Below are 922,746 nucleotides of genomic sequence, written 5' to 3'. Positions count from 1 at the left end.
GGTCGGGGAACGACTGGCGCAGCGTCCAGGAGTCGGCAGGCTGGTACTTCGACAGGGCGGCCTTCCACACGGAGGTGGTGATCACCGTCGTCCGCTTGGCCGACCAGAAGGTGGGTGAGCCGTTCTGGCAGGGGTTCGTGGAGGCGGTGCACTCCTGGTCCCAGGGGGTGTCCGGCCAGGTGGTGTCGTTCTTGGTCGTGCAGTTGGCCAGGCAGCGGTCGGCGTAGGTGAAGGCCACCCGCATCGGCGCGTTCTGGACGTACGGGGATGCCGCGGCGTACTCGGTGTTGTCGCGGTTGTCGGTGCCGTAGTCGATGCGGGTGAGGTAGCCCGCCCGGTCGTATGCGACGGGCGTCGAGGATGCCTTGTTCTTGGCGTAGTAGTTGGTCTCCTTGCTCCACCACAGGGACATGGTGTTGCCGTGGACGTCCTGGACGTAGTCCAGGTTCCAGCGCCACGCCTGCCGCTTGCCGCCGCACTCGGACGCGGCGAAGGTGCTCTGATGGCACGGCTCGCCGGGGTTGTTGCCGTACACCGGGACGGTCAGCACCGAGTTGGTCGTCGGGCGCGAGGTGCTCCAGCCCGGCAATTGGTGGCGACCGAACCAGTACTGGGTGCCATCGGCGGTGGTGACCTTCCAGTACTCGTTGTCGTCGTCGCCGTTGTTGTAGACCGGGGAGGTCAGCAGCTCGATCTTGGAGCCGTCCTCGCGGCGGGGATGCCACTTGCCGTCGCTGCCCTTGAGCAGTTCGACCGACGACCCACCGAGGGACATGACGGCGTTGTCGGGCCCCCAGCACAGGTCTCCGGTCTTGACGGTGTTGTTCGCGCCGGAGCTGTCCATGTCGTCGGCGCACGCCTTGTACTGCCGCTCGATGAATCCCGGCGAGTAGTCGAAGCCCTCACCGATCATCCCCGGCTGGTTGTTCGTCGCCGCCTGCCTGCCGTCGACCGCCTGTGAGGAGTACGACAGGGCGAGGCTCGGGGCGGGGCCGCCCGGGCCGGGTGGGGTCCTCATCGGGTAGGACCAGTTGAAGCCACCAGTGGAGCCACCATGGCTCCACGAGGACGACGGCGCGAGGCTCGACGCGGTGAAGCTTCCGGCACCACCGGACGGGCCCGCCATCAACGCGATCAGCGTCCCGCTCGTCGCGCTGCCCGGGACCGTCCCGTAGCGCTTCGCATCTGCTCTCGACATAGCGGGTCGGATCGGCCCCGCCGGCACCGACGCCGACACGGTGCGGTCTCGCACGGCGTTGCGGGACTCGAGCGGCGTCACGAGGCAGTTCTTGGCCTCCGGTGAGGTCAGCGCGCACTCGGGCACGCGCACGAGGCGTACCCGCGATGACCAGTCGGCGCCGAACGCACTGGCGAAAGTCGAGTAGTCGACCGTCACCTCGACCTGGCCGTCCGACTGCCCGCCGTCGGTCCGTCCCACCCGGATGAGCAGGCCACCACGCAAGCCAGCCCTCTCCGCAGTGGCCTGGGGCAGCACCTGGACCCGCACCTTGCCCGGAACTGCCGCCGCCGGACGGCGTGCCGAGTCGGAGCCCGATGGTGCGATCGCCACCGGAAGCGATCCGGCACGGACCGGCTTCGAGGTGGTTGCCCGCGCTTCGGTCGCAGGTAAGGTCACTTCGGCGGTTCCCGCCACCGGCCACACCGGCGAGGGGCGTTGGATCTTGTTGGGGGCGGCCTCAGCGTCCGGCGCCGGCTTCGCGGTCCTGACCGGGTGAACGGGCACAGACTCGTAGCGCTGCGGCTTGAGTAGTTCGGCAGTGGCCTCTGGTCGCGCCTGCGCCGGGATCTGCCCGCCGACCGTCGCCAAGGCCATGGCGAGCACGATCACCGCAGCGGTCAGTGGGCGTCGGGGCAACAGAGGGGGAACGTGTGGTCGGTGCCGGACCGGGTGTATCGGCCGGCGGGGTCTGACGGTGGCCATGATGTCCTTTCGCCTGAAGGGCTGCGCGCCGTGCTGGTATCCACGGCGGTGGGTGAGAGCCGGGAGCCGGGGCGCGCCTCGTCTGCCCCTGCTGACCAAAGCCGCATGGCAGTCGTCGTTCGCCCGACTTCGCCGGAGATGGGGTCAGTGCGGCAGGCCTTCCGCCGACGAGCTGGGGCCAACCGGGCAGGACGTGTGCGACCCTGCCGCCCGGCCGTATCGCTGCCTTCTGCACCGCTACGGCCGGGCGGCAGGTGTCCACGTGTCAGGCCAGGTGGCTCAGCCCTCGTTCATGTCGGTGAGGATGTCGCCGTCGGACAGCAGCCCCTGCCAGGCACGGACCCGGTCGACGGTGCCGCCGTTGACGAAGTAGGAGCTCTTCGCCTTGCCGACGTGGAACACCGACGAGCTGTTCCAGGTGACGGTGTTGCCTCGGCTGCCTTGTAGGACGCCGTTGACGTACAACCTGAGCTCTCTGGCGGTAGCGTCGTACCGGGCTACGACGTGCGTCCACGTGTCCAGCTGTGCCGGGTTGACGGAGACGACGTACTGCCAGGTCGCGGTGCCGGTGTCCACTGACGGGATCGTGATGCACCACTTGTCGGTGGGCTCGTCGTACATCAGGTAGAAGGCGGCGCGTGTGGCGCCGTCCTGCGCCAGGACCGCCTGGTGGTCGGCCGTGGTGACCTTGACCCACGCGGCGACGGTGAACGACTGGTCGGTGCGAAGGACGGATGCTGCGGTGTCCGCGGAGCCAGGGCTGCCGTTGACCAGCAGGCCGGTCGAGCCGTTGTATCCGCCTTCCAGGGCCCAGTCAGTGGCGGGGGCGTCGGCCAGGGTCAATGGGCGCTGGTATCCCGATGCGTCGCCCTCCTGTCGGGGTGCCTCAGTGTCGACGTCCTCCATGTCCCAGGCTCCGACCTTGACAGCCGCGACCAGCGGCGCGAGGTCGAGCTCCGGGTCGATGACGCGGTCCCACACTGACACCTCGCTGATCGCGCCGTTCCAGTGCGCCACATCGGTGCTGTTCCAGCGTTCACGGCCGAGGGTGATCGTGCCGCCGGCGTTGAAGGTCCGGGGAACCGTGCCGCTGCTGACCTTCGTGCCGTTGACGTAGAGCAGCAGCTTGCCGCCGGCTGCGTCATACACGCCGGCCACGTGGGTCCACACGCCCGTGACCGCCACCGGCCCGAAGATGTTCGTGAAGGCGGTGCCCCCGAGGTTCTCCTCCATGACCCCGAACGTCCAGCGGTTGTCGCCCCACTTGCGGAGCATGAACGAGTCGGTGGCGCTAGCGGGAGACCCCGCGATCTCCATCAGCCCATCGGCGTCGGGCCGCACCCAGGCGGCGACCGAGTAGCTTCGGGACGTGTCCAGGCCCACGTTGGCGCTCGCGTAGTCGTTCACACCGTCGAACTTGACTGCCCAGTCCTTGCCGCGGGACTTGTGCGTGCCGGTGATCCGCGAGTCGGTCCAGGTGGGCCCGTTGATCAGGGTTGCGGAAGCCCCGCTGACCTCCGCGGGTGGGGCCAGCGAGGTCCCTGTTCCCTCGTCCATCGCCCAATGCGCCTTTGGCAGGGAAGCGATGTTGACGAGGAAGTTGTAGTCCAGTGCGCCACTGGGGTTCCCGGCCTGGTCGCGACTCACGACGGTCAGCACGTTGTTGCCAATGAGCTCCGGGGTGATCCACACAGTTGCCGAGCCGCCGACTGTGGGTGCCGTGACGATGGACTCGGCGCCACCGTTGAGGCGGTACACGTAGTCGTAGACGCCCGTGGCCCCGTTCGGCGAGAAGGTGAACCGCCCCGAGTATCCGATCCCGCCCTGGGCGTCCACGTTCGTGCCCAAGGGCGGGGACGCCGGGTACAGGCCGTCGGCGGTTGTTACGGCCGGGACAGCCTCGGGCGATGACGTGTCGATGTCGAGCTCACACCACGGTGACGCGCCCGAGCTGCCGCCGAGGGTGTCCTTGGTCTGCACCTGCCACCGGTAGCGGTCCCCGTTCGCGGTGCTCACGGTGAACTGCACCTCGGCCTTGGCCCCGGGCGCGACGCCGGAATCGGTCTTTGGCCAGCCCGTCGCCGCCGCCCACGTGCTGGTCGTCGCATTCCACTTCTGCACGGTGAAGACGCCCGAGAGGCTGCCGCCGTTACTGCCGTCGGGGTCCGTCAGCGTCGCCTTCAGCCAGGGCGCGGAGGAGTTGATCACGGGACGGGAGGCGCCCGTGACGCAGGCTTTCGCGGGGGCGGTGTACCCGGTGTGGGTGGTCATCTGCCCGGCGGTCGCTGTGGTGGGGCTGGTGTTGTACTCCACCGTCAGCTTCGTCATCGCCGGGTCGAACTTCTTCCACCAGTTGCTGGTGGTCTCGGAGGTGCCGTCGGACTGGCGGGTGGACAACGCCAGGGTGTAGTTGTCCTGGCCGATCGCCGCGACGACATCGTTCTTCAGGTTGGTGCTGGTGAACTCCATGGGCATGTCCGGCTGCGGGTCATTGGGACAGCTCGGGGCGGCGGGCGGCTTGTGGGCGTGTCCCGACCGCTGTTCCAGCCACAACGCCAGGTTCGGCCCGTCCCACGTCTGCTTGCCCGAGGTGGCGAGATCAGCCGACCGCCACAGGTTGACCGGGGTGTTGGCGCAATCCCACGAATGAGTCATCTCGGTCAGGAACTTCACCGACCGGATCGCCTTGCCGGACAGGCTCGTCAGGTTGAGAGGGTGGTTCGGGAGGCTTTGTCCGATGCGGGTTTGACGGTTCGTTAGCGGCCCTGGTGGTGGGGGTTACGCGGACGCCGTCGGCGGGGCCAGGGTGAACAGTCCGGCCTCGGGTTCGGTGAGGATCTGGCGGGCGACGAGGCGTTTGAGCTTCGCGCGGAGATTCTCGGTGTCCTTCGCGGTGGTGCCGGCGGCGAGGGCCTGGCAGATGTCCTTGGCGCGCATCGGTGCGTTGGCGCCGTGGAACACGGCGAGGATCTGTTGGTAGGCGGGGCTGGCGACGGTCGGGTCAGCAGGTGCCGCCGGATCGAGTGGGCCGCCCAGGCTCAGGAGCGTCTTGCGGGTGATGGCGAGTTCGGCGACCTCGGTCTCGGCCGCGGTGAGCTGCTCGTCGAGGGAAGCGATCTGGGCGCGGAGCCGCTCGACGGCCAGGCCGGCGGCGTTCTCGCGTTCGGTGAGCAGGGCCAGCAGCGTCGGCTGCGTCACCGTTGGTCGCGCCAGGACGTGGTGGCGGTGCCGGTCAACCGGCGGATGAGGTTCGCCGTCGAGGCCCACCAGGTGCGTGACACCGCGGAGGCGGGTCGGCTCTCGTACTCGCGGACCAGACGGCGGTGCAGCATCAACGTGCCGTTGGTCTGCTCCACCACCCACCGGCGCTTCACCGGCACGAACCCGGCCGTCGTGTCGGACCGCAGGACCTGCTCGACATCGATACCTCGGACCGCGCCGTGGATCTGCACGTCGTCTTTGAACCCGGCATCGACCCACGCCTTGGTCACCGTCGGCGTGTGCGCGAGGACGTTGTCCAGCAGCCTCACACCGATCGCATTGTCGGTGACCGACGCCGCGGTGACCACCACCGCGATGATCAACCCCAGCGCGTCCACCGCCAGGCCCCGCTTACGGCCCGGCACCTTCTTCGCCGCGTCCTTGCCGGTCGTCGCCGCCGGGACGTGGTTGGCCGCCCGAATCGACTGAGTGTCCAGCACCACCGCGGTCGGATCCTCCCGACGGCCGGCCTTCTCCCGCGCCTGACACCGCAGCAGATCATGAATCACCTGGTCAGTGCCGTCGTCACGCCACTGGGCGAAGTAGTAATACGTCGCGGACTTCGGCGGCAGATCGTGCGGCAGGTACGCCCACTGACAACCCGTCCGGTTCTGGTAGAAGATCGAATTCACGATCTCCCGCAGCTCGTAGCGACCCTGATGCCCCGACACCGACGGATGCCGGTCCTTCCACGCCTGCAGGAACGGACCCACCACCGCCCACTGCTCATCGGTCAGGTCACTCGGATACGCCGCACGCTCACCCATGATCAGCCCAACGCCGGCCGGACCTACCGGTTACGACCACGGCTCACATTCACATGCCAGCCCAAACCCATATTGGACGAAAGCTACCGAACCACCCTCTGAACCGGAAGAAGGACCGGAAGGTCCCCGCGCCGGTCGGCTCCTTGCCCACCCGGGCGACGCCGTCGTCCCGCGTCAGGTTCTCCGAGCCCGTGTAACCCCACTTCGCCTTGTTGACGGTCGTCCAAGGATCGATGACGACCGGGTACACGGTGTCTGGCCCCCGAAGCAGGTCCAGGTCCGGCCGGATCACCAGATCCGTACCCTCTATGCCGGTCGGCAACTCGGCCTGTTCAGCTAGATCCGGGGCAGCGCGAACGACGTCACGCTGCTGTTGCGCCGCAGCGGCCTTCGCCGCCTGCGTCGTCGCCCCACCGTTCGTGGACGAGTCCCACATCAGGGCGTTACCGCTCGACAGGACTACTACGCCAGCTCCGTTGACCACCTCGAACCCACCGCCGCTGCGGTCACGCGCGGTCAACCCGGGCGTGTTCAACGGCATGCGAAGCTCCTGGAGCGCAGAATTGGCCGCTGCCTCAGCGGACTTCACCACCACGGCCCAGGTGAACCCGTCCGCCAGTGCCCGTACCCGAAGGTCGACCTCTGGCCACACCGACTCGTACACGGCCGTGTCGCCCTCCAACCGAGGAGCGGGCAACTGGCCAGGCCAGCCGAGGCTCACCTCGCTGCTGTCGCCGATCGGCAGCCGCACGGCCGGAGTGGCACCACCAGTCGAGAAGGTAACTCCGGCCAGCGTCGCCACGGGGGCGACCCCACGGTCAACCGTCATCCGCAGGGTCGTGTCGATCTGCCGCCACGCACCGTCGGTCCCGCGGGTCCAGCGAGGAGTCGCGTAGGACTCCAACAGCAGCGATCCTTCCGGAGTCGCCAAGACCCGCGACAACTCCGACCTCAAGTCCGTGACCTCCACAGGCGAGCCCGAACGCTCCGCCGCCGCCAACGCCAACGCCTCGGCTGACGTGGCCGCCGAAGTGGTCTCCGCTGCCACCGCCGGTGCCGGCGTCGCCGAGACCTGAACACTCACCGCCGCACTGCCAGCGACAACAGCGGCTGTCAGCCCCCATGCCGTTCTGCGGACACGCGTCATCGACCAACGACGTCGCACGTCGCCTCCCCAAGATTGAATTCGACTGAAGCTAAGGCTCGACACCCTTCGCGTCAACACCCTTACTGCGTGTAACGGTGCGTAATGTGAGTGGTGCTCATATGCGGCATGTGGTCTTGATTCTGCTGTCGGTGAGTGATCGCCTGGCCTGGCAGCTCCCGGCCGAGGAAGAAGCCCGGTGCCGCGAAGGGCGAGGAGGGCGAGAGCGACTCGGGGCTGAACAACCAAGATCGACGGGCCAGGGCTGCCTCGGTTGGCCATGGCGTCACGCGGCCAAGTCCTGTTCGCTGGCGTGGTCTTCCAGCGGATCGTTCCGGTGCCGCACCAACGCGCGGCGGAAGGCTTGCGATACTCTGCGCCGACAACTGCTTCGGAAAGCGGCGCACATGATGGTAAGACCGTCGATCGACGGCGCACGTCACACTGCGAGACTCGGCATCCTCGTCGCGGTGGCCCTGCTGGGCACAGTCGGGTGTTCGCGCTCTGCGGACACCGTCGAGTCGCGGACCTCCACCCAGCCTTCGCCCAGCTTCAGTCCTGCGGCGATGCGACTCGACAAGCCGGAGAAGCTGCTCGGACGCTGGAACGAATCAGTCGATCGACGACTGATCGGGCTGGCCGAGAAGAACATGGGCTTCTTCAAGACCTTCGTCCAGGGAGAGCCGACCAGTGCAGTAGGCACCGCCTACGTGGTGGCGAAGGAGCGCCGATCTCCCGAACGCGGGATCTATCGCGATGACGACCGGTTCATCCTTCTCAGTGGGGTGTCCGGAACCGTCACCGCTCCGGATGCCGTGTTGGACGCGGTGTTCGCCGGACTGACGGCTGTCGACGAGGTAAAGCCTGTCCCGTCCGGTCCGCTCGGAGGGAAGGCCCGGTGCGGCGTCGGACGGAGCAAGGACGTCCGCATCGATGTCTGTGTCTGGGCATCCGCACAGACCCTCGGCATGATCCATTTCGCTGGTCTCACCCAAGCCGACGACCCAGGAGAGAAGTTCAGGCAGATCCGCTCACAGACTGAGCACGCAGCAGGGTAGAACGGTCGGCGGCCTTTCGGACGCCGAGCAGTCACTGATACCCGGCGCCGATGGGTGCAGGGGTGCGGGCCGACTTCGCCCTCGCCATCCTCAGTCGGCGTGGTCGTGCCGTGCTCACACTCCAACGAGGCGCTGTATACACCGGCACCAGGCCCGGGGCGGTGCTCTACGACGTCGTGGAGGGTTACTACGAACCCGTTTCATCTCCGGTCACCGAACCCGATTCGATTCGGTAATCCGTGTCGGATCCCCTGCCGGGCCCGCCGCCGCAGCCGTGCAGGGCAGGGCAGCGGAGACTGGAGCATGGCCGACCACCGGCCTGCGCCACCCCTACCCACGCCACGGGGGCTCGCTGCTCTACGGCTCCCCACTGACGAGTGCGTCGCCGACTACGGAAGCGTCCTGATTGTGGTCGCCAGCGGTGACAGTCCCTGCTGCCATATGCACGTGATGGTGGGCCCGCGGCGGCAGGCTGGACGGCAAACGTCCGTGACCACGAGAGTGAGGGGGCGATGTCCGGGCACCTGGCGCGCAATCTGAGCCGAACGCTCTGCCGGGAGTTCGTCGATCCGGTTATGGCAGAGTACCGCCTGGTAAGCGGGGCGGGCCACGTCTACCGCCGGGTCGAAGACGACGGGGATGCTCTCGTCGTGGAGTTCCAGCGTTCCTCATCGTCAACGAGGAACGCCTATCTCTTCTACGTCAACGTGGCTGTCGTGCCGTATCCGTGGTTGCTTCACATGCGAAGCGATTCGAGGGCGACCGACGCCGAACTGCCGGAAGTGACGGAGGGCTTGGTTCGAACCCGGTTGGCCAAGCCGAACTCGCTCTGGACCTTGCCGCGTGAGGAGATGCTCCGCATCCTGACCAGTGGCAGGGTCCCCGCGGGGATCGACTCCGGCGACCACTCCCTGTGGTCGCTCGATTCCCCTCAGGCGGTAATCGAGAAGGGGGCCACGTTGCGCACCTTGTTGGCGGAGAAGATCGCGGAGTTCGCTCCGCTGCTGGACCGCGGTGTTCTCAAGGATCGGCTCCGGTCAGGCGCCACGCTGCCAGGTTACTGTCCCCGCGACGCAGCGCTCGCTGTCCTTCTCGCCGACGAAGGACCCAGCGCAGAGTTGGACGGTGTGCTGAGCCGCTTGGACGATCCCGACTTCTCGTCCTTCGTCGACTGGGTTCGACGGTACGCAGCCAGAGCCGAGTCTCAATGACGGAGGCAGGGGCGCGGCTCTCCGGCCGCGCCCCTGCGCCATGGCAACCGCGATCCAGTTGCCGGGGAGGACGGTTCGCAGAGTTAAGAAGCCCGCCCGGGGTTGACCCCAGACAGATTCTCCTCCTGGTGGGGACGGGAGGTGTCGGTCCCGGCGGTGGGGGAGTAGGCGCGGTGGGACCTGGCGGCAATCTGTCGGTCCCCCCGTTTACCCCCCGAAAACCCCGGCCAGGCGTTGACGAACAGTGACAAGAAGAGGCGAGTGCATGGCCGCATCTGTGCAGCTCAGCGCCTATTCTTGCCAAGCAGTGACAAGCTTGCGATAGCTACGTTCCGTAACAAGGGGTCGTCGGTTCGAATCCGGCCGTCCCGACACTGATCAGAGGGCATATCCAATCGATGGATATGCCCTCTTCTCGCGTTCGGGTGACTAACTGGGTGACTACGTCCCAGCGTCGAAGATGCGGTCCATGGCCACTGCACCGCCGAGGAGCACCGGCCGCAGTTGGTGCCGGTAGACGCTCTCAGTGACGGTTGTGCCGGAGTGCCCGCAGAGGTCCGCAATCTGTTCGAGGCTCACGCCGCTGTCGGAGAGCAGAGACACGAAGCTGTGCCGCAGCTCGCGGGGTGTCCAGTCGCGCGGGTCGAGGCCCGCTCTGGCGACGACGGGGCGGAACGCCCGAAGCACGTTGTGCCGGTCGAGTGCGGTGCCGGCGGCGGAGACGAAGACGAGTCGGTCAGCGGGAGGCTGGCCTTGGTGCTCGTGGTGGGTGGTGAGCGCGGTGACGCACCGGGCCGGCAGGGCCAGGGTGCGACGCGACTTCTTGGTCTTGGTGTCGCCGTCGGCGCGTACCGAGCGCCAGACCTGGATGGAGGGCGGCAACGGCGGGTCGTTGGCCGGCTTGCCCTTGAGGTCGACATGTGCCCAGGTGAGCGCCCGCAGTTCCTCGGTACGGGCACCGGTCAGCAGGGACACCACGATGTAGGCGTGCAACGAGCTGCCCTCGGCAGCGCGCAGAAGCGCCTTGGCCTGATCGAGGGTCAGCGACTTGGAGGGACGGCCGCCCCGCCCGGTGGGAACGGCGCAGAGCGCGACTACGTTGCGCTTCACCTTGTCTCGCGCCATGGCCCGATTGACCGCGCGGTTCAGCAGGGAGTGAAGGAGTCGCAGGGTGCGGGTGCTCAGGTGTTGGGCCTTGCCCATGAGCCAGCGGTCGACGTCGGTCGCGCTGAGTTCGCGCAGCTTCCTCGCGCCGAGGTCGCTGATGATGTGGGAGTTCACGAGGGTGGCGTAGTTCGCCCTGGTGCTCTCCGACTGCTTGCTGAGCCCGTACGTCAGCCAGTCAGTGAGAGCGTCGGCCACTGTTTGCCCATCCCGGACGAGGGCAAGGCCGTCTTCGTAGTCGCGGATCTTCTCGCGGAGCTTGGTGCGGGCTTCGGTCTTGGTCTTGCCGCTGCCTTTGCGCACGATGCGCTTGCCGGCGGGGGTGTAGCCGACGGTGAGGGTGGCGATCCAGCGTTGCCGCGACTCGTCCCAGTGCAGGCCGCCTTCTCCTCGGGCACGGCGTTGGGTCATCGGGTACCTCCCTTCCCGGCTTCCTGTTCGAGCAGGGTGACGTATGCGGTGATGGCGGCGGCGGGGACGAGGCGGGTGCGGCCCTGGGTGACGGTGCGGAGCCGGCCGGCGCGGATCTGTTCGTAGATCACCGAGCGGGACAGACTGAGCAGGGTCATGGCTTCGGGGATGCGGTAGAGCGCCTTGACGGGCAGGTCGATGGCAGGTGCGGTCAAGCGGGTGTCCTTTCCTCGGATTGGCGGTCTGCTGTCAAGGCCGGCTTGACAGTGAATCGATGGGCATCGTCAGGCGGCAGTGGCGATCTCCTCTCGTGCGATCTGTTGCCGCTCTCGGGCGAGGGCGGCGGCGGTGTTGGCTAGGAGGGCGTCTCCGGTGGTGCGCCAGCCGGAGCCGGCGTAGGAGAGCAGGCCGACGATGAGCGTGGTCTCTTCCGCCTGCTCGGGGTGTTCGTGGCCGGTTTCGGTGCGTCGCCAGATGACTCGGGCGTTGCGTAGGAGTCGGAAGGTGACGGAGTAGCGGCGGCTCTTGGTGAGGAAGTGGCCGCCGAAGCCGAGCATGTGCGCCCACCTGCGGAGGCGTTGCCAGTCGCGGTGTTGGCCGAGGGTCCAGCAGGCGTCGATGAGGCGTTCGGGGTGGGTGCCCTGTTCGTCGGCGTACAGGTCGATGGTGTCGCCGTCGAGGCGGCGGGAGACGTGCCCGGTCGCCTCCGTGGACTTGGTGGCGTATTTGGCGAGGTAGCCGGCGACTTTGCCGTCGGTGATGTCGCCGTCGGCGTTGACGGGGCGGGTGTCGACCTGTTCGCCCCAGCCGATGCGCCAGCCGGCGGGCTGGACCGGATGCGGGGCGGTGGTGAAGCCGACCGTGTTCACGGCGTGGGTGACGGCGGCGGCCAGGTCGTCGACGCCGAAGCCGGCCGGCGGCGGGATGACGGCGGCGGGGTCGAACGGGTCGATGCCGTCGAGGCGCACGATGGCGTGGTAGTGGACGACGCCCCGGCGTTGCATCTCGGCGACCTTGCCGAACGACAGCTTGATCGGCGGGACGCGGCGGACCCGTCCGGTGTCGGTGACCTGCTCCACCCAGGCGATGCCGAGGGTGCGGGCGCGGGCGCGGAGGTGACGGTTCAGGGCGATGGTGGTGCGGCGCCACAGTTCGGGGGCGGTGGTGTTCCACACGACCTGCGCGTGGTGGTCGTAGCAGTCCAGGCACAGCGGCACGCCCAACGTCGGGTCGTCCTCGGTGTGGGTGCGGTGGCAGGCGGTGGGTTGGTCGTGGGGGCAGTGCGCGGCTTGGCGGCGGGGTCGGCAGGGGATCGGGTTGCCGTGCTGGTCGGTGCGGCGGGTGTGGACGGGGCCGAAGGAGGGTGCGGTGAGGGTGACGAACACCGCTGGATGCGCCGCCACGGTTGGGGGGATGCCTTTGCCGCCGACGAGGCCGGCGCGCACGAGCTGGTAGGCGTCGCGTTGGTAGGTGTGGGCGCAGGACGGGCAGACGGCGTGGCGGCGGTTGCCGCACGGCTTGTAGATCTCCCCGTCGGGCAGGTCGGCCGTCGCTACCGAGGCGAGGAGTTGGCCGGTGGCCTTGTCGACGGTGGCGACCTCGCCGGCGAGGCGGACTGGGTGGGCGCAGCCCGCGGCCGGGCGGACGTGGTCGAGCCACCCGAAGTAGTCCGGGCCGGTGGCGCGTAGGAGGGCGGCGTGGTCGCGGCCGACGAACCCGGTCGGATCGCCGTCGTGGGGCCGGAGCCCCGGACCAGACGGGTGAGCCTGGTCCGGGACGCCGGTGGTGCGGTCAGCGGCCACGAGTGTGGACCGCCTTGGTGGGCAGGTGCCGGGTGGGACCGGTGCCGAACGGGTTCGGCTGGTCGAAGATCCGCCCGAGCAGGGAGGCCACGTAGGCGGGCAGGTCGGCCCGGTGGTTCTCCCACAGGTAGATGTCGCGAACGAGGTGGTAGGTCTTCGGCAGCTCGACGCCGTCACGGGCGGCGAGGATCTTCATACGGCCGATGAGTTGAACGGGTTCCCAGCCCCGGGCAAGCCGGGGTTGACGCCACACGTAGGCGGCACGGGTCGGGGCGGTCATCAGGCCACCGCCTGCACGGTGGCGGTGTCATGAGCCAGGGCGGAGTTCCACCGTTGGCAGACCGTCTGCACGGTCAGGAAGGGTGGCTTGGTGGCGACACCGCGCAGGAAGACTCCGGCGGTGCTTTCGGTCCACCTCCACCGGTTGGCGTCGGGGAAGAGTTCACCCTGCATCTGGTAGTTGCGGGTGAGCATGGCGTGACCGGCGAGATTGGCGACCTGGCGGATGAGGTCGAACCCGTAGCGGTCGATGACAGCAACGATCGTCGCCGCCATCCGGGGGATGTTTCCGGTCGGAGACATCATCTCGTCAACGGTCTGCTGGTAGTTGGCCGCGTAGAAGATGACCCGCAGTTCCCACTGAGTGAGGGCTTCGAAGTCGACCGGCGTGGTGGTCCGATGCGGACGGATCGGCGTGATGGTCATCGCGATCACCAGACCGCAAGTGCAGGACTGGCAGGGGCGGGGGTGTTCGTGGTGAGCACGGACAGGGCATCCAGCAGAGCAGCCCGAACGAGGACTGCGGGCAGGTTCAGCGCCTTCCCAGGGGCCAGCGCGTCAGCAAGCGTCGCCACAGCGGAACGCAGGCGAGCTTGAGACGACGCCGAGGAAGTGCCCGAGGCGCGATGAGCAGGATGAACGGTACGCTGGACAGGCATCGTGGTTCCTTTCGCAGAGGCCGATGCACCGGGGCCTCAGTGAGCTGCAACTCACTGGGGCCTCTTTGTTGGGTTGTACCAACAACGACTACTGTCTATCACGCCGATGGTGCTGGCGACAAGGGGTTGTTAGCCTGTAGGTACAACTCCTGTTAGGAAGCGCCATGACCTTGAACCCGGCCGATCCTCGGCCGCTCTACCAGCAACTCGCATCGATGCTCAGGGGTCAGATCCAGAGCGGCGAGCTTGCACCGGGTGACCGGTTTCCCACCGAAGGCGAACTTTCCGACCGCTACGACACCAGCCGGAACACGGTCCGTCTCGCCTTGGACGTCCTCCGCAATGAAGGACTCATCGTGTCCCAGCGAGGACGCGGCAGCTTCGTCCGGACGGAACCCCCACTGCGCTACTACGCCTCACTGACCGGTTCGCGTACGAAGCGGATGGAGGCCGACCGCCGTCGGGACACGTTCAGCCAGCAGATCGAGGCCCAGGGCAAAAAGGCCCGCCAGGTGAGCACGGTCGAGACGATCCCTGCTAACGCGGAGATCGCCGCACACCTCCACCTGTCAACGGACGAGCCCGTCGCGGTACGCCGCCGGGTGATGTACGCCGACGACCAGCCGCTACAACTCGGTGACAGCTACTACCCGCTGTCGATCGTGCAGAGCAGCAAGATCATGGACCCGGCCGACATCATCGAGGGAACCGATCAGGTCTTGGAGGACCTGGGGCACACACCCACCCGGTACGAGGACGAGATCACCTGGCGGATGCCCAGCGCGGAGGAAGCGACCAAGCTGCACCTTGGGCCAGCTACGCCCGTGGGCAGGTTGCTCCGGACGAGCTTCGACCAGAATGACCAGCCCATCGAGGTCTATCAGGTGATCCTGCCCGGCGACCGACACGTCTTGTTGTACGAGGTCGATGCCGAGTGAACCTCAAGCCGGTAACCCTTGAAGGCCGAGCGGTGCGGCTGGAACCGCTCGGCTTCCAGCATGTAGACGCCCTGGCTGCCGCAGCGCGATACGACGAGATCTGGACCTACCTCGATGAGCCGACCCCGGATAGCCGGCACGCCGTCGAAGCGTTGATCCGTGACGCGCTGACCGAGCAGGAACGGGCTGTGCGGCTGCCCTTCGCCATCGTGGAACGCACAACCGGCACGGCCGTCGGAAGCACCAGCTTTATCGACATCAGGCCGCACGACCGCACCGTAGAGATCGGCTGGACCTGGCTGACTCCGAGCCGGTGGGGACGCGGGATCAACACCGAAGCCAAGTACCTGCTGATGCGCCATGCGTTCGAGGATCAGCACGCGGGACGGGTAGCCATCAAGACCGACCTACGCAACGAGCGATCACAACGGGCCATCACCCGACTCGGCGCGGTCCGCGAAGGCGTATGGCGCAATCACCGTCTACTCAGCACCGGCAAGTACCGGGACAGCGTCTTCTATAGCGTGATCGACAGCGAGTGGCCCGAAGTCCGGCGGCGGCTTGAGGCCGGACCGGAGTCGTCAGGACGAGACTGAAGCCGGCTGCCGGCCGTGTCTAGTCCCACCTGATGCTTGACGGATTCGTCCCAGCTCATGCTTGACGGTTGGTCTAGACATTGAGGGTGACCTTGCGGGGTCGGTGGGCTTTGATCCGGGTGACGGGCTGGTCGGTGGTGCGGCGGATGGTGCGGGTGCCGTCGTCGCAGTGGATGGCCAGCTCGGTGTCGGTGACGTCGATGGTGAGGGTCTTGTGGGCGTGGACCCGGCCGAGGGCGATCTTCTGGCCGACGACCATGACCACGCCGCTGTTGGAGGCCCGCCGCTGGACCCGGACCGGTCCGGTGGCTGGTTGTGGTGGTGGGCCGGCGGGGCGGGCGCTGCGTAGTCGGGCCACCTCGGCGGGGGTCAGTGGGTTGGGGCGGGTGCGTAGCAGTTCGCGGGTGTCCAGGTCGAAGAAGGCCAGGGTGTGTTCCTCGACCCGGACCCCGACCCGCCGGCCGGCGAGGATCTCGGCGGCCAGGACCAGGTGTTGTCCCAGCGACACACAGCCGTTGGCGCCGATGGTCCGATCTACTTCCACCGGTCCGCGCACCTGGCCTGCCGGCGCGGGTGGCAGGGGTGGCGGCCCGGCAGGTCGGCCACCGGCACGGTGCAGGGCGGCCAGGTCGTTGACAGACAGATGCGACCGCACGGACTTGATCCGGGTGCCGGCGATCATGAGGTGGATGACGTCGGTGTCGGCCCAGAACGTCACCGTCACCCCGGAGCGGGCGGGGCCGAGCCAGAACTGCTTCCCGCAGATCTGCATGTTCCCCGAGGCGGGAACGACCCGCTCGAACTCCACCGCCCCCGCCACCACCGGCGCCGGAACCGGGACGGGCAGGGGTGGTGCGATGAGGGTCTGGTCGACCGGCTGGGTGAGTCGGGCCGGTAGCTTCACCGTCACCACCTGCTCCCCAGCGGGGGTGAACCGGTCGGCGGGGAAGGCCATGTCCAGAGACTGGTGGGGCCGGTCGGTGTTGTACTCGTCGCGGAACACGTCGATCGCGGCCTGAGCGGTGTCCAGGTCCGGCCAGACCGGCACGTCGTCGAGGAGTTCCCGGCGCAGGGTCTGATGGAACCGTTCCACCTTTCCCGTCGTGGTCGGCGACGCCGGCTGGGTCAGCCGGTGGATGATCCCGTTCTCCCGGCAGATCCGGTCGAACAGCACCTCCCCGCCCTTGCCGAACCGGTCGGTGAACTGCTTGCCGTTGTCGGTCAGGACTTCCTCAGGCACCCCGAACCGTCGCAGCCCCTCGGCGAAGGCCAAACACACCGCCCGGCCGGTCGCCCTACGCACGACCTGGGCGATGACGCAGAACCGGGAATGGTCATCCACCCCCGTGACGACCTTCGCCTCGCTGCCGTCAGCGAGGAACACCCCACCGACGATGTCCATCTGCCACAGCTCCATCGGCCGAGCCCGTTCCCACCGGCGGTAGTCCTTGCGCCCCCGACGGCGAGGCACCGGCTCGATCAACCCGTGGCGGACCAGGACCCGATACACCGTCATCCGCGACGGCACCGGCTCCGGACAGCCATGCCGCCCTAGCTCGAACGCGATCCGCCGGGCGCCCCACCGCGGATGATGCCGACGCAGCTCACACACCAACGCCTCCACCTCCGGCGACGCCTGATGAGCACACCCCTGCGGCCGACGGGACCGGTCCTCCAACCCCGCCAACCCCGACTCGGCATAACGCGCAAGCCACGTGTGAACCGTCTGACGGGACACCCCGACCCGGGCTGCCACCTCCACCACCGGATCCCCGGCCCGCACCGACAACACCGCCCGATACCTCTGCTCGACGATCGACAACTCCACCAGCGCCAATCCCGGCCTCCCACCACGCGATGCCCGCAAACACCACGCGATGAAGAAGCCAACTCATGATCATGTCAAGCATCTGGTGGGACGCGACTGTCAAGCATGTCCCGTGACGGGACAGCCGGCTGCCGGCCGAGGTGGTGAGAACTTTCTGTACGTCTTCAAGGCGGCCCTGAACGGGCCGCACGCGCCGCCGCCTGGGCGCGTGTCCGTCGCTCCGCTGGCGCTCCGACTCCGGCCACGCAACATGCCCGGCGGCTGGCGCGGAGGGCGGGAAGCCCGGTAGGCCGCCGGATGACGACAGGCCGTTGCCTGGTGGGGTGGCGGGGCCGGCAGCCGGCCGGGCCGCGCGGCGAGCACCGCGCGGCGTAGGAGAGCGCACGCCGGGTCCGTCGGCAGCTGCCGGGCCGGTGGCGGGGTCGCGGTTACTGCGCCTCCGGCGGGGGCGCTCCGGCTCCAGGATGGCCGGGGCTCCGCCGGCGGCTTGCGGTCCGTGGGTGGTGGCGGTGGGGAGCCATCCCGCCCACCGTCGACCCGGGCGAGCCGAGCAGACCACCGCCCGACCCGCCAGCGTCCGTACGGGCGTCAAGGCCGTCTTGACGTGGCGGGCCGGGCGGCGGCCCGCTCCCCAGGAGGGCGGGTCGACGGCAGACGGGATGGCAAGTTGGCGATCGATTCAGCCGTGTTTGACGCACAGCCACACAAATTCCGGAATGCTCTTCAGGGCGCACAGCGCATCGGTAGTCTACTTGCGGTCTGGATGGCTGGTACGCACTGTTAATCTCAGAAGGAGGGTGGCGATGGAATCGACGTCAGGGGCGGGTCAGGAGGCCCTTACTTCCCGAAAGTGGAGAAGGGTCCTTATCGCATCTGTGATCATATTTGATCTGGCTGTAGCCGTCATTGCCCCACCAATAGACAACCATTTTTCGCCAAAGTATTACACTGCCTTGATGTCGGGGTCTGCTGCTGTTGCAGTGGTCACTCTCGTTGGATTCGTGTTCATTCTCCGATCAACGCGAGGCGTGACGTCCACTGAGGCGGTGCGTGATTCGATTGCCATTGCCTTCGTCGTGGTATTTCTTGTAATTCTCGGCTGGTCTTCATTCTACGCGCAGGCGGAGGTGCCAGGCCTCGCCAAAACGTTGGTACCGGACTTCATCGGCTTAATGGGTGTGGTTCTCGCCTTCTATTTTGGGACAACTGTGCTTGCCAAGTTCGTTGAAGCAAAGTATGAGTCCAGCGCTCCGGCGGAGCAGTCTCACCCGGAGGACCGGATATCTGACGTGCCGGACAAGTGAGCCGCGGTTTACTAGTTGTGTTGTTGGCTGGTCGGCTGGGTGACTATGTGAGTGACGACCGGAGCGCACGCCGGCAGACGAACATGGACTCTGGAGGACTACTGGACCAGCTCATTTGACCTTCAGCACCAAGTCAGGGCCGGGTGTCGGTTGCCTGGGGGTCAAGGGGTCGTCGGTTCGAATCCGGCCGTCCCGACACACGAAAAGCCCTGACCAGCGGAAACACTGGTCAGGGCTTTTGCTTTCGTCTATGGAGTTTTGAACCGCCCCCCGAAAACCCCCCGATTACCCGGGGCGGCAACCAGGTTTGTCATCCATGGTCATCGTCGTGCCCCCTGGGCGTGGGGCGTCGGTTCCGGTCGGCGCCGAGGCGTTCGAGGACGTCGGAGACGTCCGGTGCTTGGACGGGCTTGGCGATGTAGTAGGTGGCGGTGACCTCCTCGCTGGAGTGCCCGAGCTGGGCTGCGGCGTTCTTGGTGTTGGTTTCTTCCTTGATGAGGGTGGCCACGGTCTTGCGGAAGGTGTGCGGGGTGACCCAGGCGAGGTCGGTGTCGGCGCGGGCCTGGCGCCACTGGCGGCGGACGTTGTTGGGTGACAGCCAGGTGCCGCGTCGGGACGCGAAGATCGCGTCGTGGGGGTTGTCGGCGGCGTCGAGCTTGCGGGCCAGGAGCATGCCGACGGCGAACCGGGGCAGGACGACCATGCGGTAGCCGGCGTCGCTCTTGGTCCAGGGCTGCCGGAAGAAGCCCTGGCCCTTGACGAAGACCAGCGTGCCGCAGATCGTCAGGGTGGGGCGTGCGGTGGCGAGGTCCAGGTCCGCCCAACGCAGGGCGAGGATCTCACCGATGCGGGCTCCGGTGGCGAGCATGAGGTCGACGACGTCGGCCAGGTCGCCGGTGTGCCGAGGCCCGGGCTTGCCGGGGACCGGCCGCTGCCAGTCGCGGATGGCAGTGCGGACGGCCTGGAGGTGTTCGTCGGAGAGGATGACGACTGCGCGGCGCGGTTTGCGCAGTCGACCCGTGTCGCGTACGGGGTTGGTGGGGAGCGCGCCGTGGCGCACGGCAAGGGCGAACATCTGGCTCAGGACGACCTTCGCGCCCCTGGCGGCCGAGGGGCGGTCCTTGGCGATGTCGCGCAGGAACCGATCCAGTCGCCCGACGCTGGCCTCGCGGATTCGCAGGTTGCCGAGGGCGGGCAGGATCGCCGCGCGCACGCTGGTCTCGTATCGGTGGATGGTCTGTGGTGCGATCCGTTCCTCGGTGGTGATCTCTTCGATCCATAGTTCGGCGAGTCTGCTGACGTGGGTCTCGCGGGTGATCTCGTCGTCGTTGGGGGTGGTGCGGTCACGTAGCTTGATTTTCAGCGCGCGTTCGGCGGCTGGGCCGGTGGTGTCGGTGGCCTCGATGTCGCGGGTCTTGCCGTCGTAGTCGCGGAACCGGGCCCGTGCGCGGAACCGGCGGGGTCCGAGTTTCTCGGTGCGGATCTTGCCCCAGGTGCCGATGGGCAGTTCAGGTCGGGACATGGCCTACCGCTCCGCGTCGGTGTGCTCATCGAGCCAGCGCTCGACCTCGCTGCGCCGGTAACGCAGCGTGTTACCGACGCGGATGGCGCGGGGGCCCTTACCTCGGCTGTGCCAGGCGTAGAGGGTGTTCTTGGGCTTGCCCAGCCAGGCGGCGAGGTCATCGATGGTCAGCAGAGGGTCGGGCCGCCACTCGGGGCGTTCGGGCCGTTCATCGCTGGCCCGGCGGATAGGCGGAACCGGGCTGCTGGCCCGGCGTGGCGTGGCCGGCAGTCGTGCCGGACCACGGGCCCCGCCGGAAGGACGGTCCCTACCGGGCGGGCATGCCGTGGATGACATGCACCGCTCAGATCTCGACTGTCAGGCCGATCGAACCCCCGGTTCGCCTGTCACGCTCTGACAGGAGCGGTCATCGGTGCATGCGGTAGGAGGGCTGCCCACGTGTCCTTTGCTGGCCTGCCCGTTCCGCAGCAATGCTCGCTTTTGTCGGGAACCGGACTGAACTCCTCGTTTAGGTATTCGTGGCCGTCTGGACGGGCTGAACTGCCGGTCTGAGAGGGTGGTTCGGGAGGCTTTGTCCGATGCGGGTTTGACGGTTCGTTAGCGGCCCTGGTGGTGGGGGTTACGCGGACGCCGTCGGCGGGGCCAGGGTGAACAGTCCGGCCTCGGGTTCGGTGAGGATCTGGCGGGCGACGAGGCGTTTGAGCTTCGCGCGGAGATTCTCGGTGTCCTTCGCGGTGGTGCCGGCGGCGAGGGCCTGGCAGATGTCCTTGGCGCGCATCGGTGCGTTGGCGCCGTGGAACACGGCGAGGATCTGTTGGTAGGCGGGGCTGGCGACGGTCGGGTCAGCAGGTGCCGCCGGATCGAGTGGGCCGCCCAGGCTCAGGAGCGTCTTGCGGGTGATGGCGAGTTCGGCGACCTCGGTCTCGGCCGCGGTGAGCTGCTCGTCGAGGGAAGCGATCTGGGCGCGGAGCCGCTCGACGGCCAGGCCGGCGGCGTTCTCGCGTTCGGTGAGCAGGGCCAGCAGCGTCGGCTGCGTCACCGTTGGTCGCGCCAGGACGTGGTGGCGGTGCCGGTCAACCGGCGGATGAGGTTCGCCGTCGAGGCCCACCAGGTGCGTGACACCGCGGAGGCGGGTCGGCTCTCGTACTCGCGGACCAGACGGCGGTGCAGCATCAACGTGCCGTTGGTCTGCTCCACCACCCACCGGCGCTTCACCGGCACGAACCCGGCCGTCGTGTCGGACCGCAGGACCTGCTCGACATCGATACCTCGGACCGCGCCGTGGATCTGCACGTCGTCTTTGAACCCGGCATCGACCCACGCCTTGGTCACCGTCGGCGTGTGCGCGAGGACGTTGTCCAGCAGCCTCACACCGATCGCATTGTCGGTGACCGACGCCGCGGTGACCACCACCGCGATGATCAACCCCAGCGCGTCCACCGCCAGGCCCCGCTTACGGCCCGGCACCTTCTTCGCCGCGTCCTTGCCGGTCGTCGCCGCCGGGACGTGGTTGGCCGCCCGAATCGACTGAGTGTCCAGCACCACCGCGGTCGGATCCTCCCGACGGCCGGCCTTCTCCCGCGCCTGACACCGCAGCAGATCATGAATCACCTGGTCAGTGCCGTCGTCACGCCACTGGGCGAAGTAGTAATACGTCGCGGACTTCGGCGGCAGATCGTGCGGCAGGTACGCCCACTGACAACCCGTCCGGTTCTGGTAGAAGATCGAATTCACGATCTCCCGCAGCTCGTAGCGACCCTGATGCCCCGACACCGACGGATGCCGGTCCTTCCACGCCTGCAGGAACGGACCCACCACCGCCCACTGCTCATCGGTCAGGTCACTCGGATACGCCGCACGCTCACCCATGATCAGCCCAACGCCGGCCGGACCTACCGGTTACGACCACGGCTCACATTCACATGCCAGCCCAAACCCATATTGGACGAAAGCTACCGAACCACCCTCTCAACGCGGGTAGGCTCTGGGCGGCGGGGTCCCGGCGCAGCGGACCCTGTGTTTCGGCCCCCGTTTACCCCCCGAAAACCTAAGAGAGCGTTTGGGATGTGTGCTCGTCGGGCGTGTCGCACAATGGGTGCGATCGATGGGCCGGGTTCGGTCGGTAGACGGGTATGGATCGAGTGCGGCGGTACCCGTCTGACCTGACCGATGCCGAGTGGGCGTTCGTCGAGCCGATGCTGCCGTCGCCGCAGTGGATGGGTAGGCCGGAGAAGCATCCTCGTCGGGCGATCGTCGACGGCATCCTGTACGTGGTGCGTACCGGCTGCGCGTGGCGGTACCTGCCGGTGGACTTCCCGCCTTAGGGATGTCTCGCAACTCGGTGGTGGGTCCATGGTGGATCATGTTGTGGTGCAGGTGATCACGGCGGCTCGCCCGGAGTGGATCTTCCCGTTCACCGGGCTGCAGCCCGCCCAGTTCCGCAGGCTGGTCAGGCTGGTCGCCGAACGTGGCGGGGACGCCATCGCCGACGGGCGGCCGGGCCGGCAGTGGTCCCTCGACCTCGCCGACCGGGTACTGCTGGTCGCCACGTACTGGCGCACGAACCTGACCATGCGGCAGATCGGCCCGCTGTTCGGGGTGTCGCACTCCGCCGCCCACCGGGTCATCGACACCCTCGGCCCCCTACTCGCCCTGGCCCCGGTCCGCCGACGCCGGATCGAACAGATCGCCATCGTCGACGGCACCCTGGTCCCGACCCGGGACCACCGGCTGGCCGCCCCGAGCAAGAACTACCGCTACTCGACGAACCTGCAGGTCGCCATCGACGCCCACACCCGCCTGGTCGTCGCCTTGGGTGACCCGCAGCCGGGCAACCGCAACGACACCATCGCCTACCGCACCTCCGGCATCGACCAGAAACTGGCCGGACGGCCCGTCATGGCCGACGGCGCCTACCGCGGCAACCCCGAGGTGATCATCCCGTACCGCAAACCCACCGACGGCACCGAACTACCCGACTGGAAGAAGGACCTGAACAAGCAACACCGCACGATCCGGGCGCAGGTCGAACACGCCCTGGCCCGCATGAAGACCTTCAAGATCCTCCGGGACTACCGACGCGCCGCCAGCACATTGACCGACACCGCTTCCGGCATCGCCCACCTCCACAACATCATCCTGCTCGGATGACACCGACACCGTTGACCAGCAGCCATCACCGAGTTACGAGACATCCCTTTGGCAGACGGTGTACTCCCACTTCCAGCGGTGGAACCGGCGGGGTGTGACCGAGCGGATCCTCACCGAGCTGCGGGAGCAGGTCCGCCTGGCCCACGACCGGCAGCCGCAGCCCACCGCCGGGATCATCGACTCCCAGTCGGTCAGGGCCGCGGACACCGTGCACTCCGACACCCGTGGCTATGACAGTGGGAAGAAGGTCAACGGTCGTAAACGGTTCATCGTGACCGACACCCTGGGCCTGCTGGTGACCGTCTGGGTCCTGGCCGCGTCGTGGCAGGACCGCGACGGCGCGAAGGGCGCCCTGCTCGCCACCTATGCGGCGACGCCGATCCGGCACGTGTTCGCCGACTCCGGGTTCGCCGGGCGTCTGGTCGACTGGGCCCGCGACATCCTGCGCACCACCCTGGAGATCGTCCGTAAGCCCGCCGACCAGCAAGGGTTCGTCGTGCACCGCCGCCGCTGGGTGGTGGAGAGGACCCTGGCCTGGCTCACCGCCCACCGCCGGCTGGCCCGCGACTACGAAACACGCCCCGCGACCTCGGAGGCCATGATCCGCTGGGCCGCGATCGCCGGCATGCTCGCCCGTCTCACCCGAGGCGGACCCGCCACCCGCCAACAACGCCGCACCTTCAACACACCCGACTGACAGACATGCGAAACGCTCTCTTAGGCTGGGCATGGGTCGGTCGGAGGTTGTGGAGCGCCGCCTCACCTCGTCGAGATGCCGAAGCATAGCCGTCGAGAGAACGTGCTGTACTGATAGCGGGGCGAGTTGGTTGTTGGCGATGTGCTTTGATCGAGAAGGGTCCGCTCAGAACAGTGATTAGGTGGAAGCGGTCATCGACTGGGCTTCTCATCCCGTCGCGATTCCTGGAGGACAGTGCGCCGCACGGATCTGAAAATTTGCAAGATCGACCGCCGGAAACGCGAAGTGGGAATGTTTTAACAGTAACGGGAGTCGTGCAGTCGATCACGTCTGTTATCTCAATTGTCGCCACCTTGTTCGCGTTGGTTGTTGCCTACGAATCACTTGAGGCTCAGCGTGCAATCAACCGCGACCAGATGGAACTAAACAAGGGGCAGCGAGAAAGGGATCGGCGGCGCAACGCAGAAAAGGTCAACCTGGTTGCCACGTCTCACCCAACGACATCCAGGCATGCGGCTACGCTAAAGGTTTTCAACCGGTCCACGTCACCCCTTATTGGGGTCAGGATTCGAGTCGTCGCGCTTATAATTCAGGGGGGCGAATCGAATCCAGCCACGAAGGCGCAACGACGCATGTGGCTCGCTTCCGATATTGCCCCCTGTTCGGTTGCCACCTTGAAGGTTGACAACCTTCCGCCAAATATCGTAAGGCCGGCCGAGAACACCAATATAGATGGACCGGTTGCTTGGGTCTTCCTGCTGACGTTTACTGATGTTGAATACGAGTGGACGATAGAAAACAACCGACTGCTCCCCCTTAGCCCCGACACTCTGGAAGAGGAATATCGACGGCTGGTCGGCGAAAGCCCATTCCCTGAGCTGGAAATCCGGGAGGCGGAAACCGTAGGCCCAGGCGAGGCGCTCGATTGTGTGTAGCCGAGGCGGCCCCATTTGGGCTCGATGGCCGCAATTCCCAAGCTGACAGGCGGCCCGGTGCCCGCGTGCCCGTTGGGATGGCCGACGGCGGTCAAGGGCCGGTCGGCTCCTAGACGTGGCGACGCAGGTCAAGCCAGGTCGTTGTCGAGCGACTTTGAGCTGCCCCCGTTTTCATGGAGCTTCGTAATCATGGTCTGATGGCCGTGGGGAGGAAGTTTCTGTGGCGGCACCGAAGAAGTACCCCGATGAGCTGCGTCAGCGCGCTGTGCGTTTGTACCGCGAGTCGGACCCGAAGCCGGTGATCCGGCGCCTGGCTGAGCAGCTTGGTGTGCATCACGAGGCGTTGCGGAACTGGATCCGGCAGGCCGAGGCCGACGCGGGCGAGCGCGACGATCGGCCCAGCAGCGACACGCTGGCCGAGAACCGCCGGCTGCTGAAGGAGAACGCGGAGCTACGCCGGGCGAATGAGATCTTGAAGGCCGCGAGCGCGTATTTCGCGGCGGAGCTCGACCCGACCCGGCGACGGTCATGAGGTTCGTCCATGAACATCGTGACCAGTTCGCGGTCGCGCTCCTACTACGGGTCCTCAACATCGGCGCCTCGACGTACTACGCGTGGGTGAAGCAGGCCGAGCAGCCCTGCGACCGCGACGTGGTCGACCTGGGCCTGCTGTCGAACATCTACGAGATCTGGGAGACATCGGGGCGCACCTACGGCGCGGACCGGGTCCACCGGCAGCTACGCCGTGACGGTATCCGCGTGGGCCGCAAGCGCGTCGAGCGGTTGATGGCCGGCCAGGGTTGGCAGGGGGCGTTCCTGCGTCGAGGCTGGCGTGGCGGCTCGACGCGGCAGGATCCCCGGCACACGCCAGCGCCGGATCTGGTCAACCGGCAGTTCACCGCCGACGGGCCGAACCGGCTGTGGGTCGCCGACGCTACGCGCATCCCCTGCGATCAGGGCGTGTTCTGGCTGGCTGCGGTCCGCGATGTGTTCTCCCGCCGGATCGTCGGGTGGAAGACGTCCGACCGCTGCGACACCGACCTGATCCTCGCCGCCCTCGAATACGGCATCTGGTCGCGTGACGTCCGCGACGGCCAGTTGATCCACCACAGCGACCGCGGGTCGAACTACACGTCGTTCCGCTTCGCGGAACGCCTAAAGGACAACGGGATCCTGCCCTCGATGGGCTCCGTCGGCGACTCGTACGACAACGCGCTGATGGAGAACTTCTGGTCCACGCTGAAGATCGAGCTCGTCTACCGCACAAGCTGGCGGACCCGCGATGAGGCCGAGAATGCGATCTTCGCCTACATCGACGGGTGGTACAACACCCGCCGCATCCAGAAGGAACTGGGCGACCTCAGCCCCGACGAGTACGAGACCTCCTGGCACCACCAACAGACCAACCTGACCGAGCCAGATATCGTCACCCCTGCACCGACCGGCAGCAGGTAACCACCGCTCCATCAAAGCGGGGGAAGCTCAGGACTAATTAATAAGATGAACGAGCAGCCGCCCGCCCAAGACGGGGTGATAAGAACCGCGGCACGGGCTTGCCGTGGTTTCCGGGCCGAGAGCAATGCCAGCCCTGGTCGCGGCACCGTACGAACGCCCGGAAGCTTGGATCTCCATCACGTCCATGACCAGCGTTGGAGTCGCTCTTGGTCTGGAAACTAGGGGCGGTCCATCAGGCGGCCAACCCGCGGAAGAAGGGTTCCAGGGGCGGCCGGCCCAGCCTCGGTGGTGCGCCCTTCGGCGTCACGGGCCCGCCGCTCGGCTACCGCCAAGGAAGAGCGCGAAGAGCACCTTTCACCAGTCTGGGTTCGGGATCTCTTTCGGCAGGCTCGACACCGCGATGACGTCGTCGACAAGCCGGCGGGCGACGGCTTCCAGAACGTGTCGGGCGACGCCACCGGGGCTGGCCCGACTGGCTACCCCGTGCGGCGGCTTGGCGCCGCAACGCTGCAGCGGATGCGCGGTCAAGGCCAGCACCACCCGCCCGGCATCCGCCTAGCTCACCTCACCCATCCGAAGCCCTGGATGTTCGACAGCCCCAGACCCCATTCGCGCAGCGCACCGATCAGCCGGGCGTCGGCGTCGAGTCGCACCGTCGCCGTCGCGCCGATCCGGATGCCGCCGGAGACGTCGAATCGTCGGCGTGGCCCTGCCGCGAGGACCGTCGACCGCCCTTGCGGCGGCCAGGTACGACTGGGTCGCCTCCCGCAGGACCTCGTTTCCACTGGCGGTGGTCTCGAACCGGTCCGCCAACTCGGTGAGCCTGGCCGGGTCGACGGGGTCGGGCCGGGTCAGGCGTAGCCAGCCGGCACGAACCCCGGCGCCGTCCCACACCCGAGTACGGTCCGTGTCGAGCCGGGCGGCGACGACGCCGAACCCGTACGGCTTGCCGGCGCCGAGCCGCAGCGGAGCCGCTTCTCCACGGGTGAGCAGCCAGATCAACGCCGACCTGGAAGCCGACGTAGCCGCCTGGATCGACGCATGGAACGCCAACCCCAAGCCCTTCGTCTGGACCAAGACGGCTGACGACATCCTCGAAACCATCACCACATACTGCCAACGAATTAACGACTCAGCACACTAGCCGCGCCCGCCCGACCGCACCTGGCCACCCGACCGCCCGGCCGCTCCGGCGCTGATCATCGTGCCGGGGCGGTCGGGCGGGCAGGGTGACGCGGGGCGGGCTCAGCGCTCGGCGGAGGTCGCCTCCGCCAGCAGCTCGGGGCGGATCACCACGAAGAACGGGACGATCAGCACCGCCGCAACGAGGGCGAACAGGGCGAACGTCACCCGCAGCCCGAACAGCTGGGCGACCGCTCCGCCGATCGCCGCACCGACCGGCATCGCCCCCCAACTGAACAACCGGGCCGCCGCGTTGTACCGGCCGAGCAACTCGTCGGGGACCAGCGCCTGGCTGATGGTCCGGGAGTTCACCGTCCAGAGCACCCCACCCATGCCGCCCAGGAACGCGGCCACGGAAACCGCGACGACGTTCGTGGTGACCGCCGGAATCCCGACCATGACCACCGTGCCGAGCAGGTCGCCGAAGAGCGCCCACCGCTGCCCGAGCAGCCGGTTGATCCAGCCGACGGTGGCGGCACCCACCAGGCCGCCGACGCCGAGCATGCTCAGCATCAGGCCATACTCCTGGGGACTGGCGCGCATGACCTGGGTAGCCATCAGCGGCATCAGCGCCAGCCAGACGGCCCAGGCCGAGCAGAGCACCGTCAGCGCGAGCGCCATGAAGCGCAGCAGCCGCTGCCGCCAGAGGAAGGACAACCCCTCCACGATCTGGCGCCGTACCTTGGGAGGCTCGTCACCGGTCACGGCCACCGGCCGGAACCGGCCCACCAGCAGCACCAGCAGCAGGGCGCCGGCCACGTACGCGACAGCCGTCGCGCCGAGCGCGATCGCGCTGCCGAGCGCGACCAGCAGGCCGCCGACGAACGGGCCGGCGAACTCGTTGCAGACGGTCTCCGCCCCGGCGATCCACGCGTTGGTCCGCTCCCGGCCGGAACGCGGCACGGCCGCCGGGATCATCGCCACGGCGGCGGTCAGCGCGACCACCTCCGCCACCCCGAGGACCAACCCACCGACATACAGCGCGGGCATGGTGAGCCCGTCGGCGAGATAGAGCCAGGCGAGGGTGACCACGACCAGCGTCCGGGCGCCGTCGGCCAGCCAGAGCAGCCGTCGTCGGTCGAACCTGTCGACCAGCACACCGACGTGCAGGGAGGCCAGCAGCCAGGGCAGAGTCAGCGTGATCGCCACCCCGGCGACCTGCGCTGGTGAACTGGTCAACTGGGTCGCCAGCAGCGGCAGCACGATCTTGGTGACGCCGTCGGCCAGGTTCGTCAGGGCCGTGAAGGCGACCAGGGCGAACGAGTTGCGCGCACCGGCGACCGGGGAGGGCGTCGCCGAGGTGTCCGGCGGTTTCCCTGCCTGGTGCGGACCGGCGGTCAGCACCGTCCCGCTGTCGGCGGCGACACTGGCATCGGTCGTCGACCGCTCGTTACCGGTCACCGATCGATGCTCCAACCTCGACGGTCGACTCGGCCAGCTTTGTCAACGCGGCGGCGATGCCCCGGACGGAGGGCTCCTTCATTGCGGCGTAATGGTCGGTGTCCACATCGACGACGATAGTGCCCGAACCGAGCAGTGTGGTCCACCCCTCGACATCGGCGTGGCCGAGTTCGGCGTCCACCAGGACGGCCGGGGTGTCGACCGGCTCGGTCGACACGTAACCGCCCATCGCCCGCCAGTGCCGGACCATCGCCGTGAGCCGGTGCCGCAGCACCTCGATCGGCACCGGCGAGCCGTGCCCGTGCAGGAGCGCGTCGAGCACCCCGAGACCGTGCTCCACGTCGTCGTCGTCGAGCCGCAGGCGCGGCGGCACCAGGTGCCCGGCGTCGATCGAGCGCAGGATCACGCCGACGAAGGCCTCCAGATCCCCCTCGTCGTCGTTGGCGGGCGCGCCGTCCGGTGGCGACGAGTCGACGATCAGCAGCCGAGGGGGTTGGACACCCTGCTGGCGCAGCCGCAGGGTGATCGCGTAGGCGACCAGCCCGCCGAACGACCAGCCGCCGATGATGTCCGGCAGTCTCGGCTGGGCGAGCAGCGCCGAGGCGTACCGCTCGGCCAGCGCCGGCACGGTCCAGGCGTCGTCGTCCGGTGCGCCGGTGATCCGCCAGGACTGCGGCAGTGCCGCCACCAGCTCCCGGTAGATGGAGTGGTCGGCACCGCCCGCCGGACGGATCAGGTGCAGGTGCACCCCGTCGCCGGTCCCGGCGCGCAGTGTCGCGTCTCCCGCCGGGCCGTCCATTTCGGCCGTTTCGGTACCGGTGCCGGGTGGCCCGCTGAGTGTGATCAGCCGGCCGAGGGTCGGCCGGTCCAGCCACTCCAGCACGTCGACCGGTGCGCCGGTGTGCCGTTCGATCTCCGCCATCAGGTCGAAGACCTGCAACGAGTGGCCGCCGAGGTCGAAGAAGTCGGTGTCGGCCGTCGCCTCGTCGACCCGCAGCGTCCGTCGCCACAGCCCGGTGACGACGTCCGCGACCGGGTTCACCGGCCCGACCGTCGATCCGTCCGCTACCGGAGGGCCCGCTGACCCGTTCGCCGGCCCGACCCGATGCGCCGACGCGATCCGGTACGCCGGTGCGGTGCGGGAGGCCACCCGGAGCGCTTGCACCGGCACGTCGGCCCGGCCGCCGTGCGCGAGCACCCCGTCGAGGTCGGCGAGGAACCGCAACACCGTCGCCGCGTCGAACCGGCCGGTGTCGTACTCCACCTCGACGGTGGTGCCGTCGGGGTGCTCGAAGACGCCGAGGGCGAGATCGTTGGTTGCCCCGGTGCTGGGGCTCGCCAGCAGCTCGGTCTCCCGGTCACCGAGCCGCACACTGCCGCCGATGTGACCGTGGTAGGTCAGCAGCACCGCCGGCATGGCACCGATGCGTTCGCGTGCCTCGACCGGCAGGGCGGCGTGCATCACCGCGTACGGCACCTGCTGGTGCTCCAGGCCATCCCAGAAGTCGTCCCGGGCCCGGCCCACCACCTCGTCCAAGGTGTCGTCGTCGTGTACGGTGCCGGCGGCTACCACCACGTTGGTCAGGTATCCCACGCACCGTTCGTCGCGCTCGCCGAGCCGGTTCGCCACCGCGACACCGACGGCCACCCGGGTACCGGCACCACCCCGGGCGAGGACGACGTGCACGGCGGCCAGATATCCGGCGATCGGCGTCATACCACCCCGCTTGGTCAACCCCCGCACCCCGTCGACGGCGGCCGGGCTCAGCCGGTGACGCAGCACCGCGCCGGGTGACCCGAGGTCGTCGGGGGCCCGGCCGGCCGGAGCCCGGTCGGGGAGCACCGTGGCGCAGGCGACCGGCTCCCCGCCGCCGAGGTGCCGCACCCAGAAGTCGATGCTCTCCTGCCAGCTCCCGTCGGCGAGCGCCGTCCGGGCGGCCCGCGCGTGCGGCAGGAACGGCACCGGCTCGCTGTCGAAGGCGGTCGACGCACCGCCCGGCCGGCGGCTCTCGATGTCGTACGCCTGAGCCAGCTCCTTGACGACCCGCTGCACCGACCAGCCGTCGAGCACCGCGTGGTGGACGGTGAGCAGCAACTCGTGCCGGTCGCCGACGGTGACCAGGCAGAGCCGGGCCAGCGGTGCCCGCCCCAGCTCGAACGGCCGACGGTGGGTGTGCGTGGCGACCAGGTCGAACAGGTCGGTGCCGGCCGGCGCGGCCGGTGCCGGCCAGGCCAGCTCGGTGAGTACGGCCGGAGCCGTCGCGGAGATCTCCTGCCAGACCGCGCCGTCGTGGGCGACCAGCGCGGTGCGCAGCGCCTCGTGCCGGTCCACCACGGCCTGCCAGGCCCGGCCGAGCACCGTCGGGTCGAGGTCGCCGACGGCCATCCGCCAGGTGAGGTTGTAGAGGTCCTTACGCGTCGACCGCTGCTGCACCCACCAGAGCGCCTCCTGTTGCGGGGCGGACGGTTCCACGGTCATGGCAACTCCCGGAGCAGACGGTGCGGTTGACGTTCGTACGAGACGAGTGGGCCCTCCCCGGTGCCCGCCTCGGCGTGCAGCACCTGGCCGATGACCAGGGTGTGGTCGAGCAGCGGGGCGGTGCCCAGCACCCGGCAGACCACGCTGCTGGCGGCCTGGGTGAGCAGCGGGACGCCGTACCGGTGCTCGATCGGCACGTCGTCGAAGCGGTGCTGCGGCGCCCCGGTGGCGAACCGGGCACAGAGCGCCCACTGCCCCCGGGCGAGCACGTTGACCGCGAAGGTGCCGGCGTCGAGGATCGCCCGCAGGGTCCGGCTGCCGGAGTCGAACGAGACCCCGATGCTCGGCGGGTCTGCCGAGATGGACAGGACCGATGTCGCGGTGCAGCCCACCGGCTGCTCGGCGGTGCCGGTGGTGACCACGGTGACGGTGGCGGCGAACCGGATCATGGCGTCCCGGAAGGCGGCCGGCGACAGCGTGGTGTCGACGGCGGCGGGTGGCTGCCTCATCGGGCCAGCACCTCCGCGAGCGCCCGCCGGTCGATCTTGCCGTTGGCGTTGAGCGGGAAGTCGTCGAAGGCCGCCAGGGTGGTGGGCACCATGTAGGCGGGGAGCCGGCCGCGCAACGCGGCCAGCAGGGTCTCCCGGTCCTGCGGGGTGCCGGTGTAGGCGGCGTCGAGGACCTGCTCGCCACCGGGCCCGCTCCGGGCGACGACGATCGCCTCGCGTACCCCGGGCTGTTCCCGGAGAACGGCCTCGACCTCGCCCAGCTCGACCCGGTACCCCTGGATCTGCACCTGGTGGTCTAGTCGACCACAGTGGACGAAGCCGTCGGCGGTGACCCGGACCCGGTCCCCGGTGCGGTACCAGTGCGCGTCGGTGAGCGGCGTGGCCGGGTCGTACGCCGTCGCGGTGCCGCCGTCGTGGGCCAGGAACCGGCCGGCGTTGTCGGCCGGATCGAGATAGCCCGGGAAGCGCTGCGCGCCACGGACGCACAACTCACCCTCGCCGGCCGGACAGCCGTCCTCGTCGAGCACCAGATACTCCAGCCCGGCGAAGCCGGTGCCGATCGGCACGGTGCCGTTCGGTGGGGCGGGCCACCGGTCGGGATCCCGGGGCAGCGCGTACCCGGTGCAGGTGACGGTCAGCTCGGTCGGGCCGTAGCCGTTCTCCACCACGCTGGCCGGTGCCGCAGCCGCCCAGGCCCGCGCCTGCTGGAGGGTGAACGGCTCGCCGGCGAACATGCTGCGCCGCAACGTCGGCATCGAGTCCGGCGGCAGGGCCCGCAGCCGCTGGGCGAAGGAGATCACCGAGGGCACCGAGAACCAGTGCGTCAGGCTGCGGCGCTGGACGAAGCGGACCGGGGTCAGGATGTCGTTGCGGCCGGGTACGACGAGCGTAGCGCCGGAGCCGAACGTGGCGAACAGGTCGAGCACCGAGACGTCGAAGGTGAGGTCGAAGGTCTGCGAGACCCGGCAGCCCGGCCCGAGGCCGAGACGCTCGATGATATGACCCAGGTAGGCGCAGACGTTGCGATGCCGGATCGGCACCCCCTTCGGCACCCCGGTCGAGCCGGAGGTGAACAGGATGTACGCCAGCTCGGTCGGCGCCGGCTCGGCAGCGGCCGGCAGCGGGCCCGCGGCGGCCGGCTCCCCGGTGGCCAGCGTCGCGTCGTCGACCGTCAGCAGCGGCGTCGGCAGCTCGGCCGCGGCGCCGCCGGCCTGGGCCAGGACCAGGTCCAGCTCGGCCGCTCGGGTGATCGCCGCATTGCGCGCGGCCGGAAAGGACGGATTCAGCGGTACGACGGCACTGCCGAGCCGGGTCACGGCGAGGTAGCCCGCGTAGGCGGCGAGGGTGCGGCCGGCGAGCAGCCCGACCCGGGCGGGCCGGCGTCCCCCGTTCGCCTCGATCAGCCCGGCGGCCAACCGTCCGGCGATCGACTCCAGCCGGGCGTAGCTGACGACGTGCTCGCCGACCTCGAGCGCCGTCGCGGACGGGTGCAGGGCGGCCGAGCGGGCGAACCAGCCATAGAGCGAGGTCGGATGCGGGGGTCCGGAGGCAGCGGTCATGGCGACTCCTCGATCGTGGCGACGCAGGCGGGCAGGGTGCTGATCAACTGGTCGAAGGCCTGTGTCAGTACGCCGGGGCGGGGCCGGCCACGAGTGGCCGAGTCGGCGGCGAAGCGCAGGGCACGCGGCAACTGCTCCCAGGCGTCGCACGCGACCTGGGCCGCGTGCGGGTCGATCCGGCCGGCGGCGGCGTGCTCGCCGTGCCGGTACCGGAAGTGCCGGCTGGCCGCCCAGAGGTCCTCGATGTGCCGAGCGAGCAGCTGACCGTTGGCGAGCAGGGTCTGTGCCACGTGCCGCAGCGCGGCGCCCGGCTCGTCGATCCAGGTCCCCTCCCGGGTGGTGGCCGCGTCGGGGTGGCGGGCCAGCCAGCGGACGTGGGTCACCGGGGGCAGCTCGACCGGCGTGCCGAGCGCGTACCGGTCTCGGTCGACCTGCTCGGGGGCCGGGTCGGCGATCGGTCGCAGGGCCGCCGACAGTTGCGCGTCGTCTAACCACCCGAGGTACGGGTCCTGCCACCCGGCCGGGGTCAGTGCGGCGAAGTGGTCGGCGACCAGCCAGCGCCCCTGGTCGTGCTCGCGCAGTAGCAGCCAGTGTGGTGCGTGCGTCCGGCCGTATGACGGCGACCAGGGAAGCTGGTACGTGTCACCGCAGGCGAGCACCTGACCGGCCTCGGCCAGCTCGGCGCGCAGCTCCGCCCGCGCCGGTTCCCAGGCCGGTGCCGAGCGGTAGGTCAGGCCGTACCCCCGGTCGTCCACGTCCAGTCGCGGGTGGTGCGAGAACGCGAGCCCGTCCGGCAGGTCGGTCCGGACGGCGAGCCGGACACCGTCGGCCAGCCGCTGCCGCACCGCCGGGTCGGTCGGCTCCAGACAGGCCACCAGGTTGGTGGTATAGCAGGTCAACTCCGGATACCCGAGCATCATCGGCTCCCTGGGAGTGGGGCGTAGGCACAGCTGAACGGGATGTCGGACGCCTCACGCAGGCTGGTCCAGCGGTAGCGCCCCCAGCGCCCGTGGTGGGCGTAGGGCCGGACGTCGATCGACCACGGCTGGCCGGCCATCCCGGTGCCGGCAGCCTTGACGCACGCCTCCTGCACCGTCCACACCCAGGCCAGCTCGGTGGCCCGGTGGCGCATCGGGAGTCGAGCCAGCTCGTCGGTGTGCTGCCGCAGGCAGCGGTGCAGCAGCGAGTCCGGCACCGTGTCGGCCGGATGTTGCACGTCGACCCCGACGGTGTGGCCCACCGCCACGCCGGCCGCCACACTACCGGCGTCGTGGGCGATGCTGATCCCGACGTACGGCCAACCGACCAGGTACGGCCGGCCGCTGTCGGCGTACGCGACGGTCGCGTCCCGGGCCTCCGGAAGCACCTCGGCGAGGAGGTGGCGCAACGCGGCACGCCCGGCGAGGAGTTCGGCCCGGCGCCAGGGCGGCAGGCCCTCCAGACCGGCTCGGTCCCCCGCCACCGGACCGGACGATCCGTCGGCGGCGCGGTCCACCGGACCGGGCGATGTGTCGGCGGCCGGTACGAGCAGCACCGTGATGCCCGGCCGGAGCCGCACCCGTACGCTGTTCATCGGTCGATCCGCCGCAGGATCGCGTCGACGTGGTCGGCGACCACGCCGAGCACCACCTCGGTGGTGCCACCGCCGATACCGAAGACGGCGGCCTCGGCCCGCAGCCGCTGGGCCCCGCCGACGGCGAACCCGTCGGCGCCCTGCAACTGGGCGCACTCGGCGAGCACCACCTCGACGGTCGGCCCGACCGCCGCCTTGAGCAGCGCTCCGGCCGCACCGTCGGAGTCGACGGCGGCGGGGCCCAGCACCCGGCAGAGCGCGTCGAGCTTGACCACCTCGGTCAGGCAGCGGGCGAGGCGCTGCCGGACGGCGTCGGAGTGCCACAACGGGGCGTCGGCGACGTGCCGCCGGAGCAGCCGGGCCCGGGTGTCGGCGATGACCCGCCGGCAGAGCGCCACCGCCCAGAGCGCACCGGCGAGCCGCTCGGTGGCCATTCGCCGGGCGAAGAGCGGCAACCCCAGGCCGGTACGCCCCAGCAGGCGCGCCCCGGGCAGTCGGACCCGGTCCAGCTCGACGTGGCCGACCCCGGAACCGCCGAACAGGTCGGTGTCGGCGGCGGTCACGGTGACCCCGGGCGCCCCGGCGGGCACCAGCACCCAGCTGAAGCAGGTGAAGTGTCGGCCCGGCCGTTGCCGGGCGAGCACCAGCAGATGATCGGCCCGGGTCGCCCCGGTGATCCACCTCTTGGTGCCGCTGACGGTCAGGACACCGTCGGCGCCGGACTCGACGGTGGTGGCCAGCGCGGTGAGGTCGGAGCCGGCGCCGGCGTCGGTGGCCGCGAGTGCCACGGTGGCGGCGCCGGAGAGCACCCGCTTCAGGGCCTCGGTGGCCGGCGGTGACCCGGCGGCGAACTCGGCGAGCAGCGGCACGGCGGTCGACGCCTGGACCAGGACGGAGAGGGTCACCCCCGGGGGCCGGGCGGCGTCCAGGGTGGACAGGGTGGTGGCCAGCGCGTCCGGGTCGATCCGGTGACCCGGACGACCCGGCGCGTAGAACCGGTCGAGCAGGCCACCGGTGCCCAGCGCGCGCCAGACCGCGCACCCGTCGGCGTCCGGCGGCACCGGACCGAGCACGGCGTCCAGGTCGGCGCGGAGGTCCGGTGACCGGCCGTCGGGGTCGGCCGGTGCCCGGGAGGCGACGGCCAGCGCCGGCCCGCTAGACAAGGTGCACGTCCGGGTCGAGCAGGGCCAGCTTGCCGTCGGCCAGGTGCAGCCGGTCGTTGCTGTAGTTCAGCGCCGCCGACCGCAGGTCACGGTGGGCGCGTTCCAGCCCGGTGACCGAGCCGCGCAGGTACCCGTGGCGCAGCCCGACCGCGTCGATGAGCGCCTCGACGGCCTGGTAGCACTGCTCGGCGGCGGTGATCTTCAGCGCGTTGAGCAGCAACTGCACCCGGGGTACGGACAGCTCCGGCGCCGACTCGACGACGTCGGCGGTGTGCCAGAGCAGCGCGTGCACCGTGTCGACCCGTTGGCGGGCCGTCGACAGGCGGGTGAGCAGCAGCTCGGAGTCGAGGTCGGCGCTGCCCCGGCCGGTCGGGCTGCGCAGCATCCGCAGCACCCGGGAGAGCGCCCCGGTCGCGGTCCCCAACCAGCACGCGGACCAGCCCAGGTGTGCCAACGGGGCGAAGGTCTGGAGGGCGATCTGCCGGAAGCCGCCCTGCCCACCGAGGACCTGGTGTTCCGGCACCCGGCCGGTGAGCCGCAACGCGAGGCTGTGACTGGCCCGCATGCCCATCGGCTGCCAGTCGCCGGACGCGGTCACCTCCAGTTGGTCGCGGTGGGCGTAGACCAGCGAGACCTGGTTGGCCGAGCGGGCACCGGGGCTGCGCATGGTGACCAGGAACCCGTCCGCGACCGCGCCACCGGTGACGATCGGGGCGAACCGGTCGATGGTCAGCTCGCCGGCCGCCACGCCGAGTTCGGTCTCGGAGCTGAGCAGGTGGCCGCCCTTGCCGGCCTCGGTGGTGACCGAGGCGAGATAGACCCGACCGGCGGCGATCTCCGGCAGCAGTTCGTCGGCGAGCTTCGGCTCGGCGTGACCGACCACCGCGGCGACTTGCTGGCAGTGCATCACGAAGATCATCGCCAGGGACATGTCGACCCGGCCGAGCTGGATGCTGGCGGCGAGCACGTCGCGCAGGTTGCCGCCCAGGCCACCGTGCGCCTGGTCGACCAGCAGGCCGAGCAGGCCCGTGACCCGCAGCTCGTCGAGGGCCTCGACGGGAAAGCTGGCCAGGTCGTCGGTCTTGTCGACGTGCCCGGCCGCCACCGCGCAGACCCGCTCGACCAGCGCGGTCGCCTCCGGCCGGGCGGTCACGACGTCACCACGGAGTCGCCCATGGCGCGCGAGACGACCTGCCACAGGCTGCCGGCGGTGGCGAAGGTGTGCTCGGTGAGCGCGTCGTCCGGCAGGACCACGGCGAAGGTGTCCTCCACCGCGAACATCAACTCGATCGCCTGCATCGAGTCGAGGCCCAGCTCGCGCAGGTCCGACTCCTCGGTGATCGGCTCGCCGGCGGCGAACGGCAGGAAGGGCTCCAGCATGGCGACGAAGCGCGGGTCCAGGGTGCTCATGGGTGGTCACGACCTTTCGGGACGGCGGGCCAGTTCCAGGCGGGTGGTACGCGGTGCCCGGTCCGGGTCGTCGCTGTCGAGGACGACCTCGTCCGGGATGGGGTGCCCGAGGAAGGCGAGCAGGCTGGCGTAGAGCCCGTACGCGCCGACCGAGGGCACGGTGAGGCGGTCACCGGGACGCAGTGGCGGCAGGTCGGCGCTGCGGGACCAGGTGTCCAGCGGGGTGCAGAGCGGGCCGGTGACCAGGGTCGGCCGGGTGGGTACGGCCACGCCGGCACCACCCGCACCGGCCGAGGGCTCGGCAGAGTCGGCAAGGTCGGCGGAAGCGGGAAGGTCTGCGGAGGCGGCAAGGTCGGCGGAGGCGGCGAGCAGCCGGGGGTTGAGTGGTGGCAGCCGGCGCAGCCCCGACATGCCACCGAGGTGGTTGATCCCCGAGTCGAGCACGATCACGTCCCGGTCGTGCGAACGCTTCGCCTCGATCACCGTGACCACCAGCGTGCCGGCGGTGGCCACGAGATACCGGCCGGACTCGAAGACGACCTCGGGTCGGCGGTCCCGCCAACCGGTCGCCAGCTCGTCGAGCAACCCGGCGAGCCGCTCCCGCAGGCCGGTCAGGTCGACCGGTCGACCGGGCTGGGCGAACGGCGCACCGAATCCCCCGCCGAGGTCGAGCACCCGGAACCGGACACCCTCCGGCTCAAGCGCCGCCGCCAGCTCCCGGGCGGTCTCCAGTGCGTGCCGGAACTGCGCCAGCAGCTCGTCGACCGAACCGATGTTGCTGCCCATGTAGAGGTGCAGGCCCTCGACCAGCACCCGGTCGGTGCCGGCGAAGTGGGCCGGTGCCGCGAGCACCTCGGCGGTGTCCACCCCGAACTGGGACGCGACACCGGTCATCGCCAGCCCCTGCCCCCGGGCCGGCCGGCTGTCGTTGATCCGCAGCAGGCAGGTGAGCCGGGCCCGGTGCGCGGCGGCGAGCCGGTCGAGCTGGCCGATGGCGTACGCCGAGTCGACCGAGAACGACCGGACCCCGGCGGCGAGTGCCGTGTCGAGATCGGTGTCCCGCTTGCCCGGCCCGGTGTAGAGCAGGGTCGCCGCCGGCCATCCGGCGTCCAGGGCGGCGTGCAGCTCACCGGGTGAGCAGACCTCGGCACGGGCCCCGCCGAGCAGCAGCTCCCGCAGAATGTCCGGGTGCGGGTTCGCCTTGAGCGAGTAGTACACGGTGGTCGGTTCGGGCAGGGCGGCACACAGTGCGGCGAGGTTGCCGCGCACCTCGGCCAGGTCGTAGAGGTAGGCCGGGGTGGTGTCCAGCGACGACGCCACCGCGTGGACGGTCGACCGGGGCCCGGCCCGGAGGCTAGACATGGTGGCGCTCCTCGACGAGTGCGGCGACGGCACGGCGGTCGACCTTGCCGTTGGCGGTCAACGGCAGCGCCGGCACCACCAGCGCGCGCCGGGGCACCTTGTACTCCTCGATCTGGCCGCGCATCGCCCGCAGCAGCTCGTCGGCCGTACCGTCGGCGACCGCCACCAGCACCGCCGGGCGTCCCTCGGTCGGCGCGAGCACCACCGCCGCCTCGACCCCCGGGCAGCGCCGTGCCGCCGCCTCCACCTCGGTGGTGCTCACCCGAAAGCCGCGTTCCTTGTAGATGTCGTCGCGGCGACCGTGGAAGTAGAGGTAGCCGTCCTCGTCGAGCCAGCCGTAGTCGCCGCTGCGCAGCTCGGGAAAGAGGCCCTCGGCCCGGTGATAGCGGGCGGCGGTCTCCGCCGGGCGCCGCCAGTAGCCGGCCATCACGTGCGGGCCACGGATGACGAACTCGCCGATCTCCCCCGGCGGCAGCCGCCGGCCGTCGGCGCCGATGGTGAAGACCTCGGTGCCGGGCAAGGCGACACCGCAGGCGCCCGGCCGTTCCAGGTCACCGTCCGGCGGCATGATCGCCACCCGCTTGCACTCGGTCAGCCCGAACATCACCTGGATCCGCAGGTCGGGCAGCCCGGCCCGCAGGTCGCGCAGGACCGGCGCGGGCATCGCGGCGCCGGTGGTGGTGAGCAGGCGCAGCTTCGGCAGCGCGATACCGGTGCGGCGTTGCAGCCGGGCCAGGGCCTCGGCGACGGCGGGCACCGCCGGCAGCACGGTGGCACCGGTCCGCTCCAGGATCCCCGGCAGTGGTGGCCCCACCTCCGCCTGGCTGCCCAGCCGGACCTGCGCACCGCTGAGGGCGGCGAGGAAGAGCTGGTAGAGCCCCACGTCGAAGGAGAGCGGCAGCGGGCAGTACACGACGTCGTCGGCGCGGTAACCGAGCACGGACTGGATCGCCCCGGCCACGAACGCCACCTGCTGGTGGGTGCTGACCACGGCCTTGGGCTGTGCGGTGGTGCCGGAGGTGTAGATCAGGCAGATCGGGTCGACCACCAGGGGCCGCCGGGCCGGCTCCCACCGCGTTGCTTCCGGGTCGGTGCCGACGGCGGCCAGCTCGGCGACACCGGCGGTCGGTACGCCCCGGTCGGCGGCCAGCGTGCGGGCCGCGTCGTCGTCGCTGACCAGCAGGACCGGCTCGCAGTCGTCGAGGACGTGTGCCAGCGCCGGGCCCCGGACCTGCTCGTGCAGGAGCGAGAAGACCGCGCCGAGCCGGGACGCGGCGTACACCAGGGCGACCAGGCCCACGGCGGACGGGGCGACCGCCACGACCCGCTGGCCGGGCCGGACGCCGCGCCCGGCCAGCCAGCCTGCGATCCGGGCACTGGCGACGGCGAGGTCCCGGTAGGTCCAGGTGGTCTCCCCGGCGGAGACGGCCGGGTGTGACGGCCAGCGGTTGGCCGCGTCGTCGAGCAGGTCGTGCAGCAGGCGGTCAGGCCGCATGGGAACCTCCGCTGGGGGTCGCGCCGGCCTCCTGTCGGGGGCTGGCCCGCAGGACGATCTCGCACAGGTCGGCGACCCGGTGCAGCCGTTCGGGGACCAGGTCGTCGGGGTGGAACTCGATCCGGAACCGCTGCTCCAACCGGTCGACGATCTCGACCATGCGGAAGGAGCTGAAGCTCGGCACGGTGTCGAGCGCGGTGGCCGCGGTCAGGCCCGGCCCGGTGTCGTCGAGCTGGAGGACCGACCGGACCACCTCGGTGACCTCGGCGCTCAGCTCGGGCCGGACCGTCCCGGCGACGGCGGCCGGTGGCGCCGGCCGGGCCGGTGCAGCGGCGAACACCGAACGGTCGGTGTCGAGCGCCTCGGCAAACGTCGCCAGCAGGCCGGCCGGCTCGGGCCGACCGCGCTGCACCCGGCGGGCCGCGAGGTAGGTCTGCTCCACCACCCGGTCCCAGCGGGCGAGCTGCGCCGCCTCGGCCGCCGTCTCGGCACCGCCCCGGTGGGCCGCCCGGTAGGCGGCGTGCAGCCGGCGCTGCCGGGCCAGCAGCCACGTCTGGAGGGTGAGCGCGTCCAGGGCCACCACTCGATCCGGGTACGCCCGGTAGGCGTCGACGTAGGCGTCGACGGTCGCGGCGTCGACGGCGTACCCCGGCTGCGGGGCCGCCGGCAGCTCACCCGGCACCGGACCGGCCACCACGGCCCCGTCCGGCACGGCGGCGGCCAGCTCCGCGCCGGTCAGCGTCCACCGGCCCGGCCGGGCCGCGCCCCACGGCGTGTCGTTGTGGTACGCGTCGGTGACCGCGAACCCGGAGCCGTCCGGCTCGATAAGGAAGCTGTGCTCAATGTGGCGCTGCCCGTGGTAGGGCACCCACCGCAGGTGGTACGCGTCGGCGACCACGTAGCAGAGCCCGTGCTCGGTGACCTCGGCCACCAGCCCCGCGCCGTCGGTGTGGCGCAGCGGCCCGGTGTCCGGTGTCGTTGGGGTGGCGGGCCGGTGCCCGGCGCCCGGCTCGCACCAGCCGACGCCGAGCCGGTCGGTGGCCTCGGCGAGGTGCTCGCGGACCGCCGGCTCGACGGTCGGCAGCCCGTCGGCGCCGGGCCGGGGCCGCAGCTCCAGGCTGGCGCCCAGCCGCAGATGAGTGCCGGTGCCGTGCCAGCGGTCGGCGAGCACGGCCAGGTTGACCTGGACGCAGTCCAGCAGCTCGGCTCGGATCGTCGCTGGCTCGTTCACCGGCGCACCTGCGCGAGGATCGGCGCGGCGGGTACCGGCTCCAAGCCGGCCTGGGCGGCACGCAACATGGCGGCGGCTGGCTCCTCGTCGGTCAGCTCGCCGGCTAACAACTGCTGGTAGGCGGCGAGGTCGAGATATCCGCTGCCGCTGACACAGACCAGGATCGGCCCCCAGGCCCCTCGCTCAGTGTGGCCACCGGCGAGCTGCGCGGCGACCGCCAGCGCGTGCCCGGACTCCGGCGCGGGCAGCACCATCTCGCTCCGGGTGAGGTGCCGCCCGGCATCCAGGGCGGCGACCTGCCCGACGGCCACCGCCTCGACCTGACCGGCGTGCCGCATCGCGGAGATCAGCTTGGCCGCACCGTGGAAGCGCAGGCCGGCGGAGTGAGAGTCGGGGATCCTGTAGTCGCTGCCGATGGTGTACATCGCCTCCAGCGGTCCGGTGCCGGTCTCGTCGGTCCGGTCGTAGGCGTACACCCCCCGGGTGAGTTTCGGGGTGGCGGCCGACTCGGCGGCGACCAGCCGGGGCGCGGGCACCCCCCGGGCCGCCGCGTCGGCGAAGAACGGCAGCGCGACACCGCCGAAGTTGGAGCCGGCGCCGACCGCGCCGACCACCGTGTCGGCCTCGACGCCGAGCGTGGCGAGCTGGTCGAGGGCCTCCAGGCCGATCACCGACTGGTGCAGGATGCTGTACGTCTCACCGCTGCCGATGCAGAACGCCGCGCTGTCGCGCTCGGCGGCGTACTCGACGGCCTCGCCGATGGCGAGCGACAGGCTGTTGCCGGTACTGCCGTCGGTCGCCCTTGCAACCTCGGTGAGCCCGCTCGGGCTTGCGTGCAGCTCGGCGCCGAGCATCCGCATCAGCACCCCTCGGTACGGCTTGCGCTCCAGGCTGGAGCCGACCATGAACACGGTGCAGCGCAACCCAAACCAGGCGCAGGCCGCCGCCAGCGCGGTACCCCACTGCCCGGCTCCGGTGCCGGTCACCAGTTCCTCGACGCCGGCCTGCCGGTAGTAATACGCCTGGGCGAGCGCGGTGTTCAGCTTGTGGCTGCCGGAGATGTTGCCGCCCTCGTACTTCAGGTAGATCGGGATGCGGGCGCCGACAGCGCGTTCGAAGCCGGTCGCCCGCCACAGTGGAGTCGGCCGGAACCGCCGGTACGCGTCGAGCACCTCGTCCGGGATCGGCCAGTGTTCGCGCTGCCGGATGCTCTGCCGCACCAGCTCCATCGGCAGGTTGACGGTGACCTGGGCGCCGTCCGGGCGCACCGGGGAGCGGTCCGGCGGGAGCTGGTAGCCCAGGTGCGGCAGCACACTGCGCCACCTCGTCGGCGTGGCCCCGGCGCTCATCGGTCGGCCCCGGCGGCTTCGACGACCACGTCGATCAGGTCGGAGACCAGAGTGAAGCTGCGGCCGACGAAGATGTCGTCCGGCAGCACCAGGTCCAAGTCGTCCTCCAACCGGACCAGCATGCCGAGGAACCCCAGCGAGTTCACCCGGAGCAGCTTGCCGTTGAGCGGCTCGTCGTCGGCGATGTCCTCGGGGCGGTACGCCAGCCGGGACTCCGCGATCACCACCCGCTTGACGGCGGTGGCGACGGCGGCCCGGTCGACGTCGGTGGTGGACGGTTGGTCAGGCATCGGTGGTGCCTCCCATCTGCGGGTCGGGGTGGCGGGGCGCCTCGGCGGGGGGCGGCACCTCGTCGCGGAGGGCGCCGTGGGCCTGGACGAGCCAACTGCTGGTCAGCAGGGCGGGCAGCCCCACCGAGCCGCGCACGTGCAGCCGGCCGGTGGAGATGGAGAGCTCCGGTCCCATCCCCATGGTCGGCCCGTCGTGCAGCCGCAGTGAGCCGTTGACCACGATGGTCGCGGCGTCCACTCCGGCGACGAAGCGGTCGACGGTCGGCCGGTCGGTGCTGACGATCCCCTCGGTGTGGCCGGAGCCGTGCCGGCGGATATGGGCGATGGCCTGGTCGACCCCGGTCACGGCGAGCACGCCGATGGTCGGGTCGAGGAACTCCCGGCCGAGGTCGTGCGGCTCCAGCGGCTGCACGCTGACCGCGCCGGTCGGATCGGCCGGCGTCGCCCCGGCCGGTGCCAGCTCGGGCGGTATCCGCAGGACGCATCTCCGGCCGTCGCGGCCGGCCCGGTCGAGCAGCGCCGCCACGAAGCGGGGGGCGACTGACTCCTCGACGAGGACCAGCTCCAACGCGTTGCAGGCGGTTGGGTCGGGCAGCTTGCTGTCCAGTGCGATGGCGGCGGCCGAGTGCAGGTCGGCGCTGTCGTCGACGTAGAGGTGGTTAACCCCGCCGCCGCTGGCGATCACCGGAATCGAGGTCGCGGTGCGGCAGTAGTCGATCAGCGACGGGCTGCCCCGTGGGACGAGGACGTCGACCGAGTCCGGCTGCGCCAGCAGGGCGCGCATCGTGGCCCGGGTCGGGTCGTCGAGGACCGTTACCAGGTCCGGCGGCAGTCCGGCGAGCGCGGCTGCCTGCCGGCAGGCGGCTCCCAGCTCGACGTTGGTCGCGGCGATCTCCCGGCCGGCGCGCAGCAGGACCGCGTTGCCGACGCTGACCGGCAGCAACGCTCCCTCGACGGTGACCGTCGGCCGGGCCTCGTAGACCATCAGCACCAGGCCGAGCGGGCGGGGCACCTGCCGGCGTACGCCCCAGGCACCGATCGGGATCTCCGGCCCTGGGGCGGTCACGGCCGGTAGGGCGTCGTGGACGGCGTCGGCGAGGGCGGCCAGGTAGGCGAGCTGGGCGTCGCCCATGACCAGCCGGTCGACCAGGGTCTCGGGCAGCCGGCGTCGGCGGGCGCTGGCCAGGTCCTCGGCGTTGGCCTTGCGGATGGCCGGCCAGCCGTGCCGGAGCTGGGCGGCGAGTTCGCGGCAGTAACGCTGGTAGGCGGGGTCTCCGGGCGGCGGTGCGTCGGCCAGCGCCGACCGGGCGGGGCCGGTGATCTCGGAAGTCATGGGTCTCCTACCACATGAACTGGCCGCCATCGACGATCAGCTTCTGCCCGGTCAGGTAGGCGCTGCCCGCGCCGACCAGGAACTCCAGGGCATCGGCGATGTCGTCGGTGGAGGCGATTCGACCTTGTGGGATCTCGGTGAGCACGGCGGCCCGCGCCTGCGGGTCGTCCAGGTTGAAGCGGCCGACGAGTTCGTCGGTCCAGGTCATCCCCGGGATCAGGCAGTTCACCCGGATCCGTGGCGCCAGCTCCAGCGCCAGGCACTTGGTGAGCTGGAGCAGGCCGGCCTTGCTGGCGCAGTAGTTGACACCGTTGAGACGCGGCCGGATCCCGGTGGTGGCCCCGACGTTCACGATCACCGACCCGGGCCCGGCGCCGGCCTGGGCCAGCATCGCCGGTGCCAGGGCCCGGGTCAGGTAGAACGGGCCGTCGAGGTTGATGCCGAGGACCCGGTCCCAGTCCTCGGTGGACATCTCCAGTAGTGGCCGGTCGATGTTGCGTCCGGCGTTGTTGACCAGTACGGTCGGGCCGCCGTGCTCGGCGACGATTCGGGCGGTGACCCGCTCCACGTCGGCGGCGTCGGCGACGTCGAGGCGTACCGGCCAGAAGGAGTCACCGAGCTTGGCGTGGGCCTGCCGGGCCGCCTCCTCGTCGGAGTGGTACAGCCCGACGACCCGGTGACCGAGCGCCACCAGTCGGGTCGAGAAGGCCAGCCCGATCCCTCGGGTGCCGCCGCTCACCACGGCCAGCGGGGCGGTCACCGGGCACCACCCGTCACGGCCAGCACCCGCTCGCGGTCGATCTTGCCGGTGACACCGACCGGCAGCTCGGCCAGGACCAGGACCCGGTCCGGCACCATGTACGCCGGCAGCAGCTCGGCCATCCGGCGGCGTACCTCGGCGGGCAGCTCGTCGGCCGCCGGCCCCTGCGGCACCACGCAGGCGGTCAGCCGGGGCCGGCCCTGCGGGCCGCTGTCGAGCACCACGACCGCGTTGCGCACCTGCGGCAGGCCGACCAGCACCGCCTCCACCTCCTCCAGTTCGATACGGAAACCACGCAGCTTGACCTGCCGGTCGGTACGGCCGAGAAAGATCAGCTCGCCGTCGTCGTCGAGCCGCACCAGGTCACCGGTGCGGTAGAAGACGCCGTCGCGGCCGGGCAGCCGGACGAACCGCTGGGCGGTGAGGTCGTCCCGGTCGAGGTAACCCCTGGCCAGGCACGGCCCACCGAGATACAGCTCCGCCGGCTGGCCCGGGAGGGCCTCGTGGCCGTCGGGATCCAGCAGGAGCAGCTCGTGACCGCCGACGGCCGAGCCGATCGGCACCCGGTCGCCGCCCGACCAGCCCCGGTCGATCCGCCGGTAGGTGGCCGTGATCACCGCCTCGGTCGGCCCGTAGGTGTTGTAGAGCGGGATGTGCCCGAGCGGCCCGTTGGACCATCTGCGCACCACGGCGGCGCTGACCGCCTCGCCGCCGAAGTAGATGCCCCGTACGCCGGCCAGTGCCGCGACGTCGGCGTCGGTCAGGTCGTCGGCGAAGAACGCCTCGAAGTACGCCGTCGGGCACTGCACCCGGGTGACACCGTAACTACGGATCCGGTCGAAGAGCTGGGGACCGGTCCACATGGCGGCACCACGTACCACCAGGACGCCACCCTGGACCAGGGGAAGCCAGATCTCCTCGATCGAGGCGTCGAAGCTCGGTGAGGAGAAGGAGAGGCAGACGTCCCCCTCGACGTGCCCGTAGTCGACCGCCACGTGGCGCAGGTGCAGCGCCAGCGGCCCGTGGTCGACGCAGACACCCTTCGGGGTGCCGGTCGAGCCGGAGGTGTAGATGACGTACGCCAGGTCCGTGCCGGACGGCCCCGAGCCCGGCACACCGGCGTCGGCCCCGGCCTCGTCGTCCACGCCGGAGTCGGCGCCGGTCAGCGACTCGACGTCGGCTACCGGCAGCGTGGTGGCGGGGTGCCTGCGGGAGCCGGTGTCCAGCACGAGCCGGGAGCCGCTGTCGCCGAGCAGGTGCCCGATCCGGTCGGCCGGCAGTTGCTGGTCGACCGGCACCCAGGCGGCACCGGCCAACCAGCTGCCCAGGGCGGCCGCCACGAACTCCGGGGTCGCCGGGCCGTGGAGCGCCACCAGGTCACCGGGGCCCACCCGCCGGTCGCGTAACGCGGCGGCGAGCCGACCGGCCCGGCGCCACAGCCCGCCGTAGCTGACCGTGCGGTCGCCGCAGAGCAGCGCCGTCTTCCCGGGTGCGGCCAGCGCGTGCTGGCGCACCAGGTCAACTACGGTGCTCACACCGACCGCCCGTTGGCCAGGGCGAGTGACCCGGTGGTGGCGCCACGTTCGTCGACCAGGGACGCCAGCGCGGCGAGAGTCGGCCGGCGGAACATGTCGCTGACCGCGATCCGCAGGCCGGTCTCGGCGCGCAGGGCGTCGATCAGCTTCAACATGTCGAACGAGGTGCCGCCGAGCACGAAGAACGAGTCCTGCGGGCTCTGCGGTGGACGGCCGAGCAGCCGTTCCCAGAGCCCGGCCAGCAACTCCTCGGTGCCGGTCGGCGACCAGTCCGGGTCGGCGTCACGCTGCTTGGCCGGCCGGAGTTCGCCGCTGTCGAAGCGGGCGGCCAGCGCGCTGCGGTCGACCTTGCCGTTCGGGGTCAGCGGGATCGCGTCGACCGCGACGATGTGCTTCGGGATCGTGTACGTCGGCAGGGTCTGCTGGAGCGCGGCCCGGATGGCAAATTCGTCGAACGCACCACCCGGCGTGGTCCGGACGAAGAGGCAGAGCGCGGCGCTCTCACCACTGCCGTGCACCGCCGCCGCAGCGGCGGCGACCGCCGGCAAGCGCTCCGCCGCGATCTCGACCTCGCCGAGCTCGACCCGGTGTCCCCGGATCTTCACCTGACCGTCCCGGCGCCCGAGGAAGATCAGTGTCGGGCCGTCCGGGCCGTCGGCGGCCACCGCGAGGTCGCCGGTGCGGTACATCCGACCGGGCGGGTCGGTGAACGGGTCGGGCCGGAACGCCGCGTCGGTCCGGTCCGGATCGTTGATGTAACCGTCGGCGGGGCAGATCCCGCCGAGGAAGACCTCACCGGCCGCACCGGGCGGCACCGGCCGCCCCTCGGCGTCGAGCAGGTGCACGTCGACCCCGGCCAGGGGCAACCCGATCGGGACGTGCGACGGGTGCTGCCCCGCCCCGCCCGCCAGGGTGTGCACGGTGACCGCGTGCGTCTCGGTCGGCCCGTACAGGTTGGTCAGGCGCTTGCCGGGCATCCGGCCCAGCAGGGCGCGGCTGCGGCTGTCCAGGTGCAGCTGCTCGCCGGAGACGTTGAGCACCTCGAGGTCGGCCAGCGCCAGATCGGCGTCGGTCACCGAGGCGGCGAAGGCACCGAGCACGGCGACCGGCAGGTAGATGTGGGTCAGCCGGGCCCGGTCGACGAGGCGGGCGACGGCGTCGAGGTCACGCCGGTCGGTCGCGCCGAGGCCGTACACCGTGCCGCCGGCCACCAGGGTCGGGAAGATCTCCTGGTAGGAGACGTCGAAGCCGAGCGGGGCGTACTGCAGGAACCGGGTCGTCGGGCCCATGCCCATCGCGTCGATCTGCCACCGCAGCAGGTTGACCAGCGGATCCTGCCCCATGTGGACGCCCTTGGGTTGGCCGGTGGAGCCGGAGGTGAACATGACGTAGATCGGGTCGGTGCCGCTCGGCTGGGCTGGCACCGGCAGGTCGGCGCCCCGGTCGGCGAGGTCGTCGACGCTGGCGCGCGGCGGCTCGTCGGATGTGACCGGCGCCGGGCTCACCACGTACCGGCAACCGGCCTGACGGAGCATGTAGGAGAGCCGGTCGGCCGGCAGGGAGAGGTCCAGCGGCAGGTACGCCGCTCCGCAGCGCAGCACCGCCACCATCGCCGCAGTCGTGTCCGGCAGCGAGTGCGGGACGATGGCCACCACGTCACCGGCGCCGACGCCGTCGGTGCTGAGCGCGGCGGCGATCCGGTCGGCCCGGTCCATCAGCCCGGCGTAGCTCAGGTCGGGTGCGTCGGGGGCGCTGATCGCCACCGCCTCGGGCCGGGCGGCGGCGGATTCCCGCAGCAGGGCGAGCAGCCCGCGACCGCCTGCGGTGTCGGCCCGGTCCCCGGCGTGCAGGGCCGGCTGCCGGCGGTGCGCCGAGGCGGCGGTCAGCGGGCCGGTGTCGCCGGTCGGGTCGGCGACGACCCAGGCCAGTAGCTCGATGTACTCGTCCAGGAAGCGGTGGGCGTAGGCGTCGGGCAGCAGGTCGCTGTCCCACTCCAGCTCCAGCTCCAGCCCGTCGCTGACCGGGGTGGCGGCCAACCAGATGTCGAACTTCGCCGTCTCGTTGTGGGTGTACTCCAGTTGCATGCCGAGCCCAGGGGCGATCTCCCGCCGGGTGACCAGGTCGTCCTGCATTGCGAACATGCACTGGAACAGCGGGTTGCGGTTGCTGCCGCGCTCCGGGCCGACCGCCGCGACCAGGGCGTCAAAGGGGATGGACTGGAAGCGGCGGGCGGCGCGTACCGCACCGGAGACCTCGGCGCACTGCTCGGCGAAGGGCCGGTGCCGCGCCGGCAGGACGACCGGCAGCGTGTTGACGAAGAACCCGCACAGGTCGTGCGAGGCGATGGTACGGCGGTTGACGAAGGGCCCGCCGACGATCACCTCGGCGTTGCCGGAGTAGTCCCCGAGCAGCAGGGCATAGCAGGACAGCAGCAGGCAGTACGGCGTGGTGCCGAGGGTCCGGGCGGCGCGCTCGACGGCGGCGCGCTGCTCCGGAGGCAGGATGACGCTGCGCAGCCGGCCGTTGAACCGGGTGTCGACCGGGCGCTCCGGCACCGGATAGAGCAACGTCGGGGGTACGCCGGCGAGCGTGGCGGCGAGCGCCTCGACCTCCCCGGCCTCGATCGCCGCCTGGCTGACTCGGCACTGGGCGGCCAGCTCACCGACGAGCCACCGCTCCCGTTGGACCACGTCGACGTCCTCGACAACGCCCGCCGGCCCGGCCCCGGTCGCGCCGGCCAACCGGTAGCCCTCGACCAGCTCGTCGAGGAAGACCCGCATCGAGACGCCGTCGTTGATGGCGTGGTGGACGTTGCAGAGCAGGGCGGTCTGCGCCGGGCCGACCAGGAGCCGGAACCGGCACAGCGGGGCCTGCCGCAGGTCGACCGGGGTGGCGGCGAAGCGCCGGCTCTGCTCGGCCAGCCGCGCGGGCCACTGCTCGGGCGGGCAGTCGACCCGCTCCACGTCCATCGGTGCCGGCATGGGGGGGCGAATCTCGGCGACCGGTTCGCCGTCTGCGGCGTCGAACCGGGTACGCAGCGTGGGCTGGACGGCGATCAACCGGTCGAGCGCCCGACGCAGGGCTGCCTCGTCGACCGCCGTGTCGAAGACCACCCGGAAGCTGATGTTGTAGAGGTCCTTGCGGGGGACCGCCTCCTGGATGAAGAGCAGGCTGCGTTGGGAGGGCGTGACGGGTATCTGGACCATGGCGCTTCAGCTCCGGCTCGTGAGGGCGACGAGGAAACGTTCCAGGTCGGCGACGGTCACCAGGTCGCCCAGCTCGACCACGTCGATCTCCAGTCCGGGGTCGGCGACCAGGTCGGCGATGATCCGCAGCAACAGCAGGGAGTCGACGCCCAGGGCGGTCAGTTCCGTGTCGCCACCCGCACCCTCAGGAAACTCACCGGTACGCCTGCCAATGGTGACGCGCAGGCGCTCGGCGAGTACGACTTCGTTCCGTTCGACAATTTGCAGCGGATGCCCGGAAACTGTCACGGACGGCTACCACCTCTCGCTGTACGGGTCCGGTTCGAGTGCTCCCGTCATGGCTGAACAGCGCCCTTTCGGACGCTGGTCGGTTCATGGCCGAGACGACGCCGGAATCGGGTCAGGAATGGCGTCGACAGAACCGGACAGACATTTCCAGCACTGCCGGCGCACTCTGGCGGACATTTCTCCGCCGTCCACGATCCTGCCTGCGGGGTCTCCGACTGTCAGCACCGTCCGGTGTCAGGATCCTGCCATGGCAGCCCCCTGCCACCGTCTGTGGAATCCCCCATGAGCAGCGCTTCGCTCCCTGGCACCAGCCCGGATCCGCAATGCACCACAAGCCACAGGTGGAGGGCCGACGAAACGGCGATCGCGCGCCGGCACAACTGCATAACGACCGCTTCCGCCGCGGCGACGGTCGGTTGTAGGACAAAGAACGCCAGCTCCGCTCCTTCGGGATTCATCATGACGTACACGTGTTCGAGTCCGTCTCCGGGTAGGGCGACGAGCTGGATCAACCTATGCAGCTCGGCTCGGTCGACCAGGGTCCGGCTGCCTTGCAGGCTCGCGATGACAAGGTGCATACCCAGCAGAATGTCCGCTTTCAGTCAAGGTCGCCAGACATTGACGGTGGCAGAATTCCCGGCTTCGGATTTCTGCCCCTGCGACGGCCATCTCGTGAGATGTCAGGAACGGCGCACGGCCACTCTCCGCAAACATTCCTGGCAGGCCTATCCGGCATCGTCCCCGGTATAGGCTCAGTTCGATGTGGGTGCGGTGCGAAGGGGATCACGATGCTCGAAGTCCTGGGCCTGCACGTAGCTTCCGAAGCCGTCTACCGCGTGATGCTCGAGGAGCCCCGGTACGGCGTCGCAGAGATCGCCGCCCGACTGTCCTGGACAACTGAGCAGGTCCATGAGGCGCTCGACGAACTCGGCCGGTTGTCCCTACTGCGGGCCTCCCGCGACGAGCCCGGAGCCCAACGCGCGATCAGCCCCGAGGTCGGGCTGCCTGCGCTCCTGGCCCGGCAGGAGACCGAACTCGCCATACACCAGGAGAAGATCGCGGCCAGCCGCCGGGCAGTCGCCGCGATCGTGGCCGACTACGCCGAATTCCGACCGGCCCAGAGCTGGGCCGAGGTGGAGCGGTTGGCCAGCCTGGATTCGGTCCGTCACCGGCTGGAGGAGCTGGTCCACTCCTGCCGGACGGAGATCCTCTCCTTCGTTCCCGGCGGAGCACAGTGTGAGGAGACCTCGATGGCGGCCCGGCCGTTCGGCGTCACCTGGGCCAAGCGGGGCATCCAGGCCCGGGGCGTCTATCTCGACAGCGTGCGCAACCATCCACCGACCCTGCACCACCTGCGGCGGCTCCACGAACAGCGGGTGCAGATCCGCACCACCGCCGCACTCCCCCTGCGGATGACGATCTTCGACCGAGAGGTCGCCCTCGTCCCGATCGATCCGGAGCAGCACCAGCGGGGCGCCGCCCTGCACCACGGCAGGGGGACGGTCGCGGCGCTCTGCGCGCTGTTCGAGCAGACCTGGCGGGCCGCCCACCCGCTGGGTGCCGAGCGCGACCGGGACGAGTCGGGACTGACCAGCCAGGAACGCGAGGTGCTGCACCTGCTCGCCGAGGGTCACACCGACGACAGCGTGGCGCGTCGGCTCGGCATCTCCGTCCGGACCGGCCGCCGGATCACCGCCGACCTGCTGAAACGCCTCGGTGCCCGGAGTCGGTTCCAGGCCGGCGCGCTGGCCGCCGCCCGGGGGTGGATCGATGCCGCGTGACCTTTCGCCGTGGCGCCGGCCGGGGACGGGGATGTCGCACCCGTGGTCCATGATCTTCCTCGGTACGACGGCGTCGGCGCGGATCCGGCGTCCGCATCGTCATGGGTGACGTCGGTTTCCGGCAGGCGGGAGGTCGGCAGTGACAGACGCGGAGCAGGCCGCGTGGGGGCGGCGCAGCGCGGTCCCGGGTGGTGCCGCTCGCCCGGCCCCGCAAACTGGCCAAGGTGCCCTTCGTCGAGCTGGCTGACGGCCGGTTGCAGGGCGTGGTGTCGAGCGGCTCGGACATCGAGCGGGTCTACGTCTCCTCGGTGACCGCCGGCAGCCACACCTACCACTGCAGCACCAACAACAACCGGCCCTGTGTCGGCCTGCGCGGCACCCCCTGCAAACACCTCCAGGCCCTGGCCGACGAGGCCGTGCTCCAAGTACGGCGTCGACCGGATGGCCCGTTACCTGCGCATCGACGTCGGCGACGGGGTCACCGGCGGTGCCAAGATGCTGGGCCGGCTCGTCGGTCGTCCCGAGCCCGTGCCGGCCGGAGTGGTCTTCAGTCACTTCCTGCATCACCTGGCCAAGAGGCACGAACGGTCGCGCTTCCTGCCTTGATCTGACCCACCAGGACCTCGCAGGCTGCGATCTTCGCTCTTCCAAACTGGCGCTCTGAGGAGGTCAATCAAACAGCCTGCCGGTCAGGGCAGATTGGCCGGCTGCCAGAACGTGTCCCTGGGCCAGGGGCAGCCAGTACAGCTCGAAGCGGATCGGTTCGCTGTCGTCGCGCTCCACGGCGATCCACCGGTCCGGAACCTCGGTGCCCTCGACGGACAGATGGAAGAAGTGCCGCACGTGTACCGGATCGGCGTAGGGCCGCACGTCCCACTCCGTCACGCCGAAGTCCATTGGTCGCGGACGTGGTCACAGTGGTCGCTACGGTTGAGCCGTCGTTCTCGCGTCGTGACCACGGGGGTGCCCTCATGGCCGTCAGCAGCGACCATTGGTCGACCCGGCGGCGTCCGAATCTGCCGATGAGCGCGCGTCTGATCTTGTGCCCGTAAGCGACCGGGTGGCCTGTCGCGGATCCCGGTCGTGGCCGTCTACGCGTTGCTGGCCGTCGACCGCCGGTTGCCCTTCCAGATGGACCTGCCGGCGCAGATGAAGCCGACCAGGAGGGGATAGACCGCGCAGCGTTCGACCAGGCCGATCAGGCTGGCTGATGAGCCGGCGATGGCCATGAAGCCGACCAGCGAGAGAAGACCGAAGACCCCGAGGGCGACCATGACCCGGCCGGTGGTGGTAGCGATTCCGGTCTGTCGGTGCGCGCGCCCGAGAATGATGATCAGTACGTTGCCGCTGACGATGCTGGCCAGGGCGCCCACCGAGTGAAAGTCGATGGCACCGCTGTCGGGCGTCTCGCCGGTTCCGTGGAAGAAAGCCAGCAGCACTCCGCCGGCCGCGATCAGGAAGGCGAGGGTGCGCACTGCCCAACGGCGTGGGCCATGCAGGCCTGCGAGCATGGCGGTGCCGCCGAACAGGACGATCCCGAACAGGAAGAATCCGGTGTTCATGACCCACGCCAGCGGCGAGTACATGAGCTGCCCGAATCCCTGCGTGGGGCCGTGCACGCCGAGGTTGCTGATGTAGTTGTAGGTGTAGCTGTAGGGGGGATGCGTCCACGCGGCCGAGGCGATGAACTCCGCGACGAAGAAGACCAGTCCTCCTGCGATGAGCGCGATGCCGGCAGCGGAGCGTTGCCTCTGCTGAGCGTCCACCTGGGCGTGGTTCGCGTTCATGGTTCCTTCTCTCCCGGCATCCCGCCGCTCGTGTCGCTCCCGTCGATCAATTCCCGGTCCGACATCAATACTGTACCGACACCAGTTGTGGAGTCAATACATGTAGCGAACGGGTCCATTACTCTGTCGGCATGAGCGAGGGGCAGCGACCCGGCCGACGGGAGCGCAAGAAGGCAGCGACCCGGGCATCGATCGTGCAGGCCGCCCAAGAACTGTTCCTCGAACGAGGGTTCGACGCGGTGAGCGTCCGCGAGATCGCCGACCGGGCGGACGTGTCGCCGACCACCGTCTTCACGCACTTTCCGCACAAGGAGGCCCTCGCGTTCGGTGACGAGGAAGTGCGACACGACCGGCTCGTCGCGGCAGTAGCCGACCGACCGCCGGGCACGTCGATCTCCGCCGCGCTCAAGGCGCACTACCTTGCGGAGATCACCGCGCTCGGGTCCGAACTTGAGCGGCCAGTCCTCGCCTTGATGGAACAGACACCCGCCCTGGTCGAGTACGCCGAACGCATGTGGTTCCGCCACGAAGACGCCCTGATCGCGGCGATCACGCGGGAGTTCGGGCTTCCCGAGCCCAGCGACGAGATCCGCTTCTACGTCCGCTTCGCCCTCCAGATACAGCTCAGCGCAACCCGGGCCGCCAACCCGGAGTCCACCATCGACGCAGGTTTCCGGCTGCTCGACGAAGGCTGGCTGCGCTACCAGCGCCAGTTCCACTAGCGCCGACCGGGACGCCGACACCAACCCGACCACCGCCGTGGTGGCCCGCTTCGGTCCGCGCGACTGGCGGTAGCAGGGTGCCCATTACGTCATCCGGCACACCCTGCGCGACGTCGGGGCCGACAGCTACCTGCGGGTACGTGGCACCAGCACCGACGAGCCCGAGCCGCTGGCCGACGGGCTGGAGGGCCCGTGGGGCGATCTGTGGGGTTTACTCCCACCCGGTCCGGGTGCGCTGACCGACCGGCCCCGGCCCGCCGTTGGTGGGCCGGAACCGCCGGTACCGGGAAACCGGGTCCACGGTGGACGCGCAGGCTCGCCACCAAACGCCCGGATTAGGCAGGGTGTGGGGCAGTTGACGAATCGTGTACCGGCCGCCGGTTGTGAATCTTGACCACCCGAAAGCGCAGGTCATACGCTCCGGGCACCCTTGATTCATTTCCCGGGAAGGGAAACGGGACACCCATGCGAACTGCCCCACTCCGCTCCACACTGCATTCCCGTAAACGGCTGGCGAGCGCTACCGCAATCGTACTACTGGCCGGAATGACCCCTCTGGTGGTCGGCCCCTCGGCCGCCGCCGCGCCCCCGACAACCTGTAGTACCGATCCCACCGACCGGTTGGCCTCGGTGCCCAGCCCGGAGAGCTACCTCGGCTTCCCGCTCGGCACCGGCCAGGAGCGGGTGGTCACCAACGAGGAGGTGCGGGGCTACCTCGACGCCGTGGACACCGCCTCCAAGCGGGTGGTCACCGGCGTGATGGGCACCAGCGTGCTCGGCCAGCCGCTGCCGTACGCGATCGTGTCGAACGAGCGCAACGTGCGGCCGGCCGTGCTCAAGGGCATCGCCGAGGACGTCCGTTCGCTGCGCGACCCCCGGGTGGTCAACCAGCAGCGGGCCGGCGAGATCGCCGAGGCGGCGCCGGCGATCGTCTGGGTCACCGCCAACGTGCACGGCGGCGAGAAGAGCGGCACCGACGCCGCCCTCAAGACACTGTACGAGCTGGCCGCCGGGCTCTCCTGCGAGGTCCAGCAGCGCAACGACAACCTGGTCACCATCATCGTGCCGACGCAGAACCCGGACGGCCGCGACGCCAGCCGCCGGCAGAACGAGTACGGCTTCGACATGAACCGGGACTGGTTCGCCCGGACCCAGCAGGAGACCGACGGCAAGCTCGAACTGATGCGCAGGTATCCGCCGCAGGTCTTCATCGACGCGCACGAGATGGGCGGCCGGCAGTACTTCTTCCCGCCCAACGCCGACCCGATCCACCACGAGATCTCCGGCGAGGCGGTCGACTGGATCAACCGAATCGGTGAGGCCAACAAGGCCGGCTTCGGCTACAACGGCGCGTGCGGCGGCGCGGTGACCACCGAGTGCTACTTCAACTACTCCACCTACGACCTGTTCTTCATGGGGTACGGCGACACGGTGCCGGCCGCCGGCTTCGGGGCCGCCGGCATGACCTTCGAGAAGGGCAGCTCGTCGGCGGTGGCCGACCGGGTGCAGCAGCAGTTCCACACCCAGTGGTCGACGCTGGGTTGGGCGGCGACGCACAAGCAGGAGGTGCTCAACGGCTGGTTCAAGGTCTGGAAGGACGCGCTCGCCCAGGGCCGGGCCGGCACGTTGGAGCCCAACGAGGTGGTCCAGCCGACCAACACCGTCCAGTTCCCGGTGCCGGCGCAGACCATCCGGTCGTACTTCCTGCTGCCCGACCGGCAGCTCGCCGACGCCCGCCAGCTCGTCGAGCGGCTGCGCCGGATGGACGTCGAGGTCTACCAGGTGAAGAAGGCCGTCAAGCTGCCCACCGCGAAGCTCTTCGGCGGCCGGTCGGCGACCAACCTGACCGTGCCGGTCGGGTCGTACTGGATCCCGATGAACCAGCCGCAGAAGCACTGGATCCAGGCGATCATGGGGGAGGACCCGTACACGCCGTTCCCGTACTTCTACGACGTGTCGTCGTGGAGCAACCCGCTGCTGATGGGTGTGAACGCTGTCTACACCGGCGCGGACGTCAAGCCCAACGCGGAGCTGATCGACAAGATCCAGAACACCGGCGGCGGCAAGATCCTGGCCGCGCCGCCGTTGAAGGGCTCCTACACCTACGAGCTGGACTCCGCCGCCGCGGCCGAGTTCACCTTCACCCTGCTGGGCAGGGACGTGCAGCTGGTCCGGGACCTCGACAACGGCCAGGTGGGGCTGCCCGCCGGCGCGTTGACGCCGGAGCTGAACACCACGGCCAAGAAGCTGGGCGTCACGCTCACCCCGTACACCACGGCGGCCGTCGGCACCCCGATCAGCCGGCCGGACGTCGGCCTGTTCCAGGGCACCGGCATCTCCACCACCTCCGGCTCGCACGGCGAGGCCCGGTACGTGCTGGGCAAGCGGTGGGGCCTGGACCTCACCCCGGTCACCACCGCCGACATCAACGACAACACCCCCGCCTTCACCGGCCGGACGGTGCTGCTGGTGCCGGACGGCAGCAACGCGACAGGTGGGCTGACCGCGACCGGGCAGGCCAACCTGCGCAACTGGATCGCCCAGGGCCACACCTACCTGGGCCTGCGCAACGAGGGCACCCGGATGGCCCGCGCCGCCGGTCTCACCTCGACCACCGAGAAGCCGAAGCCGACCGGCTACACGGTGATCGGCTCGCACCTGCGGGTCGACGTGGACGCCGACAGCCCGGTCGGGCTGGGCCGGCCGGCGGAGGACTTCGAGTTCAACAACAACGACCCGATCCTCACCCCGAGCAGCACCGGCCGCAACGTGCTGCGCTACCCGAGCGGGGACACCTTCTGGGCCAACGGTTACACGGTGGAGGGCGACGCGCTCAAGGGCACGGTCGCGGTGGTGGACGAGCCGACCGGCGCCGGTCGGGCGGTGCTGTTCGCGTTCAACCCGCTGTTCCGGGCGTACAACGAGAGTGGCCTGCACCTGGTGGCCAACGCGCTGCTGTACCCGAGCAGCGGCACGGCGGCCCGGACCGCCTCGCCGGTCCGGGTCGACCCGGACCGCGCCGCCGCGGCGGCCACCCCGGTCGCCGAGAACCTCGGCGGCGAGTGGCGGCCGTTCACCATCCAGGTGGCGGCCGGCGACCTGGCCCGCACCGAGGCGGTCGTCGACCGGTACACCGACACCGCGCGGGTCTCGGTGGCGGACGGCTCGGCGTACCTGGTGATCCCGAACCCGGAGGGTCTCCAGATCGACGAGCACCCGTTCCTGGGTGACCTGGTGCGGACCCTGCGGGCCGAACAGATTCCGCTGCGCTCCGTGGTGGGCTGACACCGGCGGGTGGGGGCGGCACCTGCGGGTGCCGCCCCCACCCACCCACCACGCGGAGCCGGGCGGGCCGCGTCGGCCGGGAACGGTGCATGCCCCGCTATTTGCTGTTTTCCGGCCGACATCACCTGCTGACCCGGTTCCAGGCCGACGTCTGCACCGGCTCGCCACCGCCGGTCACCACGACGCGCCGGACGGCGACCGCGCCACCCCCGACGGCGGGCCGACCGCCACCTCCGGCGACCTTCTTCGGCCTGCTCCAGAACAACGTCCTCGACTGCCGAACCTGGACCACCCGCCAGCAACCCAGGACCGCGATCGTGACCTGGATCGAACGGACCTACCACCACCACCGACGACGCCAACGATCCCTGTCCCGGTTGACCCCCATCGAGTACGAGACCATCATGACCCCACCGGCCAGTCAGGCCGCGTGACTGAAACTGTCACCTATCGGTGCAGCAGACCCCTTCGTGGAAGCCGTCTACCGGAATCTCGCGCCCGAGGGCACGGTGCTCGCCGACCGGGCGCCGTATGCGCTGCACCAGGCGCTTCGTCGATGGCGCCACGAGCGGCCGTCCGACGTCGGTGCGTGGGCGCCCTACCTGCACTACGGCCGGTAGGGTCGCGGCTCGCGTTTTCCCTTGGTGCCGTTGGCGATCACCTTCGGTTCGTGACGGCTGGGCCAAGCGGGTGTCCGTTGCTAGGCGTCGATGTCGAGTCCGCGCTCGTCGCGTCGCAGGGCCGAGTTTCTTGCTGCTGCCACCGCCGCGTTCACCGAGTCGGCATCGATCGACCCTTCGTAGCGCATGTTGTCGATGAAGTACGTCGGCGCCTGGTGCAGGTGCATGGCTTCCGCGTCGACGAGGTCTTCGTCGACTCGCTGGGCCCTGGCCGCGTCGCCCCAGTCGCGTTCGAACCGCCGCAGGTTCAACCCGGCGCTTGCGGCCGCTCGGCGGATCTGTCGTTCGTTCTCGATCGGTGCCTCGCGGATGAGCTCGTCGCGCATCTCCCAGAATCGTCCCTGGAGGGCCGCGGCCTCGTTGGCGATGGCGGCGGAACGACCGAGCGGCTGCTCGAGCGGAAGATGGCGGAACGCGTACGCGACTTCGCTGCCGAACCGGCCCTCCATTTCACGACGCATCTCTCCCGCGGCGGACGAGTACGGCGTGGCGTAGTTGCCGTACTCGACAACTGTCACCACGGCGCTGCTCAGGTCGCCCAGCACGGGATCGCGAGCGGGGTCGAGCGCCCGCACGAGGCGGCTGCGGTGCGGCGATCGTCGCCGCTCGCGTGCGCTCATGACGGCGAAGGCGACGGTGCCGAGGGTGGCGGCGAGCACGGTGGCGGCGATCACGCCGATCTGTCCGCGACTGACATCGACAGGATCGTCGAACGCCAGCTCCGTGACGAAGAGCGAGATGGTGAAGCCCATCCCGGCGAGCATGCTCACGCCGATGACGTGGGGCATGCGTACCGCCGGTCCGAGCGCGTCGGGCCGGATCCGGGTGACGATCCAGGTCGACACCGAGATAGCGATGATCTTGCCGACGACCAGCCCGACGATGATGCCCCACGTGAGCCGCGAGGTGAATGCATCGACCAGCGACTCCCGAGTGACTCGCACGCCGGCGTTGGCGAGAGCGAAGATCGGCAGAATGAGCCAGGTGACATACGGCGTCAGCGCGCGGTGGGCGCGTTCGTTGATGGAGACCGCTCGCGCGAGCGAGTTGTTGGCCGTGCGGGCGTAGCTGGCGGTCGGCGACATGTGGAAGGCACGGACGTGATCCTGAGCCCTGCGCAGGTCGTCGGATCGCGTGGGGAAGATCGGCAGCAACAACGCGATCGCGACGCCCGCCAGGGTGGCGTGCACGCCCGAGAGGAAGAAGCCCGCCCAGACGACGATCGAGGGCAGGAGGTACAGCCCTCCGCGCCACACTCCGACGAAGCGCATCATCGCGATCATCGTGAGACCGCCCACCGCGATGAGCAGCGGCAACGGGCTGAAGTGGTCGGTGTAGGCGAACGCGATGACCCCGAGCGCACCGACGTCGTCGGCGACGGCGAGCGTGACGAGGAAGATCCGCAGCTGGGGCGGCATCACTCGTCCGATGAGGGCGAGTATGCCCAGCACGAAGGCCGTGTCCGTGGAGACCACGATCCCCCAACCGCCAACCGTGTCGGTGCCCGAGGTGACGCCGACGTAGATCAGCGCCGGGATGACGAGGCCGGCGACTGCGGCGATGACCGGGACGCTCGCCTTCCGCCAGTCACGCAACTCACCCAGCTCGAGTTCGCGGCGGACCTCGAGCGTGACGTGGGCGAAGAACACGGCCATGACCGCGTCGTTGACCCAGTGTCGCAGGTCGAGTTCGAACCTGGAGCCCCCGAGCTCCAGGCCGAGAGGGAGATGCCAGAAGGACCCGTAGCTGTCTCCCGGAAGGTTCGCCCAGATCAGCGCGACGACGGTGCCGGCGATCAGGACGACGGCACCGCGCAGGGCCTCTGGGCTGCGCAGCAGGCGGCGGATGGGACCGCGGCGAGCCGCGCCGGGGGAGTCGATCGCAGCGGCACTACCAGCCACGTTCGTCACGCCGTCTCAGTGGGTAGGAGGAGGACCTCGGCGAGGTTCACGCTCCTCGGCAGCGCCGCCGCGAGCGTGACCACCGCGGCGATCGCGTCCGGCTTCACTGCGGAGGCGGCCCGTTCGTGCTGCTGGTCATGTTCGGGCGCTGACGCGTCGCGATGCTCGTCGGACTGGCCGACCGCGAAAGCCGGCTCGACGATGTGGACACGCGTGCCCTGCGGCCCGTACTCGTGGCGGAGCGCGCGTGCGAGTTGCTTGATGGCCGCAGACAGGGCGTTGAACACCGCGAAACGAGGGGCGCGAACGTCGGTGCTGACGGCGCCGATCAGCACGATGTCGGCGGGTGCCCCACGGTCGGCGCTGTCGAGGAGCGGCTCGGCGAAAGTCTGGGACGCGTGCAGCAGCCCGCGGAGGTTCACGTCGATCATCTCGGCCCAGTCTGCCGGGACGCCTTCGCCGAAGGCGGAGCCGGTGATCACACCCGAGGACACGACCAGAAGGTCGACGTGGCCGAACCGCGTGATCGCGGCCGCTCGGGCGTCGTCGACCTCGATCTGGGAGGTGACGTCCGCGATGGTGGACAGCACCCGGTCGCTCCCGCCGAGTTCGCGGTGGAGGGCGTCGAGGCGATCGGCGTCTCGGCCGACCATGACGATGCTGGCGCCTGCCTGGACCAGGTCGTGGCAGATCGCGCGGCCGATCCATCCGGTCGCGCCGAATACGACTGCCACTCGACCGTTGAGGACGCCCGTGGTCGCGCCGTGCTCGCTCATCGTTCGCGTCCCGCAGCCGCGAAGCGCAGAAGCCGGTCCCAGTAGAGGGCGGTGAGCTGCTTCCGGTTCGAGGGATCGGTGGCGTCCGCGCTCGGCGACACGACGTGGTCGTCTTCGAGGTAGGAGCCGGACCGAACGTCGGCGACTGCGGCATGGAGGACGCGGGCTGCGCCCCGCGCGGGGGGACCGCCGATCCGACCCGTCATCGCGGCGCTGAGCGGAGTGTCGTTGAGCCCGGGGCAGAGGGCGACGACACTGACCGGCATCGACCGGAGTTCTTCCGCGAGCAGAGACGACCAGGTCACCATCGCCAGCTTCGCTCGGGCGTACGCGGCCACCGGCGAGTAGCCGTGCTCCAGGTCGATGTCGTCGAAGTGGAACCGCTCGAGGCGGTGCGCGGACGACCCCACGTTCACGATTCGTGCGCCGTCGGCCAACGAAGGAACGAGCAGCCGGGTCAGCAGCGCTGGCGCGAGTGCGTTGACCTGCAGCGTCCGCTCGAATCCATCCATGGTGACGACCCGTTGCGCCGCGCCCGGGACCCCGGCATTGTTGATCAACAGATCGATCGTCGAGACGAGCGACCTGATCGAGCGGGCAGCCTCGACGACGTCGGAGAGGTGGGTGAAGTCGGCACCGACGTAGTGGACCTCGGCGGGGCCGGCCCCACGGATCTGCGTGAGAACCCGCCGTGCCCCTTCTTCCGGCTCGGGCCCGAGCACGATGAGCGTCTCGGAGATCGCCGCCAGCCGGCGGGCGGTCGCTTCGCCGATGCCGCTCGTGGCGCCGGTGAGCACCACCGTGCCGAACCGCTGCCCGGCAGTCTTCACAGCGCGTAGCCCCCGGCGACCAGGATGTCCTGCCCGGTGATCCACGCGGACTCGTCGGAGGCGAGGAACGCGATGACCTTGCCGATGTCCTCCGGCTCGCCCACCCGGCCGAACGCGGTCTTGGCGGCGAGGCCGTCGATGATCTGCGGGTGCTTCTCGAACGCGTCGTCGGCGATGCGGGTGCGAGTCGGCCCCGGGGCGATCGAGTTGACGCGGATGCCCCGAGGGCTCAGCTCCTTCGCGAGGAACCGGGTGGCGACCACCAGGCCGCCCTTCATCGCCGCGTATCCCGAGTAGCCGGCCTCGGTGTCACCGGGCCGTGCGGAGCTGCTCGAGGTGTTGATGATCGAGCCGCCGTCGTGGATCAGCGGCAGGAGCGTCTGGGTGAGGAAGTACGGCCCGCGTAGGAGCACCCGGTAGTACTGGTCGAACGCCTCCTCGCTCATGTCCTCGAACCCACGGCCGCCTCCGAAGCCGGCGTTGTTGACAAGCGCGTGGATCTTGTCGGTGCCCCACTCCTCGCCGAGGACACGACAGAGCTCGCTCTTGAACGCGGGGAAGGTGTCGCTCTGCCCGACGTCCAGAGGCAGCGAGACTCCGTGGCCGCCGTTGTCTCGAATCATCGCGACGGTTTCCTCCGCGCCGTCGGGGCGGGAGTTGTAGGTGGCGATCACCCCCATCCCGCGCGCGGCGATCTCGACCGCGGCGCTGCGCCCGACGCCGGCGCTCGCGCCGGTCACCACGGTTACTGCCTGGCTGGGTGTCTGGGTGTTCACCCCTCCAGACAACCTCGACGGCCTCACGGTGTGTTAGAGCAATCCCCGCGACTTCTTGCCTGATCCTCGCTTCGTCGCCAGGATCCAGGCCGATCAGGCGGTGCTCCCCATGCGGCGCGAGCAGCGGAGTCAGCCGGTAGAGGTCCAGGGACCGGCGCATCTTCGAGCTGAGGGCGGGGTCGGTGCTGGCCTTCCCCGTCTTGGGCACCGCCGGCAGCGGACATCCGGGCAGCGCGACCCGGCTGACCGCAGGATTGCCGGAGACCTCCCGTCAGCCGACCGGTCGTCTCCATGCGGTCGTCACGGTGTGCACCCCGGAACAGCGACCTGCACTGCGAGCATGCGGGCCTCGCGTGCCGACCTGCGAGCCTTCTCGTGGAAGTCGGGTGCCGCGCAGGCGAACAAGGTCGTCCCTGCGGCACCGCCGAGGGCGCACGCGTAGACCGGCGAGCCGGGCCTGATCTCGTCGGTGATCGTTCCGCCCTCGACCACCCGTACCAGCCGGCTGCCGACCGCATCGGCGATCCACAGCCCGCCCGTCGCGTCGAGGCAGGCACCGTCGCCGGCGACCCGTAGCTCGGTCAGCACCTGATCGACCCGGTGGCCGATCGGAAGGGGCCCGAACGTCGCCCACGGTCGCCGGCCGCTGAGGTCCCCGTCGTCGGAGATGTCGAAGGCGGTGACCCGGTTGCCGAACGTCTCCACCACGAGCAGCACGTTGTCGGGGGTGATGACGCTGCCGTTGGGAAACCACAGGTCGTCGGCCACCTGCGTGACGTGGCCGTCGGGATCCACGCGGTGCAGCCCGGCTGGTCGTATCGGATCACCGGCCATGAGATCGAAGCCGAAGTTGCCGACGAACGCGCGGCCGTGGCTGTCCACGACCATGTCGTTGGCGTGCCCGGTGGCGTGCCCGGCCAGATCGGCATGTACGACCAGCGTTCCGTCCGGCTCCCTGCGGAGCACCTTGCGGTCGCGCATCGATACGATCAGCATGCGCCCGTCGGGGAGCCAGCCCAGTCCGGAGGGTTGCCCTGGCACGTCGGCCTCGGCCCGCAGGTCAGCGCCGTCCTCCCGCATGGACCAGACCTGCGGGCCGTAGAAGTCGGCGAACCAGAGCCGCTGGTCGCGCCAACGTGGTGCCTCCAGGAAGTGGAAACCCTCGGCCACCGTGGTCGCTTTCGTGGTCATGATCGCCCTCCTGGGCCCTCGCGTGGCAGGTCAACCGGGCGACCAGCCTGCCACAGGAGCAGAGTAGCCATGGAATGCGTGAACAGCGCATGGCCTTCGCCTGCGCGGCGCTGCACGCGGCAGTCGCCAGCCCGACGGTCGCGCCGGCTTCCCCGCCGCGTACGTCTCGATCGACGGCGTGCCTCGACCCGGCGTCAGCGGCTGGAGTGTTCGACCGTCCCGGACGGCGCACCGAACCGCCCCGCTTTGATCTGAACAGGCGAGTGACCAAGACCGGCCGGATCGCAGCCGCACCAGCGGCCCGGGGCGCCCATCAGCACCCGGTCCGAGTCGGGCTGGATCCTCCTGATCGAAGTCAGATGACCGATGTGCCGTCGGCGGGAGCCGCCGAGAGTTGATCGCAGATCCACGAACCAGGAGGTGTCACCGTGACCGTTGGACACGGTTCGTCAGGCCACGATGACCGCCCAGCCGGGCAGGCGGTCGCCGGTGCGAGCGTCGCCGGTGGGTTGCCGTGGGCGCCTTTCAGCGCCGGTCGGCGGCGTGAGCTGCTTGGCGTGGTCGAGGAAGTGCTCACGCCGGGCATGTTCGTCGCTTTCGCCTTCACCGCCAGCCGCTGGATGCCATCGATCGTCCGGCTGAGGCTCCGCTGGAACCGATTCTGGACGACGGCGCGAAGACCCCTGCGGCGAGAGAGCCGCTTACGGGCTGCGGCGGCCTGCAAGCGGATCCGGCCCGGATCGGGCGCACCATAGGGCTGACCTCACCACCCGCCGCGAGGCGGAGCGGGACTCCGGATGGGGCCCGACGAGGCATCGAAGCGGCGACGTCTGTTGCTCCCCGGCCAGGTATGTGACGGTCGGGGCCTTCTGCCCGCGTGGTGCAGCTGGTGTTGGCGATGCCGAGACTCCGGCTTTCGAGCGGTCATCCGGTGAAGAGATCCACCCGGCGTCCGTCATTCCGGGTGTGGTGGCCGTGGTCCGCACCCGGTCCACCCACATGAGACTGTTCGGGCTGAAGGATGGTGCAGATGTCGATGCGGGTGATCGGGGTCGGGTTCGGCAGGACCGGCACCGAGTCGTTGAAGGCCGCTCTCGAGACGTTGGGCTTCGGCCCCTGCTATCACATGCTCGAGATCGCCGGCCAACCCGAACGGGCGAAGGCCTGGGTCGACCTCGGTGACCCCGTCCGGCCCGCCTGGGACGCCATCTTCGCGGGATACCAGGCAACCGTGGACTGGCCCGGCGCCGCCTATTGGCGGGATCTTGTCGACGCCTATCCGGAAGCCAAGATCATATTGACCGTACGTGATCCGGAGAGATGGTATGACAGTGCGACGAAGACTGTCTTCGCTGCCTGGCGTTTCCTTCGCTCACCGTTCGCCTCGGTCCTCCTCGGCGCCATGGCCCTGCGCAATCCGGCCTACCGCTACTTTCCGGCGGAGCTGAATCGTGTGATCGCAGACCGTGTCTTCGGTGGAAGCCGGTTCGACCGGGACCACGCGCTGACGACCTTCGAATCACACATCAGCGAGGTCCGGCGGACCGTTCCCAGCGAGCGTCTTCTCGTGTTCGATGTCGCGGAGGGATGGCACCCGCTGTGCTCGTTCCTGGAGGTGGGCGTCCCAGCCGCGGATTTTCCTCGGAAGAACGACAAGAACTCCTTCTCGCGGCGTCGCCTGACAGATACGTTCCGTGCCATAGGAACTGCGTTGTCCGGCCTGGCCATCGCCGCACATCGAGTTCGTTCGCGTCGCGCGGCACCCGGGACGCGGAGGAACTGATGGCCCGTGCGGCCCCGACCGGCCCTGGCGGGGGCCCCGGAACCTGAACACTCACCGCCGGACTTTCCGCGCGAGGCCCTGTTGCGGACACGCGTCATCGAAGCTCGTCCGGCTCGGCCCGCAGGCGTTCGCCGTGCTCCGGGTGCTCGTCGAGGCGCGGGGGATGCCGCGCAGTGGGGGTGGGGGTTCCCGCACGGTGCGCTCGCGGGGACACGCTCTCACGTCCCCTTCGCTGTCACCCGGGCGGCGTGCCGCGGGGTCGGACTCAGCTCGGCAGCGCGTCGCCGCCCGCCGGTTGCGGGGCCGTCGCCATGGTCGTCGGCCAGCGCAGGTCGACCCCCCGCCGGGCCAGTTCGGACTGGAAGTCCTCCAGCAGTTTCGCGCTGGCCCGGACCCTGTGCGGCGGGGTCCGGCGGTCCAGGCAGTAGGCGGCCAGCGCGCCGGCGGCCTCCCCGATCGACCACTCGGCCGGGTGCACCCGGTAGCAGCCGTTGGTGATGTGGGTGGTGCCGACGGCCTTGCCGGCGGCGATCACGTTGGTGACCCGCTCGGGCAGCAACGCCCCCAGCGGGATCTCGAACGGGTGCGCCGCCACGTCGAGGTACCCGTCGCCGCCGGTCGTCGGGTGCAGGTCGATCCGGTAGTGACCGGTGCCCACCGTGTCGGGATAGTGGACCGCACCGGCGGCCCCACGCACCGCGACCGACAGGTCCTGCTCGGTCGGCGTGGTCACCGCCACCAGCCGGCGGGCCTCCCTGATGTACGGCGCCTGCGCGAAGCCGTCGGGGGTGCCGGTCACGTCGGGGCGCAACCGCAGGCCGGGGAAACCGGTGCCGCCGTCCGGGCGGGGCGCCTCGGTCTGCAGCCAGTACAGGAACGCCTGACTGGCCTCCCTGGCCCGCCGGACGTGCCGCTCGGCGTCCGGCACGTCGAACAGCGGCCCGTCCAGGTAGTCGTTCATCGGCCAGTTGACGAGCGTCACGTCGCTGGGGAACAGGCCGGGCCGGAACGCCCGCCGGTCGAGGATCCGCCGGTACGTCCACAGCTCCGGCGCGATCAGGCCCTCCTCCATCGAGGTCGCCGTCGAGCGGGGGTTGGGGGTGAACCGGCCGGTGACCGGCCGGCCGGTCCGCGGATCGGGGTAGGTCCAGCTGAACAGCGGGCCCGGCCAGCCGGGTGCGGTGCGGGTCCGCCAGTGGTCGTAGTCGGCCGGCCGGTCCACCGTGTGGTCGCCGTCGACGTGGTCGAGGGCGAAGCAGACGGTGGCCGCCTGCATGTTCAGCGGCGCGGGCCGGTCCGGGGCGCTCGGTTCACCGGTCTGCGCCTGTGACTCGGTGCCGGTGCGGTGTTCGATGCCGGCGAGGGCCAGCAGCTCGCCGGTCTCGCTCGCCTCCAGGACGAGGCTGGCGGCGAGGTGGCGCAGCGTGCCGTCGGCGAGTCGGACGGTCAGGGCGGTCACCGTGTCCCCGTCGGTGTGGGCCCGTTCGACCTGCGCCCGCGTGTGCACGGTCAGCCGGCCCGCCGCGCGCCAGGGGGCGATCATGGCCTGGAGCACGGCCAGCGCCACCCGGGGCTCGTGACACAGCGGGCTGACCCAGCCGTTGCCCGGGTTGAGCGGCCGGGCGGCCCCGTCGGGCGCGAGCGGATACCAGGTGCGGTAGTGGTCGCGTACCGCCTGCCGGAACCGCCGGTAGCCGGCCGTCGAGCCGTGCGTCTCGATCCAGGGGTGTTCGTCCGGCGGCACCGCCTGCGAGGTGAGCTGCCCCCCGATCCACCCGTACGGCTCGACGACGACCACCCGGGCGCCGCCCTCGCAGGCGGCCAGCGCGGCGGCGATCCCGCCCACGCCCCCGCCGACCACCAGGACGTCGGTGTGCCGCTCCGCCGTGGTGGTACGCATCAGTCTGCCTCGCCTCGTCGTGCGGTCAGGGAGAAGTGGTAGCGGTCGCCCCGGTAGAGCGACACCGCGCGTTCGACGGCCCGGCCGCGCCCGTCGTAGCCGATCCGGCGGACCTCCAGCAGCGCCGCCGAGGGCGGGATCTCCAGCAGGTCGCACTGCCGGCGGGTGGGCACGACGGCGGCGATCATCTGCTGGGCCACGGTGACCTGGACGTGGTAGCGGTCCTTCATGATCCCGTAGAGCCCGGTGTCGAGGTTCTCGACCAGCAGCCCGGGGAACAGGTCGGCAGGCAGGTGCACCTCTTCGAGGCACATCGGCGCGCCGTCGGCGAGCCGGAGCCGTTCCACCCGGTAGAGCAGTGACCCCTCGGGCAGGCCGAGTTCCGAGGCGGCCGCGTCGCGGGCGACCAGCGCGTCCGCGACGATCAGTTTGCTGCTCGGCAGCAGGCCCCGGGCCAGCATGTCCTCGGTGAACCCGCTGAGGCTGGTGCCCTTGGCGATCCGGGTGTCGGAGACGAAGGTGCCCTGGCCCCGGATGGTGTAGATCAGGCCGGCGTCGAGCAGTTCGCGCAGCGCCTGCCGCAGTGTCGTCCGGCTCACGCCGAGTTCCTCGGCGAGGTCCCGCTCGCGGGGCAGGGCCGAGTGCGCCGGCAGCCCCGCGACGCGGTGCCGGAGTTCGGTGCGGATCTGGCTCAGTTTGGTGGTCATCACGAGTCCAACCGGGGATGCGGGCAGGCCTGCGCGAACCTGCGCGTGGTGTTGACCGGGTCCGAGATGGCGGTGCCGACGACGACTGCCCATGCGCCCTCGTCGAACGCCGCCGCGACCTGGGTACGGGTACGGTATCGCCCCTCGGCGATGACCGGAACCGGACAATGCCGACTGAGCTTCCCCACCAGGGCGATGTCCGGTCCGTCGGGGACGGCGCCGGCGGTGTAGCCGGACAGCGTGGTGCCGACCAGGTCGGCGCCGGCGTCGACGGCGGCCATCGCCGCGTCCAGGCTGTCGACGTCGGCCATGAACAACGCCCCGGCGGCATGGGCCGCCGCGACGAGGCCGGACAGCTTCTCCCCGCCGGCCCTGGGGCGGCCGGTGGCGTCGGCCGCGACGATCTGCGCCCCGGCGTCGGTCAGCGCGGTCACGTCGGCCTCGGACGGGGTGATGTAGACCGGGCTGCCGGGGGTGTGCCGCTTGACCAGCCCGACCACCGGCACCCCGAGGCCGACCATGCCCCGCACGTGGTCCACGCCCTGCCCGCGCAGGCCGGCGGCGCCGCCGAGCACGGCCGCGGCCGCCATCGCCATCATGTGTCCGGTGTCCCGGAACGGGCTGCGGCCCTGGGCCTGGCAGGACACGATCAGGCGTCCACGGATGGCATCGGCCACGTTCATCGGTGTTCTGCCTTCGCGTCGAAGTCGATCTGGACGGTGAGTCCGGGAAAGGGGCCGGGGCCGGGTGGCCCGTCGGCCAGGGCCAGCGCACCGGCGAGGGGATCCCCGGCGGCCGGAACCGGCTGCGCCGCGGGCGCTGCGGCCCGCAGCGCCGCGGTGAACGACGACCACACCAGGTCCGTGGCCCGGAAGACCCCGCCGGTGCCGGCGACCGGGACCGGGGTCGCGTCGAGGCCGACCCGGAACAGCGCCCCGACCACCGATTCGGCGAGCAGTTCGCCGGCCCGACGCCAGATCCGTCCGGCGTCGTCGTCACCGGCGCGGGCCAGGTCGGCGACCGTGGTGGCGAAGCCCGCGATCCGTTCCGGGGTCGGTGGATCGGCCCGCCAGCGGGCGGGCAGCGTCTCGACCGGCCCCCAGACGGCGGTCACCGCGTCGGCCAGCCGGCCGGGCGCGGCCCGGTCCCGGTCGCGCAGGGCGAGCCGGATCGCGGTCCGGCCGATCCAGTGCCCCGAGCCCCGGTCGCCGAGGTCGGCGCCCCAGCCGTCGGAGCGGGCGGTCCGGCCGGCGGCGTCGGCGGCGAGGACCACCGCGCCGGTGCCGGCGGCGACGACCGCGCCGGGGACTGGGCCGAGCGCACCGAGGTACGCGGTCACACTGTCGTCGGCGATCCGCAGCCGCCCGGGTCGACCGAGGGCGCGCAGCCGGGCCCGCAGGGCGTCGGTCGCCGGTGGCCGGCCGTTGAGCCCGGTCATGCCGACGCCGACCAGCACCGTGGTGTCCGGGCCGAGCGGGCCCAGGCCGGCCAGCGCGCCGGCCACCGCGTCGGCGATCCGGGCGTCGGCGTCACCGGTCCAGAAGCCGGGGGTCTCGGCGTGCCCGGTCGAGCGGCCGTGCCGGGCCACCGCACGACAGCCGCCCTGGCCCAGGTCGACCCCGACGCGGACGGGTTCGGCGCCGCTCACCGGCTCACCGCCGTGGTCGACGGCGAAGCGTCGGCGAGGCTGGACTCGGCGTAGTGGCAGGCGACCTCGCGCCCGGCGACCGTCCGCAGCTCCGGTTCGGCCTCGGCGCAGCGCGGCTGGGCGAGTCGGCACCGGGTCCGGAAGCGACAGCCGGACGGTGGCGAGGCCGGGGACGGCACCTCGCCGGTGAGCAGGATGCGTTCGGCCGGCGGCGTCGCCCAGGGACGGGGCACGGGGGCCGCCGAGATCAGCGCCCGGGTGTACGGGTGGGCCGGGGTGTCGTACACCGTCGCCGCCGGTCCGGTCTCCACGATCCGGCCCAGGTACATCACCGCGAGGTCGTCGCTGATGTGCCGGACCACCGACAGGTCGTGCGCGATGAACAGGTAGCCCAGCCCCAGGTCGGCCCGGAGGTCGGCGAGGAGGTTGAGGGTCTGCGCCTGGACGGACACGTCCAGCGCGCTGACCGGCTCGTCGCAGACCAGGATCCGGGGCGACATGGCCAGGGCGCGGGCGATGCCGACCCGCTGGCGTTGGCCGCCGGACAACTGGTGCGGATACCGGTCGGCGAGCTCGGCGGCGAGGCCGACCCGGGCCAGCAGGTCGGCGGTGCGGGCCGGCCACTGGTCGCGGGGGACGGAACCGCGGTGCACCCGCCACCCTTCGGTGACGATGAAGGACACCTTCTTGCGCGGGTTCAACGACGAGTACGGGTCCTGGTAGACCATCTGGATCTCGGCGGTCAGCCGGCGTCGCCGGGCCGCGTCGGCGTTGTCGACCCGCTCGCCGGCGTACCAGATCTCGCCGCCGGTCGGCCGGCGCAGGCCGACGATGGTCCGGGCCAGGGTGGACTTGCCGCAGCCGGACTCGCCGACCAGGCCCAGGGTGCGGCCGGTGGTGACGGTGAGGCTGAGCCGTTCCACGGCGTGCACGGCCGCCGCCCGGCGCAGCGGGCCACCGTGGGTCGGGTAGCTGACCCGGAGCTGTCGGACCTCAAGCCGCGTCTGCGACGTCGACACCGGCCATCACCTCCTCGGCGTAGTGGCAGGCCGCCTCGTGGCCGGCGGCGACGGTGCGCAGGGTCGGCCGGTCGGTGCGGCAGGCGCTGCGGGCGACGGGGCACCGGGGGTGGAACGGGCAGCCGGCCGGCGTCGCCAGCGGCGACGGCGGCATCCCCTCGATCGGCGTCAGCCGTTCGCCGGGACGGTCGGGGGCGGGTACGGAGGCCATCAACCCCCGGGTGTACGGGTGGGCCGGCGCGTCGTACACGGTGCGCAGCGGCCCCGACTCGACGACCGTGCCGGCGTACATGACGGCGACCCGGTCGGCCACGTCGGCGACCACCCCGAGGTCGTGGGTGATGAGGATCATCGACATCCCGTCGGCCTCGCGCAGTTCGCGCAGCAGGTCCATGATCTGCGCCTGCACCGTCACGTCCAGCGCGGTGGTCGGCTCGTCGGCGATGAGCAGCCGGGGGCGCAGGGCGAGGGCCATCGCGATCACCACCCGCTGGCGCATCCCGCCGGAGAACTGGTGGGGGTAGTCGTGGGCCCGGCGGGCGGCGTTGGGGATGCCGACCCGTTCCAGGCCGGCGACCGCCCGCCGCCAGGCCTCCCGGCGTGAGGTGCGCTGCCGGACCCGGAACAGTTCGGCGATCTGCTGGCCGACCCGGACGACCGGGTTGAGCGCGGTCAACGAGTCCTGGAAGACCATCGCCATCTCGGTGGCGGACAACTCGCGGGTGCGCCGCACCGGCAGCGCGGAGATCTCCTCGCCGTCGTACCGGATGGTGCCGCGTTCGATCGTCGCGCTGTGCCGGGGCAGCAGCGCCATGACCGCGCGGACGGTGACCGACTTGCCGGACCCGGACTCCCCGAGGATCGCCAGTGTCTCGCCCCTGCCGACGGAGAACGAGACGCCGTTGAGCGCCCGGTAGGCGCCGAGCGGGCCGTCGAACGACACGACGAGATCGTCGACCGTCAACAGGGGGTCGGGGGTGTGCGGTGGTGCGACCATCGGGTCCTCCGGGTCCGGTTCTCGGGTCAGCGCAGCGATACGCCGGCGAAGTCGGGCAGGTCGTTGGGGGTCGGGGTGAACCCCTCGACGGTGCCGCGCAGCACGACGTTGCCGTTGAGGTCGAGCGGGAAGATGCCCACCGCCTCGTCCCAGACGATCTTGCCGGCCTGGGCGTACAGGGTGGCCCGCTTGTCCTGGTCGAGTTCGGCGCGGGCGGCGAGCAGGATGCGGTCCAGCTCCGGGTCGGCGTAGCCGTTGCGCTTGGCGGTCGACAGGTAGAGCCGGGCCAGGGTGAAGTCGGCGTCGCCGGTGATCGTGCTGCCGGTCGTCATCGTGCTGTCCCAGTCGAGCTTGAGCAGCTTGTCCAGCCAGGTGGCCCGCTCCAGCTCCTGGGGCTTGACCACGATGCCGACCTTGGCCCAGTCGCTGATCATCGCGTCGGCGAAGGAGTTGCCGTTGGTGCAGCAGCCGCTGCTCCACATCATCGTGGTGGTGAACCCGTCCGGGTAGCCGGCCTCGGTGAGCAGCTGCCGGGCGCGGGCCGGGTCGTAGGCGTACGGGTTCTGCCCGGCGGCGCCGAACACGGCCTCCGGCAGCGGGCCGGTGGCCGGGGTCCCGGCCTGGTCGAACAGCGACTTGCTGATCTTGGCGAAGTCGACCGCGTGCCACATGGCCTGCCGGACCCGCGCGTCGGTGAACGGCTTGCGGGAGCTGTTGAACCAGATGTAGTAGTTGGCGTACGTCGGGAACGACTTGACGGTCAGGTCCTTGTTGTCCCGCAGCCCGGTGAGCTGGTCCGGCGGCAGGCCCCAGGTCACGTCGATCTCGTTGTTCGCCAGCGCGGTCACCCGGCCGGACACCTCGGGGATGTAGCGGTAGGAGATGCCGGACAGCTTCGGCCGGTCGCCGCGGTACTTGTCGTTGCGGACCAGGTTCACGCTCTGGCCGGCGGTGAACGACGAGACCTTGAACGGGCCGGTGCCGTACGGGGCGTCGAAGAACGCGCTGTCGCCGATCTTGGCGGCGGGGGCGATCCAGAGCAGGGTGAGGTTGCTCAGCACGGTGCCGAGCTGGCTCTTGGTGTGGATGGTCAGGGTGCGCTCGTCGGGGGTGCGGATGTCGTCGACGGTGGCCCACAGCCCGGCCAGCGGCCCCTTGCCGTCGATCAGCGCCTGGAGCGACGCCTTGGCGTCGGCGCTGGTCATCGGCGTCCCGTCGGCGAAGGTGACGCCGCTGCGCAGCACGAACTGCCAGGTCAACGGGTCGGGGTTGGTCCAGCTCTCGGCGAGCTTGGGGGCGATCCTGCCGTCGTCGCGGACCACCAGGGTCTCGAAGACCTCCTGGACGACGGTGAGGGTGGGTTGGTCCGCCGAGTTCGCGGCGAACGGGTTCAACGAGACCACCGGGGTCGGGTTGGCTACCCGGAGGGTGGTGCCGCCGCCGTCACCGGCGGGGTCGTCGGAGCCGAAGGAGCACGCGGTCAGCCCGAGCACGGCGGCGAGAGCCAGCGCGCCGAGCCGGGTGGTCGAAGATCTCATGTCTGCCCATTTCGCTGACGGGTTACCGGGTGGAGAGGTTCGGGTCGGAGCGGTCCCGTAGTTCGTCGCCGAGCACGCCGACGCAGACCACGAAGACGGCCAGGACCAGGCCTGGCAGGGTGGCGATCCACCAGGCGCTGGCCAGGTAGTCGCGTCCGTTGGCGATGGTGGTGCCCCAGCTCGGCGTGCCGGCCGGGATGCCCAGCGACAGGAAGCTCAACGACGCCTCGGCGACGATGACGAATCCGAGCTGGACGGTGGCGATGACCAGCAACGGGCTGGCCACCGCGGGGAGCACGCAGTGCCGCACGACGTGCCACGGGCCGGCGCCGAGGGTGCGGGCCGCGTTGGCGAAGTCCCGGGAGCGGGTCGCCAGGGTCTGCGCCCGGGCCACCCGGGCGAAGATCGGCCAGGTGGTGATGGACAGGGTGAGCACGACGTTGGTGACGCTGGAACCCAGCACGCCGGCGACGAAGACGGCGAGCAGGATCGACGGGAAGGCCAGTTGGATGTCGGCCAGTCGCATGAGGGTCGCGTCCACCGCCCCGCCGAGGTAGCCGCAGAGGATGCCGAGCGCGGCGCCCACGGTGCCGGCCAGCAGCAGGGTCGCCGCGCCGACCAGCAACGAGATCCGGGCGCCCTGCATGATCTGGGGCAGCAGGTCCCGGCCGACCTGGTCGGTGCCGAGCAGGGCCAGGCCGCCGTCGGACATCCGGCTGCCCGGGGGGAGCAGCCGGTCGGCGACGGAGGTCGCGATCGGGTCGTACCGGGCGACCAGCGGCCCGATCACCCCCGCCACCAGGTAGCCGGCGATCACCCCGAGGGGGAGCCACAGCCGCAGCCGGCGACGTCGGCGGCGGCGGGGTGGGGCGGCCGGCGGGGTCGACGCCCCGTCGGGCGGGCCGCCGTCGGTGGGCACGACCGGTGTGCCGAGCACGGCCGAGCCGGGTACGCCGTCGGACACGGTGGTCACCTCTCAGACGCTCTCGCGGACCCGGGGGTCCAGCCGGACGTACAGCAGGTCGACGAGCAGGTTGATGACGATGAAGATCACCGCGACGGTGATCACGCAGGCCTGCACGACCGAGTAGTCGCGGGCGGCGATGGCGTCGGTCATCAGCCGGCCCACCCCCGGCCAGGCGAACACGGTCTCGACGATCACCGCGCCGCCGAGCAGGCTGCCGAACTCCAGGCCGGCCACGGTGACGACGGGGATCAGCATGTTGCGCATCGCGTGCCAGCCGACGACCCGGGTCTCGGACAGGCCCTTGGCGCGGGCGGTGACCACGTAGTCCTCGTGCAGCACGTCGAGCAGCCCGGAGCGCACCAGCCGGAGCACCACGCTCAGCAGCGGCAGGGCCAGCGTCACCGCCGGCATGACCATCGCGGCCGGGGACCCCGCGCCGGAACTGGGCAGCAGGTGCAGGAACCGGGAGAAGACCAGGATCAGCATGATGCCGACCCAGAACGTCGGAAGGGACTGGGTGAGCATCGACAGCACCGAGACCACGCGGTCCACCACGCCGTTGGGTCGGGTCGCCGCCAGGGTGCCCAGGGCGAACCCGAGGACCAGGACGATGGCGAAGGCGGTCAGCGCCAGGGCGGCCGTCGCCGACAGGTGGGTGAGCACCAGGTTCGTCGCGGCGTCGTGGAGCCGGAACGACTCACCGAAGTCGAGGGTGACGGCGCGCCTGAGGAACTGGACGTACTGGACGGGTAGTGAGGCGTCGAGCCCGTACTCCCGGCGCAGCGCCTCGACGGCCGACTGGTCGGCGTCCGGGCCGAGCACCGCGGTCGCCGGGTCGCCGGAGACCGCCCGCATCGCGAAGAAGACCACCGTCGCCGCGCCGAACAGGACGAGTACCGAGATCGCGAGGCGACGCAGCGCGTACCGCAGCATCTCTGACCCCTCAGTTGCCGGGCGGCGGGTCGCCGGCCAGTGCCGCCTCGATGTCCTCGACGACGGTGACGGCCGCGCGGCCCTCCTCGCCGCTGACCGGTGTCGGTCCGCCGGTCAGCGCGGCGTCGACGAACGCCTCCAGCTCGGACCGCAGGTTGTAGGCGCCGCCGCCGTCGCGACTGGGCCAGAAGTAGGTGTCCATGAAGCTGGCCGCCCCGCCGCGGTGGGCGTACAGCAGGTCGTTGTGCGAGAGGTTCATCTCGAGGATCCCGTGCTCACCGACGATCCGCAGACCGGCGTCGGCCCGCGACGGGCGGGAGTGCGGCAGCGTCCAGTTGTTCTCCATCGTGCCGATCGCGCCGTCGTCGAAGCGGACCGTGGCGTGCACGACGTCGTGACTGGGCGAGAGCACCTTGCGGCCGACCGCGCCGGTGACCTCGACCTCGCGGCCGGTCACGAACCGGAGCAGGTCGGCGTCGTGGATGCCGAGGAACCAGGCGACCGACGTCCGGTCCCAGATCCCCTCGCCGACCGCCTGCGAGGTGCACCGCCACACCTTGACGTGCCAGATGTCCCCGAGTTCGCCGGAGCGCACCACCTCACGCAGTCGCCGCACCCGGGGGTCGAACCGCAGCACGTGGCCGATCATCAGTGCGTCGGGATCGGGCCGGCCGGCGATGATCCGGTCGCAGCTGGCCCGCGACAGCGCCATCGGCTTCTCCAGCAGCACCCGCTTGCCCGCGGCGAGCGCGGCGAGGGTGGCGTCCTCGTGCAGGTGGTCCGGCGTGCAGATGCTCACCGCGTCGACCTGGTCGAGGAGGTCGACGACGTCCGGGACGGCCCGGACGCCGAGGTGGGTCTCGGCCCATTCCCGGTTGCGTGGCGAGACGTCCGCGACGGCGACCAGTTCGGCCTGCCGCACGTCGCGCAGCGCACGGGCGTGCAGCTGTCCCTGGACCCCGACTCCGACGACACCGACCCTTAAGCGGTCCACACCCGGCTCCCACTGTTGCGTACCAACTGAAGCTAGATGTGTACCTAGCTCGGTTAGTTGTACACCTGTGCTCCGGGTCGCGCAAGACGCGAGTTCACCTCCGCAACGGCCCCCGACCTGCGGGATCGACGTTCGGCGGTGGTCACCCGCGCGGGCGACCGCCGCCCGTCGAGCGGGAGCTGGGGCCGCCGCGTACCCGGCGCGCCGGCCGACGGCACAACAGAAGATGCCCGAGCCGCGGTGCTGCGGCTCGGGCATCTTCCGGTTTCGCGGGGACGCGGCGGCGACGGATTGTCACCGCTGGCGGGTCACGGGTCGGGCGGGGTCGACCAGCGGGGGTCCGGCGGCGCGGACCCCCGCTGGCGCGTTCCGGGCCTCAGCCGGTGGGCAGGGTCGCCCAGCCCCGGTTGAAGGTCTTGCTGTCCTCGTCCGGCCGGTAGTTGCGTTCGATGTTGCCGGCCGCGTCCACCGAGAACCAGTGGATCTTGGTGCCGACCGGGACGGTCAGCGTCTCGGCCCCCTCCCGGATGCCCGCCGAGGCGTACAGGGTGGACTCGAACGTCGGTCGGCTGCCGTCGAGGGTGTAGAACACCGCCGCCGGCTCGCTGACGTCGAACCGGACGCTGACCGCGCCCTCGGTGGCGCTCGGCGTGACCGACAGGGTGCTGGTCGGGCGCTTCTTGTCCTTGTCGTAGTCCCGGGCCACCCGCAGCAGCTCGACCAGGCCGTTGCTGAACTCCATGGTCTCCTGGTGCGCCTCCTCCCAGGTGGGCTGGAAGCTGGTGCCGACCTCGAAGTTCCAGGCGTAGATGCCGTACTTGTACCAGAGCATGTCGCCGGAGTTGCCGGCCGCCGAGTACAGCACGTCGGAGATCGGGCCGGTCCGGGCCGGGGTGACCGCCATGTTGCGGTGCCGCTTGATCGCGGTGAGGATGCGCGACGACGCGCCCCAGAAGAACGACTCCTCGGCCAGCGTCGGCCGGGGCGCGGAGATCCGGCCCGGGGTGGCGTACGCGCCCGGCGACCACATGAAGTAGTTGCCGGAGGAGTGCAGGTTCATCGAGAACTTCATGTTCGGCCGCTGGGCCAGCCAGTCGACGTTGCGGTTCTCCGGCTCGGACAGCTCGCTCGGCCCGGCGTAGGTGTCGCCGGTGCAGCTCGCCGACGCCCCCGAGTAGCCGTCGAAGAGGCTGTACTCGGTGTAGTTGCGGTTGTTGTCCACGCCCCACGAGTTGCGGGCCAGCGCGTCGGTGGCGCCACCCGGCGCGCAGTGGTTGGTCATGTTGCGCCGCTGCGAGGCGTAGTCGTAGAACGAGTAGTGCCCGCCGTCCGGGTTGATCGACGGGACGATCCAGATGTCCAGGGTGCGCAGCAACTGCTTGGTGTTCTCGTCGGTGGCGTGGTTGCGCAGCAGCCGCTCGGCGGTCTCGATGGTCACCAGCGGCGGCACCCACTCCCGCGCGTGCTCCTGCGCGTAGGCCAGCACCCCGGTGCGGGAGCCGTCGCGGTACTTGCCGATCCGGATGGCGTACACCGGGTGCGGGTCGCGGGAGACCCCGGCCGGCGCCTTCAGGTTGTCCGACAGCGGCGTCGGCGCGACCGGCGCGACCACCCCGGCGCCGGCGTCCCCCCGATAGGTGTACGCCGTGACCAGCGCGCCCGCCTCGGCGGTCAGCGCCGCGGCGACCTGGGCGGCGGTGCTGGTCACCGCCCCGGCGGCGTCGGTGGCCAGGCTGACCCGGACGGCCTTGCCGGTCACCGTGACCGACAGCGGCCGGTCGGCCGCGCCCGGGTCGGCCAGCTCGACGGTGATGTCGTTGCCGCCCTCGTGTCCCCAGGCGAGCGAGTCGACCGCGACCCGGGTGGCGTTGCTCCCCCCGAGCACGACCTGCGCCTTACGCCGGTAGCCGTTGGTCTGGTACGGCAGCTTCACCACCTCGGCGAGCTGCGGGTAGGCGTCGGCCAGTCGCTTGATCCGGTCGTACAGCTCGGTGGGGGTGAGGTAGCTGGTGACGAAGTCCTTCTGGTAGCCGGGGCCCTCCGGGCTGTCGGCCGGGATCGGCAGCCACTCCTTGACCTCGGCGACCGCCACGTCGCCGGAGGGGCTGGTGATCTGGATGCGCTCCGGCCGGGCGGTGACGGCGGCGGCGCCCCGGTGGTAGAGGTAGACCCCGGCGTCGACGAACCGGGAGATGTTCTGGGTGCCGCCGGTGCCGATCTCGGTGCCGGGGCCGCTGTCCCGGGCGACGGTCAGCGCGCTGGTGGAGGTCTGCCCCTGGGCCCACTTCGCCTCGACCGAGAGCACCTGGTTGGTGCCGGAGGTGTAGTAGTCGGCCCGGATGATCTTCACGTCGGAGGTCGCGGCACTGCGCTCCAGGGTCGCCGTGTACGCCCGGTTCTCGGCCTGGTGGGCGGCGATCGTGGCGTCCCGCTCGCTGATCCGCTGCGCGGAGTCGGCGGCGTCGTGCAGCACGGCGCCGACCCGGTAGCCCATCCGCTTCAGCGCGGCGACCTCGGTCGGGGTGACCACGGCGTGCACCACGATGCCCGCCTCGGTGGGGGTGACGTGGTGGTCGAGGTCGACGCCGGTGGCGACCAGCGCGTCCAGCTGGGCGCTGCCGTCGACCGTCACCTCCACCACGTCGGCCTGCTCGTCGGCGGAACGTTCGAGCACGACCGGGGCGTCGGCCTCCCGGTCGGGCGGGGCGGCGGTGCCGGCGGTCGCCGGGCCGGCGATCAGCAGCAACGCCACGCCGGCGGCCGTGGCGGCGGGTAGCCGCCGCCAGCGGCGGGGGAGCGCGGAACGGGACATTCGGGCCACCTTTCCTCAGGTGCGAGACGGGCCGACGGCGCGCGGCAGCGCCCGCCGTCGGGCGGGTGTGCGAAACAGGGAGGTCGGACGCCGACAGTCGGGCGACGGCGGCGACCGAACACGACGTCCACCCGCGGACGACGGGGGACACGGGGATGTCTCCCGAACGGGCGGATGCGACGGACCGGCGCCGATCCGGTCTGCGTGACGGGCGGGGGGCGAACCTGGTTACGGTAGGTCGTGGGGGCGTTGCCGATCGGTGCGCCCATCCTGGCCGTGCCTGCTCTGATCTGTCAATGATCTGTCCGGCCGCACACGGACTGTCACAGCGCGACGGCGCGGGTGTCCTCTCCCGACGGTCGATCCGGCGGCGACGGTCAGGACCCCGACCGGTAGTGGCCGGTGAGCCGGCCCAGCTTCATCGCCAGGTGCAGGCACAACCGTTCGTTGCCGTCCTTGAGGTCGGTCTCGGCGAGCTGCTCGACCCGTTGCAGCCGGTAGTAGAGGGTGGTCCGGTGCAGCCGCAGCTTCTCGGCGGTCGCGTGGGCGTTGCCGGCCAGGTCGAGGTATGCCTCAAGGGTCTCCAGCAGCACCTGGTGGGCGTCGTCGCGCAGTAGCCGTTCCAGCCCGGGGTGCACCCCGGCGGCGTCGAGGTCCCGGCCGTCGAGCTGGGACAGCACCCGGTAGATGCCCAGGCCGGACCAGGAGACCACCCGGCCGAGCGCCGGCAGCTGCACGCCCACCCGGGCCGCCTGCACCGCCTCCCGGTAGGACTCCACCGCGTCGGCCAGCCCCGGGCGGGACTGGCCGATCCCGGTCACCGTCCGTTCCACCGAGGAAAGCCCCCGGGTCGCCTGGGCCAGCGCCTCGTCGAGATGCTCGGCCGCGACCTTCGGGGTGGGCTGGCCGGCGATCCGGCCGCCAGAGATCAGCAGCACCCCGTGGTCGGGCCAGACCATGTGCAGCGACTCCCGCACGCCGAGCCACCGCCGGGTCGCCACCAGCGCCTGTTCCAGCGCGATCCGGGCCACCTCGTCGAGGTGCCGCCCGGCGGCGGGGACGAGCTGGGCCACCACGGCGGTGGTGGGGCCGTCACCGGCGACCGTGCCCTCCTCCAGCAGCGCCCGGACGGCGTGCGTGCGGGCCTGCGCGCTCTCCACCAGCAGCGTCCGGGTGGCCTCCGACTCCCGCTGCGAGGCCAGCTCGCCGAGCAGGTTCTCCCGGTAGAGGGCCAGCGACAGGTCGGTGAAGGCGCTGGTCGCGGTGGCGATGTCGGCGTCGGTCATCGACCCGTCGTCGTCGATGAACCAGACGAACCCGAGCAGCAGGTCGTCGTGCCAGATCGGCACGCAGACCCGGGGGAGCAGGTCGAGGTCGACGTCGGCCGGGGTGCGCACCGGCTCACGGGCGGTGAGCACGCCCATCCGGCGGAACCAGGCGATCACCTCGGGGGTGGTCTGCCGGCGCAGGATCGACATCCGGCGCACCTCGTCCATCGGCCCGTCGTGTTCGCTGTAGACGACCACCCGCTGCCGCCGGTCCTCGATGAGGGCGGGACGCCCCACCCGGGCGGCGACGGCATCGACTATGCGCTGAAGCTCACCGTGCATGGATCTCCCCTGGTTGGCTGCGCGGCAGGGGTGCGACAGCCGGTGCCCTACCCTCTGCGGCCGGTGGCCCCGGGCGCAAGGTCCACCGGGGATCTACCGACAAAAGGACGGCCCCCGGGGCGACTGTTCCGGCAGTTGTCCGAAGCGCCGCCGTGATCGCCGATCGTAAGGTTCCGGTGCGGTGGGCAGCGGGCCGCCGGCGCGCAGGAGGGAACGCCCGAGTGACAGCTGGTAGGCCCTGGCGGGGGGTGCTGGTCGCCGTCACCACACCGTTCCGCGACGACCTCGCCGTCGACTTCGACCGGCTCCAGGAGCACGTGCGCTGGCTGGCCGAGGCGGGGTGCCACGGGGTGACCCCGTGCGCGTCGGTGGGGGAGTACCGGGCGTTGTCCGACGACGAGCGGGCCGACGTGGTGCGGGCGACGGTGCAGGCCGCGCCGCCCGGCTGCGCGGTGCTGCCCGGCGTCGGCGGGTACGGCAGCCGGCAGTCCCGCCGCTGGGCGGAGCAGGCCGCCGCCGCCGGGGCCCACGGGGTGCTCGCCCCGCCCCCGGACGGCTACCCTGCCGGCGACGCCGACGTGGTCGCCCACTACCGGGAGGTGACGGCCGTCGGGCTGCCGGTGGTGGCACACAACGACCCGTACGACACCCGGGTGGACCTCACCCCGGAGCTGCTCGCCCGGGTCGCCGAAACCGACGGGATCGTCGCGGTCGAGGAGTTCTCCGGTGACGTCCGACGGGTGCACCGGATCAGGGACCTCTGCCCGCACGTGGACGTGCTGGCCGGCGCGGACGACGTGCTGCTGGAACTCGTGTTGTGCGGGGCCCGGGGCTGGGTCGCCGGCCTGTCCAACGCGCTGCCCCGGCAGGCCCTGCGCCTCTACGACCTCTGTGCCGCCGGTGACCTGGCCCGCGCGTTGCCGCTCTACGCCGAACTGCACCCGGCGTTCGGCTGGGGCTCCCGGCCGGAGGCGGTGCAGGCGATCAAGCTGGCGATGGACTGCGCCGGGCGGTTCGGTGGACGGTGCCGCCCGCCGCGCGGCCCGCTGCCGCCGCCGGTCGCCGCCCGGCTGCGCCGGGACCTGGTCCGGGCCCTGTCCGTCACCATCGATCCGGTTGCCGACGGCCGTTCCCGCTGAACCGTCCGGGCTGCTCCGGCCGGTGCCCGGGGCGCGCCGGCGGGCCGGGCCGGCCGGTCCGGCCCGGGGCCCCGGCCGGTCGCGACCGGACGCCGGTCCTTCAGGTGTCGGAAGCCGCCGGTTCACCTGCCGACATCTGCACGGTGACCCGCCCCGGCCCGTCCTCCTAGATTCGCTGCGCGGCCCGGTGCACGGCTGTCCCGGCGGCCATCCCTCGGGACACCGGTCACGGGCGGCCGCGTCCCTCCCGACGAGAGGTGAACCCGTGCACCGTGCTCCCCGCAACACCCCCCGACTGCGGCGTCGCGTGCTGGCCGCGGTCCTGGCCGGCACGCTCGTGGCGACCGCCTCGACGCAGGCCGCCGCGGCCCCGGCCAATCCGGCCGGCGGCACCGCGCCGTTCCAGGTCCTCGACCCGCAGGCCTGGCAGAACCCCGACACCATGACCTGGGACGACTACCAGGCGGTTCCCGGCAAGAACTGGGCCGATCCGAGTGTGCGGGGCTCGATCCGCAACTTCAAGATCGCCCTGGTCGCGCTCGACTATCCCGACCAGACGTTCGCGGTCTCCCAGCGGGCCCGCTCGACGGTCTTCGGCAACCCCCAGTCGGTCGCGGCCAACATCCCCCGCGCCGACGTGCCGAAGTTCTACCAGGACTTCCTCAACACCCCGAACACCCTGAACAAGGGGCACACCCTGCACGAGTACTGGATGCAGGACTCCAACGGGCGCTACGGCGTGGACCTGGCCGGGTTCGGGCCGTACCAGATGCCGGCGAAGTCCTACCAGTACGGCCTGGACAACAGCTTCAACCCCGGCGCCTGCCCGAGCGGGGACACCTGCAACAAGAACATCCGCACCGACGGGCTGGGCGCCTGGCGGGCGGCGGTCGGTGACGAGGTCGCCAACCAGTACGAGCTGGTCTTCATCCTCAGCGCCGGGCAGGACGAGTCGTCCACCTGGCAGGAGTTCGGGCAGATGATCTTCCAGAACAAGGAGGACGTGCCGGATTCCTGGGGCCCGCCGGACCCGAACCTGCCGAACTGGGCCAAGACCCGCTACGTGGAGTGGACCTCCTGGAAGGCGGCGGCGACGCTGTGGCCCAACGCCGGTTCCGGCTCCTCCACCCAGGGGGAGAGCTCCGGCATGGGGGTGTACGCCCACGAGCTGACCCACCTGCTCGGCATCGGCGACAACTACAACAACCCGTACGGCGAGCCGTTACGAAGGGCGTACACCGGCATCTGGAGCATGATGTCGCGCGGGTCGTTCAACGGACCCGGCGGCCCGCACACCCGCTGGCAGATCCCGCCGACCAACGGCGGTTCGATGGGTTCGCTGCACACCGTGCGGGACAAGCTCAAGATCGGCCTGCTCGGTGAGGAGCACGTGCTGCGGCTGTCCCGGGAGGCGCTGGCCTCCTCGGGCCTGGTCGTCGCCCAGGTGACCGCCCGTGCGGTCGACGCCGGCCCGAAGGGGCTGACCGGGGTGAACATCGCCCTGAACAAGGACCTCTCGCCGGCCTGCACGGTCGCCACGAACCCGCTGTGCGACGGCGGGAGCTTCAACAACTACACGGTCGAGGTCGTCGACCGGATGGGGGCGGACTCGTTCACCCCCGACCGGGGCGTGCTGCTGAGCAAGACCAAGAACGCCGACAGCGCGCCGTTCCAGTGGGTGGTGGACGCCAACCCGCAGGACATCGACATGATCGACTTCTACCGGCCGGACGGCACCCCGCAGAAGATCACCATGGGTGACTACCGGCAGCTCTCCGACGCGCTGTTCCACGCCGGGGCGGACACCGGCAGCCAGTACGAGTACGTCGACGAGGCCAACCGGCTGCACTTCTACATCATCGACCTCAAGCGGGACTCGGCCGGCTCGCTGTCGTACACGGTGGCGGTGCGGTCGCTGGACGGCACCGGGGGCCCGAGCACGCACGGCGTGACCCTGGGCAAGGGCGAGGTGACCAGCACCGGCAAGCCCACCAACCGGGGCGTGACCTGCTCGTTCGAGCTGACCAACAGCGGCGTCTACTCCGCCGGTGGGCAGCAGCACCCGGAGGACGCGACCGCGTACCTGAAGTCGGACGTCTACCGGCTCTCGGCGGAGGTGGCCGGCAAGGGCTGGCGGACCTGGCTGCCCAACCCGCTGGCGACCGCCCAGTTCGGCAAGTCCACCACCGTCCGGGTGTCGGTGGGGGCCACCGCCGCCGCGGCGGACACCGGCTTCGTCAAGCTCACCGCGACCTCGGAGAGCGACCCGTCGAAGACGGTGACCAAGCAGTGCCGGGTGGAGAAGTCCTGACCGGAATCGACCGACGCCGTGGGTCCGTGGTGGCGCAGGCCGCCACGGACCCACGGCGCGGGTGGGAGGAGACCACGTGCGGCTGACCACGAGCGCCCGCCGCGGTGTCGGCGCGCTGGCGATCCTGCTGCTGGCCGGCGCCACCGGCTGCGGCGGCCCCGACGCCGAACCGGAGGCGGTCACCCAGACCACCGTCCGGGTGCTGGTCCGCGACATCAACATCCGGGCCGAGGGCGTGGACTGCGCCGGCACCGGCCCGTACCTGTACTTCCACCACCGGGCGCCGTTCCGGCTGCTCGACCCGGACGGCGCGGCCTTGGTCACCGGGACGCTGCCGGCGGGCACGGCGGTGGCCGCCTTCGCCGAGGACCTCGGGGTGGAGCGGGTGCCGACCTACTGCGAGTTCGCGGTGCCGGTGCAGGTGCCGCAGCGGGCCGGGTACCGGCTGGAGGTGGCCGGCCGGCCGGCGCTCGACCTGACCCCGGACACCAGCGAGGGTCCGGCGCTGGTGGCGGTGGTGCCGACGTGAGGCGGCGGCTGCTCGCGCCGCTGCTGGTGGTGCTGGCGCTGGTCGGCTGCACCGCCCGGCCGGCCGCCGAGCCCGCACCGGCGCTCGCCGGCGGCGCGTCGACGTTGCCCGGCCCGGTCCCCGCCGACCTGGCGCTGCGCCCGGCGCCCGGCACCGCGCCGGCCGCCCCCGCGTTCACCGGCGCGCTCACCGACGGCACCCCGCTCACCGCCGCCCGGATCTGGGCCGACCGGCCGGTGGTGTTCACCTTCTTCAGTTCCTGGTGCACCACCTGCGTCGACCGGCAGGACGCGCTGAGCGACCTCGCCCGCCGCCACCGGGACCGGGTGGTCTTCGTCGGGGTGGCGGGCGCCGACCAGGCCGACGAGTTGCAGGACTACCTGCGTGCGCACCGGGTGGAGTATCCCGTCGTCGTGGACGAGCAGCAGACGATCTGGCGGTCGTACGCGGTGCGGGAACCACCGGCCGTCGTGCTGGTCGCCAAGGGCGGCGCGTTGCTGCGCGGGTGGCCCGGTGGGCTGGACGCGGCGGCGCTGGAGCAGCGGCTCGGGGAACTGGTGCTGGCCGGATCCGGGTAGCCGCCCCGGGTGAGGACGGCCGGCCCCCGCCGGCCCGTGCGGGCGTGGCGTCGAACCGACGGGAGGTCGACGCTGCGCCCTGCGGCGTGCCTGGGGTCTCCCGTCTCCGTCGCGGTCGGTGTTCGCGCTGGTGGGGGCCGGTGGATCCACGGGGGAGGCCGGTGCGGGCGACCGTCCGGCCGCTCCCCGCCGACCATCGGGAACTTCTGTTCGCGCGAACAAAAGTTTCTCCGTTCGAGGTCTATCTTTAGCCGTCGGCCACCGTTAGTGTCCGGTTCACGGACGTAACACGGTTGACATCACCCCTTGATCGACCAGCCATCTACCGGGCCACGCGTATTCGGCGGCGCAGGTCCTTCGACCCTCCTAGCAGGACTTCGCACGTCTCCACGGTCCGCAGGGCCGCTTTCGAAAGGTGGAAATTGTGAACGAGGATCAGCGCCGTATGGCCGCCGACCCCCAGTACCGCGCCCAGGTCACCCGCCGTCGGCTGCTGGCCGCGTCGGCCGGCGCCGCCGCCGTGCTCGGCGCGGCCGGCCTGCCGGTGCTCCAGACGAACGGTCCCGCCCGCGCGGACGGCAAGTGGCGGGTCGACCCGCTCATCCCGGCGCAGAACCGGGGCATCATCCTCTACAGCGTCCGGGACCGGATCTCCGCCGCCCCCGACGACAGCGGCGTGCCCTACGGCTTCGAGCGGGTGCTCGCCAGCCTGGCCGAGATGGGCTACAAGGAGATCGAGTTCGCCGGCTACAACCAGCACACCTCGATCCTCGGTCGGCAGATCACCCCGACGGAGATCCGCAAGATCCTGGACGACAACGGGCTGGTCGCCAACGGCACCCACACGTCGATCAACGCGGCCACCTTCCAGCAGCAGCTGGACATCGCCGAGGAACTCGGCATGAAGAACATCGGCACCGGCAGCGACCCGACCAACAGCGCGTACCAGTCCGACTGGGACGCCGCGGCCGACCTGTGGAACGAGCTCGGCCGGCAGGCCAAGGAGCGCAAGATGCGCCTCTACACCCACAACCACGACGTGGCCTACTCGTTCCTGCTCGACAGCGGCCCGCTGGACGCCAACGGCAAGCCCACCCGCTCCTCCGGCGTGCGCCGGCTGGAGTACTTCTTCGCCAAGACCGACCCGAAGTACGTTTTCTTCGAGTGCGACATCTACTGGGCGTACGTGGCCCGGCACAAGCACACCACGTACACCAACTCGGCCGGCCAGCAGAAGACCTCGCTGTTCGACCCGATCCTGAACGTGGCCCGGCGCACCAAGCGCTTCCCGCTGTTCCACGCCAAGGACGGCAACCGCAACACCGCGCTGCCCAACGGTTACGAGATGATCCCGCTCGGTGAGGGCGACATCAACTTCCAGCAGTTCTTCCAGACCATCGGCGAGTCCGACTTCCACCACGCCAACTGGGAGATGGACACCGCCCCTGGCGGCACCGCCAACCCGGGCCAGTCGCTGGACTTCGCCCGGCTCAGCTACGCCAACATGGCCGACCTGACCATCTACACCAACGACTGACCGCCCGCCGGCCGTAGCCGGGCACCGCCGGCCGCACCGCCGCCGGCACCCAGGTGGCGGTCGCGTCCCCCGACGTGACCGCCACCTCTCCCGGGCCCCGCCCCGACCGTCCGCGCCGCCCGGCGGCCCCGGACGGCGACCGGGCGCACCGCCCCCGTAGCCCGTCACCTCTTCCGACCCGTGACCCCGGGCCGCGCTGCCGCGCGCCCCGGCACGGGCCCAGGCCGCACGCAGCTCCCCGGTCGGCGAACCGCACGGGGCCGGGACGGCGTCGTCCCGACCCCACCGGAGAGCGAGACGCGGCACAGACCACCCGGGTGGCCCCGGCGACCCGCCCGGAGCAGGCAGCACATCGTCCCCCCACCGGAGGAACCAGATGGCAAGATCGGCACACCGATGGCTCGCCGCGATCGCAGGGGTCGGGATCGTCGTCCCGCTCGCCGCGGCCGCCCCGGCGTTGGCCCAGCCGGCCCAGGACAAGACCAGCGTCCTGGTGTTCACCAAGACCGACGGTGAGCGTCACCCGTCGATCGACAAGGGCGTCAACGCGATCCGCACCCTGGGCAACGGCAACGGCTTCACGGTCGACGTCACCCAGAACTCGACCGCGTTCTCCGACGACAACCTGGCCAGCTACGGCGCGGTCGTCTTCCTCAACACCACCGGCGACGTGCTCAACAGCAGCCAGGAGGCGGCCTTCGAGCGCTACATCCGCAACGGTGGTGGCTACCTCGGCGTGCACGCCGCGGTCGAGGCCGAACCGTCGTGGACGTTCTACCGCGACATCGTCGGCACCACCGCCGCCGGCACCGCGTCGAGCGGGCCGGCGAGCATCGACGTGGCCGACCGGGCGCACCCGGCGAGCAAGCCGCTCGCCCGGCAGGTCAGCCTGAACGACCAGTGGTACAACTTCACCACCAACGTCCGGGGCACCGCGCACGTGCTGGCCACGGTGGACGAGAAGACGTTCACCGGTGGCACCATGGGCTACGACCACCCGATCTCCTGGTGCAAGGACTTCCAGGGCGGCCGGTCGTTCTACACCGGGCTCGGCGACTCCGCCGACACGTACGCCAACGGCGTGTTCCGCAAGCACCTGCTCGGCGCGATCCAGTGGTCGGCCGGCATCGTCGAGGGGGACTGCGGGGCGACGGTCAAGGCCAACTACGAGAAGGTCATCCTCAACGACGAGCCGGGCGAGCCGATGACCCTGTCGGTGCTGCCCGACGGCCGGGTGCTGCACAACACCCGGGCGGGTGAGATCCGGTTGTACGACCCGGAGACCGGCGCCAGCCCGGTGATCACCACCATCCCCGTCTACCAGCACGACGAGGACGGCCTCCAGTCGGTCACCATCGGGCCGGACTTCGCCACCGACAGGTGGGTGTACGCCTACTACGCGCCGAAGCTCGACACCCCCACCACGGACGCGCCGGCGACCAGCACCGACCCGACCGCGTGGGACGTCTACAAGGGCCACAACCAGCTCTCCCGGTTCAAGTTCGTGGAGGAGCCGACCCCGCACCTGGACCTGGCCAGCGAGCAGAAGATCATGAAGGTCGACACCGACCGGGGCATCTGCTGCCACGTCGCCGGTGAGATCAAGTTCGACGGCAAGGGGCTGCTCTACCTGGTCACCGGTGACGACACCAACGCCGGTGGCTCGGACGGCTTCACCCCGATCAACGAGTCGCCGACGCAGGGGCCGGGCTACGACGCCCAGCGGTCCGCCGGCAACACCAACGACCTGCGGGGCAAGGTGCTGCGGATCAAGGTGAAGGCGGACGGGTCGTACAGCATCCCGGCCGGCAACCTCTTCCCCGAGTCCGAGGACCGCGACGACCAGACCCGCCCGGAGATCTTCCTGATGGGTCTGCGCAACCCGTTCCGTTTCGACGTGGACTCCCGCGGCTTCGTCTACATCGGCGACTACTCGCCGGACTCGCAGGTGCCGAACCCGGCCCGAGGGCCGGAGGGCACCGGTCGGTGGATCGCCACCAACAAGGCCGGCAACTTCGGCTGGCCGTACTGCTACTCGCCGACGCTGCCGTACATCGACTACGACTTCGTCACCAAGGAGTCCAAGGGCGCGTTCAACTGCGCTGCGCCGGTGAACGACTCGCCGCGCAACACCGGCCGTCGGGTCCTCCCGCCGGTGCAGGACCCGCAGCTCAACTACACCTTCCGGGCCACCACCACCTGCGCCGAGGCGTACCTGGCCAACCCGCCCGGCACCTGTGAGTTCCAGTGGCCGGTGCTCGGCACCGGCGGCGTGGGCCCGATGGGCGGCCCGGTCTACAAGTACGACGCCGCGCTGGCCTCCGAGACCAAGTTCCCGGAGTACTACCACGACGCGGTGGTCTTCGGGGAGTTCACCCGGGACAAGATCTTCATGATGCGCACCAACGGCAGCGGCAAGCTGGTCGGGGTGGAGCAGTTCCTGCCGGGCTTCGTCTTCGACAACCCGATGGACATGGAGTTCGGCCCGGACGGCAACCTCTACCTGCTGGAGTACGGCGACGGCTTCTTCCGGGCCAACCCGGACGCCGCGCTGTCGGTGATCCGTTACGCCAAGGGCACCCGGGCGCCGGTGGCCGAGCTGTCGGCCAGCCCGACCTCGGGCCAGGCGCCGCTGACCGTGCAGTTCTCCGCCGAGGGCTCCTACGACGCGGACCCGGGTGAGACCATCACCTACGCCTGGGACTTCGACGGCAACGGCACCACCGACTCGACCGAGCGGGACGCGTCGCACACCTACACCACCAACGGGGTCTTCACCGCCAAGCTGACGGTCACCGACTCCAGCGGCAAGACGGCGGTGCTCACCCGCGAGATCACGGTGGGCAACACCGCGCCCACCGTGAAGGTCACCTCGCCGCTGTCCGGCACCTTCTTCAACTGGGGCGACACCGTGCCGTGGACGGTCACCGTGACCGACCCCGAGGACGGCCCGATCGACTGCAGCCGGGTCACGGTCTCGTTCGTGCTGGGCCACGACACCCACGGCCACGGCATGAGCGACGCCAACGGCTGCTCGGGCTCCTTCGAGACCCCGGCCGACGGCGCCGACCACGCCGGTGGCTACCTGTACGGCGCGATCAGCGCCACCTACACCGACAAGGGCGCCAACGGCCAGCCGGCGCTGTCCTCCCTCGACCAGGTGGTCCTGCAGACCTTCCGGCAGCAGGCCGAGTTCGCCCAGGTGCAGCAGGGCGTCACCCTGGCGAACACCACCGACGCCGGTGGGGGCCAGCACGTGTCCGGCATCGACAACGGCGACCACATCGCGCTCGACCCGATCAACCTGGGCGGGATCGACTCGATCACCTTCCGGTACGCCGGTGGCTCCACGGCCACCGCCGGAACCCCGCGCGGCATCGTCGAGCTGCGGCTCGACTCGCCGACCGGTGAGCTGGTGACCAGCGCGACGCTCAACGCGACCACCGGCACCAGCGCCTGGGCCAGCCAGACCTTCCCGGTCAGCCAGGCGGCCGGCACGCACGCCCTCTACCTGGTCTTCAAGCCCGTCTCCGGCGGACCCACGACCAGCCTGTTCAACCTCAACTGGGTGGAGTTCGGCGGCCCGACCTCCTGACGTCACCACCCGGACGCCGGGAGGACGGAGACTCCGTCCTCCCGGCGTCGCACCGGCACCGGGGCGGCCACCGGCACCCGGCCGGGCGGCACCCGCAGGTGCCCGACCCGGCCGGTGGCGACGGTGGCCGGCCAGGTCTGACTGACCGGCCAGTGGCCGGCCGACCGTCGATGATCTAGCGTCCCGTGCGCCCGGGGGCCACGCCCCGCCCCGGCACGCAGCGAAAACGAGGGGGGACCGTGCCGTTCCGTAACGATGCCGCCGACCGAGGGGGACAGCCCCGCCCCGACCGCCCGGGGCCGGGCGTCACCTGCCCGCCGGGCTGGCGTCCCCTGCGGGTGGCGATGATCGGCCAGAAGGGCGTGCCGGCCACCTACGGGGGGATCGAACGGCACGTCGAGGAGATGGCCAGCCGGCTGGCCGGCCTCGGCCACGAGGTGACCGTCTACTGCCGGGACAGCTACGGCGCGGTCGAGGAGACCCGGCACCGGGGCATCCGGTTACGGCGGGCCCGCACCGTGCCCAGCAAACACCTCGACGCCATCGTGCACTCGGCCACCTCCACCCTGGCGGCGCTGGCCGAGCGCCCCGACATCGTGCACTACCACGGCCTCGGCCCGGTGCTGACCGCGCCGCTGGCCCGGTACGCCTCCCGCGCCCGGGTGGTGCTCACCGTGCACGGGCTGGACAACCAGCGCGACAAGTGGGGCCGGGCGGCGCAGGCCGTGCTCGGCACCGCGTACCGGCTCAGCGGGCACCTGCCCGACGCCCGGGTGACCGTGTCGCGGGGCCTGGCCGCGCACTACGCCAGCCGGTTCGGCCGGCCCGCCCGCTACATCCCCAACGGGGTGGTCGCCCCCACCCACCTGCCGCCCCGGGAACTGTCCCGGTTCGGCCTGCGCCCCGGCAACTACCTGCTGCTGGTCGGCCGGCTGGTCCCGGAGAAGGCCGCCGACCTGCTCGTGCGGGCGTTCCGTCAGCTGCCGACCGACCTGCGGCTGGCCATCGTCGGCGGTTCGGCCTTCACCGACGGGTACGTCGCCCAGCTCCGCGCCGCCGCCGGCGACGACCCGCGCATCGTGTTCACCGACTTCGTCTACGGCGACGTGCTGGCCGAGCTGTACTCGCACGCGGCGGCCTTCGTTCAGCCGTCCCGCCTGGAGGGGCTGCCGCTGACCGTGCTGGAGGCCGCCTCGTACGGCCTGCCGGTGGTGGCCAGCGACATCGAACCCCACCGCGAGATGCTCGACCGCGACGGCCCGGGGCAGCGGCTGTTCCGCGACGGCGACGTCGACGACCTGCGCCGTGCGTTGCACACGGTGACCGCCGACCTGCCTGCCGAACGGGCCGGCGCCGCGCTGCTGCGGGACCGGGTGCTCGCCGAGTACAGCTGGGACGCGGCCGCCCGTGAGCTGGAGGAACTCTACTTCTCGCTGGCCCTGCGCGCCCCCCGCCGGGGGGAACCGGACGTTGGGTCGCCCACGGTCGGCGTAACGGCCCATGCCCCCCGACCTCGGCGACCGTTAGATTAGGCCGTTCCTCCGGCCGTCGGCGGCGACCGGCAATAGTTCCCTGGAAACGAGTGGTCGGCGAGCGGTGGACGGACAGCGACACGGCACGGAGAGTGACCTCGCCCTGCCCGACGGCGGGCGGCGACGGTGGGCCGCCGGTGATCCGACCGCCCGCCTGCTGACCGTCGGCGCGGCCCTGCTCTGCGCCGTGGCGGCGGTCGCCGTCGGGTTGGCCGCCACCGGCGGCGGCCGGGTCGGCGCGGTGCTGCCCCTGGCGGTCCTCGCCGGGCTGGCCGTCGGCGTGCTCGCCCTGACCCGGTTCGCGGCGTACGTGCTGCTGATGCTGGCGGTCCGCTCCTGCGTCGACCTGTTCAAGCTCAGCGGCCCGACGGCCGGCCGGGCCGACGGCGCGGCGGCGACCCGGGCGATGGACCCGTCGACGATCCTCGCGGTGCTGTTCCTGCTCGCCGCCGGGCTCTGGCTCGCCGCCCAGCTACGCCAGCGGGGCCGGCTGCGCGGCTCGCCGCTCGGCGTGGCGATGCTGCTGGTCGGGGCCACCTCCCTGGTCAGCGCGGCGGGGGCCGCCCAGCCGGTGCCCAGCGCCCTGGAGGCGTTGCGGATCGGCACCGTGGTGGTGATGTTCGTGGTCCTGGAACAACTGATGCCGGACCTGCCGGCGGTCCGCCGGGTGCTGCTCGCCGCGTACGCCTCGCTGGCGCTGGCGGTCGGCTACACCGTCGTGCTGTCCCTGCTCGGCCACCCACCGGCCGAGGTCAAGGGGGGCTTCACCCGGATCAGCGGGCCGTTCGGCCAGTCCACCACCTTCGGCCGCTACCTGATGTTCATGGTGATCTTCGGGTTCGGCATCCACCGCTACCTGGGCCGCCGGCTCCGGCTCGGCCTCGGCGCGTTGCTCGCCGCGTCGCTGCTGTTCCTGCTGCTCACCAACACCCGCAGCGCGATCCTCGGCGCGGGGCTGGGCCTGCTGGTGGTGGCGGTGCTGCACCGCAGCCGGCGGATGCTGGTGGCGCTCTGCCTGGTCGCGGTGGCCGGGGTGGCCCTGCTGCCGAGCGTGGCGCACCGCTTCGGGCAGCTCGCCGACAGCACCGCCGTGGGCGGCGGCCCGACCGGCAACACCCTCGCCTGGCGGGTCGGCTACTGGTCGGAGATCGTGTCGCTGGCCAACCGCAACCCGGTCACCGGGATCGGCCCCAACATGACCAAGTTCGAGGCCGACGAGGCGAAGAAGCCACACAACGACTTCCTGCGCGCGTACGTGGAGACCGGGCTGGCCGGGCTGCTGGCGTACCTGGCGATGCTGGCGCTGTGCCTGCACACCGGGCTGAACGCGCTGCGCCGGGCCCCACCGGGGAGCCTCGGCCGGGGGATCGCGATCGGGTTCCTGGGCTGCGCGGTCGCCTTCGTCGCGGTCAGCGCGGCGTCCAACGTGATCTCGAACGTGGTCACCCTGTGGTACTTCGCGGCGTTCGCCGCGGCAGCCGGCGCGGTCGCCCGGGGGCTACCGGCCGAGCCGACCCGGGTGGCGACGCCCCGACCGGTGGGCACCGGGTGGCACAACCGATGAAGCAACGAGCAGTGGGGAGCGGCAGGGTGGAGATCGTCGACTATCTGCGGGTCGCGCGGCGTCGACTCTGGCTGCTGGTGGGCATTCCGCTGGTGGCCGGGGCGGCGGCCGCGCTGGTCGTCCTGCTCGGCCCGCAGCAGTACGCGGCCACCTCGTACGTCGCCGCGCCCGCCCTGGTCGGCGGCAGCGCGGCCCAGCAGTACACCGGCACCCAGGCGGCCAGCCAGTTCGCGGCGGCCTTCGCCGCGGCGGTGACCTCCCCGCAGGTGGTCGGCCAGGTGGCGGCCGACACCGGGGTGCCCGCCGACACGCTGCGCGACGGGCTGGCGGTCAAGCAGGTCGGCGCGAGCAGCCAGCTCACCGTGACCTACACCGCCGCCGACCGGTCCACGGTCGACCCGGTGCTCGCCGCGACCGGCAAGCGGGCCCTGGCCTTCCTCTTCGCCAGCCAGGTCGGCATCGCCACCGACGAGGTGAAGACGGCCACCGACGAGCTGACCACCGCCACCCGGGCGATCAACGACTGGGAGAAGGCCAACAAGGTCAGCCAGCCGGACAAGCTCTACCAGTCGACCCTCCAGGAGATCGCCAGCCTGCGGCAGCAGCAGTTGCAGATGGAGGCGGTCGGCAACACCCGGGGGGCCAACGCCGCCGCCGAGTCGATCAGCGCCGGGCAGAAGCGGCTCGACGGGCTCGGCCCGAAGCTGCCCGACTACCAGGCGCTGATCGCGCAGCGGGACAGCGCCACCAGCGCGTTGGCCTCGGCCCGGCAGCGGCTGCAACAGGCCCGCGCCCAGTCCCAGGCCGCCGACCCGGAGAAGGTGACCAGCGTCGGCGAGGTGCAGCCGGTGTCCCGGGTGAAGGCGCTGGTCGGCCTGGTGCTCCCGGTGCTCGGCGCCGGTCTGCTGCTGGCCGTGCTCCTGGTCGCGGTGCTGGAGTGGCTGTCGCGCAGCCGCCGGGCCGGCCAGCCGTCGGCCGTCGGTCGGGCGGCCCCGCCCGGTGGGCGGCGCGGCGGCGACGACACGGTGGTGCTGCCGGCGGTCACGGCGGGCGTGCCCGAGCAGAACTCCCGGCACCGGTAGGCGGGGGTGCCGGAAGGTTCCGCGCGGGGCGACCAGCACGTCCGGGGAATGGCCCGGGGCGGCGGGCTCAACCTGCTCGGCGCCCTGCTCAGCCAGGCGGCGGTCTTCCTGATCATGCTGCTGCTGGCGCGGGTGCTGGGCATCCGGGAGGTCGGCCGGTACGCCCAGTGCTACGCGGTGCTGTCGCTGGCCGGGCTGCTGTCGCTGTCCGGGTTCCGGGCCGGGCTGACCCGGTTCGTGGCGGTGCACCTGGCCGACGCGGACGCCCCGGCGCTGCGCGGCACCATCCGGTTGGGACTGGCCGTCTCGGCCGGCTCGTCGGTCGTCCTGGCCGGGGCGCTGGCGGCGGGCGCGCCCTGGCTCGCCGACCGGCTGCACGACCCGGGTCTGGTCACCGGCCTGCGGCTGGTCGCGCTCACCCTGCCCGCCTCGACGGTCTGCGAGGCGGCCCTCGCGGCGACCCGGGGCTGGCGCACCCAGCGGCCGTTCACCTTCATCGGCCAGCTCTACGAGCCGGGCGCCCGGCTGCTGCTCACCGCGCTCGCCCTGGTCACCGGGGCGGGGCTGACCGGGGCCTTCTGGGCGCTGGTGGTGGCCGGCTGGTCGGCCGCCCTGCTCGCCCTGCTGGCGCTGGGCCGGCTGGTGCGCCGGGTGCCGCCGGCCCGCCCGGTGCACCGCCCGGGGGAGCTGTTCCGCTTCTCCACGGTCAGCTGGGTGTCGTCGCTGTCGTCGACCGGGCTGATCTGGGTCGACACCCTGCTGCTCGGCTTCTTCGCCAACCCGGACATCGGCGTCTACAACGTCGCCACCCGGCTGGTCACCGTCGCCATCTTCGTCCTCGCGCCGGTCAACGCCGCGTTCGGGCCGTACCTGGCGCACCTCTACCACCGGGGGGACCTCGACGACGTCCGCCGGGTCTACGCGGTGGCCACCGGCTGGGTCGTCCGGCTGTCGCTGCCGGCGTTCGTGGCGCTGCTGGTCCTCCCCGGCGACCTGCTGCGCGTCTTCGGCGGCGAGGTCGCCACCGGCGCGGCCGTGACCGTGGTCCTCGCCCTCGGCCAGCTCGTCAACGCGGCCACCGGCCCGTGTGGCACGGTGCTGAACATGTCCGGCCGGGTGGCCCTCAACATGGCCGACAACCTGGTCGCCCTGCTGCTCAACGTGCTGCTCAACCTGTGGCTCATCCCGGCGTACGGGATCGTCGGCGCGGCGGCGGCGTGGAGCGCCTCGCTGATCGTGGTCAACGTCGCCCGGGTGGTGCAGGTCCGCCACCTGACCGGCGCGCTGCCGTTCACGGTCGGGATGGCCAAGGGGCTGGCCGCCGGGGTCGCCGCGCTGCTCGCCGGCCTGCTGGTGCGCTGGCTGGTGCCGGGCTGGCCGGGGCGGCCGGCCGCCGGGCTGACCGCGATCGTGGCCGTCTACCTGGGGACCGTGCTGGCGCTGGGCCTCAGCCGGGAGGACGTGATGGTGCTGCGCACCCTGGCCCGCCGACGCCGTCGCGGCGGCCCGCCCGACGCCGCCGGGGACGATCCGGCCCCGGCCGTCGACGAGGCCGGCCGGGCGGTGTCGCGGTGAGCGCGGGGCCGCGGCGGGCCACCGTGGACCGGCTGCGCCGGATGGTACGCGGCACCCGCGCCTGGGCGCGGGCGGCGCGGCCCGGCCCGGTCGGCGCGCTGCCCGATTTCCTGATCATCGGCGGGCAGCGGTGCGGCACCACCTCGCTGCACCACTACCTCGCCGCGCACCCCGACGTGCGGGCCGCCACCGGCAAGGAACTCCAGTTCTTCAGCCTGCACTACGGTCGGGGGCCGCGCTGGTACCGGGCGCACTTCCCACCGGCCGCCCCCGGCCGCCGCAGCTTCGAGGCCAGCCCCTACTACCTGTTCCACCCCGGCGTGCCGGCCCGGGTGGCGGCGACGCTGCCCGAGGCCCGGTTCGTGGCGCTGCTGCGCGACCCGGTCGAGCGGGCCTACTCGCACTACCTGCACACCCGCTCGTACGGGCTGGAGCCGTTGGGCTTCGCCGAGGCGCTCGCCGCCGAGCCGGGGCGGCTGGCCGCGGCGCTGGCCGACGGGCCGGAGACCCCGGCGGCCCACCACGCGCTGCGCAACTTCTCCTACGCCGCCCGGGGCCGCTACGCCGAACAGCTCGACCGCTGGTACGCCCACCTGCCCGCCGAACGGCTGCACGTGATCCGCAGCGAGGACCTGTACGCCGACCCGGCGACCACCTACGCGGGCGTGCTGCGGTTCCTCGGGCTGGCCCCGTACACCCCGGCGGAGTTCGCCCGGCACACCCGCCGGGCGGACAGCGGCCCGTCCCAGCTCACCGCCGAGTTGCGGGCCGAGCTGTCCGCCGGGTTCGCCCCGCACAACGCCCGCCTCGCCGCCCTGCTCGGCTGGCCCCGCACCTGGTGAACGGCCACCGCGTCAGCGGATCGGGGCGAGGACGTCGGCCGGGGCGCCCTTCGCGCGCAGCAGCACCGGGCTCGGCCCGATCGGCAGCGCGCCGGTGCGGGCGGTCGGGTCGGCACCGACCGGGCCGCCGGTCACCCCGGCCGTGGCCGGCAACGACACGGTGTTGGTGGAGGTCGACCAGACCACCAGGGTGCTCTCCGCGCCCCGGCGGAACGCCACCCCGGTCAGCCCCTTGGCGTTCACGGGTTCGACGGTCGCGTCCCGGGCCGCCGCCGCCAGGGCGGCCATCATCGCGCCGGCCTGCCGCTGGGTGCCGTCCGGGTCGAGCAGGCCGTAGCGGACCTCCGCCCCGGCCCGGTTGTCGGGGTTGTACGCCAGCGGCAGCCAGAGCACCTCGTGGACGCCCCCGGCGACCAACTGACCGACCACCTTGACCATCTCGTCGCCCCGGGCCGCGGCGTCGTCCGCGCCGTCCTTCCAGAACTGGCCGACCTCCCACGCCTGCACCGGCACCCCGGCCGGGGTCTCCGCGCGCAGGTAGTCCAGCAGCGCCGGCACCCCGGAGAAGTGCTCGTAGAAGTGCAGCTGCCGGACGTCGACCACCCGGTCGTCGAGCAGCTTCTCGGTGACCGCCAGGTAGGCCAGGTTGCGGGAGTTCTGCGCGTTGTCCAGCGCCGCGCGCAACGCCGCCGGGTCGGCGACCGCCGGGATCAGCCGCCCCCGGGTGCCGATCCGCCGCTGGAAGTACGCCTGGTAGGCGGCGACGGCCTGGTCCGGCTGCCCGGCGCGCAACAGCCGGTCGGCCACCCCCATTCCGTACGCCACGCTGCTCATGCCCGAGTCGACCACCTTGGCCTGCGGGTCGGCCGACCGGATCGCCTCGGCGGCGGCGGTGACCAGCCGGCGGTAGTCCTCGGGGCTGCCGGCCCAGTACTGCTGCGCGTTGACCTCGTTCTCGATGGCGTACTCGCGGACCCCGTACGGGGCGTACCGCTGCACCAGGGCGCGGACGAACCCCTGGTAGGCGGCGAGGTCCCGGGGCATCGCCGACTCGGTCTTGTTGGCCTGCCCCCGGGTGAACTTCGCCGTCCCGCCGGTGGCCCAGCAGACCCCGGTGCGGATCTTCAGGTGCAGGGTGATGCCGAGCTGCCGGCTGCGCTCGGCGATCCGGTCCACCGCCGAGAAGTCCGGGCTGCCCTGGGTCTTCTCGATGTCGCACCAGCTCAGCTCGTGGTAGGTCGCCGAGCCGGAGAGCTTCTCCAGGTAGGGCACGAACTGGTCGTGGCGGGACCAGTCCCAGTGCGCGCCGAACGGGTTGCGGGCCGGCGCGCCGGCCGGTGGCGCGCCGGTGGCGCCGGCCGACGGGGTGGCCGCCGACGGGCCGGTCGCCGACGGGGCCGGGCGGGGGGCGGGCTCGTCCGAACAGGCCGCCCCGGCGACCAGGGCGGCCAGCGCCACCCCGGCGAGCAGCGCCCGCCGCCCGGTCCGGCGGCTCACCGGTAGCCCAGTTCGCGCAGGGTGGCACCCGAGAAGATCCGGACCAGCACCCGCAGGAAGGGGTCCAGTTCCCGGCGGTAGGTGCCGACCCGGGAGCCGTAGATCGGGGCGTCGGTGCCGGCGGCGGCCCGCCGACGGTCCGCCTCGGCGGTGTACTTGCCCGCCACGTCGTGCTGCTTGCCGTCGTAGTCGAGCACGCCCGCCTCCCAGGGCTCGCCGAGGAACTCGAACAGGCCCCGCATGGCCTTCTCCGGGTCGGTGACCGTCTCCTCGTAGCGCAGTTCGTGGTAGCGGTCGGCCGGCAGCCGGGCCCCGGCGGCGCGGGCGACGCGGATGTAGCGCGGCCACTTCACCACGCACTTCACCGCCGACCAGTAGCCGAACCGCTTGCGGTGCGACACCACCACGTCCCGGCCGTCCCGCACGACGTGCACGAACTGCGCGTCGGGGAAGACCTCGGCCAGGAAGTCGATGGAGAGCGCGTAGAGCGGGGTCTTGTCGGCCCAGCGGGTCTTTCCCCGGGACCGGGCGTAGTCGGCCTGGATGCCGCCGAAGAAGTCGGCGATGCGGCCCAGCCAGTATTCCCGGGGGAACCCGAAGCGGGCCAGCCGTTCCCAGTCCCGCCCGACGATGCGCTGCATGTCGGCCAGGAAGCGGGTCTCCGGGCCGCAGCTGACCCGGGAGTGCGAGTCCAGCACCAGCCGCAGCATCGTCGTGCCGGACCGCTGGCAGCCGACCAGGAAGATCGGCCCCCGGGCCGCCCCCGCCCCCGCCGCCGGGATGTGCGGTTCAGCCATGCTCCACCGCCTCCCGCCGGCCGGCCGCCGCGTCCAGCCGCCCGGCCAGGGTGGTGCAGAGCGCCCGTACCCGGGCGTCGATCTCCAGCCGGGGCCGCGCCGGGGTGCGCGCGCCGACGTGCGCGTGCAGCACCGGGTCGTACGGCAGGTCGAGGAAGGCGCACAGCCGCCGGGTGGACCCCGCCGGGTCGGCGACCAGCAGGTCGTACGAGCAGAGCAGGGTGTCCGGGCGGTCGGCCAGCCCGAGGGAGAAGTACAACGAGTTGCGCACGTACCAGAACAGGGCGGCGGCGGTGTGCGGGGTCATCCGGTCGTAGTCGAAGCCGGCGACCAGGTCCCGCGTCGGCGCGTCCAGGCGCTGCCCCTGCCAGCGGTCCCCGATCGTGCCGTCGGCGATCGCCCGCAGCGCCCGCAGGTTGGCGTCGCCGAACTTCGCCACCTCGGAGCGGGCCCGGTCGTCGACGTCCCGGTACGCCCACAGCGCCCGCCCCGGCGCGACCCCGGCCAGGTCGAGCAGCTCGTCCACCCGGTGCGTGTCGCACAGCGGCTTGACCAGCACGTACCGGTGCCGGCTGCGGCGGATGACGGCGGCCAGCACCGGGTCGGGGCGCAGCCGGAAGCGGTGGAACACGGCCCGGTCGTTCTCGTTGCGGACCTCCACCGACGGGTCGGCGTCCAGCCCCCGGGTCAGCATGTTGGTGCCGGAGCGTTGCAGGCCCACCAGGTAGACCGGGACGGCCCGGCCGGGCGGCCCGGGATGGGCCCGCCGCCAGCGCCACTTCGCCAGCGCGGTGCGGGCCCGGTCGACCGGGTCGAGCCGGTCCTCCTCGATCAGCCGCCGGACGCCCTCGGTGCGCGCCCAGCGCAGGTGCCGACGGACCCGCCGGGCGGTGTACGCCAGCGCCGAGGGCTCGTCGGGGTGCGGCACCGGGTCCTCCTCGGGCACGTCAGGCGGGGTGGGGCACACGGTACCGGCAGATCATCGTGGCTGGCCACGTGGCCGTGTGGTCGACCGGCGATGGGCCGTGTGGTCAGCTTGGGGATCATGAGCTGGACTCACGACGTGGCTGGTGCATACGGTGGGGCCCCTGGTCACCGCTGCCGTCCGGGGCGACCACCCCACCCCTGGACCCCGACGAACCGCGGCAGCCACCCCCGGAGCGGGCCGATGCGTGTCCTCCATGTCAACAAGTTCCTCTACCGGCGCGGCGGCGCCGAGGGCTACCTGCTCGACGTCGCCGAGCTGCAACGGGGCGACGGCGACGAGGTGGCCTTCTTCGGCATGACCCACCCGGACAACGACGCCCCCACCCCGTACGCCCGGCACTTCCCCTCCCACGTGGAGCTGGACCCGGCGCCGCGCGGCGCGGGCCCCCGGGCGGCGGTGGCGGCCCGGATGATCTGGTCGCCGGCCAGCCGGCGGGGCCTGGCCCGGGTGCTCGCCGAGTTCCGGCCCGACGTGGTCCACCTGCACAACATCTACCACCAGCTCTCCCCGTCGGTGCTGGCCGCGGTGCGGGCCGCCCGGGTGCCGGCGGTGATGACCCTGCACGACTACAAGCTGGCCTGCCCCAGCTACCAGATGCTCGACCGGGGGACGGTCTGCGACGCCTGCGTGACCGGCGGTCCGTTGCGCGCGGCCCGTCGCCGCTGCAAGGACGGCTCGTTCGGGGCCAGCTCGCTGCTGGCCGTCGAGTCCTGGCTGCACCGCGCCACCCGGGCGTACGGGCCGGTGCAGGCGTTCGTCAGCCCCAGCCGGTTCCTGGCCGACGTGATGCGCCGGGCCGGTGTCTTCCCCGACCGGATGCACGTGGTGCCGCACTTCGTCGACGTCGCCGCGACGGCGGTGAAGGCGGCCCCCGGCGGGCCGGTGGTCTTCGCGGGTCGGCTGGCCCCGGAGAAGGGCGTCGACGTGCTCATCGAGGCGCTCACCCGGCTGCCCGACGACGTCGTGCTGGAGGTGGCCGGGGACGGCCCGGCCCGCGCCGGGCTGACCGAGCTGGCCCGGCGGCGGGCCCCCGGCCGGGTCCGCTTCCACGGCCGGCTGGACAAGGCCCCGCTGCACGAGCTGGTCCGCTCGGCCACGGTGGTGGCGGTGCCGTCCCGGTGGAACGAGAACCAGCCGATGGCGGTCCTGGAGGCGTACGGCTGCGGGGTGCCGGTGGTCGCCTCCGACCTGGGCGGGCTGCCCGAGCTGGTCACCGCCGGGGTGGACGGCGAGGTGGTGCCCGCCGACGATCCGGTCGCGCTGGCCGCCGGGCTGGCCCGGGTGCTGGCCGACCCGCAGCGGGCGTACCGGATGGGGCGGGCCGGCCGGACGCGGGTGGAGCGGGACTTCTCCCCGCAGGCGCACCTGACCCGGTTGCGGGAGGTCTACGCGACCGCCGCGCGGACCGTGCGGGAGCCGGTGTGAACCCGCCGGTGCGGGTGCTCTACCTGGCCGGCAGCGGACGCAGCGGCAGCACCCTGGTCACCACCGTCCTCGGGCAGTACCCGGGGGTCTTCGCCGCCGGGGAGCTGCGCTACCTGTGGCAGCGCGGCGAGGTGGAGAACCGGCCCTGCGGCTGCGGCCGGCCGCTGCGGGACTGCCCGCTGTGGCGTGCGGTGCGCCGGGAGCTGCCGGTGGAACGGGCCGCCACGATCGCCGCCGGGCTGCGGGGCCGGCTGCGGATGCGCGGGCTGCCGGCGCTGCTGCGTCGCCACCGCCGGGGGGACCGGCCGGTGCCCGCGCACCCCGACGACGCGGCGCTGGCCGGCCTGTACGCGGCCGTGGCCCGGCACACCGGGGCCCGGGTGGTGGTCGACTCGTCGAAGCTGCCCCCGTACGGCGCGCTGGTCGCCGCGCTGCCCGGCATCGACCTGCGGGTGCTGCACCTGGTCCGCGACCCCCGGGCCACCGCCTTCTCCTGGCGTCGCCGCCGGGGGCTGGACGGCGACACCGATCCGGAGCTGATGAGCCGGCCGCCGGTGTGGAAGGCGGCCCTGCTCTGGCTGGTGTGGAACACCGTGACCGTCCGGCTGTGGGGTGACCGCGCCCCGGGGGGCTACCTGCGGGTGCGCTACGAGGACCTGACCGCCGACCCGGAGCCGACGCTGCGCCGGATCGCCGACTTCGCCGGGGCCGACCCCGACGGCGGCCCGTTCACCGGCCCGGCGACGGTCCGGCTGACGCCGACGCACTCGGTGGCCGGCAACCCGTCCCGGCACCGGACCGGCCCGGTGCCGATCACCGCCGACGTGCAGTGGCGGCGCGACCTGTCCCGCTGGTCGTACGCGCTGGTCACCGCGCTGACCGCGGCGGGACTGCGCCGGTTCGGCTACCCGTGGCGGCGCGGCCGCCCGGACCCGGCGGGGGACGCGCGGCCCGCGCAGGGTGGGCCGGCCGCGGCCGGCGGGCGGCCGGTGGGCGTCGGGCGGTCGGGGCCGGCGCGGCACGAGGAGGGCTGAGCGATGTTGGCGGTGGTGGTGGGCACCGGGCGGTGCGGGTCGACCCTGGTGCAGGAGCTGTTGTCCCGGCACCCCGGGGTCGGGTTCGTCTCCGGCGTCGACGACAAGCTGTCCCGGCTCAACCTGGCCGGTCGGTTCAACGGCCCGCTGTACCGGCGGTCGGCGCCGCGTCCGGCAGGGATGACGTCGCTGCGGCACAGCCGCCGGCTGCTGGAGAAGGGCCGGCTGCGGGTCGCCCCGTCGGAGGCGTACCGATTGCTGGACCGGCACGTGCTCGCCGGGTTCTCCCGCCCGTGCCGGGACCTGACCGCCGAGGATCTCACCCCGTACCTGCGGCGGCGGCTGCGCGCCTTCTTCGACGCCCGGATCGCCCGGCAGGGCTGCCGGCTGCTGCTGCACCACGTGACCGGTTGGCCGAGGACCGGGTTCCTGCGGGCCGGCTACCCGGAGCTGCGGGTGGTCAACGTGGTCCGCGACGGCCGGGCGGTGACCAACTCCTGGCTCCAGATGGGCTGGTGGGACGGCTGGCGCGGGCCGGACAACTGGTTCCTCGGCCCGCTGCCGACCGACCTGCGCCGGGAGTGGGAGGAGTACGACAGGTCGTTCCCGGTGCTCGCCGCGCTGGGCTGGAAGCTGCTGATGGACTCCTTCGCCGAGGCACGCGCGGCGCACCCCGAGGCGCAGTGGCTCGACGTGCGCTACGAGGACCTGCTCGCCGACCCGCGCGGCGAGGTGGCCCGGATGCTCGACTTCCTCGACCTGGACTGGTCGCCGGCGTTCGAGAAGGGCTTCGGACGGTACCGGTTCCACGCCGGTCGGCAGGCCGCCTACCACGAGGAGTTGGGCGACGCGCAGCTCGCCGCCGTGGAACGGGTGCTGGACAAGCCGCTGCGGCAGTGGGGCTACCGGGACTGACCGGCGCGGCGCACCGCCGTCGGGCGCGGCGCGTCGGCGTCGTCGGAGCGGGGTGGGCAAAGTTCCTACAGGTGCAGGTGGTGGTGCCGGTCGGTCGGCCCATAGCGTGCGGTTCTCGGGACATTCAAGGAGACTGCATGGCTGCAACGGGAACACCCCTCCGCGCCGGGGCGGCAGTGCTGTCCGCGGTGCTGCTCGCCGCCCTGGGCGCGGCGCCACGGGCGGTGGCGGCGTCGGACGCACCGGCGATCGTGGTCCAGGACGGGGTCACCCAGCCGGTGTTCGGCTACGCCGACGCCATCCGGGAACGCCTGTTCATCGACTCCACCTTCGACAGCGACAACGACGGTCTGCGCGACATCATCGCGTTCGACCTGATGCGACCGGCGGCCACCGCGAACGGGCTCAAGGTGCCGGTCATCATGGACGCCAGCCCCTACTACTCGACGGTCTGCCGGGGCAACGAGTCCGAGTGCAAGGCCGACCTGGACGGCGACGGCCTGCTCGACAAGTGGCCGCTGTTCTACGACAACTACTTCGTGCCGCGCGGCTACGCGGTGATCCTGCTGGACATGGTGGGCACCAACAACTCCACCGGCTGCCCCACCACCAACGCCAACCAGGACAATCTCAGCGCCAAGCAGGCGATCAACTGGCTCAACGGCCGGGCCACCGCGCGTAACGCGGCCGGCGAGGTGGTCACGGCCGACTGGCACAACGGCAAGTCGGGCATGATCGGCAAGTCGTACGACGGGTCGCTGGCCATGGCGACGGCGGTGACCGGCGTCAAGGGCCTGACCACGGTGGTGCCGATCAGCGGCCCCACCGAGTACTACGACTACGTGCGCAGCAACGGGGTGGTCACCCGGGGCAACAGCTACGTGGCGTCGCTGGCCAACACGGTCACCAACCCGGAGCGGCGGGACTACTGCAAGCCGGTGCGCGACGCGATGGCCGCCGCCGACGGCGACGAGCACGGCGACTACACCGCCTTCTGGAACGAGCGCAGCTACGTCAAGAAGGTCCCCAACATGACCGCCAGCGTGCTGCTCTACCACGGCCTCAACGACGACAACGTCCGCCCGGACCACTTCAGCAAGTTCTGGTACGCCCTGGCGGAGAACAACGTCCCGCGCAAGCTGTGGCTCTCCCAGGAGGGGCACGTCGACCCGTTCGACTCGCGCCGCGCGGTCTGGGTGTCCACCCTGCACCGGTGGTTCGACTTCTGGCTGCACGGGGTGGCCAACGGGATCATGGACGAGCCCCGGGTCGACCTGGAGCGGGCCGCCGACGTGTGGGAGACCCACGCCGACTGGCCGATCCCCGGCAAGGCCGACACCGAGGTGTTCCTCCAGCCCGGCACCACCGGGGCGGGCGGCCTGAAGCTGGTGCCGACCGCCAAGCCGGCGACCGGCGCGTTCCAGGACAGCCGTACCCAGAGCCAGAACACCATGATCCTCAACCCGGACACGGTGCAGCCGAACCGGCTGGCGTTCCTGTCCGCGCCGCTGACCGCGCCCCTGCACATCTCGGGCACGCCGACGGTGCAGCTACGGGCCTCGGCCGACCAGACCGACACCAACTTCGGGGCGATCCTGGTCGACTACGGCACCGACGAGCGGGTGGCGCACCGGGCCTCCGGTGAGGGCATCGTCACCCTGGCCACCGAGGACTGCTGGGGGCTGAACAGCCCGACCGACGACGGCTGCTACAAGCAGACCGCCAAGCGGGTCGCCACGGCCGACAACGAGCTGGTCACCAAGGGCATCATGGACGCACAGAACCGGCAGTCCATCCGCACCGCCGTGCCGCTGGTGGTGGGGGAGTCGTACAACTTCACCTTCCCGCTGCTGCCGGAGGACTACGTCTTCAAGCCGGGCCACCGGATCGGCGTGATCATCGTGGCCAGCTACCCGCAGTACTCCAGCCAGGCGGACACCACCGCCGCGAACATCACGGTCGCCCTGAAGAGCAGCAAGATCGTTCTTCCGGTGGTCGGCGGCGCCACCGCCGCCCACGCGGCCGGTCTCTGACCGGTCCCCGGGTGGCCGCCGGCGCAGCACCGCTGCGCCGGCGGCCACCCGGCCTAGGCAATCACCTATTGACAAACATTGTTAACAATTGGACCCTGCTGAGAGAGCGCTCTCCCGTCCCGTCTCCAGCGAGGTGTCGCCATGCGTCTCCGAAGAAGGCTGCTCGCCGCCGCGTCCGCACTGCTCGCCGGTCTCGCGGGCGCCGTCGTCGCCACGCCCGCCCACGCGGTCGGACCGGCCCTGCTGCCCGTCACGGTCACCAACACCACCGGCCGCAGCGATGCGGTCTACCTCTATGTCATCGGCGTCCAGCTGTCCTCCGGCCGGCTCGGCTACGTCAACTCCGGCGGCGCCTTCGCGCCGTGGACCGGCGGGCAGATCCCGCCGTCGCCCGCGCCGGACGTCTCCATACCGGGCCCCGGCAACGGCGGCAGCACCACGATCCAGTTCCCCCGTGGGTTCTCCGGCCGGGTCTACTTCGCCCTCGGGCAGAAGCTGAAGTTCTTCCTTACCCCGGACGGGCTGGTGCAGCCCGCTCCCTGGGCGGCCGGTGACGCGAACCGCGACATCCTCTTCGACTGGAGCGAGTTCACCTACAACGACTCCGGCCTGTGGCTCAACAGCTCTCAGGTCGACATGTTCGCGATCCCGCACGCGGTCACCGTGACCGGCGTCAGCGGCGTCACCAGGCGCACCGGCGACGTGGTGGCCAACGGCCGCAACGCGGTCATCGACGGGATCAGGGCGCAGCAGGGCTGGGCCAACACCGTCCACACCCGGTCCGACGGGACCGTGCTGCGCGTCCTGGCCCCCGGCAAGGCGGCCGGGGCCGGCCTGCTGAGCACCACCTACCTGGACTCCTACATCGCCTCGGCGTGGAACGCGTACACCACGAAGACCCTGACCGTGGCGCCCTTCGCCGACCAGCCGGCCATCAGGTACTACGGCCGTACGTCGGGCAACACCATGACCTTCACCAACGGCAGCGGCCAGGTGGTCGCCTCCTTCAACCGGCCCTCCTCGGCCAGCGTCTGGGGCTGCGACGGCGACCTGCCCGCGCCGAACGACCAGGTGGTCGGCCCGATCTCGCGTACGCTCTGCGCCGCGCTCAACCGGGGCACGCTCGGCACCATCGACACCCAGCCCAGCACCAACGCCGCCGACTTCTACCGCAACAACCCCACCAACCAGTACGCCCGCCTGATCCACGCCAACATGACCGACGGCCGCGCGTACGCGTTCGCCTTCGACGACGTCGGCGGATTCGAGTCGCTGGTGCACGACGGCGACCCACGTGCGGCCGGACTGGTCCTCAGCCCGTTCACCGGCGGCAACCCGGCCACCGGGGTGCCCGTGGTCAGCACCTGGAACAACAAGTGCATCGACGTGCCGAGCTCCAACTTCGTCGACCGCGCGCCGTTGCAGATGTGGAACTGCAACAACACCAACGCGCAGAAGTGGACGTTCAGCGGCACGGCGCTGAAGAGCCAGAACAACAAGTGCATGGACGTCGACGCCGGGTCCACAGCGAACGGAGCGGTGGTGCAGCTCTACGCCTGCAACGGCACCGGCGCCCAGCAGTTCACCCTGAACGGTGCCGGGGACCTGGTCAACCTTCAGGCCAACAAGTGCGTCGACATCAAGGACGCGAACGGCAGCGACGGCGCGCGCCTCCAGCTCTGGGACTGCGTGGGAACGGCCAACCAGAAGTGGCGCAGGGGCTGACCGGCCGATGCGACGGGGGTGGGGGCGGGGGCGCGAGTCGGCCCCGCCCCGTTACCCCCCCCGGCAGGGCGCTCGACGCGCCGCGAAACCCCGCCGACGACCCGGCCGGCAACTGTCGAGCCGATGAGGAAGCGGCTCCAGGAGGACCGCACCGCCAGGCGGTACGTACACCCGGCGGTGCCACGGGTTTACCATCAGCCTGTGCACGGCGGTGAAGACGTCTTCCTCTCACGGATCGCGCTGGTGTCGCGTCGGCTGAAGAGCGAGGCGCAGCGTCGCCTGGCCCGGCACGGCGTGCACTCCGGCCAGCAGTTCGTGCTCGGCCGCCTCTGGGAACGCGACGGCCTGACCCCGGGCGAGATCGCGGCGGCGATCAACGTCGAGGCACCGACGGTCACCCGCGCCATCCAGCGGATGGCGGCTTCCGGCCTGCTGCGCGTCGCGGGCGACCAGCGTGACGGCAGGCGGGTCCGGGTGTGGCTGACCCCCCGGGGTGACCAGCTGCGCAACGTGGTGCCGGCGATCACGAGGGGCCTGGAGGAGGACGCGCTCGCGCTCCTGTCCGAGCAGGAGCGGAAGACCCTCGACAGCCTGCTGGAACGCATCGTCAGGGCATTGGACCACGGCGACAGCGGCGAGAACCTGCCGGACGAAGAGCCGGACTGACCTCGAGACGACCTCGGGCGGGCCGGTGGGAGACCGGCCCGAGCGAATGAGGGTGACCCGTGGCCGGATACCGGGGCTCAGGCCTGTCTCAGGTCAGGACATGCCGCCGGTGACCCGGACGATCTCGCCGGTGATGCTCTTGTTCGCCTGGGACGCGAGGAACACCACGGCATCGGCCACGTGCTGGCAGGACGGCAGCCGGCCGGTCGGGAGGCGGGAGGTCTGTTCGTCCATGAGGGCCTGGGGGATCTCGAACGGCAGGTCCTTGCCGTCGATGACCCAGCCCGGCATGACCACGTTGACGAGCACGCCGTCGCGCCCGACCTCCCAGGAGAGGCTCCTGCTCGCGCCGTGGAGGCCCGACTTCGCCGCGGTGTAGGCGACCGAGCCGACCATGCCGCGCTCGGCGAGCGAGGTGGAGACGTTGACGATCCGGCCGCTGCCGCTGCGTCGCAGCACGGGCAGCGCGGCCCGCAGCACCTGCAACTGCGCGGTCAGGTTCGCGTCGATGAGCGTGACCCAGCTGTCGTCGGTCTCGTCCTCGAACTTCCGGGGGCCCTGGGTCGGATCGTGGTCCGCCCAGCGCACCGCGTTGTTCACGAGGACGTCCAGCCCGCCCCACCTCCCCACGACGGCATCGATCAGCCTGGCGGGAGCACCGCTGTCCTCGAGGTCGAACGGCACCGTGTGGGCGGTGCCGCCCTCCCGCTCCACCTGGGCGGCCACCTTCTCCGCAGACTCCTTGTTCGACTTGTACGTCAACGTGACGCGTGCGCCCTCCCGTCCGAACGCGATCGCGGTCGCCGCTCCGATGTTCGATGATCCGCCCGTGACGAGCACGGCGCGGTCTCGAAGGCCCAGGTCCATTCGTTCTCCCGAAGATGCTTGCCCGGCTAACTAATACGTTAGCTCAATGCCGGACTGGCGCCGTCGAGGAGCGTGGTGACGAAGTCGTCGGGGCTGATGCTGCCGGGTCGGTCGCTGACCTGGCCGTCGCCGAGTTCGATGACGCGCCAGGTGCCGTCGTGGCGTTGGGCGAGGTCGACGGTGACGAAGGGGAGGTCGAGGGCGGCGACCAGTGGGGTGAGTGTGGTCAGGTCGAGGCCGGTGGGTGGCAGGTCGTCGGGCGTGTCGGGGTGGGCCCCGATCAGTGCGCAGGCGCCGTCGATCCACCAGGTGCGTACCTCGGCGGTGGTGAGGTGTTCGAAGGCCCGCAGGACGAATCCGCCGGTGAAGTCGTCGGCGCGTAGGTCGAGGAAGCGGGTGGCGATCCGCCAGGCGGCGGCGGAGTCGTCGAGGTCGGGGATGAAGGCCGCCTCGTTCCAGTGGTGTTTCATCGACTTGGTGTAGTCGCGGAGTACGGCGGGGCCGGTGCCGAGTCGTGTCCGGGCCTGGTCGAAGGCGGTCCGGTCCGCGCCGGTGGTCCAGGTGGAGGTCGGCGTGACCGGGGCGAGCGAGGGGTACCAGCCGGGCAGTTCGTGGGCGCGGCGGTACTGCTCGGCGTCGGTGCGCAGGGACACGCCGCGGGTGGTGAGGGCTTCGGCGAAGGCGGCGTACTGCTCGCTGCGGAGCATCCAGCCGCGGTAGACCGCGACGCCGCCGGCGGGCACGGTGGCGACGGCGCGGTGCGGGTCGTCGCGGGTCAGCGCGTCGTGGTCGACCACCGCGACGGTGATCCCGGCTTCGCGGGCGGCGTGGGCCTCGGGCGCGAAGTGGGCGTCGGGCAGGCGGGGGCGGAGCGGGTTCGCGGGCACCAGCAGCATCACCCGGGCATCGTGCCGGAGAGGCGACGGCGGGTTCCACCCGATATCCGGCCGGGAGGTCGGGCAGGCGTGGAGCCGTCGGGAACGCCGGGGGACGCCGGCGGCGGGCCGGAACCGCCGGGGAGGTGCCGACCACGGGCGTCTCCGTCAGTGGGGCACCCGGGTCGGGAACTCCTCGACGCCCAGCACGCGCAGCAGGTCGAGTTTCTCCCGGGCCCCGGCGTCGGCCGGGGTGAGCACCAGCAGTTGCTGGCCGAGGTCGGGGGTGACCAGGGTTTCGCAGTCCATCGTGACGCGGCCCACGCGCGGGTGCACGAACGTCTTGCGGTCGGCCCGGCGCACCATGACCTCGTGCTCGGCCCACAGCCGCCGGAAGTCGTCGCTCGCCGCCCGCAACCGTTCGATCAGGCCGGTCACGGCCGGGTCGCCGGCCCGCCGGCCGGCCACCGCGCGCAGGTCGGCCACCTGCTGGCGGGCGTGCCGCTGCCATTCCTCGGGGCCGTGGAGGTCGCGGACGGCCGGGTCGGTGAAGTAGCGGTAGGCGACGTAGCGGCGGTCGCCGGCCAGCCCGGTGTGGTCGCCGGTGAGCAGGATCGACATGCGGTTCTGCGCCAGGACCTCGCCGAGGTCGGACAGGACCATGGCGGGGGTGTCGCCCACCAGGTCGAGCAGGCGGACCAGCCCGGCCCGGGCCAGGCGGGCGACGCCGTCGGCGGGCGGCGGCTGGTGGCCGGCCAGGTGGAACAGGTGGCTTCGCTCGTCGTCGGTCAGGCGCAGGGCCCGGGCCAGGGCACCGAGCAGCTGGGTCGACGGCTGGCTGCTGCGGCCCTGTTCGAGGCGGACGACGTAGTCGACGGACATGCCGGCGAGCATGGCGACCTCCTCGCGGCGCAGGCCGGCGGTGCGGCGGCGGGGGCCGGCGGCGATGCCGACCTCGGCGGGGCGGATGGCCTCGCGTCGGCGGCGGAGGAAATCGGCGAGCTGCTCGCGCTGCATGCCTTCATGCTGCCCGGAGACCGGGCGCCGGGCCAGGGAGCGCCGCTCCCACGACAGGCGCTCCGCTGTCGGCGGGCCGGGAAGCGGCGCAGGGTGGAGCCGAGATCGACCGATGAGGGGAGTTTCGATGCGGGTACGCACTCTGGGCGACACGGGTCCCACGGTTTCCGCGGTGGGGCTGGGGGCGATGAGCATGTCGGGCGCGTACGGCCCGGCCGACCGCGAGGAGAGCGTCGCCACCGTGCGGGCCGCGCTGGACGCGGGGATCACGCTGGTCGACACCGGCGACTTCTACGGCATGGGGCACAACGAGCTGCTGCTGTCGGAGGCGTTGCGGGGACGCGACCGGGACGGCTATCTGCTGAGTGTGAAGTTCGGGCAGCAGGTGGGGCCGGGCATGCGGTTCGCCGGTCAGGACTCCCGCCCGGCTTCGGTGCGCAACTTCCTGAGCTATTCGCTGACCCGGCTCGGCGTCGACCACGTGGACATCTACCGGCCGGCCCGGCTCGACCGGTCGGTGCCGATCGAGGACACGATCGGCGCGATCAAGGAGATGATCGACGCCGGTTACGTGCGGTACGTGGGGCTCTCCGAGGTGGACGCGGAGACCGTCCGGCGGGCGCACGCCGTCCATCCGGTTGCTGATCTTCAGATCGAGTACTCGTTGCTGTCCCGGGCGGTCGAGGCCGACGTGCTGCCCACGCTGCGGGAGCTGGGCATCGGGCTGACCGCGTACGGGGTGTTGGGTCGCGGGCTGCTCTCGGGCAACTGGGTGCCGGGGCGGGCGGACGATCCGCGTAACCACAGCCCCCGCTTCTCCGCCGAGAACGCCTCGCACAACCTCGCCCTGGTGGAGGCGCTGCGCCGGGTCGCCGACGCGAAGGGGTGCACGGTGGCGCAGTTGGCGATCGCGTGGGTGGCGGCGCAGGACCCGTCCATCGTGCCGCTGGTCGGTGCGCGCACCCGGCAGCGGCTGGGCGAGGCGCTGCCGGCGCTGGACGTGGAGCTGTCGGCCGGTGATCTCGAGGAGATCGAGGCGGCCGTGCCGAAGGGCGCCGCGCGTGGTGACCGTTACCCGGCGGCGTTCATGTCGAGCCTCGGCGTCGGCAACTAGCCAGGTCGGGTGTCGAAGTCGGCGGCGGTTGCCCGGGTCGGTCCGCTGACGACCCGGGCAGCCTGCCCGACCTGACCTGGTCGGTCAGCGGCCCGTCCAGCAGCTGAGCTCCATGCCGTCCTCGACCGGGAAGTCGACGCTGACGTAGCCGTTGCCGGGATCGCGGACGTAGGCCAGGTAGTCGCTCATCGACTCGAAGGTGGAGTCGTCGCCGACGACCAGGGCGCCCGGGGCGAGCCGGTCCTCGATCAGGCGCAGGACGGGCAGGCACATCTCCTTCCAGCCGTCGAGCAGCGCCAGGCCGATCGGGCCGTCGACCGTGCCGAGGGTGGTCAGGGCGTCGCCCTCGAGCACGGTCACGAGGTCGCTGAGCCCGGCCGCCTCGATGTTGGCGCGGGCCGCCCTGACCTTGGTCGCGCTGAGCTCGGTCGTGGTGACGTGCCCGATCCCGTTGTCGCGGACGGCCGCGGCGAGGTGGAGCGTCGAGATCCCGTACGAGGTGCCGAACTCGACCACCGTCTGCGGTCGGGCCGCGCGGACCAGGGCGTAGAGCAGGTCGCCGCCGCGGGCCGAGATCGGCATGTAGACGTCTTCGAGCAGGTCGGATCGTTCCTGGGCGGTGGCCGTGGGCGCGGGCCGCCCCGGCGAGCGCTCATCGTCGCGCTCGGCCTCGGCGAACAGCCGGACGATCAGGTCGCGGACCGCGGGGTCGTGCAGTGTCGTCGTCATGACACGTAGACTAGACGCAGCGTTGCGTCTAGGAAAGTGGTGGGTCTTGTACCGTCTCGGGAGACGTGGACCCCTCGCGGGAAAGACCCTCACGGAGACGGCACCTCACGGGGAAGGAGCGCCCGATGCACCGCGGCAACCGGCACGGCCGGAGCGAGGCGGCCCGCGAGGCCGTGCTCCAGGCGGCGGACGACCTCGTCGCCGAGATCGGCTATGCCAGGGTCACCATCGAGGGCATCGCAGCCCGGGCCGGCGTCGCCAAGCAGACGATCTACCGGTGGTGGCGCTCCAAGACCGACATCCTGGTCGACGCGTTCGCCGCCGACAGCGTCCAGGAGCTCACCCTGCCCGACACCGGAGCCTTCCGCACCGACCTGCGCGCCCACCTCGACGAGCTGGTCCGCTTCCTTGAGGTGTCCGACTCGGGCGCGGTGTTCCGGGCCCTGGCCGGTCAGGCCCAGCACGATCCGGAGCTGGCCACCCGGCTGCGCGCGGAGGTTCTGCCGCGGCTGCGCGCCCGCGACCGGGTGCCGTTCGACCGGGCCGCGGCGCGGGGCGAGCTGCCCGCCGACGCCGACGTCGACCTGCTCGTCGACCAGGTGGTCGGGCCGATCCACTTCCGGGTGCTCGTGACGGGCGAGCCGGTGACCCCCGCACTGCTGGACGCGCTGGTCGCCGGGGCGGCCCAGGGGCACCCCGCGGCGCGGACGTCGGCTGGGACGCCGGGTCCACGATCAGGCGCAGGCGTCGGTCGGTCCGGCGGCGGCGAAGGGTGCTGAGGAGGCTGCGGAACTCGCGCGTCGCCTCCGGCCCGGCCGCGGTGGCGCGTCCCGCCGGTGGGCAGGCCCCGATCCGGCCACCCGGTCGACGCGCCGGGCCGGTGCCCTAACGGCTGGTCGCCGGGGCGGGCTCGGGCTCCAGGGTGAGCTGGCTGCGGTGCGCGACCGGCACGATCACCGCCGACGCGGCGAGCGCGGCGAGGGCGATGCCCAGCCAGCCCCAGAACCCGAACGAGATGACCAGGCCGGAGAGCACAGCCGGGCCGACGATGTTCTGCGTGATGACGTGCAGGTCGAACGCGCCCAGGTACTCGCCCTGGGCGTGTTCGGGGGCGAGTCCGAAGGCGAGTCCCCAGCCGGAGGCGGCCTGCATCACCTCGGCCACCGAGAGGATCAGCACGCCGGCGACGATCGCCACGCCGGCGAGCGCCACGTTGTCGTCGAGCGCGGTCAGGGCGATGACCAGGCAGCCGCCGGCGAGCCAGTAGCCGGAGCGCCGGGCGAGCCGGCCGGCTCCCGCCACGGTGTCCGCGCCGCGGCTGGCCCGGACCTGGAACAGGATGACGAAGACGGTGTTGAAGATCAGCAGCAGTGGCACCAGGAAGTGCGGCAGCGCGGTGCGGTTGAGCGCCCAGAGCGGCATGGTGACCAGGATGACGCTGACGTGCGAGGCCAGGATCGTGGAGACGCCGATGACCGCGAGGAAGCGCGGGTCGCGTACGGCGGCGAAGCGCTTGAAGCCCACCGGCACCGGCCGGGACGGTGCGTCGGGCAGGCGGGCCACCAGCAGTGCGGCGCCGGCCATCAGCGCGGCGGTGGTGAGCGGGATGAGCACCAGCAGCCGCTGGCTGAGCGCGGCGACGGCGGCCACCCCGATGCCGATGCTGAAGCCGATGTTGAACACCGAGCGCATCATCGCCTTGAGCTTGACCCGTTCCTCGGCGGGCACGAGGTTGCCGACCAGGGCCCCGTTGGTCGGCCCGGTGCCGTACTCGATGAATCCGACGGCGACCACCAGGGCGTAGAACTGCGCCGCGCTGCCCACCAGGGAGTAGAGGCCGAAGCCGACGGCCAGGGTGGTGAACAGGACGATCAGCAGCCGCCGCGCGCCGACCCGGTCGGCGATCACCCCGAAGAGCACCGACGACACGAAGGCGGAGAGGCCGGCCGCGGAGAGGCCCAGGCCGACCTGCCTGGCGTCGAGCCCGACGCGGAGCGTGAAGTAGACGACGCTGCCGCTGAGGAAGACACCCTTGCCGATCGACTCGGCCAGCCGGATCGCGATCAGTTTCCTGCGCAGCGGATCGGTCGGCACCAAACGGAACGAATAATCAATCAATCGCGAAAAGGGCATGTTCCCACATCCTGGTGTAATGGCGCGGTCGTCGTCAATAATCGTGATCGGGTCGGCTGTTGGACAGGGCCTACGGGGGGCGGTGGACGGGACACCTTCCCGGGCGGTCGGGAACTTTTCCGCTGGACAACCCGGGGGCGCTGCGGTAGGCGTACGCGCAGATCGGGGCGGATCGCGGTGGCCGGCCAGTCGGAGGCGCAGGTCGTGACCTTGCGGATCCCGCCGCTGGCGGTGAAATGCTTCCGACTGACAATAGTCCCGATCCATGCTCGTTTACATAATTGACCTCGGAAAATAGGTCGGATGATTGACAGGGGGGCCTGCTGGTCGTGTATATGTGTTGTTCTAGTGGATGTAGGTAGCTGTTCACGCCGATGAGGCGATCCGTTCCCGCGACGCCTCCACCGGGAGTCGTCGCGGGCTGCTTGGGGACGGGGTGAGGTGTGGCAATGGTCGGCGTTGGCTCGTCGACGGACCTGGCTCATACGAGGAGGCGGGATCCGGAGGAGGTCGCGAGCGGGGCACGACCCCGGGTCGTGACGGTGGTGCTGGCCGACGCTCAGCCGGTGGTGCGCAGGGGGCTGCACGCCCTGCTGTCCGTCTCGACTGAGATCGATGTGGTGGCCGAGGCGGGATCGGCGCAGGCGGCGCTGCGCAGCGCCGCGTCGGTCCGCCCCGACGTGCTCGTGCTCGACATAGCGATGCCGGACTTCCAGGCCGGCACCCTTCAGGAGATCAACCGGGCCTCGCCGTCGACCGCGGTGCTGGTCTTCACCGCGGTGGAGGACGAGGCCGCCGTGGTCGCCACCATGCGCGCCGGCGCCCGGGGGTACGTGCTCAAGAGCTGCCCCGGCGACGGCATCGTGCGGACGGTCCGGGGCCTGGCCACCGGCGAGGTGATCCTCGGTCCCCGGGTGGCCGACCTGCTCATCGGGCAGCTCGACCGGGAGCCGCGCAACCAGCAGCTGTTCCCGGAGCTGACGGAGCGCGAGCGGCAGGTGCTGGAGCTGATCGCGGCGGGCATGCGCAACGCCGCGATCGCCGCCCGGCTCAACCTGTCCCCGAAGACGATCAGCAACCACATCTCGACGATCTTCAACAAGCTCAACGTGTCGGACCGGTACGAGGCGATCGAGATGGCCCGTAAGGCCCGGTTCGACCGCCCGCGGCCGTACCGGCCGGCGTTCGACCTGGTGGCCGGCGGCGGCAACCCGCGCCTGCCCGGCGCCGTGCCGTTGCGCCGGGCGGGCGGCCCGGCGGCGCTGGCCAGCCTGCGCTCGGTGGAGGGATGAACGCCGTGACCCTGGACCTGGAGGCCGTCGCCGGCCGGCTGGAGCCGCGCTTCGGCAAGGCCGCCCACCGCTGGGCCGGCACGTTGCCGCAGCGGCTGACCGAGCTCGTCGCCGAGTGGGGCATCGCCCTCGGCGAGCAGCTCAAGTCCGGCAACTCCTCGGTGGTGTTCCGCTGCGCCGGCCCGCAGGGCGAGGCGGTGCTGAAGCTGTCACCGGACAGCTACGCGGTGCGGGAGGAGGTCGACATGCTGCGCCAGTTCGCCTCCAGCGGGCGGGTGCCGGCGGTGCTGGCGGCGGCCCGGGGCGCGGTGCTGCTGGAATCGATCCGGCCGGGCACGCTGGTGGAGAAGATGGCGCAGCCGCCCACCCCCGCCGACTACGCCGGCTTCCTCACCGACCTGCACGCCGCCGGTGACCCGGCCGCCGCGCCCCGGCAGCTCACCGACTGGATCGACGTGCTGTTCAACTCGGCGGCCCGGCGGGGCGCCGACCTCACCGGGTCGAAGCGGCTGCGCGACGACCTCTTCGCGGTGCCCACCGAGACCGTGCTGCTCCACGGCGACCTGCACCTGGGCAACGTGCTCAGCGGCGGCGCCCGGGGACTGGTGGCGATCGACCCGATGGCCTGCGCCGGCGACCCCTGCTTCGACGCCGTCGACTACGTGCTCGAAGGGCTGGACCGCGCGGAGATGCTCCGCCGCCGCGACGAGCTGGCCGCCGCCGCCGGGATCGACGTCGATCGGCTCGACATGTGGTGCCGGGTCACCGCGCCGATCGGCGCCACGTACGTCAGCAACCCGCTGCACTCCGCCGAGCTGGCCGCCTTCGGGCGCGGCGAGTACTGACCCCCGGCCCGGTCGCCAGGTCGGGGTGACGGCGCGCGCCGTCACCCCGACCTGGTGTCGCCCGGCCGCCGCGGCGGTGGCCGGGAAGGCGGATCCCGCCCCCGAGGCTGCCCTGCCCGCGTCCCGGCCGGACGGGGCTGCGGGCCGGGCCGGGCCGGCGGAGCTGTCCGGCAGCCGACCGGGAGGTTTTCCCTGCCGGGGCGGGAAGGCCAGCTCTGTCGGGCGGGAATCCCGGGCGGCCACGATCACCGTATGGTTCGTACCGGTCGCGCTTCGTTCGCTCAGGAACGGCTCTACTTCCTCAACCAGCTGCAACCCGGCAACCCGGCCTACGTGGTGGCCTTCGGGGTGCACCTGCACGGCGCGCTTCGCCCCGAGGCGCTGCGCGCGGCCCTGCTGCGCGTCACCGCCCGGCACGAGGCGCTGCGCACCACGTTCGCGCCGGTGGACGGGGTGCTCGTCCAGCGGGTGACGGACTCCCCGCAGGCGGAGATCGAGATCGAGGCCGGGGAGTGGGCCGACCGGGACACCCAGGAGGGGTTCCTGCGGACCCTGGTCGCCGAGCAGGCGCGTCGGGCGTTCGCGCTCGACGAGGGCCCGGTGCTGCGGGCGTACCTGCGCTCCTGGGGGCCCGACGAGCACACCCTGGCGGTGCTGGTCCACCACATCGCCTGCGACGGCTGGTCGGTCGGGCTGCTGCTGCGCGACCTCGCCGCCGAGTACCACGCCGCGCTGGCCGGGGCGGACGACGCCGGCCACGCCGAACCGGCCGAGTCCTACCTGGCGTACGCGCAGCGGCAGCGCGCCGCCTGGGAGCGGGACGACTCCGGGCTGGACTTCTGGCGCACCACGCTGCGGGACGCCCCACAGCTCGCGCTGCTCACCGACTTCCCCCGGCCGAGCGTGCTCGGCAACCGGGGCGCGGTGCTGCGCCTGCCGGTCGACGCCGGGCTCGTCGACCGGCTGACCGGGTGGGCGCGGGAGCGCGGCGCGACGCTGTTCGCGGTGACCCTGGCCGCGTACGCCGAGGTGCTGTCCCGCTACGCCCGCCAGGACGAGGTGGTGATCGGGGTCCCGGTGGCCAACCGGATGGACGAGGCCGAGGAGCGGCTGGTCGGCTGCCTGGTCAACACCCTGCCGATCCGGCTCGACCTGACCGGCCGGCCCCGCTTCGCCGAGCTGGTCGACCGGGCCCGCCGGGCCAGCATGGCCGCCTTCGCCAACCAGGACGTGCCGTTCGAGGAGATCGTGCGGGCCACGGTGGGGGAGCGGCAGCTCAGCCACGCGCCGCTGTTCCAGACCTCGCTGACCGTGCAGAACTTCCCGTTCGCCTTTCCCGACTTCGACGGGGTGAAGCTGACCGAGGTGGACGTCGAGGTCGACGTCACGAAGTTCGACGTGGGGCTCACCCTCGACGTCTCCACCGACGCCCCGTTCCTGCGCGCCGAGTACAGCACCGAGCTGTTCACCGAGGAGACCGTCGCCACGCTGCTCCGGCACTACCTGACCTTCCTGCGCTCGATCGTGGACGAGCCGGACGCCGAGCCGTCCATGGTGGACGCGGCCGAGCGCCGGCTGCTCACCGAGGGGGTGAACCCGCCGCTGACCGCCGAGCCGGTCGACTACCCGTCGGTGCTGTGCCGCTTCGACGAGCACGTGGCGCGTACCCCCGACGCGGTGGCGGTGCGGCACCGCGACGCGACGGTGACCTACGCCGAGCTGGACCGGTGGGCCGGCCGGATCGCCGCCGGCCTGGCGGACCTGGGGATCGGCCCCGGCGACCGGGTCGGGCTGCTGCTCGGCCGCTCACCCGCGGTGATCGCGGCCATCGTCGGGGCGTGGCGGCTCGGCGCCGTCTACGTGCCGCTGGACCCGGAGTATCCCCGGCAGCGCCTCGACCTGATCGCCGCCAGCGCCGGGCTGCGGATCATGCTGGCGGAGCCCGGCACCGCCGACACCGCCCGGGCGCTCACCGCCGGCCTGGGCATCCCGCAGGCCGACCCGCACACCCTCGACGGGGCCGCCGCGATGCCGCGCGCCTACCCCGCCGGGGACGACCCGGCCTACGTCATCTACACCTCCGGCTCGACCGGGGCGCCCAAGGGCGTGCTCGTCGGGCACGGCGGCCTGGCCGCCCTGAACACCCCCACCCCCGCCGGCCTCGACGTCACCGCCGCCGACGGGTGGCTGGCGGCCAGCTCCTTCTCGTTCGACGCCTCGGTGTGGGAGATGTGGGGGGCGCTGACCACCGGCGGCCGGCTGGTCGTCGCCGACCGGGCGGACCTGGTCGACCGGGAGCGGCTCGCCGCCCTGGTGCACCGGGAGGCGGTCACGGTGGTGTTCCAGACCCCGGGCGCCCTCTACCGGCTGCTCCCGCCCTACCTGCGGCAGCTCGGGGGCGAGCGGTCCCGGCTGCGCTACGTCGTCCTCGGCGGCGAGGCGCTGAGCTGGGCCCGGCTCACCCGACTGGTCGCCGGGGCGCCCCACCTGGACACGGTCTTCGTGAACATGTACGGCATCACCGAGGGCACCATCCACTGCACGATCGTCGCCGCGCCCGCCGCCGAGCTGGCCCGGGTCCGGGAGGGCGACGTCGGCGTGCCGCTGCCCTCGGCCCGGTGCTACGTCCTCGACGAACAGCTGCGCCCGACCGGGGTGGACGTGCCCGGCGAGCTGTACTGCGGCGGGGTGCTCGTCGCGCACGGCTACGTGGACAACCCCGAGCTGACCGCCGCCCGCTTCCTGCCCGACCCGTACGGGCGGGGGGTCATGTACAGGACCGGCGACGTGGTCAAGTGGGGCACCGACGGCACCATGGTCTACCTCGGCCGCAACGACACCCAGGTGCAGCTGCGCGGCTACCGGGTGGAGCTGGCCGAGGTCGAGGGCGCGTTCCTCACCCACCCGGCGGTGCGCTCGTGCACGGTGGCGGCCGAGGACGACCAACTGGTCGCCTTCGTCGTCGGCGGGACCGGCCCGGACACCGAACGCGAGCTGCGCGGCCACCTCCGGCAGACGCTGCCCGCCTACATGGTGCCGGCCCGGATCCTCACCGTCGAGACGATCCCGCTCACCGCCCACGGCAAGGTGGACACCGCCCGCCTGCTGGCCGAGACCCGCGCGGCCCGGACGGCCGCCGCGCCGGCCCCGGCCGCCGACCACGCCACCGGCACCGACCTCCAGGAACGGGTACGGGCCTGCTGGAGCGAGGTGCTCGGCCGCTCCGACGTGGGGCTGCACGACAACTTCTTCGACCTGGGCGGGCACAGCTTCGCGCTGATCACGTTGCAGCAGCGGCTCGCCGACGACGGGCTGGAGGTCTCGGTGACGGACCTGTTCCGGGCCGGCACGGTCGCCGGCTGTGCGGCGCACCTGCGCGCGGCCGCCCCGGTGCTGGCCGACGCGCGGGTCGCCCACCGCCACCAGGGGCGGGCCCTGCTCGCCGGCCGCCGGCGCGGCGCCGGAGGCGGCCGTGGCTGAGCCCGACGACGACGCCACGGTGGCCGTGGTCGGCCTGGCCGTGCGCGTCCCCGGCGCGGACCGGGACCTGGACCGGTTCTGGCGCCACGTGGCGCACGGCATCGACGCGGTCAGCTTCTTCACCCCGGAGCAGCTGCTCGGCTGGGGCGTGCCGAAGGACCTCGTCGAGCATCCCGACTTCGTGCCGGCCCGGGCGGTGCTGGACGGCGCGGACCGCTTCGACCACCGGCTGTTCGGCTACTCGGCGTCGGACAGCGCACTGATGGACCCCCAGCAGCGGGTCCTGCTGGAGTGCGCGTGGGCCGCGCTGGAGCACGCCGGCCAGCCGCCGGTCGCCGCCGACGGCAACCGGACCGGGGTGTACGTCGGCACCGGGCTCAACGTCTACCTGCTCGACAACGTCTGGCCCAACCAGCGCGCCGTCGAGGCGGCCGGCGGCCTCGGGCTGATCATCGGCAGCGACAAGGACTTCGCGGCCACCCGGATCGCGTACAAGCTGAACCTCCAGGGCCCGGCGGTCACGGTGCAGGCCGCCTGCTCGACGTCGCTGGTCGCGGTGCACCAGGCGGTGCAGGCGCTGCTGACCTACGACGCCGACGTGGCGCTGGCCGGGGCGGCGACGGTGGCGCCGCCGACGCGGCGCGGGCACCGGTACGAGCCCGGCGGCATCTTCTCCGCCGACGGCCGGTGCCGGGCCTTCGACGCCGCCGCCGACGGGACCGTGCCCGGCGACGGGGCGGGCGTGGTGGTGCTCAAGCGCCTCGCCGACGCCCGCCGGGACGGGGACACCGTGCACGCGGTCGTCCGGGGCTCGGCGATCAACAACGACGGCCTGCGCAAGGCCGGCTTCACCGCGCCCGGCCCCACCGGCCAGGCGGCGGTGATCTCGGCGGCGCTGGAGGTGGCCGGCGTCGACCCGGACACCGTCGGGCTGATCGAGACGCACGGCACCGGCACCGCGCTGGGCGACCCGATCGAGGTGGCGGCCCTGCGGCAGGTCTTCGACAGCGACCGGCCCGACCGTGCCCCCTGCGCGCTGGGCGCGGTCAAGTCGGTCGTCGGGCACCTGGACACCGCGGCCGGCGTGATCGGGCTGGTCAAGACGGTGCTGGCGCTGAAACACCGCACCGTCCCGCCGATCGCCCACCTGAGCACCCCCAACCCCCGCATCGAGCTGGCCGGCTCGGTCTTCGAGCTGCCGGTGGCGGCGCGGCCCTGGACCCCGATCGACGGGGTGCTGCGGGCCGGGGTCAGCTCCTTCGGCATCGGCGGCACCAACGCCCACGTCGTCCTCGAAGCCGCCCCGGACCCCGCGCCCCGCCGCCGTCGGCACGTCACCGAGCTGGTCCTCGTCTCCGCGAAGACGGCCGCCGCCGCCGAGGACGCCGTCGACCGGGCGGTGGGCTTCGTGGCCCGGACCGCCCCCGGCGACCTGGCCGACGTCGCGTACACGCTGCGCACCGGCCGCGCCGAGCTGCCCTGGCGGGCGGCGTTCCTCACCGGCCCGCACGGTCCGGCCGCCGGGGCCGGCGCGCCGGCCCCGGCGGCGCGGCAGGTCGACGCGAGGGCGCGGGCGCGGGGCGTGGGCCTGTACCTCACCGCGGCCGGCGAGCTGACCGGCAACCGGCCGAACTACGACGCCGACCCGGTCTACCGGGCCACCGCCGACGAGGGCGCGGCGCTGCTGCGCGGGCAGCCCCTCGACGAGCCGGCCCGGGAGCGGGCCACCCGGCTGGTCGCCTGCGTCGGCCTGGCCCGGTCGCTGCGCGGCCGGGGGATCGCGCCCCGCGAACTGGCCGGCACCGGCCTCGGCCTGCTGGCCGGCGCGGTGGTGGCCGGGGTGCTCACCCTGCCGGAGGCGGTGGCGCTGCTGCGCGGCGACCCCGCCCCGGCGCGGCCCCGCCCCGCCGGGCTGCCGCTGCGGCCCGCCGGCGGGGAACCGCTCACCGACGCCGAGTGCGCCGATCCGGCCCGCTGGCGGGCGGCGGCGCTGGCCCCGGCCGCGCCGCAGCCGCCCCCACCCGACCCGGACCGGCTGCTCTGGGTCGAGGTCGGCACGAGCGTAACCCCCCGGTTCGGGCCGGACCCGTCGGCGCTGCCCGCCGACCGGCACGCCCGGCTGCTGGCGACGGTCGGTGCGCTGTGGCAGCTCGGCCTGGCCGGCCCCTGGGACCCCGCGTACGACACGGGGCGGCGGCGGGTGCCCGCCCCCACCTACCCCTTCGCCGCCACCCGGCACTACCTGGACGCCCCCGCTACCCACCTGGACACGGAAGAGAGGCACCACTGATGCGCGACGTAGCCGACCGGACCTGGGTGGCCGAGTTCGAGGAGCTGTGGAAGGAGGTGCTCGGCGTCGACACGGTCGACGACGACGACGACTTCTTCGACCTCGGCGGCCACTCGCTGAGCGCGCTGCGGCTCAGCACCCTGATCCGCCAGGAGCTCAACCTCGCGGTGATGTTCGGTCACGTGCTGGAGAACCCCCGCTTCGCCGACCTGCGTGCGGTGGCGGGCCAGGTGCCGGCGGACCGGCCGGCGGCGGAGGCGGTGTGATGGACCGCCCCGACCTGGCCGCCTGGATGCCACTGGCCGCCGGGGTGCTCGGCGTCGCGCCCGAGCACCTGCCCCAGGCGGCGGCCACCGAGTCCTTCGTCGGGCTGGGCGGCACCTCGTTGCAGGCCATCGCGCTGGTCGCGCTCGGCCAGCGGGAGCTGCGGGCGCACGTGGAGGCGGGCCGGCTGCTGTCCGCGCTGCCGCTGGCGCAGGTGCTCGCCGACGCGGTCGACCACGTCGACACCGCCCCTCCGGTGCTCGCGCGGCGGCCCGCCGAACGGGACCTGCTGCCCGGCCAGCGGTCCATGCTCGCCGCGCACCTGCTCGACCGGGACGCGCCGTACCACCTGATGTTCACCCTGGAGGCGGACGGTCCGCTGGACCCGGCCCGGGTCCGCCGGGTGCTGGGGGAGCTGGCCACCCGGCACGAGGCGCTGCGCACCCGCTTCGTCCACGAGCCCCGGCAGGCTCGGATCGTGCTGCCCGCGCCGTACCAGCCGCGGCTGCTGCACCAGACGCTGCCCGGCGACGACGCGGTCCGCACCGTGCACGACCTGTACGGCGGCGCGGCGGCGCGGCTGCTGCGCCCCTTCGAGGAGCCACCGGTGGTGTTCGTGCTGACCCGGGCCGGGGACCGGGACCTGTTGACCCTGCTGGCGCACCACGTGGTCAGCGACGGCTGGAGCATCGGGCTGCTCTGGCGGGAGTTCACCGGGCGCTACGCCGCCGACGTGGCGGGCGGAGCACCGTCCGACGACGACGCGGCGGCCGGGCCCGCACCCTCCCCGGACTGGATCGGCAGCCGGCTGGCCGCGCGGGAGGAGGCCGGGGAGGTGGACGCCGCGCTGGCCCGGATCCGGACCCGGCTGGCGGGCGCGCCGAGCACCGTGGCGCTCGCCACCGACCTGCCCCCGCTGGCCGAGGCCGACGGGCAGGGCGCCCGCCTGCGCTTCCACCTCGACCCGGCGACGGCCGACGCGGTGACCGACCTGGCCCGCCGCTGCGGGGTGACCGTGCCGTCGGTGGTCATGGCGGGCTGGGTCCTGGCCGCGTCCCGCCACGCCGGGCTGGACGACCTGGTCCTCGGGGTCCCCGTGGCGGGCCGCTTCGAGGCGGGCATGGCGGAGATCGTCGGCCTGTGCACCCGGGTCGTCCCGGTGCGCTGCCCAAGCGGCGACACGCTGACCGTGCGCGAGCACGTCCGGGGCGTGGCCGCGGCGGTGGGCGAGGCGGCCGCCGACGCCGACGTGCCGTTCGAGCGGGTCGTCGCGGCGCTCGACGTCCCCACCGAGCCGGCGCGCAACCCGCTGGCGCAGCTCGGCTTCGCCGCCCACCACGAGCTGGTCCCCGACGAGCTGACCGGGGGCGACCGACGCTGGCGGCTGCACGAGGGGCACTGCCACGGCGCGGTCTTCGACGCCCTGCTCTACCTCCAGTCCTGGTCGGCGCGCCCCCGGCTGGCCCTGGAGTACGCGACGTCGGCGCTCACCGCAGCCGAGGCCGGTGAGCTGGTCGAGTCGTTCCGGGCGGCGCTGACCGCGCTCGCCGCCGACCCGGACGCGCCCCTGGGCGAGGTCGGCACCCTCTCGCCGGCCCAGCGGGCCCGGCTGCGCACCCTGGGCGGCGGTGGCCCCCACCACACCACCGACGACGTGTGGCACCGGTTCGCCCGCCACGCCCGCGACGCGGGCGAGAAGATCGCGCTGGTCGACCCGCAGGCCGGGCTCACTCTCACCTACCGCGACCTGCACGACCGCGCCGTCGCCCAGGCGGGCCTGCTGCACGCCCGCGGGGTGCGGGCCGGCGACGGGGTGCTGCTGGAGCTGCCGCGCTCGGCGGCGGAGGCGGTGGCGGTGCTGGGCGTGCTGCGCCTCGGCGCGTACTACGTGGCGGTCGACCGGGACGCCACCGACGAGTGGCGGGCGCACCTGGCCGGGGCGGTCGCACCCCGCGCCCGGCTGGGCGTGGCCGCGTCCGGACCGCACCGGTCCGGCGTGGCCGCCTGCCCGCTGGTCGACCTCCACGACCGGGCTCCGGTCCTCGACGCCGGCCCCGAGGCGGCCCCGGCCCGGCCGGACCGGACCGCGTACACCTCGTTCACCTCCGGGTCGACCGGCGTGCCGAAGGGCGTCGTCGTCCCGCACCGGGCGGTGCTGCGCCTCGCCGACGACCCGGGGCTCTTCGCCGACCGGCCGGGCATGCGGATGCTGCGCCTGTCGCCGCTGGCGTTCGACGCGTCCACCCTGGAGCTGCTGGTGCCGCTGGCCAACGGGGACACCGTGGTGGTCTTCCCGGCCGGGGAGCCGACGCCCGACGCGCTGACCGGGTTCCTGCGCGCCGAGGCCGTCAGCCACGCCTGGCTCACCTCGGGCGTCTTCCACCTGGTCGCCGACCACCGGCCGGACGCCTTCGCCGGGCTGCGGCAGCTCCTCACCGGCGGCGGCGTGGTCTCACCGGCGCACGTGCGCCGGGTGCTGGCCGCCTGCCCGGGGCTGCGGCTCACCAACGGCTACGGCCCGACCGAGAACACCACGTTCACCACCACGTACTCCGTCGACCACGCCGAGGCCACCCCGGACCCGCTGCCGATCGGCGGGCCGGTGCGCGGCACCGACCTGCACGTCGTGGGACCGGGCGGCCGCCTCGTCCCGCCCGGGGCGGTCGGCGAGCTGTGGGCGGCGGGGACCGGGCTCGCCGACGGCTACCTCGACGACCCGGCCCGCACGGACGCCTCGTTCGTCCGCTCCGCGGAGCTGGGCACGCGCCTGTACCGCACCGGTGACCTGGTGCGCTGGGGCGCGGACGGGCAGCTGCGGTTCCTCGGCCGCAACGACCGCCAGGTGAAGATCGCCGGCCACCGGGTCGAGCTGGTCGACATCGAGCGCCGGCTGCGCGCCCGGCCCGGCGTGCGCGACGCGGTGGTGTTCACCGTCGGCGACCCGGCGACCGGGGTGCGCCTGTGCGCCGCCCTGAAGCCCGACGCGGACGGCGTCGACGTGGCCGACGTGCGCCGGGCGGTGGAGCCGGAGCTGGCCCCGTACGCCCGCCCGCAGCAGTGGCACACCGTGGCCGAGTTCCCGCTGGACCGCAACGGCAAGGTCGACCTGCGGGCGCTGGCCGCCCTGGTCGCCGCCGCGCCCCCCACCGCGACCGCCGTGTCCTCCACCGCGACCGCCGCGGCGAGGTCCTCGGCGTCGGCCTCGGCGTCGCTGGCCGAGTTCGAGGAGCTGGTCACCCGGGCGTGGGTGGAGGCGCTGGGCACCGACGACTTCGACCTCGACGAGGCGTTCTTCGACGTCGGCGGGGAGTCCCTGCGGTTGGCCGTGGTCCGCCGGCTGCTCCAGCAGCGGCTGTCCGGCCGGACCATCCCGCTGACCGACCTCTACCGCTTTCCGACCGTCCAGACGCTGGCCCGGCATCTGCACGCACAGACCGAAAGAGCAGGCGCACCCTCATGAACGGCGACATCGCGATCGTAGGCATGGCGGGCCGGTTCCCCGGCGCCGCCGACGTCTGGCAGTACTGGTCCAACCTGGCCGCCGGCAGGATCACCATCAGCTCGCTGACCCGCAGCGAGCTGCTGGCGGCCGGGGTGCCCGCCGACCGGCTGGACGACCCCGCGTACGTGCCGGCGCGCGGGATGCTGGCCGCCCCGGAGCTCTTCGACGCCGCCTTCTTCGGCATCACCCCCCGGGAGGCGGAGACCACCGACCCGCAGCACCGGCTGCTGATGCAGACCGCCTGGGCCGCGCTGGAATCGGCCGGGCTCGCCACCGACGCGCCCTTCGGCCGGGTCGGCGTCTTCGCCGGCGCGGGCTTCAACTACTACGCGCTGCACCACGTCTTCGCGCGGCCCGGCCTGGTCGACGCCCAGGGGCTGCTGTCGGTGGTGCTCGGCAACGAGAAGGACCACCTGGCCGCGAAGATCGCCTACCGGCTGGGCCTGGGCGGGCCCGCCATCACGGTGCAGACCGCCTGCTCGACCTCGCTCGTGGCGGTGCACCTGGCCGCGCAGAGCCTGCGCGCCGGCGACTCGGACGTCGCGCTGGCCGGCGGGGCCTGCGTGGCCGTGCCGCAGCGCTCCGGCTACCTGTACGAGACCAAGGGCATCATGTCGCCCGACGGCACCTGTCGCCCGTTCGACGCCACCGCGGAGGGGACCGTGCCCGGCAACGGCGTCGCCCTGGTGGTGCTCAAACGCGCCGAGGACGCCCGCCGCGACGGCGACACCGTCTACGCGGTGATCAAGGGCTCGGCGGTCAACAACGACGGCAGCCTGAAGGTCGGCTACACCGCCCCCGGGGTCGCCGGCCAGGTCGACGTGCTGACCCGCGCGTACGCCGCCGCCGGGGTGGACCCCGCCACCGTCGGCTACCTGGAGGCGCACGGCACCGCCACCGAGGTCGGCGACGCCATCGAGCTGTCCGCGCTGACCGAGGTGTTCACCTGGGGCACCCGGCCCTGCTCGCTCGGCTCGGTCAAGGCCAACGTCGGCCACCTCGACGCGGCGGCCGGCGTCGCCGGGCTCATCAAGGCCGCGCTGGCGCTGCACTTCCGCCAGATCCCGCCGCTGGCCGGCCTGAAGCAGGCCCGGCCCGAGCTGCTCGACGGCTCCACCCCGTTCACGGTGGACGCCGTGGCCCGGCCCTGGGAGGCCGACGGCACGCCGCGCCGGGCCGGGGTCAGCGCGTTCGGCCTCGGCGGCACCAACGTCCACGTGGTGCTGGAGGAGGGGGACGGGCCGGTCGTGCCGGACCCGGCCGCCGGGCCCGGGGAGCGCACCGAGCTGGTGGTGCTCTCCGGGCGTACCCCGGAGGCGGTCCGGGCCGCCGCCGACCAGCTCGGCGAGCACCTGCGGCAGCACCCCGACCTGCCGCTGGCCGACGTCGCCCGCACCCTCCAGTCGTACCGCCGGCACTTCCCGCACCGGCTCGCGGTGGCCGCCCGGGACCTCGCCGGGACGGCGACCCGGCTGGGCCGCGCCCCGGCCCGGGCGGCGGCCCGCCGGCCCAGCGTGGTCCTGCTCTTCCCCGGCCAGGGCGCCGAGTTCCCCGGCATGTCCCGGGGCCTCTACGACCGTTACCCCTCGTTCCGGGCCGACCTCGACCGGGGGGCGCGGCTGCTCACCCCGATCCTCGGGCTGGACCCGCGGGAGGTGCTGGTCGACGACGACCCGCACGACGTGGCGCACCGCACCGACGTGACCCAGCCCGTGCTGGCGCTGCACGAGCTGGCCCTCGGCCGGCTGCTGCTCTCCTGGAGGATACGACCGGCCGCGCTGGTCGGCCACTCCGTCGGCGAGTTCGCCGCCGCCGCGCTGGCCGGGGAGCTGGCCGGCGACGACATGCTGCGCCTGGTGGCGATCCGGGGCCGGCTCATGCACGACGCGCCCGAGGGCGGCATGCTGGCCGTCCTCGCCTCCCCGCCCGTTCTCACCCCCCACCTGGCCGGCCTGGCCGACCTCGACGTGGCCGCGCGCAACGCCCCCGACCTGACCGTGGTGGCCGGGCCGGTGGCGCAGCTCGACGCGCTGCGGGAACGGCTGACCGAGGCGGGCGTGCACTGGCGGGCGCTGCCCGCCCGGCGGGCCTTCCACAGCCGGATGATGGCCGACGCGGCCCGGCGGTTCGGCGTCGAGGCCGACCGGGTGGACCAGCGTCCCCGCACCGTAGCGGTGATCAACACAGTGGACGGCGCGCTGCTCGGCAAGGGGCTCTCCCGCCCGGCGGGCTACTGGGCGACCCAGCTGCGCAGCCCGGTCGGCTACCACGACGCGCTGCTGACCGCGCTCGGCCTGCCCGACCCGGTCCTGGTCGAGGTGGGGCCGGGAAGCGCGCTGACCGGCGCCGCCCGGCAGACCCCGCAGGGCCGGTCGGTGCCCGCGTACGCCCTCCAGCCACGGGCGACGGCCCGCCCGGACGCCGGTGACGTGCTGGCCGGCATCGGTGCGCTCTGGACGGCCGGGGTGGGCGTGGACTGGCCGGCGCTGCGCGGCGACACCGGCGGTCGGCGGGTCGCGCTGCCCGGCTACCCGTTCGCCCACACCCGGCACTGGCTCGACGCCGCCCCGCCCGTCCCGGACGTCCCGCCACCCGTCCCGGACATCGCGCCATCGGTCCCGGACGTCCCGGCGTCGCCGGCCGGCGGGACGGACGCCCCGGCCTCACCGGCCGGCGGCGAGGGCGGGCTCGTGGGGGAGCTCGTGGCGCTCTGGACCGCCCTGCTCGGCGTCCCGGAGATCGGCCCGGACACGAACTTCTTCGCGGTCGGCGGCGACTCGCTCCTGCTCATCCGCATGATCAGCCAGGTGCGACGCCGCTACGGCGTGCGGGTGCCGATCGACACCCTCACCGCCGACGCCACGCCGCGCGTGCTCGCCGGGCTGGTGACCGCGTGACCGGCCGCCACGACGACCCGGACCTCGCCGCCGCGGTGGCGGCCGTGCTCTGCCACCGGCTCGGCGGCGCGACCGAGGTCGCGGTGCGCGGACCGCGCGGCGAGCTGCGGCTGCGCGTGGGCCCAGAGCACACCCTCGACCAGGTACGCGCGCAGGCGCGCAGCCTTGCCCCGGCGGCGGTGCCGGCCGTGCCGCCCTCCGCGGCGGTGCCGGACGTGCTGCCACCGGCAGCGGTGCCGGCCGTGCTGCCGTCCGCAGCGGTGCCGGACGTGCTGTTGTTGCCCGCAGCTGCGGCCGACGACGGTGTCGTGGCCACCCTGGGCGCGCTGCCGGTGCGCTTCCTGCGCCACCACGGCGACGCCCGGTGGCTGCCGGAGCGCCTGCGCGCCCTGCACGCCTGGCTCACCGCCCACCCCGACCGGCCGGTGCGGGAGGCGACGCTCGTCGGCCCCGAGGAGCGCCGCACCCTGCTCGGCTTCAACCCCGCGCCGAGGCCCGCCCCGCGCACCCCGGTGCACGAGCTGATCTGCCGGCAGGCGGAACGCACCCCCGACACCGTCGCGCTGCGCGGCGGCGGCCGCCACCTCAGCTACCGCGAGTTCCTGGACGAGGCGGCGGCGCTGGCCGGGCGGCTGCGCGCCGACGGGGTGGGGCCGGGGTCGGTGGTCGGGCTCTGCGCCGAGCGCAGCCCCGAACTGGTGGTCGCGGTGCTCGGCGTGCTGCTGGCCGGCGCGGCGTACCTGCCGGTCGACCCGGCGCACCCGCGTCCCCGGCTGGACCTCATGCTCGGCACCGCCGGAGCGACGCTGGTGCTGACCGACGCGGCGGGGCGGGCCGCGTTGGGTGCCGCGCCGGCCGTGCCCGTCCGCCCGCTGGACGGCGGCGACCGGGCCGCCCCGCCGGTCGACTGGCGCGGCTACCGGGCACCGGAGGAGGTGGTCCACGGCCTCTCGTACGTGATCTTCACCTCCGGGTCGACGGGCGCGCCCAAGGGCGTGCAGATGACGCACCTGTCGCTGGCCAACCGCCTGGCCTGGATGCAGGACACCTATCGGATCGGCCCGGGTGACGTGGTGTTGCAGAAGACGCCGTACACCTTCGACGTCTCGGTGTGGGAGCTGCTCTGGCCCTTCCTCGCCGGCGCCACCCTGGTGACGGCGCAGCCGCAGGCGCACCGCGACCCGCAGGAGATGGTCGAGGTGATCGCCCGCGAGTCGGTGACCACCGTCCACTTCGTGCCCTCCATGCTCGCCCTCTTCGTCGAGGAGGCGGGACTGGAGCGCTGCGTCGACCTGCGCCGGGTGATCTGCAGCGGGGAGGCGCTGCCGCCGAAGCTGGTCAACAAGCTCACCGCCGTGCTGCCCGGCGCGCAGGTGCACAACCTGTACGGCCCCACCGAGGCGGCCATCGACGTCACCGCCTGGCGGTGCCGCCGGCCCGAACCGGCCGACACCGTGCCGATCGGCCGGCCGATCAGCAACGTCGTCGCGTACGTGCTCGACGAGCGGGGCGAACTCGCGCCGCTGGGCCAGGTGGGGGAGCTGGTGGTCGGCGGGGACTGCCTCGCGCGCGGCTACGCCGGCCGGCCCGACCTGACCGCTGAGCGGTTCGTCGAGGTGACCGTCGCCGGCCGGCCGCAGCGGGTGTACCGGACCGGGGACCTGGTCTGGTGGTCGCCGGAGGGCCACCTCAACTACGTCGGCCGGGCCGACACCCAGGTCAAGATCCGCGGGCAGCGGGTGGAGCTGGGGGAGATCGAGGCGACCCTCAACCGGCACCCGCTCGTGGCCAACAGCGTCGTGCTGCTCCGCGAGGACCCGGGCGCCGCGCCGGCACTGGTGGCGTACCTGGTCGCCGAGCGCGACGCCGACCCGGCCCGGCTGGCCGAGCCGGCGCTGCGCGCGTTCCTCGCCGGGGAGTTGCCCGACCACATGGTGCCGGCCCGCTGCGTCCTCCTGCCCGAGCTGCCCGCCACCGCCAACGGCAAGGTCGACCGGCGGGCGCTGCCTGCTCCGCCGGCCCGGGTCCGCCGCCGCTCCGGCGTCCGCGCGGGCCGCCCCGATCCCGTCGCCTCGCCGTCCCGCGCCTGACCCGTCGTGGCCACGGCCGGTCAGCGGCCGGCGGCGGCCTCCGGCGCCCCGCGCGGCCCGCGCGGGGCGCCGGACCGCAGGGACGGCAGCGCCCAGAGGAACGCGAGCAGGCCACCGGCCGTCGCGAGGAGCACCGCCGGCCGCAGCCCGACCGATTGCCCCGCCAGCCCGCCGAGCACCGCGCCGACCGGGCGTACCCCGAAGCTGATCGTCTGGTACGCCCCCCGGACCTGGGCGCGCAGCGACACCGGCACGGCGGCGACGAAGGTGGCGGCGACGCTGATGTCCTGCACCGAGCGGCCCACCCCGGACAGGACCGAGGCGACGAGCACGACGGTCACGACCACCGCCGCCGGACCGGCCACGACCGCGATGGCCGTCAGCGGCGCTGCGGAGAGCAGGCTGCCGGCCACCAGGCTCCGGGGCATCCCGAGGCGTCGGGCGACCGCCGGGAGCGCCAGGGAGCCCACCAGGGCGCCGGCGGCCTCCGCGCCGAGCACGAGCCCGGTCACGGCGGCGGACAGGCGCAGCGTCCGGGTGAGGAACAGGACCAGGAGGGCGTGGAACATCAGGTTGAAGAAGTTGGCGGTGGTGGTGACGCCGAGCGCGCCACGGAGGGCGGGGTCGTCCGCGATGAAGCGGAGCCCCGTGGTGGAGACCGGCGCGGCCCGGCGCGGCGGCGTCCGCGCGGCGGGACGGTCGATCCTGGTCAGCAGGGCGGCCGACCAGAGGTAGGACAGCGCGTCCGCGGCCACCGCGACCGGGGCGGACAGGACCGGGACCAGCAGACCGCCCGCACCGGAACCCGCGACGGACGCCACCGTGCGCGCGCCGTAGACCAGCGACTGCCCGGCGACGAGGCGGTCGTCGTCGAGGAGGGTGGGGAAGAGGGCGGCGTCGGCCACGACGAACACCACGGACGCGCTCGCGACGATCGCCGTGAGCGCGTACAGGGCGGACAGGCTCAAGCAGCCCAGCCACCAGGCCACCGGCAGCGACGCGGTCGCCGCGAAGCGGACCACGTCCGCGCCGATCATCGGGGTCAGCGGGTGCCGGAAGCGGGCCACCCACCCGCCCGCCGCAATGGCGAACAGGACGCTCGGGAGCCACGCCAACGCCGTCAGCCAGCCCATCTGGGCCGGGCCTGCGCCGAGCAGCACGGCGGCGATGGGAACCGCCACCGACAGCACCCCGTCGCCGGCGGCCGAGACGCTCACGGCGCCCCAGTAACGCCGGAACGCCGGCGCCCGCAGCGGCGTCCCGTGCGACGGGAGTGCCGCGTGCGTCCACCGGCGTCCTCCCCACGGGCCACCCGGCCGCCCCGTACGTGCCCGGCCCGTGGCAGGCCGCCCCTGAGGCCGGCGCAGGAGGCGGCCCGCCAGGTGACCGCGGGTCACTCGCTCCAGTCGGCGATCTTCATCGGACACCTCCTCTCGCCTCCAACGGCTCGCCGGCACCGGCTCCGAACCGGTGCCGCACGGCACACGGCAGCCCGGGCGGACCGTCAGCCCGGCTTGCGCGCGACGACGAAACTCTTGCGGTGCAGCTCCTCGTCGGCCTCTTCGACCAGCTCACCGAGGTGCAGCCCGTGGGTGGCCAGGTGCGTCAGGCCCGCCTCGCCCAGCAGCCGCCCGACCACCTCCGGCGCGAAGTAGGAGAACTCGTGCCGCTGGCGGAACCGCCGCCAGGTGGTCCCGTCGTCGGTCGTGAACCGGTCGATCAGGTAGTCCGAGCCGTGCGGGTCGCGGCGCGACGACGCCCCGCGGACGACGGCGAACTCGTTCTCGCCGTCCTCCACGACCACGCGCGACGGGTGCCGCTGGTGGAATCCGGCGGTGCCGAGGTCGAAGACGACCAGGCCGCCCGGAGTCAGCAGGGCGGACACCCCGCGCAGCGCGGCGGACAGCTCCTGCTCGTCGCGCAGGTAGATGAACGGCTCGCCCAGCGTCACCGCGACGTCGAACCTCCCGAGGTCGGGCAGCTCCCGCACGTCCGCGACGACGAAGCGCACCTGCCCGGCGCCCGGCTTCGCCCGGGCCTGCCGCAGCATCTCCGGCGAGACGTCGACCGCGGTGACCCGGTATCCCGCCTGCGTGAAGCGGACGGCGGCCTGACCGGTGCCGGCGCCCACGTCGAGAAGGCGTCGTCCGGGTGCGCCGTGCCGCTCGATCAGGCCCAGGTAGAGCGCGACCCAGCGGTCGTAGTCGTTGCGCCGGGTGACGTGGTCGTACGTGCCGGCGATCGAGTCGTAGATCGCCTGCACCGAGCGATCCGTCGCGCGCAGATCCGTCACCGTGGGCCCCCTGCCGTCCATCGCCGCCGCCGCACAGGGAAAAGGCTAGGTGTGCCTTGTGGACGACGAGTGGACGCCGGCCGGCGGCGGCCCCGGGACGTTCCCGCCGCGCAGGCGCAGCAGCGGCAGGCAGGACAGCAGCAGGCCGACCGCGCCCACCCACAGGGCCACCCGGGCGTCGGCGGCGGCCCCCAGCACCGTGCCCAGCAGCGCACCCAGCGGCATCGCCCCGCCGAGCAGGAACCGCATGGTGGCGTTCATCCGGCCGAGCAGGTCGGGCGGGCACAGCTGCTGGCGCAGGCTGACCTGGGCCACGTTGGAGGCCGTCGCGCCCGCCCACAGCAGCAGGTAGCCGCCGGCCGCCAGCCAGATCCGGCCGGCGCTGTCGATCAGGGGAGTGAGCAGCGCGAACGGCGCGGTGGCGAGGAGGCAGAGCCAGGCCGAGCGGTGCTGCCCGAGCCGCCGGGCCAGCCGCCGGGCCACCACCGCGCCGAGGATCCCGCCGGCCCCGCCCGCGCTGAAGTACGCGCTGGCCGCCGCCGGGGACGCGCCCAGCTCGCTGACCAGTCGCACCGGCACCATCGCCTGCAACACCAGGGCGAACATGTTGTACGCGCCGCCGGCCAGCGCCAGCACGCGCAGCACCGGGTGGCGCAGCACGTACGCCACGCCCTCCCGGATCTGCCCGGCGAGCCGGGACCGGCCGGCGGCGGTGGCCGGCCGCGGGTCGGCCGCGCGGATCCGGGCCAGGTACGCGGCGGACCCGGCGAACCCCGCCGCGATCAGCAGCACGGCGGGTCCGGTGCCGGCCAGCTCGACGGCGAGCCCGGCCAGCGCGGGGCCCGCGACCTGCGCCACCGCGAGGGTGGTGCTCAGCCGGGCGTTGCCCTCGACGAGTTCCTCGGGCCGCACCACCCGGGGAAGGTAGCTCTGGTGTGCGACGTCGAAGAACACCGTGAGCACCCCGACGCCGAGGACGACGACGTACAGCTGGCCGAGCGCCACGCCGCCCGGCGCCGCCGGCACGGCCAGCGAGGCGACGAGCGCGGCCCGCCCCAGGTCGGCGCCGATGAGCAGCCGCCGCTGCCGCACCCGGTCGACGACCGCGCCGGCGGGCAGGCCGACGACCAGGAACGCCACCGTGCCCAGCGTGCCGACCAGACCCACCTGCCAGGCGGAGGCGTGTAGCGGGCCGACCGCCACCAACGGCAGCGCCACCAGGGCCATCCGGGCGCCGAACTGGCTCGCGGCCGCCCCCAGCCACAGGGACCGGAAGTCGTGCTGCCGGAGCAGCCCGCAACGGCGGTGCGCCATGTCAGGCCGGCGTCGCCCCGGTCGGGGCGTCGGCCGCCCGCAGCCAGGTCGCGCGCAGCAGGTCGGCGGCCCGGCCCGGCTCGATGTCGGGCTGCTCCGCCAGCAGCGCGAGGAACCGGACCAGGGCGGCGCCCACCGGCTCGGCGGCCGGCAGCACCTCGGGGTCGTGGTGGACGGTCAGCTCGGGCCGCTCGGCCGACCAGGTGACCGCCAGGTGCAGCGCGTTGTGGGCGGGGAACCCGCGTCGGCCGGCGGGCGGGCGCACGGCGTCGCGCAGCGGCCGGCCCGCCGGACCGATCGTGGCGACGCCGAGCGGGTGAGTGCGCTCCGCCGCCACCACGTTGAGCACCAGGCGACGCCGTTCGCGCAGCGCCTCGACGCCGCCGAAGTCGGTCAGCCAGCGGCCGAGCAGGGGCGGTGCGGCGGCGTTGGCGGCGGCGAGGCCGCGCACCCAGTCGGCGAGCGAGGCCGACGGGACGGTGTCCGGCGGCACGCTCACCACCGCCTCGTGCAGCGCGCCGGGGACCTCCAGGCTCTCCCGCGTCCACCGGCCGCCCCGCGCGTACAGCACCGGGACGTCCGCCTCGGCCCAGAGGCCCAGCAGGAACGACAGGGCGGCCAGGAGCAGGCCGGAGCCCGTCGCGCCGGTGCGCTCCCGGCCGCGTCGGATGGCCCCGGCGGTGCCGCCGTCCAGCCGCAGCGGCCAGGCAGCCGTCGCCGTCGTGTCCCGCCACGGCTTCCAGCGCCCGCCGGGGAAGGCGACGGCGGGGACCTCCCGGCTCATCGCCTCCGCCCAGAACTCCCGGGAGGCGGACCGCCGCGGGTCCGCCGCGACCTCGGCCACGTGCGCGAAGAACGACGGCGTCGGTGGCGGCGTGCGCTCCGGATGCTCGTACGCCGCCGCCGCGCGGCGCACGAACCGGGTGTGCGTCGCGTGGTCGGCGAAGCCGTGGTCCACCACGAGGGCGAGCGCGTGCTCGTCCGGGGCCAGCCGCACCAGGCAGGCGCCGGCCAGCGGGTCGCGGCGCAGGTCGATCGGCGCGTACACCGCGTCGCCGAGCGCCGCGCCGGCCGCCGCCAGCCGCCGGTCCGCAGGCACGTCGGCGCAGTCCACCGTGGTCACCGGGAACGGCTGCCCGGCCCCGCGCACCAGCTCGGGGCCCGGGGCGAACCGGGCCTGCCACACGTCGTTGCCGGCGGCGACGGCCCGCAGGGCGGCGGCCAGGCGGGGCACGTCCACCTCGCCGCGGACGTGCCACAGCGTCCAGGCCCGGGGCATCGGGTTGTGCCGGGGCAGGCCGGCCCCGTCGGTGTCGCTGAGCAGCAGCAGTTCCCGCTGCGCCCCGTAGGGCGCCACCCCCACCCGGCTCACCCCTCGAACGCGGGCAGCCCTGGCCACGCCGGCTGGCCCGCGGCCCACGCTGCCAGCACCCCCCGGTCGTCGGGCAGCCGGCCGCGCAGGTGCAGGTCGCGCAGCCGGCGCAGCGGCGTCACCCCGGTCGGCCAGTGCGCGAGCGACCGGCGGTAGCACTCGGCGGCCAGGTCGGCCCGGCCCAGCTGCTCGTGCACCTGGCCGGCGTTGAACCAGGAGATGCGGCCGTACGGGAACTGGAGGTGCGCGGCCCGCAGGTACGCATCGAGCGCGCCGCCGACGTCGCCGGCCTGGTGCCGCAGCTCCCCGGCGGTGAGCCAGGTCTTCGGGTCGATCGGGTCGACCCGCTGCGCCAACTCGTCCACCAGGGCCAGCGCGGCGTCGCGCTCGCCGAGGTACGTGTGGGTGCGCACGGCGGTCTCCACGGCCGGGAAGTAGTTGTCGGCGGCGATGACCCGGGTGTGCCCGTCGTGGCCGGTCAGCTCCCGGGCGATGCCCAGCCACCGGTCCATGTCCGCGCGCAGCAGCTCGCGGTCGCCGGTGAGGAACGGCAGGAACCCCATGGCCCGGAACCATCTGCTGGTCATGAGCGCGGCGTCGAACTCCGACACCTCGGGCAGCGCGGTGTACCGGGCCAGGTCCTCCTCGCCGAGCTTGCGCCAGCGGGCGATGGTGTCGGGCTCCCGACGCCGGGCCGCGTTGACCGTGGCGTTGATCGTGGTGACCACCCGCGTGCGGGCGTACCGGACGTCGTCGCCGAGCTGGTCGTAGAGCGTGCGGAAGTGCGGCTCCAGCTCGGCGGTGTGCCCCGTGGTGAGCATCTGCTCGGCGAAGAGCCAGCTGGCCAGCGCGTACGCGCTCTCGGGGTCGCGGACCGGCACGTCCGGCCCGGGAAGGATGCCCCGGGCCTCGGCGTGGAAACCCACGGCGGACAGCAGCCGGCCCAGCAGCGCCCGGTCCAGCAGCGGCAGGTCCGACGCGTGGGCCAGCCGGTCCCGCACCTCGGGCGGGCAGCCGTCGGGCGCCGCCAGCCACGTCCGGTAGTCGGCCGAGGCGCCACCGGAGGCGTACCCGTACACCGCCGCCGTCGCCTGCATCTCGTCGCGGAACATGGCGGCCGTGGCCCGCTGCGGGTGGATCTCCCGGAACCACGGCTCGCGATGCTCCAGCACGGCGGCGTACGACATCAGTGGCGTGTGGATCGCGACCGGCGGGGTGTCGACCGGGTCGAGGATCTCGCTCGGGCTCAGGTCGAGAAACGGCCGGTAGCGCTCGATCGGGAGCGGCCGCGCCCCCGCCGCCGGCTCCCGCGGCCCGACCGTCGTCTCCCGCGCCGCGACCGCCCACCGCACCGCGTCGGCGCAGACCGTGCCGCCCAGCGCCGGGCGTCGCGCCACCAGGACCGCCAACCGGTCCCGCTCCTCGCCGCGGTCCGAGGTGAGCAGGTCGGCGAGCGCCCCCACCAGCTCGCCGGCGTCGGCCGGAGACGCCGGCCCAGCGGGGCCGGCTGTCGCAGCGGGCGCGCCGTCCTCGACGGCCGAGGTGAGGGCTGCCAGGTCGAGCAACCCGGCCAGCGCCGCGGTCCGCTCCGTCAGCCCGGTCCGGGCGGCCACCCGGTAGTGAGTGCGGGCCGCCTCCCGGTCGCCCGCCGCCCGGGCCGCGTCAGCCGCGAGGAGCCGGGTCGCCGCGCCGGTCGGGTCGAGGTCGAGGGCGAGGTCGGCGAACTCGCGCGCCGACCCGCCGCCGGTCGCGCCGGTCTCGTCCAGGGCGGCGCGGGCGGCGGCCCGCAGCAGCGCCAGCGCGGCGTCGCGCGCGAGGAAGTCGTCCTGGTCCGTCCCCAGGTCGCGGGCGACGGCGCGGACGGTGTCGGCCTCGGGCGTCGGCCCACCCGGGCTGCGCAGCCGCACGGCGAGGACCCGGGCCCGGGCGACCACGCCGATCCGGTCGCCGGCCAGGCCGGCGGCCAGCGACTCCGCCACGGCGAGCGCTTCGGCGGCCGGCTGCCCGTCCGCTGCGACCCGGCCTGCGTGGGCCAGCGCGGTGGCGAGGCGGACCGGCAGGCCCGCCGCCTCGGGTGGCACCGGGGGAAGCGGTTGCCGGCCGTCCTCGGCGAGCAGCAGGTCGCGCCAGGCGCGCACCGGGGAGGGTGCGTCGCCACCGAGCCGCCGCAGCAGTCCCGCGGCGTCCTCCCGGCGGCCGAGCGCGCGCATCAGGCGGGCCGCCCACAGCAGACCGGCGGGGTCGTCCGCGTCGAGCCGCTCCCGCACCTCGGGCGGCGCGACGAGGGTGTCCGTGGCGTCGAGCAGGCCGCAGCGGCGCATCGCGCGGCGCAGGCCGGCGGGCGGCGCGTGTGCGGGCAACCAGCCGCACGGGTCGGGCCGGCCGACCCAGAACAGCGCCGCCTCGGCGACCAGGGCCGGCGGGACCGCGGGGTCGGCGGTCAGGTCGATCAGCGGGCGCAGCGGCAGCGCCGCCGGATCCCGCCAGGCGATGTCGGCCATCCCTTACCTCCCGGCCCGGTCGGTTGGTGCGGTGCCGAGGGGCGGACACGCGACGATGGGACAGCCCGCGCCCGCCCGGTTGGTGACCGGCGGGTCAGTTGATGACGGCGTTGATCAGGCCCACGGCGGATCCTTCGAGGTCCTCGTAACGCTCCATGCTCGGCACCTCCTCCCGATCACGTGAGGAAGACGGGCGATGACGGCCCCTGCTGCCGCCATTCTCGCCCAGCCAGCGATGTCAGTCAATCAACTGCGAGTGGTCTGCGGTGGGTGCCGTCGAGCCCCGGGCGCAGCGACGGCGGGGGGCGGTGTTGGGGTACGCGTGCTGCCCGGCCCTCCGGCGTGCTCACAGCCCGGCTGCGGCGTCGTACCTCCGGCGCAGGTCGGCCATTTCCGTGGCGGCCAGCGCCTCCTCCTGCGCCAGCGTCGCGTACTTGGCCGGGAACATCTGGTGCAGCCGGTCGATGAACCTGACGTTCTCGGTCGCCTCGACGACCTGGATGCCCAGGGGCTCGGTGGACATGTCCATGATCAGCGGCCCGGCCAGCTTGACCGCCACGTCCCAGGGGCGCTTCTGCTCGGCGATCCCGCAGAGGTGGAAGCCGTACACCTTCTGGACGTCGGCGAGGGTGGCGGCCGCGGCCGGCTCGTAGCCGTAGACGCGGACCCCGCAGATCACCGGCGGCTTCTCCTCGGTGGCGGCCTGTTGGGCGTTGTGCCCGGCGTGGTTGTGCTGCCCCGGGTCCGCCTGTTCGAGCGTGGTGCGCATCCGGGCCACGATCTGCGCCTGCAGGTCCGCCGGCTCCGCCTCCCCGCCGGCGGCCCGGTTGAGGAAGACCACGCCGGCCGCCACCGTCAGCAGGATCACCGCCACCCACACCAGGCGGTGGCGATACCACCCTGCGAAACCCTCTCGGGAACTCATGATCGCTTCTCACCTCGTTGCCGGCCCTGCCGCGCAGGCAGGCCGATCGGATGCCCCCGAGCGCCGGGCGTCGAGCGCGTCGACTGTCGGGGACACGTGCCGGGGGACAATCGTGGCGGGCGGGAGCGCCCGCCCGGCGTGGTGCCCGTCATCGGGCGATGACCCGGTGATGTGGCGTGCGGGCGACCGCCGAAGCGGCGTGCTGCCGGCACTGCCCTGCTCCCGTGCTTGCCGTTGCTCAGCGCGGTTGCCCCCGCGCTGCGGCGATATGAGCTATTCCAACACGTCTGGATCGGCTCTGGCAATATCGACGGGCGTTGGTGTGGGTCTGCTGGGCGGCACCGGGCTGACCGGTCAGAAGGCGCGCAGGTCCACCGCGAGGCCGTCGGAGCCGGTGTGGCTGACCGCGACCCAGTCCGCGCCGGCTCCGGCGAGCCAGCCCGGATAGCGGCCGAGCTGACGGCCGGTGCGAGCCTCGTACACGAGCACGACCGGCCGGTCGTCCTCCGCCGCGCTGACCGCCACCAGTCCCTCGGTCACCGCCGACCGCCAGCTCGCCGACGCGCCCGACAGCAGCGGATCGGGCGCCGTCCAGCGGGTCACGCCGGTGGACAGGTCCAGCAAGGCCAGCTCACCCGTATCGGCGCTGCCCCGCACCAGCACCGAGTGGCTGTCACCGTCGATCGGCACCCCGGCGGCGGCGCCCTTCCAGACCGTGCGACCGGTCCGTAGGTCGACCAGTTGCGGCCGTCCGTCGGCGGTGACCGCGACGAGCCGGGTGCCGGCGCCGATCAGGGTCAGCCCGCTGTGCTGGTGGGCCAACCGCTTGCCGCACCCGCCGTCCTCCCTGCGTCCGCTGAAGACCACGCCGGACCAGCCCTTGTCGCCGGTGGCCGCGTCGACGGTGGCGATGCTGACCGTGCAACGCTGTTCGCCCCGCGCAGGGTCGTTGTCGGTGGTCACCAGCAGGTCCCCGGCCACGAAGCCGTACCAGGCCCGGTTCGGCAGCCGTCCGGCGCCGACCCGACCGGTGGTGGGAGCGACCGGGGCGTAGGCGGCCGACCGGGGGGACGTGCTCAGCCGCACCGCGACGTATCGGCCGCTGGCCGGCGCGTACGGCGCGCGGGCACCGAGGGTCACGTCGCTCACCCTGGCGGACCGGTCGGCGGGCCGTTCCCAGAGTTGGCGACCGCTCCGCACGTCCCGGCCGATGATCGTGCACGTCGCGGAATCGCCGGTGCCGGCGCACTCCCTGGCGTAGACGGTCTGTTCGTGGACGACGACGTCCTGGCTGCCCGCCGTCCGCCACCGGGTGACGCCGGTGGCCGCGTCGAGCACCTCCATGCCGCCGTCGTCGCTGTCGGCGGCCACGATCGACTCGCCGGCGATCACATACTGGTAGCCCGTGGTGAACGGATGACGCCACCGCTCCTGGCCGGTGGCGCGGTCCACGGCCCGCAGTTCCCTCGTGTCGGGGACCAGGACCACCGGACCGATCTCGCCCAGCTGCTGGTCGAGCCGCCGCAGCGGCACCGACCAGGCTGGCGGCGGGCCCTCGGCGGCGGGCGACGTGATCCTCTGCCGCAGGCTCTCCTGAGTCTCCTCGACCCGCACGGACGGTCGATCCGTCCGCTCGGCCCGGGGCGCGGTGCAGCCGGGGAGCCCTGCGGCCAGGATCAGGGCGAGGGCGGCGACACTCCAACGGGCTGGGCGGTGCGACGGCGACAACGGTCTTCCCCTCGATCGGCGGTCCGTTCCCACCGTAGGACCCGCCGGCACCTCGCGCTCGGCCCGTCCGTGGTGCGACCCGCCGATCAGGTCGGGGCAGGGCGGGCATGGCACCGGGCGCCGGGTGGCCCGGCCGCCGCGTCAGTACACGTAGGGCCAGGCGGCCGCGTCGTAGCCGATGCGGTTGATGCCGAGCAGCGACGTGCCGTTGTCGGCGTAGTAGTGGTAGAACAGGCAGTCGCCGTCGCTGTCGCCGAGGACCGCCTGGTGGCCGGGGCCGTGGATGCTGCCGTGCGAGGCGAGGATCTCGGTGCCCCCGCCCGAGAGCATGGCGCGTCCGGCCCGGTCGACGAACGGCCCGGTCGGGCTCGCCGACCGGCCCACCATGACGCGGTAGGTGCTGCTGGCGCCCTGGCAGCAGCGGTCGAACGAGACGTACAGGTAGTACCAGGCGCCACGCTTGACCATCACGGGCGCCTCGATGCCGGGACCGTAGCTGGCGAGGCTGTGCATCGACGTGCCGAGCCGGCGTCCGGTGGCCGGATCGATCTGGATCAGCTTGATCCCGGACCAGAACGAACCGAAGCTCAACCACCAGCGGCCCTGGTCGTCGACGACGAGGTTCGGGTCGATCGCGTTGAAGTCGTCCGATGTGCGCGACTCGATGACGAGACCCTCGTTGGTCCAGCTTCCGGACGCGCCGGTGGCGCTGGTCGCCAGGAAGATGGCCGAGCGGTTGGAGCCGAAGGTCGACGCCGAGTAGTAGAGGTGGTAGCGGCCGTTGCGGTACGACAGGTCCGGCGCCCACAGGTTGCGGGAGCCGCCGGTGTAGGTGGTGGTCCAGGGCGCGCCGCCGGGGAAGACCGCGCCGGCGTTGCGGAAGGTGATCCGGTCCGTCGACGTCTTCAGCGCGATGTTGTCCCCGGTGTGCGCGACGAGGTAGGTGCCGTCGGGCCGCTTGACCACGGTCGGATCGTGGACGCCGACGTCCCCGGCGACCCTGCCCGGCTGCGGGTAGGCCGGCGCCGTGGTGGTCGGCGTCCCGCCGCCCAGGCGCACCAGCTGCCACTGCTGGTTGGCGCCGTCGACGTTGGAGTATGCGGTGAGCCGGCCCCCGTCGGCCGTCGACCACTCCCACAGGTCGATCACCTTGCTCGACTGCCGGTTGACGAACCGCACGAATCCGCCGGCGGAGTCCTGCAACCGGAACTGCTGCGTGGCGGAGCCCCGGTCGGTGGTCTGCACCAACTGGGTGCCGTCGGCGGCGCTCGGCAGCTCCAGCACCTTCCCGCTGTGCCGCGACCGCACCTTGTAGAAGCCGTTGCCGGCGTCGACGAACTGCCACTGCTGCACCGCGAGGTCGTTGCGGGTCCACTGGTTCACCGGCGCGTTCTCCGCCGTCGACCAGTCGTACAGGTCCATCGCCTTGCCGCTGTGCCGGTTGACGAAGACGTACGACGCGGACGTGTCCACGGTCGCCGCCGAGGCCGACGGCGGGCCGAACACCGCAGTGCCCGCCAGCATCGTCACCGCCGCGCCGATGGCCAGCCCGACCCGCCGTGCATGCCGTCGCGGGCCCACCCTCGGCAGCCGATTCAGCCTGGTCATCGAAGCCTCCTTCGAGTGGTCGGCCGGCCCGGGGCGCTGCGCCGTGGCGGCGACGCCCGGCGCCCGACGGACGGATCCCCCCGCGCCGGCCCGGATCGCCTGGCGGGGCGGGTGCCGGATCAGCAGCTCCGCGGCTGCCAGGTCACCTTGATGACGTACATGGGCACGTACAGGTCCCCGTCGCCGCCCGGCACGACGCAGATCGTGCCGGTGAGCGGCGTGCCGAGATACGTGTAGGACCAGGTGATCTCGGCCTTCCTGGCCGTGTAGTTGTAGAAGTTGAACGCCGGGACGTTTCCGGTCCACTCGCTGTTCGTCGTCAGGGACGGGGTGGACGTGGGGCCCTCCGGCGGGTGGTTCCAGTTCGGCCAGATGCAGAGCATGCCCTGCGGGCAGTTCCCGGCCCCCCAGCCCTGGGTCGACACCGGCGCGGGCGCCGCCGCGGCGGCGGGAGCGGTGGCCAGCACGCCGGCGACGGACGCGGCGACGGCGATGGATTTCCAGAGCATGGTCCACCCGCTTCGAGAGAAGTCAATCGACGGACGTCAAAGTTATCGCCGAAAAGTTGAGCGGTCAAGAATGTGGGCGGACGGCTGTCGGGGCTGCTGACGCCGGCTGCGGTCGACGGCCCGGTGGCGGCAGGACGGTCCGCGTGCCCGGCCCGCGCTGCCGCCACCTGATCCGGTCGACCCGGTGTCCCTAGCCCGGCAGCCAGGCCCGGAAGTACCAGCCGTTGTACTGGCTGTCGGGCAGCGTGCGGTATTCGCAGCTGTTGCTCACCTCGCCCCAGTAGCTGGCCTGGATGCGGTAGGCCTCGCACTCCTCGTACGTCGTGAAGTAGCCGTTCCAGTCGAATGGCACGGCGAGGGCCGGAGTCGGCTGGACCGTGAAACTGACGGTTGCCGCGGCGGTGGCGACAACCGCGAGGCGGACGAGCCGGCGGCGGAGCGGCTGGGTCATGGGGGATCCCTTCCGGGGCGGCGACTGACTGTTCGCCTACCGTAGATCCAGGACCGCCGATCTGCTGATCCGCCGTTCGGGTGGGTGGCGCCGCCTGCGGCGACCACCTGGCACGCCGGACCGGAAGTCGCCGCTCAGGTGGAGTCGCGCTCGATCCGGAAGCCCAGCTTGATCAACAGCCGGATGGTCCCGTCGATGAGCTCCCGGTCGTAGGACTTGTCGTCGTCGTCCAGCTCTTCGTAGGCCACCAGGTTCGGGTGGGTCTTCTTCTCGTCGTCGCGGGCCTCGCCGTATGTCCACCCGTCCGCGAGCCGCTTCGCGGCCCAGATGTCGTGCGCCTGCCGGGAGAGCGTCTCCCGTTCGTCGCGCACCGGCTTCGGCACCTCGATCCCGCTGGTGTCAATCGGCTGCGGTTGCCACACCGGATGCCCCCTCGTCTGCCGCGTCGGTGCGCGGCGGTCGCGGCCAGTGCGCCGAGACTAGCCGGCTGACGACGGTGAAGGCGCGCTCCGCCGCCGCCTCCCGGCCCGCATCGTCCGCGCCGGGCGGCGCGACCCCGGCGACCGCGCTGAAGTGGCTGATCCGCCCGTACGTCCGGAACTCCTCCAGCTGCTCGACCGTGTCGACCGAGAGCACGCCCACCGCCACCGCGTCCGGCCACGCCTCCAGCACCGGGGCGAACGCCAACTCCTGCGGCGCGTGCACCACCTCGTCGCCGACGGCCAGCGTGCCCCGCGCCACCGACGGCAGTCCGTCGGCCGACGCCGCGACCCCGGGGTCGGTCGGGTAGTCCCGGTCCAGGCTGGGCACGAACGAGCTGTCCACACTGAACCGGTGGAAGCCGCAGATCCGGTCGGCGACCACCACGTCGGCCGGCACCAGGGCCGACGCGGTGCCGAGCAGCACGACGTGCTCCGGCCCGAACGCCTCGACGGCCGCGCGCAACGCCTCCCGGCCGCCGTCCGCGCCGGCCCGGCAGAGCACCAGCTGGTAGCCGCTGCCCTGCGGGCGGGCCACGGTGCCGCCGAGCCAGCCGAAGCGGTTGGGGTGCTCGGCCGTGCCGACCACCGGGGACGGGTCGCGCAGCGTGCGGGCCGCCGCCGCGTACTCCGTCGGGCCGGTCGCGAGGACGACCACGTCCACGTCGGGCGCCATCCGCCCGCCGGACACGGAGACCTCGATGCGGGGGCGGTGCCGCCGGTCGGTCAGGTCGGTGAGCGCCCGGTCCACGTCGTCGACGATGCGCCGCACCCGCGCCACGTCGTCCAGGTGCATGATCGAGGTGCCCTGGATCGGGACCGAGGCGCCGGCGCCGTGGTCGAGGAAGTAGGGCAGGACCCGCATGCGCCGCTGGCCGCTCAGCTCCAGCGCGATGTCCATCTCCTTGCGGCACCACGTGCTGTCGAGGTAGTGCCGGCTCACCAGCGGCACGAAGATCCGGCACTCGCCGACCTTGGCGAGCAGGCGGTGCTCCCACGCCTTGCCGCGCGGCAGGTCGCTGTTGAACAGGTAGTGGAAGTGCTCGACGTTGCGCAGGTCGAGCTCCTGCGCGACGAGCTGCGCGAGGTCGTTGTCGCCCTGGGCGCTGCTGAGGAAGACGGGGCCCTGGTCGCGGCCGAGGCTCCAGACGTACCGGCGGGCCTCCTCCAGGCCGGCGAACTGGAGCCGGGGCATCTGTAGCCGGCCGATCTCCCGGCCCAGCTCCGGCAGCAGCCCGTCCACGTCGGACCACCAGATGGCGTGTCGGTTGACCGCGCTGGACGCCTGGAGGGCGTGGCTGACCGCGAGCCGGGGCAGTTGCCTGGCCGCGCGGTCCTCGGCGCGGTGGCACACCAGCCGGACCGTCGGCACCCCACGGGCCTGGAGGAACGGCAGCACCCACGACGGCGTCCGCGGGTCCAGGACGTCGAGGAGGACGAAGTCGTAGCGGTCCAGCAGCGTCGCTGCGCCCGCGGCGTCGACCTCGTCCCGCAGCAGCGCCTCGGAGATGTTCTCCACCTGCCAGCCGGCCTGCGAGATGAGCCGGCGCAGCTCCGGCGCGGCGGCCGCGTACTCGCGGGTCGGCGGGAGCATCAGCGCGGCGGCGCCCAGCGGCCGGTCCACCTCGTCGGCGTGCTCCCGGGCGCGGGCCACCAGCTCGTCGAGCGCCTCCAGCGGCATCCGGTAGGCGGCGAGCCGGTTGCGGTTGAACGGACGGGCCAGGTCCGCGCCGATGAAATGGCGGGCCGGAATGTTGATCTCCGGGATCACGAGCCTCGGCCGATTCGCCAGCACCGCCATCCCGTACTCGTGCACCGCGAACGGTGAGCAGCGGTATTGCGGCTGGTTTTCCCGACGGGTGACGACGGCGACGAAACACGCGGTGCGCCGCATCATCAACTCAAGGTGCATAGTGGACAACGTCGCCGAGCGCGGGTCGACGGCGAGTGCGAACCGCTCGGAGAGCGCCTCCAGAAAGAAGTCCGTGACCCGCCGGTCCAGCACGTCGTAGCTGTGGCTGAAGTATGCCGCCGGCCGCTCGTCCAGCATCTCCGCTCTCCTCTTCAGGCCACTATCCGACAGACCGCTCAACATCAACGACCACCGCCGCCGGAGTTATGCTCAGGTTAACCGCCGCGCTCACTCAACGAACGCGTTGATTTCCTGATCAAGGAGCGGGCACCGTGTCAGAAAACCAGCGGAACGTCGAGATCCTCTCCGAGGATGTGCTTCTCACCACCGCCATCTTCACCATTCGACAGGCCAGACTCCGTTATCGCCGCTTCGGTGCGGACCGCTCGTTGTCGGGCGACTGGAGCGAGGAGGTCACCCTCGTCAACGCCGACCGGGGCGACTCCGCCGCGGCGGTCATTGTGGACACCTCGCGCGACGAGGTCGTTCTCGTCGAGCAGTTCCGCTATCCGACCCTGGGCGACGGGTCAGGGTGGCTGGTCGAGCTCGTCGCCGGAATGGTCCGCGCCGACGAAGAACCGGAGTCCGCGATCCGCCGCGAGATCCGGGAGGAGATCGGGTACGACGTCCGCGCCCTCGACCGGATCTGCACGCTCTACCCCTCGCCCGGCGGATCGTCGGAGCGGGTCGTCCTCTTCTACGGGGAGGTCGACGACAGCCTGCGGGTCGGCGAGGGCGGCGGTCGCGCCGACGAGGCGGAGAACATCGCCCGCCGTGCCGTGCCGCTCGGCGACCTGCCGGACCTGATCGACAGCGGCACGATCCGCGACGCGAAGACCCTGGCCGGGCTCCTCTGGCTGCGCCTGTTGCGGTCCCGCCGGTGACGCCCCTGCTGCTCGCCGTCACCGGCGTGCTGGTGTCGATCGGCATCCTGCTGCAGATCCTGTTCTCCGACCCGCGGCGCGCCGGCCGACAGGCCGCGATGCAGCTCCCGTCCGTGCTGCTCTACGCGGTCGCGGTGTCACTGCTGATGTTCTCGATCTTCCCCGACTCGTACGCCGACGGCCGGGCCCTCGGGTTCAGCATCGGCGGCGCGGCGGCGTTCGTCCTCGCCTTCACCACCCTCTCCTTCCAGTGGCTGGCCCGCGCCGGCAAGCGCGACGAACTCGAAGCTGACGCCCGCCGCGCCCGGGAGGAGGTCGAGCAGCTCAAGCTGCGGCTCACCATCGTGGAGGCCGCGCGGAAGCCGCAGCGCCTGCAACGCACCGTCCGGACCCTCGCCCTCGTCCGGCAGGACCGCCGGCACCGGCTCGGCATCGTCACCGGCAACATCGCCAACGTCACCGGCGTCGACGTCTGGGTGAACGCCGAGAACACCCAGATGGAGATGGCCCGCCCGACGGAGCCGACCATCTCCGGCACGATCCGCTACCGGGGCGGCCGGCGGGACGCGGCCGGCACCCTGGTCGACGACCTCATCTACGCCGAGCTGCGCGAGGTGGCCCGGCGCACCCCGGTCGCCCCCGCCACGGTCTTCACCACCACGTCCGGCGCGCTCGCCGACGCCAACGGCGTCAAGCGGATCCTGCACGTCGCCTCGGTGGACGGCTCACCGGGCACCGGCTACCGGCAGGTCGCCGACGTCGGCGGCTGCATGCGCAACGTGCTGGCCGAGTTGGACCGGCTCAACGCCGCCGGCGAGCAGCTGCGCAGCGTCCTCCTGCCGCTGCTCGGCACCGGCAACGGCGGCGGCGACCCGGAGCGGACCGCGAAGGTCATGATCGAGGCCGCGCTGGACTACTTCCGGGCGCACCCCGCCTCCCGGGTACGCACCGTCTACCTGCTCGCCTTCACCGACCTGGAGGAGCAGATCGTCCGCCTGGCGCTGACCGAGCACGGCGACATCAGCGGTCTCGTGCGGGAGTGACCGTGCTCGCCGACGCAGTCGAGACGATCGCGGGGGCCGGCCCGGCCGGCGTCCTGTTCTGGACCGGGGCCGGCATCTCCCGGGGCGCGCCGAGCTGCCTGCCGACCGGCTGGCAGCTCACCGAGCGGACCTTCTCGGCGCTGTTCCGGCCGTTCACCCTGGAGACCGTCCTCGCGTACCACGAACTGCTGGGCTGGCGGCGTGGCGCCATCTGCCCGGCGGAGCCGGCACGGACCCGCGTGCCCCGGCTGGAGACCGCACTCGGCGCGGGCGCCCGGCAGAGCCCCGACGTGGTCGGGGAGATCCTCGCCGACCTGCGGGACGCCCGGCCCAACCCGGTGCACGAGTTCCTCGCCGCCCACCTGGACGCGGGCGGGCGGCAGCTCACCGCCAACTTCGACCTCTGCGTCGAGCGCGCCTTCGCGGCGCGGCGCGGGCGGCCGCCGTGCCCGCAGCAGCTCCACCACTTCCACCACGCCCTCGCCGACGGCACGGACCCGGCCCGCCTGGGCGCCACCCTCGCGCACATCGAACGCGGCTTCGACGACGCCGCCCGGGCCGCGTTCGTCGAACGCCTGCGCGGCCCCGCCCGCCGGATCGTCGTCGTCGGCTACAGCGGCAGCGACTTCTTCGACGTGGACGTGGCGGTGGCCGACCTGCCGCCGGGCGCGCTGCACGGGCGAACCGTCCACTGGGTCAACCACTCGTCCTGCGCCTGGCACCGGCCGGATCCGCAGCCGCCCGCCGCCGTGTTCGGGGTCGAGGCCGGCGACCCGGCCGGCACCCTGCCCGCCCTGGCGGGACACCTGCGCAGGGCCGGGGCCACCGTCGACTTCCTCTGTGGCCCGACCACCGAACTCCTCGACGGGCTCGCGTCCCGTTGGGGGTTCGACCCGGTGCCGCCGCCGGTGCTGCGGCCACCGCGCCCGGTCAGCGTCGTCGTCGACGACCGACGCCGGCTGGCCGGCACCTTCCTGTTCTACCGGGCGGTCGGCCTCGTCCCCGAGGTCCGCCGGCTGCTCCCCGCCGAGCCGGACGTCCCCGCCGAGGAGCTGGTCCTGTCCCGCTCCGACCTGATGTGGGAGGAGGGCCGGTACGCCGACCTGCGCCGCTGGTGGCGGCGGCAGCCACCGTCGCCGCGGCGCACCGAACGGATCGGGGCGACGCTGTGGGTCCAGGGCCGGCTGCTGCCCGCGTACGCGTGGTTGACGTGGCACCGGCGGCGGGTGTCGGACGACGCGGAGCTGCGGCTGATCGCCGAGACCGAGGCCCGGGTGATCGAGCACATGGGGCTGGTGCCCGACCTGCGCTGGCTGGCCCGTCTCCTGGGCCGCGGGGTCGGCCGCTGGCTGCCCAGGCCAAGCCGGCAGGACGGGCTGCACGGCTTCCGGCGACTGACCGACGTCCACGGCAGCCTGCGGCACGCCATGGCAGCCGTTCCCCGGCCGGAGGCCGAGGCGGCCGAGACGCAGGAGTGGTTCCTGGAGGCCGGCAACGTGCACGCCGCGCTCTCCTACCAGCACCGGCGGCTGCGGGACAACCACCGGGCCGCCACGCCCGTCGCCGAGTTGACCCGGCGCTACCGTGACCAGCAGCGCCGCGCCGAGCTCCTCGGCTCGACGGCGGCGGCGTGGCGCGTGCTGCTGCTCCCGCGCGCCGGGCAGGTGTTCACCCTGCGCGAGGCGGTCGTCGGCTGCGCCGCCGTGCAGTTCGGCGCCTGGCACCGGGTGCGCCTGCTGGGCCGTCTCCTGCTCGACCGGGTCCGGCTCCGGGGCAGGGCGTAGGGCGTAGGGCGTAGGGCGCGCCCGCGCGGCACCGGGGCAGGCGGGTCAGGCCGCGGGCAGCCGCACCTCGAACTGACAGCCGCGGCCGGTGTTGCGCACGTCGACCCGGCCCCCGTGTGCCTCGACGAGGCCGCGCACGATCGCCAGGCCGAGACCTCCGCCGCCACCGGAGCCGGCCGCCCCCGGGGTGCGGGCGCGTTCGCCGCGGAAGGCGACGTCGAAGACGCGGTCCAGGTCCTCCTCGGGGATGCCGCCGCAGGTGTCGGAGACGGCGAGCCACACGGCGTCGCGCTCGTGGCCGGCGGCGATGTGCACGGTGCCGTCCTCGGGGGTGTACCGGACGGAGTTGATCAGCAGGTTGCTGACGACGCGGGCGAGCTCGCGTTCGCCGGCGCGGACGAGGGGCCAGCCGCTGTCCGCGGCGACGAGGTGGATCCGGCGGCGGGCGGCGAGCGGGGCGACGCCGGCGATCGCGTCGGACACCACGTCGCGCAGCGGCACGGTGGTGGGCGCGAGCCGCAGTGCCCCCGCGTTGATCCGGGACAGCTCGAACAGGTCGTCGACGAGCTGGGTCATCCGGTCGGTCTCGACCCGGATGCGTCGGTGGTATTCGTCGACGGTGGCCGGGTCGTCGATGATGCGGTCCTCCAGGGCCTCGGCCATCGCCCGCAGCCCGGCGAGCGGGGTACGCAGGTCGTGGGACACCCAGGCGACGAGTTCGCGCCGCCCGGCCTCCAGCCGGCGTTCCCGGTCCCGGGCCGCCTGCGCCCAGACGGCGGAGGCGGCCAGCCGGCTGCCGAAGACCGCGCCGACGGCGAGGCTGATCACCGCGGAGGCGCTCACGGTGACGAGGACGACCCACAGGTCGTGCGGGGACAGGAACATCGCCTGGGCGACCGTGGCGACGCCGACGACCACGGCCAGCACGGTGACGATGAGCAGCACCAGCACGTGCACGAGGATCGACCGGCCGCGCAGCAGTCGCAGCGCCCCGGCGCCGGCCAGCCCGACGACGCCTCCGGCGACCAGGGCGTAGAGCCCGATGAGCAGCGTGTCGGTCACCGCGGGGGTTCCCCGTCGAGCGGGTCGTAGCGGTAGCCGACGCCCCAGATGGTGCGGATGCGGCGCGGTTCGGCCGGGTCGTTCTCGATCTTCTCGCGCAGCCGGCGGACGTGGACGGTCACCGTCGACTGGTCGCCGAACTGCCAGCCCCACACCCGGTCCAGGAGCTCGGCGCGGGACCACGCGCGCCCGGGGTGGCGCAGGAGGAAGGCCAGCAGCTCGAACTCCCGGACGGTCAGCGCCAGCGGCGCGCCGTCGCGCTCGGCGACGCGGCGGGCGGTGTCGACGGTCAGCTCGGCGTCGACGAGCCGGGTGCGGTCGGCCGGGCCGGTGGCGGGCCCGCTGGCGCGGCGCAGCACCGAACGGATCCGCAGGACGAGCTCCCGGGGGGAGAACGGCTTGGTCACGTAGTCGTCGGCGCCGACCTCCAGCCCTAGGACGCGGTCGGCCTCCTCGCCGAGGGCGGTGAGCATGATCACCGGGAGGTCCGGCAGCTGCCTGCGGATCCGGCGGCACACCTCCAGGCCGTCGATGCCGGGCATCATCAGGTCGAGCACCACGAGATCGGGCCGGTGGGTGGCGATCGCCGCGAGGCCGTCGGCGCCGTCGGCGGCCAGCCGGACCTCGCAGCCGTCCTGTTCCAGGTAGCGCCGCACGACGTCGCTGACCGTGGGGTCGTCGTCGACCACCAGCACCCGATGTCCCATCCCGGCCACGCTACCCACCGGCCGCCGGCGGGCCGCCACCGCCGGGTCTTTCGGATCCCTTACGGCCCGCCGTCGACCGGCCCCGCCCGCGGCCCGCCGTCGACCGGCCCCGCCCGCGGCCCGCTGTCGACCGGCCCCGCCCGCGGCCCGCCGTCGACCGGCGACGCAGGTCCGCCGCCAGGCACGCCGCCAGCGTCGCGCCGGCGACGACGAGCAGGACGACGGCGAGGTTGCGGCCGTAGGGCAGGGGCAGCACCGAGGGGTTGTCCGGGCGCCTGCCGAAGCCGAGGACCAGCGGCGCCGCCACGACGGTGAGTGCGGCGGCGCTGATGGCGGCGGCGCGCGCCACGGGCCGGTGCCGGCGCGGCACGAACCGGGCGACCGCCGCGCCGACGGCCAGCAGCGCGGCCATCCAGACGAGGTCGTGACCGGCCAGCACACCGGCCAGGAAGAGCAGCACGCCGGCCGGCTTCAGGTCGGGGTCGGCGCTGCCGCCCACGACGGCGTACCCCATCAGCAGGACGCCGGCGGCGACGAGCGCCGCCCGGACCCTCACCGCCCGCCCCGCACGGTGATGCTCCCGACCCACTTGGTCTGGAGCACGCCGGGCCGGTTCGGGGCGATCAACCGCGCCGGGTAGCCGTGGTCGGGGTGCAGGGGCTCGCCGTCCAGCCGCAGGGCGATCAGCGTCAGCGGGTCGCGGACGTGGGCCGGCGCGACGGTCGACGTGCGGTAGCGGCCGGCGATCTCCAGCGACTCGACGAGGACGCCCGCCCGGTCCGGGTCGCCGCCCACGAGGGCCACCAGGTCGCGCAGCCGCACCCCGGTCCACCGCCCGCCGGCGCTCCACCCCTCCACGCAGGCGATCGGCAGGTCGGCGGTGTGCTGCGCGAGGGCGTGCAGAGCGGCGAGGTCCAGGTCGGCCCGACCGGCGGGGCCGACGACCGCCAGCCGGTAGGACGGGTCGAGCGCGCGGGCGCGTACCCCGGCGGCGTCGGCGGTCCGGTTGACCGGGAGCCCCTGCGGCCCCACGTCGGGCCGGCGGGGGGCGAGCACCGCCAGGCCCGCCAGCGGCCGGACGGTCTGCCCGACCGTGGCCAGGGTGACCAGCCCGGCCGCGGCGGCGACGCCGCCGAGCAGACCGCGCCGGGTCAGCCGGCCCGACGGCGGCTCCGCGGCGGGCCGGGCGAGCGCGGCCCGCACGGTCGGCAGTCGTACGCCGACGTGCACCAGCAGCGCGCCGACCGCCAGCCACGCCACCCAGTAGTGGCCGGCGGTGAAGAAGAACGGCATCGGCGCGTACCAGCGGGAGACGTTGAGGACGCCGCCGATCACCTGGAACAGCGCGGCGGCGACCAGGACGCCGACGCTGGCGCGGTCGAGCGCGTGGGCGACCGAGCGGACCGGCGGCCAGGCGAACAGGCGCGGGTAGGCCGACCACAGCTTGCCGCCGAGCAGCGGCACCGTGGCGAGCCCGGTCGCCACGTGCAGGCCCTGGGTGAACCGGTAGAGCCCCACCGGGCGGGCCGGCCACCCGAACCAGCCCGGCGGGTGCTGGATCAGGTGGCTGAGCAGCCCGGTGAGGAAGCAGACGGCGAACGCCACGCCGAGGGCGACGCCGAGCTGGCTGGTCAGCCGGGTCGACCGCAGCCGGGACGGGAACGCGCCGGCGCGCAGCGGTCCGCGCCGCAGTGCCGTGGGCGGCGTCGGCAGCGGCGTCGACCACCAGCGGGCGAGCCGCCGCAGGACCGCCGGAGGGCCGCTCACGCGGGGACCAGGGTGGCGAACCAGCGGCCCGCCGCCGTCCAGGTGTCCAGGATGCGCAGCGCCGTGGCCCCGGCCAGCGCGGGCAGGCCGTCGAGGGGCACGCAGGCCCAGCTCAACGTGCTGCCGACGCCGCCGGGGGCCTGCACCACGGCGACGCCGGACCACGCGGGCGTGCCGGGTGGCGCGACCTCGGCGTGCAGCCGGCCGTCGGCCGCCAGCAGCCGGCGGCAGCGGCGCAGCAGCCGGTGCGGGTCCCCGCCGATGCCGACGTTGCCGTCGGCGAGCAGCAGGTGCTGCCAGCGGCCGGTCCCCGGCACCGGGTCGAAGACGTCGCGTTGCAGCGCGACCGCGCCGCGGCTGCGGGCCAGGCGGACCGCGGCGGCGCTGATGTCGATGCCGAGGGCCGGACGGCCGGCGTCGATCAGCGCGCCGGTGAGCCGGCCGGGCCCGCAGCCGACGTCGAGGGTGGCGCCGGTGCAGCGGGCGAGCAGCGTCGAGTCGCCGGCGGTCGCGTCCCGGCACCAGACGGCCGGGTCGAACCGCAGCTCGCCGCCGCCCGGGTGCCGGGCCGTGAACGCGGCGGTGACTCCCGACGCGGCCCGGTCGAACACGGCGTCGAAGACCGCGACGGCGGTCACCGGCCGACCGCCGCCGGGGACGGCACGTCGGCGGCGACGGCGACGGCGAACCGGCTGCCCGCCGGGCACCGGGCGGCCACGGCGTGCGCGTCGGCCGCGGTGTCCACGTCGCGCAGCCGGGGCAGCAGGTGGACCCGCAGGCCGCGGCGGCGCAGCGCGGCCAGGGTGAGCCGCCCGGTGCGCGCCGTGGAGGTGGGGATCGCGCGCAGGGCCTCGGCGTGGCCGGGCTCGCGCAGGCCCAGCGCCCACCAGCCGCCGTCGTCGGCCGGCCCGAGCACCGCGTCCGGTCCGTCCGCCGTGTCGAGCAGCCCCACGGCGGTGTCGAGGTGTGCGGCGGTGAGCTGCGGGGTGTCCATGCCGATCAGCAGGGTCGCCGCAGCCGCCCCGCGTCCGTCGGTGACCGGGCGGGCGTCGGCGAACGCGTTGGCGATGCGGTCGCCGAGGGGGCCGCCGCGCTGGGCGAGCCGCTGCCAGCCCGCCGGGGCCGGGTGGTCGCCGTCGACGACCAGGATCCGCGCGTCGGCCGTGGTCGCGGCGACGGTGTCGAGGGTGTCGGCCAGGGCGGCCGCGGCGACCCGGGCGGCCTGTTCGGGGGTGCAGGGCGGACAGAGCCGCGTCTTCACCCGGCCGGGTTGCGGCGTCTTGGCCAGCACCAGGACTCCAGGGGCGCTCACCGGGCCAGCACCGCGCTCATGTCCCGCACGGCGCGGGCGGTGCCGAGGACCGTGCCGGTCACCTTCGAGCGGGTGCCGGCCGCCCGGGGGTGGTAGTCGACGTCGACCTCGACCACCCGCCAGCCGGCCCGGCCCGCCTCGATCAGCAGCTCCAGCGGGTAGCCGAACCGGCGGTCGCGCAGCCCCAGCGCCAGCAGGTCGGCGCGGCGCACGGCCCGGATCGGCCCGATGTCGTGGAGGTCGAGGCCGGTCGTGCGGCGCAGCCGGTGGGCCAGGACCGCGTTGGCGACCCGGGCGTGCAGGGGCCACACGCCCCGCGCGGTGGGGCGGCGACGTCCGGTGCCCAGGTGCGCCTCGCCGGCCCGGACGGGGTCGGCGAGCCGGGGCAGTTGCGCCGGGTCGAAGGACCCGTCGGCGTCCAGCACGCACACCACGCCGTCGCCGGGGTCGGCCGCCAGGACCCCGGCGTGCACGGCGGCGCCGTACCCGGGCTCGGCCACGCTGATCACCTCGGCGCCGCAGGCGCGGGCCACCTGCGCCGAGCCGTCGGTCGAGCCGTTGTCCACCACGATCGGCCGGTAGCCGGCCGGCATCCGGGCGAGCAGGTCGGGCAGGGCCGGGGCCTCGTTGCGGCAGGGAAGAACCACATCGGTCATGCCGCGGACGCTAGGACGCGATCCGCCCGGAAATCCTTACCTGGCGGTGACAGAGTCTTACGGAACGGTGACCCGGGCCGGAGTTTCTTACGAACCGCTGACGACGGGCCGTCGCCGGTGTGGACGGCCGCGTCCCGGCTCTACCGTCGGCGCCGTGACCCACGTACTCGTTACCGGCGGCGCCGGATTCATCGGAACCCACGTCGTGACCGCCCTGCACGACGCCGGCCACCGGGTGACCGTCGTGGACGCCGGCCATCCCGGCGCGCACCGCCTGCCGCTGCCGGACACCGTGGCGGGGGCCCCGCTCGTCCGGCTCGACCTGCGGGACCGGCCCGCCGTCGCCGACGCCCTGGCCGGCGTCGACGCGGTGGTCCACCAGGCGGCCATGGTGGGCCTCGGCGTCGACCTGGACGACCTGCCCGAGTACGTCGGCTGCAACGACCTCGGCACCGCCGTCCTGCTTGCCGCGATGGCCCGCGCGGGGGTGCACCGGCTCGTGCTCGCCAGCTCCATGGTCGTCTACGGCGAGGGCGCGTACGCCTGCGCCGGGCACGGCCCGGTCCGCCCCGCGCCGCGCGGCGTCGCCGACCTGGCCGCCGGCCGCTTCGAGCCGGGCTGCCCGAGCTGCGGCCTCGCCGTCACCCCGGGGCTGGTCGACGAGGAGGCCCCGCTGGATCCGCGCAGCGTGTACGCCGCCACGAAGGTCGCCCAGGAGCACCTCACCGCGGCCTGGGCCCGGCAGACCGGCGGCAGCGTCGTGGCGCTGCGGTACCACAACGTCTACGGGCCCGGGATGCCCCGCGACACGCCGTACAGCGGGGTCGCGGCGATCTTCCGCTCCGCGCTGGAGGCCGGGCGGGCGCCGCGGGTGTTCGAGGACGGCGGCCAGCGCCGCGACTTCGTGCACGTGCGCGACGTGGCGGCGGCCAACCTCGCCGCGCTGGCGGCGACCGGCACGCGCACCGGCTGGCGCGCGTACAACGTCGCCTCCGGTCGCCCGGCCACCGTCGGCGAGCTGGCCGCGGAGCTGGCGCGGGCCGCCGGCGGGCCCCCGCCCGTGGTCACCGGCGAGTTCCGGCTCGGCGACGTGCGGCACGTGGTCGCCTCGCCCGCCCGGGCGGAGGCCGAGCTCGGGTTCCGCGCCGCCGTGGGGCTCGCCGCCGGGATCGCGGAGTTCGCCCACGCGCCGCTGCGCGGATGAGCGTCCGGCTGCCGGGCGCGGTGCCGTCCCCCTCGACGGAGCGGGGGCGGCGCCCGCCGCGGGCCGACCTGATCGCCGCCGCCGCCGCACTCGGCCTGTTCGCGGCGGCCGCCGTCACCGGCGGCGTGCTGTACGCGCTGGGCCGCCCGGTGTACGCCAGCGCGGCGCCGCTGTCCGCGCACTGGCTGCCGCACGTCGGCCCCGGCACGCCGGCGGCGCTGCTGCTGGCCGCGCTGGTGTGCTTGCGGGGACCGGCGCTGGCCGCCCGGCTGCCCTGGCGGCCGCTGCTCGCGCTGTCCTACGCCACCGCCGTGGCCTGGACGCTGTCGCTCGCCCTGGTCGACGGCTGGCGGCGCGGCGTCGCCGGGCGGCTCACCACGGTCCACGAGTATCTGCACGAGGTGCCCGGCGTCACCGACGTCCCGGCCATGCTGGGGGAGTTCACCACCCGGATCCTCGACTTCCAGCCGGACTCCTGGACCACGCACGTGTCCGGTCACCCGCCGGGGGCGCTGCTCGTCTTCGTCTGGCTCGACCGGGCGGGGCTGGGCGGCGGCGGTTGGGCCGGCCTGCTGTGCATCCTGGCCGGGGCGCTCGTCGCGGTCGCGGTGCCGCACACCGTACGGCTGCTCAGCGGCGGTGCGGCGGCCCGTGCCGTGCTGCCGTTCGCGGCGCTGTTCCCCGGCGCGGTCTGGTCCGGGGTGTCGGCCGACGGGCTGTTCGCCGGGGTGACCGCCACCGGCGTCGCCCTGCTGGCGCACGGCGTCACCCGGGGGCGTGCCGCGGGCGCGGTCGCCGGTGGCGCGGTGCTGGCGTTCGGCTGCTACCTCTCCTACGGGCTCGTCCTGATGGCCCCGATCGCCGTGGCGGTCGTCGTGCTGGCGGGCCGGCACCGGCCCACCGTGGGCTGGGCGTTCGCCGGGGCGGCACCGGTCGTGGCCGGGTTCACGGCCGCCGGCTTCTGGTGGCCCACCGGCTACCACCTCGTCGTCGAGCGCTACTACCAGGGCATCGCCGCCGATCGCGCGTACGGCTACTGGGTCTGGGCCAATCTGGCGCTCGTGGTCGCCGCCGCGGGCCCGGCGGCGGCCGTGCTGCTGCGCCGCGCGGTGCTGGCCGGCTGGCGGGCCGCCGCGCTGCGGCGACCGGGTGCGGAGCACGCCGCCTGGCTGCTGCCCCTCGCCGCCACGGCGGCGATCGTCGCGGCGGACCTGTCCGGCTACAGCAAGGCCGAGGTCGAACGCATCTGGCTGCCGTTCACCGCCTGGCTGATGGCCGGGGCGGCGCTGATCCCGCCCGCCGACCGCCGCACGTGGCTCGCCGTGCAGGCGGGGGTGGCCCTGACGGTCAACCACCTGCTGCTGACGGGCTGGTAGGCGCGCCGGGGGCGGCGGTCCGCCAGGTCGCCCCCGGTGGCCGGGCGCACGGGGCCCGGCCGACGGTCAGCGGGTCTTGCGCGTCGCCCGCTTGCGGGGCGGGGTCAACAGGTCGGCGATGGCCGCGATCGCGGACGGCACCAGCCGGTAGTACGCCCAGACGCCCCGCTTCTCGCGTTCGAGCAGGCCGGCCTCGGTGAGGATCCGGAGGTGATGGCTCACGGTCGGCTGGGAGAGCCCGAGCGGCGCGGTGAGGTCGCTGACGGACGCCTCGCCTTCCGGGGAAGACTGGATCAGGCTGAGCAGCCGCAGCCGGGCCGGGTCGGCGATCGCCTTCAGCACCCCCGCGAGCCGCTCGGCGTCGGCGCGCTTGATCGGCTCGCCGGTGAGCGGCGAGACGGCGGGCGGGGCGGTTCTCGGAGTTGCCACGCCCCTCATCGTCGCACCGACGCCATCGATCGGGCGGTGGATCCGGAACTCGGGTGTCGCCACCAGCCTGCGGGGTGACGCCGGGCCGGACAGGCCGGCGACCAAGGGTGGCCGGGTCGGTCGGATGGTGGAGGCGCCTCCTGTCCGGTCGCGGAGGGCGAACGACGTTCCGGTGGAGTTGGGGGAATGCGCTGGTCAGCGAGGAGCGGGGCGAGAGGTTCATGTATATGAACTTATGTTCTTATCCTTGACAGTCGAGCGCGGCCTGGCAGACGATGCCGGGCGTGTGCAAAATCCCTGTAAACAATCGGTGCCAACAACCGACATCGGCCGGCGCGCGATGACCGCCGAGCCGGGGTGCGGGCCGCGCGGGATGCGGGTCGGTGGGCGGGTCGCGCCACTCGGCGTGCCCGGCACGGCACCCCACCTGTCCTGGTCGGTGCCGGGTGGCGCGGAGATCGATCCGGAGCGCGGGTTCCAGGTATCCGTGGCGGCCTCCCGACAGGCGGTCGAGTCGGACAGGGACCTCGCCTGGGCCACCACCTGCGCCCGGCCCTGGACGGTGTACGCGGGCCCGCCCCTGGCCTCGCGCGACCGCCGCTACTGGCGGGTCACCGCCACGGACCGCTCCGGCCGCCCGGTCAGCAGCGCGACGGCGGCCTTCGAGGTCGGGCTGACCGACCCGGGGGACTGGTCGGCCACCTGGATCAGCGCACCCGTGCCGACCTACCGGCGGGAGAGCTGGGACCCCTGCCCGTACCTGCGGCACGAGTTCGACGTCGACGAGGTGGGCGCCGCCCGGGTCTACGCGAGCGCGCTCGGGCTGTACCGGCTGTGGCTCAACGGCGTCGAGCTGACCGCCGACGCGCTGTACCGCCCCGGCTGGACCGACTACCGCACCCGGGTCTACCACCAGACCTTCGACTGCGGGGCGGCACTGCGTCCGGGCCGCAACACCCTGGCGGCCGTCCTGGCCAACGGCTGGTACGCCGGACGCCTCGGACTGCTGCGCGAGCCCGGCTTCTACGGCGACCGGCCGGCGCTGCTGGCCCAACTGGAGATCGACGGCAGGCCGGTCGCCTCGACCGGCGCCGGCTGGCGCGCCGGGCACGGGGCCCTGCAGGCGACGGACCTGTTGCGCGGTGAGTCCCAGGACCTGCGGCAGGAGCCACCGGGCTGGCGGCTGGCGGGCTTCGACGACGCCGGGTGGGCGCCGGCCGAACCCTTCGCCGGGGTCACGCCCCCGGTCGAACCGCAGCCCCACGACCCGATCACGACCTACCAGGTGCACACCGGCCGGCTCGTGCACGAACACGCCCGGGGCCCGGCCGTCTTCGACTTCGGGCAGAACCTGGTCGGTTGGACGAAGCTCACCACGAGATGCCTGCCGTCGGTCGAGTTGATCGTGCGCCACGGCGAGATCCTGACCCCCGAGCAGCTCGTCTACCGCGACAACCTGCGCGGGGCCTTCCAGGAGGACCGCTTCGTGGTGCCCGACGCCGGGCCGCACCAGCTCGCCACGTCGTTCACCATGCACGGGTTCCGCTACGCGGAGGTCTGGGGCCTGCCCAGCCAACTGCCGCACCACAACTTCACCCTGCTGCCCGACACCTCGATCGAGGCGGTCTCCGTCACCGGGCTGCCCAGCCCGGTCGGCGAGTTCTCCTGCTCCGACGAGCACCTGACCCGCCTCGCGGCCAACGTGGCGTGGACCGTCCGTGACAACTTCCTCGAAGTGGCCACCGACTGTCCCCAGCGCGACGAACGCCTCGGCTGGCTGGGGGACGCGGGGGCGATCGCGCCGACCGCCGCGTACCACTTCGACGTGTCCGCCTTCCTGGCGAAGTTCGCCCGGGACGCGGCGGACACCCAGGGCCCCGACGGGGAGATCCGCAACTACGCCCCGGCTATCCCGCCCGCCAGCATGCGGCCCGGGGCGCCCGGCTGGTCCGACGGCTTCATCCGCCTCGTCCACCTGCTCGTGCAGCGGTACGGGGACCTGCCGACCGCCGAGCGGCTGTTCGCGTCGATGGTCCGCTTCCTCGACCACGTCGACCGGGCCAACCCGGCCGGGCTGCGGGTCAACGAGGTCGGGGCCGACTTCGGTGACTGGCTGTCGCTGCCGGAACGCGACGGCCTGGAGCTGCACCCGGGCTACGCCTACACCGGCGCCTACTCGACCACCCCGACCGCCATCGTCGACACCGCCCACACCTACCGCTCCTTCGTCCAGCTCGCCCAGATCGCGGCCTGGCTGGGCAGGGACCGGGAGGCGGCCCGGCTGGCGGACCGGGCGGCGGAGATCCGCGCCGCGTACCGTGCCGCGTTCCCGCTCGCGACCGGCGGCGTCGCGGACGCGACCCAGGCCGCGTACGCGCAGGCGGTCGGATACGGGCTGCTCACCGGCGCCGAGGCCCAGGAGGCGGCGGACCGGTTGCGCGCGGGGATCGAACGGGTCGGCCACGTCACCACCGGCATCCACGGCGTGGAGCACGTCCTGCCCGTGCTCTGCGCCCACGGGCACGCGGACTTCGCGCTCGAACTCCTGCTGCGCAGGCAGATGCCGAGCTGGCTGTACATGGTCGACCAGGGCGCGACCACGATCTGGGAGAAGTGGGACGGCATCCGCCCCGACGGCACCCTCGCCACGGCCGAGATGAACTCCTTCAACCACTGCGCGCTCGGTGCCGTGGGCCGGTTCCTGTTCGAGCACGTCGCCGGCATCGACGCCACCGAGACCACCTGGACCGGGGAGATCACGGTGCGGGCCGCGTACTCCGCCGCGCTCGGCTGGGCCCGCGCCGCCTACGACAGCCCGGCGGGCCCGATCGGCAGCGCGTGGCGCTGGGTGGGCGACGTGGTCGAGCACGAGCTGCGGATCCCCGCGACCGCGTACGCCACCGTCCGGGCACCGGCGGGCGCCCGGCTCGTCGCGGCCGGCCAGGGCGGCGTCGGCGGCACCGAGCTGCGGCTCGGCCCCGGCCGGCACACCGTCGCCGTGCACGGGCTGGTCGCGCCGTGACCCCCGGGTGGCCGCTGGCCCGCACCGTGCTGCTGAAGCTCGTCCGGCTCGCGGCGGTGCTGTTCGTGGTGTCGCTGCTCTGCTTCCTCAGCCTCAGCCTGCTGCCCGGCGACCCCGCCCAGGCGATCCTCGGCGAGTCCGCGTCGCCGCAGGCGGTGGCCGCGCTGCACGAGCAGCTCGGGCTGGACCGGCCGTTCCTGGAACGCTTCCTCGGCTGGCTCGGCAACGCGGTGCAGGGTGACCTCGGTCGGTCCTACGCGACCAACCAGACGGTCGCCCAGATCATCGCCGAGCGGGCCCCGGTCACGATCGAGCTGATCGTGCTCAGCCAGCTCATCGCGATCGCCGCCGCGATCCCCGCCGCCGTGGCGGCCGCCGCCCGCCGCGGCTCGGCCGTCGACCGGGGGATGAGCCTGTGGGTCTTCACCGTCCTGTCGACGCCCAACTTCGTCGTCGGATTCGTCCTGATCTGGGTGTTCGCGGTCCAGCTCGGGCTCTACCCGGCGAACGGCTACGTCCCGGTCAGCGCGGGGATCGGCCAGCACCTCGGCTCCCTGCTGCTGCCCTCGCTCACGCTGGCCGCCGCACCGTTCGCGCTCTACCAGCGCGTGCTGCGCGCCGACCTGGTCGAGACGTACGGCCAGGAGTTCATGCAGGTCGCCCGGGCCAAGGGCATCTCGCCGCTCCGCGCCGCCATGCGGCACGCCTTCCGGCCGAGCCTGCTCAACCTCACCACCTCCGTCGGCGTCACCGTGGGGGTGCTGATCGGCTCGGACGTGATCGTGGAGACCCTGTTCAGCCTGCCCGGGCTCGGCGCCGAACTCGCCCACTCGGTCAGCGCCCGCGACTACGCGGAGGTGCAGGGCCTGGTGCTGGTGATCGCCGCCGCGTTCGTGCTGATCAACGCGGCGGTCGATCTGATCTACGGGCTGATCGACCCGCGGCTGCGGGCGCGGAGCAAGGCGGTGACCCGATGAGCCTCGACGTCGCACCCACGGCACCGGCCACCGCCGCCCCGGCCACGCCGAAGACCCCTGCGCGGTCCGGCCGGCGGTGGCGGGTGACCGACCTGCTGTCCATGGCCTGGCTGGTGCTGCTGGTCCTGTCGATGCTGCTGCTGCCGACCGTGCTCGGCCTCGACGACCAGAAGATGGCGGCCACCGACCGGTTGAGCGGGCCGTCCGCCGCGCACCTGCTCGGCACGGACAACTACGGGCGCGACCTGCTCGCCCGGGCGCTGTCCGGGGCGCGGGTCTCCCTGTTCATCGGCTTCGGGTCGGTCGCCGCCGCCGCGCTCGTCGGGGTGCCGCTGGGCATGCTGGCGGGCTACCTGCGCGGCCGGTTCGACGCGGTCGTCTCGTTCGTGGTGGACGTGATCCTGGCCTTCCCGGGTCTCATCCTCGCCCTCGCCCTGGCGTCGTTCCTCGGGGCCTCGATCACCAACGTGCTGATCGCGATCACGGTGCCGATGACACCGGTGTTCGTCCGGTTGGCCAAGGCGCAGACCCTGGCGGTGGCCGGCCGCGAGTACGTGGAGGCCAGCCTGGTGATCGGCACCCCGGCCCGGTCCATCCTCTGGCGGGACGTGCTGCCGAACATCCGCACCGCCGTGCTGTCGTACGCGCTGGTCAGCATCGGCACCGCGATCCTCATCGAGGGCGGTCTGAGCTTTCTGGGCCTGGGCGTGCCCTCGCCCCAACCCTCGTGGGGAAGCATGATCAATCTTGGCCGGTCCTTCATCGCGAACGACCCGTTGCTGATCGTGGTGCCGGCGGTGTTCATGCTGCTGACGATCCTCAGCCTGAACCTGCTCGCCGACCGGTTCCTGTCCGGTGCGGACGCCGTGACGGGCGGTGTGCGATGACCGGGGACGCCCTGCTGAGCATCCGTGACCTCGTGGTGGAGTTCCCGACCCCGGCCGGGCCGGTGCGCGCCGTCGACCAGGTCAGCCTCGACCTCGGCTTCGGCGAGCGGCTGGGGATCGTCGGTGAGTCCGGCTCGGGCAAGAGCGTCCTGGCGCGTACCGCGATGGGTCTCACCCGCACCAGGGCGGCCCGGGTCACCGGCCAGGTCCGGCTCGCCGGCCACGCCGTGCTCGACCTCAGCGAGCGCCGCCGCCGCGCCCTGTGGGGCCGGGAGGTCGCCATGGTGTTCCAGGATCCGCTCAGCGCCCTGCACCCCATCACCCCGATCGGGGAGCAGATCGCCGAGGCGGTGCGGCGTGATCCCCGGGTGACCCGCCGGCAGGCCGCCACCCGGGCCGTCGAACTGCTCGAAACGGTGGGCATCCCGTTGGCGGCGCAGCGGGCCCGGTCCCGGGCCCACGAGCTGTCCGGTGGGATGCGGCAGCGGGTGGCGATCGCCATGGCCGTCGCCGGTCGACCCAAGCTGATCTTCGCGGACGAGCCCACGACCGCCCTGGACGTCACCGTGCAGGCCCGCATCCTCGACCTGTTCGACGCCCTGTGCCGGGAGTTCGGCATCGGGCTGGTCATGGTGAGCCACGACCTGGGCGTGGTGGGCCGGCACACCGACCGGGTGGCGGTGATGTACGCCGGCCGGATCGCCGAGCGCGGTCCCGTGGCCGACGTCTTCGCCCGCCCCGGCATGCGCTACACCAGCGCCCTCATGGCCGCGATCCCGCGGGCGGACGTGGCGCGGCAGGTTCTGCCCAGGCCGATTCCGGGGCTGCCGCCGAACCTGCTGGACCCGCCGCCCGGCTGCCGGTTCGCGCCCCGCTGCGGCTTCGCGTCCGACCGGTGCCGCACGGCGCAGCCGCCGATGACGGCGCGGGCGGCGGGGGCCGGGCACGAGTTCGCCTGCTGGCACCCCGGCGAACCGGCGGTCGACGCGGCAGTCGCGCCGCGCCAGGACAGGGAGGTGACGGAGTGACCGCCGAGCGAAGCGCCCCGGTGTTCGAACTCAGGGACGGCTCGGTCCGCTACGGCACCGGCTCGGTCGAGGCCGTCTCGCAGGTCTCGGTGCAACTGCACCGGGGCGAGATCCTCGGCCTGGTCGGCGAGTCCGGCTGCGGCAAGTCCACCACCGCCCGGGCCATGCTGGGCCTCGTCCCGCTCAGCGGCGGCGCCCTGCTCCTGCACGGCGAGCCGGTGCGGCGGCACGACCGCCGGTTGCGCAGGTCCGTGCAGGCGATCTTCCAGAACCCGGCGGCGTCGTTCAACCCGAAGCGGTCCCTGCTCGACTCGGTCGCCGAGCCGTTGCGGGTGCACGGGCACGGCACCCCCGCCGAGCGGCGTCGGCGTGCCCTCGCCGAACTGGACCGGGTGGGCATCACCGAGCAACTGGCCCACCGCCGGCCCCGGGAGGTCTCCGGCGGCCAGTGCCAGCGCGCGGCGATCGCCCGCGCCACCATCCTGCGCCCCGAGATCCTCGTCTGCGACGAGCCGGTGTCCGCGCTGGACGTCTCGATCCAGGCCCAGATCCTGGAGCTGCTGGCCGAGCTGCGCGCCGAGCAGGGGCTGGCCATGCTGTTCATCTCGCACGACCTGGGCGTCGTCGCGTCGCTGTGCGACCGCACGGCGGTGATGTACGCCGGCCGGGTGGTGGAACAGGGCGCCGCCCTCGACATCGCGCACGATCCGCGCCACCCCTACTCCGTCATGTTGCAGGACTCCGTGCCCTCCCTGGACCTGGCCGCCGCCCGGGCGCCCCGGGTCCAGCCCACCCCGGGCGCCGAGGACGTCGACGGCCGCCAGCTTGCCGGCTGCCGGTTCGCCACGCTGTGTCCGTCGGCGACCACCGCCTGCACCACGTCGTCGCCTCCGCTGCGGCAGGTCGCGCCGCGCCACGAGGTGGCCTGCGTCCATCCCTTCCCGTCGACCACCCCGCGTGTCGCGGCGCAGCCGTCCAGCACGGTCTGACCCCGCCTCCGGGCTGCCCGGCCGGCCCGCCGCGACACGGTTCCACCACCCCCGAACCCGTCATCCGAAAGGCCCCGACATGCCTTTTCCCCCAGCCCGCCGCCGCTTCGGCCGGGCGACAGCCCTGCTGCTGACCCCCCTGTTGGCGGTGGCCCTGACCAGTTGCACGACGAAGGCCGGCACCGGCGACACCGGTGGCGACACCGCGCCCCGGGCCGGCGGGACGCTGACGGTCGCCCTGGCGGTCGAGGTGACGACCCTCGACCCCAGCAAGGGATCCGCCAACGCGATGGCGCTGGTCGGCTCGTCGATCTACGACACCCTCATGGTCGTTCCCAAGCTCGGCGACCAGCCCCAGCCCAATCTCGCCAAGTCGCTGACCGCGAGCCCGGACAAGTTGACCTGGACGATGACCCTGCCCACCGGGGTCCAGTTCAGCGACGGCACGCCCTTCAACGCCGAGGCGGTGAAGTTCAACCTGGAGCGCGGCATGGCCAAGGGCTCCACGGCCGCGGCGCTGCTGTCGTCGGTCAAGTCGGTGGAGGCCCCCGACGAGACCACCGTGCTGCTGCGCCTGAAGGAACCGTTCGCCAGCCTGCCGTACGCCTTCGCCTACGACGGCTCCGGCACCGCGGGCTACATCGCCTCGCCCACCGCCCTCAAGCAGTACGGCGACGACTACACGGCCCACGCGGCCGGCGTCGGACCGTTCAAGCTGAAGTCCTGGTCGCCCGGCAAGCCGGTCGAGCTGGTGCGTAACCCGAACTACTGGAACAAGGACCGGCAGGTCTACCTGGACCAGGTCGTCATCAAGACGATCGCCGACCCGCAGAGCGCCTACCAGGCGTTGCAGGCGGGTGACATCGACCTGATGTCGACGGTCAACCCCACCCTGATGCAGACGGCCAAGGCCGACAGCCAGGTCAACTTCGTCCAGGGGGTGGGCGGCGACCAGGACGCCGTCATCCTCAACCTGACCCAGCCGCCGTTCGACGACCTGCGGCTGCGGCAGGCGGTGTCCAAGGCGCTCAACCGGCAGGAGATCGTCGACCTGACCACCGAGGGCTTCGGCAAGCCGGCGGTCAGCCTGTTCCCCGAGGGGAACGCCTTCCACGGCACGGCCGCCGACCCGGGCTTCGACCTGGCCGGAGCCAAGGCGCTGGTCAAGGAGTACGAGACGGCAACGGGCCGGAAGGCGACGTTCTCCTACACGTGCAACACCATCCGCCCGGCCACGGACGTCATCGTCGCGCAGCTCAAGGCGGCCGGCTTCGACGTCAAGCTCGACGCGCTGGACTACTCGGCGTGGGTGGCCGCCTTCTTCGGCAAGAAGTACCAGGCGATCTGCTGGACCATGGCCGGCTTCCTGACGCCGGACCTGCTGCCCTACCGGTTCCTGTACTCCGGTGGCGACCTGAACACCGGCGGGTTCACCGACGCGACGTTCGACGCCCGGGTGACCGCGGCGCGCGCCGAGTCCGACCCGGCCAAGCGCAAGCAGCTGTGGAACGAGGCGGACACCGTGCTGACCACCCAGCTTCCCTGGGTGTGGACGACCAGCGCGCCGATCGGCTTCATCTGGTCGAAGCGGATGCGCAGCGCCGACTACGACGAGCCGAGCCGGCTGCGCTACAGCGTGCCCACCTTCGCCAACGCCTGGGTCACGAACTGACGTCGCCGCCGGTCACGCGACCGGCGGCCTGAGGAAGGGAACACCAATGGAGTGGATCGGTCGGGTCGGCGCCGTCACCGGGGCGGCCTCGGGCATCGGGGCCGCGACGGCGCAGGAGTTGGCCGCCCGCGGCGTGCACGTGGTCGCGATGGACATCGACCCGGCCGGTCTGTCCGCCACGGTCGCCGGGATCGAGGCCGCCGGGGGCGCCGCGACCGCCGCCGTCGTCGACGTCGCCGAGCGGGCCGCGGTGCAGGACGTGATCGCCGGTGTGGCGGCGGGGCACGGACGCCTCGACCTCGTGGTCAACTGCGCCGCGACGTTCCTGGCCCGTGGCCTCGACGTGACCGGCGACGACTGGGACCACGTGCTGCGGGTCAACGTGCAGGGCATCAGCAACGTCGTGCAGGCGGCCCACCCCCTGCTGGCCCGTGCCCCGGGCGCGGCGGTCGTCAACACCGCCAGCATCTCGGCGCACGTCGCCCAGCGGTCCCGGTGGACGTACAACACGACGAAGGCCGCGATCGTCACGCTGACCAGGTGCATGGCGATGGACCTCGCCCCCGACGGCATCCGCGTCAACGTGGTGAGTCCCGGCTGGATCTGGACCCCCGAGGTCAGCCGGGCGGCGGGCGGCGACCGGGCCGCCTGGGAGCCGGTCTGGGGCCGGTTCCACCTGCTGCGCCGCCTCGGGGAGCCGGTGGAGGTGGCCCGCGCCATCGCCTTCCTGTGCTCCTCCGACGCCAGCTTCATCACCGGCACCGAACTGCCGGTGGACGGCGGCTACCTCGCCATGGGGCCCGAAGGGCTCGGGGACGACTCGTCCTTCGCCGGCTCCCGGTAGCACCGCCCGCCCCGCAGGGGCGCATCGACTAGTGATTCGAGGAACGACAGTGACCACCAACATCGTCATCACCGACACCAACCTGGGGGACGGCTCGATCGAACGAGCCGTGCTGGCCCGCGACTTCGCGGTCAGCCGGTTCGACGCCAGGACCGAGGACGCCGTCCTCGACGTCGCCGGCGACGCCGACGGGCTGCTGGTGCAGTGGGCGCCCATCACCGACCGGGTGCTGGCCGGGCTGCCCCGGCTGCGTGCCGTCGTGCGCTACGGCATCGGCCTGGACAACATCGACCTGGCCGCCGCCGCCCGGCGGGGGGTCGAGGTGCGCAACGTCGACGACTACTGCCTGGCGGAGGTCGCCGACCACAGCATGGCGGCCGTCTACGCGCACAACCGCCGGCTCACCACGGCCAGCCGGTCGTGCGCCGCCATGGGGTGGACCACCGCGGGCATCGCCCCCGCGCTGCCGCCCGGGCAGGACCCCGTCGGCGTCGCCGGCTTCGGCCGCATCGGCCGCGAGGTCGCCTCGCGGGCCCTCGCCCTGGGCTTCCCGGTGCACGTGTGGGACCCGTTCGTCTCCGACGTGCCCGCCGGCGTCACGGCGCACCCGACGCTGGCCGAGCTCGCCGCCGCGGTCAACCACCTCACCCTGCACGTGCCCGCGACGCCACAGACGCGCGGGATCGTCGACCGCGCGGTGCTCGACGCGCTCGGGGCCGACGGCCACCTGGTCAACACGGCCCGGGGCGCCCTCGTGGTCGAGACCGACCTGCTGGCGGCGCTCGACGCCGGCACGCTGGGCTTCGCCTCGCTCGACGTGCTGGCCAGCGAGCCACCCGAGCAGACGTCCGCGAAGCTGGCCGGGCACCCGCGGGCCCTGGTGACCCCCCACCTCGCGTACCTGTCGACGGTGTCGCTGCCGCAGTTGCAGCGGCGGGCCGCCGAGATCCTGCGCGACCTGCTGACCACGGCGGGCTGACCGGTGCGCGCTCTCGTCTTCACCCGGCCGAACACGGTGGAACTGCTCGACGTCGCGCCGCCCGTGCCGTCCGACGGTGAGGTCGTCGTCGCCGTCCGCGCCGTCGGCATCTGCGGCAGCGAGCTGCACGGCATCGGCGACTCCCACTTCCGCAGCCCGCCGCTGATCATGGGACACGAGTTCTCCGGCACCACGAGCGACGGGCGTCGGGTCACGGTGAACCCGCTGCTGAGCTGCGGCGCCTGCGACCTGTGTGGCCTCGGCCGCGAGCAGTTGTGCCGCCGCCGGCAGATCCTCGGCATCCACCGGCCCGGCGCGTTCGCCGAGCACGTGGCGGTGCCCGAGCACGCGTTGCACCCGTTGGCGCCCACGATGTCGTTCGAGACGGCCGCGATGATCGAGCCGCTGGCGAACGCGGTACACGCCCTGAACCTGGCCCGCCCGGCCGAGGGCGCGCGGATCGCGGTCCTGGGCGCCGGCACGATCGGCCTGGTCTCGCTGCTCGTCGCCCGCCAGCACTCGGACGAGGTGACGGTCTGCGACCTGTCCGAGGCCCGCCTGGCGGTGGCCGAGCGCCTCGGCGCGGCGGCCGTCGGCCCGACCCTGACCGGCGAGTTCGACGTGATCATCGACGCGGTGGGCGCCGCGGCCACCCACCGGCTGTCGGTGCAGCGCCTGCGCCCGGGCGGCACGGCCGTCTGGGTGGGCCTGCTCAGCGGCGACGCCGGCTTCGACGGACAGCAGATCGTCCGGGAGGAGAAGCACGTCGTGGGCTCGTACTGCTACACGGGTGCCGAGTTCGCCCACGCGGTCGCCCTCGCGGAGACGGTCGCGCTGGACTGGACCTCACCGTTCGACCTCGCCGACGGGGCCACCATCTTCACCGAGCTGATGCGGGGCCGCCAGGACGTGGTCAAGGCGGTGCTGCGGCCGTGACGGCGCGGCGACGACCCCTGCCGGCCGACCCCAAGGAAAGGAGGAACGCCATGTACGGCGTGCGGCTGTTTCATCTCGGTGACGGTGACGTGCCGGGGCCCGAGGTGTACTGGATGTCGGACTGGGACCGCTGGCACCGGCTCGCCTTCCAGGCGGTCCTGATCCAGGGCCCGGGCGTCAACGCGCTGGTGAGCACCGGCCCGGCCCGGGATCTGGGCCCGATGAACGCGCGGTGGGCCACCTTCCTCGGCGAGCGGGCCGCCCTGCGGCGGGCCCCCGGGCAGTGGCTGCCCGACCAGCTGGCCGCCCACGGCCTCGCCCCCGAGGACGTCACGCACGTCCTGCTGACCCCGTTGCAGCTCTACACCACGTCGAACGTGCCGTTCTTCCCCCGCGCGCAGATCTGCCTGACCGAGCGGGGGTGGACCCACTTCCACCGGACGACGAAGCACCCGCACGACGACCGCTGGTCCTCCCTGTCGCCGGAGGTGCTGCACCACCTCACCCACGAGGCGTGGGACCGGGTCCGGCTGCTCGCCGACGAGGACGAGGTCGTGCCCGGCATCCGTACCTGGTGGACCGGGTCGCACCACCGCGCCTCGATGGCCGTCGAGATCGACAGCACCGCCGGCGTCGTCACCGTCACCGACGCCTACTTCACCCGCCGCAACCTGGACTCCGACCACCCGATCGGGATCTGCGAGAACATCTACGAGGCCATGGCGGCGCACGAGCGGGTGCGACGGGTCGCCGACGTGCCGCTGACCCTCTACGACGCCGACCAGCTCACCGCGTACCCGGACGGGCTGGTCGCCGAGCCGCCCGGGCGGTGACGTGCCCGGGGTGTGCTTCCCGCTGTCCGGCCCGGCCGGACAGCGGGAAGCGACGGGGTCAGCCGGCCGCCCGGTGCCCGACGACGGTCTGCTCCTGCCGGCCCAGGCCCTCGATCTCCAGGGCCACGACGTCGCCGACGCTGAGGTAGGGGAACCGGCCGGACAGCGCGACGCCCTCCGGGGTGCCGGTGTTGACGACGTCGCCCGGCATCAGCAACATGTGCTGGCTGAGGTGGACGATCAGCTCGGGCACCGAGAAGATCATGTCGGCGGTGCTGGAATCCTGCCGGGGCTCACCGTTGACCCAGGACCGCAGCCGCAGCCGGCCGGGGTCGAGCTCGCTCGCCGGGCGCAGCACCGGCCCGAGCGGGTTGAACGTCTCCGCGCACTTGCCCTTGGACCACTGGCCGCCGGAGACCTCGATCTGGAAGGCGCGCTCGGACAGGTCGTTGGCGAGCGCGTAGCCGGCCACGTAGTCCAGTGCGTCGGCCGGGTCGGTGAGGTGGCGCGGCGTGCGCTTCATGACGACGGCGAGCTCGACCTCCCAGTCGGTCTTCGTCGACCCGAGCGGCAGGACGACGTCGTCGTCCGGGCCGACCACGCAGCCGGGGTGCTTGAGGAAGACCACCGGGTACTGCGGCGGTGCGGCGCCGGACTCCGTGGCGTGGGCCGCGTAGTTCATGCCGATGCACACCACGGCGGGCGGGCGCGCGATCGGTGCGCCGATCCGCTGCCCGGCCGTGTCGACCGGGTCGAGCGTGCCGGCGGCGAGGGCGGCGGCCACCCGCTCGATGCCGTCGGTCTCGAAGAAGGAACCGTCCAGGTCGGCGGTCAGCCCGGTGAGGTCGTACTCCCGGCCCTCGTGGCGCACGGCCGGGCGTTCCTTGCCGGGAGCGCCGAAGCGGAACAACTCCATGTCAGTCCCTTCGTGTCGTGGGTGCGGCGCCGTCCCGGTAGCCCAGGCGCAGGGAGAGCTGGTGGGCCGTGGAGCAGAGCGTGTCGATGGTGCGCCGGATGAGTTCGGGTGTCTTGCGGACCTCGGGAATGGAGACGCTGACGGCGGCCCGGGTGGTGGCCCGCAGGCCGTTCAGCGGGGCGGCGACGCAGAAGACGCCCGGGGTGTATTCGCAGTTGTCGATCGCGTACCCGTGCGTGCGGGCCTGCCGGACGGCGGCGACGAGCTCGGGGAGCGAGGTGACGGTCTGCGGCGTGTACCGGACGAACTCCGTGTCGGCGAAGCGGTCCCGCAGGTCGTCCTCGTCGAGCTGGCTGAGCAGTGCCTTGCCGATGCCGGTCGCGTACGCCGGCAGGCGCACGCCGACCCGGGAGGCGAGGCGCAGGTGGTGATCCGGATCGACCTTGGCGATGTAGACGTTGTCGGTGCCGTCGAGGGTGGCGAGCTGGACCGTCTCGTTCAGCGTGTCCCGGAGGGTCTCCATGTACGGCAGCGCGACCTTCTCCAGGTCGTTGATCGCGACGTAGCTCTGGCCGGCCTGCCACAGCCGGATGCCGATGCGGAACCGGCGGGTGTCGGGGTCCTGTTCGAGGAAGCCCCGGGCCGTCATCGTCATGAGCAGCACGTAGGTGCTGCTCTTGGGGAACTCCAGGCGGCGCTGGACCTCGGTCAGGGTCAACCCGTCACGGTGCTCGGTCAGCAGGTCGAGGATCGCCAGCGTGCGGTCTGCCGACTTGACGAGAGTGCTCATAGGAACGGCCCTGTTCATGTAGATGAACCTTGGTTCTGATACTGGTACCATACAACCTCGTCGCCGCCCGTGGGTCACCGGGTCGGGCGGCACGCCGAAAGGACATCGATTGGGCCAGGATGCCGGGCCTTGCGCCCGTACCGCCGCGTCAGCTCCGCCCCCGAACCGGGTGGCGCTGTTCGTCACCTGCCTCGTGGACGGGTTGGTGCCCCGCGTCGGCGCCGCGACGGTCGCGGTGCTCGAACGGCTGGGCCTCGACGTGGCCGTGCCCCGGCGACAGACCTGCTGCGGTCAGCTCCACGTGAACTCCGGCTACCCCGACCAGGCGCTGGCCCTGGTCCGCAACCACGTCGCGGCGTTCGCCGACGCCGAGGCGATCGTCGTGGCCAGCGGCTCGTGTGTGGCGGCGATCCGGCACCAGCACGTCGAACTCGCCCGGGCGGCCGGCGACGAAGGGCTGGCCGCCGCGGCGGCCGCCGTCGCGGCACGCACCTACGAGCTCTCCGAGTTCCTCGTCGACGTGCGCGGCGTGCTGGACGTCGGTGCGTGGTTCCCCCACCGGGTGACGCTGCACCAGGCGTGCCACGCGCTACGCCTGCTGCGCACCGGCGACCGGGCGCGACGACTGCTGGACCGGGTCGAGGGCATCGAACTCGTGGACCTGCCCGACGCCGAGTCCTGCTGCGGCTTCGGTGGCACCTTCGCGCTGAAGAACGCGGCGGTGTCCGCCGCCATGCTCGCCGACAAGCTGCGGGCGATCGACGCGACCGGGGCGACCGTCGTCACCGCAGGGGACGCCTCGTGCCTCACGCACCTCGGCGGCGGGCTCTCCCGCGCGGCGGCGGGGGCCCGCACCGTGCACCTGGCCGAGATCCTGGCCGCGACCCGAGACCGACCGTGGGCACCGCCCGGTGCTCCGCCGCACCCGAGGAGACGACCGTGACGGTGTTCCTGGGCCTGCCCACCGCGTCGCCCGGCGTCGGCAACCTGCACGCCGCGACGCCGTTCCCGACCGCCGCCGCCGAGGCGCTGCGCGACGACCAGCTGCGGCGCAACCTCTCGCACGCCACCCGCACCATCCGTGGCCGGCGACTGCAGACGGTCGCCGAGCTCGACGACTGGGATCAGCTCCGGGCCGCCGGAGCCGCCATCAAGGACGACGTGCTCGACCACCTCGACCGCTACCTGCTCCAGCTCGAACAGGCGGTGACCGCCCGGGGCGGCACGGTGCACTGGGCCCGGGACGCGGCGGAGGCCAACGCCATCGTCGTCGACCTGGTCCGGCAGGCCGGCGCGACCGAGGTGGTCAAGGTCAAGTCGATGGTCACCGCCGAGATCGGCCTCAACGAGGCGCTGGCCCGGGGCGGCATCGATGCCGTCGAGACCGACCTGGCCGAGCTGATCGTGCAACTCGGCCGGGACCACCCCAGCCACATCCTCGTGCCCGCCATCCACCGCAACCGGCGGGAGATCCGCGACATCTTCCGGCGCGAGATGGCCGGCGTGGACCCCGCGCTCGGCGACGAGCCGGCCGAGCTGGTCGAGGCGGCACGGGCCCACCTGCGGCAGCGGTTCCTCACGGCGCGGGTGGCCGTCTCCGGGGCGAACTTCGCGATCGCCGAGACGGGCACCCTGGCGGTCGTCGAGTCCGAGGGCAACGGGCGGATGTGCCTCACCCTGCCCCGCACCCTGATCACCGTCATGGGGATCGAGAAGATCCTGCCGAGCTGGCGCGACCTCGAGGTGTTCCTGCAACTGCTGCCCCGCTCGTCGACCGCCGAGCGGATGAACCCGTACACGTCGATGTGGACCGGGGCGGTGGAGGGGCAGGAGTTCCACCTCGTGCTGCTCGACAACGGGCGCACCGCGACCCTGGCCGACCCGGCCGGTCGGGCGGCGCTGCGCTGCATCCGGTGCTCGGCGTGCCTGAACGTCTGCCCGGTCTACGAGCGCACGGGCGGACACGCGTACGGCTCGGTCTATCCGGGGCCGATCGGCGCGGTGCTCACCCCGCAACTGACCGGGGTGGCCGACCACCCCCACCTGCCGTTCGCGTCGACCCTGTGCGGGGCCTGCTTCGACGCGTGCCCGGTGGCGATCGACATCCCGCGCATGCTGGTGCACCTGCGGGCGCAGGCGGTGGCGGCGACCGCGCGACAACGGCGGCTGCCGACGTCCGAGGCCGCCGCGATGTCGGTGCTCGGCTGGCTCATGTCCGGCCCGGGGCGCTGGTCCGCCGCGCTACGGGCGCTGTGGCTGGGGCGGGTCCTGGGCCGGCGCACCGGTTGGATCCGCCGGTTGCCGCCGCCGATGTCGGCGTGGACGAGGTCGCGGGACGCGCCCCGCCCGCCGCGCCGCCCGTTCCGGGCCCGGGGGAGGCGGCGGTGAGCCGCGACGGGTCCGCCGGCGGGACCGGCCGCGACGCCGACGCCGCGCGGGCCGAGGTGCTGCGCCGGGTCCGGCTCGCCGTCGGGACGCAGCCGCCCGGTGTCGGGGTGGCCCGGGACTACCGGGGCGTCGGCGCGCGCCCGGCCGACGACCCGGTCGGGTTGTTCGTGGAGCGGCTGACCGACTACCGGGCGAGCGCGTACCAGTGCGGCGCGGACGAGGTCGGCGCGACGATCGCCGGCATCCTGGGCGAGCGCGGCCGGACCCGGATCTGCGTCCCCCACGGCCTGCCCGCGCGGTGGACCGCGCCCGGTTGGCAGGTGGTCGGCGGCGACGCGCCACCGGACCCGGTCGCGCTCGACGCCTTCGACGGCGTGGTCTCCGGCTGCGCCCTGGCGATCGCGCTCACCGGCACGATCGTGCTCGACTCGGGGCCGGGCCAGGGCTGGCGCGCGGTCACCCTGGTTCCCGACTACCACCTGGTGGTGGTGCGTGCCGACCAGATCGTGCCGGCCGTGCCGGACGCGGTCGCCCGGCTCGACGCCACCCGGCCGATGACCTGGATCAGCGGGCCCAGTGCCACGAGCGACATCGAGTTCGACCGGGTCGAGGGGGTGCACGGTCCGCGCACCCTGGACGTGCTGGTGGTGGCCGAGGGCCGGTAGGCCCCGCCCGGCCGGGCAGCGGTCGTCGGGTGCGGTGGCGGCGGTGTGTGGGGCCTGTCGAGTGCCGGCAGGTCCCGCCCCTACCGGGCGGTGGCGCGCAGCTCGACCTTGCGGACCTTGCCGGAGGCGGTCTTGGGCAGGTCGCCGAACTCGATGCGGTCGGGCACCTTGAAGGCGGCCAGGTGGGCCCGCACGTGGGCGCGCAGCGCGTCCGGGTCGGCGGGCGCGCCGGGCCGCAGTGTCACGAAGGCCACCGGCCGCTCGCCCCAGCGTTCGTCGGGCACCGCGACCACCGCGGCCTCCAGCACCGCGGGATGGCTGCACAGCACCGCCTCGACCTCTATGGACGAGATGTTCTCCCCGCCCGAGATGATCACGTCCTTGGCGCGGTCGCGCAGTTGGAGGTAGCCGTCGGGGTGCCGGACCCCGAGGTCGCCGGTGCGGAACCAGCCGCCCGGTCCGGCCTCCCGGGTCGCCGCCTCGTCCCGGTAGTAGCCGAGCATGACGTTGTTGCCGCGGATCGCGACCTCGCCGACCGTCTCGCCGTCGGCGGGGACGTCGTGTCCGTCGGCGTCCAGCACCCGCAGCTCGCACGAGACCACGTTGGCCACGCCCTGCCGGGCGCGCAGCGCCGCCTGCTCCGCGGCCGGCCGGTCGTCCCACTCCGGCCGCCAGTCGCAGATCGCCGCCGGGCCGAACGTCTCGGTCAGCCCGTACAGGTGCGTGACGTCGAAGCCGAGCGCCGCGCACCGGCGCAGCAGGCTGGGCGACGGCGGCGCGCCGCCGACCGCGACCGTGACCTGCCGGCCCGCGCCAGCGCCGGCCGCGTCCGCCTCGGCGAGGGACACGAGCACCGTGGGCGCGGCGCACAGCATGGTGACCCGCTCGTCGCGGATCAGCTCCCAGACCCGATCCGGTACGACCCTGGGCAGACAGACGTGGGTGCCCCCGGCCGCGGTCACCGCCCAGGTGAAGCACCAGCCGTTGCAGTGGAACATCGGCAGCGTCCACAGGTGGACGGTGTCGGCGCGCAGCCCGAAGTGGGCGACCATCGCCAGCGACTGGAGGTAGGCGCCCCGGTGGTGGTACATCACCCCCTTGGGGCGGCCGGTGGTGCCGCTGGTGTAGTTCAACGCCATCAGCGCCCGCTCGTCGGTCACCGGCACCCGGCGCGGCGGCGCGGCGGCGAGCAGCCGCTCGTACTCCGCGCCGCCGTCGACCAGCCGCACCCCGGGCAGCGCCCGGACGATCGTGGCGGCGAACCCGGCGAGATCCGGGTCGTGCAGCAGGACCCGGCAGCCGGCGTGGTCGAGGATGTAGCGCAGTTCGTCGGCGGAGAGCCGGGTGTTCAGCGTGACGAGGACCGCGCCGCCGTAGAGCACCCCGAAGTGTGCCTCCAGCATGAGGTGCGTGTTCGGTGCCAGGACGGCGACCCGGTCACCCGGCCGGACGCCGAGGTCGGCCAGCGCGCCGGCCAGGCGCAGGCACCGGTCGTGGAACTGGTGGTACGTCAGCCGAAGCGCGCCGTCGACGACCGCCAACCGGTCGGCGTGCACCGCCGCGGCCCGGTCGAGGAAGGCGGTCGGGGTCAGGGGTTCGAAGCTGAGGCTGCTGTGGGGCCCGTCCCGGTCGGCACGGCCCGCTCGGGCGCTGCTCGCCATAACAGAGGGTTCCGTCTCGCTCGGCTGGAGAGTCCGGCTATTGTTTCCACCTGTTCCATATGCTGTCAACAGGTTCAAATATGTGAACCGACCTGGTGGTGCCCCGCGATCCGCAGGGCCATCTCCCCGTACTGGCGGACGACCTCGTCCTCGGTGAACTCGCCGTCGGGCCGGAACCACATCGCCACCCCGATGCCCATGTCGAGAATCGCGTACGAGGCGAGCCGGGCCGACGGGACCCGGAACCGGCCGAGGTCGACGCCGTCGGTGATGAGCTGGCGCAGCCGCCGCTCGTAGGTGGCGCGCCGGTCGAGGACGTCGCTGCGGTGCGGCTCGTCCAGGCTGTTGATCTCCCGGTTGCCGACGAACGCCTCCGCCGCGTGTCGGGCGTGGTAGCGCACGTGGGCCTCGGCGGCCCGGCGCAGCCGGCCCTCGACGTCGGTGCCGCCGTCCAGGGCGACCTGCTGGTCCTCCAGCAGCGCCGTCATGGTGCGCAGCATGATCCCGGCGAGCAGGTCCTGCTTCGAGCGCACGTGCTTGTACACGCTGGGGCCCCGGATCCCGGCGCGTTCGCCGATCTCGTCCATGGTGGTGAGCTGGTAGCCGCGGGCGGCGAACAGGTCGAGCGCCGCGGCCCGGACCCGCTCGCCCCGATCCGGTCGGCCGCCCGTGGGGGTGGGGGCGGGGCCGTGCGGGCGTGCCTGGTCGTCCATCTTCCGGAATTCCACCGGCACATGTTGACACGCCCCCGCGGGGCTGCTTCCCTGTATCGGCTAGTGAGCGTTAGCTCAGGTTGACGGCATCGGAGGCAGTCTTGGCCGTGGATCTCACCCCCGACGACGCGGCCCGCTCCGTCGCCGAACGCACCCGGGCGTTCGTCCGGGGCACGGTGCTCGCCGTCGAGCGCGAGCACCGGGGCAGCGCCCATGCGCTGCCGGAGCAGGTGCGGCTCGATCTGCAGGCCGCGGCGAGACAGGCGGGCGTCTTCTGCCCGCACCTGCCCCCGCGGTGGGGCGGCCTGGGCATCGACCGGCGCGGGCAGGCGCTCGTCTTCGAGGAGGCCGGCTACTCGCTGTTCGGCCCGCTGGCGCTCAACATCGCGGCCCCCGACGAGGGCAACATGCACCTGCTGGCGGCGGTGGCCGACCCCGACCAGCAGGAGCGGTACCTCCGCCCGCTCGCGGCCGGGCTGATCCGTTCCTGCTTCGCCATGACCGAGCCGGCGCCGGGGGCGGGATCCGACCCGAGCGCGCTCGCCACCACGGCCCGCCCCGTGTCGGGTGGGTGGGTCCTGAACGGGCGCAAGTGGTTCACCACCGGCGCCGACGGGGCGGCGTTCGCCATCGTCATGGCCCGCACCTCCGGCCAGCCCGGCGACCGGGGTGGGGCGACGATGTTCCTGGTCGACACCGACGCCCCCGGGCTGGAGCTGGTCCGGACGATCGAGACCCTCGACGAGGCGATGGTCGGCGGGCACGGCGAGTTCCTGCTACAGGACTGCTTCGTCCCGGCCGACCGGGTCCTCGGCGCGGTGGACCAGGGGTTCGATAACGCCCAGGTCCGGCTCGCGCCGGCACGCCTGACGCACTGCATGCGGTGGCTCGGCCTGGCCCGCCACGCCCAGGACATCGCGCTGGACCGCGCGGCCGACCGACGGGCCTTCGGGTCGGCGCTGGCCGACCTGGGCATGATCCAGCAGATGCTCGCCGACAGCGAGATCGAGATCGAGGCCAGCCGCGCCCTCATCCTGCGGGCGGCGTGGGAGCTCGACTCCGGGGGCCGCGCCGCGCAGTCCACCTCCGTCGCGAAGGCGTTCGTCGCGGAGGCGGTGTGGCGGATCGTCGACCGGTCGCTGCAGATCTGCGGCTCCCTCGGCGTCTCGGGCGACCTCATGCTCGGGCGCTACCTGCGGGAGGTGCGCGCGTTCCGGATCTACGACGGGCCGAGCGAGACCCATCGCTGGGCGATCTCCCGCCGGGCGGTCAAGCGCCGGGCCCAGGAGCGCGACGCGGCGGCGCGGGGAGCGCTGCCGGCATGACCGCCGACCTGCGCCCGCTGGACCTGCCCGCGCTGGAGGCGTACCTGGCCGACCGCATCCCGGGCCTCGCCGGGGGCCTGCGGGTGGACTTCGTGGACGGTGGGCGTTCCAACCTGACGTACGCCGTCCACGCCGGCGACCGGTCGTGGGCGCTTCGGCGTCCTCCGTTCGGCACCATCGCGCCCTCGGCGAACGACATCCACCGCGAGTTCCGGGTCACCGCCGCCCTGGCCGGCTCGACCGTGCCGGTCGCGGCACCCGTGCTGTACTGCGCGGACCCGGCCGTGATCGGGGCGCCGTTCAGCCTCGCGGCCTGGGTCGACGGCGTGGTGATCCGCGACCCCGGGCAACTCGCCGTCCTCGCGCCGTCGACCGTGCGCGCCGTCGGGCATTCGATGATCGACCTGTTGCTGCGGCTGCACTCCGTGGCGCCCGCGAGCGTCGGCCTCGACGCCTTCGGCCGGCCGGAGGGCTTCCTGCTGCGACAGGTGCACCGCTGGAAGCGGCAGTGGGACGTCGTCGCGACCCGGTCGTCCGCCGACGCCGACGAACTGCACCGACGCCTGGCGGCTGCCGTGCCGCCGCAGTCCGCGCCGGGCATCGTGCACGGCGACTTCCGGCTGGACAACATCATCTACGCGGCGGACCTGTCCGGGGCGGCCGCGCTGCTCGACTGGGAGATGGCCACGATCGGCGACCCGCTCACCGACCTGGGTCTGCTGCTGGTCTACACCGACCCGGTGTGCGCGCCCGTGCTGCCGCACGGCTGCCCGGTGACCGGCAGCGACCACTTCCCGACCCGCGGCGAGCTGGTGGCGGGCTACGCCGCCGGCACGTCCCGCGACCTCACCCATCTGACCTTTTACGAGGCGCTGGGTTACTACAAGCTGGCCGTGATCGCGGAGGGCGTGCACCGCCGGTTCGTGGAGGGGATGACCGTCGGCTCCGGTTTCGAGACGGTGGGCGGTGCCGTGCCCGGCCTGCTCGCCGCCGGGCTGGCCCGGCTCGGCCGGTGATCCGGGCACCCCTTCAGAGGCAGGGGAACCGGATGTCCGCGCTGGCGGTCTCGGCGTCGCCGGTGGCCGACGCGGCGCAGTCGAAGTCGCACCGCAGGACGAGCCACACTATTCATCGACGTACTCCCATGTAACGATATTGACATCAGATGTCATACGAATTACGTTGGCCATGCTCCCGTCACCCTCCGCCAGGCGGGGGAGCGCACGTGCCGCAGCAGCCCTGCCTGCACCGGACGGCCCGGTTCTTCCACCCGCATTCCCGAGAAATGGGGAGGACAATGCGAAAGCTAGCCGCTGCCCTCACGGCGCTGGTCACCGCCGCCGCGCTCGTGCTGATCGGGCCGCCGGGACCGGCGTCCGCCGCCCCCTACGTTCCGCAGGGGTCCAACCGGTCCGTGCTCAACTTCAACACCCACTGGCTGTTCTCCGGCGACGTGCCCGGCGGCGCCGGGCAGGCCGTGGGGCTGGACGAGAGCGGCTTCGTCCCCGTGACGCTGCCCTACTTCCGGACCCATCCGCACAAGGGCTTCCCCAAGGGCGACTTCGAGGCGCCCGCCTCGTGGTACCGCCGCCACTTCACGCTGCCCGCCCAGTACTCCGGCCGCCGGATCGCCGTCGAGTTCCAGGGCGTCGCGAAGGTCGCCGACGTCTACGTCAACGGCACCTTCGTCGGCCAGCACAAGGGCGCCTACACCTCCTTCACGTACGACATCACGCCGTACCTCAACATCGGCGGCGCCGACAACGTGATCGCGGTGAAGGTCGACTCCATGACCCGCAGCGACATCCCGCCGGAGGGCGGCGCGATCGACTACTACGTCTGGGGCGGGATCGTCCGCGACGTCAACATGATCGTCACCGACCCGGTGCGCGTGGACTGGACGTACCTCACCACGCCGAACACCAACACGGTCAACGCGCGGACCCGGGTGCGCAACGACAGCGCACAGTCCCGCTCGGTCACCGTCGTCACCCAGGTCGTCGACGCCACCAACAACGTCGTGGCCACCGGCACGGCCACCCAGACCATCGGGGCGCAGTCGGCCGTCGAGTTCGCCTACAACACCAGCACGATCGCCAACCCCACCGCCTGGCACCCGGACCGCCCGTACCTCTACACCGTCTACACGCAGGTGCGCGACGGCTCCACCTACGTGGACGAGCACAAGACCCGGATCGGCATCCGGAGCATCCAGTTCAACAAGAGCGACGGCAAGTTCTACATCAACGGCCAGGCGCTCAAGCTGCGCGGGCTCAACCGGCACGAGTCCTACCCCTACATCGGCCGGGCCGCGCCCAACCGGCTCCAGGCCAAGGACGCCGACATCATCAAGTACGAGCTCGGCGCGAACATCGTGCGGACCTCGCACTACCCGCAGGACCCGGAGTTCCTCGACCGCGCCGACGAGATCGGCCTGCTGGTCATGGAGGAGATCCCCGGCTGGCAGCACATCGGCAACACCGCCTGGCAGGACATCGCGGTGGAGAACGTCCGCGAGATGGTGATGCGCGACCGCAACCACCCGTCGGTCGTGCTGTGGGGGGTGCGGATCAACGAGTCCGGCGACAACCACAACTTCTACACCCGCACCAACAACCTGGCCCGGCAGCTCGACCCGTCGCGTCCCACCGGCGGCGTGCGCAACTTCAAGGGCAGCGAGCTGCTGGAGGACGTCTACACCTACAACGACTTCTCCGGCACCGCCGAGGCGCCGACCGTGCTGCCCTGGCTGGTCACCGAGGCGGTCGGGCACACCTCCCCGCACAAGTCGTGGGACCCGGAGCAGACGCAGGTCAACACGATGCGGGTGCACCTGAACGTGCAGAACACCGCCGCCGGCAGGTCGAACATGGCCGGCGCGCTGGGCTGGGCGGCCTTCGACTACAACACCACGTTCGTCACCCCGCCGTCGTGCCAGGACTACACCTGCTACCACGGCGTCTCGGACATCTTCCGGATCCCGAAGATCGCCGCCGCCGCGTACGCCTCGCAGCGCGACCCGGCGCTGTACGGGCCGTACGTGTCGATCGCCAGCCAGTGGACGCCCGGTGTGTCCAGCGGCACCGTCTACGTCGGCGGCAACTGCCAGCAGGTCGAGCTGTTCGTCAACGGGGCGTCCCGCGGACGCATCAACCCCAACGCGTACACGAGCCTGCCGCACCCGATGTTCCAGTTCACCGGAATCACCGTGAGCAGCGGGCAACTGCGGGCCGACTGCTGGATCGGCGGGCAGGTCGTGGCCACCGACACCCGGCACACCCCGGGCGCGGCGACCCGGCTGACGCTGACGGCCGACGACTCCGCGATCAAGGCCGACGGCGGCGACATGACCCGCGTCGTGGTCCGGGCCCTGGACAGCAACAACCAGGTGGTGCCCACCAACAGCGCCCCCGTGTCGTTCAGCGTCACCGGGCCCGGGGCGGTCGTGGGGGAGAGCCCGCTGGCCCTGGAGGCCGGCACCGGCGCGGTGTACGTCAAGAGCGCGCTGGGCCAGACCGGCGCGGTGACGCTGACGGCGTCCGCGCCGGGCCTGACGTCGGCGAACGTCACCGTGAACACGACGGCGTTCACCGACCCGATCGTGCCGGCCGGAGCGTACACGTTCGGCTTCCCGGTCGACGTCAACGACCGGCAGAGCTTCGTCTACGCGGGCGGCTGGCAGGCCGTCGGGGACAACCAGACCTTCAGCAAGGACTACACCCGCAGCGGCACCGCCGGCGACACGGCCACCCTCACCGTCACCGGCAACCGCGTGGTGCTGTTCGGGGTGCAGGACCCGTCGCACGGCTCGGCCGCCGTCTCGGTCGACGGCGGTCCGGAGCAGACGGTCAGCTTCCAGGCGTCCGCCCGCCGCGGCAACGTGGCGCTGTTCAACAGCGGCACCCTCACCCAGGGGCAGCACGTCGTGCGGGTACGGGTCGTCGGCAACGGCCCCGTCGCGCTGGACCGGGCCACCGTCGTGTCGGCCGCGCCGGCCGTGGTCGCGCCGCCGCCCCCGGCCAACGGCGGCAACGGCCAGCAGGGCACCATCGTCGGCGCGCAGTCCAACCGCTGCGTGGACGTGCCGAACTCGACGACGACCAACGGCACCCAGGTGCAGCTCTTCGACTGCGGCGGCGGCAGCAACCAGCGGTGGACCTACACGTCGAGCCGGCAGCTCCAGGTGTACGGCAACAAGTGCCTGGACGCCTACGGCCAGGGGACCAGCAACGGCACCACGGTCGTGATCTGGGACTGCAACGGCGGCAGCAACCAGCAGTGGAACGTCAACGCCGACGGCACCATCACCGGGGTCGCGTCGGGGCTCTGCCTGGATGCCAGCGGCGCCGCCACCGCCAACGGCACGAAGATCGTCCTGTGGTCGTGCAACGGCGGCGCGAACCAGCGGTGGAGCCTGAAGACCTCCTAGCCGCCCGCCACCCGGATCCGGGCCGGCCCGCGCACCCTGCGGGCCGGCCCGTCGTCCGTGCCGCCGCTGCCGGGGGTGGCCAGCGCCGACCGTGCCCGTCAGCCTTCGGTCACCGCGGCGCGGAGGGCGCGGAGCGCGTAGTAGACGCGGGAGCGCACGGTGCCGACCGGGACATCCAGGTCGGCGGCGACCTCGTGGGCCGTCCGGTCACGGAAGTAGACCTCGTGCAGCACGCGGCGGTGGTCTGCGCTGAGCCGGCTGACCGCCTCCCGCAACGCCTGGTTCGCGATCGCGGTGTCGGCGGTGTCGTCGCCGGTCGCGCCGAACTCCTGGTCCGTCTGCGTGGCCACCTCGACCGGGCTGGCCTGCCGTCGCCGGGCCTCGTCGATGACCAGTCGCCGGGCGACGGTGAACAGCCAACGTCGGCTTCGGCCGTCGCTGTCGGGCGGCAGCGAGTCGAGGTGTCGCCACGCCCGCAGCAGGGTCTCCTGGATGACGTCCTCGGCGGTCTGCCGGTTGCTGTTGGTCAGGCCGTGGACGAACCGGGTCAGCGGCGTGCCGTGCGCGGCGAGCAGCTCACGGATGCGGGTGTCGTTGTCGTTGGCCAGGCAGGTCACAGGGCGGTCCAATCACTCGGTCGGCACGGCTGCCGGGAATGACGTTAGGAACGCCGGCTGACGTGTTTGTGACGATGTGGGGCGGCGGTCCGGCCGCGCACGCGCGGGGCCGGACCGCCGGACCGCGCCGCACGGCGCGGTCCGGTCGATCACCTCGCCTGGTCGAGCCAGAGGGCGTCGGGGCCGGCGGGGAAGCGCAGCTGGCCGGTGGTGTCGTGGACGGCCCGCCACACCGTCTCGGCGACGTCGCTCTCCCGGGTGAACAGGTCCTGGTTGACGAAGCCGCCGAGCGTCCTCTTCGCGAAGGGCTCGTAGGGCGCCGGGACCAGTCCCTCCAGCGAGGCGGTGAGGTCGATGTTGTTCGTCGCCCCGGCGGCGAAGTTCGTCGTCAGGCAGGCCCCCGGCTCGACGGTCCTGGCCCGCACGCCGAACTCGGCGAGCTCCAGGGCGAGGGACGCGGTGAACCCCTCGATGGCCATCTTGCTGGCCTTGTAGACGGCCGAGAGCGGCATGTGGCCGAGCACCACGCTGGAGGTCACGTTGACCACCACCCCGGACCCGCGCTCGCGGAACTGCGGCAGCACCGCCTGGGTGGTCGCCATCACCCCGAAGGTGTTGGTCTCGAAGATCTCCCGGACCCGGGCCATGGGCGTGCCCTCGAAGACGCCGATCAGCCCGACGCCGGCGTTGTTGACCAGGGCGTCGACGGGCCCCGCCGCGGCGAACGCGGCGGTGATCGTGTCGGGCCTGGTCACATCGAGCTCCAGGACGCGGAGCCGGTCCGACTCGGGCAGGCCGTCCGCGCGCGGCGTCCGCATGGTGGCGATGACGTTCCACCCCTGCGCAAGGAAGTGCCGGGCGGTCTCCCGCCCGTATCCGGAGGAGGCACCGGTGATGAGGATCGTCTGCATGGCGTGAAGGCTCCTGTCGCCCGTTCGGATGGTTGCCGCACCAATGCTGTGCGGTGGCCGGGGGAGTCACATCTGTCATTCGACTCCCCGATCCGGCCGCCGCTCTGCACTGCGCCGTGTCAGCCGTTGACGACAGATTGACGCCGGTCGCGCTGCAATGACTCATGAGATGCTTCCGCGCACTGGCGCTCGCGGCCGTCGTGCTGGCGGCGACCCTGGTGGCACCGCCCCCCGCCCTGGCGGTCACCACCCACGTCTATCCCGCCACTCGGGACACCTACGCCAACGCCAGCTCCCCGAACACCAACTACAACAGTCAACGGCAGCTCGCCGTCGCCGGCAGCCCGGACCGGATCTCCTATCTGACCTTCGCGGTCACCGGTCTTACCGAGCCGGTCCTGCACGCCGTGCTACGGATGCAGACCCTGGACACCAGCAACGCGGGCAGCAGCGACGGCGGCCACGTGTTCCTGGTGGGCAGCTCGTGGTCGGAGACCGCGCTGACCTACGCCAACCGCCCGGCGCCGACCGGCCCCTCGCTCGCGGCGATCGAGCGGGTGAAGCCCGACACCGTCCACGACATCAACGTCACCGACGCGATCCGGGGCGACGGGGTGGTCAGCTTCGGCATCTTCTCCACCAACACCGACGGCGCGTACTACCACAGCCGCGAGAACAACAAGGCCGGCCCCGCGCTGCTCGTCTACACGGGGGTACCCGGCACCGACGACACCGTGCTCCTCGCTGCCGGAGACATCGCCGACTGCCGCTCCGACCGCGACGAGCAGACCGCCCGGGTCCTCGACGCCGAAGTCGGCGTCATCGCCGCGATCGGTGACACCGCCTACGAGAAGGGCGCCCCCGAGGAGTACGCCGCCTGCTACGCCCCCAGCTGGGGACGACACAAGGCACGCACCCGCCCCGCCGCGGGCAACCACGAGTACCTCACCCCCAACGCCGCCGGCTACTTCGGCTACTTCGGAGCCGCCGCCGGACCACCGGACAAGGGCTGGTACTCCTACGACCTGGCCGGCGGCCAGTGGCACGTGGTCGTCCTGAACGGCAACTGCGCCCAGGTGGGCGGCTGCCACGCCGGATCACCACAGGAACAGTGGCTGCGCGCCGACCTGGCCAACAGCCCGGCACGGTGCACGGTCGCCTACTGGCACCAGCCGCTGTTCGCCTCCGGCGGCCGCGGCAACGCCGCCTACCGGCCCCTGTTCCAGGCCCTCTACGACGCCGGAGTGGAGCTCCTGCTCAACGCCCACAACCATCAGTACGAACGCTTCGCCCCACAAAAGCCGACCGGTGCCGCCGACCCGGACCGGGGCGTACGGCAGTTCATCGTCGGCACCGGCGGCCGGTCACTCCAACCGGACTTCCCGACTGTCGCCCCCAACAGCGAGGTCCGCAACGGCTCCGTCCACGGCGTACTCCGCCTGACCCTGTTCCCCGGCGAGTACCGCTGGCGATTCGTGCCCGTCGCCGGCCAGACCTTCAACGAGGTCGGCACCGGCCTGTGCCATTAGCTCGGTGCCGAGATCGGCCGCCGCCGCTCGTCGGTCACCGCGACGCGCGCGGCGGCCCGGTGGCGTTCGGGCCGCACCGCCGCCGGGGCGGGCGAACTGCGCGCCGCCCCGGCGGCTGGGGTCCGGCTACGACGGGAGGGCGCCGATCTGCTGCATGATGGTCAGCCGGTCGGGCGACACCCAGAACTCCGCGATCTTGCCGGCCTCGACGCGCATGACGCCGATGCCGACCGCCGAGACCCGCCGCCCGCTGGCGGGCACGCCCATGAGCTCCCCGTCGTGGGTGCCCTCGTACCGGCAGCGCAGCGCCACGAGGTCCCCGTCGGCGATCAGCTCGACGAGGGGGTGGCGCAGGTCGGGCATGCCGGCGAAGAACGCGTCACCGAACTCCTTCACCCCCTGCCGGTCCATCGGCGGCAGCCCGGCCGGGTGGAACCGGTAGTCGTCGGTGCACAGGTGCAGCGGGGTCGTCCGGCCGCGGTCGAGCTCCTGGAAGTAGTCGCGGACGATCCGCTTGTTCTCCTCGGACATGGGTGGTCCTCTCGGTCGAGGGGTCGGGATGGTGACGAGCCGGGGCGGGCCCCGCCGCGACGGCTCGCCGGTCAGTCTCGTGCGGCCGGCGGCGCGCGGCGTCTGTCATCCGACTGCATCTCGCCCTGCCGGCCGCCCGCGGTTCCGGCGTTCCGCTCACCCGTCGCGGTGGTGGGGTCACGCTGCGCGGCGACTCGCCCGACACATCATCTGGTGTTGCCATCTTCGCCTTGCGCCCATATATGGTGTCACCCGTAGCTGGTTCGGCCGCCGCTCCACGGTGGTCGAGGCAAGAGGGAACCCGGTGCGAATCCGGGGCTGCCCCGCAGCGGTGAGTGGGAACGACCGCCGTCAACGAAGCACTGGGTCCGGCCGGGCCTGGGAAGCGACGGCCAGTAGGCACCGAGCACGACGCCCGCGAGTCCGAAGACCTGCCAGCGTGCCGCACGCGTCGCGTGCGGCGGTCGAAGGCCGCGTGGGACGGCCGACGCCATCAGCCGGGCAGCGGCGGCGAAGCGCGCCGTCGCGGGTGCCCGGCGGCGTCCTCCCGCGCGCCCTCGACCTCGGGCACGGGCTTGAGGAGGGCGAACATGGGCGCGACGCGGGAGCTGGCGGGGCCGGGGCAACGCCGGCACGTCATGCAGGTCCGGAAGCGGGACGGCGACACCGAGCCGGTGGACGTCAACAAGATCGTCGAGGCGGTGCAGCGCTGGGTCGCCGACCTGGACGAGGTCGATCCGTTGCGGGTGGCGACGAGGACGATCAGCGGCCTGTACGACGGGGCGACCACCGCCGAGCTGGACAAGCTGTCGATCCAGACGGCGGCGGAGCTGATCGGCGAGGAGCCGCAGTACTCGAAGCTGGCGGCGCGGCTGCTGGCCGCGTACGTGGCCGAGGAGGTCCGCGGGCAGCAGGTGGACAGCTTCAGCCAGTCCATCCGGTACGCCCACGGCCTCGGCCTGATCGGCGACGACACGGCCGCGTTCGTGGCCGCCCACGCCCGCGAGCTGGACGACGCCGTCGACCCGGCCGGTGACCTGCGGTTCGAGTACTTCGGCCTGCGCACCGTCGCCGACCGCTACCTGCTGCGGCACCCGCAGACCCGGCTGGTGGTGGAGACGCCGCAGTACTGGCTGCTGCGGGTGGCCTGCGGCCTGTCGCAGACGCCGGGGGAGGCGGTCGCCTTCTACCGGCTGATGTCCAGCCTGGCGTACCTGCCCAGCTCGCCGACGCTGTTCAACTCCGGCACCCGGCACACCCAGATGTCGTCGTGCTTCCTGGTCGACTCGCCGCGCGACGAACTCGACTCGATCTACGAGCGCTACCACCAGGTCGCGAAGCTGTCGAAGTTCTCCGGCGGCATCGGCATCTCCTGGTCGCGGGTGCGGGGCCGCGGCGCGCTGATCCGGGGCACCAACGGCAGGTCGAACGGGATCGTGCCGTTCCTCAAGACCCTCGACGCCGGGGTGGCGGCGGTCAACCAGGGCGGCCGGCGCAAGGGCGCGGCCTGCGTCTACCTGGAACCGTGGCACCCGGACGTCGAGGAGTTCCTGGAGCTGCGGGACAACACCGGCGAGGAGTCCCGGCGCACCCACAACCTGAACCTGGCCAACTGGATCCCGGACGAGTTCATGCGCCGGGTCGAGGCCGACGGCGACTGGTCGCTGATCGACCCGTCCGACGCCCCCGAGCTGCCCGACCTCTACGGCGAGGCGTTCGACTCCGCGTACCGGGCGGCGGAGAAGAAGGCCGTCCGCACCGTGAAGGCCCGAGACCTGTACGGGCGGATGATGCGCACGCTCGCGCAGACCGGCAACGGGTGGATGACGTTCAAGGACGCGTCCAACCGGCTGTCCAACCAGACCGGCGAGCCGGGCAACGTGATCCACCTGTCGAACCTGTGCACCGAGATCCTGGAGGTCAACGACGACGCCGAGACGGCCGTGTGCAACCTCGGCTCGGTCAACCTGGGCGCGCACGTCGGGGCCGACGGCGTCGACTGGGACCGGCTGCGCGCGACGGTCCGCACGGCGGTGGTGTTCCTCGACCGGGTCATCGACATCAACTACTACCCGGCGGCGCAGGCGGCGGCGTCGAACCCGCGCTGGCGGCCGGTCGGGCTCGGGCTGATGGGCTGGCAGGACGCGCTGTTCATCCTGCGCCTGCCGTTCGACTCGCCCGAGGCCCGCGAGCTGTCGACCCGGGTGCAGGAGGAGATCCTGCTGACCGCCCTGGAGACCTCCGCCGGGCTCGCCGAACGGTTCGGCCCGCACCCGGCGTACGCCCAGACCCGGGCCGCCCGCGGCGAGCTGCACCCGGACCTGTGGGGCGCGCGGGTCACCCAGACGGCGCGGTGGGCCGCGCTGCGCGCGCGGATCGCCGCGCACGGCCTGCGCAACTCGCTGCTGGTCGCGATCGCGCCGACCGCCACCATCGCCTCGATCGCCGGCTGCTACGAGTGCATCGAGCCGCAGGTGTCCAACCTGTTCAAGCGCGAGACCATGTCCGGCGAGTTCCTCCAGGTCAACACGTACCTGGTCCGTGAGCTGAAGGAGCGCGGGCTGTGGACCCCGGCGGTCCGCGAGCGGATCAAGCGCGACGAGGGCTCGGTGCAGGGCGTCACCGAGCTGCCCGAGGCGGTGCGGAGCCTGTTCCGCACGGCGTGGGAGCTGCCGCAGCGTGCGCTGATCGACCTGGCCGCCGCCCGCGCCCCGTACGTCGACCAGTCGCAGTCGCTCAACCTGTTCCTGAGCGCGCCGACCATCGGCAAGCTCTCCTCGATGTACCTGTACGCCTGGAAGTCCGGGCTGAAGACCACCTACTACCTGCGGTCGCGTCCCGCGACCCGGATCCAGCAGGCCACCGTCGCGGTCGCCCCGGCCACCGGGCCGGTCGTCGCGGTGAGCGCCGACGAGGCGCTGGCCTGCTCCCTGGAGAACCCCGAGAGCTGCGAGGCGTGCCAGTGACCACCGTTTCCGAATCCCACCCCGCCGGCGAGCGGTCCCTGCTGCTCGACCCCGGGATGGACCTGACCCTGCGGCCGATGCGCTACCCGCGGTTCTTCGACCGGTTCAAGGACGCGATCAGGAACACCTGGACCGTCGAGGAGGTCGACCTGCACTCCGACCTCGCCGACCTCGCCCGGCTCTCCCCGGCGGAGCAGCACCTGGTGTCCCGGCTGGTCGCGTTCTTCGCCACCGGCGACACCATCGTCGCCAACAACCTCGTGCTCAACCTCTACCAGCACGTCAACTCCCCGGAGGGCCGGCTCTACCTGTCCCGGCAGTTGTTCGAGGAGGCGGTGCACGTCCAGTTCTACCTGAACCTGCTGGACACCTACGTGCCCGACGAGCGGGAACGGTTCGCCGCGTTCGCGGCGGTGGAGAACATCCCGTCGATCGCCCGCAAGGCCGAGTTCTGCTACAAGTGGATCAACTCGATCCACGCGCTGCGGGAGCTGCGGACGCGGGACGACCGGCGGGCGTTCCTGCTCAACCTCATCTGCTTCGCCGCCTGCATCGAGGGGCTGTTCTTCTACGGCGCGTTCGCCTACGTGTACTTCCTGCGTTCCCGGGGGCTGCTGCACGGGCTGGCCTCCGGCACCAACTGGGTGTTCCGCGACGAGTCGATGCACATGGCGTTCGCCTTCGACGTGGTGGACACCGTGCGCGCCGAGGAGCCGGAGCTGTTCGACGCGGAGCTGGCGCGGCAGGTGCGGCTGATGCTGACCGAGGCCGTGGAGTGCGAGGTGCAGTTCGCCGCCGACCTGCTGGAGCAGGGGGTGTCCGGGCTGTCGCTGGCCGACATGCGCGAGTATCTCCAGCACGTGGCCGACCGGCGGCTGGCCACGCTCGGCATCGAGCCGATCTACCACAGCCGCAACCCGTTCGCGTTCATGGAGTTGCAGGACGTGCAGGAACTGTCGAACTTCTTCGAACGGCGGGTCTCGGCCTACCAGATCGGGGTGACCGGGACGGTGGGCTTCGACGAGGACTTCTGACCCGGCGGCTGCGCCGGCCGACCCCGGTCGCGGGGCGGGATCGGATCGGCGTAGGCGCCGGGCGGCCCGGAGTGGAGCCTGCCGTTCGGGTACGGCCACCCGTTGGGCGTGCAGCCGTGCAGCCCGAGCGTCTGCTGCTGCATCACCGGCGCGGGGCGGCCCCGGCCGGGGCACAGCTGGTGGCCCATGCCGAGCCGGTGGCCGACCTCGTGGTTGACCAGGTACCGACGGTAGTGGGCGAGGTCCGTGCCGAAGCCGGGCGCTCCCTTGACCCAGCGGGCGACGTTGAGGACCACCCGGTCGCCGTTGCGGCAGGAGGTGTAGCCGTCCGGGTCGTCCTGGCAGAGCAGGTCGCGGGTGTCCGGGGTCGCCAGGTGGACGGTGAAGTCGGCCCGCTGACCAGGGCCGACCCGGCGCAGCCGCCACGTCCCGCCCGCGGTCCAGCCCTGCGGGTCGGAGAGGATCCGGGTGACCTCGGCGGCGAAGCCCGCCACGGGGACGCCCCGGATGTCGCGCTCGACCGCCACCCGGTAGCGCAGCAGCCGGCCCTGCCCCGCTGCCGGGGCCGCCTCGCCGGCGGCGACGTCCCACCGGTTGCCGCCCCCGGCGGGATAGCTGACGGGCGGGGCGGGCGGCGGCGCGGGGGGCGCGGCGGCGGCCGGCGCGCCCCCGGAGGACACGGGGGCCGGCGGGGCCGGCGCGGCGGGGGCGGGCGCGCAGCCGGCCAGCAGCACGGCCGCCAGCGCCACGGCCGACGACGCGGCGGCAGCCCTGCGGGCGAGCGCGGCGGGCGGGTGCGGAACCATGGTCCTCCTTCGGCCGGCGCCCCGGTCGGGGCACGCGGCAGAGGGGACGGGCGGCCGGCGGCGAAAGTTGGTCCGCCGACGGCTCAACCTTTCCGGGGCGTCACCCGTCGGAGGAGGGCGTGAGGCAGATGAGGGACGGCGATGGCCAGAGGTGACCCGGAGTTCGTCGAGTTCGTCCAGGCGGCCTCCGGGCGGCTGGCGCACGCGGCGTTCCTGCTGACCGGTGACCATCACCAGGCCGAGGACGCCACGCAGACTGCCCTGGTCCGCACCTACGCCTCGTGGGCGCGGGTGCGCCGCGACGACCCCTACGCGTACACGCGACAGGTGATGGTCAACCACATCATCGACAACTGGCGGCGGCCGATCCGGGAGCAGCCCACCGACGAGTTGCCGCACCGGCAGCGGGGCGACGTCGCGGAGGAGGTGACCGCCCGGCGGCTCCTCCAGGTGGCCCTCGGCACGCTCACCGCGCGGGAGCGGGCGATCGTGGTGCTGCGCTACCTGTTCGACCTCCCGGAGCAGGAGGTCGCCCGCGAGCTCGGGGTCTCGCTGGGCACGGTCAAGAGCACCAGTTCCCGCGCCCTGGAGAAGCTGCGGCAGACCCTGGTCGAGGCGCCGACTCCCCCTGGAGGAAGCCGATGAACGAGGCAGACCGCCTCCGCGCGGCCATGCGCAGCACGGAGCGGGGCCGGGGGGACCGGTTCGACGTCGAGGCGATCATGCGGGAGGGCCGTCGGCTGCGTCGCCGCCGGGCGGCGCGCAGCGGGGCGGTCATGCTCGCCGTCGTGGCGGCGATCGTCGGGACCACGGTCGCGCTCCGGCGGGCCGAGCCGCCCCCATGGGGGGCGGAGCCGGCCGCGACCGCGCCGGCGACCCCACCGGCGACCCCGTCGACCGATCGGAGCGCCGTCGCCACGGATCCGCCCAGCAGGCAGGCGCTCGGTGAGATCGTCCGGACCGGGATCCGGTACGGCGACGACGAGCGGGTGTTCTACTTCACCCCGGTCGCCGTCCCCGACGCGCCGGGCGTGACGGTGGGGCTCGTCGCCGGCCGGCGCGCCCCTGACGGCCGGCTGACCCCGGACCACCTGGCGAACGACATCGCGGGCGGCGACCGGCGGCCGGGCTTCCACCAGATCGGGTACGAGCCGTCGGCCAGGCTTCCGCCCGCCAACCCGGTGCCCACGTTCGGTTACTTCGTGGGGCCCGCCGCGCAGATCACCGGCACCGTCGACGGGCGCGCCGTCGCCGCGAGGCTGGCCCGGTGGAGCGAGGACCCCGACGTGGTGGTCTTCTGGTTCCCGCCGCAGGCGCTGTCTCCCGGCCGGCGGCTGGACGGCATCGTCGCCCGGGACGTGTCGGGGCGGCAGTTGTGACGAGACCGCCCGGACCGACGCCCGATCCTGCCGGTCGGTGGGTGCCACGTGAGCGACGCCGCCGGATTCAACGGCGACGGCATCCAATTTCGTCGGTTAATCACCGTGCGTGACGGTGGAGACCGCACGCGTCCCGGCGGATGGTGACCTGAGAAACACCGACAGTTGGTCGAGCACAGGAGGCAACAGCATGAGGAAGCGGATCATTCGTATCGCCGTCGGCCTGGCCGCCGTGGCGGGGGCCACCGCCGCGACGGCGCTGCCGGCGCACGCCGCGTCTGCCGGCGCGGGCACGGCGGTGGGGCTGGGCACCCTGCGCACCTTCCCGGCCGGCGAGTACCACTCCTTCCGGGCGTTCTGAGCCGTCGCCGGGGGCGGGCACGGCCGCCGCCCCCCCCGGCGACCCACCCCGGTCGGGTCCGGCCGGTCAGGAACAGCGCCGGGCCCGGCGCGAGGACCGGGCAGGAACCGGCGTCCTTTCGACAACCCGGCCACGTGGAGCGGACGTACCATCGGTGATCTCTTCTCGGTCCCCGCGGTGAGGGGCACGGCACCAGGGACGGTGGCATCTGGCGTGCTGCGCTTCGAGGTGCTCGGGCCCCTGCGGGTCCTTCGGGACGGCCTTGAGGTGGACCTGGGCCCGGCCCAGCAGCGTTCGGTGCTGGCGCTGTTGCTGGCCCGCGCCGGTGAGCCGGTGACGATCGCCGAGTTCGCCGACCTGCTGTGGGGCGCGGACCCCCCGTCCCGGGCGGCGAGGACCACGTGGAGGCCGTTCGCGGCCAGTTGCCGGGCGAACTCGCGGCCGATGCCGGACGAGGCCCCGGTGACCAGGGCCCAGCGCCCGAAGCGATCGGCCGAGATCTTCACGCGCGTCATCGGTTTCCCCTCGTCCGGACTGTTGGCGCGCCTGCCCCGTGCCTCAGCGGGGAAGACGGGTGGGCGCACCTGTCTCAGGCCCGGCCCGCCCCCACCGATGTGACGTGGGACACGCGGGGCTCGATCCACGTCGCTCTTCCGGCGCGCGGCGCGACCACTGCCGTGCCTGCGATGTTCGCGGGGCTGGTCGGGGCCACCGCGTCGGGTAACCTGCCGGTGCAGGCGCGGGCGGCCGGCGCGATCGGCGGCGACCCGGCCGCGCTGCGAGACCCGGCGGTCTCCGGTGTGCTTCGCTCGGGGAGCGCGGGAACCGTTCCCACATCAGGGGTGAGGTGGCGTCGATGGCCTGTCGGATCAGCGAACTCGTGCTCAGCTGCCGCGACCCCGAGGCGCTGGCGCGGTTCTGGTGCGCGGTGCTGGACTACGTGGTCCTCGACCGCGAGGGCGACGGCAGCATCGAGATCGGGCCGCGCGAGGGGTTCGGCGGCCCGCAGCCGACGATCATCCTCGCCCCGGCCGACGAGCCGGAGCCGGCGAAGCCCCGGCTGCACATCGACGTCAACGCCACCGACCGCGACCAGGACGCCGAGCTCGAACGCCTCCTGGCGCTCGGGGCGCGCCGGGCCGACGTCGGCCAGACCGGCGAGGAGTCCTGGCACGTCCTCGCCGACCCCGAGGGCAACGAGTTCTGCCTGCTCAGGGCCCGCCTCAAGCCACTGTAGGCGGGGCGGGGCGCGCTCCTCCGGGCGGCGCCCAAGGCCGCCCGGCGCGGGAGCGCGCCCCGCTCCGGTCAGGTGGTGGTGCAGGTGAGGTTCGTCGGCGGGTTGTTGGTCCCGGTCGTCGTGCCGATGAAGCCGAACGTGGTGGAGGCGCCGGCGGCCAGCGCCCCGTTGTAGTCGACGTTGCGCACGGTCACGTTCGCCCCGCTCTGGGTGTGCGAGCCGCCCCAGATCTGGCTGATGACCTGGCCGTTGGGGAACGTCCAGGAGACCGTCCAGCCCCGGATCGCCGTCGCGCCGGCGGTGACGGTGACCTCGCCCTGGAAGCCGCCCGACCAGGACCCCGTCACCGCGTACGTCGCCCGCGCGCCGGACGACGGCGGCGAGCTGGTCGGCGGCGGGGTCGGCGTCGGCGTCGGCGTCCCGGTGGGCGTGGGGGTGGGGGTCGGCGTGGGCGTGGGGGTCAGCGTCGGCGACGGCGTGACGCCGGGCCGCGCCGCCCGGTAGGTGTGGCCGGCGCGGACGGTGAGCTGCACGACGTCCGTCTCCGGCCGGGTGACGGCCGGCGTGCTGCCGTCGGTGACGTCGACGAGGGTGAAGCTGCCGGTGAGCAGCCGGGCGCGCAGCTTCAGCGTGCCGTCGCGGTCGGCGCGGATGGCGATCTCGTCGATCTGGCTGTTGGTCCAGGCCACGCCGACGGTGTAGCCGCCCCGGCCGCGCAGGCCCGCGACCTGCCCGGTGGGCCACGCCGTCGGCAGCGCGGGCAGCACGTGCAGCTCCCCGGCGTGGCTGTGCAGCAGCATCTCGGCGATGCCGGAGGTGGCCCCGAAGTTGCCGTCGATCTGGAACGGCGGGTGCAGGTCGAACATGTTCGGCGCGAGCCGGTCGGTGCGCACTAGGTCCTTGAACAGCTTGTGGGCGCGGGCGGCGTCCTCCAGCCGGGCCCAAAAATTGATCTTCCAGGCGAGGGACCAGCCGGTGCCGTCGTCGCCCCGCAGCTCCAGCGTCTTGCGCGCGGCCTCGTGCAGGGCCGGGGTGCCGCGCTTGGTGATCTGGTTGCTGGGGTGCAGGCCGTACAGGTGGGAGACGTGCCGGTGGGTCCGCTCGGTCTCCACCCAGTCGGCGAGCCACTCCTGGACGTTGCCGCGCGAGCCGACGCGGCTCGGGGGCAGCCGGTCCTTCGCGGTACGCACCTGGGACCGGAAGGTGGTGTCGACGCCGAGCGCCTCGCTGGCCTTGGCCGCCGCGTCGAACAGGTCGCGCAGGATCTGGTTGTCCATCGTGGGGCCGGCGCAGACGCTGACGTTCGAGTGGTGCGGCAGCTCCGGCGAGTTCGACGGGTTCGTGACCAGGTAGCCGAGCGTCGGGTGGGCGACCAGGGTGTCGAGGAAGAACTGCGCGGCGCCCTTCAGCGCCGGGTAGTTGGCCTGGAGGAACCCGAGGTCGCCGGTGAACAGGTAGTGCTCCCAGATGAGCGTGGCCAGCCACGCGCCGCCGGTCTGCCACATGCCCCACAGGGCCCCGTCGACGACCGACGCGCCCCGCCACGCGTCGGTGTTGTGGTGGGTGACCCAGCCGCCGGCGCCGTACTGGGCCTGGGCGACGCGCGCGCCGGTCACCGTCAGGTCCTTGATCATGTCGAAGACCGGCAGGAAGCACTCGGACAGGTTCGTCGTGTCGGCCGGCCAGTAGTTCATCGGCAGGTTGGCGTTGATGGTGTACTTCGAGTCCCAGGACGGGGCCAGCGAGTCGTTCCAGATGCCCTGGAGGTTCGCCGGCTGGGTGCCCGGCCGGGAGGACGAGATCAGCAGGTAGCGCCCGAACTGGAACAGCAGCGCGGCGAACTGCGGGTCGTTGGTGCTCGCGTGCTGGGCGATCCGCACGTCGGTGGGCTGGTCGGCGGCGGCCGTGCGCCCCAGGTTGATCGTCACCCGGTTGAACAGCGCCTGGTAGTCGGCGACGTGGCGGCTGCGCAGCTGGTCGATGGCCACGCCCTTGGCCGCGTTCAGCCGGGTGCGGGCGATGCCCTGGTAGTCGCCGTTGACGGTGCGGTAGTTGACGTAGCTGGAGCCGATCGAGACCAGCACGGTCACGCTCGTCGCCCCGGAGACCCGCAGCGAGCCGCCGGAGCTGCTGACCGTGCCGCCCGACGCGATCGCGTGGGCCAGGCCGAGGAAGCGCACCGACCCGTTGACGCCCTCCATGCTGCCGGAGATGCCGTCGACGGCGATCGTGTTGGCGTCCGGGCTCGACATGGTCGTCCGCTGCGGACTGTCGAAGGTGGCGGTGAACGTGATCGAGTTGGCCCGGTCGGCGGTCAGCCGCAGCACGATCACCTGGTCGGGGGCGCTGGCGAACACCTCGCGCTGGTAGCGGACGCCGCCCAGCACGTACGTGGTGGTGACGGTGGCGGTGGTGAGGTCGAGGGTGCGGTTGTACTGCGACACGCCGCTGGCCGAGCCGAAGGCGAGCCGGAGGTTGCCCACGGTCTGGTAGGCGAGCTGGCCGCCCGGCGAGCCCATCATCGTCTGGTTGATCAGGTCCTGGGCCGAGGACCACTGGTCGGCGAAGACGCGGCGGCGGATCTCGGCCAGGTTGGCCGCGCCCCGGGTGTTGGCGGAGTCGTACGGGCCGCCGGCCCAGACGGTGTCCTCGTTGAGTTGCAGCCGCTCGGTGTCGACGTTGCCGAAGACCATGGCGCCGAGGCGTCCGTTGCCGATGGGCAACGCGCGCAGCCAGTCGGTGCCGGCCCCCTCGTCGTACCACAGCGCCATGTCGCCGGCGGCCAGCGCCTGCGGGGGCGCCGTCGAGTCGGCGCGGGCGACGGCGCTCCACGCGGCCGGCGCCAGCGCGGCCCCGGCCCCCGCCGCCCCGGCCTTGAGCACGTTCCTTCGGGTCACTTCAGACATGATCACTCCAAGTCGTGCGGGTCCAGAGGCTGACGCGGGTCGGGGACGGCGTCTCGGGTGTGCCGCCGGCGGGGTAGCCGAACATCGGGGGCGCGCCGGCGGCCGGGCTGCCGTCCCACGTCCCGGCGTGGACGTTCCGGGTGCCGCCGGCCGGTGCGTGGCGGCCTCGGACCCGGGTGACGGTCCGCCCGCCGGAGCGCGTCCAGCGCCGTGACCGCGACGGATGCTCTCCGGGTATGCAGGTGGACATCAGACGTCTCCTTCATGCCGTGGGGTGGTGGTGTCGACGGCATGCCGTCGTTGCCCGGGCGGGCGCGGCCGATCCGGCCGGGAGCGGTCTCCGGCAGGCCGGCCTGCCCATGTCGGGCCGTGCCGCGGAGGATGGCGGGTCTGCCCGGTCGTCGGCCTCCGGGACCGGCGTCGTCGACCCGGCGAAGCTCGTCGCGCCGCCGACCGGTCGCCCGCGCCGGGGCGGCGCGCCCGACGGCGCTGTTAGCGCTAACAGGAGTCGCCTCGCGTGCCCGACGCCGGCCTGCGTCGATGCTGCCGGCGTCCGAGCTCCCAACGGTGCGCCAGCACTGCCCATATGGACTCTCGTGGATGCATGTGCCTGCCGTCAAGATATGACGTTTAGGTTTCGCGAACGTTTTCCGCTGGTGAGATGCCGGCCTGTCGGCCCGACGCCCACCCGATCCGCGGGGACCGCGCCGTGGGCCTGGGGCGCTTGAGTCCGGTGGGGGATTCTCGTAACATCCAGGGTCCGCGATGTTACCGCGAACATTCACCGGAGGTGGCGCGGTGTCCACCGACCCGCACTACCGAAACCCGGTCGTCGCCGGCTTCTTTCCCGACCCGAGCATCTGCCGCGTCGGCGAGGACTACTACCTGGTGTGCTCCAGCTTCGAGTACTTCCCGGGGGTGCCGCTGCTGCACAGCCGGGACCTGGTCAACTGGCGGCAGATCGGCAACGTCCTCGACCGCCCGAGCCAGCTCGCGCTCCCCGCGGACACCCCGGCCTCCCAGGGCGTCTACGCCCCGACCATCCGGCACCACGACGGCCGGTTCTGGGTGGTCACCACCAACGTCAGCCTGGGCCGGCACCTGATCGTCACCGCGCAGGATCCGGCCGGGCCGTGGTCCGACCCGGTCCACGTCGACCTGCCGCACGTCGACCCGTCGCTGACCTGGGACGACGAGAGGAACTGCTGGCTGACCACCTCGGGGGTGAAGTCCTACCGGATCGACCCGGAGACCGGCCGGGTGCTGGAGGGCCCGATCCCCCTGTGGTCGGGCACCGGCGGCCAGTATCCGGAGGCCCCGCACCTCTACCGGATCGACGGCTGGTGGTACCTGCTGCTCTCCGAGGGCGGCACGCACACCGGCCACGCCGTCTCCGTCGCCCGGTCGCGCAGCCCCCGGGGCCCCTTCGAGCCCGCACCGACCAACCCGATCCTCACCCACCGGGGCAGCAACCTGCCGGTGCAGGCCACCGGGCACGCCGACCTGGTCCAGGCCCCCGACGGCGGCTGGTGGATGGTCCTGCTCGGCATCCGGGCCAAGGGCCAGTGGCCGCCCTACCACGTCCTGGGCCGCGAGACCTTCCTCGTGCCCGTGCGCTGGGTCGACGGGTGGCCTGTCGTCGACCCCGTCGGGGAGGTCACGGCCGCCCCGGCCGGCAGCGCCCCGGCGCTCGCCGCCCCGGCCGACCCGGGCGCGTACCGCGACGACTTCGACACGGCCGTCCTCGCACCCGGCTGGGTCTCGCCGCGCTCCCGGCCCGACGCCGCCTGGTCGCTGACCGCGCGACCCGGCTGGCTCACCCTGACCGCTACCGGGGCGACGCTGGACCGCGCCGGCGCGACGATCGTGGCCGCCCGGCAGCGGCACCACGACTGCCGTTCCAGCGCCCGCCTCGACCCGGGCGACGGCACCGCCGGGCTCACCATCCGCATCGACGAGGCGCACCACTACGACCTGGAGGTGTCCGCCGGCCGCGTGCGGGTCGTCGGCCGGGTCGGCCCGTTCCGGCAGGTCTTCGCCGAACTCGCCGTGCCCGGCGGGCCGGTCGTCCTCACGATCGCCACCCGCACCCACGACCTCCGTCCGCCGACCGTGACCGGCGCCGCCGACCTGGCGGCCGGTGCCGCGCCCTTCGGGGTGCGCGCCGCCGCCTGCGACATGGTGTCCTTCGAGGTGGAGACCTCCGACGGGCCCCGCGTGCTCGCCGAGCTCGACGGGCGCTACCTGTCCACCGAGGTCGCCGCCGGCTTCACCGGCCGGGTCGTCGGCATGTACGTCACCGAGGGCAGCGCGGCGTTCGACTGGTTCGACTACCGCCCGGCGGGCTGAACCCCTCCGGCGGACCCGCGTGCCGACGACGCCCCGGTGCCCCGGTCGGCCGACCGCGTGCGGGGCGACCCCGGTGGACAGGCGCGCCCGCCGTCCGGAGTCCCCCTCGGCCCCCGGACGGCGGTGGCCGCTCAGCAGATGATCCGCAGCGGCTGCTCCAGGATCGCGACGAACTCCCGCATCCACTGCGCGGCGAGCGCGCCGTCGACGGCCCGATGGTCCACCGAGAGGGTCACCCGCAGCACGGTGGCGACGGCGAGCTCACCGGCGTCGGTGACCACCGGCTCGCGGCGGGCCGCGCCGACGGCGAGGATCGTCGCCTGGGGCGGGTTGAGGATGGCGCTGAACTCCTCCGCGCCGTACATCCCGAGGTTGGTGACGGTGGCGCTGCCGCCCTCCAACTCGTGCTGGCGCAGCGCGCCGCGCCTGGCGCGGTCGGCGAAGTCGCGGGTGGCGGCGGCCACCGCGGACACGCTCATCCGGTCGACCCCCCGCAGCACCGGGGTGACCAGGCCGCCCTCGGTGGCGACGGCGACGCCGAGGTCGACCTCGCCGAACACCCGCATCCCGGCGTCGGTCCAGCCGACGTTGACCTGCGGCACCGCCAGGTGCGCCTGGCCGACGGCCTTGACGACCAGGTCGTTCACCGAGATCTTCACCGGGGCGGCGGCGTTGAGTTCGGTGCGCAGCGCGAGCAGCGCGTCCACCCGGGCGCTGCCGCGCAGGTAGAAGTGCGGCACGGTGGACTTGCTCTCGGTCAGCCGCCGCGCGATGGCCCGTCGCAGCCGGGAGTGCGGCACCAGGGCGTCCCCGTCGGGCGTCCCCGCCGCGCCCTGCGGGCCGGGCGCGGCCGCCGGGGCCGCCGGCTGTGCCGCCCCGGCGGGCGAGTGGCCGGCCGGGGCGGCCGGCGGCGCGGGGGCGGCGGCGGACGGCGTGACCGCCGGGGCCGCGGCGCGGGCGGCGGCGATCGCGGCCTCCACGTCGGCCCGGACCACCCGCCCCTGCGGGCCGCTGCCGCGCAGGGTGTCGAAGGGGATGCCCGCCTCGCGGGCCAGCTTGCGGGCCAGCGGGCTGGCGAAGATCCGGCCGGCGCCGGTCGCGGGGGCCCCGGCGGGCGGGGGCGTCGCCGGGGCGGCGGCCACCCCCGCCGGGGCCGTCCGCGGCGGGGCGGGCGCGGGTCCCGGCGCGCCCGCCGCCGCCGTCGTCGGTGTGGGCCCCGGCGTCGGGCCGGTCGCGGTGCCGAGGCCGAGCCGGGCGAGGGCGGCGTCGACGTCGTCCACCGTCTCGCCGGGGGCCGCGATCAACGCGATCGGGTCGCCGACGGCGACGTCGGTCCCCTCGGGCACCAGGAGGCGGACGACCGCGCCCGGCGCGGGCGCCTCGACGTCGACCACCGCCTTGGCGGTCTCGATGGTGGCGATCACGTCACCGGCGGCGAACTCGTCGCCCTCGGCCACCGGCCAGCCGGCCAGGACCGCCTCCTCGGTGTTGGCCGCGATCTCGGGCATGCGCAGCAGGTCAGCCATGGTTGCCACCGTCCGTGAGCGTGGTGAGGCCGCGCACGACGTCGTCGACGTCGGCGATGGCGGCGCGCTCCAGCACCTTGCTGATGCTGGGGGAGGCGACGCCGCCGGTGACGCGTTCGACCGGCGCGTCGAGCCAGTCGAAGTAGCGGCGCTGGATCTCGTCGGCCAGCCAGCCGCCGTACGAGGTGCCCAGCGCACCCTGCTCGGCGATGAGCACCCGGTTGGTCTTGCGGACGCTCGCGCCGATCGTGTCCCAGTCGATGCTGGCCCGGTCCAGCCAGCGCAGGTCGATCACCTCGGCGTCGATGCCGGTGCGGTCGACCGCCGTGAGCACCCGGTCGGTCATCGCCAGGTAGGTGAGCACGGTGGCGGCCGAGCCGGCACGCCGGACCGCGGCCCGCCCGACCGGCAGGCAGTAGTCCCAGTCCTCGGTCGGCCCCTCCCCGGTGCCGGTGTAGAGGTCGACGTGCTCCAGCACCACCACCGGGTCGGCGCAGCGCAGCGCGGCGTTCATCAGGCCGACGTAGTCGAAGGGGGTGGACGGGGCGACGATGCGCCAGCCGGGGGCGGTGGCGAAGACGCCCGCCGGGTCCATCGAGTGCTGGGAGCCGTACCCGGTGCCCATGGCGACCTTGGCGCGCAGCACGAACGGCACCGCGTCGTCGCCGCCGAACATGTGCCGGGCCTTGCCGATCTGGTTGAAGATCTGGTCGGCGGCGACCCACAGGAAGTCGGCGTACATGAACTCCACGACGGGGCGGAACCGGCCGTCCAGCGCCAGCCCGCCACCCAGGCCGGCGAAGGCGTTCTCGCTGATCGGGGTGCCGAGGACCCGGTCGGGGTAGCGTTCGGCCAGCCCCCGGGTGGCGCCGTTGGTGCCCCCGGCGAGGCGGTGCACGTCCTCGCCGAGGACCACGACGCGCTCGTCGGCGGCCATCCGGCGGTCCATCACCCCGGCGACGGCGTCGATGAACTTCACCGGCGCGGTGGTGCCGTAGCTGTCGCGGTCGACGGTGCGGGCGGTGGCGAACTCCGACAGGTCGCCGCGCACGCCGACGTCGACGAACGCCGGGTCGGGCCACTCGGCGGGGCGGATGCGCCGCTCCTGCGGCTTGCCGCCGGGGGCGGGTTCGAGCAGCAGGTCGCCGGTGTCGGCGAGGAGCTGCTTGGCGCGCGCCACGGCGGCCCGCTGCTGCCCGGGGGAGAGGATGCCCCGCCGGGCCAGGTGCCCTTCGAGCTGGTCGATCGGGTCGCGGGCCCGCCAGGAGTCCTCCTCCTGACGGGTGCGGTAGCGGAACGCGCTGCCCGGGAAGGGGCCGTTCTGGTGGTAGTAGCGGTAGACGTCGGCCTCCACCAGCGTCGGGCCCCCGCCGGCCCGCATGTGCGCCACCGCCTCCCGCATCGCCAGGTACACGGCGAGCACGTTCATGCCGTCGACCCGGTAGCTGCGGATGCCGAAGCCGGGGCCCCGGGCGGACAGGCGCGGCTCGGCGGTGGACTCCTCGACGGTGGTGGACACCGCGTAGTGGTTGTTCTCGACGAAGAAGCACAGCGGCAGCCGCCAGGCCGCGGCCAGGTTGAACGTCTCCAGCGTCGAGCCGATGTTGATCGCGCCGTCGCCGAAGTAGGTCACGGCCACGGCGTCGGTGCCGGCGCGGCGGTGCGCCCACGCGCTGCCGGCGGCGAGCGGCACGCCGCCGCCGACGATGGCGTTCGTGCCGATGGCCCCGGCCTGCTTCCACTGCAGGTGCATCGAGCCGCCCCGGCCGTGGCTCCAGCCCCGGTCCAGGCCGCAGATCTCGGCGAGGGTGCGCAGCACGACGTCGCGCACCTCGGGCGAGTAGTCGGCGCCCGGGTCGATGCCCTTCGGCTCGACGTGGGCGAGGGCCTTGGCCAGGAACTGGTGGTGGCCCCGGTGCGAGCCGTTGACGGTGTCCCCGGCGTGCAGCGCGAGCACCGAGCCGACCGCCCCGCCCTCCTGGCCGATGCTGGAGTGGGCGGGGCCGTGCACCAGCCCCTCGGCGGCGAGCCGGAGCACGTACTGCTCGAAGGCCCGGATCAGGACCAGCTGGCTGTACATGGACGTCAGGAGTTCCGGCGCGGCGGCGTCCCAGTCGGCGTCGGTGACGGCGAACTCGACCCACGGCTGGTCCGGCGCGAGTGGGCGGCGCTCAGGCATGTGGCTGCACCCCTTCCGGGCTCAGGCTGCGGCGCGGCTGGCCGCACCGCCGAAGTCTCACACTAAATGGATCCATTCTCAAGGCCAGTCTCCGCTTCTTTTGGGTCAAGGTGGGTGGTAGGAAGGAAGAAATGGATCCATTAGGGGGTTGGTATGGCACTGCCGGGGCTGCGCGGCGTCGATCACATCGGCTTCACCGTGCCCGACCTGGACCAGGCCCGACGGTTCCTGGTGGAGGTGCTCGGCTGCGAGTACCTCTACTCGGTCGGGCCGTTCCGGCACGACGACGACTGGATGGCCGAGCACCTGGCCGTCCACCCCCGCGCGGTCATGCGCCGGCTCGACTTCTACCGCTGCGGCGGGCAGGCGATCTTCGAGGTCTTCCGGTACGAGGCCCCCGACCAGCAGCCCGACCCCCCGCGCAACAGCGACGTCGGCGGCCACCACGTCGCCCTCTACGTCGACGACCTCGACGCCGCCGTGGCGCACCTGCACGCCCACGGGGTGCGGGTGCTCGGCGCGCCGACCGCCAGCTCGGGGCCGAGCCGGGGGCAGCGGTGGGTGTACTTTCTGGCCCCATGGGGAATGCAGTTCGAGCTGGTGTCCTATCCCGACGGCAAGGCGTTCGACCGGGCCGGGGCGGCGGCGCGGGACGCGCGTGGTGACTGACGACGCCGCCGACGGCGCGGCGAGCGTCCGGGTGGCCGCGTACCTGCGCCAGGCCATCCTCGACGGCGAGCTGCCTCCCGGGCACCGGATCCGCCAGCACGAGGTCGCCGAGCGGCTCGGGGCCAGCCGGCTGCCCGTGCGGGAGGCGTTGCGCATGCTCGCCGCCGAGGGGCTCACCGAGCTGGAGCCGAACAAGGGCGCGCGCGTCCCCCGGCTCGGCCCGCACGAGCTCGACGTCGTCTACCGGATGCGGGAACGGCTCGAACCGCTGGCGCTCGCCGAGAGCCTGCCCCGGCTCGACGACGCGGATCTCGCCGAGCTCACCGCGGTGCAGGACGCCATCGAACGGCACACCGACGTCACCGAGTTCCTGCGCCTGGACCGGCAGTTCCACCTGCTCACCTATTCGCGCTGCGACACCGAGCCGCTCGCCGGGGTCGTGGTGCGGCTGTGGAACTCCACCCAGTACTACCGGCGGACGTACATGACGCTCAGTGGCGAGTCCCGCCGCTGGGTCGTCAACGCCGAGCACCAGCTGCTGCTCGACGCCGTGCGCCGCCGCGACCCGGTGGACGCCGGACGGGTCCTGGAGGGCCACATCCGGCGCACCCGGGTCGAGCTGTCCCGGCACCCCGAGATCTTCACCGGCCGATCCACACCGCCTTGAGGTTGCAGAACTCGCGGATCCCCGCGGCGGCCAGCTCCCGGCCGTACCCGCTGGTCTTGACGCCGCCGAAGGGCAGCTCCGGGTAGGACGTGGTCATGCCGTTGACGGTGACCGCCCCCGACTCCAGCTCGGCGACGCACCGGGCCCGCTCGGCCTCGTCGGTGGTCCAGACGACCGCGCCGAGGCCGAAGGCGGTCGCGTTGGCCAGGTCGAGCGCGGCGTCGAGGTCGGGCACCCGGTAGACGGTGGCCACCGGGCCGAAGGTCTCCTCCAGGTGCAGCCGCATCGACGGGTCGACGTCGGCGAGCACCGTCGGCGGATAGAACCATCCCGGCCCGTCCGGCCGCGCGCCGCCGGTGAGCACCGTCGCGCCCCGGGCCACCGCGTCGGCGACCAGTTCCTCCAGCTCCGCCCGGCCGGACTCGGTGGCGATCGGGCCCACGTCCGTGCCGGGCTCGGCCGGGTCGCCGACGCGCAGCGCCGCCATCCCGGCGGCGAACGCCGCGACGAACTCGTCGTAGACGTCGGCGTGCACGATGAATCGCTTCGCCGCGATGCAGGACTGCCCGTTGTTCTGGCAGCGGGCCCGCACCGCCGTCGCCGCCGCCCGCGCCACGTCGGCGCTCGGCAGCACCAGGAACGGGTCCGAGCCGCCCAGCTCCAGCACGGTCTTCTTCAGCGCGTCCCCGGCGATGCGGGCGACCGACCGGCCGGCCGCCTCGCTGCCGGTCAGGGTGGCCGCCGCGACCCGGTCGTCGCGCAGCACCCCCTCGACCTGCGCCGCGCCGATGAGCAGGGTGGCGAACGCCCCGCGCGGGAAGCCCGCCCGGGTGAACAGCTCACCGAGGTAGAGCGCGGTCTGCGGCACGTTCGACGCGTGCTTGAGCAGGCCGGCGTTGCCGGCCATCAGGGCCGGCGCGGCGAAGCGCAGCACCTGCCAGACGGGGAAGTTCCACGGCATCACCGCCAGCACCACGCCCAACGGCTGGTAGACCGAGTAGGCCGTGGCGGCCCCGACGGCGGCGGCGTCCGCCGGCTCCGGGGCCAGCATCGCCTCGGCGTGCGCGGCGTAGAACCGGCAGCCGTACGCCGCCTTGCGCACCTCCGCCTCGGCCGAGGCGAGGGTCTTGCCCATCTCCCGGGTCATCGTCGCCGCCAGCGTCGGGGCGTCGGCCTCCAGCAGGTCGGCGGCGGCGCGCATCCAGCCGGCCCGCTCGGCGAAGGTGGTGCGGCGCAGGGCCTTCGCCGCCCGCTGCGCGTCGGCCAGGGCCTGCTCCACCTCGGCGTCGGACATCGGCGGGTACGTCCGCTCGACGACCCCGGTGGCCGGGTTCAGCGTCGCGATGGCCATCAGGCGTCTCCCGCCGGGCGGTTGTTGACGTGCGACTGGGCGTGGCGCTGGGTCGGCAGCGGCCCGGCGGTCGTGTAGTAGCGCTGGCCGGCGACCAGCAGCTCCTCGGCGGGGAACTTGGTGATGACCTCGGCCCCGTCGGCGGTGACGACCAGCTCCTCCTCGATGCGCGCCGCGCCCACCCCGTCGGCCGACGGCCAGTACGTCTCCAGCGCGAACACCATCCCCTCCTGGAGCACCTCCGGATGCTCCAGCGACACCAGCCGGCTGAAGATGGGCTTCTCCCAGATCGACAGGCCCACGCCGTGCCCGTACTGGAGGGCGAACGCCGCCTCCTCGTCGGCGAAGCCGAACTCCTGCGCGGTCGGCCACACGCTGACGATGTCGGCGGTGGTGGCCCCGGGCCTCACCAGCTCGATCGCCCGGTCCATGTACTCGCGGCACCGCTTGTACGCGTCGACCTGCGCCCGCGACGCGCTGCCCACCGCGAAGGTGCGGTAGTAGCAGGTGCGGTAGCCCATGAAGCTGTGCAGGATGTCGAAGAAGGCCGGGTCGCCGGGGCGCAGCAGCCGGTCGCTGAACACGTGCGGGTGCGGCGAGCAGCGCTCGCCGGAGATCGCGTTGACCCCCTCGACGTGCTCGGAGCCGAGGTCGTAGAGGCGCTTGGCGACCAGGCCGACGGTCTCGTTCTCCCGCACCCCGGGGCGCAGGAAGCCGTACAGGTCGTCGTAGGCGGCGTCGACCATCGACGCGGCGGTGGTCAGCAGGGTGATCTCGTCGGGCGTCTTGATCCGGCGGGCCTCCAGGAACACCTGCTGGCCGTCGACCACCTCGATCCCCTTGGCGCGCAGCGCCTGGAGGATGGGCATCTCCAGCACGTCCACCCCCACCGGGGAGGTGTGCAGGCCGTACCGCTCCAGCTCCTCGTAGATCTTCTGGGCGACGGCCTCGGCGACGCCCGAGTCGGGGTGGAAGGCCCCGCGCAGCACCGAGATGCCGGCCCGCGCGCCGCTGGTGCCCCGCGCGCCCTCGGCGACGTCGTCGCCGGTGCGGTAGTCCAGCCACGGCGCGTAGAGCTGGTGGTGGCGGGCCGCCGAGCCGAAGTCCCACAGCACCGGCTCGCCCCCGCGCGGCAGCAGCGCGAACCGGATCAGCTTGTCCATCGCCCAGGTGCCGATGTGGGTGGCCGTCATGTAGCGGATGTTGTGGAAGTCGAAGGTGAGCAGCGCGCCGACCTCCGAGCCCTGGAGCTGGTGCTTCAGGCGGGCCAGCCGCTCCCGGCGCAGCCGGTCCATGTCGACGCGGCTCTCCCAGTCGACGACGTTCATGCCGAACGTGGCAGTCCCCATGGTTGGTGTTCTCGCTTCCTGGTCAGGTACCGGCCGGTGCCGGCGGCTGGGTGGTGGTCCCGGGTGGGCGGCGCGGGGGTCAGCCCGGTGGGGCCAGGCCCGACGCCTGCGCCTGCACGGCGAAGAGGGAGAGCAGGTCCCGCTCGCCCAGTCCCCGGCCGATCGCCGCCTGGACGAGCTGGTGGGTCAGGCCGGCGACGGCCATCGGCACCTCGTGCTCGCGGGCGGCGGCCAGCCCGAGGTCGAAGTCCTTGCGCAGCAGCGCGGTGGTGAAGGTGGGCGTGAGGTCACCGGCGGCGAGCGCCGGCGTCCGGTCGCGCACCCAGGGCGAGCCGACGACGGTCTCGCCGAGGAAGCGCAGGAACGCCTCCCGGTCCGCGCCGCCCTTCTCGGCCAGCGCGGTCACCTCCGCCAGCGCCTGTACCAGCACCCCGAGGTAGAGGTTGTGGCAGAGCTTCACCAGCCGGCTCTGCTCGCCGTCGCCGACCCGCACGGCGGCCCGGCCGATCCGGCCCAGCAGCGGCTCGGCGACGGCGAACTGCGCGGCCGGCGCGGAGGCGACGAAGCAGGCCCGGCCGGCGGCCACCACGGCCGGGTTGCCGCTGACCGGGGCGGCCACGAAGCCCACCCCCGCGTCGGCGGCGAGCTGCCGGGCCCGCGCCGACGCGGCCGCCGACACGGTGGAGCAGTCGACCACCACCCGCAGCCCGTCCGGGCGGGCCAGCAGCCCTTCGGGGCCGTCGAGCACGGCCAGCAGGTCGGCGGAGTCGGAGACCGCCACGAACACCACCTCGCAGGCGGCGAGCGCGGCGGGCGTGGCGGCGGCCACAGCCCCGTCGGCGACGAGCGGCCCGGTCCTGGCCGGCGTCCGGTTCCAGACGGTCAGGCCGACGCCGGCGGCGAGCAGCCGCCGGCCGATGGCCGTGCCCATCCGGCCGGTGCCGAGCAGGCCGACGGACTCATGCATCGCCGGCCGCCGGGGGCGCGCCGGTCGCCGGGTCGATCCGGGTGCCGGCGCAGAGCCGGTCGCCCAGGTACTCCCAGTCGCGGCTGAACCGGTACGAGTGCTGCGCCGGCGGCTGCGGGGCCTGCGTCTCGATCCACCGGGTCCGGCCGTCGGTGCGGTTGTAGAAGGCGTGTTCGCAGCCCGACCCCGTCCAGAGCACGTCGCCGGGGCGCAGCACGAACCGCTCGCCCTCGACGACCGCCTCCGTCTCGCCGTGGGTGAAGACGTACGCCTCCTCGAACGGGTGGTCGTGCGGGTGCGCCACGGCGGTGGGCTGGTACTCGACCATGAACATGGTGTGCAGCTGGGCGTTGGTCCGCTGGTCGGCGAGCATCCGGATGCCGATGCCGCTGTAGGCCAGCAGCGCCGTGGCCATGCTCGCGGACACCTCCGGCGCGGCCGGGTCGCTGCCCCGGGCCAGCCGGCCCAGGTCCATCGAGCCCTCGTCGAAGCGGAAGAAGTTGCGGTTGCGCGGGTCGCGCAGGTCCACCGGCTCGGCCCGGCCGGCGGAGATCTCCTCGGGCAGGAAGAACGTGTCCCGGCGGCGGTTGCCGGGCAGCAGCCGCACCGGCGCCGACATCTCCAGCCACCGGGCGCCGGCGTCGCCGGTGGTGAGCTGGTGGGCCACCGCGACCGGCACCACCGCGCAGTCGTCGCGCCGCAGCGCGATGCTCTGGCCCAGCATGGTCAGGGTCAGCTCGCCGTCGAGCAGCCAGAGGCTCTTCTCGTACGAGTGCACCGCGGCGTCGACGCGCCCGCCCGGGTCGAGGACGGCGACGCTCATCGTCATGTGGTGCGAGCCGTACTGGCGGCCGACGAGGTCCTGCCGGCGGAATCCGGTGCTGTGCCCGAGGTGGTCGGGCGGGGTGCTGGCCAGCGTGTCGTCGATGCGGGAGACGTGGTACACGGTCTGCCTTTCTCTGGCTGCCGTCGGCGGACGGCCGGGCGTGACGGTGCGGCTAGGCGGTGCCCAGGGCGAGCAGGCCCCGGCGTCGGCGGCGACCCCGCAGCAGCGGCACCAGGGCCGCGGCGACGACGAAGCTGCCCTGGATCCAGTACTGCCAGGCGAGGCTGACCGACAGGAAGCTCAACGAGCTGGTGATGGTCTGCAGGAACAGCGCCGTGGCGAGGGTGGCCAGCGCCGACCCGTTGCCGCCGAAGACGCTGGCCCCGGCCAGCACCACGGCCGTCACCGAGGCCAGGGTGAGGGCCTGGCCGGTCGAGGCGTCGCCGATGCCGGTCTGCGCGTAGAGCGCCAGCCCGCCGCCGGCCGCCAGCGTCCCGCCGAGCAGGTACGCCAGCAGCCGCGTCGGCACGGTCGCGACGCCCATCCGGGACGCCGACAGCGCGTCCGAGCCGGTGGCCCGCAGCGCCCGGCCGGCCCGCGCCCGGCGCAGCAGCAGGTGCCCGGCGACGCCGACCAGCACCACGACGACGAACACCACCGGCACCCCGGCGACCGTGGTGCCCAGCGCGGCCAGCAGCGTGTCGCCGGCCTGCCCGCCGGGCAGCGGGCGCAGCAGCTGCGCCAGCCCGACCACGCCGATCGAGGTGATCAGGGTGGCCACCACCGGTGGCAGGTTGACCCGGGTGACGAGCACCCCGTTGAGCAGACCGACCGCCGCTCCGGCGGCGAGCGCCACCAGCACGCCCACGGCGAACAGCGCGGGCGGGCCGGCGCCGAAGAACGACACGGCGACCACGCTCAGCGCGACCACCGAGCCCACCGACAGGTCGATGCCGCCGGTCATCACCACCACCAGCTGCCCGAGGCTGACCAGGGCCAGCGAGGCGGCGGCCAGCAGGAGCTGCCCGACGGACAGCGAGCTGAGGAAGGCCGGCGCCCGGGCGGCGGTCACCGCGCCGAGCACGACGGTGAGCAGCAGCATCAGCGCGGCCTGGGACTCGCCGCCGAGCAGCCGCCGGCGCGGGCCCGGCCGGGGCCCGGCGGCCGGCGCGGCCACCGCCTGCTCGGTGGCGAGCACCGCCGCGCCGGTGATGTCCCGCTCGGAGAGCGTGGCGGCGGAGAGCTCGGCGTGGACGCGTCCCCGGGAGAAGACCAGGACCCGGTCGCAGAGCCCCTCCAGCTCCACCGCGTCGGTGGAGAGCACGACGACCGCCGTGCCCTGCCCGGCGAGTTCCCGCAGCACCCGGTAGATCTCCAGCCGGGCCCCGGCGTCGACGCCCTGGGTCGGGTCCTCCACCAGCAGCACCGCCGGACGGCCGATGCTGGCGCGGGCGAGCAGCACCTTCTGCTGGTTGCCGCCGGAGAGCGTGTTGACCGGGGTCTCCAGGCTCGCCGCCTTCACCCGCAGCGCGCCGACCGCCGGGGCGACCAGCGCCCGTTCCCGGGCGGGCACCAGGAGGGTGCGCAGCAGCGACACCCGGGGCAGCGCGAGCGCGTCGACGTTCTCCCGGATGCTGAGGTCGCCGAAGACGGCCTCCCGCAGCCGTTCCCCGGAGAGGAAGGTGACGCCCCGCCCGGCCGCCGCGGCGGGGCCGGTGAGGGCGACCGGACGGCCGGCGACGGTGACCCGGCCGTGCGAGCGGACCAGCCCGGCCAGCGCCCGCAGCGCCTGGCGCTGCCCGTTGCCCTCCACCCCGGCGAAGCCGACGATCTCGCCGGCCGACACCCGCAGGGTCAGGTCGGCGAAGCCGGCCCCGCGCAGCCCCTCGGTGGCCAGCACGACGGGCGCGCCGTCCAGGTCGGGCTTGGCGGGGAAGGTGGTGTCCAGCGACCGGCCGACGATCAGCTCGACGATCTGCTCGTCGGTGTGCGCGGCGACCGTGCCGCCGCCGACGACCCGCCCGTCGCGCATCACGGTGAGGGTCTGCGCGATCTCGCGGATCTCGGGGATGCGGTGGGTGATGTAGACGACGGCCGTGCCGGCCGCCACGAGCTGCCGGATCCGGTCGAACAGCCAGGCCGTCTCGTCGGGGCCGAGCGCCTCGGTCGGCTCGTCGAGGACCAGCACCCGCGGGTCGGTGGCGAGCGCGGCGGCGATCTCCACCAGGTGCGCCTCGCGCATGGTCAGCTCGCTGACCAGCCGGTCGGCGTCGATGTCCAGGCCGAGCCCGCGCAGGTGCGCGGCGGTCCACGCCGACGCCGCGCCGACGCGGGGCCGCACCTGCTCGGGCAGGAGCACCAGCATCGACTCGGCGACGGTGAGCCCGCCGGCCAGCGCCGGGGTCTGGTAGACCAGCGCGAGCCCGTTCTCCCGGGCGAGGGCGGGGGTCAGCGCCGGATAGTCCCGGCCGCCGATGCTGATCCGGCCCTCGTCGGGGGTGACGGAGCCGGCGGCCACCCCGACGAGGGTGGACTTGCCGGCCCCGTTCTCGCCGAGCACGGCGTGGACCTGACCCGGCGACACGGCCAGGTCCACGCCGTCGAGGGCCCGTACGCCCGGATACTGCTTGACGATCCCCGTCAGCGTCAGCGCGGCGTCCCGTACGGTCGTCATCTCGTGGGTGTCCAATCAGCCCTGGAAGAGGGTGGCGAGCTGGGCGGTGTCGAGCTGCGAGGACGGCGGGGCGTCGTTGGGCAGGTCCGCCTTGCACGCCTTGTCCGGGGTGACCGCGCCGCCGGCCCCGCCGGTGGAGTCCTCGAAGAGGTCCAGTTGCAGCCGCGACGGCTCGGCGTCGGCCTTGCCGTTGACGACGGCGACGCCCTTGCGCAGCGCGACCCGCCCGATCCAGGTGCGGGAGGAGACGGTGGCCAGCTCGTAGCCGCCGTTCTTGGCCTTCAGCGCGGTGAAGCCGCAGCTCAGCTCGTTGTCGTCGGTGGTGGCGATCGGCACCAGCGGCCGACCGGCGCTCTGGTACGCGCGCAGCACGCCGGTGGCGGCGGCCCCGTAGTCGCTGATGACGCCGTCGATCTTGGGGTACTTGGCGAGCAGGCCGCTCATCGCCTGCTGCTCCATCGCCGGGTCCCAGTTGGTGGTCACCGGCTCGTCGGTCAGCAGCTTCACCTGCGGCGCGCCGGCCAGCACCTTCTTGATGCCGGAGAGGTGGGCCTGGGAGACGGGGTTGCCGGCGGGGCCGCCGAGCATCACGATGTTGCCGCCGTCCGGGCCGAGCCGGTCGATCATCCACTTGGCCCACACCTCGCCCAGGTACGGGGTGTCCCAGTCGACGTAGTCGAAGTAGTCGCTGCCGGGCTTGCCCTGCGGGTCGGCGGCGATCGGGAGGACGGTGACCCCGGCGTTGGCGGCGGCACGCAGCGCGGACAGGTGGGCGGGGCCCGGCCCGGCGTCGGGGATCACCAGCAGGACGTTGACGCCCTTGCTGGCCATGCTGGTGATGCCGGCGAGGGTGGACTGCAGGTCGCCCCGGCCGGCGACGTACTCGACGCCGCTGATCGCCGGGCACTTGCGGGCCTCGTCCTCGATCTCGGCCCGGACGATCTTGGACCACGAGTTGGTGCCGAGGCCGTCGACGAGGCCGACCTTGACCGGCTTGTCGCCGCAGACGGAGGCCATCGCGGCGGCGGCCGAGAGCGGGCCGGCGTTGCCGACGGCGACCTGCCCGGCGGCGCTCGGGTCGCCGCCCGGGGCGGAGGCGGTCTTGTTGGTGGTGGAGCAGCCGGTGACCGCCAGGACGGCGGCGGTGCCCAGGGCTATCGCGGTGGCGAGGGAACGCCGGTGTGTCGACATGAGGGACTCCAGGGGTGGGGGCATCGGCGGGACGGCGAGGGCCGTTCCGCGCGGGGTGAACCGGTCGGGTCAGGTGGGATTGCGGCGGATCGCCCGGCGGCGCAGCCGGGTGGCGATGCTGAGCTGCACCACGATGCCGACGCCGATGATCACGGACTGCACGATGTTCTGCACGGCCGTGGTCTGGGTGTAGGTCTGGACGAGCTGGGTGAGCTGGCCGAGGAAGAGCGCGCCGAGCGCCGTTCCGGTGAGACTGCCGCGCCCGCCGGTCAGCGCGGTGCCGCCGAGCACCACGGCGGCCACCGACGGCAGCAGGTAGGCGTCCCCGGCGGAGCTGGTGGTGGTGCGCAGGAACCCGGCGAGCAGGACGCCCGCGCCGCCGGCGAGCAGCGCGGACAGCGCGTACGCCGAGATCGTGTACCGGCGGGTGTTGATGCCGGCGGCGTGCGCGGCCAGCCGGTTGGCCCCGACGAGCTCGAAGCGCCGGCCCACGACGGTGCCCTTGAGCACGAGCTGCGCGGCCACGATGACGACGGCGGCCACCAGCACGAGGTGGGGCACGCCCAGCGTGCGCCCGACCGCGAACTCGGTGAGGGCCGGCGGCGCCTGCGCGCTGTAGCCGCCGGAGAGGACCTGGACCAGGCCGATCAGGACCGCGTTGACGGCGATGGTGACGACCAGCGGCGGCAGCCCGAAGGCCGTGACGACCAGGCCGCTGACCAGCCCGGCGAGCAGCGTCGCGGCCAGTGCCACGGCGATCGCCGTGCCGAGGCCCCACTGCGCGGCGTCGCCGTAGCGGGCCACCACGAGGGCGCCGAGGGAGATGCCGCCGGCCACCGACAGGTCGAGCCCGGCCTGCTGGACGACGAGGGTCTGCCCCACGGCGACGATCGCGGTGAGCGCCGCGAACGGCAGCATCGCCAGCAGGGCGGTGCGGCCGACGCTGGCGCCGGAGAGCACGGCGCTCACCGCGAACAGCACGACCACGGCCGCCGCCGCCCGGCTCGTCGGCCAGCCGAGCAGGCGGGGGCCGAGCGGGTCGGTCGCGCGCACCGCGACGGGCTGCGGCGCGGCGCCGGCGAGGGGCAGTCCGAGCAGGCTCATGCCAGGTTCAGCTTCGGTTCGGGCTGCCACCGGCCGCCGATCTCGGCGCCCGCCATCGAGCCGATCACGTGGTCGCGGGACGCCTCGGCGAGGGCCCGCAGCCGGTCGAGGTCGACGCCGACGAGCCTGCCGTCGCGCTTGACGAACCGGCCGTCGACGAGCACGTCGCGGACCAGCCCGGGGTGGGCGGCGTAGACGATGGTGCCGAACGGGTTGTTGACCGGCGTGGTGGCCAGCGTGTCGCCGGCCAGGACGACGATGTCGGCGGCCTTGCCGACCTCCAGCGAGCCGGTGACGTCGCCGAGGCCGTTGGCCCGCGCGCCCTCGATGGTGGCGAAGCGCAGCACGTCGGAGCAGGCGAGCTTCACCCGCTCGGGTGCCTCGCCGGCCTCGACGGCCGCGTGGTTGTCGGTGGCCCGCTGCACGGCCAGCGTCGTGCGCATCGTGGTGAACATGTCGCCGCCGATGGAGCTGCACACGTCGACCGAGAGCGAGGGCTGGACGCCCACCGCCAGCAGCCGGCCGGTCGCCGGCCAGCCGTGGCCCATCTGCATCTCCACGTCGGTGGCGACGGAGGCGCTGCCGCCGGTGTCGGCGATCAGCTTCAGCTCGTCCTCGGCGAGGGTGTTGCAGTGCACGTAGGTCGTGGTGGGGGCGAGCAGCCCGGCGGCGTTCATCCGGTGGACCGGCCTGGTCTTGCCCCAGTGCCCGTCGCCGACGTGCACCGAGACGCGCAGGTCGAGTTCCCGGGCGAGCGCGAAGTCGGCGACGGTGACGTCCATCGTCGAGAACTGGGGGCCGCGCAGGGCCAGGCCCAGGGTGACCCGGCCGTCGTTGGCGGCGAACCGGCCGGAGCGCAGCCGGCGCACGTCGTCGGCCGGGTGCGGCACCGGCGACGGCATCACGCCGCCCCACTGCGGCGCGCCGCCGCCGTGCGAGAAGACGGCCCGCAGGCCGGCCTCCTCCAGGGCGTCGATCGCGGCGTCGGTGTGCTCCGGGGTGAAGAGGTTGTGCGACCAGTCGAGCAGGGTGGTCACGCCGGAGTCCAGGGCCTCCAGCGCGCCGATCAGGTTGCCCGCGTAGGTGTCCTCCGGGCGGAAGTACCGGCTGAGGCCGGCGTGCAGGCCGACGAGGTACTGGTCGAGGGTCCAGTCCGAGGCGATGTTGCGGACGACGGACTGCCAGGTGTGCCGGTGGGTGTCGACCAGGCCGGGCATCACGATCCGGCCGCTGACGTCGATCCGCTCGGCGTCGGGGACGTCGAGGTCGCGGCCGATCGCGGCGATCCGTCCGTCCCGGACGAGGACGTCACCGGGCCACAGCACCTCGTTGGGGCCGGCGCAGGTGACGACGATTCCGCCGGCGAGAAGCAGGTTGGGCATGTAAGGGACCTCCACAGACGCCCGCAGGGGGGTGGTGTGTGTGTCCGATCCGGGGGTGCGGGACGGTGGATCGGCGGTCCCCATGATGCGATCGCCGTCACAGGCGTGTCAAGTCTTGTTTAACATCCTGTTGACGGACACTTATCGCGGTGGATCGCTACCGGGCCGGCGGGCCGCCGGGGCCGGGCTCCCGGTGCCGCAACACCAGCCACACGGCCCTCATGTCCACGCTCCCGTTGTTCTCGAACAGGTGCGGACGGGACGAATCGATCGTCAGGCTGTCGCCGGCCCCGAGGGTGACCTCCTCGAAGCCGACCTTGCAGGTCAGCTCGCCCTGCATGACGTGGGCGCACTCCAGGCCGCTGTGCCGCTGGTAGCGCCCCGAGTCGCTGGAGCTGGCCCCCGGCGGGTAGGTGACCAGCATGAACTCCACGCCGTCCTGCTCGTTGTGGCCGAGCTGCTCCCAGACGACGCCGGTCTCCATCTCGATGCGTCGCCGGTTGCCGGCCCGGACCACGAGCAGCTCGGACCCGGTCGGCGCGGTGCCGCCGCCCCACGCGGGCGGCCCGGCCGTCGGCGCGGGGGGCTGTTCCGGGGGCGGCTGGGCGCCGGAGAAGAGCTCGTCCATCGACAGGTCCAGGGCCTCGACCACGGCGTAGAGCGTGGGGATCGAGGAGCGCGACCGGCCGTTCTCCAGCAGCGAGAGCATGCTCGCCGAGACGCCGACCTTCTCGGCGAGCGCGCGCAGGGACATCCCCCGGGCCTGCCGCGCGGCGCGGATCCGGCCGCCGACGGCGTCCAACTCGGTCACGTTGAGTGCCCCTTTACAGCTCTCGAATCACGTTGAAGTGTGCTCATCTTACGGCCCGACAGGGGGACGCGGGGGCACCGGCCCGCCCCGACGGGCGTCCGCGGCCCGCGGCCCGCGGCCGGCAGCCGGCCGGGTCAGCCCTTCAACGGGTACGGGATGAAGGTGCTGCGGTTCTCGTCCAGGTCCAGCCGGCCGGTGATCGGCGCGGCGGCGCGCTGCGGGCAGGTCATCCGCTCGCAGGTCTTGCAGCCGGGGCCGATCGACGTGGTCGCGTCGGCCGCGTACAGGTCGATCCCGGCGGAGTAGACGAGCCGCTCGGCGTGCCGGGCCTCGCAGCCCAGCCCGATCGCGTAGACCTTGCCCGGCTGGTTGTAGCCGCCGTGGTGCCGGGTGATGGTGCGGGCGATCCACAGGTAGCGCTGCCCGTCGGGCATCGCCGCGACCTGCACGACGACCCGACCGGGCGCGCTGAACGCCTCGTAGACGTTCCACAGTGGGCAGGTGCCGCCGGTCAACGAGAACGGGAAACCGGTGGCGGACTGCCGCTTGGACAGGTTGCCGGCCCGGTCGACCCGGACGAACGAGAACGGCACCCCCCGCGCGCGCGGCCGTTGCAGGGTGCTGAGCCGGTGGCAGACCGTCTCCCAGCCCATCGCGAAGTGCTGGGTGAGCAGGTCGATGTCGTAGCGGCGCTGCTCCGCCGCCGCCAGGAACCGCTCGTAGGGCAGGATCAGCGCGGCGGCGAAGTAGTTCGCCAGGCCGACCCGGGTGAGGATCTGCGTCTGCACGTCGTCGAAGCGCTCCTCCTCCACGATCTCGTCGATGACGTCGGCGAACTCCAGCAGCGCGATCTGCGCCGCCATCCGCATCGCCTCCTGCCCGGCCCGCAGCGACGTCGACAGGTGCAGGGTGCGGGTCTGCGGCCGGTAGCGGTGCAACTCGTCGCCGAGCAGGGTGGCGTCGTCGCGGCGCACCTGCACGCCGTGCCGCTCGGCGAGCCGGTCCTGCAACGCGGAGCGCACCTCGCCGCGGCGCAGCCCGATGGCCGCCGCCAGCCGCTCCGCCGCCTCGTCGAGGTCCGGCACGTAGTTCTGCCGCCGGTAGAAGAACTCGGTCACCCGGTCGTGCGGGCTGCGCCCGATCGTCTCCCGGTCGCCGAGCAGCTCGGCGAGCTGCTCGTCGGCCTGCCGGGAACGCCGGTGCAGGTCGAGGACGGCCTCGGCGACCTCCGGCAGCCGGGTCGCCAGCTCGGTGAGGTCGGCGACGCTCGGCCGCCCCGGGAGCGCCTCGCGCAGCCCGGCGACCAGCCGCGGCGTGTCCCGCGGGGCGAACACCGTCGGGTCGACGCCGAAGACCTCGGTGATCCGCATCAGCACCGGCACCGTCAGCGGGCGCGCGTCGTGCTCGATCTGGTTGAGATAGCTGGGGGAGATGTTGAGCAGGCGGGCCAGGTGCGACTGGCTCAGCGCGCGGTCCTCGCGCATCCGGCGCAGCCGGGCACCCGCGAAGGTCTTGCTGATCGCCCTCACCTCCTCGTCGCTCTTTCGGCAGCCCAGCACCGTTGGCAGGCTGCAAATATAACCCTTCGCAACTTCGCAAGACGGGGCGCGAACTTCTCAGAACTTGGCTTCTTCCGCCCCTCGACCGCGCCGCCGACGCCGTGTGACCGTTGGCGACACGCCGGACCGGCACCGCGGTCACGCCCCCGGGCGGCACGACGGAGCGCCGGCGTCACGACAGCCGAGGAGACGACATCATGCAGAACGCCGTGGAGAAGTTGCGGACCGAGTGGGCGACCGACCCCCGCTGGCAGGGGGTGCGCCGCGGCTACCGCGCCGAGGACGTGGTGCGCCTGCGCGGGGCGATCCAGGAGGAGCACACCCTGGCCCGGCACGGGGCGCAGCGGCTGTGGCGGCTGCTGCACAGCGAGGACTACGTCCACGCCCTCGGCGCGCTCACCGGCAACCAGGCCGTGCAGATGGTCCGGGCCGGGCTGAAGGCGATCTACCTCTCCGGCTGGCAGGTGGCCGCCGACGCCAACCTCGCCGGGCACACCTACCCCGACCAGAGCCTCTATCCCGCCAACTCGGTGCCCGCCGTGGTGCGCCGGATCAACAACGCCCTGCTGCGCGCCGCCCAGATCACCACCGCCGAGGGCGACGGGGACGGCACCGACTGGCTGGCCCCGATCGTCGCCGACGCCGAGGCCGGCTTCGGCGGGCCGCTCAACGCGTACGAGCTGATGACCGCCATGATCGCGGCCGGCGCGGCGGGCGTGCACTGGGAGGACCAGCTCGCCGCCGAGAAGAAGTGCGGCCACCTCGGCGGCAAGGTGCTCGTCCCCACCGGGGCGCACGTCCGCACCCTGGAGGCGGCGCGGCTCGCCGCCGACGTCGCCGGCGTGCCGTCGGTCATCATCGCCCGCACCGACGCCCAGGCCGCCACGCTGCTGACCACCGACGTCGACGAGCGCGACCGGCCCTTCGTCACCGGCGAGCGCACCGCCGAGGGCTTCTACCGGGTGCGCAACGGCATCGAGCCGTGCATCGCCCGGGGCCTGGCCTACGCCCCGCACGCCGACCTGCTCTGGATGGAGACCTCCACCCCCGACCTGGAGACCGCCCGGCGCTTCGCCGAGGCGATCAAGGCGGAGCAACCGGACCAGCTCCTCGCCTACAACTGCTCGCCGTCGTTCAACTGGCGCAAGCACCTCGACGACGCCACCATCGCCAAGTTCCAGCGGGAACTCGGCCACATGGGCTACAAGTTCCAGTTCATCACCCTGGCCGGCTTCCACGCCCTCAACTACTCGATGTTCGACCTGGCCCGCGGCTACGCCGCCGACGGCATGCCCGCCTACGTGTCGTTGCAGGAGCGGGAGTTCGCCGCCGAGCCGGCCGGCTACACCGCCGTCAAGCACCAGCGCGAGGTCGGCACCGGCTACTTCGACCTGATCAGCACCGTGCTCAACCCGGCCGCCGAGACCACCGCCCTGCGCGGTTCCACCGAGGAGGAGCAGTTCGCATGAGATACGAGATCATCGGTCCGCTGGCCGACCGGTTCGACGAGGTCCTCACCCCGGCGGCGCTGGAGTTCCTGGTCGAGCTGGACAGCGAGTTCGCCGCCCGCCGGGTGGCCCTGCTCGACACCCGGCGCGCCCGCCGGGACCGGTACGCCACCGGCCAGCTCCCCGACTTCCTCCCCGAGACCGCCGCGATCCGCGCCGACCCGACCTGGCGGGTGGCCCCGCCCGCGCCCGGCCTGCTCGACCGGCGGGTCGAGATCACCGGACCGCCCGACCGCAAGATGACCGTCAACGCGCTCAACTCCGGGGCCCGGGTGTGGCTCGCCGACTTCGAGGACGCCACCTCGCCGACCTGGCACAACGTCGTCGCCGGCCAGCTCAACCTGATCGACGCCCTGGACCGGCGCATCGACTTCACCGACGCGCGCGGCAGGCGCTACGCCCTCGGCGACGAGCTGGCCACGATCGTCGTGCGGCCGCGCGGCTGGCACCTCGTGGAGAAGGGCATCGCGGTGGACGGGCGGCCCATCTCGGCCAGCCTGGTCGACTTCGGGCTCTACCTGTTCCACTGCGCGCGGCGGCAGCTCGACGCGGGCGCGGGACCCTACTTCTACCTGCCGAAGCTGGAGAGCCACCACGAGGCGCGGCTGTGGAACGACGTCTTCGTCTTCGCCCAGCAGCGCCTGGGCCTGCCGCGCGGCACCATCCGGGCCACCACCCTCATCGAGACGATCACCGCCGCCTTCGAGATGGAGGAGATCCTCTACGAGCTGCGCGAGCACTCGGCGGGCCTGAACGCCGGGCGGTGGGACTACATCTTCAGCGTGATCAGGAACTTCGGGCAGTGGCCGGACTTCGTCCTGCCCGACCGGGCCGAGGTCACCATGACGGTGCCGTTCATGCGGGCGTACACCGAGCTGCTCGTGGCCACCTGCCACCGGCGGGGCGCGCACGCGATCGGCGGGATGGCCGCGTTCGTCCCCAGCCGGGACCCGCAGGTCAACGAGGTGGCCCTGCACCGGGTGCGGGCGGACAAGCGGCGCGAGGCCGGCGACGGCTTCGACGGCTCGTGGGTCGCCCACCCGGGGCTGGTCGCCACCTGCCGGGAGGAGTTCGACGCGGTGCTCGGCGAGCGCCCGCACCAGCTCGACCGGCTCCGGGACGACGTCGAGGTCGCCGCCGCCGACCTGCTCGCCGTCGACAAGACCCCCGGCCGGGTCACCGCCGCGGGGGTGCGCGCCAACATCGCGGTCGCGCTGCGCTACATCGACGCGTGGCTCGGCGGCGCCGGGGCGGTCGCCCTGTGGAACCTGATGGAGGACGCGGCGACCGCCGAGATCGCCCGCTGCCAGGTGTGGCAGTGGCTGCACCACGGCACCCCGCTGGCCGACGGCGGCTGCGTCACCGACGAGCTGGTCCGGAGCATCCTCGCGCAGGAGCTGGCCGAGCTGGTGACGGGGCGCGGGGCCGCCGACCGGGAGCGCGCCGAGCAGGCCGCCCGCGTCGTCGAGGACACCGCGTTCGGCGAGGACCTGCCGGCGTTCTTCACCACCGGCGCGTACGCCCGGCACCTCGGCCCGGGCCGTCGGCCCGCGGCGTCGGCGCGCTGAGCCGGACCATCCGCCGCCGACGCGGTGGCGGGCCGGTCCGGTGCCGGTTCACCGGCCCGGACCGGCCGCCAGGTCCTCCTCGACGCGCTGCGCGGTGGCCAGCAGGGGCGGCAGCAGCTCCGTGCGGATCGTCTCGAACGAGCCGCGGCTGGCGTGCGCGGAGACGTTGATCGCGGCGACCACCGACCCGTTGTCCGCGCGGATCGGCGCGGCCAGCGAGCGCAGCCCCTCCTCCAGCTCCTGGTCGACGATCGCGTAGCCCTGCGCGGCGATCGTGGTCAGGGCGGCGCGCAGCCGGGCCGGGTCGGTGACGGTGTGCCGGGTCAACGGCCGCAGCCGCGCCGTGGCGAGGTAGTCGTCCAGCCAGTCGGCGGGCTGCGCGGCGAGCAGCACCCGGCCCATCGACGTCGCGTACGCCGGGAACCGGCTGCCGACGCTGATCCCCACCGTCATGATCCGCCTGGTGGCGACGCGGGCGACGTAGACCACCTCGCCGCCGTCGAGGACCGACACCGAGCAGGACTCGCGCACCTGCGCGGCCAGCGCCTCCAGGTGCGGCCGGGCGACCTCCGGCAGGCTCAGGCCTGACAGGTAGGCGTAGCCGAGGTCGAGCACGCGCGGGCGCAGCGAGAACAGCCGGCCGTCGGTGTGCACGTAGCCCAGCTCGACCAGGGTGAGCAGGAAGCGCCGGGCGGCGGCCCGGGTCAGCCCGGTGGCCCGCGCCACCTCGCTGAGGGTGAGCCGGGGATGCTCGGCGTCGAACGCGCGGATCACGGCCAGGCCGCGCTCCAGCGACTGGACGAACTCCCCGGATCGCGCCGCGTCGGTCACTCGGTCTCCTGCCGCAGGTCTCCCGGGGCGGCCTGAGCGCCCGGTCACCGTCGGTGGCCAGCGTAGCCGCGCCGCCCGCCACGGCAGGCACCGGTGCCCCCGCGCCTCGCGCGGCCGCGCCGGCGGTGGCCGGTCGTCCCGTCCCGCCTACGCGCCGCCGGCCGGGCCGCCGTCGTGGCCGCCGGCGGGGGTGCGGACGGCGGCGCGCACGTGCACGTCGCGGGTCACGTCGTCGCCCTCGACGTGGCCCGCAGGGCCCGCAGCGCGGCGAGCTCGGCGGGGGTGGGTGGCTCGTTGGTGGTCAGCCCGTCGGCGACGGCGAGCGGCCAGCCGGTTGCCGCCCGGGCCTGCGCGACGGTGACGCCGGGGTGCAGCCGGGTGAGGGTCAGCTCGCGGGTGGCCGGGTCGGGTTCGAGGACGCCGAGGTCGGTGATCACCGTGCGGGGGCCGCCGCCGCGCAGCCCGAGCCGGGCCCGGTCGTCCGGCCCCGCGCCGTAGCCGACGGAGGTGACGAAGTCGACGCGGTCGGTGAACGTGCGCCTGCTCTGCCGGACGATGACGACCACCTCGCCGCAGGACGCGGCGATCTCCGGTGCGCCGCCGGCGCCGGGCAGGCGGACCGCCGGGTCGGCGTAGGAGCCGCCGATGACCGTGGTGTTGAGGTTGCCGTGACGGTCGAGCTGGGCCGCGCCGAGGAACCCGACGTCGATGCGGCCGGGCTGGAGCCAGTAGTTGAACACCTCCGGCACGGAGACGACCGCGTCGGCGGTGTCGGCGAGGACGCCGTCGCCGATGGACAGCGGCAGCCGGTCGGGCTTCGCGCCGAGGCAGCCCGACTCGTAGACCAGCACGAGGCCGGGGGCGTGGGTGACGCGGGCCAGGTTCGCGGCGGTGCTGGGCAGGCCGATGCCGACGAAGCAGACGGTGCCGTCGCGTAGCTGCCGGGCGGCGGCGACCGTCATCATCTCGTCGGCCGACCAGTCCGCCGCGCTCACGCCGGCACCTCCGTCGCCAGCACGTGCCGGGCGATCCAGGCCCGGAAGGCGTCGCGGTCCCGGCTGATCGCGTCCCAGTCGCGGTAGAAGTCGTTGTCGCGGACCGAATAACCCTGGGTGTACGACGGGTGCGCGCCCCCGGGCACCCGGGCCACCGCCGTGACCGCCCAGCCGGGCAGGACGACCTGCCCCGGCACCGGCGTCAGCTCGTCGACGAGCTCCTCGACGGTGACCAGGGACCGGCGCGCGGCCAGCACGGCCTCCTTCTGCACGCCGGTGATGCCCCACAGCTGCACGTTGCCGGCCCGGTCGGCGCGCTGGGCGTGCACCACGGTCACGTCGGGGCGCAGCGCGGGCAGCGCGGTGAGCGTCTCGCCGGTGAACGGGCAGTCGACGGTGCGGACGGTGGCGGTGTGCCGGGGCAGGTCGGTGCCGGTGTAGCCGCGCAGGACGGCGAACGGCAGGCCGGAGGCGCCCGCGACGTAGCGGTTGGCCATTCCCGCGTGGCTGTGCTCCTCCAGCTCCAGGGGCGCGGGCCAGGAGTGCTGCACGGCGTCGCGGAAGCGGTGCAGCGAGCCCACGCCGGGGTTGCCGCCCCAGGAGAAGACGAGGCGGCTGGCGCAGCCGGCCCCGATGAGCTGGTCGTAGATGACGTCCGGGGTCATCCGCACCAGGGTCAGGCCGCGCCGCCCCTGTCGGATGATCTCGTGACCGGCGGCGAACGGGATGAGGTGGGTGAACCCCTCCAGGGCCACCACGTCCCCGTCGTGCACCAGCTCCGCGATCCCGTCGGCCAGCGAGACGATCTTCGCCATCGGCCTCCCGCCTTCTGTGCCGTCGTGGCGTCCGCGCCGGCGTTCGGAATGCGGACGGGTGTGCCCATCTCGAACGTAGTGCGCGGCGGCGTCGGCCGTCAACGGGGCCGCGGTGCCGCGCCGGGCGGGCGGCCGTTCACCTCCCGACCGCGTAGGCAAGCGGCGAGCGGCGTGGTCGGCATGGCCTCCGAGCTGCGGAAACGGGTCACCGGGCCGGTGCCCGACGGCCCCGTCGGGCGAGCAGCAGCGCCGCCGTGAGGACCGCCGCGGCCACCGGCAGGCCCCAGGGCCGCCGGGCGGCGTCCACCGTGAACGCGACCGGGCCGCCGGGCACCTCGATCCGACCGTCGATCTCGTACCGGCCGTACGGGGCCGCGCCCGTGGGCACCGTGACCCGGTAGTCGCGGGTCGCCCCGGCGGCGACGGTGCCGACCGCCGGGGCGGCCACGATGGTCCGGGCCCGCCCCGGGGGCCCGACCAGCAGCGTGAACGGCGGGTCGGTCACGTCCTCGGTGCCGGGGTTGCGCAGGGTGAACCCCAGCGTCAGCTCGCCCGGCAGGCCGAACCAGCCGCGTGGCCCGGACCGGTCGTCGGCGCGCAACGACTCCAGGGTCAGCGTGGCCGGGACGCCCGGCGCGGCGGGCGGCGCGTCCACCCCGGTCAGCGGCAGGTCGGCGGTGGCGGCGGCCGTGCCGGTCGGCGTCCGGACGCGCAGCACGCAGGGGCAGGCCACCGGCGGAGCGGCCAGCCGCAGCGGCAGCCGGGCGCGACCGGACGGCGGCACCTGGGCGTGCGTGGCGTCGCCCGTCGCGCAGTCCAGCGCCCCGCGCCGGGCGGCGTTGCCGCACACCTCGGCCTGCGCCGTGCCGGCGGGCCAGCCGTCGAGGTCGACCAGCACCCGCTGCCCGACCCGCAGCGGCCCGGCGGGCACGGTGACGCCGGGCCCGCCCTCGGCCGCCCCGGCCGCGGTGGGTGCCAGGGCCAGGGCCACGGCTGCGGCCAGCGGGGCGGCGGCGCGGGTCCGGGCGGTCATGCCGTCGCCGGCCCGGCGTCCACCGTGGCCTGTCCGCCGTCCACGGTGGGCCGCGCATCGTCCGCCGTGGCCCGTCCACCGTCGCCGGGGGCGCGGCGACGCCGCCACCACCGCAGCCCGCCCCAGCCGCCGGCCACCGCGAGCAGCGCCAACGGCACCCACGGCGGGGCCCACACCCCGGCGGAGCGCAGCACCGGCGGCAGGGCGGTGTCCGTGGTGGTCGCCGCGAGGTCGACCTCGGCGGTCAGCCGCAGCAGCGGGGGCACGCCGGTGATCCGCTCGGTGACGGTGACGGTGCCGCCGGGCAGCAGCTCCGGCAGGTCGGTGGGGGAGGTGCGGGCCTGTTCCCAGCCGAACGGCCCGGCGACGGTCACCGCGCCGCTGCCGGTGACCCGGACGTTGCCGGTGTTGCGTACCCGGTAGCGGACCACGAGGTCGCCGCCGGCGAACGGGTCGACCGGGTTGTCGTACGAGAGGTCGACCGACTCGACGGTGACGGCGGGCCGCACCGGGCCGTCGACCCGCAGGTGGACCCGGGCGGCGAGGCGCTGGTCGACCAGGACCCGCTGTCCGTCGGCGGTGGTCCGGGCGCGGGCGACCGCGCCGATCACCCCGCCCGTGTGGTCGCCCGGGGTGGCGTCGGCCGGCACGGCGAGGCGGAACGGGATGTCGACCCGTTTGCCGGGCGGGACCGTCCAGGCCCGCCGCTCGAACCGGATCCACGAGCCCACGTCGGTGGCGGGCTGGTCGGCCGGCAGCAGGGCGAACGCGCCGTCGGCGGTGGTGTACGCGTCGGTGCCGTACACGTCGAAGGTGAGCGGGCGGTCGCCGAGGTTGGTGATGCCGACGTGGTCGGTCAGGGTGCTGCCCGGGGCCAGGTCGTAGATGAAGTAGTTGCGCCCGGTGGGTCCCTTCGCGCTGGACGGCTGCACGGACCAGCGGGCCGCGCCGGTCCGGTCGGCGGCATCGGCGTCGACGCCGGGCGACGGGGCGGGCGCGGCGTCGGCCGGCGCGGGCAGGGCCGTCGCCGCGAGCAGCGCGGCGGCGAGCGCGACGCTCGCCCGGGACAGGGCGGTGGGCAGGGGCATGCCGGGCTCCGCAGGTGGTCGGGCCGGTGGGACGGGCGCGGAGCCCGCCCCACCGTGGTGCCGTGATCAGGAAAGGGTGAGCGTCAGGACCGCGGTGTAGTCGCCCGCCGGGGCGGACGCCGGGATCCCGAGGTTGAGCTGGGCGCCGCAGCCGAAGGTGCCGTTGCTCGCGCCGCTGGCCGAGGTGCACAGCGCGCGCGCCGTGCCCAGGCCGGCACCGGGCGCGGCGGCCGCGCCCGGGGTGACCACGCCGGGCGTGCCGGCGAGGCCGTCGGTGACGACGGACGCGTTCGGCACCCAGCCGAGGTTGTCCGCGTCGATGCTGCCGCCGCCGGCCGAGGCGAAGTCGGAGACCTGCCCGACCAGGCTCCAGCCGGCGTTGGTGCCGCGCAGGTCGGCCACCGTGGCGGTGTTCAGCGCCCCGCTGGTGACCTGCCCGTTGCTGACCGCCGGCAGCGCGACCGTGGAGCCGGCCACGCCGAGGGTCAGCGCGCCACCGGTGACGGTGGCGGTGATCTGCTGGTCGGCGTCGCCGCCGCCGACCGGGGCGCTGCGGAACGTCACCGGGGTGAAGGTGTCCTGGCTCCGGTCGGCCGAGCCGCGGGCGGCGAAGGTGATCACGTAGCACTGCACCCGCGTGCAGTCGACCTGCGCGCCGGTGCGGTCGGTGTAGACCGCGCTGATCGGCAGGGTGGTGCGGAACGTGCCGTCGGCGTGGAGCCGGTCGCGGGCCTCCGTCGGCTCGTTCGTCTTGTTCACCCACTTGGTGACCTGGAGGACGCCGGCGTTCGTCCAGTGCTCGTCGACCTTCGGACCGAAGGAGACGTAGATGCCGGCCGCCCCGTTGGCCTCCGGGTCGAAGCCGCTGCCCTCGACCGTGATCGTCGCCCCGGCCGGGTCGACGCCGGTGGACGGGGCGACGGCGACCGACGGGCCGGCCGGCTCGCCGCCGCCACCGGTGGAGAAGGTGAACGACAGCGGGTCGAGCGCGGCGCCGGCGGCGTAGAAGCCGTTGAACGCGCTGGCGCCCTCGGCGGTCAACGTCGCCGCCAGGCCGGTCGCGGTCACCGTGCCGCCGCTGCCGCCGGGGTTGCCGTCGGTGACGGCGATGGTGGCGATGGTGGCCTGGCGGACCGAGACCGGCTCGGCGGCGGTGGTGGCCAGGTCGACGTCCGCCTTCAGGGCGGCGGTGCCGCCGGAGACGGCGACCGTCGGGTTGGCCAGGGTGATGGTGAACATGTGCGCCGGGTACGAGAAGACGACCGTCCCGCCGTACCTGGCGTCGATGGCGCCGGTGCCGGCGTCGTACGTGCCGCCCTTCGCCGGGAAGGTGAAGGTACCGTCGGCGTTGATGCTGGCCCCGTTGCTCGCCGCGATCGGCGGGTTGCCGTTGCCGGTGTTGACGTAGCTGCGGAACGACGCCTTGAAGCCCCAGGTGAGGCTGCCGGTGCTGATGTCGGCACCGGCCGCCGAGGCGGGTGCGACGCCGACGAGGGCGGCCGAGGCGCCGAGGAGGGCGACCGCGGCCCACCGCAGCGACCGCCACCGGCCGGCACCGGTTCTGGATCGGACCATGCTGTTCCTTTCTCACACCCAATACGGACAGTGGTTGAGGTTAGGCAAACCTAACTATCGCGGCACAGGGGCGACGGGTTGAAGATCTTGACCCGAAGAACCCCTTGTGAACTGCCAATCCGTCGCTTAGGTTAGGCAAACCTTAGTCACGGTCGGTGTGTCAACCGACCTGATCCGTCATGTGGGGAGCCTGATGCGAGCACTGCGTCGCGCCGTCCTGACCGCAGCACTGATCACCCTCGGTGTCGCCGCCGGCGCGGCACCGGCCCACGCCGGCACCGGGCGAGGGAGCGGCGGCCAGGCGCTCACCGTCACGCCCAGCGGCGGCGTCGCCCGCTCGGGCGCGAGCGTCACCGTCTCCGGCACCGGCTACGACGTCACCAAGGGCATCTACGTCGCCTACTGCGTGGACAACGGGGCCGGCGTCGCGCCCAGCCCGTGCGGTGGCGGGGCCGACACCACCGGGAGCACCGGCGCCTCGCACTGGATCTCGTCCAACCCACCGTCCTACGGGGAGGGACTGGCGAAGCCCTACGGCACGGGCGGGTCGTTCCGGGTCACGCTCACCGTCGGCACCCGCATCGGCGACGTGGACTGCACCGTCCGCCGGTGCGTGGTGGCCACCCGCGCCGACCACACCCGCCCCGCCGACCGGTCCCAGGACGTCCGGGTGCCGATCACCTTCGCCGCGGCGGCCGCCCCGGCCCGTACCAGCGCCGCCCCGGCCACGACCGGGGCCGTCGGCCCGGGCGGCGCAGGACCCACCGCGCGCACCACCACCACCACCACCACCGCGCCGCCCGCCGCCTCGGCCGCTGCCCCGGTCACCGCCGCGCCCGCCGGCGGCGCGGCACCGGCCCCCACCGGCACGGGCGGTGCCGTCGCCGCGGGCACCGACCCCGCCGCCCAGGTCACCCGGGTCAGCGCCGCCTCCGGCATCGGCGGCTGGTGGCTTGCCGCGCTGGCCCTGCCCCTGCTCGGGCTGACGCTGCTCGCCGGCCTGCGCCGCCGCCGGCGGAGGGCCGCCCCGTGACCCACGGCCCCGTGACCGACCGGGCGTCGACCCGCCGCCCCGTGACCGACCGGGCGTCGACCCGCCGCCCCGTGACCGACCGGGCGTCGACCCGCCCCGTGACCGACCGGGCGTCGACCCGCCCCGTGACCGACCGGGCGTCGACCCGCCCCGTGACCCACCGGGCATCGGCCCGGCGCGCCCTGACCCGGCGGGCCGGGTCGCCCGGCCCGGGCCGCGCGCTGGTGGCCGTCCTGCTGCTGCTCGCCGGCGCCCTGGCTGGCTGCGCCAGCGCGCCGGCCGCCGGCGGGACGACCCCGTCGGCCACCTCCTGCGGCCCGGTCACCGCCGCCCTGCCCGACACCGACGTCATCCCGCTCGACCCCGCGCCGGCCCCGGCCCTGCCGGTCACCGTCGCCTCCGCCGACGGCGTCGCCACCACGGTCACCGACGCGACGCGGATCCTGCCGGTCAACCTCTACGGCTCGATCGCCGAGATCGTGTTCAGCCTCGGGCTCGGCGGCAACGTCGTCGGCCGGGACACCTCGACCACCTTCCCGGCCGCCGCGCGCCTGCCCGTGGTCACCCCCGCCGGGCACGACCTGTCCGCCGAGGCGGTGCTCGCCCTCGCCCCCACCGTGGTCCTCGCCGACGACAGCATCGGTCCGCCCGAGACGCTGCGTCAGCTGCGGGCCGCCGGCATCCCCGTCGTCCTCGTCGCCGCCGAGCAGACCCTCGACGCCGTGCCCGCGCACGTGCGGGCGATCGCCGCCGCGCTCGGCGTCGGCGAGGCCGGCGAGCGGCTCGTCGCCCGGGTCCAGGGGGAGATCGCCGCCGCCCGCGACGGCGTGCCCGACGCTGCGTCGCCCCGCGTCGCCTTCCTCTACCTGCGCGGCACCGCCGGGGTCTACCTCATCGGCGGCCGGGGCGCCGGCTCCGACGCGATGATCGAGGCGGCCGGCGGGGTGGACGCCGGCACCGCGATCGGCCTGGCGAAGTTCCGGCCGCTGACCAGCGAGGGCCTGATCAACGCCGCCCCCGACGTGATCCTGGTGATGAGCGGGGGGCTGGCGTCCGTCGGCGGCGTCGACGGCCTGCTCAGGCTCCCCGGGGTGGCGCAGACCCCCGCCGGGGCCGCCCGCCGGATCGTCGACATGGACGACGGCGTCCTGCTCACCTTCGGCACCCGCTCCGGCCGGGTCGTGCGGGCGCTGGCCGACGCGCTGCACTGCCGGGGCCGGTCGTGACCGCCACCGACACCCCACCGGCCACCGTGGACGCCGCCCCCGGCCGCGCCCGCGGACGCCGGCCCCGGCCCCGGCGTGGGGCGCTCCTGCTCGCCGGCCTCACCGCCGGCCTGCTGCTGGTCGCCCTGTTCGCCGCCGGCCGGGGGCAGGTGGCGATCGCCCCGGCGGAGGTGCTCGGCTCGGTGCTGCACCGGCTCGGCCTGGACGTCGGCCCCCGCCCGGCCGCCCCGCACGGCGAGAGCGCGTTGTGGCTCGTCCGCTTTCCCCGGGTGGCGCTCGCCGCCGTGGTCGGCGCGGCGCTCGGCTGCTCCGGGGCGGTGATGCAGGGCGTCTTCGGCAACCCGCTGGCCGAGCCCGGCGTCATCGGCGTGTCCGCGGGCGCGGCCCTCGGCGCGGCCCTGGCGATCGTCACCGGCGTCACCGTCCTCGGCGGCTGGACGGTGCCGGCCGCCGCGTTCGCCGGCGGGCTCGTCACCACCTGGCTGGTCTACGCGCTCGCCCGCTCCGGCGGCCGGACCGAGGTGGTCACCCTCGTGCTCACCGGCGTCGCCGTCAACGCCGTCGCCGGCGCCGCGATCGGGCTGCTGATGTTCGTCGCCGACGAGTCCGGCGTGCAGGCCATCGCGTTCTGGAACCTCGGCAGCCTCGCCCAGGCGAGCTGGTCGGCCGTCGGGCTGGCCGCACCCTGCCTCGCGGTCGGCCTGGTGGCCGCCGTCGCCGACGCCCGCCGGCTCGACCTGCTCGCCCTCGGCGAGCCGGCGGCCCGGCACCTCGGCGTCGACGTGGAGCGGCTGCGCGTCCGGATGATCGTGGTCACCGCCCTGCTCGGCGCGGCGGCGGTCGCCTTCACCGGCATCATCAGCTTCATCGGCCTGGTCGTGCCGCACCTGGTCCGGATGGTCGCCGGCCCCGGGCACCGGCTGCTGCTGCCGGCCAGCGCGCTCGGCGGCGCGATCGTGGTCATCGCCGCCGACCTCGCCGCCCGGACCCTCGTCGACTACCAGGAACTGCCGCTGGGCGTGCTCTCCGCGGTCGTGGGCGGGCCCGCGTTCTTCTGGCTGCTGCGGCGCACGCGGGACCGCGCGGGGGGCTGGGCGTGACCGGCCGGGGCACGCCGACCCCCTCCGGCGGCGGAGCAGTCCCGCGCGGGCGGGCCCGGTTGCGCCTGCTCGGCCGGCGGGCGGCAGCGCAGCCGCCGGCCCCGGCGACGCCGGGCAGCGTCCGGATCCGGGCCGCCGGGCTGCGGGTCGAACGCGCCGGCCGGCCGGTGCTCGACGGCGTCGACCTCGTCGTCCGCGCCGGTGAGGTGCACGCCCTGGTCGGCCCCAACGGCGCGGGCAAGTCGACCTTGCTGGCCGCCGTCAGCGGCGACCTGCCGGCCACGACCGGGAGCGTGGAGGTCGACGGCCGTCCCCTCGGCGGCTGGTCGGCCGTGGAGCTCGCGATGCGCCGGGCGGTGCTGACCCAGCGGCACACGCTGAGCTTCCCGTTCGCCGTGGTCGACGTCGTCCGGATGGGGCGCGCGCCCTGGGTCGGGCGGCCCGAGCAGGCGCACGACGACGCGGTCGTCGCCGAGAGCATGCGGCGCTGCGACGTGCTCCGGTTCGCCGCCCGGCCGTTCCCCACCCTCTCCGGCGGCGAGCAGGCCCGCGCGGCGCTGGCCCGGGTGCTGGCGCAGCGGGCCGGGGTGCTGCTGCTCGACGAGCCGACCGCCGCCCTCGACCTGCGCCACCAGGAGCTGGTCATGCGGATCGCCCGCGACCGCGCCGAGGCCGGGGACGCCGTCGTGGTGGTGCTGCACGACCTCGCCCTGGCCGGGGCGTACGCCGACCGGATGACCCTGCTCGCCGACGGGCGGGTCCGGGCCACCGGCGCGCCGGCCACCGTCCTGACCGCACCGCTGCTCAGCGAGGTCTACCGGCACGACGTCGAGGTCGTGCCGCACCCGCGTACCCGCCTGCCGCTGGTCGTGCCCCGCCGTCGGGGCCCGGCCCACCGCACCGTTCCGGAGGAATAGATGAGCACAGCACCCGTCCCGTTCTCGGCCCGGCTGCGGGCCGCCAGCCAGGGCGCCCACGCCGCCGCCGAGGGCCAGCACTACGTCACGGCGCTGGTCGCCGGGCACGTGGACCTCGCCGGCTACGTCGACCTCGTGGTGCAGCACCACGCCCTCTACCAGGCGTTGGAGTCGGCCGCCGAGGCGATGCGCGACGACCCGATCGCCGGGGGATTCGTCGACGACGCGTTGACCCGGCTGCCCGCGCTGGAGGCGGACCTGACCCACCTGGTCGGGCCGGACTGGGCGCGGCGGAGCGCACCGCACGCGGCGACGCTGGCCTACGCCGACCGGATCCGCGCCGTCGCCACCACCTCCCCGGAGCGCTTCGTCGCCCACCACTACACCCGCTACCTCGGCGACCTCTCCGGCGGCCGGCACATCGGCCGGGCCGTCGCCCGGCGGTACGGGCTGAGCGCGCAGGCGGGGGCCGCCTTCTACGCGTTCGACCGGATCACCCGGCCGAAGGCGTACAAGGACGCCTACCGGGCACGGCTGGACGCCCTGCCGCTCGACCCGGCGGCCGAGGCCGCCCTGCTGGAGGAGGTGCTGCTGGCGTACCGGCACAACACGGCGGTCTTCGCCGCGCTCGCCCGGCACGTGCCCGACGCCGTCGCCGATGATGCCGACGCCGTGGCGACGGAGGCCGTGGCGTGACCGGGCAGCCGCACCGGCCGGCGTCCCACGGCGCGGGGCAGCCGTCCGACGCGGACGCCGGGCAGCCGTTCGACGCCGACACCGTGCGCGCGGTCTGCCGGCACATGAACGCCGACCACGCCGACGACTCGCTGCTGATCTGCCGGACCCTCGGCGGCTGCCCGGACGCCACCCGGGCGCGGGCGACGGGGCTGGACGCCGACGGCATTGACTTCGCCGTCGCCGTCGACGGCATCGAGGTGCCGGTGCGGATCCCGTTCGCCCGGCGGATCAGCGAGCGGGCCGAGATCCGCCGGGAGGTGGTCCGGATGCACGAGCAGGCGTGCGACGCGCTCGGCGGGCCGCCGCGCCGCGCCGGCTGAGCCGCCCCGTTCGGCTGAGAGAAACAGCAGGTCAAGGCCCGGTCTCAAGTGATGTTACTGATCGGTAAGTCATTGACGGAAGGTGAACGGCGGTCCTAGCGTTCCTCTTGTTCGAACGGCGTACGGTTCACCCGAACGGTCTGCGGTCGGGGGTCGGTAGGTCCAGACAGGAGGCCCGCGCATGGCGGACGAGAAGCTGCGGAAGCTCCTCTCGCCAGTCCGCCTCGCGTCGCTGACCCTGCGCAACCGGGTCTTCGTCCCGGGCCACACCACCAACTTCGGCCTGCACAACGAACCCACGGCCCGGCTCGCCGCCTACCACGCCGAGCGGGCCCGCGGCGGCGCCGGGCTGATCATCACCGAGGCGATCCGGGTGCACCCCACCAGCGCCGGACGCAGCATCAGCCTCGGCAGCTTCACCGACGCGAGCGTCCCGGCGTACCAGCGGGTCACCGACGCCGTGCACGCCCACGGCGCGCGGATCTTCGCCCAGGTCATGCACGCCGGCCGGCAGGCCAACGGCGACGCCACCCGCACCGCCGCCTGGTCGTCCTCGCCGGTGGCCTGGGCCGCCGGGGCGCACGTGCCGCACGCCATGGGCCGCCGTGATCTCGCCACCGTCGTCGACGCGTTCGCCGCCGCCGCCCGCCGGATGCGGCGGGCCGGCTTCGACGGGCTGGAGGTCCACGCCGGACACGGGCACCTGCTCCAGCAGTTCCTCTCCCCGCACACCAACCGCCGCGCCGACGACTACGGCGGCAGCCTGGCCAACCGGATGCGGCTGACCCACGAGGTGCTCGCCGCCGTGCACGCCGCCGTCGCCGACCTGCCGGTCGGGCTGCGGATCAGCGCCGACGAGTTCCTCCCCGGCGGCCTCGACCCCGACGCGATGGTGGAGATCGTCGCCCGGCTGCGCGCGGAGCACCCGCTGGCCTACGTCCACGTCAGCCACTCCGCCTACCACGGGAGCTGGTCGCTGGCCACCCAGATGGCCGACATGAGCTTCGGGCACGCGCCCTTCCGCCACCACGCCGCCCGGTTCTCCCGGGAGTTCCCCGACCTGCCGGTGCTGGCCGTCTGCCGGCTCGACAGCCTGCCCGAGGCGGCCGAGCTGATCGCGGCGGGGGAGGCCGACCTGGTCGGCCTGGCCCGCCCGCACATCGCCGACCCGCACCTGGTCCGCAAGGCCGCCGCCGGCCGGCAGCACGAGACGCGCTCCTGCCTGGCCTGCAACCAGGGCTGCATCGCCCGCGTCGAGGCCAGCCTGCCGATCACCTGCGTGGTCAACCCCGAGGTCGGCGTCGAGCGGGAGTGGGCCTCGGCCTGGCGGCGGCCCAGCGCGCCCCGCCGGGTCCTGGTGGTCGGCGGCGGACCGGCCGGCCTGGCTGCCGCCACCGCCGCCCGCCGCGCCGGTCACCGGGTCACCCTCGCCGAGGCCGCCGACGACCTCGGCGGCCAGGTCCGCGTCGCGGCCCGGGTGCCCGGCCGGGAGCGGCTCGGCCTGCTCACCCGCGACCTCGCCGCCGAGGCCCGCGCCACCGGCGTCGAGCTCCTCCTCGGCCACCGGGTCACCGCCGCCGGGGCACGCGACGGGGGCTACGACGACGTGGTGGTGGCCACCGGCTCCCGCCCCGCCCGCCGCGCCCTGCCCGGCGGGCCGCCCGTGCTCGACCTGTGGCAGGCGGTCGACCTGCTCGCCGCGCCCGACGCCGACGCCGGCGCGTACGTCGTCCTCGACGACGACGGCACCTGGGCCGCGTCCTCCGTCGCCGAGGCGCTGGCCCGGCGGGGCGCCCGGGTGCACCTGGTCTCCCCGACGGCGAGCCTCGCCGCCCGGATCACCACCTACTCCCGACTGGCGCTGCTGCGGCGCTTCACCGAGCTCGGTGTCGTCGTCCATCCACTGCGGACCCTCCGCGTGGTGGACGGCGACACGGTCGCCCTGACCGGCCCCCTGGCCGGCGTCGACGTGCCCGTCGACGACGTCACCGCCGTCGTCGACGCCGGCCCGCCGGCCGCCGACGACACCCTGTTCCGCCACCTGGACGCGGCACCCGACGGACCCCGGATCCACCTCGTCGGTGACGCCAACGCACCCCGCACCACGCTGGAGGCGGTCTACGAGGGCCGGTACGCCGGCGCGTTCCTCGGCCGCCACGACAGCCCCGACGCCGCCGCGGTGGCCCTCGCCTACTGACCACGTCGGTGGCGGACCCCCGCCGGCGCCGACCCGAGCATCCCCTCACCGAGCCGCCCGCCTCACCGGGCCGGCGCGACGCAAGGAGATCCCCATGCTGGACATCGAGGATCGACTCACCCTCGACGAACGCTCCGCCGTGGACTTCGTCCTCGGCCTGCGCAAGCGCTGGGCGGACACCGTCTACCCCGCCCTGACCCGGGAGTACGCCGCCACCGGCGAACCGGCGGCCACCATCGCCGACGCCGGCGCGACCCTGCGCGACCTGCCGCTCTACCCGTGGTTCAGCCACCTGGAGCGGGTGCAGCAGAAGATGCTGTGGAAGACCGCCGGGGAGGCCGTCCTGGGCCGCCGCGACGAGCTGGCCGCCCAGCTCGCCGAGGTGCCGGCGCAGCCGCTCGGCGCGCTCACCCTCGACCCCGACCTGGACCTGCCCGCCTGGTACACCGACTACGACATCCACCTCCAGCCGGGCGGCTTCTTCTCCGACGACATGTCCGCCTACGTCTACGAGTTCGGCGCGCGCATCGTCATGCTGCGCGACAACGACGGCTACAAGTTCCACCGGCTGTTCACCGAGACCGCGCTGCCGGACCTGCCGGCGGCCACCCGGGTCGTCGACATCGGCTGCGGGTTCGGCAAGAGCACCCGCCCGCTGGTCGGCCGCTACCCGTCGGCGCAGGTCGTCGGCGTCGACCTGGCCGCGCCCGGGCTGCGCCTGGCGCACGCCGAGGCCGAGGCGCAGGGGCTGGCCATCGACTACCGGCAGGCCGACGGGCGGGCCACCGGCCTCGACGACGCCTCCTGCGACGTGGTCACCGGCACGATGGTGCTGCACGAGATGCCCGCCGAGGCGATCCGGGAGACGATCGTCGAGGCGGCCCGCCTGCTCAAGCCCGGGGGCGCGCTGCGCTTCCTGGAGTTCCAGCTCACCGGCGACCCGCTGCGCGACGCCACCGTCTACGAGCACGCCGAGCGCAACAACGAGCCGTTCTTCCACGCGCTGTTCGGCTCCGACCTGCTCGCCGTCTGCGCCGACGCGGGCCTGGTCGACGCGAGCTGGACCCCGTTCGACGAGCGCCGCGACGGCGTACGCCCCGAGGGCTGGGGCGACCGGGCCGAGTGGCACTTCCCCTGGGCCGTGCTGGCCGCGACGAAGCCGGAGGCGTGATGAGCACCGAGTTCGACTACTTCGGCGACCCCCGCCTCGGCAAGCTGCTCGACCTGGTGCTGCAACTCTCCACCGAGCTGCACGTCGACCGGCAGCGGCTGCGGGCGCTGGAACAGCTGCTCGTCCGCCGCGCCGTGCTCGGTCCCGGCGACCTCGACGGCTTCACCGCCGACGCCGACGGGCAGGCCGTGCTCGACCGGGAACGCGACCTGCTGCTGACCCGGCTGATGCGCATCCTCACCGAGCAGGGCCCGGCCGAGCACCCGCTGCGCGACCAGTGGGAAGCGGCCCTGAGCGGCAAGAGCGGCTGATGGACGCCGCCCGGCTGGTCGACCACTACCTGCAACTCTGCGAGGACCGCGACCTCGACCGGGCCGGCCGGCTGCTCGCCCCGGGGGCGCTGATCGTCTTCCCCGGCGGGCGTCGCTTCGCCTCCCTGCCCGAGCTGGCGTCGGCGGCGACCGGCACCTACCGGTGGGTGCGCAAGCACCGCGACCGGTACCTGGTCGGCGTCGCCCCCGACGACGGCGTCTCGGTGACCTCCCTCGGCCGGCTGTACGGGCAGTGGCCCGACGGCGAGCCGTTCGACGGGATCCGCTACGCCGACGTGTTCGTCCTGCGCGACGGGCTGATCGTCGAGCAGCACGTCTACAACGACCTCGCCACCGCCGTGGCGCGGCGGGACCCGTCCCGCTGACCCTCCCCGGGCCGCCCGGCCCACCCGGCCGTGCCACGGCCGGCCCCACCGAACCGTCCCACCCGCCGCGTGGATCCCGCGCGGTCGATCTTCCCTACCCGAAAACCCTGAGGACGAGGTGTCGATATGAAGCAGAAGTGGGGTGTGCTGCCGGCGGTGTTGGTCGCCGCGCTGGCCCTGGCCGGATGTGGGGGCTCCGGCGACGACGCGGCCGCCAAGGACGGGGAGCCGGCGAAGCTGACCTTCGCCATCGCCTCCGCGGTCATCGGTCCCAAGGAGGAGGTGGCCGTCTACGCGGTCGCCAAGGAGCTCGGCTACTTCGCCGAGGAGAAGCTCACCGTCGAGACGATCAACACCGACGGCTCCGTCGCCGCCCTCCAGGCGGTCGCCTCCGGCAGCGCCGACCTGACCGCCGCCGACAGCGGTTCCATCCTCGGCGCGGTCGAGAAGAACGTGCCGGTCAAGGCCATCGGCGGCCTGGTGCAGAACTGGCCGTGGGTGATGGCGGTGAAGCCGGACAGCACGCTCACCGGCGGCGCCGACCTCAAGGGCAAGAAGATCGGCGTGATCAGCCTGGCCTCCGGCTCCGCGCCGTACGCCCGGGCCTTCGTCGCCGCCGCCGGCCTCGACCCCGCCAAGGACGTGGAGCTGCTGCCGGTCGGCGTCGGCGCGCCGGCCGCCGCCGCGCTCAACGACGGCAAGGTCGACATGCTGGCCCTCTACACCCAGGCGTACGCGGTGATCGAGAACTCCGGGATCAGCCTGAAGTACCTCGACAACCCCGACGCCTTCGACGGCATCCGGTCGCTGAGCTTCGCCGTCGGCGCCCGCAAGCTCGACGACAACAAGGACGTCTACACCCGGTTCATGCGGGCGGCGTACAAGGCGATGCTCTTCTCCGCGAAGAACCCGGAGGCCGCCATGCGGATCGGCTACCAGGTGTTCCCGCAGATCCTCGCCGGCAAGCAGGCCGCCGACCAGTTGCCGGCCGACACCCGCAGCCTCACCGCCTGGCTCAAGACCGCCACCCCGGCCTCGGGCACGCCCGAGCAGTTCGGCGACTGGGGCGCGATCAGCGACCAGGAGTGGACCAAGACCCAGGCGTACACCAAGGAGGCCGGCCAGATCACCGGGGACGTGCAGCTCGGCGACGTGTGGGAGCCGGGCCTGCTCGCCGGGGCCAACGACTTCGACAAGGCCGCGGTGCTCGACAAGGCCGCCAACTACCCCGCCAAGTAGCGGCAGCGGACGCGGAAGGGAATTCGATGGCCATCAAGGCGATGGGTCGCCGGACGCAGCAGCCGGCAACGGTGTCGGAGGACTCCTGGATCGAGGTCGCCGGCCTGGACAAGCAGTACCGGCCGCGCCGGTCGGCGCCGACCCAGGCCCTGCGCGACATCAATCTGACCGTACGTCGGGGCGAGTTCATCTCGGTCGTTGGCCCGTCGGGTTGCGGCAAGACCACCCTGCTCAAGATCCTCGCCGGGTTGAGCCCGAAGACGGCCGGCACGGTGCGGATCGCCGGCACCGAGGTGGTCCGCCCCCTCCGCGAGGTCGGGATGGTGTTCCAGGCCCCCACGCTGCTGCCCTGGCGCACCATCTTCGACAACGTCATGGTGCCGGCGGAGATCCAGAAGCTGGATCCCGCCCGGCACCGGGCCCGCGCCCAGGAGCTGCTGGACATGGTGGGCCTGACCGGCTTCGAGCGGAAGTACCCGCACGAGCTCAGCGGTGGCATGCAGCAGCGCGCCGGCATCTGCCGGGCGCTGGTGCACGACCCCGCCGTGCTGCTCATGGACGAGCCGTTCGGCGCGCTCGACGCGATGACCCGCGAGTACATGAACGTCGAGCTGCTGCGCATCTGGCGGGAGAGCGGGCAGACCGCGGTGCTGGTCACCCACTCCATCCCGGAGGCGGTCTTCCTCTCCGACCGGGTGGTGGTGCTCAGCCCCCGCCCCGGCCGGATCGCCGAGATCCTCACCATCGACCTGGACCGGCCCCGCGACCTGGGCGTCATGTCCTCGGACCGGGCGGGCGTCTACGTCGAGCGCATCCGCCGCCACTTCAACGCCGCCGGCGTCATCGACTGAGGAGGTGCCGCCATGGCAGACACCGAGGTAGTGGAGACCACCGCCCCGGCCCCCGGGCCGACGGCCACCCGGCGACGCCGGGTCGACCTGCGCGAACGTCCCCAGCTCTGGCTCGTCCCCACGGTCTTCGTCGTGGTCGTGCTCGCCTGGGAGTACGGCACCCGGTTGCTGGACGTCGACGAGTACGTGCTGCCCCGCCCGTCCCAGATCGTCGAGGCGCTGCACCGGCAGCTCACCGACGAGCAGTTCTGGGGCCACTTCTGGGTCACCACCCAGGAGGCGCTGCTCGGCTTCGCCATCGGCGTCGGCGCGGCCGTGCTGCTGGGCACCTTCATCTCCCAGATCAAGGTGGTCGAGGCGACCCTGATGCCGTACATCGTGGCGTTCCAGACCGTGCCGAAGGTCGCCCTCGCGCCGCTGTTCGTGCTCTGGTTCGGCTTCGGGCTCACCAGCAAGGTGGTCATGGCCGCCGTCATCTCGTTCTTCCCGATGCTGGTCAACGTCATCGAGGGGCTGCGGGCCGCCGACGCCGACCGGATCCAGATGCTCACCGTCTTCGGCGCCAGCCGGGCGCAGATCTTCCGGATGGTGCGGCTGCCCAGCGCGCTGCCGTTCATCTTCGCCGGCCTGGACATCGGCATCGTCTTCGCCATCCTCGGCGCGGTCGTCGGCGAGTTCATCGGCGCGAAGGAGGGCCTGGGCTACCTGCTGCTGCAGACCAACTACAACTTCGACATCGCCGGCATGTTCGCCGTGCTGGTGGTGCTGTCGGTGATGGGCCTGCTGGCGCACTTCCTCATCCGGCTGTTGCAGCGCCGGCTCGCCTTCTGGGCCGAGGACACCAAGGTGATCGGCGCATGAGCGGCACCGGCGACGCCTTCCGCCTCGACGGCCGGGTCGCCCTGGTCACCGGCGCGGCCCGGGGCATCGGCGCGCGGATCGCCGCCACCCTCGCCGCCCGGGGCGCGGTCGTCGCCCACGCCGACCTGGCCGACGTCGACGACCCCGGCGGGCCGCACAGCCGCCACCGGGTCGACATCCGTCAGGCGCGCTCCTGCGCGGGCCTGGTCGCCGGGGTCCTCGACCGGCACGGCCGGCTCGACCTGCTGGTCAACAACGCCGGCGTGGTCCGCCGGGGGCCGGCGGCCACGATGACCGAGGAGGACTTCACCACGGTCCTGGACGTCAACCTCACCGGCACGTTCCGGATGTGCCAGGCGGCGTACCCGGCGCTGCGCGCCGCCCGGGGCGCCGTGGTGAACCTCGGCTCGACCAACGGGCAGATCGCCGTGCTGAACACCGTCGGCTACTGCGTCAGCAAGGCCGGCGTGCTGCACCTGACCCGGGTGCTGGCCCTGGAGTGGGCGCGCGACGCCATCCGGGTCAACGCCGTCGGCCCGACCATCGTCCCCACCGACATGACCACCGACGTGCGCGGCGACGCCGCGTACCTCGCCGAGAAGCTGGCCACCATCCCGCTCGGACGGATGGCGCACGCCGACGACGTCGCCAACGCCGTCGCCTACCTGCTCAGCGACGCCGCCGCGATGGTCACCGGCCAGACCGTCTTCGTCGACGGCGGCGTCACCATCCACTGAGCCCCGCGGAGGAAACCCATGCCCCACCCGGACACCGCCGCCGCGCTCGCCGCGGTGGACACCCACTTCGACGAGTTCGTCGCCGAGCTCCAGCAGCTCTGCCGCATCCGCAGCCGCCGGCAGGAGCCCGACCAGATGGCGGCCACCGCCCGGTTCATCGCCGACTCCGTGCACCGCTGGGGCGGCCAGGCCGAGATCATCGAGTGGGAGCAGTCCCACCCGTACGTGCTGGCCGAGATCCCCGGCGCGGGGCGGCGCCGGCTGCTGCACTTCACCCACTACGACGTCGAGGTCGAACCGGCCGGCGACGACGCTGACTGGATCAGCCCGCCGTACGCGGCCGAGATCCACGACGGCCGCCTCTACGCCCGGGGCGTCGCCGACGACAAGGGCGCGTTGATGTCGCGCATCCACGCGGTCGCCGCCTGGCGGCTGGCGGGCCTGACCCCGCCGGTCACCAGCCGGTTCATCTTCGAGGGCAAGCAGTGGCTGCACAGCCCCGGCCTCGGCTCGTTCTGCGCGGCGTACGCCGACCGGCTGGCCAGCGACGCGGCGCTGTGGGAGAACTCGTGGCGGGACGGGCAGGACCGGCCGCTGCTCAAGCTCGCCGAGAAGGGCGTGCTCTACCTGCGGCTCACCGTCCGCACCCTGCCCCGCGACCTGACCAGCCAGAACACCGCGCTGCTGCCCGCCGCGACGGCCCGGCTCGCCGCCGCCCTGGCGCAGTTGCAGCGCCCCGACGGCACGGTCACCGTGCCCGGCTTCGCCGACGACGTGCGCCCGCTCACCGACGCCGAACGCGACCTGCTCGCCGAGGTGGAGTTCGACGGCGACTTCCTGCGCGAGCGGGCCGGCGTGCGCGGCTTCACCGGCGGGCTGGACGACCGGCAGGCCGCCGTGGCGATCCGCACCGTGCCGACGCTGACCGTCGCCGGTATCGCCGGCGGCGACATGCGCGACGACGTCACCCTCGGCATCCCCGCCACCGCCGCCGCGAAGGTCGAGATCCGGCTGGTGCCCGGCCAGGACCCGCAGCGGGTGCTCGCCGCCGTCCGCAACCATCTCGCGGCCACCGGCTTCGGCGACATCGACATCGAGGTGATGGCGACCAGCCGGCCGAACATGACCGACCACCGCGACCCGTTCGTCGCCCTGGTCGCCGACGCCGCCCGCCGGGCCTACGGCGCCGAACCGGTGATCGAGCCGTACACCCAGTGGATCGGCAACCAGGGTGCCCTCGCCGCCCGGCCCATCGTCGGCGTCGGCGTGTCCCGCGCCGACTCCGGGGTGGACGGGCCCAACGAGAACATCCGCCTCGACGACTACCGCGACGGCATCAGGCACGTCATCGAGGTCATGGCCGCCCTGGCGGTGACCGGGTGACCCGGGTGCGGGGCCGCGCCGCGCGCGGCTACGTCGACCTGCCCTGGGGCCAGGTCCACTACCGGCACGCCGGGACGCCGGGACACCCGACCCTGCTCGTCGTGCACCAGTCGCCGCTGTCGTCGGCGACCTACGACCTGGCGCTGGCCCCGCTGGCCCGGCGCGGGCTGCACGTCGTCGCCGTGGACACCCCCGGCTTCGGGATGTCCGACGCGCCGCCGCAGCCGTGGACCATCCCGCAGTACGCCGCCGCCCTCTGGCAGACCGCCGACGCCCTCGGCCTGGACCGGGTGCGCCTGCTCGGCCAACACACCGGCGCGGTGATCGCCGCGGAGGCCGCCCTGCGGGACCCGCACCGGGTCCACCGGCTCATCCTCCAGGGCCTGCCGCTCTACGACGACGCCGAACGCGCCCGCAAGAAGGCGACCTACGCCCCCGGCTACACGCCGGACCGCGACGGGTCGCACCTGCGGGTGATCTGGGACCGGGTCTGGGGGCTCTACCCCCGGCTCAGCCCCGACGAGGCGGACCGGCAGGTCGCCGAGTACCTGATGACCGGGCCGGACTACGCCACCGCGTACCGGGCCGTCTTCGACCACCGGCTGGACACCGCCGCCCTGGCCGCCGTGCCGACCGTGCTGCTGCACGGCGCCGACGACCTGGTCGACCGGATGACGCCCGTGGTCCGGGCCGCCCTGCCGCACGCCCCGCTGGTCACCATCCCGGGCGGCACCGACTTCGTCTCCGACGAGCAGCCCGAGGCGTTCGCCGACGCCGTCGCCGCCCAGTGCGACCTCGACGCCCCGGCGGTGACCCCGTGACCCGGTCCCATGTCCGGCGCTGAGCCCACCGTGGCGGCGGCCCCGGCGGGGGTGGGCCCACCGGTGGAACCGGCCGCGCTCGCCGCCGGGCTCGGCGCGGTCTACCTGCTGTGGGGCTCCACCTACCTGGGCAACCGGGTGGCCCTGGAGAGCCTGCCGCCGATGGTCTCCACCGCCGGTCGGTTCCTCGCCGCCGGGGCCCTGGTGCTCGCCGTGGTGGCGGCGCGCAACGGCCCGGCCCGGGTGCGCCTGCCCCGCGACCGGTGGCCCGGCGTGCTGGCCGGCGGCCTGCTCATGGTCGGGGCGGGCAGCGCGCTGCTCGCCGTCGGCCAGCAGTACGTGTCGTCCGGCCTGGCCTCGCTGCTCGTCGCCGCGATGCCGCTGTGGGTGCTGACGATCCGCGTCGGCGGCGGCCAGCGCCCCCGGCCGGCTGCCGTCGTCGGGGTCCTCGGTGGACTCGCCGGGCTGGCCCTGCTGGTGCTCGCCGGGGACCAGCGCCTGCACCTGGCCGGCATCGCCACGATCGTGGCGTCCACGATGGTCTGGGCGGCCGGCTCGACGCTGACCCAGCGGCTGCCCGCCCCGGCCGACCACCTGGTCGGCACCGGCTGGCAGATGCTCGCCGGCGGCGCGGCCGTGGCGGTGGCCGCGTGGCCGGCCGGGGAGTGGCACCGGCTGCGCCCGGCCGAGGTCACCGGCCGCTCCTGGGTCGCCTGGACCTACCTGATGCTGGTCTGCACCGTCGTCGGGTTCAGCGTCTACACCTGGCTGCTGCGCCGCGCGCCCCTGCAACTCGTGGCCACGTACGCCTACGTGAACCCGGTGATCGCGGTGCTGCTGGGCATGGTGGTGCTCGACGAGCGGCTCACCGGCCGGCAGGTGCTCGCCGGCGTCGTCGTGCTCGCCTCGGTGGCGCTCGTCGTCGCCGTGGAACGGCAGCGGCAGTTGCGAGGATTGCCGCCGGGCACCCCCGCGACACCCCCGTGACCGGCGGCCCTGCCCTTCCGCCCGCGTCCGCCCACAGTGAGGACAGACATGACCACCACCCCCCTCGTCGCACCCGATGACCGGCGGGTCCGCTCCGGCCTCGGCCGGGCCCTCGACGTCATCAACATCATCGCCGCCCGGGCGCCGGAGACCCTCGGGGTGTCCACCATCGCCCGCGAGCTGGGGCTGCCGAAGGCGGTCGCGTACCGGATCCTGAAGGAGCTGGCCGCCGACGAGTTCCTCGACTTCGACGAGGACACCAAGCGCTACCGGCTCGGCGCCGGGGCGCTCGCGGTGGGCCTGGCCGCCCTGCGCGCGCTGGACGTCCCGGAGATCGCCCGCCGGTACCTGGTCCGGCTGGTCCGCCGCACCGGCGAGACCGCCACCCTGTCCGTGCGGCAGGGCTCGATCCGGGTCTACATCGACCAGGTGCTCTCCCCGCACGAGGTCCGCATGTCGGTGTCCCTGGGCACCAGCCACCCGCTGCACTCCGGCTCGTCGTCCAAGGCGATCCTCGCGGCGCTGCCCGCCGTGGAGCTCGACGAGTACCTGGCCCAGCCGCTGGAGCGGGTCACCCCCTCGACCATCACCGACCCGGCCGTGCTGCGCGCCGAGCTCGCCCACATCCGCCGGCAGGGCTACGCGGTGAGCATCGGGGAGCGGCAGAACGGCGCGGGCAGCGTCGCCGCCGCCATCCGGTACGGCACCGGCCAGGTCTTCGGCTCCATCTCCCTGTGCGGGCCGCAGGACCGGTTCACCCGGCAGGTCTGCGCCGACCACGGGGCGCTGGTGGCCGCCGCGGCCGCCGACATCTCCGCCGAGCTGGGCTACCACCCGCCGGCCGACCGGGCAGAGGGGTGACCGCCGTGACCACACCGACCACGCCCGCCGACGGCCCGCTCGCCGGGCTGCGCGTGCTGGACGCCTCCACGATCCTCGCCGGGCCGCTGTGCTGCCAGATCCTCGGCGACTTCGGCGCCGACGTCGTGAAGATCGAGCACCCGACCGCCGGGGACAGCATGCGCGGGCACGGCAAGGCCAGGGACGGCCATCCCCTGTGGTGGAAGGAGATCTCCCGCAACAAGCGCACCATCGGGCTGAGCCTGTCCGCCCCGGAGGGCGCGGCGCTGCTGCTGCGCCTGGCCGCCCGGGCCGACGTGCTGGTGGAGAACTTCCGCCCCGGCACCCTGGAGCGCTGGGGGATCGGCCCGGCGCAGCTGCACGCGGTCAACCCCGGCCTGGTCATCGCCCGGATCACCGGCTTCGGCCAGACCGGCCCGTACGCCTCCCGCGCCGGCTTCGGCACCCTCGCCGAGGCGATGAGCGGCTTCGCCCACCTCACCGGCGCCGCCGACGGCCCGCCCACCCTGCCCGCGTTCGGCCTGGCCGACAGTATCTGCGGCATCGCCGCCTCCTCGGCGGTGCTGATGGCGCTGCGTCACCGCGACCGCACCGGCGAGGGGCAGGTCGTCGACCTGAGCCTGCTGGAGCCGATCATGACGGCGGTCGGCCCCGGCCCGACCGTCTACGACCAGCTCGGCGTCGTCGAGCAGCGCAACGGCAACCGGTCGGTCAACAACGCGCCCCGCAACACCTACCGCACCAGCGACGGGGCGTGGGTCGCCGTCTCCACCAGCGCCCAGGCCATCGCCGAACGGGTGCTGCGCCTGGTCGGCCACCCCGAGGTCATCGACGAGCCCTGGTTCCGCACCGGCGCCGGGCGCGCGGGGCACGCCGACGAGCTCGACGCGTACGTCGGCGGGTGGATCGCCGAGCGCACCCGCGACGAGGTCAGCCGCGCGTTCGCCGAGGCCGGTGCGGCCGTCGCCCCCGTCTACAGCGCCCGCGACATCGTCGAGGACCCGCACGTGCGGGCCACGGAGATGCTCACCACCGTCGACGACGCCGACCTCGGGCCGGTGCGGATGCACAACGTGATGTGGCGGATGTCCGCGACCCCCGGACGGATCCGCTTCACCGGGCGCGCCCTCGGGGCCGACACCGAATCCCTGCTGATCGACGAGCTCGGCTGCGACCCGGCCGAGATCGCCGATCTCCGAGCCCGCCACATCGTCGCCTGACGACGTGGCCGAACCGCTGAAACGTGAGGAACCGTGACGACCACCGCCCGCCACGCCGACCGGCTGCTCGACGCCGTCCGCGCCGGAGTCGAGATCTACGACCTCGGCCGGCTGCTCTCGATCGGCATGCCCCAGTCGCCGAACCACCCGCCGTTCTGGCTGACCATGCCGCGCCGGCACGGTGACATGGTCCGCGCCGACGGCGGCTCGGCGGCCAACGACCTGCTGGTGATGGGCACCCACGTCGGCACGCACGTCGACGCCCTCGCCCACGTCTCCCACGACGGGCTGCTGCACGGCGGCGCGGACGCCGCCGCCGCCCAGTCCGGCGGGCGGTTCACCGAGCTCGGCGTGCACACCGTCACGCCGATGGTCCGCCGGGGCGTCCTGCTCGACGTGCCCGCCGCCCTCGGCCGGCCCGACTGCCCAGCCGGCTACGAGATCACCCCCGCCGACCTGGACGCCGCCGTCGACCGGCAGGGCACCCCCGTGGAGCCCGGCGACGTGGTGCTCATCCGCAGCGGCTGGGGCCGACACTTCGACGACCCCGACCGCACCCGCTACGTCGGCCACGACTCCGGCGTGCCCGGCGTGGGCGCCGACGGCGCGCGGTGGCTCGCCGCGCACGGCGTGCACGCCGCCGGGGCCGACACCATCGCCTTCGAGTGCCTGCGCCCCGGCCAGGGCCACAGCAGCCTGCCCGCGCACCGGATCCTCCTGGTCGAGCACGGCGTCTACCTGATCGAGGCGATGGCGCTGGAGGAGCTCGCCCGCGACGCGGTGCACGAGTTCACCTTCGTGCTGGCCCCGCTGCCCCTGTACGGGGCCACCGGCTCGCCGGTGCGTCCGCTGGCGGTGGTGGGCCGTGGCTGAGCCGACCCTCGGGCGGGCCCTGGCCGCGTTCGCCGCCGACACGCCCGCCGCCGCGCTGCCCGCCGTCGTCGTCGACAGCGTCCGCCAGCGGGTGCTCGACGTCGTCGGGCTCTGCGTGGCCGCCGTCGACCTGCCGAGCAGCCGGGCCGCCCTGGCGTACGTCCGCGACCAGGGCGGGCGGGGGCAGGCCCGGGCGATCGGGGTCGCCGACCCGGTGCCCGCCGCGCTGGCCGCGTTCGGCAACGGGGTGCTGGCGCACTCGCTGGACTACGACGACACCCACCTGCCGTCGGTGCTGCACCCGAGCGCGTCGGTGGTGCCGGCCGCGCTCGCCGTCGCCGAGCTCACCGGCGCGTCCGGCCGGGAGACCGTCGCCGCCGTCGCGGTGGGCCTGGAGGTGTGCGTGCGGCTCGGCATGGCCGGCTACGACCGCGCCGCCGGCAACTCGGTCTTCTTCGAGCACGGCCAGCACGCCACCTCCATCTGCGGCACCCTCGGCGGGGCGGTCGCCGCCGCCCGGCTGTTCGGGCTGGACGCCGGGCGCACCCTCGACGCGTTGGGCGTGGCCGCCTCCATGGCGGCCGGGCTGATCGAGGCCAACCGCACCGGCGGCACCGTCAAGCGGATCCACTGCGGCTGGGCGGCGCACTCGGCGGTGAGCGCGGCGGCCCTGGCCCGGCACGGCGTCACCGGCCCGCCCACCGTCCTGGAGGGCCGGTTCGGCTTCTTCGAGGCGTTCCTGCGCGGCGAGTACGACCCGGCGGGGATCACCGCGGGGCTGGGCGTCGACTGGGCGGTGCCGGACATCTTCTTCAAGCCCTACCCGGCCAACCACTTCACCCACGCGGCCATCGACGCGGCGCTGGCGCTGCGCCGCCGCGGCGTGCGCCCCTCCGACGTGGAGTCGGTGACCCTCGGCGTGCCCACCCCGGTCATCCGCACCATCGGGCAGCCCATCGACCGCAAGCGCCGCCCCACCACCGGCTACGAGGCCCAGTTCAGCGGCCCGTACGCGGTCGCCGCCGGCCTGCACGGCGGCGGGGTGCTCGGCGTCGGCCCGGACGACTTCACCGACGCCCTCGCCGTCGAGGAGTCCCGCCGGGCCGTGATGGCCCGCGTCGACGTGGTGCCCGACGAGCGCTGCGACGAGATCTTCCCGCACCAGTTCCCGGCCGTGCTGCGCGTGGTCACCCGCGACGGCCGGGAGTGGACCGAGGAGGTGCTGGCCAACCGGGGCGGCCCGGCCCGCCCGCTGACCACCGCCGAGCTGGCCCTGAAGTTCCGGCACAACGTCGCCGGCCGGCTGCCCGCCGACGTCGCCGAATCCGTCGAGCGGGAGATCGCCGCCCTCGACACCGCCCCCGACGTCCGGCGGCTGGCCGGCCTGCTCGCCGCCGCGGCGGCACCCGACACCCGACAGGAGTGAGCGCATGACGACCTTCGACCTGCTGCTGCGCAACGTGCGCCTGGTCCGGCACGACCGGTCCGACACCGAGACGGTGGACATCGGCGTCACCGCCGGCAGGGTCGCCCGGGTCGCGCCGGGCCTCGACCCGGCCGACGCCGCGACCGTGCACGACGGGCAGGGGAAGCTGGCCTTCCCCGGCGTCGTCGACGCCCACCAGCACTGGGGCATCTACAACCCGCTCGCCGAGGACACCGCCTCGGAGAGCCGCGCCAGCGCCCAGGGCGGCGTCACCACCGCCCTGACCTACATGCGCACCGGGCAGTACTACCTCAACCGGGGCGGCCGGTACGAGGACTTCTTCCCCGACGTGCTCGCCGCCAGCGCCGGCCGCTCCCACATCGACTACGGCTTCCACCTGGCCCCGATGATGCGCGAGCACATCGACGAGCTGCCCGACCTGGTCGACCGGTTCGGGGTGACCTCCTTCAAGATCTTCATGTTCTACGGCGGGCACGGCCTGCACGGCCGCTCGGCCGACCAGAACTCGTTCCTGATGATCCCCGAGGGCGAACGCTACGACTACGCCCACTTCGAGTTCGTGATGCGCGGCGTGCAGGCGGCCCGGGAACGCTTCCCCGAGCTGGCCGACCAGATCTCCCTGTCGCTGCACTGCGAGACCGCCGAGATCATGAGCGCCTACACCCGGCAGGTGGAGCAGGAGGGCCGGCTGCGCGGGCTGGAGGCGTACCACGCCTCCCGGCCGCCGCACTCCGAGGGGCTCGCCGTCTCCATCGCCTCGTACCTGGCCCACGAGACGGGCCTGCCCACCATCAACCTGCTGCACCTGTCCTCGGCCAAGGCGCTCGACGCGGCCCTGCGGATGGCCGAGGCGTTCCCGCACATCGACTTCCGCCGCGAGGTGACCATCGGGCACCTGCTGGCCGACATCACCACCGCGCACGGCCTCGGCGGCAAGGTCAACCCGCCCCTGCGTCCCCGCGCCGACGTCGAGGCGCTCTGGGGGCACCTGCTCGACGGGCACGTCGACTGGGTGGTCAGCGACCACGCCTGCTGCAAGGACGAGGTCAAGTTCGGCGAGCCCCGCGACGACGTCTTCGTCGCCAAGTCCGGCTTCGGCGGGGCCGAGTATCTGCTGCCCGGCCTGCTCACCGAGGGCCGCCGCCGGGGCCTGCCGCTGTCCCGGGTCGCGGAGCTGACCTCGTGGAACCCGGCCCGCCGCTTCGGCCTGGCCGGCAAGGGCGCCGTCGCCGAGGGCTACGACGCCGACCTCTGCCTGGTCGACGACGACCACACCTGGACGGTCCGGGCCGCGGACTCCGAGTCCACCCAGGAGTACACGCCGTTCGAGGGCTTCGAGCTGACCGCCCGGGTCACCGACACCTTCGTCCGGGGCGAGCACGTCCTCGTCGACGGCAAGGTCACCGGCAGCCCGCAGGGCCGCTACGTGCCCCGGGCCGGGCGGTAGCGCCGTGCCACCCGTCGCCCGCAGCTACCTCTACGTCCCCGGGGACCGGGAGGAACTGCTGCGCAAGGCCCCCGGCCGGGGCGCCGACGCGCTCGTGCTCGACCTGGAGGACGCCGTCACCCCGGCGCGCAAGGACGAGGCCCGCCGGGCGGTCGCCGCCGTGCTGGCCGCCCCGGCCACCACCGAGACCTGGGTACGGATCAACAGCGACCAGGTCGACGCGGACGTCGCGGTGCTCTCCGCGGCGGCGGCCGGGGTGTGGGTGCCGAAGGCGGAACCGGAACTGCTGGCCGAGGTCGACCGGGCGCTGGCCGGGGTGGAACGCCGGCTCGGGCTGCCCGGGGCCACCTTCGCCGTCGTCGCCCTGATCGAGACCGCCCGGGGGATCCTCACCTGCCCGCAGGTCGCCGCCGCGCCGAGGGTGCTGCGACTCGGGCTCGGCGAGGCGGACCTGGCGGGGGAGCTGGGCCTGCAACCGGGGCCGGACCGGGCCGAGCTCGCCCCGATCCGCTCGCAGGTCGTGGTCGCCTCCGCCGGGGCGCGGATCGTCGCGCCGGTCGGCCCCGTCGAGACGACCCTGCGCGACCCGGACCGGCTGGCGGCGGGCACGCGGACGCTGCTGCGCCAGGGGTTCCGGGCGCGCAGCGCCATCCACCCCGGCCAGCTCGCCGCCATCAACGCCGTCTTCACGCCCGGCCCGGCGGAGGTGGCCGCCGCCCGGGAGGTGGTCGACGCGCTGGACCGGGCCGCCCGCGACGGCTCCGGCGTGGCGACCGACGCCAACGGCAGGCTGCTGGACCGGGCGGTGGTCCGCGCCGCCACGGAGGTGCTGCGCCGCGCCGAGCGGCACGCCGGCTAGGCCGCCCCGGCGGTCAGCCCGCCGCCCGGACGGTGAACGGGGCCCGCAGCAGCGTCTCCTCCCGCGACGACGGGCCGACGAGCAGCGTGAAGTCGCCGGGCTCGACCACCCGCACGCCCCGGCCGTCGACGATGGCGCAGTCGGCGACGGGGACGTCGATCCGCACCGTGGCGGCCTGCCCCGGCTCCAGCGCCACCTGGCGGAACGCCTTGAGCTCCCGCTCCGCCCAGCTCACGGAGGTGACGTCGTCGCTGACGTACGCCTGGACGGTCTCCAGGACCGGCCGGGTCCCGGTGTTGCGGACGGTGACCTCGGCGCGGACGGTGTCCGTCGGCGCGAGCTCGCCCGGGGCGACCCGCAGGTCGGCGTACTCGACGGTCGTGTAGGACAGGCCGTCGCCGAAGGCGAAGGCGGGGCGCTGGGTCAGGTCGGCGTACCGGGAGCCGTGCTGGCCACGGATCTGGTTGTAGTAGGTGGGCTGCTGCCCGACGTGCCGGGCGAACGAGATGGGCAGCCGCCCGGCGGGCTCGACGAGGCCGAGCAGCAGCTCGGCGACCGCCCGGCCGCCCCGCATGCCCGGGTTGGCCACCCAGAGCAGGGCGGCGGCGTCGAGCGCCGAGTCGGGCAGCACCAGCGGCTTGGACGCGAGCAGCACGACGACCATCGGCGTGCCGGTCGCGGCGAGGGCGTCCAGCAGGGCGATCTGCCCGCCGACCAGGTTGAGCGTCGCGGTGCTGCACCCCTCGCCGACCAGCTCGATGCGGTCGCCGACGACCGCGACGACGTAGTCGGCCCGCTCGGCGGCGGCGACCGCCTCGGCGATCAGCGCCGCGTCCGGCGGGCAGGGCAGGACGACCTGCGGGCGGGGCTGGCCGTCGGGGAACAGCGTCCCCTCGGGGTCGGGGGCCATGGTGAGGATGTCGGCGCCGCGCGCGTGGGTGACCGCCCAGCCGGCGGGCACGTGGTCGCGCAGCCCGTCGAGGATCGTGGTGATCATGTCGCGGGGCTGGCCGTCGCGCATCCAGTCGGCCTGCCCGGAGGAGCCGGCCCAGTCGCCGAGCTGGGTCTGCGCGTCGTCGGCGAGCGGGCCGACGACCGCGACCGTGCGCGGCGGGCCGCCGTCGCCCCGGGCCCGCCCGGCGGCGTCGGCCGCGAACCCGCCCGCGAGCGGGAGCACCCCGTCGTTGCGCAGCAGCACCAGCGACCGGCGGGCGACCTCCAGGTTGAGCGCGGCGTGCGGCGCGCTGCCGATCACCGCCCGCTGCCGGGCGACGTCCGGCCGGCGGGGGTCCTCGAACAGGCCCAGCTCGAACTTCAGGGCCAGGATGCGGGAGACGGCGTCGTCGAGGTCCGACTCGACCAGCAGGCCCCGCGCGACCGCCTCCTGGGCGCCCTGGAAGAACTGCGGGGTCGTCATGATCATGTTGTTGCCGGCCCGCACGGCCGCCGCGGCGGCGTGCGCGTGGTCGGGCTGCACCCGCTGCTCCCAGACCATCCGGCCCACGTTGTCCCAGTCGGTGACCAGCATGCCCGGCCAGCCCCACTCGCCGCGCAGCACGTCGGTCAGGAGCCAGTCGTTGACGGTGATCGGCACGCCGTCGGTGCTCTGGTAGCCGAGCATGAAGGTGCGGCACCCCTCGCGCGCCACCCGCTCGAACGGCGGCAGGAACCACGCGCGCAGCTTGCGCCGCGACAGGTCCGCCTCGGTGGCGTCCCGGCCGCCCTGGGTCTCCGAGTAGCCGGCGAAGTGCTTGGCGGTGGCCAGCACGGCGGTCGGGTCGGCCAGGTCCGCGCCCTGGTAGCCGCGCACCATCGCGGCGGCCAGCTCGCCGATCAGGAACGGGTCCTCGCCGAACGTCTCGTCGACCCGGCCCCAGCGCAGGTCCCGCGCGATGCACAGCACGGGGGAGAAGGTCCAGTGCACGCCGGTCGGGGCGACCTCGACGGCGGTGGCGCGGGCGACCCGCTCGACGAGCTCCGGCGACCAGCTGGCGGCCATGCCGAGCTGGGTCGGGAAGATCGTCGCGCCGGGGAAGAACGAGTGCCCGTGGATGCAGTCCTCGCCGACCAGCAGCGGGATGCGCAGCCGGGTGCGGGCGGTCAGCTCGTGCGCCTCGACCACCCGCGCGGGGGAGGTGTGCAGGATGGACCCGACGTGCTTGCCGAGGATGTGGTCGGCCAGGTCGCCGTGGGAGTCGAGCTGCATCATCTGGCCGACCTTCTCCGCCAGGCTCATCCGCCCGAGCAGGTGGGCCACCCGCTGCGCGGTCGGCCGGGCCGGGTCGAGGTGCGGCAGGTCGGCGCTGATCGGGTCTGCGATGCTCCGGGACGCGGTCACCGCCCGACCGTACACATCCGCGCGCCGTCCCGGGGCCCGCGCCGGTGGCCGCGCGGCTCAGAGCACGATCTGGCGCAGGTCGTCGATCTCCCGGACGCCGGTCCCCTCCAACCGGGCGAGGGGGTCGGCGTCGCGCAGGGCCCCGAACGACAGCTGGGTGAGGGCCTCGACGCGGGTCACCGGCACCTGGTACGTCCGGTACGCGCCGTACGAGAACGCCGCCGGCACCAGCTCCAGGCCCGCGATCAGGTCCGCCTGGCTGAGCAGGTACGCGGTGGCGGAGAGGACGCCGTCCGCCCGGACCATCGCGGCGACCTTCCAGAACTGCCGGGGCAGCTGCACGCCCCGGTACGGGTCGTCGTCGTCGGCCAGGACGGGGCCGGTGAAGACGCTGACCCTCAGGTCGAGGTTGTCCGCGTTCTCCAGCAGGTAGTCCTCCAGCCCGGCCCAGGTCGTCTTGTTCTGGTTGAAGTCCTCGTGCTGCGGCGAGCAGTTGGTGAAGTGGAACGTGTCGTCGTTGGCGGCCTTGGCGACGGCGCGCGACGCGCCCCAGGCGGGGTCGAGCCGGCGGACGAGGTGGCCGCGGTCGAGCGGGTTGGCGGCGTACACCTCCTCCCCGGTCTGCTCGTCGGCGGCCACCCGTGGGTCGAGCGTCCACCGGTCGGGCTCCCGCCTGAGGCGGACGCTGCAGTTGCCGTCGATGTTGACGGCGGTGAAGAACGCCAGCCGGCGCAGCCGGTGCAGCACGACGCTGAAGTGGTGGTACGGCAGCACGTACCGGGGCCCGGCGGTGGCCTGCCGGTTGACCGCCGCCAGCGGCACCTGGCCGGCGGCCAGGGCCGGCAGCGGCACCGGATGGCCCCCGCCGAGGAAGAGCGGGTCGTAGCCCGCCCGGTCCGTGTAGCCGGGGTCGACGCCGGCGGCCTCGCGCCCGGCGGGCGGGCCCGCCACCAGGCCGGTCGGCCCGCCCGCCGCGGGGCCGACCGGGCGGCGGGCTGCGTGGCCGTCGAAGGGCGCGACCGGGCGGCGGGGCGCGTGGCCGTCGAACGGCGCGACCGGGCCGGGCCGGGCGAGACCGGCCGGGCCGGGAAGCTGCTCCGCCGGGCCGGTCGAGGGCAGGGTGCTGCCGGTGGCGAAGAGCCCGTCCAGCAGGAGCTGCCGCGCCGGGGGCAGGGACTGCCGCCGCAGGAAGGCCAGCAGCCGGCTGACGCGCAGCCCCTCGTTGACGATGCCGCCGAGCTCGTCGTGCCCCGGCGCGGGGGTGCTGGCGTGGTGCAGCGCGACGACCTCCCACTGGTCGTTGAACACGGGCGAGCCCGACGAGCCGGGCTGGGTGTCGGTCTCGTAGTGCAGGAAGCTGTCGACCACGTCGACGACCCGGTTCTCGCGCAGCGCCACCTGCTTCTTGCCCCCGCACGGGTGCTGCACGATGCTCACGAAGTCGCCGACGATGGCCTTGCCCTCGGACTCGATCAGCCGGTTGAAGCCGAACGGGCCCAGCTCGGCCGGTGCCCCCTTGACCGCCACCAGCGCGAAGTCCAGCTCGGCGTCGGCGAGGAAGAACCGCCCCGGGTCCAGGACGAACGCCCGCAGCGGCAGCGGGGTGCCGTCGGGGCCGTCCTGGTAGTCGAACTCGACGCCGCTCTGCGCGGCGACGTCCTCGTCTGGCAGGACGTGGTGATTGGTCAGCAACAGCTCGGTGGTCACCATCGAGCCGGTGCCGTAGCCCGTGAGCCGGCCCCGCCCGTCCCGGATGTTGACGCGGCCCACCGCCCGGGCGGCGACCACCCCGCCCTCGAGGTAGGCCACGCCGAGCAGGTCGTTGGTCTGGATGATGCGTTCGAGGGTGACGCCCGCCGCCGTCACCGCGGCGGGCTCGCCAGCCCTGATCGCTGCCGGGTTGATCGGGCAGACGTCCGAGTAGTAGCGGCTCAGCCGGTCGATGCGGGTCGCCACCCGCTCCGGCTCGTCGGCGCGGGCCAGCCCGCCGGGGCGGCGCAGGATCTCGATCCGCTCCCCGCGCGCCGGGGTCCTGCCGGCCACCCGCGCTGCGACGGCGTCCTGCTGCCGCCCGGCCTGCCTGGTCCTCAGCTCCATGGTCGACCTCACGTCCCCCGTCACCGCAGCGTCGTGCCGTGCCGTGCCGCGTCGCGGGTCGGAGCAGGGGTGCCGCCGGCCGGCACCGGCCAGAGTACGGCCGATCCCGGCCGGCGGCGGCCGTTCGCGCGGATCGGCCGGGCGCGGTCGACGCCGCGCCCGCGCCGCTCGGCCGCACCGGCTCGCCCGCGCCGCGCCGCGGTGCCGACGCCGCGCCCGAACCGGCCCGGCAAGGTGCCGACGGACAGGGCAACTTCGCGCACAGACGCCGGCCGCTGCGCCGACTACCGTCGGCCCTGACCGCCTGCCCACGGGGACCGGGACCGGTCGGACGAGGGGAGCGAGCCCATGGTGTTCCCGGCGCTGCAATGGCCGATGACGCTGGCCCTGATGGCCGTGACGTCCTACCACGGGATCCGGTTCCTGGGCCCGGCGTCGGCGCGGGCGGGGTCGGGCCGGGCCGTCCGGTGCCGGATCGCCGAGGGCGTGCACCTGCTCATGGGCGTGGCGATGACCGCGATGGTGTGGGCGCTCGGGGTGCCGCAGGCGGTGTGGCTCGTCCTGTTCGTGCCGGCCGGGGTCTGGTTCGCGGCGCTGACCGCCCGCCGCCCGGCGGCACTCGGCTCGCGGGCGGTCACCGGATACTTCACCCTCGCGTCGGCGGCGATGGTGTGGATGACCGGCCTGCCGGGCGGCCACGCCGGGCCGCACGGCCAGCACGGCGCGGCCACGCCGGTGGGCTGGTGGCCGCCGCTGGTCAGCGTGGCCTTGGGCGGTTACCTGCTGCTCGCCGCGGGCTGGTGGGCGGCCCGGGGCGTACGCCTGACCCCGGCCTGGCGGGACCACGTGCCCGCCGGCCGGCCGGTGGCGGCCGGGGCGCGCGCCGAGGGCCTCTGCCACGCCACGATGGGCGTCGTGATGGGGCTCATGCTGCTGACGACGGTGTAGGCACCACCTTCTGCATGTCTTCTTCGTGGTGTGGGCCGCGCCGGTTGACTCGACGGTAGGTCACGTACGACGCGCCCCGCCTCCGAGGTGGGGCGGGGCGCGGCTGCCGATGGTGCCGGTCAGTCCTCGTCGGCTGGGCTGGGGCGGTTCTGCGCAATCCACGCCCGGACGGCTGCGCCATCCCAGACGCGGCCCATCTTCAAGGTGACGAGGGGGTCGGGGAACCCCTTGCGGCCAACGATGATCGTGGCGCGCTGCTTGCTGATCCCGCCAAGCAAGTCGCGGATCTCATCCAACCCGAGCAGCTCCACGACCTGACGGTATGGCCCCAGGGTAGTGCATCAGATGGAACTGGGTGAGGCAACTCCCTTGGGGGTTGCCTTCGTGCAACTCCTGTGATGCCATGGATTGATGACCGCTCGCGGACCCGCTTCGCCTGTCCCGACCTGCGCGGGGTATGGCTCGCCCTGGCCTCGTCCCGTTTGCCGGCTCCCGATCTCTGGCAGGCCGTGGCTAGGGGTTCGGTGATGACCGTGCGTCGGCTGCCCCCGCTGATCGTGGACGCGTGGCGTGCCCTCGACTGGCACAAGCATCGGCGGTGTTCCGCCTGCCGCCCGACCGGCGGATGCCCCGTCCTGGAGTTGGCCCGGACCCGGATCAGGGCGTGGCGACGCTATGGCCCTCGCCGATGATCGAGCTGAGAGCCGGCGACGTCCTCCACATCACTGCCGCGTGCAGCGTCCAGTTCACGAATCCGATGATGTTCCGCCTGATCAAGGCCCGGCACGACCTGGTGACCTACGACCACTGGATCTGGCTCGACGGCTACCAGCTCGACGCCAACGGCGAGGCGGTGGCCCGACGGGAGATCTTCGTCCTGCGGGTGGGGCTGACGGTCCACCGACCAACCGCCCCGACGCAACCGAGGCGGTCCGCATCGAATGCGCGGGTCTGAAGCCGTGTCGAAGCGGGAACCGGGGTGAACCTTGGAGGATTGCGACCCCGGAGGGGCCCGTTGCTTCCAGGATCTCCTATCTCCGGCCCGCGCCAGCCCGCGTCGGTGCCGGCGTGGCGTCCGGCTGGGTGGTCCCGCCGGGGCGGTCGGCCCCGGCCTGCCGTCTCCGCAGCACCAGCCACGTGCCGAGGATGACCAGCGAGATCAGCGGTGCCGGGTGGCCGAGCAGCGCGGCGACGGCGAGGTCGGCGGCCACACCGACGACGGTGGCCACGAAGACCCAGCGCGGCGCGGTCCCGGCGGCCTGCCGCCGGTCCGCCGGCATCCAGCGGGTCGTCGACCAGGGCTTGGCCACGGACACCCAGGCCTGGAAGGCGATGGCCCCGGCCATCAGCGCCGACCCGACGGCCAGCGGCACGGCGGGGCCCCGCCCGCCCGTGGCGGCCGCCGCGGCGGAGTCGGCCAGCGCCGCGCTGAGGACGAAGATGCCGAGGTGGAGCTGGACCAGGGTGATCACGAACTTGACCAGCACCCAGCGGTAGCGGAAGAAGCCCCACGGGGTCGCGGCGGCGAGCATGAACCCGGTGAACGCCGAGGCGTTGGCCAGTGGCGCGAGCAGGCGTCTGTCGAGCACCTGCGCCATGGAGGTGGCGGCGACGGCCACCTCCCGGTCGGGTGTGGTGAGGCTGGTGGTGAGCAGCACGCAGAGCGCGAGGGCCTGCGCCATCCAGCCCACCGAGGTCGTCACGTGCAGCCACAGCGCGAGCTGACGCCAGCGCCGTACGGAGAGCGAAGCCATGGGCCCACGCTCGCAGTGGGCCGCCCGGCCGGCCAGGGGAGAAAACCCGGGACCGGCGGGCCGGCCACCCCGGACCCTTCTCGGGGGATCCCCTACGGACGGGCGAGGGGGCGCAGGTCCGCGCCCGGGCGAACCGTCGCCGCCGGGGCGTCCGGTCGACAGGCGGTCACGCCGCGTCAACTGTCGGCTACCCGACATCCGTCATCTCGATGGGTGGGACGCGCCTTGCTACCCTACTAAACCTACCGGCAGGATAGGAAATCGAAGGCCGGCGCGTACGTGCTGGTCAACGACCTGCCGCAGTCGGGGACGACGCGGCCCCCGTACCGAAAGATGGGATCTCGATGACCGTCGCGCACCCCGTCGCCGCCGAGGAGGTCGCGCTCGGCGGCGGACGGTCGCCCGCCCCGCCGGGCCGCCCGCCCGCCACCGACGTCGTGGGACGCCTCACCCGGCCGCTGCCCGCGCTGCTGCTCGTCGGCCTGCTCGCGGCCGGCTGGCAGCTCATGGCCGACGCCTCCGGCAGCGCGTTGATCCCCGGCCTCGGCGACGTCGCCCGCAACCTGGTCGACATCGCCGCCAGCGGCGCGCTGTGGGACAACGTGCGCGTCACCCTCACCCGGGTCGCGCTGGGCTTCGCGGCGGCGTTCGTCGTCTCCGTCGCCGCCGGCATCGCGATGGGCCGCAGCGAGTGGCTGCGCCGTTTCCTGGAGCCCGCAGTCCTCATCGGACTGGCCACCCCCGGCCTGGTCAAGGCCCTGCTGTGCGTGATCTGGTTCGGGGTGAGCCTGCTCAACCCGATCCTCACCGTGGCGCTCGCGGCGGCCCCCGCGCTGACCATCAACGTCGCGCAGGGCGTCCGCTCGGTCGACCCGGCGCTGGGCGAGATGGCCCACGTCTACCGCCTCGACGCGCTGACCCGGCTGCGGTACGTGTGGCTGCCCGCCATCGTCCCCGACCTGTTCACCGGGGCGCGCCTCGGCATCGCGATGGCCTGGAAGGTCATCGTGCTGGTCGAGATCTTCGGCCTCGCCGACGGCGTCGGCTACCAGCTCAACCTGGAGTTCTCCCAGCACAACGTGGCCGGCGTGCTCGCCTGGACCGTCGCCTTCGCCCTGGTCATGGCCGTCATCGAGTACGGGCTGCTGCAGACCCTGGAGCGCCGCGCGGTGCGCTGGCGGCGGGTGGCGCTGCGATGAGCGTCCGGATCAGCCTCGACGGCGTCGACAAGGCGTTCACCAACCGGCGCACCGGCGAACGGCAACAGATCTTCCGCGGCTTCTCCCTCACCCTCGCGCCCGACGAGCTGGTCGCCGTCGTCGGCGGCTCCGGCACCGGCAAGACGACCCTGATGCACCTGATCGCCGGCCTGGAACGCCCCGACGCGGGCACCGTCTCCACCGGCGGCGGGCGGCCCCGCCTCGGCATGGTGTTCCAGCAGCCCCGCCTGCTGGACTGGACCTCCGTCGAGACCAACGTGCGGCTCGCCGCGATCGCGGCCGGCGTCGACCCCGCCGAGGTCGCCCCGATCCTCGCCGCCGTCGGCCTGACCGACTACGCCCGGTCGTACCCGTCGGTGCTCTCCGGCGGGCAGCGCCAGCGCGTCGCCGTGGCCCGCGCGTTCGTCGTACGCCCGGAGGTGCTGCTGCTCGACGAGCCGTTCAGCGCGCTGGACGAGCTGACCGCCCGCCGCCTGCGGCTGCTGCTGCAACAGCTCTGGCTGCGCGCCCCGCGCACCGGCCTGCTGGTCACCCACAACGCGCTGGAGGCGGCCTTCCTCGCCGACCGGGTGGTGGTCCTCGGTGGACGCCCCGCCGAGGTGGTGCGGGAGTACCGCATCGACCGCCCGCGCCCCCGCAGCCCCGAGGACCCCGAACTGTTCGACGTGCACCGCCGCATCGTCGCCGCCCTCACCTGAACCGCCCTCACCCGAGCCGCCCTCGCCCGAGCCGGGCACCCACCTGATCCACCTGGAAGGAATCCCCGTGTCCACGACACCCCTCACCCGACGATCCCTGCTGCGCGCCGCCGGGCTCCTCGCCGGCGGCGCCGGCGCGGCCACCCTGCTGACCGCCTGCGGCGTCGACGAGCCGGCCGCCGCCGGTGGCGGCGGCACCCGCGGCGCCAAGGTGCAGCCCCGCAGCCCCGGCACGGCGGGGGCGATCCGCGACTCGGTCGCCGAGCAGTTCGGCCTTGAGGCCAAGCACGGGCTCCGCCTCGACCGCAAGGCCGGCGGCGGCCCCGGCGCGGGGCAGGAGCAGCTGCTCACCGGCGTGCTCGACATCTACGCGTTCGGCCCGCTGGGCGCGACCGAGGTGAACACCAGCGGCCACGACGTGGTCATCGTCGGGCCGTCGCTGTGGAACCACGGCCGCTGGATCGTCCCGGCCGACAGCCCGTACCAGAGCATCGCCGACCTCAAGGGCAGGAAGGTCGGCGTGCAGCCGCCCAGCAGCGACACCTACCGGGCGGCGGCGCTCGCCTCGGCGGTCAACGGCATCCGCTTCGACCGCGAGTTCAAGCTGTTCACCGGGCAGCCCATCGCCAACCTCGCGCTCTACGAGCGCGGCGACCTCGACGCGATCATCGCCATCGAGCCCAACGCCACCCGCCTCGTCGCCGCCGGCAACCGGCAGCTCGCCTCCGTCGGCGAGCTGTGGCAGAAGGGCACCGGCGACAGCAGCCCGCTGTTCCTCAACGGCACCGCCGTGCGCCGCGACTGGCTGGCCGCCAACCGGGAGACCGCGAAGGCGTACGTCGACTTCACCCTGGAGGCGTGGCGGCTGATCAAGCAGGACCCGGCCCTGATCGGGAAGTACCACGCCGACTACGGCGTCCCCGCCGGGGAGAAGAAGGCCATCGAGCTGCTGCCCGGCCGGCTCGCCCCCGTCTACGCCGACGGGTGGGACGACACCGTCTTCGCCAACCTGGAGAAGCAGATCGACCTGGCCATCGAGGTCGGCGTGCTGAAGAAGCGGGCCGACAAGCCGGTGTACGAGAAGCTCTGAGCCGGCGATGACCCTCACCTGGCGCAGCCGCGCCGCCCTGCTGGTCTGCTGCGGGACGCTGTTCCTCGGCGTCCTCGACGGCGCGGCGCTGAACCTGGCCCTGCCGTCGGTGCAGCGCGACCTGCGGCTGAGCACGGTCGAGCTCCAGTGGGTGGCGACCAGCAACGCGCTGGTGCGGGCCAGCCTCACCCTGCTGTGCGGGGCGGTCGCCGACCGGTACGGGCGGCGGCGGATGTTCCGGGTCGGGCTGCTGGTGTTCGTCGCGGGGTCGCTGCTGTGCGGGGTGGCCCCGCACGCGCCCGCCCTGATCGCCGCCCGGGGCGTGCAGGGCGTCGGGGGCGCGCTGATGGCCCCGCCCGCCCTCGCCCTCATCGCCAACCTGTTCCCCGACGCGCTGCGGCGCGGCCGGGCGCTGGGCACCTGGAGCGCGACGGCCGGGGTCTCCGCCGCCTGCGGGCCCCTGGTCGGCGGGGTGCTGGTGCAGGCCGCCGGCTGGCGCAGCCTCTTCGCCGTCAGCGTGGCCGGCGCGGCGGTGCTCTACGCGGGCACCCGGCTGCTGCCGCCGGGCGTCGTCGACGGCCCGCCCCGCCGCCTCGACGGGCTGGGCAACACCCTGGCCGCCCTGGTGCTGGTCGGCTTCACGTTCGCGCTGATCGACGGCCCGAGCCGGGGCTGGCTGAGCGGGCCCGTCCTGGTCGCGGTGGCCGTGGCGGTGGCCGCCGCCGTCGGGTACGTTCCGGCGGCCCGCCGCCGCCCCGACCCCGTGCTCGACCCGCGCCACCTGGCGATCCCGGCGCTGCGCGGCGCGGTGCTCACCGCGGTCGTGGCCTACCTGGCGCTGGGCGGGTTCACCTTCGTCAACACGTTCTACCTGCAACAGGTGCGCGGGTTCAGCCCGCTGGCCACCGGCCTGCTCACCCTGCCCACCACCCTCGGCACGCTCGTGCTCGCCAACGTCTCCGGCCGGATCGTCGGCCGGCACGGCGGCCGGCTGCCCGCCACCGTCGGGCACCTGTCGTTCGTGGCGTCGATGACCCTGCTCGCCCTGACCGTCACCGCCGACGCGGGCCTGGCCCCGCTGCTCGTCGGCTACCTCCTGCTCGGGGCGGGCATGGGCCTGGTCAACCCGCCGGCCACCAACACGGCCGTGAACAGCCTGCCCCGCGAGCGGGCCGGGGTGGCCAGCGCCATCACCAGCGCCTCCCGGCAGATCGGCACCAACCTCGGCGTCGCCGTCCTCGGCGCGGTGGTGGTCTCGGTGCTGGCCCTGACCGGCCAGCCGACCGACGACATCGCCCGGGTCGCCGCCGAGGCCGGCGACGACTTCACCACCGCCCTGCGCGTCGCGTACGCGCTGGTGGCGGTGACCGCCGCGTACTGCGCGTACGCGACGTGGCGGCTGTTCCGGCCGCCACCCGACCGGCCGGCCGGAGAGGAGGTGGTGGAGATCGAGGACGCGCCGACGGCACCACCGACCGCGACAACCGCCAGCTAACGCACAACAACCAAGCAGAAGGGACCACCCCGGTGACACTCAAGAAGGTCAGGAGCGTCCGCAGCGGCGCCATCTTCACCCTGCCGTACCTCGTCGGCCTGGAGCACGGCTACTTCGCCGAGGAGGGCATCGACCTGGAGTTGGTCGCCCCCGGCTCGTACGACGCGGTGCTCAAGCCGATCGAGGAGCACGAGCTGGTCAGCTCGTTCGGCGGCATCTCCACGCCGTTCGAGAGCGGCGATGTCTCCCTCTACCGGGCCTGCGAGTGGGGGCAGATCCGCCGCTCCCACGACAGCACCCGGGGCGGGCAGATCATCGCCAAGCGCGCCTCCGTGGCCAGCCAGGCGATCTTCGTGCGGCCCGACTCCGACATCAAGCACCCGCAGGGCCTGGCCGGCAGGACCGTCGGCGTCAACTTCCACCACGGCTCGCACTACCTGGCCATCCAGTCCCTCGAAGGGTTCCTGGAGTCCGACGAGATCAAGGTGGTGCACGCCGGCGGGCCGGCCGAGCGGTTCCGCAAGCTGCGCGACGGCGAGGTCGACGCCGTGGCCCTGATGGAGCCGTGGACCACCGCCGCCGAGAAGCTCGGCTACGTGCTGGTCACCGAGGCGTTCTACGTCGGCTCGGAGATCGCCAGCGCCGACGTCGACCCGGAGACCTTCGCCGCCGTCGACCGGGCCGTCCGCCGGGCCGTCAAGAAGATCAACGAGGACATCCGGCCGTACCTGCACCACTTCGTCGCCGAGGTCCCCGAGGACCTGGTGAAGCTGGAGCCGGCGGACTTCCGGCTCGGCCGGCTGCGCTACGTCGACCCCGAGCCCTACCCGGAGGCCGAGTTCGCGCGCACCTACCGGTGGATGGTGAAGTGGGGCCTCATCGCGCCCGAGTCGACGTTCGACTCCATCGTGGACAACCGCGTCGTCGCGGTCTGACCCGCGTGCGGGGGCCGGCCCGGCCGACGACGTCCGGGCCGGCCCCGCGCCACGATCAGCAGCGCCGCACGACGGGTCAGCGGCTCCGACGGTCAGCGGCGTACGACCGTGAAGCCGCCGGGCAGCACCGTCGCCGGCACGGTCGCGCCGGACACCACCGTCCGCGACCGGCGCGCCCCCGCCGAGTCGTACGCCTCGACGACGGCCCGCCCCGCGCCGGGCAGGGTGACCGTGGCCGTGCGCGGCGTGCGGGCGGCGCTGCGCAGCACCGCCGTGGCGTGGCCGCCCCCGGCGACGACGAACCGGGACAGCAGCGGCTCCAGCATGACCGCGTCGACCACCGCGCCGTCCCCGGCGGCCGTGGCCACCAGCGCCGTCGCCCCCGCCGGCAGCTCGCCCGGCCCGGACGGGGTCACCGGCAGCAGCACCCCCGGCGCGGGGGAGGCGCCCTGCGCGCCGGCCTGCCCGTGCCGCACCTGGCCCAGCGGCAGCTCCCGGCCGTCGCCGGACACGCCCGCCCAGCGGGTGACCGCCGACGCGCCGGGGGTCAGGTCGACCACCGGCAGCACCAGCTCCGGCTGGGCCGACGGCGGCAGCTCCCAGCGCACGGTCGACCCGGCGGGCATCCGCACGAGGCTGCCGCCGCTGATCGACGACTCCCCGGTCCACGACGAGGCCGGGGTCACCATGGCGGCCCCGCCGTCGCGCGCGCCCTGCTCGGCCTCGACCACGCGGGTGCCGACCCGCTCGACGATCCGGCTCTGCCGGGCCGCCTGCGCCACCTGCGGCCGGGCGTCCAGGGCGAGCATGCTGAGCAGGCCGTGGATGGTCGACTCGGCCCCGGAGTTGCGGTTGACCGCCCCGTCGCCGGAGATGCCGTCGATCGTGCGCCCCGTCGCCGGGTCGTACGCCGGGACGCCGGCCGCGTTCGCGCCGAAGTACCAGGCGGCGACCACCCCGGCGAGCCGGTCGAAGCCGTCGCGCCCGGTGGCGTCGGCGACGGCGAGCAGCGACTGCAGGCGGGAGTCCACGCCGTAGGCGATCTGGCTGCGGTCCACCGGCGTGGGGATCCGCCCGTTGTCCGGGCCGCCGGAGGTGAGCAGCCACGGGGTGAACGTGGCGGAGTCGGCGACCGCCGGGTCGAGCAGCCGCCGGTCGCCGAGCGCCCTGCCGGCGGCGGCCAGCGCCGCCGGCATCTGCGAGCCCCAGCCGTGCCACATAGACCGCGACAGCGCCCACGGGCGCACCGCCCCGAACGGCCAGTGCCGGGCGTCGCCGCCGGCCAGGGCGGCGATGCCCGCGGCGAAGCGGCGCAGCGCCCGCCGGGCCGCCGACCCGCCGCCGGCCCGCACGTACGCGGCCAGCCCGAGGACCGCCTCGGCGGTGGCGTCGGCCCCGTCGGCGATCAGCCACGCGGGGGTGCGCTCGCCGTCGACGGTCTGGAACGTGCCGTACCGGGACAGGACCTGCCGCTCCAGCGCCCCGACGGCCAGGTCGAGGCGCTCGCGCAGGAAACCGGCGAACCCGGCGTCGGCGGCGCGCCAGGCCGCGTACCCCTCGCCGAGCGCCCACACGGTGCGGGCCAGCCAGTACGACGGGCCGCTGTCGGACGGGTCCGGCAGCTCCACCGGCTCGGCGCTCGGGTTGAGCGTGCCGTCGGGCTGCGCCCACAGCACCACGTTGCCGGCGTGCGGCCCGGTCGTCGTCTGCAGGTAGGTCAGGCCACGCAGCAGCTCCCGGGAGGCGTCCCGGCTGCCGGTCGCCCCGGTCTGCGCCCAGTGCCGCAGGTAGACCACGGCGGCCCGGGACACGTCGTCGGCGTTGTACGCGCCCTGCCCCCAGGTGTCGGTGGCCGCGTCGTACGCGCCGCCGCCGACGCGGCGCAGGTTCCCGTCCGGCCCCGGCTCCGCGTACGTCCACAGCATGCCGACCTCGGGGAACTCGGCGAGCCGGTAGGTGGTGTGCCCGTCCTGGGCGGGCGGGGCGACGGCCTGGCGCAGGAAGTCCAGGTGCGCCAGGTTCGTCAGCGGCCCGCCGGCCGAGCCCGAGGCGGTGGTCGGCCCGGCGGCCGGGGCGGCGGGGGCGGCCCCGGCGGGGGAGCCGGCGAACAGGGGGGTGGTCAGGGCGAGCCCGCCCAGCATCAGGGTGCGGCGCTTCACGGTGGCTCCTCGGCGCGGTCGGGGCAGGGGTGTCGTCACGGCAGCCGGTCCAGCCGGGCCACGCCGATGCGGGAGTCGGCCATGCCGTAGAAGACGTAGCGGACGCCGTCGACCTCCTCGATGGCGGTCGGGAAGACCACGTTCGGCACGGTGCCGCTGCGCTCCTCGGCCAGCTCCGGCACGAGGATCGGCTCGGCGGTGCGGGCCAGCACCCGCGACGGGTCGGCCGGGTCGAGCAGCATCGCCCCGGCGGCGTACTCGACGCGCTGGGTGGTGGGGTCGAAGCCCTCGGGGATCTCGCCGGTGACCCCGTGGTGGATCAGCAGCCAGCCCTCGGGCACCCGCAGCGGCGGCGGGCCCGCGCCGATCTTCAGCTCCTCGTAGCCGAACTCCGACAGGGCCACGCAGCGGTGCCCGCGCAGCCGCACGAGCGCCCCGACGTCGGCGCGCACCTCGTCGACCGGCACGTAGGAGATCCAGATGCCGGGCCGCTCGTCGGTGACGCCGGCCGGCAGGTGCACCCCCTCGCCGGGGCGGAACCAGCCCAGGTCCCACATCGGCCGGTGCAGCATCGCGAAGCAGTCCCGCCCGTCCGGGCCGGGCACCGGCTCGGGGAAGAACACGGCGTCCTTGTTGGGGAACATGTTCAGGTCGGTGTCCAGGTCGGGCTGGTAGCCGAACTGCACCGGCCCGAGCCGCCGCCAGTGCCGCAGGTCCTCCGACACCGCCAGGGCCAGGCGCGGGCCCAGCGGCCCGTATGCGACGTACGTCATCAGGTGCCTGCCGAGGTCCGGCACCCAGGTCGTGCGGGGGTCCTCGACCCCGGCGTTGTTCGTGCCCCGCTCCCAGCCCTCGTCGGGGGCCAGGACGACGCCCGCGCGGCGGACCCCGGCCGGCACGCCGTCGCGCAGCTCGACCTCGGCGAGGCCGACCCGGGACACGTTGCCCTCGGCCACGAGGCGGGGCAGCAGGTGCAGCCGCCCGTCGGGGGTGCGGCCGCTGGCCGGGTTCAACACCCCCTCGGCCTCCAACGGCTGGCCGGGCTCGGGCGTCATCACGACGCCGACCCTGGTCAGGGTGTAGGGGACGGTGGTGGAGACAGTCATCGTCAACCTTTCACGCCGGAACCGATGTCGGTGGAGACGAAGTGCTTCTGGAAGGCCAGGAACAGGCCGACCGCCGGGGCGGCCAGGACGCACGCCCCGGCCAGCACCGCCCCGTACGGGTTGGCGGCGCGGGCCGCCACGTTGCTGATGTAGTTGGCCAGCGAGACCGCCAGCGGCTGCATGTCCGCCTGCTTGGTGACCAGGAACGGCCAGAGGAACTCGTTCCACGGGCCGATGAACGTCAGCAGGACGACGGTCAGCAGCGCCGGGCGCACCAGCGGCAGCGCCACCGACCAGAGCACCCGCAGCTCGCCCGCGCCGTCGACGCGGGCGGCGGCGAACAGCTCGTCGGGCAGCTGCAGGAAGAACTGCCGGAACACGAACACGGCCGTGGTGTTGATCGCGAACGGCAGGATCATCCCGAGGTACGAGTCGGCCAGCCCGTAGCCGCGCACGATCAGCACGTACAGCGGGATCAGCAGGAGCTGGAACGGGATCACCTGCACCAGCAGCACGAGCGCGAACAGCGTGCCCCGGCCGCGGAAGCGCAGCCGGGCCAGCGCGTAGCCGGCGAGGATGCCGAAGACGACCGTGCAGGCGATCACCCCGCCGGTGAAGATCCCCGAGTTGACCAGGGAGCCGAGCAGGTCGACCCGGGCGTTGATGTCCCGGTAGTTGTCCAGGGTCAGCCCCGAGGTGGGGAACGCCCCGGCCGGGGAGGTGTCCGGTTCGGCCTGCAACGAGCCGACGAACATGTAGTAGAAGGGGAACAGGAAGACCAGCGCGCCGCCGAACAGCGCGACGGCGCGCAGCGCCGTGGCCAGCCGGCCGCCGGTGGTGGGCTTCGCGGGTGTGCGTGGCATGTCAGTCCCTCTCCAGCAGCCGCCGGTTGATCGCCGAGACCACCAGCACGCCGATCACCAGCAGCACGCCGATGGCGGCGGCCACGTCGGGCTGGCCCTGCTGGATGCCGCGCTGGTACATCACCAGCACCGGCGACGCCGACGACCCGTTCGGGCCGCCGCCGCCGGTGAGCAGGTACGGCTCGGTGAACAGGTTCGCGCCGGTGATGGTGGCCAGGATGACCACCAGGGCGGTCGCCGGGCGCACCGCCGGCACGGTCACCGAGCGGAACCGGGCCCACGCCGACGCCCCGTCCACGGCCGCCGACTCGTAGAGCTCCTTCGGCACGTTCTGCAGCGCGGCGAGGTAGAGCAGGATGAAGAAGCCGAGCTGCTTCCAGGCCACGAACACCGCGATCACCGGCATCGCGAGGCCCTCGTTGACCAGCCAGGACGGGTCGGGCGCGAGCGGCCCGAGCACCCGGTTGACCAGCCCGTCGGAGTTGAACAGGAACAGCCACACCCCGACGACGGCGACGCTCGCGGTGACGTACGGGACGTAGAAGGCGACCCGCAGGAACGTCCGCGCCCGCACCACCCTGTTCAGCGCCACCGCCAGCAGCAGCGCCAGCCCGGCGGTGAGCGGCACGTTGATGACGAGGAAGACGCCGATGTTGCCGAACGCCTGGCGCACCTGCGGGTCGGTCAGCACCGCGCGGTAGTTGTCCAGCCCGACGAAGGGCCGGTCCACCACCGCGCCGGGGGCGGCGAAGAAGTAGTCGTGGAAGCTCATCCAGACCGCGAACCCGAGCGGGTAGGCGAAGACCGCGGCGACGAACACGGCGTACGGCGCGGCCAGGAGCAGGCCCACCGGGTGACGGCCGAGCACCGCCGCCACCCGGCCGCGCGGGGCGCGGCGTCCGGCGCCGTCGCCGCCGGCCACCGGCCCGGCCGTGGCGGCGGCTGCGGCGCGGGCGGCGGCCATCAGGAGGCGGCGAGCTGCTCGGCCTTCTCCGCGGCGGCGGAGAGGGCGTCGGGCACCGGCTTCTTGCCGAAGATCACCGATTCGGTGTACGCGTCGCGGAACGCCTGCCAGATGGCCACCGAGTTGGGCACGTTGGGCACCTCGACGGTGCGCGCGGCCTGCTGGGCGAAGCCCTGGTAGGCCGGGTTCTTCGCGAAGTGGTCGGGGTAGGCGGCCGGCAGGTCGGCGCGCAGCGGCATCTGGCCGGTGGCGGTGAGCAGCGCGCCGTCCTGTTCCTTGCTGGTGGCGAACTTCAGCACGTCCCAGGCGGTGGCCCGGTTCTGGCAGGCCGAGTACATGGCGACGTTCTTGGCGTCGCTGAACGTCCGCACCTGGTCGGCGGGGACGCCGGTGGAGGTGGGCACCGGCACGGCGCCCCAGGAGACCTTGTCCCGGTAGACCGAGATGGCCCACGGGCCGACGATGGCCATGGCGGCCTTGCCGTCGGCGAAGGAGTCGCCGTTGTACTTCTCCTTGGGGGCCAGGCCCTCGGCGTAGAGGGTCTTCCAGAACTCGGCGACCCGCTGCCCCTCGGGGGAGGCGAACTGCGGCTTGCCGCCGTCGAGGAGCTGCCTGCCGCCGGTCTCGGCGGCGAACAGCGGGTAGAAGTCGAACCAGGACTGGAAGAACTCGCTGGTCGGCGCGGGGTAGATCGCGGCCGGCGCGGCGCCGGACGACTTGATCTTGCGGGCGGCGGCGAGGAACTGGTCGTACGTGGCCAGCTGCGGCTTCTCCGGGTCGAGGCCCGCCTTGGCGAAGACCTTCTTGTTGTAGAAGATCATCACCGGGTTCGACTTCCACGGGAGCTGGTAGAACTTGCCGTCCGGCGACTTGTACTGCTCGGCCGTCGCGCCCGTGCGCGCGGTGATGTAGCCGGTGGCGTCGGCGAAGGAGTCGAGCGCGACGAGGCCGCCCTGCTTCTGGAACTGCGGCACGGCGGCGGGGGCGGTGTTGAAGATCAGGCACGGGGCGTTGCCGGCGGTGATGGCCGCCCCGATGACCTCCTCGGAGCTGGTGCCCGCCGGGATCTCCTGGGCGGTGATCGTCTGGTCGGCGTGCTGGGCGTTCCACGCCTGCACCATCGCCTTGCCCCAGGCGACCTCCTCGGCGTTGTTGGACAGCCAGACGGTGATCGGGCCGCGGGCGGCGTTGGCCTTGCCGGCGTCGCCGCCGCCGGAGCCGCCGCAGCCGGCGGTGGCGGCCAGGGCGACGGTCAGCAGGGCGGCGGGAAGGGTCCGTCTCATGTCTTCTCCGATCCGGGACGGGGTCAGGTTCGTCCGCCCGCCGGGCCGGTGGCCGTCGGCGGTGCGGGTGCGGCGGTGCTGCGGGTGCTGTGGTCGGGTGTGGCGGTGCTGTGGTCGGGTGTGGCGGGCTCGGGTCAGGGGCGTCGGGTGGGTGGTGGCGCCGTCGATCCGCGCACGACCAGTGGCGCGGGTGGGGTGGGGAGGTCCGCGCCGGGCCGGCCGTCGATGAGGTCGAGCAGGGCGTCGGCGGCGGCCCGGCCCCAGCCGAAGGGGTCGGTGCGGACGGTGGTGAGGGTGGGGGTGACGTAGCCGGCGAGCTCCGTGTCGTCGAAGCCGGTGATCGACAGCTCGTCGGGCACCTTGACGCCGAGCTGGACGGCGACCGAGAGGCCGGCGATCGCCATCAGGTCGTTGCCGTAGACGATCGCGGTGGGCGGGTCCTCGGTGGCGAGCAGCGCGCGGGTGGCCTGCGCGCCGCCGGCCGCCGAGAAGTCCGACTCGACGCACGGGCCGGGGGTCAGGCCGGCGTCGGCGAGGGCCTGTTCCCACGCCTGGCGGCGCACGGCGCCGTGCAGGAAGTGCAGCGGCCCCGAGACGTGGGCGATGCGGCGGTGCCCGAGCCCCGCCAGGTGGGCCACGGCCGCCGTGACCCCGGGCCGGTCGTCGACCAGCAGCGCGGGGTGGTTGCTGGGCACGTCCGGCCGGCCGATGGTGACCGCCGGCAGCCCCAGCTCGGCCAGCAGGGCGATCCGCGGGTCGCCGAGCCGCAGGTCGAGCACGAACACCCCGTCGACCCGTTCGGCCGTGGCGAGCCGGCGGTAGCTGGCCTCCTCCGCGGACAGGTCCGGCACCACCTGGAGCACCAGGGACTGCCCCCGGTCGGACAGGGTCCGCTCCACGCCGGCGATGAACGACGGGTAGAACGGGTCGGCCCCGAGCAGCTCGGGCGGCCGGGCGATCACCATGCCGACGCTGAACGCCCGCGACGCGGACAGGGCCCGGGCCCGGTGGCTCGGGGCCCAGCCCAGCGACGCGGCCACGGCCAGGATGCGGGCCCGGGTCTCCTCGGCCACCCCGGGACGCCCGTTGAGGGCGAAGGACACCGCGCCCTTGGACACCCCGGCCGCCTTCGCGACGTCGGTGATGGTCGGTCGGCTCGGTCCCACGCGCGGCATCCTCTCGGCCCTGTTCCGGCAACGTTCGGTTCACACCGATGCAACAAACGACCCCCGTTGGAGAGGGACGCTAGACCGGTTTAGTAGCCCGCGCAAGCCCAGCGCCGACCCCGTTCGCCCGGTCCCGGCGCGCTCACGCAGCGTGGCGGGGACGGGGTCCGCGCGCGCGAAGGGCCGCCCGGCGGTGCGCCGGGCGGCCCGATGTCGTCGCGTACGAGCAGGTCAGGGCGGGGTGCGGGTGCCGGCAGGGCCGGCCACCCCTGACGGCGTCGTCAGACGCCCGGCTCCCGGTGCCAGCGCACCGTCACCTGGAGTTGCCCCTGCACGCCGGTGCGGGCGATCAGGGCCCCCGCGTCGGCCGTCAGCTGGATCCCGAAGCTGATCTCCACCTCGTCCGGCCGGTCCACCATGGACCGGAACTCGGTGAGCGCGGCCGACGCGGCGTCCCGCGCCTGGCCGATCGCCCTGTTGAAGCTCACCCCGGCCCGGCGGAGCACCTCGTCGGCGGCGGACGCCGGGGCGATCCCCGGCGTCTCGTCCACCGCCACGAGCACGGTCCCCCCGCCGTCGAGGTCGAACTCGACCACCTCGCTCATCCACTGTCCCTTCTCGATGGCTACCCCGGCGGGCTGAGACACGGCAGCCCCAGCCACTCCTGCGGCGGCGTCCGGTCCCGCACGCTATCCAACTCCTTCAACAGGCTGTCCAGCAGAGCGGGATCGGCCAGGTACTGCAGGACGGCCGAGTGGAACGCGGCGGTCATCGCCGCCGGCATCATGTCCGAGGCGTCCCGGCACAGCGTGCCGGTGGCGAGGGTCCGCGCGATGCGGCGCGGCAGACCGTCCGGGTACGCCGCCGCGTCGGTCGCCGCGTTCAGGGTGAACGCCAGGTGGCCGCTCGCCTCCCGCCACACCTGGCGGGCCCGCTCGCCGGCCAGGAAGCGGATCAGCGCCCGCGCCTGCGGCGAGTCGGCGAACATGCCCACCACGTCCTCCGAGACCTCCCGCACCGGCGGGTCCCCCGGGCCGAACGCCGGGGAGGGGAAGAAGTCGAACTCCGGCGTCGGCCGGCCCGGCGCGGACCCTGCGGGCCGCCCGTCGAGGAACCTCCGGTAGGACCCGACGATGAACGACGCCTGATGGTCGAGGAAGCACGTCGGGGGCGAGCCGAACATGCCCGGCCCCGCCACGTCGAAGTTGACCAGCAACGGGTTGGGCGTGCCCCGCCCGGCCCCCACCAGCGCGCCCCACGCCTGCCAGGCCCCCCGCACCTCCGGCGACGTCCACGCCTGCTGCCCCGCCGCCCACCGCTGGTAGACGGTCTGCCCGGAGCGGTGCAGCAGGATGTCCTCGATCCAGTCGGTGCCCGGCCACCCGGACTGCGGCTGCGACCCCATCCCGAGGCACCACGGCGCGCCGCCCCGGTCGTCGAGCGCGCGGGTCAGCGCCACCAGCTCCGCCCACGTCGCCGGCGGCGACGACACCGTGGGGCCGCCCGGCGCGTTCGTGCGGTGCCAGATCAGGCTCTTGGCGTGCACGGCGACGGAGAGCCCGTACACCCGGGCGGTCGCGGCCCCCGGCGGCGGCAGCCGCAGCAACTGCGGGGCGAGGCCCGCCTCGCCGGCCGGGACGACGTCGTCGAGCGGGAACAGGTCGCCGCTGCGCACGTACGCCTTCAGGTCGTTGAGCCGGGGCAGCACCGCCACGTCGGGCGGCCGTCCCCGGTCGACCCCGGACCGCAGCACCTGGCTGACGTCCCGGGTGCCCTGGTAGGTGTACGTGATCCCGGTCTCCGCCGTGAAGGCGTCCAGCACCGCCAGGAAGGGCCAGGCCTCGCTGTTGCGCCGCCGCTCCTCGTCGGTGGCGCCCCCGCCGTCCTCGGACCAGGACGCGACGACGCTCAGGGCCCGCGGCCGTGGGGGATCGGCGCAGGCGGCCGGACCGATGCCGACGAGCAGGACCGAGATCAGGGCGAGCGCACCGCGTCTCATCGTTGTCGATACCTGTATTCCTCTAGTCGGGGCAGGAAACCGACGACCACCAGCGCGGCGGCGAGCAGGGCCGCCGCCGGCAGGACGACCTCGCCGCCGCGGCTGTTCGCGGCCCGCGCCGCGAGCCCGGTGGCGTCCTGGCCGTGCCGCCACGCCGTGCTGCCGGCCGCGTCGATCTCGTTCGCCGACCCGGCCGACGTCGGATCGCCGTCGCGCTGGTCGAGTACCTGCTCGATCGTGTCCGCGCACGGCGTCGGCGCGCAGGCGGTGCGGAGCAGGGCGGCCAACTGCGTGGCGTTGCGGTCGGCCAGCGCCGCCAGCTGGACCCCCCGGGCGGCGGCGGCCCGGTCCGTCGCGGCCCGCGCGTCGCCGAGCTGGCCGGTCGAGTGCAGGCTCGTCGCCGTGGTGCCGCCCAGCGCCAGCACCGCGAGCGTGGCCAGCAGCAGCGGCGCGTTCAGGGCCCGCCGGAACCGGCGGCGCAGGAACAGTTGGGCGGCGAGCAGCAGCGCGCCGAGGGCGAGCACCGGCAGCAGCCAGAGCAGGATCGTCGCCCGGCCCGTCCAGGCCCCGTCGACCTGCCGGTCCAGCGCCGCGTCCTGCTTCTCCTCCAGCCGGTCGAGGCGCAGCAGGATCTCCTCCAGCAGGCCCGACGCGTCGCGCAGCGCGGCGGTGCCCAGCGCCCTGCCGTCGGGCTGGGCGAAGTGCGCGTGGGCCCGCTCGATCAGGCCGGCGTAGGTGACCAGCGACGCCTCGACGACCTGGATGTCCCGGCTGCCGTCGTCGCCGGCGGCGTTGTCCTCCGCGATCTCGGCGAGGTGCTGGCCCGCGCGGGCGATCTGGTTCTGGTAGTCCTCGCCCGGGCCGGCGAGCAGCCGGGTGCCGGCGGCGAAGCTGGCCACCGCCGCGCCGTGGGCCTCCCGCAGAGCGACCTGGGTGTCGTACACGGCCAGGATCGCCGGCACGGAACGGTCGTAGGCGGCCTCCGTGGTGCGCTGCACCCCGAGGAAGGCCGCGAGGCAGCCGGCCAGCGCGACCGCGTTCGCGGCGAGCAGCGCCCACAGCAGCCGCAGCAGCGTCCGCCGGGTGGTGCTGGTCAGCGCCGTGCCGCTCACGCCGGCACCGGGCCGGCGTCGGCGGGGTCGGTGAACTCGTGGCGGCACCGCTGGCAGAACCGGGCGCCCGGCGGCGAGCGGTGGCCGGCCGGGCAGACCCGGGGCGGGGCGTCGGCGGCCGGCCCGGGCTCCGACGCCGGCCGGGGGGCCGGGCCCGGCACCGTGACCGACGACCGCACGGCCACGCTGATCACGTCGAGCCGGGGCAGGTCCTCGCGCAGCCGCACCGGGGCGGCGTCGACGTCCTCGACGAGCAGTCGCAACTGTTCCAGGTGGAACGCGTCGCCGGCGGCGGTGGCCAGCGCGACCGCGCGGCCGAGCAGCCGGGCGGCCGTCTCCCGGTCGCCCGTGTCGTACGCGTCGCAGCCGTCGGCGATGAGCCGGCTCAGCTCCTCCTGCCCGGTGTAGTGGGCGACCCGCGGGTCGATCCGGCTGGACAGGGCCAGGTCCTCCGTCCAGTGCGCCAGGAGGTTCACCGGCCCGGTGGCCGGCACGTCGTCCAGCAGCAGGTCGACGCGGGCGACCCGCAGGTCCTCGCCCGTCGGCCGGCCCGCCGGGTCCACCTCGAGGCACAGGTGGTACTCCCGGGCCTCCGCCCCCCAGGAACCGGTCGGGCAGGTCACGGAGCGGTCGTCGAGCGGCGTCACGGGCAGCTCCATGATCGTGGGATGCACCTGCCGGCAGGACAGCACCCGCGCCGGCGGCACCACGGCGATCCGCAGGCCGGCCCGGGCCACCCGCTTGGCCATCGTGGCCCGCATGGTCGCCCGGAAGTCGGCCTCCAGCTCCTCGGGTCGGCGGACCGCGTCGGCGGTGCCGTGCAGCGCCTCGGCGACGCGGGTCAGCTCGCGGGGCTCCCAGGCGTCGCCGACGCCCCGGGCGTCGCAGACGAACTGCCCCGCGCAGGCCGCCAGCACCTCCGCCAGCCGCTGCGGCGTCTCGTGCTCGTTGCGCCCGTCGGTGAGCAGCAGGGCGTGCCGGATCGCCTCCGGGTGCCCGGCCAGCAGCTCCCGGGCCAGCTCCAGCCAGGCGCCGATCGCCGTGCCGCCGGCCGCGGCGAGCCGGCCCAGCTCGCGCCGGGCCGCGTCCCGGGTGGCCGGTGCGGCGACGGCCAGGCCCCGGTGGGCGGGGTAGACCATCCGGGCCTCGTGGGTGCCCTCCACGACGGCGAAGCGGACCCCGTCCGGCAGCATCTCGACGGCTGCGGCGGTGGCCCGCCGGGCCGCGCCGAGCTTCGTCGGCGGGTGCGCCATGGACCCGGAGCAGTCGACGACGACCACCTCCGCGTAGCCGGAGCCGTCGACCTCGGGCGGGGCGTCGCCCGCGCCGGCCCGCGCGGTGACGGTGAGGATCGCGTGCAGCTGGCGGTCCCTCGTGGACAGGAACCGGTCGTGGTCGATCCGCAGGTCGAAGTCGAGCGCGCTGGACACCGGGTCGCTCCTCACCGTGCTCGCAGGAAGGTCAGCGGCCGGACCGCGTTCGCCCGGTCGACGAGGACACCGTGGTCGTTGGCCGTGCGCGCCTGCCGGGCCAGGTCCCGCAGGGACCGCTCCAGCAGCCGCCGCAGGGACCGCTCCGCCGGCGCGTCGCCCAGTGTCCCGCCGGCGGCCAGGCCGGCGGCGCCGTGCGCGAGGACCCGGTCCAGGGCGGCCTGCCGGAGCACCGCCGTCATCCGGTCGCGCGCCTCGCCGTGCCGGGCGCCCCCGTCCAGCCGCAGGCGGTCGAGGCGGCGCACCGCCTCGTTGAGGTGCTCCGCGCCGGGCGGGTCGTCGCCGAGCCGGGTGGCCAGCACCCGCACGGCCGCGACCTGGGCGGCGTCGTAGTGCCGGGAGACGCGGGGGACGCCGTCGAGGAACTGCACCGCCGCCTCCCGGTCGCCGTCGGCCAGCCGCAGCCGGGCCAGCCCGAACGCGGCGCTGGCGGCCGACCGGTCCCGACGCCACACCGCCCGGTAGTAGCGGGTCGCCTCGCCGGCGTCGCCCCGCTGCTCCGCGCAGTAGCCGAGCGCCAGCTTGGGGGCCACCTCGCCCGGCAGCTCCGCGTACGCCCGGTCGAACCGCTCGCCGGCCTCGGCCACGTCGGACCGGGCGAGCGCCAGCAGGCCGTGGTGCCAGACCAGCCGCCAGTCGGCGGCCGCGTCCTCCCGCAGCAGCCCGGCCGCGATCTCCAGGGCCTCCTGGGCCGGCCCCGGCCCGGCCAGCTCCAGGTGCGCCCGGCAGCGCGACAGCTCGACCTCGACCGAGGCCGTCTCGAACGCCGCGAGCCGGGCCAGCAGGCTGCCCGGGTCGAGCGCGCCGATCAGGTGCAGGGCGGCGGTGGCCGGGTCGCCGGCCGCGGGGCGGGGCACCGGCAGGCCGGTGGCCACCGAGGGCGGCGCCGGGCGGCCGTGGTGCGGCGCCTCGGCGGCGGCCGGGTCCGTCCAGGCCGCCAGCGCCGGCACCGCGCCGAGCCCCGCGTCGAGCAGCGCCGCCGTGGGGGCGAACACGGTGGAGGGCTCCTGGGCGCGGTCGGCCGGGGGCGCCGGGAGCAGCTCCCGCAGCACGCCCTTGAGCTGCTCGGACATCTCCGACGCGGACGCGAAGCGGCGACGCCACTCGGGGTGGGCGGCCCGGGTGACCAGCCGCCCGAACGACTCCGCACCGAGGGCGGTGTCGCGGCCGGGGGAGTCGAGCGGGGGACGGCTCAGCTCCCGCAGCATGACCCCGACCGCGTAGAGGTCCGAGCGCACCGTGAACCCGTGCGCCGCCAGCTCGGTCGGGCTCACCCCGTAGGTCTCGGTGCGCACCTTCGGGCTGTGCCGGTCGTCGGCCCGGCGCACCCCGCCGAGGTCGATCAGCTTGACCCGGTCGGCGGTGCGGACGACGTTGCCCGGGTGCAGGTCGGTGTAGAGCAGCCCCTTGCCGTGCAGGTGGTCCAGCGCGGTCAGGATCTCGTGGCCGTAGGCGAGGATCTCCACCAGGGGCAGCGTGACCGCCGGCCGGGTCGGGTCGACCGCCGCCTGCCAGAGCTCGTGCAGCGGCATCCCCTCCAGGTATTCCATCACGATGTAGCTGGTCTGCCCGCCGAAGAGCCGGTCCGGCGCGCTGACGAAGTTGAAGATCCGGACGATGTTCGGGTGGTCCAGGGTGGTCAGGAACTGCCGCTCGGAGACCTCGATCGCCAGGGCGTCGGGCTCGGTCTTGCTGATCAGCCGCTTCAGGGCCATGGGCTTGCGGTCGAGGTGCACGTCCTCGGCGAGGTAGACCTGCCCGAGGCCGCCCCGGGCCAGGTAGCCGACCACTTCGTACTGCCCGGCCACCAGGTCGCCGGGCGCGAGGGCGGAGACGAACGCGAAGGGCGTGCCGCAGTGCGGGCAGTAGCCGTGGTCGAGCCGCTCGGCCCCGCCCCGGCCGACCTCCCGCCGGCACGCGGGGTTGGCGCAGAACCGCTCGTGCTCGGGCACCGTCAGGCCGGCCGTGGTGCGCCGGTGGCCGGTGAAGTCGCGCACCGGCAGGGACACCAGCCCCGCCACCGGCCAGGTCTCGGCCCCGACCGGCGCCCCGGCCGTCGGCCTCGTGGCCCGTGCCGGCCGGGGCGCGAGGCCGCAGACCTCGCAGAAGCCGTCGGCGTCGACGACGCCCGGACAACCCGGGGTACGCGCACAGCGCATCAGGACGTCGCCCCTTCCCGCCGGTCGTCGAGGGCGCCCCGGACCGCCTCGGCGTAGGCGTGCACGGCGTCGGCGGCCTCGGTGAGGTCGCAGGGGCCGGCCCAGAGCAGGTCGTGGGCCTGCCGGTAGGACCGCCCGATGCCCCGGTGCTCGGTCAGCCCGCCGGCGACGGCGCGGGCCCGGTGCGCGTCCAGCAGCCCCCGCAGCTGCTGGTGCTCGGCGGCCCGCGCGGTCAGCTCGCGCCGCAGCGCCGTCGCCTCGTGCAGGGCCCGGTCGGTGCCCTGCTCCATGGCGGCCAGGTGCTCCAGCAACGGGCCGGGGTCGGGCTCCCGGGCCGCGGCCCGCAGCGCCGTGAGCCGGATCCGCAGCAGGGTGGCCCGCGGCTTCTCCGGTGGCAGCCCGCGCACGCGCGCCTCGAGCCGGCGGCGGTGCTCGCGGGCCAGGTGCTCGGCCTCGTGCAGCCCGGTGATCCGGCGGGCCAGCAGCGCGAGCCGCAGGCCGACCGCGGGGCTGCGGAAGCCCACCAGGATCCGCAGGTCGCGGTCGGCGGCGCGGTCGACGATCGGGCCGACCACGTCGTCGACCAGCGCCTCGGGGTCGCTCGACTCGTCCACGCCGTCGATCAGCAGCGACCGGGGCGCCGCGTCGCCGAGCAGGTCGCCCGCCGGGGGCCCGGTGCTGCCGACGAAGCCCAGGATCCGGGCGGCCAGCTCCCGTGGTGGCTTGCCGGCGGCGTCCAGCGCCAGGTCGATGCTGCCCAGCGGCGGCAGCGACGGGTCCCGTTCGGCGGCGGCCGGATCGACCGACGACGGCCGGAGTTGCCGGTTGGCCAGCACCACGGCCCGGCGCACGGTGGCCGAGGACGCCGACGTGGGCGGGCCGGTGACGACCACCAGGACGTTCTGCGCGAAGCGGCGGGCGAAGAAGTCGGCCGTGCGCCGGGCGACCTCGCCGTCCTCCCGGCCGCCGCCCACCGACGTCAACTCCCGGTCGACGGAGGAGTCGCCGACCACCCACGTCTGGAGCAGGGGCAGATGGTGGAGCAGGGTCTCCACGGGGATCATGAACGACCGGCCGGAGGCGGGCCCGCTGTAGTAGGAGACCACCATGCCCACCACGTAGCCGGTCTCGTTGTCGACCGCCGCCGCGCCGCTGAACCCGCTGCGCACCCGGAGGCCGGGGCTCGCCGGGCTCGGGTCCATCTGCATCCACTCGTTGGCCGGGCCCGTCCCCCCGTGCAGGACGGCGTGGACGGTCTCGCCGTCGCGGAACTCCTTCGGGAACCCGAACGCGTAGACGTGTTTCTCCCACAGGGGCAGCCGCCGCAGCTCGGCACCCGGGCGGCCGGGGACCGGGTCGGAGAGTTCGAGCAGGGCGATGTCGCCCTGGCCCTCCTTGCCCGCCGGCACCCAGCCGCCGGTCACGACCCCGGCGGACCGGGCGGACAGCCGGGGCAGGCGCACCAGTTCGACCTGGACCCGGTCGGCGGGCGGGGTGGCCCCCGCCGTCGCGCGGCCGACCGCGCGGTCGACGACGTGGGCGCAGGTGAGGACGTGCCGGTCGCCCAGCAGCGTCCCGCTGCCGAGGATCACGCCGTTGCCACCACGGACGCGCACCACCCACGGCTGACGGCCGTGATTCTCCCTCACCTGTGCATGGTATTCGCAGAGTCTTTCGACGGTGGGGCGCGGAATTGACCATTGTAAGAAAGACGACTCGGCCGCGAAACGCGAAAGAGGCGGCGGTCGAAGCATTCGTGAATGGATTCCGCCGCGATTCCCGTGCCCCGCGCGGCCCGCTGCGGTGGGCTACCCTCTGCCCGGTGAGCGTGACCACGTCGACGCCTGTCGCGCCCGCGCCGCACGGGCGCGGCCGGGGCTTCCGCGCCCTCTGGGCGGCCCAGGTCCTCTCCGTGCTCGGCGACTCGTTCTCCCAGCTCGCCGTGCCGCTGCTGGTGCTCGACGCGACCGGTTCGATCGCCACCGCCGGCCTGCTCACCGGCGCGTCCGGCGTGGCCGCGGTGGTCGCCGGCCTGTTCGCCGGCGTCGTCGTGGACCGCTTCGACCGGCGGGCGCTGCTGGTCGGCGCGGACGTGGCGCGGATGCTGCTGCTCGCGGCGGCCCCGCTGGTGTGGTGGCTGGCCCCGACCCCGCCGATCTGGCCGCTGTTCGTGCTGCTGCCGCTCGCTGCGGCGATCGGCATGGTGTTCCAGGTCGCCGCCGTCACGGTGGTGCGCGGCCTGGTCGACGGCCCGGAGCTGACCCGGGCGAACGGCCGGCTGTACGCCGGCACCGCGCTCGCGGCGGTCGCCGGCCCCGCGTTGGCCGGTGCCGTGTCCGGCTGGTGGGGCCCGGCGGGCGCGCTCGCCGTCGACGCCGCCAGCTTCGGCGTCTCCGGGGCGCTGCTGACGCTGGTCCGGCTTCCCGCGCGCAGCGCCGCGCCCGCCGCCGCGGCGGGCCGCGCCGGGCCGTGGACGGAGTTCCTCGCCGGGGCGCGGTTCCTGTGGCGTCACCGGGTGCTGCGCCCGCTGACCGCGCTGCTGACCGTCTTCCTGCTGTTCACCTACGGCATGGACGACGTGGTCGTCTACCACCTCAAGCACGGCCTGCACCAGCCCGACGGCGCGGTCGGCCTGGTGCTCGCCGCCGGCGCCGCGGGCACGGTCACCGGTTCGCTGGTCGTCGCGCGGCTGCGCCGACGGTTCGGGTTCGGGGCGTGCTGGATCGGCGCGACCGCGGCCACCGGCGGCGCGGTCGCGGCCCTCGCGTCGACCCGCCGGCCCGCCGAGGTCGGCGCGCTGGTGGCCGTCTACTTCGGCTGCCTCAGCGTCGGCGGCATCTGCTCGCTGTCGCTGCGCCAGGAGGTGACGCCGGAGCACCTGCTCGGCCGGGTCACCGCCGCGTTCTGGACGATCCACTTCTCCCTCGGCGGCGTCGGCGCGGCGGCGTTCACCTGGCTGGCCCAGCGCCACGGCGCGCCGGTGACCTTCGTCGTGGCCGGTGCCGGCGGGGTCGCGGTCGCGGTCGCCGCCCTGGGCACCGCCGTGCGCCGGGCCGGCCCCGCCGCCGGCCCCGCAGCCGGTCACCCGATCGGGTGACCTCCCGCAGTACCGTCTTCGGCCCGGCCCGTCGCTGTCAGAATCGGCCGCATGTCCAGCACCGGGGAGATGATCACGCTCAGGGACGGCCGCCGGATGGCGGTGCACCGCTCCGGTGCGGACACCGGCCGTCGGGTGGTGGTGTTCTGTCACCCGGCCCCGGGCTCCGGGGCCTTCGACCCCGACCCCGCGGCCACGCGCCTCGCCGGGGTGACCCTCCTCGCCCCGGACCGGCCCGGTTACGGCGGCTCCGAGGCGGCCACCGGCTGGTCCGACGTGCCGGCCGCCGCCGACGACCTCGCCGAGCTGATCGACCAGCGCGGCCTCGGGCGGGTCGCCGTCGCCGGCTGGTCGGCCGGCGGGCGGGTCGCGCTCGCCCTCGCGGCCCGCCGGCCCGACCTGGTGCGCCGGGTGGCCGTGCTGGCCACCCCCGCCCCCGACGAGGAGGTGCCCTGGCTCGACCCCGGGCAGCGGGACATGCTCGCGGCGCTGCGCGACCGACCCGTCGCCGACGTCCGCGCCGCGCTGGACGCCGCGCTGACCCCCCTGGTGCCCGCCGACCCTCGGGACCCGGCCGCGGCGCGGCTGCTCGGCGCGAACCGGGCCGACGAGGCCGCGTTGGCCGACCCGGCCACGGCGGCGCGGATCGGCGACCTGCTGGCCGAGGCGTTCGTCCAGGGCGCGCGGGGCCTGGCGGACGACGTCGCCGGCTACTCGCTGCGCCCCTGGGGCTTCACGCCCGACCAGGTGCGGGCGGACACCCTGCTGCTCTACGGGGCCGGGGACGCCCTCGCCGGCCCCGAGCACGGCCGTTGGTGGCGCGACGCGCTGCCCGACGCCCGGCTGGAGGTCGTGCCGGACGCCGGTCACCTGTTGGTGGCGCAGTCCTGGCGTAGGGCCCTCGACCACCTGGTCGGTCCGCCCGCGCGGGCCACCTCCGCCCGGGAGGCGGTCGCGCTCATCCTCCGCGCGTCGAGCCCGCCGCGTCCGGTGCGCTAGCGGCGACGCGCGAACCCGTTCAGCCGCCCTCCTCGGGCGGCAGCACCGCCAGGGCGAGCGTCAGGTCCAGCACGGTCTGCGGGTCGAGCAGCCGGTCGCCGTACAGCTCCCGCACCTGCGCCATCCGGTAGCGCACGGTCTGCGGGTGCACGAACAGGGCCGCCGCCACGTCGTCGCGGCGGCCCTGGTGCAGCAGCCAGGCCCGCAGCGTCTCGGCGAGCCGGTGGGCGGTGGCCGGCGGCAGCGCGGCGAAGGGCTCCAGCACCTGCGCGCGCAGGTCGGTCAGGGCCTCCGGGTCCGTGCTGAGCAGCAGCCGCGCCAGGTGCCGCTCGGTGTCCAGGGGCGCGTCGGCGTCGTCGTGCGGCAGCCCGAGCGACAGCGCGCGGGTGGCCCGCTCGTACGACCCGGCCACCCGGTGCCACGGCCGGGCCGGGCCCAGCACCGCCCGGTGCCCGCGCAGCATGCGGGCCAGCTGCCGCCGCCGGCCGCCGTGGACGTCGGGCACCAGCAGCACGGCCAGCTCCTCGGCCGGTTCCGTCCCCGGCACGTCCTCCCCGCTCTCCAGCGTCTGCGGGCTCAGCGCGGTCAGCACCGTGCGGAGGCCGCTGCGGGGCAGCAGCACGACGGTCAGCGTCTGCGGCGGGGGCCAGTCCGCCCGGGTGGCGCTGCGGCGCAGCACGTCCTCGGCCTCGCCGGCCAGCAGCTGCTGGGCGAGTCGCTCCAGGTAGCGCTGCCGGGCCCGGCCCACGCTGGCCAGCTCGTCGGCGTGCCCCGCCACGCTGGCGGCGGAGAGCTCGTCGATGTAGGCGAACATCAGCTCGGCGAGCTCGGCGACCGTCGTCGCCGCGAGCCCGGCGCGCACGGTGGTGGTGGAGACCTCCCGCCAGGCCACCCGCGCCCCCACCCGGTACGCCGCCAGCAGCGCGTCCATGCTGCGGCCGGAGCGGGCCTCGCCGCTGCCGAGGGCGTACGCCGCCTCCAGCGCGGGGGCCAGCGGGGTGCTCGGGTCGGCTGCGGCCTGGGGACGGCCGACGAGCTGGAGGAAGGTGCCCAACGCGATGCGTACCGCGTTTTCGATCTTGGCCCGCATCTGCCCGGTGAGGGTGCCCGAGTAGGCCGGGACCTCGGCCGTGATCGCGGTGACCGTGCGCTCGGCGACCGCCGGCAGCACGGCGAGCAGCCGGGCGGCCGTCGGCGCGTCCAGCGCGAGGTGGGCCGCGCGGCGACCGGTCCCGGACTCATCCGACATCTTGTTCTCCCGGAACAAAACCGTGCAGGGCTTTCATCTTTCTTGGCCAAGATGTTATGCGATCGTGTCCGCCACCCTGGTCCTATGACCACCACCGTCCCGCGCCCGTCCGGCCGCCGCACCGTCCGGGACAGGCTGTTCCGGCTCGCCGAGACGGTCACCACGCCGCTGCTGCCCGACGACTACCTCGACCTGGTCGCCCCGCTGCGCTCCGGCGCGGCCCTGCGCGGGCGGATCCTCGACGTCCGGCCGGAGACGCGGGACGCGGCGACGGTGACCATCCGGCCCGGCCGGGGCTGGCGCGGGCACACCCCGGGGCAGTACGTCCGCCTCGGCGTGGACGTCGACGGGGTCCGCCAGTGGCGGGCCTACTCGCTGACCTCCGCCCCCGGCCGCCGCGACGGCCTGATCTCGGTCACCGTGAAGGCGATCCCGGACGGCCGGGTCAGCAACCACCTGGTCCGCCGGGTCCGGCCCGGCACCCTGGTCCAGCTCGACCAGGCCCAGGGCGACTTCGTCGCGCCCGCGACCGCGCCGCGGCGGGTCCTCTTCCTCACCGCCGGCAGCGGCATCACCCCGGTCATGGGGATGCTGCGCGCCGGCGTGCCCGCCTCGGCGGACGTCGTGCTGGTGCACTCCGCGCCCACCGCCGACGACGTGATCTTCGCCGCCGAGCTGCGCGGGCTCGCCGCGCGGGGCGCGATCCGCCTCGTCGAGCGGCACACCGACACCGACGGCGTGCTCGGCGTGGCCGAGCTGGCCGACCTGGTGCCCGACCACCTCGACCGGCAGACCTGGGCGTGCGGCCCGGTCGGCCTGCTCGACGCGGTCGAGGCACACTGGGCCGCCCACGGGGCGGCCGACCGGCTGCACACCGAGCGGTTCCGGCCCACGGTGATCTCCCCGGGCACGGGTGGCGACGTCACCTTCACCCGCGCCGGAGTCACCGTCGCCGCCGACGGCGGCACCCCCCTGCTCGACGCGGGGGAGGACGCGGGGGTGCTCATGCCGTCCGGGTGCCGGATGGGCATCTGCTTCGGCTGCGTGGTGCCGCTGCGCCAGGGCGCGGTCCGGGACCTGCGCAACGGGGAGATCACCACCGCCGTCCCCGGCGACGGCGTGCTCATCCAGACCTGCGTGTCGGCGGCGGCCGGTACCTGCGACATCGACCTCTGACAGGAGAACCGGACGTGACCGCCATCCAGAAGAAGGCCCACAACCCGATCGCCCACCTCACCGCCGCCGACATCGAGGAGCTGGGCCGGGAGCTCGACGCCATCCGTGACCGGGTGCTCGCCAGCCGCGGCGAGGCCGACGCGGCATACATCCGCAAGGTGATCTCCACCCAGCGCCGGCTGGAGCTGGGCAGCCGGGCGGTGCTGCTGTTCTCGCTGTTCCCGCCGGCCTGGGTCGTCGGCACCCTCGGCCTCGCCGTGGCCAAGATCCTGGAGAACATGGAGATCGGCCACAACGTCCTGCACGGCCAGTACGACTTCATGCGCGACCCGAAGATCCACTCGACGACCTGGGAGTGGGACCACGTCTCCCCGGCAGAGCAGTGGAAGCACTCGCACAACCAGCTGCACCACACGTACACCAACGTGCTCGGCAAGGACAACGACCTCGGGTACGGCATCATGCGCGTCGACGAGGACCAGCCCTGGCACCCCGTCCACCTCGGCCAGCCGCTGTGGAACCTGGTCAACGCCTGCTTCTTCGAGTACGGCATCGCCGCGTACGACCTGGAGCTGGGCCACAACCTGCGCAAGGGCCGGCACAAGGCCCCCGAGTTCCGGGCCCGCGCCCGGGCGGTCGGCCGCAAGATCCGCCGCCAGTTCCTCAAGGACTACGTCATCCACCCGCTGCTGTCGGGGCCGTCGTTCCTCAGCACCCTCGCGGCCACGTTCACCGCGAACCTGATCCGCAACCTGTGGAGCCACTCCGTGATCATGTGCGGGCACTTCCCGGAGGGGGTGGAGACCTTCGAGAAGACCTCCATCGAGGGGGAGACCCGGGGGGAGTGGTACCTGCGGCAGATGCTCGGCTCGGCCAACATCAGCGGCAGCCGGCTGCTGCACATCATGACCGGCAACCTGTCGTTCCAGATCGAGCACCACCTCTTCCCGGACCTGCCGAGCTGCCGCTACCAGGAGGTGGCCCCCGAGGTGCGGGCGCTGTTCGCCAGGTACGGGCTGACGTACACCACCGGGGCGCTGCCGAAGCAGGTCGCCTCCGCCTGGTGGAAGGTCATCCGGCTCTCGCTGCCCAACCGGGCGACCGAGCCCCCCGCCGCCACCCCGCCGGCCGCCGCGCCGCAGGAGCGGCAGGACGCCCTGGCGACCTCGTCGGCCTGAGCGGCCGGTCCGGCCGGCGGGCTCCGGAACCAGCCGGATGGGCAAGGCCTCCCGAACCCGGTCGGTCCGGGCGCGGCCTGCCGGCGCGCTGCTCCGGGCGTCCGACGCCGCGGGCGTTTTGCCATTCGGCAAGAATCTTTGTCACCGCGTCGGCGTACTCCGCATGCTCGACGGGCCGGGTGCCGAAGGCAGCCGGGCTCTCGACGGGAGGTCAGCCAGTGGCAGATGAGACGAGCGCAGGTCGCGGCGCGGTCGCGGCGGGAGGCGGCGCGGCCCGGCCGGGTGCCGCCGTGGCCGCGACCCGGGCGCCTCGCGCGGAGGGCGGGGCCCGATGACGCACGCGTTCGACAAGGGGTACTGGGAGCAGATCTGGCAGGGCGACCGGGCCCCGGCCATGGCCGCCGCCGGGGCCAACCCGCATCTGGTGCGGGAGGTCGACGACCTGACGCCCGGCACGGCCCTGGAGGCGGGGTGCGGGGCGGGAGCCGAGGCGATCTGGCTGGCCGCCCGCGGCTGGCGGGTCACCGCGGCCGACGTCGCCGCCGGCGCGCTGGCGCGCGCGGCCGACCGGGCCGCCGCCGGCGGCGTGGCCGGCAGGGTGCGCTGGGTCGAGGCGGACCTGTCCACCTGGCAGCCGCCCGTCCGGTACGACCTGGTGACCACGCACTACGCGCATCCCGCGATGCCGCAGTTGGACTTCTACGAGCGCATCGCGTCCTGGGTCGCCCCCGGCGGCACCCTGTTCATCGTCGGCCACCTCCAGCACCACGGCCAGCACGCCGCGGCGGGCCACGGTCACGGCGGCCACGGTCACGGCGGCGGCCACGGCCACGGTCACGGCGGCCACGGCCACGGGCACGGCGCTGGCCACGGCCACGGTCACGGGCCCGGCGGCGGCCCCGGGTCGGGCGAGACCGGGCCGCCCGCCGCGGCGTCCGTGACCGCCGCCGACATCACCGCGCGTCTCGACCCGGCCGAGTGGGAGATCGTGACCGCGCAGGAGCCGCGCCGGACCGTGACTGGCCCCGGCGGCCACCCGATGACCCTGCACGACGTCGTCGTCAGGGCCCGCCGTCGGCGCTGATCCCCGACTCGTGCTCAGCGGCGCGCCGAGTGCCGGTGCTGCACCGTCTGGCGGCCCTTGACGAACGCGAACACGATCACCGCGAGCAGCGCGATCACCCCGATGATCACCAGCCAGCGGACCGCTTCGAGCAGCAGCCCCAGCAGGACGAGCGCGCCGGCGACGACGCCGACGACCCAGAGCATGGCGCGCATGTCCACCTCCCGTTGACCGGAGGGCCCCGTCGGTCGGACGCCCCGGACGCCCCGGCCCACCGGGGCGTCCGCCGCGCGAGCGGCCCAGACGCCTTTCCCGGTTCGGCTGGGACCATGCCCGCCGGGACCGCGTCCGCCGACTCTCGCCGACGCCCCGCCCGGCGGGCCGGGCCCGCCCGACGCCTGCCCGTCCGCCCGACGCCGTGGCGTCGTCGGACCGGACCGCGTCGGCCGGCGACGGGCGGTCGGCCGGCGTCGGCCGGTCGGGCTAGCGACGGGCGACGTAGACGGTGTTGGCCGACTCCCGGCCCTGCAACGGGTTGGGGAAGCGGACGACGTGGGCCAGGGAGGTCGGGAACACCCCGGTGAGCACCCGCTGGAAGTCCGGGTCCGGCGGGTCGTTGGACCAGAGCGCGAAGACCCCGTCGGGGTGCAGCAGGCCGGCGAGGCGGCGCAGGCCCTCGTCGGTGTAGAACGGGGCGTGGCTCGGGTGCAGCACGTGCCGGGGCGAGTGGTCCACGTCGAGCAGGATGGCGTCGAACCGGCGGCCGGGCGAGTCCGGGTCGAAGCCCGCCCCGTCGGCCACGGCCGCGAAGAAGTCCGCCCGGACGAACCGGGTGCGCGGGTCGTCGGCCAGCCCCGCCGCGAACGGCAGCAGGCCGCGCCGGTGCCAGTCGATGACGTCCTCGATCGCCTCCACCACCAGCAGCGAGGCCACCCGGGGGTCCTCCAGGGCGGTGCGGGCCGTGTAGCCGAGGCCGAGGCCGCCCACCACGACGTCGAGCCCCGTGCCGCGCAGCGGGGCCAGCCCGAGCCGGGCCAGCTCGATCTCCGCGACGGGGAAGAGGCTGGACATCAGGAACTCGTCGTCGAGCTTGACCTCGTAGACCTCGCGGTCCAGCGCGGGGTCGTGCCGACGGCGCAGGCTGATCTCGCCGATCGGGGTCTCCCGCCAGGCCAGTTCCTCGAATCGCACGCCCACGCGGTTCCTCACTTCGGCCGGGTCCGAGCGGATGTTACCGCCCGCGCGGGCCCGGCCGCCGCAACAACCGCCATCCGGTACGCGGCGCGCCCGCGCCCGGCGGCCCGGGGTGGGCCGGGACCGCTCAGGCGGCGGCGCGCAGCCGGGCGTCGAGCGCGTCGAGGTCGGGCAGGAACCACACGTGGTCGGCCCGGTTGGACTCGTGCACCAGGGCGCGCAGCGCCGGGCTGCGCGCCAGCCGCTCGGAGATGTCGCCGATGACGGCCAGGCGCAGCCGGTAGTTGACGAACTTCTGCATGACGTCGCCGGCGAACCGGGTGCCGAGCGAGAAGAACCCCTCGGGCAGCCGGTTCGCGGGCACGGCCACCACCTGCGCGCCGAGGAAGGCCGCGCCGATCAGGTCGAGCGCGTCCTGCTCGGTGGCGACCAGCGGGCCGTCGGGGTCGCACACCAGCACCGGCACCCCGGCCAGCTCCCGCACCTCGTCAGGCATCTCCCACCTTCCCTTCCTCGCGGCCGAGCAGGCCGCTGTCGGCGTCGAGCACGGCGTCGAGCAGGCGCAGCAGGTCGGCAGTGGCGGCGGCGCCGCCCAGGATCACGATCTTCATCCGGCTCCGTTCCGCGTCGTGGACCACCTGCACCCGCAGCGGGCGCGCGAGGTCGTAGCCGTTGTTCGCCCCGGCCAGCACGACCGTGCCGAGCCGGTCGGCCGTGGCCCGGTCGACGCCGTCGACCTGCACGATGCTCGACACCTCCAGCGCGGCGCTCCCGGCCGCCGGGGTCGACGGGCGGCCGGTGAGCGCGTCGAGGTCGGCGCGGGCGATCCGGTACTGCTTGCCGATCCGGGTCGCCCGCAGCCGGCCGGCGCGGATGTAACCGCGCACGGTGCGCACGTGCAGGCCGAGGAGGTCGGCGACCTGCTCGACCGAGTACATTTCCTCACTCATCGCTCCCTAGCGTATCCCGAACAGGGAAAGATAGGGAACTTCTATTCCGCCGACCGAGGGTCGGCTTCGCTCACATGGCTGTCACTTGACGGCAACCTCTGCCGCTGTCGGGCCCCTAGCCTTGATCCATGTCGACGCGGATCGTCTTCGAGACCCATTCCTGGAGTGAGGACAACGACCGGGGGGTGGCGACCGGCTGGCTGCCGGGGCGGCTGTCCGCGCGCGGCCGGGCGTTGGCCGCCGAGCTGGGCGAGCGCAGACGGGCCGACGGCATCGCGGCCGTCTTCACCTCGGACCTGCGCCGGGCGGTGGAGACCGCCGAGGTGGCCTTCGGCGGCGTCGGCATCCCGATCCTGCACGACTGGCGGCTGCGCGAGTGCGACTACGGCGACCGCAACGGCACGTCCGCCGTGGAGCTGCACCAGGGCCGGGCCCGCCACCTCGACTCGCCCTACCCGGGCGGCGAGAGCTGGCGGCAGGCCGTGCTGCGGGCCGGGCGCTTCCTCGACGACGTCCCGCTGCGCTGGCGCGGGCGTCGGATCCTGGTGATCGGGCACGTCGCGACCCGGTGGGCGCTGGACCACCTGCTCGACGGCGTGCCGCTGGAGGAGTTGATCGCGGAAGACTTCGCCTGGCGCGAGGGCTGGGAGTACGACACCGGCAGCCGCCACCCCGCCCGCGCCTGACCCGCGCCCAGGGGGCGGCCCGCCGGGCGCGGGGGATCAGGGCAGGACCGGCGGGGGAGTCAGGACAGGGCCAGGAAGAGCTTCTCCAGCTCCTCCTCGGTCATCTCCGGGTCCTCGCCCCGGTCGCGGGCGGCGTTGCAGTGCCGCATCCCGGACGCGATCAGCTTGTAGCCGGCCCGGTCGAGGGCCTTGGAGACCGCGGCGAGCTGGGTCAGCGTGGCGCGGCAGTCCTCCCCCGACTCGATCATGTCGATCACGGCGTTGAGCTGGCCCCGGGCCCGCTTCAGGCGGGTCAGGGCGTCGGCGGTCATCTCCGGTCGCAGCTTCACCTTGCGTCACCTCCGCGGAGAAGGGTACCCCGGGGGGTACGAGGCGGCCACCGTTTCGCGGCTCGCCAGACGATCTTCCCGCGTGGCCGGCACCCGGTGGCGGAGGGTCTCCGGGGTGTCGACGCAGCGTCTATCCTGTGGCCCGACCGACCCGTCGGAGGGGACCGCATGCCGTCGCGGCAGGACCAGCTTCACTCGTACCAGTTCACCGTGCAGCGGGCGGTCGCCGCCCTGGTGATGCGGGAGACCGACCCGGCGCGGTCGCCGTTTCGGCGGCTGGCCGGGGCCGGGCTGGCCAGTGTCCTGGTCGCGGCGATCGCCCTCGGCGGCTTCGCCCTCTACGGTCTGTTCGCCGGCGGCGGCACCCGGTGGCGCGACGCCGGCGCGGTGATCGTGGAGAAGGAGTCCGGCGCCCGGTTCGTCTACCGCGAGCAGAAGCTGCACCCGGTGCTCAACTACGCCTCCGCCCTGCTGATCATCGGCGCCGAGCGGGCGAAGACCGTGCTGGTCTCCCGCCGCTCGATCGAGGGCGTGCCGCGCGGCCTGCCGCTGGGCATCCCCGACGCGCCCGACTCGCTGCCCGACCGGGCCCGGCTGTCCGCCGCCGGGTGGACGGTCTGTTCGGCCACCCCGGCGGCCGAACGCGCCGCCGCCGGGGCCGAGCCCGCCGCCCCCCGGTCGGCCGTGCTGATCGGCACGGCCGCCACCGGCGGTCAGGCCCTGGGCGACGACGCGATTCTGCTGCGCCACCCGGACGGCGGGCTGCACCTGGTCTGGCACGCCCGCCGCTACCTGCTGCGCGACGCCGGCCGGGTGCTCGCCGCGCTCGCCGCCACCCGGCAGCGGGCGGTGCCGGCCGCGCCCGCCCTGATCAACAGCATCCCGGCCGGGGCCGACCTTGCCCCGCCCGACCTGCCCGGCCTCGGCCAACCCTCGCCCCGGGTGCCCGGCGCGGCGGTCGGCGACGTCTTCCTCGTCCGCAACTCCGGCGGCGGCCGCCAGTACGCCGTGGCCCTCACCGGCGGCCTCGCCGGCGTCACCGAGCTGCAGGCCACCCTGCTGCTGGCCCGCACCGGCCAGGGCGAGCCGGAGGCGATGACCCTCGGCCGGTTCGCCGCCCTGCCCAAGCTGCCGGACCTGGTGCCGTCCGGGCCCGCCGCCCCGCCGCCGGCCCCGCCCCGGCTCGCCGCGGCGGACCCGGGGGCGCTCTGCGTCCGGGTGGGCGACGACGCGGGGGCCGGCGACGACGCGGGGGTGGGCGACGTGCGGCTGGGCGTCACCCTGCCCGACCTGTCGGACAGCCCGCAGGCGGCGGGCGGGCCGGCGGTCGCCGATCACGTCGTGGTCGAGCCCGGGCGCGGCGCGGTGGTGGAGTCGGTCGCCGCCCCGGGCGCCACCGGCGGCGCGCTCTGCGTGGTCACCGACCTCGGCCGCCGGTACGTGCTGGCCGACCCCGCCGTGCTCGGCATGCTCGGCTACCGGGACGTGCGTCCCGTCCGGCTGCCCGCCGGCCTGGTGAGTCTCGTGCCGGCCGGCAGCCCGCTCGACCCGGCGGCGGCCCGCTCGGCCGGCGAGTAAGGAAGGGCCCCCTGTTAACGCCTACGGTAGAGAAGGGTTCCCCGCTCACCTCGCTCCGGCGGGCGAGGGCACGCCCGGAGGGCGGGCGCGGGGGCGGCGGGTCAGGCGGGGCGGCGCAGCACGGTGACGGCGAAGTCGGCGTCGTCGCGCCACGGCCGCAGGTCCCAGGTGGCGAAGCGGTGCTCCGGCCGGAGGCCGACGGCGACCGCGTCGGCGTCGAAGTCGGTGAGCCGGTAGCCCCGGTCGGTGCCGAAGCCGACCACCACCGCCCCGTCGGGGCGCACGTGCGCGGCGACCCGGCCGAGCACCTGCCGCTCGGTGCCCGGGGCGACGAACGCCATCACGTTGCCGGCCAGCACGGCGGCGTCGAACGGCTCGGGCTCCCCGGCCGCCGCGAGGTCCAGCTCGGCCAGGTCGCCGACGAGCCAGCGGGGGCCGGGGTGGTCCGCCCGAGCCGCCTCGACCAGCACCGGGTCGGCGTCGACGCCCACGACCAGGTGGCCCCGGGCGTGCAGCGCCGCGCCCACCCGGCCGGTGCCGCAGCCGGCGTCGAGCACGCGGGCGCGCGGCGGCACCATCGCGTCCAGCAGCCGGGCCTCGCCGGCCAGGTCCGCGCCCTCGGCCGCCAGCCGGCGGAACCGGTCGACATACCACTGCGAGTGTTCGGGGCCGGTGTCGGTCACCCAGCGGGTCGGGTTCGCCATCGCCCCACGCTAGCCGACCCGGCCCGACGCCCCTGTGGCCAGCCCGTCCGGCCCGGCAGCAGGGGTGCAGATTGATCAATAACAAGACATATGCCGATTTTCTGCTCTATGCTGGAACTCGGTGCTACCGGGAGTGGGTCATGATCAACTGGGTTGTCTCACTCGCCGGCCGGCTGCGCGGCGCACCAGCACCAGCACCAGCACCAGCACCGGCGCCAGCGCCGGCGCTGCGCCCGGCGGTCGTCGGGCGGCGGCCCGCCGGGCCCCCGCGGGCAGCCGCGTGAGCACCGGCACCGCCGCCGACGGCGGCGCGCCGGCCCGCGCCCGCGACGCGGGGGCGCTGTGGAGGCTGGCCGTGGCCACCCTCGACGGCAACTGGGAGCACGACCACACCGTCCCGTCGCGCACCCTCTACCCGCACCAGTGGAGCTGGGACTCGGCGTTCATCGCGGTCGGTCTGTCCCACGTGCGCCCCGACCGGGCCTGGCGGGAGCTGCGCACCCTGTTCGCCGCCCAGTGGGCCGACGGGCGGGTGCCGCACATCGTGTTCAACCCCGCCCTGCGGGCCGGGTCCTACTTCCCGGGGCCCGCCTTCTGGGACTCGGCGCGGGTGGCCGGCGCGCCCGCCGTGGCCACCTCCGGCATCGTCCAGCCGCCCGTGCACGCCCTCGCCGCGTGGCTGGTGCACCGCCGGGCGCCGTCGGAGCGCAGCCGGGCCGAGCTGGCCTGGCTCTATCCCCGGCTGGTCGCCTGGCAGCGCTACCTCACCGGCCGGCGCGACGTCGGCGGGGCCGGGCTCGCCAGCATCGTGCACCCGTGGGAGTCCGGGCTGGACAACAGCCCCGCCTGGGATCCGCCGCTGGCCGCGGTGCCCGCCGACGTGGCGGTCATGCGGGCGTACCAGCGGCACGACACCGACCACGCCGACGCCGCGCACCGCCCCACGGACCTGGACTACGCGCGTTACGTCGCGCTGGTCGACGCCTACCGGGCCGGCGGATACCGCGACGACGGGCTCGGCGGGCGGCACCCGTTCCTGGTGGAGTGCCCGCTGCTGAACACGGCGCTGGGGCTCGCCGAGCACGCGCTCGCCGCGATCGCCCGCGAGACCGGGGCCGACCCGGGCCCGCACCGCGAGCGCGCGGCCCGCATCACCGCCGCCCTGGTGGACCGGTTGTACGACCCGGTCGGCGGCACCTTCCACCCCCGGGACCTGCGCACCGGCCGGCTCGTCCCGGCCCGCACCGCGCTCGGCCTGATGCCCCTGGCGCTGCCCGGCCTGCCCGCCCGGCCGGTCGCGGCGCTGCTCGCCGAGGCCTGCTCGCCCCGGTTCGGGCTGGCGGCCCGGATGGACCGGCCGCTGCCCAGCCACGACCGCACCGCGCCCGACTTCGAGCCGCTGCGCTACTGGCGGGGCCCGAGCTGGCAGAACCTCAACTGGCTGCTGTGGCGGGGGCTGCGCGCCCACCACCGGTTCGACCTGGCAGCCGGGCTGCGCGACTCGATGATCGACCTCGTCGCGACCGCCGGCTGCCACGAATACTTCCACCCCGACACCGGCGCCGGGCTCGGCTCGCCCGCATTCGGCTGGACCGCCGCGCTGCTGCTCGACGTCCTCGCCGAGACCTGACCGCCTGCGGTCCGCGACGGCGGCCGCGGGTCCGGCCAGGCGAGCCGGGCGGACCCGCGGCCGGGCTCAGGACACGCCCGCCGGGGTGCCGCCGCCCACCCGTAGCCCGGACAGCGGGATGTCGTCGACGGCCCACCCGAGCGCGTCGACCACCTCGACAACCCCGCTGACCTGCGCGGACAGCCGCAGCGCCAGGCGCACCGTGGAACGCCGTTCGAGCTGGCCGGTGAGGGTGACCACGCCGTCGTGCACGGTGACGTCGACGACGTCGTCGCGCACGCCCAGCGTCCGGCGCAGCACCTCGCCCACCACGTCGGCGCGGATGTCGCCGTCGGGGCGCAGGTGCACCCGGAGCAGGTCGCCCCGGGTCACGATGCCCACCAGCCGGCCCAGGTCGTCGACCACCGGCAGCCGCTTGACGTGCCGCTGGGTCATGAGCCGCGCCGCCTCCACGCACGACGCGTCCGGCCCGACGGTGACCGCCGGGGCGCTCATCAGGTCGGCGGCGAGGGTCGCCCCCGCCTTGACCTGCGCCTCGCGCTGCCGGCGGCCGACGAACACCCGCCGCTCGTGCGGCTGCCCGAGCAGCTCCACCTTGTGCAGCAGATCCGCCTCGGAGACCACCCCGAGGACCCGCCGCGCGCCGTCCACCACCGGCGCCGCGGTGACGCGCCAGCCGGTGAGCACGTCGACGATCTCCCGGTACGCCGTGCCCTCGCGTACCGCCGCGACGTCCGTCGTCATCACGTCCCGCACCTGCCACGCCCGCATGGCGACCTCCCTCGTTCCACCCCGACCGTAGGAGCGGTCGGGTGGTGGTGGGCAGGGCCGGCCGGCCCGGCGAACGCGGGGACCTCCTGCCCGTACCCCAGGGGCCGGAGGTCCCGGCGGGCGGCCGGTCAGCGGGCGGGGGACAGCTCGCGCAGCAGCGCCTCCACCCGGGCCCGGATCTCGTCGCGGATCGGCCGGACGGCCTCGACCCCCTGCCCGGCCGGGTCGTCGAGCTTCCAGTCCTCGTAGCGCTTGCCGGGGAAGACGGGGCAGACGTCGCCGCAGCCCATGGTGACGATCACGTCGGAGGACTCGGCGGTGGCGTACTCCAGGAGCTTGGGCCGCTGGTCGGTGATGTCGATGCCCACCTCGGCCATGGCCTCGACGGCGGCGGGGTTGACCGTGCCGGCGGGGGCGGAGCCGGCGGAGCGGACCTCGACGGCGTCGCCCGCGAGGTGGCGCAGCCAGCCGGCGGCCATCTGGGAGCGGCCCGCGTTGTGTACGCAGACGAACAGGACGCTGGGCTTGTCGGCCACGGTGGTTTCCTCCGGGGTGGTGGTGTCAGTGGGTGAAGCGCCGGCGCAGCCGCAGCGAGACGTAGACCAGGCCGACGAGGACGGGCACCTCGATCAGCGGGCCGACGACCCCGGCGAGGGCCTGGCCGGAGGCGACGCCGAAGGTGCCGACGGCCACGGCGATGGCGAGTTCGAAGTTGTTGCCGGCGGCGGTGAAGGCGAGGGTGGTGGTGCGGGCGTAGCCGAGGCCGATCGCACGACCGAGCAGGTACGCCCCGGCCCACATGAGCGTGAAGTAGACCAGCAGCGGCACCGCGATGCGGGCCACGTCGAGCGGCCGGCCGGTGATCGCGTCGCCCTGCAACGCGAAGAGCACGACGATGGTGAACAGCAGCCCGTACAGGGCGGCGGGGCCGATCCGGGGCAGCAGCCGCGACTCGTACCACTCGCGGCCCCGGGCGCGTTCGCCGAGGCGGCGGGTGAGCCAGCCGGCGAGCAGCGGCACGCCGAGGAAGACGAGCACGTTGCGGGCGAGGTCCCAGCCCGAGACCGCCAGCCCGGCGCCGGGCAGGCCGAGCCAGCCGGGGAGCACGACCAGGTAGAACCAGCCGAGCAGCCCGAAGGCGAGCACCTGGAACACCGAGTTCAGGGCGACCAGCACGGCGGCGGCCTCCCGGTCGCCGCGGGCGAGGTCGTTCCAGATGATCACCATGGCGATGCAGCGGGCCAGGCCGACGATGATCAACCCGGTGCGGTACGCGGGCTGGTCGGCCAGGAAGATCCAGGCGAGGGCGAACATCAGCGCGGGGCCGACGACCCAGTTGAGCGCCAGCGAGGAGACGAGGAGCCGGCGGTCGCCGGTGACCGTGTCGAGGCGGTCGTAGCGGACCTTGGCCAGCACCGGATACATCATGACCAGCAGGCCGAGGGCGATCGGCAGCGAGATGCCGCCGAGCTGCACCGCGTCGAGCGCCCCGTCCAGGCCCGGCACGGCCCGGCCGAGCAGCAGGCCGGCGGCCATGGCCAGGCCGATCCAGACGGGCAGGAACCGGTCGAGGCGGGACAGCCGGGCGACCACCGCGGTCTCGGCGGCGTCGGCGTGGATGGTGCTCACCCGCACTCCCGGGGAGCCTCGGCGGCCGGGGTGGCCCCGGTGGTGCCGGCGGCCGGCTCCACGGTGAGCAGCGCCGCGAGCTGGCCCAGCAGCGCCGGCCGGGCCCGGTACCAGACCCAGGTGCCGCGCCGCTCGGCGTCGACCAGGCCCGCCTCGCGCAGCACCCGGAGGTGGTGCGAGATCGTCGGCCCGGTCAGGTCGAAGGCGGGGGTGAGCTCGCAGACGCAGATCTCGCCGCCCTCAGCGGAGGCGATCATCGACAGCAGTTGCAGCCGCACCGGGTCGCCGAGCGCCTTGAACGCCGGGGCGAGCGCCGCCGCCGTCGCGGTCGGCAACCGACGCTGCGTCAGCGGCGCGCAGCAGAGCACGGCGGTCAGGTCCGGCGCTTGTTTCGACATGTCTCTAGGTTGACAGGTGTCTAATCAGCGTGCAAGCCTCTGCTTCGACAGATGTCGAGACAGGGAGGCTGAGTTGCTGATCCGCGCCATGGTCGCCGCCGACGCCGAGCGGGTGCTCGCCATCTACCAGGCGGGCCTGGACGGCGGCGACGCCAGCTTCGAGACCGTCGCCCCCACCTGGGCGGCGTTCGACGCGTCCCGGCTGGCCGCCCACCGCCTCGTCGCCGTCGACGACGCCGACACCGTGCTCGGCTGGGTCGCCGCGTCGCCCACCTCGACCCGCCCCGTCTACGCCGGCGTCGTCGAGCACTCCGTCTACGTCGAGCCGGCGGCCCGGGGGAGAGGGATCGCCCGGCTGCTGCTCGACGCGCTGATCACCAGCACCGAGGCCGCCGGGATCTGGACCATCCAGTCCGGGGTCTTCCCCGAGAACGCCGCCAGTCTCGCCCTGCACGCGGGGGCCGGCTTCCGGACCGTCGGCGTACGGGAGCGGGTCGGCCGGCACCACGGCCGCTGGCGCGACGTGGTGCTGCTGGAACGCCGCAGCACCGTCGTCGGCTGACCGCACCCTGCCCGAACCTACCTGGAGGAACCCATGACCGTCCTCGACGACCTGCCCGTCGTGGTGATCGGCGCCGGCCCCGTCGGCCTCGCCGCCGCCGCCCACCTGCACGAGCGCGGCCTGCCCCGCACCGTCCTGGAGGCGGGGGAGAGCGTCGGCGCGGCCGTGCGCCGGTGGGGGCACGTGCGCGCCTTCTCGCCCTGGCGCTACGACATCGACGACGCCGCCCGCCGGCTGCTCGCCGCCAGCGGCTGGGCGGCACCGGACCCCGACGCGCTGCCCACCGGCGGCGAGCTGGTCGACACGTACCTGCGGCCCCTCGCGGAGCTGCCGCAGATCGCGCCGCAGGTGCGGCTGAGCGCCCGGGTGGTGGCGATCAGCCGGCTCGGCCTCGACCGGCTGCGCACCGCCGGCCGCGAGCAGGCCCCGTTCCTCGTCCGGCTCGCCGACGGCGAGGAGCTGCTGGCCCGCGCGGTGATCGATGCCTCCGGCACCTGGGACACCCCGAACGTGCTCGGGGCCTCCGGCCTGCCGGCCCGGGGCGAGGCGACCGCCGGGGCGTACCTGGACCATGCGCTGCCGGACGTGCTCGGCGCGGACCGCGAGCGGTTCGCCGGCCGGCACACCCTCGTCGTCGGCGCCGGCCACTCCGCCGCCAACACGCTGCTCTCCCTCGCCGAGCTGGCCGCCGCCGCGCCCGGCACGCGGGTGACCTGGGCGATCCGCGCGGCCTCGCCGACCCGCGCCTACGGCGGCGGCGACGCCGACGCGCTGCCCGCCCGGGGCGCCCTCGGCTCCCGGCTGCGCGCCCACGTCGAGGCGGGCCGGATCCGGCTGCTCACCGGCTTCTCCGTGCACGCCCTCGACCCGGCCGGCGACCGGGTCACCGTCACCGTGCGCCGCCCCGATGGCGGGCAGGAGACCGTGACCGTCGACCGGATCGTCGCCGCCACCGGCTTCCGCCCCGACCACGGCATCGCCGCCGAGCTGCGCCTCGACCTCGACCCGGTGCTCGGCGCGACCCGGGCCCTCGCCCCGCTGATCGACCCCAACGAGCACTCCTGCGGCACCGTCCCGCCGCACGGCGTCGACGAGCTGAGCCACCCCGAGCCCGGCTACTACGCGGTCGGCATGAAGAGCTACGGCCGCGCGCCGACGTTCCTGATGGCCACCGGCTACGAGCAGGTCCGCTCGGTCGTCGCCGCCCTCGCCGGGGACTGGGCGGCGGCCCGCGACGTCCGGCTGGAACTGCCCGAGACCGGGGTGTGCAGCAGCGACCCGGCCGACTCCGTCGCCGGGGAGAACTGCTGCGGGCCCGCCCCGGAGCCGGCGGCCCGGGGGCTCGCCACCGGCCTGCACGGCGGGCTGCTCACCGCGCTGCCACTGGTCACCGTGGACTCCGGCGCGGGCGGGTGCTGCGCCGGCTGACCCGGCCGCTGTGGGCCGCCACCTCGCTCTGGGACGGCCGGGGCGCGACGACAGCCCGCGCCCCGGCGGCGGTCACATCACGTAGCTCAGGCTGACCCAGAAGACGAGGGCGGACGCGGCCAGCAGCCCGCCGAGCGTGGTGCCCGTCAGGATCACCGCCTGGCTGATCCGCAGCCGGTCCCGGGCCAGGAGGTAGACGCCGACGGCGACGAAGGCGATCACCGCGAGGTAGACCACGAACAGGAAGCTCGCGGCGACGAAGGCCCCCGCCCCGGCCGCGGCCAGCGCGGCCCGCCGCCGGCCGAGGTCGCGCCGGAACGCCAGGTAGGCGACCAGGCCGGCGAGGAGCGCGACGAGACCCACCGTGGCGGGCAGGGCGACCGTCGCGAGGTGCAGCATGAGGAGGAAGCTCGCGGCGACGCCGCCGGCCGCCCCGACGGCGGTCAGGCCGGCACGCCGCCCGTCGACGTCCCGACGGGCCACCAGAAAGCCGACGCCGCCGGCGAAGACCGCCGTGCCGCCGATGAGGAGCGCAAGGGACGAGTCCACGGTTCCTTCCCGAGCCTGGGAACGGGCGATGGCCGTACCCGATGGATCGTAGGGTGTCGGGTCATCCGTGCCGCGGTGGCCGGCGGCCGGGGTGCCCCGGCAGCGGCCCCGGCTCAGGGGATCGGCGCGACGGGGCGCACCGGCGTCTCCCCGACCAGGCCGCCGTCGTGCACGGTCGCCGCCAGCTCCCGCTCGCGGTAGGCGGTGGCGAGGACGATCCAGCTGAGGAAGCTGCCGTAGCCGCCGCAGAGCGACGCGCCGCCGTCGCCGCCGCACAGGACCGCCGGGTCGGCGGTGAACTCGGCGCGGTACGGGTCGTCGCCGATGACCAGGCCGAACAGGTTCGGCTCCTGGATGAGCGGCACCGTGCCGTAGGGCAGGCCCTCGGGATAGCCGTCGCCCCACCGGAACAGGGTGGTGGCCCCGGCCCCGCAGGCGTACTCCCACTCGTCGGGAGTCGGCGGTCGCAGGCCGAGGCGGTCGAGCCCGGCCATCAGCCACGCGTGACCGTCGTCCTCGTCGCCGCCCTCGGGATCGTCGCCGTCCTCGCCCTCGGGGTCGTCCTCGTCGTCGGCGGGCAGCAGCGTGTCGGCCTCCACGGAGCGGACCGCGACGAGGCGGGCTGGCAGGGACACGCGACGCGGCGGCGAGGTCACCTCGGCCAGGAAGCGGTCGAGCCCCTCGGTGAGGGTCCACTCCGTGCTGGCCTGGGCGAAGTCGGCGCGCAGCCGGGCGTCGGGAACGAAGCGGTCGGGGTCGTGGCCGAGCTGCACGGTGCCGCCCGGGACGAGGGCGAACCTGACGCCGTCGCGGTCGAAGAGGGCGACCCGGCCGCCCCGGCCGGCGTACGCGTGCGGCCCGACGCCGGTCAGGCGCGTTCCGGTGCTGCGGGCGATGGCGGCGGCGGTGCGGGCCGCGGCATCGTCGGACAGACCCGACCAGGCGGACAACGTGAGATCGGCATGCGACACGGGGGCATTATGTCTGCGGGCCCTGACATGTCCGAACCGGCGGTCACCGGTCAGTCGTGGTCGTAGACGGTGGTGGCGATGTCGCGGTCGCACAGGGCCGCGACGACGAGCGGCTCGATGCGCTCCCACCGGCCGCCGGCCAGGCCACAGCCGATGCGCGGCAGGTGGACGCTGGCGGACAGCCGTGTGGCGTGCGCGGCGACGGCGTCGAGGCAGCGCTCGACGGCGTCGTACCGGATCGGTGGCCCGTTGCTGCCGGTGCGGATGCCGCGCTGGGCGACCATGTTGGCCACCCAGGTGTCGGCCCGGACCCGGACCAACTGGGTCGCGCCGAGGCCGAAGTCGTTGCCGGAGCGCTCGCGGTGCCACTGCCGGTAGGCGCGTTCGGGCTCCGGCCACCGGCGGGAGACGGCCAGGACGAAGCCCTTGCCCCACCCGCCGATGTCGTTGCACACGTGGGCGATGATCTTCGGCCCCCCGGCCTGCGGGCTGGTCGCGTCGCCCCTGATGATCTGCAGTGGTGCCACCCGGTGATGCTCCCACCGGTGCGACCAGCCGTCGACTTCGGCCCGAGCTGTTCCCCGTCGGCGAGGCGTTCGGAGATGTGGTGGCCGTGGTGCTGGGCACCTACGACGGGCGGCGCGGCTGGATCCTCCGGCTCGCCGTCCACCCCGCGCACCGGCGTCGGGGCATCGCCAGCCGGCTGGTGGCCGAACTGGAGCGGCGTTTCGCGGCGCTGGGCTGCCCGAGGGTGAACCTGCTGGTCATGCCGGACAACGCGGCCGGGCTGCGATTCTGGCAGGCGCTCGGCTACCTGCCGATGCCCGACGTGCTGTGCACCAAGCCGATGCCGCCCGCCCCGCGCTGACCACCTGCGCGGCCCGGCCGGGCCTCAGATCCAGCCGTTGGCCCTGGCGCTGAAGGCTGCCTCGATCCGGTTGCGGGTGCCGGTCTTGCCGATGGCGGCCGACAGGTAGTTGCGGACGGTGCTCTCGGACAGGTGCAGGCGCGCGGCGATGTCGGCGATCGTGGCGCCGTCTGCGGCGGCGGTCAGCACGTGCCGCTCCCGGCTGGTGAGCGGGTTCGGGCCGGCCGCCAGCGCCGCCGCCGCGAGCGTCGGATCGATCACCCGGTCACCGGCCAGCACCCGCCGGACGGCCACCGCGAGCTGCTCGACAGGGCCGTCCTTGACCAGGAAACCCGCCGCGCCGGCTTCCATCGCCCGTCGAAGATAGCCCGGCCGGCCGAACGTGGTGAGGATCAGCACCCGGCAACCGGGCACCTGTTCCCGCAGCATCGCCGCGGTGTCCAGGCCGCTGCCGTCGGGCATCTCGATGTCCAGCAGCGCCACGTCCGGACGGACCTCGCGGGCCGCCTCCATCGCCTCGGCGGCGGTGCCGGCCTGGGCCACCACCTCGATGTCGGGTTCGAGGTTCAACAGCAGGGCCAGCGCGCCACGCATCATTCCCTGGTCCTCCGCGAGCAGCAGCCGGATCATCCGGGCCCCGTCGCCCTCGGGCGCGCGGGAACCCGGCCGGTGAGCAGCAGACCGCCACCGGGAGCCGGGCCGACCTGCAACGTCCCGCCCACCTGCGCGAGCCGTTCGGTGAGGCCACGCAGGCCGTTGCCGAGCGCCGGTCGGCCGCCCACCCCGTTGTCCCGGACGGTCAGCGCCGCCCCGTCGGCGTCGATGTCGACCTCGATGTCGCAGCGCGAGGCGCGGCTGTGCCGCAGCACGTTCGTCACTCCCTCCCGGAGCACCCAGCCGAACGCGTCGTCGGCCTCGACGTCGAGTCGACGGCCATCTCCTCGTACGGTGACGGTGATGCCGACGTCGGCCAGGACGGCCCGGGCGTTGTCCAGTTCCCTGCCGAAGCTGTGCTCCCGGTAGCCGGTGACCGCCTCGCGTACCTCGGTGAGCGCGGTGCGCCCGATGCGCTCGATGTCGGCTGCCTCCGCCGCGGCCCGGTGTGGGTCCGCCGAGGCGAGCCGGCGGAGCACCTCGGCCTTCACCACCATCAGCGACAGCGTGTGACCGAGCAGGTCGTGCAGGTCCTTGGCGAACCGGAGCCGCTCCCGCTCCACCACCGCGCGGGCCAGTTCCCGCTGGGTGCGGCGTAGCTCGTCCACCAGGCGGGCCACCCGGGCGAACGCCAGCGTCATGGCACCCGCGAGCAGCGTGATCAGCGCGACCCTGGCGGTGCCGTCAGCGGGCAACCGTCGCGCGGCCCCGATCACCAGCACGGCGGCGACGCTGCCGCCGACCCAGGCGAAGGCCCGGTTCGTCCGGACCAGCCCCACGGCGCCCGCGGAGCAGACGTACATCAGCAGGGCCAGCCAGCCCTGCGGGGCACCGGCATACGTCGCGGCGAGCGCGACCCCGAGTAGCGCGAGCAGGACCAGCCCGGCGTGGTGCAGAGCCGGCCGGACGGCCAGGCTGGCCACCGGCACCGCCACGAGCGCGAGATAGAGCAGCGCGAAGGCGACCAGCCCGGCCGCCGCCACCGGCACGGGCCGGACCTGCCCCCGCGCGATCGCGGCGGCCGGCGGCAGCAGCAGCCACAGCCACAGCGTGTGGGCCGCCACGAGGACCAGCCCACGGCGTCGCGTGCCGCGGTCGACGGGACTCGTCGCGTCGACCGCAGCACCGGACATGATGGACACCGTAGCGGCGGTCAGGGACGCGGGGCCGAGCGCGGGTGGGCGGACCGGTGGCCGACGGGCCTGGGCGTGGCGTCCGGGCCGGATCGACCACCTGCCGAGGCATCTGTGGCGATCGCGTCCCAGAATGCGCACTGGTGCTCGGCGGCCAGGTCGACACTGCCGCCTCGGCCGACCGCGAACACCCGGGCATAGGGTGCCGCCTCGGTCGGGCGTACGGCAGGCCATGGCGCCCGCCCGGTGGCCGCGAAGCGCGCCCACGAATCGATCATGTCGGCGGCCAGTTCGGGCTGTACCGTGCCGACCGTCAGGAAGTTGGCGACGTCGAAGAGGTACGGAAGTTCGTATCCGTGCGCGGCGCCCCAGGGGTAGTCCACGGTCAGCGCCGGCCCATGCTCCTCGGCGAACTCGTACGCGTAGGTCGGCGCGTGCCGGGCGAGCAGTCGTTGGGCGGTGCGGGTCGGGCAGGCCCAGATCCGGTCGGTCGCCACGGCCGCCCACGCCAGGCCCGGAGTCGGGTACGCCTCGGCCGGATAGCGCGCGGCCACCCGGGCGGCCTGGTCGCCGAACGCCGCCCCCAGCATCGCGTCGTAGTCGGCCGCGGTGTAGGCCCCCCGCGTGATTTCCATGAACCCGATGAACGCCCGGTGCTCGTGGCGGTTGTTGCCGACCAGCGCCGGAACCCGTAGCGCCTTCCCGGCCCGCAAGGCTGCCGCCGGCGAGTCCGGCAGCAGCGCCGTCCCGTAAGCCGGGGTGGTGAGCGCCTCGACGCCGGTCCCGGTCGTCGCTGCGAGCAGCGCGGCCGGGTCCTGGCCGCGCAGGCAGGTGAGCGCTTGGTCAGCCGGGCAGCCGAGCGTGGTGGCGAGAGCCGAACCGGCCCGTTCGACCGTCGCGCGGGGACTGAATTGCCCCCCGGCCTCGGTCCCCGGAAGGAACAGCGCGTCCGGCCAGTCGGTCAGGCACGACCCGGACTCCATGATCGCCTTGTCGAACAGGCCGCGAGCGGACGGCGAGGTGAGCTGCGCGCAGACGCTTGCCGCACCCGCCGATTCGCCGTCGAGGGTGACGTTGCCCGGATCCCCGCCGAACGCGGCCGCGTTGCGTCGCACCCAGCGCAGCGCGGCCTGCTGGTCCGCAAGCCCGAAGGTGCCGGACCCGGCCAGCCCGGGTAGCCCCAGATAGCCGAACACCCCGAGCCGGTAGTTGATGGTCACCACGACCAGGCCGCCCCGGGTGGCGAGCCGGGCCGGGTCGTAGTCGACGCCCGATCCGTTCTGGAAGCTGCCGCCGTGCACGAAGACCAGGACCGGGTGCGGGCCCGGCATGGTGGGCGCGGTGACGTTCAGGTAGAGGCAGTCCTCGACCCCGGCCGGCGGGCCGCCGACCATGTTCTGCGCGCACCTCTCGGGCGGCGCGGTCGCGTCGCGGACCCCGGACCAGGCGGGCACGGGCTGCGGGGCCCGCCAGCGACCCTCGCCCGTCGGGGGCGCCGCGTACGGCACGCCGTGGAACGTCCGGAAGCCGGTGCCGGTCACCCCGCGGACGAGTCCGCTGTCGGTCCGGACGACCGGCCCGGCGCTCGCCGGCGACGCCGGGTAGGCCAGCGCCGGAGCGGCCTGCGCCGCGAGCACTGCGGCCAGGATCAGGGCGCCGAATCTGAGTATGCGGGACAGAACGAGGTCAGCCATGCCCAGCACGCTACGAACGGCCAGGCCGTCGCTGGCAGAACCGCCGGTACCCGGTGCGCGGTGACAATTGTCCTGGCGGGCAGCGCCGAGCCCCGCCTCGGGCTGGTCCCCTTCACCCGGAACCGGCCCGAGGCGGGGCGTTCAGGAGGGCGGTCGCGGCGCGCGTACCCAGGACAGGAAGCGGTTGGTGAGGTCGCCGGGCGGGCTCGCCGGGTTCAGCGCCGTCAGGTGCGCCGTCGCCTCCTGCATGAGTAGCGCCAGATAGAACAGCAGGGCGGTGCGGTCGCCCCGGTACTCGACGAGCAGCGACAGCCGCGCCGGGCCGCACGGCCACGGGGCCCCGCAGCGGCGGCACCGCCAGAGGGGGCGCATCGGCAGGTGCGGGCCGCCCGACATCAGCGGTACCGCAGCGCGGTCGCCCGCGCCTCCTCGTCGGTCAGCGGCAGGAACCACAGGAACCGCCGCACGACCTGCGGCGGCGTCGGGCCCTCCGGCCGGCCCCGCAGGTCGCGGATCGCCGGGCGCAGAAAGAGCGTGAAGCCTGCCAGCAGCGCACCGCGCAGGTGGTCGTCCAGGGGCAGGCTGCGCCATGCGGCGCAGGGGAACGGCTCACCGTCGGCCGCGCACCGCCAGGTGGGCCCGGCCGCGCAGTGCCGCTCCAGCGCGGGCGCGGGCCTCACCAGCGGCCTCCGTCTCTCCGCCGGCCTTCGATCGGGGTACGCGGCGCAGCGGCGCCGCCGTGCGCGAGGCGGGTCGCCCGGTCACGTGCTCGTCGGTGGGGCATGGCTCTCCCTCGGTGCGTGTCGGCAGTGGAGCAGTGGAGAGGGGGCCGTCCGCCCGACTGGTGCGGAAGGGCCGGGACGGCCCCCTCGGCGAACACGGGCCGAGACATCTGTCGACCGACCCGCGCCGCCCCGACACCAGCTTGCTGAGGGTTGTGAGACGAACACACCCTGTAGCAGGATGGAGTTGAGGTGCACGGGACAATCCAGAAAGGAAGCCGGATGAACCACGCGGTGATCGAGGCGATGGCGACTGCCGGTCTGACTGCCGAAGCCCTTGCAGCTCAGGTTGAGGTGGACCCGAAGACGGCAGGGCGGTGGGCAAATCCTGGACATATTCCGCAGTCCCGCCACCGGGCAAAGGTTGCCGCCCTGCTCGGCCGAGAAGTCTCGGAGTTGTGGCCGGAGGCCGGCAGGCGGCGCGAGCCGACGTGGTTCCGGCGGTGGGCCGACGTCGAGCGCGAGGCGCTCTCGCTGCGATGGTTCGAGCTGGCCTGGGTCCCGGGCCTACTTCAGACCGAGGCATACGCGCGAGCCACCCTCGCGGGCGAGGCGTTGTCCAGCGGCGAGGTCGACCGACTCGTCGCCGCTCGTCTGGCCCGGCAGGCGGTCCTGCGCCGCGACCCGCCCATGCTGCTGGTCGCGGTCATCGATGAGATGGTGCTCAGGCGCACGGCCGGTGGGGACCGGTCCATGATGCGCGACCAGTGCGAGCACCTGGCGGACTGCGCGACCCTGCCGTTCGTGCAGGTCCATGTCGTTCCTGCGGACACGGGCATGTATGCCGGGCTCGGCGGGCCGTTCATTCTCGCCGAACTGGACGGTGGCGCGCGCCTCCTGCATGTGGATGGTCAAGCCCACGCGCAGATCCTCGAACAGGCGGCTGACCTTGTTACGCTGGATCGGCGGTGGGCTCGTATCTGCGGTGACGCCCTGCCGCGGGCGCAATCCCTCGAACTCATCAGGAAAGCGGCGGCATCATGGACATGAGCCAGGCTCGGTGGCGCAAGAGCACGAGGAGCGGCAACAACGGCGGTGCGTGCGTCGAGGTCGCCGACAACCTGCCTGGTGTCGTGCTCGTCCGGGACACGAAGGACCGCGCCGGCGGGACGCTGGCCTTCGCGCCGGACGCCTGGGCCGGGTTCGTGGGTCTCGCCAAGCGGATCGGCCCCGTCGGCTGACCCGCCCGGCCCCGCCTGGGCCCGTGCGCGAGCCGACCGCCACGTGACCTGACGGTAGACGACGTCCTCACGGCCGATACCGCGATGTCGCGGTGGAGCATCGACAGATCTTGGTAACTTTCGGCCCCTCGGGGGGCCGTCTCGTACCAAGATCTCTTGGTCGTGTTCGGGTGCCTCGTGACGCCGTGGTGGTGGGGGTCCGCGGGCGCTCGGGCGGCCGCGGCCCCGTCGGGCTGGGCGCGCGCGGGCCGGCCCTGGTGGCGCGGGTCGTCCGGCGGCGTGGGGTGGGCGTTCGGTGGCCGGTCGCGGTGGAGTCGCGTCGGCGTGTCGTGTCGCGGAGGCGGCCAGCGTTCAGGGCCGCGGTCTCGTTGCGCCGTGCGGGGCGGCCGACAGGGGTGCGTGCGGGGCCGTCGGGATTGCCTTCGCGGCGTACGATGGCCGGTGCCCCGCCCGCGCCAATTGCCCTTCCTGAGCTGCCGTTAAGGTCCGGCCGCAGTGGAAAAACGCCGGTCATCAGGCGCTTTGGCCGCAAGATTACTTGCGGGTACGCCTCTAGGTTGAAACTCATGTGCGCGCTAGGGGGATGATCGGGTGAATCTTGCCGGCCGTCCCGGGTCGCGTCCGTCGGCTGTTCGGTCCGACTCTGATCGATGATCTTGCCGGCCAGGCATCGAGTCCTATGCTGCATCCATTGTGAAGTCCTGGGGGGGATCGTGATCACGATGCTTGGATGCTGCGCGCCCGTCGGTGGTGCGACGACCCGCGCCCACTGACATGGAAACATACAACATCGTCCATCGTTTCGCTGACCGTTCGGCCATTTTCGCCGACCGGCCGGCCCTGCTCGGCGACGACCGGCCGGTGAGTTACTCGGCGCTCGCCGCCTCGGCGGGTGGTCACGCCGCGCTGCTCGCCGCCGCCGGGGTCCGCCCCGGCGACCGGGTCGCCCTGCTGACCCCGCACGGCGCGCCCACCGTCGCCGCCATCCTCGGCACGCTCGCCGCCGGGGCCGCGTACGTGCCGCTGGATCCGGGCTTTCCCGTCGACCGGCTGCGCCACATGCTCGCCGCCGCGCGGGTGCGCGCCGTGCTGACCGCCGCCGAGCACCGGGACCTGGCCGACCGGCTCGCCGCAGACCACCGGGAACCGACCGACCGACCCGGGACCGAGCGCGAGCCCGGCCCCGACCACCGGGAACAGGCCGACCGGCCCGGCCTCGCCGTGTCGGCCAGCGTCGTGTCAGACAGCGTCGTGCCGGCCAGCGTCGTGCTGACCACCGACACGGTGGCCCCCGCCCCGCTGCGCCCCGTGCCGGTCGACCCCGACGCCCTCGCCTACGTGCTGTTCACCTCCGGCTCGACCGGGCTGCCGAAGGCCGTCGGGCAGACCCACCGCAACCTCGCCCACGTCGTCGACAACCAGATCGCCACCCTCGGCATCGGCCCCGACGACCGGCTCAGCCTGCTCGCCTCGTTCAGCTTCGACGCGGCCATCCCCGACCTGTACCCGGCGCTGCTCACCGGTGCCGCCGTCGTCCCCGTCGACCTGCGCCGGCACGGGCTGGCCCACGCCGTCGAGCAGCTCGGGAAGCACCGGGTCACCGTCTACCACTCCACCCCGACCGTCTACCGGTTCCTGCTCGACGCCCTCGGTGACCGGCGGCTGACCAGCGTCCGGGCGGTGCTGCTCGGCGGCGAGCAGGCCACCCACGCCGACGCCGCCCGGGGCCGGGACCGGTTCGCCCCGGGCTGCGTGCTGGTCAACGGGTACGGCGCGACCGAGATGACGTTCGCCGCCCGCTACGCGCTGCCGCTGGCCGAGGCCGACCCGGCCGCCACCGGCCCGCTGCCGATCGGCACCGCGCTGCCCGGCTACGAGCTGCATTTGGCCGACCCCGACTCCGACATCAACGCCGACACCGACGCCGACTCCGACACCGAGGCCGACACCGACGCCGACTCCGACATCAACGCCGACGCCGACGCCGACTCCGACATCAACGCCGACGCCGACGCCGAAACCGGCACCGGCACCGGCACCAGCGGCGCAGCCACCGTAGCCATCGACGCCGCCCCCGTCGGAGCCACCGAGGCTGCCCGGGGCGACGCCACCGGGGAGATCGTCGTGCGGGGCCGGCACGTCGCGCCCGGCTACCTCGACCGCGCCGACGACCGGTTCAGCCGCGACGGCGACGGGGTGTGGTCGTACCGGACCGGGGACCTCGGGGCGCGGCTGGCCGGCGGCGACCTCGTCTGCCTCGGCCGGCTCGACCGGCAGGTCAAGGTGCGGGGCTTCCGCGTCGAGCTGACCGAGATCGAGGCCGTGCTCGCCGCCGAGCCGGGCGTCGGCGCGGTCCGGGCGATCGCCCGCGGCGGCGAGCTGCTCGCGTACGCCCGCCCGGCCGGCGGGGTCCTCGACCCGGCGGCCCTGCGCGCCGCCCTCGCCCGGCGGTTGCCGGAGTACGCCCTGCCCCGGGCCGTCGTCGTGGTCGACGAGTTCCCGCTCACCGTCACCGGCAAGATCGACGAGCGGGCGCTGCCCGAACCGGCCGCCGAGGCCACCACCAGCAGCGAGGCGGCCGGCCAGGCGCCGGCCACCGCCACCGAGCGGGCCGTGCACGACGTCTGGTGCGCCGTGCTGGGCCGCGAGACGATCGCCCGCACCGCCGGTTTCTTCGACGTCGGCGGCCAGTCGCTGCTGCTCGGCGTGGTGCAGCAGCGGCTCGCCGCCCGGTTCGGGGTGCGGCTGCCCCTGCTGCGGCTGTTCGAGAACCCGACGATCGAGGCGCAGGCCCGCCTGGTCGACGCGCCGGCCGCGCCCGACCGCGCGCCCGTCGGGCCGGCGCCGGCCGCGCCCGCCACGGCCGCCCGCGAGTACACCGGCGACGAGATCGTCGTCGTCGGGCTCGCCGGCCGCTTCCCCGGCGCGCCCGACCCGGCGACCTTCTGGTGGAACCTCTGCGCCGGCGTCGACGCCATCCACGAGCACACCGACGCCGAGCTGGCCGCGCTGGGCATCGGCCCCCGGCTGCTCGCCGACCCCCGGCACGTGCGGGCCGCCGGCCGGCTCGACGACGTGGCCGACTTCGACGCCGACTTCTTCGCCTTCGGCGCGCAGGAGGCCGCCCGCACCGACCCGCAGCACCGGCTGTTCCTGGAGACGGCGTGGGAGGCCCTGGAGGACGCCGGGCACGACCCGTCCCGGTTCCCGGGCCTGGTCGGCGTCTACGCCGCCACCTCCGCCAACCGCTACTTCCTGTTCCACCTCATGGACAACCCGGCGGTGGTCGGCGACGTCGACCCCGACGACTGGGAGGCCCGGCTTGTCGGCCGGCAGTTCACCGACCACCTGCCCGGCCAGGTCGCCTACCGCCTCGGGCTGACCGGGCCGGCCCTGGCCGTGCAGAGCGCCTGCTCCAGCTCGCTGGTCGCGGTCTGCGTCGCCGCCCAGAGCCTCGCCGACTACCAGTGCGACATCGCGCTGGCCGGCGGGGTCAACGTGACCTGGCCCCGCTACCGGCACACCCCCGGCGGGATGGCGTCCCCGGACGGGCGGTGCCGCGCCTTCGACGAGGCCGCCAACGGCTCCGGCTTCGGCTCCGGCGTCGGGGCCGTCGTGCTGCGCCGGCTCGCCGACGCGCAGGCCGACGGGGACCGGATCTACGCGGTGCTGCCCGGCTGGGCGGTCACCAACGACGGCGCGGACCGCGCCGGCTATGCCGTCCCCGGCCCGTCGGGGCAGGCCGCCGCCGTGGCCGGCGCGCTCGCCGCCGCCGAGGTGGCCCCCGGCGAGGTACGGCTCATCGAGGCGCACGGCAGCGGCACGCCGCTCGGCGACGCCCTGGAGGTCGCCGCCCTGCACGAGGTGTACGGGGGTGCCGCGCCCGCCGAGAGCTGCGCCCTCGGCTCGGTGAAGACCAACATCGGGCACCTCGACGCCGCCGCCGGCATCGCCGGCCTGATCAAGGCGGTGCTCGCCGTCCAGCACGGTGTCATCCCGCCGAACCTGCACTTCACCCGCCCGCACCCCGAGATCGACCTGGCGGGCGGCCCGTTCTACGTGCCGACGAAGGCCCGGGACTGGCCGCAGGTGGCCCGCCGGGTGGCCGGCGTCAGCTCGTTCGGGCTCGGCGGCACCAACGCCCACGTCGTCGTCGAGCAGCCGCCCCCGGTCGAGCCGGTCGAGGCCCGGGACGCTGCCGTCCCGGGAGCCGCCGCGCGGGACGCCGCCGCCCCGGACGCGGTCGCGCACCTGCTGCCGGTGTCGGCGCGTACCCCCGTGGCGCTGCGGGCGGCGCTGCGCCGGCTGCGGCAGCACCTGGCCGGGGCGTCCCCGGCGCTGGCCGAGGTCGCCGCCACCCTCGCGCTGGGCCGCCGGGAATTCGGCTGCCGGGCGGCGGTCGTCGCCACCGACCCCGCCGCCGCCCTCGCCGGACTGGACGAGCTGCTCGACTCCGTCGGCCTGGACGAGCTGCCCGACTCCGTCGGCCTGGACGGGCTGCCCGCCGCCGGCCCGGCCGGCCTGCCCGACGCCGACGCCCGGGTCGCCGGCCCCGACGGCGAGCTTCGGGAGCTGGCCCTCGACTGGGTCGCCGGCCGCGACGTCGACTGGGCGGCCCTGCACCCCGAGGGCGGCGTGCGGCGCACCGGGCTGCCCACCTATCCCTTCCAACGTCAGCGGCACTGGATCGACCCCCCTCAGAAAGGCGCGCGGTGAACTGGTTCGTCTCCGCCGGAAGCCGTCCCCAGGCGCCGGTGCGGTTGTTCTGCCTGCCCTACGCCGGGGCCGGGGCCAGCGCGTTCCGCCACTGGCAGGGGGCCTTCGGCGCGGACGTCGAGGTGCTGCCCGTGCAGCTGCCCGGCCGGGAGAACCGGATCAGCGAGGACCCGCGCTTCACCGTCGCCGACGTCGCCGCCGCGATCGCCGGGCGGGCCGACCGCCCGTACGCGATCTACGGGCACTCGATGGGCGGGCGGGTCGGCTTCGAGGTGGTCCGCGAGCTGGCCCGCACCGGCGGGCCGCTGCCGCTGCGGCTCTACGTCGGCGGGGCGCGCGCCCCGCACGTCGACGACGCGAGCCTGTTCGACGGGCTGTCCACGGTGGACGACGAGGAGCTGCTGCGCCGCCTCGGCGACGGCGGCGGGCTGCCGCCGGAGGTGCTGGCCCACCCCGAGCTGGTGGAGCTGCTGCTGCCGCTGCTGCGCGCCGACTTCGGCCGGGTCGACAGCTACCGCTACGTGCCGGGCGAGCCGCTGCCGGTGCCGGTCGTCGCGTTCTCGGGCCGGGCCGACCGGGCCGTCAGCCAGGCGCAGAGCGCCGCCTGGGCGCGGCACACCGCCGCCGGGTTCACCCTGCACGAGATCGACGGCGGGCACTTCTTCCTGCACGACCGCCTGCCCGAGCTGGTCGCCGCGATCCGCGGCGACCTCACCGACGCCCTGCGGGGCGCCGCCGCCGTCCGGGTCGCCGGCGCACACGGGACCGTGCCGGCCCCGGACGGCCCGGCGGAGCAGGCCGCCGCCCCGACGGGGGACGGGGCCGACGGGGCCGGGGCGCACCGGGTGCCGCTGGGCGACACCGGCTGGTCGGTGTGGCGCGACGCGATCCTGCGTACCACCGGGTTTCCCGCCGACGGGCTCACCGCGCTCTCCGCGCCGCAGGCCGCCGCCGCGGCCGACGACCTGCTCGCCACCGGCGACGGCGCGGAACGGTTCGACAAGGAGTTCGCCGAGGCGATCACCGCCGCCGCCGGCCGGCTCAACGAGCTGGCCGCCGACCCGCTGCTGCGCGAGGCCGTCACCTGGCAGAACCGCACCGCCCTGCTCGCCCTCGACGGGCTGGCCCGCGCCGGTGCCGACGCGCCCCGCAACGTGCGCCGCCGCGACCGCGAGCGGGCCCTGTTGAAGTACTGGCAGCGCTACTGCGGCAAGAACGAGACCGTCGGCTTCTTCGGCCCGAGCTGCTGGGTCACCCTCGACCCGGGGCAGGCCGACACCGCCCGGGTGCGCCCCGGGCCGGCCCTGACCCGGCGGCGCTGGGTGTGGTTCGAGTCGTGGGCGCTGTCCGCGTACGCCGACACCGTTGGGGCGGACCTGGCCGTGCGGCAGTGGTGGCCGCCGCTGCTCCAGCCGCACCTGAGCCTGCGCGACCGGTCGGTGCTGCGCCCCGGCCGCCCGCCGGTGACCCTCACCCCCGTCGAGGCGGCCCTGCTCGCCGCCGCCGACGGCCACCGCAGCGCCCGCGACCTGGTCGCCGACCCGGCGATCGGGCTGCGTCGCCCCGACGACGGGTACGCCCTGCTCGACCGCCTCGTCGAGCGGGAACTGATCACCTGGGACGCCAACCTGCCCGTCGCCCCCGACGCCGAGGCGGCCCTCGCCGCCCGCATCGACGCCATCGGCGACGAACCGGCCCGGCTCGCCGCCCGCGCCGGCCTCGACCGGCTGCGCGCCGCCCGCGACGAGGTGGCCGACGCCGCCGGCGACCCCGACCGGCTGCGCGCCGCCCTCGACCGGCTCGACGCCACGTTCACCGAGCTGACCGGCCAGCCGGCCCGCCGCCGCGCCGGCCAGATGTACGCCGGGCGCACCCTCTGCTACGAGGACACCGCCCGCGACCTCGACGTCAGCTTCGGCGCGCCGCTGCTGGCCGACCTCGCCGCCCCGCTCGCCGTGCTGCTGCGGGCCGCCCGGTGGCTGGCCGGCGAGCTGGAGCAGGCGTACGGGGCGACGTTCCGCGACCTCTACGAGGAGCTGCGCGCCGACGCCGGCGCCGCCCCGGTCTCCCTGGCCGACCTGTGGTTCCTCGTGCAGGGCCTGTTCTGGGGCGCCGGCGAGCGGCCCGTCGACGCCGTCGCCGCCGAATTCGCCGCCCGCTGGGCGGGCCTGTTCGGCCTCGCCGACCTGCCCGACGGCGCGACCGAGGTGCGGCTGGCCGTCGCCGACCTGGCCGACCGGGTCGCCGAGGTGTTCCCCGACCGCCCCAGCGAGTGGACCAGCGGCCGACTGCACAGCCCCGACCTCCAGCTCTGCGCCGCCGACGCCGACGCCCTCGCGCGGGGCGACTACACCGCCGTGCTCGGCGAGCTGCACGCCGCCTGGCCGTCGTTCGACTGCCAGGTGTTCACCCCGTCGCACCCGGACGTGGCGCGGCTGCGGGCGGCGCTCGCCGCCGACCTCGGCGAGCACCGGATCCGGCTGCTGTTCCCCGCCGACTGGCCCCGGCGCACCAGCCGCACCGCCGAGGCGCTGACCGGCCCCACCGACCGGCAGCTCGCGTTCCTGCCCGCCCCGGGCGTCGACCCCGACCGGGTGCTGCCCACCGTCGACCTCACCGTCGCCGACGAGGACGGCCGGCTCGTCGTCACCGCCCGCGACGGGGCGCGCTGGCCGCTGACCGAGGTGTTCGCCGGGCTGCTCAGCGCCCACGCCGTCGACGGGTTCAAGCTGGTCGCCGCCGCACCGTACACGCCTCGGATCACCCTGGACCGGCTGGTGGTGGCCCGGCAGACGTGGCGTACCACGGTGGCCGAGAGCGGCCTGGCCGACGTCACCACCGAACGGGACCGGTTCCTCGCCGTGCGCCGCTGGCGGCGCGACCTCGGCCTGCCCGAGCTGGTCTACGTCAAGCTCGGCACCGAGACCAAGCCCTGCTTCGTGGACCTGTCCAGCCCCGCGTACGCCGCCATGTTCGCCGCGATGGTGCGGGCCGCCCGCACCGACGGCGGCGACGCCGTGTCGCTGACCGTCAGCGAGATGCTGCCGACACCCGACGACGCGTGGGTGCCCGACGCCGCCGGCCGCCGCTACTTCAGCGAGCTGCGGCTGCACATCGTCGACGACCAGCGGCGGGCCGCGCCGTGAGCCACCTGCTGCCCCTGGGGGACACCGGCTGGTCGGTGTGGCGGGACGTGCTGCTGCGCACCGCCGGCTTCCCCGCCGCCGGCCTCGACCTGCTCGCCGCGCCCGAGGCCGCCGCGGCGGCCGACGCGCTGCTGGCCGGCGAGCCGGCCACCGAGGCGTACGACAAGGAGCTGGCCGCCGCCCTGGCCCACTCCTCCGACGTGCTCGCCGGGATCTGCGCCGACCCGGCCGTGCGCGAGGCGGTCACCTGGCAGAACCCGGAGATGCTCGTCGCCCTCGACGGGCTGCTGCGCACCGACCCGGCCGTGCGCAACAAGCCCCGCCGCAAGCGGGAGATCGCGGTGCTGCGCTACTGGCAGCGCTACTGCGGCAAGGCCGAGACGATCGGCTTCTTCGGGCCGGTCTGCTGGGGCACCCTCGACCCGGACAGCCCGCACACCCGGCTCGCCCCGGGCGCCGGGCTGGTCGGCCGCCGCGAGGTGCACCTGGAGGCGTGGGCGCTCGCCGCGTACGCCGACCGGCTCGCCGCCGACCCGGCGGTGCGCCGCTGGTGGGCCCCGGTGCTGCCGCCCCACCTGCGGCTCGACGGCCGCCGGCTGTGCCCGCCGCTGGCCCCGGCGGTGGAGCTGACCGCCGTGGAGGCCCGGCTGCTCGCCGGCTGCGACGGCCGCACCCCGGCCCGGGAGATCGTGGCGCGGCTGTGCGCCGACGGCGACGCCGGCCTGCGCCGCGCCGACGACGGCTACCTGCTGCTCGACCGGCTCGTCGAGCGGGGCCTGCTGACCTGGGACGCCGGCCTGCCCAACAACCCCGATGCCCGGCGGGTGCTCGCCGCCCGGATCGCCGCCGTCGGCGACCCGGAGCTGCGCGCCGGCCTGGCCGCCGGCCTCGACCGGCTCGTCGCCGCCCGCGACGCCGTGGCGTCGGCGGCCGGCGACCCGGACCGGCTCGCCGCCGCCCTGGCCGCCCTGAACGCCGAGTTCACCGCCGCCACCGGGGAGTCGGCGACCCGGCACGGCGGGCAGATGTACACGGGTCGCACGGTCGTCTACGAGGAGACGACGCGGGACCTGGAGCTCGCCGTCGGGTCGGCCGTCCTCGACGCCCTCGCCGCGCCCCTGGCGATCGTGCTGCGGGCCGCCCGCTGGCTCACCGCCGAGATCGGCGCGGCGTGCGAGCGGGTCCTCGGCGAGCTGCACGCCGAGCTGGCCGCCGACGGGCCGGTGCGGCTGGCCGACATGTGGTCCCTCGCGCAGGGGCTCATCCTCGCCCCGGACGGCCCCGTCGCCGTCGCCAGCGCCGGGTTCACCGCCCGCTGGGCGGAGCTGTTCGGGCTCGCCGACGTCGCCGCCGACCAGCCGGAGCTGCGGCTGCGCAGCGCCGACCTGGCCGGGCGGGCCGAGGCGCTGTTCCCCGCCGCCGCGCCGGGCTGGCCCACCGCCCGCGTGCACAGCCCCGACGTGCAGGTCGCCGCGGCGGGCGTCGACGCGCTCAACCGGGGCGAGTTCCAGCTCGTCCTGGGCGAGCTGCACCCGGCGACCACCCCGTTCGACAGCGCCGTGTTCGCCCCGTTCCACCCCGACCCGGCCGCGCTGCGCGCCGCCGTGGACGCCGACCTGGGGCCGGCCCGGCTGCGGCTGCTGCCCCCGGTCGGGTTCCCCCGGCAGACCACCCGCACCACCTGGCACCTGCGGGGCCCCGCCGACCGGCAGGTCGGCATCGACACGGCCCGGGGCGCGGACGTCGCCGACCTGGTCGCCGCGAGCGCCGTCCGGGTCGAGTCCGTCGCCGGCCGGCTGGTGGCGGTGCTGCCCGACGGGGCCCGCTGGCCGCTGGTCGAGGTGTTCGCCAACCTCCTCGGCGCGCTGCTGCTGGACAGCTTCAAGCTGCTCGCCCCCGCGCCGACGACGCCCCGGATCACCATCGACCGGCTGGTGGTGGCCCGGCGCACCTGGCGCACCACCGTCGCCGACAGCGGCCTGGCCGGGGCCACCGGCGAGTCCGCGCGCTACCTCGCGGTGCGCCGCTGGCGGGCCCGCCTCGGCCTGCCCGAGCGGGTCTTCGTGAAGGTCGGCACCGAGGTCAAGCCCTGCTACGTCGACCTCACCGGCCCGCTGTACGCCCAGTCGCTGTGCGCCATGGCCGACGCCGCCGCCCGCACCGACCCGGCCGCCACCCTCACCGTCAGCGAGCTGCTGCCGGCCCCCGCCGACGCCTGGGTGACCGACGCCGCCGGGCGCGGCTACGTCAGCGAGCTGCGCCTGCAGATCACCGATCCAGCCACCTACCGGGGGGAACACGGGTGACCGACATCCTGTCCATCAGCGCCGCCCACGGCGAGCCGCTGCCGTGGCCCGACGCGACGGTCGCCGAGCTGGTCGCCGCGCGGGCCGCGCGGACCCCGGGCGCGGTGGCGGTGCGCCAGTGGGACGAGCAGCTCACCTACCGGGAGCTGGTCGGCCGGGCCGCCGGGGTGGCCGCCGCGCTGCGCGAGCGCGGCGTCGGCCGGCACAGCCGGGTCGGGGTGTGCGGGCACCGCCGGCCCGACCTGGTGGTCACCGTGCTCGGCGTGCTGCTCGCCGGCGCGTGCTACGTGCCGCTGGAGCCGGGCGGCCCCCGCCGCCGGCTGCGGGAGATCGCCGCCGACGCCGGGGTGCGCGTCGTCGTCGGCGACGCCGCCGGGGACGAGTTCGGGGACACGCCCGGGATCGAGGCGGTCGGGCTGCCCGGCCCCGCGCCGCTGGCCCCCTGCCCGGCCCGGCCCGGCGACCCCGCGTACGTGCTGTTCACCTCCGGCTCCACCGGCCGGCCCAAGGGCGTGCTCACCACCCACCGCAACGTCGTCGAGTTCGTCACCAGCTGCGCGGCCCTGACCGGCGCGGACGCGTCGGTGCGCAGCCTCGGCATCGCCTCCCTCGGCTTCGACGCCGCCACCATGGACCTGTTCGTGCCGCTGCTGCTCGGCGGCGCGGTGCAGCTCGTCGGCGCCGCCGACCGGTCCGACCCGGCGCGGCTGGCCCGGTTCGTGGCCGCCCACGGGGTCGACTGGGGCTTCATCACCCCGACCGTGCTGTCCATGCTGGACCCGGCGGAGCTGCCCGGCTGGCGCACCGTGCTCTGCGGCGGCGAGCCCGTGCCCGCCGAGCTGGCCGCCCGCTGGGCCCCCGGCCGGCGCTTCGTCAACGGCTACGGCCCCACCGAGACCACCGTGCTGGCCGTCACCGCCGAGCTGACCGCCGCCGAGACCGACCCGGTGCCGATCGGCCGGCCGCTGCCCAACCACCGGGCGTACGTCGTCGACGCCGACCTGCGTCCCGTGCCGCCCGGCGAGACCGGCGAGCTGCTGATCGGCGGCCCCGGCCTGGCCGACGGGTACCTCAACCGGCCCGGCCTGACCGCCGACCGGTTCGTGCCCGACCCGTTCTCCGGCCTGCCCGGCGAGCGGCTGTACCGCACCGGCGACGTGGTCACCCAGGCCCCCGACGGGCGGCTCGTCTACCTCGGCCGCGCCGACCGGCAGGTGAAGATCAGGGGACAGCGCATCGAGCTGGGCGAGGTCGAGGCCGTCCTCGCCGGGCTGCCCGGCGTCGACCGGGTGGTGGCGGAGGCCGTCGACGCCCCCGCCGGGGCCGAGCTGGTCGCGTTCCTCACCCCCGCCGACGCCCCCGACGACGCGGAGCTGCGCGCGTACGCCGAGCCGAGGCTGACCCCCGCGATGCGCCCCGCCCGGGTGCTGCGCCTGGCGGAGCTGCCGGTCAGCCCGACCACCGGCAAGCTGGACCGGCCGGCGCTGCGGGCGCTGGCCGCCGCCGCCCGCCCCGCGCCCTCGGCCGCCGACGCCGACGGCCCGGCCGCCGCCGACCCGGTCACCCGGGCGGTGGCCCGGGTGTGGGCGCGGCTGCTCGGCGCGGCCCCCGGCCCCGGCACCGACTTCCTCGCCGCCGGCGGCAACTCCATCGCCGCGATGCGGCTGGTCGCGGCGCTGCGCGCCGAGCTGGGCCGCGCCGTGGACACCCGGGACGTGTTCGCCGGCCGCACCCTCGCCGGCCTGGTGGAGCGGATCACCGCCGCCGCCCCCGCCGCCGCCGGGGACGGGCTGACCACCGGCAACCCGCCGACGCTGTCCCCGCCGCAGCGGCGGCTGTGGTTCGTCGACCAGCTCGCCCCGTCGAGCGCGCCGTACAACATCGCGGTGGCCCACCGGCTGCGCGGCGAGCTGGACGTGCCGGCCCTCGGCGCGGCCCTGCGGGCGGTGGCCGAACGGCACGACGTGCTGCGCTGGCGCATCCCGCAGACCGCCGGGGTGCCGTACGCGGTCTGCGCGGAACCCACCGACGTGGCGGTGCCCGTGGTGGACCTGACCGGCGGCGACGACCCCGCCGCGGAGCTGGCCCGGATGCTCGCCGACGGGGCGGCCCACGCGTTCGACCTGGCCACCGGCCCGCCCTGGCAGGTGACCGTCTACCGGCTCGGCCCGGCCGAGCACGTGCTCGCCGTCACCTGGCACCACGCCGTGTTCGACGGCTGGTCGGAGGCGGTGTTCTACGCCGACCTCGCCACCGCGTACGCGCGGGCCGTGGCCGGCACCGACCCGACGCTGCCCGCCCCGGCGGCCCGGTACGCCGACTACGCCGTGTGGCGGGCCGAGCGGGACCGCCGCCGGGGCGCCGCCGACCTCGCCTGGTGGACCGCGCACCTGGCCGGCGCGCCGACGGTGTTGGAGCTGCCCCGCGACCGGCCCCGCCCCGCCGTGCAGACGTACGCCGGGGTGGAGGCCGCCGTCGCGTTCTCCGCCGAGGCGGACCGGGCGGTGCGGGCGCTGGCCGCGCAGCGCTCGACGACCGTGGCGGCAGTGCTGCTGGCCGGGTTCGGCGAGCTGCTGACCCGGCTCACCGGCGGCGACGACCACGTCGTCGGCGCGATCGTCGCCGACCGGCGGCTGGCCGCGTTCGACGACGTCGTCGGGTTCTTCATCGACACCGTCCCGGTGCGGGTCCGCACGGCCGGGGCGAGCTTCGCCGAGCTGGTCGACCGGTGCGCCGCCGAGCTGCACGACGCCACCGCCCACCCGGGCGCGCCGTTGGAGCGGATCGTGGAGGCCCTCGGCGTGGGCCGGGACACCTCCCGCGCCCCGCTGGTGCAGGTGCTGTTCAACGTGCTCAACTTCGCCGAGCCCCGGCTGGCGCTGCCCGGGCTGGCCGGCGGGCCGGTGCCGGTGCCGAAGCCGGGCTCCCCGTTCGACCTCACCGTCTACGTGGTGGAGCGGGCGGTCACCGGCGCGGACGGGCCGGGGCGGCTCGGCGTCGAGGTGGTGTTCAACCCCGACCTGTTCGACGCCGACCGCGTCGAGGCGCTGCTGGCCGACCTGGCCGCCCTCGTCGGCGCGCTGGCCGCCGCGCCGCGGTCCCCGGCCGGGGAGGTGGCCGCCGAGCTGCCCCGCCCGACGGTGCGCACCGCCGGGCTCGGCGCGATGACCGTCGCCGCGTCCGCCGAGCCGGCCCGCGCGGTGGCGCTGCCGGCGGGGCCGGACGCGCTCACCGACACCGAGGAGCTGGTCGCCGCCGCCTGGCGGGAGGTCCTCGGCCGCGACCGCGTCGGCGTGACCGACAACTTCTTCGACATCGGCGGGCACTCGCTCGCCCTGGCCGCCGTGCACGCCCGGCTGACCGCCGCCACCGGCCGGTCGATCGCGATGCTCGACCTGTTCCGCCATCCCACCGTCCGGGCCCTCGCCGCGCACCTCGACGGCGCGGCCGACCGGCCGGAGCTGGCCCGCGCCGCGCTGCGGGCCGCCGCCCGCCGCAGCCGCGCCCGACGTATCCCTCCCCGCCGCCCCGGCGGCACCGCATGAAGGACGACCTGATGGACAACGCGATCGACACCGATCACCCCGCCGACGACGGCATCGAGCCGATCGCGATCGTCGGGCTGGCCGCCCGGCTGCCCGGCGCGGCCGACGTGCACGAGTTCTGGCGCAACCTGGTCGACGGCGTGGAGTCGGTGACCGAGCTGACCCGCGAGGAGCAGATCGCCCGGGGCGTGCCCCCCGAGGAGGTCGACGACCCGGGCTGGGTCAGCCGCGCCCCGCTCGTCGACGGCTACGACGAGTTCGACGCCGGCCTGTTCGGGATGACCGCCCGGGAGGCCGAGGTCACCGACCCGCAGCACCGGCTGTTCCTGGAGACCTGCTACACGGCGCTCCAGGACGCCGGCTACGACCCGGCCCGCTACGACGGTGCCGTCGGCGTGTACGCGGGCACCGGCGCGGCGTCGTACCTCAACCGCAACGTGCTGCGCAACAAGCGCGTCGGCGGCAATCCGCACAGCGCCGTCTCCATCGCCACCAGCAACTCGCCGAACTACGTGGCGACGAACGTGTCGTACCGGCTGGACCTGCGGGGGCCGAGCCTGACCGTGCACACCGCCTGCTCCACGTCGCTTGTCGCGTTCCACCTGGCGTGCGAGGCGCTGCGCAACGGCGAGTGCGACATGGCCCTGGCCGGCGGCGTCAACATCGAGCTGCCGCAGGCCGGCTACCTCGGCATGGACGGCTTCACCTCCCCCGACGGGCGGTGCCGGCCGTTCGACGCCGCCGCGAACGGCACCGTGTGGGGCAGCGGCGTGGGGGTGACGCTGCTCAAGCGGCTCTCCGACGCGATCGCCGACGGCGACCACATCCGGGCCGTGGTGCTCGGCAACGCCATCAACAACGACGGGGCCGGCAAGGTCGGCTTCACCGCGCCCAGCGTGGACGGGCAGATGGAGGCCGTCGCCCAGGCCGTCGGGATGGCCGGGATCGACCCGCGCACCATCAGCTACGTCGAGGCGCACGGCACCGGCACCGCGATGGGCGACCCGATCGAGGTGGCCGCCCTGTCGGCCGTCTACACGAAGGACACCGACGACCGGGGCTGGTGCGGCATCGGCTCGGTCAAGTCCAACATCGGCCACCTCAGCCAGCCCTCCGGCATCGTCAGCGTGATCAAGACGGTGCTGGCGATGGAGCACGGGCTGATCCCGCCGACGATCAACTACGAGACCCCCAACCCGGCGATCGAGTTCGCCGACACCCCGTTCTACGTGGCGAACACCCTCACCAAGTGGGACACCGACGGCGCGCCGCGCCGCGCCGGGGTCAGCTCCTTCGGCATCGGCGGCACCAACGCCCACGTGGTGCTCCAGGAGGCGCCGCCGGCGCAGCCGGGCGACCGGCGGGTGCGCCCGGCGCAGCTGCTGCACGTCTCGGCGAAGACCGCCACCGCCCTCGACGCCGCCGTGGACCGGCTCGCCGAGCACCTCGCCGGCAACCCCGACGGCGGGGCCGCGCACCTCGCCGACGTCGCGCACACCCTGCGGGTGGGCCGCCAGCAGTACGCCCACCGCCTCGCCGTGGCCGCCACCGACCTGCCCGACGCGGTCGCCGCGCTGCGCAACCCCCGGCGCGCGACGCGCGGGGTGACCGACGGGCCCGCCCCGAAGGTGGGTTTCCTCTTCTCCGGCCAGGGCGCCCAGTTCGCCGGCATGGGCGCGCAGCTCTACGCCGAGGAGCCCGGCTACGCGGCCGTGGTCGACGAGTGCGCCGAGCTGCTCCGCGCCGAGCTGGGCCTCGACCTGCGGGAGCTGATCCTCGGCCGGCACCCGGAGGCGGCCGGGCTGCTGGCGCAGACCCGCTACACCCAGCCCGCCCTGTTCGTCGTGGAGTACGCCCTGGCCGTCACCTGGCAGCGCCTCGGCGTGCGGCCGGCGGCGATGGTCGGGCACTCCATCGGCGAGTACGTCGCCGCGACCGTCGCCGGGGTGCTCGACCTGCCCGACGCGCTGACGGTGGTGGCCGCCCGGGGCCGGCTCATGCAGTCCCTGCCGGCCGGGTCGATGCTGGCCGTGCCGCTGGACGAGTCGGTGGTCGCCGGGCTGCTGCCCGAGGGCGTGTCGATCGCCACGGTCAACGGGCCGGGCACCTGCGTGGTGGCCGGCGAGGCCGACGCGGTGACCGCGTTCGCCGAGATGCTGAAGGCCACCCGCAAGGTCAAGAGCAAGGCGCTGCGCACCTCCCACGCGTTCCACTCGCCGATGATGGAGCCGATCCTCGCCGAGTTCACCGCGCTGATGGCCACCGTGGCGCTGCGCGCGCCCCGCGTCCCGTTCGTGTCGAACGTCTCCGGCACCTGGATCACCGACGCGCAGGCCACCGACCCGGCGTACTGGGCGGCGCACCTGCGCCAGCCGGTGCGCTTCGGCGACGCGGTGGCCGCCCTGCTGGCCGAGGGCACCTGGGCGCTGGTGGAGTGCGGCCCCGGCCGGCAGCTGGCCAACCTGGCCCGGATGCAGGTCGCCAAGGGCTCGGCGCAGCAGCGGGCCCTGGTGCCGCTGGGCAGCCTCCCGGGCCCGGGGGAGCCGACCGGCGACCTGGCGACGCTGCTGGCCACCGCCGGGGCGCTGTGGTGCGCCGGCCTGCCCGTGCGCGCCGGCTCCGACCCGGCGGCCCGGCGGGTGCCGCTGCCGACGTACCCGTTCGAGCGCCGCCGCTACTGGGTCGACCCGGACCCGGTGGAGGCGGTCGCCGCCGCGCCGGCCGAGACGGGCCCCCGGCCGCTGCCGGAGTGGTTCGCCGTGCCGGTGTGGCGGCAGGCCGCGCCCGCGCCGGCCACCGCGCCGCTCGGCCGGTGCCTGGTGCTGGCCGACGGCCCGCGCGGCGCGGCGCTCGTCGCCGGCCTGCGCGCCGCCGGCGCCGACCCCGTCGTGGTACGCCCCGGCGACGCGTTCGCCGCCGTCCCCGACGCGGCCGGTGCGGGGGCGCGCGGCTTCACGGTGCGCCCCGCCGCGCGGGAGGACTTCGACGCGCTGGTCGCCGCCCTCGGCGACGACCTGCCGGCGCGGCTGGTGCACGCGCTCGCCCTCGACGGCGAGCCCACCGGCACCGACATCGCCGCCACCCTCGCCGCCCAGGACCGGGGCTTCTTCAGCGCCCTGCACCTGGTGCAGGCCCTCGCCGGGGCCGGCCGCACCGGCGACGAGCGCCCGCTGGCCCTGGACCTGGTGACCGCCGGCATCGGCGACGTGACCGGCGCGGACCTGACCCGCCCCGAGCACGCCACCCTCGCCGGCCTGGCCCGGGTGCTGCCGGTCGAGCTGCCCGGCCTGACGGTGCGGCTGCTCGACGCCGACCCCGCCGCGCCCGGCGCGGACGCCCTGGTGGCCGAGCTGCGCCGCCCGGTCGACCCGGCGCACCCGGAGGTGGCCCTGCGCGGGTCCCGCCGCTGGGTCACCGGCTACGAGCAGGTGACGGTCGACGCCGAGGCCGAGCCGGGCGCGCTGCGCGACGGCGGCCGCTACGTCATCACCGGCGGCCTCGGCGGCATCGGCATCACCCTCGCCGAGGACTTCGCCGCCCGCGCGAAGGCGAAGCTGGTGCTGCTGGCCCGCTCGGGCCTGCCGCCGCGCGAGCGGTGGGACGATCACCTCGCCGTGCACGGCGCGGACGACCGCGCGGGCCGGGCCATCGCCGCGATCCGCCGGATGGAGGCCGGCGGCGCGTCGGTGCTGGTCCTCGCCGCCGACGTCACCGACCCGGCCGACCTGCGCCGGGTCCGGGCCGCCGCCGAGGCCGAGTTCGGCGGCATCGACGGGATCGTGCACGCCGCCGGCCTGCCCGGCGGCGGCATGGCCGAGGTGAAGGACCGCGCCGAGGCCGACCGGGTGTTCGCCCCGAAGCTCGCCGGCACCCTCGCCCTGGCCCAGGTCTTCGGCGACCTGCCGCTGGACTTCGTGGTGCTCTGCTCCTCGATCACCGCCGTGATCGGCGGCTTCGGCCAGGTCGACTACTGCGCGGCCAACAACTTCCTCGACGCGCACGCCCGCGCCGGTGCCGGCTGGGCCGCGCCGGTGGTGGCGCAGAACTGGGGCGGCTGGGCCGAGGTCGGCATGGCGGCGGAGAGCACCGCGCCGGCCGGGTTCCGGGCGGTGGCCCGGGACGCCGTCACCGCCACGGTCGACCACCCGGTGCTCACCACGCGGGTGACCGGCCCGGAGGGCACGGTGCTGCACGGGCTGGTCTCCGCCGCGACCCACTGGCTGCTCGACGAGCACCGCATCGGCGGGGTGCCGGTGGTGCCGGGCACCGCCCACCTGGAGTCGGTGCGCGCCGCCGTGGCCGCCGCCGTCGCGGCCCCCGGCCCCGACGCGGCGGTGGAGCTGCGCGACGTGGTGTTCCTGGAGCCGTTCTCGGTGCCCGACGGCACGACCGCCCAGTACCGGGTGGCGCTCACCGCCGCCGAGGACGGGGCCACGGAGTTCGTGGTGCAGAGCCTCGCCGCCGGGGTGCTGCGCACCCACGTGCGCGGCGCGGCCGGCTGGACCACCGAGCCCGCCCCGGCGGTCGACGTGGCGGCGGTGGCCGCCCGGTCCCGCCGGGTCGACGACGACGCGTCGTTCGGCCGGGGCCGCACCAGCATGCTCGCCTTCGGGCCGCGCTGGCGGTCGCTGGCCGCGCACCACCTCGCCGACGGCGAGGAGCTGGCGCTGGTGGAGGCGCCCGCCGAGGCCGCCGCCGACCTCGGCGCGTGGGGCCTGCACCCGGCGCTGCTCGACGTGGCCACCGCGTTCGGCCGGGGCCAGGGTTCCGGCACCTACCTGCCGCTGTCGTACGGGCGGATCGTGGTGCGCGCGCCGCTGCCCGGGCGGTTCCACAGCCACCTGCGCCACCGCGACGGCGGCACCGACGAGGTCGTCTCCGCCGACCTGACCCTCACCGACCCGGACGGGCGGGAGCTGGTCTCGATCAGCGACTTCGTGCTGCGCCGGGTGGACGCGTCGGCGGTCACCGGCGGGCTCGCCGCCGACGGCCCGGCCGCCACCGCCGGCGACGCGTCGGCGGGTGCGCCCAGCGAGGACATCCGCCCGGTCGACGGCGCGGAGGCGTTCCGCCGCAGCCTCACCGCCGGCCTCGGCGCCCAGGTGGTGATCACCACCCGGTCGGTGGCCGACATCCGGGCCCGCGCCGCCCGGGTCACCACCGGGAGCCTGGAGTCGGAGGCCGACCCGGCGGTGTCGGCCGCCACCGTGGAGGCCGGCGCGTCGGCCGCGCCGCGCACCGAGCTGGAGGCCGCCATCGCCCAGGTGTGGCGCGACGGCCTCGGCGTGCCGGTCGTCGGCGTGGACGACGACTTCTTCGCCCTCGGCGGCAACTCCCTCGTCGCGGTGCAGCTCATCGCGTCGATGCGCAAGGCGACCGGGGTGCGGCTGCCGATGCGCAGCCTCTTCGAGACGCCCACCGTTGCCGGGCTCGCCGCCCGCATCGAGGAGCTGCGCACCGAGGCGTCCGCCGCCGACGAGCCCCCGGCCCCGGCTCCGGCCCCGAGCATCCCGCGGTTGCCCCGCGCGTGAGCACCAGGGAAGCGGTCCCGCGCGTGAGCACCAAGGAAGCACCAGGAGTCGTGGCTTGACGCAAGCAAGGGAGTACAGAGCAATGAGCGACACGATCGCCACGCTGCCGGTGGTCGTCGAAAGCGACGGCCGGGCACTGACCGACCTGATCGGCGCGCGCCGCGCCGAGCTGCGGGCCGCCCTCGTCGACCACGGCGGGCTGCTGTTCCGCGGGTTCGACGTGGGCGGCGTCGACGGCTTCGACGCGGTGGTGCGGGCGCTGGCCGGTGAGCCGCTGGTCTACACCGAGCGGTCCTCGCCCCGGCACGCCATCAAGGGCCGGGTCTACACCTCGACCGACTACCCGCCGGACGAGGAGATCTTCCTGCACAACGAGAACTCGTACCAGGCGCGCTGGCCGCTGACCCTGTTCTTCTGGTGCGTCACCCCGCCGGACACGCTCGGCGCGACGCCCCTGGCGGACGTGCGCCGGGTCTACGAGCTGATCGACCCGGCCGTGCGGGAGGAGTTCGTGCGCCGCCGCTGGATGCTGGTGCGCAACTTCCACGCCGACTTCGGCACCCGCTGGCAGGACGTGTTCAACACCGACGACCGCGCCGAGGTCGAGGCGTACGCGGCGGCGAACCGGATCAGCCTGGAGTGGGTGGGCGCGGACGGGCTGCGCACCCGCGCCGTGCGCGAGCCGGTGCACTACCGGCCCGGCTCGGACACCCCGCGCTGGTTCAACCACGCCACGTTCTTCCACCTGAGCACCCTGCCGCAGGAATACCAGGAGGGGCTGCTGGCGATGTTCGGCCCCGACGGGCTGCCGTCGAACACCTACTACGGCGACGGCGGCGAGATCCCCGCCGACGTGCTGGACCACCTGCGGGCCGCGTACCGGGCCGCCAGCGTCCGCTTCGACTACCAGCGCGACGACGTGCTGGTGGTCGACAACATGACGGCCGCGCACGCCCGGGAGCCGTTCACCGGCCCCCGCAAGATCGCCGTCGCGATGGCCGAGCCGCACACCCCCGAGAGCACTGGAGACAACTGATGGCCGAAACCCGATTCCTGGTCGTGCGCAACGACGAGGAGCAGTACTCGATCTGGTCGGCCGACCGGGAGCTCCCCGCGGGCTGGCACGACACCGGCTTCGCCGGCACGCGCGAGGAGTGCCTCGCCCACATCGACACCGTCTGGACCGACATGCGCCCCCGCTCCGTACGCGAGGCAGCCTCATGACGCGGGAGTGGACCTTCCCCGCCTCCTTCGCCCAGGAGCGGGTGTGGCTGGCCAACCAGCTCGACCCCGGCTCGCCGGTCTACAACGTGTCCAACCCGTGGCCGTTCCCGCCCGAGCTGGACGCCGACGCCGTGAGCGAGGTGTTCAACCAGGTGGTCGCCCGGCACGAGGCGCTGCGCACCCACCTGCGCTCCGACGACGGGACGCTGGTGCAGGTGGTCCGCGAGCACGAGCCGGTCCGCCTGCCGGCCGAGGACCTGTCGGGCCTGCCCGAGGCCGAGCGGCTCGCCCGCTACCACGCGATCCGCGAGGAGCTGGCCCGCACCCCGATCCCGCTGGACGTCCCGCCGCTGTGGCGGGCCCGGCTGGTCAAGGTCAACGAGGCCTGGTCGGTGCAGTTCGTGGTGCACCACGCCGTCTTCGACGCCCACTCGGCGGTGCTGTTCACCACCGAGCTGTCCGCGTTCACCACGGCCGCGCTGACCGGCGCGCCCGCCGCCGTGCCCGAGCTGCCCATCCAGTACGCCGACTTCGCCGCCTGGCAGCGCGACCAGCTCGCCGGCCCGGAGCTGGACCGGCAGCTCGACTTCTGGCGGGCGCACCTGGCCGGCGCGCCCGCCGTGACCGGCCTGCCGCTGGACCGGCCCCGCCCGGCCCAGCTCGGCTTCGCCGGCGACGAGGTCCGCTTCGACCTGCCCGCCGGGCTGCTCGACGCCGTCGGCGCGCTCGCCACCGCGTCGGCGGCCACCCCGTACATGGTGCTGCTGACCGGGTTCGCCGCGCTGCTGTCGCGGATCTCCGGCGACGACACCGTGGTCGTCGGCGTCTCCACCGCCGGCCGGGACAGCGCCGAGGTGGCCCCGCTGATCGGCATGTTCGTCAACCCGGTGGCGCTGCGCTGCGACCTGACCGGCGACCCCACCGTCGCCGAGCTGCTCGGTCGGGTGAAGGGCGGCCTGCTCGACGCGATGGAGCACGGGCAGACCCCGTTCCAGAAGATCGTCGAGGCGGTGGCCCCGCAGCGGGACCCGTCCGTGCAGCCGATCTTCCAGACCGCGCTGAACTTCATCCCCGACTCCGGCCTGGACCCGGTGCCGCTGGGCACCACGAAGGACGACCTGGCCTTCGACGTCACCGCGGGGGAGAGCCGGCTGGTCTACCGCACCGACCTGTTCGACCGGGCCACCGCCGAGGCGGTCGTCGCCCGCTACGTGCGGCTGCTCGCCGCCGCCGTCGCCGACCCCGGGCGGCGGGTCAGCGAGCTGCCCCTGCTCGACGACGCCGAGCGGCGGCTGGTCCTCGACGCCGGGAACGCCACCGGCCACGCCCGGCCGGCCGGCACCGTCGTCGACGCGGTGCAGCGGCAGGCCGCCGCCACCCCGCACGCCACCGCCCTGGTCTGCGACGGCGTCGCGCTGACGTACGCCGAGCTGAACGCCGCCGCGAACCGGCTGGCCCGGCTGCTGGTGGCACGTGGGGCCGGCCCGGAGACCCGGGTCGCGCTGGCCCTGCCCCGCTCGGCGGACCTGCTGGTGGCCGTCCTCGCGGTGCTCAAGTCCGGGGCCGCGTACGTGCCGGTCGACACCGGCTACCCGGCGGCCCGGATCGCCTACCTGCTCGACGACGCCGAGCCGGCGCTGGTGCTGGCCACCGCCGACACGGCGGCCCTGGTGCCCGGCGACCCGCTGGTGCTCGACCCGGGCACCGCCGCCGGCCTCGACGCGGCCGACCTGACCGACGCCGACCGGGTCGCCCCGCTGCGCCCCGGACACCCCGCGTACGTGCTCTACACCTCCGGCTCCACCGGCCGTCCCAAGGGCGTCGTGGTGGAGCACCGGGCGGCGGCGGCCTACCTGGCCTGGGCCCGGGACGCCTACCCGGGGCTGGGCGGCACGGCGCTGCTGCACTCGCCGGTGTCGTTCGACCTGACCGTCACCGGGCTGCTCGGCCCGCTCACCGCCGGCGGCACCGTCCGGCTCGCCGCCATCGACGAGCCGGCCGCCCGCGCGGGTGGGAAGCCGGCGTTCCTGAAGGTCACCCCGAGCCACCTGCCGCTGCTCGACGACGCCCTGTCCCCGACGGCGGACCTGGTCGTCGGCGGTGAGGCGCTCACCGGCGAACAGCTCGCCGCCTGGCGGGCCGCCCACCCGGGCGTGGCCGTCACCAACGAGTACGGCCCGACCGAGGCCACCGTCGGCTGCGTCGCCGCCCGCATCGCACCCGGGCAGGAGCTGGCCGCCGGGCCGGTGCCGATCGGCACGCCCACCTGGAACACCCGGGCGCTGCTGCTCGACGCCGCGCTGCACCCGGTGCCCCCGGGCGTGGCCGGCGAGCTGTACGTGGCCGGCGACCAGCTCGCCCGCGGCTACCTGCGCCGCCCCGGCCTGACCGCCGAGCGGTTCCTGCCCTGCCCGTACGGGCCGCCGGGGCAGCGCATGTACCGCACCGGCGACCTGGCCCGCTGGCGGGCCGACGGGACGCTGGAGTACCTGGGCCGCCGCGACGACCAGGTGAAGGTGCGCGGCATGCGCATCGAGCTGGGCGAGATCGAGTCGGCGCTGCTGGCCCGGCCCGGCGTGCGCGCGGCGGCGGCGGCCGTGCGCGTCGACTCCGGCGAGCCGACGCTGGTCGGCTATCTCGTCGGCGACGCCGACCCGGCGACGCTCGCGGCCGACCTGGCCCGGGAGCTGCCCGCGCACCTCGTGCCGGCCGCGTTCGTCACGCTCGACGCGCTGCCGCTGACCCCCAACGGCAAGCTGGACCGGGCCGCGCTGCCCGCCCCGGCCGCCCCGGCGGCGGTCGAGGACGCGTACGTCGCCCCGCGCACCGACGCCGAGGCGCTGGTGGCCGAGGTGTACGCCGACATCCTCGGTGTGGAGAAGGTCGGCGCTGCCGACGACTTCTTCGCCCTCGGCGGCAACTCGCTGCGCGGCATGCGGGCGATGGCCCGCATCCGGGCCGAGGTGGACGTGGACCTGCCCATGCGGGCGCTGTTCGGCAGCCCGGTGGTGGCCGACCTGGCCGCCCAGATCGAGAAGCTGATCGCCGCGGAACTCGACGAGCTCTCCGACGCCGAGGTCGCCGAGCTGCTGGCGACGGAAGAGGGACCCACCCCATGACCGACCTGAAGGATCCGGCCCGGGAGGCGGCCCGGCAGGCGCTGATCGCCAAGCGCCTGCGCAAGCGGACCACCGCCCCCGCCGCCCGGATCACCCCCCGGCCCCCCGGCGCGCAGGTGCCGCTGTCGTACGCCCAGGAGCGGGTCTGGTTCATGGACCAGATCGCCCCGGGCGAGGCGGCGTACCACATCGCGGTGCCGCTGCGGGTGCGCGGGCCGCTCGACGTCGCGGCCCTGCGCGGCGCGCTGGCCGCCCTGACCGCCCGGCACGAGTCGCTGCGCACCCGGTTCCCCGCCGATGCCGACGGCCGCCCCACGGTGGTGGTCGAGGAGTCCGTCGAGGCGCCGCTGACGGTGACGGAGGCGGCCGACGCCGACGCCGCGCAGGCGCTGGTGGAGGCCGCGTCGGCGGAGCCGTTCGACCTGGCCGGCGGGCCGCTGCTGCGCGCCCTGCTGATCCGCCTCGCCCCCGATGACCACGTGCTGTTCCTGAGCAAGCACCACATCGTCGGCGACGGCTGGTCGGTGGACGTGCTGCTGCGCGACCTGATCACCCTCTACCACGGCGGTGAGCCCCCCGCCCTGCCCGTGCAGTACGGCGACTTCGCCGTGTGGGAGGCGCGGGAGCTGGACGGCCCGGCGGCCCGGGGGCACCTGGACTGGTGGAAGTCCCGGCTGGCCGGGATCACCCCGCTGGAGCTGCCGCTGGACGCGCCGCGCCCGGCCACCCAGACCTACCGGGGCGACTTCGTCGAGTTCCAGCTCGACCCGGCCGAGACCGAGCGGCTCAACGCGCTCACCCGGTCGTCCGGCGCGACGCTGTTCATGACGCTGCTCGCCGCCTACCAGGTGCTGCTGTCCCGGCACGCCGGGCAGGACGACTTCGCCGTCGGCGCGTCGGTGGCCGGCCGGTCCGCCCCCGAGCTGGAGAACGTCGTCGGCATGTTCATCAACATGCTGCCGCTGCGCGCCGAGCTGGCCGGCGACCCGACGTTCACCGAGCTGCTGGAGCGCACCCGGCGCGGCGTGCTGGACGGCTTCGAGCACGCCGAGGTGCCGTTCGCCAAGGTCGTGCATGAGCTGGGCCTGCCCCGCGACGTGAGCCGGTCCCCGGTGTTCCAGGCCATGTTCGTGTTGCAGAACTACGAGATGGGCCGGTTCACCGGGGTCTCCGACGCCGCCGAGGTGCGCTTCGAGTGGACGCCGATGGAGTTGCGCGCCACCCGGTTCGACTTCGAGCTGCACGCGGTGGAGACCACCGAGGGGCTCTGGGGCAAGCTCGTCTTCAACACCGACCTGTTCACCCGGGCCACCGTCGAGCGGATCGCCCGCCGGTGGACCACCCTGCTGCGGGCGGTCGTCGCCGCGCCGGACACCCCGGTCTCGGCCCTGCCGATGGTCGACCCCGCCGAGCGGGACCTGCTGGCCGCCTGGAACGACACCACGGCCCGGTTTCCGCACGAGCAGACCCTGCACGGGCCGTTCGAGGTGCGGGCCGCCGCCACGCCCGACGCGGTGGCGCTGACCTTCGAGGGCCGCCCGGTGACGTACGCCGGGCTGAACGCCGCCGCGAACCGCGTCGCCCACCGGCTGCGCGCGGCCGGCGTCGGCCCGGAGACCCTGGTCGGGGTGTGCGCCGAGCGGTCGGTGGAGCTGGTCGCCGGGCTGCTCGGCGTGCTCAAGGCCGGCGGCGCGTACCTGCCGCTGGACCCGGAGTACCCGGCCGACCGGCTGTCCTTCATGGTCACCGACGCGGCCGCGCCCGTGGTGCTGGTGCAGGAGCACCTGCGCGACGTGCTGCCCGACACCGGCGCGACGGTGCTCGCCCTCGACGACGCCGCGACGTGGGCCGACCAGCCCGCCACCGACCCCGCGCCGACGGCCGGGCCCGACAACCTCGCGTACGTCATCTACACCTCCGGCTCCACGGGCCGGCCCAAGGGCGTGCCGAACACCCACCGGGGCATCGTCAACCGGCTGCACTGGAAGCAGGAGACCTACCGGCTCGCCGCCGACGACGCGGTGCTGCAGAAGACCCCGGCCAGCTTCGACGTGTCGGTGTGGGAGTTCTTCTGGCCGCTGCGGGAGGGCGCCCGGCTGGTGCTGGCGAAGCCCGGCGGGCACAAGGACGCCGGCTACCTGCGGGACCTGCTGGTGGCCGAGCGGATCACCACCGCCCACTTCGTGCCGTCGATGCTGACGGTCTTCCTCGGCGAGGACGGCATCGAGGCGGCCACCGCCCTGCGCCGGGTGATCTGCTCCGGTGAGGAGCTGCCGTTGGCCTCGGCGGTGGAGTTCACCACCCGGCTGCCTTGGTGCGAGCTGCACAACCTGTACGGCCCCACCGAGGCGGCCATCGACGTCAGCGCCTGGCGCTGCGACCCGGCGGCGCTCGCCGGGCTGTCGAGCGTGCCGATCGGCGGGCCGATCGCCAACCTGCGGCTGCACGTGCTCGACGCGGCGGGCAGCGAGTGCCCGGTCGGCGTCGCGGGGGAGCTGCACATCGGCGGCGTCGGCCTGGCCCGGGGCTACCACCGCCGGCCGGCGCTGACCGCCGAGCGGTTCGTGCCCGACCCGTTCTCGGGCGAGCCGGGGGCCCGGCTGTACCGCACCGGCGACCTGGCCCGCTGGGTCGTCGCCCCGGCCGGCGGCGGTGCAGCGGCCGGCGACGGTGACGCGGCCGGTGGCGGGGCGGCGGCCGGCGACGCCCCGCGCGGGGTGATCGAGTTCCTCGGCCGCATCGACCACCAGGTGAAGCTGCGCGGCCTGCGCATCGAGCTGGGCGAGATCGAGAGCGCCCTGCGGGAGCAGCCGGGCGTCACCGAGGCGGCCGTCATCGTCCGCGAGGACGCCCCGGGCGACAAGCGGCTCACCGCGTACCTGGTGGGCGACGCCGAGCACGCCGCGCTGAAGGCGGCGCTGAAGGAGACGCTGCCCGAATACATGGTGCCGACCGCGTTCGTCACCCTCGACGCGCTGCCGCTGAGCCCCAACGGCAAGCTCGACCGGCGCGCGCTGCCCGCGCCCGTGGTGACCCGCGAGGCGTCGGTGGCGCTGGTCGAGCCGCGCGACGACACCGAGCGGCTGCTGGCCGGGATCTGGTCGGAGGTGCTGGGCGTCGACACGCTCGGCATCGACGACGACTTCTTCGACCTGGGCGGGCACTCGATGCTCGCCACCCAGGTCGTCGCGAAGATCCGCAAGGCCGAGCACGGCGGGCGGCCCGTCGGCGTGATGGACCTGTTCCAGCAGCGGACCATCCGCGAGCTGGCCGCGTTCATGGCCGGCGACGCCGCCGACGACGGCCCGCGCCGGCTGCTCTACGAGCTGACCAAGCCCATCCCCGCCGGTCAGCGGCTCCGCACGTACGTCTGCGTCCCCTACGGCGGCGGCAGCGCCATCGTCTACCAGCCCCTCGCCGACGCCCTGCCCGCCGGCAACGCCCTGTACTCGCTGGCGATCCCCGGGCACGACGTGGGGCTCAGCGAGGAGGGCCTGCCGTTCGAGGAGCTGACCCGCCGGGTCGCCGACGAGATCGTCGAGCGGATCTCCGGCCCGATCGTCCTGTACGGCCACTGCGGCGTCGGCAGCGCCATCGTCGCCGAGGTGGCCCGCAAGGTCGAGGCGGCCGGCCGGGAGCTGGAGGCGCTCTACATCGGCGCGATGTTCCCGTTCGCCCGCCCGAAGGGCCTCTTCGCCGCCGCCCGCAACCGCCTCGAACGGCTGCGCAGCAACAAGCACTACGCGAGCTGGCTCAAGTCGATGGGCGTCGACACCGACGAGCTGGACCCGGAGCAGGCCGACCGGATCATCAGCAACATGCGGGCCGACTCCCGCGCCTCGGAGGAGTACTTCACCGGACTGCTCGACGCCAATGCGGCGAAGCTGCGCGCCCCGATCGTCTCGGTGGTCGGCTCCGAGGACCCGGTGACCGACTACTTCGCCGAGCGGTACGCCGAGTGGCAGTTCCTCACCGACACCGTCGGGCTGGTCGTGCTCGACCAGGCGGGGCACTTCTTCCTCAAGTACCGGGCCGACGAGCTGGCGGAGATCGTCACCTCGGTGCACCCGGCGGTGCGCGCCGGCGACACGACCGCCCTGGAGGCGGCGGCCCGGGGCGAGGACGCCGGCTGGGTCGTCGCCGACCACCGGCGCGTCGGCGCGGACCGGAGCCCCGAGCGGGCCGTGGTCAAGCCGAGCATGGGCCGGTTCGTCGCGGTCACCGCCGGCCAGCTCGTCTCCACGACAGGCTCGGCGCTGACCGCGTTCGCCCTGCCGATCTGGCTGTTCACCCAGACCGGCTCGGTGGCGAACCTGGGCCTGCTGTGGGCGCTGGCGCTGGTCTGCGGCGTGCTGATGCTGCCCATCGCGGGCGCGATCACCGACCGGGTCAGCCGCCGCCGGATCATGATGATCGCCAGCTCCGCCGCCGGGTCGATCCAGCTCGTGCTGGCCGCCCTGCTCTGGACGGACAACCTGCGGCTGTGGATGATCTACGCCCTGGTGGCGCTCAGCCAGGTCGCCGGGTCGTTCCAGCGCATCGCGTTCCAGTCGGCGGTGCCGCAGCTCGTGCCGAAGCGCTACCTCGGTCACGCGATGGGCGTCACCCAGCTCACCAACGGCTTCGCGATGCTGCTGATGCCGGTCTTCGCCGCCGGGCTGCTGGCCGCCATCGAGCTCAAGGGCATCCTGCTCATCGACGTGGCCAGCTACGTGGTGGCGGTGGCCACCCTGGCCGTGGTCCGCTTCCCCGACCTGCTCGGCTGGCGGCCCCGGGAGCGGCTGCTCGTCGCCATCGCCAACGGGCTGCGCTACTCGTGGCAGCACCGGGGCTTCCGGCTCATGCTGGGCTACTTCGCGATCGGCAACATCTTCCTGGCCCCGGCGCTGGTGCTGACCACCCCGCTGGTGCTCTCCTTCGCCACCGCCACGCAGGTGGCGCAGGTGGCCCTGGCCGAGGCGCTCGGCGCGGTGGCCGGCGGCGTGCTCATGTCGCTGTGGGGCGGCCCGCGCCACCGCCGGATGATCGGCGTCCTGCTCGGCAACCTCGGCACCGCGCTCGGCTGCGTCGTGATCGGCCTGGACGCCTCCGTCGCGGTGATCTGCGTCGGGGCGTTCTGGCTGGCCATGGCGATGACCACCGCCCAGTCGATCTACGCGACGATCGTGCAGGTGAAGGTGCCGCAGCGCTACCACGGCCGGGTGTTCAGCCTCAACCAGACGATCTCCTGGTCGACGCTGCCGATCGGCTTCGCGCTGCTCGCCCCGGCGGCCAGCGGCCTGTTCGAGCCGATGCTCGCCGAGGGCGGGTCGCTCGCCGGGTCGGTGGGCGCGGTCATCGGCACCGGTCCGGGCCGGGGCATCGGCTTCGCGTACGTCTGCTTCGGCGCGGCGCTGGTGCTGGTCACGCTGGGCGGCTTCGCGATCCGGCTGCTGCGCCGCTTCGACCTGGAGGTGCCGGACTCGCTGCCCGACGACCTGATCGGCGCGCAGGAGCGCGAGCGGCGGCTCGCCGCCCGGGCCGCCGGGCGGCAGGAGGAGAAGGTGCCCGTGGCGGCCTGACCCGCTGCCGGGCCGGCCCGCGTGGCCGCCACGACACGGGGGCCGGGGCCTGCGGCGGTCCACCGCCGCAGGCCCCGGTGTGCTCAGGCCACCGGCGGGTCGGCCAGGTCGGCGGCGGCGACGTCGTCGGGCTCGGCGACCCAGCCGGAGAAGACGGGCACGCCGTGCCACGGGCCGGTGCCGCCGCCGCGCCGGTCGGTGGCGACGGCCACCACCGCGTACGGGTGGCCGAAGCGCAGCTCCGCGACGCGGGCCACCCCCAGCGGGGGCAGGCTGACCCGCGCGAACATCCCGGTGACGGCCGCCGCGGCGAACCCGTACCGGTCGTAGCGGGCCGCGACCGCCTGCCGGGCCCGCACGTCGCCCGCGCCGACCAGCGGTGCGAGGACCCGGCCGGCCGCGGTGAACCCGAGCCCGGTCAGTTCGTGCTCGTCGCGGGCCGACCAGCAGGGCAACGCCGCCGTGTGCCGCTGCTCCCGGCGGTCGGGGGCGAACGTGCGCACGGCCTCCTCGCGCAGCGTCCACAGCGGCGTCTCGCCCAGCGGCAGGTCGAACAGCGACCGCCGGCCGGCGGGCTCGTCGGCGTCGACGTCGGCGGCGATCCGGTACGCGGCGGCGAGCACGTCGGCCGGGGCCACCCCGGGCGCGGCGGCCACCGAGACCACCGACAGCCCCGCCCCGGCGGCCCCGCCGCTGCCGTCCGTGCCGGTGTCGGCGCCGCCCGCCTCGTGCCCGCCGTTCACGGCCGGCTGCGCCGTCGCCACGTGCACGGCGACGTCCCCGGCCTCCGGCGTCGCCGCGATCCACGCGCGGTGCCCGTGCGCCGGGGTGCGCAGCACCCGGGTCAGCCGCCCCGCCCACGGGCTGTCCGGGCCGAGCGCCCCGGCCGGGGCGAGGTCGAACGGGGCGGCCCAGGAGATCCGGGTGGCCACGGCCGAGGCCAGGGCGAGCGCCACCCGGGGGTCGAGGGCCAGCGGGAACCGCTCGATCAGCCCGAGGCTGTGCTCGCGGGCCCACGCGTCGAGGCCGGCCTGGTCGGGCAGCGGGCCGGTCCCGGTGGCGCGGGGGAGGGCGGCCCGCCAGGCGTCCAGCCCGGCGCTCCCGGCGCCGGGCCGGTGCCAGACGGCCGTCGCCGACGGCACCAGGGGATGCGGCGCGTCCAGCAGGTCGGCGGCGATCCGGGCGGCCCGCGCCGGCGCGGTGCCCAGGGCGTCGGCGAGGGCGGCGGCGTCCCCGTCGAGCCCGGCGTGCCCGTCGAGTCCGGCGTGCCCGTCGAGTCCGGCGTGCCCGTCGAGTCCGGCGTTTCCGTCCGGTCCGGCGGCGTCGCCCTCGGGGGCGGCCGATGCGCAGAGGGCGAGCAGCAGCCACGCGCCCAGCGGGGACGCGACGTGGTGCCGGTCGCCGGCCGTGGCGTGCAACCGGGCGGCGTAGCGGGCCAGCGGGGCGTGGAGGTTCGTCGTCATCCCCCCACTGTGCCCGCCCCGGCCCGTTCGCGCGGCGGGCGGCCGCGCGGCGTCCGCCGGCCGCCGTGGCTGGGCGGCGGGCCGGGGGACGGGTTAGGCTGCCCGCCGTGGCAGGTCTGTTGAGGAGTGTGGCGTCCCGGCTGGGGCGGGTGGCCCGCGGCGGGGCCGCGCCGACGCGTACCCCCGGGCCGATCCCGGCCCAGGTGGCGCGGCGTCGGCAGGTCACGGCGTTGCAGCGCCGGGAGCTCAGCTACGCCCCCGAGCCCGACGGGCAGGCCGACCCGGGCGAGGTCGTCTGGACCTGGGTCCCCTACGAGGACGACCCCCGGCGGGGCAAGGACCGCCCGGTGCTGGTGGTGGGGCGCTCCAGCCGCACCCTGTTCGGCCTGATGCTGTCCAGCCAGAGCGAGCGGGACGGCCAGCGGCACTGGCTGGCGTTGGGCCCGGGCACCTGGGACCGGGACAACCGGCCCAGCTGGGTGCGGCTCGACCGCGTCCTCACCATGCGGGAGGACAGCATCCGCCGGGAGGGCGCGGTGCTGGACCGGGCGCGCTTCGACCGGGTCGGCCAGGCCCTGCGCGCCGGCTACGGCTGGCGCTGAGCCCTGCCGTCGCCGTGCGGCGTCGCCGCGCCGCTGGCGCTGAGCCCTGCCGTCGTCCCGCTGCGGCCCCGCCGCAGGCGGGGCGTCAGCACTCGGCGAGGCGCGCGCTGTCGATGAGCTGGCGGGCGGAGCGGGACGCGCCGACGCTCTTCGCCCGGTACATCGCCGCGTCGGCGCGGTCGAGCGCCTCGGTGAGCTGGGTCGGGCAGGTGACGGGGGCGAGCCCGACGGAGGCGGTGACCCGCAGGCTCAGGCCGCCGAGGGGGATCGGCGCGGCGAGCGACTCGCAGAGCCGGCGGGAGGCGTGCTCGATCCAGCGCCGGTCGACGGTCGGGGTGGCCAGCAGGCCCGCGAACTCGTCGCCGCCGAGGCGGGCCACGAGGTTGTCCCCGGCGAAGGCGGCCAGCCGTTCGGCCACGCTGATCAGCACCTGGTCACCGGCGGCGTGCCCGTAGCGGTCGTTGACCTGCTTGAAGTCGTCGAGGTCCAGCACGATGGCGATCAGCGGCTGGCCGGCGGTGTCGGTGAGCAGGGTCGCGGCCAGCCGGAAGAAGGCCCGCCGGTTGGGCAGCCCGGTGAGCGGGTCGTGGCTGGCGGCGTGCCGCTCGGCGGCCAGCTCCGCCTGGAGGTGTTCGATCTCCGCCTCGGCCAGCATGGCCCGGCGGCGCAGTTGCCAGGCGGAGACCAGGGCCCCGGCGGCCGAGATGCCGGACGCGATGGTCAACGGATCCGGCACGAACCCTCCTCACCGCGTCTGCCCACGCGCCCGACCGCTGCCGCCGTGCCCGTGGGGGCTCCTGTTTTCCCTGGTACAGCCCCAGGTGAGGTAACCCAAAGTGAACACCTGGGTACACCCTCGTTGGGCTATCATGCTCGCTGTCCGGTGCAGATGCAATAGCAGATGCACGTGCAGCAAATCCCGTCGTAAGCCCCGCCCCTCGCCAGCACACCGCTCCTCCCCGCGGCATCGGCAGGCTCTTGACAAGAAAGATGCCCCATGCAGCAGCCCCGCAACGGCGTTCCCACTGCACAGCTCCCTCCGCTGACCTGGTTGAAGAGTCGACGGAGCAATCCCAGCGGCAACTGCGTCGAGCTTGCCGAGCTACCCGGCGGCGCCGGAATCGCCGTCCGTAACTCCCGCTACCCCGATGGTCCGGCGCTGATCTACACGATCGACGAGATCGCGGCATTCGTCCTCGGCGCCCGGGACGGCGACTTCGACCACCTCATCGGCTGACCCTGGGTCACCCCTCGGCTGCGTCCCGTCAACGGGACCGAAACGCCGGTCGGGCCGGGTTCACCTCACTGTCGGTCCATGGCATGCTTACACGTCGGCCGGGGTGGGGCCCGGTGCGACGAAGGCAGCAAGCGGAGGTCGGCGCGTGACGATGGTTCCCACGGAGGGTGGCCCGGCCACCGGCCCGACCGTGCTGCGCATGCTGCTCGGCGCGCAGCTACGCCGCCTGCGGGAGGCCAGCGGGGTGACCCGGGAGGGCGCCGGCTGGGAGATCCGGTCCTCCGAGTCGAAGATCAGCCGGATGGAGCTGGGCCGGGTCGGCTTCAAGGAGCGCGACGTCGCGGACCTGCTCAGCCTCTACGGCGTCACCGACGCCACGGAGCGGGAGGCCCTGCTCAAGCTCGCCCGCGACGCCAACAGCCCCGGCTGGTGGCACCGCTACGGCGACGTGCTCCCGTCGTGGTTCCAGTCGTACCTCGGCCTGGAGGCGGCCGCCGCGCTGATCCGCAGCTACGAGGTGCAGTTCGTGCCGGGCCTGCTCCAGACCCCGGAGTACGCCCGGGCCGTCGTCCTGCTCGGCCACCGGGGGGCCGGGGCGGACGAGATCGACCGCCGGGTGAGCCTGCGCATGCAGCGCCAGGAGCTGCTCCGTCGCCCCCGGCCGCCGCAACTGTGGGCCGTCGTGGACGAGGCGGCGCTGCGCCGGCCGATCGGCGGGGCGTGGCAGCCGGCGGGAACGGTCACTACCGTTGTCGGATGATCAGCACGCAGCCGCTCCTGCCCTTCCCCCGCACGGTCGCCGCCGGTCCCGAACCCGGCTCCGACGGGCCGGTCGGATTCGTCACGGGTCTGGTCGAGAGGCTGGGTGGCCCCGGCGCCGGGCTGGCGGTCGCGCTGGAGAACCTCTTCCCGCCGATCCCCAGCGAGGTGATCCTGCCGCTGGCGGGCTTCGTCGCCAGCCAGGGCCGGATGAGCCTGGTCGGGGCGATCGGCTGGACCACCCTCGGCTCGGTGGTCGGCGCGCTGGCCCTCTACTGGATCGGCGCGATGCTGGGCCGGGACCGGATGCGGGCCATCGCCGCCAAGCTGCCGCTGGTCAAGCTCGAGGACGTCGACCGCACGGAGGCGTGGTTCCTCCGGCACGGCGTCAAGGCGGTGTTCTTCGGCCGGATGATCCCGGTGTTCCGCAGTCTCATCTCGATCCCGGCCGGCGTCGAGCGGATGCCGGTGCTGACGTTCCTGCTCTACACGACGCTGGGCAGCCTCATCTGGAACACGGTCTTCGTCCTGGCGGGCTACCTGCTCGGCGAGAACTGGCACGTGGTCGAGGCTTACGTCGGCACGTTCCAGAACGTGGTCATCGCGGTGTCCGCGCTGGCGGTCGCGTGGTTCGTCGTCACCCGGGTACGCCGGTCCCGCGCCGCACGGCGTGACGCCGTGGCCTCCGCCTCCACGTCCGTTTCCGCTTCCGCGAACTCGTCTGTCGGTGGTCCGTCCGTGGGCGGTCCGTCCGCCGAGGAGCGCGGCGGCGACCTCGTCGGGTTCGCCGGCGGTCCGGCTGGGCACGGCCCGTCTGCCGGTGCCGATCGCGGCCTGCCGACCGGGCCGGAACGCGGCACGGGGGAGTACCGGGGAACGGTCTACCGCAGCGGCTCCTGGCGCGGCGGGCCTGAGCACTGACGGGTCGGCGCGTCCCGCCCGGCTGATCAACTCCGTGCCGGGGACATGGCGGTATCCCGTCCCGTTGATACCCCCACCTGCCTGACATCCCGTCATGCGACCGCCCGTGTGGGCGGTTTGTCCGTCCCGCCGGGGGTGGCGTGGCATGGGGTGGGTGGGGTTGATCATGTCGGGCAGGTGGCGGTATCCCGGCCCGCTGATACCGCCACCTGCCCGGCATCCCGTCATGCGACCGCCCGTATGGGGGGTTTGTCTGTCCCGGCGCGGGGGCGGCGTGGGGTGGGGTCGATGTGGGCCTGCCGGGGGCGGGGTGGTGACGGGCGGCACCCGTGGGCCGGAATCTCGACGGGGTCGGGGTCGTTACACCTGACGCACGACCGAAGCAGCACCCACCAGACCCCCCGACCCAGCAGCCCCCCGCCCCCAGGGGTGGTGGCCGGTCGCCGGGAATGGGCGCGGGTCGCCGGTCGTTACACCTGGACCCGGGCCGGCACCACCACTGATGGCAGCCGCCCCGGTCCCCTTCCCCCGCTCGTCTTTCCCCCTTTTGTTCGTTGTTCGGGCGCCTCGACGTGGTGCTCGCACACCCCCACACCACCCCCGTTCGGGGCGTGAGGGTGTGCCGACCCCCCGATTGGAGTCACCCCCCATGAACACGACCATCCTGCGCAAGAGCGTCCTCGGCATCGCCGGACTCGCCTTCGCCGGTGGCCTCGCCGCCGGCCCCCTCCACCACACCACCACCGACACCGGTGACGCGCGGCCCGTCGCCACCACCACCCAGTCCAGCGGCGTGGACGCCGGGAAGCTCATCCCCCACGGCGTGCAGGGCACCCAGTCCCGCATCCACCTCGACCCGGAGCAGACCGCCAACGTCAAGGCCATCATCGCCGCCACCAAGAAGGCCGGCCTCGACGAGCGCGCCGCGGTCATCTCCATCGGCACCGCCCTGCAGGAGTCGAAGCTGCAGAACCTGGGCCACCTCGGCGACCGCAACGACCACGACTCCCTCGGCCTGTTCCAACAGCGCCCCTCCAGCGGCTGGGGCACCCCCGAACAGATCACCGACCCCGAGTACGCGACGACAGCATTCCTCAAGGGCCTGCGACAGGTCGACGGCTGGCAGAACATGGCCCTGACCGACGCCGCCCAGACCGTCCAGGTCTCCGCCTACCCCGACGCCTACGCGCAGTGGGAACAGCAGGCCGCCGACCTCGTCACCCAACACTGGAACAACAGCTGACCGATCGCACACCGCCACCGGCCGGGCCCCCGAACACCAGGGACCCGGCCGGTGGCGTCCTTACCGGTGGCGCCCCGACCCTCGGCGGCCCCCGCCTAGCGGGGTGTTAACAAGGGGCCCTTCCGCTACAGAAAGCGTTAACAAGGGGCCCTTCCTTGCAAGCGGGGGGCGGAGTGATCCGATCCCGGGTCGGGTACGTACTGCCTGGCGGGGACCGCGAAAGGGGAGCACATGCCGGTGTCGGAGCATGACGCGTACCGCCGTCCGGAGGCCGTTCCTCCGGTGCCCGCACCGGTCGTCGAGGTGACCGGGGACCCCGTCCCGCAGCCGCCCGTCCCGGCCTGGCCGCGCGGCGTACGCCTCATGGTCGCCGCCGCGGTCGTGGTGCTGGCGTTGGGGGCGGGCGCGGTGGCGGTGACCCTGGCCAACCCGGACCGGCTGGGGGTGGCGTTCTCCGGCGGCAGGCCGGACGTCGGGTCGACGGTGCCGCTGGCGGCCGAGCCCGGCGGCGGGGGAGCGTCGGCCGACGGCCGGGTGCTCACCGCGCCCCTGGCCGGTAGGGCCCGGGCCAGTTTCGAGCTGGTCGACGGGCTGACCACGTTCGACCTGCGCATCGACGACCTCGGCGAGGACCTGTACCGGATCACCAGCCCCGCCCACGGCGGGGTGGAGCCCCGCCCGGAGCTCGTCGGCGACCGGCTGCGGGTGCGGATGGCGGTCAGCGGCCGGCGTGGCCCGGCCGTCGCGGAGGTCGTGCTCAGCTCCCGGGTGACCTGGCGGCTGCGGCTGGCCGGCGGGGTGACCGAGCAGGTGCTGGACCTGACCCGGGGACGGCTGACCGGGCTGGAGCTCGCCGCCGGGGCCACCCGCGTCGACCTGCGCCTGCCCCGGGTCGTCGGCACGCTGACGGTGCGGCTGACCGGCGGGGTGAACCAGTTGGTGGTGCGGGTGCCCGGCGCGCTGCCGACCCGGGTCCGGGCGGGTGCCGGCGCGGGCGCGGTCACCGTCTACGACCGGCACCGGCAGGGGGTGGCGGCCGGCACGCTGACCGGCTCGCCGGACTGGGACCGCCGGGCCGACCGGGTGTACGTCGACATGGTCGCCGGGGCCAACACGGTGACCGTCGAGGGGAGCTGAGCGTACAGTCGGGCGGTGGATCGTACGGAATCTCTGCCGGCGCAGACCCGACCGCCGGGCGGGGCGCCCGCCGACCCGGGCAGCGTGCTGCTGCCGGGCCACGACGTGCCGCTCGGCCGCTACACGACGGTGCGCCGGTTGCTGCCGCAGCGCCAGCGGCGGATGGTCGGGGCCTGGTGCTTCGTCGACCACTTCGGTCCGGACGACGTCGCGCAGCGGCCCGGCATGGAGGTGCCGCCCCATCCGCACACGGGCCTGCAGACGGTGACCTGGCTGCTCGACGGCGAGATCGTGCACCGGGACAGCCTCGGCAACGTGCAGCCGATCCGCCCGGGGCAGCTCAACGTGATGACCTCCGGGCACGGCATCGCGCATTCGGAGCGGTCGCCGGCGCAGCATCCGCCGGTGATGCACGGGGTGCAGTTGTGGGTGGCCCTGCCGGACCCGGCGCGGGCCGGTGGGCCGGGCTTCGCCCACCACGAGGACCTTCCGGTGTGGCGCGACGGCGACACCGACGTGACGCTGCTGGTGGGCGAGCTCGGCGGGGAACGCTCCCCGGCCGTGGCGCACACCCCGCTGCTCGGCGCGCAGCTCACCGCCCGGGGCGCGGCGCCGGCCCGGCTGCCGCTGCGCCGCGACTTCGAGTACGCGCTGCTGGCGATGTCCGGCGTCGCCGAGGTGGGTGACGTGTCGGTGGAGCCGGGCTCGCTGCTCTACCTCGGCCTGGGTCGGGAGAGCCTGACCCTGGCCGCCGCCCCGGGCAGCCGCCTGCTGCTGCTCGGCGGGGAGCCGTTCGAGGAGCCGCTGGTGATGTGGTGGAACTTCGTCGGCCGGTCGCACGAGGAGATCGCCGAGGCCCGCGCGGACTGGGCGGCGGGCCGCCGCTTCGGGGTGGTGGCGGACGACGCGGCCCCGCCGCTGCCGGCGCCCGCGTTGCCGACCACCCGGCTGCTGGCCCGCACCCGGCACGGCGAGATCCTGCGCTGAGCCGCCGCTCACCCCGCCGCCGCCCGCCAGGCGTGGCCGGCGGCGACGCGGGTAGTCGCGGGCATGCCGACCACCGCGATCTCCACCATCGAGGACAGGAAGCGCCTGGCCCGCCGCCTGGCGGGCGACGGGCGCGGCTTCGCCGAGCAGTACGGCTTCCGGGTGACCAACAACCCGTCCAGCCTGTTCCAGTTGCTCACCCTGTCGGTCCTGCTGGCCCGCCGGGGTGACTTCCGGTGCGCCGTGGCCGCCGCGGCGGCGCTGCGCGACTCCGGGTGGGACAGCGCCGCCCGGCTGGCCCGGTCGCTGCACGCCGACCGGGTCCGCGTGCTGCGCGGGGCGGGGCTGCGCGGCGACGTCGACGCGCTCGCCGACGGTCTCGGCGACCTGGCCCGCACGGTCGTGGACCGCTACCGGGGCGACCTGCGCCGGCTGCGCGGCGCGGCCCGGCACGACCCGGCCGCCGAGCGGACGCTGCTGGCCGGGTTGCCGGGCGTCGACGGCGAGGCGGTGGCGTTGTTCCTGCGCGAGGCGCAGGCGTTGTGGCGGGAGGTGGCCCCGGTGGCGGACCGGCGGGCGCTGGCGGCGGCCCGCCGGCTGGGGTTGGGCGGTTCGGCGGCCGACCTGGCCGACCTGGCCGGCGGGGGCGAGTCGGAGCGGCTCGCCTGGCTGGTCGGCGCGCTCGCCCGGGTCGACCTGGAGCAGCGGTACGCCGAGCTCACCTGAGGTGCGTTGGCCCACAGTTTTCCGCAGAACTGACCGTTCGGATGATGGCGTCGGTACGATGATCTCGGCAGTTGACTCCCGCCCTCATCGGGTGGGAGTGGCCGCCCGGCGGTGCGGTCCGGTTCGGGCCGCGTTCACCGCCGGGGCACAGGTTCTGCGTGGCGCCCCGGGTCGCGGTTCGTGGCCCGGGGCGCCCGTCTGTCGAGGCGGTCCGCTCAGCCGGCCAGCCCCACCACCAGGTTCACCGTCGCGGCGATGATCACCGCGCCGAACAGGTACGACAGCAGCGAGTGCCGCAGCACGGTGGTGCGCATCTCGTTGCTGGTCAGGTTCGTGTCGGAGACCTGGAAGGTCATCCCCACGGTGAACGCCAGGTAGGCGAAGTCCGAGTAGCGGGGGCACTCCCGCTGGTGGAACATCACCCCGCCCTCGGGTCCCGTGTAGTAGATCCGCGCGTACCGGGCGGTGTGGACGGTGTGCACCACCAGCCAGGACAGCAGCACGCTCACCACGCCCAGCCCGCCGTACGCGTCGCGGCGCGGCCCCGGCGGGGCGCTGTGCGCGTACAGCAGCACCACCGCGACCGCCAGCAGGCTGGCCAGGCAGGCGACCAGCAGCAGCACGTCGCGGACGGCGCGGCTCGGGTCCTCCCGGCCGGCGAGCCGGGCGGTGCCCTCGCCGTCCAGCGGCCACAGCCTGCGCCACACCAGCACCAGCCAGCTCAGCGCCGCCGCGTCCCAGCCGACGAGGGGACCGATCCGGGGCGAGCCGACGAGCGCGAACAGGCCGCCGGCCAGCAGCCCGACCAGCCCCATCACGAGCAGTTGCGCCACCGCCGGGGGGTGGCCGTCGACGCGCCGCACCGGCCGCGTACCCAATCGCCCGGGCCGCCGGCGGGCGGTCAGATGCGCCGCAGGTGCTGCGAGACCCGGGTGTGCGGCTCCCTGGCCTGTGCCGCCCGGCGGGCCGGGCTCGCCTCGGGGGCCGTCTCGATGCCGGCGGACCGGGCCACCTCGGTCCCGTTGGCGTAGTCCACCGGGGGCAGGGCCCGCAGGGCGCGCAGCACGTCCGGCGGGGCGCCCTCCCGTTCCGCCTCGCGGACCACGTCGGCCTTGTCCGCCGGGTAGTCGAGGCTGGACAGGTACTGCAGGACGTCGTCGTAGCTCGCCATGGGTGCGCTCCTCGTCGCCGCGATCGGGCTTCCCGACCGGCGGCGGTTACCCACCATGCGGCCGCCCACGCCCGCGCGGGGCCCGGCGATCGACGCCGCCCGGCCGCCGTTTCCCGGCCCGTCCGGCGGGTACGCGAGCCCCTCCTGCGGGCGCGACCGGCCCGAGGCAGCGGAAGGAGCGCCGTCATGAACTACGACACCTTCGTCGACCAGGTGGCCCTGCGGGCGCGGGTCCCCGGCGAGCGGGCCGTCGAGCTGACCCGGGCCACGCTGGAGACGCTCGCCGAGCGGCTGACCGGCGGCGAGGTGCTCGACCTCGCGGCGCAGCTGCCGAGGCCGTTGCAGCTGGTCCTGCGGCCCAGCCCGGACACCGAGGCCGCCGACCGGTTCGGCGCGGCCGAGTTCGTCGCCCGGGTCGGCCAGCGGGCCGGGCTCGACGAGCGGGCCGCCCGGGACGCCGTGCGGGCGGTGTTCACCACCCTGCGCGAGGCGGTGACCGGCGGGGAGTTCGACGACATCGTGGTGCAGATGCCGCGCGACTACCGGGACATGGTGGAGCCGGCGCTCGCCCCGGGCGCGGCGGCCCCGCGCCGACCCTGACCGGCGGGCTCTCGGGTCGGCAGGCCCCCGCCTCGTGGCGGGTTGGCAGGGGTCCCCTGTACAACAGAATGCGTTAACAGGGGGCCCTTCCTTGCGCCTCAGGCGATCGCGCCGGCGGCGCGTAGGGCGGCGATCCGGTCGGCGGCGAGGCCGGCCTCCGCCAGGACCTCGTCGGTGTGCTCGCCGGGGTGCGGGGGCGGCCGGCGCAGCGCCGTCGGCGTGCCGGAGAACCGGGGCGCCGGGGCCGGCTGGGTCGCCCCGGCGTGCTCCACGAACACCCGCCGTGCCGCCAGGTGTGGATGCCGCGGGGCCTCCGCCCAGTCGAGCACCGGCGCGACGCAGGCGTCCGAGTCGCCGAGCAGGGCCGTCCACTCGTCGCGGGTGCGGGTGCGGAACAGCCGTGCCCAGGCGGCCCGCAGGGCGGGCCAGTTCGCCGGGTCGGCGCGCTCCGGCGCGTCGTCGCCGGGCAGCGGGAACCCGGTGCGGCGGACCAGCTCGTCGTAGAAGCGGGGCTCCAGGGCGCCGACCGCGAGGTGCCGGCCGTCGGCGCACTCGTACGTGTCGTAGAACGGCGCGCCGCCGTCGAGCAGGTTCACCCCGCGCGGGTCCTGCCACCTGCCGGCCCCGCGCAGCGAGTGGATCATCGTGGCGAGCACCGACACGCCGTCCACGATGGCCGCGTCGACGACCTGGCCCGGCGCGCCGGCGCGGACGGCGTACAGGGCGGCGACGACGCCCAGGGCCAGCATCATCCCGCCCCCGCCGAAGTCACCGAGCAGGTTCATCGGCGGCACCGGGCGCTCCCCGGCCCGGCCGATGCCGTGCAGCGCCCCGGTCAGCGCCAGGTAGTCGATGTCGTGCCCCGCGTACGGGGCGAGTGGGCCGTCCTGCCCCCAGCCGGTCATCCGCCCGTAGACCAGGCGGGGGTTGGCCGCGAGGCAGTCGGCGGGGCCGAGGCCCAGGCGTTCGGTCACCCCGGGGCGGAAGCCCTCGACCAGCACGTCCGCGCCGCCGATCAGGGCCCGCGCCGCCTCCCGGCCCCCGGGCGACTTGAGGTCAACGGCGACGGAGCGGCGGCCCCGGTTGAGCAGGTCCGGGTGCGGGGTGCCGAAGGCGGCCGGGTCGACGTCGGTGGCCCGGTCCACCCGGATCACGTCGGCGCCCAGGTCGGCCAGCATCATCGCGGCGAACGGGCCGGGCCCGATGCCGGCCAGTTCGACCACGCGTACCCCGGTGAGGGGGCCGACCGGGCCGCCGCCGGCCGACGGGTCCGCGTCGGGGTGGTGCGCGCGCTCGCTCACCGGGACACCATAGGCGCGGGCGGGCCTCGGGGGACAGGGCCGGCCGGACCGCCCGCCACCGGAGCATCACCCCTGGTGACAGGTCGGTGTCGGCTTGGCGAGTCGCCCGGAGCTGACCTAACCTGGTCCCACGAGGGGAGTACTTCCCACGAACCATTCCGGTCAGTACGGCGTGCCCGGGGCGCGCCTCGGGTGGTTGCCCACGGAATCGTGGGTGAAGGAGACCTCGAACATGACACGGTGTTCGAGGAGACCCATATGACCGAATCATCCCTTCTTGCTGCCGGCGCGCTGTCCTCGATCGGCACGCCCACCCTCTGGGCGGTCACCATCGCCGGGGTGCTCGCGCTGCTCGTGCTGGACTTCCTCGTCACCCGCCGCCCCCACGAGGTGTCGATCCGGGAGGCGCTCGGCTGGTCGGCGTTCTACGTCGCCCTCCCGCTCGCCTTCGGCGCGTGGATCTGGTCGCGCTACGGCTCCCAGCAGGGCGTGGAATACCTCACCGGCTACCTGGTGGAGAAGTCGCTCTCGGTCGACAACCTCTTCGTCTTCATGCTGCTGCTGGCCGCGTTCGCGGTGCCGGCCGTGCTCGCCCAGCGGGTGCTGCTCTACGGCATCGCCGGTGCGCTGGTGCTGCGCGCCGTCTTCATCGCCCTCGGCGCGGCGGCGTTGCAGACCCTGGACTTCGCCTTCCTGATCTTCGCCATCATCCTGATCGCCACCGCCGTCAAGCTGCTCCGCGACGCCCTCTCCGGGCACGAGCAGGAGGTGGACATCAACAAGATGCGGTCGGTGAAGCTGCTGCGCAGGTTCATGCCGGTCGTCGACGAATACCAGGGCACGAGGATGACCGTCCGGCAGGGCGGCCGCCGGGCGCTCACCCCCCTCGCGCTCGTGGTGGTCGCGGTGCTCGCCACCGACGTGGTCTTCGCCGTCGACTCGGTGCCGGCCGTCTACGGCATCACCGAGGACCCGTACCTCGTCTTCGCCACCAACGCCTTCGCGCTGCTCGGGCTGCGGGCGCTCTACTTCGTGCTGCACGCCGCGCTCAGCCGGCTCGTGCACCTCAGCTACGGCCTGGCGATCATCCTCGCCTTCATCGGCGTCAAGCTCGGCCTGCACTGGGCGCACGGCATCTGGTCCGGCGTGCCGGAGATCCCGACCCTGGCCTCGCTCGGCGTGATCATCGGCGTGCTGGTGATCGTCACGCTCACCAGCCTCCGGGCCACCCGCGACGCGCCCCCGGGCGACAAGGAGGTCGTCGCGGGCCGGCACTGACCGCGCGGCGCGCGTCGGTCCGGGCGAACGGTACCGACGCGCGCCCACAGGTGGTACGACTGACGGGTGGGAATCGTCTCGCCAGGCTTCCAAGGCCGACGCCGCTCGGCGGGGCCGGCCCTGCCGCCCGGGCAATACCTCACCGAGGACTTCCCGGTGCTCTCCGCCGGCCCGACGCCGCGGGTGCGGCCGGACGCCTGGGAGTTCGTCGTCACCACCGAGACCGGCGCGGAGCACCGCTGGACGTGGGCCGAGTTCACCGCCCTGCCGCAGGAGACCCCCACCGTCGACATCCACTGCGTCACCCGGTGGTCCAAGCTCGGCACCACCTGGCAGGGCGTCTCGCTCGACGTGCTGCTCGACGGCGTCGACACCGACGCGGCGTACGCGCTGGCCCACTCCTACGGCGGCTACACCACGAACCTGCCGCTGGCCGACCTGCGCGGCGGACGCGCCTGGGTGGTGCACGGCTACGACGGCCGGGACCTGCCCGCCGAGCACGGTGGGCCGGCCCGGCTGCTCGTGCCGCACCTCTACCTGTGGAAGTCCGCCAAGTGGGTGCGCGGCATCCGCCTCGGCAACACCGACACCCCCGGCTTCTGGGAGACCGCCGGCTACCACGACTACGGCGACCCGTGGCGCGAGCAGCGCTACGCCGGCGATTGAGCGCCCCGCTGGCCGCCCCGCTGGGCTGGCGGGTGGCCCGGCTCGTCGAGCGCCGCACCGAGACGCCGACCGCGCAGACCCTCGTGCTCGACGTCCCCGGCTGGCCCGGCCACCTGCCCGGCCAGCACGTCGACGTGCGGCTCACCGCCTCCGACGGCTACCAGGCCGCCCGGTCGTACTCCCTCGCCGGGCCCGCCGAGGGCGACCGCGTCGCGCTCACCGTGCAGCGCGTGCCCGACGGAGAGGTCTCGTCGTACCTCATCGACACCTGGGCCCCCGGAGACCCGGTGGAGGTGCGCGGCCCGGTCGGCGGGTGGTTCGTGTGGCGGCCCGCCGAGACCGCGCCGGTGCTGCTGGTCGCCGGCGGCTCGGGCGTGGTGCCGCTGATGGCGATGGTCCGCGCGCGCCGCGCCGCCGGCAGCCGGGCCCCGTTCCGGCTGATCTACTCCGCGCGGACCCCGGCCGACGTGATCTACGCCGACGAGCTGCGCCGCCGGGCCCGCGACGACCAGGGCCTCGACGTGGCGTACGTCTACACCCGGGCCGCCCCCGACGGCTGGCGGGGCGAGCCGCACCGGGTCGGGCTGGCCGACGTGAACACCCACGGCTGGCCGGCCGAGCTGGAGCCGCTGTGCTACGTCTGCGGCCCGACCGGGTTCGTGGAGACGGTGGCGGACCTGCTGGTGGGGCTGGGCCACCCGCCGCGTCGGGTCCGCACCGAACGCTTCGGCCCCACCGGCTGACCGCCGACGAGGAGACCCCATGACCGAACAGTCCTACCTGGACGGCAACATGCTCGACGGCCCGCTGCGGGAGGTCTTCGCGATGGACGTCAGCGCGGCCACCGGGCGCTGCGCGTCGTGCGGCGCGACCGGTCCCATGGCGGGCCTGCGGGTCTACTCCCACGCCCCCGGCCTGGTGGCCCGCTGCCCGGCCTGCGCGGAGGTGATGCTGCGCCTGGTGCGCGGGCCCGACCGGGCGTGGCTCGACCTGCGCGGCACCACCTTCCTCCAGGTGCCGCTGCCGCCCGACCCCCGCCCGCGCTGACGCCCCGGTCCCGGCGTCGTCCGCCGGGACCGCACCCGCGGTCCGGCGGGTCGCTCGGACACGGTCCGGCCGGTGCGCGCCCGCGGTCCGGCCGGTCGCGCGGCGGCGGTCAGAGGAACGCGCCGACGCGGGGGGTGGCGCCGTCCCACCGGAACACCGCCGCGTACAGCGCGCGGCGGGCGTCGGCGGGAAGCGAGCCGTCGGGCTGCTGTCGGCACGGGGCGGTGCCGCCGCAGACCCAGCCGTGCAGGAAGATCCGTTGCTCGTCGTCGACCAGTGCCGGCACGACGTCGGCCCCGCCCGGGCCGCAGATGCCGGTGCCGGCGGTGGTGAGCAGCGAATTCTGGGCCTTGCCGTGGAAGTCCCACTTGTCGGTGGAGGTGAGGTAGACGGTGGCGTAGCTGCAGTTGTCGTAGCCGTACCGGGAGGCGAACAGCACGAAGGTGGAGCCGCGCTGGCGTAGCTGCGGGTTCTCGATGATGCCGTCGCTGCGGACCAGCTCGCCGCTGGGGTTGCCCAACCAGCCGGTTCCGGCGTCGTCGACCCGCAGCATCCGGATCGACGAGGGCGTCTGCTGCGTCTTGTACAGCAGGAAACGGCGGCCCTCGGCGTCCTGGAACGGCGCCGGATCGATGACGCCGGCGGCGGACACCGGCCGACCCGGCACCGCGTCGTCCGCGCCGTGCGCGCCACCCGGACAGACCAGCGGGGTGTCGCCGACCGGATCGTACGGGCCGCCGATGGCGGTGGACCTCGCGACGCCGATGCACCGCTGCCCGTCCAGGTCCTTCGCCGGAGCCGAGTAGTAGAGGACCCAGCCGGCGGGGGTGCGGACCGCGTCCGGCGCCCAGACCGCCCCGCTCGCGGCCCAGCCGGGCAGCGTCCGGAGGACCGCGCCGAGATCGACCCAGGGGCCCGACGCGGTGTCCCCCCGGTATGCCGGGGCCCGGCTGCCGGTGGCGAAGACGAAGAAGTTCCCGTCGTGCTGCACGACCCCCGGGTCGGCGACGCCGCCGGGCGGGGCGTAGACGGGTTGCGGGACGGCTGCCGTGGCCGGCGTGGCGCCACCGCCGACCAGGCCGAGCGCGGCAGCGACGACGGCGGCCAGCAGCGGTCGCCAGGTCCTTCGTGGAGACACCGGACTCCTCCGGGGGACGGGATGCGCCGAAAACGTGCCTAGGTATTCATGATGATGACTTCTTTGCCCGTTAGTGTCTACGTCCGGAACAGCGTCGGCGTCGCGCGCGACGTCCCGTCCGGAACGGCAGCGAGGGGGGAAGCGTCGATGCGGAGCGCAGGACGGTGGTTGGCCCGCGGCGCGGGTGCTCTGGTCGGCTCGGTCGTGCTGGTGGCCGGTCTGCTGCCCGCGCCCCCGGCAGCCGCGGCGAACGCGACCTTCAGGGTGGCGACGTTGAACATCCTCTACGAGCTGACCCAGGCCCAGTTCGTCGAGGACCTGCAACTGATCACCTCGAAGGCGGACCTGGTCGGCCTCAACGAGGTGGGCGGCCGGAAGTCGTACCTACAGGACTGGGCCGCCGCGAACGGTTGGTGGCTGTACGCGCCCGAGCCGACGCAGGCCGCGGGAGAGGCGCTGTTGGCCCGCAAGAGCATGTTCGACGTCCTCGACAAGGACTCGGTCTTCGTGTGCGACACCAACGGGCCGGGCGAGGCGCCGCCGGCCCGCTACAACAACTGGGTCCGGTACCGGCACAAGCAGAGCGGCCGCAGCGTGTTCCACATCAACGCGCACGCCAACGCCAGCATCGAGGAGAACGGCCGCCCGGAGGACCTGCCGCGCACCAGGTGCGCCGAGAAGCAGTTCCAGGACCTCAAGGACCTGGCCGCCGTGAAGAAGGACCAGGGGCAGGTCATCGTCAGCGGCGACCTCAACGTCGACTTCAGCGCCGACCGGGCCTACGGGTACGAGAAGTTCCCGTGGAAGGTCTTCGAGGCCAACGACCTGCCCAACCTGCGATCCTGCTACAACCTCCTCGGCGAGAAGGGCAACGGGACGCACGGCAACCGGCACATCGACTACATCTACTTCTGGAAGCGCCTCGAGGAGTACCGGGAGATGTGGCTGAACGACTACGACATCGTCGGCGGGACCAACTCCGACCACAACGGCGTCGTCGCGCACTTCTCCATCGCCCTGTAGGAGCCGACCTGCGGGCCCGGCGTCGGGTGCCGGCCCGGGCCGGCGCACGCCGTCCGGGTCACCGTTCGGACACGGGGTGTTGCTTTCGTCACCGCCGTCCGCCAGGCTGATCGCCAAGACAGCGATCTGCCGTACGGGGGCGAGGATCGATGGCTTCACTCATCACGTCCGGGTGGTATCCGCAGGTGAAGCCCGAGCACGGCCTGCACCGGCTGCCCGGCGGGCGGATCCGCATCGGCGGCTCGGTCTACGGCATCGCCGCCGAGGTGCTCGACACCACCGGCGCGATCTGGACGACGCTGCGCGCCGCCGACGGCACGCGTAGCGCCGAGGAGATCGTCGCGCGGGTCCTCGCCGCGCACCCCACCGAGTCGGCGCGGGCGGTGCGCGCCGCGCTGGACCAGTTCGCCGCCGCCGGCTACCTCGCCGACGCGGCGGCCCCCGACCCGCCGGAGCTCACCGACCGGGACCGCGAGCGCTACGACCGCAGCCGCCGCTTCCACCGGTGGATCGACCTGGTCCCGCGCGCCTCCTCCTGGGAGCCGCAGGTCGCCCTGAAGCGGGCCCGGGCCGTCGTCGTCGGGCTCGGCGGCACCGGCGGGGCCGTCGCGCTCGCCCTCGCCGCGAGCGGCGTGGGGCGGCTGCACTGCGTCGACCCCGACGTGATCGAGCTGTCCAACCTCAACCGCCAGACCGTGTACGTCGAGGACGACATCGGCCGGCCCAAGGCGGACGTCGCCGTCGCCCGGCTGCGCCGGCTCAACTCCGACATCGACGTCACCGGCGAGCAGGCGGAGGTACGCGGGCCGGCCGACCTGCGGCGGCTGGTCGCCGACCGCGACGTGCTGGTGCTCTGCGCCGACCGGCCGGGTGCCATCCGGGCCTGGGCCAACCGGGTCTGCCTGGACACCGGCACCCCGTGGGTCGACGCCGGCTACCACGGGCCGGTGGTGACGGCGGCGGCCTACCTGCCCGGGCTCGGCCCCTGCTACGAGTGCTTCTGGCTGGCCGAGCACGACAAGCGCCGCCGCGACGACCCGGCCGCCGAGTACACGGTGGAGCGGGAGAGCAGCAGCGCGGTCAGCGCCGCCTCCGCCGGGCTCTCCGGCCACCTCGCCGCCCACCTGGCGTCGGCGCTGCTCACCGGCGTGCCGGCCGTGCGCCCCGGGCAGCTCCAGGGGATCAACCTCGTCGCCGCCGACCAGCACTTCCTCATCGCCCACCCGCCGCACCCACGCTGCCCGGCCGGCTGCGGCGGCGAAGCGGTCGACGCGGTGGTCGCCACCGGCCGGGCGTCGCGCCGGTGAGCTGCCGCTGCCGGTGCAGTTCCTCGTCTTCATGCGCACCGACGTCTACTTCGTCCTGCAGGACGTCGCGGGCGCGCGCAACCTCTACGCCGACGGCGCCGCGTACGCCCGGTGGTGGCTGCGGCGGGCGGCCCGCCGGCCGGGCCGCGACCCGAGCCTGGCGCTGCCCGCCCGGGAACGCCGGGCCGTCCGCTGGTACGCGTTGCTGCTGGTCGTCGGCACCGCCGCCTGCCTCACCGCCGCCGCCGCCGTCGCCGTCGCCGTGCTCGGCGGCTCCTGGGCGGTGTGGTGCTGGGCGTGGTGGCGGCGGCACGGTCGGCGGCTGCGCACCCTTCGCCGCGCCCGCCGCGCCGTGCCGGTGGCGGGGCCGGCCGGCCACCAGTCGAGGGGAGGGAGGTGAGCGGCGTGGAGCAGATCGTCATTCGGAAGCTGGACAAGGTGGAGACGACCAGTGCGAGCAACCCCAGCGGCAACTGAGCCGGGGCCCGGCCGGCGCGCCGCCGGCGTGCCGGTGCCGGCGGCGCGGCGGCCACGGCTGCCGTCGGCCGCCCCGCCGCCGCGCCCACCCGCACCGGGCGTCGGCCCCCACCACCCTGATCCACCTCGCCCCACCACCCCACCCCCACCACCCCCACCACCACCTCGCCCCACCATCCCGCCCCTCCGACCCGATCGACGAGACAGGGACCAGCCGTGCCGGAGACCAGCCCACGCATCGCCCGCCTGTTGCACGACCTGCGCGCCGGCGGCGCACAGGCGCTCGCCGACTTCTGGCGGGAGGTCGCCGCCCGGGGCACGCCCCTGATCGAGCAGGTCGACGGCGACAGCGCCCTGGTGACCTTCCTGTGGCGCGGGGAGGCGGCCCAGACCACCACCGGCTGGGGCATCGACCTGGCGTTGCGCCGCGTCCCGGGCACCGACCTGTGGCACGGCTCGCAGCGGCTGCCGGTCGACCTGCGCACCATCTACTTCCTGCGGCACGGCTCGCCGGCACTGCCGACCGACGCCACCGGCCGGGGCCCCACCCACCTCGACGTGTTCAACCACCACCCGTTCCGGCTGCCCGCCGACCCCGCCGACCCCAACGACCGGGAGCTGTGGACGTCCCTGTTGGAGCTGCCGAAGGCCCCCGACGAGCCCTGGATCCGGCACCACCCCGGCGTGCCCCGGGGGACCGTGCTGACCACCGGCGTGCGCACCGCCGCCTGGGGCGGCCGCCGCCGCGTCGCGGTCTACCGGCCGGCGGTCCCGGCCACCGGGCCGCTGCCGCTGCTGGTGGTCTTCGACGGCTACCTCTCCCGGGCGCTGCTGCGGGTGCCCGCGACGCTGGACAACCTGATCGCCGCCGGGCGGATCCCGCCGACCCTGGCGCTGTTCGTCTCCGCCCCCAGCGGGGCGCGCCGGATGACCGAGCTGCGCCCGTCGGCCGCGCTGCGCGCGTTCGTCACCCGGGAGCTGCTGCCCTGGGCCCGGCGGCGCTGGGCGGTCACCGACGACCCCGCCCGGCGGGTCATCGCGGGCTCGTCGCTGGGCGGGCTCGCCGCCGCGTACGTGGCGCTGGCCGCCCCCGGCGCGTTCGGCGCGGTGATCGCCCAGTCGGGCAGCTTCTGGTGGCCCGCGTCGGCGCGGCCCGGCGAGCGGGAGTGGCTGACCCGCGCGTACGCCGGGTGGCCCGCCGCGCCCGTGCGGTTCTACCTGGACGTGGGGGACCGGGAGAACACCTGGCCCCGCCCCGAGCAGGTCGACCAGCTCTCCGTCAACCGCCGCTTCCGGGATCTGCTGGTCGCCCGCGGCCACCAGGTGACCTACGCGGAATACCGGGGTGGGCACGACTACGTCAACTGGCGGCGCACCTTCGCCGAGGGGCTGCTCGCGGTCCTCGGCGGCCCCTGACGCCCACCGGTCCGACGTTCACCGGTCCGACGTTCACCGGTCCGACGTTCACCCGGTCCGGGTGCCGCCCCGCAGCACCCGGGCCACGATCGCCGGCCGCAGCAGCCGGTGCGGCGGGTCGACGAGGTTGAGCACCCGCAGGAACGCGGTGCCCAGGACCGCGTCGGTGCGCGCCGCCGCGTGCAGCCGGTGCACGTACGCGTTGACGAGCCGGACCCGCGGCGTGCGCCGCCCGGCCACGCCGGGGAACCGCAGGTCCGTGCCGACCGCGATGGACCACGGCCCGTCGATGAGCCGGCCGGCGCCCCGGAAGAACCGTCGCCGCAACCGGCGTCGGTCGCCGGCCAGCAGCCGCCGCAGCAGCAGCCCCTCGCCGGCCGCGACCGTCATGCCCTGACCGTAGACGGGGTTGAAGCTGCACAGGGCGTCGCCGAACACCAGGAACCCGTCGGGGAAGCGGCGCAGCCGCTCGTAACGCCGCCGCACGCTCGCCGGGTAGCGCATCAGCGCCGGCCCGCCCACCGGGACGGCCTCGCGGACCACCTGGCTGATCAGCGGCTGGCCCAGCGACTCGGCGAACCGGGCGTAGCCCTCGTCGTCCAGCGGCGGCTGCTCGCCGAGCACCCCGCTCAGCGCCACCGCGAAGCGGCCGTCCTCCTGGGCGGCGACGATGCCGGTGCGCGGGCGTCCCGGTACGGCGTTGGTCAACGCGCCGAGCAGGCCGTCGAGGTGGCGGGGGTCGCGCTCGTAGGTGCGGGTGACGTAGGTGACGTCGACGGCGACCCGCTGCTCGACCGGGGCCGGGTAGCCGAGCGCGGCCAGCCACGCCGGGCTGCGCGACGCCCGGCCGCAGGCGTCGACCACCAGGTCGGCGTCGAGCCGGTACGCCGCCCCGCCGCGCGGCGTCAGCAGGACCCCGGTGATCCGGCGGCGGTCGTCGGAGGCGCACAGGGCGGTCGCCTCCGCGGGCGGGCGGAAGTGGACGTTGGCCAGCCGCTCCACCCGGGCCCGCACCGTGCGCTCCAGCAGGGGGCGGCTCACGCCCACCCCGACCAGGTCGGACGCGGACCGGCGCATCAGGTGGCCGTCGTTGCACCAGTGCACCTGCCCGTTGAGGTCGACCAGGGGCGCGCCGGCGGCGTGCAGCTCGTCGCTGAGGCCGTCGAACAGCTCGTCGAGCGCCGCCCGGCCCCGGGCCAGCAGCACGTGCAGCTGCCGCGACTGGGGCACCCCGCGCCGGTGCGCGACGGCGTCGGGCAGCGCGTCGCGGTCGACGAGCGTGACGCTGTCGTACGCGTCGCTGAGCACCCGGGCGGCGATCAGCCCGGCCATGCTCGCGCCCAGCACCACGGCGGCGCCCGCTCGGCTCATGCCGCGACGGTAGCCGGCCCGGGGCGGGGCCGGCCTCTTCGAGATTGCGCAACCGGCCCGGCGGCAGGGCAACCTCGAAGAAGCGGCGTGCGCGGATCTTGGGTGGGATGAGCCCAACTCCACGCCGCCGGGACCGGGGGGCGTCGCACCCGAGGTGGTCTCGATGTACCAGCAGCCCCTGCAACCGGTGGCCGGCTCGCTCGCGCTGAGCGCCGCCTGCGCCGCGCTGCCCCTGCTCACCCTGTTCCTCCTGCTCGGGGTCGCGCGTACCCGCGCCTGGGTGGCGGCGTTCGGCGCGCTGGCCGTGGCGGTCGTCCTGGCCTGGGCGCTGTGGCGGATGCCGCTGGCGCAGACGCTGCTGGCCGCCGGGCAGGGCGCGACGTTTGCGCTCTTCCCCCTGGTGTGGACGTTCGGCACGGCGATCTGGATCTACCGGATGACCGTGCACACGGGACACTTCGACACGCTGCGGCGCGGCTTCGCCCGGATCAGCGACGACCGGCGCGTGCAGGCCATGGTGATCGCGTTCTGCTTCGGATCGCTGCTGGAGGCGCTCGCCGGTCAGGGCACGCCGGTGGCCGTCACCACGGTCATGCTGCTGGCCCTCGGGTTCACCCCGGTCCGGGCGGCCACCGTGGCGCTGGTCGCCAACACGGTGCCGGCCGCGTTCGGGCCGCTCGGGCTGCCGATCACCACCCTTTCCGGGGTGACCGGGCTGCCCGCGGCGGAGCTGGGCATGATGGCCGGCCGGCAGGTCCCCGTGGTGGCGGTCCTCGTCCCGCTGGTGCTGCTCCTCGTCGTCGACGGCCGCCGGGGGCTGCGGGAGCTGTGGCGTCCGGCGCTGGCCTGCGGCGTCGCGTTCGCGCTGGCCCAGTTCGCCACCACGAACTTCCTGACGGCCGCGCTCGCCGACATCGTCGCCGCCTTCGCGGGGGCGGGCGTCCTGCTGCTCGTCACCCGCCGGGCCCGCCGGCCGGTCCCCGCACCGGCCGGTGACGGCCCGCCCGAGCGCGCCGCGTCGTCGGGGTCCGTCGCGTCGCCGTCGGGCGCAGCGGGGCCCGCCGGGTCGCCGCAGGGCCCGCCGGAGGGCGGCACGCCGCCGCCGGGCCGGGCGTGGCTGGCGTACGCGCCCTACGTCACCATCGTGGCGGTCTTCGCCGTCTCCCAGGTGCCGGCCGTCAAGCGCCTGCTGGACGCCGGCACGCTCGCCGTCTCCTGGCCCGGCCTGCACGTGCTCACCGCCGCCGGCGCCCCGTCGCCCCTGTCGACCTTCCGCTTCGCCTGGCTCGCCGCGCCCGGCTCGCTGCTGCTGGTGGCCGGCCTGGTCACGATGGCGCTGCTGCGGGTCTCCCCGCGCGAGGCCGGGCGGCTCTACGGGCGCACCCTGTACGAGCTGCGCTGGGCCGTGCTGACGGTGGTCGGCCTGCTGGCGCTGTCGTTCACGATGAACGCGTCCGGGCAGATCGCCACCCTCGGCGTCTGGATGGCCGGCGCGGGCACCCTGTTCGCCGTCCTGGCCCCCGTCCTCGGCTGGCTCGGGGTCGCCCTGACCGGCTCGGACACGTCGTCGAACTCGCTGTTCGGCGCGCTCCAGGTCGCGGCGGCGCAGCGGGCCGGCCTCGACCCGGTCCTGCTCGCCGCCGCCAACGCCTCCGGCGGCACGCTGGGCAAGATGATCAGCCTGCAGAACCTCACCATCGCCGCCGCGGCCGTCGGCCTCACCGGCCGGGAGGGCGACCTGTTCCGCCGGATGTTCGGCTGGAGCGTGCTGCTGCTCGCCCTGATGTGCCTGCTGGTGGGGCTCCAGGCCACGCCGCTGCTGTCCTGGATGGTGCCCTGACGGCGTCGTCCACGTCGACCGTCGCCCGGCCGGCTCCCGGTGCCCGGCGGTGCGTCCCGGCACGTTTGTCCCCGGCCAGGGCGGGAACGGCACCCGTCATGACGAAACCTCGTGTGGTGATCGTGGGGGCCGGATTCGCCGGTTACCACGCGGCGAAGACGTTGAGCCGGACCGCCCGCAACAAGGCCGAGATCGTGCTGCTGAACTCGACCGACTACTTCCTCTACCTGCCGCTGCTGCCCGAGGTGGCCGCCGGCGTGGTCGAACCCGGGCGGCTCAGCGTGCCGCTCAGCGGCACCCTCGACGGCGTGCGGGTGGTCGTCGGCGAGGCCGACCGGGTCGACCTGCAGAACCGCTGGGTCGGCTACCGGATGCCGGAGGGCGACGGCGGCCGGCTCGCGTACGACCGGCTGGTGCTCGCCGTCGGCAGCGTCAACAAGCTGCTGCCCATCCCCGGCGTGACCGAGTACGCCCACGGGTTCCGCGGCCTGCCCGAGGCGCTCTACCTGCACGACCACGTGGTCCGCCAGATCGAGCTGGCGGAGCTGACCGACGACCCGGCCGAGCAGCGGGCGCGCACCACGTTCGTGGTCGTCGGCGCCGGCTACACCGGCACGGAGGTCGCCGCCCACGGGCAGTTGTTCACCGACCGGCTGGTCGCCCAGCGGCCGCACCTCGGCGTCCGGCCCCGCTGGATGCTGCTCGACGTGGCCCCCCGGGTGCTGCCGGAGCTCGACGAGCGGATGTCCCGCACCGCCGACCGGGTGCTGCGGCGGCGCGGCGTCGACGTGCGGATGGGCGTCTCCGTGTCGGAGGCCACCCCCGACGGGGTGATGCTCACCGACGGGGAGTACGTGCCCACGTGCAGCCTCGTCTGGTGCGTCGGCGTGCGCCCCGACCCGTTCGTCGCCGAGCTGGGCCTGCGTACCGAGAAGGGCCGGCTCGTGGTGGACGAGTACCTCACGGTGCCCGGCTTCCCCGAGGTGTACGCCTGCGGAGACGCGGCGGCGGTGCCCGACCTGACGCAGCCCGGGAAGATCTGCACGATGACGGCCCAGCACGCCCAGCGGCAGGGCCGGCTGGTGGCCCACAACATCGCGGCCTCCTACGGGCAGGGCCGGCGTCGCCCGTACAAGCATCACGACCTGGGTTGGGTGGTCGACCTCGGCGGCCGGGACGCGGCGGCGAACCCGCTGAAGGTCTCGCTGGCCGGCCTGCCGGCCAAGGCCGTCACCCGGGGCTACCACCTGCTGGCGATGCCGGGCAACCGGGCCCGGGTCGGGGCGGACTGGCTGCTCGACGCCGCCCTGCCCCGCCCGGCGGTGCAGCTCGGCCTGGTGCCGGCCAACGCGGTGCCGCTGGAGAGCTCGTCGCCGGAGGTCCCGGCCTACCGCCGCTGACGGACCGCCCGCGCCCGTTCGCCCGCCCGCCCGCGCCGCGCCCGTTCGCCGGCGGGCGGGCGCGGGCTCGGCCGTGAGAAGGGGACCCTTCTCTACTGAAAGCGTTAACAAGGGGCCCTTCCTTGCACCCGCCCCTGCTTGCGCCTAACCCCGGCGTGGGGCGAACTCGCGCAGCAGCACCTGCCCCACGCCGACCACGGGGATGGCCAGCAGCGCGCCGACCAGCCCGGCCAGCTCCGCCGCGAACAGCACGCTGACCAGGACGGTGAGCGGGTTCAACCGGACCGCCCGCGACATGATCAGCGGTTGCAGCAGGTGGTTCTCGACCTGCTGGTAGACCACGAAGAAGACCAGCACCACGATGCCGGCGGTGGGGGAGTGCAGGAAGCCGGCGCCCCCGGCGAGGATGGCGCCGATGGTCGCGCCTACCAGCGGCACCAGGTCGGCGACCGCCACCAGCAGTGCGATCACCCCGGCGAACGGCACCCCGGTCAGGACGAGCACCAGGAACGTCAACGCCCCGCAGATCACGCTGATCAGCAGGTTCCCGCTCAGGTAGCCGGTGACCACCCGGGAGACGCCCCGACCGACCCGGCGCGCCCGCACCGCGGGCCCGTCGCCGAGCCACCCCAGACCCGCCGAGATCATCTTCGGGGCCTCCAGCACCATCAGGTACGCCAGCACGACCACGGTGACCAGCCCGGCGAGGGTCTCCAGCACGCTGCGGACCAGCCCCACCGTGGGATCGCGCAGCCGGTTGCCGTACTGCTGCACCTGCGCCGAGTGGCCCACCACGTACTGCCGCAGCCGCAGCCGTTCGAGCGCCTCGCCGAACGGCCCCCGGCCGGCCCGGGTCTCCCGCAGCACGTCCGGCGCCCGGTCGGCCGCGCGCCCCAGCTCGTCCAGCAGCGGCAGGACGATTCCCGCCACCAGCGCGGCGAGCAGGCCGAACGCGGCCACGAAGACCAGCAGCGTGGCCACCGTGCGGCGGCGCACGAGGCGGCGCTGCAGGGCGTCGACGGGCGGTTTCAGCGCGATGGCGAAGAAGACGGCGACGACCGTCCAGGTCAGCACCCGCCGGGTGGCCCAGGCCAGGGCCAGCACGACCAGGGTCGCCAGCACCAGGCCGATGACGATGGCCGCCCGCCGGGCGGTCGCCCGGTCCTCGGCGTTCCTCATCCGGCGCGGCTACCCCGGCCGGCGCTCCGGAAACCCGGACCCGGCGTCCGCTTCGCACCGTGCTGCCCCGTTCCGCGGCCGGTGAGGGGGCCGAGGGTGGCGGCGGTGTCGAAGAGGCCGCCCGGCAGCCCTTGCCCGCCACCGCGGGGTCGCGGTCACCCGACGCCGAGGGACGTGTCCGTGCCCGGACGTGCCCCGGCGACGAACCGGTCGAGGGCCGCGCTGTGCAGCACCTGCCCCGGCACCGGGTCGCGGGCCGCGCGCGTCGCCAGCCGGCCCACCGGCAGCCGGCCCGGCCGGCGCGCGGCGGCGAGCACCAGGTTCCCGTAGCGCCGCCCGCGCAGCATCCGCCGGTCGGCGAGCAGGCAGACGTCGGCGAACGCGGCCCGTAGGGTGGCCACCCGGGCGCGGGTGAACACCAGCGGCGGCAGGTCGGTGACGTTGACCAGGAGGATCCCGTCGGGGCGCAGCACCCGGGCGGCCTCGGCGGCGAACTCGACGCTCGCCACGTGCCCCGGCATCCGGGCGGCCCGGTAGACGTCGGTGAGGACCAGGTCGTACCCCTGCGCCGGAGCCGCCTCCACCGCCGCGCGGGCGTCGGCGACGTCGACGCGTATCCCTGGCGGTGGCGCGGGCAGCTCCCGGCGGACCAGCTCGACGACGGCCGGGTCGCGCTCCACCACCTGCTGGACCGAGCCGGGCCGGGTCGCCCCGACGTAGCGGGGCAGGGTCAGCGCGCCCCCGCCGAGGTGCAACGCGTCGACCGCCGCGCCGGGCGGCGCGGCGAGATCGACCACGGCCGCCATCCGGCGGACGTACTCGAAGTGCAGGTGGCGGGGGTCGGCGACGTCGACGTAGGACTGGGCGACGCCCCCGGCGAGCAGGATGCGCCCGGTGCGGCGGGCCGGGTCGGCCACGAGTTCCGGCCCCTCGGCGGCGGAGTGCATCCCGGCACCGTAGCCGCCGGCCGCACCGACCGCGCTCGCTGGTCGGCCTGGCCGGGGCGGACCGGCGGGCGCGGCGGCCCGCCGGCCCACGCGCTCAACCCCCGGCCGCCGGGCCCAGCAGGTCGCGTAGCCCGTCCGGCACGTGCAGCGCGGCGACGAGGTCGCCGTCGCGGTCGGCCAATGCGCCGAGGGTTGCCTCCGCCTGCCGTCGGGCCTGCTCCGGGGTACGGCCGCTGATCCGGGCCACCTCGCCGACGAAGCCCGGCAGGTCACGATGGCGTTCGATGCCGTCGATCGGCACCACGTCGTGCAGCTTCACGGGCACCGCCTGGAGCAGCCGCTCCCGCGCCCCCTGGTCCAGCGCCCAGGCGAGGGCCAGCACCGTCGCCTCCGCCGCGACCTTCGCCGTGTCGAAGTCGACACCGGCCCGCCGGCCCACGTCGTCGACCAGGTCCCGGTACCCGATCCCGGCCGTGGCCGGTGCCTCGCCCGGACCGCCGGTGGCCCGGGACCGCGCGGGTCGGGACCGGGCGGTGGAGGGCGGGGCGGTGGAGGGCGGGGCGGCCGGCGGCGGGGCGGGACCGCCCCGGGTGCTGTCCGGCTTGTGCCGCCCGGCCGGCGCCGGCCCGGCCCGCTTGCCCTGGTCCAGGTGGGTGAGCTGCTTGGAGGCGCTCAGGCTGGCCCCGGTCTCGCTGGCCTGCCGGCCGCGCTCCCGGGCTTGACGCGCGAGCGCCCGGCGGCGCTGGTTGTCCCCCTCCATCTGCTTGCGCATGACACACACCTCGCTCTCCTCGGTCCCCTGTCTCGGCGGTCGCGTTCCCGGCCCGGCCGACCCCGAAACGACCCCACCCCACCCACCCAACGCGCTGATCTTGCAGTTTCGGCCCGGGAAAAACGGGTGAAAGCGCCCATCGTGGGGGCCCAAAGTGCAAGATCGGCGTACGGGGCGGGGTGTGGGGTGCGGGTGGGGCGGGGTGGGTGGGGGTGTTGCTGCGGGGTCGGCGCGGGGTGGTGGTGTGGTCGGCTAGGAGCCGGGGGCGCGCAGCGCGTCGAGGACGACCCGGGCGGCTTCGGCGATCAGGGCGTCGTCGGGCTGCGCGTCCTTCGCGTCGCGGCGGGACAGCACGGCGAGCACGACGGGCGCGCCGTCGGGCGGCCACAGCACGGCGATGTCGTTGCGGGTGCCGTATCCGCCCGCGCCGGTCTTGTCGCCGACCTGCCAGCCGGCGGGCACGCCGGCCCGGATCAGCGTCGCCCCGGTGGTGTTGCGCCTGAGCCAGTCGACCAGCACGCCGCGGTCCGCGGGGGAGAGGGCGTCGCCGAGGGCGTACGCCCGCAGGGAGCCGGCCAGGGCGCGGGGCGTGCTGGTGTCGCGGACGTCGCCCGGCGCGGCCTCGTTGAGGCTCGTCTCCGTGCGCGTCGGGTTGGTGACGGTGTCGCCGATGCCGCGCAGCGCCCGCCCCAGCCCGGCGGGGCCGCCGAGCTCGGTGAACATCAGGTTCGCGGCGGTGTTGTCGCTGTGCCGCACCGCCGCGTCGGCGACCGCGCGCAGGGTCATCCCGTCCGAGACGTGCCGTTGCGTGACCGGCGAGTGGGGCACCAGGTCGGCGCGGTCGTAGCGGACGACGCGGTCCAGCTCCGCCTCCGAGGTCCGAGCGAGCAGCGCGCCGGCCGCGAGCGCCTTGATCGTCGAGGCGTACGCGAACCGCTCGTCGGCCCGGTAGGCGAGCGTGCGGCCGGTGCCGGTGTCGACCGCGTAGACGCCCAGCCGCGCGTCGAACCGCCGTTCCAGCGCGGCCAGCTCGCCGGGCGGGGGAACCGGGAACCCCCTCGACCCGGGAACCGCCGTGCCGCCGGCGGCAGCGGTGTCAGGCACGGCGGTCGCGTCGGACACGGCGGTGGCACCGGGCGCGGCGGTGTCAGGCGCGGCGGTGGCGTCGGACGTGGCCGGACGCGCCGTCGGCGTGCACCCGCCCACGAGACCCCCCGCAAGCACCACTGCCAGGACTGCCTTCCGACCGGCCCCCACCACGCGCCCTCCCTTCACCGACCAACGCCACGCCTTCTCCCACCCTGACGCCCCACTGCCTCCACCCCCGCCCCTGCCCCCATCCCGCCCGCCCCGACCCCCCGGCTCCGCCCGGTGACCAAGAGAGAAGCGTCAAAGTCGATCTCCGCACTGACGCGAACCTCTTGATCACCGGGTGGCACCGGCCGGGAGGGGAGCAGGGGGTCTGGGGAGATGGTGGGAGGGGTGGGGGTCAGGCCGTGTCGGTGGTGGCGGTGGTCCGGGTCTGGTGGGTGGTCAGCACCTCGGCCAGGCCCGTGCGGTCGAGCAGCTGTTGGAGCTGGCCGCTCGTGCCGGTCAACCGGATCGGCCCGGTGCCGTTGCGGTGGATCACCACGAGCGCGCTCAGGCCGGAGGAGTCGCAGAGGGTGATCCCGCCGAGGTCGATCTCCAGCTCGGCGCAGCCGTCGCGGCGCACCCTCTCGGCGGCCTCCACCAGCTCGGGCGCGGTGTCGTAGTCCAGCTCGCCGGCCAGCCGAAGCCGGGCGCGCCCGGCGGCGAGCCGGCTCACCTCGATGGTCAACAGCGGGGCTGGCATGTCTCCATGTTCCCAGCCGGTGGTGATCGACAAACGCGCGGGGGCAGTCAGGCAGATGCCGCCGACCGGTGCGAACCGGACGCTCCGGCGGACTGCTCGCCGCCGGGCAGCGGGCGGGCGAGCAGCCCGGTGACGCCGGTCATGTCGAGGATGGTCGCCAGGAAGCGGGGCGTCGAGCGCAGCCGTAGGATGGTGCCGCTCTGCTGCCCCTCCCGCCACGCGTGCACGATCACTGACAGCCCGGTGCTGTCGATGAACTGCAGGTCGGCGAAGTCGAGCACGAGCACCGGCGGACGCTCGGCGAGCTGCCGGTCCACCTCGTGCCGTAGCGGCGCGGCGGTGGTGAAGGCGAGGTCACCGCCGACCCGGATGAGGGGCGCGCCGGGATCGCTCGCATCGACGGACATGGTCAGCGGGGTCGCCTCGGGTTTCCTCCCCTGGGGTGCCACGATCACGCCTTTCCGCAGGGCTGCCGGTCGGGGCAGGTTCGTCTCGGATCGTAACAATCCCCGGCCGATGCCGCCTGTCGAGAGCGATTCGGCAGCTCAGGGCAGCGTGGGGTGGCGGTGCCGGCGGACCGGCGTAGGGTGGGGTGAGGAGATTGGACCACATACGCCGTTTCCGGCGGCCCGCGGGTGTCGGGCGGGTGTCGAGAGGGAGTGGGGCTCAGCTGGTGACTGCTGCCGACGTCAGGGACTGGGACCCGGGCGACGGACGGATCTCCACGCCGAGTGCCGCCCGGGCTCCGGTGTGGTCCGCCGACGTTCCGGTGCGTCCGCCCGCCGCGCTGCCGCCCCTGGCCCCCGACCGGGGACCGCCCGCGCCCGACTGGGCAGAGGTCGTCGAGCACTTCCGCGAGGGCCTGATCGTCTGCGACGCCGACGGCGTGGTGCGCCAGCTGAGCCCGGTCGCCGAGCGGCTGCTGCCCGAGGTGACCGTCGGCGAGCTGCTCGCCGCGTCCGGGGTGGCGGGCCTGCGTACGCCGCCGGTCGGCGGCGAGTTCGGCCACCGGGGCCGCCGGCTGCGCGTCCGCGAGGTGCCGCTGTCCGCCGCCCGGAGCTGCCACTACGTCGAGGACGTCACCGAGAGCGTCACCCGGGCCGACGCGTTGCTGGCCGAGCGGGCCCGCTCGGCCTTCCTGGCCGTGGTGGGGGAGAAGCTCGGCAACCCGCTGCACCCCGACCGGGCGGCCGCGGCCGTGGTCCGGCTCGCCGTGCCGACCCTCGCCGAGGTGGCCGTGTTGGTGCTCGCCCCGCGCTCCGGCCGGGCCCGCTGGTGGCGGGCCGCCCGGACCGACGACGAGACGCCGGGCGTGGACAGCGGCGTGCTCGACGCCGTCGACCTGCCGGCGGCCATCGACGAGGGGCTCGCCGGCGGCGAGCCGCACACGCTGGACTGGCTGGTCGAGCAGGCGGTCGAGGCGGGCTGGCTGCCCGGCCTGGACGCCGTCGACGTGAGCGTGCGCGTGGTGCCGCTGTCCGGCCGGGACCTGCCGGCGGGCGCGCTGCTCGTCGCCCGGCGCTCGGCCCGCTACTACGACGAGGCCGACGTCGACCTGGTCCGCGCGTTCGCGGCCCGGGCCGGCGCGGCGCTCACCACCGCCGTGCTCTACCGCGACCAGGCCGAGGTCGCCGACACCCTCCAGGCCAGCCTGCTGCCGGTGGAACCGGCCGAGGTGCCCGGCGTGCAGTGGGGCACGGCGTACCGGCCGGCGCAGGCGGGGCTGCGCATCGGCGGCGACTTCTACGGTTCACACCGGCTGCCCGACGGCGGCGCGGTGTTCTTCCTCGGCGACGTCTCCGGCAAGGGCGTCGAGGCGGCCGTCTTCACCGGCCAGCTGCGCCAGTGCCTACAGGCGCTGCACCGGGTGGAGTCGCACCCCGCCCGACTGCTGCGGCTGCTCAACGACGCGCTCCTGGAGACCACCCTGGCGCACGGGCAGGGCCGCTTCGCGACCATGGTGCTCGGGGTGGTGCGCCCCCGGCGCGACGGCGGCCTGACCCTGACCATGTCCGGCGGCGGCCACCTGCCGCCGCTGGTGCTGCGCTCCTCCGGCGAGGTGGAGACGGTCGCCCTGAGGGGCATGTTGATCGGGGTGGTGCCCGACCCGCGCATCGGGGAGGTGACCGTCGAGCTGGCGCCGGGCGAGACGTGCCTGCTCTACAGCGACGGGGTGACCGAGGCCCGGGGCGGCCGGCGCGGCGACGAGCAGTTCGGCGCCGACCGGCTGCTGCACGCGCTGGGCGGCTGCCACCGGATGCCCGCCCCGGCCCTTGCCGAACGCGTGGAGCAGGTGACCTGCGACTGGCTGGCCCACGGCGACCACGACGACATAGCGGTGCTCGCGCTGCGGGCGACCGGGCCGCAGAGCCGCCCGGCCCGGCACCTGCACGCGGTGCCGACGCTGCCTGAGACCACCCGCCCACGCCCCTGACCGCCCCGCCGCCCCGGCCGCATCGTCACCTCGCCCGACCGCACACGCCCCACCGCAGCCCCGGCCCACCGCCCCCGCCCCACCGCCGACCCGGCCATCCAGCCCGCCGGCCAGCCGACCGAAGGAGAGCACCGCGTGACCGTCCCCGCCGCCGTCGGCTCTCCGGCCGACGCCTGCCCCGGCTTCCTGCGGGCGTTGGAGTCCGCCGACGAGTACGCGGCGATCGAGACCGCCCTCGGGCTGGTCGACGCCGGGGTGCCGGCCGAACGGGTGCTGCTGGAGCTGGTGGCGCCCGCGCAGGTCGAGGTGGGCCTGCGGTGGGCGAGCAATGCGTGGAGCGTCGCCCAGGAGCACGCTGCCACCCACATCAGCGAGCGGGTGGTGGCGGCCGTCGCGGCCCGGGTCGACCCGCGTCCCACCCGGGGCCGGATCGTGGTGGCCTGCATGGACGGCGAGTGGCACTCCCTGCCGCCCCGGCTGGTCGCCGAGGTGCTGCGGCTGCGCGGCTGGCAGGTCACGTTCCTCGGGGCCAGCGTCCCGGCGGCGCACCTGGTGTCGTACCTGCACCGGCACGATGCGCACGCCGTGGCGTTGGCCTGCGCGTTGCCGATGCGGCTGCCGCACGCGCACCGCATGGTCGAGGCGTGCCGCCGCTCCGACGTGCCGGTGGTGGTCGGCGGGCGCGGTTTCGGCGGGGACGGGCGGTGGGCCCGCCGGCTCGGGGTGGCGTGGGCGCCCGACGCGCCGGGGGCCGCCGACCTGGTCGCCGACGAGCGGGCCCTGCGCCGGGTCCCCCCGGCCGACCTGGCCCACCTCGCCGACGACGAGTACCCGAGCCTCGTCAAGCGGCGGGCCGCACTGATCGACAGCGCCCTGGCCGACCTGCGCGCGCGGGTGCCGGGGGTACGCGAGTACGACGCGGTCCAGCTCGACTCGACCGTCAGCGACCTCGGCCACATCGTGGACTTCCTCGCCGCCGCCGTCTTCGTCGACGACGGCACGCTGTTCACCGAGTTCGTCGAGTGGCTGACCGGCATCCTGGTCAGTCGGGGGGTGCCCGCCGCGGCGATCGCCCTCACCCTCGGCCACTTCGCGGGTGCGCTGCGGGACTTCCCGCGCGCGGCGGGCTTCCTGGGCGCCGGGCTGACGCTGCTCGACCAGCGGGCCGGGGCCTCGGCGCGGTGACCACGGCCTGCCGGGGTCCGGCGCAACCCTGCTTATACTTGCTCCACTGCAAGCATTCGGCTGCGGTGAAGCGAGAGGGACCACGTTGACGTTCACCGTCACGTACGCCCAGCGGGACGGCGGCGGGGCGTGCCTGCGACTCGCCGGCGAGCTCGACATGAGCACCGCGCCGGAGCTCACGGCGGTGCTCGACCGGCTCACCGAGCAGGGGGAACGGCACCTGTTGGTCGACCTCGCCGAGCTGACCTTCTGCGACTCCACCGGCATCGCCGCCTTCGTCCGGGGCGACAACCGGGCCACCGCCCGGGGCGGGTGGTTGCGGGTCACCGGCGCGACCGGCCGGGTCGAGCGGGTGCTGCGGTTGACAGGGCTGGCGGAGGTGCTGGGCTACCCTCCCGACACGGGCCACCCGACGGCGCGGTCCGCTCCGTGATGGGCTAGATTTCCCCGCCAGCAGGCGATCGCGAGGTCGCCGTCCGCGTCAATCCGAGGCAGGTTCCCATGGCTGGAAGCACCCCCGGCCCCGTCCGTATCCTCGTGGTCGACGACGACCCGGGCGACGTCCTGATGATCGAGGAGGCCCTCGCCGACTCCGACGTCGACAAGGTGATCGACGTGGTCAGCGACGGCCAGGAGGCGATGGAGTTCCTGCGTCGGACCGGCCGGCACACCGAGGCCCACCGGCCGGACGTGATCCTGCTCGACCTGAACATGCCCCGGATGGACGGGCGGCAGGTGCTCGGCGAGGTCAAGCAGGACGACGACCTGCGGACCATCCCGATCGTGGTGCTCACCACCTCCAACGCCGACACCGACATCGTGGGCAGCTACACCCTCCAGGCCAACGCGTACGTGACCAAGCCGATCGACCTGGACGACTTCAACGACGTGGTGCGCCGCATCGACGAGTTCTTCGGCCGTGTCGTGGTGCTGCCCAAGCGGGTCTGACGGCCCGCGCCCCGGGCTGACGCCCCACCCCGCGCCCCCGGGCCGACGCCGGCTCGGGGCGTCGCCGCTCGGATGCTGAACATTTTTCCCGAACGCCCGCGCCGCCCGCCCGCGCCGCCGAGGATCTCAGGTGGGGAAGAAACACCGGCTGCCTGGGGGGCGACAGCATGAGGTTCTCCGTCGTGGAGTTCGGCTACGACCGGCGGCAGGTCGACGCCTGCCTCGATCAGCTCGCGGTCCGGTTGAGCCGGCTGGCGGCGTGCGCGGAGGGCGCGGCGGGGGCGGGCCGGGACTGGGACCGGTTCCGGGACGAGGCGACCCGCCTGTGCGAGCTGGTCGAGCATCGGCCCGAGCTGGCCGCCGGGGCCGACGGCGCGCGGGCGGCGCTGGGCGACGTCGAGCGGGAGGCCGCCGAGATCCTGGCGCAGGCCCGGTTCGAGCTGGACGCGGCCCGCGAGGAGGCCCGGCGCGTGCGCGAGCAGGTGTATGCCGATGCGCTGAGCGCCCGCCGGGACTTCGAGGCGGCCCTGGCCGCGCGCCGGCGCCGCGAGGCCCGGGTGGACGAGATCCTCGCCGGCCCGGTCGTGGCGGTGGACACGCCCACGGCTGCGGCGGCGGTGCCGAACGCCGGGGTGCCGACGACCCGGGTCGCCGCCGGCCTCGACGTCGAGCCCCCGGGCGACTGGGGCAGCCGGGTCGCCTGAGCCGGGGCTCAGGTCAGCGCAGCCACGACCGTGGTGGCCCGCTCCTCGTGCTGCGCGTACGCGTCGGGGTAGGCCGAGATCTGCACGGCCTGGGCCGCGGCGGTCAGGCTCATCTCCTCCCAGCCGGGCACCTCCAGCAGCGCCTCGTAGAAGGCGCGGGCCGCGTACGCGGGGCGCATCAGGTCCCGCACGGTGCCCCAGCCGCTGCTCGGGCGCTGCTGGAACAGCCCGACCGAGTCGTGGTCGGAGCCGCTGCCCTGGTGCGGGTAGTTCGCGGACTCGGGGAGCACGTCGCTGGCCAGGTTGTGCAGGTTGCTCTCCTGCATGGCGGTGGCCACCGCGACGACGAGGCCCCGGCGGGGCAGCTTCATGTCCCGGCCCACGTCGACGATGGTCTTCGCGTTGTCCATCTGGAGCTGGTTGAGCCCGGCGACGGGCCGGGGGCGCGCCGGCCTGGCGGGCTTCGGCTTCGGCTTGCGAGTGGCGCTCGGGCTGGGCTTCGCCGTCGGGCTGGGCGAGACGGTCACCGGGACCGCCGGGGAGCGGTCGAGGGAGCGGGAGGCGCGCTGCTCGGCCTCGGCGGCGGCTGCGGCCCGGTCGGCGAGGGCGTCCTGGACCGGCTCCGCGGGGTCGTCGGCCTGGCGGGCGCCGGCGAACGCGGCGACGCCGAGGCAGCAGCTCACCCCGGTGACCAGCGCCGCACGCACCGGCGTGGACCTCAGCAGCGTGCGCCGGGGCGGCTCGGGACGCCGGTGCCGGCCCGCCACCCGTTCGGTGGGGGCGGTGTCGGCCGGTCGGCCACCCGGTCGGTCGTGGGCCTGCTGCGGTTCGGTGGAGTCGTAGGGACGCACCCGCCGAGGCTAGATAGTCGGCCGCGCCCTGCCACCGGGGTGGTTGGTGGCATGCGTCACATTTTGCGGTTTTCCGCTCGGGCGAGCGCGCCGAGAAGGTCGGCAACCCGGGTAAAAACTGCCAATGGCCTATTTACGGTATTACCGATTAGCTGCATGAAAAAGGACGGGGTCGGCGGGTGTGCCGCGCGGTAGCCTGGCGACGTCCGGGTCGGGCGTTCGGGCGATGGGCCGATACCCGACCGGGCGAGTCGACCCGGGGCGACCGGCGCGGCACCCGGCGTTCGCGCCCGTGGTCAGCCGCGCCCGTTGTCGGCGGGCGTGACCGTCAGCCGGTGCCGGCTGTTGTCGCCGCTGGAGAACGGCCACAACCGGTCGGCGTACGCGACCAGCTCGGCGAGCTGCTGCCGGCTCAGCCCGGCGGAGGAGATCGAGGCGTGCACGTCGGCGCGGTAGCGCCCGTCGTCGTCGCGCCCCAGCCTCGCCTCCGCGCGCACCTGCACCGTGTGCGCCTCGTCGGTGATCTGCCCGGCCGCCTCCACCGCAGCGTGGTGCAGGCAGGACGCGAACGCCGCCGCCAGCAGCTGCTCCGGCGTCAGCCCCGTGCAGTGCGGCGCCAGCGGGGACGCCAGCGCGGTGGACAGCCCGCCGTCGTCGGTGCGGACGTGGCCACCCTCGGCGGTGGCGGTGGCCTCGTGCAGCCAGGAACTCGGATCCGGCATGACGTCCCCCCTCAGTCACCCGCCCGGCTACCCGACGCGCGTCCGGCGAAACCGGGGCCGCCGCCCACCGTCGCCGCCTGGGTCGCCTCGGCCGCCGCCTCCCGGGTCCACGGGGACACGCCGGCGTCGCCGCGCTGCCTCGGCGGGACCGTGGCGAGCATCGGCACATACACCCGGGCGTCGACCGCCTCGGCCAGCAGCAGCGCCGCCATCAGGCTGCTCGGCCGCCGCGCCGGATCGTCGGCCATCAGCTGCCGGCACAGCCCGGCCACCTCCGCCGGCAGGCCGTCGATCGGCGGCAGCGGCTCGGCCGGTCGCCGGCGGCGCGCCCCCAGCAGCTCGGTGGTGCTGTCGGCCGGGTACGGCAGCCGCCCGGCGAGGCAGTAGTGCAGCAGCACCCCGAGGGCGTACATGTCGGCGGCCGGGGTGGCCGGCTGCCGGTCGAGCTGCTCGGGGGCCAGGTAGGCGGGGGTGCCCACCACGATGCCGGCCGGCGTCTCGTCCGGCGCGCCGGCCGGGGTGGCGATGCCGAAGTCCAGGACCTTCACCCCGCACGGGGTGAGGACGACGTTGGCCGGCTTCACGTCCCGGTGGACGATCCCGTGCGCGTGGGCGGCGGCCAGAGCAGCGGCGATCTCGGCGCAGACGCGGACCGCGATGCGCCAGTCCAGCGGCCCGGCGCGCAGGTGCGCCGCGAGGGTCTCGCCCTCGGCCAGCTCCATCACGATGTACGGCACCGGCCGGCCCGGCAGGGCCGGGGCCGTGCCGAAGTCGTGCACGCTTGCCACGTTCGGGTGCACCAGCCGGGCCGCCGAGCGGGCCTCGGCCCGGATCCGCTCGACCGGGACCTCGTCGCGCCCGGGGGAGATGAGCTTCACCGCGACCGGCCGGTCCAGCACGGCGTCGTGGGCCCGCCACACCTCGGACATCCCGCCGACGCCGATGCGCTGTTCGAGCCGGTACCGCCCGTCCAGCGTCCTCATCGACCGCTCCTCGTCGCTCGCGCCCGACGCCGCCCGTCGCCGGCGGCGCTGCCTGCCCCGATACCCGACCCCCGAACTGGGCAAACCGCCGGGGTTGTCGCCCCGGCGGGAACGGCCCCGGCCGCCGGCCGCCCCGTCAACGGGCCAGGACCGCCGTCGGGCGGCCCGGCGTCGGGTACGCGGCACCGTCGCCGATCCGCTCGGCGAGCCAGTCCGGGCCGTGCGGGCCGTGGGCGAGCGCCCCGACGGCGAGCGTCGCGGCGCGGACCGCGTCCGGGGCGACCACCGTGACCGACGCCCACGGCGAGACCGGCGGCGCGCCCGTGCGGGGGTCCAGCACGCCACCGTCGACCCGCACGTCGGCCGTGGCCAGGCCACCGCCGGTGAGCGCGACGATCCGCCCGTCGGTGGCGACCGGCCAGCCGCCCGCCGGGGCGGGGCCGGCGACGGCGACCCGGTTCCCGACGCCGACCAGCATCCCCGCGCCGGTGCGGGCCGCGACCCGGTGCGCGCAGCGCCGCGCGAGCTGGGCGGTCGCCGTGGCGGCCAGGCCCAGCGGCAGGGTCGGCGGCAGGGCCAGCAGGTCCCCGGCGAGCGTCACCGTCCGCCAGTTCGCCGCCGGTGGCGGCCCGGCCGGCACGCCGCCACCGCAGGCGGGCAGCAGCCCCGGCGCGGGTCGGCGGCGCAGCCGGGCCGCCTCGACCGTGGGGTCCACCGCCCCGTCGCTGGCCTCGGCCGCGTCGAGCGCGACGCCGACGAGGTCCCGCAGCAGCGGGCCGACCGGCACCGGCCGGCCGGCGGCCCGCAGCGCCCGGCCCAGCGTGGCCTCGCCGCGACGCAGGCCGGCCAGCAGCAGCGTCAGCTCCCGGCGGGCCGCCGGCAGCGCGTGCCGGTCGGTCGCCGCCACCCGCACCGGCCGTCCCCGGTGCGTCCAGCGGCTCTCCCAGGTGTGGCCCGGTTCCCTGTCCATGCCGGGCAGCCTGCGCGGCGCGGCTGGACCGGGCTTGGGGCACGGCTGTGCCCATGCTGTGCGGTGAGCGGGCACCGGGGCGCTCCCACAGCTGGTACACAGGATCTGCTGGGGTGGGGCACAGCGGGCGTGCCCACGATGGGGGGCATGGTCATGGAGGGGCAGGCCGCGCAGGGCCGCATCGAGCTGCGCCGACCGGACGGCGAACCCGTCCGGGTGCTGGTGGTCGACGACGAGCCCACGCTCACCGACCTGCTCTCCATGGCCCTGCGCTACGAGGGCTGGCAGGTCCGCACCGCCGGCAACGGGATGGCGGCGCTGAGCACCGCCCGCCAGTTCCAGCCCGACGCGGTGGTGCTCGACGTGATGCTGCCCGACCTCGACGGCTTCCAGGTGCTGCGCCGGCTGCGCGAGCACACCCCGACCGTGCCGGTGCTGTTCCTCACCGCCCGCGACGCGGTGGAGGAGCGCATCGCCGGGCTCACCGTCGGCGGCGACGACTACGTCACCAAGCCGTTCAGCCTGGAGGAGGTGATCGCCCGCCTGCGGGCGCTGCTGCGCCGCTCGGGCTTCGCGATCGCCACCCGGGAGGACGCCGTGCTGACCGTCGGCGACCTCAGCCTCGACGAGGACAGCCACGAGGTGCGCCGCGGCGACCAGTTGATCACCCTCACGGCCACCGAGTTCGAGCTGCTGCGCTACCTCATGCGCAACCCCCGCCGGGTGCTGAGCAAGGCGCAGATCCTCGACCACGTCTGGAACTACGACTTCGGCGGGCAGGCCAACGTCGTCGAGCTCTACATCTCGTACCTGCGAAAGAAGATCGACGTCGGGCGGGCGCCGATGATCCACACGCTGCGCGGCGCGGGGTATGTCCTCAAGCCCGCCGACTGACCGGGCGCGCCGCTGGCTGGCCGGCTGGTCCCTGCGCACCCGGCTGGTGGTGACCGTGGTGGCGCTGCTCGCCTTCGTCAGCGTCGGCATCGGCGCGCTGACCACGGTGGCGCTGCACCACTTCCTGATCGCCCAGGTCGACGACCAGCTCACCTTCGACCAGCGCCGGCGCGGCGGGGACCGGCCGCCGTGGTTCACCAACCCGCCCCCGTCGTCGCAGCGTCCCGTCGAGCTGCCGCCCGGCCTTCCGGACGGCTCGATCGCCGCCCGGGTCGTCGACGGCCGCATCCAGTCGGCGAGCACCCGCACCGTGGCCGGCGCGACCGAGCAGCTCGGCACCGACGCGGCCGCCCCGCTGGCCGGGCTCACGCCCGACGGCCGCCCCCGCACCGTGGACCTCGGCGAGCGGGGCGACTACCGGGCGATGGCCCGCCAGTACGTCGACGGGCAGACCCTGGTCTTCGCCCTGCCGCTGGCGGGCGTCGAGGAGACGGTCTGGTGGATGGTGCTGGCCCAGGCCGGCGTCGCCGCCGCCGGCCTGCTCGTCGCCGGCAGCCTCGGCGCGCTCATCGTCCAGGCCACCCTGCGCCCGCTGCGCCGGGTCGCCGCCACCGCCACCCGCGTCACCGAGCTGCCCCTGGACCGGGGCGAGGTGGCCCTGTCGGTGCGGGTGCCGGCCGCCGACACCGACCCGCGCACCGAGGTCGGCCAGGTCGGCGGCGCGCTCAACCGGATGCTCGGGCACGTCGCCGCCGCGCTCGCCGCCCGGCAGGCCAGCGAGACGCGGGTACGCCAGTTCGTCGCCGACGCCAGCCACGAGCTGCGCACCCCCCTCGCCGCCATCCGGGGCTACGCCGAGGTCGCCCGCCGGGGCCGCGACCGCGTCCCGCCGGACGTGGCGCACGCGCTGCGCCGGGTCGAGTCGGAGAGCACCCGGATGACCAGCCTCGTCGACGACCTGCTGCTGCTGGCCCGGCTCGACTCCGGCCGGCCCCTCGCCGTCGAGCCGGTGGACCTGACCGCCCTCGTCGTCGACGCGGTCAGCGACGCCCACGTCGCCGGCCCCGAGCACCGCTGGCAGCTCGACCTGCCCGAGGCGGAGCTGCTGGTGCCGGGCGACGCCGCCCGGCTGCACCAGGTGGTGGCGAACCTGCTGGCCAACGCCCGGGTGCACACCCCGCCCGGCACGACCGTCACCGCCCGGCTCGCCGCCGAGCCCGACGGGGTCGCGCTCACCGTCACCGACGACGGCCCCGGCATCCCGTCCGAACTACAGGGCGAGGTCTTCGAACGCTTCGCCCGGGGCGACAGCTCCCGCTCTCGCGCCCACGGCAGCACCGGCCTGGGGCTGGCCATCGTGGCCGCCGTGGTGGACGCCCACCACGGCCGGGTCGAGGTGTCCAGCCGCCCCGGTCGCACGACGTTCACCGTCGTGTTGCCGGCGTTCACGGACCCCACAGCCACCGCATAGGCCGCCCACGGCCCGTCGCCAGTGGGGTCGCGCAGAGTGGCCGGCATGGACAAGACAGAGAGCCTGCTGACCCTGCCCGCGCCGGCGCCGACCGGCCCCACGCCGACGGCCGCCACGGCCGATGCCGGCCCGCCGGCGCGCGGGCGGCCCGACCCCGCCTGGGTACGCCCGGCGCTGGCGGCCCTGCTGCTGGCCACCGCGCTGCTCTACCTGTGGGGGCTGGGCGCGTCCGGCTGGGCCAACTCGTTCTACTCGGCCGCCGCCCAGGCCGGCTCGCAGAGCTGGAAGGCGTTCTTCTACGGCTCGTCGGACGCGGCGAACTCGATCACGGTCGACAAGACCCCGGCGTCGCTGTGGCTGATGGCGCTGTCGGTGCGCGTCTTCGGCCTGAACAGCTGGGCGATCCTCGTCCCGCAGGCCCTGCTCGGCGTCGCCTCCGTCGGCGTGCTGTTCGCCACCGTCCGCCGCTGGCACGGCCCGGCTGCCGGCCTGATCGCCGGCGCGGTCCTCGCCGTCACCCCGGTGGCGACGCTGATGTTCCGCTTCAACAACCCCGACGCCCTGCTCGTGCTGCTGCTGATCGGCGCCGCGTACGCCACCGTCCGGGCGGTGGAGACCGCCAGCACCCGGTGGATCGTCCTCGCGGGAGCGCTGGTCGGCTTCGGCTTCCTCACCAAGATGCTCCAGGCGTTCCTGGTGATCCCGGTCTTCGCGGGGGTGTACCTGCTGGCCGCGCCCACCGGCTTCTGGCGGCGGGTACGGCAGGTGCTGGCCGCCGGCCTCGGCGTCGTGCTGGCCGCCGGGTGGTGGGTGGCGATCGTCGAGCTGGTGCCCGCCAGCGCCCGCCCGTACGTCGGCGGCTCACAGGGCAACAGCATCCTGGAGCTGACCCTCGGCTACAACGGGCTGGGCCGGATCACCGGCGCGGAGGAGGGCAGCGTCGGCGGTCGCGGGCCGGCGTCCGGGCAGACCGGGCTCGGCCGGCTGTTCGACACCGAGAACGGCGGGCAGATCTCCTGGCTGCTGCCGGCCGCGCTGATCCTGCTGGTCGCCGGCCTGCTGCTGGCCGGGCGGGCGGCGCGCACCGACCGCAGGCGGGCCGGGCTGCTGCTGTGGGGCGGCTGGCTCCTGGTCACCGGCGTCGTCTTCAGCTTCATGTCCGGGATCTTCCACGCGTACTACTCGGTGGCGCTGGCCCCGGCCGTCGGCGCGCTCGTCGGCATCGGCGTCACCCTGCTCTGGCAGCGCCGGGCACCGGGCGCGCCCCGCTGGCAGGCGCTCGCGGCGACCGTCACCCTGGCCGCGGCCCTCGCCGTCACCGCCTGGTGGTCGTGGCGGCTGCTCGGCCGCAGCCCCGACTGGTACCCGTGGCTGCGCACGGCGGTGCTGGCCGGCGGCCTGGCCGCGGCGGTGCTGCTGGTCGTCGCCGACCGGCTCGCCCGCCGGGCCGTGCCGGTGCTGGTGGCGCTGGGCGCGACGGCGGCGCTCGCCGGCCCGGTGGCGTACTCGATCCAGACGGCCGCGACCCCGCACACCGGGTCGATCCCCAGCGCCGGCCCCGCGGTGGAGGGCGGCTCCGGCCCGGGCCGGGGCGGCTTCCCCGGCGGTGGCCGGATGCGCGACGGCGGCCAGAACGCGCCGGGCGGCCAGGCCCGGACCGACGGCCAGGCCGCCTTCCCCGGCGGCGCCCAGGGACCGGGCGGCCAGTTCCCGGGCTTCCCCGGCGGCGGCCAGGGCCAGAACGGCGGCCAGGGCCAGAACGGCGATGGCCAGGGGCGCGACGGCGGGCAGCTGCCCGGCGTGGCCGGCGAGGGGCGCGCCACCGGCGGTGGCATGGGTGGGCTGCTCGACTCCCGCGAGCCCAGCGCCGAGCTGCGCGCCCTGCTGGAGGCCAACGCCGTCGACTACACCTGGGTGGCGGCCACCATCGGCTCCCAGAACGCCTCCGGCTACCAGCTCGCCACGGGCGAACCGGTCATGTCGGTCGGCGGGTTCAACGGCAGCGACCCGTCCCCGACGCTCGCGCAGTTCCAGCGGTACGTGGCCGAAGGGAAGATCCACTACTTCGTCGGCGGCAGCGGGTTCCGCGCCAACGGCGGCAGCTCCGCCTCGCAGGAGATCGCCGCCTGGGTCGCCGAGACGTTCGAGGCGACGACCGTCGACGGCGTCACCGTCTACGACCTGACCACCGGACAGGAGGGCTGAACCGATGACCGCATCCACCGAGCCGCGCCCCACCGTGGACGCCCGCGTCGCCGCCCCGCCGGCGGTGCTCGACGTGGTGATCCCCGTCTACAACGAGGAAGCCGACCTCGGGCCCTGCGTGCGGCGGCTGCACGCGCACCTCACCGCGCACTTCCCGTACCCGTTCCGGATCACCGTCGCCGACAACGCCAGCACCGACGGCACCCTGGCCGTGGCCGACGCCATCGCCGCCGAGCTGCCGCAGGTCACGGTGCGGCACCTGGACGCCAAGGGCCGCGGCCGGGCGTTGCGGGCGGCCTGGTCGGCGTCGGACGCGCCGGTGCTGGCGTACATGGACGTGGACCTGTCCACCGACCTGGCCGCGCTGCTGCCGCTGGTCGCGCCGCTCATCTCCGGCCACTCCGACCTGGCGATCGGCACCCGGCTGGCCCGCACCTCCCGGGTCGTGCGGGGCGCGAAGCGGGAGGTCATCTCGCGCGGCTACAACCTGCTGCTGCGCGGCACCCTCGCGGTGAGCTTCTCCGACGCCCAGTGCGGGTTCAAGGCGATCCGCGCGGACGTGGCCGCCGGGCTGCTGCCGCTGGTGCGCGACACCGGGTGGTTCTTCGACACCGAGCTGCTGGTGCTGGCCCAGCGGGCCGGGCTGCGCATCCACGAGGTGCCGGTCGACTGGGTGGACGACCCGGACAGCCGGGTGGACATCGTCGCCACCGCCCTGGCCGACCTGCGGGGCATCTGGCGGCTGGGCCGGGCCCTGCTGACCGGGTCGCTGCCCCTGGCGGAGCTGCGCGCGCAGCTCGGCCGGGCCCCCCTCGCCGCGCCGCCGGCGCGGGTGCCCGTCGGGCTGCCCCGCCAGCTCGTCCGGTTCGCCGCGGTGGGGGTGGCGAGCACGCTGGCGTACCTCGTGCTCTTCGTCGCGACCCGGGGCGCGCTCGGCCCCCAGTGGGCGAACCTGACGGCGTTGCTGGTGACGGCCGTGGCGAACACGGCGGCGAACCGGCGGCTGACCTTCGGCATCAGCGGGGGCCGGCACGCCGGCCGCCACCACGTGCAGGGCCTGCTGGCGTTCGGCCTCGGCCTGGCGCTGACCAGCGGATCCCTGGCGGCCCTGCACGCCGTCGCGGCGGCGCCGCCCCGCGCGGTCGAGCTCACGGTGCTGGTGGCGGCCAACCTGGCGGCCACGGCCCTGCGTTTCGTGCTGCTGCGCGCCGCGATGCACCACCGCCGGCCGCCGTCGGCGCAGCGGGCTGCCCCGGCCGCGCCCGCCGCCGCCCGCCCGCAGGCGCGTGGCGACGCCGGCCACCCGCCGGTGCGTGACGCGGCGTGATGGACGGCCGGCGCGTGCCGTGGGTGTGCTCGACGGCCGGTGTGTGACGCCGTGCGATCGGCCGCCCCGGCCGGTGTGTGACGCCGTGCGATCGGCCGCCCCGGCCGGCGGCACCCCGGACCCGCCCTTTGCTCTGCACCCGGATACGCAACGGTTCACCGAGCGCAACCGGTGACCACTCCGCCCGCGCCCGGCGGCCACGAGGATGACCAGGTCGTCGCCCTGTTGCGGAGATGGGTGCAGAGCAAAGGGATCGGGAGGGCGGTGGCCGCGCGCGAGGGCCGTGACGCGGGGTGACGCGGGGAGACCCGAGAGCATGTCCTCCGCACCGGCCGTCCCGACTGCGGCGAACGGTGCGCAACGCGCTCAGGGAGTGGCGGGTTCCGGAGCTCCGGCGGCCTGTGGGACGAAGTCGCCGGTCGTGGCCCGCACGATCAGCTCGGGCGCGAGGCGCACCGACCCGGCTTCGCCCGAAGCCAGCAGGGCCAGGAGCGCGTGCAGGGCCTGCGCGCCCATGTCGCGCAGCGGCTGCCGGATGGAGGTGAGCGGCACCAGCAGTTGGGCGTCCACGTCGATGTCGTTGTAGCCGACGACGGCGACCTGCCGGCCGACCCGCAGGCCGTGGTCACGCAGGGTGCCCATCGCGCCGATGGCGGCGAAGTCGTTGACGGCGAAGACGCCGTCCGGCTGCCCGACCTCGAGCAGCCGGGCCATCGCCGACGCCCCGCCGGCCACGTCGAAGCTCGACGGGGCCACCCACCTCGGGTCCACCGGCACCCCCCGGGCCTTCGCCGCCGCGAGGAAACCGGCGACCCGGTCGGCCGAGGTGCTCGCGTGGTCGGGGCCTGCGACGACCGCCAGCCGTCGGCACCCGATGTCGATCAGGTGGTCGGCGGCCAGGCGCCCGCCGAAGCGGTCCCGGCCGGTGACCGAGGGGTGACCCCGGGATGCGCGACTGACCAGCACGAACGGCACCTGTTCGGCGGCGAGCCTGGCCAGGGCGGGGTCGGTGCGGCGGGCGTCGCCGATGATGAGCCCGTCCACCCGTTCCCCGATGAAGCGCCGGATCCGCAGCGCCCGCGCCTCGTCGTCGTCCCAGGAGCTGCTGACGACCGCCTGGTAGCCGGCGCTCGCGGCGGCGGCGTCGATGCCCTCGAACACGGTGGCCAGCACGATGTCGGTGATCCGGGGGACCAGCACCCCGATCACCCCGGTCTTGCCGCTGCGCAGGCTCGCCGCCCACCGGTCCCGGTGGAACCCGAGCTCCTTCGCCGCGTCGACGATCCGGGTCGCCGTGGCGGGGCTGACCCGGACGTCGTCGCCGCGCAGGACGCGGGAGACCGTGGAGACGTGCACGCCGGTGAAGCTGGCGACATCCCGCAACGTCACCCGTTTGTTCACAGTGCCTCCCGCGCCGCCGTCGAACCGGTCCCCGGCAACCTAGCTGAGATGACTGCCGCCGTTCACATCGAAGGTCATCCCGGTGACCGTGGCGCAGGAGTCCGACAGCAGGAACAGCACGATGTCGGCGATCTCCTCCGCCGCGGCGACCCGTCCCAGCGGCATCCGTCCCCGCAGGGCCGCCTTCTGCTGCGCGGTGAGCCGGTCGTGCATCGGTGTCGCCACCGGGCCGGGCGCGACGGCGTTGACCCGCACCCCGCGCGGCCCGTAGTCGACGGCCAGGTGCCGCATCAGGCCGAGCACCCCGGCCTTCGCCGCCGCGTACGCCGTGCCCGAGAGCCGGGTCCCGCCGTCGCGGGCGTTGAGGCTGCTCATCAGCACCAGCGACCCGCCGCCCCGGGCCGCCATCCGGGGCACCACCGCCTGACTCACCACGAAGGCGGACGTGAGGTTGTTGCGCAGCGTCCGCTCCCACTCGGCGAGGCTGGTCTCCTCGATGCCGCCCGCGCTGACCACCCCGGCGAGGTGCGCCACGCGGTCCGGGGTGCCGACCGCGTCGACGAACTCTCCCACCGCCACCGGGTCGGCGGCGTCCACCCCGGTCGTCACGTCGACGACGTGCACCGTTTCGCCCCGGCTGCGCGCCGCCGCGACCACGGCCGCGCCGATCCCGCTGGCCCCGCCGGTCACCAGAAGGGTCATGCCGCACCTCCCAGGATCTGTTCGCGTGCCTCTCGGTACATGGTGGACAGCAGCATCTCCGGCTGCGAGTAGACGACGAACCGGACGCCCCGGTCGATCCACCGGCGGGCCTCCTCGGGGGAGTAGGCCAGCATCCCGGCGACCCGGCCGGCGGCGACCACCCGGTCGACGAACCCGACCGCGTGCTTCTCCACCTCGGGATGGGTCGGCTGGTAGCCCAGGCCCAGCTTGACCGACAGGTCGGCGCGGCCGAGCATGAGCACGTCCAGGTCGGCGGCGAGGATGTCGTCCAGATTGGCCAGCCCGGCGGGCGTCTCGACCAGGGCGACGGTGGTCGTGTTCTCCGCCGCCCACGCCAGGTACCGGTCGAAGTCGCCCCGGGCGGTGCCGTGCCCGGCGGCGCGGGCCGCCGAGCACAGTGTCCGGTCCCCCGCCGGGGGATAGCGGGTCAGCCGGGCCGCCTCGGCGGCCTGCGCCCCGGTCTCCACCAGGGGCAGCACCACCCCGCCGGCCCCGCTGTCCAGGGACCACAGGAGGTCCTTCTCCTCGATCCGGCGCAGCCGGACCAACGGGGTGGTCCCCGCCGAGCCGGCCGCCCGCACCATCGCCAGCACGCTCTGCTCGTCGGCGGCGGCGTGCTCGGTGTCGATGACGAGGAAGTCGTAACCGAGGACGCCGAGGATCTCACCGAGCGCCGGTTCCTGGAGCAGGGTGAGGCTGCCCAGGGCGACCCCGCCGTCGCGCAGGACGGTGGCCAGCCGGCTCGGACGGGGGTACATCAGGACTCCAGCTTCTGCACCGAGGAGCAGTCCCGGTTCACCGGCACCTCACCGACGATCTTCAGGGCGGCGTCGACGACGGAGCCGTCGTGCCACCCGGAGACCTCCGGCAGCTTCTCGATGATCTTGTTGTCGAGCAGCCACTTGCCGTCCTCGGCGACCACCGTCGCGGTGTCCACCCGCCCGTTGGGGTCCATGTACGGCCACTGGTCGGTGCCGTAGAGCTTGCCGATCGTCTCGGCCGGGACCTTGGTCCGCTCGGAGACGATCTTGACGACCTCGTCCCGGTTGGCCGGGTCCTGGTAGAAGCGGACGCCCTCCAGCCAGCCGGCCATCCACCGGGCCGCCACCTCGGGGCGCTTGTCGATGAAGTCCTGGGACATGGTGATGAGGCCCTGCTCCTGGTTGGGGGCCACCTCGTTCATCGCCAGCATCCGCTTGGCCTGCCCGTCGCTGATGAGCTGGTACGCCAGCGGCTCCACGAGGAAGCCGGCGTCGACCGCCCCGCTCTTGAGCGCGTTGGCGGTGTCCGGGTAGCTCAACGTCACGACCTGCCCGAGGTCCGACTGCTTCAACCCGACCTGCCCCAGCGCCCGGTCCAGCCAGTACTCGGTGCTCGACCCCTTGGCCAGGATGGCCACCTTCTTGCCCTTGAGGTCGGCGATGCCCTTGAGCCCGCCGTCGTACGCGGCGGTCCGGGCCAACAGCAGGTTGTCCGACGCGCACCGGTACTGCTGACGGTCGGCGACCACCCGCACCCGCAGGCCCTGGTTGACCGCGTTGAACAGCGCGCCGCCGGTGCCGGGGATGTTCACGTCCAGCTTGCCCTGTCCCTGCACCGCCAGCCGGGAGTAGATGTCGGCGTTGCTGAACTCCACCTCGACGTCGTGCTTGCCGAAGAAGCCCTTCGCGTCGGCCACCATCATCGGCGCCAACGACAGGATCTCCAGCGAGTTCACCGTCACCTTGTCGGGCCCGCCGGACCCGGTCGACTCCGCCGCGTCGTCACCGCACGCGGCGGTGCCGAGCAACAGCGAGACGCCCAGCACCCCGGCGAGCACACCCGTCCTCGTCAATCTCATTTCTGACCCTCCGTCCAGCCGAAGAAGCGTCGCTGCACCCGCAACGTCACCGTGGTGAGCAGGAAGCCCATCGCCGCGATGACCGCGAGCGTGGCGTACATGTTGTCGATCTGATAGATCTGCCAGTAACGCCAGGTCATCGACCCGATCCCGTCACTGGCGGCAAGGAACTCGCCGGCGATGGTGCCCAGCAGGGCCAGCCCGGCGGCCAGCCGGATGCCGGCGAAGATGGACGGCAGCGCGCCGGGCAGGATGATCTTCCACAGGATCTGCTGCCGGCCGGCGCCCAGGTTGCGGGCCATCAGGATGAGCCGCTCGTCGACCTGGAGCACCCCGGACATCGCGTTCACCACCGCGGGGAAGAACGAGATGATCCCGGCGAGCACCACGATCGGCTGCCCGCCGGTGCCGAAGATGACCAGCAGCAGCGGCAGGATGGCCACCACCGGGATCGGGTAGGTGATCGCGATCAGCGGGTCGACCAGCACCCGGATCCAGCGGGACCGGCCCATCGCGATGCCGAGCAGGGTCGCCGGGATCACGCCGAGCAGGAACCCGAGCAGGATCCGCCGCGCCGTGATGCCGACGTTCGGCAGCAGCTCACCGGAGGTGACGAGCCCGACCAGGGCCCGGACGCACTCCGACGGGGCGGGGAAGAACGTCTCGTCGATCAGTCCCGCCGTGCTGCCGGCCTGCCACAGCAGCAACACCACGGCCACCGGGACGATGCTGCCCGCGCCGCTGCTGAGCAGCCGGAACAGCCGGCCCGGTGGGCGTTCCGCCCGTGGGTCCACCGCGTAGCGGACCACCGGCGGCGCGGGCTGCCCGGCCGCCCGGTCGCGGGTCGGCACGCTGCTCTCGCTCATCGTTCCCCCTTCGCTTCGGCCCACTCGGCGGCCAGGGTGGCGTCCCGCAGTTGCGCCCACAGGTGGCGCTTCAGCTCCGTGAAGCGCGGGTCCAGCTCCACGTCACGGTCGCGGGGCCGGGGGAACGGCACCCGGATCTCCTCCACCACCCGGGTGGGCCGGGGGCCGAGGACGATGATCCGGTCCGCCAGCAGCAGCGCCTCCTCGATGCTGTGCGTGATGAACAGGACCGTCTTGCGGTTGCGCGACCAGACCTGGAGGAGCTCGTCCTGCAGCAGGGTCCGGGTCTGCGCGTCGACGGCCGCGAACGGCTCGTCCATCAGCAGCACCTCGGGGTCGCTGGCCAGCGCCCGGGCGATGCCGGCGCGTTGGCGCATCCCGCCGGAGAGCTCGTGCGGCTTGGCGTCGGCGAACGCCTCGATGCCCATCATCGCCAGGTGCTCCCGGGCGACCTCCCGACGCCGCCGGGCCGAGACCCCTCGCAGCTCCAGCCCGAACGCGACGTTGTCCACGATGGAGCGCCAGGGGATCAGCGCGTAGTCCTGCCAGACGATCGAGGTGAGGAAACCCTCGGCGCCGCGGTCCCCGACGAACCGGATCTCCCCGCTGTCGGGCCGGCGCAGGCCGCCCAGCAGCCCCAGCAGCGTCGACTTGCCGCACCCGCTCGGCCCGATGACGCAGACGAACTCCTGCGCCTCCACGGCCGTGCTCAGGTTGCCGACCACCGACAGCCGCGAACCGTCGGCGCGCGGGTAGCCCTTGGCCACGTTGTCGATCTCGATACGCATCTCAGCGACCCCCGTGCGCGGGCAGGTCCGGGTAGTTGGCGTGCCACCAGTCGGCGATGTCGCGGCGGCGGGCGAACCAGACCCCGGGCAGCTCCTGCGCCCAGGCGATGAGGTCACGCAGCGCCGAGGCGCGGCCGGCCTGGCCGATCAGCCGGGCGTGCAGGCCGATGGAGATCATCTTCGGGAAGGTCTCGCCCTCCTCCCACAGGTACTCGATGCCGCGCCGACAGTTCTCGAAGAAGTCCGTGGGGTTGGCGTAGCCGGGGCTGAAGGCGAACCGGCCGTCGTTGTACGTGTGGGTGTAGGGCACGACGAGGTGCCGCGTGCCCGCCACGTCCACCCAGTACGGCAGGTCGTCGTTGTAGGCGTTGGAGTCGTACCGGAAGCCGCCCTCCTCGACGAGCAGCCGCCGGGTCCGTTCCGACGGCGCGTACCGGGAGTACCAGCCCACCGGCCGCTCGCCGCACAGCTCGCCGATCAGGTCCACCGCCCGCCGGATCTCCGCGCGCTCCTGCTCCTCGGTCATGCCCGACGGCTCCCGCCACCGCAACCCGTGGGAACAGATCTCGTGACCGGCCTCGACGAACGCCTTCGTCAGGGGCCGGTTACGGGCCAGCGCCTCGGCGCAGCCGTACACCGTGACCGGCGTGTCCATCCGCTCGAACAGCCGCAGCAGCCGCCACGCCCCGGCCCGGCTGCCGTACTCGTACACGGACTCCTGGGACAGGTCGCGGTGCGCCGCGCTGGTCGGGGTGTACGAGATCTCGCCCACCCACTCGTTGACGTCGTCGCCGTCGAGGAGGCTGTGCTCGGCGCCCTCCTCGTAGTTGAGGCACAGGCTGACCGCGACCCGCGCGCCGCCGGGCCACTCGACGCGGGGCAGGTCCGCCCCGTAGCCGAGGAAGTCCCGCTCGGTGCCGGGTTCCACTCTGCTCACCATGAAGCCGTGTCCTTTCTGCGGGAGGTGCCCGGCGCGGCGGGGGCCGGCCCCGGGCCGCCGGTGGGGGACGACGCCTCGCCGCGCACGGGCGCGGTGAGGTGCCGCAGGGAGGCGGAGCCGGGCGCCTGGGCCAGCGCCCGCAGCAGCTCCGTGGCACCGGCCGGCGGACCGGCCGTGCGCAGCAGCGCGGCGTCCACGGCGGCCAGCTCGTCCGGCGACAGCGGGGCCTCCCGGTCGCCGGGGTGGAAGCGGGCCCGGGCGGTGTGCCGCCGGCCGGCCCGGTCGCGCAGCTCAACCACGGCCGGGCGGCCGTGCGGGTAGCCGTCGTCCAGGCCGGGGTCGTGGTGGACCGTGACCCGCGCGGCGATCCGGGCCGCCTCGGCGTGCCGGGCCGCCTCGACCCGTCCGTCGGCGACGCCGGGGTCCAGGCCCAGCAGCCCGCAGGCCACAGCCCAGGGGATGCTGAACTGCCGGGCCAGCCGGTTGGCGGGGAACCGCTCGGCGAGCAGGGCCGCGCCGGCGTAGGTGTGCACGGTGACCGCGGCGACGTCGACGCCCCGGACGTCGCGGGCCAGCGACCGCGCCGCCGTCCAACCGGTGAGGGCGTGCGCGCACACCCCGACCGGCTTGAAGTAGGCGTCGGGCAGCAGCGGCTGGGTCGCCAGGGCGGCGTCGACCCCCACCGGGGTGGGCGGGCCCTGGTGGGCGGTACGGCCGAGGTGGGCCGTCGCCGGCCCGGTCGCCGGGAAGCCGTCGCGCACCAGGTACGCGACCGTCAGACCGGCGGCGGTGCCGAATGCGGGCAGCAGGTGGTGGGCCGGCGTCCCCCGCCGGGTCGAGTCGTCGGGGCCGGCCAGCGCGACGGTCAGCGCCAGGTTGACGGCGTCGGCGATGCCGGCGGTGTCCAGCCCCGCGACCACCCCGGCGGCGGCCGCCGCCGCTGCGGTGCCCCAGCCGCCGTGCGGGTGCACCCCGGCACGCAGCGGGCCCAGCAGCAGGCCGAGGCGGGCGCCCACCTCCCAGCCGACGGCCAGGGCGCGCAGCAGCGTCCGCAGGTCGCCGTCGGCGTCCTCGGTCGCGGCCAGGGCGGCGGCGTACGCGTGCAGGCCGGGGTGCCCGCGGGCCTCCCGGAGCCCCTCGTCGCACTGGGTGGTGGTGATCGCCGCCGCCGTCGCGGCCGCGGCCCGGTCGGGGGAGTCCGTCGCGCCCTGGGCAGCCAGCAGGGTGCACCGCCCGTCGGGGCGGCCGGGCGGGGCGAGGCCGGCCGGCAGGTGACCGCGGGCGGCGACCGCGTTGGCGGTCAGCCGGGCCGCGACGCGCCGGACCTGCTGCTGCCCGGCAGCGGTGGCCAGCAGCGCGTCTGCGGCGGCGACGCCCGTGGCCACCAGTTCGGGCAGCACCTCGCCGTCGGGCGCGACGGCCGCCCGGCCGACGGGGGCCGGGTCGCCGGGGCGGCCGGTCCGGGGGCTCATGGGGCGATCACCTGCTTGCCGAGCACCCGACGCTGGGCCAGCGCCCGGTGCGCGTGCGCGGCGTCGGCCAGCGGGAGGACCGCGTCGACGCGGGGGCTGAGCCGTCCCGCCGCGACCAGCGCCAGCACCCGGGCGATCTCGTCGGGCCGCTGGCTGCGGGAGCCGCGCAGCTCGTACTCGTTGCGGAACGTCTCGATCACGTCCAGGCGCGGGTGCTCGCCGGCGTGCCCACCGGCGACGACCATCCGGCCGGTCGGCGCGAGGGTGCCGAGGGCGGCCTCGAACACGTCGCCGCCGATGTGCTCGACGATCACGTCGAACCCGGCGCCCCCGGTCGCCGCGCGGGCGCGCTGCGGCCAGTCGTCGTCGCGGGTGCTCAGCACCGCGTCGGCGCCGAGGGCGGAGACGAAGTCGGCCTTCGCCGGGTCGCCGATGAGCCCGACCACGCGGGCGCCGCCGAGCTTGGCGAGCTGGACCACGGCGTGTCCCAGCCCACCGGCGGCGCCGGGGGCGAGGACCCACTCGCCGGGGGCCAGCCGCCCGATCGAGTAGAGGGTGCGCCAGGCCGTGCCGAAGGAGATGGGCGTCGACGCGGCCAGCACCGGGTCGAGGTCGCCGATGTCCAGCAGGCCCCGGCCGGAGACGACGGCGTGCCGCGCGTAGCCGCCCCACCGGGTGATCCCCGGCATGTCCGCCCGGGGGCAGAGGTTCGCCCGCCCGGTCAGGCACCGTTCGCACCCGCCGCAGGGGGTGTTCGGCAGCGCCAGGACGCGGTCGCCGGGACGGCGGCCGGCCACGGCGTCGCCCACCGCCTCCACCACCCCGACGATCTCGCGGCCGAGCACGTGGGGCAGGCGCAGGTCCATCCGGGACACGCCGCTGCGCAGGTCGGCGTCGAGGTGGTTGACGGCGACGGCGAGCACGCGCAGCCGGACCTCGTCCGGACGGGGCTCGGCAAGCTCCGGCTCGGCGAGGGTGAGCACGTCCGGGCCGCCGTACTCGTTCATCATCACGGCTTCGGTCTTCACGGTCGGCGTCCTTCCACCAGGTTCGACAGCGCCTGCGGCACCGCGTCGGGTCCATCGAGGGCCAGGGCCAGGGCCAGGGCGACCCGCGCCTGGCTGCCGGTGAGGTCCCCGGCGAAGAGCGCGCCGGCCCGGGCCAGGTCGGCCCCGCCGCCGGAGTAGATGGGCCGGACCCGTCCCGCCCCCGTCCGGCTGGTGATGGCCACCGGCACGCCCTGCTCGTGCGCCTCGCGGACGGCCTCGGCGACGGAGGGCGGGGCGTTGCCGGCCCCGAACGCCTCGACGACGACGCCCGCGGCCCCGGCCCGCAGCGAGGCGCGCAGGTGGGTGCCGTCGGCCCCGGCGACGAGCTTGACCAGGTCGACCCGGGGCAGCCGGTCGGGCACGGGGCGGCCCGCGTAGTGGCCGCCCCGCACCGGGGCCGACAGCCGCAGGACCCCGTCGGGGTCCACCAGCGCCAGCGCGCCGGCCGGGCCGCCGGAGAACGCCGAGACCGCCGAGGTGTGCACCTTGCGGCCCTCCACGGCGGCGCAGGCCACCCCGCCGAGCACGATCGCTGCGCCGACCGGCTCCGGCGCGGTGGCCACCCGGATCGCGTCGAGGAGGTTGCGTGCGGCGTCGGAGTCCGGCTCGTCGGCGCCGCGCTGCGCGCCGGTCAGCACGACGCGGGCGTTCCGGCTGGTCAGCTGGCCGGTGAGGTATGCGGCCTCCTCCAGCGTGTCGGTGCCGTGCGTGACGACCACCCCCGCGAAGCCGCCGGTGAGCTTGGCGCGTACCGCGCGGACGGTGCCGAGCATGTCGTCGAGGGTCAGCGTGAAGCTCGGTCGGTGGGAGAGGTCGAAGCCGCAGATCTCGACGTCGGCCAGGTCCGGGACGTTCCCGAGCAGCTCGGCGACGGAGTCGGTCACCGCCAGGGTCCCGTCGGGAGCCAGGCGGGACGCGATCGTCCCACCGGTTGCCAACACCGCGATCCGCACCGGACCACCCTCCTGCGCAAACGATTGCTCACTTGGCTGGAGAGCGTTGCACAAACGTTCGCCCTGCACAAGAGCTGCGACAACGTCAGGGCGTGGAAAACTCGGGTTCGGCTGCCGGTGTGTGGCGGCGCGGTTTCCGGCGCATTGCCGAGGGGTGTTTCGCCCGATCTGCGCCGGGGCGTGGGGCGCGTTCTCCGGGCGGCGCGGCGGCGTGGAATGCTGGGCCGGATGTACCAGGAACGGCCGGCGGCCCTGCCCGGCGCGGTGCTGTGGACCGCCACCAGCGACGGCACCCCGAGCCGGGTGCTGCCCGACGGCTGCCTCGACCTGCTCTGGTCCAGCCGCGCCGGGCTGCTGGTCGCCGGTCCCGACCGCACGGCCCAGCTGAGCGTCTCCGCGCCGGGGGAGCGGTGGCTGGGGCTGCGGCTGCCGCCCGGCGTCGGCCCGGCGGTCTTCGGCGTCCCCGCCGACGCGCTGCGCGACGCCCGGGTGCCGCTGGAGTCGCTGTGGGGCCGGGCCGCCCGGGAGGCCGCCGAGCGGTTGGGCGGGCGGCCCACCGGCGCCGGGCTGGCGGCGCTCGCGGCCGACCGGCTCGCCGCGGCCGGCGGGCCCGACCCGCTGGGCACGCGCGTCGCCGGGCTGCTCGCCGCCGGGCGGCCGGTCGCCGAGGCCGCCGCCGAGGTCGGCCTGACCCCCCGGGCGCTGCACCGACGCTGCCGGGCCCTGTTCGGGTACGGCCCGAAGACCCTCGCCCGCATCCTGCGGATGCGCCGGGCGCTCGCCCTGGCCCGGGCCGGCACGCCGCTGGCCGAGGTGGCCGCCGTCAGCGGCTACGCCGACCAGGCCCACCTGAGCCGGGACGTGCGCGACCTGGCCGGCGTCCCGCCCGCCGTCCTGCTGCGCGGCTGAGCCGCCCCGGCCCGATGCGCTGCCGCCCGGCCCCGGCCCCGGCCCGCCCCGGCCGTGCCGCCCCGGCTCGCGCAGCCGCCGCCGCGCGGCGGCCCGGTCAGCCGGCCGTCGGCAGCGGGGCGAACAGGTCCACCCCGTTGCCCTCGGGGTCGTGCAGGACGGCGTACCGCTGGCCCCAGACCGCGTCCCACGGCGGCAGGTGGCCGTGGAACCCGGCCCCGGTCAGGTCGGCCCAGCAGCGGTCCACCTCCGCCGGGTCGGCGCACCGGAACGCCAGGCTCATCCGGGGCGAGCCGGTCGGCGGCGTCCAGCCCGGGTCGAAGGAACGGATCGTCTTTACCGTGTCCCAGGCCAGCCGCAGCCCGTTGTCCAACGTGACCTCCACGTGCGGCTCGGCCTCCGCGCCGGCCGGGATGTCCAGCCCCAGCCGGCGGTAGAAGTCGAGGGTGCGGGCCATGTCGGCGACGGTCGTGCCGACGAGGTCGAAGTGAGGTGTCATACCGCCGACCGTACGGCCGGGGCGACGTGGGCGTCTTGAACGGATCGGACACCGCGCCGATCGGCGGCCGGAGTGGCCGGTGTGGCCTCGACGGGGCCGGGCGTCGCGTACGGTGGCAATGAGACAAGTCCGGCTTTTGGGCATGAACACCCCAGATTGGCGGGTGCCCGGGGTCGGCTCCGAGACGGCGAGGGGAAGGAGCGGCCGTGATGCACCTGGCCTACCTGGATGCGGGATCCGGCAGCCTGATCGTGCAGGCGGTGGTCGGCGGGGTGGCCGGAGTGGCGGTGGCCGCGAAGCTCTACTGGCGTCGGCTGACGGCCCGGTACCGCCGCCAGCGCACCGACCGCTCCTGAGCGGGGGCGCACCGGCGATGACCGTCCCGCACACCGACGTCCGGGTCGAGCCTGGCTCGTTCCGCGACCCGGCCAACCGCGTCTTCTACGCCGACGGGGAGGTGCTGCGCGGCCTCGACGCCCGGGCGGCCCGGGACTGGCGGGCCCTGTCCGCCAGCGACTTCTTCCCGCCGCTGCTCGCGGCCGGCAAGGTCTGCGGCACCGAGCCCGTCGAACCGGCCAGGTTCGCCGCCGGGGCCGGTGGGCAGTGGGCCGCCGTGCTGCGTCACGAACGCATCCCGTTCGTCTCCCACCCGTACGAGTGGTCGTTCGGCATGCTCCGCGACGCGGCCCTGCTGCACCTGGAGATCCTGCGCGCCGCGCTGACCGCCGGCTTCACCACCAAGGACGGCTCGGCCTACAACCTCCAGTGGCGCGGCGTCGCGCCGGTCTTCATCGACGTCGGCTCGTTCGAGCCGGCCCGCGACGGCGAACCCTGGGCCGGCTACCGGCAGTTCTGCCAGACCATGCTCTACCCGCTGCTGCTCACCGCGCACCTCGGCGTGGACTTCCAGCCCTGGCTGCGGGCCCAGGTCGACGGGATCCCCGCGGAGCAGATGCGCCGGCTGTTCACCGGCGTCCGGCGGCTGCTGCCCGGCGTGCCCACCCACGTGCACCTGCACTCGGCCATGCAACAGCGCAACGCCGACGCCGCCACCGGCGAGGTGCGCGAGCAACTGCGCGGCGCCGGGTTCTCCCGGGAGCTGGCGCTGGCCGCCGTCCGCCGCATCGAGCGGCTGGTCGGCCGGCTGCGTCCCCGCCAGGCACGCAGCCACTGGGCCGACTACCAGCGCACGTGCAGCTACTCCGCCGCCGACCGCGCCGCGAAGGAACGCTTCGTCGAGCTGGCGCTGACCGCCGGCACGCCGCCCGGCCTGGTGCTCGACCTGGGCGCCAACGACGGCCGGTACGCCCGCCTCGCCGCCCGCTACGCCGGCTACGTCGTCGCCGTCGAGCAGGACCCGGCCGTGGTCGACGAGCTGTACGCGGCGCTGCGCGCCGAGGAGCAGCGGCGGGTGCTGCCGCTGGTGCTGGACCTGGCCGACCCGTCGCCCGGCGGCGGCTGGCGGGGCGTCGAACGGGCCGCGTTCGCCACCCGGGCGCGGGCCGACCTGGTGCTGGCCCTCGCCGTCGTGCACCACCTGGCGATCGGGCGCAACGTGCCGCTGGCGCAGGTCGTCGACCAGCTCGTCGACGCCTGCGTCCCCGGCGGCCGGCTGGTGGTCGAGTTCGTCCACCCCGAGGACCCGATGGCCCGGCGGCTGCTGGCCAACAAGCCGGCCGGCCTCTTCCCCGACTACCGGCCCGACGAGTTCGCCCGGCTGCTCGCCACCCGGTGCCGCGTCGAGCGGCGGGTCGAGCTGCCCGGCGGCACCCGGACGCTCTACCAGGCGGTGACGGGTGGTTGACGCGACCGTCGCGCCCCCGGTCGCCCCCGCGCCGCCCACCGCCGAGGCGGCCCCGGGCCGGCCCACCGGGCCCTCCGGCTGGCGGGCCGAGCTGCGCCGGCTGCTGGAGGTCACGGCCCTGGTCGGGCTGGTGGTCACCCAGCCGATGCTCGACGTGCTGGGCCGCAGCCCCGACTTCTTCCTGTTCCACCGGGCCACCCGCGGCGAGACCCTGGCCCTGGTCGCGCTGATCACCGCCGTGCCCACGCTGGCGCTGGCGCTGCTCGGGGCGGCGAGCCGGCTGGCGGGGCGGGCCGCCCGCTCGGCCGTGCACACGGTGCTCGTCGGCCTGCTGCTGGCCGCCCTCGCCGTGCAGGTGGGCCGGCACGTCACGCCCCTGCGGGGCGTACCGCTGCTGGTCGTCGCCGTGCTGGCCGGCGCGGCCGGGGCGGCGGCGCACCGGCGGTGGCGCGGGCCGGGCCTGGCGCTGCGGGTGGCCTCGGCCGGGCCCGCGGCCTTCGTGGCGCTGTTCCTGTTCGCCTCGCCGGCCTCGGCGGTGGTGCTGCCGCGGGGCGACGCCGGCGCGGCCGGGGTGGCCGCCCCGGGCGGGCACCCGCCGGTGGTCATGCTGATCCTCGACGAGCTGCCCCTGGTCTCCCTGCTCGGCCCCGACGGGCGGATCGACGCGGCCCGCTACCCGCACTTCGCGGAGCTGGCCGGCGGCTCCACCTGGTACCGCGACGCCACCGGGGTGAGCGGCTGGACGCCGTACGCGCTGCCAGCCATGCTCACCGGCCGCTACCCGGCGAAGCCGGTCGCCCCGCACTACTCGCAATACCCCGACAACCTGTTCACCGCCCTCGGCGGCCTGTACGACATCCGGGCCGAGGAGAGCATCACCCGGCTCTGCCCGCCCAGCCGCTGCGACCAGCCGGCCAGCCCCCGGCAGGGGCTCGGCACCCTGGTCCGGGAGAGCGGGAAGCTGCTGGGCCAGGTCGCCGCCCCGGTCGACAGCCACGTCGACCCGGAGGAGTCGTACCGCGAGCAGACCGCCGCCGAGGCGGGCCTGGACGCCGCCGAGCCCGTCCCCGCCGACCCGAAGTTCCGCTGGGACCGGCTGAACGCCAACCAGCCGGCCCGGTTCGCCAGCTTCCTGGCCGGGCTGCGCCCCGGCGACCGGCCCACCCTGCACTTCCTGCACCTGCTGATGCCGCACGCGCCGTGGCAGTTCCTGCCCTCGGGGGCCCGCTACGCCGCCCCGGAGGACCTGCCCAACGACGGCGCGGGCTGGGTCGAGCTGGCCCGGCGGCGGCACCTGGCCCAACTGGAGTACACCGACCGGCTGATCGGCGAGACGCTGCGCACGCTGCGCGCCACCGGCCTCTACGACCGGGCCCTGCTGGTGGTCACCGCCGACCACGGGGTCAGCTTCGACAACGGGGCCCAGGGGCGGGGGCTGGACGCGATCCGCGCGGCGGCCGGGCAGGTGGCCTGGGTGCCGATGTTCGTCAAGGAGCCCGGGCAGCGCGCCGGCCGGGTCGACGACCGCAACTGGGAGCACGTCGACCTGCTGCCCACGGTCGCCGACTACGCGCACGTGCGGATCCCCTGGCGGGTCGACGGGAACTCGGCCCGGCAGGCCCCGCGCGGTCGCGCCGACAAGCGCTTCTACGACCGGCCGGGGGAACCGGTCACGATCACCGGCGGGGTGCCCGCGCCGCCGCCGCTGCCGAAGCCGCACCCCCTGGTCGGCACGACCGTGGGCGAACGCCCGGCCGGCGGGTCGGCGCGGGTCGCCGACCTCGCCGCCTTCCGCGCCGTCGACCCGGACACCGGCGAGCTGCCGGCCCTGGTCTGGGGCACGGTCGGAGCCTCGGTACCCGACGGCACGCTGCTCGCCGTCGCCGTCAACGGGCGGATCGGGGCGGTCGTCCCGGTGGTGCCGCCGGATGCCGGTGGCCGCCGGTTCGCGGCCTTCCTCACCGACGACCGACTGTTCCGCGCCGGGGACAACCGCGTGGACCTCTACCGGATCGGCCCGGACGGCGAGCTGCGTCACCTGAGTATTTCCTGAGAGTTTCCTCCCTGCTGCCCACCGGGCCCCCGGTCACGCTTCGTGCGCGATCGGGGGCCTTTTGTCACATTGGCCCCGTTCGAGGTCGGTCCCCGACCCCCGGGTTTCCGGGCCCACCTGCCGGGAATCGGGTGACGCATACCTCACCTGCGGAACCACGACGGGCGGTGTCCCCGCAACCGTGTTTACGGTAAAAGCGAAGGCAATTTCAACGTAGATCTGCCGGCGAAGCGAGGAACACATGACGGAAGTCAAGCTCGATCACCCCGGTGGGCAGCTGTCGATGCCGGTGCAGTCGGCGGTCGAGGGCCCCGCCGGCATCGGCGTGAGCAAGCTCCTCAAGGAAACCGGGATGACCACGTACGATCCCGGTTTCGTGAACACCGCGGCCTGCTCCTCCGCGATCACCTACATCGACGGCGACGCGGGCATCCTGCGGTACCGGGGCTACCCGATCGAGCAGCTGGCCGAGAAGTCCTCCTTCCTGGAGGTCTCGTACCTGCTCATCTACGGTGAGCTGCCCGGTCAGCAGCAGCTCGACGAGTTCAGCGAGCGGATCCGGCGGCACTCCCTGCTGCACGAGGAGATGCGCCGCTTCTTCGACGGCTTCCCCCGCGACGCGCACCCGATGGCCGTGCTCTCCTCGGCCGTCAGCGCCATCTCGACCTTCTACCAGGACAGCCTCGACCCGTTCGACGCCGACCACGTCGAGATGTCCACCGTCCGGCTGATGGCGAAGGTCCCCACCATCGCCTCGTACGCCTACAAGAAGTCGATCGGGCAGCCGCTGCTGTACCCGGACAACTCCCTGGGCTACGTGGAGAACTTCCTGCGGATGACGTTCGGCGTGCCGGCGGAGCCGTACGAGGTCGACCCGGTCATGGCCAAGGTGCTGGACATGCTGTTCATCCTGCACGCCGACCACGAGCAGAACTGCTCCACGTCGACCGTGCGGCTGGTCGGCTCCAGCAACGCCAACCTCTTCGCCTCGGTCTCGGCCGGGGTGAACGCCCTGTTCGGCCCGCTGCACGGCGGCGCCAACCAGGCCGTGCTGGAGATGCTGGAGAAGATCCAGCTCGACGGCGGCGACGTGCAGTCCTTCGTCCGCAAGGTCAAGGACCGGCAGGACGGCGTGAAGCTGATGGGCTTCGGCCACCGGGTCTACAAGAACTACGACCCCCGGGCCGCGATCGTGAAGAAGGCCGCGCAGGACGTCCTCGGCCGGATGGCCAAGCCGGACCCGCTGCTGGACATCGCGATGCAGCTGGAGGAGATCGCCCTCGCGGACGACTTCTTCGTGTCCCGCCGGCTCTACCCGAACGTGGACTTCTACACCGGCCTCATCTACAAGGCCATGGGCTTCCCGACGAAGATGTTCACCGTGCTGTTCGCCCTCGGCCGGCTGCCCGGCTGGATCGCCCAGTACCGGGAGATGCTCGGCGACGCGGAGACCAAGATCGGCCGCCCGCGGCAGATCTACATCGGCTCCCCGGAGCGCGCCTACGAGCGGCCCGCCGACCGCTGACGCGCCCTGTTCGTTGTTAAGAAGGGCCCCCTGCTATGCGGAATGCGTTAACAGGGGGCCCTTCCTTGCGCCTCAGCGCAGGCCGGCGGCGGCGAGCAGGTTGCCCTCGGCGACCCGCCGCTGGGCGTCGCCCCCGCTCATCCGCCGCTCGGCGCGCTCGGCGGTGAACGCCGGGGCCTTGGCGATCGCCGAGGCGTACGCGTCGGCCGTGCGGCGCGCGATGGCGGCCCAGCCGTACTGCTCGTGGACCATCCTCCGGGCCCGGCGGGCCAGCGCCCGGGCGCGCTCGGTGTCGGACAGCAGGGCGTGCACCGCCTCGGTCAGCCCCGCCGGGTCCTGCGGGGCGAACGTCATCCCGGTCACGCCCGGCTCGACGATCTCGGCCAGGCCACCCGTCGAGGCGACCGCCAGGGGCGCGCCGGCCGCCGCCCCCTCCAGGGCGACCATGCCGAACGGCTCGTAGATGCTCGGCACCGCGAAGCAGTCCGAGGCGGCCATCACGGCGGGCAGGTCGGTGCCGCCGAGGAAGCCCGGCATGCTGACCGTGCCGCCGAGGCCGAGCCGGTGCACCTCGGCCTCCAGCGCCGGCTTGTACGGCCCGTCGCCGACGATCACGGCGCGCAGCCCCGGGTGCCGTTCGCGCAGCCGGGGCAGCCCGGCGAGCAGGTGCTGCACGCCCTTCTCGTAGACCAGCCGGCCGGCGAAGGTGACCAGCGGGCCGTCCCCGGCGAACCGGGCCCGCGCCGAGGCGACCGCCGACGTCGGCACCTTCCAGCGGTGCGGCTCCACCCCGTTGGGCACCACGTCGACCCGCGCGGCCGGCACGTCGAACAGCGCGCCGACCTCGTCGCGCATGTAGCCCGAGCAGACGATGACCCGGTTGGACTCGGAGCTCAGCCACTGCTCGACGCCGTGGATGGTGCGGTTCATCTCCTGCGGCAGCCAGCCCTGGTGCCGGCCCGCCTCCGTGGCGTGGATCGTGCTGACCAGCGGCACGTCGAGGTGGTCCCGCAGCGTCATCGCGGTGTGCGCGACGAGCCAGTCGTGGGCGTGGACGACGTCGTAGCTGCCGGATTCGGTGGCGCGCAGGGCGGCGCGGGTGAGGGTGTGGTTGAAGGCCATGGTCCAGGCGAGGAGGCTGCCGGTGGCCAGGGGGAAGGCGACCGGGTCCTCGGCGGCGCGCAGGACGCGGACGCCGTCGGCGTACTCCTCCAGGGGCGCGCCGTCGGCGTGGCGGGTGACGACGGTGACCTCGTGGCCGGCGGCGGCCAGGGCGACGGAGAGGGCGTGCACGTGCCGGCCGAGGCCGCCGACGAGCACCGGCGGGTACTCCCAGGAGAGCATGAGGATGCGGCGGGTCTGCGGGGGCACCCCGCAGCCGTGGGGCTGCGGGAGCGCAGGCTGCGGGGTCTGGGACCGTGAGGTGGTGCTGGGCCGGCAGAGCCGGTCCGTGGCGGTGGCGGTCTGCTCGCCGGCCCGCAGGGTCGTCACATCGAACTCCGTCCGTGCAGGGTGGACCGCGCCGGCAACGATGGCGGCGTGACAGGGCAAGGTGGGGTGGCCGAGGGCCGAGCGGGAACGCGCGCCTCCGCACGCCCCCGCATCAAGGAAAGGGCATCCGGGCCCGAACCGCATCCTGAGAGGGCCCAAGGTGACGGACACCACCCAAAGGTCCAGTCGGCATCAGGCGGGCGGAATCGGTTACGGCACCAACGGGTGGATTGGGCCGACCGGCGGCGGGGCATTAGCGGCGTGCGCACCCGGCGGGCACGGCCCCGTCCGGGGCGATCATCATCATGGGCTGAGGAGCGACATGCAGGTCTGGCCGGGCGAGCGGTACCCGCTGGGGGCCACCCACGACGGGATGGGCACCAACTTCGCGATCTTCTCCGAGGTGGCCGAGCGCGTCGAGCTCTGCCTGTTCGACGAGTGGGACACCGGCGCGGAACGCCGCGTCGAGCTGCGTGAGGTCGACGCGTACGTCTGGCACTGCTACATCCCGGGTATCGAGCCGGGGCAGCGCTACGGCTACCGGGTCCACGGCCCGTGGGACCCGGCGAACGGCATCCGCTGCAACCCGCACAAGCTGCTGCTCGACCCGTACGCGAAGGCCGTCGACGGCGACGTCGAGTGGCACCCGGCCGTCTACGACTACGAGGTGGGCGGCGACGAGGACCGGATGTCGGAGACCGACTCGGCCCCGTTCATGCCGAAGTCGGTGGTGGTGAACCCGTACTTCGACTGGGGCAACGACCGGCCGCCGCGCACCCCGTACCACCACTCGGTGATCTACGAGGCGCACGTGCGGGGCCTGACCATGCGCCACCCCGGCATCCCCGAGGAGCTGCGCGGCACGTACGCGGCCATCGCCTCCCCGGTGATGATCGAATACTTCCAGCGGCTCGGGGTCACCGCCGTGGAGCTGATGCCGGTGCACCAGTTCGTGCACGACCACCGGCTCGCCGACCTGGGGTTGCGCAACTACTGGGGCTACAACACGATCGGCTTCTTCGCCCCCCACCACGGCTACGCGGCGCTCGGCGGCCTCGGCCAGCAGGTGCAGGAGTTCCGGGGCATGGTCAAGACGCTGCACGCCGCCGGCATCGAGGTCATCCTCGACGTGGTCTACAACCACACCGCCGAGGGCAACCACCTCGGCCCGACGCTGAGCTTCAAGGGCGTCGACAACCCCAGCTACTACCGCCTCTCCGAGGAGAACCGGCGCTACTTCGTCGACTACACCGGCACCGGCAACAGCCTCAACGTGCGCAGCCCCCACTCCCTGCAACTGATCATGGACTCGCTGCGCTACTGGGTCACCGAGATGCACGTCGACGGCTTCCGGTTCGACCTCGCCGCGACCCTGGCCCGCGAGTTCTACGAGGTCGACCGGCTGTCCACCTTCTTCGAGGTGGTCCAGCAGGACCCGGTGGTCAGCCAGGTCAAGCTCATCGCCGAGCCGTGGGACGTCGGCCCCGGCGGCTACCAGGTGGGCAACTTCCCGCCGCTGTGGACCGAGTGGAACGGAAAATACCGCGACACGGTGCGCGACTTCTGGCGCGGCGAGCCCGCCACCCTCGCCGAGTTCGCCTCCCGCATCTCCGGCTCCGCCGACCTCTACCAGGACGACGGCCGCCGCCCGTTCCACAGCATCAACTTCGTCACCTGCCACGACGGGTTCACCCTCAACGACCTCGTGTCGTACAACGACAAGCACAACGAGGCCAACGGCGAGGACAACCGCGACGGCGAGGGCCACAACCGGTCCTGGAACTGCGGCGTCGAGGGCGAGACCGACGACCCCGGCGTGCTGGCTCTGCGGCAGCGGCAGCGGCGCAACTTCCTGGCCACCCTGATCCTCTCCCAGGGCGTGCCGATGATCGGCCACGGCGACGAGCTGGGCCGCACCCAGCGCGGCAACAACAACGCCTACTGCCAGGACAGCGAGCTGGCCTGGGTCGACTGGGACGACGCCGACGAGCCGCTGCTGGACTTCGTCCGGCGGCTGGTCGACTTCCGCCACCGCCACCAGGTGTTCCGCCGCCGCCGCTTCTTCACCGGCCTGCCCGTCGGCGGCCGGGCCGCCGGCTCGGGGCTGCCCGACCTGGCCTGGTACACCCCCGACGGCCGGGAGATGACCGGCGAGGACTGGGGCAACGACTTCGGCCGCTCGGTGGCCCTGTTCGTCAACGGCGACGGCATCCGCGAACGCGGCCAGTTCGGCCAGCGCCACCACGACTCGTCCTTCCTGCTCTGCTTCAACGCCCACGACGCCCCGCTCGACTTCACCCTGCCCGGGGAGGAGTTCGGCCAGCGCTGGGAACAGGTGATCAGCACCGCCGACCCGGACCCGGAGAAGCCGACCCTCGTCGAGGCGGGCGGCACCATCTGCGTGCCCGACCGCTGCCTCGTGGTCCTGGAGAGGACGGTCTGACGGTGTCCGACACCCCTACCTGCAGGGTCGGCTCGACCTACCGGGTGCAGGTCCGCCCCGGCTTCGACCTCGACACCACCGCCGGCCTCGCCGGCTACCTGGCCGACCTCGGCGTCACCCACCTCTACAGCGCCCCGCTGCTCACCGCCACCCCCGGCTCGCAGCACGGCTACGACGTCGTCGACCACCGGGCCGTCAACCCCGAGCTGGGCGGCGAGGCCGCCCGCGTGCGGCTGGTGCGGGCGCTGCGCGCCGCCGGGCTCGGCCTCGTCGTCGACATCGTGCCCAACCACGCCGGGGTGGCCCGGCCGGCGGCCAACCCCGCCTGGTGGGACGTGCTGCGCAGGGGCCGCGACTCGGCGTACGCGCGCTGGTTCGACATCGACTGGGACCGGGGCCGGCTGCTGCTGCCCGTGCTCGCCGACACCCCCGACGCCCTCGACGACCTCACGATCGCCGACGGGGAGCTGCGCTACCACGAGCACCGCTTCCCGATCGCCGACGACACCGGCGACGGCAGCCCCCGGCAGGTGCACGACCGGCAGCACTACGAGCTGGTCTCCTGGCGGCGCGGCGACCGCGAGCTGACGTACCGCCGGTTCTTCGCCATCGCCGACCTCGCCGGCCTGCGCGTGGAGGACCCGGAGGTCTTCGCCGCGACCCACGCCGAGGTCCTGCGGTGGGCGGCGGCCGGCGAGGTCGACGGCATCCGCGTCGACCACCCCGACGGGCTGCGCGACCCCGCCGGCTACCTGGCCCGGCTGCGCGCCGCCGCGCCGCAGGCGTGGCTGCTGGTGGAGAAGATCCTGGAGTACGGCGAGGAGCTGCCCGACTGGCCGGTCGACGGCACCACCGGCTACGACGCCCTCGCCGCCGTCGGCGGCCTCTTCGTCGACGGCGCCGCCGAGGCCGACTTCACCGCCCTCGACGCCCGGCTCACCGGCCGGCACACCTCCTGGCAGGACCTCACCCACGCCACCAAGCTGGAGGCCGCCACCCGGCTGCTCGCCGCCGAGCTGACCCGGCTCGCCGCCCTCGCCCCCGAGCTCGCCCCGGACGAGGCCCGCGCCGCCCTGGCGGAGCTGGCCGCCTGCTTCCCCGTCTACCGGGGCTACCCGCCGCACGGGGCCCGCCACCTCGCCGCCGCCCGCGCCGAGGCCGGGCGCCGCCGCCCCGACCTGGCCCCCGCCCTCGACGCGGTCACCCGCCGGCTCCGCGACCCCGACGACGAGCTGGGCGTACGCTTCCCGCAGCTGAGCGGCGCGGTGATGGCCAAGGGCGTCGAGGACACCGCCTACTACCGGTGGAGCCGGTTCGTCGCCCTCAACGAGGTCGGCGGCAGCCCCGCCCACTTCGGCACCCCGCCGGCCGAGTTCCACCGGTTCGCCGCCGCCCGGCAGGTGCGCTGGCCGGCGGCCATGACCACCCTCTCCACCCACGACACCAAGCGCGGCGAGGACGTCCGGGCCCGCCTCGCCGTGCTCTCCGAGCTGCCCGGGCGCTGGGCCGAGCGGGTCACCCGGTGGACCGCCGCCGCGCCGCTGCCCGATCCGGCGTTCGCCCACCTGCTCTGGCAGACCGCCGTCGGCGCGTGGCCCATCGAGCGGGAGCGGCTGCACGCGTACGCCGAGAAGGCCGCCCGGGAGGCGTCGGTGGCCACCAGCTGGGCCGACCCCGACCCGGGCTTCGAGCGCGCCATGCACGCCCTGGTCGACCGCATGTACGACGACCCGGAGCTGCACGCCGAGCTGACCGCGTTCGCCGCCGAGATCACCCCCGCCGGCTGGTCCAACTCGCTGGGGCAGAAGCTCGTCCAGCTCGCCATGCCCGGGGTGCCCGACACCTACCAGGGCACCGAGCTGTGGGACAACTCCCTCGTCGACCCCGACAACCGCCGCCCGGTCGACTTCGGCGTACGCCGGGAGAAGCTGGCCCGGCTCGACGCCGGCCTGCGCCCGGCCGTGGACGCGTCCGGCGCGGCGAAGCTGCTCGTGGTGTCGCGGACGCTGCGGCTGCGCCGCGACCACCCGGAGCTGTTCGCCGGCTACCGCCCGGTGCCCGCGCACGGCCCCGCCGCCGCCCACGTCGTCGCCTTCGACCGAGGCGCCGCCGACCGGGGCGGCTCTTCTCCCGGCGGGCCGCACCGCGCCGGGGCGGTCGCCGTCGCCACCCGGCTGCCGCTGCGGCTGGCCCGCGCCGGCTGCTGGCGGGGCACCCGGCTGTCGCTGGGCGGCCACACTGTTACCGACGTGTTCACCGGGCGGGTCTACAGTGGCAGTGAGCTGCTGCTGGACGATCTGCTCGACACTCTCCCCGTCGCCCTCCTCGCACCCGCCGACTCCGTGGAGGCTGCCGCATGACCGAATTCACCGTGTGGGCGCCCGAGGCCGCCCGGGTCCGGCTGCGGCTGGCCGGCGACGCCGACGCCGCCGCCGACCACGAGATGCGCCCCGAGCCGGGCGGCTGGTGGCGGGTCGAGGTGCCCGGCGCGGGCCCCGGCACCGACTACGCGTTCGTCCTCGGCGACGACGACCGGGCCCTGCCCGACCCCCGCTCGCCCTGGCAGCCCGCCGGGGTGCACGGGCCGAGCCGCCGCTACGACCACGCCGCCCACCGCTGGGGCGACGCCGGCTGGACGGGCCGGCAACTGCCCGGCAGCATCCTCTACGAGCTGCACATCGGCACCTTCACCCCCGAGGGCACCTTCGACGCGGCGATCGAGCGTCTCGACCACCTCGTCGACCTCGGCGTCGACCTGGTCGAGCTGCTGCCGGTCAACGCCTTCAACGGCGAGCACAACTGGGGGTACGACGGGGTCTGCTGGTTCGCCCCGCACGAACCCTACGGCGGCCCCGACGGGCTGAAACGGTTCGTCGACGCCGCCCACGCCAAGGGTCTGGGGGTGATCCTCGACGTCGTCTACAACCATTTCGGGCCCTCCGGGGCCTACGCGCCGATGTTCGCGCCGTACCTGACCGAGCGGAGCAACACCTGGGGCCGCACCGTCAACCTCGACGGCCCGCACTCCGACGAGGTGCGCCGCTACATCGTCGACAGCATCGTGATGTGGCTGCGCGACTACCACGTCGACGGCCTGCGCCTCGACGCCGTGCACGCGATGCCCGACACCCGCGCCACCCACCTGCTGGAGGAGATCGCGGTCGCGGTGGAGGCCCTGTCGACCCGGCTGGGCCGGCCGCTGTCGCTGATCGCCGAGTCCGACCTCAACGACCCGCGGCTGGTCACGCCCCGCGAGGCCGGCGGGTACGGCCTGCACGCCCAGTGGAACGACGACGCCCACCACGCCCTGCACACCCTGCTCACCGGGGAACGGCAGGGCTACTACGCCGACTTCGGCTCCCTGGAGTGCCTGGCGCAGGTGCTGACCGGCGGGTTCTACCACGCCGGCACCTGGTCCAGCTTCCGCCAGCGCAGCCACGGCCGGCCCGTCGACCGGCAGCGCGTGCCGGGGCACCGCTTCGTGGCGTACCTGCAGAACCACGACCAGATCGGCAACCGGGCCACCGGCGACCGGATCTCCGCGACGCTGTCCCCGGCGCTGCTGCGCGTCGGCGCGACGCTGCTGCTCACCGGCCCGTTCACCCCCATGCTGTTCATGGGGGAGGAGTGGGCGGCCAGCACCCCGTGGCAGTTCTTCACGAGCCACCCGGAGCCGGAGCTGGCCACCGCCGTGGCCGCCGGCCGTAGGCGCGAGTTCGCCGCGCACGGCTGGCCGCCCGGCGACGTGCCGGACCCGCAGGACCGGCAGACGTTCGTGCGCTCCCGGCTCGACTGGGCCGAGCTGGACAAGCCCGAACACCGCCGGATGCACGAGTTCTACCGACGGCTCATCGCCCTGCGCAAGAGCGACCCCGACCTCTCCGATCCCCGGCTCGACGCCGTCGACGTGCGGCACGGCGACCAGTTCCTGGTGATGCGCCGGGGCGAGCGGATGGTGGTGGCGAACCTCGCCGGCCGGCCGCAGCGGATCACCCTGCCGGGGGTGGCGCGCCGGGTGCTGCTGACCACGGAGGAGGGCGTCTCGGTCACCCGCGACCGCATCGAACTCCCCCCGGAGTCGGCGGCGGTGGTCGCGTTGTGAGGGGAGCGGGGCTGTCGGCGTGATCGTCTGCTGATCAGTGAGACGACACGCCGGACGAGCTCTCCGGAAACAGCAGACGATCATGCCGCGTGCGGCTTCGCCCACTCCGATCGGTCCGGCGCCAGGGTCCCGATTTCCGATCGAATCGCGCGAACCACTCCCGCCCCATCCGGCCGGGTGCCCGGAGCGACGCGCCCCGGGCACCCGTGGTGGAGGCTGGATCAGAAGTGGGGATCGATGTAGGAACCCCAGGTCCAGTTGCCGGACGGGGAGATGACAAAATCATCGCTGATGGTGGCGTTGGCCCATCCCGAATGATCCGGGTCCAGCGTCGTCGTCTGCCGGTAGTACCCGTTCTTCGGGTCCAGGCAGGTCGTCCACGTGTAGGTGGTGGCGCCGAGGTACTGATCCTGGACCGAGCCGGGGTAGTAGTTGCCCCAGGTGTAGTCCCCCGCCGACAGGGTGATCCGTTTGCTGGTGCACGTGGTGGCCAGCGAGTCCGTGGGGGTGCTGGTGAGGTACTGGGTCTGCTCCAGGTAGGCGGTGTCGGCGGCCATGGCCGGGCTTCCGGTCAGCAGAATCATCGCTCCCGCCGACGCACCCACCAGAGCAATCGCCGATGGTATAGCTCTCATTCTCACAGGATCTCCCATCCCCGTAAATTCGCCAGGCTGGCAAAATGACAGTAATCGATATGATGCACAGCTTCCATGATGGCGAAGGAAGTTCATAAACATTTATGAATTCGTTGGCATTCTTTCGTTCGCGGCAGGTTCTGTCTCGCGGGTCATGAGTGTCACCCGTCAAGCCCTGCATGGCGCGAGGTGATCTCAGGAACCGCGAGCGGGCAGTGCTGGCACCGTTGTTGCCGGCACAGCCCGTACGGGGTGGCCTGGTGGTGGACCCACCAGCACGCCGCCGGCAGGTCGACGATGACGGCGACCCGACCGTGTGCCGACGGACACGGCACAGGTCCCGAGTCTCCGGTGCCTGCGCCGATGTCGGTCGTTGCGGCTATCCTGCGCCGACGCGTCGGGGCCAACCCGGCAGCGGGGCCGGTGTGCGGGGCGGCCGTCGGGTGCGGAGGGGTCACGTGGTGGACGATGCGGCGGGCGTCGAGGAGCGCCGGGCTGCCGGCCGGCAGGTGCTGGTTGCGGCGGGTGGGCAGCGGGAGGCCGCCCTGGGGCGGCTCGCCGAGGTTGGCGCGGCCCACCCCGACCTGCGGCAGCATGCCGCCGACGCGGTGTGCGCATACCTGCGTACGCCGGCTGACGGTCCTGCCAACCTGGACGCCGACGGGCGGCGGGTGGCGGGGCGCGTGCTGGCCGGGCTGCTCCGGCCCGACGCGGGTGCGTCAACCGTCGGCGTCGACCTGGCCGGGGCGACCCTCGTCGACGCCGACCTCGGCGGCTGCGTGCTGGCCGGGGCCCGGTTCGACGACGCCCGTTTCCTCGGGACGACCTCCTTCGCCGGGGCCCGGTTCGCCCGCGAGGCGATCTTCGCTCGCGCGCTCTTCCACGGAGCTGCCCGCTTCGACGAGGCGCACTTCGCCGCCGACGCCGTGTTCGGGCGGGCCCGGTTCCGGGGGCCGGCGAGCTTCGCGGGCGCGGCGTTCGGCGGGCTGGCCTGGTTCGGGCGCGGCGAGGAGGAGTTCTGGGAGGACGACCCGGCCTGGGACACCATCGAGGAGGTCCGGCCCGCTGAGTGGGACGAGCCGAACGAGGACGACCCCGGCTGGCCGGTGGCGGTGCTGATGGGCGACTACCAGGAGTGGACCGAGGGCGGTGACGGGGCCCGCTTCGTCGGCCCGGCTTCATTCCGCCGGGCCCGCTTCGCCGGCCCCGCCTGGTTCTACAAGGCGCGCTTCGGGGCGGAGGCGACCTTCGGCGGGGCGTGGTTCAGTGGGCCCGTGCACCTGGACCAGCCAGCCGTGGACCTCGCCGACGCCCGGTGGGCCGGCTCGGCCGACGACGAGCCGATATGCTGGCCCCTCGGCTGGACGTCGGAACTCGGCCTGGACGACGCGAACGAACCAACCGGTCCGCAGGGGCCGTCCGCCCCGGGCGACGCGGCGGTGCTCGTGCCCGACGGCTCCGTCGCGCCGTACGCCCGCCAGTTCGCCGACCCCGACCCCGATGTGCGCCGGGCCGGCCTGCGCATCCTCGGCGAGTTGGGCGACGCGCGACCGGAGCTGCGCCAGCGGGTGGTGGACGCCGTCTGCGGCTACCTGCGCGCCCCGCTGCCGTTCCACGTGACCGGCGAGCTGACCGCCGCGCAGGCCGGCGAGGTGGAGCTGCGCCGCGCTGCCCAGCGACTCCTCGCCGCACGCCTGCGCCAGGGGGCCAGTGCCCCGGGTGAGCCGGGCGGTTCGGGCAGGCCCGACGAGCGGAACGAGCCGGGCGGGGCGGTGCACTGGGCGGGCATGAGCCTGTCGCTGTGCGGCGCGACCCTGGTCGACCTCGACCTCAGCGGCTGCGCGGTGGACCACGCCGACTTCACGGCAGCCCAGTTCCACGGGGTCACCCGCTTCGACGGGGCCACGTTCGAGGGGGCCGCGTTCCGCCTTGGCGGCCCGGAGGGGCGCGCCTCGTTCCACGGCGAGGCCACGTTTGCGGGCGCGCGCCTCGACAGGTTCCGCACCCCGGCGGAGGTCCTCGGTGCGGTCGTCTTCCACGCCACCCACGACCTCCCCACCCCCTCCTCCTGAATCCCGCGCCCCGCCTGCACCCCCGTTCTCCGCGATCTTGCAGTTTCGGCCCCCGCATAACGGTGATAACGGGCGAACAGGGGGCCACAAGTGCAAGATCGCGGGGTGAGCGGGCGAGCGGAGGAGCGAGGGAGGGGCCTGGGGGGTGGGGTAGCGTCGCGGGGTGGGTGACGAGAGGGCCGCAGGGGCCGAGATAGGCGCAGGGGGCGAGCGGGCCGCAGGGGGCGAGAGTCTGCTGCTGGGGCGGATCGCCGGCGCGGCGTGGATCGTCGACCTGTTGCGCCGGTTCGACTTCGACCTGGACCGGGCGGCCGACGGGCCGCCGGAGGCGGTGCACCTGCCCAGCGGCGAACCCCTTGAGATGATCGCCGGGGACGCCTCGGGCGGGGCCTTCATGCTGGTGGGCACCAGCGTCGCCCGGCCCGTGCTGTACGTCGGCTCGGAGGGCGAGGGCGGGCTGATCGCGACCGACCTGCGCGCCGCCCTCGCGCTCGTCGTCGGGCTCTCCAGCATCCACGACGCGACGAGCGTCCCGTACGGCGACGACGGCGGCGCGCGGCTGCGGGAGTGGCTGGCCCGCGCCGACGAGGAGATCCGCGAGGACTGGCCGGAGCTGGACGCGGAACGGGCGCGGCTGCGGCAGGCGCTCGACCTGCCGGAGGCCGACGGGCTGCTGCTGGAGGCGCTGCACCGCCTGGCGGCCGACGACGACTACCGCCCGGTCAGCGACGCCGGCGACCGGTACGAACCGATGGTCGACGCGCCCGGTGCGTAGCCGCCCGGTGCGTAGCCGCCGGAGGTGCCGACCCTTCGAACCGCCCGCGTCGTCAGGCCGCCGAAGCGCCGCCCGCGTTCAGGCCGCCGAAGCGCCGCCCGCGCCGTCAGGCCCGTCGCCACCGGGGAGGGCCGACCCGTCAGGTCATCCCGTAGCCGAGTTCCTCGGCGGCCACCGACCAGAAGCGGTTCTCGTCGCCCACCGACGTTGGGTCGAGCTGCCGGAACCGGTCGGTGAGCCGCTCGCCGACCGCCTCGAGGTCGTCGTCGGCGTCGTCGGGCAGCGCGTCGGCCTCGGCGCGGGCCGCCAGGTACGCCTCCGCGCAGGCGACGAGCGCGTCCAGCGTGGAGTTCACCGGCTCGGACCCGCCCTCGTCGAGGAGGGACACGGCACCCGTGGCCGGGTCGACGACGAGGCGGGACAGCCCCTCGTCCTCGGCGAGTACCACCCCGGCCGGGTCGGGGCGGGCGGCCGGGAGCCAGTCCCCGGGGTAGGGAAGCTGCTCTGCGAGGGAGCGTAGCCGGGCGAGGGCGGCGTCGATCGCCGCGTCGGTGTTCGGCACCGGCCCACCCTAGCCCCGGGAACCGGCCCACCCTGGCCTTGGGCACCGGCCCGTCGGCCCGGGACTCCTGGCCCGGTCAGGGGCACGGTCAGGGGATCGGCCACTCGTGGACGGGGCGGTTGCTGTGCATCAGCTCCACGTAGTGGCGGACGACCTCGCGCAGCGCCTCGGGCCGGTCCAGGTGGTCGGCGGACTCCAGCCGGTGCAGGGTCTCCACCTGCCAGGTCGCGCCGTTGCGGCCGGTCAGGCAGCGCTGCTCGATGATCCCGAGCAGCCGGTCCCGCTCGGCCGGGTCCAGCCCCCACCGGTCGAGGCCGTGGTGGGCCAGCGGCAGCAGCCGGCGCAGCACCAGCTCGGTGACCGGCAGGTAGCCGAGGCCGGGCCAGAACACCTGGGCGTCGATCCCGTGCCGGGCGCAACTGGTGAAGTTCTCCTCGGCGGCGCTGAACGACATCTGCGACCACAGCGGCCGGTCCGACTCGGCGAGGGCCCGGACCAGCCCGAAGTAGAACGCGCCGTTGGCGACGGTGTCGAGCACGGTGGGGCCGGCGGGCAGCACCCGGTTCTCGACCCGCAGGTGGGGCCGGCCCTTGTGGACGTCGTACACCGGCCGGTTCCAGCGGTAGACGGTGCCGTTGTGCAGCCGCAGCTCGGCGAGCTTCGGCACGTCGCCCCGGGCCAGGGCCTCGGCCGGGTCCTCCGGGTCGCACACCGGCAGCAGGGCGGGGAAGTAGCGCACGTTCTCCTCGAACAGGTCGAACACGCTGGTGATCCAGCGTTCGCCGAACCACACCCGTGGGCGTACCCCCTGGGCCTTGATCTCTTCCGCCCGGGTGTCGGTGGCCTGCTGGAACAGCGGGATGCGGGTCTCGCGCCACAGTTCCCGGCCGAACAGCAGCGGCGAGTTCGCGCCGAGGGCCACCTGGATGCCGGCGACGGCCTGGGCGGCGTTCCAGTGGTCGGCGAACTGCGCGGGGCTGACCTGGAGGTGGAACTGGGTGCTGGTGCAGGCCGCCTCCGGGGTGATGGTGTCGGCGGTGACCGCGAGCCGTTCCACCCCGCTGATGGAGATCCGCAGGTCCTCGCCGCGCGCGGCGAAGATCTGCTCGTTGAGCAGCTTGTAGCGCGGGTTGGCCGACAGCGTCTCGGCGGTCAGGTGCTCCGGGCGCAGCGTCGGCAGGATGCCGATCATGACCATGTGCGCGCCGACGTCCCGGGCCTTGGTCTCGGCGGCGTTGAGGCTGGCCCGTACGTGTTCCTCGAACGCGGCGGTGCCCGTGCCGGCCAGCCGGCGCGGCGCGACGTTGATCTCCACGTTGAACTGCCCAAGCTCGGTCTGGAAGCTCGGGTCGGCGATCGCGGCGAGCACGTCGGCGTTGCGCATCGCCGGCAGGGACCCGTCGTCGACCAGGTTCAGCTCGATCTCCAGGCCGGTCATCGGCCGTTCCACGTCGAAGCGGGACTCCCGGAGCATCTCGGCGAAGACGTCCAGGCACCGGTGCACCTTCTCCCGATAGCGCGCCCGGTCCTCCCGACTGAAGGTGCGCGCCGCGACTTCCTCGCCCATGGTCACCGCCCTGTCACCGTTGGTTCCCCCAACCTCGCACGCGGCGGCGGCCCGGGGGAAGACCCGAAGGTCCCTCTACGTACCCACCTGTGGCCCGCGTGATCCCCGTCGCCTCCGCCTCCCGGTCGGCCGGGCCGTCGGGCGGGCTGGCTAGCATGGCCGGCAACCGGTGGGGGAGACGATGCGCGAGAAGATCACGAAGCTGTTCGTCGCGGCGGCGGTCGCCGAGGCGTGCTCCTGGCTGGCCCTGCTGGTCGGCATGGCCGTCAAATATGGCCCGCCGGGCAACGAGATCGGCGTGAAGATCTTCGGCCCGATCCACGGCGGCCTGTTCGTCGCGTACGGCGTGCTGGTGCTGGCCGTCGCGCGGCTGCACCGGTGGCGGGCGTGGCCGACCCTCGTGGCGCTGGCCTGTTCGGTGCCGCCGTTCGCCACCCTGGTCTTCGAGCGCTGGGCGGCCCGCCGGGGCATGCTGCGCACCGCGCCGGCCCCGGAGCGCCCCCGCACCCCGGTCGGCTGACCGCCCGGCGCGCTTCCCGTCGGGCGGCGCGGGGCGGGGCTCGGGCGAGCAGGACCGGCGCGCCACCCGTTGGCGGCGCACGCTCAGGTGAGCAGGATCGCCGCGCCGATCACGAGGACCAGCAGCGCCCCCAGGGCGGCCTGGAGCAGCAGCGGCGGCCCGAGGTGGCTCCACAGGGTGGCGTGGCGGGGGCGCAGCAGCTGCCCGGTGGTGAGGTTGACGATCTGCTCGACGCGCGGCGGCAGGTCGGGATCCTGCGGCTTGAGGGTGATCTGCACCCAGTCGGCCGGGTGCAGCGCGCTCTGCGCCAGGTGCCCGTGCAGCTCCACCTCGCACAGCTGGTCGTTGGAGTCGCGCAGCCGCAGCGGGGTGACCAGGAACTCCGGCCCCTTGCGCAGCTCCTTCCAGGTGCGCCGGGCGCCGCCACCGCCGCTGGACAGCAGCGAACGGAACGCCAGCAGCAGCAGCCCCATCACGCTGGCGGCCGTCACCACGGCGACGAGCACGGGCTGACCGATCTTCAGCTCACGCGGGTAGCCGTCGAGCAACCGGACGACGCGGCCGGTGACGATCCGCTGCGTCGGGCGAGCGATCCGCCGGTAGTCGAGGTCGCCGTCCATTGTCCACCACCGAGAGTCGTTCACCACGGAGAGTCCGATTCGCTACACCGATCGTATCCGCCGGGGCGGCCGAACGACATGAATGAACGCGAGTCATGTTCGTGGCGGGTCGCGGCGGCGGGAGCCGACGCCGGGAGCAGCAGGCCAGGCGACCGGGTCGGGTGACCGGGCCAGGTGACAAGGCGACCGGCGCGGGTAAGCGGGGGGCCGAGCCGGAAAGGGGTCGAGCATGCAGCTGTCCTTCCTGCGTCCGCTCTACGACCGTCCCGGGCCGTGGTGCTCGGTCTACCTGGACGCCTCCCGGGACACCCACGACGCCCGCCCCGCGCTGGACCTGCGGTGGCGGGCCATCGAGGGGCGACTGCTGGAGCAGGGCGCCGACGCGCCGACCGTGGACGCCGTCGAACGCGTCGTCCGCGGCCACGACCCGATGGCGGGCGACTACGGCATCGCCGTGTTCGCCACCCGGGGCCGCGCGGTGCTCACCGAGTACCTGTCCGCCCCGCCGCTGCGGGACCTGGCGACCGTGTCGGAGCTGCCGCACACCATGCCGCTGCTCGCCCAGCGCGGCGAGCAGGTCGCCTGGGTGCGGGTGCTGGCCGACCGCAGGGGCGCGGACGCCGTGGCCGTCAGCGCCGGCGGGGTGCCGCGCCGCGCCCACGTCACCGGCCGGGAGGACTTCCCGCTGCGCCGCGTCAACGCGGGCGGCTGGTCGCACTCGCGCTACCAGCGGGCCGCCGTGGAGGCCTGGCACCACAACGCCGGCGACGCGGCGGCGGCCACCGTGGAGCTGGCCGAGAAGGTCGGCGCGGAGGTGGTGGTGGTCGCCGGCGACGTGCGGGCCACCGGCATGATCGCCGCCCAGCTGCCGGAGCGCTGGCAGGACGTGCTGGTGCGTACCGACGCCGGGTCGCGGCACGCCGGGGCGGACCCGGCGCTGATGGACGACGTCACCGTGCAGACCATCGCCGAGGTGGCCGACCAGCGGGTCACCGCCGCGCTGGACCGCTTCGGCGTCCAGGAGGACGTCGGGGCGGGCCTGGACGCCGTCGTGTCGGCGCTGCGTCGCAACCAGGTCGACACGATGCTGATCGTGGACGACCCGTCGTCGACGGCCCAGCTCTGGGTCGGCCCCGAGCCGACCGACATCGCCACCGACGCGGGCCAGCTCACCGCCGTCGCGGTGGCCGACCCCCAGCGGGTACGCGCCGACGCGGCCCTGGTGCGGGCGCTCGTCGGCACCGACGCGGAGCTGACCGTGCTCGCGCCGGACGAGGCGCCCGAGCTGACCGACGGGGTGGGGGCGGTGCTGCGCTACGTCGACGCCGCCACGCCCGGCCGCTCACATGGCTGAGCGTACGGTCGCCGACCTGGTGGTGGAGCGGCTGCGGGCGTGGCGGGTGCCGCGCGCCTTCGGGTGCCCGGGCCCCGCCGTCGCCCCGGTCGTCGCCGCCCTCGACCGCGCGGGCGGGGACCCCGCATTCGTCCCCGCCCGGCACGAGGAGACGGCCTCGTTCATGGCCAGCGGGCACGCCAAGTTCACCGGCGAGATCGGGGTCTGCCTGGCCACCCAGGGCCCCAGCGCGGTGCATCTGCTCAACGGCCTGTACGACGCCAAGCTGGACAGCAAGCCGGTGGTGGCGATCGTCGGCGAGGACATCGACGGCCCGCTCGGCGGGGCCCACGAGGAGATCGGCCTGAGCCGCCTCTTCGGCGACGTCTGCAACCAGTTCGTCCGCTACGGGCGTACCCCGGGCCAGGTGCCGGCCGTGCTGGACCAGGCGTTCCGCACCGCCGCCGCCACCCGCAGCCCCACCTGCGTGGTGCTGCCCCGCGCGGTGCAGGTCGCCCCGGTGCCCGACCTGGTCCCGCAGTTCGCCGGGGTCGTGTCGGCGACGCCGGGGGAGCCGCTGGCGCGGGTGCTGCCGCACGACGCCGACCTGGCCGCCGCCGCCTCCCTGCTCGGCATCGGCGACCGGGTCGCGATCCTGGTCGGGCAGGGCGGGCACGGCGCGGCCGCCGAGATCGTGGCGCTGGCCGACCGGCTCGGCGCGGGGGTGGCCGCCAGCCTGCTCGGCAAGCCGGTGCTCGACGAGCGGCTGCCCTTCCACGCCGGCGTGCTCGGCGAGGTGGGCACCACCGCGGCGGCGCAGCTCATGGGCGGCTGCGACACCCTGCTGCTGGTCGGCACCAACGACCCGTGGACCGACTACTACCCGCTGCCCGGCCAGGTCCGCACCGTCCAGATCGACATCGACGGCCGGCGGATCGGCAACCGGTACCCGGTGGACGTGCCGCTGGTCGGCGACGCCACCGAGACGCTGCGGGCCCTGCTGGCGCGCGTCCCGGACCGGCCGCGGCGGGCATGGCGGGAGACGGTGGAGGCGTCGGTGGACCGGTGGCGTCGGGCGGCGGCGGCCCGCGCCGCCGAGCCCGCCGGGCCGGTCAACCCGCAGCTCGTGCTGCGCGAACTCTCCGCCCGGCTGCCCCGGGAGGCGGCCGTCGCCGTCGACGTGGGCTCGGTCGTCTACTGGTACGCCCGGCATCTGGAGCTGCCGCCCGGCGTCACCGCCCACCTCTGCGGCACCCTCGGGTCGGCCGGCTGCGCCCTGCCGTACGCGGTGGCGGCGAAGCTCGCCCGCCCCGACCGGCCGGTGCTCGCCCTCGCCGGCGACGGCGCGATGCAGCTCAACGGGCTGGCCGAGCTGATCACGGTGGCCCACCACTGGCGGGAGTGGCCGGATCCCCGGCTGGTCGTGCTGGTGCTCAACAACCGCGACAACTCGGGCGTGGGCGACGGCCGCCCGCCGTCCGGGGTGGCCGACCGGCGCCCCGACGTCCCGTACGCCGGCTGGGCCCGCCTGCTCGGCCTGCACGGGGTCCGGGTGGACCGGCCGGAGCTGATCGGCGCGGCCTGGGACGAGGTCCTCGCGGCGGACCGGCCGAGCGTGCTGGAGGCCGTGGTCGACCCGACCGTGGCGCTGCGTCCCCCGGAGCCGGCCCTGGTGGACCTGCGCGGCCTCTTCGCCGACGGCGAGGCGGCCCGGCGGGTGCGCGGTCGGATGCTCGACAACCGGGTCGCCGTCGAGGCGGAGGACCTCGTTTAGCGGACGACCCGCCCAGCGGGCACGCGCGGTGGCGGACGCCCCGTTTAGACCCCATCGGGACGGGAAGCCGGGCCGCGTGGTGAGCGAACGAGGCGGGTCCGGACCGACGCACACGGCGCGCCGGGACCTCATGGCGGACGGGGCCGGACTTGCCGGCGACCGGGTGATGACGGCGGGCAGCACGGCCCGGATCATGGTCGCCGCGGCGGTGCGGGCGCTGCGCGGGGAGGACTGCGCCGACCTGCGGAACCCGGGCGCGCCGTCCCGCTTCACCGGGGCCCCCGAGCCGGTGCGCCGGGGCGCGACGGCGCGGGCGGCCGGACGGGTCGCCCTCACCCCCGAGCAGGCGGCCGAGGTCGACGCCGAGCGGGTCGCCCGGTGGATCGTCGACCAGTACCCGCGCCGGTGCTACCCGGGCGTGGTGCTCGGTTCGCCGCACGGCGCGGCCGTGCACCTGGCGGTCGCCCTCGGGGTGCCCTGGCTGCCGGCCGCGTTCGAGACGACGGTGCACTGGAGCGGCGGCGCGGTGGACCGGCCCGCCGCCGCCCTCGACCACGGCGCCGCGCTCGCCGGCCGGCTGCTGGCCGGCAACCCGGACGTGCACGTGCGCCAGGTGCACTGCCCGGCCAGCCGGGGCCCGTTGTCCGGGGCGACCGTCTCCCTCCTGGTGCGCTGGCAGTCGCTGCCGGCGGCGTACGCCCGGTTCCTCGCCGACCGCCTCGCGCCCGACGGCCCGGTGCTGCTGCTGCGCGACGCCCGCACCTGGCCGGTGTACGACGCCGGGCGGGGGCACAGCTTCCAGGCCGGCTCCCCGGCCAGCGGCCTGGACCCGGTGGACTTCGACCCGGACTCGCACGCCCTGCGCCAGGTGCTCCGCTCCGTCGGCGGCGACGGGGCCCGCTGGCAGCCCCCGGCGGTCTCCTGCCCGCGGGGATACGCCGAGCACGGCGTGGAGCCCGGTTTCGAGCTCGCCGTCCGGGACTGGGCCGGGCGGCGCGGGAACGGGGTGCACCGGGTGCTCGTGCCCCGGCCGGAGGCGCTCAGCGCCGCCGTCGCCGACCTGTACCGGGGATGGCTGCGGCGGGCCGGCAAGACGGGCGACCGCCTCGTCGTGGAGTGCGGGCGGCTGCTCGACCCGTGGCAGGTGGTGCGGGCGGGGCTGGTGCCGTACTGGTGCGAGAACGCCACCCGGCGCAGCGTCGACGCCGCCGAGTGGTGGCTGGCCGGCAGCGAGCCGTTCAGCTCCGTGGACGTGCTCCCGGAGTCGCCGGGGATGCGCTCGCCGGCCCTCGCGGGCCTGCCGCAGTGGCTGGCCGTGGCCGCGTTCGGCCGCCGCCGCCGGGCCCTGGACCGCACCGCCGCCCGGGGCTACCCGGTCGCGACGGTGTCGACCCGCCGGGCCACCGAGGTGCTCCGCGCCCAGCCGTACGACCTGCCGGCCCCGCCGCCGCTGCCCGCCGCGACCGCCGTCGAGGCGTTTCGGGCCGGCGGCGCCCGGCAGGGCCTGGTGGTCGGCTGACCGGTCCGTGGGCCGGGCCGCCGGCCGCTGCGCCACCGGCGCGCCGCAGTCGCCCGCACCGACCGGCCGAAACATCCTCGCGAACCCGGGCCGGCGTGATTGAGTACCTACGGAGCGGGAACACCGCTGGCTGCGACGGCCCGGCCAGGCTGCGCAGCCCGCCTGTCGCCGCTCCTCGACGGATCCCGTCATGTGACCCACTTCCGGCCCGGTGCGTGGCTCGACCACGCGCACGTCCGGTTTCCCGACCCGGGCGGGGGACCTTCCTGAGGGAGGCGCGGATGTTCGGACAACCCAGCACGACCACGGCACCACCCCCCACCGACCGGGGGCTGGAGGACCTCGACGCGGCGGCGCTGGCGTACGCGGCGCGGATCGAGGGCCTGCCCCCCGAGCGGCGGCAGGAGGCCCGCGACGACCTGGTGCGCTTCGCGTTGCCGTTCGCCGGGCGGCTCGCCCGCCGCTACCGGGGGCGGGGCGAGCCGCTGGAGGACCTGGAGCAGGTGGCCCGCCTCGGGCTGGTCAACGCGGTCGACCGGTACGACCCGGAGCGGGGCTCGTTCACCGCGTACGCGGCGATCACCATCGTCGGGGAGATCAAACGTCACTTCCGGGACCGGACGTGGGGGGTGCACGTGCCCCGCCGGCTGCGCGACCTGATCCTGGAGGTGGGGCAGGCCACCGCCGCGCTGACCAGCGAGCTGTCCCGGGCCCCCACCGTCGCCGAGCTGGCCGAGCGGCTGGAGACCCCGCAGGAGGAGATCCTCGCGGCGCTGGAGTCGGCGGCCGGCTACAGCCCGGCCTCGCTCAACGCGCCCGTCGGCGGGGAGAGCTCCGCCGAGTTCGGCGACCTGGTCGGCGAGAGCGACAACGCGCTGGAGTCCGTCGACGACCGGGTGACCGTCAGCGGGCTGCTGCACCGGCTGCCCTGGCGGGAGCGGCGGATCCTGGCCATGCGCTTCTACGGCAACCAGACCCAGGCCGAGATCGCCGCCCGGTTCGGCATCTCCCAGATGCACGTTTCCCGGCTGCTGTCGCGGGCGTTGACCTGGCTGCGGCAGGCGATGCTGGCCGACGCTCCGCCGCCGTGGCAGAACGGCCCGGCCGAGACGGAACCGGTGACCAAGCGCGGCTGAGGCGCAAGGAAGGGCCCCCTCTTAACGCCTGAGGTAGAGAGGGGCGCCCTTCTCACACTCCGGACCCCGTCGCGGGGGCGGGCTCAGCGCTCCGTCGAGTCGCCGCGGCTGTGCGGGTGCCGCCAGCGCTCGTTCTCCTGCGGGGCCCGCTCCGCGCCGAGCCCGCCCACCTCCGGCTCGTCGGTGGCGTCGAAGCTGGGCCGGCGGACCTCCTCCGGTTCCGGCACGTCCACCGGCCGCGCGCCCGACTGCGGCGCGGGCTGGTACTCGACGGCCTCGCGGGCGCCGTGCGCGCCCTCGGCCGCCGGCGACTCGGGCAGGTGCCGCTCGTGGTGCAGCTCCTCGGCGAGGCTCTGCGGCGGCTTCGTGGTGCGCTGCGGCAGGTCCCGGCCCAGGTCGGCGACGAGGCGGCCGTACTTGGCGTCGAAGGCGGGGCGCTCGGAGCGGATCCGGGGCATCCGGTCGAAGTTGCGCAGCGGGGGCGGGCAGGTCGTGGCCCACTCCAGCGAGTTGCCGAAGCCCCACGGGTCGTCGACCGTCACCATCGCCCCGTACCGCCAGGACTTCCACACGTTGTAGATGAAGAACAACGTGGACGCGCCGAGCACGAACGACCCGACCGTGGAGATCATGTTGAGCGTGGTGAAACCGTCGCCGGGCAGGTAGTCGGCGTACCGGCGGGGCATGCCCTCGGCGCCGAGCCAATGCTGCACCAGGAACGTGGCGTGGAAGCCGACGAACATCGTCCAGAAGTGCAGCTTGCCCAGCCGCTCGTCGAGCAGCCGCCCGGTCATCTTCGGGAACCAGAAGTAGACCCCGCCGAACGCGGCGAAGACGATGGTGCCGAACAGCACGTAGTGGAAGTGCGCCACCACGAAGTACGAGTCGGTGACGTGGAAGTCGACCGGCGGGCTGGCCAGCAGGACCCCGGTGAGCCCGCCGAGCAGGAACGTGACCAGGAAGCCGACGGCGAAGAGCATCGGCGTCTCGAAGGTGAGCTGCCCCTTCCACATGGTGCCGATCCAGTTGAAGAACTTCACCCCGGTGGGCACCGCGATCAGGTAGCTCAGGATGCTGAAGAACGGCAGCAGCACCTGGCCGGTGGCGAACATGTGGTGCGCCCAGACGCTCATCGACAGCACGGTGATCGCGACCGTGGCCAGCACCAGCCCGGTGTAGCCGAAGATCGGCTTGCGGGAGAAGACCGGGATGATCTCGGTGATGATGCCGAAGAACGGCAACGCCACGATGTAGACCTCGGGATGGCCGAAGAACCAGAACAGGTGCTGCCACAGCATCGGGCCGCCGGTGGCCGGGTCGAACACGTGTGCGTCGAGCAGCCGGTCGGCGGCCAGGGCGAACAGGGCGGCGGCCAGCAGCGGGAAGACCAGGATCACCAGGACGCTGGTGAGCAGCATGTTCCAGGTGAAGATCGGCATCCGGAACATGGTCATGCCGGGGGCGCGCAGGGTCAGGGTGGTGGTGATCAGGTTGACCGCGCCGAGGATGGTGCCGAGACCGGAGACGGCCAGGCCGACGATCCACAGGTTCCCGCCGATGCCGGGGGAGTGCTCCATCCGGCTCAGCGGCGTGTACGCCGTCCAGCCGAAGTCGGCGGCCCCGCCCGGGGTGGCGTAGCCGCCGACGACCATGGTCCCGCCGAACAGGTAGAGCCAGTACGCGAAGGCGTTGAGCCGGGGGAACGCCACGTCCGGCGCGCCGATCTGCAACGGGACGATGTAGTTGCCGAACGCGAACACCAGCGGCGTCGCGAACAGCAGCAGCATGATCGTGCCGTGCATGGTGAACGCCTGGTTGTACTGCTCCGGGGAGAGGAACTGTAGGCGCGGCCGGGCCAGTTCGGCCCGCAGCAGCAGGGCCAGCACCCCGCCGATGAGGAAGAAGACGAACGAGGTGACCAGGTAGAGCAGGCCGATCTGCTTGGCGTCTGTCGTCCCGAGCAGCTTGATCAGCTTCGCGCCGGGCAGCGCCGGGCGGACCGGGCCGGGAAAGCCGCCGAAGCGGGCCGGCGCGAGGATCGCGGGCCCCCGGTCTCGGGCAGGCTCCGTGGTTACCCGCTTGGGCATGCTTCTCACCCCGTCGGTGGCGACAGAAAGGGACGGGCGTGCCTACCCGCCCCTCTCCCTATGTAACCAGGCGAGAGCGGTAATTTCGGTCAATTCGCGGGCGACGCGGTCCGACGGCCGCCGGCACAGCCGCCTCAGGTGGCCGCGGGCAGCATCGCCCAGACCACCTTGCCGTCGACCACCGGCGCGCTGCCCCAGCGCTGGGTCAGCTCCCGCACCAGCAGCAGGCCCCGGCCGCCCTCGGCCCGCAGGTCCGTCCGGGTGGCCGCCCGCGCCGCGGCCCGGCTGCCGTCGGCGACGGCCACCTGCAGGTACGGCCGGCGCAGGGTCAGCGTGACCTGCATCGGGGTGCCGGCATGTCGTACCACGTTGCCGACCAGCTCGCTGAGCACCACCGAGGCGGGGCCGACCAGATCCGGCAGGTGCCACCGGCCGCACGCGTCGGCGACCAGCTCCCGGGCCCGCCGGCACGCGCCCGCCACCGGCTCCAGGCGGACCCGCAGCCGGGGCGCGGCGGCGGCCCCCGCCGTCCGGGCCGCCTCGGCGCAGTCCCGCTGCACCGGCAGCCCCCGGCACACCCTCGACTGGGTCAGCCAGCTGGCCGTCCGCGCCGGTGGCGCGCAGAGCACGACGGGCACCGCCGGCCAACCGGCCGCCCGGCGGGCCGCGGCGGCGAAGACCGACAACGCGAGCCCGTCACGCACGGTGAGGTCGTGGAGGTCGACCACCAGCGCGTCCGGCTGGGCGGTGAGGCAGCGGTCGAGCACCCGGTGCACCGTCCGCATGGTCGCCAGGTCGAGCGCGCCGGCGACGCGTACGACGGTCACCGGCGACTCGTCGCGGACCTCGCAGGTGATCCGGCTCGGCATTGCGCGGTCCTCGTTTCCGTCTCGGGGTGACCCGGACGTACCCGGCGCGACGCCGGGCGAAACGGGACCGCTGACGGGCGCAGCGGGTCGGCGGGCGTGGTCAGCGGCGTCGGCGGTCAGCGGCGTCGGCGGTCACGCGTGGTGAGCACGCCGAGCGCGATCATGCCGGCGCCGAGGAGCAGGTGCAGCCAGTTGTCGGCGTCGTTGACCGGGATGAAGTTGGCGCCGCTGCCGTGGTCGACGACCAGGCCGTAGAGCCACAGCACCAGGTAGACCGCCCCGCCGCCGATCAGGAACGTCCGCGCCCCGTCCCAGGTGCGCGACAGCGCCAGGCCGGCCAGCCCGAACGCCAGGTGCACGGCGTTGTGCAGGACCGAGACCTGGAACACCCCGAGCAGCTTCGCCCCGGAGCCGTGCCCGGCGAAGCGCAGGTCGCCGAAGCCGGTGGTGATCCCCGGGACGAAGCCGAGCAGCCCGACCAGGAGGAAGACCACGCCGACGGTGGCGGCGGCGCGCCGCACCGGCGCCCGGCCGTCGGCCGGGTTGCGTCGGGCCCGCGCGTGGGCCATCGGACCGGCCACCACGACCTCCTCACCGCGACTTCCTCACCGCCGGGTGCAGAGCCCGGCCGGATCGCGGCTTCCCACCACCGCCCAGCGCAAACGCGCGGATCGGGCGGCGGCGGTGTTAACAGGGGGCCCCTGCTCTACCGGAAGCGTTAACAGGGTGCCCCTCCTTGCGCCGCCGTCAGGCGGGTTGCAGGGGGCAGGTCGCGGTCTGCCGAACCCTCTCGTACAGCCCGACGTACGCGCGCGCCATCACCGCCGGGGTGAACCGGGTCGCCGCCTCCCGGCGGCACTCGTCGCCGTCGAGCACGCTCGCGGCCAGCAGCAGGTCGGCCAGCTCGTCCTCGTCGGCGGTGAGCAGCCCGGTGCGGCCGTGCTCGATCAGCTCCGGCAGGCAGCCGCGGGCCGTCGCCACGACCGGGGTGCCCAGCGCCAGGGACTCGACCACGGCCGTGCCGCCGGGTTCCTCCCAGCGCAGCGGGAACAGCGCGGCGCGGGCCCCGGCCAGCAGGTCGTCGCGGTCCCGCCCGGCGACCGTGCCGACCCAGCGGACCAGGTCGCCGTCGACGTGCGGGGCCACCTCGTCGTAGAAGAACCGCACGTCCGGGTTCTGCCGGGCCTCGTCGCCCGCCGTGGCCAGGTCCTGCGGCCGGTGGTACGGCCCGACCGGACCGGCGAGCACCAGCGGCACGCCGACCCGCCGCGCCAGCCGCGCGCCGACGTCCTGGCCCTTGCCCGGGTTGATCCGGCCCAGGATGACCAGGTAGTCGCCCTTGTCCGGCCGGGGCCGCCGGTCGGCGTCGACCGCGAGCGGGGTGGACAGGTGCACGTGGCCGACCGAGTGCTCCCGCAGCGCCCGGGGCGCGCGGGCCAGCTGCGCGGCGGACACCCCGTTGACCCGCACCCGGTCGCCGCCGTCGAGGTTGCCGTACAGGTCGGGGTGCTTGGCCAGGTCCCAGTGCAGGGTGTGCAGCACCGGCGGGCCCTGCGGGCCCATGGCCGCGAGAGTGGCCAGGCCGACGGCCTCCACGTGGTCGTGCACCAGGTCGATGTCGTCGCGGGCGTGCAGCGCGCGCACCACGCCGCCCAGGTGCGCCTGGGAGATGCCGCAGACCTGGTTGTACGGCCGTTGCAGCGCGGGGAACTGGCCGTCGCCGAAGACCGCGATCTTCTCGTCGACGGGCAGGGTGCTGCTCTCCACGGAGGCGAGGACCACCCGCACGCCCAACCTGCGTAGCTCCGGCACGAGGGTGGCGATCACGTTCTCGATCCCGCCGTAGCCGGGCGGCGGCACGGACAGCCACGGGCCGGCGTTCATCAGGACGGTGAGGCTCATGCGGGCACCCGACGCCGGGGCACCCGGTGCCGCAGCTCCGCCAGGGGCGGGCGCTCCTCGACCGAGACGTCGCTGACGACGATCTCCCGGTCGAGGTTGGGCAGCGCGTCGGAGCCGCCCCGCCGGAACTGGGTCAGCAGGGCGGCCGGCACGGCGTCGGGGTTGGCCCAGCCCCGCCGCTGCAACCGGGACCAGGCGGTCAGCATGATCTGCGCCGACATCCGGCCCAGCGCCGCCGTGTCCTGGTGGCGGTGCCGGCGCTCGCCCAGGTCCACCTGGGCCAACGCGTCCAGGCCGAGCAGGTCGAGCAGGTCGATCAGCATCGCCGTCTCCACCCCGTACCCGGAGACGAACGGCACCCGCTCCAGCACGTCGCGGCGGCCGGCGTACTCGCCGGCGAGGGGCTGGACGAAGCCGGCCAGCTCCGGCCAGAACAGGTTGAGCAGGGGGCGGGCCATCAGCTCGGTGACCCGGCCGCCCCCGTCGGCCTCCACGCTGGCCGCCCCCACCAGCGGCCGGTGGTAGAACCCCTTGACGAAGTCGACCGACGGGTCGGTCAGCAGCGGCCCGATCAGGCCGGTGACGAAGTGCGGGCGGAACTCGCGCAGGTCGGCGTCGACGAACGCGACCACGTCGCCCTCGGCCGCCGCCAGCCCGGCCCACAGCGCGTCGCCCTTGCCGGTCAGCCGGGGCAGCCCCCGGGTCATCTCGTCCTGGCCGACCACCTCCGCGCCGGCCGCCCGGGCAACCTGCGCGGTCCGGTCGGTCGACCGGGAGTCGACCACGATCAGCTCGTCGACCAGGGCCACCCGGTCCATCAGGTGCTCGCGGATGGTCGACACGATCGCGCCGACCGTCGCCTCCTCGTTACGTGCCGGCAGGACCACGCTGACCCGGCTGTCGCCCTTGGCGCGCAGCAGCCGCCGCGACGTCCACTCGGCCGCCGAACTGGTCCGGTATGTCGCCCATGCCTCCACCACCGGTGTCACACTCGCCTCTGCATCCCGCACTGACGCACCCCCAGATCGTGGTGGAAGACGCGGAGTACGGGATTCCCAATCCCGCCCGCGCGCTAACCGGATTGTCGCTAACAGCTTGATCACGGGCCGCGCCCCCACCGGTTTTGGGCAGGTGAACGTTTGATTGCGCGCCCACCGGGCAGTGTCCGTCGCGCGGAAGGCGAAAGCGTGGCGAAGGGGAGTGCCGATGCGCGGATGCCGGGTGGGACTGGTCGGGGCCGGCGGGGTGGCGCAGCGCCACGCCCGGGTGCTGGCCGGCTTCGACGACGTCGAGCTCCTCGGCGTGACCGACGTGGCGCGCGACGCCGCGGCCGCCCTGGCCGGCGCGCACGGGGCGCGGACGTTCGCCGACGTCGGCGAGCTGCTCGCCGCGGGCCCCGACGCGGTGTACGTCTGCGTGCCGCCCTTCGCGCACGGGCCGGTGGAGGAGGCGGTGATCGCCGCCGGGGTGCCGATGTTCGTGGAGAAGCCCGTCGCGGTGGACCTGGACACGGCCGAGCGGATCGCCGACCTGGTGGCCCGGCGTGGGCTGCTCACCGGCGTGGGCCACCACTGGCGGTACCTGCACGTGGTCCAGCGGGCCCGGGAGCTGCTCGCCGACCGGCCGGTGCGGATGGTCGGCGGCGCGTGGCTGGACAGGGTGCCCCCGGTCGCCTGGTGGGCGCGGCGGGACCGCTCCGGCGGCCCCGTGGTCGAGCAGGCCGCGCACGTGCTGGACCTGATGCGGGTGCTCGCCGGTGAGGTGACGGAGGTGACCGCGTACGGCGACGGCGCCCCGCCGCCCGTCGAGGGCGCCGACATCGACTCGGTGACCACCGCCGCCCTGCGCTTCGCCAGCGGGGCGGTGGGCACCGTCTCCGCCGCCTGCGTGCTGGGCTGGAAGCACCGGGCCGGGCTGGAGGTGCTGGCCGACGGCCTCGCCCTGAGCCTGACCGAGGACGGCCTCACCGTCCGCGACGCCGACGGCGAGCGGCACCTGCCGGCCAGCCCCGACGGGGCCCGCGTCGCCGTCGACCGGGCCTTCGTCGACGCGGTCCGGGGGGTCGGCGACGACGTGCGGGTCCCGTACGCCGAGGCGCTGCGCACCCAGCGGCTGGCCCTCGCGATCGCCGAGAGCGCCCGCACCGGGCGACCGGTGTCCCTGCCGACCGGTCCGGCCGCGGCCCCCCGCGTGCCCGTGCCGGCCACGACGCCGGTGGGCGTCGATGCGTGACCGGGTGGTGGTGGTCAGCGGCCCGGGGCGGGTCGAGCTGGTCGAGCAGGACGCCGACGAGCTGCGCGCCGGCACCTTCCGGGTGCGGACCCTCTACAGCGGCGTCTCCGCCGGCACCGAGCTCAGCTTCGTCAAGGGCACCAACCCCTACCTCCACGCCACCTGGAACGCCGGCCTGGGGCTGTTCCAGCCGGGCGGGGCGGGCAGCCCGTACCCGGTGACCCGGCTCGGCTACATGCAGGTGGGACGGGTGGTGGACAGCCGCACGCCGGCCGTCGCCGTCGGCACGGTCGGTGCGATGACCTACGGCCACCGCACCTCCCACGTCGCCGACCCGCTCACCGAGCGGTTCGTGCCGCTGCCCGACGACCTCGACCCCCTGCTCGGCGTCTACGTCGCGCACATGGGCCCGATCTGCGCCAACGGGCTGCTGCACGCCGCCGCCGACCTGCGCGGCACCGACGTGCGCTCCCTCGGCGACGGCGTCGCCGGCCGCCGGGTCGCGGTGGTCGGCGGCGGCGTGGTGGCCCTGCTCACCGCCCTGTTCGCCCGCCACCACGGCGCGGCGTCGGTGGTGGTGCTCGACCCCACCCCGCAGCGGCGGGCGGTCGCCGAGGCGCTCGGCCTGGCGACCCTCGACCCGGACGCCGACGACCCGGCCGTGGTGCTGAAGACCCGGTGGCACCACGCCCCGGGCGACCGGGGCGCCGACGTCGTCTTCCAGTGCCGGGGCCAGGCGTGGGCGTTGCAGCTCGCCCTGCGCCTGCTGCGCCCCCAGGGCGTCGTGATCGACCTGGCCTTCTACCAGGGGGGCGCGGACGCCGTCCGCCTCGGCGAGGAGTTCCACCACAACGGGCTGTCGCTGCGCTGCGCCCAGATCGGGCGGGTGCCGCGCGGGCTCGCCCCGACCTGGGACCGGGAGCGGCTGTCGGCCGAGACCGTCGACCTGCTGCGGGCGTACGGTGACCGGATCCGCACGCGTCTCGTGTCGGCGGTGGTGCCCTTCGATCAGGCCCCGGAGCTGCTCACCGACCTGGCCGAACGCCGGCGACAGGAGTTGCAGGTGGTGTTGACCGGCTGACCGGGCCGCGCGATCGGGCCCGGGTCGCGTACCGTTGCGGCTCATGGGTGTGTCGCAACGGTTGAAGAGCAGGTTCCGTCGGTTCCTCCAGCGCCCGGGCACCACGGTCGACCTGGGCCCGCTGGAGAAGCTGCTGCCGGCCATCGAGGCCCGTGAGGAGGAGCTGTCGGCGCTGACCGACGCCGAGCTCACCGAGGCCGCCGGCTCCGCCACGGGCTACGAGGAGATCTGCGCGATCGGCCGCGAGGCCGCCCGGCGCGGGCTGGACCAGCGGCCGTACGACGTGCAGCTGCTCGGCGCGATGGCCCTGCTCTCCGGCAAGGTCGCCGAGATGGCCACCGGTGAGGGCAAGACCCTGACCGCCGTGATCGCCGCGTACGGGCACGTCCGGCTCGGCAACGGCCCGGTGCACGTGCTCACGGTCAACGACTACCTGGCCCGCCGCGACGCCCGCTGGATGGAGCCGGTCTACGCGCTGCTCGGGCTGAGCGTCGGCTGGGTCAACGAGGCGTCCACCCCGCAGGAGCGCCGCGACGCCTACGCCTGCGACGTCACCTACGTCTCGGTCAGCGAGGCCGGCTTCGACTACCTGCGCGACCAGCTCGTCACCGACCTCGACGACCGGGTCCAGCCGGCGCTGCGCACGGCGATCGTCGACGAGGCCGACTCCATCCTGATCGACGAGGCCCGGGTGCCGATGGTCCTCGCGGGCGCGGTCGGCGGCGAGCAGGACCCGGTGCACGCCGCCGCGGCGCTGGTGCGCGGCCTGCGCAAGGGCAAGCACTTCACGGTCGCCGAGGACGGCCGCAGCGTCGCGTTCACCTCCGCCGGCCTGGCGGCCGTGGAGGCCAAGCTCGGCGGCATCGACCTCTACGACACCGAGCACGTCGGGCAGCTCTCCGCCGTCAACGTGGCGCTGCACGCGTACGCCCTGCTGCACCGCGACGTCGACTACATCGTGCGGGACGGCTCGGTGGAGCTGATCGACGAGATGCGTGGCCGGGTGGCCCAGCGCCGCCGCTGGCCCGACGGCCTCCAGGCGGCCGTGGAGGCGAAGGAGGGGCTCGACGCCACCGCCGAGGGCGAGGTGCTGGGCACGATCGCCGTGCAGGCGTACATCGCGCTCTACCCGAAGGTGTGCGGCATGACCGCCACGGCGGTGCTGGTCGGCGACCAGCTGCGCGAGTTCTTCGGCCTGGAGGTGGCGGTGATCCCGCCGAACACCCCCTGCGTGCGCGAGGACGAGCCGGACCGCATCTACGCCACCCGGGCCGAGAAGGACGAGGCGCTGGTCGACGAGATCAGGCGCTGCCACGACAAGGGCCGGCCGGTGCTGGTCGGCACCCTCGACGTCAAGGAGTCCGAGCAGCTCGCCGTCGGCCTGGAGGCCGCCGGGGTGCCCTGCGTGGTGCTCAACGCCAAGAACGACGACGACGAGGCGGCGATCATCGCCGAGGCCGGCGCGTACGGCGCGGTCACCGTCTCCACCCAGATGGCCGGGCGGGGCGTCGACATCCGGCTCGGCGGCAGCGACTCGGCCGACGCGGAGCGGGTCGCCGAGCTGGGCGGCCTCTACGTCATCGGCAGCGGCCGGCACGACAGCCGCCGCGTCGACGACCAGCTGCGCGGCCGGGCCGGCCGGCAGGGCGACCCGGGCGGGTCGGTGTTCTTCGTCAGCCTGGAGGACGACCTCGTGGTCCGGCACGCCGGAGACGCCATCCCGGCGTCGCCCCGGATGAACGCCGACGGCCTGGTCACCGACCCGCAGGTCGACTACGCCGTGGAGCACGCCCAGCGGGTCGCCGAGGGCGTCAACCACGAGATCCACCGCAACACCTGGCGCTACAGCGTGGTGATCGAGCAGCAGCGCAAGGCCCTCGCCGAGCGGCGGGAGCGGCTGCTGACCAGCGACATCGCCGCGCTGATGCTGCTGGAGCGGGTGCCGGAGAAGGCCGAGGAGATGGACGAGGACCTGCTGGCCCGGGCGGCCCGGTCGATCGCCCTGTTCCACCTCGACCGGCTGTGGGCCGAGCACCTCGCCGAGCTGTCCGAGGTGCGCGAGGGCGTGCACCTGCGCGCGCTGGGCCGGCTCGACCCGCTCGACGAGTTCCACCGGGCGGCGGTGCCGGCGTTCAACGCGCTGGTGCCGGAGATCGAGGCGCGCACCATCGCCACGTTCGACGAGACCGAGTTCGACGAGGACTGGGAGCCGGACGCCTCGACGCTGGTGCGGCCGTCGGCGACGTGGACGTACCTCGTCCACGACAACCCGTTCGGCTCGGAGCTGGACCGGCTCATCGCCTCGGTGGGGCGTCGACTCAGCGCCGCCCCGCGCTGAGGTGCTACTTTTCGGCCGTTTCGACCCGGCTTGCCGGGGGTACTAGCGCGCGTCGAATGAATCGGGAGAGCACAGACGATGAGACAGCGCAGGGGCGGCGCGGGGCGTCGCCGGCCGGCGTCCCCGGCGGGGGCAGTGGCCCGGTGAACCTGGAGACGCGGGTCGCCGGCACCGAGACCCTGAGCGTGCTGGAGACGGCGGCGCTGCTGCGGGAGCTCACCGCCGGCCTGATCGCGGTGACGGACTTCGACACGGCGCTCGTCCGGTTGGTCGGGATCGCCCAGGCGGCCGTCGCCGGGGTCGCCTGGTGCGGCTTCACGGCGCTGCGGGCCGGCGAGCCCGCCGGGGTGGCCGCCTCCGACCCGGCCCTCGCCGGCCTGGACGACCTGAGCGACGGCCCGGACACGCCGGCGCTGAGCGCCATCCACCGCCGCGAGATGATCCTCGCCGAGGACCTCGGGCGGGAGTCGCGCTGGCCGGACTGGACGGCCCGGGCCCGGCGGGTGGGGGTGCGCGGCGTCATCTCCGCGCCGGTCGACGTCGACGAGCAGGTCGTCGGGGCGATCAACCTCTACGCCTCGACGCCGGACGCGTTGACCACCCGGCACCAGCTCACGGCGATGCTCCTCGCCGAGCACGCCGGGCTGCTGCTGGCCGCCGTCCGTAACCGGGAGCGGTGGGCCGCCGAGGCCAGCGAGCGGCACGCCGCCCTGCTCGGCGAGGGGGTGGTCGGGCAGGCGATCGGCGTCATCATGACCCAGCGCGGCTGCCCCGCCCCGGAGGCCCTGGAGGTGCTCCGCAGCGCGGCGAGGTCGCTGGCCATCCCGCTGCGCGAGGTCGCCGAACGCCTGGTGGCCACGGTCGCCCGCCCCCGGGAGGGCTAGCCGGGCCGGCGCGCCGGCCACCGGCCTGTCGGCGATCCGACGGCCGTTTCCCTGCGGCGGCCGGCGGGTAGCACCCTGGACCGGTGAGCTGACGCGACCAGGGGAGGGCCACGATGGAGAGCCGACTGCGGGTGCACGGGCATCCCATCCAACCGATGCTGGTGACGTTCCCGTTCGGGCTCTTCGTCAGCGCCACCGTCTTCGACCTGGCCGACGTGGTCGGGGGGCCCGCCTTCCTTGGCGAGGTCGGCTACTGGACGTCCGTCGCCGCCCTGGTGGCCGCCGCGCTGTCCACCGTCGCGGGGATGGTCGACCTGTGGGACGCCGCGGGCGACCCGACCCGCCGTCTGAAGATCACCTTCAACCTGGTCAACGCCGCGATGGCCGCGCTGTTCCTGCTGACCTGCCTGATCCGGGCGCACTCGCCGCAGCGCGGCGCGACGGGCGTCATGCTCGCCGCCGAGCTGGTCGCCCTCGGGCTGGGCGGGGCCGGGGTGTGGCTCGGCGCCCGCCTGATGCGGCAGTTCGAGTCCGGGCGCGCCGAGGCGGGCACCCTCGACGCGCTGGGCCCGGTGGCGGGCTCCACCGTGGAGATCGTCCGGCCCCGCGCCTGAAACCGGTTGTCCCGGCGGCCGGGCGCGGCGATGCTGTCCGCCCATGAGCGGAAAGCGGGGATTCGAGGAGCTGGTCGCCGAGGGCGCGTCCGTGCCAGTGCAGGGCTGGGACTTCTCCTGGCTGCACGGGCGGGCCAGCGAGGAGCGGCCGCCGTGGGGCTACGCCCGCCTCGTGGCCGACCGGATGGCCCGGGCCGACGCGGCGCTGGACGTCGACACCGGCGGCGGGGAGGTCCTCGCCGAGGTGCCCCGCCCGCCCCGGGTCCTGCTGGCCACCGAGGCGTGGCCGCCCAACGTCGAGGTGGCCCGCCGCAACCTGCGCCCGGTCGGCGCGACGGTGCTCCAGGTCGCCGAGGGCGGTGGGCTGCCGGTGGGCGACGCCACCCTGGACCTCGTGGTGAGCCGGCACCCCGTGCACACCCGCTGGGACGAGGTCGCGCGGGTGCTGCGGCCCGGCGGGACGTTCCTGTCCCAGCAGATCCGGGGCGGCACCGTCCGGGAGCTGAGCGAGGCGATGCTGGGCCCGCTGCCCCCGCCTCGGCGGCAGCTTCCCGGCCAGGCCGTCGCCGCCGCCGAGGCGGCCGGGCTGCGGGTGCTCGACCTGCGCGAGGCGAGCCTGCGCACGGTCTTCCACGACATCGCGGCGGTGGTCTACTTCCTGCGCAAGGTGGTCTGGACGGTGCCCGGGTTCACCGTCGAGGGCTTCCGGCCGCAGCTCGCCCGCCTGCACGACCGGATCGAGGCCGACGGGCCGTTCGTGGCCCACGCCCGGCGGTTCCTGATCGAGGCGGTCCGGCCCGCCTGAGTCGCCCGGCCCGCCTGAGTCGCCCGGCCACGGCCTGCGGCCGGCGTCGCCCGCGCGCCCCGGCCGGTGGCCGGGGGCCGGCTGCGGTCAGTGGTGCGCCTCGGCGTGGTGCGCGGCGAGCACGTCCGCGCCGAAGTCGCTGGCCGGGCGGCGCAGCACGGTGTGGGCGTGGTTGCCGTCGTCGGCGGTGTTGTCGTACTCGATCAGCAGGTCGTCGCCCTGCACCCGGTAGTAGTGGCGCTGCCCGGGCCCGGTGGGACCGGCCCAGGCGAAGTGCAGCGCCCCGCCGGCGAGCCGGCGGGCCTCCCGGGCGGCGAGCTGCGGCGGCAGCCGGTCCAGGTACACGGCGACGAGCTGGTCGAGCAGGGCCCGGCCGGTGGGGCCGAGCCGGTCGGCGGCCACCCCCAGCGGTGCGATCTGCCCGGCGACGCGCGGGCGGGTGGCGCTGACGATGTCGGCGGGCGCCTCGTCGGCGACGATCGCCGCCGCCCGCCCCGCCGGGCCGATGGCGTCGAGCAGGGCCCGGCCCAGGTCCTCCTCGACCCCGAGCGGCCGGGACACCGGGTGCCCGGCGTGCCGGACGGCGGCCGGGTTCGCGCCGAGGAAGACGGGGGCGGGGGAGACCTGGTCGTCGACCACGGTCATGCTCACCGACAGGTGGTGCCCCTCGAACCGCCAGGCCCACCGGTCGTCGCGGCCCGGGTCGCCGAAGACCGCCACCCAGTAGTCGCCGCTGTGCCGCCCGCGCCGCCAGCCCTCGGCCCGGTCGAGCACCTCCTCCAGCGCCACGACGGCCATCGCCTGCGCGTACGCTGCGGGGCTCAGCGCCGTGGCCAGCAGCCGGTGCGCGGCCTTGCGGCCCGCCCGGTCCAGGTCGGCCAGGCAGACCCCGGGGCGCGGCCGGGGACGGTACTCCAGCCACCGTCGGGCCGCGTCGTCGTCGAACCGGTGGCTGGCGCGGTCCCGCGCCGGCCCGTCCAACGCGCCGAGCAACGCGGCGCCGGCCGCGCGCATCTGTCGGGGCAGGGGATCGTCCACCGACCCTGTATACCCCGGCGGCGCGCGGTCAGCGTGCCGCGGGCGGGGTCGGCGCGCCGCCTGGTAGCTTGCCGGGCCGGTGCGGGAGGGGCGATGGGCGACGACAGGGTGTACGTGGGCAGGGCGGACGTGGACGGCCCCCGGGAGGGCGGCTGGCTGCTGGGGCACTTCATGCCGGCGGGCGATCCGCGGCACAGCGGCGACGTGGAGGTGAAGTGGGGCGTGCACGCGGCGGGGGAGGCCCGCTCCCGGTGGGCCACCGGCGAACGGCGCACGGCGCTGCTGGTGCTGGTCAGCGGCGGCCGGTTCCGGGTCGAGCTGCCGGACCGCACGGTGCTGCTCGCCGAGCCGGGTGACTACGTGGTGTGGGGGCGGGGCGTGGACCACTCCTGGTACGCCGAGCGCGAGTCGGTGCTGCTGACGGTGCGCTGGCCGTCGGTGCCGGGCTACCGGGTGGCCCCGCCGGTGCGCCGCTGAGCCGTGCGCGGGTCTACCGGGTGGCCTCCCAGCATGTGGTATTACCTACTAAACCTATAGGCTTTACCTTCTATGCTGTCCGGGCACGCTCCGCCCGATCCCGTGAGGTCCGCATGGTAGTCAGCCGCCGTCCCGAGTCCGACCTGCTCGCCGTCGCCGCCCGGTGGGCGGCCGACCCGGCCGGCTGGCCGGTGCCGCTGTGCTTCGACCCCACGCAGCGCTGGTACGCGCGCCTCGCGGCCGCCGCCGACCACGAGGTCTGGGCACTGAGCTGGCTCCCCGGCCAGGGCACCGACCTGCACGACCACGGCGGCTCCTCCGGGGCCTTCCTGGTCGTGGACGGCGTCCTCACCGAGGAGACCGTCAGCGGCGGGCGGCTGCGCCCGCACCGCCTCGCCGCCGGCGCCGGCCGCCGCTTCGGCGTCCGCCACGTGCACGTGGTCACCAACCGCGGCGACCAACCGGCGGTGAGTGTGCACGTCTACCGCCCCGCGCTGACCCGGATGACCCGCTACCGCCTCGTCGACGGCCGGCTGCGGGCGGCCGAGGTCGCCGAGGCCGGCGTCGCGTGGTGACACCCTTGACGGCGTCCCCGGCTCCGACGACCCCGACGACCCCGACCGGGCGGACGACCGCCCGGCGTCCCTGGAAGGACCCGACAATGCCGCACCACCCCGCCCCCGCCCAGGGCTGTCCCCTTCCCGTGCCGCCCCCCGGCTCCCGGGGCATCGACGAGATCCTCGCCGAGGCGCGCACCCGGCTGCGGCGGCTCGACCCCGAGCAGGCGCACCTGGCGTGCCGGGAGGGCGCGCTGCTGGTCGACATCCGGCCGGCCGCGCAACGTGCCGCGCACGGCATGGTGCCCGGCGCCCTGGCGATCGAGCGCAACGTCCTCGAATGGCGCTTCGACCCCCGGTGCGCGGCCCGGCTGCCCCAGGCCGTCGGCTACGACGTGCCCGTGGTGGTGCTGTGCCAGGAGGGCTACACCTCCTCGCTCGCCGCCGCCGCGCTCCAGGACATCGGCCTGCACCGCGCCACCGACGTCGTCGGCGGCTTCGCCGCCTGGCGCATCGCCGGCCTGCCCACGCTCGGCCCCACGCCCCCGCCCCGTTCCCCGTCCGTCGCGCCGCCGGTGACCGCCGGCCGGGCGCACCACTGACCGCCGCGCCCCACCGGACGCGGCGGCCGGCCCCGCCATCCCAGGAGGCACCATGTCCGCCGTCGCCATCTCCTCGCGCCCCCACCCGCCCGGCCGGGCCGACCGGGCCCCCCAGTACCGCGCCGACCGCGCGCCCGCGGGCCGGGTCGACCGGGTCCCGTCGCCGGGACACGCCCGGTCCGTACCGACACTGACCGTCACCGTCGAGCTCGCCCCCGGCCAGCTGACGCCCCGCCTCGCCCGCCTGGTCGAGCTGCTGCGGGAGTTGGCGGAGTCGGGCGAGGGCACGCTGCTGGCGGGCCCCGCGGAGCCGGACCTCCGCGCGCCGCAGCCGTGGGCCCCGGCGGAGCGCCGGCCCAGCCCGGTCGAGTTCCGGTCGGCCCAGGCCGACCCGGCCGGGCCGCAGCCGGTCGTGCCCCGGGTCCCGGCCGCCGCCCCGCCGCCCCCCGAGGACCCCGAGGAGGTACGCATCCTGGCCGCCTCGCGGGTGGTGCGGCAGGGCCCGCGGGTGGTCCCGCTGACCCGCATCGAGTTCGACCTGCTGCACTTCCTGGCGGAGAACCCCCGCCGGGTCTTCACCCGGACGCAGCTGCTCAGCAACGTCTGGGGCTACGAGCACGCCATCGCCCGCACCGTCGACGTGCACGTCCGCCGGCTGCGCGCGAAGCTCGGCCTCGGCACCCCGGTGGTCACCACCGTCTACGGCGTCGGCTACCGGCTCGCCGACGAGGCGCGGGTCAGCGTCGACCCGCACCGCTGAGACGCCGCCGTGCCGTCGGCGACGCGGCGCACCCCGTCCTCGGGGTGCGCCGCGTCCGCGTGTCGGACGCCCGCGCCGCCTGGCCGGTCATCCTGCGCCCGGACCGCGATCGATGGGCCGTCCGGGTACCCCCCGTATCCCACGATCGTGGCGACTCTGCTGTAATCATCAGGCCTCGTACGCAGAGCGAGCATCCGGCTCCGATGTGTTCGTCAATTGTCACATTCATGCAACGTAGCCGCCCCTTGACCGCCAGGTGGGCGCCGGGAAGCATCGATGCAGCGGCGTCCCGGGCCGTGGGGAGATACCCGGACCAGCCAAGGAGGACCATGTCGGTCAGCCCCGCATCGCCGCGCGCCGGATGGCATACGTCCCAACCCGCGGTTCCCGGTCGACCCCCCGGCGGCCAGCGCCGTCCCGTCAACGGCACCACGCCCGTGCTCACCGTGACCCTCAGCATCCCCCTGGTGGCCGAGGAGACCCTGACGCCCGCGGCCCGTCGGCTCCTCGAGGCGGCGCGGGAGATGCTGGAGCGGGGCGAGGGCGTCGTCACCGCCGGCCCCGCCCCCGACCGGCGACCCGACCAGGTGCCCGCCGGGCGCACGCCGCCCCGCCCCCTGGCCCCGACCATCCCGGCGCTGCACATCCTGGCGTCGTCCCGGTCGGTGCTGCGCGACAACGAGCCGCTGCCCCTGACCCGGCTGGAGTTCGACCTCCTGCTGCACCTGGTCGCCCACCCCCGGCGGGTGTTCACCCGGCTGCAACTGCTCAACGCCGTCTGGGGCTACGAACACGCCGGGGTCCGCACCGTCGACGTGCACGTGCGCCGGCTGCGCGGCAAGGTCGGCGTCGACGTGCCGCTGGTCACCACCGTCTACGGCGTCGGCTACCGGCTCGCCGACGACGCCCGGGTGACCATCGACCGCAGCGGCTGACGGCCCCACCGGCCCCACCGGCCAGCCGGCCCTCCCGCCGGCCGCGACGCCCGGCCCCACCCGCCCGGCCCGCGTCGCGCCCCGGCGACCGGGCACGATGGTCGGATGCGCGTGCGCCCCATCACCCCCGAGCGGCTCGTCGCCGAGCTGGCCGAGCGCCTCGTCGCCGCCGACCCGCCCGGCCGGCTCCGCGTCGCGGTCGACGGCGCCCCGGCGGCGGCCCCCGACGAACTGGCCGCCGCGCTGGTCGACCCGCTGCGCGCCCTCGGCCGCCCGGTGCTGCACGTGCGGGCCGAGGACTTCCTGCGTCCGGCCTCCGTCCGGCTGGAGTACGGGCGGACCAACCCCGACGCCTACTACGAGGGCTGGGTCGACGAGCCCGGCCTGCGCCGCGAGGTCCTCGACCCGGCGGGGCCCGGCGGCTCGGGCCGGATCCTGCCCTCCCTCTGGGACCCCCGCACCGACCGGGCCAGTCGGGCCGGCTACGTCACGCTGCCGCCCCACGGCGTCGTCCTGGTCAGCGGGGCGCTCCTGCTCGGCGGCGGGCTCCCCGTCGACCTCGCCGTGCACCTGGAGCTCTCCCCGGCCGCCCTGGCCCGGCGCACCGACCCCGCACGGCAGTGGACCCTGCCGGCCTTCGCCCGCTATGCCGAGGAGGTCGCCCCGGCCAGCTTCGCCGACGTGGTGGTCCGCGTCGACGACCCCCGCCGCCCCGCCCTCGTGGAGCCGGAGGACGGCCGGTGACACCGGGCCGCACGGCCCCGGGCCGTGGCCGCCGGGGCGCGGCCGCCGGGCCGTGGCCGCCGGGGCGCGGGCTGAAGGCTCCGGAAAATCGGTGGTTTGGCGCGACCGCACGCGGGGTAATCGCCCGGCTCACAGAGCGCGAGTGATCTCCACCCGCCTCACGCAGCGACCGGGCCGGGCTCCACCCCGGCGCACCAGCCAGGAAAGGCAGGCAGCGATGCTCGTCCACGACACGGTAGCCACCGGCCGATCGCAGGCGGACACCGACCAGATCCGGGCGTCCCTGCGGGCTCGCTACGACGAGCTCTCCGCCGAGTACGAGCAGGCGGTGCTCCAGAGCCAGGTGCTGCGCCTGGTGGAGGTCGGCGACACCGCCGGCGACGACCAGGCCGACAGCGGCACCAAGACGGCCGAGCGGGACACCGCGCAGTCGCTGCTGCGCACCATCCTCGACCGCCGGGCCCAGTTCGAGCGGGCCCTGGGCCGGCTCGACGAGGGCACCTACGGCTTCTGTGAGGGCTGCTCGGCCCCGATCCCGGTGGAGCGGCTGGAGATCTTCCCCTCCGCCACCGCCTGCGTCACCTGCAAGCAGAACCGGGAGCGGCGGGCCGCCTGAGGCGGACCCCTCCGGTCGCCGGTCGGTAGTGGACGCGGTGCGCGCCGCCCATGGGTGAGATCCGGGTGGGCACCGCGTCCTGGACCGACCGGACCCTGCTCGACTCCGGCTGGTATCCGCAGACGGCGGACACCCCGGAGCGGCGGCTGTCCTACTACGCGAGGCAGTTCCCGCTGGTCGAGGTCGACGCCACCTACTACTCACCGCCGGCCGAACGCACGGCGCGGCTGTGGGCCGAGCGCACCCCGGCCGGGTTCACCTTCAACGTCAAGGCGTTCAGCCTGCTGACCGGACACCCGACGCGGGTCTCGGCGCTCTACAAGGACCTGCGGCCCGACACCGACAAGCGCAACGTCTACCCCGGCGACCTGCCCGCGCAGGCGTACGAGGAGGTGTGGACCCGGTTCCTGTCCGCCCTCGACCCGCTCGTCGAGGCGGGCCGGCTCGGCGCGCTGCTGTTCCAGTTCCCGCCGTGGTTCACCATCAAGCGGGACAACAAGCAGTACCTGCTGGAGGTGGCCCGCCGGTGCGCGCCCCTGCGGCCGGTGTTCGAGTTCCGCCACGCCTCCTGGTTCGCCGGGGACAACCGCGACGAGACGCTCGGCTTCCTGCGCGAGCACGAGCTGGCGTACGTCTGCGTGGACATGCCGCAGGGCCACCGCTCGTCGGTGCCGCCGGTGCTGGCGGCGACCGCCGACCTGGCCGTGGTCCGCTTCCACGGCCACAGTGCCAGGTGGACCAGCCGGGACATCCACGAGAAGTTCGGCTACGACTACTCCGACCGGGAGCTGCGCGCCTGGGCCCCGAAGCTGCGCACGCTCGCCGACGAGGCGCGGGAGACGCACGTGCTCATGAACAACTGCTACCGGGACTACGCGCAGCGCAACGGCCAGCGACTCCAGTCCCTCCTGGCCGCCGGCCCCTGACGCCGGCTGGTGTGCGCCGGCGGGCGCCCGGGGATGCAAGATCGTGCTCAATCAGGGAACGAGTGGCATCACCCTGTCTTGGAGGCCACTCTCTCCGCGATCGAGCACGATCTCCGTGCTGCCCCGCCCCGCCCCTGCCCCGCCCCTGCCCCGCCCCGGCATCGTCGCCCCGCCGCGAATAGCAGATCTTGGAAGCGGATGGCCCCTCCAGGGGCCGAAATCTTCCAAGATTCGCCCCGGCTCGTCGCCGTAGCCTTGAGGGGCAGCTGTGGGCAGGGGGCCTGAGTCGGGTCAGCCCGCCTCGACGCCGCCGGCCCGCAGGATCTGTCTGACCCTCTCGCGGGTGTAGCCGGTGGCCCGGACGATGTCCACCTGACGCATGCCGCTGCGGGCGGCCTCGACGATGGCTCCCGCGAGGCGGGACCGCGCCGTGGCGATGTTGCCCCTGGCCTCGGCGACGATCCGGTCCGCCTCGGCCTGAGCACCGGTCATCGCCGCCCGCGCCTCTTCGTAGGCCCGAACCGCCGCTGCCAGGTCGTCTGCCACGGACTCATAGTCCCACGGTGGATCTTGGCCAAGTAGAGTCGCAATATACTAGGCCAACTACCCTTGACTTGGATTGGCCTAGCTGTGCAGTCTTAGCTTGTCTTCTTCGTCTTCGGGAGGTTCGTGTCGTGAGCGTGTTGCCGCCGTTGCCCGGGTGCGGGGAGTCGGCCACCGTCCGGATCGAGGTGTATGGGGGAAGCGGCCTCGACGCCGCCGCGTACGCGTGCGCCGGGCACGCGGCCCCGATCGTCGCCACGATCGAGGCCGCCGGGTGGTCCGCCCACCCTACGCCGCGCGTTCCCGAGTCGGGCCGGCCCTGCGGGCACGTCTACCGGTACCCGACCGGCGGGTTGGCCGACCCGCCCGGCGACACCCATCCCCGCTGGTGCGACCGGGACGGCTGCGCCGCGAGGCGACGGCACCGCTCAGCGCGGCTCCCGCTGACCCCGCGCCCGCCGGCCCCGCCCCCCGGCCTGCTGACCGCCGACGACCCGCCCACCGACGACCCGCCCACCGGAGCCCAGGCCACCCAAGGCCCAGCCTTCGAGGCCCAGGCCACCCAAGGCCCGGCCATCGAAGCCCTGCCCGCCGAACCCACCGCCGACGTGGCGCTGGCGCAGGCGCTCGTGCCCGGCGCGGGCCCGGTGCTCGTGGTCGCCGTCGGCGGGGCCGAGCCCGGCGAGCTGATGCTCACCCTCGACCAGGGGCGGGTGCTGTCCTACCGGCTCCGCCGCCTGCTCGACCTGGCCGCCGCGACCCACACCCGCCGCGCCGGCCCCGGAGGTCGCCCCCGCAACCGGCGCGGCCGCCCCTGACGGGGCCGGGCTCAGCTCGTCTCGCCGGCCACGCTGAACGAGCGCAGCCGGTCGATCGCCAGCGCGGTGAAGCCCACGCTGATCAGCACGCTCATCACCGCCGCCACCGGCACCGAGACGTCGCCCAGCAGCAGCTCGGTGGGCGCGATCCGGTCGGCGAGGGCGATCACGTACTGCTGGATGGAGAGCACCCGGGTGCCGCTCACGACGCTGCCGAGCAGGCCCTCCCAGATCAGCACGTAGACCAGGCCGAGCAGCACCGGCCGGCGGGTGAGCAGGCTGAGCGCCAGGAACAGCGCGGAGTACGCCAGCGCGCCGACCGCCGAGGCGGCGGCGAGCGCCAGGCCGAGCCGGGCGGAGTCGGCCAGCAGGCCGGCGGCGAAGATCGGCACGGCGACGGTGATGCCGGTGACGGCGGTGGCCACCGCCAGCTTGGGCAGCACGATCTGCCAGCGGGGCAGCGGCTTGGTCAGGATGTGCACGACCGTGCCGTCGTCGATCTCGGCGCCGAGCACGCCGGTGCCGACGATCAGGGCGATGACCGGAAGGACCACGGCCAGGCCGAGACCGACCAGCACCGGCGGGCCCCAGTCGCGCGGGGCGACCCCGAGCGACCGGGAGAGCACCGCCAGGAGGACCAGCACGACGGGCAGCGGCAGCAGCAGGAGGAAGCGGCGACGCCCGAACAGCCCGCGCAGGGTGAGCCAGGAAACGGTAGACATGGGGTTCAGGCCTCCACCAGGTAGGAGAAGACGCTCTCCAGGGACTCGTCCTCGGGCACCAGATGGCGCACCCGGACGCCCTCCCGCAGGGCGATCTTCGGCAACGCGCGGGTGAACGCGCCGTAGTCGCCGGCGCGCACCGTCAACCCGGCGCGGCCCAGCTCGACGCCCGCCACCGACGCCTCGGCCATCAGCGCCACGGCGAGCGCCCGGTCGTCGGTGGAGCGCACGGTGAACACGTGCGGCCGGTTGGTCATCAGCCGTCGGATGGTGCGGAAGTCACCGGAGGCGGCCAGCCGACCGGCGACCATCACCTGGACCGTCCCGGAGACCTGCTCGACCTCCTCCAGGATGTGCGAGCTGAACAGGATGGTGCGGCCGGCGTCGCCGAGGCGGTGCAGCAGCTCCATCATGTGCAGCCGCTGCCGGGGGTCCATCCCGTTGAACGGCTCGTCGAGCAGCAGCACCTGCGGCTCGTGCACCAGCGCGGCGGCCACCCGGGCGCGCTGCCGCATGCCCTTGGAGTAGGTGCCGATCCGGCGGTCCTGCGCGCCCTCCAGCTCCACCAGGGCGATCGCCCGGCGGGCCGCGGCGGCCGGGTCCGCGAGCCGGTGCAGCTTCGCGCTGGCCAGCACGAACTCGTACGCGGTGAGGAAGGTGTGCACCGCCTCCCGCTCGCTGACCAGGCCGAGCCGGCGGTAGACCTCGGGGTTGCGCCAGGTGGGCCGCCCGCCGAGGGTCACCATCCCGCGCGACGGGGCCAGGAAGCCCGCCATCATGTGCAGCAGGGTCGTCTTGCCCGCGCCGTTGGGGCCGAGCAGCCCGGTGACCCCGGGGCCGAGGCGCATGCTGACGTCGTTGACGGCCACCACGTTGCCGTACCAGCGGGAGACGCCCGCGAGGTCGAGGCCGAGGGTGCCGGGCTCGGCCGTGGGTGCCGCCGCCGGCGGGGCGGCGCTGGTCGTGGTCATCGGGCGGCCACCTTCCGGTATCGACGCAACAGCAGGGCGACGCAGCCGGCCACGAGCAGCACGGCGACGACCGCGTAGACGGGGCCGAAGCCGCCGACCGGGACGCCCTGCTGGTCCTCGGTGACCAGGAGGTCGCCGAGCGCCCAGGAGCCCACGCCGCCGACCAGCGTCGACGGCGAGGCGAGGAAGGCCAGCTCGTTGACCGTCCGGGAGGGCATGACCGACAGGGTGCCGACGATCGGCGTGGTCATCAGGAAGACGGCCACGATCCCACCGGCCGCGAACGCCCGCTTGCCGGTGAGGGAGGCGACGAGCAGCCCGACCGAGGCGAAGACGGTCGCCCACAGCCCGGCGTAGAGCAGACTCGGCAGCAGGTCGAGCAGCTCCTCCGCGACGCCGCCCATGCCGTCGCCGGTGCTGAAGGCCGCGCCGAGGAACATCACGAGCTGCGGCCCGCCGAGCAGCAGCCAGAGCGCGGTCGCCAGCGCCAGCAGCTTGGCCAGCGGGTAGTCCGCGCGCGGCAGCGGCCGGGAGAAGTAGAGCGGCAGCACGCCGCTGCGCAGGTCACGGGAGACCAGCTCGGGCGCGGCCACCGCGACGAAGAAGATGACCAGCCAGCTCATGTTGTCGGCGAACTGGGCGTACGTCATCACCGCCTCGCCGATCTGGGCGCGGATGGCGGTGAGGGCCGCGGCGACCGCCGTGACGATGCCGACCACCAGCCACGGGAAGATCTTGGCTTTCGCGCTGCGCCCCAGCCCGAACGCCGTCCGCAGGCCGTGCAGGTAGAGCGCGCCGAAGACGGCCCGGCGGCCGAGCCGGGGGCCGGTGTACCGCTGGTAGCCGATGTCGTGGATGACGCCGGTCGGCTCAGGCATGGCTGGGCTCCCTCGTGGCGAAGAGTTCGGCCACCCGGTGCCGGCGCTGGTCCAGCCGGTGCAGCGGCAGGTCCAGCTCGGCGACCGCGCCGAGGATCAGGTCGTAGGTGGCGTCGTCGACGAGCTCGACGAGCAGCAGCCGGCCGTCCCGGCGCACCGGCAGGCCGAGCGCGCCCAGCCGGGCGGCCAGCTCCTCGGTGCCCTCGCTGACCTCCACGGCGAGCACGTCGGTGGCGGAGGTCATGGCGGAGATGTGGTCGGCGCGCAGCAGCCGCCCGCCGTCGATGGCGACGAGGGTGTCGCAGATCCGTTCCACCTCGCCCAGCAGGTGCGAACAGACCAGCACGGAGATGCCGAACTCGGTGCCGATGCGGTGCACCAGCGTCAGCATGGCGTCCCGGCCGGCGGGGTCGAGGCCGTTGGTCGGCTCGTCGAGCAGCAGCAGGTCGGGGTCGTGCACGAGGGCCTGGGCCAGCTTCACCCGCTGCTTCATGCCCGTGGAGTAGCCGCCGACGGGGCGGTAGCGCTCCTCGTAGAGGCCGACGTGCCGCAGCGCCTCGGAGGCCCGCTCCCGGGCGACCGTACGCGGCAGGCCGCTGACCCGGCCCAGGTGGGTGACCAGTTCCGCGGCGGAGAGGTCGGGCGGCAGCGCGTCGTGTTCGGGCATGTAGCCGACCCGGGCGCGGACCCGGGCGGAGTCCGTGGTCGGGTCGAGGCCGAGCACCCGGGCCCGGCCGCTGGTCGGGGTGAGGAGGCCGAGCAGGATCTTGATCAGGGTGGATTTGCCGGCGCCGTTCGCGCCGACCAGCCCGATGATCCCCGGTTCGACCGCGACGGTCAGGTCGGCCAACGCCGTGACCGCGCCCCCGTACGTCTTGGTCAGCGACTCGGTCGCGATGAGTGTCACGCCGTACAGCGTAGGGACCGGGGGCCGCCGGTGGCCGGCGCACCACCCCGGGCGGATCCCTGAACTTCCCGGCCGGCTCCCCCTAGGGTCCCGCGGCCGCGCCGGCCGGCCCGGGGCCCCGCCGGGCGGGAAAGTCACCCGGACCGGGTGAGCCGGCCTCATCCCCGCCGGGCGCAGCATGGCCGTGTGCGTCTCCGGGCTCCGTGGCCGCCGCGGCGGGTTCGGCCGCGTCGGCGCTCGGCGGGAGGCGGCCGCGACAGCGCAGGCAGCAGGTGGGCGAAAGGTGGGGAGCATGACGGTTCGGGACACGACGGTCCGGCGGCGCGGCGGCGTGCTGCACGTGGTCGGGTCACCCGGTGGCCCACGCCCCGGTCGGGCGTGGCCGGGCCGCCGGGGCCTCACCGCGCAGCGGCACGGCCCGGCCGGTCCGCCGCGCCGCGACGACGACCGCCGGTGACGGGCACCGGCACCGGACACGACAGACCTACGGGGGTGGGCAGATGGCTGAGCAGCTGATCTCGGCGTTCGAGAGCTCGCTGGACAAGACCAACCTGATCCTGAAGGACATCGAGGCCGCGTACGGCTGGCCCAAGGAGCAGCGCAACCAGTCGTACGCGGCCCTGCGCACGGTGCTGCACCTGCTGCGCGACCGGTTGCCGGTGCAGGAGAGCGTGGAGTTCGCCGCGCAGTTGCCGGTGCTGCTGCGGGGCATCTACTTCGACGGCTGGCAGCCGTCGGACGTGCCGATCAAGCTGAACCGCGACGACTTCCTCTACGAGGTCCGCCAGGGCTTCCCGTACGACGTCGAGGGCGGCCCGGAGCGCGTGGTCCAGGTGGTGCTGGACACCCTGCGCCGGCACGTCACCCAGGGGGAGTGGGAGGACGTCCGCTCCACCATGCCCGGGGACCTGGCCCAGCTCGTTCCCTGACGCGTCCCGACCGTCGGCCGGCCGCTCCCGACAGCGGCCGGCCGCGCCGGCTCCGGCGGTCACGCCCGCGCCGGGCGGTCGGGTCGGTCGCCGGGCGGTCGGGTCGGCGGGCGGTCGTCGACGGTGAGGCCGTGCAGCACCGCCACGGCGGCGAGCGGGAACAGGGCGGCGACGGCGAACCCCGGCCCGAAGCCCAGCCCCGCCACGGCCAGCCCGAACAGCGGCGGGGTGGCCGTGGCGGCCACGTTCTGCAGCACGGTCTGTGCGCTGGTGGCCCGGCCCGCCCAACTCGCCGGGGCCACGTCCGCGACGGCCGCGTACGCCACGCCGTGCCAGCTGACCGTGGCGACGAGGGCGACCAGCAGCAGCGGGGCCGCCGGCGGGGCGTGCAGCGCCTCGGCCGCGGCGAGGGCCCCGAGGGCGGCGGCGGTGCCGGCGGCGATGATCCGCAGCGGTCGCAGCCGCTGGGTGGACCGGTCGGACCAGCGGCCGGCGAGCACCCGGGTCGCCGCCGCCACGAGCTGCGCCCCCGCGATCAACGGCCCGGCGGTGCGCACCGGCCAGCCGCGTTCGGTGACGAGGTAGTCCAGGGCGTACGCGCCGACGACGAACTGCGCCACGACCAGCAGGGCACTCGCCCCGTGCACCCGCCACAGCGTCGGCGACCGGTACGGCGACGGCACCCGCGCCCCGCCCGTGCCGGTTCCGCCCGAGCCCGCACCGGCCGAGCCCGCACCGCCCGAGCCGGCGGCGGCCGGTGCCGCGCCGGTGCCGGGCCGTGGCCCGTCGACCAGCAGCAGGGCGGCCACGATCCCGGTCAGCGCGCAGACCGCGGCGGCGGCCAGCAGCGCCAGCCGGGGGCCGCCGCCGGAGTCGGCCAGGACCGGCAGTGCCGCCGAGGCCGCCGCCACGCCCAGCGGCTGCGACGTCTGCCGGATGCCCATCGCCAGGCCCCGCTCGCCGGGCGCGAACCAGCCGGTCACCACCCGGCCGCTGGCGGCGTACACGGCGGAGCCGGCCGCCCCGGCCAGGGTCAGCAGCACGAACAGGGCCGGCCCGGCGGCGTGCGCGGCGGCGGCCAGGAACGCGGCCCCGCCGGTCAGGCCGAGCCCGATGACGAGGCGCTCGCCCCGCCGGTCGGCGACGACGCCCCAGCCGATGAGGGCGAGCACCATGCCGAGGCTGGGGCAGGCCACCAGCAGCCCCAGCTCCCACAGCGGCAGGCCGGTGGCGCGGCGCAGCGCGGGCAGCAGGAACGGCAGCCCGTAGAGGTAGAGGGTGCCTGCGGTCTGCGCGGCGGTGCCGATGCCGAGCATGACCCAGCGGCGGGAGTCGGCCATGGGGCGAGGCTAGCTGCCGTCCCGAAATAAGAGACGATTATCCCGCTATTCGGGAGATGGGTGCGGCGGCGCGGCGTCCCGGTCGCCGGGTCCCGGATGTGGCGATCCGTTTGGTTGACGACGGGTGTCGATGCTGACAGGATATCGGGAGCGCTCCCATCGTCTCGTCGTCGCCATGGCTGGCGACCCGTACAAAGGACAGGGAACGCATGCGCATCCACCACATCGGCCGGCGCGGCCGGTCCGGCCTGCTGGCCGGTCTGCTCGCCGCCGCCAGCGCGCTCGCCATGGGCGTCGCTATCGCCCAGCCCGGCACCGCCGAGGCCGCCGCCAGCCTGAGGAGCCTCGCCGACGCCAAGGGCCGCGACATCGGCTTCGCCCTGGACCCCAACCGGCTCTCCGAGGGCCCGTACAAGCAGATCGCCGACGCCGAGTTCAACCTCGTCGTCGCCGAGAACGCGATGAAGTGGTCCGTCACCGAGCCGAACCGCAACCAGTTCTCCTTCGGCCAGGGCGACGCGGTCGTCAACTACGCCGTGGGCAGCAACAAGAAGGTGTACGGCCACACCCTCGTCTGGCACAACCAGATGCCCGGCTGGACGTCGAACCTCTCCGGGTCCGACCTGCTCGCCGCGATGAAGAACCACATCGCCGGGGTGGCCGGCCACTACAAGGGCAAGGTGTTCGCCTGGGACGTGGTCAACGAGGCGTTCGCCGACGGCGGCTCCGGCGGACGCCGCGACAGCATCCTCCAGCAGCGCATCGGCAACAGCTGGATCGAGGAGGCGTTCCGCGCCGCCCGCGCCGCCGACCCGGGCGCGAAGCTGTGCATCAACGACTACAGCACCGACGGCATCAACGCCAAGAGCACCGCCATCTACAACCTGGTCCGGGACTTCAAGTCCCGGGGCGTGCCGATCGACTGCGTCGGCTTCCAGGCGCACCTGATCGTCGGCCAGGTCCCCGGCGACATGCAGGCCAACCTCCAGCGCTTCACCGACCTCGGCGTCGACGTGCGGGTCACCGAGCTGGACATCCGGATGTCCACCCCGGCGAACTCGTCGAAGTTGGCCACGCAGGCCGCCGACTACAAGAAGGTCTTCAACATCTGCCTCGCCGTGGCCCGGTGCCAGGGCGTCACCGTGTGGGGCATCACCGACAAGTACTCCTGGATCCCGGGGACCTTCCCCGGTGAGGGCGCCGCGCTGATCTGGGACGACAACTACGCCCCGAAGCCCGCGTACCAGGCGGTCGCCGAGGCCCTCGGCAGCGGCACCAACCCCACCACGCCGGCCCCGACCACGCCGGTGCCGACCACCCCCGTGCCCACCACGCCGGCGCCCACCACGCCCGCCCCGACCACGCCGGCCCCGAACGGCAGCTGCACGGTGACCTACGTGCCGAACTCCTGGGGCAACGGCTTCACCGCCGAGATCCGGATCCGCAACGACGGCCCCGACGCCGTCACCGCCTGGAGCTTCGGCTTCTACTTCACCGCCGGCCAACAGGTCACCAACGCCTGGAACGCCACCGTCAGCCAGTCCGGCACCCAGGTGCTCGCCCGCAACGCCAGCTACAACGGGGCGGTGCCCGTCGGCGGCACGGTGAGCTTCGGCTTCCAGGGCACCCACACCGGGTCCAACCCGTCGCCCACCAGCTTCACGTTCAACGGCAGGGTCTGCGCCAACGGCTGACCGCCCGCGTCCCGCCGGCACACCGGGCGAAACCGGGCGTGCCGGCGGGACGCGCCGTCTACGGTGTGGTTAGAGAAGATCGCGCCGGGGGTACCACCCGTCGCACGACGAACCCCCGCCGCGCGGCGGGGCGGGAACTTGGCGAGGGAGCACCACATGGCACTCAACGACGACGACATCCAGACGACCAGCGGCGGTGGCCTGGAGGGCCCGGCCGACGGCGGCGCGACCCCCGGTCAGCAGGACGGCGGGGCCGACGGTGGCGCGGAGGGTCCGGCCGACGGCGGTGCCACCCCGGGCCAGCAGGACGGCGGCGCCGACGGCGGTGCCGAGGGTCCGGCCGACGGCGGTGCGACCCCCGGTCAGCAGGACGGCGGGGCCGACGGTGGCGCGGAGGGTCCGGCCGACGGCGGTGCCACCCCGGGCCAGCAGGATGGCGGCGCCGACGGCAGCGCCGTCTGACGCCTCGCGATGACGATCACCGACCCGCCGGGCGGCCACGGCCGCCCGGCGGTCCCGTCTGCCGCCGCCCGCGCCCTCGCGCGGTGCGTCGCCGTCGAGCCGGGCAAGTTCGCCGCCGCCCACTGGGGCCGGTCGCCGCTGCTGTCCCGCGCCGCCGAACTGCCCAACGCCGACGGCTTCGCCGACCTGCTCAGCCCCGCCGACGCCGACGAGCTGCTCAGCCGGCGCGGGCTGCGTACCCCGTTCCTGCGCGTCGCCAAGGACGGCCAGCTCGTGCCCGCGGCGCGCTGGACCGGCGGTGGCGGCGCGGGCGCCGAGATCGGCGACCAGGTCCTCGACGAGCGGATCCTGGAGCTGTACGCCTCCGGCGCGACCCTGGTGCTCCAGGGCCTGCACCGCACCTGGCCCGCCCTGATCGACTTCGCCCGCGACCTCGGCGCGGCCCTCGCCCAGCCGTTGCAGGTCAACGCCTACCTGACCCCGGCCGGCAGCCAGGGCTTCGCCACCCACTACGACACCCACGACGTCTTCGTGCTCCAGGTCGACGGGCGCAAGCACTGGCGCATCCACCCGCCGGTGCTGCCCGACCCCCTCGAACGCCAGCCGTGGGGCGGCCGGGCCGACGAGGTCTCCGCGACCGCCCAGGGCCCCGCCGCGCTCGACGTGGTCCTCGAACCGGGCGACGCGCTCTACCTGCCGCGCGGCTGGCTGCACAGCGCCCAGGCCCAGGACAGCAGCTCCCTGCACCTGACCGTGGGCATCCGGGCGCTGACCCGGTACGCCATCGTCGAGGAGCTGCTCGCCCTCGCCGCCGCCGACGCCCGGCTGCGAGCCGGCCTGCCGTTCGGCACCGACGTCGCCGACCCCGACGCGATCGAGCCGGAGCTGACCGAGACCGTCGAGGCGCTGCGGGACTGGCTGCTGCGCGCCGACCCGGCCGCCGTGGCCGCGCGGCTGCGGGAACGGGCCTGGCCGGCCGCCCGGCCCGCCCCGATCCGGCCCCTCGCCCAGGCCGCCGCGCTCGCCGCCGTCGACGCCGACACCCGGCTCACGGCCCGGCCGGGGCTGCGCTGGCGGCTCGACGCGGCCGGCGACGACAAGGTCGCGCTGCGCGTGTTCGACCGGGTGCTCACCCTGCCCGCAGGATGCGGGCCGGCGCTGCGCGCGCTGCTCACCGGCGCGGTGAGCCGGGTGGGCGACCTGCCCGGCCTCGACGACGACGCCGACCGGGTCGTCCTGGCCCGCCGGCTGCTGCGCGAGGCGATCGCCGTCCCTGCGGAGTAAGGAAGGGCACCCTGTTAACGCTTTCGGTATAGGAAGGGCCCCTTCCTAACCACGCGGGGCGGCACGCGCGCGGCAGGCGGAACGGCGGCAGCGAGGACGGTGGTCGGTGTGGCGCGGCTCAGCGGGCGAGGATCAGCAGCACGCCGGTCGTCACCACACCCGCCACCAGGACGACCGTGATCGGCCGGGGCGACAGCACCGCGTGCCGACGGTCGGCGAGCCGCTTGGCCAGGGCCAACCCGACCAGCGGGCCGAGCAGGGTCACCACCAGCGCCAGCACCGGCAGGCCCACCGCCAGGTCCCCGCCGTTGCGGGCCCCCAGCGCCCGCGCGCCCAGGCCGAGCGCGAACATCAGCGCCGCGCCCACCACCCCGCACAGCGCCAGCAGCGGGTTCGCCGAGGCGGGCAGCTCGCCGGGCTGCCGGGTGCGGTCCAGCAACCCGCGTACCCCGTGCAGCAGCAGCAGCGGGTCGCCCGAGGCGTCCCGGGCCGGGCCGGGCGGGTCGCCGAGCCGGCGGGCCCCCGCGCCCAACCGGGCCCGCAGCTGCTGCCACAGGTGGGCCGCCTCGGCGTCCACCCGCTCCACCAGCTCCCGCGCGTCGGCCGCCTCCCGCTCGGCCTCGCGCAGCTGCTCGGCGGCCTCGGCGACGGCCCGCTCGGCGGCGGCGCACTGCTGCTCGTGCCAGGCGTGGGCCTCGGCGCGCTGGGTGCGCACCCGGTCGGTCAGCTCGGCCAGCCGCCGCACCTGCGCCGCGTACGTCTCACTGGTCACCGGTTCGTTCACGCCGACGGTCCGTAGGGGATGATGACCTGCCCGGTGCGGTGCGCCGCCCGGTCGAAGAAGAGCCCCCGCCACGGCCGGGGATACCAGTCGGGGCCGCCGGAGCCCGGGTAGAGCGACGAGCCCAGCTCGCCGCCCTGCACGTCGAGGGCCACCCACGCGCCGATCTGGTCGGTGCGGGCGGCCGGCCCGCCGAGGTCGACCCGCATCCGGGCCACGCCGCGCCACCAGGCAAGCACGTGGGTGCGCCGCTCCGGGCCGTCGTGCAGGATGCGCCGCAGGTGCTCCAGCCCGGTGCGCCCGCCAGCTCGCGCGGCCAGCCGCCCGGCCGCCGCGTCGACCGCGTACAGCAGCAGGTAGTGCGGGGTGGCGGGGGTGCCCGGCCGGTCCAGGGCCGCCGCCGTCTCGGCCATCAGCTCCGGCACGGTCTCGTCGTCGTACCAGGCGGCGTCGTCGGCCAGGTCGGCGTAGAGCTCCCGGGCGGCCGGGTCGGCGTCGGGGTCGAGGCAGGCGATGGAGTACCGGGCCGCGCCGGGGCGGTGCTGCCGGGCCAGCGACCGGGCGGCGGCGTCCAGCACGGCGCACGCCTCGTCGACGCGGGTGCCCAGCACGGCGAGGTTGCGCCCGGGGGCCCGGGGCAGCCGCAGCGCCGCCGAGCGGGCCTGCACGTCGATGATCTCCCCGAGCAGGGCCACCGGGCTGCGCGGCGTCCCGTCGCCCTCGGGCGGGGTGAGCGCCCGGAAGTCCGGGGCGTCGGCGAGCCGGGGGATCGCGTCGCCGTCGAAGAGGCGGGCGGGCTTCGCGTCGGCGGGGCGCATCCGCCACAGCCGGTGCTGCAACTCGCTCCACTCGTCCCAGTCGCTGGCCGACGGGATGCGCGCCACCTCGTTGCCCTCGACCAGGCCCGACTCGGCGTTGACCACCGCGTGGTGGCGGGGCAGCGACTGGGCGGCGTCGTTGCGTTCGGCGAGGATGCGCAGCGCCTTGGGCAGCGCGATGCGCAGGGTGAACTGGGCGACCAGCGCCGGCCGCCCCCACAGCGCCTCGATGCCGCGCACGTCCTGCGAGGCCAGCACCAGGTGGATGCCCTGGGAACGGCCCCGGCGGGCCAGGTCCTCCAGGAGGTCGGCGGCCTCCCGGGCGACCACGTCCCGCCCGGCCAGCAACGCCTGGAACTCGTCGACCACGGCGACGATGCGGGGCCAGCGCCCGGTCGGGTCGACCGCCCGCAGCTCGGCCAGCTTGGTCACCTCGTGCTTCTTCGCCGCGTCGGCCCGCCGGCGCAGCTCCTCGGCGAGGAACCGCAGCAGCGCCAGCCCGAACTCCCGGTCGGTGTTGACGTTGATCCCGACCAGCCGCATGTGCGGCAGCCAGCTCGGATCCCGTCGACCCTGGGCGAACCGGGCGAAGGACACCCCCTCCTTGAAGTCGAGCAGGTAGAACTCCAGCTCGGCGGGGGAGTAGCGGGAGGCCAGCGCCCCGATCCAGGCGAAGATCAGGTTGGTCTTGCCGGTGCCGGACGGGCCGCCGATCAGCGCGTGTGGCGGGTAGTCGCCGAGATTGAGCAGCACCGGGCGGCCGTGCGGGCCCTCGCCGATGGGCGCGGTCAGCCCCGTCGAGGAGTCCTCCCGCCACATCTGCTCCGGCGGCGGCAGCAGGTCGGTGAACGGGGTCGGCGGGGGGCCGGCGTTGACCCGGGCGGCGACCTGCCGGCAGGTCTCGGTGACCAGCGTGGCCGGCGGCGGCGGGTCCAGGGTCACCGGCAGGCCGGGCGGGCCGCCCACCCGGGCACCGTCGGGGCCCACCACGACCCGGGTCACCGTCGGGTCGTCCGGCACCGGCACGCCGCGGACGACCAGGTGCACCCCGCAGGCGGCGCCGGTGCGCACCACCCGGTCGAGCTGGCCGCGCTCGTGCCGGGACAGCTCGTCGCCGCCGAGCAGCACCGCGACCCGCCACGGCTCGGGGCGGCGGCCGGTCGCGGCGGCCAGCTCCCGCAGCGAGCGGTACTCCCCGGCGAGCACGGTCTCGTTGATCCGGCGAATCTGCTCCACCAGGTCGTCCAGCAGCCGGCCCAGCCCGCCGGGGCCGACGAAGGTGAGCAGCCCGGCGGTGCCCAGCGGGGCGAAACCGGCCAGGCCGCCCCCGAGGCGCTCCGGGTCGTAGCCGAACAGCCGCACCGCGCCCGGGTCGGCCCGGCCCAGGCTGCGTAGCAGCAGCGCCGGCACCACGGCCGCCCCGCCGTCGGCCCCGGCCCCGGACAGGTGCACGTGCCCGGCGTCGAGCAGCGGCACGAGCGCCGGCACCGGTTCCGCGCCGGGGATGCGCACCGTGCCGACGCGTACCGCGCCGGGGGTCTCGCCGCGACCGGCCGGCGTCGCGGTCCACTGCGCCCAGTCGGTGCTCGCCGCGCCCGGCGCCTCCCGGCGGGCGGCGTCGACGGCCCGGCGGGCCAGCTCGGCGATCCGCGCGGTGTGCCGGGCGTCGATCTCGGCGAGCCGCCGGTCCCGCTGCGCCCCCACCTTTTCCGGCACGGCCGCCGCGGCGCGCTGCACCCGGGCCAGCCGGTCCCGGGCGGCGGCCAGCTCGGCGTCGGCGTCGGCGAGCCGGTGCCGGGTGGCGCCCAGCGCCTCGGAGAGCATGCCCCGCACCCTGGTCACCAGCTGGGTGCGGCGGTCAGCCATCGGACCCCCGGCCGGCGGCTCGCCCGGTGGGCGGCGCGGGCGGCACGGGAGGCAGGCCCTGCGCGGCCCGCTCCCGGGCGGCGCGCTCACGGTCCGCCCGCTGCCGCGTCGCCTCGTCCCAGGCGTCGCGCTCGGCCTCGCGGCGTTTCTGCTGCGCGGGCCCGTTCTCCCTGCCAGCCTGCCCCTCGTCGCGGGGCAGGTCCCTGCCGAGGCGGTCCAGCAGCACGGCGGTGACCACACCGGCGGTGACGGCGGCGTCGGCGGCGTGCGGCTGCTCCTCGCCGCCGCCGCGCGGCGGCGGGGGCATCCGGCAGACCCGGGTCAGCAGCGTCTCCAGCACCGGCGGGGGGAGCCCGGGCAGCAGGTCGCGCACCCGGCCGTCCAGCTCCCGGCGCAGCCGGGGCAGGTCGTCGGCGCGGGGCGGGTGCCCGAGCAGCTCCCCGGCCAGCTCCCGCAGCAGCGGCGGGGCGAGCGCGGCCAGGCCGAGGCCGACGTCGGCGTGCGCGGCGCGCAGCTCGCGGTGCAGCCGCTCCCGGTCGCCGCCGCGGACCCCGTCGGCGACCCGGCGCAGCAGTTCCCGGGAGTCGCCGATCCGCTCGTCCGGCTCGTCCGGCGCACCCTCCCGGCCGCCGGTCAGCTCCGCGACCCGCACCGCCCACCAGCGGCGCAGCACCGGGTTGTCGTCCGGCGCCGGGGGCGGCCCGTCGCCGGCGGCGGGCGGCGCGTCGCGCGGGGCGTCGTGCACCTGCCGGTCGCCGGCCGGGCGGGGCGGTGGCGCGCCGTCGGGGGCCAGGCCGATGGCCGCGAGGTACGCCGACAACTGCTCCTGGGCCACCCGCAGCGCGTGCCCGGCGGACTCGGCGTGCTCGACGGCCGCGGAGAGCTCCGGCACCCCCATCGGGTTGGCCGACTCCTGCCGCACCCAGCGCAGCCGCTCCGTGGCCTGGCCGAACTTCTCCAGCGCGAGGGCGAGCTGGGCCAGCGGAAACTCCTCGGCTGCGGCCCGCACCTGGCCCCCGACGTCCTCGATGATCGACACGCCCGGCCCTACAGGGTCGAGACGTAGAGTTGCGCCTGCTCCACCGCGACGAGGGTGGCCGCGAGGCACTCCTCGAGCTCCTGGCTGGCCTGGGTCAGCGAGGCCTGCGCCGCCTCGACGGTCTCGTGCCCGCTGCCCTCCAGCGCCCCGGCGAGTGTCTGCTGCGCCTCGGCCAGCTTCTCCCCAGCCGCCTGCACCGCGGCCTGCCCGTCACCGATCTGTTGCAGGGCGACATCGATGGCTGCCTTCAGCTCGGCGACGCTCGCCACGGGGACCTCCTGGGGGCGGGGAGATCTCCATTACAACCCATCCCCCGTGGGGAGAGAACATCCGCCCTGTCGGTGTTGCTGCCCGGCTGTCCGATTACGTCACTGACGTGCGCAAACCGCGCCCGACTGTCCCGCCGGCGTGTCACCCGATCCCACCCACGGGACTCTCCTCCCTCGGCCGGGTGTCCGGTGATCAAGAGGTTTGCGTCATCGTCGAGATCAACCCTGACACTTTTCTCTTGATCACCGACCGGGAGCGGGGCGGGCGGGCGGCGGGGCCGGGGTGGGGTGGGGTGGGCGGGGTCAGGTGGGTGGGTGGGGTCAGGTGGGGAGCCAGCGGGGGCCCTGGACCTCGGCGCCCAGCGCGCCGACCCGGGAGCGCAGCTCACGGTCGGCGGTGACCACGAGGCGGCGGCGGCCCGGGGCGGCCCCGACGAGGTCGACGATCGTGTCGTCGCCGGACCCGGGGGCGGCGACCACCCGCACGCCCGGCACCGCGGGCACGCCCCGCGCGGCGCCCTCCACCACCAGCACCACCTCCGCCGGGCCGGCGAGCTGCGGCGGGACCCCGGACTCGGCCAGCGGGACGAGGGCGTCGCGCAGCCGGGCGGTGGCCCCGGCCCGGTCCCGCCACCACCCGTCGGGGCGCGAGCCCACCACGTTGGCGGCGTCCACGATCAGCAGCGGCGTCGGCTCCATGCCCCCAGCCTGCCACCGCCGTGCGGCCGTCCCCGCCCGGCCCGCCGGGGCACCCGCTCGCGTCGCCGCCCCGGTGCCGGCCCCACCGCCCGCGCTGCGCGCCTCCGCCCCGCTCCGACCCGGCCCGTCCCCGCCTCCGGCCGCGTTTGTCGCGCCGACCGCCGGGTAGCCACCGCCGACCGTGCCGGCGGCGACCGCACCGGCGAGCGTGCCCGACCCGCGGGAGGACAGCGATGATGGGACCCGGCGACCTCGGCTCCGACCCGTGGGACGAGTTCCTGGCCCGGTACTTCGGCCGGGGCGAGGGGGGACGCCGGCCGGCGCATCGGGTCGACATCACCCGGCTGATGACCGCCGACGCCCGGGAGATGCTGGCCGACGCGGCCCGCCGGGCGGCGCAGCGGCACAGCAACGACCTCGACACCGACCACCTGCTCTGGGCGGCGTTGCAGCGCGAGGCGCTGCGCGACCTGGTACGCCGGGCCGGCGCCGACCCGGACGCCCTGGTCAACGCCCTCGGTGGGCGCGGCGAGAGCGCGCCGAGGGGCGAGGTGCCGCCGAACCTGTCGCTGACCCCGGCCGCGAAGCGGGCGCTGCTCGACGCCCACCAGCTCTCCCGCGCGATGGGCGCCAACTACATCGGCCCCGAGCACATCCTGATGGCGCTGCCGCTGAACCCGGAGTCGCCGGCGGGCCGGATGCTGGCGGCCGGCCGGATCCAGCCCGAGTCGTTGCAGGCGGCCAGCGCGGAGCGCGGCCCGATGTCCGGCGCGAAGCCCGACCACGGCACCCCGACCCTCGACCAGTACGGCCAGGACCTCACCGAGCTGGCGCGCAACGACCAGATCGACCCGGTGATCGGGCGGGCCGCCGAGATCGAGCAGGCCGTGGAGATCCTGTCCCGGCGGACGAAGAACAACCCGGTGCTCATCGGCGAGGCCGGCGTCGGCAAGACCGCGATCGTGGAGGGCCTGGCCGAGCGGATCTGCGACGGCGACGTGCCGCAGACGCTGATCGGCAAGCGGGTGGTGCAGCTCGACCTGGCCGGCCTGGTCGCCGGCACCCGCTACCGGGGCGACTTCGAGGAGCGGCTCAAGAAGGTCATCGAGGAGATCCGCGCCCACCGCGACGAACTGATCATCTTCCTGGACGAGATCCACACCCTGGTCGGCGCGGGCGGGGCGGGCAGCGAGGGCGGCATGGACGCGTCCAACATGCTCAAGCCGGCGCTGGCCCGCGGCGAGCTGCGGGTGATCGGCGCGACCACCCTGGACGAGCACCGCCGCAGCATCGAGAAGGACGCCGCGCTCGCCCGCCGGTTCCAGCCGGTGCTGGTGCCCGAGCCCACCGTCGAGGACACCGTCGCCATCCTGCGCGGCCTGCGGGACCGCTACGAGGCCCACCACCAGGTCCGGTTCACCGACGAGGCGCTGGTCGCCGCCGCCGAGCTGTCCGACCGGTACGTCACCGACCGGTACCTGCCCGACAAGGCCATCGACCTGATCGACCAGGCCGGGGCCCGGGTGCGGCTGCGCACCCGCACCCCCGCCTCCGACGTGCGGGAGCTGGAGCAGCAGCTCGACGAGGTGCGTCGGGACAAGGAGCAGGCGGTCGCCGACGAGCAGTACGAGCGGGCGTCGGCCCTGCGCGACCGGCTCGCCGAGCTGGAGGCGCAGATCAGCCGGGCCAAGGGCGACGACGGCAGCGGCTCCCAGGTCCCCGCCGTCGGCCCGCAGGAGATCGCCGAGGTGGTGTCCCGGGCCACCGGCATCCCGGTCGCCCAGCTCACCGAGGAGGAACGCGACCGGCTGCTGCGCCTGGAGGGGCACCTGCACCAGAAGGTCGTCGGCCAGGACGACGCGGTCGGCGCGGTCGCCGAGGCGGTGCGCCGCTCCCGTACCGGGCTGGCCGACCCGAACCGGCCGATGGGCAGCTTCCTCTTCCTCGGCCCCACCGGCGTGGGCAAGACGGAGCTGGGCCGGGCCCTGGCGGAGGCGCTGTTCGGCGAGGCCGACCGGATGATCCGGCTGGACATGAGCGAGTTCCAGGAGCGGCACACCGTCGCCCGGCTCGTCGGCGCGCCCCCCGGCTACGTCGGCTACGAGGAGGCCGGCCAGCTCACCGAGGCGGTGCGCCGCCGCCCGTACGCGGTGGTGCTGCTCGACGAGATCGAGAAGGCCCACCCGGACGTGTTCAACATCCTGCTCCAGGTGCTCGACGACGGCCGGCTCACCGACAGCCAGGGCCGGACGGTGAACTTCAAGAACACCGTACTGATCATGACGAGCAACCTGGGTTCGGAACTGATCACCGGCAGCCAGCGCGCCGTGGGCTTCGGCGCGGGCGAGCCCGGCACCGAACGGGAGAGCGACGAGCTGCGCGAGCGGCTGATGCGCCGGCTCCAGGAGAACTTCCGCCCGGAGTTCCTCAACCGCATCGACGAGGTGATCATCTTCCGGCGGCTGGAGCAGCAGCAGCTGCGCCAGATCACCGAGCTGCTGCTGGAGGAGACCCGCCGCCGCCTGCACGCCCAGGACATCGACGTCGCGTTCACCGTCGCCGGGGTCGACTGGCTCGCCGAGCACGGCTACCAGCCGGAGTTCGGGGCCCGCCCGCTGCGCCGGGTGATCCAGCGCGAGGTGGACAACCGGCTGTCCCGGATGCTGCTGGAGAGCGCCGTCTCACCGGGGCAGCGGGTCACCGTGGACGCCCGCGACGGCGCGCTGGCCTTCGAGGTGGGCGCCGGCGACCGGGGCTACACCGCCGCCACGACGTCCCACCCCCGGTGAAGGGGCGGAGGCCGCAGATGACCGAGCCCGAGGAAGCCGCCGAGGAGGCCGGGACCGACCCGGACCGCAGCGAGCCGATCGAGGCGCCGCCGACGGCCAACCCCGCGCGGGTGCGGGTGCCGCCGGAGGGCCTGGGTTCCCACACCGGCGACCCGGAGCCGTCCGGGCCGCCGTCCGCAGAGGAGGCGTGATGGTACGCGAGGCGCGACTCGATCCCGAGGTCGAAGTGCTCTGGGAGGACTTCCACGCCGAGGTGAACGTCACCTCCGAGCAGCTGCGCAGTTGGCTGCTGACCCGTGGCTCCGGCACGGAGTCGTTCGGGGCGGGCCCCGACCTCGACCTGCCCGAGCCGGGCCGGCAGATCCTGGCCGTGCTGCGCAAGCGCAAGGTCGACCTGACCCGCGACGACATCGAGGTGATGCGGGAGGCGGTCGACCGGATCCGGTCGCTGACCGCCGCCCGCCCGGCCGACGGCGTCGCCGACGACGAGTGGCGGCGCGCCCTGCTGGACCTGGGCCACGACGCCCTCGTCGAACGCTGACCGCCCGTCGTCGGCCCGCCGGGCCGCGCGACGGGCGGCCGCCGAGCCCGGCGGCGGGGCCTGGCGGGCGGCCCGCTGTGCCCGCGCGCGACGGGCCCGACCGGCGAGGCCCCGCCGCCGGCACCGGCGGCGGGGCTGCCTCGCCCGGTCGGGCTCACTCCGATTCCAGGCTGCCGATCTGTAGGCCGACGGCGTCGGCGGCGGCCTGGCGTTCCCCGCGCGCCCGCTCCTCCCGGCTGAGCAGGGTGGCGTACTCGGTCACGTCGGCGGGGCCGGGGACCTCGGGCAGGCGGCGCAGGAACGCCTCCACGTCCCGGGCGGCGGCGCTGTGGGCGGCGGCCGCCCCGCGCAGGGTCTCCCGGTCGTCGGCGGTCGGCTGGGCATCGGTCATGGGCCCGTGATACCCACCGTCAGGCGGTTCGCACCCCGGAACCGGCGTCCCCGGTCAGCGGCCCGGCCGGGGCCGACCGGCGTACCCCGAAGTCGGGGTGCCGCAGCAGCCAGGCCAGGTAGTCGGGGTGCGTGGCGAGCGAGTCGTCGTAGACGGCCACCGCCGCCTCCAGCACCTCCTCGGCGAAGCTCGCGCCTGCCGATTCCGGGTGCCAGCCCAGCAGCAGCCGCCAGCGCAGCGGCGCACCGGCCAGCCGGCGGGTCACCAGGCCGGGCACCGGGCGGAAGGTGGCCTGGCACAGGGCCACCGCCGCGCCGGCCTCCACCAGGTCGATGCAGCCGCGCACGTCGGCCTCGTACACCTTGCGGGGGGTGAAGCCGGCGCGGGCGCAGGCGGCGGCGAAGCAGTCGCCGAAGCAGCCGTCGCCCGGCGCGGCGACCCACTGCTCGGCGCGCAGGTCCACCAGCCGCACCTCGTCGTGGTCGGACAGCGGGTGCTGCTCGGGCAGCAGCACCTGCACCGGCTCCAGCGCCACCTCCCGCCAGGTCAGCCCGTACCCGGCCGGCGGGACGGCGTCGCCGCAGACCCCGACCAGCGCGTAGTCCAACCGGCCGCCGCCGACGAGCTGGGCCAGCTCGTCGGCGGACCAGGAGGCGTACGTGGTGATCTGGGCCTGTGGGTGCGCGGCGGCGAGCCGGTGCACCAGGCGGCCGAGGATGGGGCTGTTCACCCCGCCGAAGCGGTACCGGGCGGGGGACGGGCCCGCGCCGGCCAGCCGGGCCGCCTCGTCCTGGAGGCCCTGCATGGCCGGCAGCAGCACCCGGGCCCGGGCCAGCACCAGCTCGCCGAGCGCGGTGGGCCGGGCGCCCCGCCGGTCCCGCTCGAACAGCGGCCCGCCGAGCGCCCGCTCGATGCGTTGGAGCTGGGCGGTCAGCGCAGGTTGGGCCAGGCCGAGCGTCGACGCCGCCTTCGTCACGCTCCCTGTCTCCGCGATGGCGCAGACCACCCGCAGGTGTCTCAGCTCCAGATTCATACGGTGACGGTATGACCACGGAAGGATCGATGGAAGGGTCCTAGCGGATAGGAGTTGACCGATGTCCGATGGTGACCGCCCGGTATCCGGTCGGTGACACCGTGGTAACCGTCCGGTATTCGGTCATTCTCCGGGTGGAAGCAGGTCCGACGCGTGCGTCGGCCGGCCCGTCACCGCGTCGCGGACCTTGTCCACCACCCCCACGGCCGGCTCGACGATCCGGTTCCACGGCGGGCTCGCCGGCATCCCCGGATGCGGCCGGGTCGGCGCGGCCTCTTCGGCGATCTCCCACCGGTTGCCCAGCCGGATCAGCTCGGCGGGGGTGGCCACCTCGCGCAGCGACGCCAGCAGCGCCGCCGTCGCGGCGACGTGCCGGCGCAACCGGTCGGCCACGTCGGCCAGCGCCGGATCCGCCGGCCCGGTCAGCGCCTTGAGGGCTGCCGACAACTCGACCGCCGCCCCGACCTCCCGGTCGACCGCCGCGCCCGCCCCGGGCACGGCCGCCCGGACGGCGGGGAAGAGGTACTGCTCCTCCGCCGACAGGTGCCGCGACACCACGGCGGTCAGCACCTCCACCACCGTGCCGGGCGGCTGCGCCGCGGCGTCCGGGCCGGTGACCCGGTCGGCCAGGTCGAGCAGCTCCCGGTGCTCGCGGTCGACGAGGTCGACGAGGCTCGGGCCGCCGGGCCGGTAGCCCTCCCCGGACACGGGCGGCAGCGGCGGCAGGGGAACGGTCATGGTGCCCTCCTCGGGCGGGCGGGCGCGCGCTGCGGGAAGGAGGCGGCCCGGTGAGCGGTGCGGGACGGCAGCGGCGGTACCCAGACCACGTCCCGGCGAAACGACGCGCCCGCGCGGCGGGCGGCGGGCGCGGGGCTCCGGGCGGCGGGTCAGGGCGGCCGGGCCGGCGGTGGGACGGCCCGGCCGGGGCGCCGCCCGGCCGGGCGCGCTGCCCGTGCGACCCGGCTGGTATGAAGAACCGATGACGAGCGACGCCGCCTCCGCCCCGCCCGACCCCACCGCCGAGGTCGTCGACCTCTGCCGCGACCTGCTGCGCATCGACACCACCAACACCGGGGACAACGCCACCAGCGCGGGCGAGCGCGTCGCCGCGGAGTACGTCGCGGAGAAGCTCGCCGAGGTGGGCGTCGAGTCCCGCATCCACGAGTCCGCCCCCGGCCGGGCCAGCCTCGTCGCCCGCATCCCCGGCGCCGACCCCGGCCGGGACGCGCTGCTCGTCCACGGCCACCTCGACGTCGTCCCCGCCGACGCCGACGAGTGGTCGGTGCACCCGTTCTCCGGGGAGCTGCGCGACGGCTACCTGTGGGGCCGGGGCGCGATCGACATGAAGGACTTCGACGCCATGGTGCTCGCCGTGGTGCGGAACTGGCAACGCACCGGCGTCCGGCCCGCCCGCGACATCGTCCTGGCGTTCACCGCCGACGAGGAGGCCGGCAGCGACTACGGGGCGCACCACCTCGTCCAGCACCACCGCGACGCCTTCGACGGCTGCACCGAGGCCATCGGCGAGGTCGGCGGCTTCTCCTACACCGTCGACGCGTCGCAGCGGCTCTACCTCATCGAGACCGCCGAGAAGGGCATCGACTGGCTGCGGCTGCACGCCAAGGGCCGCCCCGGCCACGGCTCGATGGTGCACGACGACAACGCCGTCACCGCGCTCGCCGAGGCCGTCGCCCGCATCGGCCGGCACCGCTTCCCCGTGGTCGTCACCGACACCGTGCGGGCCTTCCTGGAGGAGGTCTCCGACCTGCTCGGCGTCGAACTCGACCCCGAGGACCCGGAGGCGGCCATCGCCAAGCTCGGCCCCATCGCCAACATCATCGGCGCGACCATCCGCAACACCGCCAACCCGACCCGGCTCGCCGCCGGCTACAAGGACAACGTCATTCCCGGCCGGGCCACCGCCACCATCGACTGCCGCAGCCTGCCCGGCCAGTCCGAGCTCCTCGAACAGCAACTGCGCGAGCTGGTCGGCCCCGACATCGCCATCGAGTACATCCACCGCCAGCCCGCCCTGGAGACCACCTTCGACGGCGACCTCGTCGAGGCCATGTCGGCGGCGCTGCGGGCGGAGGACCCGGGCGCCCGGCCCGTGCCCTACATGCTCTCCGGCGGCACCGACGCCAAGGCGTTCTCGCAGCTCGGCATCCGCTGCTTCGGCTTCGCCCCGCTGCGGCTGCCGCCCGACCTCAACTTCTCCGGCCTGTTCCATGGCATCGACGAGCGGGTGCCGGTGGACGGACTACAGTTCGGCGTGCGGGTTCTCGACCGCTTCCTCCGGAATTGCTGACCGTGTCCGCCGCCCCATCCCGCCCGGCACGGATCGTCCCCCATCGCGAAGGGAACGCACATGACCGACCAGCACGGTGAGCTGGACGCCGCCCTGGAGCGGGTGATCGACGCCGCCCGCCACCACCTGGCCGCCGTCCGCGCCGCACAGGGCCGCATCGACGACGACGACGTCTGGCAGGCGTACGTCGCCCTGAACAACGCCTCGTTCGCCTACGACGAGCAGCTGCTCGACGCGTTCGGCGAGGTCACGCCGTGGGACGTCGAGTCCATCGACCCCGACGAGGCCGACGAGCGCTTCGGCGCGGCCGAGGGCGTCGAGGCGACCGACCCGCACCCCCGGGTCATTTCGGTGCGCCAGCGCCGCGACTACCGGGTGCCCAGCGTCGCCGCGCTGATCCGGGCCGCCGAGGCAGCCCGCCGCGAGGGCACCCCCGAGGAGGACGAGCCCGCCCCCGTCGAGGGCGTCGGCGAGGCGGTGCTGGAGCTGCTCCAGAGCGGCGACGGATCGCTGTCCGCGCTGGACGTGCCGGAGCTGGAACCGCTCGACGGGGTGGTGATGGTCAGCGAGGTCGGCACCCCCGTCGACCTGGAGTCCTTCGACGACGACGACCCGGTCGGCCCGTTCCAGCCGGCCGCCGACGACCGCCTCGTGGGCCGCCTCGACGAGCACCCGTTCCTCGATCCGACCGACGAGGAGCACGACCACACGGGCCACGACCACGCGGGGCACCGCCACTAGGCCGGGCTCGTCCCGGGGCCCGGCCCGCCGGCCGCGCCCCGGGACGGCGGGCGCGGCCCGCCCCGGGTCAGTACGACAGGCCGGGCTGCGGCTGGCTGACCACGCGGCGACGCAGCACCACCTGCCGCGTGCCGTCCCGGTACAACCGCACCCGGGCCAGCTCCCACCCGGAGAACTCGGCCTGGATCGCCAACTGCGCCGCGGCGGTCAGCCGGTCGACGTTCGAGGGCAGCCGCAGCGGCGCGTATTCGTAGTCCATGCGTTCCATGCTGCCCAGCCCGGCGGCCGTCCGCCACCCCGCCCGGCCCGTCCCGCCAGCCCTGCCCGGCCCGTCCCGCCCCGGGCCCGGCCGGGCCCGCTCAGCCGTCCCGCTCGGGATAGCCCACCGGCACCGCCGACACGTCGTCGAGCGCGACGATGATCTCCGCCGGCAGCGTCATCCGCTCCACCTGGAGCGCGCCCAGCAACTGCCCGACCGTCCGCGCGCCCAGGATCGGCGCCGTCACGCCCGGCCGGTCCCGGATCCACGCGAGCGCCACCTCCAGCGGCGACACGCCCAGCCCCCCGGCCGCCGTGGCCACCGCCTCCACGATGCTGGAGCAGCGCGGCTCCAGGTACGTCGCCACGAACGGCTCGAAGTGCGGCGACGCGGCCCGCGAGTCCGCCGGCCGGCCGTGCCGGTACTTGCCGGTGAGCACCCCCCGGCCCAGCGGCGACCAGGGCAGCACCCCCAGCCCCAGGGCCGCGCACGCCGGCAGCACCTCCCGCTCGACGCCCCGCTCCAGCAGCGAATACTCCACCTGGGCGGCCACCACCGGGGCCCGCCCCGGCCAGGCCGCCTGCCAGGCCGCCGCCCGCGCCGTCTGCCAGCCCGAGAAGTTCGACACCCCGACGTAGCGGACCCGGCCACTGGCCACCGCGTGATCCAACGCCGCGAGGGTCTCCTCCAGGGGCGTGTCCGGGTCGTACCCGTGGACCTGCCACAGGTCGACGTGGTCCGTGCCGAGCCGGCGCAGCGAGGCGTCCAGGGTCCGCAGCAGGTGGCCCCGGGAGCCGTCCCGGCGTCGGCCGCTGCCCGGCCGCAGCCCCGCCTTCGTCGCGATCAGCAGCTCGTCGCGGGGGACCAGGCTGCCCAGCAGCGACCCGATGACCGACTCCGCGTCACCGTCGCCGTACACGTCGGCGGTGTCCACCAGGTTGCCGCCCGCGTCGAGAAAGCTCTTCAGCTGGGCGGCCGCGTCGTCGGCGTCGGTGTCCCGGCCCCAGGTCATGGTGCCGAGCGCGAGCCGGGAAACCGCCAGCCCGCTTCGGCCGAGCGGTCGCTGTTGCATGGGTGAACCTTATTTCGAACCCGCCGCCACGGATATCCTCGCTCCCGTCAAGTTCCTGCTCGCCCTCCGGGCGACACCCACCCCCGGCCGCGCGGCGCGTTCGGGGTGAGCCGGTGATCGGCCGGGCCGCCCGCATTGCGTAACCTGATGCGACCTGTGGTGCGCCGATGGGGGAGGACCAGTGCGACTCGGGCTCAGTCTCGGATACCAGACGGCGTGGAGCACACCCGCCGACCACCTGGCGCTCGCCCAGGAGGCCGACCGGCTCGGCTACTCGGTGGTGTGGGCGGCGGAGGCGTACGGCTCCGACTCGCCGAGCATGCTGGCCTGGATCGCCGGCCAGACCGAACGGATCGACATCGGCAGCGCGGTGATGCAGATCCCCGCCCGGACCCCGGCCATGACCGCCATGACGGCGGCGACCATCGACGCCCTCTCCGGCGGCCGGTTCCGGCTCGGCCTGGGCGTCTCCGGCCCCCAGGTCTCCGAGGGCTGGCACGGGGTGCGCTTCGCCAAGCCCCTCGCCCGCACCCGCGAGTACGTCGACATCGTCAAGCTCGCCGTCGCCCGCAAGGAGGTCGCGTACGACGGCGAGTTCTACACCCTGCCGCTGCCCGACGGCCCCGGCAAGGCGCTGCGACTGGGCTTCCACCCGCCGCGCGAACAGGTCCCGATCTACCTCGCCGCCGTCGGCCCGAAGAACCTGGAGCTGGCCGGCGAGATCGCCGACGGCTGGCTGGCCGTCTTCTACGCCCCCGAGTTCGCCGACGAGCAGCTCGCCGCCGTGGCCGCAGGGCGGGCCAAGGCCGGCAAGGAGCTGGCCGGCTTCGACGTCGTGCCGTCGGTGCCGGTGGTCGTCGGCGACGACGTCGCCACCTGCGCCGAGCTGGTCCGCTGGTACGCGGCCCTCTACGTCGGCGGGATGGGCAGCCGGCAGCAGAACTTCTACAACCAGCTCGCCACCCGGATGGGCTACGGCGACGCCGCCCGCGAGGTGCAGGACCTCTACCTGGCCAAGCGGCAGCGCGACGCGGCGGCCGCCGTGCCGATGGAGTTCATCGACCGCACCTCGCTGCTCGGCCCCAGGGAGCGCATCGCCGAGCGGCTGCGCGAGTACGCCGCCGCCGGCGTCACCACCCTGTCGGTGACCCTCTTCGTCGCCGACCGCGACAGCGGCGTGCAGACGCTGCGCACGGTCGCCGAGGCCCTCGAGATGTCCGGGGTCGGCGAGTGACCTGGATCGAGGCCATCGTCCTGGGCGTCGTCCAGGGGCTCACGGAGTTCCTCCCGGTCAGCTCGTCGGGGCACCTGCGGATCACCTCGGCGATCTTCTTCGGCCGGGACGCCGGCGCGTCGTTCACCGCCGTCACGCAGCTCGGCACCGAGGCGGCCGTGCTGATCTACTTCGCCAAGGACATCTGGCGGATCACCCGGACCTGGGTCGTCGGGCTCTGGGACCGTTCGGTGCGTGCCAGCCTCGACTACCGGATGGGCTGGTACGTCATCGTCGGCTCGATCCCGATCGGGCTGTTCGGCTTCCTGTTCAAGGACCAGATCCGCACCGCCGGGCGCAACCTGTGGGTGGTCGCCACCACACTGATCGTCTTCGCGTTCGTGCTGGCCTTCGCCGAGTACTGGGGGCGGCAGAGCCGCACCCTGGAGAACTTCCGGATGCGCGACGGCATCGTGATGGGCTTCGCGCAGGCGATGGCGCTGATCCCTGGGGTGTCCCGCTCCGGCGGCACGCTCACCGCCGGGCTGCTGCTCAACCTCACCCGGGAGGCGGCGGCCCGGTACTCGTTCCTGCTCGCCATCCCGGCGGTCGTGATGTCCGGCATCTTCAGCGTCGGCGACGTCTTCGAGCCGTCCGCGCCGGGGACGTCCGCGCCGAGCGGGGCGCAGATGGTGGTGGCCACGCTCATCGCCTTCGTCATCGGCTACGCGGCGATCGCCTGGTTGCTGCGCTACGTCGCCCACCACACCCTGTACGTCTTCGTGCTGTACCGGGTCGCCCTCGGCACCCTCGTGCTCGCCCTCCTGATGACGGGCACGATCGCCGCCACCTAAGTGCAAGGAAGGGCCCCTTGTTAACGCTTTCTGTAGTGGAGGGGCCCCTTCTTAACGTTCCTTGGCTGTTTTGGGGGCGGGGATGCCACCGGCCGGGCCCCTGGTGTTCGGGGGCCCGGCCGGTGGCTGGTTGTGCTGGTGTCAGCTGTTGTTCCAGTGTTGGGTGACGAGGTCGGCGGCCTGCTGTTCCCACTGGGCGTAGGCGTCGGGGTAGGCGGAGACCTGGACGGTCTGGGCGGCGTCGGTCAGGGCCATGTTCTGCCAGCCGTCGACCTGTCGCAGGCCCTTGAGGAATGCTGTCGTCGCGTACTCGGGGTCGGTGATCTGTTCGGGGGTGCCCCAGCCGCTGGAGGGGCGCTGTTGGAACAGGCCGAGGGAGTCGTGGTCGTTGCGGTCGCCGAGGTGGCCCAGGTTCTGCAGCTTCGACTCCTGCAGGGCGGTGCCGATGGAGATGACCGCGGCGCGCTCGTCGAGGCCGGCCTTCTTGGTGGCGGCGATGATGGCGTTGACGTTGGCGGTCTGCTCCGGGTCGAGGTCGATGCGGGACTGGGGGCCCTGCACGCCGTGGGGGATGAGCTTCCCGGTGTCCACGCCAGCGGTCTTGTCGGCCTTGTCGGCCTGGACGGCGGCGACGGGCCGCGCGTCACTGGTGTCGGTGGTGGTGTGGTGGAGGGGGCCGGCGGCGAGGCCACCGGCGAAGGCGAGTCCGGCGATGCCCAGGACGCTCTTGCGCAGGATGGTCGTGTTCATGGGGGGTGACTCCAATCGGGGGGTCGGCACACCCTCACGCCCCGAACGGGGGTGGTGTGGGGGTGTGCGAGCACCACGTCGAGGCGCCCGAACAACGAACAAAGGGGGGAAAGACGAGGCAGGACCGGGCCGGCTGCCACATGTGGTGGCGGGCCGGGTCCGGGTGTAACGACCGGCGACCCGCGCCCATTCCCGGCGACCGGCCACCACCCCTGGGGGCGGGGGGCTGCTGGGTCGGGGGGTCTGGTGGGTGCTGCTGCGGTCGTGCGTCAGGTGTAACGACCCCGACCCCGTCGAGATTCCGGCCCACGGGTGCCGCCGGCCACCCCACCCCTGGGCCCACGCCCGGGCCGGGTGCCGGCCTCGACGCCCACGCCCCGCACCACGCCCCGCACCCACGCCCCACGCCCACCCCGCCTCGCCGAGTCGGACAATCCGCCCACCCGGTGGGGGCGTGACGGGATGCCAGGCAGGTGGGGGCATCAACGGGCCGGGATACCGCCACCTGCCCGGCATGAAGTCGATCAACGCGGCCCCGCCGACGGACCGGGCTGAGCTGTCCCGCCAGAGTCGGACAATCCGCCCATCCGGGTGGAGGGGTGAGGGGATGTCGGGCAGGTGGCGGTATCAACCGGGGGCGGATGCCGCCACCTGCCCGAGATGGAGTGTCGAGCAACCCCTCACCCTGTTCCGGTCCGTACGGCCGCCTAGGGTGGGCAGGGTGGCGACTCTTCTCCTCCTGCGGCACGGCCGCACCACCGCGAACGCCGACGGCGGCCTGGCCGGGCGGCAGCCCGTCGAGTTGGACGACACGGGCCGGGCCCAGGCGACGGCGGCGGGTGAGCGGCTGCGTGGGCTGCCCCTCGCGGCGGTGGTGACCAGCCCGCTGATCCGGTGCCGGCAGACCCTGGAACTGGCTCTGCCGCAGGCCGCGCCGACGGTGGACGAGGGGCTGATCGAGTGCGGGTACGGCAGTTGGGAGGGGCAGCCGCTCAAGAAGCTCGCCAAGGAGCCGCTCTGGCCGGTGGTCCAGCAGCACCCGAGCGCCGCCGTCTTCCCCGACGGGGAGGCCATGGCGGCGATGGCGGCCCGCGCCGTGGCCACGGTGCGCTCCTGGGACGCCCGGATCACCGCCGAGCACGGCCCCGAGGCGGTCTGGTTGGCGTGCAGCCACGGCGACGTGATCAAGGCCATCGTCGCGGACGCGCTCGGCGTACACCTGGATCTTTTTCAGCGCATCGTCGCGGACCCGGCGTCGGTCACGGCTATCCGGTACACGCCGCTGCGGCCCTTCCTGCTGCGGCTCAACGATACCGGCGGCGACCTGGCCGGGCTGGTGCCGCCGCCGCGCAAGCGACGGCGGCGGTCCGCGCGGCCGGCGGAGTCGGACGCCGCGGTCGGCGGGGGAGCGGGGGCCGGGCGGTGAGGCCGGCGACGGGCGTCCTCCCCGGCGGGCGGGCCGGGTGGCGCGACCGGCGCGGCGCGGGCGCGCGATTCCGGGTCGGTGGGGTGCGCGACGCTGTGGCGCGCCGGATAGGGTCGTGGGTATGACCCACCAGGTGCACGCCTTCGAGCCGCCGGAGCGGTTCGTCGCCGGGACCGTCGGGCCGCCCGGGGAGCGGACGTTCTTCCTGCAGGCCCGCGGCGGAGGCCGGCTGGTCAGCGTCGCGCTGGAGAAGGTCCAGGTGTCGTTGCTCGCCGAGAAGCTGGAGGAACTGCTCACCGAGGCGCAGCGCCGTTTCGGCGTGCAGCTGCCCGAGGCGGTGGCCTCCGTGGGTGACAACGATCCACTGGACACGCCGGTCGACGAGGAGTTCCGCGTGGGCACCCTCGGGCTGGCCTTCGACGTCGACACCGCGACCGTCGTGATCGAGGCGATCGCCGCCGGTGAGGCGGAGGCCGAGGTCGAGCTGGGCGGCGACGAGGACGAAGACGACGACGAGGACGACGACGAGGAGCCGGACGAGGACCTGGACCGGTTGCGGGTCCGGTTGACCCCCGAGGCGACCCGCGAGTTCATCGAGCGGGCCCGCCGGGTGGTCAACGCCGGCCGTCCGCCCTGCCCGCTGTGCGGCCAGCCGCTGGATCCCGCCGGGCACCTCTGCCCGCGGCACAACGGTTATCACCGGTGACCTCGTCGGAACTCGAACGTCGACAGGACGACGCGGCGACGCTACGGCTGCTCCGTGACGGTGAGCTGACCGTCGAGGGCCGGCTGGTCGACGCGTCGAACGCGACGCTGCTCGGTGCGCTCACGCTCGACGGGGCGAGTGCCCGCTGCGTCTACAAGCCGGTGCGCGGTGAGCGTCCCCTCTGGGACTTCCCGGACGGCACCCTCGCCGGCCGGGAGGTCTCGGCGTACCTGGTCTCCCGGGCCACGGGTTGGGACCTGGTCCCGCCGACGGTGCTGCGCGACGGCCCGTTCGGGCCGGGCTCCTGTCAACTGTGGATCGACGAGCCCGACGACGCCGAGCCGCTGGTCGGCTTCGTGCCGGCGGAGGCGGTGCCGCCGCGCTGGTTCCCGGTCGCGGCGGCCCGGGACGACGACGGCGCCGCGTACGCCCTGGCCCACGCCGACGACCCGCGCCTGGCCCGGCTGGCGGTGCTCGACGCGGTCATCAACAACGCGGACCGCAAGGGCGGCCACGTGCTGCTCGGCGCGGACGACCGGCTCTACGGCGTCGACCACGGGGTGAGCTTCCACGTGGAGGACAAGCTGCGCACCGTGCTCTGGGGCTGGGCCGGCCGGGAGCTGCCGCCGGACGCGCTGGAGATGCTCGCCGACCTGGCGGTCCGGCTCGGCGGGGAGCTGGGTGAGGAGCTCGCCGAGCACCTGACGATCCGCGAGGTCGCCGAGCTGACGGCGCGGGTGGGCCGGTTGCGCGACGGCGGCCGGTTCCCCCAGCCGCCGCAGGACTGGCCGGCGATGCCCTGGCCGCCGATGTAGCCGTCGGCCGTCGCCCGGCCGCCGATGTAGCCCTCGGTCGACGCCCGGCCGCCCGAGGCAGCCGTGGGTCGGCCCCTGGCCGGCCGAGTCGCCGTGGGCCGACCGGGCGGGCCGACGGTCCGCCTCCGGGCCCCTCGGCCGTCGGTGGCTCGTCTCGCGCCGCCCACCAGGGACGTGAGCGGTTGTCGCGTTGGTCACCCGTGGGGCGGGTCCGGCGCGCGGGGCGGCTGGCTAGGCTGACGGTCATGGAGTCTTGGACGGGACATGAGGTGCCACGGCTGCCCGGCAGGGGCGGCCCGCTGACTTTGTTCGACTCGGCGCGACGCGGTGCCCATCCCAGTCGGCCCGGCGACGTGGCCACCATGTACGTCTGCGGCATCACCCCGTACGATGCCACGCACCTCGGCCACGCCGCCACCATGATCACTTTCGATCTGGTGCAGCGGATGTGGCTGGACGCGGGCCTGACGGTGCGCTACGTGCAGAACGTCACCGACATCGACGATCCGCTGTTGGAGCGGGCCGAGCGCGACGGCGAGGACTGGAAGGTCCTGGCGATGCGGGAGACCGCGCTGTTCCGCGAGGACATGGAGGCGTTGCGGATGATCCCGCCGGCGCACTACGTCGGCGCGGTCGAGTCGATCCCCGACATCGCCGACAAGGTCCTCACCCTGCTCAAGGACGGCGCCGCGTACCGGCTCGACGACGGCACCGGGGACGTCTACTTCGACGTCGCCGCCGCGCCGGAGTTCGGCTACGAGTCCAACCTGTCCCGCGCCGAGATGCTGGAGATCTTCCCCGAGCGCGGGGGTGACCCGGAGCGGGCCGGCAAGCGCGACCCCCTGGACCCGCTGCTGTGGCGGGGTGCCCGCGAGGGCGAGCCGTCCTGGCCCGGCGGCGACCTCGGCCCGGGCCGGCCCGGCTGGCACATCGAGTGCGCGGTGATCGCGCTGAACCTGCTCGGCGAGTCGATCGACGTGCAGGGCGGCGGCAACGACCTGCTCTTCCCGCACCACGAGTGTTCCGCCGCGCACGCCGAGCGGCTCACCGGCCGGTCGCCGTTCGCGACCCACTACGTGCACGCCGGCATGATCGGCCTGAACGGCGAGAAGATGTCGAAGTCCAAGGGCAACCTGGTCTTCGTCTCCCGGCTGCGGGCCGACCTGGTGGACCCGATGGCGGTCCGGCTCGGGCTGATGGCCGGCCACTACCGCGCCGACCGCGCCTGGACCGACGAGCTGCTCGCCGCCGCCCAGGAGCGCCTGGCCCGCTGGCGGCGGGCCGCCGCCGCGCCGTCCGGGCCGTCCGGCGAGGACTTCCTGGCGGGGGTACGCGAGCGCCTCGGCGACGACCTGGACACCCCGGGCGCGCTCGCGCTCGCCGACGACTGGGCGGAGCGTGCCCTCGCCGGCACGGGCACGGACCCCGACGCCCCGGCCCTCTTCGCCACCACCGTCGACGCCCTCCTCGGCATCCGCCTCTAACACCCCCACCCCACCCCACCCCACCCCACCCCACCCCCCACCCCGCCCGGTGATCAAGAGAAAAGCGTCAAAGTTGATCTCGACGATGACGCAAACCTCTTGATCACCGGGGGCTGGGGCGGGGGCAGGGGGAGGGGGCGGGGTGGGGAGGGGTGGGGTCAGCCCAGGATTAGGCCCGGGTCCGGGTCGGGGTCCGGGGCGGGAGCAGGGATCTTGTATTCCTCGGTGAGGGTCGTCATCGGGCCGGGCCAGGTGGCCTGGGCGACCTCGATGGGCTTGCGCCGGGCGTCGTAGGCGACGTGCAGCAGGTGCAGCACGGGGGTGTCGGGGCGGATCTGGAGGGTCTCCGCCTCCTCGCGGCTGGGCTGGCGGGCGGTGATGGTGTCGGTGGCGGTGACGTACTGCCGGCCGGTGGCCTCCTCCGCCTCCTGGTAGAGGGGCCGGCCGAACGCCTCTCCCCGTTCCAGGGTGGTGCCGGCGGTGTCGGCCGGGAGGAACCAGGAGGCGCCCACCTCGACGGGGGAGTCCTCGGTGCGGACGAGGTGGCGGCGGCAGAGCAGCTCGGTGCCGTCGGCGACGCCGAACGCGTCGGCCACCTCGGGCGGGGCGGGGGCGCGGCCGACGGAGACGAGCTGCTGACGGTACCGGGCGGCCAGGTCCGTGTGGTAGCCGCGGAATCCGCCGTACCGGCCCCGGGAGAGGCGGTTGAGCCGGCGTCGGGTGCCCCTGACGTACGTACCGGAGCCGGGCTTGGTGATCAGGATGCCCTCGACCCGCAGCTGGTCGACGGCGCGCTGCACGGTCTGCTTGGCGACGCCGAACATCTCGGCGATGGCCGGAATGGACGGCAGCCGCTCGCCCGGCCCCCAGTCGCCGCGGCGCACCTGGGCCTTGAGCTGCGCGGCGATCTGCCGGTGCGGGAACTCGGCGGCGCCCGGGTTGATCTGCATGGCTCCTCCTGGAGATCACAGCTAGGTTCCTAGGATGCCCTACGGGGTATGAGCGCGCCACCCCGAACCCGCGAAAGCCCCCGGACCGGACCGGTCCGGGGGCTTTCGGAAGGAGCGCGTGCTGCCGGGGGAGCCCGGCTACCAGGAGCCGGCCGTCGGGCCGGCGGAACCGCCGCGCCGGCGCAGGTACTTCTCGAACTCCTGGGCGATCTCGTCCCCGGTCAGCGGGGTGATGCCCGCGTCGCCGACGCGTTCCTCCAGCTCGCGCACGTATTCCCCCAGCTCGGCGTCCTGCTCGGCGGCCCCGCGCACCCGCTGTTCCCACTCCGCCGCCTCCTCCGCCAGGTCGGCCATCGGCACCGGCAGGTCGAGCACCTCCTCGACCCGGTGCAGCAGCGCGAGGGTGGCCTTGGGGCACGGCGGGTTGTTCGCGTAGTGCGGCACGTGCACCCAGAACGACACGGCGTCGACCTCGGCGCGGGTGCAGGCGTCGTGCAGCACCCCGACGATGCCGGTGGGGCCGTCGTAGCGGGTGGGGGTGAGCTGGTAGCGGCGGGCGGCCTCCGCGTCGGAGGCGCTGCCGCTGATCGGCAGGGGCCGGGTGTACGGCACGTCGGCCAGCAGCGCGCCGAGCAGCACTACCCGTTCGACCTCCAGGCTGTGGCAGATCTCCAGCACCTGTTCGCAGAACGTGCGCCAGCGCATGCTCGGCTCGATGCCCCGGATCAGCACCACGTCCCGCTCGGTGCCCTCCGGGCTGGCCACCATGAACCGGGTGGTGGGCCACTCGACCCGGCGGGTCTCGCCGTCGGCCATCGTAATCGTCGGCCGGCTGACCTGGAAGTCGTAGAAGTCCTCCGGGTCCAGCTCGGTGACCTGCCGCGCCTGCCAGACCTGTTCCAGGTGCTCGACCGCCGCGGTGGAGGCGTCCGCGGCGTCGTTCCAGCCCTCGAAAGCGGCGATGGCCACGGGGGACCGCAGCACCGGCAGTCCGTCGAACTCGGTCATGCCGTCACCTCACCCTGTCGTCGGCGGGCGGTCCCGGGCTGCGGCCCGGTCGTCCGCCTGCCGGGCCCGGTGACGTCCCTGATGTCCTTCACGTCCGTCAGCCTACGTGTCGGGGCCGGATGCGGCCCGTCGGCCGCGCCGGTCCGGCCCGTGGGCCCCGGTGCGCGGCGGCCCGCCCCCGCCCCCGGATCCGCGCACTACCCTGAGTGGCGTGCGGACTTCGCTGCTGGACGTGCTGGCGGAGCGGGTCCTCGTCGCCGACGGCGCGATGGGGACGATGCTCCAGGCGGCCGAGCTGACCCTGGACGACTTCGAGGGGCACGAGGGTTGCAACGAGATCCTCAACGTCACCCGCCCGGACGTGATCCGTGGGGTGCACGACGCCTACCTCGCGGCGGGCGCGGACTGCGTCGAGACCAACACCTTCGGCGCGAACCTCGCCAACCTGAGCGAGTACGGCCTCCAGCACCGGATCGGGGAGCTGTCCGAGGCCGGCGCGCGGATCGCCCGGGAGGCCGCTGACGCGTGGGGCGTCGCCGGGCGGCCCCGGCTCGTGCTCGGGGCGATCGGCCCCGGCACGAAGCTGCCCACCCTCGGGCACGCCGCGTACGCGACGCTGCGCGACGCGTACCAGCAGAACGCGGCGGGCCTGCTCGCCGGTGGCGTGGACGCGTTGATCGTCGAGACCTGCCAGGACCTGCTCCAGGTGAAGGCGGCCGTCGTCGGGTCCCGGCGGGCGATGGCCGAGGCCGGGCGGCGCGTGCCGCTGATCTGCCACGTGACCGTGGAGACCACCGGCACGATGCTGCTGGGCAGCGAGATCGGCGCGGCGCTGACCGCCCTGGAGCCGCTGGGCATCGACCTGATCGGGCTGAACTGCGCGACGGGCCCGGCGGAGATGACCGAGCACCTGCGCTACCTGTCCCGGCACGCCCGGGTGCCGCTGTCGGTGATGCCGAACGCCGGCCTGCCGCAGCTCACCGCCGACGGCGCGGTCTACCCGCTGACCCCGGTGGAGCTGGCCGACGCGCTGGAGCGGTTCGTCGCCGAGTACGGGGTGTCGCTGGTCGGCGGGTGCTGCGGGACGACGCCGGAGCACATCCGGGTGGTCGCCGAGCGGCTGCGCGGGGCGCGGCCGGGCGTCCGCGAGCCGCGCCCCGAGGCCGGGGTGTCCTCGATCTACCACCACGTGCCGTTCGCGCAGGACGCCAGCGTGCTGATGGTGGGGGAGCGGACCAACGCCAACGGGTCGAGGGCGTTCCGGGAGGCGATGCTGGCCGGCGACTGGCAGGCGTGCGTGGAGATCGCCCGCAGCCAGGCCCGGGACGGCTCGCACCTGCTGGACCTGTGCGTGGACTACGTGGGCCGCGACGGCACCCGGGACATGCGGGAGCTGGCGGGGCGGTTCGCCACCGCGTCCACGCTGCCGGTCATGCTGGACTCGACCGAGCCGGCGGTGATCGAGACCGGGCTGGAGATGCTCGGCGGGCGGTGCGTGGTCAACTCGGTCAACTTCGAGGACGGCGACGGGCCGGGTTCCCGCTACGCCCGGGTGATGCCGGTGGTCGTCGAGCACGGCGCGGCGGTGGTGGCGCTGCTCATCGACGAGGAGGGGCAGGCCCGGACGGCCGAGTGGAAGGTGCGGGTCGCGCAGCGGCTGATCGAGGACCTGACCGGCCGGTGGGGGCTGCGCCGGTCCGACATCCTGATCGACGCGTTGACGTTCCCGATCGCCACCGGCCAGGAGGAGACCCGCCGCGACGGCGTCGAGACGATCGAGGCGATCCGGGAGATCGCGCGGCGCTGGCCGGGGGTCAACTTCACCCTCGGCGTGTCGAACGTGTCGTTCGGGCTGAACCCGGCGGCCCGGCAGGTGCTCAACTCGGTCTTCCTGCACGAGTGCGTGCGGGCGGGGCTGACGTCGGCGATCGTGCACGCCAGCAAGATCCTGCCGATGTCGAAGATCCCCGACGAGCAGCGCGAGGCCGCCCTGGACCTGGTGTACGACCGGCGGCGCGCCGGCCACGACCCGGTGCAGCGGTTCATCGAGGTCTTCGAGGGGGTGGACGCCTCGTCGGCGCGGGCCACCCGGGCGGAGGAGTTGGCGGCGCTGCCGCTGGACGAGCGGCTGCGGCGGCGGATCGTCGACGGCGAACGCAGCGGCCTGGAGGCCGACCTCGACGCGGCGATGGCGGAGGGCCGGTCACCGCTGTCGATCATCAATGACCTGTTGCTGGACGGTATGCGGGTGGTCGGGGAGCTGTTCGGCTCGGGCCAGATGCAGCTTCCGTTCGTGCTCCAGTCGGCCGAGGTGATGAAGACGGCGGTGGCCTACCTGGAGCCGCACATGGAGAAGGCCGACGACGGCGGCAAGGGCCGGATCGTGCTGGCCACGGTCAAGGGCGACGTGCACGACATCGGCAAGAACCTGGTCGACATCATCCTGTCCAACAACGGCTACGAGGTGGTCAACATCGGCATCAAGCAGCCGATCTCGGCGATCCTCGACGCGGCCGAGCAGCACCGGGCCGACGCGATCGGCATGTCGGGGCTGCTGGTCAAGAGCACGGTGGTCATGAAGGAGAACCTGGCCGAGATGGCCGAGCGCGGGGTGGCGCAGCGCTGGCCGGTGCTGCTCGGCGGGGCGGCGCTGACCCGGGCGTACGTGGAGGACGACCTGCGGGCGGCGTTCCCCGGGCAGGTGCACTACGCCCGGGACGCCTTCGAGGGGCTGTCGCTGATGGACCGGGTGATGACGGCCAAGCGGGGTGGCGCGCCGGTGGTGGACCCGCAGCGGGAGGCGGCTCTGGCGGCGCGGCGGCAGCGCCGGGAGCGGCAGCGGACGATGGTCGGTGACGCGCTGCCGGGGTTGGACGACGCGTCGGTGCGTTCCGACGTGGCGGTCGACGTGGAGGTGCCGACGCCGCCGTTCTTCGGCACGCGGGTGGTGCGGGGCGTGCCGCTGGCCGACTATGCGGCGTTGCTGGACGAGCGGGCGACGTTCCTGGGGCAGTGGGGGCTGCGGGGCGCGCGGGGCGGGAAGGGCCCGTCGTACGAGGAGTTGGTGGAGACCGAGGGGCGGCCCCGGCTGCGCTACTGGCTGGACCGGCTGACCGCCGACAAGGTCCTGGAGGCGGCCGTGGTGTACGGCTACTTCCCGGCGTACTCGGAGGGCAACGACCTGGTGGTGCTCGGCGAGGACGGGCGCACCGAGCGGGGCCGGTTCTCGTTTCCCCGGCAGCGGCAGGAGCGGCGGTTGTGCCTGGCCGACTTCTTCCGGCCGCGTGGCGACGGCCCGGACGTGGTGGCGTTGCAGTTGGTGACGGTCGGGCAGCCGATCAGCGACTACACGGCGAAGATGTTCGCCGGCAACTCCTACCGGGACTACCTGGAGGTGCACGGCCTGTCGGTGCAGCTCACCGAGGCCCTGGCGGAGTACTGGCACCGGCGGATCCGCGCGGAGCTGACGCTGCCGGGCGGCCGTACGGTGGCCGACGACGACCCGGCGGACCTGGCGGGCCTGCTGCGCACCGACTACCGGGGCTGCCGGTACGCGTTCGGCTACCCGGCCTGCCCGGACCTGGAGGACCGGGCGAAGATCGTGGACCTGCTGGGCGCCCAGCGGATCGGGGTGGAGTTGTCGGAGGAGTTCCAGCTCGTGCCGGAGCAGGCGACGGACGCGATCGTGGTGCACCACCCGGAGGCGAACTACTTCAACGCGAAGTGATCGCGTCGCGGGGCGCGGCCGGAGTGTCCTGCGCCGCCGGGGCCTTCCTACCCCGCGTCCGTCCCGGCTACCCCGGCCGGGGTCCCGTCGGTGAAGTAGGGTTCGGCCGCCTCCAGCCGGGGCGTCCGCACCCCGAGCCTGCGCGCTTCGGCCAGCGTGTCGCGGCAGATGGCGCGCAGCTCCTCGGGGTTGGCGTGGGCCGACGTGACCCGGCGCATCGGTGGGAACCAGGCGAGCAGCCAGGCGAGCGCCGGCGCGGCCAGCCAGAGGGGCGCGGTGAACGGCAGCAGCTCGGCCCGGTGCCGCCGCAGCTCGACGCCGCGCGCCTCGACCAGCGGCAGCAGCTCGCGGATGGCGAGGATCGCCTCGCGTACGTCGCGGCGCGTCATCGTGGACAGCGAGCCGCGCCGCAGGCTCTGCGTGTGCAGGCCCGCGTTCTGCACGAAGTGGACCGCCAGCCAGCCCCGGAAGTCGGGGTTCTCCTTGATCCGGAGCCCCGCCCCGCGCAACAGTTCGCGTACGGCCTGCTCGCGCGCGGTCGGCGGTCGGCCGAGGGTGCCGAGGAAGACCACGGGCAGCAGCGCTCCGCGCAGCACCCCGTCGTCGCCGAACCCGCCGCCGGCCCCGGGGAAGCCCCAGGCCACCTGCTCCGCGGGGAGCGCCGCGATCGCGGTCGGCGGCTCGACCCACAGGTTGTTGAAGACGAGCACCGTGGCCCCGCCCACGCGTGGCCCGAGGAAGGCTGCGGCCTCCGCGAAGTTGTAGTGCTGCACGCTCAGCACGATCAGGTCGAAGTCGTGGTCCGGCTCCAGGGACTCGCGGTAGCGCACCGGCCACTTCTCGGTGACCCGCTTGCCCCACGGCAGGCGTCGCGCGTCGAGCAGATCAAGGTCGATCGCCTTCCCGTACGCCGCCGCCCGCCCCGGCCGGACGTAGAACTCGACCTGGTGCCCGGCCCGTTCCAGGGCCCACCCGTAGACGGCGCTGATGACGCCCCGGCCGAACATCAAGATCTTCACGCGTCACTCCGTACGCTACAATTTGGAGACCATCTCCACTTCCAAAATATGGAGACCGTCTCCACTTGTCAACGGGGGCCGCACGTGACCGACGCCAAGCCGCTGCGCGCCGACGCCCGCCGCAACCGCGACGCCCTGCTCGCCAAGGCGCGGGAACTCTTCGCCGACAACGGCTTCGACCTGCGCTTCGACGACTTCGCCAAGCTGGCCGGCGTGGGCACCGGCACGCTCTACCGCCACTTCCCGACCCGGGAAGCCCTCGCCGAGGCGGTCTACCGCGAGGAGCTCGCCGCCCTGTGCGACCGGGCCCGCACCCTACGCGCCACCGTCCCGGCCGACGAGGCGCTGGAGTCCTTCCTGCGCGGGCTCGTCGCCCACCTGCACGCCCACCAGGGCCTCGCCCGCACCCTCGCGGTCCTCATGGCCACCCGCGCGGAGGCGATGGCCGAGGGCGCCCAGGCCCTGCACGGGGTCGTCGCCGACCTGCTAGCCTCCGCCGTCGAGGCGGGAACCATCCGCGCCGACGTGAGCGCCGGCGCCGTCATGATCGCCCTCCAGGGCATCTGCGCGGCGTACGACCACCCGGACTTCCGCGCCGACGCGGACCAGGTCGTCACCCTCGTCCTCGCCGGCCTCCGCCACCCCGCACGCCCGCGCCAGGCCGGCGACAACGCGGTATCGGCGGGCCCGGACACCGGCACCTCGCCGACCTGGCGACCGCCGACGCCGGCCCGGTAGCGTGCGGCCGTGACGGACGGGTGGGCGTGGGACGAGTCGCTGTTCGAGGGCGCCGCCGCGCACTACGAGCGGGGCCGCCTGCCCTACGCGGAGGGGTTCGTGGCGGCGCTCGCCGACGAGCTGGGGCTCGACGGTTCGGGGCGGTTGCTGGACGTGGGCTGCGGCCCGGGGACGGTGACGGTGCCGCTGGCCGGGTGGTTCGCCGAGGCGGTGGGCGTGGACCCCGACGCCGGGATGCTCGCCCGGGCGCGGCTGCGGGCCGCGCGCGACGGCGTGGGCAACGTCCGGTGGGTACGCGCGCGGGCCGAGGACCTGCCCGCCGGGCTGGGCGTGTTCCGGGTGGTGGTGTTCGCGCAGTCGTTCCACTGGACGGTGCAGGACGCCGTCGCCGCCACGGTGCGGGGGATGCCGCCGCCGGGCGGGGCGTTCGTGCACGTCGGCGAGGTCACGGAGCCGTCGTCCACGCAGGGGCTGCCGCATCCGACGCCCCCGTACGACGGGATCGCCGACCTGGTGCGCCGCTGGCTCGGGCCGGTGCGGCGGGCCGGTCGGGGGTTCCTGCCGGGCGGGACGCCGGGCGGCGAGGCGCAGGTCCTGGCCGGGGCGGGCTTCGCGGGCCCGGCGCGGCTGCGGGTGCCCTCCGGCGCGGTGGCGCGGCGGTCGGTCGACGACGTCGTGGCGTGGGTGCACTCGCGGTCGGACGGGGCCCCGCACCTGTTCGGGACGCGGCTGGCGGAGTTCGACGCCGAGCTGCGCGCCCTGCTTCTCGCGTCGTCGGCGGGCGGATGGTTCGCCGAGCGGGTGCCCGACACGGAGGTGCGGATCTGGCGTACCGCCCGGGCCTGAGGGGCGGGGCCCGGCCGGGTGGCGTGCCGCCGGCCGGCACGGGGGTCGGCCGGCGGCACGCGGCGGGGCGGGCCGGTCAGCCGGCCGCGACGGACGCGGCGGCGGCCACCTCGGCCAGCGGCCCCTGCACCAGTGGGCCCTGCACCGAGCCGCCGATGCGGTGGGCCTCGGCGAGGAGGTGGGCGCGCCAGCGCCGCCACAGCGGGGTCATCCGGGAGGTCAGCCAGACGACGTCGACGGCGTCGTCGGGCAGGACGGTGCGGATGCCGAGGGCGTGGCGGGCCGGGTGCGCCGGGTCGTCGGGGAGCTTGGCGAGCAGCGTCTCGTCGTAGTCGAACAGGTGGGCGGGCGGGAAGCCGGGCGGCAGCTCGCCGCCGCAGCCGAACACGGCGATCCGGGCGCCGGGCGGCACGGTGTCGCGCAGCCGGGCCAGTTCGGCCGTGACGTCGAGGGCGCGGACCCGGTTGACGGCGCGGCGGATGGCGGGCAGTTCCTGGCGCAGGTGCCAGGCGCGGGTGTCCTCCAGTTGGGGCAGGTGCCGGGCGAACCAGGCCCAGAGCAGCTCCAGCACCGGCTCGGGGTGCTTGCGCAGGATGGTCAGGACGTTGCTGGGGTTGTCGCCGGTGTCGCCGGTGGCCTCCCGGGGGTGGGGGCTGTCCACCGCCCACGCCTCGCGGCTGACCTCGAAGGCGAGTCCGTGGCGGTCCAGGCGCAGGCCGAGCTCGATGTCCTCGCCGCCCCAGGAGCGGAAGTCCTCGTCGAAGCCGCCGACGGCGTGGAAGCCCGCCGCCGGCACGGAGCAGTTGAGCGACCAGAACAGCTGCCAGGCCAGGGGCACCCGGGACAGGTCGAAGGCGGTGCTGGCGAAGGTGGCGTGCCGGCCGTCCTGAAAGGAGGGCAGCGCGCCGAACGCGCGGACGATCTCCTCGGGGCTGCGGTCGCGGGTCGCGGCCTCCAGCCCGGGGAGGGGATCGCCGGGCTGGTAGCCGAAGGTGTAGCCGAGGACGGCGCGGGGCGGCCCGGGTCGGGCGTGGGCGGCGAGGTGGGCGGCGAGGAAGTCGGGGCCGGGCAGCACGCCGGTGTCGACGAACGCGAGGACGTCGCCGGTGGCGAGCCGGGCGCCGGCGTTGCGGGCGGCGGCGGCGCGGAAGCCGAGGTCGGGCTGGAAGTGGTAGCGCAGGCGCAGCCGGTCGGCGAACGCGTCGACGGTCTGCCGGGTGTCGTCGGTGGAGCCGTCGTCGGCGACGACGACCTCGTACCGCTCGGCGGGCATCCGTTGGCCGGCGAGCGCGGTCAGGGTGCCGCGCAGCAGGGGCGCGCGGTTGTAGGTGGGGACGATGACGGAGATCAGTGGCGTTGCGGCGCCAGATGACATGGTGTGACTCCGGTACTCGGGGGCGTCACAACCTATCGACCGTTGACTGAGTCGCGCATCAGTCGTGAGGCTTGTTCATCTCCTGCTTCCGGAGCACGGGAAGCCCTTGCCCGAGTCACATTCCCGTATTGTCGGGCATCATTGTCGGGTATCCACGGTGACCGAAACGGCCCAGTCGCAGGCGGCGCGGCACGGGGCCGGGCCGCGTCCCGAACTGTGGGCGATGATCGTGATTTCTGGCAGGGTTGACACCATGCCGGCCCTCCTGCGTTCCCGTGTCACCGACTGGACCCTCACCGTGCCCGTGCTGGCCGTGGTGATCCTGGCTCTGACCTGGGGCAGGGAGCTGCCCCCGCTGGTCGTGGGGGTGGTCGCGACGTTCCTCGCCGGGGCGGTGCTCGCCGCCGTGCACCACGCGGAGGTGGTCGCCCACAAGGTGGGGGAGCCGTTCGGCTCGCTGGTCCTCGCCGTCGCGGTCACGGTGATCGAGGTGGCCCTGATCGTCACCCTGATGATCAGCGGCGGGGACAAGACGGTGTCGCTGGCCCGGGACACGGTCTTCGCCGCCGTCATGATCACCTGCAACGGCATCCTCGGCCTGTCGCTGCTGCTCGGGGCGCTGCGCCGCCGGGTGGCGGTGTTCAACCCCGAGGGCACCGGCGGGGCCCTGGCCACCGTGGCCACCCTGGCCACCCTCAGCCTGGTGGTGCCGACCTTCACCACCAGCCGGCCCGGCCCCGAGTTCTCCCCGCCGCAGCTCGTTTTCGCCGCCGTGGCGTCGCTCGCCCTGTACGGGCTGTTCGTGCTGGTGCAGACCGGCCGGCACCGCGACTACTTCCTGCCGGTCACCTCCGACGGGACCGTCGCCGACGCCGACGGCGACGGGCACGCCGACCCGCCGTCGACCGGCGCCGCCCTGGCCAGCCTGATCATGCTGCTGGTGGCGCTGATCGCCGTGGTGGGCCTCGCGAAGATGGTGTCCCCGGCGATCGAGGCCGGGGTCTCGGCGGCGAACCTGCCGCAGGCGTTCGTCGGTGTGGTGATCGCGCTGCTGGTGCTGCTGCCCGAGACCCTCGCGGCGGCCCGCGCCGCCCGCCGCGACCGGGTGCAGATTAGCCTCAACCTGGCCCTCGGGTCGGCCATGGCCAGCATCGGCCTGACCATCCCCGCCATAGCGATCGCCTCGATCTGGCTCGACGGGCCGCTGCTGCTCGGGCTCGGCGGCACCCAGCTGACCCTGCTGGCGCTGACCGTCGTCACCGGCGTGCTGACCGTGGTGCCGGGCCGGGCCACCCTGTTGCAGGGCGGCGTGCACCTGGTCCTGCTGGCCGCGTTCGTCTTCCTCGCCGCCAGCCCCTGATCCCGCGCCGCCACCCCTGCGGGCCGCGCGCCGGCCCGGCGCGGCCCGGCCCACGGGCGCGGCCCGGTCGACCGCGATCGGGGATGGTCACCGGGTCGCCGGCCGGGCATGATCGACAGGGAGCCGGGGTAGTGGACCGGTGGGACGAGCCCGGGAGGCACTGTGACGGCACGGTCGGGACGTCGACCCGGCGGTCCGCTGGCCGGTCTGCTGGCGGCGATGGTGCTGGCCAGCGGCTGCGTGGTCGGCGGGGTGAACGAGGGCGCGCCGCAGCAACCCCTGCCCCGGTCGACCCGCCAGCCCAGCTCGCCCCAGGGGGAGCAGACCCGCGCCGACGGCACCACCAGCGTGGCCGAGTTCCAGGAGGACATGGCCGTCGCGGTGGAGAAGGCCGAGATCTACTGGACCGCGCAGTTCCGGGCGTCGGGCCGGCGGTTCCAGCCGGTCCGGCGGGTCGTGCCCTACCAGCGGGAGGGCGAGGTCTCCTGCGCCGGGCAGGCCCTGCCCCGCAACAACGCCGTCTACTGCTCGGCGGGCGACTTCATCGCCTACGACGTCCGCTGGTCGGTCGCGGCGTTCCGGCAGGTCGGCGACGCGTTCCTCTACTACCTGCTCGGCCACGAGTACGCCCACGGCATCCAGGTGCGGCTCGGCCTGCGCGCCCAGTTCACCATCCAGCAGGAGTTGCAGGCCGACTGCCTGGCCGGGGCGTACATCGGCGGCTCGATCGAGGCCGGTGAGCTGCGGCTGGAGGACGGCGACCTCGACGAGTTCCGGGAGGGGCTGCTCGCCGTCGGCGACGACCCCGACCAGCCGTGGTTCGCCGAGGGCGCGCACGGCACCGCCGAGCAACGCACCGACCACTTCTTCCGGGGCTACGAACAGGGCATCGCGGCCTGCAACCTGGGCTGAGGGCGGGCGGGGAGCCGGGCCGACGGCGTCCCCGGCGGGGACCGGGTCCCGGCGGCGACCGGGCCGACGCAGGTCAGGGCGGGGACCGGGTCTCGGCCGGGGCGGGCCGGCTGCAAGGATCGGGTCGACCCCGCGACGCCTGGAGGACCCCCTGAGCAGCCACCACCCCGCCGCCGTGCTCTTCGACATGGACGGCACCCTGGTCGACAGCGAGAAGCTGTGGGACGTCGCGCTGCGCGAGCTCGCCGCCGAGTACGGCGCCACCCTCTCCGACGCCGGGCGCAAGGCGCTGATCGGCACCAGCATGGCCGACGCGATGCGGATCCTGCACGACGACCTCGGCCAGCCGCACCGCGACCCGCAGGTCAGCGCGGCGTGGATCGACGCCCGGATCCTGGAGCTGTTCCGCACCGGGCTGCGCTGGCGGCCCGGCGCGCTGGCACTGCTGCGGGCCGTCCGCGCGGCCGGCATCCCCACCGCCCTGGTCACCTCCAGCGGCCGGCCGCTGGTGGAGGTGGCGCTGGACACCCTGGGCCGGGACAGCTTCGACGCGGTGGTCTGCGGCGACGAGGTGGACGCGGCGAAGCCGCACCCCGAGCCGTACCTGACGGCCGCCCGGCTGCTCGGCGTGCCGATCGACAGGTGCGTGGCGATCGAGGACTCCCCGACCGGGGTGGCCAGTGCCCTCGCCGCGGGCGCGGCCGTGCTGGCGGTGCCGGCGGAGGTGCCGATCGCGCCGGCCGACGGCGTACACCAGCTCGATAGCCTGACCGGCGCGGACCTGGAGCTGCTGGCTGCCCTGCTCGGCGACCCGCCCGCGGCTGCCTGAATGCCGGCGGCCCCGCCCGGCCGGCCTCCCCGCGCCTGCGTCGATCTCCGTTGACGGTGCTCGGCGTGGCCACTATCCTCCGCTGCGTGTCCGGCCCCGAGGCATCCAGACGCTAGCCACCGCTGCGCGGTGGCTGGCCCCGACCAGGGCGCGGTGCAGCTCGGCCCAGGCTGAGCCCGCGCGCCTCGTCGCCGTGCCGTCACCCGCGCCGCCGCTGTTGCCCGGGATGCCGTAGCCGCCGCCCTGACCTATCGGGCCCGTGCTGCCGTCGCTCCCGGTCGCCTCGCGCGGCGGTGCCCGTGTGCCCGGCTGGACCGATCCGCCGCGCCGTGGCCCGCCGCGTTCCCGCCATCCACCCACGACGCGGTTGTGGAGTCGTCATGCCAATTGTGATCTACATTCTCGGGCTCGCCGTCTTCGCCCAGGGAACATCCGAGTTCATGCTGGCCGGCCTGATCCCGGACATCGCCGCCGACCTGCGGGTCTCCGTCCCGGCAGCCGGCACGCTCACCTCGACCTTCGCCGCCGGAATGATCGTCGGGGCACCGCTGATGGCCGTGCTCAGCCTGCGCTGGCCCCGCCGTTCGGCGCTGCTGGTCTTCCTGACCGTCTTCGTCGCCGTCCACGTCGTCGGGGCCGTCACCGGCAGCTTCGGCATCCTGTTGGCCACCCGCGTCGTCGGTGCCGTGGCCAACGCCGGGTTCCTGGCCGTGGGCCTCGCCACGGCGACCGGCCTGGCCGGGCCCCACGCCAAGGGCCGGGCCGCCGCCGTGCTGCTCGGGGGCGTCACCCTCGCCTGCGTCGCGGGCGTGCCCGTCGGCGCCGTGCTCGGAAACCTGTGGGGCTGGCGCTCGGCGTACTGGGCGGTGGCCGCCGTCTCCGTGCCCGCCGCCCTCGCGATCCTGCGTTCCGTGCCGCCCACGCCGCCGGGCACGCCCGTGCCCGACGCGCGGCGGGAGCTGCGCGCGCTGCGCCGTCCCCGACTGGCCGTGACCCTGCTGCTGGCCGCGCTGGTCAACGGCGCGACGTTCTGCACCTTCACCTACCTGGCCCCGCTGGTCACCGAGGTCAGCGGGTACGGCAGGGCGTGGGTGCCGGCGCTGCTGGCGGCCTTCGGCCTGGGATCGTTCGCCGGCGTCACCGTCGCCGGCCGGCTCTCCGACAGCCGGCCGATGCCGGTCCTGGTGGCCGGCGGCCCGGCCCTGCTCGCCGGCTGGCTGCTGTTCGCGGCGACCGCGGCGATCGCCCCGGTGGCGTTCCTGCTCGTCCTCGTGCAGGGGACGCTGTCGTTCGCCGTCGGGGCCACGCTGATCACGCTGGTGCTGTATCGGGCCGCCGACGCGCCGTCGCTGGGTGGCTCCTTCGCCACCGTCGCCCTCAACGTGGGCGCGGCCATCGGCCCCCTGTTGGGCGGTGCCGCGATCGGTGCGGGCCTGGGCTACCGGTCCCCGCTGTGGGTCAGCGCCCTGCTGGTGGCGCTGGCCCTGGCGGTGGGGCTGGCCCCGACGGCCCGGGGTCGGGACCGGACGGACGCCCCCGGGCAGCCGATCCCGTCGTAGTCCGCGCGGCCAGCCGCCGGCCCTGGGCGACCCCGGCCAGGGCGACCGGCGTGGGCGACCCGACCCGGGCCCGCCGTGGGCGACCCGGCCCGGCGCTCGGCGTGGGTGCCCGGTCCCGGCGCTCGGCGTTAAGAAGGGCCCCCTGCTATGCCGAAGGCGTTAACAGGGGGCCCTTCCTTGCACGTCAGTCGTGGGCGATCGCGCCCAGGACGTTGATCCGGGCGGCGCGGACCGCCGGCAGCGCCGCCGCGACGACCCCGATCAGCGCGGCCAGGCCGAGGAAGATCCCCATCTGCGACCACGGCAGCACCAGGTCGGTGATCCCCTCGTCCTTCAGCGCGCGGACCACCGCCGCGCCGAGGCCGGTGCCGACCGCGACGCCGAGCAGCGCGCCGAACACGGAGATCACCACGGCCTCCACGGTGATCATCCGCATGGTCTGCGCCCGACGCAGCCCGATCGCCCGCAGCAGCCCCAGCTCCCGGGTGCGTTCCAGCACCGACAGCGCCAGGGTGTTGATGATGCCCAGCACCGCGATCACGATGGCCAGCGCCAATAGGATCTGGATCATCGTGAGCAGGGTGTCGAAGCCGCTGGTCTGCTGCTCGATGTAGCTGGCCCGGTCGGCCACCGACACCTCCGGGTTGTCGGCCACCAGCGCGTCGAGCTGCGGCTGCACCTGCGACACCGGCGTGCCCGGGGTCAGCCGCACCAGCGCCGTGAACGGCTCCGGGTTGGTGAACTCCGGCCCCGCCTGCCGGGGCAGGATGATCGACCCGATGGACCGCTCGTCGGGCAGCACCGCCGCCACCGTGTACGTGTGCGGCCCCTCGCCCCGGGCGAACTGCGCGGTCAGCCGGTCACCGACCGACTTGCCCAGCTCCTTCGCGCCGGACACGCTCAGCGCCACCTGGTCCGGCTTGAGGGTGGCGACCGTGCCCGACTGCGGCACGGTGCCGTAGATGCGGGCCATCGCGGCCAGGTCGGTCAGCGCCACCACGTACGTCCGGTCGCCGTCGACGGTCGCGTTGTCGTTGTAGACGCCCAGCACCGCGTCCACCCCCGGCAGCGCGGCGGCCCGGTCCACCACCGACGCGTCGAACGTGGGCGGCCGGGGCCCCGTCTGCGCCCCGGAGATCACCAGCTGCGCGTCGACCGTGCGCTCCGCCGAGGCGGAGATGCTCGACTTCGCCGAGTCCAGGATCACCGTCACCCCGGTCACCAGGGCGATGCCGACCATCAGCGCGGCGGCGGTGATCGCGGTGCGGCGCGGGTTGCGCCCCGAGTTCAGCCGACCCAGCCGGCCCGGCACCGACCAGGCGAACAACGCCCCGAGCAGCGACACCACCGGGCGGCTGATCAGCGGGGTCAGCAGCGCCACCCCGATGAACGTGAACAGCACCCCGGCCAGGATCACCGTCAGCGTGGCCCCGCCCGCGTTGCCGGTCAGCCCCACCGCCAGCAGCCCGCCGCCGAGGGCGGTGACGACCGCCCCGGACACCGTGACCTTCGTCAGCGGCCGGTCCGGGGTGGCCACGTCCTGCATCGCCGCGATCGGCGGGATGCGCGCCGCCCGCAGCGCCGGCAGCAGCGCCGCGACCACCGTGATCAGCATCCCGACGGCGAACGCGCTGACCACCGCCACCGGGGGCACGCCGATCCCGGCCAGCTCCAGCCCGCCGGCGAACCGGCCGAACGCCCAGGCCAGCAGCGCGCCCACCCCGACGCCCGCGCCCAGCCCGAGGACCGAGGCGATCAGGCCGACCGCGAGGGCCTCCAGCACCACCGAACCGATGATCTGCCGCCCGCTCGCGCCGATGGCCCGCATCAGCGCCAGCTCCCGGGTCCGCTGCGCCACGATGATCGAGAACGTGTTGAGGATCAGGAACGTCCCCACCAGCAGCGCCACCGCGGCGAAGCCGAGCAGCACCTTGTTGAAGAACGACAGGTCCTCCTTCAGGTCGGCCGACGACGCGGCGGAGAGCTCCGCGCCGGTCTTCACGTCGTAGCCGGCGCCCAGCGTGCGGGCCACCTCGTCGCGCACCGTCTCGGCGCGCACCCCGTCGGCGACCCGCACGGTGACGTTGTTGAACGTGCCGGGCTTGCCGAGCATCAGCCGCTGGGCGGCGGGCGTGGTGAACGCGACCTCGTTCGCGCCGCCGATGGTGTCCCGGCCGCTGCTGTAGCCGAAGACGCCCACCAGGGTGAACTCGCGCCGCTTCGACTCGAAGGCGGTCAGCGCGCCGACCCGGTCGCCCACCTTCACCTTCGCGGCCTTCGCCAGTGCCGCGTTGACCGCGATCTCGTCGTCGGCCTGCGGGCCGCGCCCCTCGCGCAGCCGTACCAGGTCGGACTCGCCCGTCCAGTTCGTGCCGAGCTGCGGCGGACCGAACGACGTGACGACCTTGCCGTTGCTGCCGATCAGCCGGGCCCCGTCGGCGTTGACCAGGCCCGTGGCCGACGCCACCCCGGGCACCGCCCGCACCCGGTCCACCACGTCCGCGGGGAACGGAGCGGACACCTGCTCGCCCTCGCCCTCGCCCACCTCCAGCTTCGGCTTCGCGGCCACGTTGACGTCGACGCCGGCGTACGCGTCGGCGAAGATCGCGTCGAAGGACCGGCCGAGGGTGTCGGTGAGCACGAACGCCCCGGAGACGAACATGACGCCGAGCACCACCGCCAGGCCGGACAGGACCAGGCGCACCTTGCGCGCCAACAGGCTCTTCATGGTCGCCCGGAACATCAGTTGCCCACCTCGGTCGCGGCGGGGACGTCCAGCTTCTTCATCGTGTCCAGCACCGTGTCGGCCGTCGGCTCGATCAGCTCCGACACGATCTCCCCGTCGGCGAGGAACACCACCCGGTCGGCGTACGCGGCGGCCGTCGGGTCGTGGGTCACCATGACGATCGTCTGGCCGTGCTCGCGCACCGAGTTGCGCAGGAAGCTCAGCACCTCCGCGCCGGAGCGGGAGTCCAGGTTGCCCGTCGGCTCGTCGGCGAAGATCACCTCGGGGCGGGCGACCAGCGCCCGCGCGCACGCCACCCGCTGCTGCTGCCCGCCGGAGAGCTGCGCCGGGCGGTGGTCGAGCCGGTCGCGCAACCCCACCGTCGCGATCACCACGTCGTACCAGGCCGGGTCGGGCTTGCGCCCGGCGATCGACAACGGCAGCAGGATGTTCTCCTTCGCCGTCAGCGTCGGCAGCAGGTTGAACTGCTGGAAGATGAAGCCCACCTTGTCGCGGCGCAGCTTCGTCAGCCCGGCGTCGCCGAGCCCCGTCACCGTCGTGTCGCCGATCGCCACCGTGCCCCGGGTCACCGCGTCCAGGCCCGCCAGGCAGTGCATCAGCGTCGACTTGCCCGACCCCGACGGGCCCATGATCGCGGTGAACCGGCCCCGTTCGAACTCGGCGCTCACCCCCCGCAGCGCGACGACCTGCGCCTCGCCGCTGCCGTACACCTTCCACACGTCGCTGGCGCGGGCAGCGGCCTGCGCCTGCCGGCCTGTCGTCGCGGTCACGTCATCTACCTCTTCCGTCGGGCTGGGCCGCACCGGCCCCCGCTGGCCCGGTGCGGGCATGAGCCCATCCTCGGCCCCCACCGCCGCCGAACCCTCCGACTTCGGGCGGACCTGCGGCGGAAATCCCGCTGCGGGTGGGCCCGGATGCCGGCTCAGGGTTGCCCCTGACCGCTACGGGCGCGCGCCGCCGCCGGCTATCCCCGGGGCCGGACCAGACCCGACTCGTACGCGAGCACCACGGCCTGCACCCGGTCGCGCAGCCCCAGCTTCGTCAGCACGTGCCCGACGTGGGTCTTCACCGTCGTCTCGCTGACCGTCAACTCCCGGGCGATCTCCGCGTTGGACAGCCCCCGCGCCACCTGCACCAGCACCTCCCGCTCGCGTTCGGTGAGCGTGCTGAGCGCCCGGGGCGGCGTCGCCGTCGGATCGGGCAGCGAGTCGGCGAAGCGGTCCAGCAGCCGCTTGAGGATCCGCGGGGCGACCACCGCCTCCCCGGCGGCCACCGTGCGGATCGCCGTCACCAGGTCCTCCGCCGGCACGTCCTTGGCCAGGAAACCGCTGGCCCCGGCCCGCAGCGCGCCCACCACGTACTCGTCGAGGTCGAACGTCGTCAGGATCAGCACCCGCACCGGCAGCCGGGCCTCGACGATGGCCCGGGTCGCGGCCACCCCGTCCATCCGGGGCATCCGGATGTCCATCAGCACCACGTCCGGCAGCAGCCGGCGCGACAGCTCCACCGCCTCCACGCCGTCGCCGGCCTCGGCCACGATGTCCAGCCCCTCCTCGGAGCCCAGCACCATCCGGAACCCGGTGCGCAGCAGCGGCTGGTCGTCGGCGAGCAGGATCCGTACCGGCCGCGGCGGCGGCGCGCCCTCTTCGGTCATCTGGGGTCCCCCCGTCGCGCCGGCCCGGCCGGCTGGTCGTGACGCGGCCCGGTCACACCGGCACCGCCCCGAGCTGCTCCACCGGAATCCTCGCGTACACCCGGTAGCCGCCGCCGGGCCGGGCCCCGGCGCGCAGCGTCCCGCCGTAGAGGCCGACCCGCTCCCGCATGCCCACCAGCCCGTGCCCGATCCGGACCGCGCCGGGCGTCGGCCCCCGACCGGTGTCGGTGACCTCCACCGCCAGGTACGCCGCGCCGAACGTCAACCGCACCACCGCCGTCGCCTCCCCGGCGTGCTTGAGGGCGTTGGTCAGCGCCTCCTGCACGATCCGGTAGACCGTCAACGCCACCCCCTCCTCCAACGGCCCCGGCTCGCCCTCGACCCGCAACGTCACCGGCAGCCCCGCCTCGCGCACCTGCTCCACCAGCGGCCCGATGCCCGCCAGCCCCGGCTGCGGGGCCAGGTCGGCCGCCGGCTCCGCGTCGGTGCGCAGCACGTCCAGCAGCCGGCGCAGCTCCCGCAGCGTCGCCCGGCCGGTGTCCTCGATGGTGGCGATCGCCTCGTCGGCGGCGTCCGGGTCGCGGCGCAGCACCCGCCGCGCCCCGGTGGCGAGGACCCCCATCACGCTCACGTGGTGGGCCACCACGTCGTGCAGCTCCCGGGCGATGCGCCGCCGCTCGTCGGCGACCGCCTGCTCGGCCAGGGACCGCTGGTTCTGCTCGGCCACCCGGGCCCGCTCCCGCAGCGCCTCGGTGGAGGCGCGGCGGGCGTGCACCGCCCGGCCCACCGCGTACGCCACCACGGCGACGAGCACGTTGTTGAGCACCAGGTAGGCCGGGCCCACCTCGAAGACCGTGTCGTCGATCGGGTCGAGGACGTTGACCGCCGCCACCGGCACCCACAACGCCACAGTGGCCAGCGCCGCCGGGCGGGCCCGGTGGTGCGCCGCCATCGTGTACGTCAACACCACGAAGGCGAGGTTCTGCGTGTTCGGGGCGTGCCCGAACAGCACCGGCACCGCGAGGCTCGCCACGGCGGCGGCCACCGCCGGCCACGGCGCCGCCCGGCGCAGCGCCACCGGGGCGGCGCACAGCACGCTCCAGCCCAGCGCCGCCGGCAGCGGGCCGGGCCGGAAGTCGACCGGGGTGAGCAGGACGAAGAGGGCGTCCACCAGCACCACGGCGACGGCGAGCAGCGCGTCGGAGGCCAGCGGGCGGCCGCGCAGCCACGCCCTCAACCCTGCGGTCATAGGGGAACGCTAGCCGCCGCCGCACGCGATCGGTCGTCGCCGACGGTGAACCCGGCCTCCTCCTCAGGGAGGAGCCTCACTCGTCCGCGCCGGGCGGGCTGGGCCGGGACCGGGCGTCGACCAGCGGGTCCGCCGAGGCGGCCGCCACCGGGAACGGCGGCGGGGTGCCGCCGAAGCTCGGGCACAGCGCCCGGTGGTTGCACCAGTCGCACAGCCGGCTCGGCCGCGGCCGGAAGTCCTGCCGGGCCGTCGCCGCCTCGATCGCCTGCCACAACGCCACCACGGTGCGCTCGAACCGCGCCAGCTCCTCCGCGTCGGGGGCGTAGTCACAGACCTCCGCGTCCTTGAGGTAGAGCAGCCGCAGCACCCGCGGCACCACCCCGCGGGTGCGCCACAGCACCAGCGCGTAGAACTTGAGCTGGAACAACGCCCGCGCCTCGAACGCCTCCCGGGGCGCGCCGCCGGTCTTGTAGTCGACCACCCGCAGCGCCCCGTCGGGGGCCACGTCCAGGCGGTCGAGATAGCCCCGGATCAGCAGCTCGTCGTCGACCACGGCCGAGATCAACGCCTCCCGCTCGGCCGGCTCCAACCGGCGCGGGTCCTCCACCGCGAAGTAGCCCCCCAGCAGCCCGGACGCCGACCGCAGGAACTCGGCCGTGCCGTCGGGATCGGCGGCGTCGAACAGGGCGGCCAGCTCCGGCTGCTCGGTGACCAGCCGGTCCCACTGCGGGGCCACCAGGTCACCGGCCGCCTCCGGGGTGCGCCCGGCCGCCGGCAGGTCGAACAGCCGCTCCAGCACCGCGTGCACCAGCGTGCCCCGGGCCTGCTCCACGCTCGGCCGCTCGGGCAGCCGGTCGATGCTGCGGAACCGGTAGAGCAGCGGGCACGTCTTGAAGTCGGCCGCCCGCGACGGCGACAGCGACGCCCGGACCGTCGCCGGCACCTCCGCCGTGGCCCGCGCCTGCTGCTGGTCGATCACCGGTTCCGCCGTCATGCCCGGAAGGTTAGGCCACCGGTCCGACAAGCCTGCCGCGCCGCTCCGCCGGGTCGCCGTCGGCGTCGGGTCCGTAGCATCGGGGCGATGGAGCAGCCGCAGAGCGACCGACCGCCGCGCCGTCCCACCCGCACCGGCCTCACCGTCGGCCGGGTCCTCGGCGTGCCGCTGCACCTCAACGGGTCGATGCTGCTGCTGGCCCTGCTGGTCACCGTGACCTACGCCGAGTTCGCCCGCCGCCAGCTCGACCTGTCCCAGCTCGGCGCGTACCTGATCGGCGTCGGGTTCGTCGTGTCGCTGCTCGGCTCGGTGCTGCTGCACGAGCTCGGCCACGCCCTCACCGCCCGCCGCCACGGCATCGGCGTGCGGGGCATCACCCTGGAACTGCTCGGCGGCTACACGGAGATGGACCGCGACGCCCCCAGCCCCCGCGTCGACCTGCTGGTGTCGCTGGCCGGCCCGGCCGTCTCCGCGGTGCTCGGCGTCGCCGCCGTCGCCGCGACCCTGGCGCTGCCCGACGGCACCCTGACCAACCAGCTCGCCTTCCAGCTCGCGGTCAGCAACGTCATCGTCGCGCTGTTCAACCTGCTGCCCGGGCTGCCGCTCGACGGCGGCCGGGCCCTGCGGGCCGCCGTGTGGGCGCTCACCCGCGACCGGCACACCGGCACCGAGGTCGCCGGCTGGGTCGGCCGGGCCGTCGCCGTCGGCACCGTCGCGGCGACGCTCGCGCTGACCGTCACCGGGCTGCTGGCGCCCCTGGCCCTGCCGCTGATGCTGCTCGTCGCGGTCACCCTGTGGCGCGGGGCGGGGCAGTCCATCCGGCTGGCCCGGATCAGCCGCCGGTTCCCGCTGATCGACCTGCGCCGGCTGGCCCGCCCCGTCCTCGCCGTGCCCACCGGCACGCCGCTGGCCGAGGCGCAGCGCCGCCGCGCCGAGGGCGACCGCCCCGACGCCGCGCTCGCCGTCACCGACGGCGCGGGCCGGCCGGTCGCGCTCGTCGACCCCGTCGCCGCCGACGCCGTGCCGCCGGCCCGCCGGCCCTGGATCGCCGTCGACGCCGTCGCCCGCGCCCTGGCCGGGCTGCCCGTCCTGCCGGCCGGCCTCGACGGGGAACGGGTGATGGAGGCCGTGCGGACCCACCCGGGCGCACAGTACGTCGTGACGGCAGGCGAAGATGTCGTCGGCGTTCTGCACATCGCGGACCTGGCGCAGCTCCTGGAACCCAAACGGAAGATGAACACGTGACCGCACATCCCCCCACCCTCCCGGCCGAACCCGACGCGCCGGCGTCCGCCGACAGCCCGGCATCGCCGCCCGTGCCGGCGGCCCACGGCAGCGACGCGCCGGGCCTCCGCCACGCCAGGGGGCCCTTCCGCCCCGGCGACCGGGTGCAGCTGACCGACCCGAAGGGGCGGATGCACACGGTCACCCTGGAGCCCGGCAAGGAGTTCCACACCCACCGCGGGATCCTCGCCCACGACGCGCTCGTCGGGCTGCCCGACGGCAGCGTGGTCACCACCTCCGGCGGCGGCACCGCGTTCCTCGCGCTGCGCCCCCTGCTGTCGGACTACGTCCTGTCCATGCCGCGCGGCGCCCAGGTGATCTACCCGAAGGACTCGGCGCAGATCGTCGCCATGGGCGACATCTTCCCCGGCGCGAAGGTCCTCGAGGCCGGCGCCGGCTCCGGCGCGCTGAGCTGCTCCCTGCTGCGGGCCGTCGGCACCACCGGCGAACTGCACTCCTACGAGCTGCGCGACGACTTCGCCCAGATCGCCCGCCGCAACGTCGAGGCGTTCTTCCACGGCCCGCACCCGGCGTGGCGGCTGCACGTCGGCGACGTCGCCGCGTGCGCGGAGACCGGCTTCGACCGGATCATCCTGGACATGCTCACCCCCTGGGAGGCCCTCGACATGGTCGAGCGGGCGCTCGTGCCCGGCGGGGTGTTCATCGGCTACGTCGCCACCACGCCCCAGCTCTCGGAGCTGGTCGAGGCGCTGCGCGAGCGCGGCGGCTGGACCGAGCCGCGCGCCTGGGAGTCCCTGGTGCGCGACTGGCACGCCGAGGGGCTGGCCGTGCGCCCCGACCACCGGATGATCGCGCACACCGCGTTCCTCGTCTCCGCCCGCCGGCTCGCCCCCGGCGTCACCGCCCCGCCCCGGCGGCGCAAGCCCAGCAAGGGCGCCGAGGCGTACGCCGAACGCAAGCAGGCGCTGCGCGCGGCCGCCGAGGCCCGGCAGGCCGCCGCCGCCCAGGCCGCCGGGGCGCTGCCCGACACGGCGGAGGAGCGTGGGGTGGCCGGATGAGCCAACCGGGCTTCGGCGGTCAGGACGTGCCGGCGGTGTTCCCCGACTGGTCGCCCTACCCCGACCTCGAATCGGCGGCGCGGGCCTACCTGCGGGACCCGGACGTCGCCCTGGAGGCCCTGGGCGGGGTGCTGCGCGGCGCCTCCGTGCTCGGCTTCACCCTCGAACGGTTCGTCAACGAGGTCAACGGGGTGTGGCAGGAGGTGGTGGTCTGCGACGGCAGCCGCCTCGTGCTCTGGCACGGCGAGGACGTGCCGCCGGGGGAGGGGCCGCCCGGGTCGATGACCTCGTCGCTGCGGGTGGTGCCGGTCTCCACCGTCACCGAGGTCGGCTGCCGGCGGCGGCTCACCCGCACCGACGACGGCCGGATCCGGGTCGACAGCATCGACGTCTACCTGCTGCTCACCTCGCTCGACGAGGCGCCGCCCGGCGACGAGATCGGCGGGGTGCCGCGGCACGACGCGCTGCGCTTCGGCAAGACCCTCGACGACGGCGGGGCCGGGCAGATCGCCCGGCTGGAGGAGTTCGCCCGGACGGTCGCCGCCGTGGTGGGCCGCCCGCTGCTCTGAGCCCGGCCCGCGCCGGGCGTCGCCGCCCGGGCCGCTCCGCCCGGGGCGGCCAGGGCGGGCGGTCCGCGGTCGGTCGGCGGTCAGTCGTCCGCGGCGGCCGGGCTCAGTCGTCCTCGGCGGCCGGGCCGGCGACCTCGACGCCGTCGCCCCGCACCACGTGGATGCACTCGCCCGGGCACTCCTTCGCCGAGTCGATCACCTCGAGGCGCAGGTGCCCGGGCACCCCCACCCGGCTGCCCGGGGCGAGCTTCAGCTCGCCGTCGGGGCCCTTGACGTAGGCCAGCCCGTCGACGTCGAACTCGAAGACCTCCGGCGCGTACTGCACGCACAGGCCGTCACCCGTGCAGAGGTCCTGGTCAACCCAGACCTGCAACTGGTCGGTCGCGACCTCGCTCACCGGCGTACCCCCATGTTCTCGCGTACCACGACACGACGGTACCCGAACGCTCCGACCTGCCCCTGCGGCCACCCTGGCGATCAAGGTTCAGTGACGAGGGCGTTGCGTGGGACCGAATCGGCCTCATAGCGGCTAGTGTTAGGGCAGAACGTTCAAGCCCCCCGGGGAGGTGGGACGTGGCACGCAGCGACGACGCGGACTCGCGCGCCGCACGGTGGGAGAAGGAGGCCCACGATCTCTCCACGCAGGTCGCGTTCCTTCAAGAGGAACTCGCTCTGGTGCGGCGCAAGTTGACCGAAAGCCCCCGACACGTCCGGCAGCTCGAAGAGCGGCTGGCGGCCACCCAGGCACAGTTGGCGCGGCTGACCGAGAACAACGAACGGCTCGTGAGCACTCTCAAGGAGGCCCGAGCGCAGATCGTGACGCTCAAGGAGGAGATCGACCGCCTCGCGCAACCGCCGAGTGGCTACGGTGTCTTCCTGGCAGCGCACGAGGACGGCACGGTGGACGTGTTCACCGGGGGGCGCAAGCTCCGGGTGGCCGTCTCTCCCTCGCTGGACGTCGCGGAGCTGCGACGTGGCCAGGAGGTCCTGCTCAACGACGCGCTCAACATCGTCGACGCGTTCGGGTTCGAGCGGGTCGGCGAGGTGGTGATGCTCAAGGAGATCCTCGCGGGTCCCGAGGGCGCTCCGGGCGACCGGGCGCTGGTGGTCTCGCACTCCGACGAGGAGCGCATCGTGCACCTCGCCGAGACCCTGATCGGCTCGCCGATCCGGGCCGGCGACTCGCTCATGATCGAGCCCCGCTCGGCGTACGCGTACGAGCGGATCCCGAAGAGCGAGGTCGAGGAGCTGGTCCTGGAGGAGGTGCCCGACGTCGACTACACCGACATCGGTGGCCTCCAGTCGCAGATCGAGCAGATCCGCGACGCGGTGGAGCTGCCCTTCCTGCACGCGGACCTGTTCCGTGAGCACCAGCTCCGCCCGCCCAAGGGCATCCTGCTCTACGGCCCGCCCGGCTGCGGCAAGACGCTCATCGCCAAGGCGGTGGCGAACTCGCTGGCCAAGAAGATCGCCGAGCGGCTCGGCAAGGAGAGGCACACCAGCTTCTTCCTCAACATCAAGGGCCCGGAGCTGCTCAACAAGTACGTCGGCGAGACCGAGCGGCACATCCGGTTGATCTTCCAGCGGGCCCGGGAGAAGGCCGGCGAGGGCACGCCGGTCATCGTGTTCTTCGACGAGATGGACTCCATCTTCCGCACCCGCGGCTCCGGCGTCTCCTCCGACGTGGAGAACACGATCGTCCCCCAGCTGCTCAGCGAGATCGACGGCGTGGAGGGGCTGGAGAACGTCATCGTCATCGGCGCCTCCAACCGGGAGGACATGATCGACCCGGCCATCCTGCGCCCCGGCCGGCTCGACGTGAAGATCAAGATCGAGCGGCCGGACGCCGAGGCGGCCAAGGACATCTTCTCCAAGTACATCCTCGCCGGGCTGCCGCTGCACCCGGACGACCTGGCCGAACACGGCGGCGACGCCCAGGCCACCGTCGCCGCCATGATCGACGCGGTGGTCCTGCGGATGTACTCCGAGACCGAGGAGAACCGCTTCCTCGAAGTCACCTACGCCAACGGCGACAAGGAAGTCCTCTACTTCAAGGACTTCAACTCCGGCGCGATGATCCAGAACATCGTCGACCGGGGCAAGAAGATGGCGATCAAGGAGTTCCTCACCTCCGGCCGCAAGGGCCTGCGCCTGCAGCACCTCCTCGACGCCTGCGTCGACGAGTTCCGCGAGAACGAGGACCTGCCCAACACCACCAACCCCGACGACTGGGCCCGCATCTCCGGCAAGAAGGGCGAACGGATCGTCTACATCCGCACGCTCGTCTCCGGCGGCAAGGGCACCGAGGCCGGCCGGTCGATCGAGACCGCCAGCAACACCGGCCAATACCTGTAAACCCCCGACGACACGCCCGGGGCCCGCGACAGCGACGTCGCGGGCCCCGTCGCGTACCCGTGCCCGGCACGACACCGCCCCGACGTGGCCGCCCGCCGCACCCCCGCACCGCGCGGCGCGGACTACGCTCGACGTGACGGGGGACCGGGTCGGCGAGCGAAGCGGGTAGGTTGATGAGCGTAAGACGGATCATGGGCACCGAGGTCGAGTACGGCATCTCCGTGCCCGGCCAGGCGGGGGCCAACCCGATGGTCACCTCCTCCCAGGTGGTCAACGCCTACGGGGCGCGCCCCGAACTCAACCGGGGCGGCCGGGCCCGCTGGGACTACGAAGAGGAGTCGCCGCTGCGCGACGCCCGCGGCTTCACCTACTCCGGCGCCGCGTACGACCCCGCCGAGGCGCTCGCCGACGAGGACCTCGGGCTGGCCAACGTCATACTCACCAACGGCGCCCGCCTCTACGTCGACCACGCCCACCCCGAATACTCCACCCCCGAGGTCACCAACCCCCTCGACGTGGTCCGGTGGGACAAGGCCGGCGAACGGGTGATGGCCGAGGCGGCCCGCCGGGCCGCCACCATCCCGGGCACCCAGCCCATCCACCTCTACAAGAACAACACCGACAACAAGGGCGCCAGCTACGGCGCCCACGAGAACTACCTGATGCGCCGGCAGACGCCGTTCGCCGACATCGTCGCGTACCTGACGCCGTTCTTCGTCACCCGCCAGATCGTCTGCGGCGCCGGCCGCGTCGGCATCGGCCAGGACGGCGGCGCCAGCGGCTTCCAGATCTCCCAGCGCGCCGACTTCTTCGAGGTCGAGGTCGGCCTGGAGACGACGCTCAAGCGGCCCATCATCAACACCCGCGACGAGCCGCACGCCGACGCCGACAAATACCGCCGGCTGCACGTCATCATCGGCGACGCCAACCTGTCGGAGATCTCCACGTACCTCAAGGTCGGCACCACCGCCCTGATCCTCACCATGATCGAGGAGAAGGCGCTCGGGCCGGACCTGGGCATCGCCGACCCGGTGGGCGAGCTGCGCGCCGTCAGCCACGACCCGTCGCTCAAGCACCTGATGCGGCTGCGCGACGGGCGGCGGCTGACCGCCCTGGACGTGCAGTGGGCCTACTTCGAGCGGGTCAGCTCCTTCGTGGACGACCGGTACGGCGCCGACGTCGACGAGCAGACCGCCGACGTGCTCGACCGCTGGGAGAGCGTGCTCGACCGGCTCGGCCGCGACGCGTTCGAGTGCGCCGACGAGCTGGACTGGGTGGCGAAGCTGCGGGTGCTGGAGGGCTACCGGGAGCGGGAGAAGCTCGGCTGGGGCTCGCACAAGCTCCAACTGGTCGACCTCCAATACTCCGACGTGCGGCCGGAGAAGGGCCTCTACCACCGGCTCGTGCAGCGCGGGTCGATGAAGACGCTGCTGACCGACGAGCAGACCCGCACGGCGATGACCGAGCCGCCGGAGGACACCCGGGCCTACTTCCGGGGCCGCTGCCTGGCCCAGTACGCCTCCGAGGTGGTCGCCGCGAGCTGGGACTCGGTGATCTTCGACGTGGGCCGGGAGTCGCTGGTGCGGGTGCCGATGATGGAGCCGGAGCGGGGCACCCGAAAGCACGTCGGCGCGCTGTTCGACCGGTGCGTCAGCGCGAAGGACCTGCTGGAGACGCTGACCGGCGGCTGACCCTGCCGAGCGCCCGAAAGCCCGCCCCGCGCCAAGCCGGCGCGCGGCGGGCTTTTCGTCGCCTCCGCGAGGTAAGTTCGTCGGAGACGATCGTGGAGGAGGCAGCAATGGCCACTCGTGACAGCGGCGGGCAGTCGCAGTCGGGCAAGGCCCGGCAGGGCGAGGAGATCGAGGACGTCACCACCGAGGCGAACCCGGAGGTCGCCGAGCGGCACGCCGAGATCACCGAGGACGTCGACGACCTGCTCGACGAGATCGACTCCGTCCTGGAGGAGAACGCAGAAGAGTTCGTGAGGGGCTATGTGCAGAAAGGGGGCGAATAGGGCATAGTGGGGCAATTCGGACATGCCTTTGCCGCTTGGCGATCGCGACGGACTGCGCCGCTGCCGCGACTGCGGCGCATGGAAGGCGCTCGAAGAGTTCTGCGCGAACAGCAAGCGACCTTCCGGTCGCGGCAGTTACTGCAAGGCGTGCTTCAACGTCCGCTCGCGCGCAAGCTATGCGAAGCGGCTGAAGGAGAAGCACGGTCGCGACGTCAAACAGGTGCCCACGGTGCCAGACGGACATCGGCGCTGCCCGGACTGCGGTGCTATCAAGCCCCTAGGCGAGTTTCCACGTAACCGTGCTGGGCGAGGTGGCTACGGCAGGTACTGCAAGCCCTGCCACAATGAGAAGGGCAAGGAAAGCAAGCGCCGGCTGCACGGCGGGTTTCGCGAGTATCACCTGCGTAGGCGCTATGGGATCGGCGAGAAGGAGTTCCAGGAGCTCCTGGCCGAGCAGGGCGGGGTCTGCGCGATCTGCGGCGGCGCGGACCCGCAACATCTGGACCACGATCATCGCACCGGCTGGGTGCGCGGGATACTCTGCTTCAACTGCAACGGCGGTCTTGGCCAGTTCCGTGACAGTCCTACGAGACTGGCCAGGGCGATCACGTACCTGAGAGGAACCACGTGGCAGCGGGCTTTGATCCATCCGGGCGTCTACCAGATGCGTTCACCAACGCGGGGACGTCGTCCTTCACGTCTTTCCTGAGCAGGGTGGCCCCCGAGATGCTGCCCGGCCGTCGGCCGTTGCCGCCCGGCATGGCCGCCGACCTGGCGCCGCACGCGACCACCATCGTGGCCATTTCGGCCGCCGGTGGCGTGGTGATGGCGGGCGACCGGCGGGCCACCATGGGCAACCTGATCGCCCAGCGGGACATCGAGAAGGTGCACCCGGCCGACGCGTACTCGCTGGTCGGCATCGCGGGCACCGCGGGCATCGGCATCGAGCTGATGCGACTGTTCCAGGTGGAGCTGGAGCACTACGAGAAGATCGAGGGCGCGATGCTCTCGCTCGACGGCAAGGCCAACCGGCTGGCGTCGATGATCCGGGGCAACCTGGGCGCGGCCATGCAGGGCCTCGCGGTGATCCCGCTGTTCGCCGGGTTCGACCTGGCCGCCGCCGACCCGGCGCGGGCGGGGCGGATCTTCAGCTTCGACGTCACCGGCGGCCCGTACGAGGAGACCGGCTACGACGCGATCGGCTCCGGTTCGATCTTCGCGCGGTCGGCGTTGAAGAAGCGGTTCCGGGCGGGCCTGTCGGTCGACGACGCGGTGCGGCTCGCGGTGGAGGCGCTCTACGACGCGGCCGACGACGACACGGCCACCGGTGGCCCGGACCTGACCCGCCGGATCTACCCGGTGGTGATGACGGCGACGGCGGAGGGCACGCACCGGCTCACCGACGCCGAGACGGCCGCGATCGCCGAGGCCGTGGTGGCCGGCCGGATGGAGAACCCGGGCGGCTGAGCCCCGCCTCCGCCCCAGTCAGCAGTCGTCGTCAGCACAGCGCCCAAAGGAGAACCGCCGCCGTGGCCATGCAGTTCTACGCCTCGCCCGAGCAGATCATGCGCGACCGCTCCGAGCTGGCCCGCAAGGGCATCGCCCGGGGCCGCAGCGCGGTGGTCGTGAGCTACTCCGGCGGGGTGCTCTTCGTCGCGGAGAACCTCTCCAGCACCCTGCACAAGGTCAGTGAGATCTACGACCGGATCGGCTTCGCCGCCGTGGGCCGGTACAACGAGTTCGAGAATCTGCGTCGCGCCGGGGTCCGGATGGCCGACCTCAACGGCCTGAGCTACGACCGGCGGGACGTGACGGGTCTGGCGTTGGCCAACGCGTACGCGCAGACCCTCGGCGCCATCTTCACCGAGCAGTCGAAGCCGTTCGAGGTGGAGATCTGCGTGGCGGAGGTGGGGGCGACGCCGGAGGCCGACGCGCTCTACCGGTTGACCTACGACGGTTCGGTCAACGACGAGCCGGGCCGGATGGCGATGGGCGGGCAGGCCGAGGCGATCTCCGGTGTGCTCAAGTCGCAGCACCGGCCGGACATGTCGCTCGGCGAGGCGGTCCGGGTGGCCGTGGCGGCGTTGGGCAGCGTCGGCGGCGAGGGCGGCGCGGCGCGGACGATCGCGGCGCACCAGTTGGAGGTGGCGGTCCTGGACCGGCACCGCAAGGGCCGGACGTTCCGGCGGATCACCGGCGCGGCCCTGACCGCGTTGCTGGACGCCGAGGCGGAGGAGTCGACGGAGCCGGCGACCGAGGAGCGTCCGGAGACTCCGGCGACGCCGACGCAGGAGGCGGGGAAGCCGACGACGTCGGCGGGCTCGGCGGACCTGGAGGGGTAGCGCGGGTCCGACACGCCCGGGCGTGACCGTTCGACGACAGTGATCACCTGGCCGGCCACCCAGATGGGTGGCCGGTCGTGTGTGTCCGGGTGGTCAGCCCTGCCCATTCGGGGCCGGAGAGGACTAATGTCAACTCATGGAGCGGCGAATCTTCGGCCTTGAGACCGAGTACGGCGTCACCTGCACCTACCGTGGGCAGCGGCGGCTGTCCCCCGACGAGGTCGCGCGGTACCTGTTCCGTCGGGTGGTGTCGTGGGGCCGGTCGAGCAACGTGTTCCTGCGCAACGGTGCCCGGCTCTATCTGGACGTGGGGTCCCACCCGGAGTATGCGACGCCGGAGTGCGACTCGGTGGTGGACCTGGTGGCCCACGACCGGGCGGGGGAGCGGATCCTGGAGGGGCTGCTCGTCGACGCGGAGAAGCGGCTGCACGACGAGGGCATCGCGGGTGAGATCTACCTGTTCAAGAACAACACGGACTCGGCGGGGAACTCGTACGGCTGCCACGAGAACTATCTGGTGTCCCGGCACGGCGAGTTCGGCCGGCTGGCGGACGTGCTGATTCCGTTCCTGGTGACCCGGCAGTTGATCTGCGGGGCGGGCAAGGTGTTGCAGACGCCCCGGGGCGCGGTCTATTGCCTGTCGCAGCGGGCGGAGCACATCTGGGAGGGGGTGTCGTCGGCGACGACCCGGAGCCGGCCGATCATCAACACCCGGGACGAGCCGCACGCGGACGCGGAGCGGTACCGGCGGCTGCACGTCATCGTGGGTGACTCGAACATGAACGAGGTCACCACGCTGCTGAAGGTCGGTTCCGCGGACATCGTGCTGCGGATGATCGAGGCGGGGGTGGTGATGCGGGACCTGTCGCTGGAGAACCCGATCCGGGCGATCCGCGAGGTGTCGCACGACATCACGGGCCGGCGGAAGGTGCGGCTGGCCTCCGGCAAGGAGGTCAGCGCGCTGGAGATCCAGCAGGAATACCTGGCGAAGGCGACGGAGTTCGTGGAGCGCCGGGGCGGGGACCAGACGGCCAAGCGGGTGGTGGAGCTGTGGGGTCGGGTGCTGCGGGCGGTGGAGACCGGTGACCTGGAGCCGGTGTCGCGGGAGATCGACTGGGTGTCGAAGCTGCGGCTGATCGAGCGGTACCAGCGCAAGCACGACCTGCCGTTGTCGCATCCCCGGGTGGCGCAGATGGACCTGGCGTATCACGACCTGCGGCGCGGGCGGGGCCTGTACGGGCTGCTGGAGCGGCGTGGGGAGGTGGACCGGGTGGCGACGGATCCGGAGATCTTCGAGGCGAAGGAGACGCCGCCGCAGACGACGCGGGCGCGGCTGCGGGGGGAGTTCATCCGGCACGCGCAGGAGAAGCGGCGTGACTTCACGGTCGACTGGGTGCACCTGAAGCTCAACGACCAGGCGCAGCGCACCGTGCTGTGCAAGGACCCGTTCCGGGCGTACGACGAGCGGGTGGAGCGGTTGATCGCCAGCATGTGATCCGGTGGGCCCCCTCGTGCGGCGCTGGTCGCGGCGGGAGGGGGCCGTCCGGGTAGGCTGGCGCTGCCATGATGTCTGAACCTCCGGGGCGCGAGCGCGGCGCCGAGAAGTTGAACTGGATCGACCGCCGCCGGGAGAAGATCCGCGCGGAGGTGGAGCGGAACCGGCGCGGCGAGTACACGGTGCCGACGTGGGTGTTGGCCGTGGCGCTGGTGGTGCTCGTCGGCGGCTGGCTGGCATTGATCTTCCTGGCCTGAGGGCGTCCGCCGCGCGCCGCCGCCCGGCCGTGGCCGCAGACCGCCTGACCGCCGCCCCGCCCGAACCGGATTCGCGGCGGGGTCAGCGGGCCAGGGCGGCGGCGTGCCGGCCGGCGGCCGCGGCGGCGAGGAAGTAGGCGTGGTCGGCGTCGAGGCCGCGGCCCATGGTGGACAGGGGCACGGGGCTGGCGCGCAGTGCGGCGTCGAGCCCGTCGGTGGGGACCCGGACGATGCGGTGCCGCCCGGCGAGGGGGGCGAGCGCGGCGTCGACGTCGTCGGCCAGCGCGGCGGGCAGGCCGGCGGGCACGACGAGGTCGGCGGGGGCGAGGGCGACGCGGCCGTACGCGGTGAGGCTGTGGTGGGACACGCCCCGGTGCCGGGGGCGGGGGTCGGCGTCGGAGATGCGCAGGGAGCCGACGGGTTGCCCGCCGAGGGCGGCGACGGCGTTGACGGCCTCGCCGACGGCGACGCCGGAGTAGCCCCACCGGGTGCCGGTGCCGAGGTTGCCGGGGCCCTGGGCGCAGATGACCACGTCGGCGGCGAGCACGTGCCGGGCGGCGAGCAGGCCGCTGTGCACGGTGGTGGCCTCCAGGTCGCCGCCGAACGCCTGCCCGACGCTGATCGTGCCGGCGAGCCGGCCGCGCAGCCCGTCGAGGGCGCGGGAGAACCAGGCGGGCAGCGCGCCGCCGTCGGTGAGCAGGTAGGCGACGCGGGCGTCGGGGGCGTCGGCGTGGATGCCGGCGAGGATGGCGGGCAGGGCGGAGTGCAGGTCGGCGGTGACGACGGGCAGGCCGGCGACGTCCTCGGCGGCGGCGAGCGTCGCGTGGTACGGGCTGGCCTCCTCGTCGACGCCGAGCAGGATGGGTTGCAGGGGCGTGTAGCGGGCCTTGACGAGGTGCCCGGCGTCGCGGGTGTCGCCGGCCTGCGGCGGGTCGGGCGGCAGCCGGTCGGGCAGGGCCACGACGAGGGCGTATCCGCCGGTGCCGAGGCCCATGAGCAGCGCGCCGGCGTTGAGCAGCACCCGGTCGCCGGGGGCGGGGCGGCCGACGAGGTGCGGGTAGGCCAGGGCCCGCATGGTGGCGCCGTCGGCGAGTGTGACGTCGAGTTCGATCGCGCCGGTCCACTCGCGCCGTAGCGCCGTCACGGTTCCCGCCCGCCATCGCACCATGCGGTGCACGCTAGCGGTTGCCGGGCGCGGGGCGCGGCGGCGGGGTCAGCGCGGCGGCTCGTCCTGGATGTGCCGGGTGCGCCGGTTGCGGGTCTCGGGGCGCGACGGGGTGGGGTCGAGGAAGACGTACCCGATCTCGGGGTAGCGGGCGGTGAGGCGGCGCTCGGCCTCGTCGGCGGCTGCCTCGATGTCGGCGCCGGTGGCGTCGTCGCGGAAGTCGACCTTGGCGGCGACGAGCATGTCCTCGGGGCCGAGCTGCATGGTGAGCAGGGTGTCGATGCGTTCGACGGCGGGCAGCCCGTCGAGTTCCGCCGCGATCTCGTGGCGCAGCCGTTCGGGCACGGAGCGCCCGACGAGCAGCGAGATGTTGGCCTTGGCGAGGGTGATCGCGACGACCAGCAGCAGCAGGCCGATGGCGATGGAGGCGAGGCCGTCGTAGAGCTCGTCGCCGGTGAGGTGGGACAGGCCGAGGCCGACGGCGGCGAGCAGCAGGCCGATCAGGGCGGCGCTGTCCTCCAGGAAGACGGCCTTGACGGTGGTGTCGGCGGTGAGCCTCAGGAACCGCCTCGGCGTGGTGTTCCAGCGGCGCGACTCGGCGCGGATCTGCCGGGTCGCCCGGGCCAGGGAGACCGACTCGACGGCGAACGACACGGCCAGCACGACGTACGCGACGAGGTAGTCGCCGCTGTGTTCGTGCACGAGGATGGTGGTGACGCCGTGGGTGATGGCGAAGCCGGCCCCGGCGACGAAGGTGAACAGCGCGGCGAGGAACGCCCAGACGTAGCTCTCCTTGCCGTACCCGAAGGGGTGGCGGACGTCGGCGGGTCGTGCGCCGCGGCGCAGCGCGAGGTAGAGCAGCGCCTCGGTGGTGGTGTCGGCGACGGAGTGCGCGGCCTCGGAGAGCATCGCGGCGGAGCCGGAGATCAGCCCGGCGACGAGCTTGGCCACGGCGATGGCGAGGTTCGCCGCGCCGGCCACGACGACGGTGCCCACGCTCTCGGTCTTGACGTCCGCTTCGGGCATGGGGTCACCCTATGGCCGCCGGACGCGGCCCGCTGCGGTGCCCTTGTGGTCACCCAGGGTGAGTGTTGTGGCGTTGCCGCGACGCGCCCGGATTGGGTGCGCGCCCGCGCGGCGCGGGCTGCTAGCGTGCACACGTGTCGCGGACCCGCACCGAACGCCTGGTCAACCTGGTGATCTGCCTGTTGTCGACGCGACGGTTCCTGACCGCCGCGCAGATCGCCGCGACCGTGCCCGGTTACGAGCACGATCCGGACGACGCGAAGGATCACGAAGCGTTCCAGCGCAAGTTCGAGCGGGACAAGGCGGAGCTGCGTGAGCTGGGGGTGCCGCTGGAGACGGGGACGGCGAGCGTCTTCGACTCGGAGCCGGGCTACCGGATCGCCCACCGGGAATACGCGCTGCCGGACATCCCGCTGGAGCCGGACGAGGCGGCGGCGGTGGGCATCGCGGCCCGGTTGTGGCAGCACGCCGGGCTGGCGGCCGCCGCGTCGTCGGGGCTGGCTAAGCTGCGGGCCGCCGGGGTGGACGTGGACCCGCAGGCCACGCTGGGGCTGGAGCCGATGGTGACGGTCGACCCGGCGTTCGCGCCGTTGACGGCCGCCGCCCGGGACCGCCGCGAGGTGAGCTTCGACTACCGCGTGCCCGACCGCGACGATCCGACCCGCCGCCGGGTCCAGCCGTGGGGCGTGGTCTGCTGGCGGGGCCGGTGGTATGTGGTGGGGCACGACCTGGACCGGGTGGCGACCCGCTGTTTCCGGCTGTCGCGGGTGGTGGGCGCGGTCCGGGTGGTCGGGGCCCCGGGCGGCTACGAGCCGCCGCCGGGGCAGGATCTGATCAGCCACGTGGCGCGCTGGTCGGGGCCGGTGGAGCGCACGGGCCGGGCGACGGTCCTGGTCCGTCCGGGCCGCGCGGCGGGGCTGCGCCGCTGGGCGGTGGACAGCGGCTCCGGGCCCACGGGGGACCGGCTGGTCCTGCCGTACGCCGACGCGGAGTCGCTGGCCGCAAAGCTGGTGGGGTACGGCCCGGACGTGCGGGTGCTCGACCCGCCGGAGGTGCGCGAGGCGGTCATCCAGCGGCTCAAGGAGATCGCCGCCCGGCACGACGAGCTGACCGTGACCGGAGGTGCCCGATGACCCGCCCGGCGACCCGTCCCGCCGCCCGCCCGACCGGCCCGCGCGCCGCCGGCAACCGGGCGTCGGCCGACCGGCTGGCCCGGCTGCTCAACCTGGTGCCCTACCTGCTGGCCCGGCCGGGGATCGAGATCGCCGAGGCGGCCGGTGACCTGGGGGTGACCGAGCGGCAGCTCCGGGAGGACCTGGAGCTGCTGTGGGTGTGCGGGCTGCCCGGTTACGGCCCGGGTGACCTGATCGACATGGCGTTCGACGGCGACCGGGTGACCATCACCTACGACGCGGGCATCGACCGGCCGCTGCGGTTGACCCCCGACGAGGCGCTGGCGCTGGTGGTGGCGCTGCGGATGCTCGCCGAGACGCCGGGGGTGACCAACCGGGAGGCGGTGGAGCGGGCCCTCGCGAAGATCGAGAACGCGGCGGGCGACCTGGTCGGCGCCCCGGTGGAGGTGCGCCTGCAGGCGGACGGCCGGCGGGTGGAGCAGCTGCGGGCCGCCGTGGGGCGGGGCCGGGCGCTGCGGATCACCTACTACACGCCGGCCCGGGACGAGACGACCGAGCGGATCATCGACCCGCTGCGGATGCTGATGGTGGGCGGCCGGGCGTACGTGGAGGCGTGGTGCCGCCGCGCGGAGGAGGTCCGGCTGTTCCGGGCCGACCGGATCGACGCGGTCGTCGAGCTCGACGAGCCGGCGGCGGCGCCGCCGCAGGCCCGCCCGCACGACCTCACCGAGGGGGTGTTCCGGCCGTCGCCGGACCTGCCGTTGATCACGTTGCGGATCGGCCGGGGCGAGCGGTGGATCACGGAATACTATCCGTGCGAGCGGGTCGAGCGCGGCGACGGCGACCAGTGGCTGGTGTCGCTGCGGGTGACCGACCTGGGCTGGGCCCGCCGGTTTGTGCTGGGGCTGGGCCCGGGGGTGGCCGTGGTCGCCCCGGCGGAGCTGGCCGAGCAGGTGCGGGCGCAGGCGGTCGCCGCGCTGGAGGCGTACGCCAGCCCGGACGGCGCGCCGTCGGGTGCTCCGGCGGGGGCCGCGTCGCCCCGGTAGGCTGGCCGCCGTGGTGAAGTGGATCGTGGTCGCGGTGGTGCTGTTCGCGTTCGTGGTGCTGGGGCTGGCCGTGCGGCCGGTGCTGACCCGGCTGCCCCGCCTGCGGCGGGCGGCGATGGCGTTGCAGGGCCGCCAGGCGGAGGCGGAGGCGCTGCGGGTGTCGGCCGAGGCGTTGCAGGAGCGCGCGGAGGCGATGCAGGGGCAGGTGGAGCTCACCCAGCGCCGCCTGGCCGTGATCAAGGCGAAGCGCGGCGACTAGGCCGTGTTTCGTAGGGCTCGGAGCCATTGGTTGATGGCGGCGATGGTGAGGGTGGCTTCGTAGCGCACGGCGAGTTTGTCGTACCTGGTGGCCATGGCGCGGTGTTGTTTGAGCTGGTTGATGCCGCACTCCACGGCGTGACGCAGGCGGTAGAGGTCGGGGTCGAAGGCGGGCGGACGTCCGCCTTTGGAGCCTTTGGCCTTGCGGTGCGCGTCCTGGTCGGCCTTGCTCGGGATGCACGCGCGGATGCCGCGGGATCGCAGGTGGGCTCGGTTGGCCTTGGACGTGTATGCCTTGTCTGCCAGCACCATGTCGGGGCGGGTCCGGGGCCGGCCGCCACCGGCGCGGGGGACGCGGAGCCTGGCCAGCACGGGGATGAACTGTGGGCTGTCGCCGCGTTGTCCGGCGGTCACCACCACGGCCATCAGTTTGCGGCCTTGTTCGCAGGCCAGATGGGTCTTGGTGGTCCAGCCGCCCCTCGACCGGCCGAGCCCGTGGTCTGCCGGTTCGGTCTGCACACCACCGGGGGGCTCTTTCTGCGCCTGACCGTCGCGGCGGGCCCCAGCGGCGTGGTGATGGGCGCGGCTGATGGTCGAGTCCACGCTCACCGTCCAGCCGATCAACCCCGCCGCGTCCGCGCTGGCCTGTAACGAGGTGAGAATCTGAGACCAGACGCCATCACGCTGCCAGCGTCGAAACCACCGGTACAGGGTCTGCCACGGCGGGTAGGGCAAGGGGACGTCCCGCCACGGTGACCCGGTCCGGACCCGCCACCGGATCCCGTCGATGATCACTCTCATGGTCCATCTGCGCGGCCGAGCACGACCCGTTCCCGCAGGCAGCAACGGCTCGAGTACCGCCCACTGCACGTCGGTCAGGTCATGTCGCCTCGCTGCCGCTACGCTCGGCACGAGGTCTCCGGTGTGAAGTTCTAGCTTGGTCGCTGAACCAACTACCGGAGACCTCTCCCATTAGCGACCACCGCCACGCCGTCGACCGCTACGAAACACGGCCTAGATCGACCCGGGCCGCTGCGCGCGGGCCCGGCGGCCGGCGCGGGGCGGGTACCCGCAGGTGGGATCCCGGTTCGAATGGTTGACGGGACGCGCGAAGTTGGTCAACACTTCACCGGCCGGTCGAAACCACCAGCGTCCGGCGGGTGGCAACGGCCCTCGACGGACGTACGATGGGCTCCGGAAACACCCCCACGACGACACAGAGCGACTGGAGCTTCCCATGGGTGCCCTCAAGCCGTGGCACATCGCCGTACTCGTGGTCGTGATGATCCTGCTCTTCGGCGCGAAGCGGCTCCCCGACGCGGCCCGCTCGCTGGGCCGTTCGCTGCGGATCATCAAGGCCGAGACGAAGAGCCTGCACGACGACGACCGCGATCTGGCCGAGAAGGCCGACGCCCAGGCCGGCTACCAGCCGCTGCCGCCGAACGCCGCGCAGCCCCAGCAGTCGTACGCGCAGCCGCAGCAGCAGCCGTACGCCCCGCCGCAGGCTCCGCAGCAGCCGGTCATCGACCCGGTGCAGCGCGTCCGCGACCACTGACCGAGGGGCCCGACCACCGTGGCCTTCGCCCTTCGTAAACGCGGACCGAGCAAGTTCGAGCAGGCCGCCGACGGCTCCATGACGCTCATGGACCACATCCGTGAGCTGCGTTCCCGGCTGTTCCGGGCGTCGCTGGCGATCGTCGTGGGCCTGATCGGCGGTTTTCTGCTCGCCCAGCCGGCGTTCGACCTCCTGAAGCAGCCCTACTGCCGGCTGCCGGGGGCCACCGACGCGCTCGGCAACTGCCAACAGTTCCTCCAGCTCTCCCCGGCGGACGGCTTCATCCTCAAGCTGAAGCTGGCGCTGTGGATCGGCCTGATCATCGGCGCGCCGGTCTGGCTCTACCAACTGTGGGCGTTCATCGCCCCCGGCCTGCACCGGCACGAGCGCAAGTGGGCCTACGTCTTCGTCTCCATCGCCGCGCCGCTGTTCGCCGGCGGCGCGCTGCTGGCCTACCTGGTCGTGGACAAGGGCCTGGCGTTCCTGATGGAGTCGGGCGTCACGGGCCTGTCCACCCAGCTGGAGGTCACCCGCTACATCTCCTTCGTCACCAACATGATCCTGCTGTTCGGGGTGGCGTTCGAGTTCCCGCTGATCCTGCTGATGCTCAACTTCACCGGGGTGGCCAGCGCGAAGCGGCTGCTCAGCTGGTGGCGTGTGGTGATCTTCATTTCGTTCGCCTTCGCGGCGATCGCCACGCCCGACCCGGGGCCGTTCGGCATGACCCTGCTGGCGGCGGCGCTGTGCCTGCTCTACTTCGTGGCCGTGGGTGTCGCGTTCCTCAACGACAAGCGGCGCGGGCGGGGCAAGGAGATCTACGCCGGCATCGCCGACGACGAGGTGTCGCCGTTGGAGCTCAACGACGACCGGGTGCCGCCGAGCCAGCGGATCGAGGCCGTCGACCCGATCGGCGTCCCGGAGCCGGTGGCCGCGCCGGCGCCGATCGACCGCCGCTACGACGACATGACCTGACGAGGCTGACGACGCGAAGGCCCGCCCCGATGTGCTCGGGGCGGGCCTTCGTCGTGCCGGGGGCGACCGGGTCGCCGTGGTCGTGGTCAGGCGAGCAGGACCTGGCCGTCGCGGACCGACACCGCGACCGGCGGCAGCGGCGAGCCGGCCGGCCCGCCGCGCACCGAACCGTCGGCGATGTCGAACGTGCTGTTGTGGCAGCCGCAGACGATGGTGCCGCCGTCGACGCGGGTGACGGTGCAGCCGGCGTGGGTGCAGGTGGCGGAGTACGCCTTGACGGTATCCTGCGTCGGCCGGGTCAGCACCACGCCCCGGTCGGCGAGGATCCGGCCGCCGCCGACGGGCAGGTCGGCCACGGCGGCCAGCGCCGCCACCTGCCCACCGGCGGGGCCGTCGTCGGGAGCCTCGCCGGGGGCGTCGGCGTCGGCCGGGTCGCCGCTGCCGGCAGGCTCGGCCACCGGGTCACCGCTGGCCGGCGCGTCGCCGCCGGGCGGGTCGGCCGCCACCGGCGCGGCGACGGGCTGCCCGTACGTCTGACAGCCGGCCAGCAGGGCGGTGACGCCCGCCGCCCCGGTGGCGCACAGGACGGCCCGCCGGGACGGGCAGGGCCGGTGCTCCTCGGTCATCGGGTGGTCCTCCTCGCTGCGGTCGGCGTCGACGGGCGGCCCGTGGTCGGTGCCGCCCTGCGGGACGCGGTCGGTGCTGCCGGCGGCCTGCCGGCGGCGCCGGGTGGCGTCACCGGGTGACCCCGAAGGTGGTGAAGTACCACAGCGACGAGGTCAGCCAGATCGCCGTGAGGGCGACGAAGACCGCCCCGCCGGTGACGGGCAGCACCCAGCCGGCCAGCCCCGGCTTCGGCAGGGCCAGCATCTTCGTGGTGAACACGCCGAAGAAGAAGCAGCCGAACAGGGAGTGCGCCAGGGTGCGCAGGTCGTAGGCGGCGAAGCCGAGGGCGTACAGGCAGTGCACGGCCACGGGCACGGCGAGCAGGAACGCCAGCCGGCCGGACCAGCGGTGGGCGACGCCCGCCCAGGAGGGGCGGAAGCCGCCGAGCCGCCCCCACATCGCCAGCGCCGACAGCACCTGCACCACGGCGAGGGCCATCGCGCCGCTGCCCAGCCACACCTTCACCTGCATCGGCCCGGTGAAGCCGGCGACGTTGACGGCGATGCCGGTGGGCTGGTGCAGTTTGGCGTAGACGCCGGTGGCCACGGCGACCGCCGCGCCGGCGAGCACCGGCAGCAGCAGCGAGGCCGTGCGGGCCGGCTCGGTCTCGGCGGCGAGCCGCGCCGCGAACGCGGCGGGGTCGGGCAGCACCCGCAGGCCCCGATCGTCGTCGCCGGGGCCCCGGTCGTCGCGGGACCGGTCGGCGTCCGGCCCGCCGGCGCGGCCGGTGGGCCAGGTGTCGACCTCGGGCCGCGCCTTCTTGCGGCCGGTGTCCCACCGGTCGCCACCGGGACGGGCACCCGTCCCGGTGGCCCACACGTCGACCTCGGGCCCGGTGTCCGGGCCGTCGCCCCACGCCCCGGCGCGGGGCAGGTCGTCGCTGCCACGGCCCGGCCTGCCGGCGCGCGGCGCGTCACCGCTGTCGCCGATCCACCCGCCGGCCCGCGGGCCGGCGCTCCCGCCGTCCCGGGCGGCGGCCCGGGGCGCGCTGTCCGCGTCGCCGCCCCACACGTCGACCTCGGGCGGGGTGTCCCAGTCGACGCGGGGCGGGGCCTTCGTGCCGCTGTCCCAGTCGTCGCCGGCCGGGGCGACGTCCGTGCCGGCGCGCCAGTCGCCGCTGGTCACCGGCCGGGCTCCGGCGCGGGGATCACCGGCCGGGCGGTGACGGTCAGCCCCTCGACGATCGTGGTGCCGAACGCGGGGTCCAGCGGCGGCGCCGGGATCGGCCGACCGTTCCAGGTGAGCACGCCGATCTGGGTGCCGTCGGGCCGCAGGATCCAGCCGCCGTCGACCCCGGCGTCCCGTAGCTGCGGGGTCGCCCGGTAGACCACGGGGGCGGTTCCCGCCGTGGCCTTCGCGGTGAACGTGGTCGTCTCGCCGCCGATGGTCAGCTTGCCGGTCGCCTCGGAGCCGTCGAACGTCCCGGTGAGCTTCGCGTTCTTGCCGTCGAGGGCGAGCTTTCCGTCGGCGGCCGTGCCGCGCAGCCACAGCTCCATGTCCTTGCCGTCGCACACGTACGCCTCGGCGGCGCCGTCGCGGGAGGTGATGGCGATGCTGGCGCCGTTGTTCAGGCGGCCGGTCCAGCTCGCGTCCACCTTCTGTTCGGGCGTGCCGGCGGCCGGGACGTCCGTCGCGCCGGGTTCCGCCGACGGGGGCGCCGAGGCACCCGGGGACAGCTCGGGCGGTTGGCTCCCGGACGGCGCCGGCGGCGCGTCGGCGGCGCTGGCCGGGGGCGCGGCGTCCGCCTTCGGCGGCGCGGCCGTCGGCGCCGCCTGCGCGCTCATCGCGAACAGCACGGCCGCCATTCCGGCTCCGGTCACCAGCGTCAGCAGCGGGGTCATGCGCTTCATGGGGCAGCTCCCTTCACCGGAACGTACGGGGTTGGCCCGCCGGTCGTTCAACGCGACGGCAGATTGCTTCGGCGACGAGTCCCGCAACCGGCGTCGGGACCGTCCGGCGCGGGCCGGTCGGCGGTGCCACGGCGGCGCGGGCGGGCGGTACGGTGCTCGCCGTGACCGCAGCCGACCACCCCGTCCCCGGGCCGCGCCCCGACGGTCCCGTCGCCGTGCTCGCCAACCCCACGGCCGGGCGCGGGCGGCACCGGGGCCTGCTGCCGCGCCTGCTCGACCGGCTGGCGACGGCGGGCCGCCCGGTGCGGCTGCTGGAGGCGGGCACGGGCGCGCAGGCCGAGGCGGCGTGCCGGGCCGCCGTCGCCGACGGGGCCGCCGCGCTGGTCACCGTCGGCGGCGACGGCACGGTGCACCGGGGCCTGCAGGCGGTGGCCGGCACGGGGGTGCCGTTCGCTGCGGTGCCGGCCGGCACCGGCAACGACTTCGCCGCCGACACCGGCTTTCCCGCCGACCCGATGGCCGCCGTCGAGACCGTCGCCGCCGCGCTGCGCGAGGGCCGGACCCGGCCGGTGGACCTGGCCCGGCTGACCGGCCCCGGCGGCGACACCCGGTGGTACGGGGCGGTGCTCGCCGCCGGCTTCGACGCGATCGTCAACGAGCGGGCCAACCGGATGCGCCGCCCGCGCGGTCCCCGCCGCTACGACCTGGCGATCCTGGTGGAGCTGGCCCGGCTCCGCCCGCGCCGCTACACCCTGCGGCTCGACGGCGAGCCGCTGGAGCGCGACGCGGTGCTGGTGGCGGTCGGCAACTGTGCCAGCTACGGCGGCGGCATGCGGATCTGCCCCGACGCGGACCCGACGGACGGCCTGCTGGACGTGGTGGTCGGCGGCCGGTTCGACAGGCGCACCCTGATCCGGGTGAAGCCGCGCATCTACCGGGGCACCCACGTGCGGCATCCGCTGGTGAGCACCCACCGGGCGCGCACCGTGGAGCTGGCCGCCGAGGGGATCACCACGTACGCCGACGGGGAGCGGTGCCTCGACCTGCCGGTGACGGTGACCGCGGTGCCGGGCGCGGTGCGCCTGCTGCGCTGACCCCGCCGGAGCCACGGTCGGCGTGCCGCGGCCCCGGCGGTGGGGTCAGCGCCTGCCCGCGGACGGCCGGCGGACGGCGTCGCGGACCCGGTCCATGACCGCCAGGGCGGGACCGAGCGCGAGGTTGGCCGTGGCCGACTGGGCGCTCGGGTGGGGGCGGGTCGGTGCGGTCTTCTCGGCGGCGCGGACGGCGGCGGCCAGCGCGCGCAGCCGGTCGGCGGACACGTGCTGGCGCAGCCGGGGGAACTCGTAGCGTTCCTCGTAGCGGGCGTGGGCGAGCACCGCCTCGCGCAGCAGCAGGATGCCCGTCTCGAAGCCCGCGTCGTCGACCCCGGCGTCGACGAGAGCCTTCAGGGTCTGCTTGGCCTGCTTCTCCTCGGCGAGCCGCTCGTCGACCATGGCGTCGCCGCCCCCGCCGGGCAGGGTGCGCGACAGCGGGTGCACGACCTCCTCCTCGGCTGTCTCGTGCGCGGCCAGCAGGCGGACCAGGTCGTCGAAGGCGTCCCGGCGCAGCTGGCCGGTGCCGCCGACGACGAGCAGGAACAGCTCCTCGATGCGGGCGTGCTGGGCCAGCAGCAGGTCGACGACGTCGTCCTCGACGGGGCCGGGCGCGGCCGGCCGGGCGGTCGTCTCACGCACGGCGCAGCACCGCCTCCCGGGTACGCAGCTCCGCGACCGGGTGCGGGCCCTCGGTCTCGATGCGGTACTCGCCGCCGAAGCGCTCACGGTGCATGTCGATCACCTGCTCACTGGGCGGTTTCTGCCCGTCGTGCAGCTGCTGCTGCATCCACTCGAAGCGCTCGTGCGCCTCCCGGACGTAGCCCTCGCCGAGCTTGGTGAGGTCCATCTGGGTGGCCAGCAGGTGCCGCAGATACTCCTTGTTCGGTTCGAAGGTCAGCGGCTCGGGCAGGCCGGCGCTGCCGACGATCTGCTCCGGCTCGCGGCCGTCGTGGCGGCGCAGCAGGTCGGCGGCCTGGTGCAGGTGGGCCAACTCCATCTGCAGGTGCAGCTCCCACACGGCCTTGATCCGGGGGTCGCTCTCCTGCTGGAGGAACGAGTAGTAGAGCCAGCACTCGTTGTACTCGTGGGTGAGCAGCCGCTCCCACCAGTTCTCGCCGGGGTCGAGCAGTGACTCGTAGTGGGTGACGTGCTCCTGCTCGATCAGGCTGATCTCCTGGTAGAGCTGGCGGGCGATCGGCTCCATGTACTGCGGGCCGACGTTCATGTAATAGAACATCACCTGCTGTTCGGCGGAGAGGATCGTCAGCGCGTGCAGCTTCGACCGGGGGTCGACGGCGTCGCGGTCGTACGGGGTGCGGACCTCGTCGAAGGGGTGGCGGTGCTCGGCCACCGTGGGGCGGCCCGGCATGACCTCGGTGAGGCCGTCGACGATCTTCTCGGCCTTGCGGCGTTCCAGCATCTCGTAGAGGTTGGCGTAGCGGTACAGGTGGTCGAAGTCCTCCAGCACGCCGAACTCGTACGCCTGCCTGAGGTAGTCGTCGGGCTCGTGCCGGGCCACCCAGGCGGTCAGGTCGACGGCGACCTGTTCGTAGCCGAGGGTCGTCTCCAGCACGCTGGCGACGCCGGGCAGCAGCCAGTTGACCACCCGCTGCTGCTGGCTCTCCAGGTACCGCACGTACGCCAACTGGCGGCGTACCTCCTGGTCGGGGCAGTTGCGGGCGAACTGGTGCTGGAAGTTGATCGCCTCGACCTCGATGCCGTTCATGGTGATGATCCGGCACCGGGTGTACGGGTCGACCGCCTCCGGGTCGATGGGCTCGACGTTCAGCTCACGCCAGTTGCGGACCTGGTCCTCCAGGGGGATCCCCTTGTGTTCCAGTGGGTTGAACACGTGTGCTCCCATTCGTCGGCGGCTCGCCATCAGGGCTACCCGGTCGACAAGGGGTAAAACACCCAAACGCGGAGAGGTTTCCCCGGCCGTGCCGGCGGGGGCCGGTCGTTACCAGCGGTTGCGGGCCTCCTCGGCCCAGCCGACGAGCCCGTCGAGGTCGACCCGCTCGCCGTCGTCGGTGGCCGCCCAGCCGGTGAAGTGCCCGAAGCACTGGTGCGTCTCGTTGGCCACCACGCCGAGGTTGGTGCGGGCGGCCCGCTCGTGGAAGGGGTGCAGCGTCACGTCCACCCGGTCGCCGGTGATCCGCCACGGGCTCAGCCAGTCGGACCGGTCGTACGTCCAGCGCAGCTCGTCGCCGATCTTGTGCAGCCGGCCGGCGACGAACAACCCGTTCTCGGTGCTGCCGGTGCCGTCGGTCCACTTCCCGCCGAGCTGGACGGCCCGGCCGGGCCCGCTGCCCGCCGCCCAGTTCCAGGCGATCGAGTACGGCCACCGTCCCCGGCCGTGGTCGAGCACGGCGAACGACCCGTCGGCGGGGACGTCGTGCCACGTGCCCCCGACGCGCAGCCGGCCGCGCACGGGTCGCCCGACGTCCTTGACGGTGTACTGGAACCGCCGCTGGCCCCACGGCACGACCACCCCGAGCGACTCGTGGCCGGCGGGCAGCGGCATGGTCAGGTCGACCTCGACGTCGCCGGCGGTGGCGCGCAGGGTGGTGCCGTCGGGGCGCTGGTCGACGTCGACGGTCACCGGCCCGCGCGCGGTGACGGCGCCGACGCCGCTGCGCTCGGGCAGCTCCACCCCGCGGGCCAGCGGCACCACCGCCTCGGCGACGACCTCCTCGCCGGTGGCGCGGTCGAGCACGTAGAGGCTGTGCACGCCGGCGTAGTCCAGCGACGACACGACGACCCCGATCACGTGGGCCGGGGTGACGACGCCCCAGTACTCCCAGCGCTTGGTCCGCCCCCAGCCCCGCAGGTTGGCCCGGTGCAGGGGGCGGCGGGTCCAGCCGACCGCGTCCGGGTTGAGCCGCCCGTCGGGCAGGCAGAGGTCGACGGGTGCGGTGATCTCGCGTTCGTGCGTCATGGCGGGAGGTTACCCGCCGGTACGCGGGGCGGCGGGTGGTCCCGCCGTCCCGCGTACCGGGGCCGGTCAGCGGATCGGGTTCCAGCCGTCCGAGCCGGCCAGGTACTGCTGCGCGGTGTAGGCGGGCGCCTGGGCGTCGGTCAGTTGCGGGCGGTCGGCGGTGACCGTCGCGCCGGGGCCGCTGTTGCGGTACTCGAAGAACCGGGCGTCGCGCCACGAGAACCCGGACATGTCGGTCCACGGGGAGTCCTTGACGTGCGCCCCGAGGACGCTGTCGCGGAACACGACCTGGCCGATCGCGTTGACGTCGCCGCTGGGGTGCCACGGCCGGCCGAGGTGCACGCTCTGGGCGGCGGCCGAGTCGGTGGTCAGGGTGCAGCCGGTGAACAGGAAGCCGTACGGGTTGCCGATCATCGTGGACGGCGCGGTGACGTACCCGTTGTTGGTCGACGACCCGCGGTCGAGCGACCTGATCTCGCAGCGGTCGAAGACGCCGGTGCCCCGGCCGAAGATGAAGTCGACGTCGCCCTCGACGTAGCAGTCGCGGAAGTACGCGCGGCCGATGGCGCTGCTGTTGGCGCTGTTGTGGTAGAGGGTGTCCTGGTTGCCGAGGAACCGGACGTTGTCGAAGACCAGTCGGTCGGCGCGGGTGAGCACGGCGACGGCCTGCTCGGCGCTGTAGTCGTGGGCGGCCTCGTCGAAGCTGTTGGCGAAGGTCAGGTGCCGGGCGGTGAAGTCGCTGCCGTCGATGGTCACCGAGGCGCTGCCCGAGGTGCCGTAGGTGCCGCCGTCCGGCTTCGGGGTGCCCGAGGCGTTGTCGTAGGTGATGACCACGTCGCGGGCGTCGCCGGTGGAGCCGACGAGGGTGAGGTGGGGCTTGTCGGCGGGGATGGTGACCAGTTCCCGGTAGGTGCCGGGCCGGATGACGATGGTGCGTCCGGTGGTGTTGCCGGCGGGCACGGCGTCCACCGCCGCCTGCACGCTGGTGTAGGCGCCGCTGCCGTCCTTGGCGACGACCACCGTGTCGCCGGCCGGCGGGGTGCCGGTGGGCGTCGGGGTCGGCGAGGCGGGGGGTGTGGTCGTCGGCGTCGCGGTGGGGGTGGTCGTCGGGGGAGTGCCGGTCGGTGGCGTGGTGGGGGTGGTGGCGCCGCTGGTGACCGTCACGTCGTCGTAGCGGGCGGTGGCGTAGCGGGTCTGTACGCCGATGCGGCCGGTGGCGATGCTGCCGGTGCCCGAGCCGACCGGGACGCCGTCGACCCACCCGCGCACGGTCGACCCGGCGGCCTCGATGCGCAGCGTGTACCAGGCGCCGGTGGCGACGGTGCGCGACAGCGTGCCCAGGGTGGTCGCCGCGCCGCTGCGGACCGCCTCCAGCCGGACCTGGTTGCCGGGCAGCAGGGCCAGCCGGTAGTAGGTGGTCGAGCCGGAGGCCCGGGCGAGCAGGGCCACGGCCCCGTCGGCCGGCAGGGTCAGGGCCTTGACCCGGGCCTGGACGGTGTAGTCGGTCCAGGTCGAGGTGCCGGCGAACAGGCGCGCGTTGTCGGTGTCGGCCTTGGCCTGGTGCAGGGCGGGGCTGTCGTCGGCGACGACCGACCAGGTCCCGCCGGACTTCGACCAGCCGGCGGTGTCCCCGTCGGTGAAGTCGTCGCTGAACAGCGTGGCGGCGTACGCGGACTGGACGCCGCCGAGCTGGGTCAGGCCGAGCGCGGCGGCGGTGAGGGCGGCGGTGGCGACGGCGAGCAGGGGCCGTCGGCGGCTTCTGCGCATGGTGGAGGAACCTCCGGGGGACGGGGTAGGAGGCCGGCAACGGGGCATGAAAGCGCTTTCCTGGCGCACCGTAGCCCCGGTCCTCATGCCTGTCAATGCATCGCGTCCCCGCGCGGCGGGCCTGCTGCGGACCGTGGGCGGGATGCTGCCGCCGGGCCGGGCCGGAACCACCCCAGCCGCGGGTGCCCGCGTGTCACCACGAGCGCCCACCGACCCGAAGCGGGCCACGCCGGCGACAGCGTCACCGGCGTGGCCCGTCCACGGTCGCGGGCGGGCCCTAGCCGTTTAGCCGTTGGCGACGAGCCGCCAGCGGTTGTCGGCGCTGCCGTTGTCGGAGTCCTGCACGGCCTGCGCGCCCTGGGCGGTGGAGCCGTTGAGGATGCCGAGCAGCTTGCCGCTGTTGACGTTGCGGATCTTGTAGGTGCCGTCGCCCTGGTTCAGCAGGGTCCACAGGTGGTCGGCGGTGCCGTTGTCGGCCCACTGTAGGACGCGGGCGTTGTCGGCGGTGGACATGTTCTCGACGCCGAGGACCTTGCCGCTGTTGACGTTGCGGAACTTGACGTTGCCGCCGTCGGTCACGACGACCCAGTTGTGGTCGGCGGTGCCGGTGTTGCCCCACTGGAGGGCGAGCCCGCCGTCGGCGGTGGACATGTTCTGGATGCCGAGCACCAGGCCGCTGCCGACGTTGATCAGCTTGTGGGTGGTGGTGCCGGTGCCGCCGCTGACGCTCCAGTAGACGGTGTAGTTGTAGCCGTGCGCGTCCTGGAACGGCGCGAGGTTGACCGTCGCGCCGTTGGCGGACGCGGTGAACGCGAGCGAGCTCGTGCTGGTCCGGGTGACCGACGTGGCGTTGAGCGAGGGCAGGGCGTTCAGGGTGGTGTTGCCGTAGTTGCCGGCCAGCACCATCGGGCCGTAGGTGACGGCGGCGACGGCCGCGTTGTCGTTGGCGGGCGAGAGCACGACCCGCATCGGCAGCCGCACCGTGATGGTGTCGCCCGCGGCCCAGGTGCGGGTGACCGTGGCGTAGCCGCCGGGCGTGGTGTCCACGCTCTGCGTCGTGCCGTTGACGGCGATCGTCGCGCCGGTGGTCCACGCCGGGATGCGCACCCGGATGCTCCACGAGCCGCTCATGGTGCCGGACAGGGTGAGGGTGGTGGTGTCGCCGACCGGGTAGCTGGTGCTCTGGGTGACCGTGATGCCGCGCTGGGACCAGTTCAGCGTCGACGGCGCGAACAGGTTCACGGTGAGCGTGGTGCCGTTGTAGAAGTAGATCGAGTCCATCAGCCTGGTGTTGACCTCCAGGCCGGTGCCCTGGCAGCACCAGAACGAGTTGTAGTCGGTGCTCCAGGTGCCGCCGCCCCAGGCGGGGCCGACGCCCCGTCGGCCGCCCGGCTTGAGCGGGGTGAAGTAGGTGACGTGGCCGTGGCCGTCGGCCGGGTTCTGTGCGCCGATGACGTGGTTGGCCAGGGCGCGTTCGAAGAAGTCGAAGTACGCCGCCCGGTTGGGGTCGATCAGCCACAGCTCCCGGGTCAGCTTCAGCATGTTGACCGTGTTGCAGTGCTCGCACGTGTCGTTGGTGAGGTAGCCGGCGATCGCGTTGGGCGGGCGGAAGTGCTCGGCCTGGCTGTTGCCGCCGATGACGTACGTGTGCGCGTTGACGGTCATGTTCCACGCGTTGCTGGCGATGTCCCGGTACCGCGTGGTGCCGGTCGCCTTGAACTCACGCGCCGCGCCGATCCACTTGGGCACCTGCGTGTTGGCATGCTTGCCGGAGAGCTGATCCTGGTTCGCGGCGAGCGGATCGAACACACCGGCGTGGTCGAAGCGCTGGGCGACGGTGAGCCAGCGGCCGTCGCCGGTGTACTGGTAGAGGTCGGCCAGCGCCTCGTTCATGCCGCCGAACTCGGTGCCCAGCATGTTCTGCATCTGGCTGTAGCTCAGCCGGGACGTGCGGGTGTCGACCCAGCCGGCGAGCGCCAGCAGCACGGTCCGCGCCTGGGTGTTGCCGATGTAGCGCCAGACGTCCAGCAGCCCGATGAGGGTCTTGTGGATGCAGTAGTAGGGCACGTTGCCGTTGGACAGCGTGCGCGCCTCCAGCGCCGCGAAGTCCGACTCCGGGAACCCGGACAGGTAGCCCGCGGTGAACCCGGCCGCGCCGTTGTTCGCCTGGCACTTGGCCAGCTCGGCGACCATGTAGTTCGCCTTGTCGCGGCAGGTGGTGTCGCCGAGGACCGCGTACGCCTGGGCCCAGGCGGTCAGGAAGTGGCCCTGCATGTGGGTGCGGAACGGGAACGACGGGGCGTCCCAGCCGCCGTTGGAGGCGGCGCCGTTGGTGGACAGGCGGTGGTTGGCGCGGAAGTTGTAGAGCAGCCGGTCGACGTCGACGAAGCGCAGGTAGCTCAGCGTGCGGTTCTGGTTGTCCAGCCAGCGGCCGGCGGTCAGCCGCACCTGGCCCAGCTCGAACGGGTACGCCGAGACGCCGGTGTCCGGTCGCGCCGGCGGGACCGCCAACGCCGCGGCGGCCGGCTGCGCGCCGGTGAACGTGGCGCCGGCCGCGGAGACGACCGCGGTCGCGCCGGCGGCCTGCAACAGCTGCCGTCGGTTGATGGGCAGGGGCATCGGACCTCCAAGGGGTGCCGGGCCAGGGACGGGAACTGCGGCCCGAGGGCAGGTCGTCGAGCCGGTAGGTCGCCGGGCTCGACCGAGAAGCGTCGCGTTAACGTTCACATGCGACGACTGACATGTTACGTTCGACGCCTCGATTGATTCAAGAAGGTGATTCTATCGAGCTTCTTACGACCGGGAGGCGGGCATGTTTGCGCCGGTGAGAAGCCCGATTGCCCAGCGGTGGGCGCGCTCGTCGGCCGGCTCGGGGCGGGCCGTGGCGGGGCTTGCGGGCGGGGATGGGGATGTTATCGCTATCAACCGGCGGTCGAGGGGTGCCGGCGCGGCGGTGCCGGCGGCGGGATCACCCGGGCGGCGGGCCGACGCTGCTGCGCGTCATCAACGTCGGGGACACGGTCTGCCGCAGCGTGCGGTCGACGCCGGACTCGATCTGGGCCAGCAGCAGGCTGAGGCTGGCCTTCGCCACGGTGTCGAAGTCGGGGCGCACGGTGGTCAGCGGCGGGATGAAGTAGGCCGCGTCGGGCACGTCGTCGAAGCCGACGACGCTGACCTCCTCCGGCACCCGCCGGCCGTGCTCGTGCAGCGCGTGCAGCACGCCCAGGGCGAGGTCGTCGTTGGCGGTGAAGATCGCGGTCACCCCCGGCGTGCGCGCCAGCATCTGCCCGCAGCGGTATCCCGACGCCGCCGACCAGTCCGCCTGCAACACGGGAGGAGCCTCCGCGCCCGCGGCCCGCAGCGTCTCCCGCCACCCCGCGATCCGGCCGGCGCTGTCGAACCAGTCGCCCGGGCCGGAGACGTGCCAGACCGTCCGGTGGCCCGCGTCGAGCAGGTGCTGGGTGGCCAGCCGGCCGCCCTCCACCTGGTCGATGGTGACCAGGGGCTCCGGTCGGCGGGGGTCGCCGTCGACGGTGACCAGCGGAATGTCGGTGGGCAGGCAGTCCAGCGCCTCGCCGGCGGACTCCACGGGCGCGATCACCACGATCCCGGCGACGCGGTGCGCCAGGTGCCGTTCGACGACGGCGGTGATGGAGTCGCGGTCCAGGTTGCGGACGCTGCCCACGCTGACGGCGAAGCCCGCCTCGGCCGCGGCGAGCTCGAACGCCGACAGCAGGGACGCCGGGCCGTAGAGCGTGGTGTTGAGCGCCACCACGCCGAGGACCTGGGACCGCCCGGTGACCAGCGCGCGGGCCGCGCGGTTCGGGCGGTAGCCGAGCTGGCTGATCGCGGCCTGCACCCGCAGCCGGGTCTGTTCCCGGACGTTGGGGTGCCCGTTGAGGACGCGCGACACGGTCTGGTGCGACACCCCGGCTAGGCGGGCCACGTCCCTCATCGCAGGACCGCGTGCGGTCATCCCACCCACCTCTCCGTGCGCCCTCCCGGCCCGTTGACGCCGGGTGGTCGGACCGATGCTTCGCCGGGCATCGACCTCGGGGCACGCAGACACGCCGCCGTGGACAACGCCAAATCAGCGAGAGTCTACGCGGCGGTGGTGTCGGGTGGGCTGGAGAAGGCGGCCGTACTGCGGCTGCAAACCGTGATGTTCGTCATCACGGCTCGCGGACGGGCGCGAGCAGACGACGGGCGGCCTGGGACGGCACCTTCCTTCTTCGCCGGCCGCCGTGGCCGGCGGCGCGCGCAGGGGACGGGTGTATCGATCGGTTCGGATGCTATCGAAACGAGTCGGCGGCGACAAGGAGAGGTTTCCGAGGACCGCCGGGGCGTCGGTCACCGCACGCCGGGAGCGGCGGTGCTGTCCCGTACGACGAGGGTGGTCGCCAGCTCGACGCGGGTCTGGGGGAGGCGCTGGTTGGTGGCCAGGGCCAGCACCATCCGGGCGGCGGCGGCCCCCATGTCGGTGAGCGGCTGCTGCACCGACGTCATCGTCGGGCCGCACAGCCTGGTGTGCGGGATGTCGTCGAAACCCACGACGCTGAGATCCTGGGGGATACGCCGGCCGGTCCGGCGGGCGGCCTCGTAGACCCCCAGGGCCTGAAGGTCGTTGCCGCACAGCACCGCCGTCGGGGTCGGGTTGAGGCGCAGCAGGTCCTGGCCGAGGCTGAGACCGTCCTCGAAGGAGAACCAGGCCCCCGTGCGCAGCAGCCTCGGCTCCAGCCCGACCCCGGCGGCCTCCATCGCCGCCTGCGCGCCGTCGAGCCTGGCCCGGGCGCAGAGCCGCTCGGTCGGGCCGGTGATCACGGCGATCCGCCGGTGACCCAGGTCGAGCAGGTGCCGGGCGGCCTCGAAGCCGCCGCTCCAGTTCGTCGCCGTCACCGAGGGGACGGTGTGCAGCGGCAGCTCGTCCGTCGGATCCAGCACCACCAGCGGGATCGCGCTCGCCCGCAGCAGGGCGTGCTGCTCGGAGGTGAAGCCGAGGTGCACCGCGATCACCCCCGTCGGCCGCCGCGCCAGCAGGTCGCGGGACCAGAACCGGCCCTGCGACAGCTGCCGCCGGGCGTCGGTGAAGCCGACGGCCAGCCGGTGCTCGCCGGCGACCTGCTCCACCCCGTGCATGATCGCCACCGCCAGGTTGCTCTGCATCCCGTAGAAGACCACCTCCACGATGGCACTCGGGGTGCCCAGCTCCGGCCGGCGGTAGCCGTGCTCCCGCAGCAGGGCCTCCACCCGGGACCGGGTCCCGGCGGCGACGCCCGACCTGCCGTTGAGCACCTTCGACACCGTCGGCACCGACACGTCCGCGAGGCGCGCGATCGTGGTGAGCGTGTGTTCCCCCCGCCTGCGCCCCCGCCGTTCGACGCCCGCCGCGCCGTCCGTGCGCTGCTGGCCGGGCGGGGCGGCCGGGGGGCGGGCGGCCGCCGCACCGGCCGCCGCCGCGTCGACCTGCGCGCGGGCGGGCTGCCGGCGGTGCCGGCCCGCCGTGGCGAGCAGTTCGGCCCGCACCGCCTCGGCCGTCTCGATCGCGCCCGGCCCTGCCGGTATCGTCCGGGTGAGGTAGCGGCGTCGCTTCGACACGGGGTCGATCCCGGCATAGACCCGGACCCGCAGGGAGCCGCTGGGCAGTTCCTCGATCTCGCCACGCGCCCGCCGGCGGGGCCCGGGCTCGTCCGACATGGAGCCAGGCTACTCCACAGTGGCTCCACGTCGATGCCCTGGCTCCACGGCTCCACGCGGGGTCCGGCGGTCACGCCCGGGCTCGGCGACCGGACGGCCCTGCCGGTCGGCCCCGCCGGTCAGGGGGCGAGGCGCTTCTCGAACCAGTGGTGGGCGTAGCGCTCGGTGTTGAACGGCTCGACCTCGCGGTACCCGGCGGAGCGGTACAGGGCGATGGCCTCGGTGAGGCTGCGGTTGGTGTCCAGCCGGACGGCGGTCCAGCCGCGCGCGGCGGCGTACCCCTCCAGCTCGTCGAGCAGCCGCCGGCCGACGCCGAGGCCGCGCACCGCCGCGGAGACCCACACGCGCTTGATCTCGGCCGGCGCGCCGGGGCGCAGCTTCACCGCGCCGCAGCCGACGGGCTCGGCGTCGAGGGTGGCCAGCAGGAACACCCCGGCGGGCGGGGTCAGCTCGTCGTCGCCGAGCGGGCTGCTCAGCGCCGGGTCGAAGCCGCCGTCGAAGCGCCGGGCGACGTCGCGGGCGTAGGCCCGCACGCACACCCGCGCCCGTGGGTCGCCCGGCGGGCACGGCTCGATGGTCACCCTCGACGCGACGAGCAGCCGCTCCACCTCGGCCATCGCCGCGACGAGCCGGGTGCGGCGTGGCCCGCTGAGCGGTGCGAGGATCGACCAGGCGAACGCGTCGGAGCGTTCGTCGAGCTCGGCCCACTCGGCCCGGCCGGCGTCGGTGAGCGTGGCCTGCCGGACCCGGCCGTCGCCGTCGGCCGGCGCGACGGTGACGAGCCCGTCGCCCTCCAGGGCGCGCAGGAGCCGGCTGAGGTGCCCGGAGTCCAGGCCGAGCCGGTTCCGCAGCGCCGCGACCTCGGCGCCGTCCGGGCCGATCTCCCACAGCAGGCGCGCCTGGGCGAGGGGCCGTCCGCGCGCCACGTACGCGTCGTCCAGCGCGCCCACCCGTCGGGTCACCGTCCGGTTGAACCGCCGTACCGTCGCGACAAGCTCCGTGTCCATGTGCCTGACTTTAGTCAGGTAAATGTCGGGCGGTGCGGCGGGGGTCGCCCGCCACCACCGTGCCGCCGCCGGCCCGGGCCACCCGGGGGCCGCCCAGCGCGGCGGCGCCCAGGTGGCCCGGGCCGGCGACGGCGAGCGTGGTCGACAGCCTCCCGATCGCCCACGCCGTCAGCGGGCCGACCCGGCGCGGCGCTTGTTGTAGACGTCGAACGCGACGGCGACGAGCAGCACCAGGCCCTTCACCACCGACTGCATCGACTGGTCGACGCCCATGAGCTGCATGCCGTTGCTCATCACGGCCATGATCAGGCCGCCGACCATCGCGCCCACGACCGTGCCGACCCCGCCGGTGACCGCCGCGCCGCCGATGAACGCCGCCGCGATCGCGTCCAGCTCGAACATGTTGCCGGCGGCGGGCTGCGCGCCGTTGGACCGCGACGAGTAGATGATGCCCGCCACCGCCGACAGGAAGCCCATGTTGACGAAGACCCAGAAGTTGACGGTCTTCACCTTCACCCCGGAGAGCATGGCGGCGGGGAGGTTGCCGCCGATCGCGTAGACCTGGCGGCCGAACACGGTGCGCCGGGTCAGCAGCCCGTACGCGAGGACGAGCACCGCGAGGACGATGAGCACGATCGGCAGGCCCCGGGCGTGCGCCAGCTGCCAGGCGAAGTACATGACGACCGCGCCCACCAGCACGACCCGGGCGACGAACAGCGGGAACGACTCGACCGGCTGCTGGTAGCGGATGCGCGCCACCCGGGTACGGAAGCCGCCGACCGCGTAACCGGCGACGGCCACCGCGCCGATGAGCAGGGTGAACGCGTCGAAGCCCTGGCCGCCGAGCAGCCCGTTGAGGAAGCCCGCCGCGATCTGCTGGTATTCGGCCGGGAACGGCGACAGTGAGATGTTGTCCAGCACCCGCAGGGTGAGGCCGCGGAACAGCAGCATGCCGGCGAGGGTCACGATGAAGGCGGGAATGCCCGCGTAGGCGACCCAGAAGCCGTGCCAGGCGCCGACGGCGAGGCCGACGGCCAACGCGGCCAGCACGCCGAGCCACCACGGGTGGCCCTGCTGGATGACGAGCACGGCGGACACCGCGCCGGTGAGGGCGACCACCGAGCCGACCGACAGGTCGATGTGCCCGCCGATGATCACGATGACCATGCCGATGGCGAGCACCAGGATGTAGGAGTACTGCAGGACGATGTTGGTGATGTTGCCCGGGCTCAGCGAGACGCCGTCGGTCAGCACCGCGAAGAGCGCGACGATGACCACGAGGGCGACGAAGATGCCGCTCTGGCGCAGGTTGCGCATGATCAGCGTACGCGGATCGCTGATGCCGGTGTGCAGGGCGAGGGCGGGGGCGGCCTCGTCGGCCGACGGACGCTGCCCGGGGGAGGAGGATTTGATGTCGGTCATCAGGCCGGTTCCTTGTCCTTCGCCATGAGCTGCATGAGCTTCTCCTGGGTGGCCTCGCCCGCCGGCAGTTCGCCGGTGAGCCGGCCTGCCGCGAGCGTGTAGATGCGGTCGCACATCCCGAGCAGCTCCGGCAGCTCGGAGGAGATGAGCACGACCGCCTTGCCCTGCGCCACCAGCCGGTTGACGATCGTGTAGATCTCGAACTTCGCCCCGACGTCGATGCCGCGCGTCGGCTCGTCGAGGATCAGCACGTCCGGGTCGGTGAACAGCCACTTCGACAGGACGACCTTCTGCTGGTTGCCGCCGGAGAGCTTGCCGACCGTCGCCATGACGCTGGGCGCCTTGATGTTCATGTCGCGCCGGCTGGCCTCGGCGACCCGGATCTCCTCGTTGTCGTGCACCCAGCCGAGGCGGGCGAGCTTGCGCAGCGCCGCCGCCGAGACGTTGTGGCGGATGTCGTCGATGAGGTTGAGCCCGTACCGCTTGCGGTCCTCCGTGGCGTACGCGATGCCGTTGTCGATCGCCTCGGCGACCGTGCGCGCCCTGATCGGGCGGCCGCGCAGGAAGAGCCGGCCGCTGATGTCGCGTCCGTACGACCGGCCGAAGATGCTCATGGCCAGCTCGGTGCGCCCGGCCCCCATGAGCCCGGCGATGCCGACGACCTCGCCCGCGCGGACGGTGAAGCCGACGTCGTCGACCACCGTGCGGTCCTGGGTGGGGTGGCGCACCGTCCAGTTCTCCACCCGCAGCACCTCCTCGCCGGGGGACGACACCCGGTCGGGGTAGAAGCTGTGCAGGTCGCGCCCGACCATGCCGCGGATGATCCGGTCCTGGGTCACCTCACCCGCGCGCACGTCGAGCCGCTCGACCGTGCGCCCGTCGCGCAGGACGGTGATCGAGTCGGCGATCGCGGTGATCTCGCCCAGCTTGTGCGAGATCATGATGCAGGTGATGCCCTGGTCGCGCAGCCGCCGCAGCAGGTCGAGCAGGTGCGCCGAGTCGACGTCGTTGAGGGCGGCGGTCGGCTCGTCCAGGATGAGCAGCTTCACCTTCTTCGACAGCGCCTTTGCGATCTCGACGAGCTGCTGCTTGCCGACGCCGAGCGCCGCGATCGGCGTCACGGCGTTCTCCCGCAGGCCGACGGACTCCAGCAGGGCTGCCGCGTCGGCGTTGGCGCGGTTCCAGTCGATGAGGCCGCTGCGCCCGCGCCGCTCGTTGCCGAGGAAGATGTTCTCCGCGATCGACAGGTGCGGCACCAGGGCGAGCTCCTGGTGGATGATGACGATGCCGTGGGACTCACTGTCCCGGATGCCCCGGAAGTGCACGGGCTGGCCGTCGAAGACGATCTCGCCGTCGTAGCTGCCCGACGGGTACACCCCCGACAGCACCTTCATCAGGGTGGACTTGCCGGCGCCGTTCTCGCCGCAGATGGCGTGGATCTCGCCGCGCCGCACGGTGATCGAGACGTCCTGGAGCGCCGCCACCCCGGGGAACGTCTTGGTGATGGTGCGCATCTCGAGGATGGTGTCGCTCACGGGCATCCTCCCGCTGTTCGGGTCGTCGGGTGGCGTCGCCGGCCGGGCCGGCGCCCGCCGGGCCCGGGCGAGCGCCCGGACCCGACGGAGACCGGGCTACTTCTTGGCCTGCCCGGCGGCGACCTCCTCGGCCGTCCAGTAGCCGGAGTCGACGAGGACGGACTTGATGTCGTCCTTGAAGACGGTCTGGATCGGCAGCAGGTACGCCGGGACGACCTTGACCTTGTTGTTGTAGGTGGTGGTGTCGTTGGCCTGCGGCTGCTTCTCCTGCAGGAACGCCTCGGCGGCGATGGCGGCCTGCTCGGCCAGCAGCCGGGTGTCCTTGAAGACGGTGGAGCTCTGCACGCCGTCGTTGATGAGCTTGATCGAGGCGATCTCGGCGTCCTGGCCGGTCACCACCGGCAGCTTCTTCTTGCCCTTGCCGTAGCCGGCGTTCTGCAGGGCGGTGATGATGCCCCGGGAGATCCCGTCGTACGGCGACAGCACGCCGTCCACCGTGGACCCGTCGTTGTAGCTCGACGTCAGCAGGTCCTCCATCCGCTTCTGCGCGGTCTCCTGCTGCCACCGCAGCGTGGCGGCCTGCTCGATCTTCGTCTGGCCGGACTTCACCTTCAGCGTGCCGTTGTCGAAGAACGGCTTGAGGGTGTCCATCGCCCCGCCGAAGAAGTACTGCGTGTTGTTGTCGTCGAGCGAGCCGGCGAACAACTCGATGGTGAACGGGCCGGTCGCCGTGCCCTTCGAGCCGTCCTTGTTCTGCAGGCCGAGGCCGACGAGCAGCGCGGTGGCCTGGGCGACGCCGACCTTGTAGTTGTCGAAGCTGACGTAGAAGTCGACGTTGGGGCTGCCGAGGATGAGCCGGTCGTAGGAGATGACCGGGATCTTCGCCTGGGCGGCGGCCTGGAGCTGGCCGCTGAGCGCCGTGCCGTCGATCGCCGCGATGATCAGGACGTCCGCGCCCTGCGTGATCATCTGGTCGATCTGCTGCGACTGGGTGGGGATGTCGTCCCCGGCGTACTGCAGGTCGACCTTGTAGCCCTTGGCCTGCAGCTTCTCCTTCACCGAGTTGCCGTCGGCGATCCACCGCTCCGAGGTCTGCGTCGGCATCGAGACGCCGATGGTCAGGTCGGTGGGCTTCTTGTCGGCGGTGTCGCCGCCTCCGCCGGCCCCCTCGCCGCTGCACGCCGCGATGCTGAGCGCCAGCACGGCGCTGCCGAGTGCCATCAAGAATCTTCTGGACACAGGCTTCCCTCCCAGGACCTCGTGCCGAAAGTGCGGAGCGTGTCCACGCCCCGGTCAGTGTTAGCGCTCACATCCGCCTTGGTCAACATGTTTCGGGAAATGCCGGGGTCACGTTCTCGTAACAGCTCCGACCACTTCGGAGCCGGGTCGTTCGGACCAGGGCGGACCCGCTGGGACACCGCTCGATCGACACGTCTGAGAGCATCGTGGGCGACCACTGGGGAGGCTCACATGAACAGCAACGTCACCCGCCGGACCGCGATCGGGCTGGGCGCGGCCGCCGCCGCGCTCGCCGCCACCGGCCGGCCCGCCGCCGCCGAGGGCCGGGCGTCCGCCGCGCCGGCGACGGGGACCCGCGCCACCGGAGGCGCCGAGGTGATCCGGCGGACCTACCTCGAACAGAAGGCCGCGGCCGGCGGTGTGTGGCACTCGCACATCGCGATGGTCGACCGGGCCGGCACGCTCGCCACCGTCGTGGCCGACGACGCCGACCGCGTCACGCACGGCTACAGCGTGCAGAAGCTCGCCGTCGCCGTCGCCGTGATGGACAAGATCGACCGCGGGCAGCTCCGGCTGGACCAGCGGCTCGACCTGACCGCCGACATCATCCTCGGCGGCAGCGGCATCTACTTCCTGCAGACCGTCTGGGGCGACCAGGTCACCGTCGCCAACTTCCTCACCGCGATGCTGCTCGTCTCCGACAACACGGCCGTGCGGATGTGCGGCCGGGTGGTGCCGGCGCTGGAGATCAACGACATCCTCGCCGCGAAGGGGTTCGTCCACACCCGCGTCGAGCCCGTGGCCAACCCGAACCGGTTCTACCTGGGCGTCACCACGCCCCGCGAGACCCACGATCTGCTGTGGCGGTTGGCCAACAAGACCATTCTCGCCCCGCGGTCCGCCGACTTCCTGCTCGGCATCCTGCGGTGGATCAACGGCTACCACGACGGGATCCGGCACACCATGTCCTCGGCCGAGCGCAGCCGGGTCGCCACCAAGTACGGCGCCGACTACGACGAGCTGGGCGCGGCCCGGCACGAGGCCGGCATCATGTTCGACCCGGCGGGCGCGCCCACCCTGACCTACGCGCTGTTCGCCGACTCCCTCGGCGACCTGGACAACTACGGGTCGACCCACCCGGCGGTGCAGGCCCACGCGGTCCTCGGCCGGACCATGTTCGACGCGATCTGCACCACCACCAACCGCGCCGCCCGCGCCCGGCACCACGTCCCGCCGTTCCGCCCGGTCGACGGCGGCTGACCCCCGCCGGCCGGGCCCGCCGTCAGGCGCGCCCGGCCGCGCCGGTCACGGCTCGTAGGCGAGGTTCGGGCGCAGCCAGCGCTCGACCTCGGCGAGGGCCACGCGACGCCGCGCCGCGTAGTCCTCGGCCTGGTCGCGGCCGATCCGCCCGACCGTGAAGTACCGTGAGTCGGGGTGCGCGAAGATCAGCCCGCTGACGGCGGCCGCGGGCGTCATCGCGTACGACTCGGTCAGGCCGATGCCCAGCGTCTGCGCGCCGAGCAGGTCGAACAGGTCCCGCTTCTCGCTGTGGTCGGGGCTGGCCGGATAGCCCAGCGCGGGCCGGATGCCCCGGAACCGCTCGGCGTGCAGGTCCGCCAGCGCCGGGGCGGCGTCGGGCTCGAACCAGTCGCGGCGGGCCCGCAGGTGCAGGTGCTCGGCGAACGCCTCGGCGAGCCGGTCGGCCAGCGCCTTGACCATGATGGCGCGGTAGTCGTCGTGCTCGGCCTCGTAGCGGGCGGCCAACTCCTCCGCGCCGTGCACCGCCACCGCGAAGCCGCCCAGGTGGTCGCCGGCCGGCGCGACGTAGTCGGCGAGGCACCGGTTGGCCCGGCCGGCGGGCTTGGCGGTCTGCTGGCGCAGCATCGGCAGGCGCACCCCGGCGTCGTCGAGGACGATGTCGTCGCCCTCGGCGTGCGCCGTCCAGAAGCCGTACGCGCCCCGGGCGTGCAACGACCCATCGGCGATGATCGCGTCGAGCAGGGTGTTGGCGTCGTCGTACAGCTCGCGGGCGACGGGCTGGTCGAGGATCGCCGGGAACTTCCCCTTCAGCTCCCACGCCAGGAACAGGAACTGCCAGTCGATCATCTCGCGCAGCTCGGTGAGGGACGGCTCGACCACGCGCACGCCGGTGAACGCCGGCACCGGCAGGTCGGCGAAGTCGACCCGCTCACGGTTGGCGCGGGCCTGGGCGAGGGTGAGCAGCGGCTGGGCGTGCCGGTTGGCGTGCTGCTCGCGCAGCCGTTCCTGCTCGGCCCGGTTGGCCGTGTCGAGGGTCTGCGCGCGGTCGGCGTCGAGCAGGTCGGAGACCACGCCGACGACCCGGGACGCGTCGAGCACGTGCACGGTCGGCCCCTCGTACGCCGGGGCGATCCGCACCGCCGTGTGCTGCCGGGACGTGGTGGCCCCGCCGATGAGCAGCGGCATCCGCAGCCCCCGGCGCTGCATCTCGCCCGCGACGGCGACCATCTCGTCCAGCGACGGGGTGATCAGCCCGGACAGGCCGATCGCGTCGGCGCCCTCGGCCACGGCGGTGTCCAGGATCCGCGCCGCCGGCACCATCACGCCCAGGTCGACGACCTCGTAGTTGTTGCAGCCGAGCACGACGCCGACGATGTTCTTGCCGATGTCGTGCACGTCGCCCTTGACGGTGGCGAGGACGACCTTGCCCTGGCCCTGCCCGGCGGCCCGCTCCTTGGTCATGTAGGGCTCCAGGTAGGCCACCGACCGCTTCATCACCCGGGCGCTCTTGACCACCTGCGGCAGGAACATCTTGCCCGCGCCGAACAGGTCGCCGACGACCTTCATGCCGTCCATCAGCGGGCCTTCGATGACGTCGAGGGGCCGGTCCAGCAGCAGCCGGGCCTCCTCCGTGTCGGCCTCGACGTGGTCGACGATGCCGTGCACCAGCGCGTAGGTGAGCCGCTCGGCGACGGGAGCGGCCCGCCAGGACAGGTCGACCTCCCGCTTCGTCCCCGACCCGGTGACGGTGGACGCGAAGGTGACCAGCCGGTCCGTGGCGTCGGGCCGGCGGTCGAAGATGACGTCCTCGACCAGTTCGAGCAGGTCCGCCGGGATGTTCTCGTAGACGCTGAGCTGACCGGCGTTGACGATGCCCATGTCCAGCCCGGCCCGCACGGCGTGGAGCAGGAACGCCGAGTGCATCGCCTCGCGCACCACGTCGTTGCCCCGGAACGCGAACGACAGGTTCGAGATGCCGCCGCTGGTGCGCGCGCCGGGGCAGCGGGCCTTGATCAGCGGCAGGGCGTCGATGAACGCCTTCGCGTAGCCGTTGTGCTCGGCGATGCCGGTGGCCACGGCCAGCACGTTCGGGTCGAAGATGATGTCCTCGGGGGCGAAGCCGGCCTCGCCCACCAGCAGGTCGTACGCCCGCCCGCAGATCTCCACCTTGCGCGCGGTGGTGTCGGCCTGGCCCTGCTCGTCGAAGGCCATCACCACCACGCCCGCGCCGTAGCCGCGGATCGCCCGGGCCTGGGCGAGGAAGGGCTCCGGGCCCTCCTTCAGGCTGATCGAGTTGACGACGCCCTTGCCCTGCACGCACTTCAGGCCGGCTTCGAGCACGCTCCACCGGGAGCTGTCGATCATGATGGGGATCCGGGCCACCTCGGGCTCGGTGGCGATGAGGTTGAGGAACGTGGTCATCGCCCGCTCGCTGTCGAGCAGGTCGGCGTCCATGTTGACGTCGAGCAGGTTCGCGCCGCCGCGCACCTGCTCGACGGCCACGTCGACCGCGCCCTGGTGGTCGTCGGCCTCGATGAGCCGGCGGAACCGCGCCGAGCCGGTCACGTTGGTGCGCTCGCCGATCATCACGAAGCCGGTGTCGGGCCCGATCGTGAACGGCTCCAGGCCGCTGAACCGGGTCGCCGGGGGCTCCTCGGCGACCCGTCGCGGCGGCACGCCCCGCACCGCCGCCGCGATCCCGGCGATGTGCGGCGGGGTCGTGCCGCAGCAGCCGCCGACGATGTTGACCAGGCCGTCGCCGGCGAACCCGCCGAGCAGCGCGCCGATCTCCTCCGGCGTCTGGTCGTAGCCGCCGAAGGCGTTGGGCAGCCCGGCGTTGGGGTGCGCGGCGACGTAGGCGCCGGCCAGCCGGGACAGCTCCGCCACGTGCGGGCGCATCTCCGCCGCGCCGAGCGCGCAGTTGACGCCGACGACCAGCGGCTCGGCGTGCGCGATGGAGCGCCAGAACGCTTCCACCGTCTGCCCCGACAGCGTGCGGCCGCTCAGGTCCACCACCGTGACGGAGATCCACAGCGGCAGGTGGGGGGCCGCCTCGCGGGCCGCCGCGATCGCCGCCTTCGCGTTGAGCGTGTCGAAGATCGTCTCCACCAGCAGCAGGTCGACCCCGCCCTCGGCCAGCGCCGCCATCTGCTCCGCGTACGCGGCCTTGACGTCGTCGAACGTGACCGCCCGGTACGCGGGGTCCTCCACGCGCGGCGACAGCGACAGGGTGACGTTGAGCGGGCCGACGGAGCCGGCGACGAACCGCCCGCCCGCCTCGTCCGCGGCCTGCCGGGCGAGCTGCGCGCCGCGCACGTTCATCTCGCGCGCCAGCGCCTCCAGGCCGTAGTCGGCCTGCCCGATGCTCGTGGCGGTGAACGTGTTGGTGGTGGTGATGTCGGCACCGGCCGCCAGGTATTGCCGGTGCACGTCGAGGATCAGGTCCGGGCGGGTCAGGTTGAGCAGGTCGGGGTCGCCGGTGACGTCGCGGGGATGGTCCGCGCCGATCAGGTCGCCCCGGTAGTCGGCGGGGGAGAGCTTCGCGCCCTGCAACATCGTGCCCCAGGCGCCGTCGAGCACCGCGATGCGCTCGGCCAGCAACCGCCGCAGCGCCGCAACCGCACCTGAACCGTCGACGGACGAACCCACACCGACCACCCCCGAAGTCTCGGAGGCGCCCTTGGTCCACATGCTCCCAGGTCGAGCGTGGCGGGCCGGGCCCGTCGCAGCGCCTCTCGGCCTGGTATCGAGAGACTACCGGATACCGGCCCAGAACCGTCGAATCGATCCCACCCAGTGCGACGGCCCGGTCGCCACTAGGCTCGATCCGGAGGTGTGGAGATGAAACTCGGACTGCACTACTGGACGTTCTCGACCCCGGCCGACGCGGCGGCGATCGCGCCGACCCTGGCCGAGACCGCCACCCTCGCCGAGCAGGCGGGGTTCGCGTCGTTCACCGTGATGGACCACTACTTCCAGATGGAGGCCCAGGCCCCGGCCGAGGAGCCGATGCTGGAGGCGTACACGACCCTCGGCTACGTCGCGGCGCTGACCCGGCGGATGACGCTGGGTGTGCTGGTCACCGGCGTCATGTACCGCCACCCGGGCCTGCTCGCCAAGATCGTCACGACGCTGGACGTGCTCTCCGGCGGCCGGGCCCGCCTCGGCATCGGCGCGTCCTGGTACGAGCGGGAACAGCGCGGGCTCGGCGTCCCGGTAGTGCCGGTGGCCGAGCGGTTCGAGCGGCTGGAGGAGACGCTGCGCATCTGCCGGCAGATGTTCAGCGACGACGACGGGCCCTTCGAGGGCCGGCACTACCGGCTGGCCGAGACGCTCAACTCGCCGCAGCCGCTGCGCCGCCCGCACCCGCCGATCATGATCGGCGGCGGCGGTGAGCGCAAGACGCTGCTGCTGGTCGCCCGGTACGCCGACGCGTGCAACCTGTTCGGCTCCAGCCCCGACGACGTGGCCCGCAAGCTGGACGTGCTGCGCGGCCACTGCGCCGCCGAGGGCCGCGACTACGACGCCATCGAGAAGACGGCGATCGTGCTGCGGCCGCCGCTGGCCGACGTCGGCGCGTTCGTCGCCGACGTGGCCGCGTACGCCGCGCTCGGGGTGACCGAGGTGCAGACGATGCCGGACCGGCACCCGGTGGAGTTCACCCGGCGGGTCGCCGACGAGGTGCTGCCGAAGCTGGCCGACCTCGGCTGACCGCCGGGTCGGGCCGCCCGCGCCCGCCGGGCGCGGGCGGTCTACCGGCGCAGCCGCCGGTAGACCGGGGCCAGCCGCCGGTGCAGCAGGCGGTAGACGTCGAAGATCTCGTCGTACGTGGCCCGGTGCGCGGGCGTCGGCGCGAACACCCGGTCGCTGCGCATCAGCCCGGGCAGGTCGCCGAAGCCGACCATCCCGGTGCCGACCGCGCCGATCCAGCCCGCGCCCCGGGCGTTGACCGCCAGGGGGTTCGCGTCGCGCCGGATCTCGACGCCGAGCACGTCGGCGAAGATCTGGCACCACGAGTCCGACAGCGCACCGCCGCCGGTGATCGCCAGCGAGGCGACGGGCGCGCCGAGGAACCGGTCGACGGCCCGGAACAGCCAGCGGGTGTTCAGGGCGACGCCCTCGAAGACCGCCCGCAGCAGGTCGGAGCGGTTGGTGTCCAGCGAGATGTTGAGGAACGCCGCGCGCAGGTGCGGGTCGTCGACCGGGGCGCGTTCGCCGTAGAGCCACGGGGTGTAGATGACGCCGTTCGCCCCCGGGGGCACCGTCGGGATGATCCGGTCGAACGCGTCGAAGATCGTGCCCTCGTCCCGGCTGACGTGCCCGGCGCTCAGCAGCGGGTCGTCGTACTCGACGACCTTGTCGCGCAGCCACGTCAGGTTCGCCCCGGCGGTGGCCTGCAGGGCGGTCATCAGGTAGCGGTCGGGGATGGCGCACGGCACCGCGGCGATCCCGGCGACCACGTCGGTCTTCTTCGCCGGCACGTGCGCGGCGACCCACGACGAGGTGCCGAGATAGAGGTGCGGCTGGTTGTCGCCGGTCGTGCCCGCCCCGATCGCGGCGGCCGTGTTGTCGATGGCCCCGGCCACCACCCGCACCGACCCCGGCAGGCCCAGATGCGCGGCGGCGGCCGGCGACAGCGTGCCGATCACGTCGGTGCAGGCGACGATCGGCGGCAGCTTGTCCCGGTCGATGCCGCAGTCGGCGACCAGGGCGGGGGAGTAGCGGACGTCGCCCGGCCGCCGGTTGTCGGTCACCCACGAGGTGAGGATCGAGTCGACGGTGGCCACCGTCCGCCCGGTCAGCTTCAGGTTGATCCAGTCGAGCACGTTGAGGAACGACGCGGTGCGCGCGTACACCTGCGGCATCTCGTCGCGGACCAGCAGCATGTGCGCCGCCGGGTCCTTGCCGGTCGGCGACGGCATGCCGCCGGTGAGCCGCAGCCAGCGGGCGATCCGGCGCGCCGACAAGCCGTGGTACGCGGGAAAGCCGCCGAACTGGCGGCGCAGGTTCGCCGCGCCCCGCATGTCCAGCCAGCTGATGCACGCCGTCAGCGGCTCACCGGCCGCGTCGACGGCGATGGTCCCCTCGCCCTGCGTGGAGGCGCACACCACGGTGACCGCGCGCAGGTGGTCGGGGTGGGCCCGGCCCAGGTCGGCGGCGACCTGCCCGAGCGCGTCCCACCAGGCGCGGGGATCCTGCTCGGCCCCGCCGCCGGGCAGCACCCGCAGCGGCACGGCCCGCTCGGCCCAGCCGGTGACGGTGCCGTCGGCGGCGACGAGGGCGGCCTTCATCCCCGAGGTGCCCAGGTCGATCGCGAGCACCTGCGGTGCCGTGGCTGCCACCGGATCAGACCCCTTCGACCAGCGCGAACACCTGGTCGAACCGCGCGAGCGCGTCGTCGATGACCTCGTCGGTGTCGGCCATCGAGGTGTACATCCGCGAGCCGGCCAGGGTGATGATGCCGTGCGCAGCGTACGCCGCGCCCATCTGCTCCATCAGCCGCTTGCGGGCCTTGTTCTCCTTGAGCAGCTTCACCGGGTGGCGCATGTCCAGCAGCATGACGCCGCTGCACTCCAGGTGCACGATCGAGCCCTGGTTGTAGGCGACGTACGGGAGGCCGTAGCGGTCGATGAGCCGTTGCAGGCCCCGGGTGAGCCGGTCGCCGGCCCGCCCGGCGATGACCGGCGCGTTGGTGCGGGCCATCTCCTCGATGGCGAAGTAGCCGGCCGCGCAGGACAGCGGGTTCGCCGACAGGGTCCCGCCGACCTGGATGTGCGCGCCGCTCTTGCCGTCCAGGCCGGAGCCGAAGACCGCCATCACGTCGGCGCGACCGCCGACGCCGCCGGCCATCGGGTAACCGCCGGAGACCGCCTTGCCGAGCACCGTCAGGTCGGGGGTGACGCCGAAGTAGCCGGCCGCGCCGCCCAGGCCGAGGCGGAACCCGGTGACCACCTCGTCGAAGACCAGCAGCGCGCCGAACTCGTCGCAGAGCTGGCGTACCTTGGCGTTGAAGTCGCGCGGCACCGGCCGGGTGCCGGACTCCGGGCCGACGGGCTCGACCACGACGGCGGCCGTGCCGCCCCGCAGCCGGTTCTCGATCAGCTTGCGCCGCAGCTGCCCCAGGTCGTGCGGGAACGCCTCCCGGGTGCGGCTGGTCGCGCCGAAGGGGATGCCCTTGGCGTTCATCCGGTAGGTGCCGGGCACCCGCAGCCCGTAGACCATCGTGTCGGACCAGCCGTGGTACGCGCCGCCGACCTTGATCACCATCTTCTTGCCGGTGAACGCCCGCGCCCCGCGCACGGCGGCCATCACCGCCTCGGTGCCCGAGCCGAGCGCCCGGTACATCTCCACGTGCGGCAGGTACCGGTGGATGATCTCGGCGAGCTTCAGCTCGTACTCGTGGAACAGGCCGGTGACCGGCCCGGACGCCCGGACCACCTCCGCGACCCGCTCGTTGACCGGCCCGTAGTTGCTGCCCAGGATCGTCGGGCCGCCGGCCTGGAGGAAGTCGATGTAGGTGTTGCCGTCGCGGTCGACCAGGTGCGCGCCCTCGGCCCGCTCGATGGCCAGGGGGAACGGGTAGTTGAACGCCAGGTTGTGCTGCACGCCGCCGGGGATGCGCCGCTTCGCCCGGTCGGTGATCTCCCGGCTGGCCCGGCACTTGGTGTCGTAGTAGTTGAGCACGTCGAGCAGCGCGTCGTGGCGCAGCCCGCGGATCGGCTGGGCGACCAGCGCCCTCAGGCGGCGCATGACGTCGTCGACGTCGGGATACTCGCTGATCGCGTAGCCGAGCCGGGCCGCCTCGCCGCCGGCGCCCTCCCCGCCGACGTCCGCCGTGCCGGCGGTGGTGTTCTCTCCGCTGGCGGCGGCGAGCGCGGCGGCCGTCGCGTCGGCGCTGGGCAGCTCCTCGTCGGCGGGCACCCGCAGCGGCGACACCGCCTCGGTGATCTGGGCGGCGATCCGCTTCTCGTCGGCGCGCAGCTTGCCGAAGGCGACCTCGCGGATCGCCGTCGGGATCGTGTAGACCTTCCCCGCCTCGGTGGTCAGCGCCAGCAGGTAGGCGATCGAGACCTTCTCCAGCAGCGCCATGTTGAACACCGCCCGGTCCGGGTCCGTGCCGAGGGCGACGATCCCGTGGTTGGCGATGATGAACGCGTTGTCCCCGCCGGCGACCTTCTTCTGCACGTTGCGCGCCAGGAACCCCGTGCCCGACGGGGCGTAGTCGACGATGGCGACCCGCTTGCCGAGGAAGCGCACCTGCTCGTCGGTGAGCGCCGGGATCGGCCGGCGCAGGAAGGCCAGCGCCGAGGCGTACGGCTGGTGGGTGTGCACGATCGCGTTGACGTCCGGCCGCTGCCGGTAGATGTTGGCGTGCATCCCGCACTCGATCGACGGCGCGAGGCCCGTGCCGGAGTCGTCGGGCACGTGCTTTCCGGCGAAGTCGACGATGCAGACGTCCTCGACACGCATCCGGTCGTAGTCGTAGTTGCTGGGGGTGACCGCGTACAGCTCGTGGCCGGGCACGCGGACCGACACGTTGCCCTCCGTGGCCTTGAGGTAGCCACGGGCGAGCATGGTGCGGCACATGTCGACGACGTGCTGGCGGGACGTGCGGTGCTCCACGGCGCTCTCCTCGGTCGGGCCACGGCGGATCGGCGGGGATGCCCGTCGGGGTCCATCGTCGCCGGGCGGCCGACGCGGAGCACCGTCCCGCCGGACGCGAGAATCGGGCCGCCGATTGTCACCGCGTGACAAAATCGCGGGATGACCGCGCCCGTCATGCCCTGGCAGCGGCTCCCCGCCGACCTGGCCGCCGCGATGCGCCCCCACCTGCCCGCCACCGTCGGGGCGGTCGCGGCGGCGGTCACCGAGGCCACCCCGGCCTTCGCCGCCATCTCCGACGCCAAGTTCGCCCAGGACGTGCGCACCGCCGTGCAGGTCGCGTTCGAGCGCTTCGTCGACCTCGTCGGCACCGCCGAGCCCGCCCTGCCGCCGCGCGTGCGGGACGTGTTCGTGGCGCTCGGCGCGGGCGAGGCGCGCGAGGACCGGGGGCCGGAGGCGCTGCTGGCGGCGCAGCGGACGGCGGCACGGCTGATGCTGCGCACCGCGTCGGAGTCGCTGGCCCGGCTGCGCCCCGTCGACACCGCGGAGCTGATCGACCTGTCCGACGCCATCACCGCGTACGTCGACGAGCTGGCCGCCGCGAGCACCGACGGCTACGCCCTCCAGCTGCGCGAGCAGGCCGGGGAGGGCGACCGGCGACGCCGGCAGCTCGCCGAGCTGCTGCTGCGCGGCGACGGGCTGCCCGCCGCCGTCGAGGCCGCCGCCGCGCGGATCGGCTGGCCGCGCCTCGACGAGGTGACGCCGGTCCTGCTGCCGCTGGAACAGGCCCGCGACGCGCGGTTCCGCTACGGCGCGGACGGCCTCGTGGTCGAACGCGCCCGCGACGCCGTGCTGCTGCTGCGGGCCGGCCCCCGCTGCGCCCGCCCGCAGCTCGCCGAGGCCCTCGCGGGGCGCGGGGCGGTGGTGGGGCCGGCGCTGGGCTGGGCGCAGCTGCCGGCGGCGGTCCGGCTCGCTGAGCTGACCGCCGGGCCGGCCGGGGCGGACCCGGGCCCGGTCTTCGTCGACGACCACCTGGTCGCGCTGACCCTGCGCGGGGAGGCCGGCGCGCTGGCCGTGCTCGCCGCCCGTCGGCTCGCGCCCCTGGCGCACCTGCGCCCGGCCCAGCGGGAGAGCCTGCTGGTGACCCTGCACAGCTGGCTGCGGCACTGGGGCTCGCGCGCCGAGGTCGCCAGTGAGCTGTACGTGCACCCGCAGACCGTCAGCTACCGCATCAGACGCCTGCGTGAGCTGTACGGCGACGACCTGACCGACCCGACCGCCCGCACGGAACTCCTCCTGGTCCTGGCCGCCCGCCCCACCCCCGGCTCGGCCCCCGGCCACGGCTCGGCCCCCGGGCCCGCTCGGTGACCGGGAGGACGGCGTCAACCTCGATTGTCACGGTGACGCAGACCTTTGATCACCGGGGCGAGGTGGGGTGGGGCCAGGTGGTCAGGAGGGTGTCCAGGGCGTCCAGGATCCGGGTCCAGGTCTCCTGGGTGTCGGGGGCGCTGTGGTCGAACCCGCCCCCCAGCTCGAGGCTGACGTAGCCGTGGAAGACGCTGCCCAGCAGGCGGACCGCGTGCGTCTGGTCGGGTTCGGTCAGGTCGTACCCCCGCAGGATCGCCCGGAGCATCCGCGCGTGCCGGACGCCGGCGCTGGCGGCGGCCGTGGCCGGGTCGAGCCGGAGCTGGGCGGCGGCGTAGCGGCCCGGGTGCTCCCGGGCGTAGTCGCGGTAGACGTTCGCCACGGCGGTCAGCGCGTCCCTGCCGGACCGCCCGGCCAGGGCGTCGGCGGCGCGGGTGGCGAGCTCGTCCAGGGCGAGCAGGGCGATCCGGGTCCTGAGGTCCTGGGAGTTTCGCAGGTGTGAGTAGAGGCTGGCGACGGTGACGCCGAACCGCCTGGCGACCGCCGAGACGGTCACCTGGTCGAAGCCGACCTCGTCGGCCAGCTCCGCCCCGGCCAGGGTCAGGCGTGCTGCGGTGAGTCCGGCGCGGGCCACGATCCTCCTCGGTTGCCTAAGTCGATTATGCGTTTGCCTAAAGTCTTTAGGCAACCTAGCGTGCCCTCCATGGAGCCGCTGACCGAGCAACAGATCCGTGCCGCGTTCCTCAACTGCACCAAGGGCGAGGCGAAGCGCCTGTCCGTGCCGCGCGACCTGGCCGACCGCCCCTGGGCCGACCTGGACTACCTCGGCTGGCGGGACCCGCAGGCACCGGACCGCGCCTACCTGGTCACCGTGCTCGACGGTCGCCCGACGGCCCTCGCGCTGCGCTGCCCCAGCCCCACCGCCGCGCAGCGACCGCGCGGCATGTGCTCGATCTGCCTCACCACCCCGGCCGGCGGCGTCTCGCTGATGGTCGCGCGCCGGGCGGGCCGGCCCGGGCAGCAGGGCAACACCGTCGGCACGTACGTCTGTAGCGACCTCGCCTGTTCCCTGTACGTGCGCGGCAGGAAGGACGCCGGGCCCGGCGCGCGCCTCCAGGAGTCGTTGACCCTGGAGGAGAAGGTCCAGCGGACGGTGGCCCACCTCGCCGCGTTCGTCGCCAGGGTGACCGCCTGACCATCGTGATCCGCCCCGGTGGCGAGGCGGCGGGGCGACCACTCGTTCCGCAGGCGGTCAGGGGATCGAGAAGAGCCGGTCCGCGGGTACGACGGTGGCGGGCAGCGCCGCGCCGGGCACGAGGGCCGGGTCGACGGGGCGGTTCACGTCCGCCTCGAACGCGGCGAACCCGGGCCCGCTGATGCGCAGGCGGAGCGTCAGCCCCGGGTCCTCTCCGTCCACGCGGTCCGCCACGGAGAGGATCTCCGCCGTGGCGGCGACACCCGCGGCGGACAGGTGACGCGCGTCGCGTCGCGACCGGGCGACCAGCCGCAACCCGAGGACGCCGAAACCGACGCCGACAACCGTCATGAAGGCGTCGCCGGCGAGCAGGCCCCAGAATTCCCCAGGCGACGGTGGCGGGTCCAGCGTCAGGCCGGCGACGAGCAGGGCCGGCCCGGGCAGGCAGATGGCGAGGAACACCAGCCGGCACAACAGCGCGCCGATCGGACCGATGCGGGCTTCCGCTTGCCGGGGCGTGCTCACCAACTCATCCTAGTTGGCCTCTCCCGCACCATGATCGCCGCCGGCCGGACCGTGTTCCGGGCAACCCCATGGACGACACGACCCCGTGCGGGGGCGGCGGCTAGCCGACCAGCGCGCGGGTCACCGCGAAACCCAGGGTCGCCGCGCCCAGCCCGGCGGCGACGCTGGTCAGCGCGTTCACCAGCGCGAGCAGGCGGGAGCCGTCCCGGGCCAGGCGCAGCGTCTCGTACCCGAAGGTGGAGTAGGTGGTGAGCGCGCCGCAGAACCCGGTGGCCAGCAGCGCGCCCACCGCCGGGCCGACCGGGGCGGCGACCAGGGCGCCGAGCACCAGCGAGCCGACCACGTTCACCGTCAGGGTGCCCCAGGGGAACGGTGAGGCGTGCCGGGCCTGCACGGTCCGGTCGGTGAGGTAGCGCAGCGGCGCACCGACGGCCGCGCCGAGGGCGATCAGCAGGGCCGTCACGCCGGCCCGCCGTCGGCCCGTGCCCCGTCGGGGTCCGCGGGCCCCGGTGCCGTCGGGTGGGCGTGCGAGCCGGTCGCGCGGCCGAGCAGCCGGGCTGCGGCGGCGTCGCCGACCCAGACCGCGGCGAGCGCCCCCAGCAGGGTGGCGACGAGGTACGCCAGCGCGGTGCCCGCCGCACCGGCGAGCGCCGCCTGCCGCACGTCCACCACGTACGTGGAGAAGGTGGTGTAGCCGCCGAGCACGCCCACGCCCAGGAACGGCCGGGTGAGCGGCGGAACGCGGCCGGCGGTGACCACCGCCATCAGCGCCCCGATCAGCAGGCACCCGGACACGTTGACGCCGAACGTCGCCCACGGGAACCCGGTCGGCGGGTGCGGGAACGCCGCCTGGACGCCCGCCCGGGCGAGCGCGCCGAGCGCGCCCCCGGCCGCGATGACGCCGAGCACGACCGCCGGGTGGGCGCGCAGCTCGCCCCGGTCGGCCGGCACCCGCAGGTCGACGTCGGGGTCGACCCGGCGCGGGGTCGGTCCTGCCACCTCGCCCTCCCACCGGCCGCCTGGGCGTACGAGCGCGAGCCTACCCCCGCCGCCCCGCACGGAGGGCACCTTGATCGTCTGCGGGAAACGGAGAGTGCGGCCGGCGTGTCGTCTCCCTTCCGCGCAGACGATCAAGGCGTGGCGCGGCGCGGGCGGCGTGGGGCTGGGCGGCGTGGGGCAGGGCAGGCAGGGCGGCGCGTCGCTCCCGGGCCCGGGCGGTCAGCCGGTCGGTTACGCATCAGGCTAGTTACGCCGCCGGTCGACATCCAGACCTTGTTGCCAATGACTGGCAACAATGGGGAGTGCCGTTCGCGGTCTCCGTCCCTGTTCAGCACGGTTTCGACCGGGTCCGGGCGGGGCACATCACGGGTGAGATCGACTACCGAGAGGGGGATCGTGATGGCGGAGACCAGCACACCGGCCGGCACGCGCCCGTCCGCCAGCGCCGACACCGGGGGTGGCCGCAGTCGCGGCCCGGCGGCCGGCCCGCCGTTCCGCAAGCCGCGATGGCCCAAGGCGTACGCCTTCGCGCTGGTCACCGGCGCGCTCTTCCTCTTCTCGTGGGTCGGCCAGTTCCTCTTCCAGCTCGTGGTGCAGCGCAACGAGGCGGGCCAGCACGGCCAGGCGTTCGCCTGGTCCGAGTTCCTGCCGCAGTTCTTCGCGAGCACCTTCGAGAACTGGCAGTCGGAGTTCCTCCAGCTGATCTGGCAGGCCGCCGGGCTGGCCCTCTTCTACTACTGGGGCTCGTCCCAGTCCCGGGAGTCCGACGACCGGATCGAGGCCAAGCTGGACGCGCTGCTGCGCGAACGCAACCTGGATCCGGAGAACCCGTGACCCGGCCCACCCCGCGCCGTCGAGGAGCGGGCGGCGGTCGGCAAGATCCTGCTCACCCAGTGAGCGGGACCGCCGGGCGAGCCGCCGCGCTGCACCGCGTCCCGCGCGGCCGGGCCGGTCACCGCCGGCCGAGCGGGACCGCCTGGGCCGGCACCGCCGGCGTCGGCGGCACCGGTGCCGGGGCGGGCCCGGCGGGGCGTGCGGCCAGGCCGCCGAGCAGGGCGCCCAGCAGCGCGGCGAGGACGACGACGCCGCCGGTCACCTCGGGCGTCCAGCGCACCCCGACGGCCAGCGCGAGGCCGGTCAGGTGGCCGGCGACCAGCAGGCCGCCGAGCAGCGCCCCGGCCAGCGGCAGCCGCAGCGGCGCGTCCGGGCCGCGTACGGCGTCCAGCCGCCACAGCAGCGCGTCGGCGAGGGCGGCGCCGCCCAGGGTCCCCAGCGCGGCCCACGTCTGCGGCGTCGGGAACTCCTGCATCACCAGGTTGAACAACGCCACCCCGGCGACCAGGGCCGCGCCCGTGCCCGGGGCCGCGCGCCGCCGGTGGACCAGCAGGAACGGTCCCACCAGCAGCAGCGTCGTGAGCAGGTACGCGTCGACGCCGAGCACCGCCTGCTGCTGGGTGCCCAGGCCGCCGATGAACCGGGTCGGGGCGAGGGTGAGGAACGCCGACGCGTAGGTGAGCAGGATGGACGGGGCCATCGCGCCGAGCACGAGCGAGGCGACGCCCGTGGCCGAGCGCGCGCCGCCCTCGCCGCTGGCCCACCACGAGCGCAGCGGGCTGGTCACCAGCAGCACCGCCGAGGCGTCGAGGAGCAGGTGGCTCGGGCTGAACGCGGCGTCGAGCCCGACCTCCACCCCCAGCGTCTCGTGCCAGGTCAGGTCGGCCAGGCCGGCGAGCAGGAAGGTCGCCGCCGCGATCGCGCCGACCCGGTAGCCGGCGGGCCAGCCGTCCCGCCACCATCGGGGCGCGCCGCCGCGCCGCCGGTACGCCAGCCAGCACGTCCACGCCGCCGTGGCGACGAAGCCCGCGTAGAGCAGCCCGTGCCACGGGGTGAAGAAGCCCTCGATGGTCTCGATGATGTTGCTGTGCGCCCAGCCGTCGGACATCGCCCCGGCGGTGAGCACCGCGCCGAACAGGACGGTGACGAGGTCCTCCCGGCGGGTGGCCGGCGGCACTCCGGGGGAGGCGACTGCGGACGGTGAAGCGTCGTGGCGGACTCCGCTGCTGGTCATCGGCGGTCCTCTCGGGAGATGGCGACTCAGCGTCATTGTGCGGCTCCCGTGGGCGACGATCCGGGACCGGCGGCCGTCCACGCCGGGCGCGTCGCGCCGTCGTCCACATGTTGGGAAGCTGGCGCGGGCGGCGGCCTCATCCGCGTCGCGCCGGCGAGCGCGGCGCTGGCGCGCCACGGCGGCTCGGGCAGCGCGTGCGGTGCGTTCGTCGCCGGCATCCCGCAGTTGGCGACCACGGGGCCGGGGGACCGTCGGCACAACGTCGGGCTCATCGCCGGCCGGGGGTCCGGCCTCGCCGCCCCGGCCCGGCGGATCACCGCCGGACTGCTCACCCGGCTGCTCACCGGCCCGGCACCGGCCGGGGCCGCCCGCGAGGTCAGCGGCGGGACCGTCGCCATGCCGGCCCCGGCGGACCCGGCGCCCCGGCTGGAGACGCTGCGCTGATCCCGGCCCGGCCGGGGGCCGCGCCGGCCCGGCTCCCGGATCCCGTCCGGCCGGGCACCGCCGCCGGGCGACCGGTCGCGCGGGCCGGGGCGCGCCGGCCGGGCCGGGGCCGTCGGCCGGGGCCGCGCCGGGGCCGGGTGCGTCGCGGGCCGCGCCGGCGGCACCGGCGCGGTCGCACCGGCGCGGCGCACGACGGCCGCCAGAACCGCCCGGGGCAGCCGGTCGTGCGCCACCCGGCGCAGCGCCGGGTCGGCGACGTCGTACCCGCCCCGCGTTCGACGCAGCAGCCCGCGCGCGGCGAGCGCGGACATGGTCCGCTCGGCCTGGCCCGCCGGCCACCCGAGGGCCCGGTCGACCGTCGCGGCGGCGGTCCCGGGGCCGAGCGCGGCGGCGACCATCAGCACGGCGCGCTCCCGGCCGTCGCAGGCGTCCAGGCGGGCGGCGGCGGCCGCCGCCGCCCGCTGCGGCGGCTGCGCCGGGTCCGTCCCGTCGGCCACGTGCCGTACGTACGCCTCGGCGTGCCCCGGCGACCCGGCGACCAGCGGCAGCAGCCGGGCCGCCAGCGCCGCCGGCTGTCCGGCCCGGACCAGCAGGCCGCGGAGCAGCCGACCGGTCTCCACCGCGGCCAGCGGGGGCAGCGGCACCTCGTCGTGGCCGCCCTCGGGGCCGGTGCGGTCGCCGCTCCACTGCGGACGCCGCGTCGTCACCACCGCCAGCGGCACCCGCCGGGCGACGGCCGCCGCGAACAGGGCACGCAGGAAGCGGTCCGTCGCCGGGGCGGCCCGGTCGGCGTCGTCGAGCGCCAGCACGACGGGCTGCCGGTCGGCCAGGCGCAGCAGCACCCGTTGCCACACCGCCGCGCCGACCGGCGACGGGCCGACGAGCAGCCCCTCCAACGCGACCACCGTGGACAGCGCCTGCCCCGCAGGGACCACGCCGTCGAGCGCCGCCAGCAGCCGTCGACGTACGGTCGCCGGCGGCTCGTCGGCGCGCAGGCCCGCGAACGCGCGCAGCAGGTCGGCGACGGGCGTCAGCGGCTGCTCGGGACGCGGCGGGCAGGCGGCGGCGCACCAGCGCACCGGCGTGCCGTCGACGGCCCCGACCGTGCGGCCCAGCTCGTGCAGCACCCGACTGCGGCCGCTGCCGACCGGGCCGACCAGCGCCACCCAGCGGGGGGCACGCTCGCGGGCGGCCCGCAGCACCCGGTCCCGGGCGGCGGCGAGCTGCCGGCGGCGGCCGACCAACGGGCCGTGGTGGCGGACCGGCTCGGGGCGGGCGGCCCCGACGGCGAGCGCCACGTCCAGGGGCAGCGGCTTGCCGGCGACGCTCAGCGGGCCGAGTGCCCGGTGGACGATCATCCCGGCGGTGGCGCGGCGGGTGGCCGCGCAGAGCACGACGCCGCCGGGCGGGGCGTGCTCCTGGAGACGGGCGGCGGCGGTGATCACCGCGCCGCTGGCCATGCCGTGCGCGCCGGCGCGGATGCCCGCGACGTCCACCAGCGCCTCGCCGGTGGCGACGCCGACCCGCGTGCGCAGGGCCGCCACGCCCGGCAGGGGCCGACCGTCCAGGGCGCGCTGGATCTCCAGCCCGGCGCGCACCGCCCGGTACGCGTCGTGGCCGTCGGACTCGCGGGCCCCGAACAGGGCCATCACGGCGTCACCGACGTACTTCTCGACCACGCCGCCCCAGCGGTCCAGCACCCCGACGACGGTGTCGAAGTAGGCGCGTTGCAGGGCCCGGACCTCCTCCGGGTCGAGCCGGTCGATCAGCGCGGTCGAGCCGACGATGTCGGCGAAGAGGACGCTGACCGTCCGTAGTTCCTCGGGCACCGGCCAGTCGGCCGGCGTCGACGACTGCGTTCCGTTGCCGGTCGTGGACATGGGCATCGCACCGCCTTTCCCCCCGCTTGGTGCCTGACGACCTCAGGAGACTCCCACCACCGGTCCGACGGGGGATCGGCAGAACGACGTATGTCGGCCTACCGCAACCTTTGGTCGCAATGTCGACGCGAGGCGTACCAGTGGGGGCGAAGACCCGTAGAACGGTCCGGGGACCTGTGACTAGGCTGCGAACATGGCCAGCGATGTGGACCTCGTACCACTCGTCGGCCGTGCCGACCACCTCGCGACGCTGCGGTCCGCGCTGCTCGACGGCGTGGGTCCGGGGCAGACGGCGGCGGTGTTCGTCACGGGCGAGAGCGGGGTGGGCAAGACCCGGCTGCTGCGCGAGGCGGGCGACCGGTTCCGCGCCGGGGGAGCGCTCGTGCTCACCGGCTCGTGCCTCGACATCGGCGACTCGTCTCCCCTGCATCCGCTGTTGCAGGCGTTGCGGCGCTTCGACGCCGAGCTGACAGCCTCGCACGCGCGGACGTCGTCGGCGGTGCGCGGGCTGTTGCAGACGTTCGCCGCCGAGACGGCCGGCCCGGACGGGGCGGGCGCCCTGCTGGAGCGGGTCTCCCAGGGGTTGCACCTGGTGGCACAGGGGCGGCCGTTGGTGCTGGTGCTCGACGACCTGCAGTGGGTCGACCGCACCACCCGGCAGTTGCTGCTCTATCTGCTGGCCGGGCTCGGCGACCTCCAGTTGTCGGTGTTGGCGGCGGTGCGGGCGGAGTCGTTGCAGGGCGCGCACCCGCTGCGGCGGGTGCTGACCGAGCTGCGTCGGCTGCGGTCGGTGCGGGTGGTCGACCTGGCGCCGCTGGACCGGGCGGGCACCGAGCAGCTGGCCGCGGCGGTGCTGGGCGGTCCGTTGGGCGCGGAGGCGGCGGAGTCGCTGTGGCGGCGCAGTGGCGGGAACCCGTTCGTGGTGGAGGAGCTCGCGCGGGACCTGCGCGAGGGGCGCGACGGGCTGTCGGAGACGCTGCGGGAGGTGTTCCTGTCCCGGGTGGACGCGTTGCCGCAGGCCGCGCACGCGGTGGTGCACGCGGTGGCGGCCGGGGTGGAGCCGGTGCCGCACTGGCTGTTGGCGGAGGTGATGCGGCTGCCGGAGGGGGAGCTGATCGAGGCGGTGCGGGCGGCGGTGGCGCACCGGTTGCTGGTGGGTGACGACGACGGTTACCGGCTGCGGCACCGGTTGGTGGCGGAGGTGCTCGCCCACGAGCTGCTGCCGGCGGAGCGGTCGGTGCTGCACCGCCGCTACGCGGAGGCGTTGACGACGGCTCCGGCGGAGCTGCACCAGGCGCGGTTGGCGCACCACTGGCGGTTGGCGGGGGAGCCGGCGCGGGCGTTGCCGGCGGCGGTCGCGGCGGCGCAGGAGGCCGAGCGGCTGCACGGCTACGCCGAGGCGCACCGCCACTGGTCGGTCGCCCTGCAACTGGCCGGCCCGCAGGCCCCCGGGGTCGCCCCGGTCGACGGCGGGATCACCACCGACCGCGCGGAGCTGCTGCGCCACGCCGCCGAGGCGGCCCACCACTGCGGCGAGCACGCCCGGGCGCTGTCCCTGCTGGAGGAGCTGGCCGACGCCGAGGACGCGGCCCCGGCCTGCGCGCTGCACATCCGGCGGGCCCGCTACCTGGCCGCCGCCGGCCGGTCCGCGCCCGCCGAGGCGGAGTACCGGCGGGCCCTGGCCGCCGCCGACTGCACCCCCCGGGAGCGGGCGACGGCCGCCGCGCACCTGGCCGAGTTGCTGCTGCACCTGGGCCGCTACGCCGACGCCGGCGAGCGGGCCCGGGAGGCCCTGGAGCTGGCCGCGCAGGTGGAGGGGTCCGTCTCCGAGGTGGTGCTGGCCAGCATGGCGCTGGGCTTCAGCGAGGCATACCTGGAGGACCCGGACGCCGGGCTGGCCGTCATGCGCGAGGCCCTCGACACCGCCGAGCGGGCCGGCCGCCCCGAGGACGTGGCCTGCGCCTACCTGCACCTGGCGGAACTGCTGACCGGGCCGCTGAACATCCTGGAGGAGGGGGTGGTGGTGGCCCGCCGGGGCGCCGAGCGGGTCGCCGAGCTGGGCCTGGGCCGCACCTACGAGACCCGGCTGCTGGCCATCGCCACCAACGGGCTGTTCCGGGTGGGACAGTGGGCGGAGGCGGAGAAGGTGGTCGCGGCGGCGCTGCGGCACCGCCCGTCCGGCGCGGACGCCGTCGAGCTGCTGCTGGCCCGCTGCCGGCTCTGGGTCGGCTACGGCGACATCGCCGCCGCCGACCGCGACCTGGAGGCCGTGGCCACCGTGCTGGCCGGCGGCGGCGCCCGGCACGTCATCCCGCTGTTGACCCTCCGCGCCGGCCTGGCGATGTGGCAGGGCCGGCACGACCTGGCCCGGCAGGCGGTGCAACGCGGCCTCACCGAGATCCGCTCCGACGACGTCGGCATCCTCGCCGCCCTGGTCTGGCACGGGCTGCGCGCCGAGGCCGAGGCGCACGCCGCCCGCGCCCCGGTGGACACGACGGTGGTGCGCCGGCTGCGCGAGGTCGCCGAGCGGGTGGCCCGCAAGAGCGAGCACGCCGCCCGGCCGGTGCGCGACGTGGTCGACGGGTTCCTGGCCCTGTGCGAGGCCGAGGTCAGCCGACTCGACGGCAGCGACCCGCAGCTGTGGGCCCGTTCGGTGACCGAGTGGGACCGCCGCCACCACCCCTACCCGGCGGCGTACTCGCGGCTGCGGCAGGCCGAGGCGCTGCTGGCCCGGCGCAGCCGCACGGCCACCGCCGGCAAGCTGCTGCGCGAGGCGTACCAGGTGGCGCAGGGGCTCGGCGCGGAGCCGCTGAGCACCGAGATCCGCACCCTGGCCACCCGGGCCCGGGTGACGTTGGAGGACCGGGGCGCTCTCGCCGACGGGCGGCCCGCGGCCGGCGCCGAGCCGTCCGGCGACGAGCTGGCGATGCTGACGGCCCGGGAGCGCGAGGTGCTCGCCGCGGTGGCCGAGGGCCTGACCAACAAGGAGATCGGCCAGCGGCTGTTCATCTCCGAACGCACCATCGGCGTGCACGTGTCGCACATCTTCGACAAGCTCCAGGTGCGCACCCGGGTCCAGGCCAGTGCGATCTTCCTGCGCAACCGTCCCGAGTAGATCCCCCACGACGTACGCCCGTCGCCCGCTTATACGTCGTTCTACTGATCCGCCGCACGGATCACGGCTGAAAGGCTGTGCCCCGAGGCCACGGCGCGGGAATGCCGCGGCGCGCAGGGGGGAGGACGCATGGGGAAGGACGAACCGGTCTGGGGCCCGGTGCACCAGGACATCGTGGGGCTGCTCGCCGACCACCCGGCGGACGTGCCGGCGGTGGTCGACCACCTCACCAAGCTCCAGGACCTGCTGGTGCGGCTGCCTCCGTTGGAGCGAAGCTGCCCCCTCGCGGACTTCAACGAGCTGTACCTGACCATCACCACCAGCGTGTTGAACGGCCTGTACGACGACCGCTTCGCCGACCCGGTCTTCCTGGCCCGGCTCGACGTGGAGTTCGCCGCCCGCTACTTCGACGCGCTGCGCTACTGGACGGAGTCCAGCCCGGCCACCCCCCGGGCCTGGTCCTGCCTGTTCCGGCGGATGCGCGGCCCGGACGCCCGGCCGCTGCCGTCGGCCGCGGCCGGGGTGAACGCCCACATCAACTTCGACCTGCCGTTCGCGTTGGTGACCACGTTCGACAGTCTGGAGTCCGAGCCGGTCGACGGCACCGACCAGCACCACGACTACCTGGAGATCAACCAGATCTTCGCCGAGCGGATCCCGGAGCTGCGGCGCGGCTACCTGGACAACTGGCAGCTCATGATCGACATGCTCAACGGCGACATCGACGACTGGTACCAGGGCGAACTGGTCGAGTACACGCGCAACGTGGCGTGGCGCAACGCCCAGAAGATCTGGCGCTGCCGGCACGATCCGGAGGCCCGCGAGTGTGAGCGTGAGCGGCTGGACGACAACGCCGCCGCGCTCGGTCGGCTGCTGCTCTCGCCCCTCGGGGCGTTCCTGCAGTAGCCGGGTACGGGGGGTCCCCGCGCTACCGGGGGGGAAGCGCGGGGACACCCCCTGTCCCGTAACGGGGTGGCGGGCCGGCGGGGCGGCCGCCACGATGGCGGGGTGAGCATCCGCGAGGAGCCGCTGCCCGGCAACGCCACCGCCGGGGTGGTCCGGGTGGGCGACACGGTCCGCCGGCCGGCCGGCCCGTGGACCGACACCGTCGACGCCCTGCTGGCCCACCTGCACCGGGTGGGGTTTCCCGGCGCGCCCCGCCCGCTGGGCCGCGACGACCGGGGCCGTCAGGTGCTGGAGTACGTGCCCGGCGCGGCCGGCGACGTCACCGGCACGTACTCCCTGGGGGAGCTGGCCGGGATCGGGGCGCTCCTGGCCGACCTGCACCGCGCGACGGCCGGGTTCGTGCCGCCGCAGCCGGCGGTGTGGCAGCGGGTGATCCCGCCGGACCGCGAGGACCTGGTCTGCCACCACGACCCCGCGCCGTGGAACCTGATCCGCTCGCCCCGGGGCTGGGTCCTGATCGACTGGGACGGCGCCGGGCCCGGGTCGCGGCCGTGGGAGCTGGCGTACGCGGCGCAGAGCATGGCCGGGATGCGGGCGGACCGGCCGGTGCCCGAGTCGGCGGCGCGGCTGCGGGCCCTCGTCGACGGCTACGGCCTCGACGGCCCGCAGCGGGCCGAGCTGCCCCGGCTGCTCGGCCGGCGGGCCCGCGCCATGTACGACCTGCTCGCGGCCGGCGCCCGGGAGGGCCGGCAGCCGTGGGCGCGGATCTGGGTGGACGACGGCCCCTACTGGCGGGCCACCGCCGACCACCTCGACGCCCACGTGGCCGCCTGGTCCGCCGCGCTGAGCTGACCGGCCCGACCTCCCGCCTGGTCCGCCGCGCTGAGTCGACCGGCCCGACCTTCCTCGCCGGTTCGGCCGGAGCGGGCGGCGGGTTGCGCCTACGGTCGGTGCAGGGCGTGGAGGGGGCGCGCATGGCGCAGCGGCGGGACGGCGGGCAGCCGAGGCGGACCCGGGGCCACCGGCGTGCGGCGGCCCCGGGCGACGGCGTGGTCGTCCCGGCCTGCGTCGACCGGGCGACTCGCCCGCGGCAGCCCGCCGGCCGGTTCGGCCGCTGGTTGTTCGAGCACCGGGTGCCGCCGGTCGGGCCGGAGACCGGGGAGACGCAGGGTCGGGCGCACCCGTGGTGGCAGGTGATGTGCCTGACCGGCGTCGACTACTTCTCCACCCTGTCGTACCTGCCCGGCATCGCCGCGCTGGCGGCCGGGGCGCTCTCCCCGGTGGCGACGCTGCTGATCGTGGCGCTGACCCTGTTCGGGATGCTGCCGATGTACCGGCGGGTGGCCCGGGAGAGCCCGCACGGGCAGGGCTCGGTGGCGATGCTGGAGCGGCTGCTGCCGTTCTGGCGGGGCAAGGTCTTCGTCCTCGTCCTGCTCGGCTTCGTGGCCACCTCGTGGATCATCACGATCACCCTGTCCGCCGCCGACGCCACCGTCCACCTGCTGGAGAACCCGTACCTGCCGGCGTCGTTCCCGCGCGGCACCCTTGCGGCGGTGGCGGTGACCGTGCTGCTGCTGGTGGTCCTCGGCGGGGTCTTCCTGCTCGGGTTCCGCGAGGCGGTGACGGTGGCGGTGCCCCTGGTGGTGGTCTTCCTGGGGCTGAACGCGGTGATCGTCGCGGCGGGCGTGGCGGCGATCGTGGCGGAGCCGGCCACGCTGGGGGACTGGACCGCCGCGCTGACGGCCGGCGGCGGCGGGGTCGCCGGCCTGCTCGGCCCGGCGGTGCTGGCGTTCCCGCTGCTGGTCCTGGGCCTGTCGGGCTTCGAGACCGGGGTGAGCATGATGCCCCTGGTGCGCGGGGACGGCCCGGACGCCGAGCGCCGGCTCGCCGCCCGGATCCGCAACACGCGCCGGCTGCTCGCCGCCGCCGCGCTGATCATGTCGGTGTACCTGGTCGCCACGACGCTCGTCACCACCGTGCTGATCCCCGCCCGGGAGTTCCGGCCGGGCGGGGCGGCCAACGGCCGGGCGCTGGCCTGGCTGGCGCACGAGCGGCTCGGCGAGGCGTTCGGCACGGTCTACGACGTCAGCAGCGTGCTGATCCTCTGGTTCGCCGGTGCCTCGGCGATGGCCGGTCTGATCAACATCGTGCCGCGCTACCTGCCCTCGTACGGGATGGCCCCGGAGTGGGGCCGGGCGGTGCGCCCCGTGGTGATCGTCTACACGCTGATCAGCATCCTGATCACCGTGGCCTTCCGCGCGGACGTCAACGCCCAGGCCGGCGCGTACGCGACCGGGATCCTGGCGATGATGGTCTCCGCCGCGGTGGCGGTGACGATCGCGACGGCCCGCGCCCGGCACCGGTTCGCGGCGGTCGGCTTCGCCGTGCTCACCGTCGTCCTGCTCTACGCCCTCACGGAGAACGTGATCGCCAAGCCGGACGGGATCGCCATCTCCGGCCTGTTCATCGCGGGCATCATCGGCGTCTCGCTGATCTCCCGGGTCACCCGCACCACGGAGCTGCGCGCCGACCGGATCGAGTTCGACGACGACGCCCGCCGGTTCGTCGCCGAGTCCCTCGCCCACGACGGCCGGCTGCACCTGATCGCCAACAAGCGCGACAGCGGGGCGGTGAAGGAGTACACGGTCAAGGAGCGCGCGCAGCGCGGCATGAACCCGGTCCCGGGCGCCGCCGACGTGCTGTTCCTGGAGGTCGACGTCGTCGACCCGTCGGAGTTCAGCCGGGTCCTGCGGGTGCACGGGGTGGAGGTCGGCGGGTACCGGGTGCTGCGGGCGGCCAGCCCGGCCGTGCCCAACGCGATCGCCGCGATCCTGCTCGCGCTGCGCGACGCCACCGGGGTCCGCCCGCACGCGCACTTCGAGTGGTCCGAGGGCAACCCCATCGCCCACCTGCTGCGCTATCTGATCCTGGGGCGCGGCGACACCCCGCCCGTGGTGCGGGAGATCATCCGTAAGTCGGAGCGGGACCCGTCCCGCCGCCCCGGCATCCACGTCGGCGGCTGAGCCGCGGGGACACCCCGGGCGACCCCGATCACCCGTCTCGACATGAATCATACGTTTATTCATGTACGCCTGACTTGCCCGATTCTTCTCCGTATCGTGACCTTCGGTGGCCCCCGCGAGGTACGCCACCCGGCGCCCCGTTCCGGTGCCGCCGCGTCATTTCGTGCAGGAGAGGCAGGACCGTGATGTTCACGTACCAGGGCAACCGGCGAGCGACGCCCAGCAGGCGACGGTCCCGGTGGTTCTTAGCCGGCGGCGTGGTGGCCGGCAGCCTGGTGGTCGGCGCGGCCGGTGTCACCGGCGTCGCCGCACTGGCCGCCGACCGCGCCCCCGGCGTCACCGAACAGGGGCGGCCGGCGGCGGCCGTGCGCGACGACGGCCCCGACGGGGGACGGTGGACCGGCGAGGGCGCTCCGGGCGGCCCCGGCCGGCCGGAGGCCGGGACGGAGAGGGCGGGCGCCCCGGACGGACCGGGGACGCCGGACGGCAAGCCGGACGCGCCGGGCACCCGCCGGCCGCCCCTGCTCACCGTGCCCTGCGACTCGGCCCGGCTCGTCGCCGCGCTCGTGCAGGCCAACGCGGAGGGCGGGGCGACGGTGCGGCTCGCGCCGAAGTGCACCTACACGCTCAGTCACGCCTTCCAGCAGCCCGACGAGTACGACGGCGGCATCCGCGACGCCCGGGAGGCCGCCGACGCCGCCGAGACCCCCGGGGACGCCGAACTGCCGCCGCGCCAGCCGGGCGACGACAACACCGGCCTGCCGGTGATCTACCAGGCGATCACCGTCGAGGGCTCCGGGGCGACCATCGCCCGGGGCGAGAACGCCGAGACCTTCCGCTTCTTCACCGTGCGCGACGGCGGCGAGCTGACGCTTCGCGACGTCACCCTGCGCAACGGCCGGTCCACCTCCGAGGGGGGCAGCGTCCACGTCGTGCACGGGGCCACGGCCGTCCTCGAACGCACCACGGTCGTCGGCAGCACCTCCGTCTCGCCGAAGGAGGGCGGCGGCGGGGTCTTCAACGACGGCAACATGGTGGTCCGGGAGAGTCGGTTCGTCGGCAACTCGGCCGCCGGCACCGAGGGCAAGGGCGGCGGCATGCTCAACGGCGGCGTGCTGACCATGACCAAGACCGAGTTCCGCGACAACAGCGCCAACGGCTACGGCGGCGGGCTCGCCAACTACCGGGGCGCGGCCGACGTCGCCACCACCGTCCTCGCGCACAACATCGCCGGGCAGGGCGGCGGCCTGGCCAGCTTCTCGGCCCGCACCAAGGTCGAGGACACCCGGGTCCTGGACAACACCGCCAAGATCGGCGGCGGCATCGCCAACTCCGACGCGGTGCTGGTCCTGCGCAATCTGGTCGTCCAGGGCAACGCCGCCAGCGACAACGGCGGGGGCATCTCCAGCGTCCAGGGCCTGCTGCCGATGGACGACAGCGTCGTCAGCGGCAACCACGCCCGGGGCAACGGCGGCGGCATCTTCGCCGACCGCTCCAACACCCTGGTACGCACCAGCGAGGTGGGCGGCAACGCCGCGGTCGGCGCGAAGTCCGCCGGTGGCGGCATCTACACCGTCGCCGGGCAGCTCTCGCTGTTCAAGAGCAAGGTGGTCGGCAACAGCGCGACCCTGCCCCCGGGCGGCATCTTCGCCGACCGCGCCCAGGTCAGGATCGACGACGCCAGCGTCGTCATCGAGAACCGGCCCACCAACTGCCTCGGCAGCAAGGCGCCGATCGCCCACTGCTTCCGCTGACCGTGCGGCCGGCCCGCCCCGCTCGGCGCGTTCGGCGGGCCCGCCGGCGCCGACGGCAGATCTTGGACGGTCCGTGTTCGCTCGTGACGGCAACCGTCCAGGAACGCCGCAGGACGGGTGAAGCGACAGCGGCCCGCCCCCGCAAGGGGGGCGGGCCGCTCGTGTCGTGCCGCTCGACCTACTTGGACGGCTCGGGGAGCTCGCAGTCGATCTTCGGGTTCGCGCCGATGTAGTTCAACGGCCCGGCGACGATGGTCACCAGGATGGTGCCCGCCTCGGCGCAGTTCGTGTCGTCGCCGTCGTAGTAGCCCCGCTGCCCAGCGGCGATGGCGCCGATGACCAGCCAGATGACAAGGATGATTCCCAGAATCGACGGGCCGCGCCGCATGGCTTCCTCCCGGGTAGTGGTGGGTTTCGAGGTGAGCCCGATGTACCCAACCGCCACTCGCGGCTAAACGACCGCTGCCCCGTCCGCGCAGGTGCGGACGGGGCAGCGCCGTGATCGACGTGCGGGGTCGCTGCCAGGCGGGTGTGTCGGACCTGGCGTGGTGCTGCGCCGCCGCCGGGACGGGCCGTCAGGCGTCGGCGTCGCCCGCCGGGAGCACCCGGTCGGCCTCGGCCGGGGCGCCGACGAGGACCTTGGCCTGCTGGGGCCACGTGGCCAGGCTGGGCGCGGCCCGCAGGCCGGCGGAGCGGATCGTCTCCCGCAGGGTCGCCTCGTCGAGGTCGGCGAGCTGCCGGTAGGTGCGGATGCCGGCGTCCTGGAGCGCGGCGGCCATCTTCGGGCCGATGCCCTGGATGCGACGGAAGTCGTCGGCCGACCCGGTGGTCGGGTCCGCCGCCGCGGCGACGACCGGCGCGGCCTCGGGCTCGACCGGGACGTGCTGCGCCTCGGGCCCGACCAGGGCGGCCGGCGGCAGGGCGTCGTCGACCGGGGTGCGCGGCGCGGGGACGACGGGCGCGGCGGCCTCGGCCTCCGCTGCGGGCTCGGCCGCCGGCTCGACGGCGTCGGCCGGCGGGGCGGGGGTCTCGGCGACCGGCTCGGGCGTCGCCGCCGGCTCCGGGTCGGTGGCGACGGCGGGGGAGCCGTCGGTCGCGGGGGCGTCGACCGTGGCGGTGGGGGTGTCGTCCGTGCCGGGAGCGTCGAGCGTGGTGGGGGCGCTCTCCGCGCCGGGGGCGTCGATCGTGGCGGCGGAGGTGCCGTCCGTGCTGGTGGGGGCGTCGTCCGTGGCGGCCGGGGTGAAGGCGGCCGGGTCGGCGTCGCCGAGGACCCCGCCGGGCGGGGTGGGGGAGGCGGTGTCCGGGGTGGGCTGGTCGAGGACGGCGACCGGGGCCGCCGCCGGGGCGACCGTCGCCTCCGGCCGCTGCTCGTCGACCGTGGCCTCGGGGGCCGGGTTGGACACCACCGCCACGCCGGCGACCGGGTCACCCTCCACGATGGGCGTCGGGCCGGAAGGCGTCTCCTGGCGGCCCCGCAGCGCCCATCCGGCTGCCGCACCCACCAGCAGCGCCAGGATCACGATCAGCCATTGCCCGAAACTCGACGGCACGGGGAACCTCCCTCTTTGAGAGCATCGGTGAAAAGTCGCGAAGAAAATCCGTCGCAGCTTCGCACACGCGCCGTGTCGGCGACAGGGAGGTCCGGGGCCTTCCGGCGCTGGTGGGGTGCTTCGCACCCGGGGTGGCGGCGAGATGACCGAGCGTGGTCGGCCGGGGTCAGTCCTCCTCGCCGCGATAGGTGTAGAAGTCGTCGACGAACTTGCGCCGTAGCCGGGGCACCCGACTGGTGATGCCGAAGTAGCCGCGCGCCCCGAGCAGCGCGAGCCGCCCGATCACCGGACGGTAGATCCGGTCGTCGCCGCTGGTGCCGCTGCGGTGCAGCGAGTCGTGCACCCGGGCGAACCCGTACGGGAGCATGGCGGCCTCGTAGTCGGCGACGGCCTGCACCAGGGTCTTCTCGCCGGCGGCGGCGAGCCTGATCTGCCGGCAGAGCAGGGCGGCGTCGCGCAGGGCGGTGTTCGCGCCGACCCCGCGCCCCGGGGTCATGGTGTGGATGGCGTCGCCGAGCAGGGTGACGGTGCTGCTCTTCCAGGCCGGCACGGGCTCGGAGGTGGACACCCTGATGGGCAGGGCGCTGCCGGGGTCGCTGCGGGCCAGCAGCTCCCGCAGGCGGGGATGCCAGTTGCGGGTGAGTTCCTGGGCGATCCGGACAAGGTCCTCGCCGCGGCGGCTCATGACGTCGGCGGGGAACCGGCGGGCCGCGCTCCAGATGATGAAGTTGATGTTGTCGCGGGTGGTGTCGTGGCGCAGGCCGGGCCAGCGGCGCAGCAGGTCGGCGTCGGCGGCGGCGACGCCGGGCTTGACGTCGCCGCCGCGGTCCCACTTGAACTCCATCACGTGCAGCACGCCCATCGTCCCGCCCGCGCCGAAGACCAGCGAGATGCCCTGCGCGACACGTTCGGGCAGCAGCGAACGGGTGTGTTCGGTCAGCGGGATCCGGGTGGCGATGTTGACGGTGCCGGCATCGCGGATCACCGCGTGCGGCAGGTACTGGCGGCGTACCGCCGAGTGCGTGCCGTCGGCGGCGACCAGCAGGTCGCCGGTGGCCGTGCTGCCGTCGGCGAAGTGGGCGGTGACCGTCCCGTCGTCGCGCTGCTCGTAGTGGGTGAAGGTCCGGTCGAACTCGACGGTGTCCTCCAGCCCGGTGAGCAGGACCTGGCGCAGGGTCATCCGGGCGACCGAGCGTTCGGTGTCGACGTCGTCGGTGTCCGGGCGCAGCGGGAACGAGGCGGTCTGCCGCAGCCGTTCGGTGACGACGTTGAAGTAGCGGGGCCCCCGGGCGCAGGTGACGGCGAAGATGTCGAACAGCTCCGGCGGCAGGCACTCCCGCAGCGCCCTGCTGCCGGTGGGCCCGATGCCGACCCGGTAGCCGAGCAGCCCGTCGGCCCGGTCGGTGTGCCGTTCGTGGACGGAGACGCCGATCCCGGCCCGGCGCAGCCCGTGGGCCAGGCACAGGCCGCCGGTGCCGGCCCCGATGATCATCACGTGCGGTGGGTTGGCCACCATGTCGCGGCCCGCCGGCTCAGCCGGCCGTGCCGGTGACGCCGACCGGCGAGGTGGCGTCCCAGCTGTAGAAGCAGCCGGCGATCGCGTCGCGCGGCGAGCGCCAGGTCGGCAGGTACGGCGAGGTGTGCGCGGAGAGCCGCTCGTTGACCTGGAGGTAGAGCGGGTGGTTGCGGGCCGCGGCGAGGGCGTCGGCCTCGACGTCGGCGGTCTCCATCAGGTGTACGCACAGGTCGTGCAGGCAGTACAGGGAGCGGTGCCGGACGCCGGTGAGGCCCGGCAGCTCCGTCGCGTCGGACTCGGCGAAGATCTGCGCGACGCGTCCCTCCGCGCCGGGGATGATCCTGCTGACGATCAGTAGACGGCTCATGGGTCCCCTCCCGCAGGCGGCGTCTCTGGATCAAGGTCGGGCGACCGTGGCGCCGCTTCTGCGACCACCATGCCGACCGGTCTGTCACGTTGCCGTCACCGTGGGTGTGTTTGCGGTGACGCGCCCGGCCGGCGCGGCTCGGGGGGCGTCGGGCGGCTGGCCTGCCGGATGGGCGCGAGCGTGTCGTGCAGCAGGGCGGTCATCGCCGGGGACGGCTCCAGGCGCAGTTCCCGCAGGAGCAGGTCGCGGTAGGCGTAGAAGGCGTGCACGGCCTCGAAGACGTTGCCCTCGGCGAGGTGGACGCGCACCACCAGCCGGTGCGGGGTCTCGCGCAGCGGTTCCGCTGCCATGGCCTCCAGCGCGGCCTCCAGGGCCTCGCCGTGCCGTCCCGCCGCGAGGTGGTTGCGGGCCACCTGCTCCAGCATGTGCAACCGCAGCTGGCGTAGGCGTTCGCGTTCCAGCAGCACCCAGTCGTCGTACCAGCCGGGGAGCAGGTCGTGCCGGCCGGCGGTGAGGGCGACGCCGGTGCTGCCCGGGTCGTCGCCGTCGCGGACGCGGGCGGCGGTGCTGGTCAGGTCGTCGACGTCGAGCCGTACGCGGGGGTCGAGGCGGGTGGTGTCGCCGCTGGTGACCAGGGGACAGCACGGGTCCTGGCGCAGCCGCCACAGCGCGGTGCGCAGTGAGGACAGCGCCCGTTCCTCCGGCGCCTCGGGCCAGAGCAGGCCGGCGAGGTGGCTGCGGGTGGCGCCGGGGCGCAGCCCGATGAGCGCGAGGACCCGTTGCAGGCCGCGCGGCACGACGACGGGCGTCTCGTCGTGCAGCAACTGGAAGCCGCCGAGCAGGCGCAGCGAGACGTCCGGGGCGTGGCCGTCGCCCGTGGTCGGCGTGGGCGGATCAGCGGTCACGGCGGCACCCCCTGCACCGGACCTGGTCCGGACTCCTCGCGCGTCCCGGCGCGCTCGCCCCGGGGGCGCCACCGTCTCCGGTGGCTCCATGCGTCGCGGCCCGGGCGTCGCGACCGCCGGGCTGGCCCGCTCGAAGATTAACCGCAGTGATTACGGTGAGTCAACATTGGGTACGGCGCGGCTGGCGGCATCGTGGATCGGAGATGCCTGCCAACTGCGAATATTTGTCGTTACCGGGGTCGCCTTCTCAGGAGGGGCATGGATTGTCCACAGGATTCATCAACGCAGCGTCACCGCTGGTCGTGTCGGCGGGTGGCCCGGCGGTGACGCCTCGGTGACGGCGGTGCGCGCACCGTGGCGGCAGTCGTCCCGCGTGACGGCGAGCTCATGCCGCGCCGCCGCGCGCCCGAGGGAGGCAGTCCATGGATCGTTCGCTGATCGTCGCCAAGGTGGTTCCCGACGCCGAGGAGCGGGTCGCCGAGATCTTCGCCGAGTCCGACGCCACGGAGCTGCCGCACCTGGCCGGGGTCCGGCACCGGTCGCTGTACCGGCTGGGTGACCTCTACGTGCACCTGCTGGAGACCGAGCGGCCGGGGGAGACGGCGGTGGAGGGCATCCGGGAGCACCCCGAGTTCGCCCGGGTCAGCGCGCGGCTGCGGCCGTACGTCTCGCCGTACCTGCCGACCTGGCGCTCGCCCCGCGACGCCATGGCGCGCTGCTTCTACCGCTGGGACCACGGCGGGCGGCGGCCGTGACCGCCACCGTCGGCGGGCGGGTGCGGCCGCGCCGCGCCGGATGCGCCGCACCGGACGACGGGAGAAGCCCCGTTCGCGTCCCCGCCGCCGGTCCGCCCGGCCCCGACCAGAGGAGAAACTGATGACCGTCACCCACGGCCGCCCGCTCACCGCCGAGATCACCGAGATCCTGGTGGCGAACTGCGGCCTGGACGCCGAGGCCGCGGCCCGGGAGCCCGGGGCGTCCCTTGAGGACCTCGGCATGGACTCCCTCGCCCTGCTCGAACTGTCGGCGGTGGTCGCCGACCGGTACCGGGTGCGCCTGCCCGAGGACGCCACGCGGCTGAGCATCGCCGAGGTCGCCGATCTGGTCGCCGGGGCGGCCGACCCGCCCGGGCACACCGAGAACAGCATCGTCATCGCCGCGCCGCTGCGGCTGGTGTGGGAGCTGACCAACGACGTGGCGAACTGGCCGGACCTGTTCACCGAGTACGCCTCGGCGCAGATCCTCGAACGCGACGGCCGCACCGTGCGGTTCCGCCTCACCATGCACCCCGACGAGAACGGCGTCGTGTGGAGCTGGGTGAGCGAACGCACCACGGACTGGGAGAACCGCGAGGTGCGGGCGCACCGGGTGGAGACCGGCCCGTTCGAGTACATGCGCATCCACTGGCGCTACGACACCGAGCCGGAGGGCACCCGGATGACCTGGGTGCAGGACTTCGCGATGCACCCGAGCGCCCCCCTGGACAACGCCGGGATGACCGAGCGGATCAACACCAACAGCCGCGTCCAGCTCGCGGTCATCAAGGAACGGATCGAGCGGGCGGCGCGGGCCGGCTCCGCCACCCCGGGAGGCGACGATGAGTGAGACCACCGCCCAGCGGACGGCCGACGACCCGGCGTACCGGACGGTCGCCGCCCGCGACGTGCCGGCCGACCGGCGGCGCGGCGGCGAGCTGCGGGTGCTGCTCGGGCCGAGGACGGTCGGCAGCACCTCCGGTTTCATGGGGGTCGCCGCCCTCGCCCCCGGCGAGCGCATCGCCGAGCACTACCACCCGTACAGCGAGGAGTTCCTGTACGTGGCGCGGGGCGCGATCACCGTGGACCTGGACGACCGGCCGGTGCCGCTGGCCGCCGGGGAGGCGCTGCTCGTGCCGGTCAACGTGCGGCACCGGCTGCGCAACACCGGCGCGGAGCCGGCCGAGGTGGTGTTCCACCTCGGTCCCCTCGCGCCCCGGCCCGAGCTGGGGCACGTCGACACCGAACCGGCGGAACAGCGGGGCGCGTCGTGACCGCGCGCCGCACGGTGGTGACCGGCATCGGGGTGGTCGCCCCGGGCGGCGTGACCCGGGACCGGTTCTGGAAGACGATCACGGAGGGGCGCACGGCGACGCGGCGGATCACGTTCTTCGACCCGTCGCCGTTCCGTTCCCGCATCGCCGCCGAGTGCGACTTCGACCCGGTCGCCGCCGGCCTCACCGAGGCCGAGCGCCGGCGCGCCGACCGGTACGTGCAGTTCGCCCTGGCCTGCTCGATCGAGGCGGTCGCCGACAGCGGCCTGGAGCTGACCGACGCGCAGCGCGACCGCGCCGGGGTGGTGCTGGGCACCGCCGTCGGCGGCACCACGGCCCTGGAGCAGGAGTACGTGACCGTCAGCGACTCCGGCAGCCGCTGGCTGGTCGACCACGACCGCGGCGGGCCGTACCTGTACCAGGCGCTCGTGCCCAGCAGCCTGGCCGCCGACGTGGCCTGCCGGCACGGGCTGCACGGGCCGGCGCAGGTGGTCTCGACCGGCTGCACGTCCGGCATCGACGCCATCGGATACGCCCACCAGCTCATCGCCGACGGCGAGGCGGACATCGTCCTCGCGGGGGCGGCGGACTCGCCGATCTCCCCGGTCACCGTCGCCTCGTTCGACGCGATCAAGGCGACCAGCCCCGACAACGACGACCCGGCGCACGCGTCGCGCCCGTTCGACGCCGACCGGCACGGTTTCGTCCTCGCCGAGGGCGCGGCGGTGCTGGTGCTGGAGGAGTACGGGCACGCCCGCCGCCGGGGCGCGCACGTCTACTGCGAGGTCGCCGGGTACGCCAGCCGCAGCAACGGCTACCACATGACGGGGCTGCGCCCCGACGGGCTGGAGATGGGGCTGGCCATCTCGGCGACCCTGAAGCAGGCGCGGCTGATCCCGCAGCAGGTCTCCTACATCAGCGCGCACGGCTCCGGCACCCGGCAGAACGACCGGCACGAGACGGCGGCGTTCAAGCGGGCCCTCGGCGAGGCCGCCCGCCGGGTGCCGATCAGCTCCATCAAGTCCATGGTGGGGCACTCCCTCGGCGCGATCGGTTCCATCGAGATGGCCGCCTGCGCCCTCGCCATCGAGTACGGCGTGGTGCCGCCGACGGCCAACTGGGCCACCCGGGATCCGGAGTGCGACCTGGACTACGTGCCGAACGTGGCCCGGGAGCTGCCGGTGGACGTGGCCCTGTCGGTGGGCAGCGGGTTCGGCGGCTTCCAGTCGGCGATGGTGTTCCGCCGGCTGGCCGGCACGACGCACGGCGGCACGACGCACGGCGGGACGGCACCCGGCGGGGCGGCGCGCGGCGCGGCCGGGGAAGGCCGGGCGGCGTGACCACCCGGGCGGTGGTCACCGGGATCGGGGTGGTCGCCCCGAGCGGCATCGGCGCCGAGGCGCACTGGTCCACGGTGGTGTCGCGGACCCGGCGCACCGGGCCGATCACGCTGTTCGACCCGGCGTCCTATCCCACCCGCGTCGCCGGCCAGGTGCCCGACTTCGAGGCGCTGACCTGGGCGGACAACCGTCGGCTGGTGCAGACGGACCGGTGGACGCACCTGGGGTTCGCGGCGACCCGGCTGGCGCTTGCCGACGCCGGGCTGCCCGAGCACGCCCCCGACCCCTACGGGTACGCGGTGACCCTGGCCAGCTCGTCGGGCGGGAACCTGTTCGGGCAGCGGGAGCTGCAACGGCTGTGGGGCGGGCCCTCGCGCACCGTGGGGGCGTACCAGTCGATCGCCTGGTTCTACGCCGCCAGCGTCGGGCAGCTCTCCATCCACCACCAGTTCAAGGGCCCCTGCGGGGTGCTGGTCAGCGAGTCGGCCGGCGGGCTGGACAGCCTCGCCCACGCGGTGCGCACCGTGCGGCGGGGCACCCCCGTGGTGATCGCCGGGGCCACCGAGTGCCCGCTGAGCCCGTACGCGCTGGCCTGCCAGCTGCGGTCCGGGCTGCTCAGCGCCGCCGCCGACCCCGCCGGGGCGTACCGGCCGTTCGACGTCGACGCCGCCGGCTACGTCCCGGCCGAGGGCGGCGCGGTGTTCGTGGTGGAGGAGCTGTCGCACGCCCTGGCCCGGGGGGCCCGCATCTACGGGGAGGTGACCGGTTGGGGGGCCACCCACGACGCGGCGCACACCGGCCCCGACTCCGCCGGGGACCCCGCCCAGTACGCGCGGGCGATGCGGCTGGCCCTGGACCGGGCCGGCGTCGCCCCCGACGACGTGGACGTGGTGCTGCCCGACGCGCTGGGCACGCCCCGCCACGACCGGGCGGAGGCCGACGCGCTGCGCGCGGTGTTCGGGGACCGGCCCGTGCCGGTGAGCACGGCCAAGCCGCTGACCGGCCGGGCGCACCAGGGCGGGTCGGCGCTGGACGTGGCCACGGCGCTGCTGGCCTTCGCCCACGACACGCTGCCCGCGTCCGCCGGCCCGGACCGGCCGGCGGACGGCTGCGAGCTGGACTTCCTGCGGGAGGCCCGCCGGCCGGCGTCCCGGGTGGCGCTGGTGGCCGCCCGGGGGTTCGACGGTTTCAACAGCGCGCTGGTGCTGCGGGGCGCGGCGGCCCGCCCGGCGCCGACGCCCCGCCGGGCGGCCGAGCCCGGCCCGACCCAGGGAGCGGCACGATGATCGGACAGCGGGCGCGGGTGGTCTTCCTGGTCCGGGTGCCGCAGCAGCGCACCGGGGACTTCCTGCGCGCCTACGAGGCGATCCGGCACCTGGTCGCCGAGGGGGTGCCGGGGCACCTGGTGGACCAGGTGTGCCGCTCGTCGGCCGACCCGGAGCAGTGGCTGATCACCAGCGAGTGGGTGAACCTGGCCGCGTTCGAGGCGTGGGAGCGCAGCCCGGAGCACCGGGACCTGGTCAGGCCGATGCGGGAGTGCTTCACCGACGCCCGGTCGCTGCGGTTCGTCGTGCACGCGCAGACGCCGGCCCTGGCCTGACCTCGCGGGCGGGGCTCCCCTCCGCGGTAAGATCGTGTATCTTCGATGGGTGACCGCCGGTCGGCGGCCACCCATCGGCCGTCAGGCCGACGCGGGAGGCTGTCTGGCCGAGCGTGGTCGGGCGGCCGGGCCGGATTCGGGCAGGCTGCCGCCCGGGTGCGCCGGCTCGACGGCGGGCAGGCTCCCGCCCCGCGGCGGCGGTGTCGCCGGCGGCCTCGCGGCCCCCGATCCTGCCCGGCGAACCGGCTGACCGGCAATCGGGCCGCACGACCTTTTTGATCTAGCCATTTGCATCTAGTAATGGTCTCGACGGCTGTCGTAGTGTTCCGTCAGCACCCCGGAAGACGCACCACATTGGGCAGTTATGCCCTTTTTCGATGCTGGGCGGTAGACCACAGTGACCATGGATCGTTCGGCAGCAGAATCTACAGTAGACCACCCTGGCTGGGTTGACGACCTTTTGCTGGCCGGCCCGGCGACCGAAGTATGTCTGCGGCTGCCCGACCCGGTGGACCGGGGCACGCTGCGCCGGCTCGTCGGCGAGGCCCAGGCCCGGCTCACCGGCGCCGGCCTGCGTCCCGGCGGGGCCGCCGCGCTGCGCCTGCCGCCCTCGCTGGCGTACGTGGTGAACCTCCTTGCCACCTGGCGCGCCGGGGCCCAGGCGATCCTGCTCGACCACCGGCTCACCGACCACGAGGTGCAGGGCGCGCTCGCCCGGCTCACCCCGCAGGTCGTCGTCGCCCCGGTGCGCAGCGGCGGCGCCGCGCTGAAGATCTTCGTCGACGTCACCGAGGGCGTCACCGCCTACTCGGACCGGCCCGCCGGCAGCCCGCACGCGGTGATCCAGCTCAGCTCCGGCTCCACCGGTCCGTCCAAGGTGATCGGTCGCAGCGCCGCGTCCCTCGTGGCCGAGGTGCGCCGCTACACGCGCATCGACGGCGTGGCCCTGCCCGGCGAGCGGATCATCCTGCTGCCGTCCATGGTGCACGTGCTCGGCCTCGTCGGCGGGCTGCTCTACGGCCTGCACGCCCACGTGACGCTGGTGCCGCCGGACCGGCTCAGCGGCGACGCGGTGCTGGCCGCCATCGCCGCCGACGACGCCCCGGCCACCGTGCTCGGCGTGCCGTTCCACATCGGACTGCTGGCCTCCACCCGGCCGACCGGCCCACTGCCGCAGCTCAAGCGGATGACCACCGGCGGCGAGCTGGTCCCGCCGGCCGTCGTCACCGCGTTCGTCGACCGCTTCGGCGTGCCGCTGGGCAACATGTACGGGATGACCGAGGTCGGCGTCATCGGCACCGACCTGCACGGCTGGCACCGGCCGTCGATCGCCCCCGCCCCCGGGATCACCGTCCGCGAGTCGGCCACCGGCGAGCTGTGGGTGAGCTGCCCGGACTCGCCGTACGTGGGGCTGTCCGACCCGGACCGCTGGGCCGACGGCTGGCTGCACACCCGCGACGCCGGCACCGTCGACCCCGGGACCGGTCTGGTCACCGTGCGCGGCCGGCTCGACTCGCAGGTCTCCGTCGGCGGGCTGAAGGTCGATCTCACCGAGGTCGAGGCCACCCTCGCCGGGCTGCCCGGCGTCGCCGCCGCCGTGGTCGTGCACGACGGCGACATCACCGCGTACGTGCAGCCGGACGGCCCGCTGTCGGAGGAGGTGCTGGAGAAGCTGCTCGCCGAGCGGCTCGCCGCCTACAAGCGGCCCCGCGTCCTGCACCTGCTCGACCGGCTGCCCCGCACCACCACCGGCAAGCTGGTCCGGTCGACCGAGGCGCTGCGGGCGGCCGCGCCGTGACCGGCCCGCTCCGGTGGCCCGTCGCGGCACCCGCCGGTCTGACTGATCAATCAGTCGATCACCAGCTCGACGCCGTCCGCCGGCCCGTCGACCGCGACGGCCAGCACCAGGTCACCGGCCAGCACCGGCCCGTCGCCGCCGGGGGACAGCCGGGGATGGCCGACCCGCAGGCCGCCGGCCCCCGGGACGGGGCGCAGCAACTCGCCGGGGCCGCCGGGCACCGGCATCGGCCGGCGCAGGCCGCCGTCGCGCAACCCGCGCCCGAGCGCCTTGCCGACCGCCTCCTTGGCCGTCCACAGCAGCAGGAACGCCTCGACCTGGCACCCGGGAGGGCGTCCGCGCAGCCAGGCGGCCTCCTGCGGGGCGTACCAGCGGCGGGCCAGCGCCAGCGCGGGCAGGTCCCGGCGGCGCTCGGCGTCGACGCCGACCCCGCCGCCGCGGCGGGCCGCCACCACCACGATCCCGCCGGCGTGGCTGACGCTCGCCGGCAGCTCCACCGCGTCACCGGCGTCGACGAGCGGCCGCCCGGCCGCATCGCGTCCCACCCGGATCTCCGCCTCCGCCCGGCCGAGCAGCACGCCACCCGCGCGCCGCAGCAGCCGCCGGGCCGCCGCCGGCCGATCGCCGTCGGTACGGCCGAGGAACACGTACACGGTGTCCCGACCGGGCACCGCTGACTGGCTCACGGAAAGAGGTTAACCAATGCGCGACGAGGTCCGTGCCTTCGTCATCTCCCAGCTCGACGACATGAACTACGACGTCGACGGCATCGACGACGACACCACCCTCGGCCCGGCCGGCGTCGACCTGGAGTCGCTGGCCCTGGCCGACCTGGCCGTCCGCGTCGAGGACCGCTACGGCCTGAAGTTCGCCGACGACGAGTCCGAGAAGCTGGCGCTGATGACGGTCGGCGAGTTCACCACGATGGTCGCCGACCGGGTCGCCGCGACGGCCGACGGCAACTCCTGATGGCCGGTCAGCCCGACCTGGGGCGAGCTGACCTGCTGACGATGCTCGCCGAGATGACCGCGAAGCCGGCCGACAAGGTGTCCGACCGGGTGGGCTCGATGGAGCTCGCCTGGCTGGTCCACCTCGTCGAACAACGCTACGACCGCCGGCTCGACCTCACCGACGACCAGCTCGCCGGCATCCGGACGGTCGACGACGCCCTGGCGGTGTTCCACACCTGCCTGACCGCCCCCGCAGATGGCTGAGCGGGCCCCCGTACGGATCACCGGTGTCCACGCACTCAGCGCCCTCGGCAGGGGCGCCGACGCCCAGCTCGCCGGGGTGCTCGCCGGAGCCCCCGCGTTCCGGCCGGTCGGCCGCTTCGACACCAGCGCCCGCCGGGTCGGCGTGGCGGCCACCCTGGCCGACGCCGGCCCGCTGGCCGACGAGCTGACCGACGCGGTGCACACCGCGTGCGCCGCCGCCGGGCTCGACACCGCCGGGCGGGCCGCCGCGCCGCTGCTGCTCGCCGCCCACGGCGGCGCGGGCGTGCCGGCGCTGGCCGGGGAGCTGGCCCGCCGGTGCGGGCTGGCCGGTGCGTCCCGGGTCTACACCAGCGCCTGCGTGTCCGCGTCGACCGCGGTCGCCGATGCCGCCGCGCTGATCGGCCGCGGCGTCGTCGAACGGGTCGTCGTCGCCGCCGGGTACCTGGTCGAACCCGACCAGTACGCGCTCTTCGACACCGGCCGGGCCCTCGCCACCGACGGCGCGGTCCGCCCGTTCAGCGCCGGGCGGCGCGGGCTGCTGCTCGGCGACGGCGTGGCCGCCGTGGTGCTGGAGTCCGCCGACGCGGCGGCCCGGCGGGACGCGCCGACGCTGGCCTCGGTGCTCGGCTGGGGCCGGGCCGGCGACGCCTACCACCCCTGCCAGCCCGACCCGCAGGGGCGCGGCCTGGCCCGCGCGCTCGGCGCGGCCCTGCGCCGCGCCGGCCTGCGACCCGAGGACATCGGGTACGTCAACGCCAACGCCACCGGCACCGGCTACAGCGACGCGGCCGAGGCGGCGGCGCTGCGGCTGGCCTGGGGCGAGCACGCGCACCGGGTGCCCGTCAGCTCCACCAAGGCGCTGCACGGGCACGCGCTGGAGGCGTCCGGGCTGCTGGAGCTGGTGGTGACCGTGCTGGCCGTGCGGCACGGGAAGCTGCCGGTCAACGCCGGCTGGCTCGGCCCCGACGAGGCGTGCCCGCTCGACGTCATCCGCGACGCGCCCCGCCCCGCCGCCACCGGTTACGCGGTGAGCCTCAACGCGGCGTTCGGCGGGGCGAACACCGCCCTGCTGGTAGGTGCGGCATGACCGGCTCCGGGGAGCTGCCGACGGCGACGGACGGTCGGCTGCGGGTGCTCGCGCGGGCGAGCTGGCCGGAGCCGGGCGACGCCGCCCCGCCGACCCTGCCCGGGTTCGTGCACTCGCGGTTCAGCCCGGTCGTCGCGGCCGTCGCCGACCGGTGCCTCACCCGACGGCACGGTGGGCGACCGGCCCCGGAACCGGCCGGCGGGCGCACCGCGGTGGTGCTGGTCAGCGCCGCCGGGGACCGGGCCAGCGCCGACCACGTGCACGCCACGGTCGCCGCCGGGGGGCGACCCGGGCCGCTGTTCTTCTTCCAGTCGGTGCCCAACAGCGTCGCCGGGCACGTCGCCGCGCGCTGGGGGCTGGGCGGGCCGGTGGTCTGCCTCGCCCCGACCGGGGACCCGCTGGCCGAGGGCACGGCCGAGGCCGAACTGCTGCTGAGCGACGGTGACGCCGACGAGGCGCTGCTGATTCTGATCGAACAGGCACCCGACGACGCCGGTGCGGGCGTCGAGGCCGCAGTGCCGGGCGACCCGCCCGGCACCGCCGCCGTCGCGGTGCTGCTGGGGGGAGGAGACGCATCATGAGGACCAAGGGACTGCGCGGCCTGCTGGCCGCCGACACCGAGCTGGGCGCCGGCAACGTGCTGGCCCGGGTGCTGGCGCACGGCGCCGACCCGGACGGCCCCGGCCTGACCTTCGACACGGAGGTCGACGGGCACCCCGCCGAGCGCCCGCTGACGCTCGGCCAGCTCGACGAGCGGGTCGCCGCCCGCACGGCCTGGCTGCGCGCCCGGGGCGTCAAGCCCCGCGACCCCGTCGCCGTCTGGGCCACCGCCGCCGCCGACATGGTGCTCAGCTTCCTGGCGCTGACCCGCCTCGGCGCGATCCCCGCGCTGATGAACGGCAAGCTGCGCCCGGAGATCGCCGCCGAGTACATCCGCCGGCTGCGCGGCGCGGGCGTGCTCGCCGACGCCGCGCACACCGAGCTGCTGGCCGGGCACGACCTCGGCGCGCCGCTGCTCGGCACGCCCGCCGACGCCGGCACGGGCGACCCGGCCGCCGCCGGGGCCCACTACCGGCACCACCCCGACGACCCGATCGTCATCACCCACACCTCCGGCACCACCGGCGTGCCCAAGGCGGTGCTGCACTCGCACGCGAGCCTGTTCGCCGCCACCCGGCACCTGCTGTCCATGCCGCAGGCGCAGGGCACCCGCCGCATCCTCAACGCGCTGCCCGCCCCGCACACCGCGACCGTGCTCATGGTCAACCAGGCGCTGGGCAACCGGGCGGAGATGTTCCTGCTGTCCGACCAGGGCGGCGAGCGGGTCCTCGACGCGATCCAGCGCTGGCGGCCCGACGGCGTGTTCGGGTTCTCCGTCACCTGGGCGGAGCTGGCCCGGTTCGACCTGTCCGCGTACGACCTGGACTCGGTGCGGCTGTGGTTCAACACCGGCGACTGCTCGCACGAGCCGCACGTGCGCCGGCTCGTCGCGGTCGGCTCGCGGGACACCGTGACCCGGCAGGGCGTGACGCGGGTGCCCGGCTCCGTGTTCATCGACGGGCTGGGCTCCAGCGAGATGGGCCACTCGATGTTCCACATCACGCACACCGCCGACACCGACCGGTACGGCCGGTGCGTGGGCCGCCCGTACCAGTTCACGAAGGTCGCCGTGCTCGACGCCGACGGCAACGAGCTGCCCCCGGGCCAGGTCGGCTTCCTCGGCATCGACTCGCCGTCGCTGTTCCGGGGCTACTGGAACGACTCGGTCACCACCTACCGGTTCCGGCTGCGCGGCTGGTACCTCACCGGCGACCTGGTCTACGCCGACGCCGACGGGCGCTACTACCACCTGGACCGGGCCGTCGACTCCGTCGAGGTCGGCGACGGCCGGCGGTTCTTCACCGCCCTGTCCGAGGAACGGGTCCTCGCCGCCTGCCCCGACGTCACCGACTGCACGGTGGTGATCGTCAAGGAGGCCGACCGCGTCGTCACCGACGTGCTGCTGGAGCTGGCGGCCGGGGCCGACCCGGGCGTCGACCGCACCGAGGCGGTGCGCGCCGCGCTCGGCGCGGACGTCGGGGCGACCCTGCGCCGGGTGGTGCCGGTGCGCTCCGAGGACATCCCGGTCACCGTCACCGGCAAGGTCCGCAAGGTGGCGCTGCGCGAGCGCTACCTGACCGAGTCGTCGTCGTGACCGCCCTCATCACCGGGATGGGCCTGCTCACCCCGGCCGGGCGGGGCGCGGGGGAGACCCTCGACGCCCTGCTCGCCGGCCGGTCGGGGCTGGTCCGTCCGCCGCGGGAGCACCCGGCCCACGGGTCGCTGGAGGCCGCCGGGCTGCTGCCGGAGATCGACCCGCGCACGGTCGCGTCCGGACCGGAGACCCGGGTGCTGGACCGGATCGTCGTGCTCGCCCTGCTCGCCGCCGCCGACGCGCTCGCCGACGCCGGCATCGAGGTCGGCCGCGACGTCGACCCCGCCCGGATCGGGGTGATCGTCGGCGGCGTCGGCGGGATGGCCACCCTGGAGCGGCAGGTGCTGGCGCGGGCCGAGCGGGGCCGGGCGGCCGTCAGCCCGTACCTGCTCACCGGGATCCTGCCGAACATGCCGGCGGCGCGGATCGCCATCGCCCACGGCATCCGCGGCTACAGCTCGTCTGTCGGCACGGCGTGCGCCTCCGGCGCGCAGGCCGTCGCCGACGCGGCCCGGCTGATCCGGGCCGGGGAGGCCGACGTGGTGGTCTGCGGGGCCAGCGAGGCCCCGCTGTTCCCCACCTTCGCCGACACCTTCGGCAACGCCCGGGCCCTCGCCCGGGGCTGGGCCGACCCGGCCGAGGCGAGCCGGCCGTTCGACGCCCGCCGCAACGGCTTCGTCCTCGCCGAGGGCGCGGCGCTGCTGGTGCTGGAACGCGCCGAGCACGCCGCCGCCCGGGGCGTGGCCGGCTACGCCGAGGTCGCCGGGTACGGGGCGAACACCGACGCCCACCATCCCACCGCGCCCCGGCCCGACGGGGCGGGGGCGGCCGAGTGCATGCGCCGGGCCCTGGCCGGCGGCGGCGTGACGGCCGGCGAGGTCGGCTACGTCAACGCCCACGGCACCGGCACCAAGCTGGGCGACATCGCCGAGATCACCGCCCTGACCGACGTGTTCGGCGAGGGCACCGTGCCGGTCAGCTCCACCAAGGCGCTCACCGGGCACCTGCTCGGCGCGTCCGGGGCGCTGGAGGCCGCCGCCACCGCGCTGGCGCTGGGCCGGGGACTGCTGCCGCCGACCTGGAATCTCGACGATCCGGACCCGGCCTGCCCGGCGGACCACGTCCGCAAGGAGGCCAGGCGGGCCGACGTGGAACACGCGCTGACCAACTCGTTCGGCTTCGGGGGGCAGAACGTGAGTCTGCTGCTGCGGCGCACCGCCGGTGCGGGTGCGCGCGCCGCCGCGCCGGGAGGTGATCCCGCGTAACACCCCGGGCGGGGGAGCCCGGACGGCAGTCACGGGGGGACATGGGGAAGGGCTGGTACATGGACATCCGTTCTATAGATCACATCGAACTCTTCGTGGGGGACGCGCGGCAGGCAGCCTTCTACTTCGGCACGGCCGTCGGGTTCCGCCTCGCCGGTCAGGGCGGCCCCGAGACCGGGCTGGCGGGGCAGCGGTCGCTGCTGCTGCGCCAGGGCGACATCCGGATGGTGCTCACCTCCGGGCTGACCGCCGGGCACCGGGCGTCGGCGTACGTGCAGCGGCACGGCGACGGCATCGCGGTGGTGGCGCTGGAGGTCGACGACGCCGCCGGTGCGTACGCGGAGCTGGTGGGCCGGGGGGCGACCCCGGTGACGCCGCCGACCACCTGCACCGGCGCGGACGCCGAGGTCGTCACCGCCGAGGTGGCCGGCTTCGGGGACGTGCTGCACCGGCTGGTGGAGCGCCGGGGCGACCGGCGCGAGTTCCTGCCCGGCGCGTTCGAGCCCACCGAGCCGGTCGGCGGCGACGACGGCCTGCTCGCCGAGATCGACCACCTGGCGATCTGTGTGCCGCCGGGGCAGCTCGACGCGACCGTCGCCCACTACGAGCGGGTCTTCGGCTTCGCGCAGATCTTCACCGAGCACGTCGAGGTCGCCGGCCAGGCGATGAACTCCACAGTGGTGCAGAGCCCGTCCGGGCGGGTCACCCTGGTGCTGCTGGAGCCGGACCGCGGCCACCGGCCGGGGCAGATCGACGCGTTCCTCACCGAACACGCCGGGGCCGGCGTGCAGCACCTGGGGCTGCGCACCGACGACATCGTCACCGCCGTCGGCGCGCTGCGCTCCCGGGGCGTCCGGTTCGCCGGCACCCCCGGGGCCTACTACGACGACCTGGAGCGGCGGGTCGGCCCGGTCGACGCGCCGCTGGACCGGCTGCGCGAGCTGAGCATCCTGGTCGACCGCGACCACGGCGGCCAGCTCCTGCAGATCTTCACCGAGTCGATGCACGTGCGGCGCACCCTCTTCCTCGAACTCATCGAGCGACGCGGGGCGCTGACCTTCGGCAGCGGCAACATCAAGGCCCTCTACGAGGCCAAGGAACGGGAGCTGGCCGCGGCGGGGGCGACCCCCGCCGTCGCGGCCGGCACGGCACAAGGGGTTGGGGCATGACCACCACACAGATCCACCCGGCGCTGACCGCGCAGGAGGAGGCGCTGCTGCCGTCCGACGAGGACGTGCGGCACTACGCCGAGCACGGCTGGTACCTGTCGAAGAAGCTGTTCACCGACGAGGAGGTGGACGCCCTGGTGGCGGCCACCGACCGGTACTACGACGGCGAGCGGGACCGCACCCTGCCGGTGCGCCCTCCTAAGCTCGCCTACTGGGACCCGTCGAAGGGCCCGGTGCAGCGGCACAACGACTACGTCCACTACGAGCACGACGGGATCGCCGCGATCCTGCGTAAGCCGCTGCTCGGCGCGGTCGCCGCCCGGCTCGCGCGGGCCGCCGAGATCCGGGTGTTCCAGTCCACGCTGATCTACAAGCCGCCGATCTCCGGCGAGCCGTCGAACATCGTGCCCTGGCACTTCGACAAGCACTACTGGTCGTCCTCGTCGTCGGAGGACATGCTCACCGCGTTCATCCCGTTCCACGACTGCGGCGAGGAGATGGGCACCATCACCATGGTCGACGGGTCGCACCGGTGGAAGGAGATCGGCGCCGACGACACCGTCGTGCGGCACTTCGCCGAGCGCGACCGCGACCAGCTCGAGGAGATGCTGGCCCGCAACGCCGCGCACAACGGCGCCCAGATCCGCAAGATCCCCATGGTGATCCCCAAGGGACACGTGAGTTTCCACCACTGCCGCACCTACCACGGCAGCGGCGCGAACGTCAGCGGTCGCCCGCGCCGGGCGATCTCGCTGCACCTGCAGGACGGCGCGAACGCCTACCGGGAGTTTCCGCTCTCCGACGGCACCCTCGCCGCGTACAACCACGACGTGCTGGTCCGCCGCACCCACGACGGGCGGCCGGACTACGCGGACCCCGACTTCTGCCCGGTCATCTGGCGCGACCGCGCCCAGCAGGGAGGCTGACAATGTCACGGTACGACTGGGGTAAGACGCACCCGGGCATCGAGCGGTTGGAGCAGGCGGTGACCGATCGCCGCGACGTGGTGGTCAAGCACCCCCTCTACGCCAACCTGGACACCCACGAGGCGCTGGTGACCTTCATGGAGCACCACGTCTTCGCGGTCTGGGACTTCATGTCCCTGCTGAAGTCGTTGCAGCGGCAGCTCACCTGCGTGGACGTGCCGTGGATCCCCACCGGCCCGACCGGCAGCCGCCGGCTGATTAACGACATCGTGATGGTCGAGGAGAGCGACGAGCTCGGCGAGGGCTACATCAGCCACTTCGAGCTCTACGTGCGCGGCATGGCCGAGGCGGGGGCCGACACCGGCGCCGTGGACGCGCTGGTCGACCTGCTGCGCGCCGGCACGCCGGTGACCGAGGCGCTGGTGAAGGCCGGCGTGCCCGGCCCGTCGGCGGCGTTCGCCGCCACCACCTGGAAGATCATCGAGTCGACCCCGGTGCACTGCCAGGCGGCGGCCTTCGCGTTCGGCCGCGAGGACCTGATCCCCGACATGTTCACCCAGGTCGTCGCCGTCAACGAGCGCAGCCAGAAGCTGCACACGTTCGTCGACTACCTGGAGCGGCACATCGAGGTCGACGGGGAGCAGCACACCCCGATGGCCATGCAGATGCTCGCCGACCTGTGCGGCGACGACGACACCAAGTGGCAGGAGTGCGCCGACACGGTCAACCTGGCGCTCACCGCCCGCGCGCAGCTCTGGGACGACATCCTCGCCGCGATCAAGGAGGGTCGCCCGGCGTGACCCGCGACGATCCCGTCCGGCTGTACCGCACGGTGCGGCTGATCCGCCGGTTCGAGGAGCGGGCCGTCGACCTGGTCCGCGCCGGGGCGATCGTCGGCGGCATCCACCCGTACCTCGGTCAGGAGGGGATCGCCGCCGGGGTCTGCGCGGCGCTGCGCGACGACGACCTGGTCACCGGCACCCACCGCGGGCACGGCCACGTGCTCGCCAAGGGGGCCGACCCGGCCCGCATGCTCGCCGAGCTGCTGGGCCGCGAGACCGGGCTCAACCGGGGCCGGGGCGGCTCCATGCACGCCGCCGACCTGGCCGTCGGGGTGCTCGGCGCGAACGCCATCGTCGGCGCCGCCGGCGCGATCCTCACCGGAGCGGTGTGGGCGCGTCGGCGGCGCGGCGACGACCTCGTCGGGGCCACCTTCTTCGGCGACGGCGCGGTCAACGAGGGCATGCTGCTGGAGGCGTTCAACCTGGCCGCGCTGTGGCGGGTGCCGGTGCTGTTCGTCTGCGAGAACAACGGCTACGCCACCACCATGCCGGTCGAGGGCGCGGTGGCCGGCACGATCCCCGGCCGGGCCGAGGCGTTCGGCATGCCGGCGGCCGTCGTCGACGGCCAGGACCCCGAGGCGGTACGCGACGCCACCGCCGCCGCCGTCGCCCGGATGCGCGCCGGGGGCGGGCCGGAGCTGATCGAGGCCCGCACCTACCGGTTCGACGCCCACCACACCTTCGAGCACGCGGTACGCCTCGACTACCGCGCGCCGCAGGAGGTGGCCGCCGGCCGGTCCCGCGACCCGGTCGACATCCAGGGCGCCCGGCTGTCCGGGGCGGACCGGGCCGCCGTCGACGCCGAGGTCGAGGCGACCCTCGACGCGGCCCTGGAGTTCGCCCTGGCCAGCCCCGAGCCCGACCCGGCCGGCGCGCTGGAGCACCTGTACGCCAGCGGGCTGGTCGCCCGGACGGGAGGTGGCTGATGCCACGGCTGTCGTACCGCAAGGCCCTCACCCGGGCCCTGGCCGACGAGATGGGCCGCGACGAGTCGGTGTTCCTGCTCGGCGAGGACATCCGGGTGGCCGCCTCCAACGTCACCGCCGGGCTGCTGAAGCGGTTCGGGCCGGACCGGGTGCGGGACACCCCGCTGTCGGAGCAGGCGTTCACCAGCTTCGCCACCGGCGCGGCCCTGGCCGGGCTGCGCCCGGTGGTGGAGTTCCAGATCCCGTCCCTGCTGTTCCTGGTCTTCGAGCAGATCGTCAACCACGCGCACAAGTTCCCGCTGATGACGGGCGGGCAGGCCGAGGTGCCGGTCACCTACCTGGTGCCGGGCTCCGGCTCGCGCACCGGGTGGGCGGGGCAGCACTCCGACCACCCGTACAGCCTCTTCGCCCACGTCGGGGTGACCACCGTGGTCCCGGCCACCCCGGCCGACGCGTACGGGCTGCTGGTCTCGGCGATCCGGCACGTCGACCCGGTGGTGGTGTTCGCGCCGGCCGGGGCGATGGACGTGCGCGCCGACGTGGACTTCGCCGCCCTGGCCCCGGTGCCGATCGGGCGGGGACGGGTGCACCGGGCCGGCGACGACGTGACGGTGGTCGCCGTCGGGCATTTGGTGCACGACGCGCTCGCCGTCGCCGAGGCGCTGGCCGACCAGGTGTCGGTGGAGGTCTTCGACCCGCGCACGCTCCACCCGTTCGACTGGGACGGGCTGACCGCGTCGGTGGCCCGCACCGGGCGGCTGGTCGTGGTCGACGACTCCAACCGGTCCTGCGGGATCGCCGGGGAGATCATCGCGACCGTGGTGGAACGGGTGCGGCTGCTCGCGCCGCCCCGGCGGGTCACCCGCCCCGACGGCGCGGTGCTGCCGTTCGCCCCGGCGCTGGACCGGGCCGTGCAGCCCGGCCGCGAGCAGCTCACCGCCGCCATCCAACTCACCATGAAGGACGAGTGATGATCGACCCGAACTACCCCTGGCCGCCGCTGGACCAGGCGTGGAAGGACCTGCCGGAGTCGACCCGGGCGGAGATGGTGGCCGCCGGGGCGGGCGCGTGGAAGGAGGTCTTCTACGGCTGCGCGACCTACAACCAGACGTGGCGGCTGGCCCGGCCCCCGGTGATGCCGGCGGACGCGTTCCGCGAGCTGAACGAGGTCTGCGACCGGATTGCCCAGCTCATCCTGGAGGCGTGCCAGCGGCGGGCCCGCACCGCCGGGGAGCTGACCCGGCTGCTCGGGGTGCCGGCGGAGGAGACGAAGCTGCTCGACACCGACGAGGTGCTGTCGGAGGCGCTGCTGGCCGCGTACCGGCCGGACGTGCTGATCTCCGGCGGGGTGCCGAAGTTCGTCGAGTACAACATCGACAGCAGCCTCGGCGGCGGCTTCGACGCCGACACGGTCGTCTACCGGTACGCGAAGCTCTACGCCGAGCGGGGCATCCTCGACGGGCTGCCGGTGCGGCCCGCCCCGTCCCTGCTCGACCAGCGGTTCGTGGCGATCCGCGACGAGCTGGGCCTGGCCGACGGGGCCCGGGTGGCGCTGCTGCTGGACTTCGACGCCGACTACCCGGGCCTGGAGACGCCGGACTTCTTCCTCAAGATCCTGTCCCCGCTGGCGGACCGGGCCCGCCACTTCGGCATCGACCTGGTCATCGCCCAGCTCAAGCTGGCGACCCTGGACGAGCAGAAGCGGCTCGTCGTCGACGGCGCCCCGGTCGACGCGCTGTTCCGGCTCTTCGTGCCCAACCGGGTGCACGCCAGCGCGGGGCTGGACGCGGTCGCCGGCGCCCTCGCCGCCGGGACCCTGCCGATGTTCGTCAGCACGGCGGCCTGGCTGCTCGGCAACAAGATCAACTTTGCCTGGCTCTGGGAGGACCTCGACACCCTGCCCGAGGCCGACCAGGCGCTCGTGCGCCGGTACGTCCCGCGCACCACCGCCCTCACCGCCGCCGAGCTGCCCCGGGCGCTGGCCGACCAGCACGACCTGGTCGCCAAGCCCGCCGACGGCTCGGCCGGCATCGGCGTGCTGCTGGGCCGCGAGACCGACCCGCAGAAGTGGGAGGAGGGGCTGCGCGCCGCCATCGACGAGGGCGGCTACATCCTCCAGGAGTACATGCCCGCCGACCGGGTGGCGATGGACTTCGTGCGGATGGAGACGGGGGAGACCGTCACCGCCGACGTCCCCTACAGCCTCGCGCCCTACCTGTTCGGCCGCACCGGCTCGGGCGGCCTGGCCCGGGTGGGCTTCCCCGGCTGCGACAGCGTGCTCAATCTCGCGCGCGGGGTCCTGCTCACCGGCATCCTGCTCACCGACTGACCGCCTCCCCGGCGGCGGTCGCCCCGAGGGCCGCCGCCGGGGTGAGGTCACCGGCGCGCGGCGAGGTGCGCGCCGAGGCGGCGGACCGTCTCGGCGGCGGCGATGGCGTCGCTGCGGGCGCTGCCGTGCCGGCCGTCGCCGCTGTAGAGCGTCGGGTCGGCCACCGCCGGGTGATCGGTCAGGTGCACGTGCAGGGTGCCGAGCCGCTCGCCCAGCGCCCGGGTGTGCGCCGCGAGCCGGCGCATCCGCCCGCCCAGGCCCTCCCGCAGCCGCGCCGGCACCGCCGGGCTGTGCGACACGTCGAACATGCCCACCGTCACCACGTCCGCCCCCGCCTCCTGCAACCCGGTGACCATGGCGGCCAGCTCCGCGTCGACGGCGTCCGCGTCGTAGGCGGAGCGGAACGCGTCGTTGCCGCCGCACACCACCAGCGCCAGATCCGGGCCGAACTCCACCGCCGGGGCCAGTTGCGCGGCGCGGACCTCGTGCGCCCGCAGCCCCCGCAGCCCCAGGTTGAGGTACGCCAGCCCGGGGCGGGCCGCGTCCAGCTCGGCGGCGATCCGGTCGGCCCACTGCACGTCCGGGTAGCCGTCGACGGGCTCGCACAGCCCCTCGGCGACGCTGTCGCCGAGCACCACGAACCGCCGCCACGGGTGCCCGGCGAGCAGCCGCGCGCTCTCGCCCGCGCGCAGGCAGTACGGGTCGGTGGCTTCGGTGCGGCTCGCCGGCATGACCGGCACGCTAGCCGACCCGCCCGCCGCGTCGACACCCCTACCCGTCGAGCGTCACCTCGGCCAGGTACACGCACGTCCGCTCCTCGTGGGAGGAGTAGTAGCTGACCCGCAGCAGCCCGTCGTGCCAGTCCAGCCCGGGGTAGCCGCAGTCGCCGCCGGAGGGCAGCGCCAGCAGCTCGGTCAGGGCGCCCCGGTGCGGGTCGACGGCGCAGACGGCGGTGCGCGGGCCGCCGTCGAGCAGGCGTACCCCGGCGACGAGGCGGCCGTCGGGCAGCCCGAGCAGGGCCGGCCCGCCCACCCGCACCCCGAGGTCGGTCCACGTCCAGTGCCGGTACGGCGACCGGGCCCGCCCGAGCTGGGCGGTGGCCGCCTCCCGGTCGCGGCGCAGCAGGCAGCTGGCGGTGCCGTCGGGGCCGAACACCAGCCCGGACTCGTTGGGGTAGCCGCCGAGGAAGAGGGTGTCGACGACCGGTTGCAGGTCGAACCCGTCGCCGCTGCGGTAGAGCCGGACGAACCGGGGCTCCCGGGTGGCGTACCCGACGCCGTACATCGCGCCGCCGTGCCAGGCCGCCTGCCACACCCAGATGTCGCGCTCGCCGACCGGCGTCGGCTCGCCCCAGCGCTGCCCGTCGGCCGACAGCCAGGTCAACGTGCGGAACGCCTTGGCCGGCCCCGCCCCGCGCCCGACGGCCCGCCCCGCCGCGTCGCCGGTGGCCGCGCCGTCCGCCGTGGCGGCGGCCGTGCCGTCTCCCGCCGTGGTCGTGGTGCCGGCGTCCGTCGCGGTGGCCGCGCCGTCGCCCGCCGTGGTGGCGGTGCCGGCGTCCGTCGCGGTGACCGCCGCGGCGAGCAGTTGCAGCCGGCCGTCGGGCCGGGCCACGAACCGGGGGTCGCGCAGGTCGGTGGCCGCCCGCTCCAGCCGGGCGACGGGGGCCCACTCCCGGCCGTCGGCGGAGGCGAGCACCCGGATCGCCCCGTCGGCGGAGAGGTGTCCGGCGCCCTCCCGGTACGCGCACAGCCACCGGCCCCGGTGCCGGACCAGGTCGGTGAAGGCGTTGTGCCCGGCGGCGTCGCCGATCCGGCGCACTTCGCCGAGCCGGGCGGTGGCCACCGGGCTGTCGGTCGATGACGGCATGGTTCTCCTCGCGGGTCGCCGGTCCGGTCGCGCCCGGGGCAGTCAGTCGGTGCGACCCGACCGGCACGGTAGGCGTGCCACCCGACGCGACCCGGGCGCTCCGGCGAACGCGGGGCGAACATGCGAGGAAGCCATGCCGGCCGAGTGGGGGCATCCCGGCGCGCGGATACCCCCACCAGCCCGGCACGGCGCGGGCGGGGCTGGCGGGGCCGGCGCACGGCGCGGACGGGGCCGGCGGGCGGGGCCGGCGGACGGGGCCGGGGCGCCGCCTACCCGGCGGGCCGCGGGGGCGGCGCGGCTGGGCGGGACCGGCCCGCCCGCAGCGGCCCGGCGAGCAGCGGCCCCACGGTCAGCACCGCGCACAGCACCGCCATCACCAGCAGCGCCGGCTTGAGGCCAAGCACGGCGACCGACCAGCCGCCCAGCAGCGCGCCGACGGGCAGGCCGACGAACGCCAGGGAGCCGGCGATGCCGAGCACCCGGGTCTGCAACGCGTCGGGCACCCGCTCGTAGAGGGTGGCCCCCAGCAGCGGGTTGACGGCGGCGATGCCGATGCCGGACAGGAACGTCACCACCAGCACCACGACGAGGTGGTCGGTGACCGCCATGGTCAGCAGCCGGGGCGCGCCGCTCATCGCCGCGCCGACGGCGAAGACGAGCGTGCGGGGCAGCCTCGGGCCGACCATCGTGAACACCACGTTGCCCAGCAGCGCCCCCGCGCCGAACACCCCCAGCACCAGGCCGAAGCCGGCCGGGTCGCCGAGCACGTCGCGCACCCAGACGGGGATCCACACGGCGGTGTTGGCGGCGGCCATCATGTTCAGCGCGGAGACCACCAGCAGCATGGCCAGCAGCACCCGGTCGGTGCGCAGGTAGGCGAACCCGGTGCGCAGGGCCCGGAAGTAGCTCTCCCGGGGCGCGGCCGGCGCGTCGGCGGCCGGCGGGCGCACCAGCAGCCCGACCAGCAGCGCGCAGAGCGCGAAGGTGCCCGCGTCGATCCAGATGGCCCGGGTCACCCCGACCCAGTCGATGAGCAGGCCCCCGATCACCGCGCCGAACAGGGTGACGCCCCGGGCCAGGCCGTCGTAGGCGGAGGTGAGCCGGATCAGCTGCACCCCGGCGCGCTGCGCCGCCGGCCGGAACATGACGTGCTTGACCCGGTCGCCGATGCCGCGCAGCCCGCCCGCCACCGCGACGAGGGCGACCAGCGCCCCGAAGCCGAGCCACGGGGTCATCGCCACCACCGCCACGGCCGCCGCGCTCGCCGCGTCCACCACGATGGACGTGCGGCGCACCCCGAACCGGTCCGCCCACGGCGTCGCCAGGGAACTGGACAGCATGTACGGCAGGAACTCCGCCGCCGCGACGATGCCCATCTTCGCCGGGCTGCCCGTGGTGGTCAGCACCAGCCACGGGATCGCGATGACGGAGATGCGGCTGCCCAGGTTGGAGATCAGGTCGGCGGCGACGAGGGTGACCAGTTCCCGCCGCGCGGCGGCCCGCTCCCGGTCCACGCCGCCTCCCTTCGCCCCGGCCGCCGGGCCGGCCGCGGAACCGGCGTCGGCTCCGGTCTGCGGGCCGGCATCCGTTCCGGCCGGGGCGCCGGCATCCGTTCCTGCCGGGGAGTCGGCGTCCGTCGCCGCCCCGGGGACGGCCTCGGTCGTCACGCGGGGCTGCCGACGTGGTCGGCGGGGCGGCCGGCGGCGTACCGGGCCCGCAGCGCCAGCTTGTCGACCTTGGCCGACCGGTTCAGCGGCAGCGCGTCGACGAACTCCACCGCGCCCGGCGCCCACGTCTCGCTCAGCTCGGCGGTGACCAGGTCGATCAGCTCCGCCCCCGTCACCGTCGCCCCCGGCGTCGCCACCACGTACGCGTACGGCAGCTCGCCGGCCACCTCGTCGGGCACCCCGATCACGGCGGCGGCCCGCACCTGCGGGTGCCCGGCGAGCACGTCCTCGATGGGCCGGGAGTAGATCGGCCAGCTCCGCTGCCGGGTGAGGATCCGGTCGGCGAGCCGGTCGACGAGGTAGAGGTAGCCGTCGGCGTCGAGGTGGCCGACGTCGCGGGTGCGTACCCAGCCGTCGACCAGGGTCTCGGCGGTCAGTTCGGGCTGGCCGTGGTAGCCGGCGAAGCTCAGTTTCGTGCGCACCCACACCTCCCCGTCGACGCCGGCCGGCAGGACCGCCCCGTCGGCGTCGCGGATCTGCACCGCCACGTCCCCGTACGGCTTCCCGCAGGAGCGCAGCCGTTCCGGGTGTTCCGGGTCCTCGGTCAGCCCCGGCTGGGCGGTGATCACGACGGCCTCGCTGAGCCCGTACACGATGCGCAGGACCGGGCCGAAGCGGGCGATCGCCTGGCGCAGGCGGGCGGGCGCGGCGGGCCCGGCGCCCACGTTGAACATGAACATGGCGGAGAAGTCCGCGCCGGGCAGGTCGGGGTGGTCGAGCACCTCGTAGAGCATCGGCGGGGTGACGAACGTCGAGTTGATCTGCTCCCGCCCGACGGTGGCGATGAACGCCGCCGGGTCCCACCGTTCGCGCAGGAACAGCACGCCGCCGCTGAACAGGTTGACCAGGGTGGTGATCTGGCCGCTGGCCAGCCACATCGGCGAGTGGGACAGGTGCCGCAGCAGCGGGATCCCGCCGGAGCGGAAGCCCTCGGCGAGGGCGAGGACCTGGCGGTAGAAGCTCTCCCGGTGGTGCACCAGCTTCGGGGTGCCGGTGGTGCCGCTGGTCTGGAGGAACGACTCCGGCTCCGGCACGCCGCCGGGCAGCCCGGCGGCGGTGGGGCCGGAGTCGCTCAGGTCGGCGGCGGTGAGGTCGGGGCCCGCGCCGCCGGGGCCGAGGCAGAACACGGGCACGCCGGTCAGGTCGGCGGCGATCCGCGGGCCGAGCCCGTCGCCGTCGCGGGCGTCGTAGACGAACGCCTCCGGCCGGGACAGCCGGACGAAGTCGTCGACCTCGCGGCGGGAGGTGACCGGGGCGACCCACATCGTCCGGCAGCCCAGCAGGTGCAGGGCGAGCTGGAGCAGCGGTCCCTCGACCGCGTTGCCGAGCATCACCAGCACGGCGTCGCCCGGGCGGACCCCGCCGCGGGTCAGCGCGGCGGCCATGCCGCGCACCTGCGCGGCCACGTCCAGATAGGTCAGTCGGCGTCCGCCGCCCACCAGGGCCTCCCGGTCGCCGAAGCCCTCGAACAGCTCCAGCGCCTCGTGCACGTAGGTGGTCGGTCGGTCGGCACCGTCGGTCATCGCCAGCCCCCATCAGCTTCCGGCGGCGGTCGGCGGCGGCCCGGCGGGGCGCCCGCGACGACCGGCCGCGAGCGGCGTCCCGGCAGCTCAGGGCCGGGACGCGGCGACGGCGGCGCGCTTCGGCGACCGCACCGCCGCCAGCTTCGAGCGTAGGCCGCCCGGCCGCGCCGGGCACCGGGCCGATCGGTGCGCGGCCGCAGCTCGACGTCATTTGATCTTGTCGATCAGGTTGATTGACGCCTGTCAGGGGCGCGGCTAGGTTTCTGGACCATCGTCCAGGAGGCTGTCGTCAGTGGACGACCCTGGGCTGCCAACATGGAGGTTCAATGTCGACTCCGAACAAGTGGCGCTTGATAACGGCCCCGAAGAGATGGCAGGTGATCGCCGCTGCGGCCACGGCGCTGGTCGTGGGAGCGCCGGCCGTGGTGGCCACCGCCGGCCCGGACACCGGGAAGCGCCCCGGCGCACCCGTGTGGGCGGGCAGCTGGGCCGCCGCGGTGACCCGGGGCAACACGGTCGGGCTGACCAACACCGGCCTCAACAACCAGAGCATCCGGATGATCGTGCACACCACGGTGGGCGGTCCCCGGCTGCGCGTGCGGCTGAGCAACCTCTACGGCGAGCAGGCCGTGAAGGTCGGCCGGGCCACCATCGCCCGGCCGGACACGTCCACCCCGACGGACCTGTCGGACGTGGCCGTGCCGACCGTGAAGGAGCTGACCTTCAACGGCTCCGCGTCGGTCACCATGAACAAGGGCGGGGAGCTGCTCAGCGACCCGGTCGACCTCCCGGTCGGTGACCAGGAGGACCTGGTCGTCACGCTGTACTTCCCCGAGCTGACCGGGCCGGTGACCTTCCACGGCCAGTCGCGGCAGACCACGTTCATCGGCGCCACCGACCTCACCGGTGCCGCCGGCGGGACGGGCTTCACCATCCGCCCCGACTGCTGCTGGATGTTCCTGTCCGGCGTGGACGTGCAGCGCAAGCTCAGCCCCGGCTCGGTCGTCGTCCTCGGCGACTCCATCGCCGACGGCAACGGCAGCACGGTCAACACCAACCGGCGCTGGCCCGACCTGCTCGCCGACCGGCTGATCGACGCCCGCCCCGAGGTGCGTACCCCGGGCGTGCTCAACCTCAGCCTGGCCGGCAACCGGCTCAACCACGAGGGCACCGAGCCCGGCGCGGGCGGCTTCCCCGGCTACTACGAGCTGGGCCCGAACGCCCTGGCCCGACTCAACGAGGACGTCTTCCCGCAGACCGGCGTGCGGACCGTCGTGACCCACCTGGGCATCAACGACATCTGGATGTCGGACGACTCCGCCGAGAAGATCATCGCCTCGCTGCGGCAGGTCAACCAGCAGGTCAAGGCCCGCGGCCTGACCAGCCTGGTGGCCACGCTCACCCCGTACGAGGGGCACGGCAACCCGGGCGTGTGGACGCCGGAGAAGGAGGCCACCCGCCAGGCGGTCAACGCGTACCTGCGGGGCAGCCACGAGTTCGACGGGGTGCTCGACTTCGACAAGGTGCTGCGCGACCCGGCCCAGCCGAGCCGGCTGCTGCCGGCGTACGACTCGGGTGACCACATCCACCCGAACGACCTGGGCAACCAGGCGATGGCCGACGCGGTGCCGCTGCGCCTGCTCGGTCTGTGACACCGGCGGGGCGGCGGGGGGTGATCCTCCCGTCGCCCCGTCGCCAACTTCCTGGGGAGGAAGCACCACCGTGGACGTCAAAGAGCTGCTCTCCGGCCTGTACAGCGACCAGGGCCGGCAGAACCCGTACCCCTTCTACGCGGCCCTGCACGAGCTGGGCCCGATCCGCGAGATCCCGAACCGCCCCGAGCACAGCACCGTCAGCGCCGTCGCCGGCGGGTACGACGTCGTCGACCAGGTGCTGCGCGACCCGGAGTGGCTCAAGCAGTCCCCGCCCGGCTGGGAACAGCACGAGATCCTGCGCACCTTCGAGTCGTCGATGATGTTCATCAACCCGCCCGACCACACCCGGATGCGGGCGGTGTTCGCCAAGACGTTCACCCCGCGCCGGCTGGGCGCGCTGGAGCCGGTGATCACCCGCGTCACCGACACGCTGCTGGACCGGATGGCCGAGGCGGGCGCCGGCGGGGCCGAGGTCGACTTCGTGGCCGACTTCGCGTACCCGATCCCGGCGCTGGTGATGGCCGAGTTCATCGGCCTGCCCGAGGCCGACCTGCCCTGGTACCGCGAGCGGGTCGACTGGATCGACGACTTCCTCGACGTGGCCGGGGCGACCCCGGAGCGGCTGGCCAAGGCCAACACCGCCGCCGCCGAGCTGCGCGGCTACTACCGGGAGCGGATCGCCGAGCGCCGCCGCGCCCCCGGCGAGGACCTGATCAGCGGCCTCGTCGAGGCGCTCGACTCCGGCGGCGTCGACCTCACCGAGGACGAGCTGATCAGCAACCTCATCGTCCTGTTCAACGCCAGCTTCGTCACCACCGTCTACATGTTCAGCAACGGCCTGCCGCTGCTGCTGGAGCACCCCGACGTGACCGCCGCCCTGCCCGGCGACGACGAGCTGACCCGGGGCTGCGTCGACGAGGTGCTGCGCATGCAGAGCCCGGTGCACTTCCTGGCCCGGGCCGCGCCCCGCGACACCGTCCTGCACGGCGTGCAGGTCGCCGAGGGCGAGAACGTGATGCTGCTGATCGCCGCCGCCAACCGCGACCCGGCCCGCTTCCCCGACCCCGACCGGTTCGACCCGCGCCGCGCCGGCCCGCCGTCGCTGGCCTTCGGCGTCGGCCTGCACTTCTGCCTCGGCTCGGCGGTGTCCCGGCTGGAGGGCCAGCTCGCCCTGCCCCGGCTGTTCGCCCGCTTCCCCGGGCTGCGCATCACCCAGCAGCCCGTCTACAGCGGCAGCCTGTTCCTGCGTGGCATCGACAAGCTGTTCGTCACCACCGGCGAGTAGAGGAGAGACCCACCCATGCCCCTGGACCCGCAGGTGGTCGCATACCGGGCCGCGCGCGCGGCGGCCGGCGTCGCGCCGCTCTACACGCAGACCCTGGCCGAGGCGCGCGCGGCCGACCTGGCGGCCATCCGGGCCGGGGGCGGCGACGTCGAACCGGTGCACGCGGTACGCGACACGGTCGTCCCCGGCCCGGCCGGTGACCTGCCGGTACGCGTGCACCGGCCGGCCGGGGACGGCCCGCTGCCGACCCTGGTCTACTTCTTCGGCGGTGGCTGGACCCTCGGCAGCGTCGACACCGCCGACGGGATCTGCCGCCGGCTGGCCAACGCCACGGGCTGCCAGGTCGTCACGGTCGGCTACCGGCTCGCCCCCGAGCACCCGTTCCCGGCGGCGGTGCACGACTGCCACGCCGCCGTGGCCTGGCTCGCCGCGCACGCCGACGAGTTCGGGGCCGACCCGGCCCGGCTGGCCGTCGGCGGGGACAGCGCGGGCGGCAACCTCGCCGCCGCCGTGACCCTGCTGGCCCGCGACGGCGGCGGGCCGGCGCTGGCCGCCCAACTGCTGGTCTACCCCAACACCGACCAGCGCGAACGCGCCGAGCCGGCGGGGTCCGCCGATCCCGCCGGGCCCGGCGGGGAGCAGGACCCGCTGCTGTTCAACCGGCACTCGGTGGCCTGGTACCGGGGGCACTACCTGCCCGATCCGGCCGACGCGGCGAACCCGCTCGCGTCGCCGCTGCTCGCGGAGGACCTGACCGGCCTGCCGCCGGCCCTGGTGATCACCGCCGAGTACGACCCGCTGCGCGAGGAGGGGGAGCGCTACGCCGACCGGCTGCGCGCGGCGGGGGTGCCGGTGGAGCTGGCCCGCTACCCGGGGATGATCCACGGATTCTTCGCCATGCCGGGGGCGTTCGACGCCGGCCGGCACGCCCAGGACCGGGCCGCCGCGTTCCTGCGCGACCGGCTCGGCGTCGCCCCGGCGGCGCCGGCCGACGCGGGCGCGGTCGATGGCTGAACCGCTCGCCCCGGCCGCGCCCGCCCCGCCCGCCGCCCCGCCTGCGGCCGGTCCCGCCGGTGCGGCGCCGTTCGCGGCGAGCCTCGCCGACTTCGCCGCGCTGGCCCGCGCGGCGCTGCCGCCCGAGGTGTACGACTTCGTGGCGGGCGGCAGCGGCGCCGAGACCGCCCTCGCCGCGAACCGGGCCGCCCTGGACCGGGTCGCCGTGCTGCCCCGGATGCTGCGCGGGATCGACCGGCCCCGCACCGACGCCCCGCTGCTCGGCCGGCCGCAGGCCCTGCCGGTGGCGGTCGCGCCGATGGCGTACCAGCGGCTCGTGCACCCCGACGGCGAGCCCGCGCTCGCGGCGGCCGCCGGCGCGGCCGGGGTGCCCTACGTGGCGAGCACCCTGAGCAGCGCCACCATCGAGCAGATCGCGGCGGCCGGCGGGCCGGTGTGGTTCCAGCTCTACTGGCTGCGGGACCGGGGGATGGTCCGCGAGCTGGTGGACCGGGCGCAGCGGGCCGGGTGCACCGCGCTCATGCTCACCGTCGACGTGCCGATCCTCGGCCCCCGGCTGCGCGACGTCCGCAACGGGTTCGCGCTGCCGCCGCACGTGGCCGCCGCGAACCTGCCCGGCAGCCGCGACGACCTGGCGCACGCCGGCACGCCCGGCACGTCGGCCGTGGCCCGGCACACCAGCGCGGCGTTCGCCTCGGCCCTCACCTGGTCCGACGTCGCCTGGCTGCGGGGGCGCACGGACCTGCCGCTGGTGGTCAAGGGCGTCCTCGACCCCCGCGACGCGGTGCTGGCCGCCGACGCGGGCGCGGACGCGGTGGTGGTGTCCAACCACGGCGGGCGGCAGCTCGACGCCGCCCCCGCCGGGCTGACCATGCTGCCGCAGGTGCGCACCGCCGTCGGCGACCGGTGCGAGGTGCTGGTCGACGGCGGCATCAGCGGCGGCGTCGACGTGCTGCGCGCCCTGGCGCTGGGCGCGTCGGGGGTGCTGGTCGGGCGGCCGCTGCTGTGGGCGCTGGCCGTCGGCGGGCGGGCCGGCGCCGACGCCGCGTTCGCGCTGCTCGCCGCCGAGCTGCGCGACGCCCTCACCCTCGCCGGGTGCGCCGACCCGGCGGAGGCCCGCGACCTGCGTACGATCACGGAAGGCTGAACGTGGACGGTGGACGACCGGTGGACCTGAGCGCGCACACCGACCTGGCTGTGGCCGATCTGGAGGTGGCCGACCTGCACCCGGCGGTCGGCGACCCCGCGCTGAACTCGATGAACTTCCTCAACGAGGTCGCCCAGCGCTATCCCGACGCGGTGTCGCTGGCCGCCGGCCGCCCGTACGAGGAGTTCTTCGACGTCGCCGACCTGCACCGGCACCTGGAGACGTTCCGCGCCCACCTGGCCGACGACCTCGGCTACGGGCCGGCGCAGGTGCACCGTGCCCTGTTCCAGTACGGCCGCACCAAGGGGATCATCCACGACCTCGTCGCCCGCAACCTCGCCGTCGACGAGGAGATCACCGTCGACCCGGAGTCGATCGTGGTGACCGTCGGCTGCCAGGAGGCGATGCTGCTGGTGCTGCGGGCGCTGCGCGCCGGCCCCGCCGACGTGCTGCTCGCCGTCGCCCCCACCTACGTCGGGCTGACCGGCGCGGCCCGGCTCGTGGACCTGCCGGTGCGCCCGGTGGCCGGGGGGCCGGCCGGCATCGACCTGGCTGACCTGCGCGCGCAGGTGCGCCGGGCCCGCGCCGAGGGGCTGCGCCCGCGCGCCTGCTACGTGATGCCGGACTTCGCCAACCCGTCCGGGGCGAGCATCGGCCTGGCCGACCGGCGGCGGCTGCTGGACCTCGCCGCCGCCGAGGACCTGCTGCTGATCGAGGACAACCCGTACGGGCTGTTCCACGCCGACGGCGCGGGGCGGGTGCCCACGCTCAAGGCCCTCGACACCGGGCGGCGGGTGGTCTACCTCGGCTCGTTCGCCAAGACCGTGCTGCCCGGGGCGCGGGTCGGCTACCTCGTCGCCGACCAGCGGGTGCGCGACGCCGACGGGACCGTCGGGCCGCTCGCCGACCAGCTCGCCAAGATCAAGAGCATGGTCACGGTGAACACCTCCGCCATCGCCCAGGCCGTCGTCGGCGGGGCGCTGCTCGCCCACGGGTGCAGCCTCGTCGCCGCGAACACCCGCGAGCGCGCCGCGTACGCCCGCAACCTGCGCCACCTCGTCGACGGCCTGGCCCGGCGGTTCCCCGACCCGTCGCCGGTGCGGTGGAACGTCCCGGCGGGCGGCTTCTTCGCCGTGGTGAGCGTCCCGTTCCCCGTCGACGACGCGCTGCTGCGCCGCTCCGCCGAGGACTACGGCGTGCTGTGGACGCCGATGGCCCACTTCTACGACGACACCGCGCCGGTGGCCGCGCTGCGGCTGTCGATCAGCGCCGTGACGCCCGGGCAGATCGACACCGGCCTCGACCGGCTCGCCGCGCTGATCGCCGACGAGCTGGCCCGGTCGCCCGTCCCGGCGGCCCGGGGCTGACCCCGCACTGTCGTCGTTCCGCCACCCCCCGTGCGCCGCGCGGCCGGGCGGACCGGCCATAATGGACGGCATGGTCGCATGGGAGTACGCACTGTTGGTCCGCCGCTACCAGGGGCAGGGGCGCAATTTCCACGTCTCGTTCGTGTGGTACGGCCCGGACGGGTCCCGCACCGACATCACCGCGTACGGCGACACCGCGATCGCGCACCTCAACCGGGCCGGCCGGGAGGGCTGGGAGCTGGTCTCCGCCGCCGAGGACGTGAACAACGTCCAGGGCAGCACCGAGGTCCACCGCTACCACCTCAAGCGCCCCATGGCCTGACCCCCGCCCGGCCCCGCGTCCCGCCGCCCCCGCCTCGGCGATCGAAAGGAGAGCGTCAAAGTCGATCTCGACGATGACGCTCTCCTTTTGATCAGCGAGCGGGTGGGAACGGTCAGGTCAGGGTGACCGAGGGGTAGAGGGGGTGCGTCGACAGGAGGTCGGTGGCCTGGCGGCTGACCTTGTCGGCCAGGGCCGGGTCCAGGACGTACTTGGCCTTCGACGGCGTGCCGTCGGCGTTCGACCCCGGCGTGGTCTGGCTGAGCACGGTGTGGATCAGCTCGGCCGTCGCGTCCATCTCGGCGGCGCCCAGGCCCCGGGTGGTCAGGGCGGGCGTGCCGATCCGGATGCCCGAGGTGTACCACGCGCCGTTCGGGTCCTGTGGGACCGCGTTGCGGTTGGTGACGATGCCCGAGTCCAGCAGCGCCTGCTCCGCCTGCCGGCCGGTCAGCCCGTAGCCGGAGACGTCGATGAGCACCAGGTGGTTGTCCGTGCCGCCGGTGACCAGCTTCGCGCCCCGGCCCAGCAGCCCCTCGGCGAGGGCCTGGGCGTTGTCGACGATGCGCTGCGCGTAGTCGGCGAAGTCGGGGCGGCGCGCCTCCGCCAGGGCGACCGCCTTGGCGGCCATCACGTGCGGCAGCGGGCCGCCGAGCACCATCGGGCAGCCCCGGTCGACCTGGTCGGCCAGCTCCGGGCCGCACAGCACCATGCCGCCGCGCGGGCCGCGCAGCGACTTGTGGGTGGTGGTCGTGACGATGTGCGCGTGCGGCACCGGGTCGAAGTCGCCGGTGAACACCTTGCCGGCCACCAGGCCGGCGAAGTGCGCCATGTCGACCATGAACGTCGCGCCCACCGAGTCGGCGATCTCCCGCATGATCCGGAAGTTGACCTTCCTCGGGTACGCCGAGTAGCCGGCGACCAGGATCAGCGGCCGGAACTCGCGGGCCGCCTCGGCGACCCGGTCGTAGTCGATCAGCCCGGTCGCCGGGTCGGTGCCGTAGCTGCGCTGGTCGAACATCTTGCCCGAGATGTTGGGCCGGAAGCCGTGGGTGAGGTGGCCGCCCGCGTCCAGCGACATGCCGAGCATCCGCTGGTCGCCCAGCTCGCGGCGCAGCGCGAACCAGTCCTCCTCGGTCAGGTCGTTGACCTGGCGCACCTGGGCCCGCTTCAGGGCCGGGGACTCCACCCGGTCGGCCAGGATCGCCCAGAACGCCACCAGGTTGGCGTCGATGCCCGAGTGCGGCTGCACGTACGCGTGCGACGCGCCGAACAGCTCCCGGGCGTGCTCGGCGGCGAGCGCCTCGACGGTGTCGACGTTCTGGCAGCCGGCGTAGAAGCGGCGGCCGACCGTGCCCTCGGCGTACTTGTCGCTGAACCAGTTGCCCATCGCCAGCAGCGTGGCGGGGGAGGCGTAGTTCTCGCTCGCGATCAACTTCAGCGACTCGCGCTGGTCGGCCAGCTCCGCCCCGATCGCGTCGGCGACGCGGGGCTCGACGGCGCGGATCACCTCGAGGGCGCTGCGGAAGGCGGTGGACTCGGCGTTCGGCGACGACATGCGACCTCCTGGTGACGTGCGGAAGGCCCAGGCGCTCGGCAGACGTCCTGATGACGGGACCGCTTCCCGATGGTTGTCCATCCCCACGCGCCAGTCACGGCCCGGGTCGATCCTACCCGGTCGGCCCGGGGGCCGGCCGGGCCGGACCACCTTCGGCGGTCCCCACGCCCGCGGCGGCTCCCGTAGGATCGAACGGTGGTGGGGGAGGCCGACGGGGCGCTGCTCGCGATCAGCGACCTGCATGTGACATACGCGGAGAACCGGGCGATCGTCGAGGGCCTGCGCCCCCGTTCACCGGGCGACTGGCTGCTGGTCGCGGGTGACGTCGCCGACACCGTGGCCGACATCGAATGGGCGCTGGGCCTGCTCAGCCGGCGCTTCGCCACGGTGGTGTGGGCCCCGGGCAACCACGACCTGTGGACCCCGTCGAGCGACTCCGTCACCCTGCGCGGGGTGGCCCGCTACCGGCACCTGGTCGACGTCTGCCGCGCCCTCGGCGTGGTCACCCCGGAGGACCCCTACCCCGTGTGGCGGGGCCCCGGCGGGCCGGCGCTGGTCGCGCCGCTGTTCCTGCTCTACGACTACACCTGGCGGCCCGAGGGCATCGACACCCGCGAGGCGGCCCTGGCCGAGGCGCACGCCACCGGCATCGTCTGCACCGACGAATACCTGCTGCACCCGGACCCGTACCCGAGCCGGCAGGACTGGTGCGCGGCCCGGCTCGCCGAGACGGCCGCGCGGCTCGACGCCCGCGACCCGGCGCTGCCGACGGTGCTGGTCAGCCACTGGCCGCTGGTGCGCGAGCCGACCCGGATCCTGCGCTACCCGATCTTCGCCCAGTGGTGCGGCACCGACGCCACCGCCGACTGGCACGTGCGCTACGGGGCCGCCGCAGCCGTCTACGGCCACCTGCACATCCCCCGCACGACCTGGCACGACGGGGTGCGCTTCGAGGAGGTGTCGGTGGGCTACCCCCGGGAGTGGCGACGCCGGTCCGTCCCACCCGGCCAGCTCCGCCAGATCCTCCCGCCCCCGGACTGATCCGCCCCCGACCTGATCGGCCCGGACCTGCTCCCGCCCCGCCGGCCTCGCGGCCGGACCCCCGGACCGTGGACGGTTGCCGTCCGCTGGTGACGCCAACCGTCCACGGGCTCGGGTGCGGGACGGGCGGTGTCAGGCGGTGACCGCGTCCAGCGCCTTCTTGATCGCCTTCGGGGCGGTCGGGCTGCGCGGGGCGTCGGGGCGCAGCGCGATCATCCGCTCGCCGATCTCCTGCAACTGCTTGCGGCCGAGCGCCTCCCGCACCTTCGGGAACCACTCCTGCTCCTCCTCCTCGACGTGGTGCTCCACGTTCTCGATCAGCACCGTGGTCTTGGCGTTGAAGTGGTCGTCGTCGGCGTCCATGGCGGCCAGCTCCGCGCAGAGCAGGTCGGCGACGTGGTGCTCCTCGTACGATTCGAGGATGTCGTCCTCCAGGTCCGGCAGCAGCTTGCGGACCTCCGGGTACATCACCTCGTTCTCCAGGTAGGTGTGCACCGTGAGGGCCTCCAGGATCTGCCCCACCAGCTTCTGCCGCTGGCTCGCCGGGCCGTCCTGGGCATCCTGGAAGGCCCGGAACAGGCGGCGCATCTCCTTGTGGTCCTCTTTGAGCACGACGATGGCATCGGTCGACACCGGTGACCTCCTAGGTTCGGCTGATGATCGTCCGGTACCCCGAGGTCACCAGCGGAAACAGGCGTCACCCGATCGGTGGACGGTCCCGTCGCCCGCCCCGGCCGGTGCGGTCCGGCCAGCGGCGCGCCGGTGCCCGAAACACGCTGGTGGGGCCCGGCGGCCGGGCCCCACCAGTTTCCCGTCAGGCGGTCACTTGACCGCGTTGTAGGCGTTGACGGTGCCCGCGCCGTAGAACCCGTTGCGGGCCCCGCCGGAGCAGGTCGCGTCGTACGCGTGTGGCCCCGTCGGGATCAGCGGGACCGGGTTGTAGACGCCCGCCGGGCAGGAGCGGGCGACGGCGGTGCGCTCCAGGAACGACGCGAGCTGCCCCGGCGTCATTCCCGGGTGGGCTGACAGGGCCAGGGCGGCGACGCCGGTCGCGTGCGGACCGGACATCGAGGTGCCCTGCTTGTAGCCCCACCCGTTGGTGCGGGTGGCGGTGTTGAAGGTGGTGGACAGGATCGCGTCGGTGCTGGTCGACCGGGCGCCCTGGGTGCGGAACCGGGTGTCCCCGCCCGGGGCCGTCACGTCGACGACGCCCTTCCCGTACGAGGAGTAGTAGCTCTTGTCCCCGGTCGGGCCGACCGCCGACACGGTCACCACGCCCGGCGCCTCGGCCGGCAGGTCGAGGCAGGCGTTGGTGAGGTTCTCGCGGGTCTCGGGCGTCCCGTTGTTCGGGCTGCCCTCGTCGGTGATCTTGTGCGCGAGGTCGTAGTTGGAGTTGCCCGCGGACGCCACGTTGAGCACGCCCTTGCTCTGCGAGTAGCGGATGGCCCGCTGCACGGCCTGCCACACCGGGCGCTGGCGCGCGTCATTGCGGCAGTTCAGCTCCCACGGGTCGATATAGTAGCTGTTGTTGGTCAGCTGCATGCCGTGCTCGGCGGCCCACACGAACCCGCAGACCGCGGCCTCCGGGAAGATGTAGCCGTCGTCGTTGACCACCTTGACGGCGGCCACCCGGACGCCCGGGGCGACGCCGGTCACCCCGACGCCGTTGATGGCGGCGGCGATGGTGCCGGCCACGTGGGTGCCGTGGTCGGAGGTGGTCGGGTTCCAGGCGGCCTCGGCGGTGTCGGTGACACCGCCGACGCAGGACGCGCTCTTGTCCCTGGCGATCTGGCCGGCCAGGTCCGGGTGGCTGGAGGAGATGCCGCTGTCCAGCACGCCGACGACCACGTCCGGGCTACCGGTCGTGATCGCGTGGGCCTGCGGGACGCCGATCATCGGCATGTCCCACTGCTGCCCGTACAGCGGCTCGGTGGTCGGGTCGCCGCTGGCCGCGGCGGCGTCGGCCGTCGGGACCTCCACGGTCTCGCCCTCGTCGAGGGCGCTGCCGAGGCCGGTGGTGGCGGCCACCGACTCGACGCCGGCGCCCTTCACCGCCGAGGCGAAGTCGGGGTTGGCCGACCGGACGACGAGCACGCCGATCTGCCGGTAGCTGGCCACCACCGTGCCGTCCGCGGCGGCGACCCGGGCCGCCGCGGCGTCGGTCGTCGCGCCCTGCGGGGCGAGGACCAGGAAGGTGGTGTCGGGGCCGACGGCCGCCGCCGGGGCCGGTCCGCCGGTGAGGGCGAGACCGACGCCGAGCGTCACGGCGGACGCGGCGGCCAGGGTCTTGCGACGCAGGTTCTTCACACAGACTCCCAGGGGCTGTTCCAGCCGGCTGCGCGCCCCTGGTGGGGGACGCGGCCGGCGGAAGGCGGACGGACGCCCGCCTCCGCTGGATGAGCGCCGGGCCGCCGCGCGGCGTTACGCTGCACCGGAGTGGGCGGTCAGATCGTGGCGAGGGTGTGCGGGATCTCGTCGAGCAGCTCGCGGGCGAGGAAGCCGATCCGGCCGAACCGGGGCACCAGACGCTGCCCGCTGACCGCGTGCGCGAACGCCGCCCAGCAGGCCGCCTGCGCCGGCTCCGTGCCCCGCGACAGCAGGCCCGCCAGCAGCCCGGCCCGCACGTCGCCGCTGCCGGAGGTGCCCAGCCCCGCGTCGCCGCTCTCCTCCCGCCAGCACCGCCCGTCGGGCGCGGCGACGTGGCCGTAGAGGGAGACCACCGCGTCGTACCGGCGGGCCAGCTCGGCCGCCTCGGCGTCCAGGTCGTCACCGGGGTCGCGGCCCAGCAGGTGCGCCGCCTCGGTCAGGTTGGGCGTCAGCACCACCGGGCGGCCCGAGCCGACCAGCAGGTCCGGTGCGTGGCTGAGCGCGCCGAGGGCGTACGCGTCGAGCACCAGTGCGGTCTGCTTCGGCGCGGCGTCGAGCACCCCGCGCAGCAGCTCGCCGGTCGCCTCGATGTCCGTGAGCCCGGGGCCGACGGCCACCACGTCGGCGTCGGCCACCAGGGCGTCCAGCGGGTCGCCGGGCCGGCCCGCGACGGCCCCGTCGGCGGTCTCGGGCAGGCCCACGACCAGCGCCTCCGGCACCTGGATGCTCAGCGCGGCGGCGGTGGACTCGGCGGCGGCCAGTTGCAGCACCCCCGCGCCGGCCCGCAGGGCGGCCACCCCGGCCAGCAGCACCGCGCCGGGGGTGAACCGGGAGCCGCCGACGACCAGCACGGTGCCCCGGGCCTCCTTGCCGCCGGTCGGCACGGGCAGCGCCCAGTTCCGCAGCAGCGCCGGGGTGATCACCTCAGACCGGTTCGGCATGGACCTCGTCCTCCCTGGTGGGGCGGGCGCCCTGCTCGTGCAGGTGGGTGACGTCGTTGAACGCGTCGGGGACGAGCCGGCCGTCGGCGTCGGCGGTCCAACCGGTGACCGAGCAGTTGGCGATCACGTGCCGGCGGGTCAGCGTCATCAGCTCCGGCTCGGTCAGCCCCTCCACGAGGTAGCGCAGCAGGAACACCAGCGCGTCGTGGCCGAAGAGGAGCACCCGCCGGTCGGCGTGGTCCCGGCGCAGGTCGCCGAGCAGGCCGCGCAGCCGCAGCGCCACGTCCGTCCACGACTCGCCGCCGGGCGGCCGGTAGTAGAACTTGCCCAGCCGGGCCCGGCGCTGCGCCTCGTCGGGGAACCGGCGGGCGACGCCGTGCGCGGTCAGCCCGTCGAGGACGCCCAGCTCCCGGTCCCGCAGCCGCTCGTCGCGGCTCACCGGGATGCCGGTGCCGTCGAGGGCCAGCTCGGCGGTGCGCACCGCCCGCAGGTAGGGCGACACCACCGCCACGTCCGGCCGCCGCCGCTGCGGCAGCCCGGCCAGCCAGCGCCCGGTCGCCCGGGCCTGCTGCTCGCCGGTGGGGGACAGCGGCACGTCCGCGTCGCGGTGGGTCAGCCCGATCAGCTCCGCGCCGGTGTTCTCCGCCTCGGTCGCCGCGACGTTCGCCGTGCTCTCGCCGTGCCGCACGATCCACAGGGCTGCCAGTTCCGCCATGCGCCGAACCGTACCCGGCCCTCCCGAGCGGTAACCCTGACCGGGACGGGGGCCTAGTCGAGCAGCGTGACCAGGCGGTCCCGCAGCCGGGGAGCGAGACTCGACACGTACGTGGCGGTGAGGTGGTTGGCGTCCCGGTAGATCAGAACACCGCCGATGACCGCCGCGCAGGGGTCGACGGGGCAGATGGCGTCGTTGAGGTCGACCAGGTGGACGCCGCGTTGCCCGGCGGCCGCCGCCTCGTGCGCCGGCCCGCCGCCCGCGTCCAGGGCGGACTTCCGGTCCGTCGCGCAGCGCGTGAGCTTCCGTGGATTGGCCGCCACGCACTCGGGGGCGTTGCGCTCCAGGTAGGGCGAGTCGCGGAGCACGACGACCGTCGTGTCGACCGCCGTCACCGCCCGCCAGGTCGCGCGCAGCCCCTCGGCCATGCCCTTGTCCGCCTCGTCGACGTCGTCGGGGTCCACCCCGTAGGGGCGGTAGAAGGTGTTGCTCACCAGCAGCAGGTCCGGCTTCTCGACCTCGACGAGCTGCTTCTGCACGGCGCGGTTCCAGTCCCGGCAGCCGGGTTCCGGTCGTTCCTGCCAGGCCACCTCGATGGAGATGAACGGACAGGCCGACCGGGTGTAGGACAGCAGCCGCCAGCCCTCCGCCTCGGCGACGAGCTTCAGGGCCGGCAACCACTGGTTGGCGTGCGAGTCCCCGGCGAGCGCGACGGTGGTCGCGCCGAAGGGGTCCCCGTACTTGCAGGGGAACGCCTGGTCACCGCGTTGCCCGGCCCCGCAGGGGTGGGCCCACTGCTCGGGCCCGTCCTTCTTGGCGACGCTCGGGTCGGGGACGATGGACGCGACCCGGTCGACGGCGGCCCCGGCCCGGTCACCCAGCGGCTCCCTGCCGAGCACCGCCGCGCCGGGTGGTCCGGCGGGGGTGGTGGTCGCGGTCGGGGCGGGCCCGCCGATCGCCGGCAGGGCCACGGGGGTGGGCGGCACCTGCCGGGGCGGCCACACCGTGAGCTGGAACAGCATGCCGGCGGCGACGGTGACGCCCGTGCAGAGGGCGCCGACCCGCAGGGCGGCGGCCGGCTCCCACCGCAACGCCGCGGACATCCGGATCGGGTTCTCCACGAACCGGTAGGTGAGCGCGGCCGGCACGGCCGACAGCGCCACCACGCCGAGGGCCGCCCGCGTGCCCAGCTCGCCGAACCGTGCCTCGGCGGCCACCAGCAGGGGCCAGTGCCACAGGTAGAGCGAGTAGGACAGCGCGCCGACGGCGCGGATCGGCCGCCACCCGAGCGCGCCGGAGGGGCCGAACCGGCCGGCGGCCTGCGCGCCCGCGATCACGGCGGCGGTGCCGACCGTCGGCAGCAGCGCCTGATAGCCGGGGAAGGCCCGGTCGGGGTCGACGAGGAAGGCGGACGCGGCCACCGTGGCCAGTCCGGCCCAGGCGAGCATGGCGGCCAGCGGCCGGGGCAGCCGGTGCAGTCGGGCGCCGGCGATGGCGACGGCCCCGCCGAGGGCGAGCTCCCACAGCCGGGTGGTGGTGACGAAGTAGGCCGGGCCGGGGTCGGCCTGGCTCGCGTGCACCGACCAGGCGAACGAGGGCAGCGCGACGAGGGCGAAGCCGGCCATCAGGGCGCCCCGGCGCAGCCGGCGACGGCCGCCGAGCATGGCGAGACCGAGCAGGAGCAGCGGCCAGCCGAGGTAGAACTGCTCCTCGACGCCGAGGGACCAGAAGTGCTGGACGATGCTGGGCGCCGCGTCGGCGGCCCAGTAGTCGGTGGCCTGGACGGCGAGCCGCCAGTTCAGCCCGTAGGCGGCGCTGGCCACCACGTCCCAGGCGGTGTCGGCCCAGCGGGTGCGGGGCAGCAGGAGCCAGGTGAGCAGGAGGCTGGCCACCAGCACGACGGCCGCGGCGGGCAGCAGGCGCTTGGCCCGGCGGGCGTAGAAGCCGGCCAGGGAGATCCGGCCGGTGCGTTCGAGCTCGGCGACGAGCAGGCCGGTGATGAGGAATCCGGAGATGACGAAGAAGACGTCGACGCCGGCGAAGCCGCCCGGCACGAGGTCGCGCCCGGCGTGGCCGACGAGGACCATGACCACGGCGAGCGCGCGCAGCCCCTCGATGTCCCCCCGGAAGGCCGACCGCGCGGAACCTTCCGGCGTCACTGGCAAGCGCGTCACTGGCAAGCGCATCGAATGCCCGTTCCCCTCGTGTCGACCGGTAGGCGACGTGTTCAACGGGGCGGGACGACGGAGGTTATCCCCGCCGGCCGCGCGGGGGTGGCGCGGTCCGGGCCCGGCGGCCGGGCGGGGCCGACGCGCGCCCGCGGCGCGGGGCAGCGCCGTGGCCGTACGCCCGGCAGAATGTCACCCGCGCCGCCGGGGCCACCGCCGGTGCGGGTGTCGACGGGTGCCGGCCGCCGGCCGGCCGAGAGGGGTGCGCGGCGATGACGGTGGTCCGGGGTCTGCGCGAGGCGCTCGTGCTGTTCGTCGTGGCGCTGGTGGCGGTCGCCGCCGCCGCGGGCGTGTGGACGGCGGTCAGCGGGGGCGACTTCGTCTTCCGGGTCGGTGTCGCGCTCATCGTCGTCGGCACCCTGCTCGGGCTCACCGGCGACCTGACCCTGAGCCGGATCGGCATGCTGCCCGCCCGGTCGGCCTTCGGGCTGGCCCCGGAGCGGGAGGACGCGGGCGGCGGGCGGGTGCTCACCGGCGTCGGGATCTTCCTGTTCGTCTCGCTGCCGCTGATGGCCGTCGGGGTGGCGCTGCTGTCCTGACCCGGCCCGGCCAGCCGCCCGCCGCGGGGCTAGGCTGACCGGACATCCGCGACAGCCGAGGAGTTTTCGTGTCAGAGTCCGGCGACGTCGGGGTTCGCGGCGGCGAGCGGGTCGAGCCCATCGACACCTCGGTGGCGCACAACGCCCGGGTGTGGAACTACTGGCTGGGCGGCAAGGACAACTTCGAGCCGGACCGCCGGGTCGGCGACCACGTCCGGCAGATGTTCCCGGTCATCGGCGAGGTCGCCCGGGCCGACCGGCGGTTCCTCGCCCGCGCGGTGCGGCACCTGGCCGGCGAGGCCGGCGTGCGGCAGTTCCTCGACATCGGCACCGGCCTGCCGACCGCCGACAACACCCACCAGGTCGCGCAGGCCGTCGCCCCCGACGCGCGGATCGTCTACGTCGACAACGACCCGATGGTCCTCGTGCACGCCCGCGCCCTGCTGACCAGCTCCGCCGAGGGGGCCACGGACTACGTCGAGGCGGACGTCCACGACCCGGCGTCGATCCTGGCCGCCGCCGGGCGGACGCTGGATCTCGACCGGCCGGTGGCCGTGATGATGCTGGGCATCCTCAACTTCGTCCTCGACACCGACGAGGCGGTGGCGATAGTCCGCCGGCTGCTGGACGCGATGCCCCCGGGCAGCTACCTGGCGCTCACCCACCCCACCGTCGAGCTGGGCGGCGAGGCGAACGTGCCGGCCATGGAGTTCTGGAACGCCAACGCCGCGCCGCCGATCCGCGCGCGCACCGGGGCGGAGATCGCCCGGTTCGTCGACGGCCTGGAGCTGGTGGCGCCGGGCCTGGTGTCGTGCGCGCGGTGGCGTCCGGCCGACGGCGAGGAGCCGGCGGTCGTCCCGCAGTACGGCTGCGTGGCCCGCAAGCCCTGACCGCGCCGGGCCGCGCCGAAGGCCCGCCGGACTGCCCCCGACCTGCCTGCGCCCGTCGGCGCGGCGTCGTACGGTGGCAGTCGTGGCCACGGCGGCGCAGGAGATCAGGGTCGGGGAGCGGGTGGTCCGCGTCTCCAGCCCCGACAAGCCCTACTTTCCCCAGCGCGGCCTGACCAAGCTCGACGTGGTGCGCTACTTCCTCGCCGTCGGCGACGGGATCCTGCGCGCCCTGCGGGACCGGCCGACCATGCTGGAGCGGTGGCCCCGGGGCGTGTTCGAGGGCGCGCGGATCGCCACCCGGCAGAGCAACCGGGGCGACGCGTTCTACCAGAAGCGGCTGCCCTCCGGCGCGCCCGACTGGGTGCGCACCGCCCACCTGACGTTCCCCAGCGGACGCACGGCCGACGAGGTCGCGCCCGGCGAGCTGGCGGTGGTGATCTGGGCGGTCAACCTCGGCACGCTGCGCTTCCACCCGTGGCCGGTCACCGCCGCCGACACCGAACGCCCCGACCAGCTCCGCATCGACCTCGACCCCCTGCCGGGGGTCGACTTCGCGCAGGTGGTCCCGGTCGCGCTGGAGCTGCGCGCGGTGCTGGCCGAGCTGGGGCTGGTCGGCTACCCGAAGACCACCGGCGGGCGGGGGCTGCACGTCTACGTGTCGATCGAGCCGAGGTGGGGCTTCGGCGACTGCCGCCGGGCGGTGCTGGCCCTGGGCCGCGAGCTGGCGCGCCGCCTGCCGCACCTGGTCACCACGACCTGGTGGCGCGAGCAGCGGGACCGGCCGGTCTTCGTCGACTACAACCAGATGTCGCGGGACCACACGATGGCCTCGGCGTACTCGATCCGGCCCACCCCGGCGGCGCTGGTCTCCGCGCCGCTGGACTGGTCGGAGCTGGACGCCGCCCGGCCGGAGGACTTCGACGTGCTCACCCTGCCGGCCCGGTTCGCCGGGCGCGGCGACCCGCACGCCGGCCTGGACGGCCCGCGCTTCTCGCTGGAGCCGCTGCTGGAGCTGGCCGACCGCGCCGGCCTCGCGGCCCCACCGGAGCGCTGAGCCGCCACCTGTGCCGCCGGGCCGCCGCCGGCACCACCAGCAGCAGCGGCGGCACCACCGGCGGCGGCGCGCTCACGCCCACGGGCTGCGGGTGCCCTCGAACTCATCGAAGACGAGCCAGCTGCGGGTGGACAGCACCCCGGCGATGCCCTGCACCCGGTCCAGCACCACGTCCCGCAGGGTGGCGTTGTCGGGCGCCCGGACCAGGGCGAGGACGTCGTGCTCGCCGCTGAGCAGCGCGACGTGCTCGACGTAGCGCACCCGGGCCAGCTCGGCCGACACCTCCCGCCAGGTGTTCTGCTGGATCGTCAGCGCGATGTACGCCGACGTGCCCAGCCCGGCCGGCTCGGGCGCGATCCGGGCCCGGAAGCCGGTGACGACGCCGTCGCGCAGCAGCCGCTCCACCCGCGCGTACGCGTTGGTGCGGGAGACGTGCACTCGTTCGGCGAGGGTACGGATCGAGATCCGCCCGTCGCGGGCCAGCTCGTCGAGGATGCGCCGGTCCACCTCGTCGAGCGGCCCGGCCGAACGTCCCGTACCGCCCTCCGCGCCCGGCTCCCCGGTGGCCTGCTGGCTCACATCCGGCCCCTTCCCCTGCCATTCGTCCCGCGTTCATCGCGTGTGTTGAGTCAATCATCCAACGGCAGGAGCATAGGTCCACCACAAGTCCAGGAGGTCCCCGCCGTGACGACCACACCCCAGGCGGTCCGCAGGGCATCCCCGCGCACCCGCCCGCCGGCCAAGAAGCCCACCAAGGCCCCCGCCCGCGAGCAGGCGGCGACCGACCCGGCCGCCGCCCTGCTGCCGCAGACCGAACCGGTGCGGCTGCTCGACCCCGACGGCACGCCCCGGCCCGCCCGCGCCGACTACCCCGAGCCGCCCGTCGAGGACCTGCGCGAGATGTACCGCCGGATGGTCGTCGGCCGGCGCTTCGACACGCAGGCCACCGCCCTGACCAAGCAGGGCCGGCTCGCCGTCTACCCGTCCTCGCGCGGCCAGGAGGCCTGCCAGGTCGGCGCGGTGCTCGCCGTCCGCGACACCGACTGGGTCTTCCCGACCTACCGGGAGTCGATGGCGCTGGTCTCCCGGGGCATCGACCCCGTCGAGGTGCTCACCCTGCTGCGCGGCGACTGGCACTGCGGGTACGACCCCACCCGGGTGCACACCGCCCCGCAGTGCACCCCCCTGGCCACCCAGTGCGTGCACGCCGCCGGCCTCGCCTACGGGGAGGCCCACCAGGGCCGCGACACCGTGGCCCTGGCCTTCATCGGCGACGGCGCCACCAGCGAGGGCGACTTCCACGAGGGCGTCAACTTCGCCGCCGTGTTCAGGGCCCCCGTCGTGTTCTTCGTGCAGAACAACAAGTACGCCATCAGCGTCCCGCTGTCGCGGCAGACCGCCGCCCCGTCGCTAGCGTACAAGGGCGTCGGCTACGGCGTGCCCAGCGAGCAGGTCGACGGCAACGACCCCGTCGCCGTGCTCGCCGTGCTCACCCGCGCGGTCGCGCACGCCCGCGCCGGCAACGGCCCCTACCTGGTCGAGGCGCACACCTACCGGATGGAGCCGCACACCAACGCCGACGACGCCACCCGCTACCGCGACGGCGCCGAGGTCGACACCTGGCGCGACCGCGACCCGGTCGCCCGGCTGGAGACGTACCTGCGCACGCGCGGCGCGCTCGACGACGCGGCCGTCGCCGCGATCGCCGAACAGGCCGAGGCGTACGCCGCCGACCTGCGCGAGCGGATGCACGTCCAGCCCGAGGTCGACCCGCTGAGCCTCTTCGACCACGTCTACGCCACGCCGACCCCGCAGCTTCTCGAACAGCGGGAGCTGGTCCGCGCCGAGCTGGCCGCCGACCGCGAGGACGGGCGCTGATGGCGACCACCACCATGGCGAAGGCGCTCAACGCCGCGCTCGCCGACGCGCTGGCCGCCGACGAGCGGGTGCTCGTCTTCGGCGAGGACGTCGGCAAGCTCGGCGGCGTCTTCCGGATCACCGACGGCCTCCAGGCCCGGTTCGGCGACAGACGCTGCTTCGACACCCCGCTCGCCGAGGCCGGCATCGTCGGCTTCGCCGTCGGCCTGGCGATGTCCGGGCTGCGGCCGGTGGTGGAGATGCAGTTCGACGCGTTCGCGTACCCGGCGTTCGAGCAGATCGCCTCGCACGTGGCGAAGCTGCGCAACCGCACCCGGGGCGCGCTCGGCGTGCCCATGGTCATCCGGGTGCCCTACGCGGGCGGCATCGGCGGCGTCGAGCACCACTGCGACTCGTCCGAGGCGTACTACGCGCACACCCCGGGCCTGAAGGTCGTCACCCCGGCGACGGTCGCCGACGCGTACTCGCTGCTGCGCGAGGCCATCGCGGACCCGGACCCGGTCGTGTTCCTGGAGCCGAAGAAGCTCTACTTCTCCAGCGCCGAGGCCGACCTGCCGGCGGCCACCGAGCCGTTCGGCCGGGCCGTCGTGCGCCGGCCGGGCACCGACGCCACCCTGGTCGCGTACGGGCCGGCGGTGCCGGTCGCCCTGGAGGCCGCCGAGGCCGCCCGCGAGGAGGGCTGGGACCTGGAGGTGGTGGACGTGCGCACGATCGTCCCCCTCGACGACGCGACCATCGCCGCGTCGGTGCGCCGCACCGGCCGCTGCGTGGTGGTCTCCGAGGCGCAGGGCTTCGCCGGGGTCGGCGCGGAGATCGCCGCCCGGGTGCAGGAGCGCTGCTTCCACGCCCTGCACGCCCCGGTGCTGCGGGTGTCCGGGCTGGACATCCCGTATCCCGCGCCGATGCTGGAGCACACCCACCTGCCCGGCGTGGACCGGGTGCTCGACACGGTGGCCCGGCTCCAGTGGGACGACCGGCCCGACGCGCGCTGGCTGCCGCAGGGGAGCGCGGCATGAGCGACCAGGTGTTCCTCCTGCCCGACCTCGGCGAAGGGCTGAGCGAGGCGGAGATCGTGCAGTGGCGGGTCGCCGTCGGCGACACCGTGACCGTGGACCAGAGCGTGGTCGAGGTGGAGACCGCGAAGGCCGTCGTGGACGTGCCCTGCCCGTACGCCGGGCGGGTCGTGGCGCTGCACGGCGCGGCGGGCGAGACGCGCCCGGTCGGCCAGCCGCTGATCACCATCGCGCCCGCCGACGGCGCCGCCGGCGGCGGCGAGCCCGCCGGCCACGCCGCCTACCGGGAGGAGGAGCGCGCCGGCAGCGGCAACGTCCTCATCGGGTACGGCACCGGGCACGGCGCGGCGGGCCGGCGACGCCGCCGGCCCCGGCTCTCCGTCGCCCCCGAGCCCGCGCCGTCCGCCGAGCCCGAGTCCGCGCCGTCCGCTGTGCCCGCGCCCGCACCGGTCCTCGTGTCGACGCCCGCGCCCGATCCCGCCGCGGCGGTCCCCGGGGGCGCGGTCGCCCTGGTGATCTCCCCGATCGTCCGGCGGCTGGCCCGGGAGCACGGCATCGACCCGGCCACCCTGCGCGGCACCGGCCCGGGCGGGGTGGTGCGCCGGGCCGACGTCGAGGCCGCCCTCGCCGGCACGGCCCCGCCGCCCGCTCCCGCCCCGGTCCCCGACCACCCGGGCGCGACCCCGTCCGGCGCGGCCGCCGGTCCGGCCCCGGCGGGCCGGACCGCCGTGCCGGTGGGCGAGGAGGACCTGGTCGTCCCGCTCACCGGCGTGCGGAAGGTGATCGCCGACAAGCTCTCCCGCAGCCGGCGGGAGATCCCCGAGGTGACCATCTGGGTCGACGCGGACGCCACCGCCCTGGTGGAGACCCGCCGGGCGATCAACGCCGCGACCCCGGACGCGCCGGTGAGCCTGCTGGCCCTGCTGGCCCGCGTCTGCCTCAGCGGGCTGCGCCGCTTCCCGCAGCTCAACGCGCGGGTCGACACCGAGGGGCAGCGGATCGTCCAGTCCCGGGGGGTGCACCTGGGCATCGCCGCGCAGACCGACCGGGGCCTGGTCGTCCCGGTGCTGCGCGACGCGCACCTGCTCACCACCCGGGAGTTGGCCGTGGCGCTGGCCGAGACCACCGCCGCCGCGCGGGCTGGCGCCCTGCCGCCGGCCCGCCTCACCGGCGGCACGTTCACCCTCAACAACTACGGCGTGTTCGGCGTCGACGGCTCCACCCCGATCATCAACCACCCGGAGGCGGCGCTGCTCGGCGTGGGGCGGATCGTGGACAAGCCGTGGGTCGTCGACGGTCAGCTCGCCGTACGCAAGGTGACGCAGCTCAGCCTCACCTTCGACCACCGGGTCTGCGACGGCGGGGTGGCCGGCGGCTTCCTGCGGCACGTCGCGGACTGCGTGGAGCAGCCGGCCCTGCTGATCGCCAACGGGTGAGCCCGGTCCCGGCGGCACTGCGCCGCCGGGACCCCGAACGTCCCTTTCCGTGCGCCCCCGCGACCCCGTCGTCCCCTTTCGTTCGGGCCCGGTCGAATGGGTCGGAAATGCGTTCCCGATCCGGATCGCCGTTCATTCGGCGGCGCCGCCGGTGCGCTGATTCCGATCCGTTTCCTCTCCCGTTTCTTCCCGTCGTCGCCGGGAATTCCGCGCCGGCGACGACCGCCGGTCGTCCGCCCGCGACCACCCGGTCGTCCGCCCGTGCGAGGGGAGAGCGCAGTGCCGTACCAGGGCCTGCCCGCCGCTGTCCGAGACCGCCGCCCGGCCGTCGCCGGGGCACCGCTGCACTGCGACGCCACCGAGTACGGGCTGCGCGGCGACGGGGTGACCAACGACCAGCCCGCGCTCGCCGCCCTCGTGGACCGCCTGGGCGACGGCTACGCCGCCGACGGGCGGGCCCGGGTCATCTACTGCCCGCCCGGCATCTACTCCATCCGCGATGCGGGCACGGTGTGGCGCAGCGGGGTGTCCCTGATCGGGGCCGGCCCCGGCGCGACCCGGTTCCTGCTCAGCAACGAGGGCAACCGGGCCGATCCGACCCCGCTGGCCTTCTGGACCACCCTCCAGCACGGCGCGGACCGCGACCGGCACATCGCCGACTGCACCTTCGCCGACTTCGAGATCGACGGCTCGGGCGTGGCCATGGCCGAGTACAACTACCTCGCCAAGGGCCTCGGCCTGCAGTACGTGGTGCGCGGGGTGTTCCGCAACCTCTACATCCACCACACGGCGGCGACCGGCCTGGGCTGCGACTTCCTCCAGGACAGCCTGATCGAGGGGGTGGTGGTGGTCGGCTGCGGCCGGCTCGACAACGGTCAGGAGATGGGCGGCGCCGGGATCGGCGTCGGCATCGGCGGCTGGGGCGCGATGGAGCGGCTCACCATCGCCAACTGCACCGCGCTGGGCAACGGCACCAACGGCATCTTCCTGGAACTCCAGAAGGCCACCTGGTCGCCGCCGCGCGGCTACCGGATCGTCGGCTGCCACAGCCAGGGCAACCGGTTCGGCATCTCCGACTGGGGCGCGGACGGGCTGATCGTCTCCGCCTGCACGATGACGGGCAACCTGGAGGCCGGCTTCGACGTCTCCGCCGAGGGGACCTCGGGGGTGGCCGGCCGGGGCGGCCTGCTGGCCGACTGCGTCATCGACGGCAACGTCCGCGACGGCATCAGCATGGGCAACACCCCGGGCCCGTACACGGTGCGCGGCAACCGGATCAGCGGCAACGGGGCGTACGGCTACCACGAGCACGACCTCGGGCACGGCTACCACGGCGCGGCGACGGACGTGGTCATCGACGGCAACGACTTCTGGGGCAACGGCCTCGACGCCATCCGCATCGACCGGCCGATGGTCGACGCCGTGCTGCTCAACAACCGCATCCGCAACAACGGCCGGCAGTGCGCCGGCGCGTACGGCGGGGGCGGCGAGTCGGTCCGCTACAACGAACGGTCGCTCGTCGACCGGACCGCCGGCTGGCAGCACGACGGGCACCGGGGCAAGGTGCTGCGGGTCGGCAAGCGGGTCGCCCTGGTCGCCGCCAACGACGACACCGGGCTCACCCTCGCCCCGGTGCGCCCCGACGCCTACAGCGCCTGGAGCGGGGACACCCCGCTGCCGGGCACGGCGTACGAGCTGCCGGGCGCGCCGCGGTGCCGGGCCGGGATCACGGTCAACGCGCACGTCGACTCGGCCACCATCCGGGGCAACCGGATCTGGGACAACCACGACGAACGCACCCAGACGCACGGAATCTGGATCACCGACCGGGGCAGCTGCGTGTCCTGCCGGGTCGAGGACAACGACCTGGCCGGCAACGCGGTGGCCGCCACCCGCCTGGACACCCCGCCGGTCGGCGGCCGGTGGGACCGCAACCACGGCGACCAGGACTGGGACTGACGGCGGGCGAACCGGTCGTCCGTCCGCGGACGGGCCGATCGGTGACACGGGGTCCTCGGGGCGCGGTCCACCATTTTCGACCCGCCTCCGCCGAAACTGTCGACAATGACGCCACGCCTTTTCCGGAAACCGCACCGGGCCTCCCGGAAAGCCATACAGAATGTGGCCAAAGGGGAGCGGAAAAGGGGTGCGGAACATGGACGTGAGGCGGCGATTGACGCTATTGGCGGTAACCATCGCAGCCACACCACTGGTTCTCGGTGGATGCACCGCCGAGGGGAGGAAGGCCGCCGAGCGGGCCGCGCGGGTCGCGCCGCCGCCGGCGGTCGAGCTGACGCCCGCCGACCGGGCGCGGGACGTCCCGGTCAGCGCCGAGATCGGCACCAGCGTGGCCCACGGCAGGGTCACCGGCGTGCGGCTCACCGACGACAAGGGCCGGCAGGTCCCGGGGGAGCCCCGGGAGGACGGGACGAGCTGGGTGCCCGGCGCGCCGCTGGCCGGCGGGCGGACGTACACCGCCGAGGTGACGGTGACGGGGGACGGGGGGCGGACCGCCACCCGCACCACGACGTTCAGCACCGCGCCGAAGCCGACCAAGCCGGCGATCACCAGCACCCTCTACTTCACGGGCAACCAGACGTACGGCACCGCGATGCCCGTGACGGTGGCGTTCGACCCGGGGGTGCCGAAGGAGGCGCGCGCAGCGGTGCAGAAGCGGCTGTTCGTCAAGACCGACCCGCCGCAGCCGGGCACCTGGTCCTGGCTGGAGGACGGCAGCCAGGCGTACTACCGGGCCCCCGACTTCTGGCGGCCGGGCACGAAGATCAGCGTCCGCGCGGCCCTGGAGGGGTTGCCGATCGGCAAGGACCTGGTGGGCGACGCCGAGCACCGGGCCACCTCCAAGATCGGCCGGCAGGTCTCCGTCGACATCGACAACGCCACCAAGCAGATGTCGGTGTTCCGCGACGGCAAGCTGGTCCGCCGGATCCCGGTCAGCCTCGGCAAGCCGAGCACGCCCAGCTCCAGCGGCAAGATGGTGATCATGGAGAAGCACGAGCGGACGACGTTCGACACCCGCGGCGAGCCCGACGGCGGCTACGTCGTCGACGTCGACGACGCCCAGCGGCTCACCTGGGGCGGGGAGTTCATCCACTCCGCGCCGTGGTCGGAGGGCGACCAGGGCTACAGCAACGTCTCGCACGGCTGCGCCAACGTCTCCGCCGCCGCCGCGGACTGGCTGATGGGCGTCACGCAGGTCGGCGACCTGGTCACCGTCACGGGCACCGAGGTGCCGCTGCGGGCCGGCAACGGCTGGACGGCCTGGAACGTGAGCTGGGACGAGTTCGCCAAGGGCAGCGCTTTGCCCGTCCCGGCCGGGCTGCGGCCCAGCCCGCACACCGCGTCGCCGCACCCGGGGGCGGTGGCCGGCGGGGGCTCGCCCGCGCCGACCCCGTCGGCCAGCGGCGGCTGACCACCGGGAGGAACGGCCGCCGGGCCGGCCCGCCACCGCACGGTGGCGGGCCGACCCCTGTCGCGGTCGTGGCACGCGGGAGGCCAGGGAGTCTGGGCGTACCGTTGCAGACGGTGGGGCCGTCGGTTGTAGCGGCTGGCGGCCCACCACCCCAGCCGCTACCTGGGAGACACCATGACCGAGCCGACCAGCACCTTCGGCCGCAGGCTTCGCGCCCACCGCGAACGCGCCGGCCTCACCCGCCCAGTCCTCGGCGGCCTCGTCGGCCGCAGCGCCGAATGGGTCAAAGCCATCGAAGGGGGTCGACTGCTTCCTCCCCGCCTGCCGATGCTGTTGCGCCTCGCCGAAGTCCTCGACATCACCGACCTGGCCGACCTCACCGGCTCCCAGCCGCTACCGGTCGCGTCGGTCACCCGCGCCGGGCATCCCGACGTCGACCAGGTGGCCGCCGCCATGAAACGCACCACCCACCCGGCCGGCGACCCCACGACGGCCATGGTGCTGCGTGGTCTCGTCGACCAGGCGTGGACGTTGTGGCATCGATCGAGCACCGAACGGGGGGCGGTCGCCGCCGTGCTGCCGCACCTGCTCGACAACGCCCGGATGTCGGCTCGACGACTTGACGGCACCGACCGGCGGGCCGCCCTCGTCGAGCTGGCCCGCGTGTACCACCTCGCCCAGTTGTACGCGGCCGACCAGCCGTACCCGGAACTGGTGTGGCTGGCCGCCGACCGGGCGATGGCCGCCGCGCAGGACGCCGACAACCCTGACGCGATCGCCGCTGCGGCCTGGTACTACGCGCACGTGTATCGGGCGTCGAACCAGACAGACGCCGCCGAGCAGGTGTTGGTGGACGCCGCCGCGCTGCTCGACCCGGCGGCCGGCGGCGAACAGTTGGCCCGGTGGGGGCAGGCGCAGCTTGGGATCGCGTTGGCGCACAGCAAGCGGGGCCGGTCCGGGCAGGCGTGGCGGGCGTGGGACGCCGCCGACGAGGCCGCGAACCGGCTGGGCGGCGGGTACGTCCACCCGTGGTTGATGTTCGGGCCGGCGGCGTGCGCCGCGTACGGGGTGACCGTTGAGATTGACCTTGTGCGACCTGGTGAGGCGATCCGGCGGGCGGCGCACACCGACTACTCGTCGCTGCCGTCACGCACCCGCCGGGCCACGCACCTGGTGGATGCGGCGCGGGCACACATGATGCGCGGCGAGGACGTCGCGGTGGTGCATCTGCTCGGCCGGGCGTTGCGTGAGTCCGTCGACACGGTTCGGCACCGGCCGCACGCCCGCATGGCGATCATGGAGTTGGCCGGCCGGCGGGGCACCGTCGGCGAGGACGCCCGGGAGTTGGCGTTGGCGATCGGCCTCGACGGTTAGTTGTCCCTGGGGTACACACTGTCCCTGCCGCCGCCCGTGACCAGCCGTAACGTGCCGGTCACGGGCGGCGGTGGTCGTTTCCGATCCTGCGATTTGTGCGAGCCGCCGCCACCCGCCCCCAGCTAGTGAGGGAGACGATCCGGTGGCGTTTTGGTCCGAGCTGCGCGACATCGTGCGGTGGCTACTGCGGCGGTCCGACCCGCCCCCACCGCCCGACACCGGCTACCAGGTGAGGTACGACCGGTGACCCGCATGGTCGACGACCTCGACGCCGCGAGCGTCGCATCGGTGGCGCGTCTCGTCGTCACCAGCCACGCCGCCGGCCACACCTGCTGGCGATGCACGCCGGACGGTTGCGAAGAGGTCACCTGGGCGCGCGGGATGCTCCATCTCGCCGACACCGACTGGGCCGCCCTCGAACGGCTGGTGGCGGCGTGGTGAGCGTCCGGGTGGCCGCCGGGGAACGGCTGTCGCTGCGTACCGGCGAATGGGCCACCCACACCGCCCAGCTCGGTACCACCTACCTCGACATGCGGGTGGTGGACGTTGGCGGTCAGCCGACCGACGTGCCGGGTTGGGTGCGGGTGCGCGGCCATGGCCTCGAATGTCAGTGGGAGTCCGTGCAGTGCCCGCACCCGTGGTGCCTGGAGCTGCTGGTGAAGGTGGAAGCCCTGTACGACGCGGTGAACCGGTGAACACCGTCCGGGCCACGAAGGTGCGGGAGGCCGTGGAACGCCGCTACCAGGTGGTCGGTGCGCCTGAGATCGTCGACCACCGGGGCCGCAGGTTCCGGCCCACCGAGCTGGAGGTCGTGGCCATCGACGGCGCGATCGCCACCACCAACGTTCACGGCATCCTGGCCGGCGCCCATGGCCTGTACGGCAGCAGGCACACCGACCGCCGCTGGTACGGGCCGTGGGAGTGGCAGATACCGCCGATCCCCGACTGGATCGAGGCGGCGACCCGCGGGCAGCCCTGAGACGACGAAAGCCGTCCCACCCCTCCCGAAAGGAGGCGGTGGGCGGCCTTCTGCCAGGGAGAATCCCCCGCCTACCCGGCCTCCTGCCAGGGGAGGATCCGGGGCGACTCAGGGTCAGACCCTGGGTGTACCCGGAGTCACTCCCGGGCAGGGCGGAAATGTCGGTGGGTGGGGCTAGATTCGTGGGCATGGAGCAGCGCAGCGATCGGTTCCACGTGCAGGTCGACGTGGGTGACGACGTCGTGGAGATGAGGGCGACCGGCGAGGTCGACATCGCCACGGTCGGCGCGCTGCGCTCCGCGCTCTGGGCCGCCCCCGCCCGCCCCCTGCTGCGGCTCGACCTCTCCGGCGTCCGGCTGCTCTCCGCCGCCGGGGTGCGGGCGCTGGTCGCCGCGCACCGCCGGGCCCGCGCGCGGGGCGGCGAGCTGGTGCTCGTCGACCCGGCCCCGATGGTGGCCCGGGTGCTGCACGTGACCGGCCTTGACCGGGTCATCCCGGTCCGGGCGGGCACCGCCGCCGCCGCGACCGGGCCGGTCGCCCCCGCGCCCCTGGCGTTGCCGCCGGGGCTGCTGGTGCCGCTCGTCGCCGAGCGGGGCAGCGCGTCCGCGCCGCTGGCGCCGGCCGCCTGAACTGCCGCGATCCCGCCCTGCCGCTCTCCGTCCGGGCCGCCGGCGGTGCCGACGCCCCGGACGGAAAGCCGACGGGTCAGGCTCAGCGCACGCCGAGCAGGTCCACGACGAAGACGAGCGTCTCGCCCGGCGCGATCACGCCGCCGGCGCCCTGGTTGCCGTACCCGAGGTGCGGCGGGATGGTCAGCTTGCGCCGGCCGCCGACCCGCATGCCGACGACGCCCTGGTCCCAGCCGGCGATGACCCGCCCGCCGCCGAGGGGGAACTCGAACGCGTCGCCCCGGTTCCACGACGCGTCGAACTCGCGACCCGTCGAGTGGGCCACGCCCACGTAGTGCACGGTGGCCCGCTGGCCCCGCTGGGCCTCCGGGCCGTCGCCGACGATGATGTCCTCGATGACGAGATCGGCGGGCGGCGCGCCCTCGATCGGGCCGATTTCGGGCTTGTCCATGCCGTACGCCTCCTGCTCGGTGGTGCGTCCACTGCGGTCGCCGTCGATCCTGCCGGATCGTGATCCGCCGATCTCCATCGGTCCCGTCGCCGACGCCCGCGCGGCGGGCCCGCCCGCCGCGACGCAGCGGGCGGGCGGGTGGCCCGGCCGGGCACACGCGACGGCGGGCGTCACCTTCGGAAGGTGACGCCCGCCGGGTCCGTGGTGCCTGTCGGTCATCGCAGCCAGGGGAACCGCTGGACGATGGCCAGCCGCTTCCAGGTCTGCCCGAGGCCGAGGGTGTCGCCCGCGCCGGCCATGGCCAGGACCGCCAGCACCGCGGCGTAGATGAGGTGGTCGTCCATGAACGGGTTGTTCTCGGGGGGCAGGACGGCCGTCCACATCATCACCAGGAGCAGGCCACCGGCGGTGGCGGCGATCCGTGTGCCGACGCCCAGCAGCAGGGCCACGCCGATCGCGGCCAGGCCGGCCATGAACAGCCAGTCCGCCCAGGCGGCGCCGGCGATCCCGTTGTAGAACCCCTTGAGCGGGCCGGCCGCGCCGAAGCTCAGGAAGCCCTTGGTGGGGCTGCCCCCGTTGATCCAGGCGTTCTTCGCGGCGGTCTCGTGGCCGAGGCCGAACATCTTGTCGAGGAAGGCCCAGAGGAAGGTCCAACCCAGCGCGAGCCGGATGCCGGCGAGGACGTAGCGGGTGGCCCGCTCCCGGGTGGTCTCGGTCGTCCTGGTGTTCTCGGCCGCCGGTGCGGTGGTCCTGGCGGTGGTCCGCTCGATCGTCGCGGTCATGGTGTCCACGTCCCTTCCTGTCCTCGCACCGCGCTTCCCGGTGGCAGTTCCATTGGACAGCCGCGACCGGTGGGCCCGGCAGGGCCGATGGGTCCGCTTCGGCCCGGGACCTTCGACCCCGGTCCACCCGGTCCGTCGGCCGTCCCGGCACCGGCCCACGGCCTCTGCCGGCCCGCCGGAGCGCGTCCTAGCGTCGGGCGTGACGACGGCAGGGAGGTCGTGATGAGGACCTGGCAGGTGGGCGACGTGATGACCAAGGACGTCGCGACGGTGGGGGAGGAGACCCCGTACCGGCAGATCGTGGACGTGCTCGTCCGCCGGGGCGTCAGCGGCGTGCCGGTGGTCGACGGGTTCAGCCGGGTGCTGGGCGTCGTCTCCGAGACGGATCTGCTGCACCGGATCGAACGGGTCGGGCACCCGGACGGGCGGCGGGTCTTCGAGGGCCGGCGTCGCCGGGTGGCCCGGGAGAAGGCCGGCGCACTGGTCGCCGGGGACCTGATGACCGCGCCGGCGGTGACGACGTACCCGCAGGCGTCCCTGCCGGCCGCGGCGCGGCAGCTCGACCGGGACGCGATCCGGCGGCTGCCCGTCCTCGACGACCTCGGCCGGCTGGTCGGCATCGTCACCCGTGGCGACCTGCTGCGGGTGCACCTGCGCACCGACGCCGAGATCCGCGAGGAGGTCGTGCGGGAGGTCCTGCGGCGGGTCCTGGCCGTGCGGGACGGGCTGGTGACCGTGCAGGTGCGCGACGGCGAGGTCACCCTCGACGGGCGGCTGGACCGGCGCAGCGGGGTCGACCTCGCCGGCCGGCTCGCCGCGCAGGTCGGCGGCGTGGTCCGCGTCGTCAACACCATCGCGTACGACGTCGACGACGAGGCCCTCGTCGCGCTCGCCGACGGCCAGGTCACCCCGGTGGCCTGAGCGTCACCCGGTGGCCTGAGCGTCGGCCCGCCCCGCCGCGGCTACGGCTGCCCGACGGGCACCTCGGCCGACTCGGGGGCCAGCCGGGCGACGGGCACCCCCTCCCGGGCGGCCCACCCGACGGCGTGCCGGACGTCGCCCACGGGCAGCGGCCGGCGGCCGGTCACGGTGACCGCGGCGTGCACCGCGAAGGCCACGAAGGGATACGACCGGGCCAGGCCGGCGACCGCCTCGTGCACCTGGCCGGCGACGGTCATCGCCTGGTCCTCGGTCAGCGCCGGCAGGATCAGCAGGTACTCCTGCTCGGACAGGCGCACCGCCCGGTCCACGGGGCGCAGCGGCGCGGTGACCGCCCCGATCACCGCCTGCGCCTCCCGGGCGGCGCTGCGGCGGCCGAAGCGCTCCGGCGCGCCCGCCGGCTCGTCCACCCGGACGCCGACCAGCGCCACCGGCAGCGTGCCCGAGGCGGTGACCCCGTCCGCGCCGGTCCACCGGCGCATCCCCGGCTCGTCCAGCAGCGGGGCCGGCTCCGCCGGGGGCATGCCGGCGCTGCGGTCCCGCCCGCCGGGCCGGCGGGCCCGGGCCGCGCGTTCGGCGCGGGAGAACATCAGCCGCAACGCCGCCTCGCCCCGGGCCTCGCCCGGCGTGGCGGGCAGGTCCCGCACCCGGGCCAGCGTCTCCTCCACGGCGAGCCGGACCGCGCCGGGGAGCCGGTCGGCGAGCAGGTCGCGCAGCCGGACGACCTCGTGCAGCGCCTCGTCGCGGCGGAACCCCCACCGCCCGTCGAAGAGCCGACCCGACTCCAGCGTGGCCGCCGGCTCGACCTCCACCCGGTCGTAGGCGACCAGCGCCGCGCCGAACCGGGGGGTCAGCGCCACCACGCTCCACTCCCGGGCGAGGTCCTCGGTCTCGTCCAGGGCCACGCCGCACACGCCGGCCGGCAGCGCCTCGGGGCGTTGCCCGACCACGCCCACCACGGCCGCCGCCGCCGTGGCCGCGATCCGCTCGTAGACCGCCCGCTCGCGGTCGAAGTAGGGCATCCGCTGGAAGAGGGCGATCACCAGGAGCGGGCCGTCCTCGGCGGTGGCCAGGGCGGCGCTCTCGATGGCGTGGGAGACAGCGACGAGGCTGCGCTTGGTCAGAAGTTCCGGAGCCCGTCCACTGTGCAGCACGCGCTGAGCCTAGAGAATCGGATCTCCGGCCGCATCCGTCGGCCCCGCCCGGGACCGGGGGCCGGGAGCGTTCCCGCCGGGCCCGCGGTGGCCCAGACCGGTGAGGCCGCGCGGACCGCACCGGCGAGGTGGGCGTCCCGGTCGGCGGCCTAGACTCGGCCGTCGACGGCCCGACGGACGGAACAGGCGATGGCACGCACCGGTAGTGACCACGGCTCCCTGCTGCGCCCGGTCGCGGCGTCGACCGGGCGGGCGCCGGTCCTCACCCGTGCCGGTCAGGTCGTCTACGGGCCACGGCGGGTGGGGGAGCTGGTGCACGGCCGCCCGCCGGGCGTCACGGGCCACCAGTGGACCTCGGCCGGCCGGGAGGGATTCGACCACGTGGTGTGCGCCGGCGACAGCGGCCGCCCGCTGTTCGCCGTCGAGATCGGGCCGCCCGTCCCGGCCGGCTCCGCCGCGCAGCGCGCCGAGCGGATGAAGAACGCCGTCTGCGCGGCCGTCGGCCTGCCGGTGCTGCGGATCGTCTCGCCCACGTTGCGCGCCGCCGACCACGGCCGCCGGATCGTGGCGTACGTCATCGACGCCCGCGCCTACGCCGACGCCGTCGCGCCTGCCCCGGGCCAGGACGACCCGGCGGAGGCCCTGCCCGTGGAGTTCCGGGAGATCGTCGGCCGGCTGCCGGACGGGCGCACCGGTCACGTCAACGACCTCGGCGCCCTCGCCCGGGCGGCGGCCGTGGAGGCGTACGTGTCCCGCCGGCTGGTCGACCCGATCGTGCGGGGTCTGCACGTGCGCTGGGCCGACGGCCCGGTGGAGGGCTGGAGCTGGGTGGAGGTGCGTCCCGACCGCTGCCTGGTGGAGCGGGTGCAGGTCGTCCAGCAGCGCTTCTCCTGCGGCGTGGACGCCGGCCGCCTCGCCGAGGACCTGGCCGCCGTGGCGGTCGGCGAGCGGCTGCGCGACGTCGAGGCGGCCGGCCCGGATCTGGTGTCGCGTGACGAACTCGGCCGGGACATCCGCCGGCTGCGGGAGCGCCGCGACGAGATGCGCGACGGCTTCGCCTTCGAGCACCTCTGCGCCGGCTGACCGACCCCGTCCACCGGGTGACCAGCCCTTCCCGGCTCTCCATAAATTTCCCGTATCCGGGTTGAACCGCCGCCGCCGCGGGTCCGTACTCCAGCCCGAATGGAGACGGATCTCCCCGCCGCGCCGGCCGGCGCGACGACGATGAGGAAAGGGCATCGTCGGTCATCGACACGCGACCGGAACGTCGCAGTGATCCTCGCCGAGGCGTCCCACCCGAATTCATCGGTCCGACGGGGTCACGAGTCAACTACCGGATCGAGAAGGAGAGCAATTCGATGCGCAGGTCCCCACGGGCGCGCCGGTCATCCGGTAACGCGCGGAGCAAGCGGCTGCTGGCCGTTGTCGGCACGCTTGCGGTCTTCGGTGGAATCGTCGCCGTGACCCAGATCTCGTCCGCCGGGGACCGGCGGACGACCACCCGCGCCGCGGCGGCGTCGTGCGTGGCGCCCAGCCCCGGCGCGACCTCGAACATCGGCAGCAGCACGACCCAGACGTGGCAGAACGGCCGGTGGGTGCGCAACCACTGGGGCGACGGGCAGATGTCGGTCGCGGAGTGCCAGTCGCTCAAGGCCGGCGGCACCGCCACGAACGCCAACACCAACGCCGCCCCGGCGGGCTCGACGATCGCCTGCCCCGACGTCGCCGGCAAGCTGCCCCCGGTCCCGGCCGCCGCCAAGGCCGAGGTGGACCGCAACCTCGCGCTGCTCAAGACCCAGATCGACGAGGCGAACAAGCGGCTGGCCGCCGAGGGCCGCAACGGGGGGCAGTTCATCCAGAACGCGATCCTCGGGCCGCTGGCGGACAAGCGCCGGGCGACCCTGGACCGCATCGCGACCGCCATCGGCCGGGTGGCGCAGCGGCCGCAGGGCCTCGGACAGCTCGCCCCGTGCCAACTTGCGGTCGGTGCCAATCCCAACGCCGGGAACAACAACGGGGGCAACAACAACGGGGGCAACAACAACGGCGGGAACAACAACGGGGGCCAGAACGGCGGCAACAACAACGGCAACGGGCTCGGCGTCCTCGCCAAGGACTGCACCAACAGCCGGTTGCAGCCGCACGACGGCTTCCAGAACGGCAACCGGTGCGTCAGCACCGCGTTCGGCGAGGTCGGCGCGGCGGCGAACAACCCGTCGCTGCTGATCACCCAGTTCCCCAACCAGGTCCAGCGCAACCAGGCGTTCCAGCTCCGGGTCACCACCCGCAACCTGATCCGGGACCGGTTCCTCGCCGCCGGCCAGGGCGGCTACTACCTGGAGAGCTCCCTGCTCAACGGGCAGGGCCTGGTGCGGGGGCACTTCCACACCGCCTGCCGGATGCTCAACAGCACCCGGCAGCCCCCGAACCCGCAGGACGTCCCGGCGTTCTTCGTGGCCACCGAGGACGGCCGGGGCGGCTCGCAGCCGGACGACGTCATCATCCAGGTGCCGGGCCTGCCGCAGGCCGGCACGGCGCAGTGCTCCGTCTGGGCCGGTGACGGTTCGCACCGGATCCCGATGATGGAGCGGGCCAACCAGACCCCGGCGATCGACGTGGTGCGGATCCAGGTCAACTGACCGGACGGCCGCGCCGTACGCACATCCGGGCCGCCCGGGGCAGCTACCGCCCCGGGCGGCTCCGCGTCGCGCGCCGGTCGTGGGCGGCGTGACCAGGCGCGCCACGGCGCCGGGCGGGTCCGTGGAAAATGCCGCCGGAATAGGCCCGGGGCCACCGCTGAATCCCAGCGTGGCCCCGGTGTTCCGCATGGTGGGCGCGGTGGCGGCTCAGCGGTTCTTGAAGGCCTCGACGACGGAGACGGGGATCCGGCCCCGGTCGGAAATCTCGTAGCCGTTCTTGGTGGCCCATTCCCGGATCGCCCGGTTCTGCTCGCGATCCATTCCCGAGACCGGCGCCCGGCCGGGGCGGCGGACCGGCCGGCCGGCGTCGACCGGCCCTCGGCCGATTCGCCGGCCAGCGTTGATGTAGGGGTCGAGTGCCTTCCGGAGGGTGCCGGCGTTCTCGTCGGACACATCGATGGTGTACGCCACGCCGTCCAGGCTGAACTCGACGGTCCGATCCGCCTTCCCGCCATCGAGGTCGTCAGTCAAGACGGTGATTACTTTCCGGGCCATCGCCAATTACTCCTTGTGTGGGGCGGGGTGTGTTACGAGTTTGACGTATCGCCGGGCAAATCCGCAAGAATATGCCCCGTTTGCATTCGGCGCGTCGACTTGTCGGTGATGCAATCCCGCTGGCGACTGTGGAATTTGCCAGTACGGGTTCGCCCGGCGGCCCGCCCGACGGGGTGTCGGCGTGTCCCGGGTCACATCCCGGAACAACGGGAGCCGGCCGGGACTTGAGCCTGACACGCTCAAGTCAACCGATGGCAGGTGTTCGATGGCAACTCTTCCGGTACTACCCCTCACCGACGCCGTCCTGCTGCCCGGCATGGTCGTCCCGGTGACCCTCGACCCCACCACCCAGGCCGCGGTCGACGCCGCGCGGGCCACCGGCGACAAGAAGGTCCTCGCCGTGCCCCGCATCGACGGCGAGTACGGCCCCGTCGGCGTGATCGCCACCATCGAGAAGGTCGGCCGGCTGCCCGACGGCGAGCCGGCCGCCGTGGTCCGCGGGCTGTCCCGGGCCCGGATCGGCTCCGGCGTACCCGGGCCCGGCGCCGCCCTCTGGGTCGAGGCGACCCAGCTCGACGAGCCCGCCCCGGCCGGCCGGGCCCGGGACCTGGCCCGCGAGTACCGCGCCCTGATGACCTCGGTCCTCCAGCAGCGCGGCGCCTGGCAGGTCATCGACGCCATGGAGCGCATGACCGACCTCTCCGAGCTGGCCGACGCGGCCGGCTACGCGCCCTGGCTCACCCTGGCGCAGAAGACCGAGCTGCTCGCCGCCGCGGACGTCACCGCCCGGCTGGAACTGCTGGTCGGCTGGGTGCGTGACCACCTGGCCGAGCAGGAGGTCACCGAGCAGATCAACAGCGACGTGCGCGAGGGCCTGGAGAAGACCCAGCGCGAGTTCCTGCTCCGCCAGCAGCTCGCCGCGATCCGCAAGGAGCTCGGCGAGGACTCCCCGGACGGCTCCGCCGACTACCGGGCCCGGGTGGAGGCCGCCGTGCTGCCGGAGAAGGTCCGCGAGGCGGCGCTGCGCGAGGTCGGCAAGCTGGAGCGGGCCAGCGACGCCTCCCCGGAGGCGGGGTGGATCCGCACCTGGCTCGACACGGTCCTGGAGATGCCGTGGACCACGCGTACCGAGGACAACACCGACCTGGCCGCGGCCCGCGCGGTGCTCGACGCCGACCACGCCGGCCTGGCCGACGTCAAGGACCGCATCCTGGAGTACCTCGCGGTGCGCAACCGCCGCGCCGAGCGCAACCTCGGCGTGGTCGGCGGGCGCGGTTCCGGCGCGGTGCTCGCCCTCGCCGGCCCGCCCGGCGTCGGCAAGACCAGCCTCGGCGAGTCCGTGGCCCGGGCGCTCGGGCGCAACTTCGTCCGGGTCTCCCTCGGCGGCGTCCGCGACGAGGCCGAGGTCCGGGGCCACCGGCGCACGTACGTCGGCGCGCTGCCCGGCCGGATCGTCCGCGCCCTGCGCGAGGCCGGCTCGATGAACCCGGTCGTGCTCCTCGACGAGGTCGACAAGCTGGCCGTCGGATACTCCGGCGACCCCGCCGCCGCCCTGCTGGAGGTGCTCGACCCGGCGCAGAACCACACCTTCCGCGACCACTACCTCGAGGTCGACCTCGACCTGTCCGACGTGCTGTTCCTGGCCACCGCCAACGTGGTGGAGACCATCCCCGGCCCGCTGCTGGACCGGATGGAGCTGGTCACCCTCGACGGCTACACGGAGGACGAGAAGGTCGCCATCGCCCGCGACCACCTGCTGCCCCGGCAGCTCCAGCGGGCCGGGCTGACCGCCGAGGAGGTCACCGTCGCCGACGAGGCCCTGACCCTGATCGCGGGGGAGCACACCCGGGAGGCCGGCGTCCGGCAGCTCGAACGGGCCCTGGCGAAGATCCTGCGCAAGGTCGCCGTCGCCCTGGCCGACGACCCCGCCCCGGTGCGGGTGGACGCGGACAACCTGGCCCGCTACCTGGGGCGGCCCCGGTTCACCCCGGAGTCGGCGGAGCGGACCGCGGTGCCCGGCGTGGCCACCGGCCTCGCCGTGACCGGCGCGGGCGGCGACGTGCTCTTCATCGAGGCCACCAGCATGGAGGGCGAGCCGGGGCTGACGCTCACCGGCCAGCTCGGCGACGTGATGAAGGAGTCCGCCCACATCGCGCTGTCGTACCTGCGCTCCAACGGCCGCCGGTTCGGCATCGACCCGAACGCCCTCGCCGGGCGGCGCATCCACCTGCACGTCCCGGCGGGCGCGGTGCCGAAGGACGGGCCGAGCGCCGGCATCACGATGGTCACCGCGCTGGCGTCGCTGGTGACCGGCCGGCCGGTGCGCCCGGAGTTCGGGATGACCGGCGAGGTGACCCTCTCCGGGCGGGTGCTGCCCATCGGCGGGGTGAAGCAGAAGCTGCTCGCCGCGCACCGGGCCGGCCTGACCGAGGTGATCATCCCGGCGCGCAACGAGCCGGACCTGGACGACCTGCCGGCCGAGGTGCGCGGGGCGCTGACCGTGCACACCCTCGCGGACGTGGCCGACGTGCTCGCCCTGGCGCTGCGCCCGGCCGACGCCGACACCCGCACCGACCCGGCCCTCACGGCCGCCTGACAGGTGAGCAGGGGCCCCTTGTCATCGCTTCTCCGATGACAAGGGGCCCCTGCCTACTGCGGGGGTGGGGCGGCCGGGCGGTCGCCCGGCGGGGCGGGGCGGGCCAGTACGGTGGTCCTTGAATCGTCAAGTATCTCACCCGCCCGCGCGGCGGCACGCCATGGAGGCACCCCCATGAACATCGCCCTCTGGGCCCTGCAGATCCTGCTCGCCCTGGTCTTCGCCGGGGCCGGGCTCACCAAGGTCACCCAGTCCAAAGAGAAGCTGCGCGAGAAGATGAGCTGGGTCGAGGGCGTGCCGGAAGGCGCGGTGAAGGCCCTCGGCGCGCTGGAGGTGCTCGCCGCGATCGGCCTGGTCCTGCCCGCCCTCACCGGCATCGCCACCGTGCTGACGCCGCTGGCCGCCGTGGGCGCGGCGATCGTGATGGCCGGCGCCGTCGTCGTGCACGCCCGGGCCAAGGAGTACCCGCCGGCCGCGTTCACCGCCCTGCTGCTGGTCGCGGCGCTCGTCGTCGCCTGGGGCCGGTTCGGCCCGTACGCGTTCTGACCGGCCCCGGCCGGCCCGCGCCCACCGGCGCGGGCCGGCCGCCCGCATTCGTCAGGGGCGGTCGCGGTCGCGGCGTACCGTCGTCTTGCGGCCCTTGATCGTGCTGTTGCGCAGCCCGGCGATCACCTCGTCCACCACGGCGATCGGCACCTCGACCAGCGAGAACCGGTCGGCGATCTCGATCGAGCCGATGTCCCGCCCGCTGACCCGGGTCTCCCCGGTGATCGCGCCGACCAGGTCCTGCGGGCGCACCCCGGCGCGCCGGCCGAGGCCGATGAACACCTGCGTGGTGCCCCCGGAGCGGGGCCGGCCGGGTCGCCGCTCGCCGCCGCGCCCCTCCTGCCCGGGACGCCCCTCGCGCGGCGGCCGGACCGCGACCTGCGGGATCTCCTCCTCGTCGTCGTCCGAGCCCGGCGAGGCGGCCTCGTGGGCGAGCTTCACCGCCGCGAGCGCCACCTCCATCATGTCGAACTCGTCCGACAGCGACTCCACGATGACCCGGAACGGCTCCAGGTCGTCCTCCAGCAGGCTCTCCCGCAGCGCCGCCTGGGTCAGCTCCAGCCGCCGGGTGCGCAGGTCGGCCACCGTGGGGATCTTGTCGATGGCGATGCGCTGGCCGGTCACCCGCTCGATGGTCTTGAGCATCCGGTGCTCGCGCGGCTCGGCGAGGGTGATCGCCACCCCCTCCCGGCCCGCCCGCCCCACCCGGCCGATGCGGTGCACGTACGACTCAGGGGCCGACGGCACGTCGTAGTTGACCACGTGGGTGAGCTGCTCGACGTCCAGCCCCCGGGCCGCCACGTCGGTGGCCACCAGCAGGTCGGCCGTGCCGGCGCGCAGCCGGCCCATCACCCGGTCCCGCTGCTCCTGGCTCATCCCGCCGTGCAGCGCCTCGGCGCGGTAGCCCCGGCCGTTCATCGTCTCGGTGAGCCGGTCGACCTCCTCCCGGCTGCGGCAGAAGACGATCGCCGCGGTCGGCGACTCCACGTCCAGCACCCGGCCCAGCGCCGCCGGCTTGTGCGCCCGCGCCACGATGTACGCGCTCTGCCGCACCCGGGGCGTCTCGCCGGCGACCGGCTGCTCCCGGCCGATCTGGATGCGCACCGGGTCGCTCAGGTGCTGCCGGGCCATCCCGTCGATGCGCGACGGCATGGTCGCCGAGAACAGCACCGTCTGCCGCTGCTGCGGGGCGTGCTCCAGGATCGCCTCGATGTCCTCGGCGAAGCCCATGTCGAGCATCTCGTCGGCCTCGTCGAGCACCACCGTGGCCAGGCCGCCCAGCCGCAGGGTGCCCCGGGCGATGTGGTCCAGCGCCCGGCCCGGGGTGGCCACCACCACGTCCACCCCCAGGTCCAGGGCGCGCAGCTGCCGGCCGATCGGCTGGCCGCCGTAGATCGGCAGCACCCGCGCGCCCAGGTCCTTGCCGTAGCGGTGGAACGCCTCCGACACCTGCACCGCCAGCTCCCGGGTGGGCACCAGCACCAGGGCCACCGGCTCCCCGCCGGTCCGCCCGTCCGGCATCCGTTGCAGCAGCGGCAGCGCGAACGCGGCCGTCTTGCCGGTGCCGGTGGCCGCCTGACCGAGCAGGTCCCTGCCGGCCAGCAGGGGCGGGATCGCCTCCCGCTGGATCGGGGTCGGCTCCTCGTAGCCGAGCGCGGACAGCGCGCCGAGCAGCTCGGCACGCAGCCCGAGATCCGCGAAGGCGGTGGCCTCGTCGGCGGGGATGGTGTGTTCGGTCGATGCGGGTGCGGAACTCATGCACAAAGCTTTTCATCACCCCGCCCGGCCCGCTGCGGCGACCTGCACAACGTCGTCCCCGCCACGCCGGCGACGCGGGCCGCGTCGATGGCCTAGGGTAGGGCCAGCGCTCCCGTCGACGGTCTGCCCGACCGCCCGGCGGTTTCGCGCTGGGCAGGTCCGGCAGGTGGTCAACCCGACGCACCCCGGAAGAGGAACGATGCCCCTCCGCAAGCGCCCGGCCGCCATGGCGGCCGCCACCCTGCTCACGCTGAGCGCCCTGGCCGTCGTGCCGTCCATCGCGGCCGCCGCGCCCGACCCGGGTGGCCCGGTGAAGGTGAACCAGGTCGCCTACGTGCCCGGCACCCCCAAGCAGGCCACGGTGGTCAGCACGTCGACCAGCCCGCTGGCCTGGACCCTGCGCAACGCCGCCGGCGCGACCGTCGCCTCCGGCCAGACCACCGTACGCGGCGCGGACGCCCTCTCCGGCGACAGCGTCCACGTCGCCGACTTCTCCGCCTACGACACCGTGGGCAGCGGCTACGTGCTGTCGGTCGGCGGGAACAGCAGCCACCCCTTCGACATCTCCGCCGACGCGGTGCGCCGGCTGCGCACCGACTCGCTGGCCTTCTTCTACCACCAGCGCAGCGGCACCCCGATCGAGTCGCGCTACGTCGGCTCTCGCTACTCCCGGCCCGCCGGGCACGTCAACGTCGCCCCGAACCAGGGCGACAACGCGGTGCCCTGCCGCAGCTCCTGCGGCTACACCCTCGACGTGCGGGGCGGCTGGTACGACGCCGGCGACCACGGCAAGTACGTGGTCAACGGCGGCCTGGCCACCTGGCAGCTCCAGAACATCCACGAGCGCTCCCTGCACGTGGCCGGCGCCGACCGCGCCGGGCTCGCCGACGGCACGCTGGCGATCCCCGAGCAGGCCAACGGGGTGCCCGACGTGCTGGACGAGGCGCGCTGGGAGCTGGAGTTCATGCTGAAGATGCAGGTGCCCGACGGCCGCCCCTACGCCGGCATGGCGCACCACAAGATCCACGACCAGAACTGGACCGCGCTGCCGACCCGGCCGGAGCAGGACAGCCAGCCCCGGCTCCTCGCGCCGGTCAGCACCGCCGCGACCCTGAACCTGGCGGCGACCGCCGCGCAGGCGTCCCGGCTGTGGAAGCCCTACGACGCGACCTTCGCCGCGCGGGCGCTCGCCGCGGCCGAGAAGGCGTACGCCGCGGCGAAGGCCAACCCGAACCGGCTGGCGCCGGCCACGGACAACACCGGCGGCGGCGCGTACGAGGACAACAGCGTGGGCGACGAGTTCTACTGGGCGGCCGCCGAGCTGTACGCCACCACCGGGGCGGCCGGCTACCGCGCGGACGTGACCGGCTCGTCCTTCTACCGGGGCACCAGCTTCGCCAACCGCGGCTACGACTGGAGCTGGACCGCCGGGCTGGGCGACACCACCCTGGCCCTGGTGCCCAACGGGCTGCCGGCCGCCGACCTGGCCGCCACCCGGTCCGCGATCGTGGCCTTCGCCGACCGGCTGCTGACCCAGACCGCCCGGCAGGGCTACCCGGCCCCGGGCAGCGGCGACGGGACGTACTACTGGGGCTCCAACGGCGCCGTCGCCAACAACGGCAACGTCCTGGCCCTCGCGTTCGACTTCACCGGCCAGCAGAAGTACCGCGGCGGGGCCTACGCCGCCTACGACTACCTGCTCGGCCGTAACCCGCTGAACCAGTCCTACGTGGCCGGGTACGGCGAGAAGCCGGTGCGCAACGTGCACCACCGGTTCTGGGCCAACCAGAACGACTCCTCGCTGCCCACCGCGCCGCCCGGCTCGCTCGCCGGCGGCCCGAACAGCCAGCTCCAGGACCCGGTGGCCGTGGCCCAGCTCTCCGGCTGCAAGCCGCAGAAGTGCTACGTCGACGACATCGAGGCGTACTCGGTCAACGAGGTGGCGATCAACTGGAACTCGGCGCTGGCCTGGCTGGCGAACTGGGCGGCGGAGCGGGCGGGCACCGGCGGCACGCCGGAACCCACCCCGACGCCGACCGTCTCGCCCACCCCCACCCCCACGGTCTCGCCCTCGCCGACCGTTTCGCCCACGACCACGCCGCCGCCGGCGGGGGGCTGCGCGGTGACGTACACGTCGAACGACTGGAGCAACGGGTTCAGCGGCAACCTGACCGTCGCCAACACGTCGGCGGCGACGTGGTCGTCGTGGCGGCTGACCTTCCGGTTCACCGCCGGCCAGCAGATCAGCCAGGGCTGGTCCGGGAAGTTCAGCCAGAGCGGCGCCGAGGTGACGGTGACCAACGAGAGCTGGAACGCCGTGGTCGCCCCGGGCGGCTCGGTGAGCCTGGGCTTCAACGCCTCGCACACCGGCGCCAACCCGGCCCCGGTGGGCTTCGCCGTCAACGGCACCGCCTGCGCGGTGCGGTGACCGGGTGACCCGGTGACGACGATGCCGGCCTGATCCGGGTCCGTCGCGGATCCCGCCCTTGCCGTGTCCAGTCGGTGAAGGGGGCTGCGGGATCGACGACGTTCGGCGAAACTGGTCAGGGGCCTCTTCCCGATCGGAATCGAGGCCCGGGCGGACGGCCGGGGTGCCGCACCCACCCCGGCCGTCCCGCTCCACCCGCCGCCGCGGTCGAAGCGGCGTGCGGCACCGGCGACCCGGCGGCGGCAGCGCGGGCAGGCGACGCTGCCCGGCCGGGCCCGGCCCGACGCCCGTTCCTCCCCGCTGCGGTTTCGCCCGCCCCCGGACGCGCGTTCGGGGGAGATGGGAGGAATGTTCGGTCTCTTCCGCATCCTCATGATTACGGTGGTTTCAGCCCAGCCGATCCGTGCCGTACGGGGGAGGACCCGACCATGCGAGTGCCCAGCCGAAGCTCCGGCCAGCAGCCCGGCACCTCCGTGGCGTCCACCGCCCCGGCGCGGCGCGTGCCGCGGGGCGTCGCCCCCCGCCCGGCCCCGCCGACGCCCGACCTCGACGCCTACCGGGCGGCCGTGACGGACCTGCTCGTCGAGGTCGGCGCGTTGGCCGACCCGGACTCGGCGGGGGCCCGCCAGGTGCTGCTCGACGAGCGGCTGCGCGAGCCGGCGATCGCCGCGGTGCTCGACGCCACCGGCCAGGGCCTCGTCGGCGCCCGGGAGACGCTGCTGCTGGAGATGGCCCGCTACCGGCCCAACCCGCGCAGCTCCGCCGGTGACCTGGCCGCCCTCGTGCGGATCTACCTGCTCTCCCGCATCGACGTGATGTGGTGGCGCGACGCCACCACCTTCATGACCGACGCGCAGGTCCACGCCAGCAACGAGCTGGTCGACCTGGAGTGGCTGCGCCGCCGCGACCTGCTCCGCTTCCGCTACCAGGAGCAGCCCGCCACCGTCGTCGGCCGGAGCGTGCGGGCGGTGCGCCGCCGGCTGCTGCCGGCCGCCCGGCCGCACACCGCCGGCCTGCGGTTCCGCCGGGCCCGGCGTGAGGTGATCGGCCTGCTCAACGACATCGGCCGCGAGTTCGCCCGCAGCGCCCCGTCCGGCACCCCGCCGCTGTGGGTGACCAGCCTGGTGCGCAGCGCCGAGCACCAGCACCGGCTGCGCCGCCTCGGCTACGCCGCGATGGTGCCCAGCGCCCACTGCCTCGGCTACGCCGTCGACGTCGAGATGTCCTGGTTCCAGCGGTTCGGCGCCCGGGATGTGCTGGCCGGGCTGCTGCTGGCCCGGCAGCAGGCCGGGGAGGTCAACGTGGTCGACGAGGGGCAGGCCTGGCACGTGTGCCTCGCGCCCGCCGCCCGGGCGCGGTTCCGCCGCGCGTACGAGGCCGAGATGGGGGTCTGAGCCGTGTGCGGCATCGCCCTGAGCCTCGGCCCCGAGGCCGACCCTGCCACCTTCCGACGGATGCTGGCCGTCCTCGCCCCGCGCGGCGAGGTGACCGAGACCCGCCGGGAGGCCGGCCTGCTCGCCGGCACCCGCCGGCTGCGGATCGTCGACCGGGAACGGGCGGTGCAGCCCTGGGTCTCCGCCGACGAGCGCCTCCTGCTCTGCTACAACGGCGAGGTCTTCAACCACCGGGAGCTGCGCGCCGAGCTGACCCGCCTGGGGCACGTGTTCCGCAGCGAGAGCGACACCGAGGTGGTGCTCGCCGCCTTCGAACGCTGGGGCGAGGAGGCGGTGCGGCGGCTGCGCGGCGAGTACGCCTTCGTCGTGGTCGAGCGGGCCACCGGCCGGGCCTACCTGGCCCGTGACCCGCTCGGGGTCAAGCCGCTCTACTGGTCCCGGATGCCGGGGTGCCTGCACCTGGCCAGCGAGGTCAAGGCCCTGGCGGGGCACGGCGCTCCGGTCGCCGAGGTGCCCCCGGGGCACCACGGCTGGGCCGAGCCGGGCGGCCACGTCCGGCTGCGCCCGTACGTCGACCTGCTCACCCTCGGCGACGGGCTGCCCGTGGTGGACGACCCGGACGAGGCCGCCCTGCTCGTCCGGGCCGCCCTCACCGACAGCATCCGGATGCGGCTGGACACCGACCTCACCGTCGGCGTGGTGCTCTCGGGCGGGCTGGACAGCTCCCTCGCCCTGCTGCACACCCACCTGCTGCACCCCGACTGCGTGGCGGTGACCGTCGGGGCGCCGGGCAGCCCCGACGTGGCGTACGCCCGGCGGCTCGCCGCCGACCTGGGGGTGCCGCACGAGGTGATCGAGCTGCGTCCGCGCGACATCCGGCTCGCCGACGTGCGGGAGGCCATCCGGATCTCCGAACTCACCGAGTACGGCGACATCATCAACGCCGTGGTCTCGGTGCCGATCTTCCGGCGGCTGCGCGAGCTGGGCGTCAAGGTCGTGCTCACCGGCGACGGCTCCGACGAGCTGTTCGGCGGCTACCCCATGTACCACCAGGTCGGCCCCGAGCGGGCCCGCCGGCTGTTCCTGCACCGGATCCGCAACCTGTGCCGTACGGAGTTGCAGCGGGTGGACCGCGCCAGCATGGCGCACGGGGTGGAGGCGCGGGTGCCGTTCCTCGACCTGAGCGTGGTGGAGCTGGCGATGCGGCTGCCGCTGGGGCTGAAGCTGCGCGAGGGCCAGGAGAAGTGGATCGTCCGTCGTGCGTTCGCCGACGTGCTGCCCGACTACGTGCGGCGGCGGCCGAAGAACCCGATGTCGTACTCCTCGGGGCTGCACGAGCGGGCCCGGCTCTACAAGCCGCTCTTCGCCCGGCTGCACCGCTCCTTCGGCTACCACCTGCTCGACCCGGTGCGCCGGGACTTCGACAGCGTGCTCACCCGCTGCGGCAACGACCTGGACCGGGCCATCGCCGACGGGCTGGCCCGGCCGGACTACACGGTGCTGGAGCACGCCCGGGACCTGGTCGGCGCGGCGAGGTGGAACGCCGCGCCGGTGGTCCGTCGGCTGGTCGGCCCGCGCGTCACCCGCCGGACCCCGGTCGGCTGAGGGCCCACCCCTACCGTCGTTGCCCCGCCCACTGTGGAGCATTACGTTGATCGATACACAGGCGGCCGGTGGGACGACGAGTCACCCCGGGCGTGACGCCCCATCCGTCGCCGGAAGGGACTCCCGTGATCCGCCGCGTGCTGCTGACCGCCGCCCTGGTGGGCGCCTCCGTGCTCGTCGTGCCGGGCTCGCCCGCGCAGGCCCGCGCCTGCCGGGTCGACCACGAGTGCGTGACCACCTACTACGCCGACTCCGGCCACACCACGGTGGTGGGGGAGAGGTACGAGAGCTGTTCCGGCACGGTCTACACGTGGGGCGTCCGCTCCGGCTACCCGACCTTCGTCGAGAGCCCCTGTTGAGCCCGACGCCGGGTGTGGTGGGGGCGGCCGTCCGGCCGCCCCCACCACACCCGGCACCGCAGGTGGGGGCCCCGTCGACGCGGGTCGTCCCCGGTCAGCCGGTGAGCAGCAGCGCGCCCACGCCGGCGGCCGTCGCGCCGACGGCGAGCAGGGCCCCGGCGGCCAGGAAACGGCCCAGCGGCACGGCCACCCCGGCGGCCCGGCAGCGCTCGTACCACAGCAGGGTCGCCAGCGACGCCCACGGCGTGACCAGCGGGCCGGCGTTCGTGCCGATCAACAGGGCCAGCAGCCGGGTCCCGTCGCCGGGCGGGAGCACCGCCTCGCCCGCCACGTACGCCGGCAGGTTGTTCACGACGTTGGACAGCAGCGCGCCCGTGCCGCCGGCCCGCAGCGCGCCGAGCGCCCCGCCGTCCGGGCCGAGCAGCACGCCGACGACGTCGTCCAGGCCGTGCCGGCCGAGGGTCTGCACCACCAGGAACAGCCCGGTGACGAAGACCAGCAGCCGCCACGGCACCAGCGCCGGACGCAGCGCGGCCCGGTGGCGCGCGGCGAAGCCGGCCAGCACGAGCCCGGCGGCCGCCGCGGAGGCGATCCCCACCTCCACCCCGGCGAGGATCCCCGCCACGAGCAGCAGGCAGCCGACGAGCGCGATCCGGTACAGCACCCGATCGGCGGGGACGTGCGGCGTGGGCGCGACGAACCGCTCGACCCCGCGCCGCCCCCGACGCCAGTAGCCGAACCAGAGCAGCGCCATGGTGGCCGCGATCGTGGCGGCCTGCGGCAGCGCCATCCGCGCCGCGTACGACAGCGGGTCGAGGTCGATCCGGTCGGCGGCCAGCAGGTTGGTCAGGTTCGACACCGGCAGCAGCAGGCTGGCCGTGTTCGCCAGCCACACGGTCGTCAGCGCCAGCGGCAGCGGCGGCATGCCCAGCCGCCGCGCCAGCGCCAGCAGCACCGGTGTGAGCAGCACCGCCGTGGTGTCGAGATTCAGCGCGATCGTGGTGACGGAGGCGAAGCCGACGCAGAGCACGAACAGCGCCGGAAAGCTGCCCCGGGCGGCGCGGGCCAGCCGCCCGGCCAGCACGTCGAACACGCCGGCCACCGCCGTCAGCTCGGCCAGCACCACCACCGTGCCGAGGAACAGCAGCAGCGGCAGGATGCGCCCCAGGGTGGCCACGGTCTCGGCGCGCGGCAGCAGGCCCGTCAGCGCGCAGGCCGCCCCGAGCACGGCCAGGGCCAGCGCCACCCGGTCGAGCGGGTGCAGCCGGCGCAGCCGCCCCAGCGGCCGGCGTGGGGCGCGGCCGGTCGGTGCGGTCGGCTCGCCCCCGGTGCGTGCGGTCGGCTCGCCGTCAGGGTCCACGGCGGCTGATCCTCGCACGGCCGGCCGGTCATCCCGGCGGTCCGCCACGCCGCTGTGACCGGGCCCTCCCGCTGCCGCCTGGCGGGCCGGCCCGCCGGCCGCCGGGGCGTGGTGGACAACGGTCGATGGCTGACCTAGCGTTCAGCCATCATGCGTAGGACCTTCCTGGGTGCCGGCCTGGCCCTGCTGCTCGCCGCCACCGCCTGCACCGCCCCCGAGACCGCCGCCGCCCCGCCCCCGACGCCGGCCGGCACGCCCACCGCGTCCCGGCAGGACCCGGCGCAGGCCGACCGGACCCTGGCCAGCCTGCGCCGGGTCGACGACCTGCCGATGTGGGAGATGACGTACGTCGGCGACTACGACCCGACCGTCGGCACCGACGCCGCGCCGCCCAGCCCGTTCGGCTGCTCGCTCTTCGCCGCCTCCGGCGACCCGGGCCGCCCCCTGTTCGCCCGCAACTTCGACTGGGACGCCAACCCGGCCCTGGTGCTGCGCACCGACCCGCCGGACGGTTACGCCACGGTCTCCCTGGTGGACATGTCCTACCTCGGCGTCGGCGCCGACCCCACCGGCGACCGCCGGCTGCTCAACGCGCCGCTGCTGCCGTTCGACGGGATGAACGAGCGCGGCCTGGCCGTCGGGCTGGCCGCCGACGACGGGGCCACCGTCCGCGCCGAGCCGGGGAAACCCATGGTCGGTTCAGTACGCATCCTGCGGCTGGTGCTCGACCAGGCCGCCACGGTCGACGAGGCCGTCGCCGTCTTCGGCCGGCACAACCTCGACTTCGACGGCGGGCCCCCGCTGCACTACCTGCTCGCCGATGCCACCGGGGCCTCGGCCGTGGTCGAGTTCGTCGACGGCGCGATGCGGGTCGAGAAGGGGCGGGGCGGCTGGCAGGCGCTGACCAACGTGCCGGTGGTCGGCGTGCCCGAAGAACGCCGACGCGCCGACCACCGCTACGGCGTGCTCGCCGCCGCCCTGACGAAGGCCGGCGGGGTGGTCGACGACCGGGCGGCGCTGGAACTGCTCAACGACGTGCGGCAGGGCCACACCCGCTGGTCGGTGACCTACGGGCTGCGCACCGGCGAGATCCACCTGCGTACGGCCACGGGCACCGAGCGGGAGTACCACCTCCCGGTGACCCTGCCCTAGCGCGGCGTGGGGAGGTGTCGCAGGTCGTTGGGGAGGTCCCGCGCGGCTGGGCAGCGGGGCCGGCGGGGTGAGTTCGTCGTGGAGGCGGCGTAGGAGCGCGACGCTGCGTGTGGAGCTGACGGCGGGCAGGCGGCGCAGGCCCAGTCGGGCGGCGTCGACGGCGAGGTCGAGGTCGCCGGTGGCGTGGTGGGCGAGGCTGAGCCAGGCTCCGTGGCGTAGGGGCCCCCGCCCCGGCCGGGATTCCGGCCACACGGGCGGTCGCGTGACGGGATGTCGGGCAGGTGGGGGTATCAACGGGACGGGATACCGCCACCTGCCCGACATGATCAACCCCGCCCCGTAGGACGCACGGCGGAGGAGCCGGGCCACGGCGGTGAACTGGGCGAGCCTGGCCGCCAAGTACGCCATTACTTCCGCGAAGACCGCGACCTCAAGGACTACTCCACCGCACGCGGCTGGCAGGACAAATACGCCTCCGTCGCCGACCTGCACACCCAGGCCACCTTCACGTTCCTCGAACAACCCCGCGACGACCGGTACGGCATCCTGCGCACACGCCCGTTCGCCGGCCACCAACTGCTCGACGAACTGCTCGAGAAGCCGAACAACTACGGCGAGGCGACCGCCTACATCAACATCAGCCGCACCCTGCTACCAGCCCACGCGCTGGCCTACTTTGAGAACTGACGCCAGCGTCCAACGGCGAATACCAGACCACCGACGCCGTGATCGCCTTCGCCCGCGACCACGACGTGCTGATCCACCCCGTCGCAGGCGAGTACCACGACTGCGGCAACCCCGCTGGCTGGCTCGCAGCCAACAACGCTGCGGCCCAGAGCGGTGCCCTTGCAGGCTGAGTCACCCGGTCAGACTTGTTGAAGCAACCTGGAGTTCGGGTTTCCCGCCGCCGACGCGGCTGACCGCCGCCACGATCGCTCGTGGCGGCGGTCAGCCGGTCGTACCGGTGTGGCCGGCGGGCCGGAGGGGATCCCGGCCCCCCGGCCCTCCGGTCCGCCGACCCGCCCGGTCAGCCCTTGCGGGGCTCGAAGGTGTAGTCCACCCCGCCGACGTCGAAGCTCTCACCGAGCTTGCTCGCCGGGCCGACCTGGACGACCTGGAGGGTGTACGCCTTCTGGAGCGCCTGGCTGGTGGTGAAGCTGAGCTTGACCACCGGCCGCTCCTCCGGCTTGATCAGCAGGCCCTTGATCTGGGCCTTGTACGGGTCGACGACCTGGATGGCGCTGCGGCCGACGACCTGGATGCCCACACCCTGACCGCCGGCGGCCCGCCAGCGCTCGAACAGCTCCGGCCCGAGGTCGGCGACGATCTTGACCCCCGGGGCCGGCTCACCGACCGGCCGGAACGCGAGGTCGAACGGGGCCGGCTCGGCCAGGGCGTTCGCCATGGCGTACGGGCGGTCACTGATCACTCCGCTGCCGCCCGCCGGGACGGTGTTGGCGTTCTTCCAGGCGATGTTGTTGTTGTACTGGGTGTTGATGGAGGTCGCGGTGCCCTCGAACAGCATCGGGTCGGTCGGCGACTCCCAGCGCAGCAGCAGGCAGAAGTGCCCGATGGAGGGCACGTTCGACCAGGCGATCGACGTCGTGGTGACGCCGGGCGCGACGGGCAGCGTCTTGGAGCCGATCGGCGTCCAGTTCATCGGCCAGTTCGCGGCGCCGCCGGAGGTGGTGTAGTACGCCTTCAGCGTCCCGTTGCCGATTCCGGAACCGTACGGGCCATTGTTCCGCAGGTTCACGAAAATGTAGCTCGTCGATCCGACGATCGGGTTGGTGTGCGACGCGCACTCGACCGCGGTGGGGCAGATCTTGATGTCCGGGCTGTTGAAGAACGACGAGTAGATGGCCCCGTGCGGCTCGAACCCGGTGTCGGACGAGATGTCCTTCATGTAGACGTCGGTGCGGGCGTTCGCGGTGAAGTCGCCCTTGTCGAGCGCCGCCGTGGCGGTGCCGCTCACGGAGAACGCCAGCGCGGCGGTCAGCAGGGCGCCGAACAGCAGGCGGGCCGTGCGCCGCGGGCGTGGACGTGCCAGCGCGATTCTCATGTGCTGATTCCCCTTCGATGGTGGTGATGGGCCGAACGGCGAGGAATTGCTCCGGTGGCCCGGCGCGACAACTGTATGACAGTGGTCACCATAAATGGAACGACCGAGATTGACGATTGCTCAAAGGGCGTCCGCATTTGCCGGGGAGGTGGCAATTCCCGGATACGGCGGAACGTGAATCTGAGAAATGTGGCCCGCGAGGTATCAACGGCGGCGCAGGCGACTCCTGTACACCCTGGCCCTCTCTCGGACCCGCGCCCCGTACGCTCGGTGACCGTGAGGCGGATCCTGTTCGGCCTGCCGTTGCGGAGCGTGGCCTTCGACGTGGCGGTCTCCGGCTTCGTCGGGCTGATGGGCCTGGCCGGGGCGCCCAACCAGCCCGGCGGCTGGTGGGCCACCGGCGTCGGGGCGGCGATGGCCCTCGTCCTGCTGTTCCGGCGCGCCCGCCCCTCGGCGGTGGGGGCGGTGGTCGCCCTGCTCGCCGGCGTCCAGGTGGTCGCCGGGTGGGGCCCGCTGGCCTTCGACGTGGCGGTGCTGATCGCCCTCTACAGCGTGGTGAAGTACGCCGAGAGGCTGGCCGCCGGCATCGTCGCCGGCGTCGTCGCCGCCGTCGGCGTGGTGCTCGCCGCGCTCCAGACCGAGGCGGCCGTCGCCTGGTGGGCCACGGCGATCTGGTTCGCGCTGATGACCGGCGCGGTCTGGCTGATGGGGCTGAACGTGCGCACCCGCCGGCTCTACGTGCTCAGCCTGGAGGAGCGCGCCGCGACCCTGGAGCGGGAACGGGAGGCCGAGTCCCGCGCGGCGGTGGCCGAGGAACGCACCCGCATCGCCCGCGAGCTGCACGACGTGGTGGCGCACAGCATGGCCGTGATGATCGTGCAGGCGGACGGGGCCCGCTACCTGTTCGACCGGGACCCGCAGACCGCCCGGGAGGCGGTGCGGGTGGTGGCCGACACCGGCCGGCAGGCGCTGGAGGAGATGCGCCGCCTGGTGGGGGTGCTGCGGGAGACGAGCAGCCCCGAGCCGGCGGCCGGGCCGGACGGCGCACCGGCCCCGGCGCTGGCGGCGGAGCCGACGCACCGCCGGCCGGCCCTGGTGGAGCTGCCCGAGCTGCTCGACCGGTTCCGCGCCGCCGGGCTGCGCGTCGACGCGACGGTCACCGGCGAGCCGCCGGCCCTGCCGCCCGGCCTGGAGCTGACCGTCTACCGGGTGGTGCAGGAGGCGCTCACCAACGCCCTCAAGCACGCCGGCGTCGGCGCGACCGTCACGCTGGGCCTCACCCACACCCCCGACGCCGTCGTGGTCCGGGCCGTCGACGACGGGCGGGGCCGCCCCGTGGTCCGGCCCGCGCCGTCCGGCGGTCACGGCCTGGTCGGCATGCGCGAGCGGGTGACCGTGTACGACGGCAGCCTCACCGCCGGCCCGACGCTGGCCGGGGGGTGGCAGGTCGAGGCGCGGCTGCCGCTACCGTCGAGCACCGGAACGGAGGTGGCGGCATGACGGTCCGCGTGGTGATCGTGGACGACCAGGCGCTGGTGCGCGCGGGGTTCCGGATGGTGCTGGGTTCCCAGCCCGACCTGACCGTCGTCGGGGAGGCCATCGACGGGGCGGACGCGCTGCGGGTGCTCGACCGCGTCGAGGCCGACGTGGTGGTCATGGACATCCGGATGCCGACGATGGACGGGGTGGAGGCCACCCGGCGGATCTGCGCCGGCCGGCCCGGCGGCCGGCCCCGGGTGCTGGTGCTCACCACCTTCGACACCGAGGCCGACGCGTTCGCCGCCCTCCAGGCCGGGGCGAGCGGCTTCCTGCTGAAGAACGTGCCGCCGGAGGAGCTGCTGGCCGCGATCCGGGTGGTCGCCGAGGGCGACTCCGTGGTGGCCCCGTCGATCACCCGCCGGCTGCTGGACCGCTTCGCCGGCCAGCTCGGCCCCGGCCCCGCCGCCGATCCCCGGCTGGCCCAGCTCACCGAGCGGGAGCGCGAGATCCTGCTGCTGGTGGCGCAGGGCCTGTCCAACGCCGAGATCGCCGCCCGGGTGCACGTCGCCGAGGCGACCGTGAAGACCCACGTGGGGCGGATCCTGGCCAAGCTGCGGCTACGCGACCGGGTGCAGGCGGTGGTGCTGGCGTACGAGAGCGGCCTGGTCACCCCCGGCGGCTGAGGAGCGGGTACGCCCCAGGTCGTACGAGGCCGGGCCGCGGGGACGCCTCCGGGCGCAGGCGGGCCGGGCGCACGGGTGGACGCGGCGGGCCGGCGTCGCCCATAGCGTCGACAGGTGTCCGCAACCACCACCTGCACGGGGAGCACCGACGTGTCCGTACCACCTCCCGCGTTCGCCGCCGCCGGCGTCGCGGTCACCGCCCGCGGCCTGCGCAAGGAATACGGCGTCGGCCCGGCGCGGGTCGTCGCCCTCGACGGCGTCGACGTCGACTTCGCCGCCGGCCGGTTCACCGCCATCATGGGCCCGTCCGGCTCCGGCAAGTCCACGCTCATGCACTGCCTCGCCGGCCTCGACCGGCCCACCGCCGGCACCGTACGCATCGGCGACGCCGACACCGGCGGCCTCGACGACCGGCGGCTCACCCTGCTGCGCCGCGACCGGATCGGCTTCGTCTTCCAGAAGTTCAACCTGCTGCCCGCGCTGACCGCCGAGGAGAACGTCGTGCTGCCGCTGGCCATCGCCGGCCGCCGCCCCGACCCGGCCTGGCTGCGCCAGGTCGTCGCCGCCGTCGGGCTGACCGACCGGCTGCGGCACCGGCCCGCCGAGCTCTCCGGCGGCCAGCAGCAGCGCGTCGCCGTCGCCCGCGCCCTGATCACCAAGCCGTGGGTGATCTTCGCCGACGAGCCCACCGGCAACCTCGACTCCCGCTCCGGCGCGGAGGTGCTGCGGCTGCTGCGCGAGGCCGTCGACACCCTCGGCCAGACCGTCGTGATGGTGACCCACGACCCGACCGCCGCGGGCCACGCCGACCGGGTGGTCTTCCTCGCCGACGGCCGGCTGGTCCGCGAGCTGATCGCGCCGACCGCCGAGGCGGTCCTCGACGCGCTCGCCCGCCTCGACCCGGCCCCGGCCGGCGCGGCGACGGGGGTCCGGCGGTGACCGGGCTGACCCTGCGCACCATGCGCGCCGACGCGCTGCGGCTGCTGCTGTCGGCGCTGGCCGTGGTGCTCGGCGTCGCGTTCGTCGCCGGCACCCTGATCCTCACCGACGGGATGAAGCGCGGCGCGTACGAGCGGGCCGGCGTCTTCGACCGGCACACCGACGTCGCGGTGAACGCCGGGGAGGACCCGATCCCGCCCGCCCTCGTGGAGCGGGTGCGCGCGGTCGACGGGGTGCGCGCCGCCGCCGGGGAGCTGACCGGCAGCGGCGGGGTCGTCGGCTCCGACGGCCGGCCCGTCCTCGGCTACGCCGTCGTCGCCGCGATCCCCACCGAGGCGGCCCTCCAGTCGTACGACGTGGTGGCCGGGCGGCTGCCGCAGCGCACCGGCGAGGTGGTCCTCGACGCGCCGACCGTCGCCGAGGAGGGTTTCGTCCTCGGCGGGCCGGTGCGCGTGGGCGGCAGCGGGGGCGCGGCCCGCGCGTACACCCTGGTCGGCACGGTCGACGTGGCCGGCACCGCCCGGGACGTCGGCGGGCCGTTCATCGGCCTGGCCGGGCCCGACGCCCTGGCCGTGACGCAGCAGGAGGGCTACGGGCGGATCATGGTGGCCGCCGTGCCGGGCGTGTCGGCGGCGGAGCTGACCGGGCGGGTGGCGGCCGTGGCCGGCGGCGGCGTGACGGTGCAGGACCGCCAGGCGGTCCTCGACGCCGCCGTCGACGACGCGGTCCGCGACCTGAGGCAGTTCAACCTGCTCCTGCTCACCTTCGCGGCGGTGGCCGTGGTGGTGGCCGGGTTCGTCATCGCCAACACCTTCGCCATCGTGCTCGCCCAGCGCACCCGGCGCACCGCGCTGCTGCGGCTGGTCGGGGCCACCCGGGGGCAGGTGCTGCGGGCGACGCTGCTGGAGGCGGCGGCGACCGGACTGGCCGCCTCGGCGCTCGGGGTGGCGGTCGGCGCGGGCGTCGCGGTCGGCCTGGACGCCCTGCTGGCCGCGTTCGACGTGCCGATGGCCGGGGCCGGGATCGCCGTCACGGCGTCGACCGTGCTGGTCTGCCTGCTGCTGGGCACCGTGCTCACCGTGGCCTCCGCCGCCGTGCCCGCCTGGCGGGGCTCCCGGGTCGCGCCGGTGGCCGCGCTCACCGACGCGGCGGTGCACGCCACCCGCGGGGCCGGCCGGGTGCGGCTGGCCGTGGGCGCGCTGGTCCTCGCCGCCGGGGCGGCGGCGCTCGGGTCGGCCGGCGTCGTCGGCCAGCTTCCGCTGGTCGCGGCCGGCGGGGTGCTGGCGTTCTTCGGCATCGTGCTGTTCGGGCCGGTGCTGGTGCCGACGCTGGTGCGCCTGCTGGGCGTCCCCGCGCGCCGGCTGTTCGGGGCGACCGCCGGCCTGGCCGTGGCGAACGCCGTGCGCAACCCGCGCCGGATCGCCGCGACCGCCACCGCGCTGGTCATCGGCATCGGCCTGGTGTCGGCGTTCGTGGTGGGCGCGGGCAGCGCCAAGGCCAGCATCGAGCGGGTCGTGGACCGGGAGATCGGGGTCGACGTCGTGGTCGTCGGCGTGGGCGGGAGCCTGCCCGGGCCGCTGGTCGACGAGTTGGCCGCCCGCCCGGAGCTGGGCGTCGTGCACGAGCTGCGCGGCCGGGTCAGCGACGGGGTCGAGCTGCGGACCGCCCACCCGGCGCTGGTCGGGCGCACCCTGACGGCCGTGGACGCCGGTGACGCGGGCCGGCTCGGCCCGGGCCGGGTGCTGGTGCACCGGGAGCTGGCCCGGGCGCGGGGCTGGTCGGTCGGCGACACCGTCACCCTGGCCGGACAGCCGTTCACCGTGGCGGCCGTCGTCGCCGCCGCCGGGCCGGCGTTGGCCGGCGGCTCCGTGCCGGCCGGGCACGTGGTCGACGTGGTCGACGCCGACTTCTCCCGCCTCTTCCCGGCCGAGCGCGGCCACCTCGCCGAGATCGACCCGGCCGCCGGGGTGAGCGCCGAGCGGGCCCGCGAGGTCGTCGAGTCGGTGGTGGCCCGCTACCCGACGGCGAACCTGGTGGACCAGGCGACGTACAAGAAGTCGCTCACCGGCACGATCGACATGGTGCTGGCGTTCGTCGTCGCCCTGCTCGGCCTGGCCGTGGTCATCGCCCTGGTCGGCGTCGCCAACACACTCAGCCTGTCGGTGGTGGAGCGCACCCGGGAGAACGCGGTGCTGCGCGCGGTCGGGCTGACCAGGGGCCGGATGCGGGCGATGCTCGCCGTGGAGGCGGTGCTGACGGCGCTGGTCGGCGCGGTGCTCGGGGTGGGCCTCGGCACCGGGGTCGGCGCGGGCGCGATGGCGGTGGTCACCCGGCTCAGCGGCGAGTTCACGCTGGTGCTGCCGTGGGGACGGCTCGGGCTGGTCCTCCTGGTGGCGGTGCTGGCGGCGTTGGCGGCGTCGGTCCTGCCGGCCCGCCGCGCCCTCGCCCGCCCGATCGTCGCCTCCCTCGGCGACTGAGCGTAAGGAAGGGCCCCCTGTTAACGCATTCTGTAGAGCAGGGGCCCCTTCTTAACGCCGTTCCCCGTGGGCCGGGCGCGGGGCGTTCAGAGGCGTTCGACCGTCGGGCCGTGGCAGCGGTTGCGGGTGTCGAAGACGTACCGGGCGTGCCGCACCACCAGGTCGTAGTCGAGGCAGTCGTGGTCGGTCACCACCACCACGGCGTCGGCCGCGCGGATCTCGCGTTCGGTCAGGCCGACCACGACCACGCCGCCGGGCAGGTGGTGCGGCTCGGCGTACGGCTCGACCGCCCGGACCTCCGCGCCGAGGTCCTGGAGGCGGCGGGCCACGTCGACGGCGGGGGAGTCCCGCATGTCGCCGGTGTTCGGCTTGTACGCCAGCCCGAGCAGCAGCAGCCGGGCCCCGCTGACCGCGCGGCCGGCCCGGTTGAGCCCGTTCATGATCCGTCGGACGACGTGCTCGGGCATCTCGTGGTTGACGTCGTTGGCCAGCTCGATGAACCGGAACTGCCGGCCCAGCCGGCGCTTGACCTGCCAGGACAGGTAGCACGGGTCGATCGGCAGGCAGTGCCCGCCGACGCCGGGGCCGGGGCGGAACGGCATGAACCCGAACGGCTTGGTCTCGGCGGCCTCGATGGCCTGCCACACGTCGATGTCGAGGTGGTGGCTGAGCATCGTCAGCTCGTTGATGAGCGCGATGTTGACCTGGCGGAAGGTGTTCTCGATGAGCTTGGTCAGCTCCGCGACCCGGGTGGAGTCCACCGGCACGGTCCGCTCGACCAGCCGCCGGTAGAACGCGTCGACCCGCTCCCGGGAGGCCGCGTCGACGCCGGAGACCACCTTCGGGGTGTTCTCCAGCTTCCACACCGGGTTGCCGGGGTCGATCCGTTCCGGGCTGTAGCCGAGGTGGAAGTCGCCGGGGGCGGTCAGCCCGCTGGCCGACTCCAGCAGCGGCCGGAGCAGCTCCTCGGTGGTGCCGGGGTACGTGGTCGACTCCAGGATCACCGTGCAGCCCGGCCGCAGGTACGGCCCGATCCCGCCGCCGGCCTGCTCGACGTAGCTCAGGTCGGGCACCCCGTCGCGCAGGGGGGTGGGGACGGTGATCACGCAGATGTCGAAGCCCTCGGCGTCGGCGTACTCGGTGCTCGGGCGGTATCTGCCGCTGCCCAGCGCCCGGCCGAGCCGGTCGGCGGGGATGTCCTCGACGAAGGACTCGCCCGAGGCGAGGCGCTTGACCCGGTCGGCGTTGACGTCGAGGCCGACGACGGCCATGCCCGCCTCGACGGCGCGCATGGCCAGCGGCAGGCCCACGTATCCCTGGCCGATGACGACCAACTTCTCAGCGCTCACCCGTGGCTCCCGCAGCAGACGACGGAACGTACATCATCGTCAGCTTAAGTGAGCTTCTGAGTTTTAAGTCCGATTTGGTGAAGGTGGGGCCGGTGGGGTCGACGCCCCGCCGGCCGGATCCGGCGGACCCGGCCCGGGTCAGTCGCCCTGGGCCGGCGGGTCGGCCGGGGTGCTCGCCGTGGTCGGCGGCGGGTCGGCCGGGGTGCTCGCGGTGGTCGGCGGCGGGTCCGCCGGCGTGCTCGCCGTCGTGGGCGGCGGGTCGACGGGCTTGGTGGGCGGCGGGCCCGTCGGTTCCGGCGCGGGCGACTCGCTCGGCTGCGGGGTCGGGGTCGGGGTGATCGACGCCGAGGGGCGGCCCCCGCCCGGCCGGAACGTGCGGTCCGGGTCGCCCACGGCGTCCTCGGTGGCGGCCGGGTCGTCGGAGCCCTGCGTCGGGTCGGCCGCCGGGGCGGTCGGCCCGTAGTTCGTGGCGGGGGCGTTGGCGTTCGTCGCGGCGCCGAGCGCCGCGGCCAGCGCGATCCCGGCGACCGCCACCGCCGCGAGCGCGCCGATCAGGGTGCCACGGCGGCCCGGGCGGCCGGTGAGAGTGCGCACCGGCGCGGCCGTCGGCCGCACCGGCGGCAGGTCGCCGCGGGTGCTGTCCAGCCTGTCCCGGGCAGCGGGCGGCCGGCGCGTCGACACCGGCACGGTGCTGGTGGGCGCGGAGCTGTCGGCGATGGTGGCCCGCGCGGCCTCCGCCATCGCCGCGCCGGTCGCGTACCGCGCCGCCGGGTCCTTGGCCAGGGCGCGGGACACCAGGTCCCGCACCGGCCCGGGGATGTCGGCCGGCAGCTCCGGCGGCTCGTCGTCGAGGTGCCGCACGGCGACCTGGAGGGGGTTGTCGCCGGTGAACGGCGGCCCGCCGGTCAGGCAGCAGTAGGCCACCGCGCCGAGGGCGTAGATGTCCGTCGCCCCGGAGACCGGTCGGCCCGCCGCCTGCTCGGGGGCCATGTAGAGCGCGGTGCCCGGCACCGCGTTGGTGCTGGTGATGCTCGTGACGTTGGTCGACCGGGCGACCCCGAAGTCGACCAGGACGACGGTGCCGTCCTCCTGCACCAGCAGGTTGCTCGGCTTGACGTCGCGGTGGACGATGCCGCCGGCGTGCGCCGCGTGCAGCGCCTGGGCGGCCTGGGCGACGATCGACATGGTCTCGGCCACGCCGAGGTGCCCCGCCGCCTCGATCCGCCGGGACAGCGGCTCGCCCTCGACGAACTCCATCACCAGGTAGTCGGCCCGCCCGCCGCTGGGCAGGTCGTCCTCGCCGCAGTCGTAGACCTGCACGATGCCGGGGTGCCGCAGGGCGGCCATGATCCGGGCCTCGGCGCGGAACCGGGCGATGAAGTCCGGGTCGGAGACCAGCGCCGGCAGCAGGACCTTGACCGCGACCCGTCGGCCGAGGACCTGGTCCGTGGCCCGCCAGACGTCACCCATGCCGCCGGTGGCGACACGGTCGTCCAGGCGGTACCGACCGCTGAGCACGACTCCCGAAGACAACACAGCAATACCGTACCCAGAGCGAGCCCGGCTCACCTCCTGCGCTCCGGCCGCGCCGGGCGGGCCGAGGGGGTGGCCGGGGCGTCCGGGTGGCCCGTCGTCCGGGCGGCCCGTGATCGACTCGCGACCGCCCGTCACGGGTCGGCCAGGACGATGGCATGGCCTGGCCGAACGGCGGAGGCCCTGGTGGGCCCGTCCGGCCCGCGTCGCCGGTGGCGTCCGCGGCCCGCTCCGTGTCACATCGACTCGCCGGGTTTACCGCTTGATAATTCTCACTCTTTCTGCGGGACGCATCGCCTTGTCCGCCTGGCACCCCGCTCCTAGCGTTAGCGCGGCTCGGGCCAGCCAGGCTCCCCGGACGGGTCACGCCCGCCGACGGCCGCGCCGGGTGGTGACCGCACGCGCCGCCCGGGCGCGTACGGTGTCGGGCGTGATCAGGGTCAGCGGGGGGCTGATGGTGCGGGAGGAGGTCCGACCGCCGGGCCAGGACGGTGCCGTGCGCGTCGCTTCCGACGGGCCACCCGCCGACCCCGGCCGGTGGGGACGGCGTACCCATGACGGGTGAGCTGAACGAGGCGGTCGTCGCGGCGCAGACCGGCGACGAGGACGCCTTCCGGTTCCTCTACCGCAGCCTCCAGCCCGGCCTGCTGCGCTACCTCACCGCGCTGGTCGGCGCGGACGCCGAGGACGTGGCCTCGGAGACCTGGCTGCAGATCTCCCGGGACCTGCCCACGTTCACCGGCGGGGAGTTCCGGGCCTGGACCGTCACCATCGCCCGGAACCGGGCCATGGACCACCTGCGCCGGCAGCGCCGCCGGCCCTCGCTGCCCGTGCCGGTGCAGGCGCTCAGCGACCTGGCGGGCGACGCCGACACCGCCGAGCGGGCCGGCGAGACCCTCGGCACCGAGGCCGCGCTGGCGCTGATCGCCACCCTCCCGCCCCGGGAGGCCGAGGCGGTGCTGCTGCGCGCGGTGATCGGCCTGGACGCCGAGAGCGCCGGGCGGGTGCTCGGCCGGCGGGCCGGCGCGGTGCGGACCGCCGCCCACCGGGGGCTGCGCCGCCTCGCCACGCTCCTCCAGCGCCAGGGCCCGACCCCGGAGGCCACCCCGCCCGCGCCGTCGCCCCGCCCCCGCCCCGGCCGGCCGGCGTCCGGCGCGCCGTACGTCGAGCAGGCGGACGGCTGACGTGAGGGGAAACCGATGAGCTTCCGGCAGCCCGACCGGCCGGACCTGCCCGCCGACCGGGCGGAGTCCGACCGGCTCCTCGACGCCGCGCGCGGCCCCCGCGCGGGCGACGCCGGCCGTCCCGCCGACCCCCTGACCGACCTGCTCGCCGCGGCGGCGGCCCCGGCCCGCCCCGGCGAACTCGCCGGTGAGGAGGCGGCGCTCGCCGGGTTCCGGGCCGCGCGCGCCGCGCCGGCGTCCGCCCCCGCGCGCCGGCCCCGGCGGCGTGGCCGGGGGATCGGGGCGGTCGCCTGGATCGGGGCGGTCGCCGCCACCGCGACCGCCGGTGTCGCCGTCGCCGCGGTCGGCCTGGACCGCGCCGACGACGCCCCGCGCCCGCCCGTCCCGGGCACCGCGCCCGCCGGCCCCGGCGTCTCGGGGCCCACCGGGGCGGGACCCACCGGCTCGGGGCCGACCGGCGGCTCCTCCACCCCCGGCGGCGGGGACGCGACGCCGGGCGCCGCCGGGCCGGGCGCGTCTCCCGGGGCCGCGCCGCCGCCGACGCCCGGCCGCACCCCCGGGCCGGCCGGCACCAGGGCCGCCGCGAACCTGCCGGGGCTGTGCCGGGCGTACCTGGCCAAGCCGGCCGCGCAGCGCGCGAAGGCGCTGACCACCCCGGGATTCGCGCCGCTGGTCGACGCCGCCGGCGGTGCCGCCGAGGTGGAGAGCTACTGCCGACGCCTGGTCCCCGACGCCGGTCCCGCGGATCCGCCGGCGGCCCGCCCCACGCACACCGGTCGACCGGCGTCGAAGGCCACCCCCGCCCCGGACCCCGCCGACCAGGACTGATTCCCGAAACACCTGTTACGGCAAGGCGAGCGGAATTCGTCTGCTAGACAGAGGATGGTCGCAGCGCGGACGCCGGGGCCGGGAAGGGTCAGGCCGTTCCGCCCCGACCGAGGGAGGATCGTCTCGTGGTCACGTCACCGGAGCTGGACCGGACCACCCCGCTGCGAGAGGTGGACGACGCGGTCCGGCACATCGCCAGGATCTGCTTCAAGACCGGCCCACCGACCCGCACCGGTGTCGAACTGGAATGGACCGTGCACGACGCCGCCGACCCCACCCGCCCCGTGGACCGGGAGCGGCTCCGGGCGGCCCTGGGGCCGTACAGCCCCACCACCATCCACGACTCCAGCCCCGCCGCACCGCTCCGGCACGGCAGCGCCGTGACCGTCGAGCCCGGCGGGCAGCTCGAGATCTCCACCGCGCCGCGTTCCTCGGTCGCCGCGCTGGTAGACGCCACGAACGCCGACATCGCCCAGGTCACCGACCTGCTCGGGGCCGCGGGCCTGATGCTCGGGCGCACCGGCATCGACCCGTGGCGGCCGCCCCGGCCGGTGGTCGACACCCCGCGCTACCGCGCCATGCGGTGCGTGTTCGACCGCCACGGCCCCGCCGGCCGGACCATGATGTACAGCACCGCCGGGCTCCAGGTCTGCCTGGACGCCGGCGAACCGGACCAGGTCGCCGCCCGCTGGGCGGCGGCCCACGCGGTCGGTCCGCCGCTGCTCGCCGCGTTCGCCACCGCCGACCGGCACGCCGGGCGGCGCACCGGGTGGGCGTCCGCCCGGATGGCCGCCTGGCTGGCCATCGACCCGGCCCGCACCCGCCCCGTCTGGTCGCCGCAGCGCCCCGACGCCGACCCGGTCGCGGCCTGGACGGCGTACGCGCTGGCGGCCCCGCTGCTCTGCCTGCGCGACGACGCCGCCGACTGGACGCCGCCGCCCGGGGTGACCTTCGGCGACTGGATCGACGGCGCGCTGCCCAGGCCGCCCACCACCGACGACCTGGACTACCACCTGAGCACGCTGTTCCCGGTGGTGCGTCCCCGTGGCTACCTGGAGATCCGCTACCTCGACGCCCAGCCGGGGCCGGACTGGCGGCTGCCGCTGGCGGCGCTCGCCGCCCTGCTCGCCGACCCGGCCACGGTGCGCCGGGCCACGGCCACGGCCACGCCGGTCGCTGACCGGTGGCACGAGGCGGCCCGGCACGGCCTCGGCGACCCGCCGCTGGCGCGGGCCGCCGTCGGCCTGCTCGACCTGGCGCTGGCCGCCCTGCCCCGGCTGGACCTGCCGGCCGACCTGCACGACGAGACGACCCGGGGACTACGGCGGCGGCTGGCCGCCGCGGAGAGGGGATCGCGGTGACGACCATCCACGAGCTCGGCGCGGAGCAACTGCGCAGCCGCATCGCCGCCGAGCTGGCGCGCGCCCGGGCCAGGACCGCCGGGCTCACCGAGGCCGTCGACGACGCCGACCTGCTGCGCCAGCACTCGCCGATCATGTCCCCGCTGGTCTGGGACCTCGCCCACGTGGGCAACCAGGAGGAGCTCTGGCTGGTCCGGGACGTCGGCGGGCGGGAGCCCGTCCGCCGGGACATCGACGACCTGTACGACGCGTTCAAGCAGCCCCGCCGCGACCGCCCCGCGCTGCCGCTGCTGCCGCCCGCCGAGGCCCGCGCCTACCTGGCCACCGTGCGGGACAAGGTGCACGACCTGCTCGACCGGGTGCCGTTCACCGACCGGCCGCTGGTCGCCGACGGGTTCGCCTTCGGCATGATCGTCCAGCACGAGCAGCAGCACGACGAGACGATGCTCGCCACCCACCAGCTGCGCGTCGGCCCGCCGGCGCTGCACGCCCCGGACCCGCCGTCGCCGCGCGTGCGGGTGGCCGACGAGGTCTTGGTCCCGGCCGGGGAGTTCACCATGGGCACCTCCACCGACCCGTGGGCGCTGGACAACGAGCGCCCCGCGCACCCGGTGGACCTGCCCGCGTACGTCATCGACGCCGCACCCGTCACCAACGGCCGCTACCGCGAGTTCATCGCCGACGGCGGGTACGACGACCCGCGCTGGTGGAGCGAGGCCGGCTGGGCGCACCGCACGAAGGCCGGGCTGGCCGCCCCGATGCACTGGCGGCGCGACGGCGACGGCTGGGCGTACCAGCGGTTCGGCCGGTGGTCGCCGGTGCGCGACGACGAGCCGGTGGTGCACGTGTGCTGGTACGAGGCGCAGGCGTACGCGGCGTGGGCCGGCAAGCGGCTGCCCACCGAGGCGGAGTGGGAGAAGGCGGCCCGCTGGGATCCGGCCACCGGCCGGTCCCGCCGCTACCCGTGGGGCGACGAGGAGCCGACCGCCGAGCACGCGAACCTCGGGCAGCGGCACCTGTGGCCCGCGCCGGTGGGCGCGTACCCGGCCGGGGCGTCACCGCTGGGCGTGCACCAGCTGATCGGCGACGTGTGGGAGTGGACGTCCAGCCCGTTCCGGGGGCACCCGGGGTTCGCCGCGTTCCCCTACCGGGAGTACTCGGAGGTGTTCTTCGGCGACGACCACCGGGTGCTGCGCGGCGGCTCCTTCGGCACCGACCGGGCCGCCTGCCGGGGGACGTTCCGCAACTGGGACTACCCGATCCGGCGGCAGATCTTCAGCGGCTTCCGCTGCGCCCGCGACGCCCGACCCGACGAGTCGGGCCGGTGAGGGCCGGTCGCCCCGGGGCCGCCTGATGTGCCGGCACCTGGCGTACGTCGGGCCGCCGGTGAGCCTGCGCGCCCTGCTGTACGACCCGCCGCACTCCCTGGTGCGGCAGTCCTGGGCGCCCCGGGACATGCGGGGCGGCGGGACCGTCAACGCCGACGGCTTCGGCGTCGGCTGGTACCCGCCCGGCGGCGGCGAGCCGGTGCGCTACCGGCGCGGCACGCCGATCTGGGGCGACGCCACCCTGCCGGGGCTGGCGGCGGCGACCACCAGCGGCGCGGTGCTGGCGGCCGTCCGGTCCGCCACGGTCGGCATGCCGGTGCTCGACACCGCCGCCGCCCCGTTCGGCGAGGGGCCGTGGCTGTTCAGCCACAACGGGGTGGTGCGCGGCTGGCCCGACGCGGTGGCCGCGCTCGCCGGCCGGCTGCCCGTACGCGACCTGCTGACCCTCGACGCGCCGACGGACTCCGCGCTGCTGTGGGCCCTGGTGCGGCACCGGCTGCGGACGGGCGAGGACCCGGCGCGGGCGGTCGCCGCCACGGTGGCCGGGGTCGCGGCGGCGGCCCCCGGGTCCCGGCTCAACCTGCTGCTCACCGACGGGCGCACCGTCGTGGCCACCGCCGTCGGCCACGCCCTGTCGCTGCGGCTGGCCCCGGGCGCGGCGCTGCTGGCCTCGGAACCGCACGACGACGACCCCGGCTGGCAGGCGGTGCCGGACGGGCGGCTGGTGGTGGCCACGGCGGCGGGGGCGCGCGTCGACGCGCTGCCCGCCGGCTGAGCGGCGACCGGCCCGCACAGGTGGGGAACGACACGACCGACGGAGGGGACACCCGATGAGCGCGGAACCGCTGGAGATCTACCTGGAGGAGCAGGACCTGGGCCGGAGCCTGCGCGACGACGTCCGCACGGGGCTGACCGCGCGGCCGAAGTGGCTGCCGCCGAAGTGGTTCTACGACGCGCGGGGCAGCGAGCTGTTCGAGGAGATCACCCGCCTGCCGGAGTACTACCCGACCCGGGCCGAGCGGTCGGTGCTGGCACGGCGGGCCGGCGACGTCGCCGAGCTGACCGGGGCCAAGACCCTGATCGAGCTGGGCTCCGGCTCGTCGGAGAAGACCCGGCTGCTGCTGGACGCGTTCACCCGGCGCGGCGGGCTGGGCACGTTCGTGCCGCTGGACGTCTCGGTCAGCGCCCTGCGGCAGTCCACCGAGCAGATCGCCACCGACTATCCCGGCCTGCGGGTACGCGGCATCGTCGGTGACTTCACCCGTCACCTCGACCGGCTGCCCACCGGTGGCCGGCGACTGGTGATCTTCCTCGGCGGCACGATCGGCAACCTGCTGCCGGCCGAGCGGGCCGGCTTCCTCGCCGCCATGCGTGCGTCCCTGGAGCCCGGCGACTGGCTGCTGATCGGCACCGACCTGGTCAAGGACCCGTCGATCGTCGTCCCCGCCTACGACGACGCCGCCGGGGTGACCGCCGAGTTCAACCGCAACGTGCTGCGGGTGGTCAACCGGGAGCTGGGCGCCGACTTCGACCCGGAGGCGTTCGCGCATGTCGCGCTCTGGGACCCGGAGCAGGAGTGGATCGAGATGCGGCTGCGGGCCGAGCGGCCGGTCCGGGCCCGGGTGCTCGACCTCGACGTGGAGTTCGCCGCCGGGGAGGAGCTGCGGACGGAGGTGTCGGCCAAGTTCCGCCCGGCGGGCATCGCCGGGGAGCTCGCGGCCGCCGGCTTCACCGCCCGGGAGTTCTGGACCGACGCCGACGGGCTGTTCGGCGTCACCCTGGCCCGCGCCGACTGAGCAGCGGGTCCGCCCCGCCCCGGCGGCCAGGCGGCGGGCGTGTGGGGTAGGGTGGGGGCGCGAAGGGGAGTAGCCCCCAATGTCGTGGTCGACACACTGGTGCGTTCCGCATCCGGCCACGCGGCCCCACCCTCCGGTGGGGCGGGCGAGACCTTCGACCCAGGCTGTCTACAACAGCCGGGTCGAGGGCGCCCCACACCCCCGGCCCGGCGTCATCGGGAAGGGTGTCATGGAAGGTTTCCTCGTCGCGCTGGCGGTCAGCTTCGGCGTCATCTTCGTCGCCGAGCTGGGCGACAAGTCCCAGCTGATGGCGCTCACGTTCGCCACCCGGTTCAAGCCGATCCCGGTGCTCGTCGGCATCACGGTCGCCACCGCCGTCGTCCACCTGGCCTCGGTCGCCATCGGCTACGGGTTGGGCGCCGCACTGCCCACCGGCTGGATCTCGCTGGTCGCCGGCCTCGCCTTCCTCGGCTTCGGCGTCTGGACGCTGCGCGGGGACAAACTCACCGAGGAGGAGAAGCGCAAGGCCGAGCGCGGCGGCAGGTCGGCCGTCGTCGCGGTGGGCGTGGCGTTCTTCCTCGCCGAGCTGGGCGACAAGACGATGCTCGCCACCATCACCCTCGCCACCAAGTACGGCTGGTTCGGCACCTGGCTCGGCTCCACCCTCGGCATGGTGGCCGCCGACGCGCTGGCGATCCTGGTCGGGCGGCTGCTCGGGCGGCACCTGCCCGAGCGCACCATCCGCTACGGCGCGGCGGTCCTCTTCGCCATCTGCGGCCTCTGGCTGATCTTCGAGGCCGTCGCCGAGCTCTGACCGACAGGGCCGTCGCCGGGCGCCGAGCTGCGGGGCCGTCGCCGGGCTCGACCGGCGGCGGTGACTACCCGCCGGCGCGCCGGGTAACGGCCCCGGGTGAGCTGGGACGACATCCTGCGTACCGGCGACCACCTGGCGGTCGCCGTCGTGGAGGTCGCCGGCGCGGCGGTCATCTTCGTCGGCGCGGTCTGGGCGGCGCTGCGGTTCGTGGTCGAGGGGCTACGGCACCGCAGCGCCGCCGTCTTCACCCCGATCCGGTTGACCCTCGGCCGGTTCCTCACCCTCGGGCTGGAGTTCCAGCTCGCCGCGGACATCCTGCGTACCGCCGTGTCGCCGACCTTCGACCAGATCGGCAAGCTGGCGGCCATCGCCGCCATCCGGACGGCGTTGAACTTCTTCCTCCGGCGCGAGATCGCCCAGGAGAAGCGCCAGATCGACCCCGACCGGCCGGCGGACCCGGCGGCGGAGTCCTCCCGCGCGGCGCGGCCGGGGGCCCCGGCGTCGTCCGCCGCGGCCCCGGAGCCCGGGGGCCCGTCGTGACGGCCCCGCTGCCGTCGGTCGTGACCGCCGTCGCGCTGCTCGTCGGCCTGGCGACCCTGGCGGCCACCGGGTCGTGGCGGCGCGCGCTGCGGGTGCTGCTGGACCTGCTGACGGCGGCCGGGCTGCTCCGTCTCACCGGCGACCAGGGGTGGACGCAACTGGCCGGGGCCGCCGCGATCGTGGCGGTGCGCACCGCGCTGTGGCGCGTGGTGGTGGCCACCACGCCGCCGGGCGGGACGGGGCGGCCCGCGGTCCGGCGGGGCCGAGCGCGCTGCGGGGCGGACGATCACGCCTTACCGTGAGCGACAAGAGGCGATTATGGCGATATCTGGAGGGAAAAGGTATGAGTCGGCACGACGAGCCCAACGAGTACGGTTTCGCCGGCGGCGCCACCGCCCCCGAGCCGCCGGCCGGCGGCCGGCCCGACGAACAGGACCTCGCCGAGGAGGTGGCGGTGCCCGGCGACGACCTCACCGGGCCGGTCAGCGACGCGCTGAGCGAGGAGACGGAGCAGGCGGAGGAGGACGGGCCGGCCGGTAGCCGCCGCTGAGGCGTCGGCAGGAGGGCGAGCCCGCCGGGCGTCGCCGCGAAGCGTCCACAGGGGTCGCCGGGAGTGCCCGGCGGCCCCTGTCCCGTCCGCGCCCGGCGGGACGCGGGGGACGGACGGGCGCGCGCCGTCGTCCGCCGTGCCCGCCCCACGTCACCTCGGCCGTCCGAACCGAGTTGGTCCCGGCGTGGAGAAGGACCTTCGATATCCGGCGAGTGCCGTTTTCATCCTTATTGCCGTCTTTGTGCCTTTGAATCCTCTACAGTCGGTTCGACCGGATGCGCTGGTGGGGCCGGCGGAATGAAGGGCCGCCCCGTGACTGCTGAGGGAGCTTTGGTGCTTGACATGTCGACCACACTGATCGGACGGAGGCTTCGCGCCTGATGGACGTTCGCGATTTCCTCCGGACCGTCCGGCGTAGCTGGTGGGTGGTCCTGCTCTCCGTCATGGTGGGCCTCGCGGTCGCCGCGCTGGTCACGGTCCGGACCGAGCCCCGCTACGCGGCCTCGGTGACCTTCTTCGTCACCACCCCCAACCAGGGCGTCACCGACGCCTACCAGGGCAACGTCTTCATGCAGCAGCGCGTCAAGTCGTACGCCGACCTGTTGCAGAGCGACCGGCTGGCGCAGAGTGTCGTCGGCAAGACCCCGCTCGGGCTGACCGCCGAGGAGGTGCAGGCGCGCGTCAGCGCCGCCGCCCTCCCCGACACCGTCCTGCTGCGCGGCACCGTCACCGACACCGACGCCACCCGCGCGCTGCGGCTGACCGAGGCGATCACCACCCAGTTCGTCGACCTGGTCAAGGAGGTGGAGTCCGCCGGGGAGGGGCGAACCCCGCCGGTCAAGGTCGAGGTGATCAGCGGCCCCCGGGTCGACTCCAGCCCGGTGTCGCCCAACCCGGCACGCAACCTGGCCCTCGGCGCGCTCGGCGGCCTGCTCGGCGGCATCGCCCTGGCGCTGCTGCGGACGCGGCTGGACACCCGGCTGCGGGACTCGGTCGCCCTCCAGCGCGCCACCGGCAGCCCGCTGCTCGGTGAGATCCCGTTCGACGCCGCCGCCCGCACCGCGCCGCTGATCGTCGGCGACGCGGCCACCTCCCCCCGGGCCGAGGCGGTACGCAAGCTGCGGACCAACCTGCGCTTCGTCGACGTGCACGAGCCCGCCCGGGTGATCGCGGTGACCAGCGCGTTGCAGGGGGAGGGGAAGACCACCCTGTCCTGCAACCTCGCCATCGCCCTCGCCGAGGCCGGTTGGCGGGTCGCCCTGGTCGACGCGGACCTGCGCCGGCCCAAGGTGGCCGAGTACCTGGGCATGGAGGCCGGGGTGGGGCTGACCGACGTCCTGCTCGGCGACGTCAGCGTGGGCGACGTGGTGCAGCGGTGGGGCGACAAGTCCCTGCTCGTGCTGCCCGCCGGCTCGGCGCCGCCCAACCCCAGCGAGCTGCTCGGCTCGAAGGCGATGGCGGACCTGCTGCTGGTGCTGCGGGAGTCGGCGGACATCGTGGTCATCGACACCGCGCCGCTGCGCACCGTCACCGACGGCGTGGTCGTCGCCGTCCAGGCCGACGGGGCCCTGATGGTCAGCCGCTACGGCCGCACCGACCGTGGTCAGGTCGGCGCCGCCGCGCAGGCGCTCCAGGCGGTCTCCGTGCGGCTGCTCGGCTGCGTGCTGAACATGGCCAAGCTCGGCCGCGCCGAGACCTACCAGTACGAGAGCTACCGGGTGGAGGTGCCGGCCGGACCGGCCGCCGCCCCGCCGAGTTACGCCGACGCCGCGCCGGCCGCCCGCAACGGGGCGTACCCCGGCCCCGAGCAGACGATCCCCGACCCGACGCAGGAACTCACCCGGCTGCCTCGATGAGCGCCGCAACCGGTGCCAGCGACCGCTCGATCTCCTGCGCGCAGCGCCGGAAGTCGGCTGGCCCGCCGCCGATCGGGTCGAGCAGGTCGTCCTCGTCCGGGGTGGCCGGTTGCAGGAGCCCCCGGGCCAGGGCCGCGGCCCGCACCGCCGCCCGCAGGGCGCCGACGTCCACGCCGTCCGGCGCCCCGGCCGCCCCGGCGAGCCGCCCGAACTGCCGCAGGGTGAAGGTGCGGTGCAGGGCGGCGGGCAGGCGCGAGACGCAGGCCGACCGCTGGCGTCGGGTGGAGGTCAGCACCAGCGCGGCGTCGGCCAGGTGGGCGGTGGTCAGCGCCCGGCTGCGGAAACCGGCCGGGTCGCGCCCCGTCTCGGCGGCCACCTCGGCCGCGTACGGGTGCATCGGCCGGCCGTCGACCGCGTCGGTGCCGGCGCTGGCCACCTCGATCGGCAGCTTCGCCATGAGCTGCGCGGCCAGGAACTCGGCCATGGGCGAGCGGCACAGGTTGGCGTGGCAGACGAACAGGATGCGGTCGGCCATCGGCGGTTCTCCCAGCGTTCCGGTCGCGGTGCGGCCCGTGGAATCGTATGCGCCCGCCGGCACGTTCCGTGTCCGCGCCACGCCGGTGTGTCATCGCGGGGCGGGGAGGCTCCGGTGAGGATCGGCATCCTGTCCTACCACTTCCCGCCCGAGCCGGCCTTCGTCCCCGGCAGCCTCGCCGAGCAGCTGGCCGCGCGCGGCCACGAGGTCCGCGTGTTGACCGGTTTCCCGGACTATCCCGGCGGTCGGGTCTATCCGGGCTGGCGGCAGCGGTGGCGCTACGAGACCCGCAGCGAGCGGCTCACGGTGCGGCGGGTGCCGCGCTGGTCGGCCGGGGACGCCTCCGTGCGCGCCCGCCTGGCGGGGTGGCTCTCCTTCGCCGCGAGCGCCGGCACGATCGGCCGGGGCCACCTGGCCGGCGTCGACGTGCTCTACGTGCACCAGCTTCCCGCCGCGACCTTCGCGGCGGCCGGCCTGCTGCGGCTGCTGGGCGCGGTGCCGACGGTGCTGCACGTGCAGGACGTCCACCCGGAGCTGGAGGCCCAGGGCGCGACGCCGACCCCCTGGTCCGCCCGGGTGGCCGCCGCGACCCGGTGGCTCTACCGCTCGGCCGACCTCGTCGCGGTCGCCGCGCCCGGCATGCGCGACCTGGTGGTCGCCGGCGGCGCCGATGCGGGGCGGGTGCGGCTGGTGCTCAACTGGACCGACGAGCGGCTGTTTCATCCGGCCGAGCCGACCCGGGAGGCGCGCCGCCTCGTCCGGGGCGACGGCCGCTGCGTGGTGATGCACGCCGGCACCATCGGCGCCCGGCACGGGCTGGACACGGCCGTGCGCGCCGCCGCGCCGCTGCGCGGCACGATGGACCTGGTCCTGGTCGGCTCGGGCCCGGACGAGGAGCGGGTCCGGCGGCTCGCCGGGGAGCTGGGCACCGACAACGTCCGGTTCGTCGCGCGGCGCTCGCCGCTGGAGATGGCCGACCTGTACGCCGCCGCCGACTACCAGCTGGTGATGCTGCGCGACCTGCCGGAGCTGCGCGGGACGGTCCCAGGCAAGCTGCAGGCCGCGTTCGGCTGCGCGTCGCCGGTGGTGGCGTCGGCGGGCGGCGACACCGTCGAGATCGTGGAGCGCGCCCGGGCCGGGCTCTCCTGCCCGCCGGAGGACTGGGCGACGCTGGCCGACCGCTTCTGGCTGGCCGCCACCATCCCGTCGGCGGCCCGGGTGGAGATGGGCCGCCGCGGCCGCGAGGCGTACCTGCGCGACATGTCGCTGCGCGGCGGGGTCGACGAGGTCGAGCGGCTGCTCCAGGAGGCGGTCGCCGCGCGGCGCGTGCGCCGCCCCGCCGAGCGGGTCCGCCGTTCGGAACCTCGGGCCTAAATCCACCATAACGGCGCGAAGCGGGTAAAGCACGTGCTAGAAAATGATGAATCGTCATTTCTGTCCGTTTTCTGAGTGGAGTTGGCGTTGACTGAAACCGAGCAGCCCCGCCACCGAGGGCGACGGTCCCGGCGGCGCGCCAGGGCCCGGGCCCGTCGCGCCCTGCTCGCCGGCCTGGTCGTCGGTTCGCTGGCGCTGCTGAGCGTCGGCTGGGTGGGCTTCCGGGGCTGGCAGGCCCGCACCCACCTGCTCAACGCCGCCGCCCTGGCCCAGCAGCTCAGCTCCGAGGTGGTGGGAGCCGACACCGAGCGGGCCCAACGCACCCTCTCGGCCCTGCAGGTGCAGGCCGGCGCGGCCCGGGACGCCACCGACGACCCGGGCTGGTGGGCCGGGCAGCACGCCCCGTTCGCCGGGGACGACCTGACCGCGGTGCGGCAGATCGCGGTGGCGATCGACGACCTCGCCCGGGAGGCGTTCCCCACCCTGCTGCGCACCGACCTGTCGACCCTGCTGCCCGGCAAGGGACGGCTGGACGTGCGCCGGCTGAAGGCCGTCGCGGCGGAGCTCACCGCCACCAACGAGGTGGTCCAGCGCACCCACGCCCGCCTCGCCGCCGTGCCCGGCGACACCCTGGTCGAGCCGGTACGCGACGCCGTGGCCGAACTGCGTACGCAGCTCGACCAGCTGGCCACGCTCACCCGGGCCGCCGACGGCGCCGCCCGGCTGCTGCCGCCCCTGCTCGGCGCGGCCGGCCCGCGCAGCTACCTGATGGTGTCGCAGAACCCGGCGGAGCTGCGCGCCACCGGCGGCATGTTCGGCGCGTACGCCGTGATCGAGGCCAGGGACGGCCAGCTCCGGATGGGCACCCAGGGCACCAGCGCCCAGCTGGGCCTGTTCGACCCGCCCCTGAAGCTCAAGCCGGAGATCCGCAACCTCTACACCGACCTGCCCGGCATGTACCCGGCGGACGTCAACCTGACCCCGCACTTCCCGACCGCCGCCGCGCTGTTCCGCCAGATGTACCGCAAGCGCACCGGCGAGACCGTCGACGGCGTCCTCGCCGTCGACCCGGTGGTGCTGTCCTACCTGCTCAAGGTCACCGGCCCCGTGCCGGTGCCGGGCCACACCACCCTGGTCGGCGACAAGGCGGTGCGGACCCTGCTCTCCGACGCCTACCAGCGGATGGACGCGGAGGAGCAGGACCAGTTCTTCGCCGCCTCGGCGACCGCCGCGTTCGACACCTTCTTCACCCGCGAGGTGGACCCCCGGGCCTACCTGTCCGCACTGGACCGGGCCATCACGGAACGGCGGGTGCTGTTCTGGAGCGCCCACCCGGAGGAACAGCGGGTCATCGAGGCCAACCGGCTCGCCGGCTCGCTGCCGGAGAAGGAGGACGTGCCCACCGTCGGCGTGTTCCTCAACGACGGCAGCGGCGCGAAGCTCGGCTACTACCTGCGGCCGGCGGCGACGCTGACCGTCGGGCAGTGCCGCCCCGACGGCCGCCGCGAGCTGCGGCTGCGCTTCACGCTGCACTCGACCGCCCCGCAGCGCGGGCTGTCGACGTCGGTGCTCGGCCTCGGCCTCGCCGGCGACCCCTACACCGCCCGCACGCTCGTCTCCGTCTACAGCCCGGCCGGCGGCGCGGTGCTGCGCACCCGGCTCGACGGCGAGGAGGTGGCCGTCGGCAGCGGCACCGAGCGCCGCCGGCAGGTCGTCGTCGCCAACGTCGAGGTGCGTCCCGGTGCCACCCGGACCGTCGAGGTCGACGTGCTGACCGGCAGGAACGGCAGCGCCAGCACCGACGCCGACCTCTGGCTCACCCCGACCGCCACCCCATGGACCACCCACATTGATTCCGCACCACACTGCGATTAGTAGGAGGGAACCCATCATGCGGCTATCCCGCATCATCATGGCGCTCACGATCGGCCTTGCCGTCGTGGCCGCGCCGACCGCGGCGGGGGCGGCGCAGCCGCAGCCGACACCGTCGCCGACCGGCTCACTACAGCCGACGCCGTATCCGCCACAGCCGCCGGTGCTGACGGTGAACCCGTCGACGATCTACGTCGGTGACACGACCACCCTCACCGGCTTCGGGTTCGGGCCGAACGAGGTCGTCGCCATCACCGTCACGATCACGCCGCTGGCCGCCGGCCTGCCCGGCGGGGCGTCGGCACAGCGCAGCGACGGCAGCACCGTGGCGATGGCACCGGTGGCGTTCCAGGCGGCTGCCCCGACGTTCTTCACGGTCGTGACCGACTCGGCGGGGAACTTCACCACCACCTACACGCCGGACACGCCCGGGCAGTACCTGTTCACGGCGGTCGGCCAGACCACGGGCCGGACGGCGAGCGCCACGCTGACCGTGCTCCCGCGGCCCCAGCCGTCGCCGTCGCCGACGTACCACCCGACGCACAAGCCCTGGCCGCCGCACGGCAAGCTGCCCGTGACGGGCGACAACCTGGGCACCCCGCTCGCGGTGGGCGGTGGGCTCGTCGGGGTCGGTGTGGTGCTGATGCTCGCCGGCCTGGCCTGGCGTCGCCGGTCACGCTTCGGCGGGTCGACGCGCTGACCACGCTGAGCCGGGCAGTGCCCGCGCAGTGAGGACGACGGTGCCCGTCCGGGGATCCCCGGACGGGCACCGTCGTCGTGCCGTCACCTCCGCGCGTGCCGGCCGGCCTTCCGGCCGGCCCGCGCGTGCCGGTGGTCGAACAGGGCGGCGACCAGGCCCAACGAGATGATCCCCATGGCCAGCAGCAGCGCGTGCCGCACCGCCGTCGCCCAGTTCCCGTCGCTGTCGGACAGCGCCGAGAACAGCACCGAGCCGACGGCGGCGATACCGGCCGCCGAGCCGATCCGCTGACCGGTCTGGAGCATGCCGGCGGCGCTGCCCGCCTGCGGCACCGGCACCTGGGCCAGGGTGAGGGTCTGGTTGGGCGTGATGACCAGGCCGCTGCCCAGCCCCGCGACCAGCAGCGGCACGGCCGTCAGCAGCGGCACCGACGTGCGCGGGTCGTCGCGCAGCACGAACACCACCGCGCCCAGGCCGAGCAGCACGACCAGCAGGCCGGTGGCGACCAGCGGGCGGCCGTACCGGTCGACGATCCGGCCGCCGATCGCCGACGCGGCGGCCGAGCCCAGTGCGAACGGCGTGATGGCCAGGCCCGCGACCAACGGCCGGTAGCCGAGGCCGTTCTGGAGGTAGAGCGTGAGGACGAAGAAGATCGCGGTGAACCCGCCGAAGTAGAGCAGCGCGATCAGCGAGCCCAGGGCGTACGAGCGGAAGCCGAACAGCCGCAGGTCGAACAGGGGCGGGCCGCGCCGGGCGTACCGGCGTTCCCAGAGCCCGAAGGCGGCCAGCACCACGAGCCCGGCGGGGACCAGCAGCCACGCCCACGGGCTGTGCCACTGCTCCCGCTGCACCAGCGGCAGCAGCACGAGCACGACCCCGACGCCGAGCAGCAGCACCCCGACCGGGTCGAGGCGCCGGCCCTGCGCCGCTCCCGCGGCTTCCGTGACCTCCGCCGGCTGCGTCGGCAGCAGCCGCCAGCCGAGGACGATCGCGACGATCCCCACCGGGACGTTGACGAAGAAGACCCACCGCCAGCCGTCCTGCTCGCCGCCGGCCTGGATCAGCAGCCCGCCGAGCAGCGGCCCGACCGCGGTGGAGACGCCGATGGTCGCGCCGAGCAGCCCGAACGGCCGACCGCGTTCGGGGCCCCGGAAGAGCTGCTGGATCAGGCCGGTGACCTGCGGGTTGACGATCCCGGCGGCCACCCCCTGCAACAGCCGGGCGGCGACCAGCCAGCCGGGGGACCGGGACAGCCCGGCCAGGGCGCTGGTCAGCGTGAACAGGGCGATCCCGACGACGAACGCGGTGCGCCGGCCCCGGGCGTCGCCGAACCGCCCGGCCGGCACCAGCACCAGCCCGAACGTGAGGGCGTAGCCGGACAGCACCCACTGCAGGTCGCTCGGCGTCGCGCCCAGCGCGCGGTCGATCGACGGGACCGCCACGTTGACGATGCTCACGTCCAGCAGGGTCATGAACGCCGCGACCAGGCCGACCCCGAGCGCCTGCCACCGGCGTCGGTCGTCGACCCGGCCCGCCGGCCGGCTCACGCCATCTGGCGGGCGCACCAGCGCGGGCCGAAGTCCAGCCCGGCCATGGGGGAGTCCTCCCGGTGCAGGAGGTTCTTCTCCGTCAGCAGCCGCAGGGGAGCGTGCACCTCCTCCTCGGTCAGCCCCGACTCCTGCGCGATCAGGTCGGGGTAGGGCACCTGCCCGCGGACCTCCAGCGCCGCCACCGCCTCGTAGACCCGCTCCTCGACCTCCGACAGACGCACCTGCTGCATGGCTTCCTCCTCGGTCACCGCCCGCGCGGCGGGCGGAGCTGCGCTGCGCGGTTACCCGCCGGTCCACCGTTGATGCCCGCCCGCGCCCCGGATTCGGCCCGCGTCGCGCCGTTGCGCCGCACGGCCCGGCGACCGGCCGTGCCCTAGGCTGCAACGGTGATCAACTGGGACCTTGTCGTCGTCGGCGGCGGCCCCGCCGGGCTCACCGCCGCCCACGTCGCGGCCACCGCCGGGCTGCGCACCCTGGTCGTCGAACGCGCCGCGCACCCCCGGTACAAGACCTGCGGCGGCGGGCTGATCGGCACCTCCCTCGCGGCCGTCGCCGGCCGGATCGACGTCCCCGCGCACGACCGGGTCGACCGGGTGACGTTCACCCGCGACGGCCGGCGCGAGTTCACCCGCCGGCACGCCGCCGGGCCGCTGATCGCGATGGTGCGCCGCGACGAGTTCGACGACCGGCTGCGGGCCGCCGCCGTCGCCGCCGGGGCGCAGCTGCGCGAGCGGGTCGCGGTCCGCGCCGTGGAACAGGACCCCGACGGGGTACGCCTGCGGCTCGCGGACGGCGAGGTCGTGCACGCGCGCACGGTGATCGGGGCCGACGGCTCCTCCGGGGTGACGGCCCGGCACGTCGGCGTGCGGTACCGGCAGGTCGACCTCGGCCTGGAGCTGGAACTGCCGGTGCCCGAGGCGCAACGGCGTCGCTGGCGCGGCCGGCTGCTGCTGGACTGGGGGGCGATCCCCGGCTCCTACGCGTGGGTGTTCCCCAAGGGCGACACGTTGACCGTCGGGGTCATCGCCGGCCGGGGCGCGGGGGAGCGGACCCGGGCGTACCTGCGCGACTTCGTCGACCGGCTCGGCCTGGCCGGGGTGGACCCGGAGCACGACTCCGGGCACCTGACCCGGTGCCGGGCCGACGACTCGCCGCTGCGCCACGGCCGGGTGCTGGTCGCCGGCGACGCCGCCGGCCTGCTGGAGCCGTGGAGCCGCGAGGGCATCAGCTACGCGCTGCGCTCCGGCGCGCTCGCCGGCGCCGCCGTCGTCGACGGCGACCTGGACGGCTACCGGCGGGCCGTGGACCGGGACCTGACGCCGTCGATGCGCGCCGGGCACCGGCTGCTGGAGGTGTTCTCCCGCCAGCCGGGCGTCTTCCACGCCCTGCTGGCCACCCCGGCCGGGTGGCGGATGTTCGTCCGGTTCTGCCTGGGCCGGGCGAGCTTCGACGAGACGCTGACCCGTGCTCCGGTGCGGGCGGCGCTGGCGCTGCTGGACCGGCTCCCGCCGGCCCGTCGGGTCCGCACCGGCCCGGCCACGTCCGACTGAGCGGCGGGCGCGCAGGATGCCGCGTCGTCACCGTCCCGTACCGAATGGTGACGCGGCGCTACAATCGGGCGGCGGCGTCCCCATTGGTTCTCCCTCCCGAGGTTGGTGACGTAGTTGCCTGGCAAGAAGGCGGCCGCCCGACGACGACGGCCGGAGGTCCGAGAGAGTGAGCCGATCTCGCGCGACAGGTGGCTGTCGCGCGAGCTCGTGGCGGCGGTCGTCGCCGTCGGCGTCACCGTGGTCGGCGGGCTGGGCCTCGCTGCCGGCCAGAAGTGGCTCGGGCTCGGTGGCGACAAGCCCGCGCCGTCGCCCGCGCCCAGCGGCGATCCGATCAAGATCAACAAGATCACCCTCGTGCCCAGGGACAACGACAACACCTGGGTGTTTCCCGAGGCGGTCGGCGCGCAGACCCTCGGGCAGATCGAGGACGAGTTCCAGGCGTACGAAAAGAGCAGCCACGACATCATGCGCTCCCACGGCGGCGTCGAGAACGGCGTCTCCACGGTGGAGCTGGAACTTGAGGGCAACCGCGAGAAGGCCGTGCGGCTGACCGACATCGCCATCCGCCCGCGCTGTCGTGAGCCGCTGACCGGCGGGCTCTTCGACAACCGCCCGCAGGGAGCCGCGGAGACCGTCCAGGTCGGCTACGACCTCGACCGCGACCCCGTCTTCGCGCAGAAGGCCCGTACGGACGACAACGACATGCTGCCGCGGTTGACCGGCAACTACTTCGCCGACCAGAAGTACGCGCTCAAGCGGGGCGAGCAGGCCACCTTCCGGCTCTCCGCCGTGACCAGGAAGCGATACTGCGAATACACCTTCGAGCTGGAATACCTGGCCGACGGCAAGCCCGGCTCGACGACCGTCGACAACCAGGGCCAGCCGTTCCGGGTGACGGCCCTGGTCGTCCGGGGCGGCGAGGTCGACTGCTCCGCATACCGGCAGGTGTACCGGTCATCGGGGCGGGGCTGGGTCCCGGTGCCGAAGTCTTCCCCGTGCGGTGGGTGAGGAACATGAGGCGCGTCTTCCCGGCCGGGGCCGTCTGCCTGGCGGTCGTTCTTGCCGCCGGCACGGCCTGTGCGGCAGGGCGGACCGAGAGCGGGCCCACGAGTTCGCCGGCCGCCCCGCCGCCGAAGGACTTCCGCGTCACCCTCCTGTCGGAGCACGCGAAGTTCACCCACGGTGTCGCCCTGAGCAGCAACGGCGAACGCGCCCTCACGAGCTCCCTGGAGGAACTCGCCGACCCTCCGCACGGATCCGTGACGCTGTGGGACCTGACCGATCCGCTGAGGCCGCGCGCCACCCCGCTCGTGCCCGATCGCGGGGGCACGGCGGTCGAGGTGGCCCTCAGCGGCGACGGCAGGCGCGCGGCGACCTTCCACGCGCGGGGCGAGCTGACCCTCTGGGACCTCGCGGACCCCGCGCACCCGTCGCCCCGGAAACTGGCCGCCAAAGGGGTGACGTCACTGGCCCTGAGCCACGACGGCCGCTACGCCATCGCCGGCGGCGACCAGGGCGTCCACTTCTGGGACCTCGCCGACCCCGACCAGGTGCGGAAGACGATGCTCCTGGGGACCGGCGACCCGACCTACTCGTACGACGTCGCACTGAGCGACGACGCGAACCGGGCTCTGGTCAACTACCGGGCCGACGATGGCGGCGGCGGCGACGGCGGCGTGATGCTCTACGACCTGTCGGACCGGTCCGAGCCGGAAGCGTACGCGCTGCTCCGCAACGGCGGATACACCTCCGCCGACGCGGTCGCCCTCAGCGGCGACGGCAACACCGCGCTCGTCGGCTACCGGCACTGGACCACCTACCACGAGTTCGTCACCTACTGGGACCTGCGCACCTGGGACAAGACCGAGCTGCGGCCGATGACCGGGTGGAAGGTCGTGCCCGGCGTCGACGGCGGCACCACCCGGGGGTGGGACCTCGCGCTCGACCACGACGGGAAACGGGCGCTCATCACCGCACACGACGTGTACGCACCGCTGGCCGACCCGAACCCGCCGCCCTCCGAGGTGCAGTTCTGGGCACTGGACACCCTCACCGGCTTCGCCCGGTTCCCGGCTCCCGGGTGAGCGGCCACCACTGCCGCCCACCCGGGGACACCCGCGCGGGCGGGAATCAGAAGACCGGCACGCCCTCGCGCACCAGCCGCCAGTTCGGCACGAAGAAGTCGGCCGGGTCGATGGTGCCCCGCTCCTGCGCCCAGTCGATGAGCAACTGCCGGATCTCCTGCTGCGCGTTGTAGACCTGCGGCTTCACGATGCCCGGGAAGTTGCCGCCGCCGCTGCGCCGGTAGTTGTTCACGGCGACCACGAACCGGGCGTCGTCGGCGACCGGGGCGTCGGTGCCGGGCAAGGCCAGGCGGGTGATCCGCTGGCCGACCGGCCGGCTGACGTCGATGTCGTAGTCGAGGCCGGAGAAGACGTCGTAGTTGTAGTCCGGCACGGCCGGGTCGCTGATCGTCGCCGGGTCCACCGGCGCGCCCACCGCGAGGGTCGTGAAGTACTTCGCCGAGTACTCCAGGTAGGCGCGGACCTCCGCGCCGGTGAGGACCACGGCCTCCAGGGTGTTGTCGTAGACGTACAGCCCGGCCACGTCGCGGATGCGCACGTCACCGGCGGGGAACACCGCCGTGCGGCTGAACGGCGCGGCGATCGACAGCACCGGCAGGGCCGCGTGCTCCGTGCCGGCCAGCGCCGCGGTGACCACCTCGGTCTGCACGTGGTTGATGAAGTCCAGGATCGGGGTGTCCCGGTAGCGGGACTCGGCCGCCGACAGCTCCACGATGGACCGGGCCACGACCGTGTTGACGTACGACACGGTCTTGGTGTGCTGGCCGCGCACGGCCGCGAGCACCGCCGGATCCTCGACCACCGTGTTGGTGTTCAGCATGGTGGCGTGCTTCGACACGACCTTCCAGCAGCCCCGCTCGCGGGTGAGCGTGAAGTCCATCCGGGTCAGCCGCTGCCCCCACTTGGACGGCTCGGAGAGCAGCACCTGCGCGCCCGTGCGCGCGTTCGTCACGAACTTCTCGACGACCTCGTTGTGCGCGTGCCCGAAGAGGATCGCGTCGATGCCCGGGACCTGCTCGGCGATCATCGCGCACGGGTTCTCGTTCGGCAGCTCCGGGCCGTAGCTGGAGGTGCCGCTGTCGCCGCCGTGCGCCGAGACGATGACGAGGTCCGCGCCGCGGGCCCGCATCACCGGCACCCACCTCGCGGCCGTCTCCACCATGTCCGCGAAGACCAGCTTGCCCTCGACGTTGCCCTTGTCCCAGATCGCCACGCCCGGGTTGGTGAGGCCGAGGATCCCGACCTTCAGCTTCGGCGCGCCGTGCCCGCCGAGCCGGACCTCCTTGATCACGTACGGCAGGTACGCCGGCTTGCCCGTCGCCGCGTTGACCGCGTTCGCGGCGAGGGCCGGGAAGCCGAGCTGGCCGATCCACTTCGCCAGCAGCGGCAGGCCGTAGTTGAACTCGTGGTTGCCGAGCGTCACCGCGTCGTACTTCAGGATGTTCATCGCGTTCGCCATCGGGTGCGTCTCACCGGTGCTGGTGATCGGCTCCTGCTTGGCGTAGTACGTCGCCAGCGGGGTGCCCTGGATCGTGTCGCCCGCGTCGAGGACCAGGGTCGCCCGGCCCGCGCGCTCGGCGCGGATCTGGTTGACCAGGGTGGCCAGCTTCGCCACGCCGACGTCGTTGTGCTTGCTGTCGTCGTACTCGGCGTCGCGGTAGTAGTCCCAGTTGTAGACGTTCCCGTGGGTGTCCGAGGTGCCCAGGACGGTGAGGTCCCAGGTCTTCGGTCCCTTCGCCGTCTTCGGGTCCTTCGACCCGGCCGCCCGGGCCGGGGCGGCGGCGATCAGGGGCGCGGTCGCGGCGGCTGCCGCGACGGCCAGCACCTGGCGGCGCGAGGCGCCGGAGGAGGAGGTCATGAGGTGCCTTTCCAGAGGAAGGGATGCGCCTCGTGGGCGTCGCTGCGCACCATAACGAGCCCCCGTCACTCCCGCCACAGCGGCCCGATCTGCCGCCGGTCCGCCGGGCCCCCGCCCGGCTGCGGACCCGGCCGCCGGGCCCCGCGCGGCTGCGAGCCGGTCCGCCTGGCCCCCGCCGCGGCGGGCGTCAGCGGGGCCAGCCCGCCAGCCGGGCCCGCAGCCGGGCGACCTGCGCCCCGTCCAGCCCGTACCGGGCGAAGCGACGGTCCGACAGCCGGTCCAGGTAGTGACCGGCGGCCCGTACGTCCTGCGGATCCAACGCGGGGTCGAGCTGCCGGGCCAGGTCGAGCACCTCGGCGACCGAATAGTGGTCGAGCACCGCCGCCACGTCGATGAAGTCCCGGACCTCCCGCCGGTTGACCAGCGCCGCCGTCTTGTTGGCGACCAGGTCGCGGACGTCCATCACCGGCCCGAGGTCCATCACCACCGGGCTCCGGTTGCGGTCGAGCCGGCCCAGACTCAACCGGATCCGGCGCGTCCCCCGGCTCACCACGAAGTCCTTCATGTCCCGGTCGAACCCGGCGAACAACTCCGCGAGGTCGCTGTCCGGGTCGGCGTCGCTCACCTCGAACCCGGCGCGCTCCAACGCCGCACGCACCCCGGCCGCCGCCGCGGCCGCCGCCCCCTCGACGTCGGCGAAGAGGTCCACGTCCTCCGTCGGGCGGGAGAACAGCCCGTGCGCGGCCCAGGCGACGCCGCCGCCCAGCACGAACCGGTGCCGCCCGGCGACCGACAGGGCCACCCGGGCGACCTCGCGGTAGAAGTCGTCCGGCGGCGCGGCCCCGGTCACGCCGCCGGCAGGGCCCGGTCGCCGGACAGGAACGCCGGCCCGCCGCCCTCGTGGCGCAGGACCCGGTGCCGGCGTTCCCACGCCTCGCGGACCCCCCGGGGCAGGTTGAGCAGGCACCACACCTGGCGCAACAGGTGACCGTTGACCAACTGGCGCAGGTCGGCCGCGCGGGTGGTCTCGCGCAGGACGTTCTCGTACATCCAGAGCAGGTCGTCCGGGTCGCCGAGGTCGAAGGTGCGGTCCGCGCTCCACATCAGGCGCACGGGCAGCTCGACGACGCCCCGGGTCGGACCCGTCAGCTCGGTCAGGGTGGCGGCGACGACAGCGGGGCGGCCCGGGCGGGCCAGGAAGGGCCCGCCGGTCGCGGTGGGGGAGACGACGCCCTGCATGGTGTCAGGGTAACGCCTGGTCGGGCCGACGCGGCACGACCGCCGCCGGACAACCCGCGCGGCGGGCCCCGCCCGAGTGCCCGAACCGCCCCGTTATCCGCCGGCCTGGCCGGCTTGATCGACTTCATGTCGGGCAGGTGGCGGTATCCCGGCCCGTTGATACCCCCACCTGCCCGACATCCCGTCACCCCTCGGTCGGGAGGCAGTGACGTTCGGCGGGCTGTTGCGTTCTGTCTGGTATCGGGTCGCACCGCCTGGTCGGCCCCATGTCGGCGGGAGCGGGCTGATGACATGTGCCGCAGTGCTGATCTTGAGTCTCGTCGCCTGCGGCCAGTTGGCCGCCGGTCCGACCCGACTCGCCGAGCCGGTCCGATCCGAGGCGGGCGCGACGGTGTCCCGCCCGAGCGCGGGCGACGACTTCTCGTTGGCCGTGGTGCCGGGGTCGGCGTCGGTCGTGGCCGGGAACCTGGTCCAGGCCACCGTCCGGACGATCACCACGACCGGGGCGGCGCAGGCGGTCTCCCTCACGGTGGGGGGACTGCCCGCGGGGACGGCCGCGACCGTGGAGCCGGCGGTGGTGGCCTCCGGCGGGTCGGCCGTGCTGACCGTGCGGACCTCGGTGTCCACCCGCGCCGGCACGTACGACGTGGTGGTCGCCGGCGCCGGCGCCTCGGCCCGGCACACCGTCGTCTTCCGCCTGGTGGTGCGGGCCCCGGCGGTGATCAGGGCGGCGTTCTACTATCCGTGGTTCCCGGAGGCCTGGCGGCAGCAGGGCCTGGACCCGTTCACCAACTACGTCCCGGTCCGGGGCCGGTACGCCGTCGAGGAGCCGGTGGTGCGGGCGCAGGTCGCGGACATGCGGTACGGCGGCATCACCATGGGTATCGCGTCGTGGTTCGGTCGGGGCACGGTGACGGACCGGCACTGGCCGGCGATGGTCCGGGCGGCGCAGGGCACCGGGTTCGTCTGGGCGCCCTACTACGAGCCGGAGGGCACGTCGGATCCGACGCCCGAGCGGATCGCCGACGACCTGCACTACCTGCGGGCCACCTACGGCGGGGAGGGCTCGGCGCTGGCCGTGCTGCCGGACCGGGGGATGCCCGTCTTCGTCTACAACTCGGGGGACCTGACGACCGCGCAGGGCTGCGCCACCGTGGACCGCTGGGTCCAGGCCCAGGCGTTGCTCCAGCGGCGGTTCGGGGAGACGGTGAACGTCAACCTGAAGGTCTTTCCCGGCTATCCGGGCTGTTCCGGCGTGGCGGGGGTGGCCGGGTGGCACCAGTACGGGCCGGCCAAGGCCGAGCACGACTTCAGCGGCGCCCCCGGTGAGGGGTCGTACACCGTCTCGCCGGGGTTCTGGAAGGCCGGACTGGCGTACGGCCAGGCGCCGTTCCTGTCCCGGGACCGGGCGCGCTGGCGGGCGGGGCTGGCCCGGATGAACGCCTCGGGGGCGCCCTGGCAGCTCGTGACGACCTACAACGAGTGGGGCGAGGGGACCGCGATCGAGAGTTCCCGGGCCTGCCGTGGCCCCGCCCCGGCGGGAACGTGGTGCGACTGGAGCGGCGGCGGCCGGTCCGACTTCATCAGCGACCTGCACGACCAGTTGCCTCCCGCGAGGGACGCCGGGGCGGTCCCGGGGGTGGCGGCGCCCTGACCGACCCCGTCCCCGTGCCGCGTCGCCGAAAAGGAATCAGATTCCTTTTCGGCGACGCGGCATTTCTGTGGAAGTTGCGTGAACCGCCGCGCCGGGAGCGGGTCGCAGAAATGCGCGACCTCCTGGCCGGGCCTTTCCCGTGGGCTTTGTTCTCGTAAAGCGGACAACTGCCCGCGCATAATGGCTATGTCAATTTTTGGACTGTTCAGACATTGGACCACTAGCGGTCATTCCCCATAACCTCGCCCGTACCCGAGCGAACCTATGGGCCGGCGATTCCGTCGGCTTCGAACCGCGTACGTGAATTGCATTCCTGTGCTCTTACGCCGTTTCCCAATGACTGTGAATGGCTCCGGGCTGCTCGGGAACCGGAGGCTGGAGAGGTTTCCCATGATCGGACACGGGCCGGACGCCCGCGAACGGCAGGCCGTCGGAGAAGACGCGGTGCCGGAGCCACGCGAGCTGCGCGCCCCGGACGGTGCGCCGCCGCCCCGGCTGACCGTCATCGTGCCGACCCGCGACGAGGCGGAGAACGTTCCCGTGCTGCTGGGCCGCCTCGCCCCGCTGCTGACACCCCTGCGGGCGGAGGTGCTGTTCGTCGACGACAGCGACGACGGCACCGACCAGGCGATCGCCGCGGCGTGCGCCGGGGCCCCGGTGCCCGTACGGCTGCTGCACCGGCCGCCGGAGGCACGGGCCGGCGGCCTGGGCGGGGCCGTCCTGCTCGGCGCCCGGCACGCCCGGGGCGAGTGGGTCCTGGTCATGGACGCGGACCTGCAACACCCGCCGGAGTCGGCCGCGACCCTCGCGGCGGTGGCCATGCGGCACGACGTCGACGTCGTGATCGGCACCCGGTACGCCGGCCGGGGCTCCACCGCCGGCCTGGACGGGCCGCTGCGGGAGGCCACCTCGTCGGCGGCCACCCGGCTGGTGAAGGCCATGTTCCCGCGCCGGCTGGCGACGGTGAGCGACCCGATGAGCGGCCTCTTCGCGTTCCGGCGCGCGGCCGTGCGGCTGGACCGGATGAACCCGCTCGGCTTCAAGGTGCTGCTGGAGCTGCTGGTGCGCCACCCCGGCGCGCGGGTCGCCGAGGTCGCGTACGAGATGGCGCCCCGGCACGAGGGCCGGTCCAAGGCGTCCCTGCGGGAGGGGGTGACGTTCCTGCGGCACCTGTCGCGGCTGCGCGGCCGGAGGCTGGTCGGGCAGATCCGGCGTCGCCCGCGCACCCCGGCCGACCGGCTGCGCCAGCTCGTCCGGATGGTCTGCTTCGGGCTGGTCGGGCTGTCCGGGATGGCGGTGAACACCGCGGCGCTCTGGTTCTTCTACGAACCCGCCAGGCTGCATCACCTCCTGGGCGCGGCGCTGGCCACCCAGCTGTCGACCTCGTGGAACTTCCTGCTGGTGGACAACCTGATCTACCGGCGCACCCGGGTCGGCTCCCTGCCCGCCCGGGCGGTGCGGTTCTTCCTGCTCAACAACGTCCTGCTGCTGTTGCGGCTGCCCGTGTTGCAGGCCCTGGTGTTCGCGGGCGTCGGGGTGCTGGTGGCGAACGCGGCCACCCTGGCGGCGCTGTTCCTGGTCCGTTTCCTGGTCAACGACCAGGTCATCTACGCGGCGCTGGACCGCGGCCGGCGCGACCCGGTCCGGCTGCTGATCGCCTCCGGCGCCGCCGAGGCGGTCACCCCGCCGTCGCGCCGGCGCTACCAGTACCTCAAGTACCGCTACGACGTGGCCGGGGTGGTGACCATCGGGTCCCAGATCATGCTGCCCGAGCTGGAGTTCTTCCGGGCCCAGTGGGTCGCCGACGCCGACGTGGACATCGCGGTGCGGGTCAGCGACGTCGGCGGGCGGGGCCCGCAGCGCCGCGCCGCGCTGACCCAGTACGCCGACCGCTCGGTGCTGCGCTACGAGGAGCAGCTCGGGCGGCTGGGCGCGAACTTCCGCATCCAGCTCGGCTCGCCCATCGAGATCCAGGTCGGCCCGCTGCTGGCCCGGTCCCCGCACGTGGTCTACACGAACATCGTCGAGGCGCTGCTGCGGTTCGTGATGGTCGCCCGGGGCCACATGCTGCTGCACTCGGCCTGCGTGACCCTCGACGGGGTCGGGGTGATGCTCTCCGCGCTCACCGACACCGGCAAGACCGCCACCGTGCTGCGCCTGCTGCGCGACCACGGCGGGCTGTTCCTCTCCGACGACATGACGATCGTACGGCCCGACGGCACCGCGACCTGCTTCCCGAAGCCGCTGACCATCAGCGCGCACACCCTGCGGGCCGTGCAGGCGCAGGACCTGACGCCCCGGGAGTGGCGGCGGTTGCAGTGGCAGAGCCGCCTGCACTCCAAGGGGGGCCGGTCGCTGGCGCTGGCCCTGGCCAGGTTCAACCTGCCGATCATGGGCATCAACGCCGTCACCCAACTGCTGGTGCCGCCGCCCAAGTACAGCGTCGACCGGCTGGTGCCGTGCCGCATCGGCACCACCACCCGGGTCGAGGAGCTCTTCGTCATCGAGCGCGGCCGGCCCGCGACGAGCGAACTCGGCCACGACGAGACGGTGACCCGGATGATCCGCAACACCGACGACGCGTACGGCTTCCCGCCCTTCCGGTATCTCGCGCCGTCGCTGGCCATCGACGGCCTGCACTACCCGGAGCTGCGCCTGCGGGAGCGGGAGATCCTGGCCGGCTTCCTGTCCCGGGTCCGCAGCCGGGTGCTCGTCTCCGACCGGTTCGGCTGGGCCGACGACATCCCCCGGCTGCTGCGCGGCGAGCGCGGCGCGGCGGCGGCCCCCGTCGTGCCCGCCCAGGGGTGGCCGCGCTGGAGCGGGGACCTGACGGTCGCCGGGGAGCCCGCGTGAGCCAGCCGGGCACCGCCACGGCCGTCGTGCCGGGCCAGCGCCGGAACCACCCGGACGGCCCGGTCCGCCGCGGGTTCCCGCCGCCGGCGGGGTGGCTGCCGGCCCTGACCCGCCGGCGGTGGGCGGTGGCCGCCGCGCTGGCCGCGATCGGCGGGCTGGCCCTGCTCGTCCGGTCCTGGCAGATCGACCTCTTCGGCTTCAACAGCGACGAGGTGGTCTACGCCGGGCAGGCCGCCTCCCTCGCCGGCAACCCCGGCTACACGGACCTGTTCCCGGTGTTCCGGGCGCACCCGATGCTGTTCCAGGCGGTGCTGTCGCCGCTGCTGCGGTCCGGCGAGGTGGGCATGGGCGGCCGGTGGGTCGTCGCCGTGATCGGGGTGCTCACCGTCCTGGCGGTGTACCCGCTGGGGGCCCGTCTCTACGGCCGGCGCGTCGGGCTGCTCGCCGCGCTGCTGCTCGCGGTCATGCCGTACCACGTGATCGTGACCCGGCAGATCCTGCTGGACGGGCCGATGGTGCTGCTCAGCACGCTGACGCTCTACTGCCTGGTCCGCTACGTGCAGCGGCAGGAGCTGGCCTGGTACCTGGCCACGGCCGGGATGCTCGGGCTCACCATGCTGGCGAAGGAGACCAGCGTCGTGCTGGCCGGCAGCGTCTACGCGTTCCTGGCGCTGACCCCGCGCGTGCGGCGGCCGGTGCGGGCCTCCCTGCTGGTCCTGCCGGCGCTGGCCGTGGTCTTCGCGGCGCACCCCGTCTCCCAGGCCCTCGCCGGTGGGTCGAACAGCGGCCGCAACTACCTGGTGTGGCAGCTGTTCCGCCGGCCCAACCATCCCATGTCGTTCTACCTGGAGACCGTGCCGGCGGCGATGGGCGTGCTGCTGCTCGTCGCCGCGGCGGGCGGCCTCTGGTGGGCCCGCAGGCGCAACGGCTGGCGGGAGACGCTGCTGCTGTCGTGGATCGCCGTGCCGGTGGTGTTCTTCGAGCTCTGGCCGGTGAAGGGGTTCCAGTACCTGCTGCCGGTGGCGGTGCCGGTGGCGCTGCTCGGCGCGCGGGCCCTGCTCCTGGTGCCGGTGCCGGCGCGGCTGCGTTGGCCCGGCCGGGGCGGCACCGCCCGCCCGGTGCCGGCCCGCGCCGGCCGGGCGCTGCGGCTGGCCGCCGTCGCCCTGGTCGTCTCGACGCTGGCGGCCTCGTCCTGGGACGCGGTCAGCCACCAGGGCCGCTCGACGTTCCTCGCCGGCTCCGGCGGCGTGCCGGGCGGCCGGGAGGCGGGACGCTGGATCACCGCGCACACCCCGGAGGGCTCGGTGATCCTCACGCTGGGCCCCTCCATGTCGAACATCGTGCGGTTCTACAGCCGGCGGCAGAGCTACGGCCTGTCGGTGAGCCCGAACCCGCTGCACCGCAACCCGTCCTACGTGCCGCTGAACAACCCGGACGGGTGGCTGCGCAACAACAATCTGCACTACGTCGTGTGGGACTCGTTCTCCGCGCGGCGGTCCCCCTTCTTCGCCGACCGGCTGATGACGCTCGTCCGCCGGTACCACGGCCGGGTCGTGCACACCGAGTACGTCGGGACCGCCGACGCCTCGGGCCGTGTGACGCCGGTGCCCGTGGTGGTCGTCTACGAGGTGCGTCCATGATCCGTCCGACCCCCGTCCACCCGTCCGCCGCCGTGCCGCGGCGGCCCCGCCGGACGCCGCTCGTCGCCGTGCTGGCGGGCCTGGCCCTGGCGGCCTGGCCGTCGGCGGCGCTGGCCCGCCCCGCCCCGACCCCGAGCGCCCCGACCCCGGGCACGCCCACCCCGAGCGCCCCGGCCCCGGCGGCCCCCCGCACGGCCACGCCCGTCGAGCACTTCGTCTTCCTCATGCAGGAGAACCACACCTTCGACAACTACTTCGGCACCCGGCCGGGCGTCGACGGCTACCCGGAGGACGTCTGCATGCCGGTGCGCCGGGGCGTGCCGGAGCCCTGCGTCACCCCGTTCCACATCGGCAAGCTCGGCGCGATCGACCTGGACCACTCCGCCGAGGCGTTCCGCACCCAGTTCAACGGCGGCCGGATGGACGGCTTCGTCGAGGGGGTGAGCAAGCAGGGCAAGGACGGCCGGATGGCGATGGCCTACTACGACGAGCGGGACCTGCCCTACTACTGGAACATCGCCGACGAGTACGTGCTGTTCGACCGCTTCTTCAGCTCCTCCAACTCCGGCAGCATCCGCAACCACATGTACCGGGTGACCGGCGGGCCGGGCGCCGCCGGCAAGGCCGAGACCATTCCGGCGCAGGGCTGGGGGGACATCCCCACCATCTTCGACCGGCTGGAGGCCGCCGGGATCAGCTGGAAGTTCTACGTGCAGAACTACGACCCGACGATCACCTTCCGGTCCCGGGTGGAGGAGGAGAACATCGACCGGGGCGCGCAGGTGATCTGGGTGCCGCTGCTCGCGTACGCCCGCTACGTCGACGACCCCCGGCTGTCCAGCAAGATCGTCGACCTGGACGAGTACTACACCGACGCCGCCCGGGGCGACCTGCCGGCCGTGTCGTTCATCGCCCCGGCGGGCAACAGCGAACACCCGCCCGGCAACATCGGCTCCGGCCAGAACCTCGTCCGGGCGCTGCTCACCCAGCTCATGCGCTCCCCGGACTGGCCGTCCTCGGCGTTCCTGTGGTCCTACGACGACTGGGGCGGCTGGTACGACCACGTCACCCCGCCCCAGGTCGACCGCTACGGCTACGGCTTCCGCGTGCCCGCGCTGCTGGTCAGCCCGTACGCCCGCCGGGGGTACGTCGACTCGACCACCCTCGACTTCACCTCCGCCCTGAAGTTCATCGAGGTCAACTGGGGGGTGCAGCCGCTGGCCAGCCGGGACGCGAAGGCGCAGACGTTCCTGGGCGCGTTCGACTTCGACGCCCCGCCGCGCCCCGGCGTGCTGCTCAGCGCCGAGCGGGTGCCGGTGGCGGTGCACCGCCCCGACCCCCGGCCGGTCTACGCGTCGTACGCCGTCGCGGTCGGCCTGGTCGCGGCGCTGGTCGCGGCGGCGGCGCTGCGCGGCCGGCGGAGGCACCGGTGACCGCCCGGCGGCTGCTGCCGCTGCTGCTGGGCGTGCTGGCGGCGGTGCTCCTGCCGACGCCCGCCGTGGCCGCGCCCGCCTCCGCCCTGCCCGGCACGTTGAAGATCCAGATGGTGCCGCCGATCGGGGGCGTGGTGGTGACGGTCGACGGCAACACGGCCCGCTCCGACCCCAAGGGGCTGCTGCGCGTGCGGGTGCGCAACTTCACCGGCCTGGACCAGCGGTTCACCGTGGTGCCCACCGAGGTGGGCCCCGACCGCCGGGTGCTGCTCGACCGGTTCCGGGGCAGCCTCGACCACGGGGTGCACAGCCGCACCGTCGAGGTGGGGCTGCGCACGCAGCGCCGCGTCACGTGGCGCTACGCCGACCGCGACGGCGCGCCGGTCCCCGTCGAGCGGGTGACCGAGATGCGGCTGCGCAGCAACACCGGCGAGGTGATCGAGCTGACCGGGGCCGACCTGGCCCGGCCGCTCTGGGTCGCCGAGAGCCGCACCCAGCAGGGCCCCCGGGGGTTGGCCTCCAAGCAGCTCTACTACGTCGTCGACACCGTCATGGTCGACGGCACGTCGGTGGTGAACCGGGCGGGCCACAAGTTCGTCCCGTGGGAACGCCAGGACTGGCTGATCGAGCTGCTCTTCTTCAAGGTGTCCTTCTCCGCCGACGACATGTTCTTCGCCCGGCGGGCCGGCGACGCCATCCGGCTCACCCGCGCCGACGGGCGCGTGCAGCGGCTGCCGTTCGCCGCCGACGGCAGCGTCCTGGTGCCCGACCTGCCCCGGGGCACCTACACGGTGACCGTGCTCGGCGGCGGGGTCTCCTTCGGCCGGCCGGTGAGCATCAGCCGTGACCAGCAGGTGACGCTCAGCGTGATCAGCCCCGTCGACCTGGCGCTGGTGGTGCTCGGCGTGCTCGGGGTGGCGGTCGGCCTGGTCCTGGCCGGCCGGCCGGCGCTGCGGCGGCGGCTGCGGGTCCGGCTGCCCCGCCGGGCGCGCGCGGCCCACCAGCGGACCGGCCGGTGGCGGCCGCTGCGGCTCGGACTGGGGTCCGTCCTGGCGGCGCTGCTGGTGGCCGCCGTCGTCGGGGTGGTCGTGTCGCGGCCCGCCCGGGCGGCGGACGGCACCGCGCCGGCCACCCCCGCCACCGCCCCGGTCCCCGTGTTCGCCCATTACTACATCTGGTTCAACCCGACCTCGTGGAACCGGGCGAAGATCGACTATCCGCAGCTCGGGCGGTATTCCAGCGACGACACCGAGATCATGCGGCGGCACGTGCGGATGGCGAAGGCGGCCGGGGTGACCGGCTTCCTGGTCTCCTGGAAGCACACCCCGCAGCTCGACGACCGGTTGGCCAAGCTGGTCGAGGTTGCCCGGGCGGAGGACTTCCGGCTCGGCATCGTCTATCAGGGGCTCGACTTCAGCCGCAAGCCCCTGCCCCTGGCCACCGTCCGCGCCGACCTCGACCTCTTCGCCACCCGCTACGCCACCGACGCGGTCTTCGACGTCTTCGACAAGCCGGTGGTGATCTGGAACGGCAGCGACCGGTTCACCGCCGCCGAGGTCGCCGACACCGTCCGCGTCGCACGGCAGCGGCTGCTGGTCCTCGGCGCCGCCAAGTCCACCGAGGAGGTCGCGGCGTACGGCACGGCGCTCGACGGCCACGCGTACTACTGGTCGTCGGGTGACCCGGTCGACGGCCGCACGCAGAACCGGCTGGCGGCGATGTCCCGGGCGGTGCACCTGCACGGCGGGCTGTGGATAGCCCCGGTCGCCCCCGGGTACGACGGCCGCCAGCTCGGCGGGCAGCGGGAGGTGGACCGCCGCGACGGCGAGACGCTGCGGGCGTCGTTCGCCGCCGCGCGGCTGTCCCAACCCGACGCGCTCGGCGTGATCAGCTGGAACGAGTTCAGCGAGAACACCCATATCGAGCCGAGCGAGCGGTTCGGAGTGAGATACCTGGAGGTGCTGGCGGACCTGCTGGGCGTCGACGTCGACGACGACGTGGCGATGGACAGCCAGCAGGAGCACGACGACCACTGGGGCCTGCCCGCCTGGGGCGCCGTGGTGGCCAGCGGCGGCGTCCTCGCCGTGCTGCCGCTGTGGGTGTTCCTCCGCCGCCGGCGCACGCCGGACGGCGCGGCGTCACCGGCGCAGCGCGGCGCCGACCACGACGTGGAGGCGCCTGTGGACAACTGACGGGGCGGCGTCCCGCCCCGGGCGTCGCCCCGACCTCGTGTACGGGGCTGGAGGAGTCATGACAAGTGAACACCGCAGGACTGCGGGCCGCGCCGTGGCGGTCCTGCTGCTGGCGGGCGCGGCCCTGGCGGGGCCCGCCGCGCCGGCCGCGGCGGCGACCCTGACCCCGGTGGCCGACGCCACCGTGGACGCCGACCACCCCGACCGCAACTACGGCACGGCCGTCTCGCTGCGGGTCGACGGCTCGCCGCGCGAGGTCGCCTACCTGCGCTTCGACGTCACCGGCGCCGGGGCGGAGCCGTCGGCGGTGCTGCGCCTGTACGCCGAGACGGCGAGCAGCACCGGGCTGAGCGTGCACGGCGTCTCCGCCGTCGACTGGCGGGAGGACACGCTGACCTACCAGAACGCCCCGCCGATCGGGCCCGCCGTCGCCAGCAGCGGACCGACCGCGGCCGACACGTGGCTCTCCGTTGACGTGTCGGCGCTGGTCGCCGGGGACGGGCCGGTGACCCTGGCGCTCACCACGACCAACGACACCGGATTCCGGCTCACCGGCCGCGAGGGCACGGACACGCGGATGCCTCAGCTGATCGTCCCCGCCCCGCCGAACCCGTCGCCGTACACGATCAGCCGCGTCGGGGACGCCACCTACCGCGCCGTCTCCCAGGTGACGGGGCAGACCTGGACGGGCAGCCTCAAGAGCGTGGTGGAGAGCGCGGCGGCCGACGTGAACCGGCTCGGCGGCGGCACGATCGTGTTCGCCGCCGGCACGTTCGAGCTGGGCACGGAGTTCTTCAAGCTGGTGGGGCTGCGCAACGTGACGTTCGCGGGCGCGGGGATGGACCTGACGCTGATCCGCAACTACAGCTCCGCCGCCGCCGACACCGAGCCGTTCAACACCAAGGGGCTGGACGGCGGGGTGGTCCGGGACCTCACCGTGTCGGCCGGCGGCCCGCCGCGCACCACCAGCGACGCCCTCGACTTCGACGACGGCAACAACATGCTGGTGGAGCGGGTGCGGGTGACCGCGTCGCGGGGTCGGGGCATCGTCTTCGACGGCAAGAACCAGACCTGGACCTCGATGGGCAACACGGTGCGCGACTGCCAGGTCAGCGGCACCGCCAGCGACGGCATCGAGCTGCTGGCGACCAGCGGGGACACCGTCACCGGCTGCGTGATCACCGACGTGGGCGGGCACGGGGTGCAGATCAACCGGTCCTCGCCGACCGCCGACCAGCCCAACAAGACCGCCGACCGCAACGTCGTCAGCGGCAACCGGATCGACCAGGCCGGCCAGGACGGCATCAACGTCGACGGCGGCAACGACAACCACATCGTCGACAACCACGTCACCAACAGCGCCGACGACACCGCCGGCCGCGACGGCATCCGGATCACCACGGCGACGGCCGTGCCCTGCTCCGGCAACGTCGTCAGCGGCGACGTGGCCACCGACTCCCAGGCCGTGAAGACCCAGCGGTACGGCCTCAACATCGCCTCCCCGGGCTGCGTGACGACGGTCGTGGGGCCGGACAACAACCTCACCGGCAACCTGTCCGGGGCGATCCGGGACGCCGGCACCGGGACGGTCTTCCGGTAGCCCCGTGCGCCCCCCCGGGGGGCGGGTCGGGTCCACCGGGCCGACGGCGGCGGTGGACCCGACCCGGCCTCACCTGCCGACGTACTCGCGCAGGTGGGTGGCGGTGCGCGTGTCCCCGTGCGCGACCATGTCGGCCGGGGTGCCGGTGAACACGATCCGGCCGCCGTCGTGGCCGGCGCCCGGGCCGAGGTCGACGATCCAGTCCGCGTGCGCCATCACCGCCTGGTGGTGCTCGACGACGACCACGGTGTTGCCGGCGTCGACCAGCCGGTCCAGCAGGGCCAGCAGCCTGTCGACGTCGGCCAGGTGCAGGCCGGTGGTGGGCTCGTCCAGCACGTAGGTGTGCGCCTTTTCGCCCATGTGGATGGCCAGCTTGAGCCGCTGCCGCTCGCCGCCGGAGAGGGTGGTCAGCGGCTGGCCGAGACCGAGGTAACCCAGGCCGACGTCGGCCAGGCGGTCCAGCACCGCGCGGGCCGGCCCGCTCGGGAAGAAGCCCTGCGCCTCGGTCACCGACATGCCGAGCACCTCGCTGATGTTCTTGCCCCGCAGCGTGTACGCGAGCACCTGCGGGGTGAACCGGCGGCCCTCGCACTCCTCGCACACCGAGGCGACGCCGGCCATCATCGCGAGGTCGGTGTAGACGACGCCGATGCCCCGGCACTTCGGGCAGGCCCCCTCGGAGTTGGCGCTGAACAGCGCCGGCCGGACCTTGTTGGCCCTGGCGAAGGCGGCCCGGACCGGGTCGAGCAGGCCGGTGTAGGTGGCCGGGTTGCTGCGCCGGGAGCCGCGGATGGGGGACTGGTCGACGACGACCACCCCCTCCCGGCGGGGCAGGCAGCCGTGGATCAGCGAGCTCTTGCCGGAGCCGGCCACGCCGGTGACGACGGTCAGCACGCCGAGCGGCACGTCGACGTCGACGCTGCGCAGGTTGTGCAGGTCGGCGCCGCGGATCGGCAGGTGGCCGGTGGGCGTGCGGACGCGGTCCCGCAGCCGCGCCCGGTGGTCCAGGTGCCGGCCGGTCAGGCAGTCCGCGCGGCGCAGCCCGGCGACGTCCCCGGCGTAGCAGATCCGGCCGCCGTCCGGGCCGGCCCCCGGGCCGAGGTCGACCACGTGGTCGGCGATCGCGATCGTCTCCGGCTTGTGCTCCACGACCAGCACCGTGTTGCCCTTGTCCCGCAGGCGCAGCAGCAGGCCGTTCATCCGGGCGATGTCGTGCGGGTGCAGCCCGACCGTCGGTTCGTCGAAGACGTACGTGACGTCGGTGAGGCTGGAGCCGAGGTGCCGGACCATCTTGACCCGTTGGGCCTCCCCGCCGGACAGGGTGCCCGACTCGCGGTCGAGGCTGAGGTAACCCAGGCCGATCTCGACCAGCGAGTCGAGCAGCTCCCGCAGGTTGGCCACCAGCGGGGCCACCGACGGGTCGTCGATGCCCCGCACGAACGCGGCGAGGTCGCTGATCTGCATCGCGCTGCACTCGGCGATGTTGCGGCCGGCGATCCGCGCGGACAGGGCGGCCTGGTTGAGCCGGGCGCCGGCGCAGTCGCCGCAGGTCGCGAACGTGACCGCCCGCTCGACGAACGCCTTGATGTGCGGCTGCGTCGGCTCCTTGTCCTTGCTCAGGTAGAGCCGGCGGACCTTCACCGCCAGGCCCTCGTAGGTGATGGTGTGGTTGCCGACCTTCATCTTGGTGGCCGGCTTGTGCAGGAAGTCCTGCCACTGCTGCGCGGTGAAGTCCTGGAGCTTGACGTCGGGGTCGAACAGGCCGGAGCCGACGATGCTCTGCCAGTACCACGAGTCGACCGCGAAGTTCGGCACGGTGATCGCCCCGTCGTTGAGCGAGCGCTCCACGTCGACGAGCTGGTCGACGTCGAGGTCGGAGACCCGGCCGAGCCCCTCGCAGGTGGGGCACATCCCCTCGGCGAGGTTGAAGCTGAACGCGCCGGCCGGCCCGACGTGCGGCTGCCCCAGCCGGCTGAAGACGATGCGCAGCATCGCGTACGCGTCGGTCGCGGTGCCGACGGTGGACCGCGAGTTGGCCCCCATCCGCTCCTGGTCGACGACGATCGCGGCGCTGAGGTTGCGCAGCGAGTCGACGTCCGGCCGGGACAGGCTGGGCATGAACGACTGGAGGAAGGCGCTGTACGTCTCGTTGATCATCCGCTGCGACTCGGCGGCGATGGTGCCGAACACGAGCGAGGACTTCCCCGAGCCGGAGACGCCGGTGAAGACGGTGAGGCGGCGTTTCGGAATGTCCACCGAGACGGACGCGAGGTTGTTCTCCCGGGCGCCGCGCACCTCGATCATGTCGTGGCTGTCGGCGATGGACCGTGCTGGCTGCGTCATGCGAACCCTTCACGCGAGCGACGGGCGGGGCGACTCCGACCGGCGGTCGCCCCGGGGCCTGGTCGCTTCCATTGTCTCATTCGACCGTCCGTGAAGACTTTTCTCGACGCTTTCCCGCTCGGCGGCTTTCGAGGGTGGAAAAGTCTCAAAGCGCAGGCATCCCGCCGGGAGGCCCGGCACCCGGCGGACGCGGCGGGCCCCGCCCGGTGGGGGTCCACCGGGCGGGGCCCGCGGAGGTGCGCCTGCCCGTCGGTCAGTTCAGGCCGCAGGTGGCCAGGTCCAGGCGGGGGTCGGGGCGCTGGCCGGTGACCCGGCCGATGTCGGTGGCGATCCGGTTGAGCACCGCCACCCGCTTGTCCTTCAGCGGGCCGAGGATGGCGTTGTTGACGAAGTTCGGGCCGCCCTCCGGCCGGACCGCGAGCTGGGCGAGGCGGGCGTTGGCTTCGGCGATCTGCTGGTCGAGCTGGTTCAGCTCGCCCTGCACCTGACCGGCGGCGGCAGCGGGCACGGCGCCGACCTGGTTGCGCACGTTCGGGCAGTTCACCGTCTGCGCCACGCCGGTGTTGCCGCCGGTGTTGCCGTTGCCCGCGTTACCGCCGTTGTTGCCGGCTCCCGCGTTGCCGCCGGTGTTGCCGGCGTTGCCGTTGCCCGCGTTGTTGCCGCCCGCCGCGTTGCCCGCCCCGGCGGCGTTGAGGCCGCAGGTGGCGAGGCCGGACAGGTCGGGGCGCTGCCCGCCGGCCCGCGCGATGTTGATCGCGATCCGGTCGAGCACGGCGATCCGCTTGCTCCTCAGCGGCCCGAGGATGGCGTTGTTGACGAAGTTCGGGCCCCCCTCGGGCTTCACGGCGAGCTGGGCGAGGCGGGCGTTCGCGGCGGCGATCTCCCGGTCCAGGTTCGCCAGCTCCTGCTGGACCCCCGCCGCCGCGCCGGCCGGCACGGCCGGCAGTTGGCCGCGCACGTCGGGGCAGTTCACGGTCTGCGCGCCGCCGGCCGCGACCGCGCCGGCGTTGCCGTTGTTGCCGTTGTTGCCGCCCGCGTCGGCCGGGGCCGCGCCGTTGCGCAGCGTGCAGGTGGCGAGCTGGTCGAGGCCGGCCGGGGCGGTGCCGCCGACCCGGGTGATGTTCAGCCGGATCCGGTCGAGCACGGCGCGGCGCTTGCCGGCGATGTCGTTGAGCTGGCCGTTCGCGGCCCCCGGCTCCCGGGCCAGCCGGGCGTTGACGTTGGCGATCTGGGTCTCCAGGTTGCGCAGCTCCTGGTCCACCCCCGCCTTCGCGGCCGCCGGCACCGCGCCCAGCTTGTCGGCCACGGTCGGACAGGTGACCGACACCGCCGTCGCCGTGCTCTCGCCGGCGTTGGCCAGCGACAGCCCGGCACCGAGCGCCAGTGCCGCGAAGGCACCGACCCCGCCGAGCTTCAGGACGGCATTCTTTCGCGTGCGCCTGACCATGCACCTCTCCTTGTCCTGACCGCCGCAGCGTCCGGGGTCAATTTCCGAACGCGTCGGCGACGGTGTGCCGTGACGATTGAAGGAAACCGGAGACCGGCCGGTGGGAACGGCGTCACGCCCGTTCCCGGAATTGTTCCGGACGGTTCCACGGACAGGCGGATACGTCGTGACCGACCCGGCATGGCGGTCGTGGACGACCCGTTTTCCTTCGCCCGTGAGTACGGATCCTCCGCGGCGATAGTTCAACCCATTCCCGGGGAGTTTTCGACCCCCGCCGGCCCGCCCGGAGCGGAACCGGGAACGCCCCGGCTCCGGCCCTGGTCCGCCGGACAGCGACCGGTCGCGCCGTTAGGGTGCAGGGCATGAGAGCTCCGGTGCTGGCCCTCGCCGCCGCCGTCGTCGTCGGCACGTCCGGGGCGCCCGCGCCGCTCACCGCCCACGCGGCCCCCCGGGCCGCCGCGCCGGCCGCCCCGGTGCCCTGCCCCAAGGCGCGGGCACCGCAGGTGGAGCGCTCCCCACGGCCCACGCCCCCGCCGTCGGTGCCGCTGCACCGGACGGTGGGCGGCCCGGCGCTGGCGACCCCGGCCCTGGTCGCGCCGGCCGGCGCGCCCGCGCCGCCGCCGGTCACCGCGACCTCCTGGCTGGTCGCCGACCTGGACACCGGGGCGGTGCTCGGCGGCTGCGGCCCACACGAGTACGCCACGCCGGCCAGCGTGCAGAAGCTCCTGCTGACCGCCACCGCGCTGCCGAAGCTGGACCCGAAGCAGACGGTCACGGTGACCCACGAGGACCTGGACATCGCCCCCGGCAGCTCGGCGGTGGGCCTGCTGGAGGGCGGCCGCTACACCGTCGAGACCGTCTTCCTGGGGCTGCTGCTGCAATCCGGCAACGAGGCGGCCAACGTGCTGGCCCGGCTGATCGGCGGCCCCGACGGCGCGGCCGGCGGGGTGCGCGCGATGAACGCCGAGGCCCGCCGCCTCGGCGCCCTGCAGACCCACGCGGTGACCCCGTCCGGCCTGGACGGGCCCGGCCAGTTCACCAGCGCGTACGACCTGGCGCTGATCGCCCGGGTCTGCTTCGCCGACCCCACCTTCCGCCGGTACACGCTGACCGAGCAGGCTCGGATCCCCGACCAGCCTGCGCTGCGCCGCAAGGGCTTCCAGATCCAGAACGAGAACCAGCTCGTCTACCGCTACCCGGGCGCGCTGGGTGGCAAGACCGGCTTCACCGACTACGCCCGGCACACCTACGTCGGCGCGGCGCAGCGCGGCGGCCGGCGGCTCGTGGTGACCCTGCTCGGCGCCGAGCCCCGGCCGATGCGCGGCTGGGAGCAGGGCGCGGCGCTGTTGGACTGGGGCTTCTCGCTGCCCCGCGACGCCTCGGTGGGCCGCCTCGTCGCGCCGGGGGAGACGGCCGCCAACGGCGCGCCCGTGGCGTCCCCGACGGCCGGCGCGCCGGTCACCCCCGAGCCGCGCGCGGTGGCCGCCCACCGGGCCGTCCCGTCGGGCTGGGCGGCGACCTGGCCCTTCGCCGCCGCGGCCGCCGCCGTGGCCGGCCTGCTCGCCGTCGTGCTCCTGCGCCGCCGTCGACGCCGGGCCTGAGCCGCCCGCCCGTGGCGACGCGCCGCGGTAGGGCGGGCGTCAAGCCGCGCCGAACGGGTAAGCGCGCGCGGTGAACGCGCAGCACCGGGGGACGATCGTCGTCGTGTCGGCGGACGTGGGGGCCGGGCACGACTCGGCCGCCGCCGAGCTGACCCGTCGGCTCGCCGACCGGGGCTTCGCGGTGCACCGGGTGAACTTCCTCGACCTCCTGCCCCGCCCGGTGCGGTGGATGTTCCGCGAGGCGTACCGGGGTGTGCTGCGCTGGGCGCCGTGGGGATACGACGCGCTGTTCGCCATCACCGGCCGGTCCCGGCTCACGGCGGCCGTCCTGCGGGGCGCGCTCGCGCCGCTGCGGGGACGCGCCCGGCGGGCCGTCCCGGCCGGCACCCGGGCGGTCGTCACCACGTACCCGTTCGCGAACCAGCTCCTGGGGCCGTTGCGCCGCAGCGGGGTGCTCCCCGTCCCACTGGTCACCTACGTCACCGACTTCGTCGTGCACCCGACCTGGGTCGCGCCCGGTGTGGACGTCTACTGCACCCTGCGGCACGCCCGCCACCAGCCGTCGGGAACCGGCGCGACGCTCGACGTCCGCACGGTCTCGCCGCTGGTCTCGGCCGACTTCCCGGCGGCGACGCAGACCACCCGCCGCGCGGCCCGGCGGCGCTTCGGGCTGCCGGAGCGGGAGCGGCTCGTGCTGATCGTGGCCGGGGCGTGGGGGACGGGCGACGTCGAGGCGACCGTCGCCGCCGTGGACGCGGCCGACGGGGTGCACACCGTGGTCGTCTGCGGCCGCAACGCCGGCCTGCGCCAGCGGCTGCGGGGGCTCACCCGGCACGTTCTCGGCTGGGTCGACGACATGCCCACGCTGATGCGGGCCGTCGACGTGGTGGTCGAGAACGCGGGCGGGCTGACCTGCCAGGAGGCGCTGAGCTGCGGACTACCGGTGATCACCTACCGTCCCCTGCCGGGACACGGCCGGGCCAACGCCGCGATCCTCGCCGCCGCCGGACTGACCCGGTGGGCCCCGTCCGCCGAGCAGCTGCGGCGGGCGCTGGCCACGCTGGCCACGCCGGATCCGCCGTCCGTCGGCGGGTGGCCGGGCGGCTGGGCGGACCCCGCCGCCCTGGTGGCCGACGAGGCGGGGCGGCAGTCCGGCGCGGGCTGCGCCGCGTACCGCAGGAGGAGGGCCGTGCTCGACGCGGTGGACGAGGCGGTCGGCGTGCTGGCCACGGTGCTGCCGTCGATCCGGTGGGTGGGCGGGCGGTGACCGCGCCGCGCGGCCGTCGCCGCTGCGCCCTCGCGCTGGCCGGCGCGGTGGCGGTCGCCGCCCACGCCGGCCCCGCGACCACCGCGGTGGGGCCGGTGCGCCGCCGGTTCCTCCCCCGGCTCGACGGGGCGGGCCCGCCCGGACGGATCGCGCTGACCTTCGACGACGGGCCCGACCCCGAGTCCACCCCCCGCTTCCTCGACGTGCTCGCCGCGCACCGGACGCGGGCCACCTTCTTCGTGCTCGGCACGATGCTCGTGCGGTCACCCTGGCTGGCGGCGGACCTCGTCGCCGGCGGGCACGAGGTGGCCGTGCACGGCTGGGAGCACCGCAACCTGCTGGGCCGGGGCCCGCTGGCCACCTACCGGGACCTGGCCCGCACCCGGGCGCTGGTCGAGGCCGCCACCGGCCGGGCCCCGCGCTTCTTCCGCCCGCCGTACGGCGTGCTGACCGGCCCGGCGCTGCTGGCTAGCGCGCGGCTCGGGCTGACCCCCGTGCTGTGGAGCCGCTGGGGGCGCGACTGGACGGCGGCGGCGACCCCCGACTCGGTCTTCGACACCGTCACCGCCCGGCTGGCCGGCGGCGACACCGTCCTGCTGCACGACGCGGACTGCGCCGCGGCCCCCGGGGCGTGGCGGGCCACCCTCGCCGCGCTGCCCCGGCTGCTGGCGGAGTGCCGCCGCCGGGGCTGGACGGTGGGCCCGCTCGGCGCGCACCTGGAACCGGCGCGGTGAGCCCGCCGGCGGCGCAGGGGCGCGTGTCGCCGTCGACAGGAGGGCGACCTGATCCATAGACTGCGATCTTTCTGGAGTCACGAGCCCAGGAGGACGCCACGTGTCGAGGTCATCCCGCCGGCGGCCGGTCCCGCCGCCCCCGGCCCGTCCCCGCCGGCCACGGGCGTTGTCCCGGCTCGCCGGGGTCGCGCTGCTCGCCACGGGCCTGGTCGGCGGCAGCGCCGCCGTCGCCGTCGCCGCGCCGCCGTCGGCCACCGGGCGCGCCGTCGCCGAGCCGCCGCCGCAGACGACGCCCGGGCCGTGCGCGTACACCGAGACCCCCGACGAGCCGCCCGCCCGGCCCGTCCCGCTGCCGCCCGACCCGCGCCGGACGCCCGACCACGGCACCGTGCGGGTCACGCTGCGCACCAACCACGGCCCGATCGGGCTGACCCTCGACCGCGAGCAGGCCCCCTGCACCGTGCAGAGCTTCCTGCACCTGGCCCGGCACGGGTTCTACGACCGCACGCCGTGCCACCGGCTCACCGCGTACCCGACGCTGAGCGTGCTCCAGTGCGGCGACCCGTCGGGCACCGGCGAAGGCGGGCCGGGCTACCGGTACGCCGACGAGCTGCCCACCGGGCTGCCGCCCGCGCCGACGGACCCGACGGGCGAGCGCCGCCTCTACGCCCGGGGCCTGCTCGCCATGGCCAACGCCGGCCCCGACACCAACGGCAGCCAGTTCTTCCTGGTATACGCGGACTCGGCGCTGCGCCCGAACTACACCGTCTTCGGCGAGGTGGACGCCGCCGGCCTGGCCACCCTGGACCGGATCGCCGCGGGCGGGATCGCCCCCACGCCCGAGGACCCGGCCCCGGTCGACGGCGCGCCCGCGCTGCCGGTGGAGATCCGTCGGGCGGTGCGCGGGCGCTGAGCCCGCCGCCGGCCACCGGATCCGGCGGGTTGCCGCGAACCGGGCGGAACTGCTGCTAGAACGGTGGCATGGGACGGCGGCGCGGGGCGGATCGGTCCACCCGGTCCACCCACGCCGCCGCCCCGGTCGCGGCCGTCGTGGCGGTCGCCGCGCTGCTGCCCGGCTGCCCCGCGCCGCAGCGCCCGGCCCCGGCCGCCCCCTCCGCCCCGGCCACCTCCTCCGTCCCGGCCACCCCTGCGGCCCCGGCCACCCCGACGCCCGCCGGGTCGCGCGCCCCGACCGGGTTCGTCGACCTGTCCGACGTGGACCCGACCGTCGTCACCGACATCCGGTACGCGACCGCCCACAACTTCGTCGGCCGTCCGATCGCCGGCTACCGGGAGCCGCTGTGCCTGCTCACCCGGCCCGCCGCCGACGCGCTGCGCCGGGCGCAGCAGGCGGCCCGCGCCACCGGCCACCGCCTCAAGGTCTACGACTGCTACCGGCCCCAACGCGCCGTCGACGACTTCGTCGACTGGGCGGGGCGGCCCGGCGAGCAGAAGATGAAGGCCGAGTTCTACCCCGACGTGGCCAAGTCGCGGCTGTTCGCCGACGGCTACCTCGGCGCGCCCACCGCGCACAGCCGGGGCAGCACCGTCGACGTGACGCTCGTGCCCGACCCGCCGCCCGGACAGCCCCCGTACGCGCCCGACGCGCCCCTGGTGGCGTGCACCGCCCCGGTGGGGGAGCGCTACGCCGACAACGGCGTCGACATGGGCACCGGCTTCGACTGCTTCGACCCGCGCGCCCACACCGCCGACCGCCGGATCACCGGCGCGGCCCGGGACAACCGGGAGCTGCTGCTGCGGCTGATGGCCGACGCCGGCTTCACCAACTATCCGCGCGAGTGGTGGCACTACCGCCTGGCCGACGAGCCGTACCCCGACACGTACTTCGACTTCCCGGTGGCCCGCTCGTCACTGTGACCGGTCGGCGGGGGAGCGCAGCGGCAGCCAGGCCAGCACGTCGGAGATCTTCTCGTCCCAGTACGCCCAGTCGTGGTCGCCGGGGGAGAAGTCCACGGTCAGCGGCACGCCCCGCCGCCGGGCCGTCTCGACGAAGCGGGTGTTGTCGTCGAACAGGAAGTCCTCGGTGCCGCAGGCCACGTAGAGGGCCGGCAGGTCGTCGCCGGCGCGTTCCAGCAGCGCCACCGTGTCGTCGTCGGTGCCGGGCACCGGCCGGTCGCCGAAGACCGTGTGCCACACCGCCGGGTCCAGCGGGTGGGTGGGGTGGTGCCGCCGGTGGGCGACGTTCAGCGCCCCCGACAGGCTCGCCGCCGCCGCGAACCGCCCCGGCTCGCGCAGCGCCCACTTCACCGCGCCGTAGCCGCCCATCGACAGGCCGGCGACGAAGGTGTCCTCCCGCCGGTCGGACAGCCGGAAGAACGACCGGCAGACCTCGGGCAGCTCCTCGCTGAGGAACGTCCAGTAGCGGTTGCCGTGCTCCTCGTCGGTGTAGAAGCTCCGCGCCACCTGCGGCATCACCACGGCCAGGCCGAGCGGCGCGACGTACCGCTCGACGGAGGTGCGCCGGGTCCAGATCGTGTCGTCGTCGCTGAGGCCGTGCAGCAGGTACAGCACGGGCGGGTCGCCGGCCGGCGCGCCGCCGGCCAGCCCGATGCCGACGCCGGCCGGGTCCGGCAGGAGCACCGTCATCGAGGTGCCCATGCCCAGCGCCTCGGAGTGGAAGTTGCACCGGATCAATGCCATGGGCGTGGATGCTACGCGCCGCAGGGCGGCGGCGAGGCGGGTGGAGCCCGCCGGCCGGGGGCGGGACCTTGGTCCGGTCGGCGCAGGAATTTCGTCCCGAGTCGTCCGCGAGGGTGGCTGCCCGGTTAACCAGGCTGTAACGTCCGCCCTGCTGGATCCGTCACAGAGAAGTGGGAGTCAGTGGTGACCGACGTGTCGACGGCGCTGGGCGTGCGCCTCTATCCCGACCTGGTCGAGCTGGGCGGCCTCGCGTCCGCGCTGGCCCTGGCCGCCACCCGGTGCGGGGCCGACGTGGGCCGCATCAGCGCCCCCGAGCAGGGGCGGGGCCGGTTCACCTGCGCCGAGCTGCGCTCCGCGCGGGGCACCATCTGCGTGGGCCTGGGCTCGCAGGCCCGCTACTTCATGGTCGACATCGCGGGCGCGGACGGCTGCCGGGCCGACGGCGACACCACCGACCTGGACCAGGTCGTGCGGATCGCCGACGCCTGGCGCGGCGGGGCGAGCCTCGGCGAGCTGCGGGCCCGCTTCCCGTTCCTCGACCACGTCTCCGAGCCGGCCGTCGAGGGCACCACCCGCGCCTGATCCGCCGGCGACCGGGCCGATTATCCGTTGCCGGGCCTCCCGCCCCCGGCCTACCTTTCCTCATCCGACGGGGAGGGACTCCTCGTCCGACGAGGAGAGACACGATGGCCTTCACCCCGCTGCCCGGCACCCGCGCGCCCGTACGGGTCTGGACCGACCCGTACGCGATCGAGCCGCAGGCCGCCCGGCAGCTGCGCAACATCGGCGCGCTGCCGTGGGTCGAGGGCGTCGCCGTGATGCCCGACGTCCACTTCGGCAAGGGCGCGACCGTCGGCTCGGTGATCGCGATGCGGCAGGCGGTCTCCCCGGCCGCCGTCGGCGTGGACATCGGCTGCGGCATGTCGGCCGTGCGCACCTCGCTCACCGCCGCCGACCTGCCCGACGACCTCGCCGGGCTGCGCTCGGCGATCGAGGCCGCGATCCCGGTCGGCTTCGCCAAGCACGACGACCCGGTCGACCCGCGCCGGGTGCGGGGGCTGGAGCAGCGCGGCTGGGCCGACTTCTGGGCGGGCTTCGCCACCCTCGACGAGCGGGTGGCCCCGCTGGAGGGGCGCGCCCGCCAGCAGCTCGGCACCCTCGGCGGCGGCAACCACTTCATCGAGGTCTGCCTCGAATCCGGCGGCCCCGACGCCGGCCGGGTCTGGCTGATGCTGCACTCCGGCTCGCGCAACATCGGCAAGGAGCTGGCGGAGCGGCACATGGCCGTCGCCCGGCGGCTGCCGCACAACGCCGGGCTGCCCGACCGGGACCTCGCGGTGTTCCTCGCCGGCACCCCGGAGATGGCGGCGTACCGGCGGGACCTGTGGTGGGCGCAGGAGTACGCCCGGCGCAACCGCGCGGTCATGCTGGCCCTGCTCTGCGGCGTGGTGCGCGACGCGGTGGGGCAGGTCGGCTTCGACGAGCCGATCAGCTGCCACCACAACTACGTCGCCGAGGAGACCTACGACGGGGTGGACGTGCTGGTCACCCGCAAGGGCGCGATCCGGGCCGGCGCCGGTGACCTGGGCATCATCCCCGGGTCGATGGGCACCGGGTCGTACATCGTGCGCGGCAGGGGCAACCCCGACGCGTACTGCTCCGCCTCGCACGGGGCCGGGCGGCGGATGTCGCGCGGGCAGGCGAAGCGGACGTACGGCACCGCCGACCTGGTGGCGCAGACCGCCGGCGTGGAGTGCCGCAAGGACGCCGGGGTGGTCGACGAGATCCCGGCCGCGTACAAGGACATCACGCAGGTGATGGCGCAGCAGGAGGACCTGGTCGAGGTCGTCGCCCACCTCAGGCAGGTGGTCTGCGTGAAGGGCTGACCGGGTCGCCGCCGGGGGCGTCGTGCCTACCGGCGGCGGCCCTGGGCGCCCTTGAGGCGGCGGCCCAGCTCCCGGGCGATCTCCCGCTTGGCGTCGCGCTCGGCGAGGGCCTGCCGCTTGTCGTAGGACCGCCGGCCCCGGGCCAGCCCCAGCTCCACCTTCGCCCAGCCGTTGGAGAAGTACAGCGACAGCGGCACGAGCGTCAGCCCGCCCTCGCGCACCCGGTCGAGGATCCGGTCGATCTCGATGCGGCGCAGCAGCAGCTTGCGGGTGCGCCGGGGCTGGTGGTTGGTCCAGCTGCCGAAGCCGTACTCGGCGATGTGCAGGCCGTGCAGCATCAGCTCGCCGTCGTGCTCCTGGGCGAAGGCGTCGACCAGCGACACGTACCCGGCGCGCAGCGACTTCACCTCCGTGCCGGCGAGCACCAGCCCCGCCTCGTACGTCTTGAGGATGTCGTAGTCGTGGCGGGCCTTCTTGTTCGACGCGACGAGGGTGCGTCCGGTCTCCCTGGGCACGGTCGGCCTCCCGCTGCTGGTTGCGCCCCGACGGCGAGAGGCTAGCAGCCGCCCGCCCGGTAATCGGGTGGAGCCGCGCGGCGGCGCCGGCCACAATGCCGCCATGGACCACCGCACCATGGTCAAGTTGAGCAAGCGGATGTCAAAGGCGCTGCGGCACGAGCCGTACCGCCTCGGCCTCGCACCGGACCGGGCCGGCTGGGTGCCGGTCGACGACCTCCTCGCCGCCCTGCGGGTGGGGCGGCCCGACCTCGACGCGGTCGTGGCCGGCAACGACAAGCAGCGCTTCGCGGTCGAACGCGGCCCCGACGGGGTCGAGCGGATCCGCGCCAACCAGGGCCACTCGATCCCCGTCGAGCTGGGGCTGCCGGCCGCCGAGCCGCCCCCGCGGCTCTACCACGGCACCGGCGCGGCGGCCCTCGACTCGATCCGGGCCACCGGGCTGCACCGGGGCGGCCGGCACCACGTACACCTGTCGGCCGACGTGGAGACGGCCCGCCGGGTCGGCGCCCGGCGCGGCGGCGCGGTGGTGGTGCTCGCCGTCGACGCGGCGGCGATGGCCCGCGCCGGGCACGCCTTCCACCGCAGCGCCAACGGGGTCTGGCTGACCGACGCCGTCCCGGCCCGATACCTGAGCCCGGGCGGGTAGGGGCACCCCGCAAACCCCGGCACGGCATTGAAACTCGTCCGTCCGCCCGGCAAGATCGTCGGAACCGGGGCGACGACAGTGACGGGGACACTCAGTGGCGAAGGCGGCCGACGCGGGGCGCGCCGCGCGTGACCTGCGGCTGGTGGTGGCCGCGCACGCGGTCTCCACCTACGGCAGCTACCTGAACCTGGTGGCGCTGGGCCTGTTCACCCTGGAGCTCACCGGCTCCGCCGCGCAGACCGGCCTGTTCATGGCCGTCCGGCTGGCCGCCGGTTTCCTCATGGGGCCGGTCAGCGGGCTGCTCGCCGGCCGGCACCGTCGCACCCGCCTGATGATCGGCGCGGACCTGCTCTCGGCGGCGACCCTGGCGCTGCTGGTGGCCGCCCCCGACGGGGCGCGTCCCGTGGCGGTCTACCTGCTCGCGGTCGTGCTCGGCTGCGGGCAGACCCTGTGGGGGGTCGCGCTGCGCAGCGAGCTGCCCGACCTGGCCGGGCCGGCGCGGCGGGCCCGCGCGAACGCCCGGCTCGTCGCGGCCCGGTCGGTGGCGATGCTGCTCGGCTTCGCCTCGGCGGGCGTCCTGGTCGCCTGGCTCGGCTACGAGGTGGCGTTCCTGCTCGACGCCGGCACCTACGCCCTCTCCGCCGGGCTGCTGGCCCGGGTGCCGGCCCGCCGGCCGGTCGCCGCCGCGCCGGAGGCCGCCGGGCCCACCGGGCCCCGGGCCTGGGCGGGCGTCGGGGTGCTGCGGGCGGTCGCGCCGGTCGTCGCGGCGATGATCGGGGTACGCGCCGCCGACGCGTTCGGCTCGGCGGCCCACAACGTCGGTATCCCGGTGCAGGCCAGCCTGGTCCGCCCCGACTCGCCGGCCGCGTACGCCGCCGTGTTCCTGACCTCGTGGGCGGTGGGCAGCCTCGCCGCCGGCCGGTGGTGCGCCCGGCTGGCCGCCCGCACCGGTGGAGTGGGCTCGCCGCGCGCCTTCGGCGTGGCCACCTGCCTCATGTCGCTGTTCTTCGTGCTCGCCTTCACCGATCCGCCCCTGTGGCTGCTGATCCCGCTGACCCTCGCGGCGGGGGCGGCCGACGGCTACGCCGAGATCAGCTACACCACGCGGCTCCAGGGCGTCGACGAGTCCCGGCGGGCCCGGCTGTTCGGGTTCGCCAGCGCGGCGCAGAACGCCGGCTTCGGCCTCGGCATGATCGGCTGCGCCGTCGCGCTCGACCGGGTGGCCCCGTTCCCGGTCGTCGCCGTCGCGCACGGGATCGCCTGCGCCGTGGCCCTCGCGTTCCTGCTCGCCCAGACGGTGCGGCCCCCGGGCCGGCGTGACCCACCGGCCCGGGCCGACCGGCACGACGACCCCCCGACCCCCCGAACCGCCGAGGTGACGCCGTGACGACCGCCAGCCCGCCGGCCCGCCGCCCCGCCGTCAGCCACGGCGGCGAGTTGCCCGCCGACCCGCAACACCCCCGGACGCTGGGCGCGGCGCTGCGGCGCGCGGCGCGGGACTTCCCGGACGCCGGCATCCGCGTCGTGGCCGAGGACGGCACCGACACCCTGCTCGACCACGCGACGCTGCTCACCCGGGCCCGCGCCGTGCGGGCCGGCCTGCGGGCCCGCGGGGTGGCCCCCGGCTCGGCGGCGATCCTGCGGGTCGACTCCGGCGTGGACTACTGGCCGGCGTTCTGGGGCTGCGCGCTCGGCGGCGTCGTGCCGTTGACCGTCGGCGCGCCGGCCGGCTACGACGCGGACAGCCCCGCCGTCGCCGCGCTGCTGCACGCCTGGCGGGCCCTCGACGCCCCGGTCGTGCTCGCCGGGGCGGCGGACGCGGCGGGGCTGGCCGGGCTGCCGCTGGCCGACCGGGTGGTCGACGTCGCGGAGCTGGCAGCGGCCGGCCCGGCGGGTGCTGCGGCGGGGCGGGCGGCAGTCGACCCGGCGGGGGCGTCGGCCGACGCCGACGTCGAGCCCGGCCCCGACGAGGTGGCGGTGCTGCAACTCTCGTCGGGCAGCACCGGCACCCCGAAGATCATCCCGCTGACCCACCGGGGCCTGTCCGAGTACGCCGTCGGCGCCCGCGTGCTGCTCGACGTGCGCCCCGGCGACGTGCTGCTCAACTGGCTGCCCCTGGACCACGTCGCCGGCCTGCTCCTCTACCACCTCGGCGGGGTGTTCCTCGGCGCGTCCTCCGTGCACGTCGCCACCGGGCTGGTGCTGGCGGACCCGACGCGCTGGCTCGACCTCATGGCCCGCCACGGGGTCACCCACGGCTGGTCGCCGAACTTCGGCCTGCGGCTGGTGGCCGACGCGGTCGGCCGGGCCCCGGGCGGCCGGCGCTGGGAGCTGGGCGGGGTGCGGCGCATGGTCAGCGGCGGCGAGCAGTGCCTGCCGGAGACCTTCCGCGCGTTCGTCGCCGCGACCGGGGTGCCGGCGGCGGCGATGACCCCGGCGTGGGGGATGTCGGAGACGTCGACGGGGATCACCTTCGGGTCGTTCACCGAGCCGGGCTGCCGGCAGGTGGTCCGCACCGCCAGCCTGGACGGCGACGTGGAGTGGGTCGAGGACGCCGCCGGCGGCGACGTCACCGAGCTGCTCTCCGTCGGGCGGCCCGCGCCCGGGGCGACCCTGCGGATCGTCGACGCCGACGGCGCGGTGCAGCCCGAGGGGCGGGTCGGCCGGGTGCAGGTGCGCTCGGCCCGCGTCACCCCCGGCTACCTCGGCGACCCCGAGGCCACCCGCGCCGCGTTCCCCGACGGGGACTGGCTGGACACCGGGGACCTGGGCTACCTGCGCGACGGGGCGCTGACCGTCACCGGCCGCGCCAAGGATTTGGTCATCCTCAACGGGCAGAACATCCCCTGCCACGAGGTCGAGCGCGTCGTCGGCGCGGTCGCGGGGGTGCGCGCCGGGCTCGTCGCCGCCGTCGGGGTGCCCGACGCCCGCACCGGCACCGAGGCGCTCGTGGTGTTCGCCGTCACCGACGCCGAGGGGGGCCACGCCGTCGCTCCCGCCGATCCGCACGCCACGACCGGGTCGGCGGCGGAACGGGTGGCCGGGGCCGTGTCGGCGGCGGTGGCCCGGCGCTGGCAGCTCGCCCCACGGCGGGTGGTGATCCTCGGCGAGGCCGACTTCCCCCGTACCACCGGGGGCAAGATCCGGCGCGCGGAGCTGCGCCGCCGGTTCCTCGCCGACGGCTTCCCGCCGCCGGTCCGGCCGGGCGACGCCGCCGCCGACGGGCCCGGGGCGGCCCCGGCGGGGGAGGAGGGCCCGGTGGCCCCCGGCCGGGCGGCGGTCCGCGCCGTCGTCCGCGCCGCGCTCGCCGACGTCCTCGGCCGCCCGGCGGAGACGGACCGGCCCTTCTACGAGCTGGGCGTCGGCTCCGTCGAGATCGTCGCGCTGCGGGCCAGGCTGGAGGAGGCGCTGGGCCGCCCGGTGCCGCAGCCCGCGCTGTTCGCCCACCCGACCGTCGACGCCCTCGCCGCGCACCTCGCCGCCGCCGGCCCGGCCCCCGCCGGAGAGGCGGCGGCGCGGCCGGCGGACCGGCGGGTCGCCGTCGTCGGGATGGCCGCCCGCTTCCCCGGCGCGACGGACGTCGACGAGTTCTGGGCGGCGCTGCTGGCGGGGGTGGAGAGCGTCCGCGCGTTCACCCCGGCGGAGCTGGCCGCCGCCGGGGTGCCCGAGCACCTCGCGGCGGACCCGGGATACGTCGCGGCCAGCGGCGTGCTGGACGACGTCGCCGGCTTCGACGCCGCGTTCTTCGGCGTCAGCCCCCGCGAGGCCGAGCTGCTGGACCCGCAGCACCGGCTGTTCCTGGAGACCTGCCAGCACGCCTTGGAGGACGCCGGCTGCCCCGGCGAGGCCGACGGCCGGCGGATCGGCGTCTTCGCCGGCGGCGGGATGAACCTCTACCCGCACCACACCTACCTGCGCCACCAGCTCCCGCAGGCCGTCGCCTCCGCCGACCCGGCCACCGCCATCGGCGCGGCGCTGGGCAACCAGCCCGACTTCCTGGCGACCCGGGTCGCCTACCGGCTGGGGCTGACCGGACCCGCCGTGACCGTGCAGACCGCCTGCTCCACCTCGCTCGTCGCGGTCCACCTGGCCGCCCGCGCCCTGCTCGCCGGGGACGCCGACGTCGCCGTCGCGGGCGCGGTGGCGGTGCACGTCCCGCAGGTCACCGGCTACCGGCACACCCCCGGGTCGATCCTGTCGGCGTCCGGCCGGTGCCGGCCCTTCGACGCCGACGCCGACGGCACGGTCGGCGGCAACGGGGTCGCCGCGGTGGTGCTCAAGCCGCTGGACCGGGCGCTCGCCGACGGCGACCGCATCCACGCGGTGCTGCTCGGCTCGGCCGTCAACAACGACGGGTCGGGCAAGGTCGGGTGGACCGCGCCCGGGGTGGCGGGGCAGGTCGACGTGGTCCGGCGGGCGTTGCGCGACGCCGGGGTGCCGGCCGCCTCCATCGGGTACGTCGAGGCGCACGGCACCGGCACCGCCCTCGGCGACCCGGTCGAGCACCACGCGCTCGCCGAGGCGTACGCGCCCGCGCGGGCGTTCCTCGGCTCGGTGAAGGCCAACATCGGCCACCTGGACAGCTGCGCCGGCATGGCCGGGCTGATCAAGGCCGTGCTCGCCGTCCGCTCCGGCCGGGTGCCGCCGCAGATCAACTTCGCCCGGCCGAACCCCGCGCTGCGCCTAGCCGACGGGCCGTTCACGGTGACCACCGTCGCCGCCGACTGGCCGGCGACCGGGACGCCCCGGCGCGCCGCCGTCAGCGCCCTCGGCGTCGGCGGCACCAACGCCCACGTCATCGTCGAACAGCCGCCGCCCCCGCCGCCGCGCGCCGCCGACCCGCCCGACGCGGTTCCCGGGCTGCTGCCGATCTCCGCCGCGGACCCCGCCGCGCTGGCCGCGCTCGCCCTGCGGCACCGGGACCGGCTGCGCGCCGACCCCGACCTGGCCCTGGCCGACGTGGTGCGCACCGCCGGCACCGGCCGCCGGCACCTGCGCCACCGGCTCGTCGCCCTCGGTGGGTCGACCGCCGCCCTCGCCGAGGCCCTCGACCGGCACGCCGCCGGACTGCCGGCCGACGTGCTGACGGGCGAGGCCGGCGGGGACGCCGCCGGGCCGGTCGCCCTCGCCTTCCCCGGCCAGGGCGACGTCGGCGACGCGCTGCTCCCGCTGGCCGCCCGGTTCCCGGTCGTCCGGGCGGTGCTCGCCGAGGCCGCCGCCGCGTACCGGGAGGCCGTCGGCGGCGACCTCGTCGCCCGGCTGCGCGCGGACCGGCAGGCCGTCGCCCGGCCCACCGACGTCGCCCAGCCGGCGCTGGTCGTCGCCGGGGTGGCGCTGGCCCGGCTGTGGCGCTCGTGGGGCCTGTCCGTGGGCCACGTCCTCGGCCACAGCGTCGGCGAGTACGCCGCCCTGGTCGTCGCGGGCGCGCTGCCCCTCGCCGACGCCGTGCGGCTCGCCGCCCACCGGGGCCGCCTGATGGCCGACCACCTGCCGCCCGGCGCGATGCTGGCGGTGCTGGCCGACCGGCCGACCGTGGACGCGCTGGCCGCCGGGTCGCCGCTGGAGCTAGCGGCGGTCAACGGGCCGACGCAGCACGTCCTCGCCGGCCCGCCCGACGCCGTCGCCGCCGTCGCCGACCGGGCCGCCCGGCTCGGGGTGGCGACCCGGCGGCTCCCCGTCGACCGGGCGTTCCACTCGGCGGCGGTCGCGCCGGTGTTGGGCCCGCTGCGCGAGCTGGCCGCCACGGTCGAGTTCCGGCCGACCCGGCTGCCGCTGGTCAGCGCCCTCGACGGCCGGGTCCGCCCGCCCGGCTGGCGGCCCGACGCCGAGCACCTGTGCCGGCACGCCCGCGAGCCGGTGCGCTGGCACGACGCGGTGTCCACCCTGTCCGCCGAGGCGGTCGCGACGGTGGTCGAGGCGGGCGCGGGCGGCCTGCTCACCGCCCTCGCGGGCGCGACCGGAGCCGCCCCCGGGGCGACCGGCGCGGGGCCGCGCTGGGTGCCGTCGCAGCGGCGGGGGCTCGACCCGGTGGCGGGGCTGTGGCGGGCGGTGGCAGAGCTGCACGTCGCGGGCACGCCGGTGGACTGGGCGGCGCTCGTGGACGGGCACGGCGGACGCCGGGTGACGCTGCCCGGCTATCCCTTCCAGCGCCGCCCCTTCTGGGCGACCCCGGAGCCCGCAGCCGCACCGGTTCCCGTCGTGTCCCCGGTTCCCGTCGTGTCCCCGGCTTCCGCCGCGTCTCCTGCTCCCGCCGGTGACAGGCGGGGGGACGCGGTGCCGGCGGCGTCCCCGGCGGGGCCGGCGGGCGGGGCGGACGCGGTGCTGGAGCGGGTCCGGGCGCTGACCGCCGAGCGGCTCGGCCTGGCCGCCGCCGAGGTCGATCCGGACACCGGCTTCTTCGCCCTGGGCGCGGACTCGCTCCTGCTGATCACCATGTCCCGGGAGATCGAGCGCGACTTCGCCGTCCGGGTGCCGGTGCGGGACCTGTTCACCACCGTCGACACGCCGCGCCGGCTCGCCACGGCGATCACCGCCGCCGCGCCGCCGACCGGTCCGGACGCCACGGCGTCGGCGGCGTCCCCACCCGCCGCCGACGGCGGACCGTCCGGCGACGCCCGCCGGCCGGTGCCGGGCGAGCTGGTCGACGTCGTCCGGCAGCAGCTCGACCTGATGCGTCAGCAGCTCGCCCTGCTCGGTGTCGCCGCCGGCCTGCCGGCGGACCCGCCCGCCGCCCCGCCGGAGCCCGCCGCCCCGCCGCGCCCCGCGCCCACGCCGGCCCCCGTCCACGCCCCGCCAACCCCCGCTCCCACCCCTGCGCCCCCGGCCCCCGCTCCCGTGCCGGTGCCCGTGCCGGCGCCTGCCGACGCGCCGGCCGTCGCGGACCCGCGCCCGGCGGCCGGCGCGGCGACGACGCCGGACACCGTCGACTTCAGCCTCTACTTCTTCGGCGACTACCCCGACCAGGACCGTGACGACAAGTACGGCGTCATCGTCGACGCGGCGGAGTTCGCCGACGCGCACGGCTTCCACGCCGTCTGGCTGCCCGAGCGGCACTTCCACTCCTTCGGCGGCCTCTTCCCCAACCCGTCGGTCCTCGCCGCCGCCCTCGCGACCCGCACCCGGCGGGTTCGGCTCAACGCCGGCTCGGTCGTGCTGCCGCTGCACCACCCCGTCCGGGTCGCCGAGGAGTGGTCCATGGTGGACAACCTCTCCGGCGGCCGGATCGGGCTGGGCTGCGCGCCGGGCTGGCACGCCAACGACTTCGTCTTCCACCCCGAGCACTTCGGCCGGCACAAGCAGGTGATGTACGAGCACCTGGAGACCGTCCGGCGGCTGTGGCGCGGGGACGCGGTGCCGGCCCGGTCCGGCAGCGGCGAGGCGCTCGACGTGCGCCTGTTCCCGCGCCCGGTGCAGCCCGAGCCGCCGGTGTTCACGGCGATCGTCGGCAACCCCGACAGCTACCGGGAGGCCGCCCGCCGCGACGTCGGGGTGGTGACGAACCTGATGACGCAGGACGTGGCGAGCCTCGCCGAGAACGTGGCGCTCTACCGGCGCACCCGCGCCGAACACGGCCTCGACCCGGCCGGCGGGCGCGTGGTGGTGCTGCTGCACACCTACCTCGGCGAGGACGCCGACCGGGCCCGCGCCGAGGCGTTCGAGCCGTTCTGCGCGTACCTGCGCTCGTCGTTCAGCCTGCTCGGGCAGGTGGTCAACAGCCTCGGCATGAACATCGACCTGGCCGGCACCCCCGACGAGGACGTGCGGTTCGTGCTGGGGCGGGCGTACGAGCGGTACTGCGCGCAGCGGGCCCTCATCGGCTCGCCGCAGAGCTGCCGGTCCGTGGTGGAGGCGGTGCTCGACGCGGGGGCCGACGAGATCGCCTGCTTCGTCGACTTCGGACTGCCCGCCGACGCCGTCCGCGCCGGCCTGCCGGTGCTCGACGCGCTGCGCCGGGCCACCCCGCGCCGACCCGTCGGCGACCCGCCGCACCCCGGCGGGCGGACCGCGCCGCTGTCGTCGGCGCAGCGCCGGCTGTGGCTGATGGAGCGGCTGCACCCGGGCACGCCCGCCTACAACGAGGCGGCGGCCGTGCGGCTGGTCGGCCCGCTCGACCACGCCGCGCTGCGGGGCGCGCTGCGCGACGTGGTCGACCGGCACGCCCCGCTGCGCACCCACTACGCGGAGGTCGCCGGGGAGCCCCGGCAGGTCGTCCGCGACCGGGTGCCGGTCGAGCTGCCGGTGCGCGAGCACCCCGGCGGGGCCGAGGAGGAGGCGGTCCGTGCCGCGCTGGCCGCCGAGAGCCGCCGGGTGTTCGACCTGGCCGCCGGGCCGGTGTTCGCGTTCACGCTGCTGCGCTTCTCCGCCACCCGGCACGTGCTGGTGCTGGCCTTCCACCACCTGGCCACCGACGGCGGCTCGTACGCCGTGCTGACCGACGAGGTCTCGGCCCGCTACCGGGCCCGGGTGACCGGCGTCGCGGCGGAGCTGCCCCCGCTGCCGGTGACCTACCCGGAGCTGGCGGCGGCCGGCGACGGCGAGCCCGACGACAAGGACCTGGCCTACTGGCGGGCCCAGCTCGACCCGGCCCCGCCCACCCCCGTCCTGCCCTCCGACCTGACCCGCCCGGCGCTGCCGTCGGCGGCCGGGGAGAGCGTCTTCCGCGAGCTGCCCGCCGAGCTGGCGCGGCGGGTCCGGCGGTTCAGCCGCGCCGAGGGGGTCACCCCGTTCACCACCCTGCTGGGCGCGTTCGGGGTGCTGCTGTCCCGGTACACCGGCCAGGACGACCTGGTGGTCGGCACCGGCACGAGCGGCCGGGACGAGCGGACCGCCGGCCTCGTCGGGTTCTTCGTGCGGACCCTCCCGCTGCGGCTGGACCTCACCGGCGACCCGAGCTTCCGCGAGCTGCTGGCCCGGGTGCGGGTCACCGCCGCCGACGGGTACGAGCACGACCGCGTCCCGTTCGACGCGCTGGTCGAGGCGGTCGCCCCGCACCGGGAGGCCGGCCGGCACCCCCTGTTCGACGTGGTGGTCGAGTACGAGAGCGGGCCCGGGGCGTTCGCCTTCGACCTGCCGGGCGTCACCGCCGAGCCGCTGCCGCTGGGCCTGGCCAAGGCCCCCGTCGACCTGATGGTCTACCTGTCGCACGGCGAGACGCTGCGCTGCCACGTGGAGTACCGCACCGACGTGCTCGACCGGGCGACCGTGGACCGGCTGCTCGACCACCTGCACCGGCTGCTCGACGTGCTGACCCGCGCGCCGGGCGAGCCCCTGTCCCGGCTGGCCGCCCGGCTCGACGACCCCGCCGCCCGGCCGGTCGGCCCGCGTCCCGCGCCGGCCGCCGACCGGCTGCACGACCTGTTCCTCCGGCAGGCCGACCGGACCCCCGACGCGGTGGCCGTGGTCGACGGGGAGCGGCGGTGGACGTACCGGGAACTGCGGGACCGGGCGCGGGCGCTGGCCCGCCGGGTCGCGGCGCACGGCGTCGGCCCGGACGACCTGGTGGCGGTGCTGCTGCCGCGCCGGGCGGAGCTGGTCGCGGCGCAGCTCGGCGCGCTGCTGGCCGGCGCGGCCTTCCTGCCGCTGGACCCGGACCTGCCGGCGGCCCGGCTGCGCGACCTGCTCGCCGACAGCGACGCCCGCCTGCTGCTGACCGCCGCCGACGTCGCGGACCCCTTCCCGGCGGCCGGCTCCGGCGTCGGCGGACCCGCCCCGGGGGCCGCCGGTTCCGGAGCCGGCCGGGTGGCGCGGGTGCTGGTGGACCGGCCCGGCGACCCCGGCCTGCCCGACCCCGTCGACGCCGCCGGCCCCGGCCACCTCGCCTGGTGCGTCCACACCTCCGGCTCCACCGGCCGCCCCCGGCTGGTGGGCGTGCCGCACCGGGCCGCCGTGGACGTGGTGGACTGGCACGTCCGCGCCCTGGCCCTCACCGGCGCGGACACCGTGGCGCACGCGCTCGGCCTCGGGTTCGACGCGAACCTCGCCGAGATCCATCCGACGCTGGCCGCCGGGGCGACCCTGCACCTCGTGCCCTCGCGGGTGCGCGCGGACCCGGCGCTGCTGGTCGACCGGTGGCGGCGGGCCGGGGTGACGGTCGCCTACCTGCCGGCGCCCCTGGCGGAGCTGGTGTTCGCGGTGCCGCCGGCCCCGGCCGTCCGGGTCCTGGTGGTCGGGGGAAGCCAGCTGCGCCGCCGCCCGCCGGCCGGGTACCCGGCGGAGGTCCTCGACGCCTACGGCCCGACCGAGGCCGCGATCGTCACCACCGCCGGCCCGGTGCCGCCCGCCGGGACGGGCCCGATCGACATCGGCCGCCCCGTGGACCACCGCCGCCTCTACGTGCTGGGCCGCGACGGGACGCCGGTGCCGGCCGGCGCGGTCGGTGAGCTGCACGTCGGCGGCACCGGCCTCGCCCGCGGCTACCTGGGGCGGCCCGGCGCGACGGCGGCGGCGTTCCTGCCGGACCCGTTCGCCGCCGAGCCGGGGGCCCGGATGTACCGGACCGGCGACCTGGTGCGGCTGCGTGGCGACGGCACGGTCGAGTTCCGCGGCCGGGTCGACGACCAGGTGAAGATCGCCGGGCACCGGGTGGAGCCGGGCGAGGCGGCCGCCGCGCTGGCCCTGCTGCCGGGGGTACGGCAGGCCGCCGTCGTCGCTCGGCACGACCGGGCCGAGCCGTACCTCGTCGGCTACGTCGTCCCCGACACCGACACCGCTGACGCCGGCGGTGCCGGGCCGCCGGACGCCCGCACCGCCCGGCTGGCCGCCGAGCTGGGGGAGCGGCTGCCGGCGCACCTGGTGCCGCGCGCCTGGGTGGTGCTGGACGCGCTGCCCGTCGGCGACACCGGCAAGGTCGACGTGTCCCGGCTGCCCGCGCCCGCCGCGCCGCCCGCCGGCGAGGAGCCACGGCCGGGCGTGGAGCGGCTCGTCCACGACGCGTGGTGCGCGGAGCTGGGCGTGCCCCGGGTGCCGCTGGACGTCTCGTACTTCGCCGCCGGGGGCGACTCCCTGGGCGCGGTGCGGCTGGCCAACCGGCTGCGCGAGGCGCTCGGCGTCGACGTCGGCGTGGACCGGGTGCTGCGCAGCCCGGGGGTGCGGGCGATGGCCGCGGCCCTCGACCCGGCCGGCCGGGCGCCGGCGACGTACCAGCAGGAGCTGATGTGGCACCGCCAGCGCCAGGCCCCGAACCCGGCGGCCGTGCACATGGCCGTACGCGTCGACCTCACCGGCCCGCTCGACGTCCCCGCCCTCACCGCGGCGGTCGACGCCCTGGTGGGCCGGCACGAGGCCCTGCGCACCCGGGTCGTGGCCGGCGACGGCGGGGCGGTGCAGGAGGTGCTGCCGCACCGCCCGGTGGCGGTGCCCGTGGTCGACCTCCCCGCCACCGACGCCGACGCCGCCGCGGTGCGGGCGTGGTGCGTGGCGGTCGGCCGGGAGCCGTTCCCGGCCGACGGGCCGTGGCTGCGCGCCCGGCTCGCCCGGCTGGCCGCCGACCGCTGGGTGCTGTCGCTGGTCGTGCACCACCTGTGCGGGGACGGCTGGTCGATGCTCCAGCTCCTCGACGAGCTGGCTCGGGCGTACGCGGGCGCGCCGCCCGCGCGCGTCCCGGCCCTGCGCTACGTCGAGCACGCGCGCCGGCAGCGCGCGGCGCAGGTGCCGCCGGAGGCGCTGCGGCACTGGCGGGAGACGCTCGCCGACCTGCCCCGGGCCGTCGCGCTGCCCACCGACCGGCCCCGCCCGGCCACGCCCTCGGGCGTCGGCGCGGAGTACGCCTTCACGCTGCCGGCCGCGCCGACCGGGCGGCTGACCCGGCTCGCCGCCGACGCGGGGCTGACGCTGTTCCCGCTGCTCGCGGCCGCCTACGCCCGGTTCGTCGGCGCGCTGACCGGCACCCGCGACGTCCTGCTGGCCTGCCCCTACGCGCACCGGGACCGCCGGGAGCTGGAGGCGGTGGTCGGCCTGTTCACCGGCACCCTGCCGCTGCGGGTGCGGCTGCGCGACGACGAGCCCCTGGTCGACCTGGCCGCCCGGTTCGACGCGGTGTTCCTGGCCGCGGTGCGGCACCAGCCGGCCCCGCTGCCGGCCCTCTACGCCGCGGTGGAGCCCGGCTGGCGGATGGGGGACCCGCCGCCGTTCGCCGGGGCGCTGTTCACCTGGAACCCGGGGATGCCGCCGGTGCGCCTGCCGGGGCTGGCGGCGGAGGTCACCGACCAGGGGTTGGACTGCGCCCGGCGGGACTGGTCGATCATGCTCACCCCCGCCGGCGACGGCCTGCTCGGCGTCGTCGAATACTCGACGGACCTGTACGACGAGTCGACCGTCGCCGAGCGCTGCCGCCGGTACGTCGACATCCTCGTGCGGGCGGCCGGGTAGCCCCGGACCGGCCACCGTGGACGGTTCTTGTCATACCCCCGTCGCAGTATGGAGTCATGGCTGCTCCCGCACTGGCTCACGAGCCCACCCCGCCGCGTGCCCTGTCGCTGCGCGAGACCCGCACCCGGCTGACCCAGCTCATCGCGATGGCCGAGCTGACCGACACGGTCACCCTGGTCACCCGCGACGGCGACCCGCGCCCGATCGCCGCGATCGTGCCCGCCTCGGCCGCCCGCACCGCGGCCCAGGCGCGGGCCGACGCCGACCGGCTCGCCACCGTGACGGCGGGCTGGGCCCGCCGCCTGGAGGAGTCCCACCGGCAGAGCAGCCGGCGGCACGCCGCCGAGCTGCGCGCCGTCACCGAGGCGCTCGCCGAGGTCTGGGCCGAGCTCGACCGCCGGGTCGCCCCCGGCGACCCGGCGCTGGCCCGGCTCCGCGCCGCCCACGCCGACCTCCTGCGCGACTGACCCCGTCGCGTCGCGCGCCCGGCCCCGGCGGCCCGGGCGTCGGACGCCTGCGCTCCGAGGGCCTGCGCCTTCAGGGCCCGAGCGCCGCCGCGCCCCTCGTTTCCCGGCGGCCGGCCGCCTGCGGCCGGGCCGGGTGTGTCCGCACGCCCGGGTATGGTCTGCTGGACCGGTCCGCCCTGCGTACCCGGGAGGCCCGGTGTTCGTTCGCCCCCTGACCGCCGACGCCGAGCTGCGTCCGCTGGAGCCGTGGCGGGCCGAGGAGTTCCTCCACCACCTCGACCGCGCCCGGGAGCACATCGCGCCCTGGGTGGGTGCGTCGTTCGTGGCCACCGACCTCGCGTCCGCGCGGGCCGTCCTGCAACGCTACGCCGACGCGTGGGCCCGCGACGCCGGCGGGATCTGGGGCATCTGGCTCACGGGTCCGGCCCCGCGGCAGCCGACGCTGGTCGGCGGGGTCATGTTCGTCTCGTTCGACACCGCGCTGGGCGTGTGCGAGGCCGGCTGCTGGCTGGAGCCGGGCGCGCAGGGGCGGGGCCTGATCACCCGCGCCGCCGGCCTGATCGTCGACTGGGCGGTGCGGGAGCGGGGCGTCCACCGGGTCGAGTGGCGGACGAACCCGCGCAACACCCGCAGCATCGCCGTGGCCCGCCGGCTGGGCATGCGCCGCGACGGCACGCTGCGCCAGGCGGTCCCCGGGCCGCGCGGGCGGATCGACATCGACGTCTGGTCGGTCCTCGCCGACGAGTGGCGGCCACCGGCCTGACGGCCCGTGACGGTTCGGCCACCGGCCTGGCGGCTCGGTGGCCGGCGGCACCGTCGCGCGGCGCGCCGCCGCGCCGCCGCGCGGGGCGTGGCCGGGTCGTTCCGGGGGTTGACCGGGCCGCTTCGGGGACTGGCCGGGCCGCTTCGGAAGGCGTGGCGGCTTCCCGACAGCCACGGGCCCGTCGGGGCCGGCCGCTGTCGGCCCGCCCGGGGCATCGGCCCTGTTCAGGGTCCTCTCGCCCGACGCGCCGCTCAGGCGGTCCCGGGAACAGCTAGTTCGAAATCCGCCACTGGTGTCCCGCATTTCGGGAGGGCTCTTGGCATTCCCATCGGCGCTCGTGGAATCTCTCACCGGAGAGCAAGCGATCGATCGCTGTAAGTAGCAGAGCGTGAGGGCTCTGGGGTGCTGACCTGCCGAAGGGTCATCCAGGGCACACGTACCGTTACGATCTTGGGGGCCGTCCGTGTTTTGCTGCACGCGCACGACGAATCGCGGGCGGAAGTGACCATCTCCGCCCGGCCCGGGCCGGTGCGCCGGGCCGGTGCGCCCCGCGTCCCCGGCGTGCCACTCACCGGCGCCTGCCTGCACCGCCTGGTCGAGGCCCAGGCCGACCGGACCCCCGACGCCGAGGCGGTGCGCGCCGGCGACCGGGCGCTGACCTACCGGCAACTCGACGAGGCGGCCAACCGGCTCGCCCGGGTCCTGCTGGCGCACGGCGTCGCCGGCCAGGACCGGGTCGGCGTCTGCCTGCCCCGCGACACCGACCTGGTGGTGGCCCTGCTGGCGGTGCTCAAGGCCGGCGCGGCGTACGTGCCCCTCGACCCGGCGTACCCACCCGCCCGGGTGGCGTTCATGACCGAGGACTCCGGGGCCCGGCTGGTGCTCACCCGCACCGGCCTGGCCGACCGCTTCGGCCGCGCCGCGCTGCCCCTGGACACCCTCGACGTGGGCTCGGCACCCGCCGACCGACCCGGCGTGGACGCCGATCCCGCCGGGCTCGCCTACGTCATCTACACCTCCGGCTCCACCGGCCGGCCCAAGGGCGTGGCCATCGAGCACCGCTCCGCCTCGGCGCTGATGGGCTGGACCCGGTCCGCCTTCTGCGCGCAGGAGCTGGGCGGCGTGCTGGCCGCCACCAGCGTCTGCTTCGACCTGTCGGTGTTCGAGATCTTCGGCCCGCTGTGCTGGGGCGGGCGGGTGCTGCTGGTCGACAACGTCCTCGCCCTCGCCGGCCCCGACGCCGCCGCGCTGCCGGTCACCCTGGTCAACACCGTCCCCTCGGCGATGAGCGAGCTGCTCGCCGCCGACGCGCTGCCGGCCGGCGTACGCACCGTCTGCCTGGCCGGCGAGCCGCTGACCGCGGCCCTCGCCGCCCGCGTCCTGGCCCGCCCCGGGGTGCGCCGGCTGCTCAACCTCTACGGCCCGTCCGAGGACACCACCTACTCGACCTGGGCGGAGGTCACCGCCGACGGGGGCGTCCCGCCGATCGGCCGGCCGCTGCCGCACACCCGCGCGTACGTGCTGGCCGCCGACGGCATGCCGGTGCCGCCCGGCACCCCGGGGGAGCTGTACCTGGCGGGCGCGGGCCTGGCCCGGGGCTACCTCGACCGACCGGAGGAGACCGCCGCCCGGTTCCTCCGCGACCCGTTCCGCCCCGGCGAGCGGATGTACCGCACCGGCGACCGGGTCCGGCTGCGCCCCGACGGGCAACTGGAGTTCCTGGGCCGCCTCGACGACCAGGTCAAGCTGCGCGGCTACCGCATCGAGCTGGGCGAGGTCGCGGCGGCCCTGGCCGACGTGCCCGGCGTGCGGGAGGCCGCCGCGGCCGTGCGCACCGGGCCCAGCGGCGACCCGCTCCTGGTCGGCTACCTGGTCGGCGCGCGCCGCGACGATGTGCCGGCCCGGCTGCGCGAGCGGCTGCCCGCCCCGCTGGTGCCGGCGACGGTGGTGTGGCTGGACCGGATGCCGACCACCCCGAGCGGCAAGGTGGACCGGGCGGCCCTGCCGACGCCCGGGTGGGAGGCGGCCGACGCGCCGTCCCCGGCCGACGCCGCCCCCGCACCCGTCCCTGTCGCCGATGTCGCCGCCGCCGTCGACCCCGCCGGTGCCGAGCTCGCCCGGGAGGTCGCCGCCGTCTGGCGGGACGTGCTCGGCGTGCCGGTAGCCGGGCCGCAGGCCGACTTCTTCGACCTCGGCGGCGACTCCCTGCTCGCCCTGCGCTGCGCGACCCGGCTGGCCACCGTCACCGGGGTGCCGGTGCCGCCGGCCGCGCTGTTCGACCACCCCACCGTGGCCGCCCTCGCCGCGCACCTGGCCACGTCGGCCGTCGCCTCGTCGCCCCCGGCCGCCGCCCCGCCGGTTGGAGACCCGGCCGCCGCCCGGACCGCCCCCGACCCGGCCGCCGACGGCGGGCCCGTGGCCGACGGGCCCGCCCCGCTGTCGGCGGCGCAGCGCCGCCTGTGGTTCCTGCACCAGCTCGACCCGACCGACACCTCCTACCTGGTGTCCTACGTGGTCGAGCTGCACGGAGTCGTGGACCGGGCGGCGCTGGCCCGGGCGCTGCGCCGGGTCGTCGCCCGGCACCCCGCGCTGCGCACCGTGTTCCCCAGCTCTGACGCCGGCCCGGTCCAGCGGGTGCACGACGATCCGCAGGTCGAGCTGTTCCTGGAGCGGCCCGTGCCGGGGGTGCCGCTGGCGGAGCGGGTCGCCGGGGTGGCCGCCGCGAGCGCGCGTACGCCGATGGACCTGGCCACCGGGCCGCTGCTGCGCGCGCACCTCGTCGCCGACGACCGCCCGCGCTTCGCGCTGCTGCTGGTGGCCCACCACATCGTCTGCGACGACTGGTCGTTCAGCGTGCTCGTGCGCGACCTCGGCCGCTGCTACGACAGCGAGCGGGAGGCCGCCGTGCGGGTCACCCGGCCCCGCCCACCGTGGCCGGCGCGCCCCGTGCCGGGGCCGGCGGCGTTCGCGCTGGCCCAGCGGGAGTGGCTGGCCGGCCCCGCCGGCCGCCGCGCCCTGGAGGAGGTGGCCGCCGGACTGCGCGACGCGCCCACCCTGCTCGACCTGGCCGCCCCGGTGACCGCGCCCGCCCCCACGTCGCCTCGACCCGCCCCCACATCGTCTCCGACCGGCCCCGCCGGCCCGCCCGCGCCGGCCCCGCGCGCCGCCGACCGCCCCCAGGGGGCCAGCCTGCGCAGGACCGTGGACGCCGCCGACGCCGACGCCGTGCGGCGGCTCGCCCGCGCCCACCGGGCCAGCCTCTACATGGTCGGGCTGGCCGCGTTCGCCGCCCTGCTCGGCGCGCGCACCGGGCGCACCGACCTGCTCGTCGGCACCGCGTTCGCCGGGCGCACCGGCGTCGCGGCCGAGGACAGCGTCGGCTGCTTCGTCAACACGATGCCGCTGCGGTTGCGCCCCGCCCCGCAGCGCGGTTTCGCCGACCTGCTCGCCGAGGCCCGCGCCGCCGCCCTGTTCGCCGGCGAGCGGCAGGGCGTGCCGTTCGACGCGGTGGTGGAGCGGCTGCGCCCGGCCCGCCACCCGCACCGCAACCCGCTGGTGCAGGTGGCCTTCGGCGTGCAGAACGCCCCGGCGGCCACCTGGCACGGCGCCCAGGGGCTCGACCTGGCGGGCGTGGAACTCGCGCCGGACGCCGCCCGGCTGGACCTCACCTGCTGGCTCGACGAGCGCCGGGGCGACCTGGAGGCGCTCTGGACCTACCGCACCGACCTGTTCGACGGTGCCCGCGCGCAGGCGTGGCACCACGACTTCGTCGGGGTCCTCCGCCGGGCGGCGGCCGACCCCATGCGCAGCCTCGCCGAGTGTGTCGCCGACCCCTGGGGGAACGAGAGATGACTGAGCAGAGCCGGGTGGCGTCGGCCATCGGACGCCGTCGGCGCGACCGCTCCCTGGTCGACGTACGCCCCGACTGGCCGGACGGCCCGCTGCCGGCCCTGGTCGAGGCCACCGTGCCGGACCTGGACCTGGCGGCCTGGCTGGCCGGCAACCGGGACACCGTCGACGAGCTGGCCCGCCGGCACGCCGCCGTGCTGCTGCGGGGCTTCGCCGTGACCGGCCCCGCCGACTTCCGGGCCGCGATGGCCGCCCTCTCCGGCGACGTGCTCAGCTACGGCGAGCGGTCCTCGCCGCGCAGCGAGGTCACCGAGGGCGTCTACACCTCCACCGAGCACCCCGCCGACCAGCCGATCGTGTTGCACAACGAGCAGTCGTACACGCTGAACTGGCCGCTGCGGATCGTGTTCTTCTGCGAGACCGAGCCCGCCGCGGGCGGGCGGACGCCGCTGGCCGACAGCCGGCGGGTGCTGGCCCGGCTGCGCCCCGAGACCGTCGCCGGCTTCGAGCGCCGTGGCGGCGTGTGCTACCAGCGCAACTACCTGCCGGGGATCAGCCTGTCCTGGCAGACGGCGTTCCAGACCGACAGCCGCGCCGAGGTCGAGGCATACTGCGCCCGCGCGCGCATCGAGGCGCAGTGGGTGGGCGAGGAGCAGCTGCGCACCCGGCAGGTCCGGCCCGCCGTGCGCGAGCACCCGGTGACGGGGGAGCGCACCTGGTTCAACCACGCGCTGTTCTTCCACGTCACCTCGCTGCCCGACGAGGTCAGCGCGGGGCTGCGCCGGGCGCTGGCCGAGGAGGACCTGCCCTACCAGACCGCGTACGGCGACGGCACGCCGATCGGCGCGGACGTGCTCGCCGAGCTGCGGGCCGCGTACGCGGCGGAGACCCGGTCGTTCCCGTGGCGGCGCGGCGACGTGCTGCTGGTGGAGAACATGCTCGCCGCGCACGCCCGGGAGCCGTTCACCCCGCCCCGGCGCATCCTCACCGCCATGTCCGACCCGGTCACCGCGCCCGAGCTGGCGGCGACCGCCGGGGGCCGGTCGTGAGCGGGCCGGGGCCGCGTCGGCGCGGGGCCGCGCCGGCCGCCGCGCCGGTCACCCGCCGGGTGCTGGTCGACGACTCCTTCGTGCTGCTGGTCGAGGCCGCGGTGGCCGACCTCGACCTCGCCGGCTGGCTCGCCGGCCGCCGCGACGAGCTGCTGCGCGACTTGGACGCCCACGGCGCGGTGCTGTTCCGCGGCTTCGAGGTGGCCACCGCCGACGACTTCAGCCGGGCGGCCCGCGCGGTCACCCCGGACCTGCTCGGCTACCTGGAGCGGGCCGCGCCGCGCACCGAGGTCGCCGACCGGGTGTTCACCTCCACCGAGTTCAACGCCGAGCAGTGGATCCCGCTGCACCACGAGATGTCCTACTCGCACAACTGGCCGACCCACCTCTACTTCTGGTGCGCCCAGCCGGCCACCGGCAGCGGCGGGGCCACCCCGCTGGCCAGCGAGCGGGTGGTGACCCCCCGGATCCCGGCGCAGGTGCGCGAGCGGTTCACCCGTGACGGGGTGTGCTACGTGCGCAACTACGGCCCGCACCTGGACCTGCCGTGGCAGGAGGCGTTCCAGACGGTCGACCGGGCGGAGGTGGAGGCCTACTGCGCGGCGTCGGCGACCGAGTTCACCTGGCTCGGCGGCGACGGGCTGCGCACCCGGGCCCGCCGGCAGGCCGTGGCCACCCACCCGCGCACCGGCGAGACGTTCTGGTTCAACCACGCCCACCTGTTCCACAGCTCCAACCTGCCGGCCGAGGTGTCCGCCGCGCTGCTGCGCGAGTACGGCCCCGAGGGGCTGCCGCGCAACGCGTACCACGGTGACGGCAGCCCGATCGACGACGAGGTGGTCGCCGGCATCCGGGACCTCTACCGGGAGCACGCCGTGTCGGTGCCGTGGCAGCGCGGCGACGTGCTGGTGGTGGACAACTTCCTCGCCACCCACGGGCGGGAGCCCTTCTCCGGCGACCGGCAGATCCTCGTCGCCATGTCCGACCTCTACGTCAACCGGAGCGTGGTGTGAACGGCTACCGACTCTCCCCGGTCCAGCGGCTCGCCTACACCGGGGCGCGGGAACTCGTGCGGGCCCGGGTCCGGCTCGACCGCCCGCTGGACGCCGCCCGCCTCCAGGCCGCCGTCGACGCGGTGGTCGCCCGGCACGAGGCGCTGCGGCTGACCCTGGTGCACCACCCCGGCCTGCGGGTGCCGTTGCAGGACGTCGACGACGCCCGCTCGGTGACCGTCGGCGCGGCCGGCGAGGTGTCCGTGACCCTCACCGACGACGCCCTGGAGCTGGCCGCCGCCCCGCTGGTCGCCGACCCGGCGAGCCTGCGGCTGGTGCTGGCCGACCTGGCGACCGCGTACGCGGGCGGGTCCCTCGCCGACGACCCGGACGCCCTCCAGTTCCTCGACGTCACCGAGTGGCAGTTCGACGAGCGGCAGCAGGCCGGCGAGCCGGCGGCCCCCGCCCTGCCGGCCGCCCGGCTGGTCACCCCGCACGGCGACGACGCGGCCGAGGAGTCGGTGGCCGAGCTGCCGCTGGGCCCGCTGGCCGCCGCCGCCGACGCGGCCGGGGTGACGGTGCCCAGCCTGCTGCTGGCCGCCTGGGCGCTGGCCCTGTCCCGCCGGGCCGAGCCGCCCGCCGGGGCCGACGACGCCGAGCTGGTGCTGGCCCGCTGGAGCGACGGCCGGCACGCCGACGGCACCGCCGCCGTGGTCGGGCCGCTGGGCGGCTACGCGCCGGTGCGGCTGCGCCTGCCGCTGCCGGCCGCGCCGAAACAGCTCCTCGACGAGGTACGCGGCGCGGAGCGCCCCGCCGAGGAGACGTTCCACCTGCTGGAGCCGGTGGGCGTCGACTCCGCGGCGGTGGCCGGCTTCGCCGCCGTGCCGGCCGTCGACCCGGCGACCCTGGCCGCCCTCGGGGCCACCGACGTGCGGGTGAGCGCCCCGCCGCCGGTCGGCGGGCCGCACCTGGCCGCCCTGCTCGACGCCGGCACGGTGACCCTGCGGGTGACCGGCGGGCGGCAGCTGCACGAGGGCCTGCTCGCCGTGCTCGGCACGCTGCCCGCCGCGCTGACCGACGGGGCCCCGCTGGCCCTGCTCGGCGGGGCGGAGACGCGCTGGCTGGTCGAGGCGGCCGGGCCGGCGTCCGACGCGCCGACGCTGACCCTCGCCGAACTGCTCGACGGTGGGCTGGCCGCCGCCGACCCGGACGCCGAGGCGGTGGTCGCCGCCGACGGGGCGTACACCTTCGGCGAGCTGCGCCGGCTCGCCGACGGGGTGGCCGCCGGCCTGGTCGAGCGCGGCCTGCACGGCGGCCGGCGGGTCGGCGTGCTGGCCACCCGCTCCCGGGACACGGTGGTGGCGTTCCTCGGCGTGCTGCGCGCCGGCGCGGTGTTCGTGCCGCTGGACCCGGCCGCGCCCCCGCGTCGCCTCGCCGAGCTGGCCCGCGCGGTCGACGCCGGCCTGGTCCTCGGCGACCGGCCCGTGGCGGGCGTGCCGCACGCGCCCGTCGCCGAGCTGGCCGCCACCGCCGCCACCGCCGCGCTGCCCGAGACGCGGCCGACCGACCCGGCGTACGTCATCTTCACCTCGGGGTCGACCGGCACGCCGCGCCCGGTGCTGGTCTCGCACGGCAGCGCCGCCCACCTGGCGCACGCCCTGGAACGCGTCGTCTACCCGAACGCCCCGGCCGGGACGCGGGTGGCGGTCAACGCCCCGCTGACCTTCGACGCCTCCGTCAAGCAGCTCGTCCAGCTCGGGCACGGCCGCGGCCTCTACCTGGTGCCGGAGGAGGCCCGCCGCGACGGGGCCGAGCTGGCCGGCCTGCTCGCCGCGCACCGCGTCGACGTGCTGGACCTGACCCCGTCGCAGCTGCGCATCCTGCTCGCCGCCGACGGGGTGACCACCGGCCGGGCCCGGCTGCCAGGGGTGCTGCTGCTCGGCGGCGAGCCGGTGCCGGCGGACCTGTGGGACGCCGTGGCGGCCCTGCCGGGGGTGCGCGCGGTCAACCTGTACGGCCCGACCGAGGCCACGGTGGACGCCACCAGCGCCGAGATCACCGCCGGTGACCCGCCGACGATCGGCCGCCCGCTGCCGGGCACCGGGGCGTGGGTGCTCGACGGCCAGCTCCGCCCGGTGCCGCCCGGGGTGGCCGGGGAGCTGTGCCTGACCGGCCCGCAGCTCGCCGACGGCTACCTCGGCGATCCGGAGGCCACCGCCCGCCGGTTCGTGCCGGCGGCGCTGCCGTCGGGCCGCGTCGAGCGGGTCTACCGCACCGGCGACCGGGTGCGCTTCGACGCGCGGGGGCGGCTGACCTACCTGGGCCGGCTCGACGACCAGGTCAAGGTCAACGGCTTCCGGATCGAGCCGGGGGAGGTCGCCGCCGTCCTGCGCGAGCACCCCGGGGTGGGCGACGCGGCGGTGGTGGCCCGCGACGACGACGGGCACGGCGCGCGGCTCGTCGCGTACGTGACGCCCGCCGGGGGCCCGCCGGCGGTCGACGTGGACCGGGTCGTGGGCATCAACCCGCACGAGACCCGCTACCTGTACGACGAGATCTTCCGCCAGCAGGTCTACCTGCGCGACGGGGTGGTGCTGCGGGCCGGGGCGACGGTGTTCGACGTCGGCGCGAACATCGGCATGTTCTCGCTGTTCGTGCACGCCGTCTGCCCGGACGCCACGCTCCACGCGTTCGAGCCGGTGCCGTCGGTGGTCGAGGCGCTGCGCCGCAACGTGGCCGCCTTCGGCGTGCCCGCCACCGTGCACCCGCACGGGCTCGCGGCGGCGCCCGGCGAGGTCGACTTCACCTACTATCCCGGCTACGCGATGATGTCCGGCCACGCCGCGTACGCCGACCCGGCCGCCGAACAGGCCGTCATCCGCCGCTTCCTGACCAACGAGCGGGACCGGGGCGAGGCCGACCGGGACGCCCTGCTCGACCGGGTCGACGAGCTGCTGACGGAGCGCTTCGCGCCGGACCGGCTCAGCGTGGCCGTCCGGCCGCTGTCCGACGTGATCGACGAGGTGACCCCCGACCGCATCGACCTGCTCAAGATCGACGTGCAGCGGGCCGAGGCCGACGTCCTCGCCGGAATCCGGGAGGACCACTGGCCGTTGGTCGCGCAGGTGGCGATGGAGGTGCACGACGGCGTCGGCACCGCCACCGAGGGCCGCCTCGACGAGCTGATCGACTTCTTCGAGGCACGCGGCTTCACCGTCGTCACCCGACAGGACGACCTGCTCGAGGGCACCGACCGGTACACCCTGCACGCGGTGCGCCCCGAGTATGCCGACGACCCCCGCCCCGCGGTGACCGCCGCCCCGGCCGACGGCGAGCCGCTGGACGCCCGCCTCGCCGCCTGGCTGCCCGAGCGGCTGCCGGCGCACCTGGTCCCCGCGGCCGTGGTGGTGCTCGACGCGCTGCCGCTGACCGGCAACGGCAAGCTGGACCGCGCAGCCCTGCCCGCCCCCGAGCGGGGCCGCCGCGCCGCCGGCCCGGGGGTCGCCCCCGCCAACCGGGCCGAGGAGATCCTCGCCGAGGCGTGGCGGGAGGTGCTCGGCCTGGAGACCGTCGGCGTGACCGACAGCTTCTTCGCCCTCGGCGGCGACTCGATCCGCAGCATCCAGATGCAGGTCGCCGCCGCCCGGCGGGGCCTGTCGTTCCGGCTGCGGGACATCTTCGCGCACCAGTCCATCCGGGAACTGGTCACCCACGGCGAGATCACCCTCGCCGACCCGGACGCCGCCGAGACGTCGCCGACCGCCGGGGCGCTGCCGGCCGCCGCGCCGCCGGCCGACGGGGTGCGGCCGGTCGACGGCGGCCGGTCCACCGGGCCCGCCGCCGGGCGGCCCGAGCGGGGCGCGGACACCCTCCTGACCCCCGCCGACCGGGACCGGCTGCCCGCGTCGGTGGCCGACGCGTACCCGATGACCGCCCTGCAACAGGGCATGGTCTACCACTGCGAGCTGACCGGCGACCCGGCGATGTACCACAACGTCACCGCGCACCGCGTCGACGCGCCGCTGGACCCGGCCGCGCTGCGCGCCGCGTTCGCCGCGCTGGTGGCCGCGCACCCGGTGCTGCGCACCGGCTTCGCCCTCGACGGGTACGCCGAGCCGCTGCAACTGGTGCACGCCGACGCGCCCGCCGACGTGCCGGTCGACGCGCTGCCCGACGCCGACCCGGCCGCCCGCGCGGCCCACGTCGACGCGCTGGTCGCCGCCGAGCGGGCCCACCCGTTCGACTGGGAACGCCCGCCGCTGGTCCGGCTGCACGCCGTCGACGAGGGCGTCGACGGGTTCACCCTCGTCGTCGCCGAGCACCACGCCGTCCTCGACGGCTGGAGCCTCGACCTGTTCCTGCGCGCCCTGCTGGCCGACCACGAGCGGCGGCGCGCGGGCCGACCCGCCCCACCCGCTCCGGCGGCCCTGCCGCCGTACCACCACGTCGCCGCCGAGCGGGCCGCCCTCGCCGACCCGGCCACCCGCCGGTTCTGGCTCGACGGCCCCGGCGCGGCGGCCCCGCTGCTGCTCGGCGGGCCCGGCCCCCGGATCACCGTCACCCGGCCGGTGCCGCTGGACGACGACGTCACCGACCGGGTCGCCGGGGCGGCCCGCGCGGCCGGGGTGCCGGTGAAGTCGTACCTGCTGGCGGTGCACCTGCGGGCGCTCGGCGAGACCGCCGGCCGCGACGACGTCGTCTCCGGCCTGGTCGTCGGCGGCCGGCCCGAGGGCGCGGGCAGCGACGCCACCCTCGGGCTGTTCCTCAACACCCTGCCGGTCACGGCGACCCTGCGCGGCCGACCGCTGGCCGAGCTGGCCGGGGACGCCTGGCACGCCGAGCGGTCCCTGATGGGCCACCACCGGTTCCCGCTGGCCGAGATCGTCCGGGCCGGCGGGGCGGGACCCCGCTTCGACAGCTTCTTCAACTACACCCACTTCCATGCCGACGACCGCGCCGGCCCCCGCGTCGTGGTCAGCCGGGTGACCACGGTCGACGTCGGGTTCAGCCTCGCCGTCGACGTGGCGGTGGCCCCCGACACCGGCCGGCTCGTCCTCGCCCTCCAGTACGACGGCCGCCGCTTCGACACGGACTGGGCCGACCGGCTCGCCGCGACCTTCACCCGGCTGCTGGCCACCGAGCCGACCGCCGCGCTGCCGCCCGCCGGGCCGCCGGCCGACCCGACGCCCACCGACGCCCGGTCCCGCTGGTCGGCGCGGGTCGCCGGGGCGTGGCGCGACGTCCTCGGGGTGACGCCGCGTTCGGCCGCCACCACGTTCGCCGCCGCCGGCGGGGACTCGCTGCGGGCGCTGCGCCTGGTCCGCACGCTGCGCCAGCGGTACGGCACCGGGCTGACCCTGGCCGAGTTCGCCGACCTGCCCGACTTCGGGGCGCTGGTGGAGCGGGTGGCCCGCGATGGCTGACCACGACCCGTGGCTGGTGGTCCGCGCGCCGGTGCCCCGCCCCGCGCTGCGGCTGTTCTGCCTGCCCTACGCCGGCGGCAACGCGGGCGCGTTCGAGAGCTGGCGCACCGGGCTGCCCCGGTCGGTCGAGGTCAACGCCGTGCAGTACCCGGGGCGGCGGGAACGCGCCGCCGAGGCCGCCCCGCGCCGGATGACCCCGCTGGTGCAGGCCCTGGAGGCGGCGCTCGCCCCCCACCTCGACCGCCCGTACGCCGTCTACGGCGACTGCCTCGGCGCGTATGTGGCGTTCGAACTGGTCCGGCGGCTGGCCCGACGCGGCCACCGGCCCGCCGACGCGCTGGTGGTCTCCTCGGCGGTGCCGCCGCACCGCAGCGGCGTCGAACCGGACTACTCCACCCTGGACGACGCGGCGTTCCTCGCCGAGCTGGTCGCGCTGGGCACCATGCCCCCGGCGGTGGCCGGGCACCCGGACCTGGCCGCCGCGGCGCTGCCGGCGGCCCGCGCCGACTTCGAGCTGGGCCGCAGCTACCGGCTGCGCGACGCCGAACCGGTGGCCACCCCGGTCACCGTCGTCGTCGGCGACGCCGACCCGCACGTGTCGGCGGTGGACGCGGCGGCCTGGGCCGACCTGACCACCGCCGGCTGCACCACGCTGACCGTTCCCGGCGGGCACGACCTGCTCGCCCGGGCCGACGCCGGGCTGCTGCGCGCCGTCCGGACCGCCCTGACCGGCAAGGAGCCGTCTTGACCCGCACGACACTGCTCTGCTTCCCGTACGCCGGCGCGGGCCCGTCGGTGTACCAACCGTGGCGGCGCGTCGCCCCGCCCGAGCTGGACGTCGTCCCGGTGTCGCTGCCGGGGCGGGAGAAGCGGTTCGTCGAGGAGCCCTACCGCCGCCTGGAGCAGGCCGTCGACGGGCTGCTCGACGAGGTCCTCGAACTGGTCGCCGGCCGCGACCGGGTGGCCCTGTTCGGGCACAGCATGGGCGCGGTGCTCGCCTACGAGATGACCCGCCGGCTCACCGGGGCCGCCGGGGTGGCCGTCACCCACCTGTTCGTCAGCGGCTCCCCGGACCCGTGGTCGGGGCGCGAGCGTACGGCCGCCGGGCTGCCCGACGACGAGTTCGTCGCCCGGGTGGAGGAGTTCGCCGGGTACACCCACCCGGCGCTGGCCGACCCCGACATGCGGGAGCTGTTGCTGCCGGTGCTGCGCGCCGACGTGGAGCTGCACGAGGCGTACCGGCCGGCGGGGGAGAAGCGCGTCGACGTGCCGGTCACCGCCCTTCGGGGGGCGGACGACACGCTCGTCGCCGACGAGGCGCTCGCCGGCTGGGGGCGGGTCACCTCGGCCACCTTCGCCGTGCGGCGGCTGCCCGGCGGCCACATGTACCTGACCGACGCCCCGGCTGCCGTGCTCGACCTGGTCGCGGCGGAGCTGGCGCGATGACCGACGCGCCGACCCGCCCCGCCCCGGTGGTCACCGGCGACCGGCTGGCCGGCAAGACCGCCATCGTCACCGGGGCCGCCCGGGGGCTGGGCCGCGCCTGCGCGGTGACGTTCGCCGCCCAGGGCGCCGACGTGGTCCTCGTCGACCTGGCCGGCGACCTGCCCGGCGTGCCGTACCCGCTGGGCTCGGCGAGCCAGCTCGCGCACACCGCCGACCTGTGCGCCGGGTACGGGGTGGCCGCGTACCCGGTCGAGGCCGACGTGCGGGACCTGGCCGCCGTCCGGGCCGCCGTCGCGCTGGCGGTGGCGCGCTTCGGCCGGGTCGACGTGCTGGTCAACAACGCCGGCATCGCCGCGCCGTCGGGCAAGCCGACGCACGAGATCACCGAGGCCGAGTGGCAGCTCATGCTGGACGTCGACCTGTCCGGGCCGTGGCGGATGATCAGCGCGGTCGGCGAGGTGATGTGCCGCCAGCGCGCCGGCAGCATCGTGAACGTCGCGTCCACCGCCGGGCTGGTCGGCTACCGGCACTTCGCCGGCTACGTGGCGGCCAAGCACGGCCTGGTCGGGCTGACCCGGGCCGCCGCGCTCGACTACGCCCCGCTGCGGGTGCGGGTCAACGCGCTGTGCCCCGGCTCGGTGCGCGACGACCCGCACGTCGAGGGCCGGATGCTCGCCGAGATCGCCCGGTCGCTGGAGGTGCCGGTCGCCGAGCACGAGGAGACGTTCGTGCAGGCCCAGCCGATGAACGCGCTGATCGAGCCCGGCGCGGTGGCCCAGGCGGCGCTCTGGCTCGCCTCGGACGAGTCCGCGCAGGTCACCGGCTCGGTCATCACCGTCGACGGAGGGTTCACCACCCGATGAGCGCCCCGCACACCCCCCACCCGACCGAGGCGGCCCGGTTCTGTCACGCCGCGAGCGCCCGGGTCGCCCCCGACGCCGACGCCGACGGCCTCGCCGAGGCGTACGCCGGGCTCACCCGCCGGCACGGCCTGGCCGGCGGGCGGCTGTGGGTGGAGCGGGTGCCCGCGGGGCTGGCCGCGCGCCGCCGCGACGCCGAGCTGGCCCGGCCGCTGCCGGTCGGCGGCCCGGACCTGCGGGCGGTGCTGCTGCGCCACGAGGACGGGGCCGACCTGGTGCTGGTCGCCCGCCGGCACGCCGTGGGCCGGCACCGCCTCGGCGCCCTGCTGGCCGAGCTGACCGACCCGGCCGCCCCGGCGGTCCCGGTCGTCGTCCCGGGTCGGCTCGTCGCGCCGGGCCGGCCCGCGCCCGCCACGACCGCCGCCCACCCCATCACCGCCGGGAGCGCCGGGTCGGACGCCGACGCCGCACCGAACGCTGCCGCCGCAGACGCCGCCTCCGACGACGTTGCCTCCGGCTCCGACGACGTCGCCGACGCTTCCGCCTCTGCCTCCGACGATGTTGCCGACGCCGCCGGCACCGGCTCCGACGACGTTGCCGACGCCGACGTGGACGCCGGGGACACCGGCTGGCTGCGCGGCGACCCCGGGCCGGACCGGCCCGCCGCGCACACCGTCGCCGTGCCGGCCGGGACCGACCTGACCGCGCTCGTCGCGGCCGTCGGCGCGGTGCTGGCCCGGTACCGGGGCGTGCGCCGGGCCCGGGTCGGCGCGGTCGTCGACGAGCGGCTGGCCGTCGTCGGGGTGCCGGTCGACGGCGGGGCCCGCGACCTGCTCGCCACCGCCGCCGCGACCGGACTGCCCTGGCCGGCCCCCGGCGGCGCGCCGCCCGCCGGGCTCCTCGACGTCGAGGCCGGCGTGCTCGACGCGACCAGCCCAGCCGACGCGTACCGGCCCTGCCTGGCCCCGCTCTGGCCGCTGACGCTGGCGCTGGCCGGCACCACGCTGACCTGCCACCACCGCACCGCCGGGTGGGCGTCCGACCTGGTCGCGGCGTTCGCCCGCCAGGTCGTGCGGGTGCTCGGGCAGGTCCTCGCCGACCCGGACCGCCCGCTGGCCGGTCACGACCTGTTCGACGCCGCCGAGCGGGCCGCGGTCGTCGCCCTCGGCCGGGGCCCCGGCGGGCCGCCCCCGGCGGTCGACACCATCGCCGGCCGCGTCGCCCGGCACGCCCGGCGGCGACCCGACGCGCCGGCCGTGTCCTGCGCCGGCCAGCGGCTGACGTACGCGCAACTGGACGCCCGCGCCACCCGGGTGGCCCGCGCTCTCGCCGCGCGTGGGGTGGCCCCCGGCGACCGGGTGGGCGTCTGCCTGGACCGGTCGGTCGACCTGATCGCGGTGCTGCTCGGCGTGCTGCGGGCGGGGGCCGCGTACGTGCCGGTCGACCCGGCGTACCCGGCCGAGCGGATCCGCTACACCGTCGAGGACTCCGGCGTCGCACTCCTCGTCGGCGGTGGCGGGATCGACCCGGACGGGCTGACCGCCGGGCCGGACGACGCGGCGGGGGAGGAGCCTGCGGCGGGCGGGCCCGACGACACCGCGTACGTCATCTACACCTCCGGCTCCACGGGCCGGCCCAAGGGGGTGTGCGTCCCGCACCGCAACGTGCTCGCCCTCGTGGACGCCACCGCCGGGGACTTCGGGCTCGGCCCGGCCGACGTGTGGACGATGTTCCACTCCAGCGCCTTCGACTTCTCCGTGTGGGAGATCTGGGGCTGCCTGCTCACCGGCGGGCACCTGGTGGTCGTCCCGCACCTGGTCACCCGGTCCCCGCAGGAGTTCCACGCGCTGCTGGCCACCGAGCGGGTGACCGTGCTCAACCAGACCCCGTCGGCGTTCGCGCAGCTCCTCGACGTCGACCGGCGCGCCGCCGACCGGCTCGCCGTGCGGCTTGTCGTCTTCGGCGGCGAGCCGCTGGACGCCCGGATGCTCACCGGCTGGTTCGACCGGCACCCGGAGCGGGAGTGCCGGGTGGTGAACATGTTCGGCATCACCGAGACCACGGTGCACGTCACCGCGCAGACCCTCGACCGGGGGCTGGCGCTGGCCGGCAGCCGGTCGGTGGGGCACGCCCTGCCCGGCTGGCGGGTGTACGTGCTCGACCCGGACGGCCGGCTGCTGCCACCCGGCGCGGCGGGGGAGATCCACGTCGGCGGCGCGGGGGTGGCCGACGGCTACCTGCACCGCCCCGAGCTGACCGCGCAGCGGTTCCGGCCCGACCCGTGGGCGGGCGGGCGGATGTACCGCAGCGGCGACCGGGGCCGGCTGCTGCCCGACGGGCGGCTGGAGCACCTGGGCCGCCTCGACGACCAGGTGAAGGTGCGCGGCTACCGCATCGAGCTGGACGAGATCCGCCAGGTGCTGCTGGACGACCCGGGGGTGCTGGCCGTGGCCGTGGTGGTGCGGACCGGCGCGGAGTCCGCCGACACCCGGCTGCACGCCTACGTCGTGCTCGCCGGCCCCGCCGCCGGCACCGCCGAGCCTGCCGCCGAAGCCGAAGCCGAAGCCGAAGCGGCCGGCAGCGCAGCCGCCGCGACCGCCGCCGCGACCGCCGCCGCGCTCGCCGGGGTGCGCCGCCGCGCGGCCCGGATGCTGCCCGACTACATGGTCCCGGCGACGGTCACCGCGCTGCCCGCCCTGCCCCTGACCGGCAACGGCAAGCTCGACGCCGCCCGGCTGCCCGCCCCGGCCGAGCCGCCCGCGCCGGCCCCCGCGCCCGCCGCCGACGCCACGTTGGACGAGCGGATCCGGGCGGTGTGGCAGCGGGTCCTCGGCGCGGAGGTCGGGCCGGAGGACAACTTCTTCGACCTGGGCGGCAACTCGCTGCTGGCCCTGCGGCTGCTCAACGAGCTGCGCGACCAGGGCCTCGCCGACCTCACCCCGCGCCACCTGTACGTGCACCAGACCGTGCGCGGGCTGGCCGAGGCGATCGGAGCCGCCCGATGACCCCCGACGTGGACACCCTCGCCCGGCTCTGGCCGCAGGTCGACCGGGTCGCCGTCAAGGACGGCTGCGTGTACGTCGTCGCCGACGACCACCTCGACCCGCTGGCGCTGCGCGGGCAGCTCGCGCGGGAGCTGCCCGACGGGGAGCTGCCCCGGCACATCGTCCAGGTCGACTCGCTCGACCCGGCCGACCTGGTCGCCCCCGACGACCGGTACGGGGCGTACCAGCCGCCGGGCGACGACACCGAACGGCAGCTCGTGCGGGTGTGGGAGGGGGTGCTGGGGCTGCCCAAGCTCGGCGTGCTCGACGACTTCTACGCCGCCGGCGGGGACTCCCTGGCCGCCGTCGCGCTGGCCGTGGAGGCGCAGCGGGTCTTCGGCGTGGCCGTGTCGCCGGCCGCCGTGCTGCGCCACCCGACCGTGGCCGCCCTCGCCGCCGAGGTGCGCCAGTCCCGCGCCGCCGCGCCGCTGCCCCGGGCCGCCGCCGCGCGGGCGTACCCGCTGTCGCCGCAGCAGCGGCGGGTGTTCCTGGCCCAGTCCCGCGACCCCGCCTCGGTGGCCTACCACCTGCCGCTGCTGCTGCCGCTGCCCGCCGACACCGACGCCGCCCGGCTGGGCCAGGCGCTGCGGCACGTGGTGGCCCGGCACGACATCCTGCGCACCGCGTTCGGCACCGAGGCGGGCCGGCCGGTGCAGCGGGTGCTGCCCGGCGTGGTGTGCGAGCTGCCCGAGGTGGCCCGCGCCGCCGACGAGCCGGTTTCGGTGACCCCGTTCGACCTGGCCGCCCCGCCGCTGCTGCGCGCCGAGCTGCGGCGTACCCCGGCCGGGGCGGCGCTGGCCCTGGAGCTGCACCACATCGTCACCGACGGGCTCTCCCTGGCCCTGCTGCTGCGCGAGGTCGACGCCCGCTACGCCGGCCGTGACCTGCCGCCCGTGCCCGCCCAGTACGCCGACTACGCGGTGTGGACGCACGCGCAGGAGCCGCCGGGGCGCGACTGGTGGCTGGCCCGGTTCGCCGACCCGCCCACGCCGCCGCGCCTGCCCACCGACGCCGAGCGGGTCGCGGGGCCCGACGCGGGCGGCCCGTCGACCGCCGCCGCCGATGTCGTGGAGTTCTCCGTGGACGCCGCCCGCACCGCCGCGCTGCGCGCGCTGGCCCGCCGCGAGGGCGTCACCCTGTTCCACCTGCTGCTCGCCGGCTACGCGACGTTCCTCGCCGCCGCGACGGGCGGCCCCGGCGGGGCCGACGGCGTCGACGTGACCGTCGGCACGCCGGTGGCCGGGCGGGGCGCACCCGGGCTGGACGCCACCATGGGCATGTTCGTCAACACCGTCTGCCTGCGCCACCGGGTCCGCCCCGACGTGCCGTTCCGGGCGCTGCTGGCCGAGGTGGCCCGGGACGCGGTGGACGCCTTCGCCCACCAGGACTTCCCGTTCGACAGCCTGGTCGAGGCGGTGCTGCCGGTGCGCGACCCGCACCGGCACCCGCTGTTCGACACCCTGTTCGCGATGCAGCACGCCGAGGTGGCCCGCGTCGAGTTCCTCGGCCGGCCGGTGGAGCTGGCCGTCGCCCCGACCGGGCAGGCCATGTTCGACCTGGACATGCAGGTCTACGAGCGGCCCGACGGGCTGACCGTGCACTGGGCGTACCACGCCGGGCTGTTCCTGCCGCAGACCGTGCGCGCGTTCGCCGACCTGTACCTCGACCTGCTCGACGCCGTGCTGGCCGACCCGGGCCGCCCGGTCGGCGAGCTGACCGGCGCGCCGGCCCCGGTGGCCGCCGCCCCGACCACCATCGACATCGACCTGTAGCCGGGAGAGCTCATGCAGTCGCTGATGACCCGGGGCCAGCTCAGGATCGCCGCCGCGCGGCGGCCCGACCACGCCCGGCACTGGCACGGCGTGCTCGCCGCCGGGGCGGACCGGGTGGGCTTCCCCGACGACCACGCCGCCGCACCGGGCACCCCGCCGCGCCCGGAGGCGGTCACCGTGCCGCTGGGCGCCGCGCTGGCCGACCGGCTCGCCGCCGCCAGCCGGGGCGCCGAGGCGGCCCGGTTCGTGCTGGTCGCCGCCGCCGTGGCGGCCCTGCTGCGCCGCTGGACCGGCGCGACCGAGGTGCTGGTCGGCCGCCCCGCCGGCGCAGACGCGCTGGCCGGGCTGCTGCCGCTGCGGGTGGCCGCCGGCCCGGACCGCAGCTACCGGGACCTCGTCGGACAGGTGCGCGCCGCGCTGCCCGAGGCCGAACGGTACGCCGACTACCCCGTCGAGCTGCTCGCCGAGGACCTCGCCCCGCACACCGAACCGGGCCGACACCCGTTCCTCGACGTCGCCGTGCACACCGCCGACGCGGCCGTCGACCCCCGCGTCGGGATCACCGTGGCCGTCGCCGACGCCGACCTGACCGTCCACCACGACGCCGCCCGCCACGACCGGGCCACCGCCGAGCGGATCGCCGCCCACCTGCTGCTCCTGCTCGCCGCCGCGCTCGCCGCCCCGGACGGCCCCGTCGACGACGTCGACCTGGTGACCCCGGCCGACCGGGCGGTGCTCGCCGCCATGAACGACACGACCGTGGACGTCGCCGCCGGCCCGCGCCCCGACGCGTGGGTGGCCCGGCGGGCCGCCGACACGCCCGACGGCGTCGCCGTGCGTACCGACGAGGGCGCCTGGACCTGGGCGGAGCTGGAGCGGCGGGTCGCGGCGCTGGCGGCGGACCTGCGCGCGGCCGGCGCGGGCCCGGAGACGGTCGTCGCGGTCCTGGCCGCGCGGTCGCCCGCGCAGCTCGCGGCGATCCTCGCCGTGCACCGGGCCGGCGCGGCCTACCTGCCGGTGGACCCCGGCTACCCGCCGGCCCGCGTCGGCTACCTGCTGCGCGACAGCGGCGCGGCCCTGGTGGTGACCGCCGACGCCACGGCGGTGCCCGACGGCGTGCCGGTGGTCGCGCTGCCCCCGGCCGACGCCGACCCCGCGCCGACCGCCGACCTCGCGCCGACCGCCGACCTCGCGCCGACCGCCGACCTCGCGCCGACCGCCGACCCCGCGCCGACCGGCGGGCCGGCGGTGAACCCGGCCGGCGACCCAGGCCCGGCCGCCGGCGGCGGCGACCTCGCCTACGTCATCTACACCTCCGGGTCCACCGGCGAGCCGAAGGGGGCGATGATCGAACACCGGGCCCTGGCCAACCGGCTCGCCTGGATGCAGCGGCACTACCCGATCGGCCCGGACGACGTCGTGCTGCACAAGACCCCCACCACGTTCGACGTGTCGGTGTGGGAGCTGTTCTGGTGGGCCCGCGAGGGCGCGTCGGTGTGCCTGCTGCCGCCGGGCGCGGAACGCGACCCGCGCGCCATCGTCGCCGCCGTCGCCGAGCACGGCGTGACCGTCCTGCACTTCGTGCCGTCGATGCTGGGCGCGTTCCTCGACTGGCTGGCCACCGCCGACACCGCCGGTCTGGCCGGGCTGCGGCGGATCTTCGCCAGCGGCGAGGCCCTCGGCGCGCACCACGTCGACCGGCTCGCCGCGCTGCTGCCCCACGTCGAGCTGGTCAACCTGTACGGGCCGACCGAGGCCACCGTCGACGTCACCCACCACCCGTGCGCGCCCGGCGCGGAGCGGGTGCCGATCGGCCGCCCGGTGGACAACACCCGGCTGCACGTGCTCGACGGGCGGCTACGGGCGCAGCCCGTCGGCGTGCCCGGCGAGCTGTGCATCGCCGGGGTGCAACTGGCCCGGGGCTACCTCAACCGGCCCGAGCTGACCCGGGACCGGTTCGTCGCCGCCCCCGCCGTCGGGGAGGACCGCGTCTACCGCACCGGCGACCTCGCCCGGGTGCTGCCCGACGGCACCATCGACTACCTGGGCCGCCTCGACCACCAGGTGAAGGTGCGCGGCTACCGGGTCGAGTTGGGCGAGGTGGAGGAGGCGCTGCGCGGCCACCCGGCCGTCAAGGACGCCGTGGTCGTCGCCCGCGACGGCAACCTGCTCGGCTACGTGCGCACCGCCTCCCCGGTGGCCGAGCGGGCGCTCACCGACCACCTGGCCGGGGTGCTGCCCGCCTACCTGGTGCCGGCCCGGGTGGTGGAGCTGGCCGAGTTCCCGCTGTCGGCCAACGGCAAGCTGGACCGGCGGGCGCTGCCCGACCCGCCCGCCGACGACCGGCCGTACGTGCCGCCGCGCACCGACGCCGAGCGGATCCTCGCCCAGGTGTGGGCCGACGTGCTCGGCGTCGACCGGGTGGGGGTGGAGGACAACCTGTTCGCCCTCGGCGGCAACTCCATCCACTTCGTCACCGTGCTGGCCCGGGCGCACGCCGCCGGCCTGGACCTCAGCTTCCAGCAGATGTTCCGGCACCCCACGATCGCCGCGCTCGCCGCGGCCCCCGCCGACGGGCAGCGGCCCCCGGCGTACGCGCCGTTCGACCTGGTGTCGCCGGCCGACCGGGCGCTGCTGCCCGACACGGTCGTCGACGCGTACCCGCTGGGGCAGCTCCAGGCCGGGCTGATCTTCCAGAACGAGCTGGCCCGGGGCGCGGCCCAGTACCACGACATCATCAGCTTCCTGATCAGCGCCCCCTTCGACGAGGCCGCGTTCGCGGCGGCCGTGCGCCGGCTGGTCGCCGACCACCCGATCTTCCGCACCAGCTACCACCTCACCGGCTACTCGGAGCAGCTCCAGCTCGTGCACGCCGACGCGCCCACCCCGCTGTGGGTGACCGACCTGCGCGGGCTCGCCCCCGCCGAGCAGGACCGCCGGTACGCCGACTGGCACGACCGGGAGCAGTCGTACCGGTTCGTCTGGCAGGAGCCGGGGCTGGTCCGCATCCACGTGCACGTGCTCGCCGACGACCTCTACCGCTACAGCCTCAGCCAGCACAACTCCGCCCTCGACGGGTGGAGCATCACCCTGCTGCACACCCGGCTGTTCGACACGTACCACCGGCTGCGCGCCGGCCGCCCGCTGCCCGAGCCGCCGGCCGGCAACCACTTCCGCGACTACATCGGCCTGGAGCGGCGGGCCGTCGCCTCGGCCGGGGACCGGGAGTTCTGGCGCGACGTCCTGGCCGCCGGCGGGGTCACCGAGCTGCCCCGCTGGGAGCCGCCCGCCGAGCCCGCCGCGCACCCCGTGGTGTTCCACGAGGTGGACATCCCCGCCGCGCTGTCCGAGCGGCTGCTGCGGCTGGCCGACCGGCTGGCCGTGCCGCTGAAGACCCTGCTGCTGGCCGCGCACGTCAAGGTGGTCGGCGCGCTGGCCGCCGACCCGGCCGTGATCACCGGGTACGAGCAGAGCGGCCGGCCCGAGGCCGAGGGCGCCACCGCCGCGCTGGGCCTGTTCCTCAACACCGTGCCGCTGCGCGTCGACACCGGCGACGGGAGCTGGGCCGACCTGGTGGGCCGGGTCTACCGGGCCGAGGCGGACCTGCTGCCGCACCGCCGCTACCCGATGGCGCAGATGAAGGCCGACGCCGCCACCACCGACACGCTGTTCGAGACGGTCTTCAACTACACCCACTTCTACCTGCTCAAGCAGCTGCGTGAGCTGCCCGGCTTCGACCTGCTCGACGTGCGGGTCAGCACGGAGACCGAGTTCGCGCTGCGCGCCGAGTTCATGCGGGACTTCTTCACCGACCAGGTCCGGCTCAGCCTGCACTACCACAGCGCCGAGTTCACCGCCGAGCAGGCCGCCGGCCTCGGCGCGGCGTACCGGCGGGCCCTGGTGGCCCTGGCCGACGACCCGGACGCCCCGCACGGCGGCTACGACCCGGGCCTCCCGCCGCCCCGCCTCGTCCCCGCCCGCCGCGCGTTCGCCCGCCCCGGCCCGGCCGCGCCCGCCGCCCCGGCCGGCCGCACCCCGCCCGGCACCGACACGGCCCGCCGCATCGCCCGCGCGTGGGCCGACACCCTCGACGTGCCGGCGGCCGACATCGCCGAGGAGGACAACTTCTTCGACCTCGGCGGGAACTCCCTGGCCGCGATGCGGGTCGTCGCCGCGCTGCGCCCGCTGGTCACCCTCCGGCAGCTCATGACCCACTCCGACCTGGGCCCGCTGGCCCGCGCCGTCGACGCCACCGCCGCCGATGCCGCCGCCACCCCAGCCGCCGCCGCCGGCACCGCCGCGCCGCTGCTGCAGCCGCTGTCGCCGCCCGGCGTCGCCGCCGACCGGGTCCTGGTCTGCTTCCCGTACGCCGCCGGCAACCCGCTCGCCTTCCGGCCCCTGGCCGAGGCGCTCGCCGCCCGCGGCGTGGCCGTGCTCGCGGTGGCCCTGCCGGGGCACGACCCCGGCCGCCCCGAGCCCCTGGCCGACCTCGACGAGGTGGCCCGCCGGGTCGTCGCCGAGCTGCGCGCTGCCGCTCCGGGCGAGGTGCTGCTGTGGGGGCACTGCGTCGGCGCGGCCCTCGCCGTGGAGGTCACCCGGCTGCTCGCCGCCGCCGGGTCCCCGCCCGCGCGGCTGTTCCTCGGCGGCAAGCTGCTGCGCGACGCCGCCGACATCGACGCCAGCATCGCCGAGGTACGCGCCCTCGACGAGGCCGGGGTCGTGGACTGGCTCGTCGGGCAGACCGGCTTCACCGACCTCGACGGCCTCGACGCCGGGCACACCTCGGCGCTGGTCGCCGCGTTCCGGCACGACGCCCTCGGCTCGCACACCTACCTGCGGGACCGGCTCGACCCCCTGGCCGACCGCCCGTTGACCGTGCCGGTGACGGTGGTGCTCGCCGCCGACGACCCGCTCACCGCCGCGCCGGGCGACGCGCCCGCCGCGTGGCGGCGCATCGCCACCGACGTGACCCTCACGGAGATCGACGGTGGGGGACACTACTTCTGCCGCACCCGCGCCGGGGAGGTGGCCGACCTCGTCGCCGGCACCGGCCCGGCCATGCCGCGCGACAGCCGCCCCGGGGAGGACCATGTCTGACCGCACGCCCACCAGCGCCCCCGAGCGCCCCGCCACGCCGCGCGGCGAGTTCGTCGCCGGGGCCCGCTCGATGGTGCCGTTCCTGCTGTCCGCGTTCCCCCTCGGCGTGATCGGCGGGACACTCGGCCTGGCCAGCGGGCTGTCCTACCTGGAGACGTTCGGGCTGGCCATGGTGGTCAACTCCGGCACCGCCCAGTTCATCGGCTTCAAGCTGATCGCCGAGGGCGCGGCGTGGCCGGTGATCGTCCTGACCACACTGATCCTCAGCCTGCGCATGCTGATCTACTCGACGCTGCTCGCCCCGCACGTGCGGGAGCTGCCGCAACGGTGGCGGCTGCTGCTCGGCTTCGGGCTGATCGACGCGGTCTTCTTCGTCGCGTTCGACCGGATGAAGGGCGGCGAGCCGGCCCGCCGCAAGAGCATGTTCTACTTCGGCGCGTCCGCCGTCATGTACGTCAACTGGGCCGTCGCCACCGTCGTCGGCATGGTCGCCGGGCACCTGCTGCCCGAGCGGTGGCGCGCCGGCCTCGACTTCCCGATGACCGCCGTCTTCCTCGTCGTGCTCGCCGGGGCGCTGGCCGGCTGGAAGATCTGGAGCGCCGCCGTGTCGGCCGGCGCGCTGGCGATGCTGTTCCTCGGGCTGCCGTACAACCTGGGGTTGATCGTGGCCGCCCTCGGCGGCGCGTGCGTGGGGATGGCCTGCGAGCGGATCGAACGCCGCTGGTTCCCGCCCAAGCCGCAGGAACCGCCGCCCGCCGGGGAGCCGGCGCGCGACGACGACCCGGCGGTCGCGCCCGCCACCGACGGCGACGGAAGGTGACCACGATGTCCATGCTGCTGCTCATCCTCGGCATGGGGCTGGCGACCTTCGCCCCCCGCTACGTCCCGCTGCTGGTCTTCCGCGATCGGGAGCTGCCCGCCGACGTCAAGACCTTCCTCGGCTACCTGCCGGCGGCCCTGCTCGCCGCCATCGCCGTGCCGTCCGTTCTCGCCCCGGTCGACAACCGGGTCGAGATCACCGTGGTCACGATCCCCTACCTGGTGGCCGGTCTGGTCACCCTGGTGACCGGCCTGTTCGTCGAACGGTTCATGATCGTGTGGACGGTCGGGCTGGCGGTCTTCTTCGGGCTGCGCTGGTGGTTGGGGGCGATGTGACGGGCGACGACGACCCGGTGCGGGAGCCGCTGCGGGTCGCCGCCGCGCAGATCGAGGCGGTCGGCGGCGACCTGGCCGGCAACGCGGCGGCCCACGTCGCGGCCGTCGCCGAGGCCGCCGCCCTCGGCGCCCGCGTGGTCGTCTTCCCCGAGCTGTCGCTGTGCGGGTACGACTACCCGCTGCTCGCCGCCGACGTCGCCCGCTGCGAGGTCGAGGTGGGCGACGCGGTCCTGCGGACGGTGGGCGGGGCCTGCCGGGCGCACCGGGTGACCGCCGTGGTCGGCGGCTGCGCCCGACGCGCCGACGGCTGGGCCATCGCCGCGTTCGTCGTCGGCCCCGACGGCGCGGTGGCCGCCACCTACCACAAGCGGCACCTCGACGCCGACGAGCGCGCGGTGTTCGTCGCCGGCCACACCGACACGATGGTGCAGCTCGACGGCTGGCGGCTCGGCCTCGGCGTCTGCTACGACGCGAGCTTCCCCGAGCACGCCCGGGGCCTGGCCCTGGCCGGCGCGGACGCCTACCTGGTGCCCGGGGCGTTCACCGTCGGCGACTCCGACCACCGGCGCGGCGTCTACTTCCCCGCCCGCGCCCTGGAGAACACCAGCTACGTGCTGTTCGCCAACTACGCGGGCGCGCACGGCGGCTGGCGCTTCGCCGGCCACAGCGCCGTGTACGGCCCCGACGGCCGGGCCCTGGCCGCCGCCGGCACCGCCGCCGGGCTCGCCGTCGCCGACCTCGACGACGCGGTGCTGCGCCGCCAGCGCGACAGCCAGCGGATGCTGCGCGACCGGGCCGCCCCCGCGCCCGCGCCGAGCCCCGTCGTCATCCCCCCGCCCGACCCCGGGCAACGATCCGACCAGCATGAGGAGCACCGGTGACCGGCATCGGCACGACCGCGATCCACGGCGACGACGGCCTGTACCCCACGGGCGCGGTGTCGCCCCCGATCGTGCAGAGCGCCACGTTCGGGGCCGAGAGCGACGAGCGGTTCACCGAGGTCGCCACGCAGGTGCGCCCCGACGCCTTCTACACCCGCTACGGCAACCCCAACCACGCCCAGGTGGCCGCCGTGGTCGCCGAGCTGGAGGGCGTCGAGACGGGCCTGGTCACCGCCTCCGGGATGGGCGCGGTCACCACCATGGCGCTGGCCCTGCTCAGCGCCGGGGACCACGTGATCGTGCAGCGCAGCACGTACGGCGGCACCACCTCGCTGGCCACCGGCCTGCTCACCCGGTTCGGGGTGACCTGCACCCAGGTCGACCAGACCGACGTCGACGCGTTCGCCCGCGCCCTGACCCCGCGCACCCGGCTGCTGCTCGTGGAGACCCCCAGCAACCCGCTGCTGGAGCTGACCGACCTGACCGCCGTGATCGAGCTGGCCCACGCCCACGGCGCGTACGCCGTCGTGGACAACACGTTCGCCACCCCGGTCAACCAGCGGCCGGCGGCCCTCGGCGCGGACCTGGTCTGGCACAGCGCCACGAAGTTCCTCGGCGGCCACTCCGACGTCACCGCCGGGGTGGTCGTCGGCTCCGCCGAGCTGGTCGACCGGGTCTGGCAGACCGCCATCGTCACCGGCGCGACGCTCGGCCCGATCGACTCCTGGCTGCTGCTGCGCGGCATCCGCACGCTGCCGCTGCGGATGGCCCGGCACAACGACAACGCCCTCGCCCTGGCCCGGGAGCTGGAGGCGCACCCGGCGGTCGCCCGGGTCCGCTACCCGGGGCTGCCCAGCCACCCCCAGCACGACCTGGCCACCAGGCAGATGAGCGGGTACGGCGGCGTGTTCAGCCTCGACCTGGCCGGCGGCCAGCCGGCGGCGGCCACCCTCCTCGCCGAGCTGCGGCTGGCCAAGCGGGCCGCCAGCCTCGGCAGCGTGAGCACCCTCGTGGTGCACCCGCGTTCCATGTGGGCGGGGATCGTCGACACCGCGCAGCTCGCCGCCACCGGCATCGGGGAGGGCCTCGTGCGGGTCTCCACCGGCATCGAGGACACCGCCGACCTGCTCGCCGACTTCACCCGCGCCCTCGACGCCGTGGCCGCGCCGACCGGCTGATGGGGCATCCGCCGGTGGAGCCGTACCACCGAGGGCCTGGCCCGACGCGGAGCTGATCGTGGTCGACGACTCCGGGCACACCGGCAGCGAGACCCTGCGTGGGCACCTGCGCGCCGCGCTCGACCGGTTCGCCCCGGTGTCACCGGCCGGCTGAACGGCGTCAGCCGGGACGACCAACGACGGCCCGGTTCGAGTTCGGCGACGCCGATGATGCGCGACGGCGCATAGGGAGCTGAGTCACCTACGACATCACCGTCGATCACGTGAGCGTAACGCTACCTAACGTGCTCGTCGGCTATGGTCCGAAGGAGGTGCCTGTCCAGGTAGGACCGGAGGCGCTGCCGTCCAGACCTCAGCCGGGAGTCTCCGCCATGTCCGTGTCGTCGCGCTTCGCCGTGCGTCTACGAGAACTGCTCCGGGAGCGTGGCGTCAGTTTCCGGGCCCTCGCCGCCCGCACCTACTACGGCAAGAGTTACCTGCACGATCTCGCTCACGGTCGCAAGCCGCCGACGCCCGAGGTGGCGGCTCGGCTGGACGACGCTCTCGCTGCCGGCGGCGAACTGGTCTGTCTCGCGGGGGTTCTCCGCGACGGGAGATGGGAGATCGACTGCGCTGCCCTGTGGCGGCACTGCGACGCCGAACAGCTCGCCGACCTGCTGGTCACCACGGTCCCTGGCCCATACAACGCGGCCGAATTGGCGCACCAGTGGTTGATAGCTGATCCTCCGCAGCGCTACGAGCTGAGCGCGGGCCGGCAGGTGGGCGCCGAGACCGTGGCTCGCGTCGAGCGCCGGGTGGGACAGCTCCGCCGCCTGGACGACCACGTCGGCGGGGCGCAGACGTACGCGATGGTGGTCGCCGAACTGGAGGCCACCGCCGGCCTGCTGCGCGCGGGCACCCACTCCGAGGTGGTCGGTCGGCGGCTGCTCGCCGCAGCGGCGGACCTGTGCCAGCTTGCCGGATTCGTCGCCGAGGACGCCGGCCGGACCGCCGACGCGCGGCGGTACTACCTGGCCGGAATGCGAGCCGCGCACGCTGCGGGGGACACCGCCAGCGCGGCCAACTGTCTGAGCACGTTGAGTTACCTGGAGGCGGGCACCGGGGACCGGCGGTTGGCGGTCACGCTGGCCAGGTCCGCGTACGCCGGGGGCCGGCAGGCGGCGGAGGCGACGGGTCGGGCGCTGCTGCTGGAGCGGGTCGCGTGGGCGCACGCCCGTGCTGGCGAGGCGAGCCAGGCGGAGCGGGCGCTGGGCATGGTGGAGGAGGCGTACGCCAGGCGCGACCCGAGCGCCGCGCCGCCGTGGGCGTACTGGCTGAGCGCGGACGAGGTGGACATCATGGCGGGCCGGGTGTGGACGGAACTGCGCCGGCCGCTGCGCGCGGTGCCGATCCTCGAACGGGTGGTCGCCGGCTACGGCTCTGAGGTGCCCCGGGAGTCGTCGCTGTACCTCACCTGGCTGGCCGAGGCCCTGCTCCAGGCCGGGGAGGTCGAGCGGGCGGCGGACGTGGCGGGACGGGCGCTGGAGCTGGCGCGGCGAGCGCAGTCGCAGCGGGCGACGCGGCGGGTCGCCGAGCTACGGAGGCTCCTGGTGGAGGTCGCCGCGAACTCGGTGGCGGCGCGGGAGTTCGTTGACCTGTCCACGGACCTGTCCGTCGCCGGTTCGGTGGGGCCGGGCGGACAGTAGCGGACGCCGTTCGCCTGGATCGCGCAGTCGTTCCATCACAGGCTGTGACCAGGGTGTGCGGCGGCTGAACCAGCACCGGTTCGGGCAAGAGCCGCTCCCTTCCACCGGGTGTGGCGGTGGCGGTCCTTCCCTGGGCCGCTGCGCCGCGCCCCTGGCAACGGAGGCGGGACGATGAGCGACGACGGGCCGGTCGAGGGTCGGGGCGAGCAGATCCAACAGGCGGAGCGGGAGGCAGCCCGGCAACGGCTGCTCGCACAGGCCGAGGCGGAGCGGATACCGGCCGAGGAGACGACCCGGGCGGTGCCGGACCGGCGGTGGCGGCGTGGACAGCGGTGACCTCCTGCCCGTCGGCCGGCGGGTCGCGTAGCGGCGGTGCTGCTCGGCCGCGACGCCCGGCCCGCCGAGGCGACCGAACGCGCCGAGGGCGTCGAGCGGATCCGGGCGGCCCTGTCGGCGTACGAGATCACGCTCGGCCCTGTGGCCCGGTGGCCCGGCCTGCCCGCCGACCGGCTGGCGCGGCAGGTCGGACACGGGTGGATCACCTACCAGCATGCCCGGTACCCGCAGCTCGTCGACCTGCTCCCGCCGCTGCTGGCCGACGCGCAGCGCACCCACGCCCGCGATCCCGCGGCGGGGCGCGAGCCGCTGGTCGAGGCGTACCGGATCACCGCCGCGCTGCTGGTCCAGGCTGCCCTGGCCGCCGCCCGCCACGGTGACGGCTTCCGCCGCTGAACTGCTCGACGAGGCCGCCACGATGGCGGACCGGGTGGGGGAGGGGCACGACCACCACCGGACGGGGTTCGGGCCGACGACGGTCGGCTCGGCGCGGGTCGCGGCGGCCGTGGAGCTGGGCGCGGCCCGCGCGGCCGTGACCTGGCACGAGCGGACGACCCGGCGGGACGCCTGGCGGTGGCTGCCCGCCGAGCACCGGGCCGCGCGCCTGCTCGACGCCGCCCGCGCCTACCTCCAGGCCGACGACCCGGCCAGTGCCGGCCGGGCCCTGGTCGACGCCGATCGCACGGCACCGGCCGAGGTGCGCCACCGCCCGGCCGCCCGGTCGGTGCTGGCCCAGGTGGTACGCGACCCGCACGCCCCCGCCACGATCGTGCAGCTCGCGCTCGCCCTCGGGGTCACCTGAGCGGGCGGGTGTCGCGACGGGCAGCGACGGCTCGTATCCTGTGCGCGAAGGCACCACAAGGCACGTGAAGTCACTGAAGGGGGTCGGTGTGAGCAACCGGATCGAGACGCTGGAGTTCCAGGCGGAGGCGCGCCAACTGCTCCAGCTGATGGTCCATTCGATCTACTCGAACAAGGACGTCTTCCTGCGGGAGTTGATCTCCAACGCCTCCGACGCGTTGGACAAGCTCCGCCTGGAGTCCCTGGTCGACAAGGATCTCGCAGCCGACGTCTCCGACCTGCACATCGAGATCGAGGTCGACCGCGACGCGCGCACCCTCACCGTCCGGGACAACGGCATCGGCATGTCCCGCGAGGACGTCGTCCGCCTGATCGGCACGATCGCCAAGTCGGGCACCGCCGAGCTGCTGGCGAAGCTGCGCGAGTCGAAGGACTCGGCGGCGTCGGCGGACCTGATCGGGCAGTTCGGCGTCGGGTTCTACGCCACGTTCATGGTCGCCGACCGGGTCACCCTGCTCACCCGCCGCGCCGGGGAGAGCGAGGGCACCCGCTGGGAGTCGACCGGCGAGGGCACCTACAGCGTGGAGACCGTCGACGACGCGCCGCAGGGCACCGCCGTCACCGTGCACCTCAAGCCCGAGGACAGCGACGACCACCTCTACGACTACACCGCCGAGTGGAAGATCCGCGAGATCGTCAAGCGATACTCCGACTTCATCGCCTGGCCGATCCGGATGACGGTCGAGCGCAAGGGCGAGGGCGACGAGACCACCCGCGAGGTGCAGACCGTCAACTCGATGAAGGCGCTGTGGGCCCGGCCGCGCAACGAGGTCGACGAGGCCGAGTACAAGGAGTTCTACAAGCACGTCAGCCACGACTGGGCCGACCCGCTGGAGACCATCCACATGCGGGGCGAGGGCACCTTCGAGTACGAGGCGCTGCTGTTCCTGCCGTCGCACGCGCCCGTGGACCTGTTCGCCCCGCAGGCCCGCCGGGGCGTGCAGCTCTACGTCAAGCGCGTGTTCATCATGGACGACTGCGAAGCGCTGATGCCCAACTACCTGCGCTTCGTCAAGGGCGTCGTCGACGCGCACGACCTGTCGCTCAACATCAGCCGGGAGATCCTCCAGCAGGACCGGCAGATTCAGGCGGTGCGCCGGCGGCTGGTGAAGAAGATCCTCGCCACCGTCAAGGAGCTGAAGGCCAACGAGGCCGAGAAGTACCGCACCTTCTGGTCGGAGTTCGGCCCGGCGCTGAAGGAGGGCCTGCTCGACGACCCGGACAACACCGACGCGATCCTCGACGTCGTCTCGGTCGCCTCCACCCACGACCCGGCCGAGCTGACCGGCCTGCGCGACTACGTCGAGCGGATGAAGGACGGCCAGTCCGACATCTACTACATGACCGGCGAGTCCCGCTCGATGATCGAGAACTCGCCGCACATGGAGGCGTTCCGCGCCAAGGGCTACGAGGTGCTGATCCTCACCGACCCGGTCGACGAGGTCTGGGTCGAGCGGGTCGGCCAGTTCGACGGCAAGCCGCTGCGGTCCATCGCCAAGGGCCAGGTCGACCTGGACACCGAGGAGGAGAAGAAGGAGGCCGAGTCCGCCCGCGAGCAGCAGCGCCAGGAGTACGCCGGCCTGCTGACCTGGATGTCGGAGAAGCTCGCCGACAGCGTCAAGGAGGTCCGCCTCTCCACCCGCCTGACCACCTCCCCGGCGTGCGTGGTCGGCGATGCCCACGACATCACCCCGACGCTGGAGAAGATGTACCGGGCGATGGGCCACGAGGTGCCGCAGGTCAAGCGGATCCTGGAGCTCAATCCGGGGCATCCGCTGGTGGAGGGGCTGCGCAAGGCCCACGAGCAGGACGCCGCCGCCGACGGGCTCGCCGACACCGCCGAGCTGCTCTACGGGATGGCGCTGCTGGCCGAGGGCGGGGAGCTGGCCGACCCGTCCCGGTTCACCCGCGTTCTCGCCGACCGGCTGGCCCGTACCCTCTGACGTCGGGGGGCTCCGTGCGGCGGTGCTACAGCCCGACCCAGCACCGTCGCACGGGGCCCAGCGCGGTGCCCCGCACGTCGTCGAGGACACCGCCGTGGCGTTCGATCTTCCTCACCGATCCACCGGCATGTGCACGGCACCCGTCCGGCGGCACGGCGGCCGCGCCGCCGGACGTCACGGGGGCTCAGACCGGCGGCGGTGCCTCCGGGCCGGCGTCCGGCGTGAAGTGTCGCCGCAGGGTGCGCCGCCAGCGGGCGCAGGGCAGTTCGGGGCGCAGGGCCGCCAGCCCGGTGGCGTACTTGGAGACGGCCGTCGGGCGGTGGCCGTGGCTCCACAGCAGGCGGTCGACGTGCGAGGCGGTCGACCCGGTCTTCGTCTCGACGATGGCGAGCCCGGGCAGCTCCAGCCGGACGCCGTGGCCGCTCTCCCAGCACAGGGCCAGGTCGATCGTCGCCCGGCTGGCGGTCGCCGGGAGGAAGAGGGTGCTGCGCAGGTACCTGGTGGTGAGCGTCGAGGCGAACGTCAGGCCGCTGCCGCTGCCTCCGCCGCTGCCGACGGTCGCGAGGATCCCGTCGACGAACGACCGCCCGGGGGACAGGGAGCCGCTGTCGTCGGGGTGGTAGGGCAGCCGGTGCTTGACCGTGCCGCCGCGGGTGCCCTCGGTCTTCACCTCCAGCCAGCACAGGCCCGAATCGACGTACGTCCGGGTTCTGATCTTGAACCGGCGGCGGCGTCGGTGGGCGGTGAGCCGGTAGCTGACGAGGTCGGGGGTGTCGAAGTACACCGACTCGTACCGGAACGACCGCCGGCCGTCGATCTCCAGCACCCGGGTGGCCGGGTCGAGCCCGGCGAGCAGCGCCGGCACCTCGGCGACCGGGAGCAGGTACTTGCGGTCGAACCGGGTCTGCAGGGCGGCGCGCCCGGTCAGCTCCACGAGGTCGATCGGCGCGAGGCCGGCCAGCGCCGTGGTGGGCGTGGCGACGGCGCTCACCGCGTCGCGCCCGTCTCGGCCGGCTGGCGGGCGGCGCTCGCGGCGGCCTTCGGCCGGGAGTAGCGCACGTCGACGACGGTGGTGTCGTTGACCAGGTCGACCCGCTCCACGTTGACGGCGTGCACCCGCGCGCCGAGCTGCTGTTCGAGGTGGGCGGTGAGGGCGACCGGGTCGGTGAGCACGGTGTCGAGCACCATGACGTGCCGCCGGTAGCGGCGCAGCAGCCGGGGGTGGTCGCCGACGTACATGACCGCGAGGATCAGCCCCGTCAGGCCGGCGACCGTCCAGACCGAGGTGCCGGAGAGCGGGCCGAGGATGCCGAGCGCGAGGGCGGAGAAGTAGTACGCCACCTCGTGCTGGTCGAGCTCGGTGGAGCGGAGCCGGATGATCGAGAGTACGCCGAACAGGCCCAGCCCGAGGCCGGCCCCGACGGTGCCGCTGCTGAGCGAGCTTGCCACGGCGAAGACGCCGACGTTGACGCCGAGGTAGGCGACCACCAGGTCCCGCCGCCGGTGGCGGGGGAAGTACAGGGCGAAGACGAGCAGGCCCACGGCGACCAGGTTCATCCCGGTCAGGACCAACCGCGACATTTATGCTCCTCAGGGGTGTGCCCGGCGTCGCGGCGCACGGGGCCGACGCGAGGGCTGCGGATCGGTGCGAATCGGTGCGGGACGGGGTGGGGTGGGCTGCCGGCGAGGGCCGCCCGGCCAGGACCTCGCTGTCCTGGCCGGGCTGGCCCGAGGTCAGGGGCGGATGATGCCGCCGCTGTACTGGCCGGCGGTCACCCCGGTCAGCACCCGCGTCGCGCCGGAGATGCTGCCGCCGGTGTACAGGCCGCCGACGTTCGTGCCGCTGACGCTGCCGCCGGTGTAGACGTCGTACCGCTGGCCGTTGGTGATGCGGTTCGACGAGATGACGACCTCCCGGAAGCTCTTCGACGCCCGGAACGAGGCCAGCACGGTGCTGCCGGAGACGACGTGCACGATCGTGTTGGCGGCGTAGGTGGTGCTGAACCGGGGCGCCACCCAGCCCTGGCCGGTGTTCGGCACCGCCTTGAACACGGCCATGGAGGTCAGGCCCGCGCCCACCACCGTGCCGCCGGTGAAGGTGAGCGTCGCGTCGGTGTCGAGCGCGCCCTCGCCGCCGCCCCGGGTGCTGGAGCCGTTGGCGACCACCGTGCCGCCGGCGAAGGTGAGTTCGCCGTTGGAGTCGAACCCGTCGGTGCCGCCGGTGGCCACGACCGTCCCCCCGGTGACCCGGATGAACGCGTTCGGGGAGGGCTCCATGTGGCCGAGGCCCTCCTCGGCGGCGTTGACGGCGTCGTCGCTGGCCACGACGGTGGAGTTGCCGCCGCTGATGGTGAGCTTCAGCGCCTCCAGCGCCTCGTACGACCGGGTCACGTTGATCGTGCCACCGGAGATGTTCAGCGCGTTCTCGCCCTTGATGCCGTCGTCGGCGACGGAGACCGAGATCGTGCCGTTGGTGATGTTGACGACGCCCTTCCCGGCTTCCGTGTCGTTGGACTTGAGCCCGTCGCCGGCGGTCGAGGTGACGGTGATGGCGCCGCCGTTGACGGTGAGCGAGTCCTTGCCCCGGATGGCGTCGTCCACCGCGTTCACGGTGATCGTGCCGGACTGGATGACCAGGTCGTCCTTGCTGACGATGCCGTCCTGGTAGCGGGCCTGCACGGTCAGCGCCCCGGTGCCGCCGATGGTCAGGTCGGCGGCGCTGAACAGCGCGGCGTCCGGCTCCCCGGCGTTGGTGTAGGTGGTCGCGTCGGTGAGCCTGTTGGTGGTGCCGGCGGCCAACGTGACGGTGACGGCGTCGGCGTCGGTCACGTACAGGGGCGAGGACGCCGAGTTCGTGATCGAGGCGCCGCTGAGAATGAGCTCGACGGTGCCGGCGGCGGCGGTGTCCACCTTGACGTAGCCGTTGTTCAGCGTGCCGCTGATCTGGTAGGAGCCGGGAGCCGTGATGGTGATGGCGCTGCCGGAGACGGTGACGTTGCTGCCCGACACGCTCGCGCCGGATCCGGTGAGGGTGATCGTGGCGGTCGGGGCGGCGACGGCGGCGCCGGCGAGCGGCCCGGCCAGCAGGGTGGCCGTGAGCCCGGCGAGGGCGGCGGTTCTGCGGGTAGTCGAGGTCATGGTGATCCCGTTCTTCGAGGGCAGGTGGGTGCGGTCCTGAACGCCGGCTGTTCGGTTGGTGAACGGCCGGTGAATACGCCATGGCATCGAGAATCATAAATAGATATCTGATCGACTCAAAGGTCTCGCGACGGAAAAGCCGGTCATCGCCCCTAATGACAGGTGGCTGACAGTGAACATTGACGAAACTCTGAGCTGCGGGCGCTTGACGACGCCGGCGACGTGTCTTCGGCCGCTCCGTCGCCCCGGACGGGACGCGAGTCTTGGGCGGCTCCCGTCGGCGGCGGACTGTCGGCGGCGGACTGTCGGCGGCGGACGGGAGCTGTCCAGGAGCCGGCGGGCAGCCCCGCCGGTCCGCTGCCCAACGGGTGGCTCGACCCGCATCCGGCCGGCCCGGGCCAACCCTGGCTGGTGGGAGCTGGTGGGGGCCGGCACGCGCTACCTTTTCCGGCCCCTTTGCTCTGCACCCACCGGCGCACCGCTTCCCCTGGCGCAGTCGCGCGCCGCGCCCGTCCCGCCGCCCTTTTGCCCGCCGCCCGCCGCCCGTCTTGGGGTGTAAGCACAGGTCGGGCCGCCTGTTGCGCGGATGGGTGCAGAGCAAAGGGGGTGCGAGGCGGCAGGCAGGGTCGAATGGTCGTCGCACCGGGTGGCACCGGGTGGCCGCGGCTGCCCCCGACGCAACGCGGGTGGCCGACGCGGCGGCGGAACGGGCCGGGCGGCGGTGCCGGCGTTCCGCCATCCGGACCGCCAATGGGCGCTGACCTGGGCCTGTGGCACCCTGGACCGGTGCGGGACCAGACCCTGACCGGCGTGCTGCTGGTCGTCGGCGTGCTCGGGGCCGCCACCGGCTTCGGCCGGTGGCGGCGTCGCCGCGACGGCCGGCTCCGGTCCGTGGTCGCGGCGGCCCCGCCCGCTCCGCCCGCCCATCCGGACCGGTGGACGCCTGCCGTCGACGGCGGCACCGTGCCGCAGGATCCGTGCCGGGCACTGCTCGCGCGGCTGGGCGCGCGCCCCGGCGCGGTGACCCTGGTCCAGTTTTCCTCGGCCGTGTGCGCGCCCTGCCGCGCCACCCGCCGGGTCCTGGAGCAGGTCGAGGCAGCCGTCGCGGGTGTCGTGCTGGTCGAGGTCGACGCCGAGCGGCACCTCGACGCCGTCCGTGAGCTGGACGTCTGGCGGACGCCCACCGTGCTGGTGGTCGACCCGGCCGGGCGGGTGGTGCTCCGGGCCTCCGGGGTGCCCGTGCGGGACGACCTGGTCACGGCCGTCGCGAAGCTGCTGACCGGGGCCGACCGGTGACGGTTGCGCGGTCACCCGCACGCGGATCGTCCGTGCCGCCGCCAGGGCGGGCCTCCTCCCGGTTGCCGGGGCGGGCGTCGTCGGGGCATGTGTCGTCGGTGTCGCCGCGCGGGGCGCGACTGACCCGGCGGCGGGCGGTGGACCACGGGCGGCTGGCGGCGAGCCTCTGTCCGGCGTGCCGCCCCGCCTGACAGCCGCCCGCGCGCCACGGCGCGCCCCCTCGCCGATCGGACTCCTACCGCCATGCTGCTCGATCCACGCGGCCCCCGGTTCGCCGCCGCCGTCACCACCGTCGTCCTCGCCGCCGCGCTGATCACCGGCTCGCCCGCCCTGGTGCTCACCCAGGCGGTCGTCTTCGCCGTCACGGCGGCCAGCCCGCGCCTCGGCCCGTACGCCCTGGCCTACCGGGCGCTGGTTGCGCCCCGGCTCGACCCGCCCGCCGAGCGGGAGCCGGCCGCCCCGGTGCGGTTCGCCCAGCTCGTCGGGTTGACGTTCATGCTGCTGGCGGCCGCCGGCCACCTCGCCGGCCTGCCGGCGCTCACCCTGACCGCCACGGCGGCGGCCCTCGCCGCCGCCTTCCTCAACGCGGCGTTCGACGTCTGCCTCGGTTGCGAGGCGTACCTCGCGGCGCATCGACTCACCGGGCGACCGGTGCCCACCCGGGTGCCGACCGGCTCGGCCTGATCTGGGCGGCACCGGGCGGGTGCTGCCCGGCTTGGCCGTCGGGGCCGTCCCGTGCGGGTGCTGGCCGGCGCGGCCTTCGGGGCCGTCCGGGGTGGGGTGCCGACCGGCTCGGCCTGGTCGGGGCGGTCCCGTGCGGGACCTGACCTGCGCGGCAGCCGCCCGCGCGGGCCCCGCCCGGCGTCGCCCCCGGAGCCGGCGCGGGGCAGGTCGGGGCCGGGTGACCGGGCCGGCGCCGAAATCCCTACTTTTCAAGTAGGGTTTGCGGGTGGTGGGGGTGGTCGGTTAGCGTCGGGGGCACCGGACGCCGCATCGATGTGCGTCTCGGCCGATCCGGGGCGGCCCACCCCGGGCTGCACCGTGCGATCCTGGGAGCCTCCGATGACCGCCGACCCGCAGCAAGAACCCATCGTCGACGCCGACACGAGCTCGCTGCGGAGGGTCCTGCGCCAGCAGGCCAACACCGTGACCGTGGTGACGGCCCCCGGCGCCCCGCCGGTCGGCTTCACCGCGACGTCGTTCACGTCGGTGTCCCTGGAGCCGCCCGTGGTGTCCTTCTGCCTCGGGCTCGCCTCGTCGGCGTGGCCCACGGTGGCGCGGTCCCGGCACGTCGCGGTGCACCTGCTCGCCCAGCACCAGCGGGACCTGGCGCGCACGTTCGCCGCCACCGGGATCGACCGCTTCGCCCATCCGACCAGGTGGCGGGTCGGCCCGGAGGCGGTGCCGATCCTCGACGACGCCCTGGCCTGGCTGCTCTGCCGCGTGGTCGACCGGGTGGTCGTCGGCGACCACGCGATCGTGCTCGCCGAGCCCGAGCTGTTGCGGCACGCCCACGTCGGCTCGCCGCTGCTCTACCACCGGGGCGGCTTCGCCGGCGTGGACCCGGTCGACCGGGCCGCCGTGGCCTGAACGGCCCCGGCGGGTGACGCCACCCGGCCGGCGGGTGCGCTGCCCGGCCGACGACTGCGCGTGGTGTGCGGCACGACGCCGCGCCGCCGGGTGGCGCGCGGTGACGGTGCGCGGCGCGGTCCGCGCGTACGCGGGCTGACGCCCGACGGAGTTCCCCCCTTGGCGTGACGCCGCCCGCGGAGGGATCGGGTGGCGCGGAGCGCGCGATCACTGGCCGGTCGTGGTGCAGCCGCGCCGGCGTGTCGTGCGCCGGAGGCGGCCAGCGTTCCCGGTCGTCGCTTTCCCGCGCGGACGATGCCTTCCCGCGCGGACGATCTTCCCGCGCGGTGGGTGGTTCCCGTGCGGTCGTCGTTCTCCCGTGCGGTGGATGCCGGTGCCCCGTGGCGGCGGCGCGCAGGGCCGGCCGTCGGCGCGGCGGACTTTACAACGAAAACCGTTTCCAACAAGATGTACCCGGGACGCCACCGCAACAGGACGGGAGTCGTTGATGGGTCACCTGCTGGTCATCGAGAGCTGGGTGGGCGCGATGAGCGCCCTGCTGCCGAGGGCGATCCGGGAGGACGGCCACCGGTTCACGTTCCTCACCCGCGACCTGCACCACTACCTGCGGGCGACGCCACCCGGCGAGGTCCACCCGCTGCTCGCCGCCGACAACGTGGTCACCGCCGAGACCAACGACCCGGCGGCGCTCGCCGCACACGTCGCCCGGCTGCACGCCGCCCTGGGCTTCGACGGGGTGCTCACCTCCTGCGACTACTACCTGCACACCGCCGCCGAGGTCGCCGCCCACCTCGGGCTGCCCGGCCCCGACCCGGCGGCGGTGCGCCGCGCCTACCGCAAGGACCTGGCCCGCGAGGCGATGCGCCGGGCGGGCCTGCCCGGGCCGGCGTTCGCGGTCACCGACGGCTGGGCGGACACCCTCGCCGCCGCCGAGCGGCTCGGCTTCCCGCTGGTCGTCAAGCCCGTCGACCTGTGCGCCGGCATGTACGTGCGCGCCGTCGCCGACCCCGCGCAGCTGCGCGGGGCGTACGACGCGCTGGCCGGCTTCGCCGTCAACGCCCGCCGGCAGCCCCGGGTGCCGCTGGTGCTGCTGGAGGAGCTGCTCACCGGCCCCGAGGTCAGCGTCGAGACCGTCACCCGCGACGGCGTCACCACGGTCGTCGGGGTCACCGACAAGAGCCTCGCCGGCACGAGCGCGTTCGTCGAGAGCGGGCACATGTTCCCGGCCGACCTGCCCGCCACCGCCGCCCGTACCGCCGCCGGCGCGGCCGTCGCCGCGCTCGCCGCCGTCGGCCTCACCCACGGCGTCGCCCACACGGAGCTGCGCCTGACCCCGGCCGGGCCCCGGGTGGTCGAGATCAACCCGCGGCCCGCCGGCAACCAGATCACCGAGCTCGTCCGCCGGGTCACCGGCATCGACCTGCCGATGGCGTACGCGCGCCTCGCCCTCGGCGAGCGCCCCGACACCACGCCGGTCGACACCGGGGTACGCAGCGCCGCCATCGCGTTCCTGCTGCCGCCCCGGGCGGGCACGGTCGACGCGGTCACCGGCACCGACCGGCTGGCCGGTGATCCGTCCGTCGTGGACTGGGCCGTCACGCCCCCCGGGCACCGCACCGGCGACGCCAGCAGCAACAACAGCTACCTCGGCCACGTCATGACCGTCGACACCGAGGGACCGGGCGCGCGGGCCCGCGCCGAGGCGCACGTGGCCGCCCTCGACGTCCGGTACGCCGACCAGCTCGCCGGGACCGCCGCGTGACCGCCCCCGCCCCGGCCGCCGAACCCACCGCCCCCGACAGCCTCGACGACCTGGTGGCGGCGGCGCTCGCCGGCCGGCTCGGCCCCGACCCGGCGGGGGAGCGGGTCACCGTTGGGTTCGTCACCCGGCAGGGCGCCCGCCACCCCGGTCGCGCCCGGGGCTACCGCAACCACGTGCTCAGCCTGCGGGTCGGCGCCGCCGTCGGCTCCTGCGCCGTCGAGCCCGACGAGCTGCCCGACGACGTCGCCTACGACTGCGTCGGGGCCAGCGTGGCGGAGCTGCTGGCCCACCCGAGCCTGCCGGTGCGGGTCGCCGCGCTCGACGCGTACCTGATGGGGGTGCGCCCGCACGCGGGCGCGGCGACCGACGTGGTGCCCGTGTCCGGCGGCACGTCGCTGGCCAAGTCGGCCGCCCGCGCCGCCGCCGTGGTCGACCTGCTGCCCGCCGGGCCCGGGCAGACCGTGCTGGTCGTCGGCGTGGTCAACTCCCTGCTCGCCGAGCTGCGCCGGCGCGGCCTGCGCTACCTGCCGTGCGACCTGGCCGGCGGGCGCACCGAGTGGGACGAGCCGTGCCTGCCCGACGCGGCGGCGCTGCTGGCGCGCTGCGACGCGGTCCTCGCCTCCGGCATGACCCTGGGCAACGGCACCTTCGCGCCGCTGCTGCGCCACGCCCGGTCCACCGGCGTGCCGCTGGTGGCGTTCGCCCAGTCGGGCAGCGCGGTCCTGCCGCGCTTCCTCGGCGCGGGGCTGACCGCCGTGTCGGCGGAGCCGTACCCGTTCTTCTGGCTCGACGGCGGCCCCACGCCGCTCTACCGCTACCGCGCCGACCGGGCGGGCCGATGACCGCGCCGCAGCTGCTCGACCTCGTCGGCCGCACGCCGGTGGTCCTCGTGGACGCCCCGCTGCCGCACCCGCAACCCGGCTTCCTCGCCAAGGTGGAGTGCCTGAGCCCCGGCGGGATGAAGGCCCGCGCGGCGGTGTCCATGCTGGCCGGCGCGCGCTCGCGCGGCGAGCTGGCCCCGGGGGCCCCGGTGGTGGAGTCGACAAGCGGCACCATGGGCGTCGGCCTCGCCTTCGCCGGGCAGGCCCTCGGTCACCCCGTGGTGCTGGTCGTCGACCGGGAGCTGGAGCCGTCCATGCGGGCGCTGCTGCGCGCCCACGGGGCCCGGCTGGAGGTGGTGGACGCCCCGCATCCCGTCGGCGGCTGGCAGCAGGCTCGCCTCGACCGGCTGCTCCGCGTGCGGGCCGCGCTGCCCGGCGCGTACTGGCCGGACCAGTACCGCAACCCCGACAACGCGGCCGGCTACGCCGGGCTCGCCGAGGAGATCGTCGCCCAGATCGACGCCGTGGACACGCTGGTGTGCAGCGTCGGCACCGGCGGGCACAGCGCCGGCCTGGCCCGCGCGCTGCGCCGGCACTGGCCCCGGCTGCGCCTGGTCGGGGTGGACACCGTCGGCTCCACCATCTTCGGCCAGCCCGCCCGCGCCCGGCTGATGCGCGGCCTCGGCAGCAGCATCCACCCCCGCAACGTCGACTACGCCGCCTTCGACGAGGTGCACTGGGTCGCCCCCGCCGAGGCCGTGCAGAGCTGCCGGCGGCTGGCCCGGCACGCGTTCGTCACGGGCGGGTGGAGCACCGGCGCGACCGCCCGGGTCGCCGCCTGGGCGGCCCGGACCCGGCCCGGCGCGCGGGTCCTCGCCGTCTTCCCCGACGGGCCGCACCGCTACCTCGACTCCATCTTCGACGACGACTACTGCGCCCGGCGGGGGCTGCTCGGCCCCACCCGGGGCCACCCCGTCGAGATCCCCCACCCCCGGGCGGTGGAGGTCACCCGGTGGAGCCGGTGCCGCACCGTCGTCGACCCCCGGGCCCGGACCGTCGAGTCGGCCCGGGGACAGCGGGTGCCGGCATGAACCTCGACTGGCGGGTCTACCCGCTGCCGCTCGCCGAGCCGCTGCGCATCTCCCGGTCGGTCATGGCCCGCCGCGACGCGGTCGCCGTGCGGCTGACCCACGACGGCGACGCCGGCCACGGCGAGGTCGTCACCAGCGCGTACCAGCGCCTCGACCTGGGCCGCATCGACGCGCTGCTGACCGCCCTGCGCCCCCGGGTCACCAGGTACGCCGACCCGGAGGCGCTGCGCGCCGACCTGCCGGCCCTCGCCGTGGACCTGGCCGACGCGCCGGGGGTGCTGGGCGCGCTCGACGCCGCCGTGCACGACCTCGTCGGGCGGCGCGCCGGCCGGCCCGTGTGGCGGCTCGTCGACGCCCCCGCGCGGGAGGCGGTCTCGACCGCGTACACGATCGGGCTGGTGCCGCCCGCCGACGCCGCCGCCACCGCGCGGCGGCTCGTGGCGGCCGGCTTCACGGTGCTGAAGGTCAAGGCCGGGGCGGACGACGACGTCGCCCGGGTCGCCGCCGTGCGGGCCGCCGCCCCGGCGGCCCGGCTGCTGCTCGACCCCAACGGGGCGTGGACACCCGAGCGGACCGTCCGGGTCCTCGACGCCGTCGCCGCCTGCGCCGTGGACGCCGTCGAGCAGCCCGTCCCGCCCGGCGACCCGGACGCGCTGGCCTGGATCGCCGCGCGGGTCGTGGTGCCCGTCGTCGCCGACGAGGACGTCGCCACCGTCGCCGACGTGCACCGCCTCGCCGGATCCGTCGCCGGCATCAACGTCAAGCTCGCCAAGTGCGGCGGGGTGGCCGCCGCGCGCCGGCTGATCGACGCCGCGGCCGGGCACGGCCTGGACGTCCTGCTCGGCTGCCTGGTCGCCAGCACGCTCGGCATCGCCCCGGCGCTGCACCTGGCCGGGCACGCCCGCTGGGTCGACCTCGACGGGCACCTGCTGCTCGCCGACGACCCGTGGACCGGCATCGGCGGCGGCGACGGCGTCCTGCGTACCCCCGACGGGCCCGGCCTGGGGGTGCGGCCGGCGCGGGCCGAGGACCGGGCGGTGGCCCGGTGATCACGACCTGGACGACGCTGCGCGGCTTCCCGCCGGCGATCCGGCTGCTGGTGGTCAACCAGCTCGGCGTCAACGTCGGCTTCTACCTGCTGCTGCCCTACCTCGCCGGCTACCTCGCCGACGACCTCGGCCTGTCCGCCGCGGTGATCGGCCTGGTCCTGGGCGTGCGCAACCTCAGCCAGCAGGGCCTGTTCCTGCTCGGCGGGTCCGCCTCCGACCGGCTCGGCGCGCGCGGGGTGATCATCGTCGGGTGCGCGCTGCGCGCCGTCGGCTTCGGCGTCTTCGCCGTCGGGGTGTCGCTGCCGGCGCTGCTGGCCGCCTCCGTGCTCTCCGGCCTGGCCGGCGCGCTGTTCAACCCGGCGGTGCGGGCCTACCTCGCGCAGGCCGCCCCGGACCGGCGCGCGGAGGCGTTCGCGCTGTTCAACGTGTTCGCCAGCGCCGGGGCCCTGCTCGGGCCGCTGCTCGGCAGCGCGCTGCTGCTGGTCGACTTCCGGGCCGCCGCCCTCGCCGCGGCCGGCGTGTTCGTGGCGCTGACCGTGGCGCAGGCCCTGGTGCTGCCGCCGCAGCCGGCCCGCAGCAGCGGGCAGAGCGTGCTGGGGGACTGGCGCGAGGCCGTCACCGACCGCCGGTTCCTCGCCTTCACGCTCGCGCTCAGCGCGATGTTCGCCCTCCAGAACCAGCTCTACCTGGTGCTGCCCGTGCAGGCGCAGCAGGCCGGCGGGCATCCGCTCGCCGTGGCGTCGCTGTTCGTCGTCTCCACCGCGGTGACCCTCGCCTGGCAGGTGCCGGTGACCCGCTGGCTGCACCGCCGCCTCGCCCGGGGCCCGGCCATCGCGGTCGGCCTGGCGGTCATGGGCGGGGGCTTCGTGCTGCCGCTCGTGCCGGTCGGCGGCCCCGCCGGCCCCGTCCGGCTCGCGCCGGTGCTCGGCGCGGCCGTGCTGCTCGCCGTCGGGGTGCTGATCGCCCAGCCGTTCGTGCTGGAGCTGATCCCGGCGTTCGCCCGCGACGGGCTCACCGGCACCTACTTCGGGCTGTTCTACCTGGTCTCCGGGGTGATCGCGGCGGCCGGCACGACCGCCGTCGGCCGCGCCATGGACGACGGGTCCGGCGGCGGGGTGCCGGCGCTGGCGTGGCTGCTCTGCGCCGCGCTGGGCGGGGCCTCCGCGGCGGCCGTCTGGGCGCTGCACCGCCGGGGCGCGCTCGACCCGACGCCCGCGCCCGCCCCGTCGGCGGTGCCCGCGTGAGCGGCCGGCGGGCCCGGCAGGCCGCCGGCACCGGCTTGCGCGGCGGTGCCGGCACGAGCGACGGTGCCGGGGCGAGCGACGGTGCCGGGGCGAGCGACGGTGCCGGGGCGGCCACCGCCGGGGCCAACCTGCTCACCGACAACCCCGCGCTGTACGAGGCGCAGTTCCCCGACCCGCAGCACCTCGCCGCCGGCTTCGTCGACGACCTGCTGCGCCGGCACGCGCCCCCCGGCCGCCGGCTGCTCGACGTCGGCTGCGGCACCGGCCGCGACGCCGGGTGGCTCGCGCAGCTCGGCTGGGCCGTCACCGGCATCGACACGTCGACGGCGATGCTCGCCCACGCCCGCCGCCGGCACCCCCGGGTCCGGTTCGTGGCCGCCGACATGCGCGGCTTCGACCTCGCCGACCGGTTCGACGCGGTGACCTGCCTGGACAGCGCCCTGCTCTACTGCCACACCAACGCCGACCTCACCGCGTTCCTGGCCCGGTGCCACGCGCACCTGGCCCCGGGCGGGCTGCTGCTGGCCGAGCTGCGCAACGGCGCGTTCTTCCTCGGCAGCACCGAACTGCTCGACGGCACGTCGGTGCGCACCGTGCCGTGGCGCGGCGTCGCCTACACGTCCCGGACCCGGCTGTGGATCGACCACGCGGCGCAACTGCTGCGTCGGGAACGCGCCTGGAGCTGGCCCGGCGCGCCCGAGCCGCTGGTGCAGACCTCGGCCTGGCGGCTGCTGTTCCCCCAGGAACTGCGTCACCTGCTCGACACGGCCGGCTTCGACGTGCTGGCGATGTTCGACGCTCCGGGCCCGCGCACCGAACCGCCGTGGCGGCCAGGCGCGGCGCTGTCCACCACCCTGCGCGGCGACCGGCTGCACCTGCTCGCCCGCCGCCGACCCTCTCGACTGGAGGAAACCCCGTGACATCCGTCAGCCCCACGCCCGCCGCCCGGCTGACCCGGCGCGGACTGCTCGGCGGCGCGGCCGCCGTGTCGGCCACCCTGCTGGCCGGGTGCGGCGACCGCCCCGCCGACACCGCCTCCGACCAGCCACGCCGGGGCGGCCGGCTGCGGGCCGTGTTCGCCGGCGGCGGCGCGCAGGAGACCCTCGACCCGCACCTGGCGAACCTGTTCAACGAGGCGTCCCGGGCCAAGGCCATGTTCGACAAGCTCGCCGACTACGGCCCCGACGTGTCGATCCGGCCCCGCCTGGCCAGCGGCTGGGAGCCCAACGCCGACCTCACCCGGTGGCGGGTCACCCTGCGCGAGGCGACCTTCCACGACGGCCGCCCCGTGCGCGCCGCCGACGTGCTGCACAGCTACGCCCGGATCACCGACCCGAAGCGCGCCTTCCGGGCCCGGGCCAGCCTGGAGCTGATCGACCTGCGCGGCAGCCGGGCGGTCGACGACCGGACCGTCGAACTCGCGCTGCGCCGGCCGTTCGCCGAGTTCCCCAACGTCCTGGCGGCCTTCGGCGCGTACGTGGTGCCCGAGGGCGTCGACGCCTTCGACCGGCCCGTCGGGTCCGGCCCGTTCGCCTTCGGCGCGTTCCAGCCCGGCCGGTCCCTGCTGCTCAGGCGGTACGCCGACCACTGGGACGGCGCGCCGCACCTGGACGAGCTGGAGTACCTCGTGGCCAACGACGAGTCCGCCCGGATCAACGCGCTGCTCGGCGGGCAGGCCGACTACGCCCACGACGTCACGCCCACCACCGCCCGCACCTACGCGGGCGACGCGCGGGTGCGGATCACCCGGATGGCCAACAGCACCATGCAGGCCCTGGCCATGAAGGTCGACCGGCCGCCGTTCGACAACCGGGACCTGCGCGAGGCGATGTTCCTGCTCACCGACCGCCAGCAGCTCGTCGACACCGTGCTGTCCGGCGCCGGCCAGGTCGGCAACGACCTGTTCGGCAGGGGCTACCAGCACTACGCCGACGACATCGCCCAGCGCGTCCCCGACCTCGACCGGGCCCGCTTCCTCGTCGACCGGGCCGGTGCCCGGGGGCTGCGCATCCCGCTGGACACCGCCCCCGTGGCCAGCGGCTTCGTGGAGACCGCCAGCGTCTTCGCCGAACAGGCCCGGCAGGTCGGGCTAACCGTCGAGGCGCGCAGCGGCAACAAGGACACCTACTGGAAGGACATCCTGACGGGCGGGGTGCTCGCCTGCTACCGCTCGGGGGCCATGCCCATCGAGACCCACATCTCCCAGCGCCTGTTGAGCACGTCCACCACCAACGCGACCGGGTGGCGGCGGCCCGACTTCGACGCGCGCTACGCCCGCGCCGTGTCCAGCGCCGACGAGCGGACCCGCCGGCAGGCGTACGGCGACATGCAGCGCGTCCTGCACGCCGAGGGCGGCTTCCTGGTGTGGGGGTTCGCCGACTTCCTCGTGGCCACCAGCCCCCGCGTGGGCGGCGTGTCGGCCGCGGCCCCGGCCAACACCCTCGACTGGGCGCGCTTCGACAAGGTCTGGCTGGGTTGAGCCTGCCCCGCTACGCCGCCCGCCGCCTCCTGGCCGGGGCCGGGCAGGTCGTCGGCGTCGCCACCGTCGTGTTCGTCCTGACCGAGGCGCTGCCCGGGGACGCCGCCGTGGTGATCGCCGGCGACCAGCCCGACCCCGCGCGCATCGCCCTCCTGCGCGATCAGCTCGACCTGGACCGGCCCGCCTGGCACCGGTACCTGGACTGGCTCGCCGACCTGGCCGGGGGCGACCTGGGTGTCTCGCTGGTCTCCCGACGGCCGGTCGCCGGGGTCCTCGCCGCCGGGGCCGCGCCCACCGTGCTGCTCGCCGCCGCGGCGCTGCTGCTGCTCGTCCCGCTCTCCGTCGGGCTCGGGACGCTCGCGGCGCGGCGCGAGGGCGGCCGCCTCGACCGGGCGCTGTCCGCCACCGCCGTCGGCCTGTACGCGGTGCCCGAGTTCGCCCTGGCCCTGCTGCTCGTCGCGGTCTTCGGCGTACGGCTGGCCTGGCTCCCGCCCACCGCCGTCGGCACCGGCGGCGACCTGCTGTCCCGCCCCGCCGTGCTGGTGCTGCCGCTGGCGGTGCTGCTGGCCCGCCCGTTCTGCTCGCTGAGCCGGCTGACCCGCGCCGGCATGGTCGAGGCGATGCGCGCGGAACACGTCGCGCACGCCCGCCGGCTCGGCGTGCCCGAGCCCCGGTTGTGGCTGGTCCACGCGCTGCCGAACGCCCTCGCGCCCGTCGCCCAGCAGCTCGCCCGCACCACCGACTGGCTGCTCGGCGGGGTGATCGTCGTCGAGGCGGTGTTCGTCGTCCCCGGCCTGGGCACCGCCCTGGTCGACGCGGTGACGGCCCGCGACGTCCCCACCGTGCAGGGGCTGTGCGTGCTGGTCGCCGTGACCACGGTGACGGTGAACCTCGCCGCCGACCTGGTGGCCTTCCGGCTCGCCCCGCGCGCCGGGGCCGCCACGTGAGCCCACCTGGTCGGCGCCACTGCATCCCGTCGCGGCTGCGCCTCGCCGTCGGCGTCGCGCTGCTCGCCGTACCCCTGCTGGTCGCCGTGGCGGGGCCGGCCCTGGCCGGCGACGCGGCACCGCGCGGACGGCCGTTCGACCCGGGCGGCGCGTTCGGCACCGACTTCGTCGGGCGCGACGTGCTGCGCCAGGCGCTGCTCGGCGGGCGCTCCGTGGTCGGCGTGGCGCTCGCCGCGACCGCCCTGGCGTACCTGGCGGGGGTGCCGTTGGGGCTGCTCGCCGCGCTGACCCGCCGCCGGTGGGTCGACGAGCTGGTCATGCGCCCGGCGGACCTGCTGCTCGCCGTGCCGTCGCTGATCCTGCTGATCCTGCTGGCGGCCACCGCGCCGCGCGGGCCGGCCACCCTGGTCGGCATCGTCGCGCTGATCGGCCTGCCCGAGGTCGCCCGGATCAGCCGCGCGGCGGCGTTGCCGCTGGCGCACGGCCCGGCCATGGAGGCGATGCGGCTGTACCGGGAGACGTGGTGGCGGCGCGCCGTCGGCCACGTCGTGACCGGCAGCCGCCGGGTGCTGCTCGCCGACGCGGGCGTGCGGTTCGTCGGCGCGTTGTACCTCGTCGCCACGGCCAGCTTCCTCGGCGTCGGTGTCGCCCCCGACGCCGCCGACTGGGCGGTCATGGTGGACCGCAACCGCGCCGGGCTGCTGCTGCAACCCTGGTCGGTGCTGGTGCCCGCCGCCCTCCTCGTCGCCCTCGCCGTCGGCGTCAACCTCGTCGCCGATGGGCTGCTGACCACCCGCGGCGACGTCACCGGCCGGGCCGCGGCCGGCGAGGACACCCCCCGCGACGACGCCGGCCACGACGCCGGCCGTGGCGGGGCCGCCCCCGAGGACTCCGGCCCCGTCGGGCCGCCCGGCCGCGCCGTGCCCGGGCCGCGCCGGCCCGCCGGGCCGGAGCGCCGCGCCGACCCGACCGCCGCCGGCAGGCCGACGTCGCCCGTGGACTCCTGCCCGCCGGTCCGGGTGGTCGGGCTCGACGCCGGGGTCGCCGGGCGTCGCCTGCTCGCCGGGGTCTCGTTCACGGTGGCGGCGGGCGAGGTGCTCGCCCTCGTCGGTCGCTCCGGCAGCGGCAAGACCACCGCCGGTCGGGCCCTGCTGGGGGAGGCCGGCCCCGGCGTCCGCCTCGCCGGCCGGGTGGAGGTGGCCGGTTGTCCCGTGTCCCCGGCGACCCCACCACCCCCGGGCGTCGTCGGCTACGTCCCACAGCAGCCGTCGGCGGCGCTCAACCCGGTCCGCCGGGTCGGCGCGGTGCTGCGCGAGGTCGCCCGGCGGCACGCCCGGCCGGTGCGGCGGACCCCCGGCCGCCCGTCGCGCGGCGCGGCGGCCCGCACGACGGTGGCCGGGCGGGAGGCGGTGCGTCGGGCGGTGGCCGACGCGCTGGCCCGCGTCGACCTGCCCGCCGACCGGGAGTTCCTGCGGCGCTTCCCGCACCAGCTCTCCGGCGGCCAACAGCAGCGCCTCGTCGTCGCCCACGCGCTGCTGGCCAGGGCGCGCGTCCTGGTCGCCGACGAGCCGACCACCGGGCAGGACAGCCTCACCCGCCGGGACGTCGCCCACGAGCTGCGGGCCCTCGCCGACGCCGGGCTGGCGGTGGTGCTGCTCAGCCACGACCTGCACCTGGTGCGCGCCGTGGCCGACCGGCTGGTCGTCCTGGACGCCGGCGTGGTCGTCGAGGCCGGCGCGGCGGCCGACGTGCTCGCCGCCCCCCGGGACGAACGCACGCGCCGCCTGCTCGCCGTCGCCCCGGCCGCGCCGAGTGTCCCCGCCCCGGCCGCGCCCCGCGTCGCCGTGCCGCGTGCCGCCGCTCCCGCCGGAGCACCGGCGCTGCGCGTGCGCGACCTGGCCGCCGCCCACCGCGCCGGTGCCCGCCGCCGTGGCGTGCTGCACGCGGTCACCGCCGCCGTCGCCCCCGGCGGGTGCCTCGCCGTGGTCGGCCGCTCCGGCAGCGGCAAGACGACGTTCGCCCGCTGCGTCGCCGGGCTGCACCCGCCGCGCGGCGGAACGGTCGGCCTCGGCGGCCGGCCGCTGGCGGCGACCCTGGACCGGAGAACCCGGGCGGATCTCGCCGCCGTCCAGTACGTCTTCCAGGACGCCCGGGCCAGCTTCCACCCCCACCGGTCGGTCCTGGAGCAGGTGTCCCGGGCCGCCGTGCGGCTGCGCGCCCTGCCGCCGGCCCGGGCCCGCGACGCCGCGCGCCGCGTCCTCGGCGAGACCGGGCTCACGGCGGACGTCGTCGCCCGTCGCCCCGACCGGCTCTCCGGCGGCGAGCTGCAACGCGCCGCCCTGGCCCGGGCGCTGCTCGCCGAGCCCCGCGTGGTGATCTGTGACGAGATCACCTCGGGGCTGGACGCGGTCAGCCGGGACCGGATCGTGGCCCTCGTCGACCGGCTGCGCCGCACCCGGGGGCTGGCCCTCGTGGTGATCAGCCACGACCGTGACGTCGTCGCCCGTCTCGCCGACCACGTCGTCGTCCTGGACGCGGGGCGGGTCGTGGAGGCCGGGCCCGCGGCCGCCCTGCTCACCGCCGCCCGGCACCCGCTGACCCGGGCGCTGCTGCACCCGTCGTAGCCGGCCGCCTGACCGGCCCCCGGCCGGGTGCGGGCGACCCGTCAGGCGGAGTCGGAGCGGCCCGCGGTGGCCGCGACGAGGACGACGCCGACCCCGGCGACCCCCGCCTGCACGACCACGTCGACCAGGCGGAATCCCTGGCCGTTCGCGCCGGCGAGCCGGGCGACGACGCTGCCGGCCAGCGCGGCGACCACACCGACGACGAGGGTGAGCCACAGCGGCGCGGTAGGCCGGCCCGGCACCGCGAGCCGGCCGAGCACCCCCACGGCGAGCCCGACGACGACGGCGCTGACCAGCGTGGCGACGGTCACGCCCACTCCGCCGACCGGCGGGCGCGCCCCTGCCCGGCCGGTGCCGGGCGACGGCTGCCACCCCCGCCGCCCGGCACGACCGCCCGGCCGACCGGCGGTGCCACCGGGCCGGGCTGCTCGGGGGACCCGGCCGCCGCGTCGCCGACGACGACCGGCAGCACCTGGTCCAGCCGGGCCGACTGGAGGATGCGCCGGATCCGGGGGTTCGGTTCGCGTACGACGAGCACCCCGTCGGCGCGGGTCAGCCGACGGTGCACGTCCAGCAGGAACCCGATGGCGGCGGCGTCGATGTGCCGGCAGGCGGACAGGTCCACCACGACCTGCGCGGGGCGCAGCGCGAGCAGCCGGTCGAACACGGCCCCGGTCTCCGGCAGGCAGGCCAGGTCGAACTCGGTCACGGCCACCTCGACCAGGGGGATCGTGCACTCCCGGCGTGCCAGCGGCGTCGTCACGGCCGTACCCCTTCCTCTCGCCCGACCGGTCCAGGCCACCGTGCCGGCCGGGGTTGGCGGGCACCGCGCGGACATGTGACAGTTGCGTGACAAATCCGTCGTACGCCGGACACGGTTGGCCGCCGGGCGACGGCCTTGGGGATGATGCCGTCATGACGGCCGTACTGGTGATCGAGGACGACGACCGCATCCGGCTGGCGCTGCTGCTCGCCCTGGAGGACGAGGGCTACGACGCCCGGGGCGCGGCCACGGCCGAAGAGGGGCTGCGCGCCCAGCGCCGCGACCCGGCCGACTACGTTTTGGTCGACCTGATGCTGCCCGGCCTCGACGGCTTCGAGTGCATCCGGCAGGTGCGCCGCGACGACGACGTGCCGATCGTGGTGGTGAGCGCCCGCGACGACACCCACGACATCGTCGCCGCCCTGGAGGCCGGCGCGGACGACTACCTGGTCAAACCGGTGGCGATCAAGGAACTCACCGCCCGGCTGCGGGCGCTGCGCCGCCGCGCCCGGGCCGCCGCCCCGGTCGCCGCCGAACCGGTGCCGGTCCTGGCGTTCGGTGACCTGGAGGTCAGCCCCGAGGCGGGCGAGGTGCGCCGCGCCGGGCAGCGGGTGCCGGTGACCCGCACCGAGTTCCGGCTGCTGTGCGAGCTGGCCGAGCACGCCGGCCGGGTGCTGTCGCGCCAGCAGCTGCTGCAACGCGTCTGGGGCTACGACACCGGGGACGAGCGGCTGGTCGACGTGCACGTCGGCCGGCTGCGGCAGAAGATCGAGTCCGACCCCGCCAACCCCGAACACCTGGTGACCCTGCGCGGGCTCGGCTACAAGCTGCGCCGATGAGCCCGCTGCGCCGCCCGCCCCGGCTCCGCCTCGGCCTGCGCGCCCGGGTCATGGCCGCCTTCGCCCTGGGCGCGCTGCTGCTCGCCGCGTCGATGGCCCTGATCTCCTACGAGCTGACCCGCCAGTCGCTGATCGACGAGCGGGAACGCACCGCCGTGCGGGCCGCGTACTTCGACGCCGCCGTGGTGCGCAGCGGCCTCGACACCGACAACCCCGACGTGGTGGAGGTGCTGCGGTCGCTGGACACCGGCAGCAGCAGGCGGGCGCTGCTGCACCTGGACGGCAGGTGGCACGCCCGCATCGCCGACTCGGGCCTCACCGCCGCCGTGCCGCCGGAGCTGCAACAGCTCGTCGGCTCGGGGCAGCCGGCCGTGCAGCGGGTCCGGGTCGACGGCCGGACCGCCCTGCTGGTCGGGGTGCCGCTGTCCGGCTCGGCCACGTACTACGAGGTCACCTCCCTGTGGGAGCTGGAACGGACCTTCCAGGCGCTGGCCCTGGCCCTGACGGCGGTGGCCATCCTCGTGGCCGGCTCCGGGGCGGCCCTGGGCTGGTACGCGACCCGCCACGGGCTGCGTCCCCTCACCGCGGTCGCGGACGCCGCGGAGAAGATCGCCGCCGGCGACGTCACCGCCCGCCTCGACCCGGCCACCGACCCGGACCTGACCCGGCTGTCCACCTCGTTCAACCACATGGTCGACCAGTTGGCCCGCCGCATCGAGCGCGACCGCCGCTTCGCCGCCGACGTCAGCCACGAGCTGCGCTCGCCGTTGCAGACCCTCGCCGCGGCGGCCAGCGTCCTGCAACGGCGGCGGGAGCACCACGACGAGCGCACCGCCGTGGCCGCCGGCCTCGTCGCCGACGAGATCGACCGGTTCCAGCGGCTGGTCAACGACCTCATCGACCTGGCCCGCAGCGACCAGCCCGCCCACCGCGCGCCCGTCGACGTGGTCGACCTGGCCCGGCGGGCCTGCGCCGGCCGCGACCTGCCGGCCACGCTGGTCCGGCTTGCGGCCGGCACCCCGGCTACCTGGCAGGTGGAGCGGCGGCGCGTCGCACAGGTGCTGGCCAACCTCCTCGACAACGCGGTGCGCTACGGTGCGGGCCCGGTGGCGGTGCGGCTGTCGCGCGACGGCGACACCGGTGTCATCGAGGTGGACGACGACGGCCCCGGGGTGCCGGTCGAGGACCGGGCCGCCATCTTCGACCGCTTCGTCCGGGGCCGGGCCGCCCACGCCCGGGGCACCGGTGACGGGACCGGCCTCGGCCTGGCGCTGGTCGCCCAGCACGCCGCCGCGCACGGCGGCACGGCCGACGTCGGCGACCGCCCCGGCGGGGGAGCGCGGTTCCGGGTGGCCCTGCCGGGGAGCCTGGCATGAGCCGCCGGTTCGCCGCGCGGGCGCTGCTGGCCGCCCTCGTGGCGGCCTGCACGGTGGCGGGCTGCGGGGTGCCGGCCGAGGACACCCCCCGGGCCGTCGAGGCCCCGCCCGGGCCGTTCCCGTCGTCCGCGACCGTCGACGGCCCCGCGACGGTCGGCCCGGTCACCATGACGCTGTGCTTCGTGCAGGACGACCGGCTGGTCCCGGTGGACCGGCGGGTGAGCCGCTCCCTCGACGCCGAGGCCCAGCTGCGGGACCTGCTCGCCGGCCCGAGCGCCGTCGAGCGGGACAGCGGACTGACCAGCGCGTTGCCGGGGGCGATCGGCGCCGCCGTGGTGGGCGTCGCCGACGGTCAGGCGCGCGTCCGGGTCGACGGGACCGGCGACGACACCGGCCGCAGCGACGAGGTGCTCGCGTTCGGTCAGATCGTCTGCACGCTGGCCGCCCGCGACGACGTCGACGCCGTGGCGTTCCTGCGCGACGGCCGCCCGCTCGGGGTGCCGCGCGCGGACGGCTCGCTGTCCGTCCAGCCGCTGACCCCCGCCGACTACGCCGCGCTGACCGCGACCCGCTGACCGCGACCCGCCGGGGCGGTGCTCAGGTCTGTGCCCGTGCGGTCGATCGCGTTCCGTGACGGTGGCGGGGTTGGTCGGGAGGAACGGTCGATGTTGCTCTGGGTGACGAATTGCCGACCCCAGCGCACCGCTTGTCGACCCTTTGCTCTGCACCCACCCGCGCAACACCGCGCCCGAGCTGCTCCTACCGGTGGTGGAGCGAGGCGCGGGGCGCGGCGTTGGGTTGCGCTGCGTGAAGCGTTGCTTCCGTGGGTGCAGAGCAAAGGAGGGGGTGGGAGTGGTGGGAGTCGGTCCGGCGCAACTGCGTTGCGTCACCCGCCGTCGGTGCGGGGACCGAATACCAGTTCCACCGGCCGGCCGGCGGGCAGGTCGACCGCCGCGTCCCCGTACGGGCTGGCCACCGTGATCCGCTGGTCGACGGGGGAGAGCAGCCGGGCCCGCACCGACGAGGCGTCCCAGGCCAGCTCCTCGACGGTGACCCGGCCCCGGCAGGCGGCCCCGCGCAGCACCCCCCGGCCGAGGCCGGGCAGCGGGGCCGGCAGCAGCCGCACGAGGCCGGGCCGGGAGTGCACCAGCGACTCGATCAGCACGCCGGGCAGGGCGTGCGCGGCGTCGGCGTTGTAGGTCTCCCGGCCAGGGTTGTGCGAGCTCATCAGCGACCGGAAGAACATGTCGTTGCCGAGGATCTTGGCCACGTTCTCCCCGGCCAGCGCGCCGTCGCGCAGGCGTGTCGCGGCGAGGGCCCGATGCAGGCTGCCGTGGGCGGAGAGGTTCTCGTCGCCGCGCAGCACCAGCGCGCGGTGCGCGGCGGCGGCCAGCTCGGGGGTGTCGTCCGGGTTGATCTCGTCCAACGGCCACACGGGGTAGAGGTGGCTGACGTGCCGGTGGTCCTCGTCGCTGCGGTAGCCCGGCCAGGCCCACTCCGCCAGCGCGCCGCGCTCGTCGACCCGGTACGCGGGCAGCCGCCCCCGCAGCGCCGCCCACCGGTCGGTGCCGGTGACGGCGTCGGCCGTGGCCAGGGCGTGCCGGGCGGCGGCGATGTCCATCGTGGCGTTGACCGCCAGGTGCACCGGTCGGCCGTCGTCGTCCAGCGGGCCGGTCTCGGCCGAGTACGACGGCACCACGACCACCGTGCCGTCGGCGGCGGAGACGGTGAGCACGTCGGCGAGGAACTCGGCGGCCTCCGTCAGCCAGCCGGCCAGCTCGCCGAGCGGCTCCCCGGTCACCAGGTGGCGCTCGTACAACGGAAAGAGCAGCCAGTCCGCGCCGGGCAGCCAGGCGGCGAACGGCCAGTCGTCGTGCATGTGGAACAGGTGCCCGTGCTCCCCGTCGGTGCGGCTGGGCGCGAGCAGGCCCGGTGCGCCGTAGATCGCCTCGGCGTTGCGCCGCCAGTCGTCGACCTGCGATGCGACCAGCCGTGCGTGCGCCGCGCTCACCTCGGGCAGGGCCCCGATGGCGGCCCCCGCCAGTTGCAGGTTCAGGTTGGCGTCGGTGGTGAAGTCCCCCGCCCAGGCCGCGTCCCAGGAGCCCAGCCACAGCCCGGTCAGCCGGGGCGGCAGGACGCCGCTGGCGCTCAGCAGCAGGTACCGTCCCGCGTGGAACAGCCGCTCCACCAGCGCCGGGTAGGGCCGCTGCGGGTCGGCGGCCTGCCGGGCGAGCAGCGCGCCGACGGGCAGCTCCCGCTCGGCGGCCGGCACGGCCAGGTCGAGGCTCGCCCGGTCGTAGGCGGGGGAGTGCCGGGCCGCGTGCCGGGCGCGCAGGCCGGCGTACCCGGCGGTGCAGCGGGCGCGCAGCGTCTCCTCCCGCTCGGCGGTGCGCCACGGCGGCGTGCCGGGCCGGTCGAGCACCATGGTGAGCAGGGCCGGCCCGCGCACGGCCACCCGGTCGCCGAGCACCCGCACGTCGCCGGTGAGCAGGGCCAGGCCCTCGAAGCCGTACGCGCCGCCCACCGGCGGGTAGTGGCCGCGTATCCGCAGGAAGACGTCCTCGCCACGCCGGTACGCCGCGGTCTCGTAGCGGACGTCCGCCGGGCGGCCGGGCAGGTCGCCGGTGAACCCGACCACGCAGTCGCCCATGTCCAGCCGCAGCGCCACGAGGCCGTCGGCGCGGGAGACGAAACAGCGCCGCTCGCCGCCGGCCCACTCGACGACGACCTCCCCGGTGCGGAAGTCGGTGCTCCGCCGGTAGCCGGCCGGCAGCGCCGTCGCGCCCGGCCCCGCCACGCTGTCCGGCCCCGCTGCTCCGTCCGGCCTCACCGCTCCGTCCGGCCCCACCGCGTCGATCGTCAGCGCGAAGCCGGGGTGGAACGACTGGGTCCAGCGCAGCTCCCGGCCGCCGCCGAGCAGCCGGCTCGCCTCGGCCCGCCGGCCGGCGAGCACCAGCTCGCGCACCCGGGGCAGCAGGTGGGCCAGCCGGGGCGGCCGGGCGTCGTGGGTGCCGTTGGGCAGCACGAACCGGTGGTGGTTGACGACGATCCGCTCGGCGTACGGGGCGCCGGCCACCATGATCCCGTACTCGCCGTTGCCGGACAGGAAGGCGTCCTCCCAGCCGGCGGCGGGGGAGTCGTCCCAGATCCGGTGCGCGGACGCGGGCAGCCCGGCCGTCACCTGCCGTCCCCGGGGGCGGCGGCCGTGCTGTCCCGGATCGTCAACCTGGGTTCGAGCAGCGTCGCGTCGGGCACCGGCTCGTCGTGCACCTTGCGCATGAGCAGCGACACCGCCTGCTGGCCGACCTCCTCGGCCGGCAGGGGCACCGAGGTGAGCCGGGGGCTGGCCTGCTCGGCGAACTGGTCGGGGCAGATGCCGACCACCGACACGTCCTCCGGCACGCGCCGGCCGAGGGTGGGCAGCGTCGCCAGCACGGGCCCGACGGCCGACTCGTTCTGCACGATCAGGCCCGACAGGTCCGGCCACCGGTCCAGCAGCTCCACCAGCTCGCGGCGGACGGCCGCCGTGCCCTCCTCGCAGGGCCGGACCACGGTGTCGACGCCGAGCCGCGCGGCGGCGTCGAGGATGCCGTTGCGGGTGCGGTGCGCGAAGCCGGTGCCCCGGTCGTAGACGGCGGCGGGCGCGCCGAGCAGGGCGATCCGCCGGTGGCCCAGCCCGGCCAGGTGCTCGACGCAGACCACCCCGGCCCGGTGGAAGTCCAGGTCGACGCAGGTCAGACCGGTGGGGTCGGCGGGGAATCCGATCAGCACGCTGGGCCGCCCCAGCTCCCGCAGCAGCGGCACCCGCGAGTCGTGCATCTCCACGTCCATCAGCAGCAGGCCGTCCACCATGGCGCTGGCCGCGATGCGGCGCAGCCCCGCCGGCCCCTCGTCGGAGGTGACCAGCAGCACGTCGTGCTCGACGGTGCGGGCGGTGGTCACCACCGCCATCGCGAACTGCATCACCACCGGCACCTGCATCCCGGAGCGCAGCGGCAGCACCAGCGCGATCACGTTGGCCCGCCGGCTGGCCAGGGCGCGCGCACCGGCGTTCGGGTGGTAGCCGAGCATCCGGATGCTGGCCAGCACCCGGTTGCGGGTCACCTCGGAGATCGCCCGCTTGCCGCTGAGCACGTACGACACGGTGCTGACGGCGACCCCGGCGTGCCGGGCGACGTCGGAGATGGTGACCAGGTCGGGTGACTTCGGCCGCGCCGCCGGGGGCAGGCGCGGGCCGTGGTCACCGGGACCGGCCGGCACCCGTGGCCTCCCGCGCCGGGGCGTCGGCGGCGGACGCCGCCCGGACGCCGAGCGTGCCGACGAGCCGGATGTCGGTGGCGGACCGGCCGACCAGCACGGTGTGCGTGGCGTCCTCCACGACCCGGGCGCCCCGGGTCTCGTCCCACCAGCCCAGGTCGGCGGCGCGCAGCCGCAGCCGGACCACCCGGCGCTCGCCGGGGGCGAGGGCGACCCGCGCGTAGCCCCGCAGCTGGCGCAGGGGCTGCTTGACCCGGGAGCGCCGCTGCCGGGTGTAGAGCTGCACGACGTCCTCCCCCGGCCGGTCGCCGCCGTTGGTGACCTCGACGCGCACCTCGACCTCCCCGTCGGCGGCCACCGACGCCGCGCTGAGTCGCAGGTCAGCGTAGTCGAAGCGGGTGTAGCCGAGCCCGTGGCCGAGCGGGTACAGGGGATCGCCCCGGTGGTAGAGATAGGTGGCGTCGGCGTCGATGATGTCGTAGTCGAGCAGGTCGGGCAGCTCGGCGGCGTCGGCGTACCAGGTCTGGGTGAGCCGGCCGCCCGGCTCGGCGTCGCCGAACAGCACCGCGGCCAGCGCCGCGCCGTGCTCCTGGCCGCCGTGCGCCGACCACAGCACCGCCGGCAGGTGGGCGTCGGCCCACCCGATCGCGTACGGGTAGCTGCTGGTCAGCGCGAGGACGGTGCGGGGGTTGGCGGCGTGGGCGGCGCGCAGCAGCGCCTCCTGCCCGGCCGGCAGCGCCAGGTCCGACCGGTCCTCGGTCTCCCGCCCGTTGACCATCGGGTGGTTGCCGAGGGCCACCACCACCACGTCGGCGTCGGCGGCCAGGGCGGCCGCCTCGGCGGCGCCGTCGGCGACCAGTTCCACGGCGAACGGGGTGGCCGCGCCCGGCTCGGCGGCGTCGGCGCGCAGCCGCCCGTCGGGTCCGGCGGCGACGTACCGGCCGGTGGCGAGGTGGTGCAGCAGCACCGTGCCGTCGGGGCCGGGCCGCCACCGGAAGGTCTCCCGGACGATCCACCCCCCGGGCCCGGTGCGGTCGTTGACCAGGACGGCGTCGTCGTCGCCCCCGACGTGGCGGCCGTTGGCGACGGCGCGCAGCGCCACGGCGTCGCCGCCCCAGTCGAACACGTCGAGCCAGGTCGCCTCGGTGGCGGCGGTGGCGTCGAGGGTGAGCGGGCCGCCGTCGGCGTCGGTGGCGCAGCGCACGTAGCGGTCCCCGGCGCGCAGCGCGATCCGGTCGGCGCCGCTGTGGCTGGTGACGGTGTCGACCCGCGCCGCCAGGGCGTCGAGGGTGCTGACCGCGTACGGCAAGGTGCCGCTGTACCAGTCGGTGTGCACCGCGTCGGCGAGCGGGCCGAGCACGGCGACCCGCAGCCCCGGGCGCGCGGTCAGGGGCAGCAGCCCGTCGTTGCGCAGCAGCACGACGCACTGCCGGGCCGCCTCGCGGGCCAGCTCCCGGTGCGCGGGGCAGTCGACGACCTCCGGCGGCACCCCGGCCCACGGGTCCTCGTGCGCCGGGTCCAGGTCGCCGAGGCGCAGCCGGACGCCGAGGATCCGGCGGACCGCCCGGTCCACGTGGGCGGTGGTGATCAGGCCGCGCTCCAGCGCCTCGGCGATCCGGCCGGTGGTCAGCGCGCTGTTCGTGTCGTCCTCGGTGAAGTTGTCGATCCCGGCGCGCAGGGCGGCGGCGAAGCCGCTGACGTGGTCGGGCTCGCGGCCCTGCACCCCGGCGATGTTGGTGGCCGCCCCGGCGTCGCCGACGACCATGATCTCGTCGGCGGCCATCGCGCGCAGCTCGCCCTCGATGAGCGGGCTCAGGTGCGCCGGAGTTCCGTTGACCAGGTTGTAGGAGGCCATCACGGCCACCGCCGCGCCGGCCGCCAGGGGCGCGCGGAACGCCGGCAGCTCGTACTCGTGCAGCACCCGCGGGGGCAGGTCGCTGGAGGTGGTGGCGCGGTCGGTCTCGTTGTTGTAGCCCAGGAAGTGTTTGAGCGTCGGCGCGGTCCGCAGCCGGTCGGGGTGGTCGCCGCGCAGCCCCCGCGCGTACGCCGTGGCGAGGTGCCCCGTGAGCCACGGGTCCTCGGACCAGCCCTCCTCGTTGCGCCCCCAGCGGGGGTCACGCAGCGGGTTGACCACCGGCGCCCAGACGTTCAGCCCGACCCGCTCGGGGTCGGCGTGGTGCTTGGCGCGCACCTCGGCGCCGACGGCGGCGCCCACCGACCGCACCAGCTCGGCGTTCCAGCTGCTGGCCAGCCCGATCACCTGCGGGAAGACCGTGGCCGTGCCGAGCCAGGCCACCCCGTGCAGCGCCTCGGTGCCGGTGCGGAACGGCGGCAGCCCGAGCCGGTCGACCGGGGCCTGCCACTGGTGCAGCAGCCCGATCTTCTCGGTCAGGGTGAGGCGGGCCAGCAGGTCGTCGACGCGGGCGGCGGGGGACGGGCCGGGCGTCCGGCCGGTGCTGTCGGTCATGGTGGATCGGTTACCTTCCATGGGCGAGCGATGCCCGGACGGCAGGTCGAAGCGCTTCGACGACCGTCGTGACAGGTGGCATCGCGGGGTGGTGGTGTGCGGGTGCCGACCCGGACGCGGTGAAGCGCTTCGACAACCGACGAGGAACCAGGCCGCCCCGTCTGCCCGGACGGGACGGCTGCTCCGAGGTTGGCACCACCGGGCCGTGGTGGTCAAGGGCTGACGGCCACGGGTTCCCGCGTCAGCGGGCGGGCAGCCGGCCACTTTCGACGGTGGCCAGGGCGGCCGTGGCCCCGCCGAGCGCGGCGGCGGTGCCCCCCAGAGTGGACGCCTCCAGTCGGCAGCCGCCGGCCTCCGGGGCGAGGGCCCGGGCGGCCAGCTCGGCCCGGGCCGCCGGCAGCAGCCACGGCCCCAGCGTCGCCAGGTGGCCCCCGACCAGCACCGCCTCGGGGTTGAGCAGGCCGGCCAGCAGGGCGACCGCGTGGCCGAGGTGGCGGCCGGTCTCGGCCAGCCCGGCGCGCACGGTCGGGTCGTCCTGCCCGGCCAGGGCCCTGAGCCGGTCGAGCTCGGGAAGGAAGTCGGTGACGGGGCCGTCCCCGGCGGTGTCGGGCAGCAGCCGGCCCACCACGGCCGGTAGGCCGACCAGCGCCTCCAGGCAGCCGGAGCGCCCGCAGGGGCAGGCCGGACCGGTCGGGTCGAGGCCCAGGTGCCCGATCTCGCCGGCGAAGCCCCGGTTGCCGCGCAGCAGCCGGCCGTCGACGATCACCCCGGCGCCGATCCCCGCGCCGCCGGTGAGGTGGACCAGGTCGGTGGCCCCGGCCCGGGCGCCGTGCCGCTGCTCGGCCAGGACGGCGAGGTTGGCCTCGTTGTCCACGGCGACGGTGAAGTCCGGGTCGCGCAGGGCGGCGCGCAACTGGTCGGCGAGGGGCACGTCGCGCCAGCCGAGCGCGGGGGAGAGGGGCACGCAGCCGGCCGCGTCGACCAGGCCCGGCACCCCGACGGTCAGGCCGAGCACGGCCCGCCCCTCGCCGGCGATCCGGGCGGTGGCCCGGCGGGCCAGCGCGACGAGGGCCCGGACCGTCTCGTCCGGCGTGGCGGCCGGCGCGGCGAAGGCGCGCCGCCAGGTGAGCAGCCGGTTGCCGCCGAGGTCGACGGCCACCGCCGCCAGCTCGTCGACGCCGACCTGGAGGCCGAGGGCGGCGTACGGCTCGCCGTCGAGGACGAGCATGGTGGCCGGGCGGCCGATCCGGTTCTCGGTCAGCCCGGTCTCGCGCACCAGCCGGCGCTCGATCAGCTCGCCGACGAGGCTGGAGACGGTGGCCTTGTTGAGCCCGGTGCGGGCCGCGATGTCGGCCCGGGAGCAGGGGGCGTGCACCCGGACGTGCCGCAGCACCACGGCCCGGTTGGCGACCCGCACGTCGCCGAGGTCTGTCGGCTGCGGGTCGTTCTGCATGCTGATCAAGATGTGCCCGCTCCCTGCGCTGCCGGTGCGCGATCCCCGGTCGGTCCGCGCGTCCATCATCGCGCACCGCGGCACCCCACCGGACCACCGCGCGCGGCACGTCGCCCCGCGGTCGCCGCTCCCTTGTGGGCCGGATCACCGTCGATTAGTTTATTCGGTTAGTAACCCAACTAATCCTAGCCGGGCGCGCGTGCTCCGCAAGCCCCGCGTGTCAGATGAAGGGAACGCCGTGAAGCCGTCCCTGCCAGGCGTATCCACCGATCGCCGGACCCTGCTGCGCCTCGCCGGTCTCGGCGCCGCCGCGACCATGGGTGGCGCCACCCTCGCCGGTTGCAGCAAGGAGGCCGGAAGCAAGGGCAGCGCCACCCAGGCCGACGCGGTCCGGGCCGTCCTGCCCAACCACAAGCCGGCCGAGGTCCTGAAGCCGGACATCCCGGGGGAGGGGCCGATCCCGGACGGCTACCTCAGCTACCCCAAGGACCTCGTCGACGCGGTCACCGAACAGCCCGGCAAGGGCGGCGCGGCGATCCGCACGATGAGCCCCTGGTGGGGCCCGACCCCGCCGACGCTGGGCAGCAACTCCTACCTCGCCGCGATCAACACCAAGCTGGGCGTCGAGATCAACCCCAGCCTCCAGGACGGCACCACGTTCGCCGACAAGCTCAACGCCATGCTCGGCGCCCGCGACGTGCCCGATCTGCTCATGGCGCCCAACTGGGAGGTCGACAAGGTCGCCCGGTTCTCCGACGCGGTCAAGGCGCTCTTCGAGGACCTCACCGACCACCTCAAGGGCGACGCCGCCGCGAAGTACCCGTACCTGGCCGCGCTGCCCACCGGGTCCTGGGAGTACTCGGTCTGGGGCGGGCGGCTGGCCGCCGTGCCGTACCCCACCGACGGCCCCTTCGCGTGGGCCCTGTTCCACCGCAAGGACCTGTTCGACAAGGCCGGCCTCGCCGCGCCGACCTCGCCCGAGGAGCTCTACGAGCTGGCCAAGAAGGCGACCGACCCGGCCAAGGGCGTGTGGGCCTTCGGCACCGTCTTCGACATGGTCCAGCAGTTCTACGGCTGCCAGCAGACCTGGCGCAAGAAGCCCGGCGGCGGCCTGGAGCACAAGTTCGAGAACCCCGCCTACAAGGCGGCCCTGGAGTTCACGGCGAAGCTGTTCAAGGAGGGTCTGGTCCACCCCGACACGGTGGCCAGCAAGGGCGCCGACGAGAAGCAGCTGTTCAAGGCCGGCAAGATCCTGATGTTCCAGGACGGGCTCGGCGCGTGGCAGGGCCTGCAGGGCGAGCAGTCCAAGGTGCTGCCGAGCTTCAACATGCAGCCGTTGCCCGTGTTCGGCGCGGCCGGCGCGCAGCCGGTCATCTGGGGCAGCGAGAAGCCGATCTTCTTCACCTTCGTCAAGAAGGGCCTCGGCGCCGACCGGGTCGACGAGATCCTCCGGGTGCTCAACTGGTGCGCCGCGCCGTTCGGCAGCCGCGAGTTCGAGCTGCGCGAGTACGGCGTGGAGGGCAAGCACTTCACCCGCGCGGCCGACGGCAGCCCGGTCCCGACCGAGCTGGGCCGCAAGGAGCTGGGCGGCCAGTACAACTTCTGCCGGGTCGCGGTGAAGGTGAAGAGTGGCGACACCCCGGACTACGTCCAGCAGTACCTGGACTACCTGAAGAAGAACGTCGCCCTGCTGGAGAAGGACCTGTTCGCCGGGATCAAGCTGGAGCTGCCCGCCAACTGGTCGAAGATCATCCAGCCGACCGACGACAAGATCCGCGACATCCTGCGCGGCCGCCGCCCCGTCAGCGACCTCGACCAGGTGACGAAGGAGTTCATGGCCTCCGGCGGCGAAGAGGGGCGCGCCTTCCACGAGAAGGCGCTCGCCGACAACGGCCGATGAGCGGCCCGGGCACCGCCGGCGCGGTGGACGCGCCGGCGGCGGCCGGGCAGGCCCCGCCGCCGACCCGAAAGCCCCGCCGCGCCGGCCGCCGCCGGCACCGGGCCAGCCTGGGCGCGCGGCTGCGCCGCGACTGGCCGCTGCTGGCGATGACCGCGCCGGCCGCCGCGCTGCTGCTGGTCTTCCACTACCTGCCGACCCTCGGCAACGTCATCGCCTTCCAGGACTACAACCCCTTCGTCGGCGACGACCCCGTGGAGGCGTTCCTCTACAGCGAGTGGATCGGCTTCGGCAACTTCGAGGCGCTCTTCGCCGACCCCCTGTTCTGGGACGCGGTGCGCAACACCCTCACCATCACCGCGTTCCAGCTGGTGTTCTTCTTCCCGCTGCCGATCCTGCTGGCGATCCTGCTCAACAGCCTGGTCTCCGGGCGGGTGCGCGGCTTCGTGCAGAGCGTCGTCTACCTGCCGCACTTCTTCAGCTGGGTGCTGGTGGTCACGTTCTTCGTGCAGATGCTCGGCGGGGCCGGGCTGCTCGCCCAGGAGATGCGCGAGGCCGGGATGCAGCCGTGGAACATCATGACCAACCCGGACACGTTCATCGTGCTGGTCACCGCCGAGGCGGTGTGGAAGGACATCGGCTGGGGCGCGATCGTCTTCCTGGCCGCGCTGGCCGCGATCGACCCCAACCTGTACGAGGCGGCGGCGGCCGACGGCGCCGGGCGGTGGCGGCGCATGTGGCACATCACGCTGCCCGGGCTGCGGCCCGTGATCGTGCTGCTGCTCATCATGCGGCTGGGCGACGCGCTGTCGGTCGGCTTCGAGCAGTTCATCCTGCAACGGGAGGCGGTCGGCCGCGACGCCGCCGAGGTGCTCGACACCTTCGTCTACTACCAGGCCATCGCCACCCAGCAGTGGGGCCTGGGCGCGGCTGCCGGGCTGTTCAAGGCGGTGGTGGGCCTGATCCTCATCCTCGCGGCCAACAAGCTCGCGCACCGGCTCGGCGAGCAGGGGGTGTATTCCAAGTCATGACCGCACAGCTCAGTGGCATCGGACCGGTGCCGGCCGCCCCCGAGACGGCCGGCAGGCCGAGGCGGCGGCGCGGCAGCCCGCGGCCCCCGTGGGAGGAGCCGCCCTCGCCGGTCGGCCTGTTCGGCAAGGGCGTCGTGCTCGTCGTGCTCGTCGCGGCGGTGCTCGTTCCCCTGTGGGCGGTGCTGGTGACCAGCCTCGCCTCCCGGGAGACCATCGACGCGGCCGGCGGCATGGTGATGGTGCCCCGGGAGTTCGACCCGTCGGCGTACATCACGATCTTCAACGGCGGGCAGATCACCCGGGCCGTCTGGATCAGCACCCTGATCACCGTCGTCGGCACGACGGTGAGTCTGGTGCTCACCGTGCTGGCCGCGTACGGGCTGTCCCGGCCGGGCTCGGTGGGGCACCGGGGACTGCTGTTCTTCTTCCTGCTGACCTTCCTGATCTTCCCCGGCCTGGTGCCCAGCTACCTGGTGGTCACCGGGCTCGGGCTCAAGGACAGCATCTGGTCGCTGATCCTGCCCAGCGCGATCAGCGTGTTCAACCTCGTGGTCATCCGGGCGTTCTTCATGGGCGTGCCCGGTGAGCTGCTCGACAGCGCCCGCATCGACGGGGCGGGCGAGTTCCGCATCCTCACCCGGATCATGCTGCCGCTGTCGAAGGCGGTGATCGCGGTGGTCGGCCTGTTCTACGCCGTCGGCTACTGGAACGCCTACTTCAACTCGGTGCTCTACATCGACGACAACGACAAGTTCCCGATCCAGCGGGTGCTACAGAGCTACATCCTGGCCGGCCAGTCGCCGAACGTCTCCGGCGCCGCGGTCAGCCTGCCCGGGATCACCGCGTACCCGCCGACGCTGGCGGTGAAGATGGCCGTGGTCGTGGTGACCGTCGTCCCGGCGATCATCGTCTACCCGTTCGTGCAGCGGCACTTCACCAAGGGCGTCATCACCGGCGCGGTGAAGGGCTGACACCACGGCGTCCCGCGCGGAGCCGGCTCCGCGCGGGACGCCGCCCGACGCACCCGGACACCACCACCTCGACGAACGGACGGTGCGGCATGTGGGACGAGGCCCGGCTCCGCTTCGGCGGCGACTGGAACCCCGAGCAGTGGCCCGAGCGGGTCTGGGCCGAGGACGTGGCCCTGATGCGCCGGGCCCGCGTCGACCTCGTCACCGTCGGCGTGTTCGCCTGGTCCCGCCTCGAACCCGCGCCCGGCCGCTACGACTTCGGCTGGCTCGACCGGGTGCTGGACCTCCTCGCCGACAACGGCATCGGCGCGGCGCTGGCCACCCCGACCGCGTCGCCGCCGCCCTGGTTCTCCCTGGCCCACCCGGGCGCGCTGCCGGTGACCGCCGACGGGGTGCGGCTGCACCACGGCAGCCGGGACACCTACTGCGCCGCCGCGCCGGCCTACCGGGCCGCCGCCCGGCGGATCGCTGGGGTCCTCGCCGAGCGCTACGCCCACCACCCGGCGCTGGCCCTGTGGCACGTGCACAACGAGTACGGCACCGTCTGCCACTGCGAGCACGCGGCGGCGGCGTTCCGGGCGTGGCTGGTCGGGCGGCACGGCGACCTGGCGGCCCTCAACGACGCCTGGACCACCAGCTTCTGGAGCCAGCACTACTCCGACTGGGCGCAGATCAGCACCCCCCGGGCGACGCAGTACCTGGCCAACCCCGGCCAGCTGCTCGACTTCCGCCGGTTCTGGTCCGACACCCTGCTCGCCGCGTACACCGAGCAGCGGGACCTGCTGCGGGCGGCGAACCCGGCGGTGCCCGTCACCACCAACTACGTCCTCGGCGACTGGGTGCCCGTCGACCACGCCCGCTGGGCCGCCGAGGTCGACCTGGTGGCCGTCGACCACTACCCGTCGGCGGTCGACGGCGGGGCCGAGGAACAGACGGCGCTGGCCGCGGACCTGGCCCGGGGCTGGGCCCGGCACGGCGCGCGCGCCCGGGCCGCCGCCCCGGTGGCGACCGCCCGTGACCCCCGCGCCCCCGCCGACGGCGACGGCGACGGCCATGACCGGCGGCCGGTGCCCGGCGACGCCGCCGGGGGCGGCGCCTGGCTGCTCATGGAGACCGCCCCGAACCTGATCTACACCGCCGGGCGGATGCACACCAAGGAGCCCGGCCGGATGGCCCGGCACAGCCTCGCGCACGTCGCCCGGGGCTCGCGCGGCGCGCTGTACTTCCAGTGGCGCGCCCCCGTCGGCGGGGCGGAACGCTTCCACTCCGCGCTCGTGCCGCACGCCGGCCCCGACAGCCGGGTGTTCCGCGAGACGGTGGAGCTGGGCGCGGTCCTGGACCGGATCGCCGAGACCGACGGCGCGGCCGTGGAGGCGTCCGTGGCGATCGGCTGGGACGCCGGCTGCGGCTGGGCCCTGCAACACCCGGGCCTGCCCTCGCAGCTCGTCAACCACCACGAGGAGGTCGCGGCGGCGCACCGGGCGCTGTGGCGGGCCGGCTTCGGCTGCGACGTGGTGCTGCCCGGCGACCCCGTCGACGGGTACGCGCTGCTGGTGCTCCCGGCCCTCTACCTCGCCTCCGACGCCGCCGCCCGGTGGGCCCGGGACTACGTCGCCGGCGGCGGGCACCTCGTGGTGACCTGGCTCAGCGGCGTCGCCGACGAGCACGCCCGGGTACGCACCGGCGGCTATCCCGGCGCGTTCCGCGACGTGCTCGGCGTCCGGGTGGAGGAGTTCCACCCGCTCGCCGACGGCGACGAGGTCGCCCTGGCCGGTGGCGGCGTCGGACGGATCTGGTCCGAGGTCGTCGGACTCGCCGGGGCCGAGGTCGTCCGCGCGTACGCCGCCGGGGTGCTCGCCGGGCAACCGGCGGTGACCCGCCACCGCCACGGCGCGGGCACCGCCTGGTACGTCTCCACCCGGCCCGACGACGAGACGTACCGGCGGCTGCTGACCGACGCGGCCCTCGCCGCCGGGGCGACGCCGACCTGCCCCGCCGCGCCGGCCGGGGTGGAGGCGGTGCGCCGCCGGGGCGCGGCGGCGAGCTGGCTGTTCCTGCTCAACCACACCGACCGGGCGCACCGGGTGCCGGCCGCCGGCGTGGAGCTGCTCACCGGCGCGCTCGTCGACACCGCCGTGGAGGTGCCCGCCGGGGGCGTCGCCGTGGTGCGGGAGGTCCCCGCCGCCGGCTGACCGCCGGCGTCCGTGCGCGGGCGATCCCGCAGGTGGGCCACCTCGAACTCCCACGTTTCTCTCATCGTCCTCGGGTGGTGGGTCCAGACCGGCCTGTTCTGCTCTACCGGTGCGATTGCGAATCAACCGGCGGCGACGAGCCGTCCTGCTTGCCGCCGCCTGCCTGGCGGTCCTGGTGACGGCCGCGGTGGTGGCGGACCGGTGGGTGGCCCGGACGGCGGCGCAGCGGCTGGCCGACAAGCTGGCCTGCGCCGCCGACCTCGACCGGTCGCCCGAGGTCGACCTCGGCGGGTTCCCCGTGCTGCCCGGCGTGCTCACCGGTGAGCTCGGCCGGGTGAGCGTGCGGGCCACCGACGTCACGCGCGGCGACGTGCGGGCCGCCGAGGTGGACGCCGAGCTGTCCCGGGTGCGGCTGCCCGGCGGGCAGCCGGCCCGCGTCGGCGCGCTGGACCTGCGGATCCGCGTCGGCTTCGACGCGCTGCCCGGCACGGTCGGCGAGCGCCCGGTGCACTACCGGGGCGTCGGCGGGCTGCTCGCCGTCGAGACCACCGCGCCGATGGCCGGGCAGCAGCTCCCGGTCACCGTGCTCGCCCGGCCCGCGATCGACGCCGGCCGGCTGACCGTCACCCCCACCGAGATCGAGGTGTTGGGGATGCGGCGGCCCGCGGGTGCCAAGCTGGTGGAGCGGCTCACCGGTGGCCGCGACCTGTCCCGGCCGCTGCCCGCGCTGCCCGCCGGCCTGAGCTGGCAGGGCGTCGACGTCGCCGACGACGGCCTGCGGCTGCGCCTGACCGGACACGACCTGACCCTGCCCGGGGGCGGCGACGGCCGCCGCGCCGGCACCTGCGGAGGAAACTGATGCACGCCCGTACCGACGGTTGGACCCACCGGACGCTGGAGCGGCTGGGCGGCTGGTGCGTACGCCGGCCCTGGCGGGTGCTCGCCGCCTGGCTGCTCGTCGCGGTCGCCCTGGTCGGTGGTGTCGCCGCCTTCGGGCGGCCGGTCGACAACGACGTGGCCCTGCCCGGCAGCGACGCCCAGCTCGCCCGGGACCTGAGCGAACGCGGCGGCGGCGGCCCCGCCAGCAGCGGGCAGGTCGTGGTCCGCGTGGACGCCGGCCGCCTCGACGAGCCGGACCGCCGGGCGGCGCTGGAGCGCACCGCCGCCGCGCTCGCCGAGGTGGAGCACGTGACCCGGGTCGACGGCGTCGACGCCCGCGCCGGCACGCTCAGCCCCGACGGCCGCACCGGCTACCTCACCGTCCGCCTCGACGTGCCCGCACGCGAGGTGGACAAGGCGCTCAGCCGGTCGGTGCTGGACGCGGCGCAGCCGGCCCGCGACGCGGGCGTCGAGACGGTGCCGGGCGGGACGCTCGCCACGGCGGCGGAGCGGGGCGGCTCGCACACCGCCGAGGTCGTCGGGCTGCTCGTCGCCGCCGTGGTGCTGCTGTTCGCCTTCGGCGGCCTGGTCGCCGCGGCGGTCCCGCTGGTGACCGCCCTGTTCACCCTGGGCTGCGCGCTGGCCACGGTCGGGCTCGCCGGTCACCTGGTGGCCGTGCCGTCGGTGGCCGGGAACCTGGCCACGATGATCGGCCTGGGCGTCGGCATCGACTACGCCCTGTTCCTGATCACCCGCTACCGGGCGTTGCGGGCCGCCGGCACGCCGGCCGACGAGGCGTTGGTCGCCGCCATGGGCACCGCGGGCGCGGCGGTCGTGTTCGCCGGCGGCACGGTGGTCATCGCCCTCGGCGGCCTCGCCGTGGCCGGCGTGCCCATCCTCGGCACGCTGGGCTGGACCGCCGGTCTGGTGGTCGTGGTGGCCGTGCTCGGCGCGGTGACCCTCCTGCCGGCCCTGCTGGCCGTGCTCGGCCCCCGCCTCGACGCGCTGCCGCTGCGTCTGCGCCGCCGCGCCGGCGACGGCGGCTCCGGCTGGGCCCGGCAGGCCGAGCGGGTGACCCGCCGGCCCTGGCGGTGGGCCCTGCTCGCCGGCGCGCTGCTCGCCGTGCTCGCCGCCCCCGCCGCCACGCTCACCCTCGGCCAGCTCGACGCCGGCGACGACCCGCCGGGCAGCGCCACCCGCACCAGCTTCGACCTGCTCGCCGAGGGGTTCGGGCCCGGCGTCAACGGCCCGCTCAGCGTGGTCGCCGCCGTCGACCCCCCGGCCGCCGGGACCGCCGACCCCCGGCTCGCCGAGCTGACCCGGGAGCTGGCGGCCACGCCCGGCGTCGCGTCCGTCGCCCCGGTGCGCCTCGCCGACGGCGGCCGGGTGGCCACGGCCAGCGTGCAGCCGGACACCGGCCCCAGCGACCCCGCCACCGCCGCCCTGGTCGCCGACCTGCGCGACGTGCGGGTAGACGGCGTGCAGGTGCACGTGGGCGGGTCCACCGCGACCCGCGCCGACCTGGCCGACCGCGTCCGGGACCGGATGCCGTGGGTGATCGCCGTGGTCGTCGGCCTGTCCACCGTGCTGCTGTACGTGGCGTTCCGGGCCCCCGTGGTGGCGGTCAAGGCCGCCGTGATGAACCTGGTCTCGATCGGCGCCGCCTACGGGGTGCTGACGGCCGTCTTCTCCTGGGGCTGGGGGGTGGAGCTGACCGGCCTGTCCGGGCCGGTGCCCGTGGAGAGCTACGTGCCGATGATGCTGTTCGCCCTGCTGTTCGGCCTGTCCATGGACTACGAGGTGTTCCTGCTCAGCGCGGTGCAGGAGGCGTGGCGGGCGACCGGCGACAACCGGGTCGCCGTCCGCGTCGGGCTCGCCGGCACGGGCCGCGTGATCACCTCCGCCGCGTTGATCATGGTGACCGTCTTCGCCGGCTTCGTCCTGCACACCGACCCGGTGATCAAGATGTTCGGCCTCGGCATGGCCGTGGCCGTGGCGGTGGACGCCACCGTGGTGCGCGGGCTGCTGGTGCCGGCGACGATGGCGCTGCTCGGTCGGGCCAACTGGTGGCACCCGGGCCGTCGGCGTCGACCCGCCCCCGAGCCGGACAGGACCGAGGCTCTCGCCGGACTCTCATCGAATTCCCAGCCGCCCGTGGTCTGATCCGTCGAGATGAACGCCGCCGCCGTCCGGGTCCTGGTCGTCGACGACCAGCCCAACATCGTCGACATGCTCGCCACCGTGCTGCGGTTCCACGGCTTCGACGTGGTGACCGCGACCACCGCGGCCGAGGCGCTGCGCCGCGCCGGCGAGAGCCACCCCCGGCTCGTCGTCCTCGACGTGCTGCTGCCCGACGGCGACGGGTTCGAGGTGTGCCGGTCGCTGCGGGCCGCCGGCCACGAGATCGGCATCGTGTTCCTCACCGCCCGCGACGCCCCGCGCGACCGGATCGCCGGCCTCACCTACGGCGGCGACGACTACGTCACCAAGCCGTTCTCGGTCGAGGAACTGGTCGCGCGGGTGCGGGCGGTGCTGCGCCGCATCGGCTCCGCCCCCGTGCCCGCCACCGGCGTGCTCCGCTACGCCGACCTCGAACTCGACGAGGAGACCTGCGAGGTCCGCCGGGGCGGCCGGCTGCTGTCGCTGTCGCCGACGGAGTTCAAGCTGCTGCGCCACCTCATGCTCAACCCCGGCCGGGTGCTCTCCCGCGCCCAGATCCTCGACGCCGTGTGGCGCTACGACTTCGACGGCGCGTCGAACGTCGTCGACACCTACATCGGCTACCTGCGGCGCAAGCTGGACCCGCTCGGGCCGCCCCTGATCGAGACCCGGCGCGGCTTCGGCTACGCCCTGCGTGCGCCCGGGTGAACCGGCTGCCGCTGCGCCGCAGCCTGCTGCTCGGCCTGGTCGGGCTCACCGCGACCGCGCTGGTGTCCGCCGGGCTGGTCAGCGCGCTGGCGTTGCAGGCGTACCTGATGCAGCGCACCGACGACCAGCTCCGGTCCGCCGCCGCCGTCGTCGCCACCCGGGTGAAGCAGCTCGCGGGCCAGCCCCCCGGCACGGTCCGGGCCGCCGTCGCGCCGTCGGACTACCTGGTGGAGATCCGCCACCGCGGCACGCTCACCCGGTTCTCGGCCGCCACCCCGCCGGCCACCCCGCTGCTCGACCTGTCGCCGGCGCCGCCCGCCGAGGGCCCGTCGACGCCGGTCACCCTGGCGGGCCGGTGGCGGGTGGTCACCGTACGCGCCGGCGAGGCCCTCGTGCTCATCGCGCTGCCGCTGGCCCCGGTGACGCAGACCGTGCGCCGGCTGGTGCTGGTGGAGCTGGCCGGCGGCGCGGCGGTGCTGCTCCTGCTGGCCGGCTCCGCGCGGCTGCTGCTGGTGCGGGGGCTGCGCCCGCTGGACCGGATCACCGCCACCGCCACCGCCATCTCCGACGGCGACCTCGACCGGCGGGTCCCCCTGGACGGCGTGCGGGTCGCCGACCCGCGCACGGAGGTCGACCGGCTCACCCTCGCGGTCAACGGCATGCTCACCCGGCTCCAGGCGGCGATCGCCGCCCGCACCCGCTCGGAGCAGCGGCTGCGGGACTTCGCCGCCGACGCCTCCCACGAGCTGCGCACCCCGCTGACCTCGATCCGCGGCTACCTGCAGATCCTGCGGCACGACATGGTCGAGCCCGGCCGCCGGGCGGAGGTGCTGGCCCGCAGCGAGGACGAGGCCGTCCGGATGGGGCGCATCCTCGACGACCTGTTCTACCTGGCCCGCCTCGACGCCGAGCCGCAGCTGCGGCACGACCGGGTGGACCTGGCCGTGCTGGCCCGCGACTCCGTCGCCGACCTGCTCGCCGCCCAGCCCGGCCGGCCCGCCCGGCTGCTCGCGCCCACGCCCGCGCCGGTCAGCGGCGACGAGCACGCCCTGCGGCAGGTGCTGGCCAACCTGCTGGCCAACGTGCGCGCGCACACCCCGGCCGACGCCCCCGTCACCGTCGCCGTCGAGCCCGCCGCCGACGGCGTCACGGTCCGGGTCACCGACGGCGGGCCGGGCGTCGACGCCGCGCTCGCCGAGCGGGCGTTCGACCGGTTCACCCAGGCCGAGCCGGGGCGCGCCGGCGGCAGCGGGCTGGGCCTGGCCATCGTCGCCGGCATCGTCGCCGCCCACGGCGGCCGGGTCGGTCTGCGGTCCCCGCCGGGCGGCGGGGCCGAGGTCTGGTTCGCCCTGCCCCGCGCCGACGACGCGCTCAGGTGACCCGCGACGGCCCGCCCGGCACCCGTTCCCAGCCGCGCCGCTCCGCCAGGCCCCGCAGCCGGTCCAGGGCGTCCCACACGTCGACGTAGCGGGTGTAGAGCGGCGCGGGCCCCAACCGCAGCCGGTCCGGGGCCCGGTAGTCGCCCACCACGCCCACCTCGGCCAGGGCCCGGGAGATCCGCAGCGCCTCCGGATGGTGCAGGCAGACGTGGCTGCCGCGCCGGTCGGCCTCGCGCGGGGAGGCCACCCGGAAGCCGTGCGGGGTCAGCCACGCGTCGGCCAGCGTCACGATCAGCTCACCGAGGCGGCGGCCCTTGGCGCGGACCCGGTCGATGCCGGCCTCGGCGAGCACGTCCAGCGCCGGGTCGAGCGGCGCGAGGGCGAGGATCGACGGGGTGCCGACCAGGAACCGGTCCAGGTCGGGGGCCGGGTCGTAGCCGGGACCCATGCCGAACTGGTCGCGCCGGCCGAACCAGCCCTGGATCGGCTGGCGCAGCCGGGACTGCAACTCGCGGCGCACGTAGAGGAAGGCCGGCGCGCCGGGGCCGCCGTTGAGGTACTTGTACGTGCAGCCCACCGCGAGGTCCGCGCCGGTGGCGGCCAGCTCGATCGGCACCGACCCGACGGCGTGCGACAGATCCCACAGCACGGTCGCGCCGACCTGTCGGGCGGCGGCGTTGACGGCCGCCATGTCCAGCAGCGCCCCCGACCGGTAGGCCACCGCCGACAGCACCACCAGCGCGACGTCCCCGTCGAGCGCGGCGCGCAGCTCGTCGAGCCGCAGCCCCTCGTCGAGGTCGGAGGGGAGCAGCCGCAGCGTCAGCCCGCGCGCGGCGGCCAGCCCCTCCAGGACGTACCGGTCGGTGGGGAAGTCCTCGGCGTCCACCAGCACGGTGCGGCGGTCGCCGGCGGCGTCCAGCGCGGCGGCGGCGAGCTTGTAGAGGTTCACCGACGTGGAGTCGGAGACCACCACCTCGCCGGGTCGCGCGCCGAGGGCGTGCGCGGCGAGCCGGTCGCCGATGCGCCGGCCCCACTCGATCCAGGTGGGCCAGGACCGGACGAGCCCGTCGCCCCAGCCCTCGCGGACCAGCCGGTCCAGGTGCGCCGGGGTGGCCGCCGGCAGCCGGCCCAGGGAGTTGCCGTCGAGGTAGATCAGGTGGTCGTCGGCGATCACGAACCGGTCGCGCAGGTCGGCGAGCGGGTCCGTGGCGTCCAGCTCCTTGGCCAGGTGGCGCGGGAAGTCGTCTCGCACGTCTCGTACCCCTTCCGACCTGCCGGGCCCCGGCGCCGCCGGCCGGCGTCCGCACCGGCGGCCCAAGCTAGCCGGCCCGCCTGCGGGGCCGGCCGGCGGCGGGTCGCCGTCCCGGCCGGTGGACGGTTTCCGGCGTCACCGGGCGCGCCCGTAACGCGGCCCGGGCCCGGCGCGTTGTGCTTCCGACTGCGGCGACGGGGAGGCCACATGCGCACAGGCGACGGCGCGGGTGCCGCGACCACGGAGCGGGCGTCGGTGATCCGCGACGAGGTCGCGACCCGGGATCCCGACCTCGCCCACCACACCATCGCCGAGCGGTACTCCGCCCACCGACCCCGGTTCACCGGCAGCGCCCTCGGCTTCCGGTTCCGGCTCGCCGTCACCCAGGCGGGGGAGCTCGGCGTCGACGAGATCGTGCACTCGATGGACGCCCGGTCGTGGACGGAGCCCTACGTGGGCTTCATGGCGGTGCACGTGCGGCGCGGGTGGTACCACTGGCAGGTCGGCCGCGACGAGCTGGCCCTGCCGCCGGGCGCGGTGGGCCGGTTCCACAACTCGCCGATGACGGTGCAGTGGAGCGACGTCACCGCCAGCGTGGTGCGGCTGTCGACCGTGCACGTCGCCCGCGTCGCCGCCGCCCGCACCGACGTCGCCGTGGCCGACTTCCGGTTCGAGGGGATGGCCCCCGTCTCCGCCGCCATGGCCCGCGCCTGGGCGGGGCTGTCGGCCTTCCTCGACGCGCAGGCCGCGGCGGCGGACGGGACGCTGGCGCACCCGCTGATCCGGGCCAGCCTCGCCGAGCACGTGGCGACGACCGCGCTGGCCGTGTTCCCCAACACCACCATGACGGCCGGTTACGTGCCGGGGCCGAGCCGGGTGGAGCCGGCCGTGGTCCGGCGGGCCGTGGCCCACATCGAGGCCCACGCCGCCGAGCCGATCACCGTGGCGCAGATCGCGCAGGCCTGCGGGGTCGGCCCGCGCGGGCTCCAGGCCGCGTTCGCGCGGCACCTCGGCGTCAGCCCCACGGCCCACCTGCGCCGGGTCCGGCTGGACCGCGCACACCGGGACCTCGTCGACGCCGACCCGGCCGGGGGCGCGACGGTCGCGGCGATCGCCCGCCGGTGGGGCTGGGGCAACCCGGGCCGCTTCGCCGAGGCGTACCGGCGGGTCTACGGCCGGCCGCCCAGCCACACCCTGCGGGCCTGACCGGCGCGCGACCCCGGGGCGGGTGCCGGGGCGGCCGGTCCCCGGTCAGCCGGGCGGCCAGCTGGCGGGGATGCGTTCCAGCAGCCCACCGGCGAACACGTCGCGCAGGCCGAGCGGCTTGAGGTGGACGTACCCGATGTGGCAGTCGCAGGCCCCGTTCACGCAGGTGCGCGGCCGCAGCGCGGCCCGCCACGAGCCGTCGTACAGGTTGCCGATGGGCTCGTCGACGAAGTGGCAGCGGCGCACCGTCCCGTCGCCGCGCACCGAGATCGCCGTCTCCCCGGCGTGGCAGGGCCGGTCCAGCGACAGGTGCGGGCGCACGCTGTAGCCGAACAGCGGGTCCAGCGCCGTCCAGGCCGCCTCCTGCGCGGCGTCGTAGCGGTGGCCGTCGGCGGCGTTGACCCACAGGTACACGTGCGGCGGCAACGCCGCGCGCAGCGCCCGCGCCTCGTCGAGGTGCTCCGGCAGCCCCACCACGCCCACGGAGAACCGCACCCCCAGCTCGACCAGGCGGGCGCAGCGGGCCAGGAACCGCTCCCGGGTGACCTGCCCCGGGTGGTACGTCGTCCACAGCGCCGCCCGGGCCGGGTCGGCGTCGGCCAGCCAGTCCACCCGGGCGGCCAGGTTGGTCTGGATGACCACCCGGTCGACGTGCGGCAGGTGCGACAGCCCCACCATCGCCTCCCGGTACCAGCGGCGGGTCAGCCCCTCGCCCCACGGGGTGAACAGCACCGACAGCCGCACGTCCGTGGTCGCGGCCACCCAGCCGGTGAACCGCTCCAGGGCCGCCCGGTCGGCGGCCAGCACGTCCGGCGGGTCGTGCCGCTTCGCGAACGGGCAGTACGGGCAGTCGTAGTTGCAGCTGGCCAGCGGGCCCCGGTAGAGGATCGCCAGGCCGCTGCCGCTGCCCCCGCCGCCGCTGCCCCCGCCGCACCGGTCGGCCGCGCTCACCGGGGCACGTACCCGGTCATCGCGTGGCGCACCCGCGCGGAGGTCAGCCACGGGCCGACGGCGTCGGAGCGGGCCAGCCCGGCCGGGGTGAGCCGCAGCCCGCCGTCGGTGGCCCAGCCCCGCTCGACCAGCCGCCCCAGCTCGGGGAAGTCGTCGCCTGGCGCGACGCCGAACCGGGCCGCGTAGGCGGCCGCGTCGACGCCCTCGGCGCGCAGCAGCGACTTCAGCAGCCACCGGCGGCGCTGCTCCGTGCCGTCGAGGGCGAAGCCGAACTCGGCGTACGCGAAGTCGCCGGCGGGGCGGGCCAGGTAGTCGTCCAGCACCGCCCGCACCTCGGACACGCTGACCGCGTAGTCGAACGAGTAGTGCAGGCCCGTCGTGTACGACCGCGCGCCGCAGCCCAGCCCCACCATCCCGTCGTCCTGGCAGCAGTAGTCCGGCCCGTCCGGCGCGGGCACGTCGGCGCGGCGGAACTGCCGCATCGACTCCTGCCGGTAGCCGGCCGCGCCGAGCACCTCCACCGCCTGCGCGTACAGGGCGAGGCGCTGGGCGTCCCAGTCGGCGCGGGCGTGCGCCCGCCGGCCCAGCCCGGTCAGCGGGCGCACGTACAACGGGTAGAGGTAGAGCTCCTCCGGCCGCCAGGCCAGGGCCGCCTCGAGGCTCTGTCGCCACGTGTCGGCGGTCTGCCCGTCGATGCCGTAGATCAGGTCGACGTTGAGCAGCGGGATCGCCGCGTCGCGGATCGCGCCGAGCGCCGCCTCCACCTCCGCGCGCCGCTGCGGCCGGCCGGCGGCGCGGGCCTCGGCGTCGAGGAAGCTCTGCACCCCGATGCTCACCCGCGTCGTGCCGTGCGCGGCGAGCACCGCGAGCCGGTCCGGGGTCGCGGTGGCCGGCGACGTCTCCACCGACAGCGGCACGCCGGGCAGCCGCGCGCCCAGCGTCGACGTGGCGATGTCGAACAGCTCGGTCAGCTCGCCGGCCGTCAGATAGGTCGGCGTGCCGCCGCCGAACGCGACGCGGGCGTAGCCGGCGTCGTCGCCGAGGGCGTCGGCCACCCGTTCGGCCTGCCGGCGCAGCTGCCGCAGGTACGCCGTGACCTGCTCGGCGGGCGCGCCGGTGCGGGTGAACAGGTTGCAGAAGCCGCAGCGCATCTCGCAGAACGGCACGTGCGCGTAGAGGAACAGCGCGTCGCGGGGCTCGGCCCGCCACACGTCGGCGAGCAGCGGCCGGGGCCGCAGCGCCCGGTACGACGTCTTGTGCGGGTACGCGTACAGGTACTGCTGGTACGGCGAGCCGTCGAGGCCCGCGAGGTTGCTGGTCACCATTCTCCCGGTCGCAGGGTGAAGTGGGCGTACGGGACGGTCCACACGACGTCGTGGCCGACCCGGTGGCCGGTGTGGCCGTCCTCCCCGTACGCCGTGCCGTGGTCGGAGCAGATGATCGTGAACACCGGCCGCCCCCGCCCGGCGAGCAGGGCGAACAGCCGGCCCACGCGGCTGTCGACGTACTCCAGGGCGGCGGCGTGGCTGGCCAGGTCGTCGGCGTCGGCGTCGGGCAGGTAGTGCCGGTTGGGCTGGTGCAGCGCCGCGACGTTGAGGAACGTGAACAGCGGCTGCCGCGCCGGGACCCGGGGCAGCGTCTCGGCGAGCCGGTCGAGCTGCGCGTCGAGGCAGCCGGGGGCGGTGACGCCGAACTCCGGCTCCCAGTGCGCCTCGGCGAACAGCCCCGGCAGCACCGACCCGAGCGCGCCGCGCCGGTTGAAGAAGCCGACCCCGCCCAGGCAGAGTGTGTGGTAGCCCTCCCGGGCGAGGGCGGTCGGCAGGTCCGCCGCGTCGAACACCCAGGTGTGCTCGCCGGAGGTCTCGCTGCCGGGGAACGCCGCCGCGTACAGCCGCTCGTGCCGCCCCGGCGCGGCCGGGGTGGGCAGGAAACCGGCGAAGAACGCGTGGTGCGCGGCGTAGGTGAAGCTGGCGGGGGAGTGCCGCCGCTCCCACCGGCCGCCGGGCAGCACCCGGGCGAGCGTGGGGGTACGCCCGGCGGCGGCCAGGCCGTCGGCCACGTCGAAGCGCAGCGTGTCCAGGGTGACCAGGCAGACGTCGTGGCTTCCGATCAGGTGGCGCACGCGCCCACCTCCGCCGCCCGGCCGGTGGCCGTCGCTGCCGTGGCGGTGGCCCGCCAGCGTTCCCACCGGCCGCTGGTCAGCGCGTGCACCTGCTCGGCGTAGGTGTCCCGGCCGTCGGCCAGCACTCCGGGCAGCAGGTCCCCGAACGCGTTGACCTCCGCCACCGCGTGCCGCCGCCAGCCGAGCAGGAACATCAGGTCCACCCCGACGTGCAGGCTGCGCGGGAAGCACGCGGCGGCCCGTACGCAGGTCTCCATCGCCGCCGCCCACGCCGCCGGGCCGGCGGCGGCCCGCAGCTCGGCCAGGTCGCCGCGCGCGTTGCCCAGGTGCAGGTTGGTCAGCGGCCCGGTGGCGGCCCGCACGACCGCGTGGGTGGGCCGCCCGGCGACCACCACCACCCGCACGTCGACGACCCGGTCGCCGAGCCCCACCTTGGGCAGCCACCGTTCCACGTGCAGCCCCTCACCGGCGAGCCGGTCGACCAGCGCGGCGACCGTCGCCTCGTCGTCGTAGGCGCGCACCCGCAGCGAGTTGAACAGCCCGTCCGGGGCGACCTCGATCGGGGTGACCGCCCGCACGCCGCGCGGGCCGACCGCCAGGGCCAGCACCCCCGCCGCCGACGAGCCGTGCGCCGGCTTGACGAACACCCGCGCCCACCCGGCGTCGGCCATCGCGGCCCGCAGGGACGCGTAGCCGTCGACCCCGGGCAGCGCCGCCGGGACCGCGACCCCGGCGGCGGACAGCCGCGCGTGGCAGCGACGCTTGTCGCACAGCGCCGCCACGTCGCCGGGGTCGTTGAGCAGCTCCGCGCCGCCGGCGGCGACCCGGGCCAGGCCGTCGACCAACCCGGCGTACGCGTCGGCGAGGCCGAGCAGCTCACCGTGCCGCGCCGGGGTGGCCGCCCGCCGCAGCAGCCGGTCCACGTGCGGGTCCTCGCCGGGGGAGTCGACGCGCACCAGCGCCCCGGCCGGCGGCGGCGCGGCCCCGGTGAGCACGTCGGCCCAGGGCAGCACCGCCGGCCGGGGCAGCCCGGCGGCGAGCACGGCGGCGGTGAACAGGCCGACGCGCCGGTTGTCGGGGTTGCCGACCACGGTCAGGCGCATGTCACTCCGACACCGCCGTGTACCGGTACTCCTCGTCGTCGTACTCGTCGGGCTCCTGCGGGTCGGACAGGTCCACCGTCACGCCGGGCAGGGCGGCCCGGACCGCCGCGCCGACCTCGTCGGAGACGAAGTGGTGGCTCAGGTCCAGCTTCGTGAGGTGGTTCAGCGGCTGCCCGCCGGCCAGGGCGAGCGCGCCCCGGTCGGACAGCGTGCCCAGCGACAGGTCCAGCAGCTCCAGCCGCCGCACCACCGGCGCGCCGGTGAGGGCCTCGGCGATCTCGTCGGCGTGCTCGGCGTTGCACAGCCCGAGCCGGCGCAGCGCGGGGAACCGCTGCCCGGCCAGCAGCGGGGCCAGGTCGTCGACGGTCGTGTCCCCGCCGTAGTCCTCGACGCCGAGCCACAGCTCCAGGTCGGTCAGCGCGGGCAGCTCGGAGTCGAGCACCGCGCGGACGAATTCGCCGCTCAGGCCGCCGCTCTCCACCTCCAGCCGGCGCAGCCGCTCGTGGCGCACCGGCGAGAACCGGAAGTCCTCGCCGCCGCGCACCCGCAGCACCTCCAGCCCCGGGTACGCGGCCAGCAGCCGGCTGACGTCGCCGACCTGCATCCAGGAGATCTCGCACTCCTCGCTGAGGATGTCGCCGAGGAACAGCGCCCGGAGGTTCGGCAGGCGCGGCGCGGCGGCACAGAGCTGGTCGATCGGGGCGACGTTGAACGCCGCGTATCCCCAGGCGCCGACGACGAGGGCCTGCGCGGACTCGCCGGCGGCGTCGACGAACCGGTCGAACGCGTCCCGGAAGCCGGGGCAGGGCTGCTGCTCGGTGCTGCTGTCCCAGTCGGGATGATCGATGCGCCAGGCGACGGGCCCGTCGACGGCGGGCAGCGGGCCGTCGGCGGGGACCTGGACGACCCGGAGGCCGGCGAAGGACTCGGCGTGCGACAGGACGCTCACGGCAGCCTCACTCCCCGACCGCGGTGAAGCGGTACTCGCGGCCGTTGTAGACATCGGCCTTCTGCGGCTCGGACAGGTCGACCTCGACGCCGGGCAGGGCGGCGACGACCCGCGCGGCGGCCTCCTCGGAGAGGAAGTGGTGGTGCAGGTCGAGGCGGCGCAGGTGGGTCAGCGGCCGACCGGCGAGCAGCGCCTCGACCCCGGCGTCGGTGAGCACGCCCTTGGACAGGTCGAGCACCTCCAGCCGGTCGAGCACCGGGGCGGCGGCGACGGCCGCGGCGACCCGGTCGGCGTCCTCGGCGTTGCTGACCGCGAGGTGGCGCAGCGCCGGCAGCCGGGTGCCGGCGAGGATCTCGGCGAGGTCGTCGGCGGTGGTGTCGCCGCCGTAGTCGGACCGGCCGAGCCACAGCTCCAGGCGCTCCAGCGCGGGCAGGTCGCAGCCGCCGACCGCGCGGACGACCGCCCCGGGCAGCCCGCCGGTCTGGAAGCCCAGCTCCCGCAGACCGGTGTGGCGCACCGGGGTCAGGTGCAGCTCGGTGGCCCCACGCACCCAGAGCACCTCCAGCGACGGGCACGCCGTCAGCAGACCGGTGATGTCACCGTGCGTGAGCCAGGAGACCTCGCACTGCTCGCTGACGAGGTCGGCGAGGAAGACCGCCCGCAGCGCCGGCCAGTGCCGCGCCGCCTCGACGAGCAGCTCCACGGGCAGCGCCCGCTCGTACGCCGAACCCCACTCGCCGATCACCAGGGCCCGCACCGCGTCGGCGGGCACCTCGTCGCGCAGGCCCGTGACCAGGGCGGCGAACTCCTCGGGTTCGGCCTCGAAGTCCTCCACCTCCAGTCGCCAGGCGACGGCCGACGGATCGTCGGGGAGTTTCATCCCCGGGGTGAAGGGCAGCACGGGCAGCCCGGCGAACGACGACAAGTGGGAGCTGAACACGCCAACCTCCGGCTCGACTGGTGCAGCGGCGGCGCGACGGTAACAGACCGTGCCGACAAACTGATCACCGACCGGTCCGCTGACCCCACATCTAGTCATGAGCGTCGATGTCTGGTAGAAATCCTGCAAGGCCGGCCCCCTGAATCGCAAAAATCCAACCCCCCCCCACGGCGATACGGGAGAACCATGTCCACGACCCGCCCCACGCTGCGCCGCCGAGCGGTCACCCTGCTCGTCGCCGCGCTCGCGGCCCTCGGCGTCACGCTCGGCTTCGCCAGCCCCGCCCTGGCAATCACCCACTCCAGCGCCGCGTCCCAGCTGTCGGCCGCCGGCATCTCCTGGACCTCCAGCGGCAACTGCAGCGACCGCTACACCGCCACCTGCACGTCGTTCGACGGCATCCGGCAGGCCACCATCGACGGGATCATCACGTTCAAGCGGGTCAGCGGCTGCGCGATCACCATCACCGCCGGCACCGAGGTCGGCCACGCCGACGGCGCCTACAGCCACTGGACCGGCTACAAGCTCGACGTCGGCCTGACCACCTGCGTGCAGAACTACATCTCGGCGCACTTCGCCTACGTCGGCTACATCCCCGGCTTCGGCTACCAGTACCGGTCCGCCTCCGGGAACCTCTACACCAAGGAAGGCAACCACTGGGACATCCTGTACTACACCTGCGGCTGCTGACCCACGCCCACCTCGGTGGGCACCGCCGGGCTGCCACCTTGAGGTGGCGGCCCGGCGCCGTCGTGTCCCCTGGACTCAGATTCCGTAGATGAACTGGATGTCCACTGGACCACCGCTGTTGGTGTTGCGGAGGTAGACGGTGTTGTTCGAGGGTCGGCGGGCGCCGATGGTGTCGACGCCGTCCTCGTCCCAGTCGCCGACCACCGGCACGTCGCCCGATGCGCCGTGGCCGAAGATGAAGGACGCGTCGGTGGTGGTGGTGCCGTTGGTGAGGTACCAGGTGGAGTTGCTCGGGCGGAACACTCCCACGGTGTCGAAGCCGTCGTTGTCCCAGTCGCCGGCCACGGGTCGGTCGCCGGACGCGCCGTGGCCGAAGATGAAGGACGCGTCGGTGGTGGTGGTGCCGTTGGTGAGGTACCAGGTGGAGTTGCTCGGGCGGAACACTCCCACGGTGTCGAAGCCGTCGTTGTCCCAGTCGCCGGCCACGGGTCGGTCGCCCGATGCGCCGTGGCCGAAGATGAAGGACGCGTCGGTGGTGGTGGTGCCGTTGGTGAGATAGAAGGTCGAGTTGCTCGGGCGGAACACCCCGACCGTGTCGGAGCCGTCGTTGTCCCAGTCGCCGACCACCGGGATGTCGCCCGACGGCCCGTGACCGAACTTGAAGACGCTGGTGGCCGCGCCGCTGTTCGTGTCGCGCAGATACCAGGTCGAGTTGCTCGGGCGGAACACGCCCACCGTGTCGACGCCGTCGTTGTCCCAGTCACCCGAGACCGGCACGTCCTCCGGCTCCGGCGGCACCTGCCCGCCCGACCACCAGGACGTGCGCTTGTCGGCGCCGGCCCAGCTGAAGCTGAAGTGGATGTGGTCGGTGTGCGGGTTGCTGCCGCTGTACGCCTGCCACCCGTCGGACGGGTCGTACGACTTCCAGATCTTGTTGTTCCAGATCATGTACATGACGCCGAGGCGGCGGGCCATCGCGTGCTTGTTGCCGTGCGAATCGGTGGCCAGCAGCCAGTTGAGCACGTCGGTGGCGTCGGCCCGCTGCGCGGTGTCGTAGTAGTTGAAGTGGTAGTCGAGCGCCCGGCCCTCCTTGTGCTCGCTGGTGCCACCGCTGCCGCAGTCGCGGACGATGCCTGAGGTGTGCGAGCCGTAGGTCGAGTTGAGCAGGTCCCGGAAGCCCACCAGGCCCGGCTTCGCGGTCGGATCGCAGATCTCCTGCCCGTCGTAGGCGGCGTAGCCGTCGATGGACGAGCCGAAGACGGGGGTGGCGGGAGCGGCCGTCGCCGGCGCCGGGGCGGTGGCCAACGTGGCGGCGACGGCGAGGGCGACGCCGAGGAGGCCGGCGACGACGCGGCGCGTGGCCAACGTGTTTCGTGACATTCCACTCCTTGGATCAGATGATGTGCAGGCGTGCGTGATGGGGCGACCGTTGTTCGAATAACGTCGCCTGACGATTTCGATGTGTTGTCGGGATGATTCCGTGGAGCCGCTGTCGATGGCACGCAGAATGGCACGCAAAGGAGACGACTGTGGGTCGGGTGGCCGGTCATGGTCGGCCACCCGCTTCACCTGGTCGTCGAAGCGGGCCTGCGGTGGCTCGTGGCTCCTAGGGTCGCGGTCACCTATGGAGCAGTGGTGGGCACCTCATGCCAATATCCCCCGTCGGCAGTAGCAGTGGCGGAGGCGACGGGGCCGGCGGCGCGTCGACGCGCCGCTCAGCGCTCTCGCCGCTCCTCGTGGCGGCGCGATCCGGTGGAGCGCCCTGTCGTGAGCCGGATCGCTGTCGATTCAGGAATGCCAATAACGTGGCTCGAAACTAGCATGAAGGCCGCCGTGAATGTGCCCCGAGAAGTAGGCCCCGGCACCCGCGGAGCGGGACCGGGGCCACACGCCGGCGCGCTGCCGGGCGCTACGCGCCGGCCGGGACCTCGGGGGCGGGCTGCTGCTCCTCGACCGGCCGCTGCTCCCCGGCCGCGCGCGGCGTCTCGGTCGCGCGCTGCGCCTCGGACCTGCTCTTCACCGTCGGGAACTCGGCGGTCTCGCCGCCCCCCGCCGCGGCGGCCATCACGGCGGCGGCGGCCAGATCGGCCACCCGCTTCGCCTCCCGCTGCACCCGGGCCCGCACGTCCTTGGCGTGCCGCTCGGCCGAGTCGGCGGCGGTGCGGGCCTCCTCCAGCCGGTTCGCCTCCGCGGTGAGTTCCTGACGGACCTCGGCCAGGCGCTGCTGCAACTGGTTGACTTCGTTCTCCAGCGCCGCGCCCTCCCGGCGGATCTGGGCGAGCTGTTGCTGTGCGGTGTCCAGCTCGGCGTGCAGCTGCGTCAACGCCTGCCGCTGGCTGCCGACCTCCTGCTGCACAGCGGTGAGCTGCTCCTGGTGCGCGGTCGCCTGCTCGTCGGCGCGCTTGCGCACCTCCGTCGAGTACTGCTGCGCCTCGGCGATCAGGGTGGCGATCTTCTCCTCGGCGGCGGTGAGCTGCCCGGCGACGTCCCGCTCGGCCGCCGCCCGGTGCTCGGCCAGCTCCTGCTCGGCCGCCGCCCGTCGCTCGTTGATCTCCCGCTCCACATTGACCCGCCACTGCGCCAGCTCCTGCTGGCTCTGCGCGCGGGCGGCCTGGACCTCCTGCTGGATCTGGGTGCGGGCCGCCTTGGTCAGCGCCTCGGCCGCCGCCCGCGCCTGCTCCACCTGCTGGGCGGTCAGCTCGTTGATCCGCTTCGCCTCCTGCTGGGCCTGCTCGTGTGCGGCCTCGCCATCCACCCGGAGCTGCTCCACCAGCTCCTGCACGTCCGCGAGCTGCGCCTCCGCCGCCGAGCGCCGCTCCTCGTACGCCTTCTCCTGCTCGGCGCGCCGCGCCGACAGCTCCGTCTCCAGGTCGTGCAGCGCCTGGGCGGCGTGGTCCCGGGCCTCCACCAGCACCCGCTCCGCCTCGGCCTGCAGGTCGTCGGCCCGCTGCGCGGCGCTCTCGGTGATCGCCGCGGCCTGCTTCTCGGCCAGCGCGAGGATCTGGTCGACCATCGGCCCCAGATCCCGGAACGACGCCCGGTCCACCTGCGCCGGCCGCTGCCGCAGGTCGGACACCTCCGCCTGGAGCGCCTGGAACTGGAGGGTCAGGTTGCGCAGCTGGTGCTGCGCCCGGTCCCGCTCGACGGTCAACGTCGAGGCCGTGGCCTCGACCTGCTCGACGTACCTGTCGACCTGCCGCTTGTCGTAGCCGCGCAACGCCTGCTCGAAGCTCGGCCGCCCGTTCGGCTCGTTGCGTACCGCGAAGGTTTCCCCGCCGTGGGACATCCGGCATCCTCCGTAGAGTCGGACCTATCCGAGGGCCGGCGGTGCGGCCGCCGGGCGTGATGGGGCGCAACGTTACCGGCGTCGCCGTCCGCCGCACACCCCACCCCGCCCAGGCCCGGTGTCGCGGTCCGGCCGCGACGGCCCGGGCCGGGCGACCCGCGCCGGGCCCGCCGTCGGGCCGCGCCGGCCGCCGCGCCCACGATCGAACCCGCGAGCGGTACGTGACACAGCGCGACCGCCCGGCCCGGCGGCACCACCCCGCGACCCGTCCCCTTTGCTCTGCACCCACGGACGCAGCGCTCCACGCGGCGCGACCGTCCGATCTGGCCCCGGCCATCCGCGATCTCGTACGTGTGCAGGTGGACGGTGGTGTTGCGGATACGGGTGCAGAGCAAAGGGGATGTGGAATGTCCTGCGGGGTCAACGAGCATGACGCAGAGTCACGCCGACCGGCACGGGGAAGCGTGGCCACAACCGGTAACGGAACGTCATTCGCGGTCAGAATGTCGCAATCGGGTTGACCGGGCTGCCGGACGTACGGGCGAAGCGGATCGGCGCGACTGCGAGGTGGAAGTCCCACTGGCCGAGCTCGGCAGCCGTCGCCGCGCACGCCTCCAGGTCGCAGTTGTCGAGCAGCCACAGACCCATCGCGACGAGGCCCACGGCGTGAACCGGCATCAACACGTCGTCGTACCCCGACGGTTGGACGTCCTGCGGGGTGTCGGCACCGATCAGCGCGACGCCGCGTTCGTGCAGCCACGGCAGGCAGGACGCGTGCCAGCCGGCCTGCGTGAAACCGATGGACTCGCCGGCCTCGTGCCGGGCACGGCCATGGCCGGTCCGTAGGAGCACCGCATCGCCGGATCGCACCCGCACACCCTGGCGGCGCTCGGCCTCCTCGAGATCGTCGGGAAACACACCCTGCCCTGGGGCCAACCACGGCACACCGCGGGCCCCTGCGACGTCCAGCAGGACACCACGCGTGATGATGCCGTTCGCCGCCGCCGTGACGGCCGCCCACGCCGATCCCGTTGCGGGGTCGACCAACGAATGCGACCGCCCGTTGTACATCGTGCCGTCCCAGAAGACGTGGCACGGCGAGTCGACGTGGGTGAGCGTGTTGCCGTGGAACGTCATGCCGATCCGCTCGGAGGAGAAGCCCCAGCGCCGGTCGGCGTGGAAGCCGGGCACCGGCATGTTCTCGGCACCCGGCATGTCGGCGGCGCACGGGCACGACGTCGTCGACCGCTCCATGTCCGCCGGCGCGGCAACCTCCCACGCGCACGAGACGCTCCTACCGTGGCGCACGGCCCGCGCCGCCGCCAGCCGGACGTCGTCGGTGATGTGGTTCAGAGTGCCGCGCTGGTCTTCGTCGCCCCACCGTCCCCAGTTGGACAGCAGGTTGAAATACCCGAGCACGTCGTCCTGCGTCGGCATCGCACGCCCTGCCGTCATCCCAGCATCGCTCCTCCGGTCATGCGGTGTGAAACACCGCAGGCAGGGTATCCCGCCGTCCGATCGAAGACCGTGATGACCGGCCGATCAAAAACAACGTCTGCTCCGCCGGCCGCGCACCCGGCATACGTGGCCGGGTGCGCGGTGAATGATCGTCGTCAGCGAGTGGACCTGTGGGCGCGGACGAAACTGGACCAGGCGGCGGGGGAGAAGGTGAGGACGGGTCCCGATGGATTCTTACTGTCGCGTACGGCGACGAGGCCGGGCAGATTGTCGGCGACCTCGACGCAGTTGCCGCCGTTGTCGCCGCTGCGGGTGCTCTTGCGCCATTGGGCGTTGGTCAGGTCAGCCATGATGGACCTCTCCGATGATCTTGTTGACCAGTTGCCTTGATTGTTGCTCATCGAGGGCCAGTGACGTCAGGCTTGCCCACACCTCTTCGTAGATGGCGAGTTCTTCCTTGCGGTCGAGGTAGAGCGCGCCGGTCAGCGACTCGCTGTAGACGACGGATGGCTCGGGCTCGACCCTGTTGCGGAGGGGGAAGTCCAGCATGACGAAGGGGCCGGCGACCGCGCCGAAGTGCAGACCGGCTGCGAGTGGGAGCACCCGGATCGAGACATGCGGGAGCTTGCCCGCGTCGAGCAGGTGTCGTAGCTGTTCGGCCATCGTTGCGGGGTTGCCGACGACGCGGAGCAGGACCGCCTCGGAGAGAACGACCTCGAACTGGGGCGGCGGTGGGAGCCGGCGTTCCAGCAACGTTTGCCGTTGCAGGCGGACATCGACCAGCCGGTCGCGTTCCTCCTGCGAGATGCGTGAACGATGCTGGTAGACGCCCTGAGCGTAGCCTCGGGTCTGGAGCAGCCCGGGAATCAGCGTGTCGTCGTATTCGCGTAGCCGGGATGCGGCGGACTCCAGGCCCACGTACATCTCGAACCAGTCGGGGATGGCGTCGCCGTACGAGTGCCACCAGCCCTTGGCTCTGGTTTCGGCCGCCAGGGCGGTCAGGGCCTTGGTCAGCTCGCGCGTCGCCCCGTACACCTGGCACATGCCCTGGACGTCGATGGGCCGGACGGCGCCCAGGCCGCTCTCGATGCGCCAGACCTTCTGCCGGCTGCAGTAGAGCGCCTCGGCCGCGCCGTCGAGGGTCACGCCCGCCTCGGTGCGCAGGTCGCGCAGCGCCCGCCCGAGTTGTCGTCGTGGCACTGTCGATCCCATGTCTTCGGCCATCCGCTCCCGGCTCCTCTCGGTGTTGCATTTTGTTACCTGCATCTTGGCTTCGGTGAAACATCGGAATGGTGCCCTGGGAGTGATTCGGGAGGTGGGCGACCATTCGATTGGTCTGCGCTTTCGACCCTACAAGATGCCTCCGACGAGAGCTATCACCGTGCAATTCCCACGCGGTGTCCAGTGAGGCTGGTGCGGGCGGGATCTTGCCCCTGGCCTGCTCGGCATCGATGTGCAACGATGACGCCTCGAAGTGCCGAATGCTGTTGTCGACCGGTGACGCAATGCGTCGATCCGGCCGGTCATCGTGGGAAGGGGCGCCCGGCTCTTGTCGTCGATACTTCTCTTCGTCGTCGGTGCCGCACTGCTGATCTACAGCGCGGAAAAGCTGATCTCCTATCTCGTCGGTGCCGCGTCCGGCCTGCGCGTCTCCGTCTTTCTGCTCGCGATCGTATTCACCGGAATAGAGTTCGACGACGTCGCCTTCGGGGTGGCGCTCAAGATGGAGGACCTCAGCGGCGTCGCGCTCGGCACCGTCTTCGGCACGGCGATTTCGATGGTTGGGGTGGTGCTCGCCCTCGCCGCGATCATCTCGCCCACCCGGGTCGCGGTCCCGGGTCGCTACCTCGCCCTGTTCGCCGTCGCGCCCCTGGTGCTGATCCCCTTCCTCGTGTTCGGGCCCCTCACCCCGCTCCACGGCGTGCTGCTCCTGCTGCTGTTCGCGTTCTTCCTCGGCTACGTGGCGATGCGGGAGCTTCGGCGGGGCACGCCGGCTACCGGCACGCCGCCCCTCGGCGTGCCGATGCCGTTCGACCGGGCCCGGCCGCTTCCCGGCTGGGTGGCGATCGGGCTGGCCGTCGTCGCGCTCGTCGGTCTCGTCGTCGGTGCGGCCATGACCAGCATCGGCACCGAGGGCCTGCTGGAGGAGTTCCGGATCCAGGGGGCCCTGTTCGGTGCCACCATCGCCACCCTCGTGCTCACCCTGGAGGACGTGCTCCTGACCGTCGAGCCCACCCGCAAGGGCACCGCCGACATCGGCCTCGCGAACGTCGTCGGCAGCGTCGTCTTCGGCGTGACCGGGAAGCTCGGCATCATCCTGCTCGTCGGGGGCAGCATCGTCGTCGACGACGAGGTGCTCTCCTGGCACCTCCCGGTGCTCGTCGGCATGACCGCCCTCGCCGCCTGCTTCCTCTCCACCGGCCGGCTGCGGCGCTGGCACGGGTACGTGCTGCTCGCCGCCTACGTCGCGTACTGGGTCGTCAGCTTCGCCGTCTTCGGCGAGGCCCCGGTCGAGGCCGACTGACCGGCGACGACCCGATCCGCGACGCAGGAAGGCCTACGGCTGGCCGGACGGCAGCGGCAAGGTCACCGGCTGCACCGGCCAGCACCGGGAGGCGCTGCGACGGGCCCGCCGCGGTCCGGGTCAGCGAACCTCGCAGGGTGCGCCGTTGACGGTGAAGGCCCTGGGTGGCGCGTCGCTGTCGTGCCACGTGCCCTGGATGCCGAACGTCGCGGTGCCTGCGGGGGAGATGACGGCGTTCCAGGTCTCGTTGCGGGCCGTGACGGTGGTGCCGGTCTGGGCGATGGCCGCGTTCCAGCCGCCGGTGACGCGCTGGTCGCCGGCGAAGTCGAAGGCGAGCGTCCAGCCGTTGATCGGTGCGCCCGCGATGGCGGCGATGGTGACCTCGGCGACGAAGCCGCCGGCCCACCGGCTGACGTTGCGGTACGTCACCGCGCATCCCGACGGGGGCGGCACCGCGGTGATCTCCAGGCTGGCGGAGCCCGCGTCGAGCAGCGTGCTGCCGAGGGTGAACTGGGCGGTGACCAGGATTCGGGTGGCGGTGCAGCCGGGATACGTGTTGTGGCGGGACGTCGCCGTGAACGTCCCACCGGCCTCGATGGTGACCGGGCTTGCCGGGAGGGGCTCCACGATGGGGCATCCGGGCGGGACGCCGGGGCCGGAGCCGAGGAACTGTTGGTAGGAGAAGAACGAGGCCTGCTGTGGCGTGTCGGTGCAGTTCTGCGCGACGACCGTCAGGGTGCTGCCCTGGCCGGGCATGACCTGGGGCGGCGACCAGGTCATCGACGTGATCCGGACGGTGCCGGTGCAGGCCGGATCGGCGGCCTGCGCGGGGGCGGGGGCGGTGAGGGCGGCGCCGGTGGTCAACAGCGCGGCGAGGACGGCGGCGAGCTTGCGCAACGAAACCTCCTACGGGACGAATGCGAGCCGTTGCACAGCACACCGAACATACTGATGTAAGTCAATCGCTGGCCCCTTGCCGGATCCTGGGCGAAGGCGCGCGCGAGGTGGCTGGTGTGCCGAGGAGCCGCTCGATGAGGCGGGCCTCGCCCGGCCAGGCGGCCAGCAGGACGTCCCGGGGCACCTGCCGGCCGGCGTAGCGCAGGGCGAGCGCCACCACGACGATGTCGTCGAGGGGCCCGATGACGGGCAGGAACTCGGGGATCAGGTCGACGGGGCTGGCCACCCAGAGGCCGGCGAGCAGGACGGCGACCTTGGCCCGGCGGGGCACCCTGGGGTCCCGGCGCAGCCGGCGGACCATGGTGACGCAGTCCGGGACGAAGGCGGCGAGATCCCGCAGCAGGCCGGGCGGGAGCCGGCGGGCCAGCAGGATCAGCAGCGCCCACGAGGCGAGCAGCAGCGCGACCGCGCCGGCCAGGGCGGTGGCCCAGTCGCGCCAGACAAGGCCATGATCGGGTACGAGGTGCACGACTCGTCAACGTAGTCGCGCCCCCGGAGGACGTGGGCAGGAGGTGCGGGTGTCAGCAGGAGCCCTCGTGCCAGCTGAGCTGCGTCACGGTCACCGGCAGGTAGAAGATGTTGCCGCCGGGGGGCGTGCAGAGCGTGTAGTGGCTCGTCGACCCGTCCGGCCAGGTGTAGGAGTATTTCATGTCGACGTTGCGGGGCGTGTAGTTGTAGTAGGTCTTCGCCGGGACGCTGCCGGACCACTCGCCAGCGCTCACCAGGGACGGAGTCTCCACGGGGGCGGGGTTCGGGTGCGCCCAGTTGGGCCAGACGCAGAACGTGCCCTGTGCGCAGTTTCCGGGCGGCCACGCCTCGGAGGACTGGGAAGCTGCCGCCGATGCGGTGGGCGCGGTGGCGAGCAGGGTCGCGGCGGACGCCGCGACGGCAAGGGACTTCAGCAGCATGGCGTTCCTCCCCGAATATTCATCGAACCCGGTCAAATTAACACCGGTGTAGTTGAGCGGTCAAGCAGTTGGGCGGCGTGGTACGTGCCAGCTGTCATCAGGGCTGCGTATAGGGCAACCTTCGAGAACCGGGGTGGTGGCAGCCGGTGTGAAACTCATGGATCTCTTACTCCCGGAAGGCGGAGTCATCATGAGTAACGACACCGTGCTCATACTTTTTCCCATCGCCGTCGGCATCGTCATGCTCGGGCTCGGCCTCACGCTGACCCTCGACGACTTTCGCCGCGTGGTGCGCTACCCCAAGGCGATGGTCGTCTGCCTGGTCTCCCAGATGCTGATCCTGCCGGCGATCTGCCTGGGCCTGGTCGTCGCGTTCGACCTGCGGCCCGAGCTTGCGGTCGGCATGATGCTGCTCGCCGCCTCGCCGGGCGGCAGCACCGCCAGCCTCTACAGTCACCTGTTCAAGGGTGACCTCGCGCTCAACATCTCGTTGACCGCCGTCAACTCGGTGCTCGCGCTGTTCACCCTGCCGGTCATCGTGAACCTGTCGGTGGCGGGCTTCGTAGGCTCGGACAGCTCGATCGGCCTCCAGTTCGACAAGGTGATCCAGGTGTTCGCCCTGGTGCTGATCCCGATCGCGATCGGCATGGCCATCCGGGCGAGATTCACCGACGCCGCCCTGCGGTTGGAGCGCGCCGTCAAGGTCCTGTCGGTGGTGGTGCTGATCCTGATGATCTCCAGTGTGATCGCCGGCCTCGGCTCGGAGGTGTTCGACATCCTCGGCGAGATCATCCTCGCGGTGGTGGCGTTCAACCTGATCAGCATGGGCCTCGGCTACTTCGGCCCCCGGCTGCTGCGCGTCGGCGAGCGGGAGTCGATCGCCTCGGCCTTCGAGATCGGCCTGCACAACGCCAGCCTGGCCATCACCATCGGAATGAGCCCGACGCTGCTCGACAACTCGACGATGGCGATGCCGTCGGTGACGTACGGCTTCGTCATGTTCTTCACCGCCGCCGTCTTCGGCGTCGTCGTCTCCCGGCGGGTGCGCGCGGGCACCGCCACCGGCGACTTCTCGGCGGCCCCGAGCCGGGTGTGATCCCCTGCCCGCGCCGGATCCGATCCCGGTCGGGTCCGGCGCGGCTGTGCTCGCGACCGTCGTCTCTACCGCAGGGCGGGCTACCGGGGCCTGTCCCGTTCCGGGGTCGCCCACCGAACCGCCAGTTGTGCACCTCGATGTCGCCGTACCGGTCCGGACGGCGCGTGCCACGTCCGGGCCCGGTGCCAGGACCAACGCCGCAGTGCCCAGCCAACTGGCGCCGGTGTCGGACAGCAGCAGCCCGAAGGCGACGAGCTCGTCCGAGTCGAGCGGCACGGCGAGGTCGGCCGCCCGCCCCGTGCCGAGGCCCAGCACCAGGTAATCGGTTGCCGCCGGTCCCACCGATTGCGGGGTGCTGGATCCGGCACCGCATCCACCTGGCAACCGCGGGCAGGTCGCCCGCGAGCAGCCGCCCGGCCCTCGACGATCTTGCAGTTTGGGCCCCTTGGCTGGGCGATAAGCACCATATGTCGGGGCCGCAAGTGCAAGATCGGCGGGGTGGGGAGCGCGGGGCGGGGAGCGCGGGGCGGGTTGGGTGGGCGGGGCCGGATCGAAGGAGAGAAGTCATGGTGGATCGAAAGCGGCTGGCCCTGCTGGCCACCACCACCGCGAGTGTCGTCGTCGCCGCTGCCGAGGTGGGACCGTGGCCCAGGCGGCGGCAGCCGGGTGCGCCGTACGCTACGAGGTCTCCGCACAGTGGTCGGGCGGTTTCAACGCCGACGTCACCGTCACCAACCTCGGTGACCTGCTGACCTCCTGGCGGCTCACCTGGACGTACGCCTCCGGCCAGCAGGTGTCGCAGGCGTGGAACGCCACGGTGACCCAGAGCGGCGCTCAGGTGACCGCGACCAACGCCGCGTACAACGGCGCGATCGGCGCGGGCGGCACCGCCGGCTTCGGCCTCACCGGCTTGTAGAGCGGCGTCAACGCCGTGCCCACCAACTTCGCGGTCAACGGGGTGACCTGCAACGGCCCGACCAGCCCACCGACGAGCTGATGATCTGGTTGTACCGCTCCAACGCGTCCCCGGCCGGCTGCCGCCAGGGCACCGTCACGATCGCCGGCACCACGTGGGAGATCTGGCGCGGCTACGTCGGCACCTGGAACGTCTACTCGTACGTGCGGACCAGCAACACCACCAACGCGAACCTCAACATCCGCGACTTCACCAATGACCTGGTTTCCCGGGGCTGGATGAGCAGCTCGAAGTACCTGACCAGCGTCCAGGCGGGGCCCGAGATCTTCCACCGGAAACGGCCAGGTCACCACCAGCACCTACTCGGTCACCATCAGCTGACGCGGCCGGCTGACCGGGGCGGCCGATCGGACACCCGCACCCGGTCAGCCGCCCCGGTCAGCGCGACGACGGCGCGTCCGGGGGCGCCACGCAGGCCGGCGGGAGGTGGAACCAGCGCAGCGCCTCGACGCCGGGCGGCAGCCCGGTGGGGCCCTCGTCGAGGCGGTCGTCGCGGCCGGCGAGGATCCGCCGCGCCTCGCGCAGGTATCCGGCGAGGGCGTCCTCGCCGACCCGCTCCCGCCGGCCGACGGCCATCGGGCCGCCGGTCAGCAGAGGGCCCAGGTCGGCCAGGCGCAGCGGCCGCCCCGGGCCGCGGCGGTGCCGCCACAGGCCGGTGCGGGCGTCGAACCGGTAGTCGGTCAGCAGCCGGTGCCCGTGCCGGGCGATCAGGTCGACCGCGTCGACGAGATAGTCGGCGACCACGTCGGAGACGAAGTAGTTGAAGGTGAGCCGCGCCCAGCCGGGCTTGATCCCCTCGCAGCCGAGGGCGATCTCCTCCCGGAACGCGCGGGAGCGTTCCTCGTCGATCCCCAGCAGGCGGTGGCCGTAGGGTCCCGCGCAGGAGCAGCCCCCGCGCGCCTGGATGCCGAACAGGTCGTTGAGCAACGCGACGACGAAGTTGTGGTGCAGGTGCCGGTCGCCGTGGCGGATCTGCACCGACACGATGGGCAGCCGCCGGGCCCGGGTGCTGCCGAGGATCTCGATCCCCGGGTTCGCCGACCAGCGGCGCAGCGCCCGGGACCACAGCCGCTCCTCGCGGGCCCGGATGACGTCGGTGCCGACGGCCTGCTTGAGGGCGAACACCAGCCCCGCCCGGATGGACTCGACGATCGCCGGCGTGCCGCCCTCCTCCCGCGCGACCGGGTCGTCGAGGTAGCGGTGGCCGACCGGGTCGACGAACGCCACCGTGCCGCCACCCGGGGTCGTCGGCACCCGGTTGCGGGCCAGGTCCCGGCGCACCACCAGGATCCCGGGCGTCTGCGGGCCGCCGACGAACTTGTGCGGCGACAGGAAGACCGCGTCCTTGCCGTCGGCGGCCCCCGGGGTCGACTCGCCCATCCGGATCGGCACGTACGGGCCGGCGGCGGCGTAGTCCCAGCAGGACAGGGCGCCGTGGGCGTGCAGCAGCGCGGCGATCGAGTCGGTGTCGGAGAGGATCCCGGTGACGTTGGAGGCGGCGGAGAAGCTGCCGATGCGCAGCGGCCGGTCCGCGTACCGGGCCAGTTGCGCGGCGAGCTCCGCCCGGTCGATGTGCCCGTCCGGGTCCGCGCCGATGACGACCACCTCGGCGTACGTCTCGCGCCACGGCAGTTCGTTGGAGTGGTGCTCGTAGGGGCCCACGAACACCACCGGACGCTGCCGGGGCGGGATGCGGTCGAGCAGGCCGTGGCGGTGGGCCGGCCCGTGCGGCAGCCGCAGTTCGAGCATCCCGACCAGCTTGTCGACCGCCGCCGTGGCCCCCGAACCGCAGAAGACGACGACGTGCTCGTCGGTCCCGCCGACGGCGTCGTGGACGGTGCGCCGGGCGTCCTCGCGCAACCGCCCGGTGGCCAGGCCGGTGGCGGAGCTCTCGGTGTGGGTGTTGGCGTAGCGGGGCAGCACCCAGTCCCGGACGGCGTCCTCCACGAAGTCCAGCGCCCGCCCCGAGGCGGTGTAGTCGGCGTACGTGATCCGGCGCGGCCCGTAGGGCCCGTCCAGCACCTCGCCCTCGCCGACGACCCCGTCCCGGATCCGGGCCAGCAGCCGCTCCGCGCTGCCCGAAGTGACCGATGTCTCCATGACGTGCTGCCTCCCCGTGGCGCGACGGCGTCGGGGCAGGTCGGCGGGCGTCGATGCCCCGAGCGTCGGTCCCCAGTGTGCCCGAAGCGTCCGGGAGGGCTTCGCCGGCGGTGGCCGGCCGCCGCGCGACTGGTGCCGGGGCGGGCGTCGGTGCGACGATCGCGACCGTCCCTGCGGCCGATACGAGGAGAGCGCGATGGCCAGTGGTGCCGAGTTGGACGACTGCCGGCGGGTCGCCGAGGAGGCGGCGCGGCTCGGCGGCCGGGAGCTGCTGCTGCGCTTCGGCGACCATGGCCGGGTCGACCACAAGACGGCGTCCACCGACCTGGTGAGCGAGGCGGACCGGGCCAGCGAGGCGCGTATCGTGGCGCTGCTGCGCGCCCGTCGGCCCGACGACGGCATCGTCGCCGAGGAGGGCAGCGGCCACACCGGCAGCTCCGGGCTGCGCTGGGTGCTGGACCCCCTCGACGGGACCGTGAACTACGTCTCCGGCGTGCCGTTCTGGTGCGTCAGCGTGGCCTGCGAGGAGCGGACGCCGCACGGGTGGCGGCCGGTGGTCGGCGTGGTCCTCGACCCGGTGCACGACGAGTTGTTCCACGCCGTGCGGGGCCGGGGCGCGTTCCGCGACGACGTCCCGCTGGCCCGGCGCGCGGGCGTCGCGCTCGACGAGGTGATCCTCGCCGCCGGGTACGCGTACGACGTGGCCCACCGCAGGGTGCAGGCGGCCGTGGTCACCGACCTGGCCGGCGACGTGCGCGGGGTGCGGATGCTCGGCTCCACCGCGCTGGCCCTGGCCTGGATCGCGGCGGGGCGCTGCGACGCGTACGTCGAGGACCGCACCTTCCGGTGGGACTGGGCGGCCGGGCTGGTGATCGCCGTCGAGGCCGGCGCGGCCGTCGAGGTGAGCGGCAGCCGCGTCCTCGCCGCCCCGCCGGAGCTGATCGACGGGCTGCGTCCCCGGGTCGCCGCGCTGGGCTGACGCGGCCCGGCGCGGGCGGCGGCGCGGCCGGACGGGTGCGGCGGGCCGCCCGGCGAGGGGGTGCGCCGGACGGCCCGCCACGTGCGGGAGCGCTCAGCAGAGCGCGTGGAGGGGGCGGGGTACCGCGTCGCCTCAGATGAACAGGGTGTTCGGGCCCAGGCCGCAGGCGATCCGGCCGTACAGCTCGGTGTTGGTGTCGGGGTTGATCAGCCCGTGCAGGCTCATCGCGTTGACGTCGCGGACGATCCGCTGGATCGGCACGTCCCGGTAGATGGAGGTGCCGCCGCTGGCGGAGGCGAACAGGTCCACCGCCTCCTTGGCCAGCCGCGTCGCCCAGCCGTGGTCGGCGCGCACCCGGGCCCGCTCCTCGAGGGTCCACTCGGCGCCGGTGGCCGCCTTCGTGTCGACCAGGTCGGCGGCGTGGTAGGCGTGGAACTCGGCCTGCTCGATCTTCATGAGCGCGGTGCCGACCTTCAGGTGGGTGACCGGGGCCTCGCTCTGGTTCTCGTACTCCGTGTAGGTGATCTTCCGGCCGGGCAGCCGGTCGAAGAACTCGTCGCGGGCGGCCTTGGCCACGCCGACGGCCGCGCCCACGCCCGACGCCGCCGCGTTCAGCGCCGCCGGGGTGCGCCAGACGGGGGAGTCGGCGTTGCCCTGCGACAGGCCCTGCGGGATCATCGCCGCGCTCATCGGGATGATGTGGCTGTTCGGGACGAACAGGTCCCGGGCCACGGTGGTGACGCTGCCGGTCGCGGTCAGGCCGGTGGTGTACCAGTCGTCGACGATCTCCAGGCTGCCGATCGGCACCAGCGCCATGATCGGCTCCGGCTCGGCGTCGGGGCGCAGCACGACCACCGCGATCTCCTGCCACTGCGCATGGTGGGCCCCGCTGATGAAGTGCCAGTTGCCGTTGACGACGACGCCCCCGTCGGTGGGCACGGCCGTGCCGCCGACGCTGTTGGTGCCGCACACCCGGGCGTGGGGAACGGCGAACACCTCGTCCTGGGCCTCGTCGGGGAAGAGGCCGGCGAGCCAGGTGGGGATCCACAGCACCGAGGTGACCCACGCGGTGCTGGCGTCGCCCCGGCCCAGCTCCGTGGCGACCGCCACGAGGGTGCGGGTGTCCACCTCGTACCCGCCGTAGCGGCGGGGCGTGCGGAGCCTGAACAGCCCCGCCTCCTCGATCGCGGCGACCGTCTCGTCGTGCAGCCGCCGATTCTCCTCCTGCCACGCCGCGTGCTTGCGGATCAGCGGGACGAGACCCGCCGCCCGCTGGACCAGCTCCTCACGGGTGGGTGCTTCGGTGGTCGTGGACACGTGTCCTCCTCAACGGGGCGACCGGATCGACCGTGGTCGTGTCGGCCAGGCGTCCTCGACGCTGTCACACTCCGCGGGCCGTGGCCTCTTCCGGATTGCCCGGCGTCCACACAGGACAGGTGAGGGGGTGGGGGAGGGCACGAGGGGAGAAGTCGGCAGGCGGGGCCCGTGCCAGGCTCGCAGGTGTCGCCCGGCCTTTCCCAGGCCCGGCGGCGACCGTCGAGGGAGGAACGATGGCTTTTCCGCAGATCGTCTCGCGTGAGGAATGGACCACGGCCCGGGAGAAGCTCCTGGAGGAGGAGAAGGCGCTGACCCGGGCGCGCGACCAGCTCAGCGCCGCCCGCCGGGCCATGCCCGTGGTGCCGGTGGAGAAGGAGTACGTGTTCGCCTCGCCGTCGGGCCCGGTGACGCTGCTCGACCTGTTCCAGGGCCGCCGCCAGCTCATCGTGCGGCACTTCATGTTCGCCCCGGAGGCGAAGGAGGGCTGCGTCGGCTGCTCGATGCAGGCCGACAACGTCGGCAACCTGTCGCACATGCACGCCCGGGACACCTCGTTCGTGATGATCGCCCGCGCGCCGATCGAGAAGATCGAGCAGTTCAAGGCCCGGATGGGCTGGAGCCACATCCCGTGGGTCTCGTCGTTCGGCAGCGACTTCAACTACGACTTCAACGTCTCGATGGAGAAGGGCGAGCTGCCGGCCGTCAGCTCGTTCATCCGCGACGGCGAGAAGATCTACCACGCCAGCTCGGTGTTCGACCGGGGCGGCGAGGTGTTCATCAACACCTACAACTACCTCGACGTCACCCCGCTGGGGCGGCAGGAGGAGGGGCTGGCCCACCCGTGGGACTGGTGGCGTCACCACGACCGCTACGACTCCGACGAGGCCGCCAACCCGGGCGAGAACTGGTGGACCGGGGTCAACAAGTTCCGGGTGCGCCAGGACGGCGCGGCCGCCCAGCCGGCGGAGGCCGGCACGCAGTGACGCCGGTGCGGTGGGGCGGCGACGCCCCACCTGTCGGGGCGGCCGGTTCCCGGCCGGGCGGCGCGGGCCGTCCTCCGGGAGCCGGCCGCCGCCGTGTGCGCGGCGGCGGGCGTCCGTGGCGGCTCCGCCCGGGCGGGCGGCTCAGGTGACGGTGACGCTGTGCCGGGGCGTGGGCGGCGGGGCCACGGCGGACGCGCGGCGGGGGATGCCGCCGAGCATCCGCAGGGCCGCCGCCGACGGCGAGCCGGCCTCGACGGTGAAGGTGACCAGCATCAGGTCGGGGGTCTCCTCCAGCCGCAGCGTGTGCTGGTTGACCGTCAGCGCCCCGACCACCGGGTGCGCCATGTCGTAGGTCATCGACTCGCAGGTGCTCACCGGGTGCTCGGCCCACATGGCGGCGAACTCCGGGCTGCGCGACAGCAGCTCCTCGACCAGCCCGACGACCCGGCGGTCGCCCCGGTAGCGCCCCACGGCCATCCGCAGGTAGGCCACCACGGAGCGGGCCTTGCCCGGCCAGTCCGCGTACAGCTCGCGCATGCGCGGGTCGAGGAAGACCGAGCTGCTCATGTTGGGCGGCTCGTCGAGGTGCCAGGCGAGCAGTGCGTGGCCCAGCGGGTTCCAGGCGTGCACGTCGGTCGCGGCGCCGAGCACCATCGCCGGCACGTCGGGCATCATCGCGAGCATCTGGTGCAGGGCCGGCGGCGTGGTGTGGGCCCGGGCGACCCGGTCGCCCGCCGAGCGGCCGGGGCGGGCCAGCACGAACAGGTGGGCGCGCTCGTCGCCGTCGAGCTGCAACGCGCGCGCGACCGCGTCGAGCACCTCGTCGGACACGTTGTGCGCCTGGCCCTGCTCCAGCCGGGTGTAGTAGGAGACGCTGACCCCGGCGAGCTGGGCCAGCTCCTCGCGGCGCAGCCCGGAGACCCGCCGGCGCTCGCCGTAGCGGGTCAGGCCGGCGTCCTGCGGGCGGATGACGCCGCGACGCGATCGGAGGAACTCGCCCAGCGGATTCATGCGACTCAGTATGGCCGACGAGCATGACACTGTCAGTGGTACCCACCGTAGGAGTACCAACGGTTTCCGGCCGGGCGGGCGGTCTCCGCCGGACCCGGCCGGAGCCGGACGAGTGTCCTGATCGGATGGTCAGGCCGTCTCGGCCAGGAAGCGCAGGATGTGGGCGTTGGTGATCTCCGGCTGCTCGGTGAGCGGGACGTGCCGCGAGTCGGGGACAAGCGCGCCGGCCGACCCCTTCGGCAGTGCCTCGACGATCCGGGCGAGCTTCTCCTCGTTCATCGCGAAGGCGACGTCCTGCACGCCGAAGATGTTCAGCGTCGGCTGCGTCGGCAGGGCGCCCCACAGCGCGCCCTGCTCCGCCGCCCAGTCCGGGGTGCCGAAGGTCGCCGGCGGGAAGTTCGTCCGGTACATGCCGAGGGCGGCGTGCAGGTTCTCCGGCCGGCCCAGGGCGGCCCGGATGTCGGCCAGGTCCTGCGTGACGTCGTAGCCGTCGCGGGAGTACTTGTGCAGCATGAACTCCAGGAAGGCCAGGTCGTTGGCGGCGACCAGCTCGTCGGCGGCGGCCATCTGGAAGAACCAGAAGTGGGCCTGGACGTTGATGCCCCGGGGGTCGAGCAGATACTCGCCGAAGAACTGGAACGGCGGCACGTCGCAGGCGACCAGCCGCGACCAGCGCTCCGGCGCCTGCACGGCCGCGGCCCACGCGACGGCGGCCCCGAAGTCGTGCCCGATCAGCACCGCCCGCTCGTCGCCGCCGAGCACCTCGTGCAGGGCGTTGACGTCGCCCACCATGTCGCGGATGTGCTCGCTGCCGGGCGGCGGGACGGAGCTGGGGGCGAAGCCGCGGGTCCACGGCGTCACCACCCGGTAGCCGGCGTCGACCAGCACCGGCACCAGGTGCCGGAACGAGTTGGGGGTGAACGGGAAGCCGTGCACCAGCAGGGCCAGGGGGCCCTCGCCCAGTTCACGGTATGCGATGTCGACCCCGTTGACGGTGACCTGAGATTGACGCATGGGATGCCTCCTCGGCGGGCATGGATTGCACCAAGACTGGCCGAGCCGCACACCGCCCGCTTCTTCCTGCGTGCTGCCTCGTTGTAATGCGCGGACCTGGGAGGGCGACGGTGGAGTACGCACTGGTGATCTATCACGACGAGGCCGGCGAGCTCAGCCCCGCGGAGATCGACGGGGACCCCCGGCACCGGGCCTGGCTCGACGAGGTGCGCCGCCGCGGGGCGTTCGCCGGCGGGCAGCGCCTGCGACCCGGCCGCGCCGGCCGCACGGTGCGCTCCCGGGCCGGGGCCACGCTGGTCTGCGACGGGCCGTTCGCCGAGGCCCGGGAGCAGGTGGGCGGGTTCGTCGTGCTGCGCTGCGCCGACCTCGACGAGGCGACGGAGTTGGCCGCCCTGCACCCGTTCGCCGCGCTGGGCGTCATCGAGGTGCGGCCGGTCTGGACCCGGTGACCTTCCCGGTCGACGCCGCCGTGGCCACGGCGTTCCGCCGGGAGTACGGCCAGCTCGTCGGCACGCTGGTCGCCCTCACCGGGGACCGGGCCCTGGCCGAGGACTGCGTGCAGGACGCGTTCGCCGCCGCGCTGCAACGCTGGCCCGGCGAGGGCGTGCCCCGCCGGCCCGGGGCCTGGCTGACGACCGTGGCGCGCAACCGGGCCGTCGACCGGCTGCGGCACGAGAACATGGCCGCCGTCCGGCTGCGCGAGGCCGCGGTCACCCTGCCGACGTACGCGGACGCGCCGCCCGTGCCGCCGGTGATCCGCGATGCCCAGCTCCGGCTGATCTTCACCTGCTGCCATCCCGCGCTGTCGCTGACGTCGCAGGTCGCGCTGACCCTGCGTACCGTCGTGGGCCTCGGCCCGGCGGAGATCGCCCGTGCCCTGCTGGTCCCGCCGGGCACCCTCGCGCAGCGGCTGGTGCGGGCCCGGCGCGGCGTCCGCGAGGCCGGCCTGCGCGGCGAGCTGCCGCCGGCCGCCGAGCTGCCCGGCCGGGCCGCGGCGGTGCGCGCGGTGGTGTACCTGCTGTTCACCGAGGGGTACGCGGCCACGGCCGGCGCGGAGCTGCTGCGGCACGGGCTGTGCGCGGAGGCCGTGCGGCTGGCCCACCTGCTGGCCCGGCTGCTGCCCGACGATCCGGAGACCCTCGGGCTGCTCGCGCTGCTGCTGCTGCACGACGCCCGGCGCGACGCCCGCACCGACGCGCACGGCGACCTGGTGCCGCTGGAGCGGCAGGACCGCCGGCGGTGGGACCGGAGCCGCATCGCCGAGGGGACACGGCTGCTGGAGCGGGCCCTGCGCCACGGGCGGCCGGGCCCCTACCAGGTGCAGGCGGCGATCGCGGCCTGCCACGCGTGCGCCCCCGACGCCGCGCGCACCGACTGGGCGCAGATCGCCGGGCTCTACGCCGAGCTGGCCGAGCTGACGCCGTCGGCCGTGGTGCGGCTCAACCAGGCGGTGGCGGTCGCCATGGCGGACGGCCCGCAGCGGGGCCTGGAGCTGCTGGAGCGGGTGGAGCGCTCCGGCGAGCTGGCCGGCCACCACCTCGTCCCGGCCGTCCGCGCCGACCTGCTGCGGAGGCTGGACCGGCGGGCCGACGCGGCCGGGGCGTACCGGCGGGCGCTGGAGCTCGCCGGCAACGACGTCGAGCGCCGGTACCTGCGGGGCCGCCTGGCGGAGGTCACCGGAAGCTGAGCGGATCAAGCACAACAAATCGGCGGCAAATGTATATTTCCCGAAGGGTCGCCCGTCGGTCTGACGAACCGGTCCGGCGTCGCCGGACCCGCCCACGACGAGGGGATCACACATGCTGCTGGAGAACAGGACGGCGATCGTCTACGGCGCCGCCGGCGCGCTGGGCAGCGCCGTGTCGCGTGCCTACGCCCGCGAGGGCGCCACGCTCTACCTGGCCGGCCACCACTTCGACCGGGTCGAGATGCTCGCCAAGGAGATCGCCGCCGACGGCGGCCGGGCGTACGCCCACCAGGTCGACGCCCTCGACCCGGAGGCGGTCGACGCCCACGCGGAGCTGGTCGCCGAGCGGGCCGGGAGCATCGACGTGTCGTTCAACGCCGTCGGCCTGGACCACGTGCAGGGCGTCCCGCTGCGCGAGCTGGACCTGGACGACTTCCTGCTGCCGATGAACACCTTCGTGCGCACCCAGTTCCTCACCACGGCGGCGGCGGCGCGGCGGATGGTGGAGCAGCGCAGCGGCGTCATCGTGGTGCTGTCGACGTCCGCCGCGCGGGCGCCCATGCCCTCCGGCGGCTTCGGCGTGGCGTGCGCCGGCATCGAGTCGCTGGCCCGGGAGCTGGCGGGCGAGGTGGGCCCGTTCGGGGTGCGGGTGGTCTGCCTGCGTCCCGACGCGATCCCGGAGAGCGTGCAGCACGGCTCGTACGTCCGCGAGACGTGGCGGCGCGCGGCCGAGGCGAACGGGGCGACCCTGGAGGACATGCTCGCCGCCAAGCCGGGGATGCCGAACCCGCTGCTGGGCCGGGCGGTGACCCTGGCGGACGTGGCCGGCACCGCCGTGTACCTCGCCTCGGACCTGTCCAGCGGCCTCACCGGCTCGATCACCACCGTCGGGTGCGGAGTGCTCGTCGACTGACGGCCCGTCGGCTGCCCGGGGGCCGCGCCCCCTGGGCAGCCCACGCCCCCTCGACGGCGGGCGGGAAATAGAGCAAGCTCGAAGAGCGCGTCGACCGGGTAGCGTGGAACGGGACCGGCACGGCGGGTGCCGAGGGTGCCACTGCCAGTGGTACGCATGGCAGGGAGATGGGTAGCCGGGCCGCGGCTACCTAGGGTTCGTGGGCATGGCGGAGAACCAGAGCACGTCGGAGCAGCTCAGCTCCGCGCAGAAACTTGCCCTATTCGTCCTGCTCGGCGCGCAGTTCATGCTGTCGGTCGACTTCTCGATCCTCAACGTGGCGCTGCCCCGGATGGGGGAGGGCGTCGGCCTGTCGCTGGCCGACCTGCCGTGGGTGGCCAGCGCGTACGCGCTGCCCGCCGCCGGCTTCACGCTCCTGTTCGGCCGGGTCGCCGACCTGTTCGGCCGCCGGCGGCTGTTCCTGACCGGCATCGCGCTGCTCACCGTGGCCTCACTGCTCGGCGGCTTCGCGAACAACGCGGCGATGCTGCTCAGCGCCCGCGTGCTCCAGGGCTTCGCCAACGCGATCGCCATCCCGGCCGCGATGGCGCTGCTGATCACCACCGTCTCCGACGAGCGGGCCCGCGCCCGGGTGCTCGGCCTCAACGGCGCGCTGCTCTCCGGTGGCTTCACCGTCGGGGCCCTGGTCGGCGGCAGCCTGGTCAGCGCCCTGGACTGGCGCTGGGCGTTCTGGATCAACGTGCCGGTGGCGGTCGCCATCATGGTGCTGACCCCCCTGGTGATCAAGGAGAGCGTCCGTCCCGCCGGCGTCAAGCTCGACGTGCCCGGCGCCGTCACGGTCACCGCCGGCCTGCTCGCCCTGGTCTACGGCGTGAGCATGCAGAGCTGGATCGCCCTCGTCGTCGGCGCGGTGCTCATCGCGGCCTTCTGGTTCGTCGAGCTGAAGGCCAAGGCGCCCCTGGTGTCGCTGACCCTGCTCAACCGGCCGAACATCAAGTGGGGCAACTACGGCGGCATCGTCGCCTTCGTGATGGCCAGCGGCGTCAACTTCGGCCTCACCCTCTACATGCAGGACGTGCTCAAGATGGCCCCGTTCACCACCGGCCTGGTGTTCGGCGGGCCGGGCCTGGTGGCCGTCGTCGCGGGCGTCATCGCCGGCCGCATGATCGGCAGGTACGGCTACCGCAACGTCCTCGCCGTCGGCCTGCTGGCGCAGGGCCTGACCACCGTCCCGCTGCTGCTGACCGGCACGTCGACCACGCCGAGCCTGGCCCTGATCGTGCCGTCGCTGTTCCTGATGTACTTCGGGCACGTCACCGCCGTCGTCGCCTACACGGTGACCGCCACCTCCGGCCTGGACGACTCGCAGCAGGGCCTGGCGACCGGCCTGGCCACCCTGGCCCAGCAGATCGCGGTCACCATCGGCATCCCGATCTTCGGCGCGCTCGTGGCCGCCCGCACGGACGTGCTGGACGGCGTCCACTTCGCCATGCAGGTGCAGATCGTGGTGATCCTGGTGTCGGTGGCGCTGATCTGGATCGGCCTGCGGGACCGGGGCATCCCGGTCGGGCCGTCGTCGTCGGCCGCCGAGCGGCAGGAGCCGGTGGACACCGCCGAGGCGCAGCAGCCCGCGCCGGTGCCGGTGCCGCGCAAGGTCAGCGAGAACACGGTCTAGGCGCCCCCCAGCGCGCCTACCGACCGCGGTGCACGGAGCGTCGGTCCGCACCCCCCTGGGCGCTCCGTGCACCGCATGGTCGGCCCGCGGGCCGTCTGCCGTCTGGCGGGCGGCCCGTGCGGCGTCGGGCAGCGTGTCCCGGCCGGAGCCCGGCCCGGCCGGCTGACAGTGCCGGCCTGAGGGCGGTGCCCTCCGGTTGACAGTGCCGGCAGGTTGACAGCGCCAGCCGGCTTGGCGGTGCCCTCCGGTTGACAGCGCCGGCCGGCTTGGCGGTGCCGGCCTGAGGAGCGGGGAACCCGCCGGTAGCGGGTGGTCCTGTCGGCACCTACGCAGCTGAGTCACCTACGACATCGCCGCCTGGCGCAGTGCCTGTCGACGAGCCGAGCAGCACCGGCCCGCCCCGGGCCACCGCGCTGGCCGGCGTGATGTCGTAGCTGACTCAGCTCCCTAGTCGGTCACGCGGGTGTGCCGGGAGGCGGCAGGCGTCGCGTCGCGCCGCCGGCCACCGTACCGACTCCTGGAATGCCTCAGGCCCCGAAACCCCAGGCCCCGAGACTCCAGGCCCACAGTGAGACGGGCGTCCCGCGGGGTTTCGCACCGCGGGACGCCCGTGCCGGTGGGACCGGTCAGGACTGCCGGAGCCAGTCGGCGAGCCGCTCGCCGATCATGATGGAGGTGAGGTTGGTGTTGCAGTTGACGATCGACGGCATGACGGAGGCGTCGCAGACGTACAGGGCCTCGGTGCCGTGCACGCGCAGCCGCTCGTCGACCACCGCCCCCTCGTCGCCGGCCGCGCCCATCCGGGCGGTGCCGACGGGGTGGTAGCCGCTGTCGAGGCTGAGCCTGACGTAGTGACGCATCAGCTCGTCGTCGGCGACCATGTCCTCGCCGAGCACCACGAACCGCTGCCCCTGGTCGTTGATGCCCGCCGTCTGCATGAACTGCCAGCACTGGCGCACGGCGGCGACGAGGGTCTGGATGTCGCGCTCGGTGTCGAGGAAGTTGAGCACGACGTCCGGCGGGGCGGTGGGGTCGGCCGAGGTGAGGGTGAGCCGTCCCCGGGACTCGGGCCGCTGGTGCACGACCATCACCCCGAAGATCGTCTTCGCGGCGGCCAGCATCTGCAGCTCCGGGAAGAGCGTCAGGTCGAAGTGGTTGATCATGTAGTACTGGAGGTCGTTGAACTCCGTCGACCCCGGCGCGGTGGTCCGCAGGATCGTCTGCAGGAACGGGTCCTCGGGGCTGAAGCTCCCCTCCTGCGGCACCATGAACGCGCCGGTACGCGGGTGGTCGATCAGGTCGGCGCCCACCCCGGGCCGGTCCAGCAGCACGTCGATGCCCAGCCGCCGCAGGTCCCCGGCCGGGCCGATGCCCGAGCGCATGAGGATGGCGGGCGAGTTGACCGCGCCGGCGGCCAGCACGACGGTGCCGGCCTCGATCACCTCGGTGCCGCCGCCGGGCTTGGCGACCTCGACGCCGCGCGCCCGGTTGCCGGTGAACAGCACCCGGTTGACCTGGACCCCGGAGCGGATCTCCAGGTTCTCCCGGCCCCGGGCCTCGGCCAGGTATCCCATCGCGGTGGAGAACCGGTGGCTGCCCTGGCGGTTGGACGGGATGGGGCCGACGCCGGTGGCCTCCGGGTGGTTGTGGTCCTCGACCTCCGGGAAGCCGGCCTTGACGCAGGCGTCGCGGAACACGTGCTGCACCGGGGTCATCTCGTCGGGCGTGAACCGGTGGATCGGGATGGGGCCGCCCTTGCCGTGGTACTCGTTGTCGAAGTCCTGGTCGTCCTCGAGCCGCTTGTAGAACGGCAGCACCTCGTCCCAGGCCCAGGCCGGGTTGCCCAGCTCGGCCCACTCGTCGAAGTTGTTCGGCGTGCCGCGCAGCGCGATGGTCGCCCCGACGGCGGAGGAGCCGCCGGTGACCTTCCCGCGCGGGAAGATGATCCGCCGGCGGTCGGTGATCTCGGCCTTGAAGTGCCAGTCGTGGCGGTCCATCGACATGGCGCTGCCGTCGAGCAGGTCGGTCGGGGTCTCGGCCACCGTCGCGAAGTCGGGGCCCGCCTCCAGCAGCAGCACCCGGCGGGCGGGGTCCTCACTGAGCCGGGCGGCCAGCGCGGCTCCGGCGGAGCCGGATCCGACCACCAGATAATCGATTCCGTGCATCATCGGCGTCCTTCGGTGCGTGGGGGATGGGCGATCCTGTCGCGTGGGCGGACAGGTGTGGATGCGCTTCCATTGCGGACGTGCTCGGGACCCGTCCTGAGCATCACACCGGGGGATGCGCGTCGCTTCTCCGCCGTTGCCGTGCGCGATCGTGGTGCGCAGGATCGCCGTGCGCCGTCGCCGCGTGCTCTCCGCCGCGCCGGGCCGCCGTCAGGCGCGGGGGGAACGCCGGCGGCGGGCCCGGGCCAGGGAGGCGGCGGTCGCCTCGTAGTCGTCGCCCGCGCCGGCCATCAGCGAGCGCAGCTGCGCCTCGAAGCAGACGTCGGCGTCGTACGGGTCGATCAGGTAGCCGCCGAGCTCGAGGCTCACCAGCCCGTGCAGGGCGATCCACATGTTCTGTGCGACCAGCAGCGGATCCCCGGCGCGGAACCGGCCCTGCTCGGTGGCCCGGGCCACCGCGTCGACCAGCGGCTGGAGCGTGTACTTGCCGTGCTGCCGGTCGCCGTCGGCCAGGGCGAACCCGCCGAGCGCGGCGCTGCCGAACATGACCTGGTAGAGCTGCGGGTGGTCGAGGGAGTTGGCCCGGTAGGCGTAGCCGAGCGCCATCACGTCGGCGACCGCGTCGGAGGTGGCCCGCACGGTCGACATGCGCCGGTGCAGGCGGGCGAAGCCCTCGTGCACCATCGCCCGGACCAGGTTGTCCATGCCGCCGAAGTGCGTGTAGACGGCCGTGGTCGAGGTGCCCACGGCGGCGGCGAGGCGGCGCGTGGTGAGGCCGGCGGCGCCCTCCTCGGCGAGCAGTCGGGCCGCCGCCTCCAGCAGGGCGGTCGCCAGGGTCGGGTCGATTCGGCGCGGGCTCACGTTGACATGATCTCACGCCCGGCGTACCTTCAATGAAGTAACGCTGTTACGTAACCGCGATACGCAAAAAGATCGCCCCAGCTCGTGGAGGCCGCAATGAGCGTCGTCGCCCTCGCCCCCAGAACCCTCTCCCGAAACGACAACCGGCGCCCCGTCGCCACCGAGGCGACGGAGCTCGACCTGACGGTCACCGGGCGGCTGCCCGCCGAGCTGGACGGCTGCTTCGTGCGCATCGGGCCGAACCCGATGGGCGGCGACCGGCCCGGCCACGCCCTCGTCGGCGACGGCATGGTGCACGGCGTGCGCCTGCGCTCCGGCCGCGCGCTGTGGTACCGCAACCGGTGGATCCGCACCGACCGCACCACCCGCGCCCTGGGCGAGCTCGCCCTGCCCGGCCCGCGGCACGGGCTGTCCGACAACGCCAACGCCAACGTCATCCGGCACGGCGGGCGCACCCTGGCCCTCGGCGAGGCCGGCGTGCTGCCGGTCGAGCTGGACGACGAGCTGGGCTCGGTGGCCCGCATCGACTTCGACGCCACCCTGCCGCACGGCTTCGCCGCGCACGCCGAGTGCGACCCGGTCACCGGCGAGCTGTTCGCCGTGGCCTACTACCACGAGCTGCCCTACGTCGAGCATCTCGTGCTGACCCCCGAGGGGCGGGTGCGTCGCAGCGAGCGCGTCGAGGTCGCGGGGCCGCCGCTGATGCACTCCCTGGCGCTGACCGACCGGCACTCGGTGCTGTTCGACCTGCCGGTCACCTTCTCGCCGACGCTGGCCCGCGCGGGCTCCCGCTTCCCGTACGCGTGGCAGCGCGGGCGCGCGGCGCGGCTCGGGCTGCTGCCCCGCGAGGGGCGCGGGGCCGACGTGCGCTGGTTCGACGTCGACCCCTGCTACGTCTTCCACCCCGTCAACGCCTACGAGGTCGACGACACCTGCGTGGTCGACGTGGTGCGCCACGACCGGGTCTTCGACCGCGACCTGCACGCCCCGGGGGAGTCCGCGCCGACGCTGTGGCGCTGGACGCTGGACCTGACCCGGGGCAGCGTCGCTGCCGAGCAGCTCGACGACATCCCCCAGGAGTTTCCCCGCATCGACGAGCGCCGCAAGACGATGCGGCACCGGTACGCCTACACGGTGGCCATGCAGTCCGGCGCGGGGGTGCTGGGCGGCTCGGCGCTGCTGCGCCACGACCTGCTGCGCCGCGAGGTGGCGGTGCACGACTTCGGGCCGCACCGGGAGGCGGGGGAGGCGGTCTTCGTCCCGCGCGGGCCGCTCTCGGCCGAGGACGACGGCTGGCTGCTGACGTACGTCCACGACGGGCGTACCGGCCGCAGCGATCTGGTGGTGCTCGACGCCGGCGACTTCACCGGGGAGCCGGTGGCCGTCGTGCACCTGCCCGGCCGGGTGCCCAGCGGCTTCCACGCCAACTGGATCGGCTCCTGACTCGGGGCCCGCGGAACGGACGGGTTTCCGACAGCACCTGGGCAATCTGGAGGAACTGCGGCGCGGGTCGGCCGGTTAGCTTCGCGGCAGCCGCTGTCTCGCCCGCCACGGGCCGTACGGCGATTCTCCCGCGTTTCCACTCTCCCGCGTCCTTACGGAAGGTGCAAAAGATGTCCCAACCCCTCTCCACCGCCGCTCCGTCCTCGGGGCTGCTCGGCCGGCTCAACGGGGCCCACCACCGGGCCGCCCTCAACGTCTTCCTCTTCGTCGTGCTGGCGCACTGGGCCGAGCACCTGGTGCAGGCGTACCAGATCTGGGTGCTCGGCATGCCCCGGCCCAAGGCCCGGGGGGTGCTCGGGCAGTTCTACCCGTGGCTGGTCTCCTCGGAGTGGCTGCACTACGGCTACGCCATCGTGATGCTGGTCTTCCTCTTCGCGCTGCGCCGGGGCTTCGTCGGCCGCGCCCGCACCTGGTGGACCGTGGCGCTGGCCATCCAGTTCTGGCACCACATCGAGCACTTCCTGCTGCTGTGGCAGGTGCAGTCCGGCACCATGTTCTTCGGCCAGAAGGTGCCGACCAGCATCCTCCAGCTCGTGCTGCCGCGGGTGGAGCTGCACCTGTTCTACAACTCCGTGGTCTTCATCCCCATGGTGATCGCGATGTACCTGCACCTGCGGCCGAACCGGCAGGAGCAGGAGCTGATGACGTGCAGCTGCGTCGGGCACCGCGTCGCCGGCCGGTCCCTCGCGCCTCATGCCGCGTGAGCTGAGCCGCCCGCCCGGCGGCCGTCGCCGGGCGGCGGCCACCGCCGTGGCGGCGGCGGTCGTCGGGCTGCTCGCGCTCACCCCCGGCGCGGCCCGGGCCGCCGACGGCCCGGTCACCGCCGAACCGTCGGCCGGCGCGGTGCTCACCACCGCGCCGGCCGAGGTGACCCTGGGCTTCGCCGCCGAGGTCGACGAGGGACAGTCGCACGTCGCGGTGCTCGACGCGGACGGCGGGCGGCTCACCGACGCCGAGCCGACCCGCGTCGGCTCCACCCGGCTGCGGCTGCCGCTGGGCGTCGACGCCGCCGGCGACTACACGGTCGCCTACCACGTCACCTTCGCCGACGGCACGACCAGCACCGGGGCGTACCGGTTCAGCGTGGGCACCGGCGTCGCGCCGGCCCCGCTCGACGACGCCGCGCGCCAGGCCAGCACCAACGTGGTGGTCGACGCGCACGGGCACGGCATCGACGGCTTCAGCGCCTTCCTGCTGTTCGTCGACGGCGCGGTCCTGGCCGTGGTCGTCGCCCTGCTGTGGCTGCGCCCGCGCGGCGGGCGGGCGGGGTCCCTGCGCATCGACGAATCCCGGGCCTGACGGGCGAGGGCACGTGACGGCACCCCGGGCAACGCGCAGCGGCGCCGACGAGATCCGTCGGCGCCGCTCGTGCGGGCGGTCAGGGGATGGGGAAGAACGCGCGGACGAACTTCTCCCACCCGCGCTCACCGATCATCGCCCGCATCTTCGGCAGCAGGCGCGGCGGCATGCCGAGCCGGTAGCGGATGCGCGGGTTCGGGGTGGAGACCGCCGTCTCGAGGACCTTGGCGACGTTCTCGGCGCGGACGGCGATCTTGCCGCGCAGCGGCGGGTTGTCGCTGAGCCGGTACGCCTGGTGCCAGTCGACGAAGTGCTCCCAGAAGTCCCGGTACAACGCGGGGTTGTCGTGCGAGTCCATGCCCAGGTCGGCGACGCTGTCGGGGACGAAGCCGCCCAGGATGGGTGCCGGCTGGAGCACGACCACCTTGATGCCGAACGGGGCGACCTCCAGGCGCAGGGAGTCGCTGATGGCCTCCAGCGCGTGCTTGGTGGCCTGGTAGTAGCCCCGGCCCGGGGTGGCGAACATGCCGAAGATCGACGACATCATGATGATCCGGCCGCCGCCCTGCTCCCGCATGCCGGGCAGGACCAGCTGGGTGAGCCGGCACAGCCCGAAGACGTTCGTCTCGAACTGGGCGCGGACCTCGTCCATCGGGGTCTCGCCGATGGTGCCGTTGAGGCTGTACGCGGCGTTGTTGATCAGCGTGCCGACCGCGCCGTGTTCGTCGGTGATCCGCTTGACCGCGGCGGCCATCGACTCCTCGTCGTTGACGTCGAGGTAGAGCACCGTGATGCCCTCGTCGGCCAGGTCGGCCAGGGCCTCCACGTTGCGTCCGGTGGCGTAGACAGGCCAGCCGGCCCGGTGCAGCCGCAGCGCGGTGGCCTTGCCGCTGCCCGAGGACATTCCGGTGCCCGACGAGGCGCCGGTCAGCAGGATGGCGCGTGACTGGGTCATGATGGCGTCCCTTCCCGGCCGCGGGTCACTCGTCGCCGAGCCGCGCGATGCGGCTGCGGTCGACCGACGAGCCCAGCCCCGTGGCGTCGACCAGCCGGTTGATGAACGCGAACAGGCAGGCGCAGAAGACCGCCTCCAGCATCTCGGCGTCGCTCCAGCCGGCGGCGGCGGCCTGCTCCCAGTCCGCGTCGGTGATCTTGTACGAGCCGGTGCTCACCTTGGTCACCAGCCGCATGAGCGGCAGGGTGCGCTCGTCGACGGGCAGGTCCTCGACGCTGTCGGCGTCCGACACCGCCTCCAGCAGCTCGTCGCTGCCGCCGAACTGGCTGAGGAACCAGCTGTGCGTCCCGACGCAGTACGGGCAGCCGTTCAGCTTGGACGTCCAGGCCGAGATCAGCTCCTTGAGCTGCCGGGGCAGGGTGTCCCCGCCGAAGATGCCGCCGTAGCCGGCGACCACCACCGCGAGCAGCCGCGGATTGGTGGAGGTGAGCCGGAACATGTCGGGCACGAATGGGAGCCCGGTGACCGCCTTGATTTCCTCGTAGAGTTCGGCGGTACGGCCCTGGGCCTGATCCTCGTCAATCAGCGGGACTCTGATTCCCGGCTGTCTCGTCGTCGTTTCCATGAGCCATCTCCTCGTTGCTCGGGCGATCTGGGGCCAGGCGAACGACGGTGCGTTCCACGACGAAGTAGGGCCGCTGTCGGCGCTGGCCGCAGCAATCTCCGACGGGGCTGCGGGGCGACACGGAAACGCTGGCGAAGACGGTCGGGCAGCGATTCCGCTGGCCCATGATGGCACGTCGTCGCAGCTGGAGTGCTCTCCCAGATTGCCTACTGCGGGAACTGTCCCGCAGTTGAACCGTCGGCGCGGCTGGGCCGTACTGCCTACTGGCTGAAGGCACTTTTCGCCGATAACCTGTTTTCAATTCACAGAGACGGATGAGGTACGTGATGCCGGCAAGTGTTCTGCGACCGGTGCTGGGCTCGCTCGGTTTGACGCAGATCCGATACGTCGACGCGGTGCGTCGGGGGCGGGCCAGTGGCCTGGTGGCCGAGGTGTACAGGCAGGTGGAAAGGGACTTCGGTGTGCTGGCCCCACCGATGGCCCTGCACGCCCCGGCGCCGGAGGTGCTGGCCGCGGCGTGGCTGCTCATGCGGGAGACGTTGATCGTGCCCGGGGCCGCCTCGCGGGCGGCCAAGGAGACGGTGGCCACCTCGGTCTCGCTGGGCAACACCTGCCCGTACTGCGCGACCATCCACAACAACGCGCTGGGCCTGCTCACCGGGGTCGGCGTGGGCGTGGACGGCCGCGCCCGGCCCGACCCGGGGTCCGGCGGCGGCCCGGCGGAGCTGGAGGGGCTCGTCGGCTGGGCGATGCCGGTCGGTGGGAACCCGCCACCGGCGCCGTTCCCCGCCGCCCAGACGCCGGAGCTGGTCGGGGTGGCGGTGCTGCTGCACTACCTCAACCGGGTGGTGAACGTCTTCCTGCGTGACGTGCCGCTGCCGCCGGGGGTGCCGGAGCTGGCGCTGCCCATGGTGCTGCGGGTGCTGGGCTGGGCGATGATGGGCGCGTCGCGCCGGCCGCACGGGCCCGGCCTCTCGCTGGACCTGCTGCCGGCCGCGCCGCTGCCGGCGGACCTGTCCTGGGCGGCGGGCAGCCCGACGATCGCGGAGGCGTTCGGCCGGGCCAGCGCGGCGATCGAGGCGGCGGGCCGGCGCTCGGTGCCCGAGGCGGTGCGCGACCTGGTGCTGGCCAACCTGGTCGGCTGGCACGGCGGTCCGCGGGGGATCAGCCGGTCCTGGGTGGAGGGTCTGGTCGAGGGGCTTCCCGAAGCCCAGCGGCCCGTCGCCCGGCTGGCCCTGCTGGTCGCCTTCGCGTCCTACCAGGTGGACCCGACGGTCGTGCGGGGCTGCCGGCTGGCGGGCGTGGACGACCGGGCGCTGGTGGAGGTTTCCGCCTGGTCGGCGATGGCCGCGGCCCGGTGGCTGGGCGGCAGGCTCGCGGCGCCACAGTGATCAACTATGGACAGGGCTCGCATCGCCGACCAATTCGGATAATCGCTGCGTCTGTCAGATTAAATCGCCTCGCCGGCCGTGGGAACATTCGAAAGTCCCGTATTGATTGATCTCCATGCATGGTATCGTCCTACTCCATCCGGACCACTTAGGACACTCACAGTAAGCGCGGCCCGATACGTTTCGGTCCGCACTCGCGCCACCCGACAGGCCGGTGGACTGGCATTTCTCCACAATTCAAGTCGGGTGATCGAACACCTGTTCCGTCACGGAGCGACGACGAGGTCGTGGCGACCCTGGGCAGGGCAACGCCGCCGGTCGTGGGGGGTATCCCGCGGCCGGCGGCACCATACCCGGGCCGGTCGCGCCGGGTATGGCCGGAGTGTCCCCAACGTGTTCACCGAATGGAGTGATTGGCCGTGCACAACGCCGTCGAAAGAGCCATCTCGATCATGTGGGATCGTTACCACGAACCCCTGTCACTCGACGCAATGGCCGATTCGGCCTTTCTCAGCCGCTTTTACTTCTCTCGGTTGTTCCGGTCGAAGACGGGCACTTCGCCGGGCCGATTCCTGACCGCGATCCGGCTCTACAAGGCCAAGAACCTGCTGCTCGAGACCGACATGAGCGTCACCGACATCGCCTATGCCGTCGGCTACAACAGCCTGGGCACCTTCATCAGCCGCTTCACCCGCAGTGTCGGCATCTCGCCGGCCCGCTACCGCTGGCTCGCCGAGAACGGCATCCCGCAGCTCTCCCGCACCCGCACGGCCGGCCCGCGCCGCCGGGCCACCATCTCCGGACGCCTCGTCCTGCCCCCGGTCGACGTGCCGGTGAAGGTCTACGTCGGCGTCTTCGACAGCCCCATCGTGCAGGGCCTGCCGGCCTCCTGCGACATCCTGGAGGCCTCCGGCGAGTACGTGCTGCGCGACGTGCCGGAGGGCGAGTGGTACCTGCGCGCCGCCGCGATCGCGCTCGGTGACATCGCGGCCCGCCCGTCCATGCGCCGCCCCCTCGCCGTCGGCGCGTACGACGCGCTGTCCGTGGCCGCCGGCGTCAACCTCACGGTGGACCTGGAGCTGCACCACACCGGCGTGTTCGACCTGCCCATCCTGATCGCGCTGCCCGAGCTGGACAGCACCGACCCGGCGGCCCGCAACCGGCGCGGCTTCGCCCGCAACGACCGGCGCACCGCGCGGCCGTCCCGGGTGCTGCACCGGGCCAAGTCGTGACCGCCACCCCCGGGCGGTGGCGGCCCCGGACCCCGGGCCGCGGCCCGGCGCGGCGGGGCCAGGGATCGGGCGGCGCGGCCGCCACCGGGGGATGATGGCGCGCGCCGAACGGGACCCGGCGACGCGCTCGGATCGATCCCCCACGGAAGAAGGCGGCGGGCCGGTGCCCCGGGGGCACCGGCCGGCAGCCGACAGCGGTGCGTCGGCTCAGCCCACGGCACCGGCGACGGGCGACTCCGGCACCCGGAACGGCCCCCAGGTGAACGCCGGCAGCCAGCGCCCCGGATCGGCGCTCCACCGCAGCGACCGGATCTGCGCCGCGCTGCGGCGACCGGCCAGCGCCAGATAGACCTCGTGCCACGGGCCGGCGACGGTCACCGTCGGCTCGCCCGTTCCCGCCACGGCGTCGCCGTGCTCGGTCCGCACCGCCAGCGGCGGCAGGCCGTGCCCGTCGAGCGAGGCGGACAACCCCTTGAGCAGGACGCCGGATGCCACCGGCAGCGCCGGGTGGTCGACCGGCGGGGCGACGCCCAGCGCCTGACGCAGGTCCAGCTCGTGGGTGAAGGCGTCCATCACCAGGATGTGCCCGTCCATCGAGCCCGGACCGGCGAGGAACTCCTCCACCGGCCCGCTCAGCCGCTCCCACTCGGCGAGCAGCTCCGGCACCCCGCCGTCGGGCGTCGGGCCGGGGACCGCGCCGGTGACCCGGCCGTGCACCCGCGCGCAGACCTCCACGAGGTGCGCGACGAGCTCCCGAACCGTCCAGTCCGGACAGTGTGCCACCGGCCGCGCGTCAGCCCCGGGCGGCGCCTCGGCGAGCAGCTCCGCGGTGGCCCGCCGGACCTGGCGGTAGGCCGCGACGGCGGTGGCCCCGGTGGACGGCGACGGGTGCGGTTCGACGATGGTCATGATCGTGCCTCCCTGCGCGGCGGCGCCGCGGCTTCGACGGGACCCGCCGCGGGCGCGGCGGGAACGACGGGTGCGCCGGCCAGACCGGCCTGGCCGGCGGTGAGCCGCCCCGTGCGGTGCAGCCAGCGCACCGTGTCGACGAGCGTCTCCCCGATCGGCCGGGGCGCCGGCCCCGCCGACCGGGCCGCCTCCTGCGGGCGGGCGTCGGTGGCGCAGACGTAGCACGCCCCGTACTCGGCCGGGATGTGCCACGGCCACACCCGCTGCACCAGGTCGGTGGCGTAGGCGAACGGCAGCATCGCCCGGGCCGGCAGGAACAGCGTGGGCAGCCGGCGGCCGGTCGCCTCGCGGACGGCCCGCACGTAGTCGCGGGTGCTCAGGTAGCGGCCCGGCCCGAGGTGCCGCCCGCCGTCCTCGGCCGGCGCGGTGGCCAGCTCCGCGAGCAGGCCGGCGGTGTCCCGGACGTCGCCGACCGGGAAGCCGCCGGTGGGCCACATCGGCATCAGGCCGCGCAGCACGTTGCGCAGCCGGGCGTTCTGGTCGCCGAGCTTCGGGTCGTGCGGCCCGAGCAGGGCGGGCGGATAGGCGATCACCACCGGGTCGCCGTGCGCCTGGTGGCCCCGGGCGACCCGCTCCGCGGCGGCCTTGCTCGCCAGGTACGTCTCCCCGGCGGTGGTCGGCGGCGACTGCGGGCCCACCGTCCCGGCCGGGGACGGCGCCAGCGCCCCGAACGTCGACACGTGCACCGAGCGACCCACCCCGAGGCGGCGGGCCGCCGCCAGCACCACCTGCGTGCCGCGGGCGTTGGTCCGGCGGGTCGCCTCGTGCGACCGGCTGTCGAACGAGTAGACCGACGCGGCGTGCACCAGCGCGTCCACGCCGCGCACCGCCCGGGCCACCGCCGTCTCGTCGACGACGTCGCCGTCGACGACCTGCACCGCGTCGTCCGGCACCGACAGCGGCGTCAGGGCCGGGGCGACCCGGCGCGGATCGCGGGCCAGCACCCGCACCCGGTGCCCGGCGGCGACGAGCGCCGCCACCGTGTGCGCGCCGACGAAGCCCGTACCGCCCGTCACGAGCACCAACATCGCGAGCTCCTCTCCGCCCGCGACCGGCGCGGTGCCGCGCGGCGCGACGCCGCCGCCGAGGTGGCGGGCGGCTCGATCGTGTCCCGCCCCGCAGCGGCGCACTACTCCCAGCGTGCCGTTGTCCCGGCCGCTCCGCCGCAGCTCAGAGGGCAATCGGGAAGTGGCTGCGGGCGTCGAACGGCCGGCACGATGAGGCAGTTGGATCGTCGATCCTCCGATGAATGGGAGCAGCAGGTGGCCGGCACCATTTACGCGCTCAGGCGCCGCGTCCTCACCCCCGACGTCAAGGAGACCCTCGTCTCCACCCGGGGGTTCCACGTCAAGAACCCGGAGTCACGCACCATCCTGGAGACGGTCGGCTCGTCGTTCCTGACCGGACTCTCCTCGGCCGCCGGCGCCCGCCGGGTGACCGACGTCGACACCGACCTCGCCCCGCTGCCGACCCGCTTCCAGGGGTTCGCCTACGAGGGCGCGGCCATGGGCTTCGCGCTGGTCGACGCGCTCACCCCGGGCACGCCCCGGCGCAGCGCCGAGTTCCTCGCCGGCACCGGCGACCGGCACGTCTACATGGCGTACGTCGGGATCGGCTGGGCCCTGGCCCGGCTGCCGAAGCTGCTGTGGCGACGCGCCCTGGCCGCCGCCACCGACCCGCTGCTGCGCTGGCTCGTGCACGACGGCTACGGCTTCCACCAGGCGTACTTCCGCACCGCCGAGTACGTGCACGGCCAGCGCGCGGTGACCGACTTCCCGTGGCCGCCCGAGGGCCCCACCGCGTACGCCGCCCGCGCCATCGACCAGGGCATCGGCCGGGCCACCTGGTTCGTCGCCGGCTGCGACCCGACCGTCGCCGCCGACCTGATCGACCGGTTCCCGGCGGCACGGCACGAGGACCTCTACAGCGGGGCCGGGCTCGCCGCGACGTACGCGGGCGGGTGCACCGCCGACGAGCTGCGGGTGTTCCTGGCCCGCGCCGGCGAGCACGCCCCGTTCGTCGCCCAGGCCAGCGCGTTCGCCGCGCAGGCCCGGATCCGGGCGGGGCTGCTGGTGCCGCACACGGAGCTGGCCACGCAGGTGTTCTGCCGGGCGTCGGCCGCCGACGCGGGCCGGGTCACCGACGAGCTGATCCCCGCCGGCCCGGACGCCTCGGGCCGGCCCGCCTACGAGGTGTGGCGACGGGCCGTGGCCGCGCGGTTCCGGGCCGCCGCCCGGGTGCAGCCGTGACCGCGGTCGCCGACCCCGCCCGGGTACGTCCGCCGGGCCCCTCGCCCTGGACCGCCCCGGTGCTGCTCGGGCGGATGGCCCGCAACCGTCTCGACGTCATGCGGGCGGTCGCCGCCCGCCACGGCGACGCGGTGCGGCTGCCGCTGGGGCCGAAGACGCTGTGGTTCTTCAACCACCCCGACCACGCCAAGCACGTGCTGGCCGAGAACCCGGGCAACTACCACAAGGGCATCGGGCTGGTGCACGCCCGCCGTACCCTCGGCGACGGCCTGCTCACCAGCGAGGGCGAGCTGTGGACCAAGCAGCGCAAGGTGATCCAGCCGGTGTTCCAGGCCCGCCGCATCGCCCGCCAGGCCGACGCGGTCGCCGAGGAGTCGGTGCGGATGGCCGCCCGGCTGCAACGCGCCGTCGGCGCCGGCCCCGTCGACATCCGCCACGAGATGACCGAGCTGACCCTCGGCGTGCTGGGCCGTACGCTGCTCGACGCCGACCTCGGCGAGTTCGGCGGCATCGGCGCGGCGTTCGAGGCGGTGCAGGACCAGGCGATCTTCGAGATGATGTCGCTGGGCGCCGTGCCGCCGTGGGTGCCGCTGCCCCGGCAACGGCGCTTCCGCCGGGCCCGCGCCGAGCTCCAGGAGATCGTGGACCGGCTGGTGGCGCACCGGCGGGCGCAGCCCGGCGGGATCGCCGGCCGCGACGACGTAGTGTCCCGGCTGATCGAGTCGACCAGCCGGGAGACCGACCCCCGGGTGGCCCGGCAGCGGATGCGCGACGAGCTGGTCACCCTGCTGCTGGCCGGGCACGAGACCACCGCCAGCACCCTGACCTGGACGTTCTACCTGCTCGACCGACACCACGAGGTGTGGGAGCGGATGCACGCCGAGGCCGTCGAGGTGCTCGGCGACCGCAATCCGACGTACGAGGACCTGCACCGGCTGCGGTACACCGCGATGGTGGTCGACGAGGTGATGCGGCTGTATCCGCCGGTGTGGCTGCTGCCCCGCATCGCCCAGGGCGACGACGTCGTGGGCGGCTGGCACGTGCCGGCCGGCGCGGACGTGGTGCTCTGCCCGTACACCCTGCACCGGCACCCGGAGTTCTGGCCCGACCCGGACCGCTTCGACCCCGATCGGTTCGACCCGGACCGGCGCGCCGACCGGCCGCGGTACGCCTACATCCCGTTCGGCGCCGGCCCGCGCTTCTGCGTCGGCAACAACCTCGGGCTGATGGAGGCGGTGTTCGTCCTGGCCTGCGTGACCCGGCAGCTGCGGCTGTCGCTGCAACCCGGCTACCCGGTGGTGCCGGAGCCGATGCTGACCCTGCGGGTCCGCGGCGGCCTGCCGATGCACGTCCACGAGGCCTGACCCGCCTGCCCGGCGACCCTGGCGCAACCGGTGCTCCCCGCCCGGTTGCGCCTCGCCGTGTGCCCAGGGGCCCCGGCCGGACACCAGCCCTGGCGGGAACCCATCCCTGTCGCGCGCACCGCCCCTCCGCCGGGCCCTACCGCCCCCTGTGTGGAGCCGCCCCGCAGCGCGCCCGGTGCCGGCGACCGCAGCCGGCGACGACCAACAGCGACGGCGGCAGCGGCGGCCGGCGACACGGTGACGGCCGGGCGACCACGCGGGATGCGTGGCCGCCCGGCCGTCGGGTGGTCGGCCCGGCCGGCGCCGGGCCGACCCGGTCAACCCTTGCCCACCTCGCAGAACCGGCCGCCATGGAACAGCAGCGCGTCGCTGCTGTCACCCCGGCCGGTGCCGAGCACGGAGCCGAGGAAGATGGAGTGGTCGCCGCCGTCGTACACGGCCGCCAGCTTGCACTCCACCCAGGCCACGTTCCCGGACACGATCGGCGCCCCGGTGTGCGGTCCCGCCTCGCACGGCACCGTCTCGAACTCCCGCTCGTCGCGGGGCCGGCTGGAGCTGGCGAAGTAACGCGCCAGCCCCTCCTGGCCGGCGGCCAGGATCGACACCGCGAAGGAGCCCTGCGCCAGGACGGTGTCGTGCATGACCGAGCTGCGCTTCACGCACACCAGCACCATCGCCGGGTCCAGCGACACCGAGGTGAACGCGTTCGCGGTCATGCCGTGCGGCAGGTCCCGGCCCGACGTCACCACCGTCACGCCGGTGGCGAACATCCCCATCACCGCCCGCAGCTCGGCGTGGTTGGCCGCCGTCGCCGGCGGGGCCGTTTTCACCGCGCCGACGGTCGGCCGCTGGTCCGCTCTGGTCACGGCTCAGCCCTCCCCGACGCCTTCGAGGACCTTGCGCTGGCCGCCCGCGGCGGGGGTCACCGCGTAGCGCGACAGCGCCGCCCGCAGCGTGTCCGGCACCCGGGTCGGCCGGGTGTCGGTGTTCGGGCCGCGCATGCACGCGATCCGCTGCCGCCCCCGGGCCACCAGCTCCTCGAAGCCGTCGCGCAGCCGCACGTAGTCGAAGGCGAAGCCGATCTGGGTCTGGGTGAGGTCCTCCAGCCGCATCCGGATCGACAGCTCGTCGAACGCGGTGATCTCGGTGAAGAACTCGCACTCGCACTTGAGGGTGAACAGCTTCAGGTCGTCGCGGATGTCCGCCAGGACCTCCGGTGCCTGGTCCCGCAGGAACATCTCCCGGCACCGGCCCTGCCAGCGCATGTAGTTGACGTAGTAGACGTTCCCGACGAGGTTGGTCTCCTCGAAACCGACCAGGTGCCGGTACTCGTAGTAGGACTCCATGACTTCACCTGCTTCCTTCCGCCAGCATCGTGAACACCACCGGGTCGGCGACGTCGTTGAGCGTGGTGACGAAGGTGGCGATGCGCGCCGCCCCCGACCGCAGGGCCACCCAGCCCGCCGTGCCGTTCGGCTCGGCCACCAGGTCGACCCGGGCGTGGCCGTTCTTGCGCAGGCACTCCACCGCGCCCCAGACCCGGGTGGCGGCGACCGACAGGTCCTCGCCCTGCTCCCGGGCCAGCAGCGTGGCCAGGGCCAGGCCGTCGGCGCCGATCAGCCCGGCCCACTCGTCGGCGGAGCGGGCCGCGGCCAGCTCCACGTCGCAGCCCACGGCCGCCGAGGCGCCGGCCACGGCGACGGTGACGCCGGCGGCGTGCGAGGCGGAGATCCGGACGTCGCCGTCGACCTCCGGCCTGCCGTCCGGCCGGTACCGCACCGTCGTCTCCGTGCCCAGCGCCCAGCTCACCGCGCGGGCGGTCTGCCGGCGGCGGGCCTGCGTGCCGGCGGCGTCGGAGTCGTCGGGCCGCACCACGACGCGCAGCTCGTCGGGCAGGAACGCGCCGACCCGCCGCTCCAGGTACGGGCCGACCAGCGCCGGCAGCCACGGCCCCGTGCCGTCCTGCTTGCGCACGGCGTGCAGGCGCAGCCCCTGCCACCGCTCGACGAGGTTGCCGTCGGCGTCGCAGACGTCCACGTCGTAGTGGTAGGTGTCGCCCTGGCGCAGCCGCTCCACCGCGTGGATGGTGACCGTGTCCAGGGTCGCGGCGACCTTCGGGTCGGCCAGGTGCAGCCGCTCGATCGCACCCGGCAGCAGCGTCGCGTCGGGCACGCAGCACTGCAACGCGTGCATCACCGTGTCCCGGGTGCCCGGGTCGCCGAGGACCAGGTCGCCGGGGCGGTACCGGGCGAACCACGCGTCGACCGGCCGGTTGGACACCCGCGCCGTGCAGCTCTTCGCCGCCAGGTCCAGGTAGCCCAGCAGGCGCTGGAACCGCCGGCCCTGGAACAGCACCGGGCCGTACAGGTCGCGGGCCGGGTCGATCGGCAGCAGCCCCGCCGCGGCGGTGCCCGCCCGGGCCTCGACCCGCAGCGGCCGGTCCCAGCGCAGCCGGGCCCGGAAGTGGTCGGCGGCGAAGTTGGTGTCGCTGCTGCGCACCACCGCCTCGACCGTGCCGTCGGCGGCGGCGAGCACCGCGATGCGGATCGTGTTGCTGCCGGTGGGCGGCACCACGATCGGCCGCAGCAGCTCGACGTCCTCCAGCACCGGGGCCTCGGTGCGCCCGGTGAGCGCCGACGCCGCCTGCGCCATCGCCTCCATGCCCAGCACGGCGGGGAAGAGCAGGTCCCCGTCGAGCAGGTGGTCGGCCAGGTAGAGGTCATCGTCGGCGGTGAGGTCCGCGTCCACGACCAGCTCCACGCCCGGGTAGTGCACCTGCGGCCGGTCGACGAAGCGCAGCAGCGGCAGCTCGCGCCGCTCCAGCGTGACCGTCGCCAGGCCGTCGGCGCGGCCCATCACCACCAGCGCCTGCGGCGCGGCGGGGCTGGCCAGCACCTCCTTCAGCGTGGCGATGCCGGCCTCCACGGGGATCGGCGCGATGCCGTCGCGGGTGAGGGCCTCCAGCACCCCGAGCCGCTCGCCCATGCCGGCCCCGGACCACACCGACCACTCCAGGGCCAGGCACCGGATGTGCGGGTAGTCCTCGCCGACCTTGCGGGTCAGGTCGGTCATCCAGTCGTTGGCCGTGGCGTAGTGCCCCTCGCCGCGCAGCCCGGCCCGGCCGATGATGCTGCCGAAGGTGACCAGCAGCCGCAGCGTGTGCGGGTCGGTCGCGGCGAGCACGGCCTCCAGCCCGTCGATCTTCGGGGCGAGGGTCCGCCGGAACGTCGCCTCGTCGAGGTTGGCCACCGCCGTCGGCTCGTTGCGGCCGGCGCCGTGCAGCACGCCGGTCACCGGGCCGAGGACCCGCTCGATGTCGTTGACGGCCGCCTTCACCTCGTCCAGCGCGGTGATGTCCGCGCGGGCGTAGTGGAAGCGCACCCCGGCGGCGGTGAGCCGGTCGAGGTTGGCCGCCAGCTCGGCGTCGGTCGCCGGGTCGGAGCGGCCGATCAGGCCGACCGCCGCGAGGGTGTCCCGCCCCAGCGCCAGGGCGCACTCGGCGGTGATGCCCTTGCCGCCGCCGGTGACCAGCAGCACGTCCTCCACGCCCAGCCCCGGCCCGCCGTTGGGCGGCAGGGCCGCCGGCCGCAGCACGGGCACGTGCCGGTTGCCGTCGGCGTCGTAGTGGACCTCGCTGAACCCGGCGGTGGCCGCCACGTCGGCGACCACCCGGGTCACCGCGGCCGCCAGCGACTCCTCGGTGGGCTCGTCGACCAGCGGCAGGGTGACCACCGTGGTGGCGATCTCCGGGTGTTCCTGGTGCAGCGTCTTGGCCAGGCCGGCGGCGGTGCGCCGGTCACCCACCGTCACGAACCGCGCGGCGCCGCCCTGCGCCAGCGCGGCCCGGGCGGCCCGCAGCAGCACCGGGATGTGCTCGGGTTGGCCGTCGCGCGGCAGGCACAGCAGCACGCCGCCGCCCACCCGGGCCTGGTGCAGCGCCGTGCGCAGCGGCTCGGCGAGCGGGTTGTGCCCGGCGGTGAACGCCTGCCACTCCCCGTCGGCCGGGGCGCCGACGCGCGGCCCCACCTCGGTGGGCACCAGGTCGACGGCGAACGCCCGCACCCACGGGGCCACCCCGGCGATCGAGGCCTCCTGCTCGTCGCCGCCGGCCGCGTCGCCGGCGGCGTCGTCGAGGATCTGCGCGATCTCCGCCACCGTGGCGGTGGCGTAGCTGGAGGTCAGCGTCGGCGCGGCCACGTTGAGCTCCCGGGCGGCCTGGTTGACGATCTGGCCGACGGTGATCGAGCTGAGGTGCAGCTCGTCCAGCGGCCGGCTGTCCGGCCGCACGGCCTCCAGCGGCAGCTCGGCCCGCTCGGCGGCGAGCCGGCGCAGCAGCTCCAGGCTGTCGAGGGTCGCGCCGGGCCCGGACACCGCCACCGACGCGCCGTCCGGCGCGGCCGCGACGGCGGCCAGCTCCTGCGCGGTACGGGCCACCGCGAAGTCCCCGGCCGGGGCCGACTCGGCGGGGCTGGCGAAGAACCGCAGCGGCCGGCCCGGCTCCAGCGGCCGGGCGAACCGGTCCTGGAACAACGCCTCGTGGTTCACCGCCGCGCCCGCCGCGTACGCCGCCCCGACGGCGTTGAGCAGGCCGGCGAGGGAGAGGCTGTCGGTCTCCAGCGAGACCGTCGGCACCTCCGGGGCGATGTCGGCGGCCAGCCCGCGCAGCACCCGGCCCGGGCCGACCTCCAGCAGCAGGTCGGCGTCGTCGGCGAGGCGGCGCACCGCCTGGGTGAACCGCACCGGGTCCAGCACCTGCCGGCGCAGCAGCTCCGGCACGTCGGTGTCGGCCGGCAGCACGTCGCCGGTGACCGTGGAGACCATCGGCTGCGCCAGCGGCGCGAAGCTCTCGCCGCGCAGGTGCTCGGCGAACGCGACCGCCGCCGGGGCGACGGCCTCGGAGTGGAAGGCGTGCGACACCGCGATCCGGGTCCAGAACAGCCCGGCCCGCTCGGCCGCCGCGCCGACCCGCAGCACCGCGTCGACCGGGCCGGAGACCACGGTCTGCTCCGGGCTGTTGTAGCCGGCGATGACCACCGGCGTGCCGGCCAGCAGCGGCTCCACCGCCTCGGGGGCGGCGGAGATGCTGGCCATCGTGCCGTCCCCGGCGCTGGCGTCGGCCATGATCCGCCCCCGCGCCCCGGCGGTGGCGATGAGCGTCTGCTCGTCCATCGCGCCGGCCCAGTGCAGGGCGGTCAGCTCGCCGAGGCTGTGCCCGGCCGCACCGGTGGCCCGGATGCCGAGCATCGACAGCGCCCGCAGGCCCGCGACCGACGCGGTCACGATCCGCGGCTGCGCCACGGCCGTGGCCACCAGGTCCGCGCCGGGCGGCGGCTGGTGCGCCTGGTAGAGGGCGTCGATCTCCTCGAACCGGCGGCGCAGCGCGCCGCCGTCCGCCCGCCGGCCCGCGCCCTGGCCGGGGAAGAGGAACCCGATCCGGGGGGCGGGGCCCGCCGCGCCGAGGAAGACGCCGCCGGCCGCGTCGATCACCCGCTGCTCGCCCGCGTCGACCAGCTCGACCAGCCGCTCCAGGCGCTGCCGCGCCTGCTCGGGCGAGGCGACGACCACCGCCGCCCGCACCGGCCGTCCGGCCAGCTTCCCGGCCAGGGTCACCGCCAGGTCGCCCAGCTCCGCGTACGACAGGCGGCCCACCCACGGCGCCAGGTCCGACAGCCGCGAGCCCAGCTCCTGCGGGGTACGCGCGTCGAACATCAGCAGCTCGGTGTCCTGCCGGGAGCGCACCAGCGCGGTCGTCGACGCCCCGATGCGGGTGCGCCGGCCGCTCTCCGCGCTCTCGACGACCACGTGCGCGTTGATGCCGCCGAAGCCCATCGACGACACGGCCGCGCGGATCGGCTTGTCGGCCGGCCACAGCTCCGCCGTGGCGGGCACCCGCAGGGCGGGCTGCTCCACGTCGAGCACCGGGTGCGGGTCCACGTGCCCGGTGGCCGGCGGGATGACCTGCTGGCGCACGGCGAGGATCGCCTTGAGCAGCCCGGCGACCCCGGCGGCGGCCTTGGTGTGGCCGAAGTTGCCCTTCACGGTGCTGATCGCGGCGGGCGCCGCCGTCGCGTCGGCCTCCCGCCGGGCCTCGGTGAACGCGGTCAGCTCGGTGGCGTCGCCGACGGCGGTGCCGGTGCCGTGACCCTCCAGGTAGGACACCGAGTCGATGCCGAAGCCGGCCCGCTCGTACGCCCGGCGGATGGCCAGCCGGTGCCCGCTGGCCTCCGGCCGGGTGATGCCGCCCTTGCCGTCGGAGGAGTAGCCCCAGCCGGCGATGACGGCGTGCCGGCGCAGGCCGCGCGCGACCGCGTCCTCGTCGCGCATCAGCACCAGCATGCCGCAGCCCTCGCCGGGCCAGAACCCGTTGGAGTTGCGGTCGTAGACCCGCATCTCGCCGGTGGCCAGCGCGCCGGTCTTGGCGAAGCCGATCACCTCGAACGGGTCGATGCTCAGGTCCACGCCGCCGGCGACGGCGGCGTCGAGGTCGCCCCGGGCCAGGGCGTTGCAGGCGGTGGCGACCGACAGCAGCGACGACGAGCAGGCCCCGTCGACGGTGTAGCCGCCGCCCTTGAAGTCGAAGTGGTTGCAGACCCGGCCGGCGATGGTGTTGGCCAGCCCGCCGGCCAGGGTGTCCTCGTCGATCGGCGGGAACGGCGCCTTGTAGCGCGGCTCCAGCTCGTCGAGGAACGCGCCGACGGCCGCGTCGTCCCAGCCCTGCTCGCGCAGCGCCGCCCCGACGGTGCGCCGCACGTACGGCCAGCGCAGCCGCAGCAGGTTGGCCCGGCTGAACTCGCCGGTGAGGGTGTTGCCGATGACGACGCCGGTGGTGGCCAGCGGCAGCCCCTCGCCGTCGGCGAAGCCGGCGTCGGCCAGGGCCCGGGCGACGGTGTCCAGGGCCAGCCAGTGCGTCATGTCGGTGGACCGGAAGGTGCTTCCGGCGATCTTGTACTTGACCCGGTCGAACTCGAAGCCCTCGATGACGGCGGCCTTGGCCGAGTAGAACCGGTCGGGTGCGGCGGGGTCGGGGGAGTAGTAGTCCTCGGCGTTCATCCGCTCGTCGGGCAGCCGGCGGAACGCCCGGCGGCCGGTGAGCACGTTCTCCCACAGCTGGTTGGTGTCCTCCGCGTCGGGATAGCGGCAGGCGATCCCGACGACGGCTATCCGGTCGCTCACGCGATGCTCCTGGGGGTGTCGAGGGTCAGCTTGGCGGCGGCCCGGGACTTCTTGCGCATGTCCGCGATCCACCAGCCGATGCCGCGGATGCCGCAGACGACGACCACCGCGAAGAAGAGCGTGTAGACGACGTTGAACAGCATCAGGACGCCGTAGGCCATGGCCACGCCGGAGCCGAACATGAACTGGTTCATCGGCTTGACCGGGGTGGTGCCCGGGTCGGTGATCATGTAGTTGGTGAAGAGCACGAACGCCACGCCGGTCATCACGGCCAGCGCCGAGAACAGGGCCACGTCCCAGATCCAGGCCCGCAGGAACGCCTGGATGGCGAAGCCGCCGAGCCAGCCCACGATCAGCGGGACCTTGCGGGTCAGCAGCGCGTTGATCACGGTGCCGGCGGTCACGATGATGATCGGGATCATGATCCGGAAGTACGTGTTGGCGTTCTCCGTGAACTGGTACGGCGGGGCGATGGAGATCCAGGAGCCGAAGCAGACCAGCGCCATCGTGATGCCGAAGTTCGACGGGTTCATGTAGTGCCGCATCCGGCCGTAGACCGGGGCCTGGAAGACGTACTTGCCGGTCACGCCGACGATCACGGCGAACGCGATCGGCAGGAACATGTCGTTGGCGTACAGGAGCATGTTGCAGGCCAGCGCGGTGATGTGCGAGGGCAGCAGGAACTCGTACACCCGGCGGCCTCCGCCGCCGAGGAACCGGGGGGTCTCCTTCTTGGCCCGGGCCCGGATCAGCTCGAAGGTCAGCTCGGTGGCGTAGCCGGTGAGCACCGCGAAGATGGGCCACAGCCACGGCTGCTCGAAGCCGAGCAGCGTGTAGCCGAAGATGTTGAAGACGCTGATCGAGATGGCGAAATTGCGCAGCGCCAGGTAACGGCGGTCGGGCTCGGGCTTGGCCGGCGCGGGGCGGATGGGCGCCGCGGGCGCGGTGTCGATGCTGGGGGGCGGGGCGATCGTGGTCATCGGTTCGGAACCTCCTCGACGCGGTCGGTCAGCACGAGGGTGTGCGTGCCGGCGGTGAGCTGCTGGCTGGTGCGGTGCTGCTGGCCGCTGAGGTCGCGCCAACGCATGTCGACGGTGACCGGGCCGCTGCTGGCCCCCAGCCCGAAGTGGACCTCGAAGCTGCGCTTGCCGCCGTGGCCGCTGCCGCCGTCGAGCTGGGAGATCTGCTTGCGACCGTCCGGCGTGGTGACCGTGACGGTGGCGCCGTACGCCGGGGTGCAGAGCATCTGGCCCTCCGCGGCGCCGACCGCGGGCCGGTACAGCCGCAGGTTCAGGTAGTTGCCCTTGGCGGGCGCCTCGTTGGCGTAGAACGCCGGCGCGCCCCACTGCCGGGCCACGGCGAGGTCCAGCGCCCCGATGCCGCGGGTGTCGGCGGTGGCGATGCCCCGGGTGGGGATCGGCACGTCCAGGCCGACCTGCTTGGTGATGTTGGCGAACTCGCCGCTTTCGGTGCGGGCGAAGAACGCCAGCGGCTGGCTGCCGGCGATGTCGTCACCGGGCTGCATGTTCGGCCACATCGCCGGGTTGGACATCAGGTCGTCGTTCATCATGGCCATCTCCTGCAGCCACGGCCAGCGGTCGATCTTGCCCTTGACGAAGCCGAGGGTCTGCACGACCTCCAGGTCGCCGCTGTTGAGGAAGTCGCCGAACTTCACGTCCCAGCCCCAGCCGCTCCAGGCCAGGCCGAGCGGGCGGGCCTCCTGGGTGAACGGGGCGACGCCCTTGTCGAGCTTGGCGAGCATGTCGCGCTCGTCGCGGGCCTTGTTGATCCAGACGAAGTTGCTCTCCTCCAGGCCCCAGGCCGTGGTGATGTTGGAGACCATCATGTCGAAGCTGCCGTTGCGGTCGAGGTCGCCGAAGTCGATGCCCATGCCCTTGAACGAGCCGTTGCCGAGCACGAACGACTTGGGCGTGGTCGGGGTGCGTTCGCCGCGGGCGACCTTGAACTCGATGCGGCCCGGCCGGGAGACGTTGTGCAGCAGGTGGTCGTGGCCGAAGTCGTTGGCGACGTAGACGTCGGGCAGGCCCCGGCCGGTGAGGTCGGCGGCGTTGAGGCCCAGCGTCCAGCCGGTCGACGCGACGAACGGGATCGCGGCGCGCTCCGGCACGAAGGTCACCGACGGGTTGTCGCCCGAGGTCGCCGACACCCAGCGCAGGACGTGGCTGCCGCCGCCGTTGGTGGCGCTGGACAGCGTCTCGTTCATCTCGACGTTGTCCTGGCCCCGCGTGTTGAGCACGTCGGACTCGGGGAAGTAGTTGCCGATCACCACGTCCGGCTTGCCGTCGCCGTCCAGGTCGCTGACCAGCGAGGCGTTGGTGTGCCACTTCGGGCCGTGGTAGATCCCGTCGGGCGAGCTCTGCGGCAGCAGCTCCTGGCGCTGGTAGGTGGCGTTGGACACCGTGGTGGCGCTGGCCTTGTGCAGGAACAGGATCGGCACCCGGCCCCAGTAGGTGACCATGAGGTCCATCCGGCCGTCGAGGTTGTAGTCGCCCGGCACGCAGCCCATCGGCGCCATCGTGTCGTCGATCGGCAGCGGCGCCGGGTCGAGGATGAACGGCGCGAACTGGTCCTCCTTGGGCGCGGTGGGCGCGTAGGTCACGACGACCTTGTCGGTGCGCACGTCCACGAAGCAGAGGCTGTTGGCGCGGCCGTGGCCGGTCAGGTCGTTGATCGCGATGCTCGCGCCGACCGAGGAGATCCAGGCCCGGATCTTGTGGTACGAGCGGTTGACGTCGCGAATCGTTTTCTTCGGTAGCTGGTCGTAGCCGTCCGGGTAGGCGATCGACTGCTCTGTGAAGCGGTACTTCGTGGCGGCTTCGTCGGCGCCGGCGACCGACACGCGGCTGTCGATGATGAAAAAGAGCGAGGCCACGAGTAGAATCGCGACTATTCCGGGACTGAGCGAGCGTGCGCGTTGACCCAGCACGGTACGGTCTCCTTACAACAGAGCCATCGGCTTCTGCCAAAGCCGATGGCGCGAACAGGGCAGACGGCATCACCGCGGCGGTGTTCCACGGGCGGTCCCGGGGTGCTGCGCGGCAAGGGGTGGGGGAGTGTCGCCTGACGTCGGGGGCTTCGCGGCGCGACGGTCCGGCCGGCGGAAGATTGTTTCCCCGGCAATTTTCCGTCGACGCGGCGAATCTGTTTTCTGGCGTGCCTGGTTTCCTCCTGCGGCGGGCGGGAAAAGTGGATGCTCGGCGACCGGATCAGGCCAGGTTCATCGTGCGACGGTGGCGCCGGGGCGCGCTTCTTTCACATTGCTCCCGACGTTTTCGCAGGATGGGGGCGGTTTAGTTCGCGTATAGCGGACGATTTGACGCGTCGGATCCCTATTGGTCGATCTCGCCGCGTTGACCCGCTGTGTCCACCCGCCGGCGCAAGACGGCAATATGGCGACTAACTGCCGCCGGCGCGATGGCTAGCGTGGGTGGCGGCGCTGCCCGAGGCGCCGCCCGGGCGTCGTCCTGCGGGACCCCCCCGCCCGGGACCCCGGGAAGAGAGGAAGCCGCCGTGTCTGTCGAGGGATTCTGGAAGGTGGCCGTGGCCACCCCGTTCGGCGTCCGCCGCACCGAGCTGGAGCTGTTCAGCAAGGACGGTGTCCTGCAGGGCATCTCCCGCGGTGAGAAGGAGACGCTCACCCTGAACGATCTCACGCTGGAGGGCAACCGGCTGTCCTGGTACCAGTCGATCAAGAAGCCGATGCGGATGGACCTGGCCTTCGACGTGACGATCGACGGCGACGAGATGACCGGCACCGCCAAGGGCGGGCCGATGCCGGCGGCGAAGGTCAGCGGCCACCGCGAGCCGGCCGCCCAGCCCGCCTGAGCCGCCGCCCGCAGGCCGGCCGCCCCCGCCCGTCCGGCGGGGGCGGCGGGCCGCCGGCAGGACCCGGATTCGTCCTTCGGCGGCACCATCCGACCTGGATATGTATTGACTTAAGTGCATTTATCCACAATGGTCATGGGTACTCGACGCGGGAGCGACCATGACCGACTTGCCAGAGGGCACCGAGCACCACCGTTACCTGATCATCGGCGCCGGCCCGGCCGGCCTTCAGCTGAGCTACTACCTCCAGCAGGCCGGCAGCGACTACCTGACGCTGGAGCGCGCGGCCGAACCCGGCGAGTTCTTCCGCCGGTTCCCCCGCCACCGCAAGCTGATCTCCCTGAACAAGGTGCACACCACCAGCACCGACCCCGAGATCCGGCTGCGCTGGGACTGGAACTCGCTGCTGCACACCCCGGCCGACCTGCCGTTCGCCGACTACAGCCGGGAATACTTCCCCTCCGCCGACGACATGGTCCGCTACCTTGGCGACTTCGCCCGCCACCACGGCCTCGCCGTCCGCTACGACACGGCCGTCGAGCTGGTCACCAAGACCGACGACGGCTTCCTCGTGCGCGCCGGCGGCCGGCTGCTGCACGCCGACTGCGTGGTGTGGGCCGCCGGCTGGGGCCGGCCCAACATCCCCGACGTGCGCGGCATCGAGCACGCGATCGGCTACGAGGACATGTCCACCGACCCGGCCGACTACGCCGACCAGCGGGTGCTCATCCTCGGCAAGGGCAACTCGGCGTTCGAGACCGCCTCGGCGATCCTCGGGCACGCCGCCATGATCCACCTGGCCAGCCCGCGTCCGCTGCGGCTGGCCTGGAACACCAAGCACCCCGGCGACGTACGCGGCCACCACGGCGCGGTCCTGGACAGCTACCAGTTCAAGACCCTGCACTCCGTGCTCGACTGCGTCATCGACGAGATCCGCCCCGTGGGCGACAAGTACGAGGTGCGCCTGACCTACACCCACGCCGACGGCGAGACCGCCGTGATGGAGTACGAGTCGGTGCTGCGCTGCACCGGCTTCGCCATGGACACCTCGGTCTTCGCCGACAACTGCCGCCCCGGCATGGTGCCCAGCGGGCGGCTGCCCGCCACCCGTCCCGACTGGCAGTCGGTCGACGTCGACGGGCTCTACTTCGCCGGCACGCTCGCCCAGGACCGTGACTTCAAGAAGGCGTCGTCGGCGTTCATCGACGGCTTCCGCTACAACCTGCGTACGCTCACCGCCCTGCTGCGCGAGCGGTACGAGGGCGCGCCGCTGGCGTACGAGAAGGTGGCGGCCGACGCCGAGGCGCTCACCGAGGTGGTGCTGGACCGGGTCAACTGGAGCTCGGCGCTGTGGACCCAGTTCGAGTTCCTCTGCGACGTCCTCGTCGTCGACGCGGCCGCCGGCGTGGTGCGCCACTACCACGACCTGCCGGAGGACCACGCGGTCGCCCGGTTCGGCGGCGAGAGCCACTACTACACGTTCTCGCTGCGCTGGGGCCGCGACGCGTACCACGACGTGTTCGCCATCGAGCGGCACCCGCAGCCGGACCGGGCCGCCGAGAGCGCCTTCATCCACCCGGTCGTGCGCCGCTACCGGGGCGGGGAGCTGGTCGAGGAGCTGCACCTGCTGGAGGACCTGCTCGCCGAGTGGCGTCGGCAGGACCGGCACGTGCAGCCCCTGCGCGAGTTCTTCTCCGCGGACCTGGGGCGGTGAGGTCTACCGCAGGACCATGACCTCCGACAGCGCCTTGCGGGTCAGCTGCGGCACGGTGACCCCCTCGGCCGGGTAGCCGACCGGCATCACCAGGCAGGCGCGCTCCTCGGCCGGGCGGTCGCAGATCTCGTTGAGGAACCGCATCGGGCTGGGCGTGTGGGTGAGCGTGGCCAGCCCGGACAGGTGCAGGGCGGTGATCAGCACGCCGACGGCGATGCCGACCGACTCCTTGACGTAGTAGGGCTTCGGGGTCTGCGGCCCCTGGTGCACCTCGAACACGACGATGACCACCGGGGCGGTCTCCAGGAACGGCTTCTGCCAGTCGGTGCCCATCGGGGCCACCGCGTCGAGCCACTCCCGGGACGCGCGGCGGGTGTAGAACTCGATCTCCTCGGCCTCGGCGGCCTCGCGCAGCCGCCGCTTGCGGTCGGCGTCGGTCACCACCACGAACCGCCAGGGTTGCAGGTTGGCGCCGCTGGGGGCGGTCGCGGCGGCCCGGACGGCCTCCTCGACGACCTCCAGCGGCACCGGCTCGTCGGAGAAGTGCCGCACCGACCGGCGGGCCGCCATCCGGTCGGCGAACGCCCGGGCGGTGCGGTTCATCAGCGTGGGTTCCAGCCGGTCCAGGTGGAACGGGGTGGTCGCGATCTGGTCCATGAACGGCCTCCATCAGCAGGTCGGGGCCCCTCCAGCATCACCCACGGCACCCGCCGCCGGTTGTGCGCGATTGCCCAGATCCGGGCGGTCCGACCGGGGGACCGGCCGCCGGTCACTCGGCGCAGGTCAGCCCGCCGTCCACTCCGCCAGCCGGTCGACGACGTCGGCGAGCGTCCCGCCGGCGCGCACGACCGCCCGCTGCCGCCGCGCCCCGGTGCCGTCGGCGTCGAGCTGCTCCAGCCACCGCGCGACGGCGTCGTGGTCGCCGTGGGCGCGCAGCGCCGGCTCCACCGTGGCCAGCAGCTCGCGGGCCAGCTCGGCCGCCGGGCGCAGCCGGCCCGTGCGCGGGTCCAGGCCCGCGCCGGCCAGGCCGTCGCGGGCGGCCCGCCAGTAGGCCACCCGCAGCAGCTCCCCGGCGACGTGCGGGGCGGGCTCGCCGGCGTCCACCGCCGCCGTCAGGTGCGCCACGAGCGCCCGCACCAGCGCCGCGTAGCGCGCCGCGTCCTCGGCGGTGAGGGCCGAGTCGGCCACCCGGACCTCCAGGGTCGGGTGCCGCTCCGAGGGGCGGACGTCCCAGAAGATGGTGGCCCGGTCGACGAGGGCGCCGGCGTCCAGCAACCGCCCGACCACCTCGTCGTAGTGCGCCGCCGAGTCGAACACCGGCGGCGGGCCGGCCACCGGCCACCGGCCCCAGACCGTGGTGCGCCAGCTCGCGTAGCCGGAGTCGCGGCCGTCCCAGTACGGCGAGTTCGCCGTGAGGGTCAGCAGCAGCGGAAGGTAGGGCCGCAGGTGGTTGCCGACCAGCACGGCCCGGTCCCGGTCCGGCAGCTCCACGTGCACGTGCAGCGCGCACAGCGCCAGCTCGTCGTGCAGCCCCCGGAAGGTCTCGGCGCCCCGGGTCTGGCGCGGGCCGACGGTCATCGGCGGGGGCACCGCCCCGGCGACGGGGGCCGTGCCGGTGGCCACCACCCGCAGCCCCGCCGCTTGGGCGCAGTCCGCGACGACCTTGCGGGCCTCGCCGAGCTGGTCGGTCAGCTCGCCGAGGGTGCCGCAGGCGTGGGTCCTGGTCTCCAGTTGCAGTGTGGTGATCTCCCCGGACACCCGCTCACCGAGCGACGTCGACGCCGCCGCGACGACCTCGGCGGCCCGGGGCGCCGGGGCCCGGGTGACGGCGTCGACGACGAGGAACTCCTCCTCCACCCCGAAGCGGGGCGGGGCCGGGTGCCGGCCTGTGGTGCTGCTCATGACACACCATTATGGACGGTGGGCGGGCCCGTGGCCAGCAGCGACGCGCCTCACAGGCGCGCGGGCACGCCCCGGGCCGCGGGGGCCGGGCCCCGCCGCTGCCGAGTGAGTACCCCGGCGACGGTCGCGGCGAGCAGGGCGGCCCGGTCGGGCAGTTGGCTCACGTCCACCCACTCGCTGCGGGCATGCGACCCGCCGCCCACCCCGCCCAGGCCGTCGAGGGTGGCCACGCCCAGCGAGCCGGTGAAGTTCGCGTCGGACGCGCCGGCGGCGTGCGCGGCCTCCAGCGGCGGCAGGCCCAGCTCGCGGCCCGCCCGCCGGGCGACCTCCAGCAGCGGCATCGCCACCGCCTCCTGCAACGGGTAGCGGTTGATCCCGCCACCCACCACGAGCGCGGCCTCGGCCAGCTGCGGGGTCAGCGCGTGGATCTGCCGGTCCACCCGGTCGAGCTCCTCGCGGGTCCAGGCGCGCACGTCGACGCAGAACGTCGCCGACTCGGGCACCTGGTTGCTGATGCTGCCGGCGCTGAGCACCGTCGGGGTGACGCTGGTGCCCTCGGCGGCGAACGCCCGCACGGCGAGGACCTGGTGGGCCAGCTCGACGGCCGCGTTCACCCCCCGGTGCGGCTCCACGCCGGCGTGCGCGGCCCGGCCGCGCACGGTGATCTCGTACCGCGAACCGCCCTTGCGGGCGACCTTCAGCGCGCCGGTCTCCGTGGCCGGCTCGCAGACCAGCACCGCCCGCGACCGCCGGGCCTGCTGCTCGATCAGCGGCCGGGACGTCGGCGACCCGCTCTCCTCGTCGCAGGTCAGCAGCACCCCCACCCGGGAGGGGTCGGGCAGCAGGGACAGCGCGGTCACCAGCTGGACGATGCCGGACTTCATGTCGCACACCCCGGGCCCGGTGGCGACGTGCTCGGCGAGCGCGAAGGGCCAGTCCCGCGTGGTGCCCTCCGGCCACACCGTGTCGTAGTGCCCCAGCAGCAGCACCCGCTGGTCCTCGGCCTGCCAGAGCAGGTGCGGCAGCCCGTCGCGGGTGACCCGCACGGCTGGCCGGCCCAGCAGCGGGCTGATCCAGCTCTCCAGCAGGTCGGCGCAGGCGTGCAGGCGTCGCACCGCCCCGGGCGGGGATTCGGCGTGCACGAGTTGACGAAGTCGGTCCACCATGGTCCCGGACTGCGCCCGGGCCCCCTGCCGTATGTGCGTCGTGTCGACCATGGTGCCGATCGTGGCAGCGGCTGCTGCGCAGCGGCAATACGCATCCGTGCCCTGCTCGTCGCCCTCCGTGTCGGCCCAGGTGCCGGCCCCGGGCACGGCATTCTCGAAGAGCCCGCGGGCCGCGGGCGCCGGCCGCAGTGGGCACGGTCGAAGAAGCGGACGGGCGGCGGGGCCGGCACCATGCGCAGCAGGACCGCGTCGCCGCCGGCCGCGGCCTGTCACGCCGAGGAGAGACACGTGGCACACATCGATCTGGGCCTGGACGAGACGCAGTACCCGGGCATCAGCGGGCTGATGCGCTATCGGCCGGAGACCGCCGTGGCGCTCAACGCCCTGGCCGAGGCGCTGCTGCACGCCCCGCACCCCACCCTCAGCGCCGGCGAGCGGGAGCTGATCGCCGCGTACGTCTCCGGGCTCAACGAGTGCACGTTCTGCTGCTCGTCGCACTCGGCGTTCGCCGCCGCCCAGCTCGACGGGGGCATGCCGCTGGTGACCCAGGTCCGGGTGGACCCGGACACCGCGGAGGTCTCCGCGAAGCTGCGCGGCCTGCTGCGGATCGCCGCCGCGGTCCAGGCGAGCGGCCGTGACGTGAGCGCCGCGCTGGTCGACGCGGCCCGCGCCGAGGGCGCGACCGACCTGGAGATCCACGACACGGTGCTGATCGCGGCCGCGTTCTGCATGTTCAACCGCTACGTCGACGGGCTCGGCACCCGGCTTCCGGAGGACCCGTCGGCCTACACCGAGACCGCGCAGCGGATCAAGGTCGGCGGGTACGTCGGCTAGGTCCGGGTGGCCCCGGCCCGGCGGGCGCGGGCCCGCGCCCGCCGGCACGACCGGCGGCCTAACCGTTGTACGGCATGGTGGGGAACCAGCCGTAGCCGAACATGGCGGGCAGCCGCACGTCCCAGTAGACGACCATGAACACGCCGAGCGCGATCAGCAGCGCCCCGGTGACCGCGGCCGTCCGCGCCGGGCTGGCGGCGAGCCACTGCACGAACCGGCCCCGGGTGACCACGATGACCAGCGCGAACAGCGCGGCGACGATGGCGATGTTGCCCAGCGACTGGAGCACGAACGCGCCCGCGCCGTAGAGCGGGTTGCCGGTGTCCACCGCCCAGTGGAACAGCTTGTTGAACAGCGGGTACGGCCGGCCGATGAGGAACCCGCCGACGAGCGCGCCGAGCACCACGACCCGGGCGACCGGGCGGTGCGCGAACGGGTCCGGCAGCGTGCCGAGGGCGGCCAGGCCGAGGTAGACGAAGGCGAGGCCGATCACGCCGAAGACGACCATCGACTGGACCAGGCGCACCGGCAGCCCGCCGACGGTGCCGGTGGACAGCTGCGGCAGCCGGTCGCCGAGCAGCACGCCCACGAAGCCGTACGTCGCGGCGACCGCCACCATCCCGACGGTGAGCCAGCCGACCGGCCGCAGCAGGACGCGCAGCCCGGCCCGGGTCGCCCCCGCCCCGCCGGCCTGGCTCATCGGGCCGACCGCGGCCGCCATCGCGATGTTGCACGCCGTGAACGTGCCGGCCAGGCCGGAGACGAAGGCGAAGACCAGGCCCGCGACGGTGCCACCGATGGCGGTGCTCTTCGCGTCGTGGCCCAGCAGGGTGTTGGCGACGTTGTCGCCGATCACGTGGTCGACGAACTCGTACGACCACAGCACCGCCAGCAGGACTCCCGCCGCGACGCCGCCCAGGACGATCCCGCGCGAGCGCGGGTGGGTGCGCGCGGAGAGGTGGACCGCGCGTCCTCTTTCGGTGACTGCCATGGATGGATTGTGGGGACGGGTGACCGCATCGGCTTCTTCGAGGTTGCCCGATCCGCCCCGGCAGGACGGCAACCTCGAACAAGTGTTCGCGCGCCGGCATCCTCCATCGTGGACACATGTCGGTCAACCCGCACCAGTGGCGTCGCGTCCGCGCCTCCGTGCCCGTCGTCCTCGGGCGGCTGCTCGACCTCGTCGACGACGCCCCGCCCGAGAGGCCCGCCACCGCGCACTGGACGGTGGCGGACACCATGGCCCACCTGTGCGGGGTCGCCGCGATGGGCCTAGCCCTGGTCCGGGGCGCGCCGCCGGACCTGCCGGTGCCCGACCTGCTCGAACTGCGCCGGCGCACCACGGTCGACACGATCTCGGTGATGAACGCCGAGGTGCTGCGGCACTTCACCGAGCGGCGGCTGCCGGCGCTGGCCGACCGGCTGCGCGCCGACGTCGAGGAGGTGCTGCGGGCGGTCGACGAGGCCGGTCCGGAGCACGAGGTGTCCTGGCTCGGCGGGGCCCGGCTGCCGGTCACCGGCCTGCTGGCCCACCTGCTCAACGAGCTGAACCTGCACGCCTGGGACATCGCCCGGGCGGTCGGCCGGCGCTGGGTCGTCGATCCCGCCGACGCGGCGCTCTTCGTCGACCTGTTCATGGTGGACATGACCCGCCGCGGCTACGGCCGGCTGCTGGACCGCGACGGCCCGGTGCATCCGGGGACCGTCTCGGTGAACTTCCGGCACCGCTTCGGCCCCGAGGTGACGATGGCCCTGGCCGACGGCCGGGTGACGGTGGCGCCGACCGAGCCCCGTCCGGACGTCCGGCTCTCCTTCGACCCGGCCGTGTTCACCCTGATGCTGTTCGGCCGGGTGTCCCGGCCGCGCGCGGTCCTCTCCCGCAAGCTCTGGGTCGGCGGCCGCCGACCCTGGCTGCTGCCGGTCTTCCTGCGCACCATGCGCCTGCCGTCCTGACCTGCGCGGCCGCCCCGCCGAACCCGGTGCGGGGCGGCCGCGCCGGCCGGCTGGCGGCCGGGCCGGCGGCGAACGGCGGGGGCGCAACACGGAAGAAGTGCCCGCACGGCGACGGGTGCGACCGTGGGACGGACAAGGTCCACAAGACCGGAGAGCCTTCCCAAGGAGGACTGGTGACTGTAACCGAAACCCCGACGCGCGAGGAGATCCTCAGCCGCGTCGCCAAGGCCGAGCCGGTGCTGCGGGAGCACGTGGCCTGGTCGGAGGAGAATCGCCGCCTGCACGAGGCGACAGTCGAGGCGATGGCCGAGGCGGGCATCTTCCGGATGCGGGTGCCCAAGCGCTACGGCGGCTACGAGTGCGACGGCGCGACGCTGGTCGAGGTCGGCGCGGCCCTGGGCCGCATCGACGCCTCCGTGGCCTGGGTCGCGATGGTGAACTGGATCCCCACCTACCTGGTCTGCATGTTCCCCGACGCGGTGCAGGACGAGGTCTTCTCGACCCCCGACGTGCGGGTCTGCGGGACCAACGCCCCCAAGGGCACGATGGTGCCGGTCGAGGGCGGCTACCTCCTCAACGGGCGGTGGCCCTTCGTCAGCGGCGCGCACCACGCGCACTGGATGGAGGCGGCGGCCGTGATCCTGCGCGACGGCGCCGAGCCGGAGCCGGTGATGACCATGGTGCCGATGTCCGACATGGAGCTCGTCGACGACTGGCACACCACCGGGCTGCGCGGCTCGGGCAGCATCACGACGGTGGCCACCGACGTCTTCCTGCCCGCCGAGCGGGTCATCCCGCTGGGCGCGGCGCTCGCCCCGAACACGCTGTCGGAGACCAACCGGAACATCCCGATCTATTCGACCCCGGCCACGCTGGTCGCCGCGGTCTCCGGGGTCGGCATGCTGGTGGGGATCGCCAAGGCGGCGTGGGACACCTTCTTCGACCGGCTGCCCGACCGGAAGATCATCTACACCGACTACCCGAGCCAGGCGGAGGCCCCGCTGACCCACCTGCGGGTCGGGGCCGCCGCCCACAAGATCGACCAGGCGATGTTCCACGCCCGGCGGATCGCCGAGGTCGTCGACCACAAGGCGTTCAGCGGCGAGGCGTGGACGGTCGAGGAGCGGGTCCGGGTGCGCGCCGACCAGGGCGAGGCGGCCCGGCTGGCCAAGGAGGTCGCCGACACCTTCCAGATGGCCAGCGGCGGCACCTCCATCTACACCGACGTGCCGATCCAGCGCATCGTGCGGGACATCACCTCCGCCGCGCTGCACGGCCTCGTCGTCCCCGACGTCAACACCGAGCTGTACGGCCGGGTGCTGTGCGGGCTGGAGCCCAACACCCTCTACATGTGACGCCTGAGCGCCGCGCCGCCGCCCCCACCGCCGCCGCTGGGGGCGGCGGCGCGGCGTCAGCCCACGGCGGTGGGGGAGGGCGTCGCGGTGCCGCCCCGGGGTGCCCGCGGGGTCATCAGCCGGACGATCTCCGCCCGGTCGGCCGCCGAGGGCAGGCCCCAGTCGGGACGGTAGCCGTACACCTCGCGCAGCGGTGTGGCCGAGGTGCGTCCGTCGAGGATCTCCACCGAGTCGGCGTCGATCAGCCCGGGGTGCTCCACCCCGCACGCCTCGGCGACCCGCACCAGGTCCCGGCGCAGGGTCCGCAGGTAGTTCGCCGCCCGCACCGACTTGCGCGCCGGGTCCAGGCCCCGGGCCAGCCACGGGTGCTGCGTCGCCACCCCGGTCGGGCAGGTGTCGGTGTGGCACTTCTGGGCCTGGATGCAGCCGATCGCCAGCATTGCCTCCCGGCCCACGTTGACCATGTCGCAGCCGAGGGCGAACGCCACCACGGCGTTGTCCGGCAGGCCCAGCTTGCCGCCGCCGACGAACACCACCTGCTCGTGCAGCCCCCGCTCGGCGAAGACCCGGTAGACCCGGGAGAAGCCCTGCTGGAACGGCAGCGACACCGAGTCCGTGAAGATCAGCGGGGCGGCGCCGGTGCCCCCCTCGCCGCCGTCGACGGTGACGAAGTCGACGCCCCGGCCGGTGTCGCGCATCAGGTCTGCCAGCTCCGCCCAGAAGCCGAGGTCGCCGACGGCGGACTTGATCCCCACCGGCAGGCCGGTCTCGGCGGCCAGCAGCTCGACCCAGTCCAGCAGGCTGTCGCAGTCGGAGAACTCGGCGTGCCGGGACGGGCTGACGCAGTCGCGCCCCTGCGGGACGCCCCGGGTCGCGGCGATCTCCGCCGACACCTTCGCCCCCGGCAGCAGCCCGCCGAGGCTCGGCTTCGCGCCCTGGCTCAGCTTCACCTCCAGCGCCCGCACCGGCGCGCCGGCGACCAGGTCCCTGAGCCGGGCCAGGTCGAACCGGCCGCGCGCGTCGCGGCAGCCGAAGTAGGCCGTGCCGAGCTGGAACACCAGCTCCCCGCCGCGCCGGTGGTACGGCGACAGGCCGCCCTCGCCGGTGTTGTGCAGGCAGCCGGCCAGGGCCGCGCCCCGGTTGAGCGCCGCCACGGCGTTGCCCGACAGCGAGCCGAAGCTCATCCCGGAGATGTTGACCACCGACTCCGGCCGGAACGCCCGCGCCCGCCCCCGGGCCGCCCCGAGCACCTTGGCGCAGGGCAGCCGCACCTCCTGACCCGCCGTCGGCGTCGACGGCGGCACGGCCCGGCCGAACGTGCGGTGCTTGATGATCGGATAGCCGGCCGTGTACTCGATGTCGTTGTCCGTGCCGAACCCGAAGTAGTTGTTCTCCTGCTTCGCCGACGCGTACACCCAGCGCCGCTGGTCGCGGGTGAACGGCCGCTCCTCGTTGTTGCCGGCGACGATGTACTGCCGCAGCTCCGGGCCGAGCGACTCCAGCAGGTACCGGGTCCGCCCCAGCACGGGGAAGTTGCGCAGCAGGGCGTGGTCGCGTTGCAGGACGTCGCGGGCGGCGAGGGCCGCGACGGCGGCGGCGACGGCGGGTACGGCTCGGCGGGCCCATCTCATGCCGCCAGTCTCCCCGCACCCGCCGCCCGCCGCACGGCTCGACCAGGCCACGCCTCTCATCGCACCTGCCGCCGTCGGGAGCCGATCCGGCCTGTGGATGCCAGGGGGTTGGACGCCATCGACCTCGCAGATGCGGCACGGTATGCTGCCGGCGTGGCGATGTTCCGGATCGGCGAGGCCGCCGAGCTGCTCGGCGTCAGCACCGACACGGTGCGGCGCTGGGTCGACGCCGGCCGCCTCGCCGCCACCCGCGACGCGCAGGGCCACCGGGTGCTCGACGGCGTGGACCTGGCCGCGTTCGTCCGGGCCGCGGCGGCCACGCCCGAGGAGCACGCCGAGCTCTCCTCGGCGCGCAACCGGCTGCGCGGCATCGTCACCGCCGTGGTCAAGGACACCGTCATGGCCCAGGTCGACATCCAGGCCGGGCCGTTCCGGGTCGTGTCGCTGATGAGCCGGGAGGCGGTCGACGACCTGGGCCTCGAGGTCGGCGCGCTCGCCGTCGCGGTGATCAAGTCGACGACGGTCGTGGTGGAGCGGCCGACCGCTGCGAAAGGCAGGACCGGCACGTGACCGCAGCGACGACCCGCACCGCCCTCGCCGGGGCGTTCGCAATGGCCCTCGCCCTCGCCGGCTGCGTCGGCGGGGCCGACCAGCCGGGGGAGGGCGGCGACGGGGTGCGCGGCCCGGTCACCGTCCTCGCGGCGGCGTCGCTGACGGAGGCGTTCACCCGGCTCGGCGACGAGTTCGAGGCCGCCCACCCGGGCACCACCGTCACGTTCGGCTTCGCCGGCAGCGCGGCCCTCGCCACCCAGGTCAACCAGGGCGCCCCCGCCGACGTGTTCGCCGCCGCGTCCCCGGCCACCATGCGCCCGGTCACCGACGCCGGCAACGCCGTCGACGCCCCGGCCACCTTCGCCCGCAACCAGCTGGTCATCGCCGTGCCGGAGGGCAACCCGGGGCGCGTCGGCGCGCTGGCCGACCTGACCCGGCCCGGGGTGAAGGTGGCGCTCTGCGCCGAGCAGGTGCCCTGCGGCGCGGCGGCCCGCACCGCCCTGGCCGCCGCCGGAGTGGCGCTCACCCCGGTCACCCTCGAATCCGACGTCAAGGGCGCGCTGGCCAAGGTCCGCCTCGGCGAGGTCGACGCCGCGCTGGTCTACCGCACCGACGCCACCGCCGCCGCGTCCCAGGTGGACGCCGTGGAGTTTGCCGAGTCGGCCCGGGCCGTCAACGACTACCCGATCGTCGTGCTGCGGCAGGCCGGCAACCCGACGGCCGCGCGGGCCTTCGTCGCGTACGTGCTGTCCGAGCGGGGCCGGGCCGCGCTGGCCGCCGCCGGGTTCCAGCCGCCCCGGGCCTGACCGCCGGTGGTACGCCCGCCCGCCCCGGCCCCGCGCCGCCGTGTCCCCCGCCGGCAGGCGCCCCTCGCCCTGTTCGTCCCCGCCGGCCTCGGGCTGGCGTTCCTCGTGCTGCCCCTGGCCGGGCTGCTCGCCCGAGCCCCGTGGGCCACCCTGCCGCAACGGCTCGCCGCGCCGGGCGTGCTCACCGCGCTGCGGCTGTCCCTGCTGACCGCCACCGGAGCGACACTGCTCTGCCTCGTCCTCGGCGTACCCCTGGCCTGGGTGTTGGCGCGGGTGCGGTTCCCCGGCCGGCGGCTGGTGCGGGCGCTGGTCACCGTGCCGCTGGTGCTGCCGCCGGTGGTCGGCGGCGTGGCCCTGCTGCTGGTCTTCGGCCGCCGGGGCCCGCTCGGCGGCTGGCTCGACGCCACCCTCGGCGTCACCCTGCCGTTCACCACCGCCGGGGTGGTCCTCGCCGAGGCGTTCGTGGCCATGCCGTTCCTGGTCATCGCCGTCGAGGGCGCGTTGCGCGCCGCCGACGCCCGCTACGAGGAGGCCGCCGCGACCCTGGGCGCGGGCCGGTGGGTGACGTTCACCCACGTCACCCTGCCGCTGGTCGCCCCCGGGGTGGCGGCCGGCGCGGTGCTGTGCTGGGCCCGTGCCCTCGGCGAGTTCGGCGCGACGATCACCTTCGCCGGCAACTTCCCGGGCCGCACCCAGACCATGCCGCTGGCCGTCTACCTGGCCCTGGAGACCGACCTGGAGGCCGCCATCGTGCTGAGCCTGGTGCTGCTCACCGTCTCCGTGGCGATCCTCGCCGGCCTGCGCGACCGCTGGGTCACCGGCCCGTGACCGCCGCCGGGCCGCGCCGCCGCGCGGCCGGGACGCCGCTGCTCGACGCCCACCTCGTCGCCGACCGGGGCGGATTCCACTTGGACGTGGCGCTGCGGGTGGGCGCGGGGGAGGTGGTCGCGCTGCTCGGGCCCAACGGCGCGGGCAAGACCACCGCGCTGCGCGCCCTCGCCGGCCTGCACCCGCTGACGGCCGGGCATCTCACCCTCGACGGGGTGGACCTCGACCGTCCCGACGGGCGGGTGTGGGTCCCGCCCGAGCGCCGCCCGGTCGGCGTCGTCTTCCAGGACTACCTGCTCTTCCCGCACCTGAGCGCCCGCGACAACGTCGCCTTCGGCCCCCGGCGGCGCGGCGCGGACCGGCGCGCCGCCCGCGCCCTGGCCGACGCCTGGCTGGACCGGGTCGGCCTCGCCGGCGTCGCCCGCCGCCGGCCCCGGCAGCTCTCCGGCGGGCAGGCCCAGCGGGTGGCGCTGGCCCGGGCCCTCGCCGTGGAGCCGACCCTGCTGCTGCTCGACGAGCCGCTCGCCGCCCTCGACGCCCGCACCCGGGTGGACACCCGCGCCGAGCTGCACCGCCACCTCGGCGCGCACCCCGGCGCGACCGTGCTGGTCACCCACGACCCGCTCGACGCGCTGGTGCTCGCCGACCGGCTGGTCATCGTGGAGGGCGGCCGGGTGGTCCAGGAGGGGGACGCGGCGGCCGTCACCGCCCGCCCGCGCACCGACTACGTCGCCCGCCTGGTGGGGCTGAACCTGCACCGGGGCCACGCCGACGGCCACCGGGTGCAGGTCGGTCCGCTGGCCCTGACCGCCGTCGACCGCGTCGTGGGCGAGGCGTTCGTCGCGTTCCCGCCCGCCGCCGTCGCCCTGCACCCCGCCCGGCCCGACGGCAGCCCCCGCAACACCTGGCCCGCCACCGTGGTGGGGGTGCAGCGGCACGGGGACCGCCTGCGGGTCGAGCTGGGCGGGCCGCTGCCGGTCTCCGCCGACGTCACCCCGGCGGCCGCCGCCGCGCTGCGGCTGCGCCCCGGCCAGCAGGTTTGGGTGGCGGTGAAGGCCGCCGAGACCCGCGCGTACCCGGTGGGTTCCTGAGCCGGGCGGCGGCTCAGGCGGTTGACGCCTGCGCTCCGGTCGACCCGTGGCCGGCGCGCTGCCGCGGGGCGCGCTCCCGCGCGGCCGGCCGGCCGTGGCACCACTGCCGCTCCGGCGTCTCGCCCGCCGCGACCGCGAACGCGGTCAGGGCCGCGACCGCCTCCGGGCACCAGTGCGCGGCCGTCTCCGCGACGATGCGGGACAGCGCCTCCCGCCGCCGGCGGAACACCTCGTCGACCAGAGCGGCCCCCGCCGTGCTCAGCCGCAGCCGCACCACCCGGCGGTCGTTGGTCGAGCGGTCCCGCCGGAGGAGGCCCTTGGCGGCCAACCGGTCGCACATCCGGGTGCCCGCCGAGGGGGCCACGCCGAGCTCCGCGGCGATTTCCGCCGCGCGCTGCGGTCCCCGCACGGCCAGGACGACCAGCGTGCGGAGCTGCGACAGGGTGATCTCCGGGCCGGTCCCGGCCAGCGACCGGGTGGCCAGCCCGACGAGTGCGCCGCTGGCGGCCAGGAGCGCCGCCACGGCCTCGCCCTCGATGCCCGGCGGTGGATCGGCCATGGGTGGACCTCCGGCTGCGGTTCGGGCGGCAGGACGCCATCATGGCAGCAATTGATCCGTTTTGCGCAGTGACAGGCCGGAATGCGCGCCCCCTGCGGGTCCGACGTCGCCGGGCGGGTCGGCCGTCGCCGGCCCGCCCGGCCGGGCTCGTCAGGGCCGCCGGAACGACTGCCGGACCACTCCGCCGACGATCGCGCACCACGTGCCCGTGTCGACCCTGCCGTGGGGCGGAAGGTTGTGCAGCCGCTGCACGTCCTGCACGGCGCGGCGGGTGGCGTGGTCGAACTCGCCGGTCACCGCCACGTCGGCGTAGCCCTTCGCGTTGAGGATGAACTGCGCCCCGCTGACCGGCGCGCCGCTGGCGCTGCGGTCCAGTTCGGGGGCGAGGGTCTCCCAGGTGGGCGCGGTGAGGGTGGCGTCCACGTCGACGGGGATGCCGTTGCGGGCCTGCCAGTCCTGCACGGCGGCGACGGTGGCGGCGTCGAAGGTGCTGTCGAGGGGCACCGCGTAGCCCCGGTGGGTGAGCAGGTACTGCACCACCCGCACCGAGGGGGAGCTGACGAACCGCCACAGGTCCGGCCAGCGCCGGGCCGGCACGTCGCCGTAGCGGGTGCCCAGCTCGCGGTAGACCCGCCGGCGCAGTTCGGGGAACTGCCGGTAGAACGCCGCGCCCGGGCACAAGGTGGTGCGGAAGTCCCAGTGGCCGAAGATGTCGTGGGCGTGCAGGCCGTACTGCCGGCCGATCGTGGCGCAGAGCCTGACCAGCGAGTCCAGCAGCGCCTCCGGCGGGGTCTCGTCGACGTACGTGCCCTCGTTCTCGATGCCGATGGCGCGCCCGTTCTCGCCCGGGCAATGCGCCGAGACCATCTGCCGGTCGCCGGCGGTCAGCCGTTCCAGGCTGCCGTGCCGGCCCTCCAGCACGTAGCCGCCGCGGCTGACGGTGAAGTGCTGGCCGGTGTCCGACCAGCCGTTGCCGTCCATGTGCAGGTCCTGGCAGTCCCGGGCCAGCTTCACGGCCTGCTCGCGGGAGTAGTCGGTGACGTTCGGGAACGCCATGTGGTGCACGATGATCTTGTTGGTGGCGATCTCGCTGACCGAGAGGGGATCGGCCGGCGGCCGGGCGCCCCACTCGTCGCAGCCGATGACCCAGTCGAGGTCCGGGCCGGACGCCGCCCGCGCGGAGGCGGGGGACGCGAGCTGCGTGCCGACGACGGCGACCGTGGCCGCGCCGAGCCCGGCCCGCAACAGGGTGCGGCGGTCGAGCTCCGGATGGTCGAAGTGCATGGCATCTCCTCTGTGGCCGACGACGGCGCGTGAGTGAAAAGGAGCTCCAGGGGCAGTGTGTGATGTGGAGGATATTGCCAAGCCGGGTCGGCGCGCCAGGGGGCAACCGACGACCCGCCGCCGGACTATTGCACCTAGTGTCCTAGGATGCCTTACGCGGCGTGGCTCACGCCACCCCCTCACACCCGACCACAGGACGAGAAAGACCCGAGGAAGCAACCGATGCGCCGATGGCCCACTGGACGACGCCGGTCACAATGAGCGGCGTCGGATTCGGGTGTGTCGGGCCAGCGGCCCGGGGGAGCGGTGGAGACCGTCGAATGAGCGCCAACAGCTGGCTGGTGTCCGGCTACACCGAGGTCCGTGAGTTGGGCTCGGGAGCATCCGGCCGGGTGGTGCTGGCCACCCACGACGCGACCGGCACCCCGGTCGCCGTGAAGTACCTCGTCGGTGGGCTCGGCGGTGACCCGTCGTTCCGTGAGTCCTTCCGCGCCGAGGCCCGCCTGCTGGCCGACATCGACGACCCGCACATCTCCCGCCTCTACGAGTACGTCGAGTCGCCCACCGGCGCGGCGATCGTCATGGAGCTGGTCAACGGCGTCTCGCTGCGGCAGATGCTGCGCGCGAACGGGCCGACCGGGCCGGAGGCGGCGCTCTGCGTCCTCAAGGGATCGCTGGCGGGCCTGGCGGCCGCGCATGCCCGGGGCGTGGTGCACCGTGACTACAAGCCGGAGAACGTGCTGGTCACCGCGCAGGGGGAGAGCAAGCTCGCCGACTTCGGCATCGCCATGCCGATCGGCGGGGAGTCGACCACCATCGTCAGCGGCACGCCGCGCTACATGGCGCCGGAGCAGTGGACCGGCGCGGCGGCGGCGCCGGCGTGCGACATCTACGCGGCGACGGCGACCTTCTTCGAGTGCCTGACGGGCCGTCCCCCGTACGACGGGCGGAGCCTGTTGGCCCTGCGGGACCAGCACGCCAGCGCGCCGGTTCCCACCGATCCGGCTCCGCCGCCGGTGCACGAGCTGCTGCGCCGGGGGATGGCCAAGCGGCCCGACGAGCGGCCGCAGCCGGCGCAGGTCTTCCTCGGGGTGCTGGAGCAGATCGCGGGTGGGGCGTACGGGCCGGACTGGGAGGAGCGCGGGATACGGGAGCTGGCCCGGCGGGCCGCCTTGTTGGCGGTGTTGTTCCCGTTCCCGGAGTCCTCGGGCGGCGGCACGAGCGTGGCGAGCACGGTTCTCGGGTCGGATGCCGGGTTCGGCACCCGTCGGGAGATCCGCACCGGCCGGCGGATGCGGACGGGGCGGGCCCGTACGGCCCTGGTCGGCGGGGCGCTGGTGACGGCGGTGCTGGTCGGCGGCGTCGGTTATCAGTACGCCTCGGATGCGGAGCCGGACGTGGCCGCGCCGGTGGACGCCGGTGGGCCGGCCGGGGCGGCGACGCCGGTGTCGGGTGGCGGGTCGGAGTCGGCGGCGCCGGAGGTCACGGTGGGTCCGTCGGGTGGCACCCCGACGCCCGCGCCGACGTCGGCGAGTCCGACGGTGGCGGCTCCGACCACGGGTGCGCCGGCCACGACGCGTCCGCCGTCGCCGACGGGCCGGCCCACCAGGACGGCGTCGCCTACCGCCAGTCCGAGTGTGAGCACGTCGTCGCCGCCGTCGGATGTCACCGCGCCGTCGGTGGGGTCGCCGAGCACGGCGTTGACGACGTTGGAGCCGGAGGGCTGCAAGTACGGGCCGAGGTCGACGTCGGTGACGGTGAGTGTGACCGACGACCGTTCGGTGGCGGGGGAGCTGCGGGTGTCGTTCCGGTACACGGTGGGTCGGGTGTCCGCGTCGGTGGGCATGGCGTCGGTGGGGAAGGACGTCTTCCAGGGGACGTTGGGTCCGTTCGCGATGCCGGAGGCGGCGGTGCGCATTCCGGTGTCGGTCACGGCGGTGGATGCTGCGGGCAATTCGGCCGGGCCGGTCGGGCCGGTGTACGTGAGTCTTCAGCCGTTCTGTACGCCGGGTTGATCGCGGTGGTGTCGGCGAGGTTGACGGAGGGGCGGCGTTGAGTAGTCCGAACGAGCCGACGGCGGCGGTGCCGGGCGTGGGTGCGGCGGGTGGGGTGGAGCCGACCGTGGGGCTGGGGCGCACCGTGGATCTGGGTCGGACGGTGGATGCGGGGCGGACGCAGGTGTTCGGGGCGGGTCCGGAGGCGACGGTGGCGGGTCCGGCGTCGTCGCGTACGGTCGGCGCTTCCACGGAGCCTGCGGTCACGGTCGCGCCGGGTGGCGAGACGCGGTTCGGTCCGGGGGTGCCGGTGGGGCCGCCGGTGGCGCCGGCGTGGCCGCAGCCGGGTTCGGGGCCGGGGGTGCGGTCGCGGCCGGTGTGGCGTCGGCTGGTGTCGGTGCTGTCCACTCTGCTGACGGTGGTGCTGCTGGTGGTCGTGGGGTTGTTCCTGTGGCAGCGGTTGAGTCCGTTGGAGATCGAGGGGGTCACGGTCGCGGTGGTCGAGCCGGCGGGGAGCCGGTGTGACGTGACGGTGGATGTGGTGGCGACGGTGCGGACGAACGGTAACGCGGGCACGATCCGTTACCAGTGGCTGCGTTCGGGTTCGCCGCCGGGTGCGCTGGTCAGTGAGCGGGTCGGTCGGGGGCAGCGGTCGGTGGGTCTGCCGTTGAGGTGGTCGTTCACGGGTGTGGGGTCGGCGCGGGAGACGGCGACGGTCAACATCGTGGAGCCGTCGGTGACGCAGGCGGGTACGGAGGTGCGGTACGCCTGTCGTGGTCGTTGAGGGCCGGGTCGGGGTGCCGTTTCCGCGCGGGTGGGTCAGGGTAGGGCGACGGGTTTGTCGGCTGTCCCTGGTGTGAAGGATCTGTGCGATGAGAGACGACTTCGGTGACGCGGTGGGTGACGTGCTGCGGGCGGTGCTGCTTTTCCTGCCCAGGGCGGTGGGGTTCGTGGTGGTCCTGGTGGTCGGCTGGTTGGTGGCCAAGGCGGCGGTGCGGGTGGTGGGCAGGGTGTTGGCGCGGGTCGGGTTCGACCGGGCGGTGGAGCGTGGGGGGATCAAGGCGGCGTTGGCGCGGTCGCCGTACGACGCGAGTGACGTCGTGGCGAAGCTGGCGTACTACGGGGTGCTGTTGGTGACGTTGCATGTGGCGTTCGGTCTGTGGGGGCCGAATCCGATCTCGGATCTGATCGCGGCGGTGGTGGCGTGGTTGCCGAGGGCGTTCGTGGCGATCGTGATCGTGGTGGTGGCGGCTGCTATCGCCCGGGCGGTGAAGGACATCATCAGCAGCGCGTTGGGTGGGTTGTCGTACGGGCGGGTGCTGGCGGGCGTGGCGTCGGTGTTCATCGTGGGGTTGGGGGTGATCGCGGCGCTGAATCAGGTGGGTGTGGCGACGGCGGTGACGACGCCGGTGCTGGTGGCGGTGCTGGCGACGGTGGGCGGGATTCTGGTGGTGGGTGTCGGTGGTGGGTTGGTGCGTCCGATGCAGAGTCGGTGGGAGTCGTGGTTGAGCCGGGCGGAGCGGGAGTCGCGGGTGGTGGCGGCGCATGCGCGGGCGTATCGGGCGGGGCGGCGGGATGTGGCGGAGCGGTTGGCGGCGGAGGCTCCGCCGGTGGCCGGGGATGCCGATCGCACGCAGGTGGTGCCCCGGGTGGGTGAGGAGTCGGAGGTGACGCAGCCGGTGGGTTCGTTCGGGGGGTCGGAGGTGACGCAGCCGGTGCCGCCGTTGGGGCAGGGTTCCGGGGGGCTTGGGGCGGTGGTGGATGACGGGGAGGCGACGGTGGTGATTCGTCGGCCGGACGGGGGCGGCGTCGGCCGGTGAGGTGGGGTGGTTGGTTCAGTCCGGTTGTGCGTCGAGGTAGACCCAGCGGCCGTGTTCGCGGGTGAAGCGGCTGTGTTCGGTGAGGGTCGCGGGGCGGCCGGCTTGTCGGTAGTGGGCTTGGAAGGTGACGGTGCCGGTGTTGTCGAGTAGGCCGCCTCGGTCGGTGTGGAGGATGTCGAGTCGGGTCCACCGTTGGCCGGGTTCGGGGTGCAGGCGGCGGGGGCGGGTGGAGGTGTGCCAGCTGCGTAGCAGGTAGGCGGTGTCGCCGAGGGCGTAGGCGGTGTATCGGGAGCGCATGAGTGCTTCGGCGGTGGCGGCGTCGGCGTGGCCTCGGTGGAGTTTGCCGCAGCAGTCGGGGTAGGGCTGGCCGGTGCCGCAGGGGCAGGGGTCGGTTGCCGGGTTGCGGTGTCGTTTGGCCACGTGGTCATCCTGCCGTAGGGCATTGGATAGGGCCGGCCCCGGTGGGGCCGGCCCGTTCTGGTGGTTGCGGGTCAGGAGGTGGCGTAGCCGCGGGTGGCGATCCAGTCGGCGAGGTGGTCGACGGTGATCCAGTAGCTGGCCTGGTCGGGGTTGGCCGAGTCGGCGATCTTGACGGTGTGGCCGTTGTCGCGGTAGCCGACGACGCTGATGTAGTGGCCGCCCTCGAAGGAGTGGGTGACGCCGTCGGTGTCGGTGGTGGTGCCGGCGATGTTGGCGACGACTGCGCGGCCGTTGTCGACGGTGCGGACGATGTCGGCCCGCAGGGTGTCGGTCTGCTTGTCGTCGGCCTTGTTGGTGCGGATCTCGACGCTGCGGTAGGCGTCGGCCTTGCCGGTCTCCTTGTTGAGCACGGGGGTGATGTCGTTGATGGAGTCGGTGCCGGCCTCGGTGGTGCCCATCTCCTTGGCCATGGTGTCCACGTCGATGTTCTTGCCCTGCACGCTCAGCGCGTTGCGCGCCGCCGCCGGGCCACAGTAGAAGAAGTTGGGCTGCGCCTCGTAGCGCACGTCCAGCTGACGCTCACCCGCCGGCCGACGCTCCGCCTGCACCGACGCGGCAACCCGCTCCGCGGGAGCGGCCTGCGCGGCCAGCGCCGGCCCGGCGATCCCACCGGCGGTCGCAGCGATTCCGGCAACGGTCAGAGCGGTACGACGAATCAGATCGGTACGCATAACGGCGACTCCTCTGCTCGGGGGAGAAGACACGACGCCGTCCGGGGCGTCGCGGGAAGGATCCGGGGGATGCGCACCCGGCGGCCGGGGGGCCTGCTCGGGGCGTCGGGAGGGTGTAACGACCCCGGCCCGTCCGCCATTCCCCGGCCCGGGGTCCGGGCTCACGGGGCGGGGCTGAGCGGGGGGTCGACCGGGCGGCGGAGCCTCGGTCGCATGCCGGTTACAACGCCCCCGCCCCGGGCCCGATTCCGCCGTCGCGGTGACCCGGGCCACGGGACGCGACGGGGCGAACCGGGCATCGGCCCGGGGTGGGGTGTCAGAGCCAGCCGGAGCGGCGGAAGAGTCGGTGCAGGGTCAGGGCGGCGGTGGCCATGAGCAGGAGTGCGCCGGCGTAGCCGTAGCGCCAGTGCAGTTCGGGCATGTGGGTGAAGTTCATGCCGTAGATGCCGGCGACGGCGGTTTGGGTGGCGGCGATGGCGGCCCATGCGGCGATCTTGCGCATGTCGTTGTTCTGTTCGACGGCCAGTTGTGCCAGTCGGGACTGCAGGATCGAGTTGAGCAGGTCGTCGTAGGCGTTGACGCGGTCGACTGCGCGGGCGAGGTCGCCGTCGACGTCGGTGAACCAGCGGCGTAGGGCTGGGGGTGGGCCGTCGTCGGTGGGTCCGGCGAGGGTGCGCAGGGGCGCCTGTGCGGGGAGCACGGCGCGTTTGAGTTCGACGATTTCTCGTTTGAGTTGGTAGATGTGCGCGATGTCGGCGGTGCGGTCGCGGGCGAAGACGGTTTCTTCGAGTCGTTCGAGGTCTGTTTCGACGTGGTGGGCGACGTCGAGGTACTGGTCGACCATGCGGGCGCAGATGGCGTACGCCACGGCCCAGGGGCCTTCGGTGAGGAGGGCGCGGCGTTGTTGGAGGTGGTGGCGGACGGTGGTGAGTGCGCCGGGTGCGCCGTGGCGGACGGTGACGACGAACCGGTCGCCGATGAAGATCATGATGTCGCCGGTGTCGACGACCTCGGAGGTGTCGGTCAGTTCGGTGTGTTCGACGTATGCGGCGGTGCGGAGGACGAGCAGGGTGGTGTCGTCGTGGCGTTGCAGGGTGGGTCGGTGTCCGGCGGTGAGGGCCTGGGCGATGTGGAGGTCGTCGAGGCCGAAGGTGTGTCCGACGGCGGTCATGACGGCGGGGGTGGGGTCGTGCAGGCCGAGCCAGACGAAGGCGCGCCGGTTGCGGCGGCTGTGGTGGTGGGCGTCGGTGTAGTGGGGGCGGCCGGGTTGGCGTTGGCCGTTGACGTAGACGGCGCAGTCGACGACGGCGTCGGGGTTGGTGGGGTGGGTGGCCGGTGGTGTGGTGGGGGTGGGGCGGCGTAGGGCGCGTCGGAGCAGGGTGGGCAGGGTGGTGCGCCACCGGGTCGTGGGGGGTCGTTGGTCCACCGGTCACCTCCGCTTCGCGGGGACTCCCGGCAACCGTAGGGGATCTTCGGTCGTGGTGGTGGGTCAGGGCACGGCGGTGGCGAAGACGACGATGTTGTCGGGGTAGGTGTGGTGGCGTTCGTCGAAGCGGCCGCCGCAGGTGATGAGGCGGAGTTGGGGGGTGGGGCTGGGGCCGTAGACGAGGGCGGTGGGGAATCGGGTCTTGGGGTAGGTGGCGGTGCGGTCGACGGTGAAGGTGGCGGTGCGGTGGTCGGCGCGGGTGATGTGGATGGGGTCGCCGGGTCTGAGTCGGCCGAGGTCGAAGAAGACGGCGGGGCCGGTCTCGCGGGAGTCGACGTGTCCGACGATGACGGCGTTGCCGGCTTCGCCGGGGCTGACGCCGGGGCGGTACCAGCCGGTGGTGGCGGGTGGGCCGGCTGGGGGGACTTCGAGTTGGCCGTGGGGGTCGGCGGCGACGGGGACGATGTCGGCGTGGACGTCGATGGTGGGGATGGTGATGCGCAGGGGGGTGGCGTGGGGCAGGGGTGGGGCGGGTGCGGTGGTGCGGGTGGTGGCGGCGGTGGGGTCGGGTGGGGCGGGTCGTGGGGTGTGGGTGGTGGCGGCGGTGGTGATGAGGCCGAGTCCGGCGGCGGCGGTGAGGGTGGTCAGTGCGATGGCGGCCCGGGTGGTGTGGTGGGGGGCTGCCATGGGGTGTCTCCTGTCGGGCCGGTGGGGGTGCCCGCGTCGGTGGTGGCCGGCGCGGGCACCCGTGGTTGGGGTGGTTTCAGGCCGGTGCGGCGGTGCGGCGGCGTCGGCGGCGGGTCAGGATGAGTGCGCTGGTGGTGGCGGCGGCGAGGAGGGTGCTGCCGGTGGCGAGCAGGCCGGTGGCGTCGGTGTCGGTGCCGGTGCCGGCGGGTGCGGCGCCGATCGGGGTGACGGTGAAGGTGGCGCTGCCGGAGGTGCTGCCGTCGCCGCAGGTGGCGGTGACCGTGTAGGTGCCGAGGGTGAATCCGGCGGTGAAGAGTTCGGCGCTGAGTCCGCCGCCGGCGGCGGCGGTGGTGGATCGGACGTTCTGGTCCCGGTCGGGGCCGGTGACGTGGAAGAGCGCGTCGCCGGATTTCGGGTTGCAGGTGGAGGTGAGCACGACGGTGCCGCCGACCGGGGTGGTCGCGGGTGAGACTGTGGTGTCGGCGAGGGCGGCGGCGGGGAGCAGGAGTGTGCCGAGGCCCGCGCCGAGCGCTGCCGATCCGAGAATTGACTGTGCCTTCATACGCGTCTTCCCTCACTTTTCGTCCGCTGTCGCGTGGGACGTCGTTCGGGTGGCCAACTCCGTGTGTAGCACCGGTGTGTCCCACCCTAGGAGGGTTGGGTCCCCGATCAGGTGGGATTGAGAATTCTTCGTTGCTGTCGTGTGGCGGCGGTGGTGGGGCGGTGTGGGTGGCCCTGCCCGTGCCATGATCGTGATCATGGATACGGGGACGGTTGCCGCGGGTGCGGCGGGCACGTGGCGGCTGGGTGATCTGACGGTCAACCGGATGGGTCTGGGCGCGATGCGGCTGACGGGGGCGGGGCAGGGGCGGCCCGGTGATCGGGGGCGGGCGGTCGGGGTGCTGCGCCGGGCGGTGGAGTTGGGGGTGAACCACATCGACACGGCGGCGTTCTACTTCTCGGCGTTGCGGTCGGCGAACGAGTTGATCAACACGGCTCTCGCGCCGTACCCGGAGGATCTGGTGATCGCGACGAAGGTCGGGCCGGGCAAGGACGCGTCGGGAGAGTGGCTGCCGTTGGCGCGGCCCGAGCAGTTGCGGGGGCAGGTGGAGGAGAACCTGCGGCAGTTGGGCCGTGACCACCTGGACCTGGTGTATCTGCGGCAGGCGGGCCTGGAGTCGGTGGCGGAGCATTTCGGGGCGTTGGCCGAGCTGCGCGAGGCGGGCCTGATCCGGCACCTGGGCATCTCCAACGTGCGTCCGCATCATCTGCCGCAGGCGCAGGCCGTCGCGCCGGTGGTGAGTGTGCAGAACGCGTACGGGCTGGGGTTCCGGTCGGGGCACGACCAGTTCGTGCGGGACTGCGCCGCGCAGGGGGTGGCGTACGTGCCGTTCTTCTCCCTGGCGACGACGGGCCGGGAGGCGGGCGTGAGTGGTGCGGAGCACGCGGAGGTCCGGGCGGTCGCCGCCGCGCACGGGGTGTCGGCGGTGCAGGTGCGGCTGGCGTGGACGCTGCGGCGGGGCCCGAACGTGTTGGCGATTCCGGGCACGGGTGATCCCGATCATCTGGTGGCGAACGTCGCGGCGGCGTCGTTGCGGTTGACCGACGAGGACCTGGCCCGCCTGGAGGTCGCGCACCGGCGCGGGCAGTGACCGGGGTGTCGTCCGCCGTGCCGGCCGGTGTCGGACGGCGGCCGGTGGTGTGACAGCGTGTCGGGGTGGACGATGGCGCGCCGGTCGACGTGGACGTGGCCCTGGTCGGCGGCGGGGGCGCCGCGTCGCTGGTGTTGGCGGCGTTGGACCGGCGCGGGCCGGCGGGGTTGCGGGTCGCGGTGGTCGATCCGGTGCGCCGGCGCGGCCAGGACCGCACGTGGGCGTTCTGGGGTCGGCCCGGTGGTGTGCTCGACGGGGTGCTCAGCGCCAGTTGGGGGCAGGTGGAGGTGGTGACGCCGGGGCGTCGGCGGGTGCTCGACCTGGCGCCGCTGCGGTATGCGATGGTGCGGTCGGCTCCGGTGTATGCGCGGGCGGAGCGGGCGGAGCGGCGGCTGGGGGCGGTGCGGTGCGACGCGGCGGTGGCGGGGCTCGACGACGACGGCACGCGGGTGGTGGTGCGTGGCGGGGACGGCGCGCCGTTGGTGCGGGCGTCGTGGGTGCTGGACTCGCGTCCCCGGCCGCCGGCGCGGCCGGGGCGGACGAGTTGGTTGCAGCATTTCCGGGGTTGGTGGGTGGCCTCGGAGACGGCGTTGTTCGATCCGGGGCGGGCGGTGCTGATGGACTTCCGCACGCCGCAGCCGGCGCGGGGGGTGTCGTTCGGTTACGTGTTGCCGGTCAGCGACCGGTTCGCGTTGGTGGAGTACACGGAGTTCTCCCCGGCCCGGTTGACCGGGGACGGCTACGACCGGGCGTTGCGCGGTTATCTGGGGCGGCTGGGGTGGGATCCGGCGGCGTTGGTGGTGCGGGAGGTGGAGGACGGGGTGATTCCGATGACCGACGCGCCGTTTCCGCGTCGTCCTTCGCCGCGGGTGGTGCGGTTGGGCACGGCGGGTGGCGCGACGCGCCCGTCGACGGGGTTCACGTTCTCGGCGATGTTGCGGCAGGCCGAGCAGGTGGCGGTGGCGTTGGCGGGTGGGCGGGCGCCGGTGCCGGCGCCGGCGTATCCCCGGCGGCACCTGTGGATGGACGCGGTGGCGTTGCGGGCGTGGGACACGGGGCGGGTCGGTGGTCCGGAGTTCTTCGGCCGGTTGTTCGACCGTAATCCGGCGTCGCGGGTGTTGCGGTTCCTCGACGGGGAGACCGGGCTGGCGGAGGAGTTGGCGGTGATGCGGTCGAGCCCGTTGGCGCCGATGACGTCGGCGGTGGTGGGTGACGCGGTGGGCCGGTTGCGGGGGCGGCTGCGGCGCGCCGGTTGAGCCGGGCCCGGGGTCAGTCGGCGGCTGCGGCGACGGTGTCGCGGATGCGGGCCCGCAGGTGTTCCAGGGGGTCGCCGTCGCCGACGGCGAGGCGGTTGCGGGTCGCGGCGACGGTGAGGCCCCACCGGGGGTAGGCGAAGGCGAGGCTGCCGCCGCTGCCGGCGACACCAAACGATCCGTCGTCGTCGATGGCGTAGCCGAGGCCCCAGGTCGTTTCCCGGCCGAAGACCCATTCGGTGCCGCGGACGGCGGGGCGGGACACGGCGCGCAGCCGGTGCGGGGAGATGAGCCGTACGCCGTCGACGGGGCCGAGGAGCGCGGCGTACATGCGGGCGGCGGCGCGGGCGGTGAGGGTGCCGACGGCGGGCACGTCGACGGCGATCACGTCGGGTCGGGCGGCGAGGGTGGCGTCGGGGCGTACGCCGGGCGGGGCGACCCGGTCGAGGTGGGGTAGCTGGCCGGCGAACGTCTCCAGCATGGCCGACAGGTTGCCGTCTTCCATGCGGGCCGGGCCGGGTCGGGTGCTGGGGTGGACGCCGCAGAACAGTTCCCCGGTGACGCCGAGGGGCGCGGCGACGTCGTCGGCGAGGATGTCGCCGACACGGCGGCCGGTGACGCGGCGGATCACCTCGCCGACGATCCACCCGAACGTCCACGCGTGGTAGGCGAGTTGGCGGCCGGGTGCCCACAGGGGCCGGGCGTCGGCGACGATGGCGCACATGTGGTCCCAGTCGGCGAAGTCGTCGAGGGTGACGTCGGCGGGCAGCGCCGGGATCCCGGCGGTGTGGGTGAGGGCGTGGCGCAGGGTGATGTGGCCCTTGCCGTGGCGGGCGAACTCGGGCCACACGTCGGCGATGCGCAGGTCGTAGTCGAGGTGCCCGCGTTCGGCCAGCACGTGCACGACGGTTGCGGTGAGCCCCTTGCCGGTGGAGACGCCGTAGACGGGGGTGGCGGCGGTCATCGGGCGGCCGGTGGTGGTGTCGGCGACGCCGGCGTGGACCTCGACGATCGGGTGGCCGTGCAGGTAGGCGGCGATCTGCACGCCTGCCTCGCGGCCGGTGGAGACGAGTTCGTCGACGGTGGCGTGGATCTCGGCCTGCATGCAGGTCGGCGTGGCGGTCGGTCACGGTGGGCCAGCCTGCCAGAGCGGCGGTGGTGACGCCGCCGGTTTTCGGTGTCGGTTTCGGTGTCGGTGGGGGGCCGGGGCGCGCGGTAGGTTGCGGGGCATGGTGGATGCGGGGGCCGGCGGGGTCGTGGAGATCTGGACCGACGGGGCGTGCAGCGGCAACCCGGGGCCGGGTGGCTGGGGCGCGGTGCTGCGGTACGGCGGGCACGAGCGGGAGCTGTGCGGGGGCGAGGCAACGCCGACGACGAACAACCGGATGGAGTTGATGGCGGCGATCCGGGCGTTGGAGAGCCTGACGCGGCCGGTGCCGGTGCGGTTGCACACCGACAGCACGTACGTGCGTAACGGCATCACCGGGTGGTTGGCCGGGTGGAAACGCAACGGGTGGGTGACGGCGGCGCGGCAGCCGGTGAAGAACGCGGACCTGTGGCAGCGGCTGGAGGCGGCGTGCGCCCGGCACGAGGTGACCTGGCTGTGGGTGAAGGGACACAACGGGCATCCGGAGAACGAGCGGGCCGACGCGTTGGCCGGTCGGGGCATGGCGCAGGCGCGGTCGGGGGCGCCGGCGACCGGCCGGGGGTGACGTTGCGTCACGGTGTGGGGTTGTGCCGCGGCACCCCGGGTGGGTAACGTTGCGGATCGATGGCGTTACCCTCGGTTGTCACGGGAGGTGTCCGCGTGACCGCGACCGCCGCTACCGACCTGCCCCTCTGGCCGGCGTCCACTCTCGACCATGGTCCGTTCGCGCTGCTCGACGAGGAGCAGCGGCACCGGCTCGTGGGGCCGGTGACCCGGGTCCGGCTGCCGACGGGCGTGCCCGCCTGGCTGGTCACCCGGCACGCCGACGTGCGTCAGGTGCTGCGCCACCCCGGGTTCAGCGCCGACCTGGAGCGTCCGGGGTTCCCGCTGGTGCGTCCGCTGCCCCCGCAGTCGGAGTCGGGCCGGCAGGGCGCTTTCATCCGGATGGACGGTGAGGAACACTCCCGGCTGCGCCGGATGCTCACCGCCGAATTCATGATCAAGAATGTGCGGCGGATCGAGCCGTTGATCCAGCAGACGGTCGACGGGGCGCTGGCCGACCTCGCGGCGGCCGGCCCGCCGGCCGACCTGGTCGAGACGTTCGCCCTGCCGGTGCCGTCCATCGTGATCTGTCACCTGCTCGGCGTCCCCTACGCCGACCACGACTTCTTCCAGGTCCGCAGCCGCTCCCTGCTGGACCGCAGGACGTCGCCGGAGGTGTTCCGCTCCCACGCCCAGGAGCTGCGCGACTACCTGCACGAGCTGGTCGTCGCCCGGCGCGGCGACACCGGCGGCGACGACCTGATCAGCCGGCTGGTGCGCGACCGGGTCGTCACCGGGCAGCTCACCGTCGACGAGCTGGTCGGGATGGCCCTGCTGCTGCTCGTCGCCGGCCACGAGACCACGGCCAACATGATCGGCCTGAGCACCCTGCTGATGCTGCGCGAGCCGGGCCGCTTCGCGGCGCTGCGTCAGTCCCCGCACCGGGCGGCCGACCTCGTCGAGGAGCTGCTGCGCTATCTCAGCGTGGTCCGCACGGGGCTGCCCCGGCTGGCTCTGGTCGACGCCGAGATCGGCGGCCAGGCCATCCGGGCGGGGGAGGGCGTCATCGCGGTGCTGTCGCTGGCCAACCGCGACCCGGGGGTCTTCGACGACCCGGAGGAGTTCGACCCGTACCGGCAGGCCCACCAGCACCTCGCGTTCGGCTTCGGGGTGCACCAGTGCATCGGCCAGCCGCTGGCCCGCGCGGAGCTGCGCATCGCCCTGCTGGGGTTGGCCGACCGTTTCCCGACCCTGCGGGCCGAGGTCGGGCCGCAGCAGGCGTCGACCCGCGACACGTCTGTCGTGTTCGGCCTCAACAGCCTGCCGGTGACCTGGTGAGCCAGGTGGGCGTGGTGCGGGTGGCGGTGGACCGGGGCAGCTGCTGCGGGTCCGGCAACTGCGTGGTGGCCGCCCCGGAGGTCTTCGACCAGGACGACACCGACGGGCTGGTGCTGCTACTGCGGCCCGACCCGCCGCCGGAGGCGGCCGACCGGGTCCGGCGCGCCGTCGAGACGTGCCCGGCGGGCGCCATCCACCTCACCTCGACGACGGGACCCTGACCGCGCCGGGCCGCCCGACGCGGGGCCGCCACCCCGGCCACCCCGCACCGGCGGGTCGCGCTCAGCCGGCGACGCCGACGGCGACGGTTGACGCCGTCGACACCACCGGCGGGCGGCGCCGTCGCCGGGGTCAGCCCTCGCGGGACGGGTCGGCGGCGCCGGAGACGGCGTCGACGTCGTAGCCGGCCCGGCTGGTGTCCCGGGCCGGGCGGGCCTGCTCCGCCGGCAGGTCCGCGAAGTCGTCCCCGCTGTCGGCGTCGCTGCGCACCGAATCGCCCGGCGGGCGCAGGGACGCCTCCATCGCCGGCACACCGTCCGGCTCGTCGGTGCTGGCCCGGTCGACGCGTCGTTCACTGGTCATGGGACAGTCGTGCCCGGCTGACCGGCCGGCAAACGTCCCGGCCGGCGGAGAACACGCGCCGGTCAGCGGCGGCGGCCCCGGTCCGCCGGGCCCGCGCTGCGGCGGCGGGCCGCGACGACCGGCAGCGACCAGTGCGCGGGGCGGGTCAGCGCCGCCGGAAGGCCGCTGCGGTGGTCGCCCCGGGCCGCGTCGACCTGCGACTGGTGTAGGAACAGCGCCCCGCGCAGGTCCGCCCCCCGCAGGTCCGCGCCGCGCAGGTCGACGCCGGTGAGGTCGGCCAGCGTGAGGTCCACGCCGCGCAGGTCCGCCCCGAGCAGCACCGCGCCGCGCAGGTTCGCCCCGACCAGGTCGGCCCGGCGCAGGTCGGCGGCGACGAGCACCGCCCCCCGCCGGTCCGCGCCGGCCCGCTCGCCCCGGGCCTGTTCGCTTACCCGCACCAGCAGCGGGTTCACCCGCCCCCGGTGCGCGTCGACGTCCACGGCGAGCACCTGGTCGGGGGTGCCGGCGGCCAGCCGCCGGGTCTGCGCCAGCGCCGCGTCCAGCTCGACGCGCAGCGGTCCCGGCCCGGTCAGCGCCGCCGCCTGCGTCAGATACCACAGCAGCTCGTGCAGGGGCCGCAGCACGGCGAACACGTCGAACATGCGGGTCGCCTCGCCGGGCGTCGTGCGCCAGTCGCGGCCGCCGAAGGTGACCTGGGTGACCCGTTGGCCCGCGCCGAAGCAGTCGAAGACGGTGCACCCGGCGAAACCCCGGGCCCGCAGGTCCCGGTGGATGCCGCAGCGGAAGTCGTCGCCGAGGTTCGGGCACGGCCGACCCGCCGGCTTGTCCACGGCGAAGTCCGACGAGGCGGCGAACGCGGGCGCCACGCAGCACAGCCCGACGCAGCGGGCGCAGTCGGCCCGCAGCTCGTCGCCGGGGCCGGGCGGGGCGGTGTCGGACACGTCGGCCCTCTCCTCGAAGACGTCGGGACGGCGTCGGCGGCGCACCCCGGGGCCCGCCCATTGTCCCGCCGGCCGGGGCCGCCGCGCCGGCAGGGGCCGCGCGGCGGCCCCTGTGGGTGGCTGCGGCACCGGCGTGCGCCGCGCCACGGCGGGTACCGGACCACGGCGGGCGCGCCCGGGGCGGGGGACCGCGCCACCGCGGCCGCGCGTTGACCGCCGTCGACGGTGGTGGATAGTGTCCGGTTCACCGCCTGCGACGGGAGACACGTCATGGTTTGCGACCACGTCGACGTGCTGATCGTCGGCGCCGGCCTGTCCGGCGTCGGCGCCGCGTGCCACCTGCGCCGCGCCTGCCCCGACAAGACGTACGCGGTGCTGGAGGCGCGCGCCGCGATCGGCGGCACCTGGGACCTGTTCCGCTACCCGGGCGTGCGGTCGGACTCGGACATGTTCACCCTCGGCTACTCGTTCAAGCCGTGGACGAACCCGCGGGCCATCGCCGACGGCGAGTCGATCCGCGCCTACGTGCGCGACACCGCCCGCGAGCACGGGGTCGACCGGCACATCCGGTTCCACCACCGGGTCCTCGCCGCCCGGTGGGACGGCGCCACGGCCCGCTGGACGGTGCGCGCCCACCGCGACGACACCGGCGAGGACGTCACCGTCACCTGCGGGTTCCTGTTCGTCTGCTCCGGCTACTACCGCTACGACGCCGGCCACACCCCCGACCTGCCGGGCGTCGACTCCTACACCGGGCGGCTGGTGCACCCGCAGCACTGGCCGGCCGACCTCGACCACACCGGCGCGCGGATCGTCGTGATCGGCAGCGGCGCCACCGCCGTCACCCTCGTGCCGGAGCTGGCGCGGCGGGCCGCCCACGTCACCATGCTCCAGCGCTCACCGACGTACGTCATCGCGTTGCCGTCGCGCGACGTGCTCGCCGACGCGCTGCGGCGGTGGCTGCCGGCGAAGGCCGCGTATCCGGTGGTGCGGTGGAAGAACGTGCTGCTCGGCACCGCCAACTACCAGCTCAGCCGCCGCGCCCCGACGCTGGTCAGGCGGTACCTGCGGCGCGCGGCGTCCGGTCGCCTGCCGGCCGGCTACGACGTCGACCGGCACTTCTCGCCCCGCTACGACCCGTGGGACCAGCGGCTGTGCGTGGCCCCCGACGGGGACCTGTTCGCCGCCCTGGGCGGCGGCCGGGCCGACGTGGTGACCGACCGGATCGACACGTTCACCCCCACCGGCATCCGGCTCGCCTCCGGCGTCGAGCTGACCGCCGACGTCGTCGTCACCGCCACCGGCCTCGACCTGCTCGCCCTCGGCGGGATGACGCTCACCGTCGACGGGCGCGACGTCGACCTCGCCGCGACGGTCGCCTACAAGGGCATGATGCTGTCGCAGGTGCCGAACTTCGCGATGACCATCGGCTACACCAACGCGTCCTGGACGCTCAAGGCCGACCTCGTCGCCACCTACGTGTGCCGGCTGCTGCGGCACCTCGACGCCACCGGCCAGCAGGTCGTCACCCCGTTGGCCCCCGCCGGCGGCCCGCTGGAGCCGATCATCGACCTCAAGGCCGGGTACGTGCTGCGCAGCGTCGACGCGCTGCCCAAGCAGGGCGCGGCCGCGCCGTGGCGGCTGCACCAGAACTACGTGCGGGACCTGCTGCTGATGCGGCACGGCCGGCTCACCGACGCCGGCGTGCGGTTCTCGCACGCCCCGGCCCAGCGACGCGACCCGGCCCACCCGGCCGGCACGACCGCCGGCTGACCGGCCGGGCGAGGGGAGAGCGACGTGCGCAGGTTCGACTTCGCGGCGGGCACCGCCGTGGTGACCGGGGCGGCCGGCGGCATCGGCGCGGCGCTCGCCGACGGCCTGGCGCGCCGCGGCGCCGACCTGGTGCTGCTCGACCGCGACGCCGACCGGCTCGCCGCCGTGGCCGCCGCGCTGCGCGCCGCCCACCCCGGCCGGCGCGTCGACACCGTCGTGGTCGACCTGGCCGACGCCGCCGCCACCGCACGGGCCGCCGAGGAGCTGCGGCGGCGGCACCCGCGGCTGCGGCTGCTGGTCAACAACGCCGGTGTCGCGCTGGGCGGCCGCTTCGACCAGGTCACCCTGGACGAGTTCGGTTGGGTGGTCGACGTCAACTTCCGGGCCGTGGTGCAGCTGACCCACGCCCTGCTGCCCGCCCTGAAGGCCGAGCCGGGCGCGCACCTGGTCAACGTGTCCAGCCTCTTCGGGCTCATCGCCCCCGCCGGGCAGGCCGCCTACTCGGCCAGCAAGTTCGCCGTGCGGGGGTTCACCGAGGCGCTGCGGCACGAGCTGGCCGGCGACGGCGTCGGGGTGACGTGCGTGCACCCCGGCGGCATCCGCACCCGCATCGCCGCCGACGCCCGCGTCGGCAGCGGCGTGCCCGTGCAGGAGTACGAGGCCGCCCGCCGCCGCTTCGAGCGGCTGCTGTCCATCGACCCGGCCACCGCCGCCGAGGCCATCCTGCGCGGTGTGCGGCGGCGTCGGGGCCGGGTGCTGATCGGCTGGTCGGCGCGGCTGCCCGACCTGCTGGCCCGGCTCGCCCCCGCGGGGTACGGCCAGGTCCTGGCCCTCGCCGTGGGCCGGCGGTCCGCCGGGCCGCAGGCGGTCGCCGCCGCGCCGGTGCCGGCGGACGGGCCGGGGGAGCCGGGGTGAGCGGCCCGGCCGACACCATCCTCACCGTGCGGGGCCGGGCCGTCCGGTGCCGGGACACCGGCGACGGCCCGCCCGTGCTGCTGCTGCACGGCATCGGCCGCACCCTCGCCGACTTCGCCGAGCTGCACGGGCGGCTCGCCCGCGACCACCGGGTGATCAGCCTCGACCTGGCCGGGCACGGCGGCTCCGCGCCGCTGGACGGGCCGCATACCCTGGCGGCGCTGGCCCGCGCCGCCGCCGACTGCCTCGACGCGCTCGGTGTGCCCGGCCCCGTCCACCTGGTCGGCAACTCTCTCGGCGGGGCGGTCGCGATGCGGCTGGCCGTCGACGACCCGGCCCGCGCGGCCAGCCTGGTGCTGGTCGCCAGCGCCGGGTTCGGCCGCGAGGTGACCATCGGACTGCGGCTGCTGGCGGTGCGGCCACTGGCCCGGCTGCTGCTGCGGCCGAGCCGGGCCGTGGCCCGCCGCACCGAGCGGGCCCTGTTCCACGACCGTCGGCACGTCACCGCCGCCCGCCTCGCCGAGGCGCTGGCGGTGGCGCGCCGCCCGCACGCCGCCCGGGTGATGCGTGAGCTCGTCGGCAGCCTCGGCACGGTGCGGGGCGTCGCCGCGCCGTGGCGTCAGGAACTCCTCGACGGGGTGGCCCGGCTGGACGTGCCCGTCCTGGTCGTCTGGGGCGACCGGGACCTGATCCTGCCCGCCGCGCACCTCGCCGCCGCCCGGGCCCGGCTGCCCCGGGCCCGCACCCACCTGTTCGCCGACACCGGGCACCTGCCGCAGGTCGAACGCGCCGACGAGTTCCACCGCCTCGTCACCGGCTTCTGGGCGGGCCGGGCCGCCGGCCGGTGAGGCGTCGCCGGGCGGGCGGCGCAGGCGCACCGGCCGGGTTCCGCCGCGCCCGTCAGGGCGGGCTGCTGCCGCGCTTGTCCTCCTGCGCCAGCACCGCGTCGCGTAGCTGCGGGTCGTCGCGTTCGGCCAGCTCCGCGACCAGCCGCGCGTCGGCGGCGAGGCGGTCGCGGTTGCGGTGCAGGAACGCGTCGAACCCCCCGGTGTACGGGCAGGCCAGGTCGCCCAGCGTCGTCTCCGGCTGGTAGCGGCACCCGGTGCAGTAGTCGCTGAGCTCGTCGACGTAGCGGCCGTCGACGGCGTACGGGCGGGTGTCGATGCGGCCCAGGTCGGCGTACTGGCTCATGCCGATCACGGTCGCGTTGATCACCCATTCGGTGCCGTCGACGAAGCAGTTCCGGAACCAGTCGGCGAGCTCCGTCGGCCGCCAGCCGCGCTGCAACGCGTAGTTGCCGAGCACCAGCAGGCGCTGCGCGTGGTGCGCCCAGGCGCGGTCGCGGACCCCGGCGAGCACGTCGGCCAGGCAGCGCGCCTCCACGGCGTCGGCGTCCAGGCCGGCGAACCAGTCGGGCAGCGGCTCGGTCGCGGCCAGCCAGTCGGTGCCCCGCTGGCCCGGCTCGACATACCAGTAGAGCTGCCAGAGGAACTCCCGCCAGCCCAGCAGCCCCCGGATGAACGGCTCCACCGCCGACAGCGACGCGGTCCCGTCCCGCCAGGCGCCCTCGGCGGCCCGGACGGCCTGCGCCGGGTCGAGCAGCCCCAGGTTGAACGACGACGACAGCACGCTGTGGGTCAGCAGCGGGTCGCCCGCGCTCATCACCTCCTGGTAGCGGCCGTAGTCGGGCAGCCGGTGCGCCACGAAGTGCCGCAGCCGCGCGTCGGCCTCGGCGTGGGTGGCCGGGTAGCGGCGCGGGCCGTCGCGGCCGAGGAACCGCACGCCGTCGCCTTCCCAGCGGTCCAGCTCGGCGCGGACCTCCGCGTCGATGTCGTCCTCCACGATCGGCGGGGGAGCCGGCGCCACCAGGCCGCCGCCGTCGGCGCGGCGGGGACGACGCGGAACCCGCCCCGGCGGGCCCTCGAACACGCCGTGCTCGCGCCGGGCCCAGCGGTAGAAGTCGGACACCCGCAACGGGCCCCGGCGGTCGGCGTCGGCCCACGCCGTGAAGTCCTCCCGGCGCACGAGGAAGCCCCGCGGCGGCAGGACGGTCAGTCCCGGCACCGAGCGGGCGAAGGCCAGCCCGGCCCGCGACGGCGGGTGGCAGACCTCGACCGGCCCGTCGACGCGGGCCAGAGCCTGCCGGAACGTGTCGGCGCGCACCAGCAGGGCCCGTTCGCCCAGCTCGGCGGCGCGGTGCCGCAGCGCGGACAGCAGCAGGTGGGCCTTCTGCCGGTGCATCGGGCGGCGTCGGAACAACTCCCGGGCCTCCACGAGCAGCACCGGCTGCGCCGGGTCGTCGAGGAAGTGGGGCCCGAGTTGATCGGCGAGCAGCCACCGGCGGGAAGACATGCGTCGATTCTGCCCAGTCCGTTCCGCCGCCGCCGCCCGGGACCGGCGTGTCCATCAAGTGGCGCACGCCACAGCGGCCGGGGTGGCCCGCGCCACCTTCGGCCCGCCCGTCGCGGACACCGTCCCCAACGCGGCCCATCATAGATACATGACGAATCCCGGACCGGCGGCGGGCAACGCCGGGCGGCCGCCGGCGACGTCACCGAGTTGATGGCCACCGACCGGGCGGCCCACCCCGCCGCCGTGTCGCGGCGGACCCTGCGGTGAGCGCCGCCACCGCCGCGTCCGGCCGCCGGGCCGTCGGGGTCTGGGCCGTCGCCCTCGGCGCGTACGTGGCGGCGGTGTTCCACCGCGGCTCGCTGGGCGTCACCGGGGTCGACGCGGCGGACCGCTTCGACATCAGCGCCGCCACGCTGGCCACCTTCACCGTCGCCCAACTCGCCGTGTACGCGGCGATGCAGGTGCCGGTGGGCGTGCTGCTCGACCGGTACGGCTCCCGCCGGCTCCTCGTCGCCGGCGGCGCGCTGATGGTCGCCGGTCAGCTCTGCTTCGCCGTCGCCACCGACGTCGGTCTCGCCGTCGCCGCCCGGGTGCTGGTCGGCCTGGGCGACGCGATGACGTTCATCAGCGTGCTGCGCATCGTCGCGTTCTGGTTCCCGGGCCGGCGCAACCCGATGCTGGTGCAGCTCACCGGCACCCTCGGTCAGCTCGGCGCGGTGCTGGGCGCGGTGCCCCTGGTGGCGCTGCTGCACCACGCGGGCTGGACCCCGGCGTTCCTCGGCGCCGCCGCGCTCGGGGCGACCGTGCTCACCGCGGTCGTCGCGGTCGTCCGGGACACCCCGCACCGGGGGCCCGCCGCCGGGTCCGCCCCCGACCTGACCACGGTGCGCCGGCAGCTGGCCGCGGCGTGGGCGCAGCCCGGCACCCGGCTGGGGATGTGGACGCACTTCGTCGCCCAGTTCTCCGGCTCGGTGTTCGCCCTGCTGTGGGGGTACCCGTTCCTGGTGCAGGGGCAGCAGATGACGCCCACCGCCGCCGCGTCGCTGCTCACCCTGATGACCCTGGCCAGCCTGGCGGCGGGCCCGGTCGTGGCTCACCTGTGCGCCCGCTACCCGTTGCGCCGCTCGGTGCTCGTGCTCGCCGTCACCGCGGCCACGGCCGGGGTGTGGGCGGTGGTGCTGGCCTGGCCGGGCCGCGCCCCGGGCTGGCTGCTGGTCGTGCTGGTGCTGGTGCTCGCCGCGAACGGCCCCGGCTCCGTCATCGGCTTCGACTACGCCCGCACGTTCAACCCGGCCAGCCGGATCGGCAGCGCCATCGGCATCGTCAACGTCGGCGGCTTCGCCGCCTCGATCGCGCTCGTGCTGGCCGTCGGGATCGTCCTGGACCTGGCCACCCCCGCCGGCCGGGCCGCCCCCGACCTGGCCGCGTTCCGGTGGGCCTTCGCCGTGCAGTACGCCCTCTGGGCGCTCGGCGCGGTCCAGGTGCTGCGCTACCGCGCCGCCGCCCGCCGGGTCCTCGCCGCCGCGCAGAGCATCGGCCTTCCGGCCGAATCGGTCCAGGCCGCCCCGCCGGGGGTAACCCCCGCACGTCGGTGGGTCCGGCGAGGTGATCGGCGGTAGTTTCGCCGGGGAACGTGGTCGGCGCGGGCAGCCCGCCGGCGCGTCCCGCGTCGTCGGCCGGGGCCCGGTGGCGGCGACACCGACAAGCGTGTGGACCAGGAGGAATCGTGAGCCAGGAAGTCCGGGGAGTCATTGCACGGCGCAAGGGCGCGCCGGTCGAGGTCACCACCGTCGTGGTGCCCGACCCGGGGCCCGGCGAGGCGGTGGTCCGCGTCCAGGCGTGCGGGGTCTGCCACACCGACCTGCACTACCGCGAGGGCGGCATCAACGACGAGTTCCCGTTCCTGCTCGGCCACGAGGCCGCCGGGATCGTCGAGCAGGTCGGCGACGGGGTCACCGACGTCGCCCCCGGCGACTTCGTGGTGCTCAACTGGCGGGCCGTGTGCGGGGTCTGCCGCGCCTGCCGCCGGGGACGGCCGTGGTACTGCTTCGCCACCCACAACGCCGCGCAGAAGATGACGCTCGCCGACGGCACCGTCCTGTCGCCGGCGCTGGGCATCGGCGCGTTCGCCGAGAAGACCCTGGTGCACGCCGGGCAGTGCACGAAGGTCGACCCGGCGGCCCGGCCCGCCGCCGTGGGCCTGCTCGGCTGCGGGGTGATGGCGGGCCTGGGCGCGGCCATGAACACCGGCGGCGTCACCCGCGGCGACTCCGTGGCCGTCATCGGCTGCGGTGGGGTCGGTGACGCCGCCGTGGCCGGTGCGGCCCTGGCCGGGGCGACGACGATCGTCGCGGTGGACACCGACTCCCGCAAGCTCGACTGGGCCCGCAAGTTCGGCGCCACCCACACCGTCAACGCCTCCGAGGCCGACCCGGTGGAGGCGATCCGCGCCGCCACCGGCGGTTTCGGCGCGGACGTCGTCATCGACGCCGTCGGCCGCCCCGAGACGTGGAAGCAGGCGTTCTACGCCCGCGACCTCGCCGGCACGGTCGTGCTGGTCGGCGTGCCCACCCCGGAGATGACCGTGGAGCTGCCGCTGCTGGACGTCTTCGGCCGCGGTGGGGCCCTCAAGTCCAGCTGGTACGGCGACTGCCTGCCCAGCCGCGACTTCCCGCTGCTGGCCGAGCTGTACCTGCAGGGCCGGCTCGACCTGGACGCGTTCGTCACCGAGGAGATCGCCCTGGACCAGGTCGAGGAGGCGTTCACCCGGATGCACCACGGCGACGTGCTGCGTTCGGTGGTGGTCTTCCCGTGACCGCCCGCGTCGACCACACCGTCACCTCCGGCACGTTCTCCCTCGACGGGCAGACCTTCGACGTCGACAACAACGTGTGGGTGATCGGCGACGACAGCGAGTGCGTCGTCGTCGACGCCCCGCACGACGTCGACGCGATCCTGCGTACCGTCGGCGGCCGGCGGGTCGTGGCGATCCTGGCCACCCACGCCCACGACGACCACGTGCGGGTGGCCCCGCAACTCGCCCGGGCCACCGGCGCTCCGGTGCTGCTGCACCCCGACGACCGGGTGCTGTGGGACATGGTGCACCCCGACGTGGCCCCCGACGGCGAGCTGCGCGACGGCGCGACCGTCGAGGTGGCGGGCGCCGCGCTGCGGGTGCTGCACACCCCCGGCCACAGCCCCGGGGCGTGCAGCCTGCACGCCCCGCAGCTCGGCGTCGTCTTCACCGGCGACACCCTCTTCGCCGGTGGGCCGGGGGCGACGGGCCGCTCGTACAGCGACTTCGGCACCATCATCGAGTCGATCCGGACCCGGTTGTTCACCCTGCCCCCGGAGACGGTCGTGCACACCGGGCACGGCGACAGCACCACCATCGGCGCGGAGACGCCGCACCTCGCGCAGTGGGTGGCCCGGGGCCACTGACGGTCACCTGACACCTGCCGGCCGGGATGACCGGCCGGCGGGCGTCAGCCCGTGTCGCTGCTGTCAGCCCGCGTCGGCCAGGCCGCCGCGCACCAGCTCCAGCAGCCGCGCCGGCCCGCGGCGGCGCCGCGCTCAGCCGGCGCGGTCGAGAACGTGCGCCCTGGCCGCCGCGTACCGTTCGCGGATCGCCGGCACGGCGTCGGCCTCGCGTGTCTCCACCTGCCCGATCGTCCACGGTGGCGGCTGTGGCCCACCGGAGAGCATCCAGGCCGCCTGGCGGGCGGCGCCGTCGGCGACGTACTCCCCGGGCGGGGGGACGAGCACGGGGCGGCCGAAGACGGCGGGCGCGATCCGGCGTACCGCCTCCGAGCGGGCGCCGCCGCCGACCAGGATGACCCGGTCGACCGTCGTGCCCTGCGCGAGCATCGTGTCCAGCCCGTCGGCGAGCGCGCACAGCATGCCCTCCACCGCCGCGCGGGCCAGGTGCGCGGGGGTGGCGGCCCGCAGGGTCAGGCCGTGCACGGCCCCGGTGGCGTGCGGGCGGTCCGGTGTGCGCTCGCCCTCCAGGTAGGGCACCAGGACCAGCCCGTCGGCGCCCGCCGGGGCGGACAGGGCCAGCGCCGACAACCCCGCGTGGTCCACCCGCAGCATGGCGGCGGCCGCGTCCAGCACCCGGGCGGCGTTGAGCGTGCACACCAGCGGCAGGAACCGGCCGGTCGCGTCGGCGAACCCGGCGACGGTCCCGCTCGGGTCGGCGGTCGGCACGGCGGAGACGGTGGACACGATGCCGGAGGTGCCGATCGACACGATCACGTCGCCCGGCCCGGCGCCGACACCCAGCGCCGCCGCGGCGCAGTCACCGGCGCCGGCGCCCAGCGGCGCGCCGGTACGCAGGCGGCCGGCCCGCCCGGTCGGCGCGAGCACCTGCGGCAGCAGCACGTCGTCGCGGCCGAACGCCAACCCGAACAGGTCCCGGCGGTAGCCGCCGCTGGCGGCCGACCAGTATCCGGTCCCGCTGGCCTCGCTGCGGTCGGTGCGCAGCGCGTCGAGCCCCGGCGCGCCGGACAGCCGCCACGTCAGCCAGTCGTGCGGCAGGCACACCGCGGCGGTACGGGCGGCGTTGCGCGGCTCCGCCGAGGCCAGCCAGCGCAGCTTCGTGACGGTGAAGCTGGCCACCGGCACCAGGCCGACCGCCTCGGCCCAGGCCCGCCGGCCCGCCTCGCCGCCGCCGAGGTCGGCGATCAGGTCGACGGCGGCGTCGGCCGAGCGGGTGTCGTTCCACAGCACGGCGTCGCGGACCACCGCGCCGTCGGCGTCGAGGCACACCATGCCCTGCTGCTGCCCCGCGATCGAGGCGGCCGCCACGTCGTCCAGGCCGCCGGCCCGCGCGACGGCGTCGGCCAGCGCGGCCTCCCAGGCGGCCGGCGGCACCGCCGTGCCGGGCGGGTGCGGCGCGCGTCCCTCGCGCACCAGCTTCCCGGTCTCGGCGTCGCGGACGACGACCTTGCACGACTGGGTCGACGAGTCGACTCCGGCCACGAGCGGCACGGGCCCTCCTGCGCGGCTCGGGGACACGGGCGGGAATTTGTTCAGCAGGTGAATTATTCGAATCGGGCCCGGTGCCTGTCAACCGGCCGGCGGCGCGAAATGCGCTTCAACCGTGGGCAGCGGCCCGGCACAATCGGCGCCTGTGCCCCACCGACCCCGACCGGCGCGCCCCGCCCCCGCCGCCGGCCACCCACCGCTGACCCCGGCGCAGGCCGCCGCCCTGACCCACGTGCGCCGGTCGGCGCGGCGCCGTCGCCCGCAGGCCCGCGCCGTGATCGCGCGGCACCTGGCCGCCTGCGGCGGCCACCAGCCGGAGGAGTTGGTCGCGGCGGTCGGCGCGCACGGCCGGCTGACCGTGAACTTCCATCCCGACCGGCTGCTCGCGGACCGACGGACGGTCGCCGACGCGCTGGCCGCGCAGGGCGTCTACCGCAGCCAGTTCGTCACGGGCATCTCCAACGGTGGCCTGACCGCGTTCCCCGGCGGCGACCGGGACCGCTGGGAGGAGGCGATGTTCGGTGGCGCGTACCAGGGGGTGGGCGTGCTGCCGGGCGACCGTCCGACGTACGGCGGGCTCAACCTGCTCGACCACCCCGACGGCGCGTGCCCCCGGTTCGGCTCCTGCCACCTGCGGTTGCGGCCGCAGGTGCTGGACCGCGCGACGTTCTGCTTCGGCGACAGCCACCTGGAGCCGCCGCACCTCGGCACCGTCGACGTGCCCGAGCCGGTGCTGGCCGAACTGCTCGACGCCACCGCCGGCACGGGCGTCAGCCTCGGCGTCGCCGGGACGGACCCGGCCGCCCTGGTCCGGGCCCTGCTGCGCGACGGGCGGGACGCCTGGCGTGCCGGCCCGAACGCCCGTGCGCTGGACGACTACGTCGAGGCGCAGATCCACGGTGAGCTCGTCCTCGGCCGCGACGTCGAGGCGTTCGTGCTGGACCCGTCGTTCGCGGGCACCCGGGTGGGCCGGGTGCTGACCGACCTGGCGGCCCGCCACGGGGTCGCGGTGCACTGGCACGCCGGCTTCGAGTTGCCGGTCGACGGGGTCGACGCCGAGTTCCGCGGCCCCGGCATCCCGCCGCTGGCCGCCCGGGTCCACGCCGAGTTCGCCCGCCCCGGCGAGCCGGTCGACGCCGCGCTGATCGGCCGGGCCGCCGCCTCGGCGGTCACCGAGCCCGGCCGGTGGGCCGACCGGGGCCCCGTGGCGGTCACGCTCCAGGACCTCAAGATGCTCTGGCACGTGCTCGTCCGGTTCGGGAGGCCGTGCGCCCGCTGACCGGTGTCGGCCGCCGGGTCCGGTTGTGGGGGTGACCGGGACCGCAACCGGGCTGCGGCCCACCGTATCCGGAATGACGGACACGTGAAGCTGGTTGTGTCCCCCGTACCGCCCGCCGGTAAACCCCACCGGCCGGGGCGGGTCCCGAGGGGCGCTCACCCCGGAGCGCGTCGTGACGACCGAAAGGGCAACCATCGTGAAGCCTGACTTCACTCGATGGCTCCCGGCCATCGCGAAGACCACGAACCGCAGGACCGTCCTGACCATCAGCGGCGTCGCCGTCCTCGGCGGCCTGGCGTTCGGCCCCACGGCCGTCGCCGCCCCCGTCACCACCGGCCCGCACACCGGCGCCGTCGCCGCCATCGACCTGGCCACCGGCAAGACCCGGGAGGCCGCCACCGCCGAGTCCGCCCTGACCACCGGCGAGGACACCGCCAAGCCGACCCCGTCGACGGGCAAGCCGAGCCGCGACGAGCTGATCCCGCACGGCGTCGAGGGCGCGCAGTCGCGCATCCCGCTCGACGACGCGCAGGTGGCCAACGCCAGGGCCATCGTCGAGGCCGCCAAGGAGACCGGCGTCGGCGAACGCGGCGCGGTGATCGGCGTGGCCACCTCGCTGCAGGAGTCGAAGCTGTACAACCTCGGCCACCTCGGCGCGTACAACGACCACGACTCGCAGGGCCTGTTCCAGCAGCGCCCGTCGTCCGGTTGGGGCTCGCCCGACCAGATCACCGACCCGGAGTACGCGTCCAAGGCGTTCTTCGGGGCGCTGAAGAACGTCGGCGGCTGGCGGGAGCTGCCGCTGACCGCCGCGGCGCAGACGGTGCAGGTGTCGGCGTATCCGTACGCGTACGCCCAGTGGGAGGAGCAGGCCGCGGACATCGTCACGCAGCTGTGGTGACGTGACGACACCCGAACGCCCCCGTGCCGACCCGGCACGGGGGCGTTCGCCTCCCCGGGCGCGGCCCCGCGCCGCCGTCGGGGTTCACTGTCGCCATGGACGAGTCGATCTGGGATGCGGTGCGGGCGGCGCGCGGGTGGCTCGACGCCGCCAACGGCGCCGGGGACGCGGAGTTGACCTGCCGGATCCTCAAGCTGACCGAGGAGGCCGGTGAGGCCGCCGGGGCGTGGATCGGCGTCCTCGGGCAGAACCCCCGCAAAGGGGTCACCCACACCCGCGACGACGTGACCGCCGAGCTGGCCGACACGGCGTTCACGGCGCTGGTGGCCATCGAGAGCCTCGGCGGCGACGCGCGGGCCGCGCTGCTGGCGTGCGCCGCGAAGGTCCGCTCCCGGCAGCGGTGAGCAGCGGTGAGCACCGCCCCCGGCGGCGGAAAAGATCCGCTGAGGGTCGCGGCGCGGCGGGCGCTGGCCTATGTTCAGAACAACGTCAGCTTCTGTCGCCGGGGAGGGGGTGCGCGCCGATGGGTCTGCGGACGTTCCTCGCGGGCTGGCCCGTCTACCGGCAGCTCACCGGCACCGACCCGCTCGGCCGGGGCGCGGCGGCCCAGTCGGCCCGCTCGGCGGCGCTGACGGCCCGCACCGAGACCGCCGACAGCGTGGCCCGCTCGGTCTGCCCCTACTGCGCGGTCGGCTGCGGTCAGCGGGTCTTCGTCACCGACGGCCGGGTCACCCAGATCGAGGGCGACCCGGACAGCCCGATCTCCCGGGGCCGGCTGTGCCCGAAGGGTTCGGCCAGCAAGAGCCTGGTCACCAGCCCGCTGCGGCAGACGACGGTGCGCTACCGCCGGCCGTACGCGACCGAGTGGGAGGACCTGGACCTCGACACCGCGCTCGACATGATCGCCGACCGGATCCTCGCCGCCCGCGAGGCCACCTGGGAGGACGTCGACGACGCCGGCCGTCCGCTGCACCGCACGCTGGGCATCTCCAGCCTCGGCGGGGCGACGCTGGACAACGAGGAGAACTACCTCATCAAGAAGCTGTTCACGGCGATGGGGGCGCTCCAGATCGAGAACCAGGCCCGCATTTGACACTCCGCCACCGTCCCCGGTCTGGGGACCAGCTTCGGTCGCGGCGGCGCGACGGACTTCCAACAGGACCTGGTCAACGCTGACGTCATCGTCATCCAGGGCTCCAACATGGCCGAGGCCCACCCGGTGGGTTTCCAGTGGGTGATGGAGGCCAAGCGGCGCGGGGCGAAGGTCTTCCACGTCGACCCCCGGTTCACCCGCACCAGCGCGGTCGCCGACTCCTACCTGCCGATCCGGGCGGGCACCGACATCGCGCTGCTCGGCGGCGTGGTGCGCCACATCCTGGAGAACGAGCTGGACTTCCGGGAGTACGTGCTGGCGTACACGAACGCGGCGACGATCGTCAGCGACCGGTTCGCCGACACCGAGGACCTCGACGGCCTGTTCTCCGGCTACCGCCCCGACACCGGCTCGTACGACACGTCGAGCTGGCAGTACGCCGGCCACGAGGGCCACGCCGAGATCACCGGCACCGGCAAGGAACGCGACAGCGCGGCCGGCCTGCGCCACGAGTCGCACGGCATGCCGGTGCCCACGCCGACCCAGCGGGACGAGACGCTGCAACACCCGCGCTGCGTCTACCAGATCCTGCGGCGGCACTTCGCCCGCTACACCCCGGAGATGGTGGAACGGGTCTGCGGCATCCCGCAGGACAAGTTCCTGGAGCTGGCCGAGGCGTGGGCGGCCAACTCGGGCCGGGAACGCACCGGCGCGCTGGTCTACTCGGTGGGCTGGACGCAGCACAGCGTCGGCGTGCAGTACATCCGCACCGGCGCGATCATCCAGACCCTGCTGGGCAACATGGGCCGCCCCGGCGGCGGCATCCTGGCGCTGCGCGGGCACGCCAGCATCCAGGGCTCCACCGACATCCCCACGCTCTACAACCTGCTCCCCGGCTACCTGCCGATGCCGCACCACGCCGACCACGAGACGTTCGACGACTGGGTCGACAGCATCCGCCACCCGGGCCAGAAGGGCTTCTGGGGCAACTCGCGGGCGTACGCGGCGAGCCTGCTCAAGGCGTACTGGGGGGACGCGGCGACGCCGGAGAACGACTTCTGCTACGGCCACCTGCCCCGGATGACCGGCGACCACGGCACCTACCAGCAGGTCCTCAACATGATCGACGGGAAGATCCGGGGCTACTTCCTGCTCGGCCAGAACCCGGCCGTCGGCTCCGCGCACGGCCGCGCCCAGCGCCTCGGCATGGCCAACCTCGACTGGCTGGTCGTGCGCGACCTGTTCCTCATCGAGAGCGCCACGTTCTGGAAGAACAGCCCCGAGGTGGCCACCGGGGAGATCGTGCCGGAGCAGTGCCGCACCGAGGTGTTCTTCCTGCCGGCGGCCTCGCACGTGGAGAAGGAGGGCACGTTCACCCAGACCCAGCGGCTGTTGCAGTGGCGGGAGAAGGCCGTCGACCCGCCGGGCGACGCCCGCTCCGAGCTGTGGTTCTTCTACCACCTCGGCCGGCGGCTGCGGGAGAAGCTGGCCGCGTCGCCGCACCCGCGCGACCGGGCGCTGCTCGACCTGACCTGGGACTACCCGACGCACGGCCCGCACGCGGAGCCGAGCGCCGAGGCGGTGCTGCGGGAGATCAACGGGTACGAGGTGGCCACCGGCCGCCCGCTGTCGGCGTTCGCGCAGGCCCGCGACGACGGGTCCACCGCGGTCGGCTGCTGGATCTACACCGGCGTCTACGCCGACGGCGTCAACCAGGCGGCCCGCCGCCGCTCCCGCCACGAGCAGGACTGGGTGGCGGCGCAGTGGGGCTGGGCGTGGCCGGCCAACCGCCGCACCCTCTACAACCGGGCCTCCGCCGACCCGCAGGGCCGCCCGTGGAGCGAGCGCAAGAAGTACGTGTGGTGGGACCCGGACGCCGGGGAGTGGACCGGCTACGACGTGCCGGACTTCGAGAAGACGAAGCCGCCCACCTACCGGCCACCGGAGGGGGCCTCCGGGGTGGAGGCCATCGCCGGCGACGACGCGTTCGTCATGCAGGGCGACGGCAAGGCCTGGCTGTTCGCGCCCAGCGGTGTGCTCGACGGCCCGCTGCCGGCGCATTACGAGCCGGCCGAGTCCCCGATGCGCAACCCCCTGTACGGGCAGCAGGCCAACCCGACCCGCAAGGTCTACGAGCATCCGGTCAACTCGGTCAACCCGAGCCCGCCGGAGGCGCACAGCGGCGTCTTCCCGTACGTGTTCACGGTCAGCCGGCTCACCGAGCACCACACGGCCGGCGGGATGAGCCGCACGGTGCGCCCGCTGGCCGAGTTGCAGCCGGAGATGTTCGTGGAGGTCTCCCCGGAGCTGGCCGCCGAGGCGGGCCTGACGCACCTGGGCTGGGCGCACCTGGTCAGCGGCCGGGCCGTGATCGAGGCGAGGGTGCTGGTCACCGAACGGCTCACCCCGTTGCGGGTCGACGGCCGGGTCATCCACCAGCTCTGGCTGCCGTACCATTTCGGCACCGAGGGGCTGGTCACCGGCGACTCGGCCAACGACCTGTTCGGCATCACCCTGGACCCGAACGTGCTCATCCAGGAGAGCAAGATCGGCACCTGCGACGTGCGGCCCGGCCGCCGGCCCACCGGGCCGGCCCTGCTCGACCTGGTCGCCGACTACCGGCGGCGGGCCGGGATGACCCCGCAGCGCCGGGTCCCGATCGTGACCACCGACGCGGCGGGCGGCGGCGACGCGGCCGGCAGCACCGACGAACGCTCGGCGGGCGCGTCGGCCGACGAGCACGAGCATGACGGGGGCGGGGATGCCTGACGCCGACAGCCGCCACGGGCCGCTGGACCCGGCCCCGGACGCCGGCTGGACCGACGCCCGGCCCCGGATGGGTTTCTTCACCGACACCAGCGTCTGCATCGGCTGCAAGGCGTGTGAGGTCGCCTGCAAGGAGTGGAACGACGTGCCCGGCTCCGGGCTGGACCTGCTCGGCATGTCCTACGACAACACCGGCGCGCTGACGGCGAACTCGTGGCGGCACGTGGCGTTCGTCGAGCAGCCCCGCCCCGCCGCCCCGGCCGTCGACGCGCCGGGCAGCAGCGCCGCCGCCGGCCCGCAGTTCCTCGGCATGCCCGGCGCGCGGCCGCCCGGCCGGGACACCGGCGCCCAGACCCGCTCCGACTTCCGCTGGCTGATGATGTCGGACGTGTGCAAGCACTGCACCCACGCCGCCTGCCTCGACGTGTGCCCCACCGGGTCGCTGTTCCGCACCGAGTTCGGCACGGTCGTGGTGCAGGAGGACATCTGCAACGGCTGCGGCTACTGCATCCCCGCCTGCCCGTACGGGGTGATCGACCAGCGCTCCGGCGACGGCCGGGCGTGGAAGTGCACGCTGTGCTACGACCGGCTCGGCGCGGGCCTGACCCCGGCCTGCGCGCAGGCGTGCCCCACCGAGTCCATCCAGTACGGCCCCCTCGACGAGCTGCGGGAACGGGCGGCGCACCGGGTCGCCACCCTGCACGAGCGCGGCGTGCCGCAGGCCCGGCTCTACGGCCACGACCCCACCGACGGCGTCGGCGGCGACGGCGCGTTCTTCCTGCTGCTCGACGAGCCCGAGGTGTACGGGCTGCCGCCCGACCCGCAGGTCACCACCCGGGACCTGCCCCGGATGTGGAAACGGGCCGGGCTGGCCGCCCTGGCCATGGCGGCGGCGGCCGTCGTCGCGTTCGTCGGAGGATCCTCGTGAGCGCACCGCACCGGCCGGTCGGCGACCGGTTCCGCCGCTACCGCACCGGACGCGGCGGCGGGGAACAGCTGACCGTCCCGCCGGCCGAGTTCACCTCCTACTACGGCCGCCCGATCCTGAAGCCGCCGGTGTGGAAGTGGGACATCGCGGCGTACCTGTTCACCGGCGGGCTGGCCGCCGGGTCGTCGTTGCTGGCCGCCGGCGGGCAGCTCACCGGGCGGCCGGCGTTGCGCCGCGCCGGCCGGGTCACCTCGCTGGCGGCGGTCACCGCCAGCGCCTACTTCCTCGTCAACGACCTGGGCCGGCCGGCCCGCTTCCACCACATGCTGCGGGTGGCGAAGCCGACCTCCCCGATGTCGGTGGGCACCTGGATCCTCACCGTGTTCGGCCCCGCCGCCGGGGTCGCCGCCGTCGCCGAGGCCGCGCCGTGGCTGCCCGAACGGGGCGTGCTGGGGGTGGGGCGGCGGGTGCTGCCCGCCGCCGGGCGGGCCGCCGGCCTGGTCGCCGCCGCCACCGCGCCGGCCCTGGCCACGTACACGGGGGTGCTGCTCGCCGACACGGCGGTGCCGTCGTGGCACGAGGCGTACCCGGAACTGCCGGCCATCTTCGCGGGCAGCGCCCTGGCCAGCGGCGCCGGCGTGGGCCTGCTCGCCGCGCCCTGCGCCCAGGCCGGCCCGGCCCGGCGGATGGCCGTGGCCGGCGCGGCCCTGGAGCTGTGGGGCGCGCACCGGGTGGAGACCCGCCTCGGCCTGCTCAGCGAGCCCTACCGCACCGGCGTGCCCGGCCGGCTGCTGCGCGCCGGCCGGACGCTGACCGCCGCCGGGGTCCTCGGCGCGCTGGCCGGTCGCCGCAGCCGGCTGCTGTCCGGCCTGTCCGGCGCGGCGCTGCTCGCCGCGTCGGTCGCCACCCGGTTCGGCATCTTCCACGGCGGCGTCGCCTCCGCCCGCGACCCGAAGTACACGGTGGTGCCGCAGCGCGCACGCCTCGACCGTCGCGCCGCCGGGAGCTGACGCCCTCCCCGCACGCCGGGCGCGGCGCTGTGGTCAAATGGCCGGTGGAGGCGTTCAGGCGGCTGGTGCCCCTCCCGGTCTTCAAAACCGGTGTGGTCCGGGACCCGGGCCAGGCGGGTTCGATTCCCGTCCGTCTCCGCCAGGCACCTCCGTGGGAAGGACGCGATGCGCGACGCCGATCCCCGCCGGCGGGTCCCGCGCACCGACGTCCTGCTCGCCGACCCCCGGCTGGCCGCCGCCGCCGACCGGCTGGGCCGCGACCGGGTCAAGGCCGCGGTCGTCGCCGCGCAGGCCCGCGCCCGCGCCGGCGAGATCACCCCCGATCGGGTACGCGACGCCGCCCTCGCCGCCCTGCCCGCCGCCGGCCCGGCGGCGGTGCTCAACGCCACCGGCGTCGTCCTGCACACCAACCTGGGCCGGGCCCCGCTGTCGGCCGCCGCCGTGGCCGCCGTGGCCGCCGCCGCCGGGCACACCGACGTGGAGCTGGACCTGACCACCGGCCGGCGGGCCCGGCGGGGCCGCGACGCCCTCGCCGCGCTCGCCGCCGCCGTGCCCGACGCGGGGGCCGTGCACGTGGTCAACAACGGCGCGGCGGCCCTCGTCCTGGCCGCCACCGCCCTCGCGGCAGGGCGGGAGATCGTGGTCAGCCGCGGCGAGCTGGTGGAGATCGGCGACGGGTTCCGCCTGCCCGACCTGCTGGCCAGCACCGGCGCGCGGCTGCGGGAGGTGGGCACCACCAACCGCACCACGCTCGCCGACTACGCCGACGCGGTCGGCCCCGACACCGGGTTCGTGCTGAAGGTCCACCCGTCGAACTTCGTGGTCACCGGCTTCACCAGCGCCGTCGGCGTCGACCGGCTGGCCACCCTGGGCGTGCCGGTCGTCGCCGACATCGGCTCCGGGCTGCTCGCGCCCGACCCGCTGCTGCCCGCCGAGCCCGACGCGGCGGGCACGCTGCGCGCCGGCGCGCACCTGGTCACCGCCAGCGGCGACAAGCTGCTCGGCGGCCCGCAGGCCGGGCTGCTGCTCGGCGACGCCGACCTGGTCGACCGGCTGCGCCGGCACCCCCTGGCCCGCGCCCTGCGGGTCGACAAGCTCACCCTCGCCGCGTTGGCGGCCACCCTGCACGGCCCCGACACCCCCACCCGGGCGGCCCTGCACGCCGACCCGGCCGCCCTGCGGCGGCGCACCGAACGCCTGCGCGACCGGTTGGCCGCCGACGGCTGCAAGGCCGAGGTGCTGCCCGCGGCCGCCGTGGTCGGCGGCGGGGGCGCGCCGGGCGTCGAGCTGGACTCGTGGGCCCTGGCCCTGCCCGAGCGGTACGCCCGGCCGCTGCGCCTCGGCGACCCGCCCGTGCTCGGCCGGGTCACCCGGGGCCGGCTGCTGCTGGACCTGCGCTGCGTGCCCGCCGCCGCCGACGACGCGCTGCGGGCCGCCGTGCTGGCCGTGCCGGCGGAGGACTGACGTGCCGGCGGAAGCTGACCTGCGGGTGGTGGACTGACGTGCGGGTGGTGGCCACCGCCGGGCACGTCGACCACGGCAAGTCGACCCTGGTGCGGGCGCTCACCGGGATGGAACCGGACCGGTGGGCCGAGGAACGCCGCCGGGGCATGACCATCGACCTCGGCTTCGCCTGGACCACGCTGCCCTCCGGCGGCACCATCGCGTTCGTCGACGTGCCCGGCCACGAGCGGTTCGTGCCGAACATGCTCGCCGGTGTCGGCCCCGCGCCCGCCGCGCTGTTCGTCGTGGCCGCCGACGAGGGCTGGATGCCCCAGTCCGCCGAGCACCTGGCCGCGCTGCACGCGCTCGGCGTCGCGTACGGGCTGCTGGTGGTGACCCGCGCGGACCTGGCCGACCCGGGGCCGGCGCTGGCCGAGGCCCGCGCGCGGGTCGCCGCCACCTCGCTGGGCGACGTGGAGGCCGTCGCGGTCAGCGCCGTCACCGGGGCGGGCATGCCCGATCTGCGGGCTGCCCTGGACCGCCTGGCGGCCCGGCTGCCCGACCCGCCGGCCGACGCGCCGGTGCGGCTGTGGGTGGACCGGTCCTTCACGATCACCGGCTCCGGGACGGTGGTCACCGGCACCCTCGGCGGCGGCCGGCTGGCCGTCGGCGACCACCTGGAGCTGGCCGGCACCGGCGAGCAGGTGCGGGTGCGGGGCCTGCACCGCCTCGGCGAAGCCCGCGACCGGGTCGACGCGGTGGCCCGGGTCGCCGTGAACCTGCGCAACGTGCCCCGCGACCGGCTCGGCCGCGGCGAGGCGCTGCTCACCCCCGGCCGCTTCGGCCGCGCCGACCTGCTCGACGTGCGCGTCACCGGGGAGCCGGTGGCCGACCTGCCGGCGACGCTCACCTTGCACGTCGGCTCCGCCGCCGTGCCCGCCCGGGTGCGCCCCCTCGGCGTCGACACCGCCCGGCTGCGGCTGGCCCGCCCGCTGCCGCTGCTCGTCGGCGACCGGGCGCTGCTGCGCGACCCCGGCCGGCACCTGATCGCCGGCGGGGTGACCGTGCTGGACGTGGCCCCGCCGCCGCTGGCCCGGCGTGGGGCCGCCGCCGCCCGCGCCCGGGTCCTCGCCGGCCTCGACGGCCGCCCCGACCTGGCGGGGGAGCTGCGCCGCCGCGCCCTGGTCCGGGCGGGGGAGCTGACCCGGATGGGGGTGCCCGTGACCGCCGCCCCCGTCGCCGGGGACTGGCTGGCCGACCCGGAGCACTGGGCGGCCCTCGCCGCCCGGCTGACCGCCGAGACCACCCGGTACGCCGCCGCGCACCCCCTGGAGGCGGGCGTTCCCGTCGACGTGCTGCGCCACCGCCTCCGCCTGCCCGACCGGGCCCTGGTGGAGGCCCTCGTGCGCCCGCCGCTGCGGGTGACCGCCGGGCGGGTCACCGCGTCGGCCGGCGACGCGCTGCCCGAGCCGGTGGCCCGCGCGGTGGCCCGCGTCCGCGCCGAGTACGCCGACCGGCCGTTCCGGGCCCCGGAGGCGCACCGCCTCGCCGAGTGGGGGCTCGGGCCCCGGGAGCTCGGGGCGGCGGTGCGGGCCGGGGCGCTGCTGCGGCTGGCCGACAGCGTGGTGCTGCTGCCCGGCGCCGTGGACGCCGCCGCCCGGGTCCTCGCCGGGCTTCCGCAGCCGTTCACGCTCAGCGCCGCCCGGCAGGCCCTGGACACCACCCGCCGGGTGGCGGTGCCGCTGCTGGAGCTGCTGGACCGGCGGGGCGTCACCCGCCGCCTGACCGACGACGCCCGCAGCGTCGTGTCCCCGCCCCCCTGACGGGCCCGGTGTGCTTTGTTGCGGGCTGCTGCGATCGTGGCGTGGTGACCGATTCGGCTCCCGCCTCCGCCAGCGGGGGCCGGTGGGGCCGGGTGTTCCTCCTGACGATGGTGCTGGGCTGGGTGGCCTGGGCCGTGCTGGCCTGGTGGGCTGCGCCCCGCGAGTCAGACGTCGGGCAACTGGCGCGTGACGTGGCAGCCGGCCGGGTCGTCACCGTCCAGCGCGGCGACGGCTGGCAGCGCCCGGGTGCCTTCTGGGGCGCGACGCCGAATCTGCGCCCCGGCCCGCGGGGCCCGACGCTCGCCTGGAGCCTGCCCGACGGCCGGATCCGCTACGCCGACGTGGGGGTGCCGCTGGGCGACCCGGAACCCACGCCGGACGGGCCGGACGGCCGCCTGACCCGCGTCGCGGAGACCTGGCCGGGCACCTCCGCGCCCGCGCACCGGATCGCCGCCGCCGCGGAGGTGCTCGCCGCCGTCGTCGTGCTGGGTTGGTTGGCGGTCCTCGTCGTCGGCCCCGACCCGGTCGTCGGCACCCGCTGGTTCTGGTTCTGGCTGGGCGCGCTGCCGTTCGGGCTGGGCGTGCTCGCCTGGCTGTACCGGGAGAGGTGGCGACCGCCGTGCCCGCGGTCGGGAGCCGGGTCGCCGGCCGTGGCGCGCCGGTCGGGATGGGCCGGCCTGGGGTGGACCCTGCTGGCCGGCCTGGGGCTGTCCCTCGCGGTGGCCGCCGTGCGCGGCCTGCTCGGCGGCGCGCTGGTCCCCGGCTGACCGGGCGGGTTCGGCGGCAACGCCACCCGCATGGTGGGGCGGTGGCCTAGCGTGGCGGTCATGGACCCTTCGGCGGTCTGGCGGGACAAGAGCCACCGGTGGCGGATCGAGGCGTACCGGGCGCCGGACCTGCGCTTCGCCATCTTCGCCACGAACGGCCCCACCGAGTCGGCCCCGCTGTGGCTGTTCGGGATGGCGGCGCTGGCCCGCTGGCTGATGACCCACGCCATCTCCCTCGACGACCTGGAGACCGACTGACCGACCCACCCCGGTCGAGTGAAAAGACCCTTTCGCCGACTTCGGCGCGGGTGGGGCTCCGTACCGTGCGGGGGGTGAAGGACCGGGGAATGCGGACGGTCGTCGCGGTGCTCGCCGGCCTCGCGGTCATCTACTTCGGCAGCCGGGGCCGCAGCGCCGACGACGGCGGCGGCGTGTCCGGCGGCGTGGTGATCCTCGCGGTGCTGGCCGCCGCCCTGGCCTGGCACCTGACCAGGCCGGGCGACAACGCGGCCAAGTGAGGCCGCCGCGCGCCGCCGCGCCCCGCTGCGGTCTCAGCGGGCGGCGGCGCGCGTGACGTCCCGCGCGCAGTCCTCGTCCAGGGCCACCCGGACCAGCGCCGAGGCGAGCCGCCCGAAGTCCGCCCCGTCGACCAGCCCACCCAGCCCGCGCGGGTCGGCCGGCAGCCCCAGCAGCCCGGCCCCGGCCAGGGCACGCCGGTCGGCGTACGGGCGCACGTCCGCCCAGACCGACTGCGCCTCGCGCAGGAAAATGTCCGCACCCGTTGGCCCGATCCCGGGGAACTCGGTGAGCAGCCGCCGCAGCGCCGCCGGCGACCCGCCGGCCTCCCGGTGCAGGCGGCGCAGGTCGCCGCGCCAGCGGTCCAGGCACAGCCGCGCCCCGTCGCCGAGCATGGTGGCGGTGCGCTCGTCGTAGCGGCGGTAGTGCCCGCGGCCCAGCGCGTCGACGCGCGCCTGCCAGCTCGCCGCCGCCATCGCCTGCGGGGTGCGGTAGCCGCAGGCGAACAGCTCCCGGGCCGCCGCCACCGCCACGCCCGCCCGGATCCGGGTGCTCAGCAGCGTGGCCAGCACCAGCAGCTGGTACAGCGGGCCGGGCCGGTCGGCGAGCCGGATGCCGGCCTCCTGCGCGTACGTGCGGCCCTGCTGTTCCAGCAGGACCCGCACGGTCCTCCGGTCGTCTGCCACGGCTGCGGGATACCCACCCCGCAGCCGCCCACCCGCACGGTTCGCGGTCCGCGGTTAGGAGGGGACCCCTGTACAACAGAATCCGTTAACAAGGGGCCCTTCCTTGCGCGTCAGCCCCGCCGCGACGAGGGCCGCCGCAGCCGGTGCCAGGTGGTTGCCGCCGCCATCCCGTACGCCAGGTGCGGCACCGCGTCCGACAGCCAGTCCGTGCGGCTCCACCGGCGCGGGTCGGTCACGCCCAGCGCTGTCATCGACGCGTCGGAGGCGGCCATGACGCCCCCGCCCAGCAGCAGCACCGCCACCGGCAGGGACGGGGCGCGCCGACGCGCGGCCAGCACGGCGAACACGACGCCGGCGGCGACGCCCAGCCCGTACCCGAGCAGGGGCCCGAGGCCCGCGCGGCGGTTGGCCGCCCGGTCCTCGGGCCCGAGGTCGACGTGCGCCAGCCCGGCCACGTGCCGGGCGGTCTCCTCGGGGGTGCTGCTCGCCGGTCGGGCGCGCAGCACCATGTCGACGTAGCTGACGACGTTGAGCGCGACGCTGCCGACCGCGCCGGCGACGGCCCCGTCGACAACTGGCGTCCGGTTCACTTCGGGTCGCCCGGTTCGCGTTCGCCCTTCGGACCGTACGTCCGTTCGCCCCGCACGACGCCGCGTTGTCCCCGGTCGTCCTGCAGGATCCGGTTGGCGGCCCGGTTGGCCTCGGCGTCGGCCGCCCGTCCGGAGTTCTCGATCAGGTCGCGCAGCCGCGCCCGCTGCTTGTCGTACGCGTTGCTGCCCGGTCGTGGTCCTGGCATCGCCGCCTCCTGCGGTGGTGGGGCCGTTGGCGCAGGTCGTCTACCCGCCTGCGCCGCGGCCAACCACCCCCGGCGGCCGCCGCTCAGGCCGGGGCGCGCACCACGGCGACGGGGCAGTCGGCGCGGTGCAGCACGGCGTGGCTGACCGAGCCGAGGAGCAGACCGGTGAGCTCGCCGTGGCCGCGCCCGCCGACCACCAGCAGCTGGGCGTCGCGGGAGGCGTCGGTGAGCGCGGCGACGGGCCGCCTGTGGGCCGCCACCGCCTCGACGGGCACCTGCGGCCAGCGTTCGCCGACCCCGGCGAGGGAGTCGGCCAGCACCCGCTGTTCCGCGCCGCGCAGCCGGTCCTCGTCGTAGACGAGGGGTTGCATGTCGCCGGGCCCGGCGGAGGCGGGGTGCCGGTAGGCGTGCACCGCGCGCAGCGCGACGCCACGCGACGCCGCGGCGTCGGCGGCGAACTCCACGGCCGCCCGCGACAGCGCCGAGCCGTCCACCCCGACCACGACCGGCCCGCCCGGGCGCGCCGCGCCGCGGGCCACCAGCACGGGACAGTCGGCGTACGCGGCGACCTGCACCGCCACGGAGCCGAGCACCAGCGCCCCGAACCCGCCCAGCCCTCGGTCGCCGACGACGACCAGCACGGCGGTGGGGGACTCGCCGACCAGCACGGCGGCCGCCTCCCCGTCGATGATCTCCCCGGTGACCCGCAGGCCCGGCGCGGCCTGCTCCGCCTCGGCGACGGCGTCGGCCACGAGTTGCCCCGCCTGCTCGCGCAGCCCGGCCCCGGGCGGGGCGCCGGCCGCCGGGCCGAGCGGCACCCGCAGCAGCGGCCAGATGAAGCCGTGCACCACCCGCAGCGGCCGGTCCCGGCGGGCCGCCTCCGCGGCGGCGAGCCGTGCGGCCCGCAGGGACGACGGCGAGCCGTCCACGCCGACCACCACCGCCGCGCCGCTGGCCGCGTTCACTGCCGTACCTCCTCCGCCGTGCGCCCGCGGTCAGTATCGCGGCCCGCCGGGCGTCGCCGGGGCGATACCGCGCAGGCCCCCGAGCCGATACGGTGACCGGACATCTCGGACAAGAGAAGGACGCCGATGGACGACGCCGCGCAGCCCAGCACCGCCCGCATGATCGACTTCTGGCTCGGCGGGGAGCACCACTTCCCGGTCGACGTGGCGGCGGCCCGGGCCTTCGAGGGGGCGTACGGGCCGTGCGCCCCGCTGTTTCGCGACCTGCGGGCGTTCCTCGGCCGTGCCGTGCGGACGATCGCCGCCGCCGGGGTGGACGCCTTCCTGGTCTTCGGCGCGGGCGTGCCCACCCGGGGCAACGTGCACGAGGCGGCGCCGGAGGCGACGGTGCTCTACACCGACGTGGACCCGGTAACCGTCGGGCTCGGGCAGCGGATCCTGGCCGGCAGCGACCGGGCCGGCTACGGCTTCGGCGACGCCACCGACCTCGCCACGATCGACCCCGCGCTGCTGCGCCGGTTCGTGCCGGGTTGGGGCCACCGCCCCGTCGGCGTGGTCTTCCTCGGCCTCGCGGCGTTCCTCGACGACGCGACGCTGCGGCGCACCCTCGACGAGTTGTACGCGGCGGCCGCCCCCGGCAGTTTCCTCGCCGTGGATTTCGACAGCGAGGAGTTGGCGGCGTATCCGCAGGCCCTGGCGATGATGGGCCGGGCCTTCCGGATGCGCCCGCCGGCGGCGTTCGGCCCGCTTCTGGGCCGGTGGACGCCGACGCCCGAGGGCATCGTGCCGGTCGCCCGGTGGCGCCCGGACGGCCCGCCGGCGGGCCTGCCGGACGCCTTCCACGGCGGGCTCGCCGTCCGGCGCGCCGACTGATGCGCGGCTCCCACAGCGCCCGGTGACGCACCCGACGGGGTTCGGGGTGACCGGGCCCGTCGGCGGGCCGGAGCCCTCCGTATGATGCTTGCCCTACAGCAAGAGTTGTCGGAGGGTGATCATGCCGGAGGCGTCCGGAACGGTGTCCCGCGCGCTGCGCGAGGCGCCGCCCGACCGGTTGGCGGAGGCCGCCGACCGGGCCATCCGCGCTGCTCTCGGCGCGTCCCGGACCGACGTGTTCGTCGCCGACTACCGCATCAGCGGCCTGTGGCCGGTGCTGGACCCGGACCTGCCCGACGCCGGGTTCCTCGCCTGTCACGGCGTGGCGCAGCGCTGCTTCAGCAGCCAGCAGCCGGTCCTCGACAGCGGGAACGACGGCCGCTGCCGGGTCTACCTGCCGCTGACGGTGTGGGGCGAGCGCCTCGGCGTGCTCCTGGTCGAACTGCCGGCCGCCCCGGCCGCGTCGACCGTGGAGGCGGCCCGGGACATCGCCGGCGAGCTGGCGTTGGCGCTGCGCGCGGCCGACCGGGGGACCGACCGGTACCGGCGGGTCCGCCGCCGCGAGCGGCTGAGCATGGCCGCCGAGATGCAGTGGGACCTGCTGCCGGGGCGCAGCGTCACCCACGGCGCGTTCCTGCTGGCCGGGCAGCTGGAGCCGGCGTACACGGTGGGCGGCGACCATTTCGACTGGTCCGTCGACGGGGACCGGCTCGCGCTGACCGTGCTCAACGGCGCGGGCACCGGCCTGTCGGCGTCGCTGCTGACGGCGGTGGCGGTCAACGCGATGCGCAACGCCCGCCGCTCCGGCGGCGGCCTGGTCGAGCAGGCCGAACTGGCCTCGGACACGGTCTTCTTCCAGCACCGCGGCGAGCGGCACGTGGCGACGCTGCTGCTGGAGCTGGACGCCACCGACGGCCGGGTCCGGGCCGTGGACGCGGGCTCGCCCCACGTGCTGCGGCTGCGGGGCGGTTCGGTGCAGCGGGTGCCGCTGGAGCAGCAGCTGCCGCTGGGCATGTTCGCCGAGACCCGCTACGAGGTGCAGGAGTTCACCGTCGAACCGGGCGACAGACTCTTCGTGGTCAGCGACGGCGTGTACGCGGCGGCGCCGGGCGGCCGTGAACCGTACGGCGAGCGGGCCATGGCGCGCTCGATGCGCGCGACGCGCTTGCAGCCGGCGACGGAGGCAGTTGGTACGGTGATGCGCGGGCTGCAGTCCTATCACGCCGACGCCGATCTGCGTGACGACGCGGTGGTCGTCTGCCTCGACTGGCGCGGCCGGGCCGGTGGTCCGGGCGGCGGGGCGCGGTGACGGGGCGGTAGCGGGACACGGACATCGCAGGGGACGTCGGGTGGAGCAACCGGATCTCGCCGCGGCGATCGACGCCGCAGCCGAGGCGCTCGTGCGCGTGCTCGACCCCACCGGCTCCCGGCACCAGATGACGGTGTCCCCCACGCAGCTGCGGGTGCTGTCGCTGCTCAGCGCCCGTCCCCGCACCAACGTGAACCGCCTCGCCGAGCTGCTCGACGTGGTGCCGTCGTCAGCGAGCCGGCTGTGCGACCGGCTGGAGGCGATCGGGCTGCTGCGCCGGGTCGCCGACCCACGGGACCGGCGGGAGGTGCGGCTGGTGCCCACGGCGGCGGCCGAGGCGCTGCTGCGGGAGCTCACCGAGCGCCGGCACCGGGCGGTCCGCGCGGTGCTGGAGCGGATGCCGTCGCGTACCCAGAACGAGCTGCTGTTGTCGCTGCTGGCATTCGGTCAGGCGGCGGCCCCGACGCCAGCGGCGGCCCAGCCGGAGCCGGGCACCCGGACGGCCTGAGCGCGCCCCCGCCACCCGCGACGATCGCCGCGACGTGAGCTGAGCCACAGTGACGTGACCGCCCCGGCGAGGCGAACGCGGGCCGCCGGGGGCCGGAGCCAGGCCCGATATAGTGGCAGCGCAACTCACCGGCCCCTGATCCCGCGATCGGGGGCCGCACCAGGGGAGGTCCCAGCCCGGGATCCGAAGGCGCCGGCGGGGGCCGGCCCGGCAACGCGCACGTCCCTCCGCAGCGCCCGTTCGGGCGCCGGACCGTGCTGCGAGGGGAGGTTCGGTGTCGCGTCGGCCGGCGGGGGCCCCGCCCCCGGATGAGACCCGCGGCCCGGGTGCCGCGCCGACCGGGGACCGCGTCCTCACCCTGCCCAACCTGATCAGCCTCGTCCGGCTGCTCGGCGTGCCGCTCTTCCTCTACCTGCTGCTGGTCGCCCGCGCCGACGTGGCCGCGGTGGTGGTCCTGGCGCTGGGGGGCACGACGGACTGGGTCGACGGCTGGATCGCCCGCCGCCTGCGGCAGGTCAGCCGGCTGGGCGAGCTGCTCGACCCGTTGGCCGACCGGCTCTACATCCTGGCGACCCTGCTGGCGTTCACCGCCCGCGAGGTGGTGCCGTGGCAGTTCACCCTGGCGCTGCTGGCCCGGGAGCTGCTGCTGCTGGCCTCGCTGGGGGTGCTGCGCCGGCACGGGTACGGGCCGCCGCCGGTGCACTACGTCGGCAAGACCGCCACGTTCCTGCTGCTGGCCGCCTTCCCGATCCTGCTGCTGGCGCACGCCACGTCGGCGGCCACGGCGACGGTGGCCGGCGCGGTCGGCTGGGGGCTGGCCTGGTGGGGGCTGGTGCTGTACTGGGCGGCCGGCGCGCTCTACGTGGTGCAGGCGGCGCGGCTGGTGCGGGCGGTGCGCTCCCCGGCGGCGGGGGCGGCGGCGTGACCGGCCCGCAGCGGAGCCGGACCGTCGCCCCGCAGGGCGACGGTCCGGCGTCCCGGGTGTACGCGCCGGACTTCCTCACCGAGCTGTTCCGCAATCCGCTCGACCCGGGCTACGCCGACGCGGCGGCCCGCCGTCGGGACACGCCGCCGTCAGGGTGGCGCGGCCGGTCGGCGCGGTCGGTCAGCGTGGTGGTGCTCGTGGCGCTGGGGTTCCTGTTCGCGGTGGCGTACCGGCAGACGATGGCGGAGGAGCCGGGGCGCAGCAAGGCGCGGGCGGACCTGGTGGCGCAGATCAAGGAACGCGAGGCGGAGACCGACGAGATGGCGGCCCGGGCCGACCGGCTGCGGGAGGAGGTCGGCCGGCAGCGGGATGCCGCGCTGAGCGGCTCGCAGGCGTCGCGGTTGCGGCGGCTGGAGGCGGGCACCGGCCTGGGGCGGGTGCGCGGGGACGGCGTGGTGGTCCGGTTGGCGGACGCGCCGCCGAAGGGCGACGGGTCGGTGACCGGCTCCGAGGGCGGGCCGCCGCGGGTGCTGTACACGGACCTGCAGAAGGTGGCCAACGACCTGTGGGCGGCCGGCGCCGAGGCGGTGGCGATCAACGGCCAGCGGTTGACGGCGACGTCGACGATCCGGTCGGCGGGCGCGGCGATCCTGGTGGACTTCCGGCCGGTGACCGGGCCGTACGAGGTGTCGGCGATCGGGCCGGGCTCGCTGCGCGACCGGTTCGACGACAGCCGGGCGGCGTTCCTGATGCGGGAGCTGGTGAACTCGGTGGGGCTGTCGTTCCAGGTCCGGGAGGTGGAGGACCTCACCCTGCCGGCGGCGCCGGAGCCACGGCTACGCTACGCCGAGCCTTCGGTCAGTCCGAGCCCGTCCGCGTCGGGTTCCGGCGGCGTCGAGGGTTCGTCCGGTCCTGAGCCGTCCGGCTCTGCTTCGTCTCCCAGTCCTTCCGGAGGTGGCCGATGATCGCGGTGCTGGCGTTGCTCGCCGGGGTGGTGCTCGGGGTGTACCTCGATCCCACGGTTCCCGCGGCGTTGCAGCCGTATCTGCCGATCGCGGTGGTGGCGGCCCTGGACGCGGTGTTCGGCGGGGTGCGGGCGAAGTTGGACCGGATCTTCGACGACAAGCAGTTCGTGGTGTCGTTCATCTCGAACGTGCTCGTGGCGGGTCTGATCGTCTACCTGGGTGACCAGCTGGGCGTGGGTGGGCAGTTGTCCACCGGCGTGGTGGTGGTGCTCGGGGTACGCATCTTCGGCAACGTGGCGGCGATCCGTCGCCACCTGTTCCGGGCGTAGGCTCGACGGCGATGAGCGAGGAGCAGACCGAGACGGGCACGGGGTGGCCGCAGCCGGCGGTTCCGGGCCGGAGCACGGGGCCGGACCCACGGCCGGGCGCGCCGGACTCCGACGAGACGTCGCCGCTGACCCCGCAGGGCGAGCCCCCGGGCCGGGAGTCGCCGGGGGACCCGGAGTCCGGCGACACGGCGACGGTTGACCTGTCGTCGGTGACCCCTCCGGCCGCTGCGACGCCCGCCGCGCCGGCCGCCGTGGCGCGCCGCTTCACGTCGGCGGGGGCGATGATCGCCCTGCTGCTGGGCCTGCTGGGGTTCACCCTGGTGGTGCAGCTGCGCACGACGTCGACGGATCCGACGTCGGCGGCGACGCGGCAGGAGGACCTGGTGCGGATCTTCTCGGACCTGGATTCGCGGGAGAAGCGGCTGCGCCAGGACATCGAGGCGTTGGAGGAGAGCCAGCGGCAGTTGCGCTCCGGTGAGCAGGGCCGGCAGGCGGCGTTGCAGGAGGCGACGCGCCGGGCCGACGAGCTGGGCATCCTGGCGGGGACGCTGCCGGCGCGGGGCCCCGGGTTGAGCGTGCGTTTCGAGGCCGGGGCGAAGCCGATCTCGGCGTACCGGGTGCTGGACGCGGTGCAGGAGCTGCGCGGCGCGGGCGCGGAGGCGATGCAGATCGCCGGTGGCGACGGCGCGGCGGTGCGGATCATCGCGTCGACGTACTTCCTGGACGGATCGGGCGGGGATCTGGTGGTCGACGGGCGTCGGCTGTCGGGTCCGTTCACGATCACGGTGATCGGTGATCCGACGACGATGGCGACGGCCTTGAAGATTCCGGGCGGGGTGGCCGCGTCGGTCGCCGGTGACGGCGGTAACGTGATCGTCGAGGATCGTGAGGTGGCCGACGTGTCGGCGCTGCACGCGCCCGTGAAGTTGGAGCACGCCCGTCCGGTCTCCTGACCGGTGCGGCCCGCGCCGGTCCGCCGGCGCACCACTGGTCGGCACGACGATGAAGGACGCGTCTGGTGATTCCCGAGGATCTGCGGTATACCGCTGAGCACGAGTGGGTGGCGGGTGACGGTTCGGGCGCGGTCCGGGTCGGCATCACGCACTTCGCACAGGACGCCCTGGGTGACATCGTCTTCGTCCAGTTGCCCGAGGAGGGCGCGGAGGTGGCCGCGGGCGACTCGTTGGGTGAGATCGAGTCGACCAAGAGCGTGTCCGAGATCTACGCCCCCGTCAGCGGGGTGGTGGCGGCGCGGAACGACGCGTTGGTGGACACTCCGGAGGTGATCAACTCCGACCCGTACGGTGCGGGTTGGCTGGTGGAGATCACGCCGGGTGATCCGGCGGCGGTGGACGGGCTGCTGACCGCCGGGGCCTACCGCGAGCTCACCGAGAGCTGAGTGCCCGTTGGGCGTGTGGTGTTCGTGCCGCGCGTCCGGTTGCCCTGCATTTCGGCGCTGGCTAGGCTCGCCCAGTCGACCGAGAACCCATAAGTTGAGCGTTGCGGAATTGCCTTTCCGGGCACGGGGAGCCAGCCGCCGGGTGAGCTGCCCGGCGGCCAGACCCGAATCACCCGACGCCGACGCGAAACAGATCCGTGAGGTGGTCCCATGACGCGGCCAGACGACGAGTTCCCCCCACTCGACGTCACTTCGACGCTCAATCTCGGTTCGCTCGACGAAGTGCTGGAGGGGCCGGACACCGATGTGGTGCCGAGCCGGATGTCCGGTTCGTTGCCGCCGGGTATGGCGCTGCTGGTGGTTCGTCGGGGCCCGAACGCGGGCGCCCGGTTCCTGCTGGATCACGACGTGACGACGAGTGGCCGGCACCCGGACAGCGACATCTTCCTCGACGATGTGACCGTGTCGCGTCGGCACGCGGAGTTCCACCGGGACGGCGGGACGTTCACGGTGCGGGACGTGGGCAGCCTGAACGGCACCTACGTCAACCGGGAGCGGGTCGAGGCGGCCACGTTGAGCAATGGTGACGAGGTGCAGATCGGCAAGTTCCGGGTGGTGTTCATCGCCGGTCCGCGCCCGGAGGAGGAGGCCGGCCGGGGGTGAACGAGCCTGCGGCCTCGACGCCGCCCGGGGCGGCCCGCGCGCAACCGCTGATGAGCATCGGCGAGGTGCTCGGGCAGTTGCGGGTGGAGTTTCCCGACGTCACGATTTCGAAGCTGCGGTTCCTGGAGGCCGAGGGCCTCGTCGAGCCGCAGCGCACCGCTGCGGGCTACCGGAAGTACAGCTGGGACGACGTGGCGCGGTTGCGGTTCGTGCTGACCGCGCAGCGTGACCAGTACCTGCCGTTGCGGGTGATCCGTGAGCAGTTGGCGCAGTGGGACGCGGAGGACGGGCCCGCGCCGGCGCGGCCGACGCTGGTGGCGGTGGGCCCGGGCGGTGAGGTGCCGGGTCGTTCCGCGCCGGCGGATCAGCCGGTGGATGCGGCCCAGGTGCGGTTGGGTCGGTCCGACCTGGTCGCGCGCAGCGGGATCGACGAGTCGACGTTGGGCGAGTTGGAGCGGCTCGGGGTGTTGGTGTCCGATCCGCCGGGTTGGTACGACGGCGACGCGTTGATCATCGCGCGGGCGGTGGCGGGTCTGGCGGCGTACGGGCTGGAGCCCCGGCACCTGCGGGGTTACCGGACGGCGGCGGACCGGGAGGTGGGTTTGTTCGCGCAGCTGGTGGCGCCGTTGGTGCGGCAGAGCGATCCGGCGGCGCGGGCGCGGGCGGCGGAGACGGCCCGGGAGCTGGTGGCGTTGTCCCAGCAGTTGCACGCGGCGTTGGTGCGGGTGGGGCTGCGGTCGACGTTGGGCCGGTGATCGTGGTGGTGTGCGCGCGGCCCGGGCGTCGGCCCGGGCCGCGCGGCGTCTGGCGGGCGCGGTGGGCGGGGCCGGCTTCCGGGGGCGTGTCGTAGGCTTGCCGGGGTAACCCCTTCTCTGGCGCGGGGCGTGCGGGTAGCGCATGGGATGCGCGTGTCGCGGCCCGTGTACCGTGCAGGGAAGGTCGCGGTACGGGCGTAGGTGACAACGACACGGAGGCGGCGGTGCGCGAGCTGAGCGTGGTCGGGGTTCGGGTGGAGCTGCCCAGCAACCAGCCGATCGTCCTGCTGCGGGAGGTCGAGGGGGATCGCTACCTGCCGATCTGGATCGGTGCGGTGGAGGCGACGGCGATCGCGTACGAGCAGCAGGGGGTCAAGCCGGCCCGGCCGTTGACGCACGATCTGCTGCGGGACGTGCTGGCGGCGTTGCAGGCGCCGCTGCGGGCGGTGGAGATCACCGAGTTGAAGGAGAACGTCTTCTACGCCGACCTGTTGATCGGTGACAACGGGGTGCGGGTATCGGCACGGCCGAGTGATTCGATCGCCCTGGCGTTGCGGGTCGGCGCGCCGATTCGTTGTGCCGAGCAGGTCCTCTCCGAGGCGGGGATCGTGATCCCGGACGAGCAGGAGGACGAGGTGGAGAAGTTCCGCGAATTCCTGGAGCAGGTGCGTCCGGAGGACTTCGCGGGCTGACCCCGTTTCCCGACCCACCGGCGTGGTCACTGACGGTGACCGGCCGGGGTGTCGGTGATCTTTGCCGTGGCTGCGCGGCGTGTCGCAACCGTTCCTGCGCGGTAACTCCTCAAGGGCGCTATAGGGTTGCCGTGTCGAGGGGTGCACGTCCCGGATGCGACGTGTCACCGCACTGGCGGGGAGGTTGGTCCGGATGCACGAGCCGCGAGATCCCGAGCCTGGCACGCAAGCGCAGGAGACGGGTGTGGTGCCGGCGGGGCCGGCGACTGAGGGTGACGGTGCGGTGGGCTACCGGGGTGTGACCGCGTGCCACGCGGTCGGCATCACCTACCGGCAGCTGGACTACTGGGCGCGCACGACGCTGGTGGTGCCGAGCGTGCGGGACGCGTCGGGTTCGGGGACGTCCCGGTTGTACTCGTTCCGCGACCTGGTGGTGTTGAAGGTCGTGAAGCGTCTGCTGGACGCCGGGGTGTCGTTGCAGAACATCCGCAAGGCGATCGAGGCGCTGCGCTCGCGCGGCGTGGCCGACCTGGCGGGGATCACGCTGATCTCGGACGGCACGACGGTCTACGAGTGCCGGTCGCCGGAGGAGGTGGTCGACCTGTTGCAGGGCGGCCAGGGTGTGTTCGGCATCGCCATCGGCGGCGCGTTCAAGGAGATCGAGGGCTCGTTGTCGCACCTGCCCGCGGAGCCGGCAGAGCCGGCGGCCGGGGCGGCGGGCGACGACGCCGTGCAGGACGAGTTGGCGGCGCGCCGGGCGCGCCGCCGGGCGGGCTGACCCTCCGGCGGCCGTCGGCGCTGGTCGGGCACTGTCCCGGGTGGTCCGGTTTGGTGGGGACCGTCGTGTGTGTGTGCTCACGGGACATGTCGGGTCGGGTTGACAGCTTTTGGGTTGCCAGGAATCCTATGGGGCGGCCTTTGCGGCTCGCTGCGGGCGCGTCACCGTCGGTGAGTGCGGTGGCGAGCTGCGGCCGGTGGACGGGACGACCCAGGGTGTGGCGACGGCGCCGCCCGACGATCGGATTTGAACCGAAGTGCAGACTGACAGTCAGGCTGGCGTGACCCTGGTGGACGTCGGCGGACCTGCCGCGGGCGGCTCCGGGTGCCCGGTGGCGCACGCGCCCGGCCCGCTGCCGTCGCCACCGCCACCGCCCGTGCCGGCGGGCGACGTGCTGGCGGAGGCGACGGAGTTCCTGCACCTGTTCCACGCGGAGCGGCGGCTGCCGGGGGTGGCCGCGCGGATCGCGCAGGTGCGGGAGGAGATCGCCGTGACGGGCACGTACCGGCACACCCGGGAGGAGCTGACGCACGGCGCGAAGGTGGCGTGGCGGCAGTCGGTGCGCTGCGTGGGCCGGGTGCGGTGGGCGGGCCTGCGGGTGCGTGACCGCCGGGACGTGACGACGGTGGCGGGGATCGCGCAGGAGCTGGCACGGCACCTGGCGGCGGCGGACAACGGTGGCCGGATCCAGTCGGTGATGACGGTGTTCGCCCCGGACCGGCCGGGGGTGGGGCCGCGGGCGCGGATCTGGAACGACCAGCTGATCCGCTACTGCGGCCACCGGGTTGCCGACGGGTCGGTGCTGGGCGATCCCGCCCAGCTGCCCATGACGGACGCGGCCCTGGCCCTGGGGTGGCGGCCGCCGCCGGCGCCGGGCCGGTTCGACCTGTTGCCGTGGGTGATCGAGACGGCGTACGAGGATCCGACGCTGGTGCGGGTGCCCCGGGACCTGGTGCGGGAGGTCGCGCTGACGCACCCGGCGTACCCGTGGTTCGCCGGGTTGCGACTGCGGTGGCACGCGGTGCCGGTGATCAGCAACATGCGGTTGCGCGTCGGCGGGGTCGACTACAGCTGCGCGCCGTTCAACGGCCACTATCTCAGCGACGAGATCGGCACCCGCAACATGGGCGACCGGAACCGCTACGACCAGCTGCTGACGGTGGCCCGGGGGCTGGGGCTGGACACGTCGCGGGAGGACACGCTGTGGCGGGAACACGCCGCCTTGGTGATCAACCAGGCGGTGTTGCACTCGTTCCGTCTGGCGGGGGTGCGGGTGTCCGATCCGCACACCGAGTCGGAGCTGTTCCTGCGGTTCTGCGCGCAGGAGGAGCGGGCGGGGCGGCCGGTGCACGGCGACTGGTCGTGGCTCAACGGCAGCGTCGGCTGGGCGGCCCTGCACGCGGTGCACCACCGCTACTACGACCCGGGGGTGCCGAACCCGAACCTATGGCCGACGCCGCGGGCGTACGGAGCGGCCGGCGCGCCGGAGGCGACCCTGCGGGCGCGTCACGACGCGGCCCGCTGGCGGGAGGACTGAGAATGGACGTCGCGGCATTGCGGCAGAGCTGGGCGCAGTTGCGGGTGGCGGGTCCGGAGGCGGCGAAGTACTTCTACGCGACGCTGTTCACCATCGCGCCGGAGGTGCGGTCGATGTTCCCGACGAACATGCGTTACCAGGAGGACAAGCTGCTGGCGGCGTTGGGGCACATCGTCAGCCACGTCGACGACGAGCGGGAGCTGGCGGGCTTCGCCCGCCGGCTGGGCGCCGACCACCGCCGGTTCCGGGGCGAGGACCGGCAGGGCCGGACGGTGCCGCTGGGCCAGGGGCACTACCACTGGGTGGGCCAGGCGTTGCTGGCCACGTTGGAACGGTTCCTCGGGCCGCAGTGGACGCCGGGGCTGCGGGCGGACTGGGCGACGGCGTACGAGGTGGTGTCGGGGTTGATGCTGGCCGGCGCGGCGGACGCGGACCGGTCGTCGCCGCCGCTGTGGGAGGCGCAGGTCCTCGCGGTGCAGCGACGCCGCGCGGACCTGTGCGTGTTCACGGTGCGCCCCAACTACCTGTGCGAGTACCTCCCGGGGCAGTCGCTGCCGGTGCAGGTGCCGCAGTTGCGGCTGTGGCGGTACCTGTCACCGGCCAACGCGCCCCGCCCCGACGGCACCATCGAGTTCCACGTGCGCGCGGTGGGCCGCTTCTCGACGCACCTGGTGCGCCGCCTGCGGGTGGGGGACCAGGTGCTGCTGGGCTCGCCGACGGGCGCCGCGCTGGCGGCGTACGACCGGTCGCCGCAGCTGCCGCTGCTGCTGGTCGCGGGCGGGACGGGGCTGGCGCCGTTGCGGGCGGTGGTGGAGGCGTTGCGGGCGGGCCCGGGGCGGCCCACGACGCTGGTGGTGGGCGGCCGGACCCCGGAGGACCTCTACGACGACGCGTCCGTGCGGGAGCTGGCGGACGCGACGGGCTGGCTGCGGTACGTGCCGACGGTGCAGACCGGTTGGGGCTGGTCGGGCGCCGTGGGCACGGCCGGCGACACGGCGGTGCGGCTGGGGCCGTGGGAGGAGGCCGAGGTGCTGGTGTGCGGCAGCCCGGAGATGACGCGCCAGACGATCGGGGCGCTGCTCGGGGCGGGAGTGGCCCCGCACCGCATCCTCGCCGAGGCCTACGACCACTGCCAGTACCCGCCGCTGGCCGGCGGGACCGCCGCGGCGGCGGTGCGGGACTTCAGCGCGACGGGGGTCCGATGAGCGTCGACGCGGGTGACCACGGCGGCACGGCCCGGGTGGTGGGCACGTTGGCGGCCCGCCGGTTCCGGGGCGGCGACTGGCTGCCGGTCGACCAGGTCGCCGACGTGGCCCGGTCGGCCGACGAGCGGATCGGATTGCTGCACGGTGAGCTGGAGCGGCTACGCCGGGAGAACGAGGCGCTGGTGCGGCAGGTGGAGATGCTGCGTCACGGCGCGCTGCCGAGCGCGGCCCCGCAGGGCCCGGACCCGATGGTGATCGAGTTGGCGGTGCGGGCGCAGGAGGAGGCGAACCGGACGATCGAGGACGCCGGCGCGGAAGGCGCGGAGATCATCGCGGACGCGCGGCGGCAGGCCGAGGAGATCGTCGCCGAGGCGCACCGGCGGGCGGGCGCGCTGCTCGGCACCCGCCCGGACGCGGCGGACGCCCGCGCCGAGGAGCTGCGGCTGCTGGGGCGGGTGCGTGAGCTGGAGGGCCGGCAGGCGGCGCTGGCGGCCGTGGCGCAGCAGCAACTGGGCCGGTGGCAGGCCTTCCTGGCGGGGCAGGCCGAGCAGGTGCGGGCGCAGGCGGAGCACACCGCCGAGGCCGACCGGCAGTTGCGTCAGGTCCTCGGCGGGTAGGCGAGCAGCGTCACGCGCCCGGTGGTCGCCGACACCGGGCACGCCAGGGCAGCATGGACGCCGTGACGCAGACGATCGATGCGGTGGCGGGCCTGCTCGCCGAGGGTGGTGTCGTGGTCCTCAGCGGCGCCGGCCTGTCGACGGAGTCGGGCATCCCCGACTACCGGGGGCCCAGCGGCGTGGCGCGCCGGCACACCCCGATGACGTTCCAGGCGTTCACGCAGGACCCGGTGGCGCGGCGGCGCTACTGGGCGCGCAGCCACCTGGGGTGGCGCACGATCGCCCGGGCCGCGCCCAACGACGGGCACGCCGCGGTGGCCCGGTTGCAGCGCGGCGGCCTCGTCGACGCGGTGATCACCCAGAACGTCGACGGCCTGCACACGGCCGCCGGGTCGACGCCGGTGGTGGAGCTGCACGGGAGCCTCGACGCGGTGGTGTGCCTCGACTGCGGCGACCGCACCACCCGCGAGGAGCTGGACCGGCGGCTGCGGGACGCGAACCCGGGGTTCTCGGCGGCGGTGTCGGCGGTCAACCCGGACGGCGACGTCGACCTGCCCGACGCCCAGGTGTCCCGGTTCCGGCCGGTGGACTGTGCGGGGTGTCACACCGGCATGCTGAAGCCGGACGTGGTGTTCTTCGGGGAGACGGTGCCGCCGGCGCGGGTCGCGACGTGCTTCGACCTGGTGCGGCGGGCCCGGGCGTTGCTGGTGCTCGGCTCGTCGTTGACGGTGATGTCGGGACGCCGGTTCGTGATCCGGGCGGCGAAACAGGGCATTCCGGTGGCGATCGTCAACCAGGGGCCCACCCGCGGCGACGGCTACGCCACCGTCCGCGTCGACGCCCCGCTGGGCGTGGTGCTGCCGGAACTGGCCAACCGCGTCGCCCCCCGCGCGGCGCTGGCCGCGCCCGCGCCGACGCGGCGGTGACGCGCGGGTGATCCGCTGCGGGGACGACATCCGCCGGTAACAGCCACGCTGGTAGCGTGGTCGGTGCCGGTACCCCGCGTGGGAGAGACCGCCCGAGGTGTTCGGGGCGGCGCCGAAGGGGCAGCTTCCTCCCCGGAACCTCTCAGGCAGAAGGACCACGTGGGCAGGCACTGTGGAGCGCCCTGCCCGGGGTGCGACTCAGGGGGAGGCCGACCTGTCGACCTCACCCCGGGGAGCGCCGCCCATGACCACAGAGCAGTTCGCCGCCCGCCACATCGGCCCCGACGCCGACGCCGAGCGCCGCATGCTCGACGTCGTCGGCTACGACTCGATCGACGAGCTGATGGACGCGGCGATCCCCGAGGTGATCCGCTGGCACGGCGCCCTGGACCTGCCGGAGCCGGCCAGCGAACACGACGCCCTCGCCGAGCTGCGCGAGATCGCCGGCCGCAACACCGTCGCCGTGTCCATGATCGGGTTGGGTTACCACGGCACGCACACCCCGGCGGTGATCCGCCGCAACGTGCTGGAGAACCCGGCCTGGTACACGGCGTACACGCCGTACCAGCCGGAGATCAGCCAGGGCCGGCTGGAGGCGCTGCTGAACTTCCAGACGATGGTCACGGACCTGACGGGGCTGGCCACGGCGAACGCGTCGATGCTCGACGAGGCCACGGCCGCGGCGGAGGCGATGACCCTGGCCCGGCGGGCGTCGAAGTCCCGCAGCAGGGTGTACGTGGTCGACGCCGACGCGTTGCCGCAGACCATCGCCGTGATCGCCAGCCGGGCGCAGCCGCTGGGCATCGAGGTGCGCGTGGTGGACCTGGACGCCGACGAGCTGCCGGGGGAGTTCTTCGGCCTGCACCTGCAGTACCCGGGAGCCTCGGGGGCCGTACGCGACCACACGCCGCTGGTCGACGCGGCCCACGCGGCCGGGGCGCTCGTGACGGTGGCGGCGGACCTGCTGGCGTTGACGCTGCTGCGCGCGCCGGGGGAGATCGGCGCGGACATCGCCGCCGGCACCACCCAGCGCTTCGGGGTGCCGATGGGCTTCGGCGGCCCGCACGCCGGCTACCTGGCGGTGCGCGCCGGCCTGGAGCGGATGCTGCCCGGCCGGCTCGTCGGGGTGTCCCGCGACGCCGCCGGCAACCCGGCGTACCGGCTGGCGTTGCAGACCCGTGAGCAGCACATCCGGCGGGAGAAGGCGACCAGCAACATCTGCACCGCGCAGGTGCTGCTGGCGGTGATGGCCGGCATGTACGCCGTCTACCACGGCCCCGACGGGCTGCGGGCGATCGCGCGGCGTACCCATGCGATGGCGGCGCGGCTCGCGGCCGGGCTGCGCGCGGGCGGGGTGGGCGTCGCCGACGTCGCGTTCTTCGACACGGTCCTCGCGACCGTGCCGGGCCGCGCCGCTGAGGTGGTCGCCGACGCGCAGCGGCGCGGGGTGAACCTGCGGCTGGTCGACGCCGACCGGGTGGGGGTGTCCTGCGACGAGACGACCACCCCGGCGCACCTGGCCGCGGTGTGGGCGGCGTTCGGGGTGCCCGCCTTCGACGGCGACGGCGACGTCGACCCGGCGTGGCCGGCGGGGCTGGCGCGCACGTCGGCGTTCCTGACCCACCCGGTGTTCGGCGCGCACCGCTCCGAGACGGCGATGCTGCGCTACCTGCGGCGGCTGGCGGACTTCGACTACGCCCTGGACCGGGGCATGATCCCGCTGGGTTCGTGCACGATGAAGCTGAACGCGACCACCGAGATGGAGCCGGTGAGCTGGGCGGAGTTCGCCCACGTGCACCCGTTCGCGCCGCCGTCGCAGACGGCCGGCTACCGGGAGCTGATCGCCCAGCTGGAGGGGTGGCTGGCGGAGGTGACCGGCTACGACGCGGTCAGCGTGCAGCCCAACGCCGGGTCGCAGGGGGAGCTGGCGGGGCTGCTGGCGATCCGCGCCTACCACGCCGACCGGGGCGAGGCGCACCGGGACGTGTGCCTGATCCCGTCGTCGGCCCACGGCACCAACGCCGCGTCGGCGGTGATGGCGGGGATGCGGGTGGTCGTCGTGGGCTGCGACGACGACGGCAACGTCGACCTGGTCGACCTCGACGCGAAGATCGACAAGCACCGGGACGCGCTCGCGGCGATCATGGTGACGTACCCGTCGACGCACGGGGTGTACGAGACGGGCATCGCGCAGTTGTGCGCGCGGGTCCACGACGCCGGCGGCCAGGTCTACGTCGACGGGGCGAACCTCAACGCCCTGGTCGGCTTCGCCAAGCCGGGCCGCTTCGGCGCGGACGTGTCGCACCTCAACCTGCACAAGACGTTCTGCATTCCGCACGGCGGCGGCGGGCCGGGGGTGGGCCCGGTGGCGGTCCGGGCGCACCTGGCCCCGTTCCTGCCGGGTGACCCGTGCGGCGACGGCGGCGACGGCCGGCCGGTGATCTCGGCGGCCCGGCACGGGTCGGCGGGGATCCTGCCGATCCCGTGGGCGTACCTGCGGATGATGGGCGCGGCCGGCCTGGCCCGGGCCACGGGGGTGGCGGTGCTCGCCGCGAACTACGTGGCGGCGCGGCTGCGGGAGCACTTCCCGGTGCTGTACGCGGGCAACAAGGGCCTGGTGGCGCACGAGTGCATCCTGGACCTGCGGCCGGTGACGAAGGCCACGGGGGTCACCGTCGACGACGTCGCCAAGCGGCTCGTCGACTACGGGTTCCACGCGCCGACGATGTCGTTCCCGGTGGCGGGGACGCTGATGGTGGAGCCGACCGAGAGCGAGGACCTCGCCGAGCTGGACCGGTTCTGCGCCGCGATGATCGCCATCCGCGCGGAGATCGACGCGGTGGCCTCGGGCCGGTGGCCGGCCGGCGACAACCCGCTGGCCAACGCGCCGCACACGGCGGCGATGGTGTCGGCCGACGAGTGGCCGCACCCCTATCCGCGGTCGGTGGGGGGTTATCCGGCGGGCGTGGACCGGGCCGGGAAGTACTGGCCGCCCGTGCGGCGCGTGGACGGCGCCTACGGCGACCGGAACCTGGTCTGCTCGTGCCCCGCGCCGGAGGCGTTCGAGGACTGAGCGCGCCGCATCGCGCGGGGGGCCGGCGCGCGACGCCGGGGCGGTGCACGTGGCCGCCCCGGCCGGTCCGTCGACCTGGGGAGGGCGGCCCCTGCGACGGGGACTAGCCTGAGGTCGACGTGTGCGTCAGGTTGACGCTGGGTGAACGGTCAGGCCACGAGGGCGTGTCGGGCGGGGCCACGGTGGGGGGCGATGGTGCTGCCGTCGGGAAGGAGCTCGCCGGTGTCCTCGAAGACGATGACACCGTTGCAGAGCAGGCTCCAGCCCTGCTCAGGGAAGCAGGCGATGATCCGGGCGGCTTCCCGGTCGGTCGCTTCGGCGGAAGGGCAGGTGGGTTGGTGCTGGCACATCGGGTTCTCCGGACTGTGGGGGCACTGTGTCATGGTTCACATGACCAGTGACGCACAGTACCAAGCGACAGCGAGCCGCATCGAGCAGGTTCACGCCATGTTGCGGGGAAATCCACTGAACGGACGAGGCGGAATGGGCCGGACGGCGTGGAAGCGCTCCCACTAAGACAGGTCGACGCCCCCGCCGCCCCCACCCGCTGCCGCGACCGCCTCGCCGAACGCGACCGCCTCGAGTGGCGGCTCACCGACGGCGGCGACCCCGCCGCCCTCGCCCAGGACTTCCTCACCGCCCACGGCCTCGGCGTCGACGACCTCACCCGCCCCGCCACCCACCGCCCCGACGGCCCCTGCGGCGCCGCCCTCTACCTCTCCGCCGCCGCAGCCGCCACCATGACCGCCGCCGCGCCCGGCGCGCCCACCCCCGCCCCCGCCCTGCCCGACCTCGCCGTCGTCGTCTACGACCACACCGCCACCGGCCCCACCCCGACACCACCACCCGACACCACCTGGTGGGTCGGCGACTGGACCCCCAGCTGGACCCCCCACCAGCACGCCGCCGCCGTCACCGCCGTCCGCGCCGCCATCGCCCGCGGCGACGTCTACCAGACCAACCTCGTCGGCCACGCCGCCGCCCCCTACACCGGCAACCCCCACCCCGCCCTCGCCCGACTCGCCCGCCTGCCCGGCGCCCGCTACGGCGGCACCCTGCACGGCCCCGGCTGGGCCATCGGCTGCGCCTCCCCGGAAACCCTCATCGCCCTCGAAGCCGGCCGCCTCGTCACCCGCCCCATCAAGGGCACCCGACCCGCCACCGCCGCCGGCCGCACCGAGCTGCTCACCTCCACCAAGGAACGCGCCGAACACATCATGATCGTCGACCTGGAACGCAACGACCTCGCCCGCGTCGCCGCCACCGGCACCGTCACCGTCGACGAACTGTTCGCCGTACGCCGCTGGTGCGACCTGTGGCAGGCCGAATCCACCGTCTCCGCCACCCCCGCCGACGGCCTCGGCCTCGCCGACCTGCTCCACGCCATCTGCCCCGGCGGCTCCGTCACCGGCGCACCCAAACGCGCCGCCTGCGACGTCATCGCCGCCCGCGAACCCGTCGGCCGCGGCGCCGCCATGGGCGCCCTCGGCTGGATCGCCCCCGGCCACCTCGACCTCGGCCTCACCATCCGCACCGCCGCCGCCGACGCCCACCACCTGCACACCTGGGCCGGCGGCGGCATCACCTGGGACAGCGACCCCGACGCCGAAGTCGCCGAAGCCGCCGCCAAGGCCCGCCCCGTCCGCGCCGCCCTCACCAACCGATAACCTCAACACATGACGATGCGCCCCATCCGGATCATCGGCGACCCGGTGCTACGCGCCGCCTGCGACCCGGTCACCACCTTCGACGCCGAACTGCGCGCCCTGGTCACCGACCTCATGGACACCCTCCTCGGCGCCCCCGGCCGCGCCGGCGTCGCCGCCAACCAGATCGGCGTGCCCGCCCAGGTCTTCGTCTACGACGCCGACGGCCACCGCGGCCACATGATCAACCCCACCCTCGAACTGTCCGACGAGACCCAGGACGACGACGAGGGCTGCCTGTCCATCCCCGGCCTCTACTTCCCGACCCCCCGCGCCCTGCACGCCACCGCACACGGCTTCGACCAGCACGGCGAACCCCTCACCATCTCCGGCAGCGGATTCCTCGCCCGCGCCCTGCAACACGAGACCGACCACCTGCACGGCCGCCTCTACGTCGACACCCTGCACGGCGACACCCGACGCAGAGCCCTCCGCGAGATCCGCGCCGGCCGCTTCGACGCACCCCGCCGCTGACCCGCCGCCACCCCCGGCCACCACGCCGGGCCCAGCCGCGCCCCTCAGCCCCACCGGGCCGTCAACGTGTACTCCCCGTACTCGGCCACCACCGTGAAACCCAACCCCCGGTACAGCCGCAACGTTGTCGCCCCGCACGTCGGCGAATACACGTGCCCCACCGCTCAGCGGCACCCCTCGGCCGGCAGGTTCTCGTGCGCCCACCGCGCCAACGCGTCCAACGCCGGCAACACCGCCGCACCCCGCTCCGTCAGCTCGTAACTGACCCCCACCGGCGGGCCCTCCCGCACCGTCCGGCTGACCAACCCCACCCGCACCAACTCACCCAACCGGTCCGACAACACCGACTCGCTGATCCCCGGCAACGCCCGCGCCAACTCCGCGAACCCCGCCGGCCCCAGCCCCAGCGTCCCCAGCAACACCCCGTTCCACCGCTTGCCCAGAAACGCGAACGCCCGCGTCAGACCCCGGTCACACACGCGGGGAGCCTCGTCGGCAGGGGAGCGCAGCGTCATGACCCCAGGATACGTGGCACCCGCCACGACGCAGCAGCTTCGAAAAAGCTAGCTGCTACCGTAGGCGCAGCAACAAACCCACGAACCCGGAGGACACCATGACCGACACGACCACGCCCCTGATCACCCTCCACCCCGACGCCCAAGCCCAACTCTTCACCGACGCCCGCACCGCCAACACCTTCACCGACGAACCCGTCACCGACGAACACCTGCGCGCCATCTACGACCTCGCCAAGTACCCACCCACCGCCGCCAACACCCAACCCCTCCGCGTCCTCTACATCCGCCCCGGCGACGCCCGCGACCGCCTCCTCACCCACATGGCCGAAGGCAACCGCGCCAAGACCGCCGCCGCCCCCGTCGTCGCCGTCCTCGCCGCCGACACCGACTTCCACGACCACATCCCCCGCATCTTCCCCATCCGCCCCGAACTGCGCGACGGCCTCGCCGCCGACCCCGCCGCCCGCGACACCATGGCCCGCTTCAACGCCACCCTCCAGATCGCCTACTGGCTCCTCGCCGTCCGCGCCGCCGGCCTCGCCGCCGGCCCCATGGGCGGCTTCGACGCCGCCGGCATCGACCGCGAATTCTTCACCGACAGCAGCTGGCGCTCCGTGCTCGTCGTCAACATCGGCAAGCCCGGCCCCGACGCCTGGTTCCCCCGCCTGCCCCGCCTCGACTACGACGACGTCGTCCGCCACGCCTGACCCACCCCGCCGGGCCGGCGTGCGGTGGGCGCGCGCCGGCCCGGCACCACCCTCACAACCCCCGACGCCGCCGCAACCACACACCCACCCAACCCACCACCACGAACACCACCATCGAACACACCAACACCCTCAGCACCCCATGACCTCCCATCACCCACGTAGGCTGCACAGAGTGCGCCTGGCCACCTTCAACCTGCTCCACGGCCGATCCCTCACCGACGGACTCGTCGACCCCCACCGACTCACCGCCGCCGTCGCTGCCCTCGACGCCGACGTCCTCGCCCTGCAAGAAGTCGACCGCGACCAGACCCGCAGCGGCAACCACGACCTCACCACCATCGCCGCCCACGCCCTCCACGCACCCCACCACCGCTTCGCCGCCGCCCTCGTCGGCACCCCCGGCGAACACTTCCGCCCCCTGCGCCACGACGACGACGGACACGGCGAACCCCGCTACGGCATCGGCCTCATCACCCGCCACCCCGTACACACCTGGCAGGTCACCCGCCTCAAACCCGCCCCCGTCCGCTCACCCGTCTACATCCCCGGCCCCGACGGCGGCCTCCTCCTCCTACAGGACGAACCCCGCGTCATCCTCGCCGCCGTCCTCGACACCCCCCACGGCGACATCACCGTCGCCGCCACCCACCTCTCCTTCGTCCCCGGCTGGAACGCCCACCAACTCCGCCAGACCGTCCGCGCCCTCCGCGCCCTACCCGCCCCCCGCATCCTCCTCGGCGACCTCAACCTCCCCGCCACCGCCGCCCGACTCATCTCCGGCTGGACCCCCCTCGCCCGCCGCCCCACCTACCCCACCACCCACCCCCGCATCCAACTCGACCACATCCTCGCCGACCGCCACCTCCGCCACCGACTACCACCCGTCACCTCCACCGCCACCCCCGCCTCCACCATCTCCGACCACCGCCCCCTCGTCGTCGACCTCGGCTAACCACCCACCACCCGCCGCGCCGCCCCCACCGCATTCCGGAACAACATCGCCACCGTCGTCGGACCCACCCCACCCACCCGCGGCGTGATCGCCCCCGCCACCCGCGCACACGACGGATCCACATCCGGCAACAACCGCCGCCCCGCATACCGCACCCCACCACCCACCACCACCGCGCCCGGCCGCACATGCTCCGGCCGCACGACCCCCGGCACCCCCACCGCCGCCACCAACACCTCCGCCCGCCGCGCGAACCGCGGCCAATCCGTCACCCCCGTGTGCACCACCGTCACCGCCGCATTCGCCGTCGCCCGCTTCTGCGCCAACAACATCGCCAACGGCCGCCCCAACGTCGCACCCCGACCCAGCACCACCACCTCCCGACCCGCCACCGACACCCCGTGAAACGCCAACAACGCCTCGATCCCCGCCGGCGTACACGGCACCGGCCCCGGCAACCCCAACGCCAACCGACCCAGATTCACCGGATGCATCCCATCCACATCCTTGTCCGGATCCAACACCTGCAACGCCCGCCCGTAGTCCAGCCCACCCGGCACCGGATGCTGCACCAACACCCCGTGCACCCCACGGTCGGCATTGAGATCCTCGATCACCCGATGCAGATCCGCCTGCAACGCCGACGCCGGCAACCGCACGTGCGTCGACGCGAACCCCAACTCCGCCGCCTGCCGCTGCTTGATCCGGATGTACCCGACGCTCGCCTCGTCGTCACCGACCAGCACCGTCGCCAACGACGGCGTCACCCCCGCCGCCCGCAACGCGACGACCTCCGCCGCCACCTCACCCAACACCCGATCCGCCACCGGCCCACCCGGCAACAACCGAGCCCCACCCACGGAATCCACCGAAGAGGACACGACAACCACCCCGCTCGCAGGAGCCCAGGCGGACGACCCCCACAACGAGCTCCCCGATGGTCAAACCCATCCCCGGTGCCGCCAGTCGCGTACCACCATCCTGCCGCACCCACCCCTCACCCCGCGTCCCCCCGCGCCGACACCAACCCACCCAACATCCGATTCGTACGGTTCGACCGCACCGCCGCCCGCTGCTGACCCGCCGTCACCTCGATGTACGTCTGCGACGACGCCAACGACGCATGCCCCAACAACCGCATGATCTCCGCCGCGCTCGCCCCGTCCTCCGCCAACCGCGTCGCGAACGTGTGCCGCAACGCGTGCAACCGCGCCCCCCGCGGCACCCGGTCGACCACCCCCGCCCGCCGATAACAGGACTCCACCAGATACTGCAACCCACCCCGCCGCAACGGCTCACCGCGCCGATCCACCAGCAACGGCGACTCCGGCCGCACCGACCGCGCCCCGAACCGCCGCGCCCGACTGTCCAGATACGCCACCAGCACCCCGTCCAGCTCCGGCTCGATCGGCACCACCCGCGGCCGGCCCCCCTTGCCCGCCACCTCTACCCGCCGTTCACCCGGCCGCCCCGCCAGCGACGCCACCCGCAGCGCCAACAGCTCCGCCAGGCGCAACCCCGCACACAGCGCCAGCGCCAGCACCGCCACGTCCCGCTCCGGCCACGGATCACGCTGCCGACCGTCCTCCCGGGACACCGCCGCGAGCAGCTGCTCCGGGGTGTCCTCGCCGCGCAGCGGCTTGGGCTGGGGGAGCGGGGCGCGGGGACGGCCCACCGCCGGCATCGGATTGCCCGCCACCACCTGCTCGGCCACGAGGAACGAGAAGAAGCTGTTCCACGTCGACCAGGCGCGGTGCACCGACGCCACGGCGCGGGGCGCGGCGAACCTGGCGAACGCCGCCCGCATGACCCTGGGGGAGAGGGCCGCGATCGACAGCGCCTCGGGCGGCAGGGCCGGGGTGGCGACCTCCGCCGCCAGCGTCGCCACCGCCCGCAGGTCCCGCCGGTACGCCGCGAGGGTGTGCGGCGACGGCTTGCGGGTGGCCAGGGCGGTCAGGAACTCCTCGACGAGGCTCATAACCGATTCGTCCTGTTTGTCATGCATAAGGGATATTATGCATGATTCTCGGATTCTCGGCGACCCGCGGGACAGGGGAGCGGGCGCGCCCGAACCGTCGACGCGGGAGGGGGCGCCGGCCGGATGGCGCGGAACCCCGGCGCGGCGCGCCACGACGAGGCGGGGTGCAGATGCCGGCGGGCGTGAGCCGGGCGGCGCGTCCGCGTCGCCGCGGTGGCGGCAGGCCGGTCCGCCGAGCCGGCCTGCCGCCGGTCGCCGTCAGCGTGCGCGGCCGGTTGGCGCGCCGACCGGGCGGCGCGGTGGCCCGTGCGGCTGCTGCTGCTGCGCCGCCAGCCGGGGCGCCGGCTGGCGGCGTCCGGTGCCCCTTCCGGAGGAGGCCCGGAGCAGTCGACTTGACATAATGTGCATTATCGAATCGCCACGGGGACGTGACGATTACCGCTGGCTTCCCCCTGATGATCAACCTATGCTGGTCCGATGTACCCGCTGTCGACCTGTCCGCCCGCCGTCACGTCGGTGACGCGGGCGCGTGTCGCGCGCGGTGCGTTCGCCCCGGTCGGGTCGGTCGTCGTCGGCCGGGCGAGCGCCGTGTCGGTCGTCGTCGGCCGGGCGAGCGCCGTGGCGACCTACGGGCTGCCGAGCCCGACCGGCCGTGGCCCTCCGGCGGCGGTCCCCTCCCCGAAACGACCGCCAGGGCGAAGCCGTAGAGCTTCGGCCCTTTTTCTTTTCCCGGGTTTCTGATCGGAAGGATTGATCATGAGTTTGGATCATCGCACCGTCGACCAGCGGTGGCTGGCGGAGCTACGCGCGTCCCTGGCGGACGAGTTCGCCACGCAGACGGCTCGGCTCAGGGAACTGACCGAGCTCAACGCCGACACGGGCGACCCGGGCGAGGCGCACACCCGGGCGGCGCTGGTGGTGGCCGCGCGGCGCGGCGTGGAGCAGGTCGCCGACGCGTTGCGGCGCATCGACGAGGGCGGGTACGGCGTGTGTGAGAGGTGCGAGCGGCCTATTCCGGTGCCGCGGTTGGAGGTGGTGCCGTACGCCCGGTTCTGCGTGCCGTGCCAGGAGAAGTCGGCCGGCTGACGGGTGTGTGGTGGGCCGCCGCCCCCGGTCGGGGTGGCGGCCCGCGTCGTGCGGGTGGTGGCGGGGTGTGGTGGTCAGAGGCCGCCGGAGACGCGCAGGACGGTGCCGGTGGCGTAGCTGGCGTCGGGGCTGAGCAGCCAGGCGATGGCGGCGGCGATCTCGTCGGGTTCGCCGGCGCGGCCGAGGGGGATGCGGCCGGCGGCGGTGTCGGCGCGGTCGGGTGCGCCGGAGATGGCGTGCAGGTCGGTGCGGACGATGCCGGGGGCGACGCCGTTGACGCGGATGCCGTGGGGGGCGAGTTCCTTGGCGAGGCCGATGGTGAGGGTGTCGGTGGCGGCTTTGGCGGCGGCGTAGTGGACGTACTCCCCTGGGCTGCCGAGGGTGGCGGCGGCGGAGGAGACGTTGACGATGGCGCCGCCGCGGGTGAGGCGGCGGGCGGCTTGTTGGGCGCAGAGGACGTACCCGATGAGGTTGACGTCGACGACGTGGCGTAGGTCTTCGGCGCGCAGTTCGGCCAGGGGGCCGATGGGGCTGGTGACGCCGGCGTTGTTGACCAGGCCGGTGAGGGGGCCGAGGGTGGCGGCGGTGTCGAAGAGGTGGGTGACGGCGGCGGGGTCGGTGGTGTCGGCTTGGACGGCGAGGGCGTTTCGGCCGGTGGCGTGGATGTCGGCGACGACGGTGGTGGCGGCGGTGTGGTCGCGGCGGTAGGCGATGGCGACGTGGTGGCCTGCGTGGGCGAGGCGGCGGGCGGTGGCGGCGCCGATGCCGCGGCTGCCGCCGGTGACGATGGTGACGGGTTGCATTCGTGCTCCTCCCCCGGGTGTGGTGGTGACGTTACCGGTGGGGTGGGCGCGTCGGCGGGTGTGATCGCTTACGCTGCCGGCGTCGGTTCGTGCAGAGGAGTGGTCGTGGTGGCGGGTGTGCGGGTCGGTGACCTGGTCGAGGATTTCGAGTTGCCGGACGAGACGGGTGCGCCGCGGCGGTTGTCGGAGTTTCTGGCGTCGGGGCCGGTGGTGTTGTTCTTCTATCCGGCGGCGATGACGCGGGGGTGTACGGCGGAGAGTTGTCATTTCCGGGATCTGGCGGCGGAGTTCGCGGCGGTGGGTGCGTCTCGGGTGGGGATCAGTCGGGACGTGGTGGAGCGGCAGGCGGAGTTCTCGCGGTTGCACGGGTTCGACTATCCGTTGTTGTCGGATGTCGACGGTGTGGTGGCGCGGCGGTTCGGGGTGTTGCGGCGGTTGCCGTTGGGGCCGTTGAGCACGCGGCGGATGACGTTCGTGATCGGGGTGGATCGGCGGGTGGTGGAGGTGGTGCACAGCGAGTTGGGGATGAACGAGCATGCGGATCGGGCGTTGCGGGCGTTGGGGGGTTGATCTTCGCGGTGTCGGGGTGGGCTGGTATCAAGGCAGGATCAGACAGGTGTACGGAAGAGGGTTGTGATGGTTGCCGCGGGCCAGGGGTTGTCCACTGACGAGGTGCAGAGCATCCGGGAGGCGTTGGCGGCGGGCCGGAAGCCGAGGGTGGTGTTCACGTCGTCGGCTGGTCAGATCGCCGGTCAGGTGGGTCAGGTGGTGGAGTTGACGGATCCGGCGGTGTCGGACGAGTTCGTGGTGGTGCGGTTCGGGCGTGACGAGTTGCCGTTCTCCCCTGCCGATGTGGCGGTGGCGCCGCGGGGGGCGGGTCGGAAGGCGGCTGTTGTGGCGGCGGAGGCGCAGCCGGAGCCGGATCCTGAGCCGGTGGCGGTGGAGCCGGAGTTCGTGTTGGACACGCCGCGGGTGCCGGCGCAGCGGCGGGAGGAGCCGAGGGTGGAGCAGCAGGAGCAGGAGCTGGCGGAGGCGAAGCCGGCGCGTCGGCCGGTGAAGGCGGCGAAGGTGGTGAAGCCGAAGGGGCCGGCGGGGTTGACGGTGACGTTGGCGTATGCGGAGGGTGAGTGGACGGTGGCGGCGCAGCAGGGTGCGAAGGCGTTGGCGAAGCCGTATGTGGTGAAGCCGGCGGAGGCGTTGCGGATGGTGGCGTTGGTGGATGTTCCGGGGGTGCAGGAGGCGGTGGAGCAGATTCTGGCGGCGGAGCGGGCGGAGGCGGAGCAGCAGGCGGAGAAGTTGCGGGCGGAGTTGGCGGAGATCGAGGCGCGGTTGGCGGAGTTGCGCGAGGCGGGTTGATGGTGCCTCTCCCCCGCGTGTCCGCCCCCGTCGCTGTTGCGGCGGGGGCGGTGTGGTGTGTGGGGGCCGGCGCGTGGGGGGCGCGCCGGTCCCGGGGTGGGTGGTCAGTGGGTGGGGATGTGGGTGACGCCGATGCGCTTGCGGAAGACCCAGTAGGTCCAGCCTTGGTAGGCCAGGACGATGGGGGTGAAGATGACCGCCACCCAGGTCATGATCTTGAGGGTGTAGGGGGTGGAGGCGGCGTTGGTGGCGGTGAGGGTGCCGGCGGGGTCCAGCGTGGAGGGCATGACGTTGGGGAACAGGGCGGTGAAGAGGGTGGCGACGGCGAGGGCGATGGCGAGGGCTGTGCCGGTGAAGGCCCAGCCTTCGCGGCGGGCGCGGGCGGCGGCGAGGCCGCCGAGGAGGGTGATGGCGGCGCCGGCGGCGAGGGTGATGGCGGCGGTGTTGGCGCGGATGGTGAGGGTCCAGGTGAGGAAGGCGACGGCGGCGACGGCGGTGCCGACGCCGAGTTTGACGGCGAGGGCGCGGGCGCGGTGGCGGATGTCGCCGGTGGTCTTGAGGGCGAGGAAGACGGCGCCGTGTGTGAGGAAGAGGCCGAGGGTGGTCAGGCCGCCGAGCAGGGCGTAGGGGTGGAGCAGGTCGAGTAGGCCGCCGACGTATTCGTGGTCGGCGTCCAGGGGGACGCCGCGGAAGATGTTGGCGAAGGCGACGCCCCACAGGACGGCGGGGATGGCGGAGCCCCAGAAGATGGCGTGGTCCCAGCGGCGTTTCCAGGTGGGTTCGGGGCGCTTGTGGCGGTATTCGAAGGCGACGCCGCGGGCGATGAGGGCGAGGAGGATGAGCAGGAGGGGCAGGTAGAAGCCGGAGAAGAGGGTGGCGTACCACTCGGGGAAGGCGGCGAACATGGCGCCGCCGGCGGTGATGAGCCAGACCTCGTTGCCGTCCCAGACGGGGCCGATGGTGTTGATGAGGACGCGGCGTTCGCGGTCGTCGCGGCCGAGGACGGGTAGGAGCATGCCGACGCCGAAGTCGAAGCCTTCGAGGATGAAGTAGCCGGTGAAGAGCACGGCGACGAGGAGAAACCAGATGGTGGTGAGTTCCACGGTGGGGCTCCGGGTCAGTAGGCGAAGGCGAGCGGGCGCTCGGTGTCGTCGTCGGTGGGTTCGGGTTCGGGGGTGGGTTCGGGTACGCCGGCTTTGGCGTAGCGCAGGAGGAGTTTGAATTCGATGACGGCGAGGGTGGCGTAGATGAGGGTGAAGGCGGTGAAGGAGGTGAGGACTTCGGTGAGGGAGACGGTGCGGGAGACGCCGTTGCGGGTGAGCATTTCGCCGAAGACGATCCAGGGTTGGCGGCCCATCTCGGTGAAGATCCAGCCGAAGGAGTTGGCGAGCAGGGGCAGGGCGGGCATGGCGAGGGTGGCGCGCAGGAGCCAGCGGTTGGTGGGGGTGCGGTTCTTGCGTTGGCTCCAGAGCACGAGCAGGGCGATGGCGGCGGCGGCGAGGCCGAGGCCGATCATGAAGCGGAAGCTCCAGTAGGTGACGGGGATGATGGGGGCGTAGTCGCCGGGGCCGTACTGGGTGGCGTATTGGGCCTGGAGGTCGTTGATGCCCTGGACGGTGCCGTGGGGGTCGCCGGTGCCGAGGAACGACAGCAGGTAGGGGATCTTGAGGGCGAAGATCTCGCGGCTGCCGTCGAGGCTGCCGACGGTGAGCACGGAGAACGAGGCGGGGCTTTCGGTGGTGTAGAGGCCTTCGGCGGCGGCCATCTTCATGGGCTGCACCTCGGTCATGATCTTGCCTTGGATGTCGCCGGTGAGCAGGACGAGCGCCGAGGAGACCAGGACGACCCAGGAGCCGAACTTGGTGGCGAAGCGGTAGGCGCCGGTGTCGGCGCTGTCGCGGTTGCGCATGACGTGCCAGAGGCCGACGGTGACGACGAGGGAGCCGGCGACGAGGAAGGATCCGGCGAGGGTGTGGGGGAAGGTGACGAGGGCGACCTTGTTGGTGAGGACGGCGAGGAAGTCGGTGAGTTCGGCGCGGCCGGTGTCGGGGTTGATGCGGTAGCCGACGGGGTTCTGCATGAACGAGTTGGCGGCGAGGATGAAGTAGGCCGACAGGTTGGTGCCGATGGCGGCGGCCCAGATCGCGGCGAGGTGGAGGCGTTTGGGCAGGCGGTCCCAGCCGAAGATCCACAGGCCGATGAAGGTGGATTCGAGGAAGAAGGCGACGAGGGCTTCGATGGCCAGGGGTGCGCCGAAGATGTCGCCGACGAAGCGGGAGTAGTCGCTCCAGTTCATGCCGAACTGGAATTCCTGGACGATGCCGGTGACGACGCCCATGGCGAAGTTGATGAGGAAGAGTTTTCCGTAGAATTTGGTGAGTTTGAGGTAGCGCTCGTTGCCGGTGCGGTGCCACATGGTCTGGAGGATGGCGACGAGCACGGACAGGCCGATGGTCAGCGGCACGAACAGGAAGTGGTAGACGGTGGTGACACCGAACTGCCAGCGGGCGACGTCCAACGCGTCCACCTGGAACCCCCAGCCTTTCATACTACGAGACGTAGTAGATACTACTCGTCGTCGTAGACGATTCGGCAGGGGCGGAGGTCCCGGACCGACCCGGGACCAATGACCTTGATCACCTCGGCCGGGCGGCCCGGCGGGAGTCGCGCTCCCCTCTCCCCCGCCCCTGGCGCGGGCGTGCGACCATCGACCGCTGATGGACACGCCCACCGCCCGCTGGCAGCCGCCCCTGATCTGGCGCGGCGCCCAACTGCTCGCCCGCGCCGTCGTCGGCGCCCTGGCCCGCCTGGAGGTCACCGGCGACGTGCCCGACGGGCTGCGCCGGGGGCCGCTGATCCTGGCGGCCAACCACCTGAGCCCCTTCGACCCGCTCGTGCTGGCCGCCGCGTGCCGCGCCCGCGGCGTCTCCCCCCGGATCATGGCCACCGGCGGGCTGTTCCGCGCCCCACTGCTGGGGGCGGCGATGCGGCACGCCGGGCACCTGCGCGTCGACCGGGGCACCGCGGCAGTGCACCGGGCCCTGGACGACGCGGCGCGCGCCGTGGCGGCCGGGTCGGTGATCCTGGTGTATCCGGAGGGCCGCATCGGGCTGGACCCGGGCCTGTGGCCCGAGCGCGGCAAGACGGGCACCGCCCGGCTCGCCCTGGCCAGCGGCGCGACGGTCGTGCCCGTGGCGCAGTGGGGCTCGCACGAGGTGCTGCCGTACCGGGCGCCGAAAGGCATGCTGCGCGCCGTGGCCCGGGCGCTGTGGCGGCGGCCGGTGGTGCGGGTGCGCTTCGGCGACCCGGTCGCGTTGGGCGACGTGGCCGCCGACGCGCCGGGCGCGGCCCGGCGGGTCACCGACCGGATCATCGACGCGATCACCGACGCCCTGGTGCCGCTGCGCCCCGACGAGCCCGACCTGCCGCGCCACGTCGACCCGGGCCGGCCCGTCGACACCTCCCGGGCGCACCGCCGCCGGCTGCCCTGACGCCTCCCGGGGCGTCGGCGTGGCCCGCCGGTCACCTGCCGGCCATCCGGCGTGGGCCCCGGCGGGGCATACTGCCGGGCGTGCCCTCGCCCGCCGCCTATCTCGACGCGCCCGCGCCGCTGGCGTTCGCCCACCGTGGCGGCGCGGCCCACGGCGACGAGAACACCGCCGAGGCGTTCACCCGTGCCGTCGGCCTCGGCTACCGGTACGTCGAGACCGACGTGCACGCCACCGCCGACGGGGTGGCCGTGGTGTTCCACGACGCGACCCTGCGGCGGGTCACCGGGCAGCCGGGGCGCATCGCGGACCTGCGTTGGGCGGACCTGGCGTCGGTGCGCGTCGGCGGGGCGGCCGTGGTGCCGCGCCTCGACGACGTGCTCGGCTCCTGGCCGCAGGTGCGGTTCAACGTCGACGTGAAGGCCGACGGGGCGGTCACGCCGACCGTCGCCGCGCTGGGGCGGGCGGCCGCCGCCGACCGGGTGCTGCTGGCCTCGTTCAGCGACGCCCGGCTGGCCCGGCTGCGGGCGGCCACGCACGGGCGGGTCGCCACGGGGCTGGGCGCACGCGGGGTGGCCCGGCTGCGGGTGGCGTCGCTGCACGGGCGGCCGGTGCGGCTGCACCCGTCGGTGGTGGCGGCGCAGGTGCCGCCCCGCTTCGGCCGGCTGCCCGTGGTCGACCGCCGGTTCCTCGCGTACGCGCACGGGCTGGGGTTGCACGTGCACGTCTGGACGATCGACGAACCTGCCGAGATGCACGAGTTACTTGATCTTGGGGTGGATGGCATCATGACCGATCACGTCGGCGTGCTGCGCGACGTCTACCGCAGCCGCGGCCACTGGGCCGCCTGAGACCGGCGGAGGAAACCGATGGCCGAGACGGTCACCCCTGACGTGGCGTCCCTGCCGCCTGCCAGCACCGCCCGCGAGCGGCGCGGCTGGTACCTCTACGACTGGGCGAACTCGGCGTTCCAGACGACCGTGATCACCGTGTTCCTCGGCCCGTTCCTGACCACCGTCACCGAGCTGGCCGCCGGCTGCGAGCTGGGCGCCGACACCTGCGACGGGTACGTGCACCCGCTGGGCATCCGGGTCGCCGCCGGCTCCTATTACCCGTATCTGATCTCCCTGTCGGTGTTCCTGACCGTGTTCGTGCTGCCGGTGGTCGGCGCGGTCGCCGACCGGTCGGCGCACAAGAAGCGGCTGCTGGGCGCGGCGGCGTTCACCGGCGCGGGGGCGACGATCGCGTTCGCGTTCGTCACCGGCGAGCGGTACCTGCTCGGCGGGGCGCTGTTCCTGGTGGCCAACATCGCCTTCGGGGCGGCCGTGGTGGTCTACAACTCGTTCCTGCCGCAGCTGGGCGGCCCCGACGAACGCGACGGCATCTCCAGCCGCGGCTGGGCCATCGGCTACCTCGGCGGCGGCCTGCTGCTGGCCGCGAACCTCGTCGCGGTGACCATGCTCGCCGAGGAGGGCGACCCGCAGCGCACCCTGGACCTGGCCCGCTGGTCGATCGTGTCGGCCGGCGTGTGGTGGGCCGTGTTCACCCTCGTGCCGCTGCGCTGGCTGCGCGAGCGCCCCGCCGCCGCCGCGTCGGCCGGCGGCGGCAACGTGCTCACCGACGGGTTCCGGCAGCTCGGCCGCACCCTGCGCGAGGTCAAGGCGTACCCGTTGACGCTGTTCTTCCTGCTGGCGTTCCTGGTCTACAACGACGGCATCCAGACCGTGATCACCCTGGCCAGTCAGTACGGCACCGAGGAGCTGCGGCTGGGGCAGAGCACCCTGATCACCACCATCCTGCTGGTGCAGTTCCTCGCCTTCGGCGGGGCGCTGGCCCTGGGCGCGCTGGCCCGGCGCATCGGGGCGTGGAAGACGGTGCTGCTCAGCCTCGTGCTGTGGACCGGGGTGATCGTCGCCGCGTTCCGGCTGCCCGCCGAGGCGCCGCTGCCGTTCATGATCCTCGGCGGGGCCATCGGGCTGGTCCTCGGCGGTAGCCAGGCGTTGAGCCGGTCGCTGTTCAGCCAGCTCATCCCCGCCGGCAAGGAAGGCGAGTACTACGGCTTCTACGAGATCAGCGACAAGGGCACCAGCTGGCTCGGGCCCCTCGCGTTCGGGCTGGTGTTCCAGCTCACCGCCTCCTACCGGGTGGGCCTGGTCTCCCTGCTGATCTTCTTCGTGGTCGGGTTCGCGTTGCTGGCCGCCGTGCCGATCCGCCGGGCGATCGTCGCCGCCGGCAACACCCCGCCGCGGGTGCTGTAGGGCGGCACACGCGCCGGGCCGATCGGCGGCGCTCGATCGGCTAGGCTGCCCCGACGTGACCGACGACGCCGCTGCCGCCCCGATCTGCCTGGCCCGGCCCCTCCCGGGCCCGGACGACGACCCCCGCCGCGGCTGCGCCGCCACCCGGGGCGCCGACGGCCGTCCGCTGCACGCCGCCGCCCTGCGGTTCTTCTGGGGGCCGATGGACTGCGGCAAGTCCACGATGGCCCTGCAGATGAACCACAACCACGCCCGGCAGGGCCGCCGCGGCCTGGTCACCACCCGCATCGACCGGTCCCTGGGCCCGCAGGTCACCACCCGCATCGGCCTGGCCCACGCCGCGATCGAGGTCACCGACGGCCTCGACCTGCGCGACCTGGTCAACGACGCCTGGGCGGAGGGGGTGCGCGTGGACTACCTCATCTGCGACGAGGCGTCCTTCTACGACCTTGAACACGTCGAGCAGATGGCCGACCTCGTCGACAACTACGACGTCGACGTCTACGCGTTCGGCCTGGCGACCGACTTCCGGTCCTGCCTGTTCCCCGCCGCCCGGCGGCTGTTCGAACTCGCCGACTCCGTCGCCCGCATCCAGGTCGAGGTGCTGTGCTGGTGCGGCCGCGAGGGGCTGCTCAACGCCCGCGTCATCGACGGCCGGGTCGTGCGCGAGGGCGAACAGGTCGTCATCGGCGACACCGTGGACACCGCCGACGTGCGCTACCAGGTGCTGTGCCGGCGGCACTACCGCGCCGGCGAGCTGGGCCCCCGCGACTGAAGTCGGATGCGCGACAGCGCGCCCGCCTGTCCTGCCGATCGCCGGCCTCGCCGTCGTGGCGGCACCCCGGCACGGCGTGGACTTTGGTAGAACTGCCCCGGTCCGATACGCGAAGCCGACCGGTGAGGAGACTCGCATGACGACCGCGACGACGGGCGACGCCACGTCCACGCCCCGGTCCCGGCTGCTGCCACAGGGCGTCGGCGTGGCCGCCGACGTGGCGGCGGTGGCCGCGCTGCTGGCCGGCGGCGGCAGACCGATCGTCTGGGCAGGCAGCCTGGGTGCCGTCCTGGCCGGCAGCTATCTGCTGGTGCGGCGGCTGGGCCAGCCGGTCGACCGTACGGCGGTGGTGGGCCTGGCCGTCGCCGTCGTCGGCGCGGGGATCTTCGGGTACGCCCTGCGGCCGTCCCCACCAGCCGGCCCGGCACAGCAGACGACGGCCGCGTCCCCCTCGACCGGCCCGACGACGGCCGTGTCCCACCCGACCGGCCCGACGACGAACAGCCCCACCCCGGGCGCGACGACAGCCGACACCCCGGTGGAGACCTGGCTGGCCGACCTGGCAGCCGTCGACGGCGGCCGTGGTTGGCGGCACGGCGCGGCCACCGTCGACGGCACACCGCACCCGCGTAGCGTCATCGGCTCTACCTGCTCGTCGACGGACGATCCGACCGAGTCGTTCCATCTCGGCAGGCGTTACTCGCGGTTGCGGTCCACCATCGGCCTGCCCGACGACGCCCCGGACGACGCGCACACCCGCTTCCGGGTGCTCGTCGACCGCAAGGTGCTGTTCCAGCGCGACCTGCGTCTCGGTGAGACCGCCACGGTGGATGTCGGCGTCAGCAACGGGCTACGGCTGACGCTGGAGGTCGACAGCATCGGCATCACCCCCTGTGGTGACACGGCGGTGTGGGGCGAGGCGGTCCTGCGGTAGACGGTCGGTCAGAACGGGTCACCGCAGACCCGCCAGTCGCCGTCCTCCTGCGCCATCGGCACCGTGCGTTCCTCGCCCGCGCCGCCGTCGCGGGTCAGCCGGGCGCGCACCGTCCCGGTCGGCCGGCCCCCCTTGGTGCGCACCGACACGTCGACGACCTCGTAGCCGGTGACCACCGGCGGCGTGCGCACCCAGGCGGCGAACCCGGCCGCGCTCCACCGGCTGCGCGACTGCGCGCACAGCCGCTCGTAGGCCCGCTCCACGTCGCCCGCGGCGACCTCCCGCAGGAACCCGTCGGCGCTGTCGCGGACCTGGTCGCCGGCCCCGGCCAGCATCTGCACGTTCCACGCGCCCAGCCCGGCCACCCCCACCAGGCACAGCCCCAGCCCCGCGCCGGCGGCCAGCAGCCCGGTGCGCGCCGGCCGGCCCCGCCGCGCCGGCCGCGTCCACTGCTGCCCACCGCCCATCACGTCGACCGTAGGCCCATCCGCCGCCGCCGCGCAGGCACTCGCCCCGGGTCGCCCC

785 protein-coding genes, 1 tRNA gene, 10 pseudogenes and 4 riboswitches (1 of these 800 cut by a window edge) are annotated in these 922,746 nt (G+C 74.5%); of the genes and pseudogenes, 454 read left to right on the top strand and 342 right to left on the bottom strand.

What is annotated here, in order from left to right:
* The 5 genes from O7628_RS32220 to O7628_RS32200 all read right to left on the bottom strand — a co-directional run.
* Positions 1-1,849, bottom strand: the start of a protein-coding gene (locus O7628_RS32220) for an RHS repeat-associated core domain-containing protein (RefSeq protein WP_278136105.1). It extends 5,120 nt beyond the left edge of the window; the window shows 1,849 of its 6,969 coding nt (coding positions 1-1,849); its start codon is at positions 1,847-1,849; its stop codon lies off the left edge, out of view.
* A gap of 372 nt (positions 1,850-2,221) precedes the next feature.
* Positions 2,222-4,615, bottom strand: a complete 2,394-nt coding sequence (locus O7628_RS32215; RefSeq protein WP_278136104.1) for a LamG domain-containing protein — start codon at positions 4,613-4,615, stop codon at positions 2,222-2,224.
* Between the two features lie 105 nt (positions 4,616-4,720).
* Complete coding sequence (locus tag O7628_RS32210) at positions 4,721-5,140, bottom strand: hypothetical protein (RefSeq protein ID WP_278127552.1); 420 nt, start codon at positions 5,138-5,140, stop codon at positions 4,721-4,723.
* Positions 5,137-5,970 carry an IS5 family transposase gene (locus O7628_RS32205; protein ID WP_278127551.1) on the bottom strand — a complete coding sequence of 278 codons (834 nt, stop codon included), beginning with the start codon at positions 5,968-5,970 and terminating at the stop codon, positions 5,137-5,139. Before O7628_RS32205 ends, O7628_RS32210 begins: the two co-directional genes overlap by 4 nt.
* A 49-nt stretch (positions 5,971-6,019) precedes the next feature.
* Positions 6,020-6,772: a hypothetical protein gene (locus O7628_RS32200; protein ID WP_278136103.1), complete on the bottom strand. Its 753-nt coding sequence runs from the start codon at positions 6,770-6,772 to the stop codon at positions 6,020-6,022.
* A 908-nt stretch (positions 6,773-7,680) separates the two neighbouring features.
* Here O7628_RS32200 and O7628_RS32195 point away from each other — a divergent pair.
* Positions 7,681-8,172, top strand: a complete 492-nt coding sequence (locus O7628_RS32195; protein WP_278136102.1) for a hypothetical protein — start codon at positions 7,681-7,683, stop codon at positions 8,170-8,172.
* A 512-nt stretch (positions 8,173-8,684) separates the two neighbouring features.
* Positions 8,685-9,383: a hypothetical protein gene (locus O7628_RS32190; protein WP_278136101.1), complete on the top strand. Its 699-nt coding sequence runs from the start codon at positions 8,685-8,687 to the stop codon at positions 9,381-9,383.
* A 441-nt stretch (positions 9,384-9,824) separates the two neighbouring features.
* On the opposite strand, the gene O7628_RS32185 is transcribed toward O7628_RS32190, so the two are convergent.
* The 5 genes from O7628_RS32185 to O7628_RS32165 all read right to left on the bottom strand — a co-directional run bounded on the left by O7628_RS32185 (position 9,825) and on the right by O7628_RS32165 (position 13,465).
* The gene (locus O7628_RS32185; RefSeq protein WP_278136100.1) at positions 9,825-10,958 is read right to left on the bottom strand and encodes a site-specific integrase; all 1,134 of its coding nucleotides are present in this window, start codon (positions 10,956-10,958) and stop codon (positions 9,825-9,827) included.
* On the bottom strand, positions 10,955-11,173 hold the full coding sequence (locus O7628_RS32180; RefSeq protein WP_278136099.1) for a helix-turn-helix domain-containing protein: 219 nt from the start codon (positions 11,171-11,173) through the stop codon (positions 10,955-10,957). Before O7628_RS32180 ends, O7628_RS32185 begins: the two co-directional genes overlap by 4 nt.
* Positions 11,174-11,242: 69 nt before the next feature.
* Positions 11,243-12,760 carry a replication initiator gene (locus tag O7628_RS32175; protein WP_278136098.1) on the bottom strand — a complete coding sequence of 506 codons (1,518 nt, stop codon included), beginning with the start codon at positions 12,758-12,760 and terminating at the stop codon, positions 11,243-11,245.
* Positions 12,750-13,040 carry a hypothetical protein gene (locus O7628_RS32170; protein WP_278136097.1) on the bottom strand — a complete coding sequence of 97 codons (291 nt, stop codon included), beginning with the start codon at positions 13,038-13,040 and terminating at the stop codon, positions 12,750-12,752. The genes O7628_RS32175 and O7628_RS32170 overlap by 11 nt, the downstream gene beginning before the upstream one ends.
* Entirely contained in the window at positions 13,040-13,465 is a 426-nt protein-coding gene (locus tag O7628_RS32165) for a hypothetical protein (protein WP_278136096.1), read from the bottom strand. The genes O7628_RS32170 and O7628_RS32165 overlap by 1 nt, the downstream gene beginning before the upstream one ends.
* A gap of 397 nt (positions 13,466-13,862) precedes the next feature.
* Between O7628_RS32165 and O7628_RS32160 the strand changes: the two genes are divergently transcribed.
* Positions 13,863-14,636 (top strand): GntR family transcriptional regulator, encoded by a 774-nt coding sequence (locus O7628_RS32160; protein WP_278136095.1) that lies wholly within the window; start codon positions 13,863-13,865, stop codon positions 14,634-14,636.
* Positions 14,633-15,232 carry a GNAT family protein gene (locus O7628_RS32155; protein WP_278136094.1) on the top strand — a complete coding sequence of 200 codons (600 nt, stop codon included), beginning with the start codon at positions 14,633-14,635 and terminating at the stop codon, positions 15,230-15,232. Before O7628_RS32160 ends, O7628_RS32155 begins: the two co-directional genes overlap by 4 nt.
* A 73-nt stretch (positions 15,233-15,305) precedes the next feature.
* Here O7628_RS32155 and O7628_RS32150 read toward each other — a convergent pair whose 3' ends face one another.
* Complete coding sequence (locus O7628_RS32150; protein ID WP_278128442.1) at positions 15,306-17,060, bottom strand: IS481 family transposase; 1,755 nt, start codon at positions 17,058-17,060, stop codon at positions 15,306-15,308.
* An 803-nt stretch (positions 17,061-17,863) separates the two neighbouring features.
* On the opposite strand from O7628_RS32150, the gene O7628_RS32145 reads away from it, so the two are divergent.
* Positions 17,864-18,364 carry a hypothetical protein gene (locus O7628_RS32145; protein ID WP_278136093.1) on the top strand — a complete coding sequence of 167 codons (501 nt, stop codon included), beginning with the start codon at positions 17,864-17,866 and terminating at the stop codon, positions 18,362-18,364.
* Between the two features lie 310 nt (positions 18,365-18,674).
* Here the strand turns inward: O7628_RS32145 and O7628_RS32140 are convergent, their stop codons facing one another.
* From O7628_RS32140 to O7628_RS32125, 4 genes are all read right to left on the bottom strand, one after another.
* Positions 18,675-19,886, bottom strand: a complete 1,212-nt coding sequence (locus O7628_RS32140; protein WP_278136092.1) for a site-specific integrase — start codon at positions 19,884-19,886, stop codon at positions 18,675-18,677.
* 3 nt (positions 19,887-19,889) lie between these two features.
* Positions 19,890-20,114 carry a helix-turn-helix domain-containing protein gene (locus tag O7628_RS32135; RefSeq protein ID WP_278136453.1) on the bottom strand — a complete coding sequence of 75 codons (225 nt, stop codon included), beginning with the start codon at positions 20,112-20,114 and terminating at the stop codon, positions 19,890-19,892.
* A gap of 391 nt (positions 20,115-20,505) precedes the next feature.
* Positions 20,506-20,925, bottom strand: a complete 420-nt coding sequence (locus O7628_RS32130) for a hypothetical protein (RefSeq protein ID WP_278127552.1) — start codon at positions 20,923-20,925, stop codon at positions 20,506-20,508.
* Positions 20,922-21,755, bottom strand: a complete 834-nt coding sequence (locus tag O7628_RS32125) for an IS5 family transposase (protein ID WP_278127551.1) — start codon at positions 21,753-21,755, stop codon at positions 20,922-20,924. The genes O7628_RS32130 and O7628_RS32125 overlap by 4 nt, the downstream gene beginning before the upstream one ends.
* 235 nt (positions 21,756-21,990) lie before the next feature.
* On the opposite strand from O7628_RS32125, the pseudogene O7628_RS32120 reads away from it, so the two are divergent.
* The 6 genes and pseudogenes from O7628_RS32120 to O7628_RS32095 form a co-directional block, all read left to right on the top strand.
* A pseudogene (locus tag O7628_RS32120) lies at positions 21,991-22,207 on the top strand (transposase); the annotation flags it as partial.
* Between the two features lie 49 nt (positions 22,208-22,256).
* Entirely contained in the window at positions 22,257-23,036 is a 780-nt protein-coding gene (locus O7628_RS32115; RefSeq protein ID WP_278136285.1) for a transposase family protein, read from the top strand.
* Positions 23,037-23,130: 94 nt separating this feature from the next.
* Positions 23,131-23,733: a transposase gene (locus O7628_RS32110; protein WP_278136091.1), complete on the top strand. Its 603-nt coding sequence runs from the start codon at positions 23,131-23,133 to the stop codon at positions 23,731-23,733.
* 314 nt (positions 23,734-24,047) lie between these two features.
* Entirely contained in the window at positions 24,048-24,668 is a 621-nt protein-coding gene (locus O7628_RS32105) for a hypothetical protein (protein ID WP_278136090.1), read from the top strand.
* Positions 24,669-24,888: 220 nt separating this feature from the next.
* Positions 24,889-25,200: a transposase gene (locus tag O7628_RS32100; RefSeq protein WP_278136089.1), complete on the top strand. Its 312-nt coding sequence runs from the start codon at positions 24,889-24,891 to the stop codon at positions 25,198-25,200.
* Complete coding sequence (locus O7628_RS32095; RefSeq protein WP_278136088.1) at positions 25,197-26,123, top strand: IS3 family transposase; 927 nt, start codon at positions 25,197-25,199, stop codon at positions 26,121-26,123. The genes O7628_RS32100 and O7628_RS32095 overlap by 4 nt, the downstream gene beginning before the upstream one ends.
* 354 nt (positions 26,124-26,477) lie before the next feature.
* Here the strand turns inward: O7628_RS32095 and O7628_RS32090 are convergent, their stop codons facing one another.
* Positions 26,478-26,663: a hypothetical protein gene (locus O7628_RS32090; RefSeq protein WP_278136087.1), complete on the bottom strand. Its 186-nt coding sequence runs from the start codon at positions 26,661-26,663 to the stop codon at positions 26,478-26,480.
* Between the two features lie 469 nt (positions 26,664-27,132).
* Here O7628_RS32090 and O7628_RS32085 point away from each other — a divergent pair.
* Positions 27,133-27,267 (top strand): annotated as a pseudogene (locus O7628_RS32085) (IS630 family transposase); the annotation flags it as partial.
* Positions 27,268-27,368: 101 nt separating this feature from the next.
* On the opposite strand, the gene O7628_RS32080 reads toward O7628_RS32085, so the two are convergent.
* The 20 genes from O7628_RS32080 to O7628_RS31985 form a co-directional block, all read right to left on the bottom strand.
* Positions 27,369-28,706, bottom strand: coding sequence for an MFS transporter (locus tag O7628_RS32080; protein ID WP_278136086.1), 1,338 nt, complete (start codon positions 28,704-28,706; stop codon positions 27,369-27,371).
* A complete protein-coding gene (locus tag O7628_RS32075) occupies positions 28,696-31,185 on the bottom strand; it encodes a condensation domain-containing protein (protein WP_278136085.1) in 2,490 nt (829 codons plus the stop codon). The genes O7628_RS32080 and O7628_RS32075 overlap by 11 nt, the downstream gene beginning before the upstream one ends.
* Positions 31,182-31,694 carry a flavin reductase family protein gene (locus O7628_RS32070; RefSeq protein WP_278136084.1) on the bottom strand — a complete coding sequence of 171 codons (513 nt, stop codon included), beginning with the start codon at positions 31,692-31,694 and terminating at the stop codon, positions 31,182-31,184. Before O7628_RS32070 ends, O7628_RS32075 begins: the two co-directional genes overlap by 4 nt.
* Entirely contained in the window at positions 31,691-33,253 is a 1,563-nt protein-coding gene (locus tag O7628_RS32065) for an amino acid adenylation domain-containing protein (RefSeq protein ID WP_278136083.1), read from the bottom strand. The genes O7628_RS32070 and O7628_RS32065 overlap by 4 nt, the downstream gene beginning before the upstream one ends.
* The gene (locus O7628_RS32060; protein ID WP_278136082.1) at positions 33,250-34,170 is read right to left on the bottom strand and encodes a hypothetical protein; all 921 of its coding nucleotides are present in this window, start codon (positions 34,168-34,170) and stop codon (positions 33,250-33,252) included. Before O7628_RS32060 ends, O7628_RS32065 begins: the two co-directional genes overlap by 4 nt.
* Entirely contained in the window at positions 34,170-34,826 is a 657-nt protein-coding gene (locus O7628_RS32055; protein WP_278136081.1) for a 4'-phosphopantetheinyl transferase superfamily protein, read from the bottom strand. The genes O7628_RS32060 and O7628_RS32055 overlap by 1 nt, the downstream gene beginning before the upstream one ends.
* Positions 34,823-35,989: an acyl-CoA dehydrogenase gene (locus tag O7628_RS32050; protein ID WP_278136080.1), complete on the bottom strand. Its 1,167-nt coding sequence runs from the start codon at positions 35,987-35,989 to the stop codon at positions 34,823-34,825. The genes O7628_RS32055 and O7628_RS32050 overlap by 4 nt, the downstream gene beginning before the upstream one ends.
* Positions 35,982-37,142, bottom strand: a complete 1,161-nt coding sequence (locus O7628_RS32045) for an acyl-CoA dehydrogenase family protein (protein WP_278136079.1) — start codon at positions 37,140-37,142, stop codon at positions 35,982-35,984. Before O7628_RS32045 ends, O7628_RS32050 begins: the two co-directional genes overlap by 8 nt.
* Positions 37,139-37,399 carry a phosphopantetheine-binding protein gene (locus O7628_RS32040; RefSeq protein WP_278136078.1) on the bottom strand — a complete coding sequence of 87 codons (261 nt, stop codon included), beginning with the start codon at positions 37,397-37,399 and terminating at the stop codon, positions 37,139-37,141. The genes O7628_RS32045 and O7628_RS32040 overlap by 4 nt, the downstream gene beginning before the upstream one ends.
* A gap of 6 nt (positions 37,400-37,405) precedes the next feature.
* A complete protein-coding gene (locus O7628_RS32035) occupies positions 37,406-38,761 on the bottom strand; it encodes a type III PLP-dependent enzyme (RefSeq protein ID WP_278136077.1) in 1,356 nt (451 codons plus the stop codon).
* Positions 38,754-40,256: a class I adenylate-forming enzyme family protein gene (locus O7628_RS32030; protein WP_278136076.1), complete on the bottom strand. Its 1,503-nt coding sequence runs from the start codon at positions 40,254-40,256 to the stop codon at positions 38,754-38,756. The genes O7628_RS32035 and O7628_RS32030 overlap by 8 nt, the downstream gene beginning before the upstream one ends.
* Entirely contained in the window at positions 40,246-41,487 is a 1,242-nt protein-coding gene (locus tag O7628_RS32025; RefSeq protein WP_278136075.1) for an acyl carrier protein, read from the bottom strand. Before O7628_RS32025 ends, O7628_RS32030 begins: the two co-directional genes overlap by 11 nt.
* Positions 41,484-42,836, bottom strand: a complete 1,353-nt coding sequence (locus tag O7628_RS32020; RefSeq protein WP_278136074.1) for a TrpB-like pyridoxal phosphate-dependent enzyme — start codon at positions 42,834-42,836, stop codon at positions 41,484-41,486. Before O7628_RS32020 ends, O7628_RS32025 begins: the two co-directional genes overlap by 4 nt.
* Positions 42,833-43,126: an acyl carrier protein gene (locus O7628_RS32015; RefSeq protein WP_278136073.1), complete on the bottom strand. Its 294-nt coding sequence runs from the start codon at positions 43,124-43,126 to the stop codon at positions 42,833-42,835. The genes O7628_RS32020 and O7628_RS32015 overlap by 4 nt, the downstream gene beginning before the upstream one ends.
* Entirely contained in the window at positions 43,119-44,459 is a 1,341-nt protein-coding gene (locus O7628_RS32010) for a glutamate-5-semialdehyde dehydrogenase (RefSeq protein ID WP_278136072.1), read from the bottom strand. The genes O7628_RS32015 and O7628_RS32010 overlap by 8 nt, the downstream gene beginning before the upstream one ends.
* Positions 44,460-44,466: 7 nt before the next feature.
* Positions 44,467-45,219, bottom strand: coding sequence for an SDR family oxidoreductase (locus O7628_RS32005; protein ID WP_278136071.1), 753 nt, complete (start codon positions 45,217-45,219; stop codon positions 44,467-44,469).
* The gene (locus O7628_RS32000; RefSeq protein WP_278136070.1) at positions 45,216-46,754 is read right to left on the bottom strand and encodes an amino acid adenylation domain-containing protein; all 1,539 of its coding nucleotides are present in this window, start codon (positions 46,752-46,754) and stop codon (positions 45,216-45,218) included. The genes O7628_RS32005 and O7628_RS32000 overlap by 4 nt, the downstream gene beginning before the upstream one ends.
* Complete coding sequence (locus O7628_RS31995) at positions 46,751-49,960, bottom strand: amino acid adenylation domain-containing protein (RefSeq protein WP_278136069.1); 3,210 nt, start codon at positions 49,958-49,960, stop codon at positions 46,751-46,753. Before O7628_RS31995 ends, O7628_RS32000 begins: the two co-directional genes overlap by 4 nt.
* A gap of 6 nt (positions 49,961-49,966) precedes the next feature.
* Positions 49,967-50,248 (bottom strand): acyl carrier protein, encoded by a 282-nt coding sequence (locus O7628_RS31990; protein ID WP_278136068.1) that lies wholly within the window; start codon positions 50,246-50,248, stop codon positions 49,967-49,969.
* Positions 50,249-50,466: 218 nt separating this feature from the next.
* Complete coding sequence (locus O7628_RS31985; protein ID WP_278136067.1) at positions 50,467-50,826, bottom strand: hypothetical protein; 360 nt, start codon at positions 50,824-50,826, stop codon at positions 50,467-50,469.
* A 210-nt stretch (positions 50,827-51,036) separates the two neighbouring features.
* On the opposite strand from O7628_RS31985, the gene O7628_RS31980 reads away from it, so the two are divergent.
* Together O7628_RS31980 and O7628_RS31975 are read left to right on the top strand one after the other, a co-directional pair.
* Positions 51,037-52,029: a helix-turn-helix transcriptional regulator gene (locus O7628_RS31980; protein ID WP_278136066.1), complete on the top strand. Its 993-nt coding sequence runs from the start codon at positions 51,037-51,039 to the stop codon at positions 52,027-52,029.
* A 139-nt stretch (positions 52,030-52,168) separates the two neighbouring features.
* Positions 52,169-52,602 (top strand): annotated as a pseudogene (locus tag O7628_RS31975) (hypothetical protein); the annotation flags it as partial.
* A gap of 96 nt (positions 52,603-52,698) precedes the next feature.
* Here the strand turns inward: O7628_RS31975 and O7628_RS31970 are convergent.
* Together O7628_RS31970 and O7628_RS31965 are read right to left on the bottom strand one after the other, a co-directional pair.
* Positions 52,699-52,914, bottom strand: coding sequence for a hypothetical protein (locus O7628_RS31970; protein WP_278136065.1), 216 nt, complete (start codon positions 52,912-52,914; stop codon positions 52,699-52,701).
* A gap of 206 nt (positions 52,915-53,120) precedes the next feature.
* Positions 53,121-53,816: a DUF998 domain-containing protein gene (locus O7628_RS31965; protein ID WP_278136064.1), complete on the bottom strand. Its 696-nt coding sequence runs from the start codon at positions 53,814-53,816 to the stop codon at positions 53,121-53,123.
* Between the two features lie 131 nt (positions 53,817-53,947).
* Between O7628_RS31965 and O7628_RS31960 the strand changes: the two genes are divergently transcribed.
* The 4 genes and pseudogenes from O7628_RS31960 to O7628_RS31945 all read left to right on the top strand — a co-directional run bounded on the left by O7628_RS31960 (position 53,948) and on the right by O7628_RS31945 (position 58,443).
* Positions 53,948-54,538 (top strand): TetR/AcrR family transcriptional regulator, encoded by a 591-nt coding sequence (locus tag O7628_RS31960; RefSeq protein WP_278136063.1) that lies wholly within the window; start codon positions 53,948-53,950, stop codon positions 54,536-54,538.
* 546 nt (positions 54,539-55,084) lie between these two features.
* Positions 55,085-57,823, top strand: coding sequence for a M14 family zinc carboxypeptidase (locus O7628_RS31955; RefSeq protein ID WP_278136062.1), 2,739 nt, complete (start codon positions 55,085-55,087; stop codon positions 57,821-57,823).
* 239 nt (positions 57,824-58,062) lie between these two features.
* Positions 58,063-58,257 (top strand): annotated as a pseudogene (locus tag O7628_RS31950) (IS3 family transposase); the annotation flags it as partial.
* Positions 58,258-58,293: 36 nt separating this feature from the next.
* Complete coding sequence (locus O7628_RS31945; RefSeq protein ID WP_278136061.1) at positions 58,294-58,443, top strand: hypothetical protein; 150 nt, start codon at positions 58,294-58,296, stop codon at positions 58,441-58,443.
* Between the two features lie 80 nt (positions 58,444-58,523).
* Here the strand turns inward: O7628_RS31945 and nhaA are convergent, their stop codons facing one another.
* The 5 genes from nhaA to O7628_RS31920 all read right to left on the bottom strand — a co-directional run bounded on the left by nhaA (position 58,524) and on the right by O7628_RS31920 (position 63,977).
* Positions 58,524-60,413 (bottom strand): Na+/H+ antiporter NhaA, encoded by a 1,890-nt coding sequence (gene nhaA, locus O7628_RS31940; protein ID WP_278136060.1) that lies wholly within the window; start codon positions 60,411-60,413, stop codon positions 58,524-58,526.
* A complete protein-coding gene (locus O7628_RS31935) occupies positions 60,410-61,180 on the bottom strand; it encodes an SDR family NAD(P)-dependent oxidoreductase (protein ID WP_278136059.1) in 771 nt (256 codons plus the stop codon). The genes nhaA and O7628_RS31935 overlap by 4 nt, the downstream gene beginning before the upstream one ends.
* The gene (locus O7628_RS31930; protein ID WP_278136058.1) at positions 61,177-62,010 is read right to left on the bottom strand and encodes an SDR family NAD(P)-dependent oxidoreductase; all 834 of its coding nucleotides are present in this window, start codon (positions 62,008-62,010) and stop codon (positions 61,177-61,179) included. The genes O7628_RS31935 and O7628_RS31930 overlap by 4 nt, the downstream gene beginning before the upstream one ends.
* Complete coding sequence (locus tag O7628_RS31925) at positions 62,007-62,786, bottom strand: SDR family oxidoreductase (protein ID WP_278136057.1); 780 nt, start codon at positions 62,784-62,786, stop codon at positions 62,007-62,009. The genes O7628_RS31930 and O7628_RS31925 overlap by 4 nt, the downstream gene beginning before the upstream one ends.
* Before the next feature lie 300 nt (positions 62,787-63,086).
* The gene (locus O7628_RS31920) at positions 63,087-63,977 is read right to left on the bottom strand and encodes an SMP-30/gluconolactonase/LRE family protein (RefSeq protein WP_278136056.1); all 891 of its coding nucleotides are present in this window, start codon (positions 63,975-63,977) and stop codon (positions 63,087-63,089) included.
* A gap of 1,030 nt (positions 63,978-65,007) precedes the next feature.
* Between O7628_RS31920 and O7628_RS31915 the strand changes: the two genes are divergently transcribed.
* Positions 65,008-65,760, top strand: coding sequence for a sulfotransferase family protein (locus O7628_RS31915; RefSeq protein WP_278136055.1), 753 nt, complete (start codon positions 65,008-65,010; stop codon positions 65,758-65,760).
* 265 nt (positions 65,761-66,025) lie between these two features.
* Here O7628_RS31915 and O7628_RS31910 read toward each other — a convergent pair whose 3' ends face one another.
* The 12 genes from O7628_RS31910 to O7628_RS31855 all read right to left on the bottom strand — a co-directional run bounded on the left by O7628_RS31910 (position 66,026) and on the right by O7628_RS31855 (position 80,885).
* The gene (locus O7628_RS31910) at positions 66,026-67,660 is read right to left on the bottom strand and encodes an FAD-dependent oxidoreductase (RefSeq protein WP_278136054.1); all 1,635 of its coding nucleotides are present in this window, start codon (positions 67,658-67,660) and stop codon (positions 66,026-66,028) included.
* On the bottom strand, positions 67,660-68,367 hold the full coding sequence (locus tag O7628_RS31905; protein ID WP_278136053.1) for a GntR family transcriptional regulator: 708 nt from the start codon (positions 68,365-68,367) through the stop codon (positions 67,660-67,662). The genes O7628_RS31910 and O7628_RS31905 overlap by 1 nt, the downstream gene beginning before the upstream one ends.
* Positions 68,367-69,050 (bottom strand): putative N-acetylmannosamine-6-phosphate 2-epimerase, encoded by a 684-nt coding sequence (locus O7628_RS31900; RefSeq protein ID WP_278136052.1) that lies wholly within the window; start codon positions 69,048-69,050, stop codon positions 68,367-68,369. Before O7628_RS31900 ends, O7628_RS31905 begins: the two co-directional genes overlap by 1 nt.
* Positions 69,047-70,015: a BadF/BadG/BcrA/BcrD ATPase family protein gene (locus tag O7628_RS31895; RefSeq protein ID WP_278136051.1), complete on the bottom strand. Its 969-nt coding sequence runs from the start codon at positions 70,013-70,015 to the stop codon at positions 69,047-69,049. The genes O7628_RS31900 and O7628_RS31895 overlap by 4 nt, the downstream gene beginning before the upstream one ends.
* Positions 70,012-71,034, bottom strand: coding sequence for an oligopeptide/dipeptide ABC transporter ATP-binding protein (locus O7628_RS31890; RefSeq protein ID WP_278136050.1), 1,023 nt, complete (start codon positions 71,032-71,034; stop codon positions 70,012-70,014). Before O7628_RS31890 ends, O7628_RS31895 begins: the two co-directional genes overlap by 4 nt.
* The gene (locus O7628_RS31885; RefSeq protein ID WP_278136049.1) at positions 71,009-72,031 is read right to left on the bottom strand and encodes an ABC transporter ATP-binding protein; all 1,023 of its coding nucleotides are present in this window, start codon (positions 72,029-72,031) and stop codon (positions 71,009-71,011) included. The genes O7628_RS31890 and O7628_RS31885 overlap by 26 nt, the downstream gene beginning before the upstream one ends.
* Before the next feature lie 26 nt (positions 72,032-72,057).
* Positions 72,058-73,569, bottom strand: a complete 1,512-nt coding sequence (locus O7628_RS31880; RefSeq protein WP_278136048.1) for an ABC transporter substrate-binding protein — start codon at positions 73,567-73,569, stop codon at positions 72,058-72,060.
* Between the two features lie 22 nt (positions 73,570-73,591).
* Positions 73,592-74,542 (bottom strand): ABC transporter permease, encoded by a 951-nt coding sequence (locus tag O7628_RS31875; RefSeq protein ID WP_278136047.1) that lies wholly within the window; start codon positions 74,540-74,542, stop codon positions 73,592-73,594.
* 3 nt (positions 74,543-74,545) lie between these two features.
* Positions 74,546-75,469, bottom strand: a complete 924-nt coding sequence (locus tag O7628_RS31870; protein WP_278136046.1) for an ABC transporter permease — start codon at positions 75,467-75,469, stop codon at positions 74,546-74,548.
* A 10-nt stretch (positions 75,470-75,479) separates the two neighbouring features.
* Complete coding sequence (locus O7628_RS31865) at positions 75,480-76,463, bottom strand: Gfo/Idh/MocA family oxidoreductase (RefSeq protein WP_278136045.1); 984 nt, start codon at positions 76,461-76,463, stop codon at positions 75,480-75,482.
* A 376-nt stretch (positions 76,464-76,839) separates the two neighbouring features.
* Positions 76,840-79,275, bottom strand: coding sequence for a M14 family metallopeptidase (locus O7628_RS31860; protein ID WP_278136044.1), 2,436 nt, complete (start codon positions 79,273-79,275; stop codon positions 76,840-76,842).
* A gap of 377 nt (positions 79,276-79,652) precedes the next feature.
* Positions 79,653-80,885, bottom strand: a complete 1,233-nt coding sequence (locus O7628_RS31855) for a PucR family transcriptional regulator (protein ID WP_278136043.1) — start codon at positions 80,883-80,885, stop codon at positions 79,653-79,655.
* Positions 80,886-81,106: 221 nt separating this feature from the next.
* On the opposite strand from O7628_RS31855, the gene O7628_RS31850 reads away from it, so the two are divergent.
* The 11 genes from O7628_RS31850 to O7628_RS31800 all read left to right on the top strand — a co-directional run bounded on the left by O7628_RS31850 (position 81,107) and on the right by O7628_RS31800 (position 97,169).
* Positions 81,107-82,024, top strand: coding sequence for a dihydrodipicolinate synthase family protein (locus O7628_RS31850; protein WP_278136042.1), 918 nt, complete (start codon positions 81,107-81,109; stop codon positions 82,022-82,024).
* Positions 82,025-82,289: 265 nt separating this feature from the next.
* On the top strand, positions 82,290-84,335 hold the full coding sequence (locus O7628_RS31845; protein WP_278136041.1) for a M6 family metalloprotease domain-containing protein: 2,046 nt from the start codon (positions 82,290-82,292) through the stop codon (positions 84,333-84,335).
* Between the two features lie 76 nt (positions 84,336-84,411).
* Entirely contained in the window at positions 84,412-84,864 is a 453-nt protein-coding gene (locus tag O7628_RS31840) for a hypothetical protein (RefSeq protein ID WP_278136040.1), read from the top strand.
* Entirely contained in the window at positions 84,861-85,442 is a 582-nt protein-coding gene (locus tag O7628_RS31835) for a TlpA disulfide reductase family protein (RefSeq protein ID WP_278136039.1), read from the top strand. The genes O7628_RS31840 and O7628_RS31835 overlap by 4 nt, the downstream gene beginning before the upstream one ends.
* 445 nt (positions 85,443-85,887) lie before the next feature.
* Positions 85,888-86,979, top strand: coding sequence for a sugar phosphate isomerase/epimerase (locus O7628_RS31830; RefSeq protein ID WP_278136038.1), 1,092 nt, complete (start codon positions 85,888-85,890; stop codon positions 86,977-86,979).
* A 376-nt stretch (positions 86,980-87,355) separates the two neighbouring features.
* Positions 87,356-90,574 carry a ThuA domain-containing protein gene (locus O7628_RS31825; protein ID WP_278136037.1) on the top strand — a complete coding sequence of 1,073 codons (3,219 nt, stop codon included), beginning with the start codon at positions 87,356-87,358 and terminating at the stop codon, positions 90,572-90,574.
* A gap of 239 nt (positions 90,575-90,813) precedes the next feature.
* On the top strand, positions 90,814-92,106 hold the full coding sequence (locus O7628_RS31820) for a glycosyltransferase family 4 protein (RefSeq protein WP_278136036.1): 1,293 nt from the start codon (positions 90,814-90,816) through the stop codon (positions 92,104-92,106).
* A 64-nt stretch (positions 92,107-92,170) separates the two neighbouring features.
* Positions 92,171-93,670, top strand: coding sequence for an O-antigen ligase family protein (locus tag O7628_RS31815; RefSeq protein WP_278136035.1), 1,500 nt, complete (start codon positions 92,171-92,173; stop codon positions 93,668-93,670).
* Between the two features lie 26 nt (positions 93,671-93,696).
* Positions 93,697-94,752, top strand: a complete 1,056-nt coding sequence (locus O7628_RS31810) for a Wzz/FepE/Etk N-terminal domain-containing protein (protein ID WP_278136034.1) — start codon at positions 93,697-93,699, stop codon at positions 94,750-94,752.
* 6 nt (positions 94,753-94,758) lie between these two features.
* The gene (locus O7628_RS31805) at positions 94,759-96,327 is read left to right on the top strand and encodes an oligosaccharide flippase family protein (RefSeq protein ID WP_278136033.1); all 1,569 of its coding nucleotides are present in this window, start codon (positions 94,759-94,761) and stop codon (positions 96,325-96,327) included.
* A complete protein-coding gene (locus tag O7628_RS31800; RefSeq protein WP_278136032.1) occupies positions 96,324-97,169 on the top strand; it encodes a sulfotransferase in 846 nt (281 codons plus the stop codon). The genes O7628_RS31805 and O7628_RS31800 overlap by 4 nt, the downstream gene beginning before the upstream one ends.
* 12 nt (positions 97,170-97,181) lie before the next feature.
* Here the strand turns inward: O7628_RS31800 and O7628_RS31795 are convergent, their stop codons facing one another.
* The 3 genes from O7628_RS31795 to O7628_RS31785 are packed head-to-tail and all read right to left on the bottom strand — an operon-like array spanning position 97,182 to position 100,409.
* Positions 97,182-98,666 (bottom strand): hypothetical protein, encoded by a 1,485-nt coding sequence (locus tag O7628_RS31795; RefSeq protein ID WP_278136031.1) that lies wholly within the window; start codon positions 98,664-98,666, stop codon positions 97,182-97,184.
* On the bottom strand, positions 98,663-99,463 hold the full coding sequence (locus tag O7628_RS31790) for a sulfotransferase (RefSeq protein WP_278136030.1): 801 nt from the start codon (positions 99,461-99,463) through the stop codon (positions 98,663-98,665). The genes O7628_RS31795 and O7628_RS31790 overlap by 4 nt, the downstream gene beginning before the upstream one ends.
* The gene (locus tag O7628_RS31785; protein ID WP_278136029.1) at positions 99,456-100,409 is read right to left on the bottom strand and encodes a hypothetical protein; all 954 of its coding nucleotides are present in this window, start codon (positions 100,407-100,409) and stop codon (positions 99,456-99,458) included. The genes O7628_RS31790 and O7628_RS31785 overlap by 8 nt, the downstream gene beginning before the upstream one ends.
* 222 nt (positions 100,410-100,631) lie before the next feature.
* On the opposite strand from O7628_RS31785, the gene O7628_RS31780 reads away from it, so the two are divergent.
* The 6 genes from O7628_RS31780 to O7628_RS31755 all read left to right on the top strand — a co-directional run bounded on the left by O7628_RS31780 (position 100,632) and on the right by O7628_RS31755 (position 108,249).
* Positions 100,632-101,876, top strand: a complete 1,245-nt coding sequence (locus O7628_RS31780) for a glycosyltransferase (RefSeq protein ID WP_278136028.1) — start codon at positions 100,632-100,634, stop codon at positions 101,874-101,876.
* Positions 101,873-102,910, top strand: a complete 1,038-nt coding sequence (locus O7628_RS31775) for a sulfotransferase (RefSeq protein ID WP_278136027.1) — start codon at positions 101,873-101,875, stop codon at positions 102,908-102,910. Before O7628_RS31780 ends, O7628_RS31775 begins: the two co-directional genes overlap by 4 nt.
* 3 nt (positions 102,911-102,913) lie before the next feature.
* A complete protein-coding gene (locus O7628_RS31770) occupies positions 102,914-103,825 on the top strand; it encodes a sulfotransferase (protein WP_278136026.1) in 912 nt (303 codons plus the stop codon).
* Between the two features lie 137 nt (positions 103,826-103,962).
* Positions 103,963-105,858, top strand: a complete 1,896-nt coding sequence (locus O7628_RS31765) for a CocE/NonD family hydrolase (protein WP_278136025.1) — start codon at positions 103,963-103,965, stop codon at positions 105,856-105,858.
* Between the two features lie 141 nt (positions 105,859-105,999).
* Positions 106,000-107,583 carry a beta-1,3-glucanase family protein gene (locus O7628_RS31760; RefSeq protein WP_278136024.1) on the top strand — a complete coding sequence of 528 codons (1,584 nt, stop codon included), beginning with the start codon at positions 106,000-106,002 and terminating at the stop codon, positions 107,581-107,583.
* 201 nt (positions 107,584-107,784) lie between these two features.
* On the top strand, positions 107,785-108,249 hold the full coding sequence (locus tag O7628_RS31755; protein WP_278136023.1) for a MarR family transcriptional regulator: 465 nt from the start codon (positions 107,785-107,787) through the stop codon (positions 108,247-108,249).
* Between the two features lie 93 nt (positions 108,250-108,342).
* Here the strand turns inward: O7628_RS31755 and O7628_RS31750 are convergent, their stop codons facing one another.
* The 3 genes from O7628_RS31750 to O7628_RS31740 all read right to left on the bottom strand — a co-directional run bounded on the left by O7628_RS31750 (position 108,343) and on the right by O7628_RS31740 (position 111,008).
* Positions 108,343-109,116 (bottom strand): SDR family NAD(P)-dependent oxidoreductase, encoded by a 774-nt coding sequence (locus O7628_RS31750; RefSeq protein WP_278136022.1) that lies wholly within the window; start codon positions 109,114-109,116, stop codon positions 108,343-108,345.
* A gap of 38 nt (positions 109,117-109,154) precedes the next feature.
* Positions 109,155-110,012 carry an ATP-grasp domain-containing protein gene (locus tag O7628_RS31745; protein WP_278136452.1) on the bottom strand — a complete coding sequence of 286 codons (858 nt, stop codon included), beginning with the start codon at positions 110,010-110,012 and terminating at the stop codon, positions 109,155-109,157.
* A 147-nt stretch (positions 110,013-110,159) separates the two neighbouring features.
* Entirely contained in the window at positions 110,160-111,008 is an 849-nt protein-coding gene (locus O7628_RS31740) for a helix-turn-helix transcriptional regulator (RefSeq protein WP_278136021.1), read from the bottom strand.
* A 127-nt stretch (positions 111,009-111,135) separates the two neighbouring features.
* Between O7628_RS31740 and O7628_RS31735 the strand changes: the two genes are divergently transcribed.
* Positions 111,136-112,122 carry an aldo/keto reductase gene (locus tag O7628_RS31735; RefSeq protein WP_278136020.1) on the top strand — a complete coding sequence of 329 codons (987 nt, stop codon included), beginning with the start codon at positions 111,136-111,138 and terminating at the stop codon, positions 112,120-112,122.
* Positions 112,123-112,206: 84 nt separating this feature from the next.
* On the opposite strand, the gene O7628_RS31730 is transcribed toward O7628_RS31735, so the two are convergent.
* Positions 112,207-112,851, bottom strand: a complete 645-nt coding sequence (locus O7628_RS31730) for a class I SAM-dependent methyltransferase (protein ID WP_278136019.1) — start codon at positions 112,849-112,851, stop codon at positions 112,207-112,209.
* A 125-nt stretch (positions 112,852-112,976) separates the two neighbouring features.
* On the opposite strand from O7628_RS31730, the gene O7628_RS31725 reads away from it, so the two are divergent.
* Positions 112,977-113,630, top strand: a complete 654-nt coding sequence (locus tag O7628_RS31725) for a TetR/AcrR family transcriptional regulator (RefSeq protein WP_278136018.1) — start codon at positions 112,977-112,979, stop codon at positions 113,628-113,630.
* Between the two features lie 106 nt (positions 113,631-113,736).
* Here the strand turns inward: O7628_RS31725 and O7628_RS31720 are convergent, their stop codons facing one another.
* A complete protein-coding gene (locus O7628_RS31720) occupies positions 113,737-114,945 on the bottom strand; it encodes an MFS transporter (protein WP_278136017.1) in 1,209 nt (402 codons plus the stop codon).
* 575 nt (positions 114,946-115,520) lie between these two features.
* Here O7628_RS31720 and O7628_RS31715 point away from each other — a divergent pair.
* The 8 genes from O7628_RS31715 to O7628_RS31680 all read left to right on the top strand — a co-directional run bounded on the left by O7628_RS31715 (position 115,521) and on the right by O7628_RS31680 (position 131,644).
* Positions 115,521-116,276: a response regulator transcription factor gene (locus O7628_RS31715; RefSeq protein WP_278136016.1), complete on the top strand. Its 756-nt coding sequence runs from the start codon at positions 115,521-115,523 to the stop codon at positions 116,274-116,276.
* Positions 116,273-117,121, top strand: a complete 849-nt coding sequence (locus O7628_RS31710; protein ID WP_278136015.1) for an aminoglycoside phosphotransferase family protein — start codon at positions 116,273-116,275, stop codon at positions 117,119-117,121. Before O7628_RS31715 ends, O7628_RS31710 begins: the two co-directional genes overlap by 4 nt.
* Before the next feature lie 252 nt (positions 117,122-117,373).
* Positions 117,374-120,601: an amino acid adenylation domain-containing protein gene (locus tag O7628_RS31705; protein ID WP_278136014.1), complete on the top strand. Its 3,228-nt coding sequence runs from the start codon at positions 117,374-117,376 to the stop codon at positions 120,599-120,601.
* Entirely contained in the window at positions 120,594-122,891 is a 2,298-nt protein-coding gene (locus tag O7628_RS31700; protein WP_278136013.1) for a polyketide synthase, read from the top strand. Before O7628_RS31705 ends, O7628_RS31700 begins: the two co-directional genes overlap by 8 nt.
* Complete coding sequence (locus O7628_RS31695; protein WP_278136012.1) at positions 122,891-123,157, top strand: phosphopantetheine-binding protein; 267 nt, start codon at positions 122,891-122,893, stop codon at positions 123,155-123,157. The genes O7628_RS31700 and O7628_RS31695 overlap by 1 nt, the downstream gene beginning before the upstream one ends.
* Positions 123,157-126,615: an amino acid adenylation domain-containing protein gene (locus O7628_RS31690; protein ID WP_278136011.1), complete on the top strand. Its 3,459-nt coding sequence runs from the start codon at positions 123,157-123,159 to the stop codon at positions 126,613-126,615. Before O7628_RS31695 ends, O7628_RS31690 begins: the two co-directional genes overlap by 1 nt.
* The gene (locus tag O7628_RS31685) at positions 126,612-129,554 is read left to right on the top strand and encodes a beta-ketoacyl synthase N-terminal-like domain-containing protein (protein WP_278136010.1); all 2,943 of its coding nucleotides are present in this window, start codon (positions 126,612-126,614) and stop codon (positions 129,552-129,554) included. The genes O7628_RS31690 and O7628_RS31685 overlap by 4 nt, the downstream gene beginning before the upstream one ends.
* Positions 129,551-131,644, top strand: a complete 2,094-nt coding sequence (locus O7628_RS31680; RefSeq protein WP_278136009.1) for an amino acid adenylation domain-containing protein — start codon at positions 129,551-129,553, stop codon at positions 131,642-131,644. Before O7628_RS31685 ends, O7628_RS31680 begins: the two co-directional genes overlap by 4 nt.
* A 20-nt stretch (positions 131,645-131,664) precedes the next feature.
* Here O7628_RS31680 and O7628_RS31675 read toward each other — a convergent pair whose 3' ends face one another.
* The 12 genes from O7628_RS31675 to O7628_RS31620 form a co-directional block, all read right to left on the bottom strand.
* On the bottom strand, positions 131,665-133,041 hold the full coding sequence (locus O7628_RS31675; RefSeq protein WP_278136008.1) for an MFS transporter: 1,377 nt from the start codon (positions 133,039-133,041) through the stop codon (positions 131,665-131,667).
* 107 nt (positions 133,042-133,148) lie between these two features.
* A complete protein-coding gene (locus tag O7628_RS31670) occupies positions 133,149-133,937 on the bottom strand; it encodes a class I SAM-dependent methyltransferase (protein ID WP_278136007.1) in 789 nt (262 codons plus the stop codon).
* Positions 133,938-133,982: 45 nt separating this feature from the next.
* Positions 133,983-135,251: an MFS transporter gene (locus tag O7628_RS31665; protein WP_278136006.1), complete on the bottom strand. Its 1,269-nt coding sequence runs from the start codon at positions 135,249-135,251 to the stop codon at positions 133,983-133,985.
* Between the two features lies 1 nt (position 135,252).
* Positions 135,253-136,614, bottom strand: a complete 1,362-nt coding sequence (locus O7628_RS31660; RefSeq protein ID WP_278136005.1) for a condensation domain-containing protein — start codon at positions 136,612-136,614, stop codon at positions 135,253-135,255.
* A 5-nt stretch (positions 136,615-136,619) separates the two neighbouring features.
* A complete protein-coding gene (locus O7628_RS31655) occupies positions 136,620-139,124 on the bottom strand; it encodes a tetratricopeptide repeat protein (RefSeq protein WP_278136004.1) in 2,505 nt (834 codons plus the stop codon).
* A gap of 346 nt (positions 139,125-139,470) precedes the next feature.
* Positions 139,471-140,049, bottom strand: coding sequence for a hypothetical protein (locus O7628_RS31650; protein ID WP_278136003.1), 579 nt, complete (start codon positions 140,047-140,049; stop codon positions 139,471-139,473).
* A gap of 354 nt (positions 140,050-140,403) precedes the next feature.
* Positions 140,404-141,663 carry a PQQ-binding-like beta-propeller repeat protein gene (locus O7628_RS31645; protein WP_278136002.1) on the bottom strand — a complete coding sequence of 420 codons (1,260 nt, stop codon included), beginning with the start codon at positions 141,661-141,663 and terminating at the stop codon, positions 140,404-140,406.
* 255 nt (positions 141,664-141,918) lie between these two features.
* Entirely contained in the window at positions 141,919-143,385 is a 1,467-nt protein-coding gene (locus tag O7628_RS31640) for a family 43 glycosylhydrolase (protein ID WP_278136001.1), read from the bottom strand.
* 119 nt (positions 143,386-143,504) lie between these two features.
* Positions 143,505-143,894, bottom strand: a complete 390-nt coding sequence (locus O7628_RS31635; RefSeq protein ID WP_278136000.1) for a hypothetical protein — start codon at positions 143,892-143,894, stop codon at positions 143,505-143,507.
* Between the two features lie 190 nt (positions 143,895-144,084).
* Positions 144,085-144,345 (bottom strand): hypothetical protein, encoded by a 261-nt coding sequence (locus O7628_RS31630; protein ID WP_278135999.1) that lies wholly within the window; start codon positions 144,343-144,345, stop codon positions 144,085-144,087.
* Positions 144,346-144,479: 134 nt separating this feature from the next.
* A complete protein-coding gene (locus tag O7628_RS31625; protein ID WP_246383858.1) occupies positions 144,480-144,716 on the bottom strand; it encodes a RyR domain-containing protein in 237 nt (78 codons plus the stop codon).
* A 28-nt stretch (positions 144,717-144,744) separates the two neighbouring features.
* Positions 144,745-146,874: a TIR domain-containing protein gene (locus O7628_RS31620; RefSeq protein WP_278135998.1), complete on the bottom strand. Its 2,130-nt coding sequence runs from the start codon at positions 146,872-146,874 to the stop codon at positions 144,745-144,747.
* Positions 146,875-147,008: 134 nt separating this feature from the next.
* On the opposite strand from O7628_RS31620, the gene O7628_RS31615 reads away from it, so the two are divergent.
* Genes O7628_RS31615 through O7628_RS31605 form a run of 3 tightly spaced genes read left to right on the top strand, consistent with a single transcriptional unit; the run spans position 147,009 to position 150,447 of the window.
* Positions 147,009-147,620: an NUDIX hydrolase gene (locus O7628_RS31615; RefSeq protein ID WP_278135997.1), complete on the top strand. Its 612-nt coding sequence runs from the start codon at positions 147,009-147,011 to the stop codon at positions 147,618-147,620.
* Positions 147,617-148,663 carry a macro domain-containing protein gene (locus tag O7628_RS31610; protein ID WP_278135996.1) on the top strand — a complete coding sequence of 349 codons (1,047 nt, stop codon included), beginning with the start codon at positions 147,617-147,619 and terminating at the stop codon, positions 148,661-148,663. Before O7628_RS31615 ends, O7628_RS31610 begins: the two co-directional genes overlap by 4 nt.
* A gap of 2 nt (positions 148,664-148,665) precedes the next feature.
* Positions 148,666-150,447 (top strand): hypothetical protein, encoded by a 1,782-nt coding sequence (locus O7628_RS31605; RefSeq protein WP_278135995.1) that lies wholly within the window; start codon positions 148,666-148,668, stop codon positions 150,445-150,447.
* Positions 150,448-150,492: 45 nt separating this feature from the next.
* Here the strand turns inward: O7628_RS31605 and O7628_RS31600 are convergent, their stop codons facing one another.
* The 7 genes from O7628_RS31600 to O7628_RS31570 are packed head-to-tail and all read right to left on the bottom strand — an operon-like array spanning position 150,493 to position 155,951.
* A complete protein-coding gene (locus O7628_RS31600; RefSeq protein ID WP_278135994.1) occupies positions 150,493-151,509 on the bottom strand; it encodes a HAMP domain-containing sensor histidine kinase in 1,017 nt (338 codons plus the stop codon).
* A complete protein-coding gene (locus O7628_RS31595) occupies positions 151,506-152,216 on the bottom strand; it encodes a response regulator transcription factor (protein WP_278135993.1) in 711 nt (236 codons plus the stop codon). Before O7628_RS31595 ends, O7628_RS31600 begins: the two co-directional genes overlap by 4 nt.
* 10 nt (positions 152,217-152,226) lie before the next feature.
* A complete protein-coding gene (locus O7628_RS31590; protein WP_278135992.1) occupies positions 152,227-152,772 on the bottom strand; it encodes a hypothetical protein in 546 nt (181 codons plus the stop codon).
* Complete coding sequence (locus O7628_RS31585) at positions 152,769-153,983, bottom strand: molybdopterin-dependent oxidoreductase (RefSeq protein ID WP_278135991.1); 1,215 nt, start codon at positions 153,981-153,983, stop codon at positions 152,769-152,771. Before O7628_RS31585 ends, O7628_RS31590 begins: the two co-directional genes overlap by 4 nt.
* Complete coding sequence (locus O7628_RS31580) at positions 153,980-154,621, bottom strand: class I SAM-dependent methyltransferase (protein WP_278135990.1); 642 nt, start codon at positions 154,619-154,621, stop codon at positions 153,980-153,982. Before O7628_RS31580 ends, O7628_RS31585 begins: the two co-directional genes overlap by 4 nt.
* Positions 154,618-155,295 carry a TIGR04282 family arsenosugar biosynthesis glycosyltransferase gene (locus tag O7628_RS31575; protein WP_278135989.1) on the bottom strand — a complete coding sequence of 226 codons (678 nt, stop codon included), beginning with the start codon at positions 155,293-155,295 and terminating at the stop codon, positions 154,618-154,620. The genes O7628_RS31580 and O7628_RS31575 overlap by 4 nt, the downstream gene beginning before the upstream one ends.
* Positions 155,292-155,951: a glycosyltransferase family 2 protein gene (locus O7628_RS31570; protein ID WP_278135988.1), complete on the bottom strand. Its 660-nt coding sequence runs from the start codon at positions 155,949-155,951 to the stop codon at positions 155,292-155,294. The genes O7628_RS31575 and O7628_RS31570 overlap by 4 nt, the downstream gene beginning before the upstream one ends.
* A 154-nt stretch (positions 155,952-156,105) precedes the next feature.
* Here O7628_RS31570 and O7628_RS31565 point away from each other — a divergent pair, with 154 nt between their 5' ends.
* Both O7628_RS31565 and O7628_RS31560 read left to right on the top strand, forming a co-directional pair.
* Positions 156,106-157,155 (top strand): NAD-dependent epimerase/dehydratase family protein, encoded by a 1,050-nt coding sequence (locus O7628_RS31565; protein ID WP_074473109.1) that lies wholly within the window; start codon positions 156,106-156,108, stop codon positions 157,153-157,155.
* Entirely contained in the window at positions 157,152-158,531 is a 1,380-nt protein-coding gene (locus O7628_RS31560) for a hypothetical protein (protein ID WP_278135987.1), read from the top strand. Before O7628_RS31565 ends, O7628_RS31560 begins: the two co-directional genes overlap by 4 nt.
* A 66-nt stretch (positions 158,532-158,597) precedes the next feature.
* Here O7628_RS31560 and O7628_RS31555 read toward each other — a convergent pair whose 3' ends face one another.
* Positions 158,598-158,969: a metalloregulator ArsR/SmtB family transcription factor gene (locus tag O7628_RS31555; protein ID WP_074473490.1), complete on the bottom strand. Its 372-nt coding sequence runs from the start codon at positions 158,967-158,969 to the stop codon at positions 158,598-158,600.
* Between the two features lie 301 nt (positions 158,970-159,270).
* On the opposite strand from O7628_RS31555, the gene O7628_RS31550 reads away from it, so the two are divergent.
* The 10 genes from O7628_RS31550 to O7628_RS31505 all read left to right on the top strand — a co-directional run bounded on the left by O7628_RS31550 (position 159,271) and on the right by O7628_RS31505 (position 171,127).
* On the top strand, positions 159,271-161,982 hold the full coding sequence (locus O7628_RS31550; protein WP_278135986.1) for an alpha-L-rhamnosidase: 2,712 nt from the start codon (positions 159,271-159,273) through the stop codon (positions 161,980-161,982).
* Complete coding sequence (locus O7628_RS31545; RefSeq protein ID WP_141723664.1) at positions 161,979-162,959, top strand: ABC transporter permease; 981 nt, start codon at positions 161,979-161,981, stop codon at positions 162,957-162,959. The genes O7628_RS31550 and O7628_RS31545 overlap by 4 nt, the downstream gene beginning before the upstream one ends.
* A complete protein-coding gene (locus tag O7628_RS31540; protein ID WP_278135985.1) occupies positions 162,956-163,846 on the top strand; it encodes an ABC transporter permease in 891 nt (296 codons plus the stop codon). Before O7628_RS31545 ends, O7628_RS31540 begins: the two co-directional genes overlap by 4 nt.
* Positions 163,843-164,874, top strand: a complete 1,032-nt coding sequence (locus O7628_RS31535; protein WP_278135984.1) for an ABC transporter ATP-binding protein — start codon at positions 163,843-163,845, stop codon at positions 164,872-164,874. Before O7628_RS31540 ends, O7628_RS31535 begins: the two co-directional genes overlap by 4 nt.
* Positions 164,871-165,863, top strand: coding sequence for an ABC transporter ATP-binding protein (locus O7628_RS31530; RefSeq protein WP_278135983.1), 993 nt, complete (start codon positions 164,871-164,873; stop codon positions 165,861-165,863). Before O7628_RS31535 ends, O7628_RS31530 begins: the two co-directional genes overlap by 4 nt.
* 79 nt (positions 165,864-165,942) lie before the next feature.
* Positions 165,943-167,535, top strand: coding sequence for an ABC transporter substrate-binding protein (locus O7628_RS31525; protein ID WP_278135982.1), 1,593 nt, complete (start codon positions 165,943-165,945; stop codon positions 167,533-167,535).
* A 46-nt stretch (positions 167,536-167,581) separates the two neighbouring features.
* The gene (locus O7628_RS31520; protein ID WP_278135981.1) at positions 167,582-168,379 is read left to right on the top strand and encodes an SDR family oxidoreductase; all 798 of its coding nucleotides are present in this window, start codon (positions 167,582-167,584) and stop codon (positions 168,377-168,379) included.
* A gap of 49 nt (positions 168,380-168,428) precedes the next feature.
* The gene (locus tag O7628_RS31515; protein ID WP_278135980.1) at positions 168,429-169,358 is read left to right on the top strand and encodes an NAD(P)-dependent oxidoreductase; all 930 of its coding nucleotides are present in this window, start codon (positions 168,429-168,431) and stop codon (positions 169,356-169,358) included.
* A gap of 3 nt (positions 169,359-169,361) precedes the next feature.
* Entirely contained in the window at positions 169,362-170,294 is a 933-nt protein-coding gene (locus O7628_RS31510) for an alcohol dehydrogenase catalytic domain-containing protein (protein ID WP_278135979.1), read from the top strand.
* Positions 170,295-170,344: 50 nt separating this feature from the next.
* Complete coding sequence (locus O7628_RS31505) at positions 170,345-171,127, top strand: hypothetical protein (protein ID WP_278135978.1); 783 nt, start codon at positions 170,345-170,347, stop codon at positions 171,125-171,127.
* A 58-nt stretch (positions 171,128-171,185) separates the two neighbouring features.
* Here O7628_RS31505 and O7628_RS31500 read toward each other — a convergent pair whose 3' ends face one another.
* Both O7628_RS31500 and O7628_RS31495 read right to left on the bottom strand, forming a co-directional pair.
* On the bottom strand, positions 171,186-172,043 hold the full coding sequence (locus O7628_RS31500; protein ID WP_074473117.1) for a fumarylacetoacetate hydrolase family protein: 858 nt from the start codon (positions 172,041-172,043) through the stop codon (positions 171,186-171,188).
* A gap of 1 nt (position 172,044) precedes the next feature.
* Positions 172,045-172,833, bottom strand: coding sequence for an IclR family transcriptional regulator (locus O7628_RS31495; protein WP_278135977.1), 789 nt, complete (start codon positions 172,831-172,833; stop codon positions 172,045-172,047).
* A gap of 169 nt (positions 172,834-173,002) precedes the next feature.
* Here O7628_RS31495 and O7628_RS31490 point away from each other — a divergent pair, with 169 nt between their 5' ends.
* From O7628_RS31490 to O7628_RS31480, 3 genes are read left to right on the top strand one after another with little or no spacing between them, the layout of a single operon-like run.
* Positions 173,003-173,776 (top strand): (Fe-S)-binding protein, encoded by a 774-nt coding sequence (locus O7628_RS31490; RefSeq protein ID WP_278135976.1) that lies wholly within the window; start codon positions 173,003-173,005, stop codon positions 173,774-173,776.
* Positions 173,773-175,221, top strand: a complete 1,449-nt coding sequence (locus O7628_RS31485) for a lactate utilization protein B (RefSeq protein ID WP_278135975.1) — start codon at positions 173,773-173,775, stop codon at positions 175,219-175,221. The genes O7628_RS31490 and O7628_RS31485 overlap by 4 nt, the downstream gene beginning before the upstream one ends.
* Positions 175,218-175,886 (top strand): lactate utilization protein C, encoded by a 669-nt coding sequence (locus tag O7628_RS31480; protein ID WP_278135974.1) that lies wholly within the window; start codon positions 175,218-175,220, stop codon positions 175,884-175,886. The genes O7628_RS31485 and O7628_RS31480 overlap by 4 nt, the downstream gene beginning before the upstream one ends.
* An 80-nt stretch (positions 175,887-175,966) precedes the next feature.
* On the opposite strand, the gene O7628_RS31475 is transcribed toward O7628_RS31480, so the two are convergent.
* Positions 175,967-177,547 carry a long-chain-fatty-acid--CoA ligase gene (locus O7628_RS31475; protein ID WP_278135973.1) on the bottom strand — a complete coding sequence of 527 codons (1,581 nt, stop codon included), beginning with the start codon at positions 177,545-177,547 and terminating at the stop codon, positions 175,967-175,969.
* Between the two features lie 74 nt (positions 177,548-177,621).
* Complete coding sequence (locus O7628_RS31470) at positions 177,622-178,275, bottom strand: TetR/AcrR family transcriptional regulator (protein WP_278135972.1); 654 nt, start codon at positions 178,273-178,275, stop codon at positions 177,622-177,624.
* Between the two features lie 92 nt (positions 178,276-178,367).
* Between O7628_RS31470 and O7628_RS31465 the strand changes: the two genes are divergently transcribed.
* The 3 genes from O7628_RS31465 to O7628_RS31455 all read left to right on the top strand — a co-directional run bounded on the left by O7628_RS31465 (position 178,368) and on the right by O7628_RS31455 (position 184,014).
* Positions 178,368-179,585, top strand: a complete 1,218-nt coding sequence (locus tag O7628_RS31465) for an acyl-CoA dehydrogenase family protein (RefSeq protein WP_278135971.1) — start codon at positions 178,368-178,370, stop codon at positions 179,583-179,585.
* Complete coding sequence (locus O7628_RS31460; RefSeq protein ID WP_278135970.1) at positions 179,582-180,601, top strand: phosphotransferase family protein; 1,020 nt, start codon at positions 179,582-179,584, stop codon at positions 180,599-180,601. Before O7628_RS31465 ends, O7628_RS31460 begins: the two co-directional genes overlap by 4 nt.
* 281 nt (positions 180,602-180,882) lie before the next feature.
* Entirely contained in the window at positions 180,883-184,014 is a 3,132-nt protein-coding gene (locus O7628_RS31455) for a glycoside hydrolase family 2 TIM barrel-domain containing protein (protein WP_278135969.1), read from the top strand.
* 98 nt (positions 184,015-184,112) lie between these two features.
* On the opposite strand, the gene O7628_RS31450 is transcribed toward O7628_RS31455, so the two are convergent.
* Both O7628_RS31450 and O7628_RS31445 read right to left on the bottom strand, forming a co-directional pair.
* Positions 184,113-184,631, bottom strand: coding sequence for a sigma-70 family RNA polymerase sigma factor (locus tag O7628_RS31450; RefSeq protein WP_278135968.1), 519 nt, complete (start codon positions 184,629-184,631; stop codon positions 184,113-184,115).
* 149 nt (positions 184,632-184,780) lie between these two features.
* Entirely contained in the window at positions 184,781-185,542 is a 762-nt protein-coding gene (locus tag O7628_RS31445) for an SDR family oxidoreductase (protein ID WP_278135967.1), read from the bottom strand.
* Positions 185,543-185,706: 164 nt separating this feature from the next.
* Between O7628_RS31445 and O7628_RS31440 the strand changes: the two genes are divergently transcribed.
* Positions 185,707-187,071: a DNRLRE domain-containing protein gene (locus tag O7628_RS31440; RefSeq protein ID WP_278135966.1), complete on the top strand. Its 1,365-nt coding sequence runs from the start codon at positions 185,707-185,709 to the stop codon at positions 187,069-187,071.
* Between the two features lie 126 nt (positions 187,072-187,197).
* Here O7628_RS31440 and O7628_RS31435 read toward each other — a convergent pair whose 3' ends face one another.
* Positions 187,198-187,602 (bottom strand): ester cyclase, encoded by a 405-nt coding sequence (locus tag O7628_RS31435; protein ID WP_278135965.1) that lies wholly within the window; start codon positions 187,600-187,602, stop codon positions 187,198-187,200.
* Between the two features lie 242 nt (positions 187,603-187,844).
* Positions 187,845-188,056: riboswitch (cobalamin riboswitch) on the top strand.
* A 136-nt stretch (positions 188,057-188,192) separates the two neighbouring features.
* Here O7628_RS31435 and O7628_RS31430 point away from each other — a divergent pair.
* Positions 188,193-190,568, top strand: coding sequence for a ribonucleoside-diphosphate reductase subunit alpha (locus tag O7628_RS31430; RefSeq protein ID WP_278135964.1), 2,376 nt, complete (start codon positions 188,193-188,195; stop codon positions 190,566-190,568).
* Between the two features lie 56 nt (positions 190,569-190,624).
* Positions 190,625-191,602: a ribonucleotide-diphosphate reductase subunit beta gene (locus tag O7628_RS31425; RefSeq protein WP_278136451.1), complete on the top strand. Its 978-nt coding sequence runs from the start codon at positions 190,625-190,627 to the stop codon at positions 191,600-191,602.
* On the opposite strand, the gene O7628_RS31420 is transcribed toward O7628_RS31425, so the two are convergent.
* Positions 191,554-192,408 (bottom strand): DUF3152 domain-containing protein, encoded by an 855-nt coding sequence (locus O7628_RS31420; RefSeq protein ID WP_278135963.1) that lies wholly within the window; start codon positions 192,406-192,408, stop codon positions 191,554-191,556. The genes O7628_RS31425 and O7628_RS31420 overlap by 49 nt on opposite strands.
* A 141-nt stretch (positions 192,409-192,549) precedes the next feature.
* On the opposite strand from O7628_RS31420, the gene O7628_RS31415 reads away from it, so the two are divergent.
* The 3 genes from O7628_RS31415 (at position 192,550) to O7628_RS31405 (ending at position 194,148) form a co-directional block, all read left to right on the top strand.
* The gene (locus tag O7628_RS31415; protein WP_278135962.1) at positions 192,550-193,053 is read left to right on the top strand and encodes a SigE family RNA polymerase sigma factor; all 504 of its coding nucleotides are present in this window, start codon (positions 192,550-192,552) and stop codon (positions 193,051-193,053) included.
* Positions 193,050-193,787, top strand: a complete 738-nt coding sequence (locus O7628_RS31410) for a hypothetical protein (protein ID WP_278135961.1) — start codon at positions 193,050-193,052, stop codon at positions 193,785-193,787. Before O7628_RS31415 ends, O7628_RS31410 begins: the two co-directional genes overlap by 4 nt.
* Before the next feature lie 190 nt (positions 193,788-193,977).
* Positions 193,978-194,148 (top strand): hypothetical protein, encoded by a 171-nt coding sequence (locus O7628_RS31405; RefSeq protein ID WP_278136466.1) that lies wholly within the window; start codon positions 193,978-193,980, stop codon positions 194,146-194,148.
* Positions 194,149-194,528: 380 nt separating this feature from the next.
* Here O7628_RS31405 and O7628_RS31400 read toward each other — a convergent pair.
* Positions 194,529-194,663: pseudogene (locus O7628_RS31400) on the bottom strand (SDR family NAD(P)-dependent oxidoreductase); the annotation flags it as partial.
* Between the two features lie 341 nt (positions 194,664-195,004).
* Between O7628_RS31400 and O7628_RS31395 the strand changes: the two are divergent.
* Complete coding sequence (locus O7628_RS31395; RefSeq protein ID WP_178064996.1) at positions 195,005-195,385, top strand: VOC family protein; 381 nt, start codon at positions 195,005-195,007, stop codon at positions 195,383-195,385.
* Between the two features lie 68 nt (positions 195,386-195,453).
* Here the strand turns inward: O7628_RS31395 and O7628_RS31390 are convergent, their stop codons facing one another.
* Positions 195,454-198,291, bottom strand: a complete 2,838-nt coding sequence (locus tag O7628_RS31390; protein ID WP_278135960.1) for a glycoside hydrolase N-terminal domain-containing protein — start codon at positions 198,289-198,291, stop codon at positions 195,454-195,456.
* Positions 198,292-199,089: 798 nt separating this feature from the next.
* On the opposite strand from O7628_RS31390, the gene O7628_RS31385 reads away from it, so the two are divergent.
* Positions 199,090-200,640, top strand: coding sequence for a glycoside hydrolase family 43 protein (locus O7628_RS31385; RefSeq protein ID WP_278135959.1), 1,551 nt, complete (start codon positions 199,090-199,092; stop codon positions 200,638-200,640).
* Between the two features lie 131 nt (positions 200,641-200,771).
* Here the strand turns inward: O7628_RS31385 and O7628_RS31380 are convergent, their stop codons facing one another.
* Together O7628_RS31380 and O7628_RS31375 are read right to left on the bottom strand one after the other, a co-directional pair.
* Positions 200,772-202,166, bottom strand: coding sequence for a dihydrolipoamide acetyltransferase family protein (locus tag O7628_RS31380; RefSeq protein ID WP_278135958.1), 1,395 nt, complete (start codon positions 202,164-202,166; stop codon positions 200,772-200,774).
* On the bottom strand, positions 202,159-204,345 hold the full coding sequence (locus tag O7628_RS31375) for an alpha-ketoacid dehydrogenase subunit alpha/beta (RefSeq protein ID WP_278135957.1): 2,187 nt from the start codon (positions 204,343-204,345) through the stop codon (positions 202,159-202,161). The genes O7628_RS31380 and O7628_RS31375 overlap by 8 nt, the downstream gene beginning before the upstream one ends.
* A gap of 153 nt (positions 204,346-204,498) precedes the next feature.
* Here O7628_RS31375 and O7628_RS31370 point away from each other — a divergent pair, with 153 nt between their 5' ends.
* The gene (locus O7628_RS31370; RefSeq protein WP_074473502.1) at positions 204,499-205,014 is read left to right on the top strand and encodes a VOC family protein; all 516 of its coding nucleotides are present in this window, start codon (positions 204,499-204,501) and stop codon (positions 205,012-205,014) included.
* Positions 205,007-205,681, top strand: coding sequence for a GntR family transcriptional regulator (locus tag O7628_RS31365; RefSeq protein WP_278135956.1), 675 nt, complete (start codon positions 205,007-205,009; stop codon positions 205,679-205,681). The genes O7628_RS31370 and O7628_RS31365 overlap by 8 nt, the downstream gene beginning before the upstream one ends.
* Here O7628_RS31365 and O7628_RS31360 read toward each other — a convergent pair.
* From O7628_RS31360 to O7628_RS31315, 10 genes are all read right to left on the bottom strand, one after another.
* The gene (locus tag O7628_RS31360; RefSeq protein WP_278135955.1) at positions 205,656-207,032 is read right to left on the bottom strand and encodes an NADP-dependent succinic semialdehyde dehydrogenase; all 1,377 of its coding nucleotides are present in this window, start codon (positions 207,030-207,032) and stop codon (positions 205,656-205,658) included. The two genes, O7628_RS31365 and O7628_RS31360, sit on opposite strands and share 26 nt — an antisense overlap.
* Positions 207,032-208,381 (bottom strand): M24 family metallopeptidase, encoded by a 1,350-nt coding sequence (locus O7628_RS31355; protein ID WP_278135954.1) that lies wholly within the window; start codon positions 208,379-208,381, stop codon positions 207,032-207,034. Before O7628_RS31355 ends, O7628_RS31360 begins: the two co-directional genes overlap by 1 nt.
* Before the next feature lie 79 nt (positions 208,382-208,460).
* Positions 208,461-209,348 carry an NAD(P)-dependent oxidoreductase gene (locus O7628_RS31350; protein ID WP_278135953.1) on the bottom strand — a complete coding sequence of 296 codons (888 nt, stop codon included), beginning with the start codon at positions 209,346-209,348 and terminating at the stop codon, positions 208,461-208,463.
* Entirely contained in the window at positions 209,341-210,294 is a 954-nt protein-coding gene (locus O7628_RS31345) for a cupin domain-containing protein (RefSeq protein ID WP_278135952.1), read from the bottom strand. The genes O7628_RS31350 and O7628_RS31345 overlap by 8 nt, the downstream gene beginning before the upstream one ends.
* Before the next feature lie 52 nt (positions 210,295-210,346).
* On the bottom strand, positions 210,347-212,848 hold the full coding sequence (locus tag O7628_RS31340; RefSeq protein ID WP_278135951.1) for an ATP-binding cassette domain-containing protein: 2,502 nt from the start codon (positions 212,846-212,848) through the stop codon (positions 210,347-210,349).
* A gap of 15 nt (positions 212,849-212,863) precedes the next feature.
* A complete protein-coding gene (locus O7628_RS31335) occupies positions 212,864-214,039 on the bottom strand; it encodes a substrate-binding domain-containing protein (protein ID WP_278135950.1) in 1,176 nt (391 codons plus the stop codon).
* A gap of 69 nt (positions 214,040-214,108) precedes the next feature.
* On the bottom strand, positions 214,109-215,143 hold the full coding sequence (locus O7628_RS31330; RefSeq protein ID WP_278135949.1) for an ABC transporter permease: 1,035 nt from the start codon (positions 215,141-215,143) through the stop codon (positions 214,109-214,111).
* Positions 215,140-216,525: an amidohydrolase family protein gene (locus O7628_RS31325; RefSeq protein WP_278135948.1), complete on the bottom strand. Its 1,386-nt coding sequence runs from the start codon at positions 216,523-216,525 to the stop codon at positions 215,140-215,142. Before O7628_RS31325 ends, O7628_RS31330 begins: the two co-directional genes overlap by 4 nt.
* A 157-nt stretch (positions 216,526-216,682) precedes the next feature.
* Complete coding sequence (locus O7628_RS31320) at positions 216,683-217,336, bottom strand: cupin domain-containing protein (RefSeq protein WP_278135947.1); 654 nt, start codon at positions 217,334-217,336, stop codon at positions 216,683-216,685.
* Between the two features lie 134 nt (positions 217,337-217,470).
* Positions 217,471-218,895, bottom strand: coding sequence for a short-chain fatty acyl-CoA regulator family protein (locus tag O7628_RS31315; RefSeq protein WP_278135946.1), 1,425 nt, complete (start codon positions 218,893-218,895; stop codon positions 217,471-217,473).
* Between the two features lie 197 nt (positions 218,896-219,092).
* On the opposite strand from O7628_RS31315, the gene aceA reads away from it, so the two are divergent.
* Both aceA and aceB read left to right on the top strand, forming a co-directional pair.
* Entirely contained in the window at positions 219,093-220,364 is a 1,272-nt protein-coding gene (aceA, locus tag O7628_RS31310) for an isocitrate lyase (protein ID WP_278135945.1), read from the top strand.
* Complete coding sequence (gene aceB, locus O7628_RS31305; RefSeq protein ID WP_278135944.1) at positions 220,361-221,971, top strand: malate synthase A; 1,611 nt, start codon at positions 220,361-220,363, stop codon at positions 221,969-221,971. The genes aceA and aceB overlap by 4 nt, the downstream gene beginning before the upstream one ends.
* A 48-nt stretch (positions 221,972-222,019) precedes the next feature.
* On the opposite strand, the gene O7628_RS31300 is transcribed toward aceB, so the two are convergent.
* The 6 genes from O7628_RS31300 to O7628_RS31275 all read right to left on the bottom strand — a co-directional run bounded on the left by O7628_RS31300 (position 222,020) and on the right by O7628_RS31275 (position 228,308).
* Positions 222,020-222,802: an IclR family transcriptional regulator gene (locus tag O7628_RS31300; protein WP_074473153.1), complete on the bottom strand. Its 783-nt coding sequence runs from the start codon at positions 222,800-222,802 to the stop codon at positions 222,020-222,022.
* A gap of 224 nt (positions 222,803-223,026) precedes the next feature.
* Positions 223,027-223,767: a CoA-transferase gene (locus O7628_RS31295; protein ID WP_347405251.1), complete on the bottom strand. Its 741-nt coding sequence runs from the start codon at positions 223,765-223,767 to the stop codon at positions 223,027-223,029.
* Positions 223,768-223,793: 26 nt separating this feature from the next.
* Complete coding sequence (locus O7628_RS31290; protein WP_178065011.1) at positions 223,794-224,612, bottom strand: CoA transferase subunit A; 819 nt, start codon at positions 224,610-224,612, stop codon at positions 223,794-223,796.
* A gap of 205 nt (positions 224,613-224,817) precedes the next feature.
* Complete coding sequence (locus O7628_RS31285) at positions 224,818-225,645, bottom strand: hypothetical protein (RefSeq protein ID WP_278135942.1); 828 nt, start codon at positions 225,643-225,645, stop codon at positions 224,818-224,820.
* A complete protein-coding gene (locus O7628_RS31280) occupies positions 225,642-226,733 on the bottom strand; it encodes a DUF916 domain-containing protein (protein ID WP_278135941.1) in 1,092 nt (363 codons plus the stop codon). The genes O7628_RS31285 and O7628_RS31280 overlap by 4 nt, the downstream gene beginning before the upstream one ends.
* 66 nt (positions 226,734-226,799) lie before the next feature.
* Complete coding sequence (locus O7628_RS31275) at positions 226,800-228,308, bottom strand: HtaA domain-containing protein (protein ID WP_278135940.1); 1,509 nt, start codon at positions 228,306-228,308, stop codon at positions 226,800-226,802.
* A gap of 193 nt (positions 228,309-228,501) precedes the next feature.
* Here O7628_RS31275 and O7628_RS31270 point away from each other — a divergent pair, with 193 nt between their 5' ends.
* The 23 genes from O7628_RS31270 to O7628_RS31160 all read left to right on the top strand — a co-directional run bounded on the left by O7628_RS31270 (position 228,502) and on the right by O7628_RS31160 (position 251,293).
* Complete coding sequence (locus O7628_RS31270; protein ID WP_278135939.1) at positions 228,502-229,341, top strand: hypothetical protein; 840 nt, start codon at positions 228,502-228,504, stop codon at positions 229,339-229,341.
* Positions 229,338-230,567 (top strand): ABC transporter substrate-binding protein, encoded by a 1,230-nt coding sequence (locus O7628_RS31265; RefSeq protein ID WP_278135938.1) that lies wholly within the window; start codon positions 229,338-229,340, stop codon positions 230,565-230,567. The genes O7628_RS31270 and O7628_RS31265 overlap by 4 nt, the downstream gene beginning before the upstream one ends.
* On the top strand, positions 230,564-231,667 hold the full coding sequence (locus O7628_RS31260) for an iron ABC transporter permease (protein WP_278135937.1): 1,104 nt from the start codon (positions 230,564-230,566) through the stop codon (positions 231,665-231,667). The genes O7628_RS31265 and O7628_RS31260 overlap by 4 nt, the downstream gene beginning before the upstream one ends.
* Complete coding sequence (locus tag O7628_RS31255; RefSeq protein ID WP_278135936.1) at positions 231,664-232,584, top strand: heme ABC transporter ATP-binding protein; 921 nt, start codon at positions 231,664-231,666, stop codon at positions 232,582-232,584. The genes O7628_RS31260 and O7628_RS31255 overlap by 4 nt, the downstream gene beginning before the upstream one ends.
* Positions 232,585-233,280, top strand: a complete 696-nt coding sequence (locus O7628_RS31250) for a biliverdin-producing heme oxygenase (RefSeq protein ID WP_278135935.1) — start codon at positions 232,585-232,587, stop codon at positions 233,278-233,280.
* Positions 233,277-233,642 carry a DUF2470 domain-containing protein gene (locus tag O7628_RS31245; RefSeq protein ID WP_278135934.1) on the top strand — a complete coding sequence of 122 codons (366 nt, stop codon included), beginning with the start codon at positions 233,277-233,279 and terminating at the stop codon, positions 233,640-233,642. The genes O7628_RS31250 and O7628_RS31245 overlap by 4 nt, the downstream gene beginning before the upstream one ends.
* A 181-nt stretch (positions 233,643-233,823) precedes the next feature.
* Positions 233,824-235,839 (top strand): FAD-dependent oxidoreductase, encoded by a 2,016-nt coding sequence (locus O7628_RS31240; RefSeq protein WP_278135933.1) that lies wholly within the window; start codon positions 233,824-233,826, stop codon positions 235,837-235,839.
* Positions 235,840-235,933: 94 nt separating this feature from the next.
* Positions 235,934-237,010, top strand: a complete 1,077-nt coding sequence (locus O7628_RS31235; RefSeq protein ID WP_278135932.1) for a class I SAM-dependent methyltransferase — start codon at positions 235,934-235,936, stop codon at positions 237,008-237,010.
* Positions 237,010-237,321, top strand: a complete 312-nt coding sequence (locus O7628_RS31230; protein WP_074473163.1) for a hypothetical protein — start codon at positions 237,010-237,012, stop codon at positions 237,319-237,321. The genes O7628_RS31235 and O7628_RS31230 overlap by 1 nt, the downstream gene beginning before the upstream one ends.
* Complete coding sequence (locus O7628_RS31225) at positions 237,321-237,707, top strand: DUF4440 domain-containing protein (RefSeq protein WP_278135931.1); 387 nt, start codon at positions 237,321-237,323, stop codon at positions 237,705-237,707. Before O7628_RS31230 ends, O7628_RS31225 begins: the two co-directional genes overlap by 1 nt.
* A gap of 126 nt (positions 237,708-237,833) precedes the next feature.
* Positions 237,834-238,946 (top strand): ABC transporter substrate-binding protein, encoded by a 1,113-nt coding sequence (locus O7628_RS31220; protein WP_278135930.1) that lies wholly within the window; start codon positions 237,834-237,836, stop codon positions 238,944-238,946.
* Positions 238,947-238,972: 26 nt separating this feature from the next.
* Entirely contained in the window at positions 238,973-239,797 is an 825-nt protein-coding gene (locus tag O7628_RS31215) for an ABC transporter ATP-binding protein (protein WP_278135929.1), read from the top strand.
* A 12-nt stretch (positions 239,798-239,809) separates the two neighbouring features.
* On the top strand, positions 239,810-240,658 hold the full coding sequence (locus tag O7628_RS31210; protein WP_278135928.1) for an ABC transporter permease: 849 nt from the start codon (positions 239,810-239,812) through the stop codon (positions 240,656-240,658).
* The gene (locus tag O7628_RS31205) at positions 240,655-241,395 is read left to right on the top strand and encodes an SDR family NAD(P)-dependent oxidoreductase (RefSeq protein WP_278135927.1); all 741 of its coding nucleotides are present in this window, start codon (positions 240,655-240,657) and stop codon (positions 241,393-241,395) included. Before O7628_RS31210 ends, O7628_RS31205 begins: the two co-directional genes overlap by 4 nt.
* Positions 241,396-241,413: 18 nt before the next feature.
* A complete protein-coding gene (locus O7628_RS31200; protein WP_278135926.1) occupies positions 241,414-242,778 on the top strand; it encodes a M20/M25/M40 family metallo-hydrolase in 1,365 nt (454 codons plus the stop codon).
* Positions 242,775-243,599, top strand: a complete 825-nt coding sequence (locus O7628_RS31195; RefSeq protein WP_278135925.1) for an alpha/beta fold hydrolase — start codon at positions 242,775-242,777, stop codon at positions 243,597-243,599. Before O7628_RS31200 ends, O7628_RS31195 begins: the two co-directional genes overlap by 4 nt.
* A 9-nt stretch (positions 243,600-243,608) precedes the next feature.
* Complete coding sequence (locus O7628_RS31190) at positions 243,609-244,586, top strand: EamA family transporter (protein WP_278135924.1); 978 nt, start codon at positions 243,609-243,611, stop codon at positions 244,584-244,586.
* Between the two features lie 48 nt (positions 244,587-244,634).
* Positions 244,635-245,447, top strand: a complete 813-nt coding sequence (locus O7628_RS31185) for an IclR family transcriptional regulator (protein ID WP_278135923.1) — start codon at positions 244,635-244,637, stop codon at positions 245,445-245,447.
* 5 nt (positions 245,448-245,452) lie between these two features.
* Entirely contained in the window at positions 245,453-246,667 is a 1,215-nt protein-coding gene (locus tag O7628_RS31180) for a CoA transferase (protein WP_278135922.1), read from the top strand.
* Positions 246,668-246,700: 33 nt separating this feature from the next.
* Entirely contained in the window at positions 246,701-247,540 is an 840-nt protein-coding gene (locus O7628_RS31175) for a cyclase family protein (RefSeq protein ID WP_278135921.1), read from the top strand.
* Entirely contained in the window at positions 247,533-248,966 is a 1,434-nt protein-coding gene (locus O7628_RS31170) for an MmgE/PrpD family protein (protein WP_278135920.1), read from the top strand. Before O7628_RS31175 ends, O7628_RS31170 begins: the two co-directional genes overlap by 8 nt.
* 4 nt (positions 248,967-248,970) lie before the next feature.
* Complete coding sequence (locus O7628_RS31165) at positions 248,971-250,434, top strand: dihydroorotase family protein (protein WP_278135919.1); 1,464 nt, start codon at positions 248,971-248,973, stop codon at positions 250,432-250,434.
* Between the two features lie 4 nt (positions 250,435-250,438).
* Complete coding sequence (locus O7628_RS31160) at positions 250,439-251,293, top strand: CoA ester lyase (RefSeq protein ID WP_278135918.1); 855 nt, start codon at positions 250,439-250,441, stop codon at positions 251,291-251,293.
* 13 nt (positions 251,294-251,306) lie between these two features.
* Here the strand turns inward: O7628_RS31160 and O7628_RS31155 are convergent, their stop codons facing one another.
* Both O7628_RS31155 and O7628_RS31150 read right to left on the bottom strand, forming a co-directional pair.
* Positions 251,307-253,631, bottom strand: coding sequence for a glycoside hydrolase family 3 N-terminal domain-containing protein (locus O7628_RS31155; RefSeq protein ID WP_278135917.1), 2,325 nt, complete (start codon positions 253,629-253,631; stop codon positions 251,307-251,309).
* Between the two features lie 57 nt (positions 253,632-253,688).
* The gene (locus O7628_RS31150; RefSeq protein WP_278135916.1) at positions 253,689-255,728 is read right to left on the bottom strand and encodes a DNA/RNA non-specific endonuclease; all 2,040 of its coding nucleotides are present in this window, start codon (positions 255,726-255,728) and stop codon (positions 253,689-253,691) included.
* A 348-nt stretch (positions 255,729-256,076) separates the two neighbouring features.
* Here O7628_RS31150 and O7628_RS31145 point away from each other — a divergent pair, with 348 nt between their 5' ends.
* Positions 256,077-256,676 carry a DUF5134 domain-containing protein gene (locus tag O7628_RS31145; RefSeq protein WP_278135915.1) on the top strand — a complete coding sequence of 200 codons (600 nt, stop codon included), beginning with the start codon at positions 256,077-256,079 and terminating at the stop codon, positions 256,674-256,676.
* A 119-nt stretch (positions 256,677-256,795) separates the two neighbouring features.
* Here O7628_RS31145 and O7628_RS31140 read toward each other — a convergent pair whose 3' ends face one another.
* The gene (locus O7628_RS31140; protein WP_278135914.1) at positions 256,796-256,987 is read right to left on the bottom strand and encodes a hypothetical protein; all 192 of its coding nucleotides are present in this window, start codon (positions 256,985-256,987) and stop codon (positions 256,796-256,798) included.
* 377 nt (positions 256,988-257,364) lie between these two features.
* On the opposite strand from O7628_RS31140, the gene O7628_RS31135 reads away from it, so the two are divergent.
* Positions 257,365-257,631 (top strand): hypothetical protein, encoded by a 267-nt coding sequence (locus O7628_RS31135; RefSeq protein ID WP_278135913.1) that lies wholly within the window; start codon positions 257,365-257,367, stop codon positions 257,629-257,631.
* Positions 257,632-257,707: 76 nt separating this feature from the next.
* Here the strand turns inward: O7628_RS31135 and O7628_RS31130 are convergent, their stop codons facing one another.
* Entirely contained in the window at positions 257,708-258,430 is a 723-nt protein-coding gene (locus O7628_RS31130; RefSeq protein ID WP_278135912.1) for a hypothetical protein, read from the bottom strand.
* Between the two features lie 344 nt (positions 258,431-258,774).
* Between O7628_RS31130 and O7628_RS31125 the strand changes: the two genes are divergently transcribed.
* The 5 genes from O7628_RS31125 (at position 258,775) to O7628_RS31105 (ending at position 263,868) form a co-directional block, all read left to right on the top strand.
* Complete coding sequence (locus O7628_RS31125) at positions 258,775-259,629, top strand: ABC transporter permease subunit (protein WP_278135911.1); 855 nt, start codon at positions 258,775-258,777, stop codon at positions 259,627-259,629.
* Positions 259,626-260,348: an ABC transporter ATP-binding protein gene (locus O7628_RS31120; RefSeq protein WP_278135910.1), complete on the top strand. Its 723-nt coding sequence runs from the start codon at positions 259,626-259,628 to the stop codon at positions 260,346-260,348. The genes O7628_RS31125 and O7628_RS31120 overlap by 4 nt, the downstream gene beginning before the upstream one ends.
* 67 nt (positions 260,349-260,415) lie before the next feature.
* Entirely contained in the window at positions 260,416-261,438 is a 1,023-nt protein-coding gene (locus O7628_RS31115; protein ID WP_278135909.1) for an ABC transporter substrate-binding protein, read from the top strand.
* Positions 261,439-261,445: 7 nt separating this feature from the next.
* A complete protein-coding gene (locus O7628_RS31110; protein ID WP_278135908.1) occupies positions 261,446-262,933 on the top strand; it encodes an MFS transporter in 1,488 nt (495 codons plus the stop codon).
* A 32-nt stretch (positions 262,934-262,965) separates the two neighbouring features.
* Positions 262,966-263,868 carry an ABC transporter substrate-binding protein gene (locus O7628_RS31105; RefSeq protein ID WP_278135907.1) on the top strand — a complete coding sequence of 301 codons (903 nt, stop codon included), beginning with the start codon at positions 262,966-262,968 and terminating at the stop codon, positions 263,866-263,868.
* A gap of 92 nt (positions 263,869-263,960) precedes the next feature.
* Here the strand turns inward: O7628_RS31105 and O7628_RS31100 are convergent, their stop codons facing one another.
* From O7628_RS31100 to O7628_RS31045, 12 genes are all read right to left on the bottom strand, one after another.
* Positions 263,961-266,027, bottom strand: a complete 2,067-nt coding sequence (locus O7628_RS31100) for a hypothetical protein (protein ID WP_278135906.1) — start codon at positions 266,025-266,027, stop codon at positions 263,961-263,963.
* Between the two features lie 35 nt (positions 266,028-266,062).
* Positions 266,063-267,133 carry a hypothetical protein gene (locus O7628_RS31095; RefSeq protein ID WP_278135905.1) on the bottom strand — a complete coding sequence of 357 codons (1,071 nt, stop codon included), beginning with the start codon at positions 267,131-267,133 and terminating at the stop codon, positions 266,063-266,065.
* 2 nt (positions 267,134-267,135) lie between these two features.
* Positions 267,136-267,996 carry a carbohydrate ABC transporter permease gene (locus tag O7628_RS31090; RefSeq protein ID WP_218107011.1) on the bottom strand — a complete coding sequence of 287 codons (861 nt, stop codon included), beginning with the start codon at positions 267,994-267,996 and terminating at the stop codon, positions 267,136-267,138.
* Position 267,997: 1 nt separating this feature from the next.
* Positions 267,998-268,960 carry a sugar ABC transporter permease gene (locus tag O7628_RS31085; RefSeq protein ID WP_278135904.1) on the bottom strand — a complete coding sequence of 321 codons (963 nt, stop codon included), beginning with the start codon at positions 268,958-268,960 and terminating at the stop codon, positions 267,998-268,000.
* Positions 268,960-270,243, bottom strand: a complete 1,284-nt coding sequence (locus O7628_RS31080; RefSeq protein WP_278135903.1) for an extracellular solute-binding protein — start codon at positions 270,241-270,243, stop codon at positions 268,960-268,962. Before O7628_RS31080 ends, O7628_RS31085 begins: the two co-directional genes overlap by 1 nt.
* A gap of 134 nt (positions 270,244-270,377) precedes the next feature.
* Positions 270,378-271,409, bottom strand: coding sequence for a LacI family DNA-binding transcriptional regulator (locus O7628_RS31075; protein WP_278135902.1), 1,032 nt, complete (start codon positions 271,407-271,409; stop codon positions 270,378-270,380).
* 281 nt (positions 271,410-271,690) lie between these two features.
* Complete coding sequence (locus O7628_RS31070; RefSeq protein ID WP_074473188.1) at positions 271,691-272,014, bottom strand: CU044_2847 family protein; 324 nt, start codon at positions 272,012-272,014, stop codon at positions 271,691-271,693.
* Between the two features lie 20 nt (positions 272,015-272,034).
* Positions 272,035-273,408: an ABC transporter substrate-binding protein gene (locus O7628_RS31065; protein ID WP_278135901.1), complete on the bottom strand. Its 1,374-nt coding sequence runs from the start codon at positions 273,406-273,408 to the stop codon at positions 272,035-272,037.
* Entirely contained in the window at positions 273,405-274,520 is a 1,116-nt protein-coding gene (locus O7628_RS31060) for a hypothetical protein (protein WP_278135900.1), read from the bottom strand. The genes O7628_RS31065 and O7628_RS31060 overlap by 4 nt, the downstream gene beginning before the upstream one ends.
* Entirely contained in the window at positions 274,517-275,950 is a 1,434-nt protein-coding gene (locus tag O7628_RS31055) for a VWA domain-containing protein (protein ID WP_278135899.1), read from the bottom strand. The genes O7628_RS31060 and O7628_RS31055 overlap by 4 nt, the downstream gene beginning before the upstream one ends.
* An 11-nt stretch (positions 275,951-275,961) precedes the next feature.
* The gene (locus tag O7628_RS31050) at positions 275,962-278,169 is read right to left on the bottom strand and encodes a tetratricopeptide repeat protein (RefSeq protein WP_278135898.1); all 2,208 of its coding nucleotides are present in this window, start codon (positions 278,167-278,169) and stop codon (positions 275,962-275,964) included.
* Positions 278,169-279,818: a serine protease gene (locus O7628_RS31045; RefSeq protein ID WP_278135897.1), complete on the bottom strand. Its 1,650-nt coding sequence runs from the start codon at positions 279,816-279,818 to the stop codon at positions 278,169-278,171. The genes O7628_RS31050 and O7628_RS31045 overlap by 1 nt, the downstream gene beginning before the upstream one ends.
* 173 nt (positions 279,819-279,991) lie before the next feature.
* On the opposite strand from O7628_RS31045, the gene O7628_RS31040 reads away from it, so the two are divergent.
* Together O7628_RS31040 and O7628_RS31035 are read left to right on the top strand one after the other, a co-directional pair.
* Positions 279,992-281,266 carry an MFS transporter gene (locus O7628_RS31040; RefSeq protein ID WP_278135896.1) on the top strand — a complete coding sequence of 425 codons (1,275 nt, stop codon included), beginning with the start codon at positions 279,992-279,994 and terminating at the stop codon, positions 281,264-281,266.
* A gap of 51 nt (positions 281,267-281,317) precedes the next feature.
* Positions 281,318-282,265, top strand: coding sequence for an alpha/beta hydrolase (locus O7628_RS31035; RefSeq protein ID WP_278135895.1), 948 nt, complete (start codon positions 281,318-281,320; stop codon positions 282,263-282,265).
* 19 nt (positions 282,266-282,284) lie between these two features.
* Here O7628_RS31035 and O7628_RS31030 read toward each other — a convergent pair whose 3' ends face one another.
* Complete coding sequence (locus O7628_RS31030) at positions 282,285-283,514, bottom strand: helix-turn-helix domain-containing protein (protein ID WP_278135894.1); 1,230 nt, start codon at positions 283,512-283,514, stop codon at positions 282,285-282,287.
* A gap of 84 nt (positions 283,515-283,598) precedes the next feature.
* Between O7628_RS31030 and O7628_RS31025 the strand changes: the two genes are divergently transcribed.
* The 3 genes from O7628_RS31025 to O7628_RS31015 all read left to right on the top strand — a co-directional run bounded on the left by O7628_RS31025 (position 283,599) and on the right by O7628_RS31015 (position 286,952).
* The gene (locus O7628_RS31025) at positions 283,599-284,690 is read left to right on the top strand and encodes a ferredoxin reductase (RefSeq protein ID WP_278135893.1); all 1,092 of its coding nucleotides are present in this window, start codon (positions 283,599-283,601) and stop codon (positions 284,688-284,690) included.
* A 14-nt stretch (positions 284,691-284,704) separates the two neighbouring features.
* Positions 284,705-285,868 (top strand): acyl-CoA desaturase, encoded by a 1,164-nt coding sequence (locus O7628_RS31020; RefSeq protein WP_278135892.1) that lies wholly within the window; start codon positions 284,705-284,707, stop codon positions 285,866-285,868.
* A 331-nt stretch (positions 285,869-286,199) separates the two neighbouring features.
* Positions 286,200-286,952, top strand: coding sequence for a methyltransferase domain-containing protein (locus tag O7628_RS31015; RefSeq protein ID WP_278135891.1), 753 nt, complete (start codon positions 286,200-286,202; stop codon positions 286,950-286,952).
* 14 nt (positions 286,953-286,966) lie between these two features.
* Here O7628_RS31015 and O7628_RS31010 read toward each other — a convergent pair whose 3' ends face one another.
* The 4 genes from O7628_RS31010 to O7628_RS30995 all read right to left on the bottom strand — a co-directional run bounded on the left by O7628_RS31010 (position 286,967) and on the right by O7628_RS30995 (position 289,075).
* Positions 286,967-287,146: a hypothetical protein gene (locus tag O7628_RS31010; protein WP_074473522.1), complete on the bottom strand. Its 180-nt coding sequence runs from the start codon at positions 287,144-287,146 to the stop codon at positions 286,967-286,969.
* A 268-nt stretch (positions 287,147-287,414) separates the two neighbouring features.
* Complete coding sequence (locus O7628_RS31005) at positions 287,415-288,122, bottom strand: spermidine synthase (RefSeq protein ID WP_246383886.1); 708 nt, start codon at positions 288,120-288,122, stop codon at positions 287,415-287,417.
* Between the two features lie 130 nt (positions 288,123-288,252).
* A complete protein-coding gene (locus O7628_RS31000; RefSeq protein WP_278135890.1) occupies positions 288,253-288,621 on the bottom strand; it encodes a DUF4180 domain-containing protein in 369 nt (122 codons plus the stop codon).
* Positions 288,614-289,075, bottom strand: a complete 462-nt coding sequence (locus O7628_RS30995) for a helix-turn-helix domain-containing protein (RefSeq protein WP_278135889.1) — start codon at positions 289,073-289,075, stop codon at positions 288,614-288,616. The genes O7628_RS31000 and O7628_RS30995 overlap by 8 nt, the downstream gene beginning before the upstream one ends.
* Before the next feature lie 128 nt (positions 289,076-289,203).
* Between O7628_RS30995 and O7628_RS30990 the strand changes: the two genes are divergently transcribed.
* Entirely contained in the window at positions 289,204-289,761 is a 558-nt protein-coding gene (locus tag O7628_RS30990) for a histidine phosphatase family protein (RefSeq protein WP_278135888.1), read from the top strand.
* A gap of 59 nt (positions 289,762-289,820) precedes the next feature.
* On the opposite strand, the gene O7628_RS30985 is transcribed toward O7628_RS30990, so the two are convergent.
* On the bottom strand, positions 289,821-290,090 hold the full coding sequence (locus O7628_RS30985; protein WP_043968569.1) for a metal-sensitive transcriptional regulator: 270 nt from the start codon (positions 290,088-290,090) through the stop codon (positions 289,821-289,823).
* A 168-nt stretch (positions 290,091-290,258) separates the two neighbouring features.
* On the opposite strand from O7628_RS30985, the gene eccB reads away from it, so the two are divergent.
* Positions 290,259-291,668, top strand: coding sequence for a type VII secretion protein EccB (eccB, locus tag O7628_RS30980; protein ID WP_278135887.1), 1,410 nt, complete (start codon positions 290,259-290,261; stop codon positions 291,666-291,668).
* A gap of 101 nt (positions 291,669-291,769) precedes the next feature.
* Here the strand turns inward: eccB and O7628_RS30975 are convergent, their stop codons facing one another.
* Positions 291,770-292,372 (bottom strand): class I SAM-dependent methyltransferase, encoded by a 603-nt coding sequence (locus O7628_RS30975; protein WP_074473202.1) that lies wholly within the window; start codon positions 292,370-292,372, stop codon positions 291,770-291,772.
* Positions 292,373-292,712: 340 nt separating this feature from the next.
* On the opposite strand from O7628_RS30975, the gene O7628_RS30970 reads away from it, so the two are divergent.
* A complete protein-coding gene (locus O7628_RS30970; RefSeq protein WP_278136450.1) occupies positions 292,713-294,002 on the top strand; it encodes a hypothetical protein in 1,290 nt (429 codons plus the stop codon).
* A 66-nt stretch (positions 294,003-294,068) separates the two neighbouring features.
* On the opposite strand, the gene O7628_RS30965 is transcribed toward O7628_RS30970, so the two are convergent.
* The 4 genes from O7628_RS30965 to O7628_RS30950 all read right to left on the bottom strand — a co-directional run bounded on the left by O7628_RS30965 (position 294,069) and on the right by O7628_RS30950 (position 296,800).
* On the bottom strand, positions 294,069-294,773 hold the full coding sequence (locus O7628_RS30965) for a CBS domain-containing protein (protein ID WP_278135886.1): 705 nt from the start codon (positions 294,771-294,773) through the stop codon (positions 294,069-294,071).
* Positions 294,774-294,901: 128 nt separating this feature from the next.
* Positions 294,902-295,309, bottom strand: a complete 408-nt coding sequence (locus O7628_RS30960; protein WP_278135885.1) for an arsenate reductase ArsC — start codon at positions 295,307-295,309, stop codon at positions 294,902-294,904.
* A 25-nt stretch (positions 295,310-295,334) separates the two neighbouring features.
* Positions 295,335-296,402, bottom strand: a complete 1,068-nt coding sequence (gene arsB, locus O7628_RS30955; RefSeq protein ID WP_278135884.1) for an ACR3 family arsenite efflux transporter — start codon at positions 296,400-296,402, stop codon at positions 295,335-295,337.
* Positions 296,399-296,800: a metalloregulator ArsR/SmtB family transcription factor gene (locus O7628_RS30950; protein ID WP_278135883.1), complete on the bottom strand. Its 402-nt coding sequence runs from the start codon at positions 296,798-296,800 to the stop codon at positions 296,399-296,401. Before O7628_RS30950 ends, arsB begins: the two co-directional genes overlap by 4 nt.
* A 73-nt stretch (positions 296,801-296,873) precedes the next feature.
* Between O7628_RS30950 and O7628_RS30945 the strand changes: the two genes are divergently transcribed.
* Entirely contained in the window at positions 296,874-297,362 is a 489-nt protein-coding gene (locus O7628_RS30945; RefSeq protein WP_347405225.1) for an N-acetyltransferase family protein, read from the top strand.
* Between the two features lie 33 nt (positions 297,363-297,395).
* Positions 297,396-298,790, top strand: a complete 1,395-nt coding sequence (locus O7628_RS30940) for an FAD-dependent oxidoreductase (protein WP_278135882.1) — start codon at positions 297,396-297,398, stop codon at positions 298,788-298,790.
* Between the two features lie 72 nt (positions 298,791-298,862).
* Here the strand turns inward: O7628_RS30940 and O7628_RS30935 are convergent, their stop codons facing one another.
* The 3 genes from O7628_RS30935 to O7628_RS30925 all read right to left on the bottom strand — a co-directional run bounded on the left by O7628_RS30935 (position 298,863) and on the right by O7628_RS30925 (position 300,837).
* Positions 298,863-299,339 carry a hypothetical protein gene (locus O7628_RS30935; protein WP_278135881.1) on the bottom strand — a complete coding sequence of 159 codons (477 nt, stop codon included), beginning with the start codon at positions 299,337-299,339 and terminating at the stop codon, positions 298,863-298,865.
* A gap of 113 nt (positions 299,340-299,452) precedes the next feature.
* Entirely contained in the window at positions 299,453-300,310 is an 858-nt protein-coding gene (locus O7628_RS30930) for a hypothetical protein (RefSeq protein WP_278135880.1), read from the bottom strand.
* A gap of 50 nt (positions 300,311-300,360) precedes the next feature.
* Positions 300,361-300,837: a macro domain-containing protein gene (locus O7628_RS30925; protein WP_278135879.1), complete on the bottom strand. Its 477-nt coding sequence runs from the start codon at positions 300,835-300,837 to the stop codon at positions 300,361-300,363.
* Here O7628_RS30925 and O7628_RS30920 point away from each other — a divergent pair.
* Complete coding sequence (locus tag O7628_RS30920) at positions 300,831-301,178, top strand: GNAT family N-acetyltransferase (protein ID WP_278135878.1); 348 nt, start codon at positions 300,831-300,833, stop codon at positions 301,176-301,178. The two genes, O7628_RS30925 and O7628_RS30920, sit on opposite strands and share 7 nt — an antisense overlap.
* A gap of 24 nt (positions 301,179-301,202) precedes the next feature.
* Here O7628_RS30920 and O7628_RS30915 read toward each other — a convergent pair whose 3' ends face one another.
* The 5 genes from O7628_RS30915 to O7628_RS30895 all read right to left on the bottom strand — a co-directional run bounded on the left by O7628_RS30915 (position 301,203) and on the right by O7628_RS30895 (position 305,339).
* Positions 301,203-301,808: a response regulator transcription factor gene (locus tag O7628_RS30915; RefSeq protein WP_278135877.1), complete on the bottom strand. Its 606-nt coding sequence runs from the start codon at positions 301,806-301,808 to the stop codon at positions 301,203-301,205.
* Complete coding sequence (locus tag O7628_RS30910) at positions 301,805-302,965, bottom strand: sensor histidine kinase (RefSeq protein WP_278135876.1); 1,161 nt, start codon at positions 302,963-302,965, stop codon at positions 301,805-301,807. Before O7628_RS30910 ends, O7628_RS30915 begins: the two co-directional genes overlap by 4 nt.
* Positions 302,966-302,985: 20 nt before the next feature.
* On the bottom strand, positions 302,986-304,659 hold the full coding sequence (locus O7628_RS30905) for a carboxylesterase family protein (RefSeq protein WP_278135875.1): 1,674 nt from the start codon (positions 304,657-304,659) through the stop codon (positions 302,986-302,988).
* 141 nt (positions 304,660-304,800) lie between these two features.
* Positions 304,801-305,055 (bottom strand): flavin reductase, encoded by a 255-nt coding sequence (locus O7628_RS30900; protein WP_091281511.1) that lies wholly within the window; start codon positions 305,053-305,055, stop codon positions 304,801-304,803.
* A complete protein-coding gene (locus O7628_RS30895) occupies positions 305,055-305,339 on the bottom strand; it encodes a hypothetical protein (RefSeq protein ID WP_278135874.1) in 285 nt (94 codons plus the stop codon). Before O7628_RS30895 ends, O7628_RS30900 begins: the two co-directional genes overlap by 1 nt.
* Before the next feature lie 324 nt (positions 305,340-305,663).
* Here O7628_RS30895 and O7628_RS30890 point away from each other — a divergent pair, with 324 nt between their 5' ends.
* The 11 genes from O7628_RS30890 (at position 305,664) to O7628_RS30840 (ending at position 335,770) form a co-directional block, all read left to right on the top strand.
* Positions 305,664-306,431, top strand: a complete 768-nt coding sequence (locus tag O7628_RS30890; protein ID WP_278135873.1) for a DUF5753 domain-containing protein — start codon at positions 305,664-305,666, stop codon at positions 306,429-306,431.
* Positions 306,422-306,622, top strand: coding sequence for a DUF397 domain-containing protein (locus tag O7628_RS30885; protein WP_278135872.1), 201 nt, complete (start codon positions 306,422-306,424; stop codon positions 306,620-306,622). Before O7628_RS30890 ends, O7628_RS30885 begins: the two co-directional genes overlap by 10 nt.
* Before the next feature lie 774 nt (positions 306,623-307,396).
* Positions 307,397-311,338 carry an AMP-binding protein gene (locus tag O7628_RS30880; protein WP_278135871.1) on the top strand — a complete coding sequence of 1,314 codons (3,942 nt, stop codon included), beginning with the start codon at positions 307,397-307,399 and terminating at the stop codon, positions 311,336-311,338.
* The gene (locus O7628_RS30875; protein ID WP_278135870.1) at positions 311,335-314,484 is read left to right on the top strand and encodes a thioesterase domain-containing protein; all 3,150 of its coding nucleotides are present in this window, start codon (positions 311,335-311,337) and stop codon (positions 314,482-314,484) included. The genes O7628_RS30880 and O7628_RS30875 overlap by 4 nt, the downstream gene beginning before the upstream one ends.
* Complete coding sequence (locus tag O7628_RS30870) at positions 314,481-316,790, top strand: lantibiotic dehydratase (protein ID WP_278135869.1); 2,310 nt, start codon at positions 314,481-314,483, stop codon at positions 316,788-316,790. Before O7628_RS30875 ends, O7628_RS30870 begins: the two co-directional genes overlap by 4 nt.
* Positions 316,787-320,335 carry an amino acid adenylation domain-containing protein gene (locus tag O7628_RS30865; protein ID WP_278135868.1) on the top strand — a complete coding sequence of 1,183 codons (3,549 nt, stop codon included), beginning with the start codon at positions 316,787-316,789 and terminating at the stop codon, positions 320,333-320,335. The genes O7628_RS30870 and O7628_RS30865 overlap by 4 nt, the downstream gene beginning before the upstream one ends.
* Positions 320,336-320,346: 11 nt before the next feature.
* Positions 320,347-325,866, top strand: coding sequence for a type I polyketide synthase (locus O7628_RS30860; protein ID WP_278135867.1), 5,520 nt, complete (start codon positions 320,347-320,349; stop codon positions 325,864-325,866).
* A gap of 82 nt (positions 325,867-325,948) precedes the next feature.
* The gene (locus O7628_RS30855; protein WP_043968606.1) at positions 325,949-326,902 is read left to right on the top strand and encodes a TauD/TfdA family dioxygenase; all 954 of its coding nucleotides are present in this window, start codon (positions 325,949-325,951) and stop codon (positions 326,900-326,902) included.
* Complete coding sequence (locus O7628_RS30850; protein WP_074473223.1) at positions 326,902-327,090, top strand: MbtH family protein; 189 nt, start codon at positions 326,902-326,904, stop codon at positions 327,088-327,090. The genes O7628_RS30855 and O7628_RS30850 overlap by 1 nt, the downstream gene beginning before the upstream one ends.
* Positions 327,087-330,209 (top strand): amino acid adenylation domain-containing protein, encoded by a 3,123-nt coding sequence (locus O7628_RS30845; RefSeq protein ID WP_278135866.1) that lies wholly within the window; start codon positions 327,087-327,089, stop codon positions 330,207-330,209. The genes O7628_RS30850 and O7628_RS30845 overlap by 4 nt, the downstream gene beginning before the upstream one ends.
* Positions 330,206-335,770, top strand: coding sequence for a non-ribosomal peptide synthetase/MFS transporter (locus tag O7628_RS30840; protein WP_278135865.1), 5,565 nt, complete (start codon positions 330,206-330,208; stop codon positions 335,768-335,770). The genes O7628_RS30845 and O7628_RS30840 overlap by 4 nt, the downstream gene beginning before the upstream one ends.
* A gap of 83 nt (positions 335,771-335,853) precedes the next feature.
* On the opposite strand, the gene O7628_RS30835 is transcribed toward O7628_RS30840, so the two are convergent.
* Positions 335,854-337,233 carry a hypothetical protein gene (locus O7628_RS30835; protein WP_278127507.1) on the bottom strand — a complete coding sequence of 460 codons (1,380 nt, stop codon included), beginning with the start codon at positions 337,231-337,233 and terminating at the stop codon, positions 335,854-335,856.
* A 107-nt stretch (positions 337,234-337,340) separates the two neighbouring features.
* Between O7628_RS30835 and O7628_RS30830 the strand changes: the two genes are divergently transcribed.
* Positions 337,341-337,835, top strand: coding sequence for a type II toxin-antitoxin system PemK/MazF family toxin (locus O7628_RS30830; protein ID WP_278127506.1), 495 nt, complete (start codon positions 337,341-337,343; stop codon positions 337,833-337,835).
* A gap of 85 nt (positions 337,836-337,920) precedes the next feature.
* Here O7628_RS30830 and O7628_RS30825 read toward each other — a convergent pair whose 3' ends face one another.
* Positions 337,921-338,571, bottom strand: a complete 651-nt coding sequence (locus tag O7628_RS30825) for a GGDEF domain-containing protein (protein WP_074473228.1) — start codon at positions 338,569-338,571, stop codon at positions 337,921-337,923.
* A gap of 261 nt (positions 338,572-338,832) precedes the next feature.
* Here O7628_RS30825 and O7628_RS30820 point away from each other — a divergent pair, with 261 nt between their 5' ends.
* The 7 genes and pseudogenes from O7628_RS30820 to O7628_RS30790 all read left to right on the top strand — a co-directional run bounded on the left by O7628_RS30820 (position 338,833) and on the right by O7628_RS30790 (position 344,845).
* Positions 338,833-339,072, top strand: coding sequence for a DUF397 domain-containing protein (locus tag O7628_RS30820; protein ID WP_074473229.1), 240 nt, complete (start codon positions 338,833-338,835; stop codon positions 339,070-339,072).
* Positions 339,073-339,217: 145 nt separating this feature from the next.
* Positions 339,218-339,790, top strand: a pseudogene (locus O7628_RS30815) (helix-turn-helix transcriptional regulator); the annotation flags it as partial.
* A 38-nt stretch (positions 339,791-339,828) separates the two neighbouring features.
* On the top strand, positions 339,829-340,752 hold the full coding sequence (locus tag O7628_RS30810) for a DedA family protein (protein WP_278127503.1): 924 nt from the start codon (positions 339,829-339,831) through the stop codon (positions 340,750-340,752).
* A gap of 649 nt (positions 340,753-341,401) precedes the next feature.
* Positions 341,402-341,995, top strand: a complete 594-nt coding sequence (locus tag O7628_RS30805) for a hypothetical protein (RefSeq protein ID WP_278127502.1) — start codon at positions 341,402-341,404, stop codon at positions 341,993-341,995.
* Between the two features lie 231 nt (positions 341,996-342,226).
* Positions 342,227-343,132 carry a hypothetical protein gene (locus tag O7628_RS30800; RefSeq protein WP_278127501.1) on the top strand — a complete coding sequence of 302 codons (906 nt, stop codon included), beginning with the start codon at positions 342,227-342,229 and terminating at the stop codon, positions 343,130-343,132.
* A gap of 15 nt (positions 343,133-343,147) precedes the next feature.
* On the top strand, positions 343,148-344,119 hold the full coding sequence (locus tag O7628_RS30795) for a pirin family protein (protein ID WP_278127500.1): 972 nt from the start codon (positions 343,148-343,150) through the stop codon (positions 344,117-344,119).
* Positions 344,120-344,182: 63 nt separating this feature from the next.
* Positions 344,183-344,845 carry a hypothetical protein gene (locus tag O7628_RS30790; protein WP_278127499.1) on the top strand — a complete coding sequence of 221 codons (663 nt, stop codon included), beginning with the start codon at positions 344,183-344,185 and terminating at the stop codon, positions 344,843-344,845.
* A gap of 215 nt (positions 344,846-345,060) precedes the next feature.
* Here the strand turns inward: O7628_RS30790 and O7628_RS30785 are convergent, their stop codons facing one another.
* Together O7628_RS30785 and O7628_RS30780 are read right to left on the bottom strand one after the other, a co-directional pair.
* Positions 345,061-345,678 (bottom strand): DUF1345 domain-containing protein, encoded by a 618-nt coding sequence (locus tag O7628_RS30785; RefSeq protein ID WP_278127498.1) that lies wholly within the window; start codon positions 345,676-345,678, stop codon positions 345,061-345,063.
* 68 nt (positions 345,679-345,746) lie between these two features.
* On the bottom strand, positions 345,747-346,016 hold the full coding sequence (locus tag O7628_RS30780; protein WP_278127497.1) for a DUF2795 domain-containing protein: 270 nt from the start codon (positions 346,014-346,016) through the stop codon (positions 345,747-345,749).
* A gap of 186 nt (positions 346,017-346,202) precedes the next feature.
* Between O7628_RS30780 and O7628_RS30775 the strand changes: the two genes are divergently transcribed.
* Positions 346,203-346,616: a DUF2267 domain-containing protein gene (locus O7628_RS30775; RefSeq protein ID WP_074473237.1), complete on the top strand. Its 414-nt coding sequence runs from the start codon at positions 346,203-346,205 to the stop codon at positions 346,614-346,616.
* A 98-nt stretch (positions 346,617-346,714) separates the two neighbouring features.
* On the opposite strand, the gene O7628_RS30770 is transcribed toward O7628_RS30775, so the two are convergent.
* Complete coding sequence (locus tag O7628_RS30770) at positions 346,715-347,917, bottom strand: CaiB/BaiF CoA-transferase family protein (protein ID WP_278127496.1); 1,203 nt, start codon at positions 347,915-347,917, stop codon at positions 346,715-346,717.
* A gap of 258 nt (positions 347,918-348,175) precedes the next feature.
* Between O7628_RS30770 and O7628_RS30765 the strand changes: the two genes are divergently transcribed.
* The 4 genes from O7628_RS30765 to O7628_RS30750 all read left to right on the top strand — a co-directional run bounded on the left by O7628_RS30765 (position 348,176) and on the right by O7628_RS30750 (position 350,908).
* Positions 348,176-349,195, top strand: a complete 1,020-nt coding sequence (locus tag O7628_RS30765; RefSeq protein ID WP_278127495.1) for a TerC/Alx family metal homeostasis membrane protein — start codon at positions 348,176-348,178, stop codon at positions 349,193-349,195.
* A gap of 66 nt (positions 349,196-349,261) precedes the next feature.
* Complete coding sequence (locus O7628_RS30760; protein WP_278135864.1) at positions 349,262-349,861, top strand: sulfite oxidase-like oxidoreductase; 600 nt, start codon at positions 349,262-349,264, stop codon at positions 349,859-349,861.
* On the top strand, positions 349,858-350,604 hold the full coding sequence (locus O7628_RS30755; protein ID WP_278135863.1) for a ferredoxin reductase: 747 nt from the start codon (positions 349,858-349,860) through the stop codon (positions 350,602-350,604). The genes O7628_RS30760 and O7628_RS30755 overlap by 4 nt, the downstream gene beginning before the upstream one ends.
* 19 nt (positions 350,605-350,623) lie before the next feature.
* Positions 350,624-350,908, top strand: coding sequence for a DUF6510 family protein (locus O7628_RS30750; protein ID WP_278135862.1), 285 nt, complete (start codon positions 350,624-350,626; stop codon positions 350,906-350,908).
* A 109-nt stretch (positions 350,909-351,017) separates the two neighbouring features.
* Here O7628_RS30750 and O7628_RS30745 read toward each other — a convergent pair whose 3' ends face one another.
* Positions 351,018-352,046 carry a family 43 glycosylhydrolase gene (locus O7628_RS30745; protein ID WP_278135861.1) on the bottom strand — a complete coding sequence of 343 codons (1,029 nt, stop codon included), beginning with the start codon at positions 352,044-352,046 and terminating at the stop codon, positions 351,018-351,020.
* Between the two features lie 147 nt (positions 352,047-352,193).
* Here O7628_RS30745 and O7628_RS30740 point away from each other — a divergent pair, with 147 nt between their 5' ends.
* From O7628_RS30740 to O7628_RS30725, 4 genes are all read left to right on the top strand, one after another.
* Positions 352,194-353,069 carry an endonuclease/exonuclease/phosphatase family protein gene (locus O7628_RS30740; RefSeq protein ID WP_278135860.1) on the top strand — a complete coding sequence of 292 codons (876 nt, stop codon included), beginning with the start codon at positions 352,194-352,196 and terminating at the stop codon, positions 353,067-353,069.
* 149 nt (positions 353,070-353,218) lie between these two features.
* Positions 353,219-354,376: a ThiF family adenylyltransferase gene (locus O7628_RS30735; protein ID WP_278135859.1), complete on the top strand. Its 1,158-nt coding sequence runs from the start codon at positions 353,219-353,221 to the stop codon at positions 354,374-354,376.
* A gap of 13 nt (positions 354,377-354,389) precedes the next feature.
* The gene (locus O7628_RS30730; protein ID WP_278135858.1) at positions 354,390-354,776 is read left to right on the top strand and encodes a hypothetical protein; all 387 of its coding nucleotides are present in this window, start codon (positions 354,390-354,392) and stop codon (positions 354,774-354,776) included.
* 293 nt (positions 354,777-355,069) lie between these two features.
* Positions 355,070-356,269, top strand: coding sequence for an alpha/beta hydrolase-fold protein (locus tag O7628_RS30725; protein ID WP_278135857.1), 1,200 nt, complete (start codon positions 355,070-355,072; stop codon positions 356,267-356,269).
* Positions 356,270-356,317: 48 nt separating this feature from the next.
* Here the strand turns inward: O7628_RS30725 and O7628_RS30720 are convergent, their stop codons facing one another.
* The gene (locus O7628_RS30720) at positions 356,318-357,640 is read right to left on the bottom strand and encodes an FAD-dependent monooxygenase (RefSeq protein WP_278135856.1); all 1,323 of its coding nucleotides are present in this window, start codon (positions 357,638-357,640) and stop codon (positions 356,318-356,320) included.
* 163 nt (positions 357,641-357,803) lie between these two features.
* Between O7628_RS30720 and O7628_RS30715 the strand changes: the two genes are divergently transcribed.
* Both O7628_RS30715 and O7628_RS30710 read left to right on the top strand, forming a co-directional pair.
* Positions 357,804-359,480: an L-lactate permease gene (locus O7628_RS30715; RefSeq protein WP_278135855.1), complete on the top strand. Its 1,677-nt coding sequence runs from the start codon at positions 357,804-357,806 to the stop codon at positions 359,478-359,480.
* 98 nt (positions 359,481-359,578) lie between these two features.
* Positions 359,579-360,880: an NAD(P)/FAD-dependent oxidoreductase gene (locus O7628_RS30710; protein ID WP_278135854.1), complete on the top strand. Its 1,302-nt coding sequence runs from the start codon at positions 359,579-359,581 to the stop codon at positions 360,878-360,880.
* A gap of 144 nt (positions 360,881-361,024) precedes the next feature.
* Here the strand turns inward: O7628_RS30710 and O7628_RS30705 are convergent, their stop codons facing one another.
* From O7628_RS30705 to O7628_RS30680, 6 genes and pseudogenes are all read right to left on the bottom strand, one after another.
* Complete coding sequence (locus O7628_RS30705; protein WP_278135853.1) at positions 361,025-362,059, bottom strand: AI-2E family transporter; 1,035 nt, start codon at positions 362,057-362,059, stop codon at positions 361,025-361,027.
* 155 nt (positions 362,060-362,214) lie between these two features.
* Positions 362,215-363,006: a fused MFS/spermidine synthase gene (locus tag O7628_RS30700; RefSeq protein ID WP_278135852.1), complete on the bottom strand. Its 792-nt coding sequence runs from the start codon at positions 363,004-363,006 to the stop codon at positions 362,215-362,217.
* Between the two features lie 109 nt (positions 363,007-363,115).
* Positions 363,116-363,778, bottom strand: a pseudogene (locus O7628_RS30695) (DUF2267 domain-containing protein); the annotation flags it as partial.
* A gap of 252 nt (positions 363,779-364,030) precedes the next feature.
* On the bottom strand, positions 364,031-365,035 hold the full coding sequence (gene bla / locus O7628_RS30690) for a class A beta-lactamase (protein ID WP_278136448.1): 1,005 nt from the start codon (positions 365,033-365,035) through the stop codon (positions 364,031-364,033).
* Positions 365,036-365,267: 232 nt separating this feature from the next.
* Positions 365,268-365,612, bottom strand: a complete 345-nt coding sequence (locus O7628_RS30685) for an STAS domain-containing protein (RefSeq protein ID WP_278135851.1) — start codon at positions 365,610-365,612, stop codon at positions 365,268-365,270.
* Positions 365,613-365,659: 47 nt separating this feature from the next.
* Positions 365,660-366,061, bottom strand: coding sequence for an STAS domain-containing protein (locus tag O7628_RS30680; RefSeq protein WP_256095344.1), 402 nt, complete (start codon positions 366,059-366,061; stop codon positions 365,660-365,662).
* A 224-nt stretch (positions 366,062-366,285) separates the two neighbouring features.
* Here O7628_RS30680 and O7628_RS30675 point away from each other — a divergent pair, with 224 nt between their 5' ends.
* The 5 genes from O7628_RS30675 (at position 366,286) to O7628_RS30655 (ending at position 370,883) form a co-directional block, all read left to right on the top strand.
* The gene (locus O7628_RS30675) at positions 366,286-368,046 is read left to right on the top strand and encodes a PP2C family protein-serine/threonine phosphatase (protein ID WP_278135850.1); all 1,761 of its coding nucleotides are present in this window, start codon (positions 366,286-366,288) and stop codon (positions 368,044-368,046) included.
* Between the two features lie 135 nt (positions 368,047-368,181).
* A complete protein-coding gene (locus tag O7628_RS30670; protein WP_278135849.1) occupies positions 368,182-369,231 on the top strand; it encodes a cobalamin-dependent protein in 1,050 nt (349 codons plus the stop codon).
* Positions 369,232-369,316: 85 nt separating this feature from the next.
* Complete coding sequence (locus tag O7628_RS30665; RefSeq protein WP_043968663.1) at positions 369,317-369,664, top strand: STAS domain-containing protein; 348 nt, start codon at positions 369,317-369,319, stop codon at positions 369,662-369,664.
* A gap of 68 nt (positions 369,665-369,732) precedes the next feature.
* On the top strand, positions 369,733-370,179 hold the full coding sequence (locus O7628_RS30660) for a response regulator (RefSeq protein WP_074473272.1): 447 nt from the start codon (positions 369,733-369,735) through the stop codon (positions 370,177-370,179).
* 167 nt (positions 370,180-370,346) lie between these two features.
* Positions 370,347-370,883 (top strand): ATPase, encoded by a 537-nt coding sequence (locus O7628_RS30655; RefSeq protein ID WP_278135848.1) that lies wholly within the window; start codon positions 370,347-370,349, stop codon positions 370,881-370,883.
* Positions 370,884-370,891: 8 nt separating this feature from the next.
* Here the strand turns inward: O7628_RS30655 and O7628_RS30650 are convergent, their stop codons facing one another.
* The 4 genes from O7628_RS30650 to O7628_RS30635 all read right to left on the bottom strand — a co-directional run bounded on the left by O7628_RS30650 (position 370,892) and on the right by O7628_RS30635 (position 374,409).
* On the bottom strand, positions 370,892-371,650 hold the full coding sequence (locus tag O7628_RS30650) for a hypothetical protein (RefSeq protein WP_278136447.1): 759 nt from the start codon (positions 371,648-371,650) through the stop codon (positions 370,892-370,894).
* A 380-nt stretch (positions 371,651-372,030) separates the two neighbouring features.
* Positions 372,031-372,456 (bottom strand): OsmC family protein, encoded by a 426-nt coding sequence (locus tag O7628_RS30645; protein WP_074473275.1) that lies wholly within the window; start codon positions 372,454-372,456, stop codon positions 372,031-372,033.
* Between the two features lie 11 nt (positions 372,457-372,467).
* Positions 372,468-373,439 carry a serine/threonine-protein kinase gene (locus O7628_RS30640; RefSeq protein WP_278135847.1) on the bottom strand — a complete coding sequence of 324 codons (972 nt, stop codon included), beginning with the start codon at positions 373,437-373,439 and terminating at the stop codon, positions 372,468-372,470.
* Between the two features lie 136 nt (positions 373,440-373,575).
* Positions 373,576-374,409, bottom strand: coding sequence for an FAD:protein FMN transferase (locus O7628_RS30635; RefSeq protein ID WP_278135846.1), 834 nt, complete (start codon positions 374,407-374,409; stop codon positions 373,576-373,578).
* A gap of 153 nt (positions 374,410-374,562) precedes the next feature.
* Between O7628_RS30635 and O7628_RS30630 the strand changes: the two genes are divergently transcribed.
* The 4 genes from O7628_RS30630 to O7628_RS30615 are packed head-to-tail and all read left to right on the top strand — an operon-like array spanning position 374,563 to position 380,306.
* Positions 374,563-375,303: a response regulator transcription factor gene (locus tag O7628_RS30630; RefSeq protein WP_141723685.1), complete on the top strand. Its 741-nt coding sequence runs from the start codon at positions 374,563-374,565 to the stop codon at positions 375,301-375,303.
* Entirely contained in the window at positions 375,281-376,774 is a 1,494-nt protein-coding gene (locus tag O7628_RS30625) for an ATP-binding protein (RefSeq protein ID WP_278135845.1), read from the top strand. The genes O7628_RS30630 and O7628_RS30625 overlap by 23 nt, the downstream gene beginning before the upstream one ends.
* A gap of 45 nt (positions 376,775-376,819) precedes the next feature.
* Entirely contained in the window at positions 376,820-378,979 is a 2,160-nt protein-coding gene (locus tag O7628_RS30620) for a glycosyltransferase family 39 protein (protein WP_278135844.1), read from the top strand.
* A 4-nt stretch (positions 378,980-378,983) separates the two neighbouring features.
* Positions 378,984-380,306: a glycosyltransferase gene (locus tag O7628_RS30615; RefSeq protein ID WP_278135843.1), complete on the top strand. Its 1,323-nt coding sequence runs from the start codon at positions 378,984-378,986 to the stop codon at positions 380,304-380,306.
* A 366-nt stretch (positions 380,307-380,672) separates the two neighbouring features.
* On the opposite strand, the gene O7628_RS30610 is transcribed toward O7628_RS30615, so the two are convergent.
* The 10 genes from O7628_RS30610 to O7628_RS30565 are packed head-to-tail and all read right to left on the bottom strand — an operon-like array spanning position 380,673 to position 390,338.
* Positions 380,673-381,707 (bottom strand): LacI family DNA-binding transcriptional regulator, encoded by a 1,035-nt coding sequence (locus O7628_RS30610; RefSeq protein WP_278135842.1) that lies wholly within the window; start codon positions 381,705-381,707, stop codon positions 380,673-380,675.
* A gap of 39 nt (positions 381,708-381,746) precedes the next feature.
* Positions 381,747-382,409 (bottom strand): SDR family oxidoreductase, encoded by a 663-nt coding sequence (locus O7628_RS30605; RefSeq protein WP_278135841.1) that lies wholly within the window; start codon positions 382,407-382,409, stop codon positions 381,747-381,749.
* A complete protein-coding gene (locus O7628_RS30600) occupies positions 382,406-383,188 on the bottom strand; it encodes an aldolase/citrate lyase family protein (protein ID WP_278135840.1) in 783 nt (260 codons plus the stop codon). The genes O7628_RS30605 and O7628_RS30600 overlap by 4 nt, the downstream gene beginning before the upstream one ends.
* Positions 383,188-384,270 carry an ABC transporter substrate-binding protein gene (locus O7628_RS30595; RefSeq protein ID WP_278135839.1) on the bottom strand — a complete coding sequence of 361 codons (1,083 nt, stop codon included), beginning with the start codon at positions 384,268-384,270 and terminating at the stop codon, positions 383,188-383,190. Before O7628_RS30595 ends, O7628_RS30600 begins: the two co-directional genes overlap by 1 nt.
* Positions 384,267-385,136 carry an ABC transporter permease gene (locus O7628_RS30590; protein ID WP_278135838.1) on the bottom strand — a complete coding sequence of 290 codons (870 nt, stop codon included), beginning with the start codon at positions 385,134-385,136 and terminating at the stop codon, positions 384,267-384,269. The genes O7628_RS30595 and O7628_RS30590 overlap by 4 nt, the downstream gene beginning before the upstream one ends.
* Positions 385,133-385,924: an ABC transporter ATP-binding protein gene (locus tag O7628_RS30585; protein ID WP_278135837.1), complete on the bottom strand. Its 792-nt coding sequence runs from the start codon at positions 385,922-385,924 to the stop codon at positions 385,133-385,135. The genes O7628_RS30590 and O7628_RS30585 overlap by 4 nt, the downstream gene beginning before the upstream one ends.
* 1 nt (position 385,925) lies before the next feature.
* Positions 385,926-386,864 (bottom strand): polysaccharide deacetylase family protein, encoded by a 939-nt coding sequence (locus O7628_RS30580; RefSeq protein ID WP_278135836.1) that lies wholly within the window; start codon positions 386,862-386,864, stop codon positions 385,926-385,928.
* Positions 386,858-388,336, bottom strand: a complete 1,479-nt coding sequence (locus O7628_RS30575; RefSeq protein WP_278135835.1) for an MmgE/PrpD family protein — start codon at positions 388,334-388,336, stop codon at positions 386,858-386,860. The genes O7628_RS30580 and O7628_RS30575 overlap by 7 nt, the downstream gene beginning before the upstream one ends.
* A complete protein-coding gene (locus tag O7628_RS30570) occupies positions 388,333-389,364 on the bottom strand; it encodes a zinc-binding dehydrogenase (RefSeq protein WP_278135834.1) in 1,032 nt (343 codons plus the stop codon). The genes O7628_RS30575 and O7628_RS30570 overlap by 4 nt, the downstream gene beginning before the upstream one ends.
* Positions 389,361-390,338: an asparaginase gene (locus tag O7628_RS30565; RefSeq protein WP_278135833.1), complete on the bottom strand. Its 978-nt coding sequence runs from the start codon at positions 390,336-390,338 to the stop codon at positions 389,361-389,363. The genes O7628_RS30570 and O7628_RS30565 overlap by 4 nt, the downstream gene beginning before the upstream one ends.
* A gap of 228 nt (positions 390,339-390,566) precedes the next feature.
* Between O7628_RS30565 and O7628_RS30560 the strand changes: the two genes are divergently transcribed.
* Complete coding sequence (locus tag O7628_RS30560) at positions 390,567-391,247, top strand: helix-turn-helix transcriptional regulator (protein WP_278135832.1); 681 nt, start codon at positions 390,567-390,569, stop codon at positions 391,245-391,247.
* A 97-nt stretch (positions 391,248-391,344) separates the two neighbouring features.
* Here O7628_RS30560 and O7628_RS30555 read toward each other — a convergent pair whose 3' ends face one another.
* On the bottom strand, positions 391,345-391,746 hold the full coding sequence (locus tag O7628_RS30555) for a VOC family protein (RefSeq protein WP_278135831.1): 402 nt from the start codon (positions 391,744-391,746) through the stop codon (positions 391,345-391,347).
* 206 nt (positions 391,747-391,952) lie between these two features.
* Here O7628_RS30555 and O7628_RS30550 point away from each other — a divergent pair, with 206 nt between their 5' ends.
* The 4 genes from O7628_RS30550 (at position 391,953) to O7628_RS30535 (ending at position 397,128) form a co-directional block, all read left to right on the top strand.
* Positions 391,953-392,102, top strand: a complete 150-nt coding sequence (locus O7628_RS30550; protein WP_176734789.1) for a hypothetical protein — start codon at positions 391,953-391,955, stop codon at positions 392,100-392,102.
* Between the two features lie 17 nt (positions 392,103-392,119).
* Positions 392,120-393,550 carry a class I SAM-dependent methyltransferase gene (locus O7628_RS30545; RefSeq protein ID WP_278135830.1) on the top strand — a complete coding sequence of 477 codons (1,431 nt, stop codon included), beginning with the start codon at positions 392,120-392,122 and terminating at the stop codon, positions 393,548-393,550.
* Entirely contained in the window at positions 393,543-395,603 is a 2,061-nt protein-coding gene (locus O7628_RS30540; protein WP_278135829.1) for a sulfatase-like hydrolase/transferase, read from the top strand. Before O7628_RS30545 ends, O7628_RS30540 begins: the two co-directional genes overlap by 8 nt.
* Positions 395,604-395,844: 241 nt before the next feature.
* Positions 395,845-397,128, top strand: a complete 1,284-nt coding sequence (locus tag O7628_RS30535; protein ID WP_074473291.1) for a citrate synthase — start codon at positions 395,845-395,847, stop codon at positions 397,126-397,128.
* A 72-nt stretch (positions 397,129-397,200) separates the two neighbouring features.
* Here the strand turns inward: O7628_RS30535 and O7628_RS30530 are convergent, their stop codons facing one another.
* Positions 397,201-398,619 carry a glycosyltransferase family 4 protein gene (locus O7628_RS30530; RefSeq protein WP_278135828.1) on the bottom strand — a complete coding sequence of 473 codons (1,419 nt, stop codon included), beginning with the start codon at positions 398,617-398,619 and terminating at the stop codon, positions 397,201-397,203.
* A gap of 322 nt (positions 398,620-398,941) precedes the next feature.
* On the opposite strand from O7628_RS30530, the gene glgX reads away from it, so the two are divergent.
* Genes glgX through treZ form a run of 3 tightly spaced genes read left to right on the top strand, consistent with a single transcriptional unit; the run spans position 398,942 to position 405,164 of the window.
* Complete coding sequence (glgX, locus tag O7628_RS30525) at positions 398,942-401,062, top strand: glycogen debranching protein GlgX (protein ID WP_278135827.1); 2,121 nt, start codon at positions 398,942-398,944, stop codon at positions 401,060-401,062.
* A gap of 2 nt (positions 401,063-401,064) precedes the next feature.
* Positions 401,065-403,422: a malto-oligosyltrehalose synthase gene (gene treY, locus O7628_RS30520; RefSeq protein ID WP_278135826.1), complete on the top strand. Its 2,358-nt coding sequence runs from the start codon at positions 401,065-401,067 to the stop codon at positions 403,420-403,422.
* Positions 403,419-405,164, top strand: coding sequence for a malto-oligosyltrehalose trehalohydrolase (gene treZ, locus O7628_RS30515; RefSeq protein WP_278135825.1), 1,746 nt, complete (start codon positions 403,419-403,421; stop codon positions 405,162-405,164). Before treY ends, treZ begins: the two co-directional genes overlap by 4 nt.
* 221 nt (positions 405,165-405,385) lie before the next feature.
* Here treZ and O7628_RS30510 read toward each other — a convergent pair whose 3' ends face one another.
* Entirely contained in the window at positions 405,386-405,748 is a 363-nt protein-coding gene (locus tag O7628_RS30510) for a hypothetical protein (RefSeq protein ID WP_278135824.1), read from the bottom strand.
* A 509-nt stretch (positions 405,749-406,257) separates the two neighbouring features.
* Here O7628_RS30510 and O7628_RS30505 point away from each other — a divergent pair.
* Positions 406,258-407,871, top strand: coding sequence for a pentapeptide repeat-containing protein (locus O7628_RS30505; protein WP_278135823.1), 1,614 nt, complete (start codon positions 406,258-406,260; stop codon positions 407,869-407,871).
* 163 nt (positions 407,872-408,034) lie between these two features.
* Complete coding sequence (locus O7628_RS30500; RefSeq protein WP_278135822.1) at positions 408,035-408,646, top strand: hypothetical protein; 612 nt, start codon at positions 408,035-408,037, stop codon at positions 408,644-408,646.
* Between the two features lie 139 nt (positions 408,647-408,785).
* Here O7628_RS30500 and O7628_RS30495 read toward each other — a convergent pair whose 3' ends face one another.
* Both O7628_RS30495 and O7628_RS30490 read right to left on the bottom strand, forming a co-directional pair.
* On the bottom strand, positions 408,786-409,208 hold the full coding sequence (locus O7628_RS30495; RefSeq protein ID WP_278135821.1) for an SUKH-4 family immunity protein: 423 nt from the start codon (positions 409,206-409,208) through the stop codon (positions 408,786-408,788).
* A gap of 88 nt (positions 409,209-409,296) precedes the next feature.
* Complete coding sequence (locus tag O7628_RS30490; RefSeq protein ID WP_074473305.1) at positions 409,297-410,775, bottom strand: glutamate--cysteine ligase; 1,479 nt, start codon at positions 410,773-410,775, stop codon at positions 409,297-409,299.
* A gap of 181 nt (positions 410,776-410,956) precedes the next feature.
* Here O7628_RS30490 and O7628_RS30485 point away from each other — a divergent pair, with 181 nt between their 5' ends.
* Positions 410,957-411,295, top strand: coding sequence for a DUF3817 domain-containing protein (locus O7628_RS30485; RefSeq protein ID WP_074473307.1), 339 nt, complete (start codon positions 410,957-410,959; stop codon positions 411,293-411,295).
* An 83-nt stretch (positions 411,296-411,378) separates the two neighbouring features.
* On the opposite strand, the gene O7628_RS30480 is transcribed toward O7628_RS30485, so the two are convergent.
* Positions 411,379-411,915, bottom strand: a complete 537-nt coding sequence (locus tag O7628_RS30480; RefSeq protein ID WP_278135820.1) for a hypothetical protein — start codon at positions 411,913-411,915, stop codon at positions 411,379-411,381.
* A 229-nt stretch (positions 411,916-412,144) separates the two neighbouring features.
* On the opposite strand from O7628_RS30480, the gene O7628_RS30475 reads away from it, so the two are divergent.
* The 4 genes from O7628_RS30475 to O7628_RS30460 all read left to right on the top strand — a co-directional run bounded on the left by O7628_RS30475 (position 412,145) and on the right by O7628_RS30460 (position 417,677).
* On the top strand, positions 412,145-413,269 hold the full coding sequence (locus O7628_RS30475) for a Vms1/Ankzf1 family peptidyl-tRNA hydrolase (RefSeq protein WP_278135819.1): 1,125 nt from the start codon (positions 412,145-412,147) through the stop codon (positions 413,267-413,269).
* The gene (locus O7628_RS30470) at positions 413,262-415,022 is read left to right on the top strand and encodes a thiamine pyrophosphate-binding protein (protein WP_278135818.1); all 1,761 of its coding nucleotides are present in this window, start codon (positions 413,262-413,264) and stop codon (positions 415,020-415,022) included. Before O7628_RS30475 ends, O7628_RS30470 begins: the two co-directional genes overlap by 8 nt.
* A gap of 130 nt (positions 415,023-415,152) precedes the next feature.
* Positions 415,153-416,541, top strand: a complete 1,389-nt coding sequence (locus O7628_RS30465; RefSeq protein WP_278135817.1) for a hypothetical protein — start codon at positions 415,153-415,155, stop codon at positions 416,539-416,541.
* 281 nt (positions 416,542-416,822) lie between these two features.
* Positions 416,823-417,677, top strand: coding sequence for a SigB/SigF/SigG family RNA polymerase sigma factor (locus O7628_RS30460; protein WP_074473317.1), 855 nt, complete (start codon positions 416,823-416,825; stop codon positions 417,675-417,677).
* A gap of 83 nt (positions 417,678-417,760) precedes the next feature.
* Here the strand turns inward: O7628_RS30460 and ctaD are convergent, their stop codons facing one another.
* The 5 genes from ctaD to O7628_RS30435 all read right to left on the bottom strand — a co-directional run bounded on the left by ctaD (position 417,761) and on the right by O7628_RS30435 (position 423,512).
* Positions 417,761-419,764 carry a cytochrome c oxidase subunit I gene (ctaD, locus tag O7628_RS30455; protein ID WP_278135816.1) on the bottom strand — a complete coding sequence of 668 codons (2,004 nt, stop codon included), beginning with the start codon at positions 419,762-419,764 and terminating at the stop codon, positions 417,761-417,763.
* A 134-nt stretch (positions 419,765-419,898) separates the two neighbouring features.
* The gene (locus tag O7628_RS30450) at positions 419,899-420,633 is read right to left on the bottom strand and encodes an ATP-binding protein (RefSeq protein WP_278135815.1); all 735 of its coding nucleotides are present in this window, start codon (positions 420,631-420,633) and stop codon (positions 419,899-419,901) included.
* Positions 420,634-420,749: 116 nt separating this feature from the next.
* Positions 420,750-421,202, bottom strand: coding sequence for a DUF4383 domain-containing protein (locus O7628_RS30445; protein WP_278136446.1), 453 nt, complete (start codon positions 421,200-421,202; stop codon positions 420,750-420,752).
* A 178-nt stretch (positions 421,203-421,380) separates the two neighbouring features.
* Positions 421,381-422,535 (bottom strand): glycosyltransferase, encoded by a 1,155-nt coding sequence (locus O7628_RS30440; protein WP_278135814.1) that lies wholly within the window; start codon positions 422,533-422,535, stop codon positions 421,381-421,383.
* Complete coding sequence (locus O7628_RS30435; protein WP_278136445.1) at positions 422,532-423,512, bottom strand: glucosyl-3-phosphoglycerate synthase; 981 nt, start codon at positions 423,510-423,512, stop codon at positions 422,532-422,534. Before O7628_RS30435 ends, O7628_RS30440 begins: the two co-directional genes overlap by 4 nt.
* 229 nt (positions 423,513-423,741) lie before the next feature.
* Between O7628_RS30435 and O7628_RS30430 the strand changes: the two genes are divergently transcribed.
* The 6 genes from O7628_RS30430 to O7628_RS30405 all read left to right on the top strand — a co-directional run bounded on the left by O7628_RS30430 (position 423,742) and on the right by O7628_RS30405 (position 430,489).
* Positions 423,742-424,767, top strand: coding sequence for a Gfo/Idh/MocA family oxidoreductase (locus O7628_RS30430; protein ID WP_278135813.1), 1,026 nt, complete (start codon positions 423,742-423,744; stop codon positions 424,765-424,767).
* Positions 424,760-425,848, top strand: a complete 1,089-nt coding sequence (locus O7628_RS30425; protein WP_278135812.1) for a zinc-binding dehydrogenase — start codon at positions 424,760-424,762, stop codon at positions 425,846-425,848. Before O7628_RS30430 ends, O7628_RS30425 begins: the two co-directional genes overlap by 8 nt.
* A gap of 43 nt (positions 425,849-425,891) precedes the next feature.
* On the top strand, positions 425,892-428,186 hold the full coding sequence (gene secA2 / locus O7628_RS30420; protein WP_278135811.1) for an accessory Sec system translocase SecA2: 2,295 nt from the start codon (positions 425,892-425,894) through the stop codon (positions 428,184-428,186).
* A gap of 143 nt (positions 428,187-428,329) precedes the next feature.
* Positions 428,330-429,070 (top strand): GAF and ANTAR domain-containing protein, encoded by a 741-nt coding sequence (locus O7628_RS30415; RefSeq protein ID WP_278135810.1) that lies wholly within the window; start codon positions 428,330-428,332, stop codon positions 429,068-429,070.
* Positions 429,071-429,183: 113 nt separating this feature from the next.
* Positions 429,184-429,684, top strand: a complete 501-nt coding sequence (locus O7628_RS30410; RefSeq protein WP_074473336.1) for a DUF2231 domain-containing protein — start codon at positions 429,184-429,186, stop codon at positions 429,682-429,684.
* 43 nt (positions 429,685-429,727) lie between these two features.
* A complete protein-coding gene (locus O7628_RS30405) occupies positions 429,728-430,489 on the top strand; it encodes a class I SAM-dependent methyltransferase (RefSeq protein ID WP_278135809.1) in 762 nt (253 codons plus the stop codon).
* An 87-nt stretch (positions 430,490-430,576) separates the two neighbouring features.
* On the opposite strand, the gene O7628_RS30400 is transcribed toward O7628_RS30405, so the two are convergent.
* On the bottom strand, positions 430,577-431,527 hold the full coding sequence (locus O7628_RS30400; RefSeq protein WP_278135808.1) for a DUF3500 domain-containing protein: 951 nt from the start codon (positions 431,525-431,527) through the stop codon (positions 430,577-430,579).
* A 93-nt stretch (positions 431,528-431,620) separates the two neighbouring features.
* On the opposite strand from O7628_RS30400, the gene O7628_RS30395 reads away from it, so the two are divergent.
* From O7628_RS30395 to O7628_RS30360, 8 genes are all read left to right on the top strand, one after another.
* Positions 431,621-432,004 carry a signal peptidase I gene (locus O7628_RS30395; protein WP_074473346.1) on the top strand — a complete coding sequence of 128 codons (384 nt, stop codon included), beginning with the start codon at positions 431,621-431,623 and terminating at the stop codon, positions 432,002-432,004.
* 113 nt (positions 432,005-432,117) lie between these two features.
* On the top strand, positions 432,118-432,579 hold the full coding sequence (locus O7628_RS30390; protein ID WP_074473348.1) for a cysteine dioxygenase family protein: 462 nt from the start codon (positions 432,118-432,120) through the stop codon (positions 432,577-432,579).
* Positions 432,580-432,665: 86 nt separating this feature from the next.
* On the top strand, positions 432,666-433,163 hold the full coding sequence (locus O7628_RS30385; RefSeq protein ID WP_278135807.1) for a rhodanese-like domain-containing protein: 498 nt from the start codon (positions 432,666-432,668) through the stop codon (positions 433,161-433,163).
* A gap of 52 nt (positions 433,164-433,215) precedes the next feature.
* Positions 433,216-433,923, top strand: coding sequence for a winged helix-turn-helix domain-containing protein (locus O7628_RS30380; protein ID WP_278135806.1), 708 nt, complete (start codon positions 433,216-433,218; stop codon positions 433,921-433,923).
* 329 nt (positions 433,924-434,252) lie between these two features.
* Positions 434,253-434,858 (top strand): winged helix-turn-helix domain-containing protein, encoded by a 606-nt coding sequence (locus tag O7628_RS30375; RefSeq protein ID WP_278135805.1) that lies wholly within the window; start codon positions 434,253-434,255, stop codon positions 434,856-434,858.
* 105 nt (positions 434,859-434,963) lie between these two features.
* Entirely contained in the window at positions 434,964-435,602 is a 639-nt protein-coding gene (locus tag O7628_RS30370) for a uridine kinase (RefSeq protein WP_278135804.1), read from the top strand.
* 217 nt (positions 435,603-435,819) lie between these two features.
* A complete protein-coding gene (locus O7628_RS30365) occupies positions 435,820-436,218 on the top strand; it encodes a TraR/DksA C4-type zinc finger protein (protein WP_278135803.1) in 399 nt (132 codons plus the stop codon).
* Between the two features lie 50 nt (positions 436,219-436,268).
* Complete coding sequence (locus O7628_RS30360) at positions 436,269-437,144, top strand: DUF72 domain-containing protein (RefSeq protein ID WP_178065135.1); 876 nt, start codon at positions 436,269-436,271, stop codon at positions 437,142-437,144.
* A 291-nt stretch (positions 437,145-437,435) separates the two neighbouring features.
* Here the strand turns inward: O7628_RS30360 and O7628_RS30355 are convergent, their stop codons facing one another.
* On the bottom strand, positions 437,436-437,690 hold the full coding sequence (locus O7628_RS30355; RefSeq protein ID WP_278135802.1) for a hypothetical protein: 255 nt from the start codon (positions 437,688-437,690) through the stop codon (positions 437,436-437,438).
* 128 nt (positions 437,691-437,818) lie between these two features.
* Here O7628_RS30355 and O7628_RS30350 point away from each other — a divergent pair, with 128 nt between their 5' ends.
* Positions 437,819-438,505, top strand: coding sequence for a hypothetical protein (locus O7628_RS30350; protein WP_278135801.1), 687 nt, complete (start codon positions 437,819-437,821; stop codon positions 438,503-438,505).
* 11 nt (positions 438,506-438,516) lie between these two features.
* Here O7628_RS30350 and O7628_RS30345 read toward each other — a convergent pair whose 3' ends face one another.
* The 4 genes from O7628_RS30345 to O7628_RS30330 are packed head-to-tail and all read right to left on the bottom strand — an operon-like array spanning position 438,517 to position 441,983.
* Complete coding sequence (locus O7628_RS30345; RefSeq protein ID WP_074473365.1) at positions 438,517-439,227, bottom strand: ABC transporter permease subunit; 711 nt, start codon at positions 439,225-439,227, stop codon at positions 438,517-438,519.
* Positions 439,228-439,232: 5 nt separating this feature from the next.
* Positions 439,233-440,198 carry an ABC transporter ATP-binding protein gene (locus tag O7628_RS30340; RefSeq protein ID WP_278135800.1) on the bottom strand — a complete coding sequence of 322 codons (966 nt, stop codon included), beginning with the start codon at positions 440,196-440,198 and terminating at the stop codon, positions 439,233-439,235.
* The gene (locus O7628_RS30335; RefSeq protein ID WP_278135799.1) at positions 440,195-441,076 is read right to left on the bottom strand and encodes an ABC transporter permease; all 882 of its coding nucleotides are present in this window, start codon (positions 441,074-441,076) and stop codon (positions 440,195-440,197) included. Before O7628_RS30335 ends, O7628_RS30340 begins: the two co-directional genes overlap by 4 nt.
* On the bottom strand, positions 441,069-441,983 hold the full coding sequence (locus O7628_RS30330; protein ID WP_074473371.1) for an ABC transporter ATP-binding protein: 915 nt from the start codon (positions 441,981-441,983) through the stop codon (positions 441,069-441,071). The genes O7628_RS30335 and O7628_RS30330 overlap by 8 nt, the downstream gene beginning before the upstream one ends.
* 292 nt (positions 441,984-442,275) lie before the next feature.
* On the opposite strand from O7628_RS30330, the gene O7628_RS30325 reads away from it, so the two are divergent.
* Together O7628_RS30325 and O7628_RS30320 are read left to right on the top strand one after the other, a co-directional pair.
* Entirely contained in the window at positions 442,276-442,440 is a 165-nt protein-coding gene (locus tag O7628_RS30325; RefSeq protein ID WP_176734790.1) for a hypothetical protein, read from the top strand.
* 43 nt (positions 442,441-442,483) lie between these two features.
* Positions 442,484-442,912, top strand: a complete 429-nt coding sequence (locus O7628_RS30320; protein WP_278135798.1) for a DUF2267 domain-containing protein — start codon at positions 442,484-442,486, stop codon at positions 442,910-442,912.
* A gap of 59 nt (positions 442,913-442,971) precedes the next feature.
* Here O7628_RS30320 and O7628_RS30315 read toward each other — a convergent pair whose 3' ends face one another.
* Positions 442,972-444,252 (bottom strand): MFS transporter, encoded by a 1,281-nt coding sequence (locus O7628_RS30315; RefSeq protein ID WP_278135797.1) that lies wholly within the window; start codon positions 444,250-444,252, stop codon positions 442,972-442,974.
* Between the two features lie 209 nt (positions 444,253-444,461).
* Between O7628_RS30315 and O7628_RS30310 the strand changes: the two genes are divergently transcribed.
* The 3 genes from O7628_RS30310 to O7628_RS30300 all read left to right on the top strand — a co-directional run bounded on the left by O7628_RS30310 (position 444,462) and on the right by O7628_RS30300 (position 447,692).
* Positions 444,462-445,946, top strand: a complete 1,485-nt coding sequence (locus O7628_RS30310; protein WP_278135796.1) for an endo-1,4-beta-xylanase — start codon at positions 444,462-444,464, stop codon at positions 445,944-445,946.
* Between the two features lie 156 nt (positions 445,947-446,102).
* A complete protein-coding gene (locus O7628_RS30305) occupies positions 446,103-446,408 on the top strand; it encodes a hypothetical protein (RefSeq protein ID WP_074473379.1) in 306 nt (101 codons plus the stop codon).
* A 9-nt stretch (positions 446,409-446,417) separates the two neighbouring features.
* The gene (locus tag O7628_RS30300) at positions 446,418-447,692 is read left to right on the top strand and encodes a cupin domain-containing protein (RefSeq protein ID WP_278135795.1); all 1,275 of its coding nucleotides are present in this window, start codon (positions 446,418-446,420) and stop codon (positions 447,690-447,692) included.
* 118 nt (positions 447,693-447,810) lie between these two features.
* Here O7628_RS30300 and O7628_RS30295 read toward each other — a convergent pair whose 3' ends face one another.
* The 5 genes from O7628_RS30295 to O7628_RS30275 all read right to left on the bottom strand — a co-directional run bounded on the left by O7628_RS30295 (position 447,811) and on the right by O7628_RS30275 (position 453,164).
* A complete protein-coding gene (locus O7628_RS30295) occupies positions 447,811-448,476 on the bottom strand; it encodes a hypothetical protein (RefSeq protein WP_278135794.1) in 666 nt (221 codons plus the stop codon).
* A complete protein-coding gene (locus tag O7628_RS30290; RefSeq protein ID WP_278135793.1) occupies positions 448,473-451,157 on the bottom strand; it encodes an FtsK/SpoIIIE domain-containing protein in 2,685 nt (894 codons plus the stop codon). The genes O7628_RS30295 and O7628_RS30290 overlap by 4 nt, the downstream gene beginning before the upstream one ends.
* Entirely contained in the window at positions 451,150-452,196 is a 1,047-nt protein-coding gene (locus O7628_RS30285) for a hypothetical protein (protein ID WP_278135792.1), read from the bottom strand. Before O7628_RS30285 ends, O7628_RS30290 begins: the two co-directional genes overlap by 8 nt.
* Positions 452,197-452,204: 8 nt before the next feature.
* On the bottom strand, positions 452,205-452,465 hold the full coding sequence (locus O7628_RS30280; RefSeq protein ID WP_278135791.1) for a hypothetical protein: 261 nt from the start codon (positions 452,463-452,465) through the stop codon (positions 452,205-452,207).
* Between the two features lie 321 nt (positions 452,466-452,786).
* Positions 452,787-453,164 (bottom strand): hypothetical protein, encoded by a 378-nt coding sequence (locus tag O7628_RS30275; RefSeq protein WP_278135790.1) that lies wholly within the window; start codon positions 453,162-453,164, stop codon positions 452,787-452,789.
* Positions 453,165-453,397: 233 nt separating this feature from the next.
* On the opposite strand from O7628_RS30275, the gene O7628_RS30270 reads away from it, so the two are divergent.
* From O7628_RS30270 to O7628_RS30260, 3 genes are read left to right on the top strand one after another with little or no spacing between them, the layout of a single operon-like run.
* On the top strand, positions 453,398-455,953 hold the full coding sequence (locus O7628_RS30270) for an ATP-dependent Clp protease ATP-binding subunit (RefSeq protein ID WP_278135789.1): 2,556 nt from the start codon (positions 453,398-453,400) through the stop codon (positions 455,951-455,953).
* 17 nt (positions 455,954-455,970) lie between these two features.
* Entirely contained in the window at positions 455,971-456,144 is a 174-nt protein-coding gene (locus O7628_RS30265) for a hypothetical protein (RefSeq protein ID WP_278135788.1), read from the top strand.
* Positions 456,144-456,494 carry a DUF3140 domain-containing protein gene (locus O7628_RS30260; RefSeq protein WP_074473396.1) on the top strand — a complete coding sequence of 117 codons (351 nt, stop codon included), beginning with the start codon at positions 456,144-456,146 and terminating at the stop codon, positions 456,492-456,494. Before O7628_RS30265 ends, O7628_RS30260 begins: the two co-directional genes overlap by 1 nt.
* A 154-nt stretch (positions 456,495-456,648) precedes the next feature.
* On the opposite strand, the gene O7628_RS30255 is transcribed toward O7628_RS30260, so the two are convergent.
* The 3 genes from O7628_RS30255 to O7628_RS30245 form a co-directional block, all read right to left on the bottom strand.
* Positions 456,649-456,885 carry a hypothetical protein gene (locus O7628_RS30255; RefSeq protein ID WP_074473398.1) on the bottom strand — a complete coding sequence of 79 codons (237 nt, stop codon included), beginning with the start codon at positions 456,883-456,885 and terminating at the stop codon, positions 456,649-456,651.
* Between the two features lie 19 nt (positions 456,886-456,904).
* Positions 456,905-457,918 carry a LysR substrate-binding domain-containing protein gene (locus tag O7628_RS30250; protein ID WP_074473400.1) on the bottom strand — a complete coding sequence of 338 codons (1,014 nt, stop codon included), beginning with the start codon at positions 457,916-457,918 and terminating at the stop codon, positions 456,905-456,907.
* A gap of 123 nt (positions 457,919-458,041) precedes the next feature.
* On the bottom strand, positions 458,042-458,656 hold the full coding sequence (locus tag O7628_RS30245) for a hemerythrin domain-containing protein (RefSeq protein ID WP_278135787.1): 615 nt from the start codon (positions 458,654-458,656) through the stop codon (positions 458,042-458,044).
* A gap of 241 nt (positions 458,657-458,897) precedes the next feature.
* On the opposite strand from O7628_RS30245, the gene O7628_RS30240 reads away from it, so the two are divergent.
* Both O7628_RS30240 and O7628_RS30235 read left to right on the top strand, forming a co-directional pair.
* Entirely contained in the window at positions 458,898-460,226 is a 1,329-nt protein-coding gene (locus O7628_RS30240; RefSeq protein WP_178065146.1) for a M20/M25/M40 family metallo-hydrolase, read from the top strand.
* Between the two features lie 60 nt (positions 460,227-460,286).
* Positions 460,287-460,967: a hypothetical protein gene (locus O7628_RS30235; protein WP_278135786.1), complete on the top strand. Its 681-nt coding sequence runs from the start codon at positions 460,287-460,289 to the stop codon at positions 460,965-460,967.
* Between the two features lie 67 nt (positions 460,968-461,034).
* Here the strand turns inward: O7628_RS30235 and O7628_RS30230 are convergent, their stop codons facing one another.
* Both O7628_RS30230 and O7628_RS30225 read right to left on the bottom strand, forming a co-directional pair.
* Positions 461,035-461,226, bottom strand: coding sequence for a DUF5703 family protein (locus O7628_RS30230; RefSeq protein ID WP_074473406.1), 192 nt, complete (start codon positions 461,224-461,226; stop codon positions 461,035-461,037).
* Positions 461,227-461,326: 100 nt separating this feature from the next.
* Positions 461,327-462,298: an aldo/keto reductase gene (locus O7628_RS30225; protein WP_043968769.1), complete on the bottom strand. Its 972-nt coding sequence runs from the start codon at positions 462,296-462,298 to the stop codon at positions 461,327-461,329.
* A 181-nt stretch (positions 462,299-462,479) separates the two neighbouring features.
* On the opposite strand from O7628_RS30225, the gene O7628_RS30220 reads away from it, so the two are divergent.
* Positions 462,480-463,532, top strand: coding sequence for an LLM class F420-dependent oxidoreductase (locus O7628_RS30220; RefSeq protein ID WP_074473410.1), 1,053 nt, complete (start codon positions 462,480-462,482; stop codon positions 463,530-463,532).
* The gene (locus tag O7628_RS30215; protein ID WP_278135785.1) at positions 463,529-464,365 is read left to right on the top strand and encodes an undecaprenyl-diphosphate phosphatase; all 837 of its coding nucleotides are present in this window, start codon (positions 463,529-463,531) and stop codon (positions 464,363-464,365) included. The genes O7628_RS30220 and O7628_RS30215 overlap by 4 nt, the downstream gene beginning before the upstream one ends.
* A gap of 141 nt (positions 464,366-464,506) precedes the next feature.
* Here the strand turns inward: O7628_RS30215 and O7628_RS30210 are convergent, their stop codons facing one another.
* Positions 464,507-465,115: a hypothetical protein gene (locus O7628_RS30210; RefSeq protein ID WP_278135784.1), complete on the bottom strand. Its 609-nt coding sequence runs from the start codon at positions 465,113-465,115 to the stop codon at positions 464,507-464,509.
* A 712-nt stretch (positions 465,116-465,827) separates the two neighbouring features.
* Between O7628_RS30210 and O7628_RS30205 the strand changes: the two genes are divergently transcribed.
* The 4 genes from O7628_RS30205 to mshC all read left to right on the top strand — a co-directional run bounded on the left by O7628_RS30205 (position 465,828) and on the right by mshC (position 469,546).
* Positions 465,828-466,541 carry a histidine phosphatase family protein gene (locus tag O7628_RS30205; protein ID WP_278135783.1) on the top strand — a complete coding sequence of 238 codons (714 nt, stop codon included), beginning with the start codon at positions 465,828-465,830 and terminating at the stop codon, positions 466,539-466,541.
* 121 nt (positions 466,542-466,662) lie between these two features.
* Positions 466,663-467,247, top strand: a complete 585-nt coding sequence (locus O7628_RS30200) for a DUF3090 domain-containing protein (RefSeq protein ID WP_074477145.1) — start codon at positions 466,663-466,665, stop codon at positions 467,245-467,247.
* Positions 467,244-468,062 (top strand): SCO1664 family protein, encoded by an 819-nt coding sequence (locus O7628_RS30195; protein ID WP_178065152.1) that lies wholly within the window; start codon positions 467,244-467,246, stop codon positions 468,060-468,062. The genes O7628_RS30200 and O7628_RS30195 overlap by 4 nt, the downstream gene beginning before the upstream one ends.
* Before the next feature lie 245 nt (positions 468,063-468,307).
* Positions 468,308-469,546 carry a cysteine--1-D-myo-inosityl 2-amino-2-deoxy-alpha-D-glucopyranoside ligase gene (gene mshC / locus O7628_RS30190; protein ID WP_278135782.1) on the top strand — a complete coding sequence of 413 codons (1,239 nt, stop codon included), beginning with the start codon at positions 468,308-468,310 and terminating at the stop codon, positions 469,544-469,546.
* 158 nt (positions 469,547-469,704) lie between these two features.
* Here the strand turns inward: mshC and O7628_RS30185 are convergent, their stop codons facing one another.
* Positions 469,705-470,496 (bottom strand): GntR family transcriptional regulator, encoded by a 792-nt coding sequence (locus O7628_RS30185; RefSeq protein WP_278135781.1) that lies wholly within the window; start codon positions 470,494-470,496, stop codon positions 469,705-469,707.
* A 138-nt stretch (positions 470,497-470,634) separates the two neighbouring features.
* Entirely contained in the window at positions 470,635-471,504 is an 870-nt protein-coding gene (locus O7628_RS30180) for a PAC2 family protein (protein WP_043968784.1), read from the bottom strand.
* Positions 471,505-471,715: 211 nt separating this feature from the next.
* On the opposite strand from O7628_RS30180, the gene metH (O7628_RS30175) reads away from it, so the two are divergent.
* On the top strand, positions 471,716-475,231 hold the full coding sequence (gene metH, locus O7628_RS30175; protein ID WP_278135780.1) for a methionine synthase: 3,516 nt from the start codon (positions 471,716-471,718) through the stop codon (positions 475,229-475,231).
* 47 nt (positions 475,232-475,278) lie between these two features.
* Here the strand turns inward: metH (O7628_RS30175) and O7628_RS30170 are convergent, their stop codons facing one another.
* Positions 475,279-476,250, bottom strand: coding sequence for a 2-dehydropantoate 2-reductase N-terminal domain-containing protein (locus O7628_RS30170; protein WP_278135779.1), 972 nt, complete (start codon positions 476,248-476,250; stop codon positions 475,279-475,281).
* Between the two features lie 84 nt (positions 476,251-476,334).
* Between O7628_RS30170 and O7628_RS30165 the strand changes: the two genes are divergently transcribed.
* Positions 476,335-476,988, top strand: coding sequence for a TetR/AcrR family transcriptional regulator (locus tag O7628_RS30165; RefSeq protein ID WP_278135778.1), 654 nt, complete (start codon positions 476,335-476,337; stop codon positions 476,986-476,988).
* A 9-nt stretch (positions 476,989-476,997) separates the two neighbouring features.
* On the top strand, positions 476,998-477,834 hold the full coding sequence (locus O7628_RS30160; protein WP_278135777.1) for a class I SAM-dependent methyltransferase: 837 nt from the start codon (positions 476,998-477,000) through the stop codon (positions 477,832-477,834).
* Positions 477,835-477,910: 76 nt separating this feature from the next.
* Here the strand turns inward: O7628_RS30160 and O7628_RS30155 are convergent, their stop codons facing one another.
* On the bottom strand, positions 477,911-479,209 hold the full coding sequence (locus tag O7628_RS30155) for a glycosyltransferase (RefSeq protein WP_278135776.1): 1,299 nt from the start codon (positions 479,207-479,209) through the stop codon (positions 477,911-477,913).
* A 253-nt stretch (positions 479,210-479,462) separates the two neighbouring features.
* On the opposite strand from O7628_RS30155, the gene O7628_RS30150 reads away from it, so the two are divergent.
* From O7628_RS30150 to O7628_RS30135, 4 genes are all read left to right on the top strand, one after another.
* On the top strand, positions 479,463-480,569 hold the full coding sequence (locus tag O7628_RS30150; RefSeq protein WP_278135775.1) for an ionic transporter y4hA: 1,107 nt from the start codon (positions 479,463-479,465) through the stop codon (positions 480,567-480,569).
* A 162-nt stretch (positions 480,570-480,731) separates the two neighbouring features.
* On the top strand, positions 480,732-481,481 hold the full coding sequence (locus O7628_RS30145) for a neutral zinc metallopeptidase (RefSeq protein ID WP_278135774.1): 750 nt from the start codon (positions 480,732-480,734) through the stop codon (positions 481,479-481,481).
* A gap of 175 nt (positions 481,482-481,656) precedes the next feature.
* Positions 481,657-482,310: an HAD family phosphatase gene (locus O7628_RS30140; protein ID WP_278135773.1), complete on the top strand. Its 654-nt coding sequence runs from the start codon at positions 481,657-481,659 to the stop codon at positions 482,308-482,310.
* Between the two features lie 380 nt (positions 482,311-482,690).
* Positions 482,691-483,869, top strand: a complete 1,179-nt coding sequence (locus O7628_RS30135) for a Cmx/CmrA family chloramphenicol efflux MFS transporter (RefSeq protein WP_278135772.1) — start codon at positions 482,691-482,693, stop codon at positions 483,867-483,869.
* 184 nt (positions 483,870-484,053) lie between these two features.
* Here the strand turns inward: O7628_RS30135 and O7628_RS30130 are convergent, their stop codons facing one another.
* The 5 genes from O7628_RS30130 to O7628_RS30110 form a co-directional block, all read right to left on the bottom strand.
* Complete coding sequence (locus O7628_RS30130) at positions 484,054-486,612, bottom strand: ABC transporter permease (protein ID WP_278135771.1); 2,559 nt, start codon at positions 486,610-486,612, stop codon at positions 484,054-484,056.
* Complete coding sequence (locus O7628_RS30125) at positions 486,612-487,385, bottom strand: ABC transporter ATP-binding protein (protein WP_074477159.1); 774 nt, start codon at positions 487,383-487,385, stop codon at positions 486,612-486,614. Before O7628_RS30125 ends, O7628_RS30130 begins: the two co-directional genes overlap by 1 nt.
* Positions 487,386-487,579: 194 nt before the next feature.
* A complete protein-coding gene (locus O7628_RS30120; protein WP_178065168.1) occupies positions 487,580-488,269 on the bottom strand; it encodes a response regulator transcription factor in 690 nt (229 codons plus the stop codon).
* Positions 488,270-488,321: 52 nt separating this feature from the next.
* Complete coding sequence (locus O7628_RS30115) at positions 488,322-489,518, bottom strand: sensor histidine kinase (protein WP_278135769.1); 1,197 nt, start codon at positions 489,516-489,518, stop codon at positions 488,322-488,324.
* A 76-nt stretch (positions 489,519-489,594) separates the two neighbouring features.
* Entirely contained in the window at positions 489,595-490,512 is a 918-nt protein-coding gene (locus tag O7628_RS30110; RefSeq protein WP_278135767.1) for a PD-(D/E)XK nuclease family protein, read from the bottom strand.
* A gap of 87 nt (positions 490,513-490,599) precedes the next feature.
* On the opposite strand from O7628_RS30110, the gene O7628_RS30105 reads away from it, so the two are divergent.
* The 3 genes from O7628_RS30105 (at position 490,600) to O7628_RS30095 (ending at position 493,384) form a co-directional block, all read left to right on the top strand.
* Positions 490,600-491,757: a M50 family metallopeptidase gene (locus O7628_RS30105; RefSeq protein ID WP_278135765.1), complete on the top strand. Its 1,158-nt coding sequence runs from the start codon at positions 490,600-490,602 to the stop codon at positions 491,755-491,757.
* A 71-nt stretch (positions 491,758-491,828) separates the two neighbouring features.
* On the top strand, positions 491,829-492,815 hold the full coding sequence (locus tag O7628_RS30100) for a tRNA (adenine-N1)-methyltransferase (RefSeq protein WP_074477337.1): 987 nt from the start codon (positions 491,829-491,831) through the stop codon (positions 492,813-492,815).
* On the top strand, positions 492,812-493,384 hold the full coding sequence (locus tag O7628_RS30095; RefSeq protein WP_043968814.1) for a hypothetical protein: 573 nt from the start codon (positions 492,812-492,814) through the stop codon (positions 493,382-493,384). Before O7628_RS30100 ends, O7628_RS30095 begins: the two co-directional genes overlap by 4 nt.
* A 103-nt stretch (positions 493,385-493,487) precedes the next feature.
* Here O7628_RS30095 and O7628_RS30090 read toward each other — a convergent pair whose 3' ends face one another.
* Positions 493,488-493,781, bottom strand: coding sequence for a ferredoxin (locus tag O7628_RS30090; protein ID WP_278135762.1), 294 nt, complete (start codon positions 493,779-493,781; stop codon positions 493,488-493,490).
* 176 nt (positions 493,782-493,957) lie between these two features.
* Here O7628_RS30090 and arc point away from each other — a divergent pair, with 176 nt between their 5' ends.
* The 8 genes and pseudogenes from arc (at position 493,958) to O7628_RS30050 (ending at position 501,847) form a co-directional block, all read left to right on the top strand.
* Positions 493,958-495,739, top strand: coding sequence for a proteasome ATPase (arc, locus tag O7628_RS30085; RefSeq protein ID WP_278135759.1), 1,782 nt, complete (start codon positions 493,958-493,960; stop codon positions 495,737-495,739).
* Between the two features lie 173 nt (positions 495,740-495,912).
* Entirely contained in the window at positions 495,913-497,430 is a 1,518-nt protein-coding gene (dop, locus tag O7628_RS30080) for a depupylase/deamidase Dop (protein ID WP_074477165.1), read from the top strand.
* A 107-nt stretch (positions 497,431-497,537) separates the two neighbouring features.
* On the top strand, positions 497,538-497,753 hold the full coding sequence (locus tag O7628_RS30075) for a ubiquitin-like protein Pup (RefSeq protein WP_036375672.1): 216 nt from the start codon (positions 497,538-497,540) through the stop codon (positions 497,751-497,753).
* Between the two features lie 22 nt (positions 497,754-497,775).
* Positions 497,776-498,462, top strand: coding sequence for an endonuclease VII domain-containing protein (locus O7628_RS30070; RefSeq protein WP_278135755.1), 687 nt, complete (start codon positions 497,776-497,778; stop codon positions 498,460-498,462).
* The gene (gene prcB / locus O7628_RS30065) at positions 498,381-499,220 is read left to right on the top strand and encodes a proteasome subunit beta (RefSeq protein ID WP_043968823.1); all 840 of its coding nucleotides are present in this window, start codon (positions 498,381-498,383) and stop codon (positions 499,218-499,220) included. The genes O7628_RS30070 and prcB overlap by 82 nt, the downstream gene beginning before the upstream one ends.
* 62 nt (positions 499,221-499,282) lie before the next feature.
* Positions 499,283-499,975 (top strand): annotated as a pseudogene (gene prcA, locus O7628_RS30060) (proteasome subunit alpha); the annotation flags it as partial.
* 256 nt (positions 499,976-500,231) lie between these two features.
* Positions 500,232-501,590, top strand: a complete 1,359-nt coding sequence (gene pafA, locus O7628_RS30055; RefSeq protein ID WP_074477170.1) for a Pup--protein ligase — start codon at positions 500,232-500,234, stop codon at positions 501,588-501,590.
* A gap of 68 nt (positions 501,591-501,658) precedes the next feature.
* Complete coding sequence (locus O7628_RS30050) at positions 501,659-501,847, top strand: hypothetical protein (protein ID WP_178065175.1); 189 nt, start codon at positions 501,659-501,661, stop codon at positions 501,845-501,847.
* Between the two features lie 82 nt (positions 501,848-501,929).
* Here O7628_RS30050 and O7628_RS30045 read toward each other — a convergent pair whose 3' ends face one another.
* Complete coding sequence (locus O7628_RS30045) at positions 501,930-503,015, bottom strand: DUF3866 family protein (protein WP_278135750.1); 1,086 nt, start codon at positions 503,013-503,015, stop codon at positions 501,930-501,932.
* A gap of 45 nt (positions 503,016-503,060) precedes the next feature.
* Positions 503,061-504,038 (bottom strand): cation diffusion facilitator family transporter, encoded by a 978-nt coding sequence (locus tag O7628_RS30040; RefSeq protein WP_278135748.1) that lies wholly within the window; start codon positions 504,036-504,038, stop codon positions 503,061-503,063.
* A gap of 134 nt (positions 504,039-504,172) precedes the next feature.
* On the opposite strand from O7628_RS30040, the gene O7628_RS30035 reads away from it, so the two are divergent.
* The 3 genes from O7628_RS30035 to O7628_RS30025 are packed head-to-tail and all read left to right on the top strand — an operon-like array spanning position 504,173 to position 506,476.
* The gene (locus tag O7628_RS30035) at positions 504,173-505,171 is read left to right on the top strand and encodes a WYL domain-containing protein (protein WP_278135746.1); all 999 of its coding nucleotides are present in this window, start codon (positions 504,173-504,175) and stop codon (positions 505,169-505,171) included.
* Positions 505,168-506,217 carry a YafY family protein gene (locus tag O7628_RS30030; RefSeq protein ID WP_278135744.1) on the top strand — a complete coding sequence of 350 codons (1,050 nt, stop codon included), beginning with the start codon at positions 505,168-505,170 and terminating at the stop codon, positions 506,215-506,217. The genes O7628_RS30035 and O7628_RS30030 overlap by 4 nt, the downstream gene beginning before the upstream one ends.
* Before the next feature lie 10 nt (positions 506,218-506,227).
* The gene (locus tag O7628_RS30025) at positions 506,228-506,476 is read left to right on the top strand and encodes a hypothetical protein (protein ID WP_278135742.1); all 249 of its coding nucleotides are present in this window, start codon (positions 506,228-506,230) and stop codon (positions 506,474-506,476) included.
* Here the strand turns inward: O7628_RS30025 and O7628_RS30020 are convergent.
* Positions 506,473-507,387 (bottom strand): IS5 family transposase, encoded by a 915-nt coding sequence (locus tag O7628_RS30020; RefSeq protein WP_278128730.1) that lies wholly within the window; start codon positions 507,385-507,387, stop codon positions 506,473-506,475. The genes O7628_RS30025 and O7628_RS30020 overlap by 4 nt on opposite strands.
* Positions 507,388-507,712: 325 nt before the next feature.
* Here O7628_RS30020 and tatA point away from each other — a divergent pair, with 325 nt between their 5' ends.
* Both tatA and tatC read left to right on the top strand, forming a co-directional pair.
* Positions 507,713-508,030 (top strand): Sec-independent protein translocase subunit TatA, encoded by a 318-nt coding sequence (gene tatA, locus O7628_RS30015; protein ID WP_074477176.1) that lies wholly within the window; start codon positions 507,713-507,715, stop codon positions 508,028-508,030.
* Between the two features lie 18 nt (positions 508,031-508,048).
* A complete protein-coding gene (tatC, locus tag O7628_RS30010; protein WP_278135741.1) occupies positions 508,049-509,002 on the top strand; it encodes a twin-arginine translocase subunit TatC in 954 nt (317 codons plus the stop codon).
* 86 nt (positions 509,003-509,088) lie between these two features.
* Here tatC and O7628_RS30005 read toward each other — a convergent pair whose 3' ends face one another.
* The 3 genes from O7628_RS30005 to O7628_RS29995 all read right to left on the bottom strand — a co-directional run bounded on the left by O7628_RS30005 (position 509,089) and on the right by O7628_RS29995 (position 511,518).
* Positions 509,089-509,628: a Rieske (2Fe-2S) protein gene (locus O7628_RS30005; protein WP_278135739.1), complete on the bottom strand. Its 540-nt coding sequence runs from the start codon at positions 509,626-509,628 to the stop codon at positions 509,089-509,091.
* 109 nt (positions 509,629-509,737) lie between these two features.
* Complete coding sequence (locus O7628_RS30000; RefSeq protein WP_278136444.1) at positions 509,738-510,250, bottom strand: DUF6529 family protein; 513 nt, start codon at positions 510,248-510,250, stop codon at positions 509,738-509,740.
* Positions 510,251-510,789: 539 nt separating this feature from the next.
* Complete coding sequence (locus tag O7628_RS29995) at positions 510,790-511,518, bottom strand: hypothetical protein (protein ID WP_278135738.1); 729 nt, start codon at positions 511,516-511,518, stop codon at positions 510,790-510,792.
* Positions 511,519-511,670: 152 nt separating this feature from the next.
* On the opposite strand from O7628_RS29995, the gene O7628_RS29990 reads away from it, so the two are divergent.
* Positions 511,671-512,612, top strand: a complete 942-nt coding sequence (locus O7628_RS29990; protein ID WP_278135737.1) for a diacylglycerol kinase family protein — start codon at positions 511,671-511,673, stop codon at positions 512,610-512,612.
* A gap of 45 nt (positions 512,613-512,657) precedes the next feature.
* Here the strand turns inward: O7628_RS29990 and O7628_RS29985 are convergent, their stop codons facing one another.
* The 11 genes from O7628_RS29985 to chvE all read right to left on the bottom strand — a co-directional run bounded on the left by O7628_RS29985 (position 512,658) and on the right by chvE (position 528,196).
* Positions 512,658-513,251, bottom strand: coding sequence for a hemerythrin domain-containing protein (locus O7628_RS29985; RefSeq protein WP_278135735.1), 594 nt, complete (start codon positions 513,249-513,251; stop codon positions 512,658-512,660).
* Positions 513,244-514,464: a hypothetical protein gene (locus O7628_RS29980; RefSeq protein ID WP_278135733.1), complete on the bottom strand. Its 1,221-nt coding sequence runs from the start codon at positions 514,462-514,464 to the stop codon at positions 513,244-513,246. The genes O7628_RS29985 and O7628_RS29980 overlap by 8 nt, the downstream gene beginning before the upstream one ends.
* Positions 514,465-514,572: 108 nt before the next feature.
* Positions 514,573-515,550, bottom strand: coding sequence for a DUF2804 domain-containing protein (locus tag O7628_RS29975; protein ID WP_278135731.1), 978 nt, complete (start codon positions 515,548-515,550; stop codon positions 514,573-514,575).
* Positions 515,551-515,616: 66 nt separating this feature from the next.
* Positions 515,617-517,317, bottom strand: a complete 1,701-nt coding sequence (locus O7628_RS29970; RefSeq protein ID WP_278135729.1) for a pectinesterase family protein — start codon at positions 517,315-517,317, stop codon at positions 515,617-515,619.
* Positions 517,318-517,602: 285 nt separating this feature from the next.
* On the bottom strand, positions 517,603-519,936 hold the full coding sequence (locus tag O7628_RS29965; RefSeq protein ID WP_278135727.1) for a beta-L-arabinofuranosidase domain-containing protein: 2,334 nt from the start codon (positions 519,934-519,936) through the stop codon (positions 517,603-517,605).
* A gap of 349 nt (positions 519,937-520,285) precedes the next feature.
* Complete coding sequence (locus O7628_RS29960; RefSeq protein ID WP_278135725.1) at positions 520,286-521,293, bottom strand: LacI family DNA-binding transcriptional regulator; 1,008 nt, start codon at positions 521,291-521,293, stop codon at positions 520,286-520,288.
* A gap of 374 nt (positions 521,294-521,667) precedes the next feature.
* Complete coding sequence (locus tag O7628_RS29955) at positions 521,668-523,011, bottom strand: LacI family DNA-binding transcriptional regulator (protein WP_278135723.1); 1,344 nt, start codon at positions 523,009-523,011, stop codon at positions 521,668-521,670.
* 119 nt (positions 523,012-523,130) lie between these two features.
* On the bottom strand, positions 523,131-524,018 hold the full coding sequence (locus O7628_RS29950) for a bifunctional helix-turn-helix transcriptional regulator/GNAT family N-acetyltransferase (RefSeq protein ID WP_278135721.1): 888 nt from the start codon (positions 524,016-524,018) through the stop codon (positions 523,131-523,133).
* A gap of 168 nt (positions 524,019-524,186) precedes the next feature.
* Positions 524,187-525,440, bottom strand: a complete 1,254-nt coding sequence (gene mmsB, locus O7628_RS29945; protein WP_278135719.1) for a multiple monosaccharide ABC transporter permease — start codon at positions 525,438-525,440, stop codon at positions 524,187-524,189.
* Positions 525,440-526,975, bottom strand: a complete 1,536-nt coding sequence (mmsA, locus tag O7628_RS29940; protein WP_278135718.1) for a multiple monosaccharide ABC transporter ATP-binding protein — start codon at positions 526,973-526,975, stop codon at positions 525,440-525,442. Before mmsA ends, mmsB begins: the two co-directional genes overlap by 1 nt.
* Positions 526,976-527,071: 96 nt before the next feature.
* Positions 527,072-528,196, bottom strand: a complete 1,125-nt coding sequence (gene chvE, locus O7628_RS29935; protein ID WP_278135716.1) for a multiple monosaccharide ABC transporter substrate-binding protein — start codon at positions 528,194-528,196, stop codon at positions 527,072-527,074.
* A 249-nt stretch (positions 528,197-528,445) separates the two neighbouring features.
* Here chvE and O7628_RS29930 point away from each other — a divergent pair, with 249 nt between their 5' ends.
* Positions 528,446-529,474, top strand: coding sequence for a serine hydrolase (locus O7628_RS29930; protein WP_278135714.1), 1,029 nt, complete (start codon positions 528,446-528,448; stop codon positions 529,472-529,474).
* Between the two features lie 45 nt (positions 529,475-529,519).
* On the opposite strand, the gene metH (O7628_RS29925) is transcribed toward O7628_RS29930, so the two are convergent.
* Positions 529,520-533,164, bottom strand: coding sequence for a methionine synthase (metH, locus tag O7628_RS29925; RefSeq protein WP_278135712.1), 3,645 nt, complete (start codon positions 533,162-533,164; stop codon positions 529,520-529,522).
* A riboswitch (S-adenosyl-L-homocysteine riboswitch) is annotated at positions 533,139-533,216 on the bottom strand. (Overlaps the previous gene by 26 nt.)
* Positions 533,217-533,314: 98 nt before the next feature.
* On the opposite strand from metH (O7628_RS29925), the gene O7628_RS29920 reads away from it, so the two are divergent.
* Complete coding sequence (locus tag O7628_RS29920; RefSeq protein WP_278135710.1) at positions 533,315-534,184, top strand: LLM class F420-dependent oxidoreductase; 870 nt, start codon at positions 533,315-533,317, stop codon at positions 534,182-534,184.
* A gap of 41 nt (positions 534,185-534,225) precedes the next feature.
* Here O7628_RS29920 and O7628_RS29915 read toward each other — a convergent pair whose 3' ends face one another.
* Positions 534,226-535,815, bottom strand: a complete 1,590-nt coding sequence (locus tag O7628_RS29915) for an FGGY-family carbohydrate kinase (protein WP_278135708.1) — start codon at positions 535,813-535,815, stop codon at positions 534,226-534,228.
* A 4-nt stretch (positions 535,816-535,819) separates the two neighbouring features.
* Positions 535,820-538,096, bottom strand: a complete 2,277-nt coding sequence (locus O7628_RS29910; RefSeq protein WP_278135706.1) for an aminotransferase class III-fold pyridoxal phosphate-dependent enzyme — start codon at positions 538,094-538,096, stop codon at positions 535,820-535,822.
* Positions 538,097-538,237: 141 nt separating this feature from the next.
* Between O7628_RS29910 and O7628_RS29905 the strand changes: the two genes are divergently transcribed.
* Complete coding sequence (locus tag O7628_RS29905; protein ID WP_278135704.1) at positions 538,238-539,443, top strand: helix-turn-helix domain-containing protein; 1,206 nt, start codon at positions 538,238-538,240, stop codon at positions 539,441-539,443.
* Between the two features lie 49 nt (positions 539,444-539,492).
* Here the strand turns inward: O7628_RS29905 and O7628_RS29900 are convergent, their stop codons facing one another.
* Positions 539,493-540,074, bottom strand: coding sequence for a TetR/AcrR family transcriptional regulator (locus O7628_RS29900; protein ID WP_278135702.1), 582 nt, complete (start codon positions 540,072-540,074; stop codon positions 539,493-539,495).
* A gap of 69 nt (positions 540,075-540,143) precedes the next feature.
* On the opposite strand from O7628_RS29900, the gene O7628_RS29895 reads away from it, so the two are divergent.
* A complete protein-coding gene (locus O7628_RS29895) occupies positions 540,144-540,635 on the top strand; it encodes an FBP domain-containing protein (RefSeq protein ID WP_178065209.1) in 492 nt (163 codons plus the stop codon).
* 57 nt (positions 540,636-540,692) lie between these two features.
* On the opposite strand, the gene O7628_RS29890 is transcribed toward O7628_RS29895, so the two are convergent.
* From O7628_RS29890 to O7628_RS29880, 3 genes are all read right to left on the bottom strand, one after another.
* Positions 540,693-541,160 (bottom strand): hypothetical protein, encoded by a 468-nt coding sequence (locus O7628_RS29890; RefSeq protein ID WP_278135700.1) that lies wholly within the window; start codon positions 541,158-541,160, stop codon positions 540,693-540,695.
* A gap of 100 nt (positions 541,161-541,260) precedes the next feature.
* Positions 541,261-541,623: a fluoride efflux transporter CrcB gene (gene crcB / locus O7628_RS29885; RefSeq protein ID WP_278135698.1), complete on the bottom strand. Its 363-nt coding sequence runs from the start codon at positions 541,621-541,623 to the stop codon at positions 541,261-541,263.
* Positions 541,620-542,159, bottom strand: a complete 540-nt coding sequence (locus O7628_RS29880) for a CrcB family protein (protein ID WP_278135696.1) — start codon at positions 542,157-542,159, stop codon at positions 541,620-541,622. Before O7628_RS29880 ends, crcB begins: the two co-directional genes overlap by 4 nt.
* Before the next feature lie 399 nt (positions 542,160-542,558).
* Between O7628_RS29880 and O7628_RS29875 the strand changes: the two genes are divergently transcribed.
* Complete coding sequence (locus tag O7628_RS29875; protein WP_278135694.1) at positions 542,559-542,993, top strand: DUF6766 family protein; 435 nt, start codon at positions 542,559-542,561, stop codon at positions 542,991-542,993.
* A gap of 118 nt (positions 542,994-543,111) precedes the next feature.
* On the opposite strand, the gene O7628_RS29870 is transcribed toward O7628_RS29875, so the two are convergent.
* Positions 543,112-544,227 (bottom strand): hypothetical protein, encoded by a 1,116-nt coding sequence (locus O7628_RS29870; RefSeq protein ID WP_278135692.1) that lies wholly within the window; start codon positions 544,225-544,227, stop codon positions 543,112-543,114.
* 18 nt (positions 544,228-544,245) lie between these two features.
* Between O7628_RS29870 and O7628_RS32750 the strand changes: the two genes are divergently transcribed.
* Complete coding sequence (locus tag O7628_RS32750) at positions 544,246-544,671, top strand: nucleotide disphospho-sugar-binding domain-containing protein (protein ID WP_347405250.1); 426 nt, start codon at positions 544,246-544,248, stop codon at positions 544,669-544,671.
* 719 nt (positions 544,672-545,390) lie between these two features.
* On the opposite strand, the pseudogene O7628_RS32745 reads toward O7628_RS32750, so the two are convergent.
* Positions 545,391-546,551: pseudogene (locus O7628_RS32745) on the bottom strand (adenylate/guanylate cyclase domain-containing protein); the annotation flags it as partial.
* A gap of 193 nt (positions 546,552-546,744) precedes the next feature.
* On the opposite strand from O7628_RS32745, the gene O7628_RS29860 reads away from it, so the two are divergent.
* The 5 genes from O7628_RS29860 to O7628_RS29840 all read left to right on the top strand — a co-directional run bounded on the left by O7628_RS29860 (position 546,745) and on the right by O7628_RS29840 (position 555,349).
* The gene (locus O7628_RS29860; RefSeq protein ID WP_278135689.1) at positions 546,745-549,666 is read left to right on the top strand and encodes a helix-turn-helix transcriptional regulator; all 2,922 of its coding nucleotides are present in this window, start codon (positions 546,745-546,747) and stop codon (positions 549,664-549,666) included.
* Between the two features lie 129 nt (positions 549,667-549,795).
* On the top strand, positions 549,796-550,572 hold the full coding sequence (locus O7628_RS29855) for a DUF5995 family protein (protein ID WP_178065218.1): 777 nt from the start codon (positions 549,796-549,798) through the stop codon (positions 550,570-550,572).
* Between the two features lie 102 nt (positions 550,573-550,674).
* On the top strand, positions 550,675-551,424 hold the full coding sequence (locus O7628_RS29850; protein WP_278135686.1) for a phosphotransferase: 750 nt from the start codon (positions 550,675-550,677) through the stop codon (positions 551,422-551,424).
* A gap of 122 nt (positions 551,425-551,546) precedes the next feature.
* A complete protein-coding gene (locus tag O7628_RS29845) occupies positions 551,547-553,595 on the top strand; it encodes an amino acid transporter (RefSeq protein WP_278135684.1) in 2,049 nt (682 codons plus the stop codon).
* A 185-nt stretch (positions 553,596-553,780) separates the two neighbouring features.
* Positions 553,781-555,349 (top strand): right-handed parallel beta-helix repeat-containing protein, encoded by a 1,569-nt coding sequence (locus O7628_RS29840; protein WP_278136443.1) that lies wholly within the window; start codon positions 553,781-553,783, stop codon positions 555,347-555,349.
* A 178-nt stretch (positions 555,350-555,527) separates the two neighbouring features.
* On the opposite strand, the gene O7628_RS29835 is transcribed toward O7628_RS29840, so the two are convergent.
* From O7628_RS29835 to O7628_RS29815, 5 genes are all read right to left on the bottom strand, one after another.
* Positions 555,528-555,737: a hypothetical protein gene (locus O7628_RS29835; protein WP_074477206.1), complete on the bottom strand. Its 210-nt coding sequence runs from the start codon at positions 555,735-555,737 to the stop codon at positions 555,528-555,530.
* A gap of 187 nt (positions 555,738-555,924) precedes the next feature.
* The gene (locus O7628_RS29830; RefSeq protein ID WP_278135682.1) at positions 555,925-556,899 is read right to left on the bottom strand and encodes a helix-hairpin-helix domain-containing protein; all 975 of its coding nucleotides are present in this window, start codon (positions 556,897-556,899) and stop codon (positions 555,925-555,927) included.
* A gap of 166 nt (positions 556,900-557,065) precedes the next feature.
* Positions 557,066-558,415, bottom strand: coding sequence for an FAD-dependent monooxygenase (locus O7628_RS29825; RefSeq protein WP_278135680.1), 1,350 nt, complete (start codon positions 558,413-558,415; stop codon positions 557,066-557,068).
* A gap of 16 nt (positions 558,416-558,431) precedes the next feature.
* On the bottom strand, positions 558,432-558,782 hold the full coding sequence (locus O7628_RS29820; protein WP_074477209.1) for a TcmI family type II polyketide cyclase: 351 nt from the start codon (positions 558,780-558,782) through the stop codon (positions 558,432-558,434).
* 95 nt (positions 558,783-558,877) lie between these two features.
* Positions 558,878-559,630 carry a BTAD domain-containing putative transcriptional regulator gene (locus tag O7628_RS29815; protein ID WP_256095812.1) on the bottom strand — a complete coding sequence of 251 codons (753 nt, stop codon included), beginning with the start codon at positions 559,628-559,630 and terminating at the stop codon, positions 558,878-558,880.
* 479 nt (positions 559,631-560,109) lie between these two features.
* Between O7628_RS29815 and O7628_RS29810 the strand changes: the two genes are divergently transcribed.
* The 7 genes and pseudogenes from O7628_RS29810 (at position 560,110) to O7628_RS29780 (ending at position 566,454) form a co-directional block, all read left to right on the top strand.
* Positions 560,110-560,442, top strand: a complete 333-nt coding sequence (locus tag O7628_RS29810) for a TcmI family type II polyketide cyclase (RefSeq protein ID WP_278135677.1) — start codon at positions 560,110-560,112, stop codon at positions 560,440-560,442.
* A 121-nt stretch (positions 560,443-560,563) separates the two neighbouring features.
* Complete coding sequence (locus O7628_RS29805) at positions 560,564-561,292, top strand: SRPBCC family protein (protein WP_278135675.1); 729 nt, start codon at positions 560,564-560,566, stop codon at positions 561,290-561,292.
* A complete protein-coding gene (locus O7628_RS29800) occupies positions 561,285-561,716 on the top strand; it encodes a cupin domain-containing protein (protein WP_278135673.1) in 432 nt (143 codons plus the stop codon). The genes O7628_RS29805 and O7628_RS29800 overlap by 8 nt, the downstream gene beginning before the upstream one ends.
* Positions 561,713-562,969: pseudogene (locus tag O7628_RS29795) on the top strand (beta-ketoacyl-[acyl-carrier-protein] synthase family protein); the annotation flags it as partial. The gene O7628_RS29800 and the pseudogene O7628_RS29795, both read left to right, overlap by 4 nt.
* Before the next feature lie 83 nt (positions 562,970-563,052).
* Positions 563,053-564,342 carry a beta-ketoacyl synthase N-terminal-like domain-containing protein gene (locus tag O7628_RS29790; RefSeq protein WP_278135672.1) on the top strand — a complete coding sequence of 430 codons (1,290 nt, stop codon included), beginning with the start codon at positions 563,053-563,055 and terminating at the stop codon, positions 564,340-564,342.
* Positions 564,339-564,656: an antibiotic biosynthesis monooxygenase family protein gene (locus O7628_RS29785; RefSeq protein ID WP_178065228.1), complete on the top strand. Its 318-nt coding sequence runs from the start codon at positions 564,339-564,341 to the stop codon at positions 564,654-564,656. Before O7628_RS29790 ends, O7628_RS29785 begins: the two co-directional genes overlap by 4 nt.
* Positions 564,657-565,059: 403 nt before the next feature.
* A complete protein-coding gene (locus O7628_RS29780) occupies positions 565,060-566,454 on the top strand; it encodes a class I adenylate-forming enzyme family protein (protein WP_278136442.1) in 1,395 nt (464 codons plus the stop codon).
* Positions 566,455-566,504: 50 nt separating this feature from the next.
* On the opposite strand, the gene O7628_RS29775 is transcribed toward O7628_RS29780, so the two are convergent.
* The gene (locus O7628_RS29775; RefSeq protein WP_278135670.1) at positions 566,505-567,140 is read right to left on the bottom strand and encodes a 4'-phosphopantetheinyl transferase superfamily protein; all 636 of its coding nucleotides are present in this window, start codon (positions 567,138-567,140) and stop codon (positions 566,505-566,507) included.
* 16 nt (positions 567,141-567,156) lie between these two features.
* On the opposite strand from O7628_RS29775, the gene O7628_RS29770 reads away from it, so the two are divergent.
* Genes O7628_RS29770 through O7628_RS29715 form a run of 12 tightly spaced genes read left to right on the top strand, consistent with a single transcriptional unit; the run spans position 567,157 to position 578,406 of the window.
* A complete protein-coding gene (locus O7628_RS29770) occupies positions 567,157-567,423 on the top strand; it encodes an acyl carrier protein (protein ID WP_043968887.1) in 267 nt (88 codons plus the stop codon).
* On the top strand, positions 567,423-567,668 hold the full coding sequence (locus O7628_RS29765) for an acyl carrier protein (protein ID WP_278135668.1): 246 nt from the start codon (positions 567,423-567,425) through the stop codon (positions 567,666-567,668). The genes O7628_RS29770 and O7628_RS29765 overlap by 1 nt, the downstream gene beginning before the upstream one ends.
* Positions 567,661-568,755, top strand: a complete 1,095-nt coding sequence (locus tag O7628_RS29760; protein ID WP_278135667.1) for a beta-ketoacyl synthase N-terminal-like domain-containing protein — start codon at positions 567,661-567,663, stop codon at positions 568,753-568,755. Before O7628_RS29765 ends, O7628_RS29760 begins: the two co-directional genes overlap by 8 nt.
* Positions 568,752-569,336, top strand: coding sequence for a beta-ketoacyl synthase chain length factor (locus tag O7628_RS29755; RefSeq protein ID WP_278135666.1), 585 nt, complete (start codon positions 568,752-568,754; stop codon positions 569,334-569,336). Before O7628_RS29760 ends, O7628_RS29755 begins: the two co-directional genes overlap by 4 nt.
* Positions 569,333-570,949: a class I adenylate-forming enzyme family protein gene (locus tag O7628_RS29750; RefSeq protein WP_278135665.1), complete on the top strand. Its 1,617-nt coding sequence runs from the start codon at positions 569,333-569,335 to the stop codon at positions 570,947-570,949. Before O7628_RS29755 ends, O7628_RS29750 begins: the two co-directional genes overlap by 4 nt.
* Positions 570,946-572,214 (top strand): beta-ketoacyl-[acyl-carrier-protein] synthase family protein, encoded by a 1,269-nt coding sequence (locus O7628_RS29745; protein ID WP_278135663.1) that lies wholly within the window; start codon positions 570,946-570,948, stop codon positions 572,212-572,214. The genes O7628_RS29750 and O7628_RS29745 overlap by 4 nt, the downstream gene beginning before the upstream one ends.
* Before the next feature lie 59 nt (positions 572,215-572,273).
* Complete coding sequence (gene hppD, locus O7628_RS29740; RefSeq protein WP_278136441.1) at positions 572,274-573,383, top strand: 4-hydroxyphenylpyruvate dioxygenase; 1,110 nt, start codon at positions 572,274-572,276, stop codon at positions 573,381-573,383.
* Complete coding sequence (locus O7628_RS29735) at positions 573,380-574,309, top strand: phytanoyl-CoA dioxygenase family protein (RefSeq protein WP_278135661.1); 930 nt, start codon at positions 573,380-573,382, stop codon at positions 574,307-574,309. Before hppD ends, O7628_RS29735 begins: the two co-directional genes overlap by 4 nt.
* A 2-nt stretch (positions 574,310-574,311) precedes the next feature.
* The gene (locus O7628_RS29730; RefSeq protein WP_074477223.1) at positions 574,312-575,109 is read left to right on the top strand and encodes a DUF3050 domain-containing protein; all 798 of its coding nucleotides are present in this window, start codon (positions 574,312-574,314) and stop codon (positions 575,107-575,109) included.
* Positions 575,106-576,077, top strand: coding sequence for a thiamine pyrophosphate-dependent dehydrogenase E1 component subunit alpha (locus tag O7628_RS29725; protein ID WP_178065235.1), 972 nt, complete (start codon positions 575,106-575,108; stop codon positions 576,075-576,077). The genes O7628_RS29730 and O7628_RS29725 overlap by 4 nt, the downstream gene beginning before the upstream one ends.
* Positions 576,077-577,048 carry a transketolase C-terminal domain-containing protein gene (locus O7628_RS29720; protein WP_178065236.1) on the top strand — a complete coding sequence of 324 codons (972 nt, stop codon included), beginning with the start codon at positions 576,077-576,079 and terminating at the stop codon, positions 577,046-577,048. Before O7628_RS29725 ends, O7628_RS29720 begins: the two co-directional genes overlap by 1 nt.
* Positions 577,048-578,406: a hypothetical protein gene (locus O7628_RS29715; RefSeq protein WP_278135658.1), complete on the top strand. Its 1,359-nt coding sequence runs from the start codon at positions 577,048-577,050 to the stop codon at positions 578,404-578,406. The genes O7628_RS29720 and O7628_RS29715 overlap by 1 nt, the downstream gene beginning before the upstream one ends.
* A gap of 47 nt (positions 578,407-578,453) precedes the next feature.
* Here the strand turns inward: O7628_RS29715 and O7628_RS29710 are convergent, their stop codons facing one another.
* The 4 genes from O7628_RS29710 to O7628_RS29695 form a co-directional block, all read right to left on the bottom strand.
* Positions 578,454-579,137, bottom strand: a complete 684-nt coding sequence (locus O7628_RS29710) for an SGNH/GDSL hydrolase family protein (protein WP_278135657.1) — start codon at positions 579,135-579,137, stop codon at positions 578,454-578,456.
* Between the two features lie 40 nt (positions 579,138-579,177).
* Positions 579,178-580,272 carry an exo-alpha-sialidase gene (locus O7628_RS29705; protein WP_278135656.1) on the bottom strand — a complete coding sequence of 365 codons (1,095 nt, stop codon included), beginning with the start codon at positions 580,270-580,272 and terminating at the stop codon, positions 579,178-579,180.
* A 269-nt stretch (positions 580,273-580,541) separates the two neighbouring features.
* Positions 580,542-581,786 (bottom strand): MFS transporter, encoded by a 1,245-nt coding sequence (locus O7628_RS29700; RefSeq protein ID WP_278135655.1) that lies wholly within the window; start codon positions 581,784-581,786, stop codon positions 580,542-580,544.
* Between the two features lie 149 nt (positions 581,787-581,935).
* Positions 581,936-583,522 carry an AMP-binding protein gene (locus O7628_RS29695; protein ID WP_278135654.1) on the bottom strand — a complete coding sequence of 529 codons (1,587 nt, stop codon included), beginning with the start codon at positions 583,520-583,522 and terminating at the stop codon, positions 581,936-581,938.
* Positions 583,523-583,902: 380 nt separating this feature from the next.
* Between O7628_RS29695 and O7628_RS29690 the strand changes: the two genes are divergently transcribed.
* From O7628_RS29690 to O7628_RS29665, 6 genes are all read left to right on the top strand, one after another.
* The gene (locus O7628_RS29690) at positions 583,903-585,174 is read left to right on the top strand and encodes an SGNH/GDSL hydrolase family protein (protein ID WP_278136440.1); all 1,272 of its coding nucleotides are present in this window, start codon (positions 583,903-583,905) and stop codon (positions 585,172-585,174) included.
* Positions 585,175-585,244: 70 nt separating this feature from the next.
* Positions 585,245-586,462, top strand: coding sequence for a cytochrome P450 (locus O7628_RS29685; RefSeq protein WP_178065242.1), 1,218 nt, complete (start codon positions 585,245-585,247; stop codon positions 586,460-586,462).
* Between the two features lie 15 nt (positions 586,463-586,477).
* The gene (locus tag O7628_RS29680) at positions 586,478-587,476 is read left to right on the top strand and encodes an alpha/beta hydrolase (RefSeq protein WP_278135653.1); all 999 of its coding nucleotides are present in this window, start codon (positions 586,478-586,480) and stop codon (positions 587,474-587,476) included.
* Positions 587,469-588,623, top strand: a complete 1,155-nt coding sequence (locus O7628_RS29675; protein WP_278135651.1) for an alpha-hydroxy acid oxidase — start codon at positions 587,469-587,471, stop codon at positions 588,621-588,623. The genes O7628_RS29680 and O7628_RS29675 overlap by 8 nt, the downstream gene beginning before the upstream one ends.
* Positions 588,624-588,625: 2 nt before the next feature.
* Entirely contained in the window at positions 588,626-589,990 is a 1,365-nt protein-coding gene (locus O7628_RS29670; RefSeq protein ID WP_278135649.1) for a PLP-dependent aminotransferase family protein, read from the top strand.
* Positions 589,991-590,051: 61 nt separating this feature from the next.
* Complete coding sequence (locus tag O7628_RS29665; protein WP_074477232.1) at positions 590,052-590,312, top strand: hypothetical protein; 261 nt, start codon at positions 590,052-590,054, stop codon at positions 590,310-590,312.
* A 112-nt stretch (positions 590,313-590,424) separates the two neighbouring features.
* On the opposite strand, the gene O7628_RS29660 is transcribed toward O7628_RS29665, so the two are convergent.
* Positions 590,425-591,864 (bottom strand): glycine hydroxymethyltransferase, encoded by a 1,440-nt coding sequence (locus tag O7628_RS29660; RefSeq protein ID WP_178065244.1) that lies wholly within the window; start codon positions 591,862-591,864, stop codon positions 590,425-590,427.
* An 18-nt stretch (positions 591,865-591,882) separates the two neighbouring features.
* Positions 591,883-591,972, bottom strand: a riboswitch (ZMP/ZTP riboswitch).
* A gap of 87 nt (positions 591,973-592,059) precedes the next feature.
* Here O7628_RS29660 and O7628_RS29655 point away from each other — a divergent pair.
* Positions 592,060-592,905 carry a metallophosphoesterase gene (locus O7628_RS29655; protein WP_278135648.1) on the top strand — a complete coding sequence of 282 codons (846 nt, stop codon included), beginning with the start codon at positions 592,060-592,062 and terminating at the stop codon, positions 592,903-592,905.
* A gap of 132 nt (positions 592,906-593,037) precedes the next feature.
* Here O7628_RS29655 and O7628_RS29650 read toward each other — a convergent pair whose 3' ends face one another.
* The 5 genes from O7628_RS29650 to O7628_RS29630 form a co-directional block, all read right to left on the bottom strand.
* Positions 593,038-593,538, bottom strand: coding sequence for a hemerythrin domain-containing protein (locus tag O7628_RS29650; protein ID WP_278135646.1), 501 nt, complete (start codon positions 593,536-593,538; stop codon positions 593,038-593,040).
* 189 nt (positions 593,539-593,727) lie between these two features.
* The gene (locus O7628_RS29645) at positions 593,728-595,212 is read right to left on the bottom strand and encodes a S8 family serine peptidase (protein ID WP_278135644.1); all 1,485 of its coding nucleotides are present in this window, start codon (positions 595,210-595,212) and stop codon (positions 593,728-593,730) included.
* A gap of 137 nt (positions 595,213-595,349) precedes the next feature.
* Entirely contained in the window at positions 595,350-596,213 is an 864-nt protein-coding gene (locus tag O7628_RS29640) for an NAD(P)H-hydrate dehydratase (protein ID WP_278135642.1), read from the bottom strand.
* A complete protein-coding gene (locus O7628_RS29635; protein WP_278135641.1) occupies positions 596,197-596,928 on the bottom strand; it encodes a histidine phosphatase family protein in 732 nt (243 codons plus the stop codon). The genes O7628_RS29640 and O7628_RS29635 overlap by 17 nt, the downstream gene beginning before the upstream one ends.
* A 53-nt stretch (positions 596,929-596,981) precedes the next feature.
* Entirely contained in the window at positions 596,982-599,087 is a 2,106-nt protein-coding gene (locus O7628_RS29630) for an acyltransferase family protein (RefSeq protein WP_278135639.1), read from the bottom strand.
* Between the two features lie 281 nt (positions 599,088-599,368).
* On the opposite strand from O7628_RS29630, the gene O7628_RS29625 reads away from it, so the two are divergent.
* The 3 genes from O7628_RS29625 to O7628_RS29615 all read left to right on the top strand — a co-directional run bounded on the left by O7628_RS29625 (position 599,369) and on the right by O7628_RS29615 (position 601,639).
* Positions 599,369-599,695, top strand: a complete 327-nt coding sequence (locus tag O7628_RS29625) for a hypothetical protein (RefSeq protein ID WP_178065251.1) — start codon at positions 599,369-599,371, stop codon at positions 599,693-599,695.
* A gap of 68 nt (positions 599,696-599,763) precedes the next feature.
* On the top strand, positions 599,764-600,585 hold the full coding sequence (locus O7628_RS29620; protein ID WP_074477240.1) for an SAM-dependent methyltransferase: 822 nt from the start codon (positions 599,764-599,766) through the stop codon (positions 600,583-600,585).
* A gap of 73 nt (positions 600,586-600,658) precedes the next feature.
* Positions 600,659-601,639, top strand: a complete 981-nt coding sequence (locus O7628_RS29615; protein ID WP_278135635.1) for a DNA primase small subunit domain-containing protein — start codon at positions 600,659-600,661, stop codon at positions 601,637-601,639.
* Positions 601,640-601,711: 72 nt separating this feature from the next.
* On the opposite strand, the gene O7628_RS29610 is transcribed toward O7628_RS29615, so the two are convergent.
* Positions 601,712-602,218 carry an Lrp/AsnC family transcriptional regulator gene (locus O7628_RS29610; protein ID WP_074477242.1) on the bottom strand — a complete coding sequence of 169 codons (507 nt, stop codon included), beginning with the start codon at positions 602,216-602,218 and terminating at the stop codon, positions 601,712-601,714.
* 72 nt (positions 602,219-602,290) lie between these two features.
* Here O7628_RS29610 and pdhA point away from each other — a divergent pair, with 72 nt between their 5' ends.
* From pdhA to O7628_RS29560, 10 genes are all read left to right on the top strand, one after another.
* Positions 602,291-603,517, top strand: a complete 1,227-nt coding sequence (pdhA, locus tag O7628_RS29605; protein WP_278136439.1) for a pyruvate dehydrogenase (acetyl-transferring) E1 component subunit alpha — start codon at positions 602,291-602,293, stop codon at positions 603,515-603,517.
* The gene (locus O7628_RS29600) at positions 603,517-604,533 is read left to right on the top strand and encodes an alpha-ketoacid dehydrogenase subunit beta (protein WP_278135633.1); all 1,017 of its coding nucleotides are present in this window, start codon (positions 603,517-603,519) and stop codon (positions 604,531-604,533) included. The genes pdhA and O7628_RS29600 overlap by 1 nt, the downstream gene beginning before the upstream one ends.
* Entirely contained in the window at positions 604,530-605,966 is a 1,437-nt protein-coding gene (locus tag O7628_RS29595) for a dihydrolipoamide acetyltransferase family protein (RefSeq protein ID WP_278135630.1), read from the top strand. The genes O7628_RS29600 and O7628_RS29595 overlap by 4 nt, the downstream gene beginning before the upstream one ends.
* 279 nt (positions 605,967-606,245) lie before the next feature.
* A complete protein-coding gene (locus tag O7628_RS29590; protein ID WP_278135628.1) occupies positions 606,246-607,925 on the top strand; it encodes a right-handed parallel beta-helix repeat-containing protein in 1,680 nt (559 codons plus the stop codon).
* A gap of 196 nt (positions 607,926-608,121) precedes the next feature.
* Positions 608,122-609,396: an Ig-like domain-containing protein gene (locus tag O7628_RS29585; protein WP_278135626.1), complete on the top strand. Its 1,275-nt coding sequence runs from the start codon at positions 608,122-608,124 to the stop codon at positions 609,394-609,396.
* A 174-nt stretch (positions 609,397-609,570) separates the two neighbouring features.
* On the top strand, positions 609,571-610,770 hold the full coding sequence (locus tag O7628_RS29580; RefSeq protein ID WP_278135625.1) for a helix-turn-helix transcriptional regulator: 1,200 nt from the start codon (positions 609,571-609,573) through the stop codon (positions 610,768-610,770).
* Between the two features lie 243 nt (positions 610,771-611,013).
* Entirely contained in the window at positions 611,014-611,211 is a 198-nt protein-coding gene (locus O7628_RS29575) for a hypothetical protein (RefSeq protein WP_278135623.1), read from the top strand.
* Positions 611,208-611,465 (top strand): hypothetical protein, encoded by a 258-nt coding sequence (locus O7628_RS29570; RefSeq protein WP_278135621.1) that lies wholly within the window; start codon positions 611,208-611,210, stop codon positions 611,463-611,465. The genes O7628_RS29575 and O7628_RS29570 overlap by 4 nt, the downstream gene beginning before the upstream one ends.
* Positions 611,462-611,749: a hypothetical protein gene (locus O7628_RS29565; protein ID WP_278135619.1), complete on the top strand. Its 288-nt coding sequence runs from the start codon at positions 611,462-611,464 to the stop codon at positions 611,747-611,749. The genes O7628_RS29570 and O7628_RS29565 overlap by 4 nt, the downstream gene beginning before the upstream one ends.
* Before the next feature lie 188 nt (positions 611,750-611,937).
* Positions 611,938-612,378 carry an STAS domain-containing protein gene (locus O7628_RS29560; RefSeq protein WP_278135617.1) on the top strand — a complete coding sequence of 147 codons (441 nt, stop codon included), beginning with the start codon at positions 611,938-611,940 and terminating at the stop codon, positions 612,376-612,378.
* An 82-nt stretch (positions 612,379-612,460) separates the two neighbouring features.
* On the opposite strand, the gene O7628_RS29555 is transcribed toward O7628_RS29560, so the two are convergent.
* Together O7628_RS29555 and O7628_RS29550 are read right to left on the bottom strand one after the other, a co-directional pair.
* Complete coding sequence (locus O7628_RS29555) at positions 612,461-612,829, bottom strand: FKBP-type peptidyl-prolyl cis-trans isomerase (RefSeq protein ID WP_074477367.1); 369 nt, start codon at positions 612,827-612,829, stop codon at positions 612,461-612,463.
* A gap of 215 nt (positions 612,830-613,044) precedes the next feature.
* The gene (locus O7628_RS29550; RefSeq protein ID WP_278135614.1) at positions 613,045-613,620 is read right to left on the bottom strand and encodes a DoxX family membrane protein; all 576 of its coding nucleotides are present in this window, start codon (positions 613,618-613,620) and stop codon (positions 613,045-613,047) included.
* A gap of 213 nt (positions 613,621-613,833) precedes the next feature.
* Between O7628_RS29550 and O7628_RS29545 the strand changes: the two genes are divergently transcribed.
* Positions 613,834-614,532 (top strand): CBS domain-containing protein, encoded by a 699-nt coding sequence (locus O7628_RS29545; RefSeq protein WP_278135613.1) that lies wholly within the window; start codon positions 613,834-613,836, stop codon positions 614,530-614,532.
* A 41-nt stretch (positions 614,533-614,573) separates the two neighbouring features.
* Here O7628_RS29545 and O7628_RS29540 read toward each other — a convergent pair whose 3' ends face one another.
* Positions 614,574-615,704 (bottom strand): DICT sensory domain-containing protein, encoded by a 1,131-nt coding sequence (locus O7628_RS29540; RefSeq protein WP_278135612.1) that lies wholly within the window; start codon positions 615,702-615,704, stop codon positions 614,574-614,576.
* 189 nt (positions 615,705-615,893) lie between these two features.
* On the opposite strand from O7628_RS29540, the gene O7628_RS29535 reads away from it, so the two are divergent.
* On the top strand, positions 615,894-616,787 hold the full coding sequence (locus tag O7628_RS29535) for a DUF2726 domain-containing protein (RefSeq protein ID WP_278135611.1): 894 nt from the start codon (positions 615,894-615,896) through the stop codon (positions 616,785-616,787).
* A gap of 275 nt (positions 616,788-617,062) precedes the next feature.
* Positions 617,063-618,343 (top strand): hypothetical protein, encoded by a 1,281-nt coding sequence (locus O7628_RS29530; protein WP_278135608.1) that lies wholly within the window; start codon positions 617,063-617,065, stop codon positions 618,341-618,343.
* 207 nt (positions 618,344-618,550) lie between these two features.
* On the opposite strand, the gene O7628_RS29525 is transcribed toward O7628_RS29530, so the two are convergent.
* Entirely contained in the window at positions 618,551-618,898 is a 348-nt protein-coding gene (locus O7628_RS29525) for an Lsr2 family protein (RefSeq protein WP_074477251.1), read from the bottom strand.
* Positions 618,899-619,163: 265 nt separating this feature from the next.
* On the opposite strand from O7628_RS29525, the gene lon reads away from it, so the two are divergent.
* Positions 619,164-621,494: an endopeptidase La gene (gene lon, locus O7628_RS29520; protein ID WP_278135606.1), complete on the top strand. Its 2,331-nt coding sequence runs from the start codon at positions 619,164-619,166 to the stop codon at positions 621,492-621,494.
* Between the two features lie 174 nt (positions 621,495-621,668).
* Positions 621,669-622,040 carry a DoxX family protein gene (locus O7628_RS29515; RefSeq protein ID WP_278135604.1) on the top strand — a complete coding sequence of 124 codons (372 nt, stop codon included), beginning with the start codon at positions 621,669-621,671 and terminating at the stop codon, positions 622,038-622,040.
* A gap of 51 nt (positions 622,041-622,091) precedes the next feature.
* On the opposite strand, the gene O7628_RS29510 is transcribed toward O7628_RS29515, so the two are convergent.
* The gene (locus O7628_RS29510; protein WP_178065265.1) at positions 622,092-623,798 is read right to left on the bottom strand and encodes a DEAD/DEAH box helicase; all 1,707 of its coding nucleotides are present in this window, start codon (positions 623,796-623,798) and stop codon (positions 622,092-622,094) included.
* 199 nt (positions 623,799-623,997) lie between these two features.
* On the opposite strand from O7628_RS29510, the gene O7628_RS29505 reads away from it, so the two are divergent.
* The 4 genes from O7628_RS29505 (at position 623,998) to O7628_RS29490 (ending at position 629,584) form a co-directional block, all read left to right on the top strand.
* Complete coding sequence (locus O7628_RS29505; protein ID WP_278135601.1) at positions 623,998-626,226, top strand: glycoside hydrolase family 9 protein; 2,229 nt, start codon at positions 623,998-624,000, stop codon at positions 626,224-626,226.
* Positions 626,227-626,654: 428 nt separating this feature from the next.
* A complete protein-coding gene (locus tag O7628_RS29500; RefSeq protein ID WP_278135599.1) occupies positions 626,655-627,620 on the top strand; it encodes a DUF5715 family protein in 966 nt (321 codons plus the stop codon).
* A 3-nt stretch (positions 627,621-627,623) separates the two neighbouring features.
* Positions 627,624-629,225 (top strand): asparagine synthase-related protein, encoded by a 1,602-nt coding sequence (locus O7628_RS29495; protein WP_278135597.1) that lies wholly within the window; start codon positions 627,624-627,626, stop codon positions 629,223-629,225.
* Positions 629,226-629,350: 125 nt separating this feature from the next.
* Positions 629,351-629,584, top strand: coding sequence for a DUF6289 family protein (locus O7628_RS29490; RefSeq protein ID WP_278135595.1), 234 nt, complete (start codon positions 629,351-629,353; stop codon positions 629,582-629,584).
* Between the two features lie 94 nt (positions 629,585-629,678).
* Here O7628_RS29490 and O7628_RS29485 read toward each other — a convergent pair whose 3' ends face one another.
* Positions 629,679-630,944 (bottom strand): SLC13 family permease, encoded by a 1,266-nt coding sequence (locus O7628_RS29485; protein WP_278135593.1) that lies wholly within the window; start codon positions 630,942-630,944, stop codon positions 629,679-629,681.
* A gap of 150 nt (positions 630,945-631,094) precedes the next feature.
* Between O7628_RS29485 and O7628_RS29480 the strand changes: the two genes are divergently transcribed.
* The 3 genes from O7628_RS29480 to O7628_RS29470 all read left to right on the top strand — a co-directional run bounded on the left by O7628_RS29480 (position 631,095) and on the right by O7628_RS29470 (position 632,953).
* Positions 631,095-632,096 (top strand): linear amide C-N hydrolase, encoded by a 1,002-nt coding sequence (locus O7628_RS29480; protein ID WP_278135590.1) that lies wholly within the window; start codon positions 631,095-631,097, stop codon positions 632,094-632,096.
* Between the two features lie 270 nt (positions 632,097-632,366).
* The gene (locus tag O7628_RS29475; RefSeq protein WP_278135589.1) at positions 632,367-632,783 is read left to right on the top strand and encodes a hypothetical protein; all 417 of its coding nucleotides are present in this window, start codon (positions 632,367-632,369) and stop codon (positions 632,781-632,783) included.
* A 38-nt stretch (positions 632,784-632,821) separates the two neighbouring features.
* Entirely contained in the window at positions 632,822-632,953 is a 132-nt protein-coding gene (locus tag O7628_RS29470) for a hypothetical protein (protein ID WP_278135586.1), read from the top strand.
* Between the two features lie 170 nt (positions 632,954-633,123).
* Here the strand turns inward: O7628_RS29470 and O7628_RS29465 are convergent, their stop codons facing one another.
* A complete protein-coding gene (locus O7628_RS29465) occupies positions 633,124-634,158 on the bottom strand; it encodes a hypothetical protein (protein WP_278135584.1) in 1,035 nt (344 codons plus the stop codon).
* Positions 634,159-634,428: 270 nt separating this feature from the next.
* Here O7628_RS29465 and O7628_RS29460 point away from each other — a divergent pair, with 270 nt between their 5' ends.
* The 4 genes from O7628_RS29460 to O7628_RS29445 all read left to right on the top strand — a co-directional run bounded on the left by O7628_RS29460 (position 634,429) and on the right by O7628_RS29445 (position 639,736).
* Positions 634,429-635,658 (top strand): sensor histidine kinase, encoded by a 1,230-nt coding sequence (locus O7628_RS29460; protein ID WP_278135583.1) that lies wholly within the window; start codon positions 634,429-634,431, stop codon positions 635,656-635,658.
* Positions 635,655-636,320: a response regulator transcription factor gene (locus tag O7628_RS29455; protein ID WP_178065272.1), complete on the top strand. Its 666-nt coding sequence runs from the start codon at positions 635,655-635,657 to the stop codon at positions 636,318-636,320. Before O7628_RS29460 ends, O7628_RS29455 begins: the two co-directional genes overlap by 4 nt.
* Before the next feature lie 150 nt (positions 636,321-636,470).
* Positions 636,471-637,259 carry an ABC transporter ATP-binding protein gene (locus tag O7628_RS29450; protein ID WP_278136438.1) on the top strand — a complete coding sequence of 263 codons (789 nt, stop codon included), beginning with the start codon at positions 636,471-636,473 and terminating at the stop codon, positions 637,257-637,259.
* Complete coding sequence (locus tag O7628_RS29445) at positions 637,256-639,736, top strand: ABC transporter permease (RefSeq protein ID WP_278135580.1); 2,481 nt, start codon at positions 637,256-637,258, stop codon at positions 639,734-639,736. Before O7628_RS29450 ends, O7628_RS29445 begins: the two co-directional genes overlap by 4 nt.
* A gap of 86 nt (positions 639,737-639,822) precedes the next feature.
* On the opposite strand, the gene O7628_RS29440 is transcribed toward O7628_RS29445, so the two are convergent.
* Positions 639,823-641,085 (bottom strand): nucleotide sugar dehydrogenase, encoded by a 1,263-nt coding sequence (locus tag O7628_RS29440; protein WP_074477289.1) that lies wholly within the window; start codon positions 641,083-641,085, stop codon positions 639,823-639,825.
* A gap of 138 nt (positions 641,086-641,223) precedes the next feature.
* Positions 641,224-642,627 (bottom strand): serine/threonine-protein kinase, encoded by a 1,404-nt coding sequence (locus tag O7628_RS29435; RefSeq protein ID WP_278136437.1) that lies wholly within the window; start codon positions 642,625-642,627, stop codon positions 641,224-641,226.
* Between the two features lie 545 nt (positions 642,628-643,172).
* Here O7628_RS29435 and O7628_RS29430 point away from each other — a divergent pair.
* The 11 genes from O7628_RS29430 (at position 643,173) to O7628_RS29380 (ending at position 652,875) form a co-directional block, all read left to right on the top strand.
* A complete protein-coding gene (locus O7628_RS29430) occupies positions 643,173-643,802 on the top strand; it encodes an RNA polymerase sigma factor (RefSeq protein WP_278135577.1) in 630 nt (209 codons plus the stop codon).
* A gap of 15 nt (positions 643,803-643,817) precedes the next feature.
* Complete coding sequence (locus O7628_RS29425; protein WP_278135575.1) at positions 643,818-644,630, top strand: hypothetical protein; 813 nt, start codon at positions 643,818-643,820, stop codon at positions 644,628-644,630.
* 125 nt (positions 644,631-644,755) lie between these two features.
* Positions 644,756-645,991, top strand: a complete 1,236-nt coding sequence (gene egtA, locus O7628_RS29420) for an ergothioneine biosynthesis glutamate--cysteine ligase EgtA (protein ID WP_278135573.1) — start codon at positions 644,756-644,758, stop codon at positions 645,989-645,991.
* The gene (gene egtB, locus O7628_RS29415; protein WP_278135571.1) at positions 645,988-647,319 is read left to right on the top strand and encodes an ergothioneine biosynthesis protein EgtB; all 1,332 of its coding nucleotides are present in this window, start codon (positions 645,988-645,990) and stop codon (positions 647,317-647,319) included. The genes egtA and egtB overlap by 4 nt, the downstream gene beginning before the upstream one ends.
* Positions 647,320-647,344: 25 nt before the next feature.
* On the top strand, positions 647,345-648,094 hold the full coding sequence (gene egtC, locus O7628_RS29410; protein WP_278135570.1) for an ergothioneine biosynthesis protein EgtC: 750 nt from the start codon (positions 647,345-647,347) through the stop codon (positions 648,092-648,094).
* Between the two features lie 55 nt (positions 648,095-648,149).
* Positions 648,150-649,115, top strand: a complete 966-nt coding sequence (gene egtD / locus O7628_RS29405; protein WP_178065281.1) for an L-histidine N(alpha)-methyltransferase — start codon at positions 648,150-648,152, stop codon at positions 649,113-649,115.
* Between the two features lie 229 nt (positions 649,116-649,344).
* Positions 649,345-649,929 carry a TMEM165/GDT1 family protein gene (locus tag O7628_RS29400; protein WP_278135568.1) on the top strand — a complete coding sequence of 195 codons (585 nt, stop codon included), beginning with the start codon at positions 649,345-649,347 and terminating at the stop codon, positions 649,927-649,929.
* Positions 649,930-650,025: 96 nt separating this feature from the next.
* Positions 650,026-650,469 (top strand): DUF1622 domain-containing protein, encoded by a 444-nt coding sequence (locus tag O7628_RS29395; RefSeq protein ID WP_278135566.1) that lies wholly within the window; start codon positions 650,026-650,028, stop codon positions 650,467-650,469.
* Positions 650,466-650,771: a hypothetical protein gene (locus tag O7628_RS29390; protein WP_278135564.1), complete on the top strand. Its 306-nt coding sequence runs from the start codon at positions 650,466-650,468 to the stop codon at positions 650,769-650,771. The genes O7628_RS29395 and O7628_RS29390 overlap by 4 nt, the downstream gene beginning before the upstream one ends.
* A gap of 41 nt (positions 650,772-650,812) precedes the next feature.
* Entirely contained in the window at positions 650,813-651,019 is a 207-nt protein-coding gene (locus tag O7628_RS29385) for a hypothetical protein (RefSeq protein ID WP_278135562.1), read from the top strand.
* Between the two features lie 380 nt (positions 651,020-651,399).
* The gene (locus O7628_RS29380) at positions 651,400-652,875 is read left to right on the top strand and encodes a polysaccharide biosynthesis tyrosine autokinase (protein WP_278135560.1); all 1,476 of its coding nucleotides are present in this window, start codon (positions 651,400-651,402) and stop codon (positions 652,873-652,875) included.
* On the opposite strand, the gene O7628_RS29375 is transcribed toward O7628_RS29380, so the two are convergent.
* Entirely contained in the window at positions 652,856-653,410 is a 555-nt protein-coding gene (locus O7628_RS29375; RefSeq protein ID WP_278135559.1) for a low molecular weight phosphatase family protein, read from the bottom strand. The two genes, O7628_RS29380 and O7628_RS29375, sit on opposite strands and share 20 nt — an antisense overlap.
* Positions 653,411-653,524: 114 nt before the next feature.
* Between O7628_RS29375 and O7628_RS29370 the strand changes: the two genes are divergently transcribed.
* The 3 genes from O7628_RS29370 to O7628_RS29360 all read left to right on the top strand — a co-directional run bounded on the left by O7628_RS29370 (position 653,525) and on the right by O7628_RS29360 (position 657,356).
* Positions 653,525-654,784: a glycosyltransferase family 4 protein gene (locus tag O7628_RS29370; RefSeq protein ID WP_278135556.1), complete on the top strand. Its 1,260-nt coding sequence runs from the start codon at positions 653,525-653,527 to the stop codon at positions 654,782-654,784.
* A gap of 87 nt (positions 654,785-654,871) precedes the next feature.
* Entirely contained in the window at positions 654,872-656,659 is a 1,788-nt protein-coding gene (locus tag O7628_RS29365) for a DUF4012 domain-containing protein (protein WP_278135554.1), read from the top strand.
* A 16-nt stretch (positions 656,660-656,675) separates the two neighbouring features.
* Positions 656,676-657,356 carry a hypothetical protein gene (locus O7628_RS29360; RefSeq protein ID WP_278135552.1) on the top strand — a complete coding sequence of 227 codons (681 nt, stop codon included), beginning with the start codon at positions 656,676-656,678 and terminating at the stop codon, positions 657,354-657,356.
* 83 nt (positions 657,357-657,439) lie between these two features.
* Here the strand turns inward: O7628_RS29360 and O7628_RS29355 are convergent, their stop codons facing one another.
* Both O7628_RS29355 and O7628_RS29350 read right to left on the bottom strand, forming a co-directional pair.
* Positions 657,440-658,903 carry an MFS transporter gene (locus tag O7628_RS29355; protein WP_278135550.1) on the bottom strand — a complete coding sequence of 488 codons (1,464 nt, stop codon included), beginning with the start codon at positions 658,901-658,903 and terminating at the stop codon, positions 657,440-657,442.
* Positions 658,900-659,136, bottom strand: a complete 237-nt coding sequence (locus O7628_RS29350; RefSeq protein WP_074477385.1) for a hypothetical protein — start codon at positions 659,134-659,136, stop codon at positions 658,900-658,902. Before O7628_RS29350 ends, O7628_RS29355 begins: the two co-directional genes overlap by 4 nt.
* A gap of 156 nt (positions 659,137-659,292) precedes the next feature.
* Here O7628_RS29350 and O7628_RS29345 point away from each other — a divergent pair, with 156 nt between their 5' ends.
* The 3 genes from O7628_RS29345 to O7628_RS29335 all read left to right on the top strand — a co-directional run bounded on the left by O7628_RS29345 (position 659,293) and on the right by O7628_RS29335 (position 662,540).
* Positions 659,293-660,456 (top strand): geranylgeranyl reductase family protein, encoded by a 1,164-nt coding sequence (locus tag O7628_RS29345; RefSeq protein WP_278135549.1) that lies wholly within the window; start codon positions 659,293-659,295, stop codon positions 660,454-660,456.
* A gap of 114 nt (positions 660,457-660,570) precedes the next feature.
* Positions 660,571-661,464 (top strand): hypothetical protein, encoded by an 894-nt coding sequence (locus tag O7628_RS29340; protein ID WP_278135547.1) that lies wholly within the window; start codon positions 660,571-660,573, stop codon positions 661,462-661,464.
* A gap of 5 nt (positions 661,465-661,469) precedes the next feature.
* Positions 661,470-662,540: a WD40 repeat domain-containing protein gene (locus O7628_RS29335; protein ID WP_278135545.1), complete on the top strand. Its 1,071-nt coding sequence runs from the start codon at positions 661,470-661,472 to the stop codon at positions 662,538-662,540.
* 46 nt (positions 662,541-662,586) lie between these two features.
* Here the strand turns inward: O7628_RS29335 and O7628_RS29330 are convergent, their stop codons facing one another.
* The 3 genes from O7628_RS29330 to O7628_RS29320 all read right to left on the bottom strand — a co-directional run bounded on the left by O7628_RS29330 (position 662,587) and on the right by O7628_RS29320 (position 665,637).
* Positions 662,587-664,398, bottom strand: a complete 1,812-nt coding sequence (locus O7628_RS29330; RefSeq protein WP_278135544.1) for a 5'-nucleotidase C-terminal domain-containing protein — start codon at positions 664,396-664,398, stop codon at positions 662,587-662,589.
* Between the two features lie 187 nt (positions 664,399-664,585).
* The gene (locus tag O7628_RS29325) at positions 664,586-665,248 is read right to left on the bottom strand and encodes a nucleotidyl transferase AbiEii/AbiGii toxin family protein (RefSeq protein WP_278135542.1); all 663 of its coding nucleotides are present in this window, start codon (positions 665,246-665,248) and stop codon (positions 664,586-664,588) included.
* Positions 665,245-665,637 (bottom strand): hypothetical protein, encoded by a 393-nt coding sequence (locus tag O7628_RS29320; RefSeq protein ID WP_278135541.1) that lies wholly within the window; start codon positions 665,635-665,637, stop codon positions 665,245-665,247. The genes O7628_RS29325 and O7628_RS29320 overlap by 4 nt, the downstream gene beginning before the upstream one ends.
* 286 nt (positions 665,638-665,923) lie before the next feature.
* On the opposite strand from O7628_RS29320, the gene O7628_RS29315 reads away from it, so the two are divergent.
* From O7628_RS29315 to O7628_RS29290, 6 genes are all read left to right on the top strand, one after another.
* Entirely contained in the window at positions 665,924-667,291 is a 1,368-nt protein-coding gene (locus O7628_RS29315) for a hypothetical protein (protein ID WP_278135539.1), read from the top strand.
* A gap of 390 nt (positions 667,292-667,681) precedes the next feature.
* Complete coding sequence (locus O7628_RS29310; protein ID WP_278135538.1) at positions 667,682-670,144, top strand: glycosyltransferase; 2,463 nt, start codon at positions 667,682-667,684, stop codon at positions 670,142-670,144.
* Complete coding sequence (locus O7628_RS29305) at positions 670,141-671,784, top strand: glycosyltransferase family 39 protein (protein ID WP_278135536.1); 1,644 nt, start codon at positions 670,141-670,143, stop codon at positions 671,782-671,784. The genes O7628_RS29310 and O7628_RS29305 overlap by 4 nt, the downstream gene beginning before the upstream one ends.
* Positions 671,781-673,217 carry an alkaline phosphatase family protein gene (locus tag O7628_RS29300; RefSeq protein ID WP_278135535.1) on the top strand — a complete coding sequence of 479 codons (1,437 nt, stop codon included), beginning with the start codon at positions 671,781-671,783 and terminating at the stop codon, positions 673,215-673,217. The genes O7628_RS29305 and O7628_RS29300 overlap by 4 nt, the downstream gene beginning before the upstream one ends.
* Positions 673,214-675,409: a hypothetical protein gene (locus O7628_RS29295; protein WP_278135534.1), complete on the top strand. Its 2,196-nt coding sequence runs from the start codon at positions 673,214-673,216 to the stop codon at positions 675,407-675,409. The genes O7628_RS29300 and O7628_RS29295 overlap by 4 nt, the downstream gene beginning before the upstream one ends.
* 58 nt (positions 675,410-675,467) lie before the next feature.
* Complete coding sequence (locus tag O7628_RS29290; RefSeq protein ID WP_278135532.1) at positions 675,468-677,009, top strand: right-handed parallel beta-helix repeat-containing protein; 1,542 nt, start codon at positions 675,468-675,470, stop codon at positions 677,007-677,009.
* A gap of 69 nt (positions 677,010-677,078) precedes the next feature.
* Here O7628_RS29290 and O7628_RS29285 read toward each other — a convergent pair whose 3' ends face one another.
* Together O7628_RS29285 and O7628_RS29280 are read right to left on the bottom strand one after the other, a co-directional pair.
* Positions 677,079-679,352, bottom strand: coding sequence for an excinuclease ABC subunit UvrA (locus O7628_RS29285; protein ID WP_278135531.1), 2,274 nt, complete (start codon positions 679,350-679,352; stop codon positions 677,079-677,081).
* 253 nt (positions 679,353-679,605) lie between these two features.
* Positions 679,606-680,799 carry a hypothetical protein gene (locus O7628_RS29280; protein ID WP_278135530.1) on the bottom strand — a complete coding sequence of 398 codons (1,194 nt, stop codon included), beginning with the start codon at positions 680,797-680,799 and terminating at the stop codon, positions 679,606-679,608.
* Positions 680,800-681,161: 362 nt separating this feature from the next.
* Between O7628_RS29280 and O7628_RS29275 the strand changes: the two genes are divergently transcribed.
* The 5 genes from O7628_RS29275 (at position 681,162) to O7628_RS29255 (ending at position 686,279) form a co-directional block, all read left to right on the top strand.
* Entirely contained in the window at positions 681,162-682,400 is a 1,239-nt protein-coding gene (locus O7628_RS29275; RefSeq protein ID WP_278135529.1) for a serine hydrolase, read from the top strand.
* A 70-nt stretch (positions 682,401-682,470) separates the two neighbouring features.
* Positions 682,471-683,667 carry a glycosyltransferase gene (locus O7628_RS29270; RefSeq protein ID WP_278135528.1) on the top strand — a complete coding sequence of 399 codons (1,197 nt, stop codon included), beginning with the start codon at positions 682,471-682,473 and terminating at the stop codon, positions 683,665-683,667.
* The gene (locus tag O7628_RS29265) at positions 683,664-684,401 is read left to right on the top strand and encodes a polysaccharide deacetylase family protein (RefSeq protein ID WP_278135527.1); all 738 of its coding nucleotides are present in this window, start codon (positions 683,664-683,666) and stop codon (positions 684,399-684,401) included. Before O7628_RS29270 ends, O7628_RS29265 begins: the two co-directional genes overlap by 4 nt.
* Before the next feature lie 100 nt (positions 684,402-684,501).
* The gene (locus O7628_RS29260; protein WP_278135526.1) at positions 684,502-685,314 is read left to right on the top strand and encodes a peptidylprolyl isomerase; all 813 of its coding nucleotides are present in this window, start codon (positions 684,502-684,504) and stop codon (positions 685,312-685,314) included.
* 68 nt (positions 685,315-685,382) lie between these two features.
* The gene (locus O7628_RS29255) at positions 685,383-686,279 is read left to right on the top strand and encodes a M15 family metallopeptidase (RefSeq protein ID WP_278135525.1); all 897 of its coding nucleotides are present in this window, start codon (positions 685,383-685,385) and stop codon (positions 686,277-686,279) included.
* Here O7628_RS29255 and O7628_RS29250 read toward each other — a convergent pair.
* Positions 686,271-687,062 (bottom strand): alpha/beta hydrolase family protein, encoded by a 792-nt coding sequence (locus tag O7628_RS29250; RefSeq protein ID WP_278135524.1) that lies wholly within the window; start codon positions 687,060-687,062, stop codon positions 686,271-686,273. The genes O7628_RS29255 and O7628_RS29250 overlap by 9 nt on opposite strands.
* Before the next feature lie 183 nt (positions 687,063-687,245).
* Here O7628_RS29250 and O7628_RS29245 point away from each other — a divergent pair, with 183 nt between their 5' ends.
* Both O7628_RS29245 and O7628_RS29240 read left to right on the top strand, forming a co-directional pair.
* On the top strand, positions 687,246-687,644 hold the full coding sequence (locus O7628_RS29245; protein ID WP_278135523.1) for a hypothetical protein: 399 nt from the start codon (positions 687,246-687,248) through the stop codon (positions 687,642-687,644).
* Positions 687,645-687,748: 104 nt separating this feature from the next.
* Positions 687,749-688,948 (top strand): RtcB family protein, encoded by a 1,200-nt coding sequence (locus O7628_RS29240; protein ID WP_278135522.1) that lies wholly within the window; start codon positions 687,749-687,751, stop codon positions 688,946-688,948.
* Between the two features lie 26 nt (positions 688,949-688,974).
* Here O7628_RS29240 and smpB read toward each other — a convergent pair whose 3' ends face one another.
* The gene (gene smpB, locus O7628_RS29235) at positions 688,975-689,463 is read right to left on the bottom strand and encodes an SsrA-binding protein SmpB (protein ID WP_074479328.1); all 489 of its coding nucleotides are present in this window, start codon (positions 689,461-689,463) and stop codon (positions 688,975-688,977) included.
* Between the two features lie 103 nt (positions 689,464-689,566).
* Between smpB and O7628_RS29230 the strand changes: the two genes are divergently transcribed.
* The 24 genes from O7628_RS29230 (at position 689,567) to htpG (ending at position 735,279) form a co-directional block, all read left to right on the top strand.
* Positions 689,567-690,112 carry an RNA 2'-phosphotransferase gene (locus tag O7628_RS29230; protein WP_278135521.1) on the top strand — a complete coding sequence of 182 codons (546 nt, stop codon included), beginning with the start codon at positions 689,567-689,569 and terminating at the stop codon, positions 690,110-690,112.
* A gap of 94 nt (positions 690,113-690,206) precedes the next feature.
* Positions 690,207-691,499: an MFS transporter gene (locus O7628_RS29225; RefSeq protein ID WP_278135520.1), complete on the top strand. Its 1,293-nt coding sequence runs from the start codon at positions 690,207-690,209 to the stop codon at positions 691,497-691,499.
* Entirely contained in the window at positions 691,496-702,478 is a 10,983-nt protein-coding gene (locus O7628_RS29220; protein ID WP_278135519.1) for a MupA/Atu3671 family FMN-dependent luciferase-like monooxygenase, read from the top strand. Before O7628_RS29225 ends, O7628_RS29220 begins: the two co-directional genes overlap by 4 nt.
* Before the next feature lie 56 nt (positions 702,479-702,534).
* Positions 702,535-702,945: a type II toxin-antitoxin system Phd/YefM family antitoxin gene (locus O7628_RS29215; RefSeq protein WP_278135518.1), complete on the top strand. Its 411-nt coding sequence runs from the start codon at positions 702,535-702,537 to the stop codon at positions 702,943-702,945.
* Positions 702,946-703,141: 196 nt separating this feature from the next.
* On the top strand, positions 703,142-703,708 hold the full coding sequence (locus O7628_RS29210) for a GNAT family protein (RefSeq protein ID WP_074479325.1): 567 nt from the start codon (positions 703,142-703,144) through the stop codon (positions 703,706-703,708).
* Positions 703,709-704,269: 561 nt separating this feature from the next.
* A complete protein-coding gene (locus O7628_RS29205) occupies positions 704,270-707,560 on the top strand; it encodes an amino acid adenylation domain-containing protein (RefSeq protein WP_278135516.1) in 3,291 nt (1,096 codons plus the stop codon).
* Positions 707,557-708,606: a TauD/TfdA family dioxygenase gene (locus O7628_RS29200; protein ID WP_278135513.1), complete on the top strand. Its 1,050-nt coding sequence runs from the start codon at positions 707,557-707,559 to the stop codon at positions 708,604-708,606. The genes O7628_RS29205 and O7628_RS29200 overlap by 4 nt, the downstream gene beginning before the upstream one ends.
* Positions 708,603-709,619, top strand: coding sequence for a TauD/TfdA family dioxygenase (locus tag O7628_RS29195; RefSeq protein WP_278135511.1), 1,017 nt, complete (start codon positions 708,603-708,605; stop codon positions 709,617-709,619). The genes O7628_RS29200 and O7628_RS29195 overlap by 4 nt, the downstream gene beginning before the upstream one ends.
* Positions 709,616-715,021: a non-ribosomal peptide synthetase gene (locus O7628_RS29190; protein ID WP_278135509.1), complete on the top strand. Its 5,406-nt coding sequence runs from the start codon at positions 709,616-709,618 to the stop codon at positions 715,019-715,021. The genes O7628_RS29195 and O7628_RS29190 overlap by 4 nt, the downstream gene beginning before the upstream one ends.
* Positions 715,014-715,769 (top strand): thioesterase domain-containing protein, encoded by a 756-nt coding sequence (locus O7628_RS29185; RefSeq protein WP_278135507.1) that lies wholly within the window; start codon positions 715,014-715,016, stop codon positions 715,767-715,769. Before O7628_RS29190 ends, O7628_RS29185 begins: the two co-directional genes overlap by 8 nt.
* Entirely contained in the window at positions 715,766-716,467 is a 702-nt protein-coding gene (locus O7628_RS29180) for an alpha/beta fold hydrolase (protein WP_278135505.1), read from the top strand. The genes O7628_RS29185 and O7628_RS29180 overlap by 4 nt, the downstream gene beginning before the upstream one ends.
* Positions 716,464-717,330, top strand: a complete 867-nt coding sequence (locus O7628_RS29175; protein WP_278135504.1) for an SDR family oxidoreductase — start codon at positions 716,464-716,466, stop codon at positions 717,328-717,330. The genes O7628_RS29180 and O7628_RS29175 overlap by 4 nt, the downstream gene beginning before the upstream one ends.
* Entirely contained in the window at positions 717,327-720,332 is a 3,006-nt protein-coding gene (locus tag O7628_RS29170) for an amino acid adenylation domain-containing protein (RefSeq protein ID WP_278135502.1), read from the top strand. The genes O7628_RS29175 and O7628_RS29170 overlap by 4 nt, the downstream gene beginning before the upstream one ends.
* On the top strand, positions 720,329-722,143 hold the full coding sequence (locus O7628_RS29165) for a condensation domain-containing protein (protein WP_278135500.1): 1,815 nt from the start codon (positions 720,329-720,331) through the stop codon (positions 722,141-722,143). The genes O7628_RS29170 and O7628_RS29165 overlap by 4 nt, the downstream gene beginning before the upstream one ends.
* Positions 722,144-722,155: 12 nt before the next feature.
* Positions 722,156-727,240, top strand: a complete 5,085-nt coding sequence (locus tag O7628_RS29160; RefSeq protein ID WP_278135498.1) for a non-ribosomal peptide synthetase — start codon at positions 722,156-722,158, stop codon at positions 727,238-727,240.
* Positions 727,233-728,060: an AzlC family ABC transporter permease gene (locus O7628_RS29155; RefSeq protein ID WP_278135497.1), complete on the top strand. Its 828-nt coding sequence runs from the start codon at positions 727,233-727,235 to the stop codon at positions 728,058-728,060. The genes O7628_RS29160 and O7628_RS29155 overlap by 8 nt, the downstream gene beginning before the upstream one ends.
* Positions 728,061-728,065: 5 nt before the next feature.
* Complete coding sequence (locus tag O7628_RS29150; protein ID WP_141722304.1) at positions 728,066-728,395, top strand: AzlD domain-containing protein; 330 nt, start codon at positions 728,066-728,068, stop codon at positions 728,393-728,395.
* On the top strand, positions 728,392-729,276 hold the full coding sequence (locus O7628_RS29145; RefSeq protein WP_228986223.1) for a carbon-nitrogen hydrolase family protein: 885 nt from the start codon (positions 728,392-728,394) through the stop codon (positions 729,274-729,276). The genes O7628_RS29150 and O7628_RS29145 overlap by 4 nt, the downstream gene beginning before the upstream one ends.
* On the top strand, positions 729,273-730,454 hold the full coding sequence (locus O7628_RS29140) for a PLP-dependent aspartate aminotransferase family protein (protein ID WP_278135491.1): 1,182 nt from the start codon (positions 729,273-729,275) through the stop codon (positions 730,452-730,454). Before O7628_RS29145 ends, O7628_RS29140 begins: the two co-directional genes overlap by 4 nt.
* Positions 730,455-730,825: 371 nt before the next feature.
* Entirely contained in the window at positions 730,826-732,139 is a 1,314-nt protein-coding gene (locus O7628_RS29135; RefSeq protein WP_278135489.1) for a helix-turn-helix transcriptional regulator, read from the top strand.
* 171 nt (positions 732,140-732,310) lie between these two features.
* Positions 732,311-732,475, top strand: a complete 165-nt coding sequence (locus O7628_RS29130; protein ID WP_176734358.1) for a hypothetical protein — start codon at positions 732,311-732,313, stop codon at positions 732,473-732,475.
* Positions 732,476-732,511: 36 nt separating this feature from the next.
* Entirely contained in the window at positions 732,512-732,871 is a 360-nt protein-coding gene (locus O7628_RS29125; RefSeq protein WP_278135486.1) for a hypothetical protein, read from the top strand.
* Positions 732,852-733,277 carry a hypothetical protein gene (locus tag O7628_RS29120; protein WP_278135484.1) on the top strand — a complete coding sequence of 142 codons (426 nt, stop codon included), beginning with the start codon at positions 732,852-732,854 and terminating at the stop codon, positions 733,275-733,277. Before O7628_RS29125 ends, O7628_RS29120 begins: the two co-directional genes overlap by 20 nt.
* Positions 733,278-733,365: 88 nt before the next feature.
* Positions 733,366-735,279 carry a molecular chaperone HtpG gene (gene htpG, locus O7628_RS29115; protein WP_278136436.1) on the top strand — a complete coding sequence of 638 codons (1,914 nt, stop codon included), beginning with the start codon at positions 733,366-733,368 and terminating at the stop codon, positions 735,277-735,279.
* A gap of 184 nt (positions 735,280-735,463) precedes the next feature.
* Here the strand turns inward: htpG and O7628_RS29110 are convergent, their stop codons facing one another.
* The 3 genes from O7628_RS29110 to O7628_RS29100 all read right to left on the bottom strand — a co-directional run bounded on the left by O7628_RS29110 (position 735,464) and on the right by O7628_RS29100 (position 738,417).
* Positions 735,464-736,270, bottom strand: a complete 807-nt coding sequence (locus tag O7628_RS29110; RefSeq protein WP_278135482.1) for a polyphosphate polymerase domain-containing protein — start codon at positions 736,268-736,270, stop codon at positions 735,464-735,466.
* Complete coding sequence (locus O7628_RS29105) at positions 736,267-736,860, bottom strand: DUF4956 domain-containing protein (RefSeq protein WP_278135480.1); 594 nt, start codon at positions 736,858-736,860, stop codon at positions 736,267-736,269. Before O7628_RS29105 ends, O7628_RS29110 begins: the two co-directional genes overlap by 4 nt.
* Positions 736,861-737,013: 153 nt before the next feature.
* Positions 737,014-738,417 (bottom strand): carbohydrate-binding domain-containing protein, encoded by a 1,404-nt coding sequence (locus tag O7628_RS29100; protein ID WP_278135478.1) that lies wholly within the window; start codon positions 738,415-738,417, stop codon positions 737,014-737,016.
* Between the two features lie 786 nt (positions 738,418-739,203).
* Between O7628_RS29100 and O7628_RS29095 the strand changes: the two genes are divergently transcribed.
* The 12 genes from O7628_RS29095 to O7628_RS29040 all read left to right on the top strand — a co-directional run bounded on the left by O7628_RS29095 (position 739,204) and on the right by O7628_RS29040 (position 753,320).
* A complete protein-coding gene (locus O7628_RS29095; RefSeq protein WP_278135477.1) occupies positions 739,204-739,713 on the top strand; it encodes a thioredoxin family protein in 510 nt (169 codons plus the stop codon).
* Between the two features lie 243 nt (positions 739,714-739,956).
* On the top strand, positions 739,957-740,397 hold the full coding sequence (locus O7628_RS29090) for a DUF4395 domain-containing protein (RefSeq protein ID WP_278135476.1): 441 nt from the start codon (positions 739,957-739,959) through the stop codon (positions 740,395-740,397).
* Positions 740,398-740,775: 378 nt separating this feature from the next.
* Positions 740,776-741,303, top strand: a complete 528-nt coding sequence (locus tag O7628_RS29085; protein WP_278135474.1) for a flavin reductase family protein — start codon at positions 740,776-740,778, stop codon at positions 741,301-741,303.
* Positions 741,304-741,790: 487 nt separating this feature from the next.
* Positions 741,791-743,065 carry an ATP-grasp domain-containing protein gene (locus O7628_RS29080; RefSeq protein ID WP_278135472.1) on the top strand — a complete coding sequence of 425 codons (1,275 nt, stop codon included), beginning with the start codon at positions 741,791-741,793 and terminating at the stop codon, positions 743,063-743,065.
* Positions 743,062-743,907, top strand: coding sequence for a DUF364 domain-containing protein (locus O7628_RS29075; RefSeq protein ID WP_278135470.1), 846 nt, complete (start codon positions 743,062-743,064; stop codon positions 743,905-743,907). Before O7628_RS29080 ends, O7628_RS29075 begins: the two co-directional genes overlap by 4 nt.
* Entirely contained in the window at positions 743,904-744,977 is a 1,074-nt protein-coding gene (locus O7628_RS29070; protein WP_278135467.1) for a PLP-dependent cysteine synthase family protein, read from the top strand. The genes O7628_RS29075 and O7628_RS29070 overlap by 4 nt, the downstream gene beginning before the upstream one ends.
* The gene (locus O7628_RS29065; protein WP_278135465.1) at positions 744,974-746,026 is read left to right on the top strand and encodes an enolase C-terminal domain-like protein; all 1,053 of its coding nucleotides are present in this window, start codon (positions 744,974-744,976) and stop codon (positions 746,024-746,026) included. The genes O7628_RS29070 and O7628_RS29065 overlap by 4 nt, the downstream gene beginning before the upstream one ends.
* Positions 746,023-747,270 carry an MFS transporter gene (locus tag O7628_RS29060; RefSeq protein WP_278135463.1) on the top strand — a complete coding sequence of 416 codons (1,248 nt, stop codon included), beginning with the start codon at positions 746,023-746,025 and terminating at the stop codon, positions 747,268-747,270. Before O7628_RS29065 ends, O7628_RS29060 begins: the two co-directional genes overlap by 4 nt.
* Positions 747,267-748,190 carry a methyltransferase domain-containing protein gene (locus O7628_RS29055; RefSeq protein ID WP_278135462.1) on the top strand — a complete coding sequence of 308 codons (924 nt, stop codon included), beginning with the start codon at positions 747,267-747,269 and terminating at the stop codon, positions 748,188-748,190. Before O7628_RS29060 ends, O7628_RS29055 begins: the two co-directional genes overlap by 4 nt.
* Positions 748,187-749,749, top strand: a complete 1,563-nt coding sequence (locus O7628_RS29050) for an ABC transporter substrate-binding protein (protein ID WP_278135460.1) — start codon at positions 748,187-748,189, stop codon at positions 749,747-749,749. The genes O7628_RS29055 and O7628_RS29050 overlap by 4 nt, the downstream gene beginning before the upstream one ends.
* On the top strand, positions 749,746-750,696 hold the full coding sequence (locus tag O7628_RS29045; RefSeq protein WP_278135458.1) for an ABC transporter permease: 951 nt from the start codon (positions 749,746-749,748) through the stop codon (positions 750,694-750,696). Before O7628_RS29050 ends, O7628_RS29045 begins: the two co-directional genes overlap by 4 nt.
* Complete coding sequence (locus O7628_RS29040) at positions 750,693-753,320, top strand: ATP-binding cassette domain-containing protein (protein WP_278135456.1); 2,628 nt, start codon at positions 750,693-750,695, stop codon at positions 753,318-753,320. Before O7628_RS29045 ends, O7628_RS29040 begins: the two co-directional genes overlap by 4 nt.
* 41 nt (positions 753,321-753,361) lie before the next feature.
* Here the strand turns inward: O7628_RS29040 and O7628_RS29035 are convergent, their stop codons facing one another.
* A complete protein-coding gene (locus tag O7628_RS29035; protein ID WP_278135454.1) occupies positions 753,362-753,631 on the bottom strand; it encodes a GlsB/YeaQ/YmgE family stress response membrane protein in 270 nt (89 codons plus the stop codon).
* Complete coding sequence (locus O7628_RS29030) at positions 753,628-754,083, bottom strand: STAS domain-containing protein (protein ID WP_278135452.1); 456 nt, start codon at positions 754,081-754,083, stop codon at positions 753,628-753,630. Before O7628_RS29030 ends, O7628_RS29035 begins: the two co-directional genes overlap by 4 nt.
* Before the next feature lie 152 nt (positions 754,084-754,235).
* Here O7628_RS29030 and O7628_RS29025 point away from each other — a divergent pair, with 152 nt between their 5' ends.
* From O7628_RS29025 to O7628_RS29015, 3 genes are read left to right on the top strand one after another with little or no spacing between them, the layout of a single operon-like run.
* Positions 754,236-754,922 (top strand): response regulator transcription factor, encoded by a 687-nt coding sequence (locus tag O7628_RS29025; protein ID WP_074476286.1) that lies wholly within the window; start codon positions 754,236-754,238, stop codon positions 754,920-754,922.
* A complete protein-coding gene (locus tag O7628_RS29020) occupies positions 754,919-756,298 on the top strand; it encodes a HAMP domain-containing sensor histidine kinase (RefSeq protein ID WP_074476287.1) in 1,380 nt (459 codons plus the stop codon). The genes O7628_RS29025 and O7628_RS29020 overlap by 4 nt, the downstream gene beginning before the upstream one ends.
* Positions 756,295-756,873, top strand: coding sequence for a GerMN domain-containing protein (locus O7628_RS29015; protein ID WP_278135449.1), 579 nt, complete (start codon positions 756,295-756,297; stop codon positions 756,871-756,873). Before O7628_RS29020 ends, O7628_RS29015 begins: the two co-directional genes overlap by 4 nt.
* Positions 756,874-757,184: 311 nt before the next feature.
* On the opposite strand, the gene O7628_RS29010 is transcribed toward O7628_RS29015, so the two are convergent.
* From O7628_RS29010 to O7628_RS28995, 4 genes are all read right to left on the bottom strand, one after another.
* Entirely contained in the window at positions 757,185-759,479 is a 2,295-nt protein-coding gene (locus O7628_RS29010) for a glycoside hydrolase N-terminal domain-containing protein (RefSeq protein WP_278135447.1), read from the bottom strand.
* Positions 759,476-760,558, bottom strand: a complete 1,083-nt coding sequence (locus O7628_RS29005) for a LacI family DNA-binding transcriptional regulator (RefSeq protein ID WP_246383953.1) — start codon at positions 760,556-760,558, stop codon at positions 759,476-759,478. The genes O7628_RS29010 and O7628_RS29005 overlap by 4 nt, the downstream gene beginning before the upstream one ends.
* Positions 760,539-763,022 carry a glycoside hydrolase family 3 C-terminal domain-containing protein gene (locus tag O7628_RS29000; protein ID WP_278135443.1) on the bottom strand — a complete coding sequence of 828 codons (2,484 nt, stop codon included), beginning with the start codon at positions 763,020-763,022 and terminating at the stop codon, positions 760,539-760,541. Before O7628_RS29000 ends, O7628_RS29005 begins: the two co-directional genes overlap by 20 nt.
* A gap of 241 nt (positions 763,023-763,263) precedes the next feature.
* Complete coding sequence (locus O7628_RS28995) at positions 763,264-764,475, bottom strand: ROK family transcriptional regulator (RefSeq protein WP_256095729.1); 1,212 nt, start codon at positions 764,473-764,475, stop codon at positions 763,264-763,266.
* 238 nt (positions 764,476-764,713) lie between these two features.
* Here O7628_RS28995 and O7628_RS28990 point away from each other — a divergent pair, with 238 nt between their 5' ends.
* The 8 genes from O7628_RS28990 to O7628_RS28955 all read left to right on the top strand — a co-directional run bounded on the left by O7628_RS28990 (position 764,714) and on the right by O7628_RS28955 (position 775,692).
* Entirely contained in the window at positions 764,714-766,375 is a 1,662-nt protein-coding gene (locus tag O7628_RS28990) for an extracellular solute-binding protein (protein ID WP_278135439.1), read from the top strand.
* The gene (locus O7628_RS28985; RefSeq protein ID WP_278135437.1) at positions 766,372-767,403 is read left to right on the top strand and encodes an ABC transporter permease subunit; all 1,032 of its coding nucleotides are present in this window, start codon (positions 766,372-766,374) and stop codon (positions 767,401-767,403) included. The genes O7628_RS28990 and O7628_RS28985 overlap by 4 nt, the downstream gene beginning before the upstream one ends.
* Positions 767,400-768,374: a carbohydrate ABC transporter permease gene (locus O7628_RS28980; RefSeq protein ID WP_278135435.1), complete on the top strand. Its 975-nt coding sequence runs from the start codon at positions 767,400-767,402 to the stop codon at positions 768,372-768,374. Before O7628_RS28985 ends, O7628_RS28980 begins: the two co-directional genes overlap by 4 nt.
* An 89-nt stretch (positions 768,375-768,463) precedes the next feature.
* Positions 768,464-770,566, top strand: a complete 2,103-nt coding sequence (locus O7628_RS28975) for a beta-galactosidase (RefSeq protein ID WP_278135433.1) — start codon at positions 768,464-768,466, stop codon at positions 770,564-770,566.
* Positions 770,567-770,675: 109 nt separating this feature from the next.
* Positions 770,676-771,425 carry a DUF2993 domain-containing protein gene (locus O7628_RS28970; protein WP_278135431.1) on the top strand — a complete coding sequence of 250 codons (750 nt, stop codon included), beginning with the start codon at positions 770,676-770,678 and terminating at the stop codon, positions 771,423-771,425.
* Positions 771,425-773,608 (top strand): MMPL family transporter, encoded by a 2,184-nt coding sequence (locus tag O7628_RS28965; RefSeq protein WP_278135429.1) that lies wholly within the window; start codon positions 771,425-771,427, stop codon positions 773,606-773,608. Before O7628_RS28970 ends, O7628_RS28965 begins: the two co-directional genes overlap by 1 nt.
* A gap of 9 nt (positions 773,609-773,617) precedes the next feature.
* Positions 773,618-774,313 (top strand): response regulator transcription factor, encoded by a 696-nt coding sequence (locus O7628_RS28960; protein ID WP_074476296.1) that lies wholly within the window; start codon positions 773,618-773,620, stop codon positions 774,311-774,313.
* Complete coding sequence (locus O7628_RS28955; RefSeq protein WP_278135426.1) at positions 774,310-775,692, top strand: HAMP domain-containing sensor histidine kinase; 1,383 nt, start codon at positions 774,310-774,312, stop codon at positions 775,690-775,692. Before O7628_RS28960 ends, O7628_RS28955 begins: the two co-directional genes overlap by 4 nt.
* Here O7628_RS28955 and kynU read toward each other — a convergent pair.
* Positions 775,685-776,944, bottom strand: coding sequence for a kynureninase (gene kynU, locus O7628_RS28950; RefSeq protein WP_278135424.1), 1,260 nt, complete (start codon positions 776,942-776,944; stop codon positions 775,685-775,687). The two genes, O7628_RS28955 and kynU, sit on opposite strands and share 8 nt — an antisense overlap.
* 207 nt (positions 776,945-777,151) lie before the next feature.
* On the opposite strand from kynU, the gene O7628_RS28945 reads away from it, so the two are divergent.
* Positions 777,152-778,150, top strand: coding sequence for a helix-turn-helix transcriptional regulator (locus O7628_RS28945; RefSeq protein ID WP_278135421.1), 999 nt, complete (start codon positions 777,152-777,154; stop codon positions 778,148-778,150).
* Positions 778,151-778,195: 45 nt separating this feature from the next.
* On the opposite strand, the gene O7628_RS28940 is transcribed toward O7628_RS28945, so the two are convergent.
* The 6 genes from O7628_RS28940 to O7628_RS28915 are packed head-to-tail and all read right to left on the bottom strand — an operon-like array spanning position 778,196 to position 784,215.
* On the bottom strand, positions 778,196-779,101 hold the full coding sequence (locus tag O7628_RS28940) for an STM4011 family radical SAM protein (protein WP_278135419.1): 906 nt from the start codon (positions 779,099-779,101) through the stop codon (positions 778,196-778,198).
* Positions 779,098-780,423, bottom strand: coding sequence for an STM4012 family radical SAM protein (locus O7628_RS28935; protein WP_278135417.1), 1,326 nt, complete (start codon positions 780,421-780,423; stop codon positions 779,098-779,100). The genes O7628_RS28940 and O7628_RS28935 overlap by 4 nt, the downstream gene beginning before the upstream one ends.
* The gene (locus O7628_RS28930; protein WP_278135414.1) at positions 780,420-781,223 is read right to left on the bottom strand and encodes an STM4013/SEN3800 family hydrolase; all 804 of its coding nucleotides are present in this window, start codon (positions 781,221-781,223) and stop codon (positions 780,420-780,422) included. The genes O7628_RS28935 and O7628_RS28930 overlap by 4 nt, the downstream gene beginning before the upstream one ends.
* Positions 781,211-782,326, bottom strand: coding sequence for an STM4014 family protein (locus O7628_RS28925; protein ID WP_278135413.1), 1,116 nt, complete (start codon positions 782,324-782,326; stop codon positions 781,211-781,213). The genes O7628_RS28930 and O7628_RS28925 overlap by 13 nt, the downstream gene beginning before the upstream one ends.
* Position 782,327: 1 nt before the next feature.
* Positions 782,328-783,275 (bottom strand): STM4015 family protein, encoded by a 948-nt coding sequence (locus O7628_RS28920; protein WP_278135411.1) that lies wholly within the window; start codon positions 783,273-783,275, stop codon positions 782,328-782,330.
* A 7-nt stretch (positions 783,276-783,282) separates the two neighbouring features.
* Positions 783,283-784,215 carry an STM4015 family protein gene (locus O7628_RS28915; protein ID WP_278135409.1) on the bottom strand — a complete coding sequence of 311 codons (933 nt, stop codon included), beginning with the start codon at positions 784,213-784,215 and terminating at the stop codon, positions 783,283-783,285.
* A gap of 186 nt (positions 784,216-784,401) precedes the next feature.
* Between O7628_RS28915 and O7628_RS28910 the strand changes: the two genes are divergently transcribed.
* Positions 784,402-784,905 carry a hypothetical protein gene (locus tag O7628_RS28910; protein WP_278135407.1) on the top strand — a complete coding sequence of 168 codons (504 nt, stop codon included), beginning with the start codon at positions 784,402-784,404 and terminating at the stop codon, positions 784,903-784,905.
* A gap of 75 nt (positions 784,906-784,980) precedes the next feature.
* On the opposite strand, the gene O7628_RS28905 is transcribed toward O7628_RS28910, so the two are convergent.
* From O7628_RS28905 to O7628_RS28885, 5 genes are all read right to left on the bottom strand, one after another.
* A complete protein-coding gene (locus O7628_RS28905) occupies positions 784,981-786,285 on the bottom strand; it encodes a VCBS repeat-containing protein (protein ID WP_278135405.1) in 1,305 nt (434 codons plus the stop codon).
* A 529-nt stretch (positions 786,286-786,814) separates the two neighbouring features.
* Positions 786,815-788,191: a hypothetical protein gene (locus O7628_RS28900; RefSeq protein WP_278135403.1), complete on the bottom strand. Its 1,377-nt coding sequence runs from the start codon at positions 788,189-788,191 to the stop codon at positions 786,815-786,817.
* 498 nt (positions 788,192-788,689) lie between these two features.
* Positions 788,690-789,628: a cyclase family protein gene (locus tag O7628_RS28895; RefSeq protein ID WP_278135401.1), complete on the bottom strand. Its 939-nt coding sequence runs from the start codon at positions 789,626-789,628 to the stop codon at positions 788,690-788,692.
* Between the two features lie 176 nt (positions 789,629-789,804).
* Positions 789,805-789,999 (bottom strand): DUF397 domain-containing protein, encoded by a 195-nt coding sequence (locus O7628_RS28890; protein ID WP_278135399.1) that lies wholly within the window; start codon positions 789,997-789,999, stop codon positions 789,805-789,807.
* On the bottom strand, positions 789,992-790,873 hold the full coding sequence (locus tag O7628_RS28885; RefSeq protein WP_278135397.1) for a helix-turn-helix transcriptional regulator: 882 nt from the start codon (positions 790,871-790,873) through the stop codon (positions 789,992-789,994). Before O7628_RS28885 ends, O7628_RS28890 begins: the two co-directional genes overlap by 8 nt.
* 325 nt (positions 790,874-791,198) lie before the next feature.
* On the opposite strand from O7628_RS28885, the gene O7628_RS28880 reads away from it, so the two are divergent.
* Positions 791,199-792,173, top strand: a complete 975-nt coding sequence (locus O7628_RS28880; protein ID WP_278135395.1) for a hypothetical protein — start codon at positions 791,199-791,201, stop codon at positions 792,171-792,173.
* A gap of 120 nt (positions 792,174-792,293) precedes the next feature.
* Here the strand turns inward: O7628_RS28880 and O7628_RS28875 are convergent, their stop codons facing one another.
* The 3 genes from O7628_RS28875 to O7628_RS28865 all read right to left on the bottom strand — a co-directional run bounded on the left by O7628_RS28875 (position 792,294) and on the right by O7628_RS28865 (position 794,038).
* Positions 792,294-793,070, bottom strand: a complete 777-nt coding sequence (locus tag O7628_RS28875) for a cellulose-binding domain-containing protein (protein WP_278135393.1) — start codon at positions 793,068-793,070, stop codon at positions 792,294-792,296.
* Between the two features lie 61 nt (positions 793,071-793,131).
* On the bottom strand, positions 793,132-793,548 hold the full coding sequence (locus O7628_RS28870) for a DUF1232 domain-containing protein (protein ID WP_347405249.1): 417 nt from the start codon (positions 793,546-793,548) through the stop codon (positions 793,132-793,134).
* A 103-nt stretch (positions 793,549-793,651) separates the two neighbouring features.
* Positions 793,652-794,038, bottom strand: a complete 387-nt coding sequence (locus O7628_RS28865) for a hypothetical protein (RefSeq protein ID WP_278135389.1) — start codon at positions 794,036-794,038, stop codon at positions 793,652-793,654.
* Between the two features lie 190 nt (positions 794,039-794,228).
* Between O7628_RS28865 and O7628_RS28860 the strand changes: the two genes are divergently transcribed.
* Positions 794,229-795,134 (top strand): bile acid:sodium symporter family protein, encoded by a 906-nt coding sequence (locus tag O7628_RS28860; protein ID WP_043969027.1) that lies wholly within the window; start codon positions 794,229-794,231, stop codon positions 795,132-795,134.
* Between the two features lie 643 nt (positions 795,135-795,777).
* Entirely contained in the window at positions 795,778-796,050 is a 273-nt protein-coding gene (locus O7628_RS28855) for a cellulose binding domain-containing protein (RefSeq protein WP_278135386.1), read from the top strand.
* Between the two features lie 438 nt (positions 796,051-796,488).
* On the opposite strand, the gene O7628_RS28850 is transcribed toward O7628_RS28855, so the two are convergent.
* Complete coding sequence (locus tag O7628_RS28850; RefSeq protein ID WP_278135384.1) at positions 796,489-798,210, bottom strand: aminotransferase class V-fold PLP-dependent enzyme; 1,722 nt, start codon at positions 798,208-798,210, stop codon at positions 796,489-796,491.
* A gap of 196 nt (positions 798,211-798,406) precedes the next feature.
* Here O7628_RS28850 and O7628_RS28845 point away from each other — a divergent pair, with 196 nt between their 5' ends.
* Positions 798,407-799,189 (top strand): inositol monophosphatase family protein, encoded by a 783-nt coding sequence (locus tag O7628_RS28845; protein WP_278135383.1) that lies wholly within the window; start codon positions 798,407-798,409, stop codon positions 799,187-799,189.
* Positions 799,190-799,321: 132 nt separating this feature from the next.
* Here the strand turns inward: O7628_RS28845 and O7628_RS28840 are convergent, their stop codons facing one another.
* On the bottom strand, positions 799,322-800,506 hold the full coding sequence (locus O7628_RS28840; RefSeq protein ID WP_178065352.1) for an acyl-CoA dehydrogenase family protein: 1,185 nt from the start codon (positions 800,504-800,506) through the stop codon (positions 799,322-799,324).
* A gap of 233 nt (positions 800,507-800,739) precedes the next feature.
* Between O7628_RS28840 and O7628_RS28835 the strand changes: the two genes are divergently transcribed.
* Positions 800,740-801,489 (top strand): DUF899 domain-containing protein, encoded by a 750-nt coding sequence (locus O7628_RS28835; protein WP_178065353.1) that lies wholly within the window; start codon positions 800,740-800,742, stop codon positions 801,487-801,489.
* Between the two features lie 141 nt (positions 801,490-801,630).
* Here O7628_RS28835 and O7628_RS28830 read toward each other — a convergent pair whose 3' ends face one another.
* Both O7628_RS28830 and O7628_RS28825 read right to left on the bottom strand, forming a co-directional pair.
* A complete protein-coding gene (locus tag O7628_RS28830) occupies positions 801,631-802,500 on the bottom strand; it encodes a helix-turn-helix transcriptional regulator (RefSeq protein WP_347405224.1) in 870 nt (289 codons plus the stop codon).
* A gap of 129 nt (positions 802,501-802,629) precedes the next feature.
* Positions 802,630-803,514, bottom strand: coding sequence for an alpha/beta hydrolase (locus O7628_RS28825; protein ID WP_074476316.1), 885 nt, complete (start codon positions 803,512-803,514; stop codon positions 802,630-802,632).
* Positions 803,515-803,624: 110 nt separating this feature from the next.
* Here O7628_RS28825 and O7628_RS28820 point away from each other — a divergent pair, with 110 nt between their 5' ends.
* The 4 genes from O7628_RS28820 to O7628_RS28805 all read left to right on the top strand — a co-directional run bounded on the left by O7628_RS28820 (position 803,625) and on the right by O7628_RS28805 (position 807,789).
* Positions 803,625-803,963 (top strand): YciI family protein, encoded by a 339-nt coding sequence (locus tag O7628_RS28820; protein WP_074476317.1) that lies wholly within the window; start codon positions 803,625-803,627, stop codon positions 803,961-803,963.
* Positions 803,960-805,201: a sigma-70 family RNA polymerase sigma factor gene (locus O7628_RS28815; protein WP_347405223.1), complete on the top strand. Its 1,242-nt coding sequence runs from the start codon at positions 803,960-803,962 to the stop codon at positions 805,199-805,201. Before O7628_RS28820 ends, O7628_RS28815 begins: the two co-directional genes overlap by 4 nt.
* 112 nt (positions 805,202-805,313) lie before the next feature.
* On the top strand, positions 805,314-806,114 hold the full coding sequence (locus O7628_RS28810) for an SDR family oxidoreductase (RefSeq protein ID WP_074476319.1): 801 nt from the start codon (positions 805,314-805,316) through the stop codon (positions 806,112-806,114).
* Positions 806,115-806,319: 205 nt separating this feature from the next.
* The gene (locus tag O7628_RS28805; protein WP_278135378.1) at positions 806,320-807,789 is read left to right on the top strand and encodes an MFS transporter; all 1,470 of its coding nucleotides are present in this window, start codon (positions 806,320-806,322) and stop codon (positions 807,787-807,789) included.
* A 626-nt stretch (positions 807,790-808,415) separates the two neighbouring features.
* Here O7628_RS28805 and O7628_RS28800 read toward each other — a convergent pair.
* Positions 808,416-809,954, bottom strand: coding sequence for a GMC family oxidoreductase N-terminal domain-containing protein (locus tag O7628_RS28800; RefSeq protein WP_178065358.1), 1,539 nt, complete (start codon positions 809,952-809,954; stop codon positions 808,416-808,418).
* Between the two features lie 210 nt (positions 809,955-810,164).
* Positions 810,165-810,815: a TetR-like C-terminal domain-containing protein gene (locus O7628_RS28795; protein ID WP_074476322.1), complete on the bottom strand. Its 651-nt coding sequence runs from the start codon at positions 810,813-810,815 to the stop codon at positions 810,165-810,167.
* A 96-nt stretch (positions 810,816-810,911) separates the two neighbouring features.
* Here O7628_RS28795 and O7628_RS28790 point away from each other — a divergent pair, with 96 nt between their 5' ends.
* The 3 genes from O7628_RS28790 to O7628_RS28780 all read left to right on the top strand — a co-directional run bounded on the left by O7628_RS28790 (position 810,912) and on the right by O7628_RS28780 (position 813,617).
* Positions 810,912-812,258, top strand: a complete 1,347-nt coding sequence (locus O7628_RS28790) for a carotenoid oxygenase family protein (RefSeq protein WP_278135375.1) — start codon at positions 810,912-810,914, stop codon at positions 812,256-812,258.
* A 170-nt stretch (positions 812,259-812,428) separates the two neighbouring features.
* Positions 812,429-813,022 carry a hypothetical protein gene (locus O7628_RS28785; protein ID WP_043969043.1) on the top strand — a complete coding sequence of 198 codons (594 nt, stop codon included), beginning with the start codon at positions 812,429-812,431 and terminating at the stop codon, positions 813,020-813,022.
* Entirely contained in the window at positions 813,012-813,617 is a 606-nt protein-coding gene (locus O7628_RS28780) for a copper resistance CopC family protein (RefSeq protein WP_074476324.1), read from the top strand. Before O7628_RS28785 ends, O7628_RS28780 begins: the two co-directional genes overlap by 11 nt.
* A gap of 79 nt (positions 813,618-813,696) precedes the next feature.
* Here O7628_RS28780 and O7628_RS28775 read toward each other — a convergent pair whose 3' ends face one another.
* Together O7628_RS28775 and O7628_RS28770 are read right to left on the bottom strand one after the other, a co-directional pair.
* Positions 813,697-814,572, bottom strand: a complete 876-nt coding sequence (locus tag O7628_RS28775; RefSeq protein ID WP_178065361.1) for an SDR family NAD(P)-dependent oxidoreductase — start codon at positions 814,570-814,572, stop codon at positions 813,697-813,699.
* Between the two features lie 25 nt (positions 814,573-814,597).
* The gene (locus tag O7628_RS28770; protein WP_178065362.1) at positions 814,598-815,197 is read right to left on the bottom strand and encodes a carboxymuconolactone decarboxylase family protein; all 600 of its coding nucleotides are present in this window, start codon (positions 815,195-815,197) and stop codon (positions 814,598-814,600) included.
* Between the two features lie 326 nt (positions 815,198-815,523).
* Here O7628_RS28770 and O7628_RS28765 point away from each other — a divergent pair, with 326 nt between their 5' ends.
* Positions 815,524-816,588 (top strand): carboxymuconolactone decarboxylase family protein, encoded by a 1,065-nt coding sequence (locus O7628_RS28765; protein WP_278135370.1) that lies wholly within the window; start codon positions 815,524-815,526, stop codon positions 816,586-816,588.
* Positions 816,589-817,040: 452 nt separating this feature from the next.
* A complete protein-coding gene (locus tag O7628_RS28760) occupies positions 817,041-817,820 on the top strand; it encodes a helix-turn-helix transcriptional regulator (RefSeq protein ID WP_221487292.1) in 780 nt (259 codons plus the stop codon).
* A 207-nt stretch (positions 817,821-818,027) separates the two neighbouring features.
* Here O7628_RS28760 and O7628_RS28755 read toward each other — a convergent pair whose 3' ends face one another.
* Complete coding sequence (locus tag O7628_RS28755; protein WP_278135369.1) at positions 818,028-818,729, bottom strand: maleylpyruvate isomerase family mycothiol-dependent enzyme; 702 nt, start codon at positions 818,727-818,729, stop codon at positions 818,028-818,030.
* Positions 818,726-819,817: an SDR family NAD(P)-dependent oxidoreductase gene (locus O7628_RS28750; RefSeq protein ID WP_278135366.1), complete on the bottom strand. Its 1,092-nt coding sequence runs from the start codon at positions 819,815-819,817 to the stop codon at positions 818,726-818,728. The genes O7628_RS28755 and O7628_RS28750 overlap by 4 nt, the downstream gene beginning before the upstream one ends.
* 234 nt (positions 819,818-820,051) lie before the next feature.
* Between O7628_RS28750 and O7628_RS28745 the strand changes: the two genes are divergently transcribed.
* Positions 820,052-821,038, top strand: coding sequence for a DUF1702 family protein (locus tag O7628_RS28745; RefSeq protein WP_074476330.1), 987 nt, complete (start codon positions 820,052-820,054; stop codon positions 821,036-821,038).
* Complete coding sequence (locus tag O7628_RS28740; protein WP_178065368.1) at positions 821,035-822,402, top strand: cytochrome P450; 1,368 nt, start codon at positions 821,035-821,037, stop codon at positions 822,400-822,402. Before O7628_RS28745 ends, O7628_RS28740 begins: the two co-directional genes overlap by 4 nt.
* Positions 822,403-822,719: 317 nt before the next feature.
* On the opposite strand, the gene O7628_RS28735 is transcribed toward O7628_RS28740, so the two are convergent.
* The 5 genes from O7628_RS28735 to O7628_RS28715 form a co-directional block, all read right to left on the bottom strand.
* Entirely contained in the window at positions 822,720-823,178 is a 459-nt protein-coding gene (locus tag O7628_RS28735) for a flavin reductase family protein (protein WP_176734953.1), read from the bottom strand.
* A 93-nt stretch (positions 823,179-823,271) separates the two neighbouring features.
* Positions 823,272-823,748 carry an acyl-CoA thioesterase gene (locus tag O7628_RS28730; protein ID WP_074476331.1) on the bottom strand — a complete coding sequence of 159 codons (477 nt, stop codon included), beginning with the start codon at positions 823,746-823,748 and terminating at the stop codon, positions 823,272-823,274.
* Positions 823,749-823,752: 4 nt separating this feature from the next.
* On the bottom strand, positions 823,753-829,575 hold the full coding sequence (locus O7628_RS28725) for a type I polyketide synthase (RefSeq protein WP_278135361.1): 5,823 nt from the start codon (positions 829,573-829,575) through the stop codon (positions 823,753-823,755).
* Entirely contained in the window at positions 829,572-830,555 is a 984-nt protein-coding gene (locus O7628_RS28720) for an enediyne biosynthesis protein (RefSeq protein WP_278135360.1), read from the bottom strand. Before O7628_RS28720 ends, O7628_RS28725 begins: the two co-directional genes overlap by 4 nt.
* Complete coding sequence (locus tag O7628_RS28715) at positions 830,552-832,522, bottom strand: CRTAC1 family protein (RefSeq protein WP_278135359.1); 1,971 nt, start codon at positions 832,520-832,522, stop codon at positions 830,552-830,554. Before O7628_RS28715 ends, O7628_RS28720 begins: the two co-directional genes overlap by 4 nt.
* A 584-nt stretch (positions 832,523-833,106) precedes the next feature.
* On the opposite strand from O7628_RS28715, the gene O7628_RS28710 reads away from it, so the two are divergent.
* The gene (locus O7628_RS28710; RefSeq protein WP_043969055.1) at positions 833,107-833,421 is read left to right on the top strand and encodes a hypothetical protein; all 315 of its coding nucleotides are present in this window, start codon (positions 833,107-833,109) and stop codon (positions 833,419-833,421) included.
* A 160-nt stretch (positions 833,422-833,581) separates the two neighbouring features.
* On the top strand, positions 833,582-835,135 hold the full coding sequence (locus tag O7628_RS28705) for an NAD(P)-binding domain-containing protein (RefSeq protein ID WP_178065371.1): 1,554 nt from the start codon (positions 833,582-833,584) through the stop codon (positions 835,133-835,135).
* A 3-nt stretch (positions 835,136-835,138) separates the two neighbouring features.
* Here O7628_RS28705 and O7628_RS28700 read toward each other — a convergent pair whose 3' ends face one another.
* From O7628_RS28700 to O7628_RS28690, 3 genes are all read right to left on the bottom strand, one after another.
* The gene (locus O7628_RS28700) at positions 835,139-835,738 is read right to left on the bottom strand and encodes a nitroreductase family protein (protein WP_219825125.1); all 600 of its coding nucleotides are present in this window, start codon (positions 835,736-835,738) and stop codon (positions 835,139-835,141) included.
* Positions 835,739-835,918: 180 nt separating this feature from the next.
* Positions 835,919-837,037: a glutamate--cysteine ligase gene (locus O7628_RS28695; protein WP_278135355.1), complete on the bottom strand. Its 1,119-nt coding sequence runs from the start codon at positions 837,035-837,037 to the stop codon at positions 835,919-835,921.
* Between the two features lie 50 nt (positions 837,038-837,087).
* A complete protein-coding gene (locus O7628_RS28690) occupies positions 837,088-838,254 on the bottom strand; it encodes a M20/M25/M40 family metallo-hydrolase (protein ID WP_178065374.1) in 1,167 nt (388 codons plus the stop codon).
* A 237-nt stretch (positions 838,255-838,491) separates the two neighbouring features.
* Here O7628_RS28690 and O7628_RS28685 point away from each other — a divergent pair, with 237 nt between their 5' ends.
* The gene (locus O7628_RS28685; protein ID WP_278135352.1) at positions 838,492-839,037 is read left to right on the top strand and encodes a peroxidase-related enzyme; all 546 of its coding nucleotides are present in this window, start codon (positions 838,492-838,494) and stop codon (positions 839,035-839,037) included.
* 58 nt (positions 839,038-839,095) lie between these two features.
* On the opposite strand, the gene O7628_RS28680 is transcribed toward O7628_RS28685, so the two are convergent.
* Positions 839,096-840,028: a hypothetical protein gene (locus tag O7628_RS28680; RefSeq protein ID WP_278135350.1), complete on the bottom strand. Its 933-nt coding sequence runs from the start codon at positions 840,026-840,028 to the stop codon at positions 839,096-839,098.
* A gap of 116 nt (positions 840,029-840,144) precedes the next feature.
* On the opposite strand from O7628_RS28680, the gene O7628_RS28675 reads away from it, so the two are divergent.
* Both O7628_RS28675 and O7628_RS28670 read left to right on the top strand, forming a co-directional pair.
* Positions 840,145-840,990: a maleylpyruvate isomerase family mycothiol-dependent enzyme gene (locus O7628_RS28675; RefSeq protein ID WP_278135348.1), complete on the top strand. Its 846-nt coding sequence runs from the start codon at positions 840,145-840,147 to the stop codon at positions 840,988-840,990.
* Between the two features lie 173 nt (positions 840,991-841,163).
* On the top strand, positions 841,164-842,345 hold the full coding sequence (locus tag O7628_RS28670) for an acyl-CoA dehydrogenase family protein (protein ID WP_074476340.1): 1,182 nt from the start codon (positions 841,164-841,166) through the stop codon (positions 842,343-842,345).
* A gap of 56 nt (positions 842,346-842,401) precedes the next feature.
* Here O7628_RS28670 and O7628_RS28665 read toward each other — a convergent pair whose 3' ends face one another.
* A complete protein-coding gene (locus tag O7628_RS28665; RefSeq protein WP_278135344.1) occupies positions 842,402-843,976 on the bottom strand; it encodes an FMN-binding glutamate synthase family protein in 1,575 nt (524 codons plus the stop codon).
* A 153-nt stretch (positions 843,977-844,129) separates the two neighbouring features.
* Between O7628_RS28665 and O7628_RS28660 the strand changes: the two genes are divergently transcribed.
* From O7628_RS28660 to O7628_RS28645, 4 genes are read left to right on the top strand one after another with little or no spacing between them, the layout of a single operon-like run.
* A complete protein-coding gene (locus O7628_RS28660; protein WP_278135342.1) occupies positions 844,130-844,546 on the top strand; it encodes a TOBE domain-containing protein in 417 nt (138 codons plus the stop codon).
* A 41-nt stretch (positions 844,547-844,587) separates the two neighbouring features.
* Positions 844,588-845,334: a molybdate ABC transporter substrate-binding protein gene (gene modA, locus O7628_RS28655; protein WP_278136433.1), complete on the top strand. Its 747-nt coding sequence runs from the start codon at positions 844,588-844,590 to the stop codon at positions 845,332-845,334.
* Positions 845,335-845,340: 6 nt separating this feature from the next.
* Complete coding sequence (locus tag O7628_RS28650; RefSeq protein WP_278135340.1) at positions 845,341-846,162, top strand: ABC transporter permease; 822 nt, start codon at positions 845,341-845,343, stop codon at positions 846,160-846,162.
* A complete protein-coding gene (locus O7628_RS28645; protein WP_278135338.1) occupies positions 846,159-847,253 on the top strand; it encodes an ABC transporter ATP-binding protein in 1,095 nt (364 codons plus the stop codon). Before O7628_RS28650 ends, O7628_RS28645 begins: the two co-directional genes overlap by 4 nt.
* Before the next feature lie 13 nt (positions 847,254-847,266).
* On the opposite strand, the gene O7628_RS28640 is transcribed toward O7628_RS28645, so the two are convergent.
* Together O7628_RS28640 and O7628_RS28635 are read right to left on the bottom strand one after the other, a co-directional pair.
* Complete coding sequence (locus O7628_RS28640) at positions 847,267-847,812, bottom strand: MarR family transcriptional regulator (RefSeq protein WP_278135336.1); 546 nt, start codon at positions 847,810-847,812, stop codon at positions 847,267-847,269.
* Positions 847,813-847,962: 150 nt separating this feature from the next.
* Complete coding sequence (locus O7628_RS28635) at positions 847,963-849,096, bottom strand: N-acetylmuramoyl-L-alanine amidase (RefSeq protein ID WP_278135334.1); 1,134 nt, start codon at positions 849,094-849,096, stop codon at positions 847,963-847,965.
* A 320-nt stretch (positions 849,097-849,416) separates the two neighbouring features.
* On the opposite strand from O7628_RS28635, the gene O7628_RS28630 reads away from it, so the two are divergent.
* The 3 genes from O7628_RS28630 to O7628_RS28620 all read left to right on the top strand — a co-directional run bounded on the left by O7628_RS28630 (position 849,417) and on the right by O7628_RS28620 (position 852,910).
* Positions 849,417-851,111, top strand: coding sequence for a serine/threonine protein kinase (locus O7628_RS28630; RefSeq protein ID WP_278135332.1), 1,695 nt, complete (start codon positions 849,417-849,419; stop codon positions 851,109-851,111).
* Between the two features lie 37 nt (positions 851,112-851,148).
* Positions 851,149-851,874, top strand: coding sequence for a hypothetical protein (locus O7628_RS28625; protein ID WP_278135330.1), 726 nt, complete (start codon positions 851,149-851,151; stop codon positions 851,872-851,874).
* Positions 851,875-851,962: 88 nt separating this feature from the next.
* Positions 851,963-852,910 (top strand): hypothetical protein, encoded by a 948-nt coding sequence (locus O7628_RS28620; RefSeq protein WP_278135328.1) that lies wholly within the window; start codon positions 851,963-851,965, stop codon positions 852,908-852,910.
* A gap of 15 nt (positions 852,911-852,925) precedes the next feature.
* Here the strand turns inward: O7628_RS28620 and O7628_RS28615 are convergent, their stop codons facing one another.
* From O7628_RS28615 to O7628_RS28595, 5 genes are all read right to left on the bottom strand, one after another.
* Complete coding sequence (locus O7628_RS28615) at positions 852,926-853,330, bottom strand: YchJ family metal-binding protein (RefSeq protein ID WP_278135327.1); 405 nt, start codon at positions 853,328-853,330, stop codon at positions 852,926-852,928.
* A 71-nt stretch (positions 853,331-853,401) separates the two neighbouring features.
* On the bottom strand, positions 853,402-854,061 hold the full coding sequence (locus tag O7628_RS28610) for a C39 family peptidase (protein WP_278135325.1): 660 nt from the start codon (positions 854,059-854,061) through the stop codon (positions 853,402-853,404).
* 316 nt (positions 854,062-854,377) lie between these two features.
* Positions 854,378-855,487, bottom strand: a complete 1,110-nt coding sequence (locus O7628_RS28605) for a magnesium and cobalt transport protein CorA (RefSeq protein WP_278135323.1) — start codon at positions 855,485-855,487, stop codon at positions 854,378-854,380.
* Positions 855,488-855,550: 63 nt separating this feature from the next.
* Positions 855,551-856,174 (bottom strand): class F sortase, encoded by a 624-nt coding sequence (locus tag O7628_RS28600; RefSeq protein ID WP_278135321.1) that lies wholly within the window; start codon positions 856,172-856,174, stop codon positions 855,551-855,553.
* A 76-nt stretch (positions 856,175-856,250) separates the two neighbouring features.
* Positions 856,251-856,736 carry a hypothetical protein gene (locus O7628_RS28595; RefSeq protein WP_278135319.1) on the bottom strand — a complete coding sequence of 162 codons (486 nt, stop codon included), beginning with the start codon at positions 856,734-856,736 and terminating at the stop codon, positions 856,251-856,253.
* 196 nt (positions 856,737-856,932) lie between these two features.
* On the opposite strand from O7628_RS28595, the gene O7628_RS28590 reads away from it, so the two are divergent.
* Both O7628_RS28590 and O7628_RS28585 read left to right on the top strand, forming a co-directional pair.
* On the top strand, positions 856,933-857,826 hold the full coding sequence (locus tag O7628_RS28590; protein ID WP_278135317.1) for an aldo/keto reductase: 894 nt from the start codon (positions 856,933-856,935) through the stop codon (positions 857,824-857,826).
* 65 nt (positions 857,827-857,891) lie between these two features.
* Positions 857,892-859,082, top strand: coding sequence for a lycopene cyclase family protein (locus O7628_RS28585; RefSeq protein ID WP_278135315.1), 1,191 nt, complete (start codon positions 857,892-857,894; stop codon positions 859,080-859,082).
* A 13-nt stretch (positions 859,083-859,095) separates the two neighbouring features.
* On the opposite strand, the gene O7628_RS28580 is transcribed toward O7628_RS28585, so the two are convergent.
* A complete protein-coding gene (locus O7628_RS28580) occupies positions 859,096-860,184 on the bottom strand; it encodes a serine hydrolase domain-containing protein (protein WP_278135313.1) in 1,089 nt (362 codons plus the stop codon).
* 124 nt (positions 860,185-860,308) lie between these two features.
* On the opposite strand from O7628_RS28580, the gene rnhA reads away from it, so the two are divergent.
* The 3 genes from rnhA (at position 860,309) to O7628_RS28565 (ending at position 862,328) form a co-directional block, all read left to right on the top strand.
* On the top strand, positions 860,309-860,791 hold the full coding sequence (rnhA, locus tag O7628_RS28575) for a ribonuclease HI (RefSeq protein WP_074476357.1): 483 nt from the start codon (positions 860,309-860,311) through the stop codon (positions 860,789-860,791).
* 95 nt (positions 860,792-860,886) lie between these two features.
* A complete protein-coding gene (locus O7628_RS28570) occupies positions 860,887-862,107 on the top strand; it encodes a cytochrome P450 (protein WP_278135310.1) in 1,221 nt (406 codons plus the stop codon).
* Positions 862,108-862,118: 11 nt separating this feature from the next.
* Positions 862,119-862,328 carry a ferredoxin gene (locus tag O7628_RS28565; RefSeq protein ID WP_219825127.1) on the top strand — a complete coding sequence of 70 codons (210 nt, stop codon included), beginning with the start codon at positions 862,119-862,121 and terminating at the stop codon, positions 862,326-862,328.
* Between the two features lie 130 nt (positions 862,329-862,458).
* Here the strand turns inward: O7628_RS28565 and O7628_RS28560 are convergent, their stop codons facing one another.
* The gene (locus O7628_RS28560; protein WP_278135308.1) at positions 862,459-862,689 is read right to left on the bottom strand and encodes a hypothetical protein; all 231 of its coding nucleotides are present in this window, start codon (positions 862,687-862,689) and stop codon (positions 862,459-862,461) included.
* 62 nt (positions 862,690-862,751) lie between these two features.
* On the bottom strand, positions 862,752-863,630 hold the full coding sequence (locus O7628_RS28555; protein ID WP_278135306.1) for a pentapeptide repeat-containing protein: 879 nt from the start codon (positions 863,628-863,630) through the stop codon (positions 862,752-862,754).
* Positions 863,631-863,900: 270 nt separating this feature from the next.
* On the opposite strand from O7628_RS28555, the gene O7628_RS28550 reads away from it, so the two are divergent.
* From O7628_RS28550 to O7628_RS28540, 3 genes are read left to right on the top strand one after another with little or no spacing between them, the layout of a single operon-like run.
* The gene (locus tag O7628_RS28550) at positions 863,901-865,403 is read left to right on the top strand and encodes an NAD(P)/FAD-dependent oxidoreductase (protein WP_278135305.1); all 1,503 of its coding nucleotides are present in this window, start codon (positions 863,901-863,903) and stop codon (positions 865,401-865,403) included.
* Between the two features lie 24 nt (positions 865,404-865,427).
* The gene (locus tag O7628_RS28545; RefSeq protein ID WP_278135303.1) at positions 865,428-866,318 is read left to right on the top strand and encodes an SDR family oxidoreductase; all 891 of its coding nucleotides are present in this window, start codon (positions 865,428-865,430) and stop codon (positions 866,316-866,318) included.
* Positions 866,315-867,166, top strand: a complete 852-nt coding sequence (locus tag O7628_RS28540; protein WP_278135301.1) for an alpha/beta fold hydrolase — start codon at positions 866,315-866,317, stop codon at positions 867,164-867,166. Before O7628_RS28545 ends, O7628_RS28540 begins: the two co-directional genes overlap by 4 nt.
* A gap of 52 nt (positions 867,167-867,218) precedes the next feature.
* Here the strand turns inward: O7628_RS28540 and O7628_RS28535 are convergent, their stop codons facing one another.
* Positions 867,219-868,670 carry a cryptochrome/photolyase family protein gene (locus O7628_RS28535; protein WP_278135299.1) on the bottom strand — a complete coding sequence of 484 codons (1,452 nt, stop codon included), beginning with the start codon at positions 868,668-868,670 and terminating at the stop codon, positions 867,219-867,221.
* A gap of 263 nt (positions 868,671-868,933) precedes the next feature.
* On the opposite strand from O7628_RS28535, the gene O7628_RS28530 reads away from it, so the two are divergent.
* The 3 genes from O7628_RS28530 to O7628_RS28520 all read left to right on the top strand — a co-directional run bounded on the left by O7628_RS28530 (position 868,934) and on the right by O7628_RS28520 (position 872,111).
* Positions 868,934-870,289 (top strand): MFS transporter, encoded by a 1,356-nt coding sequence (locus O7628_RS28530; RefSeq protein WP_278135297.1) that lies wholly within the window; start codon positions 868,934-868,936, stop codon positions 870,287-870,289.
* Positions 870,290-870,396: 107 nt separating this feature from the next.
* Entirely contained in the window at positions 870,397-871,485 is a 1,089-nt protein-coding gene (locus O7628_RS28525) for an S-(hydroxymethyl)mycothiol dehydrogenase (RefSeq protein WP_074476366.1), read from the top strand.
* A complete protein-coding gene (locus O7628_RS28520) occupies positions 871,482-872,111 on the top strand; it encodes an MBL fold metallo-hydrolase (protein WP_278135294.1) in 630 nt (209 codons plus the stop codon). Before O7628_RS28525 ends, O7628_RS28520 begins: the two co-directional genes overlap by 4 nt.
* Positions 872,112-872,243: 132 nt before the next feature.
* Here O7628_RS28520 and O7628_RS28515 read toward each other — a convergent pair whose 3' ends face one another.
* The gene (locus O7628_RS28515) at positions 872,244-873,659 is read right to left on the bottom strand and encodes an FGGY-family carbohydrate kinase (RefSeq protein WP_278135292.1); all 1,416 of its coding nucleotides are present in this window, start codon (positions 873,657-873,659) and stop codon (positions 872,244-872,246) included.
* 142 nt (positions 873,660-873,801) lie between these two features.
* On the opposite strand from O7628_RS28515, the gene O7628_RS28510 reads away from it, so the two are divergent.
* The 12 genes from O7628_RS28510 (at position 873,802) to O7628_RS28455 (ending at position 886,184) form a co-directional block, all read left to right on the top strand.
* Positions 873,802-874,935 carry a DUF3626 domain-containing protein gene (locus O7628_RS28510; RefSeq protein WP_278135290.1) on the top strand — a complete coding sequence of 378 codons (1,134 nt, stop codon included), beginning with the start codon at positions 873,802-873,804 and terminating at the stop codon, positions 874,933-874,935.
* 196 nt (positions 874,936-875,131) lie between these two features.
* Complete coding sequence (locus tag O7628_RS28505; RefSeq protein ID WP_278135288.1) at positions 875,132-875,836, top strand: hypothetical protein; 705 nt, start codon at positions 875,132-875,134, stop codon at positions 875,834-875,836.
* Positions 875,837-875,931: 95 nt separating this feature from the next.
* Positions 875,932-876,240 carry a MazG-like family protein gene (locus tag O7628_RS28500; protein WP_278135286.1) on the top strand — a complete coding sequence of 103 codons (309 nt, stop codon included), beginning with the start codon at positions 875,932-875,934 and terminating at the stop codon, positions 876,238-876,240.
* 119 nt (positions 876,241-876,359) lie between these two features.
* On the top strand, positions 876,360-879,698 hold the full coding sequence (fdh, locus tag O7628_RS28495) for a formate dehydrogenase (protein ID WP_278135284.1): 3,339 nt from the start codon (positions 876,360-876,362) through the stop codon (positions 879,696-879,698).
* Complete coding sequence (locus O7628_RS28490; protein ID WP_278135283.1) at positions 879,691-880,623, top strand: 4Fe-4S dicluster domain-containing protein; 933 nt, start codon at positions 879,691-879,693, stop codon at positions 880,621-880,623. The genes fdh and O7628_RS28490 overlap by 8 nt, the downstream gene beginning before the upstream one ends.
* Positions 880,620-881,633 (top strand): NrfD/PsrC family molybdoenzyme membrane anchor subunit, encoded by a 1,014-nt coding sequence (gene nrfD, locus O7628_RS28485; RefSeq protein ID WP_278135281.1) that lies wholly within the window; start codon positions 880,620-880,622, stop codon positions 881,631-881,633. Before O7628_RS28490 ends, nrfD begins: the two co-directional genes overlap by 4 nt.
* Before the next feature lie 46 nt (positions 881,634-881,679).
* Positions 881,680-881,775, top strand: a tRNA-Sec gene (locus O7628_RS28480).
* A 23-nt stretch (positions 881,776-881,798) separates the two neighbouring features.
* On the top strand, positions 881,799-883,097 hold the full coding sequence (gene selA / locus O7628_RS28475; protein ID WP_278135278.1) for an L-seryl-tRNA(Sec) selenium transferase: 1,299 nt from the start codon (positions 881,799-881,801) through the stop codon (positions 883,095-883,097).
* Between the two features lie 38 nt (positions 883,098-883,135).
* Positions 883,136-884,899, top strand: coding sequence for a selenocysteine-specific translation elongation factor (gene selB / locus O7628_RS28470; protein ID WP_278135276.1), 1,764 nt, complete (start codon positions 883,136-883,138; stop codon positions 884,897-884,899).
* Positions 884,900-884,943: 44 nt separating this feature from the next.
* The gene (locus O7628_RS28465; protein WP_278135274.1) at positions 884,944-885,666 is read left to right on the top strand and encodes a hypothetical protein; all 723 of its coding nucleotides are present in this window, start codon (positions 884,944-884,946) and stop codon (positions 885,664-885,666) included.
* 60 nt (positions 885,667-885,726) lie between these two features.
* Positions 885,727-885,924, top strand: coding sequence for a hypothetical protein (locus O7628_RS28460; protein WP_043969105.1), 198 nt, complete (start codon positions 885,727-885,729; stop codon positions 885,922-885,924).
* 74 nt (positions 885,925-885,998) lie between these two features.
* The gene (locus O7628_RS28455) at positions 885,999-886,184 is read left to right on the top strand and encodes a hypothetical protein (protein WP_278136465.1); all 186 of its coding nucleotides are present in this window, start codon (positions 885,999-886,001) and stop codon (positions 886,182-886,184) included.
* A gap of 33 nt (positions 886,185-886,217) precedes the next feature.
* On the opposite strand, the gene O7628_RS28450 is transcribed toward O7628_RS28455, so the two are convergent.
* The 4 genes from O7628_RS28450 to O7628_RS28435 form a co-directional block, all read right to left on the bottom strand.
* Positions 886,218-886,868: a hypothetical protein gene (locus O7628_RS28450; protein ID WP_278135272.1), complete on the bottom strand. Its 651-nt coding sequence runs from the start codon at positions 886,866-886,868 to the stop codon at positions 886,218-886,220.
* 110 nt (positions 886,869-886,978) lie between these two features.
* Positions 886,979-887,458 carry a hypothetical protein gene (locus O7628_RS28445; protein WP_278135271.1) on the bottom strand — a complete coding sequence of 160 codons (480 nt, stop codon included), beginning with the start codon at positions 887,456-887,458 and terminating at the stop codon, positions 886,979-886,981.
* Positions 887,455-887,664, bottom strand: coding sequence for a phosphatidylethanolamine-binding protein (locus tag O7628_RS28440; RefSeq protein WP_178065415.1), 210 nt, complete (start codon positions 887,662-887,664; stop codon positions 887,455-887,457). Before O7628_RS28440 ends, O7628_RS28445 begins: the two co-directional genes overlap by 4 nt.
* Positions 887,665-887,747: 83 nt before the next feature.
* Positions 887,748-888,629 carry a universal stress protein gene (locus O7628_RS28435; protein WP_278135268.1) on the bottom strand — a complete coding sequence of 294 codons (882 nt, stop codon included), beginning with the start codon at positions 888,627-888,629 and terminating at the stop codon, positions 887,748-887,750.
* Positions 888,630-888,755: 126 nt separating this feature from the next.
* On the opposite strand from O7628_RS28435, the gene O7628_RS28430 reads away from it, so the two are divergent.
* The 17 genes from O7628_RS28430 to gcvP all read left to right on the top strand — a co-directional run bounded on the left by O7628_RS28430 (position 888,756) and on the right by gcvP (position 905,183).
* Positions 888,756-889,502 (top strand): SAM-dependent methyltransferase, encoded by a 747-nt coding sequence (locus tag O7628_RS28430; protein ID WP_278135266.1) that lies wholly within the window; start codon positions 888,756-888,758, stop codon positions 889,500-889,502.
* Positions 889,503-889,623: 121 nt separating this feature from the next.
* Positions 889,624-890,811: a PP2C family protein-serine/threonine phosphatase gene (locus O7628_RS28425; protein WP_278135265.1), complete on the top strand. Its 1,188-nt coding sequence runs from the start codon at positions 889,624-889,626 to the stop codon at positions 890,809-890,811.
* A 40-nt stretch (positions 890,812-890,851) separates the two neighbouring features.
* A complete protein-coding gene (locus tag O7628_RS28420; protein WP_278135263.1) occupies positions 890,852-891,319 on the top strand; it encodes a MarR family transcriptional regulator in 468 nt (155 codons plus the stop codon).
* Between the two features lie 358 nt (positions 891,320-891,677).
* Positions 891,678-892,244: a CDP-alcohol phosphatidyltransferase family protein gene (locus O7628_RS28415; RefSeq protein ID WP_141723899.1), complete on the top strand. Its 567-nt coding sequence runs from the start codon at positions 891,678-891,680 to the stop codon at positions 892,242-892,244.
* Complete coding sequence (locus O7628_RS28410) at positions 892,241-893,209, top strand: DUF881 domain-containing protein (protein WP_278135262.1); 969 nt, start codon at positions 892,241-892,243, stop codon at positions 893,207-893,209. Before O7628_RS28415 ends, O7628_RS28410 begins: the two co-directional genes overlap by 4 nt.
* Positions 893,206-893,538 carry a small basic family protein gene (locus O7628_RS28405; RefSeq protein WP_007071104.1) on the top strand — a complete coding sequence of 111 codons (333 nt, stop codon included), beginning with the start codon at positions 893,206-893,208 and terminating at the stop codon, positions 893,536-893,538. Before O7628_RS28410 ends, O7628_RS28405 begins: the two co-directional genes overlap by 4 nt.
* Before the next feature lie 11 nt (positions 893,539-893,549).
* On the top strand, positions 893,550-894,491 hold the full coding sequence (locus O7628_RS28400; RefSeq protein WP_278135261.1) for a DUF881 domain-containing protein: 942 nt from the start codon (positions 893,550-893,552) through the stop codon (positions 894,489-894,491).
* 65 nt (positions 894,492-894,556) lie between these two features.
* Positions 894,557-894,937 (top strand): glycine cleavage system protein GcvH, encoded by a 381-nt coding sequence (gene gcvH / locus O7628_RS28395; RefSeq protein ID WP_074476387.1) that lies wholly within the window; start codon positions 894,557-894,559, stop codon positions 894,935-894,937.
* A gap of 210 nt (positions 894,938-895,147) precedes the next feature.
* Positions 895,148-895,600, top strand: a complete 453-nt coding sequence (locus O7628_RS28390; protein ID WP_007071101.1) for an FHA domain-containing protein — start codon at positions 895,148-895,150, stop codon at positions 895,598-895,600.
* A 50-nt stretch (positions 895,601-895,650) separates the two neighbouring features.
* Positions 895,651-896,355 carry a MerR family transcriptional regulator gene (locus tag O7628_RS28385; protein ID WP_278136432.1) on the top strand — a complete coding sequence of 235 codons (705 nt, stop codon included), beginning with the start codon at positions 895,651-895,653 and terminating at the stop codon, positions 896,353-896,355.
* Positions 896,356-896,579: 224 nt separating this feature from the next.
* Positions 896,580-897,047 (top strand): bifunctional nuclease family protein, encoded by a 468-nt coding sequence (locus O7628_RS28380; RefSeq protein WP_074476389.1) that lies wholly within the window; start codon positions 896,580-896,582, stop codon positions 897,045-897,047.
* Between the two features lie 193 nt (positions 897,048-897,240).
* Positions 897,241-897,825: a MerR family transcriptional regulator gene (locus O7628_RS28375; protein WP_178065420.1), complete on the top strand. Its 585-nt coding sequence runs from the start codon at positions 897,241-897,243 to the stop codon at positions 897,823-897,825.
* 352 nt (positions 897,826-898,177) lie between these two features.
* Positions 898,178-899,362, top strand: a complete 1,185-nt coding sequence (locus O7628_RS28370) for a nitric oxide synthase oxygenase (RefSeq protein WP_278136431.1) — start codon at positions 898,178-898,180, stop codon at positions 899,360-899,362.
* A gap of 2 nt (positions 899,363-899,364) precedes the next feature.
* Positions 899,365-900,567 carry a globin domain-containing protein gene (locus O7628_RS28365; RefSeq protein WP_178065421.1) on the top strand — a complete coding sequence of 401 codons (1,203 nt, stop codon included), beginning with the start codon at positions 899,365-899,367 and terminating at the stop codon, positions 900,565-900,567.
* Positions 900,564-901,184 carry a hypothetical protein gene (locus O7628_RS28360; protein ID WP_278135258.1) on the top strand — a complete coding sequence of 207 codons (621 nt, stop codon included), beginning with the start codon at positions 900,564-900,566 and terminating at the stop codon, positions 901,182-901,184. Before O7628_RS28365 ends, O7628_RS28360 begins: the two co-directional genes overlap by 4 nt.
* 53 nt (positions 901,185-901,237) lie before the next feature.
* Positions 901,238-902,110 carry an NAD-dependent protein deacetylase gene (locus O7628_RS28355; protein WP_278135256.1) on the top strand — a complete coding sequence of 291 codons (873 nt, stop codon included), beginning with the start codon at positions 901,238-901,240 and terminating at the stop codon, positions 902,108-902,110.
* A 69-nt stretch (positions 902,111-902,179) separates the two neighbouring features.
* Positions 902,180-902,278, top strand: a riboswitch (glycine riboswitch).
* Between the two features lie 76 nt (positions 902,279-902,354).
* Entirely contained in the window at positions 902,355-905,183 is a 2,829-nt protein-coding gene (gene gcvP / locus O7628_RS28350) for an aminomethyl-transferring glycine dehydrogenase (protein WP_278135254.1), read from the top strand.
* 149 nt (positions 905,184-905,332) lie between these two features.
* On the opposite strand, the gene O7628_RS28345 is transcribed toward gcvP, so the two are convergent.
* Positions 905,333-905,533 (bottom strand): DUF5999 family protein, encoded by a 201-nt coding sequence (locus O7628_RS28345; protein ID WP_043969126.1) that lies wholly within the window; start codon positions 905,531-905,533, stop codon positions 905,333-905,335.
* 147 nt (positions 905,534-905,680) lie between these two features.
* On the opposite strand from O7628_RS28345, the gene O7628_RS28340 reads away from it, so the two are divergent.
* Complete coding sequence (locus O7628_RS28340) at positions 905,681-906,850, top strand: chorismate-binding protein (protein ID WP_278135252.1); 1,170 nt, start codon at positions 905,681-905,683, stop codon at positions 906,848-906,850.
* Positions 906,851-906,859: 9 nt separating this feature from the next.
* Complete coding sequence (def, locus tag O7628_RS28335; protein ID WP_178065425.1) at positions 906,860-907,363, top strand: peptide deformylase; 504 nt, start codon at positions 906,860-906,862, stop codon at positions 907,361-907,363.
* Positions 907,364-907,527: 164 nt separating this feature from the next.
* Here the strand turns inward: def and O7628_RS28330 are convergent, their stop codons facing one another.
* Positions 907,528-907,878, bottom strand: coding sequence for a helix-turn-helix domain-containing protein (locus tag O7628_RS28330; RefSeq protein WP_043969645.1), 351 nt, complete (start codon positions 907,876-907,878; stop codon positions 907,528-907,530).
* Between the two features lie 98 nt (positions 907,879-907,976).
* On the opposite strand from O7628_RS28330, the gene O7628_RS28325 reads away from it, so the two are divergent.
* Positions 907,977-908,588, top strand: a complete 612-nt coding sequence (locus O7628_RS28325) for a malonic semialdehyde reductase (RefSeq protein ID WP_278135248.1) — start codon at positions 907,977-907,979, stop codon at positions 908,586-908,588.
* 175 nt (positions 908,589-908,763) lie between these two features.
* Complete coding sequence (locus O7628_RS28320; protein WP_278135246.1) at positions 908,764-909,543, top strand: endonuclease/exonuclease/phosphatase family protein; 780 nt, start codon at positions 908,764-908,766, stop codon at positions 909,541-909,543.
* Here O7628_RS28320 and O7628_RS28315 read toward each other — a convergent pair.
* Together O7628_RS28315 and O7628_RS28310 are read right to left on the bottom strand one after the other, a co-directional pair.
* Entirely contained in the window at positions 909,540-910,424 is an 885-nt protein-coding gene (locus O7628_RS28315; RefSeq protein ID WP_278135245.1) for a tetrahydrofolate dehydrogenase/cyclohydrolase catalytic domain-containing protein, read from the bottom strand. The genes O7628_RS28320 and O7628_RS28315 overlap by 4 nt on opposite strands.
* 116 nt (positions 910,425-910,540) lie before the next feature.
* A complete protein-coding gene (locus tag O7628_RS28310; protein ID WP_278135243.1) occupies positions 910,541-911,548 on the bottom strand; it encodes a tyrosine-type recombinase/integrase in 1,008 nt (335 codons plus the stop codon).
* A gap of 729 nt (positions 911,549-912,277) precedes the next feature.
* On the opposite strand from O7628_RS28310, the gene O7628_RS28305 reads away from it, so the two are divergent.
* Positions 912,278-912,607, top strand: a complete 330-nt coding sequence (locus O7628_RS28305; protein WP_074476401.1) for a TraR/DksA C4-type zinc finger protein — start codon at positions 912,278-912,280, stop codon at positions 912,605-912,607.
* Between the two features lie 74 nt (positions 912,608-912,681).
* Here the strand turns inward: O7628_RS28305 and O7628_RS28300 are convergent, their stop codons facing one another.
* Entirely contained in the window at positions 912,682-913,410 is a 729-nt protein-coding gene (locus O7628_RS28300) for an SDR family oxidoreductase (protein WP_278135241.1), read from the bottom strand.
* 108 nt (positions 913,411-913,518) lie between these two features.
* Between O7628_RS28300 and O7628_RS28295 the strand changes: the two genes are divergently transcribed.
* The gene (locus O7628_RS28295) at positions 913,519-913,980 is read left to right on the top strand and encodes a peroxiredoxin (protein ID WP_141723902.1); all 462 of its coding nucleotides are present in this window, start codon (positions 913,519-913,521) and stop codon (positions 913,978-913,980) included.
* Between the two features lie 66 nt (positions 913,981-914,046).
* Complete coding sequence (locus O7628_RS28290) at positions 914,047-914,766, top strand: hypothetical protein (RefSeq protein WP_074476521.1); 720 nt, start codon at positions 914,047-914,049, stop codon at positions 914,764-914,766.
* 104 nt (positions 914,767-914,870) lie between these two features.
* Here O7628_RS28290 and cydB read toward each other — a convergent pair whose 3' ends face one another.
* Positions 914,871-915,869, bottom strand: a complete 999-nt coding sequence (gene cydB, locus O7628_RS28285) for a cytochrome d ubiquinol oxidase subunit II (RefSeq protein WP_278135238.1) — start codon at positions 915,867-915,869, stop codon at positions 914,871-914,873.
* A 14-nt stretch (positions 915,870-915,883) separates the two neighbouring features.
* A complete protein-coding gene (locus O7628_RS28280; protein WP_278136430.1) occupies positions 915,884-917,293 on the bottom strand; it encodes a cytochrome ubiquinol oxidase subunit I in 1,410 nt (469 codons plus the stop codon).
* 190 nt (positions 917,294-917,483) lie between these two features.
* Between O7628_RS28280 and O7628_RS28275 the strand changes: the two genes are divergently transcribed.
* From O7628_RS28275 to O7628_RS28255, 5 genes are all read left to right on the top strand, one after another.
* Positions 917,484-918,257, top strand: a complete 774-nt coding sequence (locus tag O7628_RS28275; RefSeq protein WP_278135236.1) for a lysophospholipid acyltransferase family protein — start codon at positions 917,484-917,486, stop codon at positions 918,255-918,257.
* 80 nt (positions 918,258-918,337) lie between these two features.
* The gene (locus tag O7628_RS28270; RefSeq protein WP_278135234.1) at positions 918,338-919,105 is read left to right on the top strand and encodes a glycerophosphodiester phosphodiesterase family protein; all 768 of its coding nucleotides are present in this window, start codon (positions 918,338-918,340) and stop codon (positions 919,103-919,105) included.
* A gap of 18 nt (positions 919,106-919,123) precedes the next feature.
* On the top strand, positions 919,124-920,512 hold the full coding sequence (locus tag O7628_RS28265; RefSeq protein ID WP_278135232.1) for an MFS transporter: 1,389 nt from the start codon (positions 919,124-919,126) through the stop codon (positions 920,510-920,512).
* Positions 920,513-920,600: 88 nt separating this feature from the next.
* Positions 920,601-921,287 carry a thymidine kinase gene (locus O7628_RS28260; protein WP_221487322.1) on the top strand — a complete coding sequence of 229 codons (687 nt, stop codon included), beginning with the start codon at positions 920,601-920,603 and terminating at the stop codon, positions 921,285-921,287.
* A gap of 136 nt (positions 921,288-921,423) precedes the next feature.
* Positions 921,424-922,221, top strand: a complete 798-nt coding sequence (locus O7628_RS28255) for an NPCBM/NEW2 domain-containing protein (RefSeq protein WP_278135230.1) — start codon at positions 921,424-921,426, stop codon at positions 922,219-922,221.
* 8 nt (positions 922,222-922,229) lie between these two features.
* On the opposite strand, the gene O7628_RS28250 is transcribed toward O7628_RS28255, so the two are convergent.
* Positions 922,230-922,688, bottom strand: a complete 459-nt coding sequence (locus tag O7628_RS28250) for a hypothetical protein (protein WP_278135228.1) — start codon at positions 922,686-922,688, stop codon at positions 922,230-922,232.
* Between the last annotated feature and the right edge of the window lie 58 nt (positions 922,689-922,746).

Origin of the sequence: Micromonospora sp. WMMD956 (assembly GCF_029626125.1) — a bacterium.
In the GTDB taxonomy this organism is placed as follows: Bacteria; Actinomycetota; Actinomycetes; order Mycobacteriales; family Micromonosporaceae; genus Micromonospora; species Micromonospora carbonacea.
Note: the sequence above shows the minus strand (reverse complement) of the source record. Positions and strands in the feature narration are given on the sequence as shown.

Excerpts from the sequence above, each read along its gene's own strand:
- O7628_RS29275 (WP_278135529.1), top strand. The coding sequence starts at position 681,162 with ATGAGAGCTCCGGTGCTGGCCCTCGCCGCCGCCGTCGTCGTCGGCACG.
- O7628_RS32160 (WP_278136095.1), top strand. The coding sequence starts at position 13,863 with ATGACCTTGAACCCGGCCGATCCTCGGCCGCTCTACCAGCAACTCGCA.
- O7628_RS29090 (WP_278135476.1), top strand. The coding sequence starts at position 739,957 with ATGCTGCTCGATCCACGCGGCCCCCGGTTCGCCGCCGCCGTCACCACC.
- O7628_RS31495 (WP_278135977.1), bottom strand. The coding sequence starts at position 172,833 with ATGAGCACTCTCGTCAAGTCGGCAGACCGCACGCTGGCGATCCTCGAC.
- O7628_RS31190 (WP_278135924.1), top strand. The coding sequence starts at position 243,609 with ATGTCCGGCGCTGAGCCCACCGTGGCGGCGGCCCCGGCGGGGGTGGGC.
- O7628_RS30915 (WP_278135877.1), bottom strand. The coding sequence starts at position 301,808 with ATGATCCGGCTGCTGCTCGCGGAGGACCAGGGAATGATGCGTGGCGCG.
- O7628_RS28375 (WP_178065420.1), top strand. The coding sequence starts at position 897,241 with ATGCACGAGCCGCGAGATCCCGAGCCTGGCACGCAAGCGCAGGAGACG.
- O7628_RS30275 (WP_278135790.1), bottom strand. The coding sequence starts at position 453,164 with ATGGAGCCGACGCCGCTGCTGATCGTGGACGCCGCCAACGTGGTGGGC.
- O7628_RS31705 (WP_278136014.1), top strand. The coding sequence starts at position 117,374 with ATGGTTCGTACCGGTCGCGCTTCGTTCGCTCAGGAACGGCTCTACTTC.
- def (WP_178065425.1), top strand. The coding sequence starts at position 906,860 with ATGACGATGCGCCCCATCCGGATCATCGGCGACCCGGTGCTACGCGCC.
- O7628_RS30780 (WP_278127497.1), bottom strand. The coding sequence starts at position 346,016 with ATGGCGAGCTACGACGACGTCCTGCAGTACCTGTCCAGCCTCGACTAC.
- O7628_RS31885 (WP_278136049.1), bottom strand. The coding sequence starts at position 72,031 with ATGGTCGCACCACCGCACACCCCCGACCCCCTGTTGACGGTCGACGAT.
- O7628_RS31215 (WP_278135929.1), top strand. The coding sequence starts at position 238,973 with ATGGCCATCAAGGCGATGGGTCGCCGGACGCAGCAGCCGGCAACGGTG.
- O7628_RS29675 (WP_278135651.1), top strand. The coding sequence starts at position 587,469 with ATGGCTGAACCGCTCGCCCCGGCCGCGCCCGCCCCGCCCGCCGCCCCG.
- mmsB (WP_278135719.1), bottom strand. The coding sequence starts at position 525,440 with ATGACCGACATCAAATCCTCCTCCCCCGGGCAGCGTCCGTCGGCCGAC.
- O7628_RS31725 (WP_278136018.1), top strand. The coding sequence starts at position 112,977 with ATGCACCGCGGCAACCGGCACGGCCGGAGCGAGGCGGCCCGCGAGGCC.
- O7628_RS31280 (WP_278135941.1), bottom strand. The coding sequence starts at position 226,733 with ATGCCCCTGCCCACCGCCCTGTCCCGGGCGAGCGTCGCGCTCGCCGCC.
- O7628_RS30590 (WP_278135838.1), bottom strand. The coding sequence starts at position 385,136 with ATGAGCGAGAGCAGCGTGCCGACCCGCGACCGGGCGGCCGGGCAGCCC.
- O7628_RS31965 (WP_278136064.1), bottom strand. The coding sequence starts at position 53,816 with ATGAACGCGAACCACGCCCAGGTGGACGCTCAGCAGAGGCAACGCTCC.
- O7628_RS30300 (WP_278135795.1), top strand. The coding sequence starts at position 446,418 with ATGACGATCACCGACCCGCCGGGCGGCCACGGCCGCCCGGCGGTCCCG.
- O7628_RS29135 (WP_278135489.1), top strand. The coding sequence starts at position 730,826 with ATGTCCGTGTCGTCGCGCTTCGCCGTGCGTCTACGAGAACTGCTCCGG.
- O7628_RS30635 (WP_278135846.1), bottom strand. The coding sequence starts at position 374,409 with ATGGACAGGGAACCGGGCCACACCTGGGAGAGCCGCTGGACGCACCGG.
- O7628_RS30605 (WP_278135841.1), bottom strand. The coding sequence starts at position 382,409 with ATGACCCTTCTGGTGACCGGCGGGGCCAGCGGGATCGGCGCGGCCGTG.
- O7628_RS32035 (WP_278136077.1), bottom strand. The coding sequence starts at position 38,761 with ATGTCTAGCCTCCGGGCCGGGCCCCGGTCGACCGTCCACGCGGTGGCG.
- O7628_RS31225 (WP_278135931.1), top strand. The coding sequence starts at position 237,321 with ATGGACGCCGCCCGGCTGGTCGACCACTACCTGCAACTCTGCGAGGAC.
- O7628_RS28580 (WP_278135313.1), bottom strand. The coding sequence starts at position 860,184 with ATGCAGGCCGAGATCCACGCCACCGTCGACGAACTCGTCTCCACCGGC.
- O7628_RS29845 (WP_278135684.1), top strand. The coding sequence starts at position 551,547 with ATGGCGCAGCGGCGGGACGGCGGGCAGCCGAGGCGGACCCGGGGCCAC.
- O7628_RS28635 (WP_278135334.1), bottom strand. The coding sequence starts at position 849,096 with ATGCACTTCGACCATCCGGAGCTCGACCGCCGCACCCTGTTGCGGGCC.
- O7628_RS30380 (WP_278135806.1), top strand. The coding sequence starts at position 433,216 with ATGTCCGCCGTCGCCATCTCCTCGCGCCCCCACCCGCCCGGCCGGGCC.
- O7628_RS28825 (WP_074476316.1), bottom strand. The coding sequence starts at position 803,514 with ATGCGTCAATCTCAGGTCACCGTCAACGGGGTCGACATCGCATACCGT.
- O7628_RS29545 (WP_278135613.1), top strand. The coding sequence starts at position 613,834 with ATGAGGACCTGGCAGGTGGGCGACGTGATGACCAAGGACGTCGCGACG.
- O7628_RS29710 (WP_278135657.1), bottom strand. The coding sequence starts at position 579,137 with ATGCCGGCGAGCCGCACCGAAGCCACCGACCCGTACTGCCTGCGCGCG.
- O7628_RS28755 (WP_278135369.1), bottom strand. The coding sequence starts at position 818,729 with ATGACCATCGTCGAACCGCACCCGTCGCCGTCCACCGGGGCCACCGCC.
- O7628_RS29600 (WP_278135633.1), top strand. The coding sequence starts at position 603,517 with ATGGCGACCACCACCATGGCGAAGGCGCTCAACGCCGCGCTCGCCGAC.
- O7628_RS32170 (WP_278136097.1), bottom strand. The coding sequence starts at position 13,040 with ATGACCGCCCCGACCCGTGCCGCCTACGTGTGGCGTCAACCCCGGCTT.
- O7628_RS31095 (WP_278135905.1), bottom strand. The coding sequence starts at position 267,133 with ATGACTGTCTCCACCACCGTCCCCTACACCCTGACCAGGGTCGGCGTC.
- O7628_RS29380 (WP_278135560.1), top strand. The coding sequence starts at position 651,400 with ATGGACGTTCGCGATTTCCTCCGGACCGTCCGGCGTAGCTGGTGGGTG.
- O7628_RS30050 (WP_178065175.1), top strand. The coding sequence starts at position 501,659 with ATGATGTCTGAACCTCCGGGGCGCGAGCGCGGCGCCGAGAAGTTGAAC.
- O7628_RS32015 (WP_278136073.1), bottom strand. The coding sequence starts at position 43,126 with ATGCCTGACCAACCGTCCACCACCGACGTCGACCGGGCCGCCGTCGCC.
- O7628_RS29955 (WP_278135723.1), bottom strand. The coding sequence starts at position 523,011 with ATGTCGGACGAGCCCGGGCCCCGCCGGCGGGCGCGTGGCGAGATCGAG.
- O7628_RS31010 (WP_074473522.1), bottom strand. The coding sequence starts at position 287,146 with ATGCGCGCCATGCTCTGGGTCGTCGGCGTCGTCGCCGGCGCGCTCGTC.
- O7628_RS28800 (WP_178065358.1), bottom strand. The coding sequence starts at position 809,954 with ATGCACGGAATCGATTATCTGGTGGTCGGATCCGGCTCCGCCGGAGCC.
- O7628_RS28730 (WP_074476331.1), bottom strand. The coding sequence starts at position 823,748 with ATGGAGTCCTACTACGAGTACCGGCACCTGGTCGGTTTCGAGGAGACC.
- O7628_RS31375 (WP_278135957.1), bottom strand. The coding sequence starts at position 204,345 with ATGCCTGAGCGCCGCCCACTCGCGCCGGACCAGCCGTGGGTCGAGTTC.
- O7628_RS28895 (WP_278135401.1), bottom strand. The coding sequence starts at position 789,628 with ATGCCGACGCAGGACGACGTGCTCGGGTATTTCAACCTGCTGTCCAAC.
- O7628_RS29720 (WP_178065236.1), top strand. The coding sequence starts at position 576,077 with ATGCCACGGCTGTCGTACCGCAAGGCCCTCACCCGGGCCCTGGCCGAC.
- O7628_RS29730 (WP_074477223.1), top strand. The coding sequence starts at position 574,312 with ATGTCACGGTACGACTGGGGTAAGACGCACCCGGGCATCGAGCGGTTG.
- O7628_RS29800 (WP_278135673.1), top strand. The coding sequence starts at position 561,285 with ATGAGTGAGACCACCGCCCAGCGGACGGCCGACGACCCGGCGTACCGG.
- O7628_RS29025 (WP_074476286.1), top strand. The coding sequence starts at position 754,236 with ATGACGGCCGTACTGGTGATCGAGGACGACGACCGCATCCGGCTGGCG.
- O7628_RS28985 (WP_278135437.1), top strand. The coding sequence starts at position 766,372 with ATGAGCGGCCCGGGCACCGCCGGCGCGGTGGACGCGCCGGCGGCGGCC.
- O7628_RS30775 (WP_074473237.1), top strand. The coding sequence starts at position 346,203 with ATGAACTACGACACCTTCGTCGACCAGGTGGCCCTGCGGGCGCGGGTC.
- O7628_RS30250 (WP_074473400.1), bottom strand. The coding sequence starts at position 457,918 with ATGAATCTGGAGCTGAGACACCTGCGGGTGGTCTGCGCCATCGCGGAG.
- O7628_RS30115 (WP_278135769.1), bottom strand. The coding sequence starts at position 489,518 with ATGACCGCAGGGTTGAGGGCGTGGCTGCGCGGCCGCCCGCTGGCCTCC.
- O7628_RS30805 (WP_278127502.1), top strand. The coding sequence starts at position 341,402 with ATGAACACGACCATCCTGCGCAAGAGCGTCCTCGGCATCGCCGGACTC.
- O7628_RS31325 (WP_278135948.1), bottom strand. The coding sequence starts at position 216,525 with ATGCCCAACCTGCTTCTCGCCGGCGGAATCGTCGTCACCTGCGCCGGC.
- O7628_RS32070 (WP_278136084.1), bottom strand. The coding sequence starts at position 31,694 with ATGAGGCAGCCACCCGCCGCCGTCGACACCACGCTGTCGCCGGCCGCC.
- O7628_RS31440 (WP_278135966.1), top strand. The coding sequence starts at position 185,707 with ATGAGATGCTTCCGCGCACTGGCGCTCGCGGCCGTCGTGCTGGCGGCG.
- O7628_RS30095 (WP_043968814.1), top strand. The coding sequence starts at position 492,812 with ATGAGCCAACCGGGCTTCGGCGGTCAGGACGTGCCGGCGGTGTTCCCC.
- O7628_RS29870 (WP_278135692.1), bottom strand. The coding sequence starts at position 544,227 with ATGACCAGCAGCGGAGTCCGCCACGACGCTTCACCGTCCGCAGTCGCC.
- O7628_RS31650 (WP_278136003.1), bottom strand. The coding sequence starts at position 140,049 with ATGAGTTCCCGAGAGGGTTTCGCAGGGTGGTATCGCCACCGCCTGGTG.
- O7628_RS28440 (WP_178065415.1), bottom strand. The coding sequence starts at position 887,664 with ATGCCAGGACCACGACCGGGCAGCAACGCGTACGACAAGCAGCGGGCG.
- O7628_RS30715 (WP_278135855.1), top strand. The coding sequence starts at position 357,804 with ATGTACCAGCAGCCCCTGCAACCGGTGGCCGGCTCGCTCGCGCTGAGC.
- O7628_RS29560 (WP_278135617.1), top strand. The coding sequence starts at position 611,938 with ATGGAGCAGCGCAGCGATCGGTTCCACGTGCAGGTCGACGTGGGTGAC.
- O7628_RS28250 (WP_278135228.1), bottom strand. The coding sequence starts at position 922,688 with ATGGGCGGTGGGCAGCAGTGGACGCGGCCGGCGCGGCGGGGCCGGCCG.
- aceB (WP_278135944.1), top strand. The coding sequence starts at position 220,361 with ATGAGATACGAGATCATCGGTCCGCTGGCCGACCGGTTCGACGAGGTC.
- O7628_RS31825 (WP_278136037.1), top strand. The coding sequence starts at position 87,356 with ATGGCAAGATCGGCACACCGATGGCTCGCCGCGATCGCAGGGGTCGGG.
- O7628_RS30845 (WP_278135866.1), top strand. The coding sequence starts at position 327,087 with ATGACGCGGGAGTGGACCTTCCCCGCCTCCTTCGCCCAGGAGCGGGTG.
- O7628_RS30445 (WP_278136446.1), bottom strand. The coding sequence starts at position 421,202 with ATGGCCCACGCGCGGGCCCGACGCAACCCGGCCGACGGCCGGGCGCCG.
- dop (WP_074477165.1), top strand. The coding sequence starts at position 495,913 with ATGAGCGTAAGACGGATCATGGGCACCGAGGTCGAGTACGGCATCTCC.
- O7628_RS28765 (WP_278135370.1), top strand. The coding sequence starts at position 815,524 with ATGCCGGCAAGTGTTCTGCGACCGGTGCTGGGCTCGCTCGGTTTGACG.
- O7628_RS30480 (WP_278135820.1), bottom strand. The coding sequence starts at position 411,915 with ATGGACGGCGACCTCGACTACCGGCGGATCGCTCGCCCGACGCAGCGG.
- O7628_RS30470 (WP_278135818.1), top strand. The coding sequence starts at position 413,262 with ATGGCTGAGCGTACGGTCGCCGACCTGGTGGTGGAGCGGCTGCGGGCG.
- O7628_RS30040 (WP_278135748.1), bottom strand. The coding sequence starts at position 504,038 with ATGCCCGAAGCGGACGTCAAGACCGAGAGCGTGGGCACCGTCGTCGTG.
- O7628_RS31210 (WP_278135928.1), top strand. The coding sequence starts at position 239,810 with ATGGCAGACACCGAGGTAGTGGAGACCACCGCCCCGGCCCCCGGGCCG.
- O7628_RS29835 (WP_074477206.1), bottom strand. The coding sequence starts at position 555,737 with ATGCGGCGCGGCCCGTCGATTCTGGGAATCATCCTTGTCATCTGGCTG.
- O7628_RS30710 (WP_278135854.1), top strand. The coding sequence starts at position 359,579 with ATGACGAAACCTCGTGTGGTGATCGTGGGGGCCGGATTCGCCGGTTAC.
- O7628_RS28705 (WP_178065371.1), top strand. The coding sequence starts at position 833,582 with ATGACCGACTTGCCAGAGGGCACCGAGCACCACCGTTACCTGATCATC.
- eccB (WP_278135887.1), top strand. The coding sequence starts at position 290,259 with ATGCCGTCGCGGCAGGACCAGCTTCACTCGTACCAGTTCACCGTGCAG.
- O7628_RS29765 (WP_278135668.1), top strand. The coding sequence starts at position 567,423 with ATGGCCGGTCAGCCCGACCTGGGGCGAGCTGACCTGCTGACGATGCTC.
- O7628_RS29780 (WP_278136442.1), top strand. The coding sequence starts at position 565,060 with ATGGATCGTTCGGCAGCAGAATCTACAGTAGACCACCCTGGCTGGGTT.
- treZ (WP_278135825.1), top strand. The coding sequence starts at position 403,419 with ATGACCGAATTCACCGTGTGGGCGCCCGAGGCCGCCCGGGTCCGGCTG.
- O7628_RS30685 (WP_278135851.1), bottom strand. The coding sequence starts at position 365,612 with ATGCCAGCCCCGCTGTTGACCATCGAGGTGAGCCGGCTCGCCGCCGGG.
- O7628_RS29715 (WP_278135658.1), top strand. The coding sequence starts at position 577,048 with ATGATCGACCCGAACTACCCCTGGCCGCCGCTGGACCAGGCGTGGAAG.
- O7628_RS29170 (WP_278135502.1), top strand. The coding sequence starts at position 717,327 with ATGAGCGCCCCGCACACCCCCCACCCGACCGAGGCGGCCCGGTTCTGT.
- O7628_RS31760 (WP_278136024.1), top strand. The coding sequence starts at position 106,000 with ATGCGTCTCCGAAGAAGGCTGCTCGCCGCCGCGTCCGCACTGCTCGCC.
- O7628_RS28675 (WP_278135348.1), top strand. The coding sequence starts at position 840,145 with ATGTCGGTCAACCCGCACCAGTGGCGTCGCGTCCGCGCCTCCGTGCCC.
- O7628_RS30800 (WP_278127501.1), top strand. The coding sequence starts at position 342,227 with ATGCCGGTGTCGGAGCATGACGCGTACCGCCGTCCGGAGGCCGTTCCT.
- O7628_RS28400 (WP_278135261.1), top strand. The coding sequence starts at position 893,550 with ATGAGCGAGGAGCAGACCGAGACGGGCACGGGGTGGCCGCAGCCGGCG.
- O7628_RS28720 (WP_278135360.1), bottom strand. The coding sequence starts at position 830,555 with ATGACCACGATCGCCCCGCCCCCCAGCATCGACACCGCGCCCGCGGCG.
- O7628_RS30615 (WP_278135843.1), top strand. The coding sequence starts at position 378,984 with ATGACCGCATCCACCGAGCCGCGCCCCACCGTGGACGCCCGCGTCGCC.
- O7628_RS29705 (WP_278135656.1), bottom strand. The coding sequence starts at position 580,272 with ATGCCGTCATCGACCGACAGCCCGGTGGCCACCGCCCGGCTCGGCGAA.
- O7628_RS31745 (WP_278136452.1), bottom strand. The coding sequence starts at position 110,012 with ATGCTGCTGGTGCCCGCGAACCCGCTCCGCCCCCGCCTGCCCGACGCC.
- O7628_RS29660 (WP_178065244.1), bottom strand. The coding sequence starts at position 591,864 with ATGTCGTCGCCGAACGCCGAGTCCACCGCCTTCCGCAGCGCCCTCGAG.
- O7628_RS31295 (WP_347405251.1), bottom strand. The coding sequence starts at position 223,767 with ATGATGACGGTCGCCGCCGCCCGGCAGCTACGCGACGGCACCGTCTGC.
- O7628_RS30450 (WP_278135815.1), bottom strand. The coding sequence starts at position 420,633 with ATGCCGAGCCGGATCACCTGCGAGGTCCGCGACGAGTCGCCGGTGACC.
- O7628_RS28700 (WP_219825125.1), bottom strand. The coding sequence starts at position 835,738 with ATGAACCGCACCGCCCGGGCGTTCGCCGACCGGATGGCGGCCCGCCGG.
- O7628_RS28680 (WP_278135350.1), bottom strand. The coding sequence starts at position 840,028 with ATGGCAGTCACCGAAAGAGGACGCGCGGTCCACCTCTCCGCGCGCACC.
- O7628_RS30045 (WP_278135750.1), bottom strand. The coding sequence starts at position 503,015 with ATGGTGCGATGGCGGGCGGGAACCGTGACGGCGCTACGGCGCGAGTGG.
- O7628_RS32195 (WP_278136102.1), top strand. The coding sequence starts at position 7,681 with ATGCGACTCGACAAGCCGGAGAAGCTGCTCGGACGCTGGAACGAATCA.
- O7628_RS29335 (WP_278135545.1), top strand. The coding sequence starts at position 661,470 with ATGAGGCGCGTCTTCCCGGCCGGGGCCGTCTGCCTGGCGGTCGTTCTT.
- O7628_RS31620 (WP_278135998.1), bottom strand. The coding sequence starts at position 146,874 with ATGCTGGACGAGCGGCCGGCGGCATACTTCAGCCACAGCTACGACGTG.
- O7628_RS29320 (WP_278135541.1), bottom strand. The coding sequence starts at position 665,637 with ATGCAGGGCGTCGTCTCCCCCACCGCGACCGGCGGGCCCTTCCTGGCC.
- O7628_RS31380 (WP_278135958.1), bottom strand. The coding sequence starts at position 202,166 with ATGGCTGACCTGCTGCGCATGCCCGAGATCGCGGCCAACACCGAGGAG.
- O7628_RS29770 (WP_043968887.1), top strand. The coding sequence starts at position 567,157 with ATGCGCGACGAGGTCCGTGCCTTCGTCATCTCCCAGCTCGACGACATG.
- O7628_RS28690 (WP_178065374.1), bottom strand. The coding sequence starts at position 838,254 with ATGGTCGACACGACGCACATACGGCAGGGGGCCCGGGCGCAGTCCGGG.
- O7628_RS31500 (WP_074473117.1), bottom strand. The coding sequence starts at position 172,043 with ATGGAGTTGTTCCGCTTCGGCGCTCCCGGCAAGGAACGCCCGGCCGTG.
- O7628_RS31070 (WP_074473188.1), bottom strand. The coding sequence starts at position 272,014 with ATGAGCGAGGTGGTCGAGTTCGACCTCGACGGCGGGGGGACCGTGCTC.
- O7628_RS28845 (WP_278135383.1), top strand. The coding sequence starts at position 798,407 with ATGGCCAGTGGTGCCGAGTTGGACGACTGCCGGCGGGTCGCCGAGGAG.
- O7628_RS28925 (WP_278135413.1), bottom strand. The coding sequence starts at position 782,326 with ATGCGCCTGACCGTGGTCGGCAACCCCGACAACCGGCGCGTCGGCCTG.
- O7628_RS31330 (WP_278135949.1), bottom strand. The coding sequence starts at position 215,143 with ATGAGCCTGCTCGGACTGCCCCTCGCCGGCGCCGCGCCGCAGCCCGTC.
- O7628_RS30975 (WP_074473202.1), bottom strand. The coding sequence starts at position 292,372 with ATGGCGAACCCGACCCGCTGGGTGACCGACACCGGCCCCGAACACTCG.
- O7628_RS29400 (WP_278135568.1), top strand. The coding sequence starts at position 649,345 with ATGGAAGGTTTCCTCGTCGCGCTGGCGGTCAGCTTCGGCGTCATCTTC.
- O7628_RS31710 (WP_278136015.1), top strand. The coding sequence starts at position 116,273 with ATGAACGCCGTGACCCTGGACCTGGAGGCCGTCGCCGGCCGGCTGGAG.
- O7628_RS30545 (WP_278135830.1), top strand. The coding sequence starts at position 392,120 with ATGACCGTCCCGCACACCGACGTCCGGGTCGAGCCTGGCTCGTTCCGC.
- O7628_RS30240 (WP_178065146.1), top strand. The coding sequence starts at position 458,898 with ATGACGAGCGACGCCGCCTCCGCCCCGCCCGACCCCACCGCCGAGGTC.
- O7628_RS29695 (WP_278135654.1), bottom strand. The coding sequence starts at position 583,522 with ATGACCGACGGTGCCGACCGACCGACCACCTACGTGCACGAGGCGCTG.
- O7628_RS29350 (WP_074477385.1), bottom strand. The coding sequence starts at position 659,136 with ATGCAGCAGGTGCGTCTGTCGGAGGTCGAGGAGCGGGTCTACGAGGCG.
- O7628_RS30005 (WP_278135739.1), bottom strand. The coding sequence starts at position 509,628 with ATGACCGAGGAGCACCGGCCCTGCCCGTCCCGGCGGGCCGTCCTGTGC.
- O7628_RS29975 (WP_278135731.1), bottom strand. The coding sequence starts at position 515,550 with ATGACGCACGAACGCGAGATCACCGCACCCGTCGACCTCTGCCTGCCC.
- O7628_RS28885 (WP_278135397.1), bottom strand. The coding sequence starts at position 790,873 with ATGGCCGAAGACATGGGATCGACAGTGCCACGACGACAACTCGGGCGG.
- O7628_RS30255 (WP_074473398.1), bottom strand. The coding sequence starts at position 456,885 with ATGACCGATGCCCAGCCGACCGCCGACGACCGGGAGACCCTGCGCGGG.
- O7628_RS29950 (WP_278135721.1), bottom strand. The coding sequence starts at position 524,018 with ATGGACACGGAGCTTGTCGCGACGGTACGGCGGTTCAACCGGACGGTG.
- O7628_RS30200 (WP_074477145.1), top strand. The coding sequence starts at position 466,663 with ATGACCCACCAGGTGCACGCCTTCGAGCCGCCGGAGCGGTTCGTCGCC.
- O7628_RS30260 (WP_074473396.1), top strand. The coding sequence starts at position 456,144 with ATGGTACGCGAGGCGCGACTCGATCCCGAGGTCGAAGTGCTCTGGGAG.
- O7628_RS31145 (WP_278135915.1), top strand. The coding sequence starts at position 256,077 with ATGGTGTTCCCGGCGCTGCAATGGCCGATGACGCTGGCCCTGATGGCC.
- O7628_RS29175 (WP_278135504.1), top strand. The coding sequence starts at position 716,464 with ATGACCGACGCGCCGACCCGCCCCGCCCCGGTGGTCACCGGCGACCGG.
- O7628_RS31690 (WP_278136011.1), top strand. The coding sequence starts at position 123,157 with ATGGACCGCCCCGACCTGGCCGCCTGGATGCCACTGGCCGCCGGGGTG.
- O7628_RS30440 (WP_278135814.1), bottom strand. The coding sequence starts at position 422,535 with ATGAGCCTCACCGTCCTGATGAACGCCGGCCCGTGGCTGTCCGTGCCG.
- O7628_RS30940 (WP_278135882.1), top strand. The coding sequence starts at position 297,396 with ATGACCGTCCTCGACGACCTGCCCGTCGTGGTGATCGGCGCCGGCCCC.
- O7628_RS29965 (WP_278135727.1), bottom strand. The coding sequence starts at position 519,936 with ATGCCCCTGCCCATCAACCGACGGCAGCTGTTGCAGGCCGCCGGCGCG.
- O7628_RS28550 (WP_278135305.1), top strand. The coding sequence starts at position 863,901 with ATGGTTTGCGACCACGTCGACGTGCTGATCGTCGGCGCCGGCCTGTCC.
- O7628_RS28860 (WP_043969027.1), top strand. The coding sequence starts at position 794,229 with ATGAGTAACGACACCGTGCTCATACTTTTTCCCATCGCCGTCGGCATC.
- O7628_RS30410 (WP_074473336.1), top strand. The coding sequence starts at position 429,184 with ATGGAGAGCCGACTGCGGGTGCACGGGCATCCCATCCAACCGATGCTG.
- O7628_RS30325 (WP_176734790.1), top strand. The coding sequence starts at position 442,276 with ATGACGGTTCGGGACACGACGGTCCGGCGGCGCGGCGGCGTGCTGCAC.
- O7628_RS29255 (WP_278135525.1), top strand. The coding sequence starts at position 685,383 with ATGGGACGGCGGCGCGGGGCGGATCGGTCCACCCGGTCCACCCACGCC.
- O7628_RS28890 (WP_278135399.1), bottom strand. The coding sequence starts at position 789,999 with ATGGCTGACCTGACCAACGCCCAATGGCGCAAGAGCACCCGCAGCGGC.
- O7628_RS31910 (WP_278136054.1), bottom strand. The coding sequence starts at position 67,660 with ATGCGTACCACCACGGCGGAGCGGCACACCGACGTCCTGGTGGTCGGC.
- tatA (WP_074477176.1), top strand. The coding sequence starts at position 507,713 with ATGGGTGCCCTCAAGCCGTGGCACATCGCCGTACTCGTGGTCGTGATG.
- O7628_RS29155 (WP_278135497.1), top strand. The coding sequence starts at position 727,233 with ATGTCTGACCGCACGCCCACCAGCGCCCCCGAGCGCCCCGCCACGCCG.
- O7628_RS28735 (WP_176734953.1), bottom strand. The coding sequence starts at position 823,178 with ATGGGGATGTTCGCCACCGGCGTGACGGTGGTGACGTCGGGCCGGGAC.
- O7628_RS28770 (WP_178065362.1), bottom strand. The coding sequence starts at position 815,197 with ATGGAAACGACGACGAGACAGCCGGGAATCAGAGTCCCGCTGATTGAC.
- O7628_RS31570 (WP_278135988.1), bottom strand. The coding sequence starts at position 155,951 with ATGACCGATGTGGTTCTTCCCTGCCGCAACGAGGCCCCGGCCCTGCCC.
- O7628_RS28560 (WP_278135308.1), bottom strand. The coding sequence starts at position 862,689 with ATGACCAGTGAACGACGCGTCGACCGGGCCAGCACCGACGAGCCGGAC.
- O7628_RS30390 (WP_074473348.1), top strand. The coding sequence starts at position 432,118 with ATGGTAGTCAGCCGCCGTCCCGAGTCCGACCTGCTCGCCGTCGCCGCC.
- O7628_RS32095 (WP_278136088.1), top strand. The coding sequence starts at position 25,197 with ATGAGGTTCGTCCATGAACATCGTGACCAGTTCGCGGTCGCGCTCCTA.
- glgX (WP_278135827.1), top strand. The coding sequence starts at position 398,942 with ATGCAGGTCTGGCCGGGCGAGCGGTACCCGCTGGGGGCCACCCACGAC.
- secA2 (WP_278135811.1), top strand. The coding sequence starts at position 425,892 with ATGGGTGTGTCGCAACGGTTGAAGAGCAGGTTCCGTCGGTTCCTCCAG.
- O7628_RS31270 (WP_278135939.1), top strand. The coding sequence starts at position 228,502 with ATGCGAGCACTGCGTCGCGCCGTCCTGACCGCAGCACTGATCACCCTC.
- O7628_RS32750 (WP_347405250.1), top strand. The coding sequence starts at position 544,246 with ATGGCGACTCAGCGTCATTGTGCGGCTCCCGTGGGCGACGATCCGGGA.
- O7628_RS31430 (WP_278135964.1), top strand. The coding sequence starts at position 188,193 with ATGGGCGCGACGCGGGAGCTGGCGGGGCCGGGGCAACGCCGGCACGTC.
- O7628_RS29080 (WP_278135472.1), top strand. The coding sequence starts at position 741,791 with ATGGGTCACCTGCTGGTCATCGAGAGCTGGGTGGGCGCGATGAGCGCC.
- selA (WP_278135278.1), top strand. The coding sequence starts at position 881,799 with ATGCGCGACGCCGATCCCCGCCGGCGGGTCCCGCGCACCGACGTCCTG.
- O7628_RS31695 (WP_278136012.1), top strand. The coding sequence starts at position 122,891 with ATGCGCGACGTAGCCGACCGGACCTGGGTGGCCGAGTTCGAGGAGCTG.
- O7628_RS29150 (WP_141722304.1), top strand. The coding sequence starts at position 728,066 with ATGTCCATGCTGCTGCTCATCCTCGGCATGGGGCTGGCGACCTTCGCC.
- O7628_RS31415 (WP_278135962.1), top strand. The coding sequence starts at position 192,550 with ATGGCCAGAGGTGACCCGGAGTTCGTCGAGTTCGTCCAGGCGGCCTCC.
- O7628_RS28630 (WP_278135332.1), top strand. The coding sequence starts at position 849,417 with ATGAGCGCCAACAGCTGGCTGGTGTCCGGCTACACCGAGGTCCGTGAG.
- O7628_RS30245 (WP_278135787.1), bottom strand. The coding sequence starts at position 458,656 with ATGACCGTTCCCCTGCCGCCGCTGCCGCCCGTGTCCGGGGAGGGCTAC.
- O7628_RS30575 (WP_278135835.1), bottom strand. The coding sequence starts at position 388,336 with ATGAGCCCCCGGACCGGCCGCCCCGGCGACCCGGCCCCCGTCGGCCGG.
- O7628_RS31735 (WP_278136020.1), top strand. The coding sequence starts at position 111,136 with ATGCGGGTACGCACTCTGGGCGACACGGGTCCCACGGTTTCCGCGGTG.
- O7628_RS29995 (WP_278135738.1), bottom strand. The coding sequence starts at position 511,518 with ATGAAGCGCATGACCCCGCTGCTGACGCTGGTGACCGGAGCCGGAATG.
- O7628_RS31525 (WP_278135982.1), top strand. The coding sequence starts at position 165,943 with ATGCCTTTTCCCCCAGCCCGCCGCCGCTTCGGCCGGGCGACAGCCCTG.
- O7628_RS28430 (WP_278135266.1), top strand. The coding sequence starts at position 888,756 with ATGGACGACGCCGCGCAGCCCAGCACCGCCCGCATGATCGACTTCTGG.
- metH (WP_278135712.1), bottom strand. The coding sequence starts at position 533,164 with ATGTGGACCAAGGGCGCCTCCGAGACTTCGGGGGTGGTCGGTGTGGGT.
- O7628_RS29585 (WP_278135626.1), top strand. The coding sequence starts at position 608,122 with ATGGACGTGAGGCGGCGATTGACGCTATTGGCGGTAACCATCGCAGCC.
- O7628_RS30340 (WP_278135800.1), bottom strand. The coding sequence starts at position 440,198 with ATGACCACGACCAGCGCCGCCCCGCCGGCGGCGGCACCCACGGCCGAG.
- O7628_RS31535 (WP_278135984.1), top strand. The coding sequence starts at position 163,843 with ATGACCGGGGACGCCCTGCTGAGCATCCGTGACCTCGTGGTGGAGTTC.
- O7628_RS31900 (WP_278136052.1), bottom strand. The coding sequence starts at position 69,050 with ATGAACGTGGCCGATGCCATCCGTGGACGCCTGATCGTGTCCTGCCAG.
- hppD (WP_278136441.1), top strand. The coding sequence starts at position 572,274 with ATGGACATCCGTTCTATAGATCACATCGAACTCTTCGTGGGGGACGCG.
- O7628_RS30370 (WP_278135804.1), top strand. The coding sequence starts at position 434,964 with ATGCGCGTGCGCCCCATCACCCCCGAGCGGCTCGTCGCCGAGCTGGCC.
- O7628_RS31025 (WP_278135893.1), top strand. The coding sequence starts at position 283,599 with ATGACCACCACCGTCCCGCGCCCGTCCGGCCGCCGCACCGTCCGGGAC.
- O7628_RS30625 (WP_278135845.1), top strand. The coding sequence starts at position 375,281 with ATGTCCTCAAGCCCGCCGACTGACCGGGCGCGCCGCTGGCTGGCCGGC.
- egtD (WP_178065281.1), top strand. The coding sequence starts at position 648,150 with ATGAGCGCGGAACCGCTGGAGATCTACCTGGAGGAGCAGGACCTGGGC.
- O7628_RS30385 (WP_278135807.1), top strand. The coding sequence starts at position 432,666 with ATGCCGCACCACCCCGCCCCCGCCCAGGGCTGTCCCCTTCCCGTGCCG.
- O7628_RS30265 (WP_278135788.1), top strand. The coding sequence starts at position 455,971 with ATGACCGAGCCCGAGGAAGCCGCCGAGGAGGCCGGGACCGACCCGGAC.
- O7628_RS29290 (WP_278135532.1), top strand. The coding sequence starts at position 675,468 with ATGACAAGTGAACACCGCAGGACTGCGGGCCGCGCCGTGGCGGTCCTG.
- O7628_RS31015 (WP_278135891.1), top strand. The coding sequence starts at position 286,200 with ATGACGCACGCGTTCGACAAGGGGTACTGGGAGCAGATCTGGCAGGGC.
- O7628_RS31360 (WP_278135955.1), bottom strand. The coding sequence starts at position 207,032 with ATGGCCATCGCGACGCTGAACCCGGCCACCGGGGTCGTCGAGCGGACG.
- O7628_RS29515 (WP_278135604.1), top strand. The coding sequence starts at position 621,669 with ATGAACATCGCCCTCTGGGCCCTGCAGATCCTGCTCGCCCTGGTCTTC.
- O7628_RS30235 (WP_278135786.1), top strand. The coding sequence starts at position 460,287 with ATGACCGACCAGCACGGTGAGCTGGACGCCGCCCTGGAGCGGGTGATC.
- O7628_RS30310 (WP_278135796.1), top strand. The coding sequence starts at position 444,462 with ATGCGCATCCACCACATCGGCCGGCGCGGCCGGTCCGGCCTGCTGGCC.
- O7628_RS31685 (WP_278136010.1), top strand. The coding sequence starts at position 126,612 with ATGAACGGCGACATCGCGATCGTAGGCATGGCGGGCCGGTTCCCCGGC.
- O7628_RS30740 (WP_278135860.1), top strand. The coding sequence starts at position 352,194 with ATGCGGAGCGCAGGACGGTGGTTGGCCCGCGGCGCGGGTGCTCTGGTC.
- O7628_RS31750 (WP_278136022.1), bottom strand. The coding sequence starts at position 109,116 with ATGGACCTGGGCCTTCGAGACCGCGCCGTGCTCGTCACGGGCGGATCA.
- O7628_RS31935 (WP_278136059.1), bottom strand. The coding sequence starts at position 61,180 with ATGAGCGAGCACGGCGCGACCACGGGCGTCCTCAACGGTCGAGTGGCA.
- egtC (WP_278135570.1), top strand. The coding sequence starts at position 647,345 with ATGTGCCGGCACCTGGCGTACGTCGGGCCGCCGGTGAGCCTGCGCGCC.
- O7628_RS29300 (WP_278135535.1), top strand. The coding sequence starts at position 671,781 with ATGATCCGTCCGACCCCCGTCCACCCGTCCGCCGCCGTGCCGCGGCGG.
- O7628_RS28595 (WP_278135319.1), bottom strand. The coding sequence starts at position 856,736 with ATGAAGGCACAGTCAATTCTCGGATCGGCAGCGCTCGGCGCGGGCCTC.
- O7628_RS31770 (WP_278136026.1), top strand. The coding sequence starts at position 102,914 with ATGTTGGCGGTGGTGGTGGGCACCGGGCGGTGCGGGTCGACCCTGGTG.
- O7628_RS31080 (WP_278135903.1), bottom strand. The coding sequence starts at position 270,243 with ATGAGACGGACCCTTCCCGCCGCCCTGCTGACCGTCGCCCTGGCCGCC.
- O7628_RS30475 (WP_278135819.1), top strand. The coding sequence starts at position 412,145 with ATGCAGCTGTCCTTCCTGCGTCCGCTCTACGACCGTCCCGGGCCGTGG.
- O7628_RS28830 (WP_347405224.1), bottom strand. The coding sequence starts at position 802,500 with ATGAATCCGCTGGGCGAGTTCCTCCGATCGCGTCGCGGCGTCATCCGC.
- O7628_RS28695 (WP_278135355.1), bottom strand. The coding sequence starts at position 837,037 with ATGAGCAGCACCACAGGCCGGCACCCGGCCCCGCCCCGCTTCGGGGTG.
- O7628_RS29735 (WP_278135661.1), top strand. The coding sequence starts at position 573,380 with ATGACCACCACACAGATCCACCCGGCGCTGACCGCGCAGGAGGAGGCG.
- O7628_RS30155 (WP_278135776.1), bottom strand. The coding sequence starts at position 479,209 with ATGTCATCTGGCGCCGCAACGCCACTGATCTCCGTCATCGTCCCCACC.
- lon (WP_278135606.1), top strand. The coding sequence starts at position 619,164 with ATGGCAACTCTTCCGGTACTACCCCTCACCGACGCCGTCCTGCTGCCC.
- O7628_RS30180 (WP_043968784.1), bottom strand. The coding sequence starts at position 471,504 with ATGACCGAGTTCGACGGACTGCCGGTGCTGCGGTCCCCCGTGGCCATC.
- O7628_RS28500 (WP_278135286.1), top strand. The coding sequence starts at position 875,932 with ATGGACGAGTCGATCTGGGATGCGGTGCGGGCGGCGCGCGGGTGGCTC.
- O7628_RS28785 (WP_043969043.1), top strand. The coding sequence starts at position 812,429 with ATGTCCCAACCCCTCTCCACCGCCGCTCCGTCCTCGGGGCTGCTCGGC.
- O7628_RS31420 (WP_278135963.1), bottom strand. The coding sequence starts at position 192,408 with ATGGTTCCGCACCCGCCCGCCGCGCTCGCCCGCAGGGCTGCCGCCGCG.
- O7628_RS30630 (WP_141723685.1), top strand. The coding sequence starts at position 374,563 with ATGGAGGGGCAGGCCGCGCAGGGCCGCATCGAGCTGCGCCGACCGGAC.
- O7628_RS31860 (WP_278136044.1), bottom strand. The coding sequence starts at position 79,275 with ATGTCCCGTTCCGCGCTCCCCCGCCGCTGGCGGCGGCTACCCGCCGCC.
- O7628_RS32140 (WP_278136092.1), bottom strand. The coding sequence starts at position 19,886 with ATGTCCCGACCTGAACTGCCCATCGGCACCTGGGGCAAGATCCGCACC.
- O7628_RS30490 (WP_074473305.1), bottom strand. The coding sequence starts at position 410,775 with ATGGGCGAGGAAGTCGCGGCGCGCACCTTCAGTCGGGAGGACCGGGCG.
- O7628_RS30850 (WP_074473223.1), top strand. The coding sequence starts at position 326,902 with ATGGCCGAAACCCGATTCCTGGTCGTGCGCAACGACGAGGAGCAGTAC.
- O7628_RS32010 (WP_278136072.1), bottom strand. The coding sequence starts at position 44,459 with ATGACTTCCGAGATCACCGGCCCCGCCCGGTCGGCGCTGGCCGACGCA.
- O7628_RS31560 (WP_278135987.1), top strand. The coding sequence starts at position 157,152 with ATGAGCGTCCGGCTGCCGGGCGCGGTGCCGTCCCCCTCGACGGAGCGG.
- O7628_RS28900 (WP_278135403.1), bottom strand. The coding sequence starts at position 788,191 with ATGTCCCACGGCGGGGAAACCTTCGCGGTACGCAACGAGCCGAACGGG.
- O7628_RS28385 (WP_278136432.1), top strand. The coding sequence starts at position 895,651 with ATGAGCATCGGCGAGGTGCTCGGGCAGTTGCGGGTGGAGTTTCCCGAC.
- O7628_RS29525 (WP_074477251.1), bottom strand. The coding sequence starts at position 618,898 with ATGGCCCGGAAAGTAATCACCGTCTTGACTGACGACCTCGATGGCGGG.
- O7628_RS30335 (WP_278135799.1), bottom strand. The coding sequence starts at position 441,076 with ATGCCTGAGCCGACCGGCGTCATCCACGACATCGGCTACCAGCGGTAC.
- O7628_RS28780 (WP_074476324.1), top strand. The coding sequence starts at position 813,012 with ATGCCGCGTGAGCTGAGCCGCCCGCCCGGCGGCCGTCGCCGGGCGGCG.
- O7628_RS30595 (WP_278135839.1), bottom strand. The coding sequence starts at position 384,270 with ATGAGATTGACGAGGACGGGTGTGCTCGCCGGGGTGCTGGGCGTCTCG.
- O7628_RS29480 (WP_278135590.1), top strand. The coding sequence starts at position 631,095 with ATGCGTAGGACCTTCCTGGGTGCCGGCCTGGCCCTGCTGCTCGCCGCC.
- pafA (WP_074477170.1), top strand. The coding sequence starts at position 500,232 with ATGGAGCGGCGAATCTTCGGCCTTGAGACCGAGTACGGCGTCACCTGC.
- O7628_RS30105 (WP_278135765.1), top strand. The coding sequence starts at position 490,600 with ATGGAGCAGCCGCAGAGCGACCGACCGCCGCGCCGTCCCACCCGCACC.
- O7628_RS28805 (WP_278135378.1), top strand. The coding sequence starts at position 806,320 with ATGGCGGAGAACCAGAGCACGTCGGAGCAGCTCAGCTCCGCGCAGAAA.
- O7628_RS30585 (WP_278135837.1), bottom strand. The coding sequence starts at position 385,924 with ATGCGTATCGAGATCGACAACGTGGCCAAGGGCTACCCGCGCGCCGAC.
- O7628_RS30345 (WP_074473365.1), bottom strand. The coding sequence starts at position 439,227 with ATGTCTACCGTTTCCTGGCTCACCCTGCGCGGGCTGTTCGGGCGTCGC.
- O7628_RS29475 (WP_278135589.1), top strand. The coding sequence starts at position 632,367 with ATGTCGGGCAGGTGGGGGTATCAACGGGACGGGATACCGCCACCTGCC.
- O7628_RS31050 (WP_278135898.1), bottom strand. The coding sequence starts at position 278,169 with ATGCGCTGTGCGCGTACCCCGGGTTGTCCGGGCGTCGTCGACGCCGAC.
- O7628_RS31125 (WP_278135911.1), top strand. The coding sequence starts at position 258,775 with ATGACCGTCGCGCACCCCGTCGCCGCCGAGGAGGTCGCGCTCGGCGGC.
- O7628_RS31740 (WP_278136021.1), bottom strand. The coding sequence starts at position 111,008 with ATGCAGCGCGAGCAGCTCGCCGATTTCCTCCGCCGCCGACGCGAGGCC.
- O7628_RS30230 (WP_074473406.1), bottom strand. The coding sequence starts at position 461,226 with ATGGACTACGAATACGCGCCGCTGCGGCTGCCCTCGAACGTCGACCGG.
- O7628_RS28965 (WP_278135429.1), top strand. The coding sequence starts at position 771,425 with ATGCACGCCCGTACCGACGGTTGGACCCACCGGACGCTGGAGCGGCTG.
- O7628_RS30375 (WP_278135805.1), top strand. The coding sequence starts at position 434,253 with ATGTCGGTCAGCCCCGCATCGCCGCGCGCCGGATGGCATACGTCCCAA.
- O7628_RS30990 (WP_278135888.1), top strand. The coding sequence starts at position 289,204 with ATGTCGACGCGGATCGTCTTCGAGACCCATTCCTGGAGTGAGGACAAC.
- O7628_RS31555 (WP_074473490.1), bottom strand. The coding sequence starts at position 158,969 with ATGAGGGGCGTGGCAACTCCGAGAACCGCCCCGCCCGCCGTCTCGCCG.
- O7628_RS29755 (WP_278135666.1), top strand. The coding sequence starts at position 568,752 with ATGACCGGCTCCGGGGAGCTGCCGACGGCGACGGACGGTCGGCTGCGG.
- O7628_RS29580 (WP_278135625.1), top strand. The coding sequence starts at position 609,571 with ATGACCGAGCCGACCAGCACCTTCGGCCGCAGGCTTCGCGCCCACCGC.
- O7628_RS31240 (WP_278135933.1), top strand. The coding sequence starts at position 233,824 with ATGGCGGACGAGAAGCTGCGGAAGCTCCTCTCGCCAGTCCGCCTCGCG.
- O7628_RS30720 (WP_278135856.1), bottom strand. The coding sequence starts at position 357,640 with ATGAGCCGAGCGGGCGCCGCCGTGGTGCTGGGCGCGAGCATGGCCGGG.
- O7628_RS29640 (WP_278135642.1), bottom strand. The coding sequence starts at position 596,213 with ATGCCGAACCGGTCTGAGGTGATCACCCCGGCGCTGCTGCGGAACTGG.
- O7628_RS29185 (WP_278135507.1), top strand. The coding sequence starts at position 715,014 with ATGGCTGACCACGACCCGTGGCTGGTGGTCCGCGCGCCGGTGCCCCGC.
- O7628_RS31165 (WP_278135919.1), top strand. The coding sequence starts at position 248,971 with ATGACGACCTTCGACCTGCTGCTGCGCAACGTGCGCCTGGTCCGGCAC.
- O7628_RS31275 (WP_278135940.1), bottom strand. The coding sequence starts at position 228,308 with ATGGTCCGATCCAGAACCGGTGCCGGCCGGTGGCGGTCGCTGCGGTGG.
- O7628_RS31640 (WP_278136001.1), bottom strand. The coding sequence starts at position 143,385 with ATGACCAGGCTGAATCGGCTGCCGAGGGTGGGCCCGCGACGGCATGCA.
- O7628_RS30700 (WP_278135852.1), bottom strand. The coding sequence starts at position 363,006 with ATGCACTCCGCCGCCGAGGGGCCGGAACTCGTGGCCGACCCGGCCCGC.
- O7628_RS28610 (WP_278135325.1), bottom strand. The coding sequence starts at position 854,061 with ATGCGTACCGATCTGATTCGTCGTACCGCTCTGACCGTTGCCGGAATC.
- O7628_RS31355 (WP_278135954.1), bottom strand. The coding sequence starts at position 208,381 with ATGGGGACTGCCACGTTCGGCATGAACGTCGTCGACTGGGAGAGCCGC.
- O7628_RS28600 (WP_278135321.1), bottom strand. The coding sequence starts at position 856,174 with ATGGCAGCCCCCCACCACACCACCCGGGCCGCCATCGCACTGACCACC.
- O7628_RS30290 (WP_278135793.1), bottom strand. The coding sequence starts at position 451,157 with ATGGCTGACCGCCGCACCCAGCTGGTGACCAGGGTGCGGGGCATGCTC.
- O7628_RS31730 (WP_278136019.1), bottom strand. The coding sequence starts at position 112,851 with ATGACGACGACACTGCACGACCCCGCGGTCCGCGACCTGATCGTCCGG.
- O7628_RS29250 (WP_278135524.1), bottom strand. The coding sequence starts at position 687,062 with ATGGCATTGATCCGGTGCAACTTCCACTCCGAGGCGCTGGGCATGGGC.
- O7628_RS29330 (WP_278135544.1), bottom strand. The coding sequence starts at position 664,398 with ATGACCTCCTCCTCCGGCGCCTCGCGCCGCCAGGTGCTGGCCGTCGCG.
- O7628_RS31630 (WP_278135999.1), bottom strand. The coding sequence starts at position 144,345 with ATGACCCAGCCGCTCCGCCGCCGGCTCGTCCGCCTCGCGGTTGTCGCC.
- O7628_RS29360 (WP_278135552.1), top strand. The coding sequence starts at position 656,676 with ATGCGGCTATCCCGCATCATCATGGCGCTCACGATCGGCCTTGCCGTC.
- O7628_RS29970 (WP_278135729.1), bottom strand. The coding sequence starts at position 517,317 with ATGCGCAGAAGCCGCCGACGGCCCCTGCTCGCCGTCGCCACCGCCGCC.
- O7628_RS30950 (WP_278135883.1), bottom strand. The coding sequence starts at position 296,800 with ATGTCGAAACAAGCGCCGGACCTGACCGCCGTGCTCTGCTGCGCGCCG.
- O7628_RS29455 (WP_178065272.1), top strand. The coding sequence starts at position 635,655 with ATGACGGTCCGCGTGGTGATCGTGGACGACCAGGCGCTGGTGCGCGCG.
- O7628_RS29240 (WP_278135522.1), top strand. The coding sequence starts at position 687,749 with ATGGCCTTCACCCCGCTGCCCGGCACCCGCGCGCCCGTACGGGTCTGG.
- O7628_RS31000 (WP_278135890.1), bottom strand. The coding sequence starts at position 288,621 with ATGCCTGACGAGGTGCGGGAGCTGGCCGGGGTGCCGGTGCTGGTGTGC.
- O7628_RS29065 (WP_278135465.1), top strand. The coding sequence starts at position 744,974 with ATGAACCTCGACTGGCGGGTCTACCCGCTGCCGCTCGCCGAGCCGCTG.
- O7628_RS29070 (WP_278135467.1), top strand. The coding sequence starts at position 743,904 with ATGACCGCGCCGCAGCTGCTCGACCTCGTCGGCCGCACGCCGGTGGTC.
- modA (WP_278136433.1), top strand. The coding sequence starts at position 844,588 with ATGGCCCTCGCCCTCGCCGGCTGCGTCGGCGGGGCCGACCAGCCGGGG.
- O7628_RS29020 (WP_074476287.1), top strand. The coding sequence starts at position 754,919 with ATGAGCCCGCTGCGCCGCCCGCCCCGGCTCCGCCTCGGCCTGCGCGCC.
- chvE (WP_278135716.1), bottom strand. The coding sequence starts at position 528,196 with ATGGCACTCGGCAGCGCCGTGCTGGCGCTCAGCATCGCGGCGTGCAGC.
- O7628_RS29100 (WP_278135478.1), bottom strand. The coding sequence starts at position 738,417 with ATGACCTCGACTACCCGCAGAACCGCCGCCCTCGCCGGGCTCACGGCC.
- O7628_RS31790 (WP_278136030.1), bottom strand. The coding sequence starts at position 99,463 with ATGGCTGAACCGCACATCCCGGCGGCGGGGGCGGGGGCGGCCCGGGGG.
- O7628_RS30620 (WP_278135844.1), top strand. The coding sequence starts at position 376,820 with ATGGACAAGACAGAGAGCCTGCTGACCCTGCCCGCGCCGGCGCCGACC.
- O7628_RS31780 (WP_278136028.1), top strand. The coding sequence starts at position 100,632 with ATGCGTGTCCTCCATGTCAACAAGTTCCTCTACCGGCGCGGCGGCGCC.
- O7628_RS31830 (WP_278136038.1), top strand. The coding sequence starts at position 85,888 with ATGGCCGCCGACCCCCAGTACCGCGCCCAGGTCACCCGCCGTCGGCTG.
- O7628_RS29535 (WP_278135611.1), top strand. The coding sequence starts at position 615,894 with ATGGCACGCACCGGTAGTGACCACGGCTCCCTGCTGCGCCCGGTCGCG.
- O7628_RS29085 (WP_278135474.1), top strand. The coding sequence starts at position 740,776 with ATGACCGCCGACCCGCAGCAAGAACCCATCGTCGACGCCGACACGAGC.
- O7628_RS32205 (WP_278127551.1), bottom strand. The coding sequence starts at position 5,970 with ATGGGTGAGCGTGCGGCGTATCCGAGTGACCTGACCGATGAGCAGTGG.
- O7628_RS28590 (WP_278135317.1), top strand. The coding sequence starts at position 856,933 with ATGGATACGGGGACGGTTGCCGCGGGTGCGGCGGGCACGTGGCGGCTG.
- O7628_RS28945 (WP_278135421.1), top strand. The coding sequence starts at position 777,152 with ATGCGCACAGGCGACGGCGCGGGTGCCGCGACCACGGAGCGGGCGTCG.
- O7628_RS29310 (WP_278135538.1), top strand. The coding sequence starts at position 667,682 with ATGATCGGACACGGGCCGGACGCCCGCGAACGGCAGGCCGTCGGAGAA.
- O7628_RS30365 (WP_278135803.1), top strand. The coding sequence starts at position 435,820 with ATGCTCGTCCACGACACGGTAGCCACCGGCCGATCGCAGGCGGACACC.
- O7628_RS28640 (WP_278135336.1), bottom strand. The coding sequence starts at position 847,812 with ATGGCCGATCCACCGCCGGGCATCGAGGGCGAGGCCGTGGCGGCGCTC.
- O7628_RS30075 (WP_036375672.1), top strand. The coding sequence starts at position 497,538 with ATGGCCACTCGTGACAGCGGCGGGCAGTCGCAGTCGGGCAAGGCCCGG.
- O7628_RS30790 (WP_278127499.1), top strand. The coding sequence starts at position 344,183 with ATGCCGACCACCGCGATCTCCACCATCGAGGACAGGAAGCGCCTGGCC.
- O7628_RS30640 (WP_278135847.1), bottom strand. The coding sequence starts at position 373,439 with ATGAGGACGCTGGACGGGCGGTACCGGCTCGAACAGCGCATCGGCGTC.
- O7628_RS30910 (WP_278135876.1), bottom strand. The coding sequence starts at position 302,965 with ATGTCCGGTGCTGCGGTCGACGCGACGAGTCCCGTCGACCGCGGCACG.
- O7628_RS31920 (WP_278136056.1), bottom strand. The coding sequence starts at position 63,977 with ATGACCACGAAAGCGACCACGGTGGCCGAGGGTTTCCACTTCCTGGAG.
- O7628_RS30395 (WP_074473346.1), top strand. The coding sequence starts at position 431,621 with ATGGGCGACGACAGGGTGTACGTGGGCAGGGCGGACGTGGACGGCCCC.
- O7628_RS29510 (WP_178065265.1), bottom strand. The coding sequence starts at position 623,798 with ATGAGTTCCGCACCCGCATCGACCGAACACACCATCCCCGCCGACGAG.
- O7628_RS30535 (WP_074473291.1), top strand. The coding sequence starts at position 395,845 with ATGACGGAAGTCAAGCTCGATCACCCCGGTGGGCAGCTGTCGATGCCG.
- O7628_RS30880 (WP_278135871.1), top strand. The coding sequence starts at position 307,397 with ATGGAAACATACAACATCGTCCATCGTTTCGCTGACCGTTCGGCCATT.
- O7628_RS29160 (WP_278135498.1), top strand. The coding sequence starts at position 722,156 with ATGCAGTCGCTGATGACCCGGGGCCAGCTCAGGATCGCCGCCGCGCGG.
- O7628_RS32125 (WP_278127551.1), bottom strand. The coding sequence starts at position 21,755 with ATGGGTGAGCGTGCGGCGTATCCGAGTGACCTGACCGATGAGCAGTGG.
- O7628_RS31335 (WP_278135950.1), bottom strand. The coding sequence starts at position 214,039 with ATGTCGACACACCGGCGTTCCCTCGCCACCGCGATAGCCCTGGGCACC.
- rnhA (WP_074476357.1), top strand. The coding sequence starts at position 860,309 with ATGGTGGATGCGGGGGCCGGCGGGGTCGTGGAGATCTGGACCGACGGG.
- O7628_RS31185 (WP_278135923.1), top strand. The coding sequence starts at position 244,635 with ATGACCACCACCCCCCTCGTCGCACCCGATGACCGGCGGGTCCGCTCC.
- O7628_RS30135 (WP_278135772.1), top strand. The coding sequence starts at position 482,691 with ATGCCAATTGTGATCTACATTCTCGGGCTCGCCGTCTTCGCCCAGGGA.
- O7628_RS30320 (WP_278135798.1), top strand. The coding sequence starts at position 442,484 with ATGGCTGAGCAGCTGATCTCGGCGTTCGAGAGCTCGCTGGACAAGACC.
- O7628_RS29750 (WP_278135665.1), top strand. The coding sequence starts at position 569,333 with ATGAGGACCAAGGGACTGCGCGGCCTGCTGGCCGCCGACACCGAGCTG.
- O7628_RS31955 (WP_278136062.1), top strand. The coding sequence starts at position 55,085 with ATGACCCCTCTGGTGGTCGGCCCCTCGGCCGCCGCCGCGCCCCCGACA.
- O7628_RS31135 (WP_278135913.1), top strand. The coding sequence starts at position 257,365 with ATGATCGAGCTGAGAGCCGGCGACGTCCTCCACATCACTGCCGCGTGC.
- O7628_RS32190 (WP_278136101.1), top strand. The coding sequence starts at position 8,685 with ATGTCCGGGCACCTGGCGCGCAATCTGAGCCGAACGCTCTGCCGGGAG.
- O7628_RS31405 (WP_278136466.1), top strand. The coding sequence starts at position 193,978 with ATGAGGAAGCGGATCATTCGTATCGCCGTCGGCCTGGCCGCCGTGGCG.
- O7628_RS31915 (WP_278136055.1), top strand. The coding sequence starts at position 65,008 with ATGTCGATGCGGGTGATCGGGGTCGGGTTCGGCAGGACCGGCACCGAG.
- O7628_RS29215 (WP_278135518.1), top strand. The coding sequence starts at position 702,535 with ATGGCTGCTCCCGCACTGGCTCACGAGCCCACCCCGCCGCGTGCCCTG.
- O7628_RS29285 (WP_278135531.1), bottom strand. The coding sequence starts at position 679,352 with ATGACGCAGCCAGCACGGTCCATCGCCGACAGCCACGACATGATCGAG.
- O7628_RS29200 (WP_278135513.1), top strand. The coding sequence starts at position 707,557 with ATGACTGAGCAGAGCCGGGTGGCGTCGGCCATCGGACGCCGTCGGCGC.
- O7628_RS29860 (WP_278135689.1), top strand. The coding sequence starts at position 546,745 with ATGGCCAGCGATGTGGACCTCGTACCACTCGTCGGCCGTGCCGACCAC.
- O7628_RS28275 (WP_278135236.1), top strand. The coding sequence starts at position 917,484 with ATGGACACGCCCACCGCCCGCTGGCAGCCGCCCCTGATCTGGCGCGGC.
- O7628_RS31855 (WP_278136043.1), bottom strand. The coding sequence starts at position 80,885 with ATGCACGGTGAGCTTCAGCGCATAGTCGATGCCGTCGCCGCCCGGGTG.
- O7628_RS31655 (WP_278136004.1), bottom strand. The coding sequence starts at position 139,124 with ATGGCCGACATCGCCTGGCGGGATCCGGCGGCGCTGCCGCTGCGCCCG.
- O7628_RS29825 (WP_278135680.1), bottom strand. The coding sequence starts at position 558,415 with ATGGTGGCCAACCCACCGCACGTGATGATCATCGGGGCCGGCACCGGC.
- O7628_RS31110 (WP_278135908.1), top strand. The coding sequence starts at position 261,446 with ATGACCCTCACCTGGCGCAGCCGCGCCGCCCTGCTGGTCTGCTGCGGG.
- O7628_RS28490 (WP_278135283.1), top strand. The coding sequence starts at position 879,691 with ATGCCTGACGCCGACAGCCGCCACGGGCCGCTGGACCCGGCCCCGGAC.
- O7628_RS29130 (WP_176734358.1), top strand. The coding sequence starts at position 732,311 with ATGAGCGACGACGGGCCGGTCGAGGGTCGGGGCGAGCAGATCCAACAG.
- O7628_RS29230 (WP_278135521.1), top strand. The coding sequence starts at position 689,567 with ATGGACCACCGCACCATGGTCAAGTTGAGCAAGCGGATGTCAAAGGCG.
- O7628_RS28290 (WP_074476521.1), top strand. The coding sequence starts at position 914,047 with ATGGTTGCCGCGGGCCAGGGGTTGTCCACTGACGAGGTGCAGAGCATC.
- O7628_RS30425 (WP_278135812.1), top strand. The coding sequence starts at position 424,760 with ATGCGTGACCGGGTGGTGGTGGTCAGCGGCCCGGGGCGGGTCGAGCTG.
- O7628_RS31235 (WP_278135932.1), top strand. The coding sequence starts at position 235,934 with ATGCTGGACATCGAGGATCGACTCACCCTCGACGAACGCTCCGCCGTG.
- O7628_RS28300 (WP_278135241.1), bottom strand. The coding sequence starts at position 913,410 with ATGCAACCCGTCACCATCGTCACCGGCGGCAGCCGCGGCATCGGCGCC.
- O7628_RS28775 (WP_178065361.1), bottom strand. The coding sequence starts at position 814,572 with ATGACCCAGTCACGCGCCATCCTGCTGACCGGCGCCTCGTCGGGCACC.
- O7628_RS31635 (WP_278136000.1), bottom strand. The coding sequence starts at position 143,894 with ATGCTCTGGAAATCCATCGCCGTCGCCGCGTCCGTCGCCGGCGTGCTG.
- O7628_RS29895 (WP_178065209.1), top strand. The coding sequence starts at position 540,144 with ATGGAGCCGCTGACCGAGCAACAGATCCGTGCCGCGTTCCTCAACTGC.
- O7628_RS31065 (WP_278135901.1), bottom strand. The coding sequence starts at position 273,408 with ATGAGACGCGGTGCGCTCGCCCTGATCTCGGTCCTGCTCGTCGGCATC.
- O7628_RS32065 (WP_278136083.1), bottom strand. The coding sequence starts at position 33,253 with ATGACCGCTGCCTCCGGACCCCCGCATCCGACCTCGCTCTATGGCTGG.
- aceA (WP_278135945.1), top strand. The coding sequence starts at position 219,093 with ATGCAGAACGCCGTGGAGAAGTTGCGGACCGAGTGGGCGACCGACCCC.
- O7628_RS30810 (WP_278127503.1), top strand. The coding sequence starts at position 339,829 with ATGATCAGCACGCAGCCGCTCCTGCCCTTCCCCCGCACGGTCGCCGCC.
- O7628_RS31130 (WP_278135912.1), bottom strand. The coding sequence starts at position 258,430 with ATGGCTTCGCTCTCCGTACGGCGCTGGCGTCAGCTCGCGCTGTGGCTG.
- O7628_RS30900 (WP_091281511.1), bottom strand. The coding sequence starts at position 305,055 with ATGTCGGGCGGCCCGCACCTGCCGATGCGCCCCCTCTGGCGGTGCCGC.
- O7628_RS31425 (WP_278136451.1), top strand. The coding sequence starts at position 190,625 with ATGGACCTGACCCTGCGGCCGATGCGCTACCCGCGGTTCTTCGACCGG.
- O7628_RS30660 (WP_074473272.1), top strand. The coding sequence starts at position 369,733 with ATGGCTGGAAGCACCCCCGGCCCCGTCCGTATCCTCGTGGTCGACGAC.
- O7628_RS31880 (WP_278136048.1), bottom strand. The coding sequence starts at position 73,569 with ATGAGATCTTCGACCACCCGGCTCGGCGCGCTGGCTCTCGCCGCCGTG.
- O7628_RS29000 (WP_278135443.1), bottom strand. The coding sequence starts at position 763,022 with ATGACCGACAGCACCGGCCGGACGCCCGGCCCGTCCCCCGCCGCCCGC.
- O7628_RS30225 (WP_043968769.1), bottom strand. The coding sequence starts at position 462,298 with ATGCAACAGCGACCGCTCGGCCGAAGCGGGCTGGCGGTTTCCCGGCTC.
- O7628_RS31085 (WP_278135904.1), bottom strand. The coding sequence starts at position 268,960 with ATGGCCGCCGCCCGCGCCGCAGCCGCCGCCACGGCCGGGCCGGTGGCC.
- O7628_RS29625 (WP_178065251.1), top strand. The coding sequence starts at position 599,369 with ATGACGGTGGTCCGGGGTCTGCGCGAGGCGCTCGTGCTGTTCGTCGTG.
- O7628_RS28255 (WP_278135230.1), top strand. The coding sequence starts at position 921,424 with ATGACGACCGCGACGACGGGCGACGCCACGTCCACGCCCCGGTCCCGG.
- O7628_RS31350 (WP_278135953.1), bottom strand. The coding sequence starts at position 209,348 with ATGCATGAGTCCGTCGGCCTGCTCGGCACCGGCCGGATGGGCACGGCC.
- O7628_RS30030 (WP_278135744.1), top strand. The coding sequence starts at position 505,168 with ATGACCCGCCCGGCGACCCGTCCCGCCGCCCGCCCGACCGGCCCGCGC.
- O7628_RS28265 (WP_278135232.1), top strand. The coding sequence starts at position 919,124 with ATGGCCGAGACGGTCACCCCTGACGTGGCGTCCCTGCCGCCTGCCAGC.
- O7628_RS30555 (WP_278135831.1), bottom strand. The coding sequence starts at position 391,746 with ATGACACCTCACTTCGACCTCGTCGGCACGACCGTCGCCGACATGGCC.
- O7628_RS30580 (WP_278135836.1), bottom strand. The coding sequence starts at position 386,864 with ATGGTGAGCAGAGTGGAACCCGGCACCGAGCGGGACTTCCTCGGCTAC.
- O7628_RS29165 (WP_278135500.1), top strand. The coding sequence starts at position 720,329 with ATGACCCCCGACGTGGACACCCTCGCCCGGCTCTGGCCGCAGGTCGAC.
- O7628_RS28850 (WP_278135384.1), bottom strand. The coding sequence starts at position 798,210 with ATGGAGACATCGGTCACTTCGGGCAGCGCGGAGCGGCTGCTGGCCCGG.
- O7628_RS32040 (WP_278136078.1), bottom strand. The coding sequence starts at position 37,399 with ATGAGCACCCTGGACCCGCGCTTCGTCGCCATGCTGGAGCCCTTCCTG.
- O7628_RS28905 (WP_278135405.1), bottom strand. The coding sequence starts at position 786,285 with ATGTCACGAAACACGTTGGCCACGCGCCGCGTCGTCGCCGGCCTCCTC.
- O7628_RS30510 (WP_278135824.1), bottom strand. The coding sequence starts at position 405,748 with ATGATTCTGCTGACCGGAAGCCCGGCCATGGCCGCCGACACCGCCTAC.
- O7628_RS30705 (WP_278135853.1), bottom strand. The coding sequence starts at position 362,059 with ATGAGGAACGCCGAGGACCGGGCGACCGCCCGGCGGGCGGCCATCGTC.
- O7628_RS32145 (WP_278136093.1), top strand. The coding sequence starts at position 17,864 with ATGGAATCGACGTCAGGGGCGGGTCAGGAGGCCCTTACTTCCCGAAAG.
- O7628_RS32165 (WP_278136096.1), bottom strand. The coding sequence starts at position 13,465 with ATGACCATCACGCCGATCCGTCCGCATCGGACCACCACGCCGGTCGAC.
- O7628_RS31120 (WP_278135910.1), top strand. The coding sequence starts at position 259,626 with ATGAGCGTCCGGATCAGCCTCGACGGCGTCGACAAGGCGTTCACCAAC.
- O7628_RS29680 (WP_278135653.1), top strand. The coding sequence starts at position 586,478 with ATGCCCCTGGACCCGCAGGTGGTCGCATACCGGGCCGCGCGCGCGGCG.
- O7628_RS28865 (WP_278135389.1), bottom strand. The coding sequence starts at position 794,038 with ATGCTGCTGAAGTCCCTTGCCGTCGCGGCGTCCGCCGCGACCCTGCTC.
- O7628_RS31230 (WP_074473163.1), top strand. The coding sequence starts at position 237,010 with ATGAGCACCGAGTTCGACTACTTCGGCGACCCCCGCCTCGGCAAGCTG.
- O7628_RS28425 (WP_278135265.1), top strand. The coding sequence starts at position 889,624 with ATGCCGGAGGCGTCCGGAACGGTGTCCCGCGCGCTGCGCGAGGCGCCG.
- O7628_RS29430 (WP_278135577.1), top strand. The coding sequence starts at position 643,173 with ATGACGGGTGAGCTGAACGAGGCGGTCGTCGCGGCGCAGACCGGCGAC.
- O7628_RS32055 (WP_278136081.1), bottom strand. The coding sequence starts at position 34,826 with ATGAACAGCGTACGGGTGCGGCTCCGGCCGGGCATCACGGTGCTGCTC.
- O7628_RS31030 (WP_278135894.1), bottom strand. The coding sequence starts at position 283,514 with ATGTCGGATGAGTCCGGGACCGGTCGCCGCGCGGCCCACCTCGCGCTG.
- O7628_RS30645 (WP_074473275.1), bottom strand. The coding sequence starts at position 372,456 with ATGCCGGATCCGAGTTCCTGGCTGCACGAGGCCACCGCCACCGCCGAG.
- O7628_RS30835 (WP_278127507.1), bottom strand. The coding sequence starts at position 337,233 with ATGACGACGAACCTCCACGCCCCGCTGGCCCGCTACGCCGCCCGGTTG.
- O7628_RS29840 (WP_278136443.1), top strand. The coding sequence starts at position 553,781 with ATGTTCACGTACCAGGGCAACCGGCGAGCGACGCCCAGCAGGCGACGG.
- O7628_RS28310 (WP_278135243.1), bottom strand. The coding sequence starts at position 911,548 with ATGCATGACAAACAGGACGAATCGGTTATGAGCCTCGTCGAGGAGTTC.
- O7628_RS30600 (WP_278135840.1), bottom strand. The coding sequence starts at position 383,188 with ATGTACCCCCGTCCGAGCCGGCTGGCCACCGTCCTGCGCGACGGCGGG.
- O7628_RS30070 (WP_278135755.1), top strand. The coding sequence starts at position 497,776 with ATGCCTTTGCCGCTTGGCGATCGCGACGGACTGCGCCGCTGCCGCGAC.
- ctaD (WP_278135816.1), bottom strand. The coding sequence starts at position 419,764 with ATGCCCAAGCGGGTAACCACGGAGCCTGCCCGAGACCGGGGGCCCGCG.
- O7628_RS30360 (WP_178065135.1), top strand. The coding sequence starts at position 436,269 with ATGGGTGAGATCCGGGTGGGCACCGCGTCCTGGACCGACCGGACCCTG.
- O7628_RS29465 (WP_278135584.1), bottom strand. The coding sequence starts at position 634,158 with ATGAGAATCGCGCTGGCACGTCCACGCCCGCGGCGCACGGCCCGCCTG.
- O7628_RS30485 (WP_074473307.1), top strand. The coding sequence starts at position 410,957 with ATGCGCGAGAAGATCACGAAGCTGTTCGTCGCGGCGGCGGTCGCCGAG.
- O7628_RS29105 (WP_278135480.1), bottom strand. The coding sequence starts at position 736,860 with ATGTCGCGGTTGGTCCTGACCGGGATGAACCTGGTCGCCGTGGGCCTG.
- O7628_RS29375 (WP_278135559.1), bottom strand. The coding sequence starts at position 653,410 with ATGGCCGACCGCATCCTGTTCGTCTGCCACGCCAACCTGTGCCGCTCG.
- O7628_RS31035 (WP_278135895.1), top strand. The coding sequence starts at position 281,318 with ATGTCCAGCACCGGGGAGATGATCACGCTCAGGGACGGCCGCCGGATG.
- O7628_RS30270 (WP_278135789.1), top strand. The coding sequence starts at position 453,398 with ATGATGGGACCCGGCGACCTCGGCTCCGACCCGTGGGACGAGTTCCTG.
- O7628_RS30110 (WP_278135767.1), bottom strand. The coding sequence starts at position 490,512 with ATGACGGCGGAACCGGTGATCGACCAGCAGCAGGCGCGGGCCACGGCG.
- O7628_RS29905 (WP_278135704.1), top strand. The coding sequence starts at position 538,238 with ATGACCGCGCCCGTCATGCCCTGGCAGCGGCTCCCCGCCGACCTGGCC.
- O7628_RS28960 (WP_074476296.1), top strand. The coding sequence starts at position 773,618 with ATGAACGCCGCCGCCGTCCGGGTCCTGGTCGTCGACGACCAGCCCAAC.
- O7628_RS31980 (WP_278136066.1), top strand. The coding sequence starts at position 51,037 with ATGCTCGAAGTCCTGGGCCTGCACGTAGCTTCCGAAGCCGTCTACCGC.
- O7628_RS29810 (WP_278135677.1), top strand. The coding sequence starts at position 560,110 with ATGGATCGTTCGCTGATCGTCGCCAAGGTGGTTCCCGACGCCGAGGAG.
- O7628_RS30855 (WP_043968606.1), top strand. The coding sequence starts at position 325,949 with ATGAGCGACACGATCGCCACGCTGCCGGTGGTCGTCGAAAGCGACGGC.
- O7628_RS29920 (WP_278135710.1), top strand. The coding sequence starts at position 533,315 with ATGAAACTCGGACTGCACTACTGGACGTTCTCGACCCCGGCCGACGCG.
- O7628_RS30315 (WP_278135797.1), bottom strand. The coding sequence starts at position 444,252 with ATGGCCGACTCCCGCCGCTGGGTCATGCTCGGCATCGGCACCGCCGCG.
- O7628_RS30885 (WP_278135872.1), top strand. The coding sequence starts at position 306,422 with ATGGACATGAGCCAGGCTCGGTGGCGCAAGAGCACGAGGAGCGGCAAC.
- O7628_RS29500 (WP_278135599.1), top strand. The coding sequence starts at position 626,655 with ATGCGAGTGCCCAGCCGAAGCTCCGGCCAGCAGCCCGGCACCTCCGTG.
- O7628_RS29875 (WP_278135694.1), top strand. The coding sequence starts at position 542,559 with ATGGCGGAGACCAGCACACCGGCCGGCACGCGCCCGTCCGCCAGCGCC.
- O7628_RS31595 (WP_278135993.1), bottom strand. The coding sequence starts at position 152,216 with ATGGGACATCGGGTGCTGGTGGTCGACGACGACCCCACGGTCAGCGAC.
- O7628_RS29280 (WP_278135530.1), bottom strand. The coding sequence starts at position 680,799 with ATGGTCAGGCGCACGCGAAAGAATGCCGTCCTGAAGCTCGGCGGGGTC.
- O7628_RS29315 (WP_278135539.1), top strand. The coding sequence starts at position 665,924 with ATGACATGTGCCGCAGTGCTGATCTTGAGTCTCGTCGCCTGCGGCCAG.
- O7628_RS29595 (WP_278135630.1), top strand. The coding sequence starts at position 604,530 with ATGAGCGACCAGGTGTTCCTCCTGCCCGACCTCGGCGAAGGGCTGAGC.
- O7628_RS32185 (WP_278136100.1), bottom strand. The coding sequence starts at position 10,958 with ATGACCCAACGCCGTGCCCGAGGAGAAGGCGGCCTGCACTGGGACGAG.
- O7628_RS30905 (WP_278135875.1), bottom strand. The coding sequence starts at position 304,659 with ATGGCTGACCTCGTTCTGTCCCGCATACTCAGATTCGGCGCCCTGATC.
- O7628_RS29855 (WP_178065218.1), top strand. The coding sequence starts at position 549,796 with ATGGGGAAGGACGAACCGGTCTGGGGCCCGGTGCACCAGGACATCGTG.
- O7628_RS30655 (WP_278135848.1), top strand. The coding sequence starts at position 370,347 with ATGAGGTTCTCCGTCGTGGAGTTCGGCTACGACCGGCGGCAGGTCGAC.
- O7628_RS28535 (WP_278135299.1), bottom strand. The coding sequence starts at position 868,670 with ATGTCTTCCCGCCGGTGGCTGCTCGCCGATCAACTCGGGCCCCACTTC.
- O7628_RS31985 (WP_278136067.1), bottom strand. The coding sequence starts at position 50,826 with ATGCACCTTGTCATCGCGAGCCTGCAAGGCAGCCGGACCCTGGTCGAC.
- O7628_RS28325 (WP_278135248.1), top strand. The coding sequence starts at position 907,977 with ATGACCGACACGACCACGCCCCTGATCACCCTCCACCCCGACGCCCAA.
- O7628_RS31090 (WP_218107011.1), bottom strand. The coding sequence starts at position 267,996 with ATGCCACGCACACCCGCGAAGCCCACCACCGGCGGCCGGCTGGCCACG.
- O7628_RS31665 (WP_278136006.1), bottom strand. The coding sequence starts at position 135,251 with ATGGCGCACCGCCGTTGCGGGCTGCTCCGGCAGCACGACTTCCGGTCC.
- O7628_RS31390 (WP_278135960.1), bottom strand. The coding sequence starts at position 198,291 with ATGTCTGAAGTGACCCGAAGGAACGTGCTCAAGGCCGGGGCGGCGGGG.
- O7628_RS31290 (WP_178065011.1), bottom strand. The coding sequence starts at position 224,612 with ATGGCGAAGATCGTCTCGCTGGCCGACGGGATCGCGGAGCTGGTGCAC.
- O7628_RS31220 (WP_278135930.1), top strand. The coding sequence starts at position 237,834 with ATGAAGCAGAAGTGGGGTGTGCTGCCGGCGGTGTTGGTCGCCGCGCTG.
- O7628_RS28405 (WP_007071104.1), top strand. The coding sequence starts at position 893,206 with ATGATCGCGGTGCTGGCGTTGCTCGCCGGGGTGGTGCTCGGGGTGTAC.
- O7628_RS31520 (WP_278135981.1), top strand. The coding sequence starts at position 167,582 with ATGGAGTGGATCGGTCGGGTCGGCGCCGTCACCGGGGCGGCCTCGGGC.
- O7628_RS31960 (WP_278136063.1), top strand. The coding sequence starts at position 53,948 with ATGAGCGAGGGGCAGCGACCCGGCCGACGGGAGCGCAAGAAGGCAGCG.
- O7628_RS28790 (WP_278135375.1), top strand. The coding sequence starts at position 810,912 with ATGAGCGTCGTCGCCCTCGCCCCCAGAACCCTCTCCCGAAACGACAAC.
- O7628_RS28305 (WP_074476401.1), top strand. The coding sequence starts at position 912,278 with ATGAGTTTGGATCATCGCACCGTCGACCAGCGGTGGCTGGCGGAGCTA.
- O7628_RS28365 (WP_178065421.1), top strand. The coding sequence starts at position 899,365 with ATGGACGTCGCGGCATTGCGGCAGAGCTGGGCGCAGTTGCGGGTGGCG.
- O7628_RS28760 (WP_221487292.1), top strand. The coding sequence starts at position 817,041 with ATGTGGGATCGTTACCACGAACCCCTGTCACTCGACGCAATGGCCGAT.
- O7628_RS28390 (WP_007071101.1), top strand. The coding sequence starts at position 895,148 with ATGACGCGGCCAGACGACGAGTTCCCCCCACTCGACGTCACTTCGACG.
- O7628_RS29665 (WP_074477232.1), top strand. The coding sequence starts at position 590,052 with ATGGACGGCATGGTCGCATGGGAGTACGCACTGTTGGTCCGCCGCTAC.
- O7628_RS31870 (WP_278136046.1), bottom strand. The coding sequence starts at position 75,469 with ATGCTGCGGTACGCGCTGCGTCGCCTCGCGATCTCGGTACTCGTCCTG.
- O7628_RS30185 (WP_278135781.1), bottom strand. The coding sequence starts at position 470,496 with ATGCAGATCAACCCGGGCGCCGCCGAGTTCCCGCACCGGCAGATCGCC.
- O7628_RS28750 (WP_278135366.1), bottom strand. The coding sequence starts at position 819,817 with ATGTTGGTGCTCGTGACGGGCGGTACGGGCTTCGTCGGCGCGCACACG.
- O7628_RS31475 (WP_278135973.1), bottom strand. The coding sequence starts at position 177,547 with ATGGCGAGCAGCGCCCGAGCGGGCCGTGCCGACCGGGACGGGCCCCAC.
- O7628_RS28360 (WP_278135258.1), top strand. The coding sequence starts at position 900,564 with ATGAGCGTCGACGCGGGTGACCACGGCGGCACGGCCCGGGTGGTGGGC.
- O7628_RS28460 (WP_043969105.1), top strand. The coding sequence starts at position 885,727 with ATGGACCCTTCGGCGGTCTGGCGGGACAAGAGCCACCGGTGGCGGATC.
- O7628_RS28995 (WP_256095729.1), bottom strand. The coding sequence starts at position 764,475 with ATGCAGAACGACCCGCAGCCGACAGACCTCGGCGACGTGCGGGTCGCC.
- O7628_RS30210 (WP_278135784.1), bottom strand. The coding sequence starts at position 465,115 with ATGAACACGACCATCCTGCGCAAGAGCGTCCTGGGCATCGCCGGACTC.
- O7628_RS29785 (WP_178065228.1), top strand. The coding sequence starts at position 564,339 with ATGATCGGACAGCGGGCGCGGGTGGTCTTCCTGGTCCGGGTGCCGCAG.
- O7628_RS30820 (WP_074473229.1), top strand. The coding sequence starts at position 338,833 with ATGCAGCAGCCCCGCAACGGCGTTCCCACTGCACAGCTCCCTCCGCTG.
- mshC (WP_278135782.1), top strand. The coding sequence starts at position 468,308 with ATGGAGTCTTGGACGGGACATGAGGTGCCACGGCTGCCCGGCAGGGGC.
- O7628_RS30750 (WP_278135862.1), top strand. The coding sequence starts at position 350,624 with ATGACCGAACAGTCCTACCTGGACGGCAACATGCTCGACGGCCCGCTG.
- O7628_RS30560 (WP_278135832.1), top strand. The coding sequence starts at position 390,567 with ATGTACCAGGAACGGCCGGCGGCCCTGCCCGGCGCGGTGCTGTGGACC.
- O7628_RS30120 (WP_178065168.1), bottom strand. The coding sequence starts at position 488,269 with ATGACCGAAGAGGGCGCGCCGCCGCCGCGGCCGGTACGGATCCTGCTC.
- O7628_RS28330 (WP_043969645.1), bottom strand. The coding sequence starts at position 907,878 with ATGACGCTGCGCTCCCCTGCCGACGAGGCTCCCCGCGTGTGTGACCGG.
- O7628_RS28980 (WP_278135435.1), top strand. The coding sequence starts at position 767,400 with ATGACCGCACAGCTCAGTGGCATCGGACCGGTGCCGGCCGCCCCCGAG.
- O7628_RS28620 (WP_278135328.1), top strand. The coding sequence starts at position 851,963 with ATGAGAGACGACTTCGGTGACGCGGTGGGTGACGTGCTGCGGGCGGTG.
- O7628_RS31410 (WP_278135961.1), top strand. The coding sequence starts at position 193,050 with ATGAACGAGGCAGACCGCCTCCGCGCGGCCATGCGCAGCACGGAGCGG.
- O7628_RS29015 (WP_278135449.1), top strand. The coding sequence starts at position 756,295 with ATGAGCCGCCGGTTCGCCGCGCGGGCGCTGCTGGCCGCCCTCGTGGCG.
- O7628_RS28810 (WP_074476319.1), top strand. The coding sequence starts at position 805,314 with ATGCTGCTGGAGAACAGGACGGCGATCGTCTACGGCGCCGCCGGCGCG.
- O7628_RS30130 (WP_278135771.1), bottom strand. The coding sequence starts at position 486,612 with ATGTTCCGGGCGACCATGAAGAGCCTGTTGGCGCGCAAGGTGCGCCTG.
- O7628_RS31995 (WP_278136069.1), bottom strand. The coding sequence starts at position 49,960 with ATGGTCCAGATACCCGTCACGCCCTCCCAACGCAGCCTGCTCTTCATC.
- O7628_RS28665 (WP_278135344.1), bottom strand. The coding sequence starts at position 843,976 with ATGAGATGGGCCCGCCGAGCCGTACCCGCCGTCGCCGCCGCCGTCGCG.
- O7628_RS29820 (WP_074477209.1), bottom strand. The coding sequence starts at position 558,782 with ATGAGCCGTCTACTGATCGTCAGCAGGATCATCCCCGGCGCGGAGGGA.
- O7628_RS31250 (WP_278135935.1), top strand. The coding sequence starts at position 232,585 with ATGAGCACAGCACCCGTCCCGTTCTCGGCCCGGCTGCGGGCCGCCAGC.
- O7628_RS28345 (WP_043969126.1), bottom strand. The coding sequence starts at position 905,533 with ATGTGCCAGCACCAACCCACCTGCCCTTCCGCCGAAGCGACCGACCGG.
- O7628_RS30305 (WP_074473379.1), top strand. The coding sequence starts at position 446,103 with ATGGCACTCAACGACGACGACATCCAGACGACCAGCGGCGGTGGCCTG.
- O7628_RS30405 (WP_278135809.1), top strand. The coding sequence starts at position 429,728 with ATGAGCGGAAAGCGGGGATTCGAGGAGCTGGTCGCCGAGGGCGCGTCC.
- O7628_RS31455 (WP_278135969.1), top strand. The coding sequence starts at position 180,883 with ATGCGAAAGCTAGCCGCTGCCCTCACGGCGCTGGTCACCGCCGCCGCG.
- O7628_RS32020 (WP_278136074.1), bottom strand. The coding sequence starts at position 42,836 with ATGAGCGCCGGGGCCACGCCGACGAGGTGGCGCAGTGTGCTGCCGCAC.
- O7628_RS31540 (WP_278135985.1), top strand. The coding sequence starts at position 162,956 with ATGAGCCTCGACGTCGCACCCACGGCACCGGCCACCGCCGCCCCGGCC.
- O7628_RS28355 (WP_278135256.1), top strand. The coding sequence starts at position 901,238 with ATGGACGCCGTGACGCAGACGATCGATGCGGTGGCGGGCCTGCTCGCC.
- O7628_RS30460 (WP_074473317.1), top strand. The coding sequence starts at position 416,823 with ATGTTCGGACAACCCAGCACGACCACGGCACCACCCCCCACCGACCGG.
- O7628_RS31395 (WP_178064996.1), top strand. The coding sequence starts at position 195,005 with ATGGCCTGTCGGATCAGCGAACTCGTGCTCAGCTGCCGCGACCCCGAG.
- O7628_RS29385 (WP_278135562.1), top strand. The coding sequence starts at position 650,813 with ATGAGTCGGCACGACGAGCCCAACGAGTACGGTTTCGCCGGCGGCGCC.
- O7628_RS28835 (WP_178065353.1), top strand. The coding sequence starts at position 800,740 with ATGGCTTTTCCGCAGATCGTCTCGCGTGAGGAATGGACCACGGCCCGG.
- O7628_RS29960 (WP_278135725.1), bottom strand. The coding sequence starts at position 521,293 with ATGACCGCACGCGGTCCTGCGATGAGGGACGTGGCCCGCCTAGCCGGG.
- O7628_RS31435 (WP_278135965.1), bottom strand. The coding sequence starts at position 187,602 with ATGTCCGAGGAGAACAAGCGGATCGTCCGCGACTACTTCCAGGAGCTC.
- O7628_RS31905 (WP_278136053.1), bottom strand. The coding sequence starts at position 68,367 with ATGACCACCAAACTGAGCCAGATCCGCACCGAACTCCGGCACCGCGTC.
- O7628_RS28910 (WP_278135407.1), top strand. The coding sequence starts at position 784,402 with ATGTCCACGACCCGCCCCACGCTGCGCCGCCGAGCGGTCACCCTGCTC.
- O7628_RS30860 (WP_278135867.1), top strand. The coding sequence starts at position 320,347 with ATGGACAACGCGATCGACACCGATCACCCCGCCGACGACGGCATCGAG.
- O7628_RS31370 (WP_074473502.1), top strand. The coding sequence starts at position 204,499 with ATGGCACTGCCGGGGCTGCGCGGCGTCGATCACATCGGCTTCACCGTG.
- O7628_RS30430 (WP_278135813.1), top strand. The coding sequence starts at position 423,742 with ATGCGCGGATGCCGGGTGGGACTGGTCGGGGCCGGCGGGGTGGCGCAG.
- O7628_RS31445 (WP_278135967.1), bottom strand. The coding sequence starts at position 185,542 with ATGCAGACGATCCTCATCACCGGTGCCTCCTCCGGATACGGGCGGGAG.
- O7628_RS30840 (WP_278135865.1), top strand. The coding sequence starts at position 330,206 with ATGACCGACCTGAAGGATCCGGCCCGGGAGGCGGCCCGGCAGGCGCTG.
- O7628_RS30965 (WP_278135886.1), bottom strand. The coding sequence starts at position 294,773 with ATGCGGGCGTGGCAGGTGCGGGACGTGATGACGACGGACGTCGCGGCG.
- O7628_RS29530 (WP_278135608.1), top strand. The coding sequence starts at position 617,063 with ATGCGCAGGTCCCCACGGGCGCGCCGGTCATCCGGTAACGCGCGGAGC.
- O7628_RS29805 (WP_278135675.1), top strand. The coding sequence starts at position 560,564 with ATGACCGTCACCCACGGCCGCCCGCTCACCGCCGAGATCACCGAGATC.
- O7628_RS31150 (WP_278135916.1), bottom strand. The coding sequence starts at position 255,728 with ATGGAGCTGAGGACCAGGCAGGCCGGGCGGCAGCAGGACGCCGTCGCA.
- O7628_RS32060 (WP_278136082.1), bottom strand. The coding sequence starts at position 34,170 with ATGCTCGGGTATCCGGAGTTGACCTGCTATACCACCAACCTGGTGGCC.
- O7628_RS29425 (WP_278135575.1), top strand. The coding sequence starts at position 643,818 with ATGAGCTTCCGGCAGCCCGACCGGCCGGACCTGCCCGCCGACCGGGCG.
- O7628_RS31205 (WP_278135927.1), top strand. The coding sequence starts at position 240,655 with ATGAGCGGCACCGGCGACGCCTTCCGCCTCGACGGCCGGGTCGCCCTG.
- O7628_RS28975 (WP_278135433.1), top strand. The coding sequence starts at position 768,464 with ATGTGGGACGAGGCCCGGCTCCGCTTCGGCGGCGACTGGAACCCCGAG.
- O7628_RS30150 (WP_278135775.1), top strand. The coding sequence starts at position 479,463 with ATGCCGGCCCTCCTGCGTTCCCGTGTCACCGACTGGACCCTCACCGTG.
- O7628_RS31285 (WP_278135942.1), bottom strand. The coding sequence starts at position 225,645 with ATGACCGCCCGGACCCGCGCCGCCGCCCCGCTGGCCGCAGCCGTGGCC.
- O7628_RS29555 (WP_074477367.1), bottom strand. The coding sequence starts at position 612,829 with ATGGACAAGCCCGAAATCGGCCCGATCGAGGGCGCGCCGCCCGCCGAT.
- O7628_RS31460 (WP_278135970.1), top strand. The coding sequence starts at position 179,582 with ATGACCGCCGACCTGCGCCCGCTGGACCTGCCCGCGCTGGAGGCGTAC.
- O7628_RS29635 (WP_278135641.1), bottom strand. The coding sequence starts at position 596,928 with ATGGCGGAACTGGCAGCCCTGTGGATCGTGCGGCACGGCGAGAGCACG.
- O7628_RS31200 (WP_278135926.1), top strand. The coding sequence starts at position 241,414 with ATGCCCCACCCGGACACCGCCGCCGCGCTCGCCGCGGTGGACACCCAC.
- O7628_RS31505 (WP_278135978.1), top strand. The coding sequence starts at position 170,345 with ATGTACGGCGTGCGGCTGTTTCATCTCGGTGACGGTGACGTGCCGGGG.
- O7628_RS32030 (WP_278136076.1), bottom strand. The coding sequence starts at position 40,256 with ATGCGGCCTGACCGCCTGCTGCACGACCTGCTCGACGACGCGGCCAAC.
- O7628_RS29505 (WP_278135601.1), top strand. The coding sequence starts at position 623,998 with ATGCCCCTCCGCAAGCGCCCGGCCGCCATGGCGGCCGCCACCCTGCTC.
- O7628_RS31765 (WP_278136025.1), top strand. The coding sequence starts at position 103,963 with ATGGCTGCAACGGGAACACCCCTCCGCGCCGGGGCGGCAGTGCTGTCC.
- gcvP (WP_278135254.1), top strand. The coding sequence starts at position 902,355 with ATGACCACAGAGCAGTTCGCCGCCCGCCACATCGGCCCCGACGCCGAC.
- O7628_RS30465 (WP_278135817.1), top strand. The coding sequence starts at position 415,153 with ATGGCGGACGGGGCCGGACTTGCCGGCGACCGGGTGATGACGGCGGGC.
- O7628_RS30735 (WP_278135859.1), top strand. The coding sequence starts at position 353,219 with ATGGCTTCACTCATCACGTCCGGGTGGTATCCGCAGGTGAAGCCCGAG.
- O7628_RS32075 (WP_278136085.1), bottom strand. The coding sequence starts at position 31,185 with ATGACCGTGGAACCGTCCGCCCCGCAACAGGAGGCGCTCTGGTGGGTG.
- O7628_RS29760 (WP_278135667.1), top strand. The coding sequence starts at position 567,661 with ATGGCTGAGCGGGCCCCCGTACGGATCACCGGTGTCCACGCACTCAGC.
- O7628_RS30765 (WP_278127495.1), top strand. The coding sequence starts at position 348,176 with ATGACCGAATCATCCCTTCTTGCTGCCGGCGCGCTGTCCTCGATCGGC.
- O7628_RS31340 (WP_278135951.1), bottom strand. The coding sequence starts at position 212,848 with ATGACGACCGTACGGGACGCCGCGCTGACGCTGACGGGGATCGTCAAG.
- O7628_RS30995 (WP_278135889.1), bottom strand. The coding sequence starts at position 289,075 with ATGAGTGAGGAAATGTACTCGGTCGAGCAGGTCGCCGACCTCCTCGGC.
- O7628_RS30890 (WP_278135873.1), top strand. The coding sequence starts at position 305,664 with ATGAACCACGCGGTGATCGAGGCGATGGCGACTGCCGGTCTGACTGCC.
- O7628_RS29930 (WP_278135714.1), top strand. The coding sequence starts at position 528,446 with ATGAACAGCAACGTCACCCGCCGGACCGCGATCGGGCTGGGCGCGGCC.